Source organism: Bradyrhizobium sp. USDA 4473, assembly GCF_054063335.1.
In genome coordinates this window covers 1,936,406-2,846,847 of record NZ_JBSSGE010000001.1, presented here as the reverse complement: position 1 = coordinate 2,846,847, position 910,442 = coordinate 1,936,406, and the positions used below count along the sequence as shown (strand labels likewise).

The following is a 910,442-nucleotide window of genomic DNA, read 5'->3' as shown; positions in this document are numbered from 1 at the left end:
GTCGCGCGAGGGGCTCTATCTCAACCCGAACCATCTGCAGTGCCTTGCGGTGCGCGCCGCAGCGCTCGCCCAGCTCGGACGCAAGGACGAGGCGGCCCAGGCTGCGGAGGCGCTGCTTGGCAACTATCCCGACCTGACCGTCAAACGCCATCTGCGCAATTTCCACTGGAAGAACCCGGACGATATCGCGCTTTATCGCGACGGCCTCTTGAAAGCCGGCGTCCCCTTCGGCAAACTCGTTCTGGTTGCATCCGGATCGAAACTCGCCGCCGACTCCTGAGCGAGTTCATTCACCGGTAATGGATGCTTTTTAAGCTGAAGCTTTTCAGGATGTGGTTTGATGTCCGATCCGGCTGCAAGCGCGGCACCCGCCCCGCAGGTTTCCCCTGACAATCCCTGCCCGTTCCTGCGCGCGCTGGTCGCCGGCAACTATGTCGGCGGCCATCTCGTGCCGCTGCCGGAGCTGACCGCAACCATCGACCGCGCCACCGGCAAGACCGGGCTTCCGGCGCTCAGCGCCGGCGCGAAGATCTTCATGGTCGCGCAGATGGCCAACGGCATCGGCCCGTTCAGCCAGATGCGAAGCCTGTTGCAGGGCGCCATCCTCGACGAATTGCGCAACGGCCCGCTCGACAAGCACGGCGCCGGCTCGCGCATCCTCGACCAGCATGCCGTGGTGCATGAGGACGAGATCGCGCGGCTCGCCACCTTCGGCAGCGACTACAAGGCGCCCGACGGCAGTGTCGAACGCGGATTGTCGGCCTCCGAGATCAAGACCTTCATGGCGGCGAACTTCCAGCGTGCCAAGGACGAGCATCCGCCGTCCTACGGCATGCTGCACTGCTACTATCCGCTCTTGATGCTCGGCGAGTGGCCGGTGCTGCTCGACATCATGGGCAAGGGCGAAGGCAGGGACCGCTATCTTAGCGTCGCCGAGGTCAGGACCCTGTTCGTCGAGAAGCGCTTTCCCGAGCGGATCGTCGCGCTGCTCAACGGCTGAGCCGCAGACGCCGCGCCAGCAAATTGCTCACTTGAACAGCGGCGTGCCCGGCACGAAGGCGTCGAACGCCGCCCAGAATTGCGCCCGATAGCGGTCCTGCTCTTGCAGGATCTCGTGCTTGGCGCCGGCGATCACCAGATGCGAGCCGGCGCGCAGATGATAGGCGAACTCCTCGATCGCCGCGGTCGACACCACCTCGTCATTGCTCGCCGCCAGCATCAGGATCGGCTGGCGGATCTCGGACGGATACGACATGCCGCGGAAGGTGCGCATCGCGGTGAATGCGGTGTCGGCCCAGGCGATCGTCGGCGCCGCGATGCCGAGCGTCGGATCCTCTTCCAGGATCGCTGCGTTGCGGGCGTGGCGCACCGGATCGCTGGTCACGGGATTGCCGATGAAGGGCGCGAGGCCGACCAGTTCGTCGGTGCCGCCCGGCACGTAGCGGCCGCCCTGCCCGGCCAGTCGCATGATCCTGAGCAGCGCGCTCGGCAACAGCGACACGCGGCCGCGCGGCAGGTCGATCATCGGCGCCGACAGCACCATGCGGTCGAACCAGCGCTTGCCGGCATGTGCGAGGCGCAGCATCACCGCGCCGCCCATCGAATGCGCCAGCGCGAAATAGGGCGGCGGGCAATCCGGCAGCACCACCTGCTGCACGAAGGTCTCGACGTCGACCTCGTAGTCGGCGAAGTCGCGCACATAACCCTTCCGCGGATCGCGCAGCCGCCGCGACGAGTGGCCCTGCCCGCGCCAGTCGATCATTGCCACCGCAAAGCCGCGGTCGCGCAGGTCGCGCACCGTCTCGAAATATTTTTCGATCATCTCGCCGCGCCCGGCAAACACGCAGACCGTGCCCTTGCGGCCGGGCGGCGGCGCCCAGCGCGCGAAGCGCAGCTCGGCTCCATCGGGGGTCTTGATGGTGCCACTGACAACGTCGTCCGGAACCGGGTTGGCGGGGATCGAGACGAGCGTCATGCAGGAGACCGGACCGGTGAGACAGGGTGGAGATCAAGGACGCCGGCGCAAAAAAAGCGACGCGGTTTCCGCCCCTTGAACGCGACGTGACCCCTCCCATATCACCGGAGTGCAGGCCGCTACCAGTGTTTCGGACCCGGAACATCAGGCTGCACACATCTAAGCCCGGCCCGATGGCGGGCGGGTAACTGAAACAGTCGCTCACTGGAGGACTCATCCTATGCGTAGCTACGACCTCACTCCGTTTTATCGTTCCACCGTCGGCTTCGACCGCCTCTTCAACCTGCTCGATCAGGTGACCTCGGACGGCAGCCCCGGCTATCCCCCCTACAACATCGAGCGCACCGGCGAGAATGCTTACCGGATCAGCGTTGCGGTCTCCGGCTTCTCGCAGGCCGAGCTTTCGATCGTCGCGAAGGAGAATACGCTGACGATCAAGGGCGAGAAAACCGCCAACGAGAACTCGGGCAACGGCTCCGAAGTGCTCTATCGCGGCATCGCCTCCCGCGCCTTCGAGCGCGTCTTCCAGCTTGCCGATTTCGTGCAGGTCAAGAACGCCTCGCTCGAGAACGGCCTGCTCCACGTCGATCTCGTCCGCGAGATTCCCGAGGCCAAGAAGCCGCGCAGCATTCCGATCGGCGGCGGCGAGACGGCCCCGCAGGTCGTCGACGGCTCGGCCAAGGTCGCGGCCTAAGCAACACCTCCCGCGTCAGCGGATATTGGCTGCACGCGAAAACGCCCCGGGAAACCGGGGCGTTTTTTGTCGTGGCGCCGCAGTCCGTAGCCCGGATGGAGCCAACGGGTCGCGCGTACGCGCGCCCGATGACAGGCTCCGCGCAATCCGAGGCAAGTCCCGCCGCGGGAAAGAATCCCGGACGTCGCTCCGCTCCATCCGGGCTACGCAGCGACCTTGCTCACTCCAACCCCTGCACCTTCGGCATTTCCTGGGTGGGCAGGATCGCCGGCGGGGGCGCCGCTGGCGGTGGAGCGGCCTGACCGACGGTCGGGACCTCGGCCCGCGGAGCGGTCTGCTGCGCCGCCGTCTGGGTCTCGGCCGGCTTCGATGGTGCCGCCGCCTGCTCGGCCGGCGCCGGTGCGGCTGCCTCGGCGGGAGCCGGCTGCGGCGCGGCGGTCTGCGGGACGGCAGCCTGGGCCGCCGGCACGGGCGGCTGGACGGTCGCAGGGGCCTCGGCCAGACCTTGTGCAGATTTGGCTGAGAGCGGGCTTCGCTTCGGCACCGGCACGCGGCTCGCGACATGGGGGATCGGGAGCGGTGGCCGCGGCACCCTCGCCTGGATCGGCCGCGGCATCGGGCCGACCGGACCATAGGTCGCGCTCATCTCCTCCTCGTAATTGTCGCCGAGCCGATAGGCGGGGGTGAAGCGGATGATGTGCCCGTCGCGGGCATCGATCACCAGCCGGCCGTCATCGCCGCCCTGGTCGATCACCGAGATGGTGTAGACGAAGCCGCGCTGCTGCGGGGCGCCGAGCGGCAGATAGCCGTTCTCGCGTAGCACGGTGTAGACCTCGACCGGCGGCAGCAGGCTCGGGACCCGGCCATAGCGCGGCGGCGGTGGAACCTCGGGCATGGCGACGTAGGGCTCGCCGATGTCGGACACCCTGACCAAAAGCGGGCTGCCGATCCGGGCGGACGTCGCCAGCTGGGCCTGGGCCGAGCCCGCGCTGAGCGCGAAGGCGGCGGCTGCAACCGAACCTGTGAACAACTTCATCGCCGTAACTCCTGTCTGCCCCGCCCGGGAGCGTTTTCGCTCTCTTGCCGGCTTGCCCGGGGACAAAATTTCGGTTTGAAATTCGGCGGTCCTTGGTCGCTGCGTGGGCCAGATCACGGCGTGTTTGCTTCGAATCGGGGGCGCCAGCTGGCCTGCCGAGCCGCCCGATCCAAACATGCAAGCGGGGACTTCCTCGCGCTTGTGTGATAGACAAAAATTTGGCAAGGTCGAGGTTATGACAGCAAGGCTGTCTCAATTTCGAGGCCATCCCGGCATGGGGATTGCAACGACGACCTTCGTAAGGAGGACCTCGGCGCCCCGGGCTCCGAGAATGCTGCAGGCAGGGTCGTCCCCCAGGGGACGTTGAAACGCCCGTCGTCTGAATTTAGGAAAATGCGGCTCGCGGCGGACGAGCGGTGGCCCGGTGGGTGCCGCAACGTCCAAGGTGCGCCAAACAGGGTGAGACCCCTTACGCAAGGGAGAGGACACATGAGCGGGTCGGAATTCGAGCGCGAAATCATCGTGGCAGGTACGCTGTCGGCGACCGCGGACTCGAAAGCCGCCGAACCCGCGCGCGAGCTTCATACGCCTGAACTTCATACCTGGCGTCCTGAAGCCGAAGGCCTGTTCGATCCGAGCCTGGAAAAGGACTCCTGCGGCGTCGGCTTCATCGCCAACATCAAGGGCCAGAAGTCGCATCAGATCGTCTCCGACGCGCTGAACATCCTGTGCAACCTCGAGCATCGCGGCGCCGTCGGCGCCGACCCGCGCGCCGGCGACGGCGCCGGCATCCTGGTGCAGATTCCGCATACCTTCTTCGCGCGCAAGACCGCGGAGCTCGGCTTCAAGCTGCCGCAGCCCGGCGAATACGCCATCGGCGCGCTGTTCATGCCGCGCGATGCGGCGTGGCGGAACGTGATCAAGAGCATCATCGCCGACGAGATCAAGAACGAGGGCTTCAAGCTGCTCGGCTGGCGCGACGTGCCCAGTGACAATTCCTCGCTCGGCGTCACCGTGAAGCCGACCGAGCCCTACCACATGCAGGTCTTCATCGGCCGCAACGGCGCCGCCAAGACCGAGGACGATTTCGAGCGCCGGCTCTACATCCTGCGCAAGTCGATCTCGCAGGCGATCTATCAGCGCCGCGACCGCGGCATGGCGGGCTATTATCCGTGCTCGCTGTCGTGCCGCACCGTAATCTACAAGGGCATGTTCCTCGCCGACCAGCTCGGCAAGTACTATCCCGACCTGCATGAAGCGGACTTCGACAGCGCGCTGGCACTGGTGCATCAACGCTTCTCGACCAACACCTTCCCGACCTGGTCGCTGGCGCATCCCTACCGGATGATCGCCCATAACGGCGAAATCAACACGCTGCGCGGCAACGTCAACTGGATGGCGGCGCGGCAGGCCTCGGTGCATTCGGAAGCTTACGGCAAGGACATCAGCCGGCTGTGGCCGATCTCCTATGAAGGCCAGAGCGACACCGCCTGCTTCGACAACGCGCTCGAATTCCTGGTGCAGGGCGGTTACTCGCTGCCGCACGCCGTGATGATGATGATTCCGGAAGCGTGGGCCGGCAATCCCTTGATGGATGAGCAGCGCCGCGCCTTCTACGAATACCATGCCGCGCTGATGGAGCCGTGGGACGGCCCGGCCGCGATCGCCTTCACCGACGGCCGCAAGATCGGCGCGACGCTCGACCGCAACGGCCTGCGTCCGGCGCGCTATCTCGTCACCAAGGACGACCGCATCGTGATGGCGTCCGAAATGGGCGTCTTGAAGATTCCGGAGGACCAGATCGTCACCAAGTGGCGGCTGCAACCCGGCAAGATGCTGCTCGTCGACCTCGAGCAGGGCCGCCTGATTCCCGACGACGAGATCAAGGCCGACCTCGCCAAGAGCCATCCCTACAGCGACTGGCTGCATCGCACCCAAATCCAGCTCGAGGAGCTGCCGGATGCGCCGGCCAAGGGCGTGCGCTCCAACCTGCCGCTCCTGGACCGCCAGCAGGCGTTCGGCTACAGCCAGGAAGACATCAACATCCTGATGACGCCGATGGCGTCCACCGGCGAGGAAGCCGCCGGCTCGATGGGCAACGATACGCCGATCTCGGCGCTGTCGGACAAGCCGAAGCAGCTGTTCACCTATTTCAAGCAGAACTTCGCCCAGGTGACGAACCCGCCGATCGATCCGATCCGCGAAGAGATCGTGATGAGCCTGGTCTCGATCATCGGGCCGCGGCCGAACCTGTTCGACCTGCAAGGCGTCGCCTCGACCAAGCGGCTCGAGGTGCGGCAGCCGATCCTGACCGACGCGGATCTGGAGAAGATCCGCTCGATCTCCGACGTCGCCGAGACCCATTTCAAGTCGCGCACGCTCGACACCACCTTCCACGCCGGATTCGGCGCGGCGGGCATGGAGCAGGTGCTCGACGAGCTCTGCGCGCGCGCCGAGGGCGCGGTGCGCGAGGGCATCAACATCATCATCCTGTCAGACCGCATGACCGGCACCGACCGGATCCCGATCCCGTCGCTGTTGGCCTGCGCCGCCGTGCATCATCATCTGATCCGCACCGGCCTGCGCACCTCGGTCGGCCTGGTGGTCGAATCCGGCGAGCCGCGCGAAGTGCATCACTTCGCCTGCCTCGCCGGCTACGGTGCCGAAGCGATCAACCCCTATCTCGCGTTCGAGACCATCCTCGCGATGAAGGACCGGCTGCCCGGCGCGCTCGACGACTACGAGATCGTCAAGCGCTACATCAAGTCGATCGGCAAGGGCCTGCTCAAGGTGATGTCCAAGATGGGCATCTCGACCTACCAGTCCTATTGCGGCGCGCAGATCTTCGACGCGGTCGGCCTCAAGGCGGACTTCGTCACGAAGTATTTCGCCGGCACCCACACCCGCATCGAGGGCGTCGGCCTCGGCGAGATCGCCGAGGAGACCGTGCGGCGCCACACCGACGCGTTCGGTGACGGCCAGATCTACAAGAGCGCGCTCGATGTCGGCGGCGAGTATGCCTACCGCACCCGCGGCGAGGACCATGCCTGGACCGCGGAGTCGGTCTCGACCCTGCAGCATGCCGTGCGCGGCAACTCGCAGGAGCGCTACCGGGCGTTCGCCAAGATCCTCAACGAGCAGTCCGAGCGTCTTTTGACGCTGCGCGGCCTGTTCCGGATCAAGAGCGCCGAGGACGACAAGCGCAAGCCGGTCAAGCTCGAGGAGGTCGAGCCGGCCAAGGAGATCGTCAAGCGCTTCTCCACCGGCGCGATGTCGTTCGGCTCGATCTCGCGCGAGGCGCACACCACGCTCGCGATCGCGATGAACCGGATCGGCGGCAAGTCGAACACCGGCGAAGGCGGCGAGGAATCCGACCGCTTCAAGCCGCTGCCCAACGGCGACAGCATGCGCTCGGCGATCAAGCAGGTCGCCTCGGGCCGGTTCGGCGTGACGACGGAATATCTCGTCAACTCCGACATGATGCAGATCAAGATGGCGCAGGGCGCCAAGCCCGGCGAAGGCGGCCAGCTGCCCGGCCACAAGGTCGACGCCACGATCGCCCGCGTCCGGCATTCGACGCCGGGCGTCGGCCTGATCTCGCCGCCGCCGCATCACGACATCTACTCGATCGAAGACCTCGCCCAGCTGATCTACGACCTCAAGAACGTCAATCCCGACGGCCAGGTCTCGGTCAAGCTGGTGTCCGAAGTCGGCGTCGGCACGGTTGCCGCCGGCGTCGCCAAGGCGCGCGCCGACCATGTGACCATCGCCGGCTTCGAGGGCGGCACCGGTGCCTCGCCACTGACCTCGATCAAGCATGCCGGCTCGCCGTGGGAGATCGGCCTTGCCGAAACCCATCAGACGCTGGTGCGCCAGCGGCTGCGCAGCCGCATCGCGGTGCAGGTCGACGGCGGTTTCCGCACCGGCCGTGACGTCGTGATCGGTGCGCTGCTCGGCGCCGACGAGTTCGGCTTCGCCACCGCGCCCTTGATCGCGGCGGGCTGCATCATGATGCGCAAGTGCCACCTCAACACCTGCCCGGTCGGGGTCGCGACCCAGGATCCGGTGCTGCGCAAGCGCTTCACCGGCCAGCCCGAGCACGTCATCAACTACTTCTTCTTCGTCGCCGAGGAAGTCCGCGAGATCATGGCGCAGCTCGGCTACAAGAAGTTCGACGACATGGTCGGCCAGGTCCAGATGCTGGACCAGACCGCACTGGTCTCGCACTGGAAGGCCAAGGGCCTCGATTTCTCCAAGCTGTTCGTGCGGCAGAAGGAGGAGAAGGGCCAGACGATCTATCACTCGGAACGCCAGAACCACCATCTGGAAGCCGTGCTCGACCGCCGGCTGATCGAGAAGGCGCAGGCTGCGCTCGATCGCGGCGCGCCGGTCAGGATAGAGGAAGAGATCAACAACACCGACCGTTCCGCCGGCGCGATGCTGTCGGGCGCGGTGGCCAAGATCTACGGCCATGCCGGCCTGCCGCTCGACACCATCCATGTCGGCCTGAAGGGCACCGCCGGACAGGCGTTCGGCGCCTGGCTCGCCAAGGGCGTCACCTTCGAGCTCGAGGGTGAAGGCAACGACTATGTCGGCAAGGGCCTCTCGGGCGGCTGCATCATCGTCAAGCCGCCGAAGATCTCCGGCATCGTGCCCGAGGAGTCGATCATCGTCGGCAACACCGTGATGTACGGCGCGATCGCGGGCGAATGCTACTTCCGCGGCATCGCCGGCGAGCGCTTCGCGGTGCGCAACTCCGGCGCGGTCGCGGTCGTCGAAGGCGCCGGCGATCATTGCTGCGAATACATGACCGGCGGCATCGTGGTGGTGCTCGGCAAGACCGGGCGTAACTTCGCGGCCGGCATGTCCGGCGGCATCGCCTATGTGCTGGACGAGGCCGGCGACTTCAACAAGCTCTGCAACCTGTCGATGGTCGAGCTGGAGCCGGTGCTGTCGGAAGAGATGATCAACGCCGACACCTACCATCACTCCGGCGATCTCGAGGCGCATGGCCGGGTCGACGTGTTCCAGAACCTGCTCGACTCCGACGTGGAGCGGCTGCATGTGCTGATCACGCGTCACGCCAAGCTGACCGGCTCGAAGAAAGGCGGCGGAGATCCTCGCCAACTGGAAGACCTGGCTGCCGAAATTCCGCAAGGTGATGCCGGTGGAGTACCGCCGCGCGCTGAAGGAAATGAAGGCCAACGCCGACGCCGAGCCGAAAATCGCGATCGGCGCGTAACGACACGAGCTCGTCATTGCGAGCGCAGCGAAGCAATCCATAGCGCCACAAGCCGAACGATGGATTGCTTCGTCGCTACGCTCCTCGCAATGACGGAAGATAACGAAACAGAACAGACGAACACATGATGCAGGGGCATCGGGTTTAAATGGGCAAGATCACAGGTTTCCTCGAGATCGAGCGGCATGACCGCAAGTACGAGCCGGTCGCCGATCGGCTCAAGAACTTCAAGGAATTCGTCGTTCCGCTGAGCGAGAAGGACACCCGCGACCAGGCGGCGCGCTGCATGAATTGCGGCATCCCCTATTGCCACGGTACCGGCTCGACCGTGCCGGGCACGCCGGGCTGCCCGGTCAACAACCAGATCCCCGATTTCAACGACCTCGTCTATCAGGGCAACTGGCAAGAAGCCTCGCGCAACCTGCACTCGACCAACAACTTCCCCGAATTCACCGGCCGGATCTGCCCGGCGCCGTGCGAGGCGTCCTGCACGCTGAACATCGACGACAACCCGGTCACCATCAAGACTATCGAATGCGCGATCGTCGACCGCGCCTGGGACAATGGCTGGGTCAAGCCGGAGATCGCCGCGCAGAAGACCGGCAAGAAGGTCGCCGTGATCGGCTCCGGTCCCGCCGGCATGGCCGCGGCCCAGCAGCTCGCGCGCGCCGGCCACGAGGTGCATGTCTACGAGAAGTTCGCCAAGGCCGGCGGCCTGCTGCGCTATGGCATTCCCGACTTCAAGATGGAGAAGGGCGTTATCGACCGCCGCGTCGCACAGATGGAAGCCGAGGGCGTCACCTTCCACTACGGCAAGGCCGTCGGCGGCTCGACCCCCGGCGCGATCGACCCGCAGGAGCTCGCCAAGCAGGTTGACGCGGTGGCGCTGACCGGCGGCGCGGAAGCCCCGCGCGACCTGCCGATCCCGGGCCGCGATCTTGCCGGCATCCACTTCGCGATGGACTTCCTGCCGCAGCAGAACCGCCGCGTCTCCGGCGAATCGCTGAACGGCGCCGTCGACATCCTCGCCGGCGGCAAGCATGTCGTCGTGATCGGCGGCGGCGACACCGGATCGGACTGCATCGGCACCTCGTTCCGGCAAGGCGCGCTCTCGGTGACCCAGCTCGAGATCATGCCGGCGCCGCCCGAGCACGAGAACAAGGGCGTGACCTGGCCGAACTGGCCGCTGAAGATGCGGACCTCGTCGAGCCAGGCCGAAGGCGCGGTGCGCGAATTCGCCGTGCTGACGACCAGGTTCGAAGGCAAGGACGGCAAGGTCAGCAAGCTGCATTGCGTCAAGGTCGACGACAAGTTCAAGCCGCTGCCCGGCACCGAGTTCACGCTCGACGCCGAGCTGGTGCTGCTGGCGATGGGCTTCGTCCATCCGGTGCACGAGGGCCTGCTCAAGACCTTGGGCGTCGACCTCGACCAGCGCGGCAATGTCCGCGCCTCGCTGCACGACTACCAGACCTCGCGCGCAAAGATCTTCTCCGCCGGCGACATGCGCCGCGGCCAGTCGCTCGTGGTCTGGGCGATCCGCGAAGGCCGCCAATGCGCGCGCGCGATCGACGCGTTCCTGATGGGGAAGACGGATTTGCCGGGGTAGGTACCCCGGCGGTCACGCGGCTCGATCTCGCTTCCGATCTCGCATGGTACTTGCGAAACTTACCGCGGCTCAAGGTCAGCTTGTCGCGAACGATCCATATAGGTCGGGCGACCTCGGGACTGGCCCCTCCAAGATCGAAACTTCCTCGGTCAATAGATTGCGCGCCATTGTGCCGCAAGCTAGAATCATGACTCTACGGGAGGTTGCGTTCCGTTCGAGGGGCCATTTCAATGCACAAACTTTTTACGGACCTAAATGTTGGGTTTAGTAACGCGGAAAACTATCAGCGCCGCGAAAACAAGGAACTCCTCACGAAATATTTCGTGAAAGATCATTTCCTCGATCGGCTCCTGGACCCAAACATCTTCTACCTAGTTGGCGAAAAAGGAACAGGAAAGACCGCCTACTCGGACTATTTCGACTGTGTTCAAGGTCTAATTGCTGCCATCTGGGCCATCAACAACGACTTCCTCTCCAACATTAAGGACTCTCGGGGAAGGCTACGCATCGTTCTTCTAGTTCGCCCTGACATCTTTCTCAGAACAGGCCTACACAACCTCAACACAAAACTCAGGGACAATTCCGTCTTTCTGAACTGGATGACGACTTACAAAGACTATCGAAGCTCGCTGCTATTTCGAGTAGCGGATCGGTTGCTGTCGGTACAGCAAGACGAGGCCGTTTCAAAACTTGGAGACGCGTGGGATTACTATTTTCCCTTCCATGCCGAGAATGTCAGAGCGTCCAATGTATCGGATGCTCACGGCGTTAACTCGTTCCTGGCCTTCCTAAGGTTCAGCTACTATCGACCTCGCGACATTAACGCGATGATTCATACGATGCAGGAAATCGTTCGGCGCAATAGAGAAACCGCGCCTTACGTAACAGCAGAGGACTTCAACGACCCTTCATTTCGTGACGCCCATGCCGAGTATTTGCTCGGTGAGATTCGCGATCAGCTTCTCTTTTATTACTCGCAGGACGAGTACGATCTCTTCCTGCAGTTCTTCTCGCACCTGCAAGGTAGACGGACTTTCTCGTATGCTCAGTTTCTTGACGCGTTCAATGAGTTTGTCGCCGAATGCACCAGCGGAGGGAAAGAACTACCTAGATTCTTCGAGTCGTCGAGCCTCTTCCTTCAGTTCCTATATGAGCAGAATGTGATTTGCTACAAAGAGAAGGATGCATCCGAGAATGGAGACTCTGAACTCTTCATCAGATGGTGCTTTCGTGAGCGCACTCTCGCCAACATGGCTCCTAAAGTTAGGGTAGGAGTAGAGTACGAAGTTTTCTATGGGCTCAGCAAAGCGCTGAATGTTGGTCGTCCTCTAAAGATCAAGAAAGACGCTCCGCGTCGTCAACTGGGCACCGTGATATCGATCGATCGATCGGGCGGATTTGGTTTTATTCGCGGAGGAGAACATCAGGCTGAGTATTACTTTAAGCTCAAGGAGTTTAAAGGTGGCGGCCTGCGCATGGGGAAGAAGGTATCATTCGAGCCGACGGTGAAATATGGCAAACCGAGAGCCAAGACGGTCCGTCTAGCGAACTAACTTAGTTCTGCACCCGCACGCCGAGCATCACGACCGTCGATGCCGAGCTCTGTCCGGCGAGGTTCGAATCCAGCCAGTCGCGGCGCACGGTGCCCTTGATCCAGAGGCTGCGGGTCATCTTGTAGATCAGGTCGGCGGACACCGAGTAGATCGTGTCGTTGCGGTTGTCGCCCTGGTACTCGAGCGTGCCGTAGGTGAACTTGCCGATGCCGGTCAGCCAGCGGCGGAAGTCGTGATCGACCTCGATGGTGTAGGTACGCGACAGCACGCCCGAGGTGCCGGGCAGCGTGGTCTCGCCGAGCTGGGTGTCGGAATAGAATTTGGCCGTGGTCAGCGGCGTCGCGGTCCAGGTCAGCGACGCCGTGGTGAGCAGGCCCTCGAGCCGGTTGAGCCGCGTGTCGGCATAGTCGCGCATCGCGTAGCCGATCGAGATCTCGCCGAACAGCATCCGGGTGAACTCGAACGAGGTACCGGCCTTGACGTAACCGCCCGACGAATCGCGCGCGTAGCCGGCGCGGTCGAGATAGAGATCGTGGACGCGACTGTCGCCCTGCACCTCGACGAACGGCTTTACCGCCGGATTGAGCTCATAACTGACGCGGCCGATGCCGCCATATTGGCTGAAGTTGCGGTCGTCGTTCGACGACGAGGTGCCGTCGGTGAGCTTCGACCATTGGTAATCGGTGCGGTCGACGGTGGCGCCGAGCGAGACCTGCATGCGGTTGAAATGCTGGTCGATGCCGAAGGTGCCGCCGACCGTGCTGTAGATCGGATATTTGGCAAGACCCGCCTGCACGTTCGGGCTGCCGGGATTGTCGGTCGACACCAGCAGGCGGCCCTGCGCCGTCAGATGCGTGTCCTTTGAGACATCGAGACGGCCGTCGATATGGCCGGTGAAGTTCGGACGGTCGACATCGAGCGGTGCCGACAGCGGCGTGCCGTCGGCGTTCGGCGTCAGCTGCGAGCCGTAGCCGGTGAACGAGCCGCGCAGATCGGCGACGACGGCGTGGCGCTCCCAGTCCGACATCGCGACGAATTCCGGCGACACCATGTAGAACGCCTTGCCCTGCGGCTGATACAGGCGGCCCGGATTGGTGTCGTAGCCGGCCATCACCTCGACCGCGGTCTTGACCATGAACGAGCCGGCGTAATCGCCGACCGCGCCGAACGGATCGTCGTCGAGCTTGAGCCGCCTCCGCGGCGGCTGGCCGACGATGGTACCGGCCATCGCCGGCGGCAGCGGCGCCTTGGCGGCAGCCTCCGACGGCGGGATCGACAGCCGCAGCTGCCCGGCCGCATTCAGCGGCGGTGGCGGCGGCACCGGCGAGCCCGGTCCCGGCGGCGGCTTCGGCTTGGCCTGGCCCGGATAATATTTCGGCTTGAGACGTTTGCGGTTGAGCGAGTCATAGCCGGACGTCGCGGCGCCGTTCGCGGCGGGGAGCCCATAGGTCGGGATTTGACCGAGGCGCTCTGTGGTCGACGTCGATGACGACGAACGCCGGGTGGGATCGGCATCCGGCAGCTTCAGGCCGTTGAGCGGATCCATGGCGTCGAGCTGGGTCCGGCGCAGCGGCGAATCCTGGGTGATCACCTGGCTCTGCCGGTTCGGGCTGAACAAATCCGGCGTCACGGTCTGGGCGGTGGCGAGGCCGCCGGTCGCAGTCAGCAAAAGAGCCGCTAGCAAAAGGCACGGCAAAACCACGCGAACGAGGCGTCCGCGCCGATTTGGGCCGCTTGCTGGCCGCCGCACCACGATGGAAATACCCCAACGAATTCATGCACTTGACGTACGCATTCCCCCGGGTGGCGGAAAACGTCGTTAATGGAGTTAAAACAATTATGGTTAATGAGCCGTTGAGGAGCGGCGGCCGCGCGTCGCATCGCGGAATCGAACGTGCTAAGGGAGACGCCCGGGTGCAAAACCCCTCCCCTGGAATCCGAAATGGCCAAACCGAAACCGCTGATGACCAAATCATCCGGCCCCGATGACGGCGCCGTTCAGTCGGCGCTCCGCACCCTCGATGCCGAAGCCAGCGGCGTCGCTGCGCTGTCCGCCGCCCTCACGTCCGATCTCGGCGCGGCGTTCACGGCGGCGGCCGAGCTGATCCGCAAGGCCAAGGGGCGGCTGATCGTGACCGGACTCGGCAAATCAGGTCATATCGGCCGCAAGATCGCCGCGACTTTCGCCTCGACCGGCACGCCGGCGTTCTTCGTGCACTCGGCGGAAGCGAGCCACGGCGATCTCGGCATGATCACCGCCGATGACGTGATGCTGGCGCTGTCCTGGTCCGGCGAACAGGCCGAGATGCGCAACCTGATCGCCTATGCCGCGCGCTTCGGCATTCCGCTGATCGCGATGACCGCCGACAAGGAATCGACGCTGAGCAAGGCCGCCGACGTGCAGCTGACGCTGCCGAAGGCCCGCGAGGCCTGCCCGCACAATCTGGCGCCGACGACCTCCTCGCTGATGATGCTGGCGCTCGGCGATGCGCTGGCGATCGCGCTGCTCGAGGGCCGCGGCTTCACCTCGACCGATTTCAGCGTGCTGCATCCGGGCGGCAAGCTCGGCGCGCTGCTGAAATATGCCCGCGACCTGATGCATAGCGGCGACGCGCTGCCGCTGAAGCCGCTCGGCACCAAGATGTCGGATGCGCTGGTCGAGATGACGTCGAAGGGTTTCGGCTGCGTCGGCATCGTCGACCGCCACGGTCATCTCGTCGGCATCGTCACCGACGGCGATCTGCGCCGGCAGATGCGGCCCGAGCTTCTGACGCTGTCGGTCGACGAGGTGATGACCACCACGCCGAAGACGATCGGCCGCGACACGCTGGCCGGCGAAGCGCTCGAGCTGCTCAACGCCTCGAAGATCACCACGCTGATCGTGACCGACGCGAAGAAGCCGGTCGGCATCATCCATCTGCACGATCTGCTGCGCGCGGGCGTGGCGTAGGCCCTTTTTGTCATTCCGGGGCGCGCCTCTTGGCGCGAGCCCGGAATCCATACTCACGATGGTGGTTATGGATTCCGGGCTCGCCGCTTCGCGTCGCCCCGGAATGACGGTGATTACTTCGGAAATCTTGCCCCCGTCGGCTCCAGCGGCAAGGCCAGCGCGTTGGCGAGATATGAGACCGTGCGGTAGAAGCCGCACAGCAGGATGATCTCCAGGATCTGATCCTCATCGTAATGCGCCGACAGCACAGCGAATTCCGCCTCATCCAGCGTCGCACGCTCATGCAGCGCGTCGACCGTCGCGATCAGCGCCTGTTCCGACGTTGACCAGCAATCGGCATCGGCCGCACCGTGCATGGTGGCGTGGATCTGCTGCGCGGACAGCTTGGCGGCGGCGCCGAACGCCGTGACATGCACGCCCCATTCGTATTCGCATCTGTTCAGCGCGCAGGTGCGGTCGATCACGATCTCCCGCTCGCGCAGCGGCAGCGGCCCGCGATCCAGCAGGCTGGCGCCGCGGAATTTCTCCCAGGCGCGCGGATGGGCCGCCATCATGCGGAACAGCACGAGCGGCGGCTTGCCGCGCATGATGCGGTCGAAATGCTGTTGAACGTCCGCCGCATAGGGCGGATCGAGCGGCGCGATCCGTGACATGGCTCGGTCTCATTGCTACATTTACTGTAGCGATACGCTACAATATCTGTAGCGAGGGACGCAAGCGGGATTCGCGACATGGCGAAGCAAGTTCCGACAGTAAAACCCGGCGTCCGCGGCTCGCGGTCCGGCCGCCCGATCATGGCGCTGCTCGATCTCTTGGGGCGGCGCTGGACTTTGCGCATCTTCTGGGAGCTGCGCGAGGGCGCGCTGACCTCGCGCGCGCTGCGCAGCGCCTGTGACGAAGCCTCGCCGACGATCTTGCAGACGCGACTAACCGAGCTGCGCGAGGCAGGCTTCGTCGAACTGACGGAAGATGGCTATGGCCTGACCGCACTCGGGAGAGAGCTGTTTGCGACCTTCACGCCGCTGAACCGCTTCGCCGAGCGCTGGAGCAAGCGCGCTGGCAGCTAGACTGCGGCCACCGTCAGGCTGGCGCCGTCGGCGCGGACCACCTTGACACGGCTGCCGGCCGGCGCATCGGGGCCGGCGACGCGCCACACCGTGTCGTCGATCCGCACCGTGCCTGCGCCGTCGATAATCGGCTTCTCCAGCGTGAATTCGCGGCCGACCAGCGCTTCGTTGCGGCGGTTGAGGAACGGATTGGTCTTGCTCGCCGCGGTCGCGCCGCTGGCAAAATGCCGCCAGGCCGGCACCGCCAGCGCGGCGAACACCGCGAACATCAACAGCTGTACCTGCCAGGACGGCGTGAACACGAAGGACAGCAGGCCGACCAAGAGCGCCGCGAGCCCGAGCCAGAACAGGAACACCCCGGGCGCCGCAAGCTCCAGCGCCATTAGGATGAAGCCGAAGATCAGCCAGTTCCAGGTACCCAATGTCGAAAACATCTCGGCCATGATACGACCTCTACCATTGCAGGCGTGACGTCGTCACGTCCTCACCGCTGCGGCGGCACCGGCGGTGGTGCCTGTGGACCGGCCGGCGGCACCGAGCCGCCGCGCCGCGCTGCGGCGCTGGCGGATGCCGCGCTCTCGCCGAAGGTGGCGCGGGCGATCTCGCCGATGCCGGCGAGCGAGCCCAGCACGCTCGAGGTTTCGATTGGCAGCATCAGCACCTTCTGGTTCGGCGATTCCGCGAGTTGGCCGAACGCCTTGATGTATTTGTCGGCGATGAAGTAGTTCAGCGCGGCGACGTCGCCCTTGGCGATCGATTCCGACACCATCTGGGTCGCCTTGGCCTCGGCCTCGGCGAGACGCTCGCGCGCCTCGGCGTCGCGGAAGGCGGCCTCGCGGCGCCCCTCGGCCTGCAGGATCTGGCCCTGCTTGGCGCCCTCGGCGCGCAGGATCTCCGACTGCCGCTGGCCTTCCGCCTGCAGGATATCGGCGCGCTTGACGCGCTCGGCCTTCATCTGCCGGCCCATCGCCTCGACGAGGTCGGCCGGCGGCACGATGTCCTTGATCTCGATGCGGTTGACCTTGACGCCCCACGGCGACACCGCGGCGTCGACCACCCGCAGCAGCCGCTCGTTGATCTCGTCGCGATGCGACAGCACCTGGTCGAGGTCCATCGAGCCCATCACCGAGCGGATGTTGGTCATGGTCAGCACCGTGATCGCCTGGTTGAGATTGGCGACCTCGTAGCTCGCCTTCGCCGCATCGAACACCTGGTAGAACGCGACGCCGTCCACCGTCACGGTGGCGTTGTCCTTGGTGATCACCTCCTGCTCGGGGATGTCGATCACCTGCTCCATCATGTTGATCTTGCGGCCGATGCGATCGAAATACGGCACGATCAGATTCAGGCCGGGCGACAGCGTGCGGGTGTATTTGCCGAACCGCTCGATGGTCCAGTCGAAACCCTGCGGGACGGTCTTGATCCCGGCGAATAGCGTAACGATGACGAGAAGAACGAACGCAATCGCGAAAATGTCGAAGCCAGTCATGAAGTCCTCCAGAGCCGGCGAGACCGTCGCCAGGCGCGCTCGTGCATTGGTCGGCACGACCGCGGCGCCGGTTCAGGCCGGCTGTCGTTCTACCTAGCACATTGGAAGCTGCTGTCGGACTACCAGATGCAACCGAATAGCCGGTCCTGCTGTCACCGATCGTTAACAATCCGATCCGGGCCTTGCTAGATCCACCCTTGTTAGATCCAGCCGTGTTAAATCCAGCCTTGTTAAATCCAGCCTTGGAGCTCACGCAGCACGAGCTGGCGGATCACGGCCATGCCGGGATCGCTGTCGTTGAGACAGGGGACCGCGGCGAACTGCTCGCCGCCATTGTGCCGGAATATCTCGGCGTTCTCCTGCGCGATCTCCTCCAGCGTCTCCAGGCAATCGGCGGAGAAGCCGGGCGTGACCACGGCTACGCGCCGCACGCCGTCCTTGGCCAGCTTCTCGATTGTCTTGTCGGTATAGGGCTGCAGCCACTCGGCATTGCCGAAGCGCGACTGGAAGGTGAGGATCAGCCTGACGGCATCGAGCCCGAGCCGCTTGCGCAGCGCGTTTGTGGTGGCGATGCATTGCGCCTGATAGGGATCGCCCTTGTCGACATACTCCTTCGGCATGCCGTGGAACGAGGCGACGATGATCTCGGGCTGGAACGGCAGTGTCGCGAGATGCGCATTGATCGAAACCGCAAGCGCCTCGATGTAATCGGGGTCGTCATAATAAGGCGGCGTCACCCGCAGGATCGGCTGCGCGCGCATGCCGGCCAGCACGCGAAACGCCTCGTCGCAGACCGTCGCCGACGTCGCCGCAGAATATTGCGGGTAGAGCGGCACCACCAGGAGCCGGCCGCAGCCCTGCGCCGCCAGCGCCTCGATCCGCTCCTTGATGGAGGGATTGCCGTAGCGCATCGCCCAGTCGACCACGACGTGATCGTGATCGGCGATCGCCTCCGCCAGCTTGTCGGCCTGCGACCGCGTGATGGTCTTCAGCGGCGACTCGTTCCTCTCGGTGTTCCAGATCTTCAGATAGTCGCGCGCCTTGCGGGCCGGGCGGACGCGCAGGATGATGCCGTTGAGGATCAGCTTCCAGAGGAGGCCCTGATCCTCGATCACCCGCGGATCGGACAGGAATTCCCTGAGATAGACCCGCACGCCCGCGGCGTCCGCCGTATCCGGCGTGCCGAGATTGACCAGCAGCACGCCGACGCGTTCCGGCTTCGGCGCCGCAGCGGACTTCGGGCTCTCGAACGGAATTACCGTGCTCATGATGGCCTTGCAGCTAAAGTCCTTCGCCCTGGGGGCTTTGGGCTTCGCGCGTTGCTCCAACCTTGTCAAGCCGAGTGCGGGTTGGCTACGTTCCGCTCCGTGAATGAGGGGGAACCATGACGATCGCCGAATGGTGCGTCTTCGGGACGCTGATGCTCTCGCTGCTGACGGTCGTATCGGTGAAATGGATCGGCTTCCGCGGGTTCGACAATTCAAGACCGCGCGATCCCGACTTCTACGACGACCCGATCCGCTCGCGCGCGCTCGGCGCCCATCAGAACGGCCTCGAAGCGTTGCCGTTCTTCGGCTTCGCCGTGCTGCTCGCCGAATTCCGCGTCGGCCCGCTGCGGCTGATCGACGAGCTCGCCGTGCTGTTCCTGATCGTGCGGATCGCCTACGTCTTCACCTATATCGGCAATCGCCCGACCCTGCGCTCGATCCTCTGGAGCATCGGCTTCGCCATCAACATCGCGATCTTCTTCCTGCCGGCGATCCGGGGATATCTGGCGCGGTGAGCCCAACTCTCTTCCCGTCATCCTGAGGAGCCGCGAAGCGGCGTCTCGAAGGATGAATCGGCCACCGGCCGGGCCGTCCATCCTTCGAGACGGCGCTGACGCGCCTCCTCAGGATGACGGATAACTTGAAGTTAGGACCTCAAAGGCACGTCGCCCGCTCGGCTGCGACATAACCGAACAACAGCCCGAGCCCGAACAGCAGCACGAGACCCGCGGCGGCGAACTCCAGGCCGCGCATGATCAGCATGCCGCCGCCGTCGCGCGCCGCACTCAGCCGCTCCGCGACGCCGCGCGCCGACACCGCGATGAGTGCGATTGCCGCCACCGTGATGGCGGTGCCGAGCCCCATCACGAAGGTCGCTGCGATGCCGGCCCAGAACAGGCCCTGCGCCAGCGCGAACACCAGGACCAGGATCGCGCCCGAGCACGGCCGGATCCCGACCGTGAGGATCGCGCTGATGCCGCGCCGCCAGCCGCCGGGTCCTTCAAGCTCGGCCGGCGTCGGCCCGTGCGAATGGCCGCAATGCTCGTCATGGACGTGGCTCGCGTCATGCCCATGATCGTGGCCGTGGTGATGGTCGTGATCGTCGTGCGCGTGATGATGATGGTGATCATGGCCGTGGTGATGGTGGTCATGATCGTGCTGCTGCGCGCCGGCCAGCGCCAGCGCCGGACGCGGCACCTGCAGCGCACGGACAAAGCCGCCGCCCTTGACCCAGACCAGCCGGGCGCCGAACGCCGCGATCAGCGCGTAGCTCGCGATCTCGATCGCCTTCTCCGCTCCGCACATCGTGTTGGCGGTCGCGTTGAGCAGCCAGGCGCAGACGCCCACGATCAGGACGGCGACCAGCGATTGCATCAGCGCCGAGGCGAACGACAGCACAATTCCGCGCCGCGCGGTCTCGCGGTTGGCGACCATGTAGGACGAAATCACCGCCTTGCCGTGACCGGGCCCGGCGGCATGGAAAATCCCGTAGGCGAAGGAGATCGCCAGCAGCGTCCAGACCGCCGAGCCATCGGATTTCGCGGCGCGGATGGTCTGCGACATCTCGCGATAGAACTCCGACTGTTTGGCCAACAGCCAGCCGACCAGCCCGCCCTGCGGCTCGGCCGCGCGCGGCGCGCCGAACGGATTTTGCGCCAGCAGCGCATGCACCGTACCGTCGAGCAGCGCGAGCGCCGCGAGCACGGCAGCAGAGACGGCGAGGCCGCGCATCACGCGGGAGGCGATCGGCGTCATGGGCAATCCACCGTGATCTTGTTGGCGAACATCATCGCAAAATTGCCGGCACTGCCGTCGAGGAAGTTCTGCTCGCCGAGCTTCTGCGCGGCGGCGGTACCGTCGCTGTTCGGCCGCTCGAACTGCATCTTGCAGTCGGCCGCGGCGCCGACCAGCTTGACCGGCTCCTTCTCGGCGAACTGGAAGTCGATGAAATAGGTCGGGTCGAACACTTCGAGCGAGAGCTGTTTGGCCTTGAACGGCGTCTTCACCGGCAAAGTGAAGTGCAGCGTCAACGCCGAATCCTTGTATTCGAGGAAGTAGTCGACCGGCTCGGTGAACTTCTGCTTCTTGCCGTCGCCCTTGGCGAAGGTGAAGTAGGCGTATTCCTTCAGCGACTCGACATTGGTCTGGGCCAGCGGCGCCAGCTCCTCGCGGCTGAAGGCGCCCTTCACCTTGGTCTCGATGCCCTGCAGCGCATAGGTCGAGAACATGTCGTCGAAGGTCCAGGCATGCCGGACCGCGGTGATGGTGCCGTCGGGCGCGTAGATCAGCTCGCTTTTGGCTGTGATCCAGACATGCGGATGCGCCCAGGCCGCCGCCGTGCCGAGCACGACGGACACCGCCAACGCGAACCCGGCGATCAGCCGGTTCAGGGACGGCCGCACCGTCAGGCCGCCTCAGACGTCTCGAGCAGCCCGCGCCGGCGCAACAGCGCGTCCGGTTCGGGCTCGCGGCCGCGGAACGCGACATAGGCCTCCTCCGGATCGCGCGAGCCGCCCGACGAATAGATGTCGTCATGCAGGCGCTTGGCGGTCGCCGGATCGAAGATGTCGCCGGCCTCCTCGAACGCGCCGAACGCGTCGGCGTCCATCACCTCCGACCACATGTAGCTGTAATAGCCGGAGGCGTAATGGTCGCCGGAGAAGATGTGGCCGAACTGGGTCGGCCGGTGCCGCAGCGAGATTTCGGCGGGCATCCCGATCTTCTCCAGCTCCTTCTGCTCGAAGGCGCGGACGTCCCAGCTCGCCGCCGCCGGCTGGGTGTGGAACTCGAGATCGACCAGCGCCGAGGAGACGAACTCCACGGTGGCAAAGCCCTGGTTGAACTTGCGCGCGGCGAGGAAGCGCTTGAGCAAATCGTCCGGCAGTGCCTCCCCGGTCTGGTAGTGCCGGGCGAAGCGCTGCAGCACCTCGGGCCGCTCCTGCCAGTGCTCGTAGAGCTGCGACGGCAGCTCGACGAAGTCAGTGAAGACAGATGTTCCAGACAGTGACGGATAGGTCACGTCAGAGAGCATGCCGTGCAGGCCGTGGCCGAACTCGTGGAACAGGGTCCGCGCTTCGTCCGGCGACAGCAGCGCCGGCGCGCCGTCGGCGCCCTTGGCGAAGTTGCAGACATTGATGACCAGCGGCGCGACGCCGCCGTCGAGCTTCTGCTGGTCGCGCAGCGAGGTCATCCAGGCGCCGGAGCGCTTCGAGGGCCGCGCGAAGTAGTCGCCGTAGAACAGCGCCTTGTGTTTGCCGTCGCGGCCCTTGACCTCCCAGACCCGGACATCCGGGTGCCAGACCGGGACGTCCTTGCGCTCCGCGAAGGTGACGCCGAACAGGCGGGTGGCGCAGTCGAAGGCGGCCTCGATCATGTGGTCGAGCACCAGATAGGGCTTGATCGCGGAATCGTCGAAATTGGCGCGGCGCTGGCGCAGCTTTTCGGCGTAGTAGCGCCAATCCCAAGCGGCCAGGGCGAAATTGCCGCCCTCTTCCGCGATCAGCGCCTGCAGCGCGTCGCGATCGGCGAGCGCCCGGACCCGCGCCGGCTTCCAGACCCGCTCCAGCAGGCCGCGCACGGCCTCCGGCGTCTTGGCCATGGAATCCTCCAGGCGGTAGGCGGCATAGGTCGGGAAGCCCAGGATCTTGGCGGTCTCCTCGCGCAGCCTGAGGATCTCGACGATGGTCGCGTTGTTGTCGTTGGCGTTGCCATTGTCGCCGCGGGCAATGAAGGCCTTGTAGACCTTCTCGCGCAGGTCGCGCCTCTGCGAGCTCTGCAGGAACGGCTCGACCGAGGAGCGCGACAACGTCACGATCGCCTTGCCCGGCATGCCGCGCTCTTCCGCCGCAGCCTTGGCGGCCGCCACAAACGTGTCGGAGAGGCCGGCGCGGTCGCCCTCGCCGAGCTCCATGAACCACTCCTGCTCGTCGCCGAGCAGGTGGTGGCTGAACGTGGTGCCGAGATGGGCGAGCCGCTCGTTGATCTCCGCCATCCGCGCCTTTGCGGCCTCGTCGAGCCCGGCGCCGGAGCGGCGGAAGCGGGTGTAGGTGCGCTCCAGGAGCCGCATCTGCTCGCCGGTCAGGCCGAGCGAAGCGCGCTTCTCGTGCAGCATGGCGATGCGGCCAAACAGCACAGCGTTCATCATGATCGGATTCCAGTGCCGCGCCATCCGGGGCGAGACCTCCTTGTCGATCTCCAGGATCGCCGGGTTGGAATGGGCCGAAACCAGGTCGTAGAACACCGCCGAGACCTTCGACAGCAGCTTGCCGGAGCGCTCCAGCGCCGTGATGGTGTTGTCGAAGTCGGGCAGCGCCGGATCGTGGGTGATCGCAGCCACTTCGGCCGAATGGTCGGCGAAGGCCTGCTCGAAGGCGGGCAGGAAATGCTCCGGCTTGATCTCGGCGAAGGGCGGCGTCTCGAGCGGCGTCTGCCCACGCCTTCAGGAGGGGGTTGGCAAGAACCTGATCGTTGGCTTCTGCGCTGGTTTCTGACATCGAAAATCCCGTTTTTCGCCCTGAAAATGCGGCCCACTCTATATCACGCGATACGGCATTTTTGGGCCTTTTGCGCTTGATAGATGGGCTCTTTTCGGAGAGATTGCGCCCCCTGAACAGGACCTATTTCATGAGCATGCAGCCCACAGCCTCTGGCAATCGCACCATCGCCTGGCCGAGCGTCATCACCGTGATCTCGGCCGCGATCCTGATCGGCGCGGAAGTGTTCGGCGCGGCGTTCGCCGGCGGCTGGGCGCTCGCGATCCTGTTCGGGCTCGACGATGTCGCCGCGCACATCCTGCAGGCCGTGCTGTTCGGCATCGGCGTCCTGATCATGATCGCCTTCATCCGCGCAGCTCAACGCGTCGAGCCGTTCACGCGTCGCGCGTGAGCCTCGTGCGATTCGAGAAAGTGCTGCGGCACAGGGCTAAAACGCACACGCTTCGTTAGTCATTCTTAACAGCCGTTCATCTTCAACACGGGCTGCGCGCGAGATCGCAAGCACGCGTTAGGGAAATTTGCCGCTATCGCAAAAAAATTCTTGCGCCGCGAAGTCAAAAGACTTATTTCCTGCCTTGCCCAATTTCGCACGTGCCTGTGGTCGTGTGTCAGTCGGTAGGTATCCGGACAAGAGGCCGGACAGCCGCCAAGGGGTGGAAGAACCGAGGGTCGCTTACGTCCGAGAGGACACGAGGCGGCCAGCATCTCTCTCCAGGGATGCCGCGTTGAAGGTCTCGCCACTCTTTGCAACCGTGACTGGCAGCCGGAGGCGAACCGGCGCACCCCGCTCTCAACGGGGGACGCGACTTAAAGCAACGACGGATCGGGCTTTTTTGGTCTCTACCGGCATTCCAACGCCGGCGCGGGCTACTGAAAAGGCTTGTCCTTCATTGCCAGGTGTGCGGGCGGGAAACTCTCCCAACCAATCCACGGCAGCACAGTCTGGTTTGAGTTTTTCGGCTTCGTTGCGCCTCCATCGCGCGATGTGGCCGGAGCGCTCTTATCCGACGTCACGTTGATACGGATCCCGTCGCTGGGGCCGTTGGAGAGTGCCATGACTGAACGTATCCAGGAATTCCTGCGCAACCGCCGCAGCGAAGGTCTCGACACCGAGCCGTGCCTCGTCGTCGACCTCGAGGTCGTGCGCGACAACTACCAGACCTTCGCCAAGGCGCTGCCGGACAGCCGCGTGTTCTACGCGGTCAAGGCCAACCCGGCGCCCGAAGTGCTCTCCCTGCTCGCCTCGCTCGGCTCCTGCTTCGACACCGCGACCGTTGCGGAGATCGAAATGGCGCTGGCTGCCGGTGCGACGCCGGACCGCATCTCCTATGGCAACACCATCAAGAAGGAGCGCGACATCGCGCGCGCCTTCGCGCTCGGCATTCGCCTGTTCGCAGTCGATTGCGCCGCCGAGGTCGAGAAGGTCGCCCGCGCCGCTCCCGGCGCCAAGGTGTTCTGCCGCATCCTCTATGATTGCGCCGGCGCCGAGTGGCCGCTGTCGCGCAAGTTCGGCTGCGACCCGGAGATGGCGGTCGAGGTGCTCGACCTCGCCAAGCGCCTCGGGTTGGAGCCGTGCGGCATTTCGTTCCATGTCGGCTCGCAGCAGCGCAAGGTGAAGGCGTGGGACCGCGCGCTCGCGATGGCGTCGACCGTGTTCCGTGACTGCGCCGAGCGCGGCATCAACCTCACCATGGTCAACATGGGCGGTGGCTTCCCGACCAAGTATCTCAAGGACGTTCCGCCGGTCGTGCAGTATGGCCGGTCGATCTTCCGCGCGCTGCGCAAGCATTTCGGCAACCAGATCCCGGAGACGATCATCGAGCCGGGCCGCGGCATGGTCGGCAATGCCGGGATCATCGAGACCGAAGTCGTTCTGATCTCGAAGAAGAGCGACGAGGACGAGGTGCGCTGGGTCTATCTCGATATCGGCAAGTTCGGCGGGCTCGCCGAGACGATGGACGAGTCGATCCGCTACGCCATCCGCACCCCGCATGACGGGGCCGACATGACGCCGTGCGTGCTCGCGGGCCCGACCTGCGACTCTGCCGACGTGCTGTACGAGAAGCTGCCGTATCCGCTCCCGGTGACGCTCGAGATCGGCGACAAGCTGCTGATCGAAGGCACCGGCGCCTATACGTCGACCTACTCGTCGGTGGCCTTCAACGGCATTCCGCCGCTCCGAACCTACCACATCTGACCCGCCTCTTATTCGAGGCCTGAACCGGGAGCCGGCTCCGCCGGCTCCTCGCCGAACCATTTTTGAATTTTCGAACGACGCTTGCCGCGGCGTACGACCGGCCGTTGCGAGCGAGGACTGACGTGCCATGACTGCTAAACGGAACACCCCCGTTGCCCTCATCCGAAATGCCGCTCCGTTCGCGATCCGTGCGGAGCGGGCTTCGGACGTCGTCGCGCGCGAAGCGCTGCTGGATGCCTGCTTTGGCGACAAACGCCATACGCGCACCTGCCAGCGCCTGCGCGACGGACGCGCGCCCGCCCAAGGCCTGAGCCTTGCGGCCGTGCGCCAGGACGGCCGGCTGGTTGGAACCGTGCGGCTGTGGCACGTCAGCGCGGGGGGCCGCAGCGCGCTGATGCTGGGGCCGCTGGCCGTCGATGACGACTGCCGCGGCCTCGGCGTCGGCGCAGCGCTGATGCAGCGCGCGCTGGCCATAGCGAAGGCCCGCGGCCATGGCGCCGTGATCCTGCTCGGCGATGCGCCCTACTACGCCCGCTACGGCTTCACCGCCGCCGGGACCGGCGAATTGTCGCTGCCCGGCGCGTTCGAGCGCGAGCGGCTGCTCGGCCTCGAGCTGGTCGAGGGGGCGCTGGACGGCGCCTGGGGCATGATCACGCCGACCGGCGCGCCGCTGCCCAAGAAGGCATCTCGGACCCGCAAGGCACCGCTTGCCGTGCCGCACGCGGCGTAGGCGGGCGCCATGACAGAGAACCTTCCCGCAATCGACGGCGCGCGCCCGCGTTGGCGCGGCCTCGTCACCACCGTGATGCTGATCCTGATCTCGGTCATGATCGTCAGGGACATCCTGATCAGGCGCTGGACCGGCGCACCGCCATCGCCGCCGGACGCCACGCAGCAGTCCCACTAACCACCGGCCGCAGGGCCGAAATCCAAGCGCCGAATCCTAGGTTCGAATCCAAGGGGTTGCGCGGGCGGCAAGAATGCCCGTAAACCCCGCGCAAAGCCATTTTTCCGTCGAGGTCCAGCATGCCCCGCCGCCTGATTTCCACCGGCTCGCCGTTCGAAAAGACCGCCGGCTACAGCCGCGCCGTGATCGACGGCGACTTCGCCTTCGTCGCCGGAACCACCGGCTACGACTACACCACGATGACCATGCCGGCAGATGTCACGAGCCAGTCACGGAACTGCTTCAAGACCATCGAAGCCGCCCTCAAGGAGGGCGGCTTCGCGATGGCCGACATCGTGCGTGCGACCTACTACCTCACCGACGTCAACGATGCGGACGCTCATTTCGCGGTCTGCGGCGAAGTCCTCGGCGACATCCGCCCGGCCGCAACGATGCTGATCGTCGCGGGACTCTTGAAGCCCGAGATGAAGGTCGAGATCGAAGTCACCGCAAAGCGACGCAACCCCTGATCCACTCTACCCGCCGCTCGGCGCTCCTGGAGAAAATGATGAGCCCCTCCTCGCAGATCTACGCGAAAATCACCGGCCCCATTGTCATGATCGGCTTCGGCTCGATCGGCAAAGGCACGCTGCCGATGATCGAGCGGCATCTCGATTACGACAAGTCGCGGGTCACCGTGATCGACCCCAAGGACGAGGGCCGCAAGGCGCATTGCGAGAAGCAGAACGTCAAGTTCATCCAGAAGGCCGTGACCAAGGACAATTATCGCGAGTTGCTGACGCCGCTGCTCACCGAAGGCGGCGGCCAGGGTTTTTGCGTCAATCTCTCGGTCGACACCGGCTCGACCGACATCATGGAGCTCTGCAACGAGCTCGGCGCGCTCTATATCGACACCGTCAACGAGCCCTGGCTCGGCTTCTACTTTGATTCCTCAAAGGGCCCGGAAGCGCGCTCCAACTACGCGCTGCGCGAAGTGACGCTGGCCGCCAAGAAGGCGCGCCCGGCGGGTTCGACCACGGCGGTGTCCTGCTGCGGCGCCAATCCCGGCATGGTGTCGTTCTTCGTCAAGCAGGCGCTGCTCAATGTCGCCGCCGATCTGAAGCTCAATGCTCCCCGGCCGAAGACCAAGGCCGAATGGGCCGACCTGATGCGGCAGGCCGGCATCAAGGGCATTCACATCGCCGAGCGCGACACCCAGCGCTCCAAGACGCCGAAGGAGCCGGATGTCTTCGTCAACACCTGGTCGGTGGAAGGCTTCCTGTCGGAAGGCGTGCAGCCGTCCGAACTCGGCTGGGGTACCCATGAGAAATGGATGCCCGAGAATGCGCGGACCCACGAGGCCGGCTGCGGCGCGGCGATCTATCTGATGCAACCCGGCGCCAACACGCGCGTGCGCACCTGGTGCCCGACCCGCGGCGCGCAGTACGGCTTCCTCGTCACCCACAACGAGTCGATCTCGATCTCGGACTACTTCACGGTGCGTGACGCATCAGGCAAGGCGATCTACCGGCCGACCTGCCATTACGCCTATCATCCGGCCGACGACGCCGTGCTGTCGCTGCACGAAATGTTCGGCCGCGCCGCGAAGATGCAGGAGAAGCACCACATCCTCGACGAGAACGAGATCGTCGACGGCATCGACGAACTCGGCGTGCTGCTGTTCGGCCACGACAACAATGCCTACTGGTACGGCTCGCAGCTCTCGATCGAAGAGACCCGCGCCCTCGCGCCCTACCAGAACGCCACCGGCCTGCAGGTGACCTCCGCCGTGCTCGCCGGCATGGTGTGGGCGCTGGAGAATCCGAACGAGGGCATCGTCGAGGCCGACGAAATGGATTTCGATCGCCTGCTGGAGATCCAGCTGCCGTATCTGGGCCCGGTGAAGGGTTTCTACACCGACTGGACCCCGCTGACGGATCGTCCGGGACTGTTTCCGGAAGATATCGACACCAGCGATCCCTGGCAGTTCAAGAATATCCTGGTGCGCTAATAAGCGCGCCACAGCTGGAGACGGAAATGCCCGGCCTCGCGCCGGGCATTTTGCCATCTGGCGCCGCTCACCTCGCCATGTAGTCGAACGCCACCGAGCCGAGGCCGAGCGTCAGGTCCGCCTTGTAATGCAGCGCCGACACCACCTCGCGCACCGGCAGGCGTGCGACGTCGCACAGCGCGTGCGGAAACAGGCCGAGCGCGGCGGGACCGGTCCAGGCCTCCTTCAGCACGATGTCGCCGAGCTGAAAGCGCACCAGCTCGCAGATCCGCGGGCTGCCGTCGACATGCGGGATGATCTTCAAAATGAAGTTCGGCGCCTTCATCGCATTCAGCACCGTGTCGTGATCGACCTTGCGGTACTTGTAGCCCATGGTGGCGGAAGCGCAGAGCACCGAGCCGTAATGCAGCGAGCCGACCAGGACGTCGCTCTCGACCGCGATCTTGGGCCGCGCCAGCTTCTTCGGAAATCCCCACAGCTCGCGGCCGCCGGCGATCGGGGCCTCGTCGTCGAGATACATCGCATGGGTATAGGCGCCGAGCTCGCCCTTGAAGCGCACCGGGATCACCTGCCCGGTCTCGGTATAGTCGCCGAAGCCGGTCGAGTCCGGCATGCGGATGAACTCGTACTTCACCACGGGCTCGGCAACCTCGAGCGGCTCCGGCACCACGGCCGCCAGCGCCTCCGGGTCGGTCTTGTAGGTGATGATGAAATATTCGCGGTCGAAGAACCGGTACGGCCCCGGCGGAAATGACGGGTTGGTGAGCGGCATCGAATAGGCGGTGCGCCGGACGTCTTCGATCTTCATGGAAGGCCCCATCTGTCGTTGGCAAGACGACGGATTATGGCGGGCGGGGCCGACGGAGGCGAGACCGTATAATCGGCAGCATCAGTCAAATGCGCGTCACACGCTAGAGGCAGCGGCGCGGCTATTTCTTCTCGATCGGCGGCGCGGTCTTCTCGGCGGGCGCCGGCGGCAGCACCGGCTTGGCGCCGGCCTTCTGCGCCTCGTCGTCGGGGCGGGCCGGCTGCGGCGCCGGGGTGGTCGGCCGCTCGCCACCGGGCTTCGACTCGGCCGGAGCGGTCGTCTTCTGCGGCTCTGGCGTCGGCGTCGTCTGCAGCGGCTGGGTCGCCTGCGCCATCTCCTGCGGCGGAGCGGCGTTGATCGCGTGCAGCGACAGCGCCGCAATCGCGACGCCCGCCGCGACCAATGTCGAGGCGATCAGCACGTCTTTCCGCAGTTTGCGCCGATCAGCAGCCATCCCGTTCACCCGCATCATGTCAGCGGGGTCAACGATCCGGCCGACGCATGGTTCCTGCGCGCCGCCGCCCGGAACTCAATCGGTGGTGCTGATCTCCCAGGTCGCGTGGCGCACGCCGGGCAGATGCTGCAGGTCGACCACCACGGCATTGAGCTCGTTGGGTTCGACCGCGGTGGAGACCAGCTCCGCCACGATCTCGAGGAAGTCGTCGCCGGCCTCGACCACGTTGACATCGGCGACCGGATAATTCGCGGCCTCGAGCTTCTCGACCAGGCGATCGCGCATGTCGGGCAGCGCGTCGGAAGTGACCGCGAGCTTGAAGTAGTAGGTCGCCTCCAGCGCCTTCTCGTTGAGCGGGATTCGATTGATGGCGTTGACCAAGGGACGCAGCAGCGTGTTGCCGGCGATCACGAACACGGTCAGCGCCGCCGCCTGCGCCACCAGATCGGCGCCGGCGCAGGAGCCGACCGCGGCCGAGGCCCACAGCGTCGCCGCGGTGTTGAGACCGCGCACGTCCATGCCCTGCTTCATGATGACGCCGGCGCCGAGGAAGCCGATCCCCGACACCACATAGGCGATCACCCGCACCGCGCCGTCGGCACCGGCGAGATGCATCGCGAGATCGACGAAGGCGGCCGCCCCGACCGCGACCAGCACATTGGTGCGCAGCCCCGCGGTACGCTGCCGGTACTGCCGCTCGGCGCCGATCAGGGTGCCGAGCACGAAGGCTGAGGTCAGGCTGACCAGCGTGTCGAGGAAGTCTGCGAGCTGGAATGTCGTCAGGAATCGCATGGCGCTGCCCCGGCGCGAGCTTCGGATGCAGCGATCTCTTACATTTCCAGGATGCCCGCGTCACCATCTTCCGTGCCGAAGGCGAGCAGCGTGCCCTTGGCATTCCATCCGAGCGCCGACACCGCCGCGCCGGTATTCCGGCGCACCAGGATCTCGGCGCCGTCCTCGAGGCGGACCATCAGCACGGTGCCGTCGGCATAGCCGACCGCCATGATGTCGTTCTTCGGATGGCAGGCGACCACCGCGACCCGCGCCGGCATCGGCGCCAGCATCGCCGGCTCCTTGCCCATCGGGCCGTCCTTGCTGGTGAACGGCCAGACGATCACGGTATCGGCGCCCGAGGTCGCGAGCCCCTTGCCGCCGACGCTCCACGACATCGAGCGCACCCGGCCGGGATAGCCGCTCATCCGCATGTGCCGGTTATCCGCGAGCCGCCAACCGTGCATCGCAGCCTCGTGCATCGCCGTGACCAGGAACTTGTTGTCGGGGCTGAAGGTGACCGCGAGATGCGAGCCGGCCCATTCCAGGAATTCCGGATTGGCCGCCATGTTGGGAAACCACAACGTCACGCCGTTGTAATGCGCGATCGCAAGCCGCAGGCCCTTCGGCGCGAACGCCAGCCCGCCGACGGTCGACGGCACCTCGAAGGTTTTCTCCTCGCCCTTGGGATTGCGCACGAACGCGGTCTTGCCCGCCGACCACGCCACCGTGCCGTCGCTGTGCAGCGCGACATTGTCGATCCAGCGCCGCTTGGCGTCGGTCGCAATCGTTGCGGTCTCGCCCTTGGCGTCGATTGCGATCAGCTTGCCGTCATCGCCGCCGGTGACGAGCCGCTTGCCGTCGGAGGCCGCGCACAGGATGGCGCCGAAATGCGTCTCGGTGCGCGTGATCTCGCCGGCGGCGGTCGCGATCGCGACGCTCTCCTCCGCGCCGACGAAGAACGCGCGATCGCCGAGGAAATGCACCGAGCCGACCGCCGCGCCCAGAGCGAGCTGCTTGACGCGATCGGTGATCGAAACAATGGAGGAAGCGGCCTCGCCCGGATCGAACTCTTTCATCACGCGGTGATGCACTGCTCGAAGCCGTCGCGGATCGCCTGCTCCGGCAATTCGCGACCGATGAACACGACCCGGCTTTCGCGCTTCTCGCCGTCCTTCCATTTCCGCTGGTGATCGCCTTCCAGCATCATATGGACGCCCTGGAACACGTAGCGATCGTCATCGCCGGTGAAGGCGAGAATGCCCTTCGAGCGCAGAATCTTCTGGCCCTCGGTGGCGACGAGGTTCTGCAGCCATGGCATGAACTTGTTCGGATCGAGCGGCTTCTCCGAGCGCAGCGACAGCGATTGCATGTCCTCGTCGTGATAGTGCTTCAGCCCGCCATGGCCATGGCCATGGTCGTGATCATGGTGGTGGTGATCATGGTCATGATGATCGTGGTCATGGTCGTGATCGTCGCCGGCTTCGAGGAAATCGGGCTCGATCTCCAGGATGCGGTCGAGGTCGAACGCGCCGCGCTCCAGCACGTCGGTGATCCCGACCTGGCAACGCTCGGTGCGGTGCAGCTTGGCGTACGGATTGATGCCGCGGATGCGGGCCTCGACCTCGGCGAGCTCGGGCTTGGAAACCAGGTCGGTCTTGTTCAGCACGATGACGTCGGCGAACGCGATCTGGTTCTTGGCTTCCGGCGCGTCCTTGAGGCGGTCGCTCAGCCACTTGGCGTCGGCCACCGTCACCACGGCGTCGAGCCGGGCGTTCTTCTGCACGTCCTCGTCGACGAAGAAGGTCTGCGCGACCGGCGCCGGATCGGCAAGGCCGGTGGTCTCGACGATGATGGCGTCGAACTTGCCCTTGCGCTTCATCAACCCGTCCATGATGCGGACGAGGTCGCCGCGCACCGTGCAGCAGACGCAGCCATTGTTCATTTCGAACACTTCCTCATCGGCGCCGATGATGAGGTCGTTGTCGATGCCGATCTCGCCGAATTCGTTGACGATGACGGCGTATTTCTTGCCGTGGTTTTCCGACAGGATGCGGTTCAACAGCGTGGTCTTGCCGGCGCCGAGATAGCCCGTCAGCACGGTCACTGGAATTTTTTGCGAAGCTTCAGCCATAACAACTCCGAAGGAACTCTTTGTTTGAGCATGATCTTATCGGAAAACCGGACCCCACTTTTCCGGATCATGCCAGGCGGCGCTCGACTCGGCAGGGAGGCCCCTGCCCTAGTTGGCGAGCGCGCTGGTCAGGGCCTTTATATTGTGCCTGACCATATCAATGTAAGTGGGTGCATCGCCCTTTTCGCCCGTCAGACTGTCCGAATACAGCGTCCCGCCGACCCGGGCGCCGGTCTCGGCCGCGATCCGCTCGATCAGGCGGGGATCGCTGATATTTTCGAGAAAAACTGCCGGAATTTTCGCGACCTTGATCTGGGCGATGATGGCGGCGATATCGCGTGCGCTGGGCTCGGAATCGGTGGAGACCGAGAGCGGCGAGAAGAACGTGATCCCATAGGCGTCGGCGAAATAGCCGAATGCGCCGTGGGTCGAGATCACCTTGCGCCGCGGCTCCGGCACTTTGGCCACCGCCTCACGCACCTCGCGGTCGAGCGCCTCGAGCTTGGCCAGATAGGCATCGGCATTGGCCTTGAAGGCGGCCGCCTGGTCGGGCGCCACGGCGATCAGGCCGTCGCGAATATTGACGACATAGATCTTGGCATTGGCCACCGATTGCCAGGCATGCGGATCGTCATGGCCGCCCATCTTCCGGGGCATGATGCTCTTGGTCGCGACCGCGACCGGCGCCTTGCTGCCGGAGGCCTGCAACAGCCGCGGCATCCAGCCCTCGAAGCCGAGGCCGTTGATGACCAGCAGCCTGGCATCGGCGACCTTCTTGGCGTCGGCCGGCGTCGGCGCGTAAACATGCGCGTCGCCATCGGGCCCGACCAGTGCCGTCACGTCGACGCTGTTGCCGCCGACATTGCGCACCATGTCGGCGAGGATCGAGAAGCTCGCCACCACATTGATGCGATCGGCGGCGCGCGCCGGTCCGCCCGCCAGCACCAGCGCCAGACCGATCAATCCAAACAACCGCCGCATTGTCGTCATGCCTCGAGATGGCGGCCGGGGAACAGCTGCCGCACCAGGCCGCTGACATTGCCGAACAGCAGCGACACAACATAGAGCCCGGCCGCGACCAGGATGATCGCGGGGCCGGAGGGAATCCGGGTCTGGTACGACAGCACCAGCCCGGCATAGCCGGACAGCATCGCGCTCGCCACCGCGATGCAGATCATGGTGGTGATATCGCGCGACCAGAAACGCGCGATGCCGGCGGGCAGGATCATCAACCCGACGCCGAGCAGCGTGCCGAGCGCGTGGAAGCCGTTGACGAGGTTGACCACCACCAGCGCCAGGAAGGCGAGATGTGCCGGCGCGCCGGCCCGACTCACGGTGCGCAGGAACACCGGATCGACGCATTCGATCACCAGCGGCCGATAGATCACCGCGAGCACCAGCAGCGTGATGGTGGCATTGAACGCGATCACCAGCAATGTCTGGTCGTCCATCGCGAGGATATTTCCGAACAGCACGTGCAGCAGGTCGATATTGGTGCCCTTGATCGACACGATGGTGACGCCGAGCGCAAGCGAGACCAAGTAGAAGGTCGCGAGCGAAGCGTCCTCCTTGAGCTCCGTGGTGCGGGCGACGAGGCCGGCGAGCAGCGCGACGGCAAAGCCTGCGATCAGGCCACCGGTGGTCATCGCGAACAGATTGAGTCCAGAGATCAGGAAGCCGATCGCGGCCCCCGGCAGGATCGCATGCGCCATGGCGTCGCCGACCAGGCTCATCCGCCGCAGCATCAGGAACACGCCGATCGGCGCACCGCCGAGCGACAGCGCGATCACGGCCGCGAGCGCGCGGCGCATGAACTCGAATTCGGTGAAGGGCGTGATCAGCGCGTCGGTCAGCATCGGCATCAGGCGGCTCGCGAACGTGGATCGGCGGCGCAGGCGCCGGCCTGGTCGTCGAACGCCTCGCACATCCGCATCGCGACTGTCAGATTCTCAGGGGTCAGCGCCTCGGCGGTCGGCCCCCATTCCACCGGGCCGCGTGCCAGGAGCAGCGTCTCCGGGAAATTGTTGCGCACCATGTCGAGGTCGTGCAGCGCCGCCAGCACGGTACGGCCCTCGCCGTTCCAGCGCTTCACCAGCGCCAGGAGGTCGGCGGTGGTCTTGGCGTCGATGGCGTTGAACGGCTCGTCGAGCACGATCAGGCGGGCATCCTGCAGCAACACGCGCGCGAACAGCATGCGCTGGGTCTGGCCGCCCGACAGCGTGCCGATCGGGCGGTTCTCGAACCCGTTGAGGCCGACCGCGGCGAGCGCCGCCAAAATCTTGTCGCGCGCGGCCCTGCCGATGCCGCCGAAGAAGCCGGTCGAACGCCACAGCCCGGTGCCGACGAAATCGAACACCGAGATCGGGAACGTTCGGTCGATGTCGGCGGATTGCGGCAGGTAGGCGATGTCGCGGTGCTCGAGCCCGTCGAGATCGATCACGCCGGACAGCGGCTTCAGCACGCCGGCAATGCCGCGCAACAGCGTCGACTTGCCGGCGCCGTTCGGACCGATCACGGCAAGCAGCGCACCGGCCTCGACCGCACCATTGAGATGATGCACCGCCGGGTGGCGGTCATAGCCGAGGGTAACGTCGCGGAAGGTGACAAGCGGGCTCATCGGCTTACCTCATCGCCAGCCAGACGACGGCCCACAGGCAGGCCGAGACCGCGAGCGCGGCGGAGAACCTGGCCGGCACCGGCATGCGCAGGATCGACCAGTGCGCGGTCTGGGCCGGGTGCGCGTGGGGGCCATGGCCATGCCCGTGGGGATGTGCGTGGCCGTGATGGTGGTGGTCGTGGGTGTGCGTCTGCGCCATGGGGAGACTGTTATATTATAACATAACGCAAGTCCACCGACGAGGAACTCATGGCCGATCCGCAGAACCGGGGGAGATTTGCCCCATAAAGCCTGAATGGCGGTCCCTCCCCAAGTCGTCCCGGCGCAGGCCAGGACGACGATGGGGACAGTTCTGGATTCAAGATGCCTCACAACGCGGTGTCATCACCCGCGAAAGCGGGTGATCCAGTATTCCAGAGGCGGCTGTGCTTGAGTCGAGAAGCCGCGGCGTACTGGATCGCCCGGTCCCGTCTACGCCAAGGCTTCGACGAGGCAAGCAGTCCGTGGCGCGCCGAAGCTTTAGCGGAGGCGGCGAGCCGGGCGATGACAGTTGAGGATGAGGACGCGGCTTCGCATTCTCGCGACATGTCTTGCCCGAGCTTTGATCGTCATTTCGCCGCTCTGAAATCAGAGGGCGCAGGGAAAGCCGGGTGCCGATCGCACCCATGGGTCCCGCGTAATGAAAAACGCGGGAGGTAGGACCACAGGTGTAACCGGAAACATCCCGGCTTTCCCTGCGCGATGGTTTTACGGCTTATACGTGCTCGCCCCGGTGAGACTGGGCTTGTTTGTCACCGTCGCCGCGAAACGCTGTCGCATCTCGCGGGAGACACCTGCCGCTAGGGCGTCAGGTCTGCACGACTTCGCCGTCCGCCGCATTGTGCACGTCGTCAGTGCGCAAGCAGCGTCCACCGCATCTCACCGCAACACTCCTGACGATGCGCAGCGCCCCTCGATCGGGTGAGACGGACCCATTCAACACCTGAGTTGGGTCCGATGTCAAGTTAAATTCTGCAAATCGGAAGGAAAGCGCGTGCGGATCGAAGCACTATTTTGTTAACGCCTGCCCGGCATGATTTCCGCCTTGCCATTTGATGGGGCGAGGCATGTCGGACCAATGGACAACTTACGCATTGTGGCAAGCCGACCCTGAAGCTGCGCTGTCGGAAGCGGAGCGGCGCGTCGCGGTCTGCACCGAACGACATGATGAGGGTCTGACGCTCGGCGGCCTTGACCTCCAACGGCTTCCCGACGGTATTTCGGCACTGACATGGCTGCGCAATCTGGAGATCTACGGCTGCAGGGTCACTGATTTCTCGCCGCTCGCACCGCTGTCGAACCTGGAATCCTTGCAGATCGGATCGATGAAATGCCCATTTCCGGGCCTCGACTTCATGTCGGGCTGGACCGGCCTGCAAGTGCTCGAAATCCTTACACCGTCGGCGATCGATCTGAAGCCCGCGGCCGATTGCGCGCCGCTGAAGCGCTTGCATGTCTGGTGCACCCAGGGTCGGATCGACCTGCTCAATCTCGATGCGCTCGCGACCCTGCAGGGACTCGAATTTCTATCACTCAATGGCGTGCAGTCGGCGCGCTTTGACGTGATCGGGCGATGGCGCGAATTGAAGGTCGTTCTGCTGTTTGGAACTGGGCTGTCCACGCTGGCAGGCTTTGAAAATCTGCATCGGTTGAACAGCCTGAGTGCCACCGAGTCGTCGGTCACCGACCTGTCGCCGCTCGCCGGCCTGACAACGCTCGAAGAACTGAACCTTCGCGGCACCCAAGTTAGCGATGTGTCGGCACTGGCCGGTCTGCCCTCGCTGAACAGCCTCGACGTCTCGAAGACCCAGGTTTCCGATCTGTCGCCGCTGCGGCCGTTCGCCGAATGTCAGCGCGAATTCGATCAAATGAAGCGTGCGGAGAATTCGTTCTGGGTGTTCAAGGGCCTGGAGCGGCTTAACATATCGAACAGCAAGGTCAGCGACATTTCCGCGATCGCGCATCTCGACGGCATCAGATACCTCGATCTCGGCGAGACCGCGGTTTCGTCGATCGATCCACTGCACGATTGCAAGACGTTGTGGAATTTGAACATCGCGGGGAGCGCGGTAACCGACCTCGGACACCCCGGCTCGCTCTCCCAGCTGCAATCCATCAACGCATCGAAAACCCGGATCAGGAGCTTGCAGGCGCTCGCGCCTGCGTCATCACTGCAGACGTTGAACATCGCTGAAACTGATGTATCCGACCTGACGCCGATACAACGCGCCCATGAATGTCGATCGCTCGATCTGCGCGGCTCGCAGGTGGCCGATATCAGCCAGATCATCGATATCGGCAAGAATCAGGCGGACCATCGCTATTCGTCCGAAGCGCTGGATTTCCGCGATACGCCGGCCTCGCGCGCAAGCGAACGATATGCAGAGCTCGCTGCCCTGGCGGACGCCAACCCGACGACCTGCTTCTTTGAAACGAAACGCCATCTACAGGCGATGGCTTGCCCCCGCGCAGCACCGCCCCGGCGCGGATTCTGGAGCGCATTGATCGGCCGCCCGCGATCCTGACGTCCTTGGCGTGCCATGCTGTCAGCCGGAGTGCCGTAGGACGCCGTCCGATCAGCGCCGGCTACGGAGAGCGGGGCATGGGAAAGCCGGGCGGAACGGCGTTAGGGCTCGACGTTATCCCCTCGTCATTCCCCGGTGCGCAATTGCGCACCTGAGGGCTCGCGAAGCGAGAGCCCGGAACCATTCATCAACGGAGCATGCGGCCCGATGGATTCCGGGCTCGTGCTGCGCACGCCCCGGAATGACGACGGGGAGAGACGTGCTCACGCCTCGCGTGCGTAACCCTTCAACTTCGCCTGCAGCACCGCGAGCACCTGGTCGCGGACCGGGTCGCGGGAGCCTTTCAGCCAGGCGGCGGCGAGCGGCAGGCGGCCGGCGGGGCTGCCGCGCCTGAGCCTGAGGGGAACGAAACGCACGCCCGGAATCGCCATCCGCGCGGTCCAGCGCGGCACGATGGCGACGCCGAGCCGTGCGGCGACCATGTTGACGATGGTCTGCTTCTCGTCGGCGATCTCCTGGATGCGCGGCGTCAGCCCCGCCTCGTCGAACAGTTTTGTCGTGAGATCGTGGCTGTGCGGCCGCGAGCGGCGCTCCGGCACGATCAGGGGCTGATCGGCGATATCGGGCAGCACGATCTGCTTGCGACGCGCCAGAGGATGCTTGTGCGACAACGCCACCACCGCGGTCTCCTGCAGCAGCGGGACGAACTCGATACGGCGGTCGGGCCGCTCCGGCGGGCGCACGAAGGCGAGATCGAGCGCACCCGACAACAGCTTGGGCAGCAGCCGGATGGTCTTCTCCTCGAGCAACTGCACGGCAACGTCGGGATGGGCCGCGCGGAGATCGCGCAGCAGCGGCGGCAGCAGGCCGGCCGCGGCGCTGTCGATCGCGCCGATCCGGAAGCGCCGCGCCTGCGGCTTGCGCAGCCGGCGGCGAAAGCCGTCCTCGATCGCCTCGGCGCGCCCGAGCAGCGCGCGGCCCTCGCGCAGCAAAGTGGCGCCATCCTCGGTCAGCGACACCGCGCGCGTCGTGCGCGCGAACAGCCGCACCCCGAGATCCTCTTCCAGCAGCTTGATGTGGCGGCCGAGCGCCGACGGCATCATCTGCAGCCGCTGCGCCGCGCGGCCGAAATGCAGTTCCTCGGCAGCCGCCACGAAGCAGCGAAGCTGGTGCAGTTCCAAGACGGACTCCTCCCGCACACCCGCCGTCATTGCGAGGAGCGAAGCGACGAAGCAATCCATCGTTCCGCATCTGCGGTGACAATGGATTGCTTCGCGGAGCCTGTCATCCGGCGGCGCTTCGCGCCGACCGGGTGGCTCGCAATGACGGGGGCGATTATATCATTTTTTTGTATAAACCGGCGCAGATTGAACCGGAAGGGCCCGCCCCTCTAGGCTTCCCGGTGGCGCGGCGGAATGCGCCGTCCCAACAAACAACACGAACCCCCGAGGAAGCCCATGGAAAGCGAGCTTGGCACGCGCGTGTTGCGCAAGGTCACCCTGCGCATCGTGCCGTTCATCATGCTGCTGTACTTCGTGGCCTTCATCGACCGCGTCAATATCGGCTTCGCCTCGCTGACCATGAACAAGGACATCGGCCTGTCGCCGACGGTCTATGGCTTCGGCGCCGGTATCTTCTTCTGGGGCTACTTCTTGTTCGAGGTGCCTTCCAACATCATCCTGCACAAGATCGGCGCGCGGATCTGGATCGCCCGGGTGATGATCACCTGGGGCCTGGTCTCGGCGGCGATGGCGCTGGTGCAGGGCGCGACCAGCTTCTACGTGCTGCGCTTCCTGCTCGGCGCTGCGGAGGCCGGCTTCTTCCCCGGCATCATCCTCTATCTCTCCTACTGGTTTCCGGCGCGGCAGCGCGCCGCCGTCACCGCGCTGTTCATGGCCGCGGCGCCGCTCTCGACCCTGCTCGGCTCGCCGCTGTCCGGCGCGCTCTTGGAGATGGACGGACTGCTCGGCTTCAAGGGCTGGCAGTGGCTGTTCGTGCTGGAGGCGGTGCCCGCCGTGCTGCTCGGCTTCGTCGTGCTCGGCTTCCTCACCGACCGGCCGGAGCAGGCCAGATGGCTCGCCGATGACGAACGCGCCTGGCTGGTCAGGACCATGAAGGCGGAGACTGACGGCAAGGCCACGACCGCGAGCCACAGCATCTGGCGCGGGCTTGCCGACCCGCGGGTGCTGGCGCTGGCGCTGGTCTATTTCGGCACCTCGGCCGGGCTCTACACACTCGGCGTGTGGGCGCCGCAGATCATCAAGGCGTTCGGCCTGTCGTCGCTGCAGGTCGGCTTCCTCAACGCGGTGCCGGCGACGGTCGCCGTGATCGCGATGGTGCTGTGGGCGCGGCACTCCGACCGCAGCGGCGAGCGCACCTGGCACGTGGTGCTGGCCTGCCTGACGGCAGCGGCGGGGCTCGCGCTTGCAGGACTATGGACCGGGCTTGCCGCGGTGATCGCGGCGCTGACGCTGGTCAATATCGGCATCTCCTCGTCGAAGCCGCCGCTGTGGAGCATGCCGACCATGTTCCTGTCGGGCTCGGCCGCCGCGGCCGGGATCGCCACCATCAACTCGATCGGCAATCTCGGCGGCTTCGTCGGGCCTGCGATGATCGGCTGGATCAAGGACCGCACCGGCAGCTTCGACGGCGGTCTGTATTTCGTCGCCGGCCTGCTGGTGCTGTCGGCCGTGCTCACGCTGCTGCTGGCGCGCGCGCAGAGCGGGCCGGCGGCCAGTCCCGAACCCAATCCTGTGCGAACCCGCTAACAATCCATCCGGAGAAACCCATGCGTACCCATTCCATCGCAGCCATTCCCGCCGACGGCATCGGCCCCGAAGTGATCTCCGCCGGAGTCCGCGTGCTGGAGGCGCTGGCCAAGCGCTCGGGCGACATCAGCTTCAACGTCAAGACCTTCGACTGGGGCTCGGACTATTACAAGAAGCACGGCGTGATGATGCCGGCCGACGGCCTTGCCGACCTCAAGACGTTCGACGCGATCTATTTCGGCGCGGTCGGCGCGCCCGACGTGCCCGACCACATCACGCTGTGGGGCCTGCGGCTGCCGATCTGTCAGGGTTTTGACCAATACGCCAATGTGCGGCCGACCAAGATCCTGCCCGGCGTCGCCTCGCCGCTGCGCAATGTCGGCGTCGGCGATCTCGACTGGGTGATCGTGCGCGAGAATTCCGAGGGCGAATACGCCGGGATGGGCGGCCGCGCGCACAAGGGCCTGCCGGAAGAGGTCGGCACGGAAGTCGCCGTGTTCACCCGGGTCGGCGTGACGCGGATCATGCGCTACGCGTTCCAGCTGGCGCAGTCGCGGCCGCGCAAACTGCTCACCGTGGTGACCAAGTCGAATGCGCAGCGCCACGGCATGGTGATGTGGGACGAGATCGCCGCCGAGGTGGCGAAGGACTTCCCCGACGTCAGCTGGGACAAGATGCTGGTCGACGCCATGACGGTGCGGATGACGCTCCATCCGAAGAGCCTCGACACCATCGTGGCGACCAACCTGCACGCCGACATCCTGTCGGATCTCGCAGGCGCGCTCGCCGGCAGCCTCGGCGTCGCACCGACCGGCAACATCGATCCGCAGCGCCGCTTCCCCTCGATGTTCGAACCGATCCACGGCTCGGCCTTCGACATCACCGGCAAGGGCATCGCCAACCCGGTCGCGACGTTCTGGACGGCTGCGCAGATGCTGGAGCATCTCGGCGAAAAGGACGCCGCCGCGCGGCTGATGGCGGCCGTCGAGAAGGTGTGCGCGGCCGGCGTGCTGACGCCCGACGTCGGCGGCAAGGCGACGACCAGGGAAGTCACCGATGCGGTGATCGACGCGATCCATGGGTCGAATGTGTGAGACAGGTTCGCGTTGCCCTGTGCAGTAAGGAGAGCACGCTAGTCTCCCCACCCTCTTCCGCAAGGGGAGAGGGAGGCTGAGAGAGTGCTCACCTCACAACCGTCGGGATACTCACCTCACGATGACACCCCCGCCTCGGCGCAATTGGTCAGCCGCGCCGGCACGCCGACGGCGGTGCAGCCGGCGGGCACGTCTGACGTGACCAGCGCGCCGGCGCCGATCCTGGCGAAGTCGCCGATCGAGAGATGTCCGATCACGGTGGCGCCGGCGGCGAGCAGCACGCCATGGCCGATCTTCGGTGCGTGGCGCGGGTCATCCTGATGCCGCGCGATGGTGACGTTTTGCAAAATCGTGACCTCGTCGCCGACGGTAGCCAGCGCGCCGACGATGATGCCGGTGCCGTGATCGAGGAAAACAGCGGTTCCGATTTGAGCCGACGGGTGTATGCTGATCTGCAACTGATCCGCCGTCGCGCTGTGCATCAGCAGCGCGAGATCCGGGCGGTCCTGACGCCACAGCCAGTTCGACACCCGCCAGGCTTGCAGCGCGGCGTAGCCCTTGAAGTTGAGGAACGGCAATAGCAAGCCCGTGATCGCCGGGTCACGGCGCACGATCGCCGTGAGATCGACGGCTGCGGCATCGACCAGCGCAGGCTCGTCTGCGAACGCCTCGCGCGCCGTCCGCACGAATTGGGCGCGGTCGCCATCCTCGCGGCCGATGCGCCGGCCGATCAGGAAAGCCAGCGCGCCACTGAGCTCGCCCTGATCGAGGATGAAGGCGGCCGAGGCCTCAAGAAAGCGATCGGCGACGACAGCCGCCTGCGCTTCGCGCCGGATCGCGGACCAGAGATCGTCAGAACTCGCCATCGCAGCTTCGCCTCGTCGCGCGCAGTCAAACGATAGTGGGCATCACCGGGCCAAAATGCAAACCGCCCGCTTGCTCATCGCAAACGGGCGGCTCAGGGCCATCAGGTTCTATGGGGGCACATCGCCTGAAGGCTAGCTCGTGCCTCGCGCGATCAGCCTATTCAGATCAGCTCTGGGGCGGCTGGTCGTTCGGCGGGGTCGGACGGGTCTTGTGCTGCGCCATGAAGGCGTCGAACTCTTCCTTGTCCTTGGCGTGGCGCAGGCGATCGAGGAAGTTCTTGAACTCGACCTGCTCCTCCTCGAGCCGGCGCAGCGTATCCTGGCGGTACTCGTCGAAGGCGCGGTTGCCGCTGGAGGGCGGGCCGAAGCCGCCGAACGGGAAGCCGCGGCGCTCCATGCGGCTCCTCATCCGCTCCATCTTGTCCTGCATGCGCTCCATCTTGTTCTGCCAGCGATCCATGTCGTTGTGACTCCAACACGCCATTTTTCTGCTCCCGAGTGTGAAAAAGAGAAGGGCGAGGCCGATCGGCCACCAGATCATGAAGCCGAGGATGATCCCGGCGATCTTCAGGGGGTGCCACGGCGTCGCGTAGAAGTGCGGACGGTAGGGCTCTTCGACGGGGCCGCGCCAGCGATTGACATCAGCGGTGTAGGCCATTTCCTTCTCCATCACGGCATCACGCCGTTGTGAATGTAAATAACATTTACATAGGTAGCCCATCCCCCGGGAAAGTCAAGCAGCGCGGATGACGCACCCGGCCGATTATTTTTGGCTCAGCCTTTGAACCTTATTTCGCCTTGCCCCACGGACCGGACCTTTCACCCGCCGGCTTTTCGTCGGCCGAGCTGGTTCCAGGCCTGCGATCAGTCGGGAAGCCGAGGCCGCGCAGATAGATCAACACCTCGGCCTCGAGCAGGTCCTCCGGCGACATCGGCAGCTTGCGCCGCGCGGCGTCGCCGCGGCCGAACAGCGAGGCGACGCCGTGCGACATCGACCAGATGTGCAGCGCCATCATCATCGCCGGGGGACGCGGCATGCCCGGCGGTGCCAGTGCGGCGAGCCGCTCGGCAGCGGCGCGGATGATCGCGAACGCGCGCTCGCTGGCGGCCATCAGCGTCGGATTGGCATCGGGCGGCAGGCCGGATTCGAACATCGCGGAATAGAATGCGGGCTCCTCGCGGGCGAAGGCGAGATAGGCCTTGCCGACCCGCTCGAACGCCGTGACGGTGTCGGGGCGGCCGTCGTCCCAGGCCTGGGTCAGCAGCGACTCGAACTGCTCGAAGCCGCGCTGCGCGATGCTGGCGATCAACTCGTCACGGTCGCGGAAATGCCGGTACGGCGCGGCGGGGCTGACGCCGGCCATCCGCGCGGCATCGGCGAAGGTGAAGCCGGCCGGCCCCTTCTTCGAGATCAAATCGAGGGCGGCCTGCAGCAACGCCTCTTTGAGATTGCCGTGATGATAGCCGCGCTCGGCGCGGCCTTGGTCCTTGCGCCAGCTCATGTGAACGGCTTTTACATGAGCCGGCAGTAAAGGTCACTAGCGGGGCGGCGATGCGTTCATCAAGATTAACGGACCGCTCCCGCTGGATGCGGGCCTGACGGCCTGCGGCCCTATCGGCCCGGAATCGGCAGCACCGGCATGATCTCGACGGCTTCGCCGGGGAAGATCGAGAAATGCGGGTGGTTCTCGAACAGCTTGGCGGCCGCCTCATGCGAGGGCGCGCGCACCACCGTAAAGCCGGTGAGCTGGTTGGCGATGTCGGCGGTGCCGGCGGCGCCGACCTGCTTGGTCTTGCCGAGCGGGCCGCCGATCTCGACGATCACGTCGTGGTGCTTCTCGACCCAGGCGCCCCAGGCCGCCATGCCCTGCTGCTCCTTGGCGCGCCGCTCGGCCTCGGGCATCGCGTTCCAGGCTGCCATGCGCGAGCCGTCCTTGCTGCCGAGATAGACGGCGAGGAAGGTGTTGGTGCTCATATTTCATCTCCGTTGTGCGCGTAGGTGGTTTGACGATCGATGGTTGGTGCGCTGACGCCGTGCGGCGGCAGCGCTTGTTGCAAGATTTAGCGCAGCGCCTTGCCCCAGCCGCCCTGCGGATGCTCGAAGATGGCAGCGGCCTCTCGCACTTCCTCCGAGAAGTCGCCGATCTCCTGGACCTGGCGGATCTCGATGATCTCGTTGGCCGAGGCCGGGCACTGCTTGGCCCATGCGATCGCGTCCGCACGCGAGGCGACCTCGATCATCCAGAAGCCGCCGATCACCTCCTTGGCCTCGGTGAACGGGCCGTCGATCACGACCGGCACGCCGGTGTCGAACTTGACGCGAGCGCCGGCAGCCGGCGGATGCAGGCCCTCCAGCGTGATCAGCACCCCGGCGTCCTTCAGCGCCTGATTGTATCGCATCATCGCGGCGACCCGTTCGGGATCGAGCTCGAGCTTGGCCGGCGCGGACTCGTAGCCGAGCGGGATCATCAGCATCATGAAACGCATGGGTCGGATTTCCTCATCTGTTGACGCACTCGCAATTCTCGTCTTCGTCATCCCGCGACCCGTCAGGCCCGGAATCCATGACTTGCGTCGATGGTTATCACCGCGTCGGCGATATCGCAGAATGACGTCGGGTGTCATGTCTTGCTCACCTGCTTGCGCAGGCGCTCTCCCTGCTCGCGCAGCTCGGGCGTCAGCGCCGCGCCGAAATCGTCCGGCGTGAAGACCTGGCGGATCTCGATCTCGGCGCCGCCATCGAACGGCGCGCGCTTCATCCAGTCGATCGCCTCATCGAGCGATTTGGTCTCGATCAGCCAGAAGCCCGCGACGAGATCACTGGTCACGCTGAACGGCCCGCGGCTCACCGTGCCCTGCCCGCCGGCATATTTGACCCGCGCGCCCTTGCTGGTCGGATGCAGGCCCTCGCCGGCCTGCATCACGCCGGCCTTGACCATCTCCTCGTTGAACTTGCCCATCGCGGCGAGCAGCTCGGTGCTCGGCATCACGCCGGCCTCGGTATCCTTGTTCGCCTTCACGATCACCATGAACTTCATCATCCTGCTCCGTCGCCTTGTTGTGTTTCCGGCACCGCCGGTGCTCGTCTCAAGGACGACGCCGGTCGTGCCACGCCGACAGGGCACGCGAAATTATTCCGGAGGTCATTGCATCGCGCGCCACGGCCTTCAGCGCTCCTGCCTGACGAGTTCGCCGTCCTGATGCGCGGGACCGAAATAGACGTCGATGCGCGACACCTTGTCGCCGTCGAACACGACGAACTCGGTGTTGCGGAAGCTCTTGCCGTCGCGCGCGATGCAGCGATAGGTGACAAAGGCATTGCTGCCCTCGACCATGATGCGCTCGATCTCGTGACGGCCGATCCAGCCGGAGTCGCGCCAGCACTCGGCGAAATAGCGCGGCTTGTCGATGTTCTCGCCATAGGGCGTCGAGAAGCGGAAGTTCTCCGCAAACGCCGCCTCGACGCTCGCGCGGTCATTGGCGAGATAGGCGGCGAAGAGGGAGCGGATGATCTCCGCCCTGTTGCCAGCTGCAGCCATGTCGTCTCCACATCATTCGCCCGGGCCTCCGGAGCGGTCAGCGCTCCAGAACCCGGACCTCAGGTGGAAGACGAATGGAGCGGCCCGAACGCGACATCGGGCCGCTATTTATTTTGGGAACCGGGCCGCCCCTTCGCTGGCTCCATTCTCAGGTTTCCTTGGGAAACATGCCGAAATAGGGCTCGGCCTCGCGGAGCACACGGGCGAAGGACGGCCGCGCCTTGAGCCGCTCGAGATAGGCTGCCAGATGCCGGTGTTCCTCCGCAAACGGCTCGACCTTGTTGCCATAGAACAGCGTCGGCGCCGCGGCGCAATCGGCCAGCGAGAACCGCTCACCCATCATCCAGCCGCCATGCGCGAGTTGCGGGTCGAGGATCGCATAGGAGGTGCGGAGCTGCGCCCGCGCCTCGGCGACGCCATGGGGATCCTTGCTGTCTGCGGGCCGCAGCCGGTCGCCGACGATTTTCTGCATCGGCAGATGGACGTAGAGATCGAGGAAGCGATCGCGCAGCCGGGTTTGCAGCGCGAGCTCCGGGTCCTCCGGGATCAGCCTGACGGCACCAGGGTAGTGCCGGTCGAGATATTCGATGACAATGCTCGATTCCGGCACCGTCTCGCCGCGCGCCTCGTCGCGGAGCACGGGAAAGCGACCGATCGGCGACAGCGCGAGCAGCGCCGCGCGCTCGGCGGGATCGCCGAGATTGACCAAGTGAGGCGTGAACGGCGCGCCATTCTCGTAAAGCGCCACCAACGCCTTCCAGCAGAACGACGACAGCGGGTGGTAATGCAGGGTAAGCGACATCAGAACTCCATCATGGAACCAGAGCCCGGAGGACGAAGCAGGGACCGTTCTTCCGACATCGCGCGCGCGATAAATTTTTGGTACGGCGATACTTTTCGTGCTCGGCGGGCGCGCGCAGACTCACGCATCGAGCACGATGCGGATTGGTCGCGGCCGCGAATCGCGACGCGAAATCGATCGGTGAAGCGATCAGCAATATCAGCGATCGTAATAGACCTATCAGCGACGCTGAAGTGCACGCGTTCCGATCGTCTGCATCAGACCAAAGTTGTCATCGATTTTCGTCCGTAAGATTACGGTGAACATCGCATGCCGACTCTGGATGATAACGTGCATATCGAAAAAATACCTCGCAAGTTGAAATAGATGCGCGCGTGCGTGATCGCTCTATGCAGTTCGTGCCACGCGCGTGCGAGCCGCAGGCTTTACCGATGCTAAACGGCTCGCTGCAACCTTTCCGTGAGTTGCAACGATCCGCTTTTCTCATCCCCTTTCATTGTTTGAACCTTCACGGAGCCCTGATGTTCAGTTTCAGCAACAAGGCAAAGATCGACAACGCGCTGGCGCAGGCCGCAGCGATCGGAAAATCGCAGGCGGTGATCGAGTTCAAGCTCGACGGCACCGTCGTCGACGCCAACGAGAACTTCCTGAACGCGATGGGCTACACGCTCGACGAGATCAGGGGCAAGCACCACAGCATGTTCGTCGATGCCGCCACGCGCGACAGCCACGACTATCGCCAATTCTGGGCGAACCTGAACCGTGGTGAGTACCAGACCTCGCAGTACAAGCGCGTCGCCAAGGGCGGTCGCGAGATCTGGATCCAGGCCTCCTACAACCCGATCCTGGACAAGAACGGCAAGCCGGTCGGTGTCGTCAAACTCGCCACCGACATCACCGCACAGAAGATCCACAGCATGGAAGATGCCGGCAAGATCGCCGCGATCGGACGTGCCCAGGCGGTGATTGAGTTCAATATGGACGGCACCATCGTCAACGCCAACGAGAACTTCCTCGGCGCGATGGGCTATTCGCTGGCCGAAATCCAGGGCAAGCATCACAGCATCTTCATATCGCCGGCCGACCGCGATAGTCCGGCCTATCGCGATTTCTGGGCGCGGCTGAACCGCGGCGAGTTCGAGACCGGCGAGTTCAAGCGGATCGCCAAGGGCGGCAGGGAAATCTGGATCCTCGCCAGCTACAACCCGATCCTCGACGATCGCGGCAAGCCGTTCAAGGTCGTCAAGTTCGCGACCGACGTCACCCAGCAGAAGCTGAAGGCCGCCGACAATGATGGCCAGATCGACGCGATCGGCAAGTCGCAGGCGGTGATCGAATTCAACATGGACGGCTCGATCCGCACCGCGAACCCGAACTTCCTCGCCGCGATGGGCTATTCGCTCGCCGAGATCCAGGGCAAGCATCACAGCATGTTCGTCGAGCCCGCCGAAGCGAGCGCGAACGGCTATCGCGAGTTCTGGGGCGCACTGAACCGGGGCGAGTTCCAGGCCGCCGAGTACAAGCGCATCGCCAAGGGCGGCCGCGAGATCTGGATCCAGGCCTCCTACAACCCGATCCTCGACCTCAACGGCAAGCCCTACAAGGTGGTGAAGTACGCCACCGACATCACCGCGCAGGCGATCGGCCGCAAGAAAGCCGACAGCGCGCGCGGCCTGATCGAGGCGGTCGCCGCCGGCAGCGAGGAGATGAGCGCCTCGATCCGCGAGATCTCGGAAACCATGACCAAGTCGAAGCAGAACGCCGCGGTCGCCACCGGCCGCGTCGAGGCTGCCGACGGCCAGGCGCAGAAGCTCAACGCCGCGGCGCAGGCGATGAGCGGCATCGTCGAGATGATCTCGAGCATCACCGGGCAAATCAACCTGCTCGCCCTCAACGCCACGATCGAATCGGCCCGCGCCGGCGAGGCCGGCCGCGGCTTCGCGGTGGTGGCCTCCGAGGTGAAGAGCCTCGCCAACCAGGCCAAGCAGGCGACCGACACGATTTCCTCGGAGATCGATGCGCTGAACTCGATCGCCGCCGCGGTGGTCACCTCGCTGTCGGAGATCAAGGCGGCGATCGCCGGCGTCAACGAGTACATCACCTCCACCGCCGCGGCGGTCGAGGAGCAGAGCATCGTGACGCAGGACATGTCGACCAACATGCAGCGCGCTTCCGCCGAGCTTGCGGCGTAGGACGCGGTGCGATCCTCGAAGGGTGCGCGGCCCGGGCTGGGGGCCGTGCATCCTTCGAGACGCGCTACGCGCTCCTCAGGATGACGGAGGAACGGCACGTCACTGGTTGTTGACAGCTCCACATAAAGGTCGCAGACGGTCGGGACTTTCCTGCCCGAACCGATGGACCGCCCGATGACTCCCTCCGAACAAAAAGTCGCCCTCGTGACCGGCGCCGCGCGCGGCATCGGGCTTGCCGCGGCGAAACGCTTCCTCGCCGACGGCTGGCGCGTCGCGCTGCTCGACATCGAGGGCGCGCTGTTGGAGAGCGCGGTCGCGGCCTTGAAGCAGCCCGACGACACAGTCGCGCTGACCTGCGACGTATCGGATGCCGCTGGCGTGGCAGCCGCGATCGCTGCGATCGCAAACGGCTTCGGCCGGCTCGACGCGCTGGTCAACAACGCCGGCACCGCGGTGTTCGCGCCGGTGCTGGAAACCTCGGACGCCGACTGGAGCCGGATCATGGCGGTCAACCTCACCGGCCCGTTCCTCTGCACCAAGGCGGCTGCGCCCCTGATGCGCGAGCATGGCGGCGCGATCGTCAACATCACCTCGATCTCGGCGGTGCGCGCCTCGACGCTGCGCTCGGCCTACGGCACCAGCAAGGCGGGGCTCGCGCATCTCACCAAGCAGCTCGCGGTCGAGCTCGCCTCGCTCGGCATCCGCGTCAACGGCGTCGCGCCGGGCCCGGTCGAGACCGCGATGGCCAAGGCTGTCCACACGCCGGAGATCCGCGCCGACTATCACGACGCGATCCCGCTGAATCGCTACGGGCTGGAGGAAGAGCTGGCGGAAGCGATCTTCTTCCTGTGCTCGGATCGCGCGAGCTACATCACCGGGCAGATTCTTGCCGTCGACGGCGGCTTCGACGCCGCCGGCATCGGCCTGCCGACCCTGCGCGGCCAGCGGCGGAATGGGTAGCCGTCCCGCGTTCTCACCGTCATCCTGAGGAGGCCGCAAAGCGGCCGTCTCGAAGGATCGACGGTCCCGCTATCACCGGTAGACGATCAACGTACGCCGAGCGATCGGGGGCCGTGCATCCTTCGAGACGCGGCCAAGAGGCCGCTCCTCAGGATGACGGAATTGACATTGCCGCATTGGCCTACCGCCCATTCACCACGACCACACGCCACGTATCACCCAACCGATCGATCCGGGTCAGCGACAGCGGGTCGATGACGAAGCGCAGTGCGAGCTCCGGCGCGAGTTCGAGCGCGATGGCGAGCACCGCGCGGATGGTGCCGGAATGCACGACCAGCACGACGTCGCCGGCCGGCAGGCGTGCCAGCCCGGCCTGCGCGCGACCGATCTGATCCGCAAAGCTTTCACCACCCGGCGGGCGGTTGATGCCCGGCGATTGCCAGAAGGCGCGGTAGGCCACGGCGCCGAGCTCGGCTTCGATCTCACTGTGGCGGCGGCCGGTCCAGTCGCCGAAATCCTGCTCGCGAAAGGCGTCGTCTTCCGTTGCGGTGAGGCCGAGCCGCGCTGCGGTCTCGCGTGTGCGCCGCGCCGGACTGCAAACCGCGATCGCATCCGCCGGAAGCCTCGCCTGCAACGCAGCCAAGGCCGCGGCATCGCTGAGGTCCGCCGGCGCATCCGGCGCATGGATCACGCCGCGTGGACCATCGACCGGCGCGTGACGGATCAGCCAGAAGCGGGTTTCACGATCCATCACCACTTGGCCTTTCATTGACGCGTTTTCTTCACGCGAACCGGGATCCACTTCGCTCGAAAACGCTCTAACCCAACCGCGCCGCGAGCAGCACCAGCATCGCGGTCTCCGCGACCTGCTCGGCGCCGCCGAGCACATCGCCGGTCTGGCCGCCGATCTGCCGCTTCGCCAGCAGCGCCATGATCAGCGCGCTCGCACCGGCCGCAATCGCCGCCAACAGCGCGCTGCTGAACGGCAGCGCGAGGATTGCGATCACCAGCGCGAGACCTGCTGCGACCGCGGCAATCATGCCGTCAGGCCGGCCGGCATTGGCCGCGAGCCCATCCGCGCGCGCATAAGGCAGGCTGATCGCGATCCACGGCAACGCGCCGCGGCCGAGCGCATGCGCCGCAATCAGGCTCTGCACCACGACGCCATCCGGAATGGCCGCAAGCGCCGCGAGCTTGCTGGCAAAGCTCACCACCAGCGCCAGCGCGCCATAGGTACCGAGCCGGCTGTCGCGCATGATTTCAAGCTTGGCCGCGCGACATCGCGGCCGCCGCCGAACCCGTCGGCGACATCGGCGAGCCCATCCTCATGCAGTGCCCCGGTCAGCAGCGCGCCGCCGCCGAGCGCGAGCGCCGCCGCGGCAAGGTCCGGCACGCCGATCGACCGCAGCAGCAGGCAGAACAGGCCGATCGCAGCGCCAATGCCGGCCCCGACCAGCGGGAACAGCCGCTGCGCCCGCGCAAAGCTCTCCGGCCGCGCGCCGTCCGGATGCGGCATCGGCAGCCGGGTCAGAAAGGCGGTGGCGGTCCTGAGATCGTCGAGCAATTCACGCATGGTCGCGGCCCTGGAATTGAGCTAAAGCGCGCTGAGATCGGGCTGAATCTCACCGCGCTTGAGCTTCTTGTTTGAGCACGATCCGTTCGGAAAACCGCTTCACAGGTTTCCGGATGGTGCTTTAGCTTGCGGCCCGCTCGACGAGGGAATCGCATGCAGTTCAGTACTCTAGACGACATCCGCAGCTTTTGTCGCGACCTGCCCCAGGGCGACGAGGCCAGTGCCGCGGCCGCTACGGTTCGCCAGCAGAACCTGACCAAGCCGCCGGGCAGCCTCGGGCGGCTTGAAGAGGTGGCGATCTGGCTGGCGCGCTGGCAGCAGCGCGAGATCCCCCGGCTCGATGAGATCACGATCGCGGTGTTCGCCGGCAATCACGGCATCGCCGAACGTGGCGTTTCCGCCTATCCGTCCGAAGTCACCGCGCAGATGGTGGCGAACTTCGCCGCGGGAGGTGCTGCAATCAACCAGATCGCCAAGCTTGCCGGCGCCGAGCTGCGCGTCGAGCCGCTCGAGCTGGCGCGCCCGACCCGCGATTTCACGATGGCGCCGGCGATGGACGGCGCCGATTTCCTCGTCGCGTTCGATACCGGCTGGCGCACCGTGCCGGAGCAATGCGACCTGCTGGTGGTCGGCGAGATGGGGATCGCCAACACCACGGTCGCAGCAACACTGTGCGCGGCGTTGATGGGCGGGCGCGGCGCGCGCTGGGCCGGCCGCGGCACCGGCGTCGACGATGCCGGCCTGCTGCGCAAGCGCACCACGATCGATGCCGCGCTCAAGATGCATCGCAGCCTGCTCGACGATCCGCTCGCAGTCGCGGTCGCGCTCGGCGGGCGCGAGCTCGCGGCGATCGCCGGGGCCGTGCTGGCGGCGCGTGCAAGGTCCATCCCGGTGCTGCTCGACGGCTTCGTGGCGACAGCGGCGGTGCTGCCGCTGGCGCGGCTTGCGCCCGGCGGTCTCGCGCATTGCCGCGCCGGGCATGTGTCGGCCGAACTCGGCCACCGCGAATTGCTGCGGGAGCTTGGACTCGCGCCCCTGCTCGATCTCGAGATGCGGCTCGGCGAAGCCTCCGGCGCCGGAATCGCGATCCTGCTGCTGCGCGCCGCGCTCGCCTGTCACGGCGGCATGGCGACCTTTGCCGAAGCCGGCGTCTCCGGCAAAGGCTGACAAACTCTCGCCGCAAGCGCTAGCCTAACTGGAGCCGGCAACGGAAGGAACGGCCGCATGCGCATCGGGGCGATCTGGACGATCTCGACGATCTTGGGCTTGGCGGCGCTCTTCGCCGACATCTCCGGCGCAGATGCCGAAGTTCGTATCCTCGCCAGCCCCGGCGGGCAGGTCGGCCCGTTCATCGACCTGTTCGACAAGGTGCGCGAGTCCGGCGAGCGCGTGGTGATCGACGGGCCATGCCTGTCGGCCTGCACGCTGGTGCTTTCGATGGTGCCAAGCGACCGCATCTGCGTGACGCGGCGCGCCGTGCTCGGCTTCCACGCCGCGCGCTCGATCGACCAGCGCGGCCGGACCTATGCCGAGCCGGAAGCGTCCGAGGCGGTGCTGGCCGCTTACCCTCCGCCGGTGCGCGGCTGGATCGTGCGCCGCGGCGGCCTGACCTCCCGCCTGCTGCTGCTGCGCGGCCGCGACCTCGCGGCGATCTATCCACGGTGCAGGTAGCGGCGATCGAGTCCGATCTGAACTGAGCAAGCGATGCTGCCAATCCCGTCATTCTGAGGAGCGCCAACGGGTCCGCGCGAAGCGCGGCCCGATGACAGGCTCCGCGCGTCTCGAAGGATGCACGGCCCGGATGGCTCAGCGCGCGCACGTTGGAACAGCCGGGCCGTCGATCCTTCGAGGGCCGCTGAAGAAGCGGCCACCTCAGGATGACGGCGATAGAACGAGAATCGCGGTGCTAGGCAGAAGTAACCTCGACCTACATCTGTGCCGGGCAGTTCACCATCCAGGGGATGCCGAACTGGTCGACGCACATGCCGAAGCCGTTGGAGAAGAAGGTCTTGCCGAACGGCATGGTGACGGTGCCGCCTTCCGACAGCGCCTTGAAGCGGCGTTCGGCCTCCGTGGGATCCTCGACCTGCAACGCGACGTGAAAGCCCTGCGGCTTCTGGAAATGGCCGGGCGGCGCGTCGGAGGCCATGATGATCTCGCCGTCGATCGTGAGGCGGGCGTGCATGATCTTGTCCTGCCAGCCGGGCGGCGTCTGCATTTCCGCGTTGCCCTCGCCATAGGGGAAGGATTCCTCGATCCGCGCGCCAAGCACCTTCTCGTAGAATTTCAGCGCGGCGCCGCAATTGCCGTCGTAGGACAGATACGGGTTGACCTGCATTGCATGCTCCCTTGGTTAGTTATTTTTCAATCGGCTCGGACGATACACTGTTCATGTGACGCTGGTCGCATGTCCCTGCGGCAGCATTGTGGATGAACGATCACTCAGCGGCGGAACGGCAGCAGCGCGCGCAGATCGCCGTCGCGCAGATAGAGCCCGCCCCACAGCATCAGGCCGAGATAAAGCCCGAACAGCGTGTGGGTGAACAGCGGGCTGCCGATCCGCACATGGGAAGCGATCGCGCCGCCGAGATAGCCTGTGAGCAGGATGGCGCCGAGGATCGAGGTCGGCGGCACCGAGTACAACAGCGTGCAGACGATGGTGATGATGCCGAGGCTGCGCGCCAGCGTATCGCTCGCGCCCCAGCCCATCTTGTCCATGGTCTCGGTGACGACCGGCAACGGCAGCAGCTTGATCGCGCCGTCGAACAGCAGGAACAGGATGACCACGCCGCTCATGACACGGCCGGTGATGCGGGCGGGCTTCGAGATTTCGGTGTCGACGATCGTCGGCATGACAGGCTCCGTGACGCTTGGTGATGCTCTCTGCCTTCATGACGAACGGGGGAATGCGGGGCCGACAAGATGGGTGAAGAATTTTTCGGAAGCACAACCGCGGTTGCACGAGCGACGCTCCCATCGATCAGCTCGCCCGGGGCCAGGCGAGCCGACTACTTCGCCTTCGCATTGCGCGGCTGGCTGTCGCGCATCAGGCGGTCGATATGCATGCGGATGTGGGCCGCTTCGGCCGTGGTGTTGGCGAGGGCGATGGCGCGGTCGAAGGCGACGCGGGCTTCCTCGTTGCGGCCGAGCTGCATCAGGAAGGCGCCGCGCACGCCGAAGTAATGGAAATAATTCGCAAGCCGCGGCGCCAGCGGCTCGATCATCTCGAGCGCGGCGTCTGGTCCCTTCACCTTGGAGACCGCAACCGCGCGGTTGAGTGTGATCACCGGCGACGGCTGCATGATTTCGAGCGCGCCGTAGAGCAGGTCGATCTGGGTCCAGTCGGTGTCCTCGGGCTTTTCCGCGCGGGCGTGCAGGGCGGCGATCGCGGCCTGCACCTGATAGGGTCCGCTGCGGCGATGGCGCATCGCCTTGTCGATCAGCGCGAGGCCCTCGGCGATCAGCTTCTGATTCCAGAGCGTGCGGTCCTGGTCGTCGAGCAGGATGACCTGGCCGTCGGCGTCGAAGCGCGCCTCGGCGCGGGCGTGCTGCAACAGCAAGAGCGCCGTCAGCCCCATGATCTCCGGCTCGCTCTGGAACAGCCGCAGCAGCAGCCGCGCGAGCCGGATCGCCTCCTCGCACAGCGGCGCGCGGATTTCGGCGGTGTCGCCGCTCGCCGAATAGCCCTCGTTGAAGATCAGATAGATCATCGCCGCGACCGAGGCGAGCCGCTCGCTGCGCTCGACCGCGCCCGGCGTCTCGAACGGCACGTTGGCATCGGCGACGCGAGCCTTGGCGCGGGTGATGCGCTGCTCCATCGCGGCTTCCGAGACCAGGAAGGCGCGCGCGATCTGCTTCACCGAGAGGCCCGAGACGATGCGCAGCGCCAGCGCGATCTGCTGGGTCGCCGGCAGGTCCTTGTGACAGCAGATGAACAGCAGCCGCAGGATGTCGTCGCGATAATGTGAGCCGTCGAGCCGCTCGGCGATCTCGTCCTCGGCATCGTCGAGATCGGAGATCGCCTGGTCGTCATCGGGCAGCGCTTCCTGCTTCTTGCTGCGCCTGATGTCGTCGATCGCGACGTTGCGGCCGACCATGATCAGCCACGAGGCGGGATCGCGCGGCGGGCCGTTCTGCGGCCAGCTCTTCAGCGCCCGCAGGCAGGCGTTCTGGAACGCCTCCTCGGCGGTATCGAGATTGCGGAAGTAGCGCAGCAGTGCGCCAACCGCCTGGGGACGCGCCGACGTCAGCGCGGCATCGATCCAGGCGGTGTCGGTCACGCTCACGCTTTGGTACCCCCCTGATTGAAGTAGCCGACCGGGCGGATCTCATAGGTGCCGCCGGGATTGGCCTCGCCGAGGTCGCGCGCGATGTCGAGCACCTCGTCGAGGTTCTTGCCCTCGACCAGATAGAAGCCGAGCAGCTGCTCCTTGGTTTCGGCGAACGGGCCGTCCAGCACCACCGGCGGGTTTTCCTTGCGCAGCGTGGTCGCCGCGGTGGTCGGCAGCAGCCGCGCCACCGGGCCGAGCTTGCCCTGCTTGGCGAGCTTGTCCTGCACGACGGACAATTTCTGCATGACCGAGGCGTCGTGTTCCTTGCTCCAGGAACCGACCATGTCTTCGTCATGATAGCAGAGGATGGCGTACAGCATCGAAAAGGCATCTCCGTTCATTGCAAGAACGAACGATTATGCCCGCTGCCGACAGGCGGCGCGAAAGAAATTTGGGTTCCTGATGCGGCGCTCGATGTCGATCACATGCCGGGACGTCGGACGCGGCGATGACGCGTCACGCCATCACCGCGACAATCATGGTGCCGTCACCAGTAGATGCCGTAACGCGCGGCGATCCGGCGCGCCTTGGCTTCATCGCTCTCCCGGTGATGGACGTGGCTCCTCTGCAACGGCTGGGACGCCTGCTGCCGCGGCGCCTCCGCCGGCTGCGCCTGCGACGGCGCCGGCTGGGCCTCGGCCTGGGCCGGAGCAACGGCCGGTTGCGCCTGGGCGGGCGTATCGGCATTTGCGAGCACCAGGCCGCGGCTCTGGCCGGCGTGCGCGGTGGCGATGGCGGCGAGGATGAAAGCCGAGCTCAGGACCAGTTTGCGCATGGAAGTTCTCCCCTGTTGATGGCAGGAGACTAGGGCGCGGGTTACGCCCGCTCTGTGACATAAGTCACATTGGCTTTGGAGGTATCTGAATGGGTAAGGGCGCACTCGCGCTGCTGATCAATGGCGGCTCGGAAAACTGGTCGCCGGCGCGCTGGAAGGCGCGGTTCGACACCGTCTGCGCCGACCGGGCGGTGGTGCTGCTGCCGGACGGCGCGCTCGATCCGGCTGAGGTGCATTACGCCGCGGTGTGGAAGCCGAAGCCGGGCGAACTCGCGGCGTTCAAGAACCTGCGCGTGATCTTCAATCTCGGCGCCGGGGTCGACGCGCTGATGGCCGACCGCTCGCTGCCCGACGTACCGCTGGTGCGGGTCTCGGTCTCCGATCTCACCGACCGCATGACCGAATATGTCGTGCTGCATGTGCTGATGCATCACCGCCAGGAGCTTTACCTGCGCGAGTCGCAGCGCAAGAAGTACTGGGCGCCGAACTATCAATGGGCGGCGAACGCGATCACCGTCGGCGTGATGGGGCTCGGCACGCTGGGCGCGGCCGCGGCGCAGGCGCTGCGCGCGCTCGGCTTCCGCGTCGTCGGCTGGAGCCGCAGCGAGAAGCGGATCGACGGCATCACCTGCCATCACGGCAGCGACGGGCTCGACGCGTTCCTGCGCGCGACCAACATCCTGGTCTGCCTGCTGCCGCTGACGCCGGATACAAGGCATGTGCTGAACCGCGATGCGTTCGCCAAACTGAACCGCGAGAGCCCGCTCGGCGCGCCCGTCATCATCAATGCCGGCCGCGGCGGCTTGCAGAACGAGGCGGATATTTTGCACGCGCTCGATGACGGCACGCTGGGCGCCGCCTCGCTCGACGTGTTCGAGACCGAGCCGCTGCCCGAAGCGAACCCGTTCTGGAGCCACCCGAAGGTGGTGCTGACCCCGCACAACGCCGCCGACACCGACGCCGACGAGATCTCGAAATACGTCGCGCAGCAGATCGCGCGCTTCGAGCAAGGCGGGGAGCTGGACAACGTGGTCGATCGCAAGCGGGGCTATTGAGGCCCGGCGCGTAGCCCGGATGCAGCGAAGCGAAATCCGGGGTCCTTGCTACGGGCAGACCACTCCCGGATTGCGCGGAGTTTGTCATCGGGCGCGCATTCGCGCGACTCGTTGGCTCCATCCGGGCTACGAAGCCAGCGCTCGCCTCCCGTCATTGCGAGCGAAGCGAAGCAATCCATACCTCCGCATGTGCGGTACGATGGATTGCTTCGTCGCGTTGCTCCTCGCAATGACGACGTACAACGTCACCCCATCCCAGCCACGATCTCGGCGAGCCGGTCGTAGGCCGGCTCGACGCCCTTCTCGATGCCCGAATTGAGATGGCCGTCGCGCGCTTCCTTGGTCGGATGGCGGATCGTGGTGGTCAACGTGGTCTTGCCGCCCTGCTCGTCGAAGGTCGAGATCACCAGATACTCGTCGCTGGTGAAGCCCGGCATCGAGAAGGTTTCGCCGAACGCGAGCCGTTCCGGACGCACCACCTCGCGATAGGTGCCGGTGAGTTCGTGCTCGATGCCCTCGGACGAGCGGAACACGAACCGATAGGCGCCACCGACGCGCAGGTCGACTTCGCACACCGGCATGGCCAGCGTCTCGCAGCCGAGCCAGCGCACCAGAAATTCCGGCTTGGTCATCGCGTCGAACACAAAGCGCCGCGGCGCATCGAACTGGCGCGTCATGGCGAATTCGAAATCCGACGGGGTCGTGATCCTCAGCGTCTTATCCACGCGTGCGTCCACGTTGCTTCTCCTCGGTTACTCTGACTTTACGGTTGGTGACTTTGCGGTTGCTGCGCGGCGGGGCCTTCGCGGCCTCCTCCGCCTTCATCTCCTCGAGCAGGCCGTCGAGGCGGTTGAAGCTCTCGTCCCAGAAGCGGCGGAAATTGCCGAGCCAGCCGTCGACCTGTTTGAACGAGGCCGGCGCGATGCGGCACGGCCGCCACTGCGCCTCGCGCCCGCGCGAGATCAGCCCGGCATGTTCCAGCACCTTCAGGTGTTTCGAGATCGCCGGCAGGCTCATGTCGAACGGCTTCGCCAGCTCCATCACCGAGGTCTCGCCAAGCGCGAGCCGCGCCAGGATCGCGCGCCGGGTCGGATCGGCCAGCGCCGCGAAGGTCGAACTGAGGGGATCGGGCGGCATCTACTTAGCTCATAGGTTAAATAACCTTTGGGTTAAGTACGCCGGAACGGCGTTGGCGTCAACGGCCGATTTCGGCCGCTGACGCAGGCGTGAACGATCTACGATTTGCGCGCGAAGGTGACGTGCGTGGCGTTCGGGCTCGCGACGTGCGAAACGACGCCATAGCCAAGGGCGGGCAGATCGAGCCCGGCAAACAGGCTCTCGCCGCCGCCGAGCAGCACCGGCGCCAGCGCCAGTTGCACCTCGTCGAGCAGCCGCGCCTCAAGGAATTGCCGCACCAGCGACACGCCGCCGCCGACCCGGATGTCCTTGTCGCCCGCCACTGCGCGCGCCCGCGCCAGCGCGGCGTGGATGCCGTCGGTCACGAAATGAAACGTGGTGCCGCCTTCCATCTCGATGTCGGGCCGCGCGTGATGCGTCAGCACGAACACCGGCGTGTGATACGGCGGATTGGGGCCCCACCAGCCTTTCCAGGCATCATCCGGCCACGGCCCGCGGATCGGGCCGAACATGTTCCGCCCGAGGATCCAGGCGCCGATATTTTCCATCGACTTGCGCGCGATCTCGTCATCGAGCCCGGTGCTGCCGCCCTCCTTGCCGACCATCGCGCGAAATGCCCGTGTCTCGAAGAACCAGGAGGCCGGCAGCGCCAGGCCGCCCTCGCCGAATGGATGTTCGAGGCTCTGACGCGGCGCCGCGCCAAATCCGTCGATCGAGACCGTAAAAGCTGAAGTCCTGACTTTTCCCATGAGATTCCACTTCCGTGAGTGAGGAGACCTGACGGAGGACGGCCGGGAAAAACACCGCCCGACATTTGCTGCGGAAAAATTGGCGGCGGCTATTTCAGCCCGCACATCACGTCGATGGCGCCCTGCACGATCGCCTCGAGCTCCTTGCGCGCCACGCGGGCACGGGCGCGGATCGCGATGGTGTGGATGGTGGCGGAGGCAAGATGCGCCAGCGCCGCCGGATCGGCGCCGTCAGGCAGCTCGCCGCGCTCCCTGGCATGGCGGAAGCAGATGCCGAACGCCTTGTCGAGCTCGGTCAGGCCCTCCAGCACCATGGCGCGGATGTCCGGATCCGACACCGCCTCGGACGCTGCCGTCATCACCGTGAAGCAGCCGCGCGGGCCGGATTCGCCGGAGAGATAGATGTCGAGCGCGATGCGATAGATGCGCTCGAGCCGCTCGCGGAGCGGCGCATCGGCGCGGAAGATGTCGGCCATCGCGGCGCGCGCGTCGTCGCGATAACGCTGGTAGCTCTTGATGTAGAGCTCGCGCTTGTCGCCGAACGCGCCATAGAGGCTCGGCCGGTTCATGCCGGTCGCGGCACTGAGATCATCGAGCGAGGTCGCGGCAAAGCCGTCGCGCCGGAACAAATCGAGCGCCTTGCCGAGCGCGACATCGGGCTCATAGGCGCGCGGCCGCCCGCGGCGCTTCGGTGCGACCGGCGCCTCGATTTTGGCAGCAGATGGCGGCTTCTTAATTTTTTGTACCATTTCGCACTAAATTCCTTGACCGGACAAATATTATCCAGGACAGTACAAAAATCAACAACGGCCGGGCACCCGCGCCAACACCGCCAAGGAGGCACCAATGGACCTCTATTTCTCGCCGCTCGCCTGCTCGATGGCGACCCGCGTCGCGCTCTATGAGGCCGGCCAGCCGGCCAATTATCTCGAGGTCGATCCGAAGACCAAGCAGGTGCGCAACGACGGCTCCGACTTCAACACGGTCAACCCGCTGGGCCTGGTGCCGACGCTGCGCACCGACGATGGCGTCGTGCTGACCGAGAACGCGGCGATCCTGCAATATGTCGCCGACCAGTTCCCGTGCGCCGGCCTCGGCACCGCGTCGAACGCCGAGCGTTCGAAGCTGCATCAATGGCTGTGCTTCATCGGCACCGAATTGCACAAGGGCCTGTTCCTGCCGCTGCTCGACAGGAAGGCACCGCCCGAAGCCAAGACCTATGCGCTGGAGAAATACGTTTCGCGGCTCGACTATGTCGAAGATCATCTCAAAGGCCGCGACTATCTGCTCGACCATTTCAGCGTCGCCGACGCCTACCTCGTCACGGTCATCAACTGGACCATGGCGACGCCCCCGATCGAGCTTTCGAAATGGCCGGCGCTGAAGGCCTATTACGAGCGGCTGCGCGCGCGGCCCTCGATCGCGAAGGCGGTCGCGGAAGAATTCGAGCTCTACAAGGCCGAAATCGCCCGGCACAAGGCGGCGGCGTAAGGCACATTCTCGTTTCGAACGTGACGGCCTCCGAGCGGGGCCGTCCATCCTTCGAGGCTCGCTCCGCTCGCACCTCAGGATGACGAAACTGCTCGCAGCAAATCTAGCACCTTGCGAATATCAATCACCCGTCATGCTGAGGAGCGCGGAACGCGCGTCTCGAAGCACGACGGCCCACCTCTCACCGTCAGAACGGCTCCTGCCCCAACCCCGGCACATCGGCCGGACGCGGGCCCGGCGCAGGCCAGTGGAAGCGGCGGTCCTTTTCTGCGATCGCGATGTCGTTGATCGAGGCCTCGCGGCGGCGCATCAGGCCGTGCTCGTCGAACTCCCACTGCTCGTTGCCGTAGGAGCGAAACCAGTTGCCGCCGGCATCATGCCATTCGTACTGGAAGCGCACCGCGATGCGGTTGCCGTCGAACGCCCAGAGATCCTTGATCAGGCGGTAGTCCTGCTCCTTCTCCCATTTGCGGGTGAGGAAGGCGACAATCGCCTCGCGGCCCTGAAATACCTCGGAACGATTGCGCCAGCGGCTGTCCTCGGTATAGGCGCCGGCGACCCGAACCGGGTCGCGCGAATTCCAGGCATCTTCGGCCATGCGCGCCTTCTGCGCGGCGGTCTCGCGGGTGAAGGGCGGCAGCGGCGGACGTGACATCGGCGATCCCTCGCGGTTGTTGGTCACGCAAATCTATCGCCGCGGGATCGAGAGTCGATGGGGCGTTTCCTATTGCCCGATAATCATGCCAGATCGGCCTTCATCAGCATACGGATGGATTTCGGGATCGGCTGCGCGCGGCCGCCGCTGACGAAGGCGACGCGCACCTGCGCCTTCACAAGCACGTCATCGCCGCGCCTGACCTCCTGCGCCAGCATGATGGAGGCGCCCTTCACCGCGATCGGCCAGGTTACGACATCGAGCATGTCGTCCATCCGCGCCGGCTTGAGGAAGTCGAGCGTCATCGAACGCACCACAAAGGCGAAGCCGCCGGTCTCGGCCTCGGCCTCCTCGAACAGCGCGTTCTGCTCGGCGCCCATCAGGCGGAGATGATTGGTGCGCCCGCGCTCCATGAAGCGCAGGTAGTTGGCGTGGTAGACGATGCCGGAAAAGTCGGTGTCCTCGTAATAGACGCGGACCTGCATATGGTGGCGGCCATCACGGATCGCGCCGTCGATATGGGGGAAGGTCAATTGCGGCCCCTCGATTGAGGTCGTTTGAGCATGATCTCTTCGGAAAACCGCTGCGCACTCTTCCGGATCATGCTTTTGGAACAACAATCGTGTTGCGCAAATTGCGCGATCACGCAAGCGCGGTCAGGACACCACCGGCCCTTTTCCGCCGAGCGTGACCTGCACGATCTCGGGCGGCACGCCGAGGCGGAACGGCATGATGCTGCAGCCGAGGCCGCCGGAGACGACGACGTCGCATTTCAGCTTGATGTGGCCATAGGCGAGCCGCATGCCGTGCTTGACCGGCACCGCCGGCGACCAGCCGAGCAGCCGGACCTGGCCGCCATGGGTGTGGCCGGAGAGTTGCAGCGCGACACGCGAGGGCACGCGGAGCGCAACGTCAGGCTCGTGCGCGAGCAGGATCACCGGTGCGTCGTCGGTGACCTTTGCGAGAGTCCCGCTGAGGTCGTCGACGCCGATGCGCCTGATCTCGCGATAGCGCCGCGCCGCCATGAAGGCGAGCTGGTCGCCGAGACCGGCAAGCCAGAACGGACGATTATCTTTGACGAGCCGCACCGCGTCGTTCTCGTAGACCGGGATGCCCGCGCGCTCCAGCGCGCGGCGCGCAACCGGCGCGCCCTGCCCTTGCCGTTGCACCGTCTTGTCGTCCCAATAATCGTGATTGCCGAGCACGGCATGCACGCCGAGCGGCGCCTTCAGGCCCTTGAGCACCGCGGCCCATTCTGACGCCGGGATGAAACGCGTGACGTGGCGCAGCCCGGCGACATAATCGCCGAGCAGCACGATGATGTCGGGGTTGAGCGCATTGGTGTGGTCGACGATCTCGGCGATGCGATCGAGTGACATCCAGGGATCGCAGGCATGAATGTCGGCGAGTGCGGCGATCCTGAGCGGAAAGTCCGCCGGCCATTGCCGCGGCGACAGGTCGTAGCGCGTCAGCGTGAGGCGGACGACCGGCTCGCTCAGGCCATAGGCCGCGGTCGAAGCGGAGGCGGCGGTCAATCCGCCGGCGGTGCGCAGAAAGTTTCGACGGGAAATCATGGACGTGTGATCGGTGATGCCTGAGCCAGGATAGGCCCTTGATTGGAGCGAAATTTGGCCCCGTTTGTGCAGACGGCCTGCAGAGCTGCAGCGATGGTTAGCGCGCAAGGTTACCGGCAGCGCAATGCGCTGCACCAACACGCCTGTTCACGTCTTCGAGAGCTTAGCCTTAGTCCTCGTCGCCATTGCCGCCGAACAGGCCGAACTGCGAAGGGTCGCGGTTCGGCTCGGCGAGGCCGAGATGGCGGAAGGCGTGCGAGGTCAGCAGCCTGCCGCGCGGAGTGCGCTGCAGATAACCGCACTGGATCAGATAAGGCTCGATGATGTCCTCGATCGCATCGCGCGGCTCCGACAGTGCCGCCGCCATGGTCTCGACGCCCACCGGCCCGCCGCCATAGTTCAGCGCGATGGTGGTGAGATAGCGCCGGTCCATCGCATCGAGCCCGGCGCTGTCGACCTCGAGCGCGCTCAGCGCGCGATCGGCGATGCCGCGATCGACGGAATCGGCGTCGGCAGCGGAGGCGAAATCGCGCACCCGGCGCAGCAGGCGGCCGGCGATGCGCGGCGTGCCGCGGGCGCGGCGCGCGATCTCGTTGGCGCCATCGGGGCTCATGCCGATGTTGAGCACGCGGGCGCCGCGGGTGACGATCTTCTCCAGCTCCTCAACGGTGTAGAAATTGAGCCGGATCGGAATGCCGAAGCGGTCGCGCAAGGGATTGGTGAGCAGGCCGGCGCGGGTCGTCGCGCCGACCAGGGTGAATTTCGACAGCTCGATCTTGACCGAGCGCGCCGCGGGGCCTTCGCCGATGATCAGGTCGAGCTGAAAATCCTCCATAGCCGGATAGAGCACTTCCTCGACCGCCGGGCTGAGACGATGGATCTCGTCGATGAACAGCACGTCGCGCTCTTCGAGATTGGTGAGCAGCGCCGCGAGATCGCCGGCTTTCGCGATCACCGGGCCCGAGGTGGCGCGGAAGCCGACACCGAGCTCGCGCGCCACGATCTGCGCCAGCGTGGTCTTGCCGAGGCCGGGGGGACCGACGAACAGCACGTGATCGAGCGCCTCGCCGCGCTTCTTGGCGGCCTCGATGAAGATCGAGAGATTCTTGCGCGCCTGCGCCTGCCCGACGAACTCGGTCAGCGACTGCGGACGCAGCGCGGTGTCGCCGACATCGTCGGAGCGGCGTTCAGGCGAGACCATGCGCGAGGGCGGGTTCACTTCGACAATTCCTTCAAGCCCAGCCGGATCAGCTGCGCGGTCTCGGCTTTCTCGCCGGCGCTGCGCGAGGCGGCGGCGATGGCGGCGGCGGCCTGCGGCTGGCCGTATCCGAGATTGACCAGCGCGGAGATCGCATCCGTCACCGGGCGCGGCGCGCGGTTGTTGTCGATCGCGCCTGACAGCTGCACCACCGCGGGATCGACATCGGCAAAGCCCGGCGCCTTGTCCTTCAATTCGCTGACGATGCGCTCGGCGACCTTCGGCCCGACCCCCGGGGTGCGCGCCACCGCCGCCCTGTCGCGCAGCGCGATGGCGTTGGCGAGGTCGGTCGGCGGCAGCGTGCCGAGCACCGCAAGCGCGACCTTGGCGCCGACGCCCTGCACGGTCTGCAGCAGGCGAAACCATTCGCGCTCGTGATCTGACCGAAAGCCGAACAGCTTGATCGCGTCCTCGCGGACATAGGTCTCGATCGACAGCACCGCCGCGCCACCCGGCGACGGCAATGCCTGCAGCGTGCGGCTCGCGCAATGCACCTGATAGCCGACGCCGCCGACGTCGAGGATCACGTAGTCCTCGCCGTAGGAATCGATCAGCCCCTTCAGCTTGCCGATCATCGCACGCCCCCGCTTTCGCATCCGTCGGTAAGGGACGCACCGGCGGACGGGTTCCCTCCCCCCTTGCGGGGGAGGGTTAGGGAGAGGGGTGCCGCTGGCTCCGTTGTCCGACGCTTCGCGCGAACAACGTTTGCACCGCGCTCAATTGGCTCGCGAACTTCATTGATACATCGTCGTCGCACATCACTGGTCGGAGCGCCGGGCTTACCCCTCTCCCCAACCTTCCCCCGCAAGGGGGGAGGGAGCCTGAACAGCGTGCCCTCCTCACATTGCAGGATCATAGGTTCGCCACCCTGAGCCGCAGCGCGGTGCTCTGGCGGTGATGGGCGTGGGTGATCGCGATCGCGAGCGCGTCGGCGGCATCGGCGGATCGCGGCTCGGCCTTCGGCAGCAGGATCTTCAGCATCACCTGGATCTGGTTCTTCTCGGCGTGGCCGGCGCCGACCACGGTCTTCTTGACCTGGTTCGGCGCGTATTCGGCGACCGAGATACCGAACATTGCGGGCGCCAGCATGGCGACGCCGCGCGCCTGGCCGAGCTTCAGCGTGGCGACGCCGTCCTTGTTGACGAAGGTCTGCTCGACCGCGGCCTCCGCCGGCCTGAAGTCGCCGAGCACGGCGGCGAGCCCCTCATGGATCGCCAGCAGACGGCTCGCCAGCGGCAGATCGTCCGGCGGCTCGACCGAGCCGCAGCCGACATAGACCAGACGGTTGCCTTCGGTCTCGATCACGCCCCAGCCGGTGCGGCGGAGGCCGGGATCGATACCGATGATGCGGACGGGAGAGCGAATCGGCTGCGCTGTCATGCGGTAGTGATACCGCCTGGCCTGCGAGAACGAAACACAAACGGCGGTCCATCCCCGGCTCTGTCGCGGCCGGCCCGCTGATCATTCCGCCTCTGCTCGTCATCCCCCGCGAAAGGGGGGATCCAGTACGCCGCGGCTTATCGGCTCAAGTACTACGGCCTCTGGAATACTGGATCGCCCGGTCGAGGCCGGGCGACGACAGCGGAGAAAGCGGCCTCAGCCGCCCATCTTCGCGAGCAGCGCGTCGGACACCTCGAAATTGGCGTACACGTTCTGGACGTCGTCGTGCTCGTTGAGCAGGTCCATCAGCTTCAGCAGCTTCTCGCCGGTCTCGTCGTCGACCGCGACGGTGTTCTGCGGCTTCCACGTCAGCGCCGCCTTGCGCGGCTCGCCGAACTTGGCTTCCAGCGCTTTTGCCACGTCGCGGAAAGAGTCCTGCGAGGCGTAGACCTCGTGGCCGGCCTCGCTGGAGACCACGTCGTCGGCGCCGGCCTCGATCGCGGCATCCAGCATGGCGTCGTCGGAGGCGACCTTGGCGTCGTATTCGATGATGCCGGTGCGGTCGAACATGAAGGCGACCGAGCCGGTTTCGCCGAGATTGCCGCCCGACTTGGTAAAGAACGAGCGGATGTCGGAGGCGGCGCGGTTGCGGTTGTCGGTCAGCGCCTCGACGATCACGGCGACGCCGCCGGGGCCATAGCCCTCGTAGCGAATCTCGTCATAGTTCTCGCCCTCATTGCCGGCGGCCTTCTTGATGGCGCGGTCGATATTGTCCTTGGGCATGTTCTCGGCGCGGGCCGCGACCACGGCGGCGCGCAGCCGCGGGTTCATCGCCGGGTCCGGGGTGCCGAGCTTGGCCGCCACGGTGATTTCGCGGGCCAGCTTGCCGAAAAGCTTCGACTTCTGGGCATCCTGCCGGCCCTTGCGGTGCATGATGTTCTTGAATTGGGAATGGCCGGCCATGCGACGTCTCTTCGGAGCTTAGGGTCTGAACGGGGATGGAAAACGCGGCCTTATAGGCCCCTCACGGTCAAAATCAAAGGATCGGCGAGGCCATCCGGCGGAGGAATACTACCGCATGCCGGAATATGAGGCACTTGTTAACCATGACTTCATGCCCGGATGCGAGGATCGCGCCCGTCCCGCCGCAACTTTCCAATAGCCCGCAAAAGAGCTCCCATGGCGTTCGGTTTGTTTCGCAAGCAAGTGCCGGAGCCGGCCGCGCCGGCCGTCGCGCCGCAGGTTCCGGCTGAAGCCGCGACCGCGACTGATTCGGCCCAGGATTCGTCCAAAGATTCGTCCGGAGATTCCTCGAAGGAGATCCTGGAACTGCTGGAACTCGAGCTCGGCGCGATGATCCGCCAGCTCGAGCGCGCCGCAGGCTCGGTGGCCGATGGCGCCGAGGCGACGGCAGCCAAGCTTGCCGCCATCCGCGCCCGCACCGATGCGCTGACCGGCCACAGCAGCGACGCACAGAGCACCGCGACGACCTTCTCCGAGGCCGCCGACCGTTTCACCCGTTCCGCCGAGGGTATCGGCCAACAGGTACGCAGCGCGAGCCAGCTCGCCGACGACGCCGCGGCCGCGGCGCGCGAGGCCACCGCCAATGTCGACCGCCTGCGCGAATCCTCGGCCGCGATCGGCAACGTCGTCAACCTGATCGCCCAGATCGCGCGGCAGACCACGCTGCTGGCGCTGAACTCGACCATCGAAGCGGCGCGAGCCGGCGCCGCCGGCAAGGGCTTTGCGGTGGTCGCCACCGAGGTCAAGGCCCTCGCGGTCCAGACCCAGAGCGCGACCGAGGAGATCACCAAGAAGATCGAGGCGTTGCAGAAGGACGCCACCGGATCGGCGGATGCCGTGCACCGCATCTCGGAGGCGATCGACAAGATCCGTCCGGTGTTCGACAACGTCAACGGCGCGGTCGCCGAGCAGAACCAGATCACCGGCGAGATGGGCCAGAACGCCGCCTCCGCCTCGACCTTCATCGTCTCGGTCGGCACCAGCGCCGGCGAGATCGACAGCGCAACCCGCGAAGCCGCCGCGCATGGCGACGATGTCGCCAAGGCCGGCAAGGCGGTGACCGCGTTCGCGCAAAAGCTCAAGGCGCGCTGCGCGGTGCTGCTGCGCCAGGACGAGCGCGGCGATCCGCGCAAGGACGAGCGGCTGCCTTGCAGCCTCACCATCGAGATCACCACCGCGCGCGGCACCGTCACCGCGCCGGTCTACGAGCTCGCGATGGACGGCATCTTGATCGGCGGGCCCGACGTCGAGAAGCTGCCGGTGCAGGAGACCCTGAGCGCGACCTTGCAGGACATCGGCGCGTGCCGGATCAGGATCGCCGACCGCGCCAAGGCAGGCGTCCAGGCGCGTTTCGAGGCCGCGACATCAGCGCTGCGCGAGAAGATCGAAGACCGGATGTGGGCGATCCACGAGGAGAACGCCGAACTCGTCACCCGGGCGATGGAAGCCGGCCACGCGCTGAGCAAGATCTTCGAGAACGGGCTCGTCAGCGGCGCGATCACGCTCGACGATATGTTCGACACCGACTATGTCGAGATCGCCGGCACCAACCCGGTGCAGTACCGCACCAAAATGCTGGACTGGGCGGATCGCGCGCTGCCCGCGCTGCTCGAGGCGTTCCTGGCCAAGGACAAGCGGCTGGCATTCTGCGCAACCGTCGACCGCAACGGCTATCTGCCGGTCCACAACAAGATCTACTCGCATCCGCAGCGACCGGGCGACGTCGCCTACAACACCGCCAATTGCCGCAATCGCCGCATCTTCAACGATCCGGCCGGCCTCGCCGCCGCGCGCAATCAGCGCGCCTATCTGGTGCAGAGCTACGCGCGCGACATGGGCAACGGCACCACCGTGATGATGCGGGAGATCGACGTGCCGATCCGGGTCCGCGGCCGGCACTGGGGCGGGTTCCGTACCGCCTACAGGCTGTGAGTGCACGCTCAGGCAAGACTGCCTTCGCGAATCACGCTCTGGATCGGATGGGGAATGCTGCGGCGGCTTGACGGGCCGCTGTGACGGGAGGACGTGCTGACATGTCGGCTGCGCAGCTTGCAGTGCTGGATACATCATCGAACCGGACGCTGGCCGAACGGCTGGTCGACCAGCTCGCCGACCGCATCGGCGGCCTCGGGGTCGAGCTTGCCGACATTGCCGGCAACGTCCAGGAGGTCGCGAACCGGGTCAGCAACCAGTCGGAGCGATTCCACCATTTGCAGAAGACCGCCGAGATCATGGTCTCGGCCAATCACGACATCGCCAACGCCTCGCAGGCGGTGCAGACGACCGCCTCCGCCGCGGTCGGCCAGATCGCCGAGTCGCGCGACGTGGTCGAGACCGCGGTGAGCCACATCGCCGAGCTCGTCGCCGCGGTCGGGCGCATCGAGGCACGGCTTGCCGCGGTCGGCTCCGCGCTGAGCCAGGTCGCCAAGGTCTCCGGCTCGATCGAGGCGATCGCCAAGCAGACCAATCTCCTGGCGCTCAACGCCACCATCGAGGCGGCGCGCGCCGGCAATGCCGGCCGCGGCTTTGCGGTGGTCGCGAGCGAGGTGAAGAACCTCGCGGAGGCGACCCGCCAGGCGACGCATCAGATCTCCGACACCGTGCGCGATCTCGACGGCCAGATCGGCAGCCTGATCGGCGAAAGCAGCGATGCCTCGCTGCGCGCCAAGAGCGCCGGCGAAGGCGCCCAGCAGATTTCCGGCATCATCAGCCGCGTGCAGGACGGCTTCTCGTCGGTCGGCGCCGAGATCGGCAATGTGGCGCGCGCCGCGACCTCCAATCTCGGCCATTGCGACAGCGTGATCAGCGAGCTCAACGAGCTCGCCAAGGGCGTCGACCTCTCCTCGCGCGACCTCAAGCACGCCGACAGCCGCGTCGCGAAGCTGCTCGAGCTCTCCGAGAGCCTGATCGTCACGATCGCCGACAGCGGCGTCGAGACGTCAGATACGCCGCTGATCCGCGTCGTGATCGACACCGCGAAGCAGATCTCCGAGCTGTTCGAGACTGCGATCGCGCGCGGCGAGATCACGCTCGCGCAATTGATGGACGAGAACTACCGTGAGATCGCGGGTACCAATCCGAAGCAGTATCTGACCGACTATGTCAGCTTCACCGATCGGGTGCTGCCCGCGATCCAGGATCCGATCCAGAAGACCGATCCGCGCATCGTGTTCTGCGTCGCCTGGGCGCGCAGCGGCTACCTGCCGACCCACAATCCGAACTACCGGCTGCCGCAGGGGCCGGACCCGGTCTGGAATAACGCCAATTGCCGCAACCGCCGGCTGTTCAACGACCGCGCGGTGAGCAAGGTCGCGGCCAACACCAAGCCGTTCCTGCTGCAGACCTATCGCCGCGACATGGGCGGCGGCAATTTCGTGCTGATGAAGGATGTGTCATCGCCGATCGTCGTCAACGGCCGCCACTGGGGCGCGTTCCGGATGGGGTTTAGGCAATCGTGACCGGTAGCCCGGATGGAGCGCAGGGCAATCCGGGGATGTCGCAAGTCGAAAGAACGGCCCCGGATTTCGCGGAGCCTGTCATGGGCGCGCGTTCGCGCGACCCATTGGCTGCATCCGGGCTACAACATCAAATCCAGAACCCCGGCGCCGCGGGTTCGAGCCGCCCGCCGGCGCGGACCGGCGCGACCTTGACGGCAAGCCCGGTCCCATCGTCGGTCTCGACCGCGATGCCGCTCAGCGTCGCGACGCCGCCTGCCGGCTCGAAACGGCCGGAGGGAATGCCGGTGAGGAAGCGCTGCAGCGGCTCCTCCTTCTGCATGCCGATCACCGAATCGTAGTCGCCGGTCATGCCGGCGTCGCTCATATAGGCAGTGCCGCCCGGCAGCACCTGATGATCCGATGTCGGCACATGGGTATGCGTGCCGACCACGAGGCTGACGCGGCCGTCGCAGAAGAAGCCGACCCCCTGCTTCTCGCTGGTCGCCTCGGCGTGGAAATCGAGCACGATGGCGTCACAGCCCTCGCGCAGCGGGCAGGCCTCGAGCTCGCGATCGATCGCGCTGAACGGATCGTTCGAGGACGGCTCCATGAAGACGCGGCCGATCGCGTTGAGAACCAGCGCGCGCTTGCCGTTCTTGGTGTCGACCAGCGTGGCGCCGCGGCCCGGCGAATGGCGCGGGAAATTCAACGGGCGGATCAGGCGCGGCGCGCGCTCGATGAAGACCAGCGCCTCCTTCTGATTCCAGGCGTGGTTGCCGAGCGTGATCGCGTCGGCACCGGCATCGAGCAGCTCCTGATAGATCGCCTCGGTGATGCCGAAGCCGCCGGCGGAATTCTCGCCGTTGACGACGACGAGATCGAGCGACCAGTCCCTGATCATGCCGGGAAGGTGGTCCGAGATGGCGGTGCGGCCGGTCCGGCCGACGACGTCACCAACGAAAAGGATACGCAAGGCTAGCTACTCCGGAAATCGAACGTCTTGCGCTCCGTTAGCACATAATCGAGCGGGACGTCGTGCGACAGCGCCGGAATGGCCTTGGTTTCCTGTGCAGCAAAGGCAATCCCGACCCCGATCACATGCTTGGTCTTGCGCAGATGCGCGAAGGTATAGTCGTAATAGCCGGCGCCATAGCCGATGCGGTGGCCGAGCTTGTCGAATGCCGCAAGCGGCACCAGCATCACGTCGGGATGCACCTCGGCCGCGGCCGGCGACGGCTCGGGAATGCCGAGCGGCCCGAGCATCAGGCGATCGTGCGGCGACCAGCTGCGGAAGGTCAGCGACTGGCCGCGCGCATTGATGCAGGGCAGCGCGAGCCGCGCGCCCTTCTCGGCCAGCTTCTTCATCAGCGGCACCGGATCGAGCTCGCTGCGGATCGGGGCGTAGCCGGAGACGATCATGCCCTGGGCGATCTCGAACGGCGCGCCGCGCTTGGCGAGCGCTTCGGCCGCGGTCGCGCGCTGCTCGTCGCTCAGCGCATCGCGCTTGGCGAGGGCAAGCGCCCGAAGCTCGGCCTTCGATGGAGATGCGTGCATGATCCATCTTCCGCTGTCGTCGTCCGCGACAACGGACGATCCATCATTCAGAGACGCAAGCATTCAGAGACGCAAGCATTCAGAGACGCAAGCATTCAAGGGCCAGGCCGCGGCGCACTGGACGCCCTGCTTCGCAGGGGACAGCGCTGCACCACAATCGAACCGCCGCCGCGCGACGACCAGGAAACAGCAAAAATAGTGCGAAGCCGCAGAGGCCGTTGGAGCGCTCGATCCCGGAGTTCCCTACGAAAGTAGGTGGGCACCATATGTCCGGGTCCACGGACCCGGCCAGGGACAGTTCCCTAAAGGATCGATAAGGCCCCGGGGATATATGGCTCCTGACGCACGACGCAGCTTCGCGAGGCTAATCTAGCCATCGTTGCCGCAATCCGCCAGCGGTAAGGACGACGCAGTCCACGCTCGTATGATCTTGCTCAGCCTGCCCCGGAGCGGCGCACTGCCAAAACAGCGAAAACAACCCCATGCAAAGGAGCCGGCAGCGTGCCGGCATCCGATATGGCAACTTGACATGTCGGGCAAATCAGCCGCATTATTCTATAATTCAGAATCGATTGGCTCAATCACCCGGCAGGATTACGATGCGGCCGTGGCCGCATGCGCATCACCCGATCGCGATGCCGCCGCCGATGGTGCGGTTGAGCACCTGCGTGGTGCGCTCGATCCGCTCGGCGGCGGCGTTGAGCGCGTTGGAGACCGCGGTCTGGGTCGCGCGGGCGCGGTCGGCTGCGGCGGTGCGGGCATTGCGCAGCTGCTCGACCTCTTCCTCGAGGCTGCGGATGCGCGCGCTGGCGTCGACCAGCTCGTCGCAGGCGGTGAGCGCCGCCATCACCGTGAGCCTGGCATCGCCGATCTCGCCGAACTTGCCGCGCAGCGATTCGACGCGCTGCTGGAGATTTTCCGCGAGCTTCAACAGCCGCACCTCCTGGCCCTCCTCGCAGGCCATCCGGTATTGCCGGCCATTGATGGTGACGTTGATGTGGCTCATCGACCTTCTCCGCCCTCGAGCACGGCGCGAATGCTGCCGATCGCCGCATCGAGTCTTTCCGCGATGTCGCGATTGACGCGCTCGAGCTTGCGCGTCTTCACCAGCGATCCGTCGAGCTCGTCGGCCAGGCGAGAGCGATCGGCGCCGAGCGCCTGGATCCGGCTCGCCAATTCGTTCTCGTCGCGGTCGGCCTCGCGGCGCCGCTCCACCGAGCTTTCCAGCGCATCAAGTGCTGCCATCAGCCGCTTTGTCGCAGCATCGATATCGGCAAGCGGTGCCTCGGTATTGCCAGACCCATTGGCGAGACGATCACTCATGACGTGCGGCGTGGACCCCTCGATCAGGCCTGCTGGAGATGGCTGCCGCACGGCAAAACTGGCGGTTCGGCAAGCGTTTACGGGACGAAATTTACGTGGCGAGCGAGCCAAGCGCAACGGCGGCGCGAAACTATGCACCGTTCAATGAAATAGGGCCATTTCGAGCAACTTTTCCCCGTTTTGGGGCGTTTCATCGCCTTGGACTTGCGGAATTGAGGTGCTAATCCACCCTCCAACCCGTAAGGCCATCCACGCACGCATCGCGGCTGCCCGCCCCGATGCGTTCAGCACTCAGCTCCTCATTCCAGGCGGACTTTTCATCATGACGCAGGTCGATCACACCCGTATGGCCAATGCGATCCGTGGCCTTGCCATGGACGCCGTCGAGAAGGCGAATTCCGGCCATCCCGGCCTGCCGATGGGCGCCGCCGACATCGCGACCGTGCTGTTCACGAAATTCCTGAAGTTCGATGCCGCCGACACGGCGTGGCCCGATCGCGACCGCTTCGTGCTGTCGGCCGGCCACGGCTCGATGCTGCTCTATGCGTTGCTGTACCTCACCGGCAACAAGGACATGACGCTCGACCAGATCAAGCATTTCCGCCAGCTGGGATCGCTGACGCCGGGACATCCCGAGAATTTCCACACCAAGGGCATCGAGACCACCACCGGTCCGCTCGGCCAGGGCATCGCGACCGCAGTCGGCATGGCGCTCGCCGAGAAGATGCTGGCCGCCGAGTTCGGCAAGAAGATCGTCAACCACCACACCTATGTGCTGGCCTCCGACGGCGACCTGATGGAAGGCATCTCGCAGGAGGCGATCGCGCTCGCCGGTGTCTGGCGCCTCAACAAGATGATCGTGCTGTACGACGACAACGGCATCTCGATCGACGGCCCGACCTCGATCTCCGACTCGGTCGACCAGGTGAAGCGCTTCAAGTCCGCCGGCTGGGCTGCCGAGCTGATCGACGGCCATGATCCGCAGGCGATCGCCGCAGCGATCACCCGCGCGCAGAAGTCCAACAAGCCTTCGATGATCGCCTGCAAGACCACGATCGGATACGGCGCGCCGCACAAGGCCGGCACGGCGAAAGCCCATGGCGAGGCGCTCGGCGCCGACGAGCTCAAGGCTGCCAAGGAAAAACTCGGCATCTCGCTCGAGCCGTTCTCGGTGCCCGACGACGTGCTGAAGGCCTGGCGCGAGGCGGGTGCCCGCGGCGCCGCCGCGCACAAAGCGTGGGACGAGCAATTCGCGCAGCTCGGCAACCGCAAGCGCGCCGAGTTCGAACGCCGCATCCGTCACGAGCGGCCGCAATCGCTCGCCAAGGGGCTGCGCGCCTTCAAGAAGGGCCTGCTGGAAAATCCGCTCAACGTCGCCACCCGCAAATCCTCCGAAGCCGCGATCGAGGTGATCGCTGCCGCGATGCCGATGGAATTCGTGGCCGGCTCCGCCGACCTCACCGGCTCCAACAACAACAAGGCGAAGTCTGCGACCGCGTTCGGCGCCAAGACGCCGAAGGGCCGCTTCATCCATTACGGCATCCGCGAGCACGGCATGGCGGCGTGCCTCAACGGCATCTTCCTCCATGGCGGCTTCGCGCCGAACGGCGCCACCTTCCTGGTGTTCACCGACTATGCGCGCGGCGCGATGCGGCTGTCGGCGCTGATGGGCGCCGGCGTCGTCTATGTCATGACCCACGACTCGATCGGCCTCGGCGAGGACGGCCCGACCCACCAGCCGGTCGAGCACCTCTCCGCGCTGCGCGCGATGCCCAACATGCGCGTGTTCCGGCCCTGCGACGCGGTCGAGACCGCCGAGTGCTGGGAACTGGCACTCAACCGCATCGACGGACCGACGGTGCTGGCGCTGACCCGCCAGAACCTGCCGCAGCTCCGCACGTCAGCACCGAACGACAACCCGTGCAGCCACGGCGCCTATGAGCTGGTCGCGGCCCAGGGTGACGCAAAAGTGTCATTGTTCGCCTCCGGTTCCGAGGTCCAGATCGCGGTCGAGGCGCAGAAGCAGCTCGCCGGGCGCGGCATCGCGACGCGGGTGGTCTCGGTGCCGTCGCTGGAATTGCTGCTGGCGCAGCCCGCCGAGCGGCAAAATGCCATTATCGGCAAGGCCCCGGTCAAGATCGCGATCGAGGCCGCGGTGCGCTGGGGCTGGGATGCCGTGATCGGCCATGATGGCGAATTCATCGGTATGCACGGATTCGGCGCCAGCGCGCCGGCGAAGGACCTTTTCCCGCATTTCGGCATTACCACTGAAGCCGTCGTTAACGCTGCCACCAAGCGCGTCTGACGCTGGCCTGACACCAGCAGGCCGCGGTTGAGCTTGTCGTAAAAAAGGATTACCAAAGCTCCATCTTTTCCGTACGCGCCCGGCTGAACCGGGCGTTCCGCCGTAAGAACCTCGTGGGAGCCCTCCCGCGGGGCTGACAACAGCTTTAGAGGAGACGAGCATGGCAATCCGCGTCGCGATCAACGGGTTTGGGCGTATCGGCCGCAATGTGTTGCGCGCCATCGCCGAGTCCGGCCGCAAGGACATCGAGGTGGTCGGCATCAACGACCTCGGCCCGGTCGAGACCAACGCACATCTGCTGCGCTTCGATTCCGTGCACGGCCGCTTCCCGGGCACCGTGACCGTCGACGGCGATGCGATCAGCCTCGGCGACAACAAGATCAAGGTTTCGGCCGAGCGCGATCCCTCCAAGCTGCCGTGGAAGGCGCTGGGCGTCGACGTCGCGCTGGAATGCACCGGCATCTTCACCGCCAAGGACAAGGCCTCGGCGCATCTCGCCGCCGGTGCCAAGCGCGTGCTGGTCTCAGCGCCCGCCGACGGCGCTGACGCCACCATCGTCTACGGCGTCAACCACGACACGCTGAACAAGGATCAGCTGGTCGTCTCCAACGGCTCCTGCACCACCAACTGCCTCGCGCCGGTCGCCAAGGTGCTGAACGACACCGTCGGCATCGAGACCGGCTTCATGACCACGATCCACGCCTATACCGGCGACCAGCCGACGCTCGACACCCTGCACAAGGACCTCTATCGCGGCCGCGCGGCGGCGATGTCGATGATCCCGACCTCGACCGGCGCCGCCAAGGCGATCGGCCTGGTGCTGCCGGAACTGAAGGGCAAGCTCGACGGCGTCTCGGTCCGCGTGCCGACCCCGAACGTCTCCGTGATTGACCTCAAGATCGTCGCCAAGCGCGCCACCGACGCCAAGGAGATCAACGAGGCGATGAAGCGCGCCGCCGAACAGCAGCTCAAGGGTATCCTCGGCTACACCAACGCGCCGAACGTCTCGATCGACTTCAACCACGATCCGCACTCGGCCACCTTCCACATGGACCAGACCAAGGTGCAGAACGGCACGCTGGTGCGCGTGATGGCCTGGTACGACAATGAGTGGGGCTTCTCGAACCGCATGGCGGACACCGCCGTCGCGATCGGCAAGCTGATCTAGGTTCGACTGTTCGCGATGCCCGGCCCAAAGCCGGGCATTTGCGTTTGCCCTCCGCATCCGCGGCCCCGACGGCCGCGACATCGGCAAGCGAAAGCTGCGCCGTCCGCCGGACGGCGGCGTCCGGCCGCACAGGAAACGCTCATGACAAAATCGTTCCGTACCCTCGACGACGTCAACGTGAAGGGCAAGCGCGTGCTGCTGCGCGTCGACCTCAACGTCCCCATGGAAGGCGGCCGCGTCACCGACGCCACCCGGCTCGAGCGCGTTGCCCCCACCATCACCGAGATTTCCGACAAGGGCGGCAAGGTGATCCTGCTCGCCCATTTCGGCCGCCCCAAGGGCCGCGATCCCAAGGAGTCGCTGAAGCCGGTCGCCGAGGCGCTGTCGAAGGTGATCAAGCGCCCGGTCGGCTTCGCCGAGGATTGCATCGGCGAGGCGGCGGCCAATGCGGTTGCAGCCCTCAAGGACGGCGACATCCTGTGTCTCGAGAACACCCGCTTCCACAAGGAAGAGGAGAAGAACGACGCCGGCTTCGTCGCGGAGCTCGCAAAGCTCGGCGACATCTGGGTCAACGACGCCTTCTCCGCCGCGCACCGCGCCCATGCCTCGACCGAAGGCCTCGGCCACAAGCTGCTGGCCTATGCCGGCCGCACCATGCAGGCCGAGCTCGACGCGCTGGGCAAGGCGCTGGAAGCCCCGACCAAGCCTGTCATCGCGATCATCGGCGGCGCCAAGGTCTCGACCAAGATCGACCTGCTGGAAAACCTCGTCAACAAGGTCGACGCGCTGGTGATCGGCGGCGGCATGGCCAACACCTTCCTGCACGCGCAGGGCGTCGCGGTCGGCAAGTCGCTGGCCGAGAAGGACCTCGCGGCGACGGCGCTGCGGATCATGGAAAAGGCCAACGCCGCCAATTGCGCGATCATTCTCCCCGTCGATGCCGTCGTCGCCAGCCAGTTTGCCGCCAACGCGCCGTCGCATGCCTATGGCCTCGACGCGATCCCGGCCGACGGCATGATCCTCGACGTCGGCCCGCAATCGATCGCGCGCATCCATGCCGCGATCGACGATGCGGCGACGCTGGTCTGGAACGGACCGCTCGGCGCCTTCGAGCTGACGCCGTTCGACCGCGGTACTGTGGTATCGGCCAGGCATGCCGCCGAGCGCACCAAGGCCAAGAAGCTGATCTCGGTCGCCGGCGGCGGCGACACCGTCGCGGCGCTGAACCAGGCGGGCGTGGCCGGCGATTTTTCCTACGTCTCGACCGCGGGCGGCGCGTTTCTTGAATGGATGGAAGGCAAGCCGCTGCCGGGCGTCGAAGTTTTGAAACACGGTTGAATGAGTTCAAATCCGAACGCGCTTTAGAGGGAGAAATGGAATGGCTCGCATCACGTTGCGGCAACTGCTCGATCACGCGGCCGAGCACGACTACGGCGTACCTGCCTTCAATATCAACAACATGGAGCAGGCGCTGTCGATCATGGCGGCGGCCTCCGAGGTCGATGCGCCGGTCATCATCCAGGCCTCGCGCGGTGCGCGGTCCTACGCCAACGACGTCATGCTCAAGCACATGATGGACGCCGTCACCGAGATCTACCCGCAGATCCCGGTCTGCGTGCATCTCGACCACGGCAACGAGCCCGCCACCTGCATGACCGCGATCCAGGCCGGCTTCACCTCGGTCATGATGGACGGTTCGCTGAAGGCCGACGGCAAGACGCCCGGCGACTGGGACTACAATGTCGGCGTCACCAAGACGGTGACCGGCATGGCCCATCTCGGCGGCATCTCGGTGGAAGGCGAGCTCGGCGTGCTCGGCTCGCTCGAGACCGGCATGGGCGACAAGGAAGACGGCCATGGCGCCGAGGGCAAGCTGTCGCATGACCAGCTGCTGACCAATCCGGACGAAGCCGTGAAGTTCGTCAAGGAGACCAAGGTCGACGCGCTGGCGATCGCGATGGGCACCTCGCACGGCGCCTACAAGTTCACCCGCAAGCCCGACGGCGACATCCTCGCCATGAACGTGATCGAGGAGATCCATCGCAAGCTGCCGAACACGCATCTCGTCATGCACGGCTCCTCGTCGGTGCCGCAGGAATTGCAGGAGATCATCAACGCCAATGGCGGCAAGATGAAGCCGACCTGGGGCGTGCCGGTCGCCGAGATCCAGCGCGGCATCAAGAACGGCGTGCGCAAGATCAACATCGACACCGACAACCGGATGGCGATGACCGGCCAGATCCGGAAGGTGCTGAAGGACAATCCGGAAGAGTTCGATCCGCGCAAATACCTGAAGCCCGCGATGGACGCGATGACCAAGTTGTGCAAGCAGCGCCTGCAGGAATTCAACACCGCGGGGCAGGCCAGCAAGATCAAGAGGGTGCTGACCACGGCCGAGATGGCCAAGCGCTACGCCGCGGGGCAGCTCGATCCCAAGGTTGCGTAACAAGGTTGCCTGACAACTTATCGCCTGAATCATTAAGGCGGGACACCGGCTCTGACGCAGTCGGAAACGGTGTCCCGGAGGCTTGATCGCCAGCCGCGGCAAACGCTGGCCGCGACGAACGTTTTCTAGGCATTTGCCCGAGAACCGCCTATTTTGGTTTGCAAAGGCAATGGCTCTGGAGGACGCTTCCGATGAACCTCGCTGACCTCAATAAAATTGCGCTTGCCATGGTCACCCCGGGCAAGGGCCTGCTCGCGGCCGACGAATCCTCCGGCACCATCAAGAAGCGGTTCGACGCCATCAAGGTCGATTCGACCGAAGACAACCGCCGCGACTATCGCGAGATGCTGTTCCGCTCGCAGGAAGCGATGAGCAAGTACATCTCCGGCGTCATCCTCTACGACGAGACGATCTGGCAGAACGCCAAGGACGGCACGCCGCTGGTCAAGCTGATCGAGCAGGCGGGCGCGATCCCCGGCATCAAGGTCGACGAAGGCACCCAGCCGCTGCCGAATTGCCCCGGCGAACTCGTCACCGTCGGCCTCGACAAGCTCGCCGAGCGGCTGAAGAAATATTACGAGCGCGGTGCGCGCTTTGCGAAGTGGCGCGCGGTGATCGATATCGGGTCGCGAATCCCGACCCAGACCGCGGTCCGCGTCAACGCCCATGCGCTGGCGCGCTACGCCGCGCTGTGCCAGGCCGCGCAGATCGTGCCGATCGTCGAGCCCGAGGTGCTGATGGACGGCGATCACGACATCGACCGCTGCTATGAAGTGACGCAGCGCGTGCTGAACCGCACCTTCCAGGAATTGCGGGTGCAGCGCGTCGCGCTCGAAGGCATGATCCTGAAGCCGAACATGGCGATCTCGGGCAAGAAATGCCCGAAGCAGGCCTCGGTGCAGGAAGTCGCCGAGAAGACCATCCGCCTGCTCAAGAGCTGCGTGCCGGCCGCGGTGCCCGGCATCGCCTTCCTCTCCGGCGGCCAGAGCGACGAGGAAGCGACCGCGCATCTCGACGCCATGAACAAGATCGGCCATCTGCCCTGGCGGCTGACCTTCTCCTATGGCCGGGCCTTGCAGGCGGCGCCGCAGAAGGCGTGGTCCGGCAAGCCCGACAACGTCCCCGCCGGCCAGCGCGCCTTCTCGCATCGCGCCCGGATGAACGGGCTCGCGAGCACCGGCAATTGGGAAGCCGGCCTCGAAAAGCAGGCGGCATAATTGGCCAGCAAGCCCGTTCCGCCGCGGCCGGCGCCGCGCCTCTATCTGGCAACCCCGCCGGTCGACGAGCCGTCACGGCTCGCGGCCGAGCTCACCGAGCTGCTGGCTGCGGCCGATATCGCCGCCGTGCTGGTGCGGCTGCGCGAGACCGATCCGCGCAGCATGATCTCCTACGTGAAAGCCCTGGCGCCCGCGATCCAGAACGCCGGTGCGGCGCTGTTGATCGATGGCCATGCCGACATCGTGGCCCGGGCCGGTGCCGACGGCGCGCATCTGACCGGGCTCGCCGCGATGGAAGAGGCCGCGCCCGCGCTGAAGCCCGACCGCATCACAGGCGTCGGCGGGCTCGTGACGCGCCACGATTCCATGGCCGCGGGCGAGGCCGGCGCCGACTATGTGCTGTTCGGCGAACCCGACGCCAGGGGACAGCGGCCCTCGCTTGAGGCGATCGCCGAGCGGCTGGAATGGTGGGACGAATTGTTCGAGCCGCCCTGCATCGGCTTTGCGGCCTCGCGCGAGGAGGCCGAGGCGTTTGCGGCGGCCGGCGCGGATTTCGTGCTGGTCGCGGATGTCATCTGGGCCGATCCGCGCGGTGCCAAGGCGGCGCTGGTCGAGATCGGCACCGCGATTGCGCAGGCCCATGCCGGCGCATTCGGCAAGGCCAAGGTCGAGGGAAAGACCGAGGGATGACGGCGGAATGAAATGCCTGCGTCCGATAGCTGTTGCGCTCGGCTGCACGATGCTGGCGAGCGGCGCGATGGCGCAGCTCTCGATCACGCCGCCGGCCCAGACGCCGCCGCCTGCCAAGAAGGAGGCGCCGAAAGAGAAGCCGAAGGTGCATTCGCCGGTCGCAAAGAAGCCGACGCCGAAGCCTGCCGCGTCCGCGACGCCAAAGCCTGGCGCATCCGCGACCCCGACGCCGTCGGCAACCCCGATGCCGGACGATCCCAATGTCGACATCGTCTACGGCGCCTATCAGCGCGGCATGTACAAGAGCGCGTTCGAGCTCGCCACCATCCGCGCGCAGAACAACAACGACCCCAAGGCCATGACGATGCTGGGCGAGCTCTATGCCAACGGGCTCGGGGTCAAGCGCGACTACGCCAAGGCCGACGACTGGTACAAGCGCGCATCCGACGCCGGCGACCGCGAGGCGATGTTCGCGCTCGCCATGATGAAGATCGCCGGCCGCGGCGGCACCGTGGACAAGGATGGTGCGGTCAAGCTCCTGGCATCGGCGGCCAAGCTCGGCGAGCCGAAGGCGGCCTATAACCTCGCGCTGCTCTATCTCGACGGCCAGACCCTGCCGCAGGACCTCAAGCGCTCCGCCGAGCTGCTGCGGATGGCCGCCGACGCCGGCAGCCCCGAGGCGCAATACGCGCTGGCGACCTTCTACAAGGAAGGCACCGGCGTGCCGAAGGACCTCGAAAAGGCGGCGCGGCTGTTGCAAGCGGCCTCGCTGGCCGACAATGTCGATGCCGAGGTCGAATACGCCATCGCGCTCTACAACGGCGCCGGCACGCCGCGGAACGTGCCGGCGGCGATCGCGCTGCTGCGCAAGGCCGCCCGGCAGAACAGCCCGATCGCGCAGAACCGCCTCGCCCATGTGCTGGCGACCGGCGCCGGCGCCCCGGTCGACAAGGTCGAGGCCCTGAAATGGCACACCGTCGCCAAGACCGCCGGCAAGGGCGACCCCGATCTCGACGACATCCTCGCCGATATGACCCCGGAAGACCGCGCCAAGGGCGAGGCAGCCGCGCGAAAATGGATCGGAAACAACGTCAAATGACGCCTTGACGGCGCCACTTCCAGAGGGCACCCAGTCCGGAAATCCGGTGCGGCCATGCCGTCCACTCTTGACCCGTCATCCTGAGGAGCGCGTAGCGCGTCTCGAAGGATGAACGGCCCGGTCCGGGGCCGTGCACCCTTCGAGGCTCGCTCCGCTCGCACCTCAGGATGACGGGTTGAGATTTACGCGCGCCGCCTGATCGACTTTCACATTTCTCGGGTCACAAGTTCTCATCATGCTCTACTCCGCCCTCATCAATGTCATGGTCAAGGCCGCGCGACGCGCCGGCCGCAGCCTCAAGCGCGACCTCGGCGAGATCGAACATCTCCAGGTGTCGCTGAAGGGGCCGGCGAATTTCGTCTCGCTGGCCGACAAGCGCGCCGAGGAGATGCTCTACACCGACCTCGAAAAGGCCCGGCCCGGCTACGGCTTCCTCGGCGAGGAAGGCGGCAAGCGCGAAGGTTCGGACAAGACCCACACCTGGATCGTCGATCCGCTCGACGGCACCACCAACTTCCTGCACGGCATCCCGCAATTCGCGATCTCGATCGGGCTGCTGCGCGAGGATACCGTGATCGCCGGCGTGATCTACAATCCCGCCAATGACGAGCTCTATATCGCCGAGCGCGGCAAGGGCGCGTTCCTCAACGACCAGCGCCTGCGCGTCGCCGGCCGCCGCCAGCTCAACGAATGCGTGGTGGCCTGCGGCCTGCCGCATATCGGCCGCGGCAACCACCAGCTGGCGCAGCAGGAGATGGCCGCGCTGCAGACCAAGGTCGCGGGCTTCCGCCGCTTCGGCGCCGCCTCGCTCGATCTCGCCTTCGTCGCCGCCGGCCGCTTCGACGGCTATTGGGAGCGCAATCTGCAGCCCTGGGACATCGCGGCCGGCCTGTTGATGGTCCGCGAAGCCGGCGGCACGATCTCCGGCATTCAGGGCAATGACGACCCGCTGCAGACCGGCCATGTGGTCTGCGGCAACGAGTTCGTGCACGGCGAGCTGATCAAGGTCCTGAAGCCGCTCGGGCAATGACGCGACGACGACGTTCTAATCGTCGTCATCGTCGTCCTCATCCTCGCCTGCCCCGTCACGAAACTCGCCGCTGAGGGTCAGGCCCTCGATGGCGGTGGCGCCCTTTGCCTTGATCACCCGGCGCAGCGGCACCGAGCTCTCGCTGCGCAGCGCCTCCATCAGCTGTTCCGAATGGGTGACGATCCAGATGTCGGCGCGGCGCGACGCCTTGGCGATCAGCCTCGCCAGCGGCGCCAGCAGCGACGGATGCAGGCTGGTCTCGGGCTCGTTCAGCGCGATGAACGGCGGCAGCCGATAGCCCATGAACACGGCGAGCAGGCAGATATATTTCAGCGTGCCGTCGGAGAGTTCGTGTGCCTTGAACGCACGCGGCATGTCCGCCTGCCGCAGCTCGAATTCGCACCGCCCGTTGTCTTCCCATGCCCCGAGCTTGGCGCCCGGGAACGCATCCTCGATCGCATCCTGCAGGTCGACCGCATCCTGCCGGATCGCGCTGAGCGTTGCCAAGGCGGCGGCCAGATCGCTGCCATCGGCGCTCAGCGACGGCGTGGTGATCGCCAGACACGGCTTGCGGATCGGCGATGCCGGATCGGTGCGGAAGTCGTGATAGAAGCGCCAGCTCTGCAACGCGTTCCTGATCAGGCCGACTTCGGGACAGCTCTGGCCGTCGACGAAATCGGCGAGCGCGGTTTCCGACGGCAGCACCGCATTCTTGTACTCGCTCCAGGCGCCGCTCTCGCCGCGGACGCTGACGTGCGAATTGGTCCGCTCCATCATCAGGACCTTGCGCTTGCCGTGGATCGCCTCGATGCGTTCGGACTTGATCATCGGCTCGCCGGGAAACGCCGCCTCGACCGGACCGGGATGTCCGAGTTCGATCGCGTAATTGACGTGCTCGAACCTGACCGCCAATCGCAGCCGCGCATCCTCGCCCCGCCGGCGGATGCCGGACCAGCAGACCGAGTTCAATCCGCCCTCGTCGGCGATCGTGCGAGTGATCCGGCCCGTGGCCGCGTCGCGCAGCAGCGACAGCGACTTGTAGAGATTGGATTTGCCGACGCCGTTCTCGCCGATGAAGACGGAGAGCGGTTGAATGGGCATCGAGAGCCGCCGGATCGAGCGATAGTTCGAGATCGCAATATCGCTCGGCCGCATCACATGCTCTCAGTCCTCGGGTTGCCTGCTCGCCACCCGTTCAATCCAGAGCTGTAATCTGGATTGACTGGCTTGCGAAAGCAAGCCGGAGGCGTCGCCGACGGGACCTCAGTGGCCTCCCCTCGCCGGCGCAGGCGGACCATAGACTTCGGCGCTCTCCGCGGTCTTCTCGCGATCCCCCGCCAGCACGCGTTGCACGCTGACGAAGAACACCGGCACCAGGAGCAGCGCGAGGATCACCACTGCGATCATGCCGCCCATGACCGAGGTGCCGAGCGCCTGCTGGCTGGCACCGCCGGCGCCGGTCGCGATCGCCATCGGCAGCACGCCGCAGACGAAGGCGAGACCGGTCATCAGGATCGGGCGGAATCGGAGACTGCACGCCTCGATGGTCGCCTCGACCAGCGGCTTGCCCTGCGCCCGCAGATCCTTGGCGAACTCGATGATCAGGATCGCGTCCTTCGCCGCAAGGCCGATGATGGTGATCAGGCCGACGGTGAAATAGACGTCGTTCGGCAGGCCGCGCAGCGTCGCCGCCACCACGGCGCCGAGAATGCCGAGCGGCACGGTGAGCAGCACGGCGAGCGGAATGGTCCAGCTCTCGTAGAGCGCGGCAAGCAGCAGGAACACCACCAGCACCGACAGCGCGAGCAGGAACGGCGCCTGCGAGCCCGACAGCTTCTCCTGCAACGACTGGCCGGTCCATTCATAGCCGAAGCCGCGCGGCAGCTTGTCGGCGAGCCGCTCCATCTCGGCGATCGCATCGCCCGAGGTGAAGCCCGGCTTCGCCTCGCCGGAGATGCGCACCGCCGGATAGTAGTTGAAGCCCGCGATCTGCGTCGGCCCCTTGGTCCATTCGATGGTGGCGAAGGCCGAGAACGGCACCAGCTGGCCGCGGCTGTTCTTGACGTTGTAATTGAGGATGTCGTCCGGCTTCATGCGGCTGGCCTTGTCGGCCTGCACGACGACGCGCTGCATCCGCCCGCGATTCGGGAAGTCGTTGATGTAGTTCGAGCCGAGATTGGTCGAGATCGTGTTGTTGATGTCCTCGAAGGTGAGGCCGAACGCGCCGGCCTTCTCGCGATCGATCATCAGATTGACCTGCGGCGCCGGCGGCAGGCCCTCGACATAGACCTTCTGCAGGATCGGGCTGGCATTGGCCTCGGCAATCAGGCGGTCGCTTGCTGCGATCAGCGCCGCATAGCCCTTCTGGCCGCGGTCCTGCAGGCGGAACGAGAAGCCAGAGGAGTTGCCGAGGTTGTCGATCGGCGGCGGCTGCAGCGCCGAGATCCTGGCGTCGCGGATCGATGACGACAGGTCGCGGTTGATGTCGGCGACGATGGCGGCGGCGGAATCCTTCGATCCGCGCTCCGACCAGTCCTTCAGCGTGATGAAGGCCTGCGCGGTGTTCATGCCCTGGCCGAGGAAGCTGAAGCCGGTGAGGAACGTGACGTTCTCGATGCCGGCGCGATCCTTCAGGTATTTCTCGACCCGCTCGACCGCAGCCTCGGTGCGCGCGTAGGACGATTCCGACGGCGTCTGCACGTCGGTCGTGATGAAGCCCTGGTCGTCGACCGGCAGGAAGCCGCCGGGCAGCCGCACGAAGCCGTAGGCGACGCCTGCGAACAGCACGAGATAGATCAGCATCAGGCGGCCGGTGCGCTTCAGCGAGCCCTGCACCGTGCGCGTGTAGCCGGCGCGGCTATAGTCGAGCACGCGGTTGAACCAGCCGAACACGCCCTTGCGGGCATGGCCGTGGCCCAGCTCGACCGGCTTGAGCAAGGTCGCGCACAGCGCCGGCGTCAGCGACAGCGCGAGCAGCGCCGAGAACGCGATCGCCGCCACCATGGTGACCGAGAACTGCCGGTAGATGATGCCGACCGAGCCCGGGAAGAACGCCATCGGCACGAACACCGCCATCAGCACCAGCGTGATGCCGATGATGGCGCCGGTGATCTGCGACATCGCCTTGCGGGTGGCTTCCTTCGGCGGCAGGCCTTCCTCGGCCATGATGCGCTCGACGTTCTCGACCACGACGATGGCGTCGTCGACCAGGATGCCGACCGCCAGCACCATGCCGAACATGGTCAGCATGTTGATCGAGTAGCCCACCGCCATCAGCGTGGCGCAGGTGCCGAGCAGCGCCACCGGAACCACGATGGTCGGAATGATGGTGTAGCGGATGTTCTGCAGGAACAGGAACATCACGACGAACACCAGCACCACCGCCTCGACCAGCGTCATCAGGACCTTCTCGATCGAGGCCTTCACCACGGGCGTGATGTTGTAGGGGATCTCGTAGGAGATGTTGGCCGGAAAGAAGCGCGACAGCTCCTGCATCTTGGCTTCGACCGCGCTCGCGGTCGCCAGCGCATTGCCCTTCGGCGACAGCAGCACCGAGAGGCCGGCCGTCGGCCTGCCGTTCACGCGGGTGTTGAACTGATAGCTGAGGCCGCCGACCTCGATCCGCGCGACGTCGCGCAGCCGGACCGTCGAGCCGTCGGGATTGGCGCGCAGGATGATCGCGCCGAACTCGTCCGGCGAGGAGAGCTGGCCCTTGACCAGCACCTGCGCCGAGATCTTCTGCGTGTCGGTGCTCGGCTCGGCGCCGATGCTGCCGGAGGCGACCTGGGCGTTCTGTGCCGTGATCGCCTTGTTGACGTCGTCGGCCGACAGGCCGTAGCCGACCAGCTTGGCCGGATCGATCCAGACGCGCAAGCTGCGCTCGGTCGAATACAGCGTGGCGCGGCCGACGCCGGGGATGCGGCGCACCTCGCCCAGCACGTTGCGGATCATGAAGTCGCCGAGGCCCACTTCATCCAGCGAGCCGTCGGTCGAGTTCAGCGTGATGATCTGCAGCACGGCGGAGGAGGCTTCCTCGACCAGGATGCCCTGCTGGATCACGGCGCGCGGCAGCCGCGCCTCTACGCGCTTGAGGCGGTTCTGCACCTCGACCGAAGCCTGGCTGGTGTCGGTACCCGGCTTGAAGTTGGCGATGATCTCGACCTGGCCGAGCGAGTCGGAGGTCGATTCGAAGTTCAGGATGTTGGCGGCGCCGTTGAGCTCCTCCTCGATCAGCCGCGTCACGCTGTTGTAGAGGTTCTCCGGCGACGCGCCGGGATAGCTCGTCGAGATCGAGATCGAGGGCGGCGCGATGATCGGGTACTGCGCCACCGCAAGCAGCGGAATCGAGATCGCGCCGACCAGACAGATGAACAGCGCGACGACCCAGGCGAAGATCGGCCTGTCGATGAAGAAGCTAGGCATGGCGGATCACGGCTTCGCGTGGGCGGTCTGCTGCGAATCCGACTGTATTGCAGCAGCATCGACCTCGCGCCAGGCCAGCGGCCGGACCTTGTCGCCGGCGGCGAATTTCTGGAAGCCCTCGACCACGACCTTGTCGCCGGCCTTCAGGCCCTCGGTCACGAACCAGGTGCCGCCCTGCAGCGAGCCGGTGCGCACCGGCTGCACCGCGACGAGATTGTCGTCCTTGACGACGAACACCTCGCTGCCGCCGCCGCCATTGCGCTGGATCGCTTGCTGCGGCACCGCGATCGCGTCCGAGTCGATGCCCTGCTCGATCTGCACGCGGACATACATGCCCGGCAGCAGGATGCGATGCGGGTTCGGGAACTCGCCGCGCAGGGTCACCTGCCCGGTATAGGCGTCGACCTTGGCGTCGGAGAACAATAGCTTGCCCGGCAGCGGATAGATCGAGCCGTCGTCGAGCACGAGGCGAACCTTCATCGCGTCGGGCGCGATGCGGTCGAGATCGCCGCTCTCGAAGGCGCGGCGGAGCTGGTTCATTTCGGTCACCGACTGCTGGAAGTCGGCATAGATCGGATCGAGCTGCTGGATGGTGGCAAGGCTGGTGGGGTCGTTCTGCACGACGAGCGCGCCCTCGCTGATCACCGCAGCGCCGATCGTGCCGTCGATCGGCGCACGGATGGTGGCGTAATCCAGATTGAGCTTGGCGCGCGCGACGTCGGCCTCGCGGCCCTGCACGTCGGCTTCGGCCTGCTTCAGATTGGCGATCGCCCTCTCGTTCTCGGCCTCCGAGGTCGCGCGCTGATTGGTGAGGGTCGCGATGCGGCGGGCCTGCAGCGCGGTCTGCTCGAGCACCGCCTTGGCACGCGCCAGCGCCGCCTCGGTCGACTGCAATTCGACCTCGAACGGCCGCGGATCGATCTGGTACAGGGGATCGCCGACCTTCACCTCGCTGCCCTGATGGAACATGCGGTTGACCACGATGCCGGAGACGCGCGGGCGCACCTCGGAGACGCGGGTCGGCGCGATGCGGCCCGGCAGCTCGCGCACCATCGCGCGGGCCTGCGGCTTCACGGTGACGACACTGACGTCCGGCTCGGGCGCTTGTACGGCGGCGGTTGCGGTGGTCGGCTCGTCGCAGCCAGCAAGCAGTGGCGCCGTCACGGCCAGCATCAGAGCAATGCATGCCGATTGCGCGCGAAGTCCAGACATTGAGATGGTCGCCCCTGTGGTTGGTTGGGAATAAACAAACGGCGGCGCCACACCGGCACCGCTCCTGCCGCCAAAAATAAATCCTGCTTGCTGCGACGCAATGCGTTTGTCGGGCGGCTCAATGTCACACAAACCTATCGTTCTGATTTCGCGGCATGTTTTGTCGACTCACCGGATTGTGAGCGGGTTCCATCGCAGGCTGTGGGCATGCGTTAAGGACTGCGGGAGCGGGAACGCGGCCTTTGCCTGCGCAGGAATGTCGCAGATTGCGAACGCGCAAATCCGCGGCGCAGGCATCGCGGATCGCCCCGCCCCCTGAGTCCGTCTCGCGATCTGCGGGGATTGGCACCTTCTGCACACGCCGGTGCGCCGGCGCCTCGGAAAGCTGCGCAATGCGGCAACACTTCGCTCCGGATCAACCCCAGGTTCTGCCGGCAGCCTTTGGATTCGGCTTTCCTCACTGCGCCGCTGTGCCATATTGCTGGCAGATGCGGCCTTCGCGAACGGATGACCCGGCAATGCCCCCTTCCCGCTCCGACATGGAGATCGAACTGAGCAAGCTGTCCTCGCCCAGGATCTTCCTGGTGCGGATGCTGGTGTTCCTGGTGCTGTGCGGCCTGGTCGGGGTGGTGCTGTACAAGCAGATCGTCACCGCCTTCTTCGCCAATCCCGGGCTGAACGCCCTGATCGGCGCGGTGCTCCTGATCGGCGTCATCCTGGCGTTCCGCCAGGTGATCCGGCTCTATCCCGAGGTCGCCTGGGTCAATAATTTCCGCATCGCCGACCCCGGCCTTGCGATCGACCGGCGCCCGACGCTGCTGGCCCCGATGGCGGCCATTCTCGGCGGCGAGCGCAGCGGGCGGATGTCGATCACGCAGCAGACCATGCGGCATCTATTGGATTCGATCGCAACCCGGCTGGATGAAGCCCGCGACATCTCGCGCTACATGACCGGACTTCTGGTGTTCCTCGGCCTGCTCGGCACCTTCTGGGGCCTGATCGAGACGGTGGGCTCGGTCGGCAAGGTGATCGACGGGCTCAAGGTCGGCGGCGACGCCGGTGCGCTGTTCGACACGCTGAAGGAGGGCCTCGCCGCCCCGCTCGGCGGCATGGGCATCTCGTTCTCGTCCTCGCTGTTCGGCCTCGCCGGTTCGCTGATCCTCGGCTTCCTCGATCTGCAATCGAGCCAGGCCCAGAACCGCTTCTACACCGACCTCGAGGACTGGCTCGCCACCACGGTGCGCGGCATTTCCGGCGACGAGGCCGGCGCTGGCGGCGCCGAGATGCAGGGCGCGATTGACCGGCTGCGTGCCACGCTCGAGGAAGGCGGCGGCGGCGCGGGCGGCCGCAACACCACGGCGGCGATGGCCAATCTGGCCGAGGCGATCCAGGGACTGGTCGCGCATATGCGCACCGAGCAGCAGATGATCCGCGAATGGGCCGACGGCCAGGGCGAGCAGAACCGCGAGATCAAGAGGCTGCTCGAGCGCCTCGCCCGCCAGCCCGAGAAGAGCTGAGCCACGGAGGCCGATGTGCTGGACCACGTGACCATCGGCATCAGCGATATCGAGCGGTCCAAGGCCTTCTATGATGCGGCTTTGCGCTCGCTCGGCATCAGCCGTCTGTATGCGGAGGGTGCCGGGTTTGCCGGCTATGGCGTGCATCCGAAGGCCTTCTTCTGGATCGGCCGGCGCGGCACGCCGCAGAGCGGCGCCCACATCGCCTTCACGGCAAATGATCGCGCCACCGTCGATCGGTTCTACGAGGACGCGATCAAGGCCGGCGGCAGGGACAATGGGCGGCCCGGAATTCGGCCGCACTATCATGCAAACTACTACGGTGCTTTCGTGCTGGACCCCGACGGCCACAACATCGAAGCCGTCTGCCACGCGCCGCACTGACAGGAACTAAAGGGAAACCAGATGGCCCTCGCCCGCTCGCGCCGCAGCGAATCCGGCTTCAACTACTGGCCCGGCTTTGTCGACGCGCTGTCGACGCTGGTGCTGTCGATCGTGTTCCTGCTCTCGGTGTTCCTGGTCGTGCAGTTCTTCCTGTCGCAGGAGGTCACCGGCAAGGACAAGGCGCTGGAGCAGCTTACCGCCAAGATCGCCCAGCTCAACGAGCTGCTGTCGCTGGAGAAGCTCAGCAAGCTGACGCTCGACGACCAGGTGTCGCAGCTGCGCGCCGGCCTTGCCTCCGCCGAGAGCGAGCGCGACCGCATGAAGGGGCTGTATGAGGGGCTCGCCAATTCCGGCAACGACGCACAGGGCCGCGCCACCGAGCTCAACAAGGCGCTGGAGTCCGAGAAGAGCGTGTCGTCGCGCGCGCTGGCGCAGATCGAGGTGCTGAACCAGCAGATCAGCGCGCTGCGCCGTCAGCTCGCCGCACTCGAGGAGGCGCTCGACGCCTCCGAGAAGCGCGACAAGGAATCGCAGAACCGGATCGCCGATCTCGGACAGCGCCTCAACGTCGCGCTGGCGCAGCGGGTGCAGGAACTGTCGAAATACCGTTCGGAATTCTTCGGCCGGTTGCGCGCGATCCTCGGCAACCGCCCCGATATCCGCATCGTCGGCGATCGCTTCGTGTTCCAGTCGGAAGTGTTCTTCGACACCGGGCAGGCGACCTTGCTGCCGGACGGCAAGACCGAGCTCGATACGGTCGCAAACGCGCTGATCGATCTCGACAAGCAGATCCCAGCCGAGATCGCCTGGGTGCTGCGCGTCGACGGCCACACCGACGTGCGGCCGATCACCAACAGCCCGCTGTTCAAATCGAACTGGGAGTTGTCCTCGGCGCGCGCGATCTCGGTGGTGCAATATCTGATCTCGCGCGGCGTGCCGGCGCAGCGCCTGGTCGCCGCCGGCTTCGCCGAATTCCAGCCGCTCGACACCGCGCAGACCGAAGACGCCTACAAGCGCAACCGCCGCATCGAGCTGAAGCTGACGGAACGGTGAGGCCGCGAGGCGGGTGTGGCCCCGGCCTCTTGCGACAACGAGCATTACGATGGCGGTGGATGGTTCCCGACTCAAGATGTCAAACAACGCGGTGTCATCACCCGCGAAAGCGGGTGATCCAGTATTCCAGAGGCGTCAGTGCTGGAGCAGAGAGGCCGCGGCGTACTGGATCGCCCGGTCGAGCCGGGCGATGACAGGTGTAGCTGGGGACGCAGGCGCGCGTCCCGCGACGACGGAAAGCGCTTAACGCCCGACCAACCCGAGCAGTTGCTCCGGATAGCGCGCGCCCTGGACTTCGACTGCGGTGACGGCGCTGCCGATGTCGGCGAGGTCGGCCGCGGTCAGCTCGATGTTCGCTGCGCCGATGTTTTCCTCGAGCCGATTGAGCTTCGTGGTGCCCGGGATCGGCACGATCCACGGCTTTTGCGCCAGCAGCCAGGCAAGCGCGATCTGTGCCGTGGTCGCGCCCTTGCCGGCTGCGATCCGGCCGAGCTGATCGACCAGCGCCTGATTGGCGCGGCGAGCCTCCGGCGTGAAGCGCGGCACCAGGTTGCGGAAATCGTCGCCGGCAAACGTCGTGGACGCGCTGATCGCGCCGGTGAGAAAACCACGGCCCAGCGGGCTGTACGGCACGAAGCCGATGCCGAGCTCTTGCAGCACCGGCAGGATTTCCGCTTCCACCCCGCGCTCCCACAGCGAATATTCGCTCTGCAAGGCCGTCACCTTCTGCACCGCATGCGCGCGGCGAATGGTTTGCGCGCCGGCCTCCGACAGGCCGAAATGGCGCACCTTGCCGGCGGCAATCAGGTCCTTGACGGTGCCGGCGACGTCCTCGATCGGCACCGCGGGATCGACCCGATGCTGATAGAACAGATCGATGATGTCGATCTTCAGCCGCTTCAGCGAGGCATTCGCGACCGCCCTGATGTGCTCCGGCCGGCTGTTCAGCGACCGGTGCCGCTCGGCCATCGAGCCGAGATCGAAGCCGAACTTGGTCGCGATCACGACCTGGTCGCGGACCGGCGCCAGCGCTTCGCCGACCAGTTCCTCGTTGACGTAGGGGCCATAGACCTCCGCGGTATCGAAGAAGGTGATGCCGCGCTCGACCGCGCCGCGGAGCACCGCGATACCCTGTGCCTTCTCGAGCGCCGGGCCGTAGGCGAAGCTGAGGCCCATGCAGCCGAGGCCGATCGCCGAGACCTCGAGGTTGCTGCTGCCGAGCTTACGTTTCTGCATGATGTCTCTCCACGTCGATGACCTGAATTCGTCGTCGCGGGATTTAGGACGTGCATCGGCGGAGCATTAGACGTAAAAATCAGGATGGACTTATGAGCAGGGCTCATGAATGCCGCGGCACGACGTCAACGACCTGATCGCCTTTCTTGCGGTGGCGCGCGAGCGCAGCTTCACCCGCGCCGCAGCGAGGCTCGGCGTGTCGCAGTCGGCGCTGAGCCATACCCTGCGCGCGCTGGAGGAACGGCTGGGCGTGCGGCTTCTGACCCGCACCACGCGCAGCGTCGCGCCGACCGCGGCCGGCGAACGATTGCTGCAAGGCATCGGCCCCCGTTTCGAGGAGATCGACGCCGAACTATCAGCGCTCAGCGCCATGCGCGACAAACCCGCCGGCACCATCCGCATCAATGCCGGCGAGCACGCGGCCGAGACGATCCTGTGGCCGGCGCTGGAAACGTTCCTGCCGCGCTATCCCGACATCAAGGTGGACCTGACCGTCGACAACGGTCTCGCTGATATCGTGGCGGAACGCTTCGACGCCGGCGTCCGGCTCGGCGAACAGCTCGCCAAGGACATGATCGCGGTGCGGATCGGGCCGGATTTCCGCATGGTCGTGGTCGGTGCTCCCTCCTATTTCAAGCGGCGCGAGCGCCCGAAGCGGCCGCAGGACCTGACCCAGCATGCCTGCATCAACATCCGCCTGCCGACCCATGGCGGCATCTATGCCTGGGAATTCGAGCGGCGCGGCCGCCCGCTCAAGGTCCGCGTCGACGGACAATTGGTGTTCAACAGCACGACCTTGCGGATCAAGGCGGCGCTGGCCGGGCTGGGACTGGCCTATATCGCCGAGGATCAGGTGCGCACGCAGCTCGCCAAGGGCCAATTGATCCAGGTGCTCGACGACTGGTGCGCGCCGTTTCCCGGTTATCACCTGTATTATCCAAGCCGCCGGCAATCCGCGCCGGCCTTCGCCCTGCTGGTCGATGCGCTGCGCTATCGCGGCTGATAGTCGCCGACGCCCGACACACGCAGATGTGCATCACGGTTGAGCGATGGCCCTTGCAACCGGAGCAACACGTCCGACGTTATCGGTGATATCATCGCGCGGGCTTGACGGACGTCACATCTTCCGCCGCGGCTGTCGCGCCATCCCGGACCAGATCATGCGCAAGACCACATTCGCCATCATCGTCGCCGCCGGCCTCACCCTCGCGCCGGACCAGCTTCTCGCCCAAGGCGCGGGCGGCTCCCCGCTGCCGCCGCGTCCCGGCGACCGCGCCGCGCCGTCGGGTAGCGCGCTTCCGACCCAGAGTGGCCAGCGCTATGCACCGTCATCCGGCGGCAATTTCAGTGCAGCGCCGGCGCTTCCGGGCTCGACAACCGGCAATGCCGGCAACACCAACAACGCGGGGGACGCCGTGCAGCCGCCTGCTCGCGTGCGCCGTTGAAGGCGCACTGATGCGTCCGGCGACTTCACGTCGAACTCGACTTTAGTCGCGAGCTAGCGCACAGATCGCGGCACCCGCATAATTTGAGGGTGCATTTTTCCAAATCCACAGGTTGTATGTTACCTAATCGATCCAACCGTAACTGAATGTTAACGGCCCCCACGCGACATGGCCGTGTGACAACCACAGGTAAATTAGCGGAACACCACAACCGCAGCCGAAGTCTCGGCGCGATGTCCGCGAAGTTTCCCGCGGTCAACCTCGTCGCGAGCGGGTTCCGCATCCGCTTCATCCGGGTGTTCCTGAATGCCGCAGCCTGGCTTCCGATCTGGTCCAGCTGGAGCATCGGGCACGCATTCCAAATGCACTGCGCGCGAGCGGACGGACAGGACTAGCCGCCGATGCACGCGCCCCTGGTCAAGACGGCTGCCACCCACGTTCAATCGATGCGTGAGGCGGCTTGGCGGTGGCTGGCGACGGCGGTGGCGCTTGCGATCGTGTTGCTGGCTCCGCTTCTCGTCATCGACGTGCCGCCGCTCACGGACTATCCAAATCACCTCGCGCGGTTCTTCATCCTGGCCCATCCGGACGACCCGGTCCTCTCGAAGATGTATGCGCCACACTGGACGATCCTGCCCAATCTCGGCATGGACGTTATCGGGGCAGGGCTGCTGCGCATAACCGATCCCCACACGGGTGGCCGAATATTGCTGGCGCTGTGCCTGCTCGGCCCGGTCGGCGGCGCGGTCGTGTACCACCGGGTCGCTTTCGGCTGCCGTTCCTACTGGCCGCTGGCGTCGGGCCTGGTCGCCTACAACGCAGCCTTCTTCATGGGCTTCATGAATTTCCTGCTCTCGCTGGGCCTTGCGCTGGTCGGTGCGGCCGCCTGGGTTGCGCTGCGCCGGCGGAATCGTTCCGGATGGAAAACGCTGGCCGGCGCGACCGCCGCGGTCGCGACCTTCTTCACCCACATCTTCGGGCTGGCCTTTCTATTCCTCCTGATCGGTGCGGAAGAGGCAGCGGAGGTCCGGAAACGCTGGTCATCGGGCACGGTCACCGTACACGATGTCATGCAGGCCGCGATCCCGATCCTGGTCGCGCTCGCTCCGGCGGCCGTGTTGTATCGACTCAGTCCGTTCGGCGACGCCGCCACGTCGCTCGGCGCGTGGCATGCGATCGTCAAATTGATGAGGCTGTTCAGCGCGTTCACGATACCGGGCTTTAACCTGACGATCGTGACTGCCGTCGCCTTCGTCGTCGCGCTGTTCGCCATGCGTCGTCATCTCGCATTCGCTCCGGGAATGCGGCTTGCGATTGCCGTGCTGGCAATCGTCTACATCGCCGCGCCGCTGCGGATGAAGGGAGGCTCCCACATCGATCTGCGGGCTGCGGTGATAATCGGATTGCTGCTGTTCGCGGGCGTGCAGCCGCGGATCGCGCGGCGCGAGGCAATGATGTTCGGCGTCGTCTTTGCAGCCTTGATTCTCGTCCGCTCGGCCTATGTCGCTGCGACGTGGATGGACAGCCGGGACGACCTTGCCGATCTGCGCGCGGCGATCGCCGGCGTCGAGCCCGGTGCGCGCGTGCTGGCCGCGACGGGATCGACGGAAGAACGGACGATGGCGCCTCCGGCGCGACGCACGCTGCCCTGGATCTACCGGCTGACCTACCACCTCCCGGCGTTGCTCCTCATCGAGCGCAGAGCGTTCTGGCCATTGTTGTTTGCCTACCCGGCGCAGCAGCCGGTGACCATTCTGCCGCCGTTCGATCGAATGTCTCACCCGCTGACGGAGCCGATCGACTGGAAGGTGCTGGCCAACGAACCGTTCTCGGCGAAAACCCTGCGATGGGCGCGCTACCTGGTCGACTGGCGTTCGAACTTCGACTATGTGCTGCTGATCGATCCAAAGCCTGGATTTCAGCCGATCGAGAAGCTCACGCCGCTCCATGACGGCGAATTCGCAAAGCTCTATCGGGTGGAACGGCCGGACGGGCTCGCGCCGCATCGAACCGGCAGCCAGACGGCGGCAGAACCTTTCGGCTATACGGCGCCGGCAGGCTCCGCGGCCGGCTCATCCGGCTCGGCTTCTGCCATCACGAATTTGAGCCCGTAGGTGTTGCCGCGACGCCAGACCACCTCGCAGGGATAGCGCTTGGCATGATCGGCGAGCAGCGTCAGCGCAAGGCGGTCCTTGACCTCGAACGCGACCTCGGTGGTGATCTTGGCGCCGCCGGGCGAAATATCGACCACCGCGCATTCGTTCTCGGTGGCGCCATCATCGACCGTGATCCACGCCGCACGGTTGTTGAGCTGGCGCCGCGGCTCGCGACTGACCTTGATCCGTGCTCCATTGCTCGCCATCGTCGTCGTCCTTGAAGACATTGGTCCTTGAAGACATTGGTCCTTGAAGACATTGGTCATTGAAGACATTGGTCATTGAAGACATTGGTCATTGAAAACTGGAATCCGCGCACGCCGATCGGCGTGCCGGCACAGAACCGCACCGGTCACAATGCCGTCCCCCCGTAAAGTCCGGCTTAGCGTGATCGCTTGAACTTTACCGGAATCTTGACGGGGCTTTTAGCGAACCGGGATTCCACAATATCATCAGCAGGATATCGGCTGCGCGAGCAGCCGTCGGCTTGACATCGAGACCACATAATTGGTGAAGTGGCGGCCGTGGCCCTCGCCACATCCCTGCAACAAGAGCGCTTCAAGCCGCCTTTCCGACGGAAACGACCCATGCTTCTCCCCCTCGCCGACGTGCCGCGCTGGTATGCCGAACGCAAGCCCGCTGATGCGATCGCGATCAGTCATGGCGCGGAGACGCTGACATGGCATCAGCTCGAGCGCCGCGCCAATGCGCGGGCGCGCGCCTTCGCCGCGAAAGGCGTCAAGCCCGGCGACTTCGTCGCGATCGGGCTGCCCAACAGCAACGCATTCTTCGAGACCAGTTTCGCGGTGTGGAAATGCGGCGCGACGCCGACCTCGCTGTCGTGGCGGCTGCCGCGCGGCGAGGCAGCCGCCGTGCTCGAGATTCTCAAGCCGTCGTTGGTGGTCGGCGGCGAGGCCGACTGGAATGCGCCGAACTCGCTGCCGGTGAATTTTGTGCCGGAAGGATTTTCCGAAGAGCCGCTCGATGCGCCGGTCGCGCGCTACTGGAAGGCGATGACCAGCGGCGGCTCGACCGGGCGGCCGAAGGTGATCCTCGATCACAACCCCGCGGTGATCGAGACCACGACGCCGCTGATGCTCGGGATTCCGCATCAGGCCTCGCTGCTCAACCCGGGGCCCCTCTATCACAACGCGCCGTTCATCCTGGCGCACTCCGCGCTGTTCGGCGGCGGCAAGCTGACCGGCATGGTGAAGTTCGACGCCGAGGAAACGCTGCGGCTGATCGAACGCGAGCGCGTGCAATGGGTCAATTTCGTGCCGACCATGATGCACCGGATCTGGGCGCTGCCCGACGAGGTGCGCAAGCGCTACGACGTCTCCAGCCTGCAGATCGTGTTTCACATGGCGGCTCCGATGCCGCCCTGGCTGAAGGAGAAGTGGATCGAGTGGCTCGGCCCGGAGCGGGTGTGGGAGCTCTATGGCGGCACCGAGCGGCAGGGCGCCTGCGTGATCTCGGGCGTCGAATGGATGGCGCACAAGGGCTCGGTCGGCAAGATCGGCGAGACCGCGAAGCTGCGCATCATCGGCGAGGACGGCAACGACGTTAAGCCCGGCGAGACCGGCGAGATCTATTTCCTGCCCAATGACGGCGCCGGCTCGACCTATCACTATCTCGGCGCATCGCCGAAGCGGCGGCCGGACGGCTGGGAATCGCTCGGCGATATCGGCCGGCTTGACGAAGAGGGCTATCTCTATCTCGGCGACCGGCTCGCCGACATGGTGCTGCGCGGCGGCGCCAACATCTATCCGGCCGAGGTCGAGGCCGCGGTCAGCGAGCATCCCGAGGTGCGTTCCTGCGTCGTGGTCGGATTGCCCGATCCGGAATTCGGCCAGCGTGTGCATGCGATCCTCGAACTCGCCGAGACTGCCGATGCGCAAGCGATCGCCGACGGCATGGGCGATTTCCTGAAAGACCGGCTCAGCCGCTACAAGCATCCGGAAAGCTTCGAGCGCGTCGGCACCGCGCTGCGCGATGATTCCGGAAAGGTCCGCCGCACCATGCTGCGCGACGAGCGCGCCGCCTGGATCAAGGACAACCGCGCCTTCCGCATCATGCCGGCACGTGCGGCAACAAAAACCGAATAGATTCGTTTGATCTTGCGAGGGGCAGGTCTGCACGCCAGATGAGCTGTGCAGGCCGCCGCGCAGGGTATATCATTCCATCTTCCCTGCCGGCAGAACCTCGCACTACTATGAGGTTCCAGCACGCTGCGCGCCAGGAGATCCCTAATGCCCTCCACCACCGAATGGAAAGTGCCAGCGGCCTTTCAGCCCCGCCCCGAGGATTATCGCTATGACCTCGATCGTGCACTGATGAGCGTGGTCGGGCTGCATTCGATCATTCCGCCTGACGCGTTCAGTGCCGAGACGCTCGGCACCGAGCGCACCGGCAACGGCGTGGTGATCGACCGCGGGCTGGTGCTGACGATCGGCTATCTGATCACCGAAGCCGCCACCGTGTGGTTGCATCTCGGCGACGGCCGCGCGGTCGAGGGCCATGCGCTCGGCTTCGATTTCGAATCCGGCTTCGGCCTGGTGCAGGCGCTGGGACAACTCGACATCGATCCGCTGCCGATCGGCTCGTCGGCGGCAACCCAGGTCGGCGACAATGTCGTGCTCGGCGGCGCCGGCGGCCGCACCCGCTCGGTCGCAAGCCAGATCGCGGCCAAGCAGGAATTCGCCGGCTATTGGGAATACCTGCTCGACGAGGCGATCTTCACCTATCCGGCGCATCCGAACTGGGGCGGCACCGGACTGATCAACAAGGACGGCGAGCTGATCGGCATCGGCTCGCTGCAGCTCGAACGCGAGCGCTCCAGCCGTTCCGAACATGTCAACATGATCGTGCCGATCGATCTGCTGCGCCCGGTGCTCGGCGATTTGCGCAAGTTCGGCCGCGTCGACCGGCCGGCGCGGCCGTGGCTCGGCATGTACACGACCGAGATCGACAACCGCCTGGTGGTGGTCGGCGTCGCCAGCAAGGGACCGGCGGCGCGCGCCGAGTTGAAGACCGGCGACGTGATCCTCGCCGTCGACGGCGACAAGGTGACCGGCCAGACCGGCTTCTATCGCAAGCTCTGGTCGCTCGGTTCGGCCGGCGTCGACGTGCCGCTGACCGTCTACCATGAGGGCGTCACCTTCGACGTCACGCTGACCTCGATCGACCGCATGAAGCTGTTGAAGGCGCCGCGGCTGCACTAGGCAAAAAAGAAGAGGCAGTGGCGATGAGCGAGGCCGTGGTCGACGACATCGTGGCCGTGCTGCCGCCGCTGTTGCAAACGCTGGAATCGCTGGCCTTCGTCGCGCGCAACCTCAACCCGCCGGACTTCGATCGCGTGATGCAGATCGCGGGCGAGCCGGAGCAAGCCTTGCAGGCGGTGCAGCCGCGGCTCGCCGATTGGCCGGAAAAATTCGCGCACATCAAGGTCGCGCTGGAGGCTGCGATCGAACCGGCGCTGGCCGGCTATGCGGGGCTGCGCGCGGTGCAGAACGGCCAAGGCGACCTCGTCAGCGTGTTCCGCGCGCTGCGCCATCTGCCGCGCGCGCAGGAGGCGCTCTATCCGCTGACCGAATTGCCGCCGGTCAGCGGCTTCTTCATGGCGCCGGATTTGCGCGAGGATGCCGGGCTGCAGGCGAAGCTCGCGGCCAAGCCCAACGCCGACACCGGCATCTTCCACGAGCGCAACGAACCGGGCAGCCGCGGCGGCTTCTCGATGTATGTGCCGGAATATTACACGCCCGACCGCGGCTGGCCGCTGGTGATGGCGCTGCACGGCGGCAGCGGCAACGGCCGCGGCTTCCTGTGGAGCTGGCTGCGCGACGCGCGCAGCCGCGGCGCCATCCTGGTGGCGCCGACCGCGACCGGCCAGACCTGGGCGCTGATGGGCGACGACAGCGACACGCCGAACCTCAACCGCATCCTCGACCAGGTGCGCGAACGCTGGAAGATCGACGAGACGCGCATGCTGCTGACCGGGATGAGCGACGGCGGCACGTTCAGCTATGTGAGCGGCCTCGATGGCGCCTCGCGCTTCACGCATCTGGCGCCGGTCGCGGCGACCTTCCATCCGCTGATGGCCGAGATGGCCGATGCGGACAGGCTGCGCGGCCTGCCGATCTTCATCACCCACGGCAAGCTCGACTGGATGTTCCCGGTGCAGACCGCGCGGCAGACGCAAGGCTTGCTGTCGGCCGCCGGCGCCAAGGTGACCTATCGCGAGATCGACGACCTCAGCCACACCTATCCGCGCGAGATCAATGCAGAGATCATGCAGTGGCTGAATGGTGGGTGAGCCGACGGCACTTGAACTCACCTCTCCCCGTCACCCTGAGGAGCACAAAGCGCGTCTCGAAGGGTCGACGGCCCGGCTGCGGCTGGCTCCGGTTGCGTCGAGGCCGTGCATCCTTCGAGGCTCGCAAGCGCTCGCACCTCAGGATGACGTGTGAGAAATTGTAGCGAGCAGCCTCGCCACGCCGTCGTCCTGGCGAAAGCCAGGACGACACTGAACACATTCACACTCTCTCAGGATGACGGTCATGGATTGGCCGTGAATAGAACAACACAACTCATGCGCCTGCGGCTTGCAAGGCCGCAACCGGGAAGACGGTTGACGATGCGGCGCACCGAGCGCTGGAACCACAGCGAACCCTCCAACGTTATCCTGCCGACAGCGGAGGGATTAAGCGATGCGGACGTTTTTCGGCATGATCTTGGGCGCGCTCCTGCTGGTTTGCGGCGTCTATGTGGCCGATTCGATGCGGACATCGAGCGTGGCCAATGGCGAGGTCGCGCAAGACACCCGCACCATCGTCAATTGGGACGTCGCGGCCCATGACTGGAATCTGCTGAAGGCGCGTACCCGCGAGCAGTGGGACAAGATCGCGTCGAAGTAATCGCTGCCGTCACCATCCGATCGTGGACGCCGCCAGCGCAGCGCCGAACCCGGCTCCCAGCGCGGCCCATTCCCGCGCCGTGATCGCCATCGTCACCAGCGCGACCACGGTCCCGATCAGGCCTGCCGGCCCGCCCGACAGGCAGCCGCCGACAATGAATGCAATGAACAGATTGCCGGGCGCGAGCCGGAGAAACCGCGCGGCGATGCCGTCCTCGCGCATCGATGCGGCGAGAACGTATCCGCCGGCGCGCATGGCATAGCAGGTGATGCCGAGGATGCAGATGACGCCGAGGACCTGCAAGTCATGCATCGCTCGGCTCCATCATGCTCACGAGCGTGCCGCAGCCGCCTCCGATCAGCATCGACCAGCTGGGATCGACAAAGCGGGCGACGAGCAACGCGGCAACGGCCGAGGTCAGCCACGGCCAGGGCGATCGCGCGTTCTTCCATTGGCTCGGAATAAGAGTCGCGATGAACATCGTCGGCAGCAACGCGGCGGCAAGCCTGAGCGGTCCGTTTGCCGCGAGCGGGGCGGCATAGGCGAGCGCGGTGCCGCCGACCCAGCCGACCGCCATCGGGATGCTTGATCCCAGCAGATAGCCTGCATCAGGTCCGTTGCGGTCGGCGTCCGCGCTCGTCATCAGCCACGACGCATCCGCGAGCAGAAACAGGCTGGGCAGCATCTTCCGGGGCGCCAATCCGCCAAACAGCTGGCGCAGATGGGCGCCCATCACTAAGTATCGTGAATTCGTGGCGATGCAGGCAACCACCATGGCAACGACCGGCAGCGGACTGGCCCACATGCTCAGCGTGATCGCCTGCGCCGTGGCGGAGTAGACCAGCAGGCTGAACAGGATTGCATGCGCCGCCCCCAGCCCAAGCCCCTTGTAGGTCAGCCCCATCACGAGGCCGGCGGCGCCGTTGCTGAGCAGGAAAGGCAGCGCCGCGACCAGGCCCCGCCTGAATCCGGCTGTCGTCATCGTGGGGACGCGTTGAAACTGTCGGGCACTTGTAATGGTCATGACCATTAGATTAGACTTGGTGAGAGGCCGTGATGTCAAGAGACCCCGCGCGGGCAGCGACGCAGTTCTTCGGCGGACGGGTCTGCCTTGACTTCGCCAACACGCTGGACTGGCGCACCTCCAACGATCCGCAGGAGCTGATCCCGGATTATGCGGCGCTGTTGGCCTGGAGCGAACGCCGCGGGACCTTGCCGCTTGCTGCGGCCACAAAGCTGAAAGCGCGGGCGGCGAGCAGCGAGGCCGCTCGCGCGATGCAGACGGCGTATGAGCTGCGCCGCGACATCTGGCGCATCTCGGACGCGCTGCGCGGCGACCGCGCCGTGAATCTTGGTCTCGTCAATCGATTGCTCGCAGCGGCGCCCCGGCAGCCCGACCTTGTGCGGCAGGACCGTGGCTATCGCCATGCGCTGGCAGGGACCGATTTGACGGAGCCGTTATGGCCGGTGCTGTGGTCGCTGACGGCTCTGCTGGCGTCCGACGACGCCAGCCGGATCGGATGCTGCGAGGCCGATGGCTGCGGCTGGTTCTTTGTCGACGAGAGCCCGAACCGAACCCGCAGATGGTGCTCGAGCGAGGTGTGCGGCAATCGCGAGCGCGCGCGGCGCGCCTATGCCAAGCGCAAGGGCTCCGCGTGATTGAATGCCAAGGGACTTAGTTCTGCTCGGTCTTGCGGCCCATATTGGCCTTGCGCGCGTCGGCGATCACCTGCTCGAACTGATCCATGCTGAGCACGCCAGGCACCCGATACTTGCCGACGATGAATGACGGCGTGCCGTTGAAGCCGAACGCCATCGCCTGCTCGTTGTTGCGCGACAGGATCGCGTCGATCGCCTTGGCGTTGGTGTCGAGATCCTTCTTCAGCCGGTCCATGTCGAGCCCGGCGCCCGAGAGCAGCTCGGCGATGCGCGGCTCGGTGATGCGCGAATTGACCGAGATCATCGCCTCATGCGCGGCCTCGAACTTGTCCTGGTACTTCGCCGCCAGCGCCATCCGCGCCGCCACCTTGGAGACCGGCCCGAGGATCGGCCAGTCCTTCAGCACCAGACGAACCTTGCCGTCGTCCTGCACCACCTGACGCAGCTCCGGCGCGAGCTTGCGGCAATACGGGCAGTTGTAATCGAACCACTCGACAATGGTGATGTCGCCCTTGGCATTGCCGATCACAGGAATATCCGGATCGCGCAGCACCTGCTCCTCGGTCAGGACCTTGTCGTCCTCGGCGCGCGCGCCGCCCGCGGCCAAGAGCGCGATGCCGGCACCGATCAAGCCGAGCGCACCGCGCCGGGTGGCAGCGGCGTCGATCAGGGGTGATGTCGTCAGATGGTTCATGGCTGGCTTCCGGAAGGGCCCTTCGCCCTTCTACGTTCAGGACACGTTGATGTTACGCAGCAGCATATAGATGGCCACCACGATAATCACAGTCGCAAAGACAATATTCAGGGCGCCGCGGCGTTCCGACAGGTGCCGGGCACTGCGGGTGCCCAACAGGCCGCCCGCGATGCCACCGGCGACGAATAGCCCCGCCAGGCCCCACGACACCAGCCCGGACCACGCATAGCTCAGGGCCGTGGTCATGCCGAAGGCGGTGACGGCCACCAGCGAGGAGCTGACCGCGTTCATGATCGGCATCCCGGTCGCCAGCATGAGCGCCGGCACGATCAAGAAGCCGCCGCCGATGCCGAAGAAGCCCGACATGGTTCCGGTCGCAAGGCCAAGGCCGATGATCGCCGGCATGTTGGACATCGAGATCTTGACGTCGGTCAACCCGACCCGTGCGCGGGTCTTCAGCATCAGGCCCGCGATCACCAGCATCACGATCGAGAACAACGCGAGCAGCTTCTGGCCCTCCAGCATCTTGCCGAGGATCGAGCCACCGAACGCCCCGAGCATGCCTGACAGCGCGAACACCAGCGCGCAGGACCAGATCACGGTGCCGCCGCGGGCGTGGTTGGAGAGATTGATCGCGGCGTTGGCGGCGACCGCGATCGCCGATGTACCGATCGCGACATGCGGCTCGGGCACGCCGACCACATAGACCATCAGCGGCACGGCCAGGATCGACCCGCCACCGCCGACCAGGCCCAGCGAAAAGCCGACCAGCATGCCCGATGCCAGCCCAAGCAGGCTTTGAGTTGCAGAGAAGACCAAGGGAGACAGACTCGCGTTTGCGGCGGCACCCTAGAAGGATTTGCTACCTGATGCCATACCGATAGCACAAAACCGCCATGCAGCCGGCATCAGCGCAGCAAATATGTCACGGCCAGCGGTACCAGCAGCGAGGTGACCAGCGCGTTCAGGCTCATCGCGATGCCGGCAAAGACGCCGGCGACCTCGTCGACCTGGAAGGCGCGGGCGGTGCCGATGCCGTGCGCCGCGATCCCGGCGGCAAAGCCGCGGCCGCGGAAGTCGGTAATCCCTGTGAAGTTCATCAACGGCGTGACGATGACCGCCCCCATGATGCCGGTGAGGATCACCGACACCGCGGTCAGCGAAGGATCGGCGTGCAGGGATTCGCTGATGCCCATCGCGACGCCGGCCGTCACCGATTTCGGCGCCAGCGACAGGATGATGTCGCGTGGCAGGCCGAACGCCCGCGCCAGCAGCACCACCGAGACGATCGCCGTCAGCGAGCCGACCGCGAGCGCGACCAGCATCGGCAGCACCGCGGCCGCCACCCGCTTGCGGTTCTCGTAGAGCGGCACCGCCAGCGCCACCGTCGCCGGCCCGAGCAGGAAGTGCACGAACTGCGCGCCGGCGAAATAGGTGGTGTAGGAGGTTTTGGTCAGCAGCAGGAAGGCGCCGATGATCCACAGCGAGTGCAGCACGGGATTGGCGAGCGGATGCCGCCGCGTCTTCAGCGACACCGCATCGGTCGCGGCATAGGTCAACAGCGTCACCGTCAGCCAGAGCAACGGCGACTGCGAGAGGTAGACCCAGAGCGAGAACGGGTTGTCGCTCACGGCGCCTCCTTGTCGCGCGAGAACAGGCTGCTCGCCGCGACGAAGGTCGCAACCGTCGCCAGCAGCGTGACGATCACCGATACCGCGAGGATCACCAGGATCGCCGTGCCGTGTTCGGCGAGCAGATCGAGCTTCTGCACCACGCCGACGCCGGCCGGGATGAACAGTAGCGACAGATTGGCGAGCATGCCGCGGCTGGCGCTCTCGACGCCGTCATTGCGGAGCGGCCCGCGCGCCAGCGCCGCATACCGGTCGCGCGCCAACAGCAGCAACAGCAGCAGCACCAGCCCGACCACCGGACCCGGCACCGGCACGGCGAGCGCTCGCACCATAACCTCGCCGACGAGTTGGCAGAGCAGGATCAGACTGAGGCTGGCGATCATGGCAGGGCGCTCGCGCGAAGCATCCAGCTATCAGGTCGGCACGACGGTAGCTTGTCAATGCACCAGGCCTTGAGCGCGTGCGCAGATGCTAGGCACTCTGGTCGCTGATCCGTTGCGCCTTTCTCAAACCCGTCATCCTGAGGAGCGCGGAACGCGCGTCTCGAAGGATCGACGGCCACCAGCCGGGCCGTTCATCCTTCGAGACGCGCGCAAGGCGCGCTCCTCAGGATGACGGAACAGAGGCTGCGTACGCTTTTATTGCACGCGCCTCTATTGCTCCCGTCTTTGCAACGCCATCAGCGTGCCGCTCATGGTCGCGACCAGCGTCTCGAGGCCGTCCTGCACGGCGTAGGCGCGGCCGTCGCAGACGGTCAGCGTCCGGCCGGGCTTGATCACAGTGCCGCGGAACACGAACCGCTCGCCGCGGGCCGGCGCCAGCAGGTTGGTCTTGAACTCCACGGTGAGGATGTCGGAGCCTTCGGGCATCAGCGTGAAGGCCGCGATCCCGCAGGCATTGTCGAGACCCGCGGTGATGATGCCGGCATGCACGAAGCCGTTCTGCTGGCAAAACTCCGGCGCATAGGGCATCGCGAGATCGACTTCCCCCGGCTCCATCCGCGCGATCGAGATCCCGAGCGTCTGCATCGCGCGCTGGCGTGCGAACGTATCGGCCGCGACCGCGCGAAAATCGGGATTCTTCGGCTCGAAGCGGGGCATCGCGGTCACGCGCTCACCGGTTCTGACGGCACGAGATGCGGCATCGCGGCGTAGCGGATCGCCGGCGCGAACGGTGCCGCCTTGCGCGCGGCGCGGTCGATATGCACGGCGGTGATCTCGCAGGTCGCGGCGACCTCGCCGGCTTCGGCGTTGCGCATCTCGTGCAGGATGCGGATCGACTTGTCGCGGAACTCGACCAGCCGGCTCTTAATCTCGACGAGATCGCCGGCGAGCAGTTCGCGCTTGTAGGAGATATTCTGCTGCACGGCGGCCATGCCGCGGCCGGACTCGCGCAGATAGCTCGGCGTCAGGCCGAGCCGCGCGAACATGTTCCAGCTCGCCTCGTCGAACTTGCCGACATACCACATGACGTTCATGTGGCCGATGTGATCGCAGTGCCAGGGATAGACCGTGCCGCGATAGGTCGCCTCGCCCTCCATGGTACCCCTCCCTCGATTTTTGATACGGTAGCGTATCAAGGACCAAGCAGGCTAGCAATACGGTACCGTATCAGACCCGCTCCGCGGAGATCACATGACTGAAAGCAAGGGCGACGCCTGGGTCGCGGCCGGCTTTGCCGAACTTGCGCATAGCGGCATCGACGGCGTCCGGGTCGAGGTGCTGGCGAAGAATCTCGGTGTCACCAAGGGCGGCTTCTACCGCCGCTTCAGGGATCGCGCCGCGCTGCTCGAGGCCATGCTGGTGCGCTGGCGCGACGGCCGCATCGCCGCGATAGAGAAGCAGACCGCGCTCGACGGCGCCAGCGCGCGGGAGCGGCTGAAGGCGATCATCACGCTCTATTCGGAGCGCATGAACGCCGAGGCGATGGCAGTCGAACTCGCGATCCGGCAATGGGCACGCACCGACGAGGCCGCCGCCACGGCCGCCGCGAGCGTCGATGCCGCGCGGCTGAAGCAGGTCGGCCAGCTCTACCGCGCCACCGGGATGTCGTCTGAAGAGGCCGATGCGCAGGCCTTCCTGTTCTACTGCTTCATCTTCGGCCAGAGCCTCTTGTTTCTCGAGCGCGGCGCGCGCAAGCGCGCGCAACTGCTGGCGCAATCGGCGGACAAGCTGCTGGCGGAAGGCCAGTAGCAATGGCGTCAAAGAAAGCGGCCGGCTTGCGCCGGCCGCTCGTCAAACGTCAGCTCCGGCCGGGCTCAGGCGCCCTTGAGCTTCTTGTTGCATTCGCTGTAATAGCCGCCGCCCTTCTGGATCCACTTCATGCCGCCATTGCCGCCCGTGGTCTTGTTGGCGTTGTACTGGTCGAGGCAGCTGTGCATGCGCTGCTTGCCTTCGGTCTCCTTGGCGTATTTGGGATCGACCGCGTTCGGAAACACAGCGGGTCCTGACGGGGCTGCCGGTGCCGCGGCGGGAGCGGCTTCCCGCTTGGCTTCCTTCGGTGCAGCCGGAGCAGGTGCGGCAGCAGTGGGCGGCGGAGCGGCGGGCGCCGCAGCCGGGGTCGCATCGGCGCTGCACTGGGCCTTGCGGAAATCATTCCACTTCTGGCCGTTGAGGGTGCCGGCCGACTTGGCCGCTTGGTACTTGGCGCTGCATTCCTGCGCGGTCAGGGCCTGTGCCGGCGCGCTCGCCGCAAAGGCTGCAAAGCCCGACACCGCAATCACGCACAACAATCTGGTCTGAATGGTCATCCCTAGTCTCCCGTCATCCCTGGTTTCCCGTTGGTTTCCCTTTGGGGCTTGCCTTGGGGGCATTGGCGTAAGACCATTATCCTAGCGCAACCCCGACTTGCGACAACGTGCGGGCGCGCCTGGGCGCTAAAATATTGTGGCGGCAGGACGTCGGCATGTTCATCCACGGTTCAGCATCGCCGCGCAACGTTTCGGCTCCTTTCCTCACGAGGTGCCCCATGAAGACGATTACCACGTTCGCGACCGCGACTGCCGTTGCCTCCCTGCTGCTGATGGGCGGGGCTTTCGCGCAGACTGCCGCGCCCGCCGCCAAGGACGCCGCTCCGGCGGCCACTGCGGCCAAGGCGCCCAAGGAAGCCAAGCCGCGCACCGCCGAGTCGCTGGAATGCTCGAAGGAAGCCGACGCCAAGGGCCTGCACGGCAAGGAGCGCAAGAAATTCCGTTCCGAGTGCAAGAAGAACGCGGCGGGCGGCGGTGCCGCCGCGCCCGCGGCGACGAAGTAACGCGCGGATAGACCTCGACGTGTCCCTCACCCTCCCCAACCGGGGAGGGTGAAAATCTGTGCGCCGCGCGAGTCGCTCGCGTTTTCCGGCGCAATGCTGCAATCGCGAGATGCATTTGTCCCGTGGTTGCGGATTTGCCATAAGGCGGCGTGACCCTGATCCGCGCTTCGATGGCATCAGCCATTCCCGACCGCAGCAAAGTTCTGAACGGGCTCGAGACCCTCGTCATCGGCGCCGGCGGCGGCTTGCTGTTTTTATGGGCGGAATTGCCGGGCGGCCTGATCTCGGGCGCGATGGTGGCGGTCGCGCTCGCCGCATTGGCCGGCCGGCCGCTCGCGGTGCCGCCGGTGCTGACGCAATCGGTGCTGCTGCTGCTCGGCATCTCGCTGGGCTCGCTGATGTCACAGCAATTGCTGCAGCACATGAGCTCCTATCCGCTGACCATCGGCCTGTTGGCCCTGGCGACCTTCTGCTCGACCTTCGGATCGAGCCTCTATCTGCAACGCGTCCATGGCTGGGACCAGACCTCGGCCTTCCTCGCCGGCAGTCCCGGCGCGCTGTCGCAGATCACGATCCTGGCCGCGGAAAAGGGCGCCGACGTCGCGGCGATCGCCGTGGTGCAGACCATGCGCGTCATCATCCTGACCGCGGCGCTGCCGCTGGTGCTGGCACTGACCGGGGTGACGCATGCCGCGCCGCCGCCCTTGCCGACCACGGTCGCCTCGCCGTTCGGCCTCACAGCCCTGGTCGCCTTGTCGATCGGCGTATCGCTGCTGCTGCGCTGGATCAAATTCCCCGCCAGCTGGATGTTCGGCGCGATGCTCGCCTCCAGCCTGCTGCACGGCTCGGGCCTGATCGATGGCGGCCTGCCGCCGTGGCTCCGCAACATCGCGCTGGTCGGCATCGGCGCCATTATCGGCACCCGCTTCGCGCGGATGAAGACCTCGACCCTGCTGAGCCACGTCAATGCCGGGCTCGGCTCGTTCGCGATCGCGATCCTGATCTCAGCCGTGTTCGTCGCGGTGATCGGCTTCACCACCCATGTGCGGCTCGCCGACGTCGTGGTCGCCTTCGCGCCCGGCGCGATGGACGCCATGCTGGCGCTGGCGCTGACGCTGCATATCGACCCGATCTTCGTCGGCGCGCATCATCTGTCGCGCTTCCTGTTCGTCACCATCTCGACGCCGGGCATCATCCATCTGTTCGGCCGACCGCAGGACGACGTCGACGATTAGAAGCTCTCCGTCCCGTCATCCTGAGGTGCGAGCGGAGCGAGCCTCGAAGGATGAACGGCCCGGCCGGTGGCCGTGCATGCTTCGAGGCGCGCTACGCGCTCCTCAGCATGACGGATCAAGGGAAGCGGCCGCGACCTCAGGCCTTCGCGGCCCGCATCACGCCCCAGCCGGCGATCGCGGCCATCAACAGCGAGATCAGCACGTTGTAGCCGGCGAGCGAGATGCCGAGGAAGCGAAACTGCACCTCATCGCAGCGGACCACCTTGACCTTGTCGAGCTGGTCCAGCAGCGAGCCGGCCTTGCCGAAATCCACCATCGGGCCGGTGCAATCGGTCGGTCCCGGCCAGAATCCCCATTCGACGCCGGCGTGATAGCTGCCGAGCCCGGCATTGGCGAGCGCGGCAAGACCGAGGATCGCAAGGCCCGCCAGCAGCACCGGACGCGGCGCGCCGCGGGCGGCGGCGAGCGCCACCACGGCGCCGAGCGGGACCGCGAGGTAATAGGCGTAGCGCTGCTCGAGACAGAGCGGACAGGGCATGATCTCCAGCACGAGCTGGAAGAACCAGGCGCCGGCCAAGGTCGCCGCCGCGATCACGGCAATCGCCAGGGCCGAGGCCAGCGCGGGATTGCCGCTCGCCGAAGCATGCGACGGATGGGCGGTGGCAATCGTCACGGCGGTCCTCCTGGGAGCGTCATTCGGGAGGGTCATGGCCCTGCTCCATGCTCGATTGCGGTCGTATCGCGCGAAATTACCGCTGTCGAGGCGCCGGACATTCACATCCGCGCGGGTTGACCGTGACGGGCCGCCCGCTATAGTCCGCCGCGCTTCGCGACCCCGGCCCTTCCCGGTCTGGACCATCGCGAATGCCCCTGTGGCGGAACTGGTAGACGCGCTCGACTCAAAATCGAGTTCCGCAAGGAGTGCTGGTTCGATTCCGGCCAGGGGCACCACGGAAAAAATCTCAGTTATAACAATAACTTAAGACGCCAGTTCGATTCCGGATTTCGCCAAAAACTGTCGCGGCGAATTGAAAATCCAAGCATAAGCCCACTGCAGCGGTTCACCTTGCAGGTATTTTTGCTGGTATCGCCAAGCCAGACGCGCTGCGGCGAATTTCGCTATTCCGAACGATGGAATCGAGCAGATGGCGCGCAAGAATGATGGCCCTGTGGGTCCCACAGCAGATCTCACTAAGCTCGACTGCCGCCGTGCGATCGAAATTCGACATGAGCTACGGACCGCCGGCGCTTTTCGACTCGCGCACGAAGCGGATGAAGCATTGGGCTGATCGGAACTCCTTCGATGCCAAGAAGTCGATGCCGACAAGGTAGGCGCGCAGGCTTGAGTCTCCTAACGTCAAGCTGGTTGAGCTTGCCGAATGCAACCCGCGGCAAGCCGAGGTGATCGTCGTCGAAAGCTTGCGCCTGAAGTGCCGGAGAGCGGATCGATTTCGCAGCGCTCTTGCAACGCGTTGCGCTTGGCCACCTGAGTAAACCGCCGCGCTTACATACGCCCTGACCAAGAGACCGTCTGCGCTCGTGACCGCTGCCCTCAAGGCGAAGGCCACACGTTCGAATCGCAGGATTCCTTTCAATTTACGACACTAACTAGCCGGTCGAGTGACCGCTGACCTCGTCAGGGCCTTGCCGCAGCCGCCATTGCAGCAACGAAAAGGATGGATCGGACTCCGGGTGATGCTCGAAGACCCCCTTAACCTCAGTACCGATGACCACGGTCTGGCGGGGATCGCCCAGCAGATTACCCACCATACGCACGCCACCGGCGTCTGGTAGCTCGACGAGCACCGCGACGTATGGACCATGCTGCTTCAGCGCCGGGTGCGAGGGATGCCAGACGCGCTCCCAACTGAAGATGCGGCCGCTCGCCTCGACCTCGGTCCATGTGAGCTCAAAGGCATGACAATGATGGCAGATCCATTCCGGCCCGAATTGCCAGGAACTGCAGCGGGCACAGCGTTGCACCAGTAGGCGGCTTTCCCGCAGGCCAGCCCAATAGGGCGCCGAGAGCCCATCTGGCTCGCTGACTGGGATGGGTAATCCGGCAGGAAGATAGCGCGCATTGAGGGGCCCACTCATAAGGTCGCCTCCGAGGCCAAAATGAGGTTGCTGGCCGGCGTCACCATCGGGCCGCCGATCACCAGCGCCACATCGTTTCGTCGAACTTGGTTCGTCGAAGTTCCGCGTACCTGCCGAACGGCCTCCAGAACGAGCTCAAATCCGTGCATATAGCACTCCGCTAGATTGCCCCCGCTGGTGTTGAGCGGCAGCCGCCCGGACGGCGCGATCAGATTCTCGAAGGTCAGAAACTCGTTGGCCTCCTCGGGCTCGAAGAAGCCGTGCTCCGCCAGCGCCAGTACGACGCCGCCGGTGAAATTCTCATAGGCCTGGACTACGCCGATATCCGATGGCCCCACCCCGGCCATGCGATAGAGATCTGGGGCAACGGTGTCGAAGCTCGCGGTAGCATAGAGTGTCGCGTTGTGCGCAGTCGCCCCTGCGCGATGCCCGGAGCCGAAGGCCGCACCGAGCAGATAGGTCGGCTTGCGCTTGAAGTCGTTGGCGCGCTCCGCCGATACCAGTACCAGGGCCGCTGCGCCGTCATTCTCCATGCAGCAATCGTAGAGATGGAAGGGCTCCACGATCCAGCGCGAGGCATCGTATTTCCCGACGTCCAGCGGCTTGCCATGCATCACGGCGCGTGGATTGGCTTGGGCATGGTGATAGGAGGCAAGCGCAATCGCGCGCAATGCCTCTTGGCGCACACCGTGCTCATGCATGTAGCGCTGCACCCGCATGGCAAAGCGCTGCGGCGGCGCCAGCACGCCATACGGCATCAGATAGGAGCGTTCGCCCGAAACCGTGTGGATCTCGCCCGCCTTCCCGAACCGGCCATATTGGCCCTGCGACAACGCGCGGAACACCACGACACAATCGGCGAGGCCCGCGACGATCGAGGCGGCCGCATTGGCAACCGCCGCGCAGCAGCCACCGCCCCCTCCGCCCCATTGCATGGTCGCGGAGCGCAATCGATGCGTGCCCAGCGCCGCGGCCAGCCGCGACGCCTCGCTGCGATCGTCGCTGTAGGACGAGAACCCGTCGATCTCGCGCGGATCGAGTCCGGCATCCTCGCAAGCCGCCAGAATGGCTTTCAGTGCCAGCTTGAATTCCGGGTCGGGGGATGCACCGTGGCGATAATATTCCGTTTCACCGATCCCGATCACCGCGACACGACCCCGCAGCGTCCGTTCGTCCCTCGCGCGCGCGGTCACGACTTGGCATCCCGTCGCGAGGGCTGGCTGCCGAAGGCCCCGTCTGCGGCAAGGCGCGCGATCTTCGCCTCGTCATAGCTGAGCAGCTCACGTAGGACGCTTTCGGTGTGCTGACCGACGGCAGGTGCCGCAACGGGATCAACGATCGGCGTCCGTGAGTAGCGGATCGGCAGGTTCACATTCGGCACCCATCCCACGGTCTCGTGCGGGATCCGGGTGACGATCCCACGCTCCCTCGCCTCGGGTGAACGGATCGCCTCGCCGACAGTGCGCAGCTGCCCGCAGGGCACACCGGCCGCCCGCATCCGCGACTGCCAGTGTGACCAGGGCTGCCGGACAAAGGCATTGCCGAGGATCGCGAACAGTTCCTCCCGTCGGCGGATCCGATCCGGACCCGTCGCATAAACCTCGGCCACCGCAAGATCTTCGCGCTCGAGCACCTGCGCCATCAGGCGTTGAAAGATCTTGTCGTTGCCGCAGTTGATGTAGAAGCAGCAGTCGCTGGCCTGAAACACACCCGACGGGCACGTGTCCGGACTCGTGTTGCCGCTTCGCTTCGGATTGGCACCGCTGAACAGCGACTGCATGGTCGCGTAGCCGGTCATCAGGACCGCATTCTCGAACAAGGAGACCTCGATCGCCTGGCCCTGCCCGCTGCGCTCGCGCGCCAGCAAGGCGCCGAGGATCGCGTTGCTCGCCATCATCGCGGTGCTGATATCCATCACCGGCGATAATGCGCGCACGCCCTCGCGGTCGGCATAGCCGTTCATGGAGACAAAGCCGCTCTCGACCTGCGCGATTGGATCGAAGCCGAGCCGGTCCGAAAACGCCCCGTCGCGGCCATAGGCCGACACAGAGCAATAGACGATCTCGGGTTTGATCTTGCGGCAGCTCTCGTAATCGAGCCCCAGCCGCGCCATCACATCAGCCGAAAAATTCTCGACCACGACGTCAGCGGTCGCGATCAGCTCACGGGCGACCTTCAGGCCCTCAGGCGATTTGAGATCGAGCGCGACGCTGCGCTTGTTGCGGTTGGTCCAGAGAAACGGCGCACCGTGTCCGAGATCGGGGTGCATCGGGGGATAGCGACGCAGATCGTCGCCACGGCCCGGCGCTTCAATCTTGATCACCTCGACACCCATGTCGGCGAGGATCATGGTCGCGAACGGCCCCGCGATGAAGTGCGAGAAATCGATCACCCGGATCCCCTCGAGCGCCTTTGGCGCATCGGATGGACGCGGCGTGTGCTCGGGGAAGTCGGTTTCAAGCTGGTCCAGCATCACAGGTTCCGTGCGTTTGAGTCCAGGTTCATGAAGCGTTCGACCGTCAATTGCTCTTCGGCTCGACCAGCGAGCAGCCGCCTTGGTCGAGCGGCCGGAAGGCTTCGGGGCCTGTGAGCACGCCGACCTGCTCCATCAGGTCCCACTTGCTCTTCGAGACACTCGGGCTCTTCACCTTGAAGATGTACATGTTGTGGATAGCGCGGCCGTCCGCGCGGACCACGACCGGACCGAACAAAGCATCGTCGACCGGCTTCTCCTTCAGCTTCTGAATGACCGCCGGCGCGTCGTTGGTTCCAGCCGCCAACGCCGCGTTCAGATAGGCAAGGACCGAGGAATAGACGCCAGCATGGAACGCGGTCGGCGACTGCCCATGCTGACGCTCGCTGAACCTGGCCGACCAGGTGCGGCTGGCGTCATTGAGGTTCCAGTAGAACGGCTGGGTGACAATCAGTCCCTCGCCGACCGCAAGGCCGCTCGACTCCACATCGTTGGTGGTGGTCAAGAGCGCCGCAAAGGTACGTCCACTCTGTTTCAAACCGAATTCGGCGGATTGCTTGATCAGGCTGACCGTGTCACCGCCGGCGGTCGCAAACGCAACCACATCGGCACCCGACCCCTCAGCCTGCAGGATGAATGACGCATAGTCCGCATTGTTGATGGGTACATTGACCGACCCGAGCACGGTGCCGCCGCCGGCGCCGATCACCGCCGTTCCGTCGCGCACCATCGACTTGCCGAGCGCATTGTCGGTCGCGATGAAGTACCATTTCTTGCCGCCGTGACGCACGAGATAGGCACCGATGGTGTGCGAGGCCGCCCAGGTGTCGAAGGTCCACTGGATCGTGTTGGGCGAACAGTATTTCCCGGTCAGGTCCGAGGACGCGGCACTCGACGCAATCAGTGCCGCCTTGGTGCCGCGCACGACTTCGTTGACGGCGAGCCCGACGGCCGAGTTCGGCACGTCGGCGACCGCATCGACCTTGTCCTGGTCGATCCAGCGGCGGGCAATTGCGGCGCCGACATCCGCCTTGTTCTGGTGGTCGGCGGAGACGATCTCGACCTTGAAGTCGGGATGAAGCCGCATGAAATCTTCTGCGGCCATTTTGGCCGCCGTCACCGAACCTTCTCCGGCATTGTCGGAGTAAGGACCAGACGTGTCGTTGAGCACGCCGATCTTCAGGGAACGCTCAGCGTCCGCCGACGCAGGCGAACTGGCCCAAACAGCCAGAAGGGCTATTCCTGCAATGCGCAAAAGATACTTCATCGTTTCCACTCTTAGTGACGTTGTTGTTCTAGAGATCGAGCACCAGCGTGCGGGATTTGGCACCCGAGCAGCAGATCATGACGCTCTTGTTCGCCGCCTGCTCTTCCTTGCTCAGGAACTGGTCGCGATGATCGGGTATGCCCTCGAGCACGCGCGTTTCGCAGGTACCGCAGACCCCTTCGGTGCAGGCGTAGTTCGCGGCAACTCCGGCATCCAGCAACGCATCGAGGATCGTCTTGCCGGGCTCGACTGCAATCGTGCGGCTGCTTCGCGCCAGCTTGATGTCGAATCCGCCTTCGATGGCGGGCGCTTCCCGCGCTTTGAAATACTCCAGATGCACGTGATCGGCCGGGCGACCGGCAGCCGCCGCCTCGAATGCCTCGAGCATGGGTACCGGACCGCAGCAATAGAGATGTACGTGCACTGGCGCGCCTCTGACAATTGCCGGCAGATCGAAGGGCCGTCCCGCTCGCTCGTCGTCGAAATCGACCTGCGTCTTCGAGCGATTGGACCGAAACGTCGCGAGCTCGTCGAGGAACGCGGCGGCGGTACGCGTCCTTGCGGCGTAAAACAGCTCCCAGCTGCGTCCAAGCGCCTCCAGCCGTCGGATCATCGACAGCAGCGGCGTGATGCCTATTCCGCCTGCGATCAGGATCGAATGCTCGGCGTCCTCGTGCAGCACAAAATTGTTGCGCGGTTTCGAGATCGTCATGATGTCCCCGACCCTTACGGTGTCATGGACAAAACTCGACCCTCCCCGGCTTTCCGCATCCTTGTTGACCGCAATGACATACCGGTGCCGTTCGCGCTGATCGTTCACCAGCGAGTAGCTGCGGAGCATGCCGTTCGGCAGATGCAGGTCGATATGACTGCCGGCGGTGAAGGGCACCAATTCGGTGCCCGTTCGGGCAATCAGCTCGTAGGAATTGATCCGCTCGGCCTCGAGGCAGATCCGCTTGACAAGCACCTCCTGCGTGTCAGCCATATGGTTGGATGGGCTCACAGCTCGTACCCGAAATCGGCGCCGAGCTTCGCCCGCATGAATGGTGCGCCGACATCGACCCAGGAATCCTCCGGCGGCAACCGCAACGATACGGCCCGCACCATGAAGACGTCGGGGTCCGACACCCCCTTCGGCCTGATCGCGTGATCACGATGGGCGCCGAGCGCTTCCAGAATGAAGCGCCGCGTCATCGCGATGCCGGTATCGCTCGAGCAGAGCGTCTCCTTGGTGCGATCGAAGATCGGCGAGACACCACTCTGGCAGGCGCCGTCCTGCACCCAAAGGCCGGGCAAGCCGGAGAACCAGGTGGTCCGCTGCGCCTCATCGTCGAATTGGAAACCGTTCTGCGGATTGTATTTGGTCCAGTAGCCCGCGTACGGGACCGTCACCGGGTGCTCGACGAGGGCGTGGCGGCTGGCGTGACCGCTCTCGCGGCCCTTATGTCCTTCGACGAACACCTGCCGCGTCTTCTCCGGCAGCGGCGCCGACGGATGATAGGAGAACATGATGCAGAGCGTGTTCTCGTCATCGATCGGCACCCAGGCGTGCCCGCTCAGATCCGGGAACGGAGACAGCGGGGGCACCAGCGTGTAGAACGGCAGAAGGAACTGGTTGACGCGCCAGTACAGCGTGTTGGCATCGTAGTTGCGCCGCGCGGCGATGCTCATGCCGAAGTCCTGCTTGATGCATTCGAAGGTCGGCCGCAGGTCGCGCTTCTGGATCCAGGCGCTCGTCGTGCCCTGGGCGTCCAGCCGCCCGTGCAGCAGCGGCGCGTGCGCCGAGTCGATCTCACCCTCGACCGCCTGCAGCCAGTTGCACTCCTGGACCCGAACCGAGATGTGCACCTGCTCGGCCGGCACCAGATTCCATTCGAGGTTCGGCAGCGGCGGAAGCTCGGCCTGGTCGGGACCCATGTAGGTCCAGATCATCCCGTTGCGTTCCCTGCAGGGATAGGCCTTGATCCGCACCCGCTCCTTGAGGCGGCTGCGCACCGGCTCCGCCGGCATGTCCGTCACCGCGCCGGTGACGTCGAATTTCCAGCCGTGATAGACGCAGCGCAGCCCGCAATCCTCGTTTCGCGCAAAGACCAGCGGCGCGCCGCGATGCGGGCACGCCTGGTCGACCAATCCGATGCGCCCCTCGGAATCCCGAAAGGCGACCAAATCCTCACCCAGCAGCCGGATGCGCTTCGGCTGCCCGTCTTTGGCGAGATCCGCCGACGGCAGGAAGGGAATCCAGTACAGACGAAACAGGTCACCGAGCGGCGTGCCCTTGCCGACCCTGACCAGGCGTTCATTGTCTTCGCGCGAGAGCATGGGTTTGCCTCCTTCAATTGCGTGTGGCCGGGCCCGCCGCCCCGCCGAGAAGCGCGGCGACGCGGTCGGACAGTCCGAGATCCTGTGCGGTCCAAAGCGGATCGGATGCGGTGAGTGGCTTGCGCGGAATTGGAGGCTGCTTGCCCTCCTCCACGAGGCCGACGATCAATTCGATACGCCGCCGCTCCAGCTCCCGCAGGGCGTCCTCAACGACGGCGGCCTCGGCCGTACATCCCGGCAGCTCCGGATAGGTCAGGCGAACCCGCCACTGCCCGGGTTCGGTTTCAACCGCCTCGGCCTCAAGCAGATAGGGAATCGACAGCAGCTCACGCAGGTCCAAGTTCAACCTCCCTGCACGACGTCTCCGCGTTGATACGTATACGTACTACATGGTGAAGAGGCTGACAAGAGCCGGGAGCGATTGCATCGTTCGGGAGCAAGCTTGGGCGGCGGTTGACCGCAGGGTTGAGGGCAATCAGCCAAGCTGCTAACGGCTAAGGCGAATTTGTAAATCGCAGCTAGGGTTTAGCGACGGCATGGCAGCCGATAGGGCAACGAAGATTGGTTCGGCCGCAGACATTGCGCGCAACTGGCAGCTGGAAGGCGGAGTCGGATTTCTGCTGCGGCTGCTGGAGGCCCGTTACGACGGGCTCTATCAAAGCATGACGCGGCAGAGCGACATCACGCCGCGACAGTTCGGCGTGCTGATGGCGCTTTACCAGTTGGGCCCCCTCACCCCCTCCGTGCTGGCGGACCGGATCAGTTGCGACCGCAACACGCTCAGCGAAATGCTGAAGCGGATGGTCGCGCGCCGGCTGGTCTCCAAGAAGGACAACCCGGAAGACCGCCGCTCGCTGCAGGTGCAGATCACGGCCAAGGGCGAGGAAGCCCTTCTGGCGGTTATTCCGGCCGCGGCCGAGTTGCAGAACATCATGCTGGCTCCGCTGCGCAAGGAAGATCGCGCGCATTTCCTGAAATGCCTGCTGGCGATCGCGAAGGCTCCGCCGCCGGACGCGCCATCGGACAGTTGAGATCGCGATGCCCGCCCTCCTAGGCCGGCGCCTTGCCGAACGTACCGGCAGCAGCGAGTGCCGCGATCGCCTCCGGCGACAGTCCGAGGATTCGCGACAGCACATCGTCGCGCTGCGCGCCGATCCCAGGAACGTGACGTCCAATCGGCGTATCGGCCCCGGACATCTGCCATGGCGCATTGACGCCGACGAATTCACCGGCACCATCCGAGACCGTCCCGAACACACCACGCTGGCGCAGATGCGCATCGGTCAGCGCCGCGCCCGGCGTCCGGTACTCGGCGCAGGGAACGCCGGCCCGATCGAGCGCCGCGATGCATTCAGCAACCGTGTGGCGCTCGGTCCATTGCTCGATCACCTGCATCATCGCGGTCCAGTTGGCGCCGCGTGCAGGAATGGCCGTGAAGCGCGGATCGTTCGCCAGCTCGTCCTGCCCCGTGACCTCACACAACGCCGCAAAATTGCGCGGGGTGACCGGGGCGATCAGGATATCGCCATCGCGCGTGCGGACCGGCCCATAGGTCGGACGCCGCGAGCGGATCGGGAATTGCGCTTCCTGCAGCTCGTAGACCAGCAGGTTCAGCATGCAGTCCATCAAGGCGACGTCGACGCGCTGCCCCTTCCCGGTGCGTTCACGCTGGACCAGCGCGGTCTGAATCGCGGAGTAGCCGAAAATGCCACCAAGGATGTCGGCGACAAAGATCGCGCCGGCCGCCGGACGATCGCGATCACCGGCGTATCGCATCAGGGAGTGATCGAACCCGCTCTCGGCATGCACGATCATGGCGTAAGCCGCGCGCCCGGCCGCAGGGCCTGACTGGCCATAACCCGAGATCGAGCAATAGATCAGGCGCGGGTTGATCTCGCGAAGCGCCTCGTAGCCAAGGCCGAGGCGGTCCATGACACCGGGGCGGAAATTCTCGACGACGATGTCCGTCTCTACGACCATGCGATGCACGAGCTTGATGGCATCAGGATTCTTCAGGTCCAGCGCCAGGCTGCGCTTGCCGGCATTGAGCTGACCGAAATACGTGCTGTGGCCTTCACGCAGCGGCGTCCGCAGCCGCATGTCGTCACCTTCCGGCGGCTCGATCTTGATGACCTCGGCGCCGACGTCGGCGAGCAGCCGCGCGCAATAGGGCCCCGCCACCATGATGGAAAAATCCAGCACCCGCACATCGGCGAGTGGCGCCCTGTCGCTATCCTTCTGCATCCGATCTCTCCTACCTCGGCAGCCCGAGCGCCCGCTGCGCGATCAGGCTGCGCTGAATCTCATTGGTCCCGATGCTGATCACCCACATTAGCGAATGCCGCAGATTCTGCTCGAAGCGACCGTTGTCGATCGCGCCGGGCATTTGCTCGGACAGCGCGGCACGCATCCCGAGAATGTCGAGCGCGGCCTCGCCGAAACGCTCCATGAGTTCTCCGGAGAACACCTTGCTGATCGCGCCGTATTCCGGCGGCGTCACGCCATCGGCGGCAAGCTCGGCGCAGTGCATCATCAAGAGACGGCCGATCTCGATCTCGGACGCCAAGATCGCCATCTTGTCGCGGACGATCGGATCATCAGCCAGCAAGCGATCGCCTTCCCTGGCCATCACATGCGCGCGCAGCTGTTCGAAGGCGTACGCCACCTTCAGGACGATCCCGCCACCGACCAGCCCTCGCTCGAAGGCCAGCGCGCCAGTCAGCACCTTCCAGCCGCCATTGACCTCGCCAACCAGGTTTTCGGCGGGAATGCGAACATTGTCGTAGAAGATGTTGGCAAACGTGCCGTCATACATGGTGACAGACGGACGGGGCGTGATGCCCGGCGCGTCCATCGGCACGATGAACATGCTGATGCCGGCGTGCGGCGGCTTGGCGTCCTTGTCGGTTCGCGCCGCGAGGAACATGTATTTGCCCCACCAGGTGGTGGTCCAGATCTTCTGGCCGTTGATCACCCAGTGGTCACCGTCCCTGATCGCGCTGGTGCGCAGCGCCGCGAGGTCCGAGCCCGCCTGCGGCTCGCTGTAACCCATGCCGTGCATGGCTTCGCCGCGCAGGATTTCCGGAAGGTATCTTTGCTGCTGTTCGGGAGTACCGAACATCATCAGCGCATTGGCCTGGATCGCCGCGCCGATCCTCGGTGCCTCGGCCCGCTCCATCGTCTCCATGAAGGCGATCTGCTCCAGTGGAGAACGTGCCTGGCCGCCGAACTGCTCTGGCCATCCGAGGCCGATCCACCCGGTCTCACCCATGTTGCGGGCGAATCCGGCATCGAACTCGCGTTTGGCGAACGGCCTCTGGTCAAACGCTTCCTTCGTGCTTCCGGACCAGTTTTGCTCGACCCAGAGCCGGACCTGCTCACGCAACGCATTTCCAGCCGACCCAAGATCGTACTGCGGCAGCCCTGCACCGCCGGCGTCGAGCAGCCGCGCGGCCAGTCTGCGTTTTACATCCGAAGCCCCGCCGAGCGCGATTGTATCCAGATGCACGCGCTTGAAATGGATTGGCGCCTCGTGCTCCTCGGCATAGCCGATCGCACCAAATGTATGCTGGGTCTCCAGCGAAATCCGACGCAGCGCATCGCTTGAAAACACCGATGCACAGTCCGCGAAATATCGCCAGTCGTCATCGCCGCGATCATGGAGTCTGGCGACATGCTCCAGGACGAGCCTCACGCCCTCGAGCGCGATCAGGCTATTTGCGAGCTTGTGCTGAATGGCCTGGAATTTTCCGATCGGCTGGCCGAACTGATGCCGTTGCTTGGCGTAGTCCACGGCGAGCTCAAATGCTCGCCGGGCGGCGCCATAGGCACGCGCAGTCAGTGCGACCTTGGCCTTGAGACGGAGATCGCCGAGATCGACCGTTCCTACGGGAATGAGCGTGACCGGCGCTGCGTTCAGCCTGATCTCGCAAGACCCCCACGCCCCCATCGCGCGGGTTGCGACGCTTTCGACACCGGGATTTCCAAGATCGACCAGCGCGAGGTGGGCCTGACCGAGCGCGACCAGAAGATGCGTGGCGCTTCCCCCCGCCTCGACAAAGCGAAGCACGCCCGTTGCCTTGAGGTCGGTGACCTCGATCGAGCCCGTACCGGGATCCGGATCCAGCGCACCGAACGAGAAGGCGACGATAGCTCCCCCGGAGTGCAGCCGCTCCAGGAGATCCACCACGACGTCGATCTGCGATCCCGAGATCGCAAGATTGGCGAGCGCCGCGGACCACATCGGCGCGAGACATCCGGCGCGGCCAAGCTCTGTCATGATGACGAGAATTTCGGCGAGCCCGCCCTCGTCGCCCTCTGCCCCGAGCACGGCTACGCCCTGCCCGACCAGCTTGCGCCAGATCGCGGATAACTCGTCCGGCGAGGACGATGCCGCTGCGCCACGCGGACGCCAATGCTCATCGAGGAATCCGCGCAGGGAGTCGCGCAGCATCCCCGTGACATCGTCGCTCGACAGTTCAGTTGCAACCATGGGTCCGGCCTACGCCTGGCCGAACCGCGGCTTGCGCTTCTCCTTGAACGACATGGTCGCTTCCTTGTGGTCGGCGGTCTCGAACGTCACCTGCTCCAGCGCCATCGAGGCCTCCAGCAGCATGTTCACGCGCTCCTTGACGATCTGGTTGATCGAGAGCTTGGTCCAACGAATGGCCCAGGTCGGACCGCTCGCGAGCTCGACCGCAATCGCGCGGGCCTTGGCCAATACCTCGCCGCGCGGCGCGACATGGTTGACCAGCCCGATCCGCTCCGCCTCATTGCCCTTCAGCAGCGTGCCGCGGATCAAGAATTCCTTGGCCTTGTTGATGCCCACCAGCAACGGCCAGATCACCGTGCCGCCGTCGCCCGCGACCAGGCCGACACGCGACACATGAGTGTCGCCAATCCGCGCATCCTCGGCCATCACCGTGATGTCGCAGAGCAGCGCATGGGTCGCCGCAAGGCCGATGGCGTCGCCGTTGATCGCGGCGATGATCGGCTTGTCGAGCTCGAGCTGCCGGGTGACGCCGCGCCGGCTGATCATGGGGTCGTGCACCTCGCCCTCTTCGAGCACGTCGCCGCCCGGCCGCTCCGACATCGCCTTGACGTCGCCGCCGACGCTGAAGAAGTCGCCGGCACCGGTCAGCACCACCGCATTGACGGCGTGATCGTCGGCGAGGTCGTCCCAGATCGTGCGCAGCTCGCGGATCAGTTTCTGATTGATCGCATTGCGTGCCTGCGGGCGGTTCAAGGTCACGGTCGCGACCTTGTCCGCAACCTCGACCGTCAGGCATTCATATTTGGCGTAGCTGGACACGTTTGCCTCCATTGTTATTGCTGTTTAGGTGTTGATTTATTGGCGAGAACGGCGCGCTAGCGGCGCATCCCGGGCTGCACGTCGGCCAATGCGACATGTAGCGACATGGCTCCCGGATCCTGCTCCAGCATTCGCTGCACGGCTTCTAGGTGCGATCGCAGCAGCCGGCTCGCCAGCGTCACGTTTCGTTCGCTCAGCGCCGCCAGGAATTGCCGCCGTTTCTCCGCCAGCCGAGCCATCGCGACCCCGCTCGAGGCGACCTTGGCATAGACGAAGCGCATGTGGATCTCGGTGACGGAGTCCACGATCATGGCAATTACCTTGTTGCCGGTCGAGGCTGCGAGCAGCTTGTAGAATTCGCGGGAGCATTCGACCCGATCGAGCAAGCGGCCCTCCTTTGTGGCAAGCTCGGTCCGCTCGATATTGGCTTCCAGCGCGTCGAGGTCGGCGCGGCGCGCATTCGCGCATGCCAGCTGCACCACGAGATCGAGCACGTGGACCCGCGCCTCGGATAGTTCCCGCACCGAAATCGTTCCGAGGCTCAGCATGTCGCGCATGACCTCGTTCATGCGGCGCGTGTCGCCCTGCTGGATGAAGGCGCCGCCCTTGACACCCTTCTGCAACCGCAGCACGCCGGCCATCTCCAGGCTGCGCAGCGCTTCCCGCAGCACGTTGCGGCTGACGCCGAGCTGCTGCGCCAGCTCGCGCTCGGCCGGCAGCTTGTCGCCGGGCTTCAACACGCCGAGCGCCAGTTGCTCGCGGATCCGCTCGCAGATCTCCTCGAATGTCCGCCTGGTGTGGATCGGCTTGAATGTCGGCGCGGCGGCGGAGCCGGCCGCGCGATGATCGACGGCCCGCTCCCGCCGGTTCGGCGAGGCGGTGCGGGAGCGCTGCGGCGCGCGAGGGCTTGACTTGGTGCTCATGCGATGAATTATTAAATGGATCACCCATTCAATGGAAGCCCTTTTTTTGGCTTCCGGCAAAGAAAACGAAACGGGAGTTCGCATGAGTTTTTCCGAGGAGCAGGTCGCCTTCCGCGACAACGTGCGCAGGATGGTCGCCAAACATGTCGCGCCGATCGCCGCCGAAATTGACGAAACCGACCGCTTCCCGCTCGAGCTGGTCAAGCTGTTCGGCGAGATGGGACTGATGCAGCTCTGGGTACCGGAGCGCTATGGCGGCCCGAACGGGAATCTGACCATGGCCTGCATCGCGCGCGAGGAGATCTCGAAGGTCTCGCCCGCCTGCGCATCGATCGCGGCGCTCAACACCATGTTCATCATGCCGCTGCTGCATTTCGGCTCGGAAGAGCAGCGCAAGAAGTACCTGCCGATCATCGCCGAGGGCGGCGTCGTCACCGCCATCGCGATCTCGGAGCCGCAGGCCGGCTCCGATGTCGCCGCGCTGAACACCCGCGCCCGCAAGGACGGCGACAGTTACGTCCTCAACGGCCGCAAGCAATGGTGCAGCTATGGTGTCGCCGCCGATTACATCGTGGTGATGGCGCGAACCAGTGACGGCGCCGGTGCCGACGGAATCAGCGCGTTCATTGTCGAGCCGAAGACAATGCCGGGCATCACCTTCGGCCGCCACGAGCGCAAGATGGGCTTTCGTGGCGCCCCCAACACCCCGATCTTCTTCGACAATGTCCGGGTTCCGGCCGAAAACCTCGTCGGAGAGGAAGGCAAGGGTTTTCGTGCGTCGATGCGCGCGCTCGACCTCAACCGCCCGGACCATCGGCGCCCAGTCGGTCGGCCTCGCGCAGGGCGCGCTCGATGCGAGCGTCGCATACGCCAAGGAACGCAAGCAGTTCAAGCAGCCGATCGCCGAGTTCCAGGGCGTGCAGTTCATGCTCGCCGACATGGCCATGCAGATCGAGGCGGCACGCGCCCTTGTCTATGAATGCGCCCGCGCCGGCGATGCCGGCGACTGGAAGCGGCTCAACCTGCTCGCGAGCATGGCGAAATGCGTCGGCAGCGACATGGCCATGAAGGTCACGACCGACGCGGTCCAGATCTTCGGCGGCTACGGCTACACCATGGACTACCCGGTCGAGCGCATGATGCGCGACGCCAAGCTGACGCAGATTTTCGAAGGCACCAACCAGATCCAGCGCGTGGTGATCGCCCGAGAACTCTTGCGCTAACGCAGATCAATTTCAACAAGAAACGAATTACAGGGAGAACGACCTTGAATTACCTCATCGACCGGGCTTTGGCGGCCGTCGCGCTGTCGGCCCTGCTGGCGGCGCCTGCGTACGCGCAGAAGACCTATGGTCCCGGCGTCAGCGACACCGAGATCAAGCTCGGACAATCGACGCCGCTCAGCGGTCCGGCCTCCGCCTTCGGCGCGGGCGCCGGGCGCGCCGTCGTGGGCTACTTCGAGATGCTCAACACGAAAGGCGGCATCAACGGCCGCAAGATCAACTTCACCCAGCTCGACAACGCCTACAGCGCGCCGAAGGCCGTCGAGCAGTCGCGCAAGCTGATCGAGGACGTCGGCGTCCTGGCCGAAGTCGGCACGATCGGCACCGCGCCCAACGTCGCGATCCAGAAATACCTCAACGCCAAGCAGGTGCCGCAGCTGTTCATCACCGCCGGCGGACGCCGCTTCAACGATCCCAAAACCTTTCCGTGGACGATCCCGCTCTATCCGGACTTCGAGACCGAAGGCCGCGTCGTCGCCAAGTACATCCTCACCGCAAAGCCCGACGCCAAGATCGGCGTGCTCTACCAGAATGACGATTACGGCAAAGACTACCTCAAGGGCCTCCGCGCCGGCCTCGGGCCCAAGGCCGAGCTGATCGTTGCCCAGGCCTCCTACGAGCTTGCCGACCCGACGATCGACTCGCAGATCGTCCAGCTGAAGGCCGCCGGCGTCGACACTTTGATCGAGCAGTCGTCGTCGAAGGCCGCGGCACAATCCATCCGCAAGGTCTACGAGCTCGGCTGGAAGCCGCTGCACGTGATCGGCGGCTCGACGGCATCGGTGGAAACCATCCTGAAGCCCGCCGGCCTCGAAGCATCGAAGGGGCTCGTCACCACGCAGTTCCTCAAGCAACCCGGTGATCCGGCCTGGGCCAATGACGACGAGGTCAAGGCCTACAAGGATTTTCTCAAGACATACGCACCTTCGGCCAATCCGGACGATTATTCAGTGCTGGTTGCCTACATGAACGTACATGCCGTTGCGCTGGCACTCCGCAGGTGCGGCGACGACCTGACACGCGAGAACCTGATCAAGCAGGCGACTTCATTGAGCGGCGAACGACTGCCGATGATGCTCCCAGGCGTTTCGATCGGAACCAGGGCCGGTGACTACACGCCGTTCAGGACCTTGCGGATCGCGACATTTGATGGAGAGAGTTGGTCCCTGACCGGCGAGCCGCTGTCGGCCGACTAGAGCAAAAAGCGCGGGCAAGAGCCGCCCGAGTTGACTCTTGCCGCGACAAAGCCATGGTCAGCGAAGCGGCACGCCACAACCGATCGATATCGTCGCGCCGACGCCTAGATGAGTAGCGGCCGAGCGGCACGATCGTGACCCGACACCTTCACTCCTTTGACCAATCCAGATCGGCCATTGCCGTTGACATCCTTCCGATCATTGTCAAGGTCGTATCCTCGGGCTGCATGTTCGGCAGCAATGGCGAGTGACAGAGTGTGATCGTCCACATCAGGAGCGCGTGCACGATCTGTTGCCGGTAGTTGCGGAAGCTCTCGTCGAAGTCCGGCTTGAAACCGGTCAGCTCGGCGAAGCGCTCGAGGTACCTGGCCAGCAGATCCCTCTCCCATTTGCGGCGATCCTCCGGCGTCAGTGCCGCCGTGACGGCATAGGCAACGTCGCGCGACCAGTGGCCGCGCGCTAAACATTGCCAGTCGCACAGGCCCATCTTCCCCGCGCCGGTCTGGTACCAGTTTCCAATGTGCACGTCCGAATGAAGCAAGCCTTGCGGCTGGCTTTCATGCACGGCGAGCGCACGCATGGCCGCCGGCCATACCGCATCACGCTGCGCCAAAACGCTCTGCGGAATGACGCGCGCGGCGGCATCGAACGCTTTCCGTGTGTAGTGCTCCAGATCCATCTTCTGCGCCCCGATAGTGAACCAGCGCGGGTAAGCAGCGACCCACCGGTACTGGGTCGCGAACGCGGAATCGCCATAGAACCGGGCATGCAGCGCAGCGAGCAGATCGATCATGTCCTCCGCCATGGCGCGGGAGACGTATGTCCTGTGACTGCAGAAGCTGGCCGACTTCGCCGCCACCAGGTCTTCCAGCAGAAGGATCGAGGCAAACGTCCGCGGGTCAAATGCAGCATGATACCCGGCCGGCGCCTCGATTCCGAGTTGCGGCCGCAATTGCATGTAGAAGCGCCCCTCGGCGCGAGCGGTCCCGTTGAACCCGCCGATCATCCTCGTGACGACACTCGGCAACGACTTGGTGAACATCGAACCTGGGAGGCCGGCACGCCTCCCCGCTTCGTTATAGCTCACGACCAGACGATGCCGTTCATGGGTCCCGGCGCTGGCGGGCTTGACCTCGACCTGCGTCACCATCGCGCCCGGCACCTTGCCGCATAGAACCGCGGTCAGCCATTCCGTGGTGATCGCGCCCGGCGAGCACGGCACATCGTCATGTTGCCGCGCCTTCGGCCGCACCAGCCGCTCATAGGCAACTCGCCCTCCGATCTTCAACGCGGCCAGAGCCGTCGCGCTCGAGGTCCCCATGTTCGCTCCCACGGCCTTCGATTGCAGGAAGGCTCAACGCGGCGCTTCCTGATCGGGAAATTAGTACACTTTAGTACGACTAATAGCATAGATCGATCCGCGTTCAAGAGCCGGGATCGCCGCGGCTTCCCAACTCGAGCTCCGCGCCGCAACAAGCCGCCGCGGCAAATACCGCATGACGCGATCTCCGTTGTGTCGTATATCGTACACTTGCATACTTATATCAGATCGCCGCGCCTGACGCTCTCGATGTCATGCGCAGGACGACAAGCAACAACGGAGGGGAAACATGAAAGTCTCAACCCTGGTTGGGGTCTCGGCGCTGTTGTTGGGGTGCCACGCAGTCGATGCCATTGCCGCCGAGAAGCACTATGGGCCAGGCGTTACCGACACCGAGATCAAGATCGGCCAGACCGTCCCCTACAGCGGACCGGCATCTGCGTTTTCGAGCTATGGCCGGGTCATGACCGGGTATTTCCAGATGCTGAACGAAGCCGGCGGGATCAACGGGCGGAAAGTGAACCTGATCTCGCTCGACAACGCCTACAGCCCGCCGAAAGCCATCGAGCAGACCCGCAAGCTGGTCGACGACGATGGCGTGCTCGCCGAGGTCGGGACGGTCGGCACCGTGCCCAACGTTGCCGTTCAAAAGTATCTCAACCAGAACAAGGTTCCGCAGGTCTTCATCTCGGCCGGCGGCCGCCGCTTCAACGATCCGCAGAATTTCCCGTGGACCGTCCCGTTCTATCCGCCGTTTGAGATGGAAGGCGCAACCTTCGGCAAATTCATTCTCAACAAGATGCCCAACGCAAAGATCGCGGTGCTCTATCAGAACGACGATTACGGCAAGGACTACCTCACCGGCCTCAAGACGGGACTGGGCGGAGAGAGCGCAGCGAAGATCGTGGCGGAAGCGAGCTACGAGCTCAGCTCTCCCACGGTCGATTCCGAAGTGCTCAGGCTCAAGGCGTCGGGCGCCGATACGCTGGTCTATTTCGCGACGCCGAAGTTTGCCGCACAGGCAATCAAGAAGATCAACGAGATCAACTGGAAGCCGGTCCAGTTTCTCGCCAGTCCGGTCAACTCGATCCAGGGCGTGCTGATGCCAGTCGGCTTCGAGATCGTTCAGGGCGCCTACACGACCCAGTTCGCCAAGCAGGCCAGCGATCCGGCCTGGGCCGACGACCAGGAGGTGAAGGACTACATCGCCTTCATGAAGAAATGGGCGCCGAACGACAGCCCGAACGATTTCGTCGCGCTGTCCGGCTATATCAATGCGCAGGCCATCGCGAAGGGCTTGCAGCGATGCGGCGACAATCTGACGCGCGAGAACCTGCTCGCCCAGGCAACCAGCTTCAACAAGGACCGGGTCGGCATGCTGCTGCCGGGAATCGAGCTGACGAATTCCATGGACAACTATGCCCCCTACCGCGCCCTGCGGATGGCGATCTTCGAGAAGACCTCCTGGAAGCTGCTCGACGAATAGCGCCGCCACGACGTCGACGGTGCACTGCTGTCGTTCTTCACAATGAACTGGCGCAGGAGCACCGCCGCCTCACGCCAGTCAACCCACGATCTGCTCGCGACGCAGTTCCGCGATGCTCGCCGCGGACAGGCCGATTTCCGTCAAGACGTCGTCGGTATGCTGTCCGAGCGTCGGCGGCGGCAGGCCGGGCTCGCGCGCTTCCCCGACGAAGGTGACGGGGTGTCCGACACAATTCAGACGCCCCGCCGCGGGATGATCGTACTGCATGATCCGCTGGTTGGCGCGGGTGTGCGGATGATCCAGCAGCTGTGCCAGGGTATTGATCGGCGAACAGGGAATGCCGACCTCGTTGAGCACGGCATTCCAGTGCGCGACGCTGTTGCCGGCGATCACCGCTTGCACATGCTGCAGCGTCTCGGCGCGATGCCTGACCCGATCCGCATTGGTGCGGAATCTCGGGTCGTCCACGATCGCGCTCAGGCCGGCGACAGCGCAGAACTTGCGCCAGAGATTGTCGTTGGCGACGCCGATCATGATCGGACCGTCTGCGGCCTCGAAGGCCTGATAGGGGCACAGCGATTCATGGCTGGAGCCGCATTTCGCGGGCTGCGTTCCCTTTTCCTAGAATGTCTGGAGATTATAGCCGAGAAGCCCAAGCGCGGTGTCGAACAACGACACCTGGATCGCCGCGCCCTTGCCCGACTTCTCGCGCGCCAGCAGGCTGGCCAAAATCCCGCTGAAGGCGTGCACCCCCGTCATCTGATCGATCGGGGAAATCGGACTGCGGATATAGCCGCCGCCCTCGTCGCCCGTCATCGACATGATGCCGCTGAAGGCCTGCAAAATCACGTCGTAGCCCGGCGAATTCTTGAGCGGGCCCGTCCGGCCGAAGCCGGAGATGCTGCAATGGACCAGCCGGCCATTGAGCGCACAAAGACTGACGGCATCAATACCGAGCCGCTCTGCCACACCGGTGCCGAAGCTTTCGATCGCGACGTCGGCCGACTTCGCGAGTTCATGCACGAGGTTGCGTCCCTTGTCGGATTTCATGTCGATCGCAATGCTGCGCTTGTTGCGATTGGCGCTCAGGAACACGGTGCCGAGGCCAGCGGCGGGAAACGGCGGCCATCCCCGCGTCTCGTCGCCATGCCCTACCGCTTCGACCTTGATGACCTCGGCGCCGAGATCGCCGAGATATTGCGCGCAGAGCGGCCCGGCGAGCACCTTCGAAAGATCGAGAACCTTGATACCGTCGAGAGGTCTTGGCACGACGCATCTCCTTCCTGAAGCGCGAGCTAGTTCAACCCCGCCGCAAACAAGCCACCCAGATAGGCCGGAAAGCCACACTGCGTGACCAGCACGTAATCGGCAGCCCGCCGTTCCGCCTCGTTGAGCCGCCCGCGCCAGGCCGCGGCCGCCGCATCCGCGTCCGCGAGCCGGGAGCGCAGCAGCTGCTTGCCCCAGCCGTTCGATTCATCCTCATGCCAGTAGGCGTCGCCTGCGATGCGACCATCGAAGTCGGGCTTGCGTTGCCCGTCGATATGAAAACCGGCCCGTGCAAAGGCAACGGACAGCTCGCTGCCAGGCTCCGAACCCGCGCCAAGGACCTCCGATACTGCCGTGACAGCCTCCATGATCTTCGGATTGATCTCCTTCTTCCTGAACCGCTCATAGTCGAGCCGGCCAAGAAACAGTGTCCTGATCATGTTGCGCGGCTCCCGCCGCTGAATGAGCCTGGCAAAGATCTGCATCTCGGTGCGGATCGCCGTGTCGAAATCCTGTGGAAGTCCCTGCTCGATGCAGTCGAGAATGGCTGACGGCGCCGGATAGTGTCCGAGCGTCTCGGCAAGCATGTTGCCGCGCGCTTCTGCGATCATGGCCGCGACGCCCACTGCGTCTGCTGCGCGCCAGTCCGGCTGATCCCAGGGTTGCTCGGCTAGCAGCTGTGACAACACCCAGCGTTCGGCGGCGGCGACCTCCTCGCCCGGCGCCACCAGTTCATCTGCGAGGCCGGTCGCGACGGCCGCCTGCCCGCCGATCCGCGCACCGTCCAGCAGGACCGGCAGCGCCGCCTCGATTCCGATCAGGCGCGGCAGTCGCTGGGTTCCGCCTCCTCCCGGCAGTAAACCAACCAGTGACTCAGGCAAGCCGAACGTCGCTTGCGGATGGTCGGCGATCACGCGGTGATGCGCGGCAAGGGCGAACTCGCAACCGCCTCCCAAGGCAAGGCCGGCGATCGCCACCGCCACCGGCTTGCCAGCCGTCTCGAGCTTACGCAGGCCACAACTCAGCCGGAAGAAATGATCGAAGGCCAGACGATCGCGTTCGCCGGCGGGGGCCGCCATGATCATGTCGTAGGCGGTCTCCAGTTCGGCGAGATCCGCGCCTGCGCAGAACGCCGAGGATTTGCCGGAGCGGATCACGACACCAGCCACATCGCTTTCCCTGAGCCAGTCGGCAAACAGACCGATTTCCTCGATCGCGGCATTCGAGAGCACGTTCATCGACCGTCCGGGCATGTCGAAGATGAGGTGCAGCACGCCATTACCCATCACCTCGATCCGAAATTGCTTCAGTTCCGGCCGGCTTGCCATCGATGTCCCTCCACTCGCAACCGTTCATTGATGTACGATCATTCTTGCATTGGATCGGTTTCGGGTTGCGCGCCCAATCCGAATACCGTACACTAGCAAACTAAATCAGACGGGACACCATTTGACAATGATCGAGCGCACGATCTTTCGCGAGGAGCATGAACTTTTCCGGCAGACGGTCCGCCGCTTCGTCGACCGCGAGATCGTGCCCTTCCACGCCCAGTGGGAAGAAGACGGAATCGTTCCGCGGGAGCTGTGGCTGAAGGCCGGCGCCGCCGGCCTGCTCTGCTGCACCGTGCCTGAGGAATATGGCGGCATGGGACTGGATTACCTCTTTGACGTGGTCGTCTTCGAGGAACTCTGGCGGTCGGGCGCCAGCGGCCCCGGCTTTCTGATCCATACCGATCTAGTTGCGACTTATATCCTGTCGTTCGGGACCGAAGCGCAGAAGCGCAAATGGCTGCCAAGGATGGTCTCGGGAGAGGCGATCGGGTCGCTGGGGATGACCGAGCCTCATGCAGGCAGCGACCTCAAGGCCATCAGGACGCGCGCAGTGCGCGACGGCGACGAGTTCGTCATCAACGGCCAGAAGGTCTTCATCTCCAACGGCCAGCTGTGCGACTTCGTCGTGCTGGCGACCAAAACCGACAGCCAGGCCGGCGCCAAAGGCGTGACTCTGTTCATCGTCGAGAGCGATCGCGACGGCTTCAAGCGCGGTCGCAACCTGGAAAAGCTCGGCATGAAGGCGCAGGATACGTCGGAGCTGTTCTTCGACAATGTCCGGATTCCTGCCGGCAATCTGCTCGGCAAGGAGGGCAAGGGATTTGCCCAGATGATGACCAAACTGTCCCAGGAACGGCTGGCGCAGGCGATCCGGTCGGCGACCGTCACCGAGACGGTGATCGACTGGACGCTCCAATATACCTCCGAGCGCAGCGCGTTCGGCCAGAAGCTGGCCGATTTCCAGAACACCCAGTTCAAGCTCGCCGAGCTCAGGACGAAGGCGGCCGTTGCGCGGGTCTTTACCGACAAGTGCATTGCACTCTTCATGGAGGGCAAGCTCGATCCGGTCGACGCGGCGATGGCCAAGATGTTCACCTCCGAGCTGCACTGCGAAACAGTCGACGAATGCCTGCAACTGTTCGGCGGTTGGGGCTATATGTGGGAATACCCGATTGCGCGGGCCTATGCGGACGCACGGATCGTCAAGATCGCCGGTGGCTCGATCGAGATCATGAAAACGATCATCGCGCGACAGATGTATTCCCAGCGCGGATTCGACATCCAGAAGAACGGGTCGGCCGGATAGGCCTCCCTCCTTCGGGAGGCCAGGTCATCTGCAAGAGCCAAAAGAGCGACAAGCAACAAGGGAGATCAGCGTTGAAAGGCTTATCAGGGAAAGTTGCCGTCGTGACCGGCGGCGGACAGGGCATCGGACGAGGATTGACGCTGCGGCTGGCGGAAGAAGGCTGCAAGATCGCGATCTTCGACATCAATCCGCAGGGCGGCGAAGAGACGGCAAAGCTCGCGCCGCAGGCCATGATCAAGACCTACTCCGTCGACGTCGGTGATGCCGCCTCCGTCGAGGCCGCGGTCGCAAAGGTCGAAGCCGAGCTCGGTCCGATCTGGCTCCTGGTCAACAATGCCGGCTGGGATCGCCCGATGCCGTTCCTGAAAACCGATACGGACCTATGGGACAAGATCATCCGCATCAACCTGTATGGGCCGCTCAATACCCACAAGGCCATCGCACCGCTGATGGCCGAACGCGGCGGTGGCCGCATCGTCAACATCGCTTCCGACGCCGCGCGCGTCGGGACCAGCGACGAGGCGGTCTATTCCGCCTGCAAGGGCGGATTGATCTCTTTCACCAAGTCGCTGGCGCGTGAACTGGCGCGCAAGAACGTCCTGCTCAACGCCGTCTGCCCGGGCCCGACCAACACCCCAATGATGGCAGCGGTGCTTGGCGAGGGCGAGCACGCGGTGAAGTGGAAGGACGCGATGGTCAGGGGCATCCCGCTCAAGCGGATGGGCGAGCCCGAAGATTACGGCGGGATCGTCGCGATGCTGGCATCCGACGACGGCAAATTCATCACCGGACAAACCATTTCCGTCTCCGGCGGAATGAACATGATCTAACGCGCGGAAGGAAACGCCATGACCGATCCCAAGCAATTCACCGATGTCGTCTATGAGGTCCGCGATCGCGCAGCCTGGATCATCATCAACCGGCCGAAGGTCTACAACGCGTTCCGCGGCCAGACGCTCGAGGAGCTCATCCAGGCATTCCAGCTCGCCGCCAACGATCGCCAGGTGGCGAGTATCGTGCTGACCGGCGCCGGCGAGAAGGCGTTCTGCACCGGCGGCGACCAGTCCGCGCATCAGGGCCAGTATGACGGTCGCGGCGTCGTCGGTCTTCCCATCGACGAGTTGCAAGGCCTGATCCGCGACGTACCGAAGCCGGTGATTGCACGGGTCAACGGCTTCGCCATCGGCGGCGGCAATGTGCTCGCCACGCTGTGCGACCTGACGATTGCGGCCGACACGGCGCAGTTCGGCCAGGTCGGCCCCAAGGTCGGCTCGGTCGACGCCGGCTGGGGCACCGCCTTCCTCGCGCGTCACGTCGGCGACAAGAAGGCCCGTGAAATCTGGTTCCTCAACGAGCGCTATACCGCCGAACAGGCCCGCGAGATGGGGCTCGTCAACAAGGTCGTTCCCGCCGCTCAACTCGACGACGCGGTGAAAGATTGGACCGACAAGCTCGCGCAGCGCTCACCGACCGCGATCGCGCTCGCGAAACGGTCGTTCAACGCCGATTCCGATAACATCCGCGGCATCAGCAATTTCGCGCTGCATGCCGTCAAGTTATTCTACGACACGGACGAATCCAAGGAAGGCGTCGCGGCCTTCAATGAGAAGCGCGATCCGGACTTCCACAAGTTCGCCCGTTGACAGACATGCTGCCAAATCGGCCGATCTACGACGAAGAGCATACCCTGCTGCGCGACAGCGTTCGCCGCTTTGCCGCCGCGAACATCGCGCCGCGCTTCCAGGAATGGGAAAAGGCCGGGATCATCGATCGCGCATTGTGGCCGGCGGCTGGCGCGGCCGGCCTGCTCTGTCCGCAAGTGTCCGAGGCATATGGCGGTATCGGCGGCGACTTCCGCCACAACGCCGTCGTGATCGAGGAGTTCGCCTATTCCGGTTTCGCGGGTCCCGCGACCGACTTCTCGGTCCATAGCGACGTCTGCTGCGGCTACCTCCTGAGCTATGGCACGGAGGAGCAGAAGAGGACGTGGTTGCCGCGGATGGTGGCCGGCAAGACCGTTTGCGCGATTGCCATGACCGAGCCCGGGACCGGCAGCGATCTCCAGGGCATCCGTACGCGCGCGGTCCGCGAGGGCGACGAGTACGTCATCTCCGGCCAAAAGACCTTCATCTCGAACGGGCAGATGTGCGACCTCGTGATCGCTGTCACGCGCACCAATCCGGACGGCGGATCGCGCGGGATGAGCCTGATCCTGGTCGAGACCGACCGTCCCGGCTTCCGGCACGGCCGCAAGCTCGACAAGCTCGGCCATCTGTCATCAGACACGTCGGAACTGTTCTTCGACCAGGTCCGCGTTCCCGTCAGCAATCTGCTCGGCTCCGAGGGCGGCGCGATGGGCGCACTGATGAGCGAGCTGCCGCAGGAGCGGCTGACGATTGCGCTCCACTCGATCGCATCAGCCCAGAAGGCATTCGATATCACCAAGGCCTATGTGTTGGAGCGCAAGGCGTTTGGCCAGGCGGTCGGAACGTTCCAGAACACCCGCTTCAAGCTGGCGGATCTGAAATCAGACCTCCAGGTCGGCTGGGCCTATGTCGATCAGTGCCTCGCGCAGCACATCCGCGGCGAGCTCACGACCTATGCGGCGTCGACCGCAAAACTCTGGACCACCGAGATGCACGGGCGCCTGGTCGACCAATGCCTGCAGTTCTTCGGCGGCTACGGCTTCATGCGGGAGTACGAGATCTGCCGGCTGTTCGCGGACGCGCGGGTGCTGCGCATCTATGGCGGCACCTCGGAGATCATGCGCGAGCTGATCTCGCGCAGCCTCTGACGCGGGCCACGATCGCGACCCGCGCCTTTGCCGCTGGTCAGTAGCTCTTCGGCAGGTCCAGCACCTTCTCGGCGATGAAGCTGAGGATCAACTGTTCGGTGATCGGCGCCAACCGGGTGATCGAGACTTCGCGGAACAGCCGCTCGACGTGGTATTCCTTGGCGTAGCCGAAGCCGCCATGGGTCATGATCGCCTGCCACGCCGCGTCGTGGCCGGCGCGTGCGCCGAGCAGTTTCGCGCTGTTGGCTTCGGCCCCACACGGCTTGCCGGAATCGTAAAGCCAAGCCGCCCGCATCGCCATCAGCCATGCCGACTCCAGATACATCCATTTCTCGGCAAGCGGATGCTGGATCGCCTGATTCTGGCCGATCGGACGGTCGAACACCGCGCGCTCCCTGGCGTAGCGCGTCGCGCGGCGCAGCGCGTCCTGCCCGATCCCGATGGCCTCGACCGCGATCAGGATGCGCTCGGGATTGAGGCTGTGCAGGATGTAGGAAAAACCCTTGCCTTCCTCGCCGATCCGGTCGGCTTCCGGAATGAACAGGCCGTCGATGAAGATGGCGTTGGAGTCCACCGCCTTGCGTCCCATCTTCGGGATGCGGCGCACCTCGACCTTCGAGCGGTCGAGGTCGGTATAAAAGATCGTGATGCCGTCGGTCGGGCGCTTGCAATCCTCGAACTTGGTGGTCCGCGTCAGCAGCATGATCTTGTTGGCAATCTGCGCGGTGGAGGTCCAGACCTTCTGGCCATGGACCATGTATCCGCCCGGCACCTTCTCGGCAAAGGTCTTGATCCGCGTGGTGTTGAGCCCGGCATCCGGCTCGGTGAAGCCGAAACAGCATTGATCCTCGCCAGACACCAGGCGCGGCACCCAGCGCCGCTTCTGCTCATCGGTGCCTTTCACCACGATCGGATGCGGCCCGAACAGGTTGATGTGCACCGCGGAGGCCGACGTCATGCCGCCGCCATGGCTTGCGACTTCGTGCATCATGATCGCGGCTTCGGTCACGCCCAGACCTGCGCCGCCATATTCCTCCGGCATCGTGATGCCGAGCCAACCGGCATCCGCCATGGCGCGGTGGAATTCGCGCGGGAATTCGCCGTCATCGTCGCGGGCCAGCCAATACTCGTCGTCGAAGCGCGATACGACGGCGCGAACGCCCTCGCGAATGGCGGCGTGATCCTCGGGCACGTCGAGTTGATTGGCAAAGGACCTATCCATTCGAACTGCCCTCCCCGACCGATGCCAAGGTTCGTCTTGCCGCGACCAGATGCGGAATGTCGTACATTTTGCCGTCGATCCCGACGGTACCGACATCCGGCGCGGCGGCGAAGGCAGCAACGACGCGCCGCGCGTGGGCCAGATCGTCATCCGACGGCGTGAAACAGCGGTTGATGGTCGCGACCTGATCCGGGTGGATCGCAATGCGGCCGACAAAGCCATCGCGGCGCGCGATCCTGCAGCTTTCGGCGAGCCCCTGCTGATCCCTGAAGTCGACATACAGGGTTTCGAGCGCCGCGGCGTCGGCGGCACCGGCCGCGAACAAACACTGCGCGCGCGCCACCTGGTAGGGAAAGGTCCAGCTCCCATCGGCTTCGCGTGGCGTCAGCGCGCCGAGCGCCGCGCTCAAGTCCTCACCGCCCCAGGTCACGCCCACCAGCCGCTTGTTCTTGTGCGCATAGCCGCTGAAACCGATCATCGCCGCGGGCGTTTCGGTCGCGACGACGAGGAGCTTGACGTGACCGGGCGCAACGCCGTTCGCTACCTCGAGCACATCGACATAGTGCGAAACCAGGTCGACGTCCTCGATGCCGTTGACCTTGGGGATCAGGATGCCGTCTAGGCCGGGACGAACCACGGCCGCCAGATCCTCCAGCGTGAGCCCGGTGCCGAGCGGATTGATCCGGACCAGGAAGGACCAGTTTCTCGAACCGCCGCCCAGCAAGGTCTTCACGGCATCACGCGCAAGGGCCTTGCGACCGGGCGCCACCGAATCTTCGAGATCGAGGATCAAGGCATCGGCGCCGATCCGGTCTGCCTTGACGAACTTGCGTTCGCTGTCGGCAGGCACGAAGAGAAGTGAGCGCAGTTTCATGACGGCCTCCGCATCATCAACCCGTTCCGGCGGCAATACATCACCTCTTCGTTGTGCTGGTTGAAGCCGCGATGCTCGAAGGTCACGATGCCCTGTGTCGGCCGCGACTTGCTCTCGCGGACCGCGACGACCTTGGTCTCGGCACGCAGCGTGTCGCCGGCAAACACCGGCTTGGGGAATCGCGTGTCCTCCATGCCGAGATTGCCGACGGTGGTGCCCAAGGTCGTGTCCTGCACCGACAAGCCGATAATGAGGCCGAGCGTGAAGATCGAATTCATCAGTGGCTTTCCGAACTCGGTGCCCTTGGCATACTCGTGATCGATATGCACCGCTGCCGGATTGTAGGTCAGCGACGAGAACAGGATATTGTCCATGTCGGTTACGGTCCGCCTGATCTCATGGACAAATGTCTGCCCTACCGAAAACTGCTCGAAGTAAAGCCCCGCCATTCGCTTGCCTCTTCCTGTATCGTTGCAGGGTCATCCGGCGGCCGGAGCCGCCGGGACCTCCTTGTCTCCCATCCGATTTCTACCGTATAGTCATATCGTACACAAGCGTACGACTTATGAGGAGCGCTCATGACCTATCGTGAAAACCGGCAGGTCCGGCTCGCGGCGCGGCCGCGCGGGATCCCGCAAGCACAGCATTTTTCGCTGGTGACGGAACCGGTCGCCGCGCCCGACGCGGGCGAGATCCTGATCGCCAATCGCTATCTCTCGGTCGATCCGGCGCAACGCGGATGGGCCAACGATGAAGGGAACTACAGCGCGCCGGTGCCGCTCGACACCCCGATGCGCGCGCTCGCAGTGGGCGAGATCCTGGAGAGCAACGTTCCGCAGTTTCGGCCGGGCGAGCATGTCTACGGCTGGTTTGGCTGGCAGCGTTATTGCGTCACCACACCCGACGCGGTGCTGCGCCGCGTCGCTCCATCGCGCCTGCCGCTCAGCGCCAATCTGAGCGTGCTCGGCATGAACGGCATCACCGCCTACCTTGCGTTTCACGGCCTCGGCGATCCCAAGCCCGGAGAGCATGTGCTGGTGTCGACGGCAGCCGGCAGCGTCGGAGGGTTCGTCGGCCAGCTCGCGTGCATCGCCGGTTGCCGCGCGGTCGGGCTCACCGGCTCGGCCGACAAGGCCGCGCGAGCCAAAGCGCGCTTCGGCTATCAAGAGATGATCAACTACCGGGAGGCGGCCGATATCGGCGCGGCCATCCGCGCCGCGTGTCCCGACGGCAACGACATCTTCTTCGACAATACCGGCGGTCCGATCGCCGATGCCGCCATTCGCACCATGCGGCTGCGTGGACGCGTGATCCAGTGCGGCACGGCGGCGAATGCATCCTGGACTCCCGTCCCAACCGGCCCGCGCCCCGAGCGCGAGATCCTCACCCGGCGCCTGCGCTGGTGCGGCTTCATCATATTCGATCACGTCGCCGAGTTCGAAACGGCAGCAGCGCACCTCGCCGAGCTCGCGTTTGCCGGCAAGATCGTTCATGACGAGGAAATCCTGCCGGGCCTCGCCCACGCGCCCGGCGCGATCGCCCGGCTTTACCGCGGCGAGAACCATGGCAAGCTGATCATCGCGGTGGATTGAGCGAGCGGCTACGCGTTCGCCTTGCGCTTCATCACCTCGGGTAGCTTGACGCGATGGAAGCCTTCGAACGGCACGCTGCGGCTGTGCGGCTCGAGCTTCCAGGTGGTGCGTGCATTGGGCGTTCCGCCGTCGACGCGGAGGCAGGAGCCGGTGATATAGGCCGCCGCCGGCGACAGCAGATAGACGATGGCGGCCGATATCTCCGCCTCGGTGCCAAAGCGCTGCAACGGCACGCGCTCGGTGAAGTCATGCAGCTTCTTCTGCATCTCGGGCGTGTAGGTGTCGAAGCCGCTCGACACGATGCCGCCCGGCGCGACCGCGTTGACACGGACGCCCGAAGCCGACCATTCGCAGGCCGCCGTCTCGGTCAGGGTCAACATGCCGCCGCGCGCCGCCGCCGAGTGGCCGAATTCCGGCCAGCCGTGCCAGATGTCGGCAATGATGTTCACGATCGCGCCGCCATTGGCCTCCATCCAGCGGTTAAAGACCTCGCGCATGAAAATGAAGCCGCCGGTCAGGTTGTTGCGCACGACGGCCTCGAACCCCTTGGTCGAGATCGCCTTCAGCGGCGCACGGAATTGGCCGCCGGCATTGTTGACCAGGCCATCGATGCGGCCGTAGCGCGCCAGCACCGCATCGATGGCGGCGGCCACCATGGTCTCGTCACGGATGTCGCAGGCATGGCTCATCGCCTGCCCGCCATCCTCCTCGATCTCCCGCTGCACTTCGATGAGCTTCTCGATCGTCCTGCCGAGGATGGCCACATTCGCGCTCAGCGCCGCGAGCTCGTGAGCGGTGCAGCGCCCGATCCCGCTGCCGCCGCCGGTCACGATGACCGTCTGGCCGCGGAACAGATCCGGCCTGAACACGGACTGGTATGGCATCGCCTCGCCTCCCTGAAGGTCCTCTGGCCGCCGGCCTCCCGATCGGCGGCCGGAATGCTCATGGTATTGCGCATTATTACCGTACACTATATTACTATCTGATCAAGAACAATGAACGATGGGAACGCACCCGTGACGCCACCGAATACCATCACTGTCGAGACCCGCGGCGCGATCGAGATCCTGACCTTGAACCGGCCGGGCCAGCTCAATGCGGTCTCGCCCGAGATGATCGCGGAACTGACCGCGTACTTCTCCGCGCTCCACGAACGGCCGACCACGCGGGTCGTGATGCTGCGCGGCAACGGGCCGCAATTCTCCGCCGGGGCCGATTTGGGATCGGAGGCGTTCGCCGCCCCTGGGAGGGGGCGGCCGCAGCGCCAGCTCAAGATGCAGCAGAACTATTCCGGCGTGATCCGCCTGATGCGATCATGCCCGCAGCCGATCATCGGGCTCGTCCACGGCGCGGCATGCGGCGCGGGCTTCTCCTTCCTGCTCGCCTGCGACGTCCGCTTCGCCGCACCGGATGCCCGCATGAACGCAGCCTATATCCGCATCGGCGTCGGCGGCTGCGACATGGGCTCGGGCTATCTCCTGCCGCGGCTGGTCGGGCTCTCCGTGACCTCGGAGCTCCTGCTCACCGGACGCTTCCTCAAGGCCGAGCGCGCGAAGGCGATCGGACTTGTCAGTGAGATCGCTCGGGCTGACGAGCTGCTGGCAAGGGGACTGGCGTTCGCCGAGGAGATGCTGCGGGTCTCGCCGATGGGGCTGCGCATGACAAAGCAGGCGCTCAACACGCTGATCGACGCACCGAGCCTCGATGCCGCGCTGATGCTGGAAGATCGCCAGCAGGTGATCCTGCTGGAGACGCATGATCATGCGGAAGCGGTCGACGCGTTTCGCGAGCGGCGGGATCCGACCTACTCCGACCAGTGACTATTTCGCGTCGGCAAAGGCCGCGGCGATCTCGCGCAGCTTGAACTTCTGGATCTTGCCGCTTGCCGTACGCGGCAGCTCGGCCAGGAGCTCGACACGCTCGGGCCAGAACTGCTTCGCCATCCTCGCCTCCCCCAGATAGGCCTGCACTGCCGTCAAATCGATCGTGCTGCCGGTGCGGGGAACGATGAACGCACAGCCGCGCTCGCCGAGCCGGGCATCCGGGAAGCCGACCACCGCGACGGCGGAGACCGCGGGATGCTTGTAGAGCAGGTTCTCGATCTCGACGACGGGCACGTTCTCGCCGCCGCGGATCAGGATATCCTTCACGCGGCCGGAAATGCGGATATAGCCGTCCTTATCCATGTAGGCGAGGTCGCCGGAGTCGAACCAGCCATCATTGTCGAAAGTAAGCAGCTCGGGCCGCTTGTAGTAGCCCTTGAACATCTGGGCGCCACGAACCAGCAGCCGCCCGGGCTCGCCTATAGGCGCCGGCCGTCCTTCGGTATCGACGACGCTGATTTCCATTCCTTCGAGTGGCCGGCCGTCCGTGCTCGCGGATTTCTCGGCTGCGCGCGCCGGCTCGGTCAGCGTGCCCGACAGGACTTCCGTCATGCCCCAGAGCGAGCAGACCGTAAGACCGAGTTCGGCGGCCGCACGCTCAATCAGGACGGACGGGATCGGGGCACCGCCGCACAGGAACGAACGCAGGCTATTCGGCCGCGCCGCACCCGCCTTCACGGCGTCGCAGATGTCGCTGAGGAACGGCGTCGACGCTGCCGTGTAAGTGACACCCTCGCGCGCCATCAGGCCGGCGCCGCGCCTGGCCTCCCAGACATCCTGTAGGATCATCGTGCCGCCGAGATAGACCGAGAGCAGCACGATCGCGGCGTAACCCGTCATATGCCCGACCGGCGAGGCCACCAGCAGCACATCGCTGGAATCGAGTCCGAACCGCCCCGACAGCGCCTTGCAGCAGGCGATCAGCGAATTCGACGTGTGCATAACGCCTTTGGGCTCGCCCGTGGTGCCAGACGTGAACATCAGCACGGCCGTGTCGTCCGGACGCAAGCCGGAAGGCGGCTCGTCGGGCTCGGACGACAACAGCATCCGTTCGAAGCCGGTCTCGCCCTCGCCGTCGGCAACGATCACATGCTTGAGGTGCGGCAGGTCCGCGCGCATGCCCTGCGCCATCGTAGCATAGTCGAACCCGCGATATCTGTTCGGCACGATGAAGACTTTTGCCTGGCAGAAATTCAGGATGTAGAGCAGCTCGCGCTCGCGCAGGATCGGCATCACCGGATTCATCACCGCGCCGATCTTGCTGCACGCGAACGCGGTGACGACGAACTCCCACCAATTGGGCAGTTGCACGGTGACGACGTCGCTGCGCCCGACACCGAGCCGCAGCAGCGAGCTCGCGGCGCGATCCGCCAGCCTCTCCAGCTCCCGATAAGTGAAACGTGTCGCCTGGTCCCGATCCGCCCGATCGGCGACGATCGCAACCTTGTCGGGCGCCTTCTCGACGGCCTCGGTGAGAAGCTGATCGACGGTCTTGTCGAGCCAGTAGCCGGCTTCGCGGAAGCCGGCATGAGACGTATCCAGTTTGGCGGCTGCCACGGCCATGTGTCCCTCCTGCGCTGCTGTGTCGGTTCCGGCTTCACGGCCGGATTATTTAGTATATGTGTGTACCTTACTTTATCGTACTACATACTGCCAATGGTCCAGATTGTCGCCTTCGAAGATCACTCCCCGGCAAACACCGGCTTGCGCTTCTCGACGAAGGCCCTGACGCCTTCACGCGCGTCCGCCGTCCGCGAAATCGCGGCAAGCGTCTCGGCCTCGTCCTCGAGCTGGCTTTCGAACGATCGATCGTTGGTCCGGGAAAACAGCCGCTTGATCGCGCCGAACGCCTCCGTCGGGCCAACGGCAAGTTCTCCGGCGATGCGGGCAGCCTCGGACTGCACCGCGTCAGCGGGAACGACGAAGTCGACCAGTCCCAGCGCAAGCGCCGATTTGGCGTCAAGCGTTTCGCCGAGCAGGAAGAACCGCCGGGCGCGTGCCACGCCGATCCGCCGCGTGACCGTCGTGGTCGATCCGCTGTCCGGGCTGAAGCCGATCCTGGAGAACGCCGCCGAGATTTTCGCCGTCTCCGCCATCACCACGAGGTCTGCGGCCACCATCAGCGACACGCTACCGCCGGCGACATTGCCGTGAATGGCGGCGACGACGGGTGCTCGCATGCGCACCATTCTGGCGATCGCGACATGAAGGTCCGCCGTCCACACCTTGATCATTGTCGGCAGCGCATCGCCCTGGCTGATCAGCGACGTCAAGTCGCCGCCGACGCTGAACAGCCGCCCGCGCGCCGACAGCAGCAGCGCGCGCACATCGGCACGCTCGCTCAACTCGGCTATGGCAAGGCTGAATTCGCGGCAGAACTCGCCATCGATCGGATTGCCGCGCTCGGCCCGATCGAGCACGATATGGGCCAGACCATCGCCCACGGTGCATTCAAAGCTCTTGGTCGCCATGGCCAGTCCCCTCGACATCTCTTTCTCCGTGACTAGATCGAGCGTGCCTGCTTTTCCTTCTGCACCGAGGCCTGGATGGCCTCCCGCGCGCGCTGCCAGTCGGCGGATGACAACTTCGAGAGCCCCGCGAAGGTGCTGGGCGCGGCCAGATGATGACCGCCATCGATGCTGATCGTGTCGCCGGTGATGTAGCTGCAACCGTCCGACATCAGGAAGATCAGGAGATTGCGCAGCTCGTCCATCTTGCCGAAGCGGCGCAGCGGTACCTCCTCCGCCTGCGTCGCGCCGATGCCGGTTTCGGCCAGCGGATTGAGCTTGTCCCAGGCCCCTTCGGTCGGGAACGGCCCGGGCGCGATCGCATTGACGCGGATATTCTTCGGCCCCCACTCGACCGCAAGCGACATGGTCATGGCGTGCACGGCCGCTTTCGCCATCGCCGCCGGTACCACATAGGCCGATCCGGTCCACACCCACGTCACGAGGTTGCTGATGATGACGCCGGGCAGGCCCGCCGCGATCCACCGCTTGCCGCAGGCGAGCGAGGTGTAGAACGAGCCGTCCATCACCGTCGAGCGCACCGCCTCGTAGCCGCGTGGCGACAGGCTTTCGGTCGGCGCCAGGAAGTTGGCGGCCGCATTGTTGACGAGCCCGGTGAGCGGCCCCTCGGTCCAGATGCTGGCCAGCATGGCATCGATGCTGTCGGGATCGCGCACATTGGCGAGCAGCGCCGTCGCCTGCCCGCCCGACCGCGCACGGATGTCCTGCGCGGCCTGGTCGAGCACCTCCTTGCGCCGCCCGCAGATGTAGACATGGGCACCATGGGCAGCGAACCCGACCGACATCTCCTTGCCGAGTCCGGTCCCTCCGCCCGTCACCAGGATGCGCTTTCCCTTCAGCACGGCCGCATCGAACATGGGAGACTTCCTTCCCTATGGCAGAATTTGCCGTGATCGGCTGCTTCCGCGGTCTTCGACCTCTCACAAGTAATACACTAGCGTACTTCTTATGTAAATCGATCCGTGATGGGGCGGCGGCGATTTCGTCCCGATGGCGTGACCTTCCATTTAAAATACGCTGGTGTATGGTATTGGTTGACCTCAACCCTCCGACTCGCCGCAAGGGAAGTATCAATGGTTGATCAGCCCGATTGGGATCTTCGGCTTGGATATCTCATCCACGACGTATCGCGGCTCAGGAGGATGATGTTCGATCGTGCACTGGCGCCGCTCGGGATCACCCGCTCGCAATGGTGGGTGCTGGCGTTCATCTCCCGCAAGGACGGCCTTCCCCAGGTTCAGCTCGCCAACGAGCTCGATGTCGGCAAGGTCGCCGTCGGAGCCCTGATCGACCGCCTCGAATCCTCCGGCTTCGTGATCCGCCAGGCCGATCCGGTCGACCGCCGCGTCAAGCGCGTTTACGTCACCAAGCAGGCGCGCGGCTTCCTCGAGAAGCTCCGGAAGGAAACCGACAAGTTCAACGCCAAGATCGTCAACGGCATCGACCGAAAGCAGCTGGAAGACGCTTCCGACGCACTCCTCGCCATGAAGCGGAACCTCCTCGCGATGTCGGACGGCACGGTCGCCAACATGAGCGACGACGAGGAGGGAGAAACGCAGCGCTCCAAAACGCGGAAAAAGCGGCGGGCGGTGGCGTAAGGCCGCCACCAGCCTCGGTTGCCTCCGAGGATGAGTAATCCGTCAGCTCGCGAGACGATGTCGCACCCTCAGAGGGTGTGATTTTTTTGGGGTTTCAGCGAGCATTATAGCCGAAAGCCGGCGCGGTGTGATTCTCTGGCGATGATGGATTCGCGGGAGGTGATGTTGGCTGCCGATGAGTTGTTTGGGGACCTGCCGGAGCAGGCGAAGCCACCAGTCGAAGCGGGCTTGCCCGGCGCTCCGCGGCTGCGTGAGCCCCAGCGCGACCAGATTGCGCTGCGAGCGGTTGATATTGAGAGCCTGATCGGGGAAGACCATCCGGTGCGGCTGATCTGGTCTTATGTCGAAGAGCTTGATCTGAGTGAGTTGGAGGACCGGATCAAGGCTCGCGGCGATCGTCCCGGTCACCCCGCGACCTCGCCCCGGCTTTTGCTGGCGCTGTGGCTCTATGCCGCCAGCGAAGGCGTTGGCAGCGCGCGGGCGTTGGAGCGGCTGTGCGAGAGCCACGATGCCTATCGCTGGCTGTGCGGCGGGGTGTCGGTGAACTATCACCTGCTGGCGGACTTCCGGGTCGGCAACGCCGATCTGCTTGACCGACTGCTCAGTGAGCATCTGGCAGCGTTGGCAAAGGCCGGTCTCGTCGATCTGGAGACCTTGGCGCAGGATGGCATGCGGGTCCGGGCCAGCGCCGGGGCCGCCTCGTTCCGGCGCGAGGCGACGCTGGATAAGCATTTGGCGCAGGCTGAGGCCGTGGTGGAAGACCTCAAGCGCGAGGTCGACACACGCTCGGACGCCAGCAATAAGCGTGCCCGGGCAGCCAAGGAGCGGGCCGCGCGGGAACGCAGCGCGCGGGTGAAGGCGGCGCAGACGGCGCTCGCCGAGATCAAGCAGCAGCGCAAGGAGCGCGAAGAAAGTCGCGGCAACGGCAAGACGCCGAAGGAGCCGCGGGCCTCCACGACGGACGCCTATGCACGGGTCATGAAGATGGCGAACGGCGGCTTCCGCCCCGCCTACAACGTGCAGGTGACGAGCGTGGCCGGGGAGCAGATCGTCGTCGACACCAGAATTTGCAACATCGGATCCGATCGCGGCCTGATGCGCCCCATGCTGGAGCGGCAGCGTGCGCGGCCCGGAGGGTTGCCCAAGGACCATCTCGTCGATGGCGGCTTTGGCAGTGCCGAGGACATCGAATGGGCCTATGCCGAGGGCATCGATATCTTTTGTCCGCCCACTCAATCCAAGCACGGTACCGATCCCTATCTACCGCGGCGCGGCGACGGTCCGGGGGTGTTGGCCTGGCGTGCGCGAATGGCGAGCGAAGAGGGCAAGGCCCGATACAGGTCCCGGTCGATCTGCGAGTGCATCCATGCCCGCTGGCGCAATTGGGACCTGCGGCAATTGACCGTGCGCGGCATCGAAAAGGTCCGTGCCGTCGTGCTCTGGTACGCCCTCGTCAACAACATCCTGCAAGGCAACCGCCTCTCCAGAGCCTAAACAACGGGTCATCGCCGAACTCGAACTCAAACCTGCCAATTGCTGCGACGAACAGCCGCCAAAAACTCCGCAGGAGCCGAATCCGTCACAAGCTCTCAGATTGGCGTTGGGCTGGATTGCCGTATCGGCCGCATCACTCGAGGGCCGAGTTCACGACGCAATGCCGTCGAGATCGATCATGTCCCCGACCGGAACCCAGTTGGCGCCGTCAAAGCGGGTGATTTGAAGGTTGTGAACGGCGCGATAGTCGGTTGGAGAATTACCGACCTTGATGCCGTCCAGAAACAGCGGCGGCTGCTCGTCTTTGAGCGAGGTTGCGTGCTTGAGCAGGTTTTCGCGCGTGAGTTCGTTGCCGCACCGCCTCAAGACCTGCTCGATCATGTAGGCGTTGTTGTAGCCGGGCGTTGCGGTGTTGTCATCGATGCTGACCGACGGCATGTATTTCTTCATGAATTCGACATAGGCCTTGACGCGGGGCTTATCCTGCTGGCGCGGATCGGTCGCTATGACTTCCCACCATGCCGAGACAAGACCTTTCGCATTGTCGAGCCCCGCCGGCGCCAGCGTCCCGCCGATCGAGCTGCAGTTCGAATTGACGATGTGGAGCGGTTTCCATCCCAGCTCGGCCACCTTGCGGATGCCCTGCGCCGCGAACTTGGAATAGGTGAGCTGCACGAAGACGTCAGCGCCCGCCCCCCTGCAGTCGGCGACCTGGTTGTCGATCGTCGGCTCCGTGATTTCGTGGCTGACTTCCTTGACGATGGCGCTGGCCTTGCCGCCGAGCCCTTTCTTCAGGCCGCGGAGAAAGTCCTTGCCGAGATCGTCGTTCACGTACTGGATCGCGATCTTCGCATCCGGCTTCTCGCTCAGGATATGCGCCCCCAGCACGGCTCCCTGCGCGACATAGATCGGATAGAACGGCACGATCCACGGAAATTCCCTGGGATCGTTGAAGCGCTCGGCGCCCGAGGTCAGGAAAAGGTTGGGCACCTTCTTGGCGTTGAGATACTTCATCACCGCGGCATTCGCCGCCGTGCCGAGGAAGCCGGCGATCGCAAACACCTCCTCCGATTCCACCAGCTTTCGGGTCTGCTCGACGGCCTTCGGCGGCGAGAACGCATTGTCGAGCGAGATCAGGTTGACCTTTCTGCCGTTGATGCCGCCATTGTCGTTGATCATCTGGAAATAGGCTGTCTGCGCCTGCCCGTAGACGCCGTATCCGGACGCCGGGCCGCTGTAAGGTGCAGTGGTCCCGAGCTTGATCTCGGTATCAGTGACGCCGGGTCCGTAGTTTGCAGCGCGCACTCCTGACACGCTTCCAAATGCGAGCGCGCTCGCTCCCAGCCCCACAACGGCCGATCTTCGCGAAATCAAAGTCATGCTCAATCCTCCCTATGATCGATTGTTGGTGATTTGAAGCTCTGAAGCGGCTCTTGATGCCTTCTGATCCGGCCGACTACGTGAAGGTCACGCTGACAGGCCCGAAACCGGAGACTCTCGCCTCGTAGACTTCGCCGACCGACACCGGTGAGACCGGGCCAAGCGCGCCCGTCAGCACGACATCGCCACCTCGCAGGGGTTGGCCGGCACGTGCCATCGCCCTTGCGAGCCAGAGCCCGGCACGCAAGGGATGACCAAGGCAGGCCGAGCCGCAGCCGACCGACACGATCGTTCCGTTGCGCGTCATCGTCATGCCGCAGGCCTCGAGGTCGACATCGGTCAATCGCCGCGGCGCTGCGCCGAGCACGTAGCCGGCGCTCGAGCTGTTATCCGCGACGGTATCGAGAATGCTGATTTTCCAGTCCCGTATCCGGCTGTCGACGATCTCGAGCGCAGCAACGGCATAGGCGATCGATCGCATCAGTTCGCCAAGCGTGACGTCTTCGCCGGAGAGACCGCGGTCGAGAACAAGCGCGATTTCGGCCTCGACGCGCGGCTGGATCAGTTTCGCGACATCGATGGTCTCGCCGGTCGAAACCTCCATGTCCGCGAACAGCGCACCATAATCAGGCTGATCGACCCCGAACTGCTGCTGCACGGCTTTCGAAGTAAGGCCAATCTTCCGGCCGACCAGCCGCCTGCCACCAGCGATACCGCGCCGGCTCACCTCGGACTGCACCGCATAGGCGGTCTCGAGGTGCCGCTGCCGATCTCACCGGCGATCGGGTCGATCGGCCGCCGGGTCGACTCCGCCTCCTGGAGGCGCGTTGCGAGCCTGTCGACGAGCGTGCTCATGGCCGATCCAGGAAGGCGGCGACCAGCGCGTTGAACTCGTCGGCCTTTTCCCATTGCGCCCAGTGGCCGCACTTGGGATAGACGTGAAGTTCGGCGTTCGGCATGGTCTTCAGCAGGATGAAGGCGGAATCGAGCGGGACCACACGATCGTCGCGTCCCCAAACGATCAGCGTCTTGTGCTTCAGCGCGGCGAGATTCTCGCGCCAGATGTCGAGCGGCGGCCGCTTGAAGATGTCGATGACGTCCTTGCGCATCGCAGCCTTCAACCGCTCCTCGAGCAACGCGTCGGTGATCGCCCTGGAATCGAATACCAGAAGCTCGATGACGCCTTTCAGCTTCTGCATCGAAGGGCCGTCGCCGCCGTGGAACATCGCCATGCGGCGCAGGCCTTCCGTCGGCATTGGCGTGAAGATGGCCTGACTGCCACCCGTGCCCATCAGCACCCGACGGTTGACCCGCTCCGGCGCGCGCAAGGCGACCATCAGCGCGGTAGCGCCACCCAGCGAGTTTCCGACGAAGCTCGCCTTCTGGACCCCGATCGCATCCATGAAGCTGCGGACGAATTCGCCCATGGCCTCGAAGATCGGCCCGTCCGGCAGCTTGCCCTCGGTCTCGCCGAAACCTGGCAGATCGACGACGATGACGCGGCGGCCGGTCGCCAGCGCCTCGACATTCTTGCGGTAATTGCTCAGGCCCGACGCGCCCGGTCCACCACCGTGGATCAGGATTGTTGGTTCTCCCTGCCCGACATCATGATAGCGCGTGCGGGTTCCCGCCACGTCGATGAACTTGTCACTCAGATCCACGCTCGATCTCCTGTTGATGGCGATGATTGTTCAGACCGCCGGAACGCCGGACAGAAGGTAGTGGTCGCGCAGCTTCCGTTTGAAAATCTTGCCGCTCGCCTCCCGCGGCAGGGCGTCGTGAAAGACGAAGCGCTTCGGCACCTTGAAGCGCGCGAGGCGCTGTTCGAGGAACGCCGCGACATCGGCCGGCGCGGGCGCTGCGTCCGGCTCCGCCTCGATCGCAGCGATCAGGCTTTCGCCGAACTCGGCATCGGGTACGCCGAACACAGCGCAGTCGCGCACGCCGGGACAATTGACCAGGACATTCTCGATCTCGGCGGGGTAGATGTTGACCCCACCCGAAATTACCATGTCGCGTTTGCGATCGCAGATGTAGAGAAAGCCGTCGGCGTCTTGATAGCCGACATCGCCGCAGGTCACGAGGCCGGCACGATCGACCTGTTCACGTTGCTCCGGACGGCCGTGGTAGGTGAAGTCCGAATACGCCTCCGTGCGCAGGTAGATCTCGCCGATGCCGCCGGGTGCGACTTCCTGCCCGGCCTCGTCGTAGATTCTGAGCTCGGTGCCTGTCATCGGGCGGCCGACTGTGCCGGGATGTGCGAGCCATTCCTCGGTGTTGCAGCCGACCGCAGCGCCGGTCTCCGTCGCGCCATAGGTCTCGTGAATCACCGGTCCCCACCATTCGATCATCCCGCGCTTCACGTCGGGCGGACAGGCCGCGCCGGTGTGCGTCACCCAGCGGATCGAGGACAGGTCGTAGCGATCGCGGATGGCGTCGCTGAGCCGCAGCAGGCGCACGAACATGGTCGGCACCATCGTCAGATGCGTGATCCGGTGCTCGGCAATGACCCGCAGCAGATCCTCCGGATCGAAACTCTGCTGCAATACCGTGAGGTCGGCATGCTGGAAGGCCTGCCGCGCAAAGGCGCCGGGCGATGCGTGGTAGAGCGGACCGCAAACAAAGGCCCGCATGCCGGGTTCGATGCCATAGATCTCGCGAAGCAGTGTCGCGTTTTTCTTGATCTGCTTGGGTGTCATTGGCGCGCGTCGAACACCCTTCGGATGTCCCGTGGTGCCCGAGGTGTAGATCATTGTGCCCCGCGGCGCGCGAGGCGGCAGCTCCCATCGCGCAGCCCTGTCGCGAAACGCCTGCCAATCCTGCGCGTGGGGCGGCGATGGCAACGACGTCGAGGCGCGCGCGAGGGCCTCGTCAACGATAAAGGTCGGCATATCGGCGGGAACGACCCGCTCGACCGCCGTGATCAGGTCACGGTGCCCGATTATTGTCCGCGGCGTGCAATCGGCAAGAATATAGGCGATTTCGTCGGGCTTGCTGTGCCAGTTCAACGGCACAACATAGGCGCCGAGTAGCGCGGCTGCATGCAGCACCTCGAAATAGCAGGGATCGTTCCGGATCAGCAGCGCGATGGCATCGCCTTCGCGGAGGCCAATCGAAGCGAGTGCCGTGGCGGCACGGCTGCCCTGCTCAAGCAGGTCCTGGCGCGCAACGCGACGCTCCCCGATCGCGATCAACTTGTCAGCCATCACGCTCACTCCAGGCAAACCGTGACCTCGCCGCGCGCCGGCGGCAGCAGGACACTGTCGAGCAAGCCGAACTCGTCGTCGCTGAGCGCAAGGGGCATCGAGAACGTCAAAGCATCCATGTGACCGCTCAGAACGGTCGGGTAGCGCCATTCAGCCTTCGCGATGGTCCGGCCGCGGCCGCGAAATTCGAACAGCAGCGGCTCGGGCGTGCTCGTGCCATGTCCGCTCTGATAGCCGTCCCCGATGGCGTAGACCTCGCATACGAAGTCTTGCGGACCGCGGCGCTGGATTGCGATCTCGATGTCGAGCAGGCCGAAAGCGGGATCGGCCGCCGCGCCATGCTGGTAGAAATAGACGAAGGGAATGCGGCCGTATTTGCTGAGTCCCCTCTCCGTGTCGGAGGGCACCTGCGCATCGCTGCGGCTGGGCGTTCGCGGCGGGATCGGTCCAAGCAGGCACATCTGCGGCAGGGAGCGACAATCAGCCATGGGATGCCTCCGACTGTTCACCCATCCCTCGCGGTTGCGCGACGTGCAGCGGCGCGACGTCATAACGCCGACCAAGGAAGCCGAAGGAATTCTCGACGAGAACGCTATCGCTGCTCAGCGCGCGCCTGACGAACGCACCCGGCTGCTTCTGCCGGATCGTGAAGGGATAATCGGATCCGACGACGATGCGGCTGTCGCCCACCGCGTTGCCGAGGAACGACAGCGACACCGGATCGTAGAGGATCGAGTCGTACCAGAACCGCCGCGCAAGGTCTGACGGCGGCCGCGTCATCTTGCCCCTGGCGCCGAGCGACCAGCCGAAATCCATTCGCGGTAGAATCCATGGCAGCGCCCCGCCGCCATGGCTGAGCAGGACACGCAGCCGCGGAAATCTTTCGGGCACGCCGGCGGCGAGCAGCGACACCGACGCGAGCGCGGTTTCGAGCGGAAACACCGCAGTCGCTGCGAATTCCGGGCTGCCGCCGACGCGCTCCATGCCTGCCGGGTGCAGCGGATGCACGAAGATGCCGAGATCGAGCGACTGGGCGGCCTCGTAGACCGGAAACAGGCTCTCGCTGCCGAGCGCAACGCCGTTGATGTGCGTCCCGATCTCGATGCCGGCAAGGCCGAGCGCCTTGAGTTTATCCAGCTGCCGGACAGCACGTGGCACGTCCTGCATGCACACCATGCCGATACCGGCGAAATTGCCGGGAGCCTGCGCGATCATGCCCGCGATCTGGTCGTTCATGACGTCCGCCAGATATTCGGCGTCATCAGGCGGCAACCAATGCGACAGCAACTCCGGCATCGGCGAGAGCACCTGCATGTCGGTGCCGTCCTCGATCATGTCCGCGAGCCGCTGTTCGACATTCCATGATCGCGTATCGATCTTCCGGAATATCTTGCCCGCAATCATCACCATCGCCTGATCGCTCGTCGAAAGCTCGACGCTCGGCCAGCGCGCGTCCCGTTTCGGGTCGGCGCCCAGCCGCGCAGGCACAACATGCGTGTGAATGTCGATCACAGTGCCCAACGCGCTCTCCCTGTCGCTCTGTTGCGAGCTTCTTGTCGTGATCCCCGCCCGCGCCGCTGCGCGTCACAGAATTCACTTTACAAACAGGAATGATTGTTTTTATCTTTGCTGTCAAGACGCCTCTGAGCGTCATGGCGCGACGAGTGGAAATGCCGCGCTGAGCGAGCCGCCAAGAGGGCGGCCAAGGGAGCGAATGACGTTGGACCGGCAGCAAGCGCGCATCGTGATCGTTGGAGCCGGACAGGCGGGCGCCCGCGCCGCCGAGGCCCTGCGCGCCGCCGGACATCGCGGCCCGGTCAGCCTGATCGGCGAGGAAGAGCACCTTCCCTACGAACGCCCGCAACTGTCGAAAGCCATCTTGATCGACCGCGCTTCCAATCCGGTGCTGGTCTTGCAGCGACAGCAGTGGAACGACCTCGATGTCGCATTGCACACCTCGTCCCGTGTCGTTGCGGCCGATCTGCAGCGGCGCGTTGTCGGTCTCGCCAACGGACAAGAGCTCGCATTCGACCGCCTGCTGCTCACGACCGGGACGCGTGTGCGTCGCCTGCCCGAGCTCGACAATGGCCCACTCCCCGTCCGCTACCTCCGTTGCATGAACGACGCGCTGGCGCTGCGCCAGGAGTTGCAGCCCGGGCGACAGATTGCGCTGATCGGCGGCGGGGTCGTCGGCCTCGAAGTCGCATCGGCGGCGATCGGGCGCGGATGCCACGTCACCATCATCGAGAAGGCCAAAGGCTTGCTGTCCCAGATCGGCTCCGCATCGCTCGGCCAATGTCTCCATCAGCTCCATGCGTCGAAGGGCGTGAAGATTGTGTGCAACGCCGTGGCGAAACGATCGACATCGCGCGGACTGGAACTCGACGATGGCAGCTTCGTCCCGGCCGATCTCGCACTGGCCGGCGTCGGCGTCGAGCCGGTCACTGAGCTCGCCCAACAATTGGGCCTCGATTCCCAGCACGGCATCCGCGTCACCTCGAGCGGAGCCACCCAAGCCGATGGCATCTTCGCCGCCGGCGACGTCGCAGAGCAATGGAGCCGCAGTCACGACCGCTGGATGCGCATCGAGAACTGGGCCAACGCGCAGAACCAGGCCATCGCCACCGCAAAATCGATGACGAACTCCGCGACTGCCTATGATGCCCCGTCCTGGTTCTGGTCCGACCAGTACGACGCCAACATCCAGGTCGTCGGCAACCCGGCCGGCGGAGAGGAGATCGTCAGAGGCGACGTCGGCGCCGGTCGCTTCGTCACCATCAGCATCCGCGACGGCGAAGTCGTCGGCGGCATCACCGTCAATTCGGCCCGAGACATGGCGGTACTGCGCCGGCTCGTCGCCTCACGCAAGCCTGTTCGAAAAAGCGAACTTGAGAATCCCGCACTCGAACTGAAGCGCTTACTCGCCGCCTAGGGAAGAGGAAACCACAATGAACGCAGAACAGCCGCAGCCCGCGCTGCTCGTCGATCCGGCCCAGCACATTTTCAAAGTTGCGCGACGCAACTTCGTCGACCGCGAGATCTTCAAGGCCGAGAAGGAGAGAATCTTCGACCGCTCGTGGCTGTACCTTGGACATTCGTCGGAACTCCCCAAGCCCGGCGATTTTATCACCCGCAAGGTCGCCGGCCGCGGTATATTGTTCACTCGCGACAGCAAGGGGCAACTGCGCGCCCTGCTCAACACCTGCCCGCATCGCGGCGCCCAGGTGTGCCGCGAGCGCAAGGGCAACGCCAAATCGTTCCAGTGCTTCTACCATGGCTGGGTGTTCGGCGCTGACGGCAAGTTGCGTAGTCAGCCAGGCGAAGCCTCCTACCCCGAGGGGTTCAAGGGTCGCGACACCTCGAACATGCAGCCAGTGCCGCGGTTCGAGACTTATCGCGATTTCAACTTCATCTCGTTCGACAGCAACATAATGCCGCTTGTCGACTACCTCGCGGGCGCCAAGGAATACCTCGACGTGATCTGCGATCAGGCCGACGCCGGAATGTCGATCGTCGCAGGCAGCCAGGAATATTCGATCCGGGCGAACTGGAAGCTGCTCACCGAGAACAGCATCGACGGCTATCATGCCGCGACCACCCACGCGACCTACTTCGATATCCTGATGAGCTCGACGGACAATCTCGCTACCGGGATGGGTGCCGGCGGCTACGGCTACGACCTCGGCAACGGTCACGCCGTCCTCGAATACGGCGCTCCCTGGGGACGACCGGTCGCGCAGTGGATCCCCGGCTGGGGAGAGGCTGGCAAATCGGAGATCGGCCGGATCTACGACAACCTCGTCGCACGCCACGGCCAGGAGCGCGCCGATCGGATCGCGCGCAAGAACCGCAACCTGTTCATTTTCCCAAATCTCGTCGTCAACGACATCATGGCCTTGACTGTGCGCACCTACTTTCCCATGGCTCCCGACTACATGGTCATCAATGCCTGGGCGTTGGCGCCGAACGACGAATCGGCGTGGGCGCGAAAGTATCGCCTCAACAATTTCCTCGAGTTTCTCGGCCCCGGCGGCTTTGCCACGCCCGACGACGCCGAAGCGCTGGAGCACTGCCAACGCGGCTTCGAGAACTCCAAGGAAACCCTGTGGAACGACATCTCGAAGGGAATGGGCAAAGAAAAGGCCCATCACGACGACGAGCTTCAGATGCGTGCGTTCTGGACCCAGTGGAACAAGCAGATGTTTCCCGAACCAGCGTCCGGCATCAAAAGCGTCGCGGCCTAGGAGAACGAGATGCAATCCGTAACCCGAACCGACGTCGAAGATTTCCTGTTCAACGAGGCCGAGTTGCTCGATCAGTGGCGATTGCCAGAGTGGCTGACGCTCTTTACCGAGGATGCCCGGTACGAAGTTCCCTGCACAGACCTGCCCGCGGATGCCTCGTCGGATACCAATCTGTTCTACATCGCCGACGATCGCATGCGGCTCGGCGAGCGGGTCAAGCGGCTCATGAAGCGCACCGCGCATGCCGAGTTTCCACATTCGAAGACCAGTCGAATCGTCGGCAATGTCCGAATTTGCGCACGGCATGAGGACGAGATCGACGTCACCTCAGTGTTCCAGACGCTGCGGACCAAGGACGGCGTCACCGATCTCTACTTCGGGACCAACAAGTATCGCCTCGCGCTGCGAGACGATGGCTTCCGCATCCGCGAGAAGCGCTGCCTGCTCGGCGGCGAAGGCCTGCGGCCGAGCGGCCGCATCAGCATCGTGCTCTGACGGATCAATCAGATGGGTTCTCGTTTCGACGGACAGACAGTCGTGGTGACCGGTGCCGCCAGCGGCATCGGCGCCGTCATCGCCCGCCATTTTGCCGATGCCGGCGCCAGCCTGGTGGTATCCGACATTGATGAGGGCGGCCTCGGTGCGGTTGCCGACGAGATCGCTGCAACCGGCGCCAGGCGTCCGGTCGTGAAGGCCGGCGACCTCTCGCAGGAGGACGTCGCAGGCAGCGTCATCAGGTCGGCGGTCGACAATTTCGGTGCGCTCGATATCCTGGTCAACAACGCAGGCGGCGGGATCATCAAGCCGTTTCTGGACCACACGCCTGATACGTTGCGGACCACGATCGATCGCAATCTCTGGACCGCGCTGTGGTGCGCCTGGCACGCCGTCAAGGTCATGAAGGTCCGCGGCTACGGTCGCATTGTCAATATCGGGGCGGACTCGGTCCGCAACGGTCTCTGGGATCACGCCGCCTACAACGCCGCCAAGGGCGGCGTGCATGCAATGGCGACCGGACTGGCGCGTGAATTCGCCAAGGACGGCATCACCGTGAACGTCGTCGCTCCCTGCATCGTCGAAACGCCCCAGGTCAAGCAGATCACCCTTAAGGCGCCGAAGGCGTTACAGCGCTTTGTCGACGTGGTGCCGATGGGGCGCCCGGCCGAGATGGACGAGGTGGCATCGATGGTGTGCTATCTGGCTTCGAAGGAAGCCTCGTTCGTCACGGGACAGGTCATCAGCGTCAATGGCGGAAGCACAATGCTATGACGACCACGATCAACAGCATTCTCATCGGCACGGTTCAGGACTTTCCGGAGGGCGAGATCCGTCCCGCGACGATGCCCGATGGCACCAACCTTGCGGTCTACAATGTCGGCGGCACGATCTACGCCACGGCCGACCTCTGCACGCACGGCGAGGCTTCATTGTCCGAAGAAGGCATCCTGACCGGAAATATCGTCGAATGCCCTTGGCATTTTGGTACATTCGACGTCACCAGCGGCGCGCCGACCGGCATGCCGTGTACGGTTCCGTTGAAGACCTTCCCGGTCAAGGTGATAGAAGACAGCGTCTATGTCGAATTCTGACGAACCAAAGCCCTCCTCCCGCCGTGGCGCCCCGGCATCCCGCGGGCCTGCAACCCGACAGAAGCTGAGATCGCGCCGGGACAGCACGGCTGAGCCGAAATACGCGCCGCGACGAACCCAGGCGGAGCGCAGCGAAACCACGCGCAAGCAACTGATGGACGCCGCGGTCAAGCTCATTCGCCGCAATGGCTATGTCGGGCTGCGGACGATCGAGGTCGCTGACCTCGCTGGCGTTTCGCGCGGCGCCTTGATGCATCATTTCCCCAGCAAGCACGAGCTCGTCGTGGCCGTGCTGGCCTATGTCAACGAGATCACCTTCACCCAAAGTATGCGCCGCGCGCAGTCGGCGCGGCACGACGGCGGCGATCCGATCGACAGCATCATCAAAGACGCAGAGGACTTTTTCTTCGGCGACTATTTCTTCATCGAGCTCGCCATCGCGATGAGCGATGACAGCACCCGGCAGATCAAGCGCGAGACCCGGCAATTCGCCCGGCAGACGCGCTTTTCGATCGAGGCGACCTGGCTCGACACGCTGATTTCGTCCGGAATTCCGGAACAGCTCGCCAAGGACGTGCTCGCTTTGACGCTGAGCGTGGTCCGCGGCTTCTCGGTCAGAATGCTGATCGAGAACGATCCCGAGCACTTCTCACGCCTGCTCGGTGTCTGGCGCCAGATCGTGCGGCAGCACATCGAGAATTCGATGCCCAAGCAGTCGAGAAAGCGGACATGACGGGTCAAAGTTCATCCGAGAGGGCGCCACAACGCTCCCTGATCGGGCTCTGCTACGCCAGATTGGCCGTCCGCGAGCCGCAACCCGCAGCGGCGTTCGCGACCGATATTCTGGGCTTGCAACCAGTACCCGACAAACAGGCTCTACTCTTCCGATCGGACGATCGCTATCACACGCTGTCACTAATATCGGCAACGAACTCGTCCTCAATCGGCATCGAGGTTTCCGACGAAGCGGTGCTCGAACGCGTCGAGCACGCGCTACGGAGCGACGGCTTCACCGCACGTCGCGGAAGCGCCGACGAGTGCAAGCAGCGGTTCGTCCGAGATGCATTGATTGTGCAAGATGCCAGCGGCAACGAGATCGACCTGGTGCTGCGGCCCGCGCAAAGCGGACGCCGCTATTTCCCTAGCCGCGACGCCGGCATCACCGGGCTGGAAGGCGTCGGGCTACGCAGCGTCAGGCCGACGGACGACCAGAAATTCTGGACTTCGATCCTTGGTGCCCGGATCAGCGACTGGGCCGGCGACGTCGCCTATCTCGGGATCGACCGGAAGCATCACCGCATTGCGCTCTATCCATCAGACCGGCCCGGCATCCTCTATATCAGCTATGGCGTCGAGAGCCTGGATTCGATCATGCAGGGCCATTATTTCGTGCAGGAGCGCCAGATCAAGATCCTGCATGGCCCCGGACGCGAGCCCGCGTCCGGACAAATCTTCCTCAGGTTCGAGGGGCCTGAAGGATACGTCTTTTCCTACACGCATGGGATCAAAGACATCGAACCCGATCATCATCCCCGGCAATTCTCGGCTCATCCCTCCTCGCTGTGCGACTGGGGCAGCCAGTGCCAGGGCATTCCGGAACTGCGGCCGGCCGGCGACTGACAAGCCAAAGAGAATGGAGACGCCACATGATTGAACTGCGCGATCTCGCCTATGTACGGCTCGGCGCCTCAAACCTCGAGGACGCGCGGAGCTTTGCCACCAGAAGCCTCGGCCTGCAGGTCGGCGAGCAGGCAAAGCAGGCGCTCTATCTGCGCTCCGACGATCGGGCGCACACGCTCTGCTATTTCGAGGGTGATCCGCAGGACCAGACCGTCGCCTTTGAAGTTGACGATGCGGACAAGCTCAGCGTCGCCGGCGCAACGCTCGACACGCTCGGCCATGCCGTCCATGCCGGCACACCGGGCGAATGCGCGCTCCGCAAGGTCAAGGCCTTCATCGCGTTCAAAGATCCGACCGGCAACCAGATCGAGTTCGTCGTGCGGCCCGAGCGCAGTGGCAGACGATATTTTGCGACCCGCGACGCCGGGATCACCGGCTTCAGCCATGTGGGCCTGTTCACGACCGACCCCGTGCGCGACGAACAGTTCTGGACTCAGGTCTGCAACGCCCGCGTCAGCGATCGCATCGGGGACATTGCCCTCATGCGAGTCAACGCGATCCATCACACCGTGGCGCTGGCCCCCGGCCGCGGGCCCCGGCGTGCATCACATCAACCACCAGGTCGAGAGCAACGACGACGTGCTACGCTCGTACTATCATTTGTCGGGCCAGCGCGTCCCAATCGTCTTCGGTCCGGGCCGTCACCCAACATCCGGCGCGCGGTTTCTCTATTTTCAGGGTCCCGACGGCATGGTGTTCGAATATTCGGTCGGCGTTGACGAAATCGAGGATGAGGAAACCCATCGGCCCCGACAGTTCGGCTTCGAGCCATCAAGCCTTTGCATGTGGGGCGCGAAATCAGGACGTCCCCGTTAGCTCGTTCAAGATCCCGGCGATCGACTTTCTTCTTCCTCGGTTCGAAACATACAGCACTGGTGAGAACGCCGACCACGGGACGTTTCTGAAACCGCGGTACTAAAATCAGCGTCGCGCGATGAGCGCTTTCGGCGTCGGTCCCGCACCGAGCGGCAATCGAGTCGTCCCAAGGTCGTCATTGGGAATTAGCTCTCTCCATCGGCATCGTGAAGGACCACGGATCGGGCACGCATGACTCGAGCCTGAACTCAACCTCGCGGTAGGCCTCTCCGATTTCGGGTCAGTGCCGGGTTGATTCCGATCAGGCGATTGTGGGGTCTGGAAGGGCCACAACCGTGCCCGCGGCGAGAACCTCCTGCTTATTTTTGTCGGCGAGTACCGCGCGTCATCCTGCTGGTATTTGTGCTGGTACCGGCAGCAATCGAAGAGAAAAGTGCGTTCAAATTCAAATGGTTATGGCTCTAGGCAATTATCGGCCAAGGGCACCACGCTTCGCCCTTGCGGGCTTCGCCTGGCGCAGCCATGCCCAGACCGCAAGGGCGAAGCGTGTCCGGCGAAGCTTGAGCGAAGCGAGAGCGAAGACGGGCTGGCGCTCCTAACCACCCCTCACTGGTTCAGGATCGGCGGAATGTCTTTTGCGTCGCGCCGCCCCGGCAGCGAGCTGAGATAGGCGTGGATGTCGGCGATGCCCCTGTTCAACAGCACGTCGACGGAGAACGACGGCATGGCGTTCGGCGCCTCGCGCAGGACGGCGATGAGGGACGCCACAGGCAGCGGGATCGCGCCGGCGTCAAAGTTATGTTCGCCACTTCCAAGGAAGCCTTCCTTGCCGCCATCGTCCTCGTCGCAAGGTTGGTGACGGCGGCGAAATCGCATGCAGGAACGATAGATTGGCCCCGCCGTTTGGTTTGACCAACCGCAGCAGGACGATCAAGCGGCTATGGAGAAAGAGGCGCCCGCGGGCGGCCCGCAGGCGCATATGCTCGTAGGCGACCAATTATGACGAATCTCGCCAAGCTCCCGACCTGGGCGGACGATAAGCACGTCTTCGCCGTCATCGAGACTCCCCGCGGGAGCACATGCAAGCTCGAGTTCGACCCCAAGCTGGGGACCTTCACTTTGGCAAAGCCCCTGATGACAGGACTCAGCTATCCGTACGACTGGGGCTTCATCCCGTCCACCAAGGCGGAGGACGGCGACCCTCTCGACGTGCTGGTCATTCACGACGCCAAGACATATCCCGGCGTTGTTCTCAAATGCAGGCCGGTCGGGGTGCTGGAGATCGAGCAGAAGAGCAAGGGTAAAAAGGAGCGCAACGATCGCGTCTTTGCCGTGCCGGACCGCTCCCCACTCGAAACAGATCTAAGGGATATCCGCCATCTTCCCTCGCGCGCCTGCGAGGAGCTCGAAGCGTTCTTCCGCGCCACCAACGCTCTTGAGAGCAAGGATCTGACTTTTTTGGGCTGGCGTGGGCCAAGCCATGCGGCCAAGGCGATCAAGCGCGTTTCAAAGTAGGTCGTCCGAGCTGTATAGCAAATCGCACACATCGGACGTGGAGCAGTCCGTTGGTCATCCAAAAGAAACGGCCCCAGCAACGAGCAATCGCTGGGGCCGTTCTTATTCCCATGCTCACGCCGAACCGCCGGTTGCCGATAATAGGCGGCCCTTCTGGGCCGTAAATTTGATCTTGATGAAATAGCCCTGCCCAGTGTCCGGATGATTCGCGGAATACGCGGTTCGAGAAATAACACGTGTGAATCTCATCTAAATAAATTGCCGATTCTTCCCGGCGCCCAGCTTTCATGGACGCTTCGTCCATTTTAGTTCCACGCCTGCAAAAATTTTTTACTCGTCAGAAATTATCCTATGTTGCTGAAAAACAGCAAGATCATTGGTCTGTTCCTCACCGCAGTGGAACGAGGAAGGCCGTGGGAAAGAAGCGCAACCGGGTTAAGCAAACGACCTCGCTCACGTTCAGGCTAGGTCAGCTGGCAGAAGCGGCGCGAGCTCGAGCCTCGATCTTACCGCCGGGGGCGGAGCGCGAGCGCATGCTGCGGAAGGCGCGCGAAGCGGAGAGCGCTATCGCGATCGAGAAACTGGTCACAAGTCCGGGGACCGAATTACCCACCTAAAGACCGCCCCGATTGCCCTTTGCGCGCGTCCAGGACAGCACCCCAATTGATATTGGAACCGGCAGGGGCCGAAAAAGGTTCATCGCGTTGCGATGACGAAAGAACTCGACGCCAAGCTCAAGACTGCCCTCGACGAGTCCCGCCTCCTTATCCTTGGCGCACAGGTTCTGTTCGGCTTCGCCTTTCAAGGTGCATTTCAGGAGCTTTTCCAGGACGCGTCGCCAGCCGGCCATACGCTTCAATGCGCGGCGCTGGTGCTGCTGTGCGGCAGCATTTGTCTCCTGATTGCGCCCTCCATGTATCACCGCATCGCCTGTAGTGGCCAAAGCCGGCACCGAGCATTGCACGTCACGACAAGCCTTACCGGCTGGAGCCTCCTGCCACTGACGCTTGGCCTTGGCGCATCCGTCTTCGTTGTTTTCGATTTTCTCGTGGGGCCGGGACTTGGCGCAGCCATGGGAGCGGGGCTGGCCGTAATCGGGCTCGGCTTGCTCTTTGGCCTCGGGATGGTTTTGCGGCACAAGGCCAAGCCGCTGCCCCCGGAGAGCGGCACGCCGCTCAAAACCAAGATCGAACAGCTCCTGACCGAAGCCCGCGTCATCATTCCAGGCGGACAGGCGCTGCTCGGCTTTCAGTTCGTGGCGGCGCTGACAAGGTCCTTCCAGGCCTTGCCCGGCTGGATGCAGACCGTCCATGCGGCGGGGCTTCTGGCCGTGGCGTTTTCGGTTCTTCTCCTGATGACCCCTGCATCGCTGCATCGCCTCGCCTATCATGGCGAGGATGATCCGCAATTCTTCCGGATCGGCTCCGCGCTCGTGATTGCGGCCGTGCTTCCCCTTGCGCTCGGGATCGCCGCCGACATCACGGTCGTGCTTTACATCGTCAGCGAGAACGCAGGTCGTGCCATCGCGATCGGCACGTCCGCGTTCGTTGCCCTCCTGACGGCATGGTACGGTTTTCCGCTCTGGCATCGGGGAGCCGGTCATGGGGCGGCTTAAAGCCCCACCCGGCGATCGCGCCGTGCATCTCTGCATCGACATGCAGCGTCTGTTTGCCGCGGACGGCCCATGGCCCACGCCATGGATGCCGCGCGTTGTACCAGTCATCCGGGAGCTCGTGGCCCGCGCACCCGAACGCACCATCTTCACGCGCTTTATTCCGCCGATTGAGCCCAGGGATGCAGCTGGCATGTGGCGCGCCTATTATGAGAAATGGCCGAAGGTGACGCGCAGCACAATGGATCTCAATCTGTTGCGCGTGGTGCCCGAGCTTGAGGGCTTCGCGCCGCCCGCACATTGCATCGACAAGCCGGTCTATTCGGCGTTCGCAACCGGGGCGCTGCAGACCTACTTGCAGGAGAAGCACGTCGATACGCTGCTCGTGACCGGCTCCGAGACGGACGTCTGCGTGCTCGCATCGGTGCTCGATGCCGTCGACGTCGGCTACCGCGTCATCGTGGTGAAAGACGGCCTGTGCTCCTCGTCCGATGCGGCGCATGAGGCCTCTCTTCACCTCTACGCCCAGCGCTTCGATGTCCAGATCGAGCTGGCGGAAGCCGGCGAGGTGCTGGATGCGTGGCGGCCATAATCTGCCGCAGCGCTTTCAATATTAGGAACGGGCTTATCGAGCCCGCGTTTGACGTTCTGACCATGCACCCCAGGAGAGAGCTATGGCAGAACGAGAGACAGGGAATCTGATCGCCAGCGACAAGGTCGAAGGCACCGCCGTCTATGGAGCCGACCAGCAGAAGATCGGCAGCGTCGAGCGCGTCATGATCGACAAGGTGTCGGGCAAGGTCGCCTATGCGGTTCTGAGCTATGGCGGCTTCCTCGGCATCGGCGATGATCACTATCCGACGCCGTGGTCAAGCCTGACCTATGACACCAATCTCGGCGGATACCGGACCAACATCACCAAGGACCAGTTGGACAAAGCACCGCGTTACACCAACGACAATGACTGGAGCTGGACTCGCGACAACGACCGGCGCGTCTACGACTACTATCGAGCCTCGCCCTACTGGTGAGCCGAGACCACTGCGCTTACGAGAGCCCGGTGCTGAACGCGCCGGGCCGGAAGCGCGGCGTGTCAAATCCGGTCCTGGCCTGCTCAATTCATAGCTTTTAGAAGATATCCGGCGGTTCGGCTGCCGACCGCGCGCGCAACCTGTCCCGGCGTACCCGACGCAACGATGCGGCCCCCCTCCTCGCCCGCTCCCGGTCCGACGTCGACGATGAAGTCGCTGCTTGCTGCGACCGACATGTCATGCTCAATGACAATCACGGTATTTCCGGCCTCGACCAATCCGTCGAGCTGCTTCAGCAGCTTTGCCACGTCGGCCGGATGAAGACCGGTCGTCGGCTCATCGAGCACATAGAGTGTCCCGCCTCGCTGCGCGCGCTGCAGTTCCGTGGCGAGCTTGACGCGTTGCGCTTCGCCGCCCGACAACTCCGTGGCGGGCTGTCCGAGCCGGATATAACCGAGACCGACCTCGCGCAGTACGCCGAGCGATCGGCGCAGGGACTCATCATCTGCAAAGAACTCGAACGCTGCGTCGACGTTCATGGCAAGCACGTCGGCGATTGAAATTGTCCCGGATCTTGATCTCGAGCGTCTTGGCATTATAGCGAGCACCCTTGCATGTTGGACACGGCGCATAGACGCTCGGCAGAAACAGGAGCTCGACGCAGACATAGCCTTCGCCCTGGCAGGTCTCGCACCGGCCCTTCGCGACATTGAACGAAAATCGACCGGCGTCGTATTTCCGGGCTCGCGCCTGCTTGGTCGCCGCAAACAATCGCCGCACATGATCGAGCAGGCCGGTGTACGTCGCGAGGTTCGACCGTGGAGTTCGCCCGATCGGTTTCTGATCGACCACTACCAGTCGCTTCACCTGGTCCAGTCCCTCGGTGATCTTGCCACCGAGCGTTTCGATCGCGGCTTCCAGAACGTCATCGTCCGCATCAGGCTCCCGGCGGTGTCCCAACTCGTCGCCAACGGCTTCGACCAGGAACTGGCTGACCAGACTCGACTTGCCCGAACCCGAGATCCCCGTGACACAGGTAAAAACGCCCAATGGTAAATCGACGTCCAGTCGGTGCAGATTGTTGCGGGTCACACCGCGCAGCCTCAGCCATCCTTGCGCCGCACGGCTGCTCCGGGAAGCTTCCGCTCCCTCACCGAACAGATAGCGTCGTGTCTGGGATTCCCGGACATCAACCAATCCCGGCAGCGGCCCACTGTAAAGAATCCTGCCGCCATTCTCTCCCGCCGCGGGCCCTACATCGACGATCCAGTCTGCCTGACGCACCACATCGAATTCGTGCTCGACGACGAACAGCGAGTTGCCCGCAGACTTCAGGCGCGCCAACGCGCGTAGAAGCGCCTCCGTGTCCGCTGGATGCAGCCCTGCGGACGGCTCATCCAACACATAGACCACTCCGAACAGGTTGGATCGGACCTGCGTCGCCAGGCGAAGTCGCTGCAACTCGCCCGGCGACAAGGTCGGCGTGCTCCGCTCGAGCGTCAGGTAACCGAGACCAAGGTCGAGCAGAACTTCCAAACGGCCGCGCAGGTCGTCGGCGATGCGTTTCAAGACCAACGCCTTTTCCGGATGATCCCCGGCATCGGGCTTCGCTTTTGCCGGCGACGCTTTCAACAGCTCGTCCAGGCGTTTCAAGGGCAGCCGCGACAATGTGGAGATATCCAAGCCGGCGAACTTGACCGATAAAGCCTCCGGCTTGAGCCGCTTGCCTTTGCAGACCGGACAGTCCGAACCCGACAGGAATTGCGCCACCCGGCGCTTCATCATCGCGCTCTGGGTCGTCGCATAGGTCTGCAGTACATACTTGCGAGCGCCCGTGAAGGTCCCCTGGTAGCTGGGCTCTTCCTTGCGCTTGAGCGCCCGCCGCGTTTCCGCTGGAGTATATCCTGCATAGACCGGCACCGTCGGCTGCTCATCGGTAAAAAGGATCCAGTCGCGATCCTTCTTCGGCAGTTCGCGCCACGGCTTGTCGACGTCGTAGCCAAGGGTCACCAGGATGTCCCTGAGGTTCTGCCCTTGCCAGGCTGTCGGCCAGGCGGCGATCGCGCGCTCGCGGATGGTCAGCTTATCGTCGGGCACCATGGACCGCTCGCTGACATCATGGATGCGCCCGATGCCATGACAGCGAGGGCAAGCACCTTCCGGCGTGTTCGGCGAAAACGACTCCGCGTATAGCAACGGCTGCCCGGGCGGATAGTCACCCGCTCGGGAATAAAGCATCCGCAGCAGGCTCGAGAGTGTCGTGACACTCCCCACCGAGGACCGCGTCGTTGGCGATCCCCGCTGCTGTTGCAGCGCGACAGCCGGTGGAAGGCCTTCGACCTCATCGACCTCCGGCACGGCCATTTGATGAAACAGCCGCCTTGCGTAAGGCGAGACCGACTCCAGATACCGGCGCTGCGCCTCGGCGTACAGCGTCCCAAAGGCAAGCGACGACTTTCCGGAGCCGGAGACCCCGGTAAACACGACCAGGGAATCTCTCGGAATGTCGACGTCGACATTCTTCAGATTATGTTCGCGGGCGCCGCGGACCCTCACAAATTCGAATCCAGAGCGGGCAGCCGTCCGGAAAGCGCTGTCGGCCTTTTTGTCCATAGACTCCAACCCACGGGAAGCTCGAACGATCCAGCTCCGATTTGGACGCTGGGTCCTCGCGAATCTTTTTTGGTCGGTTCGGCGTCGCGTGATCAAGGCTTTTGGCGTCGGTTTCGCTCGGCCGCAACAGGGCTGCCGCCCATCGCAGGCCGCGCCTGACGTTTTCGGCAATATCTCGGCCGCCAGACAAGTATGACCGTCATATTTTGGCCATAGGCGGTTTCTTAAAGGCCTGGGCGGGCCACGTTCCCGCCTCTGTTTTGCGTCGCTCGACCCGGTGCGGTCGCTTCGCAACCCAATCGCAGGTCATCGCTGCGCTCCTCCTCCCACTGTCAGGATGGTCTGCCAACAACAAGAGGACTTTGTAATGCGTAAAACTCTTGCGGCTGTCGCCGTGCTCCTGGCCTTTGCTTCATCTGCTGCCGAAGCTCGCGGTCGTCACCATCATCATCGTCATTATGCGCACGCACACGCGGGTCGCCCGGCGGCCTGGTGCGGCTGGTTCATGCGCACGCAGGTCGGCAGCGATCCGGGTCCGCAATACAATCTGGCGCGCTCCTGGGCGCGCTACGGCACCAATGCCGGCGGCCCCTCGGTCGGCGCGATCGTCGTCTGGCGTCACCACGTCGGCAAGATCGTGGGTCATGAGAACGGCCAGTGGATCGTCACCAGCGGCAACGACGGACACGCCGTGCGCACGCGGCCGCGCTCGCTCGCCGGCGCCATCGCGTTCCGCAACGCCTACGCTTCGTTCTAAGGGCATGATCCGGAAAAGTGCGAAGCGGTCTTCCGAAAGATCATGCTCAAGTAACATCCCGAAGCGCGATGACGACCTCATCGCGCTCTGGCGGAACTTTGCTTCTGCGCTGACATTCGAGCGTGCGATGCCGAGCGGTATACGAACCGTTCATCATCGCCGCCTACGCTGCGGCGGGGTTTCGCCCTGAAGCCCTCAGACGGGCGCCGTCACCTGTGTTGACCAGGTGGCGGCGCTTTTTCAAGGAATGCATCGGCTTGCCCCAGAAACCGAAGAAAGTCGCGGCTGCTTCCAGGAAAGCTCCTTACGAGACTGCGCCTCACAAGAGTGCCTATTGGTCGGCCGCCTATGTCAGTTTCTGCAACGGCATGACCGTGTTCGCAGTGACCAGCGGCGTTCTCGGATTTCTTCTGGTGGCCAAGCTCTATCTGTGAGCGTCAGCGCTTTCCGATGCTCTTCAGATAGGCGCAGAACATGTCGGCCATGGCATCGGCATAGCTCTCGATCTCGGCCCGGCTTCGCGGGCTCTCCGAAAAATCCTTGCCGACCGTGCTCAGCGTCGTCGTGATCAGATCGCCCGCCATTGCGCGGGCTGCGGCGGATGCCTTCGGCAAGGCCTCGCGCATGAAGACCTCGACGGTGCGCGCGCTCGACGCCCGCGCCTCGCGGGCCTCCGGCGCGTCGCGATAGAGCGGCGCGGCATCGCTCAGCGCGCCGCGCACTGCGGCTTCCTCGCATTCGGAATGGAAGAACGCGTGCACCAGCGCGCGCAGCCGCTGCAATGGCGGCCGCCCGCCATCTTCGAGAATCTCCCGCAGCAGGCCGGTGGTCTGCCGCCACTCGTCGCTCTGCAATCGGAACAGGATCGACGCCTTGTTCGGAAAATACTGGTACAGCGAGCCGACGCTGACGCCGGCCTTCTCGGCCACCCGCGCCGTGGTGAAACGCTGCGCGCCCTCCTTCGTCAAAACCTGAACAGCCGCCTCGAGAATCGCCGCGACGAGCTCGGTCGATCGCGCCTGTTGCGGCTGTTTTCGCGAGGAAACTGAAGAGCTTCGCCGTTCGGTCATGGACGTCTTATGGGCAATTCGGGGAATGCGATTAGCGAATGCGAATAATTATTCGTATTTCTAACGAGGCGCAAGGACGCGCCGCTTTTGCACCGGAGACCCACATGACGACCCTCACCTCACCCCAGCTCGCAGGCCTGCTCGACCGCCTGTTCGCGCAAGCCTCCGCAGCGGTGGAAGAAACCCGGCGCGCGGTGGCCGACCTTTCCGACGCGGACCAGGCGCGCCTGATGCGCAGCAAGACCGACTACCGCGCGCTCTACGGCCGCCTCAACAATGTGCCGCTCGCGGCCTCGCGCGAGACCGGTGCGCTGCTCTACATGCTGGCGCGTGGCGCGCGGGCGCGCAACATCGTCGAGTTCGGCACCTCGTTCGGCATCTCGACACTGCACCTCGCCGCTGCGCTGCGCGACAATGGCGGCGGCCGCCTGATCACCAGCGAGTTCGAACCGGCCAAGGTCAAGCGCGCCCGCGACAACCTCATCGCGGGCGGGCTCGACGATCTGGTCGAGATCCGCGAGGGCGACGCGCTCACGACGCTGCGCAGCGATCTGCCCGATGCGATCGACCTCGTGCTGCTCGACGGCGCCAAGGGGCTCTATCCCGATATCCTCGATCTGGTGCAGGGGCGGCTGAAGGCCGGCGCCTTCGTGGTCGCCGACAATGCCGACGACAGTCCCGACTATCTGGCGCGGGTGCGCGCGCTGAAGGGCGGCTACATCTCGGTGCCGTTCGCCGAGGACGTCGAGCTGTCGATGCGGCTTGGTTGAGGTCGAAATCGAAGAAGCGCGCGATCAGGCCGCCTTGACCTTGTCGATGGTCGCGGACAGTCGCGCGCGCTTTGCTGGGTCGGTGACGTATTGGAGACTGGCTTCGAGGTCGCGAAGGACACTGCTCACCTTCCATTTCACTTGCCCCTCGGCAACCACCTGCATTGCCAGCCTCTCGGCCTTGTCGGGATCACCGAGGTCAAAGGCCGCGGCAAGCTGCGTCGGGCGCAGCCATTCGTCGGCAAGCTGCAATCGTCTGGCCCGCTCGCAGGCGGCAATCGCGACCCGCACGGTGGCCTGCGCAAGATCTTCGTCGCCCGGGTTCCCCCGGGCGCGATAGAGACGGGGCAAGTTGCTGGAGCAGTAATAGGCGTTGAGATCGAGCTCCATACCCTGCTGATAACAATCGATCGCCTTCTCGAGCTCCTCCTTGCGGCGAGGAGAGTCGGCTGGTGCGGCTCTGGCGAGGCGCTTGTGGCGGCCGCCCATCAAGCCGAGCCGTTCCGGCGTCGGCCCCGCGAAATCTATCAATGTCTGGATCTCGGCAATCGCCTGGATGTCGTCGCCGGCCTGGGCCGCGGCAAATGCTCGATTCTCCTGCACTTCGGGTTCGTTGGCGAAGCGCTCGGGAAGATCCTTGGTGTAGTTGAGCACGACATTCCAGTCGGCGGTGGTATCGACGCAATCGCGCAGCAGCAGCAACAGGGCGAGCGCCTTCGCATAGGTCGCGGGTGGATTGCCCTCGGCGGCAATCAAGGCCTGGGCCCGCTTCATGCGCTCCTCCGCGAGCGCAGCGCGGACCGCGCGTATCTTGGTCTGGAATGCAGCTTGCTCGGCGAGCTGGCTTCGCATCGTCGTCGCCTTGCGCGGGTCGACCTTGTCCGGATAGCCCGGGATCGACTGGTGCATCGGCGAAATCCCGGCCGCAAGGGCCCTGATGGGCTCCTTGATCGCGGCCTGCATCGCGGCAGCGGTTGCCTCGGTGATCTCTCCCTCGGGCAGCGGGTAGCGCACCGTTCGCATCTGGACGACATCGAACAATTGCTTGGACCAGTCGGCGGCGAGCAGGACACACCCCGTCTTTTGCGATGCGTGGCGAATGCCGACCTCGTAATACACGTTGCCGTTCGGGATCGTCATGTCGGCCAGCACGAGATCGGCGAAGTAGATTCTTTCCAGCATCTCGCTGACGATCAACGCGCTGGTGTCCTGATCGGCCCGCACCGGCTCATAGCCGAGCGCCTTGATGGCCGGAACGTAAGCACGATCCCACAGCGCGTTGAAATCAATCTCGGCCGGACCGAACTTGGGGTCGGCTTGGGTCGGCTTGCGGCCATAAGGCATGATCATGAAACACGACGGCATGTTGCAATTCCCTCAGTCCCATAATTTTCTCGTGTCGAGCCAGTAGATCCACGTCGTCTTGCGGCCGGCCTCTTCCATCAGGTGCTTCGCGCCGCCCGGACCATCGCCGCCCTCGCCGTTCCACAGGCAGATGAAGGCCATTTTCTCGCCGCCAAAGCGCGCGGCGCGCTGCAGCATCCATTGATTGTCGCGCTCGTAGGCGTTCTCGCCGGCCGGCAACGGCCCGAGCTCGTCGGGCATGACGTGGAGCGTCGCCTGCGATTTGGCGGCGAAATACCGCGCGCGCCAATCGCCTCCGGCGAAATCCACCGAGCCGGCGAGGAAGGTCGGCTCGTCAAACGGAATGTAGATTTCAAGCCGCATGCGCTGCGCGAGCGCGGCTTCCGCAAACAACAGGTCGCCGCCGCAAGCGCCGCCGCAGATTGCAAGATCGCCTTCGCGGACCCCGATCCGCTCCAGCGCGGCGGCAATCGCAGCGGCGGCCTTGGGCGCCTCGTCGGGTGGAAAGCGTGGCGTTTTTCGATCCGGCGCATCGATCATGTGACCGCTGAAGAGAACCACCGTGTTCGGTGACTTGGCGTCTTGCTCGGTAGCCATCGCGACACCTCGACTCATGACTGGATCATTGCGTCCAGGTGCCGAACTTAACTGAAGGCGAAATCCTTGTCGAAGCCGGGATCGGCGTGTCCGCCGCGCCGCGCGGCATCACGCGAGATCAAAGGCCGGCGGGAAATGGTCCGCGCTGACCTGCTTCTCCGCGGCCTTCCCGCCGATCCCGGCGAGTTCGTCCATGTTCTTCGGATCGTCCATCGCCGCGATCTTCGCCAGCGCGTCCGGCGTCCGCTCGATGCCGAGCGTCTGCTTCAGCCAGGCAGTCTCCAGCAGCACGTTGTAGCGCGCATAGGTCGCGAGCTGCGGCCCGCTCTGGCTGTCCGCAATCATGTCGGTCACCGCGCGATCGATCGACCACGGCGTACGGCAATCGGTCAGCCATTGCAGCATGCCGTGATTGTGCCGGCTGCAATCGTCCATCAGCGACTGCAGCGAGCGCACGCCCTGCTCTGCCGCCGGCATGCGGACGATCTGCTCGGTCGAATAGGTGGAGCGGAATTGGCCCGTACCGGCCGAGATCAACAGCAGCCTGTCCTTGCCGGTATGCCAGCGAAAGCCGTGGCCATGGAGCGCCGCAAGCATCAGAAGTTGCAGTGCCGGATCGTTGAACGGGCTGACGCCGCCGTCGACGAAGGCGCCATTGACCGTGTGACCGTCGCGCGCCGAGATCGTGATCTCCTCGGGTTTGAAATAGGTCGGCGCCGCGGTCGAGGCACGAACGACTTGCGTCAGCCGCAATGCGCCGTCCTGCTTCGCAAAAGCCGCGTCCGGATTGTTATGCAGCGGCCAGGGACTGCCGGTGTCGAGCCGCTTGGTCATGATCATCAGGCCGGTGCGGACCCGATCGCCGCCGAGCACGGTATCGGCGCCGAGCTGCGTATCGAGCGCGCGCTGCAAGGCGTCGGAGTCGAATTTCGGCGCCAGCAACCCCCGCCGCCAGAATGATTCCTGGAAGATATCGGTGCCGATCCCGCGATAGAGCGTCTTCAAGGCGTCCACGGTCATGCCGCAGGCAAGTCCGGCCGCGATAATCGATCCCGTCGAGGTGCCGCCGATCAGATCGAAATAGTCGCACAGCAACAGGTCGTTGTTGTTGTGCCGCTTGCGCAACAGTGCCTCCATCGCGGCCAGATATTCGAGCGTCAGAATGCCGCGAATGCCGCCGCCGTCGAGCGCCAGGATTCGCTTCGGTCCGGCATCGCGATCGAGATGCTGCTGCTTGGTCTTCGGCATGGTTGCCCCCGCAGAACAATGAGATTTGCTGATTTCGAAACGACCGACCGGTCGCGGCCGAAGGCCCAATTGGATGCGCTTCCGAGCGCAAACGGCACCAGGTCATGACATGAGCGATGCACCAGATCGATACACCGACTTGTTGACGATTTTATCCATTCGACGCCGGAGCACGGCGATTTTCCCGCGCGCGGCTCCCCGCGACAAACATCATGCACCCCATACACGCTAAGGTATAGTGAGCTAGTTCACTGGCAGGAGGCATTTCTTTTTCTCAGCCAGCGACCGCCAATTCCAGCAGCGGGCTATCATTCGATCCGTAGCGAGACGCGCAACGAGACCCGGCCCGGCCGTCGCAGCAATTTGATGCAGATCGGATTTTGCCATGCCAGACGATTTCTCGGTGTTCATCAGCCATCGCGCCGAAGACAGATTCCTCGCCCGTCTGTTGAAGGCGCGGCTCGAATATCTCAGCAGCCTGGACGGCCAGCGTCCGATGGAATGCTTCGTCTGCGAGGAAATCCCGGGCGGCTCGGAATGGCGGCAATGGATGATCGACAACACGGCGAAGGCCGATTGCCTGATCTTCATCCACACCAACGCCGAGCACAATTGGACCTGGTGTGCGTCCGAGATTTCGCAGTTCGATGGCTACAAGCGCGCGCTGAAGCTCACCTCGAAGGTCCTGTGGTTCTCGGTCGACGCATCGCCGTCGTTCCCGATGCTGGCGGAAAACGAGTTCTACGGCATCGGCGAGGAAGACGTCCGGCGGTTTCTCGAAGATTTGTTCGTGAAGCCGACCTTCGGCGTCGCACCGCTCAGGCCGCGGCTGAATGCCAACCACGCCCGCGACTTCAACGAGGCGGCGAAGGATCTGCACGCGCAGTTCATGCAGATCACCCGGCCCGAAGAGCTGTTCCGCCTGCGGCTGCGCATCGTGTTCAGCGACGAGCTGTCGTTCCGGCAGAAGGCCGAGACGCTGAGGACATTGCCGCCGGCGGACCGCGCGCGCGGCTTCCTGAAGGATGCGAAACTCGAGGCCGACGCTGCCACCACCACGCTGCTGTCCGGTCCCGATACGGCCGATCTCGACTGGGAGGATCTGCTCAGCGCGCAAAACCGCTACGACAGCGGCGCCTGGCTCGACGAGCTGACGAGCTATGTCGCGAACTCGTTCGCCGACGTGGATATTGCCAGCCGGCGAGGCCGCGAGCAGGTCCTGAGCCCGATCTTCCGCGACCTGAAGCTGTATCAACCGGTGATCGCACGGCTCGAATATCTCGACAGCACGCCGTTCTCGGTCGTCATCATCTTCGTGCCGATGCCGCCATTCAGCGAGGATCCGAGGCTGATGGTTGCGCAGAACATGCCGAAGGACATCGTCTTCCTCTCGATCCTGCTGCGGCTGGCGCGGCGCTTCCGATGGTCGTTCCTCGAGCCGCTGTACAACGCCGTCGAGGACCTCGACGAGGACGTCACCGCCAAGCGATGGGACGACCTGCTCGCGCGCTACCACGAATGCCTGGAGAACCTGGATTCGATCCTGCGGCAGGGCAACATGCGCGAACTGGAAACCGTCGGCGACATCAAATCGGCGATCAACATCTCCGACGATGCTCTCTTGAAGGAGATGTTCAAGGATATGGGGGACGTTTCAGACCCGGCTGGCGCAGGCCATCGAGAAGAGGTCGCCCGGCGATGTCAGGCAGACGCTGGAGCCTTGGCTGAAGCGCAACAAGGATTTCATGAAGCAGCTGCTGGTCGAAACCCAGAGCAAGGTCGAGAAGCTGCGGCCGCCGGAGGCGCGCGCGGGATAGAGGAACGCAGGTTCGGTCCGATCCGAACCCTGCGCTCAGATCATCGAGGCGACGCGCTCGAGGCCGATCAGGCGCGCCAGCGAGCGGACCTCGTTCTTCTGGTCCTCGCGCAGCTGGAACAATAGCGGCATCGCCGCCGATTTCAGCTGCTGGACCTCCTCGGAGTCCGGATCGATCGGCATGGTGCCCGAAGCGGGATCGCCCTGGCGCTTGGCGTGGATCTTGCGGGCGACGGCGCGCAGCGCGGTCTCGACCGCCGGCCAGTAATATTCCTGCGACGACGACAGCTTGAGCCGGTCCTTGATGCCGGCGATCTGGGCATCGCTGAGCAGCGCATAGTTTTTCTGCGGCGCCGGCTTGGCGGCCGCCTTGGGCTTCGGCGGCGCTGCGGGCGCGACCGGCGCGGGCTCAGCGACCTTCGGCTGCGCGGCATCGACGGGATCGTTGAGCTTCGGCAGGCCTATATCGGCGGGCTCGGCCGACGCGTAAGCCTGGCGCACCGTATCGGTTGCACCCGGTATCGCGGCTTGCGCGCGCAGCAATAGCGGCGACGGGCCGGCGGGAGGATCGGCCGGTTTGGTGGGCACGTCAAAGGAGGCCGCGGCAAGCGTCGTGACCGCGAGCTTGTCCTGCTTGCTGGCACGGTTGGCGACCGGACCGACGTCGGCCTGCGCCGCCGGAAGGCTGTCACGGCCCAAAATGGCTGTGATCGCGGCGCCGGCGAGCAGGAAGCAGGTCAGGGCGACGATGGTGATGGCTCTGGTCAAAAATTACTCCATTGCCGGCCGGTGTCACCGCAAACTGCGCGCGAAATGCGGCGTTAGCGTGCCGCGACGGCGCCAAATAGGTGAAATCGTCCCGAAACGGCCCGAAAAATCAGGCTGCCGCATCAAGCTCATAGGCTTCCTGGATGTCGGCGACGATCTCGTGCGCCGTCCAGAGCGCGCCGGGCTGGACCGAATGCATGCTGACGGTCCAGTTGGTGCGGCGGGTCCGCGGCGTGCTGACGATGTCGAATTCAACCTGACGGCACAGCGGATGCCGCTGCAGGGCGTAGAACACCCGGGTCCGGAGTTCGTCGAGCGAGGCCGGGGTCTTGGAGAGCGCCTGAAGAGCCATGTCGCATTCCCACAACTGCCGGGCGGCCGGCCGTGGCGGCGGACCATCCCGTGACGCATAGTTGGGACTGGCATGGTTAATGCCGCGTTAAGCGGACAGGCGGCACTTGAATGATCAGGCGAGCCGCACCCGCGCGCTCGCCGCCTCGTATTCCGCGACCGTCTGCGCCACGAGTTCGTCGACGCCGAGCACCCCGGCCACCCCCGAGGTGGAGTGGCCACCGCTCCAGATGTCGCGCCAGCGTTTCGGCCGGCTTTCACGGGCGCCGATGTCGATGTCCTTGCCGATGTCGATCGCGCCGCGCGCCGGCAGGTCGTCGGGATCGAGGCCGGCAGCCTCGATCGAGGGCCGCAGCATGTTGGTCTGCAGACCCGTGAACGCCGTCGTCAGCAGGATGTCGTCGGCGGTCGCCGCGACCAGCATCTGCTTGTATCTCGCATCCGCCATGCTCTCGTGCGTCGCGATGAACTTGGTGCCCATATAGGCCAGCTCGCAGCCGAGCGCCTCCGCGGCGCGCAGCGCGTGGCCGTCGCTGATGCCGCCGGCGAGCACGATCGGGCCGTCGAAGAAGCCGCGCACCGCGCGGACGAATACGAACGGATTGAGCCATCCGGTCTGTCCGCCGGCGCCCGCGGTGAGCAGCACCAGCCCGTCGGCGCCGACTGCTGCCGCGCGTTCGGCATGGCGGATCGACGCAACGTCGGCAAACACCAGCGCGCCGGCATCGTGCAGGGGGCCAAGCACCGGCGCCGGCGAGCCGACCGAGGTGATCACAAGCTCGGGCTTGTGCCGCAGCAGCACGGCGAGGTCCTGCTGCAGCCGCGCGTTGGAGCGATGCACGATCAGGTTCGGGCAGATCGGCGCCGCCGCTTGGCCGCTCGCATCTTCATGCGACCGCAAGCGCCCCTCGATGTCGCCGAGCCACGCATCGAGCTGTTCCGTCTCACGGCAATTCACGGTCGGAAACGAACCGATCACGCCGTTGCGGCAGGCGGCTACCACCAGTTCGACACCGGAGACCAGAAACATCGGCGCCGCAATCAGCGGCAACCGAAGGCGATCGCGAAAACGCGCGAGAGGATCAGCGGACAATTGCTTCTTCCCATCATCATTGTGTTAGCTTGTCGCCAACATTGGCACGCAAGAGGCCAAAGACAAAGCGGGAGGAGGCCACGACATGAGCAATCCGCTCTATGCATTTCCGGCGGTATGCGAACAAACCTTGCGGGCACTGGCGCGCTATCCGTCACGCACCGCCTTCGCATGGCCGGGCGGCTCGCTCAGCTATCAAGGCGCGACCGACCTGATCGGACGGATGCAAAGCGTGTTCATGCGGCTCGGCTTTGCGCCGGGGACCCGCGTCGCGATGCTCACCGCCAACCGCGCCGACAGCTGGTGCGCCGGCGTCGCTGCGCAATTGTCGCGGCTCGCGATCACCTGGCTGCATCCGCTCGGCTCGCTCGACGACCAGTTGTTCCAGATCGAGGATTCCGAAGCCGAGATGCTGATCGTCGACGGCATCACGTTTCGCGACCGCGGCGGCGAGCTCGCGACGAAAGCGCAGGGCCTGAGGACGGTGTTCACGCTCGGCCCGGCGGATTACGGGGCCGACCTGTTGCGCGTGGTCGAGGATGCCGGCAGCGCGACCGCGAAGAACTTCGCCCGCGATGACGACATCTCGACCTTGAACTACACCGGCGGCACGACCGGCAAATCCAAGGGTGCGCTGCGCTATCACCGCGAATATGGCGGCTTCGCCGCAGCCATCCTCGCCGACTTCGAGATCCCCGAGACGCCGCGCTACCTCACGGTGGCCCCAATCAGCCATGTCGCGGGGACAAAAGTGCTGCCGACGCTGATGCGCGGCGGCACCGTGCACATGCTGAAGGGGTTCGATCCGGAGGCGGTGTTTGCGACCATCGAACGCGAGAAGATCAACTTTACGCTGTTCGTGCCGACCATGATCTATGTGATGCTGGATCATCCCGCGCTGCCGAAAACCAACCTCTCCTCGCTCGAGCTCCTGCTCTACGGCGCGTCCGCGATGTCGCCGAGCCGGCTGGTCGAGGGTATCGAGCGGATCGGCCCGGTGTTCTCGCAGCTTTACGGCCAGACCGAATGCTATCCGGTCTCGGTGCTGCGCAAGGCCGACCATGATCCGAAGACGCCGGATCTGTTCCTGTCCTGCGGCTTCCCGATCGCCGCCTGCCAGGTCAAGATCCTCGACCAGGACGACCAGGAGGTTGCAACAGGCGACGCCGGCGAGATCTGCGTCCGCGCCACCCACGTGATGGCAGAATACTGGAAGCGGCCCGACATCACGGCGGAGACGCTGAAGAGCGGCTGGCTGCACACCGGCGACATCGCGCGCAAGGACGAACGCGGCTACATGTTCATCCTCGACCGCAAGAAGGACATGATCGTCTCCGGCGGCTTCAACATCTTCCCGCGCGAGGTCGAGGATGTGCTGTCGCAGCACGCCGATGTGGCGATGGTTGCCGTGGTCGGCGTGCCCGACGACAAATGGGGCGAGGCCGTCACCGCCGTCGTGGTGGCGCGCGAGGGCGCGGTGCCCAACGCCGACGAGCTGATCGCCCTCGTCAAGGCAAAGAAGGGATCGGCGCACGCGCCGAAACAGATCCAGTTCGTCAACGAGCTGCCGATGACCGGCGTCGGCAAGGTCGACAAGAAGGTGCTGAAGGCCCGCTTCTGGTCCGGCCGCGACCGCATGGTGGGGTAAGGGCGCGGCTGCGCGCACAGCTCCAAGCCTATCACCGTCATCCTGAGAGCTTGTGACGGATTCGGCTCCTGCGGAGTTTTTGGCGGCTGTTCGTCGCAGCAATTGGCAGGTTTGAGTTCGAGTTCGGCGATGACCCGTTGTTTAGGCTCTGGAGAGGCGGTTGCCTTGCAGGATGTTGTTGACGAGGGCGTACCAGAGCACGACGGCACGGACCTTTTCGATGCCGCGCACGGTCAATTGCCGCAGGTCCCAATTGCGCCAGCGGGCATGGATGCACTCGCAGATCGACCGGGACCTGTATCGGGCCTTGCCCTCTTCGCTCGCCATTCGCGCACGCCAGGCCAACACCCCCGGACCGTCGCCGCGCCGCGGTAGATAGGGATCGGTACCGTGCTTGGATTGAGTGGGCGGACAAAAGATATCGATGCCCTCGGCATAGGCCCATTCGATGTCCTCGGCACTGCCAAAGCCGCCATCGACGAGATGGTCCTTGGGCAACCCTCCGGGCCGCGCACGCTGCCGCTCCAGCATGGGACGCATCAGGCCGCGATCGGATCCGATGTTGCAAATTCTGGTGTCGACGACGATCTGCTCCCCGGCCACGCTCGTCACCTGCACGTTGTAGGCGGGGCGGAAGCCGCCGTTCGCCATCTTCATGACCCGTGCATAGGCGTCCGTCGTGGAGGCCCGCGGCTCCTTCGGCGTCTTGCCGTTGCCGCGACTTTCTTCGCGCTCCTTGCGCTGCTGCTTGATCTCGGCGAGCGCCGTCTGCGCCGCCTTCACCCGCGCGCTGCGTTCCCGCGCGGCCCGCTCCTTGGCTGCCCGGGCACTTATTGCTGGCGTCCGAGCGTGTGTCGACCTCGCGCTTGAGGTCTTCCACCACGGCCTCAGCCTGCGCCAAATGCTTATCCAGCGTCGCCTCGCGCCGGAACGAGGCGGCCCCGGCGCTGGCCCGGACCCGCATGCCATCCTGCGCCAAGGTCTCCAGATCGACGAGACCGGCCTTTGCCAACGCTGCCAGATGCTCACTGAGCAGTCGGTCAAGCAGATCGGCGTTGCCGACCCGGAAGTCCGCCAGCAGGTGATAGTTCACCGACACCCCGCCGCACAGCCAGCGATAGGCATCGTGGCTCTCGCACAGCCGCTCCAACGCCCGCGCGCTGCCAACGCCTTCGCTGGCGGCATAGAGCCACAGCGCCAGCAAAAGCCGGGGCGAGGTCGCGGGGTGACCGGGACGATCGCCGCGAGCCTTGATCCGGTCCTCCAACTCACTCAGATCAAGCTCTTCGACATAAGACCAGATCAGCCGCACCGGATGGTCTTCCCCGATCAGGCTCTCAATATCAACCGCTCGCAGCGCAATCTGGTCGCGCTGGGGCTCACGCAGCCGCGGAGCGCCGGGCAAGCCCGCTTCGACTGGTGGCTTCGCCTGCTCCGGCAGGTCCCCAAACAACTCATCGGCAGCCAACATCACCTCCCGCGAATCCATCATCGCCAGAGAATCACACCGCGCCGGCTTTCGGCTATAATGCTCGCTGAAACCCCAAAAAAATCACACCCTCTGAGGCGCGCGCTCTTGCGCGCCTCGAAGGATGCACGGCCCCGATATTCAGCGTGCGTCTCCATTGCGGCGACAGCCGGGCCGTCGCCCTTCGAGACGCCGCTTCGCGGCTCCTCAGGGTGACGGTCTGAGAAATTGTAGCGAGCGGCCGCCCCACGTCGTCGTCCTGGCGAAAGCCATAACCACCCAGTTCGATTGAGAGTGCAACAGTGGCCCCAGCGTCGCGCAACGACCGGCACTCGGGGTAATGGGTCGTGGCTTTCGCCAGGACGACACTGAATACATTCACACTCTCTCAGGGTGACGGTGAGAGCGTAGAACGCGCAGCGAGGCTGTTTTCGCTGGCCGAAGCCGCTTGCTGCTTCGCGTCCTGCCGCAACAGCTGATCGAGCCGCTCGCGCAGCTGATCCTGATGATAGGGTTTGGCCAGCCGCGGCAGGTCGAGCTGGATGCCGTCGGGCAATTCGGCATAGCCGGTGGCGAGCAGCACGAGAAGGTGCGGCCGCAGCTTGCGCGCGGCCGCGGCGAGCTCGACGCCGGTCATGCCGGGCATCACGTGATCGGTCATCATCAGGTCGATCTCCTGATCGGTCCTGAGGATATCGAGCGCCTGCGCTCCGGAATGGGCGCCGATCACGCGATGACCGAGGTCCTCCAGCATCTCCATGGTCGACATCGCGATCAGCGCATCGTCGTCGACCAGCAGGATCACCGCCGAGCGCTTGACCGTCTGCGGCGCGGGCGCCGCGCTCTCGACCGCCGGCGCCGTTGTCGCGACCGGCAGCACCAGCGTGGCTGTGGTGCCCTTGCCGACCGCGCTCGACAGCTGCAGCGCGCCGCCGAGCTGCACCGCGAGCCCATGCACCATCGAGAGGCCGAGCCCGGTGCCCTTGCCCACCGGCTTCGACGAGAAGAACGGCTCGATCGCTCGCTTCAACACCTCCGGCGACATGCCGGTGCCGCTGTCGACGACCGACAATTTCAGGTACTTGCCCGGCTGCAGCACCGGATCGTTCTTGGCCTGCGAGGCCGCGAGACGGATCTCGATCACACCGCCATCCGGCATCGCGTCGCGCGCATTGATCGCCAGGTTGAGGACCGCAAGCTCGAGCTGGTTGGTATCGACGCAGGCCGGCGGCAGCCCCTCGGGAATGTCGAGCCGCAGCACGATGCGCGGTCCGAGCGAACGCTCCAAGAGGTTGCTCATGTCGCGCACCAGCGTGCCGAGGTCGACCGGCACCGCGCGCAGATCCTGCTGCCGCGCGAACGCCAGCAATCGCTGCGTCAGCGAAGCGCCGCGCTCGGCGCCCTGCAACGCGCCATCGACCAGCCGGCGCAGCCGCGGGTCCTCCGGCATCCGCTTGCGCAGCAGGTCGAGATTGCCCATCACCGCCATCAGGAGATTGTTGAAATCGTGCGCGACGCCGCCCGTGAGCTGGCCGATCGCCTCCATCTTCTGGGCATGGCGGAGCTGCTCCTGCGCCCGCTCGCGCGCGGCGACCTCCTTCATCAGGTCGGCGGTGCGCTGCTCGACCCGCTGCTCCAGCGTCGCGGTGAGTTCGGCCAGCGCGGTGCGCTCGGCGGCGAGCTGCGCCAGCAGCGCCTCGCGCTCGATCTCCGCGGTCTTGCGCGCCGTGATGTCGGAGCAGACGCCGACCAGCGAGCGGATGCTGCCGTCGGGGCGGCGCACCGCACGGGCGCGGACATCGACCCAGTGCTGGGTGCCGTCAGGCCAGATGTTGCGATATTCGATCCGGTAGTCCGCGCCGGTGCGGAGCGTCTGCTCGACGGTTTCGGCGCGGCGGACGCGGTCGTCGGGATGCACCGAACCCAGCAGATCCTGATAGGTGAAGGGATCGCCGGGCCGGCGCCCGAAGAAGGCCTTGCAGGTCGGCGACGCCTCGAGCTCGAAATCAGGGAGATGGACCTCGAGCGCGCCGAGATGGCCGGCGTTGAGCGCGGTCTGCAACAGATCTTCGCTCTCGGTCAGGTCCTCGAGGATCTGGCGGGTCTGGTACTGGCGGCGACGGCCGCGCACTGCGGATGCGACCAGGCTCACCAGCGTGGTCGGGTGAAACGGCCGCTCGATGAAGGTGACGTTGCCGAGCGCGCGGCCGAGCCGCGCCGCTTCCGGATTCCGCTCGGGAGGCCCGGCCTCGCTCATCAGCACGATGGGGAAATCCGACCATGACGGCTGCGCGTTGAGCCAACGCGTCAAGCCGGCGAGGTCGGCGGTCCGGATCGCCTCATCGGCAATGATGGCAAGGCCCGCGCCGCTTGCGACCTGGCGCTCGAGCTCGGCGAGGTCGCCGCAGATATTGGCGTAGTAACCGGCTTCCTTGATCAGATGGGCGGTCTTGACGGCGTCCCGCTCGCTTGCGGCGAGGATGACCGCGCGTTCCGAGGACGGGCCAGGCTTCATCGCGTTCGTCCCTGCGGCACCCAGGCGCAGCGACCGGCCGGCCCAGCACGATGCCGCCAGGCGGCCAATGCGACGATGCCGGCGGCGGGATCGATACGCGTCATGGGGCCCCCTAACGGGAGCGAAACTCGCTGGTGCGGCCAACCGTTCCCATGAAGGGAGGTTATTTTTGTCGCAGGGCCAGTCGCTTGGCGCGGCCCCCGCAGCGTGAACGCGAATCGGTGAAACAACCCCATGCACAGGAGGCGTGGCCGGTCTTCGCCTTCCCCCTGAAAGGGAGGAAAGGTCGGGATGAGGGTCAGCCGCAGGCTCGGCAGCGCGTGGAGACAGCAGATCCCCACCCGCTTTGCTCTGGCGGGCAAAGCGACCTCCCCTTTTCAAGGGGAGGTTGGAGAAGCGCAGGTCAGCGGCGCTCGATCACCAGGCTCTGGACCGCCCGGCCGAAATAACCGCTGACATCGGCGAGCCGCGACATCGCAAGCCCGGCACCGTCAGGCCCGATCCAGGATTCGCCGTCGAGCAGGATCCAGTCGCCGACCGGCTCGCGCGCCAGGCTCACGGTGAGATCGGCGTTGATGAAGGTCCATTGGTTGAAATCGAGCGCCGGCGAGGTGCCGTTGGAAAAATCCGAGGCGACCACCGCCCGCATCGCCTGCGACACGGCGGCGCCCGCGATCAGCGGCTGATTGACGCGGAACCAGATCGCGCCCGGACCCATCACGCCGAAGCGGCCGCGCGCGGCCCGCATCGAAATGCACTTCACGAACGGACTGTTCGCGAGATTGCCCGGCTCGACCATGCTTTGGTCGGGCCCCGGCAGATCGACCGGAAGGGCTGCGATGTCAGGCGGCAACCCGGCCGACTGATGCTTGATCTTGAGCACCGTGGCCGAGACCACGAGGACGCCATCGGCGAACAGCCTGACGCCGCAGAGCTGGATCTTGCGGCCGTCGCGCAGGATCTCGCTCGCAACCGTCAGCGGCGCCACCGGCACCGGACGCATCAGGTCGATGGTGACGCGCGCGATCCGCATCGGCACCGGCGTCGCGATCGCTTCGGCGGCCCACACCACCAGCGCCGCCGGCGCGGAGCCGTGCTGCATCCGCGGGTCCCACGGACCCGCGGCGTCGGGGCTGGTGACGACGCGGTCGCCGTCAACGCGAAAGATCGGCTCCATCAAGCAAGCGCCGGATCGACCGCTTCGTCGTATTCCTTCTTGAAGCGGCCGATCAGCTCGGCCGCGGGCACCACCTTGGAGATGCTGCCGACGCCCTGGCCGGAGCCCCAGATCTCCTTCCAGGCCTTCGGCTTGGCGCGCTCGCCCGAGGCATCGGTGCCGAAGCTCATCTTCGAGGGATCCGACGTCGGCAGGTTTTCCGGATCCATTCCGGCTGCGACGATCGACGGCTTCAAGTAATTGCCGTGCACGCCGGTAAACAAATTGGAGTAGACGATGTCCTCGGCGGACGAATTGGTGATCATGCTCTTGTAGCCCTCGACCGCGTTCGCTTCCTTGGTCGCGATGAAGGCGGAGCCGATATAGGCGAAGTCGGCGCCGATGATGCGCGCGGCGCGGATGGCGCGGCCGTTGGCGATGGTGCCCGACAGCGCAATCGGCCCGTCGAACCACTGCCGCGTCTCCGACACGAACGGGAACGGCGACAGCGTGCCGGCATGGCCACCGGCGCCGGCCGCGACCAGGATCAGGCCGTCGGCGCCCTTCTCGATCGCCTTGTGGGCGAACTTCTGGTTGATCACGTCGTGGAACACGATGCCGCCCCAGCCGTGGACCGCCTGGTTGAGCTCCTCGCGCGCGCCGAGCGAGGAGATGATCATCGGCACCTTGTGCTTCTCGCACAGCGCCATGTCGTGATCGAGCCGGTTGTTCGACTTGTGCACGATCTGGTTGACCGCGAACGGCGCCGACGGCCGCTCCGGATGCGCCTTGTCATGGGCGGCGAGCTCTTCCTTGATCCGGTACAGCCATTCGTCGAGCAGTTCCGGCGGCCGCGCATTCAGCGCCGGGAACGAGCCGACCACGCCGGCCTTGCACTGGGCGATGACGAGGTCGGGCACCGAGATGATGAACAGCGGTGCCCCGATCACGGGAAGAGACAGGCGGCCCTTGAACAGAGCAGGCATGGACATTGGCGGCGGATCCTAAGGGTTGGTCGATTGATCTCGAATGCTGACCGTCATACCAACAAGAATCTTTCCAGTGTCAAGTATTGCGTTATGGCGCTGCGAAATGGATGACAAAACTTCATCCAGGCGCGGCATTTTTCGCAGGCGTCTGGCATCCCAGAGGTGGTTTTGTCTGCCTCATTGGCAGACTGCCCGTGTCACGAAATTTTCCGTCTTGCAGTCGTTCGGGCCGCGTTTGTGGCCCGGCAGATAGACCAGCGGCGAGCATTTCTCTGACGCGTCGGTGTCGATGCCCTTGCCTTCCTTGAAGCCTTTACTTTGGCACAGCCGGTCGGCGCCGATCTTGCAATCCGGCGCGCCGTTCGAGGCAACCACGCAGGCCGCGCGCCCGGTCACCACCGTCGAGGGCCGCGCGATGTTCGTGAGGTCGTTGAGGGTCTCGCCGGGGCTCTTGAGCGGCGGCAGCGCCGATTTCGACTTCTCGAACAGCTTGCCGATTTCGTTGATCAGCCCGGGGTTCTCGCGCTCGACCGGCGCGGCCGGCAGCTCGATCTGTTGCGGCTGCTGAGGCTCGACAGACTGCTGCGCCGGCGACTGGACACCAGGCGCGGGTGACGCACTCTGCGCCCATCCCCTATCGATCGCTGGCAGCGCCATCGACAGCGCAAGGCCCGCCATCGCAGCGCGTGCCTTGGCGGGATTGAGTCTTGCGGGATTCACCGGTCGTCGATTCCATCGGCCATCGCAGCGAGCGTAGTCGGAAGCCGTCCGTGGGCAAAGACGCTGACGACTAGGACTTTGGTCAGATCAGCTTGAATGCGACAACGAAGCCCAGCACCAGCACGATGGCGCCGATCGCAACCCACAGGCCGAGCCGCTTCTCGAGCTCGGCGCGGATGACATCGCCATAGCGGTTGAGCAGCACCGCGACGAAGAAGAAGCGGCCGCCGCGTGCGACGATCGAGCACAGGATGAACAGCCAGATGTTGTAGCCGGCAAAGCCTGACGTGATGGTGACGAGCTTGTAGGGGATCGGCGTCAGCCCCTTCACCAGGATGATCACGGCGCCCCACTCGGCATAGGAGGCGCGGAACGCGTCGACCTTGTCGGAGAGGCCGTAGAGATGGATCAGCCACTGCCCGAGCGAGTCGTAGAGCAGCGCGCCGATCGCGTAGCCGAGCACGCCGCCGGCAACCGACGCCACGGTGCAGACCGCCGCGAACCACCAGGCCCGCTTCGGCCGCGCCAGCGACATCGGCAGCAGCATGATGTCGGGAGGAATCGGGAAGAAGGAGCTCTCGGCGAACGCGACCGCCGCGAGAATCCAGAGTGCGTAGGGCTTGTCGGCCGCGTCGACGCACCAGTCATAAATCCGTTTCAACATGGGCGCGATGAACCATCATGGAGCCGATTTGTCCATGCCGGGATTGGGCCGAATAGGGTCGATTTCAACGATATCGGATCGCCATCTCGAAGGATGAATCGGTCACCAGCCGGGCCGTGCATCCTTCGAGACGCGCGCAAGAGCGCGCTCCTCAGGATGACGGGGCATGGGTTGTCCAGCCTTTCCGGTTGGGTTTACGGCTACCGTTTGCGCAGCCGGTTCTCCAGCGCGACAATTCGACGCCGGACCACCGGGACCGGCGCGGTCTTGGACAGGCTCTTGGAGACCTTGACCGGCGACTTCGGCAGCTTCTCGGCGAGCCCGAGCAGCCGTTCGCGTCGCTCCATCTCGCGCCAGACATCCTCGGGCCTCACGCCGGCGGACGCCCAGAGCACCGTGAGATTGTAGAGCAGGTCCGCGCTCTCGCGGACCACGGCGTCCGGCTTGCCGCTGATGGCGTCGATCACGACCTCGACCGCTTCCTCGGCAAGCTTCTTGGCCATCTTGGCCGGCCCGCGCTGGAACAGCCGTGCCGTGCGCGACGTGGCCGGATCAAGATCCTTGGCCGCGATCACCGCCTGGTAAAGCCGCTCGATCGAATCACCCATCGTTCGAGCCTAATCGAAACGCGTCGCCGGCGTGTTAACGGCGCAATGGACGACAAAAAATCCACCGGCCTCGCAGCCGGTGGATTGGATCGATTGTGACAGTTTCGAGAACCGCCCGTGTCAGTACGGCGTATAGGGCAGCGTGGAGCGGCGCCCGTAATAGGGGCGATAACCATAATACGGTCCGCCGCCGTAATAGGCCGGGCCGCCATAATAGGCAGGACCACCACCGTAGTAACCGGGGCCACCGTAGTAGCCGTAGGAGTCGTAATAGTCGCGGCGGCTCTGGGCTGCGGCGATCGCCAGACCCGTGCCGACGATGCCGGCGAACATGGCCGCAGCAGCCGCGCCACCACCGCCACCGCGATAGTAACGACGGCGCGCACTGATGTCGGTCGCACCGCTCGTGCCTTGTGACGTTGTCACTGTGGCCGCCTTGCCCGCCGGAGCCGAGCCTGCGAACGCCATCGTCGGCTCAACGGCCGTCAACGCCACCGCGGCAACCGTTGCCAACGTGGCTGCGCGGCCAATGGACGAAAAAACACCCTTTCGCGCAAACATTGCAGTCATCCTTAATGGAAGCCGGCCCGACGGGCCTTGGTTAGCTAACCACCACCTCTAGATTAGGTTCCCCAAACCGAATGCAAGCTGAACAACCCTAACGTGAAAACAGCTTAGATCCTGCCAGTCATCGGCCGTTCACTTTGCCCAGGGCAAAATGGCTGCAAATAACGCCTGAAATTGACGCTTGAACTGCAGCTTTCGTTGGCGCATTCGATGTCGTGAAACAGGCGCGCAGCCGGCGCGGCACTTTGTCTCGCCTCCCGGATGGCATGATGCAGGTAAGTCGGACCACCGTTCTCCGCTGGATGCTGGCCGGCATGATCGGCCTTTCGGGCGGCGTGTGGCCGGCCTTGACGACGCTGTATGCCGGCGATCCGCCGCAGCCGCTCTCGATCCAGTTCACGCTCGACCGTCCGCTCGATGCTGTCGCCGCACCTTTCGTGATGGCGTCGACCGGCGGCTTGTTCGGCGCCGAGGGCCTCAACGTCGGCACCAATGTCGCGACCAGCTCGGCGGATGCCATCGCGCGCGTCGCCGACGGTGCGAGCGATTTCGCCCTCGTCGACCTCAACGCGCTGATCCGCTTTCGCGACAAGCCGGGTGCCGCGCCCGTCAAGGCGGTGTTCGTGCTGTTCAACCAGGCGCCCTACGCGATCATTGCCCGCAAGAGCCGCGGCATCAACACGCTGACCGACATGGAGGGCAAGAACCTCGGCGTCGCCGAGGGCGACCTCTCGATCCGGCTGTGGCCCGCGGTCGCCAAGCAGAACGGCATCAAGCTTGCGAGCGTCAAGCAGAACACGATCAGCGCCGCGGTGCGCGAGCCGATGCTGTCGGCCGGCCAGGTCGATGCCGTGACCGGCTTCTCCTATCTCTCCGCGATCAATCTGCGGGATCGCGGCGTGCCGGCCGACGATCTCGCGGTGCTGCGCTTCGCCGACTATGGCTGCGTGGCCTATGGCTTCGCCGTGATCGTCAGCCCGCGGCTAGCAGCGGCGAAACCGGATGTGGTGAAAGGGTTCGTGCGCGCGGTGATCGGCGGTACCAACCTCACCGTCAAGGACCCTGCCCGTGCCGCGGGCGAGGTGGTGAGCCGGATGGACGGCGGCTCGCGCGATCTCGAGCTCGAGCGGCTCGGCGCCATCCTTCGCGACAACATCCTGACCACTGAAGTCAAGCGCAACGGCCTCGGCGGCATCGAGCCGGAGCGCTTCGAGCGCTCGGTCGACCAGCTCGCGGAAGACTTCAAATTCCAGCAGCGGCCGCACGCCGCCGACATCTTCGACGACCAATTCCTGCCGCCGATCGATAGCCGGCTGGTGAATTGAGCCCTCATCCTATCCACGTCATTGCGAGCGAAGCGAAGCAATCCATTGTCGCCGGGCGCGTGGAAGCATGGATTGCTTCGTCGCTGTCGCTCCTCGCAATGACGGGCGACGGAATTGGATAACGCAGCAGGGGGGCCATCACCCGCTGGCCCCGCATCACGAACCCTGATTAGATCACATCCCGCCTCACCGGGCGTCCACCGCTTACGAGTCCCGCCGGCATGTCCATGCTCCGCCTCTATACCCGCGTCCTCGAACTGCTCGGCAAGGAGGCACGGCTCGGCTGGATCCTCGCCGCCGCCAACATGCTGCTCGCCGCCGCGCAATTCGCCGAGCCGGTGCTGTTCGGCAAGATCGTCGACGTGCTGTCGGGCCGGCCGGTCACCGGGCTGTTCGCGACCTCCTCGGCCTGGCCGCTGCTGGTGGCCTGGGCGGCGTTCGGCCTGTTCACGATCGGCTGCAGCGCGATCGTGGCGCTCCAGGCCGACCGGCTGGCGCACCGTCAGCGCCAGGCGGTGCTGACGGATTATTTCGAGCACATCCTGCAGCTGCCGCTGACCTTCCACTCCGGCACCCATTCCGGACGGCTGATGAAGGTGATGCTGAACGGCACCGATGCACTGTGGCGGCTCTGGCTCGCCTTCTTCCGCGAGCATTTCGCCGCGATCATGTCGCTGATCGTGCTGCTGCCGCTCGCGCTCTACATCAACTGGCGGCTGGCGATCCTCTTGTTCGTGCTGTGCGTCGTGTTCACCGTGCTGACCACGCTCGTGGTGCGCAAGACCTACGGCATGCAGAGCGAGGTCGAGGCGTATTACAGCGACCTGTCGGCGCGCGCCTCCGACGCGCTCGGCAATGTCGCGCTGGTGCAGAGCTTCGTGCGGATCGATTCCGAGGTGCAGGGCCTGCGCTTCGTCGCCGACAAGCTGCTCGCGGTGCAGATGCCGGTGCTGTCCTGGTGGGCGCTGGTCACCGTGATCACGCGCGCCTCGACCACCATCACGGTGCTGGCGATCTTCACGGTCGGCATCGCGCTCCATAATGAAGGCCTCACCACGGTCGGCGAGATCGTGATGTTCGTCTCGTTCGCCACCATGCTGATCCAGAAGCTCGAACAGGTGGTGAGCTTCATCAACAACGTCTTCATGGAGGCGCCGCGCCTGCAGGAGTTCTTCGACGTGCTGGACGCGGTGCCGGCGGTGCGCGATAGGCCCGGCGCCATCGATCCCGGACGGCTGTCGGGCCTCGTCGAATTCAACGACGTCTCGTTCTCCTATGACGGCAAGCGGCCGGCGATCGAGGACCTCTCCTTCACCGCATTGCCGGGCCAGACCATCGCGCTGGTCGGCTCGACCGGCGCCGGCAAGTCCACCGCGATCGCACTGCTGCATCGCGCGTTCGATCCGCAATCCGGCCTCATCAAGATCGATGGGATGGACATCCGCGCGATGAAGCTGATGGCGCTGCGGCGGAACATCGGCGTGGTATTCCAGGAGGCGCTGCTGTTCAACCGGTCGCTCGCCGAGAACCTGCGCGTCGGCAAGCCCGATGCAACCGATGAGGAGCTGCGTACCGCCGCGGCGCGCGCGCAGGCGCTGGACTTCATCGAGCGCAGCGACAAGAAGTTCGAGACCCATGCCGGCGAGCGCGGCCGCATGCTCTCGGGCGGCGAACGTCAGCGGCTGTCGATCGCGCGTGCGCTCTTGAAGGACCCGCCGATCCTGATCCTCGACGAGGCGACCAGCGCGCTCGACGCCGTCACCGAGGCCAAGGTGAACGCCGCTCTCGACGAAGTGATGAAGGGGCGCACCACTTTCGTGATCGCGCACCGCCTCTCGACCATCCGCCACGCCACCCGCATCCTGCTGTTCGAGCAGGGACGGGTGATCGAAAGCGGAACTTTCGATGAACTGGTGGCAAAAGGCGGCCGTTTTGCCGATCTCGCGCGGGCCCAGTTCATGATCCAGGAGCAGGCGCGCGCCGGCATCGAGACACCATAATTATCACCTTTCTAATTGAGGCGGCTGCCGAAATTCAGCCGATTTCGTCCACGATATAATTCACCGGCCTCTGTTCTCTGCTGGCAAGCCGGTATAGGGTTTGCGTCGCCGCAACGCGGCGCCGGACACGCTTGAAACCCGTACGTCGCAATCGCAAGACCTCCTTTTTTGAAGGCGGGTCTCAAAGGACCGGAACCGGATTCGTGCATTTTCCTCGCCCGCTGCGCCCATCGTTGAAATGGATTCTGGCCGTCGCGATGTTCGCCATCGCAACGCCGCAGATCGCACAAGCCGAAGCGCTGCTGGTCGTCGAGGCCGATACTGGAAAGGTGCTGCAGGCCGACAACGCGACGATGCCGTGGTATCCGGCTTCGCTCAGCAAGTTGATGACCGCCTATGTGACGCTGAAGGCGGTCAAGGACGGCCGCGTCTCGCTCGACACGCTGCTCACGGTGTCGCCGAACGCCGCCTCGCAGTCGCCCTCGAAGATGGGCCTGCGGCCCGGAACCCAGGTCACCGTCGACAACGCGCTGAAGATGATGCTGGTGAAGTCGGCGAACGACATGGCCGTGGTGCTGGCCGAAGGCATCGGCGGTTCGATCGACGGCTTTGCCGGGATGATGAACGATGCCGCGCACAAGCTCGGCATGACGCAGACCAGCTACGTCAACCCGAACGGCCTGCCGGCCGACGGCCAGATCACCTCGGCGCGCGACATGGCGATCCTCGCCCGCGCCATCATCCGTGACCTGCCGGAATACGAGTATTTCGTCCACATCCCCTCGATCCGGTTCGGCCGCCGCATCACCCAGAACTTCAACAAGCTGATCGGCCGCTATCCCGGCGCCGACGGCTTCAAGACCGGCTTCATCTGCGCCTCCGGCTACAATCTGGTGGCCTCGGCGACGCGCGACGGCAAGCGGCTGATCGCCGTGGTGCTCGGCGCCTCCTCCGGCCGCATGCGCGCGATCCGCGCCGCGCAGCTTTTGGATCGCGGCTTTGCCAATAACGGGCTGGCGTGGCTGCGGCCCTCGCTCGGCACCGTCGACAATCTGGTGCCGATCGATTCCACGCCGCCGAACCTGCGCGAGGAGATGTGCGGCCCCAAACACAAGCGGCCAGCCAGCGACGAGGATGGCGAAGACACCATCGCCAGCGCCGGAGGCGCGAGCACCAATGGCGACGGCGGCGTGAGCTTCTTCGCGTCGGGCCTGCAAGCCGCGATGCCGACCAAACCGGCCGACCTGCTGGCACAGCCGGCGGCGGCCTCCGAGCCGGTCGTGGTCTATACCGGGCCGACCAAGACCGGCGCTGCGCTGATCGCCGCGGTCGAGGCCGACACCGAGAAGCTGCAGCCGGCGGTCAAGCGCGGCAAGGGCAAGCACAGTCGCGTCGCGGGCAAGAAGCCCGATGCGGCCGATGACGCGAAGGGCGACGCCAAGAGCGCGGCCAAATCGGACAGCAAGCCGGCAGCCAAGCCCGTGCGCCACGCCAACGCCAAGCCCGACACCAAGCCCGATACCGCAGCTGCGAAGCCGGCCGTGGACAAGCCTGCCGCCGCAAAGCCTACCGGCAAGCCGGCGGCGGCAAAGCCTGCTGCGAAGCCGAAAGCTGCCGACAAGCCGAAAGCCGACGCCAAGCCGGCGGGCTAGCAGGGCGACCGCCCTCCATCTCCCAATGCGTCGATAGCGCGCAGCGGCTTGCCATCGGCCGCGGCATCGCTCAATACTGCCTGAAATACCGCGACCAAGAATAATACGGCCGAGGGTCGAGAAACCCGGAAACAATCCGGGACATCAGCCAAATTTGAGAGAGGGGATAGACCAACATGGAGCGCATCTGGCTCAAGCATTATCCGGCCGGCGTGCCTGCCGATATCGACGTCACGCAATATTCGTCGCTGGTCGAATTGCTGGAAGAGAGCTTCAAGAAGTTCGCCGATCGCAAGGCGTTCATCTGCATGGACAAGGCGATCACCTATCGCGAGCTCGACGAGATGTCGACGGCGCTCGGCGCCTATCTGCAAAGCAAGGGCCTGCAAAAGGGCGCGCGGGTCGCGCTGATGATGCCGAACGTGCTGCAATATCCGGTCGCGACCGCTGCCGTGCTGCGCGCCGGCTATGCCGTGGTCAACGTCAATCCGCTCTACACGCCGCGCGAGCTCGAGCACCAGCTGAAGGATTCCGGCGCCGAGGCGATCATCGTGCTGGAGAACTTCGCCACCACGGTGCAGAAGGTGCTTCCCAACACCTCGGTCAAGCACGTCATCGTCGGCAGCATGGGCGACCTGCTCGGCTTCAAGGGCGTGATCGTCAACCTGGTGGTGCGCCGGGTAAAGAAGATGGTGCCGGCCTGGTCGATCCCGGGCGCCGTCGGCTTCAACGAGGCGCTATCGGCCGGCCGCGCGGCCAGGCTCAACAAGCCTGTGCTGACGCTCGATGATGTCGCCTTCCTGCAATATACCGGCGGCACCACCGGCGTTTCCAAGGGCGCGACCCTGCTCCACCGCAACATCCTGGCCAACGTGCTGCAGAACGACGCCTGGCTGCAACCGGCGCTGGCGAAGCCGCCGATCGTCGAGCAGATGGTCATCGTCTGCGCGCTGCCGCTCTATCACGTCTTCGCGCTCACCGCCTGCTATCTGCTCGGCATGCGGGCCGGCGGCACCAATCTGCTGATTCCGAATCCGCGCGACATGGCGGGCTTCGTCAAGGAACTGTCGAAGTACCAGGTCAGCTTCTTCCCGGCGGTCAACACGCTCTACAATGGCCTGTTGAACACGCCCGGATTCGACAAGCTCGACTTCTCCAAGCTGAAGATCGCCAATGGCGGCGGCATGGCGACGCAGAGGCCGGTCGCCGAGAAATGGCTGAAGGTCACGGGCATCGCGTTGTCGGAAGGCTATGGCCTGTCGGAGACGTCGCCGACCCTGACGTGCAATCCCGCCACGATCGAGGAATTCTCCGGAACGATCGGCCTTCCGGTCCCGTCGACCTGGCTCTCGATCCGCGACGACGACGGCAACGAGCTGCCGATCGGCGAGGCCGGCGAGATCTGCGCCAAGGGCCCGCAGGTGATGTCAGGCTACTGGAACAGGCCGGACGAGACCGCGCGCGTGATGACCGCGGACGGCTATTTCCGCACCGGCGACATCGGCGTGATGGACGAGAAGGGCTATACCAAGATCGTCGACCGCAAGAAGGACATGATCCTGGTCTCCGGCTTCAACGTCTATCCGAACGAGATCGAGGAAGTGATCGCGAGCCATCCGGGCGTGCTGGAATGCGCCGTGATCGGCGTGCCCGATGCCAAGTCCGGCGAGGCGGTGAAGGCGTTCGTGGTCAAGAAGGATCCGAACGTCACGGCGGAGGACATCATCAAGTTCAGCGCCACCCAGCTCACCGCCTACAAGGTGCCGAAGCAGATCGAGTTCAGGACCGATTTGCCGAAGACCAATGTCGGCAAGATCCTGCGCCGCGAATTGCGCGACGAGAAGAAGGCTGCGGCCTAGAGCATGATCCGGAAGAGTGCGAAGCGGTTTTCCGGATAGGATCATGCTCAAACAAGAGTCAGGTATGGCGAGCGTTGGACGGACATGACTGACGCCGGCATCGCGACGCCTGCCGAAATCATCGCGTTCTGGCGAGACGCCGGCCGCGACCGCTGGTACACGCGCGATGACGCCTTCGACGCCGACATCCGCAGCCGCTTTCTCGCCACCTGGCAGAAGGCGGCTGGCGGCGGATTGTCGTCATGGGAGACGAGCGACCAGGGCACGCTCGCGTTGACCATCGTGCTCGACCAGTTTCCGCGCAACCTGTTTCGCGGCGACGCCAGGACCTTCTCAAGCGATGCGCTGGCGCGCGAGGTGGCAAGCCGCGCCATCGACCGCGGCGTCGATGCGCGGACCGACCCGGTGCTGCGGGAATTCCTCTATCTGCCGTTCGAGCATTCGGAGGAGCTCGCTGACCAGGAGCGCTGCGTGGCCCTGTTCCGGCAATACGACTGCCATCCCGATAATCTGAAATACGCCGAGGACCACGCCGACATCATCCGCCGGTTCGGACGCTTCCCGCACCGGAATGCCGTCCTGGGCCGGGAAACGACCGCCGAGGAGCGGGCTTTCCTCGATGCCGGCGGGTTTTCCGGCTAAAGCGCGATGAGATCGGGCTGGAACGTCATCGCGCTTTAGATTCTTGTTCGGGCATGATCGTTTCGGAAAACCGCTTCGCGCTTTTCCGGATCATGCGCTGATGACGGAACGGTGACCGCGGTTCGGCATTGCCGTTCCCGCAGCAGCTCGTATTGTGCCGTCCGAGCGCCGGGTCTAAGACAGTTCCGCTTCACCGAGGGAGAATGACGATGACGATCAATGTTGGCGACAAGCTGCCGGAAACCAAGTTTCGCGTGATGACCGCCGAGGGTCCGCAGGTCAAAACCACCGACGACATTTTCAAGGGCAAGAAGGTCGCCCTGTTCGCGGTGCCCGGCGCCTACACCGGCACCTGCCACAAGATGCACCTGCCGAGCATCTTTCTCAACGCCTATGCCATCAAGAACAAGGGCGTCGACACCATCGCGATCGTCTCGGTCAACGACGCCTTCGTGATGAACGCCTGGAAGCGCGACACCGACCAGCGCGACGAGGCGGTTTTCCTGGCCGACGGCAATGCCGACTTCACCAAGGCGATCGGCATGGAGCTCGACGCCTCCGGCAACGGCCTCGGCATCCGTTCCCACCGCTACTCGATGCTGGTCGAGGACGGCGTGGTGAAGAAGCTCAACAAGGAGCCGGCTCCGGGCAAGGTCGAAGTCTCCGGCGGCGACACGCTGCTCGGGCAGCTGTAGTTCTCATCGTCATTCCGGGGCGGTGCGACAGCACCGAACCCGGAATTTCGAGATTCCGGGTCTGGCGCTAGCGCGCCATCCCGGAATGACTGCGCAGAGGTCCTGCGCCTTACGTCTTCAACCTCGCCATCGCCACGCCTTCCCGCGCCAGCTCGTCGGCGCGTTCGTTCTCCGTGTGGCCGGCATGGCCCTTGATCCAGTGCCAGCGCACCTCATGCGGCTTCAGCGCGGCATCGAGGCGCTGCCACAGCTCGACATTCTTGACCGGCTTCTTGTCGGCGGTGCGCCAGCCGTTGCGCTTCCAGCCGTGGATCCAGCCGGTGATGCCCTGACGGACATATTGGCTGTCGGTGGTGAGGTCGACCACGCAGGGCTTCTTCAGGGCTTCCAGCGCCGAGATCGCCGCCATCAGCTCCATGCGGTTGTTGGTGGTGTGCGGCTCGCCGCCCTTCAACTCCTTCTCGACATCGCCGAACCGCAGGATCGCGCCCCAACCGCCCGGGCCGGGATTTCCGGAGCAGGCACCATCGGTGAAAACAGTCACATGCGGCTTGTCGCTCACGCCGCGCATCCCGCGGGCGTGATGCCGTAATCGTTCAGGCTCGCGACATTCTGCTGGAAGCGCAGCTTGCGGACGTATTCCAGCGGATCCTTCGGCTGCACCAGCGCGCCTTCGGGCACGTTGAGGAAGTCGACCAGCCGGGTCAGCAGGAAGCGCATCGCAGCGCCGCGCGCGAGCAGCGGCAGCGCGGCCTCTTCCGCCGCCGACAACGGCCGCTCGCGGCCATAGGCCTTGAGCAGCGTACGCGCCTTGGTGACGTTGAAGGAATGATCCGGCTCGAAGCACCAGGCGTTGAGGCAGATCGCGACGTCGTAGGCCAGGATGTCGTTGCAGGCGAACGGGAAGTCGATCAGGCCCGACAGCCTGTCGCCGAGGAAGAACACGTTGTCCGGAAACAGATCGGCATGGATCACGCCGACCGGCAGATCCGCCGGCCACGAAGCCTCGAGATGATCGAGCTCGCGCGCGATGAAGTCGTGCAGCCCGGCCTGCACGCCGTCGGCCCGCGCAGCTGAGAGCGCGAACAGCGGCCGCCAGCCGGACACCGACAGCGGGTTGGTGCGCACCAGCGGAAAGTCGGCACCGGCGAGATGCATCTTCGCCAGCGCCTCGCCGACGCCGGAGCAATGCACCACGTTCGGCTTGCGCGGCCACACGCCCTCGAGGAAGTTGATGATCGCCGCCGGCCGGCCGGCGAGCCGGCTCGTCACCTCGCCCTTGCGGTTGCGCGCCGGCTGCGGGCACGACACGCCGCGCGCGGCGAGATGCGCCATCAGCGACAGGAAATACGGCAGGTCGTCCTCCGCCACGCGCTTCTCATAGAGCGTGAGGATATAGGCGCCCTGGCTGGTGTGCAGCAGGAAGTTCGAATTCTCGACGCCCTCGGCGATGCCCTTGTAGGAGAGCAGTTCGCCGATGTCGTAGCTCTTGAGGAATTCCGCGAGGTCTTCGGCGGCAACGTCGGTGTAGACCGCCATATGGTCTATTCCGCCGCGGCAGCGTCGGGCCGCAGCGAACGCGGCAGCGGGAAGAACTCGTTCTCTTCCGCGGCCGAGACCGTCTCCACGTGCAGTTCATAACGCTCGGCGAAGGCGCCCATGATCTCCTCGACGATCACCTCCGGGGCAGAAGCGCCCGCGGTGATGCCGAGGCTCGTGATGCCTTCGAAGCGATCCCAGTCGATGTCGCTGGCGCGTTGGGCAAGAATCGCAATCGGGCAGCCCTCGCGCTCGGCGACCTCGCGCAGGCGCTGCGAATTCGACGAGTTCGGCGCGCCGACCACGATCAGGGCATCGACCACCGGCGCCACCTTCTTCACCGCAAGCTGGCGGTTGGTGGTGGCGTAGCAGATGTCTTCCTTGTGCGGGCCGTTGACGTTCGGGAAGCGCTCCTTGAGCAGCGCCACGATCTCCGCGGTGTCGTCGATCGACAGCGTGGTCTGGGTCACGAAGGCGAGGTTGTCGGGGTCCTTCGGCACGAAGGTCTTGGCATCCTCGGCGGTCTCGATCAGGGTCACGGCGCCTTCGGGCAGCTGGCCCAGCGTACCGACCACTTCGGGGTGATGGGAATGCCCGATCAAGAGGATCTCGCGGCCGCGCTTGAAATGGATCGCCGCCTCGCGGTGGACCTTGGTCACCAGCGGGCAGGTCGCATCCAGCGAGAAGAAATTGCGGGATTTGGCCTCGGCCGGAACCGATTTCGGAACGCCATGGGCCGAAAACACCACCGGGGCGTTGGTTTCGTCGGGGATTTCGGACAGTTCCTCGACGAAAATGGCGCCTTTGGTCTTTAGACTGTCCACCACATACTTGTTATGGACGATCTCGTGCCGGACATAGACCGGGGCGCCATAAATGGTGAGCGCCCGTTCGACGGTGTCGATGGCGCGGACCACCCCGGCGCAAAAGCCGCGGGGGGAACAAAGCACGATTTTGAGATCGGGTTTTTTCGCTGACATCGAGCTGGTCTCGGGGCTGTCTTTTGGGGGCAATTTCGGGACCGAATCACCCCTCGTCGGGCGGACGGGGAACGGCCAGTTAGAGTAAGGACTTGGGACTGCTTTCGGGCGCTGTCAAGGCGATTTTGCTGGCCCATTGCGCCATTCCCCCCTGAGGGCTTATATAGGCCCTATAATTCCCGTCATCGCCGATGACTACCAGCTTCGCCTCGACAGAGGTGGGCGAAGCACAAAGGAGATTTGCCATGAGCAACGCACCGCTGATGCCGAAGGCGACTGCCGTGTGGTTGGTCGACAATACCGCCCTGACCTTCGATCAGGTGGCCGATTTTACCAAAATGCACCCCCTTGAGGTCCGCGCCATTGCCGACGGCGACGCCGCCCAGGGCATCAAGGGCATGGACCCGATTTCCAACGGCCAGCTGACCCGCGAGGAGATCGAGCGCGGCGAACGCGACCAGAACTACCGGCTCAAGCTCCAGGAGAGCAAGGTAGTGCTGCCCACCGCCGCCAAGAAGAAGGGCCCGCGCTACACCCCGGTGTCGCGCCGCCATGAGCGGCCGAGCGCGATCCTCTGGCTGGTGCGCAACCACCCCGAGTTGAAGGACGCCCAGATCATGCGGCTGGTCGGCACCACCAAGACCACGATCGCAAGCGTGCGCGACCGCACCCACTGGAACGCCTCGACGCTGACCCCGATGGATCCGGTGACGCTCGGCCTGTGCTCGCAGATCGAGCTCGATTTCGAGGTGCAGCGCGCTGCCAAGGAGAAGCCGACCACGACCGTCTACGGCGGCGCCACGCTGCTGCCGGCCTCCGAGACCACGCGCAAGGACGAGCTGGACGATCAGCCAATCGAGCGGCACGACGATCTCAACGTCGACGCCGTGTTCGCCAAGCTGAAGACGATCGGCGGCAAGAAGCCCGACGACGACGAAGAATAAGCGCGGACTGCGCTGTTCGAAGAGCGGACTACGAAACGCGGCGGGGCGAACCCGCCGCGTTTTGTTTTCGCTAGTTGAACGAGAAGCGCCGGTGCGCGAAGTCGAGCAGCGGCCGCTCGAAATAGCGGTAGCTCAGCGCACACAGCCCAAACGTCAGGACAAGCGCGGCGAAGGTCAGCGAGATGCCGGCGACGCTTTCGATCGTTCGCGGCCGATGCAGCACGGCGAACAGCAGGTACACGACGACGGGATGGATGAGGTACGCGGCATAGGACGTTCTGGCGAAGAAGTTCGCGACCGAGCTGCGCAGGATCGCGAGTTGCGGCGAGCCGCGATGCTCCAGCACGACGAACAGCAGAGCCCCGAAGAAGATCTCGACCTGGGTGTGCGAGAACGCCACCGACCAGCGCTTCCATCCGAACAGCCACAGCAGCGGCAGCGCCATGCTCGACCATTTGAGGATGCGGACAACAAGGCCGGAGATTTCGGCGTCCGGCTTGCGGTAGAGGCGCCACCAGGCGATCAGCGCGCCGATCGCCAGCGAATCGATCCTGAACTGCGGCAGCACGTACCAGCCATAGGCGTCTGGCATTGCGCTATCGATCAGCCGCCCGATCGGGCAGATCAGGATCGGCACCAGCAGGATCGCGAACAGCCGCTCGGGCGGGATGTTGCGGATCAGCAGCGGAAACAGCAGATAGAACTGCTCCTCGATCGCAAGCGACCAGGTCACGGCCAGGAAGTAGGCGCCGTCAGTCTGGGCCCTGGCCATACCGAAATTCTGCAAGCCGAACAGATAGAGCCAGCCGGGCACCCCCCTGGTGTCGAACAGGTCAGGGCTGAACGACAAAGACCAGCCGATCAGCGCGCCGGCGCACATCAGATAATAGAGCGGCCAGATGCGGAACGCCCGCCTGCCGTAGAACGCCGAATAGTATCGCTCGGCCGTGCGGTGCCGCAGCAGGATGTCCGTGATGAGATAGCCGGACAGGATGAAGAACAGGTCGACGCCGAAGCGGCCGACATGAAGCAGTCTCCACGGCCAGCCTTGCGGCCCGTCCGGGGTGCCGAAATAATGCCAGATGACGACGATCAGCAGCGCGATCGCGCGCAGCCCGTCGAGCTCCCCGATCCTGTCACGTTGCAACGCGAGCTCGCCGTCCACAAGCACAGGACCTGATCTCATCCAAAAGCGCCGCGCATGATCGCACGGCGGCGCACCGATAGCTTAAGCGAATTCGGCCCGGCGCCTAATGCACGTCGGGATGGTTCATCATATATTCGCCGAGATCGCGCTGCCTTCGGTCGGAGCGGACTTCAGCGTTCTGGCGCTGGACGTCGCGATCCCTGCGGCAGGCGACATATTCGGCCGAGCCGACCGCGACCTTGCCGCCGGCCTGGCAGTATTGGTCGTCGTCGCCCATGCTCTCCGCGATCGGCGATCGGCCGCGCTCGAGGCAGCCGGCCAGCAGCGGCAAGGCGAGCAGCAATGCAAGGGGCGCGCGTGCGGAAATGGATCGCATCCGTGGGTCCGTATCTCGTGGCAAATGAGGTGTCGACGGCCGGGATGACCCGGCAATCCATCAAAATCAAGGCCGTTTTGCTTCGAAATGCGTTTCGGAGGGGCGCCGGCTGATTGGCGGTTCGCGCCCTGATCGATCATCTCGCCCGGGGCCACCCCTCTCCCCACCCTCCCCCTCTTGTCCGCCGAAGCCGCTTGACGAAGGCGGATGCGGGGAGGGCCAGGGAAAGGGGTTCACACGGGTGGTCTATCCGGAAGCCGGCAAAGCACACCACCAACGCGCATTACGTCTTCTCCTTCAGCGCCTCGCCGATCTCGTCGAGCACCTTCGGGTCCTCGATCGTCGCCGGCATGGTCCAGGGCTCTCCGTCGGCGATCTTCTTGATGGTGCCGCGCAGGATCTTGCCGGAGCGGGTCTTCGGCAGCCGCGCCACAGTGATCGCGAGCTTGAAGGCGGCGACCGGGCCGAGCTTCTCGCGCACCAGCGCCACGACCTCCTTCTCGACCTGGTCCGGCGCCTTGGTCACGCCGGCCTTCAGCACCAGGAAGCCGCAGGGCACCTCGCCCTTGATCGCATCCTTGACGCCGAGCACGGCGCATTCGGCGACATCGGGATGCGAGGCGAGGATCTCCTCCATGCCGCCGGTGGAGAGCCGGTGACCGGCGACGTTGATGATGTCGTCGGTGCGGCCCATCACCCAGACATAGCCGTCCGCATCCTTGTAGCCGGCGTCCGAGGTCTTGTAGTAGCCGGGGAATTCCGAGAGATAGGCGTCGCGGAAGCGATCGTCCTGCTGCCACAGCGTCGGCAGGCAGGCCGGCGGCATCGGCAGCTTGATCACGATCGAGCCCATGGTGCCGGCAGGCACCGGCTTTGCCGCCTCGTCGACGATGTCGACCTGATAGCCCGGCATCGGCACCGTCGGCGAGCCGTGCCTGACCGGCAGCATGCCCAAGCCCACCGGATTGCCGGCGATGCACCAGCCGGTCTCGGTCTGCCACCAGTGATCGATCACAGGCACCTTGAGCTGCTGCTCGGCCCATTCCACCGTCGGCGGATCGGCGCGCTCGCCGGCGAGGAACAGGGTGCGGAAGCGCGAGAGGTCGTAACTCTTCAGCAGCTTGCCTTCCGGGTCTTCCTTCTTGATCGCGCGGAACGCGGTCGGCGCAGTGAAGAACGCGACCGCCTTGTGCTCCGAGATCACGCGCCAGAACGCGCTGGCATCCGGCGTGCCGACCGGCTTGCCCTCATACATGATGGTGGTGGCGCCATGGATCAGCGGGCCATAGACGATGTAGGAGTGGCCGACCACCCAGCCGATGTCGGAGCCGCACCACCAGATCTCGCCGGGCTTGACGCCGTAGAGATTTTCCATCGACCATTTCAGCGCGACGAGATGGCCGCCATTGTCGCGCACCACGCCCTTCGGGATGCCTGTCGTGCCCGAGGTGTAGAGGATGTAGAGCGGATCGGTGGCGGCGACCGGCACGCAGGGCGCGGCCTTGCCGGCGTCGAGCGCGACGCGGCGCAAGCTCGCCCAATCATGATCGCGGCCCGCGGTGAGTTCGCACGCCTGCTGCGGCCGCTGCAGGATGATGCAGGTCTCGGGCTTGGCGCCGGCAAGCCGGATCGCCTCGTCGAGCAGCGGCTTGTACTGCACGATGCGGCCGGGCTCGATGCCGCAGCTCGCCGAGAAGATTAGCTTCGGCCTGGCGTCGTCGATCCGGGTGGCGAGCTCCTTCGCCGCGAAGCCGCCGAACACCACGCTGTGCACAGCACCGATCCGCGCGCAGGCGAGCATCGCGACCACGGCCTCCGGCACCATCGGCATATAGAGGATGACGCGATCGCCCCTGGTGACGCCGAAATCCTGCATCACAGCGGCGAGCGTCTGCACCTCCTTCAAGAGCTCGGAATAGGTGAATTTGGTGATCGAATTGGTGAGCGGGGAATCGTGGATCAGCGCAACCTGGTCGGCGCGGCCGCCCGCAACATGGCGATCCAGCGCGTTGTAGCAGGTGTTGACCACGGCGCCGGTGAACCAGCGTCCATAGGCGCCTATGGAGGGATCGAATATCTTCTTGGCCGGCTCGATCCAGTCGATCTCGCGCGCTGCCTCGGGCCCAAAAATCGTCGGGGTCCCGAAGCGAGCGGGCATACACCTCATGATACCGGCTCTGCTGGACGTTCATCGCGTTTCTCCCTCGCGCGGTCGCGCGTCGTTTGCCGACCATTGTCACGGGAAGTGGCGCCGATTCAAGCCGAAATGACCGCGACCTTCGGCCGGGTCGACCCGTAGTTTTCGAGCGAAATGGGTTACCAGTTCGCGCGAAGAAAACGCGTCAAAGCAAGAATCTAGTATCCGTCAACCCCATTGATCCGTTGCAGCCGCTCGCGCATCGCCTTCCCCAGGTCGTAGCCCGGCTTGCCGAATTCGGCATTGCGGCGGGCGACGAACTGATCCTGATCGCGCTGCAGCTCGCGCGCCTGGCGCGGGTCCTTTGCCTCGCGCACCGCGCGGAAGGTCGACGCGCCGATCTCGCGATCGAGATCGGCAAGCGCGGGATCGGCACAAATCGCCTTCTCCACCGGCCGACGCGCCTTGCGGCAATCGAAGCTCGGCTTGCCGGCGACCGCCATCATGGCGCCGATCCGCTCCAGCTCCAGCGACAGCGATTTGTAGTTGGCCTTGGCGGCAGCATGATCGGGGTTGAGCTTGACGGCGGCGCCGAAATCCATGATCGCCTTCGGCCGGTCGCCCTTGCGACGCCACAGCTCGCCGCGCGCATTGTGGGCATCGGCAAGCGACGGATCCAACTTGAGCACAGTGTCGTAATCGGCGATGGCGCGATCGATCATCTGCTTGCGGTCATAGGCGCCCGCGCGCGCCACAAGCGCCTTGATGCGATCCGGCTTCGTCGCCTTCTCATTGTCGATCAGCGCGCCGCAGGCCTCGATGATCTTGTCGTCATCGGTCGCGGCAGCCGCATTGCACGGGCCAGGATCGACCTGCACATCCTTGCCGGGCTCGCTGCCGGTCGCGTGCGCAACGCCTGATGCGACCGACAGGCATGCGCAGATCAGCGCGATAGCCAGATTTGGAGAGTTGCGTCGCATTCCCATCACCGACAAGACATCCCGCGCCTGAACCGCCAGCCTCCGATGTCCGGCAGCAATTGCCGCCAAACCACACGCTGGATTATACGTCAATTGCGATGATCGGCTGCAGGTCGCGCGCCGCACTTTGGGGGTTCGTCTTGCTCACGTTCGAATGGATCATCGGCCTGTTGCTCGCAGCGGTGGCGCTGTCGGCGCTGGCGCGGCGGATCAAGGTGCCCTACCCGACCTTCCTGGCGATCGGCGGCGTGCTGTTGACATTGCTGCCATGGGCGCCGACCTGGGCGCTGGAACCGGAATTGGCGCTGGCGCTGTTCGTGGCGCCCGTGCTGCTCGATGCCGCGTTCGACACCTCGCTGCGCGATCTCCGCAACAACTGGCTGCCGGTCTCGACGCTGGTGGTGGTCGCGGTCGGCGTCACGACGGCGGCGGTCGCCGTGGCCGCGCATTGGCTGCGCCCGGATATGCCCTGGCCGGTCGCAATCGCGCTCGGCGCCATCGTGGCGCCGCCGGACGCGGCCGCGGCCACAGCGATCCTGCGCCAGGTCACCCTGCCGTACCGGATCCAGAAGATCCTCGAGGGCGAGAGCCTGCTCAACGATGCCACCTCGCTGTTGATCTATCGGGTTGCGGTCGGCCTGGTCGCCGCCGAGCACATGAAGATCCGCGAGTTCGTGCCGTCGATCGCGGTCGCACTGGTCGGCAGCCTCGCCGCCGGCTATTTGTTCGCGCGGGTCTGGATGATGATCACCCGCCGCATCACCGAGGCGCCGAGCGCGATCATCACGCAGTTCGGCGGCACCTTCATGGTGTGGATCACAGCCGAGCATCTCGGGCTGTCCGGCATTCTCACCATCATCGCCTATGCGATCACCATCGCCCGCACCGCGCCGGCCCGCACCTCGGCGCGGCTGCGCGTGTCCTCCTATGCGGTGTGGGAAACCGTGGTGTTCGTGCTCAACGTGCTGGCCTTTATGCTGATCGGCCTGCAACTGCGCCCGATCTGGTCCGATCTCGACGCCGAGGTGCGGTGGAAATATTGCAGCTTTGCCGCCGCGATCCTCGCCGTCGTGATCCTCGCCCGCATCGTCTGGGTGATGCCCTATGGCGCGCTTCTGCGCGCGCTGAAGGCACGCGACTGGCTGCCGGCGCATGTGGTGGACGCGGTGCCGACCCCGAAGCGCGGCTTCATCGTATCGTGGTGCGGCATGCGCGGCATCGTCACGCTGGCAGCGGCGTTTGCGCTGCCCGAATGGTTTCCGTATCGCGACCTGATCCTGCTCACGGCATTTGCCGTGGTGCTCGGCACGCTGGTGATCCAAGGCCTGACCCTGCGACCGCTGATCCTGGCGTTAAATTTCGAGGATGACGATCCGGTCGGACGCGAGGCGGCCCTTGCCCGCGGCGTGGTGTTTCGCGCCGCGCTCGAGGAGATCGACGGGGATCCGTCGGAAGAGGCCGAGATCCTGCGACTCGAATACCGCGCCGTGCTGATGCGCGCCGAGAGCGATCCTGACGGCGGCCTATTCTCGCGCGAGTTGCCGGCCGATCCGCTGCGCCGCCGCGCCATCGCGGCCGCGCGCCAGGCGCTGCTCAAGCTGCGCGGCACCGAGACCATCGGCGACGACGCGTTCCATCTGGTCGAGGAAGAGCTCGACCGCGCCGAACTCAGCGTCGAGGCGTAAAGCGCGATGAGGTTAGGAACTGCCGCCGCGACAGCACTGCGCTCCCTCTCCCCGTTCTTTACGGGGAGAGGGTTGGGGTAAGGGGCTGTCTCCGCGCAACCGGCGATAGTTGCATTTGCGGAGACTCCCCCTCACCCGGAATGCATCTAGCGATGCATTCCGACCTCTCCCCGCACGCGGGGCGAGGTGAAGCAAGGTTCGCTGCTCAGGCACCCGACTTGCAGGTGATGCCGCCGTCGACCACAAGCTCGATGCCGGTCACGTATTTCGATTCGTCCGAGGCGAGGAACAGCGCGGCATTGGCGACATCCCAGGCGTCGCCCATGTGCCCCATCGGCACCTGCGCGTCGCGGGCGCGCCACATCGCCTCGACATCGCCCTTGGCGTAGCTCTGCGCCAGCCCCGCCGAATGCGCGACCATCGGCGTCTTCATCAGCCCGGGCAGGATCGCGTTGACGCGGACATGCCTGGCGGCGAACTCGACCGCGGTCGAGCGCGTCATCTGGTTCATCGCCGCCTTGCTGGCATTGTAGCTGACATAGGAAATGCCGACATGGCGGATCGAGGCGATCGAGGAGATGTTGATGATCGAGCCGCCTCCCTGCTTGATCATGACCGGAATGACGTGCTTCATCGACAGATAGGCGCTCTTGAGATTGACCGCGAACACGCGATCCCACTCGGCTTCTGCCACCTCGACCACGCTGCCGACCTCGGCGATGCCGACATTGTTGTCGAGCACGTCGATGCGGCCATAGGTCTTCAGACAGGCCGCGACCATCGCCTCGACCTCGCTGGCGCGCGAGACGTCGGCAGTGAAGGCCGTCGCCTTGCCGCCCTCTTCGGTGATGATCTTGACCGTCTCCTCGGCCGCCGCTCCATTGCGATCGACGCAGAACACGTCGGCGCCGTCGCGCGCGAAGGTGACGGCGGTCGCCTTGCCATTGCCCCAGCCGGGCCCGATCGAGCCCGCGCCGACCACCATCGCAACCTTGCCCTTGAGCCGATCCATCGATCTTTCTCCCGTTTGTTGTTGTTCTTGTAGCCCGGATGGAGCGAAGCGCAATCCGGGAACAGCGTCCCCGGCTTACGCGGACTTGTCATCGGGCGCTCATTCGCGCGACCCGTTGGCTCCATCCGGGCTACGGATCGCGACACACACTCATCGTGGTGACATTAGCACCGATCGGATGTCCGAAAATCTCCGATAGCGTCTGGCAGCGTCCCGCATGGCATAAGTGCCATTCGCCGGCGGCGCCGGAATTGCCGAGCACGACCGCCGGCCTCGGCACCGGCCGCGGCGACCATTGAAACCAGCCGTCGACGAGGCGCGCCTCCGGCGGCGGCTCCATGCCGGCGCCGGTGCCTTTGATGCGTGCCTGCTGCAGCACGAGCCCGGCCCGCGTGACGTGCCAGTCTTCCTGCCAGGCGGTCTTCTCGATCGAATGCGTCCAGGCCAGCGTGAAGGCCGCAATCGACAGCGTCTTCACGACACCGGCGGACGCCAGGCAGAGGCTCAAGCCGCCGCCACTGCATCGCGCGGACGCTGCCGCCATTGCCACAGCACGACCGCCGCCGCGAGCGTGAAGCCCGCGGTGTCCGAGAAGCGGAAATCGCCGAGCAGGCAGAGCGCGGCGCCGAATGCAGCCACGATCTCGATCAAGCTCAGTCGCGTGAACAGGAAGCCGATCGCGACGATGCCGAACAATCCGATCGCCACCAGCGCCTTGAAGGTCGCCAGCGCCACCGCGCCGTAGAAGCCGAGCTGGGCGGCCATCGGATCATTGGCCTGCAACATCAGCGCCGGCGAATAGACGAAGATGAAGGGAATGACGTAGCCGGCCAGCGCGATCCGCATCGCCTCCCAGCCGATCTTGTCCGGATTCTCCCTGGCGATCGGCGCAGCCGCGAGGGCTGCGAGGGCCACCGGCGGCGAGAGGTCGGCCATGATGCCGTAGTAGAACGCAAACATGTGGCTTGCGATCAAGGGGACGCCGAGCTTGGCGAGCGCAGGCGCGGCCAGCGCCGCGGTGATGATGTAGGTCGGGATCGTCGGGATGCCGGTGCCGAGCAGGATCGACAGCAGCATGGTCATGATCAGCGCCAGGAACAGGCTCTTGGCGCCGAGCCCGATGATCCAGCTGCCGAAGATGGTGCCGACGCCGGTCTGCGTCATCATGCCGATGATGGTGCCGACGATGGCGCAGGCCATGCCGACGGTCAGCGCCGACTTGGCGCTGTCGGCAAGCGAGTCACGGCAGGCCCGGAGCGTGGCCCGGCCGCCGCGCGTGATCGCCGCGATCGCGATCAGGCCGGCGACGACGCTCATGACCGGCACGATCTCGAGCCCGTGGCGCGACACCGCGGCCACCACCAGCGCGAGGCCGATCCAGAAGATATAGCGCACGACGGTGTTGGAGAAGCCGAGCGTGATGCTGGCGCCGAGGATCAGCGCGACCGTCAGCGCAAGCCCCATACTGCCGGCATAGAGCGGCGTGAAGCCTTCGAACAGCATGTAGACCAAAGCTGCGAGCGGCAACACCAGGTACCAGCGCGCCACCAGCGCCTTCCAGGCACTCGGGATCTCCGAACGCTTCATGCCGACGAGGCCGTGCTTGCCGGCTTCCAGATGCACCATCCAGAATGCCGAGGCGAAATACAGGATCGCCGGAATCACCGCCGCCTTGACGATCTCGGAATAGGGCACGCCGAGCGTCTCCGCCATGATGAAGGCGACCGCGCCCATCACCGGCGGCATGATCTGGCCGCCCATCGAGGCGGTGGCCTCGACGCCGGCGGCGAACGCACGGCGGTAGCCGAACTTGACCATCAGGGGAATCGTGAACTGGCCGACGGTGACGACGTTGGCGACGCCGGAGCCCGAGATCGTGCCCATCATGCCCGAGGCGAACACCGCGACCTTGGCCGGGCCGCCGCGGGTGCGGCCGAACAGGCCGAGCGAGACGTCGGTGAACAGCTGGATCATGCCGGCCCGCTCGAGGAACGAACCGAACAGGATGAACAGGAAGATGTAGGTCGCCGAGACGTAGATCGGCACGCCGTAGAAGCCCTCGGTGCCGAACGACAGATGCGTGACGATCTGGTCGAAGTCATAGCCGCGATGGTTGAACGGCGACGGCAGGTACTGCCCGAAGAACCAGTAGAGCAGACAGGCGCCGCACATCAGCGGCAGCGCCGCGCCCATCAGCCGCCGCGTGCCCTCGAAGATCAGGATCGCGAGCAGCGTGCCGACCGCGAGGTCCATCTGGGTCGGATCGCCGTCGCGCGCGATCAAATCGGCATAGAAGATCCACTGGTAGAGCCCGCAGAGGAAGCCCGCCGCGCCGACGATCCAGCTCACCGCCCGGCCGAAATCGGTCTTGGCGGTGAAATTGCCGATCAGGCCGAAGGTCAGGAGGATCAGGAAGCCGACATGGACGCCGCGCACCACCTGGCTCGGCAGGTAGTTGAAGGCCGCGACGTAGAGCTGGAACACCGCAAAGGCGAGCCCGATGGCATAGGCCAAACGCCCCCAGCCGCCCGGGCCGAAACCTTCCGGAAAGCCGTGCTCGAAATTGTCGAATTCAACCTTGATGGGCTGCTCGCCCGCAATCTGCTGCTGCATTGAATGAAATCCCCCGCCGTGCCCACGGCGCTTATAGCTACCTGGCCGTTGTCCCGAAACCGAGAAAAAACTCGACCACCGGCGCGAAGCACCGCCGGATGACAGGCTCCGCGAAGCAATCATCGTTCGGCACATGCGGAACGAATGGATTGCTTCGTCGCGGAGCCTGTCATCGGGCGCGCATTCGCGCGACCCGTTGGCTCCTCGCAATGACGGTGGAGGTCGGCTTGTCCGGCCTTACTTGATCAATCCCTTTTCCTTGTAGAAGCGGATCGCGCCGGGATGCAGCGGCACCGGGCTGCCGGTCGCGGCGGCCTCGAGCTTGATCTCCTTGCCCGCGGCGTGGGCGTTGGCGAGTTCCGGCAGCGATTCATAGACCAGCTTGGTCATCTGATAGGCGAGATCGTCCGACACCGCGCTCGAGGTGACGAGGTAGTTCACGACCGCAGCCGTCGGCACATCCTTGTCCTGACCGGTATAGGTGTTGGCCGGGATGATCACCGAGACGAAGGGAGGACCGATCTTGTCGACGGTCTCCTTCGGCACGGCGACGACCGTGATCTCGCTCGAGGTCGAGAGATCCTTCAGCGAGGCAACGCCGAGGCCGGCGGATTGTAGCGTGGCGCTGAGCTGGCGGTTCTTCATCAGGTCGACCGATTCGGCGAACGGCAGATACTCGACCTTGCCGAGATCCTTGTAGCTCATGCCGGCGGCCGCGAGGATCGCGCGCGAGTTGAGCTCGGTGCCGGATTTCGGCGCGCCGACCGACAGGCTCTTGCCCTTCAGGTCAGCCAGCGTCTTGATGCCGCTTTCGGCGGTTGCGACGATCTGGATGTAGTTCGGATAGATCGCGCCGATGGTGCGCAGCTTGTCGAGCTTGGTCTTGAAACCGGCTTCAGCGTCGCCTTCCCAGGCCGCTTTCAGCGAATCGCCGAGCGTGAAGGCGATCTCGCCGCGACCCTGCTGCAGCAGCACCAGATTCTCGACCGAGGCCTTGGTCGCCTGCACCTGGGTCTTGGCGCCGGCGATCTTGTCGCCGTAGATCTTTCCGATCGCGACGCCGAGCGGATAGTAGACGCCCGAGGTGCCGCCTGTGAGCACGTTAATGAACTGCTCGGCCTGTGCGACGGGCGCGGACAAAACACTGGCTGCCACGACCGCGGCAGCCATCAACCTTGAATTCATGAGCATTATTCTCCCCTAAGCCGGGCCGGAAATTGGCCGCCCGCCCCCGCCGGGTCAACCCATCCAAATGACGCATGCGCGGCGGAAAACCCTGACGGCAGCATCACCTTACCTGCGCGGGCACTCGCGCCCGGCGAGCGGCTTGAGATGCGCGATCCCGCCCGCGAGGTATCACTTGCAGCCGTCCGGCAATGCGGTGGCCGCGATCGCCGGCGGCACTGCCTTCTGGTTTGGTCCCGTCATGGAGTTCTGGCTGCTCGCGGCGATGGCGCTTGCCAGCATCGCCACGACGCTGTCATCAATCACCAGGTCGCGCGCGGGCTGGACGATGTCGCGGAGGCGCAGGGCACGCGGCATCACCGGCCATCCGGCCTTTGCGCGCTGCTGACGTGCAAGCCGCTGCTGATCTTCGCGGTCACGACCGTGATCTTTCAGTTTGCCGATCGGCTCCTGCGCGTTGATGCCGGAGACGTTGCGAACGCCAACGGCGACGTCATGCTCACCTGCATGCGCATCGCAAGATCTGTGATTCGCCGTCGTTGCTCGGCAGGGACTCACATCGCGCCGCGCGAAGCAATCTGATGTCCAACAATGGTGCAGCTTCGCGCTCATCTCGAAGCGGCAACACAGTGATTAACGGCGTCTCCCATTGGAACACGCGCACGACGCTTCTGTTGTCGCCCCAAGTTCGGCCACGATCACGCTGATGAACGTCAGATGACGCATTTATTGCACGCATGACAGCGGCAAGATGCAGCGATTCCAACGTGATTTGACTCGAATTGAATCCTTTAAGGTTAGCGAGGCAATCAATGTATGAACCAGAAATTTCCATGATTGCCGCCGCTCCAGGATGTACGAGTCAATCCGGGGTAATTACGGACAAGGCGGGCATGAATCACATCAGTCACATCGGACACGCACGAGCCGGCTGGTTCGGACATCGCAAGCTGACCCCTCGCGCATGCATTGCAGACAGCAAAAAACACCTCCGGACCTTCCTCGCGGAGGCGCTGGACGACCTCGGCTTCATCACCAGTGAATGCAGCCAGGCACTGGAACTTGACACCGTGCTGGACGCGGAACGGCCCGATCTTCTGGTGCTCGGGGTGTCCGTGGACGGCATCGAAGTCAGTAAAATTCTCGAGACTTTGGTGAGAAAGGACTACGGCGGCAAGGTCCTCGTGATCGGCCAACCGGACTCCATCATCGTCAAGGCGGTCCGGCAGATCGGCGATGAGTACGGCATCGCCATGCTGCCGGCACTGTCCACCCCGTTCAGCGCCGGAACCCTGCGTGACAGTCTTGCGTCGCTGCTGCCGCTCGAGCCCGCGCCGAGCCCGGCCGTCGACGTCCCCGAAGCGCTCAAGGCCGGCTGGCTCGAGCTGTGGTATCAGCAGAAAATCCATCTCCGGACACTGGTCCCGAGCGGTGCCGAGGCGCTGATCCGGATGCGCCATCCGGCATGGGGCGTGGTGCCGCCGGCCTACTTCATTCCGGATGAAAGCGATCCGCATTTTCATGCGCTGTCCGAATTCGTGATCGCGCGCGCGATCGAGGACTGGCGTTATCTGCTCGAGCAGATCGGGCCGGTCAATCTCTCGATCAACCTGCCGATCTCGTTTCTCGCCGATGACGATGCGGTACGCGAGCTCTGCTACCGGATTCCGGACCATGCGGCCTTCGCCGGCCTCTTGATCGAGATCGACAGCACCGAGGTCATCGACAATCTGGATCTCGCGATCGACGTCGCGCGGCGCGTGCGGCTGCACAATATCGGCATCTCGATCGACAATGTCGGCGCCAACTGGCCGTCCTTGCTGGGACTGCCGAATTTTCCGTTCGTTCAGCTCAAGGTCGATCATCAATACGTCACCGGCTGCGCCGATCAGCGCCTGAAGCAGACGGTGTGCCGGCGTGTCGTCGAGCTCGCCCACGACAGCGGCGCGCAGGTCGTCGCCCAGGGGGTCGAGACCCGCGCGGACTTCCTCGCCGCGCATGAGATGGATTTCGATCAGGTCCAGGGCTACCTGTTCGGCAAGCCGATGGGCGTCAAGAAGTTCGCCCGCTCACGCATGCACTTCTCGGAGAAAGAGCCGGCCTCCTGACCCATGGCGGTTCGACGGCACCACCACGCCGGAAGCGCCCGCATTCACGCGGGCCGCGCCGCCGTTACTGAAACGTCATGTCGAGGCATTTCGAGATATCGGAGCCGAGGCCGGACGAGATCGTGATGCAGCCGCGGATCTTCTGGGTGTTGGCGTCGCTCGCCCAGATCGCATAGCCGCCGGGACCGAAGAACGAGTTGGTGTTCGGCGGCTCGGTCTCGGTGGCGTCGAACGTGTAATTGCCGTCGGTGTCGAAGATGCGCGGCTTCTTGGTGCAGCCGCCGTCGGCCTGGACGTTGATGACCTCCTTGTTGTCCCGCGTCAGCGCCAGCGAGACCTGGCAACGGAAGTATTCGGAGGTCTTGGCGTTGAACAGATAGGCGTAGGACTTGCAGGTCGAGGTGTTGAGCTTGCCCGCGGAGAGGCCGCGGCTGCAGGAGATTCGCTGGTTGTTGGAGAGCTTGAACTCGTCCGCCTGCACGACTGACGCCAGCGTCATGAACGACAGAGCGACACCGATACCGATTTTCATGACGTGGCTCATCCTGATCATCCCCCAGTAACGTTTCTGGCAATCGAAGCGTTTGTAAACGGTAACGCGAAAATAGTCGCCAAGCTTGATACGGGAAATCACAAACTCGATGATCTGCGTAAGCAGCCACGCCGATTGTCGTATTGACGCGCGAATGGCGTTCGTGATTTGTTCAAAGGCGTGGGGACGACGCCGTTTTTCGGCCGGAGGTGGATCATGACGCATTTTTTGACCAAGACCTTTTTTGCGACAGCGACCCTTGCTGCGATGACGACATGCGCATTCGCGCAGGAGGCCGCGCCCTGGGAGCTGAAGACCGACATGGGCTATGCCTATGACAAGGACGGCAAGACCTGGGCCTACAAAATGGGGACCAGCAATGCCGGCACCTTGCTGAAGGGCGCCAAGAAGGTGCCGAAGGGGACGCTGTTCTTCATCGGGCACAACGGCCAGCTCTACATGCGCTCCGGGCCCTATCTCGAGGGCGACGGCAAGTTCATGTTCGGCTCGAACTGAGGCTTCCAGCAGACCTCAGAACGCAGCGGCCAATTCCTTGGCGCCGGGCTTGCTGCTGTTGAAGTCCATGCGCTCGTTGGTGACGGCAAGCAGCCTGGCCACGGTGTTGTGACGGATCGCGACCGGGTTGCGCTCATAGCCCGAGCGCTGGAAGAAGTTCGCGGTCGGCACCTGTTCGCGCATCGCCTGCGGCATGGTCACCATGTCGAGCCCGGTGCCGTCGCCGGTCAGATTCATCATCTCGAGCTCGGCCGCGGTCAGCGGCCGACCGTAGCCCTTGTTGCGCGCGAAGATCACCGAGGTGAGCAGCTTGTGGGTCTGCAGCATCGGGCCGACATCGATGTCGAGCACCATGGCGTGACAGGCCCAGCCCTGCGGCGTGTCGGCAAGGCGTTGATGCGCCGACCAGTCGTCGGGCACGGTGCGCGTGAACGCCACCATCTTCTTCAGCACCGCGAGCTTGTGCTCCATCGCCTTGCGCGCCGGCCCCTGCGTCCGCGCCACCCGCTCGGTCAGGTCCCGCACGAATTCATGGCCCTGCTCGGCCAATAGCTCGACGGTGTTGGTGGTGAGCAGCTGGTTGTAGCCCATCGCCGTGGAGATCGCGCGCTTGCCGCCGTGCTCGATGCCCGCCTGCACGTCGTAATTGCCGGTGCCGCCGGTCTCGAACGAATAGACCCGCACCGCCTGCTCCGGCGTCAGCCCGGCCGCGCGGGCGTAGCGGGCATAGGCGCGCTTGAACTCGACCTCGCTGGTCGGCCGCTGCGGCATGAACTGGAATTGTTCGGCGGCCGCCCTGACCAGATCGGAGACCACCGGAATCGTTTTCGGCGGCCGCGGCGGCTTGCCGCCCTCTTCTTCCGGTGCCGGATTGACCGGCCGCTTCGGGCCCTCATAGACCGGCGGCTGCTGCAGCACGTAGTCGTCGAGCCCAATCTGCACGCGGTCGCGGCGTTTGGCATTGCGAGTGCGCCGCTTGTCGGCGATCGCGTTCCAATAGGCGCCGGCGTCCTGCTCGAAGGCAGCGCGCGCCTCCTCGTACTCCTGCAGCTTGCGGCGATAGTCCATGATCGCCTGCGGCGAGGCCTGCGCCATCGCATTGGCGACCGACGGCGGCAACGCATCGGCCTCGCCGGCCAAGACACCAGCCAAGACAGACGGCGCGCCGACAGTGAGCGCGAGCGCGACGAGTCCAAGGCAGGGGCGAATCAATTGCGGGCGCATGGCCTCGTTGTAGCAAGCGCGGCCGCGAAGTCAGCCCGGAATTGTCCGGATCGAAGCGGCCGGATGCCGCGATCGGCTCCAGAATTTTCGCCACAATGCGGTATTGCCCGCGCAACGCCGTGCCGACGACGGGGTGATGGCGGTCACTTCCATGCGAACACCGGTTGCTCGAGATCGGCGACACGGGTGCTGCGCCCGGCCAGCACCTCGCGGAACTGATAGATCAACGCGGCGGTCGGCGCATGGATCTGCTGGCCGCCGAGGCGGAAGCGGATCACGCGCCGGGTGCTCTCGGGAATCGTGACGAAGCTGAACGCGTCCTGGAGTTCGATCGCATCGAGGCCGATGCGGTGCACGGAGGCGACCTCGTCCGGATTCGGCGTGATCGCGGCATGCGCACCGGCCCACACCACGACCGGCGTGATCAGATAGCCGGAGCGGGTCGGATAGTCGTCGAGCAGGCCGAGCACATCGCGTTCGGACAGCTTGAGGCCGAGCTCTTCCTGCAATTCGCGCAGCGCGGCTTCAGCCTGGGTCTCACCGGCATCGCAGCGTCCGCCCGGCAGCGCCCATTGCGCGCTGTGCGCACGCAAGCGCGCGCTGCGGCGGGTCAGCAGGAACGCCGTACCACGGCCATCATCGCCTTCGGTCAGCGCGATCGCGACCGCCGCGCGTTTCAGCGCCGGCGCCGCGTCGGCCGCGGCCTGACGCGCGAATGCGGCACAGAGCTCTGCGATATTCCGCCGGGTGGCATCATCAAATGTGCGGGCCATTGAGCTTGACTACAACACATCAGCGTTTGATGAAATGAGTCGAACGACATGCCTCCTGCGATCAATCATCTGCAAGCAAGGGATTCCTCCTCATGACGGCCAAGGCCGCGGACCACCTCAAATCCGACGGCTGGAAGATCGCCGAAACCACGGGCTTCCTGACCCTGATCGGCCCGTTGTGGGAACGATTGAAGGACGGCGCGCTCGAGCTCGCGCTGATCACCGAGGATAAGCACCATAATCGTCGCGGGCTGGTGCAGGGCGGCGTGATCATGACCTTTGCCGACCGCGCCTGCGGCATGGCCGCGCGCTTCGTCTCGGGCAAGCCGACGCTTGCGACGGTGCAGCTCGACACCCATTTCGTCGAGGCCGGCAAGATCGGCGAGATCCTGACGACGCGGCCCCGCGTGGTGCGCTCGACCCGCAGCCTGATCTTCATCAGCGCCGAGGTGACCGTCGAGAAGCGCTGCATCGCGATGGCCAACGGCGTGTTCAAGATCCTGAAGAACGAGAGTTGATCATCGTCGTTCCGGGGCGATGCGCCAGCATCGAACCCGGAATCTCGAGATTCCGGGTCGGACCTTCGGACCATCCCGGAATGACATCCGGAGGAACGATCGATGCAATATCGCCAACTCGGCCGCAGCGGCCTGAAGGTATCGCCGATCTGTCTCGGCACGATGATGTTCGGCGGGCCGACCGATGAGGCGACCTCGTCGCGGATCGTGGCCAAGGCGCGCGAGGCCGGCATCAACTTCATCGACAGCGCCGACGCCTATAATGGCGGCAAGTCCGAGGAGGTCGTCGGCCGCGCGATCGCCAACAGCCGCTCCAACTGGGTGCTCGCGACCAAGCTCGCCAATCCGATCGGCGATGATCCCAATCATGGCGGGCTGTCGCGGCGCTGGGTACTGCAGGCCGCCGACGAGAGCCTGAAGCGGCTCGGCACCGACTACATCGACGTCTACTATCTGCACAAGGAAGACCACGCGACGCCGCTCGACGAGACCGTGCGCGCGATCGGCGACCTGATCCGCGCCGGCAAGGTGCGCTATTTCGGCGTCTCCAACTACCGCGCCTGGCGCGTCGCCGAGATCTGCAACATCTGCGATCGGCTCGGCATCGACCGCCCGGTCGCGAGCCAGCCCTATTACAATGCGATGAACCGGATGCCCGAGGTCGAGCATTTTCCGGCCTGCGCCTATTACGGCCTCGGCATCGTGCCCTATAGCCCGCTGGCGCGCGGCGTCCTGACCGGCAAATACGCCCCCGACGCGGCGCCGCCGGCGGACAGCCGCGCGGGGCGCAACGACAAGCGCATGATGCAGACCGAGTGGCGGCCGGAATCGCTCGAGCTCGCCCAGGAGATCAAGCGCCATGCCGAGAGCCGCGGCATCACCGCCGGGCAGTTCGCGGTGTCGTGGGTGCTGAACTCGTCGTTCGTCAGCGCGGTGATCGCAGGCCCGCGCACCGAAGCGCAATGGGACGACTACATCCGCGCGCTCGACTACCGCTTCACCGCCGAGGACGAAGCCCTGATCGACCGCCTCGTCGTGACAGGCCATCCCTCGACGCCGGGCTTCAACGATCCCGCCTATCCGATCGAAGGGCGCCGGGCGCGGAGCGGATAGCCGCTGTAACGGCGACGCACGAATCAGGGTTGGACATTCGATTCCATCCGCCCTCATTGAGCGGGAGCGACGAAGCAATCCATCTCTCCATGCGGCACGATGGATTGCTTCGCGGAGCCTGTCATCCGGCGGCGCTTCGCGCCGAACCGGGTGGCTCGCAATGACGGTGTCCACTCGGCTGCGCCGAAGTTACGTTTCGCAGCTTCCGAATTGCGCGAAGCCCGGGTCGGCTGCAGCATCAGGGCATGACAATGCTGATGCTGGTGCTGCCATGACGGCATCCAATGTACTCGACTGCATCGTGGCGCTCCTCGTGTGCTGGGCGAGCCTGACCGCAATCTTCGAGCCGCGGCGCGACGCCATGCGATGTGACGTGCCTGCCGCGACCGGCAGCGCGCCGCAAGCTTCGCTGGCGCCGCCATCGCAGGCGGAGTTCGAGGAGATGATCCGGGACATGAAGCTGCACGACTGAGCAACGCTGCGGAAAGCCTTTCGTCCCGAACGACGTCCCTGAAATGAAACAGGGCGGCGCCGAAGCGCCGCCCTGCCCTGATGGCCATTGCCGGCCGCTTACTTCACGAGGTCGAAGCGATCGGCGTTCATCACCTTGGCCCAGGCCGCGACGAAGTCCTTCACGAACTGTTCCTTCGAGTCGGACTGGCCGTAGACCTCGGCGAATGCCCGCAGCTGCGAGTGCGAACCGAAGATCAGGTCGACGCGGGTGCCGGTCCACTTCACCGCCTTGGTCTTACGGTCGCGGCCTTCATAGACGCCCTGGCCGACATGGCTCCACTCGGTGGACATATCGAGCAGGTTGAGGAAGAAGTCGTTGGTCAGCGTCCCGGGCTTGCCGGTGAAGACGCCGTGCTTGGACTTCCCGGCATTGGCGCCGAGAACGCGCAGTCCGCCGACGAGGACGGTCATTTCCGGCCCCGTCAGCTTCAGCAGCTGCGCACGATCCACCAACGCTTCTTCCGGCATCATGAACTGATGCTTGCCGCTGACGTAATTGCGGAAACCGTCAGCCCGCGGCTCCAGCGGAGCGAAGGATTGGACGTCGGTCTGATCCTGCGACGCGTCCATGCGGCCGGGCGTGAACGGAACCTTCACGCTGATGCCGCCGTCCTTGGCCGCCTTCTCGATCGCGGCCGCACCGCCGAGCACGATCAGGTCGGCCAGTGAGACCTTCTTGCCGCCGGTGCTGAACTCCTTCTGGATGGCCTCGAGCTTGGAGAGCACCGTCTTGAGCTGCGCCGGCTCGTTGACCTCCCAGTCCTTCTGCGGAGCAAGACGGATGCGCGCACCGTTGGCGCCGCCACGTTTGTCGGAGCCGCGGAAGGTCGAGGCCGAAGCCCAGGCGGTCGACACCAGCTCGGACACCGACAGACCCGAGGCAAGGATCTTCGCCTTGAGCGCCTCGATATCCTTGTCGCCGATCACTTCATGATCGAGCGCCGGGATCGGGTCCTGCCAGATCAGCGTCTCCTTCGGCACCAGCGGGCCGAGGTAGCGCACGATCGGACCCATGTCGCGGTGGGTGAGCTTGAACCAGGCGCGGGCGAACGCGTCCGCGAACTGATCGGGGTGCTCCAGAAAGCGGCGCGAGATCTTCTCATAGGCGGGATCGAAGCGCAGCGAGAGGTCCGTGGTCAGCATCGTCGGCTTGCGCTTCTTCGACGGATCGAACGGATCCGGGATGATCGCGTCGGCTCCCTTGGCTTCCCACTGCTGGGCGCCGCCGGGGCTCTTCGTCAGCTCCCATTCATACTTGAACAGGTTCTCGAAGAAGTAGTTGCTCCACTTGGTCGGCGTCTGGGTCCAGACCACCTCGAGGCCGGAGGTGATCGCATCAGTGCCCACGCCGCTGGCATGGCTGCTCTTCCAGCCGAGACCCTGGTCCTCGAGCGCGCCAGCTTCCGGCTCCGGACCGACCAGCGACGGATCGCCCGCGCCATGGGTCTTGCCGAAGGTGTGACCGCCGGCGATCAGCGCGACGGTCTCCTCATCGTTCATCGCCATGCGGAAGAACGTCTCGCGGATGTCCTTCGCGGCAGCGACCGGATCCGGCTTGCCGTTCGGACCTTCCGGATTGACGTAGATCAGGCCCATCTGCACGGCGCCGAGCGGCTCGGAGAGCTGACGCTCGCCGCTGTAACGCTCGTCGCCGAGCCAGGTGCCCTCCGGGCCCCAGTACAGCTCTTCCGGTTCCCATACGTCGGCGCGGCCACCCGCAAAGCCGAACGTCTTGAAGCCCATCGATTCCAGCGCGACATTGCCGGCAAGGATCATCAGGTCGGCCCAGGAGATCTTCTTGCCGTACTTCTGCTTGATCGGCCAAAGCAGCCGGCGCGCCTTGTCGAGGCTGGCATTGTCGGGCCAGCTGTTGAGCGGAGCAAAACGCTGCTGACCGGCGCCGGCGCCGCCGCGGCCGTCGGTGATGCGGTAGGTGCCCGCCGAGTGCCAGGCCATGCGGATCATCAGGCCGCCGTAGTGACCGTAGTCGGCCGGCCACCATTCCTGCGACTCGGTCATCAAGGCCGTCAGGTCCTTGATGACCGCGTTGAGATCGAGGGTCTTGAATTCCTTGGCGTAGTCGAAGGTCTTTCCCATCGGATCGGACAGATCCGAATTCCGATGCAGCACCTGAATGTCGAGTCCTTGCGGCCACCAGTCACGATTCGTGCGTGCGCGGGGGCTTGCGCCGAATGGGCATTTGCCCGCGCCTTCGTCGGTTTTTGCGTCCATGTTTCTTCTCCGAGGTGATGGATTCTGGAATGTGCTGGAGCTCTTCCAAGAAAGATTCTACGCGCCCCAATCTATCAGGTGAAATTGACTTTAGTGATCACACCGATAAGATTATCTGATGATAAATGTCACACTCCGGCAATTGAGGTATTTCGATGCGCTGGCCCGCCACGGGCATTTCGGACGCGCCGCGGACGCCTGCGCGGTGTCGCAGCCGGCGCTGTCGATGCAGATCCGCGAGATGGAACAGGCGGTCGGCGGCGTGCTGATCGAGCGCAGCGCGCGGCAGGTGACGTTGACGGCGTTCGGCGAGGAGCTGCTGCGCCGCGTCCGCGACATCCTGCGCTCAGTCGACGAGCTCGGCGACTTCGCGCGCGCCTCGCGCGACAAGCTCGCAGGCCGCCTGCGTGTCGGCATGATCCCGACGATCGCGCCATATCTGCTGCCGAAGGTGATCGAGACCCTGGCGCGGCTGCATCCCGAGCTCGACATCCACGTCCGCGAGACGCTGACGCCGAAGCTGATCAAGGAAGTCGCCGAGGGCCGGCTCGACACCGCGATCGTGGCGCTGCCGGTGTCGGAACCGTCGCTGACCGAGGTCGCGCTGTTCTCGGAGAATTTCCTGCTGGTGCGGCCGGGCGAGGACGCCAAGACCCCCGTGCCGAGCGCCGAGATGCTGCGCGAGATGCGGCTGTTGCTGCTCGAGGAGGGCCACTGCTTCCGCGACCAGGCGCTGTCGTTCTGCAATATGCAATCCTCGCCGCCGCGCGAGGTGCTGGATGCGAGCTCGCTGTCGACGCTGGTGCAGATGGTCGGCGCCGGCATCGGCGTCACCCTGATCCCGGAGATGGCGGTGACGGTGGAGACGCGCTCGGCGCCGGTCACGGTCTCGCGCTTCAAGCACCCGCAGCCCTCGCGCACCATCGGCATGGTCTGGCGCAAGACCTCCCCGCTCGCCGCGCAGCTCCAGCAGATCGCCGAAGTGGTGAGCCTCGCCGCCCGCGAACTGCGCGCGCCGAAGGGAGATGGCGGCAAGGACGCGAAGCGCGCGGGGCGACGGAAGGTCGCGTGATTGGTGCAGTGGCGCGTAGAGGCAGCGTTCTGAGTTTGACGCGGGCCTCGCGCCACATTCACCACCGTCGTCCCTGCGAAAGCAGGGACCCATACGCCGCGGCCCGAGTTGTGTGACCTCGACTCGTCGTTCTAGCATTGTGCAACGACGAACATCGGTGGTTATGGGTCCCTGCTTTCGCAGGGACGACACTAAATTTGTTGCACGGGCGGAGAGTCATACAGCCGCATTCTCGCGACAGGATCGCCTGAGCTTTGCTCTCGGTTTCGCCGCGGCAGTGGCCCTACTTCTCCAGATACTTCTTCATCTCGGCGATCAGGCCGTCGCGCAGTTCGGGGCGCTTGAGGCCGAACGCGATGTTGGCGCGGAGGAAGCCGGGCTTGGAGCCGCAATCATGTCGCTCGCCCTCGAACTCGACGCCGTAGAATTTCTGCGTCTTGGCGAGCCCGATCATCGCGTCGGTGAGCTGGATCTCGCCGCCGGCGCCGCGCTGCTGAGTGGCGAGGATGTCGAAGATCTCCGGCTGCAGGATGTAGCGGCCGGTGATCGACAGATTCGACGGCGCGGTGCCCTGAGGCGGCTTCTCGACCATGCGGTCGACCTCGAAGATGTTGCCGGTGCGCTTCCCCACGCTGCAGATGCCGTATTGATGGGTGAGCTCGTCGGGGACGGCCTCGACCGCGATCACGTTCGACTTGTCGCCGAGCTTGTTGGCCGCGTCGATCATCTGCTTCAGGCACCCCGGCGTGTTCAGCACCAGCTCGTCGGGCAGCACCACCGCGAACGGCTCGTTGCCGACAATGTCGCGCGCGCACCACACCGCATGGCCGAGCCCGAGCGGCGATTGCTGCCGGGTGAAGCTCATCGCGCCGGCTTCGGGCTGATTCTGCGCCAGAATTTCCTGCTCGGTCTTCTTGCCGCGCTGCGCCAGCGTGGTGTCGAGCTCGAACATGCGGTCGAAATGATCCTCGATGACGCCCTTGTTGCGGCCGGTGACGAACACGAAGTGCTCGATGCCGGCTTCCCGCGCCTCGTCGACCACGTACTGGATCAGGGGCTTGTCGACGATCGTCAACATTTCCTTCGGCATCGCCTTGGTGGCGGGCAGCACGCGGGTACCGAGGCCGGCGACGGGAAATACGGCTTTGCGGATCTTCATGGGATTATCGGAAGCCTTGAAATGGGGTGGGACGGCGGCACGAAATCAATCATGCCCTTGGTAACCGTTTTGCAGCCGCCAACAAAGGCGGATGTGTGGTGCGGCTTAATTCCGCCGTTCCCGTCAGCCATGCGTGCGGCAACAAAACCTCGCCTCTGTTAAGTTATTGGAAACCGTCCCGGGTCCTTCTGGAACAGCACGTTTTTGACAGGCATACGACACATGCGCTCGATCGGAACATCAAGGACCAGACTTTGCAGCGCGAGCCTGGTCGCGCTGGCCCTGCTGCTGGCCGGCGGGGCCAAGGCGCAATCGGCGGGCAACGGCCTGACCAACCTGATCGACAGCATCTTTTCCGGGCCGAACGCGAGCCCGCCGCAGGCTGCGACCGGACAGGATGGCGCAACACCGCCCTGGAGCGGCGAAGACGGCGCCTCCGGCCATCCGCTGATGACCGCCGCCGCGATCCGCCAGGCCGCATCCGACTTCCCGAACTGCGTCGCCGGGATGTGGCCAGATGCCGCGCGGCGCAACATCACCCAGCAGAATTTCGAGCGCTTCACCGCGGGCCTGCAACCCGACCTGCGCATCATGGATCTGCTCGACTCGCAGCCGGAATTCACCAAGGCGATCTGGGACTATCTCGATATCCTGGTCAGCGACGCGCGGCTGGCGAAAGGCCGCGAGATCCTCGCGAAATACAAGCCGCAGTTCGACGCAACCGAGAAGGCCTATGGTGTCGATCGCTACATCATCGCTGCGATCTGGGGCATCGAATCGAACTACTCGACCCAGATGGGCGACCGCAGCGTGGTGCAGTCGACCGCGACGCTCGCCTGCATCGGCCGCCGCCAGGCCTATTTCAAGGACGAGTTCCTGTCGGCGCTGGAAATCCTCAACCGCGGCGATCTCAGGCCCGAACAGCTGCGCGGCTCCTGGGCCGGCGCGTTCGGCCCGACCCAGTTCATGCCGACCGCGTTCAAGCGCTACGCGGTCGACGGCGACGGCGACGGCCGCCGGGACGTCGTCGACAATCCGAGCGACCTGATCGCGTCCACCGCCAACAATCTGAAGAAGGACGGCTGGCAGACCGGCGCGAGCTGGGGCTACGAGGTGGTGCTGCCGCAAGGCCTCAACTACATGCTGGCCGACCGCGCCAAGGTGATGCCGCTGTCGCAATGGGAGCAGCTCGGCGTCAAGCGGCCAAACAACCAGCCGTTCCCGCGGCCATCCGACAAGGCCTATCTGCTGGCGCCGGCTGGCGCCGAAGGTCCGGGCTTCCTGATGCTGCAGAACTTCCGCGTGATCATGAAGTACAACCCGGCCGAGGCCTACGCGCTCGCGATCGGCCATTTCGCCGATCGGCTGCGCGGCGGCCAACCCTTCGTGCAGCCTTGGCCGCGCCAGGAACGGGTGCTGTCGCGCGCCGAGCGGCTGGAGTTGCAGCAACTGCTGGCTCAGCGCGGCTTCTACAAGGGCACGCCCGACGGCCAGTTCGGCGGCCAGACCCGCGAGGCGCTGCGCGGCTTCCAGGTTTCGATCGGCGCGCCGGCCGACGGTTTTGCCACGTCTGAGGTGCTGGACCGGCTGCGGGGGCGGTAGGGCCGCGCCGGCGGCCCTTTAGCCCGGATGAAGCGCAAGCGTAATCCGGGGTCCTCGCGACGCGGTTGGTTCGGGCCCGGATTGCGCTTCGCTTCATCCGGGCTACGGCTCTTCACGCCATGCGAGCCGAGTTCCGCCGGCGGTGACGTCAGGCCCCCTCCTCCCCGCAAAAGTAACCGTGAAATCCGATATTTGCCGCCCGTCTTGACGGCGGCTGGGGGCACCCGATTTATGGTGGAAAAGCTGCCCGCTTGCGGCCCGATTCCGCTAATATGCTGACGTACTTCCAGATCATTGCGACGCCCCGATGCGAGAGCCGAAGTCCTTCCTGCGCCTATTCACCGAAGCCGGCCCGCTGGTGGCGCTGGCGGTGGCGCTTACGCTGTTGATCGGCATTGCCGAGCCCGCCTCGGCGCAGTTCTTCGGTTTCCCCGGCTTCGGCGATGCTCCACGCCGCGCGCCGCCGCCACGCAGCGGCGGTGGTGGCGGCGGCTGGTTCGGCGGCGATTTCTTCGCGCCATTCCAGCAGCAGCACCCGCAGTCGCAGCCCCAGCAGCAGCGGCCGCGCGAGGATTTCTCACGCGCACCGGCGCCGGCCAAGCGCGAAGCCGCCGCCGAGCGCAACGTGCTCGTGATCGGCGATGCAATGGCCGACTGGCTCGCCTATGGCCTCGAGGATGCGTATTCCGACCAACCCGACATGGGCGTGATCCGCAAGGCAAAGACGGTGTCCGGCCTGATCCGCTATCAGCCCAAGGGCGACCCGGCGGATTGGGCGGCCGCCGCCAAGGGCATTCTCGCCACCGAGAACCCGGACGCCATCGTCGTGATGCTCGGCCTCAACGATCGTACGTCGCTCCGCGAACCGGTGGTGGAGAAAAAGGCCGACAAGAAAGACGAGAAGAAGGACACACGCGGCAAGCCGGACGCAAAGCCGGGCGACAAGCCCGATGCCGCCGCCAAGAATGATGCCAAGAGCGATGCCAAGACCGATACCAAACCGGTCGATCCCGAGCTGTCGCCCGACGACGCCGATAATGATGCGCAGGCCGCGCCGGAAAAGACCGCGCGCTCGCCCAATGGCGTCTATGATTTCCGCGAGGACCGCTGGGTCGAGCTCTACGGCAAGAAGATCGAGGAGCTGATCAATGTGCTGAAGAGCAAGGGCGTGCCGGTGCTGTGGGTCGGCCTGCCTGCGATCCGCGGCCAGAAGGGCACGTCGGACATGCTGTTCCTCGACGCGCTGTATCGCGACGGCGCCGGCAAGGCCGGCATCACCTATGTCGACGTCTGGGACGGCTTTGTCGACGAGGCCGGCCGCTTCATGCCGAAGGGCCCTGACTTCGAAGGCCAGCCGCGCAAGCTGCGCACCGATGACGGCGTGTTCTTCACCAAGGCCGGTGCGCGCAAGCTCGCGCATTATGTCGAGCGCGAGGTAACCCGCCTGCTTGCGGTGCGCTCCGGCCCGATCGCGCTGCCGAGCGAGCCGGCAACGCCCGATGCCAGCGCCGAGCCCGGCAAGCCGGCGCCGCGGCCGCTGGCAGGCCCGGTGCTGCCGCTGGTCGCCTCGACGGTCGGCACCGATCAGTTGCTCGGCGGCCCGGGCTCGCGGCCCGCCGCGGTCGATGCGCTCGCCGCCCGCACGCTGGTGAAGGGCGAGGCCCTGGCCCCGCCGGCCGGCCGCGCCGACGATTTCGCCTGGCCGCGCCGCGAGATCGGCCGCGAGCAAGCCAAGGGCGACGTGCCGGTTGCCGCGGTGACGCCAGCCGCGCCCGCGGGTGGGCCGGCAAATCCGCCGCCCTCCACCACGGCGATCGCGCCCGACGGCTCGATCATCACCGCACCGAAGCCACAACGCCGCGCGTTCCGTCCAACCCAGGCCCAACCGCAGCAACAGCAGCAGCCACAGACCCAGCCCTGGCTGCGCGACCTGTTCGGATTCGGCGCGCCGCAGCAGCGCCCGCTAGTCGCCCCGCCACCGCGGCCACCGCGCGGCGTCGGACAGCGCGCCGCAGCGCCGGGGAATCCCTGGCAGTAGACGGCGCGTGACGCGCCTTCAGATCGTGAAAGAATGGTCGGCGGGTTAGGCGAGCCGTAACCCGCCGATATTGCTTGCGCGGAGAGATGGCGGGTTACGCTATCGCTCACCCGCCCTGCGGTCTCAGCCGTAATAGCGCCAGCGTGACGGCGGCGGGCGGCGCGGCTGGCGCGTCATCAACAGCGCGAGCGCAAAGCCGATACCGCCGGCGATCAAGAGCGATCCCAGCGGATTGTCCTGCACCGCATGCGCCATCGCCTTCTGTCCGCTGCGAACGGTTTCGCCGCGATGTTCGTACGCGTCCTTGGCGTAGTTGACGGCCGTGTCAGCGGCGTCGCGCGCGGCGTCCTTGGCCTGGCCGTAGAGATCCTGCACCGTGCCGGCGGCTTGGCGCGCGCCGCCCGAGGCCTGGGTCTGCGCATCGCCGGTGGCCTCGCCGACTGCGCCTTCGGCCTTGCCCGCGAACTCCTTTGCCGTTCCGAAAATCCGATCCTTGTCCATCGTGACGCTCCCTGAATTGTCAGGGAGCTAACCGGGCAAGCGCGCGCAAGTTCCTGGAACTACAGGATCAGCCCACCGTCGACGACGAGGGTCTGGCCGACGACGTAGGAGGCGAGCGGCGAGGCCAGGAACAAGGCGGCGCCGGCCATGTCGGCGGGCGTGCCGAGCCGCTTCAGCGGAATGCGCTCGAGCGCGCCTTCGAGGCGCCTCGGATTCGCCGTCGTCGCCTTGGTCATCTTGGTGTCGACAAGGCCCGGCGCGATGCCGTTGACGCGGATGCCGTTCTCGGCCCAGGCCTCGCCGAGCGTGCGCGTCAGCCCGACCGCGCCGGTTTTCGACGCGTTGTAGGCCGGATTGCCCATCGTGGAATGATAGGCCGCGGTCGAGCTCACGATGATCAGCGAGCCTTTGCTCGCGGTGAGCATCGCGTGGAATTTGGTAGCGCAGGCCATCAGGCTCATCAGATTGACCTCGAGCACCTTGCGAAAACCCTCCATCTCGAATTCCCCGCGGCGGTAAATCACCGCGCCCTGCGCCAGCACCAGCACATCGAGCCGATCGAACGACGGCGTGAGGCTTGCGATCGCCTGCGGATCGGAGACGTCGAGCTGCGCATAGGCGAGGCCATCGAGATGCGAGCCTTCCTCCGCGGAATAATCGCTCGCCTTGGCGCGGGTGCCGTACACGGCAACGCGCGCGCCCTTGGCGCGGAAAGCCTGCGCGATGCCGTTGCCGATGCCGCTGGAGCCGCCGACCACCAATATCTGCTTGCCGCTGAAATCGAGCTCGTTCATCGCGCGTTCCTCTCTGTTGTTGTCTTGATTGAGCATGATCCTTTGCGAAAAGCCAACGCAGAACTTGCGTTAACGCGCTGCACGCAGGCCGATAAGAGCTCGCCGGTTTGACGTCTCTGCCGAGAGGTGCGAGCGTTGCCGTCTCACACGACAAGAAAATCAACGGGAGGTCCGTCATGTCCGAATACAAGCAGCTCAGCCGTTCGGTGAAGGGCCTCACCGTTCTCGTTACCGGCGCGGCCAGCGGCATGGGCCGCGCCACGGCGCGGGTGTTCGCCGATGAAGGCGCCAATGTCGCAGTCACCGACCTCACCGAGGAAGGCACGCAGGCGGTGGCGAAGGAGATTTCGGCAAGCGGCGGCTCGGCCAAAGCCTGGACGCTCGACGTCAGCGATCGCGACGCCATCACCAAAGTCGTCAACAATGTCGCCGCGCATTTCGGCGGGCTCGACATCATCGTCAACAATGCCGGCATCTCGGTGCGGGTGCCGATCGACGATCCCGGTTACGAGGACGCCTGGGCCAAGGGCATCGCGGTCATGCTGACGGCGCATCCGCGCATCATCCGCGCCGCACTGCCCTACCTGCGCAAATCGCGCTCGCCGCGCATTGTCAACATCGCCTCGACCGAGGCTCTCGGTGCGACGGGTCTGCACAGCCCCTACTCCGCGGCCAAGGGCGGGGTCACCAGCCTGACCCGCTCGCTCGCGGTGGAACTTGGACGCGAAGGCATCACGGTGAACTGCATCTGTCCGGGCCCGATCCGCACCGCCATCACCGATCGCATCTCCGAGGAGCACAAGACGATCTACGCCAAGCGCCGCACTGCGCTGGCGCGCTACGGCGATCCGGAAGAGGTCGCGCATATGACGCTGAGCCTGTGCCTGCCCGCTGCATCGTTCCTGACCGGCGCGGTGATTCCGGTCGACGGCGGGTTGATGGCGCGGAATGCCTGACCCGCGTCTTTCCCCGAAGCGTTGACAGCGCGCGGCTCGGGAGTAGCCTTCTCGGCAAACGAAGCGGGACAACCGCCCGCAACAGCACGGGGAGATATCCGCCATGACGGTCCTGATCCGGCAGCTTCACAAGCATTTCGTCGGCGAGGTCTCCGGCGTCGACCTGCGCAAGCCGCTGACGAAGCAGGAAGCCAGCGACATCGAGGCCGGCATGGACAAATACGCCGTGCTCGTCTTCCACGGCCAGGCCATCACGGACGAGCAGCAGATGGCGTTCGCGCTGAATTTCGGCGAGCGCGAAACCTCGCGCGGCGGCACCGTGACGAAGAAGGAGGACTACCGCCTCTCCTCCGGGCTCAATGATGTCGGAAATCTCGGCAAGGACGGCAAGCCGCTACCGAAGGATCACCGCACCCATCTGTTCAATCTCGGCAACTGCCTGTGGCATTCCGACAGCTCGTTCCGGCCGATCCCCGCGAAATTCTCGCTGCTGTCGGCACGCGTCGTGAACCCGAAGGGCGGCAACACCGAGTTCGCCGACATGCGCGCGGCCTATGATGCGCTCGACGACGAGACCAAGGCCGAGATCGAGGACATGATCTGCGAACACTCGCTGATGTATTCGCGCGGCTCGCTCGGCTTCCTCGACTACACCGACGAAGAGAAAGAGATGTTCAAGCCGGTGCTGCAACGGCTGGTGCGTACCCATCCGGTGCATGGCCGCAAGTCGCTGTACCTGTCGTCGCATGCCGGCGCCATCCGGGGCATGAGCATGCCGGAGGCGCGGCTGTTGCTGCGCGATCTCACCGAGCACGCCACCCAGCCGGAGTTCGTCTACGTCCACAAATGGACGGTGCATGACCTCGTGATGTGGGACAACCGCCAGACCGTGCACCGCGTCCGCCGCTACGACCAGTCGCAACCCCGCGACATGCGCCGCGCCACGGTGGCCGGTACCCAGCCGACGGTGGCGCAGGAAGCGGCAGAGTAGCGGGACGCGACAACAGCTGTCGTCCCGCGGAAGCGAAGCGCGACCCATAACCACAGGGCGCCGTTGTTGCGTGACGCTGTGGCCCAGCGCCGCGTTACAACTGAATGCGGTGGTTATGGGTCCCTGCTTTCGAAGGGACGACACCGTGAATGTGGAAGGGGCGCCGCTACCTACGCGTGGCCGGCGTCGTTGGACAGCATGCCGGCCTCGATGCCGATCTTGCGCAAGGCGCGGGCATATTTCTCGTCGACATCGGTGCCGAAGATCAGCTCGGGATCGGCGTCGCAATGCAGCCAGCCATTGTGCTGGATCTCGTTCTCGAGCTGGCCCGGCGCCCAGCCGGCATAGCCGAGCGCGAGGATGGCGTGCTTGGGGCCGGCGCCCTTGGCGATCGCCTTCAGGATATCGACGGTCGCGGTGAGCGAAATGCCGTCGTCGATGTTGAGCGTCGCATCCTGGATGTAGAAGTCGCTGGAGTGCAGCACGAAGCCGCGGCCGGTGTCGACCGGGCCGCCCTTCATCACCTTCATCATCTCGGCATTCTCGGGCAGCGTGATCTGGTCCGACTTCTGGATGATGTCGAGCTGCACCAGGAGGCCCGGGAAATCGATGCTGCCGGCCGGACGGTTGACGATGATGCCCATCGCGCCCTCGGATGAATGGGCGCACATGTAGATCACCGAGCGCTCGAACCGCGGGTCGTTCATCACAGGCATCGCGATCAGCATCTGGCCATCGAGATAGCCATCGTCGCCGGCATCGGGACCGACGGCCGGGTTTCGGCCGGCGGCGGTCTTGCGAGGCCTGCCTGTTGTCTTGCCTGTTTTGCCTTCAGGGCGCATCCGCAAAGGCCTTTCCTGCTGATTTGGGCATCCTGATATTGGGTGGCGGTTCTGTCAATCAACCATCGACCGCAGTGCGGCGATGCATCACAAGCAATTCAATGGTTTGCACCGAAAGTTGCAGGTAAAGACGTCTCATGATCGTCACAGTTCCCTTGCGGGGCGCATTTGGCGTTGCCGCCTTGTTCTCCGTCGCCTTGGTCGCCACGGAGGTTCGTGCCGACGACGCCTCGCCGTGGCAGCAGGACACCCATTCCGCGGTGCGATTGCTCGCGGGATCGCGCAGCGGCGCGGTGCTGCTGGGCGGCATTGCCTTCCAGCTGCAGGACGGCTGGAAAACCTATTGGCGGACCCCAGGCGATTCCGGCGTGCCGCCGCGGTTCGATTTCTCCAAGTCCGACAATGTCGATGCGGTGACGGTGATGTGGCCGGCGCCGCGCCAGTTCGACGACGGCGCCGGCGGCACCTCGCTCGGCTACAAGCATCAGGTGGTGCTGCCGCTGCGCATCGTCGCGAAGAATCCCGACAAGCCGCTGGTGCTGCGCGCCGACATCAGCTACGCGGTGTGCGAGAAGCTGTGCGTGCCGGTGGAAGCGAAGGCCGAGCTCGCCTTCGCAAGCGTCGCATCGACCGAGGACGCCGCGCTGTCGGAAGCGCTCAACGCGGTGCCGAAGCCCGCCAATATCGGCGACCCCGTCCCGTTCACGATCCGCGACGTCAAGCGCGACGGCAACAACGTGCTGGTCGATGTCACCGCGCCCGAAACAAAGGACCCAAAGGACCTGAGCCTGTTCGTCGAGGGCCCGACGCCCGACTGGGCACTGCCGGTGCCCAAGCTCGTCGAACACGCGCCCCCGGGCGTGAAGCGCTTCTCCTTCGAGCTCGACGGTCTGCCGCCCGGCGCCACGGCAAATGGCGCCGCGCTGAAGCTGACGGTGGTCGGCGGCGACAAAAGCTACGAATTCAATATCAATTTGAACTAGCCAGACGGCCGATCTCGTCGTCGTCCCGGCGAATGCCGGGGATCCATACTCCGCGGCCGCAGTTAGAGGCACGCGGGGGATCGAGCTGCGCGCGCGAACTGTTCCCTGTGGTTATTGATCCCGGCTTTCGCCGGGATGACGCATGACGGGAACGCCCCTCACCCAACCCAATCTTAACGTTTCGTTGATAGATCGGAGCCCATTGCCGCCTTGCGGCGCTTTGGGAATTTTCCGCCTTGGCTGTGATGGAGACACAATCCGAATCCTCTGCAGCAACCTCTGCGCCATCGGGCTCGGCCGCACGCCTGCGCGGACTCGTTGCGCTCCTGCTTGGCGGCACCAAGGAGGCGTCGGTCACCAAGCGCCTGGCCGGCATGATCTTCGTCATCCGCGTCGTGAGCGCCGCCATCGCCTATCTGGCGCAGATCCTGCTGGCGCGCTGGATGAGCGGCTCGGATTACGGCATCTATGTCTATGTCTGGACCTGGGTGCTGCTGCTCGGCAGCACGATGGATTTCGGCATCGCGCCGTCCTCGCAGAAGATCATCCCGGAATATCGCGCGCGCGGCGACTTCGCCGCATTGCGCGGCTTCCTTTCCGGCGGCCGCTGGGTGGTGCTTGCCGCCTCCAGCACGGTGGCGCTGCTGCTCGCCGGCGTGATCCACCTCGCCTCGCCCTGGATCGATCCCAATGCGGTGGTGCCGCTCTATATCGGCTGCCTGACCTTGCCGCCCTTCGTGGTCGCCAACACCCAGGACGGCATCTCGCGCGCGCATGACTGGATGCAGCTCGGCCTGATGCCGCAGTTCATCGTGCGGCAGGGACTGATCATCGCGCTGACCGCCGGCGCGCTGGCGCTCGGCCTCAATCTCGGCGCGACGGTGGCGATGCTCGCGAGCGCCGCGGCGGTCTACATCGCGGCGATCGGCCAGATGATCGTGCTGAACCGCCGCCTCGCCGCCCACCACGGGGTGGGCGAGAAGACCTACGACGTCAGGGGCTGGTTTGCGATCTCGCTGCCGATCATGCTGGTCGAGAGCTTCTATCTGCTGCTCGGCTACACCGACGTGCTGATGCTGCAGCAGTTCCGCTCGTCAGAGGAAGTCGGCATCTATTTCGCCGTGGTGAAGACGCTGGCGCTGGTATCGTTCGTGCACTACGCGATGTCGGCGACGACGGCACACCGCTTCGCCGAGTACAACGCGCTCGGCGACAAGGATCGGCTGTCGGCCTATGTCGCGCACGCGATCAGCTGGACGTTCTGGCCGTCGCTGCTCGCCACCGTCGCGCTGCTCGTATTCGGCAAGCCGCTGCTGTGGCTGTTCGGCCCGAAATTCGTCGACGGCTACAGCATCATGTTCGTGGCCGCGATCGGTCTCGTGGTGCGCTCGGCGATCGGCCCGGTGGAGCGGCTGTTGAACATGCTCGGCCATCAGAGCATCTGCGCCACCGCCTACGCCGTCTCGTTCGTCATGAATGTCGGGCTCTGCATCGCGCTGGTGCCGCGCTATGGCGGAATGGGCGCGGCGGCATCGACCTCGCTGTCGCTGACCTTCGAGACCATCCTGCTGTTCTACGTGGTGCGCTCGCGCCTCGGGCTCCATGTGCTGGCGTTCGGGAAACGGCGGCCGGCACCGTAGCATTTTCGACTGACCTGGCCGCCGCCGAACTGGCCGGCTTTCCTCAAAAAAGCCGGCCCTGATCCGATCAGGGCCGGCTTCTTCTTGAACTGACAAATCGCGCGGACGATTACTCCGCGGTCCAGCCGCCGTCGATCGAGAGATTGGCGCCGGTGATCTGCGCGGCATCGTCGCCGCACAGGAACAGCGCGAGCGCGGCGACCTGCTCCGAAGTCACGAACTCCTTGGTCGGCTGTGCCGCGAGCAGCACGTCCTTGATGACCTGCTCCTTGGTCATGTTGCGCGCCTTCATGGTCTCCGGGATCTGGTGCTCGACCAGCGGCGTCCAGACATAGCCCGGCGAGATACAGTTGCAGGTGATCTTGAACTGCGCGAGCTCGAGGGCCGCGGTCTTGGTGAGGCCGGCGATGCCGTGCTTGGCCGAGACATAGGCCGACTTGAATGGCGAGGCGACCAGCGAGTGCGCGGAAGCCGTGTTGATGATGCGGCCCCAGCCGCGCTTCTTCATGCCGGGCACCGCGGCGCGGATGCCGTAGAACGCCGACGACAGATTGATCGCGATGATCGCTTCCCACTTCTCCGGCGGGAATTCCTCGATCGGCGACACGAACTGGATGCCGGCATTGTTGACCAGGATGTCGACCGAGCCGAAGGTCTTCTCGCCGAGCGCGATCATGTCGGCGATCTCGGCCGGCTTGGTCATGTCGGCCGGCGAATAGGCCGCCTTGACCTTGAAGTCGGTCTCGATGCCGGAGCGTTCCTTCTCGATGTCGGCCGGAACGCCCATGCCGTTGAGAACGATGTTGGCGCCGGCGCCGGCGAAGGCGCGCGCGTAAGCCAATCCGATGCCGCTGGTCGAGCCGGTCACAACGGCGGTCTTGCCTGTCAACGTACCCATTATCGGTCGCTCCTATTTGCTTGCGGGGGAGTGGGTTCGTCCCCCGTGAGGTCGTAAGTCACCATGGTTTCCCCGGACTGTGGCCGTTCTAGCCATTCTTTGTGACGCATCGACAAATGCACGTCGCGGACGCCCGCGCCCCAGTGCTCGACCATCGCAACATGGGAGAAGTCGTAGTCCTTCGACGAAGACTCGTAGTTCTTGCTCTTGTAGATCAGGTGAACCACCGTGACGGTGTTCTCCTTGGAGGCCTTGCGCAGCAGCTCGACCGACGGATCGTTCTTCAGGTAATCCGGCAGCTTGCCGATCAGGTCGCGCACCGCCATGCGGGCGTTGTGGATCTGCCGGTTCTTGTCGGTGTTCATCCGCGTCCGGCTGGAATAGCGGATGTCCTTTTCGCGCTCGGCGGCCTCCAGCAGCGTCTCCGGCAGCGGGCCGCGGGCGCTGAACAGGTCGACCTGGAAGATCAGCAGATCGCGGCTGGTCTCCTCGTCGAGCACGAAGTCGAGCGGCGTGTTGGAGGCGATGCCGCCATCCCAGTAATGCTCGCCCTCGATCACGACGGCGGGAAAGCCCGGCGGCAGCGCACCCGAGGCCATGATGTGCTCGGGGCCGATGGTCTTGCCGAGCTTCTTGAACTCGTAATTATCGAAATAGCGGAAATTGCCCGAGGTGACGCCGACCGCCCCGACCGACAGCCGCGTCTTCAGATCGTTGATGCGATCGAAGTCGACGAGCCGCTCCAGCGTCTTCTTCAAGGGCGCGGTGTCGTAATAGCTCAGCGATTGCGAGCTGCCGGGCGGCCATAGCGGCGCCGGCGGAATCCGCGGCGTGAAGAACCCGGGCACGCCGAAGGTCGCGATGATGGCGGCACTGGTCTCGTTGAACAGCGATCGGGCGCGCTCATGGTTCGAGACCGGATTCCACGGCACCGGCGCCGACACCATCTCCCAGAATTCCTTGAGCTTCGGCACGCGCTTGTCCGGCTCGTTGCCGGCGATGATCGCGGCATTGATGGCGCCGATCGAGATGCCGGCGATCCATTCCGGCTCGAAGCCCGCATGGCAGAGCGCCTGAAAGGCGCCGGCCTGGTAGGAGCCGAGCGCGCCGCCGCCCTGTAGAACCAGCACACGCTGCGCTTGCGCGGGCGTCGAGGCCGGCGCGGTATCCGAAGTATCCATTCGCAACCGTTGGGTCAAAAATGACGTGAGCCGCACCGTGGCGGCTGTTCGCAGCCGCGTCAATCAGAGGTTAGATCACGCGGAATTTATCGAAATCAGGTTGCCGCCAAAATGAGCGTCCAGAACACCTTGTATTTGGTGTTGGGAGCATAGACGGCAGCGATGCCCATTTTTGTGACACCGCTCTTGAGCATATTGGCCTTGTGCGGCGGTGAATCGCGCCAGCCCGAAAACGCTTCCGCCAGCGTGTGATAGCCGGCCGAGATGTTCTCGACCGCGACGGTTGCGGGATAGCCGCCGGCCTCCAGCCGCTTGCCGAGCGGGGCCTTGACGTCATGGTCCATCTTGTTGCGGGCCGCCATCGCCTGGGACTGCTGCTCGGCGAGCCTGGTCAGCTCCGGATCCACCACGACGGTGCCAAGGCCGTTGTTCTGGCGGTATTGCGAAAACATGATCGCAGCCGCCTGGCTGTCCAGCACGGCGCCGGGCTGCGCCATGTTGAGATACATGGCTGGTTCTTCCGGGATTTTGGTGTCCGTGCCGCAGCCGGCAAGCACCAGAAGCCCGAACAGGGCGACCGTCGTCCGTTTCACTCTTGAAGACCCCCAAAGTTGGCCCGCCGTTGTTGCATACCAACCGTGGCTGAATGGTGAACAGGGGCTAACTTTTGGCTGCGAAATGCCGTCATTCCGGGGCGCGAAGCGAACCCGGAATCTCGAGATTCCGGGTCTCGTGCTGGCGCACGATCCCGGAATGACAGGGGTTGAAACCGTAACCCGACTATTGCGCGGCAAAGATCCGGTAGCGGCGGGGTTGCAGCGAGACGATTTCGCCGGCCTGCAGTTCGCGGTCACGGGGGGCGTCGATCTCGATCACGGTCTTGCCCTCGCTGCCCGAGAGCGCCACCTCGGCGCGCTGGATCGGGCCGAACGAACGGACATGCCGGATGGCGCCTTCCAGCACGCCGGTTCCGGCCGGGCCGACCGCCATGTCGTGGCGGCGGACGAACAACTTGGCCGCGCCGGACGCGGCGCCCAGCGCCGGAATATTCAGCGGGCGGCCGTCGAGCCGCACCGCATCACCGGCCACATCGACCGGCAGCACGATGGATTCGCCGATGAAGCCGTGCACGAAGGCGGTCGCCGGATTGTCGTAGACGTCGCCGGGCGAGCCGATCTGCTCGATCTTGCCCTTGTCCATGACCACGACGCGGTTGGCGACTTCGAGTGCCTCCTCCTGGTCGTGCGTGACGAAGATCGAGGTGACGTGGATCTCGTTGTGCAGCGAGCGCAGCCATTGCCTGAGCTCCTTGCGCACCTTGGCATCGAGCGCGCCGAACGGCTCGTCGAGCAGCAGGATGCGTGGTTCTATGGCAAGCGCGCGCGCCAGCGCAATGCGCTGACGCTGGCCGCCGGACAATTGGCTGGGATAACGGTTGGCGAGCCAGTCGAGCTGCACCAGGTCGAGCAAATTCTTGACGCGGGCGCGGATCGTCGCCTCGTCCTTGCGGATCGCGCGCGGCTGCACGCGCAGGCCGAACGCGACGTTCTCGAACACCGTCATGTGGCGGAACAGCGCGTAGTGCTGGAACACGAAGCCGACCTGGCGCTCGCTGGCGCCGCGCGACAGCGCGTTCTCGCCGTCGATCGCGACCTCGCCGGAGTCGGGCCAGTCGAGCCCTGCGATGATCCGCAGCAACGTGGTCTTGCCGGAACCGGACGGACCGAGCAGCGCCAGCAGCTCGCCGTCGGCGACCTTGAGATCGACATTGTCGAGCGCGGCAAAGCTGCCGAACCGCTTTACGATATTCTTGACTTCAATCGCCATCGGGCACCTCTGCCTCGTCGAGTCGCCGCTCGAGAATGGTTTTCGCCACCAGCGTGATCAGCGCCAGCATCGCGAGCAGCGATGCGATCGCGAACGACGCGACGAACTGATATTCGTTGTAGAGAATCTCGACCAAGAGCGGCATCGTGTTGGTCTCGCCGCGGATATGGCCCGACACCACCGACACCGCACCGAACTCGCCCATCGCGCGCGCATTGCAGAGCAGGACGCCGTAGAGCAGGCCCCATTTGATGTTGGGCAGCGTGACGCGGAAGAAGGTCTGCAGGCCGGACGCGCCGAGCGAGATCGCGGCTTCCTCCTCCTGGGTGCCCTGCTCCTGCATCAGCGGAATCAGCGCCCGCGCCACGAACGGGAAGGTGACGAAGATCGTCGCCAGCGCGATGCCGGGCACCGCGAACAGGATGTGGACGTTGTGGGCCTGCAGCCACGGTCCGAAATAGCCCTGCGCGCCGAACAGCAACACATAGACCAGGCCCGAGATGACAGGCGAGACCGAGAACGGCAGGTCGATCAGCGTGATCAGGAAGGTCTTGCCGGTGAATTCGAATTTCGAGATCGCCCAGGCCGCGACCACGCCGAACACGAGATTGAGCGTGACCGAGATCGCGGCGATCAGGAGCGTCAGCTTGATCGCGGCAAGCGCCTCAGGCTCCGCCAGCGCCGCGACATAGGCGACGACGCCTTTCGAGAAGGCCGAGGCGAACACCACGACCAGCGGCAGCACGACGAAGATGCTGAGGAAGGTGATCGCGAGCGCGATGATGATCAAGCGGATCGGGCCCGGCTCGGTGCGCGGATTGCGGTGGGCCGTGACTGGGGTCGCGCGCGTGATCTCGAGCCGCGGCGCCGGCGCTGCGACGCTGACGTCGGTCGCGGGGGCGTAGGTCCGCAGTTGCGGCGTCGAGGTCACCAATCCCGTCTGCATCGACATCGCTCAAGACCTCAATGCACGGGGATGCGGGCCTGCGCCCAGCGCTGCAGCCGGTTGATCAGGAAGATGATCAGGAACGAGGCCACCAGCATCACGACCGCAATCGCGGTGGCATCGGCGTAGCGGAATTCGGACAACCGGATCACGATCAACAGCGGCGCGATCTCGGAGACGTTCGGGAGATTGCCGGCGATGAAGATCACCGAGCCGTATTCACCGATGGCGCGGGCAAAGGCCAGCGCGAATCCGGTAAGCAGCGCCGGGATCAGGCTCGGCAGGATGACGCGAAACACCGTGTGCCAGCGGCTGGCGCCGAGACTCGCCGCCGCTTCCTCGATCTCGGGATCGAGATCGATCAGCACCGGCTGCACCGTACGTACCACGAAGGGAATGCCGATGAAGATCATGGCGATGAAGATGCCGATCGGCGTGAACGCGACCTTGATGCCGAGCTCGGCGAGCGGCGCGCCGAGCCAGCCCTTTTGTGCAAACAGCTGCGTCAGCGCGACGCCGGCGACCGCCGTCGGCAACGCAAAGGGAATATCGACGATGGCATCGAAGAGCCGCCGGCCGGGAAAGCGGTAGCGCACCAGCGCCCAGACGATGATGGTGCCCATCACCAGATTGACGCAGGCGGCGGCAAACGACAGCCCGAACGAAATCTTCAGGGCGTTCAGGGTGCGGCGGCTGGTGATGATGGCCCAGAACTGATCGAGGCTGAGCTCGAACGTCTTGAGGAACAGCGCGCCCAGCGGAATCAGGATGATGACGGAGAGCCAGGTCAGGGTCAGTCCCATGGTGAGACCGAACCCCGGCAGGGTACTGCGCCGTGCAACCGCTGTGCTCACTTGTCCCCCTGTTGAACCGGGCAATGGCTCGATCAGTTCTTGTAGATCTGATCGAAGATGCCGCCCTCGGCGAAGTGCTCCTTCTGCGCCTTGGTCCAACCACCGAAAACGTCGTCGATGGTGAAAAGTTCAACCTTGGCGAAGGATTTTTCGTACTCCTTGGCGATCTCGGGATCGCGCGGCCGGTAGGAGTTGCGCGCGGCGATCTCCTGGCCTTCCTTGGTGTACCAGTACTTCAGATAGGCCTCGGCAACCGCGCGGGTGCCCTTCTTGTCGGCAACGCTGTCGACCACCGCAACCGGCGGCTCGGCGAGGATCGACTGCGGCGGCGCCACGATCTCGAACTTGTCCGCGCCGAATTCGCGCAGCGCCAGGAAGGCCTCGTTCTCCCATGCCAGCAGCACGTCGCCGACGCCGCGCTCGACAAAGGTCACGGTCGAGCCGCGCGCGCCGGTGTCGAGCACCGGGACGTTCTGGTAGAGATCGGCGACGAATTTCTTCGCCTTGTCGGCCGAGCCGAACTTCTTCTGCGCATAGCCCCAGGCGGCGAGATAGTTCCAGCGGGCGCCGCCCGAGGTCTTCGGGTTCGGCGTGATCACGGCGACGCCGGGCTTGATCAGATCGTCCCAATCCTTGATGCCCTTGGGATTGCCCTTGCGCACCAGGAACACGATGGTCGAGGTGTAAGGCGAGGCGTTGAGCGGCAGCCGCTTCTGCCAGTCGGCCGGAAGCAGCCCCTTGCCCGCGATCGCGTCGATGTCATAGGCCAGCGCCAGCGTCACGACATCGGCCTGCAATCCGTCGATCACCGAGCGTGCCTGCGAGCCCGAGCCGCCATGCGACTGCTTGATCTCGACGCTCTTGCCGGTGTCCTTCTGATAGGCCGCGGCGAACGCCTTGTTGAAATCGACATAGAGCTCGCGCGTCGGATCGTAGGACACGTTGAGCAGCGAATAGTCGGCCGCGAAGGCCGAGCTCGCCCACAACAATCCCGCAACCAGCGGCAGCATACGACGGATCATTTCGGTCTCCATTCAACCTGAGAATGTCAGGGAACACGTCAGACATAACTCACGGTGAAGTGGCTTTAAGTCAACGAAACCGGTTTTCTTTGTTTTCGGCGGCGCAGCGCGCTTGTGCTACGAAGACGCCGCACCGCGAAGGCTTTGTCGCGTCGCCAAATCGCGATGAGACGTCATCGCGCCTTGGCCGGATCATGCCCTACGACATCTTCGTCGTGTGGATGCCGCACTCGGTCTTGGCCCGGCCACGCCAGCGGCCGTCACGTGCGTCCTCGCCGGCAGCAGCCCGGCTCGAGCAAGGCATACACCCGACCGACTGATATCCCGATGCGACAAGAGGATGCGGCGGCAACTTGCCGAGCGTGTAGATCGCCTCGATCTCCTCGCGCGAGACGTTGGCGAACGGATTGAATTTCAGCCTGACGCCGTCGTCCTCGACCACGGGAATGTCGGCGCGGGCACCGCCCTGGAAGCGCTTGCGGCCGTTGATCCAGCCCGCGAACGGCTTCAGCGCGCGCGCCAGCGGCTCGACCTTGCGGATGCGGCAGCAGGCGTCGGGATCGCTGAACCACAGCTCGCGGTCCGGATCCTGGCGCACCAGCGCCTGCTCGTCGGGCTTGATCGAGCGCACATCGGTGAGGCCGAGCGTCTTGATCAGCGTGTCGCGGTAGGCCAGCGTCTCCTCGAACAGCCAGCCGGTGTCTAGGAAGACCACCGGGATCGCCGGATCGACATCCGCCATCACCTTGAGCAGCGCGGCGGATTCAGTGCCGAATGACGACACCAGCGCCAGCCGCTCGCGGCCGACCGTCTTGAGCGCGGCCGCGATCACCTCGGCAGGCGACGCGGTACGCAACGCGCGATCGAGCGCATCGGCCGCCGGCAGTGCGGCCGATGTCACGGCGAGCTCTGGTGCAAGCGTGCTCACTGGCCGGCGCTCTCCGAGTGACGCAGCTGCATGCGGCGGTTGAGCGCGGTGACGCGGCCGTCGCCGGTCGGCTGATAGAACACCGAATAGCGCTTCATGGTCGCGGCGAACGCGTCCGCGTCGGCATCCTTCTTCACCTCGAAGGCGTCGAAGCCGGCGCGCGTCATGAACACGAACTGGTCGCGCAGGATCTGCCCCGTCGCGCGCAGCTCGCCGTCATAGCCATAGCGCTCGCGCAGCAGCCGGGCCTGGCTGTAGGCGCGGCCGTCGCGGAAGGTCGGAAACACCAGCGCGACCGAGGCGAGGCGATCGAGATGCGGCACGAGATCGTCGAGGTTGCGGTTGTTCGGCCAGATCACGCCGACCTTGCCGGCGCGGCGCAGCAGCGCCTCCGGATCGGCGAGGAAGCGCTCCGCCGTGACCAGCACCGCGCCGTCGCCCGGCAGCTCGGCGCCGTCGGCGACGTGGACGAACAGGTCGGTGATAATTCTTCCCTGCTTAACGAGTGGCATAGACCCGCTCCCTGATAGGCTCGACGCCCAGACGCTTCACCGTATCGACGAACAATTCCTCGGGACGGTCGCGCAGCGCGAGATAGGCTTCGACAATGTCTTCGATCACGTCGGCGACTTCCGCATAGGGAACGGCCGGGCCGATCAAGGTGCCCAGCTGCGCGTTCTCGTCGGCGCGGCCGCCGATCGTAATCTGGTAGAATTCCTCGCCGTTCTTCTCGACGCCGAGAATGCCGATGTGGCCGACATGGTGATGGCCGCAGGCGTTGATGCAGCCGGAAATGTTGATGTGCAGCCGACCGATCAGGTCGGCGGTGTCGTGGTTGGCAAACCGGCGCGTCAGCTCCTGCGCGATCGGGATCGAGCGCGCATTGGCCAGCGAGCAGTAGTCCAGCCCCGGGCAGGCGATGATGTCGGTGACCAGATTGACATTCGGCGTCGCAAGCCCGAGCCGGTCGAGCGCCTTGAACAGGGCCGGCAGGTCGCGCTTGGCGACATGCGGCAGAGCCAGGTTCTGCTCGTGGCCGACACGGATCTCGCCGAACGAATATTTGTCGGCGAGGTCGGCGACCGCATCCATCTGCTCGGCGGTGGCATCGCCGGGCGGGCCGCCGACCGGCTTCAGCGACAGCGTCACGATCGAATAGCCCTGCACCTTGTGCGCAGCGACCGAGTTCTTGCGCCAGCGCTCGAACAGCGGATCATGCGCGGCCTGCTTCAGCTCATCCGGCATGTGCGGCAACTTTTCGTAAGGAGGGTAGGAGAAGCGCGAGCGGACCTCCTCGATGGCGGCATGATCGAGCGTCAGCCCGACATCGCCCATCGCCTTCCACTCCTCGTCGACCTCCTTGGCGAACTTCTCGATGCCGAGCTCGTGCACCAGGATCTTGATGCGCGCCTTGTAGATGTTGTCGCGGCGGCCGTACTGGTTGTAGACCCGCAGGATCGCCTCGATGTAGCTCAGGATGTCGCGGCCGGGAACGAACGGCTTGATGGTCTTGGCGATGAACGGGGTGCGGCCGAGGCCGCCGCCGACCAGCACCTCGAAGCCGGTCTCGCCGTCGGCGTTCTTGTGCAGCCTAAGCCCAATGTCGTGGATCTTGATCGCGGCGCGGTCATGTTCGGACGCCGTGATCGCGATCTTGAACTTGCGCGGCAGGAACGAGAATTCCGGATGCAGCGTGGTGTGCTGGCGGATCAATTCCGACCAGATCCGCGGGTCTTCGATCTCGCCCGGCGCGACGCCGGCCCACTGGTCCGAGGTGACGTTGCGCATGTTGTTGCCGGAGGTCTGCATCGCGTGGATGCCGACTTCGGCGAGGTCGGCCAGCGCGTCCGGCAGCTCGGCGAGCTTGATCCAGTTGAACTGGATGTTCTGCCGGGTGGTGAAATGGCCATAGCCGCGGTCGTAGCGGCGCGCGACATGGGCGAAGCGGCGCAGCTGCTTCGACGACAGCGTGCCGTAGGGGATCGCGACGCGGAACATGTAGGCGTGCAGCTGCAAATACACGCCGTTCTGCAAGCGCAGGATCTTGAATTCGTCCTCGGTGAGCTCGCCGGAGAGGCGGCGCTTCACCTGGTCGCGGAATTCCGAAACACGCTCGTTGATCAGCGTGCGGTCGAGTTCGTCATAAGCATACATGTTCGATGAGCCTTACGCGGGCGCGTCTTACGCGGGGACCTGGAGATCGATGGTGACGCCCTTGGCGCGGATCTGTTCGCGGAGGTTGCCGGGCTTGACCTTGCCGCCGTCCTTGAGCTCGACCGGCGCGATATAGGGGCCGACCGCGCCGACGTCGTCGGCGGTGGCCTCGGCGAGCAGCGCGCGGGCATCGTCGGAGGTGCTGACGATCGCGGAGTCCGAGAGTTCGGTGGACCAGCCTTGCTTGGCGGTTCGGTACACGACGGCGCCGTCCCAGGTGCGGTTGGCGGTCACCACCGAGGGGCCCGTGATCCTGATTTTCTTCTGTTCGAGCGGAGAGGTCATTCGGCAGCTTTCAGCAGTTCGGAGAACATCTGGTTGGAGAACAGTTGGGTGACGTTGGATCGGCTCCACGGCGCGGAGTGCGCGACCACGTCGCCGATGATGAGCACGGCGGGACCGCCATCAACTTGTTTGACGAGCTCGGGCAATCGCGCCAGCGTGCCGACCGCGGCCTTGGCGTCCGCCCGGGTCACGCGCGCGAACACGCCGACCGGCGTCTCCGGCGAGCGGCCCGCGGCCAGCATGCCTTCGCGGATCGCGGGCGCCGCGGTCATGCCCATGTAAACGACGACAGTCATCTTCTTGTCGGTCAGCACCGACCAGTCGACGACTTCGGCATCGCGCGCCTTGTGCGCGGTCAGGAAGGTGATGCGCAGCGCCTCGTGCCGAAAGGTCAGCGGCACCTCGAACTGCGCGGCCGCGCCGAGACCGGCGGAGACACCGGGAATAATGGCGTAGGCGACGCCGGCCTCACGCAGCGCCTCGATCTCCTCGCCGCCGCGGCCGAAGATAAAGGGATCGCCGCCCTTCAGCCGCACCGCGCGCTGGCCGGACTGCGCGGCCTCGATCATCAGGCGGTTGATGGCATCCTGGCCGATGCCGGGCTTGCCGACGCGGCGGCCGACGGGGACCCGAGCTGCATCGCGGCGGATGCGGTCGAGAATTTCAGGCGACACCAGTTCGTCATAGAACACCACGTCGGCGTCCTGCAGCGCGCGCAACGCCTTCACCGTGAGCAGGTCCGGATCGCCGGGGCCGGCACCGACCAGTGTCACATGACCGACGGCCTTGCCTGCCGTATCGGCGCCGGCGAAAGCGGCGGGATCGGTGATGGCGTTCAGCGCCTGCTCGGCCTCGTCGTTGCGGCCGGCCAGCACCAGCGCGCCGATCGGGCCGTCGATAATGCGCTCCCAGAAACGGCGACGCAGCGGAAACTCCTCGATGCGCGCGTGCATCGCCTTACGGAAGCGGCCGATGAAGCCGGCGAGATCGCCGATCCGCGCCGGCAGCACCGCCTCGATCTTCTCGCGGATGCGGCGCGCCACCACCGGCGACGTGCCGCCGGTGCCGACCGCGACCACGACATCGCCGCGATCGACGATCGCCGGCATGATGAAGGTGGAATGCACGAGGTCGTCCATCACATTCACCGGCAGACCAATCGCCTTGGCGCGCACCGACATCGCAATACCGATGTCACCGGCGCCGGCGCAGAGCACGGCGATGATATCGGACAGATCGGCTGCGAGCGGATCGCCCTCGGCGCACTCGATGCGCGCGGCGTCCTCGGCCGAGATGCCGGCAAGCTCGTGATCGCCGTCGGTCGCGTACCAACGCACAGCGGCGCCGGCTGCCGCGAGCAGCCGCAACTTGGCGCGCACCAGTTCACCCGCTCCAACGAGCAGCACCTTGCCGCTTTGCAGATCCAGAAACACCGGCAGATATCGCATCAGACACTCGCTTCCCCAATTTGGGGGTTGACTGAAATTATTTTCTATTTATCTCTCGATCAAGCCCAGCAAAGAGAAAATTATTTCTTCTCTATTGCAGCGCAACTTTAGAATTTTCAACTCCACAGGCCAAGGCCAAGAGATGCATCTTCTCGACAACGAATCCGCCGCTGCCGGAACGCGTTCCGCAGCTCTTGGTCAAGCATCTTCCGTGCCGGGAATTTCGGCCGACCAGGCGCCCCCGACCATGGATCATCTCGATGAGCTCGAGGCCCAGAGCATCTACATCCTGCGCGAGGCGTTCGCCCGGCTGAAAAAGCTCGCGCTGCTGTGGTCGCTCGGCAAGGATTCCAACGTGATGATCTGGCTGGCGCGCAAGGCGTTCTTCGGCCGCGTCCCGTTCCCCGCGCTGCATGTCGACACCGGCAAGAAGTTTCCGGAGATGTATGCGTTCCGCGACCGCTTCGGAAAGGAATGGGACCTCGATTTGCGCGTCGAGCCCTGCCCGCCGATCGACAGTGTCGACCCGACCCTGCCGCCGGCCGCGCGTTCCGCCGCACGCAAGACCGAGGGCCTGAAGCTCGCACTCAATAAGTATGGCTTCGACGGACTGATCGCCGGCATCCGCCGCGACGAAGAGGCAACGCGCGCCAAGGAGCGCGTGTTCTCGCCGCGCGGCACCGAAGGCGGATGGGACGTCCGCGACCAGCCGCCGGAATTCTGGGACCAGTTCAACGCCTCGCCGCCACAGGGCGCGCATCTGCGTATCCATCCGATCCTGCATTGGACCGAGGCCGACATCTGGGCCTACACCAAGCGCGAAGGCATTCCGATCATCCCGCTCTATCTCGCCAAGGACGGCAAGCGTTACCGCTCGCTGGGGGATCAGGACATCACCAACCCGGTCGCCTCCACCGCCTCCAACATCGACGAGATCCTCGCCGAACTCGACGCCACCAGGATCCCGGAGCGCGCCGGCCGTGCGCTCGACCACGAGACCGAGGATGCGTTCGAGCGGCTGCGTGTCGCCGGCTATCTCTGATCAACACTCACCGCAACTGTTGGCTTCCCACTTCGTGCGAGCGTTCCGATGAACATGATCCTTCCTACCGCCTCGATCTCGGCAACGCCCAACGGCACGACGCGGCCGCAAGTGCGCATCGTCATCGTCGGCCATGTCGATCACGGCAAGTCGACGCTGGTCGGGCGCCTGCTGCATGAGACCGGCAGCCTGCCGGACGGCAAGCTGGAAATGCTGAAGGCGGTCAGCGCGCGGCGCGGCATGCCGTTCGAATGGTCGTTCCTGCTCGACGCGTTGCAGACCGAGCGCGACCAGGGCATCACCATCGACACCACCCAGATCCGCTTCCGCACCCGCTCGCGCGACGTCGTGCTGATCGACGCGCCCGGCCATGCCGAGTTCCTGCGCAACATGATCACCGGCGCCTCGCAGGCCGACGGCGCGGTGCTGATCATCGACGCACTGGAAGGCGTGCGCGACCAGACCCGCCGCCACGGCTATCTCTTGCATCTGCTCGGCGTGAAGCAGGTCGCGATCGTGGTCAACAAGATGGACCGCGTCGATTTCTCTGCCGACCGCTTCAAGGAGATCAGCGACGAGATTTCGGCGCATCTGATCGGCCTCGGCGTGACGCCGACCGCGGTGATCCCGATCTCGGCGCGCGACGGCGACGGCGTCGCCGAGCGCACGGCGCGGATCGACTGGTATAAGGGCGCGACCGTGGTCGAGGCGCTCGACGCGCTGGAGCCGGCGCGCCCGCTGGTGGAGCTGCCGCTGCGGCTGCCGGTGCAGGCGATCTACAAGTTCGACGACCGCCGCATCGTGGCCGGCCGCATCGAGTCCGGCAGCCTCAAGGCCGGTGACGAGATCGTCATCATGCCCGCCGGCAAGATCGCCAGGATCAAGACCGTCGAGAGCTGGCCGGTGACGCCGCTGCACGGCCCGCACGGCGCCGGGCGCTCGGTCGGCATCACGCTCGACCGCGAATTGTTCCTCGAACGCGGCGACATCATCGGACATGCCGGGCAGAGTCCGCGCGACACCCGCCGCATCCGCGCCCGGATCTTCTGGCTGCACGACAAGCCACTGACCAAGGGCGAGCAGATCCTGATCCGGCTCGGCACCAAGGAAAGCCGCGCCACCGTGATCGCGATCGAGAAGGCGGTCGACCCCGGCGCGCTGTCCAACGAAGAGAACACCGCGATCGCGCGCAACCATGTCGGCGAGATCGACATCTCACTGGCACAGCCGGTCGCGACCGATCCCTACACCGACAATCCCCGCACCGGCCGCCTGGTGATCGAGGTCAATGGCCGGATCGCCGGCGGCGGCCTCGTATTGTCGGTCGACGCCGGCCGGCCCGCGGTGCCGGTCGATATCGTGCCGGTGGAATCTGCGCTGCGGCCGGACGAGCGCTCGGCGCGCTACCACCACAACGGCGCGGTGGTCTGGCTGACCGGCCTGCCGGGTTCCGGCAAGTCGACCCTGGCGCGCGCGCTGGAACGCCGCCTGTTCGGCAATGGCGGCTCGCCGATCCTGCTCGATGGCGACACCGTCCGCGCCGGGCTGAACAGCGATCTCGGCTTCTCGCCGCAGGATCGCGCCGAAAATATCCGCCGCCTCGCCGAGGTCGCGACCCATCTGGCACGCAACGGCCATATCGCGATCGTCGCCGCGGTGTCGCCGTCGGCTGCCGACCGCGCGGTTGCGCGCCGCATCGCCGACAGCGCGTTCCGCGAAATCTATGTCGCGACACCTGCCGAGGTCTGCGAGACCCGCGATCCCAAGGGTCATTACGCCAAGGCCCGCTCCGGCGGATTGCCGTCCTTTACCGGCATCACCAATGATTATCAGCCGCCGACCGGCAACGAACTGACCATCGACACCTCGAACCGCTCGGTCAGTGACGCCACCGACGAGATCGAGCGGATGCTGGCCACCACCGGCATCCTGTTCGATGAGCTGACCGACCTCGCGGCGAATATCTGACTCGCTATTGCAGCGACGGCAATTCCTGAGCCGATGAGCCGCAGGGTACTGGATGCCCCGCTTGAAGCGGGGCATGACGGCGGTGTCAAAAAACCGATCCGGTTGATGCCTATTCCGCCGCGCGTTGGCTTCCAACCGCGTGCCGCAGCATCCCCGGCGATCGCCCGGTGACACGCTTGAACGCGCGGCTGAAGGCTGCCTGCGACGCATAGCCGAGCCGTTGTGCGATCAGATCGATCGGCTGCCGCTCATGCTCGATCCACTGCGTCGCAAGGCGCATGCGCAGTTCGGCAAGGTAGCGCAGCGGCGATTGCCCGGTCATCGATTGGAAGCGCTCGGCGAACAGCGAGCGTGAGCAGCCTGCCTCCGCCGCCAGTTCGGCCACCGTCCAGTTGCGGCCGGGCGCCCGGTGCAGCGCGCCAAGGGCGCGGCCGAGACGCGGATCACGCAGCGCCTCGAACCAGCCGACGGCGTTGTCGCCGCCGCATTCGACCCAGCCTCGCACGATCGACGCGGCGAGCACATCGGCCAGCCGCGCGGTGACACCGACGGAGCCGGCCCGCGGCGTGCAGGTTTCCCGCTCCATCGCCTTCAGCATCGGCTCGATTTCCGGCTGGCGCACAAGCAACGTGTCGGCCCGCATCACCTCCGGCATCAGCGCGATGAGCGGGCGCATGCCGCCAAGGTCGAAATTCATGCAGGCGCTGAAGATCAGGACCGACTCGTCTTGAGGACATCCTTCAGGGCAGACTGATGTCACATCGACGTTGCCGCAGAGCGTCTCGGTCCTGAAACGCTCGACGTCGCAACTCGGCTCGTCCGCGGCCGAGACGAGATCATGCGCGCCGCCGCGCGGCAGGAAAATCGCGTCACCGCATCCAAGGGGCAGCAGCGTCGCATCGGCGTAACGCAGCAGCGCCGTGCCATGCGCGACGAAATGGAATTGTGCGCGTCCGTATGGCGTTTCAAAGCGCAGACCGAAAGGCGCCCTGGTCTGGATCCGGCGGTAGTAAACGCCCTCAAGCCGCATGCCGAGCAGCAATTCGCTGACCAGATCGATGGCGGCCCTAGTCGTATCGGCGACACGTGATTTGGACGATCGATCAAACATTGGAGCGTTTATGGCATAGATTGTCCAAAACCTCCAGACTATGTCTGCGGCAACGCAGCATAAAATGGAAGTTTTGGTCGATGGATCAAGAACTGGACCCGGCTCTGGCGCACACCGATGTGGTTGCGCCGGTGCCGCGCGACGTCGCGCTTGAGACGCTCCCCTCGGAAGCGCCCGCCTGGGGCGCGGTCGCCGCCATGATGCTGGGCGTCACCGCGCTTCTGACGGCGGAGTTCCTGCCGTCCGGATTGCTGACGCCGATGGCCAGGGATCTCGGCGTGAGCCCAGGGCTGGCTGGTCAGGCGGTGACGACGACCTCGCTCGCCGGCCTGGTCGGCGCGTTGTTCACGCCGACACTGACACGCAACTTCAATCGAAAGCCGGTGCTGCTCAGTTTCGCTGTTCTTCTGGCCGTCTCCAATTTGCTGGTGGCACTGGCGCCGAACATCACCTTCCTGCTCACGGCGCGGATCGTGCTCGGTCTTGCCCTCGGCGGCTTTTGGGCGATGGCGGCCGCGACGACGATCCGACTGGTGCCAACCCCGCTGGTGCCACGCGCCTTGTCGATCGTGATGAGCGGCGTTCCCGCCGCGATGATCATCGCCGTGCCGCTTGGCAGCTATCTCGGCGAGGTGATGAGCTGGCGTGCCGTGTTCCTGCTGGCGACGGCATTTGCCGGACTGGTGTTCGTCGTGCAGGCAGTGGTCCTGCCGCGTCTGGCGCCAAGGGGAGAAGCCGGGCTCGGCACCTTGATCGAGATTCTGTCGCGGCCGGGGATCGGCGCCGGCATCCTGGCGGCCACCTTGGTCTTCACCGGACATTTCGCTTATTTCGGCTACATCCGTCCCTTCCTCGAAAACGTGACCGGGCTCAGCGCCGCCGGCGTCGCCGCGACGTTGCTCGCCTTCGGCGTCGCCAACTACCTCGGCTCCTTCGTGAGCGGCCTGCTGGCTGAGCGCAAACTCAAGCTCACGCTGATCGCGATGCCGCTCGCCATCAGCCTGGTCGGTCTGTTGCTCGCAGCCTACGGCAAGGACGTGGTGCCGGCTCTGGTGCTGGTCGCGCTCTGGGGCTTCGCCTTCAGCGGCGTGCCGGTCGCGACGACGACCTGGATCACCCGGATGGTGCCCGACGAGACCGAAAGCGGGACCGGAATGACCGTGGCCTCGATATTCCTCGGCATCACCACCGGTGCGGCGGGCGGCGGGCTGGTCCTTGACCTGATGGGCGCGCCAGCGGTGTTCATGGCGGGCGCAATTCCCCTGTTGCTCGCCGTGTTGCTGATCGCCGCCAAGGTGCGGACCAGGCTGCTCTGACCTCCGCGCCTGAAGGTACTGGCAGGGGCCTTCTCAGAGCCGTGGCTTTAAGGCTAAAAGGGCCGTGAACGCGGCCCTTTGGCGCGTTTTTTGCTGATTTCTTTCGAAAACAGCGCCTAAACGCCCCATTTCTTTGAGAAAGCCCATCATGACTCGTGTCGATGCCCATGGATTGAAGATCGCCCCTGTCCTCTTCGATTTCATCGCCAAGGAGGCGACGCCGAAAACCGGGATCGCGCCCGACGCGTTCTGGGCAGGACTGGCCGCCATCCTCCAGAAGCTCGGCCCGAAGAACCGCGAGCTGCTCGCGGTCCGCGACACGCTGCAGGCCAAGATCGACGAGTGGCATCGCGCCAACAAGGGCAAGGCGTTCGACATCAACGCCTACACCGCGTTCCTCAAGGAGATCGGCTATCTGCTGCCGGAGCCCGCGACCCACAAGATCGAGACTGCCAATGTCGACGAGGAAATCGGCAAGATCTGCGGCCCGCAGCTGGTGGTGCCGCTGACCAACGCCCGCTACGCGCTGAACGCCGCCAACGCGCGCTGGGGTTCGCTGTACGACGCCTTCTACGGCACCGACGCGATCCCGCATGATCCGAGCGACAGCGGCAAGGGTTACAACAAGGCGCGCGGCGACAAGGTGATCGCGAAGGCCAAGTCGTTCCTCGACGCGGCCGTGCCGCTTGCGACCGGAAGCCACACCGACGTGACCTCCTACGCCGTGATCGCAGGCCAGCTCTCGGTCAAGCTGAAGAGCGGCAACTCGACCGCACTGAAGGACGGCGCCCAGTTCGCCGGCTATCTGGGCGATGCCGCCCAGCCGACCGCGATCCTGCTCGTCAACAATGGCATGCATGTCGAGGTCAAGATCGACCGCAACAACGTCATCGGCAAGGACGACCCGGCCGGCGTTGCCGACATGATCCTGGAATCGGCGGTCTCCACCATCCTCGACATGGAAGACTCGGTCGCCGCGGTCGACGCCGAAGACAAGGTGCTGGTCTATCGCAACACGCTCGGCCTGATGAACGGCACGCTGTCGGCCGATTTCGACAAGGGCGGCAAGACGCTGACGCGTTCGCTCAATGCCGACCGCGTTTACAAGAAGCCCGACGGCAGCGAGCTGAAGCTGCACGGCCGCAGCCTGCTGTTGATGCGCAATGTCGGCCACCACATGTTCACCGACGCCGTGCTCGACGCCAAGGGCGAGGAGATTCCGGAAGGCATCCTGGACGCCGCCGTGGCCGGCCTGCTCGCGATCCACGACCTCAAGGGCAATTCCAAGGTCAAGAACAGCCGCACCGGCTCGGCCTATATCGTCAAGCCGAAGATGCACGGCCCCGACGAGGTGACGCTGACCTGCGACCTGTTCGCAGAGGTCGAGAAGATGCTCTCTCTGCCGGAAAACACGCTGAAGGTCGGCATCATGGACGAGGAGCGCCGCACCACGGTCAACCTCAAGGCCTGCATCCAGCGCGCTTCCAAGCGCATCATGTTCATCAACACCGGCTTCCTCGACCGCACCGGCGACGAGATCCACACCTCGATGGAAGCGGGTCCGATGATCCGCAAGAACGACATGAAGGCGCAGCCGTGGATCAAGGCGTATGAGGACTGGAACGTCGACAACGGCCTGATCGATGGCCTGCCCGGCCACGCCCAGATCGGCAAGGGCATGTGGGCTGCGCCCGACAAGATGGCCGACATGCTGGCACAGAAGATCGGCCATCCGCAGGCCGGCGCCACCACCGCCTGGGTGCCGTCGCCGACCGCGGCCACGCTGCACGCGCTGCACTATCACCAGGTCAACGTGATCGCGCGGCAGCAGGAGCTCGCCAAGGGCGGGCCGCGCGCAAAACTCTCCGACATCCTCACCATTCCGGTGTCGCAGTCGAACTGGGCGCCCGACGACGTCAAGCAGGAGATCGACAACAACTGCCAGGGCATCCTCGGCTATGTCGTGCGCTGGATCGACCAGGGCGTCGGCTGCTCCAAGGTGCCCGACATCCACGATGTCGGCCTGATGGAAGACCGCGCCACGCTGCGCATCTCGAGCCAGCATCTGGCCAACTGGCTGCATCAGGGCGTCATCACCAAAGATCAGGTGATGGAATCGCTGAAGCGCATGGCCGTCGTGGTCGACAAGCAGAACGCCGGCGATGCCCTCTACAAGCCGATGGCGCCGTCATTCGATGGCGTCGCCTTCAAGGCGGCCTGCGACCTGATCTTCGAAGGCCGCACCCAGCCGAACGGCTACACCGAATACATCCTCACCGCGCGCCGCCGCGAGGCCAAGGCCGCGGGTTGATCGCGACGACAAGCAAAAGCCCCGGCGACGAGCCGGGGCTTTTTTGTTGGCGATGCACCGCCATCTCCACGTCATTGCGAGCGAAGCGAAGCAATCCATGCTTCAGCATAACGGATAGATGGATCGCTTCGTCGCTTCGCTCCTCGCGATGACGAAGCTAGAACACCGCGAGGTATTTCAACAGCGAGACGATGCCGATGATGATGACGACGACGCGCGCGATCTGCTTGGCGCGACCGTCGAGCGGCAGCATGTTGATGAGATAAAGAACGAGAATAATAACAAGGAAAGTGACGAGTACGCCGACGAGCATGCGGGGCCCCCTGATGGCATCGGTGAATGTGCTGTTCGCGTGTTGCTAACGTTCAGGAGGAAGGTCGGTTCCGCGCCAGGAACCGAAAGTGACCCCGCTTCGTGCAAGCGGCGCTATTCGCGCGCCACCACTGCTGGCTGGCCATATTTGGCGCGGATACGCTCCGGCGCCGGCGTGAAGTTGAGAGATGCGCCACGCCGGTCCGGACGGCTGACCGACATCAAGCCATCCTTGCCGGCGACGATGTCGCCCTTGCGCAAGGTTGGGTCGTCCTCGATCTTCACGGCGGCGAGTCCGACTGGATCCTTGCCGTTGCAGGTGCAGCCCGCGACGATCGCGTCGCGATAGCGGTATGCGTTCGGCAGCTCGGAATACGGCTTGCCGTCTTCGGTCGTGGCATTGTCGATATTGCCGCCGTAAACCACTTCGGTGGCGTTGGCCGGGCAGAAGCTGTTGCAGCTTTCCGCTTTGCTCTGGCTGCCGGTCGCGGCCAGCGGGAAATAGCGGCCGTCGCAGGTCCGCACGCAATAGGCTTGGCCGCCGTCATAGCGCGCGCGACGCTCGGCCCGCGGCACCATCGGTGCAGGGCCGTCGTCGAACGGCATGCGGATCATCGGCGGGCGGCCTTGCATCAGGCCGCCGAACAGGTGCGAGAAGAAATCCTGGGCCTGCGCCGCGGGCGCAAGGGACAGGCCGAGCAATGCCGCCGTCCCGAACGCCCACCGCCTCGCATCTCGCTTTGCCATCACCGACCCTCTGTACGACGCCGATCGTCAGTACAACGAGGAGGCGATCGGAATGTTCATCGCCTGACGGCCGGACGGCAGCGTCATGACAGCGGGCCGCGGCTGCCCCGGCGCCGCGCGGACCGAGATCTGCGTCGTGGCCGGGCCGAGCTCGCGCGCCGCGAGGTGCGGCGCGTTCTTCGGCAGCACCACGACCTTGGTGCCGACATCGACCCGGCTGAACAGGTCGGAAACGTCCTCATTGGTCAGGCGGATACAGCCCGACGAGACGAACTTGCCGATCGTCGTGGGATCGTTGGTGCCGTGGATGCGATACTCGCTCGAACCGAGATACATCGCGCGCGCGCCGAGCGGGTTGCCCGGGCCGCCGGCCATGAAGCGCGGCAGATAGGGCTGGCGCTTGATCATCTCGGCCGGCGGATGCCAGTCCGGCCACTCGGCCTTGCGGCTGATCGTCTGGGTGCCGGCCCAGGTGAAGCCCTCGCGGCCGACGCCGACGCCGTAGCGGATCGCCCGGCCGCCGCCGAGCACGTAATAGAGCGCGGTGTTGCCGGTATCGATGATGACGGTGCCGGGCGCCTCCGACGTGTTGAGCGCCACGATGGTGCGGCGCAGCCGCTCCGGCAGTGCGCCGTCCTCGGTGGCTTCAGTCGAGGGATTGGTCATCGCCTCGTCGGACGGGAAAGCGCCCGGCTGCGTCGAGGCATAGCCGAGCGCAGACGAGCTGACTTGGGCATTCGCCGTGGTGGTGACAACGAACGGCGTCACGAACAGGACGCCGGCGAAAGCAAGAGTGCGAGCATGGGTGCGCGCAACGCGCGACGCAAGCCGGCGGCTGGAGAGAGACGGATGTGTCATGTGCTGCCCCTGGACGGGATCCGCATCGTGGTGATGCGATGCCAGGCCAACGCGCATGGCCGCCAGAGAGTTCCGCCGCGAATCGTCGCGAAGTCGCGATTGTCAACCCACCACGTCTCACGAACCCGCGATGGAACCTTCGCCGGGACAACGTCGTTGTCACGGGCAATTTGATAGGAAATTCATTCGTCCTCGTGCGGGAGGGAATCGGGTGCGCGCCTTTCCGGGTGAAAGTCTGCTTGGCCATGCGCCCGAAGGCACGCCCCTCCCCGACAGCAAAGCCGAGTTGCCACCGGTCGTTAGCCGCGCCGAGGTCGTCGCCTTTGCGCTGGTCGCACTGCTGGTCATTGTCATTGTCGGCGTGCTCTATCTGGCGCGCGCCTTCTTCCTCCCGATCACCATGGCTTTCATCGTCGGCACCATGCTGTCGCCGGCGGCGAGCCTGCTCGAGCGTTACCGGATTCCGCGCGCGCTCGGTGCGGTGCTGCTTGTGATCGCGGTCGGCACCGCGGTCGCCTTCATGGTCGGACTGATCGCCTCTCCCGTGATGGAATGGAGTTCGCGGCTGCCCGAGCTCGGCGCAATCCTGAGGCAGAAGCTGCACGTGTTCGACCGGCCGCTTGCGCTGTGGCAGGAATTGCAGAGCATGGTCGGCGGCTCCGATACGCTCGCCAGCTTCCAGCTGCCTAAATTCGAATGGGTGCAGCCGACGCTGGAATTCCTGTCGCCGACGTTCGCCGAATTCCTGCTGTTCATCGCCACCCTGATCCTGTTCATCGCGGGCTGGAAGGATCTGCGCCGCGCACTGGTGATGACTTTCAGCGAACGCGAGGCACGGCTGCGCGCGCTGCGGATCCTCAACGAGGTCGAGGTCCATCTCGGCAATTACCTGCTGACGGTGACCATGATCAATATCGGGGTCGGCATCGTCACCGGCGCGATCTGCGCGGTGACCGGCATGCCCAATCCGGCGGGGCTCGGCGCACTCGCGGCGACGCTGAACTTCATTCCGATCATCGGCCCGGTCGCGATGTTCCTCGTGCTGGTGGTGGTCGGCATTATCTCCTCGCCGACGATCGGCGCGGGACTGATCGCCCCAGCCTGTTTTACCGTCGTGACCTTCATGGAAGGACATTTCGTGACGCCGACGATCGTCGGCCGCAGGCTCTCGCTGAACGCGCTCGCGGTCTTCCTCGCGCTTGCATTCTGGACCTGGCTGTGGGGGCCGATGGGCGCCTTCCTGTCGTCGCCGCTCTTGATCGTCGCGTTGATCGTCAAAGAGCATTTGATGCCGGTCAATTCGCCGCAGCTGCCTGAAGGGTAACCACGGTTTCGCGCCTGGAACTTTGTGAGATGCGAGGCGTTTTTCCCGCAACACGCGAATGATACGGGAGCTCCGATGTCGAGCACGGACAGCGTATTTGGGATCAAGAACATGACCGAAAAAGCGACCTATGAACGCCTGGAAAAGGATGTCACCGCCGTGAAGAACGACATAGCAGCCCTGACCGAGCAGATCACCGACGCGCTCAACTCGTTTGCCAACAACGCCGGCAAGCAGGCCCGCCGCCGCTACAAGGAAGCGCGCGCCAATGCGGAAGATGCGCTCGACGACGTGTCGGAGCGCGGCAGCGCGATGATGGGCGCGGCGCAGGACGCGGCGTCCTCGATCGAGGAGACGCTGGAAGATGTGATCACGCAGCGGCCGCTGGCGACCGTCGGCCTCGCGGTCGGCCTCGGCTTCTTGATCGGCCTCACCTGGCGGCGCTAGAGCATGATCCGGAAAAGTGGAAACCGGTTTTCCCTCGCGACAGACGCCAAAGGCGTTTGCGCGGAGATCATGCTCAAAACAAAGCGATGAGATCATGATGCGATTCCGTGGAAACGCATCATGATCTAGCTAGAGCGCAAGGTTGAAGGCGAGGCTGGTCGATGTTTCAGCGGCTGATCGATGACGTCAAGGAGTCCACCGGCAGCGCGCTGCGGCTGACGTCGCTTGCCGCGGCGGCTGCGATCGCGCTGTTCATCACCCTCGCCTTCCTGTGCGCGGCCGGCTTCGTCTACGTGTTGCAGCACTACGGACCGATGGAAGCGTGCCTGTCCGGCGCAGCGCTATTCCTGGTCGTCACGTTGATCGCCGTCGCCGTGTACATGTCGCGCAAGCGCGAGATGCAGCGCCGCGCGGAGAAAGCCGCCAAGGCGACGAAATCGGCCGCGGCGACCATGTTCGCCGATCCAGCCTTGATCGCCACCGGCTTGCAGATCGCACGCGCCGTCGGCGTGAAGCGGCTGGTTCCGATCCTCGCGGTCGCCGGCCTCGCGCTCGGCCTGATGGCCAGCCGCGGCGCTGCCAGCAGCAGCGAGCCGGAGGAGGAGTAAAGCCCTCCACCGTCATTCCCGGGGCTCGCGAACCGCGAGCCCCGGAACCCACTAGGCCACACGTCTCATGGTGAAATGGATCACGGGCTCGCGCCAAGTGGCGCGCCCCGGAATGACGTCAGGAGAATGCCCTGCTCAGGTCACGCAGCGGCCGGGCTGCAGCAGCTTGGCCACTTCGGTCAGGACGCTGACCACGGGCTCACAGGCCACCTTGCGAGTATCGCCGGGTCGAGCCCGGGCGGGCGCTGCGGGATGATTGCGGGCCTCTTCCCGCGCCACGGGGACGCGGACTAGGACCGACGTGTCGGGCAGCCGATCGAGTTTCAGAGCGACGGTCCGGCTCGGCAAGGCGACCGCCGGAACCACGGCACGATCGGCCTTGGCGGCACGGTTGACGGCAAGCTCGGGCGCCAATGCGGTCGTAACCTGCTGGCCGCCAATGAGATCGTGGCCGGATGCCAGCTGGACCGCGCCAAGCGTCAAGCCAACCGCCAACGCAGCGAAAATTCCCTTTTGCTTCTTTGACATGGTGGTGTCCCTCGCCCCATGGAAATTCCCGTTGGCGATCCTGGACACAACGCGAACGAAACCTGTGGGGTTCTCGCGTGCGGCCATCACTTAACCGTGTACGAAATATTTTTACCGGCACGGAACGAGTCCGGGGGCCTGCGAGTCATTGCAACAGCCGGTTATTCCCCCTGCCCCATTGACCGGCGACGTAGGGCGCGACCGTGGTGATGCCGGTCGCGCCCTGCTCTTTTTCAGCAGTGCTTTGCGCGGGCTGCCGCGGGCGATGCGTCAGCCGGGCTGTCGCGTAGCTGGCGCACGGGAAATCACGCGAAGCAGCAGCCCGCTCGAGAGGAGCGCCTGCGTCAGGCATCGTCGCTTGTCGGGGCGTCCTGGGATCGCACAACTGTCACCTCGCGACATGACGGACAGCGACCGACGTGAAACTTGATTCCGGTCGTCTGGTCGTCAACGAGCATCAGTTCGCTCAAGGGCTCGCCGCATTTGCAAGTGACGGTTTTCTTATCGGCAAAATACATCAGACGTCCTCCATAAGCCTGGAGATCTCATCTCGTCATCGGGGTGAGCCTGCCCGCCGTGCTCGCCCGCTCGCATCCGCTCCTTCTCGGTTTGTCAGGTCCAGGCAATCCGGACGATGGCCATGGCTCCCGGCGCTTATTTCGCGGCGGGCTTGCGGGACTCGGCTGCTTCGCGCGCCTGCCGCTCGGCCTTGAGGCGTTGGAAATTGTCGTAGAACGCCTTCTCGTTGGCGCGATGCTCCTTCATCGCCTGCGACGCGTCTTGCTGACGCTGCGCATCACGGTCCTTGCGCTGCTGGGGAGTCAAATTCATACGACACTCCGATAAAGTATTGAATCGCCGATGAATTCAACGCACGAGCTGACAAGAGGTTGCATCGGGAGCGAGGCTTCCGGCAGCGGGCAAGCTTGCCCGGCCTATTTGCGCAGGCTGGCCCAGACGCCGCCGAGGATCAAAAGACCGCCGATCAGATGGATCAGCTTCGGCGGCTCGCCGAGGATCAGCCAGGACAGCAAGGCGCTCGCGATCGGCGCGACATAGAGCACCAGCGACGTCCGCACCGAACCGAACCGTGCCCCGAGCCAGGCGAAGCCGGCATAGGCGGCGAGACCCGGCACCAGGCCGGCGAAGACATAGGCCTCGAATGCCCGGGCGTTGAACACCGCCGCCGGTGTCGCCCACATCTCCTGCAGCGCCGGCGGCAGCGAGCACAGCGCGCCGGCCGCCGAGAACAGGCTGACCCGCGCCAGCAGCGAGGCGCGCGGCGCGACGCGCGATTGCACCAGCGTGTAGCCGGACCAGCCGAGCATCGCGCCCACCACCAGGAGATCGCCCCAGGCCGCGCTCGACTGCGTCAGCGTTTCCAGATGGCCGCCGGAGACGATCAGCAGCGCGCCGGCGAGCGCCAGCGCCGTGCCGAGCCATTGCAGCGGACCGATATGCTCGATGCCGAGCGCCGCCGAGATCAGCAGCACCATGATCGGCGACAGCGCGAAGATCAGCGCGATGTGGATCGCAGTCGTCGTGATGCCGGCGATGTAGACCGGGCCGCCGCACAGGAACATGCCGAGGAAGCCGGCGGCGAGGATCGGCCAGAAATTCGGCGCCAGCGGGATCTTGCCGTCGCGGATCGCCGCGATCGCAAACGGCGCCAGGCCGATGGCGATGATGCTCCAGCGGAAGAAGGCCAGCGAGAACGGCGGCACCGAGCCGGCAAGGCCGCGCGCCAGCACTTGGTTCGACGCCTGGCCGACGGCGACCAGGATGAAGCCGGTCAGCGCGACCGTGTCCTCCCAGCCCGTCGCCGGGCGGCTGACCTGCGCCTTCGGCCGCTCCGCATCCATGACACCGCCCCCTCAAGCCGGTGCGCCGCGGCGTGCGCTACTGCTCCGCCGCTTCCCGCTCCATGTCGCGGCCGGCCATGTCCTCGCCCTGCATGTTGGCATATTCGCGCGCCATCTCGCGCATCAGGAATTTGGCGGGGACGTCGTGATAGGTGCCGTGGTCGTTGACATACTGCATGTAGGCGCGGCCTTCGCCGTCGAAGGGATGCAGCAGCGCATCCGCATGGCCGTCGAAATCGAGCGGCGCAACACCGAGCTTGGCACACAGCGTGTCGTTGAAGGTCGGGGTCGCCTTGCGCCAGGCGCCGTCGACGAACACTTCGGTGAAGCCGTGCCAGGTGAACAGGTCCGAGCCCATGCTCTGGCGCAGCTTCTCGGTGGTGAGGTGATTGCGGACGTCGGCGAAGCCGACCCGGGCCGGGATGCCGTGCACGCGGCAGGCCGCCGCATAGAGCGCCGCCTTGCCGACGCAATAGCCGTTGCCGGCGGCGAGCACGCTGGAGGCGCGATAACTCTCCGGCGAGCGCATGCTGACATAGGGGTTATAGCGGATGCCGTCGCGGACCGCGGTGTAGAGCCGGCTCGCAATCTCGCGCGCGCTGGCGCCGGGTGGAACGGCGGCGCGGGCGAACGCCTCGACGGCGGGATGGTCGCTGTCGATATACTCGCCGGGGTCGGTGTAGAGGCGGCTGATCGTGTCAGGGAGATGCTCGGTCATGCCGCAAGCTTAGCAAGCAACGGGACCAGATCAATGCAGCTCGTACAACCCTTGTCGCAGCCCTGCCCCGCCGGCTTGAGGTTTACGCGTTTTCTTGACGCGAACCGGTGCCACTTCGCGTGAAAGCGCGTCTAGTTCTTGAAGCGTTCGTCCAACTGCGGCGGCCGGTAGCTGCGCCGCTTCGCCTTGAAATATTCGCGTGCGAAATGGATGCCGATCCCGATCAGGAACGGCGGGGCAAGCGCGGCAGCGATCATCAGCGCGGTGATCGACTTCGGCGTCAGGATGTCCAGCACCATCGACGCCAGCAGCCACAGCGTGGCAGCAATCACTGCGACGTCGACATGCTTCATTCCCCGGTCTTTCCCTGGTCTCTAGCCACCATCCGGGTTCCATCCTACCGACTGGTCCCGCGCGCGCCAAGGATTCCGGCGGCAAACGATACCTGTGGCCCTTCACTTTTTGGAACGGCGCTCGCGCAGCCCACGTTGATCCGCAGCAACCAGATGCGGAGACTACGATGGGGAACTCCAGTGACATCCACAGCGGCGTCGACCATCCCGCCAGTCGGAACGGCGTCAACGACCGGGTCGGCGGGGTGGACGTGAAGCGGACATTCGATGACAACCAGACGCCGCACGAACGCGCGCAATGGGCCGCCGATGTGCGTGCCGACGCCTCGCCCCGGAGCGAGGAAGCATTCCTTCCCGAAGCGCTGCGGCGGCCGCCGACCGCACCGCTCAACCCGCGCACCGGCCGCCGTCCCACAGACTAGAGCCTTTCCCGCTCCGATGGAATAGGAGCGGGCTCCGTGACCCGTTTGCTTCACGCGAACCGGTATCGGCTTCGCTCGAAATGCTCCAGCCGGAGCGTCGCAGGGGGCGAATCCAAAATACCGCAAAACAACCCCATGCAAAGGAGCCGGCGGCGGCAAGGGTTGACGGCCAGCGGCCGGCCGTGGGTCCTTTGAGACGCGGCCAAAAGGCCGCTCCTGAGGACGACGGTTGAACATTAGGTCGCGAACGCCGGGCCAGCCGCAGGCCGCCGAACAGCGCGAGGATCGAGAGCGTGACGAAGGCGCGATGTAGGCGCCGGCCGGCCATAGCTCACCCCGCTGCATCAGCACGACCGCAGTCGGGCGAGAAGGTGGAGAAGGCGCGTCAGGGCGACGGAAGGTGGGCGGAGCGGCGGGAGCAAGGTGGCGCGCCACCGCTCCGGTGTTGGCTCATGCGGTCGTCGACAGCATCGCGTTGAGCTCGACCGCTGTCTTCAGCTGTTCGATGCGTGCCATGATCTGCTCGCGCTCGACGCCACGCGGCAGCTGCGCGAGTTGGGTCTCAAGCCGCACCCGATGCTCCTCAAGCCGCTGCTCGAAGGTGTGGGGCTCAGACCGTTTCCGCCTTCGAATCGTTCTCTCCATCGTCCACCTCAGGTGGTTGCAGACCGGGACTATTGGCCCAGCGGTCCAGTTCATCGATGACGCGCGCGTGGCTCGGGCGCCGCGGTTCCGGAGCGCTCGGCTCCTCGGATAGCTTGCGGGGCAGCTTGACGTGGTTAGTCATGGCATCTCTCCCGCGATGTAACGAAAGAGGTGGCCTGACGTTCCTTTATTTTTTGATAACTAATTGATTTTGCTTTATTATTTTACTCATTCGGCGTTTTTGTCTCAAGTATTGGAACTCGCGGAGAGTTTGCTGGTTTAGCGAGTTACTCAACTCGCTAAGTCTGGGTAATTAACGATGAACGAACTGCGGGCCGAGCGATTGCAAGTCATGCTATCGCCAGAGGAACTGGCTGCCCTCGACGATTTCCGATTCAAGCACCGCATGCCGACGCGGGCCGCGGCGGTTCGCGAGCTGCTGAAGCTCGGCATGGCTGGCGGCGGGACCGATGGGGCCGCTGGAGTAAAATCCAGCGAATACGGGGTGTTCGATCGGGGGCCCGACGGGCACACCCCAGTCGACGCGCAAGGCACGACGCCGCAACAAGACGCTGCGCCGCAAGAGGATTGATGGCGCATTGACCTGGCAAGCCTATTCAGCCGGAGACAAAGAGGTCCACGACGGCCTTCAGGAGACAGACCACGAGCGCCGACGTGAACATCGCTGTGCCAAGATCCGCGAGATAGAGCAGCTGCGCCTTCTGCTCCGCATCGAGCCGCGCGATCGCTTTGCGCATGGCCAAGCTCCCTTTTCGGGAGAACGCGTCTCGCGAACCTCCGTTCCTGCGGCCATCGCACAGGCGCCGCACCGCCAGGGCCATGCCGCCGAGCTTCAGCGCCATCGCGCCGATCTCAGAGCTTGTCGGCGGCATCCGCCGGGTGAAGCAAATCGAGATTGCAGGCTGCACGGCCGCGAAAGCTCGAGGCCGAGCGCGATGCCGGTCCGCGCGACAAGGACGTAGATTCGAGCGAGCACCGGATCACCCGCTAGAATCCGTCCAAGACCTCGCGGACCTTGGTCGCCAATTCGTCGATCGAAAACGGCTTCGGCAGCAGATTGGTGCCGGGATCGAGGATGCCATTGTGAACGATGGCGTTGCGGGTGTAGCCGGTGGTGTAGAGTACCCTGAGGCCCGGAATGCGCTCGCGCGCTCGTACGGCAAGATCGTGGCCCGACATGCTGGGCATGACCACATCCGTGAACAGCAACGCCACCGATAGGCCGCCATCGAGGAGTTGCAGGGCGTCGTGGGGATTGGCAGCACTGACCACGGTGTAGCCGAGCTCCCGGAGCGCCTCGACCGAAACGCCACGCACGCGATCCTCATCCTCGACCACCAGGATGACCTCGCTCGTCTGCCCGCGGTATGAGGCGATCGCCGCACGCCTGATAGGGTCCGGATCTGCTTCGCCACGGTACCGCGGCAGATAGATCTTGACGGTCGTACCGACCCCAATCTCCGAATAGATCTTCACATGGCCGCCGGACTGGCGCACGAAGCCATAGACTTGGCTGAGGCCGAGGCCAGTACCTTTGCCGACCCCTTTGGTGGTGAAGAAGGGATCGAACGCCTTGGCAATGACCCCTTCGGCCATGCCGCTGCCGTTGTCCGCCACAGCGATCATGACGTATTGACCGGATGGAATCGAATATGCCCTCGCCGCGACCTCGTCGACATAGCAGTTGGCGGTTTCGAGCGTGAGCTTGCCGCCACCCGGCATAGCATCGCGGGCGTTGACGCATAGGTTGAGGACGGCGTTTTCGAGCTGGCCGGAATCGGCGCGCACGCGCCACAGGCCCGCGGCCAGCACGGTTTCAAGCCCGATGGTCTCGCCAAGCGTCCGCGCCAGCAACTCGGCCATGCCCGATATCATCTTGTTGACGTCAAGCGTAACCGGCGCAAGCGGTTGCTGACGCGAGAAGGCAAGCAGGCGTTGGGTGAGGCCCGCGGCGCGCTGTGCGCCATCAACGGCGGCCGCGACGAAACGCTCGACGTCGTTTTCGCCCTTCGCAAGCTTGCGCTGGATCAGATTGAGGCCGGCGATGATCACCGCCAGCATGTTATTGAAGTCGTGAGCGATGCCGCCCGTCAACTGGCCGACGGCCTCCATCTTCTGGATCTGTCGCAGCTGCTCCTCGGCCTTGGTCCGTTCCTGGACTTCCTCCACAACCCTTTGCTCCAGAGTCATGTTGAGGGCCTGCAACGCGGCCTCGGCGCGGCGCCGCTCGGCGACCTCACGCTCGGCGGCTTGAAACAGCCGCGCGGTGTCGATCGCGGTCGCCGCCTGCGCGGCGATACCGGCGATCAGTCGCTCTGCTCGCTCGCCGAAGACGCCCGGCTCGGGGTGGCCGAAGAACAGGCCACCCAGCACCTGGCCGGAGCGCGACACAACCGGTGCCGCCAGATAGCTGCGCACCGGCAGATGCCCTTTCGGCATCCCGTAGTGCGGATCGTTCTTGCCGTAGCGGGGATCTTTCAGGATGTCGTCAGACCGCACGATCGCATCGCCATTGAAGGTCGGTGCGAACACCGCGGTGTTGCGCGGCATCGGGAATCGCGAGAACGCCTCGCGCGGCGCGCCCGATAGGGTGTAGAGCATGTAGCTCTCGCCCTTGTCGTTGATTACGTTGTAGAAGAACGAACCGAAGGATGCGCCGGTCAACTCGGTCGCCGCATCGGTGACGATCTGGACAGCGCGATCGAGATTGAGTTCGCCTGCAACCGCACTGCCGACCTTGTTCAAGAGCTCGAGGACATGCGCCTCCTCTTCAAGCCGTGTCGCACGCTCCGACCGCGAGGCAGATAGTTCGAGATTCGCGGCGACGCGCGCAAGCAGCTCCCTCGCGCTAAACGGCTTGACGAGATAATCGTCGGCGCCGATCTGCAGGCCCTCGACCTTCGCCTCCTCACCGGCGCGTGCCGAAAGGAAGATGACCGGCAGGCCTTTCAGGTCCCGATCGGAGCGCAGCGCGTTAAGGAGGCTGATGCCATCCAGGCGCGGCATCATAATGTCGCTCAGGACGAGATCGGGCCGCTGCCGCCAAGCCGCCTCCAGCGCAGCCTGCCCATCTTCGACCGCCTCGACGTCGTAGAGCGGAGCGAGCAGGCGGCGCACGTATTCGCGCATGTCCGAATTGTCGTCAGCGAGCAGGATGCGTTGCCGCCGTCCGGCAATCGCTGACGCTGCAAAACCGAGATCCTCCGATGACGAGGGATCGGGTCGATCGTCGGGATCACCGCCGTCCAGCCATCCCATTGCCTCATCGAGATAGGCCTGTGCACGAACACTGCTCGAAGCGACCGCGTTGCCCGCACTGATCTGCTCGGCCGGAAGATGTCCGCTTCCGAACGGAAGCGCGATGGTGAAGGTGGTCCCGCGATCGATCTCGCTGTCGACGCGGATCTGCCCACCATGCTGCTTCACCAGTTCGCGTACCAGCGCAAGGCCGATACCGCTTCCTTCGAAGGAGCGGCCGCGCGCCCCCTCGACGCGCTGAAACCGATCGAATATGTGCGGCAGCGCCGACGCAGGAATGCCGGTCCCCGTGTCACCCACGACGATCTCGGCCGCAGTACCGTCGGGCGAGGCCTTGATGGAGACCGCGATCTCTCCATCGAATGTGAACTTGAATGCGTTCGAGAGCAGGTTGAGGACGATCTTTTCCCACATGTCGCGGTCGACATAGACGGGCTCAGGCAGCGGCTCGGTCTCGATCACGAGACCCAAACCGGCCTTCTCGGCAGTCGAACGAAAACTCGAGGCGAGGTCGGACGTCAGCGCAACAAGGTCGACCGGCTCGTATGTGGCGGTAATCCGGCCCGCCTCGATACGCGCGAAATCCAGCAGCGTGTTGACCAGCTTCAGCAGGCGCTGACCGTTGCGGTGTGCGATGTCAAGCAGCGAACGCTGCTCTTGCGGTAGATGCTTGTCCGCCTTGCTCATCAGTTCTTCGAGCGGACTCAGCATCAAGGTCAGCGGCGTGCGGAATTCGTGGCTGACATTGGAGAAGAAGGTCGTCTTGGCGCGATCGATCTCGGCCAGTGCCTCGGCGCGGCGGCGTTCCTCCTCGTAGGCCTGGGCATTGTTGATTGCGGCGGCGATCTGCGCCGATACCAGCCCGAGGAAGCTCGTGTAGCGTTCGTCATAGAGGCGGAATGGATTGAGGCCGGCAATCAGGAGGCCGGCGACCGCATCACCGGCGGCAAGCACCGGCAGGACGACAGCCTGCTCCGGCGCCTGCCGCCAGCCGCCGGATGGAAAATCGAGACCGAACAGACCTTTCAGGTTCCGCACCAGCACGCCGTCACGGCCCGTCTGCGCCTCGGCGACCGGCCACGGCTCGCTGCCGTCAAGCGAGAGCTGCGGCTTCACCCCGCTATGATGCCGATCGATGCCGCTGGTCGCCGCCAGGCGCGCCACCTGCTCCTGCGGGTCGATCAAATAGATCATCGCAAAGGGCAGATCCCGGGGATCGGTCGCAAGCGCGGCGGCGCTGCGTTCGCAGGTCTCCTCGACGCTCCGCGCCTCGGCCGCGCGGCTGGCAAGCTCGCGCAGGAGCGAGAGCTGGCGCTCGCTGATGACGCGCTGCGTATCGTCGGTATTGGCGCAGAAGATTCCGGCGGGCACGCCGTCGGCATCGGGAATCGGGCTGTAGGAGAACGTGTAGTAGGTCTCTTCCGGAAACCCATTGCGCTCCATGATCAGCAGCTGGGCCTCGACATAAGTGCCTTCACTCCCTCCCATGGGCTTGTTTAGAAGCGGAGCAATGTCATCCCAGATCTCGCGCCAGACCACGCGCGTCGGCTGTCCCAGTGCCCAGGGATGCTTACCGCCGATGATCGACTTGTAGGGATCGTTGTAGAGGAACGTCAGATCGTCACCCCACCCGATCCAGATCGGCTGCTGCGAGGTGAGCATGATGCGCACGGCAGTCTTCAGGCTCTCCGGCCAGCTCTCGGGCGGACCTAACGAAGTACTCGCCCAATCCAAATTCTTGATGAGTGCCGCAAGCTCGCTGCGGCCGATGAAGAGACGCTCGGTGAGTTCATCACCAGCAGCTATCGGGGTTTGCAATATCGACACAATCAGCCCGCCAGGCCCAAACAATAAGGAGCAAACTCGTGTCGATGATCTCTGTTCCGCAACAGGTAGACGCACCCGTCGGGTTGAACGACCCAAACAAAAAACCGGCGTACCTTTCGGTACGCCGGTCGCATTTGCCCTCTTGCGTAAACTCAGTTCATGCCGACGCCGCGCGCGGCGTGCGGTTGCGCGAGTTGCGCTGGAAGAACAGCGCCTGGCTCGCCACCGCCGACACCATCGCCGGCTGGAACGGCTTCGAGATCAGGAACGCCGGCTCCGGCCGCTCGCCGGTCAGGAAGCGCTCCGGATAGGCGGTGATGAACACCACCGGCACCTCGAAGGTCCGCAGCAGCTCGTTCACGGCATCGAGGCCCGACGAGCCGTCGGCGAGCTGGATGTCGGCGAGGATCAGGCCGGGCTTCTTGTTCTTGGCGAGCGCCACCGCATCGGAATGCGTGCGCGCGACGCCGATCACGTTGTGGCCGAGATTCTTCACCAGGCTCTCGAGGTCCATGGCGATGAAGGTCTCGTCCTCGATGATCAGGACGTCGGTGGCGATCTCGGCGGCCATCTCACGGCCGGCGGCATCGGTCAGCTTGCGCGTCTCGGCGATATCGGTGCCGAGGATGTAGCCGACCTCCTCCTCCGAAAAGCCTTCCAGCGACAGCAGCAGGAAGGCCTGCCGCGGCAGCGGCGTGATGTTGGAGAGCCGGCGCTCGGGCGGCAGCGACAGCGTCGCCACGTCTTCGTTGTCGTTGTTGTTCACCGACACCGAATTCCAGATCTGGGTGAACAGCCGAAACAGGCCGGCGCGGGGGCCATGCGTCTGGTCCAGCAATGAGCCATCCTGCAACAAGGCCTCGAGCATGGCCCCGACATAGGCGTCCCCCGACGCCTGGTTTCCGGTCAGCGCGCGAGCGTAACGGCGCAACAACGGAAGGTGCTCGGCAACGATCTGCGATCGGGACATTCCCACTCCATCCTTGTTCGTGAGGCCTACCGGCCTGAAACCCGTTGTCTGGGGACGACAGTATCCAGTTTTACAGAATCCAGCTCCGGGGGACCCCGTCTCCCCTGCCTGGCCGATTACGCGCGAAAGCCGGAAAAGTTCCACGAAATAGTTCCAGCCTTCCGGAACTTTATGCGCAACTTCGCATTAGCTCCTGACCGACGAGGTAACGCGGCCAGCCTCTTTTTTCGAGGAAACGACTTGAAAATCAGAGACTTAACTCCCGGGGAAGCGTGGATCAGATCATGAAGGAAGTAAAGAAGCAGGGCGGTCTCAACGCCGAGATTCAATCGAGAATCGGCCACCAGCTTCGCGCCATGTACGACGACGTGGTGCGGCAAGGGGTGCCCGACCGCTTTGCGGATCTGATCCGCAAACTCGACGGACCCGAGGCCGCCGCGGCGGCCGTGGCCGGGGGCGATACCGACAAGAACAATGGAGGGGACTAATGCCTCTCACAAATGAACTCCGCGACGACATCCTAGCGTCGGTGCCGAGCTTGCGCGCCTTCGCGATCTCGCTGTCCGGCAATGGCGACCGCGCCGACGATCTCGTACAGGAGACCCTGCTGCGTGCGATCGCCAATATCGACTCGTTCCAGCCTGGCTCGAACCTGCCCGCGTGGCTGTTCACTATCCTGCGCAACCTGTTTCGCTCCGATTACCGGAAGCGGCGGCGCGAGGTGGAGGACGCCGAGGGTAACTATGCCAAGACGCTGAAGAGCCAGCCGTCGCAGGCCGCGCATCTGGAGTTCGAGGAATTCCGGGCGGCGCTCGAAAAGCTGCCGCAGGACCAGCGCGAAGCGTTGATCCTGGTCGGCGCTTCCGGCTTCTCCTACGAGGATGCCGCGGCGATCTGCGGTTGCGCGGTCGGCACCATCAAGAGCCGCGTCAACCGTGCGCGATCGAAGCTCTCCGCGCTGCTCTATGTCGACAGTGCCGAGGATTTCGGCCCCGACAACACCGTGCGCGCCGTGATCGGCGGCAATGGCGGCTAAGCGAGACGCGCGATCAGTCAACGAAAAGGCGGCCCCGATCGGGCCGCCTTTTTGATTGAGAGCAGATCACGTCGACGCGATCGCCGGGCGCGCCGTCTTCGCGCAGTTAGTCTGTGCGTCACAGACGCTTTTTCCGCGGATCTGTGACGACTACAGCCGTCATTGCGAGCGAAGCGAAGCAATCCATCTACCCGCAAATGCGGCTGGATGGATTTCTTGGTCGCGATCGTCCCTCGCAATGACGACGGGGAGAACCGTGACGCAGTCAGATTAGAGCATGACGAGAGATTGATCTGCAGCGGCGTCGAAACTTCACCTCCCCTCGGGAGAGGTGAACCGACAGCGCGCCAAGCCGGGTCAACCCAATCTCGTCGCGCTTCAGCTCGCCATCGCCTTCTCGACCGCAGCCGGCTTGAAGCCGTTTCTCAATTCGAGGATCTTGGCCGCGATTTCGGTCACCGGGACCGGATGACTGAACAGGAAGCCCTGCGCCTCGTTGCAGCCCTCGGCCCGCATGTGATCGAGCTGCTCGACGGTCTCGATGCCCTCGGCGATCGTGGTCATGCCAAGGCTTCTGCCGAGGCTGATGACGGCGCGGACGATCGATTTCGATCCATGTGTCGCGGTCGCGTCGCGCACGAACGACTTGTCGATCTTGAGCTTGTCGAACGGGAAACTTCGCAGATAGCTCAGCGAGGAATAGCCGGTACCGAAGTCGTCGAGCGCGATGCGCAGCCCCTGCGCCTTCAGCTTGTGCAGCGTCGCCAGCGTCTCGTTGCTGTTCGCGAGGAAGACGGATTCGGTGATTTCGAGCTCCAGCCGGCGCGCCGACAGTTTCGACGCCGCGAGCGCGTTGACGACGACGTCGATGAAGTCGGGATCGCGGAACTGGACCGCGGAGACATTGACCGCGAGCTTCATCTCGCCGGGCCAGGTGACGGCCTGCTCGCAGGCCCGGTTGAGCACCCATTCGCCCAGCGGGCCGATCAGGCCGATCTCTTCCGCAATCGGGATGAACTGGTCCGGCGGCACCAGCCCGCGCTTGGGATGATGCCAGCGCAGCAGCGCCTCGAAGCCGCAGATGCGGTCGAGATGGAGATCGTACAGCGGCTGGTAGAACAACGAGAACTCGTCCTTGGACATCGCCTCGCGAAGGTCGAGCTCGATCGCCCGGCGCCGTTGCAGGCTGGCGTCCATCGCAGGCTCGAAGAAACGCCAGGTGCCCCGCCCTTCCATCTTGGCGCGGTACAGAGCGACGTCGGCGTTCTTCAACAGCTTCTCGCCGGTAGCGCCGTCGCCCGGCGACATCGAGATGCCGACGCTACATCCGACCACGACGCGATGCCCGTTCAGCTCGTACGGCGCGCCGACGCATTCCACGACGCGGCGGGCGAGGCGTTCGGCCTCGTCTCCGCTCTGGACGCCGCACTGGATCACCGCGAACTCGTCGCCGCCCAGACGTGCGACGGTGTCGACCTCACGGACGCAGGCATTGAGCCGATCCGCGACCGCGCACAGCAATTCGTCGCCGACCGGATGCCCGAGCGTATCGTTGACCTGCTTGAAATTGTCGAGGTCGAGGCAGAACACCGCAAAACCAAGTCCGCGGCCGACCTGGGCGACCGCGAGCTCGATCCGTTCGGCCAGCAGGGTCCGGTTCGGCAGCTTGGTCAAGGCATCGTGCCGGGCCATGAACGCGATCTGCGACTCGGCGCGCTGCTGCTCGGTGACGTCCTCGCAGGTGACGAGCCAGCCGCCATCGGTTGTCGGCCGTTGCGCGATGGCAATGATCCGCCCGTCGCTGAGATGCTGCAGATAGTTGCCGTCGTGCTGGGCCATCGACCGCTCGCGCTCGGCGAGCAGGTCGGCGACGGTCCGGTCGCCATGATTGCCGGCGGCGATGCTCAGCTCGAGCACGTCATCCATGGTCATTCCGGGAACGACGAGCTCCGGCGAAATATCGAAGATTTCGCAGAACCGGCGGTTGGCGACCTGCAGCCGCGCCTCGCTGTTGTAGAGGCACAGGCCCTGCGACATGTGGGTGAGCGCCGCATCGAGCCGCAGATTGGTCTCATGCAGCTCCGCCTTCTGCTGCTTCAGCGCGGAGATGTCGCTGTAGACCAGGACGACGCCGCCCTCCTGGGTCTCGCTGCGGCTGACGCGCAGCCAGCGTCCGTCCGACAGCCGGGCTTCGCTGGCAAAGCCGTCGACATCGCCATCGGCCGGCGCCAGCCGTGGCGCTTCGACCGACTGCAAGAGCTGCGGCGAGAGGCGGATGAACTCGCTGGCGCGCGAATTGGCCAGCGCAATCTGGCCGTCGGCATCGAGCAGCACGACGCCTTCGCGCGACGTCTCGAGCGCATCCGACAACCGCGCCTGCGCCGAGCGGCGTTGCGAGACTTCCTGATCGACCATCCGGCGGATGTTGTCGCGCATCGTTTCCATGGCGGTCAGCAGCGTGCCCAATTCGTCGGTGCCGCCCTTGGGGACGGTCGCATCGAGGTCGCCGGCGGCGATGCTGCGCGCGGCCCGGGAGGCGATGGCGACGGGGCCGATGATCCGGCGCGCCAGCAGCCATGAGAACAGCGCCGACAGGAACAGCGCGACGGTCAGCCCGGCGACATTGAGCTGCAGGTCGCGCTTGATCGTCGAGAGCGCCTTTTGCCGGAAGAGAAAGCCGTCGCCGGCGGTATAATTGACCAAGAGCTCGACCTGCTGGCTGACGATCTTGGAGTAGCGATCGAGGTCGCCGACCGTGGTACCCGGTCCATGCGGATCGGCCGCCGGCTGTCCGTCGGCCGACGACCCGACTGCCCGGCGATGCAGCGCCATCCAGGCGTCGGCGGCCTCCTGGACCTTGGCGGCGGCTTGCGCGGCCCGCGCGGACTGCGAGCGATCGGCTGCGATCGTCAAATCCTCCGAGAGGGTCTTGGCGAGCGTTTCAATCTGGCCGTCCAGGCTGGCGCGGACCTCCGGATCCGTGGTCAGCAGGCCCTGCGACGAGGCGACCCGCATCGAGGCGAAGTCTGCACCGGCGGCGCGGGCGTAATTGATCGACATCAGGGATTCGTCGAACGTCTTCGCCACCAGATCGCCGGCGTGACGGATGCCGAGGATGGAGTATCCGCCGAGCGCGACCGCAACCGCACTCATCGCAAGGCAAAAAATCAGGATCTGGGTCCGGATCGAACCCTTGGTCAGGGCAAGACGCGAGAGCCGCCCGGTTGCGAACCGGAAGGCCGCAGCGCTCTTCACTTTGAGATTGCCCAATAGGCTATCCATGCCCGCGTTTCGCCGTGTGCTCGATACTCAAGCTACGCAGAAACGCGCAGCGCTGCGGAAAAATGACTGTCTGCTCAAAATTGCTTTAGTAGTGACTGCAACTCATGCTGAAATCGTTAAGATCGGCTGGCGATAATCGGCCTTGCAGGTAATCCGGGACGCACCAATTGCAGCCCAGAGTAGCCGGTATTGGAGTTCCAAACGGGGGTCTCATGCAGTCAGGCTTGTCGCGCGCCCTGCGCCTCGGCCAGATCGGCGGCGTGCCGATGGTGGTCGCGATCGTCACGGGGGCGCTTGCCGGAGCCGCTTTGGGGGCGGCTCCCCAGGTCATTTCGCAGAAGGATCGTGAATTCAAGCCCGCGGAGATCTCGATCAAGCGCGGCGAGGCTTTACGGTTCATTAACGATGACGGCGAGCTGCTCCATCACGCTTATTTGAGCACCGATGCCTTCAGTTTCGACTCCGGCGACCAGCAGCCCGGCAGCAAGTTCGACGTCGCCTTCACGGTGCCCGGCGACTACACCGTGCTGTGCGGCATCCATCCGAAGATGAAGCTCGCCGTCCACGTCGCCAAATAGCTGTGGTCTACAAGACCGACGTCTTGAACAGCGCGGCGTGGCCGAAATAGTAGACGAATAATGTCAGCGACAGCGCGGCACAGAGCGCGACCGGGGCAAGCCACGGCGCGCGGCGATCGCGCGGCAACACCTTGTTGTCGGCGGCAATCGCAATCAGCACGGCGATGATCGCCGAGTGTCCGATCGTGTCGATCTTGCCGAACTCGAAGCACGCGCTGATGAACATTCCCGTCAGCACGGCGGCAGCGCAGCGGCGGATCAACGGCGTCCAGATCAGGGCAAAGGCGAGCGTGAACTCCACCATGCCCGCGGCGCGCATATAGAACTCATTGTCGAAGCCCAACGTCATCGAGGCGTGCTCGATCAGGAGCGGGAAGCTCCATTCCGGATAAGCCCATTTCTCGATCGAGGCCCACATCAAGGTCACCGCCGCGGCGTACCGCATCACGTCGATCGGCCGGATCCCGAACAGATCCTTGTTCAGTCCGATCAGCGCAAAATAGGCGGCAACGCCGAGAAAAATCGGGTAGTCGGCGAGATGAAAAATGCCGTAGCCGCGGACGCCGATCCCGAACAGGATCACCATGCCGACGGCCGACAGCGGCAGCGTGCGCCGCGACAGCATCCCGGCGGCGATCGCAAGTTGCAATGCGCCCACATACGGCGACGTCGTCTTCAACTCGGGCGTCAGCAGGATCCCGCCCACAGCCCAGATCGAGATGAAGAAGAACGCGGCCACCGCGCGCATCATCAGCTCGGTGCGCAGCCGCAGCGGCTCGGTGATGCGGTCGAGCACCCGGATCGTCGCATCACCCAGCGACGTCGGCTCGATCAGGCAGCCTGCGAACAGCCAGAACACGGCGACGCCGAGCAGCAGTTCAAAATCGAGGCAAAGGACGTTCTCGAGTCCGCGGGGCTGGCCGGCGACATCGTAAGCGCAGAACCATTTGACATGTGCCTCGGCACTGCGCGCGGCTACGACGCAAAACAAAACCGCTGCAAGGCACGTGGCGAAAAATGAGCGTACAGCCGAGCCGGCATCGCGCTCCCGCCCACTAAACATTGAACCAACCGCCCGCACACACTTTAAGGACTTGTTCAACTTATATCAAATTTTACGGTTACGCCCGTCTGCAACAGCTCTCGGTTGCATTGTGGTTAATCGTGGCGCGCGCGCCCCAGCCTGTCCTCGAGTGCCGCTTTTCCGGCCGGTTCCATCGAATTTTAGGCAATTCCGGCACGGGCGCTCAATTCAACTGTCGTAGTGAAATCCGGACAAATCGGATCGGGAGGCCGGTTAGATGTTCGGAGTGCTGAGTGCCGTCAGTATCGGGGTGGGGTCCGCCCTCGCCTATGTGACGAAATCGTCCCTGTCGCGGACGGAAACCCTCGAGACCTGCGCGGGCGCCTGCCTGATCGTCGGGCTTGGCCTCCTGGGCGCCGCGCTGCCGCACCTCGCCTGACGAGTCTCGTTCGCCGGCCTTGTGACCCTCGAGCCGCTTACCTTTTGGGCTCGCGCTCAGCGCGGCAGTTTGGGAATCCCGGCCACCGGCGGGTCGGTGGCGGTCAGGGTTTGCAGGAAGGCGATCAAATCCTTCTTCTCGTCCGCGGTCAGCGACAGCGGCTTGATGTCGGGCGATCGGCTCGGCCGTTCGATCCCGCCTCTGTTGTAGAGCTCGATGACATCTTCCAGCGTCGCGACTGATCCGTCGTGCATGTAGGGCGCCCGGCGCGCGACGTCGCGCAAGGTCGGGGTCTTGAACGCATATTTCAGCTTCGCCGAGGTCGGAAAGTAGCGGCCGCGGCCGATGTCGTGGCCCTTGGCGGTGCCGATATCCTGGAAGGACCCGTCGGAGAAGGACGGGCCGCTGTGGCAGGACGAACAACGTCCCTTGCCGTTGAACAGATCGAATCCCTGCTTGGCTGATGCGCTGATCGCGCTCTCATCACCCTTGATCCAGCGGTCGAACGGCGCCTCGCCCGCAACGATGGAGCGCTCGAAGGTCGCAAGCGACTGTTCGATCCTCGGCCGCGTGATTGCGCCGTCGCCGAACGCGCGAGCAAACGCATCGACATAGCCTGATATCGCCGACAGACGCGCGATCAATTCCGGCTCGGTCATGTTCAGGTTCGCGGGGCTCAGGATCGGCCCGAACGCGACGGATTCGAGATCCCTGAACTTGCCGTCCCACCCCAGCGGCTCGAAGAAGGCCACGTCGATCAGCGTCGGCGAACGGATCGGCAGCCCCTTCGGATCCTCGCCGATGGCGCGTGGAAGGCCGTCGGCCCAGGACAGGCTCGGCTTGTGGCAGCTCGCGCAGGCATGCGTCTTCGACCGCGACAGCAGCGGATCGAAGAACAACATCTGCCCAAGCGCGGATTTCGCCTCCGAATAGGGATTGCTGCTCGGGAAGGGCACGACGTCCGGCCGGCGATAGCTTGCACGAATGGCCGCAGGGTCGCGCGGCTCCGTCGCCGGGGTCAGGGCAAGCGACAGCCCGACCGGCAAGACTGCTGCGAGCAAGGTCAGGCTGACCCAAAGCCTCATCGGGGTCCTCAGACGGTATCCTGCTCGGTATATGCCGAAGCATGTTCAACGAAGTTTTAACGCTCGGTTGCGGGCAACTACGGATGCCGGGCGATGGTCCTGGACCATGCCGGCATATTCCCATCAACGTGATTACGATCAATCCGCGCAACGATCGAGCTGCACAACCTGTAGCGGCTGCGTGCGGCTATTTCTTCACCGGACGCAGCGGCGCGGAGAACTGCTCGGTGCGATCGCGCTCGGTCATGTCGACGACGGTGTCCATCGGCGCGGTCAGCTCGTAGACGTAGGAAACGTCGGTGAAGTAGCGCTTCGCGGTGCCGCCGAGCGCTTCCGGCGCAACGCGGTCGAGCAGGATCAGGCCGAAGTCGCTGTCCGCCCGCCGCGTCGCCTGGCTGGTGTTGAACTCTTCCCAGCGGAAATGGAAGATCGCCTCCGCATCCTCGCCGACCACCTCCCAATTGGCGACGATATGCGGATGCTTGCCGACCAGCGACAGGCCCTCGTCGGAATGCGAGGCGAGCTCGAAGAACAACAGCGACAGCGATTGCGCGGCGCGGGCGCTGACCGTGATGTCAGGACCGTTCACCGCGATCCGCTCGGCATGCGGAATCGCGCGCGCTTCGAACAGGCCCTTCAGCTTGACGCCCTGCCACTGGCTCTCGCTGAGCAGCGTGACGACATTCGACATCGCGTGGATGCGCCCGATCAGGAGCTCGCGCGCGACGTCGATGTCGGCGCCGTGCCGCAGCGTGCGGGTCACGATCGACTGGATCACGGCGAGGATGTTCTTGACCCGGTGATTGAGCTCGTCAATCACGGCGGTCAGCCGGCGCTCGAAGCCGATCCGGACCTCGATCTCGCGGCTGAGGCGCAGATTGTTGTAGGCGACATAGCCGAACAAACCGCAGACGATGCCGGTCAGCGCGAGGCCGATCGCCGCGACGATGGTCGCGGTCTGCTGCGCGCGCACCGTCGCGTTGCTCTTGGCGTAGTAGTCGAGCGACCAGTCGCGGCCGCCGAAGGTGACCGTGCGGACCATCGATGGCGTCGGCCCGTCCTGGCGCACCGCGCGCGAGGTGACGATGCCCTGCTCATTGGCGGTGAACTCGTCGTTGGAATCGCGCGGATCCTTCAGCGCCACCGCGAACAGCGAGGAATCGTCGTTGGTCAGCATCAGCGACGACAGCTCGTAAGAAAACGTGATGAAGCCGGCCGGCTCGGAGGCGCCTTCCTGGAACACCGGCGCGGCGAGCACGACCCCGACCGGACCGTTCTGCCGCAGCAGCGGCACCGGGTCCGAGGCCACCGGCTTGGCGTTGGCCATCGCTTTCGCCAGCATCGGGCCGACCACTGAGTGGCGGTCGAAGGCGCGGCCCGGGATGCTCAGGGTCTCCGGGTTGCGCGGCTCGACATCCATCAGCACGTTGATCGGCTTGTCGAGCGCCTTGATGTCGAGCGCCTGATCGTCGAAATCGCGGATCGAGGGATTGGTGAAGCCGGCGGCCTTCAGCTCCGCTTCCGCCGCGGTCAGCTCGTTCGGCTTGAGCCGCGCGATCCAGGCGGCGACGACGAAGTCGGTCTTGAAGGCGTAGATCGCCGAGCGCAACGGCTGCAGCATGTTGGCCTTGACCATCGACGGCGTCCGGAACAGGCCCGAAGCGACCCGCGCCAGCAGCTCGCGCTCGGTCAGGCGGTCCTGCACAAGGCTGGCATGGACGTCGATCGCCCGCGCCAGCGCGATGCCGTCGATCGCGAGCTCCTGGTCGTGCACCCGATAGGCCGCGAGACCGGAGAGCAGGACTCCGATCAGCGCAATCAAGGCAACGATGAAGCCCAGTCGAACCACACGCTTACTCGGCAATCAGGGGGTGGCGAAAGGGGACTGAAGGCATCTGGCTTCTGCGGGAGCGGCGACTAGTCAGGATGCGAAGAACGCCAGCCGCAAAGGAATATGGAATAGCGATCATCGGTACGCAACAGGAGCCGGTCGGCAACATTAACGACGACGCCACCCGGCGGTCTTTGGCGGCGCCAAAGGTTGCTAATCGTCAAAGTTGGAATTTGTTCCGGCGATAGCGCAGCTTTTTTGCGGCGAAGTGTTAGGGAGCGGAGCAAGCGGTACCCCTCTCCCCAACCCTTCCCCGCGGGGTACCGCTTGCTCGTTGAAAGAACAAACCGATCACCCGCCACAATGATTAACGGCCGGTCGCCTTGCCCTTCGCCTGTGACCGCAGACCACCCTTGGTCTCGATGAAACTGATGATGCGGTCGAGGCCGTTGCTTGTCTTCAGATTGGTCATCACGAAGGGCCGCTCGCCGCGCATCCGCCTGGCGTCGGTATCCATCTTCTCAAGCGACGCACCGACATGGGGCGCGAGGTCGATCTTGTTGATCACCAGCAGGTCGGAGCGCGTGATGCCGGGGCCGCCCTTGGACGGGATCTTGTCGCCGGCGGCGACGTCGATGACGTAGATCGTGAGATCCGCCAATTCCGGCGAGAAGGTCGCCGCCAGATTGTCGCCGCCGGATTCGATCAGGACGAGGTCGAGGTCGGGGAATTTGGCCCGCATGTCGGCGACCGCGGCGAGGTTCATCGAGGCGTCCTCGCGGATCGCGGTGTGCGGGCAGCCGCCGGTCTCGACGCCGGCGATGCGGTCCGGCGTCAGCGAGCCGGAGCGCACCAGGAACTCGGCATCCCATTTGGTGTAGATGTCATTGGTGATCGCCGCGATGTCGTAGCGCTCGCGCATCGACTTGCAGAGCAAATCCATCAGCGCGGTCTTGCCGGAGCCGACCGGACCGCCGACGCCGACCCGCAGCGGGCCGTGAGAAGTGGGCATGTGAACAGCTCTCTCTTATTGTCGTCCCGGCGAAGGCCGGGACCCATTACCACCGAACTCGATTGTTGCGACATGCTGGGGCCCCAGCCCCGCATAACCACACAAGCCGGTGGTTATGGGTCCCTGCTTTCGCAGGGACGACGGGTGGAAAGTGTCGCGCCTCATGACCTGAACAGCCGCGTATATTGCGTCTCGTGACGCAGGCTGGCGAGGTCGGCGCGGAAGGTCGCGCTGCCGAGATCGTCAAGCGTCGCCATGTCGGCCCGTGCTGCGGTCGCGGCAACGACCGGCTCGAGATCGGCCAGCACGCGCTGGCTGTCGGTCTGCCCGAGCGGGATCAGTCGGCTGCCTGCGGAAATCCAGTTCGAGACCACGGCGTGCAGGAAGGCATGCAGCGACGGCGCCAGGCGGATGCCGTGCGCGGCGCTGACGATACCGACCGCGACCGGATAGACGATCACGCCGTCGCAGGCCGCGATCATGGTGTCGAGACCGGGTGAATTCCAGGCGGCGCGGGCGATCTCGATGAAGGCGCGTCCCTGCGTCGTGGTTTCGAGCTGGCGCTCGCGCGACGGCACGAAGGCAGCGGCAAGCTCGGCGATCGCCTTCAGGGCGGCAGGATCAGGGCCAGACGCCGCGCGAAAACTCTGCGCGAGGAACACGGCGTCGCAAAAGCCGCTGCCGTCGCTCAGCATTGCGGAGAGCCAGCCGCGCAGCGAAGCGGCATCGGTGATATTGCCGGCCTCGACCGCCCATTCGAGGCCGCTGGAATAGGCGAACGCACCGACCGGAAAAGACGGCGACAGCCACGTCATCAGCCGGTACAGCGCGGCCGCCTCATCTTCCGCCATCCCGCCGCGCATCGCGGCGGGATCAGGCTCATTTGTGGTCATGAGCATGGGAGTGGTCGTGGTGATGATGGGCATGCCCGCAATGCTCATCATGGTGATGGTGATGGTGGTGGTCGTGATCATGCCCGTGATCATGGTGATATCCATCACCGTGGTGATGTGCATGATCGTTGTGGTGACCATGATCGTGCGCCTGACTATGAGCATGATCGTGGCCGGCATGAACATGCGCGTGCGCCTCGGCCTGCGCATGCTCGGCATAGGCGCCGCCCTCGGGATCGAACGGCGCTTCGATCTCGATGATTCGGGCCCCCAACCCCTTCACCATTGCCTCGATCACGTGATCCCTGCGGATGCGCAGGCCCTTCGGCATGATCTGCGTCGGCAGATGGCGGTTGCCGAGATGCCAGGCGACCCGGATCAGATGATGCGGATCGCTGCCGCGGATTTCCACGAGCGGCTCGGGGGCTGCGACCACCTCGACGAGGCGCCCGTCCTCGAGTACCAGCGCATCGCCGCCGCGCAGCGCGACCGCGTTCTCGAGGTCGAGCAGGAATTCGAGCCCGCGCGTCCCGGTCATAGCCATGCGCCGCCGGTGCCGGTCGTCGAAATCGAGCACGACGGTGTCGGCGGCGGCTTCCTTGAAGCGATGCTGTCCCAGAACCTTGGTTGCGCGGATCATCGATGCCTCAGAGCTTCTGGACCTTGCCGTCGCTGATGATCTCGATCACCGTCGGCCCGGTCTTCATGTCCGCGGAATATTCGCGCCACACCTTCATGTGCGGCGCCTTGCTGTGCGCGGTCAGGTCGTCGCGGGTTTCCCAGCGCTCGACCACAACATACAGATTGGGATCGTTGACGCTGACATGGCCCTCATAGGAGAGGCAGCCCTTCTCCTTGTGGGTCTCGACGATGCAGGCCTTGTGCCCCTTGATGAAGTCGTCCCTGTTCTCCGGCTTCATCGGCGTGGTGGCGATCACATAGATCATAGAATTGCTCCCGTTGTTGTTCTTGCTTAGCGGACGTCGACCTTCTCGGGCGTGATCACCTCGATCTTCGGCGGCGCGGACATGCACTTCACGGCGACCCGGCCGAAGGTCTTCATGTGCTCGGCGGCACGATGCGGCACCAGCGCCTCGGCGTTTTCCCACTGCTCGACGAACACCATCTTGCTGTGGTCGGTGACGCTCTCATGCAGATCGTAGGCGATGTTGCCGGGCTCCTTGCGGGTTTCCTTGATGCAGGCCGTCGCCGCGGCGATGAATTCGGCGCGGGTTTCGGGCTTGATGGTCAGCGTGGCAACGACGTAAATCACGGAAATTCCTCCCGGTTTTCTTTTCTAGGTGAGATACCGGGGTGGGTTTTAGAACATAAAATAGCGCTGTGCCATGGGTAGCACCTCGGCCGGCGCGCAGGTCAGGAGTTCGCCGTCTGCGCGTACCTCATAGGTCTCCGGATCGACTTCGATCTTGGGCGTCGCGTCGTTGTGGATCATGCTCTTCTTGGAGATCTTTCCGCGGGTATTCTGCACCGCGTAGAGCTTCTTGCTGATGCCGAGCTTGCGGGCGAGGCCGCCGGTGACCGCAGCCTTCGAGGTGAACACCACCGAGGACGCGGTCAGCGACTTGCCGAAGGCGGCGAACATCGGCTGGTAATGCACCGGCTGCGGCGTCGGGATCGAGGCATTCGGATCGCCCATCGGCGCTGCCACGATCGAGCCGCCCTTGATGATGCAGTCCGGCTTGACGCCGAAGAACGCCGGCGACCACAGCACGAGGTCGGCCATCTTGCCCTTCTCGACCGAGCCGATCAGCTTCGACACGCCATGCGCGATCGCGGGGTTGATGGTGTATTTGGCGATGTAGCGCTTGACGCGGAAATTGTCGTTGTCGTTGCCCTTGTCCTGCGGCAGCGCACCGCGCTGTTTCTTCATCTTGTCCGCGGTCTGCCAGGTGCGGATGATCACTTCGCCGAGCCGGCCCATCGCCTGGGAATCCGACGAGATCATCGAGAGCGCGCCGAGATCGTGCAGGATGTCCTCGGCGGCGATGGTCTCCTTGCGGATCCGGCTTTCGGCGAAGGCCAGGTCTTCCGCGATCGATGGATCGAGGTGATGGCACACCATCAGCATGTCCAGATGCTCGTCGATGGTGTTGCGGGTGAACGGCCGGGTCGGGTTGGTCGAGGACGGCAGCACGTTCTTCAGGCCGGCAACCTTGATGATATCGGGCGCATGTCCGCCGCCGGCGCCCTCGGTGTGGAAGGCATGGATGGTGCGGCCCTTGAACGCCTCGATCGTATCCTCGACGAAACCGGATTCGTTCAGCGTGTCCGAATGCAGCATCACCTGGACGTCGTAATCGTCCGCAACCGAGAGGCAGGTGTCGATCGCTGATGGCGTGGTGCCCCAGTCCTCATGCAGCTTCAGCGCGCAGGCGCCGGCCTTGACCATCTCGACCAGCGCCGCCGGACGCGAGGCATTGCCCTTGCCCGAGATGCCGAGATTGACCGCGGAAGGCGTCGAACGACTGGATCATCCGCCCCATGTGCCATGGACCGGGCGTGCAGGTGGTCGCGAAGGTGCCGTGCGACGGGCCGGTGCCGCCGCCGAGCAGCGAGGTGACGCCCGCCATCAGCGCGTGCTCGATCTGTTGCGGGCAGATGAAATGGATGTGGCAGTCGAATCCGCCCGCGGTGAGGATCTTGCCCTCGCCCGCGATCACGTCGGTGCCGGGACCGACGATGATGGTGACGTTGGGCTGGATGTCGGGATTGCCGGCCTTGCCGATCGCGGCGATCATGCCCTCCTTGATCGCGACGTCGGCCTTGACGATGCCCCAGTGATCGACGATCAGCGCATTGGTTATAACGGTGTCGGCCGCGCCCTGCGCGTTGGTCACCTGCGATTGCCCCATGCCGTCGCGGATCACCTTGCCGCCGCCGAACTTCACCTCCTCGCCATAGGTGGTGAGATCCTTCTCGACCTCGATGATCAGATCGGTGTCGGCCAGCCGCACCTTGTCGCCGGTGGTCGGGCCGAACATGTCGGCATAGACGGAACGCTTGATCTTCACGGACATATCAGCCCCCAGTTTCAGCCAGCGCGGCCCTGGCGCGCGCCATGGTGTCATCGAAAATGCGATCGAGCCGCGGATTGATCCCCCGGCAGCCGGCAACGACCTTGTCGGCCCAGGCCGCATAGTCGGCGAGATCGGCGCGCTCATCCTTGCTCGGATGCGGCACGATCCGGGCGCCGATATTGCTGACCTTGTCGGCGGTCTTGATCAGCTTTGCGTCGGACGATTTGTGCGGAGCGTCATCGATCTGCTTTTCCCGCCGCTCGGCCTTCGGCAGGCTCATGTCGTCGGTGCACTCGACCACGAGATTGGCAACGCGCTCACTGAACTTTTGCGCGAGCTCCTCGCGGGTGGTCTCGGTGTCCTCGATGGTGTCGTGCAGCCACCCTGCCGCCACCAGCTCGGCATCGGCGCCATCGGTTACGTGCGCGAGCAGATTTGCGACCTCGGCGAGATGATTGATATAGGGCTCATTTCCCCGCCCCTTGCGGGCCGTGCCGTTGTGACGGCGGGCGGCAAGTTCGGCAGCTTCGGAGACCATGCGAATTGCAGGAAGCATCGGTTATACGACTCCCGCTTGGTCGCAGTTGCTATTGGCGGGAGATCGCGAAACGACGCTTTTCAGCGCCCGGGGCTTACCCCTCTCCCCAACCCTCCCCCGCAAGGGGGGAGGGAGCCTGACCAGAGTGCTCACCTCACGCATCTCCATGGCTCACGGCGCGTTGAATCCGAATCACAGCTTCCCCTTCACCTCGGCGCGAAAGCCGTGGATCACGCGCTTGCCGGCGAGGGCGACGAGCTGGACGTCGCGGGTCTGGCCGGGCTCGAAGCGGACGGCGGTGCCGGCGGCGATGTCGAGGCGCATGCCGCGGGCGCGTCTGCGGTCGAACTTCAGCGCCGGGTTGGTTTCGAAGAAATGGTAGTGCGAGCCGACCTGGATCGGGCGGTCGCCGGTGTTGGCGACCGACAGCGTCACGGTCTTGCGGCCGGCATTGAGCTCGATCTCGCCGTCCTTGATGAAGAGTTCACCGGGGATCATTTCTCTCTCCTGTCATTCCGGGGCATGCGAAGCGTGCACTATGATGTGCTCTGCACATCTGAGAATCTCGATCAACAATCTCTGGAGTCCGGGTTCGGCCTTCGGCCGCCCCGGAATGGCGGTTCGTGGCTAGCGGATCGGCTCGTGCACGGTGACGAGCTTGGTGCCGTCGGGGAATGTCGCCTCGACCTGGATGTCGTGGATCATCTCAGGGATGCCGTCCATCACCTGCGCGCGGGTCAGGACCTTGGCGCCGGCCTGCATCAGATCGGCGACCGTGCGCCCATCACGCGCGCCCTCGACGATGAAATCGGTGATCAGCGCAATGGCCTCGGGATGGTTCAGCTTGACGCCACGCTCGAGCCGGCGGCGCGCCACCATGGCGGCCATCGAAACCAGGAGCTTGTCCTTTTCGCGGGGAGACAAATTCATGCGAGCACTCTGATCGTTCTGAAAGGATTAGTTGAGCCACAGGCCTTTAGTTAAGCCAGAGTCTTGGCAGCGGGACGATGGAGGCGCGGCCGAGCACCGCCATCATGTCGGCGCGCAGCCGGGCCGCATCTTGGGCACAGAAGCGCGCCATTGCAAAGCCATTCCAGGCGGAGATGCCGACCTCGCCGCCAAAGCTTTCCGACGCCTCGCGGATGCGCGCGACCAGCGCCTCGTCGCCGGGCACGATCAGCGCGGTGCCGATCGCGCATCCCCCATTGGCAATCGCGGGCCGTGTCAGCTTCGCGCCGATCTCGCCGTCGAGCCTGATGGTCTCGGCAAACACCAGCCGGCCGCCGCGCCGCACCCGCCAGCGGTCGACGAATTCGCCGTGGCGCATGGTCTCGCCCATCGCGGCGCGGCCGAACACCACGATCTCGCAGAGCAAAAACGAGGCGTGCTCGGCAAGATCGATGTCGAAGCTGCGATGGATGCGCGCGCGATCGAACAGGATGGTCTCCTGCGGCAGCCAGGAGAGATGCGCACCGTCCGCAACGCTGAGCGAGATATCAAGCCGCGCCGCGGCGCCGGGCGCGCGATAGACCTTCTCAGCGGCTGCCGTGGTCAGCGTCAGGCGGGCGCCCTCGCCGGCGGAGATGCCGATGTCGAAGCGGTCCCCGCCAGCAATGCCGCCGGCGGTGTTGACGAACATGGCGGAGAGGCCGTCATCTTCCGGTGACGGAAAGCGGACGCGCAGCGAGCCTGACTCGTGCAGGTCGCCGCGGCGGGTCGCGCCGTCCTTGCGATGCACCGCGAACCGCACCACTCCCTGGGCGCGGTTTGCCGCAAACGTCGCCGCTGCCGCGCCTGCGATCCCGCTCCGCATTCCCCCGACGCTCCCTTCGCACGCCACGAAGGGCGGCGTTACATCCTGTTCACAGCGCCATCTGGCGGCTGATCTCGGCGGGATCGAGGCTTGCGCGGTCGCAGGCATATTTCACCGCACCCCGGTCCATCACGGCAAAACTGTCGCCGAGTTCGCAGGCAAAGTCGAGATATTGTTCGACCAGCACGATGGCGATGTTGCCGAGGTTGCGCAGATAGGAGATGGCGCGGCCGATATCCTTGATGATCGAGGGCTGGATGCCCTCGGTCGGCTCGTCGAGCAGCAGCAGTTTTGGCCGCATCACCAGCGCGCGGCCGATCGCAAGCTGCTGCTGCTGGCCGCCGGAGAGATCGCCGCCGCGGCGGCCCAGCATGGTCTCGAGCACCGGAAACAGCGAGAACACGTCGTCGGGGATGTTGCGATCCTCTCGCTTCAGCGGGCCGAAGCCGGTCTTCAGATTCTCTTCCACCGTCAGCAGCGGGAAGATCTCGCGACCCTGCGGCACGAAGCCGATGCCGCGCCGCGCCCGCTCATAGGGCTTCAGCGCGGTGATGTCCTTGCCGTCGAAATTGATCGCGCCGGAGGCGATCGGATACTGGCCGACCATGGCGCGCAGCAGCGAGGTCTTGCCGACGCCGTTGCGGCCGAGCACGCAGGTGACTTTGCCGGGCTCGGCGGTCAGCGACACGCCGCGCAGCGCCTGCGCCGCGCCGTAATAGAGATTGATGTTGTCGACCTTCAGCATCGCTAGCGCCCCAGATACACTTCGACCACCCGCTCGTTCGACGACACCTGGTCGATCGAACCTTCGGCGAGCACCGAGCCTTCGTGCAGGCAGGTCACCTTGACGCCGAGCTCGCGCACGAAGGTCATGTCGTGCTCGACCACCATGATGGTGTGGTTCTTGTTGATCTCTTTCAGCAGCTCCGCGGTCAGATGGGTCTCGACGTCGGTCATCCCGGCGACCGGCTCGTCGACCAGCAGCACCTTGGGGTCCTGCGCCAGCAGCATGCCGATCTCGAGCCACTGCTTCTGGCCGTGCGACAGGCTGCCGGCGAGGCGGTTGCGCGCCTCGGTCAGGCGGATGGTCTCGAGCACCTTGTCGATCCGCTCGGACTCGGCCTTGCTGCCGCGCCAGAACAGCGTGCCGCGCACGGAATGATCGACATTGAGCGCGAGCAGCAGATTGTCCTGTATGGTCTGGCTCTCGAACACCGTCGGCTTCTGGAATTTCCGGCCGATGCCGAGCTCGGCGATGCGGGTTTCATCGAGCCTCGTCAGGTCGACGGTGCCATCGAACAGCACGGTGCCCTCGTCCGGCTTGGTCTTGCCGGTGATGATGTCCATCATCGTGGTCTTGCCGGCGCCGTTCGGGCCGATGATGGCGCGCATCTCGCCGGGCGCGAGCGTCAGCGACAGATTGTTGATGGCGTGGAAGCCGTCGAACGAGACGTGCACGCCGTCGAGATACAGCATGGCGGAGGTGGCGCGGGTATCCATGACGTTCATCGGTCTACTCCGCCGGGTTCGGTGCGCCGACGCCGTCTTCGCGCGCGGCACTCGCCTCGTCGGCTGCGATCCCCGCGCCGCGCCGCGTCTCACGCCAGCTGTTGAAGGTGCCGACGATGCCCTTTGGCAAGAGCAGTGTGACCAGGATGAACAGCGCGCCCAGCATGAACAGCCAGTACGGCGCCAGCGGCCCCGAGGTGAAGAACGTCTTGGCGTAGTTGACGACGACGGCGCCGAGCGCCGCCCCGATCAGCGTGCCGCGTCCGCCGACCGCGACCCAGATCACCGCCTCGATCGAGTTGGCCGGCGCGAACTCGCTCGGATTGATGATGCCGACCTGCGGCACATAGAGCGCGCCGGCGACGCCGGCCATGCAGGCCGACAGCGTGAACACGAACAGCTTGTAGGATTCGACGCGGTAGCCGAGGAAACGGGTGCGGCTTTCGGCATCGCGCACCGCGATCAGCACCTTGCCGAGCTTCGAGGTCACGATCGCGCGGCAGATCAGGAACGCGATGATCAGGGCCACGCAGCTCAGCAGGAATAGCGCGGCGCGAGTGCCTTCGGCCTGCACGTTGAAGCCGAGGATGTCCTTGAAATCGGTCAGGCCGTTGTTGCCGCCGAAGCCGAAATCGTTGCGGAAGAACGCCAGCAGCAGCGCGTAGGTCATCGCCTGCGTGATGATCGACAGATAGACGCCGGTGACGCGCGAGCGGAAGGCGAGCCAGCCGAAGCAGAAGGCGAGCAGGCCCGGCACCAAGAGCACCATCAGCGCCGCAAAGGCGAACTTGTCGAAGCCGTACCAGTACCAGGGCAGCTTGTCCCAGTTCAGGAACACCATGAAGTCGGGCAGGATCGGGTTGCCGTAGACACCGCGGCTGCCGATCTGGCGCATCAGGTACATACCCATCGCGTAGCCGCCGAGCGCGAAGAATGCTCCATGACCAAGCGAAAGAATCCCGCAATAGCCCCAGATCAGATCGATCGAGAGCGCAAGGATGGCGTAGCAGACATACTTGCCCCACAGCGCCACCAGATAGGTCGGCACCTGGAACATCGAGCCCTGCGGCAGCAGCAGGTTCGACAGCGGGATCAGCACGCCGACCGCGGCGACGAGCAGGACGAACGCGGTCGCTGCGCGGTCGAGCGAGCGGGTCAGGATGTGCGGTGTCATGCTTCCACCGCCCGGCCCTTGAGCGCGAACAGGCCGCGCGGCCGCTTCTGGATGAACAGGATGATCAAGACCAGGATCGCGATCTTGCCGAGCACCGCGCCGGCCACCGGCTCCAGGAACTTGTTGGCGATACCGAGCGTGAAGGCGCCGACCAGCGTGCCCCAGAGATTGCCGACGCCGCCGAACACCACGACCATGAATGAGTCGATGATGTAGCTCTGGCCGAGATTCGGGCTGACATTGTCGATCTGCGACAGCGCCACGCCGGCGATGCCGGCGATGCCCGAGCCGAGCCCGAAGGTCAGCGCGTCGACGCGCGAGGTCGCGATCCCCATCGAGGCCGCCATGCGGCGGTTCTGCGTCACCGCACGCATCTCAAGCCCGAGCGCGGTGTAGCGCAGCATCGCGAGCAGGATCGCGAACACCGCGAGCGTGAAGCAGAGGATCCAGAGCCGGTTATAGGTGATGGTGATCTGGCCGAGCTCGAAGGCGCCGCTCATCCAGGAGGGATTGCCGACCTCGCGGTTGGTCGGGCCGAACGCGGTGCGCACCGCCTGCTGCAGCACCAGCGACAGCCCCCAGGTCGCAAGCAATGTCTCCAGCGGGCGGCCGTAGAGGAAGCGGATGATGGTGCGCTCGATCAGGACGCCGATGAAGCCGGCGACCAGGAACGCGAGCGGCACGGCGATCAGCAGCGAATAGTCGAACAACGCCGGATAACGGGTCCGGATCACCTCCTGCACCACGAAGGTGGTGTAGGCCCCGAGCATCACCATCTCGCCATGCGCCATGTTGATGACGCCCATCACGCCGAAGGTGATGGCCAGGCCGATCGCGGCGAGCAGCAGCACCGAGCCGAGCGACAGGCCGTACCAGGCGTTCTGCACCATCGACCACATCGCCAGATTGCTCTGGATCGAGGACACCGCGCTGGCGGCGGCCTTGGCGACCAGCGGCGGCTGATCGCCGAGCCCGGTGAGCAGCGCCAGCGCCTCCTGGTCGCCGCGCGCCTTGACCACGGCGATCGCATCGAGCTTGTCGCTGTCTGTCGCATCCGACTTGAACAGGATGATGGCGGCGCGGGCCTCGGCGAAGGCCTGCTTGATCGGCTTGACGCTCTCCTTGGCGAGCGCGCTCTCCACCGTCGGCAGCAAATTCTCTTCGTGACTCCTGAACACCGATTGCGCCGCGCCGAGCCGCTTGGCCGGATCCGGCGACAGCAGCGTCAGGCCGCCGAGCGCGGCCTCGACGGTGCGGCGCAGGCGGTTGTTGAGCCGGACGGCGGCGGCGTTGTCGGGCAGCTTGTCGACGGCGGCACCCGTGGCGGCGTCGACGATCTTGCCGTCGGTCTGGGTGATGAAGACCTTCTTGCTGTCGGGATCGGCCGACAGCCGGCCGTCCTGCAGCGCGCTGATGATGGGCGAGGCCAGCGCATTGCCCGATGCGGCGATCTCGCCGATCGCGACCTCGGTGTCGGAGAACTCGTCATTGGCGAATTTGGCGACCGAATCCTCGAACGGGCCGGCCAGCGCCGGCACAGCAAGGCAGCTCAGCAGCAGGATCGAGAGACAAAGCGCACGAAAGCGATCAATACAAATGGCAAACACGTCAGAACCCCGGCAGGAGTGGGAGGAGAAGGCGGCGAGCGGTGCCGCCTTCTCCAGTGTTGGAAGGTTGTGTTGTGTCGTTGATCAGCTCAGGAGCTTACGAGCCTTTCAGCTCAAGAGCCCTGGCCGCCGCACTTGTTGGTCTTGGTGTTGTAATTGCCGCACTTCTTGCCGACCCAATCGCCGATCAGGTCCTTGGAGCCTTCAAGCTCCTTCGACCAGGCGTCGCCGGCCACCAGGCCCGGGGTCTTCCAGACCACGTCGAACTGGCCGTTGCCCTTGATCTCGCCGATGAACACCGGCTTGGTGATGTGGTGGTTGGGCAGCATCTTCGACATGCCGCCGGTCAGGTTCGGCGCCTCGGTGCCCGGGAGCGCGTCGATCACCTTGTCCGGATCGGTCGACTTCACCTTCTCGACCGCCTTCACCCACATGTTGAAGCCGATGTAGTGCGCTTCCATCGGATCGTTGGTCACGCGCTTCGGATTCTTGGTGTAGGCCTGCCACTCCTTGATGAACTTCTCGTTCGCCGGGGTCTTGATCGACTCGAAGTAGTTCCAGGCGGCGAGATGGCCGAGCAGCGGCTTGGTGTCGATGCCGGCGAGTTCTTCTTCGCCGACCGAGAACGCGACCACCGGAATGTCGGTCGCCTTGATGCCCTGGTTGCCGAGCTCCTTGTAGAACGGAACGTTGGCGTCGCCGTTGATGGTGGAGACCACGGCGGTCTTCTTGCCGGCCGAGCCGAACTTCTTGATGTCGGCGACGATGGTCTGCCAGTCGGAGTGACCGAAAGGCGTGTAGTTGATCATGATGTCGTCCTGGGCGACGCCCTTGGACTTCAGATAGGCTTCCAGGATCTTGTTGGTGGTGCGCGGATAGACGTAGTCGGTGCCGGCCAGCACCCAGCGCTTCACCTTCTCTTCCTTCATCAGATAGTCGACCGCGGGAATCGCCTGCTGGTTCGGCGCCGCGCCGGTGTAGAACACGTTGCGCTCGGACTCCTCGCCCTCATACTGCACCGGATAGAACAGGATGTTGTTCAGCTCCTTGAACACCGGCAGCACGGACTTGCGCGACACCGAGGTCCAGCAGCCGAACACCACCGCGACCTTGTCCTTGGTGATCAGCTCGCGGGCTTTTTCGGCGAACAGCGGCCAGTTCGAGGCGGGATCGACCACGACGGGCTCGAGCTTCTTGCCAAGCACGCCGCCCTTCTTGTTCTGCTCGTCGATCAGGAAAAGGATCGTGTCCTTCAGCGTGGTTTCGCTGATGGCCATGGTGCCCGACAGCGAGTGAAGGATACCGACCTTGATGGTGTCGTCGGCCGCTTGCGCGGGCGCGAAGGGCGAGGACGCAGCCAGGCCCAAAACCAGGCCGGCCGTCGCCGCGAGCGCGCGGCGGCGGGTCATCGTCGCTATTCCGTGAGTAAGCTGAGTAAGCATGAAATGTCGTCTCCCTGACGCAGGCGTGAACGCTTGCGAAACGGCCGCATGGCCGCCTGCGGTTAAGGGAATCGCAAGAACTGTGCCACGGTGCGGAGGCACCGTAAGCTGATGAACCAGCTAGATAATTTCACGAGTTCCGGGCAAATACGGAAATCGATTGCATAAACATTGGGCCGCAAAATTGACTGCTGAAAGAGCAGTCAGATTATTTTATGAGCAAAATGGCCATTTTGGCTAAATTTCCGGCACAGCTTTGTGACAGTTTGCGCGCCGGCTCGACGCACTCCGGGCGCCAATCGGGGCGATATCATCCAAACTGGCGATATCATCTTGAAACCGCCCAGTTCCTGGTCCATATCCTCGCCATGCCCGCGACATCGCGGTGCCTTCGCGAGCTGCGTGTTCAAGCTGCCCCAAGCGGCTTCTGGCTCGCCTTTCAGCTAACCCAGCTTGACGCCCCAGACACGCGGGTGTCCCCGAATGCCTTCATACGATTCCGGCCGGTCTTGGCTGGGACGATGACGGCTTTTATGGAAAGAACCACCTTTTGACCTCCTTTCAGGATTTCGGCCTCGCCGATCCCATCGCCCGCGCGCTTCGAGAAGAAAACTATCTCACGCCGACTCCCATCCAGGCCCAGACCATCCCGCTCGCACTTGCCGGCCGCGACGTCGTCGGCATCGCCCAGACCGGAACCGGCAAGACCGCGTCCTTCGCGCTGCCGATCCTGCACCGGCTGCTGGAGAACCGCGTCCGCCCGCAGCCCAAGAGCTGCCGCGTGCTGGTGCTCTCGCCGACCCGCGAACTGTCCGGGCAGATCCTCGACAGCTTCAACACCTATGGCCGCCACATCCGGCTGTCCTCGACGCTCGCCATCGGCGGCGTGCCGATGGGCCGCCAGGTCCGCTCCCTGATGCAGGGCGTCGAAGTGCTGGTCGCTACCCCCGGCCGCCTGCTCGACCTCGTGCAGAGCAACGGGCTGAAGCTCAACCAGGTCGAGTTCCTGGTGCTCGATGAAGCCGACCGCATGCTCGACATGGGCTTCATCAACGACATCCGGAAAATCGTCGCCAAGCTGCCCGTCCGGCGCCAGACGCTGTTCTTCTCGGCCACCATGCCGAAGGACATCGCCGAACTCGCCGAAGCGATGCTGCGCGACCCCGCCCGGGTGGCCGTGACGCCGGTCGCCTCGACCGTGGATCGCATCGCCCAGCGCGCGATCCAGGTCGATTTCGCCGCCAAACCGGCGGTTTTGGCCCAGCTCCTGAAGCAGGAACCGGTCAACCGCGCCCTGGTGTTCACCCGCACGAAGCACGGCGCCGACAAGGTGGTGAAAAGCCTTGCCAAGGCCGGCATCGAGGCCAATGCAATCCACGGCAACAAGTCGCAGAATCACCGCGAGCGTACGCTGGCGGCGTTCCGCTCCGGCGAGATCCGAACCCTGGTGGCGACCGATATCGCCGCCCGCGGCATCGACGTCGACGGCGTCAGCCACGTCGTGAACTTCGACCTGCCCAACATCCCCGAGACCTATGTCCACCGCATCGGCCGTACCGCGCGTGCCGGCGCCGACGGGGTCGCGATCTCGCTGATCGCCGGCGCCGAGGAGATGGGCTATTTGCGCGATATCGAGCGGCTGATCCGGATTACGGTGCCGCGGGAAGACCGCCGCACCCAAGGCGGCTCTTCCGGGGGCCGCGAGGCCGCCGCGCCCGCCCAAGCCACCCATCCGCACCGCGGCGGCCGTTCCGCGCCGCGCGCCCATAATGTTCGTGGGAATGAGGCTGCTCCGGGCACAAAAGGCCCTCGCCGCCGCCGCCGTCGGGGTGGTAATAATGGCGCGCCGCAGACGAACCGGGGCGAGTCGCCGCGTCCGTCGCAGGCCGGCAACAGCGAAGGCATCCAGGGCGTCGCCTTCTTGCATCGCGAGAGCCGGCCTAGTCCGCAACCCAACCGCAACAACCGACCGAAGCACTAGCCGTCGCTCGATCTGGAGAACCATATGGCTAAGGAAGAGCTGATCCAGTTCGAAGGACTGGTGACCGAAATCCTCCCCGACGCCCGTTACCGGGTGCAACTCGACGCCGGACACGAGATCGTCGCCTACACCGCCGGCAAGATGAAGAAAAACCGCATCAAGACGCTGGCCGGCGACCGCGTGACGATCGAAATGTCGCCCTACGATCTCGAAAAGGGCCGCCTGATCTTCCGTCACAAGGACGAACGTCCGAGCGGCGCGCCCGGCGGCCCGCCGCGGGGCGGAGCCCAGCGCGGCGGCCAGTTCCGCCGCCGATAGCGGACTTTGCAACCGCTGCGGGCATGACGTGCCGATGTCCTGCGCAGCAATTGGCCGGCGACCGCGCCGGCCAAAAAATCGCGCACGTCAGGATTGTTTTGAGCCCTTCTATCGAATAATATCCTACCCATCGATTTTCGGCCGGACGACATTAGCCAATACCGGTACAGCCGGTTCAGACGCTGACGACCCTTCCAAAAATTCGATCTCACCACCCCGCCGATCAGCGGGTCTTGAACTTGTATATCTGAGAAGGGACTACCCACGTGAGCATGGGAACCGTGAAGTGGTTTAACGCGACCAAGGGCTACGGCTTCATCCAGCCGGATGAAGGCGGGAACGACGTGTTCGTGCACATCAGTGCAGTCGAGCGCGCCGGCCTTGGCACTCTGCGTGAAGGCCAGAAGATCTCCTACGAGATCGTTGCTGACCGCCGTTCCGGCAAATCCTCGGCCGACAATCTGCGTGCCGCCGGATAAGCCGATTTTCCGGGAGCGCCAAGCTTCGGGAAATTGTCGTTAAAGCATCAAGGGCCGCACCTTCGGGGGCGGCCCTTTTTGTTTGGATATCGAGGTCGTTTGAATCGCCGCGCTGCCGCCGCAGCCTGGAAGCCATTTCGTTCCGATAGAATCGGAACGGGCTCTCGATTCTTGTGTTGAAGCGCTTCTTCACCCGAAGCGGTAACCACTTCGCTTGAGAGCGCTCTAGTAAGTCGAGCAGGTCGTCGGCATCGTGGCGGCGGTCGGGGCGTAGAACACGCAGACAGACTGCCGCGGCCGTGTAAAGGCAACGTCGGTGAGATTGATGCCGCTCTTGGCCATCACGTAGCCGATGGTTGGGACGTATTTGTAGCTGACTTCGCTGAAGATCAGATAGGTGCCCGCGACCAGCAGCGCCGACGGCACGAGGCTCGTCACAATGTCACCCTGGCTGCGGGTCGAGGCCGACAGCGTGGCCTGCGTGGCACCGGAGGCGATCGTGCCGGCCTTGCTCCACTGGATATGCGCGATCTTGGAATTGTCGACGTAGATTTCCGACAACGTGACTTTGGTCGGCGACGCATCGTAGGGCGTCATGATGCCGACGCTGGCGCTGAAGAAATTCTGCAGATCGGAGTCCACCACCTGCGTCGACTGCGAGGTCAGATCTGACGCGGCACGCGCCATCAGCGTGACCTTGCGGTCGACCGCGACACCGGACGAAAACTCGACGGTACCGAAGAACATCACCAGCATCAGCGGCAGGATGAAGGCGAATTCGACGGCGGCGAGGCCCCGGCGGTCATAGCGGAAAGCAACGACAAAGCGCAGCAAGGCTGCAGGCAGCGTTTTCATGACCTTGCTCATGAGCATGTCGTGCCGGCTGTTCCGGAGGGCTCGTTCTTGAATGTCGCGGTCGCGATCAGGAGCCGCTTGCCGTTGGTGAGGTAGGCGGAGCTGAACAGCTTGGTGACAAATATCGGCCACTGGTAGAACAGTCGGACCACCACGACGTCGCCGTCCTTGCCTGGACACCATTTCACCTGACTGGGATCGGTGATCGGCGTGAGGTTGACGGTCGAAAAATTCGTCGCAGGATAGCTGCGCACGTCAACGTAGATGCCGTTCGTGCAATCGAACAACGCGCTGCTGACCTCGCCGCAGACGAATTTCTTGAAATCGTCCTGGCTATAGTTTGCGCCCTGGGCTTGGCCGGTCATGACGAAGCGGGACGAATCCTGCGTCGCCGTCTCGAGCACCTGGCTGGCGAAGAAGATCATCGCCACTTCGATGATCGCAAACAGCAGCGCGAAGAACGGCGGCGCGACCAGCGCGAATTCGACCGCCGTCGCACCACGGCGATTGCGGCGGAAGCGACGGAGGAGGCTCATGAATGAATGAGCGGGCGGCGGCATCAACGACCCCGGATCAACATGGCGGCAGCAACAACCCAAGACTCACTACCCAAGACTCATTGTCGAAGTATTTCGCCGGATCGAGACAGAGCGACCCGATCCGTTAGGCTTTTCTTAATCATGACGGGGACAACTGCGATCGAGGCCGGCTTGTGGAAGCGCCGGCACGCGTCAGTTCTGCGGCTTGCCACCCGCGCCGGACCCGGATGCCTGGCTGCTGAGTGAACCGGCCTGGTCCATGGTCGACTTGAAGTAGGTCTCGCCGTCGCCAAGGGTGATGCGGCGCTGACAGACCGGCATGCAGCTGTAGGTCTCCCGATCGACCCCGCGATAGACAGTGACGAGCTGGTCGGTCGGACCTTCGACCTGGATCTGGCGATCCACCAGCACCTGGCCGGTGCGGTCGAGCGCGATGAAGTTGGTCGCACCGTAGCCCTTGCCGGTCACCACGACGACGCCGCCATTCTGCAAGGTGACGTCGGCAATCAGGGGGTTGCCGACCACGATGGTGGCGATGCCGCCGGGCAGCTTGACGAGCTTGGCCTGGTCGACATTGACCGCAATGCGGTCCGGATCGGGCGCCGCGGTTGCGAATGCGGGCCACAGCAGCACGGCTGCGACCAGCGAGATGAATCCAATGCGCGCGACGGCGCGAATACGTTGGGACTGAAACGACATACTCTACCCCGGGACGTGTACGAGCCGGCAAAAGCGATACGCAGCGGACCGGCGCCCGACGCTGCCAAATCTGACGGCAATTCATTTAAGAAGAGCAAAAATCGACCGCCGAATTGCGCGGATGTCGCGACTTCCGGAGCGGATCAGTCGGCGGCCTCGTAACCCCCGGGAAAATACCGATCCCGCCGGGACAGCCGCAACCTAGCCGGTCGCACGCACATGGATCACGACGCGGTCGTCGGCGTAGAGGCGCCGCCAGCCGTCGATGTGATCGAGCAATTTGGAGGCCGGCGTCGCCGGGTCGAGCATCACCGCGTCGATGTCGTAGGCCTTGAGCAGATCGAGGAAGCCGCCGACATCCTTGAGCTGGAGCGCACGGTAATAATCCATCTCGAACTTTTCGCCGTAGAGCTCGGCACGGCCGTCGACGAACACCGGCACCTGACGCCAGATCAGGTAGCCGCCGAACTGCAGATCGTGGAGCACGCGCCGCGCCCTGTACGCCTTCAGCGCGTCGACCGCAGCAGCCGGCGAGTGGATCGGCGGCGGCGATATGGTCTGGCGCGCCGCAACGATCGCCGTCGAGACGCACAGCGCGGCGATCAGCATGGCCGCCGGCGCGGCCTTCAGCCGGACGGCGCTCACGGCACGCAGGCCGAACTGGGTTGCCACCGGGGTGAGCGCAGCCAGCGGCAGCAGCAAGGCGAACAGCTCGAGATTGCGGACATGGGACAGCGCCATGTGCAGCAAGCCCAGCACCAGGGCGATCCGCGGCAGCGGCAGCTTCACCCCGCAATAGAGCGCTGCGCCGATCAGGCCGAGAATCGACAGCTCGAACGCATCGACCTGGCTGAAGTTCGCCGGCATCCATTCCGCAATGAGATGCAGCAGTTCGCCGAGGTTCAGTATCTTCAGCGAGGCCAGGATCGAACCCCAGCCATAGGGCGTGACGCAGCATGCGGCCAGCGCACCGATGCCGAATGCCGCCCAGCGCAGCGCCAGCTGCACCCGTTGCACAGGCAGGGCATTCCACATCGCGTCGAGCGCGAAGGCGCCGGCCAGCACCAGCCCGAACAGGAAGCCGCCATGCAGGTTGGCCCAGAGCGCGATCAGCGGCAGCAGCCAGACCGAGGGCGCCGCGCGGCGCTCGCTGGCAACCATCAGGCCGTTGGCCCACACCAGCATAATCGGCAGCACCAGCACATGCGGACGGGCGAGTAGATGCCCGCATGTCAGCACCAGCGCCGCGAGCGCGATCAGGCTCGCATGGATCGTCGGCACGGCGCGGCTGAGGATCGCGGTGAGCAGCGCAAAGGTGGCGGCGCCGCAGGCGGCGGCCAGCGCCGCCGGTCCGGTCCAGCCGGCAAGGTCATAGGCCTTCGCGAACAGCACCTGCGCCACCCAGGACGACGACACCCATGGCTCGCCCGCCTTGGTGAAGGAATAGATGTCGACCGACGGCAGTGCGCGATGGTCGAGGATCCAGCGGCCGACGGCAATCTGCCAGTAGGTGTCGGAGTCGGCGAGCAGCCGGTCGCCGACGATCAGCAGCAGCGCGTAGACGCCGCACGCCATCCAGAACCAGGCCGGGACCTCGGCGAGTACGGCGGTCCTGGCCTGCGGGACGGCTGCGGTCTCAGCACTCATGCGGACACAGACCGGTTGATGACGTCAATGCCGGAACGGATAGGCCAGCTGCCCGCCGATTTCCGCCGGCACGCCCTGCTCGGCGTCGACGCCGTAATCGTCCGGCAGCTTGCCTTCGGGCATCCGGAACGTTCCGAACAGAATGTCCCAGAGCGGAAACGTGCCGGCGAAATTGGTGTCGCCGCCTTCTTCCAGCGCGGTGTGATGCCAGCGGTGAAACACCGGCGTGGCGATCACATATCTGAACGGGCCGAGCGTCCAGTTCAGATTGGCGTGCACGAATGCCGAGTGGAATGTGGTGAACGGGCCGACCCACAGCATGATGTTCGGCGAGATGCCGGCCATCAGCAGGATGACGTCGACCGTGATCGTGCCGATCAGGAGATTGACGGGATGGAAGCGCGCCGCCGAGATCCATTCCAGATCCTCGGAGGAGTGATGAATGGCGTGGTACTTCCAGAAGGCGCCGCCGTGAAACATCCGGTGCAGCCAGTACAGCATGAAGTCGGACGCGACCAGGAAGATGATCGACTGCATCCAGAGCGGCAGCTGCGCCAGCGGGCCATGCCCGTTCTCATAGAATGCAATCAGCTCGTCGGCGCCGTGCACGTTGAAGACCGCGGCCGCGCCGACCACCAGCAGTCCGATGCGCAGCACGCGGGCGAACACCGGCACGAAGAACCAGTAACAGATGTCGGTGACCAGCTCGCGCTTCTGCCACCACGGCTTGCCGGGATTGCAGGCCCAGTAATGAGTGAGCACCGTGAAGAACAGTGCCAGCGCGATCGTGATCGGCACCACCCGCATCATCGTCTGGCCGAGCATCTCGATGACTTCGATCGGAAGGGTGGACATTGGCAGCCTCATTTCACGGAAGCCCCATGAGTATAGCTGTGCGCTTAAGGAGCCGTGAATGGATGCCGGCAGCGGCCGCTCCGGAAACAATCCGCAATTTTAGCAGGCCGTTTAATCCCAAATTTACTGTGCGCAACAACAGCGGGTTCCCCCGAAGTTTATGCAATCAAATTAACTGCACCGAAATCGTCCAACCGTAGGGTGCCGCAATGGTCACGGTGCTGAGAACGCCGGCGAGACCAAATCTAGTTCGACCAGCCACGTGTACACAGGAGTGATTTTATGAAGAACCTCGTTTCGCGCTTCGTGAAGGACGAGTCCGGCGCGACCGCCATCGAGTACGGCCTGATTGCCACCGGCATCGCCATCGCGATCATCGCTGCGGTCAACGGCGTCGGCTCGAAGCTCTCGGGTACCTTCAACTCGATCTCGGGTTCGCTGAAGTAAGCCGGATCCTGCGAATTCGCATCAAAGGTCCCGGCAGCCCCGGGACCTTTGCTATTTGTCGGGGACCGATCGGCTCGTTTTGAGGGCGCCGACGATCCTTTCCCGATTATTCACCATTGGCCGCTAGCGTCGGGTCTCGACCGCAGCTCCAGCTTGACGGCATGAATCCATGATCCTCGACATCGCCCGCTTGATGCTGTTTCCGGCCCTGATGGCCTTCGCGGCGGCGAGCGATCTGTTGACCATGACGATCCCGAACCGGATCTCGCTGGCGCTGGTGGCCGGCTTCTTCGTGCTGGCGCCGCTGACCGGGATGGGCGTCCACGAGATCCTCACCCACGCCGGCGCCGGTGCGCTGGTGCTGGTGGTGGCGTTCGGCATGTTTGCGATGGGCTGGGTCGGAGGCGGCGACGCCAAGGTCGCGGCCGCGGCCGGCCTCTGGTTCGGGTTCGAGCATCTGCTCCCCTATCTGGTGTTCGCGTCGCTGTTCGGCGGGGCGCTGACGGTGCTGCTGCTGCAACTGCGACAATGGCCGCTGCCCTACCCGCTTGCGTCCCAGGCCTGGCTGAGCCGCCTGCACGACAAGCAGACCGGAATCCCCTACGGCATTGCGCTCGCCCTCGGCGCCCTGCTGATCTATCCCGAGACGGACTGGATCAAGACGATCGATCTCGCGCACTTCGCCATGCGCTGAAAAGGCGGGCGGTAACCGCCCGTTAAGGCGATTTAGATACGCCTCATTAACCATGCTTTGACGAATAGCTGGTCAACTCCCATCACGGCGGCGGCAGCGTCGCGGCGTCATGTGGAAAGTGAAGCGTAATGGATAGGGCCCGCATTCTGGTCTTGGCAATTGCAGGCTGCGCCGGCATTGCGGCGCTCTATTTGGCAAGCGGAGGCGAGGACAAGCCGGCGCCTCCTCCGCCGGTCGCGCAATTGCCTACCGTCGACATCCTGGTCGCGCGCACCGACATCGGTCTCGGCCAGGCGGTGAAGCCCGAGGATGTGCAGTGGCAGACCTGGCCGGCCGCGACCGCCAGCGCCAGCTTCATGCGCAAGGACAGCAACGCCGATGCGATCAAGGACGTCACCGGCTCGATCGCACGCGCCCCGTTCATCCAGGGTGAACCGATTCGCGAACAGAAGCTGGTCAAGGCCGACGGCAGCGGCTTCATGGCCGCAATCCTGCCCACCGGCATGCGGGCGGTATCGACCGAAATCTCGCCCGAGACCGGCGCCGGCGGCTTCATCCTGCCGAACGACCGGGTCGACGTCCTGCTCTCGAAGCGGGACAAGAATCCGGACCGCAACGGCGCCGACATCGTCAACTCCGAGGTCATCCTGACCAACGTTCGCGTGCTCGCGATCGACCAGGCGCCGAAGGAGAAGGACGGCACCAACGCACTGATCGGCAAGACGGTGACGCTGGAGCTGAAGCCCGAACAGACCGAGACGCTGGCGCGCGCGCGCCAGAGCGGCGTCCTGTCGCTGGCGCTGCGCAGCATCGCCGACAACAACGCGCCCGAGACCAAGACCGACGACACCCGTAAGCGCGGTGAGACGATCAACGTCATCCGCTTTGGCGTTGCCAACCAGGCAACGATGCAGAAGTGACCATGAGGATACACGTGATGATGGGCGGGGCAACTCAACGGACAATGCGGACCTTCATGGTCCGCGCTTTGTCGTTCTCGGCCGTCACGGCGTTTACGCTCAACCCGGCGCTGACGCCGGTGATCGCAAGCGACTACCGCGCCGCGCCCGCACCTGCCGCGTCGGCCGATGGCGGCCAGATGAATGCCCGTTTCCTCGCACTCGGCGTCGGCAAATCGATCGTGATCGATCTGCCGAGGGACATCAAGGACGTGCTGGTCGCCGATCCCAAGATCGCCAACGCCGTGGTCCGCTCGGCGCAACGCGCCTACATCATCGGCGCGGCGGTCGGCCAGACCAACATCGTGTTCTTCGACGCAGCCGGACAGCAGATCGCGGCCTATGACATCGCGGTCAAGCGCGACCTCAACGGCGTGCGCGCTGCACTGCGGGCGGCGCTGCCGAATGCCGATATCCAGATCGAGGGCGTCGGCGAGGGCGTCATGCTGACCGGAAGCGCGGCGAGCCCGATCGAGGCACAGCAGGCCGCCGACATCGCCACGCGCCTGGTCGGCAGCGCCGACAAGGTCGTGAACTCCATTGCGGTTCGCGGCCGCGACCAGGTGATGCTGAAAGTCACCGTTGCCGAAGTCTCGCGCAGCCTGATCAAGCAGCTCGGCATCGACCTCACGGCAAACCTCAATTACGGCACGGCGGTGGTGAAGTTCGCCAACGCCAACCCGTTCACGGCGAACAATGCTCCGCTGGTGCCCAACAACGCGATCACCACGTCGTTCGGCTCGTCGGTGTCGGCAACGATCCGAGCCATGGAGAGCGCCGGTGTCGTGCGGACGCTCGCCGAACCGAACCTGACCGCGATCTCGGGCGAATCGGCGACCTTCATCTCGGGCGGCGAATTCCCGATTCCGACCGGCGTGACCTGTCAGACCACGACGTCAGGCGCGATCGGACAGTGCGTTCAGACCGTCAGCTTCAAGAAATTCGGCATCTCGCTCAACTTCACGCCGGTGGTGCTGACCGAGGGACGGATCAGCCTGCGCGTGATGACCGAGGTGTCCGAAGTCTCGACCGAGAACTCGCTGACCGGCGGCGCCAATGGAACGACGATCCCCTCGATCAAGACCCGCCGCGCCGAAACCACGCTGGAAATTCCCTCGGGCGGCTCGATGGCGATGGCCGGCCTGATCCAGGACCAGACCAAGCAGGCGATCAACGGCCTGCCCGGGCTGGCGTCGCTGCCGGTGCTCGGCACGCTGTTCCGCAGCCGCGACTTCGTGAACAACCAGACCGAACTGATGGTGCTGGTGACGCCCTATATCGTCCGCGCGGTGGCGCAGAAGGACCTGTCGCGTCCGGATGACGGCTTCGCCAACGCCTCCGATCCGCAGGCCGACCTGCTGGGCAGCCTCAATCGCATCTATGGAGCGCCCGGCCGCACCACCGAGCCGGCGCGGAATTACCGCGGCACCTACGGCTTCATTACCGACTGAGGCGGACGATGACACAGACCACATCCAGGACACCCGCCGAACACAAGCGCAGCATCGGCCTGGCCGGCGCGCTGGTCGGCCTTGCCATGACACTCGGCGCCTGCCAGCACGCCGCCGACAACAGCTTTGCGATGGTGAACTCGCCGGCCGACTATCGCGAGCGTCATCCGATCGCGGTCACCGAAGCCGATCGCTCGATCGTGGTCTTTGTCGGGCGCAGCCGCGGCGGCCTGACCGCGGAGCAGCGCGCCGAGGTGATGGGGATGGCGCAGGACTGGATGCGCGAAGGCACCGGCGCCGTCACCATCGACGTGCCCGCCGACACGCCGAACGCGCGCTCCGCCCAGGAATCCCTGCGCGAAATCCAGGCGACCTTCACCGCCGCCGGCGTGCCGCCGCGCGGGATCTTGGTTCGCAAATATCGTCCCGACGATCCGCGCCAGATGCCCGCGATCCGCGTCAACTATCCGAAGATGAAGGCGGTCGCCGGACCGTGCGGCCTGTGGCCGGAAGATCTCGGTCCGTCGATCCACAACGGGTCCTACAACGAAAACAAGCAGTACTACAATTTCGGTTGCGCCAATCAGCGCAACCTCGCGGCCATGGTCGAGGACCCGACCGACCTCGTGCAGCCGCGCGCGGAGACCCCTGCCTACACGGCGCGTCGCAGTATCGCCTTCGACAAATATCGCAAGGGCACCGCCACCGCCACGAATTATCCCGAGTCCGACAGGGCCAAGCTAAGCGACACAGGAAAATGATAACCTACGCGCAGCAAAACTCCGAAGAGCAGACGGACGCCCCGCCGCAGGCCGTGGACGACCATATTGCTCCGGCGCCGCGGGTTTCCGTCCAGGCGTTCTGCGAAACCGTCGAGACCGCCGCCGCGGTCCAGTCGGCGGGCGAGGATCGCCGGCTGGCCAAGGCCCACCTGAAGATCCAGATGGGCGGCATGGCGGCCGCCATCGAGGCCTATCGCTCCGCGCCGACGCCCAACGTCATCATCCTCGAGACCGAGGGCCGCAGCGACGTGCTGGCCGGCCTGGATCAGCTTGCCACGGTGTGCGACGCCGGCACCCGCGTGGTGGTGATCGGCCGGGTCAACGACGTCACGCTGTATCGCGAGCTGGTGCGCCGCGGCGTCAGCGACTACGTGATCGCGCCGGCGCATGCGATCGACGTGGTGCGCGCGGTCTGCAACCTGTTCTCGGCGCCGGAAGCCAAGGCGGTCGGCCGCATCGTCGCCGTGGTCGGCGCGAAGGGCGGCGTCGGCGCCTCGACGATCGCGCATAATGTCGCCTGGGCGATCGCCCGCGATCTGGCGCTGGATTCCGTGGTCGCCGACCTCGACCTCGCGTTCGGCACTGCCGGACTCAACTACAACCAGGACCCGGCGCAGGGCATCGCGGATGCCGTGTTCTCGCCGGATCGCGTCGATACCGCCTTCGTCGACCGCCTGCTGTCGAAATGCACCGACCATCTGAGCCTGCTGGCGGCGCCGGCGACGCTCGACAAGGTCTACGATTTCGGCGCCGAGGCGTTCGATGCGATCTTTGATACGCTGCGCACCACGATGCCCTGCATCGTGCTCGACGTGCCGCATCAATGGTCCGGCTGGACCAAGCGCGCGCTGATCGCGGCCGACGACATCCTGATCGTGGCGGCGCCCGACCTCGCCAATCTGCGCAACGCCAAGAACATGTTCGACCTGTTGAAGGCGTCGCGGCCGAACGACCGCGCGCCGCTGTACTGCCTGAACCAGGTCGGCGTGCCGAAGCGTCCGGAGATCGCAGCCGGCGAGTTCGCCAAGGCGATCGAAAGCCAGCCGATCGCGGCCATCCCGTTCGATCCGCAGATCTTCGGTTCGGCCGCCAATAACGGCCAGATGATCGCGGAGATTTCCGCCAATCACCGCGCGGTGGAGCTGTTCCTGCAGATGGCGCAGCGGCTGACAGGCCGCGGCGAGACCAAGAAGCCGAGGGGGTCCTTCCTGTCGCCCCTGCTCGAAAAGCTGCGGTCCAAATAGTGGTCCGCGTGGAGTCAAGACGTCGTGTTTGGTAAGCGTAGCGGAAACGATGGGGACGTGCGGGCACCCAAGCCCGCTTTTCAGACACCGGAGCCTGCCGGCCCGTCGACCATGCCGCGCGAGTCCGCGGCACCGACGATCTCGTCGCCACCGCTGGCACCTAGCAAGCCGCCGCCCGCTCCCGCCGTCGAAGCCCGCCGCTCCGACAACTACTACCAGGTCAAGGCGACGATCTTCGGCGCCCTGATCGAGGCGATCGACCTGGCCCAGCTTGCCAAGCTGGACAGCGAATCGGCGCGCGAGGAAATCCGCGACATCGTCAACGAGATCATCGCGATCAAGAACATCGTGATGTCGATCGCCGAGCAGGAAGAGCTGCTCGACGACATCTGCAACGACGTGCTCGGCTACGGCCCGCTCGAGCCGCTGCTGTCGCGCGACGACATCGCCGACATCATGGTCAACGGCGCGGGCACGGTGTTCATCGAAGTCGCCGGCAAGATCCAGCGCACCGGAATCCGCTTTCGCGACAACCAGCAGCTGCTCAACATCTGCCAGCGCATCGTCAGCCAGGTCGGCCGGCGCGTCGACGAATCCTCGCCGATCTGCGACGCCCGCCTCGCCGACGGCTCGCGCGTCAACGCCATCGTGCCGCCGCTGGCGATCGACGGGCCCGCGCTCACCATCCGAAAATTCAAGAAGGACAAGCTGACGCTGGAGCAGCTCGTCAAGTTCGGCGCCATCACGCCGGAAGGGGCGACCATCCTGCAGATCATCGGCCGGGTCCGCTGCAACGTGATCATCTCCGGCGGCACCGGCTCGGGCAAGACCACGCTGCTGAACTGCCTGACCAACTATATCGAGCACGACGAACGCATCATCACCTGCGAAGACGCTGCCGAACTTCAGCTGCAGCAGCCGCATGTGGTGCGGCTGGAAACCCGGCCGCCGAACATCGAAGGCGAAGGTCAGGTGACGATGCGCGAGCTGGTGCGCAACTGCCTGCGTATGCGCCCCGAGCGGATCATCGTCGGCGAAGTCCGCGGACCCGAGGCGTTCGACCTGTTGCAGGCGATGAACACCGGCCATGACGGCTCGATGGGCACGCTGCACGCCAATAATCCGCGCGAAGCGCTGTCGCGCTGCGAATCCATGATCACCATGGGCGGATTCTCGCTGCCGTCGCGGACCATTCGCGAGATGATCTGCGCCTCGGTCGACATCATCGTGCAGGCCGCGCGCCTGCGCGACGGTTCGCGCCGCATCACCCACATCACCGAGGTGATGGGCATGGAAGGCGACACCATCATCACCCAGGACATCTTCCTGTACGACGTGGTCGGGGAAGACGCCAACGGCAAGATCATCGGCAAGCATCGCTCGACCGGCATCGGCCGGCCGCGTTTCTGGGAGCGTGCCCGCTACTACAATGAAGAGAAGCGGCTGGCGGCGGCGCTCGACGCCTCCGACGCACCCGCGCCGGTCTAGGGAGACGCCGGATGCAGATGCAGATGCTTGCTCTCGCCTTCCTCGCCGCCACCACCGTGGGCGGCCTCGCCTGGGTGTTCCTGTATCCTTACCTCTCCGGAGAGAAGAAGGCCGAGTCGCGCCGCGCATCGGTTGCGCGCAGCGAGCCCTCGACGACCCGGACGGCCGACCGCACGCAGCGTTCGCGCCGCGAGCAGGTCGAAGGATCGTTGAAGGAACTCGAGGCCCGCCGGCAAAAGGACAAGAAGGTCCCGCTCGGCATGCGCATCTCGCAGGCCGGGCTGGAATGGTCCGAGCAGAAATTCTGGATGATCTCCGGCGCCCTCGGCCTGTTCGGGTTCGGCGTGGCATTCTTGGTCGGCGGCGGCCTGCTCGGCGCGGCCGGCATCGGCTTTGCGATGGGTCTCGGCCTGCCGCGCTGGCTGCTCGGCTTCCTGAAGAAGCGGCGGGAGAAGGCCTTCCTGAAAGCGCTGCCCGATGCCGTCGACGTCATCGTGCGCGGCATCAAGGCCGGCCTGCCGCTGTTCGAATCGCTCAAGGCTGTGGTCAACGATGCGCCGGAACCGCTGCGCAGCGAGTTTCTCGCGATCATCGAGACCCAGGCGATCGGCATGCCGCTCGGCGAGGCCTGCGCCCGGCTCTATGAACGCATGCCGCTGCCGGAGGCGAACTTCTTCGGCATCGTGATCGCGATCCAGCAGAAGTCCGGCGGCAACCTGTCGGAAGCGCTCGGCAACCTGTCACGGGTGCTGCGTGACCGCAAGAAGATGGCCGAGAAGATCCAGGCGATGTCGATGGAAGCGAAGGCCTCCGCCGGCATCATCGGCTCGTTGCCGCCGATCGTGATGATCCTCGTGTTCCTGACGACGCCGGACTACATCGCCCTGCTCTGGACCAACTCGATGGGACAGCTGATGCTGGTCGCCTGCGCGCTTTGGATGACATGCGGCGTCCTGGTGATGAAGAAGATGATCAACTTCGATTTCTGACGGTGCAGCATGATTGATATTCTGGTTGCCAAGCTCCACGACGTCAGGTTCATGACCATGCTGCTTGCCTTCTTCGCGGCAAGCGCGACGGTCTATACGCTGGTGATGCCGCTGCTCGCCGGCGGCGATCTCAACAAGCGCATGAAGGCGGTGGCCAGCGAGCGCGAACGGCTCCGGCAGCGCGAACGCGAACGGCTCTCCAAGACGGAGAAGGTGGCACTGCGGCAAACGCCGAAGCAGGTCGTCTCCAGGGTGGTGGACGACCTCAACCTCACCAAATGGCTGGCCCAGGAAGCAGCGCTCGAGAAGCTCGTGATGGCGGGCTATCGCGGCCACGCGCCCTACGTCACCTTCCTGTTCGCCCGCGCGGTGACGCCGATCGTGCTGCTGCTCGGCGCCATCATCTATACGTTCTTCATCGCCCGGCGCCGGCTGGTCGCTCACGATCAAGATCGGCATTTGCGTCGCCGCGGCCTATGCCGGCCTGCAGGCGCCGATGCTGTTCCTGAAGAACGCGATCTCCAAGCGTCAGCTCCAGATCAAGCGTGCCTTCCCTGATTCGCTGGATCTGCTGCTGATCTGCATCGAATCAGGCATGTCGGTCGAGGTCGCGTTCCGCAAGGTGGCCAACGAGATCGCCGGACAGTCGATCGCGCTGTCGGAGGAGTTCGCGCTGACCACCGCGGAACTGTCCTATCTACAGGACCGCAAGTCCGCCTACGAGAACCTGGCGCGCCGCACCGGGCTCGAGGGCGTCAAGTCGGTGTGCATGGCCTTGCAGCAGTCGGAACGCTACGGCACGCCGCTCGGCCAGAGCCTGCGCGTGATGGCGCAGGAAAACCGCGACATGCGCATGAACGAGGCCGAGAAGAAGGCGGCGGCATTGCCGCCCAAGCTGACCGTGCCGATGATCCTGTTCTTCCTGCCCTGCCTGTTCATCGTGATCCTCGGGCCGTCCTACATCAAGATCGCCACGATGCATTGAATTTGCGCGACGACGCATACGAGAACGCCCGGCATTGCCGGGCGTTTCTCTTTGTGCGTATGGGGCACGGGTATCGCGAAGCTGCAAGAGGTGACGTTAGTCGTCCTTGGCGACGACGGGTGCGGCGCGCGACGCGGTCTTCGGCCCGTCCTTGCGGTTCAGCATGTCGCGGAGATAGGCGACATTGGCCGCCGCCTCGTCTGCCGGCAGATCCGCCTTGACGATCGTCTCGGCCTCCGCGAAGCGGCCCTGCAGGCCGACCACCAGCGCGAGGTTCTGCCGGATCCTGGTGTCGGCGCGGGCGCTGGCATAGGCCTGGCGCAGCGTCTCCTCCGCCTTCGGCAATTCCTTGGTCAGCATGTAGGACAGGCCGAGATTGGACAGCACCGAGGGCTCGTCCGGAGCCAGCCGCAGCGCGCTGGCGTAATAGCGCCGCGCCTCCTCGTGCCGGTTCAACTTGTCGAGCGTGGTTCCCTGCACCGAGAGGATCCGCCAATCCGGATTGTCCGGGCTGTGCGCGCGGCTCAGCACGTCGAACGCGGCCTGCGAATTGCCGTTGTCGGCGAGCGCCCGGCCATAGGCCGCGAGCAGCGCCTTGTTGCCGGGGCTGGCGATGGTCGCCTGCTCCAGCACGGCGCAAGCCTGCGAGCGCTGTCCGGTCATGCGCAGCGCGTGGCCATAAGCGATAGCAGCCTCGACATCCTTGGGATTCTTGCGATAGCGCTCGCCATAGACCTCGGCGGCGCGGCGCGGATCATCGGGCGTGGCGGGGGTGGGGTCCGAGCGGGACGCAATCGATCCCGTCACGTCGGACATGGTCTGACAGCCGCCAAGCCCTGCGGCGAGGACCGCCACGAAGGCTGCGGAAGCGAGATGCCGGGTCAAATGGGAATGTCGACGCATGGCACTGTCACTCACGAAATCGGGCGAATGGCTCCAACCGAGCGTGCCAGCAATAGACTGTTAACCCTAACGTCTGGTTAACTGGCGGCACGAGGGACCGGCGCGCCGGTTCCGATTCTGCAAGGCCTTGTGACCGCGGCCGCGCTACCATCCGCCGTGAAAGGCGTGTAGTCACCAGCCACGACGCCAGAACAGCCGAGAGCCGCATGCCATCCGTGTTCGAGACCGCCCCCACGACCGCCGCCACGCCGATCACCTTCGTCACCAAGGCGACCTGGGATGCGGTCCGCGACGAGCTGTCGGCGCCGGCGCGCCAGTTCGCCGAGGCCAACCGCTTCGAGGCCAAGCCGGGCAAACTCCTCGTTCTGCCGGCGGCCGATGGCGGCATCGCGCAGGTGCTGTTCGGCCTCGAGGACACGGACCACAAGGCGCGCGATCCGTTCCGGCCCGGCGCCCTGCCCGGTCTGCTGCCGCCCGGCATCTACCGCTTCGCCAATGCGCCGCATGACACGCGGCTCGCCGCGCTCGCCTTCGCGCTGGGCTGCTACCGCTTCGGCCGCTATCGCAAGAACAAGGCTCCCGAGGTCCGCCTGGTGCCGCCCGACGGCATCGATGCCGCCGAGATCGCGCGGATGGCGGACGCCGCGGCGCTGGCGCGGGACCTCATCAACACGCCGTCCAACGACATGGGCCCGGCCGAACTCGCCGAGGTGGCGCGCGATCTCGCCAGCCGGTTCGGCGCCGCCTTCAATTGCATCGGGGGCGAGGAGCTGGCGCAGAATTTTCCGCTGATCCACGCCGTCGGCATGGCCTCGACGCGCGGCCCCCGGCTGATCGAGCTCTGCTGGGGCGATCCTGCCCATCCAAAGGTGACGCTGGTCGGCAAGGGCGTCTGCTTCGACACCGGCGGGCTCGACCTCAAGCCGTCGAGCGGCATGCTGCTGATGAAGAAGGACATGGGCGGCGCCGCCAATGTGCTGGCGTTGGCGCAGATGGTGATGGACGCCAGGTTGAAGCTGCGGCTGCGCGTACTGATCCCGGCGGTCGAGAATGCGGTCGCCGGCAATGCGTTCCGCCCGCTAGACATCTTCAGGTCGCGCAAGGGCATCACGGTGGAGATCGGCAACACCGACGCCGAGGGACGGCTGGTGCTCGCCGACGCGCTGGCGCTGGCCGACGAGGAGACGCCGGATCTGCTGGTCGATTTGGGCACGCTGACCGGCGCCGCGCGGGTGGCGCTGGGCCCGGATCTGCCGCCGTTCTACACCAATGACGAAGCACTCGCCGCCGACGTCGCAGCTCATGCGACAAGCGAGAACGATCCGTTGTGGCGGATGCCGCTGTGGCCGGCTTACGATGCCTGGCTCGATTCCAAGACCGCCGACATCAACAACGCGCCGTCGGGCGGTTTCGCGGGCTCGATCACCTGCGCGCTGTTCCTGCAGCGCTTTGTCGAGCACGCGCGGAGCTGGCTGCATGTCGACATCTATGGCTGGACGCCGTCGGCAAAGCCGGGCCGCCCCGAAGGCGGCGAATGCCAGGCGTCGCGCGCGATCTACAAACTGTTGAGCCGGCGCTATGCATGATGCCAGACTGACGCCGGCCCGTGCCGACCTCGCCGCGAAATATCTCGAGGGCAAGGTCCAGGCGGCGCGCTTCGTCGACGGCACGCTGTTCGAGGTTGGTGAGGCGATCGCGCCGCTGCGCCGGGCACCGGCAAGCGATGCCGAGCAGATGACGCAGACGCTGCGCGGCGAGCGCGTCACGGTCTACGATCGCAACGGCGAAGGCTGGGCCTGGGGCCAATTGGCCGATGACGGCTATGTCGGCTGGTTACCCGAGGCCGCGCTGACGACGCCCGGTGCGACCCCGACGCACAAGGTGACGGCGCTGCGCACGCTGGCGTTTCCGGGACCGTCGATCAAGCTGCCTCCGGTCGAAGCGCTGGCAATGGGGAGCAAGCTCGCGATCCTCCGCGAGGACGGCGTTTTCGCACTGACCCGCGAGGGCTGGTACCTGCCGCGCCAGCATCTCGCACTGCTCGACGCGATGGCGCAGGATTTCGTCGGGATCGCTGAGCAATTCGTCGGCACGCCCTATCTCTGGGGCGGCAAGTCGAGCCTCGGCATCGACTGCTCGGGCCTGGTGCAGATCGCGCTGACCGCCGCCGGCATCGGCTGCCCGCGCGACAGCGACATGCAGCAGGACGGACTCGGCCGCGAACTGAGTTCAGCGGAATCGAAGCACCTGCAACGCGGCGACCTGATCTTCTGGAAGGGCCATGTCGCCATCGCGCGCGATGCGACCACGATCGTGCACGCCAACGCGCATCATATGGTGACCGTGGTGGAGAACACGCAGGCCGCGATCGCAAGGATCAAGGCTGCCGGTAGCGAGGTCACCGCGATCAAGCGGCTCTGAACCTGTCATTCCGGGGCGGCGCGGAGCGCCGAGCCCGGAATCCATCCATCCACCGAACATGCGGGCCGATGGATTCCGGGCTCTCGCTTCACGAGCCCCGGAATGACGAGTATGGGTTACGTCGCCACCGACCCGTCGCCGGCCGCTTCGATGCGGAACGCGGCCGCGAACAGCGCGCGGGTGTAGTCGCTCTTCGGGTTCTTGAACAGCTCGGAGGCCGGCCCCTCCTCCTCGATCTTGCCGGATTTCATCACGATCAGGTGGCTCGCGAGCGAGGCGACCACGCGCAGATCGTGCGAGATGAACATGTAGGTGAGGTCGCGCTTGCGCTGCAGGTCGCGCAGCAGATCGACCATCTGGGCCTGCAGCAGCATGTCGAGCGCCGAGGTCGGCTCGTCCAGCACGACGAAGTTCGGCTCCAGCACCACCGCGCGCGCGATCGAGATGCGCTGGCGCTGACCGCCGGAGAATTCGTGCGGGTAGCGGAAGCGCCAGTCCGGATCGAGGCCGACATCCTTCATGGCCTTGATCACCCGCGCCTCGCGCTCCTCGCGCGACAGCTGCTTCTGGTGCACTTCGAGCCCCTCGGCGATGATGTCGGCGACCGACATGCGCGGGCTGAGCGAACCGAAGGGATCCTGGAACACGATCTGCATGTCGCGACGGAACGGCCGCATCTGCTTGAAGCGCAAGCCCTGGATGTCGTTGCCGAGGAACACGATCGGGCCATCGGAGGAGATCAGCCGGAGCAGCGCGAGCCCAAGCGTGGTCTTGCCGGAGCCGGATTCGCCAACCACGCCGAGCGTCTCGCCCTTGCGCACCGCGAGGCTGACGCCATCGACCGCCTTGATGTGGCCGACGGTCGAGCGCAACAGCCCGCGCTTGATCGGAAACCAGACCTTGAGATTGTCCGCCGACATCACGACGGGCGCGCCCGGCTGTGGCGGCGCCGGATCGGGCTTCGGCTCGGCCGCGAGCAGCGCCTTGGTATAGGCGTGCTGCGGGGCGGTGAAGACCTGCTCGACCGACCCCTGCTCGACGATCTTGCCGTTGTTCATCACGCAGACCGTGTCGGCGATGCGGCGGACGATGCCGAGATCGTGGGTGATGAACAGCAGGCTCATGCCGAGCCGCGCGCGGATCTCGGCCAGCAGCGCCAGGATCTGGGCCTGCACGGTGACGTCGAGCGCAGTGGTCGGCTCGTCCGCGATCAAGAGATCAGGCTCGTTGGCGAGCGCCATGGCGATCATCACGCGCTGGCGCTGGCCGCCGGACAATTGGTGCGGATAGCTCTTCAGCCGGGTCTCCGGCTCGGGGATGCCGACCTGGCCGAGCAATTCCAGCGTCCGGGCCCGCGCCGCCGCGCCGCCGATGCCTCGGTGCAGCGACAGGATCTCGCCGATCTGGGTCTCGATGGTCTGGAGCGGATTGAGCGAGGTCATCGGCTCCTGGAAGATGATCGAGATGTCGTTGCCGCGAACCTCGCGCATCTCCCGGTCGGACGCAGTCAGGAGATCGCGGCCGCGGAAGCGGATCGCGCCGGTCGGATGCGAAGCCGTCGGATACGGCAACAGCTTCAGCACCGACAGCGCGCTGACGGATTTTCCCGAACCGGATTCGCCGACCAGCGCGACGCACTCGCCGCGCTTGATCGAGAACGAGATGCCGTCGACCGCAAGCGAGCGGCCGAAGGCCACCGAGAGGTCGCGGACATCGAGCAGAGGCTGGTTGACCGCGTCCATGCGTCAGCCCTTCGAGAACGTCTTGCGCGGATCGAAGGCGTCGCGCGCGGCTTCGCCGATGAAGATCAGAAGCGACAGCATGATCGCGACCGAGAAGAAGCCGGTGAGACCGAGCCACGGCGCCTGCACATTGGCCTTGCCCTGCGACAGCAATTCACCGAGCGAGGGCGAGCCGGGCGGTAGGCCGAAGCCGAGGAAGTCCAGCGCCGTCAGCGTCATCACCGAGGACGAGACGATGAAGGGCAGGAACGTCATGGTCGCGACCATCGCGTTGGGCAAGAGATGGCGGAACATGATGACGCCGTTGGAGACACCGAGCGCGCGTGCCGCCTGGATGTATTCGAAGTTGCGACCGCGCAGGAATTCGGCGCGCACCAGGCCGACCAGCGAGACCCAGGAGAACAGCAGGAGGATGCCGAGCAGGATGAAGAAGCCGGGCGGCAGCACCGCCGAGATGATCAGGAGCAGATAGAGCGAGGGGATCGCGGTCCAGATCTCGATCAGGCGCTGGAAGATCAGATCGGTCCAGCCGCCGAAATAGCCCTGCACGCCGCCGGCGGCGATGCCGATGATCGAGGACAGGATAGTCAGGATCAGGCCGAACAGCACCGAGATGCGGAAGCCGTAGATCAGCCGCGCGACCACGTCGCGGCCCTGATCGTCGGTGCCGAGCCAGTTGTATTCGAGGTCGCGGCAGCCGGTGAGGCCCTTCTTCTGCACCACCTCCTTGCATTGGTCCTCGGTCAACAGCCAGGTCGGCTTCGACGGCGCTGGAGTCGGCAGATCCAGATTGTGGGTGTCGTAGGAGTAGCGGATCGGCGGCCAGATCATGCTGCCGCCCTTGGCGGCGATCTGCTTCTGCAGATAGGGATCGCGATAGTCGGCAGCGGTCTCGAAATCGCCGCCGAAGGTGGTCTCGGCATAGCTCGTCACGACAGGCCAATAGTAATGGCCGTCATACTTCACGAGCAGCGGCTTGTCGTTGGCAATGAAATTGGCAAACAGCGACAGCACGAACAGCACCAGAAAGATCCAGAACGACCAGTAGCCGCGCCGGTTCGCCTTGAAGTTCTGCCAGCGCCGCTGGTTCAGCGGTGACGGCGTGAAGGCGTGGCGGGTGGCGGGCACCGCCTCGCCCATCGGCGATTGCGTCGTGGTCTCGACCGGCCGGGGCGCGAGCATCGACATCACACCTCCCGCGCCTCGAAGTCGATCCGGGGATCGATCCACATATAGGCCAGATCGGAGATCAGATTGACCACCAGTCCGACCAGCGAAAAGATGAACAGCGTCCCGAACACCACCGGATAGTCGCGGTTCAGGACGCTCTCGAAGCCGAGCAGCCCGAGCCCGTCGAGCGAGAAGATGGTTTCGATCAAGAGTGAGCCGGAGAAGAAGGCGTGGATGAACGCGCTGGGGAAACCCGCGATCACGATCAGCATCGCGTTGCGGAAGACGTGGCCGTACAGCACCTGGCGCTCGCTGCAACCCTTGGCCCGCGCCGTCATCACATATTGCTTGCGGATCTCGTCAAGGAATGAGTTCTTGGTCAGCAGCGTCATGGTGGCGAAGGCGCCGAGCGCCATCGATATCAGCGGCAGCGTCAAATGCCAGAAATAGTCAATGATCTTCCAGTACCAGGGGAACTGCGACCAGCCGTCCGAGGTCAGACCGCGCAGCGGGAAGATGTTGAGGAACGAGCCGCCGGCGAACAGGATGATCAGCAGGATCGCGAACAGGAAGCCGGGGATCGCAAAGCCCACGATGATCACGGCCGAGGTCCAGGTGTCGAACCGCGACCCGTCTTTCACCGCCTTGCGGATACCGAGCGGGATCGAGATCAGGTAGGTCAGCAGCGTCATCCAGATGCCGAGCGACATCGAGACCGGCAGCTTCTCCTTGATCAGCTGCAACACGCTGACGCTGCGGAAATAACTTTCGCCGAAGTCGAAGCGCGCGAAATTCCACACCATCAGCGCGAACCGCTCCGGCGCCGGCTTGTCGAAGCCGAATTGCACCTCGAGCTTCTTGATGAAGTCAGGGTCGAGCCCCTGCGCGCCGCGATATTTCGAATTGATCGCACCGCCTGCTCCGCCGCCCTGGCCGCGCTGCGCAGCGAAATCGCCGCCACCGCCGGAGACCCGCGAGGTGCCGCCGGTGTCGGCACCGTTAAGCTGCGCGATGACGCGCTCGATCGGGCCGCCGGGCGCGAACTGCACCACCACGAAGGAGACGAACAGGATGCCGAGCAGCGTCGGCAGCATCAGGAGGATACGTCGGGCGATGTAGGCGCTCATCGGCTACTTCGCCTGCTCGAGCTTCGCGGCCTTGGCCGCGTCATACCACCACAGGATACGCTCCCCCATGCTCGATGAGTAGTTGTCGATCTGATAGCGCGGCAGGGTCTTGGGATGATCGAAGACATCCCAATAGGCGACCCGATGCTTGTTGGAGTACCATTGCGGCACCCAGTAGCGGCCGGCGCGGAACACGCGATCGAACGCGCGGCAGGCGGTCGTCAGTTCGGCGCGGCTGTCCGCGGCGATGATCTTCTCGACCAGCGCATCGATCACCGGGCTCTCGATCCCGGCAAGATTGTAGGAGCCCTTGGTCTTGGCCGCCTGCGACGTGAAGAACGGCCGCATGCTGTCGCCGGGCGTCGCCGACGTGCTGAAGCGCTCCATCGTCATGTCGAAGTCGAAATCTTCGACCCGGGCCCGATACTGCACGGGGTCGACGAGGCGGAACGTCGCGTCGATGCCGAGCGTGGAGAGATTCTTGATGTAGGGCCCGTGATGCGGCTGCAGAGAGGACTCGTCGTTGAGGAATTCGATGGTGAAGGGCTCGCCGTTGGGCCGCACGCGCTTGCCGTCCTTGACCACATAGCCGGCCTCGGTGAGGAGCTGGCCGGCCTTGCGCAACAGCGCGCGATCCTGCCCCGAGCCGTCGGACGCCGGCGGCACGAAGGGCGCGCCGAACACCTCGTCGGGCACCTGGCCGCGAAACGGCTCGAGCAGCGCGAGCTCCTCCGGAGAGGGCGATCCGTTTGCCATCAGGTCCGAATTCTGGAACGGCGAGACGGTGCGCGCATAGGCGCCGTACATGATGGTCTTGTTGGTCCACTCGAAGTCGAAGGCGTAGATCAGCGCCTCGCGCACGCGCGGGTCCTTGAACTTGTCGCGGCGCATGTTGATGAACCAGCCCTGCGCGCCGGACGGCGTGTCGTCGGGGATCAGCTCCTGCTTGACGCGGCCTTCCTTGAGCGCGGGGAAATCGTAGCGCGTCGCCCAGACGCGCGCGGTGAGCTCCTCGCGGAACAGATAGTTCTTCGCGGTAAAGCCCTCAAAGGCGACATCGCGGTCGCGATAATATTCGTAGCGCACGGTGTCGTAATTATACAGGCCGCGGCTCACCGGCAGATCGGCGCCCCACCAATCCTTGACCCGATCATATTCGATGTAGCGGTTGACCTCGAATTTGCCGACCTTGTACGGCCCCGAGCCGAGCGGCGTATCGAGGGTCGATTCCTCGAACGCCCGCGTCGCATAATAGGCCTTCGAGAAGATCGGCAGGCTCGCGACGAACAGCGGCACGTCGCGCGCGCGCTTCTCCGTGAAGGTGACGAGCACCGTCGCATCATCGAGCGCGTCCGCCTTCACCATGTCGCGGAGCTGCACCACCACCAGCGGGTGCCCCTTGTCCTTGAGGATGTTCAGCGAAAAGGCGACGTCCTGCGTGGTCAGCTTGGAGCCGTCGTGGAAGCGCGCCTCAGGCCGCAACGTGAAGCGATATTCGCGTTTATCCGGCGAAATCCGCACCGACTTCGCCACCAGGCCGTAGACGGCATCCGGCTCGTCGGCCGCGCGCGCCATCAGCGTGGCAAAGGTCAGGTCCGCGCCCTGCGCGCCCTCGCCCTTCAGGATGAAGGCGTTGAGCGAGCTGAACGTGAAATACGACTGGTTGTTGGTGCGCACGGTCGGCACCATCGAGAACAACCCGCCTTTCGGCGCCTTCGCATTGACGAAGTCGAACTGCTGGAAATCCGCCGGGTATTTCAGGTCGCCGAACACCGACATGCCGTGCATCTCGGCGCCGTCTTCGGCTGCGGCAGGTACGGCACGCCATGCCGCTGCGCTCACCGCACCGATGCCGAGACCAAGTGCATGCCGGCGGGTCAATAGCGCCATGCGCGTTTCCTTCTAAGAGCGCTTGATCTTGGCAGCCTTGTCGGCGTCGTACCACCACAGGCTCGGAAAGCCCGCCACGCCGTATTTCGGCAGCGGATCGGGGCGACTGAAACGGTCCCAGCGGGCGGCGCGTTCGAAGCCGGCGGCGAATTGCGGGACCAGATAGCAATTCCAAAGCAGGACTCGGTCCAGCGCCTTGCAGCTCGCGACCAGGTCGGCGCGGTCCTTGGCGAAGATGATGCGCTCGATCAGGGCATCGACCGCCGGATTCTTGATCCCGGGGCGATTGCGCGAGCCCGGCCGGTCGGCCGAGTCCGATCCGAAGAAGTCGCGCTGCTCGTTGCCCGGCGACAGCGACTGTCCCCATACCGCGGTCGTGATATCGAAGTCGAAACTGCGGATGCGGTTCTGGTACTGCACGCTGTCGACCGTGCGGATCGACACCGTGATGCCGAGCCGCTCGAGATAGGGCTTGTAGAACAGCACGCCACGCTCGTCGCCCGGGTCGCCGCACAGGAATTCGACGCTGACCGGCTTGCCCGAGGGATCGATCAGCTTGCGATCGCGATTCTCGAAGCCCGCTTCCTTGAGCAGGCGCGCGGCTTCACGCAGATTGGCGCGCGCCGCCTCCTCGGTGCCGCCAACCGGATTCTTGTATGGCGTCGTGAACAGCTCGGCAGGCACCTTGTCGCGCAGCGGTTCGAGGATCTGCAGCTCGGCACCTTCCGGGATGCCGGTCGCCATGAACTCGGGAATCCCGTCGAAATAGCTGTTGTCGCGATGGTAGTCGCCGTTCGAGAGCAGCCGGTCCGAGGTCTCCCAGTCATAGGCGAGGTTGAAGGCGCGGCGGACCCTGATGTCGGTGAACAGCGGACGGCGCAGATTGAACGCGTAGCCCTGCATCCGTCCCGAGCTCGAATTGGTGAACTTCTCCTTCAGCACGCGCTTGTCGGCCACCGCCGGGAAATCATAGGCGGTCGACCATTGCTTGCCGCTGCGTTCGGCGAACCAGTCGAGCTGGTCCGCCTTGAAGGCTTCGCGCCCGACCGTATCGTCGCGGAAGAATTCGAACCGCATCTGCTCGAAATTGTTCTGCCCGACATTGACCGGGAGGTCCTTGCCCCAATAGTCGGCGACGCGCTCCAGCGTGACCGAACGACTGGCAATGAATTCCTTGATTCGATAGGGCCCGGACCCCAGCGGAATCTCCAGCGTCGTCGCAGTGATGTCGCGCTTGTTGCCCTGCGCATCGTTTGCTTCCCACCAATGCCTGGGCAGCACCGGCACTTCGCCCGCGATGCTTGGAAGCTCGCGATTTCCGGGCGCGTCGAACGTGAATTTGACATCGCGTTCGCCGGTCTTTTCGCATTTGACGATATGCCGATAATACGCGTTGTACATCGGGCTGTTGGTCTTGAAGGCATCGAAAGAGAAGATCACGTCCTCGGGCGTCACCGGCTTGCCGTCGTGCCAGCGTGCCGCCGCGCGCAGCCGATAGATCACGTAGGAAAAATCATCGGGATAGGCGGCCGTCTCCGCCAGCAACCCATAGGCGGTCGAAGGCTCGTCCAGCGATCGTGTGGTCAGGGTTTCGATGATCTGCGTCGCAGCGCCGGCAAGCGAGCCCTTCACGCCCTGGATGACGAGATTGAAATTGTCGAACGTGCCGAGCTCGAACAGCCGAATCACGCCGGCTTTCGGCGCCTCCGGATTGACGTAGTCGTAACGCTTGAAGTCGGCGGGATATTTGACATCGCCGAACGTCGAGAGCGCGTGACGCCATTTCAGCCCGCCGGGGGCGTCCTCCGCGTGGGCCCCTGATATGACCGATGCGGCGGGGGCAAGACCAAGCGCCGGAGCCATCGCGGCGTAGGCGCTACCTTGGAGAAGATGTCGTCGGGTGATCGCCAATGCAGAATTCCTGTTGCTGTGCACGCCTCGCTAGATGGGACTCAATATAAGGCAACGGTTCGACAAATTACGTTGCTTTTTCCTCATGATAGCCGTTGGGGAACAATTCCGCTGCGGCCAAACGCCACGATAACAAGCCCGCGACCGCCAAACGGTTTCCCACATACGAAAACGGCCAGGCATTGCCTGGCCGTCAATCTGCATATGATCGCAGGACAAATCGTTACTTCGAAGCGGTCGGGAGCGGAGCCGGGTGCTCCGAGTTCGAATTCAGATAGGCGATGATGTCGGCGCGCTCGCTGTCCTTCGGAACGCCGGCGAAGCCCATCGCGGTGCCCGGGATGAAGCCCTTGGGATTGGCCAGGAACTTGTTGAGGTCGTCGAAGGTCCAGGTGCCGCCCTTGCTCTTCATCGCGGCCGAGAAGTTGAAGCCGCGGCCTTCGCCGCGGGGCTCGTTGACGATACCGTAGAGGTTCGGACCGACGCGGTTGGGGCCGCCCTTCTCGAAGGTGTGGCAGGCCTGGCACTTCTTGGCGGCCGCGGCGCCCTTCTCGGCGGAGGCGGTCTGCAGCAGCTTCTCGATCGGCTCCGACTGCGCGGCTGCGGCCTCGCCGCCACCGCCATGGGTCTCTTCCTTCACCGCGATCTCAAAACCCGGCTTCTCCGGCATCTTGGCCGAAAACACCGATCCGGCGGTAAAGCTCATCACCAGGACGACGATGCAGGTGCCGAGAACCGCACCGAGGATTTTGTTGAGTTCGAAGGAGTCCATTTCGGTCAGGCTCCGGGCCTTGAATGTCGACTTCAGGCCGGGAATACGGCCGCGGGGAAAGACCCGGGAATCGACCTTTCGTGCCTCCCCCAGGCAGGGTTGAGATATCGGTTTGCCCGCGCTCTGGCAACCCGTATAAACGCGCCGAATTCAACCTCCTCCCCGGCAATTTCCGCAAGCCGGACGGGCCCCGAACCGAATGACCGATCCCCGTACCTTGGTGCTGATTCCGGCCCGCATGGCCGCCACCCGACTGCCCGGAAAACCGCTGCTCGACATCGCAGGCCAGCCGATGATCGTCCATGTGCTGCGGCGGGCCGAGGCGGCCGGGATCGGCCGGGTCGCGGTCGCAACCGACACGGCCGAGATCGCAACCGCGGTGCGGGCGGCGGGCGGCGAGGTGGTGATGACCCGCTCCGACCATCCCTCCGGCTCAGACCGGATCCATGAAGCGATGATGACCCTCGACCCGGGCGGCCGTACCGAGATCGTGGTCAATCTGCAGGGCGATTTCCCGACCATCACGCCGGAGACCATCCGCAGCGTGATGCCGGCGCTCGACGACGCCGCCGTGGATATCTCGACCCTGGCCTCGCGGATTCACAGCGAGGAGGAGGACCGGGCGTCCAGCGTGGTCAAGGCGGTCGGGTCCCCGATCGGCGCCAACCGGTTGCGCGCGCTGTATTTCACCCGCGCCACCGCGCCCCACGGCGACGGGCCGCGCTACCACCATATCGGCCTCTATGCCTATCGCCGCGCCGCGCTGGAGCGGTTCGTCAAGTTGCCGCCCTCGCCGCTGGAGCTGCAGGAGAAACTCGAGCAGCTGCGCGCGCTGGAGGCCGGGATGCGGATCGACGTCACCATCGTCGACAGCGTCCCACGCGGAGTCGACACCGCGGCCGACCTCGAAACCGCCCGCAGAATACTTTCCAAGGCCTGAGCGGGTGCTAAAAGGCCCCGCAGGAAAGAACCGATGACAAAGAAGCTGAAAATCGCGTTCCAGGGCGAGCCTGGCGCCAATTCCCATATCGCGATCGTCGAGGCCTATCCCGACGCCGAGCCCATGCCGTGCCCGACCTTCGAGGACGCGCTGGCCGCGATCTCGTCGGGCGAGGCCGATCTCGGCATGATCCCGATCGAGAATTCGGTCGCCGGCCGCGTCGCCGACATCCATCATCTGCTGCCGGCGTCGGGCCTGTTCATCGTCGGTGAATGGTTCTTGCCGATCCGCCACCAGCTGATGGCGCTCAAGGGCGTCAAGCTCGCCGACATCAAGAGCGTGGAAAGCCATGTCCAGGCGCTCGGCCAGTGCCGGCGCACCATCCGCAAGCTCGGCATCAAGCCGATCGTCGCCGGCGACACCGCCGGCAGCGCCCGCGATGTCTCCGAACGCGGCGACCGCACCGTGGCGGCGATCGCCTCGCGCCTTGCCGCTAATATCTATGGCCTCGAGATTCTCGCCGAGGATATCGAGGACGAGGCCCACAACACCACCCGCTTCGTGGTGCTGGCGCGCGAGGCCAAATGGGCCGCGCAGGGTTCGGGGCCGCTGGTCACCAGTTTTGTGTTCCGGGTGCGCAATCTGCCCGCCGCGCTCTACAAGGCGCTGGGCGGCTTTGCCACCAACGGTGTCAACATGACCAAGCTCGAAAGCTACATGGTCGACGGCAATTTCTTCGCCACGCAATTCTATGCCGATGTCGACGGTCATCCGGATGACCGCGGACTCGCCTTCGCACTGGAGGAACTGAAATTCTTCTCGCGCGAATTCCGCATCCTCGGCGTCTATCCCGGCAACCCGTTCCGCGCGACCTTCAGCGAAACGCAGGACTGACGCCGTCATTCCGGGGCGATGCCTAGCATCGAACCCGGAATCTCGAGATTCCGGGTCTGGTCCTGCGGACCATCCCGGAATGACGGCCTCATGCGGCGCCCCTCTTCACAAGCCCGAATGCCTCCGCAAGCAGGCTGTAGGACCTCTTCCGCGCCGCGTGGTCATACACCGCGGTGATCACCATCAGCTCGTCCGCCTGGGTCGCCGCGATCAGCGGCTCGAGCTTCGCCATCACGGTTGCCGGGCTGCCGACGAACAGCCGGGCGCGATTGCGTGCGATCGAGGCGCGCTCAGCGTCGGTGTAGGGATAGGCCTCGGCTTCCTCGATGCTCGGCAGCGGCAGATATTGGCCGCGGTCGCGGCGCAGCCGGTTGAGATCCATCGATAGCGCCAGCCGCTCGGCATCCGCATCGGTCTCCGCCGTCACCACGGCGACCGCGAGGATCGATTGCGGCGTCGCCCGCCAGCCGGACGGCTTGAAATGCGCGCGATAATTGGTCATCGCCGCGATCGCATCGTACGTGGCGAAATGATGCGCGAACGCGAACCCCATCCCGACCTGGGCGGCGAGCTCGGCGGAATAGTCGCTCGAGCCGAGCAGCCAGATCGGCGGCAGCGGCGAATCATCCGGCATCGCCACCACATTGGTGTAGGGATGGCCGGCCGGAAAATCGCGCGTCTCCCACAAGGTCAATTCGTGCAATCGTTCGAGGAAATCGTCGCCCTCGCGGCGATCGAGCCGGCTGCGCAGCGCATAGGCGGTGGCACCATCGGTGCCGGGCGCGCGGCCGAGGCCGAGGTCGATGCGGCCGGGAAACAGCGCCTCCAGCATCTTGAAGCGCTCGGCGACGACAAGCGGCGCATGGTTGGGCAGCATCACGCCGCCGGAGCCGACGCGAATATGCTGCGTCACCGCCGCGATCTGCCCGATCATCACATCGGGCGCCGGGCTCGCGACCGAGGCGAGGTTGTGGTGCTCGGCGAGCCAATAGCGGACATAGCCGAGAGCATCGACATGGCGCGCCAGATCGATGCTGTTGCGGAGCGCCGCGGCGGGCTTGGTGCCGGTGGTAACGACGGAGAGGTCGAGGACGGACAGCGGGATCATGGCCGACAACCTAGTGTGAGGTCAGGAGGCGACAAAGTCCCCGGCCGCGCAGAGCAGTCCCGCACCCGAGGGCCGGAAGAGGCTGCAGCAGTGCATTGGGACAAGATAAGACGATTCGTTGACATACTCCGTTGCCCACATTCCATTCTAGCGGCGCGCATATCGCCGGCACAGGACTTAATCCATATAAATCAATATGCTATCTATCTGATTTGGCTGACGGCTCGTCGCCCACCACACGTGCCCCTTAGCCATTTTTTCTCATTTCCTTGCCAACAATGGGCAATTTCCCATATCGAATGGGCTGTTTCAGCCCACCGGTTTCGCTTATCTTGGGGCCTCCATATCCAGGCCGGATGTCTGCCCTCCAGTTGCGGAGCCCTTGCGTATCATGACCGAGACCATTTCCTCCGTGCCGAACGGCCAGCGCGCCCCGAGGGCGCCGAAAATCTCCTTCGAGTTCTTCCCGCCGAAGACCGAGGAGATGGAGCGCAATCTGTGGGAGACCATCAATCGCCTTGCGCCGCTGACGCCGAACTTCGTCTCGGTCACCTACGGCGCCGGCGGCTCGACCCGCGAGCGCACCCATTCGACCATCAGCCGCATCCTGCGCGAGACCGATCTGCTGCCGGCCGCGCATCTGACCTGCGTGAGCGCCTCGCGCAGCGAGATCGACGAGATCGTCGACCGCTACCATGAGGTCGGCGTCCGCCACATCGTGGCGCTCCGCGGCGATCCGCCCGGCGGCATCGGCACGCCCTACTTCACCCATCCCGACGGCTACCAGAGCTCGGCCGAGCTCGTCGCCGGGATCAAGCGCCGCCACGCCGACATCGAGATCTCGGTGTCCGCCTATCCGGAGAAGCATCCGGAAGCCGCCGATTTCGACGCCGACATCGACACGCTGAGGGCCAAGGTCGACGCCGGTGCGACGCGCGCGATCACCCAGGTGTTCTTCGACAACGACCTTTATCATCGCTACGTCGACCGGGTGCGGGCACGCGGCATCGAGATTCCGATCGTGCCGGGCATCATGCCGATGCACAATTTCAAGCAGGCGCGCAATTTCGTCACCCGCGCCGGCACCAGCGTGCCGGACTGGCTCGCCGAGAAGTTCGAAGGCCTCGACCACGACGCCGAGACCCGCAAGCTGGTCGCGGCCACCGTTGCCGCCGGCCAGGTGCAGAAGCTGTTCAAGCACGGCGTCGACACCTTCCACTTCTACACCATGAACCGCGCGGACCTCGTGTTCGCGATCAGCCACCTGCTCGGCATCCGGCCGAACGGTGCCCAGAAAGCTGCCTGATCCATGACCATTCCTGTTTCTGCGAAGCGAACCGCTTTGCTCGCGGCTGCCCGCGAGCGCATCCTGGTGCTCGACGGCGCCATGGGCACGATGATCCAGGGCCTGCAATTCGACGAGGCCGCCTTCCGCGGCGCGCGCTTTGCGGAATTCCATCGCGACATCAAGGGCAACAACGATCTCCTGATCCTGACCCAGCCCGAGGCGATCACCGACATCCACGCCGCTTATCTGCGCGCCGGCGCCGACATCGTTGCGACCAACACCTTCTCCTCGACCTCGATCGCGCAGGCCGACTACGACATGTCGGACCTCGCCTATGAGATGAACCTGCAAGGCGCTCGCCTCGCGCGCATCGCAGCGGAGCGGGTCAGCGCCGAGGACGGCAAGCCGCGCTTCGTCGCCGGCGCGCTCGGCCCGACCAACCGCACCGCCTCGATCTCGCCCGACGTCTCCAATCCCGGCTATCGCGCGGTGACCTTCGACGATCTGCGCAGGGCCTATGGCGAACAGGCCAAGGGCCTGCTCGACGGCGGCGCCGACCTGCTGCTGGTCGAGACCATCTTCGACACGCTGAACGCCAAGGCTGCGCTGTATGCGATCGCCGAGATCATCGAGGAGCGCGTCATCGACGTGCCGGTGATGGTTTCCGGCACCATCACCGACAAGTCCGGCCGCCTGCTCTCCGGCCAACTGCCGGAAGCGTTCTGGCATTCGGTTCGGCACGCCAGGCCGATCACCATCGGCTTCAACTGCGCGCTCGGCGCAGAAGATTTGCGCGCGCATATCGCCGATATCGGCCGCGTCGCCGACACGCTGGTGTGCGCCTATCCGAACGCCGGCCTGCCCAACGAATTCGGCCAGTATGACGAGACGCCGGACTACATGGCGCGGTTGATCGGCGAGTTCGCCGCCGCCGGCCTCGTCAACATTGTCGGCGGCTGCTGCGGCACCACGCCCGACCATATCGCGGCGATCGCCAGGGCCGTCGCCCCGCACAAACCGCGCGTGGTGCCCGAGATCGAGCGGCGGCTCAAGCTGTCCGGCCTCGAGCCGTTCACGCTGACCGATGCGATCCCGTTCGTGAATGTCGGCGAGCGCACCAACGTCACCGGCTCGGCCCGCTTCCGCAAGCTGATCACCGCGGGCGACTATACCGCGGCGCTTCAGGTCGCGCGCGACCAGGTCGAGAACGGCGCCCAGGTGATCGACGTCAACATGGACGAGGGCCTCCTGGACTCCGAGAGCGCGATGGTGACGTTCCTCAACCTCGTCGCCGCCGAGCCCGACATCGCGCGCGTGCCCGTGATGGTCGATTCCTCGAAATTCCACGTCATCGAGGCCGGCCTGAAGTGCATCCAGGGCAAGCCGATCGTGAACTCGATCTCGCTGAAGGAAGGCGAGGAGAAGTTCATCCACGAGGCGACGGTGGCCAAGCGCCACGGTGCGGCCGTGGTGGTGATGGCGTTCGACGAGACCGGCCAGGCCGACACGTTCAAGCGCAAGACCGAGATCAGCAAGCGCGCCTACGACATTCTGGTCGGCCGGCTCGACTTCCCGCCCGAGGACATCATCTTCGATCCGAACATCTTCGCGATCGCGACCGGCCTTGAGGAGCACAACAATTACGGCGTCGACTTCATCGAGGCGACACGCTGGATCCGGCAGAACCTGCCCGGCGCCCACATCTCCGGCGGCGTCTCCAACCTGTCGTTCTCGTTCCGCGGCAACGAGCCGGTGCGCGAGGCGATGCACTCGGTGTTCCTGTATCACGCGATCCATGCCGGCATGGACATGGGTATCGTCAATGCCGGGCAGATGATCGTCTATGACGACATCGACCCCGAACTGCGCCAGACCTGCGAGGACGTGATCCTCAACCGCGATCCCGGTGCGTCGGAACGGCTGCTGGCGCTTGCCGAGAAATTCCGCGGCAAGGAGAAGCAGACCAAGGAGCAGGATCTCGCCTGGCGCGAATGGCCGGTCGAGAAGCGGCTGTCCCACGCCCTGGTGCACGGCATCACCGAATTCATCGAGCAGGACACCGAAGCGGCCCGCCAGAACGCCTCCCGTCCGCTCGACGTCATCGAGGGGCCGCTGATGGCCGGCATGAACGTGGTCGGCGACCTCTTCGGCGACGGCAAGATGTTCCTGCCGCAGGTCGTGAAGTCGGCGCGCGTGATGAAGCAGGCGGTCGCCTATCTAATGCCGTTCATGGAGGAGGAGAAGGCGCGCAACCTCGCCAATGGCATCACCGGGCGGCCGCAACGCCGCAGGCAAGATCGTGCTCGCGACCGTCAAGGGCGACGTCCACGACATCGGCAAGAACATCGTCGGCATCGTGCTCCAGTGCAACAATTTCGAGGTCATCGACCTCGGTGTCATGGTGCCCGCCAACAAGATCATCGAGACCGCCAAGGCCGAAGGCGCCGACATCATCGGCCTGTCCGGCCTGATCACGCCCTCGCTCGACGAGATGAGCTTCCTCGCCGGCGAACTGGAACGGCAGGGTATGAACGTGCCGCTCTTGATCGGCGGCGCGACGACGAGCCGCGTGCATACCGCCGTGAAGATCGACCCGAACTATCCGGGCGGCCCGGTCGTGCATGTCAATGATGCCAGCCGCGCGGTCGGCGTCGCCTCCTCGCTGCTGTCGGCCGAGAAGAAGCAGGCCTACGCCGCCGAGGTGCGCGCGGAATACGCGAAGATCTCGTCGGCGCATTTCCGCTCCCAGGCCGACAAGAAGCGGCTGAAGCTCGCTGAAGCGCGCGCCAACAAGGTTGCGATCGACTTCGCCGCCGCACCGCCGAAGCAGCCGGCCTTCTTCGGCCTGAAGAGCTTTGACACCTACGATCTCGCCGAGCTCGCGGACTACATCGACTGGACGCCGTTCTTCCAGACCTGGGAGCTGACCGGCCGCTTCCCGGCGATCCTCGACGATCCCAAGGTCGGCGAGGTCGCGCGCTCGCTCTATGCCGACGCGCGCAAGATGCTCGACAAGATCATCGCGGAGAAGTGGTTCACCGCGCGCGCCACCATTGGCTTCTGGCCGGCGAATGCGGTCGGCGACGATGTCGAGGTCTATGCCGACGAGACGCGGAAGCAAAAGATCGCGACCTTCCACACGCTGCGCCAACAGCTCGAGAAGCGCGAGGGCCGCTTCAACGCCGCGCTGTCCGACTTCGTCGCGCCAAAGGACACCGGCGTGCCCGACTATATCGGCGGCTTCGTCGTCACCGCGGGGATCGGCGAGGATGCGGTCGCCGACCGCTTCAAGAACGCCAATGACGACTACTCCTCGATCCTGTGCAAGGCGCTGGCCGATCGTCTGGCCGAGGCCTTTGCCGAGCGCATGCACCAGCGTGTGCGCAAGGAGTTCTGGGGCTATGCGCCGGACGAGACGTTCTCGGCCGACGAACTGATCCTCGAGAAGTATGACGGCATCCGCCCGGCGCCCGGCTATCCGGCGCAACCCGACCACACCGAGAAGCGGACGCTGTTCGCGCTGCTCGACGCGGAGAATACCGCCGGCGTGAAGCTGACCGAGAGCTTTGCGATGTGGCCGGGCTCGTCGGTCTCGGGCCTATATTTCTCGCATCCCGAGAGCTTCTATTTCGGCGTCGGCAAGATCGAGCGCGACCAGGTCGAGGACTATGCCGCGCGCAAGGCCATGACGGTCGCCGAGGTCGAGCGCTGGCTGGCGCCTGTCTTGAACTACATCCCCTCGCAGGACGGCGCCAAGGGCCAGCCGATCGCACCCGCCGCAACGCCAGCCAACGACGCCGAGCTGGCCTCGCATCCGCAGGGCTGCACCTGTGCCGTGCATCTGGCCTGGCGCAAGAAGAAGGTCGGCGCGGGCTAGGCATCGACGATGGCGTAGCCCGGATGCAGCGAAGCGCAATCCGGGATAGACTGCGACGGAACGACGACCGGTCCTGGATTTTCGCTTGCGCTTCATCCGGGCTACGAGCCGCCTCGTTGAGGGCAGAGAGAAATTCCCGATGCAGTTCTTCTCCTTCTGGCGATCGCTGGCGAGCTTTCGGGTGCGGATTGCGCTCAACCTCAAGGGCGTGCCGGCCGACATCGTGTTCGTCGACATCGATGCCGACGCGCACCGCGCCGACGCCTATCGCAAGATCAATCCGCAGATGGCGCTGCCGGCGCTGGTGACCGACGACGGCGCCGTGCTGTTCCAGTCGCTCGCGATCATCGACTATCTCGACGAGACTTTTCCGACCCCGCCGCTGCTGCCGTCCGATCCGCGCGGCCGCGCCCGGGTGCGCGGACTTGCGCTGATCGTCGCCTGCGAAGGCCATCCGCTGCTGACCCCGCGGGTGCGCCGCTATCTCGACCGCGAGCTCGACCTGCGCGACAGCCAGCAATCTGCCTGGCGGCGGCACTGGACGGTCGAGACGCTGGCGGCGCTCGAAGGCCACCTCGCCGGCCACAAGGCGACCGGCCGGTTCTGCCACGGCGACACGCCGACCGTCGCCGATATCTGCCTGGTCGGCCATGTCACCGCGGCGATCAACCAGCAGATCAGCCTGTCGCCCTGGCCGACCGTAAAACGCATCCACGACACCGCGATGGCGCTGCCGGCGTTCGCCACGGCACATCCGTCAGCGCAGCCCGATACGCCGGAGGCGATGCAGGTGAAGGCGACGTAAGGAATCTCCCCATCGCCGTCCTGGCGAAAGCCATAAAAGCCCCGTTCGGTGATGAACGGGATAGTGGCCCCAGCGTCGGGTCACAATTGAGATTTGGGGTAATGGGCTTTCGCCAGGACGACGATGAGGATCGATCTCGATTCGAGATGTCAAACACGCGGTGTCATCACCCGCGAAAGCGGATGATCCAGTATTCCAGAGACAGCAGTACCTGAACCGAGACGCCGCGGCGTACTGGATCGCCCGGTCGAGCCGGGCGATGACAGTTGAGGATTAAAGACATCGCTTCGCAGCGTGCTGCTATCGCCCGGCTTCGCTCTCCATCGTCCTGCGAAACCGCTCCCGCACTGTCCGTGCAATCGCGGCCGGTGCCTCGTCGGGAATCGCGAAGCACGAGCTGGCGTTGATTTCGCAGAGCACGTAAGTGTCGGCACCATCAGCATCGCGCGGGCCGTAGAGGAAATCCGCATCCCAGATCACCGGCAGCGATGCTTCATCGATCGTCAGCGTCGCCATCATTTGCGGAATCCATTCGTCCTCCATCAAGCGCCGCAATGCCTGGAATTGCGCGGCATCAGGACCGTCCATGATGCGCGGCCCGGGCTGGGCTTGCGGTGAATCAGGGCCTTCCGGAGGCGGCGGGATCAACGCCTTGATCAATTGATGCCCGAAGCCCGCGACCTTCGATCCGCTGACATAGCAGCGGATCATGCCTTCGGGCAGGCGCGGTTGGAACGGCTGGTCGATGATGCAGCCGCCCCAGCCGAAATACTGATCGCAGCGCGCCATGAACGCCTCCAGCGGCAGCTGCTCAGGCTGGCTGCCGCGCAGCGCATGCAGCACGCGAACGGTCGCATCCGCATCCGGCGAAGCCTCCACTTTCCAGACGCCCTGCCCGCCATTGCCACGGTTCTGCTTGAGCACACGCGGCCCGGACGTGCGAAGCCGCGACGGGAATTCGGCACGGAAGACGTCCGCGCTGGCGTATCGATGCGTGTCGGCGCCCCAGCCCAGATGACGCGTGCGATAAAGCACGTCCTTGACGCCCATCTTCAGGATGACATCGGGATGCGCGCTGACCCATGGGCGTTTCGCTGCGACCTCGCGCAGCAGCGGATCGAGGGCCGCGCGCGTCTTGCCCTGATGGATCGGATCGACCCAGACGAGGACGCCGTCCATGGTCAGCAATTGGTCGCGGACGAGATCGGCGAAGGTCTCGTCATAGACGACGGGAATCGCCTCGATACCGGAGGCGGCAAGCGCCTCGAAGACACGGACGAAGCGGCTGTTCTGCGGCGTCGCCTCGCGGCGCGTCACGGCATCGCCACGCCACAGGATCGCGATTCTGGAACGAGGAGATGTGTGCTGTTCGGTGTCCATATGGAAGCTCCACGACGGTTGAAGTCGCGCAGAGCTTGGACCGAAGTCTCACGGGGAGTCTGCCTGGTCCCCTCAAGGGCGACTCTAGACCACTTCGCGCCGGTTTCAAGATCGACGTGAGATCACGCCATGACCCCATGCACCCCCAGCCATCCCGTGTAGAGGCCGACCAGCACGATCAGCGCGGCCGACACGTAGGGTGCGCGCCGTGCGAAGCGGCCGAAGCCGCCCCAATGACGCTCGACATGACGGAGACTGAGCGCGGCCGCAATCCCGACCGAGACCATGGTCAGCGCAAGCCCGATGCCGAAGCAGAGCACCAGCACGAAGCCGAGGCTGAACTGCTTCAGTTGAAGACAGAGCAGCAACACGGTGATCGCCGCCGGACAGGGAATCAGCCCGCCGGTCAGGCCGAACAGGATGATCTGCCATGTCGTGACGGTGCGTCCGGCAAAGCGCTTGCGTATGTCAGCGGCATGCGCGAGGGCATGCGCATCGGCTCCGTCCTCTCCGAGGTCCATGTGCGCATGGTCATGCTCCTTGAACAGGACTTCCGCCGTCTCCGCCCGCACCGAGATGCGCGCCTTGAATTCATGCGGCTCCGGAATCTCATCGATGCTTTCGAGATAGTCGCCCTGGCCGGCGAAGCGAAAACACTGCTCGCTGCCGTCGGGGCGGATCGTCATGACACTGACCTCGCCGGCCGCCGGCAGCGTGCCGGCCTCGCTGCGCAGCCGCCAGCGCGGCGGCACGCCGTTCTCGAAGACCTCGAGCGACAGCGATTGTCCGGCCAGGATCAATGGGCGGGTTTCGTCGTGATGGTGGTGATGATCGTGATCGGCAGTCTGCTCTCGCCAGGTCCGCCACGCCATCCAGGCGGCGATCGCGATGATGATCGCAGCCGACACCAGTTGCAGCCAGGCTTCGCTGCGCTCGCCGGACCATTGCTGGCCGAAATGCAACCCGGCGAGCGCGACGATCCAGACGATCGCGGTATGCGAGATCGTCGCCGCCAGGCCGAGCAGCACCGCCTGCACCACCGTGCCGCGGATCGCGATGATGAAGGCCGCCATCATCGTCTTGGAGTGGCCGGGCTCAAGCCCGTGCAGCGCGCCGAGCAGGATCGCGCTGGGGATGAACAGCCATGCATGCGCGCTGCTTTGCTGCAGCAGCTGGGACAGATCGGCCATTTGCTTCACTTCAGGCTGGGCGTCACTTCAAATAGGTACGAACCACGTCGATCAGGTCGGCAGCGCCCTGCGCCTTCTCGGGATCCTTTTCCAGGGCAGGGTCCACCACGTGATGGCGGATGTGATCTTCGAGCAATTCCGCGGTGAGCCCGTTGATGGCGCCGCGTACCGAGGCCACCAGCATCAATACGTCGGCACAGCCGATCTCGGACTCCAGCGCCCGCTCGACGGCCTCGAGCTGCCCCTTGATGCGGCGAACCCGGCCGACGAGCTTGGACTTGTGCTTGATCGTGTGCGACATCAAAATAATATAGGGGGGTACCCTATATTAGTCAACATTGTTGTCGACCGACGCGGCGGCATGCGTGACGCAGCAGCGGATATTTGAGCGCCGACATGTTCCTGTCGCAAACGGTGAAATCTTGGTGATGCGTTGATCCAGCAGAGCTGGTTGACAGCAACCGGCATTGGTCTTCTATTGATGGCACGGGGATGTGCGATCTCCCCGCGAGGCGACATGCCCAAGAATCGCGTCCTGTTCACCAAGGGCGCAGCATGTCATCTTACACATCGATCTCATCCGAAAAATTGTCTCGTCTCATCGGCACCACCAGGGCACCGGTGCTCGTCGACGTTCGCCTCGATGAGGATTTCGCCGCCGACCCGCGCCTGATCCCGGGCGCCATTCGGCACTCCCATCTCGACGTCCAGGATTGGGCGTCCGGCCTCAGTGGCCAATCCGTTGTCGTCGTCTGCCAGAAGGGGCAGAAGCTTGCCGAAGGCACCGCTGCCTGGCTCCGCTGCGGCAACATTGCTGCCGAGATTCTCGAGGGCGGCCATCTCGGCTGGCGACAGGCGGAACTCCCAACCGTTCCCGCCAACAGGATTCCGAAACGCGACGGGCGCGGCCGCACCGTCTGGGTGACGCGGTCGCGGCCGAAGATCGATCGCATCGCCTGTCCATGGCTGATCCGCCGCTTTGTCGATCCGGCGGCCGTGTTCCTGTTCGTCACATCAGCGGAAGTCGAGGCCGTCGCCGAACGATTCGAGGCCACGCCGTTCGACATCGAGAACGTGTTCTGGAGCCATCGCGGCGAGCGTTGCACCTTCGACGTGATGGTCGAGGAGTTCGGCCTGTCGACGCCGGCGCTGGAGCGGCTCGCGACAATGGTGCGGGCCGCCGACACTGCGCGGCTTGATCTCTCGCCGGAGGCGCCCGGCCTGCTCGCGGCCTCGCTCGGCTTGTCGCGCATGTTCGACGACGACCTCGAACAGTTGAGCGCCGGCATGCTGCTCTACGACGCGTTCTATCGCTGGTGCCGCGACGCGACCAGGGAGACGCACAATTGGCCGACCAGCAAGGTGAAGCCATGACGGACGTCGCAACGACACCGAAGGCGCACGGACAAGAGCACGCGCACGGCATCTCGTTCAACGACGCGCTGCTGGTCTGGATGCGGGTCGCTATCCTGAGCTTTGGCGGACCGGCAGGCCAGATCGCGGTGATGCATCGCATCTTGGTCGAGGAGAAGAACTGGATATCGGAGGGGCGTTTCCTGCACGCCCTCAACTACTGCATGCTGCTGCCGGGGCCGGAGGCGCAGCAGCTGGCGACCTATATCGGCTGGCTGCTGCATCGGACGCTCGGCGGCATCGTTTCCGGCGGGCTGTTCATCCTGCCCGGCATCTTCGCCATCATGGGCCTCAGCTATATCTATGCGGCCTATGGCAATGTCGGGTTTGTCGAGGCGCTGTTCTTCGGCCTGAAGGCCGCCGTGCTTGCCATCGTCATCCAGGCGGTGGTGCGGGTCGGCAAACGCGCGCTGCGCAACCGGGTGATGATCGCGCTCGCGGCGATCGCCTTTGTCGCGATCTTTTTCTTCGCCGTGCCGTTTCCGCTGATCATCGGCGCCGCGGCCCTCACCGGGCTAATCGGCGCCCGGCTGGGCCGGCCGGAATTTGCGGCCATCGAACATGGCGGCAAGAGCTCGGCTGCCATCGACAGCATGCTCGGCGAGGCGGTGCCGGATCATGTCCGTCCCAACGCATCGCGCACGCTGCGGGTCGGCGCCGTCTGGCTCGCGCTCTGGCTGGTTCCGGTGTTCGCCCTGCTGATCGTCCTGGGACCGGGCGACGTGTTCACGCAGATCGCGATCTTCTTCAGCAAGATGGCGATGGTGACGTTCGGCGGCGCCTATGCCGTGCTCGCGTATGTCGCGCAACAGGGCGCGGAATACTATCACTGGGTCAGCCCGCGCGAGATGCTTGATGGCCTCGGCATGGCCGAGACCACGCCCGGCCCGCTGATCATGGTGGTGCAGTTCGTGGGCTTCATGGCCGCGTTCCGCGAGGCAAGCGGGCTGTCGCCGATGCTGGCTGCCACGCTTGGCGGACTGCTCGCGACGTGGGTGACGTTCACGCCGTGCTTCCTGTGGATATTCGTCGGCGCGCCCTACATCGAGGCGCTGCGCGGCAACAAGGCGCTGGCGGGCGCGTTGTCGGCGATCACCGCCGCCGTGGTCGGCGTGATCCTCAACCTGTCGATCTGGTTCGCGCTGCATACGCTGTTTCGGCAAACCGTCCCGGTGCACGAGTTCGGCCTATCGTTCGACGCGCCGGTGCCGGCGAGCATCGACTGGCCGGCGCTTGCGCTGGCGGCGGCGGCGGCGATCGCGATATTCCGCTTCAATGTGGGGATGCTCAGCGTCCTTGCCGCGTCCTGCGTCACGGGCGTGCTGCTGCGGCTGGCAGACATCATCTGAGCCGGGCAGCGCGCGTCACAAGCACCTGGGGCAGTACAACACAACCAGGAGACCAGACATGCAGAAGCAGAAGCTCTCTCACCTGATCCTTGCGCTCGCGATCGCGGGCACCGTCATGCCCGCACACGCCCTGACCCAGGACGAACTGGTCGCGAAACTCCAGGCCGCCGGCTACGCCAATGTCAGCGACGTCAGGTCGACGGCCGAAGGCCTGACGGCGAAAGCGATGAAGAACGGCAAGCCCGTGCGGCTGGTGATCGACAGCAGCGGCCAGGTCAAAGAGCAGAACTAGACCCCATCTCCGCGCGGCACACATCAAGACCCAAGCAATGGAGTGAAATCATGAGGACAACAACTGCGGTCCTGTGCCTCGCCGTCCTCTGGACAGGTGCAGCGCTTGCGGCACCAGCCGACGACAGTGAGCAACAGCAAGCGGCCGTCGCATTGCAGTCGGCGATGATGCTTCCGTCGGCAACCGAGACGCTGCGAGGCATCGTCGACAGCGTCGACGAACGCAACGACACGCTGCTGATTCGCGTGTCTACGGACAAGACCGAAACGTTCAAGGTTCAGGACGGCCTGATCTTCAATGCCGTCCGCTTCGGCGATCCCGTCGAGATCTCGGTGCAGACCATCGCGGGATTCCGAACCATCGTCGGGCTCTCGAAGGAATAGAGCGGGCAGCCTGAAGCAACAAATGCGGGTTCAAAGGAGTAATCTAATGCGAAACACAATCTCCGCGCTGATCGGCGTCAGCGCCTGCGTGTTTGCCTCCAGCGGAAGCGCGCAAAAGATCGATTGGCAGATATTCACCGAGCCGTTCGTCTCCTCGGCGCATGCCCAAGGCATCGACTGGCAGAAGGTCGATGACACCCTGGGCAGGAAGCCGGCCGTCTCGGGCGACGTTCATCGCTACGGCTTTCCGCGGACCGACCTCACGGTGACGCTCAACGGCGTCACCATCAAGCCGGCGCTGGCGCTCGGCGGATGGGTCGCCTTCAAGCCCATGCATGACGGCGTCATGGCGATGGGCGACCTTGTGCTGCTCGAATCCGAGATCAATCCCGTCATGCTGAAGATGATCGGCAACGGCCTGCAGATCACGGCCGTGCACAATCATTTGCTCGGCGCGAGCCCGGCCACCTTCTACATGCATGTCGCCGGCCACGGCGATCCGGTGAAGATCGCCGGCGCGATCCGGGATGCGCTCGCCGAAAGCAAGACGCCGCTCACGGCCGCGGCGCCGGCAACACCGCCACCGGCCGTCGATCTCGACACCGCGCAGCTCGACCAGATCATCGGCGCCAAGGGTCAGACCAATGGTGGCGTCTATCAGTTCAACGTGGCCCGGCGCGATCCGGTCACCGAAGGAGGCATGCCGTTGGCGCCGGTCGGCCCGATGGGCGTTGCGATCGCCATCAACTTCCAGCCGACCGGCGGCAGCAAGGCGGCGATCACTGGCGATTTCGTGCTGACCAACGACGAGGTGAACCCGGTGATCACAGCGCTGCGAACCCACGGCATCGAGGTCACCGCACTGCACAGCCACATGCTGGATGAACAGCCGCGCCTGTTCTTTATGCATTTCTGGGCCAATGACGACGCCATCAAGCTTGCCAAGGGCCTGCGCGCCGCGCTCGACAAGACGGCAAGCACAAGGAGCTGAAGGCGGGCAGGCCCCGGCTCATGCATGGAACCGGCTTGCGACCCTCGTTATTGTCGTGGCCGCAAGTCCCCATGCATGGAGCCGGTAAGTGCTGAAACTGTACAGGTCGGTGAGCTCTGATTGGCAGGGCATCGGCGCCGAATTGCCGCCCGACATCATCTGGATCGATCTGCTCGATCCCACCGCGGATGAAAAGCAGTTCGTCGAGCGCATGCTCGACATTCGCATCCCCACCGAGGAATCATTGGGCCAGATCGAGGCGTCCAGCCGTCTTGTGACCGATCATGACCGGCTCTATCTGAGCTCGCCGGCGGTGCGGCTCGACCAGAACAACGAGGCCGAGATCACCAATATCGGCTTCGTGATCGGCCCCAAGGTGCTGGTCACGGTTCGCTTTGCGCCGCTCGCCACCTTCGACGAGGTGATGAAGCGGATCGACACCGACAAAAGCCTGCAGAACGGCATGTGCGTGTTCACCGCGCTGCTCGAGGCCATGATCGATCGCGGCGCCGACGTGCTGGAGCAGCTTGGCGCGAAGACCGACCGACTGTCGCGCGCCGTGTTCAAGGGCGGACTGGTGCGGAGCAAGCGGCCGGTGCGCTCCAGCCGCCGGCTACGCGAGGCGCTGGAGAATATCGGCGAGTTAGCTGATCGCCTGGCCAAGGCGCGCGACGTGCTGCTCGGGGTCGGCCGGATCGCGAGTTTCGCCGACGATGTCGGCAACGAATGGATCACCGCGGCATCGAAGCGGCGGCTCGAGGCAGTCTCCAAGGATGTCGCGTCGCTGGGTGACTACGAGACCAGGCTGTCGGACAAGATCCAACTGCTGCTGGACGCCGTGCTCGGCTTCATCAACATCCAGCAGAACGACCTGTTCAAGATCCTGACCATCGTCTCCGTGGTCGGCGTTCCCCCGACCATCCTGGTCGGGGTCTGGGGCATGAATTTCAAGGTGATGCCGGAGCTCGGCTGGACCTTCGGTTATCCGCTGGCCTGCGCCGCGATCATCGCCAGTGGCATCCTGCCGGTGCTCTGGTTCAAGCGGCGCGGCTGGTTCGACTAGTGGACAAGCGAAGTTGAAACACCGCTGCACTATCGGCGTTGAGAAGGCGCCTGCGGCGCTCTAGATCAGGACGTCCTCTGCCCGCGCCCGCGGCGCTGTCATCCCCCAACGAAGAGTTCTGCCTATGCGACCCCACATCATCTGCCACATGGGCACGTCGATCGACGGCCGGCTTCATCCCAGCCGCTTCACCAAGGCCGCCGCCGGCATCCCGGCCGACGTGCTGCGCTCCCATTACGAACGAATCCATGATGGCTTCAATGCCGACGGCTGGATCATCGGCCGCGTCACCATGAACGAGATGGCCAAGGGATCGGAGCGGCACATCGCCAACCCGCCGAAGCTGCCGCGCGGGCCACATCTTGCCAACCGCGCCGGCCGCAAGCTTGCCATCGGCATCGATCCGTCGGGCCGGGTGCATTTCGGCAAGGACAATGTCGGCGGCGACCATGCGGTCGCGGTGCTCGGCGAGCAGGTTTCCGACGCGCATCTGGCCGAGCTGCGCGAGGACGGCGCGTCCTACATCTTTGCCGGCCCGAGGGGCGACGACCTGCCGGGCGCGATGGCGCAATGTGCCGCGCTGTTCGGCGCCAAGACGCTGCTGCTCGAAGGCGGCGGCGGCATCAATGGCGCCTTCCTGAAGCACGGGCTGATCGACGAATTCAGCACGCTGATTCATCCGGCGGTCGACGGCGTCGCCGGATCGCAATGCATCGTCGACTATCACGGTCCAGACGGCGACCGGCCGGGCGCCGGGCAGTCACTGCGGCTGACGCATTGCGAGACGCTGGAAGGCGGCATGGTCTGGCTGCGTCACGCCGTGGAGCGCGCGCCGGGCTGAACGCTGCTATTGCTTGGGATTCTCCACCCAGCCGCTTCTGCATCCGGCAACGAAGAACGCGACGCCGCGCGCGACATGCTCGTCGATCTCGGGGTCGAGTGCTTTCAGGTCGACTTCGTACAGAGCCCGCATCAGCATCGGCACCGCGATGATGTCGAGGAACAGGCGCGCCGTGGTCGGCAGCTGCTCCGGCGCGAAGGCCGGCAACTTGCCGAGCTCGTCGGATTGCGTCAGGTCGCGCAGCAGGTGAATTCCGAGCTCGGTGGCGAGCGCGCGCGCCCTGCGATTGACGGTGGCGGCGAGATCCGGGAAGCGATGCGCCTCCGCGATAGCAAGCCGCATCAGGCCGATCCGGTCGGCGTCGAGCCCCCAATGCAGCAGGGTCGAGGCGACGCTGGTGAGGCGCTCCTCCACCGTCACGCCAAGCGGCGCGTCCGCCTTGAACTCCGCGATACGTGACAGGATGTCCCGCGTCACCACCTCGGTGAACAGCGCCCGCTTGTCCTGGAAGCGCGCATAGATCGTGCGCTTGCCGGAGCGCGCGACGTCCGCGATCTCATCGATGCTGGCGCCTTCGAAGCCACGCTGCAGGAAGACCTTGCGCGCCGCATCGAGGATACGCGCATCGACCTCGCCGGCGAGCTCCTTCGGCGGCCGGCCAGCACGGACCTCGACCGGCCTCGCCTTCCTCGCCGCCACTTTCGTGTTGGGCGCCCGCGGCATCTTCAGTGTGCTGGTGGTCATCGCCTTGACCCGGGTTCCATGAGCCGGTTCGGCCGGCAACATCAGGCAATATAGGCCCATCACATCTAGTTGTAAATAGAACGGCACAGTTCCGTTTCCATTGACGTTGCACTGCAGCGGGACTAAATGCCGCACAGAACGGAACGGTATCGTTCCCTTCTGCGAAGGCCGTGCAGACCTCGCTCAACTGCAGGAGCAGCCATCATGTTCGAAGACACTGTGTTGGAGCGCGACCAACAGGGGCACCAAGGTATCGAGGGCGCGCCCTCCCGCGAGCCCGACAGTTCAGAGTTGACCGCGCGGGCTCCCGCGCAGGAGCGCCCGGTGGCGAAGGAGCCCGCCCCGCCGGCAACGATCCCGCCGGAGGCCGCGCCGAAGAAGCGCGGCTTCCTGCGCCGCCGTCCGGTCGTCTCCGCTGTTGGCGCCGTGCTGCTCGCCGCCACGCTCGGCGGCGGCTATCTCTACATGGACTACACCGAGCATTTCGAATCCACCGATGATGCTTTCATCGCGGCGCGGCAGTCCGCGCTGGCGCCGAAGATCTCCGGCTACATCACCGCGGTTCCAGTCACCGACAACCAGCACGTCGCGGCCGGCGACGTGATCGCGCGGCTCGACGACCGCGACTATCGCGTGGCACTGGCGCAGGCCGAGGCACAGGTCGCCGCCGCGCAGGCCAGCATCGAGAATGTCGATGCGCAGCTCGACGTGCAGCAGGCGCAGATCGCGGCCAACCAGGCCCAGGTGGATCAGGCGCAGGCGGCGCTGACCTTCGCGCAACAGCAGGCGACGCGCTACCAGCACCTGGAGCAGACCGGTTACGGTACGGTACAGAATTCCGAGCAGTACACCTCGCAACTGCATCAGCAGCAGGCGTCCCTCTTGAGCGCGCAGGCGACGCTGAACCTCGCACAGCGCCAGGTGGAATCGCTGAAGGCGCAGCGCAAGAGCGCGGTCGCCAACCTCGCCCAGGCCGAGGCGCAGCGCGACCAGGCGAAGCTCAATCTGTCCTACACCACGGTGACCGCGGCGCAGCCGGGCCGCGTCGTCAACCTGTCGGCGGCCGTCGGCCAGTTCGCGCAGGCCGGCACCAACCTGACGATGTTCGTGCCCGACCAGACCTGGGTCACCGCGAACTTCAAAGAGATCCAGCTCGACAAGATGCGCCCGGGCGAGAACGTGACGCTGAAGATCGACGCCTATCCCGGCCGCGCCATCCAGGGCCATGTCGAGAGCGTGCAGCCGGGCTCCGGCACCGCGTTCTCGCTGCTGCCGGCGCAGAACGCCACCGGCAACTACGTCAAGATCGTGCAGCGCGTGCCGGTCAAGATCGTGATGGACAACCCGCCGACCGACGTCGCGCTCGGCCCGGGCATGTCCGTGGTGCCGACGGTGCGGATCAATTCATCGCCGTCGCTGCTCGAGCGGCTTGGCAAGCTCTGATTCCAGGAGGCTGTCATGAGTGCAGCAGCAATCGATGCCAAGAGCCTCCCGGTTCCGAACGTCACGGTCAATCCCTGGCTGATCGCCATCGTGGTCGCGCTCGCGAGCTTCATGGAGGTGCTCGACACCACCATCGCCAACGTCGCGCTGCCCTATATCGCCGGCGGTATGGGCGTCAGCGAGGACGAAGCCTCCTGGGTTGTCACCTCCTATCTGGTGTCCAATGCCATCATCCTGACCGCCTCGAGCTTTCTCGCCAAGATGCTGGGGCGGAAGACGTTCTTCCTGATCTGCCTCGGCATCTTCACGGTCAGTTCGATCCTGTGCGGCTTCGCGCCCAATCTGAACGCGCTGCTGCTGTTCCGGATCCTGCAAGGTCTCGGCGGCGGCGGCATGGTGCCGGTGGCGCAGTCGATCCTGGCGGACGCGTTCCCGCCGGCCAAGCGCGGACAGGCGTTTGCGGTGTTTGGCATCGCCGTGGTGGTGGCGCCGGTGGTCGGCCCGACGCTCGGCGGCTGGCTCTCCGACAATCTGTCCTGGCACTGGTGCTTTCTGATCAACGCACCGGTCGGCCTATTCGCGACTGTCGCGATCGCCATGGTGCTGCAGGAGCCGGCGACCGCGAAAGCCAACACTGCGAAGGCCGACAGCGAGCCGCAGCGGGACAACGGCTTCGACGTCATCGGCTTCGCGCTGGTGGCGACCTTCCTCGGCGCACTCGAGGTGACGCTTGACCGCGGCCTGGAGGACGACTGGTTCGGATCGTCCTTCATCATCACGTCGGCGGCGATCTGCGCCACCGCTTTCGTGCTGATGATCCCGTGGGAGATGACCCGCCGCAATCCGATGATCGATTTGCGGATGGTCGCCAGCCGGCAGTTCGGTGCCTGCTTCCTGGTGATGCTGGCGACCGGCGCCATCCTGCTCGCGACCACCCAGTTCCTGCCGCAGCTGGTGCAGCAGGATTTCGGCTATACCGCGACCTGGGCCGGCCTCGTGCTCTCGCCCGGCGGCGTGGTCACCATGCTGATGATGTTCGCGGTCGGCCGGCTCGCCTCCAGGGTGCAGCCGAAATATCTGATCATCGCCGGCGCGCTGGTGATCGCGGCCTCGATGTACAGCATGACCAATGTGTACGGCGATCTCGGATTCTGGTTCATGGCGCGCTCGCGCATGCTGATCGGCGTCGGCCTGCCGCTGATCTTCATTCCGATCATGACGGCGTCCTATGACGGCATTCCCGCCGGAAAGACCGACCAGGCCTCCGCCCTGATCAACGCGGCGCGCAACACCGGCGGTTCGATCGGCGTCTCGCTCGTCTCCAACGTGCTGACGCACCGCGAGCAATTCCACCAGAGCCGGTTGGTCGAGCAGGTGATGCCGTCGAGCCCGCAATACCAGGACACGCTGCAGCAGGTCACCGACTACTTCGTCGCCCAGGGCAACGCGCTGGCGCAGGCACATCAACAGGCGATCCAGTGGATCGGCCAGCAGGTGCAGACCCAAGCCTCGTTCCTGTCCTACATGGACGCGTTCTGGGTGCTGATGCTGATCGCGCTGTCGGCGATCCCGCTGGCGCTGACCCTGCGCAAGGTCAAGCTTGGCGGCCCCGCTCCCGTCGGTCACTGACGAAGAGCAGAGGTCAGCTGCACGACGCCCGCGCCGGGGATCGGCGCGGGCGTATCGCTTCGGATCGTCTCGATAGAGGTCAAATGCCGCTCGTGGCGGCAACGATCGTGTCCCTCAGCCAGCGGTGTGCCGGCAGATCGTCGAAGCGGCGGTGCCAGCTCATCACGCTCTGCAGCTTCGATGCATCGAACGGCAGGTCCCGCATCTCGATCGGATAGGCACGGCGGAATTCGAGCGCGAGCTTGCGGCCGAGGATCGCCACCATGTTCGATTGCACCAGGACAGCGCCGGCGGACAGATACGGCACATCGGAGGCGATGGTACGCTCGGCCTTGCGCGCCCGCAGCCAGGCATCGATGAAATCCAGATCCTCTCGCCGCTGGAGGTAATTGCAAGATGCGGCAGCTCGACCAGCGTCTCGCCGGTCAGCTTCTTGCGCAACGCCGGATGACCGGCCCGGAGCACCGCAACGAAGCGATCCTCGATCAACCGGCGGGATGCAAAGCGCTCGCCGTCCATCGCGCGCGACGAGATCGCAAGATCGAGCTCGCCGCGATCGAGCCGGTCGGCGAGATTGAGCGTCCCGCTCGGCACCAGCGTCAGGCGTACTTTGGGAGCCTGCGCGCGCACCGCCGCGATAATCGCGCCGGCCACGACCACTGCGGCGTAATTGTTGACGGCAATGGCAAAGCGCCGCTCCGCCTGCGCCGGATCGAAGCGATCCCCTTCGACTGCGAGCTGCAGCTCGCTCAGCGCCTTGCGGACCGGCAGCGCGAGGGCTTCCGCCCGCGGCGTCGGCAGCATGCCGGATGGCGTGCGGACGAACAGCTGGTCTTTCAGCGCGTGACGCAGCCGGTTCAGCGCGTGGCTCACGGCGGGCTGGCTGATCGCAAGCGCGCCGGCCGCGCGCACCACGCTGCGCTCGCGCATGACAGCGTCGAACACCAGCAGCAGATTGAGGTCGAGATTGCGCATCCGCATGGCCGCATCATGAACAATATGAATTAGCAGATAAAGACAATTCATTTGAATAATAACAGGCCAAGCTCCAGCTTCTGCGCATGCCCGAGAGCCCGCACAGCGCAATCGCAACCCGGCCACTTCGCGCCACCGCGCGCGTTCTGGTCGGCGTCCTAGCCGGCCCCGATGCCGCTGCTATCGCCGTGCCGGAAACCTTCGCGCGCTGGCGGCGGCTTACGCCGCTGGCCACATGGGTGCCGATCGAGCTTCGCGAAACCAGCTATGCCGGCATCCTGAGCGGCGTTGCCGCCGCGCTCGACCGCACCGGCATGGCCCCGCGGCAGCTGATCCTGCTGGGCGAAGGACCGGTCGCACGGCGCATGCTCGAGCTGGCGCTGCGCGGCGAATTGCCCTGCGGCGGCATTGTCGCAATCGACGTCGCCTCCGACGCGCTGCCGTTTCCCGTGGTGCCGACGGTGACCGCCTTCCGGCTTGTCATTCGTCACGACGACGAAGCGCCGCAAGGCGGCTTGATCGACGCGTTGCGCGCCGCCGATCTCGACGCACGCATCATCAATCTCGACCTGACTGCCGGCCGCGGGGCCGAGGCGGCCGCGGCGAGCGCAACTGAGACCTTTGTTCTGGAGCTGGTTGCAACAATCGGCCGCCGGACAACCGATGGAGCTGGTGACCCATGACATCGAAAACTTTCAAGATCGTATGCGCGGGCCTGGTGGCCGCCGCCGCAATTGGCGCCGGCGCCTATGTCGTGTATCGGCTGGACGGCGCGACGCATGCGGCTCCTCAGGTGGCCGAGCCGCACACCGTCCAGTCCGCCGTCCCAGTGACGGCGGCGAAGGTGCTGCAACATGATGTGCCGATCGTGCTCGAGGGCCTCGGCACGGTGACCCCGATCAATACGGCCACCATCCGCACCCAGGTGCAGGGCACACTCGACAGCGTCGATTTCGTCGAGGGCAAGCAGGTGAAGCGCGGCGACGTGCTGGCCAGGATCGACCCACGGGTCTACGAGGCCCAGGTCGACCAGGCCGAGGCTGCGCTGGCGCGCGACGAGGCGAGCCTGAAGAACGCCAAGACGAACTTGGCGCGAACGCAGCCGCTCGCCAATCGCGGCTTTGCGACCCAGCAATTGCTCGACACCCAGGACTCGCAAGTCTCGCAAGACGAAGGCACGGTCGCGCTCGACAAGGCGGCGCTGGAAGCCGCGCAGACCCAATTGAGCTTTGCCACGATCACAGCGCCGTTCGACGGCGTCACCGGCATCCGCCGGATCGATCCCGGCAACATCGTGCACCCGACCGATACCAATGGGCTCGTGGTCCTCACCCAGCTGCAACCGATCGCGGTGATCTTCACGCTGCCGTCCGGCGAAATCCCCCGCGTGCAGCAGGCGCTGGCATCCGGCGACGCATCGGTCGACGTCTATGACGCCCAGAACAAGCATAAGCTCGACCACGGCAGCCTGATGCTGATCAACAACCAGGTCGACAGCTCGACCGGAACCGTACAACTGAAGGCATCGTTTCCCAATGCCGGCAACACGCTGTGGCCCGGCACTTTCGTCAACGTCCATCTGACGATCGCGGTTCGCCACAATGCGCTCACGACACCACTGACGGCGGTGCGACAGGGACCGGATGGCAGCTTCGCCTACACCGTCGACCCGCACAACGTCGTCAGCATCCGCAATGTCAGGACCGGGCAATCGCGCGACGGACAGGTCCTGATCGAGCAGGGCCTCGCGGCAAACGAGACCGTCGTGACCGCCGGTCAGTACCGGCTCAATCCGGGGACCACGGTCGAGATCGTACCCGAGGACAAGAAAGACCAGGTCCAGGACGCAACCACCGCAAGCGCAGGTATGCTGCCATGAACGTCTCCGCAGGTTTCATCCGCAAGCCCGTCGCCACTGCCTTTCTGGCCATCGCCATCGTGCTGGTCGGCATCATCGCCTTCGTGCGCCTGCCGGTCTCGGCGCTGCCGACGGTGGATACCCCGACCATCCAGGTCACCGCGCAATTGCCCGGCGCCGACCCGCAGACCATGGCCTCCTCGGTCGCGACACCGCTGGAGCGCCAGTTCGGGCAGATCGCGGGCCTGACCGGCATGAGCTCGAGCAGCGGACTCGGCAACACCCAGATCACGCTGCAATTCGCACTGAACCGCAGCGTCGATGCCGCCGCACAGGACGTGCAGACCGCGATCGATGCGGCATCGGGGCAATTGCCCAAGACCATGCCGTCGCCGCCGACCTTCCACAAGGTCAATCCGGCCGACGTGCCGGTGCTGCTGATCGCGCTGACGTCGGACACCGAGCCGCTGACCAAGGTCGACGACTATGCCGACAGCATCCTGGCGCAAAAATTGTCGCAAGTGCCGGGCGTCTCGCTCGTGACCATCGGCGGGATGCAGAAGCCGTCGATCCGGGTGCAGGTCAATCCGGCCAAGCTCGCCGCCGCCGGGCTCGATCTCGAGCAATTGCGCACCACGCTCGGCAACATCACTGTGAACCAGCCCAAGGGCGTGCTGTACGGCAGTCAGCAGGCCTATACGCTCGCGACCAACGACCAGGTGCTGACCGCAAACAAATATGACGACCTGATCATCGCCTATCGCAACGGCGCGCCGGTGCGGCTGCGCGACATCGGGCATGCCATCGTCGCCGCCGAGGATGTCACGCTGCATGGCTGGTACAACGACAAGCCTGCGGTCATCCTCGCGATCCAGCGTCAACCCGGCGCCAACGTGATCAGCACGGTCGACGGCATCAAGAAGCTGCTGCCGCAGCTGGTGTCGAGCCTGCCGTCCGACATCAAGGTTCAGATCGCCTCCGACCGCACGCAGACCATCCGCGCCAGCGTCGCCGACGTTCAGCTCACTTTGGTGCTGACCATCGCGCTGGTGGTCGGCGTGATTTTCCTGTTCCTGCGCAATCTGTGGGCGACCATCATCCCCGCGGTCTCGGTCCCGATCTCGCTGATCGGCACCTTCGGCGTGATGTATCTGCTCAACTACAGCCTCGACAATCTGTCGCTGATGGGTCTGTCGATCGCGGTCGGCTTCGTCGTCGACGACGCCATCGTCATGATCGAGAACATCTCGCGGCACATCGAGGAAGGTCTCTCGCCGATGCAGGCCGCGCTCAAGGGCGCCGGCGAAATTGGCTTCACGATCATTTCGATCTCGGTCTCGCTGATCGCGGTGTTCATTCCGCTGTTGCTGATGGGCGGCGTGATCGGCCGCATGTTTCAGGAATTCGCCGTCACGGTGTGCGTTTCGATCGTCGTGTCGGTGATCGTCTCGGTGACGCTGACGCCGATGATGTGCGCCTATCTGCTGTCGCCGCACCAGGGCACCGACGCCGGGACCATCTCGCGCGCGCTGGAACGCGGCTTCGTCGCGATCCAGGCGGCCTACGAGGCCATGCTTGCCAGAGCGTTGCGCTACAAGGCCACGACGCTGTCGATCATGCTGGCTAGTATTGCGGTGATCGGCCTGCTGTTCTTGGGCATCCCCAAGGGCTTCTTTCCGCAGCAGGACACCGGCATGATCACCGGCATCACGGAAGCTTCGGCCGACATCTCGCCGGCGCAGATGGCGACCCTGCAGCGCAGTGTCATAGACGTCATTTCCAAGCATCCCTCGGTTGCCAATGCGACCGGCTATATCGGACCCGGCGGCCCGACCGTGACCGAGAACAATGGCCGCCTATTCGTGCTGCTGAAGCCGCGAGCCGAGCGCAATGCGTCCGCCGATCAGGTGATCCGGCAGCTCGACACCGCGCTGCAGAAGATCAAGGGCATGTCGGTGTTCATGCAGGCGACGCAAGACATCAATCTCGCCAGCCGTCTGTCCAAGACGCAGTATCAGTTCACCCTCACCGACGTGAACCAGGACGAGCTCAATCTGTGGGCCGGCAAGCTGTATCAGAAGCTGAAGACGTTGCCGGAGCTGGCCGACGTCGCCACCGACCAGGCCAACGCCGCGCGTCAGCTCAAGCTGCAGATCGACCGCGACGCGGCCTCCCGGCTCGGCATCGATCCGGCCGCAGTCGACAACACGCTCTATGACTCATTCGGCCAGCGGCATGTCGCCCAGCTGTTCACGACGCTCAATACCTATTACGTGATCCTGGAGGTCGATCCGTCGTTCCAGCTCGGCCCCTACGCGTTGAACCATATCTATGTCCGCTCGTCCGCGGGGACGATGGTGCCCTTGAGCCAGATCGCGAGCATCGACTACGGCACGGCGCCGCTCTCCGTGAACCACCAGAGCCAGTTTCCGTCGGTGACGCTGAGCTTCAACGTTGCGCCCGGAACGGCGGTAGGGTCCGCGGTCGCGGCCGTGCAGAAGGCGACCGCCGAGTTGCATGTGCCGTCGACCGTGGTCACCAGCTTCCAGGGCAACGCGCAGGCGTTCCAGGCCGCGCTGGCGTCGACGCCGATCCTGATCCTCGCCGCGGTGGTCGCCGTCTATCTGATCCTTGGCATGCTCTACGAGAGCACGATCCATCCGGTCACGATCCTATCGACCCTGCCGTCCGCCGGGCTCGGCGCGCTGCTCGCGCTGTGGGCGTTCGGCTTCGGGCTCGACGTGATCGGGCTGATCGGCATCATCCTGCTGATCGGGATCGTGCAGAAGAACGGCATCATGCTGATCGATTTCGCGCTGCAGGCCGAGCGGCACCAGCATCTCTCCGCCGAACAGTCGATCTATCGGGCCTGCAAGGCGCGGTTCCGCCCGATCCTGATGACGACGATGTGTGCGATGCTCGGCGGCGTGCCGCTGATGATCGGCACCGGCACCGGCTCGGAATTGCGCCAACCGCTCGGCTTCGCCATCGTCGGCGGGCTGATCGTCTCGCAGCTGATGACGCTGTTCACGACGCCGGTCGTGTACATCTATCTCGACAGGATCAGCCGGTCGTTAGGCAAGCTGCGCGCAACTGCGCGGAAGGCTGTGCCGCACGAGCCCGAGGCGGCTTCGTGACCCGCTCGTCTCAGCCCGCGCGGCGGCGCTGGCCGCGCCACCACAGGCCGAAAGCGACCGTGACCGCGGCGGCCAGCGAGAACCAGGTGATGGCGTATTGCATATGGTCGTCCTTGAGCCGCACCTTGAGCGGCCCGGGCTTCGGCGTGCTGCTGTCCGGCACCGGCGCCTCGAGGTCGATATAGAACGGCGCAACCTCCCCCCAACCGAGCGCTTGCGCCATCGCGCGATGATCGCGCACGAACCACAGCCGCTTCGCCGGATCTTCCTTCGGCGTCAGCCGGCCCGGCGGCTCGGGAAAGCGGATGTAGCCGGTGAGCTCGACAGGCATGCCCGTGACGAGGCGCCCAGTGACGCGATCCTCGAAGGCGCGGTCCTGCATCGTGTTCTGGACGAAGCCGGCGTTGACCACGACGGTCTCGCCGCTGGCGAGCTTGGCCGGCAGGAATGCCCAGGTGCCGGGGCCACTGACATCGTCGCGCACTGCGGAGCCGGAGCTGAACACCATCGCGTCGGGCAGCTTCGCATAGGTCGCGGTCAGGGTGACGCGGCGGAATTCGTCCCTTGCCGAGGTCAGCGTGGGCCATGCCGAGGGCGGCGGCAACGCGTCGGTCGGCGCGGCCAGCCGTGCATCGAGTGCGGCGATCAGCGCATGCTTCTCGACCCGGCGCTGCAATTGCCAAACGCCGAGGGCAATAAATACTGCGATCAGGATCAGCGTGAAAATGCCGAAGCCTGCCGCGCTCGGCCGAGGTGAACCTTTTGACGCGTTGTCCTGGCGCGAACCGGTGCCTGCTTCGCCGGGAAACGCCTTGTTCGTGGTCTCGTTCATTTCGGGTCGCGCTCGATCAACTGGCCTTCCGCGGCCTTGTGGTGGAATTGCAGCGCGATCAGCAGCGCCTTCATCGAGCGCAGCGGCAGGATCGTGGTCACCACGATCAACGGCAGCCACAGCGCCGCATGCACCCAGAACGGCGGCTGGTACTTCACCTCGACGATCAGCGCCGCCGCGACCACGATGGCGCCCGCCAGCATGATGATGAAGACCGCCGGTCCGTCACCGGCATCGATGAAGGCGAAGTCGAGGCCGCAGGCCTGGCAGCGCGGCGCCAGCGTCAGGAAGCCGGAATAGAGCTTGCCCCTGCCGCAGCGCGGGCAGCGGCAGGCAATGCCGCGTATCGCGCTCTCGGTCACAGTGGGTGGGGTGTCGGTCATCGGCTCTCTTCAAAAGCAGAGGGGGGCGGCCCATCGGCCGCCCCCTCTTAGCACGTCAGAGAGATTAGTGAGCGCCGTGTGCCATCGTCTCGGCGCCGTGGCCCCAGACGTAGATGCAGATGAACAGGAACAGCCAGACCACGTCGACGAAGTGCCAGTACCAGGCGGCGAACTCGAAACCGAGGTGCTGCTTCGGCGTGAAATGGCCGGCATAGGCGCGGATCAGGCAGACCAGCAGGAAGATGGTGCCGACCAGCACGTGGAAGCCGTGGAACCCGGTCGCCATGAAGAAGGTCGCGCCATAGACGTTGCCGCCGAACGAGAAGGTCGCATGGGCGTACTCATAGGCCTGCACGCAGGTGAAGCAGGCGCCGAGGATCACGGTCAGGATCAGGCCCTGCTTGAGGCCCTGGCGATCGTTTTCGAGCAGTGCATGGTGCGCCCAGGTGACGGTGGTGCCCGAGGTCAGGAGCAGCAGCGTGTTGAGCAGCGGCAAATGCCAGGGATCGAAGGTCTCGATGCCCTTCGGCGGCCAGGTGCCGGGCACCGAGCAGGCACCCATCGCCGTGCCGGGGCCGCAGCCGAACACCGCGTCGCGCGTGGCGTGCACCGCGTCGGCCGGGAACAGCGCCGAGTTGAAGAAGGCCCAGAACCAGGCGACGAAGAACATCACCTCGGAGGCAATGAACAGGATCATGCCGTAGCGGTGGCTGATCTGCACCACGCGGGTATGGTCGCCCTTGTACTGGGCTTCCTTGATCACGTCGCTCCACCAGCTCGCCATGGTGTAGAGCACGCCGATGGTGCCGATGCCGAACACGATCGGCGCGGCGGAGTACATGTGATGCATCCAGCCGATCGCGCCGAACGCCATGATGAAGGCCGAGATCGAGCCGACCACGGGCCACGGGCTCGGGTCGACGAGATGATAGTCGTGATGCTTGACTTGCGCCTCAGCCATTGCCGTCTCTCCATTCGCGTGCCGCTAGGCACGTCTTAATCTTAAAATTCCAATCTCATCAGCACGATCTTGTCGGAAAACCGGTCCCCACTTTTCCGGATCATGCTCTAGCCGCCCTTGCGCTGCTCCGCCTCGCCGGCTGCCACGGGCTTCGGCGTGGCGTCGCGCACGGGGAAGAAGGTGTAGGACAAAGTGATCGTCTTCAGCGTGTCGTTCTCGCTGTCCTTGGCCAGCGCCGGATCGACATAGAACACCACGGCCATCTCGCGCTTCTCGCCCGGGGCCATGGTCTGTTCAGTGAAGCAGAAGCAGTTGATCTTCTGGAAATAGGCGCCGACCGTCAGCGGCGCGACGTTGTAGGCGGCCTGGCCGGTGGTGGTGCGCGCCGACTGGTTGGTCACCGTGTAATAGACCGTGACCACCTGGCCGATCTTGACGTCGATCGTGGTCTGCTCGGCCTCGAACTTCCAGGGCAGGCCCGGCGCGACGTTGGAATCGAAGCTGACCGCGATGGTACGCTCCAGCGGCGCATCCGAAGGCAGCGTGGTCGCCACCTGGGTGGTGCCGTTGAAGCCGGTGGTGCGGCAGAACCAGTTGTAGAACGGCACGGCGGCATAGGACGCGCCGACCATCAGCACCACGACGAAGCCGCAGATCGAGGCGACCAGCGCATCGCGCGTCAGCATGCGGCGCGTGACCTGGGCGCCCTCGCTTTGCTGCGGTCCCTGGTTCGCCATCTCGCTCACAGCGGCCGCACCAGCACGGCTGGCCCCTTGACGAGGGTGACGGCAAAGAACAGCACGACCATGACGCCGAGCGCGAGCGCAATGGCGATCGAACGCTGGCGGCGGCTCTTGAGCTGCGCCTCTGTGAGGACGATGCCTTCTGGTTCGTTCTTGTCGTCCATTGCTATCCCGTGCGCCCCCATCTCGCCCCCCGGCGTCCCTACCCGATGATCACGGGCAGGATCGCGCGGACCACGACCTCGACGAGGAGGACGGCGAACAGCGCGAACAGATAAAGGATCGAGAAGGCAAACAGCCGGCGCGTGGCGCGGTTGGCCGCAACGCCTTCACGGCGGCGATAGACCTCGATGGCGAGCCACAGCATGCCGGCACCGAGCACCAACGAGGTGACGCCGTAGATCGCGTCGAAATACCCCAGCGGCCACGGCACAAAAGCGATCGCGACCAGCACGATGGTGTAGAGCAGGATCTGCAGCCGGGTCGCGTCGGGACCGGCGACCACCGGCAGCATCGGAATGCCGGCGCGCGCATAATCGTCGCTGCGGAACAGCGCCAGCGCCCAGAAATGCGGCGGGGTCCAGAAGAAGATGATCAGGAACAGCAGGATCGGTTCGACCGAGAGCGAGCCGGTCGCGGCGGCCCACGCCACCACCGGCGGCAGCGCGCCGGCGGCGCCGCCAATCACGATGTTCTGCGCGGTCCAGCGCTTCAGCAGCATCGTGTAGATCACGGCGTAGAAGAAGATGGTGAATGCGAGCAGCGCGCCGGCCACCCAGTTGACCAGGATGCCGAGCGTCATCACCGAGAAGAAGGCGAGCGTCAGGCCGAAGGCGGCCGCCTCTGCCTGGGTGATCCGGCCGCGCGGGATCGGCCGGTTGGCGGTGCGCGACATCAGCGCGTCGACGTCGCCCTCATAGGCCATGTTGAGCGCGCCGGAGGCGCCGGCGCCGACCGCGATGCACAGGATCGAGGTGAACGCCAGCACCGGATGCACATGCACCGGGGCGATCATCAGGCCGACCAATGCGGTGAAGATCACCAGCGACATCACGCGCGGCTTCAGCAGTGCGATGTAGTCGCCCACTTCGGCCTCGGAGATCCGGGGCAACTCGATGGCGTTGTGATCGACAACCGACAAGATCAGGTCTCACTTCTCTCAAAAGGCGCGGCGCACCCTTAAAGGTGCGCCGCGTTGTCTTGGACTTACTGCACGCGGGGCAGCACTTCGAACTGGTGGAACGGCGGCGGCGAGGTCAGCGTCCACTCCAGGGTGGTCGCACCCGCGCCCCACGGATTGTTCGCGGCCTGCTCCTTGCGGACGAAGGCATCGATCACGCCGTAGATGAAGATCAGGACGCCGACGCCGGAGATGTAGGAGCCCCAGGAGGAGATCAGGTTCCAGCCGGCGAATGCGTCCGGATAGTCGACATAGCGGCGCGGCATGCCCGACAGGCCGAGGAAGTGCTGCGGGAAGAACACCAGGTTGACGCCGATGAAGGTGAACCAGAAGTGCGCCTTGGCGATCTTCTCCGAGTACATGTAGCCGAACATCTTCGGGAACCAGTAGTACCAGCCGGCGAAGATGCCGAACACGGCGCCGAGCGACAGCACGTAGTGGAAGTGCGCCACCACGTAATAGGTGTCCTGCAGCACGCGGTCGACGCCGGCATTGGCCAGCACGACGCCGGTGACGCCGCCGACGGTGAACAGGAAGATGAAGCCGATCGCCCAGATCATCGGCGCCTTGAACTCGATCGAGCCGCCCCACATCGTGGCGATCCACGAGAAGATCTTCACGCCGGTCGGCACCGCGATCACCATCGTGGCGGCGACGAAATAGGCCTGTGTCGCCGACGACATGCCGACGGTGTACATGTGGTGCGCCCACACCACGAAGCCGATGCCGCCGATCGCGACCATGGCGTAGGCCATGCCGAGATAGCCGAATACCGGCTTGCGCGAGAAGGTGGAGACGATCTGGCTGATCATGCCGAAGGCGGGCAGGATCAGGATGTACACTTCGGGGTGGCCGAAGAACCAGAACAGATGCTGGAACAGCACCGGGTCGCCGCCGCCGTCAGCCGCAAAGAAGGTGGTACCGAAATTGCGGTCGGTCAGCAGCATGGTGATCGCACCGGCGAGCACCGGCAGCGACAACAGCAGCAGGAACACGGTGACCAGGATCGACCACACGAACAGCGGCATCTTGTGCAGGGTCATGCCCGGCGCGCGCATGTTGAAGATCGTGGTGATGAAGTTGATGGCGCCGAGGATCGACGACGCACCGGCGAGATGCAGCGACAGGATCGCGAAGTCGACCGCCGGGCCAGGATGGCCCGAAGTCGACAGCGGTGCGTACATGGTCCAGCCGGCGCCGACGCCGTTGGCACCCGGCTCACCCTCGACGAAGGTCGACATCAGGAGCAGCGCGAACGAGGCCGGCAGCAGCCAGAACGAGATGTTGTTCATGCGCGGGAACGCCATGTCAGGCGCGCCGATCATCAGCGGCACCATCCAGTTGCCGAAGCCGCCGATCATCGCCGGCATGACCATGAAGAAGATCATGATCAGACCGTGCGAGGTCACGAACACGTTATAGGTGTGCGTCTCGTGGAATATCTGGACGCCCGGATACATCAACTCGGCACGGATCGCGATCGACATCGCCGCGCCGATGATGCCCGCGATCACCGCAAAGACCAGGTACATCGTACCGATGTCCTTGTGGTTCGTGGAGTAGAGATAACGCCGCCATCCGGTCGGATGGTGGGCGTGATCGTCATGTCCGTGATTTTGGGCGTGATCGTCGTGTGTCGCTGCGCCTGTCGCCATGTTCAAAATCCTGCCTTGCAGTCCCTCTCGGACCTTGCGGTCCCGTCGCCCTTATTCCATCCGCGCCGTAAGCCGTTCGGGCTTACTGCGCCGCCTGACCAGCCGAGGCGTAGGAATTCGCCGGGTTGGTCGCAAACTTCTTCTTCGCCCCTTCAACCCAGGTCGCGAATTCCTGGTCGCTGACGACCCGGACCGCGATCGGCATGAAGGCGTGGTCCTTGCCGCACAGTTCCGAGCACTGGCCGTAGAACACGCCGGTCTTGGTGGCCTTGAACCAACTCTCGTTGAGGCGGCCTGGGATCGAGTCGATCTTGACGCCGAACGCCGGCACCGCGAACGAGTGGATCACGTCGGCGCCGGTGGTCTGGATCCGGACCACCTTGTTGACCGGGACCACCATCTCGTTGTCGACGCCGAGCAGCCGCGGCTGCTTGTCCTTGTCGAGCAGCGAATCGAACTCGAACTTGCCGTTATCCGGGTAGGCATAGGACCAATACCACTGCTTGCCGGTGACCTTCACGGTGAGGTCCGGCTTCGGCACGTCGAGCTCCAGGAACAGCAGGCGGAACGACGGCACCGCGATGCCGACCAGGATCAGGACCGGGATCAGCGTCCAGGCCACCTCGATCAGGGTGTTGTGGGTGGTCTTGGAGGGGACCGGGTTGGCCCGAGCGTTGAACTTCACCACCACGATGATGAGCAGCGCCAGCACGAACAGGGTGATCAGGGTGATCAGCACCAGTAGGAAATTGTGAAACCAGATGATGTTTTCCATCACCGGGGTCGCGCCTTCCTGCAGCGTGTGCTCCCAGGGGGCCGGCTGCCCCATCTCGGCGAAGGCCGATCCCGCGGCGACCGACGCCACACCCGCTACCGCCAACCCCAGCAATTGCCTGCCCAACCGGCCAATCGACATCTTCATGCCGCTCGCGCTCCCTTGCATTATTCCCCAAAGCACCTCCGGCATGTGGCCGGCAATGCAGCACGATCCGCCCTGACAAACGGCCTTCCGGACATACCCGTCTCTGAGTCAAGGTGGGTACGGGAGCCAGATCGCTAGAACGCGTCGAAATCCAGCCTCTCAAACCATAATTCTCAGGCGCTCGCAATGCAGTAGTGGGACCGAAAGCCATGCGCCTGCGATGAACCTGCCGGTTGCGATTTTTCCCGCAAAATCAAGCGAAAGCCCTTGGACCAATTGTCCACCCTTCTTGACAGCGAGATTGCCCGATGTACCCACAGGCGGGTGCTCCACAGGAACCTGATTCGCTGCGGGTTGCCTCAATCCGGCGCGGGAATGGCTTCAAGATCGCCTTCAAGGCGCCGTCATTGCGGTATCAGTCGGCTCACGAGCACGATCCGGAACTGGGACAGCCGGTTTTGCGAAAAGATCATGCTCAAACAAAGAGATGAGATCACGATGCGATTTTTGAGGGCGCATCATGGTCGCGCGTGTGACCGGCGGCCGAACGGACGGCCGGACCGATCGAACATCAAAGGATCGACCCGGATGGGCGCTTCGAACATTCAGGCAAAAGGTTTGGCGATGAGCGGCTGGCTCTGTCGCCTCGTGATTGCAGCCTTCTGTCTCGGGATTTCCCTTGGGCTGCCCCAGCACGCGAACGCGCAGGGCGCGGTGCGTTCCGTCCATGGCGACTGGCAGATCCGCTGCGACACCCCGCCGGGCGCCCAATCCGAGCAATGCGCGCTGATCCAGAGCGTGGTCGCCGAAGACCGCTCCAATGCCGGCCTGACCGTGATCGTGCTGAAGACCGCCGACCAGAAGAGCCGCCTGATGCGCGTCGTCGCCCCGCTCGGCGTGCTCCTGCCCTCCGGTCTCGGCCTCAAGCTCGACAATCAGGACGTCGGCCGCGCCGGTTTTGTCAGATGCCTGCCCAATGGCTGCGTCGCCGAGGTCGTGATGGACGACAAGCTGCTCGGGCAGTTGAAGAACGCCAAGACGGCGACGTTCATTATCTTTGAGACCCCGGAAGAAGGTATCGGCTTTCCGCTCAGCCTGAACGGGCTGGCGGAGGGCTATGACAAGTTGCCCTAGGCAACTCACTTTGCTGCGTGTCAAGACGCACAAGCTCGTAGCCCGGATGGAGCGCAGCGCAATCCGGGCTACGCTAATCTCAGCGGACACCCGCATAATAATCGAATAGCCCGCCAGCCTCGGCGGACAGCCAGTCCGCTTCGCCCGTCATATAGCCCTCGACCTGTCCGGTGATGCCGATCAGAAACGAGATCGGCATGCCGTAGAGCGCGAATGGTGTGTCGACCTCGGCGGCATCGACGCGCGAGACGAGACCGCCGGGATCGTAGCCGATCGCAAGGCGGCGGAGCTTGAGCTGCTTGACGTAGTGCGGCACCAGCGCGCGGTTGCGATCGGTGCTGATCGAGACGACGGCGAGGTCGCTGCGGCCGCTGGCGGCGAGCCGGTCCAGCATCGGCAGTTCGGTGCGGCACGCCGCGCACCAGGTGGCCCAGAAGTTCACCAGCACGAGCTTTCCCTTGAACGCGGTGAGATCGAGCGCGCCGCCGGCGAGCAAGGGGATGGCAGCCGGCGGCACCGGGCGGGCGCCTTGCACGAGCGTGAACTGATGCCGGACGGTGCCGAATTGCGGCGGACCCGATGCTGCGCGCGCCGGCATCGCGAGCGAGGCGCCGGCGCCGACCAGGCCGGCGACCACGGCGCGACGCGTGGGAACGCGAACAGAAGTCATGACGGTTTTCTCCGCTTAGCTCGATGGCCGTTCACGAGCGGATGTAGGACCAGCCGGCTTCCTGCAATTCGATGATGTGACCGGGCCCGTTCGGCACCAGATCGACATTGTCGAGCAGCACCAGTGGATGCCCCTCGGCGCGCTCCATGCCGAGCTTGGTGGCCTCGCAGACCACGAAGCGGATGTCGGGCGTCAGCCCGCGCACCACCCGCAACATGTCCTTCACCGGCGAGGTATCGACGCGCAGCATGTGGACGCCGGCATTGTAGGCGACGACCTCGATCTCGAACGGCTCGTTGTGCTCCCGATAATATTTCGGGAGGTTGAGCGCGGTCGAGATCAGCGCCCGCATCACGGTCGGATCGTCCGAGTTGATCGGCAGGACCACGTGATGCACCCGCGGCTCGGGCTTCTTTGGCTCAGGCTTGGAGACTGCAGCGACCGAGCCGGTGAGCAGCAAGGTCACCGCGAACGGGACCGCGAAGGCCAGCACCAGCCCTGCGGTCAGCGTCAGGATGCGGCGCATCGCGGCCACCTCACGGCGCGCTCGCGAGCAGAGCGAACTGGCTGCGCTTGGCGTAGGCGACGATCACGCTCAAGGTCAGCAGCACCAGCGCCGGCACCGGCGAGCCGCCGATCACGAACAGATGGCTGATGGTGGCGCCGACCATGATGCAGCTCAGCAGCACGCCGCCGAAGGCTGCGACCGGAGGCAGCAGGATCAGGATGGCGCCGATGATCTCCAGCGATCCGGTGAAATAGCGGAACCACTGGCCGAGTCCGATATGCTCGAATTCCTCGACCAGCATCGGCATGCCATAGAACTTGGCGGCGCCCGCGGCGGCAAAGGCCAGAGCGAGCAATCCCCTGACGACCCAGAGGCTGACGGATTTCCAGCGCGACGGCGCCGCGGCAACAGCAACTGACATTAATAACTCCCAATCGTTCGAATCGCTGCGGCGATCCGCCCCTTCGGCGGCTGGCCCGCGGCTTCCGGTGCACTAAATTCGGGAGTAAGATGAAAAGAGCAAGTAGGATGCTTTTTGTGAGGTAGTATGAAAAAACTGACTAATGGGCCGGCCGAGCCTCCGGCGGCGTCCGGGCCCTGCAACGGCGACCTGTCGGCGCAATTTCATCGCGCACTGTCGGTGCTGGCCGGGAAATGGAAGGGCGACATCCTCTGGCAATTGGTCGACCGCAAACGCCGGTTTGGCGAGCTGCGGCAGTCGATCCCGGGCGTGACCCAGCACATGCTGACCACCCAGCTCCGCGATCTCGAAGCCAATGGCCTGGTCAAGCGCACCGTCTATCCCGAGGTGCCGCCGCGGGTGGAATATGAGATGACGCCGTCGGCCAAGGCGCTGAGGCCCGTCTTCGACGAGCTCTACCGCTGGGCACAGGAGCATGGCTTCCCGACCTCGACGGGCAGCACGGCGCAGCCGGCGGCATCGAACGATCAAGGCGAGCCAGAGGACCCGCCGCAGAAGGCGGGGCGGCGCTCACGGCGATGACGACAAGGTGAGGATGGCGTGGGGCTGCCGTGATCGCCGTCACGATCGCAGGCCCTCCCGGTTTGCCACCCAAAACACTATCTTGAGCAGTCGCCGTCCGGGCCTGAACCGGGGCCGGCGCAGGTTTCCGGGTTGTAAGATGAGTTTTGCGCTCGTCTCTGCTTCAATCGGCCCGAAATCCCTGTGTCCGGGTTCCCCACTGGCAATCAGTTGCGCTTCAGGCAAGGATGACACGGAACGCCCAAGGAATCGCACTGCGTCGGAGTGACCATGACCAATCCCGCCACGACCTCCCTGCTCGACCGCGCCAATCTGGACCGCGATGCCGTCCGCCGCGAGGTGTCGCGCGGCCTTGAAGGCGCTGACGACGGCGAGCTGTTCCTGGAGTTCGGGCAGACCGAGGCGCTGGTGTTCGACAATGGAAGGCTGAAGCAGGCGACCTACGACACCTCGCAGGGCTTTGGCCTGCGCGCCGTCAAGGACGACGCTGTCGGCTACGCGCATTCCTCCGACGTCTCGATTCCGGCGCTGATCCGCGCGGCCGACGCTGTCGCCGCCGTGCGCGGCGGTTATGCCGGCACGTTCGCCGCGGCGCCGGCCCACACCAACATCAAGCTCTACGGCGACGAGAACCCGCTGGACGGCCCGGCGTTCGAGGCAAAGGTCAAGCTGCTCGGCGAGATCGATGCCTATGTTCGGGACAAGGACCCGCGGGTGCGGCAGGTCTCGGCCAGCCTCACCGCGACCTGGCAGGTGGTGGAGATCCTGCGGCCCGACGGCGAGAGCTATCGCGACATCCGCCCGCTGGTGCGCGTCAACATCTCCGTGGTCGCCGGCCAGGGTGACCGCCAGGAGAGCGGCAGCAAGGGTTATGGCGGCCGTGAGGGCTATGCCCGCTTCATCGAGACCAAGGCCTGGCGCGACGCCGCCGACGGCGCGTTGCGCGAGGCGCTGGTCAATCTCGAATCGGTGCCGGCGCCCGCCGGCGAGATGGACGTGGTGTTAGGGGCCGGCTGGCCCGGTGTGATGCTGCATGAAGCGGTCGGCCACGGGCTCGAGGGCGATTTCAACCGCAAGCAGACGTCAGCCTTCGCCGGCCTGATGGGCCAGCAGGTCGCGGCCAAGGGCGTCACCGTGGTCGACGACGGCACCATGGCCTCGCGCCGCGGCTCGCTGTCGATCGACGACGAGGGCACGCCGACCAACCGCACCGTGCTGATCGAGGACGGCATCCTGGTCGGCTACATGCAGGATCGCCAGAACGCCCGGCTGATGGGCATGAAACCGACCGGCAACGGCAGGCGACAAAGCTATGCCCATGTGCCGATGCCGCGCATGACCAACACCTACATGCTGTCGGGCGACCGCGACCCGGCCGAGATCATCGCCTCGGTGAAGAACGGCATGTATGCCGCCAATTTCGGTGGCGGCCAGGTCGACATCACCTCGGGCAAATACGTGTTCCAGTGCACCGAGGCCTACAAGATCGAGAACGGCAAGCTCGGCGCGCCGCTGAAGGGCGCCATGCTGATCGGCAATGGACCGACCGATCTCCACAGGATCACCATGATCGGCAACGATCTTGCGCTGGATACGGGAATCGGCACTTGCGGCAAGAACGGCCAGGGTGTGCCGGTCGGCGTCGGCCAGCCGACGCTCAGGATGGAACGGATTACGGTCGGAGGAACGGGCTAGTGAGCAGCGGAAACGAAGTCGTGGCAGCCAAGCAAACCAGCTGGCGCGGGCAGGCCGTGCAACTGGCTGCGATCGTGGCCGTCGTATTCCTCGCCAAGGGCGCGATCGCCGAGCCGTTCTACGTGCCGTCGGGCTCGATGGAGCCGACGCTGTTGATCGGCGACGCGCTGGTCGCCTCGAAATTCCCCTATGGCTACGGCGCGGCGTCGCTGCCGATCCAGATCACGCTGCCGGAAACCGGCCGGGTGTTCGGCGAGACGCCGAAGCGCGGCGACGTCGTCGTGTTCCGCTGGCCGGGCGACCGCTCGCAGGCCTGGGTCAAGCGCGTGGTCGGACTGCCTGGTGATCGCATCCAGATGCGGCAGGGCCAGCTCTTCATCAACGATCATCCGGCGGCGCTGAAGCCCGATGGCACCGGCTTTGCCGAAGATGATCGCGGCGGCGGCGAGGACGCCTACCGTTACATCGAGACGCTGCCGAACGGCGTCAGCCACGCGATCTTCAAGATCCGCGACAACGGCCGGCTCGACAACACCGCCGAGGTGACGGTGCCGGAAGGCAAGCTGTTCGTGCTCGGCGACAACCGGGATAATTCCGCTGACAGCCGCGTGCCGGTGCGCGACGGCGGCGTCGGCCTGTTGCCGATCGACAATCTGATCGGCCGTGCCGATGCGGTGGTCGGTTCCTGGGACATGGGCATCCGCAGCCAGCCGGTCTGGACCTGGCTGTCCGGCTTCCGCCTCGCGCGCTTCTTCACCTCGGTGCAGTAGACGGACCCGTAGCCCGGATGGAGCGAAGCGCAATCCGGGGCAAGTCCCTCATCCTGCGAGAAACCCCGGATTGCGCTGCGCTCCATCCGGGCTACGTACTTCACGGGCACCGGCCGTGACCTTCGAGGACATCAGGCACATCGCACTGGCGTGGCCGGAGGTCGAGGACGGCTCGTCCTACGGCACGCCGGCACTGAAGGTGCGCAAGAAGATGCTGGTGCGGCTCAAGGAGGACGGCGACAGCCTGGTGATCCCCGGCGTGCCGCCCGACGAGCGCGACATGCTGGTCGAGAGCCAGCCCAAGATCTTCTATTTCACCGATCACTACCGCGATTATCCGATCGTGCTGATCCGCTTGTCGAAGGCCAAGCGCGCCACCATCGAGCCGCTGCTGCGCCGGCACTGGCGCACGCTGGCATCGAAGAAGGCGGTCAGGGATTTCGACGCAAATGGCTAGCATCGTAAGGCGGGTTAGCCGTAGGCGTAACCCGCCGCGTTCGCGGCGCAAGAGATGGTGGGTTACGCTAACCCACCCTGCGGCATCTCGATGACCTCAGACCAATTCCTCGCTGCTGCGCTGCGCAACCCCGTCAATCCAGCGATCATCGACGAGCTGCATCGTCTCGCCTTGCCCGATGCCTGGCTGGTCGCCGGCTGCCTGGTGCAGAGCGTGTGGAATGTGCTGACGAAGCGGCCGCTCGGTCACGGCATCAACGACTACGACGTGTTCTATTTCGACCCGGATACGTCGTGGGAGGCCGAGGACGCTATCATCCGCGACCTCACGGCGCGGCTCGGCCACCTCGGCGCCGCGATCGAGGTCCGCAACCAGGCCCGTGTCCATCTCTGGTATCCCGGCAAGCACGGCGTGCCCTACCCCGCGCTGTCGCGTTCGACCGACGGCATCGATCGCTTCCTCAGCGCGAATGTACAGGTCGGCATCCGCCGCAGCGCGGAAGGCTACGACGTCTATGCGCCGAAAGGCTTTGGCGATGTCGCCGGCCTGATCGTACGACCGAACCGCACCGCGAATTTTTCGCCGGCGAACTACGCGGCGAAGGCCGCGCGGTGGAAGGCGCTGTGGCCGGAGATCACGGTGCTCGAGGCGGAGTGAACTTGCCGTAGCCCGGATCGAGCGAAGCGAAATCCGGGGCAGGTCCATCCGCGGCGAGAGCAATCCCGGATGCCCTTCACTCCATCCGGGCTACGGAATCTTTGCGCGTCACCGCACCACGCCTGACGTGAACCCGGCCTTCCGCCGCGGCGGCTTGATCTCCTTCTTCAGGAAGCAATGCGCGTCGCGGCCGGCATAGCCGGGCCGGGCGTAGGTCCATGCGCGGCACTTGTTGTCGGCGATGCAGGCGGCCTGGCAGGCCTCGTCGCCGTCGCTGCTCTTCAACTCGAAATTCTTGTAGTCGCCGCCGAGGCGGTCGATCGAGGTCTCGATGGCGCCGTTGCGCGGTTCGACCACGCCCGCGCCGCGCACCCCGGAGACGCAGCAGACGTCCTGCACCCGCGGCGGCACGGTGTTCTTCAGCCAGCACACCGCGCCATTGTTGGTGTCGGTCGGATAGTTGAAACTCCAGGCCCGGCAGCGGCGGTCGCGCTCGCAGGTCAGCGCGCAATCGGCCGGATCGCCGGTCGAGACCGGCGCGTTCAGATAGTCGCCGCCGGGACGGTCGAAATTGGTCTGCGCCGATGCCGGGCACGCGACGACTGCGGCCACGAAAACCGCGAACAACACCACACACGCCCTAAAGAGGCGGCCTATCCCCATGAGATTGCTTTCAAATTCGTGCAGCCCCGCGCATCCGCGGGGCGTCATTTGAACGCCATGAACCTGTACGGCTGATGAACGGCGGGTGCGACACCCAAGCCGTCGGCCCGCATGTCAGGCCTCGATCCAGCCCAGGTGGGGATTAGAAGGCGTACTCCTGATAGGCCGGTTCCACCGAGCCTTTCCAGGCGCCGTTGAACTTCTCCAGCATCTCCTCGGCCGGCGAACGGCCGCTCTCGATGATGCGCTCGAGCGGTTCGAGGAAGCGGCTCTCGTCGCGTCCGAGATGGTCGATCCGGCCGCGCCGCCGCAATCCGGCATGCGACAGGATCAGGCACTCCTTGGCGATCTCGAACAGATAGCGGTCCTTGATCCGCGCCTTGAAACCGAAACGCGGCACGTCGTCGCGCAGCGCCTGCCGCTCCGGCGCGGTCCAGTGCCGGACGATGTCCCAGGCGGCATCGAGGCTGTCATTGTCGTAGAGCAGCCCGACCCAGAACGCCGGCAGCGCCGGCAACCGGCCCCACGGCACGCCGTCGGCACCACGCATCTCGAGGTAACGTTTCAGCCGCACCTCGGGGAAGATCGTCGAGAGATGATTGGCCCAGTCCGACAAAGTCGGCCGCTCGCCGGGGAAAGCGGCATTCTTGCCGGCGAAGAAATCGCGGAACGAGGAGCCCGCGACGTCGATATATTCGTCGCCACGCTTGACGAAATACATCGGCACGTCGAGCGCATAGTCGACATAGCGCTCGTAGCCCATGCCGTCCTCGAAGGCGAACGGGATCATGCCCGAGCGCGCATTGTCGGTGTCGCGCCAGATCTCGGAGCGGAACGACAGGAAGCCGTTCGGCTTGCCTTCGGTGAACGGCGAGTTGGCGAACAGCGCGGTCGCGATCGGCTGCAATGCCAGCGACACCCGCAGCTTCTTCACCATGTCGGCTTCGGACGAGAAGTCGAGATTGGTCTGCACCGTGCAGGTCCGGAACATCATGTCGAGGCCGTATTTGCCGACCTTCGGCATATAGTTTCGCATGATCTTGTAGCGCCCCTTGGGCATCACGGGGATCTGCGCCCGCGACCAGGACGGCGTCATGCCGAGACCGAGGAAGCCGATCCCGAGTGGGGTTGCGATCTCGCGCACCTGCGCCAGATGCGCCATCAATTCTGACTGGGTCTGATGCACGCTCTCGACCGGCGCGCCCGACAATTCGAACTGCCCGCCCGGCTCGAGCGAAATCGCCCCGCCGCCGGTGACGTCGTAGAGCCCGATGATGTTGCCGCGCTCCATGATCGGCTCCCAGCCGAGCAGCAGCTTCATGCCCTCGAGCAACGCGCCGATGCCCTTGGCGCCTTCATAGGGCACGGGCTGGTGGCCCTCGAGGGTGAACGGGGTCTTCTCGTGCTCGGTGCCGATCCGGAATTCGGACTCCGGCTTCACGCCGGCTTCAATCCACGCCACGAGTTCGTCGCGCGACTGCAGCGGCGTCATGTCGATCTGGTCACGCGCCATAGAAAATCCAACTCAAGGGCGCTTCGATCGAAGACGCGTGGTGGCAGGGGCATCCACGGGCCACAACGGCCGCGGATGATGGGATCAGGACTATCATCGGGCAGGCACGCCGTCTCGTGCGGACGCTGCCTTGGTATCGTTCTTGACGTCGTCTTTGCCGTCGCCGCAGGAGCAGCCGAGACGGTCGAGCAGACCGCACAGCCGCGCCGCATCGGCATCGGACAGTTTCGAGCCGACATGCTTGTCGATCGCGGCGGAATAGGCGTTCCACATCTTCTTCTGCAGCTCGCGGCCGGCCTCGGTGATCTCGACGAACTGACCGCGCTTGTCGATCTTGCATTCGCGCCGGGCGGCAAGCCCCTCGTCGACCAGCTTGTCGATCAGCCGCGAGGTCGAATATTGCGGGATCAGCATCTGCCGCTCGAGCTCGACCGGGCGCAGCTCGCCGGACGGCGCGCGCGACAGCTCGAGCAGGGCGTCATACCAGGCGAGCGGCGGAAAGCCGGCCTTCTTCAGATCCTGCTCGACGCAGTCGAGCACCCGGCTCGGCACCCGCATCAGCCGGATCCAGGCGGCCGTCGCCTCGCTCGATAGCTTGCGTTTCATCGTCTAGCCCATAAGGTCCCGGCACCGACTGTACCGCACTGAATGCATCTGCATCAATCTTGACTATTTCATGCAGGTGCATGTAGGCAATCCCTCTCCGGACGCCAAGAACAAGGGAAGGAATACCCCCATGAAGCTTTATTACTCCCCCGGCGCATGCTCCCTCTCCCCCCACATCGCCCTGCTCGAGGCCGGCCTGCCCTATGACCTGATCAAGGTCGATCTGCGCGCCAAGAAGCTCGAAAACGGCGACGATTTCCTGCAAGTGAACCCCAAGGGCCAGGTGCCGGCGCTGGCGCTGGATACCGGCGAGATGGTCACCGAAGGACCGATCATCATCCAGATGATCGCCGACCGGGTCGCCGAGCGGAAGCTGGCACCGGCGCGGGATTCCAACGAGCGCTACAAGCTGCTCGAATGGCTGAACTACATCACGACCGAGCTGCACAAGAACCTCGGCCCGATGTTCTCGCCCGTGCTGTCAGACGACGCCAAGGCGTTCTTCAAGGATCGCGCCATGGGCAAGTTCAAATATGTCGAGAGCCAGCTCGGCGGACGCGAATATTTGATGGGCAACCAGTTCACGGTCGCCGACGGCTACCTCTTCACCATGCTCATGTGGGCGCAGGACCGGCTCGGCTTCGACTTCTCCGGCCTGCCGAATGTGACGGCCTACAAGGCTCGCATCGCGGCGCGCCCGAAGGTGCAGGAAGCGCTGAAGAAGGAAGGCCTGCTGAAGGCAGCGTAAGCTTGCAACGGATCGACGTCCGGCCTCGCCTAATCGCGAGGCCGGCGCTTATTTCCTGACAATTTTCGACAGATTTCCGCGTTCCACGTTACGCGATGTTCTCCACGACCGCGCAGGCCACGAAACCCTAAGCGCGATCAGCCAGTTGAGTGCCCACTCGATCAACCTGGCGTGGAGAAGCGTATGACTACCTCTGATCGCGACGCCTATCGTGACCAATACATCGCCATGGGCGGCATGGTCGGCGACAGCGCCGCCACAACGTCCGACTCCGGTGCAACGGGTCAGCCCACGGGATCGGACACCACTTCGTCGCAAGGCGACACGACACCGCCTCAACAAGGTGGCTCGGGCACCGGTACACCCTCGACGGGATCGCAGGCTTCCGGTGGCGACGGCGGCTCGGATACCGGGAGTGGTGGGGGCAGCTCGGATACCGGCGGTGGCGGCACCACGACGCCGCCTGGCCAAACCGGAAACCCCGGACTACCGGGATTGGGCGGCATAGTCGGCGGTGACGGCAGCCTCAACCTTGCCGGCAATGACGGCATCTTGCAGCCGGTGCTCACGGCTGTGAACGGCGCGGTCAACGACACCAACACTGGTGTGCTCGATCCAGTCGGCCAGGCGACCGGAGTGGGCGATCTCGTGCACGACGTGACCGGCCTCGCCGCAACGATCGGCCTGGGCGAGATCGGCATTCCCACGCCCGCAGCCGACGGCCACACCAACCTATTGACCGATCTCCTCAACGTGCCTGGAACGCTGCTTGATGGCGGCGGGCTCGGCACGGTGCTGACCGAGGTCGGCAGCGATCTCAATGACATCGTCCACTCGGTCGACGGTGTCGTCGGATCGCTGACCGGAGACAATGGCCTCGTCGGCTCGCTGCTCGGAAATACCGGGCTTGTCGGCTCCCTGCTCGGCGATACCGGCCTCGGGTCGCTGCTCGGCGGCACCGACGCGACCGCCCCGGTGACGGGCGTCGTTCAGACGGTGGACGGCGTGATCGGCTCCTTGCTTGGCGAGACGGGTGTCGGATCCGTGCTCGGCGGCACCACCGGCGTACTCGCGCCGGTGACAGAAGCCATCCATGCAGTGGATGGCATCGTCGGCTCTGTGCTCGGAGATGCAGGCGCAGGATCGCTGCTCGGCGGCACCGGCATAGTCGGGTCAGTGCTCGGCGACAACGGCGTCGGCTCCGTGCTCGGCGGCACTGGCCCGCTAAGCCCGGTGACGGGCCTGCTCGGCCATGTGCTGCACGACGTGGAGACGCTGCCGCTGCTCAGTATCAATGGCGGCAACAACGCTAGTGATGGCGGGCTGCTGGGCGGATTGCTCGGCAACCTTTCCGGCTCCAGCACCGGTCACCTCGCCGAGGTCGACGTGGGCCCGGAGCAGACGAACGGAAACGCGATCAACGTCCTGGCCGCGCCGACATCGGGCGACCATCACACGATCGAGGTCAACGCCGTCGACGTAGGCCAGCACGGTCCGCAGCTGCTCGACCTCGGCGCGTTGACCGGCGCGAGCGGTATCAACGTCCCGAGCCTGGGCGGCACCGGTGCCGATGGACTGACCGGCAATGTGCTTGGCGGCCTGAATCTCGGCCATCTGCTCGGCGGCAATATCGCATCCGGGAACACCGCAAACGCGCCCGTGTCCGTTCCGGTCGACATCGATTCGGACGTGCATGACCTGATCCCGGCGCCGCTGGCCGGCGATCACGGCATCCTCCATAGCCACGGCACGCATATACTCTGACGCCGCAAGGCCTCGCGGAAGCGCGGATCCCGCCGCGCTTCCGCGAGCTTCCTCACCAATCGATTTGGGCATCACGGCTCGAACATCCGCGAGGGCGAGATGATCGGTCAGGGCAAAAGGTTTTCATCGCTGCCGGCGGAGATCCGCAATGCCGTGCTGGCGCTGCGCGGCGCGCTGATTGCGACCGCGATGGCGAGCGGGCTGGTCAATCTCCTGATGCTGGTCGGGCCGATCTTCATGCTGCAGACCTACGACCGCGTGCTGCCGAGCCGCAGCATCGCAACCCTGGTTGGGCTGCTGCTGATCGCGCTGACCCTGCTGCTGGTCCAGGCCGGCGTCGACATGCTCCGCAGCAGGCTGCTGGCGCGCATTGCCGAGATCTTCGATGAGAGCATGCGCGCCGCCGTCTTCGACAGCGTCCAGTACACCGCCCTCAGCCGTCCAAACAGCGACGGCCTGCAAACCATGCGCGATCTCGACACGATCAGGGGTTTCATCGCCGGCAGCGGACTGATCGCGATCTGCGACCTGCCATGGGCTCCGCTCTACATCATCGTCTGCACGCTGTTTCATCCGCTGATGGGACTGGCGGTGGCCGGTGGCGCCATTGCACTGGCGCTGATCACGGTCGGCGCCGAGCTGTTCACGCGCACGCCGGCGCGGTCGCTGGTCGCGCTCGCATCTTCGCGGTGGCAAATGGCCGAGACCGCATACCACCATGCTGCGGTCGTGCATGCGCTCGGCATGCGGCGGCGGATGGCCGAATTGTGGTCGGACCGCACCAAGGCCTATCTCGAGGCGCAGCGCGTAACCTCCGACCTGACCGGCACGTTCGGCAGCACCTCGCGCCTGCTGCGCACGATCCTGCAATCCGGCGTGCTGGCGCTCGGCGCCTGGCTCGTGATCAACCAGCAGGCGACCGCCGGCGTCATGCTGGCCGCCACGATCCTGTCGATCCGTGCGCTGGCGCCGATCGAGCTCGCGATCGCCAATTGGCGCAGCTTCATTTCGGTGCGCGCCAGCCTTGCCCGGCTTGCCGACGCCCTGGCCGCGGTGCCCGCACCACTGCCGCCGACCCCATTGCCTGCGCCGAAGCATGACATCCGCGTCACCTCGCTCAGCCTGACGGCGCCGGGAACCAGCACGGTGGTGCTGCACGAGGTGAGCTTCGGGTTGCGCGCCGGCAGTGCGGTCGCGGTGGTCGGACCGAGCGGCTCCGGCAAATCCACCCTGGCGCGCGCCCTGGTCGGCGTCAGCGCTCCGGCGCGCGGCGTGATCCGGATCGACGGCGCCACGCTCGCGCAATGGGACCCGCTCGCGCTGGGCCCATCGATCGGCTATCTGCCGCAAGACGTCGCACTGCTTCGCGGCACGGTGGCGCAGAACATTTCGCGCTTCGCGGCGGTGCCCGACTCGGGCCGGTTGATCGCCGCCGCACGCGAGGCCGATGTGCATGAGCTGATCCTTCGGCTGCCTGACGGCTACGAGACCGAAGTAGGCGATGGCGGCCTGATGCTGTCGGGCGGCCAGCGGCAGCGCATCGCACTGGCGCGGGCGCTGTACGGCGATCCGTTCCTGATCGTGCTCGACGAACCGAACTCGAACCTCGACACCGAGGGCGAGCGCGCGCTGATCCGCGCCATCGCCCGGGTCCGCGCCCGCGGCGGGATCGTGGTCGTGATCGCGCATCGGCCGGCGGTGCTGCAAGCGGTCGACCACATGCTGGTGCTGAACGAAGGGCGCATGCACGCGTTCGGCACCACGGCAGCGGTGCTGCCGCTGCTGACGGCGAAGGCGCAACAGCCGTCACCGCCTTCTGCCCCGGCTGCAACGCCGGTGCGCCGCCGGCGCAAGAAGCAGGTGGAGCCCCGGCAAGATGCCTAGCGCCCGGCAATCGGTTCATCACCATATTCTGGCGGTTGCGATTGCCGCGATCTTCCTCGTTGCCAGCATCGGCATCATGGGCGCCGCCACCAAGATGTCGGGCGCGATCATCGCGCAGGGATCGCTTGTCGTCGAATCCAGTGTCAAGAAGGTGCAGCATCCCTCCGGGGGCGTCGCCAAGAAGCTCCTGGTCGAAGACGGCGCCCATGTCGCGCGGGACGATCTCTTGATCTTGATGGACGAAACCGTCGCGCAGGCCAATCTGACCGCGGTCACCAAGAGCCTGTGGGAGCTCGAGGCCCGGCGGGCCCGGCTACAGGCCGAGCGCGACGGCGATGCCGAGATCGCCTTCCCTGACAGCGTGGCGTCGAGCCGCGATCCGGCCGCACAATCGGTCATCTCGGGCGAGCGCCGCTTCTTCCAGCTGCGCCGGGACGCCAATGACGGACAGAAGCGGCAATTGCAGGAGCAGATCGCGCAGCTCAGGGAGCAGATCAGCGGCATGCAGGATCAACTGACCGCCAAGAAGCAGGAAGCCGACCTGATCGCCCACGAATTGACCGGCGTGCAGCAGCTCTGGGAGCAGCGCCTGGTCTCGCTGTCCCGCCTTTCTGCGCTTCAACGCGACTCGGCGCGGCTGCTTGGCGAACGCGGTCAGCTCACCGCATCGATCGCGCAGGCCAAGGGCAAGATCTCGGAAACCGAGTTGAAGATCCTGCAGGTCGATCAGGACTTCCGCTCTGGCGTCGCCAAGGAGCTCGCCGATATCCGCGCCAAATATGCCGACATGATCGAGAAGCAGGTCACGGCGAAAGACCAGACCGAAAAGCTCGAGATCCGCGCGCCGCAGGCCGGCGTGGTGCACGACCTGACCATCCACACCCAGGGCGGCGTCATTGCCGCGGGTGAGACCATCATGACCATCGTGCCCGACCAGGACAATCTGATCGTGGAAACTCATGTTGCGCCGCAGGATATCGATCAGGTCAAGCTGGGCGCACCGACCGTGCTGCGGTTCACCAATTTCAATCAGCGCACCACGCCGGAGATCGAGGGCGAGGTCAGCCGGATCGGCGCCGACGTCTCGCGAGACGACAAGACGGCTCCGACCTACTTCCTTGTGCGCATTGCGATTCCGCGACCCGAGCTGAACAAGCTCGCGACCACGCATTTGCTGCCGGGCATGCCGGTCGAGGTGTTCATCCCGACCACCGAGCGGACGGTGCTGTCCTATCTGATGAAGCCGCTGGCGGACCAGGTGCACCGCGCCTTCAGGGAGAAATGAGCAGTGCAAACATTTCAGCACGCGCTGGAACAAATCGAATTTAATCCGCATTCTACCGGTTAAGACTAAGTCGGTGCACTTCCGGCTGAGGGCGTAGCTGTCCTTGTTCGTGCGATCCAACTGACCGACTATGACCTGCGGCGCGCCCTCCGCTCCAACTGGTCTGAAACTGTGACGATCGCCTTGATGCTTTTATCGGCCAGCACGCTCGTTGGGTTGGCCACCAGTTTTTGCTTTCGGGTTTGGACATTGATGCTGGTATCGCCGCTGATCGCGGTGCTCGCGGCCATCGTGCTCCAATCCGACGGCTACGCCTTTGCCAGCGGAGGCCCGATCGTCGTCGCCTGCCTCGCCTTCAACCAGATCGCCTATCTCGCCGGCGCTTTGCTGTTGCCCGAGAATGACGGCTCAATTGCGCAAGAAATCGACGGCATTCCAGGCCGCCGCGGCGAGCACAAGGTCCACGGCCAGAACGAATAGGATCAGGCCGATCCACGACGGGCCCTTGCGCCGCAACCGCAGCGGAATAAGCCGTGACGGCGGCGAGAGCGAGAAGAAACGCTTGCCCGCGGCCTCAGCGGCACTGTCCTTGAGCACAGAACGCATTGCAGGACACCCCAGCCCGATCGTCGTCTTGCTGATCGTCTTCGATCGACCAGCAAGAGTGATGCCAGCAGCGTGGTGCCAGTGGAGAGCAAGCGTGGCGGGACTTTGACCGCCGTGACCGTAGCGCAACAGGATCAAGTCGGATCGATGACCCGCTTGATCGTGTCGCACGCTGGAGTTCGATGACTTTGCTTTAGGTCGAGCAGCGGAACGCGGCATCACCTCGCCCCGCGTGCGGGGAGAGGTCGGAACGCATCGTCAGATGCGTTCCGGGTGAGGGGGAGCCTCGGCGAACGCAGCTCTGACCCGATATGCGGAGACGGCCCGTCACCTCAACCCTCTCCCCGTGAGAACGACGTGAGAACGGGGAGAGGGAGTGAAGAGGCGCTTACGCCGCCTGCTTCTTCGGCGGGAAGCGGCCGTAGAAGGTCTCGCCCTTGGCCGCCATCTCCTCGAGCAGCTTCGGCGGCGTGAAGCGCGAACCGTACTTCTTCTCGAAGGCGTGGCACAGCGCGACGAAGTTCTTGGTGCCCATGAAGTCGATATAGGACAGCGCTCCGCCGGTGAACGGCGCAAAGCCGAAGCCGAGGATCGAGCCGACATCCGCCTCGCGCACGTCGGTGATGACGTGATCCTCGACGGTGCGCGCGGCTTCCACCGCCTGCACCACCAGGAATCGCTGCTTCAACTCCTCGACGCTGAGCGTGTCGGGATCGAGCTGCCTGGGCTGCAGATTGGCGAGCCCCGGCCACAGGCTCTTCTGACCCTTGCCCTTCTCGGGATAGTCGTAGAAGCCCTTGCCGTTCTTGCGGCCGAAGCGGCCCTGCTTCTCGACCATCTCGACCATTAGCTTCTTCTGCGCCTGGTCGATCGCGTTGGGGCCGAGATCGGCCTCGGTCGCCTTGGTGATCTTCAGCCCGAGATCGAGCGCGACCTCGTCCTGCAGCGACAGCGGCCCGACCGGCATGCCGGCCATCTTGGCGGTGTTCTCGATCATCGCCGGCGGCACGCCTTCGAGCAGCATCTCATTGCCCTCGGAGATGTAGCGCATCACGCAGCGGTTGGCGAAGAAGCCGCGGCTATCGTTCACCACGATCGGCGTCTTGCCGATCGCGCGGACATAGTCGAGCGCGGTCGCCAGCGCGACGTCGCCGGTGTTCTTGCCCAGGATGATCTCGACCAGCATCATCTTCTCGACCGGCGAGAAGAAGTGGATGCCGATGAACTTGCCCTGGTCCTTGAACTCCTCGGCCAGCGAATTGATCGGCAGGGTCGAGGTGTTGGAGGCGAAGATCGCGTCCGGCTTCAGCAGCGGCTGCGCCTTGGCATAGGTGTCGGCCTTGACCTTGCGATCCTCGAACACCGCCTCGATGACGAGGTCGCAGTCCGAGATCACGTTGTAATCTGCCGTCGCCGAGATCCGCGCCAGGATGGCGTCGGCGGCCTCCTGCTTCATGCGGCCCTTGGCGATCAGGCCGTCGACCACGGTCTTGGCGTGGCCCCTGCCCTTGTCGGCGCTTTCCTGGTCACGATCGACCAGCACGACGTCGATGCCGGCCTGCGCCGAGACATAGCCGACGCTGGCGCCCATGAAGCCGGCGCCGATCACGGCGAGCTTCTTCACCTTGGTCGGTGGCACATTGGCCGGACGGCGCGCGCCCTTGTTCAGCTCCTGCATCGACAGGAACAGCGAGCGGATCATCGCCGCCGCTTCCTTCGAGCGCAGCACCTTGGTGAAGTAGCGCGACTCGACCCGCAGCGCGGTGTCGATCGGCAACTGCAGGCCTTCATAGACGCAGCTCATGATGGCGCGCGCGGCCGGATAATTGTCGTAGGTCTCGCGGCGATAGATCGCGTTGCCAGCCGGGAACATCTGCATGCCGGCCTTCGAGAACACCAGGCCGCCGGGCAGCTTGAAGCCCTTCTCGTCCCACGGCGCGACCGCCTTGCCGCCGCCCTTGATCCAGTCCTTGGCGACCTTGATCAGATCGGCCGTGGGCACCACGGCGTGGATCAGATTGAGCGCCTTGGCACGCGTCAGATCGACGGCCTCACCCTTGAGCAGCAACTGCATCGCATCCGCCGGCTGCACGAGACGCGGCACGCGCTGGGTGCCGCCGGCGCCGGGGAACAGGCCGACCTTGATCTCGGGCAGGCCGAGCCGGGTCTTCGGGTTCTCGGCTGCGACGCGGTAGTGACAGGCCAGGGTGATCTCGAAGCCGCCGCCGAGCGCAAGCCCGTTGATCGCGGCGACCCAAGGCTTGCCCGAGGTCTCGATCGCGCGGAACGACAGCGACATCTGGCGGCTCTGCTCGAACAGCATCTGGTTCGCGGCTTCCTCACCCTTCTCCTTGAAGAGCTGCGCGTAGGCGCGGTTCATGCCCTCGAGCATCGAGAGGTCGGCACCGGCGCAGAACGCCTCCTTGGCCGAGGTGATGACGACGCCCTTGATCGCGGGATCGCTGGTCGTCCGCTTGATGATCTCGCCGATCTCCTGCGTGGAGACCTCGTCGAACACGTTCATCGAACGCCCGGGGATATCCCAGGTGACCAGCGCAATGCCGTCGCCATCGACGTCGAACTTGAAATTCTTGTAAGCCATGTTGCTCGCTCCCCTCGCCTCAGACGCGCTCGATGATGGTGGCGGTGCCCATGCCGCCGCCGATGCACAGCGTCACCAGCGCGGTTTCCTTGTTGGTGCGCTCGAGCTCGTCGAGCACGGTGCCGAGGATCATCGCGCCGGTCGCCCCGAGCGGATGGCCGAGCGCAATCGCGCCGCCATTGACGTTGATCTTCGAATTCTCGATGTCGAACGCCTGGATGTAGCGCAGCACCACCGAGGCGAAGGCTTCGTTGAGCTCGAACAGGTCGATGTCCGACTTCTTCATGCCGGAGCGCGCGAACAGCTTTTCGGTGACGTCGACCGGGCCAGTCAGCATCATCGCCGGCTCCGAGCCGATATTGGCGAAGGCGCGGATCTTCGCCCGCGGCTTCAGGCCGTGCTTGGCGCCCGCCTCTTTGCTGCCGAGCAGCACCGCGCCGGCGCCATCGACGATGCCGGAGGAGTTGCCGGCGTGATGCACGTAATTGACCTTCTCGACCTCGGGATGCGACTGGATCGCCACCGCATCGAAACCGGCCATCGCCGCCATCGCCGCGAATGACGGCTGCAGCTGCGCCAGCGACTGCATCGTCATGGTCGGGCGCATGTGCTCGTCCTTGGCGAGGATGGTCAGGCCGTTGACGTCCTTGACCGGCACCACCGATTTGTTGAAGCGGCCTTCATCCCAGGACTTCGCCGCGCGCTGCTGGCTCTGCACCGCATAGGCGTCGACATCATCGCGCGAAAAACCATATTTGGTCGCGATCAGGTCGGCCGAGATGCCCTGCGGCATGAAATAGGCCGGCACCGCCATCGAGGGATCCATCGGCCAGGCGCCGCCGGAGGCGCCGATGCCGACGCGGCTCATCGATTCCGCGCCGCCGCCGATCACGAGCTCATGCTGGCCGCTCATGATCTGGGCCGCGGCGAAGTTCACCGCGTCGAGGCCGGAGGCGCAGAAGCGGCTGATCTGCACGCCCGGCACCTTCTGGCCGAGGCCGGCGTTCAGCGCCGCGAAGCGGGCGATGTCGGAGCCGGCCTCGCCGACCGGATCGACCACGCCGAGCACGACGTCGTCGACGGAATCCTCGGGCAGATTGTTGCGCTCCTTGAGCGACTGCAGCGGCACGGTGGCGAGCGCCAGTGCGGTGACCTCGTGCAGCGCGCCATCGGCCTTGCCGCGGCCGCGCGGGGTACGAACGTGATCGTAGATGTATGCCTCAGGCATGACGCCCTCCTTGATATGAGGATCATAATATATACGGAAGGAAGCGCCGCCGCAGCAATGCGGCGGCAATTTTCAAGGCTTTCTTGTTTGGCGCGTTTTCTTCATGCGAACCGGTGTCCACTTCGCCAGAAAACGCTTCAGAACGCTTCCGCGGCCAGTTCCATCGTGGTGGCGCTGCCGCTCTGGATCCGGGCCAGATGCACGGCGGTTTCCGGCAGCAGCCTCTCCATGAAGAAGCGGCCGGTCACGAGCTTGGTGGTGAGGTAGGGCGTGGCGCCGGCGGCGGCCTTGTCCAGCGCCACCTTGGCCATCTTCGCCCACATGTAGCCGAGCGCGACGAGACCGAACAATTTCATGTAATCGGTCGCGGCAGCGCCGGCATTGTCGGGCTTGGTCAGCGCGTTCTGCATCAGCCAGCCGGTGGCCTGTTGCAAATGGCCGAGCGCGGTGGAAAGCGGGGCGATGAACGGCTTCATCGCCTCGTCGGCGCCATGCTCCTTGGCGAAGGCCGTGACCTCGCCGAAGAACGCCATCGTCGCGCGGCCGCCGTCGCGCGGCAGCTTGCGGCCGACCAGGTCGAGCGCCTGGATGCCGTTGGCGCCTTCATAGATCATTGCGATGCGGGCATCGCGCACGAACTGCTCCATGCCGTGCTCGGCGATATAGCCGTGGCCGCCGAACATCTGCTGCGCCGACACCGTGTTGGCGAACCCGGTATCGGTCAGCACGCCCTTCAGCACCGGCGTCATCAGGCCCATGTGATCGTCCGCCGCCTGACGATCCCCGGGATCGTTGGAGCGGTGCGCGACGTCGCTTTTCAGCGCGGTCCACACCACCATGGCGCGCGCCGCCTCGTTGAAGGCGCGGATGGTGAGCAGCGTACGGCGCACGTCGGGATGCACGATGATCGGATCGGCTGGCTTCTCGGGCTCCTTCGCTCCGGTCAGCGAGCGGCCCTGCAGGCGCTCACGCGCATAGGCGACCGCGTTCTGGTAGGCGACCTCGGACTGCGCCAGGCCCTGCACGGCGACGCCGAGGCGGGCCTCGTTCATCATCACGAACATGCCCTGCATGCCCTTGTTCTCTTCGCCGATCAGCCAGCCGGTGGCGTTGTCGTAGTTCATCACACAGGTCGAGTTGCCGTGGATGCCCATCTTGTGCTCGATCGAGCCGCAGCTGACGCCGTTGCGCGCACCCAGCGAGCCGTCGGCGTTGACCAGCACCTTCGGCACGACAAACAGCGAGACGCCCTTGATGCCGGCCGGGGCGCCTTCGATCCGCGCCAGCACCAGATGGATGATGTTCTCAGTGAGGTCGTGCTCGCCGGCGGAGATGAAGATCTTGGTGCCCGTGATCTTGAAGCTGCCGTCGGCCTGGCGCACCGCCTTGGTGCGGAGCAGGCCGAGATCGGTGCCGCAATGCGGCTCGGTCAGGTTCATGGTGCCGGTCCACTCGCCGGCGACCATCTTCGGCACATAGGTCTTCTTCTGTTCGGGGGAGCCGTGCACCAAGAGCGCCGCGGTCGCGCCCATGGTGAGCCCGCCATACATCGCGAACGCCATGTTGGCGGAGATCTGGAATTCGTTGACCGCCTGCGACAGCGTCACCGGCAGGCCCTGGCCGCCGAACTCCGCCGGCGCCGACAGGCCGAGCCAGCCGCCTTCGGCAACCTGTTTGAAAGCGTCCTTGAAGCCCTTCGGCGTCGTGACGCTGCCGTCGTCATTGCGCTTGCAGCCCTCGAGATCGCCGGCGCGATTGAGCGGCTGCAGCACCTCTTCGCTGAGCTTGGCGGCTTCGCCGAGGATCGCCTCGCGCACATCGGCCGACGCATCGGTAAAGCCGGGAAGATTGCCGTAGCGATCGATCTGGAAAACGTCGTTCAACAGGAAGCTGACGTCTTCGACGGGGGCTTTGTAGGTTGGCATGCTGATCTCCCGGCTGGCTCGTGGCCGCATCTGCGGCCGACGCTCTGCAGCTTGTTCTTCGGTTTGTTGCAGCGGACCTTATCCGGTTCGGCAGGTCCGCGGCAGGTGCTAACGCGACTAAAGCGCGATGCGATTGGGTTGAACCGTCATCGCGCGTTAGCTCCTTGTTTGAGCATGATCTTTTCGGAAAACCGCTGCGCACTTTTCCGGATCATGCTTTACGATTGCGACGTTGCGCCGCTCTGCTTCATCAACTCTTCGCCCATCATCCGATGCAGCAGGTTGATCGCCTTGAGCGGACGCGTCATCACCTTGAAATGCGTGATCCGGCCGTCACCGTCGAATGTGATGATGTCGACGCCGTTGAGCTTGATGCCGTCGATCTCGTTCTCGAATTCGAGCACCGCGCCGGTATCGTTGCGCCACTCGCCGAGATATCTGAAGGTCGGGCCGCCGAGCACCTTGGCGGCGCTGGTGAGATATTTGAAGGTGATGTCGCGGCCGCGTTGCGGCGTGTGCACGACCGGACTTTCGAACACCGCGTCGGGATGCAGCAGATCCCACAGCACTGACGTGTCGTGGGATTTCACATAGGCGTACCACTTGTCGAGGCCCGGCTTGCTCATTCGGACGTCTCCTGCGGCGGGGTTGGAAGCCTGAACATCGGTCGCGGGCGACAAGGCGGTGCGCCGATCGCCATATGCATATTGACGCATATGCACAGTAACGCATAAAGTCAAGCGAACTCGGGAATGGCCGATTCGGGAACTGAGATGGAGGTGGGCGTTGGCACTCGGTGACGCAATCCTCGCCTGCCTGACGGAACGTCCGATGACGGGCTATGAGCTCGCCAAGACGTTCGACGCCTCGATTGGCTTCTTCTGGAAGGCCGACCATCAGCAGATCTACCGGGAGCTCTCGCGGCTGCGCGACAAGGGCCATGTCCAGGGCCGCGAGGTGGTGCAATCCGGCAAGCCCAACAAGCTGGTCTACACGCTGACGGCCGAGGGCCGCGCGGCGCTGAAGCACTGGGCGGCGCGGCCGAGCGTTCCGCCCTCGATCAAGGACGATTTGCTGGTTCGGCTCTATGCGCTCGACTGCGTCGACATCGAGCCGCTGCGCACCGACCTGATGGCGCGGCTGGAACATCACCGCGACCGCTATGAGCGCTATGAGCGCCTGCTCAACAAGCGCTTCCCCGATGGCACCGCGCCGCCGGCCGATGTCGGCAAGATGCTCAGCCTGCGCCTTGGGATGCGCCATGAGCGCATGGTGGTGGAATGGTGCGAAGAGGCGCTCGACGCGCTGTCGGCGATGTCCGGCCGCAGCAACAATGTGCTGCCGCTCGACGACGGCAAGCGCGAAAGCAACGGCTAGAAACAATCGCAAGTTTGGCTTTTGCGCGCGCCGGCGCACCCCGCGGAATCCGCTTGCCCGGAAACGAAAGGCCTGTCCTGATCCGGCGCAACAGGTTCCGCAATTCCCTAACTTTAAGGCCCGTCGGCTGCATTCCTTAACCCGTTATTTACCGTGACGGGAAAAAGTCAGCAGCTGAAGCAGACGACCAGCGCAGAATTCGATTGTCTCTTAACGGGAATGCGCGGGGAGGCTGCGGGCGCAGAGTATGGCGCCGGAGTCGGGACCGGACGGAATCATGAATTCGCGCGTATCGTGGAGTGTTGACGGCATCGATCCCTCCGTCCGCGAAAGGGCCGAGGCGGCTGCGCGCCGTGCCGGCATGCCGCTCAACGACTGGCTCAATTCCACCGTCGGCGAACCGAGCCCGCCGGATTGGCGCACCGCCTCCGAGCAACGGCAACCGATGCCGAGCCGGGAAAGCCGCGAAGTCGCCGATATCCACCAGCGGCTCGACGCAATCACCCGCCAGATCGAACAGATCGCAAAGCCGCTGACGCGCGCCGAAACCGTGCGCGCCGAAGTGCCGCGGGGCCAGCCCGCCGTCGCACGACAGTTGAACGATGCGATTTCGCGCCTCGATGCGCGGCTGTCGCAAATCTCGCGGCCGCAGCCGCCGCGCGAACAGCAGCCCCAGCCGGTGCGTGAAGCGCAGATGCAGCGGGAGCCGCAGATGCCGGATCGCCAGCAGCAGGAATGGCAGCGCCAGACCGAGGCGGTGGAGCGCGCTGCCGCGCAGGTCTATCGCCCTTCGCCGCCGCTGAGCCCGGCGTCGTTCGATTCCGCGATCGCGGAAATCGCCGCACGCCAGAACGAGCTCGATGGCCCGGCCCCGCGGCAGATGCCGCCGCCCAGCGCGCCGCCGATGGCCGCCTACGCGCCGCCGCCTGCGTCGGCCGGCCCCGACTTCTCTTCGCTCGAGCGTTATTTGCTCAAGATCACGAGCCAGATTGAGGCGTTGCAGCGACCCGACCATATCGAGCAATCGATCGCGGCCTTCCGTGGCGAGCTTGCGGAAATCCGCCAGGCCATCACCGAGGCGATGCCGCGCCGGGCGATCGAATCGATCGAGAACGAAGTCCGCTCGCTGCATCACCGGATCGACGAGATCCGCCGGGAGGGCAGCAACGGCCAGGGCCAGGCGATCGCCGGCGTCGAACGCGCATTGTCGGAAATCCGCGAGGCGCTGCGCACGCTGACGCCCGCCGAGCAGCTCACCGGCTACGACGAGGCGATCCGCAATCTCGGTGCCAAGCTCGACATGATCCTGCGCGCCAACGACGATCCGTCGATGGTGCGTCAGCTCGAGAGCGCGATCGCGGCACTCCGCGCCATCGTCTCCAACGTCGCCTCCAACGACGCGCTGTTGCAGCTTTCCGGGGACGTGCATGCGCTGTCGGCGAAGGTCGACCAGCTGTCGCAGATGTCGCGCGCCGAAACTCACGGCGATGCTTTCGCCGCGATCGAGCAGCGCATTGCCGCGCTGGCCTCCTCGCTCGAAGGCCGCGAGCGGCCGGCCGGCGCCGACAATACCGACGCGATCGAAAGCGCGATGCGCACCCTGTCGGAGCGGATCGACCGCTTGCAGGTCGGCAACGACAGCTCATCGGCGTTCACCCATCTCGAGCAGCGCGTCTCGTATCTGCTCGAGCGTCTGGAGTCCGCCGACCAGCGCTCCGGCAATCTCGGCCGGGTCGAGGAAGGGCTGCATGACATCATGCGGCACCTCGAGGCGCAGCACGCCCACATCGCCTCGCTCGCCGACGCCGCCCGCGGCAACATCAACGCCTCCTCGCCGCAGCCGATGATGGACAGCGGCATCGTCGATCTGGTGAAGCGCGAACTGTCCGACATCCGCTTCAGCCAGTCGGAGACCGATCGCCGCACCCAGGATTCGCTGGAGACTGTGCACAGCACGCTCGGCCATGTCGTCGATCGGCTGGCGATGATCGAGAATGACCTGCGCACGGTGCGCACCGCGCCGCCGCCGGCTCCCCCCGCGCCTGCCTATGCAGAACCGCGGATCGAAGCGCCGCGCGCGGCGATGCCGCAGCCGACCGCGCAGCCCAGACCCGAATCCCACCAGCCTGAATCGTACCGGCCCGAACTGCCCAATCCTGCGCTGGCGCAGGAGCATTTCATGTCCGCGCCGCGCGAATTCCATGCCGCGCAGCCGGTCGAGACCGCCCCCCCGCCGCTGCCGCCGCGCGCGATCAGCGAGATCCTCGAACCGCATGCGGCGTCCGCACGCACCGCGATCGCGCCGGAACTGCCGCCGGATCATCCGCTCGAGCCAGGCACGCGCCCCTCGGGCCGCATGTCATCGCCGTCGGAGCGGATCGCGGATTCCGAGCGCGCGATCTCTGATCTCCCCGCCGGCAAGAAAGAGCCGGTCTCGACTTCGAGCTTCATCGCCGCCGCGCGCCGCGCCGCGCAGGCCGCCGCCGCGCAACCCGTCAACGAGAAGGCGGCGCGCGCAGCGAACAAGGCCGCCGCCAAGGCCAAGGATAAGGCCGACAAGGCTGCGAAGGCTGCTGCCGCCAAGGCCAGCGCCCCCGCGACCGGCGCTTCGGCGACTGGCGCGCCGGAAGCACAGCCTTCGAGCATCACCTCCAAGATCCGCTCGCTGCTGGTCGGCGCGAGCGTGGTGGTGATCCTGCTCTCGACCGTCAAGATGGCGATGAACCTGCTCGACACCAGTTCGGCGCCGCAGGTGCCGGCGATCGAGCACAGCGAGCCGGCCGCGCCCTCCGCGCAGCCGCCTGCCGAGAACTCGATCGCACCCGCCCCCGCACCGGCTATGCCGTCCGGCACGCCCGGACCGTCGATGACCTCGCCGACCCCGCTTGGCCGCCAGTCCAACAACACGGCGGCGCCGAACACGCTCGACAGCGCGCAGGTGACGATCCCTCAGGCGCTCGCACCTTCCGCGGCACCGGAGCCGGCCGCGGCGCCACCGGTCGCCGCCAGTAGCGACATCACCGGCTCGATTCCGACCGCGCCGCCGCTCGGCGGCAAGCTTGCCTTGGTCCAGATTCCGGCCGGCGAGAAGCTGCCCGACGCGATCGGCGGTCCGGCGCTGCGCAGCGCCGCGATCAAGGGCGATGCCGCCGCGGCTTATGAGGTCGGCGTCCGCTTTGCCGAGGGCAAGGGCGTGGCCGCGAATGTCGACGAGGCCGCCAAATGGTATGGCCGCGCGGCGCAGGCCGGCGTGGTGCCGGCGATGTTCCGGCTCGGCACCTTCTACGAGAAGGGCCTCAGCGTGAAGCGCGACTTCGACGTGGCGCGGCGCTACTACGTGCAGGCGGCCGAGCGCGGCAACGCCAAGGCGATGCATAACCTCGCCGTGCTCGACGCCGATGGCGGCGGCAAGGGCGCCGACTACAAGAGCGCCGCGCAATGGTTCCGCAAGGCGGCCGATCGCGGCGTCGCCGACAGCCAAGTCAATCTCGGCATCCTCTATGCGCGCGGCATCGGCGTCGAACAGAACCTCGCCGAGTCCTTCAAATGGTTCAGCCTCGCCGCCGCGCAGGGCGATGCCGACGCCGGCCACAAGCGCGACGATATCGCCAAGCGGCTCGACCCGCAGTCGCTGGCCGCCGCGAAGCTTGCGATCCAGACCTTCACCCCCGAGCCGCAGCCGAGCGATGCGGTCAACGTGCCGGCCCCGGCCGGCGGCTGGGACGGCGCCCCCGCGCAGCCCGCGGCGGCAAAGCCCGTCAGGCAACCGTCGAAGCGAACCGCGGCACTCGCCGCTCCCGCGCACTAAAGCGCGATGAGATTTAGCTGAATCGTCATCGCGCTCTAGCCCTTTGTTTGAGCATGATCTTTTCGGATAACCGCTTCGCACTTTTCCGGATCATGCCGAGTGTTTTCGAGCGAAGTGGATACCGGTTCGCGTGAAGAAAACGCGTCAATACAAGAGTCTTGAGCCCCGTTCCGATCTATCGAACGGGAAAGGCTCTAGGACGACAAGAGTCGCAATGCCTTGACGGCGCCGCTGCCTTGTCCGTCCGCCCTTCCGCCGTGTAGACAGGCGCGCAGTCGCGCGCCGATTGCGCACGCGTTCCGGAGGGTCAGGCTTGTCTGTCGACGATCGTCAGGAGGATGGAACGGGGCACCGTTCGTCGCCGACCGGTCCCCGCGTCGCGCCGCCGCGCCAGACCCCGTCCCCGTTTGCCGCGCGCCCGAAGGATCCGCCGTCCTCGCCGTCTCGGTCTCCGCAAGGGAGCACGGCAGCGCCGCGCGGCAACTTCCGGTTCTCGTTTCCGTCCATCATCATCTTCATGCTGCTGCTGTCGAGCGTCGCGATCCAGGCCTATCGCGACCTGTCGCGTCCGGGCGCCTGGGACTTCTGGCGCGAGACCTATATCGCAGCGAGCATGACGTCAGCTGTCATCCCCGACGCCGACATTGACGGGGCGGGCCGTGGCCGGCGGGCGCTGGCGATCAGCGGCAAGATCGGCTCGGCCAGCGCGAGCTGGCTCCGCGACCGGCTCAACGAGGCGCGGCTCGCGCCGGGTGACGCGGTGCTGCTGTCGTCGCCGGGCGGTGCGCTGAACCAGGCCGCAATCATGGGCGAGGTGATCCGCTCGCACGGGCTTGTCACTGCGGTGGCGACTGCCGATGCCACGGGCAGACTCCGGCCCGCCGCCTGCGCCAGCGCCTGCGTCCTGGTTTATGCCGGCGGTGTGACCCGCTATGGCATTGCAGGCTCGCGGCTCGGCGTGCATCGCTTCACGACCAGCGCACCGGTCAGCGATCCGCTCGCCGAGGCGCAGCGCATCCAGGGCATGGTGCTGGGCTACATGACCAAGATGGGCGTCGCCTCCGGGATCGTCGAGGCGATGTCGCAGACCTCGGATATCCGCTGGCTGAGCCCGAAGGAAGCGCTCGCGCTCAACTTGATCACCAAGCCGGTCGACCGGCCCTGAGCCAACGCCACGTCATTAATCTGAATTATCAACCACGTGCGCAGCCCAACGAGCAGGTGCGGCGAAAAATGCCGTCCGAGACGGAATCTTTAGTCCCTCCCTCCGCCGATATCGGTTATGCAGGACTGCGGCAATCGACCCGCGTTCGCCTGCGTCTTGCGCGCCGACCGGATTCGTTCAGCCGGAGAATGCCCGACCCGAACGACATCACGCCGTGATGCGGCCTTGCGCCCCCAGCATGCGGCGAACCGACAAGAAGCGACGCGCGTGCAGCTCTACCTCCCGATCGCCGACATCCCGGTCAATGTCTTCCTCATCCTGGCGATGGGCGCGGCGGTCGGATTCGTCTCCGGCATGTTCGGGATCGGCGGCGGCTTCCTGATGACGCCGCTTTTGATCTTCGTCGGCATCGCGCCCGCGGTCGCGGTGGCTTCCGTCGCCAGCCATATCGCGGCCTCCTCGTTCTCCGGCGCGATCTCCTATTGGCGCCGGCGGGCGATCGACCCGCTGCTGGCCGCCGTGCTGCTGGTCGGCGGCACGATCGGCACCGCACTCGGGGTCTGGACCTTCACCTTCCTGCGCTCGCTCGGCCAGCTCGACCTGATGATCGCGCTGTCCTACGTCATCCTGCTGACGACGGTCGGCGGGCTGATGTTCTGGGAAGGCCTGCGCGCGATGCTGCGTGCCCGCGGCGGCCGCCCGGTCGCGCTGCGCAAGCCCGGCAGCCACGGCTGGATCCACGGCCTGCCGCTGAAGCTGCGCTTCAAGCGCTCCAAGATCTATCTCTCGGTCATCCCGGTGGTCGTGGTCGGGCTCGTGATCGGCTTCATCGGCGCGGTCATGGGCATCGGCGGCGGCTTCATCCTGGTGCCGCTGATGATCTATGTGCTGCGGGTGCCGACCTCGACGGTGATCGGCACCTCGATGGTGCTGACCCTCGTCACCATGGTGTTCGCCACCCTGCTGCACGCGGTGACCAACCATCTGGTCGACGCCGTGCTGGCGCTGATCCTGATGATCGGCGGCGTCACCGGCGCGCAGTTCGGCGCCCGCGCCGGCCAGAAGATCCGCGGCGAGCACCTGCGCCTGCTGCTCGGCCTCCTGGTGCTCGCGGTCGGCATCCGCTTTGCCGTCGAGCTGGTGATCCGGCCGCAGGACCCCTACAGCATCCGCGAAACCGGCGGAGCCCCGCCATGAGGCTCTACGCGCCGCTTGCGACCATCGGCCTCATCGTCGCCACCCTGGCGGCGGCGCCCGCTCATGCCGAGCGGCTGATCGTGTCGGTCTCCAACCACCGCGTCACGGTGACGCCGAATTATTCCGGCGGCGAGCTCGTGCTGTTCGGCTCGGTGGAGAAGGACGACAAGACGCCGTCCAATCGCACGAACTACGATCTCGTGGTCACGGTGTCCGGCCCGCGCGCCGACATGGTGACGCGGCGCAAGGAGCGTAGATTCGGGATCTGGATCAACACCGACTCGCGCCAGTTCCTGCAAGTCCCCGGCTATCTCGCGCTGTTCTCCAATCGCCCGTTCGACCAGATCGCCTCGCCGGATGTGCAGCGGCGGCAGCAGCTCGGGCTCAACAACGTGCTGCTGATGCAGCGGGTCGGGCCCGACTTTGCCGACGTGGTGCCGAACGATCCGTTCCGCAGCGCCTTCGTCCGGCTGCGCTCCGAGCACGGCCTGTATCGCGAGGCGACCTCGGCGGTGACGTTCCTGACGCCGACCTTGTTCCGCACCGGCATTCCGCTGCCGGCCGAGGTGCCGATCGGCACCTACAATGTCGAGATCAAGCTGTTCTCCGACGGCGCGCTGGTGACCAAGACCGAGAGCGCGTTCGAGATCGTCAAGATCGGCTTCGAACAGTTCGTCGCCACCACCGCGCGGCAGAACGGTCTGTTTTACGGCCTCGTCACCGCGTTCATGGCGCTGATGACCGGCTGGATGGCCTCGATCGTGTTCAGGAAAGATTAGACGCGCAGGTTGGGTGGACCGGCATAGCGTGCTGCCGCAGAATTGATGGGTAATCGCTTCGCTCCACAACCTACAGACCAGAGGCAAGATTAGAGAAGGAATCCGATCCCCATTGCGATCACGCTGAGCCCCATCGCGCCGGTCGAGAGCCAGCCGAGCCAGTAGAGCCACGCGCCGATCACGAAGCGGCCCATCACCTCCTTGTGGCGGGCCATGAACATCAGCAGCACCATCACCGGCACCGCAAGCACGCCGTTGACGACCGCGCTCCAGTACAGTGCCGAGATCGGATCGATTGGCGTGAAATTGAGCGCGATGCCGATGCCGCCCGACAGCGCCAGCACCGAATAGAACGCGATCGCCTCCTTCGGCTTGCGCGCCAGTCCGACCGGCCATCGACGTCCCTCGCTGACCGCATAGGCCGTCGCGCCGGCAAGCACCGGGATCGCCAGCAGGCCGGTGCCGACGATGCCGAGCGCGAAGATCACTTCGGCAAACGGTCCGGCGATCGGGCGCAACGCCTCGGCGGCTTGCGCCGAGGTCTGGATGTCGGTCTTGCCGGTCGCATGCAGCGTGGCCGCGGCAGTGACGATGATCGACAGCGCGATCAGGTTGGAGAAGGCCATGCCGGTGATGGTGTCGGCGCGGATGCGCGAGAATTCGCGCTGTGCGCCGTAGTGCCGCCTGATCAGCGGATGCTTGTTGGGATCGACCCGCTGCTCTTCGGCCTCCTGCGAGGCCTGCCAGAAAAACAGATAGGGCGAAATCGTGGTGCCGAGGATCGCGACGATGGTCGTGAAATAGTCCGCGCTCCAGGTGACGCGCGGCAGCAGTACACCGGCCAGCACCTCTGTCCACGACACCTTGGCAAAGGCGAGCGCCGCAACATAGGCGAACAGGCTGAGCGTCAGCCATTTCAGCACCGCGACGTAGCGTCGGTAATTCATGAAGATCTGTGCTGCCACCGAGGTCACGCCGAACAGCACGACATAGACGATAGCCGGACCGCCGATCAGCAGCCTGGTCGCGTCCGCCATCGCCGACAGATCGGCGGCGATGTTGATGGTGTTGGCGATGAACAGCAGCAACACCACCAGAGCAAGGAGCCAGCCGGGATAGTGCCTGCAGACGTTGCCGGCGATGCCATGGCCGGTGACGCGGCCGACCCGCGCGGAAATCTCCTGGATCGCGGTCATCAGCGGGAAGGTCAGCAGCATGGTCCAGCCGATGCCGTAGCCGAGTTGCGCGCCGGCCTGGCTGTAGGTGCCGATCCCCGAGGGATCGTCGTCGGAGGCCCCCGTGATCAGGCCGGGGCCGAGCGTCTTCAGGATGTTGCGGACGCTGAACGGCTGGCGCTGCGCCGCCTTGTCGGCGGATTTGCCATTCTGCCTTCGCGAGGTCTTTCTGTGCTGCGTCATGCCCGGTTCCGGCCGTCGCGACAACGAGCCGGATACCGCCAAGGTTCCTATGATGAAACCGGGGACCTGTTGGCCGTCGCACGCGCGGGTCAGGCGAACTTGGGCGCTGCGGCGGCCGCGGGGCGGGTCACCAGATAGATGCCGAGCGCGACCGGAACGATCCCGAGCAGGTCGCGCAATTCGACATGCTCGCCGAGCACGAGATAGGCGAACAGCATGCCGAGCGGCGGCATCAGGAAGTGATAGGCGCTGGCGGCGGTCGCGCCACACACTTTCAGAAGATGAAACCAGAGCAGATAAGCGAGGATCGAGCCGCCGAGCACGAGGAAGGCGAAGGCGCCGGCAAGGCGCATGCTCGGTACGATGTCGCTGACGCTGGACAACGTGAAGGCGAACGGCATCACCGCGAGGCCGCCGGCGATGTTCTGGATGCCATTGCCGATCCACAGGCTGCCCTTCGGCGCCAGCAGCTTGAACAGGATGGTACCGGCGACGATCGAGGCGAGCGAAGCCAGCGTGAACAGGATGCCGTGCGGGCTGTCGCTGCCGACCTTGATCCGATGCCAGACGATGAAGGCAACGCCAACGATGCCGAGCACGAGACCAACCACCTTGCGCAAGGTCATGCTCTCGCCGAGCAACAGCGCCGCCAGCATCGCGGTGAACACCGGGTTAGCCGAGACGATCAGCGCGCCGAGCCCGGCGGAGACGGTCTTGAGGCCGGTGTAGCCGAGGCCGAGATAGAGTGCGTTGTTGGCGACGCCGATCACGGCGAACACCGCCGCGTCGCGCCAGCTGAGATCCCATTTGTCGCTGCGCAGCCAGGAGATCGCGAGGATCAGGACGCCGGCGAGCGAGAACCGCGCCGCCAGCAGGATCAGCGGCGGACAATCGGTGACGCCGATCTTGCCGGCGACGAACGCGTAGCTCCAGAGCAGGCAGAACAGCGCGATCAAGAGCGGCAGGGTGTTAAAGCGGGCGCGTGGGGCGGCAATCGAGGATGCGGCGGACATGGAATTTCTCCTTCGCCCATGATCTAGGCCGCCGCCTTGATATTTGGAAATTAAATGATAGACTGGCATCCAGTGGATTTATGAATGGAGAGGCTGCGATGCTCGACCTGGAGCTGTTGCGCAGTTTCGTCTCGGTGGTCGATGCCGGCGGCTTCACCCGCGCCGGCGAGCGCGTCCACCGCACGCAATCGACGGTCAGCCAGCAGATCAAGCGCCTGGAGGAGGATGTCGGCCAGCCGCTGTTGATCCGCAGCGGCAAGGATGTCACCCCGACGGAGGCCGGCGATCAGCTGCTGACCTATGCGCGGCGGCTGCTGGCGCTCGCCGAGGAGGCGCGGGATGTGGTGTCGCGCCCCGGCAGCGAAGGCGCGATCCGGATCGGCATCACCGAGGATTTTGCCGCATACCGGTTGACCAGGTTGCTCGCGACCTTCTCGCGCAGCCATCCGAATTTGCGCCTCGACGTGCGCTCCGGCCAGAGCCTGTATTTGTACCGCGATCTCGAGCGCGGCGACCTCGACCTCGCGCTGATCAAGCGTGCGGCCAGCGAGAGAGGCGGCATCGCGGTGTGGCCGGAACGCGTGCATTGGGTGACGAGCAAGAGCCACCCGCGCGACACGACGATCGGCTCGGTGCCGCTGATCGGCTTCGGCTCGGGCTGCCTCTATCGCGCCCACGCCATCCATGCATTGGAGAGCGCAGGCCGCAACTGGCACATGGCCTACACCTCCTCCAGCCTCGCCGGCATCCAGGCCGCGGTCGCCGCGGGCCTCGGGCTCAGCATTCTGTCGGAGATGTCGATCCAGGCCGAGCACCGCGTCTTGACGGCGAAGGACGGCTTTGCCCCGATCGAGCGGACCGAAGTCGCCCTCGTCGCTGCCCCCGAAGCCCGCCCCGCGACCTTGCGGCTGGCGGATCGGCTCGCGGAATATTGCGAGACGGTGCAGGCGAAGGCGGCGTAGGATTTACTCACCGTCATTCCGGGGCTCGCGAAGCGAGAGCCCGGAATCCATCATGCCGCATCACCCGGATAAATGGATTCCGGGCTCGTGCTTCGCGCGCCCCCGAATGACGAAGTGAGCTCAATAACACCGCGACGCCACGAACGCATGCACGCGGTTGTCGCCGAGCACATGGGCCATGAAGCCCGACGATCCGAAGATCCGCGCGAATGCCGCGTCGCGGACACTGAGGCCGCCGGTGTAGGCGCCAAACGCCGGCATCACCGCGCGCTCGCCGTCACTGGCAAAACAGCGCCGCTCGATCGAGCGACCGCGGGTCGGCACCCGCGCCTTGGGGTGCAGGTGACCGGCAATCTCGCCGGACGCGCCGGTCGGCTCATGACGGAACACAATCGGGCCAATCGCAACTTCGGTCGCAACCATGCCGCCGAGACTGGACGGCAGCGCCGGATCGTGATTGCCCGCGATCCAGATCCAGTTTCGCCGCATCTGGAGTGCCGCGAGCGCTTCGCGATCCGGCTCCGACAGGCGCGCATGCGCATCGCGATCATGAAAGCTGTCGCCGAGCGCAATCACCTGGCGCGGGTCGTGCCGCGCGATCACGGCGGCGAGCCGGCTCAGTGTCGCCACCGTGTCGTAAGGCGGCAGCAGCACGCCGCGGGCCGCGAAGCTCGAGCCTTTTTCCAGATGCAGGTCGGACACCACGAGCAGGCGCTGCTCTTCCCAGAACAGCGCGCCGGAGCAATCCGCCACGAAGCCGACATCCGCCACCGTGACCCTCGCAACGCGCATGTCGTCACCGTCTCGCAAAGCCAGCGCGCTTGCCATCACGTCCCGCTCCCCAGAATGCCAGCGTCAGGATGTCGCCTCCCGCACGAGTTCCTCGGCCGCCTCGGCCAGAAGCTCGTCGGATGCTTCGCCATAAACTGACTCGCGGCCGATTTCCAGCAGCGCGGGGACGGCAAGCGGAGAAACGTGGTCGAGATCCTTGTGGGTGATTCGGCCATGGATGCGCGACAGCATGTCGCCGAGGCGGCGGAGATCGAGCAATCCCGTGGCGGCATCGCCGCGCGCGGCGCGCAGCAGCACGTGGTCCGCCTGGTGCTTGCGCAGCACGTCGTAGATCAAATCGGTCGAGAACAGCACCTGGCGGCGCGACTTCTCCTCGTCGGTGAAGCGGCGTGCGATCAGGCCCGAGATGATCGCGCAGTTGCGGAAGGTGCGCTTCATCAGCGCGGATTCCGCAAGCCATGCCTCGAGATCGTCGCCGAGCATGTCGGGATCGAACAGCGCGTTGAGATCGAGCTTGCCGTGCCGGATCATGAAGGAGAGATCGCCGACGCCCCAGACCGCGAGCGCGTATTCATTGGCGACGAAGCCGAGCGGACGGGCGCGGGCGCGCTCCAGCCGGCGCGTCAAGAGCATGCCGAGCGTCTGGTGCGCCAGCCGTCCCTCGAAGGGATAACAGACCAGATAGTGGCTGCCGCCACGCGGAAAGGTTTCGACCAGCAGCTCATGCACCGCAGGCACCCGCGAGAATTTTCGTTGCAATGACAGCCAGTCGTGCACCTGATCCGGCAGCGCCTTCCAGGCCCGGCTGTTGTCGAGCAGCTTGCGGACGCGTTCGGCGAGGTAGGTCGACAGCGGGAACTTGCCGCCCATGTAGGACGGCACCTTTGCATCCTTATCATTGGCGCGGGAGACATAGACCTGGTCCTCGACCAGGGCCTCGTAGCGCACCACCTCGCCGCCGAACACGAAGGTGTCGCCGGGCACCAGGCCCTCGATGAAGGCCTCCTCGATCTCGCCGAGCATCCGGCCGCCGCGGGCGATCGCCCCGGTCGATCCGGAACCGCCGGCGCGCGAGCGCACCAGCCGCACCTTCAGCATGGTGTCCTCGACGATGGTGCCGACGTTGAGGCGGTAGCTCTGCCGCACCTTCGGATTGGTGACGCGCCAGCGGCCCTGCTTGTCCTGCTTGATCCGCGCAAAACGCTCATAGGTCTTCAGCGCGTAGCCGCCGGTCGCGACGAAGTCGACCACATCGTCGAAATCAGTGCGCGACAGCGCTGCGTAAGGCGCCGCGGTCCTCACCTCATCATAGAGTTCGTCCGACAGGAACGGCTTGCCGCAGGCGCAACCGAGCACGTGCTGGGCCAGCACGTCGAGCGCGCCGGTGCGCAGCGGCGGCGTGTCCTGCGCATTCTCGGCGATGGCATCGATCGCGACGGCGCATTCCAGCACCTCGAAGCGGTTGGCCGGCACCAGCACGGCGCGCGAGGCCTCGTCGAAGCGGTGGTTGGCGCGGCCGATCCGCTGCATCAGCCGCGACGATCCCTTGGGCGCGCCGATATTGATGACGAGGTCGACATCGCCCCAATCGACGCCGAGGTCGAGCGAGGAGGTGCAGACCACGCCGCGCAGTTTTCCCGCGGCCATCGCATCCTCGACCCTGCGGCGCTGCGCGACGTCGAGCGAGCCGTGATGCAGCGCGATCGCGAGCCCGTCGTCGTTCATGCGCCAGAGATCCTGGAACAGCATCTCGGCCTGGCTACGGGTGTTGACGAACACCAGTGTGGTCTTGTTGCGCTTGATCAGCTCATAGACCTCGGGCAGCGCGTGGCGCGCGCCGTGGCCGGACCACGGCAGCCGCTCCCGCGTGTCGAGCATCTCGACCACCGGCGGCGCGGCGCCGCCGGCGGTGACGACGTCGGCGGATGCGTTCTCGCCGCCCGGCTGCGGCACCAGGAAGCGCGCGAGCTGCTCGGGTTCGGCCACCGTCGCCGAGAGGCCGATGGCACGGGCCTGCGGCGCGATGGTCCAGAGCCGCGCGAGACCGAGCGAGAGCAGATCACCGCGCTTGGAGGTGACGAGCGCATGCAGCTCGTCGAGCACGATGCGCTTCAGCGACGAGAACAGGAACGGCGCGTCGTCGGAGGCGAGCAGCAGCGCCAGTTGCTCCGGCGTGGTGAGCAGGATATCCGGCGGATAGCGCCGTTGCCGCTGCCGCCGCGACACCGGCGTGTCGCCGGTGCGAGTCTCGATTTTGATCGGCAAGCTCATCTCCGCAACCGGCATCTCGAGGTTGCGCGCGATGTCGACCGCGAGCGCCTTCAACGGCGAGATGTAAAGCGTGTGCAGCCCGCTGGAGCGGCGGAGACCGCGGCCGGTGGAGATGAGCGTCTTTCTTGGCTCCGCAGCGCTCGCTGGCGGGGCTCCCTCCCCCCTTGCGAGGGAGGGTTGGGGAGAGGGGTAGGCCGTATCGTTCGGAGCAAGCGGCGTACCCCTCTCCCGCCGCCCTATGACGCGCGATTGCGCGTCGACGGGCGTCGACCTCCCCGGCAAGGGGGGAGGTGGCGATCGAGTATCCGGCAAAAACTTTCCGTCTCTCTCTCCGCCTTCCCCGCTCAACTCCACCAGCGTCGGCAGGAACCCCGCCAGCGTCTTGCCTGCGCCCGTGGGCGCGATCAGCAGCGCGGAACGCTGCTCACGCGCTTTCGCCAGCAGCGCGAGCTGGTGCTCGCGCGGCGACCAGCCGCGTGAGGCGAACCAGTCGCGAAACCGGCGCGGCAAGAGGTCGGCCGTTTCCGACGGCAGGACGGAAAAGAGATCAAGCGTCGACACGCCCAACAGGTAGGCGGTTCAAGCGGTTTCGTCGAGGGTCGGCCGAGATGGCGGCAGGTGGCAGGAGCATCTCCCTACTCCTCGCCGCCGTCATTGCGAGGAGCGAAGCGACGAAGCAATCCATCTCTCCCCGGGGGGACCGATGGATTGCTTCGCTCCGCTCGCAATGACGGGGATAGAGCGTGTACCTACCCCTACTCCGTCATCGGCTCGCCGGAGAGGTCCCAATCCTTGCCGTTGAAGATCGAGACGTACAACGTCTTCATCGGCGTGTAGTCGTCGGGCGTATAGCTGTAATTGATGCCGTCGAGGAAATAGGGCGAGTGGAAACCGGCCAGCGTGGTGGCGTGCTTCAGCACGTTGGCGCGCGTCAGATCGTCGCCGCAGCGGCGCAGGATTTCGCCCATCGTCGCCGCCTGGCCGTAGCCGGCGAAGGCGATGGTGTTGTCGGGGTCGATGTTCGGCAAGTACTTCTTGCGCAGCTCCTCGAACGCGACCACGTCCGGGTCCTTCTCGTAGCGCGGCACGCCGACTTCCTTGTTGTAGCGGATCGCGACGATGTCCTTGGCGTTCTCGAGCCCCGCAGCGCTCAGGATCGAGCGGCCGGTCGAGCCCGCCGACAACAGCTGCAGCGGCTTCCAGCCGAGCTCCGCCACCTTGCGGATCGACTGCGACGTCGCCTTGCCGGTCGTGATGTTGTAGAACACGTCGGCGCCCGACTTCGACAGATTGATGAGCTGGGAATCGACCGTCGGATCGGTGAGATCGTAGGTCTGCTCCATGATCACCTGTGCCTTGCCGCCGGCATCGGCCAGCACCTTCTTGAACGGCCCCAGGAAGTCGCGGCCGAAATCATCGTTCTGGTAGAGGATGCCGATCCTGGCGTCCGGCTTCACGCTGACGACGTGCTTGGCGAGGATGCGCGCTTCAGTCGGATAGAGCGGCAGCCCCGCCATGGTCCATTTGAAGTTCTTCGGATCGTTCCATTTCGAGGCGCCGGTGTTCAGCAGCAGTTGCGGCACGCCCTTCGAGTTGAGGTACTTGTGGACGGCGGTCTGCGGCGCGGTGCCGAGCGAGCCGTAGAGCGCCAGCACCTCCTCCTGCTCGACCAGCCGACGCGTCGCCTCGACGCATTTCGGCGCGCTGTAGGCGTCGTCCATGGTGAGGAATTTCACCTTGCGGCCGTTGATGCCGCCCTTGTCGTTCAGCATCTGAAAATAAGCTTCGCCGACGCGGCCGAGCACGCCATAAAGCGAGCCCGGGCCGGAATGCGGCACGGTCTGGCCGAGCTTGATCTCGGTGTCGCTCGCGCCGGGATCATACTTCTTGTCGGCGGCCCGGACGAACGGCGCCGGCAGCACGGACGCTGCGATGACAGACAATGCGGTGGCGCCGAATTCGCGCCGCGTATGCTTTTTCATTGTTTCTCTCCCTGAGGCGAAAAGCTCTCGCATTCCGCTTTGCGCCGGGCAAGCGCGAAGTCACCGCCGTGTGGCGCAATGCCGCGTCACGGCAAATGCGTAGCGTGTAGACTCAAGTTGGAGGGCGAACACAGTTCTCTTGCCTTCTCCCGTTGCGGACAGGGTGGCTCGCATCGAAAGATGCGAACCGGACCAGGGGTCACTGCCCGCAGGACAAACTCCTCATCCGCTTCTCCGGTGTGAGAGGTGTGTGATGTCCCTCGAAGGACAACCCAAGCTGAAATCGCCTACTTGTCCGTCGCGCTCGACACGCGATAGGATACTACGAGAGGTTGAGAGACTGCGGCCCGTCATTTGCCGCGGGACGGCAACGATCCTTCTGTATGACGAGAGCTTCGCTACCACATTGATTTTACTGATTGGCGACACTGGCAACGATACGATCGCAAGCAGAGACGAGGCTGCAACTTCAATATTTTGTAACGCAGTCATATTGGCATTCATGCCGAAGCTCGGAGCGAACAATGGCAACCATCCAGGGCACCAGCGGAAACGACACCCTCCTCGGCACCAGCGCACAGGATACGATCAATGGGCTCGATGGCAACGACTTCATCGACGGCGGCGGGGGTTCGGACTTTATCAACACTGGAGCAGGCAACGACACCGTCGCGTTCAACTTTGGCTATGGATCGAACTTTGTCGCGGGTGTTTCCGGCACCGATGAGATGCTCTTCTATGTCGCGCTCGCGGATGTCGCGTTCATCCAGGAGGAGTTCATCAATTATGGCATGGGCGACTTCGACTACTTCCGCGACACATATCTCGTCGACGGCACCCATGTGGGTGAAAGCTACAGGGCCGGCGGCCCGTTCCTTTCATTGTTCGCGGCGTCGGGCACCAGCGTCCATCAATTCGTCGCCAACGGAGGGACGTCCGCATCGGTTTCCGGCACAGCATCGAATGACATCATACCAGGCAATTCCGCGTCGCAGGTCATGGACGGCGGAGCCGGCGACGACATCATCTACGGCAATGGCGGAGCAGACACGCTGAACGGCGGCGACGGCAACGATTATCTGTCCGCCGGTCTCGACGATGGCAGCAACGATACGTTCGACGGCGGCACCGGCATCAACACCATCAGCTATTCAGGCGTCGGCGGCGGGGTCACCCTCGACCTCGGCGCGCATTACGCCATTGGGCCGCAGGTTGGCCACGATGGCGTCTACAACATCCAGGTCGCGATCGGCAGCCTGGGGAACGATACTCTGATCGGCGAGGCCGGCCCGAACACGCTCTACGGCTACTGGGGCAACGACTATCTCTACGGGCTTGGCGGCAACGACGCGATGTTCGGTGGCTACGGCAACGACATCCTGATCGGCGCTGATGGAAACGATGCTTTGCACGGCGACGCCGGGTCGAACTATCTGTTTGGCGGAACAGGCGACGACACGCTGGATGGCGCGGGCGGACTGGCCTCTTCCGACATCAACGTCATGTACGGTGAAGCCGGCGCCGACGTGCTCTACGGCGGAGCCGGAACGAACTATTTCTACGGCGGCACCGGCGTCGACACGATGTACGGCGGCTCCGGTCTCAATATATTTATCTCGTCGGGTGAGGCCGACGGCAACGTCATCTACGGCGGCTCGGGCCAGAACTACGTCTACGGCTCCGACGGCGGCGACACAGTCACGGGCGGCAGCGCCGTCGATGTCTTCCTGATGGGCTCCGGCGCCGACATCATCAGCGGTGGGGGCGGAGTCGACTACGCCTGGGGCGGCGGTGGTTCGGATGTCTTCACCATCAACGACACCAATTCCGAAGTGATGGTGATCCAGGACTTCAACACTGGCGGTGTCAACGACCTGATCAATTTCGCCGGCACATCGCTGCATTCATTCGCGGACGTTCAGGCCGCCGAAACCTACGTCGCCGGGATCAACACGACCATCATCACAGACTCGGCAGGAAGCGCCGTCTGGCTGATTGGCATCGCACCGGGACAGCTGGACGCGAGCATGTTCCAGTTCACATAGGCCCTCCCACAGAGGGTGAAAGCATCACGGCTTGACGGCGACGGCGACGAGGCCTGGTGCCGGGATGTTGTCCTCGTTGCGCGCCGAGAGATCGTCGAGCAGGGCCAGCGTCAGCCCGGCGGCCGCAACGATCGCGCGTACATAGGCCGCGCTGTGCGCGTAGCGCAGCCCTTGGCCTAAGATGACGCCCTCGCCGTCATGGGTTTCCGTGGTGAAGGCGAGCACGCCGCCTGGCACCAGTACGCGCGCGGCCTCCGCAAGCACAGGCGCAAGATCGGCGACGTAGACCATCGCATCCGCGGCGAGGACCAATTCGGCGCTGGCGTCGGGTTTGGTCGAGATGCCCTGCAGCATGTCGTCGACCTCGAGCTCGGCATAGAGGCCGGTGGCGCGTGCCTTGTCGATCATACGCGGCGACAGGTCGATGCCAATGAAGCGGTCGACATGCCGCGCGAACGCATCTGCCGCCAGTCCGGTGCCGCAACCGAGATCGATCGCGCGCTTGAAGAAGGCCGGCTTCTTGGCGCCCGCGCGCACCGACAGCACCGCCTTGAACAGCAGCGCCGGGCCGCGATAGCCGAGATCGCCGACCAGCGCGGCCTCGAAGCGCGGTGCATATTGATCGAACAGCGTCTGCACATAGCCCGGCGGCATCGCGCTGACCGCCTCGACGCCGAGCTGCATCAGATGCAGGCCGGAGCCATGACGGTCTTCGGGATCGGCGTCGCGTGCGGAACGGAAGGCTGCGATCGCGGCCTCGCGCTGACCGAGCTCGAGGCGGATCTTGCCGAGCCTGTACCAGGCGGACGGGAATTTCGGCACCAGCTCGATCGCCTGCTCGAGCAGCTCGGCGGCCGCCGGCAGATCGCCCTTCAATTGCAGGTCGCGCGCAAACTCGTAGCGGCGGTCGGCAACGAGGTCGCCGGAGGATAGAAACAGGCGGGGAGCCATTCGCTCTAGGAACCATCTTCTTTTACGAAAGCACGGACTTTTCCCGGAGATGGATGCACCGGTCAAGCCCGCGCATGACGATTAGATATCGCGGAATCAATGCCTATATGTCCGGCATGCGCCCGCAAGACATCCTGATGCCCGTCCCGGCCGGGCTTTGCTGCAAGCCCGGCGGCTTCCACATCGATCCTGTCAGGCCGGTCGAGCGGGCCCTGATCACGCATGGCCATTCCGACCATGCGCGCCCCGGCCACGGCGCCGTGCTCGCGACCCAGGAAACCCTCGACATGATGCGGCTGCGCTACGGCGAGAATTTCGCCGGCTCAGTGCAGGCGGTCGCCTATGGCGAAGAGATCAGGCTCGGCGACGTCACGGTGTCGTTTCATCCCGCCGGGCACGTCCTCGGCTCGGCCCAGATCTCGGTCACCTGCAAGGATACCCGGATCGTTGCCTCCGGCGACTACAAGGACGCGCGCGACCCGACCTGCGCGCCGTTCGAGCTGGTGCCTTGCGACATCTTCATCACGGAGGCGACGTTTGGATTGCCGGTGTTCCGCCATGGCGATGCCGCCGGCGAAGTGAACAAGCTGCTGGCGTCCGCAAAACTGTTTCCGGAGCGCGCGCATCTGGTCGGCGCCTATTCGCTCGGCAAGGCGCAGCGCGTGATCGCGCTGCTACGCGAGGCCGGCTACGACGCTCCGATCTATCTGCATGGCGCGATGGAGAAGATCACCTATTACTATCAGGGGCGCGGCATTCCACTCGGCGAGCTCCGGCCGGTGCGCGGCATGAAGAAGGCCGATCTCGCCGGCACCATCACGCTGGCGCCGCCGAGCGCGACATCGGATGTCTGGACGCGGCGCTTTCCCGATCCGGTCACCGCCTTTGCCTCAGGCTGGATGCGCGTGCGCGCCCGCGCCCGGCAGGGCGGCATCGAGCTGCCGCTGGTGATCTCGGATCATGCCGATTGGGATGGCCTGACGGCGACGATCGCCGCGACCGGCGCCCGCGAGATCTGGGTCACCCACGGCCAGGAAGACGCGCTCGTGCATTGGTGCAAGAGCAAGGGCCTTGCCGCGCAGCCGCTCGATCTGGTCGGCTATGGCGACGAGGACGAGGGCGAGACGGCAGCGATCACCGGCGAGGTTCAGTCCGACGGCGAGGCGAACACATGAACCGCTTTGCCGAGCTGCTCGACCGCCTCGCCTACGAGCCGGGCCGCAACAACAAGATCAAGCTGCTGGTCGGCTATTTCCGCGCAACCGAGGACCCCGACCGCGGCTATGCGCTGGCGGCCCTGACCGGCGCGCTGTCGTTCAAGCACGCCAAGCCGGGCCTGATCCGCGACCTGATCACCGAGCGCGCCGACCCGGTGCTGTTCGGCTATTCCTATGACTATGTCGGCGATCTCTCCGAGACCGTCGCGCTGATGTGGCCGAAGGCTGGAGCAAGTTACGCCGAGCCTTTCCTGGGCCACCCCTCTCCCCGACCCTCCCCCGCAAGGGGGGAGGGCTGGGGAGAGGGGTACCGCGGGCGAGATGGCAGTGAGACTCCTCGCACGCACAACAATCCGCCTCCGCCGACACTGACCGAGGTCGTCACCACGCTGCGCACGCTCGGCAAGGCGGAGCTGCCGGCGCAGCTGGCGCGCTGGCTGGATGAGCTCGACGAGACCGGACGTTGGGCGCTCTTGAAGCTCGTCACCGGCGCGATGCGGATCGGGATCTCGGCGCGGCTGGCGAAGACCGCGGCGGCCGCACTTGGCGACAAGGACCCGCACGAGATCGAGCTGATGTGGCCCGGTCTGTCGCCGCCCTATCTCGACCTGTTCGCCTGGCTCGAAGGCCGCGGCGACAAGCCGGTTAACAGCGACCCGACCCCGTTTCGACCGGTGATGCTGGCGCATGCGATCGAGGACAGTGATTTCGCCAATCTCGACCCCGCCGAGTTCAGCGCGGAGTGGAAGTGGGACGGCATCCGTGTGCAGGCTGTCGCCGGCCGCGATGCGCGCGGCCACATCCAGGCGCGGCTCTATTCGCGCACCGGCGAGGATATCACCGGCAGCTTCCCCGACCTGGTGCCGTCGCTGCATCTGCCCGGCGCGATCGACGGCGAATTGCTGGTGCTGCGCGACGGTCGCGTGCAGACCTTCAACGTCTTGCAGCAGCGATTGAATCGCAAGGTAGTCTCGCCGAAGCTGATCAAAGAATTCCCGATCCATTTGCGCGCCTACGATTTGCTCGGCGACGGCGAAAACGATCTGCGCGAGCTGCCGTTCACCGAACGCCGCGCGCATCTCGAAGCCTTCGTCGCCAAGCTCGGCGATCCGCGCATCGATCTGTCGCCGACCGTCACGTTCGCGAGCTGGGAAGAGCTGGCCGCGGCGCGTGCCGATCCGAAGAGTGCGGGCGCCGGCAACGACGCCGACGCGGTCGAGGGCGTGATGCTGAAGCGGCGCGATGCGCCCTATCTGCCCGGACGGCCGAAGGGCCCGTGGTGGAAGTGGAAGCGCGATCCGCACATCATCGACGCGGTGCTGATGTATGCCCAGCGCGGCCACGGCAAACGTTCATCCTACTATTCCGACTACACGTTCGGAGTCTGGACCCGCGGTGAGGCCGGCGACGAGCTGGTGCCGGTCGGCAAGGCCTATTTCGGCTTCACCGACGAGGAGCTGTTGCAGATCGATCGCTTCGTCCGTCGCAACACCACCGAGAAGTTCGGTCCGGTGCGACATGTCGTGCACGAGCCGGATCAGGGGCTGGTGCTGGAGGTCGCCTTCGAGGGCCTGCAGCGCTCGCCGCGGCACAAATCCGGCGTCGCGATGCGTTTTCCCCGCATCAGCCGGCTGCGCTGGGACAAGCCCCCACGCGACGCCGACCGACTGGAGACACTTGAACGGATGTTAATCTCCATGACAGGAAGTTAAACCCGCAAGCCGGATGGCAGCCATTGATCGCGCCCCGCGGGTTTCCCATGTGCACCGCCGTGACCTATAATGCGGGCGATTCCGCCAGGAGAGAGCGATGCCAGACAACATCAGGGACTTGCCGGCCGGCGGCCAGAGCGACGGCCTGTACCGCTTTCTCGGCGGCTCGCCGCTGTCGGTGGCATTCCGGCTGATCCTGCTCTCGATCCTGGTCGGCGTCGTGCTCGCCGCGATCGGGCTCGACCCCTGGAACATCCTCTACAGCATCCGCAGGCTGTTCCAGAGCCTCTGGGATCTCGGCTTCGACGCGATCAACTGGGCCTGGCGCTACTTCCTGCTCGGCGCCGTGATCGTGATCCCGATCTGGCTGCTGTCGCGGCTGTTCGGCGCGCCGCGCGGCCGCTGATAAGCGAGGGTTCGCAGCCGATGCAATTGCGATTTGTCGGCTGCGGCGATGCGTTCGGCTCCGGCGGCCGCTTCAACACCTGCTTCCATGTCAGCGGCGAGCGCGCCAATTTCCTGATCGATTGCGGCGCCTCGTCGCTTCCCGCGCTGAAGCGGCTCGAGATCGACCGCGACGCCATCGACCTGATCCTGATCACGCATTTCCACGGCGATCATTTTGCCGGCCTGCCGTTCTTCCTGCTCGACGCGCAATTCTCCCGCCGCACGAGGCCGCTGGTGATCGCAGGTCCCGAAGGCATCGAAACCAAGCTACCCCAGGTGATGGAGGTGATGTTCGAGCATTCCTCCAGGACCAGACAGCGCTTCGATCTGTCGGTCGTCACGCTCGCGCCGCAGGAGCCGCGCAGCTTCGGCGAGATGACCGTGACGCCGTTTCCCGTGCTGCACGGCGAATCCGGTGGGCCATTCCTGGCCTATCGCATCGAAGCGGAAGGCCGCGTGATCAGTTAAAGCGCCGATACCGAATGGACCGACACGCTGATCCCGGCGGCGCAAAACGCCGACCTCTTCATCGCTGAAGCCTATACCCACGACAAAATGGTCAAGAACCATCTCAGCCTGACAACGCTGGATGCGCATCTGCCGGCCATCAACGCGAAACGCGTGGTGCTGACCCATATGAGCGACGACATGCTCGGCCGCATCGACGGCCTGCCCTACACAGCGGCGAGCGACGGCATGGTCGTGATATTGTGACCGCGCAATTGCAGGATAGGCCGTCCAGCCACTTCGCCACCGCATTGCTCTGAGAACATTTCCAGCATGGTCGCGCGGCGGATGACGCGATAGAAGCGTACATTCATCACACTTGTAGCCATGCACGCCCCGGTTCACCAAGAGATCACGACCCGCCAGGTGTTTGCCATCGCCGGTCCCGCGATGGTCGCGAACCTGACCACGCCGCTGATCGGCATCGTCTCGACCACCGCGATCGGTCGCCTCGACGACGCCGCGCTGCTCGGCGGCGTGGCAATGGCCTCGGTGATCTTCGATTGCCTGTTCTGGCTGTTCGCCTTCCTGCGCATGAGCACGCTGGCCTTCACCGCACAGGCGCAAGGCGCCGGCGAGCCGCAGGAATATGCCGCGATCCTGGTCCGGGGGTTCATCGTCGCCGGGCTGATCGGCGCGGCGCTGATCACGCTGCAGGTTCCGCTGGCCGCAATCATCTTCCAGCTGATGGGCGGCAGCGAGGGCGTCACCCGCGCGGCGAAATCCTATTTCATGATCCGGATCTGGTCGGCGCCGCTGGCGCTGGCCAATTACGTCATCCTGGGCTGGCTGGTCGGCCAGGCCCGCGCCAATCTGGCGCTGGCGCTGCAGATCGTGATCAACCTCATCAACATGATCGCTACCGTGCTGTTGGTGCAAACCTATGGCGCCGGCATTGCCGGCGCCGCGATCGCGGCCGTGCTCGCCGAGACGACCGGTTTCGTTGTCGGCATCGTCGTGGCGTGGCGGATCTCGCAAGGCGGCTTCGCGGTTCCCGCGGCCATGCTGTTCGATCGCGCCAAGCTGATGCGGATGCTGGCCGTCAATCGCGACATCATGGTCCGCACCGCGGCGCTGATCGTCGTGTTCCTGTTCTTCACTGCCAAGGGCGCGCGCGAGGGCGACGTCACGCTGGCGGCGAATTCGGTGCTGAACAATTTCCTGCTGGTGAGTGCCTTCTTCCTCGACGGCCTCGCCAATGCCGCGCAGCAGCTGTGCGGCCGCGCCTTCGGCGCCCGCGACGGACGAGGCTTCGCCGATTCGACCCGGCTGGTGCTGCTGTGGGGCATCGGCTTTGCGCTGGCTGTCTCGGTGCTGTTCGCGCTGTTCGGGCCGGCGCTGATCAATTTGATGACGACCAGCGACGACGTGCGCAGCTCAGCGCGCGACTTCCTGCCGTTCGTGATCCTGGCGCCCTTGCCCGGCGTGTTCGCCTTCGGCTTCGACGGCATCTATGTCGGCGCGACCTGGGCCCGCGAGATGCGCAATCTGATGCTGGCCTCGCTCGCGATCTTCCTCGCCACCTGGTGGATGCTTAGCAGCTACGGCAACACCGGGCTGTGGATCGCGCTGCTCGGCTTCTACGTCGCCCGCGGCGGCCTGCAAGGCCTGCGCTATCCGGCGATGCTGCGGAAGTCGTTCAAGATCGTGTAGCTCTGTAGCCCGGATGCAGCGAAGCGAAATCCGGGGTCTGTGTCCGCGGTGAGGCTATCCCGGATTGCGCGGAGCCTGTCATCGGGCGCGCGTTCGCGCGACCCGTTGGCTCCATCCGGGCTACGGGCAACTACCTCACCGGCCAATCTTCGGCCGTGATGGTCGCCGCATCGGCACCGACGATTTCCGACAGAGAGTCACGCCCGGTCCGCAGCAAGGTCGAGGACAGATCGCGCTTGATGTCGTCGACCAGGCCGATGCCCTTGTAGACCAGCGAAGAATACAGCTGGATCAGGCTGGCGCCGGCGCGAATTTTCGTCAGCGCCGCGCCGCCAGAATCGATGCCGCCGACGCCGACCAGCGGAAACGCGCCTTCGACGCGGACATAGGTCTCGGCCACCATCCGCGTCGACAGCCGGAACAGCGGACGGCCCGACAGGCCGCCCTGCTCCTTGGCGCGGTTCTCCTCGCGCAAGGTCGAGGGACGCGCCAGCGTGGTGTTGGCGACGATCATGCCGTCGACCCGCCGCGAGCGCGCGATGTGCACGACATCGTCGAGCTCGGCGAGGCTCAGGTCCGGCGCGATCTTCAGCAGCACCGGCGAATCGCCGGCGTTCTTGCGCACGCGCTCGCGGGTGTCGATCACCCGCGCCAGCAGATCGTCGAGCGCCGCCGATTGCTGCAGATTGCGCAGGCCCGGCGTGTTGGGCGAGGAGACGTTGACGGTGAAATAGCTCGCGACCGGGGCAAAGGTCTCGATCAGCTGCACATAGTCCGCGACGCGGTCCGTCGAATCCTTGTTGGCCCCGACATTGACCCCGACGATCCCTGCGGCGCCACCGCGCGCGGCGAGCCGGCGCAGCACGGCGTCCGCACCGTCATTATTGAAGCCCATGCGGTTGATGACGGCCTCGTCGCGCTCGAGGCGGAACAGCCGCGGCCGCGGATTGCCGGCTTGCGGCTTCGGCGTCACCGAGCCGATCTCGACAAAGCCGAAACCGAGCCGCAGCAGCGCGTCGGGCACTTCCGCGCTCTTGTCGAAGCCCGCCGCCATGCCGATCGGATTCGGAAAATTCAGCCCGAAGGCACGCACCGCGAGCTGGGGATCATCCGCCCGCTGCCGGAACGGCGGCAGCAGCTTCAGGCCCTGGATCGCCATGCGATGGGCATCTTCGGCATCGAACAGGCGCAGCAGCGGCAGCGAGAAGGCATCAAAGGCACGGATCACGGCTTGAGCTCCGGAACGTCGTGGCCGCCGTCGGAGCGCGCGCGCAGGTCGAGGATTTCGGTGACCGCGCCGAGATCGAGTTCGCCGTAGAGATGCGGGAACAATTCGTCATTGCGCGACCGCTCCCAGCGGAGGGCGTCGCCGAGCGCATCGGCATCGACCACGACCAGGAACAGGCCGGTTTGCCCGTGATAGTGCTTGCGTGCGGTTTCGGCCACCTGGGCGGCGGTCGAAAAATGGATGAAGCCGTCGCGTTTGTCGTCCGCACTGCCCCGGTACACGCCCTGCCGCTCGGCCTCGCGCCAAGCCGAAGCGGGGGTGATTTTGTAGATCATAGGCACGGCCCGGCCTTCCCTTTTGTCCTTGAGTCTTTTGGGGGTTTATCCGGATTTGCGGGGAAAGGCCCCAATCGCCATCTGGCGAGCGAGGGACCGTATCGGCGGTGGCCGCGCAACTCAAGCGGTGTCGGGACACATCCGCCGGCAGATTTGCGAAAATCGAAGTTTCAGGCAATAATTCCTACCTTCCGGGATGTTCTCGATGGCCAAACAGTCCAAAGCCGCCCGACCGCTGACCCACGCTCAGGTCTGGGCCGCGCTCGACCGGCTTGCCGAGCGTGCCGGCCTGTCACCATCCGGCCTCGCCAAGCAGTCCGGTCTTGATCCCACCACCTTCAACAAGTCCAAGCGCGTGACCGGCGACGGGCGCGAGCGCTGGCCGTCGACCGAATCGCTGTCCAAGGCGCTGGCCGCGAGCAATGCCAGCATGGAGACCTTCGTGCAGCTGCTCGGCGATGGCGCGCGCGGCGCTCAGTCGGTGCCGCTGATCGGCTTCGCCCAGGCCGGCGCCGGCGGCTATTTCGACGACTCAGGCTTTCCCGCCGGCAAAGGCTGGGATGAAGTGGCGCTGCCGGGGACCTCAGACGAGCACGCCTATGCGCTGGAAATCGAGGGCGATTCGATGAAGCCCGCCTATCGCGAAGGCGACATCATCGTGGTGTCACCCGCGACCGCGATCCGCCGCGGCGATCGCGTGGTGGTGCGCACCAGCGGCGGCGAGGTGATGGTGAAGGAATTGAAGCGCCGCACCGGCAAGGTGCTGGAACTCGCCTCGCTCAACCCGGAGCACCCCGACCGCATGCTCGATGCTGAAGAGGTCACGTGGATCGCGCGCGTGGTGTGGGCGAGCCAGTAGCGGTCAACACAACAACGGTGTCGTCCCGGGCAAGCGCAGCTGCGTCCCCAGACAAAACTGTCATCGCCCGGCTCGATGTTTAGACCGGAGACATGGCTGACGCCTGTTCCGACACATCACTGACAGGTCTGCCATTGGTCAAGTCGATTGATGCGACCTGCCAGCTGGCGAAGAAGATTCCGTAGTTGCCGTCGCGGTTGAGCGGTCTGATCGCAAGAGGCTCGCCGCAGAAGGCTTGCGGGACTTTCCACATCTGCCCCCGGAAGGCGACGTAGCTCCGTGTCGAGGAGACGATGCGAACGATCTCTCCGGTATCGTATTCGACCTTCGGAACACGGTTCGGCATGGCGCGAGAACTCGGCCGGTAGCGGTCGGCTGGGACAGCCATGCCGAGCGCCTCGTGAGGCCGCTCCAAATTGTAGAGTGTGCGCCAGCTATCCAGGGCACGCTGGACTTCCGGCAAAGTGCGGAACGAGCGCAGGGCAAACACTTCCGCTTTCAAACTGCGATGGAAGCGCTCGTTCTTGCCGCGGCCCTGCGGGTGACACGGCCTGGCATGCACCACATGGATGCCGAGCTTGAGCAGCCAGACCTTCAGCGCGGTCCAGCGAGCGCCGGACGTATCGCCCCAGGGCGAGCCGTTGTCGATGTAAAAGACGTCCGGTAGGCCATAGCGGCGAAAGGTATCGGTCAGATGCTTCTGCACGTTGGGGCGCTGCTCATTGGCACATGCCTTCAGGCACAGAGCATAGCGCGAGTGATCGTCCACCATGGTCAGCGGATGGCACCGCGTCCCGTTGCCGAGAGGCATGTGGCCCTTGAAGTCCATCTGCCACAGCTGATTGGGAGCCTCCTTCTCAAAGCGATGGCCTGGCGGACCGGGCGGTGCCTTCTCACTCGGCTTGATCCGCTCATGTCGGCACAGGATCCGATGCACCGTGGAGGCCACTGGCACAGCTTGCCCGTCCCGCTTCAGGCAATGGGCGATCTTGCGCGCTCCCCAGGCCGGATGCTTGTCGCGGACCGCCACCACCTGCGCCTCCAGCGCGATCGCACTGCGCTTGGGCATCGTCTTCGGTCGACGGGACTGATTGGCCAGTTCCCGATCGCCGGCATGCCACCGCCTCAGCCACTTGTAGCCGACATCAGGACTGATCCCAAAGCGCCGGCACAGCTCTCGCCGGTTCGCGCCTTCCTGCAGAGCAAGCCGCACAAACTCTCGTCGCTGATCCATCACTGACACCTCGCTCCACGGCATGGACGGCTCCCGAATCGACCAATCCAGCCAATTTTGACGTGTCAGCTATGTCTCCGAACACCTGTCAGTGATCTGTCCGGTCTAAACACTCGACCGGGCGATCCAGTACGCCGCGGCTTCTCGACTCAAGCACAGCCGCCTCTGGAATACTGGAGCACCCGCTTTCGCGGGTGATGACACCTCGCTGTTTGATTTCTCGTCTCGGCGTTCGCAGGGACGACGGCGGAGATTGCGCTGCGTAGTCTACGTCGCGTAGTCCGGCTCCTTGCGATCCAGCATGCGCTTCAGCGCATCGAAATGCCGCTGCGCCGGGGATGGGCCGCTGTAGAGATGGTCGTCGCGGAAATCGCGCTTGGTCTTCTCCACCACATGCTGCGGCAACTGCTTGAGCGGCTGCTGGGTCCACATCGCGTAGATTTGCACCTGCGCGGCGCGCTCGATGTAATAGAGCCGGTCATAGGCGTCGGCGACGGTCTCGCCGACGGTCGAGATGCCGTGATTGGCCATGAACAAAATGGTCTTGTTGCCGATCACCTTGGCGAGCCGTGCGCCTTCCTCGGGGTCGAGCGCAGGTCCGGTGTAGAGATCGTCATAGGCGATCGCCTCCGACAGCCCGACCTCGGTCTGGCCGATCTCCTTGATCCGCGGATCCTCGAGCCGGGTCAGCGCGCTGGCATACGGCATATGGGTGTGGAACACCGCCTTGGCCTGCGGCAGCGCCTTGTGGATCGGCGCATGGATACAGAAGCATGAGCGCTCGACCTCACCCTCGCCGCGCTTCACCTCGGCATCGTCGATGCCGACCTCCATGAACGACGACGCGGTGACCTCCGACCAGTGCATGCCGAACGGAATCTGGTAGTAGCGGTCGGTGCGGCCGGGAACCACGAAGGTGAGATGGTTGAAGATGCCTTCGGAAAAGCCGTGGATGTAGGCGAGCCGATGCGCCGCCGCGAGATCGACCCGCGCCTGCCATTCCTCGGCGCTCGAACTGTCCTGCAGCGATGTCGGTGAAACCCTGAACTGCATGCGCATGCTCCCATCTGTGCCGGCCCCTTGGCGGAGGCCGTGCTGATTTTATGGGGCCGACTGTAGCGCAATCCGGCAACAGCCTCGGCTGAAATTGCGGCAGGACTGCCATCTGGTTTTGCGGCGCTACGCCGCAGTGTGCGCTCGTAGCCCGGATGGAGCCAACGGGTCGCGCGAACGCGCGCCCGATGACAGGCTCCGCGCAATCCGGGGCACCGAGGCCGCTGATGATGATCCCCCGGATTTCGCTTCGCTTCATCCGGGCTACACATCCTTCAAATTACGACGACCGTGCCAATGCGCCGTCGATCATGTTGACCGCGTTCTGCACGCCGTAGACCGCGACGAAGGAGCCGAAGCGCGGGCCCTTCTCCTGGCCGAGCAGCACCTGGTAGAGCATGTTGAACCAATCGAGCGAGACGCCGGGGCGGCCGTCCTTGCCCTTCTTGACCAAGTCGAGGAACGGCTCGCGGCGGCCGATCTCGTAGACCACGTTCTGGATGTCTTCCGCGGTCGCCTCAGCCGGCATGTTGGCGAGCGCATCGCGCAGATCCTGCAGCGCGGCGCGTTCGCCGTCGGTCGGCTCGCGGAACTGCTTGGTCGGCGCCACGAAGTCGCGATAGTAGTTGATGGCGTAGCCGACCATCGCATCGAGCTTCGGATGGGTCTGCGGCGTCACACCCGGACGATAGCGGCCGATGAAGCCCCACAGCGTCTCGGCATTCTCCGCATTCGACGACGACACCAGCGTCAGCAGCAGCTGGAAGGTGACGGGCATGTCGGCCTGCGGCGGCTTGCCGGAATGGATGTGCCAGACCGGATTTTGCAGCTGCTGCCGCGCCTCCTGGCGCGTGAAGCCGTCGAGGAACTGCTGGTAGTCGTCGACGTTGCGCGGGATGACGTCGAAATAGAGTCGCTTCGCCGCCTTGGGCTCGCGATACATGAACAGCGACAGCGATTCCGGCGAGGCGTAGCGCAGCCATTCGTCGATGGTCAGGCCGTTGCCCTTCGACTTCGAGATCTTCTGGCCCTTCTCGTCGAGGAACAGTTCGTAGTTGAAGCCTTCCGGCGGTGTGCCGCCGAGCGCCGCGCAGATCTTGCCCGACAGCTTCACCGAATCGATCAGGTCCTTGCCGGCCATTTCATAGTCGACACCGAGCGCATACCAGCGCATCGCCCAGTCCGGCTTCCATTGCAGCTTGCAGCGGCCGCCGGTGACGGGAACGGTGACGCTCTCCTTGGTGTCGGGGTCTTCATAGGAGATCGTGCCGGCCTTGGCGTCATGCGCGGTCACCGGCACGTAGAGCACGAGGCCGGTGCGCGGACAGATCGGCAGGAACGGCGAGTAGCTCGCGGCGCGCTCCTCGCGCAGCGACGGCAGCATGATCGCCATCACCTTCTCGATCCGCTCCAGCATGCGCAGCAGCGCGGCGTCGAACCGGCCGGAGGTGTAATACTCGGTCGAACTCGCGAATTCGTAGTCGAAGCCGAACTGGTCGAGGAAGGCGCGCAGCCGCGCATTGTTGTGCTGGCCGAAGCTCGGATGGGTGCCGAACGGATCGGGCACCTTGGTCAAGGGCTTGCCGAGATGCTGCTCGAGCAACTCCCTGTTCGGCACATTGTCCGGCACCTTGCGCAGGCCGTCCATATCGTCGGAGAAGGCCAGCAGGCGGGTCTTGATCTTATCTTCGGTGAGCACGCGGAAGGCGTGGCGCACCATCGTGGTGCGCGCGACCTCGCCGAAGGTGCCGATATGCGGCAGGCCCGAGGGGCCGTAGCCGGTCTCGAACAGCACCTCGTCCTTGGGATTTTTCTTCAGCCGCGCCACAATCGCTTTCGCCTGCTCGAATGGCCAGGCGTTGGATTGTTCGGCGAGCGCCCGCAGGTCGCTCGGGCTGGCAGAAGGATCGATCACGGACATTCCTCGGGCTTTCTCCAAAAAGGCCGCGAAAACTAACGCTTTCGCGGCAAAATGCAAAACGACGGGAAGCTTGTCGTTATTCCGGGATGGTGCGTCAGCACCAGACCCGGAATCTCGAGATTCCGGGTTCGATGCTACGCATCGCCCCGGAATGACGGAGCTAAAACGGGCTGATCGAGAAATAGCGCAGCCACAGATCGGTGAAGCGGCCTTTTTCCCAGATCCGGAACAGCGCCCAGTTCAACGACTGCCGCAGCAGATCGTTGCCCTTGCGCACGGCGATGCCGACGCCCTCGCCGAAATAACGGCTCTCGACGAAAGGGCCGCCGGAGAACGCGCAGCATTCGGCGGAATCGGTGCCGTTGATCCAGAACGCCAGAGAGATCGCATCGCCGAAGATGAAATCGACCTCGCCGCGGCGCAGTGCCGCACGCAGCGCATCGTTATCCGGGTACGAATGGATCTCGGCGTCGGTGAACATCGCCTTGAGATAGGCCTCGTGCGAGGTGCCGGCGATCACGCCGACCTTCTTGCCCTCGAGATATTCGGGACGGATTTCCGGCATCACGTTGTCACGGCGCGACACGAAGCGCGCCGGCGCGCGGTAATAAGGATCGGTGAAATCGACCTTGGTGCGCAGCTGCGGCGTCACCGCCATCGAGGCGATGATGGCGTCGCCCCGGTTGGTGGCGAGCGCATCGATCAGGGTCTCGAAGCGGCGCATCTGGATGGTGCAGGTGACCTTGATCTCGTCGCACAGCGCACGCGCCAGGTCGACGTTGAAGCCGGCCGGATTGCCATCAGGGCCAGTGAAGTTGAACGGCGGATAATCGGTCTCGGTCAGGAAGCGGATCACGGTGAGGCGCGACAGGTCGGGCCGGTCGGGCCTGCGCCGCGGATCCCAGAAGCCGGGCACCGCCTGGGGCGCGGCCTCGGTGGCTTTGGGTGGCTGGGTTGGCGGCGACGGAGCCGCTGCTGCCGGCGGCGGCGCGGGTGCCGGCTGTGCAGGGGCCGCCTTGGCGGCCGGAGCCGGCGCGCTCTTCGCCGCCGGGGCCTGTGCCGGAGGCGTCTGCCCGGCCGCGGGCCCCCCCATGGCCAGCACGGCGGCGGCCAGCAATCCCGCGGCCAGGCGAGACTGGCGCGAGCGGACGGCACATGGCTGGGCAGACAGATTGGGCATAACCGGCAATATCAGGAAATTGAACGGCTTATAGACCATCCGGCGCGTGAAGCGAGCGCCGAATGGGTTAATTCTGAACCGGAAAAAGCGATCAGAGATACCGTTTGAGATCAGCCGCCGCCTCTTCCGGCGTCCGTTTCAGATTGAACGGCGCGACGAAATGACCGTCGCGGTCCATCAGATAGATCAGCGCGGTGTGGTCCATCGTGTAGTCGCCATCCTTGAGCGGCACCTTCTTGGCGTAGACACGGTAGCTCGACAGCACCTTGGCGATCGCTGCCGGGTCGCCGGTCAGGCCCTTGAGGTGTGGATCGAAGCTCGACAGGTAATCCTTCATCGCCGAGGCGGTGTCGCGCTCCGGGTCGACCGAGACGAAATAAGCATTCACGCGGTCGGCATCCTTGCCCATCGCCTTCAGCACCTCGGAAATCTCGAACAGCGAGGTCGGGCAGATGTCCGGGCAATGGGTGAAGCCGAAGAAGATCAGCGTCGGCTTGCCCTGGAGGTTCTTGTCGGTGACGGTCTGCCCAGACTGGTCGGTGAGTTGGAACGGGCCGCCGATCGCGGCCGGCGCGGCGACGGTGCGCAGGCCGCCGACCGCCCACAGCATAAGGAACAGGCCGACCGCCAGACTGCCGGCGAAGGCAGCAAAGATCACCAATGGGCGCGTGGTCCGGGGCATGATGCGAGAGCGTCCTTGTCAGAAGCAGGCGGCGATGCCGGCCGTGATCATTTCGAAAAATACCGCGGTCCCGTAGTGGAACCAGAGCGCGGCGGCGGCAAGCAAGGCCAATCCGCCGATGCCGGCAGCGCCCCACAGGATCGCAGACGCCACCCGGCCCTGCGGAGCCGCGACGAGCTCGGGTCGGGTGGAGATCGGCTGAACCATGCGGTTGAGATAAGCCCGGTTCCGGCAGGCAGCAAGCGCAATGGCGGTCGCAGGCCGTCAAATGAGTGCGAGGCGATTTCCGGCGCTTATCCCGTCATGCCGGGGTCGGCTGCGCCTCAATGCTCGCCCTTGGCCGAGGCCTGGGCGTTGAGGTAGCACGGCTTGTACAGCGCCTGCAGTTGCTTGCCTTGCAGGAAGATCATGCGCCGGGTCAGACCGCCGCGACCCGTGATCCATTTGCGCACCGCCGGCGGATACATCAGGTACAGCATATGGGTGGCTTCGGGATTGGGCACCGGACGGCCGTCATCACCGTAATCCCAGGCGGCATGGAAGCCGAGGCTGGCATGCGAGGTCACGCAAATCCGGTCGTGAGGAACCTTGCCGAGCACGATGGTGCAGGCCGAGGCGCACAGCCCGTCGATGATCACGGTCTCACCCGAGGTGCGCAGGTCCTGATATTTGTCGACATAGACGCCGATCTTGCCGCCGCGATCGTCGGCGATCCTGACCACTGCGTGAGACGCCCCCATTCCCGCCAGCAGGAGAACCGCAGCGAGCAACCCCGTCAGCAACTTCATTTTGGCCAGCCCCAGTCGAAACCGAATCTGTTTGGTCTGTGATGCACGACAATCGTGAGCGTGTTGCGGCGACGGATTTTTGTCCAGACGAGCGAAGCCGGTCAAAACAAATTCAAATTGGGTGTTGCGCGCACGCTGCACTGGCGCGTGGAAAGGTCCCAAACTGGAACAGCTTGCCGCAATTATTTGGTGCCTCGCCGCCACAGGCAAGGTCCATTTGGCGTTGACCGCGCACAACGACGTGGTCTTGATTCACGGCGGGATGGGGGAATCAAACATGGCTGACGATGCAGATGTGATCGTGGTCGGCGCCGGGCTTGCCGGTCTGGTTGCCGCAACCGAGATCGCCGATGCGGGCAAGCGCGTCATCGTGCTCGACCAGGAAGGGGAACAGAGCATCGGCGGCCAGGCGTTCTGGTCGTTTGGCGGATTGTTCCTGGTCGATTCGCCGGAACAGCGCCGGCTCGGCATCAAGGACTCTGCCGACCTCGCGTTGCAGGACTGGATCGGCACCGCCGGTTTCGATCGCGAGGAGGATCATTGGCCGCGCAGATGGGCCAAAGCCTATGTCGCGTTCGCGGCGGGCGAGAAGCGCGACTGGCTGCGCGCGATGGGCCACCGCATCTTCCCGGTGGTCGGCTGGGCCGAACGCGGCGGCTACGACGCGATGGGCCATGGCAATTCGGTGCCGCGCTTCCACGTCACCTGGGGCACCGGTCCCGGCATCGTCGAGCCGTTCGAGCGTCGCGCGCGCGACGCTGCGAACAGCGGACGGATCATCTTCAAGTTCCGCCATCGCGTCGATGCGCTCAGCGTGACCAACGGCGCGGTCGACGGCGTCAGCGGCGCGGTCCTGGAACCGACGTCGGTCGAGCGCGGCAAGAGTTCGTCGCGCAACGTGGTCGGCGATTTTTCCCTGCGCGCGCAGGCGATCATCGTCGCCTCCGGCGGCATCGGCGGCAATCATGATCTGGTGCGGCAGAACTGGCCGACGCGGCTCGGCGCGCCGCCGAACTTCATGATCTCCGGCGTACCCGAACATGTCGACGGCCGCATGATCGGGATCACCGAGCAAGCAGGCGGCCGGCTGATCAACCGCGATCGCATGTGGCACTATGTCGAGGGCATCCAGAACTGGAACCCGATCTGGCCGCGTCACGGCATCCGGATTCTGCCGGGGCCATCGTCGATGTGGTTCGACGCCACGGGCAAGCGATTGCCGGCGCCGCTGTTCCCGGGCTCCGACACGCTCGGGCAACTGCATTACATCATGGGCACCGGCTACGACTATTCGTGGTTCATCCTGACCCAGAGCATCATCAAGAAGGAATTCGCGCTGTCGGGCTCGGAGCAGAACCCCGACCTCACCGGAAAAAGCTGGCGCATGACGATCAAGCGCGCCACCAACAAGGGCGCGCCCGCGCCGGTCGAGGCCTTCAAGCAGCACGGCGCCGACTTCATCGTGCGCGACAATCTCGCCGATCTCATCAGTGCCATGAACAAGCTCGCCGGCAATGATCTGTTGCAGCTCGACGCCATCAAGGCGCAGATCGAAGCGCGCGATCGCGAGATCATCAATCCCTACGTCAAGGATGCGCAGGTGATGAACCTGCACAATGCGCGGCGCTATATCGGCGACCGGCTGATCCGGACCGCGAAGCCGCATCGCATCCTCGATCCCGAGCACGGCCCGCTGATCGCGGTGAAGCTCAACATCCTGACCCGCAAGACGCTCGGCGGCTTCGAGACCGACCTGGATTCACGCGTGTTCGGCAGGGATCACCAGATCATCCGCGGGCTCTACGCGGCCGGCGAAGCCGCCGGCTTCGGCGGCGGCGGCGTGCACGGCTATCGCTCGCTGGAGGGAACATTCCTCGGCGGCTGCCTGTTCTCGGGCCGCAATGCAGGGCGCGCGGCGGCGAAGGCGGTGGATTAAACCCGCCGGGTTTGAACCGGCGGGCTCTTGTCATTGAGTCGGAATTTCTTCGGCTACCTTGGAGCTATCTTGCGCTCACGCCAGCTTGGTGAAGAGCGTGAGAATGCCGTTGCTGAGATTGACCGCGACAACCTGTGCCGAGCTCAGTCCCTTCGCCTTCAGCGCGGAAGTCGCCTCCGTGGACGCGTCGATCGAACCCCGCAGGCTCTTCAGATCCTCTTCGCTTGCCTTTGCGATGACGGCCTCGACCCGTGACCGGACTTCGGGCTTCAGTTCCTTCACGTCCACGACCTGTATGGTCTTGATCGTGGCGGGCTGCTCAGACTGGGCCTGCGACGGCGTGTTCGGCTGCGTTCCCTGCACTTGCGCCCAGGCAGGCGCCCCAAGCGAGAGCGCGGCAACGATGATGGATGCCGTAGAGATACGGATGCGCATGAGCATTCCTTGTGTTGATTACCCCCAACATCCCGCGACAACGAGCTTTCCTCGCTGATGGTTCCGGCCGGAAATCCACTCTCCAGGCTGGTTCCGCGCGAAGGTTATGGAACCGTCGCAGGGCAGCGGTCAAATATCGAGGAACAACCCCATGCAAAGGAGCTGGCGGTGGCCGCGCTCGATCAAGCGACTTGACACGTCGGGCAACTCAGGGGCACACTTCCAATATTCCGAAATTACGCCCTCCCCTACTCCGCCTCCACGTTGAGGAAGCGGACACCGAACGTGTCGGCATTCGCCTGCCCCCAATCGTAGAGGGCCTGCAGCATCGGCTTCAGCATCTCGCCGCGTTTGGTCAGGCAATAGCGCGAGGCGCCGCCGCCGCGCTCCTGCTTGACGAAGCCTGAATTGCAGAGATCGCGCAGCCGCTCGGTCAACACCTTGTCGCTGAGCTGCGGGATGTCGTGGCGCAGTTCGCCATAGCGCATCGGGCGGACCTTCAGCCGGCTCAGGATCACGGTCTTCCATTTGCCGCTGAGCTGATCGATCGAGAACTCGACCGGGCAACCATATTTGCGCTTGGTCTTGCGGATCATCGCAACTCCCCTGCGGCACTTTCCATCTGGTTCGTTGAGCGCCGCCATCGATCCATCTAAGCACGCTTCGCGCGGGTTGGGCGAGTTCAGGGATCATTGCAAGGCATGACAGACGACAGTTCCGTCCAAGGGTCGAGCGACAGACAACCTCCACGCAAGCGCATCGCCGTCAGGCGCAACGGGCCGTATGAACCCGAGCCCGGCATTGCGATCGTCGATCATCTCGGCGTGCCGGTCGCGACCGAGGAGCCGGTGCGGCTCTGCCGCTGCGGACAATCGCAGACCAAACCGTTCTGCGACGACAGCCACGTTGCGCGCGGCTTCACCGACGGTAAGGATCCGCGGCGCGTGCCTGACAAGCTCGATGTCTATGCGGGGCAGCAGGCCCATGTGTTCGACAACCGCGGCACCTGCGCACATTCCGGCTTCTGCACCGACCGGCTCAACGCCGTGTTTCGCCTCGGCGAGGAGCCGTTCGTCGCGCCGAGCGGCGCGCGCCTCGACGACCTCATCAATGCGGTGCGCCGATGCCCGTCGGGCGCGCTCGGCATCGGCATGGGCCCGCAGTGTGATGCCAATTGGTCCGATGTCAGCCGGCCGCCGCAGATCGAAATATCGAAGGACGGGCCCTATCGCATCACCGGCCATGTCGAGCTGGTCGATGAGGACGGCACGCCGATCGCACCGAACGCGGGCGCGTCGCGGGAACATGTCAGCCTGTGCCGCTGCGGCTCGTCGCTGAACAAGCCGTTCTGCAGCGGCATGCACTGGAACGTCGCATTTCATGACCCCGTGCTCGATCCGATGCGCGAGCCGACACTGTTCGAATGGGCCGGCGGCTATCCGGCGCTGCTCGACATGACGCGCATCTTCTACAGCCGCTATGTGCCGGAGGATCCGCTGCTCGGCCCGCTGTTCGCCGAGATGTCGCCGGACCATCCCGAACGGGTCGCGGCCTGGCTCAGCGAGGTGTTCGGCGGCCCGCGCTTCTACACCGAACGCTATGGCGGTTATCGGCGGATGGTGTCGCAGCACATCGGCAAGCGGATCAGGCCCGAGCAGCGCGCGCTGTGGGCCACCTACATGGTGCAGAGCGCCGACGATGCCGGGCTGCCGTCCGATCCGGAATTCCGCGCCGCCTTCGTCGCCTATATCGAATGGGGCTCGCGGATTGCGGTGGAGAATTCCGGCCCCGGCGCGACACCGCCGCCGAACATGCCGGTGCCGCGCTGGTGGTGGGTCTGCAACACAACGCCGGCCGCGCGGCCGTCGGCAGCCGCGAGCGACGTGCCCGTCGCGAATGACCGCGGCGTCGCGCTGCCCGGTCCCGGCGAGACCGTGCAGTTCGAACAGCACATCCGGCCGCTGTTCCGGCCGATGGATCGCAACGCGATGCTGTTCGCGTTCGATCTCTGGAAGGAGGCGGACGTTGCCAGGCACGGCCGGCAGATTCTAGCGCGCCTCGAGGCCGGGACCATGCCGTGCGACGGCGCCTGGCCGGCCGAGCGGGTGGCACTGTTCGCACGCTGGGCAGGTGCTGGATCGAATCCTTGAAAATTGTGATTGCGCCGAGGCAGTCTCTGCTGTCGTCCCTGCCTAGTGCGCAATTGCGCACGGGAGCAGGAACCCAACTACCGCTCCAAATCGTTGAGTGCGCTGGGGCCGCAATGTGCTTCACGGCTGATTTCCGTGGTTATGAGTCCCGGATCGCGCTTCGCTTGTCCGGGACGACACTGTGTTCGTGGTCGCCGCGATTTCGGTGCAATTTAAGCCATTTCCATCAGCCGCGTTGCAAAATGCGCAGTGGCGCGGACCGGTCTGGCACGTTAGACAGTGCCCGCCATTCAAGTGGAGACCCAAATGAGCATTCAGCGTTTCGAAACCGGCCCGCGCATGAGCCAGGCCGTCGTGCACGGCAACACCGTCTATCTCGCCGGCGTCGTCGCCGGCAAGGCGGCGGGCGGCAGCGTCACCGACCAGACCAAGGATATCCTGTCGATCATCGACGGCCACCTCGCCAAGGCCGGCACCGACAAGTCGAAGCTGCTCAGCGCGACGATCTACATCACCGACATGAAGACATTCCCGGAGATGAACGCGGTGTGGGACTCGTGGGTCTCCCAGGGCAATACCCCGGCCCGCGCCACCGTCGAGGCCAAACTCGCGGCGCCGCAATACAATGTCGAGATCATGGTCGTCGCTGCCAAGTAGGCGCTGCGATTGACGATCAAAAATGGCGCGGCGGCCCCAGGCCACCGCGCCATTCGCTTTTAAGCGGCGCGCGCCGCGCTTTTCTCCGCATCGAGCCTGCGGGCGAACAGCCAGCGGAAATAGGTTAACGGCGCATCGGCGCCGATCGCGAGCAGCTGATAGTCCGGATCGGCGTCGAGCACCTTCTGCTGCGCCTCGATGAAGTCCTTGTCCTCGTTGAAGGCCTCCTCGAGCGAATGCCGCAGCGACAGCGATATGTTCGGATTGTCGATGTCGAAATCGTGCAAATAGTTCCAGAAGAAGTGCGTCGACGAGCGCGTCTCCGGCGTCATGAACTGCGCGTTGCGATAGGACCGCGTGCCCGGGACCTGAACGCCCTTCTCGACGCCCTGCCCGGCCGGCGCAAAGGTGGTGTCGAGCGTGAAGATGCCCGGCACGATCATGCGGCCGATATTGCGGCGGTCGACCTTGTCGTCGCGGTTCGAGATCACCTTCTTGTGGTAGGGCGGCGCATCGGCGCCCATGTGCCAGCGCTCGACGCGGAAGCCGTCGTCGAGCTTCTCGATCGCGACCGGCTTGGTCTTGTAGGCGTATTCCTCGGAGCCGCCGAGCGTGTTGGTGTGCACGAACGCGAGGTGCGCGAAGTCGCTGAGGTTATCGACGATCAAGAGCCAATTGGCCTTATAGTGCATGTAGCCCGGCAGGCCGCGCCATTTGGGATCTTCGAGCGGCGGATAGTCGAGGATCAGCTTCGGATCGGCCTTTTCGGGATCGCCGGTCCAGATGAAGATCATGTTGTAGCGTTCGACCACCGGATAACTGCGCACGCCGAGCTTGGCCGGAATCGCGTCCTGCCCGGGGATCTGGATGCACTTGCCGTCGGCCGCGAACTTCATGCCGTGATACATGCACCTGATGTCGTCGCCTTCGATGCGTCCCATCGAGAGCGGCGCGGCGCGATGGCAGCAGCGGTCGTCCAGCGCGACGACCTTCCCGCTCGACCCGCGATAGAGCACGATCGGCCGCTCCAGGATGGTGCGCGCCAGCTTCTTGCCGTCGATCAATTCGTGGTTCAGCGCCGCCACGTACCAGGCGTTGCGCAGAAAAATTCCGTCGTCAGCCATATCACCCTCCCGATGCACGAATGCTTGCGGTCAGGTTTAGGTGATCCCGGCGGCTGGGATAATCCGATTTGGCTGGACACACTGTACCGCCGGATGGACAATCGGCCATGGAGTGGCGCGACTGGGAGCTGTTTTGCGAGGTTGTCGAGCATGGCGGCTTCACCGCGGCTGCGCGCGTGCTCGGACATCCCAAATCGAGCCTCAGTGCTGCGGTGCAGCGTCTGGAAGCCAATCTCGGGCTGCGTCTGATCGAGCGCACCACCCGGCACCTGCGGTTGACCGATTCCGGCGCGACCATCTATCGCAAGGTGCGCCCGCTGTTCGCCGCGCTGCACGACACCCACAGCGAGGCGCTGGCGATGTCCGGCGCGGTGGCGGGCACGCTGCGCATCAAGGCGCCGTACGAATTCGGCGCGCACCACGCGGGACCGGTCGCCTGCGCGGTGATGGGCCGCTATCCCGAGCTTTCGATCCGGATCGATGTCGAGCACGACATCGTCAACCCGATCGCCGAGAACTACGACATCGTGTTCGCGATGCTGGAGGCGCCGCTGCCGTCGGCCGGCATCGTGATCCGCCGCGTCTTCACCCTCGAACGCGGCCTGTTCGCGGCGCCGGCGCTGCTGGAGACATTCGGTGAGCCGCGCACGCTGGACGAATTGCGGAAGCTGCCGCTGCTGACCGGCCCCAGCGATCCGCCATGGGCGATCACTGCACCCGGCGGCGCGGTCGAGCACCTCGCGGTCGATCGCGCGCGGCTGACCAGCTCGAATGCGCATGTCCGGCTGCAGGCGGCGCTCGCCGGCCACGGCGTGCTGCGGGTCACAGCGAGCTACACCCGTGCCGCGGTCGCCGCCGGCCAGTTGCGGCGGGTCTTGCCGGACCATGCCTGCGAGCCGCTCAACGTGCACGCGCTGTTGCCGGCCCGGCAATTCGTCCCGGCCAAGGTACGCTGCTTCCTCGATGCGATGGAGGCACACGCCCGGGGTGATCCCGAGGCCTACATCAAGCCGTGACCATCGCGCCATAACGCGCGCGATGACCTCCGAGGTAATCGATCGGTGCAGGCGAACCTTCGATAGTCCGGACAGCCGCACAGTCCGGCCTATCAGAAGGAGAGCACCATGACCGACCACGCCACCATTGCCCGCCGCTATATCGAGCTCTGGAACGAGCGCACGCCGAGCCGGCGCCGCGAGATGCTGAGCGAGAACTGGACCGCCGATGCGCGCTATGTCGATCCGCTGATGAGCGGCGACGGCCATGAAGGCGTCGACGCGCTGATCGCGGGCGTGCAGCAGAAGTTTCCGGACTTCTCCTTCAAGCTGATCGGCGAGCCGAACGGCTTCGGCGACCACGTCCGCTTCTCCTGGGGGCTTGGGCCCGAGGGCGTCGACAGCCCGATCAAGGGCACCGATTTCGCCATGCTGAAGGACGGCCGGATCAGGAGCATCACCGGCTTCCTCGACCAGGTGCCGGGCGCCTGAGGCGCTTTCCCCACGGCCGTCATTCCCCGGTGCGCAATTGCGCACCGGGGAATGACGAGGGATAGAGCTGCTCTTGCCCCAATAGCGGGGACCGGCCCCCCGCTTCCACCCCCGTGGCGTCGCTGCTAGTCTTCCCGAAACACAGGGAGGACACCATGAAGGCCGATTTCGCCTTCAAGACTTCTGTCGTCAGCGACATCACGCCGGCACTGCTGGCGATCGGCCGCGACAGCTTTGCGCAAGCGCTGATCGGCACGCTGCGCCGCGTTGCCGGTGTCGGTCACTGCATGGTGTTCTCGTTCACCGGGCCGCGGTCGGCCGCGTGCCTGCTCGATGTCGGCAACATCCCGACCGGGCGCGATCTCGGGATCGCCTATTCCGAACATTTCCATCAGGCCGACCCGAACCGGGATACGGTGTTCGAAGGGCAGGCGCAGGCCGCCCCGATCCTGCTGCCGACTTTCGCCCGCCGCATGTACAGCGACGGCTATCGCAAGATCTTCTTCGACGATTCCGACATCGTCGACAAATTCGCCGCCGCGATCTGGACCGGCGATACCTGCTTCTACGTCAATTTCTACCAGATCACCGAGCAGGGCCGCTTCAGCCGCGAGCAGATCGCGCGCCTCGCCGCGGTCGCGCCGGCGCTGACCGCAGCCGTGGCCCGGCACTTCCAGGGCGAGCCGACTGCGGACGTTGATCCGATCGCGCGGCTGAAGACCCTGTTTGCGAACGCCGAGCCGCTCGCGAGACTGACCGGGCGCGAGAAGGAGGTCTGCCTGCGCATCCTCACCGGCCTCAGCTCGGAAGCGATCGCAGCCGAGCTCGGCATCGGGCTGCACTCCGCCCTCACCTATCGCAAGCGCGCCTATGACAAGCTCGGCATCTCCTCGCAGAACGAGCTGTTCGCGATCGCGCTGCGGCTGATGGCGTCGGGACACCGGCTGAACTGAGGGCGCTTTGAGGGCGGCCTCACTGTCCCCAACGGTAGGGACAGACCGGCGACAGCTGTGCGGCTATGCTTGGTCCGAAACCCGAGGCCAACCCGAGACCGCGCCGTGAGCACCGCTCCCCATTTCGACATCGACGTCACAGCGTTCTGGCAGGATCCCTATCCGGCACTGGCGCGCATGCGCAAGGAGGCCCCGATCGCCTTCGTGCCGCAGCTCGGCAGCACGTTGCTGTGCAACCGCGACGATATCTTCGTGTCGGAGAAGCAGATCGACGTGTTCTCGTCGCACCAGCCCGAAGGGCTGATGAACAAATTGATGGGCCACAACATGATGCGCAAGGACGGCGATGCGCACATGATCGAGCGCAAAGCAATCTTTCCGACGATCTCGCCGAAGACCGTGCGATCGCACTGGACCGCGCAGTTCGCCGGACATGCGAAGCGCATCCTCGACGAACTCGAGCCTGACGGCGTGGTCGACTTCGTGCAGGCCTTCGCGCTGCCGTTCTCGGCCGAATGCCTGAAATCGATCACCGGCCTCACCAACATGCGCTTCCAGGACATGAACGCCTGGTCGCAAGGCATGATCGACGGGGTGGCCAATTATGTCGGCGATCCCGCGATCGAGGCGCGCTGCCACGCGGCGACCGCGGGCATCGACGCCGCGATCGACGACATGGTCCCGATGCTGCGCAAGACGCCCGACCTCAGCCTGCTCGGCGTGCTGCTTCAGACCGAGATGCCGATGGAGAGCGTGCGCGCCAATATCAAGCTCGCGATCTCGGGCGGCCAGAACGAGCCGCGCGACGCGATCGCCGGCACGGTGTGGGCGCTGTTGACCCATCCGGACCAGTTGGCGCTGGCGATGGGCGGCGCGATCCCGTGGCTGCAGGTGTTCGAGGAATATGCCCGCTGGATCTCGCCGATCGGCATGTCGCCGCGGCGGATCGCCAAGCCCTGGACGATCCGGGACGTCGCCTTCGAGACCGATGAACGCGTGTTCCTGATGTTCGGCTCGGCGAACCGCGACGAGAAGCATTTCGACCGGCCCGACGCCTTTGACGTGCGCCGCGACGCCAGCAAGAGCATCGCGTTCGGCGCCGGTCCGCATTTCTGTGCCGGCGCCTGGGCCTCGCGCGCCATGGTGGCCGACGTCGCACTGCCCGCGATCTTCGAAAGGCTCAGGAATCTGCGCCTGATCGCGGACAAGCCGCCGCGGATCGGCGGCTGGGCCTTCCGCGGCCTGCTGGATTTACCGGTGACGTGGGACCGCTAGGACATAGCGCTGCTGGCATCCGGCCTGGCTTGCGCCGGATCCATGCAAAAGCAGCAAGACAGATACACTCGGACATCAATCCGCAGCCGCGACCGACGCTGCGTCGATCCGCAAATTCGTCCCTGCTGCGCTGCGACACCATGCCGCCAGAATCGGTCGGACGGCTGTAATGAAAGTGTCACGAATCCATTTCAATCCGCCGTTATTGATGAAACTGCAGTCAGTTGAGCGGTCACAAGGGATTTCCGATGAACCCGAATACCAATGGTAGCAGTCACGATACCGCCTTCCACCATGACGCCCCCGAGCAGGATTCCGAGGAAAGCGGCGGCATCAACAAGACGGTCGCGGTTGTCGCGGTGGTGGCTGTGGGTGCAGCCGTGTTCGAAGCTGCCCTGCTGCCTGGACTTGCACTCGGCGTTGCCGCGGTTGCGGCGCCGAAGTATCTGCCGAAACTGGCCGGCGCACTCAATCCGCTGTTCAAATCCACCGTTCGCGGCACCTACAAGTTCGCGCAGAAATCGCGCGAAATGTTCGCCGAAGCCCATGAGCAGGTGAACGACATCGTCGCGGAAGTGAAGGCCGAAGGCCAGGCGCAGGAAAAGGCGGCGGCAGAGGGCCGGACGCACTCCGCGGCCTGAGCCGGACGCCCAACGCTCAGGATACGACGAGACGACATGCGCCGGTGACCGTCGTTGCGATGGAGAGACCGGCGCCACAGGCAATTGTGTTCGACGACGGCATCGTTCACGTCCCGCGCCGGCGCTCGAATGCTGTTAGAGGACGACGATGACCAAGATGAAGCTGCAGATTGCGCATCAGGTTCCCGGCCGGATCCGCATGAAGGTGCCGTCGGCCAAGGAGAATCCCGAGCTTCTTGAGCAGATCAAGCAGACCTTCAGCGTCATTCCCGGCATCGAGGAGGTCATCGTCAACCCGGCGACCGGAAGCATCGTGCTGCACTACGACACCGAGCGGCACGACGAATTTCACGGCCGGCTCGAGCACCATACCGGTGGCCATTACAAGCCGCCGACCAACGAGATCGACGCGCTCGCCACCAAGATCGAGCAGGAAGCCGAGTACCTCGCCGAGCATTCGCATACGGCCAAGGTAATCGTCGATTTCTTCAAGGACTTCGACAACGGGATCAAGGTCGCCACCGGAAACGTCGTCGACCTGAAGATCCTGCTTGCCACCGGCATTGCCGGCTTCACCATCTTCGAAGTCGGCGCCAGCGCCGCGACGCCGGTTTGGGTCACGCTGGCGATCTTTGCACTCAACCACATGATTCAGGCCAACATGGGCGCCGCGGAAGAGGCGGAGCCGGCAGGCGCGAAGGCCTGACGCGCGCGAGGGGCGAGAGCGCAAATTCATGGACTTCCGTTTCTGCCACTCGATGCCAGGCCGCATTCGTCTGAGCATCCCGGCGCTCGGACACAATCGCAAGCTGGGTGAAAGCTGCCTTGGCTGGCTGCGGGCGCAGGACGGGATCAGGACCGCACGGATCAACTACGACTGCGCGAGCCTCGTGCTGGAATACGATCCGGCGCACGAGCAAAGGCTGCTCGCGCTGCTGAACGGCTTCAAGAGCATGAGCCTCGCCGACGTCAAGGCGCTCTGTGCAAGCGCCACGCCGGAGGTGGCTTCGCCGCGCGCCAGCGTCCCGGAGGTCTCCAAGCGCTCGCCGCTGGCGCTGCCGACGCTGTCGCTGTTCATGGCTTTCAGCGCCAATCCGGTGATCGCGGCGGTCAACATGCCGCTGATGCTCTGGAATGCGATTCCGATCGCCAGGCGCGCGTGGAAGGTCTGGGCGAACGAGAGCCGGCTGAACATCGATGTGCTCGATACGCTCGCGATCAGCGCCTCGGTGATCCAGGGCAACCCGCTGGCCGGCTGCATCGTCACCTGGCTGATCAAGCTCGGCGACTGGATCCGCGACCTGACCGCCGCCGGCTCGCGGCGCGCGATCAACGAGCTGCTCGAATTCCAGTCGAAGACGGCCTGGCTGCTGCGCGACGGCGAGGTGGTATCGATCGCCGCCGCCGAGCTGAAGAACGGCGACATCGTCGTGGTGTATCCCGGCGAGATGATCCCGGTCGACGGCGAGATCATCGACGGCTCCGCCACCATCGACCAGAAGACGATCACCGGCGAGGGCCTGCCGGTGCATCGCGGCAAGGGCGAGGCCGCCTTCGCCGCGACTGTGATCCGCGAGGGCCAGATCACGTTGCGGGCGCTGCGCGTCGGAACCGCGACCACCGCCGGCCAGATCGTGCGGCTGATCGAATCCGCGCCGATCGGCGACACCCGCATGCAGAACCATGCCGAGCGCTTCGCCGACCGGCTGGTGACCCCGACGCTGGCGCTCGCCACCGGCACCGCCATGGTCTCGGGCGATTTCAATCGCTTCCTGTCGCTTGTGATCGTCGACTACGGCACCGGCATCCGGGTCGCCGCGCCGACGTCGGTGCTGTCCTCGATGACCTTGGCCGCCCGCACCGGCATGATCATCAAGAGCGGCGGCCATATGGAGAAGCTCGCCGGGATCGACACCATGGTGTTCGACAAGACCGGCACCCTGACTCACGGCACGCCCGCCGTGATCGACGTGATCTCCTATCAGAAGCAGATCACGCCGAACCATTTGCTCGGGCTCGCCGCGGCCGCCGAGACCAAGCTGCAACATCCGGTCGCCGAAGCGCTGCGCACCCGCGCCCGGCAGCTCGCGGTGAACATTCCGCCCTGCAACGAAACCACCTACCGCCTCGGCCTCGGCGTCGAGGGCCAGGTCAACGGCTACTACGTCCATGTCGGCAACCAGCGCTTCATGCGCCAGAGCGAGATCGCGGTCGATGCCTCGGTCCTCGATCGCGCGGCGCTCGACGAGCGCGGCTATTCGAGCCTGTACATCGCCGTCGACGGCAAGCTCGCCGGCCTCGTGCCGTATTCCGACGAGATCCGCGAGGAGAGCCGTTCGGTGATCCAGCGGCTGCATGCGCTGGGCGTCAAGAACAGCATCATGCTGACCGGCGACAATGCGGTGGTGGCGCGCGCCGTCTGCGAGAATCTCGGGCTGACCGAGCACTTCGCGGACATGCTGCCGGCCGACAAGGCCGGCGTGATCCAGGAGTTGCAGCGCCAGGGGCGACGAGTCGCCATGGTCGGCGACGGCATCAACGATTCCCCGGCACTCAGCTTCGCCGATGTCGGAATCGCCATGAAGCATGGCGCCGAAGTCACCCACGAATCCGCCGACGTCATCCTGATGGAGGATTCGCTCTGGAAGCTGGTCAAGGCGGTCGAGATCTCGCAAGGCGCGGTCAGCCTGATCAAGCAGAACTATGCCATCGTCGCCGCGCTCAACACGCTGGCGCTCGGCCTTGCCTTGCCCGGCGGCCTGATCACGCCGGAGGTGACCGCCCTGATCAGCAACGGCTCGGCGATCCTGGCGAGCGTCAACGGCATCCGGCCAATCCTCAGGTATCAATGAGCCAGGATGTCGCCCCGCTCCTTGTGCTTCCTCCCGGCGATCACGCCGCACTACAAGCCGCGGTCAAGACACTGGAAAGCCCCAACCTCGCAGCACGGATCGCCGACTATGCCGGCGTCCCCGTCAATCGCGTCCTGAACCTGCTGCCGAAAGCCGCCAACCGCCAGCTCAGCGGGCTGGTGCGCACGGCGGTCATGAAGGGACTGGAAGTCGCCGTCGACACGCTCGACGAGAAGCCGCCGCCCGCACCCGCGGTGACCTTCTCGTCGTTTCTCGCCGGCGTGACCGGAGGCGTCAGCGGCCTGTTCGGCTTCGGCGCGCTCGCGGTCGAACTGCCCCTGACGACGACCCTGATGCTGCGCGCGATCGCCGAAATCGCGCGGCACCAGGGCGAGGATCTCTCCAACATCGAGGCACGGCTCGCCTGTCTCGAAGTGTTCGCCTACGGCACCAAGCGCACCGACGAGACTGTCGACATCGGCTATTACGCCGCCCGCGCGCTGATCAGCAAGTACACCAGCGACGCCGCCGCCTATATCCTGGAGCGCGGCGCGGTGGATGCCTCCGCCCCGGTGATCTCCAACCTGGTCAGCGAACTGGTGTCCCGGTTCGGGCTGGTGGTCTCGGACAAGGCCGCGGCCGGCGCGGTTCCGATCATCGGCGCGGCGTTCGGCGCGACCGTCAACGTCATCTTCATGGATCATTTCCAGAAGATCGCGAAGGGGCACTTCACCGTGCGCCGGCTGGAACGGATCCACGGCAGCACCGGCGTTCGGCAACATTACGCGGCGATCGCGGCCGGGCTCGCGCCGCGGCGCGGCATCGCCACCGCATGAGGCGTTTGGCAGCAATTGGATATCGGCGCCGTGCTTCCGCCTGAGGACACCAGGCTGCGCGACCTCCGTCGCATGCGCTCGCTCGCCACAGCGCTGCTCGTGCTCATGCTGCTGGTATTCCTGGCGACCTCGATGGCGCAGCCGCACTGGCCTTGGCTGGCCTATCCGCGCGCCTTCGCCGAGGCCGGCATGATCGGCGCCTGCGCCGACTGGTTCGCGGTCGTCGCGCTGTTTCGTCATCCGCTCGGCATTCCGATTCCGCACACCGCGATCGTCCCGCAGAGCAAGCAGCGCATCGCGGTCGCGCTCGGCCGCTTCATCGCCAACAACTTCCTGTCGCCGCGCGTGATCGGCGATCGCATCCGCGACGTCGATATCGCCGGCTGGACGGCGCAATGGATCGAGCGGCCGTCGCATGCCCGCAGCGCCGCACAGCGCACGGTCTCGGCGGTCCATCAGGCCTTGCAGGCGACGCCGAGCGCCGACATCAACGCCTTCCTGACCCGCCGGACGCGGCAGGGGATCGCGGCGGGTCCGGTGGCGCCGCTGGCTTCGCGCGTGCTGGCGCTGTTGTGGGCGCATGGCGATGCGCAGGCGCTGGTCGAGCGGCTGATCACGTCGGCCAGCGTGGCGCTCGCCAACAACAAGGAGACGATCCGCAAGAAGGTCTCGCAGCGCTCCTATCGCTTCGTGCCGAAATGGGTCGACGGCATCGTCGCCGACCGCGTCATCTCCGGCATCGGCCAGACGCTCGACGAGCTGCGCGAGCCGAACCATCCCTGGCGCATCGAGCTCAAGGCCGAGATCGAGCGCCTGATCGACCGGCTCGCCACCGATCCCGACTATCTCGCCAAGGGCGAGGAGCTGAAGCAGAACCTGCTCGATAACCCCGCCGTGATCCGGCAGATCGACGCGATGTGGCACGCCATCGAGGCGCGGCTGAATTCCGCAGCAGCCTCGGCTGCGATCGCGGACGCGATCGAAACCGCCCTGATGTCGGTTGCGGTGCGGATCCGCGACGATGCCGAGATGCGCGACCGCATCCACCGCTGGCTTCGCGTTGCCGCGCTGCGCGCGGTTGCGTCGCGGCGGCAGGAGATCGCGGCCTTCATCCGCAAGGTGGTCGAGAACTGGGATACCGAGACGCTGATCATGCGGATCGAGCTACAAGTCGGACGCGACCTGCAATTCATCCGGATCAACGGCACCGTCGTCGGCGGGCTCGTCGGTCTGGCGATCTTCTCTGTGTCACGCTGGCTGTAACGCGTTCGCTCACGGTCAGGGAAAACGAATGCGCAGCAGCGGCAATTGCTGGAGCCTGTCGAGCAGGCGTAGCATCTGGCTCGCGGCCATGCCAAGGCAGCCGAGAATGAAGCTACGCCGGGTCAAGCCTGGCTCGCGGTCCATCAATTCCAGCCGCTGGAGGCGCGGCTTGGGAGGGGTACGCGTGCACAAAGCGGGGAGCGTCGTCATCTGGATCAGCCGATCGGAATGCGGATTTCCGGCGCCGCGGTCATCTGCTCGATCGTGGTGTCGAACGACAGGCAGTCCGGATTCTCGCCCGGCATCCGGCGCAGCGTCTCGGCCAATTGCTCCTGCTCCAGCAGGAACGAGCGGCCGTCGCGCAGCCGGGCATAGGCGGCCCACGGCACGAATTTGGTGAACGGAAACGAGAATCCCTCGCGCGGCGACACGTCGATGTTGAGGCCGGAAACCAACAGCACATTCTTGGTCGCAAACGCCGGCTCGCGCAAAATGCTGCGGTAGGTGCGGTCGAACTCGGCCTGGGTGACGAAGCGCGCCGCATCCAGTGCGGGATGCGGCGACGTCACCAGCGCCGGCATCACTGGAGCGAGCGCCGCCTCGAGAATGTCATGGCCATCGGGACCTTCGGCCGGCGCGCGGCGGAAGTGAAACAGATCGGGCGACAGCGCCGTGCCGATCGGTGCCGGCGTCTCACCAAAGCTGGCCTCGCCAAGCCGCTGGCGGATCGCCGGGCTCGCGCGAAACACCTTCGAGGTGCTCAGCACGGTCAGCGGCTGAACCGGCATCTCGACCATCCGCTCGAGCGACAGGAAGAGGCCGTCGCTGCGGGCATCGTCGAGATATTGATTGTCGATCTGGAACACCGGCTCGCCATTGAGCCGGCTGCATTGCACCTGCCGGCAGGCATGCGCGTACTCATCCTCGTACCAGCGCAGCACGCTGCAGAGCTTGCCGCAGCAATCTCCGAACCTGCAATCTTCGGTGCGGTGGCGCTGATAGACGCCGAAGCGGCCATCATCGGGATCGTAGCCGACATGGCTGGCCTGGATCAGCACCAGATCCTCGCCGTGATGGGCATAAGGTCCGTGGCGGTTGATCGCAACCTTGCCGCCGACCCGCCCATGGTCGAACGGAAACGTCCCGAAATGCTGGGCCAGCAGCATCACCGGATAGCCCTGGCTCTCGTCGGAGCAAAACGCCCGGGACGGCAGCATGTGCTGCCGTTCGAAGCCGAGCGAACGGCAATAATTGTAGAGCCGCGGCACGAAATGCCCGTAGCGCATCGCAAAGCGGCCAACCCGGAAGGTTTCGATCATCCGCGTCCGCCTGACCGGTCCGACATATCCAGCGCGCACGGGGGAAACGCCCCGCTCGCGCTACCGGACCAGAACGCTAGATGCGGTTGTTGACGGTTATGTGAATGCGGACGGCAGTGGGGCCGGCTCAACGCCCCCAGCGCAGCACGACCGGATCGAGCGTGCGCGCGATCTCGATCAGGCCGGCGCGCGTCGCCGGATGCAGCGGCTGCAACGGGTGGCGCACCGCGTCCGACTTGATGACGCCGCCCTCGCGCATCAGCACCTTGCAGGCTTGCAGCCCGCATTGCCGGTTCTCGTAATTGATCAGCGGCAGCCAGCGCGCATAGGCCTGCACGGCCTCGTCGCGGCGGCCGGCGAGGAACGGATCCATGATCTGGCGGATGCCGTCGGGATAGCCGCCGCCGGTCATCGCGCCGGTGGCACCGGCGTCGAGATCGGCCATCAGCGTGATCGCCTCCTCGCCGTCCCACGGCCCCTCGATCACGTTGCCGCCCTTCTCGATCAGACCGCGCAGCTTGTTGGCGGCCATCGGCACCTCGATCTTGAAATACCTGACATTGGCGAGCTCCTTTGCCATCCGCGCCAGGAAATCGATCGACAGCGGCGTGCCGGCGACCGGCGCGTCCTGGATCATGATCGGGATGCCGATCGCATCGGAGACCACGCGATAGAATTCGTAGATCGCCGGCTCGCCAACCCGGAAGGTCGCACCGTGATAGGGCGGCATGATCATCACCATCGCAGCACCGGCGGCCTCCGCCTCGCGGCTGCGCTCAGAGCACACCGCCGAGGAGAAATGCGTCGTGGTGACGATGACGGGAATGCGGCCGGCGACATGCTCGAGCACCGCATGCATCACGGACTCGCGCTCGGCATCCGTCAGCACGAACTGCTCGGAGAAGTTGGCGAGGATGCAGATGCCGTGCGAGCCGGCATCGATCATGAAATCGATGCAGCGGCGCTGTCCGTCGAGATCGAGGTTGCCGCTGGCGTCGAAGATGGTCGGCGCGACCGGGAAGACGCCGCGATAGGGACGTTTTGCGATTGTTGTCATGTGACGACCTCCCAGGTTTCTTGTCAGCTGTTCTGATTAAACGCTACGGAACGGCAGCGGCGGGCCTTCGAGCCTGCGCAGGCCCGGCTCGCGCCGCTCCAGCCACCAACCATACTGCTTCGGCCAGGATGCGAACACCTCGCCGCTTCCGCCGCCGAGCGCAAGCTCGGCGTGCAGCGGCCAGTTCGGATCGAACAGCGCCTCGCGGCCGATCGCGACCAGATCGGCCTGGCCGCCCGCCAGAACATCCTCGGCCTGCTGCGGATGCAGGATCAGGCCGACCGCGATGGTGGCGATCTCGGCGGCGCGGCGGATCTCGTCCGCATAAGGCACCTGAAACCCGTAACCGCGCGGAATCCGCGCCGCGGTCGCCGAGCCGAGCAGGCCGCCCGACGAGCAATCGATCAGATCGGCGCCGCGCGCCTTGGCCGCCTTGGCGAACGCGATCTGGTCCTCGAGCGTCAGGCCGCCATCGACACCGTCGACCGAGGAGATCCGTACCGACAGCGGCCGCTCCGCGGGCCATGCGGCGCGTACGGTCTCGATCACCTCGAGCGGATAGCGCATCCGCCCGGTGCGGTCGCCGCCATAGGCGTCGTTCCTGTGGTTCGACAGTGGCGAGAGGAATTCGTGCAGCAGATAGCCGTGCGCACAATGCACCTCGACGAATTCGAAGCCCGCCTCCACCGCACGCAGCGTGGCGCGCCGCCATTGCTCGCGCAGTGCTGCGAGCTCCTCGACATCGAGCGCGTGCGGCATCAGCCAGCCCTCCTCCATCGGGATCGCGCTCGGCGCCACCGTCCGCCACGGCAGATCGCCGCGGGCGTGGTCGGCTTCGTCGAGTGCGGCATTGCCGTACCAGGGTCGCTGCATGCTGGCCTTGCGTCCGGCATGCGCGAGCTGGATCGCGGGCACCGCGCCGTTGTCCTTCAGAAAGGCCGCGATGCGCTCCAGCGGCGCGATCTGCTCGTCGTTCCAGATGCCGACATCGCCATGGGTGATGCGGCCCTCGGCGGCCACCGCCGCAGCCTCGACCATCACGATCCCGGCGCCGCCCTGGGCGAATTTGCCGAGATGAACAAGATGCCAATCATTGGCGAGGCCGTCGGTCGCCGAATACTGGCACATCGGCGAAATCAGGATGCGGTTTCGGGAGGTCACGCCGCGAAGCGTGATCGGCTGAAACAGAAGCGGCTGCGGCATCGGGACCTGCGGGAACGTGATGGCGGGAGCAATGGTGGCGGAAAGCTAGGCGGCGCGCCGGAGGATCGCAAGTCACGCTGTGGCGCAGGCGGCAAGACCTGCACGCATGCGCAGTTGCGCAGCAGCGCGAGACGCGCAACCCGCAATATCAGCCGCAGAAAATCGTCCCGGCTGGTAAACACTTTCCATCGTTCCGGGGATGATTTCGGTCTCCCGAGGGGTCACGCCACCAATCGCAATTCGCACCGGACATGCCTACATTGCCGACATGAAGAAAATCGGATTCCTCTCGTTCGGGCACTGGACGCCCTCGCCGCAATCCCAGGCCCGCTCGGCCGCGGACGTGCTCCTGCAATCCATCGAGCTGGCGGTCGCCGCCGAAAAGCTCGGCGCGGACGGCGCGTATTTTCGCGTCCATCACTTCGCCCGCCAGCTGGCCTCGCCGTTCCCGCTGCTGGCGGCGGTCGGCGCCAAGACCAGCCGGATCGAGATCGGCACCGCCGTGATCGACATGCGCTACGAAAATCCGATGTACATGATCGAGGACGCCGGCGCGGCCGACCTGATCGCGCAGGGACGCCTGCAACTCGGCATCAGCCGCGGCTCGCCCGAGCAGGTGATCGATGGCTGGCGCTATTTCGGCTATCAGCCGGGCGAGGGCCAGACCGACGCCGACATGGGCCGCCGTCATGCCGAGATCTTCCTCGAGCTGCTGCGCGGCGAGGGCTTTGCGCAGCCGAATCCGCGGCCGATGTTCCCAAATCCGCCCGGCCTGCTGCGGCTCGAACCGCTCTCGGAAGGCCTGCGCGAACGCATCTGGTGGGGCGCCGGCTCGAACGCCACCGCGGTCTGGGCAGCGAAGCTCGGCATGAACCTGCAAAGCTCGACGCTGAAGAGCGACGAGACCGGAGAGCCTTTCCACATCCAGCAGGCCGCGCAGATCCGCGCCTACCGCGCCGCCTGGAAGGAGGCCGGTCACAGCCACGAGCCGCGGGTCTCGGTGAGCCGCAGCATCTTCGCACTGGTCGACGACCGCGACCGCGCCTATTTCGGCAACGGCCAGGAAGAAGACCAGATCGGCTTCATCGACGAGCGCACGCGCGCGATCTTCGGCCGCGGCTACGCCGCCGAGCCGGACAGGCTGATCGAACAGCTCAAGACCGACGAGGCGATCGCCGAGGCCGACACGCTGCTGCTGACCGTCCCCAATCAGCTCGGCGTCGCCTACAACGCGCATGTGATCGAGAGCATTTTGACTCACGTCGCGCCCGCGATGGGATGGCGCTGACCAGCACCGCGGCGGGCCGCCGGCCGTCCTGCGGTCCGGCGGAACTTCGTTCTCAAACGCGGAGAACTACGGAAACATAACCGCGCATTGTGAGAAGAACAGGTTGAGTACGGTTCGTTAGTTGTGCACGTTGCGTGAACAAACTGCCGTAATATCCCGGAACAATCCCGGGGCGCCTCTCCGGGGAGTGCTCGAGTCAGGAATCACGATCGCGATCACGGCGAGCGAGATCGTCGCGAAGCCGGTCGACGCGTTCATCAATTCGCTGGTTCAGTTCCTCGTCCTCTCTCGAAGTGCTGCTGCGGCGACGGGCGCGCACGAGACATACGCATCCGATCAGAACCATCGCAACGAGCGCGTAGAACCACCATTCCATCGATCGATCTCAAATGGACGCCCGCGAAAACGAGCGGAAATCGTCATCGTTCACGCCTGTCACGGCGCGCCGATCTCGGCGCATAGGCTGGCGCGTAAAAGGGATTGACCAGACAGGTCGCCGGAAGTCCCGCAGCGCCGGCCTGGCACTGATTCAGCGACGTGAAGTCGCAGTCCATTCGGTCGCCGAGCAACGCACCATAGACATGCATGCAGATCGGGTAGCGAGGATCATACATTTGTGCAGATGCTGGCTTTGTCATCCAAAGCGCGCCTAGCCGAAGCCGCAACCACAGGATGGGAGGTGGGCTTTTTGGCTCAAGCTTGGCTCCAGAATCGCTTTCACTGACCCCAAAAATCGCAATGACTTCAACGAACAGGGGATCCAAAAGAGCCTAGAAACGCAGCCAATTCCAAGTACGTGCCTCGTACACACCCCCTATGAAACAAGGGCTGGAGCGGGCGAAGGGAATCGAACCCTCGTATGCAGCTTGGGAAGCTGCCGTTCTACCATTGAACTACGCCCGCGAACTCAATTGCTTGAGGTCGACCCAATCGGGTGCGACCTGCCGGACCATAGCCCGGGCGGCGGCAGCGGATCAAGCGCATTGAGGCCGATCGCCGCACCAGCTGTTTGTTTGAGCATGATCTTTTCGGAAAACCGCGTTGCACTTTTCCGGACCGTGCTTTAGTGCCCCATCCTCACGAGCGCGTCATTGATGACAAAGGGCGTGGCGGCCGTCGCGTCGCAGGTCCCGCTGCGCGCGTAGATGCAGGCATCGGCGATGCCGACATGGGCACAGCTTTGCTGTGAGAAATCCGCCGGCAGATCGCCGGCCGCCCCGGGGCGTGCAAGGATGCGGTTGAAGGCTGGCTTGGTGGTCTGCAACAACAGCGGCAGGACCAGCTCGGCAAGCGGATCGGTGGGCGCAAGCACATAGAGCGGCACCGGGCCGACCAAGCGCTCGCGGCCCGGCAACAGCTGGAAGCGGACGTTGTAAAGCGCGAGGCCGCACATCTGGGGATCGTTGCGCAGTTCCGCCGCGAGCTGCGCGGCACCGACGCCGCGCGTCCAGTATTCGCGCATCCCTTCGCTGGCGCCGGCCAGCGCCACCGAGAGCAGCGTCCAGCCCCCCATGACGACCGGCAACGCAAAGCGGCGCCATTTGTCCTTCGTACGCAGCCATTGCACCCAGTCGGCCGAGCCGAGCGCGGCGACGATGATGAACAACACCACCGAGAGGAAGACGAAGCGGTATTCCTTGTGCGCGATCAGGCTGTGGAAGGCGAGATTGGCGAGCGCGACAGCCAGCAGCAGCGGTGCATGCCGCCAGCCGCGCCAGATCGCAGCAAGCGGCAGCACGATCGTCGCGGACCACACGATCAGGAAATTGACGAGATAGGCCGCAGGCGGGGTCACGCCGAACTCGGTGGCGCGATCCTGCACGAGGTTTTCCCTGACATTGCCGATCAGCCAGGCGAACGGCACCGCGCCATGCGCAAGATCGATCGCGGCGGTGAGCACCAGCGCTGCGAGGCCTCCGACGATCAGCGGAACGAGGTTGCGCCAGCGCTTCCAGCAGGCGCCGAGCGCGAGCACTGCGATGGCCGGCGCATATTGGAAGCGGCAGACAAAGGCGAAAGCGAGCAAGGCACCGCCGATCGCAAGACGCCGCTGCGACGGATGATCGGTCACCAGCAGCGCCGCCGGCACGATCAGCGCCGTCGCCAGCGGCTCGCCCAGCGTGTGCGGCGCGAGCAGGATCAACTCGAACCAGACCGCGGCGGCAAACGCCGCGACGACGGCATGGGTTCGCGAGACCCGCGCGCCGAAGTACCAGGCGCTGACCACCATCGATACCGATGCACATGCCGCGACCAGGCGCGGCACCAGGAAGGCACCCGCGCCGCCGGGCGCAATCGCCTCACCGAGCGCAACCGGTCCGGCCAGCAGTGTCGGCAGGAACCAGCCGCGAATGCCTTCGCGCCATTCCCAGGTCAGGATGCCGTCATGGCCGAGCATGCGCCACGCCGGCTCGAGATACTGGAAGATCTCGTCGGGATACATCACGTTGGGCCAGACCGCGGCCGCAAGGCGGATCACCAGCGCCAGCAACAGCAACCCGAATAGCGGGCGAAGGCGCCCACGCGCGCGCCGGGCCATGCCCGCGCTGCCGGGCGCGGCTTCGGCGCTCGTGCTCGTCATCGTTCCGCCGATCGTATCGAGGAGCAGCATGCTGCGTCCAGATAGCGGGCAAAGCCTTTAAGATGCGTGACCGGCAGATGCGTGACCGGACGTTGTCGAGGTCACACTGCGCCCGCCGCGACATGCTTAACTAAACGTGAAGATTCCGGATGCGCCGGACCGCGGCGATGCTATGATCGCGCCCTGGGGGCTGGTGGCGTCATGGCGGGGCGTGGGTACACCATTTTCGACACGGCAATCGGCCGATGCGGCATCGCATGGGGCGAAGCCGGCATTGCCGGCGTGCAGCTTCCCGAGCAGCGCGAGATCGAAACCCGCAGGCGGCTGTTCAAGCTTTATCCCGATGCACGCGAGATGCGGCCTCCCGAGGACGTCGAGATCGCAATCGAGGGCATCGCCGCGATCATGCGCAGCGGCGAAAGCGACCTCTCGGGCGTTGCGCTCGACATGGGCGGCATCCCGGCCTTCGATCAGCGCGTCTACCAGATTGTCCGCGGCATTCCCCGCGGCGAGACCCGGACCTATGACGAGGTGGCAAGCGCCTTGCGCGCCTCCGGCGCGGTCTATTCGGTGGCACAGGCGCTCGGCCGCAATCCGTTCATGATCATCGTGCCCTGCCATCGCGTGCTCGAGGCGCGCCACTATGCCGACCGCATCTCGCCGAACGGCGGCAGCGTCTCCAAGCGGCGCCTGCTGTCGATCGAGGGCGCCCAACTGACCGCCGGCAAGACCCTGTTTGACGTGCTGCTGCCGGTTGCGCGGCCCCGGCCGCAAGCCTAAATCCTGGGTATGAACCGGTCCACGCTGTTGCAGCGCGAGCGCATCACGGTGAACGAGTTTCGCTGCACGGCGGAGCCCGGCGACAAGCCGTTCGTCGAGCAGTTCGCCTGCCACTCCGTGTCCTATGTGCGCAGCGGCAGCTTCGGCTGCCATTGCCGCGGCCGCTTCCATGAACTGGTGGCAGGCTCCATCCTGGTCGGCCATCCCGGCGACGAATACATCTGCACCCACGATCATGTGGTCGGCGACGAGTGCCTGTCGTTTTTCCTCGATCCGGAGCTGGTCGAGACGATCGGCGACCACGCGGCGGTCTGGCAGGTCGGCGCGGTGCCGCCGCTGCCGCAATTGATGGTGATCGGCGAGCTCGCCCAGACGGCGGCAGCTGGCAACAGCGACGTCGGGCTCGACGAGGTCGGTCACCTCCTCGCCAGCCGACTGGTCGAGCTGGTGGCGGAGCGCAAGGCAAAGCCCCTCACCGCCGGCTTGCGCGATCGCCGCCGCGCGGTTGAAACCGCGCTGTGGATCGACGCCAATTCGCAGCATCAGATCGATCTCGACGCTGCCGCGGAGCAGGCGGGCCTCAGCACGTTCCACTTCCTGCGGCTGTTCTCCGCGGTGCTCGGCGTCACCCCGCATCAATATCTTGTGCGCTCGCGTCTGCGCCATGCGGCGCGGCGGCTGGCCGACGACGACTCTCCGATCACCGAGATCGCCTATGACGTCGGCTTCGGCGATCTCTCCAATTTCGTGCGCAGCTTCCGCCGCGCCGCCGGCGCCTCACCGCTGAAGTTCCGCCAGGCCTCTCGCGGCGACCGCAAGATTCTCCAAGAACGGCTTGCGCTGCAATAGCTAGGTTGCTCCGGTCCGCGCGTCCCTCGACGCGCCCGATGACTGGAGACCTCATCATGTACGACCATATCGGATTGCGCGTCAGTGACCTCGACGCCAGCGTGCGCTTCTACACCGCGGCGCTGGCGCCGCTCGGCTTCGTGCTGTGCTCGCGCGACGGCAGCGGTGCCGGTTTCGGCCCAAAGGGCGAGCCCGCGCTCTGGCTGCATCTGCACAAGGGCAAGGCCCAGGGCGGCGCCCACATCGCGTTCCGCGCCCCGAGCCACGACGCGATCAAGACATTCCATAGCGCAGGCCTGAAGGCCGGCGGCAAGGACAACGGCGCGGCGGGCCATCGCAAGGATTACAGCCCGACCTACTACGCGGCGTTCCTGCTCGACCCCGACGGCAACAATGTCGAAGCGGTGTCGACCTGAGATCTGTTGATAAAAGGACCCTATCCGATGGCCTCAATTCACAAGGACATCCCGATCGACGCGCCAGCCGACCACGTCTGGGACGCGCTGCGCGATTTCGGCGCGCTGCATACGCGGCTGGTGCCGGGCTTCGTCACCGACACCCAGCTTGACGGCGACGTCCGCACCGTCACTTTCAGCAACGGCACCGTGGCACGCGAGACACTGGTCGATTGCGACGACAAGCGACAGCGGCTGGTCTATGCGATCAGCAGCGAACGGCTGACGCAGCACTCCGCCTCTGTGCAGGTGTTTGCCGATGGCGAATCGCGCTGCCGCGTGGTGTGGATCGCCGACGTGCTGCCGCACGAGATCGCACCCTACATGGACGCGCAGATGGACCTCGGCGGCAAGGCGATGCAGAAGGCGCAGGCGCTATCGGCGAAGGAAAAGAACGCCGCGTAAAGTATCTTCGACCGTCACCCTGAGGAGGCCGCGAAGCGGCCGTCTCGAAGGGCGACAGCCCAGCTGTTTCCAGGAGCGAACGCTGAAGCACCGGGGCCGTCGATCCTTCGAGACGCGCTGCGCGCTCCTCAGGATGACGGGGAAGGACCGGATGACGGGTCCAATAGCTCACGACAGCGCCGGCTGCGGTGCTGCGACCGGCGCCGATTTGCCCCAGCGCGTCAGGATCACGCTGAGGCATGAGAGCACGCCGAGCACCCCCATCGAGGCGGCGGCGAGGGCGAAGAAGTTTTGCGCGCTCGCCTCATGGGTCGACAGCCACCAGCCGCCGGTACCGATGAAGATCAGGCGCGCGGTCTGCGCCAGCACCGGACCCAGCACCTTCGCCGCGCCTTGCGAGGAGAAATACATCGACATCGCAAGGCCGATGAAGGCGTACATCGGCGCGGCGGTCGAGAGATATTGATGGCTGGTCGCCCGCACATGCGGATCGTCGGTGAACAGATTGACCCAGAGGTCGGGGAAGACAGCGATGAAGCTGCCGACCGCACCGACCGAGAGAAACGACACCGTGCCCGCGGTCCAGGCGATGCGCCGGGCCCGCGCGACGCGCTCGGCGCCGACCGCCATGCCGATCATCGGCACCGAGGCGATGCCGACCGCAAAGGCAACCGAGGTCAGCATGAATTCAAGCCGGGCGCCGATGCCGTAGCCGGCGAGCACCGCGGTGCCGAACTGCGCCAGCATGTGGGTGAAGATCGAGATCGTCAGGACCGATTGCAGCGGCGAGAAGCAGGAGACGGCGCCGACCCGGAGGATGTCGATGAACATCGCCCACTGCACGCGCAGCCCCCTGAACTTCGGCTTCACGCGGGCCCGGCCCGAGAACAGATACCAGCCCATCACGCTGATGCTGATCGAATAGGCGATCAGCGAACCCGCGGCGACGCCGCGCATGCCGAATTGCGGCACCGGGCCGAGGCCGAGCCCGAGCGTGCCGCCCAAAATGATCTGCCACACCGCCGAGGACAGGATCATGGTCGACGGCAGCTTCATGTTGCCGGTGCCGCGCAGGATGCCGGCCATCGTGTTCATCAGCCAGGGCAGGATCGCGCCGCCGAAGAAGATCTGCGAATAGGCGATCGCCTGCGCCAGCACATTGCCGCGGCCGCCGAGCAGTTCGAGCAGACGCGGGCCGAAGATCAGCATGCCGAGCATGAACGTCAGACCAAAAGTCAGCCCGATCATCAGCGCATGCATGGCCAGCGTCGAGGCGCGCTCGATCTCGCCGGCGCCGAGCGCGCGCGCAATCGCGGACGCGACGCCGCCGCCCATCGCGCCGCCCGACATCGTCATCGTCAGGATCACGCAGGGAAACAGCAGCGCCATCGCCGCCAGCGACTCGACGCCGAGCCGGCCGATATAGCAGGTCTCGGCAATGACAACGCAGGTGCCGGCCGAGAGCGCGATCACGTTCGGCCAGGCGAGCCACAACAGCGTGCGCAGGATCGGCCCGTCGAGCAGCGCATTGCGCGCCGGCTTGCTCACCGGCGGCGGCAGCGGCCGCTCTTGTTCGTCGACAGGTATTTCGGCGAGGCCGAGATCGGACATTTCCACTCCACGGCGCATGACCCGCCAAAGTGTGGGCGGTTTGGCGAAGAGGTCATGCGCCTAAATTTATGATTCAGAGCGCGATCAGGCGCAAAACCGGTACCCACTTTTGCTGATCGCGCTCTGCGCAGTCTGGGAGCCGCGCCATGGTGTTTCCCTACCATGGCAGCAGCGGATTCCACGTGCGCGGGACGCAAGGGGGGCCTGCGCGATTGCAGGTGAACCTCTGATCTAGCCGATCGACCAGACGAATGGCGCGCCGGCAGCGCTGTTCGGCTTTAGATGCACCGGAATGTGCCGTCCGCAGCCGGCGGCAAGCCCCTCGAACAGCCCGGTCAGCACGCCGGCGCAGGCCGGGTGATAGTCGGCCACATCGGCCATTAGCTTCCAGCCCTGCTGGCGGATCTCGAACTGGCCCTCGGACTCGCTGATCTCTGCGACGTCATCCTGCGCCTCGAACAGCGTGCGCAGGAATGCCGCAAATTCCGTGGCGCGGCCACGACTGCCACCGAGCGCCTGCGCGACCTCATCGAAATACTGCATGCCAATCAGTCTGCCGGTGAGATGCAGCAGATAGCTCGCATCCTCAGGCCCGAACACCTGCACGATCACAGGCGCGGCCGTCTTCACATATTCCATCGCGTAGTTGCGATAAGCCTTCTCCAGCCGCTGACGCGGCCAGCTGTCGACCGGCAGCGCCGGCGCGGTCTTCGCATCGAACAGCGGTGCCTCGAGATGGCGCGCGAACACCAGGCGCTGGTCGAGCTCGAGCGGGTGATCATATTCGCAGTAATAGCCCTCGAGCCCGTCCTGGCCGTCGACGCTCTGCTTGGTGCAGACGAAGCCGAGCCTGAGATCGCCGAGCGCCACGCCATTGTTGGCGTGCCAGCCGCGCAGCATCGCGCGCGAGACCTCGCCGGGCACGCCGCAGATCGCTGTGCCCTTCCAGATCCAGCGCGGCGGCGGATAGCGGATCCAGGCCTTGCGGTCGGTCTCAAACATGTATTCGACGTGCACGCCGCCGATCCAGTTGGAGAGATAGTGATACTGCGCGGCCGCGACCGCCGGCGGCAGGCCGTCGAGGCCGAGTTTCTTCAAGCCGGGCAGGAAGCGCTCCTGCTGCTGGCGGCGAAACACGCGGAAGACGAATTCGGCGGCGTCGGCGGTGCCGCGCCGCGTGATCACGGTGAGGATCAGCCCGGTGAAGAAGGCGTGATAGAGATCGGCGACGCTGCGCCACTTCCGCCATTGCGCCTGTTGTGCGCTCTCGCCTGCGGTCATGTTCGCTCCCGGCTTGTTGTTTTCTCGAATGTGTCATCGCGGAAGCGACGGCGCAACCACACACGCGGTGTCATCGCCCGACTCGTTCGGGCGATCCAGTATCCCAGAGACGGTCATTGTCGATGGAGAAGCCGCGGCGTACTGGATTCCCCGCTTTCGCGGGGAATGACAGCGGAGAATGATGGCGCGACGGTCTTATTGGCTACGCGAACTCCGGCTCGCGGAATTAAACGCGAAAATGCTTGGAGAGCTTCAGGCCCTGCGCCTGATAGTTCGAGCCGATGCGCTGGCCGTAGAGCGCATCGGGACGCTCGAGCATCCGCTCATAGACCAGGCGGCCGACGATCTGGCCATGCTCGAGGATGAACGGCACCTCGCGCGAGCGCACTTCGAGCACGGCGCGCGCGCCCTTGCCGCCGGCGCCGGCATAGCCGAAGCCGGGATCGAAGAAGCCGGCATAGTGGACGCGGAATTCGCCGACCAAAGGATCGAACGGCACCATCTCCGCGGCGTAGTCCGGCGGCACCTGCACGGCCTCTTTCGACGCCAGGATGTAGAACTCTCCGGGATCGAGGATCAGGCTGCCGTCGGGCCGCGCCTTGATCGGCTCCCAGAACTCGTCGACCGCGTAGCCGCCGCGGCGATCGACATCGACCACGCCGGTGTGGCGCTTGGCGCGATAGCCGACGAAGCCGCCCGAGCTCTCGCCGGAGAGATCGACCGACAGCGCGACGCCATGGGTGAGATCGGCATTGTCGGCATCGACCAGCCGCTCACTGGCATGCAGCGCGTCCAGTTCGTCGGCGGTCAAGGTCGCCTCGCCGATCCGGAAGCGGACCTGGCTGAGCCGCGAGCCCTCGCGCAGCAGCACCGGAAACGTCTTCGGCGAGATCTCGGCGTAGAGCGGGCCGTGATAGCCGGCGCCGATCATGTCGAAGCGGCGGGTACCGTCGGCGATCACGCGGGTGAAGACGTCGAGCCGTCCGGTCGAGCTCTTCGGGTTGGCCGCGGCGACGATCTCCGGCGGCAGCGCCAGGCTCTCCAGCAGCGGGACGATGTAGACGCAATTGGTCTCCAGCACCGCGCCGTCGGACAGATCGATCTCGTGCAGCTTGAGCTGGTCGATCCGCTCGGCGACGGTGGCATCGGGCCCCGGCAGGAAGCTGGCGCGGACCCGGTAGGCGATGTCGCCGAGGCGCAGATCGAGGCTCGCCGGCTGGATCTGGCTCTCGACGAAGTCGTAGGCGGGCAGAATGAGACCGGCCTCCGCCATCTCCGCGATCATGCGGTCGGGCAGGATTCCGTTGGATTCATCTTCCAGCGTGAACGACACGATACGGTCCCTCGAGATGGCCCAAAACCAACCTCTGGCGGCCATCAAGCCCTAAAATATGGGCTTTTACGGGTTATCCGATGACCGTCTTGACGGAAAGGGCGCGAGGGAATATCAGCTGCACTTATCCCGTGGTGATTTGAGCCGGCCGGCTTGCAGCCACGTTAAATAAGTCGCTAAACAGGCCGGGGACAGTGTGATCCCGGCTTGTGGAGGTTGCTCCAGGCCGGTTTTTTTGTGGCCATTTTCCAGAGGAATGGCCACTTCGGAGGTCACATGTCTGAATCTGAAGGTACCGCCCGCTTCCGTCCCGAAACCCGCCTGGTCCATGGCGGCACGCTGCGCTCGCAATTCGGCGAGACGTCGGAAGGGCTGTTTCTCACCCAGGGTTACGTTTACGACACCGCCGAGCAATGCGAGGCGCGCTTCAAGGGCCAGGACCCCGGCTTCATCTATTCGCGCTATTCCAACCCGACCATTGCGATGTTCGAGCGCCGCATGATCGAGCTCGAGGGCGCGGAGGCCGCGCGCTCGACCGCGACCGGCATGGCCGCGGTGACCACCGCGATCCTCGCACCGCTGAAGGCCGGCGATCACGTGGTGGCCTCGAAAGCCCTGTTCGGCTCCTGCCTCTATGTGGTGCAGGACCTGCTGCCGCGTTACGGCATCGAGACGACGCTGGTCGACGGCCTCGATCTCGACCAGTGGCAGCGCGCCTTGCGGCCGAACACCAAGACCTTCTTCCTGGAAAGCCCGACCAACCCGACGCTCGACGTGCTCGACATCGGCGCGATCGCCAAGATTGCCCACAGCGGCGGCGCCCGGCTGATCGTCGACAACGTGTTCGCGACGCCGATCTGGCAGAGCCCGCTGTCGCTCGGCGCCGACGTGGTGGTCTATTCCGCGACCAAGCATATCGACGGCCAGGGCCGCTGCCTCGGCGGCGTCATCCTGTCGTCGGAGGCCTTCATCGCCGAGCACATCCATAATTTCATGCGCCAGACCGGCCCGTCGCTGTCGCCGTTCAACGCCTGGGTGCTGCTGAAGGGGCTGGAGACGCTCGGCGTCCGCGTCCGCGCGCAGACCGAAAACGCAGCGAAGATCGCCGAGGCGCTGGCCAGGCATCCGAAGATCACACGGCTGGTCTATCCCGGCCGCGCGGATCATCCGCAGGCTGCGACGGTGAAGAAGCAGATGGGCGCCGGCTCGACGCTGGTCGGCTTCGAGGTCAAGGACGGCAAGGCAGGCGCGTTCCGCTGCCTCAACGCGCTGAAGATCTCGCGAATCTCCAACAATCTCGGCGATGCCAAGAGCCTAGTCACGCATCCCGCCACCACGACGCATCAGCGCCTGGCGCCGGAGGCCCGCGCCGAGCTCGGCATCAGCGAAGGCTTTATCCGCTTCTCGGCCGGGCTCGAGCACCCCGACGATCTGATCGAGGATTTCGAGCGGGCGCTGGAGCAGGTATGAGGCGGGCTGAGCTCCCCCTCTCGCTTGCGCAGGAAGGCTATCGCATATGCCCCTTGTCATCGCCCGGCTCCGACCGGGCGATCCAGTACGCCGCGGCCCTTCGGCTCAAGCACCGCGGTCTCTGGAATACTGGATCACCCGCATGCGCGGGTGATGACACTGAGCAAGCTGAGCGCCATCCCGAAGGAACAGCCGCTTACGTCGCCGCCGTCGTCACGCCGCCGTCGACCACGATGGTCTGGCCGGTCATGAAGGTCGAGGCGTCGGAGGCGAGATAGGCCACGGCGCCGGCGATCTCGTCGGGCTCGCCGATGCGGCGGAGCGGCGTCGACGCGGTGCGGCGCTTCAGATTGTCCGGATCCTCCCACAGCGCGCGGGCGAAATCGGTTTTCACCAGGCCCGGCGCCACGCAATTGACGCGCACGCCCTTCGGGCCCCATTCACCGGCGAGGCTGCGGCACAGCGCAAAATCCGCCGCCTTGGAGATGCCGTAGGCGCCGATCACGGTCGAGCCGCGCAAGCCGCCGATCGAGGAGATGATCACGACCGAGCCCTTGCCGCGTTCGGCCATCTGCGGGATCGCCAGCGCGGAGAGCCAGATGTTGCTCTTGACGTTGGAGCCCATGATCTTGTCGAAGGCCTCGTCCGTGATGTCGAGCAGCGGGCCGTAATACGGATTCACCGCGGCGTTGCAGACCAGGATGTCGATCTTGCCGTAATGCTTGATGGTGCCCGAGACCAGCGCCTCGACCTCATCGCGCCGCGCGATGTTGCAGGGAATGACGAGCGCGTCGCCGCCGGCCTTCTTGATGCCGTCGGCGACGACCTCGCAGGCATCCGCCTTGCGCGAGGAGATCACAACCTTGGCGCCGAGTTTTGCGAGCAGCTCCGCCGAGGCGCGGCCGATGCCGCGGCTCGAGCCGGTGACGACCGCGACCTGGCCGGTGAGATCGAACGGGGTGTTTTTCATTGTTGTTGCCTCCCGGATGGGCCGTCATTCCGGGGCTCGCGAAGCGAGAACCCGGAATCCATTGGGCCGCATCATTGGTGATGAAATGGATTCCGGGCTCAGCCCTTCGGGCTGACCCGGAGTGACAGTTGAGGACTAAGCCAGCAGCCCGCCGCCCTCGCTGACGCGACGTAGATGGTAGTCGGTGTCGCCGAGCGTGTTCTCGATCATGGTCAGCCGCTTGAAGTAGTGGCCGATCTTGGCTTCCATGGTCATGCCGATGCCGCCGTGAAGCTGGATCGACTGCTGGCCAACGAACTTCAGCGACTTGCCGACCTGCACCTTGGCAGCCGCCACCGCGGACGAACGCTCCTTGGCATCGTCGAAGTCCGACGCCATGGTCGCGAACATCGACATGCTGCGGGCCTGCTCCAGGGCCACGAACATGTCGGCGGCGCGGTGCTGCAGGCTCTGGAACGAGCCGATCGCCACGCCGAACTGCTTGCGGGTCTTGATGTACTCGACGGTCTCCTTCAGCGACTCGTCCATCGCGCCGACGGCCTCTGCGCACAGCGCGGTGCGGGCTTCGTCCGCGACGCGCTCGATCAGCGGCAGGCCGTTCTCGGGATCGCCGATCGCAGCATCCGCACCGACCTCGACATTGGTGAAGGTGATGTCGGCCGCGTGCAGGCCGTCCTGGGTCGGATAGCCCTTTTTGGTGACGCCCTTGGCATCCGCCGGGACCAGGAACACGCCGATCCCGGTCTTGTCGCGCTGGCCGCCCTTGGTGCGCGCGGTCACGATCAAGGTGTCCGCGTTCTCGCCATTGAGCACGACGAACTTCTCGCCATCGATCACCCAACCATCGCCCTTCTTCTTGGCCGTGGTCACGACGTCGAACAGGTCGTAGCGCGAGTTCTTCTCGAGCTGGGCGAAGCCGAAGGTCTTGCTGCCGTCGATGATGCCGGGAATGTACTTGGCCTTCTGCTCGGCCGAGCCGCCATGGCGCAGGAAGCCGCCGGCGACCACGACGGTGGCGAGATAAGGCTCGACCACCAGCGCCTTGCCGAGCGCTTCCATCACGATCATGGTCTCGACCGCGCCGGCGCCGAAGCCGCCGTCGGTCTCGGCAAAGGGCAGACCGAGCAGGCCCTGCTCGGCGAGCTTGCCCCAGAGCGCTTTGCTCCAGCCGCCCTTCTCCTTCATGTACTTCTTGCGCGCATCGAAGTCGTAGGCATCGGTGAGAAGCCCGTCGATGCTTTCCTTGAGAAGCCGCTGCTCCTCGGACAGATCAAAATCCATGTTCGTTCCCTATCGTCAAAAGATGCTGATGCTCTTCCGCGGCGTCATTCCGGGATGGCCCGAAGGGCCAGACCCGGAATCCATTTGACCGCACATCTTGCGGGAAGATGGATTCCGGGCTCTTCGCTACGCGAAGCCCCGGAATGACGACAATGGTGAGAGCCCAACTACAGCCCCAGCACGGCCTTGCTGATGATGTTGCGCTGGATCTCGTTGGAGCCGCCGTAGATCGAAACCTTGCGGTTGTTGAAGTAGCTCGGCGCGATCTGCGCGGTCCAATCCATGCTCTCGTTCGAGCCGGCGTCGCCGTGCTCGTCATAGGGCGCGGCGAACGGACCGATGATCTCCATCAGAAGCTCGGTGGTGGTCTGCTGGATCTCCGAGCCCTTGATCTTGAGCACCGAGGACGCCGGATTGGGCTTGCCCTTGCCGTGCTTGCCCTCGTCGGCGACGACGCGGAGCTGGGTCAGCTCGAGCGCCTTCAGCTCGATCTCGCAGGCCGTGAGCTTTTCGCGGAACGCCGGATCCTCGATCACAGGACGGCCGCCGGACTCGACCTTGGAGGCCAGCGCGCGGATGCGGCGCAGCCGCTCCTTCGACACGCCGACCCGGGCGATGCCGGTGCGCTCATTACCGAGCAGGAATTTTGCGTAATCCCAGCCCTTGTTCTCTTCGCCGATCAGGTTCTCGTAGGGCACCTCGACGTCGTCGAAGAACACTTCGTTGACCTCGTGGCCGCCGTCGATGGTCTGGATCGGGCGGACGGTGACGCCCTTCGACTTCATGCTGAACACGATGAAGGAGATGCCCATCTGCTTCTTCGCGGCCGGGTCGGTGCGGCAGAGGCAGAAGATCATGTCGGCGTGCTGGGCGAGCGTGGTCCAGGTCTTCTGGCCGTTGATGATCCACTTGTCGCCTTTGCGCTCGGCCTTGGTCTTCAGCGAGGCGAGATCCGAACCCGAACCCGGCTCCGAGAAGCCCTGGCACCACCAGTCGTCGACATTGGCGATGCGCGGCAGGTATTCCTTCTTCTGCTTCTCATTGCCGAAGGTATAGATGACCGGGCCGACCATGCTGACGCCGAAGGCGAGCGGCTGCGGCGCCGGATAGGACTGCAGCTCCTCGTTGAAGATGTAGTGCTGCACGGTGCTCCAGCCGGTGCCGCCATATTCCTTCGGCCAGTGAGTGACGCCCCAGCCCTTCTTGTTGAGGATGCGCCACCAGGTGACCATCTCGTCCTTCGACAGATGGCGGCCCTCCTGCAGCTTGCGCCGTGTCTCCGGCGGCACGTTGTTCTTGAAGAACTCCCGCACCTCCTCGCGAAACGCTATCTCTTCCTTGGTGAAAGCGAGATCCATCGGATCCTCCTATTGAACGACTGATTTGGCTTGAGCTGTCTTCGGCTGCTGCTGGCGCAATTCGTGACGCGACAGCTTGCCGACCGGGGTGCGCGGCAGTTCGGCGACGAACTCGACCGCCGCCGGCAGTTCGTGCTTGCCGACCTTGCCGGCGAGGAACGTGCGCAGCTCGTCGACCGAGAACGGCTTCTCGCCGTCGCGCAGCTTGATGAAGGCTTTTGCCGCTTCGCCGCGGTAATCGTCGGGAATCCCGATCACGATCACCTCCTGCACCGCGGGATGGGTGTAGATCGCCTGCTCGATCATCTGCGGATAGACGTTGAAGCCGCCGGAGATGATCATGTCCTTCTTGCGGTCGACCAGATAGAAATAGCCGTCGGTGTCCATGTAGCCGATGTCGCCGGTGAGGAATCGGTCGCCGACGAAGGCTTCCGCGGTCTCCGCCGGCCTGTTCCAGTAGCCCTTGGTGACGTTCGGGCCGCGGATGCGGATCTCGCCGACCTCGCCGACCGGCATCACCCTGGTGGAATCCTCCAGCGACACCACGTCCATCTCGATACCGGGCAGCATCAGCCCGATCGAGCCCGGCTTCTCCGGGCCCTCCTTGGGATGACCGGTGCCGGGCGAGCAGGTCTCGGTCATGCCCCAGCCGCTCTTCAGCTTCATGCCGACGCGGCGCTCGAAAACCTTTGCAACCTCGACCGGCAGCGGCGCGCCGCCGGAGCCGGCAACCACCAGCGAGGAGAGATCGCGCTTGTCGAGATCGGGCAGCGCGGCGATCGCGATCCACATCGTCGGCACGCCGGGAAACACCGTCGCGCGCTTGACCTCGATATCGCGCATCACGGCCTCGACGTCGAAGCGCTGGTGCAGCGAGATCAGATGGCCGCGCCGGATCGCCGACAGCAGCACCACGGTCAGCGCATAGATATGAAACAGCGGCAGCACGCAGATCACGCGCTCGATCGCATTGCGCTCGAGCCGCGCGGGCTTGCCCCAGACGTCGTAGATCGAGACCGCCGCGGTGAGATTGCCGTGGCTGAGCATGGCCCCCTTGGGCAGGCCCGTGGTGCCGCCGGTATATTGCAGCAGCGCGACGTCCTCGACGTCGACCGCGGGCCATTGCGCCGGCTTAACAGCGCCATCGATGAACTGGCGATGCGTGATAACGGCGGGATTGTCGGGCAGCGCGGTTTGCGGCGTGCCGACCTTGCCCCAATTGTCGTCCTCGCAGACGATCAGGCGGTCGAGCAGCCCCTTGGCGAGGAATTTCAGCGCGGTCGGCAGCAGCGCCGAGAGGTTGCTGGTGACCAGCACGCGCGCGCCGGAGTCCGAGAGCTTGTGCGACAGCGCGATCTCGCCGTCGAGCGGCGACAGATGCACGACGCGGGCGCCGGCCTTCAGCGCGCCGAAGAAATTGATCGGATGGTCCGGCGAGTTGCCGAGGAACAGCGCGACCGAGGTGCCCTTGCCGTAGCCGGCGCGCATGAAGGCGGCGGCCGCGGTCTCCACCAGGGCCTCCAGTTCGGCGTAGCCGATCTGCCGGTCGCGGAATTCGAGCACCGGGCGCACGCCGTATTCGGCTGCCGCGGTCGCAAGCAGGTCCGGCAGCGTGCCGCGCGTGATCTCGTCGCTCCACTGCACGCCCTTGGGATAATATTGTTCGCCGGGATAGGTCATGGATGCCTTCGCAGGGACTCTCTGAAGTCGTCATTCCGGGATGCCCCGAAGGGCCAGGCCCGGAATCCATCAGGCCGCACGTGCCGGGGCACAATGGGTTCCGGGTTCATCGCTTACGCGATGCCCCGGAACGACACGTGGTTAGGCCTTCAGCCAATCACGCCGCCTTCGACGGCGCGGCGAGCGAGGCGAAGGTCTTGCCTTCGTCGGCGAGCTTCTTGAGCAGCGGCGCCGGCTCGAGCGAGGGATCGTTGGTCTCCTTGGCGTAGAAGGCCAGGCGATCGGCGATGTGCTTGAGGCCCACCGTGTCGGCCCAGAACATCGGACCGCCGCGATAGATCGGCCAGCCGTAGCCATAGAGCCAGACCACGTCGATGTCGGACGGACGCGCGGCGATGCCCTCGGCGAGGATCTTCGCGCCTTCGTTGATCATCGGGTACATCATGCGCTCGAGGATCTCGTCGTCGCTGACGACGCGCTTCTTGCGGCCGAGGCGCGCCAGCGTCTCGTCGATCAGCTTCTCGACCTCCGGATCGGGCAGCGCCGCGCGCGAGCCCGGCTCGTACTTGTAGTAGCCCTTGCCGGTCTTCTGGCCGAAGCGGCCAGCTTCGCACAGCGCGTCGGCGATCTCCGACTTGATGCCGCGGTCCTTGCGCGAGCGCCAGCCGATGTCGAGACCGGCGAGATCGCCCATCGCGAACGGGCCCATCGGCATGCCGAACTTGGTGACGACGGCATCGACCTGCTGCGGCAGCGCGCCTTCGAACAGCAGCTTCTCGGACTGCTTGCCGCGCTGCGCCAGCATGCGGTTGCCGACGAAGCCGTCGCAGACGCCGACCACGGCCGGCACCTTGGCGATCTTGCGGGCGATCGACACCGCGGTCACCAGCGCGTCGGGCGCGGTCTTGTCGGCGCGCACGATCTCGCACAGCTTCATGACGTTGGCCGGCGAGAAGAAGTGCATGCCGAGCACGTCCTGCGGACGCTTGGTCGATTTCGCGATCTCGTCGATGTTGAGATAGGAGGTGTTGGAGGCCAGCACCGCGCCGGGCTTGGCATACTGGTCGAGCTTGCCGAACACCTCCTTCTTGACCGCCATGGTCTCGAACACCGCCTCGATCACGAGATCGGCGTCGCCGACGTTCTCGATGCCGACGACGCCGTTGATCAGCGCCATCCGCTTGGCGGGCGCGTCCGCCGGTATGCCGCCGCGCGCCGCGGTCGCCTCGTAGTTCTTCTGCATGATGCCCATGCCGCGCTTGAGCTGCTCCTCGCCGGTCTCGATCAGCGTGACCGGGATGCCGGCATTTGCGAACGACATCGCGATGCCGCCGCCCATGGTGCCGGCGCCGAGAATGGCGACGCGGGCCACGTTGCGGCCCTTGGTGCCCTCGGGAATGCCGGATATCTTGGCGGCCTCGCGCTCGGCGAAGAACGCGTAGCGCTGCGCCTTGGACTGGTCGCCGTTCATCAGCTTGAGGAAACCCTCGCGCTCCTTCTTCAGGCCTTCCTCGAACGGCAGGTCGATCGCGGCGCCGACGGCATCGGCCGCGGCGAACGGCGCCTCGAGGCCGCGCGACTTCTTGGTCAGCGCGGCGACCGCATTGGTGAAGATCGAACGGTCGGCCTTGGCCGCGGCGAGCTTCGAGTCGTCATCGCGCAGCTTGCGCAGCGGACGCTTCTCGGCGACCACCTTGCGCGCAAATGCCTCACCGCCCGAGGCCGGACCTTCGACGATCTCCTCGATCAGGCCGGCCTTCAGCGCGGCATCGGCGCCGATCGGATCGCCGCCGACGATCATCTTGACCGCGAGCTCGGGACCGACCGCGCGCGGCAGGCGCTGGGTACCGCCGGCGCCCGGCAGCAGGCCGAGCTTCACCTCGGGCAGGCCGAGCTTGGCGTCCTTGGTGGCGACGCGATAGTGGCAGGCCAGCGCGACCTCGAGGCCGCCGCCGAGTGCGGTGCCGTGGATCGCAGCAACGATCGGCTTCGGCGAGCTCTCCATCAGGCTCAGCACCTCGGCGAGTCCGGGCGGCTTCGGCGGCTTGCCGAATTCGGTGATGTCGGCGCCGGCGATGAAGGTGCGGCCGGCGCAGGTCAGCACGATGCCCTGGACCTGCGCGTCATCGATCGCGCTCTTGATGCAATCGAAGATGCCGCCGCGCACGGCCGCGCTCAGCGCGTTCACTGGCGGACTGTTAACCGTGACGACGGCAATGTTGTCATGACGTTCGAGCTTGACGACTTCACTCACCGGGACTCTCCCTGGATGCTTGTTCTTGAACTTGCGTTGAGTAGCTGCACGACCTGCGTTGAGCCGCTACGATTAGACCAATTTCGCACTGCGAAATTTAATTCCACATCTTGACACGGAGGGTTATTTTGAAGCACGAGCCTTGTCAACGAGCATGACAAGGGTGGGCAAGGACAGGGATGAAGCGCGCCAGCAAGAAGGTAGCGACCGATCGCAATTTCGTCGTCGCGCTTTCCCGCGGACTGGACGTCCTGCGCGCATTTCAACCCAATGACGGGCTGCTCGGCAATCAGGAGATTGCAGCCCGCACCAAGTTACCGAAGCCAACCATTTCCCGGCTGACCTACACGCTCACCAAGCTGGGATACCTTACACCTGTACCGAAATTCGAAAAGTATCAGCTCGCGCCGTCGGCGATGGCGCTCGGCTATGCCGCGCTCGCCAATCTCGGCGTTCGGCATTTGTCCGAGCCGTATCGAGAAGAAGTGATGCGCGCGACCGGCGGCGCCGTCGCGGTCGGCGGCCGCGATCGTCACAGCATGATCTATTTCGGCCAGAGCCGGAACGGCCTGGCGCTCGGCGTGCAACTCGACGTCGGCTCGCGGGTGCCGATCGCAACCACCGCGATGGGACGTGCCTATATTTGGGCATTGCCACCCGAAGAGCGTGCGGCTTTATTACGCGAGCTGCGGGATCACTATGGCAGCCGCTGGGCCAAGATGCGTGACGGCATCGAACGTTCCGGCGAGACGGTGGCGAAGCACGGCTTCGCCATGTCGGCCGGCGACTGGCAGAACGACGTCGCCGCGGTTGGCGTCGCATTGAGATTGAATGACGGAACCGGTCCGTACGCGTTCAATTGCGGCGCGCCGGCATTCCGTTTCACGGAAGAGAGATTGCTCAACGACATTGGACCTCGTCTTGTGGCGATGGTAAGGAACATCGAGCAGGCGCTCGGTGGAATGGCGCCGCAATCCAAAAAAGAAACAAGCAAAAAGATCAAAGTAGGAGGGAAAGTTGCACGTTTGGCCGAGGGGATCAGATAGCCTCCATCACGTCCGGCGAAGCACATCGCAGGATCGCTCGCACCGCTCGACGACGGCGGGCGAGACGAGATGACGCAGGCACAGCTCGCGCAGGGGAATGATCCCTTGCTCGCGGTTCGCGACGTCAGCGTCGTGTTCGGCGGCATCATCGCGCTCAACGGCGTGTCGTTCGACATGCGCCACGGACAGATCCTCGGCCTGATCGGGCCGAACGGCGCCGGCAAGACCACGCTGTTCAATTGCCTGTCGCGGCTCTACCAGCCGTCGTCCGGCGACATCCTGATGGAAGGCAAGAGCATCCTGTCGCGGCCGCCGCACCGGATCGCCGAGATCGGCATCGGCCGCACCTTCCAGAACGTCGCATTGTTTCCCAACCTGTCCGTGATCGACAACGTCCGCGTCGGCGCGCATGCCCGCACCTCGAGCGACATCGTCAGCGACTCGCTGCGTCTCGCCTGGGTCCGCCGCGGCGAGAACGACATGAACAAGAAGGTGCACGACATCCTCGGCTATCTCGATCTCGAGGACGTCGCCCACACCGTGGTCTCGGGACTTCCGTTCGGCACCCAGAAGCGCGTCGAGCTGGCGCGGGCCCTGGCGGCGGATCCGAAGATCCTGCTGCTCGACGAGCCGGCCGGCGGCCTCAATCACGAGGAAGTCTATGTGCTCGGCGATTTGATCCGCAAAATCCGCGACGACCGTAAAATTACGGTGCTGCTGGTCGAGCATCACATGGGTCTCGTGATGTCGATCGCCGACCACGTCGTCGCGCTCAATTTCGGCCGCAAGCTGGCCGAAGGCACGCCGGCCCAGGTCCAGGCCGACCCCGACGTCATCAAGGCCTATCTGGGGAGCAAGGACCAATGACCGCGATGCTCAACGTCAAGGACCTGCGCGCCTATTACGGCCAGGTCCAGGCCCTGCACGGCCTCAGCTTCTCGCTCAACGAGGGCTCGCTGACCACCCTGCTCGGCGCCAACGGCGCCGGCAAGACCACCACGCTGCGGGCGATCTGCAACATGGTGCGCTCGACCGGCGCGATCGAGTTCGAGGGCAAGCCGATCGGCACGCGCTCGACCGAGAACGTGGTCCGGCTCGGCATCGCCCATGTGCCGCAGGGCCGCGGCACCTTCACCAACATGACGGTGGAGGAGAATTTGCAGCTCGGCGCCATCAGCCGCTCCGACACCAAGGCGATCGGCTCCGACATCGAGCGGATGTACGACCATTTCCCGGTGCTGAAGCAGCGCTACACCCAGCAGGCCGGCACGCTGTCCGGCGGCGAGCAGCAGATGCTGGCGGTGGCGCGCGCGCTGATGCTGCGGCCGCGCCTGATGCTGCTCGACGAGCCGTCGTTCGGCCTCGCGCCGCTGATCGTGCGCGACCTGTTCCGCATCCTCGGCAAGATCAATCGCGAGGAAAAGGTGACCATCCTGGTGGTCGAGCAGAACGCGCAGCTCGCGCTCGAGCTCGCCGACCAGGCCTATGTGATCGAAACCGGACGGATCGTGATGTCGGGCAATGCCAAGGACATCGCGAACAACGAAGACGTCCGCAAATCCTATCTCGGCTACTGAGGGAGCTGGCACAATGGAGCTTTTTGCCAACCAGGTCCTGGCCGGCATCGCCACCGGCGCGATCTATGCCTGCATGGCGCTCGCCGTGGTGATGATCTACCAGGCCATCGACCATCTGAATTTCGCCCAGGGCGAAATGGCGATGTTCTCGACCTTCGTGTCCTGGCAGCTGATGCAGTGGGGCGTGCCGTATTGGGGCGCCTTCGTACTCACCGTCGCCTTCTCGTTCGTCGCCGGCATCGTCATCGAGCGGCTGCTGTTCAAGCCGCTCGCCAAGGCTCCGATCCTGACCAACGTCGCCGGTTTCATCGCGCTCTATGCGATCATCAACTCGGTCGCCGGCCTGATCTGGGACTTCACCATCAAGCAGTATCCGACGCCGTTCGGCTCCTCGCCGTTCCTCGGCAGCCAGCTGATCTCGACCCACCAGGCCGGGATGATCGGCATCACGCTGCTGATGCTGCTCCTGCTGTTCTTCTTCTTCCGCTTCACCCGGGTCGGTCTTGCGATGCGCGCCGCCGCCTCGCTGCCGGAATCGGCCCGCCTGGTCGGCATCAACACCTCGTGGATGATCGCGCTGGGCTGGGGCATGGCATCGGCGATCGGCTCGATCGCCGGCATGATGATCGCCCCGGTCGTGTTCCTCGAGCCCAACATGATGCTCGGCGTGCTGATCTACGGATTTGCCGCGGCCGTGCTCGGCGGCCTGTCGAGCCCGTTCGGCGCCGTGATGGGCGGCTTCCTGGTCGGCATCTTCGAGAACCTGGTCGGCACCTACATCCCCGGCGTCGGCAATGAGCTGAAACTTCCGATCGCGCTTGCGCTGATCATCGTCGTCCTGGTCGTCAAACCGGCAGGCCTGTTCGGCCGCGCCATCGTGAAGCGAGTTTGATCATGAGCGCCGCTGAAGAAATCGTCACAGAAGCCCCTGCCGTCGAGGCCGTGCCCAAGCGCGCCATGACGCTCGGCTATGGCACCTCGCTCGTCGTGCTTGCCGCGCTGGTCCTGATCCCGCTGTTCGTGAAGAACTTCATCATCTTCCAGATGACGATGCTTCTGATCTACGCGCTGGCGGTGATGGCGCTCAACATCCTGACCGGCGGAAGCGGCCAGTTCTCGCTCGGCCAGAGCGCGTTCTACGCCGTCGGCGCCTATACCTCGGCGATCCTGATGGAGCATGCGGGCATGAACTATGCCCTCACGCTGCCGATCGCCGGCATCGTCTGCTTCGGCTTCGGCTTCCTGTTCGGCCAGCCGGCGCTGCGGCTCAGCGGCGTCTATCTGGCGCTCGCGACCTTCGCGCTCGCCACCGCAATGCCGCAGCTGCTCAAGCTTGGCTATTTCGAGCATTGGACCGGCGGCGTGCAGGGCCTCGTCGTCACCAAGCCGGATGCGCCGTTCGGCCTGCCGCTGTCGCAGGATATGTGGCTCTACTACTTCACCCTGGCGGTCTCGATCGCGATCTACATCGCCTCGGTCAACCTGCTGCGCTCGCGTTCGGGGCGCGCCTTCATGGCGATCCGCGACAACGAGATCGCGGCCTCCGCGATGGGCGTCGACGTCGCGCTGTACAAGACGCTGGCGTTCGGCGTCTCGGCCGGCATCACCGGCGTCGCCGGCGGTCTCGGCGCCATCGCGGTGCAGTTCGTGGCACCCGACGGCTACACGATCCAGCTCGCGATCTCGCTGTTCCTCGGCATGGTGGTCGGCGGCGTCGGCTGGCTGCCCGGCTCGATCGTCGGAAGCGCCTTCATCATCTTCGTGCCCAACATCGCGGAAGGCATTTCCAAGGGCCTTTCCGGCGCGGTGTTCGGCGTGCTGCTGTTCCTCGTCATCTTCCTCGTGCCGCACGGCGCCAGGCAGGTTGCGATCGTTGCCCAGCAACTGGCCGCCAAGCTCAAGAAGAACTAAGTGCATGATCCGGAAAAGTGCGAAGCGGTTTTCCGAAAGAGATCATGCTCAAACAGCTAAGAATCTTTAGAACCAAACCAGGAGACATTATGCTTTCTACCGTTCGGATCGCCGCGATGTCCGCGGCGATCGTCGCTGTTGCCGCGACCTCCACTGCCGCATTCGCCCAGAAGAAACACGACACCGGCGCGAGCGATACCGAGATCAAGGTCGGCAACATCATTCCCTATTCGGGACCGGCCTCCGCCTACGGCGTGATCGGCAAGACCGAAGAAGCCTATTTCAAGATGATCAACGACCGCGGCGGCATCAACGGCCGCAAGGTCAATTTCGTCAGCTATGACGACGCCTATTCGCCGCCGAAGGCGGTCGAGCAGGTACGCAAGCTGGTCGAGAGCGACGAGGTGCTGCTGGTGTTCAACCCGCTCGGCACGCCGTCCAACACCGCGATCCAGAAGTACCTGAACTCCAAGAAGATCCCGCAGCTGTTCGTCGCCACCGGCGCCACCAAGTGGAACGACCCGAAGAACTTCCCGTGGACCATGGGCTGGCAGCCGAGCTACCAGAGCGAAGCGCAGATCTATGCCAAATGGCTGATGAAGGAGAAGCCCGACGCCAAGGTCGCGATCCTCTATCAGAACGACGATTTCGGCAAAGACTACCTCAAGGGCACCAAGGACGGCTTCGGCGCCAAGGCGGCCTCCAGCATCATCATGGAGGAGAGCTACGAGATCTCCGAGCCATCGATCGACGGCCATATCGTCAAGATCAAGGCCGCCAATCCGGACGTCCTGCTGATCTACACCACGCCGAAATTCGGCGCCCAGACCATCAAGAAGACCGCCGAACTCGGCTGGAAGCCGCTGCAGATCATCACCAACGTGTCGGCCTCGGTCGGCAGCGTGATGCAGCCGGCCGGCTTCGACAACGCCCAGGGCGTGCTGTCGGCCGCCTATGCCAAGGACGGCGCCGATCCGCAGTGGGCCAACGATCCGAACATGAAGAAGTGGGCCGAGTTTCTCGACAAGTACATGCCGGGCGCCGACAAGACCGACGGCGGCTACGTCTACGGCTATGGCGCCGCGCAGACGCTCGCCAAAGTGCTCGAGATGTGCGGCGACGATCTGACCCGCGCCAACGTCATGAAGCAGGCGGCGAGCTTGAAGGACTTTACGCCCGACACCCTGCTGCCCGGCGTCAAGATCAACACCTCCGCCACCGACTTCGCCCCGATCGCCCAGCTGCAGATGCAGCGCTTCAAGGGGCAGAAGTGGGAACTGTTCGGCGACATCATTTCCGGCGACGTTCCTTCCGAATGAACGTTGCACTGCGGAAATAAACAACGGGCCTCCGCGATAACCCTCGCGGGGGCTTTTTGTTGACGCCCCGTGCCGTTCGTATTGAATACGACCCAACAGAGAACCCGAGGTGGGGAAACATGACTGCCGCACGTCCGTCCCTGACGGCGCTGTTGTCCGCATTCGCTCTGATCCTGACGAGCTGCAATGTCGCGCTGGCGCAGAAGACATACGATACCGGGGCCAGCGACACCGAGATCAAGATCGGCAACACCGTGCCCTACAGCGGCCCCGCCTCGGCTTACGGGGTGATCGGCCGGACCGAGGCAGCCTACTTCAAGATGATCAACGAGGCCGGCGGCATCCACGGCCGCAAGATCACGTTCATCTCCTATGACGACAGCTACTCGCCGGCCAAGACCGTGGAGCAGACCCGCAAGCTGGTCGAGGACGACGAGGTGCTGCTGGTGTTCGGCTCGGTCGGCACCGCAACCAACGCGTCGATCCGGAAGTACATGAACGAGAAGCAGGTGCCGCAGCTGTTCATCGCCTCCGGCGGCTCCAAGTGGAACGATCCCAAGAACTATCCGTGGACCATGGGCTGGCAGCCGTCCTACCAGGACGAGGCGCGGGTCTACGCAAAATACATCATGAAGCACAAGCCGGACGCCAAGGTCGCCGTGCTCTACCAGAATGACGATTTCGGCAAGGACTACCTCAAGGGCCTGAAGGACGCCTTCGGCGACAAGTCTTCGATGATCGTCGCCGAGGAAGCCTATGAGACCTCCGAGCCCACGATCGACAATCACATCGTCAAGCTGAAGGCCGCCGGCGCCGACACCTTCATCAGCATCACGTCACCGAAATTTGCGGCACAGGCGATCAAGAAGGCGGCAGAGATCGCCTGGACGCCGTTGCAGATCGTCGCCAATGTCTCGGCCTCGGTCGGCGGTGTCATGCAGCCGGCCGGCTTCGAGAATTCGCAGGGCATCCTGTCGGCGTCCTATCTCAAGGACGGCGCCGATCCGCAATGGGACAAGGATCCCGGCATGGAGAAATTCCTCGCCTTCCTCAAGAAGGATTATCCCGAGGCCAACAAGCTCGACGGCGCCACCTCTTACGGTTACGCCGCCGCACAGACCATGGTGAAGGTGCTGGAGATGTGCGGGGACGATCTGACCCGCGCCAATGTCATGAAGCAGGCCGCGAGCCTGAAGGATTTTGTCCCCGACACGTTGCTGCCCGGCATCAGCATCAACACCTCGACCACCGACTTCGCGCCGATCAAGCAACTGCGCTTGATGCGGTTCAAGGGCGAGAAGTGGGAGCTGTTCGGCGACATCATTTCAAGCAATCTGAGCAACTGATCGCCGCGCTCAACTCAACAGCGTTTCCTGAACGCACCGCAATCTCTGCGGATCGCGCGGCAAGACAATCAGCTCCTGATATTGTCGACTAAAGATGCAGCCCCTGCGGTCGCGCCGCGGGGGCTTTTCATTGAGACGCCCCCGGTAAGATGATAGTTTTCACTGATAACAACGAGCCCTCGAAACAGGGGGCCGCGACACATCATCTGCTATCAGGGAGAGAAACCGCATGTCTGCAACACGACATCTGGCGGCATTTGCCGTTGCGCTCGCGCTCGTCTCCGCATCCGGCAGCGCAGCACTTGCCCAGAAGAAATACGACACCGGCGCCAGCGACACCGAGATCAAGATCGGCAACATCATGCCCTATAGCGGAGCGGCGTCCGCCTATGGCGTGATCGGCAAGACCGAGGAGGCCTATTTCCGCAAGATCAACGCCGAGGGCGGCATCAACGGCCGCAAGATCACCTTCATCAGTTACGACGACGCCTACACGCCTCCGAAGACCGTCGAGCAGGCGCGCAAGCTGGTCGAGAGCGACGAGGTGCTGATGATCTTCAATTCGCTCGGCACGCCGCCGAACTCCGCGATCCAGAAATACATGAACCAGAAGAAGGTGCCGCAACTGTTCGTCGCTACCGGCGCCACCAAGTGGAACGACCCGAAGGAGTTTCCCTGGACGATGGGCTGGCAGCCCAACTACCAGAGCGAGTCCATCATCTATGCGAAGTACATCCTGAAGAACAAGCCGGACGCCAAGATCGCGGTGCTCTACCAGAACGACGATTACGGCAAGGACTATTTGAAGGGATTCAAGGACGGGCTCGGAGCCAAGGCCGCGTCCATGATCGTCGCCGAGGACAGCTACGAGGTGACGGAGCCGACCATCGATTCCCACATCGTCAGGCTCAAGGCTACGGGCGCCGACGTGTTCTTCAACATCACGACGCCGAAATTCGCGGCGCAGGCGATCAAGAAGAACGCCGAGCTCGAGTGGCATCCGCTGCACTTCCTCAACAACGTCTCGTCCTCGATCGGCAGCGTGATCAAGCCGGCGGGCTTCGAGGCCGCCCAGGGCATCATCTCATCGCAGTACCTCAAGGATCCGACCGATCCGCAGTGGAAGACCGACAAGGGAATGATCGCCTGGAACGCATTCCTGGATAAGTACTATCCCGACGCCAACCGCGCCGACGCCTCCGTGATGTACGCCTACACCGTCGCGCAGGGCCTCGAGCACGTGCTGCGGGCATGCGGCGACAATCTGACGCGCGAGAACGTCATGAAGCAGGCCGCCAGCCTGCGCGACCTCGAACTCGGCGGGCTGCTGCCGGGCATCAAGGTCAACACCTCGGCGACCGATTTTGCGCCGCTTTCGCAGCTGCAACTGATGCGATTCAAGGGCGAGACCTGGGACCGCTTTGGTGAAATCTTGAGCGGCGACGTCGGCGGTTGAGCCGGAATTGTCGACTAAAGACGCTGGCCCCTGCGGCGTTGTCGCAGGGGCTTTTCATTGAGGCGTCCCGCCTAAGCTGGTAATTTCACCCGATAACAACAGAGCCACCGAAACAGGCGGCCGCGACACATTCGTCTGACAACAGGGAGAGAGACATCAATGTCCGTTACCACCAGACTTACGGTCCTCGGGGCCGCGCTCGCGCTCGTCGCGACATCCGGCAGCGCCGCGTTTGCCCAGAAGAAATACGACACCGGCGCCACCGACACCGAGATCAAGATCGGCAACATCATGCCCTACAGCGGCCCCGCCTCCGCCTATGGCATCATCGGCCGCACCGAGGCCGCCTATTTCAAGAAGATCAACGACGCCGGCGGCATCAACGGCCGCAAGATCAACTTCATCTCCTACGATGACGCCTATTCGCCGCCGAAGGCTGTGGAGCAGGCCCGTAAGCTGGTCGAAAGCGACGAGGTGCTGCTGATCTTCAACTCGCTCGGCACGCCGTCGAACTCGGCGATCCAGAAATACATGAACTCCAAGAAGGTGCCGCAGCTGTTCGTCGCCACCGGCGCCACCAAGTGGAACGACCCGAAGGACTTTCCCTGGACCATGGGCTGGCAGCCCAACTACCAGAGCGAGACCCAGATCTACGCCAAGTACATCCTGAAGAACATGCCGAACGCCAAGATCGCCGTGCTCTACCAGAACGACGATTACGGCAAGGACTATCTGAAGGGCCTGAAGGACGGCCTCGGCCAGAAGGCCGCCAGCATGATCGTCGCCGAAGAGAGCTTCGAGACCTCCGAGCCGACCATCGACAGCCACATCGTCAAGTTGAAGGCCAGCAACGCCGACGTCTTCATCGACATCGCGACGCCGAAATTCGCGGCCCAGGCGATCAAGAAGGTCGCCGAGGTCGGCTGGAAGCCGACCCACTTCCTCAACAACGTATCGGCCTCGGTCGGCAGCGTGATCAAGCCGGCCGGCTTCGAGAACGCGCAGGACATCATCTCCGCCGCCTATCTGAAGGATGCGTCCGACAAGCAGTGGGACAATGATCCCGGCATGAAGGAATTCTACGCTTTCATGGCCAAGGACTTCCCCGAGGGCGACAAGCTCGACGGCGGCACCGTGGTCGGCTTCGGCGTGGCGCAGACGCTGGTCCAGGTGCTGAAGCAGTGCGGCGACAACCTCACCCGCGAGAACATCATGAAGCAGGCGGCGAACCTCAAGGACTTCCGCACCGAGGTGCTGCTGCCCGGCATCAAGATCAACACCGCTCCGAATGATTTCGCCCCGATCAGCCAGCTGCAGCTGATGAAGTTCAAGGGCGAAAAATGGGAACTGTTCGGCGACGTCATCAGCGCCGACGTCGGCGGTTGACTTTTCGCGAATTGCCGACCGAAAACGGCCCCCTGCGATACCATCGCAGGGGGCTTTTGATTCACCACGGGCCGGCCCGCCCGGGCGAAGCCCGCTTACACTTTGTCCGGCAATGCGCTAGGTAAACCGGCAAGACCCCGACAAAGAACCCGGCGCCTTCGTGCGCCGGCAACAACAAGGAGATTTCGGGACATGCCGAAGCCGATCCGTCACCGTGTCGCAACCGCCCTGCTCGGCCTCGCCGTCGCCGCCGCGACGGGCCATGCCGCATGGGCGCAGAAGAAATACGACACCGGCGCGAGCGACACCGAGATCAAGATCGGCAATATCGTGCCCTATAGCGGCCCGGCCTCAGCCTATGGCGTGGTCGGCAAGGCGATGGCCGCGGTGTTCAAGAAGGTCAACGACGAGGGCGGCATCAACGGCCGCAAGATCAACTTCATCTCCTATGACGATGCCTATTCGCCGCCGAAGGCCGTGGAGCAGGCGCGCAAGCTGGTCGAGAGCGACGAGGTGCTGTTCCTGTTCGGCACGCTCGGCACCGCCTCCAACACCGCGATCCAGAAATATCTCAACGCCAAGAAGGTGCCGCAGCTGTTCGTCGCCACCGGCGCGACCAAGTGGAACGACCCCAAGACCTTCCCGTGGACCATGGGCTGGCTGCCGAGCTACCAGAGCGAGTCGCGGATCTACGCGAAATATCTGCTCAAGGAGAAGCCGGCCGCCAAGGTCGCGGTGCTCTATCAGAACGACGACATGGGCAAGGACTATCTGAAGGGCCTCGAAGACGGCTTCGCCAGCGATCCGGCGCGGATCGCCGCCAAGGAAAGCTACGAGGTCGCCGAGCCGACCATCGATTCCCATGTGGTGCGGCTGAAATCCTCCAACCCCGACGTCATCATCTTCTTCACCACGCCGAAATTCGGCGCCCAGGCGATCAAGAAGCTCGGCGAGATGAACTGGAAGCCGATGACCATCGTCTCCAACGTCTCGGCCTCCACCGCGACCGTGATGCGGCCGGCCGGGCTCGACAATGCGCAGGGCGTGATCTCGGCGGCCTATGCCAAGGACGCCAGCGATCCGCAGTGGAAGGACGATGCCGGCATGAAGGCGTTCGACGAACTGCTCGCCAAATACATGCCCGACACCAACCGCGTCGATGCCTCGGCGATGACCGGCTACAACATGGCGACCACCATGGTCGAGGTGCTGCGCCGCTGCGGCGACGACCTCACCCGCGCCAATGTGATGAAGCAGGCGGCGAGCCTGAAGCAGTTTGCGCAGGGCGGCCTGCTGCCCGGCGTGACGCTGTCGACCGGACCTGCCGACTTCCAGCCGATCGAGCAATTGCAGCTGATGCAGTTCAAGGGCGAGCGCTGGCAATTGTTCGGCGACGTCATCAGCGGCGAAATCGCCGGCAATTGACCGCGTAACGAAAGCACAGCCATGACCGACCGACGTCCTTTCCTGCGTTCGATCTTCGATGCCGCGGTGGCGGCTGCGCACCCCGATGTCGTGCTGGCGTCGCGGCTGCGGCCGGTGCCGAAGGGCCGCGTGATCTGCCTCGCTGCCGGCAAGGGCGCAGGTGCCATGGCGGCTGCGGCCGAGCGGCACTATCTCGACACGCTCGGCCTCGCACCGTCGCGGCTGGTCGGCATCGCGACCACCCGGCACGGCCATGGCGTGCCGACCCGCCGCATCAAGGTGGTCGAGGCCGGCCACCCCGTGCCCGATGAAGCCGGCCTGCGCGCGGCCGACGATACGCTGCGGCTGGCCGCAGAGGCCACGCCCGACGATCTGCTGCTGGTGCTGTTGACCGGCGGCGGCTCGGCGAACTGGATCGCGCCGGTCGAGGGCGTCAGCTTTACCCAGAAGCAGCAGGTCAACCGCGCGCTGCTGCGCTCCGGCGCGCCGATCGGCGAAATGAACACCGTCCGCAAGCATCTGTCGCGGATCAAGGGCGGACGGCTGGCGCGCGCCGGCCAGCACGCCGTCGAGATCGTGACGTTGGCGATCTCGGACGTGCCGCATGACGATCCCTCGGCGATCGCCTCGGGGCCGACGGTGCCGGATCCGACCACGCTGGCGGATGCCCGCGCGCTGGTCGCCAAATACAACCTCTCGGTCGACGACGCGGTCCGCCGCGCACTCGACGATCCCGGCAACGAAAGCTGCAAGCCCGGCGATCCCGCCTTTGCGCGGGCGACGTTCGAGCTGCTGGCGAAGCCGAAGGCCTCGATCGACGCCGCGGTGAAGGTCGCGCAGGACGCCGGCTATGAGACCATCACGCTCGGCGCCGATCTCGAAGGCGAGGCGCGCGAGGTCGCGGCCGCGCACGCGCGGCTGGCGCTGAAGGCGCGCAGCGAAGGCAAGCGCGTTGCGATCATCTCCGGCGGCGAGTTGACGGTGACCGTGCGCGGCAACGGCCGCGGCGGCCCCAACCAGGAATACGCGCTGGCGCTGGCCGATCTGCTCAAGGACACGCCAGATATCGCAGCGCTCGCCGCCGACACCGACGGCGCCGATGGCGGCGCCGGCAGCGCGACCGACCCCGCCGGCGTCATGATCGACCAGACGACGTTCGCGAAGATGAAATCGCTCGGCCTCGATCCCAGGGCGTATCTGGAGAACAATGATGGCACCGGCTTCTTCGCGCAGACCGGGGATTTGCTGCTGACCGGGCCGACGCTGACCAACGTCAACGATGTCAGGGTGATTTTGGTGGATTAGCCGCGCACCGCTCTCTCCCCGTCATTGCGAGCGCAGCGAAGCAATCCATCGTGCGGCACGTGCGGAAAGATGGATTGCTTCGTCGCTATCGCTCCTCGCGATGACGCAGAGGGGGTGAGCCCGGAATGACGGAGCCTCAAAACTCCTGCGCGAGCTTTGCCAGCATCTCCAGCAGCGCGGCGTGATTGGCCGGGCCGAGCACCTCGATCAGCCGCGCCTCGTGCTTGTTGGCGACCAGCTTCTTGGCGCGCGCCAGCACGGCGCGGCCCCGGTCGGTCAGCACCAGGATGTGCGAGCGGCGGTCGTTGGTCGAGCGCATCCGCGCGCAAAGGTCGCGGCTCTCCAGCGCATCGAGCATCGCGACGAAATTCGGCCTGAGGATGCCGAGCGTGTTGGCGATCTCGGTCTGGTTGCGGCCGGGATTCTTGTCGAGCAGCAGCAGCACCGAGAACTGCGCCGGCGTCAGCTGCAACGGCGCGACGCAGCGCAGGAAGTCCTCGAAGACCCTGAGCTGCGCACGCTTCAGCGAATAGCCGAGCAATCCGGACAGTTCGCCCAGTTGCAGCATGCTGTCGTCCCCGGCAGGATCGACCGGTTCCCTGCGCTGGTCGCGCGACGAACGGACGGCATCGGAGGCGGTCTTGGAAACAGTCATCGCGCCAGGCTCGCAATCCCGGTACAAAAACCCCGCGGGACGCTCGGGGACCTTGAGATTATATCTGATAATTGTTATTCGCTATATCTAATATCGGCTTCTATCAACAGCCGATATCGGCCGACCCCACCGGCACAGCCGGCTGCGGCGGCCCGACGCTTGAGGGGGAGCGCTCGGCCTTGAACACAACGATCATGCTGTTCCTGCTGCAGGACGGCATCACCAACGGCGCAATCTACGCACTGCTGGGGCTGGCCCTGGTGCTGGTGTTCGCGGTGACGCGGGTGATCCTGATCCCGCAGGGCGAATTCGTCACCTATGGCGCGCTGAGCTACGCCATGCTGGCGACCGGGCAGGTGCCCGGCACCGTGCGGCTTGCGGTCGCGATGGGCCTTGTCGCTTTCGCGCTCGACCTGTTCTTCGCCCGCAAGGCGCTGCATGCCCGGCTGGTCATGCGCTCGGTCGCGCTCAACATCGTCTTCCCCTTCGCGCTGCTCGGCCTGGTCTATGCGCTGGTCGGTCCCCACACGCCGATCGCCGTCAACATCGCGCTGGCGCTCCTGATCGTGGCGGCGATCGGGCTGTTCCTGTACCGCATCGCCTTCCAGCCGATCGCGCACACCTCGGTGCTGGTGCTGCTGATCGCCTCGGTCGGCTGCCATCTGGCGCTGCAGGGCCTCGGCCTGGTGTTCTTCGGCGCCGAGGGCCTGCGCGGCCCGGCGCTGTCGAGTGCCGCGGTGACCGCCGGTCCGCTGCGCTTCACCGGCCAGAGCCTTGCGGTCTACGGCCTGACGGTCGGCTTCATCGTCGCGCTGTGGCTGTTCTTCGGCTACACCCGGACCGGCAAGGCGCTGCGCGCCACCGCGGTCAATCGGCTCGGCGCCCGCCTGGTCGGCATCCGCACCACGCTGTCGGGCCAGATCGCCTTCCTGCTCGCCTCCGTGATCGGCGCGATCTCCGGCATCCTGATCGTGCCGATCACCACGCTCTATTACGACACCGGCTTCCTGATCGGCCTGAAGGGCTTCATCGCCGCCATCATCGGCGGCCTGGTCAGCTATCCGCTGACCGCGGTCGCCGCCATCCTGGTCGGCATCGTCGAGGCCTTCTCGTCGTTCTACGCCAGCAATTTCAAGGAAGTCATCGTGTTCACGCTGATCCTTCCCGTCCTGGTGCTGCGCTCGCTCGCAGCGCCCCAGGTCGAAGAAGAGAAGGATTGAGCGCGATGACGCAGCGGCTCCCTCTCATCATCTTCGCGCTCGTGATGGCGGTGATCCCGCTCATCCCGGGCATCCCGCCGTTCTGGATCGTGCTGCTCGACAATATCGGCCTCGCCGCGCTGGTCGCGATGGGGCTGGTGCTGCTCACCGGCGTCGGCGGCCTCACCTCGTTCGGGCAGGCCGCATTCTGCGGCTTCGGCGCCTACACCACCGCGGTGCTGACCACCGCCTACGGCGTCTCGCCGTGGCTGACGCTGCCGGCGTCACTCCTGGTCAGCGGCATTGCCGCCGTGCTGCTGGGCCTCGTCACGGTGCGGCTGTCGGGCCACTATCTGCCGCTCGGCACCATCGCCTGGGGCATCGGCCTGTTCTATCTGTTCAGCAAGCTCGAATTCCTCGGCCGCAACGACGGCATCTCGGGAATTCCGCCGCTCTCGATCGGCTCGTTCAAGATGCTGAACCCGGATGCGATCTATTACGCGATCTGGGTCGCGGTGCTGCTCGCGGCGCTCTTGACCATGAACCTGCTGGATTCCCGCACCGGACGCGCGATCCGCGCGCTGCGGCGTGGCCATATCGCGGCCGAAGCATTCGGCGTGCAGACGCCGCGCGCCAAGCTCCTGGTGTTCATCTATGCCGCGGTGCTGGCCGGCCTGTCCGGCTGGCTCTACGCGCATTTCCAGCGCGCCGCCAACCCGACCCCGTTCGGCGCCCAGGCCGGCATCGAGTATCTGTTCATCGCCGTCGTCGGCGGCGCCGGTTACGTCTGGGGCGGCGTGCTGGGCGCCGGGATCGTCGTGATCCTGAAGGAAGTGTTGCAGAGCTATTTGCCCTACATCTTCGGCGGGCAGAGCCAGCTCGAGACCATCGTGTTCGGCATCATGCTGGTGCTGCTGTTGCAGCTCGCGCCGCAGGGCGTCTGGCCCTGGCTGATGTCGAAGCTGCCGTTCAAGCCTGCCCGCAAGGCCCCGGACACCTCGGTGAAGCTCGAGCACCGCGAGCGGGCGCCGGGAACGTCATCCGTGCTGCTGCACGTCGAGAAGGCGCGCAAGCAGTTCGGCGGCGTGCTGGCGGTGAACGACGTCTCGTTCGACGTCAACGCCCGCGAGATCGTCGCGCTGATCGGCCCGAACGGGGCCGGCAAGAGCACGACCTTCAACCTGATCACCGGCGTGCTGTCCGCAACCAGCGGCAAGATCGCGGTGCTCGGCAACGAAGTTGCGAACGCGCCGCCGCAGGAGGTGGTCAAGCTCGGCGTTTCCAGAACTTTCCAGCACGTCAAGCTGGTGCCCGACATGACCGTGCTGGAGAACGTCGCGATCGGCGCGCATCTGCGCGGCAATTCCGGCGCGATCTCCAGCATGCTGCGGCTCGACCGCGCTGACGAGGCGAAGCTGCTGGCCGAAGCTGCACGGCAGATCGCGCGCGTCGGCCTGTCCGACCAGATCGACCAGCTCGCGGGCTCCCTGTCGCTCGGCCAGCAGCGCATCGTCGAGATCGCGCGCGCGCTGTGCGTCGACCCGATGCTGCTGCTGCTCGACGAACCGGCCGCCGGCTTGCGCCACATGGAGAAGCAGCGGCTGGCCGCGCTGCTCCGACAATTGCGCGACGGCGGCATGTCGGTGCTGTTGGTCGAACACGACATGGGATTCGTGATGGATCTCGCCGACCGCATCGTGGTGCTCGATTTCGGCACCAAGATCGCCGAGGGCACGCCGGCCGCGATCAAGCGCAACCCCGACGTCATCAAGGCCTATCTCGGAGCCGCCGCATGAGCGCGCTATTGACGGTCACCGACGTCCACATCTCCTACGGCAAGGTCGAGGCCGTGCGCGGCGTCTCGCTCGACGTCGGCGAGAACGAGATCGTCACCATCATCGGCGCCAACGGCGCCGGCAAGACCACGCTTCTGAATGCCATCATGGGCGTGCTGCCGCTGAAGGGCCGCACCGGCTTCGCCGGGATCGACTTGGCGCCGCTCGATATCGAGGACCGCGTCGCAACGGGTCTCAGCCTGGTGCCCGAGCATCGCGAATTGTTCGGCACCATGAATGTCGAGGACAATCTCGAGCTCGGCGCGTTCCGGATCGCCAAGGCGGTCGCGGCAACCTCGCTGGAGCGGGTCTACACGCTGTTTCCGCGGCTCAAGGAGCGGCGCAAGCAGCTCGCCGGCACGCTGTCCGGCGGCGAACAGCAGATGCTGGCGATGGGCCGCGCGCTGATGGGCGCGCCGAAGCTGCTGATGCTCGACGAGCCGAGCCTCGGCCTCGCCCCGATCATCGTCGCCGACATCTTCCGCATCGTCGGCGAGCTCCGCGCCGCCGGCGTCTCGGTGCTGCTGGTCGAACAGAACGCGCAAGCCGCGCTGCAGATCGCCGACCGCGCCTATGTCATGGAGCTCGGCGAATTCGTGCTGTCGGGCCCCGCGAACGAGATCGCCGCCAACAAGGGCGTCGCCGCCAGCTATCTCGGCTTCCAGCACGAAGGCGAGAGCGCGATTTGAGGCGCTGGGAAATGCCCCATCCCAGAGACAACAAAAGAGCCGGTCCGTAGACCGGCTTTTCGTTTCGCAGATCGCGCCCAGCTCACATCGCCGGGACGTATTTGCCGTCCTTGACCGTCAGCAGGATGCGCGAGCGGTCGTCGAGGCCGTAGCGGTCCTTTTCGGTCCAGTTGTAGACGCCCTGAGACGCGACGATCTCCTTTTCGGAGATCAGCGCCTGGCGGATCGCCTCGCGGAATTCCACCGTGCCGGGCTTGGCGGTCTTCAGCGCCACCGGGATGATGCGGTTCAGCACCTGGAACGCGTCGTAGGAGTGGCCGGCGAACTGGCTGCGGCTGTTGGCGCCGTATTTGGCTTCGTAGGCCGCATTCAGCGCGAGGCCCGGTTTCTTGGTCAGCGCGCTGTCGGCCTGGGTTTCCGGCGACATGATCGGGCCGGCCGACATGATGACGCCTTCCGCCGAGGCGCCGGCGATGCGGATGAAGTCCATGGTGGCGGCACCGTGGGTCTGGTAGATCAGGCCCTTGTAGCCACGCTCGCGCAGCGCGCTCTGCGGCAGCGCCGCGGCGGTGCCGGAGGCGCCGACCAGGATGGCGTCGGGATTGGCGGCAACGAGCTTCAGCACCTGGCCGGCGACCGACGTATCCGGACGCGCGAAGCGCTCCTCATCGGTCATGGTCAGGCCCATCGGCACGGCCTGCGCCTTGAAGTCGTTGACCCAGAGATCGCCGTAGGAATCCGAATAGCCGATATAGCCGACGGTCTTGATGTTGTGCGCCTTCATGTGCTCGTAGAGCACCTTGCCCATGATCGGAATCGACTGCGGCAGGTCGACCGACCATTTCGCGCGGGCGTCGTTGATCGGGAACGGCGCAAGGCCGAGATGCGGGATGCCGGCCTCGTTGGCAACCGTCGACACCGCGATCGTCGTCGGCGTGATGCAGGAGCCCATGATGATGTCGGCCTTGGACTCGGTGACGAAGCGCCGCGCATTGGTGGTCGCAGCGGTCGGATCGCCGGCGTCGTCGAGCACGATCAGCTTCAGCGGCACGCCGGCGATCTCCTTCGGCACGAAATCGAGCGCGTTGCGCTCGGGGATGCCGAGCGCCGCGGCGGGGCCCGTGGTCGAGAGCGAGATGCCGATGGTGATCTCATTGGTCTGCGCCAGCGCGGGTGCGCCCGGCAGCGCGATGACAGCCGCGAGCACGGCTGCGGCGAGAGTGGCCTTCCTCATTCATTCCTCCCTGCGGATATGTTTTTTGGGTTTAAACCGGTTTTGCGGGCCAATTCAGCCCCTTCTTTAGGTCATGGAGGACGGCAAGTCAGCCCTTCATGAAGCGGTCGATGACCTCCTGCGGAAACGGCGCCGATTTCAGCTTGGTGGGATCGTCCGGGTGACGGCCGACCAGCACCCTGGTCTCAAAGGCCTCGATCGCCAATGCCTCGCCCTTGAACACGCGGTGCACCACCTCGAAGCTCGAGCGCTTGATGCTCTCGATCCGGCTCTCGATGGTGATCCAGTCGCCATGAGTCGACGGGATGTGGAATTTCGCCCGCGTGTCGACCATGGGAATGCCGACCAGGTCGTATTTGTGAACGAGGTCCTGCTTCGAGCAACCGGCGGCTTCGAACATGATCGAGGTCGAGTCGTCGAACATCGCGAAGTAGCGCGGGTAATACACGATGTTGGCGGGGTCGCAATCGCCCCACTGGATCTGCACGTCGCGCCGATTGACGAACATGGTTTGTCCTCGATTGAGCATGGGCGATCCGGAAGAGCGTTGGTGCTCTTCCGGATCATGCGTCAGCGTGGCGCCATCCGGAGCGCGGCATCGAGCCGCACCACTTCGCCGTTCAGATAGGGATTGTCGATCATGTGCAGCGCCAGCGAGGCGAACTCGTCGGCCTGGCCGAGCCGGCGCGGGAACGGGATCGCGGCGGCGAGCGAATCCTGCGCTTCCTGCGGCAGGCCGGCCAGCAGCGGTGTCATGAACAGGCCGGGCGCGATGGTCAGCACGCGGATGCCGAACTGCGCGAGCTCACGCGCGATCGGCAAGGTCATCGCAACGATGCCGCCCTTGGAGGCCGAATAGGCCGCCTGCCCGATCTGGCCGTCATAGGCCGCGACCGAGGCCGTCGAGATCACGACGCCGCGCTCGCCGGTCGCAAGCGGCTCGAGCTTCGCCATCTCGGCAGTCGCAAGCCGCAGCATGTTGAAGGAGCCGAGCAGATTGACCTTGATCACCTTGTCGAAATCGGCGAGCGCCATCGGCCCCTCGCGGCCGATCACGCGTTTTGCCACCCCGATGCCGGCGCAATTCACCAGCACCCGCGCCGGGCCATGCGCCTTGGCGGCGGCAGCGACCGCGGCTTCGGCGGCCGCCGCATCCGCGACGTCGCAGACCACGGCAATGCCGCCGATCTCGGCCGCGACGCTCTCGGCGAGCTTGGCGTTGAGGTCGCAGACCGCGACCTTGGCGCCCTGCGCGGCCAGCCGGCGCGCGGTCGCAGCTCCCAATCCCGATGCGCCGCCGGTGACGATGGCGGCTTGATCCTTCAACTGCATGGCTTTCTCCTCTTCGAGAGTCAGATGAGCGTGATCACCGATGCCGGCGGCACCGGCGCGTAGAGCGCTTCGATGATGTCGGTACGATGCTCCAGCACGGCGCGCTGGTTGATCGAGCCCTTGTCGGTGACCTCGCCGCGATCGATCGACAGCGGCGTGTCGAGCAGGATCGCCCGCGCGATCCGGGTCGACGAGCCGGTGGCGCCGGCGAGGACCCGCGCGAAACGTTCGCGGAAGGCGGCACGCACCAGCGGATCATTGGCCGCGGCCGCGATGTCGCCCGAGGCAAGCGCCGGATTGATCAGGCGGCAGCCATCGAGATCGAGGATCACGATCGCAGCCAGTTCGTCGCGGTTGAGGCCTGCGATCACGACGTCGCGCACCAGCGGCGCGCAGGTCCCGACGAAGCGGGCCCGCAACGGCCCGACGCTGACCCAGGTGCCGCTCGCCAGCTTGAAGTCCTCGGCGATGCGGCCGTCGAAATCGAAGCCGGCATCGAGGTCGCCGGGATTGGCCGGCTTCAGCGCGTCGCCGAACTTGTAGAAGCCCTCCTCGTCGAACGCCTTGGCCGTCAGCTCGGGCTGCCGCCAATAACCCGGCGTCACGTTCGGGCCTTTGGCGCGTACCTCGAGCTTGCCGTTGTTCGGCACGAGCTTCGCCTCGTTGCCCGACACCGGCAGCCCGACATGGCCGGACCGGCTGGTGTCGGGCCGCACCGACATGAAGAACGGCGAGGTCTCGGTGGCGCCGAGGCCGGTCAGCATCGGCACCCGATAGCCCTTCTCCTGCACGGCGAGCGCATCGAGGCTGTTCCAGACGAACGGCGACAGCGCGGCGCCGGAGAAGAACATCGCATGCAGCCGGTGGAAAAACCTTGCCCGCAGGGCCGCGTCGTCGCGGAGATAGGGCAGCAGTGATTCATAGCCCTTGGGCACGTTGAAATAGACCGTCGGCGAGATCTCGCGCAGGTTTCGCACGGTCTCCTCGATGCCGCCGGGCATCGGCTTGCCCTCGTCGAGATACATCGAGCCGCCGTTATAGAGCGTCAGCCCGACATTGTGGTTGCCGCCGAAGGTGTGATTCCACGGCAGCCAGTCGACGATCACAGGCGGCTCGTCCTTCAGGAACGCCAGCGTCTCGCGCAGCATCACCTGGTTGGCGCAGATCATGCGCTGGGTATTGATCACGGCCTTGGGATTGCCGGTCGACCCCGAGGTCAGCAGGAACTTCGCAATTGTGTCCGGGCCGATCGCCGCGTTGGTCGCATCGAGGCGCGGATCTTCCGGCGTTGCCATCAGGCCCGCGAGCCGCGTGACGTCGCGGCCGGCGACAGCGCCGCGGCTTGCCGCGATCTCGACGTCGGGTCCGACATTGGCGAGTAAGGCGTCGGAAAACTTGTCGGCATCGTCGACGAAGACGAGGCCGGGCGTCAAAAGCTTGATGACAAAGCCGAGCTTGCCGTAGTCGCGCGACACCAGCGAATAGGCCGGCGACACCGGGCAGAACGGAACGCCGGCATAGAGCGCACCGAGCGCGACCAGCGCGTGATCGATCGAATTGCCCGACAGGATCACGATCGGTCGCTCGGCCGACAATCCGCGCGCGATCAGCGCGGAGGCGATGCTCCTGGCGGCCTCAAGCAATTGCGCGTAGGTGATCTGCCGCCAGCCGCCGCCGGCAGCACGCTCGGCCATGAACACGCGGTTCGGCTCAGCCTTCGCCCAGTGGTGCAGGCGATCGGTCAGGCGAACGGGAAAATCGGCGAGCTTGAGTTTTGGGCGAAGATAGATCGTGCCGTCGTCGCGGCGCTCGACGGTGACGTCGGGATTGCCGAACGAGATCGGGCGCAGCGGATGCGCGCTCGCAGTGGACGCAGGCGACGTGGCATTCATGTCGGCTTCACCTTGGCGGTCTTGCGATCCAGGAACGCGCGGATCCGCTGCTTGGCTTCCTTGTCGCTCTGCGCCACCGTCGCCATCAGCGATTCCATCAGGAGGCCGGTCTGCGGATTGGCCTCGGCGATCATCGGCAGCGCCTGCAACACGGCAAAATTGGTCAGCGGCGCGTTGGCGGCGACGCGCTCGGCAAGCTCCAGCGCCTTCGGCAGCGCGCCGCCCGCCTCGGTGAGATATTGCGAGAAGCCGTAGGCGGCGCCCTCGGTCGCCGAATAGACCCGGCCGGTCAGCATCATGTCCGCCATCCGGGGCACGCCGATCAGGCGCGGCAGCCGTACCGATCCGCCGCCGCCGACGAAGATGCCGCGCTGGCCCTCGGGCAGCGCGAAATAGGCCGACGGCTCGGCGACCCGGATATGCGCGGCGCAGGCCAGCTCCAGCCCGCCGCCGATCACCGCGCCCTTCAGCGCCGCGATGACAGGCACGCGGCAATACTGGATGCGGTCGAACACGCGGTGCCACATCTGGGAGTGCACCAGCCCCTCGGTGGCGTCGCGCTCGGTCAATTCGGAGAGATCGAGGCCGGACGAGAAATGATCGCCGATGCCATGGATGACGACGGCGCCGATGTCGTCCGATATCGCGGAAAAGCAGTCCCGCAGCGCCAGGATGATGCCGTCGTTCAGCGCATTGCGCTTGGCGGGCCGGTTGAGCCCGACCGTCAGCACCGCCCCTCGCGTCTCGATCCTGAGCAGCGTGGCGTCACCCGCGTCGGCAGCGTTTCCCATGGTTATTGTTTCCTGGTTAGAATAGTTATGTTTTATAACGATTGGCGGGAGAGTCAATACGGGCACGCACGAGTGTCGAGCCCGTCCCGAGGTGCACACGCAAGTGGGCCTCCAGCGACAAAGGCGACGCCTTTGTCGCTGGAGGTGCGAGCGGAGCGAGCCTCGAAGGATGCACGGCCCGGCTGGTAGCCGTCGACCCTTCGAGACGCCGCTTCGCGGCTCCTCAGGGTGACGGGGATGGACTTGCGCACACGTCGGCATTCTCGCGACATGAATCGTCCGAGCTTTGCTTGTCGTTTCGCCGCTCTGAAATCAGAGGGCGCAGGGAAAGCCGGGTGCCGATCGCACCCATGGGTCCCGCGTAATAAAAACGCGGGAGGTAGGACCACAGGTGTAACCGGAAACAACCCGGCTTTCCCTGCGCGATGGTTTTACGGCTTATACGTGCTCGCCCCGGTGAGACTGGGCTTGTTTGTCACCGTCACTGCGAAACGCTTTCGCATCTCGCGGGAGACACCTGCCGCTAGGGCGTCAGGTCTGCACGACTTCGCCGTCCGCTACATTGTGCACGTCGTCAGTGCGCAAGCAGCGTCCACCGCATCCCACCGCGCGTTCGTGACGTGCGCAACGCCCCTCGATCGGGTGAGACGGACATATTGAACATCTGAGTTGGGTGAAACGCGAAGCGGAATTTTGCCCGTCGGGTTAATTTGTCGCACCACCGCTCAAAGCACCTGATGCACGTCGATCACGACGCGGTCGGCGTGGCGGGCGGCGGAGGCGACGAAGATGTGCTGCATCAGCCAGCGGTATCTTTCCGCTCCGGTCTCGAATTTCGGCACGGTGCGGAAGTAGATCAGCTTCGGGTCGACCGGCTCGCCGCGCTTGAGCTTCTGCAACAGTTCGACCGGCCCGAACCGGATGCCCTTGTTCTCGACATAGACGACGGCGCCGTCGTCGGTCTCGAAGGCATATTTTGCCTCCAGCTCGATCAGCTCGTTGGGCCGGATGATCTGGAAGTCGGCACCGAAGGGCAGCACCTTGCCGTTGATCCCCTCGCCCGTCACCTCGCCGCCGATGATCGGAATGATGCGGCGGATGCCGGTGCCGATGTCGCCGGCGGACGTCACGTCCGCGATGCGGGCTGTGATGGTGAAGACGTATTTGGTCTGAAGCGTGGGTATCATGGATTTAACCTATCATGCGCTGCGGCAGCCAGGTCGCGAGCAGCGGGAACAGGATCAGGATCACCAGCCGGATCAGGTCGGTGATCACGAACGGCAGCACGCCGACGAAGATGGTCGACATGTTGACGTCCTTGATCACGCTCTTGATCACGAACACGTTCATGCCGACGGGCGGATGGATCAGGCCGAGTTCGACCGTCATGACGATGATGATGCCGAACCAGATCGGGTCGAAGCCGAGCGCGGTCACCACCGGAAACACGATCGGCACGGTGAGGATCACCATCGCCATCGCGTCCATCAGGCAGCCGAGCACCAGATACATCAGGAGGATCAGCGCCAGCACGCCATAGGGCCCGATCCCGAGCCCGGTGAGGAATTCGGTGACGTGCTGCGGCGTCTGGGTGATGGTGAGGAAATAGCCGAAGCAGAGCGCGCCGATCAGCACGGTGAATACGGCAGCCGCGGTGCGCGTCGCCTGCAGCAGCGATTGCAGGATGCCGTCCTTGCTCAGCTTGCCCCTGATGATGCCGATGATGAAGGCGCCGACCGCGCCGACCGCGCCGGCTTCGGTCGGGACGAAGAAGCCGCCATAGAGCCCGCCGATCACGAACAGGAACAGGAGCAACGGCGACCAGACGTCGCGCATCGCCATTGCGCGCTCGCCCCACGATGCCTTCTTGCCCGCCGGCAGGAAGCCCGGCCGGGTCACGCCGATGATGCCGATCGTGATCATGTGCATCAGGATCGCGAGCAGGCCCGGCACCACGCCGGCGATGAACAGCTTGCCGATGTCCTGCTGGGTGATGATGCCGTAGACCGCGAGTACCGTGGACGGCGGCAGCATCGCGCCCAGCGTGCCGCCGACCGCGATCACGCCGGTCGAGAAGGATTGCGGATAGCCGAAGCGGCGCATCTCGGGATAGGCCACCGCCGAGAAGGTCGCGGCGGTGGCGACCGAGGAACCCGAGATCGCGGCGAAGCCGCCGCAGGCCGCGATCGTCGCGATGCCGAGCCCGCCCTTCCAGTGGCCGACAAAGGTATTGGCGGCGCGGAACAGCTCGCGGCTGATGCCCGAGACGGACACGAAGGCGCCCATCAGCAGGAACATCGGGATCACGCCGAAGGAATAGTCCGTCACCGTGCGCATCGTGGTCTGGCCGACCAGCTTCAGCGCCGGCGCAAAGCCGGTGAGGTAGCCAAAGCCGGTGATGCCGACGAGGCCCATCGCCATGCCGACGGGGACACGCAGCAGCATCAGCACGAACAGGCTGACGAAGCCGATGACGGCGACGGCCTCGGGACTGAGGTCGAGACTCATGGCCGTCTACTCCGCGGTCTTGATCTTGGCATCGTGGATATCTTCCGGATGGAAGATCAGGCGGTAGGTGCGGATCGCGATCAGCAGCACGGCCGAAACGTCGCCGATCCAAGACACCAGGAAGAAAGGCCACACCGGCACGCCGAGATCCATGGTGACGATGTGGCTGTTCTTGGTGTCGATCACCTTGTCGACCAGCGTGTAGGTCTGCACCGACACGACAAACAGCAGCACCAGCGTCGCGAAGATGTCGATCCAGCGCTGATAACGCGGCGAGGCGTTGGCCCAGACCAGGTCCACCGTGATGTGGGTGCCGCGATAGCTGGTCGCCGCGATGCCCCAGAAGATCAGGATGCCGAGCAGGAACTGGCCGACATTATAGTAGTCGGGGATCGTCACCGCGAAGAACTTGCGCATGAACACCGCGGTGAAGGTGTTGAGCGCGACGACGCCGACGAAGAAGGCCGCCACCCATTCGATCGAATCGATGAAGCGGTCCATGACATTCTTGCGCACCGGTTCGGGAGGCCCGGTGATCGCGCCGTCTTGGGTGACTTCGGAAGATTGCGTCATGCGCGGCTTCGATTGGCTCCCTCGCCCCCGCTCTTGCGGGGAGAGGGTTGGGGTGAGGGGCTGCTTCCACGAATAGTGAATGCGGTGAGATCTGTACCCCTCACCCGGATCGCATCTGGCGATGCGATCCGACCTCTCCCCGCAAGCGGGGAGAGGTGAAGGGGAGCGAGATCAAATTCCCGCCTCGTATTTCTTCAGCGTGGCCTGCAGATCGGCATCGATCTTCTCGGCGTCGCCGCCGGCTTTCTTCACCGCCTCGGCCCAGCTGTCGTGCAGCGGCTTGACCGCCTTCTTCCACTCGGCGAGCTGATCCGCCGTCAGCGGATAGACTTCATGGCCTTGCAGCGCCTTCATCTTGGTGCGGCCGTTGGCTTCGAAATCGGTCCAGGGATCGGTGACCTTGGAGGCCCATTCCGGCGAGCAGTGATCGTCGATCACCTTCTTCTGGGCGTCCGACATCGCATTGTATTTGGCGAGGTTCATGTTGTAGGTGAATACGGTCGTATAGAGCGGCACGTCCATGTGGTACTTCACCACCTTGTCGATGCCGAACAGGAAGATCGAACCCCAGGGGAAGGTGATCTCATCGGCGACGCCGCGCTCGATTGCGTCGCGCGATTCCGGCGCGGAGGCCTGCACGTTGGTGCCGCCGAACATCTTGACCATCTCGCCGATCGTGCTCTGCGCGGGCCGCACCTTGACGCCGGAGAGGTCGCTCGGCAGCACGATCTTCTTCTTCCCGTGCAGCGCGCCCGGATCGTGGATGAAGGCGAAGCACAGCTTGGTGTCCTTCATCTCGGTCGGCGCATATTTGTGATACCACTCGTTCAGCGCCAGCGTGCCCTTCTTGCCGTCGGAGAAGGTGAACGGAAGCTGGCCGGCGGCGGCGATCGGGAAGCGGCCGGGCTGATAGCCGGGATTGACGTAGGTGACGTCGGCGATGCCGTCGCGCGCCATGTCGTAATGGTCGAACGCCTTGCCGAGCTGCTCGGAGGGAAACACGGTGACCTTGATGGTGCCGCCCGACGCCTTCTCGATGTCGGCGGCCCAGGCCTGCGTTGCCGGCACCAGCGGATGCGCCGGCGGCACCCACAGCGACACTTTGAGATTGACGGTCTTGTCCTGCGCCAAGGCAGGTCCAATGGCAGGGCCCGCGGCCGGCACGATGGCGGCTGCCATCAGCAGCGCCAGCAAACTCTTCCTCATCACGTCTCCTCCTCTCCAGGACCGCGGGCTTCGTGCCCGGTCTCATTACTTAACATGTTATCTAATTCGCGGACGTTTTCAAGACGAAATCCGCGTGGTGGACGCTGCGTCGCACCCGCCCCTGCTCCATCTTGCGCTGCGGCGAAGGACCTTTGCCGCGCAAATCCGCCTTGCCAAAACTGTTATATGATATAGTTGCCTTGGCAAGTTGACGGCGCTCGCCCCTGAGCGGGCGCCCGGATAAAGCCTATCCGATCGGGAGGACGAGGTATTGCGGACAAAAGTAGCAATCATAGGCGCAGGTCCGGCCGGACTGTTGCTTGGGCAACTACTTCATACTTTCGGCGTAGACAACGTCATTCTGGAACGGCAGACCCCGGACTACGTGCTGGGGCGGATTCGTGCCGGGCTGCTCGAGGAAGGCACGGTGTCGCTGCTCGAGAGCGTCGGCGCGGCGGCGCGGCTGCACCAGGAGGGCCTGGTCCATCATGGCCTGGAGCTGGCATTCGGCGGTGCGCGGCACCGCATTGACCTGCATGGCTCGACCGGCAAGACCGTGACCATCTACGGTCAAACCGAGGTCACGCTCGACCTGATGAACGCCCGCAAGGCCGCCGGCCTGACCACGATCTACTCGGCCGCCGACGTCAAGCCGCATGATTTCGACACCGATCATCCGCGTGTCACTTATGTCAAGGACGGCGTCAGCCACGACATCGCCTGCGATTTCATCGCCGGCTGTGACGGTTTCCACGGCATAAGCCGCGCCAGCGTGCCGGCCTCGGCGATCACCAGCTACGAGCGGGTGTATCCGTTCGGCTGGCTCGGCATCCTCTCGGAGACGCCGCCGGTCTCGCCGGAACTGATCTACAACAACCACGCGCGCGGCTTTGCGCTGTGCACGATGCGTTCGAGCCACCGCAGCCGCTACTATGTGCAGTGCCCGCTCGACGATCAGGTCGACCAATGGTCGGACGAGCGGTTCTGGGACGAGTTGAAGCGGCGCCTCGACCAGAAGGCGGCCGACGAGATCGTCACCGGCCCCTCGATCGAAAAGAGCATCGCGCCGCTGCGCAGCTTCGTCGCCGAACCGATGCGGTTCGGCCGCATGTTCCTGGCCGGCGACGCCTCGCACATCGTGCCGCCGACCGGCGCCAAGGGCCTCAACCTCGCCGCCAGCGACGTGCATTATCTGTCGCAGGCGCTGCGCGAATATTACGACGAGAAATCCTCGGCCGGGATCGACGGCTACTCGGCCAAGGCGCTGGCGCGGGTCTGGAAGGCGGTGCGCTTCTCCTGGTGGATGACCTCGATGCTGCACAAATTCCCCAACGAGGGCGACTTCGCCGCGCGCATCCAGATCGCCGAGCTCGACTACCTCGTCAGCTCCAAGGCGGCGTCGACCTCGCTGTCGGAGAACTATGTGGGGCTGCCGTTTTAGGCGGGCTCGCGGATGCTTTTGTCGGGCAGCATTCTCTCCGCAATCTCGGTCGTCATACCCCGCGTAGGCGGGGTATCCAGTACGCCGAGGCTTCTCGGATCCAGCCGAAGTCTCTGGAATACTGGATCGCCCGCTTTCGCGTGCGATGACAGCTGAAGACGTGGCGACAGGCCCGGGCCGCATTCAAACGCCCACGCAAATCCCGTTTAAAACTTTGTAGGCGGTGAAACCGTCATCGACATCGCGTTCAATGGCGTCAACCCAACGTCATAAGCGAGACTCACATGACCACCGAGACGCAAGTCGCCCCCGACATTCCCCAGGACGTCCCGCAAGGCTTCGAGCCGCTGTTCCGCAAGAGCCCGCTGACCGAACCCTGGGAGCCGCTGTACCAGAAGACGACCGAGCGGTCCGTCGTCATCGGTTTGCGCCTGGCAAGGCCGCACACCAACGGCCGCGGCCTGATCCATGGCGGGCTGATCGCAGCGCTCGCCGACAACGCGATGGGCTATAGCTGCGGCCAGGCCACCGGCTGGACCACCTCGTATGTGACGATCTCGCTGACGGTCGATTTCGTCGGCTCCGCCAATGTCGGGCAGTGGCTTTCAATCGAGAGCGACGTGATCAAGACCGGCAGCACGATCTGCTTCGCCCAAACCCTGATCAAGGCCGACGGCGTGACGATCGCGCGCGCCAGCGGCACCTTCCGCGTAGTGCCGAAGAAGCCGCCGGTAAGCTAGGCGCTTTCGCGGGAAGCTATCTGAAATGCCAGTCGGTGATCTCGGTGACGAGATCGATGAAGGTCCGCACCTTGGCCGACAGCAGCCGTGACGTCGGGTAGACGACATGGATCGGCACCGGCGGCTGCTCGAACGCGGCCAGCACGATTCGGACCCGCTTGGCTTTCAGCGATTCGGCGGCCTGATAGGCCATCACCCGGGTCAGCCCGCCGTCCTGCTCGACGAACTGGATGGCGGCATCCGAGCTGTTGCTGGTGAAGCGCGGCGTCGGCGTAATCCGGATCTCCTGGCCATCTTCCACGAAGCGCCAATCCGGCACGGCCGTCACGGCGCCGAACTGGATGGTGTCATGGTTGGCGAGGTCCGACGGCCGTTTCGGCTCGCCACGGAGCTTGAGATAGCCGGCCGAGGCCACCACGATCCGGCGCATCTGGCCGACATGCCGCGCCACCAGCGTCGAGTCAGGCAGGTGCCCGAGCCTGACCGCGAGGTCGACGCCGTCCTCGACGAGGTTGATCCGGCGATCCGATAGCCGCAGATCAACGCCGACATCGGGGTAGCGTTTCAGATAGGCGGACACGACCGGGCTGACATGCAGCCGCCCGAAGCCGAACGGCGCCGAGATCACCAGGCGGCCTTCGGGGCGGGTGCGCTCGCTCTCGACCGCGTCCTCGGCCTCCTCGACGTCGGCGAGAATCCGCCGCGCCCGCTCCAGATAGCGCGAGCCGGCATCGGTCAGGGTGACCTGCCGCGTGGTCCGTTGCAGCAGCCGCGCGCCAAGCCGCTCCTCCAGCGCCGCGATCAGCCGGGTGATTGCAGAGGGCGACAGGCCGAGCTTGCGCGCGGCGGGGGCAAACCCCTCGAGGTCCGCCACCGCGACGAAGGCCTGCATGGCGTCGATCCGGTCCATGGCACTATTGCATAATCGGCAACAGTGAAGTGTCAATTCACAAGATTGCTTGCGATCCGGAAATATCCATCTTGAGATCCGAGGACGGCCGCTTTGCCGCCCATCGCGGGAGGCTCAGATGTCAGAGGTTCGCAGCTCTTCGAGCGACGTCGGGTTCACCCCGGCGGTGAAGGATGTCCAGGCCCGCAAGGGCTCGCGCGCAAGCTATGCCGAGGTCGAGGCGCGTGGCGGCTGGCAGACCGAGATCGACGAGAACCTCGCAGCCTTCCTCGCCAACACCAACAGCTTCTATCTCGCCACCGCCTCGGCGGAAGGACAGCCCTACATCCAGCATCGCGGCGGGCCGAAGGGCTTCATCAAGGTGCTCGACAAGCACACCATCGCGTTCGCCGATTACAGCGGCAACCGGCAGTTCATCACCCAGGGCAATCTCTCGGAGAACCCGAAGGCCTATATCTTCGTGATGAACTACGCGTACCGGCAACGCGTGAAGATCTGGGGCGAGGCGCGCGTCGTCGAGGACGATCCGGCGCTGACGCGTTCGCTGATGCCGCAAGGCTATCGCGCGCGGCCCGAGCAGGTGATCCTGTTCACGGTCGCGGCGTGGGACACGAATTGTCCGCAGCATATTCCGCAGAAGTTCGACGCCGCCGACGTCGCGCAAGCCCTCGCCTCGCGCGACCAGCGCATCGCCGAGCTCGAGGCGGAGCTCGCCGCGCTGAAGGGCGAGCCCGCTACGCCGGTCTAAGCGGCCTGTTGCTGCAACGGCGCCCAGGCGAACTCCGGATAATATTGCTGCATCATCCGCCCGACATAGGCGGTGAGATTGTCGAACTTCTCGGTGCGCTCGCGCAGCGGCGAATCGAAGAACGGCGTGAGGATTCCCGCCAGCGCGCCGAACGCGGTGGCGTCGGTGCCGCAGGGAGCATTGCCCATCAGATAGGGCTTGTCGCCGAGCTGCACCGACAGCGCAAACAGCGAGCGAAGCGCGAGATCGACATCCTCGTCGGGGCCGTGGCGGCCAAGCCCGCTCAAGAGATAATTCTCGGCAACGCGAAACTGGGCGTCCTCGCGCATCTTGTCGCGCAGATGATCGGGCGCGCCGTCGAAGAAATGCGCCGGCCCCTTGGCGAAATTGATGTCGTCGACCCAGCGCGCGCCGACCAGCGCCCAGTAGACGTGATGCTCGATCATGCGCTCGAACGCCCAGGCCTGGGCGCGCGCCTGCAGGCTCAGCGGCGCATCGAAATCGAAGCCGTATTTGCCCTCGATATGGGCGCGGATGAAGGTCGAATCGGCGATCGTCTCGCCGTCATCGGTGATGAACGGCAGCTGGCCCTTGGGAGAGGCCGGCGGCATCGCCTTTTCCTTGGTGTAGGCAAGCCCGGCCATCTTGAGCTGGACCTCGGTCTTGGTCACGAAGGGGCTGATTTCCGGCAGACCGAAGCCCGTGCCAAAGCCAAAAAGCGTAATCATATGAAGCTCCCGATCGCCTGTGGACGTGAATTGAAGCTAGCCGCCCCCTGCTGCCAGCATGGTGTCAGCAGCAGTGGCATTCACTGTCGAGCGGGCCGACCGGTGCGAGGCGGCGAACCGCCTCGCGAACCCGCTTGACCAGCCGTGCCCGCCCGTAGGACCAGGCGGTGCCGATCGACTGTGCGATCAGCGCGACCAGGGCCCAGCGCAGGTCGCCGGAGGTGGAGTAGACCGTGACCATTTGTTCCAGCGCGAAGCTCTGCGCCTGCCGGAAACCGAGTTCATCAAGATTCGTCATGGACAAATTCCCTTCACTTGAGGTGTTGTCCTGATATAGCCCCCACCTGCTGCCAACATGCTGTCAGCAGCAGTGACAGGGGACGCGAAAAAGGCGACAGGTCGAGACACCCCAAGATCCGTCAAGACACTCGTCAAGAGAGCGATCCAGAGAGTTGCCGAGAGAACTGCCGAGAGAATTGCCATGCGACGCGCCGACCGGCTGTTTCAGATCATCCAGGTGCTCCGCCGCACCCGTAAGCCATTGACCGCAGATGCGATCGCAGCCGAGCTCGAGACCTCGAAGCGGACCATCTATCGCGACATCGCCAGCCTGATCGAGCAGCGGGTGCCGATCCGCGGCGAAGCCGGCATGGGCTATATTTTGGAGAAGGGCTTCGACCTGCCGCCCTTGATGCTGACACCGGACGAGATCGAGGCCTGCGTGCTCGGCGCGCAATGGGTGGTCGGCCACGCCGATCCCGCGCTGGCGCGGGCGGCCGAGGATCTGATGGCCAAGATCGCCGAGACCGTGCCGGACCGCCTGCGGCCGTTCGTGCTGGAGCCCGCAAGCCGCGCCCGCTCCGCCTGGAACCGGGAGCCCGACCGCATCGACATGGTCCGGACCCGCAGCCAGATCCACGAGGGCAAGAAGATCACGCTGAACTATCGCGACGAGCATGGCCGCGATAGCGAGCGCACCATCTGGCCGATCGCGGTCGGCTATCACGAGGCGGTGCGGCTGCTCGCCGCCTGGTGCGAGCTGCGCAAGGATTTCCGCAGCTTCCGCACCGACCGCGTGGTCACGGCGGTGTATCACGACGAGAAATATCCGGAGCGGCGCGACCTGCTCAGGGCACGCTGGCGGCGCAGCCTGGTGTGGGAAGCACCCAAAGATACCTGATAAGGACACCTGATGGCCGGCGACGCAATCGATGCGGCGGGCGATAGCCCGTGCCAGTCCTGCGGCGCCTGCTGCAGCTATTCGGAGAACTGGCCGCGCTTCACGATCGAGGACGATGCGCAGCTCGATCTGATCCCGGCGCAATACGTCAATGCACGACAATCGGGGATGCGCTGCGACGGCGACCGCTGCTCGGCGCTGTCGGGGAAGATCGGAGAGGCAACGCGCTGCGTGGTCTATGCGGTGCGGCCGGAGGTGTGCCGGACCTGCCAGCCGGGCGACGCCGAATGCGCGATGGCGCGGCGCCGGCACGGGCTGCCGCTCATCCCGAGCGCGCAGCCGATTTGATCGCGCGCTTTAGGCTGTCACCCTGTCGGTGACGTCTTCGTCGTCGAGCTCGTCATCGACAACGGGCGCGAAGCTCGACAGCGGCTTGGTCGACAGCGTGATCGGCTTGCGGCCGCCATGCGACACGGTCGCTGCGCGAGCCGGCTCGCGCGACAGCGCGTACAGCGTCGACCCGACACGGCCGCCGGAATTGACCAGCTCCCATTCGCTGCAGCTCGACGCGATCGCGAGTGCGAGTGCGTGCAGGTGGCTGCGGCGATAGCAGAACAGCGCCAGCCTCGCCCTGACGTCGGGCGCGACATTGGCAACCAGCAGCGAAAGCCCGTTCGGATTGGCGCGGTACATCTGGCCGAGCAGGTCGTCCGCAACCGGGCAGGCATCGTTCTCAAAGGCGTCGCGGCTTGAAAACATTTGCAAATCCCCCTCGATCGGGAAGATGCCGCGCAATCCTCTAACGAAAGGTTAACCACGGCTCCCGGTCGTCTTCGGAGCGGCTTGCCCGTTGCACGCGAATCACATCCGCCCGCCGCGGGCGGACGGTTGGTTGCTCGAAATGAAGGAAAGGCCGTCCGTCAGCCGCTCAGTTCGCCGCCATGTAGATCGACAGTGCGAAGCCGGTGAGATGGTGCAGGGCCTGGTCGACCCCGATCAGGGTCCAGAACCAGGGATGGCCGGACTCCAGCGTCACGCCGAAATGCGAGGCGCAGTATCCCTTGCAGCGATCGACGATGATGTGGATCACGAAGTCGATGAACGCGACGTACCAGAACCGCGGCGCCACCACCAGGATCAGCGCCAGCGCGACCGCGAGATGGACCAGGCAATGCGCCAGCAGCGGCATGGCCCAGCCGGTCTTCTGGTCCTTGCCGATCGCCATCCAGGCGTTCTGCAGCATGAAGTCGGCGATGATGTGCTTCGCGGTGAGAAGCAACATCCATCCCATCAGCGCACCAACCGACACCGACGATGACATGGCAGGAAACAACAAGCTGACGCCCTTTACCTTCGATGAATGTGATTGCAAGAAATCCGGGTCAGGCCGTCAGCACAATTGCGCAAACCGATGCGTGTCTCATTTATGACATCTCCGGCAACGGAATGCACCTGCGGCTGGCGCGAAAATCACATCCCCCTTCAGCCGTCGATAGTGGCGATGGTCATGTCGCATCGCGGCGCAGATCGGCCGCAGTCAAGGTTACGGAAGCCGGCCGGTTTGCATTCCTGCCGGGGAGGTATATCGTCGACCATGCAGGAAATTTTCGTTCTTTTATAGTCATTTACCGATTCACCGGGCAGCGCCGATCCGGTTGCGGGTGGCCCGGACGGGTGATGAGCCAGGTAATCAGCCATGAGTGCCGAAGCCCCCTCGCCTGCGCCAACGCCGACACGCCCGCCGGCCGCCAAGAGCAACCGCGCGCAGATCATCGTCTTCACCCTGCTGACGCTGCTGTTGAGCGCGGTCACCGTGGTCGGCGGCCGGCTCTGGCTGCGCAATTCGGAAACGCTGGTGGTCGCGGTCGGCGACGCCGGCGGTCCGGAGGCCAGGTTCGCCGCCAAGCTCGCGACCGTGCTGAAGACCAACTCGTCGCGGCTGCGGCTGAAGATCGCGCCAAATCCCGACAACGCCAAGGCGCTGGCGCAATTCGATCGCCGCGACGCCGCGCTTGCCGTGCTGCGCACCGATGCAAGGGTGCCGCCGCGCGCCCGTGCCATCGCGATCCTCGAACATGACGTGGTGCTGGTGCTGAGCCCCGGCGGCAAGAAGATCAAGTCACTGTCCGAGCTCAAGAAGAAGCGGGTCGCGGTGGTCGGCGACGGCGAGAACAGCGTGAATTTCGTCCGCAGCGCGCTCGAGATTTCCGACAGCCCGGAAGCGGCGCAGCGGGTCCAGCAGGCGCCGCCGAACACGCCGTTCGACAAGCTGTTCGCTTCGGGCTTTGGCGCCGTCGTCGCGATCGAGCATGCCTCGAAGATCGTGAAGGACAAGACCTACGAGCAATATGCCAAGCGCTCCGGCAGCTTTACGCTGAACGCGATCGATTCCGCCAAGGCGCTGGCACGCAAATATCCGGCAATATCGGAGGAAACCGTCTCGACCGGCATGCTGTCGTCCTCGCCGGCGATCCCCGATGACGACGTCGACACCATCGGGCTGGAATGGCTGCTGGTGGCGCAATCCTCGATGTCCACGACGACGGCCGCCGAGCTCGCCCGCATCGTCTACGAGAACAAGTCCGAGCTCGCGCTCGACGACGGCTTCGCCTCCAAGATCGAGCCGGCGGCGACCGACAAGGACGCCTTCATCGTCGCCCATCAGGGCGCCGCCGAATACATCAACGACGACACCAAATCATTCATGGATCGCTACAGCGACGTGATGTATCTCGGCGCCGCCGCGCTCAGCATCATCGGTTCGATCTTCGCCGCGGTCTACACCAAGATCACCCGCGTCGCGCCGGAGAAGGCCAGCGAGCTGGCGACCCGGATCCTCGACATCGGCGAGCGCGTCGAGCACACCACCTGTGCCGAGGATCTCGACCAATTGCAGGACGAACTCGAGGCGATCCTGCGCGGCGCGGTGATCGGCCTGCGCGACGGCACCGTTTCCGGCGACGGGATGGACACGTTCAAGCTCGGCTACGAGCTGGTCCGCGACGAGATCGCGCTGCGCCGCGATCACCTCAAGCGCCACCCGGCGACGGCGGACGACAATCTCGTGGTGGTGAAGACCGCGAACGGGTGAGGCGCGGCCCCTGGTTGCGCCGCGTATAGAGCTGTCGTGCCTGCGAAAGCAGGGACCCATACGCCGCGGCGGAAGTTGTGAACGTGACTCGTCGTTCCAGCGTCGCGCAGTAATCAGCGTTGGTGGTTATGGGTCCCTGCTTTCGCAGGGACGACATCGCATGTGTGGCGCGGCCAGTGTACATCCGCGCTCTCGCGACGCGGCCCGTCAGCCCGCCACCGCATCCGGCGGCGTCACGCCGGCGTCGAGCTGCCGTCCCTCGTGATCCATATGCAGGTAGTTCGGATTGAACAGGCCGGCGCGCATCAGCCGGTCGAGATTGGGGACGGCGAGCGTCTTTCCCTTGAGCACGATCAAGCCGCCGGCGCGCAGCTCCTGCAGCGTACGGTTGACGTGGACCTTGGAGAGGCCGGTCGCGTCGGCGAGATCGCTCTGGGTCAGCGGGAAGTCGCAGCTGTCGCCCTGGGTCAGGCCGGCGAGGCGCAGACGAAGCCAGATCTCGCAGAGCAGATGGGCCATCCGCTCCAGCGCCGTGCGCTGGCCGAGGCTCATGGTCCATTCGCGCTGGATCGCCGCGTTGACCAGGGTCTCCCACCAGAATGCGGTGACGATACGCGGATGGCCGGCCGCGACCTTATCGAAGAATTCGCGCGAGAGATCCGCGATCGACACCGCGGTGATGGTCCCGATCGAATGATCCATCTCGCGCAGGATGAAGATGTTCACATCGCAGATATCGCCGGGCAGGAAGAACGACACCACTTGGCGCCTGCCGTCCTCGAGCTGCTTGTAGCGGTAGGCCCAGCCCGACAGGATCAAATGAACATCCTTCGGCTTCTCGCCTTCGCGGACGATGTCGACGCGCGGACCAAAATGCCGCACACGCTCGGTCGACGCGCGATTGAGAATGACATGGTCTACCGGCGAAAGCCGTACAAAGTGCTCCAATTTCCGGACTAGCGACGCCAACGACATTGATCTCCCCGCATGCTTAATCGGGTAACTGCCGGGCCGCTTTCAATAACGTATGTTACATTGCACAGCTATTGACGTGTGTTCACTAGTGTACAGACGCTTAACGACGTAACGGTTACGTCTTCAAGCGGCGTACAACTCGGCTAATTCGGCCGAAGCGCAGTGCCTTCGGGGTATCGCCGTTCAGACAAACGGCACGCCGTAATAGTCATTTACGGCGCGTGTGGTGCCGATATCGGCCCAATTCCAGTCCCGCTCGCTGCCGTATTTCGGCGCGCCGCGCAGCTGACTCTCGGTCACGCCGGTGACATAGCCGCCCAGCCTGGTGTCATATTTGAGCGCTTGCCAGGGCAGCGGATAATGGTCGTTGCCGAGCCCGAGGATGCCACCGAAACCGAGCACCGCATAGGATACCCGACCGCTCTTCTTGTCGATCATCACGCGCTCGATCGAACCGATCTTGCGCTCGTCCGATCCATAGACTGCGGTACCCTCGACCTTGTCGCTGCCGATCAGGTTTCCGAGCTCCCTCTCATCCGTCACCATATCAGTTCTCCATCGACCACCGAAAGATCCCTCGGGCCAACGATGGCGCAGGGATCATCGTTCCTGTCGCATTGCCGCGGCTGCTGCACAGCGAAAGCCATTCAGCCCGTCGGCGGCTCGCCGCCATCGTCTGATGACATGCCCGACCCCGGCGTCTTGTCGGCGTCGTTCAATTTCGGATCCCGCGTCGCTTCGCGCGTCTGCGGCTTTCGCTTGTCGGTCTTCTGCGCGGTTTGTGCGCGCGGCTTGTCGGCAGGCTGTTCCTGGCCTTTGTCGTCCTTGATGATGCCGTGATTGGAATGCGCCACGTCTGACCTCCCTGAAGGTATGCGGGCCCCGGCGACGAAATTCGCCGAGGCCCGTCACCAGAGTGGTCCACCGCCTTTCGGGGAGCAAAGCAGCGAACACGTGGGCCTTACGCATGGCGCACGAGATCGTTCCTGCGGTCCTGACGTCGATTTCGCATGGGCCGATGTCATGGGTTAACGACGGCCTCCGGGAACATGCCTAGTATCACTGGTTCCGGCTCGGAGGCGGCATGATCAAGAAGAAGCGCAACAGGTCACGGCCTCCCGGATCGTTCGAAGACCGCCTGCAGAAATTCGCCGAGGATTCGCGCATTGCAGCACGCAAGCTGCCGCCGGGGCGGGAACGCGAAGCGCTGATGAAGAAGGTCCGACAGACCGAGGCGACAATGGAAGTCAGCGATTCGCTGACGCTCCGCAAATAGCCGCGAGTCGAAAGAGCCGCGAAGGGAGAGCTGCGATGATCGAGGAACGATTTGATTCACGTACGCTCGCTGCGATGAACTTCGCGCTCGACCAGGTCTGCGCCGGCGCGCTGCACGGCGAGGAACATGGCACCCGCCGGCGCGTTGCCCGATACATCATCAAGTGTGCCAAGAGCGGCAGGACGACGCTCTCCGAGCTCATCGAAGCCGGACAGCAGGCGTTGACCAAGGTCACCGCTGCGGCGGGATAAGCGCAACCTGCCCTGCTGCAACCTGCCCTTCTCCTGGCCCCTAGCAAAGGCAGCTTTGCATGCGCATTGCAATCAGCATCGGCCTGCTGGTGCTTCTCGCCGCCGTCGGCGCCTACGCCTATGAAGGACTCACGGTAGACGCTCCGATCCCCACCTATGGCGTCGTCCTGTTCACGATCGGAGTTGCGGTTCTGGCCGCGGTCTGCATCGGCCTGATGGGCCTGCTGTTCTATTCCAGCCGCCACGGCTACGACGAGCCGCCGCACATGAAGCGGTAGGCCGAGTTCGAAAAGCAGCGCGTAACGTCGCCAGACCCGTCATCCTGAGGAGCGCGTAGCGCGTCTCGAAGGATGAATCGGCCACCAGTCGGGCCGTCGACCCTTCGAGACGGCCGCTGCGCGGCCTCCTCAGGGTGACGGTGATGAATTTTTCACCGTCATTGCGAGCGAAGCAACCCATGGCGCCGCAAGTCGCGGCATGGATTGCTTCGTCGCTCCGCTTCTCGCAATGACGTGGATGGGCTGACGCTAGGGTGACGGTGATGGATTTGCCGGCACGCGGGCGCGGATCTCGGCGATCTTGCGCTTCAGCGCGGCCTGCCGCGGATCCGGCATGATGGCGGCCCGGGCTTCGGTGATGGCGGCGGCCAGATCGGGCAGCGCCAGCACGCCGTCGAAGGTCGGCTTGACCAGCCCGTCGATGATCACGTGCCAATCCGCGATGCCCTGACGATAGGGATCGCCGTAGCCCCGGATCATGGTTGCGGTCTCTGCGACGGCCGAAGCTGCGCTCGGCTGCTTGGTCAGGCTGCGGTCGATCATGTGCAGCCAGCGCTCCACCCAGACCCGCTCCTTGGCGTAGCGGCCCGAGAACAGCCGCCAGCGCTTCAGCCCCGCCTCGATCCTGAGCCGGCGAATGCTGAAGCGGTTGTTGGCGCTGAAGCGGATCGAGACCCGGCGGCGGCGCCAGCCGAACTGATCGAGCACGGCAAGAATCGGATCGGCGACCATTGCCGGCAAGGCGTCGATCAACTCGTCGAGGCGCAGCTTCTTGACGTCGTCGGCCGAGCGCGCCACAGGACCGCCCGTCGCGTGGACTTCGCCGAGCTTGAGCTGCGCGATGCGGATCGCGTCCTCATAGGCCATCCGCTCGGCCATCAGCCGCGCGATGTCGGCCAACAGCGCATCGTCGACGCCGCGGCGGCCGACGAAGCGCTTGAGCCGGTCGATATAGAGCTGGGCGTAGCTCGTGCTCTGATAGGCGATCAACTGGTGGATGGCCTCGGTGACCGCGGGCCCGAGGTGGTCCGGGCAGGCTTCGGGCAGCACCGGCGGCCCCTCGTCCTCGTCGCCGATGATATCGGCGAACAGGTAACGAAGCGAAGCCAGCAGGCTGTCGTCATCCGGCACTGCGGCGCCTCCAGAACTCGTCACCGGGCTCATGCAGGTTTGGGCTCCGCGACCTGTGGGCTGGCGTGCTGCGCGAGCCGCTGCTCGAGCGTCGCGATATTCTCGAACAGGCGGGCGCTGGCCAGACGCAGGAAGTAGAAGCCGAACGCCGGGTTCTGGACGTAGAGCTGCTCGACCTGGTCATAGGTCACCGACAGTATCATGCCGGTCTCGACGCACTCCAGCGTCTGGGTTCGGGTGTTCGACGGCGACAGCATGCCGAACTCGCCGACCAGAGCGCCGACCGGCAGCTCGATGCCGGACTCGACCAGGCGGAAGCGGCCGCTGACGATGTAGAACATGCTGTCGGCCTTCTCGTCCTTGTAGAACAGGACTTCGCCCGCCGCGACTTTGCGTTCCGTCGTGAACGGCCTCAGCCAATCCATCGACAGATCGCTGTTGACCGATTTCTTCACGTTGCGGACCAGCTGCAGCATCTGGTGCAGACGATAGGTGTTCACCGGCAGCAGCACGGCATGCAGGATCAGCGTCGCGTAATTGTGGGTCGGGACCGCGGTCGCGATCAGGATGATGTTGGTCAGGATGGCGAACACGCGCAACGGGATCATGGTGCGCATCGACAGCGTGGCGACCACGAAGATCGATGCGAAAAAACTGCCGGCGGCGCCGGCGTGCTGCGCGAGATGTGAGGTATCCATCGGAAACCAGCCAATTCTCAAGAAGTGAATAAGATCGTCTTATTAGTCGCTTCATTCCTGCTCAGGTTGCCTGCTCAGGCTGCCTTGCTCGGGGTTGCCCGCCCGGGTCGCATAGCTATCGCGTTCGTCAGCATCCCTGATATACGGGGAAAAAGCGACGATTTGTCTGATTTCTCACATTCGCGGACGCAAAATCGAGCCAACATGGTTAGGCCATTTAGGCCATTCGTCCAATGAACGGACCGGCCGCTGAATGGGTGCCGCCAGCCTGCGCGTTGACGGCCTCGGCCGGGAGAGGCAGTTTGTGACTGCGGCTCCGCCAGCGCAGAGCCCTCCATTCCAGCAGTTCATCGACAGGCAAGCCCCGTATTGATGTCCAAGCCGCTCGTCCTTCCGGCCTTGACGCGCTTCGTTTCCGCCACCGCCGGCCGCAACATGACCAGGGCGGCCTATGTCGCGGTCACGGTCGGCGTCGCCATGATGACGCTGCTGACGGTCGCGCCGGCCTATGACGCGGTCCCGCACTGGGTCGATGCGCTGCTGTGGACTTGCCTTGCCTATTTCGTGTTCGAGTGGCTGGTGCGGCTGCGCCACATGCGGCGGCAGGACAAGCTCTGGTTCTATCAGCTGTCCAGCGCCGGCATCGTCGATGCGATCGGCGCGCTGGCGGTGCCGCTGGCGCTGCTCGCCGGCCTCGAACCGAAGACCGCATGGCTGCTCGGCGTGCTCTGGGTGCTGAAGGTGGTGCCGGGCATTCCCGGCCTGCGCCAGCTCCGGCGGGTGCTGGTGGTGGAGTCCGGGCCGCTGCTCAGCGTGCTGGTGATCTTCCTGATGGTGGTGTTCCTGGCCTCCGTCGCCGAGTACTATCTGGAGCGGGACGTGCAGCCGCAGACTTTCGGCAGCGTGCCGGCGGCGCTGTGGTGGGCGGTGGTGACGTTGACCACGACCGGCTATGGCGACGTGGTGCCGATCACCCCGCTTGGCCGCGTGGTCGCCGCCATGGTGATGATCTCAGGCCTCGGCGTGTTCGGGCTGTGGACCGGTATCCTGGCGACCGGCTTTGCCAACGAGACCCGCCGCGACAATTTCCTGAAAACCTGGGAGACGGTCAGCAAGGTGCCGTTCTTCGCGCATCTCGGCCCGGCCGCGATCGCCGACGTCACCCAGATGCTGCGGACCATGGACCTGCCGCCGCGCACCATGATCATCCGCAAGGACACCAATGGCGACTGCATGTACTTCGTCGCCGCCGGCGAGGTCGAGGTCGACCTGCCCGGGCGCAAGGTGAAGCTCGGCGAAGGCGCGTTCTTCGGCGAGATGGCACTGCTCGGCAACGCCAAGCGCGGCGCCAGCGTCTCGACCAGCAAGGTGACCCGGCTGCTGGTGCTTGACCTGGTCGATTTCCGCCTGTTGATGGCAAGACACCCCGATCTCGCCGAGACCATCGACGCCGAGGCGAAGCGGCGGGAACGCGAGAATCAATGATGGAGACCAAGATGGCTGACGCGGCCGACACCGCCAGCGGACCCGTGCTCGAAATATCAGGCGCGCGCGCCACGATCCGCCTCAACCGGCCGAAGCACCTCAACCGCCTGCAGGCCGAGGATCTCGGCGAGCTGTTGAAACTGTTCGACGCGATCGAGGCCGATCCCGCGATCCGCGTGCTGGTATTGACCGGAACCGGCCGCGCGTTCTCAGCCGGCTACGACCTCAACTCGGTGGCCGAGCGCGCGGTGAGCGCGAACGAGCAGCAGAGCGCGGGCTCGGCGTTCGAGGTCGTGGTCAACCGCCTCGAGGATTTGAGCGTGCCGACGATCTGCCGGCTCAATGGCGGCGTCTATGGCGGCTCGACCGATTTGGCGCTGGCCTGCGACTTCCGCGTCGGCGTCGACACCGCCGAGATGTTCATGCCGGCGGCGCGGCTCGGGCTGCACTATTACAAGAGCGGCATCCAGCGCTATGTCACGCGACTCGGCGTCGACAACGCCAAGATGCTGTTCCTGACCGCGCAGAAGATCTCGGCGCCGGAGATGCTGCGGATCGGCTATCTCACCGCGATGGTGTCCCCCGACGTGCTCGACGAAGAGGTCGACAGGCTGGCGACGATCCTGGCCGGCAATGCGCCGAAGGCGATGGCCGGCATGAAGCGCGCGATCAACGAATTCGCCCGCGGCGAACTCGACGCCGCCGCCGCCGACCAGCGCCACCGCGACAGCATGCGCGGCGACGAGATCAAGGAAGGCATCAAGGCGTTCGCCGAAAAGCGGCCGCCGCGGTTTTAGGTCGGCCGCGCTCCAACTACCGTCACCCTGAGGAGCCGCGGAGCGGCGTCTCGAAGGGTCGACGGCCCCACTGTGGCCGTGCATCCTTCGAGACGCGCTACGCGCTCCTCAGGATGACGGGGCTGGCGGTGTGCTATTCGGCACGATCGCTCGCTGAATCCCCTCACACCCGCTTGCTCCGCATTGCGCGGGTCTGCGCGATGTCGGGGTCCGCGGCGAGCGCCTGGTAGCGCTTGCTGTCGACGGCGACGATGGCGATGCGGCCTTCGGCGTCGGCGTGAACGCCCCAGCCGAAGCGTTTGCCGAGCGGCGAGGCGCGCATGCAGGCCTGGCCTTTCGAGAAGAACGCCTCGCGGGCCGCGCTGCGTTCTTTCTTCGTCGCCTTCGCACCGAGCGCGCGGCCGGCCGCCGACGTCGCGAACACCACATCGTCGGAGGTGTATTTGTAGGGCGCGCCGGCAAGCATGGCGTATTGCAGCGTGCCCACTGTCGGCTTGCCGCCATGGGGCCGCGGCTCCTCGCCGACGCGCGCGGGGCAATCCTCCGCGACACGGATGAAGGTGTTGACGACGTTGGTGGTGTGGATCTCCTTGACCATAGCCGATCGTATCATAGGCCGGCCGCCGCGGCATGCGCCGCCGCCATGTCCTGGTCGGCGGCCGTGATGCGCTGGAACGCCGGGCGCGCGGTGATGCGCTCGACGTAGCGGACGAAGACATCCCGTTTGGGCACGATGCCGAACGTCATGGTCCAGGAGAGCGCGATGCCCCAGAGGATGTCAGCCGCCGTGGTCTGATCGCCAAGCAGATAGGGTCCCTTGGCGAGCTGCGCCTCGAGCGCGCCCAGCATGGTGTCGTAATCGGCATAGGGCGACTGGGTGATCGGCGCCGGCTCGCGCTTCATGAAATGGTCGATCACGGCCGGCTCGAACGATGAGCCGTAATAGGCGATCCAGCGCAGGTAGGGGCCGCGGCGCGGGTCATGCAGCGCCGGCGTCAGGCCGGCCTGCGGAAACAGATCGGCGAGATAGATGAAGATCGCGACCTGCTCGGTGACCAGCGCGTCGCCATGGCGGATCGCCGGCACCTTGCCGAGCGGATTGATGGCGAGATAGGCGGCCTTGCGCTGCTCGGCCGCCTTCATGTTGAGGATGTGCAGATCGTAGGGCGCGCCGAGCTCCTCAAGCAGCACGCGGGTGCCGGTGGCGCGGCTTTGCGGCGAGTAATACAGCGTGACGCGGTCGATGGGAGCAGCGGTGGTCATGGGCGATCTCCTTGCGCCGTCAGGGCATGGTCCCCTTATGTCCGCCTATACCTGACATCTTGTGTCAGGTATGATCGGACCATGCGCGCGAGCCGGCTGTTTTCTATCCTCACCACCCTGCAGGCGCGGGGACAGGTCACCGCGCCCGAGTTGGCGGAGGCTAATGAGGTCTCAGTGCGCACCATCTATCGCGACATCGACGCGCTCGCCGCCGCGGGCGTCCCCGTCTACGCCGACCGCGGCGCCGAGGGCGGCTATCGGCTGCTCGACGGCTATCGGGTGCGGCTGAACGGGCTATCGCAGGGCGAAGCCGAGGCGCTGTTCATGGCCGGCCTGCCCGGCCCCGCCGCCGCGCTCGGCCTCGATACGGCGATGTCGGCGGCGCAGAGCAAATTGATGGCGGCGCTGCCGGAGAATTTGCGACCCAACGCACGGGGCATGCAGCAGCGCTTCCATCTCGACGCGCCCGGCTGGTTCGGCGAGACCGAGGAGCCGAAGCACCTGCGCGCCATCGCCGGCGCCGTGCTGCGCGAAAATCTGATCGAGATCCGCTACCAGAGCTGGAAGGCCGAGAAGCGGCGACGCGTGGCGCCGCTCGGCCTCGTGCTGAAGGGCGGCAGCTGGTACCTCGCCGGCCTCGTCGACAACAGCGTGCGCAGCTATCGTGTCGCACGGGTGCTGGACTGCACGGTGCTGGAGACGCCGTTCGCGCGGCCGGCGGATTTCGACCTCGCCGGCTATTGGCGCGCCTCGATCGAGCGGCTGGAGGCCGAGCTGCATCCGAACCAGGCCACGGTGCGGCTGTCGCCGCTCGGGCTCAAGCTGTTCGATGCGCTGGCGCATCCTTACGTCAAGGCGCGGATGCGGCTCACCGATGGCACCGATGCCGACGGCTGGCGCGTCGCCACCATGCCGGTCGGCAAGACGGTGTGGCATGCCGCGACCGAATTGCTGCGGCTCGGCGCCGAGGCCGAGGTGATCGCGCCTGACGGGCTGCGCGAGAAGATGGCCGAGCTGACCGGCGCGATGGCCGCGCGCTATGTGGATGCACCGCCGCGCCGGGCCATGGCGGGACGCAAGCGCTGAGTCGTTATTTGAGCATGATCTTTCTCGGAAAACCGCTTCGCACTTTTCCGGATCATGCTTAGTACCGGCTGTCCGAACTGATCACGAAGCGGTCGAGAAAATTGACCGGCAGGATCTCGAACTTGTCCAGCGTCAGCGTAATCCCGGTCACGAAATCGACGCCCTTGATCGTGCCCTCGAGGTCGATCCGCCGGCCGCGGCGCAGGCCGCGCGTTTCCGGATGTTGCTCGATGTCGATATAGGCATAGATCGGATTGTCGAGCCGGGAATGACGGTGCCAGCCGCGCTGCAGGAAACTGAATTGCAGCACCGAGCCCGCGCCCCAATCGATCGCGTCGAAGAAGCGCGTCTTCCAGGCAACGGGCTGTCCCAGATAATGCGCGGCGACGTAGGCGTCGCGCTCGAGCGCGGGCAGACGGTGCAGTTGCCAGCTGATCTCCGCCGGCGCCAGGGAGGCGTTATTCGCCATTGTTGTTCTTGTCGTTCTTCTTGTCGCGTCTTCTTGTCCTCGGCGGGAGGAAGCGCCCCGCCTTGGGGAAAATTATACATCCACAAATGTGACAGTATCCGCCACGGTCGCGCGCGAGGTGCGGTAGCTGTTCACCTTGTGCGCATGATCCGCATAGCCGAACGAGATGCCGCAGACAACCCGGCGGTCATCGGCCAGGTTGAAATGGCGGCGGATCAGGCCGGAATGGCGCGCGATCGCGGCCTGCGGAATGGTGCCAAGCCCGAGCGCCTGCGCGGCCAGCATGAAGTTCGAGACATAGCCGCCGCAGTCGACCGCGCCATAGATGCCGAGCGGCTCATTGGTATGGATCACGGCAATGTGCGGCGCGCCGAAGAAATTGTAGTTCTCCAGCGCCTGCTTGGCATACGCCGCTCTGTCGCCGCGCGCGATGCCCAGCGTGTTGTAGAGCTGGAAGCCGCTTTCGCGGCGGCGCTCCAGATACACCCCGACATATTCGCGCGGCGGCGTGAAATCATAATCATCGCCAAGGCCGCGCGAGGCCTCGGCGTAGATCGCCTTGCGGAACCGCTCCTTGGCTTCGCCGGAGACGATCAGCACCTGCCAGGGCTGGCTGTTGCACCAGGACGCGGTGCGCTGCGCGGTCGCGAGCACATGTTCGATCGTCTCGCGCGGTACCTCGCGCGGCTGGAACGCGCGCACCGAGTAGCGCTCGTTGAGCAACTCCTCGAGCGCGCCGATGCGGTCTTCGGTCGCGTAACGCGCGCCGGGTGTTTTCGCGTCCATGCTGTTCTCCTTTTTTCGTCATTCCGGGGCGATGCGAAGCATCGAACCCGGAATCTCGAGATTCCGGGTTCACGCTTCGCGTGCCCCGGAATGACGACTAGCCCCGCCCCTTGGTCAGGATCTTGTTGTAGGGCACGTCCTTGTCGACCCGAATGTCGCCGGGCAGACCCAGCACGCGCTCGGCGATGATGTTGCGCAGGATCTCGTCGGTGCCGCCGGCGATGCGCATCGAGGGCGACGACAAGAGCATCTGCTGGAACTGGCCGTTGGCCTGCTCCTCATCGGTGCCGGTGAGGCTGCCCGCCGCGCCTTCCAGATCCATCGCGTAGGTCGCGATGTCCTGCAGCATCAGGCCGGAGACCAGCTTGCCGATGGAGTTTTCCGGACCCGGACGCTCGCCCTTCGAGAGCGCCGAGATCGCGCGGTAGCTGGTATATTTCAGCCCGCTCGCCTTCACCGCCCAGCTCGCGAGCTTGGATCGCACCGCCGGATCGTCGATCGCAAGGCCGTCTTCCAGCATCAGATTGGAGCAGAACTCGAACATCTCGGGCACGCCGGTGGCGAGCCGCGCGCCGATCGACATGCGCTCGTTCATCAGCGTCGTCAGCGACACGCTCCAGCCCTCGCCGACCGCGCCGAGGCGCTGGCTGTCCGGGATCACGACGTCGGTGAAATAGACCTCGTTGAACTCCTGCATGCCGTTGGCCTGCTTGATCGGGCGCACCTCGACGCCGGGGCTCTTCATGTCGAGGAAGAACATCGTGAGGCCCTTGTGCTTGGGCACATTGGGATCGGTGCGCGCGATCAACAGGCCGTAGTCGGAGTAATGCGCGCCCGAGGTCCAGATCTTCTGGCCGTTGACGACCCAATTGTCGCCCTTCTTCTCGGCGCGGGTGCGCAGACCCGCGACGTCGGAGCCGGCCGACGGCTCCGAGAACAGCTGGCACCAGATCTCCTCGCCGGAGGCGAGCTTCGGCAGATAGCGCCGCTTGGCCTCCTCAGAGCCCCAGGCCATCACAGTCGGGCCGCACATGCCCTCGCCGATCTGGAACGGCTGGGTCAATTTGCCGTAGACGCCTTCTTCCTGCTGCCAGATCACGCGCTCGATCGGGGTGGCGCCGCGGCCGCCATATTCCTTCGGCCAGTGCAGGCAGGCCCAGCCGCCCTCGGCTTTCTTCTTCTGCCAGGCCTTGCCGACCTCGACCATGTCGTGCTTGGCGAGCCGGATGCGGCCGAGCGACGACTTTGACAGCTCCTCCTCGAACTCCTTCGGCGCGTTGGCGGCGATCCATTTGCGGGCGATGGCGCGGAATTCGGCTTCCTGCGGCGTGTCATCGAAATTCATGGCGAACCTCTTTTTTTTGTCATTCCGGGGCACGCGAAGCGTGAATCCGGAATTTCGATCCACAATCTCCGGATTCCGGGTTCGGCGCTGCGCGCCGCCCCGGAATGACGGCTAGTTTCTTCCCTTGGTCGGGATCTTGTTGAAGGGAACGTCCTTGTCGACCCGGATGTCGCCGGGCAGACCGAGCACGCGCTCGGCGATGATGTTGCGCATGATCTCGTCGGTGCCGCCTTCGACGCGGGTGCCGGGCGCACGCAGCAGCATCGCCTGGAATTTGCCGGTGACCTCGGCATCCTCGGATCCGCTCAAGGCGCCGGCGGCGCCCTGCAGGTCGAGCGCGTAGGTCGCGACGTCCTGGATCATCGAGCCGGCGACCAGCTTGCCGATCGAGTTCTCCGGTCCCGGGCGTTCGCCACGAGAGAGTGCGGAGATCGCGCGCATGCTGGTGTATTTCAGCCCGCTCGCCTTCACCGCCCAATTGGCGAGCTTGGAGCGCACCGCGCGGTTCTCGATCGCGGGGCCATCCTCCAGCATCAGGCTGTTGCAGAAGTCGAACAGCTCGGGGAAGCCGGTCGAGACGCCGGCGCCGATCGACATGCGCTCGTTCATCAGCGTGGTCAGCGACACGTTCCAGCCGTCATTGACATTGCCGAGCCGCTGCGCGTCCGGAATCCGCACGTCGGTGAAATAGACCTCGTTGAAGTCCGACGCCCCGCTCGCCTGCTTGATTGGCCGCACCTCGACGCCCGGGCTCTTCATGTCCAGGAAGAACATGGTGAGGCCCTTGTGCTTCGGCACGGTCGGATCGGTGCGGGTCAGCAAAATGCCGTAGTCGGAGTAGTGCGCGCCCGAGGTCCAGATCTTCTGGCCGTTGATCACCCATTCGTCGCCGTGCTTCTCGGCGCGGGTGCGCAGGCCGGCGACGTCGGAGCCGCCGGCGGGCTCCGAGAACAGCTGGCACCAGATCTTCTCGCCGGAGGCGAGCGGCGGCAGATAGGTGCGTTTCTGCTCCTCGCCGGCAAACGCCATCATGGTCGGGCCGCACATGCCGTGGCCGATGATGAACATCGAGCTCAGGCGGCCGAACGGACCCTCCTCCTGCTGCCAGATCACGCGCTCGATCGGCGAGGCGCCGCGGCCGCCATACTCCTTCGGCCAGTGCAGGCAGGCCCAGCCGGCGTCGGCCTTCTTCTTCTGCCAGGCTTTTGCCACTTCGAGAATGTTGGCGCCCGTGAGCGCAACGCGGCCGAGCGAGGCCTTGCGCAGTTCGTCCTCATATTGCTTCGGCGCATTGGCCGCGATCCAGGCTTTCGCCTCGGCGCGGAATGCGGCCTCCTGCGGGGTGTCGTCGAAATTCATGGTCTGTCATCCTTCGCCGGTGTCGTAGGATGGGTCGAGCGAAGCGAAACCCATCTCTTGGACCACCCGCGTCATGATGGGTTTCGCTGCGCTCTACCCATCCTACAAATCACCAACTGTTACGCCGCGTTCTTCTTGCGCATGCGATCGATCAGCGCGTCTTCCCAATAGGACAGGCTGCCGAGCCCGAGCGCCACCGCATTGGCGCGGCGGTAGTACATGTGGCAGTCGAACTCCCAGGTGAAGCCCATGCCGCCATGCACCTGGATGTTGTTCTTGGCGCAGTGCTGGAACGCCTGCGTCGCGCTGATGCGCGCGGCGGCTGCCGCTTCCGGCAATTCGGCGGCATTGGTCGAGAGTGCCCAGGCGCCGTAGTAGCAATTCGAGCGCGCCAGCGTCGCCGACACATACATGTCGGCCAGCATGTGCTTGACCGCCTGGAACGAGCCGATCGGACGGCCGAACGCGATACGATCGAGCGCGTAGTCGCGGCCCATCTCCAGCGCGCGGTCGGCACCGCCGACCTGCTCGAACGCCATCAACACGGCCGCACGATCCAGCACCTGGGTGATGACGCTCCAGCCCTCGCCGGCCGCGCCGAGCGGCTCGGCCTTGGCGTCCTTGAAGGTGATCTCGGCCTGGCCACGGGTGAGATCGATGTTGGTCAACGACCTGACCTCGATGCCGCCGGCCTTGAGATCGACGATGAACAGCGCGATATCGGACTCGCGTCCGGCTGAGCCGGTGCGCGCAGCGACAACAGCGAAATCGGCGATCGCGCCATCCGGCACGGGCTTCTTGACGCCGTTGAGCACGCCGCCATTGGCCGTGAGCTTGATCGCCTTCGGCGACGGATTGCCCTTACCCTCGAACAGCGCCAGCGTGCCGATCGCGTCGCCCGAGGCGATCTTCGGCAGCCACTTCTGCTTCTGCGCGTCACTGCCCGCGATCAGGATCGCTTCGGCGGCGAGATAGACCGTGGACGAGAACGGCACCGGCGCCAGCGCGCGGCCCATTTCCTCGGCGATCACGCAGAGCTCGAGATGGCCGGCGCCCGCGCCGCCGAACTGTTCGGGGATCGCAACCCCGAGGAAGCCCATCTCGGCGAGGCCCTTCCACAGCGACTTGTTGTAGGGCGCCTTGCCGTCGAGCACCTCGCGCACGGCCTTCGGCGGGCACTGCTCGCTGAGGAACTTCCGCGCCTCGTCGCGCATCTGCTTCTGTTCGTCGGAGAAATCGAAATTCATGGCGTTACCTTCTCGGTCCTTGTCGTTTCAATTGGCCGTCATTCCGGGGCGCGCGAAGCGCGAGCCCGGAATCCATCGAGCCGCAGATCATGCGGCTTAATGGATTCCGGGCCTGCGCCTTCGGCGCATCCCGGAATGACGTGTTGAGAGAGCTTCATCACAACACGATCACGTCGTCGCCGGGCTTGCCGGCATACAGCCTCTCCACCAGTGCGGCGCGACGCTCGAGGCCGGCGCGCTGGTTGATGTAGCCCTTGTCGGTGAGCTCGTTGCCGTCGATCGACGGCGGTTCTGCCATCAGCATCGCCCGCGCGATCCGCATGCTGCTGCCGGTGGTCGACGCATTGTGCGCCTGCAAACCGTTCTTGAGGCGCGCGACCACCTCGGGATGCCGGACCACGTCCTCGTAGCTCGCGTCCGCATTGCCGACGAGCTGGCGGCAGGCGTGCAGGTTCGGCCAGCACAACAGGCCGATGAACTCACGATCCTGCCCCGCAACCAGCGCGTCATGCACGACCGGCGTCGCGGCCGCGATCGCATCGGTACGTAGCGAGCCGACATGGACGAAAGTGCCGGTGGTCAGCTTGAAGTCCTCGACCACGCGGCCGGCAAAGATGATGCCCTGCAACGGATCGTCGGGATCGACGAACACGCCGGCATCGCCGATGCAGTAGAAGCCTTCCTCGTCGAACATCTTCGCGGTGAGATCGGGCTGGCCGAAATAGCCGGGCGCGACGTTGACGCCGCGCAGCCGCAATTCGTATTTGGCGCCGCACGGCACCATCTTCAGCTCGACGCCGGGGAACGGCAGGCCGATCAGGCCGACGCGCTCGGTGTCCCAATAGGTGCCGGTCGAGGTCGGTGCGGTCTCGGTCGAACCCCAGCCGGTGTAGAACACGATGCGCTCGCCTGTCGTCTTCACCGCCAGCGCCTGCATGCGGTCGTAGAGATCGTCGGGCAGCCGCGCGCCGCCATAGGCCATGATCGAGAGGTTCTTGAAGAAGCTCGCGCACAGCGCCTCGTCCTTCTCCATGGCGGAAGCGAGCGCGGCATAGCCGGCCGGCACGTTGGCGTAATAGGTCGGCGAAACCTCGCGCAGATTTCTGATGGTCTCCTCGAGCTGGCCCGGCATCGGCCGGCCGTCGTCGATATAGAGCGTGCCACCATCGACCAGCACCGGATTGAATGCGGCGTTGCCGCCCATGGTGTGATTCCACGGCATCCAGTCGAGCACAGTCGGGATCGGGCCATTGGTTTCGCGCGGCCGCACCTGCATCATCATCGCCGCGTTGGCGCACATCATCTGCTGGGTGTTGATGACGGCCTTGGGCATGCCGGTCGAGCCCGACGTGAACAGCAGCTTGCCTGTGGTCGCAGGCGTGATCTTCGCGATCGACGCCTCGACATCGGCCGTCACCGTCGCAGCCGCGAGATCGGCAAATGCCACGCTCTTGATGTCTTCGCAGGGGCGCAGCACGTGAACCACCGTGATGCCGGTGAGATCGAGCGCCCTGAGCGCCTTCTCGAAAGCCGGGCCATCCTGCACCATCACGACGGCAGGCTTGATCAGGTTGAACAGGTATTTGAGCTTGAGATGATCCTGGCTCATCAGCGAATAGGCCGGCGACACCGGCGCGGCCGGCAGCCGCGCTTGCATCGCAGCCTGCGTCATCAGCGCGTGCTCGATCGAATTGCCGGACAGGATCGCGACGGGCCGGCCGTCACCAACGCCGAGATCGAGCAGGCCTTGCGTCAGCGCATCGACGGTGCGCTTGGCTTCGCCATAGGAGACCTTGCGCCACTGCCGATCAGGACCGCCGCGTTGCGCGAGCCAGATCCGCTCCGGCGCCTGCGTCGCCCATTTGGCGAGATAGGCCGGGATGTGCGTCTCGTAGGCTTGCAGCGGAATCCGCGACTTCAGGATGACGGTGCCGTCGGCACGCCGCTCGACCGCGATGTCACGTGCGAGCCAATCCACCTTGCGAAAGCCAGGTTTCGTCAGCATCGCCGCGTCTCCATCCATTTTGCGTCTCCCGGAATTTCTTGTCCTTTGCGGACTTTTTATCAGCGCCTGATATAGACAGGCTTTCGTTTCTCAAGGAAGGCCCTGATGCCTTCCTGAAAATCTTCCGAGCGGCTGCACAGCACCTGGTTGCGATCCTCCATCGCAATCACGGCCTCGATCGAGCCGGCATTGACGCTCATGTTGATGCATTCCTTCGACAGACGCAGACCGACCGGCGAGGCCGTCATCATCGCCTCGACATAAGGATTGGCCGCGGCATCGAGATCGGCGACCTCGACCACCTCGGACACCAGGCCGACGGCAAGCGCGCGATCGGCATGGATGAAGCGCCCGGTGAGGATCAGCTCCGATGCCACCGACACACCGACGAGGCGCGGCAGGAAATAGCTGGTGCCGATGTCGCAGCCGCCGAGGCCGAGCTTGATGAAGGCGCAATTCATCCGCGCGTTTGTCGCCGCGATGCGGATGTCGGCGGCGAGCGCCAGCGCAAAACCGCCGCCGGCCGCCGCGCCCTGCACCAGCGCGATGATCGGCTGCGGACAGCGCCGCATCAGCATCACGATGTCGGCAATGCGGCGCTGCGAGTCCAGCGACTCGGTGACGCCGGGCGGCTCGGTCTGCCCACCGCGACGGGCCATCGCGTGCTTGAGGTCGAGCCCGGCGCAGAAATTCGGACCGGCGCCCTTCAGCACCACGACGCGGGTGTCACGATTGCGCTGCAGGCCCTGGAAGTAGCTATTGAGCGCATCGATCAGCGCGGGATCGAGCGCGTTGAGGCTCTCGGGGCGATTGAGCGTGACCCAATCGACCCCGTCGTGATGTTCGATCAGCAGCGGATTCGTCACTTCCTGCTCCCGCCCGTTCAGCGAACGCGATGCTCGTTGCTGCGCCCTCTCCCCTTGTGGGAGAGGGCATGTTCGCTGTCAGCTTTGCATTCGATTGGGTGAGGGGTCTGTCTCCGGGGAGAGAACCCCTCATCCGTCGCGGACTGCGTCCGCGCCACCTTCTCCCACAGGGGGAGAAGGGAAAGAAGAGCGGCGCCTGCGCTAGCGCGGGGCCATGCGGATGGCGCCGTCGAGGCGGATGGTCTCGCCGTTGAGCATCGGGTTCTCGACGATGTGGACGGCGAGGTTGCCGTACTCCGAGGCGTCGCCGAGGCGGGCCGGATGCGGCACCTGTGCGCCCAGGCTCTTGCGCGCTTCCTCGTTGAGACCCATCAGCAGCGGCGTCAGGAACAGGCCCGGCGCGATGGTGTTGACGCGGATCTTCAGGCTGGCGAGGTCGCGCGCGGCCGGCAGCGTGAGGCCGACGACGCCGCCCTTGGAGGCGGAATAGGCGATCTGACCGATCTGGCCCTCATAGGCCGCAACCGATGCGGTGTTGATGGCGACGCCGCGCTCCTCGCCGATCGGGGCTTCGGTGGCCAGCCGCTCGGCAAACAGGCGCAGCACGTTGAAGGTGCCGATCAGGTTGACGTTGATGATGCGGACGAACTTCGCCAGCGGATAGACGCCGTCCTTGCCGACGATGCGCTGCGAGCCGCCGATGCCGGCGCAGTTCATCAAGACGCGCGCGATGCCGTGCGCCGCCTCGGCCTTGGCGATCGCAGCCTTGATCGCGTCCTCGTCGGTGACGTCGGCATGCAGGGCGACGCCCTTCACCTCGGCGGCGACCTTCTCGGCGTTTTCCTTGTTCTGGTCGATCACGCCGATCCTGGCGCCCTTGGCGGCCATGGCGCGCGCGGTTGCGGCACCAAGGCCGGAGCCACCGCCGGTGATGAGAACGGCAACGTCTTTCAACTGCATCGGAATAACCTTTCCTTGGGCGTTTCTTCTCTAGACTTGGTTATGGCGAATGGTGAGTAGCGAATGGCGAGTGGAAGAGATGACCTCTCCCCATTCGCTACTCGCTATTCGCCATCCGCAATTCTTTCGCTTCCAGCACGCCGCCGAAGATCAAGGCTTCCATGTGCTTGATGTATTCGCGGCAGACCTCGTCGGTGACCGGACCGACGCCGACCGCGCGCGACATCGCGTGGCGGCCGAAGAACAGATGATCGCAGGCGCCGATCAGGCTGGTGTAGAACAGCACCGGATCGATCTTGCGGAATTCGCCGGCCTTGACGCCTTCGGCGAGTAGCCGGCGATGGAAATCCAGCAGCGGCGCGACGAAGAATTTCGACACCTCGTCCGCGGCCTCCTGCGAGCTCTCGTGCAGCAGATAATGGATCAGCCGGTTCATATAGGGGAACTGGTGATAGGCGCGGATGATGCCGCCGATATGCAGCCGCAGCTTCGCGGACGGCGTGATCGGCTGGCTGATGAGATATTCGAGCTGCGACATCTCGGTGGCGGCGTCGCGCGCCAAGAGCGCCAGCAACAGCCCGTCCTTGTTGCCGAAATGATATTTCACCAGCGCTGCGTTGACGCCCGACTTTTGCGCGATGTCGGATAGCGAGACCTCGATCGAGGCGCGCTCAATCATCAGCTCGCTGGCTGCGACCAATAGCTTGTCCGCGGTGGCATTTTTGCCGGCCGGAAGTTTCGTCGGTACGCTGGTATTCAACTGCGCTCTGATCCCGCTCTGTGTCCCGAGCCCGTCTCGGCTCGATCTTGGCTCGATCTGCTCGACGTTCAATCGAGGCCGCACATAAGCCCATGGCGGGGCTGCACTCAAGAGTTAATTGATTGATTGACTAAATGCTGAGCCGTCCCTTAAATCCGGCCCAACTTACAAACCCCAATCCGGAAACATCAGGGAGATCAGACATGGCCGAGGCCTATATCGTCGCCGCCGCTCGCACCGCGGGCGGCCGCAAGGGAGGGCGTCTCGCCGGCTGGCATCCGGCCGATCTGGCCGCGACCGTGCTCAACGCGCTGGTCGACCGCACCGGCGTCGACCCCGCGCAGGTCGAGGACGTGATCATGGGCTGCGTGATGCAGACCGGCGAGCAATCCACCAACATCGCGCGCAACGCTGTGATGGCCTCGAAGCTGCCGGAGAGCGTGCCGGCGACCTCGATCGACCGCCAATGCGGTTCCTCGCAGCAGGCGCTGCACTTCGCGGCGCAGGCGGTGATGTCTGGCACCATGGACTGCGTGATCGCCGCCGGTGTGGAATCGATGACCCGCGTGCCGATGGGCCTCGCCTCCTCGCTGCCCGCCAAGAACGGCTTCGGCCATTACAAGAGCCCGGGCATCGAGGCGAAATATCCCAACATCGTGTTCAGCCAGTTCACCGGCGCGGAGATGATGGCCGAGAAGTACGGCCTGTCGAAGGATGAGCTCGACGAATTCTCCTTTGGCAGCCATCAGCGCGCGATCGCGGCGACACAAGCGGGCGCCTTCAAGGACGAGATCGTGCCGGTGCAAATCACCCGCGCCGACGGCTCGACCGATACCCACCACATCGACGAAGGCATCCGCTTCGACGTCAGCCTCGACGGCATCAAGGGCGTCAAGCTGATCGCCGAGAACGGCAAGCTGACCGCGGCCAGCGCCAGCCAGATCTGCGACGGCGCCTCCGGCGTCATGGTGGTCAACGAGAAGGGCCTCAAGGCGCTCGGCCTCACGCCGATGGCGCGCATCCATCACATGACCATGATCGGCGGCGATCCCGTGATCATGCTGGAAGCGCCGCTGCCGGCAACCCAGCGCGCGCTGAAGAAGGCCGGCATGACCATCGACGACATCGACCTGTTCGAGGTCAACGAGGCGTTCGCCTCGGTGCCGACCGCGTGGCTGAAGACCACCGGCGCCGATCCGGCGAGGCTCAACGTCAATGGCGGCGCGATCGCGCTCGGCCATCCGCTCGGCGGCAGCGGCACCAAGCTGATGACGACGCTGCTACATGCGCTGAAGCAGCGCAACAAGCGCTACGGTTTGCAGACCATGTGCGAAGGCGGCGGCATGGCCAACGTGACGATCGTCGAGCGGCTGTAACAAAAAGAAAAAGCCAATAGCGAATGGCGAGTAGCGAATAGCGAGTAGGCGGAAGGTGCTGCACCCTTCCCTATTCGCCATTCGCTACTCGCCATTCGCGCCTTGAGGAAACGCAATGACCCATCCGTCCATCCACGCGCGTAACCATCCGAACAAGATCGCCTACCAGATGGCGTCATCCGGCAAGGCGATCACCTATCGCGAGCTCGACCGAGCTCTCGAACCAGGGCGCGCATCTGTTCCGCTCGCTCGGCCTGAAGCCCGGCGACCACATCGCGCTGCTGATGGAAAACCGGCTCGCCTTCATGGAGATCTGCTGGGCCGCGCAGCGCTCGGGGCTGTATTACACCGCGATCAGCCGCTATCTGACCGAAGAGGAGATCGCCTACATCATCAAAGATTGCGGCGCCAAGGTTTTCATCACCACGCCGCAATGCGCCGACAAGGTGAAGGGCCTGATCAAGGGCGGACCCGGCGAACCGCTGTTCTACATGATGGACGAGCCGGCGCCGGGCTTCCGCTCCTACGACAAGGAGGCCGCCGCGCAGCCGACCACGCCCATTGCCGACGAGGTCGCCGGCTACGACATGCTGTATTCCTCCGGCACCACCGGCCGGCCCAAGGGCATCAAGAAGCAGTTCGAGGGCAACCGGATCGACGAGCCGAACCCGTTCCTGCGGATTCTCACCGCCGACATGTGCGGCATGAACGCCGACTCTATCTATCTGTCGCCGGCGCCGCTCTATCACGCGGCTCCCTTGCGCTTCAACATGATGGCGACGGTGCTCGGCGGCACGTCCGTCATCATGGAGCATTTCGACGCCGAGGAATTCCTGAAGCAGGTCGAGACCCACAAGGTGACGCAGTCGCAACTGGTGCCGACCATGTTCGTTCGCATGCTGAAGCTGCCCGACGAGGTGCGCACCCGCTACAACGTCTCCTCGCTGAAGGGCGCGATCCACGCCGCGGCGCCCTGCCCGGTCGACGTGAAAGCGAAGATGATCGATTGGTGGGGACCGATCCTGATCGAGTATTATGCCGGCTCCGAAGGCAACGGCGTCACGGTCTCGACCTCGCAGCAATGGCTGACCCATCGCGGCACGGTCGGCCGCGCCGTGGTCGGCAAGGTCAAGATCCTCGACGAGAACGAGCAGGAGCTGCCGACCGGCCAGATCGGCCAGGTCTATTTTGCCGATGCGCCCGCGTTCTCCTATCACAACGATCCCGAGAAGACGAAGAAGGCCTACAACGCCAGGGGCTGGTCGACGCTCGGCGACGTCGGCTATCTCGACGAAGAGGGCTTCCTCTATCTGACCGACCGCAAGAGCTACATGATCATCTCCGGCGGCGTGAACATCTATCCGCAGGAGACCGAGGACGTGCTGATCACGCATCCGGCGGTCTCCGATGTCGCGGTGTTCGGCGTGCCGAACGAGGAGATGGGCGAGGAGGTCAAGGCCGTGGTGCAGCCGCACGACATGGGCAGGGCCGGCAAGGCGCTCGAGGCCGAGCTGATCGCGTTCTGCCGCCAGCACCTGTCGCCGATCAAATGCCCCAGGAGTATCGATTTCGAGCAGGAGCTGCCGCGCACGCCGACCGGAAAGTTGGTGAAGCGGCACCTGCGCGACAAATATTGGCCGAAGGCGCCGGCCAAGGCGTAAATTTCGGAGGGCGTAAAGGCGCGATAGCGCCGTGCCCACCCTCCATGCTCTGCTCGCGATGGTGGGCACGCTAACGCTTTGCCCACCCGACGAAGCTGATCGCGCTCGACAACTCCAATCTGACCTACAACTCCGCCGCCGGCTCGCAGGCGGCGGAAGCCGCAGCGCGCAGATGCAGTTGGCCGTGCTTGCCATTGGCGGTGGTGGTCCACTGCGCATCGATCCGCTGAAGATCGTCCGACAGTTTGCCGCGATGGCTGCCTTCGGTCTCGAACGATCCGTTGCCGTCGGGCGACCGCTCAAAAATCTCGACCTCGAGATCGGACAGCCGGATGAACATCTCCACACCGATCTTCGTCACCTGACGCCCAGCTTCATATGAACCGCAGCCGCGCGCTTCCGCATTCTGCTCGTTCAGAGCCTTGACCTTGTCGAAGGTGATGACGACGTTCTGCACCGTATTGTCGCCGTCCCACAGGAACTCGCCGATATAGGCGTGCGGCAGTTTTTCGGTGAGCTCCTTGATGTCGGCTGCGCGCACGGCAGACACCAGCACAAGACCAGCGGCCACGATCATCAGGCCGAGACGCGACATCGAGCCGGCCAGCTCTGCAATCCTCGCGTGGCGCATGCGGTATGCATCCCCTGGGCAAAGTTGCTATCGTGAATCAATGGCCGTCAGCATACAGCAAAATGCGCTGGTTGTGCGACGATGCCCAACAGGTGATCTCAGATGGAAACGCTCCCCGACGTCCCGCTGCCCGCAACCATCCGCTCGCGCTATGTCGATGGCATCAACGGCCTCACCATGCATGTGCTCGAAGCCGGCTTCGAAACATCCGGCCGGCCTTGCCTATTGCTGCTGCACGGCTTTCCGGAATTAGCGTTTTCCTGGCGCAAGGTGATGCCGAAGCTCGCTGCGGCCGGCTATCACGTGATCGCGCCGGACCAGCGCGGCTATGGCCGCACCACCGGCTGGAGCGCGGATTATGACGGCGACCTTGCGTCATTCCGCCTGCCCAACCTGGTGCGCGATGCGCTCGGGCTGGTCGCAGCGTTCGGCTACAAGCACGTAGACGCGGTGATCGGGCATGATTTCGGTTCGTCGGTCGCGGCATGGTGCGCACTGATCCGGCCCGACGTGTTCCGCGCGGTGGTGATGATGAGCGCGCCGTTCGCAGGACCGCCGGCACTGCCGTTCAACACGGCGAACGTACCGGCGAAGCAAGCGGCCGAAGACCCCGTGCATCGCGAACTCGCCGCGCTGCCGCGGCCGCGCAAGCACTACCAATGGTACTATTCGACGCGCCCCGCCAACGACGACATGCATCGCGCACCGCAAGGCGTGCACGATTTCCTGCGCGCCTACTATCATCACAAGAGCGCGGACTGGAAAGACAACAAGCCGTACCCGCTGCAATCCTGGTCGGCGGGCGAGCTGGCAAAGCTGCCGACCTATTATGTGATGGATCTCGCTAGGGGCATGGCGGCGACGGTGGCCGAAGAGATGCCGTCACGCGAGGCGATCGCCGCCAACCTTTGGCTGCCGGATCGCGAGCTCGCCTATTACAGCGCGGAGTATCAGCGCACGGGATTCCAGGGCGGACTGCAATGGTATCGCTGTGGCACGTCGGGCGCGTTCACGGCGGAATTGCAGACCTGGAGCGGCCGCCGCATCGATCAGCCGTCGGCGTTCATCTCGGGCAAGCAGGATTGGGGCACCTATCAGCGGCCCGGCGTGTTCGAGACGATGCAGACCAATGTCTGCACCAACATGATCGGCTGCCACCTCGTCGACGGCGCCGGCCACTGGGTGCAGCAGGAGCAGCCGGACGAGGTGAGCCGGCTGCTGCTCCAGTTCGTCGCGCGTGCGGTGCAATAGCGGCGGACGCAACAGGCAATGTTCCAGACATTTCGAGGAACATTCCGAGGAACATTCGATGGAACCCGGCGTTGCGCTCAGCCGGTCCTTTGTCCGGCGACCTGACATGGAGGAGGACTATGGAAAAGAAGATCGCCGGACTGTTGGGCGCGGTCGCATCGCTCGGTGCGCTCGGAACGGTGCAAGCCGCACCGGCGCCCGCGCCGACCGACGTATTGCGGGCGAATTCCTACGCAGAGCTGCTGGAGCCGATCTCGAACGCTTCGGCGAAGCTACAGGCGCTCGACGAGACGGCGCCGCCGCAGGCACGCGAGAACGTGCAAGTCGCGCAGTTCTATCATCATCACCACCACCACCATCACCACCACCATCACGGCTACTATCGCGACTATGATCGCGGCTACGGGCCTCGCGTCATCGTGGTGCCGCGCTATCGGCGATATCATCACCATCACCACCATCATCACCACAGCTTCTATCGACGCGACTACTGAGCGTCGGCTGACGTGCGATAAGGCAGCGGGGCCCGCAGGCCCCGCTGTTTTGGTCTAAGAGCCTATGACGTCTCAGTCGCCGCGCGCTTTCTCCTTTGCCGCACGATGCAGATGGCGATAGGTGCCGTCGAACACCGTATCGGTCGACGAGGTCCATTCCGTGCCGGCGGCGAGCTTCGGCCGGCTGTTGTAGATGCGGCGCGCCTGCAATTCGCGTTCGGCGGCTTCCTCCTCGCCCATTGGCTCGAGCTGAAAACCCGCCTCCTCCGGGATCACGATGATCTGCGCGAAGGGCTCGTTCGGCCGGAAGATGTGCGTGCGGCCTTCGGCGGGCGCCTTGAACACGCAGAAGAACATCATCGGCCACCAGTTGCGGATCAGCGCCGGAACGGCGATCGGCACCGTGTCGGTACGGTCGGTATAGAAGCGCGGATGCGGCTCGGTGCGGACCGCCATGCCCGGTTCGACCTTGAGGTCGAGCAGGATCTGGTAGGTATAGAACGTGGTGCCGAAATTGCGGAACGGTGGCCATTGCACGCCGCTGTCCGGCGGTTCGCCCCAATCGGCATCGAGATGCAGCTGCCCATCGCGCGTGGTGACATGCAGCTCGAAGTCGTAGGGATAGAACAGCTCGATGCCGTATTGCGCACCCTCCGAGAACGGCACGCAATGCCAGACCTGTTCGCGTGAGCCGTCGGCGCGCGGCTCGCGCTGACCCGCCCAGCCGGGAATCTCGAGCCTGGTCCGCCGCGGCGCCAGGCGTGGATCGTTCAGGCGATATTTGACCGTGCTCATGGAGTCCCCCGCTGATCAGCACCGGAACTCGAACGGGCGCGGAAACGCCTGGTTCCCTTCATCGTGATCAAAAACGGTGCCGACCAATGGCCCTTTCGGTTGACCGGCGCGCCGATGATCAATATTAGAATTATTCTAATTCTAAGTTGGATGAATAAGGCGTTGCCGTGAAGAATTTCGCCGATCTGACCGAGCGCGAGGTGCTGGCGGTCGCGATTGCCTCCGAAGAGGAGGACAGCCGGATCTACATGTCCTTCGCCGAGGACCTCGCCGGCCGCTATCCCGATACCGCAAAGATTTTCGAGGAGATGGCAGAGGAGGAGCGCGGCCATCGCCACCGACTGCTCGAGACCTACGAGCAACGCTTCGGTCCGCATCTGCCGCCGATCCGGCGCGAGGACGTCAAAGGCTTTCTGCGCCGGCGCCCGATCTGGCTGACCAAGAACCTGCCGCTCGACACCATCCGCAAGGAAGTCGAGACCATGGAGCTGGAGGCCGAACGCTTCTACGCCAAGGCGGCCGAGAAGGCCGAGGATACCGGCGTGCGCCGGCTGCTCGGCGATCTCGCCGAGGAGGAGAAAGGCCACGAGAAGCTCGCGATCAAGCTGACCGGCGAGATCCTCAAGCCCGATGTGCGCGCGGAGGAAGACCGCACGCGGCGGCGGATGTTCGTGCTGCAATATGTGCAGCCGGGACTTGCCGGACTGATGGACGGCTCGGTCTCGACCTTGGCGCCGCTGTTCGCCGCCGCCTTCGCGACCCATCACAACTGGCAGACCTTCCTGGTCGGGCTGGCCGCGTCGATCGGCGCCGGCATCAGCATGGGCTTTGCCGAGGCGCTGTCCGACGACGGCTCGCTGACCGGCCGCGGCTCGCCCTGGCTGCGCGGCCTCACCTGCGGATTGATGACGACGCTCGGCGGCCTCGGCCACACCATTCCCTATCTGGTGCCGGATGCCTGGCCGAATGCGTTCTGGATCGCGACCGCGATCGCCGGCATCGTCGTGTTCTTCGAATTGTGGGCGATCGCCTTCATCCGCTCGCGCTACATGGATACGCCGTTCCTGCAGGCGGTGTTCCAGATCGTGCTGGGCGGCGCGATCGTGCTCGCAGTCGGCATCTTGATCGGCGCGGCTTAACGGCTTGAGGGAAAGATGCGACAGCGCCAGCATCTCGCCATCATAGCGCTTCTTGCGGCGCTGCCGGCGCTCGGCTGGAGCGGTCGCGCGCAAGCGACCGACGAGATCCAGGTCTACAATGCCGGCATCGCGGAAGTCGGGCAGTTCACCATCCAGCAGCATCTCAACTATGTCGGCATCGGCCAGAAGGACCCGCCCTTCCCCGGTGGCTTTCCATCGAACCACAGCCTCAACGGGACGCCGGAGTTTGCCTATGGCATGACCGACTGGTGGGAGCTCGGGCTTTATCTGCCGTTCGCGGTCCAGGACCGGCAATTCCTCTCCGACGGCGTCAAGCTGCGTACCCTGTTCGTCTCGCCCAACGCCGACAAACGCAATTTGTTCTACGGCATCAATTTCGAGTTCAGCTACGAGACGCCGAAATTCGCGCAGACCCGGTTCGGCATGGAGATCCGCCCGATCATCGGCGTGCGCAACGCGGATTACGAATTCATCGTCAACCCGATCGTCGATGTCGGCTTCGGCAGATACGGCGAGACGGATTTTGCACCGGCGGCGCGCGTCGCGCGCAAGCTGAAGGACGATCTGTTCGTTGGGCTCGAGTATTACGCCGATCTCGGCAAGATCGGCGCCTTCAGCCCGCTCGCCGAGCAGCAGCATACGCTGTTCGCGGTGACCGACTTCAAGCTCGGCGATTTCGACGTCAATTTCGGTGTCGGCTACGGCCTCACGCCGGCGTCCGACCGACTCGTCGTCAAGACCATCATCGGATATGCCTTCCCGGTACCGGGCGCCAAGGGAACCGAGCGGGCAAGCGCCAACGGCGCCATCAATCCGCTGGCGCATCTGTCCGCACGCGGCGCGCCGTTCTAGATTGAACCGACGACCTCGATCCGGGTTGAAAGTCCATGACCGACCGTCTGCATTACGGCACCACCGCCAAGCTCCTGCATTGGGCGGTCGTCGCACTGCTTGCCGTGCAATACCCGATCGGCTGGCTGATGCCGGACATTCATCGCGGCCAGACGCCCGGCGCAGCGATGACATTCCACATCTCGTTCGGTATCGTCATCCTGGCGCTGATCGTGCTGCGGTTCGTATGGCGATTGACGCACCCGGTGGCTCCGGAAAGCTCGCTTCCGGCATGGCAACGGTTGAGTTCGGAAGCCGTGCACTGGATGCTCTATGTCCTCGTGCTGGCAACGACGGTCAGCGGCTGGCTGTTCGCGTCGTTTCGCGGCTGGGGCATCTCGCTCTTCTACATGATGCCGCTGCCCATGCTGGCCTCCGACAATGCCGCGGCAGGCAAGGCGATCGATGGCCTGCATCAGGCCGCGGAATGGTCGCTGCTGGTGCTGATCGGAATCCATGTCGCGACCGCGCTGGTGCACCTGCTGATCCACCGCGATCGCATCATGCAGCGCATGCTTCCGGGCTAGCGCAATTGCGATCAAGCCGGTCTTGCCCGTCGGCTCCATTCTGCGCATGATCGCCGCCAAAATCAGGGAGCATGCCAGTGGCCAAATCGCAATACAGTTTCAAGACCGCCGTCGAATTGTCGGCGGCGCTGCGCAAGAAAGAGGTCTCGGCCATCGAGCTCGCGGAGGATGCGATCGGCCGCATCGAGCGCCATGACGGCAAGGTCAACGCGGTGTGCGTGCGCGATTTCGAGCGCGGCCTTGACGCGGCCCGCGCTGCCGACGCCGCGATCGCGCGCGGCGAGCACAGGCCGCTGCTCGGCCATTCCCATGACGGTGAAGGAATCCTTCAACGTCGCGGGATTGCCGACCACCTGGGGCTTCCCGCCGCAAAAGGACTTCGTTCCGGCGGAGGATGCGCTGTCGATTCAGCGGGTCAAGGACGCCGGCGGCGTGATCCTCGGCAAGACCAACGTGCCGGTCGGCCTCGCCGACTGGCAGAGCTATAACGAGATCTACGGCACCACCAACAACCCTTACGACCTCGGCCGCACGCCGGGCGGCTCCTCCGGCGGATCGTCGGCCGCGCTCGCTGCGGGTTACGGCGCGCTGTCGCTGGGCTCCGACATCGGCGGCTCGCTGCGGGTGCCGGCATTCCACTGCGGCATCTATGCGCACAAGCCGACCTTCGCGCTGCTGCCGTCGCGCGGCCACACGCCGCCGCCGCTGCCGCCACTGCCGTTCGATCGCGATCTGTCGGTGATCGGCCCGATGTCGCGCGGCGCGGCCGACCTCGCGCTGGTGCTCGACGTGATGGCCGGTCCCGATCCGCTCGAAGCGGGCAAGGCCTATCGCCTCGACCTGCCGGCGGCGCGCCACGCGAGCCTGAAGGACTTCCGCATCCTCGTTATCGACAGCGATCCGGTGCTGCCGACCGACAGGGTGATCCGGGGAAGCATCGACAAGCTCGCCAGCAACCTCGACAAGGCCGGCGCGAAGGTCTCTCGCGCGAGCCCGCTGCTGCCGGACTTCGCCGCCTCCTCGCGTCTCTATATGCGGATGCTGCTGTCGTTCCTCGCGGCCACGTTCCCGCCGGAAGTCTATGCCGGCGCCTGCGCCGCCGCTGCGGCGCTGCCTGCCGACAACACCAGCCTGCAAGCCGAACGGCTACGCGGCATCGCGCTCAGCCATCGCGACTGGGTGATCGCCGACGGCGGCCGTGCGCGGTTGCGCGCGCAGTGGCGCGAGCTGTTCAAATCGTTCGACGCGGTGATCTGCCCGATCATGCCGACGCCGGCCTATCCGCACGATCATTCGCCCGACCAGGAGCAGCGCAAGATCCTGATCGACGGCGTGCCGCACGTCTACACCGACCAGCTCGCCTGGCCCGGCATCGCGACCCTGCCCGGCCTGCCCTCGACCGCGATCCCGACCGGCTTTGCGCCCGACGGACTGCCGATCGGCGTGCAGATCGTCGGCCCGTGGCTCGAGGACCGCACGCCGCTGAAGCTCGCCGAGCTGATCGAGCGCGAATTCGGCGGCTTCGTGCCGCCGAAGATGTTTGATGATTGACACACGAAGACTCTAGACGCCGTCATTGCGAGGAGCAAAGCGACGAAGCAATCCACATCTCGGCAGGCAGAGAAATGGATTGCTTCGCTGCGCTCGCAATGACGAACAACAGGGGAAACCGGTGAGCACAGACCTCGAAGAACTCACAAAACTCAACAAGGATTACGTCGATTCCGTTCAGAACTGCGACGTCAAGCGCTTTGACGAGATCCTGGCGCCGGACTTCTACTGCACCAATCCCGACAAGAGCCTGGTCGACCGCACCGCATTCCTGAAGCAGACGGCGATCCCGGTGAAGATCAAGGGACTGAAAGCCGAGGACGTCAAAATCCGCGTCCTCGGCGATTTCGCCATCATCCACGCCCGCACCAGCTATCTCAACGCCGACGGCGAGCAGGCCTATGGCCGCTACACCGACTGCTGGGCGCGGCAGAACGGGAAATGGCTCGCGGTGTCCGCGCACGTGGCGCGGTAGGCTGGACACACCCTCAACCGTCGTCGCGGCGAAAGCCGGGACGACGACAACTAGCTGTCGAACATGATCACGCTGCGCAGCGTCTTGCCGGCCTTCATGTTGGCAAAGCCCTCGTTGATCTCGGAGAGCTTCAGCTTGGCCGAGATCCAGTCCTCCAGATGCAGCCTGCCGCGCATGTAGAAGTCGACCAGGCGCGGCATGTCGACGCGGAAGTGGTTCGAGCCCATCGACGAGCCCTGGATGCGGCGCTCGCGCAGGAAGTCGAAGCCGTGCAGCTCGATCTTCTGGCCGAACGGGATCATGCCGACGATGGTCGCGGTGCCGCCGGCCGCCAGCATGGCGAAGGCCTGCTCGGCGGTGTCCTTGCGGCCGAGCACCTCGAAGGAGTGCTGCACGCCGCCGCCGGTGAGCTCGCGCACCTGCTGCACCACATCGCCGCGGGCGGGATCCACGATGTCGGTGGCGCCCAGTTTGGTCGCGAGTTGCAGCTTGGCCGGATTGGTGTCGATCGCGATGATGCGGCCGGCGCCGGCGATCTGCGCGCCGTTGATCGCGGCCATGCCGACGCCGCCGCAGCCGATCACAGCCACGGTCTCGCCCGCGGTCACCTTCGCGGTGTTCACCACCGCGCCGTAACCGGTGATGACGCCGCAGCCGATCAACGCGGCGAGATCGAGCGGCATCTCCTTCTTGATCTTCACGATGGCGTTCTCATGCACCAGCATCTGCTCGGCGAACGACGACAGGTTGAGAAATTGATTGAGCTTCTCCTTCCTGCCCCAGGACAGCCGATTGGAGGCGCCCGGCAGCATCTTCACCGTGGTGTCGGTGCACAGCACGGTGCGGCCGGTGGTGCAATTGTCGCAGGTGCCGCAGAACACCGAGAGGCACGTCACGACGTGGTCGCCGGGCTTCACATAGTTGACGTCGGAGCCGACCTTCTCGACCACGCCGGCCGATTCATGACCGAGCACCGCCGGCAGCGGATGCGGATAAAGGCCTTCCATGAAGTGCAGGTCGGAATGGCAGAGGCCAGCGACCGCAGTGCGGATCAGGACCTCGCGCGGTCCCGGATTGGGCACGCTGACATCCTCGATCACCAGCGGCTGATTGACTTCATGCAGGACGGCGGCCTTCATCGGAATTTCCTCTCATGTTTTTTGTTGTGCCCGCTCTCCACCTCTCCCAAGGGGAGAGGTCGGAGCGCATCGAAGATGCGGTCCGGGTGAGGGGTTCATATCTATCGATGGAGCGCAACCCCTCACCCGGATCGCTGGCGCGATCCGACCTCTCCCGATGGGAGAGGTGAGACTGCGTGAGCGGCCGAAGATCAGCCTACGCTGCGACGAGCAATTCGCCAACCTCGGCGATGCCGACGGCGCGCTCGCCGAGCAGGTGCTCTGTGATCCTGCGCTGAACGGTATTTTCCGTTAGTCGGAACGGATCGCCCGACATCACGCGGTGATCGATCACCATCCGCGACAGCAACAGCCGGCGCGCGTCGCCGCGCATCTCGTGGATGCGTCCGCCTTCCCACGCCAGCGCCACGGCGCTTGCGACATGATAGAGCAGGCTGGTGGCGCGCCGCGCATCGCCCTCATTGTCGATACGGCTTGCGACCTCGCGCGCAAACGCGATCGCACGGTCGCTGAGATCGCGCAGCCGGCTGCGCCACGCCAGCGGCACATTCGGGCTGTCGTCGAGCCGCGCATGCAGATCGGCGGCGAGCGCATGGTCGGCGCCGTGACGTCCCACCGCACGCTTCAGCGCATCGATTGCGACGATGTTGCCGGTGCCCTCCCAGATCGAACCGAGATGCGCATCGCGCAGCAGCCGCGGCGTGACGAATTCCTCGATGTAGCCGATGCCGCCGCGCATCTCCATCGCGTCGCCGCAGACTTTTCGGGCATCACGGGTGGCGCGGAATTTCAGGGTCGGGGTCAGGATACGCAGCAGCGCTGCGGCATCCTGGCTGCCGGCCTCGGCGCGGTCGAGCGCGTCCGCGGTCAGGAAGCTCATCGACAGCGCCTGCTCGGTCGGCAGCATGATCTTCATCAGCTGGCGCCGCGCCAGCGGCAGGTCGATGATGCGCTGGCCGAACACCACGCGCCCGCGCGCCACCGTGATCGCATCATGCCAGGCACGGCGCATCAACGCGGTCGACTTCACGCCATTGGAGAGCCGCGACGAATTCACCATCTCGGCCATCTGCACGAAACCGCGATCGAGCTTGCCGACGGCGTAGGCGATCGCACCGTCGAACTTGATCTCGCCCGAGGCCATCGAGCGGGTGCCGAGCTTGTCCTTCAAGCGCACGATCCGATAGTGGTTCTGCGAGCCGTCGTCGAGGAAGCGCGGCATCAGGAACAGGCCGACGCCTTTGGTGCCCGGCCCCGCGCCCTCGGGGCGCGCCAGCAGCATCACCACCTTGGCATCGGCGTTCGAGCAGAACCACTTCTCGCCATAGAGCCGCCAGTGGTCGCCCTCCTGCACGGCGCGGGTGGTCAGTGTGCCGACATCGGAGCCGCCTTCCTTCTCGGTCATGAACTGGCCACCCTGCGTGAGCTTGCTCATGTCGGTCTGGGTCAGTCCGTCCAAATATTTCGCCTTCAACGCCTCGCTGCCGAAATTAGCCAGCAGCTTCGCGCATCCGTCGGTGACGTTAATCGGACAGCCCATACCGAATTCGGTCTGGTTGAACAGGAAAGTGAAGGCGTGCTTGGCCACCACGGGATATTTGTCGGGCCAGCCCATGATCCCCTTGCGGAGCGACAGCGCATGGATGCCGAACTCTCCGAACGCGGCCTTCTCGAGCTCGCGATAGGCCGGATGATATTCGATTGTTTGCACGTCGCGGCCGAACTTGTCGCGCTGGTGCAGCACCGGCGTATGCCGGTCGGCGAGCCGCGCGTATTCGTCGAGCGTGCCGCCGGCCAATCCGCCGAGCCGGTCGAGATGCGGCTCGATGTGGCGGAACAACGCCTCAGGCAGATGCAGTTTCAGAAGGTCCGATAGCGCCGGATCGGCCCGGTAGAAATTCATTCCCGTGGTGTCGGGCGCCAACAGGCCCGGCTGGCTGGCGGACGTTTTCGGATCCTGCTTGTGCGGCTGCATTGAATTCCCGGCTGCGGTGCTCATTTGTTTGGGCACGACTATCCTCCTCCGGCCGAGCAAAGGAAAGCCCAATGGATATTCCAAAATACAAGATCGCCCTGATCGTCGGCGCCGGCGCGGGCCTCAGCGCCTCGCTGACGCGGCTATTTTCGCGGGAGGGAATTCGCGTGGCGCTGGGCGCCCGCAGTATCGAGAAGCTCGGCGCGCTCTGCACCGAAACCGGCGCGAAGGCCTATGCCTGCGACACCACCAAGGCCGAGGATGTCGAGCGGCTTTTCGGCCTGGTCGAGCGCGAGGTCGGAACGCCTGATCTCGTGGTCTACAACGCCAGTGGTCGCAGCCGCGGGCCGTTCGTCGAACTCGTGCCGTCAGAGGTCGAGCAGGCGATCGCGGTCTCGGCGTTCGGCGGCTTCCTGGTGGCGCAAGAGGCGGCGAAGCGCATGCTGCCCAACAGGAAGGGTGCGATCCTGTTCACCGGCGCCTCCGCCAGCGTCAAGGGCTATGCGCAATCGGCGCCGTTCGCGATGGGCAAGTTCGCGCTGCGCGGCCTGGCGCAGAGCATGGCGCGCGAACTATCGCCGCAAGGTATCCATGTCGCGCATTTCGTGATCGACGGCGGCATCCGCAGCGCCGCCCGCACCGAGCCCGCCGATAAGCCGGACTCGATGCTCGATCCCGATGCGATTGCGCTGAGCTACTGGAACGTGCTGCAACAGCCGCGCAGCGCCTGGAGCTGGGAGCTGGAATTGCGGCCCTGGGTCGAGAAGTTTTGAGATGACGAAGATCATGTAATCGACGTAGGATGGGCCTAAATCGCCGCCGCATTCGTCATTGCGAGGAGCGAAGCGACGAAGCAATCCATTTCCTCGACTTGCGGCGGCATGGATTGCTTCGCTGCGCTCGCAATGACGGATTGAACTGGGGAAGGAAAACATGTCGAACGAAATCAAGATCGAGACCGGCACCGACGAACTGCTCTGCGTGATCCGCGACCGCGTCGCCATCATCACGCTGAACCGCCCGGATGCGCGCAACGCGCTGTCGGACACGCTGACGCCGGCGCTGCGCACGATGATCCGGACCTGCGGCGAGAATCCCGAGGTCGGCGTGCTGCTCATCACCGGCGCCGGCAAGGCGTTCTGCGCCGGCGGCAACGTCAAGGGCATGGGCGCCAATCGCGACCCGAAGAAACTCGAAATGTCCTATGAGGACAAGGTCGCGGATCTGCAGGAGCGCCAGCGCCTGCTGACCGGCGCGCTCGCCTCGGTGCGCAAGCCGACCATTGCAGCACTTCCCGGCCCCGCAGTCGGCGCCGGGCTTGCGATCGCGATGGCCTGCGATATCCGGATCGCGGCGCAATCCGCCTTCATCTCGACCGGCTATCTGCGCGTGGCGCTGAGCGGCGATTACGGCATGGCCTGGCTGTTGACGCGACTGGTCGGCACCTCGCGCGCCCGCGAATTGATGTTCACCTCGGAAAAGGTCGACGCCGCGAGATGTGAGCAGATCGGCGTCGTCAACCGCGTGGTGCCTGACGAAGCACTCCAGGACGAAGCGTTCGCGCTGGCAAAGTCGATCGCCGAAGGCCCGACACTGGCGCTGCGCTACACGAAGGACAATCTCGACGAAGCGCTACAATTCGATTTCGCCACCGCGCGCGACCACGAGGCCGAGCGGCTGATCCGCCTCACCACGACGGCCGATCACAAGGAGGCGGTGCAGGCCTTCATCGAAAAGCGCAAGCCGGTGTTTCGGGGGAACTGAGCGCGTAGCGCCTTTGAAGTCACCTCTCGCTTGTGGGAGAGGCTCACAAGTGCGTAGCCCGGATGGAGCGCAGCGAAATCCGGGATCAGTCTGGCCGTGGATAGAGCCTCCCCGGATTGCGCTACGCTCCATCCGGGCTACGGATGTTGGCTGCGCGAAAAATCCACGAACGCGCGCAGCGCAGCCGGCAATTGGCGGCGGCTGGGGTAATAGAGGAAGAAGCCGGGATAGGCCGGACACCAGTCGGCCAGCACGCGCACCAGCTTCTTTTTCGCGATCAGCGTCTCGACCTGCGCCTCGAACACGTAAGCGAGCCCCGCTCCGTCGAGCGCCGCATCGACCATCAGGTCCTGGTCGTTCAACGTCAGCGGTCCCGCGACGTCGATATCGACCTCGATGCCGCCGCGTTCGAACTCCCAACGATAGACCGCACCTGAGGTGAATCGATAGCGGATGCAGGGCAATCCCCTCAGATCATGCGGCGTGACCGGCGGCTTGTGGACCTTGAAATAGCCCGGCGCGCCGACCACGGCGAAGCGATGCCGCGGACCGATCGGGACCGCGATCATATCGGCGGCAATGGTCTCGCCGAAGCGGACGCCGGCGTCGAAGCCCGCGGCGACCATGTCGATCAGCGCGTCGTTGATCATGATTTCGACGCTGATGTCGGGAAACGCCTTCAGGAAGTGCGTGACGATCGGCAGCAGCACCAGCTGCGCCGACTGGCGCGCCGCGGTGAAGCGCAGCGTGCCCGCCGGACGTCCGCGAAAATTGTTGAGATCCTCCAGCGCGTCGTCGATGTCGCGGAACGCCGGGCTGATCCGCGCGAACAAGAGCTCGCCGGCCTCGGTCAGCGCGACGCTGCGGGTGGTGCGGTTGACGAGGCGCAGATCGAGCCGCTCCTCGATATTGCGCAGCGCATGCGACAGCGCCGAGGCCGACACGCCAAGCTCGGTCGCCGCCGCGCGAAAGCTCTTGTGGCGGGCGATCGCGAGGAACGTTGCGAGGTCGGAGGGATCGATCCGCATTGATGAATTTTTCTCAACAGCTTACGAAATTCATAGCGGATTATCTCAATTATGGCGAGACGCTATCCCTTGCCCATCAGCCTGGCACTGCGCCGGGCCCAACAGAAAAGGGCAAGATCATGCGTGTCTGGTTCATCACAGGAGCTTCCCGGGGATTTGGCGCCCTGATTGCGGAGGCCGCGCTCAAGGCAGGTGATGCAGTGGTTGCGACCGCCCGCGACCCCGCAACCGTCGCGGCACGGCTCGGCCGGCATGAGCGGCTGCTGGCCACCAGGCTGGACGTCACCAGCGAGACCGAAGCTCACGCTGCGGCGAGCGAAGCGGTCAAGACGTTCGGCCGCATCGATATCCTGATCAACAATGCCGGCTACGGTCTGCTCGGCGCGATCGAGGAAGCCAGTGCTGAAGAAACCCAGCGTCTGTTCGGCACCAACGTATTCGGCCTGCTCGGCGTTGCCCGCGCGGTGCTGCCGCATATGCGCCGGCAGCGCTCCGGCCACATCATCAACATCTCCTCGGTCGGCGGCTACACCGGCTATCCCGGCTGGGGCGTCTACGGCGCGACCAAATTCGCGGTGGAAGGCATCAGCGAGGCACTGGCGGCCGAAGTCGCACCGCTCGGCATCAAGGTGACCGTGGTCGAGCCCGGCTTCTTCCGCACCGACTTCCTCGACGACGCTTCGCTGTCGCGCACCGCGCATCAGATCGAGGATTATCACGCGAGCGTCGGCAAGACCCGCGCCGCTGCCGTCGAGTTCAACCACGGCCAGCGCGGCGACCCGCGCAAGCTTGCGGGCGCGATGCTGCAACTCGTCAACGCGCAGAACCCGCCGCTGCGGCTGCCGCTCGGCAGCGACACGGTCGAGCGAATCGAGACGAAGAATGCGTTTGTTGCGAAAGAGCTCGCGGAATGGCGGGCGGTCGCGACGTCGACGGATTTTACGGAATAGCGTCGCGTGACGGGAGAGCTTCTAGCCGGATGGAGCGAAGCGAAATCCGGGGCGCGGTGAAACCGATCCCGGATTGCGCTTCGCTCCATCCGGGCTACAGGTCACAGCGTCGGAAAGAAAAGGGCCCGGTTCTGGAGGGGCCAGAACCGGGCCTAGTCGGTCAAACCGCAAGCGAGGACATCGCGGCCGAGCGGGAAATGGCGGCAAGCCGCCAGCTGGCACAGGGAATGTCTTGCGGTTCGACGTGGATCTCCTTGGCAAAGCGCACCAGCTTCCAGTCGCCGGGACTAGCACTGAAAGCGTAATCCGACTTCCGGGCGAGGCCGATCATCGCCGCATTGGATCGCAGCGTATCGCCAAAGATGCGCTCGGCTCCAAAGGACGCCGCACGGCATTCGAGATTCTTCAACAGCGCCCTGCCAATGCCGTGGCCCTGCCACCGGTCATCGATCGACAGGCCGAACTCAACGCTCGACGTATCGGCATGGAAGGCGTAGCGGGCTTCGCCGACGATGGTCTCGAAGCCATCGACCGGCATCGTCGCGACCACCGTGAACCGGTCAGCCTCGCCGACATGGATGAAGCGCTCGAGCTCCGGCTTCGGCAGCTCGCTCAGCGCACCCAGGAAACGGTTGTAACGCGACGCCGCGGAGAGCGAGCGGATGTAGCCCTGCAGCTCCTCGCGGTCGCGCGGCTCGACGAAGCGCACCTTGATCTCGCTGCCGTCCTTGGCGCGCAGCACATCAGAGTATTGCTTGAGATCGTCGAGATGCAGCGCAGTCATGACACGCTCCTCGGGTGAAGAAATTGGCCGGCGCCCTCGGTGGAAGCAGCGCCGGGCGGCGCATGACCCGCCAAAGTGTGAAGCGGTTTGGCGGCCGGGTCATGCGCCTTGCTTTAAGTTTGGAGCGCGACCGGACGCAAAACCGGCGTCCACTTTTGTTGGTCGCGCTCCGGCGGCCCATCAGGCCCGCCAGAACGGCTTCTCGGTCTCGAACACGATGTCGCTGCGGGACATGCCGATGTCGTGCAGGTCGCGCTCGGTCCACTGCGACAGCTCGCGGCGGCGCTCATAGCGGTCCCACCACACATGCAGGGTCTCGCCGACCTGGTGCAAAAGCCCTGGCGTATGATGATTTGTCATCGATTCATGGGTGAAAATGGACATTTGCGGCTCCTCTCGGTAACCTGTTGGCAGTAATATCTACGCCATCCGACTTGTTCACAAACGACACTTTGTACCGTTTCGCATGAATTAAAGTCATGTATTTGGAGGCAAATCAGGGATGACCAGCCGGCTGCCTTCGCTGAACGGCCTGAGGGCTTTCGAGGCCGCCGCGCGGCACATGAGCTTCACGGTCGCGGCGTCCGAACTGAACGTGACGCAGACCGCGATCAGCCATCAGATCCGGCGACTGGAAGAGGAGCTCGGCGTCCGCCTGTTCATCCGCCAGAACCGCTCCCTGAGCCTGACGCCGGAGGCTGCCGAATACCTTCCCGGCGTCCGCGCCGCCTTCAACGACCTGAGACTGGCGACCGATCGCCTGCTGCGCCGCGACGACGATCATGTACTGACGGTCTCGACCTTGGCATCGCTCGCCGCCAAATGGCTGCTGCCGCGGCTGTCGGCGTTCCAGGAGGCGCATTCCGGGATCGACGTCCGCATCACCACCTCGACCAGCCTGGTCGACTTCCAGCGCGACAAGGTCGACGCGGCGATTCGCTATGGCCGCGGCCAATGGCCGGGCCTGCGCGCCGACTGGCTGATGGCGGACGAGCTGTTTCCGGTGTGCAGCCCGTCGCTGCTGCAGGGAAACAAGCCGCTGAAATGCCCTGAAGATCTCCGGGATCACGTGCTGCTGCACACCAGCAACGCCAACAGCGACGACTGGCGGCTGTGGCTGACCGCAGCAGGCCTGCCGACCGATATTTCCAAGCAGCCGGGCGTGACCTTCGACCTGCTGTTCGTGACGCTGCAGGCCGCGATCGACGGCATCGGCATCGCGATGGGCCGCACCTCCTATGTGCAGGACGACATCGCCAAAGGCCGCCTTGTGGTTCCCTTCAAGATCGCGCTGCCCGCCGATGCGGGCTTCTACCTGGTCTCGCCACAGGGACGCGCCGATTCACCCAAACTCTCGGCCTTCCGCTCCTGGCTCGGCGCCACCGCGCATTCGACGCCGTGATGCGGCGCACGCGGCTCTGTTTTGTTTTGACACGTTTTCTTCACGCGAACCGGCGTCCGCTTCGCCCGAAACCGCTCTCGCCTACGGCTTTTTTCCGATAGCAGCGGCACGATTTCGGGTTGGTCGCGCCGGACGGCCGTGCCAAATTGCCGCATATGGCAGTTAACTGCCTTGGCCGGCGTGGCAATTTACGCCGGCCGTTTTGCCACGGGGAGGAAAGGCCGTTATGTCGCAGTCGAGCTCATCGCAAGTCCCGCAAATCAAATCGCGCCTCGGCGCCATCCTGCGTGCGACCAGCGGCAATTTCCTCGAGCAGTTCGATTTCTTCCTGTTTGGCTTCTATGCGCCCCTGATCGCCAAGGCGTTCTTCCCCTCCGAGAACGAGACCGCCGCGCTGCTCAACGCCTTCGGCGTGTTCTGGCTCGGCGCGCTGATGCGCCCGGTCGGGGCGATCGTGCTTGGCGCCTATATCGACCGCATCGGCCGCCGCCAGGGCCTGATCGTGACGCTCGCAATCATGGCGGTCGGCACCGTGGTGATCGCGATCTGCCCGACCTATGCGTCGATCGGCATCGCCGCACCGATCATCGTGCTGATCGCCCGCCTGCTGCAGGGCTTTTCCGCCGGCGTCGAGCTCGGCGGCGTCTCGGTCTACCTCGCTGAGATCGCCACGCCCGGCAATCGCGGCTTCTATACCTCATTCCAGTCGGCGAGCCAGCAGGTCGCGATCTTCGTCGCTTCGATCCTCGGCTACATCCTGAGTGAGAGCATGCCGGCCGCAACCGTTGCGGCCTGGGGCTGGCGGATTCCGTTCTTCGTCGGCTGCCTGATCATCCCGGTGATCTTCTTCCTGCGCCGTACGCTGGAAGAAACTCCGGCATTCCTGGCGATGAAGAAGCATCCGACCGCAAGCGAGGTTTTTGCCTCGGCGGTCGCCAACTGGCGCATCGTCATCCTCGGCATGATGATCGCGGTGCTGACCACCACCACCTTCTACTTCGTCACGGTGTACACGCCGACCTTCGGCAAGGCCGTGCTGAAGCTCTCGACCCAGGACGCGCTGCTGGTGACGCTGCTGGTGGCGGTGACCAATTTCATCTGGAATCCGGTCGGCGGCGCGCTGTCCGACCGGCTCGGCCGCAAGCCGGTGCTGCTGGCGATCGCTTGCCTGTCGCTGGTGACGGCCTATCCGGCGCTGCACTGGCTGGTGACGGAACCGACCTTCGGCAAGATGCTGGCGGTCGAGATGATGTTCTCGTTCTATTTCGGCGTCTACAGCGGCACCATGCTCGGCGCGCTGGTCGAGATCGTGCCGGCCCATGTCCGCACCACCTGCTTCTCGCTGGCTTTTGCACTGGCGGCCGGCCTGTTCGGCACCTTCACGCCGTTCGCCTCGACCTGGCTGATCCAGCAGACCGGTGACAAGGCCTCGCCCGGCTACTGGCTGATGTGCGCCGCGCTGCTCGGCATCGTCGCCGCGCTGATCGTCTATCGCGGCGGCCAGACCATCGAGCAGCGCGAGACCGTCGCGGCCTGATATCACGCATGCAATCGGGGCAGGACTCCCGATTTGAGCATGATCTATCGGAAAACCGCTACACACTTTTCCGGATCATGCTCATTCGCCTGCCCCTGTTGCTTTCCATGCCAACGACGATAACAAGAGCGCATGGTTGATCTGACGCGCAGGTTCGACGTGCTGGTGATCGGCGGCGGCAACGCCGCGCTTTGCGCTGCGATCAGCGCGCGGCGCGCCGGCGCCTCGGTGCTGGTGCTGGAAGGCGCCCCGAAATTCTACCGCGGCGGCAATACCCGTCACACCCGCAACATGCGCTGCGCCCATGACGCGGCGACCGCGATCCTCACCGGTCCCTACACCGAGGAGGAGTTCTGGAAGGATTTGCTGCTGGTGACCGGCGGCCAGACCGACGAGGAACTGGCCCGCTTCATGATCCACGAGTCCAAGGACATCCTGAACTGGATCGTCGAGCAGGGCGTTCGCTGGCAGCCCTCGCTCGGCGGCACGCTGAGCCTCGGCCGCACCAATTCGTTCTTTCTCGGCGGCGGCCGCGCGATGCTCAACGCGCTCTATCGCACCGCCGAGCAGCTCGGCGTCGACATCCTCTACGACGCCGAGGTGATCGACTTGAACATCGAGCACGGCATGTTCCTCTCGGCGCAGCTGAAGCAGCCGGTCGGCGGCAGGACCGAGGTGCGTGCCTCGACCCTGGTCGCGGCCGCCGGCGGCTTCGAGGCCAATATCGAATGGCTGAAAGAATATTGGGGCGAGGCTGCCGACAATTTCCTGATCCGCGGCACGCCGTATAATCGCGGCGCGATCCTCAAGATGCTGCTTGCGAAGGGCGTGCAGGAGATCGGCGATCCCACGCAATGCCATGCGGTGGCGATCGACGCCCGTGCGCCGAAATTCGACGGCGGCATCATCACCCGCCACGACTCGGTGGTGTTCGGCATCGTCGTCAACAAGCATGCCGCGCGCTTCTACGACGAGGGCGAGGACATCTGGCCGAAGCGCTACGCGATCTGGGGCCGCCTGGTCGCCGCCCAGCCGGACCAGATCGCCTACATCATCTTCGACTCCAGCGTGGTGACCAGCTTCATGCCGACGCTGTTTCCGCCGATCGCCGGCGCGACGGTCGCCGAGCTCGCCGGCAAGCTCGAGCTCGATCCAGCCGCGCTGGAAAAGACCATCACCGAGTTCAACGCCGCGGTGCAGCCCGGCACCTTCGACCACACCGTCCTCGACGACTGCCGCACCGAAGGCATCACGCCGGCCAAGACGCATTGGGCGCGCAGGATCGAGTCGCCGCCCTATCTCGCCTATCCGGTGCGGCCCGGCATCACCTTCACCTATCTCGGCACCCGCGTGAACAAGCAGTCGCGGATACTGATGAAGGACGGCAAGCCATCCGCCAACATGTTCGCGGCCGGCGAGATCATGGCCGGCAACGTGCTCGGCAAGGGCTACGCCGCCGGCATCGGCATGACCATCGGCAGCGTGTTCGGCCGCGTCGCCGGACGGGAAGCGGCGAAGAATGCGCGGAATTGAGCCTTGCGCGATCGGAGAGGACCGATGTCACGTCTTGCCATGTTCGCCGCAGCCGCCGCGCTGATGGCAGCGACCACGAGCAAAGCCGCCGAGCCGATCGCGCTGCGCGACATGGGCTCGTTCCATGTCGGCGGCCGCCTCGTCGAGATCACGGGAAAGCCGGTCAAGGACGTCACCTTCACGCCGGGCGGCGTACCTGCAAAAGTCGATCCGAACGGCACCTACCAGGTCGAGCAGATGTACGTGCAGTACTTCCTGCCGCAGAACGAAAAAGGCGCCTATCCGCTGCTGCTGTGGCATGGCGGTGGCCTGACCGGCGTCACCTATGAGACGACGCCGGACGGCCGCGAAGGCTGGCTGAACTATTTCCTGCGCAAGGGCTGGAGCGTCTACAATTCGGACGCGGTCGAGCGCGGCCGCGCCGGCTGGGCGCAATACCCCGACATCTTCAAGGGCGAGCCGGTGTTCCTCACCACAGCGAACCCGTTCCAGCGGTTTCGCATCGGCGACGGCCCCGACTCCTACGATCCGGATCCCGCCAAGCGCAAGCTGATGCCGGGCAGCCAGTTCCCGAACGAAGGCTATGAGAACTTCGTCAAGCAGAACGTGCCGCGCTGGACCACCACCGATGATGCGACGATCGCAGCCTACATCGCCGAGATCGATCGCGTCGGCCCCTGCATCATCATGTTCCACAGCCAGGCCGGCACGTTCGGCTTCAAGGTCGCGCAGGCGCGCCCCGACAAGGTCAAGGCGCTGATCGCGATCGAGCCGGCCGGCGTCGGCGATCCCGCCAAGGTCGACGCGTTGAAGAATATCCCGACCCTGATGGTCTATGGCGATTACATCGAGCGGGATTCGCGCTGGCCGAAGATCCGCGCGACCGGCGGCGCCTTCGCCGACGCCATCCGCGCCGCCGGCGGCAGCGTCGACGTGGTCGACCTGCCCAAGGTCGGCATCAAGGGCAATTCGCACATGATGATGATGGACAAGAACAACGCCGAGGTCGCCGGCCTGATCCAGACATGGCTGGAAGGCAAAGGACTGACGAAGCAGTAGCGAGATACGGGATAAGGCTAGCGTTTTCCGGCGAAGTGATTACCGGTTCGCGTCAGGAAAACGCGTCAAACAAAGAGTCTGAGATGCACGGGACGAGGACATTGCAGGAAGCCGACCGTCTGATGACGGTTTGCAATTCCTGCCGCTATTGCGAGGGCCTGTGCGCGGTGTTTCCCGCGATGGAGATGCGCCGCGCGTTCTCCGACGGCGACCTCAACTATCTTGCCAACCTCTGCCATTCCTGCGGCGCCTGCTACACCGACTGCCAGTTCTCGCCGCCGCACGAATTCAATGTCAACGTCCCGAAGACGCTGGCGGTGGCGCGCGCCGAATCCTATGCCGCCTATGCCTGGCCGCGCGCCTTGGCCGGCGTGTTTGCACGCAACGGCCTCGTCATCAGCCTGATCGCGGCACTCAGCGTCGCCGGCTTCATATTCGGCTTCGCCGCGATCAACGACCGCGGCGTGCTGACCGGCATCCACACCGGTCCCGGCGCGTTCTACGAACTGATGCCGCACAACGCGATGGCGCTGCTGTTCGGCTTGGCCCTGCTCTACGCCATCCTGGCGCTCATGATGGGCGTGCGCGCGTTCTGGCGCGATATCGGCGAGCCGGTCGGCATGACAACGGATACGACATCGCTGTTGCAGGCGGTGCGCGATGCCGGCGAGTTGCGCTATCTCGACGGCGGCGGCGTCGGCTGCTTCAACGAGGACGATCATCCGACCGACCGCCGCAAGCTGTATCACCATCTCACCTTCTACGGCTTCCTGCTGTGCTTCGCCGCGACCTGCGTCGCGACGCTGTACCACTATCTGCTGGCGCGCGAGGCGCCCTATGCGTGGTGGGACCTGCCGGTCGTGCTCGGCACGCTCGGCGGCATCGGGCTCGTGGTCGGCCCGATCGGACTGCTGAGCGAGAAATGGAAGCGCGATCGCGTGCTGGTCGACGGGCAGGCCATGGGCATGGACACCGCGTTCATCCTGATGCTGTTCCTGACCAGCATCACGGGCCTTGCCCTGCTGCTGTGGCGCGAGACCGCCGCGATGGGGCCGCTGCTGGCGCTGCATCTCGGCGTGGTGTTCGCGCTGTTCATCACCATGCCCTACGGCAAGTTCGTGCACGGCATCTACCGCTTCGTCGCGCTGGTGCGCTACGCGCGGGAGCGGCAGATGATGGTGGAGTAAGCTCCAACCGCCGTCATTCCGGGGCGCGCCGCCCGAACTCGGGTTTACCCGAGTTCGGCAAATATTGAGTGTCCAAGTCGCCAACAGCCGACTTGGATGACACGAACCCGGAATCCATCGGGCCAGAGAGCAAGTAGTCAAATGGATTCCGGGCTCGCCGCTGCGCGACGCCCCGGAATGACGCGTGGTCAGAGCTCCACCACCACGTAGTCGCTCTCCACCGCGACCTTGATGGTCTCGGCGACATACGGACCCTTCACCACATTGGTGCCCGGCTCGACGCTGACGGGATAGGCACGCACCCGGAAGCGGCGCGGGTCGCAATAGGACTGGCCGGTGCGGATGTCGAACTCCCAGCCGTGCCAGGGACAGCGCAGGATCTCGCCGAGCTTGGTGTATTCGATCTCGCCCGGGTCCGACGACGAGGCGAGCCCGATCAGCGGCCCCTCGCACAGCGCCGCGCCCTGATGCGGGCAGCGGTTCAACAGGCCGAAGAACTCGCCCTTGACGTTGAAGACCGCGATCGGCCGTCCGTCGATCTCGAGGAATTTTCGCGAGCCCGGCGGCAGTTCATCCACCGGGGCGATCACATGGCGCGCCATCAGTTGTTCTCACGCATGATCTGATTCGAAAAACCGGTTCCCACGTTTTCGGATCATGCGATACCGTACAGCTGCTTGGCATTGCCGAGATAGAACGCCTGCCGGTTGGCGTCGCTGACGCCGGCCGGCAGCACGCGCGACGGCTCGTCGTAGTCCCAGTGCGGATAGTCGGTCGCGAACAGCAGCTTGTCCCAGCCGATCCACTCGATGGTCTGGAACAGATGGTCGCGGCTTTCCGGGTCCTCCATCGGCTGCGTGGTCCACCAGATGCGGTCGCGGATGTACTCCGACGGCTTGCGCGTCAGATGCGGCACCTCGGCGTGCAGCCGCGCAAACACCTTGTCGAGCCGCCAGGCCAGCGACGGCGCCCAGCCGAACCCGGCCTCGACCATCACCATCTTCAGTTTCGGGAAACGTTCGAACACGCCTTCGAGCACCAGGCTCGCCAGCGCGGTCTGCTGGCACTGCGAATGGCCGACCATCTCCTCGACGTAATAGCTCGGCCAGCCCGACGCGGTGATCGGGTTGCCGCCGAAGCCGAAGGCGTGCACGCCGATCGGCAGCCCGGCCTCCTGCGCCGCCTCGTAGATCGGCCAATAACGGCGCTGGCCGAGCGGCTCGACATTGCGGCTCAAGAGCAGCACCTGGACGAAATTTGTGTCGCCCGCGCGCTTGCGGATTTCCGCCGCAGCCGACACGCCGTCCTCATTGGGGACGACGACCGAGCCTTTCAGCCGTGAATCCTTGCTGGTCCATTTCTCGATCTGCCAGTCGTTGATCGCCGAGCAGATCGCCCCGGCGAGATCCTGGTTGCGCAGGCCCTGCCCGGTGTTGAGCGGGTTGAGCACGCCGAGCGCGACATTGTTGGGATCGAGATGCTGCTTCTGCATGAAGGACAGCGACGAGCCCTGCGGGCCGCCTTCCGGCGGATAGGCATCGCGGCGCGACGCATTGGGCTGCGCCTTCGGATAGGGCGGGCCTTCCATCATGCCCTGATAGGCATGGACGCCGAAGGTCTCGAGATGCGCGTGCCAGCGCTTGGCTAGATAAGGATACAGCTCGTCCTTGGTCGCACGTGCCGGATGGATGTCGCAATCGGCGATCGCGGTCTTGATGCTGGTTGACGATGCCGCTTCCGGGCGTTCACGAATCTGGACGTTCATCGCGTCGTCTCCTTTTCATTAGGCATGATCTGATCCGAAAACCGGACGCCGCTTTTCGGGATCATGCCTCACCTTGAGGCGCGGATAGGTCGCATGCGGATTGTCGATCATGATCTTGCGGACCAGATCCTGCGACAATCCCTGCGGCAGCACCTCGTCACCATCGAACTGCCAATGCGGATAGTCTGACGAGAATAGGATCAATTCGTCCGACTGCATATGGTCGAACAGCCGGTTCAGCGTGTCACCGTCCGGCGGCGCATCGACCGGCTGCAGCGAGAAGCGGATGTTGCTCCGCACAATCTCCAGCGGCGCACGGTCGACCCAGGGCGTTTCCATCCGCACGCCGCGCCAGAATTTGTGCAGCCGCCACAGGAACGGCGGCAGCCAGGTGAAGCCGGACTCCAGCATCACCATCTTCAGATTCGGATGACGCGCGAATACGCCCTCGACGATCAGGCTGGTGAGCTGGGTCTGGAACGCCTGCGCCTGCGCGACATAGTCCTCGATGTGATAGGAACCCCAGCCGACCGAGGTCGGCGGATTGTGATAGGCGCTGCCGGCATGGATGCCGATCGGCAGGCCGCGCCGTTCGGCCGCGGCGTAGATCGGCCAGTAGTGCCGCTTGCCGAGCGGCATGTCGCCCATGGCCAGCATCAGCACCTGCACGAAGCGCTTGTCCGGCGCGCAGCGCTCGATCTCGGCGACCGCCTTCTCGATGCTCTGCACCGGAATCACGATCGAGCCGCGCAGGCGCTCGTCCTTGTCGAGCCATTCCTTGGCGAGCCAGTCGTTCAGCGCGCGGCAGAAGGCGTCGGCCATGTCCTCGGAGAACACCATCTGCACGCCGTAGAGCGGATTGCAGATGCCGTGGGCGGTGCCGAACCGGTCCAGCACCTGGCGTTGCATGTCGGCAAGGCTCGAGCCCGGCTTGCCCTGCGCGGGCCGCCAGTCCGGCCGCGACGAGATCGGCGAATTGGTCGGATAGGATTGCGAGATCAGATCGGTCATGCCGCGCGTCGTCACCTGGTCGCGCCAATAGTCGTTCAAGTATGGCAGCAGGCTGGTGAGGTGGGGCACGGCGGGATGCAGATCGCAATCCACGCCGCCCGCGATCAGCGACGTCATCAGGTTTCCTCGCGAGTTTCCTCCGTGCGCGCTCGCGACAATCTGCCGGGCGACGCTTGGTTGTTGTCCGGCATTCAAGCAGCCGGGGCGTCGCTCCGCAACTCGGCAGCGGCCTGTGTGGTGTGCTAGGAAGGCAGAACGCCCCACTGGATTTTCATGGCAGTTTTCATGGCAAGCAACGAGAAAGAGCGCCGATGAACGCACTCACATCCATCGCCGGACAGGTCGCCGCAAAACTGATCGCCAACAAGCAGACCATTGCGGTCGCGGAATCGTCCACCGGCGGACTGATCTCGGCATCGCTGCTGGCGGTGCCCGGCGCATCGGCCTATTTCCTCGGCGGCGGCGTGATCTACACCCGCGACGCACGGCGCGCGCTGATGGATGTTTCCGACGATGCGATGCGCGGCCTCCGCTCCTCGTCGGAACCCTACGCACAATTGCTGGCGCGGCAGATCCGCGCGCGCCTCTCGACCGACTGGGGACTATCCGAGACCGGCGCCGCCGGCCCGACCGGCAACCGCTACGGCGACGCCGCCGGTCACAGCTGCATGGCGGTCGCTGGGCCCCAACAAGAGGTGATCACGCTGGAGACCGGCGACAACGACCGGGCCGCGAACATGCAGGCGTTCGCGAAAGCGGCGCTGGAGCTGTTGTTGAAGAATCTGGAGCGCTGATCGCACGTTACGCTCGACGGCAACGGATCTTCGCCACGGGCTCGACCTCTCCCCGTCATCCTGAGAGCTTGTGACGGATTCGGCTCCTGCGGAGTTTTTGGCGGCTGTTCGTCGCAGCAATTGGCAGGTTTGAGTTCGAGTTCGGCGATGACCCGTTGTTTAGGCTCTGGAGAGGCGGTTGCCTTGCAGGATGTTGTTGACGAGGGCGTACCAGAGCACGACGGCACGGACCTTTTCGATGCCGCGCACGGTCAATTGCCGCAGGTCCCAATTGCGCCAGCGGGCATGGATGCACTCGCAGATCGACCGGGACCTGTATCGGGCCTTGCCCTCTTCGCTCGCCATTCGCGCACGCCAGGCCAACACCCCCGGACCGTCGCCGCGCCGCGGTAGATAGGGATCGGTACCGTGCTTGGATTGAGTGGGCGGACAAAAGATATCGATGCCCTCGGCATAGGCCCATTCGATGTCCTCGGCACTGCCAAAGCCGCCATCGACGAGATGGTCCTTGGGCAACCCTCCGGGCCGCGCACGCTGCCGCTCCAGCATGGGGCGCATCAGGCCGCGATCGGATCCGATGTTGCAAATTCTGGTGTCGACGACGATCTGCTCGCCGGCCACGCTCGTCACCTGCACGTTGTAGGCGGGGCGGAAGCCGCCGTTCGCCATCTTCATGACCCGTGCATAGGCGTCCGTCGTGGAGGCCCGCGGCTCCTTCGGCGTCTTGCCGTTGCCGCGACTTTCTTCGCGCTCCTTGCGCTGCTGCTTGATCTCGGCGAGCGCCGTCTGCGCCGCCTTCACCCGCGCGCTGCGTTCCCGCGCGGCCCGCTCCTTGGCTGCCCGGGCACGCTTATTGCTGGCGTCCGAGCGTGTGTCGACCTCGCGCTTGAGGTCTTCCACCACGGCCTCAGCCTGCGCCAAATGCTTATCCAGCGTCGCCTCGCGCCGGAACGAGGCGGCCCCGGCGCTGGCCCGGACCCGCATGCCATCCTGCGCCAAGGTCTCCAGATCGACGAGACCGGCCTTTGCCAACGCTGCCAGATGCTCACTGAGCAGTCGGTCAAGCAGATCGGCGTTGCCGACCCGGAAGTCTGCCAGCAGGTGATAGTTCACCGACACCCCGCCGCACAGCCAGCGATAGGCATCGTGGCTCTCGCACAGCCGCTCCAACGCCCGCGCGCTGCCAACGCCTTCGCTGGCGGCATAGAGCCACAGCGCCAGCAAAAGCCGGGGCGAGGTCGCGGGGTGACCGGGACGATCGCCGCGAGCCTTGATCCGGTCCTCCAACTCACTCAGATCAAGCTCTTCGACATAAGACCAGATCAGCCGCACCGGATGGTCTTCCCCGAATCAGGCTCTCAATATCAACCGCTCGCAGCGCAATCTGGTCGCGCTGGGGCTCACGCAGCCGCGGAGCGCCGGGCAAGCCCGCTTCGGCTGGTGGCTTCGCCTGCTCCGGCAGGTCCCCAAACAACTCATCGGCAGCCAACATCACCTCCCGCGAATCCATCATCGCCAGAGAATCACACCGCGCCGGCTTTCGGCTATAATGCTCGCTGAAACCCCAAAAAAATCACACCCTCTGAGGAGCGCGCAGCGCGTCTCGAAGGATCGACGGCCACCAGCGGAGCCGTGCATCCTTCGAGGCTCGCCGAGCGGCGCAATTGCGCCGCAAGGCTCGCACCTCAGGATGACGGGTCAATCATCTCGCGTGAGGAATCCTACTTCTCGCGGAACGAGCGCATGAACTGATCGTGCAGGGGCTTCATCAAATACGACATCATGGTTCGGTCGCCGGTCTGGACGAAAGCTTCCACCGGCATGCCCGGGATGATCTTCACCTCGCTGCCGAGGCGCGCGACCTCTTCCGGCGGCATCGAGACGCGGATGGTGTAGTAGCTCTGCCCGGTGCGCTGGTCGGTGTTGACGTCGGCGGAGACGCGGGTGACGACGCCGTTCAGCTCGGGCGTAGTGCGCTGGTTGAAGGCGGAGAGCCGCAGCACCGTCTTCTGCCCGACCTGCAGCTTGTCGATATCCTGCGGATTGACCTTGGCCTCGACCGACAAATCGTCGGCCTTGGGCACGATCATCATGATCGCATCGCCCGCGGTGATGACGCCGCCGACGGTGTGCACCGTCGATTGCAGCACCACGCCGTCCTGCGGCGCGCGGATATCGATGCGGCGAAGCTGGTCCTCGGCCGTGACCTTGCGCTCGACGAACTCGCCGATCTTGTCGTTGGTCTCGCGCAGGTCCTTTGAGACCTCGGAGAGCATGTCCTTGTCGACCTGGATGATCTGCAGCTCGGTCTCGGTGATCTTGCCCCTGGCTTGGGCGCGCGAGGCGATGTACTGCGCGCGCTCGCCGGAGAGCCGCGCCGCGTCACGCTCGAGCGTGGTCAGGCGGGTGAGCTGCACCAGATGCTGCTCGTAGAGCTGGCGGACGCCGACCAGCTCCTGCTGCACCAGCGCGATCTCCTTGTCCTTGGCGGTCTCCTGCGCCTGCAGGCCAGAGATTTCCTCGTTGAGCTGGGTGACGCGCTCGCGCAGCTGCGCCTTCTGGCCGGTGCGGCCGTTGACGCGCACTTCGAACAGCTTGGTTTCGCTCGCCATGATGTCGCGGACGTCGGGATCGTTGGCCTGCTCCACGAGCTGCGGCGGGAAGGCGATCTTGTCACGGCCCTGCTGCTCGGCTTCGAGTCTTGCGGCGCGCGCGTAAAGCCCGTTGAGCGTCTTGACCACGATCGCAAGGCTCGCCTTCACGACGGTCTCGTCGAGGCGCACGACGATATCGCCCGCCTTGACCACGTCGCCATCACGCACCCGCACTTCGCCGACCACGCCGCCGGTCGGATGCTGCACCTTCTTGACATTGGATTCGACCACCACCGAGCCCGGCGCGATCAGCGCCCCGGAGATCGGCACCGTCGCGGCCCAGCCGCCGACGCCACCGCCGAGAACGAGGATCACGACGAGGCCGACGATGAGGTGCTTCCTGATCGAGGCATGTGCATTGCGCGGTTGATCGGTCATGGTTTGGCCACTCCCGCATCGGCGACGATCTTGATCGGCGGCGGCACCGGCGGCGCGACCCGTTGCAGCACCTGCGCCAGCACCGTCTCCTTCGGACCGAAAGTCTGCATGCGGCCGTCCTTCAGCACCAGCAGCTGGTCGACGCCCTCGATCCCGATCGGCCGGTGCGCGACCACGATGACAACAGCGCCGCGCTCGCGGGCGGCGCGCACTGCACGGGTCAGCGCCTCGTCGCCTTCGCTGTCGAGGTTGGAATTCGGCTCATCCAGCACGATCAGGAACGGATCGCCGTAGAGCGCGCGCGCCAGCGCGACGCGCTGCGCCTGGCCGGCCGAGAGCGCGCTGCCCTGCTCGCCGACCTGGGTGTCGTAGCCCTCGCGCATCTTGATGATCATCTCGTGCACGCCAGCTTCCTTGGCCGCCGCGATGATGCCGTCGGATTTGGCGTCGGGATCGAACCGGCAGATGTTCTGCGCGACCGTGCCGGCGAACAATTCGACGTCCTGCGGCAGATAGCCGATATGGCGCCCGAGCTCGTCCGACGACCATTGATCGAGTGCGGCGCCGTCGAGCCGCACCTTGCCGCGCGCCGGCACCCAGACGCCGACCAGCGCCCGGATCAGCGACGACTTGCCCGAGCCGCTCGGACCGATCACGCCGACGCCGCTGCCGGCTTCGACCGTGAAGCTGACGTCCTGCACGATGACGCGCTGGTCGCCCGGCGCGACCATGGTCACGGCCTCGACCGCGAGCTTCTTCTCCGGCGCCTGCAGCAAGGTCTGCTGCGGCCGCGCCGGAATCTGCTCCAGCAGGCGGTTGAGGCGCTGCCAGCTCTGCCGCGCGGCGACGAAGCTCTTCCAATGCGCAATCGCGAGATCGACCGGCGCCAGCGCCCGCGCACTCAGGATCGAGCCGGCGATGATGATGCCGCCGGTGGCCTCCTGGTGGATCACGAGCCAGGCACCGACCGCCAGCACCGCGGATTGCAGCATCATGCGCAGCACCTTGGCGACCGCACCGAGCCCGCCGGTGACGTCGCTCGCATGCTGGTTGCCGGACAGATATTCCTCGTTGGCCTCGTTCCAGCGCTTGTTCATGCGCCCGGCCATGCCCATCGCCACCAGCACTTCGGCGTTGCGGCGGCTGGACGCGGCAAGATCGTTGCGGCGCGCCGCAAGCGACATCGCCTCCTTGGCCGGCCGGCGCGACAGGTATTCGGTGATCAGCGTCAGGGTCACCAGGATGACGGCACCGATCAGCGCGGTGACGCCGAGCAGCCAATGGAACGCGAAGCAGATCGCCATGTAGAACGGCAGCCAGGGCAGATCGAAGAACGCGCCGGGGCCCATGCTGCCGAGGAAGGAGCGCACATTGTCGAGGTCGCGCAGCGGCTGCAGGCCCTCGCTGCGATTGCCGGCCGTCAGCGGCAGCCGCACGATGGTGTCGAACACCCGCGCATTGAGCGCCTCGTCGAGCGAGGTGCCGACCCGGCCGAGGATTCGTCCACGCAGCAAATCGAGCACGCCCTGCGCCATGTAGAGCACCGCGGCGATCACCACGAGGCCGACCAGGGTCGGTACGCTGCGGCTCGGCAGCACCCGGTCGTAGACCTGCAGCATGAACATCGAACCGGTCAGGTACAGCAGGTTGATCATGCAACTGATGAGGCCGACGCCGATGAAGGCACTGCGGCAAGCGCGCAGCGCCTCAGCCAGTTCGGAACGCCGGACAGCGGGCGCGGCTGCCATAGAAACTGATCTCTGCAAAACAAAAGAGTTACGTGATCACCACGTTGTACAGACGTTTGCGATCATCGTCCATTTCAGTCGCGCCGACCAGAGCACGGCTCGCGCCCTATTTTTGTGATCCCACAGACAATTGACGGAATAATTAGGGTTAACCGGCCGCGGAACCCGGCGCGGGTGCCGGCGCGCTTCTCGGAAAGGGCACGAGAATGACCGACATCGAGACCCGGCCGATCTCGCCGTCGACATCGAGCAGCACCCCGCTGCCGACGCCAAGCCCGGCCTCCGCCCGCCAGCGCGCCTCGGCGCGAACCCCGATCCAGGCGCCCCGCGGCGGCCTGAACAACTGCACCGCGAGGTTCGGGTTGGGGTCGGCCACCACGTTCTGCACCGGGCGCGCGATGCCGTGGGTCCAGTCGGCCGGACCGAGCACCCGCGCCAGCGGACCGGCGTCCGGGATCACGCTGTGATGCATCCGAAACCAGGCGACATCGTCGCCGGCGCGGGCCTCCATCGCGTCCATGAACCAGCTGCGGCCATTCACTGCGTGCGGACTGCGCAGCGGAAACAGCGGGTGGGATCCACGGGTTCGGCTACTGCTTCGTGAAAGCCGGGGATCTCGACCGCGCGCTCGCGCGACAGCGTCACCCGCACCGTCGCACAGGGCTGCTGCTCGCCCGCCGGCCAGAGCGTGTTGTCGACGACGCTGACCCGGCCGCCTTCGGTCACGACGGAGATTTGCGTGCGCAATTCCGCCATCGGCGTCGGCCGCAGGAACCAGGCGGAAGCCGAAATCGCGGTGCCCCAGTCGCGCGCGCCGGCCATGGCCTCGATTTCGCCGGTCAGCAGGCTTGCGACCGCACCGCCCTGCAAGCCGGCGAACGGCCCCGCCGCCAGCGCCGCGGGTTTCCAGTGATGGGGCGTGGCTGTCGGTTCGAAGATGGCCAAGGCGGACGGTCTCACGGATGAGCAGGATTGAGCGTTCGGGCAATCTGATCCAAGAATAGCCGCCATGACAAAAGGCCATTCGTCACCTGAGGTGAGCAGGATTCACCCGTTGGATGCGCCCGACCCGCGAGCGATCCCGCCGCTGACGGCGCTGCTCGCCTTCGAGCGCGCGGCGACGCAGCTCAGCTTCCGCCGCGCCGCGCGCGACCTGTCGCTGAGCCCGTCCGCGATCAGCCACCAGATCCGCGGGCTGGAGCAACAGTTCGGCACCAGGCTGTTCGTCCGCGGTGCGCGCTCGGTGCGCCTGACCGAGGACGGCGAACGCTATCTCGCAAAGGTGTCGGCAGCGCTGGCGACGCTGCAGGAGGCGAGCCGCGAGATGATGCGGCAGCGCGGCGAGGCCGGCGGCGAGCTCTGGATCAGCTCGCTGCCGTTCTTCACCAGCGCCGTGCTGCTGCCGGCGCTGCCCGAGTTCAAACGGCGTCATCCGCAACTGACGCTGCGGATCGAGGCCACGCATCAATATGCCGACTTCAACGGCTCGCGCGTCGATGTCGCGATCCGCTACGGGCGGGAACATGCCGCCGGGCTGAAGGTCGAGCCGCTGGTTGAGGTCAAGGGATTGCCGGTCTGCGCGCCGGCGCTGGTCAAGGCAGGGCTTCGGACCCCGGCGGACCTGTCGCGCGAGGTGCTGATCCATGTCACCACGCAGCCGCGGGCGTGGCCGGCCTGGCTGAAGGAGGCCGGGCAGCCGCACCTCGCGCCGCGTGGGCATCTCTGGCTCGACAGCGTGCCGGCGATGCTGGAGGCCGCCGAACACGGGCTCGGCGTGGCGCTCGCCATGGCGCCCTTGATCAAGGCGCGGCCGGGCTTCGGCAAGCGGCTGGTGGCGCCGTTTGCGTTCGAGCCCGCGCACAGCGAGACGATCTATCTGGTCTCCCGCACCGAGCAGGCCCGCGACCGCCGGATATCAGCGGTGCGGCGCTGGATCGCCGACGCGGTCGCGCGCGCGAGCTAGACCGTGGCGGGCACCGGCTCTGCCAGGACGCAGCGCGCCTGATGGCCGGGTGCGACCTGCACGTTCGGCGGCAGGCTTTCGCTGCAATGCGGCTCGGCGAACTTGCAGCGCGGGGCAAAGGAGCAGCTGGCCGGTGCGTGGTCGAGCGAGGGCGGCGTGCCCGGAATGGTCTCCAGCCGCTGGCCGCGCATCGCGCCGTGAATGGTCGAGGCCAGCAGCCCCTTCGCATAAGGGTGCACCGGCGTGCGGACGATGTCGCGCAGCGCGCCCTGCTCCACGATCTGGCCGGCATACATCACCGCGACCCGGTCGCAGATCTCGATGGCGACGCCGATGTCGTGGGTGACGAAAATGACCGACATGCCGAACTCGCGCTGCAACTCGCGCAGCAGCAGCAGGATCTGGATCTGCACGGTGGCATCGAGCGCGGTGGTCGGCTCGTCCGCGAGCAGGATCTTCGGCTTGCAGGCCAGCGCCAGCGCGATCATCGCACGCTGGCGCATGCCGCCCGACATCTCGTGCGGATAGGACTCCAGCCGACGCTTGGCGGAGGGGATCCGCACCACTTCAAGCATCTCGAGCGCACGCGCGGTCGCCTCGCGCTCGCTCTTGCCCTCGTGGCGCATCACCGTCTCCGCGATCTGGCGGCCGATGCTGTAGACCGGATCGAGCGCCAGCGCCGGCTCCTGGAAGATCATCGAGACGGTCTGGCCGCGGAACGCGGACAGCGCCTCATCGTCCATCGCCAGCACCTCCCGGCCCAGCACCTTGACGCTGCCGGAGATCTGCGTGCGCTTCCGCGGCAACAGCCGCATCAGCGCGCGCAAGGTCACGCTCTTGCCCGAGCCGGACTCGCCGAGCAGCCCCAACACCTCGCCCTCGCCGAGCGACAGGCTGAGATCGTTCACGGCATGGACCGTGCGATCGCCGGTGAAGCGGATGTTGAGGTTGTTGATCTCGACGAGATTGGTCATGCGAGCCGCTTTGTCATGTGAGTCTTGGCACCCTGGCGTGGAAATCGGTCACGCGCTGGAACGCCGCGCCGATCCGAAGCAATGTGGCTTCCTCGAAGGAGCGGCCGATCAGCTGCATGCCGACCGGCAACCCCGCCTTGGTGAAGCCCGAGGGAATCGAGAGCGACGGCAGGCCGAGATAGTTGACCGGACGGGTGAACCGCGTCAGCCGCTGCAGCACCGCGTCGGCGCCCGGACCATTGCCGACATCGCTCTCGGCAATGGTCGGCGCCGGCACCGGCGACGACGGCGCGATCACGGCATCGACGCCATTGACCGCCGCATTGTGCGCGGCGAGCGCAGGGCCGCGCCAGCGCATCGCCTCGAGATAGGTGACCGCCGGGATGGTCAGGCCGTTCTGCAACCGCATCAGGACCTGCGCGCCGTAATCCTGCGGCCGCTCGATCATCCAGCGCTTGTGGAAGGCGGCGGCCTCGACCGCGAGCACCAGTTGCGAGGCCGAAGAAAGCTGGCGCTGGTCGGGCAGCTCGACCTTGACGATCTCGGCGCCCTCCTTCCTCAGCGTGGCCACCGTCTCGTCGAGGATGCGCGCCACTTCGGGATCGAGATCGTCGACATAGAACGCGGTCGGGACGCCGATCTTGATGCCCTTCAGCGACTGCCTGGTCGCGGCCATGTAGTCCGGCACCGGCTGCGTCGACGCGGTGAGATCCTCCGGGTCGGCACCGGCCATCAGGCCGAGCAGCAGCGCGCAATCCTCCGCCGTCTGCGCCAGCGGGCCGACGGTGTCGAGCGACTGCGACAACGGCATCGCGCCGGCGCGGCTGACGCGGCCGACCGTGGTCTTCAATCCCGTGACACCGCAGAAATGCGCCGGCATGCGAATCGAGCCGCCGGTGTCGGAGCCCAGCGCGGCAAAGGTGAGCCGCGCGGCGACCGCCGAGCCCGAGCCCGACGACGAACCGCCGGTGATGTGCTCGGTGTTCCAGGGATTGCGTACCGGGCCGTAATGCACGTTGTGGCCGGTCGGCCCATAGGCGAACTCGACCATCTGCAACGAGCCGAGCCGGACCGGCCCGGCATCCTTCAGCCGCTGCAACGCCGTCGACGTCGTCTTCGGCATGAAGTCGCGGCGGATCAGCGAGCCGCAGGTCACGACCTTGCCGGCCTCGTAATACATGTCCTTGTGCGCCAGCGGCACGCCGTGCAGTGGACCGCGGCTACCGCCCTTGGCGAGCGCGGCATCGGCTTCGGTCGCGGCGGCCAGCGCCTGCTCGGATTCGACGGCCATATAGGCGTTGAGGCGCGGTTGCCATTCTGCGATGCGATGCAGCACGGCGCGGGTCACCTCATGCGAGGAGACTTTCTTGTCGGCGATCGCCTTGGCGACCGCAGTGAGCGTCATCAGGGCCGGATCGGAGCTCATTTCGACACCTTTGCGATCTGCGCCAGCAGGAAGCTCGCGGGTTCGAGATCGAACGGCAGCGTGCCGGCGATCGGTGCAAAGCCGTCGAAGGCCGGTCCGATCGAATTGGCGATACGGGTTGCGACCTCGTCGTCAGCAGGCACATCGGCGACCTGCGCGATCACCTTGACGTCCTTTGGAGTGGGTCTTGTCATGCCGCATTTTCTCCTTTTGCTTTTGCCGGCGCGCGGCTGTGCCCCGAGCCGGGAATGGCCATGTAGCACGCCGCTTGATGGCCGATTGTATCGAGATCGCTGAGTTTTGGCGTGACGTTTGCGCAGAGCGGCTCCGCAAACGGGCAACGGGTGTGAAACCGGCAGCCCGACGGCGGATCGATCGGATTGGGTGGATCGCCCGAGATCGGCGGCACCTCGGTGCGCTTGTCGGGATCGGATGACGGCATCGCCGCCAGCAGCGCGCGGGTATAGGGATGCGCCGGCGCGTCCCACACCGCATCGACCGGGCCGAGTTCGACGACCTCGCCGAGATACATCACCAGTACGCGGTCGGAGATGTAGCGCACGACGTTGAGATCATGGCTGATGAAGAGGTAGGTCAGGCCGAATTCGCGCTTGAGGTCGGCGAGCAGATTGAGCACTTGCGCCTCGACCGATTTGTCGAGCGCAGACACCGCCTCGTCGAGGATCACCAGCCGCGGCGACAACGCGAGCGCGCGAGCGATGTTGACGCGCTGGCGCTGGCCGCCGGAGACCTCGTGCGGATAGCGGTTGGCGAAGATCTCCGGTCTTAAACCGACCTTGCCGAGCAGCTCGCGCGCCAAGGTCCGCGCGGTGTCGTCGGCCATGCCGTGGACCTTCGGTCCGAAGGCGATCGATTCCTCGATGGTGAGGCGCGGATTGAGCGAGGCGTAGCTGTCCTGGAACACCATCTGCACGCCGCGCCTGAGATCGCGCAGCGAGAGCGCCGGGCCGACCTGCCTTCCGTCATAGATGATGTCGCCGGCATCGCGCGTCATCAGATGCATCAACAGCCGCGCCGTGGTCGACTTTCCGCAGCCGGATTCGCCGACGATGCCGACGGTCTCGCCCTTCATGACCGCGAAGGTCACGTCGTCGACCGCCCGTACCGTCTTGCGCGGGCTGAACAGGGTGCCGCGCACCGGGAAATGCTTGGTCAGGCCGGTGACCTGCAACAACGGCTGCGCGGCACCGCCGACATCGGCGACCGGCTCCAGCATGTCCGCCGGGAGTTTGGCTTCGGTCATCGCACTAGTTCCTGATGTCCATGGCGCTGCGCATGCCGTCGCTGAGCAGGTTGAAGCAGATCGAGACCGCGAAGATCATCGCGCCCGGCAGCGCCGCGACCCACGGATTGACATAGATCGCGGTGCGCAGCGTGTTCAGCATCAGGCCCCATTCCGGCTCCGGCGGTTTTGTGCCCAGTCCGAGGAACGAGAGACCGGCGGCCAGGATCATCGACACCGAGATCAGGCCCGTGGCATAGACGAAGATCGGGCCGAGCACATTGCCGAGCATGTGCACGCGCATGATGGTGAAGGGACCGGCGCCGGACGCGCGCGCGGCCTCGACGAAATCCATGTTGCGCACGCCGGTGGTGACGCTTTCGGCGACGCGGGTGATCTGCGGCACGAACACGATGGTGAGCGACACGATCGAATTGGTGATGCCGGCGCCGAGCGCACCCGAGATCGCGATCGCCAGCAGCACCGATGGGAAGGCGTAGAACACGTCGACGGTGCGCATGATCGCGGTGTTGAGCTTGCCGCCGACATAGCCGGCGACGAGGCCGAGCGAAGTGCCGATCACGAAGGCGAAAATCACCGGCAGGATGCCGATGACGAGAGACAGCCGTCCGCCATAGATCAGCCGCGCCAGCATGTCGCGGCCGAGCTCGTCGGTGCCGAGCGGGAAGCCCGGCGTGCCGATATGGCGGAGGCGGCGGATCATCGAGCCCTGGTAGGGATCGGCAAGATGCAGCCACGGTGCCAGCAGCGCCGAGGCGAAGATCAGCACCAGGATGAAGGCGCAGGCCATGCTGACCTTGTCGCGCCGGATGCGGCGGCCGACCGTCGCCCAATAGCCGCGCGCCTTGCTCGCCGGCGCAGCCTGCAATACGGTATCTGACAACGCACTCATGCGAAGACTCTTTGTTGGAGCATAAACCGGTCTCCACTTTTCCGGATCATGCTCTAACTCCGCTTGATGCGCGGATCGATCGCGGCCTGCGCGATGTCGACCAGGAGATTGAGCAGCACGAAGAACAGCGCCAGCACCAGGATGGTGCCCTGCAACAGCGGCAGATCGCGCTGGAAGATCGCGGAGTTCAACAGCAGCCCCGAACCCGGCCAGGAGAACACCGTCTCGATCAGGATCGAGCCGCCGAGCATGTAACCGAGTTGCAGGCCCATCACCGCGAGTGCCGTCGGCGCCGCGTTCTTGATCACATGACGGAACACTTCGGTCTCGCGCAGACCCTTGGCGCGCAGCGCCTCGACGAAATCCTGACTCAGGATGTCGCCGGTCAGCGCGCGCACCGTGCGGGTGATGATGCCCATCGGAATCACCGAGGTGGTGATCGCCGGCAGCACCAGATAGCGCAGATGCTCCCAGTCCCACGCCCAGGCGCTGGAGCCGCCGGGACCTGCACCGACCGCGGGCAGCCAGTTGAGCTGCACCGAGAAGATGATGACCAGTACCATGCCGAGCCAGTAATGCGGCAGCGACACGCCGGCGATCGCAAAGGAGGTCGCGACCTTGTCGACCCAGGTGTCGCGGAAGTAGCCGGCGATCAGGCCGAACAGCAGGCCGAGCGTGAAGCCGATCATCGCAGCCGCGATCGCCAGCATCACGGTGTTGCCGACCGCGCGCATCACCTCGCTCAGGACCGGACGCCCGGTTGCGATCGAATTGCCGAGATCGCCATGGATGGCGCGCCACAGCCACAGGCCGAACTGCACCGGCAGCGGACGATCGAAGCCGTAAGCCGAGCGCAATTGCGCGGCGAGCTCCTGCGAGGCATCGGCCGGCAGCACCGCGACCAGGGGATCGCCGGGCGTGATGTGCACCAGCAGGAAGCACACCAGCGCAACGCTGAGCACGATCGGAATGACGTAGACGATTCGTCTGGACGTATAGGCGAACACGAGTTCACTCGCTTCTTCCCTTCTCCCCTTGTGGGAGAAGGTGGCGCGCGGAGCGCGCCGGATGAGGGGTTCGATCCGCGGCGACAGTCATTTCACAGCAAGGACGATCGCCCGCGGAGGCAACCCCTCACCCGGCTTCGCTTTCAGCGAAGCCACCCTCTCCCACAAGGGGAGAGGGTGCACCGAGCAAGCCACCAACTATCTCACGGCGCGACCGACACCGGCGAGAAGTCGACGAACCAGCTCTTCGGCTGCACGAAGCCCTTGACCTTCGGGCTCATCGCGCGCGGCGCGACGTCGTGCGCGACGTAGAGGAACGCGGCGTCATCGACCGAGGCGGCGTGCAGTTCGGCGAGCGCGGCATCGCGGGCCGCGGGATCGAAGGTCTGGCGGGCCTTCTTCACCAGCTCGTCGAACTTCGGATTGTTGATGAAGCCCCAATTGTTCGAGACCGGCGGCGCCATGCCCGATTGCAGGAAGCGCACCAGCGCGAAGAACGGATCCATCGCCGCATAGGTGACGTTGGTCGCATTCGATCCGTTGGCCGACGGATCCTTGGCGCCGCGCCGCCAGTTGGTGAACAGCGTATTCCACTCGATGACATCGAGCTGCACATCGAAATAGCACTCGGCCAAAGCCTGCTGCAGATACTCGTTCATCGGCAGCGGCAGCATCTGGCCGGAGCCGGACGCCGAGGTCTGGATCTTGACGGTGAGCTTCTTGTTCGGACCGAAGCCCGCCTCCTGCATCAGCTTCTGCGCGGCCGGCTTGTCGTACTTGATCTGGAACGTCGGGTTGCCGCGCCAGGGATGGCCGGGCTCGAAGGTGCCGGTCGCCGGCACCATCAGGCCGGCGAGCAGGCCATCGCGCAGCCCTTCGCGATCGACGCAGAGATTGGCGGCCTTGCGGACGCGGATGTCGTTCCACGGCGAGCCCTCGACGCGCGAGAACTGCCAGGGCCAGACATGCGGCTCCTCGTTGGAATAGAGATTGAAGCCGCGCTGCTTGATCTCGGGCAACGCATCCGGTGCCGGCGCTTCGATCCAGTTGACCTGCCCGGACAGCAGCGCCGCGGTGCGGGCGTTGGCCTCCGGCATCGGCAACAGCACCATCTTGTCGGTCTTCGGCACGCGCGCCTTGTCCCAGTAGTTCTCGTTCTTCACCAGCTCGAGCCGCTCGCGCGGGGTGAAGCTCGACATATTCCAGGGCCCGGTGCCCGACGCGTCCTTGGCGAACGCAGCCCATGCGGCCTGCGATTTCGCCTTGGCGTCGGCGCCTTCGGCCTTGTCGTAGAATTGCTGCCACTTGGCCGGGCTCGCCATGAACAAATTGGTGAGGTTGATCGGCAGGAAGCTGTCGGGCTCCTTGGTGGTCAGCTCCACCGTCATGTCGTCGATCTTGCGCGCCGAGACCAAAGTCGGCATCCGCGAGGCGGTGACACCGACCTGGCTCGGATCGAATTGCGGCGCGTCCTGCTTCAGAACCTTGTCGACATTCCAGACCACGGCATCGGCGTTGAACGGCGAGCCGTCGTGAAAGACGACGCCGGGACGCAGCTTGAAGATCCACTTGGTCTTGTCGGCATCGTCGACCTTCCACTCGGTGGCGAGGCCCGGGATCAGCGCGCTCGCCTTGTCCGACGAGGACAGGTCCCACATCGTCAGCGCGTCGTACATCGTCAGTCCAGTGAAGCGATTGCCCTCAAAACCCTGGTCGGGCTGACCGAGCGTGCGCGGAATGTCGGCAGCCGTCATGCCAATGCGCAGCACGGTCTCGGCGCCGGCGATCGCCGGCACGCCGGTCGCAATCGCGAGCGCCAGCATGAATGCCGTCGCATTGGTCTTCTTGTTACGCATCTCAGCAACCCCTTCGAAGTCTGGTGACGTTTTGGTGATTATTTCTTGGGCAAGCGTATGCAATGCCTGTGCCAAGGGGAATAGTTCTTCAGCAAATTACCGTTGGGCGCGTCAATTCTTCCCACCTTCGGCTAAGACGGGGCAAGAGTGCCTATTCTGGCATCATGCTTGCAAGTTTTTGGCTCCGACTTCCCACCAACGGAGCCTTCAATATGCGTGCGCGCAATTCGATCCTGATGGCGGCAATGGCGCTTGCCCTGACCGCGGGCTGGCCGGCCTTGTCGGCGCGGGCGGAGTCCATTGTGCGCTACGGCATTTCGATGGCCGATATTCCGCTGACGACCGGCCAGCCGGATCGCGGCGCCGGCGCCTATCAGTTCACGGCCTACACGATCTACGATCCGCTGGTCGCCTGGGAGATGGACGTGGCCGACCGGCCCGGCAAGCTGGTGCCCGGGCTTGCGACCGAATGGAAGGTCGACGACACCGACAAGACCAAATGGCGCTTCACGCTGCGCAGAGGCGTGAAATTCCACGACGGCAGCGACTTCAACGCCGACGCCGTGATCTGGAATCTCGACAAGGTGCTGAACGACAAGGCGCCGCAGTTTGACAAGCGGCAGAGCGCCCAGGTCAAGACCCGCCTGCCCTCGGTTGCGAGCTACGCCAAGATCGACGACTTCACCGTCGAGATCACCACCAAGACGGTCGATTCCTTCTTCCCCTACCAGATGCTCTGGTTCCTGGTCTCGAGCCCCGCGCAATATGAGAAGCTCGGCAAGGACTGGGACAAGTTCGCCAGCCAGCCCTCCGGCACCGGCCCGTTCAAGCTGACCAAGCTGGTGCCGCGCGAGCTCGCCGAGCTGACCAAGAACCCGGACTATTGGGACAAGAAGCGACTGGCGAAGGTCGACAAGCTGATCCTGATCCCGATGCCGGAAGCGCTGACCCGCACCAATGCGCTGCTGGCCGGACAGGTCGATTTGATCGAGACGCCGGCGCCCGATGCCGTGCCGCAGCTCAAGGCCGCCGGCATGCGGATCGTCGACAACGTGACCCCGCATGTCTGGAATTATCATCTGAGCGTGCTGCCGGGCTCGCCCTGGACCGACATCCGCCTGCGCAAGGCGCTCAACCTCGCGATCGACCGCGACGCCGTGGTCGGCCTGATGAACGGCCTCGCCAAGCCCGCCAAGGGCCAGGTCGATCCGTCGAGCCCATGGTTCGGCAAACCGACCTTCGAATTGAAGTACGACCTCGCGGCCGCGAAGAAGCTGGTCGAGGAAGCCGGCTATTCCAAGGACAAGCCGCTGAAGACCACCTTCATCATCGCCCAGGGCGGCACCGGGCAGATGCTGTCGCTGCCGATGAACGAGTTCCTGCAACAGAGCTTCAAGGAGATCGGCATCGATATCGACTTCAAGGTGGTCGAGCTCGAGACGTTGTATTCGCACTGGCGCAAGGGTGCTGCCGACGAGATGAACGCCGGCATCACCGCCAACAACATCGCCTATGTCACCTCGGATCCGCTCTACGCCATCGTGCGGTTCTTCCATTCCGGCCAGGTGGCGCCGACCGGCGTCAACTGGGGCGGCTACAAGAACCCGAAGGTCGATGCGCTGATCGACGAAGCCAAGCAGACCTTTGATACCGCCAAGCAGGATGCGCTGCTGGCGCAGGCGCATGCGCTGATCGTCGACGATGCCGCGCTGGTGTGGGTGGTGCACGACACCAATCCGCACGCGCTGTCGCCGAAGGTCAAGACCTTCGTGCAGGCGCAGCACTGGTTCCAGGATCTGACGCAGATCGGGGTGGAGTAAGAGATCGTAGGGTGGGCAAAGGCGCGCAAGCGCCGTGCCCACCATCGCGAGCAGCGCAAGGTGTGGTGGGCACGCTGCGCTTTGCCCACCCTGCAATCTGAATGTGCGGCGACTACTTCGTCGTCAACGCGAACGCGCCGTTCCAGTCGGGCGGCGGCGGGTACTTCTCGAAATTGCGGATGCGCGCCTCGTAGAGATTGTAGAGCGACTGCAGCGCCCGGGCATCGTCGGTCTTGCGGCCGCGCTCGATCGCGGCGAGCGCGCCGTCCCAGTCGCGGCCGCGGTAGCAGGCGAGCATCTCGATGGTCAGGTTGCGCAGCCGCTGGAAGCGGCCGGAATTCGCCACGTCCTCGCGGCCGGCGATCGCGTAGATCACCTCGGGCTCCTTCTTGCCCTTGACCATGATGAAGTCGAGCTCGAGGATCGCGAACTTCTCCTTCACCGCCAGCGCGGTCTTCGATCCCACGATGATCGGGAAACCGTATTCCTTGGACTGGCCCTCCAGCCGCGAGGCCAGATTGACGCTGTCGCCGAACACAGAATAGTCGAAGCGCACGTCGGAGCCCATGTTGCCGACCACGCAGGTGCCGGTGTTGAGGCCGACGCCGATGTTGAGCGGCACATAGACGTGGCCGCCGTCCTTGGCCTCGCGCTCGCGCGCCCGGTTGAGGTCGTCGACGCGCTCCAGCATGTCGAGCGCCGCCTCGCAGGCGTTGAGCTGATGCTGCTTGTCGTCAAGCGGCGCATTCCAGAACGCCATGATGGCGTCGCCCATGTATTTGTCGATGGTGCCCTTGCGGGCGAGGATCGCATTCGACAGCGGCGTCAGGAAACGGTTCATCAGCGCCGTGAGGCCTTGCGGATCGCTCTTGTAGGTCTCCGAGATCGAGGTGAAGCCGCGCATGTCCGAGAACATGATGGTCATCTCGCGCTCCTCGCCGCCGAGCACCAGCCGCTCCGGCGACTGCGCCAGCTGCTCGACCAGCGCGGGCGACATGTACTGCACGAACTGCGACCGGATCTGCCGGCGCTGCTGCTGTTCGCGCACGAAGGCGGAGAAGATCAGCGTCAGGTAGATCGCCGTGGTCGACATCAGCGGATAGGTGAAATCGATCAGCAGCCGGTGCTGGGCGTAGAAATACCAGGACGTGCCGGTCAGCACCGAGGCGAACATTCCGCCGACGACGACCAGCGTGATCGGCCCGAACTTCGGCGCGAAGGCGATGACCAGGAGCCCCATGATCATCGCGGCGAGGAATTCGATCGCAATACCGTAGCTCGGCTGCGAAACCACGTCGCCGGTCAGCGCGCTCTCCAGCACCTGGGCATGAACCTCGACGCCGGGCATGGCCGGCGTCACCGGCGTGGTCTTGATGTCGTTCAACCCGACCGAGGAGGTGCCGATCAGGATCAGCTTGCCGGCGATCCGGTCCGGCGCGACCCGGCCATCCAGCACATCGACGGCCGAGACATAGATCGAAGGGTCACGGCGGGCGTAGTGGATCCAGAGCTGGCCGTAGAGATCGGTCGGGATCGCAAAGCCCTTGATGCCGAGGCTCTGGATGCCGCCCTTGTCGGCCTTGATCAGGATGGTGCCGGAGCCGCCCGCCACCCGCAGCATTTCGAATGTCAGCGACGGCATGGTGATGCCCTGCGCGACCATCATCATCGGCACCCGCCTGACGATGCCGTCGCGTTCCGGCCTGATCGTGAACAGGCCTCGTCCGGCCGCGGCCTCCTCGAGCATCGGCACGTTGCGCAACAATCCCGGAAACTGGAACATGAAGCGCTGCGGCTCCTCGCCCAGCATCGCAAGCCCGGTCACCGGCAGCTTTTCGTTGAGGTCGGCGCGCACATTGGGCCCGCCGGATTCGCCGAGCACCACGCGCGAGTTCTTGATCGCCTCGGCGAAGATGCTGTCGTTGCTGGGCAGCTGCCGCAGCCTGGCACGCATCTCCTCGTCAAGATTGCTGAACGTATCGGCCGCGATATCCGGGTTGAGACGGTCCGGCTCGGAGAACACCGCGTCGAACGCGATCACCACGGCACCGAGCCGGGTGAGATTGATGACGATGTCGGCGAGTCGCGTCCGCGGCCAGGGCCATTGCCCGAGCCGGGGATCGGCGAGGCTCCTCTCGTCGATATCGACGATGGTGACGGGCCGTGCGGTTTTCTGGCGGGGCTCGATCACCTGGAATGTGTCGAACGTCCTGACGCGAAGCTCCTGAACCGGAGCGGGATCAACGATCCGCAGCGCGGCAATGCCGATCAGCAGCGCCACGCAGGCCAGCCGCGCATAACCGAAGCGCCGTGCGAACCACCGTCGTATCGCCTTCAGCCGTTTCATGCCGTCTGGATATCACGCGCGGACGATTGTTCCAATCGAGCAGACGTTGCGCAATGCGGGAATTGGCTGGCTTTTCGGGAGGCTGGCGCTTGTCACGTATAACTAATGATGAAGTCGTTCTGGGACAGGCTCGCCTTCGCGATGTTGTGCAACGTGATGGTGTCCGCACCGTCAATCGTGATCAGCGTATCCGCCGAATTCGTCGGGGATGTCGTCACATGCTGATCGAACCAGCTGCCGAAGGTGCTCGTCGAGACGATTGTGGACAGGTCGATCTGGTCCTGGCCCGGCGTGAAGTTCAGGATCGTGTCGTGATTGAAGTTCGACGCAAACACGAACTTGTCCTGATAGCCCGATCCGAAGAACACGTCCTTGTCGCTGGTGCCGGTCAGCGTCACCGGCTGGGACGAATCTTGCTGGACGTTGAAAATCAGATTGACCGTATCGCTCGCGCCGCTGCCGTCGGTCACGGAGAGCGCGATCTTGTCGGTCGCTGGCGGCGTCTGGCCGGGGTTGTAGACAAGACCCGGCGACCCGAGCGCGGTGTTGATATCCGAGAGATGGCCGGTTTGCGACGGCGGCGTCACGCTGCTGCCCGAACCGGGGTTGGTCGCGGCCGCCAGGGTGAAGTTCTCGTTGGCGCCGGCATCGACGTCCGTGACGGTCAGGCCGGAGATCGTTTCGGTGCCGTTGGAATTGTCCGTGATGCTGATGTTGTCGGCATGGATCACCGGCGCATCGTTGGCGCCGACGACATCGACCGTCAGCGTCGCCGTCCCGGTCGCGCCATGCGCATCGATGGTCTCGACAGTGAACGTGTCGGCATAGGTGCCCTTGGCCAACGCGTTGATCGCGGCGTCATTGGGGACATAGCTGTAGCTGCCATCCGCATTGACCGTGAGCGAACCGTAGAGGCCGCTGATCGCCGAATTGACCGCGACATGGTCCGAATTGAGGGCGGCATAGGTCAGCGTCGCGGTCTCACCATCGTCGACGTCGTGGCCATGGAGCGTGCCGGTCAGCGGGCTGAACGTGTCGTAGGCCGCGGTATCGGTCAGCGTGCCGGCATTGACGTCGGCGAGCGTCGGCGCGTCGTTGGCGCCAGTGATCGTGATCGTCACCGGCGTGGTGACGACGCCGCCATGATGATCGTCGATCTGGATCGTGTAGGTCAGCGTCAGCGTCTCGCCGACGGCAAGGTAATCGAAGTTCTGGTCGGCGGCCGAGAACGTCCAGCTGGACGATCCGGTCACCCCGCCGGTCGCGTCCGTCAACGTGCCCAGCGACAGCCAGTTCAGGATGGTGGACGGGTCCTCGGGCAGGCCCCCGGTCGCGCCGGTTTCGGCCACAGCGGTGATGCTCATCGTGTGGGTGTCGCTGAGATCCGCATCAGTGAACGTCACCGCGCCCGACGCGGTATCCAGCTTGGATGACCCTGTCGTGTCGGGCTGCTCGGGAATGGTGGCTACCTGTGCCTCGGAGGTGACGACCGGCGTGTCGTTGCTGCCGACAACCGTGATCGTCACCGGTTCGCTGATCACGCCGCCATGGTGGTCGTCGACCTGGATCATGTAGGTCAGCGTCAGCGTCTCGCCCGCGGCGAGATAATCGAAACTCTTGTCCGCGGCCGAGAAGGTCCAGGCCTGCGATCCCGTCACATGGCCGGTCGAATCGGTCAGCGTCCCCAGCGAGAGCCAGTTCAGGACCGTCGACTCGTCCTCGGGCAGGCCCGTGGTGGTTCCGGATTCGCTCACGCCGGTGATGGATACGGTGTGGGTGTCGCTGAGATCGACATCAGCAAACCCCACCACGCCGGCCGCCATGTCCGGCGTCGATGAACCGGTCGTGTCGGGTTGCTCGTCGACCGTCGCGGTCGGCGGCTCCGACGTGAAGGTCGGGACGTCGTTGGTGCCGGTGATGGTGATCGTGACGGGCTGGGTGACGATGCCGCCATGATGATCGTCGACCTGGATCAGGTAGGTCAGTGTCAGCTTCTCGCCAGCCGCGAGATAATCGAAATTCGCGTCGGCGGCCGAGAAGGTCCAGTGGCTGGATCCGGTGACGCCGCCGGTCGAATCCGTCAGCGCGCCGAGTGACAGCCAGCTCAGGATCGTGGCCTGATCGGGCAGCCCCGTGGTGACGCCGGTTTCGGTGACACCGGCCACGGTGACGCTGTGGGTGTCGCTGAGGTCGACATCGGTGAAGGTCACGGTGCCGGACGCGGTATCCGGCATCAGCGAACCGGTCACCCCTTCGGCCTCGGTGATGGCCGCCACCTGGGTCGGCGACGTGATCACCGGCCTGTCATCGGTGCCGACGATGGTGATGGTGACCGGAAGCGTGACGACCCCGCCATGATGATCGTCGATCTCGACCGTATAGGTCAGCGTCAGCGTCTCGCCCGCGGCGAGATAGTCGAAACTCCTGTCGCCCGCAGAGAACGTCCAGGCGCGCGATCCCGTGACGCCATCGGTCGAATCGGTGAGCGCGCCCAGCGACAGCCAGCTCAGCACGGTGGCGTGGCTGGCAAGGCCCGTGGTGACGCCGGCCTCGGTGACGCCGGTGATGGTGACCGTGTGCGCGTCGGTCAGATCAGCATCGGTGAAGGTCAGCGTGCCGTGCGCGGTATCAGGCGTGGCGGAGTTCGTCGTCCATGGCAGCTCGGTGATCACGCCTGCCTGCGCCGCGGACGTCACCACCGGCGTGTCGTTGGTGCCGGTGATCGTGATGGTGATGGTCGTGAACGCGGTCTCGTTGCTCGGCGCGTAGTTGTTGTCGACGCGCACCAGATAGGTCAGCGTCAGGGTCTCGCCGGCGGCCAGGAAGTCGAAGGCACCGTCGGCAACGCTGTAGGTCCAGGTCGCCGAGCCGAAATTGGTGTTCAGCGGATTGGGATCGAGCTGCAACGGGATCTCGACCGCCTGGATCGCCGCCAGTTGCGCCGCCGTCAGCGACGAGGTGACATCGTTGCCACCGGCGTCGCGATAGCTGAACGCGCTGAAATTGACCGCGGCCGTCGGCCTGTCGCCGAGATTGACGTCGACCCATGTGATCTGGCCGGTCGCCGTATCGAACTGCTCGCTATGGGTCTGCCCGGCCAGTTCAGTGAACGTCCCGTTCTGCGTCACGACGTGCGGCGCACCGGGGGCGTGGTCAGTCTTGGCTGACGGGGCCTGTGGCCCGGCATTGCCGGTCAAGGCCAGCAGGAAGCTTGTCGGCAGGATCACGTCGCCGGTCGCGAATTTGAGGCTGGTCGTGACCGGGACGACGCTGTCGGTGAAGTTCGTCGTGAGCTTGGTGTTGGGATTGTTGTTGTCGGTAAACTTCAGCGCGAAGACGTCCGAGATCAGCTTCTGCGCATCGGCCGACAGTTGCGCCGACGAGACGAAGCTGACGCTGCCCTGGCCGTTGACGATGGTCTGGGTGCCGGCCTGATCGACGGTCGCGATCGGATTGAGCGTCGTCTTATCGAACAGGATGTAGGAGCCGGTGGTGCCGTCAGGCTCGACCAGCACCTGGAACTTGGCGGGCGGCACGCCACCCGAGCCCTGCACGTCGAAATCGATCTCGACCAGCACGGCGGTGCCGCGAATGCCCATGGTCGCGACCGGCGTATCGACCTTCATGTCGCCATGCTTGGCGGTCGCGCCGGCCACGAACGAGATGGTGCCCGAGACGAGGCTCATCAGCGACGAATTGCTCGACCCGTTCGGGTCGTAGATCATTTCGTTCAGCACCATCTTGGCGTTCGGCCCGAGACCGAACACGGTGCCGTCGATGAAGGTGATGCCGAGCGTCGAGTCGCTGCCCGACTGCACCACGTCGCCCTTGTTGACGTTGTCGCCCTGGTTCAGGACGATGGCGACGCCGTTGCGAACGGCGGTGGCGCTGCCCGTCAGCTTGGTGACATGGCCGATGACCTTGGCGGGCTCCGCTGCGCCGCCGGCCTGGGCATATTGGGTGTAGCCGGTGAGCGCGTTGACGAGGTCGCCGGTGAGATGCGCGCCTTCAGGCGACGCCAGGGCCGCGCGTTTCTCGCCCTTGAAGTAGTCGTGCAGGACGAGTTCCCGATCGTCCTTCGAGATGACGAGATCGAGCCCGGTCCGCTTGAAGTCGCCGGTGAACAGCAATTGCCCGTCGTCGACCGTGATCGCGCCAGGCGGAGCATGCGAGGTAACGCTTTCGACGTATGCCGATCCGCGGACATAAGGGTCCGCGCTCGGCGAATGGCCGTCGAATTTCCCAACAAAGTTCACTGCGGATCACCGCATGAGGGTTAATATTGGTAAAGTATCCGAATGATTACGCCTGCATATCATCGGATAAAGCTTGGCGAAACCATCCTTTGCTTTCGCAAGGTGTGCTGGTCGCGCCGTTTCAGCGGGTGTGACTTGGCTCACTCTCAGAAGAGTCGTGTAGTCAGAACTTGACTGACGGTACCATGAGATAGGATTCGAGCCAAGATGCGTACTGAGCCACGTATTCGTGGTATTGATTGGCATTTCTCTACTTGCCTTTATTTCCCCACAGCCCCGAGCGGGCATTTGACCCGATTTTTCCGGCTAAAGCTGTGACTTAGCTTACAAATCGCAGCTATCCTGCGCGCGGACTGGCCGGGTTAACCAGAAGGCAAGGATGAGGCGTTTCGCAGTGGAAAAAGGTTCGCCGGTTCGTTTCACAAACCGGTAAAGTTTTCGGGACCCCGGGCAGGCGCCCTTCAGCCTGCTGGCGGGATTCCCCACATCTTAAGTCGATTCGAAGGGATCGTTGGCCATGCTCGCGCATGAAACGATCCGGTCGCGTGTGCGGTGTAGTGTCCACCCGCCGATGAGCGGACAGGGGGTGTCACATGGGACTGTCGCTTCGCTCGTTCGCACCGCGCGCCGTGATGTTGGGCATTGGCCTGGCCCTGGCTGCGCCAATGGCCGAGCTCAATGCCGCCTCGCTGCTGTCGCCCGGCCCGGCATCGCTGCTCAGGAAGTCGGCCGAGCCGTTCGGCCTGTCGACCAGCCTGCTTGCCGACGGCGGCCTGCACGACAAATGGCTCGGCGTACAGCGCCAGCTCGCCGACGAATTGGTGCAGCTGGCCGCCTGCGAGAGCGACCGCGCCGGTTGCGCATCGCCGGAGGCGCGGCGGTTCCTGGCGATCGTCGACGCCGGACGGGCGCATCATGGCCGTGCCCGGCTCGGTGAGATCAACCGCGCCATCAACCTGGCGATCCGCCCAGGCAATGATCTGGCGACCTATGGCGAGCCCGACGTCTGGGTGACCCCGCTTGCCACCTTCGCCCGCGGCAGCGGCGATTGCGAGGACTATGCGATCGCGAAATTCGTGGCGCTCGCCAAGGCCGGCGTCGCGCCCGAGGATCTGCGCATCGTCGTCATGCACGACCTGCTCGGCGGCGAGGACCATGCCGTGGTCGCGGCACGGCTCGACGGCCACTGGCTGACGCTCGACAACCGCCGCATGGCGATGATCGAGGACAGCGACCTCAGGAGCTTCCGGCCGACCTTCGTAATCGACCAGAACGGCGTCAGCCGCTACGTCGATGCGCCGCTCGTCAGCGAGGCCGCATGGCGGCCGGCGGGGCGGTGAATTGACCGGCATTCGGTTCGCTCTCCGAGCACGAGTCACCGCCACCATGGACCGTCATTGCGAGGAGCGAAGCGACGAAGCAATCCATGTTTCCGCTCGCGGGGATATGGATTGCTTCGCTTGCGCTCGCAATGACGGAGTTCTGTTCTGCTCAGAACATCAAATTGTCCTTCACCAGCACCCAGCGGCCGCCCTTGACCTGCTGCACCTGGGTGATGGTGTTGGCCAGATGATCGGTCTTGGAGAATTTGGTCGGCGGCGAGCTGAAAATGTCGAGGAACTTGTCGCCTGACTCCAGCGCGTCCAGCATCTTCTGGCCGGTGAGATCCTTGCCCGCCTTCTGCGCATAGAAGGCGAAGGTCATCACCGCATTGTAGCCGATGATCGCCTGCGTATTGGCGTCGGAGTTGAACATCTTCTTGTAGTTGACCAGCCAGTCCTTCACCTTGCCCTTGGAGGTGTCCTCATAGGGAATCTCGAAGCCTGACGCCGCATAGAGCCCTTCGACGGCGTCCTTGCCGAGCGCCGGCACTTCGAGCACGTTGGTCGGCGTGGCGCCGAGGAAAGTGACGTCCCAGCCGAGCTTCTTCGCCTCATTCATCGCACCGATGGTCTCGCGGATCACGGTGCCGAGCACGACGAGGTCGCAGCCGTCGGACTTCATCTTGGCGACCTGCGCCGAGAAGTCGGAAGCGCCGCGCTTGTAGCTCGTGACCGAAGCCGGCTGCACCTTCATCGCAGCGAGCTGCTGGGTGAAGCCGTCGAGCACGTTTTTGCCGTACTCGTCGTCCTGATGCATGATGCAGGGCTTCTTGAAGTTCTTCCACTCCATCATGTATTTGAGCGCGGCGCGCGTGCTCTCGACATAGGGCAGCAGGTTGTTGAACTTCAACCGCTCCTGCGGCTTGGCGGGATCGAATTTGAAGGTGAATTCGGCGGCGGTCAGCGGAAACAGCTGCAGCACGCCGGCGTCGAACAGGATGTCTTGTGCGGCGAGCACGGTCGGCGAGCCCATCGGGCCGATCATCGCGAACACCTTGTCGCGCTCGACCATCTTCTGCGAGGCCAGCACGGCCTTCTTCGGGTCGTAGCCGTTGTCCTCCAAAATCATCTTGATCTTGCGGCCGTTGATGCCGCCGCCGGCGTTGATTTCCTCGACCGCCATCTTCATGCCGTTCGACACCGGCACGCCCCAGACCTTGATCGGGCCGGACAGATCCTGATGCGTTCCGATCACGATCTCGGTCGGCGAGATGCCTTCATTGGTGACCTTGGTCTGGGCTGCGGCCGGCAGACAGGTCAGCGCCAGCGCGCTCACCGCAAGGCCCAGCGCCTTCAGCGATTTCGACATTGCAGTCTCCTCCTCAACAAGGGCCCATGGTGAGCGAAGGGTAGGGCCGGCTCGCTCCTTCGCCTTTTCCTGCTTCGGCTATGCCACCGCCCGCGCGCCATACATGGCGTCGATCTCGGCCGCGTAGCGCTTGTTCACGAAGCTGCGCTTCAGCTTCATGGTCGGCGTCAGCTCCTCGTCCTCGGGCGTCAGCTGGCGCTCGATCAGATAGAACTTCTTGATGGTTTCGACCCGCGCGAATTTCGCGTTGACCGCCTCGACCTCGCGCTGGATCAGGTCCTGGATCTCGCGGGCGCGGCACAGGCTCGCGTAATTGGTGAACGGGATGTCCTGGTCCTGGGCGTATTTCTCGACATTCTCCTGATCGATCATGATCAGGCAGGTGAGATACGGCCGCTTGTCGCCGATCACGACCGCATCCGAGACATAGGGCGAGAACTTCAGCTGGTTTTCGATCTCGGACGGCGTGACGTTCTTGCCGCCGGAGGTGATGATGATGTCCTTCATCCGGTCGGTGATCCTGACATAGCCTTCATTGTCGATCGCGCCGACGTCGCCGGTGTGCAGCCAGCCCTTGGCGTCGATCGTCTCGGCGGTCTTCTCCGGCTGGTTGAGATAGCCCATGAACAGGAAGTCGCCCTTGATCAGGATCTCGCCCTTCGGGCAGATCATCACCTCGCCCCAGGGCACGGCCTTGCCGACCGAGCCGAGCTTGATGCGGTCCGCCGGCATCATGGTCGCGACTCCGCAATTCTCGGTCTGGCCGTAGACCTCGCGCATGTCGATGCCGAGCGCGAGGTACCAGCGGATCAGATCCGGCGAGATCGGCGCCGCGCCGGTCAACGCGATCCGGCAGCGGTCGAGCCCGAGCATGCGGCGGATGTTGCGGAACACCAGCCAGTAGGCGGCGCGGTTGGCAAGCCGCAGCGACAGCGGCGGCGGCGCGCCTTCCAATCGATACTCGGTCATCCGGTTGCCGATCGAAAGCGCGCGGGCATACATCCAGTTCTGGAACGGGGTCGCGTCCTTCAGCGCGATGGTGATGCCGGAATAGAACTTCTCCCAGATCCGCGGCACCGCGAGGAACGCGGTCGGCTGCACCTCGCGCAGATTGTCCGGCACCGTTTCCGGGCTCTCGGCGAAATTCATCACCGAGCCGAGCGCGAGCGAGATGTAATAGCCGCCGACCCGCTCGGCGACGTGGCAAAGCGGCAGGAATACCAGCCGCTCCTCGCTGTCGGTCGAGGGATAGAGATCGTTGGCGTGGCGCATCTGGTGCGTCACGCTGCGGTTGGAATGCATCGCGCCCTTGGGCGGGCCCGTCGTCCCCGAGGTGTAGACCAGGATCGCGAGATCGGACGCGGTGCGGCTGCCGGTCATCTCGTCCCACAGCGCGTCATTGCCCTGCGCATGGTTGCGGCCGAGTGCGGTGAATTCGGCGAGCGACAGCACCATCGGATCGGAGAAGCCGGAAAGCCCCTCCATGTCGAACACGATGACCTTCTCCAGGGTCGGACAGCGCGACCGGCAGGCCAGCACCTTGTCGAGTTGCTCCTCGTCCTCGACGAAGATGACGCGCGTGCGTGAGTCATTGACGAGGTATTCGACCTGCGCCGCCGAATCGGTCGGATAGATGCCGGACGAGACGCCGCCGGCGCACAGGATGCCCATGTCGGCATACACCCATTCCGGCACCGCGTTGGCGATGATCGAGGCCACGTCGCCGGGGCGAAAGCCGGTCGCGTGCAGGCCGAAGGCGATGTCCCTGGAGGTTTGCAGCCATTCGCGCCAGCTGGTCGGCTGCCAGATGCCGAACTTCTTCTCGCGGATCGCGGGCCTGTCGCCACGCGTTTGCACCGCGAGCAGAAAGCTCCGCGCGATCGTGTCGGCAACCGTCAGCACCGCTGGTCCTGCCATGCGCGCTCCCTCCTCTGCCGCCTGTCTCGCGCGCCGGGTTGTTGTGCCGGTCTTGTTGGCGAAACAGGCCTGAAATCTAGCTCCAACCCTCGCGCAACGCAGCGCCGACTTTCGTCGACGCTCATCAACGCCAAGTCCTCCTAACGCCACGTCTTCTTCTTTTTCCAGCGCCGCTCGCCCCGCGCGCCGGCTTCCTTGGCGCCGAGATAGAACTCCTGGATATCGGGTGAATTCATCAGCCGCTCGCAGGTGTCGTTCATCACGACCCGGCCGATCTCCAGCACATAGCCGTAATGCGCGGTCTCCAGCGCGATCTTGGCATTCTGCTCGACCAGCAGGATCGACATGCCCTGCTCCTCGTTGACCCTGCGGATGATGGTGAAGATCTCCTTCACCAGGATCGGTGACAGCCCAAGCGACGGCTCGTCCAGCAGCAGCAGCGTCGGCCGGTTCATCAACGCGCGCCCGATCGCCAGCATCTGCTGCTCGCCGCCGGAAAGCTGTCCGGCCGGCTGGCCGAGCCGCTCCCTCAGCCGTGGAAAATAGCCGTAGACGCGCTCGAGGTCCTGCGCCACTCCGTCGCGGTCCTTGCGCAGATAGGCCCCCATCATCAGGTTCTCGCGCACCGACAGGAACGGAAACACCTCGCGCCCCTCCGGCACATGGCTGAGGCCGAGCCGCACGATCCGGTCGGCCTCCATGCGCTGGATCGGCTTGCCCAAAAATTCGATCGAGCCCTTTTGCGGGTCGAGGATGCCGGAGATCGTCTTCAGCACCGTGGTCTTGCCGGCGCCGTTGGCGCCGAGCAGCGTCACGATCCGGCCGCGCGGCACCTCGAGGCTGATGCCGCGGATCGCCATGATCGGCCCATAATAGCTTTCGACGTTGGAGAGCTTCAGGATGATGTCCGGCGTGCTCATGCCATCATCCTCACGCGCCCAAATACGCGGCGACGACGTCGGGATGGTGCTGCACCTCGGACGGCGAGCCCATCGCCAGCACGCGGCCGTAGTTCAGCGCGATCACGCGGTCGGAGACGCGGTTGACCAGCGTCATGTCGTGCTCGACCATCAGCACGGTGATCCCGAGCTCGCTCTTCATGTCGCGGATCCAGAACGACATGTCGTCGGTCTCCTCGACGTTGAGGCCCGACGACGGCTCGTCGAGCAGGATCAGCTTCGGCTCCGAGCACAGCGCGCGCGCCAGCTCGATCACCTTGCGCACGCCGTAGGGCAGCCCCGAGATCAGCTTGTCGCGGTAAGGCTCGAGATCGAGGAATTCGATCACCTGCTCGACCCGGCGGCGATGCGCCTTTTCGCCCACGCGGACGCTCGGCAAGAATAACAGTTCCTGCCAGAGCTGGGTGGTGGAATGCCGATGCCGGCCGACCAGCAGATTGCTCAGCACCGTCGCATTCTCGAACAGCTCGATGTTCTGGAAGGTGCGCGCGATCCCGAGCCTGGCGACGTCGTAGGCCGGCTGCTGGGTGATGTCCTGGTCCTCGAAGAAGATCTTGCCCGACGTCGGCGGATAGATCCGCGAGATCAAATTGAAGATCGAGCTCTTGCCGGCGCCGTTGGGCCCGATGATCGACAGTATCTCGCCCTTCTCGACCGCGAAGCTGACGGCGTCGACCGCCTTGAGGCCACCGAAATGCAGCGACAGGTTCTCGGCGCGGAAATAGCTCATCGATTCCGCTCCGATTTCACATAAATCTTCTGCCGCTTGAAGGTCGCGCGCTTGTACAGCGGGAACAGCTGGAAGAAGAGCTTGATCTTGAGCCAGCGGCCGTAAAGTCCCAAGGGTTCGAAGAGGACGAACACCACGATGATGATGCCGTAGATCGCGCCCTTCAGCCCGTTGGCCGAGGCGAAGGCTGCGACCGCATCCTGGATATGTCCCGCGCGCTCGGGGCCGGCACCCAGCGTCGCCGCGACGCCGCCGATCACGCCGGGCATGTCGTCCTTCAGATAGGTCAGGAACGGGTCGATCATGACCAGGAAGATCGCGCCCAGCACCGCGCCGTGCAGGCTGAATGTGCCGCCGATCAGGATCACGATGATGAACTCGATTGAGAGCTGCAGCGTGAACATCTCGGGCGAGATGAAGGACAGCTTGTGCGCGAACAGCACGCCGGCGAAGCCGGTGATGGCAGCCGAGATCGCAAACGACTTCACCTTGTAGAGCGCGACATTGATGCCCATGCTGCGCGCCGCGGTCTCGCTGTCGCGGATCGCGACAAAGGCGCGGCCGGTCGGCGAGCGCAGCAGATTGAGCGTGCCGACGATGGTCAGCACCAGCACAGCGAGACAGAGATAATAGAACGTCGGGCCGTCGCGCGACACCGTGGTGCCGAACAGCTGCATGGTCTTGACCCGCATGCCCTCATTGCCATGGGTCACGCTTTCCCAGCGCGCCAGGATTTCCTCGACGATGAACGCAAACGAGATCGTCGCGATCACGAGATAGATGCCCTGCAGCCGCAGCGCCGGAAACCCGACCAGCGCGCCGACCACGCCGGTCAACAGCCCCGCGGCGAGGAAATAGACCGGAAACGGCACGTTGAATTGCTGCAGATAGGCCGCAGTGTAGGCGCCGATCGCCAGAAACGCGGCGTGGCCGAGCGAGGCCTGTCCGGTGAAGCCGGTCAGGATCATCAGCCCGACGCCGACGGTCGCATAGATGCAGACGAAGACCAGCTGGCTCATCAGATAGCTAGAGAGCACGTAGGGCGCGATCAGCAGCACCACGAGCAACAGGCCGTAGGAATAGACGTAGCCGGAATGCGGGAGCAGCCTGATGTCGTCTTCGTAATCGGTCTTGAAGAGAAACCGCATGCGTCCTCCTCAAACCTTCTTGCGGACGTGAAGGCCGAACAGGCCTTCGGGCTTGAGCAGCAACACCGCGAGCAGCACGATGTAGGGCGCGACGTCCTTCCATCCCTGCGGCAAATAGAAGCCGGCCATGCTCTCGATCACACCGATCAACACGCCGCCGACCACCGCGCCCGGGATCGAGCCGAAGCCGCCGAGCACCGCGGCCGGAAACGCCTTCAGCCCCAGCACCAGCCCGACATTGGAATGGATGAAGGTGATCGGCGCCAGCAGCACGCCGGCGCAGGTCGCGACCGCCGCCGAGATCGCCCAGACGATCGAGACCACGCGCTTGACCGGGATGCCCATGTAATAGGCAGCCAGCATGTTCTCGGAGCTGGCCCGCATCGCGGTACCGAGCGTGGTGCGGTTGAAGAACAGATAGAGCAGCGCGCACAGGATGATGGTCGCCGCGATCACCGACAGCTTGTCATAGGCGAGTACCAGGCTGCCGATCCGCAACACGCCCTGGCTGAACGGCGTCTCGATCTTGAAGTCGTCGGTCCCCCAGATCATGCCGGCCACCGAGCGCAGGAAATAGCCGAGCCCGATCGTCGCCATGATGATGGAGAATTGCGGATAGCCGAGGATCGGCCGCACAACGACCCGTTCGGCCAGCATGCCGAACAACGCCATGCAGATCACCGCGCCGGCGAAGCCGACCCAGTAGTTCAGCCCGAGCATGCCAATGAAGGTGAAGGCGAAAAAGCCGCCCAGCATCATCAAATCGCCCTGCGCGAAGTTGACGACCTCGGTTGCCTTGTAGACCAGCACGAAGCCGAGCGCGATCAGGCCGTAAACGCAGCCGAGCGCGATGCCGCTGACGAGCTGCTGAACAAAGTCCAGCATCGTTCCCTCCCCGATGCCCGGCGATTCTTATCCGATCGCTCGTCGCATCCCGCCTTCACGCCCTTGTGTCGGAAGCGCTGAAAGCCGCTATGTCCGCCCCGATTGAGCCAAAACGCCCGATCCCTGTCAACAAACCGCTGATCCGGCTGTATCATCACATTTGCGAAGATTGCCCGCAGCACGGGGTAATACGGATATCGCCTGCGATTTGCCCCGTGCGATTCACTGCACCGAAACGGTTTTTGTCCAAGTTTGCGCAACCGACGAGCGAAATCCCGGATCGCCACCGCATCATGACATCGCAACTGCCCGCACTCGCCCTGCGAGGGTTAACCAAGCGTTTTGATCGCCCGGCGGTCGATGCGCTCGATCTCACCATCCGGGTTGGGGAGTTCTATGCGCTGCTCGGGCCGAACGGCGCCGGCAAGACCACGACGCTGCGCATGGTGGCAGGTTTGCTGCGTCCGGATGCCGGCTCGGTGTCGATCCTCGGCATCGATGCGCTGGCCGATCCGGTCGCAGCCAAGCAGATCATGGCCTGGGTGTCCGACGAGCCGATGATCTATGACAAGCTGACGCCGCTGGAATATCTCGAATTCGTCGCCGGCCTGTGGGGCATCGATCCCCGCACCTCGGAAAAGTCGGCGCGCGAGCTCCTGGTGTCGCTCGGGCTCGAGCCGCATCTCAACGAGCGCTGCGAGGGCTTCTCCAAGGGCATGCGCCAGAAGGTGGCGCTCGCCGGCGCGCTGGTGCACGAACCCCGCCTGATCATCCTCGACGAGCCGCTGACCGGCCTCGACGCGCTGTCGGCGCGCCACGTCAAGGGTCTGTTGCAGGAGCGCGTCCGCACCGGCTGCACCGTGATCATGACGACCCACATCCTCGAAGTCGCCGAGCGCATGGCCGACCGCATCGGCGTGATCGCGGCCGGCAGGCTGATCGCCGAGGGCACGCTCAATGAACTGCGCGAGCAGAACGGCCGCAACGACACCACGCTCGAGGACATGTTCATCGCGCTGGTCGATACCGAAGCGGCGGCCGCGTGAGCTCGGTCGCCCATCTCAGCTGGTTCGCCCGCCACGAATTCCGCCTGGCGTGGCGCGAATGGCTGGCGATGATGACCGGCGGCCGGCGAAGGCGCAATCGCGCCGTGATCGGACTTGTGGTCTTCGCCGCGATCCTGCATCTGCCGGCCTATGCCGTGGTCAATCGCTATGCCGACTTGAGGTTTCCGCTCGATCCGTCGTCGCTGATCGTGCTGACCGCGACAGTCTTCCTGGCCTGGGCGCTGATGCTGTCGCAGGCGATCGAATCGGTGACGCGCGTGTTCTATGCCCGCGCCGATCTCGATCTGATCATGTCGTCGCCGGCCAAGCTCACCAACATCTTCTCGATCCGGATCGTCGCGATCGCGCTGACGGTGAGCAGCATGGCGCTGTTGCTGTCGACGCCGTTCATCGACGTCCTGGTGTATCTCGGCGGCCCGCGCTGGCTCGCCGGCTTCGGCGTCGTGCTTGCGATCGGACTGTCGGCGGCCGCCACCGCAATTGCCGTCACCGCCTTCCTGTTTCGCCTGATCGGGCCGATCCGGACCCGGCTGGTGGCGCAGGTCGTCTCCGCGGTCATCGGCGCGGGTTTTGTCATTGCGCTGCAGGTCGTGGCCGTGCTGTCCTACGGCACGTTGTCGCGCTTTGCCTTTTTGACTTCGGATACCGCGGCACACATCGCCCCCGCGCTTGACAGCCTGCTGTGGTGGCCGGCGCGCGCATCGCTCGGCGATCTCGACATCATGATGCTGCTGCTCGCGGCAAGCCTCGTGCTGCTCGGCGTCGTGATGGCGGCCTTCGCGCCGCGCTTCGCCGACACGGTCGCAAGCGTCGCCGCCAATCCGGCTGCGGTCACGCGGGGGCGCGCCCGCGCGTTCCGCCCCGGCTCGCGGCAACAGGCGCTGCGGCGCAAGGAGTTCGTGCTGCTGCGCCGCGATCCATGGCTGCTGTCGCAGAGTCTGATGCAGATGCTCTATCTGCTGCCGCCCGTGCTGATGCTCTGGCGCAGCTTCTCCGGCACATCGACCGCGATCGTGCTGATCACGCCTGTTATCGTGATGGCCGCAGGCCAGCTTGCCGGCGGACTTGCCTGGCTGACCATTTCGGGCGAGGACGCGCCCGATCTGGTGGCGACCGCGCCGCTGCCGCCGTCACGCGTGACCCGCGCCAAGATCGAGGTGGTGCTGATCGCAATCGCGGTGGTGTTCACGCCGCTGGTGGCCGCGCTGGCGTTCGCCTCGCTGGCGCAGGCCGTGGTCACGGCGATCGCGATCCTGATTGCGACCGCATCCGCCGCCGCTGTCCAGCTCTGGTTCCGCGCACAGGCCAAGCGCAGCCAGTTCCGCCGGCGCCAGACTTCCTCCCGCATTGCGACCTTCGCCGAAGCCTTTTTCCTCGATCGGCTGGGCCGCAACCGCGGCGCTGGCGCTGACGATCCCGGCGGCCGCGCTCGTCAGCGGCATCATGACCCTGCTGACGCTCACGATCGCCTGGAAGATCAGCCCGCGGCAGCGCTGAAACCGAGCTACGCCTTCATCACTTCCATCACCGCCGCTGCAAACGCCTCCGGCGCTTCCTGCGGCACGTTGTGACCGGCGCCCGGAATTGCGCGATAGGCCAGGCGGCATGTGTATTTTGCGGCGGTGCGACTGCCGTCGCTGACGAACGTCACGCCGTCGTCGGCGCCGTCGAGTGAGATGGCGGGGACGGTGATCACAGGCAATGTATCGAGCCGCCGCTGCACATCCGCGTATTGCGGGTCGCCTTCGACGACGCCATAGCGATGCCGATAGCTGTGGATCACGACGTCGACATAATCGGGATTGTCGAACGCGATCGCGGTCCGCTCGAAGCAGGTCTCGTCGAACGTCCAGCTCGGCGACCATTGCGACCACAGGATCCTTGCGATGCCGCGCCGGTTGGCGGCAAGGCCGGCGCGGCCGCGCTCGAGCTGGAAATAGTACTGATACCAGAGCGGGACCTCGCGCTCCGGCGGCGCCGGCACCATCGCGTGCGCAATGTCCTGGATCATGTAGCCATTGGTGCAGACCAGTCCGAGGCAGCGTTCCGGCCACAGCGCCGCACCGATCGATGCGGCGCGGCCGCCCCAATCATAGCCGGCGAATACCGCGCGCTCGATGCCGAGCGCATCCATCAGCGCCATCATGTCGGCGCCGACCGCGGCCTGCTCGCCCGAACGCGGCGTCGCCTTATCTCGGAACATCGTCGGGCCGTAGCCGCGTAGATAGGGCACGACGACCCGGCAGCCTTGCGCGGCCAGGATAGGCGCGACGTCGACAAAGGAATGGATGTCATAGGGAAAGCCGTGCATCAGCAACACCACCGGACCATCCGCCGGGCCGCCCTCGTAATAGGCGATGTTGAGCACGCCTGCGGGGACATGGCGCAACGGTTCGAGCCGCTTGGTCGAAGGCGCGCGCGGCGAGGAGGCAGTGTCGGTCACGCATAACTCCCTGATCTCGGTTGTGTGCGCGGCATGGTAGCGCGTCCCGGCGCCGGAATCGCCTGGATCGTGTTGCAGTCAGCGCCGTGGAGCGATGCGCCGGCCTCATCATGACGGCGCGCCAATTGCGCGGTAGTCTCGCCTCGGCGGATGTCGCCGAAGGCGGAACAGGTCATGCTGAGATTGCTCGCCGCGTTGGTCTTGCTGGGATCATTGACCGGCCATGCCTTCGCGCAGGACGCCCGGCGCAGCGAATGCCTCGCGATGGCCAACGCGCCACTGCGCGCTACCCCCGTGAGCTACCGGCGCGTCGCGGCCAAAACCGAGGAGGTCGCCATCACCTATGCCGGCCATTCCACCTACTACATCGACACGCCTGGTGGCGTCCGGATCGCGACCGACTACAACGGCGTCTATCAGACCGGACGGCTGCCCGACGTCGCGACCATGAACCGGGCGCATGCGACGCATTACACGCTGTTCCCCGATCCCGGCATTGCCCACGTGCTGCACGGCTGGGGCGAGAACGGCCAGGCCGCGCATTACGCGGAGCGGATCGGCGACGTCTATATCCGCAACGTCACGACCGACATCCGCCGCTATTGGGGGGAGGACCCCGGCGGCGAGATGATCAAGGACGGCAATTCGATTTTCATCTTCGAGGTCGCCGGCCTCTGCATCGGCCATCTCGGCCACCTCCATGTCAGGCTCGACGACAGCCAGTTCGCGGCGATCGGCCGGCTCGACATCGTGATGGTGCCGATCGACGGCACCTATACGATGTCGCTCGACGGCATCTCCGAGATCACCAGGCGGCTGCGTGCATCGGTGGTGCTGCCGATGCACCGCTTCGCCACCCCGCTCGACGAGTTCATGCGCCTGATCGGCCAGCAGTTCGAGATCGACCGCCGCGGCGGCGAGCGCACCTTGCGGATTTCCCGCGACACCCTGCCGGCGGCACCGACGGTGATCATCCTCGACGGGGTGTGAGATCTCTGTTCAAGAAGAAGCAAAACCAACGGGAGTGAAAATCGATGGCCAGCACGTTACCCGCCTCCGCCAGCGGGCTCTATGCCAATCCGCGCGAAGACTGGCTCGCCCAATACACCGAGGAGATCATCGATCCGAACAGGCCGATCGTCGATCCGCATCACCATCTCTGGGATCGCGGCGGCCTGCGCTACCTGATCGAGGAGATGCGCGACGACATCGCTTCCGGCCACAACATCGTCGCGACCGTCTATGTCGACTGCCGGTCGATGTACCGCGCCGACGGCCCGGAGGCGTTCCGCCCGGTCGGCGAGGTCGAGTTCGCCAACGGCGTCGCGGCGATGGCGGCGAGCGGCGGCTACGGCAAGGCGGCGATCTGCGCCGGCATCGTCAGCCACGTCAACCTTCTGCTCGGCGACCAGGCCAAGGCGGTGCTGGAGGCGGAGATATCAGCCGGCAACGGCCGGTTCCGCGGCATCCGCCACTCCTCGGCCTGGGACGAGGCCCCTAACGTCGCCCATATGTACGCCAGCCGGCCGAAGGGCATCCTCCTCGATTCCACCTTCCGCAAGGGTTTTGCCTGTCTGGCGCCGCTCGGCCTCAGCTTCGACGCCTGGCTGTTCCATCCGCAGATCGGCGAGCTCACCGACCTCGCCCGCGCCTTCCCCGACACAAGGATCGTGCTCGACCATTGCGGCGGCCCGGTCGGCACCGGCCGCTTCGCCGGCAAGCGGGCGGAGACCTTTCCGGTCTGGAGGGCGTCGATCCAGGAGATCGCCAGATGCCCCAACGTCGTGGTCAAGCTCGGCGGGCTGGCGATGTGCCTGCTTGGCTATGACTTCCACCTCCGCCCCCGCCCGCCGTCGTCGGAGGAACTCGCCGCCGCCTGGCGGCCTTATGTGGAGACCTGCATCGACGCGTTCGGCCCCAACCGTTGCATGTTCGAGAGCAACTTCCCACCTGATAAGGGGCAATGCAGTTATCAGGTCATCTTCAACACCTTTAAACGGCTTGCATCACAATATAGCGAAGCCGAGAAGACGGCGTTGTTCTTGAAGACGGCAAAGGATGTCTATCGGCTCGATATCGGGTAAGCTTCCGACTCATGGATGACGGCATCACCATCCGGCCGCTTCGAGAGGCTGATGCGGAAGCGGTGGTCGCACTTTACGCAAAGGCAGCTGCGGTGGAACCGCGGCTAGGCCCTGTCACGCTGTCGCAATGGGACCAGTTCCTGAAGCTGCCGCAGAACCGCGGCGGCCGCGACTTTCGTGTTGCCGAGCAGAACGGGCGGCTTGTCGGCCTTGCCGAGTCCTCGTTGCGCGACCAGGGCGCAGGGCATTCCCGATTCCTCAAGATCGTCGTGACGCCCGAGATGCGGCGGCGCCGGATCGGGCTCGCATTGGTCGACGACGTGCTGGCAATCGACACCGACCCCAATCTCACCGTGCAGACGCTGGTGAGCAGCGACTGGCCGGCCGGCATGGCCTTCGTCGCCGCCTTCGGCTTTGTTCATGTCGAGTCGGAGATCGGGATGAAGTGCGTCGAGCCGTTGCAGCCCGCGCGCACGCTCGCCGCCGCCCGCGCCACCATCGAGCAGGTCTCGGACGTCACCGCCTGCGCCGGCCAGGTCGCGCGGATCCACAACACCGCCTACGCCTCCGACGCCGCGTTCCGCCTGTACTCGCCGGAAGAGATGGCGCAGGTCCTGACCGAGACCGAGGTCTGGATCGCATCGGAGGATGGACAGGTGTCGGGCTTCTGCCTGACCGAGCCGGAGCAGAACTCGATGTGGATCGAGTCGGTCGCCGTCGACCCGGCGCGGCAGGGACGCGGGCTCGGCCAGCTCCTGGTCTATCGCGTGCTGGCCGCGCACGACGTGTCGGTCGAGCATCCCTGCTGGCTCAATGTCTCAAGCCGGAACGCTCCCGCGCTGAAGATCTACCGCCGTCTCGGCTTCAAGCCGCAGCACGAGACCTGCCGCTTCCTGGCGATGCGAGGCGACCTGATCGCCGCGCGCGAGCGGCGGTTTCGTTAGCCACCTTGAAGCCTAGTCGAGCGACAAGAACCTAGCCCCGTCATCCTGAGGTGCGAGCGGAGCGAGCCTCGAAGGGTGAACGGCCGAGCTCTCTCCGAACGCGTGGCCAATATCCGGGCCGCGCATCCTTCGAGGCGCGCAAGAGCGCGCACCTCAGGATGACGGGATTATGGGCGAGCGCGCCCTACGCCCACTCGCCCTTGCGGAATACCGGGACGCTGCGGCCGTCGGCGTGGATGCCGTCGATATCGGTGTGGGCGGAGCCGATCATCCAGTCGATATGGATCAGGCTCTTGTTGCCGCCCTGCTCGGCGATCTGCTGCGGCGTCAGCTTGTCGCCGTTGACGAAGCATTTCGAGTAGCACTGGCCGAGCGCGATGTGCGAGGCGGCGTTCTCGTCGAACAGCGTGTTGAAGAACAACAGCCCGCTCTTCGAGATCGGCGAGGAGTGCGGCACCAGCGCGACTTCGCCAAGGCGGCGCGCGCCCTCGTCGGTGTCGAGCACCTTCTTCAAGACTTCCTCGCCGCGCGAGGCCTTGGCCTCGACGATGCGGCCTTCCTCGAACTTCACCGAGATATTGTCGATCAGCGTGCCCTGATAGGACAGCGGCTTGGAGCTCACGACATGGCCGCTGACGCGGCGGCAGTGCGGCGTGGTGAAGACCTCTTCGGTCGGGATGTTGGCATTGCAGACGATGCCGTTCTTGGCGGTCGAGGCGCCGCCTTCCCATTCATGGCCGTCGGCGAGCCCGATCGTGAGGTCCATGCCGGGGCCGGAATATTTCAGCGCGTGGAAGCGCTGGCCGTTCAGCCAGTCGGTGCGCTCGCGCAGTTTGGCGTTGTGCCTTTCCCAATTGGCGACGGCGCCATCCTGATCGACCCGCGACGCGGAGAAGATCGCATCCGCAAGCTTCGCTACCGCGACGTCCTCGGCATCGTCGGGGAACACCTGCTTGGCCCAGGACGTGCTCGGATAGGCGATGATGTTCCAGTTGGTGTCGAAATTGACGATCTTCTCCAGCGCCGGCTGGTAGGCGATCGAATTGGCCTTGCTGGCGCGCGCGACCTTGGTCGGGTCCTCGCCGGACAGCAGCATCGGATTGTCGCCGACGATGGCAAGCCGCGCGGTGTTGGCGCCGAACGCCTTCGCCATGCCCTCGTAGAGCCAGCCCGCGGCGCGATCGAAACTCGCATCGTTGGCGTAGCGGTAGCGCGCCAGCGTCAGCTCTTCGTCCGAGAAGAACGGGGTCACCAGGCCCGCGCCGGCCTTGTAGGCATGCTCCACCACCCGCCGCACCAGCGGCATCGCCGCGGCCGGCGCCGTCAGCAGCAGATCCTGCCCCGGCTGCAACTGCAGGCCGACCTTGATCGCGACTTCGGCGAGCCGATCGAGCTTTACCGGATCGATCGAGGCGGAAAGGTTGCGTTGATGTGCGGTCATGAAGCGCCGTGTCGTTTGAGGATCTCTTCAGGATTCGTAGTCCAATTCGATCCGCATTCGCAAGGTTCCTGCCTGCCGCATCCGATCACGCGGCAGCGAGCGATTGTCTCGAATTTTGCCGCTTTGGCGCGCGTTCACCTGTTCGGCCCCGGCGTGAACCCTACGCCGCAGGCGGCGCCTCGCCGAACACCTCGGCTGCGATCTTGCTGGTCTCGATCGCGGCCGGAATGCCGCAATACATCGCGACCAGCAGCAGCACGTCCTGCACCTGCGCGGCGGTGCAGCCATTGGCCAGCGCGCCCTTGGCATGGACGCGGAACTCGGCGGGCTTGCTGCTCGCCGCGGTGATGCCGAGCATCACCAGGCTGCGGAGCTGGTCGGACAGGCCAGAGCGCTCCCAGACGTCGCCATAGACATAGGCATTGATGATGTTTTGCAGCGGCGTGCCGAACTCGCCCGCAGCCGCCATCCGCTTGGCGACATCGCCCTCGCCGAACATCTTCTGGCGCCGGCGCAGCCCGCGCGCATGGAGATCGCTGATGTCGACCATCGTCGTCTGGCTCCCTGTATGGACTATTTATACGGATAAATATGTCGCACCTCAATATTCCTGGAGGCGCTTAGCTTGCACCTCCGACCAATTTGTCCGTATAAACTCGGCCCAAACAGACGCGGGAGGGACCGGGATGAAGTTACGGCTGGGGCTGCTCCTCGTCCTGCTCGCGGCACTTCCGGTCCTGCCGGCATACGCGGCGGACGATTTCCCGCAACGGCCGCTCAGGATCATCGTGCCTTTCCCGGCCGGCGCCGGCCCCGACAATGTCGCGCGGCTGGTCGGCCAGCACCTGCAGGACGCGTTCGGCCAGACTGTGCTGATCGAGAATCGCGCCGGCGCGCTCGGCAGCATCGGCGCCCAGGAAGTCGCCCGCAGCGCGCCCGACGGCTACACGCTGCTGATGGGCACCAACACCACCCATGCCAGCAACGTCGCGACACTGAAGAGCCTGCCCTACGACCCGGTGAAGGATTTCGCGCCCGTGATCCGCACCACGACGACGGCGATGGTGCTCCTGGTCAACCCGAAGCTTGCGGCCAAGGACCTGCCGCAGTTCCTCAGCTATGCCAGGGCCAACCCCAATCTGACCGCAGGCTACGGCTCCGGCGCATCGCAGATCTCGATCGCGCAGCTGCAATCGCGCGGCGGCCTGTCGCTGATCGCGGCCTCCTACCGCGGCGTGCCCCAGGCGATGACCGACGTGATGGCCGGAGTGATCGACCTGACCTTCGGCGATTTCTCGGTCGCGATCCCGCAGATGCAGGGCGGCACCCTGCGCGGCATCGCCGTGACGTCGGCGACCCGCAACGAGCTGACGCCCGGCCTGCCCGCGCTGTCAGAAGCGATGCCCGGCTTCGAGGCCACGATCTGGTACGGGCTGTTCGCGCCGGCCGGCACCCCGGGGCCGGTGGTCGACAAGCTCTATGCCGAGTGCGCCAAGTATCTCGCGATGCCGGAGACGAAGAAGAAGCTCGCCGATGTCGGCGTGATCGTGGCGCCGCTGGCGCCGGCCGAGTTCGGCGCGTTCGTCAGGAGCGAGGTCGTGCGCTGGTCGGCCGAGGTCAAGGCGGCCGGCATCCAGCCGCAATAGCGCGGAGCGACATCGCACATGGCTCGCGAGACACCCATCGGCATGATCGGCCTGGGGTTGATGGGATCGGCGCTCTCCGCGCGGCTGATCGACGCCGGCATCGGCGTCATCGGCTTCGACGTCGATGCGGCGAAGACGAATGGCTTGCGGGCCAGCGGCGCCGAGTTCGCGGCCTTCGCCGCCGACGTCGCCGCACGCTGCGGGACTATCGTCGTCGCGGTGTACGACGCGGCCCAGGTCATGGGCCTGCTGCCGGACCTCGCCAATGCGACAGTGCCGCCGCGCGTGATCTGCACCACCACCTGCGCGCCGGGCGAGATCACGGCAATTGCCGAGTTCGCGGCGCGCGCGCGGCTCGGCTTCATCGAGGCGCCGATCTCGGGCACCAGCGCCGAGGTCCGCGCCGGCACCGCCACCGCGCTGGTCGCCGGCGATAGCGACATCATCGCGGCAGCCGCCGCGACGCTCGACATCCTCTGCCCGCAGCGGATCAATGTCGGGGCGATCGGCAATGCCAGCCGCACCAAGCTTGCCGTCAACCTGGTCCTGCAGAGCAACCGCGCCGCGCTCGCCGAGGGCCTCGCCTTTGCCGAAGCGCTCGGCCTCGACGCCGCGGCCTTCCTTGCGGCTGCGCGGCAATCGGCGGCATATTCCAAGGTGATGGACAGCAAGGGACCGAAGATGCTGGCGCGGGATTTCTCGCCGCAATCGCATATCGCGCAGACCTTGAAGGACGCCGAGCTGATCCTGCAGGAGGCTGCCCGCCACGGGCTGTGCTTGCCGATGACGTCGACGCAGGCGGAGCTGCTGCGCGCGGCGATTGCGCTGCAAGGCCCGGACAGCGACAGCGCCGCGGTGATCGAGGCGATCCGCCCCGGCCGCGATCAGCACAGGGAGCGCTCATGATCACGTGCGCGATCGCGGGCCTCGGCCGCTGGGGTCGCGCGCTGGTCGAGGCTGCGCGGAACGAGCCGCGGCTGGAGATCGTCCGCGCGGTGGAACCCGACGTCGCCGGCGCCGCGGGCTTCTGCGCGGCGCACGGCCTATCGCCCGCGCCGAGCCTCGAGGCCGTGCTGGCCGACCCCGCCATCGACGCCGTGCTGCTGGCGACACCGCATTCGCTGCACAAGGGCCAGGTGATCGCGGCAGCCCGAGCCGGCAAGCAGGTGTTCTGCGAGAAGCCGCTGGCGCTCCGGCGCGACGATGCCGCCGAGATGTTCGCGGCCTGCCGCAAGGCGGGCGTGCTGCTCGCGGTCGGGCATAACCGCCGGTTCTGGCCGTCGATGCAGGCGCTGCGCGCGATCGCAGCGAGCGGCGAGCTCGGCACGATCCTGCATGTCGAGGGCCACAACAGCAACGAGAGCTCGCAGGCAATCACCCAGGGCTGGCGGCTGTCGCCCGAGGAGTCGCCGGGCGGCGGGTTGACCGGCGCGGGACTGCACGTGCTCGACGGCTTCGTCAGCCTGCTTGGTCCTGCTCGACAAGTTTATGCCCGGTTGAGTGAGCGCGCGGCGGGCCCACCGCCGCTCGACACTGCAACTTTGGCGATTGAATTTGTGAATGGCGTGAGTGCAACCCTTGCGACGGTGCGCGCAACACCGTTCTATTGGCGCGTGCATGTGTTCGGAACGAAGGGATCCGCCGAGGTGCTCGACGAGACGACGATGGTGCTACGGACGTCCGGTGCGGCGCCTGCGACGACGCGCTATCCGGCGGTCAACACGCTCACCGCGGAACTTGCGGCCTTTGCCGATGCGGTCGAAGGCCGCCGGCCGTTCCCGGTACCGGAGGCAGACGTGCTCGCGACGCTCGCCGCGTTCGAGGCCGCGCTGCGATCGATGCAGTCTGGACACGTGGTCGCCTGCCATACGGCATACCAGTGATCCGCCATGTCTGAACAACCGGACCGTGCGAGATCGTCTCGCTACCGCGACATCGCCACCGGATTGCAGAGGGACATCCGGCTCGGCACCTACGCGGTCGGCAACCTGCTGCCGACCGAAACCGAGCTGATGGCAAGCTACCAGGCGAGCCGCCAGACGGTACGCGAGGCGCTGCGCATCCTGATCGACCAGGGCCTGATCGTGCGCCGCGCCGGCCTCGGGTCGGTGGTGATCGCAGCCGAGCCGCCGGTGCTGTTCACCCACAGCGTCAAATCGCTCGGCGAGTGGCTGCGCTATTCCAACGAAACCTACCGCGATGTGGTCGCGAGCGGCGACATCGTCGCCGACCGCAAGCTGGCCGGGCTGTTGAAATGCGAACCCGGCAAGAGCTGGTTCCTGATCGAGGCGGTGCGCCGCTCCGACCAGTTCGCCGCCCCGCTCGGCTGGACCGAGATCTATGTGTTGCGCCGGTTCGCCGATGTCGTGACCCGCAGCGACCACGGCCGCACCCCGGTGCACGAGCAGATCGCCAAGATGTACGGCCAGGTCACCGAACGCGCCCAGATGGAGATCTTCGTGCGCGGCATGCCGGCGCCGATCGCCAAGGCGCTCGGCGTCAAGACCGGCTCGCCGGCACTCACCGTGATCCGCCGCTATTACGGCGTGCGCGAAGAGCTGTTCGAGGTCACCATCACCACGCACCCGGAAGGGCGCTATACCTACACGATGGACATGCAGCGCTCGCTGCGGCCGAAGCTCTAGCGTTTTGCTTTGACGCGTTTTCTTTTCGCGAACCGGTGTCCACTTCGCTCGAAAACGCTCGGGTCTAGCGCGCCCGCGCCAGATGCGTGGGGGCGGAGGTGTGCGCCATCTGCGGGGTGCCGCTCACTCCCCAAATCGCGACCGCAATCAACGCGGCCGCCCAGACATATGGCACAGCATTCGGCTTCTTCATTTCAGAGATCATCCCCAATGTCTCAGGAGGACCAACTGACCTCACAACCCGGATCGTGAATCTCACGACCGAGGCCATCAGCGTCTCACCAGGCACCGTCCTTCACAACGCTACTAAGGTTAGACCTTGTCGGTTTCAGGACGCCTTCGTGCGAATCCGGAAATGATTTCGCGGGAACCGGGCTCTCTCATCCGAATTGATGAGACCGTGGCCGGCCGGCTTCGGCGCCGTGCGAGGTCCAGGAGAATTTTCTGCTTAAATTTGAGTCAGACACGTAGCAAACCTGCCAAAGGGTGCCCGCTGAATTCTTTTTGATTGTCCGTCGGACTCCGGTCGTGGCATCAGGACCTGTGACACTGTGATGACAAGGGTTTCTCCCGTGACTGCCGAATCGGCCAAACCGCACGGCGGCTCCCGCCGCCACTCCAAGGAAACCCAGGACGAGGTCGCACGGTCGCTGGAACGGGAGCTCAGGTTCCTGACCGAGGAGCGCCAGGAGCGCGCGCTCCGGCTCGGCTTCGAGATCGCGGCCAACGGACCGATCAAGGCACCGAAGACAGACCATTAGGCCCGCTGCCGCGAAGCCGGACGCACAACTTCCGTAGCACTGCTGATTCGCGCGGCCGGCTGCCAACGACCGAGACGCACGCCGGCGTGCGTTCGTCGCGCGGCGTTCGGCGTCCGGGCACGACGCGAGGATTCCGATTCAACCTGTCAAACAGCTTGTTCGACGTCATCACCCGCATGCGGTTGATGCGCGCCGCGGCTCCTTCCCCGCGTCGTCCCGGCCTAGTGCGCAATTGCGCACGGGGGGCGGGACGACGGTGGCGATAGAACTCGATGCACGACGTCAAACACCTTGTTCAGTGTCATCGCCCGGCTCGACCGGGCGATCCAGTACGCCGCGGCCTCCCGGCTCAAGCACTGCTGCCTCTGGAATACTGGATCGCCCGGTCGAGCCGGGCGATGACAGCTGAGGATGGGATACAGTTTCGCATTCTCGCGACATAAATCGTCCGAGCTTTTGATTTCGTTCCGCCCTCCTCTCACAGAGGGCGCAGGGAAAGCCGGGTGCCGATCGCACCCATGGGCCCCGAGCAATGGGTAGAAAGCTCGGGGGTAGGACCACAGGTGTAACCGGAAACACTCCGGCTTTCCCTGCGCGATGGCTTACGACTTATACGTGCTCTCCCCGGCGAGACTGGGCTTTTTTGTCACCGCCTTCACAACGCGCATTTGCGCAATCGGAAGAGACACCTACCGCTAGGGCGTCAGGCCTGCACGATTTCGCCGTCCGCTTCATGCGCATTCGTCGACTGCGCAATCAGCGTCCACCGCATCTCGACCCACGTTCGTGACGACCGCGAAGCGCCCCTCGTGTCGGGCGAGACGCGGAATTCATACACCGAGTTGCGCTTCGGATAAAGCGAAAAATTTTTGCGGCGAGCCCTTGACGCGTTTTTGCTGAGTTGCCCGTCGGGTTGTTTTGTCGCACCTCTCTCCGTCATTGCCCGGTGCGCAATTGCGCACCTGAGGGCGCGCCGCTTGGCGCGAGCCCCGGAATGACGACGCTGGGAGCTGCGCGATTTGCCCTACCCCGCAGACGCCGACTTGTCTGTGGCCAGAGCCCGATCCCGCCAAACGCCCTATTGCCAATGGGCTGGTTTTGATACACGCTCAGCGTGCATCAATTTTTGATTGTTTTTTTGACGAATGGATTGGGGCGCGTCATGACACGGCGCTGGGCAGTTATATTTCCGGGACTGATCTTCCTCACGGCGTGCGCCATCCACCCTTTGCCGGAAGACTACACGGGCGTAACCACACCGCAGATCGTTCAGCAGATTCGCTGCGAAACCCGTGACGCGGCCATTCAGGCGCTTGTCACCTGGCTCGAAGACCTTGGCCGGGATCATCCAAGCCAGGCGGGCGTTCCGCTCGCCCGAACGCTCGCGGCGCGCTACAAGAACAACCCGAATGAAATTTCCGGGTTCAGTTCGGCTCTCTTCAAAGGGGATGAATTTCAACAAGTCCGCAATGTGATCGATGTCTTCTATTCGATCGGTGTTGCCTACAATTTCGATCTGACGATGACCGAGAACAATGATTTCTCGGCCGGGACCGCAAACCTCCAAGGCGGGCCGTCAAACTCGCTGTTCAAGTTGGGGCTCGGCGGGTCCGTTACGCGAAAGCGCAACAACGAGCGCAGCTTCACGGTCACCGACACGTTCAGCAATCTGCTCACCAAGCTCAACACGACCGTGAGGGAAGGTGGCCGTCGCGACTGCGATGGCTACCTCGTTGAAGCGAACTACGCTTATCCAATCGTCGGCCATATCGGCATGGACAGGATGGTCTACGACTATCTTGACCTCACCCTGTTCGGAAACCTGGCCGGGACGAAAGCGAAACCGACCGCGCCTCCAACGATGACCGACGATTTGACATTCACGACGACACTCGACGCCTCGGCGACACCAAAGATCACGTTCACACCAACGGGCACGGCCTTTCAGTTGACGGACGCCGCCCTGACCGGAGAGCTGAAGCGGACCGATATGCATGAAGTGACCGTCGGCTTGGCGTTGCCGACCAGTGCGACGGCCTATCTGAGCAGCCTGCGGGCCTTCACCTTCGCGCCGACCAATGCCGTTGTGGTCGGTGACAGGGAACGCGGCCGCACCTCGATGGTCCTGGGCGCGCGCGTCATTGGCGGAGGCACGTCTTCCGAGACGTTGGCCGTTTATGCCGTCGACCAACGCAAGAGCCAGCAATTCAAGCTTCTGCCAACTCCGTAGCAGGAAGGTAAAGACCATGGCCAAGGCATCGAAGACTGCGAAGAAGGCGAAAAAGGCGAAAAAGGCCAAGAAGGCCAAGAAGACCAAGACGGGCAAGAAAGCGGCGACGCGTAAGGCAGCGGGAAAACGCGCAGCCAAGAAGGCCAAGCGCAAGCCCGTCAAGAAGGCCAAAAAGCAGATCAACCCGTTTCCAGGCGGCCCGCACGTTCCGCGGGGAGCCAAACCGGCGACCAGAGGGGCGCAGCAAACCGAAGAGGTGATCAATCCATTTCCGGACGGCCCGCACTGGCCCCGATAAGACAAGCTCCGCGCGCCCCGCCGATTTCCATCGACAGCGCGGTAGAGGGACCAGCGGCCCCGTTGCCGCAAGGCCCCATGACGCTGCCGTCTTTGCTCGGAAGATCAGGCGGCGCTGTAGCCGCCGTCGACGACGTGCGATGCGCCGGTCATGAACGAGGCCTTGTCCGAACACATCCAGACCACGGCTTCGGCGATTTCCTCGGGCACGCCCAAACGACGCACCGGCACCTTGGCGATGATCTCGTCGTAACGTTCGTCCATCGTTTCCTTGGTCATCGGCGTCTTGATGTATCCGGGATTGACGCAGTTCACCCGGATGCCGTCCTGGGCATATTCGATCGCGGCAGACTTGGTCAGCCCGACGACGCCGTGCTTGGTCGCGACATAGTGGCCCGACGTGGCGAGGCCGACCAGGCCTGCGATCGAGGCCGTGTTGACGATGGCGCCGCCACCGCCCTGCTTCAGCATCTGCGCGACCTCGTATTTCAGGCACAGGAACACGCCCATCAGGTTCACCGAGAACATCTTCGCGACCGAGGCTTGCGTCAGTTCGTGAATGCGCTGGCCGGGCGGGCCGACGGAGCGTGCGGCCACGCCGGCATTGTTGAACGCGCAATCGATGCGGCCGAACGCCGAAGCCGTGCGCGCCACCATGTTCGCGACATCGGCCTCGTCGGTGACGTCACCCTGGATCGCGATCGACTGGCCGCCGGCGGCATTGATGAGCGCGACCGTCTCCTCGATGCCGCCCTTCGAGAGGTCGGACACCGCCACCCGCGCGCCTTCGCGCGCCATCGCGATCGCGGTTGCCCGGCCGATGCCGGAGCCGCCGCCCGTCACCAATGCAGCCTTGCCGTCCAGAATGCCTGCCATGAACCTGCTCCGATGGTCAGCGCTTGCCTTCGATTGCGATCTCGACGAGGTACGGCCGCCGGGCCGCGACGGCCTTGGCAACGGCGCCGGCGATGTCGTCGGCCTTGTCGACTCTCACGGCCTCGACGCCCATGCCGGCCGCGAGATGCACGAAGTCGAGCGCGGGGCCGGTGAGATCCATGTTCTGATAGGGATGCTGGGTGCCGGCTTCGAAGTTCTGACGCCAGACGTCGACATTGTGCTTGAGGATGCGGTACTCGCGGTTCGCCAGCACCACGAACACGATCGCAAGCCTGTGGTGCGCGGCGGTCCACAACGCCTGGATCGCATACATCGCCGAGCCGTCGCCGGAGATCGCGACCACCGGACGGTCGGGCATCGCGACCTTGACGCCGATCGCGCCGGCAAGCCCTTGGCCGATGCCGCCGCCCCGGCCGCCGAAATAATCGCCGAAGCCGCGATAGTCGAAGGCACGCGCGAGATCGAGGCTCGCCGTGATGCTTTCATCGACGATGACGACGTCATCGGGCAGGCCGCGGCGCAGCTCCGCCGCAACCCGCGGCATCGAGCTCGGTTCCCGGTTCCAGCTCTTCTCGACACGCGCGCGATAGGTCTCCTTCTCCTTCGCCTGCAATTGAGAAAGCCTGATATTGCGGCTTTGCGCGGCTTGCCTGAACTCCGCGCTCGCCTTGGCGCGTACCGCGTCGGTCAATGCGCCGATGCTGACGGCGATGTCGCCGACAATGCCGGCATCGAGCCGGTTGTTGAGCGCAAGACGCTCGGCGGAGGCTTCGATTTGCAGCACCGATGCGCCGTCGGGGATGTGGCCGCCGGGCGCAAACCAGATGTCCTCGAAGAACGGACCGCCGATCAGCAGCACGAGATCGGTCTCGCCGAGCGCCTTGCGCACCTGCCGGGCATCGCCCGGCAGCGACTGGCGATAGCTCGGATGACTGGTCGGAAACGGCGCGTGATGCCGCAGCCCCTCGAACCAGACGGTGGCGCCGATCGTCTCCGTAAGCGTCACCAGCGCCTGCTCGCCGCCGGATCGCGCCACGTCGTCGCCGGCGATGACGGCCGGATTGTTCGACGTGAGGAGCAGCGCGGCCAGCGCGTCGATGCCGGCCGGGTCGGGGCGCGTCGATCGCCACAAACGATCCGGCGTCGATGCATCGACCGCGGTCTCCTGCTCCAGGACGTCGATCGGCAGCGCGACGAACACCGGCCCCTGCGGCGCATCGGTCGCCACCTTGAACGCGCGGCGCATGATCGGCGTGATCTCGTCGGCGCGCTCGATCTGCACGCTCCACTTGGTCACCGGAGCTGCCATCGCAACCAGGTCATGACCGAGCAGCGGATTGTTGAGCCGCATGCGCGTATCCTGCTGGCCGGCGGTCGCAATCACGGGCGACCCTGCCTTCAGCGCGCCGTAGAGCGAGCCGATGCCGTTGCCGAGGCCGGGAGCGACATGCAGGTTGGCGATGGTGACGCGTCCCGACGCCTGCGCGTAGAAGCTCGCCGCGCTGACCGCGACACCTTCATGCAGCGCCATGATGTAGTCGAGTTGCGGAAAGGCCGGCAGGCTGTCGAGCAGCGGCGTCTCCGTCGTGCCGGGATTGCCGAAGATGTGGCGCACGCCGTGCGACACGAACGATTCCATCAGCACACGACGCCCGCGCATTCGCTCCCTCTCGATCGGCTTTGTTTTGTGCATCATCAGCCGTCGAGCGGCACATGGCAACCGCGCCAGCCGGCCAGCGTCCGCGCGGCCGGCTGCGTCTTCCGCATGGCTTCAAGGCGCGAGCGCACCGTGCCGCCGCGATTGCGGGCGAAGCGAAGCAATGACGGCGTGATATGGAGCGGCATTCTGCGCTGTCATCACCCGCGAAAGCGGGTGATCCAGTATTCCAGAGACAGCGGTGCTTGAATCGAGAAGCCGCGGCGTACTGGATCGCCCGGTCAAGCTGGGCGATGACGGTGCGCTGAACGGCGGCGGCGTTCAGCGAGGCTGCCGGAGGCCACCTTTCCTGCTTATTTCTTGAGATTTGCAGCGAACAGCTTGGCGGCTTCAGCCTTCGATTCCTGATCCGCCTTGGCGTCGTATCGGAGCGGCAGGTTGAACTTCTTGCCGAGCTCGGTGGCTTCCGGGTTGGTGAAGGCGTGCACGGCGCCGGGATATTCGATGATCCGGTAGTCGGCCTTCGCGGCGTCGAAATCCTTCTTCAGCGCCTCGTACTGCTCGCGCTTCACGAATGGATCGTCGGCGCCGTTGAGGATCAGGATCTTCGCCTTGACGGTTCCCGGTGCCGGCGCGGCGGTGTTGAGGCCGAGCGAGGCGTGAAAGCCCGCTACCGCAGCGAGATCGGCGCCGCTGCGCGCCATGTTCAGCACCACCGCGCCGCCGAAGCAGTAACCGACCGCGCCGATCCGCTGCGGATCGACTGAGGCCTGCTTGGCAAGCTGCTCCCGCGCGGCGTTGAAGCGCTGCTCCATCACCTTCGGATCCTTCATCACCGAGCCTGCGAGCGCGCCGGCGTCCTTCGGGTTGTCGGCGGTCCTGGCGTCGCCATACATATCCGCAACGAACGCGGTGTAGCCCTGCTCCGCGAACTTGCGCGCCTCGTTATGGATATGCGCCGTGATGCCCCACCATTCATGCACCATGACGATGCCGGGCCGCTTGGCCTGGGTCGCGTCGTCATAGACAACGAAGCCTTTCATCGTGGCCTCGCCGTCGGAATAGGTGACGGGCTCTTCCCGGATCGCAGCATTCGCGCTCGTGACCATCGCGACGGCGCACAGTGCACCAATTAGAATCGCTCGCATGCCGACCTCCTGTGCGTTTGCGTGATGATACTGGCATACCAGAAACTCCTACGCCAGACCGTGCAGGCATCACTAATACGTTGCAGGGCGCGCCGGATTCGTCAGGAGTCCGGCCCCAAGCCGGAAGCCGAGGGCTCCGCAGAAACGATCCGAAACCTCGTCGGTGAAAGCGAAGCGCGGGGCACCGACCTCGCTCACATTTTTGCGGCAAGTATGTCCAATCCTGCGAGCAGCGCGGTGGAGACGCGCTTTGCGCGTGCGTCCGATCTGACCAGGTCGGCGCAGCAAGGAGCAGCCCGCGACGTCGCCACCACGAGCCGCCGGCTGGAGATCGCCACACGAATCGATGACCCGAAGTATCCGAGCTGCTGGCCAGAAATGAACACTGCCGCGTCGAATTCGGGGTCGTGCGGCCGTCCGGAGAGACTCGCTGGCTTCGTTCGGTCGCCTGCCTGATCCTGAATTCCACCAGCGGTCACCGTCGCGCGATCGGCTGCGTCACCGTTGCGGCCGATGTCAATATGCCGAACGGGACTAACGGCTTCGCGCTCGCTGCGGCCTGCTACGAATTTTCGGAGATTTGAATGCTCGGCCGCCCCGACGACAAGGAAGCCCTCCGGCTCGCGCTGGCGTTCTATTGCATCATGGAGCCGGAGAAGCGCGCCATCGTTCTGAGCCTCGCCGAACAATTTGCCCGCGCATCGCAAACCGTCGAAGGCTGCGTGCACTTCCTGTTGCTGGACGACAGCCTGCCGGCGAGTCACGATGCGGTGCAGGAATTCCTGAATCGGAAGCGTCCGACCGACCAATAACTGTCGCTCCCGCGCTCGTCGCGCTATCGCGCGCTCTCCACGAAGCTGACCGGCGTCCCCTTGGCTACACCGGCCGCGACGCGCGCCGCGTCCCAATTGGTGAGCCGGACGCAGCCATGGGACTCGGCTTTGGAGACTTTGTCGGGATTGCCGGTGCCGTGGATGCCATAGCCCTCCCCCGAGAGATTGATCCAGACCGAGCCAACCGGGTTGTTCGGGCCGGGCTTGATCGTGAACGGTTTGTTCGACTTGACGCCCTTGAACCTGTATTTTGGATTGTAGTGATAGGTCGGGTTCTTCTCGACCGCCGTCACCTTCAGCGTGCCGCTCGGCGTCGGCTTCTCCGTGCTGCCGACCGTCGCGGGATAAAAGGCGAGCAGCTTCCCCGCAGCGTCGAATGTGCTGAGCGTCTGTCGCGTCTTGTCGACTTCCACACGCGCAATCGCCGGCGGCTTTCCGGTGTCGAGCACGTTCGCGACCATAATGCTGTCACCCGGCTTGTCGAACTTCTGTCCCGGATTGAGCGCCTGCAGCAGCCCCTCGCTCATGTGGAATTTTTCCGCGAGCGCTTCGCGCGGGCTGGTGTAGTTCAGCGCCGGGAGGCTCTTCATATCTTCCATCTTCGCGGGAATCTTCTTCGAGAACGGACCTTTCACGTCGGCATCGGCGATCGTGTAGCTGACGATCGCGGGCCCCTCGCTGGCGGCGGCGAGCTTGCTCCAGAGGTCGGCCGAGACCGTCTTATCGAAGGATAACCCGTTCGCTGCGGCAAACGCAGCGAGCGCCTTCTGCGCATTCTCGCCGAACTTGCCGTCGATCTCGCCCGGAGAGAAATGCGCGCGGTCGAGCAGGATCTCGAGCTTGGCAATCGAGGCGTTGAGCTGGTGACGGCCCGGCAATGTTGCCGGCGGCGCCGCAACGTCATTGATCGCCGCGGCATCGAGACCTGCCGCGACTGCGGGCGCGGCCGGCAGAAGCAGAGCAGCAAGGGCAAATCGCACAACGAAAAAATGTCGGAACATCGCGCATCCCAACGAGCTACCTTCTGTAAAGCGACGGAAAGCGCCGAAGTTCCAATGCAAGTGGCGGCCGGCCACATTTCCACTCAGAGAATTGAGCGCACTGGTGTATTTTGCGGATCGTTTTCAGACCCGCTTGCTTGCAATTCATTTCCAGTGGACGTTGCCATGACATTGATCGATGGCCTGGGATATCTGGCGTCGGCGCTCGTGTTGCTGACGTTCAGCATGAGCACGATGTTGAGCCTGCGCTCGGTCGCGATATGCAGCAATCTGGCGTTCATCAGCTACGGGCTGGGTGCCCGATTGTACCCGGTGCTCGCCCTGCACATTATTCTGTTGCCGTTGAACGCGCTGTTGCTGGTCCAGATGGTCCGGCTGCTGCGCAAGGCCAGGCTCGCCGCATCGACTGATCTCTCGCCAAACTGGCTGCAACCGTTCATGCAGCCGAAGCACGTCAAGGCCGGAGAAACCATCTTCAGGAAGGGCGATGACGCGGACCTGCTCTACATGGTCGTTTCGGGCGAGGTCAGGTTTCCGGAGATCGATCGAAGCGTATCGGCGGGCGAATTGTTCGGCGAGATCGGACTGTTCTCGCTCGAGCGCCGCCGCACGCAAACCGCGCTGGCGGCAACCGATGTGGATCTGTTGTGGATCAGCGACGGCGCGCTGCGCAAGCTGTGCGAACGCAATCCGGGACTGTCGCTGTATTTCCTGCGGCTGACGGCGACGCGGATGACAGAGAACGCGGCGCGTGCGATCGGCGTGGCCGCAGTCGCGCGTTGAGTGCGCCGCGCGCCGGTTCTACCGCGCGGAAACCGCAGCGCTCGGCAGCGGCGCAAACTGCATCTCCGCGACGGCGGAGCCGGCATAGGCGCTGGCGATCAGGATCATAACGCGAAGGGCGACGAACATGGAGCCTCCTGAGCTTCTTGTGTTTGCGCCAGGATAGGCGGGACTCCTTTCCCGCCGGTGAGGAAAGCTGGTTGCCGCAACCTTGAAGGCATTGGTAAGCGAGCTCTTTACACGGCCACGTTCATCAGTTGGGAACCGTATCGGCCGATCGCCCGGAACGCTCAACCCGGAGTTCACCGTCGCCGGGCATTGTGCGCCTCAATCAAGAAGGCGCGAACACAATGCCGATTTTCAGGACGATCCTTGTTGTCGTATCGATTTTTCTTGCCGGCTTGTACGTCTACGATACCTGCCGCCGCAACCCGCAGGCCATGCCGGGTTCGGTAAACGAAATCCTTGCACGGCGGTGGCCGGAGCCCGATGCGTTTCGTGTCACGGCGGCCGCGGTTTCCGCAGCCACCGCCAGCACGACGCCGGCGGCGCGCGTTAGGGAAACGTTTGCGATGTTCATCCCGAGGGACGCGCGGCGTCATTTGACGCAGGGCAGTCTTTGACCGCTTCGGTCAGCCCAGCGACACGCCGGCCTTGGCGCGGCTGATTCCGAGCGTCAGGATGCGGTTCAGCAGGCCCGGGTAGTCCAGCCCGTCATGCCCGGCGGCGGTCGCGAACTCCTGGCTCTTGGCAATTTCCGGATTGGGATTGGCCTCGATGAAAAACGGCACGCCATTGGTCGACAGGCGGAAGTCGATGCGCGCGTAGCCGTCGAGCCCCAGGGTGCGGTAGATGCGCTTGGCCAGCCGCTGGATATGCGCTGAGAGTTCCGGCGTCAGGTCCTCGGCCGGGCCATCCACGATCCCGACGCGCTCCTGATAGCTGGTGTCATGCTTGACCTTCTCGGTTGCGATCTGCCGCGCAGCCGGGCCGCCCATGCTGCCGAACTTCAACTCCCAGACCGGCAACACCCGCAACCGGTTGTTGCCGAGCACGCCGACATAGAGCTCGCGTCCCTCGATGAACTGCTCGGCGATCGCCGCCGTGCCGATCCGTTCATGGATGAAGGCGACGCGCTCCGCGAGCTTTTCGTCGGTATCGACGATCGAGGCCTGCGAGATGCCGAGCGAGCCGTCGCTGCTCAGGCTCTTGACGATCAGCGGCAGCTCGAGACGCGGCGGCCGTTTGACCTTGCGGCGCATCGGGAACACGGCGAAGGCCGGCACCGGAACCCGGCGATGATGCACCAGCGTCTTCGACAGGTCCTTGCCGCGCGCCAGGATCAGGCCGCGCGGATTGCACCCGGTATAGGGAATCTTCATCAGCTCGAGATAGCTCGCGATGTGCTGGTCGTACACGACATCGTAGTGAAACTCCTCCAGCAGCGTGAACACGACGTGCGGCTTGAAGTCCTCGATCGCGTCGCGCACCGGCTTGATTTCCTCCTGCACGCCGAGCGGACGAACGTCATGGCCGGCCGCGCGCAGGGTGCTCACGACGTCGTATTCGGTTTTCCACTCGTTGATCTCCCGCGCGGAATATCCGTCGCTGGAGTCCGGCGGCACACAGTCCGGGTGCATCAGCACCAGAATGCGAGAGTGTTTCATAGCGCGATCCATTTGCGGCGCGAGGGGCCGAACAGCGCGTGCATGGTCTTGGCGGTCAGCAGGATAATGAAATTGGTCACCAGCTTCTTCTCGGGGCCGACGGCACGCAGATTGAGCTCGCGGCAGCGCGAGATCATATCGTCGAGCACCGCATCGAGCGTCAGCTGGTTCTCGCCGGTCCAGCGCGCGACCAGCTGCCTGATCTGGGCGCGATGCCGCCGGATGAAGGACGAAGCCGGCGGATGCCGGTGATGGCGGGGATCGGCGGAGAACAGTTTCGACAGATCGCGATCGTAGGTCTTGGGCGGGCTGAAGGCGTAAAACGCCTGCTTCTTCTTGTAGTGCTCGCCGAGCGTCTGCTTGAGCGTATACAGCGGATCGACCCGCTCGCGGTTGGCGAGCGGCGGCCGCTTGCCGGCGATCTCGCCCATCAGCTCGTCGACATATTCGAGCTTCTTGATCGCCGGCCAGCCGGCATAGCGCGTCCGCCAGTTCGACCGCGGCCGCAGCCACACCGCAAAGGTCTCGGCGAAATCCTCGTCCGGATGGCTCTGCGCGTACCAGAGGCGGAGATGCTGGACATAATTCCGGCTGGCCGGATTGGGCCGGTAATAGCGCGGATAATGTTTCGACGACGGGCCGAACAGCTGCTGCCAGCGCCGGCGACGTTGCAGCTGGTAGCCGTGCTGCACGGCGTGGCCCGCCTCGTGACGGAGGATCGCCATGCATTCCGACCAGGTGCCGCCTTCGACGTCGAGCATCATCTTCTTCTCGAGCTTCATCAAGCGGGGATGGGCGAGATAGAACGGAATGGCGATGCCGGGCACATCGGCCGGGCTGAACCATTCGCTCGATATCCAGGTGTGCGGCCGCAGCCGCAAGCCGCGTTCCTCGAGCTCCTCATAGAGCGTGCTGACGCAGTCCGCGAGCCAGGTGTCCTCGACCGCAACCCTCAGGCTGCTGAGACGCTGCTCGAGCAACTCTTCGTCCGACAGATTCTCCCAGGCGAATTTGCGGCGCGGCATTGGCTTCCAAAAATCAAAAACAATCGGAATCGGGATGGTGTCATAGGTTGCCGCCGGCAACAACCGCCAGGCCTTCGCGGCAGCCCCCGGCCCGTGCCGGGCCCGACCCGCAGTTGCCCGTGCTTCCGCCGCAGGCCGGCAGCGGCGCGACGAGACCAGGTCGCTGGCGTGCGCCTGTGAAGCGGCTCAGCTTGTACGATACCCGGGATTACTCGCCGCAAGGCCCCGCATGCCGCTTCGCTCATGCGGGCTGCACGGTCGCTAGGGCTTGACCCAGCGCTGCACGGCGGCGGCGGTATCGGCCGGGTTGCTGTTGAAGCAGATGGCGGCGCCAGGCGCGAGCCGGTGCACCAGATTGAGGATCTGCTCGAACAGCAGCAGCCGCTCCGGCGGCTCGCGCAGCCCCGCGCCGATCACGATGCAATCATAGCGGCGCGCGTTGAGGGCCGCCGCCGCCACCGCTTCCGCGGTCTCGCCGAGATCGATCAGGCAGCTCTCGACGTCGTAGCCGAGCGTCCGCAGGCCCTCGATCTGCGCGTCGATATAGCTGCGCACGAGCTCGGGCGTGAATTGCGGGACGACGGAGAGATCGACGAAGGTCGGGTCGAGGCCGATCGCCAGCACGGATGGCTTCGTCATGGCGGCAGTTCCCAGTTCGGTACATCTCGCGCGAGCCTGCCACGGATTTGAGTCGAAATCGCGGAGCCGTCAGTGACGGCCCTGGTCCTGCGCGGCGCGCGCAGCGGCGGCGGCACGGCGCTTGAGGAACTCGCGCTCGCGCGCATTGCCGGCCAATGCGGCGGCGGCCTCGAACGCGGCCTGCGCCTCGGCAAAGCGGCTCAGCCGGTGCAGCAGATCGCCGCGCACGCTCGGCAGCAGGTGATAGGATTTCAGCGCCGGCTCGTCCGCGAGACTATCGACGATCGCGAGCGCGACGAGCGGCCCTTCGGCCATGCCGATCGCGACCGCGCGGTTGAGCGCGATCACCGGCGAGTCCAGCAGCGCGGCCAGATCGCCGTACAGCGCGGCGATGCGGTGCCAGTCGGTGGCTTCAGGCGTGTCGGCCTCGGCGTGGCAGGCGGCGATCGCGGCCTGCAGCACATAGAAGCCGCCGGCGCCGCCGAGCTCGCGGGCGCGCGCCAGCGCCAGTTGGCCGCGGCGGATCTGCAAACGATCCCACAGCGCGCGGTTCTGCTCCATCAGCAGGATCGGCTCGCCGGCCGCGTCGGTGCGCGCCACCATCCGCGAGGCGTTGAACTCCATCAGCGCCAGCAGCCCATGCGCTTCCGGCTCGGACGGCGCGATCGACGTCAGCACGCGGCCGATGCGCAGCGCCTCGTTGCAGAGCTGCGGCCGCAGCCATTGGTCGCCGCGTGCCGCGGTGTAACCCTCGTTGAAGATCAGATAGACCACCTCGAGCACCGAGGCGAGCCGCTCGGACAGCTCCGCACCGCCGGGCGTCTCATAGGCGAGACCGGAGTCCGACAGCGTGCGCTTGGCGCGCACGATGCGTTGGGCGATCGCGGCCTCGCTCTGCAGGAAGGCGCGCGCGATCTCCTCGGTGGTGAGGCCGCAGATCATCCGCAGCGCCAGGGCGGCGCGGGCCTCGCGCGACAGGCGCGGATGGCAGGCGGTGAAGATCAGCCGCAGCAATTCGTCGCCGATATCGTCGTCGAGCGCGGAATCGAAATCGGGCATGGTCTCCTGCTCCCGCGCCAGATCATGCGCCAGCATGCCGTGCCGCTGGCTCAGCATGCGGTTGCGCCTGATATGATCGAGCGCGCGGCGCTTGGCGGTCGCCATCAGCCAGGCGCCCGGCTTCTCCGGCACGCCATCGGCCGGCCAGTGCTCCAGCGCGGCGACCAGCGCTTCCTGGGTCAGATCCTCGGCGAGCGGCACGTCGCGCAGCATCCGCGACAGGCTGGTGATCAGCCGCGGCTGCTCGATGCGCCACACACCGAGGATGGTGCGCTTGACATCGTCGTCCGTCACGCCGGCCTCCGGCATGCGCCCGAGGCGACCGTCAGCACTCCATGAAGGGACGAACCTCGCATGACAGTTCCCAATCCGGCATGTGGTCGAGATGAAGCTGCATGAACTCGACCGCGCGCGCCACGGCCTCCTCCTTGTCCTTCAGCTCGAACACCGCATAGCCGCCGACCACTTCCTTGGCTTCCATGAAGGGGCCGTCGGTGACGGTGAGCTTGCGATCCTTGATCTTGACCTCCGCGCCCGCGGTGCGCGGCAACAGCGCGCCGGTATCGAGCATGCGACCGGCCGCGATCTCGCGTTCGGCGAGCTTGCCGATCGCCTCCCGCAACGGCGGGTTCGGCAGCATCGGCTTCTCGGCCACCAGGACATACATGAAGCGCATCGCCTGTCCTCCTCTTGGTCTTTCCCTTGGTCTATTCGGGACACTGGCCGGCGAAGCCTGCGAAGGCACGGACCTCGCAGGTGCCTTCCCAGCCCGGCATGTGATCCTTGTGCAGCTGCATGAACTCGACCGCGAGTGCGATGGCCTCTTCCTTGCTGCGCAGCTCCGTGATGGCATAGCCGCCGATCACTTCCTTGGCCTCGATGAACGGGCCGTCGACGACGCTGAGCTTGCCGTCGGCTATCCGCACCTGGGCGCCGGTGGCGAGCGGCATCAGGCCGGCATTGTCGATCATGCGGCCAGCCTTGATCTCGCGATCGGCGAGCTTGTGCATGGCCTCCAGCAGTTCCGGGGTCGGCTGCTGCGGCGGCTGCGACGAGGTGACGATCGACATAAAGCGCATGAAATTGCTCCTGTTTCCGGGCGAGCCGCGGGATGATCGCAGGCCAAATCGGCTTGTTATGGGGAACGACGATCCGGCGGCCGCCGGATCGACAGGGGCTTGGGAATTATTTTGAGGGTGCCATCGAGACGCAGATCGCCCCTTCGTCGTCCCTGCGAAAGCAGGGACCCATAACCACAGAGTTGAGTTGTTGAGACGAGCCCTGGCCACAGCCGCGCCAACCAACGGGCATCGTGGCTATGGGTCCCTGCTCCCGTGCGCAATTGCGCACTAGGCAGGGACGACACGGTATGTGTGGCAGCGCCGCCCCCTACTGCTCGCGCAGCATGATCAGCGGGTCGGCGCTGTCGGGGACGCGGCGCCACTGGGCGTTGTCGTCGGCCTCGAATTGCCAGGTCTCGCCCTTGGCCGACATCAGGATGATCTGGCCGTGGTCGAGCCGCCACTGCGTCGGGTTGAAGGCGGCGACCGTGGGATCGCATTTGCCTTTCAGGAACACCTGGAAATTGTCGTTGCCGGCGTCGGTGTTGGTCAATACCAGGCCGCAGATCGCCTGGCCGTTGCCGCGGACCATCGACCAGTCGCCGATCATCTGGTCCATCGACTTGGCGAGCGAACGGGCGGCAGCGAGGTTTTGCAGGATGTAGACGCCCTCGTTGGTGCGCATGCCCTCGAAGATGCCGGTCTCGACCTCGGTGAAATCGATCACCGCCTCGCCGGTCGCGTTTTGCAGCCGCACGATGTCACCGAGACCCTTGATGCTCCAGCCGGTGATGTCCTTGGTGAAGGGCAGCGCGGCCGCGCAGCCCGGCTCGAGCTCGAGCTTGAGGCCCAAAGGCGTCGTGTCGCTCTTCAGCGTCACGACGCAGGTCTTGCTGCGCTCGGTGGTGGCGAGCTCCCACTGCCCGATCATGTCCTTCTGCAACGTCTTGACGTCCTGCGCGGCGGCCGGACCGGATGCGGCCAGCAGCACGAGCAGGGCGACGTTGCAGCGGGACAGCGGCATCAGCGATCCCTGACCGGCGTTTCGGCAACCGGCGTCAGCGGCGGCTTGCCGGCGAACCAGTTCTTGATGTTGTCGACCACGAGCTGGTCCATCGCATTGCGCGTCACCACCGACGCCGAGCCGATATGCGGCAGCAGCACGACGTTCTGCATCGCCTTCAATTCGTCCGGCACGTTCGGCTCGGCCGCGAACACGTCGAGGCCGGCGGCGAGAATGGTGCCCGATTTCAGCGCGGCAACCAGCGCCGGCTCGTCGACGACGGAGCCGCGCGCGACATTGATCAGTACGCCGCGGGGTCCCAGCGCCTTCAGGACGTCGGCATTGATCATCTTCGCGGTCGAGGCGCCGCCCGGCACGATGACGATCAGGGTGTCGACCGCCTTCGCCATCTCGATCAGATCGGGATAGTGCTTGTAGGAGACGTCCTTGGACGGGTTGCGCGAGTGATAGGACACCGGCACCCGTGAGGCTTCGAGACGGCGCCCGATCGCCTGGCCGATCCGGCCCATGCCGACGATGCCGATCTTGCGGTCGCGCAGCGAGCCGACGCTGAGTGGATAATTCTGGGTCTGCCACAGGCCGGAGCGCACATAGCGGTCGGCCTTGACGAACTCGCGCAGCGTCGCGATCAAGAGGCCCATCGCGACGTCGGCGACCTCCTCGGTCAGCACGTCGGGCGTGTTGGTGACCACGATATTGTGATCGCGCGCATAGGCGGAATCGACGTGGTCGTAGCCGACGCCGAAGCTGCCGACGATCTCGAGCTTGGGAAACAGTGCCAGCGCGGTCTTGTCGGTCGCCATCGTATGATAGGTGACCGCGATGCCGCGGATCTTGCTCATCGTGTCGGGCGTCAGGCGCTCGAGGTCGCCGCGGCTTTCGGCCCGGTGCAGCACGTATTGGTCGGGAAAGCCGTTTTCGAGGATTGGCCGGATCGGTCCATAGATCAGCAGATCGATCTTTTCGGAAGAAATCGGGGCCATCAACTGTCCTTTCCTAACGCGCTTTCATGCCAGCGGCGCAACAAGAGGTGGGAAACTAGCGCCAGCACCCCATAGATGACAATCCCGGCCAGCGATAACAGCAGAAGGGCTGCGAACATGCGGGGAATATTCAACCGGTAGCCGGATTCAGCGATCCGGAAGGCGAGCCCCGAGCCGGCGCCGGCGCTGCCCGCCGCGATCTCCGCGACCACGGCGCCGATCAGCGACAATCCTCCAGCGATGCGCAGGCCGCCGAGGATATAGGGCAGCGCCGCCGGCAGCTTCAGGAACAGCAGCGTCTGCAGCTTCGAGGCGCCATATAGTTGAAACAATCCGGCGAGGTTGCGATCGACCGAGCTGAGGCCGAGCGTGGTGTTCGACAGCACCGGAAAGAACGCCACGATCCAGGCACAGACGATGACGGCGGTCTGCTGCTGCAGATAGATCAAGAGCAGCGGTGCGATCGCGATCACCGGCGTGACCTGCAGCACCACGGCATATGGGAACAGAGAATATTCCAGCCATTTCGACTGGTTGAACAGCAGCGCCAGCACGATGCCGCCGATCGCCGCAGCGACGAAGCCTTCGAGCGTTGTCAGCAGCGTGACGCCGAGCGATTGCGACAGGATCGGCCAGTCCGCGACCAACGTTTTTAATACGAGTAGCGGGCTCGGCAGCACATAGGGCTGGATGCCATAGGCGCGCACGATCGCCTCCCAGAGCACGAGGCCCGCGGCAAACACCGCGACCGGCAACACGAAGCGGACGAGATCCTGCGGAGACGTCATGCGCCCGCCTGCCCTGCATAAGACGGCGCCAGCGCGCCTGACACTTCGCGGCAGAACGCGGCATATTCGGCGGAGGTGCGGAACTCCTCACCGCGCGGCTCGGTCGTGGCGATGCGAAACTCGGCGCCGATCCGGCCCGGACGCGCCGTCATCACGATCACGCGCTCGGACAGATAGACCGACTCGAACACCGAGTGCGTCACGAAGATGACGGTCTTGTGCAGGTTGCGCCACAGCGCCAGCAGGTCGTTGTTGAGGCGAAAGCGCGTGATCTCATCGAGCGCCGCGAACGGCTCGTCCATCAGGAGAATATCCGGATCGGTCACCAGCGCGCGCGCCAGCGACACCCGCATCTTCATGCCGCCGGACAATTCGCGCGGATAGGCGGCGGCGAACTCCGCAAGCCCGACCTGATCGAGCGCCGCATCGATGCGCGCATCGGCAGCGGCCGCAGGCAGACGGGCCAGCTTCAGCGGCAGGCGGACATTGTCATGCACATTGGCCCACGGCATCAGGGTCGGCTCCTGAAACACGAAGCCGATCCTGTGGCTGCCGCGCTGCGCCGCGCCGTGATGGGCCAGCTCGACCGTACCGGCGCTCGGCGTGGCGAGACCTGCGATAATTCGCAGCGCGGTGGATTTGCCGCAACCGGAGGGCCCGAGCAGCGAGACGAACTCGCCGCGCCTGACATCGAGGTCGAGCGGGCCAAGCGCCGTCACGCCGCTGTCATAGGTCTTGCAGACGCCGCGCAGGCGCACGGCGAAGCGGCTGGCCGCGGTTTCCGGCACGATGCTCTCTACCATCGACGGCCAGATATTGCTGCACACGATCGTGCCGCAAACTGCACCTCTCCACACCGGGAAGAGGCCGCGCCGCAGGCGCGGGTGAGGGGGCGCCGGTCCCATGAGACAGCGGATACCCGCATCGCATCTGATGATGCGATGCGACCTCTCCCACAAGGGGAGAGGTGAAGCACCGATGCCGCAGGACCTGGGTACATGCCCGTCCGCGCCCGTCAGTTCTTCGGCCGCAGCTCGACGCCGACCGCCTTGTTGACGAAGCGCAGCGTGTAGCCCTGGCGATAGTCGATGGTGCTCTTCACCACGCCGGCGCGCACCATCTTGTCGAAGAAGCTCGCCATCCGCTCGTCGGTCATGGCGCCGATGCCGTTCTTGACGGAGTCGCCGGAGTCGACGATGCCATGCTCGCGCATCTTGGCAACGCAATAGGCCAGCAGCTCGTCGTTCATGTCGGGGTTGAGCTTCTTGATCATCGCATTGCCGGCCGAGTTGTCGCCGTAGACATAGGTGTACCAGCCGACAACAGAGGCATCGACGAAGCGCTGCACCAGGTCAGGCTTCTTGTCGACCAGGTCGCGGCGGGTCTCGATCAACGTCGAATAGGAGTTGAAGCCGTAATCGGCGAGCAAGAGCACGTTCGGCTTGAAGCCGGCGGCCTTCTCGACCGCAAAGGGTTCCGAGGTGACGTAGCCCTGCATCGCGGTCTGCTTGTTCACGATGAAGGGCTGCGGATTGAACGTGTAGGGCTTCACCTTGTTTTCATCGAAGCCGTATTCGGATTTCAGCCACTGGAAGTAGCTGGTGATGCCCTCCTTGGAGATCAGAAGCGTCAGCGGCTTCAGATCCTCGATCTTCGTGACCTTGACCTCGGGATGGGTCAGGAAGACCTGCGGGTCCTTCTGGAACATGGCGGCGACCGCGACCAGCGGCACGTTGTTGGTGACGGCATCGAAGGTCTGCAGCGAATTCGCGCTCATGAAGAAGTCGAGCTTGCCCGCGATCAAGAGCATGCGGTTGTTCTCGTTGGGACCGCCGGGCACGATGGTGACGTCGAGGCCGTACTTCCTGTAGGTGCCGTCGGCCAGCGCCTGGAAGAACCCGCCATGCTCGCCCTCGGCGACCCAGTTGGTGCCGAACGAGACCTTGTCCAGAGTCTGCGCTCGTGCCGGGACGAGGGTCACGGCGAGGCCGAAGGCAACGGCCAGCAGGCTTGTGGTTAACGCTCGCGGCAAAAAGGCCCGGATCATGGTTGGACTCCGTCTGATATTATGGCCCATGATGGAAGGCGGGACACGTGGACCGCGCCCGGAGACGCGAACGCCCCGAATGATGTTAGACAAACTAGCCTGCAAATCCATCCAATGAAACGCTTGTATTGAGACGACCGGCCCGATGACTTCTCAGCTCCCGTCCCGTGACTGGACCGCCATCCACTGGCCCGACCTCGCCAAGGGGGCGGCGGCGCGCTGGATCGCGGTGCTGCCGCTGGCCGCGACCGAGCAGCACGGGCCGCATCTGCCGCTCGGAACCGACGTCATGATCGGCGAGGCGTATCTGGCGCGGGTGCGCGAGCTGCTGCCGGCCAAGATCCTGGCCACGTTCCTGCCCGTGCAGCCGGTCGGCATCTCCACCGAGCACATCGATTTTCCCGGCACCCTGACGCTGCCGACCGAGGTCGCACTGAAGGGCTGGATGGCGCTCGGCGAGAGCGTGGCGCGCACCGGGATCAGGAAGCTCGTGATCGTGACCAGCCATGGCGGCAATTCGGCGGCGATGCAGCTGGTGGCGCAGGATCTGCGCGCGCATCACAAGATGCTGGTGGTGACCACGAGTTGGTCGCGCTTCGGCGCGCCCGACGGGCTGTTCGATGCCGACGAACTGCGCCACGGCATCCATGGCGGCGCAGTCGAGACCTCGATCATGCTGGCGAAATATCCGCAACATGTGCGCAAGGATGCGATCGCGGACTTCAAGTCTGCAAGCGTGCAGATCGAGAAGGATCATCGTTTGCTGTCGACGCAGCGCCCGGCGCCGTTCGCCTGGCAGGCGCAGGACCTTAATCCCAGCGGCGCGATCGGCGATGCGACCAAGGCCTCTGCCGACAAAGGCGAGAAGCTGCTCGAGCACGGCGCACGCGCGTTCTGCGAGCTGCTGGCCGATGTCGATCGGTTCGATCCGGGCGTCTTTCAGGGCAACTGACCGGGCATCGCTACGTTCGGCGAGAGGCCGACGAAACAATTCACGAAACCATATTTCCTGCCTCGTGTTCGAACCGGAACCGAAAAACCTCCGTCCAACGGGCATGCGGACCACACCGGCGCCGCGCTCAAACAGGATGAGTATCCGATGTCGATCAAGACCAAGTTGGCCGCCCTCGCCCTCACTGCGCTTGCCGTGACCGGCACCATCGCGACCACCACCTCGCAGGCCGAAGCCAGGCCGTATGGCTGGGGCTGGGGCGTCGGTGCAGGCCTCGTCGGCGCCGCCATCGTCGGCAGCGCGATCGCAGCCAATGACGGCTACTACAGTGGCTATCGCCGCTGCGTCTGGGTGCGCCAGTTCGACGCCTACGGCAACTACATCGGCCGCGTGCGTTCCTGCTACTGATCGACGGGTTTCTCATAAAGGCTGCGGATCCTGCGTTCGGCGCGGGTCCTCATCCACCCCGTGTCGCAACCGACCCGTCCGGTGATCCCCCCGGGCGGGTCACGCTTTGCCAGCTCGCCGCATGCGGGCCGTCTCACAGATATTTCGCGATCAGCCGGAAGTCGCGCAGCACGCCGCGGCCCTTCGGACCCGACGCCTTCAGCGTTTCCTCCAGGCTGTGGCCGATGTGATCGTGGATCAGCGCCTTCTTGGCGCTCTCGATCGCGCTCTCCACCGCCTGCAATTGCTGGGCGATCTGCGCGCAGGGCCGGCCCTGCTCGATCATCTCGACAATGGTCTCGAGATGGCCGTTGGCGCGCTTCAAGCGCCGGGCGATCGCAGCGTGCGGATGGTCGTCGGGCATCTGGGTCTCCTATCCTCCCTGGAGGATAATCATGATCCTCCCCGGAGGATAGCAGAATCGGCTTGACAGGCCATTGTCACGGGCGTAGTGCCCGATTGCCGGAACATGCGTTCCGCACCGGGGTTTTACTCCCGGATAGCAACCCGACCACGAGCCAGCACAGAAGGCACATGGGCAGTAGCAACTCAGGCGACAGTCGACCGGCAACGGGACACTTGACGCCGCAACACCGCAAGACTGTCGCGCAGATTGCCTGCGTGGATGGGTGGTCGCGCCTGACGTAACCGCCTGCTCCTCACCGGCCTGCCGCGCGACAGCGGAAGTGGAGGTGAGCGATGTTCGAAAAGCTCGCAAAATTCCGGTCGTTCGAGCCGCGGCGCGTGCCGCGGCCGGCGGCCATTCATTCCAATGACAACCTGCCGGGCTTTCGCCGCCTGGCCGGCCGCCGGCGTCCAACCCCGGCCTGTCATTGGGTTCTGATCGAGGGCCGGCTGGAGTGCCGGTGGAGGATCGACGACGGCAGCGGCGATCTCGATCGTCAGCGGCGCGCGGGCCGGCATCTCGGCCCGCGCGTGAGAGCTACACGTCTCGCGGTGAAGACCGCCGCGTACGTCTAGGAGGCCAATATGGACGAAGGACCTAGTCGTCCCGTTGCGCGCCATCGCGGCGCGGCAGCGGGACCATGGAGCTGCATCACATCTGGAAACGCCGCTGCTCACGGTAGCGGAGACGTGCGTACCTAGCGGCGCTGCGTCCCTCCCGCCGTGCCCGCAAGGCGGCGAGGAGACGCGAAATGACCGAAAGCAAGATCACCCAAACCGCCATTCTCGACAGCGCACATGCCGGAGATATCCGCGGCGCGCTCGGCAGCATTGCACGCGACGACACCGCACCGCGTGCGACCTTGCTGGCGCGGCTGAAGACGCTGCTGGCGATCGTCGGTCCCGGCCTGATCGTGATGGTCGGCGACAACGATGCCGGCGCGTTCGGCACCTACACCCAGGCCGGGCAGAATTACGGCACCACGCTATTGTGGACGCTGCTGCTGCTGATCCCCGTGCTCTACGTCAACCAGGAGATGGTGGTGCGGCTCGGCGCCGTCACCGGCGTCGGCCATGCGCGGCTGATCTTCGAGCGCTTCGGCAAGTTCTGGGGCGCCTTCAGCGTCATCGACCTGCTGGTGCTGAATGCGCTGACCATCGTCACCGAATTCATCGGCATCACCTTCGCGCTGCATTTTCTCGGCGTCTCGCGGTTCTGGGGCGTGCTGGCCTCGGCTGTGATCGTGATGCTGGCAGTCTCGACCGGCGACTTCCGTCGCTTCGAGCGCTTCGGCATCGTGCTGGTGATCGGCAGCCTGCTGCTGGTGCCGGTCATCCTGATGGTGCACCCGCCGATCGGGCAGATCGCGGCCGACTTCTTGGTGCCGAAGATGCCGCACGACGCCAAGCTCAGCGAGGTGATGCTCCTGATCGTCGCGATCGTCGGCACCACGGTGGCGCCGTGGCAATTGTTCTTCCAGCAGAGCTACATCGTCGACAAGCGGATCACGCCGCGCTTCATCCGCTATGAGCGGATGGACCTCTGCCTCGGCATCGTGCTGGTCGTGGTCGGCGCGGTGGCGATGATCTCGTTCTGCGCAGCGGTGTTCGCCGGCAAGCCCGAATTCGGCAATTACACCGACGCGCTGGGGACCGCGGTCGGGCTCGAAAAATATGCCGGCCGGCTGCCGGCGGTCCTGTTTGCCCTCGCGCTACTGGATGCCTGCATCATCGGCGCGGCCGCGGTGTCGCTCGCAACCGCCTACGCGATCGGCGACGTGTTCGCGGTCAAGCACTCGTTGCACCGCAAGCCATGGGATGCGAAGGGCTTCTACAGCGTCTATTGCGGGCTGATCGTGCTGGCCGCCGTGCTGGTGCTGACGCCGGGCACGCCGCTCGGGCTGCTCACCAATGCGGTGCAGACGCTGGCCGGCGTGCTGCTGCCGAGCGCGACCGTGTTCCTGCTCTTGCTGTGCAACGACCGCCACATCCTCGGGCCGTGGGTGAACTCGACGCGGTTGAACCTGTTCACCGGCGCCGTGGTCGCGGGGCTGGTGATGCTGTCGGTGATCCTGACCGCCTCGGTGCTGTTCCCCGACCTCGGCGAGCAATGGATCATCGGCATCCTGGTCGGCGGCAGCGGGCTTGCACTCGCGCTCACCGCCGCCGTCAAGTTCTACGAAATGTCGTCGCGACGTCACGCTTCATTCCGCTTCAGGCGCAAGCCGCCGCTGGCCGATCGCGACAGCTGGCGGATGCCGCCGCTCGACCGGCTGCCGCCGGCGCGACTCAGCCCGCTGAGCCGGATCTGGATGATCGTGCTGCGCTTCTATCTGGTGGTTGCCGCCGGCCTTGTGCTGCTGCGCATCGTCCAGCTCGCGACGGTCGGGGCGTGACGGCGCTCGGCCGCGGCCGGCGGTGGGGCGCGATCATGCTGTTCAGGCTGGCCGGCGCCATCCTGCGCGGTGCGGCTGCGCTCCATCAGCGGCACGTGATTTCGCCCGCCGGCTTGCGGACGGCGCTGTCGATGGCGCGATCGGTCGAACGGGCCGGCGCGCGGATCGTGCTCGGCAGGGCAGCGCAGCCGGCATTCATCGCAACAACGGAAGAAGACAATGACTGAACGGTCCGATCTCGACCGATCTGCCACAGCCGCGCAGCCGATCGCAGCCGCGGAGGCGTGCAGCCCGGCGGTGTTACGTGACTGTCATAGTGGCGTGCAAATCGAAAAGGTATCAGGCGCACCCCAGTTGCTATTGCGAATTATTTGCAATAAGAAGCTGAGGATGCCAGGTGCTGATCTGGCTTTGGATGGGACGAGACGGATCGGACCGGGGACGGCGGGCAATGAATTCAAATCTCGGGTGGCACACGGCCGCCAAATCTGTGATGACGGGCGAAACCGCCAACCGTTCGCGGAACGCCGCGCCATGACCTGCGTCCGTCTCTTCCGGGTTCAGATCGCCGCCGGCGCAGCGCTCGGTGCGGCCACCTTCGGCGCGCCGGCGACCGCGGCCGATCTGCCGCTCAAGTCCCCAGCCGCCAAGGCGGTCTACAGCTGGACCGGTTTCTATGTCGGCGGCCATGTCGGTTATGGCGACGGCACCCTGGGCCCCGGCACCAATCCGATCCTGGAGCAGGGCGTGTTCTTTCCGCCCACCATCACCGGCGGGATCGGCGGCTTCCAGGCCGGCTACAACAAGGAATTCGCCAACCGCTTCGTGCTCGGCGTCGAGGCGGACGCGACTTTCACCGGCCCCACCGACCTGCCGCGGCGTGTGCCGGGGCCCTTCAATTCGTCGATCGACTATGTCGGCACGGTGCGCGGCCGCGCCGGTTACAGCTTCGGCAGCTGGATGCCCTATGTGACCGGTGGCTTCGCCTGGGGCCACACCGAGGTCAGGGTCAACGATGCCGGCGGCAACGTGATCTCCGAGCCCGGCCAGTACCAGACCGGCTGGACCGTCGGTGCCGGCGCCGAATTTGCGCTGAGCGGCAACTGGACCGCCAAGCTCGAATACGACTACATCGACCTGTCGCGCCGCACGCTCGGCCTCGACGATTTCGGCATGCCCGGCGTCAGCATCGACCCGCGCATTCATTTGCTGAAATTCGGCCTGAACTACCAGCTCGGCGACTCGCCCTGGTCGGCGACGCCGACGCGGAGCGCGCTGCCCGACTCCAGCGACTGGAGCGTGCACGGGCAGACCACGCTGCTCGGCCAGGGCTATCCGTCGTTCCGCGCGCCCTATTCCGGCACCAACAGCCTGCCGGGCGTGAGCCAGGTGCAGCAGACCTGGACCACGACGGCGTTTCTCGGCGTGCGGCTCTGGGAGGGCGGTGAGCTCTATTTCAACCCCGAGACGGCGCAGGGTTTTGGCCTCAACGGCACGCTCGGCCTTGCCGGCTTCCCGAACGGCGAGGCGCAGAAGGCCGGCGCCGAATTCCCGAAGATCCGGCCGCAGCGCTATTACCTCAAGCAGATCTTCGGCTTCGGCGGCGAGCAGGAAGACGTCGCGGACGGTCCGAACCAGATCGCGGGCAAGCGCGACATCGATCGCCTCACGATCGTGGTCGGCCGCTTTGCGGTGGGCGATTTCTTCGACGGCAATTCCTACGCCAAGGACCCGCGCGCCGACTTCATGAACTGGGCGATGTGGGCGTCGGCCGCCTACGACTTCCCGGCCGATCTGCCCGGCTACACCCGTGGCGCCGTGGTCGAGCTCAACCGCAAGGACTGGGCCGTGCGCGCCGGCGTGTTCCAGGTGCCCAATGCACCGAACAGCGACGTGCTGGTCTCCAACGCCAATACCGGCGGCGCGGTGGTGGAATTCGAGGGCCGCTACTCGATCTTCGATCAGCCCGGCAAGCTGCGCGTCGGCGTGTTCGGCAATCGCGGCAACACCGGCAATTACGCCCAAGCGCTCGCGATCGAGGACGCCAACCCTGCGCTCGACATCAACGACGTGATGGCCGGTATCCGCAAGGACAACACCAAATACGGTTTCTATTTGAACGGCGAGCAGCAGATCGCAACCGATGTCGGCATGTTCGGGCGCCTCAGCTGGAACGACGGCCGGACCGAGATCCTGTCGTTCACCGACGTCGATCGCAGCCTTTCGGGCGGCCTGTCGATCAAGGGCAGCCGATGGGGCCGGGCGAACGACACGATCGGCATCGGCGGCGCGATCAACGGGCTCTCCGCCGCGCACCGCGACTACCTCGCTGCCGGCGGCCTCGGTCTGCTGATCGGCGACGGTGCGCTGAACTACAGCCCGGAGCGGATCTTCGAGACCTATTACGCCTATCAGGTGAACAAGAACCTGACCGTGACCGCGGACTATCAGTTCATCACCAACCCCGCCTACAACGCCGACCGCGGCCCGGTGCACATCTTCTCCGGCCGCATCCACGGCGAGTTCTGAGGCCGCTGTAGCCCGGATGGAGCGCAGCGAAATCCGGGGTGCTTCATCCGCGCATAAAGAATCCCGGATTGCGCGGAAGCATGGATTGCCTCGTCGCTTCGCTCCTCGCAATGACAGCCTGGATGGTTGGTCGAGGTGCGGCCAAGCCGAACGCCCTCTCCCCACTTAGATATATGTAGACCCCCCGGGCTTGCCGCAAGCCCGGGGTGATCCCGTAGAACGCGCGCCCAATCGAATGGAGGAGCGCGCGATGCGGGAACATGATGTGGTGATTTCCGGCGGTGGACCGACCGGGTTGATGCTGGCGTGCGAGCTGGCGCTGGGGGGAATCGACGTTGCGATTGTCGAGCGGCGCGCCAGCCAGGATCTTATGGGCTCCCGCGCAGGCGGGCTGCACGCGCGCACCCTCGAGGTGCTCGACCAGCGCGGCGTCGCGGACCGGTTCGTCTCGGAAGGGACGCGCCATCCGGTCGTGCACGTCCACCCGATGCCGCTCGATCTCAGCGATTTTCCGACCCGGCATAATTACACGCTCGCGCTGTGGCAAAACCATATCGAGCGTATCCTGGCCGGCTGGGCCGGCGAGCTCGGCGTGCCGATCTATCGCGGGTGCGACGTGACCGGCTTTACGCAAGATGACAGCGGCGTCGATGTCACGCTGTCAGAGGGCGATGTGCTGCGGGCACAGTATCTTGTCGGCTGCGACGGCGGACGCAGCCTGGTTCGCAAGGCAGCCGGCATCGATTTCCCCGGCTTCGAACCGACCGCCAGCTGGCTGATCGCGGAAGTGCAGATGGCGGAGGAGCCGCCGCTCGGCTTTCGCAACGATGCCGTCGGGATCCACGGGATCGGCAAGATCGAGGACGGACGCGGGTTGCGGCTGGTGCTGACCGAGCGGCAGCTAAAGTCCACCGAACCTAGCTTGAGCGATGTGCGCGAGGCGCTCGTCGCGGTCTATGGCTCCGACTTCGGCATCCACAGTCCCGGCTGGATCTCACGGTTCACCGACATGGCGCGTCAGGCAGGCGCCTATCGCGAACGGCGCGTGCTGCTCGCCGGCGACGCCGCGCATGTGCATCCGCCGATGGGCGGACAGGGCCTCAACATCGGCGTGCAGGACGCGGTCAATCTCGGATGGAAGCTGGCGCAGGTGGTCAAGGGCATTGCGCCGGACAGTCTGCTCGACAGCTACCACAGGGAGCGCCACCCGATCGGCGCTCGCGTGCTGCGCAATACGATGGCGCAGGTCGCGCTGCGCCGTACCGACGACCGCTCCAAGGCGCTGGATGAATTCGTGCGCGAACTGCTCAGCATGGACGAACCGCGCAGACGCTTCGCCGCGATGATGTCCGGACTGGACATTCGATACGATTTCGGCAGCGGCCATCCGCTGCTCGGACGCCGTCTGCCCGATCTCGATCTCGTCACCGCCGGTGGCCCGGTGCAGGCCTTCACGCTGCTGCACCTTGCGTGGCCGGTGCTGCTCAATTTCGGTGAGCCGGCCAGCGTCGACCTGACCGGATGGACCGACCGGGTTTCGGCTGGTCGACGCCGTCTATGGCGGCGAATGGGAGCTTCCGGCGATCGGCACCGTTGCGGCCCCGACCGCGGTGCTGGTGCGGCCCGACGGTTACGTGGCGTGGGTCGGAGAGCGCACGCAGGCTGGGCTCACTGAAGCACTGACGAGATGGTTCGGCGCGCCTGCCGGTACGTAGGGAACGTAGCCCGGATGAAGCCAACGGGTCGCGCGAACGCGCGCCCGATGACAGGCTCCGCGTAATCCGGGATCGGTCGATCCACAGAGAAAGGGCCCCGGATTGCGCTGCGCTTCATCCGGGCTGCGGCACGACGCTTTCGCGCTTCTACCCCGCCGGCTGGAACGAGTCCGCGCGCGCCATCGCCCAGGCGTCGCGGAAGCGGCGGTCCTGGGTGCCTTCGAGCAGCTCGCCGGGGCGCAGCGTCGGGTAGAGTTCGGCAAACGTGGAGACCTCGGTGGTCGAAGAGCGCTGCGAGAAGTGGATCGGGCGCAGATCCTTGGTGTGCTCAAGGCCGGCGGCGGCGAGCAGCTCGGTCAGCGCGTGCAGGGTCGAGTGGTGGTAATTGTACACGCGCTCGATCTTGTCCGGCACATAGAGCGCGCGGTTGCGGATCGGATCCTGCGAGGTGACGCCGGTCGGGCAGCGATCGGTGTGGCAGCTCAGGGACTGGATGCAGCCGAGCGCGAACATGAAGCCACGCGCCGAATTGCACCAATCGGCCCCGATCGCCATCGCGCGCGCCATGTCGAAGGCGGTCGCGATCTTCCCGGAGGCGCCGATCTTGATGCGATCGCGCGCGCCGATGCCGATCAGCGCGTTGTGGACGAAGTTGACGCCCTCGCGCATCGGCATGCCCAGATGGTCCATGAACTCGAGCGGCGCCGCACCGGTGCCGCCTTCATTGCCGTCGACCACGATGAAGTCGGGATACAGCCCGCTCTCCTTCATCGCCTTGCAGATCGCCAGGAATTCCCAGGGATGGCCGATGCACATCTTGAAGCCGGCCGGCTTGCCGCCGGACAGTTTTCGCATGTTCGCGACGAATTCCATCATCTGGATCGGCGTCGAGAACGCCTTGTGATAGGCCGGCGAGATGCAGTCCTCGCCCATCGGCACGCCGCGGATCTTGGAAATCTCCTCGGAGACCTTCGCCGCCGGCAGCACGCCGCCATGGCCGGGCTTGGCGCCCTGGCTGATCTTGAGCTCGACCATCTTGATCTGGTCCTCGCCCGCGACGCTCGCGAACAGCTCCGGGTTGAAGGTGCCGTCGCGGTTGCGGCAGCCGAAATAGCCGGAACCGATCTCCCAGATGATGTCGCCGCCCATCTCGCGGTGATAGGGACTGACGCCCCCCTCGCCGGTGTCGTGGGCGAAGCCGCCCTTCTTGGCGCCGGCATTCAGCGCCCGCACCGCGTTCGGGCTGAGCGCGCCAAAGCTCATCGCCGAGATGTTGAAGACCGAGGCCGAATACGGCCTGGTGCAATCGGGGCCGCCGATGGTGATGCGGAATTTCTCGTCGGCTTTCGGCTTCGGCGCCACCGAGTGGTGCATCCACTCATAGCCCTCGCGATAGACGTCCTCCTGAGTGCCGAACGGCCGCTTGTCGAGCACCATCTTGGCGCGCTGATAGACCACCGCGCGGGTGTCGCGGGAGAACGGCATCCCGTCCTTCTCGCTCTCGAAGAAATACTGCCGCATCTCGGGGCGGATTTCTTCGAGCAGGAAGCGGACATGCGCCGAGATTGGGTAGTTGCGCAGCACCGCATGATTCTTCTGTGTCAGGTCACGGATGCCGAGGAACGTCAGCGCGCCGAAGATGACCAGCGGGATCAGGACGATCTTGAAGACCTTGTGGTCGAATATTCCAACCAGCAGCAGGAGCGTGGTGACGACGGCGCAGATCGTCAGCACGATGAAGCGCGGCGAGAACGGAAGCAGCATCGTATCCATCGGAATCCCCTCCGGTCTGCCCTGACTACCCTGTCGGTCGTGAGCCTAATCCAACTCGCCGAACAAGTGCACTACGGTTATACGGCCGAGCAGTCACAGATGTGACAACCGCCCGGATGGGCGGGTGCTGTGGCCGGTCAAATTGAATCGAATTGCCTTTTGCAGTGCAACGAAGGGCAACCGCGCAACTGCGCTCCCTCGCCCACTCTCTTGTCCCCGCATCCGCCTTTGGGCGAAGGCGGATGCGGGGCGAGGTGAAGCGCGCCCCGCTCAATGGTCGTGCGGCTGCAATTCGTGCGGGATGTGGCCCGGCTTCAGGCCGTCGCCGGCCAGCCACGCATTGGTGGTGTCCAGGGCGCGTGCGATGTGATCTGAGGTCCGCGAGAAATCGTAGGGCGAGCCGACCAGCGGGCAGAGCGGCGGCACCACGAAATACTCGACGTCGGGGCCGATATTCTCGAGCTCGTTGACGAGCTGGCGCGCGATCAGCAGCGTCAGCGCATGCAGCGCGTTGGCAAGCGCGCCGACCGGCGGCGCCTGGTTGGCGCAGGCATGCCCGGTCGGCAGCACGATCAGGCGTTTTGCCCCATGCCTCACCGCAACGCGGACCGGCGTGTTGCTGGAGATCGCGCCATCGGCGAGGTAGTGATCGCGGTAATGCACCGGCGTGAACGCGCCGGGGATCGCGGTCGATGCGACGATCGCCTCCGCCGTCGAGCCTTCCGACAGCACCACGCTGTCGCCGCTGATGATGTCGGTGGTGACGATGTGGATCGGGATCCGCGCATCCTCGAGATTGCGGAACGGAATGTAATCGTCGATCAGCCTGCGCACGCCGTCATGCGGGATCAGGAAATCGCGCCGCCACAGGAAGCTGACCAGCGTCCGCCAGGTCACCGGAAACACGTCCTGCCGGTTCAGGCCGCGCCAGATCTCGGCGAGCCGCGCCACGCCCGCGACCGTCGGGTCGCCGGCATAGAAGGCGCCGTTCAAGGCGCCGACGCTGGAGCCCACCACCATGTCGGCCATCACGCCATGCCCGGCCAATGCCTGCAACATGCCGACCTGGACCGCACCAAAACTGCCGCCGCCGGCAAACACAAAGGCGGTCTTCGGTGCATCCGGATCGGTGATGGACAAGGTGCTGCTCCCTGGTCGCCACGTTCGGGGAGGGGCGCGCGGCGTTGGGGGCGTTATAGCAGCGGGGGAATGGACGGCGCTATATCAGGCGTCATTCCGGGGCGATGCGAAGCATCGAACCCGGAATCCATAACCACCAATGCAAAAGGCTGGAGCCAGATGAGGCCCCAGCCTTCGACAAACAAAAAGCAGTGGTTATGGATTCCAGGCCCATCGCTTCGCGATGTCCCGGAATGACGAAGTGGAAGGAGCCTTAACGCTCGACGAATGCCTTCTCGATCACGAAGTGGCCGGGCGTGTTGCCGCTGCCTTCCTGGAAGCCGCGGGTCTCGAACAGCTGCTTCAGCTCTTCGAGCATCGCCGGGCTGCCGCACATCATGATGCGGTCGGTCTCGATGTCGAGCGGCCCCTGATCTAGGTCGGTGAACAGCTGGTTCGAGGTGATCAGGTCGGTGATGCGGCCGCGGTTGCGGAACGGCTCGCGCGTCACGGTCGGATAGTAGGAGAGCTTCTCGGACAGCAGCGGCCCGAACAGTTCGTCGTCGCGCAGCTTGGCCACCAGCTCTTCGCCATAGGCGAGCTCGGAGACCTGGCGGCAGCCATGCACCAGCAGGATCTGGTCGTAGCGATCATAGACCTCGGGGTCCTTGATCAGGCTGGCGAACGGCGCGAGGCCGGTGCCGGTCGAGAGCAGCATCAGCCGCTTGCCGGGAATCAGATTGTCGGTGATCAGCGTGCCGGTCGCCTTGCGGCCGACCAGGATGGTGTCGCCCTCGCGGATCTTCTGCAGCTTGGAGGTGAGCGGGCCGTCCTGCACCTTGATCGAGAAGAACTCGAGCTCTTCCTCGTGATTGGCGCTCGCCATCGAATAGGCGCGCAGCAGCGGCCGGCCGTCGACCTCGAGGCCGATCATGGCAAACTGGCCATTCTGGAAGCGGAAACCGGAATCGCGGGTCGCCCGGAAGCTGAAAAGCGTATCGGTCCAGTGCTGAACGGAAAGAACCTTCTCTCGATAGAACGCGCTCATGTGTTTTCGTTTTCTCGACTGACCAGATTCAGAATGATTTGATTTCTAGACTGCTCGCGACGGCGCAGAAGTAGCCGAAATCATTGAAGATCTCGCGTGTCCATCGCGCCTGCGCATGAGATAGTCAAGACCAACTGGCGTGCAATTGCGATCTCAGAATGGCAGTCGTTCGATTTCGCGCAGAGGTTCAGCGACGGCATCGTTAACGCGCGGCGCTGCACGTAATTTACTTGCTGAGATCGGCGCCGATCTGGCAATTAATTGCTACGAAAACCGCGGCGAAGGGAAAATGTCTCGTGGTCCTGATCAGCCAGCGAACCTTCCTGGAAACCATCAAAAAATATTGTCTGGCGCACGATATTGCGGTCGAGGTCCGGTCAGGCGGCTGGCTGCTCATCTTGACCAAGGACGACGCGCGACATCTCGTGATCGGCTACGACGTCGGGCTGAACAGCGCGGTCGCGCACCAGGTCGCCAACGACAAATCGGCCTGCGCCGAGGTGCTGGCAGCGGCCGGCGTGCCAGCCATTCCGCACACGCTGTTTCTCGGCGCCAGGCTCAGCAAGCACATCCCGGGATCGGACTCGCTGGACGCGATGCAGCGTCTGCTCGACGCCCATCCGCACGGACTGGTCGTCAAACCGAATGAGGGGACGTCCGGCGAGCTCGTCGTCCGCGTGACGACGCGGGATCAGCTCGAGGCCGCGGTCGCGCGTATCCTTGCCGCGCATCCAAGCCTTGCGATCTCGCCCTATGTCGCGATCAAGCACGAAGTGCGATTCATCGTGCTCGACGACAGCGCCCTGCTCGCCTACGTCAAATTGCGTCCATCGGTTGTCGGCGATGGCATCCATTCGCTGCGCGAACTCGCGCACAAGGCCGCACATGCTGACCAGCTCAAGACCATCACCGACGACTTCTCGCCTGCCGTGCTAGACGGCATTCCGGCCAAAGGCGAAGTACGCATCATCAACTGGCGACATAATCTTGATTCCGGCGCCGAGCCGGCGCTGCTCAAGTCCAAGGAAATGCCGTCCTTCGGCAGCGCGCTTGCGATCAAAGCCGCACAGGCTCTTCGCATTCGCTTCGCTTCCATCGACGTGGTGCAGGCCGACGGCGGCTGGCAGATTCTCGAGGTCAACTCGGGGGTAAAGATGGAAGCGCTCGGCAGGCGCGCCCCTGATCTCGTCGAGATGATTTACTCCGCCGCGCTGGACAAGGTGTTCGCGTAGGTAGCGCATCTCGCGCTTCCCTTTAGGCGCCCCCAATCAGTCTCGCAGGTGCTGCTTTTCATAGGCGGCGACGATCAGCTCCGATTGCTCGATCTGTGCCATGAGACGGTCGATCTCGGCCTGTGTTTCCGGAAATACCTCCACACCCGCCCGTGTTTGCGGTTTGCAACTCCGCGAGCAGCTCACGATTCTTGGTGATCTGCTCGCGGTGCCAATCGATTTCTGGATCCTCTTGCATGAACCAATTCTCAATCCCCGAAACCTACGACGTCAGCTCGCGCAGCAGGAGGGGCGGATAAACCGGCTTCTCGAAGAACTTGACGCCGGCAGGCAGGGCGACGGCCAGCGGCAGGCCTGAGATCACCAGAACGCGCACGGCTGGGTCGCAATTGACCGCCATATGCGCGAGCGCGATCCCATCCATCTTGCCCGTGAGCTTGATGTCGGTCACGACAAGCGACGGGTGGCGCCGCTTGATGGCCAGCGCTGCCGTCTCTGCGTCCTCGCACTGGATGACGTCGAAGTGATCTTGCTCCAGCAACAGCGTGATCATGTCGCGCTGGATGATATCGTCTTCGACCACCACCGCAGTTTTTCGGTTTGGCCTCGCGTAACCCATGGCACCCTCCAAAGGGTAACCACAGTCAACGCTCGGGGACGCCGATAGTTCTGGTTCCAGGCCCAGCGACGGGCGGGTTCCGGCAAGCCTTTGCAGGTTCCAACCGGAACGACTTTCGAGGTATCGGAGTCATTGATGAGCGACGAGCTATCAGCTCGCGGCCGAAGAAAGGACGTCGTGCCAGGAGGCAAAGCTCATGAAGAACGCTGCACAGCCGGATCAGGATGTTTGCGAACCCTACGGGACCGACGTGACGACCGGCGCGCCAGGCAGTCTGTCCGCGCGACGACCGGCTGAAGATCGGGTCGACGAACATGCCAACGTCATGCGCTTCAAGACGATGGCGCGAGAAACGACCGATCCGCTCGGTGCCCGCCTGCACGACATTATTTCCGACATGGAAGCGGAGCTATCGCAAGTGGTCGACCGAATCGTCGCGGAGCGGCATTAGCCCGTCAGGCGACAAATTGGTCGATCTCACGATTGGTACTTGCCTGCCGATGCTCGAGAGATCGCGGCGCGTGGAAACTCGAAGCAAGATCCCGCCGGATCGATGGAGCGTTGATGGGGGTTATTGTTGGCCGCGCGATCTTCCAGGTCATGGTTGTGCTCGCGGCCGTCGGCATCGTTGCCCTCGCCTGCATGGCGGTGCAAGGCAGCTAGCGCCGATGCGCGAGCGTTCCCCGTCATTTTGATCCATTCGGCGGCTTGCTCATCCCGCCCAAGGGAGTACGCTTTGCGCATTCATCGACCCGGATCCAGATTATGCGCAAACTCCTTTTGAGTGTCCTGGCCGCCGCGGCGGTCGCCGCCACCCTCAATCCTCCGGCCGCCCACGCCGTATTCTGGCGCGGCGTCACGGCCCCGACCAATATCGACATCCACGGCTACCCGATCATCAAGGAGCCATATCCGAGCACATGCCAGTTGATCCATGTCAACGGATACTGGGTCCGGCAGTGCCTGGATCTGTCGCGCCGCTATTGGCGATGAACGACGCCGCGGCCGCGTGCACCGTCGTCAGGCGATCTGCGCCAGCGCCGGAGCGCTGTCCTGATCCGCCGCCGGCGCCACATCGCCGCGATGGGTGAGGCCGCGGAACGTCTCGATCCTGGCCGGCGCGCCCAGCAGGTAACCCTGCATTTCATCGCAGAGCTCGTCGCGCAGGAACTGGAGTTCTTCGTTCGACTCGACGCCTTCCGCGAGCACCGGCAGGCCAAGCCCCCGTCCGATGCCCAGCACGGCGCGCACGATGGTGGCGGCCTGCTCGTTGGTATCGACCGACTTGATGAACGAGCCGTCGATCTTGATCTTGTCGAACGGAAACGCGCGCAGGTTCGACAGCGACGAATAGCCGGTCCCGAAATCGTCCATCGCAATGCGCACGCCGAATCCCTTGACCCGCCGCAGCGTCGCCAGCGCGCGATTGAAATCGCGGACCAGCGCCGTCTCGGTGATTTCGATTTCGAGCCGGCGCGGCGAAAGCCCGCTTTCCAGCAATATCTTGTGCACGTCCTGCACGAAATTGCTGTTGTAGAGCTGCACGCCGGAGACGTTGACGGCAACCGTCAGCGGTTGCGTCCAGTTGGCCGCCTCCCGGCACGCCGTCCTCATCACCCAGTCGCCGATCTCCAGGATGGAGCCGGACTCCTCGGCGATCGGGATGAAGACCGCCGGCGAGATGTCGCCGCGGGTCGGATGCTTCCAGCGCAGCAGTGCCTCGAAGCCGGTCACGGCGCCGGAACGAATGTCCTTTTGCGGTTGATAGACCAGCCGCAGCTCGTCGCGGCCGATCGCGTGGCGCAGATCGTGCTCGATCATGCGCCGCTCGCGGACGTCGGAGCCCATCTTCGCCTCGAAGAAGCGGTAGGTGGAACGACCCTCGGTCTTGGCCCGATAGAGCGCGGTGTCGGCATGGACCAGCAAAGCCTCGCGTTCCGAGGCGTCATCGGGGCAGATCGCGATGCCGATGCTGCTCGAAATGCTCTCCACGTCGGGCATGATCTCCTTGCGGCGCAAGGCATCGAGGATGGCTTCGGCCAGATGGCTCACCGCGGACGGGCTGGCCTGCGGCACCAGGACGGCGAATTCGTCGCCGCCCAGCCGGGCCATCATATGCCGCTCGCCCAGCACCGCGGTCACGCGCGAGGCCACCGCCTGCAGCACCTTGTCGCCCGCGGCATGACCGAACAGGTCGTTGACCTCCTTGAAGCGATCGAGATCGAGGCAGAGCACCGCGAGCTTCTCGCTCTTGGCGAGTGCGATTCCGACTTCCTGATCCATCCGCGCGTTGAAGTGGCTGCGGTTTGGCAACGACGTCAGCGCATCATGGTGCGCCAGGTAACGAATATGCCGCTCCGCCTCGCGGCGCGCGCGCAGGTCGCGAACCGCAATGACGTGATGCGGCCGCCCGGCAAAATCGAGCGATCGCATGATCAGTTCGACCGGGATCATCGAACCATCGGTGTGATGCAGATTGGTCTCGATCGGCTTGTGCGGATCGGCGACGATCCTGGCGAGCGCGATCCGATCGGGAAAGCAGGTTGCGAGCCGGCAACCGACCAGTTGCTCGGAGGCGGCGCCCGCCAGATGCACGAGGCTGTCATTCACGGTCACGATCAGGTCGCCGTCACAGACCAGCAGCCCCTCGATGGCTCCGTTGGCGAGACCGCGCATGCGATCGGCCTCGATCTCCATCCGGCGCCGCTCGCGCAGATCGAGCGCGCTGCCGGTCAGCGCGAGCAGGATGATGATGAAGCTCGCGACGCCGACGGCGCCGGCAAGCCATTCGGCGGGCAGCGCCGAGCGCGACACCTGGATCGTCGGATCGGGAACGATCGATACCGCGCCCATCGCCGTGAAGTGGTGGCTGCAGATCGCGAGCGTCAGCAGCAGCGCGCCCACGGCCTTCCACTTTTCGGAGCGGTCATGGAGACCGGCGGGCAACGCCGCGGCGCCGATCACCGCACCAATCACAATCGAGACGACGACGAGCGTTCGATCCCAGAGGATGATTCCGGCGATCTCGAAGGCGGCCATGCCGGTGTAATGCATCGCGGCGATGCCGCCGGCGACGATTGCGCCGCCCAGCGCCGGTCCGAACCGCCAGCCCGGCCGCATCGCGACCGCCAGCCCCACGCCGGTGAGCACGATGGCCGCGACCAGCGAGAGAAAGGTCAGCTTGATGTTGTAACCGCTGGGAATTCCGGGCGTGAAGGCCAGCATCGCGATGAAGTGCGTCGCCCAGATGCCGAAGCCGGTGGACACCGCCGACACCACCAGCCAGACGCCGCGCATTTGACCGACGGAACTGCGCGCATGGCGCAGCAGGTTGATGGCTGCATAGGATGCGAGGCTACAGACGACGGCGGCCAGCCCGACGAGCCACAGGTCATGCTCGGTCGCGATGCAATTATAGACCTTGAACATCCGATCACTGCCGCAATTTGATGGACCCATAACGGGCCGTTATGGCCCGACGATAGGCGGCAGCGTCTTAGGAGTGGTAAATCCCCGTAAAAGACCGGAGTTTAAGCGCTTAACATGGTAAATAATTGGCGTCGACGCGCGCGGTCACGGCCGGTGCGGCCGCATGCCGAGCGCGGGCTCTCTTCTTTCCGGACGACGCCCGGCCCGGGCGGCCGTTCGGCAGCCTAATTGCTCTGCCCCTCGTCGAGCACCTTGAAGGCCTCTTCGAGCTGCGGCGAGAGCGCGACGTTGAGCTTCTCGCCGGTCGGCAGCCGGCCGACGAACCATTTGTTGTAGAGCGGGATGATGTCGCGGTTCGAGGCGAGCCTGCGGAAGGCGCGCTCGACCACGTCCTTCATCTGCGGCTCGCCCTTGCGGTACATGATGCCGTAGGGATCGTAGGACAGATAGTCTCCGGTGACGCGGAATTTGTCCTGCGACTTGTGCCGCGCGATCAGGCCGTAGAGCAGGATATCGTCGGTCGCGAACGCATCCGCCTTGCCGTCCACCAGCATCTGGTAGGACTGCTCATGGTCGCCTGCGGTGACGATGTTGAGGCCGAGCTGTTGCTTGGCGTCGACATTGTGCATCGCCTGCTCATTGGTGGTGCCTTTGGTCACCACCACCGTCTTGCCCTTCAGGTCGGCGACCTGGGCAACGCCGGAGGCCTTCGGCACCATCAGCTTGGTGCCGGCCACGAACATCAGCGGCGAGAACGCCACCAGCTTGCCGCGCTCGGAGTTCGCCGTGGTCGACCCGCATTCGAGGTCGATCTTCTTGTCGACGACCGCCGGAATGCGGTCGTCGGAGGTGACCTTGACGTAGTCCACCTTGAGGTTGGCGTCGTCGACCTCGGCGCCGATCTCCTCGACGATCGCATCGCACAGCTCGAGGCTGTAGCCGATCGGCCGGTTGGAGTGGTCGAGGAACGAGAACGGCGGCGAGCTCTCGCGATAGCCGATCCGCACACTGTGCGTGGCCTTGATGTTGGCGAGCGTGGGGCTGAGCCCCTCGCCCGCCGGCTGTGCGAACACCGGACCAGCGAGCAGGCTTGCCGCCAGCAGGCATGCCGACAGCAGCCATGTCGACGGCAGAGGCCCCTCAGCCCGTACTGGCCTCCAGCGGGCGCGATGCATGCATCCCTCCCGTCAATGGCCGGCCATCACGGCGCCGGGCACCGCGTCCTGCGGCACCGCGTCGTCGGGCCCGAGCTCGTGCTCGGCCTTCAGCTCGCCCTCCCACTTCGCGACCACCGACGTCGCCAGCGAGTTGCCGATCACGTTGGTGGCGCTGCGGCCCATGTCGAGGAAGGTGTCGATGCCCATGATCATCAACAGGCCGGCCTCGGGGATGCCGAACTGCGACAGCGTCGAGGCGATCACCACCAGCGACGCGCGCGGCACGCCGGCGACGCCCTTCGAGGTGATCATCAGGGTCGCCAGCATCGCGAGCTGCGTGCCGAGCGACATCTCGATGTGGTAGGTCTGCGCGATGAAGATGCTCGCGAAGGTGCAGTACATCATGGTGCCGTCGAGATTGAAGGAATAGCCGAGCGGCAGCACGAAGGCCGAGATCCGCGAGGAGGCGCCGAACTTGTTCAGTCCCTCCAGCGTCTTCGGATAGGCCGCCTCCGACGAGGCGGTCGAGAACGCGATCATCAGCGGCTCGCGGATCAGCCGCAGCAGATGACTGTAGCGCGGCCCGATCACGATGAAGCCGACCGCGACCAGGATGCCCCACAGGATCAGCAGCGACAGGTAGAAGCCGCCCATGAACACGATCAGCTTCCAGAGCACGCCGAGGCCGTTCTTCGAGACCGTCGCCATGATCGCGGCCCACACCGCGATCGGCGCGAACAGCATCACATAGCCGGTGACCTTGAGCATGATGTGCGCGAGGTCGTCGATCAGGCCCATGATCGGCTTCGACCGCTCAGGCATGGCGCCGAGCGCCACCGCGAAGAACACCGCGAACACCACGATCTGCAGGATTTCGTTCTGCGCCATCGCGTCCGCGATTGAGGTCGGGATCAGATGGGTCAGGAATTTCTCGATCGAGAACGCAGAGACCGGCAGGCCGGTCGACTGCGCCTTGTCGGGGAGCGTGCCGGGGAAGTTGGCGCCGGGCTGCAGCAGATTGACCATCACGAGGCCGAGCAGCAGCGAAACGAAGGAGGCGGAGACGAACCAGCCCATGGTCTTGGCGAAGATGCGCCCGAGCTTGGCGCCGCTTCCCATATGGGCAATGCCGCCGACCAGGGTGGCGAACACCAGTGGCGCGATGATCATCTTGATCAGGCGCAGGAACAGCATCGCGATCAGGTTGACGTCTGCTGCGATCTCGGCGCGGCTGTCAGGCAGATAGTTGAAGACGAGCGTCCCCATCGCGATGCCAAGGACCATCGCAATCAGGATGTACTGCGTAAACCTGTTCGACATTCTCTTACCCCCGTAAGTTCCCGGCGAAGGGCAAGTGTGGCAGATTTACGCAGCTACGCAACACGCTTCGCGTCCAGCGGGACTTTGCCGAAACGTTCCCGTTGTGGAATGCCAGCGCGCGGATTAGCGTTCATGCAGCGCACAATCTGTGCAACGAGCTGCGCACGCGGCAGCCAACTGCATCCGAAACGACCAACGCGAGGGGGAGACATCCATGAACGACACCGTCAATCGCCAGATCCTGCTGGTTGAAAAGCCGACCGGCAAGCTTGGCCCCGAGCATTTCCGTCTGACCAAGGGCACGGTGCCCGTGCCCAAGGACGGCGAGGCGCTGGTGCGGACGCGCTACATCTCGCTCGATGCCGCCAACCGCGCCTGGATGCACGGCGCCACCTACCGCGCTGCGGTGGAGGCCAACACCGTGATGGCCGGCGGCAGCATCGCCGAGGTGGTGTCGTCGAACGACCCCGGCCTGAAGCCGGGCGACATCGTGTTCGGCGATACCGGCTGGCAGGACTATGCCGCGGTTCCCGCCAAGCATCTGGCGAAGATGCCGAAGCTCGAGCCGATGACGCATCTGCTCAGCGTCTACGGCGTCGCCGGGCTGACCGCCTATTTCGGCCTGCTCGATGTCGGCAAGCCCAAGGAGGGCGAGACCGTGGTGGTGTCGGCCGCCGCCGGCTCGGTCGGCTCGATCGTCGGCCAGATCGCCAGGATCAAGGGCTGCCGCGTGGTCGGCATCGCCGGCGGCAAGGACAAGTGTCACTGGCTGACCTCGGAACTCGGCTTCGACGCCGCGGTCGACTACAAGGACGGCGCCACCTACAAGGCGCTGCGCGCAGCCGCGCCGAAGGGCATCGACGTCTATTTCGATAATGTCGGCGGCGACATCCTGGAGGCCTGCCTGGCGCAGATGAACAACCGCGGCCGGATCGCCTGCTGCGGCGCCATCTCGCAATATGACGGCGTGCCCTCCGCGCACGGCCCGCGCGGTGTGCCCGGCCTGATCGTGGTGAAGCGGCTGGTCATGCAGGGCTTCATCGTGATGGACTACATGGAGCAGCGCGACGCCGCGCTCGCCGACCTGCAATCCTGGGTCGCCTCCGGCAAGCTCAAGGTGCAGGAGGACGTCATCGCCGGCATCGAGAACACGCCGCAGGCGCTGATCGGCCTTTTGGCCGGCGAGAACCGCGGCAAGCGCATGGTGAAGGTGTAACGGCAAGCACGATGTCGTAGGGTGGGTTAGCGCAGCGTAACCCACCGACTTCGTGCCGTGGAGAAGATGGCAGGTTACGCCTTCCGCCTTCGCTCGTTGGGCTACGGCGGACGTAGTCGGCTAACCCGCCTTACGCAACTCAGTCCCGTCATGCTGAGGTGCGCGCTCTTGCGCGCCTCGAAGCATGCAGGGCCCGGCTGGTGGCCGTCGACCCTTCGAGACGGCCGCTTCGCGGCCTCCTGAGGGTGACGGGGAGAAATTAGATGCGCGGAGCTAATGCACCGTGCCGGGTGCCTCCGCTGCCGACTGCGGCGCGGCCGCCTTGCCCTTCTTCGCCTTGCGCCAGTTCTCAAAACTCTGCACCACGACGAAGAACGCCGGCACGAACAGCACCGCAAGGCAGGTCGAGGCGATCATGCCGGAGAACACCGTGATGCCGATCGACTTGCGGGCGTTGGCGCCGGCGCCGGTCGCCAGCACCAGCGGCAGCACGCCGAGGATGAAGGCAAACGACGTCATCAGGATCGGCCGGAATCGGGCGCGGGCGGCGTCGATCGCCGACTCCAGCACCGGCTTGCCGTCGCGGACGTGATGCTCCAGCGCGACCTCGACGATCAGGATCGCGTTCTTGGCCGACAGCGCGATCAACAGGATGGTGCCGATCTGGGTGTAGAGGTTGTTCTCGATGCCCAGGCTCAGCAGCACCAGCGTCGGGCCGAGCAGCGACAGCGGCACCGCCAGGATCACCGAGATCGGCGCGTACCAGCTCTCATATTGCCCGGCGAGCACCAGGTAGACCAGGAGCAGCGCCAACGCGAACACATAGTAGATCTGGCCGCCGACTTCCTTCTCCTGGTACGACATCGCGGTCCACTCGAAGCCCGCGCCCGGCGGCAGCGTCCTGGCCGCGATCTCCTCCATCAGCGTCATCGACTGGCCGGACGAGTAGCCCTGCGCCGGCAGCCCGATGACGGAGGCGGACGGATAGAGGTTGTAGAGGCTGATCAGCGACGGTCCGACCGAGGGCGTGATGTTCGCCACCGTGCCGAGCGGGATCATGTCGCCATTGCTGTTGCGCACCATCATGTTCTGGATGTCGCGCAGGGTCAGGCGGTATTGCGCCTCGGCCTGGGTGTAGACCTGGAAGGTGCGGCCGAACTTGGTGAACTGGTTGACGTAGCTGGCGCCGAGATAGGACGACAGCGCCGCGAAGATCTGGTCGGTGGTGACGTGAAGGGTCTGGGTCTTGACCCGATCGACCTCGACGTCGAACTGCGGCACCATCGAGCGGAACGACGACTGCACCCGCTGCAGCGCGCTCTGGGTCTGCGCATTGGCCACGATCGCCCCGGTGATCGCCTGCAGCTTGCCGTAATCGGCATTGCCGTCGCGGAGCTCGACCTGCATGGCAAACCCTGCGGCGTTGCCGATGCCCTGGATCGGCGGCGGCGGGATCACCAGGATGCGCGCCTCCGGGATCACCGCGAGCTTGTCGTTGAGCCCGTAGACCAGCGAACGCAGATCCTCGCCCGGCCCGCGCGCGCTCCAGTCCTTCAGGATCAGGTAGGCCACGCCGGCATTGGCGAGGCTCGAGGAATTGTCGAGCGCGGAGATGCCGGCGATCGAGACCACCTGGTCGACGCCGGGCGTCTTGCCGGCAATCTCGGTGACCTTGTCGAGCACCTGCTGGGTACGGTCGAGGGCCGCGCCGTCCGGCAGCTGCACCGCGGCGAGCAGATAGCCCTGGTCCTCGATCGGAATGAAGCCGGTCGGCACCCGCGACAGGCCGTAGCCGGCGAGCCCGATAATGACCAGCGCGACCGCGACCGAAATCCTGGCATGCCCGGCGATGCCGCCGACGACGCGCGTGTAGCCGCGCTCCAGCCGGTCATAGACCGCGTTGAAGCCGCGATAGAAGACATTGCGTTGCTCCGGCGGCGCCGGAGGACGCAGCCACAGCGCGCATTGCGTCGGCTTCAGGGTCGCGGCATTGACCGCACTGAGCAGCGCGGTTGCCGCGATCACGAGCGCGAATTGCGCGTACATCCGCCCGGTCAGCCCGGGCAGGAAGGCCGCCGGCAGGAACACCGAGATCAAGACCAGCGTGATGCCGACGATCGGCGCGAACAATTCGTCCATCGCCTTGATCGCGGCGTCGTGCCCGTTCATGCCGCGCTCGATATTGTGCGCGGCGCCCTCGACCACCACGATGGCGTCGTCGACCACGATGCCGATCGCCAGCACGATCGCAAACAGCGTCGACAGGTTGATGGTGAAGCCGAGCGCGGCCATGCCGGCGAACGCGCCGATGATGGTGACCGGCACCGTGGTCGCCGGCACCAGCATCGCCCGCCAATCCTGCAGGAACACCAGGATCACGACCAGCACCAGCAGGCCGGCCTCGATCAGCGTCTTGTAGACCTCCGCGATCGAGGCGTTGACGAACTTCGTGGTGTCGAACGGCGTGTCGTATTTGATGTCCTGCGGAAACTGCCTGGCGAGCTCCGTCATCTTCTTCTCGACCGCCTTCTCGACCTGCAATGCATTGGCACCCGGCGACTGGAACACGCCGATGCCGACCGCAGGCTTCTGGTTCAGCGAGAAGATCTGGCTGTAGGTCTGCGCGCCGAGCTCGACCCAGCCGACGTCGCGAACCCGGGTGACGTCGCCGACCGTGCCTGATTTGACGATGATGTCCTCGAACTGGCTCTTGTCGTCGAGCCGGCCGTTGACGTTCAACGTGTACTGAAACGCCTGCCCGGCCGGCGTCGGCGGCGCGCCGACCTGGCCGGCGGTGACCTGCTGGCTCTGCTGCTGGATCGCCTGGATGACGTCCTGCGGCACCAGCCCGCGCACCTGCAGCTTGTTCGGATCGAGCCAGACCCTCATCGAATATTGCCCAGCGCCGAACACCGTGACGTTGCCGACGCCGGGCAGCCGCGACAGCTCGTCGCGGATGTTGATGGTGGCGTAGTTCGACAGGAACAGGCTGTCATAGGTCTTGTTCGGCGAGGTCAGCGTCACGAACAGCAGGATCGAGGTCGATTTCTTCTGCACCGTGACGCCCTGGTTCTGCACCGCGGACGGCAGCTGCGACAGCGCCGAGGAGACCCGGTTCTGCACCAGCACCTGCGCGAAGTTGAGATCGGTGCCGATCTTGAAGGTCACCGTCAGCGTATAGGTGCCGTCGGCGCCGCTGTAGGACTGCATGTACAGCATGTCCTCGACGCCGTTGACCTGCTGCTCGATCGGCAGCGCCACGGTGTCGACCACGGTCTTGGCCGAGGCGCCGGGATAGCGCGTCGTCACCTGCACTGTCGGCGGCACCACGTCGGGATATTGCGCGACCGCGAGACTATACAGCGCCACGCCGCCGAGCAGGATCATCAGGATCGCGATGACGTTGGAAAGGACCGGGCGCTCGATGAAGAATTTCGAGATCATGGCGCGCCCCTCACTTGGCCGCTGCCGGCGTCGCGTCGCCCTTCTGCATCTGCGGATCGACCTTCTGCCCGGGGATCGCACGCAACAGTCCGGCGGTCACCACGCGGTCATCGGCCTTCAGCCCGCTCTCGATGACGCGCAGTCCCTCGTCGAGCGGACCGGTCGTCACCTTGCGCTGCTCGACCACATTGTCGGCATTGACCACCAGCACGTAGCGGCCGGCCTGGTCGCTGCCGATCGCGACGTCGGGCACCAGCAACGCGTTGTCCTGCTTGTCGAACGGCACCCGAACGCGGACATAGAAGCCCGGCAGCAGCACGCGATCCGGATTGGGCACCAGGCCACGAACCGCAAGCGTGCCGGTCGACTGGTTGACCGTCGGCGAGACGTAGTCGAGCTTGCCCTTGTGCGGATAGCCGGTCTCGGTCTGCAGGCCGACCTCGATCGGCAGCTGCCTGATCTCATTGGTCGTCATGCCACGGCGGCGCGCTTCGTCGCGGACGCGCTGCACGTCCTGCTCATTGACATTGAAATTCACATAGATCGGGTCGAGCTGCACGATGGTGGCAAGCTGGGTCGGCGACGCCACGCCGACCAGTTCGCCGACCGAGACCAGATGGTTGCTGACAATGCCGTCGAACGGCGCGGCAACGTTGGTGTAGCCGTAATTGACCGCGGCGATCTTGGTGTTGACCTGAGCCTGTTGCAGATTGGCCTGGGCGTTGTCCCGCGTCGATGTCGAGGTTTCCAGCGTCGCCTGCGAGACTGCCTGGCGCTGCACCAGATCCTGCTGCCGCTTGAAGTCGGACTCGGCCTGCTTCAGCGTCGCCTGCGCGCCGACTTCGGCGGCTTGCGCCTGCTCCAGCTTCAGCTTGTAGGTCTCCGGCTCGATCGTGAACAGGGTGGTCCCCTCCTTCACCGGCGAGCCGTCCTGATAGTTGATCGACGCCAGAAAACCCTGCACGCGCGCGACCAGATCGACGGTCTTGATCGGCGCGGTGTTGCCGGTGGCATCCAGATAGCGTGTGATGGCGCGCTGCACCGGCGGCGCGACGTCGACCTTGGGGGGCGGCGGCGCAACAAAACTATTTTGCTCGCAGGCACTTAAACTGACAAAGGCGGATGCGATGAACGCGATGCGCGTGAGCGGCGCATTTCGCATCCGCACAAAATTGCTCTGATTGAAATGTGCCGACGCGCGCGCATGCCTCATTTCCGAGCCTCGATTCAAATGACTTAATTCAAAGCCGTCGTGGCGAGCAAAAAATCCGCGTGCGTCATCCATAGCAACAATCCGCTTGCGGCGGAACTCGAAAGCGAAAATGATGTCACCCGCCGAGGTTGTCAAAGCAAGTCATTTTCAGAACCCAGTTCAATTGAGCCGCAAGCTGCCGGCACGACGAGAGGATTTATTCCGATGATCAATGCGTTGATACGTGCAACGAAGCTGTCCGCATGGTTCGGGCTTGCGGCATTCATCAGCACGGCGCCGGCCTTGTCGCAGGCGCCAAGCCAGGCGCAGCGCGACGCCATCAAATCGCAATGCCGCGACGACTACATCGCACATTGCTCGAGCGTTCCGCCGGGCGGCGAAGCGTCACTGCAATGTCTGCAAAAGAACATGGCAAGTCTCGCGCCGGGCTGCGCCACCGCAGTGAAGGCCGTGGACGCGCCGGCCGCCGCGCCTGCGGCAGCCAAAACCGACGCGGCACCCGCAGCAGCGGCAGCCAAGCCCGCCGCCGCTGCGGCTGCACCGAAGGCGGCCGGGACGCCATCCAGCGCACAGGTTTCAGCGATCCGCAGCGCATGCCGCTCCGACTATCCCAAGGTCTGTGCGGGCGTGCCGACCGGTGGCGCACCGGCGCTGCAATGCCTGGAGAAGAACAAGGGCAGGCTGTCGCCGGCCTGCGAAAAGGCCGTGGCGGCTGCCGGCGGTGCCGCACCGGAGGCAGGCGCTGCGGCAACCGCTGCACCGGCCGCGGCGCCAGCGGCGGCGCCAGCCGTGATCGTGCTGCGGCCGCTGCGGCCGCGCGAAGAGCTGTTCGTGCTGCGCTCGGCCTGCGGCGCGGATGTCCGCTCGATCTGCGGCGGCGTCCAGCCCGGCGGCGGGCGGATCGTGCAATGCCTGGCGACCAATGCCGGCTCGCTCTCGCCGGGATGCCGCGACGTGCTGGCGCCGTTCGCGGCGCGGTGATCCTGTTGCCAAGCAACTGACCGGAAAGGGAAGCGAACAATGCTGCGACTTGTCCTGACCGCCGCGCTGCTCTGCGGCGCGACCGCCGTCTACGCCCAGGAGCTGACCAGCGCACAGCGCGACGCCTGCATGGGCGACTACGAGAAGTTCTGCAAGAGCGTGACGCCCGGCGGCGGGCGCATCATCGCCTGTCTCGCCAGGCAGAGCGACAAGCTGGCACCCGCCTGCAAGAAGGTGCTGGCGGACGCGGAGAAGAAATAGCCGCGCGGGCGGCGAGACGACATGTGCCCGGCGATGGCCGGGCACGGAGCCGCAGCACCTTGTTGTCATCCACAGGCCAACCAACTTCACCCAGGGAGAGGGAACATGATGCGTTCATTATTGCTGATCGCTGCGGCCCTGCTGTCCTTTGCCGCGACCATGACTTTCGAGTCCTCCGACGCCAACGCCGTCGTCTGCGGGCGCGGTCCCTATCGCGCCGGATGCGCCAGCACGCGCGGCGCGGTTGTCGTCCGCAAACCCGTCGTCGCCGGCTGCCGCTGGGTATGGGTCGACGGGGTCAAGGTCCGCCGCTGCTACTGAGCCTTTCGGCGCCGACAGGGTAGTCGCCGCGCATTTTCCCTCTGGCGTTCCCGCCAGAGGGCGATTAGTCTGGACCCAAATTGTAAGTACACTGTCAATCTGGGAGGCAGACGTTGCGGATCGCCGTGATTGGCGGAGGGCCCGGCGGGCTCTATTTCGCCTATCTCTGGAAGAAGCGTCATCCTGACGCCGAGATCGACCTGTTCGAGCAGAACGCGGCCGGCGCCACCTGGGGCTTCGGCGTGGTGTTCTCCGAGCAGGCGCTGGACTTCCTGCGCGCCGACGACCCCGGGACGGTCGACGCCATCACCCCAGAAATGGAGAGCTGGAAGAACATCACCCTCAATCTGCGCGGCGAGAGCGTCGAGATCGACGGCGTCGGCTTTTCCTCGATCGGCCGGCTCAAGCTGCTGACCATCCTGCAGGAGCGGGTGCGCAGCACAGGTGTCACGCCGCGCTTCGATACTGTCGTACAATCGGTCGATCAGCTCAGGGGTTACGACCTGATCGTTGCCGCAGACGGGTTGAACTCGATGGTCCGCCGTGGTTTCGAGTCCGCGTTCGGCGCGTCGGTCTCGCATTCCACCAACAAATTCGCCTGGTACGGCACCACAAAGCCCTTCGCGACGCTGTCGCAGACCTTTGTGGCGACCGACGTGGGCTGCTTCAACGCCCATCACTATCGCTACGCCAAGGACATGAGCACCTTCCTGGTCGAGTGCGACGCGGCGACCTGGGACGCTTACGGCTTCGCCGACAAGACGATCGAGCAATCGCAGGCGATCTGCGAGGACGTGTTCGCCGCGACGCTGGACGGCCATCGGCTGATCTCGAACAAATCGGTGTGGCGCAACTTCCCGTGGATCTGGAACGAACGCTGGTCGCACGGCAACATGGTGCTGATCGGCGACGCCTTGCATTCCGCGCATTTCTCGATCGGCTCGGGCACGCGGCTCGCGATCGAGGATGCGATCGCGCTGACCAAGGCACTGGAAAGCGAGGGCGGCATCGCCCCTGCCCTTGCCCGCTACGAGGCCGAGCGCAAGCCGATCGTGAAGAAGCTCGTCACCGCGGCACGGACCAGCGCCGACTGGTACGAGCACTTCCCGGCTCATATGCAGCGCGATCTGATGGACTTCGCCTACAGCTACATCACCCGCTCCGGCCGGATCGACGACGCGCGGCTGCGCGCGATGTCGCCTGCCTTCATGGCCCGTTACGAAGCCGCAAAGGGACGCTCATGACCGGGATCGCCGACCAGGTTCCGCAGGACAATCCCGGTGCGCGCGAGATCGGCTTCACGATCCCCGAGCGCTATAATGCGAGCCGCATCCTGTTCGACAATCTCGGCAACGGCAACGCCGAGCGCCTGGCGTTGACCGGGCCGGCCGGCACGCGGACCTATCGCGAGCTCTGCGCTGACGCCGCGCGCTGGGGTCACGCCTTCCAATCACTCGGCTTGCAGCGCGGCGACCGCGTGCTGCTGTTCCTCGACGATACCCCGGCCTATCCGGCGGCGTTCTTCGGCGCGGTGCGCGCCGGCTTCGTGCCGCTCTTGATCAACACCCTGACGACGCCGGAGCTGCTGCAATTCTACCTGTCCGACGCCGGCGCGCAGGTCGCCGTCACCGATGCCGAGTTCTGCACGCGCTTCAATGCCGAGGCCTGCAAGGATACGCCGCTGCGGACGCTGGTCGTGGTCAATGGCACAGCCGGCGATCACGCTGTCGCGGAAACGCGTAACGCCGGCGAATGGCTGCACGGCTTCCCGACCGAGCTCGACGCGGCCGACACCCATCGCAACGAGATGGCGTTCTGGATGTATTCGTCGGGCTCGACCGGCCGCCCCAAGGGCATCGTGCATCTGCAACACGACATGGCCTATAGCGAACGCGCCTTTGCCCGCAGCGTGCTGAAACTTGCGCCCGGCGATATCTGCTTCTCGGTGCCGAAGATCTTCTTCGCCTATGGTTTCGGCAATTCGATCACGTTTCCTTTCTCGGTCGGCGCTACCACGCTGCTGCTGCCGGGCCAGCCGAAGCCGGCCGCGATCTTCAACGCGATCGGGCAGTACCGGCCGACCGTGTTCTTCGGCCTGCCGACGCTCTACATCTCCTTGACCAAGGCCGAGGGCGCGGACGCTGCCGATTTCTCCTCGTTGCGGATGGCGGTCTCGGCCGCCGAGGTGCTGTCCGCCGAGGTCTTCAACGGTTGGAAGCAGCTGACCGGGCTCGAGATCATCGAAGGGCTCGGCTCGACCGAGGTGCTGCACGTCTATCTCAGCAACCGCGCAGAACAGAAGAAGCTCGGCGCCGCGGGCCTGCGCGTGCCGGGCTACGAGATCATGCTGCGCGACAGCGACGGCCGCGAGGTCGGCGACAATGAGGAAGGCATTTTGTGGGTGCGCGGCGATTCCGCCACGCCGTTGTACTGGAATCGGCCGGACAAGACCGCCGAGACGGTGCGTGAGGACGGCTGGATCTACACCGGCGACCGCTTCATGCGCGACAGCGACGGCTTCCACTTCTTCCGCGGCCGCGCCGACGACCTGATCAAGATCTCCGGCCAGTGGGTCTATCCGCTGGAGGTCGAGCTCTGCCTCGCCGATCACCCCGATGTCCGCGAATGCGCCGTCTACGCCGCCGAATTGCCGGACCGCCGCATGACGTTGCGCGCGGTGGTGGTGATGAACAAGGCCGGCTTCGACAGCGACGAGGCAACGCGGCGGCTGCAGGATTACGTCAAGACGAAGCTCTTGCCGTACAAATATCCGCGCGAGGTGAAGTTCATCGACGAGTTGCCGAAGACCGGCACGGGGAAGATCGATCGCCAGGCGGTGATGCGGATGTGAGCGGTGCTGTGGAGATAGCGCGCCGCGTTGCTGTCGCCTGATCTCAATCTCGACATCTCGCCCGGGGCTCACCCCTCTCCCCACCCCTCCACCGCAAGGGGGGAGCGAGCCCGAGCAGGGTACTCACCTCACTCGCATGCGCGGCAATCCATGCCTACGGACGTAAGAGAGGCACCGGCGGACGGGTTCCCTCCCCCCTTGCAGGGGAGAGGGGTGGCCACACGGAGTGCTCTTTCAATCAGCGTGCCGCAGCTAACCGCCCAGCCCCGTCCCACCATACAGCCACGCGATATCGTCGCACCATTCAGCTTGCGACTTCGCGCTCATGATCGCGTTGCGGATGCGGGCGTGCTCGCCTGAGGGATGGTAGACGTGCTCGCCGATCGCACGCGACATCAGTTGCACCCGCGCGGTGCGCGGGAAGCGTTGCGCCCGGTAGGCGTCGAGCGCTGCCGGCTGATCGTCGTGATGGGCCAGCATGTGCGACAGGCAGACCGCATCTTCCATCGCCTGGCAGGCACCTTGCGCAAAATACTGCAACATCGGATGCGCGGCGTCGCCGAGCAGCACCACGCGGCCGTCGATCCAGCGCTCGGTGGGATCGCGATCGCACAGCACCCAGAGCTTCCAATTGGTGCCGTGGCGGATGATGGTCTGCGCCCGCTCATGGACGTGGGTGAAGCCTTTCATCACCTCTTCCTCGGAGACCGGCTTGCCGGCGACCGGCTCCGGCGCGTCGTTGTGATAGGTGACGACGAGGTTGAACACCTTCCAGCCCGACAGCGGATAATGCACGATGTGGCATTTCGGGCCGGCCCACAGCGTAGCTGCGTTCCAGCGCAGATCCTCCGGCATCTGCTCGGTCGGGATCACGGAACGATAGGTGGTGTGGCCGGAGACGCGCGGCGGGCCGTCGGCCGTCACCTGCTTGCGGATATTCGACCACAGGCCGTCGGCGCCGATCAGAAGACGTCCGGTGACCCGCTCGCCACTGCCGAGCCTGGCGGTCACCGATGAGCCGTCCTGTTCGTAGCCGACCACCTCGCTGCTGACGCGCAGTTCGATCAACTCGTGCCTCTCGCAGGCGCGCAGGAACACGCCGTGCAGATCGCCGCGATGCACCACGGCATAGGGGTTGCCGAACCGAGCGCGGAAGGCGTCGCCGAGGTCGATATGGGTGATCTCGTCGGCGGTGAGTGCATCCATCAGCCGCAACTGGTCGATATAGACGGCCATGTTGCGCGCCGCCTCGCCGACGCCGAGATAGTCGAAGGCATGGAACGCATTCGGCCCGAGCTGAATGCCGGCACCGATCTCGCCGAGCGCTGCGGCCTTTTCCAGCAGGATCGAGCGGATTCCCTTTTGTGCGAGCCCCAGCGCCACGGCGAGACCACCGATGCCGCCGCCCGCGATCAGGACAGGCCTCGTCTCCGCCATCAGCCCGACCTCCCGAGATGCTCGAGCGCGTCCTCGGCGCGCAGCGGCACCCGCGACGCCTCGTTGTTGAGGTCGACGAGCTGGGTCAGGAGCGCGAGAAGCGTCTTGCGATCGGCAGGCTTCAGCGGTTGCAGCATCCGCGCCTGCGCCTTGTCGACCGAGGGCATGATGTCGTTGAGCACGGACGCGCCGGCCTTGGTGAGGTAGAGCAGCTTGACGCGCTTGTCCTCGGGCGACGGTTTGCGGGCGATGAACGCCTTGGCCTGCAACCGCTCGATCACGTTGCCGAGCGTGGAGCGGTCGAACGCGATCACCGCCGAGAGCCTTGTGGCGTCGATGCCGGGATGGGTCGAGATCGTCACCAGCGCGGCGTATTGCACCGGCGTCAGGTCGAACGCCTTGCACTCCTCGATGAACAGCGCGACCGCGATCTGCTGCATGCGCCGGAACAGATAGCCGGGCGCGGTGTAGACCGCGTCCATGGTGACGGGCGTTGGCTTGCTACTCGGCATCGGGCTGCTTGTCCGGGACGGCGTCGGCGAACGCCTTGACCTGCTTTGCTGCGGCCTCGGCCTTGAGCAGGCGCGGATAGGCTGACACATCGACGCCGAAGCGCCGCGCATTGGCGAGCTGCGGCACCAGGCAGAGATCGGCGAGCGTCGGCTGGTCGCCGAAGCAAAACGGCCCGGTCTCTTCGGCAATCAGCGTCTCGCAGGCCGACAGGCCCTCGCGATTGGCCCAGGCCGCCCATTCCGTCACCTGCGCCTCGGGCAGGCCGAGCTGACGCAGCCGCGCCAGCACCTTCAGATTCTGCACCGGATGGGTGTCGCAGGCGATCGCCTGCGCGAAGGCCCGCACCTTGGCGCGCCGCAACGGATCCTTCGGCAGCAGCGGCGGAGTGGGATTGGTCTCGTCAAGCCATTCGATGATCGCCAGCGACTGGGTGAGGATCGCCCCCGCATCGCTCTCCAGCGTCGGCACCAGCCCCTGCGGATTGATCGCGAGATAGGCCGGCGCGCATTGCTCGCCCTTGCGCAGATGATGCGGCAGATGCTCCGGTGTCAGACCCTTCAGATTGAGGGCGATCCGGACCCGGTAGGACGCGCTGCTCCGGAAATAGCCATGCAGCTTCATCGGAACCTCCCTTGCATTCGTGATTGGCTTGTTTCATTGACGCTAGCCATATTGTCAGTATACTGTCAATTAAATTGAACCGACAAGAATGATGGGAGGCTTGCCATGGAAGCCGTGCAGAAGACCCCGGAGCGCGAGGCGTTCTACAAGAAGATCGACGGCGAAAATCTCTCGGCGCTGTGGAACGTGCTGGGCGACCTGGTCACGCCGGAGCCGCGCAGCGCCTGCCGTCCGCATCTGTGGAAGTTCGACCAGATCCGCGACTACATGAACGAGGCGGGCAAACTGATCACGGCCAAGGAAGCCGAACGCCGCGTGCTGGTGCTGGAGAATCCCGGCCTGCGCGGCCAGTCGAGGATCACGACCTCGCTGTTTGCCGGCGTGCAGATGGTGGTGCCGGGCGACGTCGCGCCCGCCCATCGCCACACCCAGTCGGCGCTGCGCTTCGTGCTCGAGGGCAAGGGCGCCTATACCGCGGTCGATGGCGAGCGCACCGCGATGGCGCCGGGCGACTTCGTCATCACGCCGTCGATGACCTGGCACGACCACTCCAACGAAACATCGGAGCCGATGTTCTGGCTCGACGGGCTCGATATCCCGATGGTGCAGTTCTTCGACTGCTCGTTTGCGGAAGGCGCCAAGGAGGATCAGCAGGCGATCTCCAAGCCGGCGGGCGACAGCTTCGCGCGCTACGGCCGCAACCTGCTGCCGATCGACCAGAAGCGGTCGTCGAAGACCTCGCCGATCTTCAACTATCCCTATGAGCACACCCGCGAGACGCTGGAAAAGGCCCGCGCCCGCGACGAGTGGGACGCCTGCCACGGCCTCAAGCTGAAATTCTCCAACCCCGAGACCGGCGACTTCGCGATGCCGACCATCGGCACCTTCATCCAGCTGCTGCCGAAGGGCTTCAAGACCGCACGCTATCGCGCGACCGACGCCACCGTGTTCGCCGCGATCGAGGGCAAGGGCCGCACCCGGGTCGGCGACCAGACCTTCGAATGGGGACCGCGCGATCTGTTCGTGGTGCCGAGCTGGCACTGGGTCACCCACGAGGCCGACACCGACTCCGTGCTGTTCTCGTTCTCGGACCGCCCGGTGCAGCAGAAGCTCGATCTGTTCCGCGAGGACAGGGGTAACGCGTAGCGAGGCGTGGCAAAATGTAATGGTGTCGTCCCGGGCAAGCCAACGGGTCGGCGCGAAGCGCCGCCCGATGACAGGCTCCGCGCGACCCGGGACCCATAACCACAGGGGCTTGTTGTTCGAGGCGCTGGGCCCCAGCCTTTTCTAGCAACGACACCCTGTGGTTATGGGTCCCTGCTTTCGCAGGGACGACAGCGGGGGTTGTAGCCGGCAGCGCAGCCTTCACCGCCAGTGCAGCAGCCGCACTTCCAGCAGGTTGATCAGCTTCCCGACCGCGAGCCCGAACAGCGACAGGATCACGACGCCGGCGAGCAGCTGATCGGTCTGCATCAGATTGCCGGCCTGCAGCACGAAGGCGCCGATGCCGTATTGCGCGCCGATCATTTCGGCGCTGACCACCAGCAGCAGCGCAACCGACGCAGTGATGCGGAAGCCGGCGAGGATCGAGGGCAGCGCGCCCGGCCAGATCACGCGGCGCACGATGGCGTGGAACGGCACGTTGAAGCTCTGCGCCATCCGGATCAGATTGCGCGGCACCGCATCCACGCCGCTATAGACCGAGATCGCGGTCGAGAAGAACACGCCGAGCGCAATGGTCGCGATCTTCGGCTCCTCGCCGATCCCGAGCCACAGGATGAGCAACGGCAGCAGCGCGATCTTCGGGATCGGAAACAGCGCCGAGATGAAGGTGATGCCGACGCCGCGCGCCATGGTCGACAGCCCGATCGCGAAGCCTGTGACGATTCCGGCGGCCGTGCCGATGATCCAGCCGGTGCCGATCCGCATGATCGACCACGACAAATGCTGCCACAGCGCGCCCGACATCGCGAGCTCGGTGATCGCAACCGCGATCGCCGACGGCGCTGGCAGGAACAGCGGATTGACCCATCCCGCGCTGCCGGCGAGCTGCCAGACCGCGATCACCAGCGCGAGCGCGATCCAGCCGGCAGAGCGGCTGCCGCCCGGCGTGAAGCCGGCGCCGCGAAACGCGACCGGGCGGGTTGCTTCCGCGGATTGGTCCTTCGTTTCCGGCGGCGCGCGATCAAGCATGCTGGACCTCGCGCTCGGCATCGATCGCCTCTTTCCGGATCAGCGACCACAGCTCACTCTGGAGTGCTGCCATCGGCCCGCGCGCATCCGCGGTCCCGCGCTCGGCGCGCGTCATCGGGATGGCCACGATCTCCCTGATGCGGCCGGGGCGGCGCGACAGCACCACGATGCGGTCGGCGAGCCGCACGGCTTCTTCGAGATTGTGCGTGACGTAGACCGCTCCCATCGCGCCGTCGGCCAGCAGGCCGACGAAATCCTCCATCAGCAGCTCGCGGGTCTGCGAGTCCAGCGCCGACAGCGGCTCGTCCATCAACAGGATCGCGGGACGCACCGCGAGCGCGCGCGCGATGCCGACGCGCTGGCGCATGCCGCCGGACAATTGCTTCGGATAGGCCGCGCGAAAATCGGTTAGGCCCGTGCGGCGCAGCGCATCGTCGATCACGGCGCGGCGCTCGCCGGCGCTCAATCCGGTGTGCAGCAGCGGAAACGCGACGTTCTCCTCGACCGTATTCCACGGCAGCAGGGCGAAATCCTGGAACACGAAGGTCAGCGGATTGAGGCTGCCGGCCGGCGACACGCCACGCAACTCCGCCGCGCCGCTGCTCGGCCGCAGCAGGCCGCCGAGGATCGACAGCAGCGTGCTCTTGCCGCAACCGGACGGCCCGACGATTGCCACGATCTCCCCGGCCGAGACCTGGAAGGAGACATCGTCGAGCACGTCGAGCGCGCCGAAGCGATGGCTGATATGATCGGCGATCAGGTCCATGATGCGCCGCTCCGCGCTGTTTGACCGTCATCCTGAGGAGCGCGAAGCGAGTCTCGAAGGATGCACGGCCGAGCTGCTGCATCCGGGCCGTCGACCCTTCGAGACGCCGCTGCGCGGCTCCTCAGGGTGACGGGGATGGAGTTGTTTGCGCGGCTCATCATCAATCCGCCTTCACATAATCCTTGGCGATGATCGCATCGGCATCAAAGCCCTTGTCGACAAAACCCTGCCCCTGCAGCCATTTGATCTGGTTGTCGAGGTTCTTCACGTCGAGCTTGCCGTCGGGATCGATGTAGGCGCAATTGCCGACCACCTGCTCGACCGGAAGATTGGTGTATTTGGCGATGATCTCGAGCAGCGGCTTTGTTTTCTCGTTGATCGGCGCCATGCCGTCCTTGATCGCGGTGAGGATCACGTCGTGGTATTCGTGGTCGGCGCGAATGAGCGCGGTGAGCAGCCGCTTCACCAGCTGCGGGTTGGCCAGCGTCTTCGGAGACGCGAAGATGGCGCCTAGCTGCCACGGCGTCTCGTCGCCGACCCAGCCGAGCAGCTTCGCACCGTTCGAATCCATCAAGGTTCGCGCGGTCGAGACCGGCAGCAGCGCGGCGTCGACGGTTTCGCCCTTCAGCGCTGCGGCGGCATTCGACAGCGATTGCAGCGGCACGACCTTCAGGTCCGACAGCTTGAAGCCGTATTTGTCGGCGAGCAGGCCGAGCGAATAGTGGAAGCTGGAGCCGATTTGGGTCACCGCGACGCGCTTGCCCGCAAGATCCTTCGGCGTCTTGAGGCCGCTCGCATAGGCGTTGTTGCTGGCGAAATAGCCGATCAGGGGATAGCCGGCCTTCTCGCGGCTCATGCCGCCGATCACCTTCAGCGTGCCCTTGCCGGCGAGATTATAGAGACCCGCGGTGACGGCGGTGACGCCGAAATCGACATCGCCGGATGCGGTCGCGACTGCGATCGGCTGTGCCGCGTCGAAGAACTTCAGCTCGACATCGAGGCCGGCGTCGCGGAAATAGCCCTCGTCCTGCGCGATGAACACCGGCGCCGAGGACGACAGCCGCAACACACCGATCTTCGCCTTCAAGAGATCATCCGCGCGCGCCACACCGCTCGCGGCCCACACCAAGAGACCCGCGAGTGCGAGCCGCGCCCAACCCTTCATTACCGTCTCCACCTACAACCCCTCGGGCACGGCCTGATCGCGGCCGATGAACGCGCCCTGCTTGCCAAGCTGTTGTTGCAACTTTTCGACGGAAATGTCGCGCGGAATCGTATTGCCTGAAAGTGCCAGCGCCGCCGCGGTTCCCGCCGCCTCGCCCATCACAAAACAGGCACCGGAGACGCGCGCGGCCGATTGCCCCTCATGGGTCATCGAGGCGCAGCGGCCGGCAACCAGCAGATTGTCGACGCCCTCCGGCACCAGCATGCGGTACGGCAATTCGTTATAGCCCCGGCTCTCCGGGATCGGCGGAAATTCGAAGGTCACATCGCCCGGCACGTGCTTTTCCATCGGCCAGCCATTGACGCCGATCGAATCGGCGAATGAAGCGCAGCCCAGTACGTCCTCGCCGGACAGCATGTAGCCGCCGATCACACGCCGCGTCTCGCGGATGCCAAGCTGCGGCGGCAGGTCGACGATGTAGGAGCTTTCAAAGCCCGGCACCGTGCGCAGGAACTTGAACGCCTCGACGGCCTGGCGACGGCCCTCGATCTCGCCGCGCGTCATGTCGTCGGGATCGATACCTGAGATCGCACCGCCATCGCTGCGCGTCACCTGGGTGAAATTCACCCGCCATTCGATCTGCGATTTCTGCGGCCGCACGATCGCGGACTTGCGCGGGAATTTGAAGGTGCCGGCGGCCTCGGCCTGCGCCATCCGCTCCGGAATCGTCCGCCACGCATCGCCGGCCTTCCCCGGATCGATACCGTTGAGGCGGAACATCATCGATGGATAGAGCATGCCGCCTTTGTTGTCGCCGACTTCATGGGGCGCGCCGGCCCACACCGCAAGATCACCGTCACCGGAGCAATCGATGAAGATGCCACCGCGCACGGCCTGCCGGCCGGCCTTGGTCTCCACCATCAGCGCGCGGATGTATGCGCCGTCCATCACGACGCCGGCGCCGAGTGCATGGAACAGGATGTCGACCTTATGATGGGCCAAGAGATCGTCCGCCGCGATCTTGTAGGCCGCGGTGTCGTAGGCCTGCGCAAGGATCTTGCCGAGGATCAGGTGCGGCGCGTTCAGCCCGCCGAGCCGGTCGATCCGCGCCAGCAGGTCGGAAGCGATGCCCTGCACCACGCGATGCATCTTGCCGAAGACGTTGGCATGCAGCCCGCAGAAGTTGGTCACGCCGGCCGCGGTGCCCATGCCGCCGAGAAAGCCGTAACGCTCGATCAACAGGGTTCGCCGTCCGGCCCGTGCCGCGCCGACCGCGGCGGCGATGCCGGCCGGTCCGCCGCCGAGCACCACCACGTCATATTCGCCATAGAGGGGCACCTGCCGCGCAGGTTCTTCGATCGTGCTCGCTCGCATCATTTCCGCCCTGAACAAGGTTGATTGGGCAAACTATGAATTGATGCGGATTGCAGTACAATCCACCAAATTATGTGATCAGCTTTCTCGAATCGAGAAAGGCAAAAGAAGAGCAAGGGGAAGGCAGATGGATACGCTCACCAATCTCGAAGCCTTCCTCGCCACCGCCGATGCCGGCGGCTTCTCCGCCGCAGCCCGCAAGCTCAACGTCGCGACCTCGGTCGTCGCCAAGCGCGTCACCCAGCTCGAGGAGCGGATCGGGACCGCGCTGTTCCACCGCTCGACCCGCCAGTTGCGGCTGACCGAGGCCGGACAGCAATATGTGCACCGCGCCCGCGGCGTCGTTGCCGATGTCGGCGATCTGCTGTCGCGGATGGGCGAGAAGCAGCGCGACCTCTCCGATCATCTCCGCGTCAAGGCGCCGACCTCGCTGACGGTGGCGCGGCTCGCCGATGCCTTCACGGTCTTCCAGAAGCAGAACAGAAGCGTGAAGCTCGAGATTGTGATGATCGATCGCCCGGTCGATCCGGTGACCGAAGGCTTCGATATCGCGATCGGCGCCTTTCCGCACTCGTTCGGCGGCGTCGTCGACGAGCCGCTGTGCCGGCTGCCGCGGCTGTTGTGCGCCGCGCCGGCCTATCTGAAGAAGCACGGCACGCCGAAGCATCCGCGCGACCTGGTCGACCATCGCTGCCTCAGCTTTCTGCCGACCGGACCGGAATGGCCGTTCGAGGGACCGCGCGGCCGCATCAACATCCAGGTGCGGCCCATGCTGTCCTCGAACAGGGCCGCGTGCTGACGCAAAGCGCGATCGCCGGCAATGGCATCGCGCTGCTGTCGCACTATCTGGTCGCGGAGGCGCTGCGCAAGGGCACGTTGCAACCCCTACTCCCTGAATTTCCGATCCCCGAACTGTGGGTGAAGGCCGCCGTTCCCGAACGCCGCATCGACGCCGCCGCGGTGCAGGCGCTACTCAAGACATTGAAAAAATCGCTGTCGCAGTCGCTGTGATGGTGCGGCCTTGCCTCGCAAGGGTGGACCTGAGACAACAGTACGAAAGGATCGCCCGCTTGAAACTCCTGATGTCCGTGTCGATTGGCCTCATCCTCGCAGCGCAGCCTGCGGCCGCGATCGAGACCTGCCGCTTCATCGAGGCCAAGCCGGAGCGCGAAGCCTGCTATCATCGGCAGGAGCTGGAGCTCGCCGCCAAGCGCAAGCCGGAGGCCAAGCCTGAAGCATCGACGCGATCGAACGAAGCGAAGACGTTCGAATCGCTGCAACAGATGCGCCGCGACGACGAAGAGGTCTATCGCAGCATTCGCGGCATCTGCAACGGCTGCTGAGCGGCACGACTATACCTTGCCACCCCAGCGGCCGGCGCGCTTCTCGGCAAAGGACGCGAGCCCTTCGGCTGCTTCCGCGGTCTGCCGCTTCGCCGAGTGCAGATGAACGAGGCGCTGGTAGGCCGCATCATCCACGGCCATGCCGCCGAACGAGCTCTCCATCGCGAGCTTCTTGGTCTCAGCCATCGCATCCGGGGCGTTGCCGAGCAGCTGCTCGACGACCTTGGCACCGGCGCTGTCGAGATCGGCCAGCGGCACCACCTCATGCACCAGACCGATGCGCCGGGCATCCTCGGCGCCGAACCGTTCGCCGGTCAACGCGTAGCGGCGCACCTGGCGCACGCCGATCGCGTCGCAGAGCTGCGGGATGATGATCGCCGCGGTCAGGCCCCAGCGCACCTCGGTGATCGAGAACAGCGCATTGTCGGCCGCGATCACGATATCGCAGGCCGAGATCACGCCGGTGCCGCCGCCGAAGCAGCCGCCCTGCACCAGCGCGACCGTCGGCACCGGCAGCGTGTTGAGCCGCTGCACCGCCTCGAAGGTGGCGCGCGACGCCGCCTCGTTCTCATCAGATGATTTCGGCCGCACGCCGTTGATCCATTTCAGGTCGGCGCCGGCCTGGAAATGCTTGCCGTTGCCGTTCAGCACGACGACGCGCACCGGCTTGGTCGAGAGATCGTCGATCGCGGCCAACACGCCGGCGATCAGCGCGCCATCATAGGCGTTGTTGACCTCGGGCCTGTTCAGCGTGACGGTCGCGACCCCGCGCGCATCGAGGCTCCACAGGACTGGGCTGACCGACATGAATTTTCTCCCTCGTTCGCCATTGCTCTTGCCCAGCCACTATGGCGACAGGAGATGGCGTGATCCATCACTTTCGAGCGCGCGCGGCCGCGCCGCATGCATGGCGGGTTGCGCAATGCCCCGCGCTTGTGGAAACTGACGCGACACGTTGCAAGGACCAGTTCCACTGATGCGCATTTGTATTTTCGGCGCGGGCGCCGTCGGCAGCCATGTCGCGGTCCGGCTGGCACGCGCCGGCCACGATGTCTCCTGCGTGATGCGCGGGCCGCATCTCGACGCGGTCAGGACCAACGGGCTGACGCTGAAGGTCGGCCTCGATCCCGGCGGGCGTCTGCGCAGCGCCGTCCCGCAGCAGCGGATCGTCGGCGGGGTGATCTTCTCCTCCAATGATGTGATCGCGCCCGGCGTGGTGGCGAACCTGTCGCCGGATCGCAATCGCCTCCTGATCGGCGAATGTGACGATCGGCAGAGCGAGCGCATCGCCCGGCTGCGCGCGACACTCAATGACGCCGCGATCGAATCGCCCGAGGTCAAGCAGATCCGCGAGACGATCTGGTCGAAGCTGCTCACCAACATGTCGATGTCGGTGCTCTGCCTGCTGACCGGGCTGACCGCGCGCGGCGTCCGCGACGATCCCGACATCCAGGACGTGATCCCACGCCTGCTCGAGGAGGCCAATGCGGTGGCGACACACTACATTCCCGAGGTCAAACGCGTCACCCGATCAGGGCCGGCGCCGAACCACAAGCCGTCGATCCTGCAGGATTACGAGCTCGGCCGCGCCATGGAGATCGACGTACTGGTGCGCGCCCCGGCGGCATTTGCGCGCGCGGCCGGCCTTGCGACCCCGATGCTCGACCTGATTGCCGCACTCGCGATCAGCAAGGCACGTGACAAGGGGCTGTATCAGGGCTGACGATCGCGACAATAAACAGGCAGGGACATCGAACCATGCAAATCAAGGACAAGGTCTGCGTCGTTACCGGCGGCGCCAGCGGGATCGGCGAAGCGGTGGCACGGGCCTATGCGGAGGCCGGCGCCCGCGGCGTCGTGGTCGCCGATCTGAAGACCTCGCGCGACCGGCTCGCCAGCGTCGCCGGCGATATCGACGGGCTCGCGGTCACCGCCGATGTCGGGCTCGAGGAGGACGTCAAGGCGCTGATCGCCGCGGCCGAGGACAAATATGGGCCGGTCGACGTGTTCTTCTCCAATGCCGGGCTGTCGCGCAAGGGACAGGAAGCCGCGTCCGACGCCGATTGGGAGGTCAGCTGGCGCGTGCATGTGATGAGCCACGTGTTCGCCGCCCGCGCGCTGGTGCCCGGCATGCTGGCGCGCGGCTCCGGCTATCTCATCAACACGGCGTCTGCGGCCGGATTGTTGGCCTCGCTGAACTCGATGCCTTACGGCGTCACCAAGAGCGCCGCCGTCGCGATCGCCGAACATCTCGCCATCCAGTACGGCGATCGCGGCATCCGCGTCTCCGTGCTCTGCCCGCAATCGGTGCAGACGGGCATGACGACGCCGGGCCCGAGCGCGGCGCGGGTCGACGGCGTGCTGCAGCCGAGTGAGGTCGCGCGGATGGTGCTCGAGGCGATGGCCGAGGAGCGCTTCCTGATTCTCTCGCATCCCCAGGTGCAGGACTACATGCAGCGCAAGGCCGCCAATCGCGACCGCTGGCTGTCCGGCATGCGCCGGCTGCGCGACCGAATCTATGGCGGCGCCGCAACTTGACCGAGCGTAGCCCGGATGGAGCCAACGGGGCGCGCGAACGCGCGCCCGATGACAGGCTCCGCGCAATCCGGGACGGTGTCACAGGTGGCAAGCAATCCCGGATTTCGCTGCGCTCCATCCGGGCTACAAAAACCTACGAATGCTGTGCGATCCAGGCCGCGAAGGCATCGAGCAGCTCGGCCATCACCTCGCGGTCGGTGCGGCCGGAGCGCTTGAGGACGTGGAAGGAGTGATCGGCCTCCTGCACCAGATGCAGCGTCGCACGGCTACCCAGCCCCTTCACGACGGGCTCGAGCAGATCGAGCTGGGCCAGCGCGTCGCGGGTGCCTTGCAGGAACAGCAAGGGAATCTTGACCGCGGCGAGATGCCTGGCCCGCTCGTTCGACGGCTTGCCGGCGGGATGCAGCGGGAAGCCGAGGAACACCAGCCCGCGCACGCCTTCGAGCGGCGCTTTGGCCTGCGCCTGCGAGGTCATGCGTCCGCCGAACGACTTGCCGCCGGCGAACAGCGGCAGTTCGCCGCAACGGCGCCCGGCCTCCGCCACCGCCGCCCGCACCGTCGCCTGCGCAACGGCAGGCGGATCGGGCCGCCTGCTGCCCTTCTCCATGTAGGGAAACTGATAGCGCAGCGTCGCGATGCCGCGCTCCGCCAGACCCTCCGCGATCACGGCCATCGACGGATGCGTCATGCCGGCGCCTGCGCCATGCGCAAGCACATAGGCCGCACGTGCCTGCGCCGGGCGCAGCAGCAGTGCGGGCACCGTGCTGTCATCGGCGACGGCGATCGTGAGCGGCTGTGCACCTGACGCGTTCAAGATGACATCTCGAAGAATTGTGGCTCCGGCATATCTAGCCGCAGGTCGCGATGCGCGCAAATGTCGCCACCGTCGCGATGCCGCAAGTGAACTGGCTCACAGCCAGTCAATATTTCCTTGGCAACATTTCCGTTGGTAGACCAAGCGCCGCTACTGTAGGATGGCGCGCAGCGCACTACACGCTTAGCGCGAACCTGTTTTCGGCGAATCTTAATATCTCATCCATATCACGCGCGGGTACCGCGAATTGGGGACGGGCATGCCTCGCAAGACGATCTTTTTTATCGGACTGTTGGTTGTCGCCGGCCTGCTCTACTTCAAGGACGATATCGAGACGGTGGCGAGCGGCTTCCACGTCAAGGTCGTCGACTACCAGCCGCCGGCAAAGACGGTGTGGCTGGAGCAGAATGTCACCGCGGCACAGCTACGCTGGTTCTATCACGCCGACCAGGGCACGCGGACCTTCGGCATTCCGCTGAAATGGTTCATGGCGCTTGAGCAGCCGACGCTGTGGCCGCTGTTCGGCGCGGCACCGCGACTCAGCGAGACCAATTATCTCGGCCGCTTCGGCTTTATTCCCGACACCGTGATCCCGGGCAGCCCGGATGCGCTGCCGATCGGCTTCGCCCCGAGCTCCCCGATGACCGATGCCAACGGCGCGCCCTGGCGCAACCCGCACACGAAAGAGGATATGCACGGGATCGGGCTGACCTGCGCCGCCTGCCACACCGGAAGCTTCAGCTATCGCGGCACCGAGGTCGTGATCGATGGCGGGCCGGCCAACACCAATCTGTTCGAATTCCAGAAGAGCATCGGCGTCTCGCTGCTGCTGACCCGGTTCTGGCCGGGCCGCTTTGCACGCTTTGCCGACGACATCCTCGGAAAGGAGGCCAGCCGCGACGAACGCATGGCGCTGCGCGGCCAGCTCGATCTCGTGCTGAAGCAATACGCCAACATCAACGCGCTGGAGACCAAGGTCGCCGCCAACAGCGTCGAGGAAGGCTACGCACGGCTCGACGCGCTGAACCGGATCGGCAACCAGGTGTTCTCGATCGACCTCAACAACCCGAACAACTATGCCGCGCATTCGGCGCCGGTGCATTTCCCGCGAATCTGGAACGCACCGTGGTTCAGCTGGGTGCAATACGACGGCTCCATCATGCAGCCGATGGTCCGCAATGCCGGCGAAGCGCTCGGCGTCAGCGCCGAACTCAATCTGCTCGACGAATCGAAGGGCCTGTTCAAATCGAGTGCGCGGATCGACGTCCTGCACGAGATGGAGCGAATGATCGCTGGCGAACCGCCAAGCGAGGACAAGGGCTTTGACGGCCTGGCATCGCCGAAATGGCCCGAGAACATCCTGGGACAGATCAACATGCCGCTCGCGACAGAGGGCGGCAAACTCTACAAGAAGCACTGTGAGGGCTGCCACGGCCCGGCGATCAACAGCAAGGCGCTGCCGCAGGACGAAGCCTTTGCACTGTTCAAGGACAAGAAGCGCTGGATCAAGAACGACGCCGGCCAGTCGCTGCTCGACGTCGAGATGATTCCGATCAGCCATATCGGCACCGACAGTGCTCAGGCCGAAGGCCTCAGGAGCCGTACGGTCGAGACCCCGGCCAATCTGAAGATCAGGGACGGCAGCTTCGGGCCGGCGCTCGGCGAACTGGTCGAGAAGACGGTCGACTACTGGTATGACCAGAACAACACCCCGGCGGAAGATCGCAAGCGCATCAGCGGCTACCGGGCGAACGAGATCCAGGCGCCGCTCGCCTACAAGGTCCGGCCGCTCAACGGCATCTGGGCGACCCCGCCCTACCTGCACAACGGGTCGGTCCCGACCATCTACGCGCTGCTGTCGCCGGTGAAGGAACGTCCCTCGATCGTCTATCTCGGCAGCCGCGAGTATGACCCGAAGGATCTCGGCTACGTCTCCGACAGCAAGATCAAGAACGTGTTCGCGCTCGACACCGCCAAGCGCGGCAACAGCAATGCCGGGCACGAATTCTCCAACGAGAAGGGCACCGGTGTGATCGGACCGAGGCTCGAGGAAGGCGAGCGCCGCGCCCTGATCGAATTCATCAAGACGCTGTGACATCGGTAGGTGGCCAGACCTCCCCGCTTGCGGTGGAGGTCGGGTCATTCCTTCGGCGCCCTCAGCTCTTCGGCACCGGCTGCCGGCGTGCCGGGCGGGTCATGGCTTCCAGCTCGAGCAGCTGGTTGAGCTGCTCCTCGGTCAGAAGCTTCTCCTCCAGCACGATGTCGGCGACCGAGCGGTTTTCCTTCAGCGCGCGACGCGCCACGCGGGAGCTCGCCTCATAGCCGAGCGCCGGCGCCAGCGCCGTGATCAGGCCGATCGAGCCCTGCACCAGGCTGCGGCAGCGCTCGCGATCGGCCTCGATGCCTTCGACGCAGCGCCTGGTCAGCGTATCGATCGCCGCCGTCAGCATGCGCAGCGAACTCAACACGCAATAGCCGATGGTCGGCTCGAAGGCGTTGAGCTGGAGCTGGCCGCCTTCGGCGCACATCGTCACCGTGAGATCGTGCCCGATCACGAGGAAGGCGACCTGATTGACCACTTCGGGAATCACAGGATTGACCTTGCCGGGCATGATCGACGAGCCGGCCTGCACCGCCGGCAGCCGGATCTCGCCGATGCCGGTGCGCGGCCCCGACGACAGGAGACGGAGGTCGTTGCAGATCTTCGACAGTTTCACCGCGACGCGTTTCAGCACGCCCGAGAACAGCACGAAGGCGCCGAGGTCGGAGGTCGCCTCGATCAGGTTCGAGGCCAGCACCATCGGCTGGCCCGACAGCCGCGACAATTCCTCGACCGCAAGCGCCGCGTAGCGCGGGTCGGCGTTGATGCCGGTACCGATCGCAGTGGCGCCGAGATTGACCTCGCGGAACAGGCTTGAGATCTCGTTCAGACGCGCGACGTCCTCCTTCACGGTAGCGTGGAAGGCGTCGAACTCCTGGCCGAGCGTCATCGGCACCGCGTCCTGGAGCTGGGTGCGGCCCATCTTCAGGACATCGGCAAACTCCACCGCCTTGCCCTTGAAGGCATAGGCCAGATCATCGAGCGCGCGCACCAGCGGCTGGGTGGCAAAGATCACCGCGAGCCGCAACGCGGTCGGATAGGCGTCGTTGGTCGACTGCGCCATGTTGACGTCGTCGTTCGGATGCAGCGTGTGATAGTCGCCGGGCTTCTTGCCCATCAGCTTGAGCGCGACGTTGGCGATCACCTCGTTGGCGTTCATGTTGGTCGAGGTGCCGGCGCCGCCCTGGATCGCATCGACGACAAAGGACTCGGCGTAGACCTTCTCGGTTGCGACCTTGGTGCAGGCCGCCTCGATCGCATCGGCCTTCTCGCGCGCGAGATAGCCGAGGCGCCTGTTGGCGCGGGCGGCCGCCTGCTTGACCAGCGCCAGCGCGCGGACGAATTCCGGGAAATGGCCGACCGGCACGCCGGTGATCGGAAAGTTCATCGCCGCGCGCTTGGTGTGGATGCCCCACAGCGCATTGGCCGGCACCTCGTCCTCGCCGAGCAGATCGTGCTCGGTGCGCGACTGCGCCTGCTCGATCGGCACGGTACGGACGGTCGCGATCGCAAGCTCGCTGACGCCGCCGCTATCGCCGGAAGGTGGCGCGGTGCCTGCGGTGTTGGCGGTTTCAACCTTCGATTCGGCCATCGATCCCTCCGTTGCCTGCTGCAACCTCGTCGTCAGCGAAGGCCGACATGATGCGCCCGACCGGCATCGAAAGCCAATGCCTGTCGGCAAAGTCTTGCACACCGGCGAGCCGAACGAGGCAAAAAAAGCAGCGCCGCGCCGGCCATCGAAGACTTTGCCTTATCTCTCATGATAACAACAACTTATAGCTCCATGCCGCGGTTCGCCCGGCAGCCGCTGCGGCTGCTTTCTCCGTCCCGTCATCGCGTGCTAGATCAGCATCAACTGGCGCAGATGCGCCGCGACATCGAACGAACCAAGGGCCAGGCCGTGTCCAACAACAACGAAGCGATAGCGATCAAATTCCGCTGCCCGGCGGAGCTCGAGGGCAAGATCCCGCCGCCGGTGCCGGCGTCATTGGGTCTCCCCGGATGGCTCAAGGCGATGCCGACGCAGGCCTTCAATACGATGAGCAATCGCGAAGAGGACACCGTCAAGCGCTGCCCGCCATTCGTCGATGCGATGACGTCGGGTTTCCTGATGCCGCTGGTCTGCGATCTCAAGGTCGAGAACGGCGAGATCACATGGGACAACGATCTTCCCGCCGGCGGCGCGCTGGAATTCCCGCGCTCGCCGATCGGATTCCACGACGAAAGCCAGGTGATCGGCTCGCCGCTGTTCGAGGCCGACCGCCTCCTCATCAAGTTCGTCAACCTGTGGACCATCGAGGCGCCGCCGGGCTACTCGCTGTACTTCACCCATCCGGTCAATCGGTTCGACCTGCCGTTCACCACGCTGTCCGGCATGGTCGATTGCGACCTGTTTCACGACAGCTGGGTTCATTTCCCCGCGCACTGGCACGACACCAATTTCAGAGGCGTCCTGCCCAGGGGCACGCCGGTTGCGCAATGCTTCCCGGTGAAGCGCGAGAACTGGGTCGCCCAGACCGCGGCGATGACCCCGGATGAAACGTCGCGCGCCCAGGAGCTGTCCAACAGGATGGCCCGCGAGCCCGGCGTCTATCGCCGCCAGTTTCGGAGCTAGGCGCGCGCGTCGTTGCGAGCCACCTAGCTCTGCATCCGTCGCCGTCGTCCCGGCGAAAGCAGGACGACACCGACGATGTGGCGCGATCCTGTCATCACCCGCGAAAGCGGGTGATCCAGTATTCCAGAGACAGCAGTGCTTGAGTGGAGAAGCCGCGGCGTACTGGATCGCCCGGTCAAGCCGGGCGATGATAGCTGTGCTAACTCAAAAACTTCGCGAACGCGCTGCGACGGAAGAAGAAGCGGCCATGCGATGACATGATCAGCGCGGCCGTGGTGCGGCCGATCATTTGCGGGCGGCCGCGCATCGCCAGACGCAGATTGGCTTCGCCGGCGTTGCGATCGCCCATTTCCAGAAGACTGGCGGAGAAGCTCAGGCGTGTCAGCGGGTCGTCGGGGCGCTGCGCCACCACCTGACTGTAGAGATCCGCCGCAGCGGCATATTCGCCGTCGAGCAGCAGCACGCGCGCGAGCGCGGCCAGAACATCGGGATGTCCCGGCGCCGCCGCGCGCAGCTTCTCCAGCATCTCGCGCGCGCGGCCGCGCTCATTGCGCTGAGGCAACAGCTGCGCGAGCAGGAGCTGGAATTCGAGGCTCCCGGGCGCGAGAGCAAGCGCGCTCTCAAGCACGGCAACCGCCTCGTCGATGCGGCCGGCCGCGTGCAATTGCCCTGCCAGCGCCTGAAATGAAGGCAGATATGGCGGCCGCCGCGCGGTGGTTCGCCGCAACAGATCGATCGCCTCGTCCTGGCGACCGGCGCCGCCGAGCGCCGCGCCGAGCAGGGTCTCGAGGCCGGGATCCTCGACGCGGCGCGTGGCGCGCTCGAGCGGCGCGATCGCCTCCTCGTTGCGGTTCTGGATCATCAGCGCCCGGGCCAGGATCGATGCCGCGCCGACATCGTTGCGGTTTGCCTTCAAGACCTCCGCCGCCAGCCGCTCGGCCTCAATGATCTGCCCCATCTGCAATGCGACGATGGCGCGTTGCAGGACCGGGGACGGGCTGGGCCCGCGATTGGCTGAAGGAGGCGGAGGTTTCGGCATGCGATCCGTCACGAGAACATTGGCTCAGCCGTTATCATCGCCGCCGACCGAGCGTCCAGCGAAACCCGCCAACGCAGTTGCCGGAACCTGGCCTCGTGGGGACATTGCGGTATTGGAAGGGCCGATTGCGTTTGGCGGACTGGCGATCCCGGGAAGACTCGAACTTCCGACCTACGGTTTAGGAAACCGTCGCTCTATCCGGCTGAGCTACGGGACCGCGAACCCGCGGCGAAGCATGCGGGGTGCCATCCCATAGCAGAGGCGAGGCGTGATCGCCAGCCCGCGCCACATCGGGCGCGCGAAGTTGCCCGGAGTTTCGCTGTTTCTAAGTGCTACGCCACCTGCCGTGCCGAGCCGGATGCCGGAGTCACCGCCGCCGCCCGGCGCGGCGGCAGAAACTCGATCGCCTCATCCTTGAGCGAGCCGAAGCGCAGCGTCATGATATCGAGCGCATAGTTCTGATAGAGCCGCCACGGCCGGCGCGAGCCCTGCTTGGGGAACCTGGCCGCCGCACGCTGGATATAGCCCGAGGAGAAATCCACCCAGGGCAGTTCGGCGACATCAGGATCGTTCCGCCGCGGCGTGACTTGCGCGTAGCCATTCGTCTTCATGTGGTTGAGCATTCGGCAGACATATTCGCAGGTCAGGTCGCATTTCAGCGTCCAGGATGCGTTGGTGTAGCCGAACGCGGCGGCGAGGTTCGGCACGCCGGAATACATCAGCCCCTTGTAGTTCATGGTTTTGGACAGATCGACCGGCGCGCCGTCGACCTTGATCTCGAGCCCGCCGAGCACCTGGAGATCGAGGCCGGTTGCGGTGACCACGACATCGGCGTCGAGCACACTGCCGCTCCTGAGCTTGATACCCTCACGCGTGAAAGTCTCGATCTGGTCGGTGACGACGGAGGAGGCGCCGCTGCGCAAGGATTGAAAGAGATCGCCGTTCGGCACCAGGCAGAGCCGCTGGTCCCACGGATTGTAGCGCGGCGTGAAATGGGTGGCGACGTCGTAGTCGGGGCCGAGCGCGTGGCGCACGCCGCCCAGGATCAGCTTCTTCACCCGCTCCGGATCGCGCTTGCAGAGCCGGTAGAAATACATGCCGAACAGCACGTTCTTCCAGCGCGTGAGGCCGTAGGCGAGTTTTGCCGGCAGCCGCGCCCGCAGCCAGTTGGCGACCTTGTCCTCGTCCGGACGCGCCACGACGTAGGTCGGCGAACGCTGCAACATCGTGACATGGGCTGCGGTCTTGGCCATTTCCGGCACCAGCGTCACCGCGGTCGCGCCGCTGCCGATCACCACCACCTTCTTGCCGGCATAGTCGATGTCGTCGGTCCATTGCTGCGGATGGACGACGCGGCCGGCGAAATCGGCGATGCCGGGGAAGTCGGGCGTGTAGCCGTGCTCGTATTTGTAGTAGCCGCTGCACATGAACAGGAAGCCGCAGGTGAAGCGCTCGATCGTCTTCTCCGGCCCGCGCTCGACCTCAACCGTCCATTGCGACTCCGCCGACGACCAGTCGGCGCGCACGACGCGGTGGTTGAAGCGGATGTTTTTGTCGATGCCGTGGACGCGCGCGGTCTCGCGCACGTAATTCAGGATCGAGGGACCATCGGCGATCGCCTTCGGCTCGGTCCACGGCCGGAACGAATAGCCGAGCGTGTACATGTCGGAGTCGGAGCGGATGCCGGGATAGCGGAACAGATCCCAGGTGCCGCCGATGCAATCGCGGCCTTCAAGGATAGCGTAGCTGCGGTCCGGGCAATTGGCCTGCAAATGATAGCCGGCGCCGATGCCCGACAGGCCCGCGCCCACGATCAACACGTCGAAATGAGCGGACATGCCCTGACCCTCCCGTGACAGTATTGACAATGCCAATTGTCAGATAGCTTGACATCTGACAATGCATCGTGTCAATAGGCTTTCATGGCAAGCAGCCGGAAAGCCCGCCTCTACGGCGGCATGGACGCCGAGGAACGCCGCGCCGAACGACGGCTCAAGCTGATCGATGCGGCGATCGAGGTCTATGGCGAGGTCGGCTATCGCGGCGCGACCGTGAAGGCGATCTGCGAGGCGGCCGAGCTCACCGAGCGCTATTTCTACGAATCCTTCGCCAACAGCGAGGCGCTGCTGATCGCGGCCTATAATCATGTCGTTGGCCACCTCCACGAGGAGATGACGGCGGCCGCCGCGTCCGGCAGTGACGATCCCGAGGCAAGGCTGCGCGCTGCGCTGACGCTGTATTTCACGCGGCTGAAGCAGCACCCGAAGCCGGCGCGGGTCTTCCTGCTGGAGATTTCCGGCATCAGTCCCGCGGTCGATGCCGTCAAGCTCGACGCGCTGCGCGTCTTCAGCGACATCCTGGTCCCACCGGCACGCGATCCGAAAGGCAGCGACAGGGGCGCTGCGGCCACGCTGCTCTCGATCGGCATGGTCGGCGCCGTGATCTCGATCGCGCTGCGCTGGGTGTCGAAGCAATATCCGCAGGCCGTCGAGGATGTCGTCGCGATCGCGGCCAGCTTCTGCCGCGTGGCGCTGGCCGAGGCCGACCTCCGTGAGGATGGTCACTCATCGTAGCGGCCGGATCGTACCAGCCGGCCGGCCTCGCCGATTTTCGATCATGTTTCGCCAAACTCTGTGGGCACGCCCGCTCGGCATGTGATCGATTTCACTTGCATGTCGGCGGGCCCGGGTTCTCTTATGCCCGGTACCGGGCGAAAGAGGCGCGACCTGTTTCGCTTTACGAAACAAGCAAACTCTGCATAGGGCGGAGCTGAACCTTTGGTCGACCTGCACAGGCTTGACGATGTGACCGCGCGCCTCGGCGACGTGGTGCTCGATCCGACGACCTGGCCGTCCTTCATGGACGAGGTCTGCGCCGCCGTCGGTGCGACCGGGGCTGCGATGCTTCAGAGCGATATCCGCACCGAAGACATCCCGCGCACGGAATCGATCACCGACTATTTCACCAAGACCTACTTCCCCAATAACCTGCATTTGTCCGACATCCGCGCGGCGCGCGGCGTGCCGCTGATCCTCGCCGGCACCAACGTCATCACCGATGCGGACCTGTTCGAGTCCGAGACCGACATGTTGCGCGATCCGCTCTACGCCTCGCTCGGCGAGTTCGGATTGAAATGGTTTGCCGCCATCGGCTTTCGCTCCGGCCCGGCCTTGTGGGGACTGACCATCCAGCGCACGCCGAAGGAGGGCATGTTCGACGCCGACGAGGTCAAGGCGCTCTCGCGGGTGTCGGCGCGGCTGACCGAAGCGGCGACGCTCTCCGCCGCCGTCGGCCGTTCCGCGTTGTCGGGCATCACCAGCGCGCTCGACCTGATCCAGGTCGCGGCAATCGCCGTCGGCCGCTTCGGCGCCGTCATCGGCATGAACGGCCAGGCGGAAGCCTGCCTGGGCCACGACCTTGCGATCCGCAACAACCGTCTCACCCTGCTCGACCGGCAGGCCAACGCCGATCTGACCAGGCTGATCGATCAACTGGCCCACAGCTCGGACCTGCACCCGCTCCCGTCGTCGCCGATCGTGGTGCGCAGGATCGACAAACGGCCGATCGTGATCCAGATGCAGCCGGTGCCTCCTGCCGCGCGCTCGCCCTTCCTGGGCGCGCGCGCGATCCTCCTGATCCGCGATCTGGAAGGCAGCGCCGCGTTCGATCAGGCACTGCTGGCGGCGACCTTCGAGCTGACGCCGGCACAGGCGCGGCTCGCGACGCGGCTCGCGCGCGGCGATTCAGTCGAAGCGGCCGCGCAGGAAGCCGGCATTGCCCTCGCCACCGCGCGCAATCAGCTGAAGACGATCTTCCAGAAGACGGGCACGCATCGGCAGGCCGAGCTCGTCGCATTGCTGCACCGCGTGAAGTGAACGATTCAAGTCGAATTGTTCCGATGGTCATTCGGCTTCGGATCAGAATTCTTTAATTATTTCAATACCGCGCGGCTGTGTTCCATCAGACACAGCGGCTGGCGTGGCGGTCCACAGGCGCGCAAAATCGTGGGGTTCCCGGGGTGACAAGCGTCACTAAAATGGCGACAATCTGCTCACTCTGTGTCGTTCGGATTTGGTTGCAATGTCCGTGATGCCGTCACGATCATCGACGTTGGCTGTTGCCGTTTTCGTCGCCGCCTGCGCGCTGACGACGAGCGCGCACGCACAATGGTGGCGCAGCGCCCCGAAGGACTTCGAGGATTGCGCCGACCTCGCCGAGAAGGCGAAGACCAGGGAAGACAGGACCGCGCAACTTGCCGATTGCAACGCCAAGTTTGCCGGACGCCGCAAGCCAGGCGGTGGCTACACCTATTACGACTTCATGCAGGATCGCAGCTTCGACATCGCCGGCCCCAACCCGACGCCGGACGAGCAGAAGAAGATCGACCAGGAATATACCGGCTATCTCGAGAAGGAGCGCCGCTCGAGCATCGTCGCGGCGTTCAACGCCAAGCAGCTGGAGCGGCAGGAACAGCAGCAGCCGCAGATTCAGCAGGCGTCATTGCAGAGCGAACCGGCGAAAGTCCCCGTGCCGGTCGCAAGGCCGACCAAACCGCGGGCCGCGGCCACTCCTCTTCCCCGGGTGCGGCCGCAGGCGGGGAGCTGCGTGAAAGGCACGTTCTCCTGCGAATGGCCGCGGCTTTCCGAGGGGCTGGATGGCTTGAAGAAGCTGTTCACGCCGGCCTCGCCGACACCAACCAAGCTGGCCAAACGAAACTAACGTCTCTTCATCGTCGACGCGTTTTCTTCACGCGAACCGGGATCCACTTCGCTCGAAAACGCTACGCTGCGTCAGTCGGTGATCACCATCGCCCAGAACCTGCGGTACGGCGACTTCGGATTGTCGACGAACGCGACGCCGACGCGCTTGGCGCCCGGCATCAGCAGGTTCTCGCGATGGCCCGGCGAATTCTCCCACTGCTTCAGCATCTCGGCGAAGGCGATGAACCCGGCACCGATATTCTCCGCGGCGCGTTGCTTCTTGAGCGGCGCGATGCGCCTAAAGAAGCTGCCGTCCGCGGAATGGCTGACCGAGCCGGTCGCCGACATCGCCTGCGCCTGCTTCAGCGCCATCGCATTCAGCTTCGCGTCGAGCGTCACCGCGGGCATGCGGTTGGCACGCCGGTAGGCACTGATCGAACCGGCATAATCGGCGGCGCCGGCCGTCGTGCTGACGCCGAGCACGAAGGTGAGCGCGAGGACGAGCGGCTTCATTGAGATCTTCTCTGCGGTGGATCAGCGCGCGCGACTGCGCTTGTGGTGGCGATGCGTGACCGGTTTGCGCGCAGCCATGGCCGATCGGCTCGTTGCCGCGGCAGCCGCCGCGCGCTGCTCCTGCAAGCGCGCATCATAGCCCGGCGATGGTGCCACGGTCGGCGGCGCCGCGCGCGCCGGGCCCAAGCCCAGCGCAACAAGCATGAGCAGCATGATGCAAGATCGTTGCATGATGTCACCTCCTCGGTTGTTCATCGCGGATCTGCTCCGGCGTCAGCCCGGGCGATCCCTTGCCGTCGGCCTCCGCCTTCCGGATCAGCGTGATGATCCGGCGCGACAACGGAGCCTGAAGGCCGCGGCGATCCGCGATCGCAACGATCACGCCTTGCAGATAGTCGATCTCGGTGCGGCGCCCGCGCTGCAGGTCTTCCCACATCGAGGAGCGCGCCTCGGGGTCGATCTTCATGGTGCGGCCGAGCAGCACGTCGAACAGCGCGTCCGGCAGCCGCAACAAAGGCGGCATCCAGCTCGACGGCAGCGGCGTCGGCGACACCGGCGCGATGCCTTCGGCGCGCACCGCGGCCAAGCCTTCGGCCATCTGGTCGGCGAACAATTGTCGCCAGCCGCGCTGCGCGAGCTGTCGTCGTAGCGGAATATTGGACAGCGCATTGAGCGCGTTGTTGAGATTGACGATCAGCTTGCCCCACTGCACGCCATCGATATTGGAGGTCGCCTTGATCGCAAGGCCCGGCACCGAGAGCCGCGCCGCAGTGCCGGAATCATCCCGCGCGATCACGATGTCGCCTGAGGTCGAGCGATGGAAGCGCCCATCGCCGAGCGCGACCACGTTGAACGGCACCATGCCGCCGAGCACCTTGCGGTCCGGCAGGCGGTCGCGCAGCAGCGGCAGGTTGCCGACGCCATTTTGCAGGCTGACCACCGCGGCGTCGGCGGGTGCGTGGCGTGCGATCAATTCCGCGATCTCTCCGGTATCGGCGCTCTTCACCGTCACCAGCACGGTCTGGGCATCGCGCAGCACTGCCGGATCGTCGGACAGAATCAGCCGGTCGGCAGATACCATCCGCTCCGAGCCGTCGAAACTGCTGAGCCGCAAGCCGTTGCCCGTGATCTCCTGGATCAACCGCGGCCGCGCCAGCAGCGCGACGCGACGACCCTTAGCCGCGAGCATACCGCCGACGAAACAGCCGATGCTTCCGGCGCCCGCAATCCCGATTGGCCGGTCCGCGTTCATCTGGCTAAACGTCCGCTCATCAAGTCTCTAGCGGACGTCGATAGCAGACCTGGGGTTGCCTGCCTATTCGATGCGCCGCGGCCCGGGTGGTCCGCCTTGTAACCGTCATGGGCCGAAGCTATGTTTCCGGCTCGGGGCACGGTTGCGGCAGGAGACGATCATGGGTCTACTCGACGTACTCAACGGCATGCAGAACGGGCCCCGCGGTCCGAGCGCGCCGAGCACATCATCCGACAGCTCCAGCGGCGGCGGGATGTCGCCGATGACGATGGCCATCCTGGCGCTGCTCGCCTGGAAGGCGGTCAAGCATTTCTCCGGCGGTCAGCCGGGTGCGGGCGAGCCTGAGCCGAAGCCGGCGCAAGCGCCGTCGCTGCCCGGCAACGTCACCGCGAGCCTGCCCGGCGACACGCCCCTGCCCGGCGGCGCCAGCGGTGGCGGGCTTGGCGATCTGCTCAAGGGCGGCCTGGGCGGACTTCTCGCCGGCGGCGCGGCCGGCACGGTGCTCAGCGGCGGCCTCGGCGATCTGCTCAATCAATTGCAGCAGAAGGGCCATGGCGATGCGGCCAATTCCTGGGTCAGCAACGGGCCCAACAAGCAGATCGCGCCCGGCGATCTCGCCAACGCGCTCGGCGCCGACCAGATCGACTCGCTGGCGTCGCAGAGCGGCATGTCGCGCGACCAATTGCTGCAGGGCCTCAGCCAATACCTGCCCGACGCGATCAATCATCTGACGCCGGACGGCCGGCTGCCGAGCGGCGACGAGCTGAACCGCAGGCTTTAGCGGCAGCGTTGATTCCATCTGAGGAGGACGACAGTCATGGGCGGCATCATCTGGGTCATCATCGTCGGCTTTGTCGCGGGGATCATCGCGCGGTTCCTGTCACCGGGGCCGAATAATCCAAGCGGCTTCATTCTCACCACCGTGCTCGGCATCGCCGGCGCGTTTCTCGCGACCTTCATCGGCCAGGCGATCGGCCATTACGGCCCCGAACAAGGCGCCGGCTTCATCACCGCCACGATCGGCGCGCTGGTGGTGTTGTTCATCTGGAATCGGCTGGTCGCGGCGCGCGTGATCCCGGATATCGGCAACAAGTGACGGCGAAGGCGCCATCCCGGAGAGATGCATCACTCTGACTTGCTCAGTGTCATCACCCGCGCATGCGGGTGATCCAGTATTCCAGAGACTGCAGTGCTAGAGCCGAGTGGGCGCGGCGTACTGGATCGCCCGGTCGAGCCGGGCGAGGACAGCGGTAGATGAGGATATAGCCTCACATTCGGCTCACTGAATGAGATGCATGCCGGCATCCATGCGGACGAACTCGCCGGTCATGTTGCTCGACGCGGGGCTGGCCAGGAAGCAGACCAGATTGGCGATGTCCTCGGCGGTCGAGGCAACCTTCAGCGGCACCCGCGCGACCACGGCATCGCGCACCTGCTTGGCGCCATCAGCGCCGCGGCCCTTGGTGAACCAGGGCGTATCGATATAACCCGGGCATACCGTGTTGACGCGGATCAACGGTGCCAGCGCGCGCGCCAGCGACTGCGTCATGGTGTTGAGCGCGCCCTTGCTCGCGGCATAGGCGACCGACGAACCGCCGCCGGAAATGCCGGCGACCGAGGAGACGTTGACCACCGCCGAGGGACGGCCGGAGGTCTTGGCGCCGGCTTCGAGCAAAGCGCGCGCGGCACGGACCATCTGGAACGGACCGATGGTGTTGACTGCATAGATGCGCTGAAAATCCTCCGCGGTCAGGCCGTCGAGATCGTGATGCGGCACATGCTTGGTGGTGCCGGCATTGTTGACCAGCACGTCGAGGCGGCCCCAGCCCTGCGCAGCGGCGGCGATTGTCTTGCAATCCTCATCGCGCGAGACGTCGCCCTGCACCACCAGCACCTCGGCGCCCTGCTTGCGGCAGGCTTCCGCGGTCGCCTCGGCTTCCGCCTTGCTGTTGGAATAGTTGATGATGAGGCGCGCGCCCGGCGTGGCGAGGATTTGCGCAGTCGCGGCGCCGAGTCCCGACGCCGACCCCGTCACGATCGCGCACAAACCATCCTTGGACATCTGCATTTTCCTTGTTGTTGTAAGCCAGATGATCTCCGGCGGTGGCACACCATATCGCGCGGCACAGCATCTGCAAACAGCGCGAAGCTCTCAGATACGAGGCCTCACGTATACGCGTTCGGCCCCTTTTGCAGGCCGGCCCACTGCGCCTCGTCATGGCCGCAGATGATCTTGACGCCCGACGCCTCGAGCCTGGCGATCTCGTCGAGCGATTTCAGGAATTGATCGACATCGAGGCTGTTCCGGGGCGAGACCCGCTGGTCGAGATTGGCGCGCACGCTGAGCGCGTCGGACGCCAGCAGATATTCGCCGCTCTTGTCGAGCTTGACCAGCGCGCCGGTCGTGCCCTTCGAATGTCCCGGCAGCGGGATCAGCGTCAGTTTGCCATCGCCGAACACGTCCATCTGCCGATCGAAGATCTCCATCTTCAGCGGATGATCCCAATCCGCCTTGATGTATCCGCGATCGAACGCGTTGTCGGCATTCGCGGCCTCGATCTCGAGCGCGTGGACGAAGATCGTCGCCTTCTTGAAAAAGGCGTTGCAGCCGCAATGATCGGTGTGCAGGTGAGAGCAGATCACCACGTCGATATCATCAGAACCAAGTCCGACGGCCTTCAGGCTCGTCAGCACGTGATCGTCCGCCGGCATGATCGGGCGCATGTATTTGGCGAGCATGCCGAGCCGCCCCTCGGGATCGGTGGCGACATCGGGATGGCATCCGGTGTCGAACAGCACGTTGCCCTGCGTATGCCGCAACAGCACGCAGGACACCGGAAGGTCGATCGTCTCGCCACGCGGCGCATCAGGCAGATAGGTCCGCTTCGACATCTGCAGACGGCCGCCCGACAACATATGCATCTTCATCTCGTTACCTCCCGATTCGCCTTCAAACTACATATGAGTTTTTTGGAAACTCATAACGGATTTGACAGCACGTTACTCGCCCCTATAGCTTCCGCGCAACGCCGCGATCGCGGCAACGCGCTCAACGAAGCAGCACCCGCAGGCCGGCATCGTTGACGTCGACCCGCGGCCGTCAGGGGAAACATTCGCGACGATGTACACCGTCTTCAACGTGTTCGCTGCGACCGCAGATGCTGCGGCGTTCAAACCCTTTCTCTGCATTCCCGCGCGTCCCAACCGCACATACTTTCCCGACGGCGTCGAACTGTCCTATGGCGACATTGCGCGGCAGGTCTGCGCATTGCGCGACCGGTACCGCACGTCGGGCTTCGGCCATGGACATCGCGCCTGCCTGCTGCTGGAGAACCGGCCCGATTTCATCGTGCACTGGCTGGCGCTCAACAGCCTTGGCGTCTCGATCGTCCCGATCAATCCGGCCTATCGCGCGGCGGAAATCGAATATCTCATTGCGCATGCCGAGCCCGATTTGATCGTCACGCTGCACGGTCAGACGGAGTTGCAGAAGGCGTTGACCAGCGCGGTGCCCGTGCTTGAGGTGTCCGGTGATGACCTCGGCGCGAGCCTGGCGCAAATCCCGTTTGCCAGGCGGCCGCCACCGCGTACCGGCGAACCGGGAAGCGAAACCGAGGCCGCCCTGCTCTACACCTCGGGCACCACGGCGCGGCCGAAGGGCTGCATCCTGACCAACGAATACGTGGTCTCGACCGGCCGCTGGTACGTCAGCCACGGCGGCGAGGCGACGTATCACATGGGAACGGAGCGTCTCTACAGCCCGCTGCAGCTATTCCACATGGCCGGCCTGACGCTGACTCCGATCGCGATGATGCTGACCGGCGGCTGCCTGATCCTCCCCGAACGCTTCAACGCGAAATTCGCCTGGCGCGACATCGTCGCGTGCCGCGCCAGCGTACTGCACTATCTCGGCGTGATCGTCGCGGCCTTGCTGGCGCAGCCGGAAACGCCGGACGAGACAGCGCATGCGCTGCGCTTCTCGATGGGCGTCGGCGCCAATCCCGAGCAGCGCGCGCGGGCCCGCGACCGCTTCGGCATCGCCTTCGTCGAGGGCTGGGGCATGACCGAGACCGGACGCAGTCCGTTCAACACCATCGAACCGCGCCACCTCGAGACCAACACGATCGGCCGCAGCGCGCCCGGCCTCGAAATGACGATCCTCGATGCCGACGGCCATGCGCTGCCGCCGGGCGCGGTCGGCGAACTCTGCGTGCGCCATTCGGAAGCGACGCCGCGGCGCGGCTTCTTCTCCGGCTATCTGAAAGACCCCGAGGCCACCGAGCACGCCTGGCGCGGCGGTTGGTTTCACACCGGCGACAGCGCCTGGCAGCATCCGGATGGCGCCTTCGTGTTCGTCGACCGGTTGAAGCATCTGGTCCGGCGCGCCGGCGAGAACATCTCGGCCGCCGAGGTCGAGGCCGTGCTGACGACGTCGCCGCTGGTCAAGCAGGCCGCGGTTGTTGCCGCGCACGATCCGATCCGCGACGAAGAGGTCGCGGCTTTCATCGTGATCAACGATGGCGCTGACGCTTCCCACAAGCTTGCGCAGGACATCTTCCGTTTCTGCCGCGAACGCCTGGCGCCGTTCAAGCTGCCGGCGTGGATCGCCTTCGTGGCCGAGCTGCCGCTGACCTCGACCAACAAGATCCAGAAGCACGTGCTGCTCGGCGCCGACAGGGACCCGCTGTCGCATCCGGGCATGATCGACCTGCGACAAGACAAGACCAAGGCCATAAGGCAATCGAACTAGAGGAAACCAGGGACAATGACACCGAGTTACGGATGGATCGCCGCGAGCGCTGCAATCCTCTCAGTCGCCTTCGCCGCGCCATCGCACGCGCAGATCTCCGACGACATGGTCAAGATCGGCGTGCTGACCGATCAGGCCGGGCTGTATGCCGACGCGGCCGGCCCCGGCGCGGTCGAAGCGGTCCGGATGGCGATTGCGGATTTCGGCGGCAAGGTGCTGGGCAAGCCGATCGCGATGGTCGATGCCGACCATCAGAACAAGGCTGATATCGGCGCCGGCATCGCGCGGCGCTGGTACGAGCAGGAGAATGTCGACGTCATCGTCGATTTCGCCAATTCCGCGGTCGCCTTCGCGGTGCTCGAGCTCACCAAGCAGAAGAACAAGGCGATGCTGGTGTCGTCGGCCGGCTCTTCAGACCTGACCGGAAAGGGCTGCTCGCCGAATTCGGTGCAATGGACCTACAACACCTATGCGCTCGCCAACAGCACGGTGCGGGCGCTGGCCAAATCAGGCGCCAGGAGCTGGTACTTCGTCACGGTCGACTACGCCTTCGGCCACGCCTTGCGCAACGACGCCGCCAAGACCGTGGAGAAGGTCGGCGGCAGCATCGCCGGCGAAGTGCGGCATCCGCTCAACAGCATGGATTTCTCGTCCTATCTGCTGCAGGCCCAGAGCTCGAAGGCCGACGTGATCGCCTTTGCCAACACCGGCGGCGACCTCGCCAATTCGATCCGGCAGGCGCAGGAGTTCGGCATGGCGCAGAAGCAGAAGCTCGCAGCCTTCCTGATGCAGACCAGCGACATCCACGCCATCGGTTTGCAGGCCGCCCAGGGCCTGCAGCTCGCGACCGCGTTCTACTGGGATCTCGACGACAAGACCCGCGACTTCGCCGCGCGCTTCATGGCCAGGACCAAGAAGCGGCCGACCATGGTGCAGGCCGGTCTCTACTCCGCGGTCATGACCTATCTCAAGGCGATCGAGAAGTCCGGCACCGACGACGGCCCCAAGGTGATCGCGCAGATGAAGGACATGCCGATCGATGATTTCTTTGCCCGCAACGCATTCCTGCGCGAGGACGGCCAGCTGATCCACGACATGTATCTGGTGCAGGTGAAATCGCCGGCGGAATCCAAGGGCGCCTGGGATTACGAGAAGCTGGTTCAGGTCATTCCGGGCAAGGAAGCGTTCGCGACATCAGAGGAAAGCGCCTGTCCGCTGCTGAAGAAATGATGGCTCTGACGAATCCGCAAACCACAAGCAAGGCTGGACATCGCATGACCGAACTGCCGCTGCTGTTTACCCCGCTGCGACTGCGCGACCTCGAACTGAAGAACCGGATCATGGTCTCGCCGATGGCGACCTATTCGGCGCGCGAGGGACGTGCCACCGATTGGCACACCGCGCATATCGGCAAGCTCGCCGCCGGCGGCGCTGGTCTCGTGTTCGTCGAGCAGAGCTCGGTGAACACCCAGGGCCGCATCACCCATGGCTGCCTCGGCATCTGGGATGATGCGCATATCGCCGACCATGCCGCCCTCGCCGCGCTGATCCACGGTTTCAACGCCAAGGCCGCGATCCAGATCGCCCATGGCGGCCGCAAGGGCTCGTCGCAGCGGCCGTGGGAAGGCGGCAATCCGCTCGGCGAGGCCGACATCAAGGCGCGCGGCGAAGGCCCGTGGCAGATCGCGGCCTCGAGCGGCATTCCGTTCGATGAGGGCTGGCCCGCGCCGCAGATGATGACGTCAGAGCAAATCGACGCCCTGGTGGATGACTACCGCCAGGCGTTCCGCCGGGCCAGGGCCGCCGGATACGACGTCATCGAGCTACACTGCGCGCACGGCTATTTGATGCACTCGTTCCTGTCGCCGCTCGCTAACAACCGCAACGACGAGTATGGCGGCTCGCGCGAGAACCGCATGCGCCTGCCGCTGCGGATCGCCGCAATCATGCGCGAGGAATGGCCGGATCATCTGCCGGCCTTCGTTCGCATCTCGTCGGTCGACGGCGTCGACATCGGCTGGTCGATCGAGGACTCGGTTGCGTTTGCGCGCGAGTTGAAGGCGATCGGGATCGACATGGTGGACTGCTCGTCGGGCGGCATGAAACTGCCGCGCGGCAATTCGCTGGTGTCGCGCACCCCCGGCTTTCAGGTGCCGTTCGCCGAGCGTATCCAGAACGAAGCCGGCATCCCGACGGTGGCGGTCGGGTTGATCCGCGAGCCGGACTACGCCGAAGCCATCTTGCGGGACGGCAAGGCGACGCTTATTGCGCTCGGCCGCGAACTGCTGTGGAATCCGAACTGGCCCGCGCAGACCGCACTTGCGCTCGGCTGCGATCCCGAGTGGACCAGTTGGCCCGAGCAATATGGCTGGTGGCTGAAGCGGCGAGTGGCACAGCAGGGACGATAACGATGCCGGTGGCGAAGAAAGATGCAGCGACGACCGACGTGGCTGCCGGCGCCCGGTCTTTCGATTTTCCCGGCGATACCTCGCGCGACCTGCCGAAGATGGACAATGCGGTCAAGTCGGCGCGGCGCGTGTTCGACGTACTCGAATTCTTCGAGGAGCACCAGCGCGCCGCCTCCGCCATCGAGGTCGCCGCCGCGCTGAAATTCCCGCAATCCAGTACCTCGGCGCTGATGCGGACCATGACCGCATTCGGCTATCTGCACTACGACACCAGCCGCCGCACCTATATCCCGACGCCGCGGATCTCGATGCTGGGGCACTGGCTGAGCCCGGCGCTGTTCACCAGGGGGCGCCTGGTCAATTTGATGGAGGAGCTCTCCGCGCGGACCGGCGAGACCATCATGCTCGCAGTGCGTAACGGGCTCAGCGCGCAATATGTCCATATCATTCAGGCCAAGCTGCCGATGCGGCTCTATGTCAAGGCCGGAACGCTGCGGCCGCTGGCACGCTCCGCGTCGGGTTACGCGCTGCTGTCGGCCTACCCGGACAAGGAGGTCCGCCGCCTGGTGCGCCTGATCAACGCCAACGAGACCCGGCCGGACCGGCATGTCGACATCAAGGCCCTCATGCTCGAGCTGAAGAAGGTCCGCGCCAAGGGGCATGCCTTCTCGCTCGGCCTGGTCACGCCGGGCGCCGGCGCCGTTGCCATGAACCTGCCGCCGATTGCTGAGTCGAACGAGCCGCTGGTGCTGTGCGTGGCCGGACTGAACGACGCGCTGGTCACCCAGGAGACCGAATTCGCCGACCTGATGCGGAAAGCGATCGAGTTTCATCTGGCGGACTGAACTGATGTCACCGACCGATTTACGATCGCGCGTGGCATACAAAACGAGGCGCGGCAAAGTTCACTCTGCGGAATTCATGTGCCGCGTCCGGCTTCATGCCGTCCGCGCAAGTGGCCCTGCGGGCAGCGCTTGTCACGGCTATGGCTTTTCCCCATCATTGAGCGCAAGACAACATCGCAAGCAGGGCACGGCCGAACGGCCGGCCCGAGCCAATCAACACGAGGAACGCTGTGGCGGAGAGTGAGAACATCGTCGCCGAGACCGCGGAAAAGATTTTCGCCGATCTCGCGGATGCCCAAACCATCAATCACGACAAGCAGGGCGCATGGAAAGCGCCGCTGTGGCAGGCGCTGACCGAAGCCGGCCTGCCGCTGTCCTGGGTGCCCGACGATCTCGGCGGTTCCGGTGCCAGTCTCGCCGAAGGTTTCAGCGTCCTCAATGTCGCCGGACGACATGCGATCGCTGTTCCGCTGGCCGAAACGATGCTGGCCGGCTGGCTGCTGACGCAGGGCAAGATCGCATCTCCCGAAGGCGAGATGACGGTCGTCCCGGCGAGCCCGAAGGACCGCGTCACGGTTGGCGCCGACGGCTCGCTCTCCGGCCGCGCCCGCGGCGTGCCGTTCGCGAAAGACGCAAAGCATTTTGCCGTGCTGGCTGATGGCAATGGTGGCGTGTCGGTTGCGCTGGTCGATGCCGCGAAGTGCCGGATCGAATCCGGGATCGGCCTTGGCGGCGATCACAACGACACCGTCACGCTCGACAAGGTGCAGCCGGTCACCACCAAGCCCGCGCCCAAGGGTTTTGACCAGACCACGCTGATGCTGATGGGCGGCGTGGTACGCAGCCTGCAGATCGCGGGCGCGCTGGAAGCGATGCTCGACATCTCCGTGCGCTACTCCAACGAGCGCGTCGCCTTCGAGAAGAAGATCTCGAAATTCCAGGCGGTGCAGCACAACCTCGCGCGCCTCGCCGGCGAAAACGCCGCGGCGCTGGCCGCCGCGACCTCGGCGGCGGATACCATCGTCAACGCGACCTCGCTCAATACCGACGCGGTGTTCCTCGAGGCGGCGTCGGCAAAAATCCGCTGCTCGGAAGCCGCCGAGAAGGGCAGCGGCATCGCGCATCAGGTGCATGGCGCGATCGGTTTCACCATCGAGCACATCCTGCACCGCTACTCGCTGCGCGCATTGGCATGGCGCGACGATTTCGGCTCGGAGAGCTACTGGGCGGTCGAGCTCGGCAAGCTCGTCGCCGAACGTGGCGCCGATGAATTGTGGCCGCTGGTGGCTTCGCGCTGAGATCAGGCAGAAAGATCAGGACTGGACATCATGACCGCAGCCCTTCGTTTCGATCCGATCCGCCTGCCGGAGAAATGCGAGCAGCTCCGCAAGGAGGTGCGCGCCTTCCTCGCCGAGGAGATCGCCGCCGGCACCTTCGATCCGCACGCGCCCAACCGCGAGGACAATGATGCGCCGGAATTCTCCCGTCGCGTCGGCGCCAAGGGCTGGCTCGGCATGACCTGGCCGAAGAAGTATGGCGGCCAGGAGCGCTCGTTCCTGGAGCGCTACGTCGTCACCGAGGAGATGCGGGTGGCGAATGCGCCGACCCGGCGCTTCTTCGTCGCCGACCGCCAGAGCGGCCCGGTGCTTTTGAAATACGCGCCCGAGCACATCAAGATGGATATCCTGCCGCGGATCTGCCGCGGCGAGGTCTGCTTTGCGATCGGCATGAGCGAGCCGAACTCCGGCTCCGATCTGTTCGCGGCGAAGACCCGCGCGACCAAGACCGACGGCGGCTATCTGATCAACGGCACCAAGATCTGGACCTCGTCGGCGCACATCGCCGACTACATGATCGCGATCTTCCGCACCTCGCCGCCGACCAAGGAAAACCGCCGCCACGGCCTGACCCAGTTCCTGGTCAAGATGAAGCAGCCGGGCATCCAGGTGAATCCGATCGGCCAGATCACCGGCCAGTTCGAATTCAACGAGGTGGTGTTCACCGACTACTTCGTGCCCGACGATCACGTGCTGGGCGAAGTCGACGGCGCCTGGAAACAGGCGACGTCAGAGCTTGCGTATGAGCGGAGTGGCCCCGAGCGCTTCCTCGAAACCTATTACGTGCTCACCGAGCTGGTGCGCGCGGTCGGCAAGAACCCGGACACCCGCAGCGCCGAGGGCATCGGCCGGCTGGTGGCGCAGGTGCACACCATGCGCCGCATGTCGGTGTCGGTTGCGGGCATGTTGCAGGCCGGCAAGGAGCCGGTGGTGGAGGCCTCGATCGTCAAGGACATCGGCACGGTGTGGGAGCAACAGCTGCCGCATCGCGTGCGCGATCTCGCGGCGTTCGTCGAGGAGACCGCGACCAACCGCGAGACGCTGGAGAAGCAGCTCGATTTCGCCATCAAGACCGCACCCAAGCTGACGATCCAGGGCGGCACCACCGAGGTGCTGCGCGGCATCATCGCCCGCGGACTCGGCTTGCGCTAATTCAAAGAGGACAGATCATGACCAAGTACACTGATATCGGCGTCGAGACCCACGGCCATGTCGGCCTGATCGAAATCCGTAAACCCCCGCTGAACTTCTTCGACGTCGCGCTGATCAACCAGATCGCCGACGCGCTGGAGGAGTTCGACAACAACATCGAGATCCGCGCTTCGGTGCTCGCAGCCCAGGGCAAGGCGTTCTGCGCCGGCGCCAATTTCGGCGATCCCGCCCGCCAGGAGCAGGAAGAGCGCGCCAAGTCTGATCCGGCCTCCAACCTGCCGATCAACCATCTCTACGTTCAGGCGGTGCGCATCTTCCGCAACAAGAAGCCGATCGTCGCGGCGATCCATGGCGCCGCGATCGGCGGCGGCCTCGGCCTTGCGGTCTCCGCCGACTTCCGCGTCGCCTGCCCCGAGGCCCGCTTCTCCGCCAACTTCACCAAGCTCGGCTTCCATCCGGGCTTCGGCCTCACCACGACGCTGCCGGAGCTGATCGGCAAGAACAATGCCGAGCTGATGTTCTACACCAGCCGCCGCGTCACCGGCGAGGAAGCCTATCGCTGGGGACTCGCCAACGTGCTGGTGCCGCAGGACCAGGTGCGGGCTGAAGCGATGAAGCTCGCGCAGGAGATCGCCGAATGCTCGCCGCTCGGCCTGGTCTCGACCCGCGCCACCATGCGCGCCGGCCTCGCCGACCGCGTGCTCGCCGCGACCAACCATGAACTCGCCGAGCAGACCAAGCTGCGCGCCACCGAAGACTTCAAGGAAGGCGTCAAGGCCACCGCCGAGCGCCGCGTCGCCAACTTCAAGGGGCGGTGAGCGCCGAGCGGCACTCTCTCCACGGGTCGTCCCGGCGAAGGCCGGGACCCACAACCACTGAACTGAGTTGTAAGGAACGCCGACGCCGCTTGTGCCTCTTTCGTCGGCCGCGGCGTATGGGTCCCGGCCTTCGCCGGGACGACGTTGAGGAGATAGCGGGCTAATCCCTCGGCACCACCAGCGCATCGACGATGGTCACGCCCTGCCCCTCGGGATGCACCAGCACCGGATTGAGCTCGATCTCGGCGATCTGGTTCGCATGCTGCGCTGCCAGCACTGAAATCTGCGAGATCAACCGCGCCAGCGCTGCGACATCCGCCTTCGGCGCACCGCGGAAACCGTGCAGCAGCGGCGCGGCCTTCAGCGTCTCCAGCATCGCGGTCGCCTCGGCCCCGCTCACCGGCGCCGGGCGATAGACCACATCCCTGAACAGCTCGGTGGTGATGCCGCCGAGCCCCACCATCACCATCGGTCCGAAGGTGGCATCCGTCATGGTGCCGACGATGATCTCGACGCCCCTCTTCGCCATCGGCCCGACCAGCACGCCCTGGATCGCAGCGTCCGGCCGCCGCCTCTGCACGCTCTCCAGCATGTCGCGATAGGCCGTGAACGCCGCGCCCTTGGCTGAGATGTTGACGCGGACGCCGCCGACCTCGCTCTTGTGCGCGATGTCAGGCGATTGGATCTTCATGACAAGTGGAAACCCGGCCCGCTCGATCGCGGCATCGAGCCCGTCGCGATCGGTCACCAGCACCTCGTCCGGCAACGCGATCCCCGCCGCGCGCAGCAGCGACTTGCTGTCATATTCGGAGAACGTCTTCGCTGCGAGATGCGCGGAGAGATCGCGCGCTTGCGACGCAGATGCCGCCATCTCGGGCGCGGGCTTGAAGCCGGCATAATCAGCCAGCCGCCGCATCGCGACGCCGACATGGGTCAGGCCCGACAGCACCACCACGCCCGATTTCGCCAGCTCCTGTCGCGCAAACGACGACGGCAGCGTATAGGAGTAGAACACCACCGGCTTGTGCTGCGCTGATATCACCGGCTTCAGCTCTTCTTCCTTGAACGGCATCCGCGTCTCGCTCGACAGCGACAGCACGACCAAGGTCGCGTCGACCTCGTCGGAAGCGTTGAACAGTTCGATGCTCTTCTGCAGGCCGCCGGAGGAGACGCCCTGCGCGGTCACGTCGACCGGATTGCCCGCCGCGCCATAGGACGGCATCCATTGCTTGATCTGGCTCTGGATCTCGGCCGACAGCTCCGGCACGCGCAGGCCCTGCATCGAGACGGTATCGGCGCCCCAGATGCCCGCTCCGCCGGACACCGTCAGCACCGCGACGCGGTCGCCTTTCGGCAACGGATTGGTGGTGAGGACGGCGGCAATCGTCACCGCCTCGTCGAGGTCGTTGGAGACGATGAAGCCGTATTTCGCGAACACCGCATCATAGGCCGCCGACCAGCCCGCCATGCTCGCGGTGTGCGAGGCCGCGGCGCGCTCGCCGGCGCCGGAGCGGCCCACTTTAGTTACGATGACGGGCTTCCTGAGCTCTGCCGCGCGCTTCGCCGCCGCCAGGAACTTGTCGACGTCGCGGATGCCCTCGATGAACAGCAGGATCACGTCGGTCGAGGCATCCTGCACCATGTAGTCGAGGAACTCGCCGGCACCGAGATCGCTTTCATTGCCGGCGCTGACCACATAGCTGAGCGCGACGCCGAGCGCCTTGGCGCGATGATATATCGCAAAGCCGATGCCGCCGCTCTGCGCGACGATGCCGATCCGCCGCTGGCTTGCGACCAGGCCGGGCGCATCCGGCTTGACGTCGACGGTCGGGCTGAAGGTCGCGGCGACCTTCTGCACCTGGCTGTAGAAGCCTTCGGCGTTCGGACCGGAGATCCGCATCCCCGTCCGCTTCGCGAGCGCGACGATGGCATCCTGCATCGCTGCGCTGTCGCCGCCCTCCTCGGCAAAGCCCGAGGAGATGATGACCGCGTTCTTGACGCCGGCGGCCGCGCACTGCTCCAGCGCCGGCAGCACCGCACGCGCAGGGATCACGATGACCGCGAGATCGATCGGCGCGCCGATCTCGGCGACCGACTTGAAGCATCTCAGCCCGTCGATCTCCTCATAGTTCGGATTGATCGGATAGAGCCCGCCCGGATAGCCGTTCTTGCGCAACATTGCGAGCAACCGCCCCGGAATCTTCTCGTGATCGCGCGAGGCGCCGATCAGCGCGATGCTTTTGGGCGCGAAGAAGGAATCGAGCGGATGCGGCATGGGGCGTTCCGTTGTTGTTATTATGAACCACGATATTGAATAGCGGCCATTCGCTCAATCTTTCCCCGTCATCCTGAGAAGCGCGTAGCGCGTCTCGAAGGATGAACGGCCCGGCCGGTGGCCATCGATCCTTCGAGACGCCGCTTCGCGGCTCCTCAGGATGACGGATTAGGGAACGTGTAGCCCGGATGGAGCGCAGCGCAATCCGAGGACGGCTTATCCGCCCACAGCGTAAACCCGGATTTCGCTTCGCTACATCCGGGCTACGAAACTACGCAATCAGGCGAAAGTTCACACTGCACAGAAAGAACTCATCGTCCTTCACCTCGCAGCCCCTGGCTTTCGCGGCATCCAGCACCTTGGCCTTGTCGGCAACCTTGAAGGTCAAGCCGCTCATGATCTCGCTGGCCCCCTTGACGAAGCGGAAGGTGGCATTCGGCAGCTTCACCACGGTACCGTCGGCGGGAATGCCGACGATCCTGCCCCAATGCGCCGCCAACCCTTCGGGGTCGGGACTCTGCATCTCGACCTCGGTCAACGCCAACGTCGTGTCCTTGCGGATCGACTTCTGCCAGTCCGGGCCGGCCGGCGGATATGGCCCCAGCACGTTATCGCTGCCGTCGGTGTGGTTGAACTCGATGAAGACGGCGCGGCAGTCGCGCGGATGCAGTTGCACCCCATGATACGGCGCATGCGTGATCACGTTGGCGGTACGCACGCCGATCGCATTGGCCTTGGCGCCGCGCGCGTCAGGATCTTCGCAAGCGAGAGATCGCCATGTAGCCGCCGCGTCCGCCCGTCTTCTCGATGAAGCGGCCGGCCGCGGTGCCCGGCCCCGGCTGGAACGGCGCGACCACTTCGAGCAGGATCGTATCGACCGGCAGCAGCGCGTTCTCGAGGCCGTATTTGGCGACGTTACCGTCGCGGTAGCAGACATCGAGGCCCATGATCGCAGAGATATCCGCGATCACGGGCGCGAGCTGCGGCGCCACCAGGCAGATCTGCCGCAACCGCATGTACTCGGCCATGTGATTGGTCACGGCTTACTGACCCTGGAAGGTGGGCTTGCGCTTCTCGACGAAGGCCTTTGCCGCTTCCTTGTGGTCGGTGGTCTCGCCGGCACGGGTGTGGTGGATCGCCTCGCCGTCGAAGCAGGCCTCCAGCGTCATGGTCTCGGCATTGTTGATGTTGCGCTTGATGTAGCCGAGCGCCACCGACGGGCCCTGCGCCAGCGAGCGCGCGAGCTCCAGCGCTTCGGCCTCGATATCGGCATCGGGCACCACCTTGGAGACCATGCCGAGATTGTAGGCCTCCTGCGCCGACAGCACCGGCGACATCATGTAGAGCTCGCGCGCCTTGGCGCTGCCGAGCATCTTGGTGAGGAAATAGGTGCCGCCGTAGTCGCCGGAGAAGCCGACCTTGGCGAAGGCGGTGGTGATCTTGCAGGACGCGCTGGCGACGCGCAGATCGCAGGACAGCGCGATCGAGAGCCCGGCGCCGGCCGCAGCACCATCGAGCTGCGCCACCACCGGCTTCGGCATCGTGTGCAGGATCCGCGAGACCTCCATGCCGCGGCGCAGATTGGCCATCTTGGCTTCGAACGGCAGCGGCGCACGGCCTGCCGCCATCGACTTGACGTCGCCGCCGACGCAGAAGGTGCCGCCGGCGCCGCGGATCAGCACCGCCCGCACCTCGGTATCGTCCTGCGCGCGACGCGCGGCCTCCACGAGCCCCTGCGTCATGTCGGGATTGAGCGCATTGCGCCGATCCGGGCGGTTCATGGTGATAGTGAGCAGGCCCTGTTCGAGGGATTGGAGAACCATCTGATTGTCGCTCATGGCGTTTTGCCTTTCGTTGTTTGTTGGTTGTTCCCCGTCGTTCCGGGATGGTGCGCTAGCACCAGACCCGGAACCTCGAGATCCCCGATGCGCAATTGCGCATCTGAGGTGCGATGCTAACGCATCGCCCCGGGATGACTGAGTGACTTCGTCACTCCGTCACTTCTTCACCAGCGGGCAGCGCGACGCCGACAGCGGCTGGAACGCCTGGTCGCCGGGCACGGTCGCGAGCAGCTTGTAGTCGTCCCAGCGACCCTTCGACTCCGAGGGCTTCTTGACCTCGAACAGATACATGTCGTGCACCATGCGGCCGTCTTCACGAATCTTGCCGTTCTTGGCGAACATGTCGTTGATCGGGGTCTCCTTCATCACCTTCATGACGGCGGCGGCATCAGTGGTGCCGGCGGCCTTCACTGCCTGCAAATAATGCAGCACCGAGGAGTAGACGCCGGCCTGGGCCGAGGTCGGCACCCGCTTGGTCCGCTCCATGAAGCGCTTGGTGAACGCGCGGGTGTCGTCATTGAGGTCCCAGTAAAACGCCTCCGCAAGCAGCAGGCCCTGCGCGGTCTCGAGCCCCACACTGTCGATGTCGGTGACGAAAGCCAACAGCGGCGAGATCTTCTGGCCGCCCTTGGTGATGCCGAACTCAGCGCCCTGCTTGATCGCGTTGATGGTGTCGCCGCCGGCATTGGCAAGGCCGATCACCTTGGCTTTCGAGGCCTGTGCCTGCAACAGGAACGACGAGAAATCGGAGGTGTTGATCGGATGCCGGACGCTGCCGAGCACCTTGCCGCCCGACTTCACCACGACATTGCTGGTGTCCTTTTCCAGGTCCTGGCCGAAGGCGTAGTCGGCGGTGAGGAAGAACCAGGTGTCGAGACCGGATTTGACCGCGGCAAGGCCGGTCACATTGGCCTGCGCGAAGGTGTCGAACACGTAGTGCACGGTATAGGGACCGCAGGCCTCGTTGGAGAGACGGATCGAGCCCGGACCGTTGAACATGATGATCTTGCCGCGCGCCTTGGCGATCTCGCCGGCGGCGAGCGCGGTCGCCGAGGCCGCGACGTCGAAGATCATCTCGACACCCTGGTTGTCGATCATGTCGCGGGCGATATTGGCGGCGAGGTCGGCCTTGTTGAGATGGTCGCCGACCACGATCTCGATCTTGCGGCCGAGCACCGTGCCGCCGAAATCCTCCGCCGCCATCTTGGCCGCGGTCTCGCTGCCCGTACCGGTGATGTCGGCATAGAGGCTCGACATGTCGAGGATGCCGCCGAGCTTCAGCGGAGGCTTGTCCTGCGCCAGCGACGCATTCGCCGAGATCGCAAACACACAGGCCAACACGCCGGCCAAAACTCGTCTCATTCATACCCTCCCTGGAGATGCGGACCTCATTGCATCAGGTCCGTTTCGAGGGCGGGATCATGCCGCATGGCCCGCAGTGCAGCAAGCCGCAGCGGCAGTAATCTGTTTTCCGCTAGCCGGAATGACGCCTCGATCAGAGATGGAAGTCAGGCACGGTCTGATACGACGTGCCAGCCGGCAGCCCGAGGAACAGGTACTGCATGCCATAGTGCCCGGCGAACGCCGTGGCGGTCGCGTCCATGATGACATGGCCACCGAGATCGAGATGCAGTTCCGGCCGCGTGATCGACCCGAGCGTATAGGCCGGCACTGTCGTCTCGTTGATGTGCAACGCATCGAACGCCGCCGACACGGCCGACAGCGACGCCGCATTGCCGGCGAGGTCGACCACGCTGGCGCCATTGGCGGCGAAGCCGGTCACCGCCAGCGATGGCGCGCGATCGGTCGACGACACGATGTGATCGAATACCAGCTTCGAGGGATCGCCGAGCAGCGTCGTGGCCGCGGCATCGTAGATCGCGCTGCCGCCGTCGTTCAGCGTCAGTGTCGGCGTGCCGCTGATCACGCGAACCGCCTCGCTGAAGCCGACCGTCAGTTGCACCAGCGCGCCCGGAGACGCAACGCCGCCGGAGGGCGTGGCGGTGATCCCGGTCAGATGGGGCGCAGTCGTGTCGAGGGTGAAGGTCAGGCTGGACGACGCGCTGACATTGCCGGCGGCATCGACCTCCTGCACCGTCACGGAATGCACGCCATCGGTCGTGAACACCGGCGCCACCGCCGAGAAGCCCGACGCGCCGTCGGCCTTGAAGCGCAGCGTGTCGGCAGCATCGGCCTTGTAATAGTCGATCAGCGGATTGCTGGTGATGCGATCGGCACCCGAGACGCCGGTGTCCTGATGCAGAAATAGCGCCGGTACCAAGGGCGCCTTGGTGTCGCCGCTGAAATTGACCGAGCTGCTTGCCGCACCGGCATTGCCGGCGACGTCGGTGTAGCTCGCGCCGGCGACCGACAGGTTTGCCGACAGATAGTTGGTGACATCGGGCGTGAAGATCGCGGTGTAGATATCCTGGCCTGCGCCGTTGAGGCCGACATGAACAAGGTTGCCCATGAAGCCGCCGTGCACGGTGATGTCGCCGAGCCCGAAGCCCGCGACGGCTTCGGAGAAGGTGAACGTCATCAGCGCCGTGTCGCCCGCGTGCAGCACGGTGTGATTGGCCGCCACCGACACCGTCGGCGCATGCGTGTCGCCGCCGATGGTGGCGGTGTTACCAGCCGCACCGGTATTGCCGGCATCGTCGGCATAGCTCGAGGCCGTGACCCGGATCGAGCCCGCCAGCACATCGGTGATATCAGGCGTGAACAGCGCGGTGTAGACGTCCTGGCCCGACACATTGAGCCCGACATGGACCAGGTTGCTCAGGGCACCGCCGGCGACGACGGTATCGCCGATGGCGAAGCCCGCGACATGTTCGGAGAAGGTGAAGGTGACCACCGACGTCTGCCCGGCCAGCACCGTGCTCGGGCTCGCGGCAACCGACACCGTCGGCGCCTTGGTATCGCCGATGAAATTGACGATGTTGCTCGCTGCACCGGCGTTGCCGGCGACGTCGGTATAGCTTGACGCCGTGACCTGCACCGAGCCCGCCTCGGTGTTGCTTTCATCCGGCGTGAAGGCTGCGGTGTAGATGTCCTGGCCCGACGCGTTGATGCCGACATGGACGAGATGGCCGAGCGTCCCGCCATGCACCGTGACGTCACCGAGCGCGAAGCTCGCGACCTCTTCGGAGAAGGTGAATGTCACCAGCGCGGCCTGGCCCGCCAGCAGCGCGCTACGGTCGGCCGCGATCGAGACCGTCGGCGCCAGCGTATCGCCGCCGATCGTGGCGGTGTTACCAGCCGCTCCGGCGTTGCCGGACAGATCGGCATAGCTCGACGCATTGACCTTCACCGAACCGGTCTCGGTGTCGCTGACATCGGGCGTGAAGGTCGCGGTGTAGACATCCTCGCCGGCACCATTGAGCCCGACGTGGACCAAATTGCTCAGCGCGCCGCCATGCACGGTGGTGTCGCCCAGGGCGAAGCCGGACACCGCCTCCGAGAAGGTGAAGGTTGCGACCGAGAGGTCGCCGGCCAGCACCGCGTCGGGATTGAGCGAGACGGAGACGGTCGGCGCCTTGGTATCGCCGGTGAAATTGATCGTGTTGCTGATACCGCCGGCATTGCCGGCCGTGTCGCTGTAGCTCGATGCGTTGACCTGGACCGATCCGGCCTCGATGTTGGTGACATCGGGCGTGAAGGTCGCGGTGTAGATGTCCTGACCGATGCCGTTGACGCCGATATGGACAAGATTACCCAGCGCGCCGCCGCTGACGCTGACATCGCCGAGCGCGAAGCCCGCGACCGCTTCGGAGAAGGTGAAGGTCACCACTGCGGTCTGGCCGGCGAGCAGCGCATTGTGGTCCGCCGAAACCGACACCGTCGGCGCCCTGGTATCGCCGGTGAAATTGACCGCGTTGCTCGACGAACCGGAATTGCCGGCGACGTCGCTATAGCTTGAGGTGTTGACCTGCACCGAACCCGCTTCGGTGTTGGTCACGTCGGGTGTGAAGGTCGCGGTGTAGACGTCGTGGCCGGAGCCATCGACGCCGACATGGGTGAGATTATCCAGCGTGCCGCCGCTGACGGTGACGTCGCCCAGCCCGAAGCCGGTGACGGCCTCGGAGAAGCTGAAAGTCACGACTGTAGTATCGCCGGCCGCGAGCCTGCTGTGATCGGCAGTGACCGACACCGTCGGCGCCTTGGTGTCGCCTGAGAAATTGATCGCACTGCTGGCCGCGCCGGCGTTTCCAGCCGCGTCCGTATAGCTAGCCGCGTTGACCTGCACCGAACCCACCTCGGAATTGGTCACGTCAGGCGTAAAGGTCGCGGTGTAGATGTCCTGGTGCGCGGCGTTGAGGCCGACATGGATAAGGTTATCAAGCGTGCCGCCGCTCACCGTCGTGTCCGCAAGCGCGAAGCCCGTGACCGCCTCGGAGAAGGTGAAGGTGACGATCGAACTCTGCCCGGCCAGCAGCGACGTCGAGCTTGCCGCGACCGATACCGTCGGCGCGACCCCGTCGATCACCAGATGCAGATCGGTCGCCGCATGGGTGACGTCGGCGTCCTGGCCGCCGGGATCCTTGATCGTGCCGCCGTTGAGCGACAGGCTCTGCACCTGAAGATCAGAGCTGCTGTCGCCGTCCTGCACCGTGTAGCTGAACACGAGTGCCTGCGAGCCGCTGCCGCTGACATAGGTCGCGGCCTTGCCGTCGCTGAGCAGCAGTTCCGGCGCACCGGTCACGGTCACCGCATTGCTGAAATTGACCGTGATGGTCACCACCTTGCCGGTATTGAGCAGCGTCAGGTGACCGGTCGTGTCCGCGGTCAGCGAAGCAATGCTGGCCTGCGACCTGATCTCGAGGTGCGGCGTGGCCGAACCATCCGAGGCGAGGCTCAGCGAGCCGAAGGTGGCGCCCGCGCCGAAACCCAGATGCAGCGAGGCGAGCGTGCTGCCACTGCCGCTCTTCACCGTCAATATGCCGTTCGCATAGGCCAGCGTCGCCGTCGCGTCATAGGCGAGATTGCTGAAATCGATGGTATCGCCGCCGGCAAAGCCGGTGATCGACGTGCCGAACGAGGTGCCGGAGAATGCCGCGGCATCGAGCACGAGCTTCTCGGTAGAGCCGTCCGTGAACGCAATCGCTCCGGTTCCGGCCGCACCGCTCGCTGCGAGCTCGAGGATCGAGCCCTTAATGACGGTGCCGCCCGAATAGGTGTTGTGCGCGGACAGCACGAGCCGTCCACCGCCGGTCACTTCCACGTCGCCGGGCGTCGCGCCGTCGGAGATGACGCCGCTCTGGGTGACGGTCTGGCCGGCCGCGACGTTGAAGACCGGATCACCGGCGACGGTGATGTTGCGGGTCTGCGTAAAACCGTCGGTGAAGCTGATGCCGGTGCCGTCGCCGAGCTTCAGCACGTTGGTCACCGCGCCGAGATTGACGTTGGCGGAGATCGACACCCGTGTGCCGGCGCCGCTGACCGTGGTGTTGCCGGTGTAGGTGTTGTTGCCGCCGAGGATGACGGTGCCGCCGCCGCTAACCACGAGACCGCCGACGCCCGCATTGGCGCCGGTGCCGCCACTGCCGCTCTGGTCCGCGATATCGCTGGCGACCGTCAGCGTCTGGCCGCTGGCCGGTGCGAAGCTGAGATTGTTGGTGCCCTGGATGAAGATGCCTGAGCCGTATGCAGATCCGCTGGCCTGGCCGGCGCCATTGGTGCCGCCCTTGACCGCGTTGAAGCCGGAATCGTTCGAGAGCGAGCCGCCCTTGATGGTCAACGAGCCGCCTTGCTGAACGAAGACGGTGCCACCAGCGCCAAGGCCGCCACCGCCACCCGCCGTGCCACCACCGCCGCCGAAGCCACCGAGCCCGCTGACGCCACCACCGCCGCCGAAGCCGCCATTGCCGCCATAGCCGCCACCACCACCGAAGCCACCATTGCCGAACGCCCCGCCGCCACCGCCGTAGCCACCATTGCCGCCGTCGATTGCGTTGCCGCCGCCGACGCCACCGCCGGTACCGTGCGCGCGGTTGTTGTTGCCGAGGAAGCCACCCGCGCCGCCGCCGCCGCCATTGGCGCCGCCCGTTCCGCCATACCAGTAAAGCATGGTCCCGCCTCCGAACGGGATCAGGTAGCCGTCGACGCCTTTGCCGCCCCCCGCGGCGCCGGGAACGATCCCAGCGGCCCCGTTCTGGAATGCAGCGGAGTTCGCACCCTGCGCGTGAAGGCCGATGCCGCCACCGCTGCTGTTGCCGCCACGACCGCCCATGCCGCCACCACCGCCGAAGCCGTCGAGGTTGGCGTTGCTCGCGGTGCTGCCGGTTCCGCCATTGCCGCCGATCGCGGCACTGTTGTGAAACACGACATTGTCGAGCGTGGCGCTGCCGTTCGCCGAGACGAACAGCGCACCGCCGAGCCCGGCGCCACCGCCGCCGCCGCCCTGGATGACGCCGCCGCCGGCCGCCACCGTGTTCTGGATGGTCAGGTTCTCGAGATTGACGTTGCCGGCATAAACGAAGAACCCGCGCTGGGCGTTGAGGCCGTCAATCGTGTAGGCGCCGCCGTGACCATCGCTGCCGTTGATGGTGACGCTCGACCCGCTCAAGAGATTGAGCGCGTACAGCTCCGACGAGAGGCTGAAGCTGGCGGTGATGTTGATGGTGTAGTTGGCATTCGGCGCGGCGTTCTGGCCGCCGGAATCCATCTGCAGGATGGCTGCGTTGAGCTCGGTGACGTTCGAGACATTGAAGACGCGCGTCGACACAAGCTGCACGATCGTGCCGCCATTCGCATCCTGCGAAAGCTGGAAGCGGGCGCCGCCGTCGAGCCCGTTCACCGTCAACGTATCCGTCACCGTGCCGTTCGAGACCGTGAGGACGTTGCCGGAAAGACTGACGGTGTTGAGCGAGGTGTTCTGGGCGTTGTAGTGCAGCCCGGTCAGGTCGATGGACTGGCCGGGATTGAAGTTGGAGATGCTGTTGGTGAACGCGTTGCCGGTCAGCGCGGCATCGTCGATCTTCAGCGTGCTGGCGAGTCCTGTCGTGAACGAGATATTGCCGGTGCCGGCTGCGCCGGCCGTGGTCAGCCATACCGTGCCGGAATAGATCGTCGTGCTGCCATAGCTGTTGGCATGGCTGAGCACGAATGTGCCGCCGCCGTCGATTCCGAGATTGCCGCCGCCACTGATCAGGGCGGTATCGGTGACGGTCGCGCCGGTCCCGACCGTCAAAACCGAGTTGCCGCCGACCACGATCGCGTCGTCAAAGGTTCCGCCCGTCGTCAACCCAAGGTGCCCACCGCTCAGGTTGAGCGTCCCGGTCAGCCCCGCGAGCTGGCCAAGCCCGAGTTGCAAGGTGCCTGCGCCCGACAGCGTGAACGTGCCGGAGCCGCTGATCGCGCCAGAGTCGGCGATCGTGCCGGACGAGATGTCGAAGGTGCCGCCATTGGCGGTGACCTGGATGCCGTGCGTGAAAGTGTAGCCGCCGGTCGTGGTCAGCGTGCCGCCGTTGAGGATCAGTGCGCCGGCCGAGCCGCCGATATTGTTGTCGGCGGTGATCGAGAGCGTATTGCCGGCATCGATCTGGGTGCCGCCGACATAGCTGTTGGCGCCGGTCAGCGTCAGCGTGCCGCCGCCGGAAATCTGCAACTTGCCGGTCGTGCCGGCACCGCTGATTCCCTTCTCGTCCGCAATCGTGTCGGCGATCGTCAGCGTGGTGACGGTCTGCAATCCCTCGAAGACCGTGGAAACGGTGTGCGTCGGCGTGACGACCATCGTGCCCTGGATGAAGATGTCGCCATAGGCCGAGCCGTTGCTCGCGCCATTCGCGCCAGTGCCGCCGGTCTCGGTGGCACCGGACAGGGTGCCGCCGATCACGGTCAGCTTGCCGCCTTGCTGGACGAAGATATCGCCGCCGGCGCCGAGACCGCCGCCACCGCCGCCGGCGAGCGAGCCATTGCCCGCGCCGAAGCCGCCGCTGCCGGGCGTGCCGTTCGACCCGCCGCCACCACCGCCGAAGCCGCCATTGCCGCCGGTGTGCGCGTAGCCGCTGCCATTGCCGGATCCGCCGCCACCGCCGGCGAACCCGCCATTGCCGCCGCCATAAATGCCGCCGCCGCCACCGCCACCGACGCCACCTGCACCGCCGAAGCCGATCAGCGTGCCCGAAGGGCCGCCGCCCACCGAGTTGCCGCCACCGATGCCACCGCCGCCGCCGCCGACGCCGCCGGCACCACCGCCACCATTTGCGCCGCCGGAGGCATGCGCGCCGTAGCCGATGCCGCCATAATTGTCGGCGCTCTGTCCGCCGCCTGGACCGACGACGGTCGCCGGCGTGCCGCTCGAGCCCTGCGCGCCTGTTGAAGGATGCTGGCTATCAGAGCCGGCTTCGCTGTAACCGTTCGCGCCATTGCCGTGGTCGCCATAATAGTCGTGACCGCCGAAACCGCCGCCACCGCCGCCGCCGCCATTGCCACTGCCGCCGTCGGCACCGATGCCGCCGCCACCGCCGCCGCCACCGGCAGGATCGACCGCACCGCCATCGCCGCCCTTCGCGGTGTTACTGCCGAAATTGACATTGTCGAGCGTGACGTCGGCGTTCTGCCCGACGAACAGGCCGCCGCCGAGGCCTGCACCGCCGCCGCCACCGCCGACCCCGCCATTGCCGCCGCTCGCAACCGCATTGATGATGGTGAGATTCTTGAACGTCACCTTGCCTGAGGTGACGACAAAGCCCTGATAGCCGCGCGCGTCGATGACGTCGCTGTAATCCTGCCCGCCGAGCTGATTGTTGTAGTCGGAGTTGCCGTCGAAGGTGAGCGTCGAACCGTTCATCAGGTTGATGGCCGGCAGATCGTCGAGCAGCTGCAACGTGCGCGCGCCTGACGAGAGCGAGAAGTTGATGACGTAATCGGTGTTCGCCGCAGCGAAGCCGCCGCCGACGCTGATCGCCGAGATCGCGTTGTAGAGCTGGGTGTAATCGTGGAGGGGATCGCTGGTCGTCAGCGTGAGAACAACTGGGTTCGACACAAGGACCTCGGCAATAGGATTGAGCGACCGCAATCGATCGCTGTTTCTAAAAATTGCCGAATAGTTATCGTGCGCCGCAAATCATTGGCAATAATAACGAATTCTCATTCCGCGCACGGAGTTGAGATGGTCAATGGGTAAGGTTGACGGGCGCGCGGACCGCGTCGCGCGCGATTGGATGGCCATTTTCGTCACGGCAAGGGACATGCGAGGTGTGTTTGTCCCGTCGCGGCCACGCATCGATGTGAAACCAGCGGCGCGTGCATGCGCGCGATGAGAAGCGCTCGGAAAATTTGTTCGCTGAATCAAGGTGCCCAACGGGTGTCGTTTCGCTTGTGGCTCCGCGACGATCTTTCCGTCAGACTGCCTCTGTTGGCGGCCGCCGCTCGGAACAGAGCGCGCCGGAGTGAAGAGTGCAGCATGACGCTTCCACACGATCGAGCATGGCGACGCCGTTCGCGGACGGTGACGATGACAGTATGCGCGCTCGCAATCGTCGCATGCATCGAACCTGCCGATGCAATTTCGAGATTCAGGGCGAAGGGCGCGTCGCGGCTATCATCGATGCCCGCAGCCTTCGGCTCGACGACGGCCGTGAGGTCCGGCTTGCCGGCATCGAGGTGGCGGACAGGACGAAGGCCATGGCAGCGCTGTCGGCACGGCTGGTCGGCCGCGAGGTGACGCTGCGCGGGCAGGACGACACGCCGGACCGCTACGGCCGGCAACCGGCCTACGCCTTCGTCGAAGGTGAGGGGCTGCCCGTGCAGACCGAACTGCTGCGTCAGGGCCTCGCGCTGGTGTCGTCCGAGGTCGCCGACAAGGACTGCGCCGCGGCGCTGATGGCGGCGGAGGGCGAGGCACGGGCGGCCCGGTCGGGAACCTGGGCCGAGGCCAGTGTCATAAAAAACGCCGAAAGTCCGGACGATATTTTGGCCGGGATCGGGCGTTTTATGGTGGTCGAGGGCAGGGTTTTGTCGGTGCGCCAGGCCGGGGCGACGACCTACCTGAATTTCGGCCGAAACTGGACTCGGGACTTTGCTCTGACTATTTCAAGGCGCATAGTCCCTGCGTTCGAAGCGGCCGGGCTTGCGCCCAAGTCTCTGGAAAATCGCAGGATTCGTGTACGAGGCTGGGTGGAAGCACGACGTGGGCCGCGAATCGAACTGCTCCGGGTGGGGCAGATTGAAGTGCTCGGCGGGAACTAGGGGGCCTTTGGCCACACCCCGGCCGACTCACGGGACAATTTGCGAGTTTTGGACGTGATGGTGCGCGCAGGACGGCGTGAAAATGGGACTGGCCGCCGGCTTTCGGCTGCGCCGGTGCTCGTCTGCGCCGCCCTGACGCTGTCGGCCTGCGGCAATGTCGGCCGATTCGAGCAGGTCACCCCGACTGCGGCGGCGGCGCCGGTGAAGCCGAACCGGGTGGTGCAGCAGACGCCCAACAGCGAGCGCGAGCATGAGCGCATCCTGTCGTCCTATGGCGGCGCCTATGACGACCCGAAGCTCGAGGCGCTGATCAGCAAGACCGTCGAGCGGCTGGTCGCCGCTTCCGAGCGGCCCGACCAGGCCTACAAGGTGACGATCCTCAACTCCGGCGCGGTCAACGCCTTCGCGCTGCCGACCGGCCAGCTCTACGTCACGCGCGGCCTGATCGCGCTCGCCAGCGACACCTCGGAGCTCTCCTCGGTGCTGAGCCACGAGATGGCGCATGTGCTGGCCAAGCACGCCGCGATGCGCGAGGACCAGGCGCGCCAGGCGGCGGTGGTGACGCGCGTCGTCACCGACATGAGCACCGATCCCGATCTCACGGCGCTTGCGCTCGCCAAGACCAAGCTGACACTGGCGAGCTTCTCGCGGCAGCAGGAGTTCGAGGCCGACGGCATCGGCGTCGGCATCGCCGCCCGCGCGCATTTCGATCCCTACGGCGCGGCGCGTTTCCTGACCGCGATGGAGCGCAATGCCGCGCTCAAGATCGGCAAGACTGCGCTCGATCCGCGCGCGCAGGATTTCACCTCGTCGCATCCGGCGACGCCGGAGCGCATCAACAATGCGCAGACCACCGCGCGGCAATATTCATCGCCGGAGAGCAACGATCGCGACCGCGAGACCTATCTCGCCGCGATCGACAACATCGTCTACGGCGAGGATCCCAGCGAAGGCTTCGTCCGCGGCCGCCGCTTCCTGCATCCGAAGCTCGGCTTCACCTTCACCGCGCCCGATAATTTCACGCTCGACAACACCGCGCAGGCGGTGATCGGCGTGCGCGAAGGCGGCAGCCAGGCGATGCGCTTCGACGTGGTGCGGGTGCCGGCCGAGCAGTCGCTCGGCGACTATCTGAATTCCGGCTGGATGGAGGGCGTCGAGAAGTCCTCGACCGAGGACCTCACCATCAACGGCTTTCCGGCGGCCTCGGCCACCGCGCATGGCGACCAGTGGCAGTTCAAGGTCTATGCGCTGCGCTTCGGCAGCGACGTCTACCGCTTCATCTTCGCCGCCAAGCAGAAATCCACCGAGAGCGAGCGCAACGCACGCGAGACCGTCAATTCATTCCGTCGCCTGACGCTCGACGAGATCCAGGCCGCGCGCCCGCTGCGCATCAAGGTGATCAACGTGCAGCCCGGCGACACCGTGGAATCGCTGTCGCACCGCATGGCCGGCGTCGATCATCCGGCCGAGCGCTTCCGCGTGCTCAATGGCCTCGACGCCCACGCCCAGGTCAAACCGCGCGACCGCGTCAAGATCGTGGTGGATTGAGGCGGTAGAGAACCGTAGCCCGGATGCAGCGTTGCGCAATCCGGGGACGTGCGTCCGCGAAGAGAAGATCCCGGATTACGCTGCGCTCCATCCGGGCTACAAGCAACCCTACTTCGCCCTCTCCTTGAGGAAGGCGATGATGTCGGCGCGATCCCTGGGATCCTGAACCTCGTAGAACATCTTGGTGCCCGGGACCATCGCGTCCGGATCGGTCAGCCATTTGTCGAGATTCTCCTCGGTCCACACGATCTTCGAATTCTTCAGCGCCGGCGAATAATTATAGCCCGCGACCGAACCGGCGAGGCGGCCCACCACGCCCTTATGCATCGGGCCGACGTCGTTCTTCTCGATCGAATGGCAATCGCCGCAGCCCTGGTACAGCGTGGCGCCGCGTGCCGGATCGCCCGCCGCGCGGGCGCTGTTCAGCGCGAGCAGGATCGCGATGGCCGCCATCGCGGCGATTTTGGCGCGCCGCGGCGCCAGCGCGCCGGCGATCGAACGAATGGTCATTCCGGGTCTCCTGTTTGCCACCACAACAGGAGCCGCCGCGCTGCCATTCTATTCCCTGCCGCCCGGCCGTCATTGCACTGGACGCCGGCCGCTGGGATCGCCGACAATCATGCCTCGTGTTGAAGTTTTTTGCCGCCCCCGCGGAATAATTGCGCGGCCCCGTCGATCTTGATTGCGGCTGCCACCTCCGCAGCCGCGCCGCGCTATTGGAGCATCCCCAGTGTTTCAGACCAGGTTCGGCGCCGTCGCTCGACTTGCCGAACTCGGGTGCGTGCTTGCTGCGCTCACACTCGCAGCAGCCACCGCCGCGCGCGCGGACGGCTGTCCCAAACCGAGCGACGAAATTGCGACCGACCGGCCCGACGTCACCAATTCCAGTATCGTCGTGCCGGTCGGGAGCCTGCAGAACGAGAACGGCGTCAACCTGACCGGCCGCGACGGTGGCCGCAGCATCGACGGCAGCAACAGCCGCTGGCGGCTCGGGATTGCGCCCTGCCTCGAAGTACTGGTCGACCTGCCGAGCTATGTCGGCACGCTGAAATCGCCGGGCGCCTCCGGCTTCTCCGACGTCGCGCCGGCCATCAAATGGCAGATCAGCCCGGTGCCCGGGAAGATCGACCTCTCGATCACGGCCGGCGTCGCGTTGCCGACAAGTGCTGCTGTTATCGCCGGCCGCGGCGCGCAGCCCTATATTCAATTGCCATGGTCATGGGAGCTGCATGAGGGCTGGGGCGTCAGCGGCATGTTCACGGAATTCTTCCGTCCGGCCGAACCGACCGGCCAGCACATGTCGGAGGCGACGTTCGTGGTCGAGAAGAAACTGACCGAGCGGATCAGCGTGTTCACCGAATATGTCGGCGACTATCCCGACGGCGCGCGGCCGACCCAGCTGGTCAATTCCGGCGGCATGTACAAGATCACACCGACCCAGCAGCTCGACTTCCACATCGCGTTCGGGCTCAACCGCAACTCGCCGAACTACGTTGTCGGCTTAGGCTATTCGTTTCGCGTCGATGGATTATTCCGCTAGCCTGAGATTCGCAGCCCGGATGGAGCGCAGCGCAATCCGGGGGCAGAACGGTCCGCGGTCAAGGTGGCCCCGGATTTCGCTTCGCTCCATCCGGGCTACAAGACGAGGGAAACTGCGCGAGCAGTCTAATTCACTTCCGCTTCGCGCAGGCCGCTGAGCCACAGCGCCAGCAGCGTCCACACCGCCCCCGACAACAGGTACGCGCCGGCCGAGATCAGGCCGAAATGCGTCGCCAGCAAGAGCGCGGCCAGCGGCGCGAAGCCGGCGCCGAACAGCCAGGCGAAATCCGAGGTCAGCGCGGAAGCCGTGTAGCGATAGTTGCGCGCGAAGTTCGAGGCGATCGCGCCCGACGACTGGCCGAACGACAGGCCGAGCAGCACGAAGCCGAGCACCATGTAGACGGTCTCACCGAACGCGCCGGCGTCGAGCAGCTGCGGGGCAAAGCCGCTATAGACCGCGATCGCGACCGCCGAGCCCAGCAGCAGCGGCTTGCGCCCGACGCGATCGGCGATCATGCCGGAGGCGACGATCGCCGCGACGCCGACCATGGCGCCGATCATCTCGATGATCAGGAAGCGCACCGGGCTTTCCTTGGTGAACAGGAACACCCAGGACAGCGGAAACACCGTGACCATGTGGAACAGGGCGAAGCTCGCCAGCGGCGCGAACGCGCCGAGCAGGATGTTGCGGCCTTCCTGCGCGACGGTCTCGCCGACCCGCGCCGGCTCGAGGTCGCGGCTTTCGAACAGCTCGGAATATTCATCGGTCGCCACCATGCGCAGCCGCGCGAACAGCGCCACCACGTTGATGGCGAAGGCGACGAAGAACGGATAGCGCCAGCCCCAATCGAAGAAATCATCCGCCGACAGGTTGCCGGCGAAAAACGCGAACAGCGCGCTCGCCACGATCAGCCCGAGCGGCGCGCCGAGTTGCGGCACCATCGCGTACCAGCCGCGCTTGTTCGCCGGCGAATTCATCGCGAGCAGCGAGGCGAGGCCGTCCCACGCGCCGCCCCAGGCAATGCCCTGCAGGACGCGCGCGGCGGCGAGCAGCCAGATCGCCGCAACGCCGATCGTATCGTAGCCGGGCAGGAAGGCGAGCGCGACCGTCGCGGTGCCGAGCAGGAACAGCGCGGTGACGAGCTTGGCGCCCTTGCCGTGGCGGCGGTCGACCGCCATGAAGATGACGGTGCCGAGCGGCCGCGCGGCGAAGGCCAGCGCGAAGATGCCGAAGGAATAGAGCGTGCCGGTCAATTCATTGGCGAACGGGAACACCAGCTTCGGGAACACGATCACCGAGGCGATCGCGTAGACGAAGAAGTCGAAGAACTCCGAGGTGCGTCCGATGATGACGCCGATGGCGATCTCGCCGGGTTTCGCCTGCCCGTGACCTGATGTGGTCGGGGTGCCGTGAGCCATTGCTGGGGCCTGTGCCATCGCCGGAGAACCGTCCTTTGGAGCCTGATCCGGGAAACCGAAGAACGGTTTTCCGAACCAATCATGCTCGAACAAGATGAGGCCACGGGCAGACTTTGCCACGCGGTCCACCTCACCTTCTGACCGCCTATCCCGCAGTGCAACATTGGACAAATTGTCCAATGTCAACTTTGCTGCATCGCAGCTACCCCTTGGCCGAACTCATGAAATTCAAGTGGGGTGAGCCGTGCGCGCCTTGAAATTATTGGCCTTATTGCCGTTCGCGGCGCTCCTTGGCGGGTGCGATTTCGTCGTCCTGGCGCCTGCCGGCGACATCGCCGCCCAGCAGCGCGACCTCGTCGTGATCTCTACCGTCCTGATGCTGATCATCGTGCTTCCGGTAATGGCGCTGACCGTGTTCTTCGCCTGGCGCTACCGCCAGTCCAACACCCAGGCGCCCTACGAGCCGGACTGGGATCACTCCACCCAGCTCGAGCTGGTGATCTGGTCGGCACCGCTTCTGATCATCATCTGCCTCGGCGCGCTGACCTGGATGGGCACCCATCTGCTCGATCCCTACCGCTCGCTCGGCCGCATCGCCGCCGACAAGCCGATCGAGAGCAAGGACGCCCCGCTCAATGTCGAGGTGGTCGCGCTCGACTGGAAGTGGCTGTTCATCTACCCGGATTACGGCGTCGCCGCGCTCAACGAGCTTGCGGCGCCCGTCGACCGCCCGATCCGCTTCCGCATCACGGCCTCCTCCGTGATGAACTCGTTCTACATCCCAGCTCTCGCCGGCCAGATCTACGCCATGCCCGGGATGGAGACCAAGCTGCACGCTGTCGCCAACAAGCCCGGCACCTTCCGCGGCTTCTCCGCCAATTACAGCGGCGCCGGCTTCTCCGGCATGCATTTCGATTTCAAGAGCCTGTCGAACGCCGATTTCGACAAGTGGATCGCGACCGCCAAGGCCAGCGCCAACATGCTCGGCCGCACCGATTATCTCCAGCTCGAACGTCCGAGCGAGAACGATCCGGTCCGGCTCTATCGCTCGGTCGATCGCGATCTCTACAAGGCGATCCTCAACATGTGCGTCGAGCCCGGCAAGATGTGCATGAGCGAGATGATGGCGATCGACGCCAAGGGCGGCTTGGGACGCGAAGGCTTCAGCAACACGCTGCCGCTGACTTACGACGAATACGCCCGCCGCGGCGCGCCGCTCGGCTCCGAGCCGACCTTCGTCGCCGGCATCTGCTCGATGGACGAGATCAAGGATGCGCCGTCGCGCGAGGTCACCGCGCCGCTCGATCTGACGCCGCTGCGCGGCTTCGGGCTGAAGCGCCCGCCGTTCTCGCCGGCTCACCCGTCATCGACATCCCTGCTGCTCGGCCAGCGTCCGAAATCAGAGTCCTGAGGAGGACCGCATGAATCCCGATCTCGTCAAGATGATCTTCGGCCGCCTCAATCTCGAAGCGCTGCCGATCCATGAGCCGATCCTGGTCGGCACCTTCGCGGTGGTCGCAACCGGCGGGCTGGCGCTGTTCGCCCTCGTCACCTACTTCCGGCTCTGGAGCTATCTGTGGCGCGAATGGTTCACCACCGTGGACCACAAGCGCATCGGCATCATGTACATGATCCTCGGCATCGTGATGCTGCTGCGCGGCTTCGCGGACGCGCTGATGATGCGCCTGCAGCAGGCGATCGCCTTCAACGGCTCCGACGGCTACCTCCCCGCCCATCACTACGACCAGGTCTTCACCGCCCACGGCGTGATCATGATCTTCTTCGTGGCGATGCCGCTGGTCACCGGCCTGATGAACTACGTGGTGCCGCTGCAGATCGGCGCCCGCGACGTCTCGTTCCCCTTCCTCAACAATTTCAGCTTCTGGATGACGGTCGGCGGCGCGGTGCTGGTGATGATGTCGCTGTTCGTCGGCGAATTCGCCCGCACCGGCTGGCTCGCCTACCCGCCGCTGTCGAACATCGGCTACAGTCCTGACGTCGGCGTCGACTATTACATATGGGGACTCCAGGTCGCCGGCGTCGGCACCACGCTATCGGGCATCAACCTGGTCTGCACCATCGTCAAGCTGCGCGCGCCCGGCATGACGATGATGAAGATGCCGGTGTTCACCTGGACCTCGCTCTGCACCAACGTCCTGATCGTCGCCTCCTTCCCGGTGCTGACCGCGGTGCTGGCGCTGCTGTCGCTCGACCGTTACGTCGGCACCAACTTCTTCACGAACGATTTCGGCGGCAACCCGATGATGTACGTGAACCTGATCTGGATCTGGGGCCATCCCGAGGTCTACATCCTGGTGCTGCCGGCGTTCGGCATCTTCTCCGAGGTGACCGCGACGTTCTCCGGCAAGCGGCTGTTCGGCTACACGTCGATGGTCTACGCCACCGTCGTCATCACCATCCTGTCCTACCTGGTCTGGCTGCACCACTTCTTTACGATGGGCTCCGGCGCCAGCGTCAACTCGTTCTTCGGCATCACCACCATGATCATCTCGATCCCGACGGGCGCGAAGATGTTCAACTGGCTGTTCACGATGTATCGCGGCCGCATCCGCTTCGAGCTGCCGATGATGTGGACGGTGGCGTTCATGCTGACCTTCGTGATCGGCGGCATGACCGGCGTGCTGCTCGCGGTGCCTCCGGCCGATTTCGTGCTGCATAACAGCCTGTTCCTGATCGCGCATTTCCACAACGTGATCATCGGCGGCGTGCTGTTCGGCCTGTTCGCCGGCATCAACTACTGGTTCCCGAAGGCGTTCGGCTTCAGGCTCGATCCGTTCTGGGGCAAGCTGTCGTTCTGGTTCTGGGTCTCCGGATTCTACTTCGCCTTCATGCCGCTCTATGTGCTCGGCCTGATGGGCGTGACCCGAAGGCTCCGCGTGTTCGACGATCCGTCCTTGCAGATCTGGTTCGTGATCGCGGCGTTCGGCGCCTTCCTGATCCTGCTCGGCATCGGTGCGATGCTGGTGCAGTTCGCGGTCAGCATCCTCCGGCGCGAACAGCTCAAGGACACCACCGGCGATCCCTGGAACGCGCGCACGCTGGAATGGGCGACCTCCTCGCCGCCGCCGGACTACAACTTCGCCTTCACGCCCGTGGTCTACGACAACGACGCCTGGTGGGACATGAAGCGCCGCGGCTACAGGCGCCCGCTGACCGGCTTCAAGCCGATCCACATGCCGTCCAACACCGGCACCGGCGTCATCCTCGCCGGGTTCGCGACGGTGATGGGATTCGCGCTGATCTGGTACATCTGGTGGCTCGCCGCCGTCAGCTTCGTTGCGCTGCTCGCGGTCGCGATCGGCCACACCTTCAACTATCACCGCGACTTCCACATCCCGGCGGATGAGGTGGTGCGGACTGAAGACGCGCGGACACGCGTTCTTGCCGCGGGAGCCCAGTCATGAGCGTAGCGACGACCATCACCACTCAAGACTCCGAGCCCGTCTTCCACGTCGTCGACGAGCACGATCATCCGGAAGGCGCCAGCACCATGCTGGGCTTCTGGATCTACCTGATGAGCGACTGCCTCATCTTCGCGATGCTGTTTGCGACCTATGGCGTGCTCGGCGGCAGCTATGCCGCCGGCCCGTCGCCGAAGGACCTGTTCGACCTCAAGCTGGTCGCGCTCAACACCACGATGCTGCTGCTCTCCTCGATCACCTACGGCTTCGCCATGCTGACGATGGAGAAATCGAAGATCGGCCAGACCCAGCTCTGGCTCGCGATCACCGGACTGTTCGGTCTCGCCTTCCTCGGCATCGAGCTCACCGAGTTCGCCCACATGATCCATGAGGGCGCCACGCCGCAGCGCAGCGCCTTCCTGTCGTCGTTCTTCACGCTGGTCGGCACCCACGGCCTGCACGTCACCTTCGGCCTGGTCTGGCTGATGACGCTGATGGTGCAGACCGCGCGGTTCGGCCTCACCACCGCCAACCGGCGCCGGCTGATGTGCCTGTCGATGTTCTGGCACTTCCTCGACGTGGTCTGGATCGGCGTCTTCACCTTCGTCTACCTCCTGGGAATGCTGCGATGACAACAAAAGCTCACGCCGAAGCTCATGCCCTCGAAGCCAATGCCGGACACGGCCATGACGATCATGGCGGCGCCGCTCACGGCTCGCTGAAGAGCTATCTGATCGGCTTCGGCCTTTCGGTCGTCCTCACCGCCATTCCGTTTTGGCTGGTGATGACCGGCACCATCGCCGACAAGGCGGTCACCGCCCTGATCGTGCTGGTGCTGGCGGCGGTGCAGATTGTGGTTCACATGATCTACTTCCTCCACATGAACACGCGGTCCGAGAACGGCTGGACCATGATGGCCATGATCTTCACCGTGGTCATGGTGGTGATCGCGCTGACCGGCTCGCTGTGGGTCATGCATCACCTCAACATCAACATGATGCCGATCCACGACATGAGCCAGATGCCGTGACGGTGCGATCTGCCAGACCACCGCTGGTGCTGCTCACGCTCGGCATGCTGGGCGTGGTGCTGCTGAGCGCGCTCGGCGTCTGGCAGATCGAACGCCGGACCTGGAAGCTGGCGCTGATCGAACGGGTCGAGCAGCGCATGCATGCGGCAGCGGTCGCGCCGCCGCCGCCATCGTCATGGCCCGCGGTCACGGCCGCCAGCGACGAATATCGCCGCGTCACCCTGAGCGGCACGTTCCTCAATGCCGACGAGACGCTGGTGCAGGCCGTGACGGCCGAAGGCCCCGGCTTCTGGGTGCTGACGCCGCTGCAGATGGCCGACGGAACCACGGTGCTGGTCAATCGCGGCTTCGTTCCGCCCGACCGGCGCGATCCCGCCACACGGCGCGACGGCGCCCCGCAGGGCCGGGTCAATCTCACCGGGTTGTTGCGGATTTCGGAGCCGAAGGGCGGTTTCCTGCGCAGCAACGACCCTGCGGCGGGCCGCTGGTATTCGCGCGACGTCGCCGCGATCGCCGCCGCGCACGGATTGTCGCACGTCGCCCCCTATTTCATCGATGCCGATGCGACGCCGAATCCCGGCGGCAGCCCCCTCGGCGGGCTCACGATCGTGCGGTTTCCCAACAACCACCTGATTTACGCGCTGACATGGTTTGCGCTGGCCTTTATGCTGGCGGGCGCGCTCCTGCGCATCGTCGGCAGGAGCCGCGCCGGCGCCTCCGATCCAGGGTGGAGTTCAAGACGCGCCGCCGTGCGCCGCTTGGTCGGCGCAGCCCGCAACCTGTCTCGCGACCCAGGCCCAGATGCTCGAGCGCACATCGGATCCGCATGAGGAAAATGCCGCGACAGGCACGGCTGTGATGCCGTCTGCCGCAGGCGCGGCCACCGGCATCCCGTTCGATCTCGCAAGCCCCGCCGACATCGCCACCAACCGCAAGAACATGGCCCTGCTGGTCCAGCTGCGCTGGATCGCCGTGATTGGCCAGATCGCCACCATCGGCTTCGTCCAGTTCTGGATGGGCATCGCGCTGCCGCTGCTGCCGCTCGCCGCCGTGATCTCCGGGCTCGTCGCGCTCAATGTCGTCAGCCTGCTGTGGCTGCGCTACCGCGCCGACATCAACAACCGCGAGCTTTTGGTCGCGCTGGCGCTCGACGTCGCGGCGCTGACCGCCCTGCTCTATCTCAGCGGCGGCGCGACCAATCCCTTCACCTCACTCTATCTGCTGCAGGTGACGCTCGGCGCGGTGCTGCTCGATGCGCCCTCGACCTGGTCGCTGGTGGCGCTGGTCTGCATGAACTTCGCCTGGCTGACCAGCTACTACCGGCCGCTGGAGCTGCCGCAGCAGGGCTTCGCTGACGCCTTCAACCTGTACATCGCCGGCACCTTCATCGGCCTCGTGCTCGACGCCGTGCTGCTCGTGGTGTTCATGACCCGGATCAACCGCAATCTGCGCGACCGCGACCTGCGCCTCGCGGCGATGCGCCAGCATGCCACCGAGCAGGATCATATCGTCCGGATCGGCCTGTTGGCTTCCGGCGCCGCGCATGAACTCGGCACGCCGCTCGCCTCGCTCTCGGTCATCCTGGGCGACTGGCGCCGGATGCCTGCGCTCGCCTCCGACCCCGAACTGTCGCAGGACCTCGGCGAGATGGAGATCTCGGTGCAGCGCTGCAAGTCGATCGTGACCGGCATCCTGCTCTCAGCCGGCGAAGCCCGCGGCGAAGGCTCCTCGCCGACCACCGTCGCGGCATTCCTGAGCACGCTGGTCGAGGAGTGGCGGACGACACGGCCGTCGGCCACGCTGTATTTCCGCAACGCGTTCGGCACCGATCTTGCGATCGTGTCCGACATCGCGCTCAAGCAGGCGATCTTCAACGTGCTCGACAATGCCGCCGAGGTTTCGCGCGACTGGATCGAGCTGATGGCCGAGCGCAATGCCGATACGCTTGTGCTGTCGGTGAACGATCGCGGTCCGGGCTTCTCGCGCGAGGTGCTTTCACATATCGGCAAGCCGTATCAATCGACCAAGGGCAGCCCCGGCAGCGGCCTCGGCCTGTTCCTGGTCGTCAACGTGGTGCGCAAGCTCGGCGGCGTGGTGGCGGCGCGCAACCGGCCGGACATCGGCGCCACAGTCAGGCTCGAGCTGCCGCTCTCGATGCTTGCGATCGGAGACCACCTTGACGCATGAACGCCAGCTTCTGATCGTCGAGGACGATTCAGGCTTTGCCCGGACCCTGAAGCGCTCGTTCGAGCGCCGCGGCTACGGCGTCGCCGTATCCGCCTCGCTCGACGAGGTCCGTGAGCTACTCGAGCAGCAATCGCCCGGCTATGCCGTCGTCGACCTCAAGCTCGCCGGCGGCGCCTCGGGTCTTGCCTGCGTCGAAGCGCTGCATGCGCATGACCCGGAGATGCTGATCGTGGTGCTGACCGGATTTGCCAGCATCGCCACCGCGGTCGAGGCGATCAAGCTCGGCGCCTGCCACTACCTCGCAAAGCCGTCGAACACCGACGACATCGAGGCCGCATTCCAGAAAGCCGCCGGCAACGCCGCCATCGAGGTCGGTGCGCGGCCGACCTCGATCAAGACGCTCGAATGGGAGCGCATCCACCAGACCCTGATCGAAACCGACTTCAACATCTCCGAAGCCGCCCGCCGCCTCGGCATGCATCGCCGGACATTGGCGCGAAAGCTCGAGAAGCAGCGGGTGAAGTAGCCATAGGCGGAAGCTTCTCACCGTCACCCTGCGGTGCTCGCCCCTTCGGCGAGCCTCGAAGGGCGACGGCCCTACTTCCTCCGCGAGCACCGGGATACATCCGCAGGACGATGCTGGTCGGAATCGTTTACGTAGCGTCGAGCGCCGTGGCCGTTTGCTCCGCTACCGTATGGCGACGCAGCGCTCGTCTTGAGTACAAGTGCCGCAGCAGGAGAGCAGTCAGTGTCACCGAGACGCTACCGGCGGGCCAGAAAGACCCCTAGCAGGAATGCAACGGCAAGTGATTGAAGTGGGGCGGCCTTGGTCGCCTCGCCCAGGTGATGCAGCCACCGGTCTCGTTGCGGCAAAGGTTCAAATACGCTGTGCTCAGCCATCTGACGGATCGCCTCTGACGCCTGCTCGATGCGTTGCTCAGGGCTCGTCGCGAAAGCAATGGAGGTTTCGTCAGTCATCACCATCAACGTTCCTTAATTCCGGACTGTTCCTCCATTCCTTCACCAAGTGACGCGCTCAGTCATTCCCGAAGAATTTCGCGAACGGACGGGGCGGGGAATCATCATCTTCAGATGCCATGATCGGTACGTCACGGCGGTCTACCTGTTCCAGGAGCACCGGAGCTTCACGGCGTTGGCCGCCTTGCTCGATGCGCCGCTGCTGACGTCTCGCCTGCTCGGACGCGATACGCTTCGCCTTGCGTTCAGCATACCGCTTGCGCCGCTCCCGTTCTTCCGCTGCAGGCTTCCTCGCCTCAGCCGCATCCGCCTGCTTCTCGACGGGCGCCTGGACGTCCTTCACCGGCTCTGGCTGCACCTGCGACGGCGGGGGTGGCGCGGCGGCTTCTGCAGCGGCGGCCTCGCGCTGGCTCGCTGGCTGCGGTGCGGGCGCGGCTTCTGCCGTCGATGGCAGCACCACGCGTGCTGGTTCCGCGGCCGCCGGCGAAGAGACGCGCGTCTGGGGACCGGCGGGATCCTTGAGCGCCGAATTTGCCATCAGCAGCCCACCACCGAATCCGGCACCGAGGATGATGAAGGTTGTTCCGACGCCCGCGAAGAAAATGACTGCCTTTGATGCCATGGTCCGCTCTCCTCCAATGGCGAGCGAACGCGCGAAAGGTAGCGGCGTTCCGTTCGGGATAAACCGGCAATGAGGTGGGCGACATTTTGCCAAAAAACAAAAAGCCCGGTCTTGCGACCGGGCTTTGGTTTCAATCCGTCGAACCCTTTCAGGCGGCTTCGTCCTCGACGGCGGTGTCGTCGCCATCGCTGTCGGCATCCTCGCCGTCGGCATCGCCCTCGCCTTCACCCTCGGCTTCCGCCTTGGCGCCGCGGCGCGGGCTCTTGGCGAGCTGGCCTTCGATCTCCTTGATCGCTTCGGTCTCGGTCGAGTGCTGCACCACCGCGATCTCGCGCGACAGCCGGTCGAGCGCCGCTTCATACAGCTGGCGTTCGGAGTAGGACTGCTCGGGCTGCGATTCCGAACGGTAGAGGTCGCGGACCACCTCGGCGATCGCGACGATGTCGCCCGAATTGATCTTCGCTTCGTATTCCTGGGCGCGGCGCGACCACATGGTGCGCTTGACGCGGGCGCGGCCCTTCAGGGTCTCCAGCGCCTTCTTGACCAGCGCCGGCTCCGACAGCTTGCGCATGCCGACATTGGCGACCTTCGCCGTCGGGACGCGCAGCGTCATCTTGTCCTTCATGAAGTTGATCACGAACAGCTCGAGCTTGGCGCCCGCGATCTCCTGCTCCTCGATGGCCAGGATCTGGCCGACGCCGTGAGCGGGATAGACGACGAATTCATTGGCCTTGAAGCCCTGACGCTGGGTCACGACCTTCTTCGGCTCCTCGACGCGCGGTGCGGCGGCCGGCTTGGCGGCAACCTTCGGAGCAGCGGCGGGGGCGGCAGCCTTCGGGGCAGCCGGCTTCGGCGCAGCAGCAGTTTTGGGGGCGACCTTCGCAGCAGCGGGCTTCGCAGCTGCCGCTTTCGCGGCAGTCTTGGCAGTCTTTTCTGGCATCACGCTTCTTTTGTTCTTTGAGGACTTTGCAGCCGCGGCCTTCTTGGCGCCTTTCACAGGCGCCTTGGCACGGCCCTTGGTTGCGCTGCGGGCAACGACAGCGGCTTTCTTCGTCGTCTTTGAAGCACTCTTTTTACGCGTTTTCTGTGACACAGCCTGCGCGCGGAAACTGCCACGCCCCTGTTCGATGTTGCGGGAACCTCGAAGCCACAAGGTACGCATGGCAGGGGGTTCTTGGCCTGTAATGTGTCAGATATAGCACATTTTCCGCAAAAATCAATGGTTTACGCCCGATTCCGGGCATAACAGGGCATCCTCAGGTCATATGTCCGTCATTAGGGTTAAATTGGAGCGCCGCGGCGAGCCAAAGCCCGCCCTTATCGGGGTAATCCGGAAGATTGCTCGCGAACGCCAGCGAATCAGTCGCCGCTGCCCGGATTCGGAGAAAAATATTTCTCGAACTTGCCTTCCTTGCCTTCCCACTCCTTGGCGTCCTCGGGCGAGTCCTTCTTCTGGGTGATGTTCGGCCAGCTCTTGGCGTAGTCGCGGTTGACCTCGAGCCACTTCTCCAGCCCCGGCTCGGTGTCCGGCTTGATGGCGTCAGCCGGGCATTCCGGCTCGCACACGCCGCAATCGATGCATTCGTCGGGATGGATGACCAGCATGTTCTCGCCCTCGTAGAAGCAATCGACGGGGCAGACCTCGACGCAGTCGGTATATTTGCACTTGATGCAGGCTTCAGTGACGACGTAGGTCATCCAAAACTCCGGAACGATCGATTTTTCTGGGGTTGCGTAGCGCAGGAATACCGGGGCCGCAAGGGAAGCCGCCCCCGAAAAACGCCAGTATTCTCACGTAACTGCCCGCCCAAATCGGAATAGCAAGCGCTAGATAACTACTCCTTACCGGCTTGCAAATTGCCGGCCTGCAAATCCTCATACAGCGCCCGCGCTGAAGTCGCATCGCCGCGCCGCTCGGCGAAGGCGATCACCTTCAGCACGCGGACGCTGTTGTCGAGCGCGACGGTGACGACATCGCCCGCCTTCACCGCATGGCCCGGCGATTTCTCGCGCGTGCCGTTGATGCGGACATGCCCTGATGCGACGAGTTCAGCCGCGCTGGTGCGGGCCTTCACCAGGCGCGCGTGCCACAGCCATTTGTCGAGGCGCTGTCTGTCCAATTGGCTGGATTATTCCTTCCGGCCGGCGAGCTGCTCTTTCAGCGCAGCGAGCTTTGCGAATGGCGAATTCGGATCGATCGGCCGGTCGCGCTCGCGCGGCGCGCTCGAGGCGTAAGGCCGATGCGACGGGCCGCCCTCGCGCTTGTCGCGACCGCCCTTGTCACGGCCGAAATCGCGGCCGCCGCGGTCACGATCGCCGCGTTCGCCCTTGCGATCGCCGCCACCGAACTTGTTGTCGCGGCGCCGCTCATTGTCGCGATCGCGCCCCTTACCTTCGAAGCGCTCGCGGCGCGGGCCCTTGTCGTCTTTGTTGTCGCGGGCCTGCGCGCCCTCAGTGGGTGCGGCCGACGGATCCGCCGGCGCGCCGGGGCGCGGCGTGCGGAAATCCTGGTGACGGCGTGGACGACGATGCTGCTCGCGCTTGGCCTCGCCCTCGCTGCCGCCTTCCGCGGCCTGCGCGCCCTCGGCGGGCTTGCCCTGATGGCGGCCGCGGTTGCGATCGTGGCCACGATGATGCGGACGGCGCTCGTCGGAGCGGCCACCGGGACGCCAGACTTCGATCAGCTGCGGCTCGGCCGGCGTCTCCGCGGCGGCGGCAGCGGCCGCGGCGCCAGCTTCAGCGGGCGCAGCGTCAACGCTTGCGGTCTCCGCAGGCGCTTCGGCAACAGCTTCTGCCGGCGTGTCTGCCGCGGCTTCCACCGCAGGCGCAGGCTCGGCCGCCGCTTCAGCAGCCGGCGCCTCAGCAGCGGGTTCTTCGACAGCAACGGCGGGCTCTGCGGCGGGCGCATCGACCGGCGCGGCGCGCTCGGCCGCCGCATCCTGATGGGTCTCGACCACGACCGGCGTCGCCTCGCTGGCGGCGACCTCGGCAAAAGCCGACATCGGGCAGCAACGCGGCCGACGGCGCGGGATCGCCGGACACCGGCTGATGATCGACCGCAGCCTCCGCCGCATCGGCGGTGACTTCGGCAGCGGCATCGACCGGCGCGTTCACGGCGGCGTCGGAGGTCGCTTCGACCGGCGGCGTCTCGGCGGCGACCGTCTCGGTGGTCTCGGCCGGCGCAGCCTCGACCGGCTTCGGCGGCAGCGGCGGACGGCGGTCCATGCGATAGCCGAGCGCGCGCAGGATCGAGGCAAAGTCCTCACCGGCAGATCCCGTCAGCGAGGTCATCGCCTGGGTGACGACAAAGCCGCGGCCGTCGAACGCGCCGGCAGGCTTCTCGCCCGGCGAGGTCTCGCGCCAGGCCAGCGCCGGCCGGATCAGATCGGCCAGCCGCTCCAGGATGTCGACGCGCACCGCGCGCTCGCCGCACTGGCGATAGCCGAGCACGCGATAGCCGTCGCGCGGCAAGGTCTTGTCGACCGGGAACGAGGTGCGGCCGCTCGACGCCAGATGCTGCACGTTCGACAGCGCCGCCATGTCGACATTGCTTTGCTTCTCGGCCCACAGCAGCGAGGCCAGCGAGCGCGCCGCGGGCTTCAAGAGTTGCGGGAAATAGATGTGGTAGGCGCCGAACCGCACGCCGTATTTGCGCAAGGCGGCGCGCGACGGCTGGTCGAGATCCTTCATCTCGGCCGCGATCTTGCTGCGCTCGAGCACGCCGAGCGCCTCGACCAGCTGGAACGCGATGCCGCGGGCGATGCCCTGCAGATCCTCGGCCTTGGACAGTTCGAACAGCGGGCCGAGCAGCTTTTCGATATGCGTCTTGAGCCAGAGGTCGAGCCGGGTCTGCACCGCTTCGCGCGAGGCGCCGGTCAGCCGCTCGTCGGAAATGATGCGCAGGCGCGGATGCAGCGCGTCGTCGGCGGCGACCAGCTTCGCCACCGCATCGCCGGTCCAGCGGATGGTGCCGTCGGAGGTCAGCACGAACTGCTCGTCGGGGGCGGCGCCCAGTTTCTCGGCGCGCGCATCGATCTCGCGCGCCAGCACCTGCTGGGCGGCGGCTTGCAGCGCCTTGGCGTCGCTGCCGGCCTCGGCCGCATCGGGTGCGAAGGTGAAACCATCGAGCCGGCCAATCACGTGGCCTTCCACGATCACTTCACCGGTCTTGCCAATTTCCGTATTCAAAACTGAGTTCTCCCGCAGGCGGCGCATCAATACACTGGTCCGCCTGTCAACGAAACGCTCCGTGAGCCGTTCATGCAGCGCATCGGATAATTTATTTTCGAGGTCGCGCGTGATCCCCTGCCAGTGGTCCGGGTCGTAGAGCCAGTCGGGCCGGTTGGCAACAAAGGTCCAGGTCCTGATTTGCGCGATCCGGCCCGATAGCGTGTCGATATCGCCGTCGGTCCGGTTGGCCTGGTCGACCTGGGCGGCAAACCATGCGTCAGGGATACGCCCCTTTTGCATCAGGAAGCCATACAGCGTGGTCACGAGTTCGGCATGGGCCGCCGGCGACAGCTTTCGGTAGTCCGGAACCTGGCAGGCCTCCCACAGCCGCTCCACCGCCTTGGGCCCATGCGCCCATTCGCGCACCTCGGCGTCGCGTGCGACATGTTCGAGCACCCGCAGATCCTCGGCCACCGGGGCCCGCGTCAGTGCCTCATGATTAGGCGTCAGCGCCAGCGACACCTGCAACGCGCCGAGCGAGGAGAAATCCAGCCTGGCGTTGCGCCATTGCAGCATCTTGACGCTGTCGAAGGTGTGGTTCTGCAGCGCGTTGACGAGCTCCGGCTCGAACGGCGCGCAGCGTCCCGTCGTCCCAAATGTGCCGTTGCGCGTGGCGCGCCCGGCGCGGCCGGCGATCTGCGCGAACTCGGCCGGCGTCAGGCGGCGGAATTGATAGCCGTCATATTTGCGGTCGGAGGCGAAGGCGACGTGATCGACGTCGAGATTGAGCCCCATGCCGACCGCGTCGGTCGCGACGAGATAATCGACATCGCCGTTCTGGAACATCGCGACCTGCGCATTGCGCGTGCGTGGGCTAAGCGAGCCCAGCACCACGGCCGCGCCGCCGTGCTGGCGGCGGATCAACTCGGCGATCGCGTAGACTTCATCGGCCGAGAACGCGACGATCGCGGTGCGGCGCGGCTGCCGCGTGATCTTGCGGTCGCCGGCGAATTCGAGCTGCGACAATCTGGGCCGCGTGATAATCGAGGCGCCCGGCAGCAGCCGCTCGATCATCGGCCGCATCGTCGCAGCGCCCAGCAGCAGCGTCTCGTCGCGGCCGCGGCGGTTGAGGATGCGATCGGTGAAGACATGCCCGCGCTCGAGATCGGCCGCGATCTGGATCTCGTCGACCGCAAGAAACGAGACGTCGAGATCGCGCGGCATCGCTTCCACGGTCGAGACCCAGAAGCGCGGCGCCTTCGGCTTGATCTTCTCCTCGCCGGTGATCAGCGCGACGTTGTCGACGCCGGCGCGATCGACGATCTTGTTGTAGACCTCGCGCGCCAAGAGCCGCAGCGGCAGCCCGATCAGGCCCGACGAATGCGCCAGCATGCGCTCGATCGCCAGATGCGTCTTGCCGGTGTTGGTCGGCCCCAGCACCGCAGTGACACCCGCACCGGGCACGCGGTCATTTCCGAACGAAGTTGAGAAAACCATTTTTTGCAGGTGTTTCTTGAAGTCAGGTGTTTCTTGAAGTGTTGGCGAAACGCTCAATCCGTCATCCCGGGAGCTCGTGACGCCTTGGCTTGCTCGGTGTCATCACCCGCGCATGCGGGTGATCCAGTATTCCAGAGACGGTCGTGCTTGAGCCGATAGGCCGCGGCGTACTGGGTCGCCCGGTCCCGTCTTCGCCAAGGCTTCGACGAGGCCATGACTCCCTGGCGCGCCGAAGCTTTAGCGAAGGCGGCAAGCCGGGCGACGACAACGGTGGATGAGGACAAAGCTTCACATCCTCTCAGGGTGACGGTTTGGCAGTGTGTTTCGCACCGGCAGAGTGTTTCGCAAAATCTGTCTCACAATGCGACGCTTGCTGCGCCGCCCTTAAGCTTCGGAACGACTTGAGAACGAATCGCGGCCGAATCGCTGACTCCGTTCCGGGCCTGAAACGTTCACCGCAACATCTCGGGTAGACCCCACGGCGGCGGCACTAGATCAAGTTTGAACGGGCTCCACAAGCAGGGGATATGCGGACTGAATTCCTTAAATTCCAGAGGCGACCGAGTCGAATCAGAAGCGGGCAAGAGTCAACTAGATTCAGTCAACTGGATTCCGGTGACGTTTGTTGCACGCCGTGCGCTGCGTAGCCCGGATGGAGCAAAGCGCAATCCGGGACTCTGCGTCCGCGGCGAAAGACCCCGGATTTCGCTTCGCTCCATCCGGGCTACAAAAAGCAGGCTACTGCGTCTTCGCCACGCGCGGCGGCGCGGCTGTGGTGACGAACGAGGTCGCTTCCAGCATGGCCTGGCCGAGCGGGGTCGGGATCGTCATGCGGAACGGCACCAGCAGGCGGGTGCCGGCGATCGGCACGAAGGCGATTTCGATGTTGCGCTGGGCGGCGAGGTATTTGATCACGGGGCGATCCGGGATGTAGCCCGAGATCGGCACGAAATAGAGCGCGCAGACCAGCGCCGGACCGTGATAGCCGCGTTCGGCCTTGACGATCTCGACCCGCTTGAAATCGAGCTTGAGGTCGTAGCGCATGCGGCCGTCGAACACGCCGGCGCCGGTGCGGCAGACATCCGGGCTCATCAATTCGGCGTTGCCGGGCGCGCGCAGGAACGCGCCGGTCATCGGATCGAACACGTTCTTCTTCTGCGCCTCGGTCACCGGCAGGCGGTCGGCATCAACTGGCGGCTCCGGCTCGATCGTGGATTCCTTGATGCCGCCACCCGCAAGCACCATCCGGATCGTCTCGGATTTCTTCGAGGTGGTGGTGGTCGCGGTGTAGGACGAGGCCGCCAGCGTCCCGTTGACGACCCGGCCCTGCGAGGCGCCCGAGCCGCTGCCGCCGGAAAATGCCTTCAGAAGCCCCGCGGTGCCGCCCTGGGCGGTGGCGGAGAAGGTGTCGTCGCCGATTTCGATGGTCCAGGAGCCCTTGCCGACCGGGATACCGGCAAGCGTCGCCTCATACTGCGCGTCGAGCCGACCCTGCGCGCTGGCGCGCTCGGCACAAAACAGCAAAAGGGCACCGGCGCACAGGCCGAGGAGCCGGCCGAGCGGGGGCAAAATGGCAATGGCGGTCGTCACTTAACCTACCTGACGGTCCTGCTATCGGCGCTTGGTCCGTTGTCCATTTCTCAAAGCACATCGGCCGGACAACATGCGCGTCTCTTATGGAACCAAGACTTGCAGCCGAATACGCCCTTTATATGGTTGCCATTTCAGCCGTTAAGTGGCTGGAACGGCTTATGAACCGGCATTCCCGGATACCGCCATGCGGCGATATAATCTTGACGCTCGGGTGATCCGCCTCTATACACCCGCGGTTCCTGGAAAATGGACGCGAATTCAAAACCCCCGCGCGGGCCGTGCGATTGCACGCCTGGCAGAGCGGCGGGGATGCAATAAGGATTTTGTAAGATGTCCCGGCGCTGCGAACTGACGGCCAAGGGCCCCCAGACGGGCCACAAGGTGAGCCACTCCAACATCAAGACCAAGCGGCGCTTCCTGCCGAACCTGGCCAACGTGACCTTCATCTCGGATGCGCTCGGCCGCAACGTGCGCCTGCGCGTCTCGACCAATGCGCTGAAGAGCGTCGACCACAATGGCGGCCTCGATGCCTACCTGCTCAAGGCCAAGGCCGACGTGCTCTCGCCCCGCGCCCTCGAGCTGAAGCGCGCGATCGAGAAGAAGGTCGGCAAGCCGGCCCCGGTGAAGAAGGCGAGCTGAGCGAGACTGCGAGAGCGGAATTCGCGGGAAGAGTTTTGAACGGCCGGGTCGATGACCCGGCCGTTTTTGTTTTGAGATGCGCCGAAATCCAAATACAATTGGGGGTAGTCTGGAGGTCTACTTGCTAGCGAGCGTCATTTCATAGATTCTATGATATTCTGTTCAGCCCCATTGAGACGTCTTTGCAAAAAATCTCGAGCCAACATCCCGAAAGCAGCGTTGAACTACTCCCTCTGCTTCGCTGGGCGGGAAGCAAGAAGCGGCAGTACGAGCATCTGAAGCGATACTTTCCTAAGCACTTCAACGCGTACATTGAGCCATTTGCCGGCTCAGCCGCATTCTTCTTTCGGCTAAGACCAAGTGTCGCGCATCTAAACGACATCAACGAAAACGTTGTCCGATTCTATCAGGACTGTCGCAAATCGCCTTCTGAATTTTACGAGCAGTTCGCAAAGATACCGCGAAGCCGACGACGATATTACACGCTAATCCGAAGTCCTGATTTTCAACTACGATGCCATCTAACCTAGACATCCTCGTAATTAGTGATCTTCATGCTCACGATGGTGATCCCTCGAAGAGTTCGTCTCCTTCATATTTTTCGTACAATGCTCTCCACTCCGGCGCTGAGATCAATCCCCTCGTGTCAATTCCATCGGTTGTCCGCGACGCAGGATTGAGGGCAGACTGGGTTGTTTCTCCCGGGGACTTGGGTGACAGGGCAAGCCCACCAGCTCAAACTGCTGCTTGGCAAGAGCTTACCAGGATACAAGGGCCGACTCAAATGAGAGTGCGGTTGCACTGGCGGATCGATCACCCGTTTCTTACGCTTCAAATCTTACGCTTCAAAAATCTAGTTTGTTTATTAGTTTCAGTTCGATACAGCCCGAGCGGTCTTGTATTTCCCGCACTCAGCGTCCAAGCAGCGCGTCCCGCCTCCTCTGAGAGCGCGTATCGCGATCTTCACGGACGTTGGGTGCGGCATGCGATGGAGGCGAGGAGTGCGTGAGACGAGCGTGGCAGATCGCGGACGGTGAAACCGTGTGGCCCTGACGCCCTGGTGACAGGTGTTTCGCGCGGGGCGCGCAAGCGTCTTGCGAAGGCGGCGATAAGCAAGTCCAGTCTCGCCGCGGAGAACAGCGAGGTGAATTCTTCTTTGCGCGATTGCGCGTGAAGTAAAATCATCCATCGCGTCCCATAAGGAGAGATGTATTTCTTCGTCGCTTCGCGCCTCGCAATACCACGTCCCCGGAGGCTGCAGCGAGCTCGCTGACAGCTGCCGCCAATGACAGCGATGTCATCGCTCGCCACAGCGCGAATCTCTGCCGATGAATTGTTCGTGCGTGAAGAAACGCTTAACGCGCGCGTCTTAACCAAGGTAGAAACCCTATAAATAAAGGCAAAAGCAGCTTGTCGCGCGCGGGCTAATCACAACATCACTCGCATCATCACGAGCGCATGAGGCGCATGCAAAACGCCATGATCTCTTCCGGATGTTAGTGTGCAAACAAGCGCGCCCGACGCGTTTCCGATTCGCTTGTGGCCGACGCCGCATCGTCTCGAAAAGCCGCGAGGGACATCACGGCGGGTACAACTGATTGTGAGGCCTGTGCGCCGCACTCTTGGGAAGAAGCCTGGCCGTTCTTATGTCACGTCCAAAGCGACCCCGATAAAGGAATTGATCAATGCAAGTTCGCGCAGCCGATCCGCGCGGAAGACTGGTGCCCGCGATCGCAACCGCCGCCGTGGCGGTGCTCGCAACGGCCGCCCTCGTCGTCCTCGAATTTCACCCGCCCAGGAACGTGCGAACGGGTGAGCCCGGGATGATCACCTCCGCCGCCGCCAGCCGCGCCGGCGCCACTGTGCTGCCGACCGATCCGGTGACCACCGGCAGCGTGCGGTATCGCTGAGGGCGCCGCTATCTCATCATTGTCGTCCCGGCCGAGTGCGCAATTGCGCACGGGGGCCGGGACCCATTACCCCGGCTGGTAATTGGTTAGAAGGCTGGGACAACATTCCATCTAACGGCAAATATTAGTGGTTATGGGTCCCTGCTTTCGCAGGGACGACAGCGGTAGTTTTGCCGCCCGCCGCATTTTCGCATCCCTGCCTTGGCGTCTCGCCGCAAGCCTGCCTCCCCTGGCCTCGCGTAAGCTTAGCCCGCGCGAACAACAAAAAACGCACAGGGAGGCTCACGATGATCTGGAAGGCCATCACGGCAGCGGCAGCGCTTGCGCTCGCAACGCAGCTGCATGCCGCCGAGAAGAAGTACGGCACCGGCGCCAGCGACACCGAGATCAAGCTCGGGCAGACCTCGCCCTTCTCGGGCGCGGCGTCGGCCTACAGCGTGATCGCGAAGACGCAAGGAGCCTACTTCAGGATGATCAACGACCAGGGCGGCGTGAACGGGCGCAAGATCAACCTGATCACGCTCGACGACGGCTACTCGCCGCCGAAGACGGTGGAGCAGACCCGCAAGCTGGTGGAGCAGGAGGAGGTCGCCGCGATCCTCAATCCGCTGGGCACGCCGACCGGGCTTGCCGTGCGCAAATATCTCAACGACAAGAAGGTGCCGCAGCTGTTCGTCGGCGCCGGCGCCACGCTGTGGGGCGACTATGCGCATTATCCGTGGTCGATCGGCTTCCAGCCGTCGTACCAGGCCGAGACCGCGGTCTACGCCAAATATGTGCTGACGCAAAAGCCGGACGCGAAGATCGCGCTGTTCTACCAGAACGACGACGCCGGCAAGGATTACGGCAACGGCTTCAAGAAGGGGCTGGGCCCGGAGAACACCGCGAAGATGGTGGTGGCGGAGACGACCTATGAATCGACCGATCCGACGGTCGACAGCCAGATCGTGAAGCTGAAGGCCTCCGGCGCCAACGTGCTGTTCATGCACGCGATCCCGAAGCAAGCGGCGCAGGCGATCAAGAAGATCGGCGAGATCGGCTGGAAGCCGGACCTGTTCTTCCTCGCGGCGACCTCGACCTCGGTCTCCTCGGTGCTGAAGCCGGCCGGCTTCGACTACTCCAGGGACATCATCTCGTCCTATTCGCTGAAGGATCCGAACGATCCGCAGTGGAAAGACGATCCGGACGTGATCGCCTGGCAGGACTTCATGAAGAAATATTTCCCGGACGGCAATCTGCAGGACCAGCTGATCGTCTACGGCTATGTGGTGGCGGAGGCCACCGTGCAGGTGCTCAAGCAATGCGGCGACGACCTCACCCATGAGAACATCATGAAGCAGGCCGCCAACCTCGACATCGCGCTGCCGATGTTCCTGCCCGGCATCAAGGTGAAGACCTCGCCGACCGACTATTTCCCGGTGGAAGCGATGCGGCTGCAGAAATTCAACGGCGAAACCTGGCAGCTGTTCGGCGAGACGATCGGGAATGATTGAGGGGGTTGAGAGGGATGTGTTGAGGGGCAAGTTGTCGGACGCGCCCCATCCACATCGTCGTCCCCGCGAAGGCCGGGACCCATTGCCACCGCAGCCCGTTGTTGCAGCGGGCTGCGGCCCCAGCATCGCGCCAAACATTCATTTGTGGTTATGGGTCCCGGCCTTCGCCGGGACGACGGAGGTTAGACTTGCCGTCAACAACGGCGAAATGACTCGCCCTTGGGGCGCGCACACACGCATTCCAGATTTCGGAATATTGGAAATGTACCCTTGAGTTGCCCGACGCGTCAAGCCGCCTGGTCGAAGGTCCCCGGCTACCGCCGGGCTCCTTTGCATGGGGTTGTTTTCGCTGTTTTGGTATCGGCCCCCTCCGCGGGGCGGGAGTTACACCCCCCGCTCCAACAACACCCTGAAATCCGCCCGCGCCCGCTGCGCCTCGGCGCGGGCGGCGTCCGACGCGTCGCCGAGGCCGAAATAGCCGTGAATGAGCCCCTCGCCGGTGTGATACGCGACCGGCACCCCGGCCGCCTGCAACGCCCTGGCATAGGCGTGGCCCTCGTCGCGCAGCGGGTCGAACCAGGCGGTGGTGACCACCGCCGGCGCCACGCCGGCGAAGCTCGTCGCGCGCAGCGGCGAGACGCGCCAGTCGGCGGCATCGGCCTTGTCCGCGAGGTAATGCCCCGCGAACCATTGCATCGTCGCGCGGGTCAGGAAGTAGCCTTCCGCATTCTCATCGCGCGACGGGAATTTGGCGTTCTCGCCCGCGTCGGCATAGTGGCCGACCACGTCGGTGACGGGATAGACCAGCAATTGCCCGGCGAGCCTGATGCCGGCGTCGCGGCACGCCAGCGCCGTGGTCGCGGCGAGGTTGCCGCCCGCGGAATCGCCGGCGACGCCGATGCGGGCGAGATCGCCGCCGAACTCACTGAGCCGCGCGATCACGTCGCGGATCGCGGCGAACGCATCCTCGAATGCGCCGGGAAAGCGCGTCTCCGGCGGGCGGCGGTAATCGACCGAGATCACGACCGCGCCGGTCTCGATCACGAGGTTGCGGGCCTGCCGGTCATGGGTCTCGAGATCGCCGGCGACCCAGCCGCCGCCGTGGAAGAAGATCACGGTCGGCGCGGTGCCGCTGCCGTTCCGATAGAGCCGCGCGCCGAGCTTGCCGGCGGCGCCCTGCACTTCGATATCCCTGAAAACATCGACCGGCGGCGGCGGCACCGCCTTGCGCGCCTCGGCCAGCGCGCGCAGCTGCTCGCGGCAGCTCTGCGGCGTCATGGTCGCGGGATCGCGCAGCGGCAGCAGCGGGATGATTTGTTCGATGACGGGGTCGAGGGGAAGAACCATGGCTGTGCTTTCTCGGGAGCAGTTGCCGTCCATCTGACAACATGCGCCCGGAAAGCACAACCATCATGCCGAGGCTCAAGCCAAAACTCAGGCCGAAGGCTCAAGCGACGTGTTGCTGACGCGCCTCCGGCTCGGCCTCGGCCGCGTCGGTCGTCTCATCCGCCTGCGGCGCCGGCACGGGCGCAGCGGCCGCAAGTTCCTTGGCCAAAGCAGTGGCGCCGACATAGTCGGTCTTGCCGGTGCCGAGCAGCGGCACCTTGTCGACGACGCGGATGTCGGCCGGCACCGCGAGCTCGGAGGCACCGGTGCTCTTGGCCTGGCGCTGCATCGCGGATCGGTCGGCGTCCTTTTGCGTGGTGAGCAGCACGATGCGCTCGCCCTTGCGCTGATCGGGCAGCGTGACCGCGACCGACATCGCCTGCGGCCACAGCGCGGTCGCCATCGCCTCGACCGCCGACAGCGAAACCATCTCGCCGGCGATCTTGGCGAAGCGCTTGGCGCGGCCCTTGATCGCGATGAAGCCCTGCGCGTCGACCGTGACGATGTCGCCGGTGTCGTGCCAGCCCTCGGGCAGCGGCTCCAGCACGCCGGGATTCTCGGCGCGGAGATAGCCGATCATCACGTTCGGGCCCTTCACCGACAGCCGGCCGCCCTCCGCGATGCCGGGAACCGGATCGAGGCGGTACTGCATCAAGGGCGAAATCCGGCCGACGGTGCCCTGGCGGTTGGCCATCGGCGTGTTCATCGCCAGCACCGGTGCGGTCTCGGTGACGCCGTAGCCCTCGAGGATGCGGATGCCGTAGCGCTCCATGTAGATCTGCCGCGTGCGCTCCTTCACCGCTTCCGCGCCGGCGATCACCAGCCGCAGCGTGCGGAAATCATAGGCATGCGCCGAGCGGGCGTAGCCGGTGAGGAAGGTGTCGGTGCCGAACAGGATGGTGGCGCCGGTCTGGTAGATCAGCTCGGGCACGATCCGGTAATGCAGCGGCGACGGATACATGAAGATCGGGATGCCGCCGAGGATCGGCATCATCATGCCGCCCGTGAGACCAAACGAGTGGAACACCGGCAGGACGTTGAACACCTTGTCGTTGGCGTTGGCATCGACCCGCGCCAGCGCCTGCGCCGCGTTGGCGAGGATGTTGCGGTGGGACAGCACGACGCCCTTCGGCGTGCCTTCCGAACCCGAGGTGAACAGGATGACCGCGGGATCGCTGGCATTGCGGGCGACGCGGGGCGCGATGCCGGCGCGGAAGCCCGCGATCTTGTCGGTGAGGCTGATGCCGCCGCGCACGTCTTCGAGATAGATCACGCGGGCCTGGCCGGCCATCGCCGCGATCAACTTGTCGAGCTTGCCCTTCTCGATGAAGGCCTGCGAGGTCAGCACGGTCTTCACCTGCGCCGCCTTCATCGCGGCCAGCACGTTGACCGGGCCGGCCGAGAAGTTGAGCATCGCGGGCACCCGGCCGATGGTCTGCAGCGCCATGAACACGACGGCGACGCCGGCCGAGTTCGGCAGCAGAACGCCGACATTCTCGCCCACTGAAGTCCCCTGCTCGAGCTTGCGGCTCAAGACCTGCGCGCCGAGGATCAGCTTGCGATAGGTCAGCTTGGTGCCGAGCGCGTCTTCAATGATCGGCTTGCCGGTGTCGCGGTCGCGATAGGCGTGGCCGAGGCCCTCGAACAGCGTCTGGTCGAGCATCGCGTTCTGCACCATGGCGTCGATCATGACGTCCTGAAGTGCGGCGCCGGCGGCGTTGCGGCGCGCCTTGCCTTTCAGCGACTGGTCGACCGGCAGCTTGACCGGCGGCAGGATCGAGATCGTCACCTTGGGAAACCAGGAGCGCTTGATCTCGCCGTTCTTGAGATAGCTGAGATGCGAGCGCTGCGCGCCCTCGATACGGACCGGGACGACGACCGCGTCAGCCTTGTCGGCGATCATCGCGGTGCCGTCATAGACCTTCATCAGCGAGCCCGAAACCGTGATGCGGCCCTCCGGGAAGATCACCACCGGCTCACCGGCGGCAACCAGCTTGATCAGGTCGCGCGCGGCCAGCGGCTTCGACGGATCCATCGTGTAGTGCTTGATCATCTTCAGGAACGGCTTGGCCCACCACGCCTTGGCAATCCCGGTGTCGACCGCGAAGCTCGCGTCGATCGGCAAGGTGGCGTGCAGCAGCGGGCCATCGACCAGGCTGACATGGTTGGGCGCGATCAGCATCCGGGTGCCTGCAGGCGGCAGGTTCTCCATGCCGCGCACCTCGAGCCGGAACATCGCGCGGAACAGCAGCGCGCCGAAATCGCGCACGCCCTCCTTGCCCCACTTGTTCAGCACGAACCAGACGCTGCCGAAGCTCGCGATGCCGAGGCCGAAGAAGATCCAGGCGATCGGCAGTCCGACGGCTTGCAGGGCGCCGACGAACACCGCGCCGGCGACCATGAAGCCGGCCTGCAGGATGTTGCCGGCGGCGATGATGCGGGCGCGCTCGGACGGCGCGGTCCAGGCCTGCACGGCGGCAAACGCCGGCACCACGAACAGGCCGCCGCCGATGGCGAACAGGAAGAAGTCGGCCAGCATGCGGAAGCCACCGAGCGAGGTCGCGAACGCGGCCGCGGTGACGTCCTTGCCGAGCGACGTGGTGGCGATCGCAAGTGCGAGGTCGAGGCCGATCACGCCCATCACGATGGCACCGATCGGCACCAGCGCGATATTCGGGCGGACATGGCTCAGCTGGGCGGCGAACAGCGAGCCGGCGGCAATGCCGATCGCGAACACGGCGAGGCACAGCGTGACCACGCCCTCGGTGCCGCCGACGCCTTCCTTGATCAGAGCGGGCAGCAGCGACAGCACGATCGCGCCGACCATCCAGAACCACGACACGATCACCATGCCGTCCCACAGCCGCGGCTCGGCATAGAGCGACTTCAACAGCCGCACGGTCGAGGTCCAGGGATTCCTGGTGATCGGCAGATCAGGCGCGGACGGCTGCGTGACCGGGATGCGCGAGGCAAATCCCCAGGACAAGATCGACAGGCCCACAACGGCGGCGCAGATCCAGCCCATGTGGCTGGCGCCCGCGACGAACAGGCCACCCGCGATGGTGCCGATCAGGATCGCCATGAAGGTGGCGCCCTCGACCAGCGCGTTGCCAGTGGCGAGTTCGGACACCGACAGCTGGTCGGGCAGTACGGCATATTTCACCGGGCCGAACAGCGCGGCGACGGTGCCGAACAGCACCAGCGCGATGAACAGCAGCGGGATTGAATGCGTGAAAAAGCCGGCCGCGGCAAAGGCGGCGGCGAAGATCTCGAAGAATTTCAGGCGGCGCGCGACGATGGATTTGACATAGCGGTCGGCGAGCTCGCCACCGAGCGCCGACAGCACGAAGAACGGGAAGATGAACACCGCGCCCGCGAGCTGCACCAGCGCCGGTCCCTGCTCGTTGGCGACCCCATACAGCAGCATGATGACCAGCGCGTTCTTCAGCACGTTGTCGTTCAATGCCGAGCAGAACTGCGACCAGAACAGCGGCGCGAAGCGGCGGGACGTCATCAATTCCTTGATCATGACCGGTTCCTTGGGTTAGCGCGCAGGGCGCTGGCAGGTCTGCGAATTCGGGTGGCAGAGAATGCTGAGCGTGGTGAAAATGACGGAGATGCCGCAGCCTTTAGTCTGTTCCGCAACGTATCGGTTCGAATCGGGGCGGATCGGCCGCACCGGAACGCCGGGACAATGCCCGGCAGAAATGTACGAGACCTTATCCAGGGTTGTGGCCGGTCGACGGCGAAACGGACTCGCGAGGGACATGGTGAGTGCTTTGTTGAGGTTTCGGCGACAATTGCGGCCCGAACCCTTCAGGTCAGTTCACTCAAGCCGCGGAACGGCGACCAGCGGCAGCTGCGCTGCTTGCAACGACCACCGGTGACCATCGCCGGGCGCGGCGCGCGCCGATCGGCGCGCCGCTGCTCCAGGACGCCTGCGACGTCGCAGGCACGGGCGATCCGCTCGATCGGCGCCATCGCCAGGGCGAGGATGCCGCGGCCAAGGCCCTTCACGAGCTCGATCGCGTCATCGATAAGGGTGGTGGTCAGTTGAAGTGCTAGGGTCTGCATGTGAGTGGCCTCCTATGCCAACTTGAGCAACGCTCAAATTTGTAGCTAGAAAATGAACGTTGTTCAAGAAGAATCGCGACGAGACCGAAAAAAACTTCAGCGGCGCACTCTGCTGATCGAGATCGCGCGCCGGGTCATCTCGACTAAAGGTCTGAGATCATTGAAGGTTCGTGACGTTGCCGAAGCCGCCGGCTGCTCCATCGGCAGCGTCTATAACGAGTTCGGCGACTTCGATGGCCTGATCCTGACCGTGAACCGGGAAACCGTTCAGGCCCTGACCGCGCGGCTCAAGGCGGTCCCAACCGACGATCCGCTGCGCCAGCTACACGGGCTCGCCGACGCCTATCTCGGCTTCGCCACCGAGCACGCCAACCTGCTGCGTTCGCTGTTCGAGCACCGGATGGAGGACGACCGGCCGTTTCCGGAAGATATCCTGACGATGGTGATGGAGGCATTTGCGCTGATGCATGCGCCACTGGTGCGGCTATTGCCCGATCGCGATCCCGACGACGTCGCGCTGCTGTCGCGGATGATGTTCTCAGCGGTCCACGGCATCATCTCGCTGGGCCTCGAGGAGCGCATGGTCGCAGTGCCGCCGGAGCAGCTGCGCGAGCGCCTTGCGCAGTTCGTCGACACGCACCTTGCCGGACTCGGCGTATCGCGCGGCGACTAGCTACGCGCGCGCCCGCGCGATGGTGCCGGCGACGATCTGCATGGCGACGCCGAGCACCCAGCCGGCCATGATGGCTGCGGTCCAGCCGATATCCGGTTCGCTGCGCAGCACGACGACGCCGACCGAAAAGAACGCGACCATCGTCGCCAGGAACGTGCCGATCGCGCCGAGCAGCTCCGCCGCGTCGATCTTCCGCGTCGATGCGGCATCCTTCGGATGGAACAGCTTTGGCGGCGTATCGATGCCGAGATAGAAGCCGATCGCGCCGCCGAGCATCATGATCAGCAGGAACGCCTGCGAGGTCAGCGCCGATACGCTCGATCCGACATGGATGGCGACGAACAGACCGCTCGCAGCTCCCGCCAGGGCAAGGCCGAAGCGCTCCAGGACATGGGCAAATTTTCTGACGCGGCTGCGCATTGCTCTGCCTCATCAATGAATTGCACCGCTGTCAGGCTAGGCCTTTTCGCAGCATCGCGATAGTCGCTCGCCACTCACATGACTGCGACCAGGCGGCGCTTCGCGGTTGCTGCAGGCCGCAGCAACCGTAACGAACCGCGCGACGTATTCCATCTGTGCGCGACGCCGACTGCCCGCCACAACCTGAAGCACGGGGCAGCGTTGCCGCTGCCTCGCATCGCTCAGGTCTACGCCGCGCGGCCGACCGAGGCATCGAGATGCTTCAGCTTCGGCAGCACCTCGTGCTTCAGCAGCCGCAGCGAGTTGTGCCAGGCCTCGGGCTTGTGCTTGTAATCGAAGCCGAACACCAGCAGCACGCCGAAACCGCCGACCTCCCGGTAGATTGTCTCGATCTTCTCGGTAACCGTCGCGGGCGAGCCGACGATCCAGTTGTTGCGGGCGCAATACTCGACGGTGACGTCGCTGTCCGGCACGTCGGGCGAAGCTTTCAGATAATCCTTGAAACCAAAATGGCCGAGCAGCGGCAGGAAGTACTCGCCCATCATCCGGCCCATCATGTCGCCGGTCGAAAGCTTCCACGCCTCTTCGTCGGTGTCGGCGACGAACACCTCGCGCACCATCCGCCAGTCCTTGCGGCTTGGCTTGCGGCCGGTCTTGGCGGCACCGGCTTCCACCGACTCCCAGTGGCTGCCGACGTAGGCCGGGTTGAGGTTGAGGCTCATCGGAATGAAGCCGCGCTCGCCGGCGAGCTTCAGCGTGTCGGAATTCTTCGATAGGCCTGCGACGCCGATCGGCGGATGCGGCGCTTGCTGGGGCCTGATGTGGGGTTTGAGGAAATCGAACATCGTGTCCGGCTTGGTCACCGTCCAGAACTTGCCCTTGTGGGTCCACGGCGCCGGCTCGGTCCACATCTTCAGGATGATCTCGAGCGCCTCGCGGGTCATGTCGCGGTTCTGGCCCGACATGCCGTCGACATTGAACATCGCCCAGTCGCTCGGCAGCCCCGAAGCCGCGACGCCGAAATTGAGCCGACCGTTCGAGAGATGGTCGAGCATCGCGACGCGGTTGGCGAGCTCGGCCGGGTGATGATACGGCAGCAGGAAGCCGCCGGGCCCGATGCGGATGTTCTTGGTCTGCAGCAGCGCCTGCGCGATTAAGAGGTCGGGCGACGGATGCGGCTCCCACGGCGCCGTGTGGTGCTCGCCGATCCAGGCTTCCTGATAGCCGAGCTCATCGAGCCAGCGCAGCACCTGCAGATCCCAGTCGTGGCCCTCCTTCAATCCGCACTCCGGCGGATGCGACGGCATCGCGAAATATCCGAGTTCCATGGGTTTCCTCTCTTTGTTCGAAGCGTGTCTTGCGCACGCGCGCAGAGAGTAGCTGCCCCGGCTGCGGCAGGACAATGGCCAGATGAATCACATCGTCATTCCGGGGCAATGCGCAGCATTGAACCCGGAATCTCGAGATTCCGGGTCTGGTGCTGACGCACCATCCCGGAATGACGAGGGAGTAATCCTAGCGCGCCCCGAACGTGGTCTTGCCGAACAGCGCCTTCTGCGTCGAAGGCTGCGAGCGCCAATATTGCGGCGGCGCGCTCACCTCGCCACCGAGCTCGGCAGCGGCATGCCAGCCCCAGCGCGGGTCGTAGAGCATGCCGCGGGCGAGCGCGACCATGTCGGCCTTGCCGGTGGAGACGATCTCCTCCGCCTGCCTGGCTTCCGTGATCAGGCCGACCGCCATCGTGGTGACGCCGGTCGCCTCCTTCACCGCCTGTGCCGCCGGCACCTGGTAGCCCGGACCGAGCGGAATCTTCTGCAGCGGCGAGACGCCGCCGGACGAGACATCCATCCAGTCGACGCCGCGCTTTTTCAATTCCTTTGCAAATTCGATGGTCTGCGCGAGGTCCCAGGCGCCTTCGACCCAGTCGGTCGCCGACACCCGCATGCCGATCGGCTTGTGATCCGGGAATACGGCGCGCACCGCGTCGAACACTTCCAGCGGGAAGCGCATGCGGTTCTCGAGCGAGCCGCCATAGCGGTCGGTCCGCTTGTTGGCGATCGGCGACAGGAACTGGTGCAGCAGATAACCGTGCGCGCCGTGCAATTCGAGCGCGTCGATGCCGAGGCGGTCGGCGCGCTTCGCCGACGCGACAAAGGCCTCGCGAATGCGCTTCAGACCGGCATCGTCGAGCGCCACCGGCGCCGCCTCGCTCTCCTTGTGCGGGACAGCGGACGGCCCGACCGTCTGCCAGCCGCCCTCGGCGATCGGGATCAGTTGCCCGCCCTCCCAGGGCCGCTGGCTCGAGGCCTTGCGGCCGGCATGCGCGAGCTGCATCGCGACCGCGGCCTCCGAGTGCTTGCGCACCGAGGCCATGATCGGCTTCAGCGCCGCCTCGTTGGCATCGCTATAGAGGCCGAGGCAACCCGGCGTGATCCGCCCGATATCCTCGACATGGGTGGCCTCGATGCAGAACATCGCGGCGCCCGACAGCGCCAGCATGTTGATGTGGGTGAAATGCCAATCATTGGCCGAGCCATCGTCGGCCGAATACTGGCACATCGGCGAGACCATGATGCGGTTGGAAAGCTTGAGGCTGCGCAGTTCGATCGGGGAAAACAGGGCGCTCATGCGGGGACATCCGGGACCGGGAAAGGACCCGGCTAAGATAGAGGGCGCGGCCGAGATCACCAACTGTCGGGGACGCCGGGCAGGCTACGACGCAGATCAGCAATGCGATAGCGCCGCCCCTTGAGGCGCGGCACCTCACTCCAGCAGCGTGAACTGCAGCAGCAGGTTGCGCTGGATCAGCGAGAAATTGTCGTCGGAGATCAAGGTCAGCACGGTCTCGCCCTCGTCGGTGACATGGGCGTCGATGCCTTCCATGTTGTCGATCTCGTTGCCGAGATCGGCGTTGAAGATCGCAGGTCCGTCGACCACGGCGCCGGGCGCGATGTCGGACAGCGCGAGGCGGCGGATGCGGATGCCGACGCCGCCGAGCCAGGAGAATTTCCGCTCCAGGATCAACAGATCGCCTGACGGCAGCAACACCGCGTCGCTGATATCGAAATTCTCGGTGCGACGAACGCTGAACTGGCCCGGCGTTCTGCCGCCGACCAGAAAGGCGATCAAATTGCCGCTCGCGTCGAGCCCGCGCTCCGAGAACGCGATCAGCGTGCCTGCCAACGGCTGGGCCTTCGACAAGGCCTTGGGTACGAAGACCAGCGCCTCCAGCCCCTTGTTGTTGGGAAGCTTGCGCGCCGCCGGCGGCAGCGGCACCACCTCGCCGCGCGAGCGGGTAAACCCCTTGGCGAAATCGTAGCGCAGCACCTGGTTGACCCGCTCGAGCCCGACATAGGCAAACGAGCCGTCGAGCGCGAGCGATTCCGAATCGTACCAGCCACGAGTCGCGGTGATCGGCCTGCCGTCGGCACCTAACAGCGGCGCAGCCTCGACATCGTCCAGCCCGGCCATGTCGCGGCCGCGATAGACGATGCGGCCGGTGAACCAGGTCCCCTGGTCGCTGACCGCGATGAAGCGCTCGCCCTTGGCATCGAGCCGCAGCGCGGAGAGGCCGCCGAAGCCGGAGAATGACGAGGTCAGAATAAGACCGCTGCGATATTCCAGCGCGCCGAACTTGACCCGCGCGCGATCGCGGATATCGAACGACGGCAACGGCCGCGCGTTGACTTCGATCGCGACGGGCTCGTCGACGCGATGCCGGCCCGGCCTGCCTGATGGTCCCGGAGTCAGTGGCGGCTGGGTCGCGCTCTGTGCCAAGGCAAGATGCGGCAGCGCGGCGGCCGACAGCCCCGCCGCCACACCTCTCAGGATATGGCGGCGGCTAGGGAGTGAGCGCATGTCTCACGAGTGCAGGCGGCGCCGGCTGCCCGGTGCAGGCGCCGAGCCGTGGGTCTCGCTGAACAGCTCGGCGAGCTTTTCGGTGATCGCGCCGCCGAGCTCTTCGGCATCGACAATGGTGACGGCGCGACGATAGTAGCGCGTGACGTCATGACCGATGCCGATCGCGATCAATTCGACCGGCGAGCGGGTCTCGATCTCCTCGATGATGTGGCGCAGATGCCGCTCGAGGTAATTGCCGGGATTGACCGACAGCGTGGAATCGTCCACCGGCGCGCCGTCGGAGATCATCATCAGGATGCGGCGCTGCTCGGGACGCGCAAGCAGACGCTTGTGCGCCCAGTCGAGCGCCTCGCCGTCGATGTTCTCCTTGAGCAGGCCTTCGCGCATCATCAGGCCGAGATTCTTCCGCGCACGACGCCATGGTGCGTCGGCCGATTTGTAGATGATGTGCCTGAGATCGTTGAGGCGGCCGGGATTGGCCGGCTTGCCCGCGGCAAGCCACGCCTCGCGCGACTGGCCGCCCTTCCAGGCGCGGGTGGTGAAGCCCAGAATCTCGACCTTGACGCCACATCGCTCCAGCGTGCGCGCCAGGATGTCGGCGCAGGTGGCGGCAACGGTGATCGGCCGGCCGCGCATCGAGCCTGAGTTGTCGAGCAGCAGCGTCACCACGGTGTCGCGGAAGGTCGCCTCCTTCTCATGCATGAAGGACAGCGGGTGATAGGGATCGGTGACGACGCGCGACAGCCGCGCCGGATCGAGGATGCCTTCCTCGAGATCGAAATCCCAGGCGCGGTTCTGCTGCGCCATCAGGCGGCGCTGGAGACGGTTGGCGAGCCGCGCCACGATGCCCTGCAGATGCGCGAGCTGCTTGTCGAGATAGGAGCGCAGCCGTTCCAGCTCGTCGTGGTCGCAGAGATCCTCGGCCGCGATCACCTCGTCGAACTTCGGCGCAAATGCATGATATTCCGGACCGCGCGGCTCGTTCTGACCGCGCGAATTCGGCCGCGTCGCCTCGCCAGGCGTCTCGTCGTCGCCGAGCTCGCCGTCGTCGAACGTATCCGACGTCGAGGCCTGCGCGCTCTCCATCGCGCTTTCGCTCATCTCGTCAGCGGTGGTCTGCGCCTGGTCGGCGCTCATCTCCTGCGCGGCGTCGGAATCGGGCGAGCCTTCGGCGCCGGACTGATCGTTCTCGCCGTCCTGGTTCTCGTCCTGGTCCTCGTCGTCGTCGGAATCCATGTTGCGATCGTCGCCGAGATCGAGCGCCGACAAGAGATCGTGGACGAGGTCGCCGAATCTCGCCTGGTCCTCGGCGAAGCGGCTGAGCTTGTCGAGCCGCGAGCCGATCTTGTCCTCGAGCGTCGGACGCCAGAGATCGACCATCTTCTTGGCGGCCGCGGGCGGCGCCAAGCCGGTGAGGCGCTCGCGCACCAGCATCGCCAGCGCGTCCGACAGCGGCGCATCGGCGCGGTCGGTGATCTCGTCATACTTGCCGCGGTGGAAATGATCGTCGAGCATCGCGGTGAGGTTCTTGGCGACGCCCGCCATCCGGCGCGAGCCGAGCGCCTCGACGCGCGCCTGCTCGACCGCCTCGAACACGCCGCGCGCCTGCGGATTGCCCGGCATCAGCTTGCGATGCACCTTGGGATCATGACAGGCGATCTTGAGCGCGATCGAATCGGCGTGGCCGCGCACGATCGCGGCATCGCGCTTGGTCATCTTGCGCGCCGGTTCGGGCAGCCGCGCCTTGCCGGGCGCGAGCCCCGGCCGCTCGGCGGCGAAGGAGACCTCGAGCTCCGGCTTCTTGGCGATCGCCTTCAGGCACGCCGACACCGAGCGCTTGAACGGCTCGGTCGGCGCTTCCTTCGATCCGGGACGGAATTTGATGTTGGAGGTTGTCATAGCGATTTCGTAAACCAGTGGCGCGTGACGCCGCCGGGATACCCCTCAATCGAACCGAACTCTTTATATCCGTTGGCGCGGTAGAAGCCCGGCGCCTGGAAGCTCATCGTATCCAGATAGGATCGCGTCGCTCCGAAGCGCCGCGCCTCGTCTTCGATCGCCTTGATCAGCTTCGCGCCAAAACCCTTGTTGCGAAACTTCTGCTCCATCCAGAACAACTGGATGAACAACACCGCGGTCCAGACCTCGCCGACGATGCCGCCGACGATCTCGTCGCCTTGCCGCAGCGAGATGGCGAAGCGCTTGTACTTCTGCTTCCCCATCTTCTCGTTGTTGTAACGGAGCAATCCGCCGAGCACCGCCTTCTTCGTCTGTGTGACTGTGCGCTCGACGGAGATGTTCGGCATGGATTAGCTGAGCGCCACGTTGACCGAGGATTCCGCCAGCTCGACGTTGAAGCAGCGCTGGTAGAACTCGGCGACCAGCGGCCGCTCCAGCTCGTCACACTTGTTGAGGAAGGTGACGCGGAACGCGAAGCCGATGTCGTTGAAGATGTCGGCGTTCTCGGCCCAGGTGATCACCGTGCGCGGGCTCATCACCGTCGACAAATCGCCGTTGGCGAACGCATTGCGGGTGAGATCCGCGAGCCGCACCATCTTGTTGACGATGTCGCGGCCTTCCTGGGTGCGATAGTGCTTCGCCTTGGCCAGCACGATCTCCACCTCCTCGTCATGGGCGAGGTAGTTCAGCGTGGTGACGATCGACCAGCGGTCCATCTGGCCCTGGTTGATCTGCTGGGTGCCGTGATAGAGGCCCGAGGTGTCGCCGAGGCCGACCGTGTTGGCGGTCGAGAACAGGCGGAACGCCGGATGCGGCTTGATCACCTTGTTCTGGTCGAGCAGCGTCAGGCGGCCCGAGACTTCCAGCACGCGCTGGATCACGAACATCACGTCCGGGCGGCCGGCGTCGTATTCGTCGAACACCAGCGCGATGTTGTGCTGCAGCGCCCAGGGCAGGATGCCGTCACGGAATTCGGTGACCTGCTTGCCTTCCTTGACCACGATGGCGTCCTTGCCGACCAGATCGATACGGCTGATGTGGCTGTCGAGGTTGACGCGGACGCAGGGCCAGTTGAGGCGGGCCGCAACCTGCTCGATGTGGGTCGACTTGCCGGTGCCGTGATAGCCGGTGACCATCACCCGGCGGTTCTTGGCGAAGCCGGCGAGGATCGCGAGCGTGGTGGCGCGGTCGAAGCGATAGTCCGGATCGGTCTCCGGCACATGCGGGTCGACTTCCGAATAGGCCGGAACTTCCAGATCGCTATCGATCCCGAAGACCTGCCGGACCGACACCTTCATGTCGGGCAAGCCGACGGGTTCTTGTTCTTTGGTCTGGACGGCGGTCGTCATTCATCCTCCGAGGTCCCGGGCATTCCCGAAACCAGATTGTAGGTCATTTGGCTGCGGATGGGGTGCTGCGCACAAGCCTAGCAGAGAGCAACGGCTGGCAGAAGCCCGCGGGCAAATCAAAGTTTCATTGGTCTATCATAAAGATAGGAACGAAACTCGATTTTTGGAAGGCTGCCCTGCAAATCCCGCCGTACTTTCGCCGCAGCGCCACGGCGGCCTGCCCTGCCGGGCACTTTTCAGCCCGGCGGGGAGTTGTTAGCTCTCGAAGCCGTTTTATCACCGCCGCATGGGATTTTTGTGACTTCATTCCTTGACCCCCTGATCGCCTTCGTCTCGGCCCATGCCTGGCTCGCCTATCTGACGCTGTTTCTGGCCGCCCTGCTGGAAGCTGTCCCGGTGGTCGGCTCGCTGGTGCCAGGTTCGACCATCATCCTGGCGCTGAGCGCGCTGGTGCCGGGCGGCGAATTGAAGCTGGTGCCAGTTCTGGCCGCCGCGGCCTGCGGCGCCATGCTCGGCGACGGCACCGCCTATCTGATCGGCTACCGCAGCCAGCGCGAGATCCTCTCCGCCTGGCCGCTCTCCAACTATCCGCGGGTGGTCGCGCAGAGCGAGGCCTTCTTCAACCGCTGGGGGGTGCTCGCGGTATTCTTCGCCCGGTTCGTGCCGCCGATTCGCGCCTTCGTGCCGATCACCGCCGGCGCGCTCGACATGCCGCCTCAGCGCTTCTACGCCGTCAACATCCCCGCAATCCTGCTCTGGGCGCCGGCGCATGTGCTGCCCGGCGTGCTCGCGGTCACTGCGCTGCACGACTATGCCGGCCTGCCGCATCATCAACATGTCGGCAAGCATCTCTGGATGTTTGCGGTCGCCGGCGGCGCGGTCATCCTGGCGCTTGCGATCTGGACCATTCGCCGCCGCCACGGCGGCGGCCTGATCGAACCGTCCAAGCCGGCAGAATAGCTTTTATTTGAGCATGATCTGCTCGGAAAACCGGCCTCCACTTTTCCGGATCATGCTCTAGATACTATTGGTCGAAGCGGCCCGCCCGGGTGCCGGTCCGACATAGCGCGCGCGGGGCCTGATCAGCTTGCCGAGTTGAAGCTGCTCGCTGGCATGCGCAATCCAGCCGACATTGCGAGCCATCGCAAACAGCGCGAGCTCGCTGCCTGCGGGCATCCGCAGGGCTTGCACCAGTACCGCCAGCGCATAGTCGATGTTGACGAATTCGCCAGTCGCCTCCGCGATCCGCTCCGGCACCTCCCTGGTGAATTTGCGCGGCGCGCCGGCCCGCGTCAGCGCTTCGAGCAGCGAGATCGCGCGCGGATCGCCCTTCTTGTAGACGCCGTGTCCGAAGCCGGCGAAGCGCTCGCCGAGCGCGACCCGCTCGCGAACCACCGGCGCAACGTCATTGTCGATCATCGTCCTGACCAGGCGCGAGGCGAGCACGCCGGCGCCACCATGCATCGGCCCCTTCAGCGCAACGAGACCTGCGATCACGGCGTCATACAGATTGAGTCCGGTCGACGCCGCGCAGCGCGCGGTGAAGGTCGAGGCATTCAATTCGTGATCGGCGAGCAGCACCAGCGCGCGGCGAATCAGATCCGGTGCGTGCTTGTTGTCGGGCGTCCAGACCCGAGCCACCTGCTCGTGGAGCGGGTCCGCCGATGGCGCGGCGTTCAGCATGGTCGCGACCAAGAGCCGCAAGATGCGGCCGCCGACCATCGCGCGGCCGTCGGGCGCGCGGGTGAAGGCGCCGGGATCGGCACTCGCCGCCAGCGCCAGCACGGCCACCGTGCGGTCGATCGGCTGGGCGCGGCGCGCGGCCTCGGCGATCAAGCGCATCTCGTCCGAGACATGCGGACAATTGTCCGAGGCAAACGGATCGACGTCGGTGACATCCCAGAGCAGCGTCGCGGTGTGCTCCAGCGTATCCCGCTCGGCAAGATCGACGCAGTTCACGCCGCGATAGATCGGGCCCTGCTCGGTGATGGTCGCGATCGCCGAATCCATCACCGGCAAATCGGCATCGAAATTGCGAAAGCCGCGCGGCTCCGGCGACGGCACGCGGCGTTCCTTCAGGCCCCTGATGTCCTCGGCGCGGTAGCGGTGGCTGCGCGAATCCGGCGACGGCTCGGAGCGGATCAGGCCACGACTGACATAGGCGTAGAGGGTCGCCGGCGAGATCGCGAGCTCGGCGGCGGCCTCGCGGGCGGAGAGGTAGAGCTCGGCGGATTTTTTCATATTGATTTATATAATCAAGATTGATCAACTCGTCGAGAGGCCCGACCTTCGAGGCGTGAAGCAAGGAGATCGGGTCATGAACATGATTGTCACCAAGAGCCAGATCGGTCTGGACGGCGTTCCCGCCGCCGAGACCGTGTTGAGCCATGTCGACGGCGAGCGCGGCGAATTGATCATCGCCGGCGAGCACGTCGCGAGCCTCGCCGGCACGTCGAGCTTCGAGGCCGTCACGGCGCGGCTGTGGAACGGCGCCACCGGCAAGTCGCTGAGCGAGGCCAATGTCCGCTCAAGCCTCGGCGCCGCCCGCGAACGCGCCTTCGCTCGCCTGCCGGACCTGCTGCCGGCGACCCGCGGCATGTCTATTGTCGACGGCTTCCGCGCCGCGATCGCCGGCCTGCGCAGCGAGAACGGGCTGGAGCACAAGGCGACCATTGTCGGCGCCTTCCCGGTGATCGCGGGTGCGCTGGTGCAGCAAGCCAAGGGACACGCCCCGATCGCGCCCGATCCGAATGTCAGCCACGCCGCCGACACGCTGCACATGCTGCTGGGCCGCAAGGCCGCGCCGCGCGAGATCACAGCGCTTGACGCCTATCTCGTCACGGTCTGCGATCACGGCATGAATGCGTCGACCTTCACGACACGGGTGATCGCATCGACCCAGGCCGATCTGTTCGCGGCCATCACCGGCGGCTATTGCGCGCTGACCGGCCCGCTGCATGGCGGCGCGCCGGAGCCGGTGCTGGAGATGCTGGATGCGATCGGCACACGCGAGCGAATCAAGCCCTGGGTCGACGGCGCACTGGCGCATGGCGAACGGTTGATGGGCTTCGGCCATCGCGTCTACCGCGTGCGCGACCCGCGCGCCGACGTGCTCAAGGTCGCGATCGAACGCCTCGAGGCAAACGGCGCCGACCTGCCGTTTGCAGCAGAGGTCGAGGCCTATATCCGCGAGGCGCTGCAGAAGAAGAATCCGGAGCGGCCGCTGGAGACCAATGTCGAGTTCTTCACCGCGATCCTGCTCGACGGGCTGGAAATCCCGCGGCAGGCGTTCACGCCGATCTTCGCGGTGGCCCGCGCCGCCGGCTGGACCGCGCACGCGCTGGAGCAGCGCCGCACCGGCCGCCTGATCCGGCCGAGTTCGTCCTATGTCGGGGCGGTGCCGAAGGGCTGAGAGCCAACCGCGAACCGTAGCCCGGATGGAGCGCAGCGAAATCCGGGAGCGGTGTGACCGCGGTTAGAGGGGTCCCGGATTACGCTTCGCTTCATCCGGGCTACAAAACCGCACCGTTGGACGACGGCGGAGCCACCCACTCACAGGGGCGACGACGGTGATGGCTTACGCCTCGCGCACCACGGTCTTCAGATAATTATACGCCTTGATGATCTCGATCAGGCGATCCTCGGTGGAGCGGTCGCCGCCATTGGCGTCGGGGTGGTGCTGCTTGACCAGCGCCTTGTACTTCGACTTGACGTCGTCCAGCGTCGCGCCGGCACCGAGCCCCATCACCATCAGTGCCTTGCGCTCGGCGTTCATGACCTTGCGGGTCTCGGGCTTGGGCTCCGCGCCGCCCGGGCCGGGCCGCCAACGGCCGCGGCCGTTGAGTTCGGAGAACACGTGGAACGGATCGGAGGCGGCATCGAGACCGCTCTCCTTCTTGCCGTTGTTGGCGCCCATCTTCCAGGTCGGCCGATGACCGGTCAGCGCGTCCTTCTGGTAGCGCGCGACGTCGTCAGGATTCATGCCCTGGAAGAAGTTATAGGACTGGTTGTATTCGCGGACATGGTCGAGACAGAAGTGCCAATACTCGCGCGAATTCTCGCGGCCCTTCGGGGCGCGGTGCGCACCCTTGTTCTGGCAACCCGCCCACTCGCAGGTCACGGCCTGCTCGCCGGCCTGCGCCTGGCGCTTCGCACTCACCTTGGTCGGCTTGATGCGAATGGAGTCGAAGAATTTTGATGAATCGATCGGCATGTTCTCTTTGACTACGCAATGCACAAATCTTCAAGTCTTGACATTGCGCAGACCTCGTTTCCCGCTAGCACCATTGACGAAAAGCCGTCGCGAACCTAACTCCGCCGCCATGAGCACCAAAGACGCTATCATAAACAAGTTGCGTGAAGCTTTCTTGCCGGAAAGCCTCGACGTCGTCGATGAGTCACATCTGCATGAAGGCCACGCCGGCCACAGGCCAGGCGGGGAGACGCATTTCAGGGTATATATTGTGTCTCCGGCCTTCGAAGGGAAGAGCCGGATCGAACGCCATCGCATGATAAATGCGACGCTGGCGCCGGAACTCGCCGGCTCGGTGCATGCGCTGGCGATCCATGCCCACGGCCCCGGGGAAAAGCCGCGCTAGCTCGCGCTTGCCGCAAGACGAAGCAGCGGTTTTCCGTTATGAGGATGATACCTCCGGCGATGGACCTGCTCCCGATGCGAGCAGGGAAACCACGGGTCGCCACGCATGATATGGGGCCGTTGATGATCCCTTGCTGGCCACGTTTCCGGTCGATCGTCACCGCTGCCGGCCTGCTCCTGATCTGTGCGATGCGCCCGGCCTCGGCGCTGGATATGCCGAGCCCGTTCGTCCAGGAGGTGCTGATCAAGAGCATCCTGGTGTCGCTCAACGATGCGGTGGCCGCCAACAATTTCACCGTATTCCACGCCAAGATATCGAAACCGTTCCGCGACCAGTTTTCGCCGGACAAGCTGAAGACCATCTTCAAGGACCTGGTCGACAAGCACGCGGTGTTCGACGCCGTGGTCGCCAAGCCGATCACGCTCGATGAGGACGCCAAGATCGACGACAAGGGCGTGTTGCGGCTGAAAGGCCATTTCGACACCAGGCCCAAGCAGGTGAAGTACCAGCTCGGCTTCATCCCCTCCGACGGCGCGTGGAAGCTGTCGGGCATCTCGATCGATATCGAGTAGGCCGACGGCTTCGTTCAACCCGTCATCCTGAGGAGCCGCGAAGCGGCGTCTCGAAGGATGCACGGCCACCAGCCGGGCCGTCGACCCTTCGAGACGCCGCTGCGCGGCTCCTCAGAGGGTGTGATTTTTTTGGGGTTTCAGCGAGCATTATAGCCGAAAGCCGGCGCGGTGTGATTCTCTGGCGATGATGGATTCGCGGGAGGTGATGTTGGCTGCCGATGAGTTGTTTGGGGACCTGCCGGAGCAGGCGAAGCCATCAGTCGAAGCGGGCTTGCCCGGCGCTCCGCGGCTGCGTGAGCCCCAGCGCGACCAGATTGCGCTGCGAGCGGTTGATATTGAGAGCCTGATCGGGGAAGACCATCCGGTGCGGCTGATCTGGTCTTATGTCGAAGAGCTTGATCTGAGTGAGTTGGAGGACCGGATCAAGGCTCGCGGCGATCGTCCCGGTCACCCCGCGACCTCGCCCCGGCTTTTGCTGGCGCTGTGGCTCTATGCCGCCAGCGAAGGCGTTGGCAGCGCGCGGGCGTTGGAGCGGCTGTGCGAGAGCCACGATGCCTATCGCTGGCTGTGCGGCGGGGTGTCGGTGAACTATCACCTGCTGGCGGACTTCCGGGTCGGCAACGCCGATCTGCTTGACCGACTGCTCAGTGAGCATCTGGCAGCGTTGGCAAAGGCCGGTCTCGTCGATCTGGAGACCTTGGCGCAGGATGGCATGCGGGTCCGGGCCAGCGCCGGGGCGGCCTCGTTCCGGCGCGAGGCGACGCTGGATAAGCATTTGGCGCAGGCTGAGGCCGTGGTGGAAGACCTCAAGCGCGAGGTCGACACACGCTCGGACGCCAGCAATAAGCGTGCCCGGGCAGCCAAGGAGCGGGCCGCGCGGGAACGCAGCGCGCGGGTGAAGGCGGCGCAGACGGCGCTCGCCGAGATCAAGCAGCAGCGCAAGGAGCGCGAAGAAAGTCGCGGCAACGGCAAGACGCCGAAGGAGCCGCGGGCCTCCACGACGGACGCCTATGCACGGGTCATGAAGATGGCGAACGGCGGCTTCCGCCCCGCCTACAACGTGCAGGTGACGAGCGTGGCCGGCGAGCAGATCGTCGTCGACACCAGAATTTGCAACATCGGATCCGATCGCGGCCTGATGCGTCCCATGCTGGAGCGGCAGCGTGCGCGGCCCGGAGGGTTGCCCAAGGACCATCTCGTCGATGGCGGCTTTGGCAGTGCCGAGGACATCGAATGGGCCTATGCCGAGGGCATCGATATCTTTTGTCCGCCCACTCAATCCAAGCACGGTACCGATCCCTATCTACCGCGGCGCGGCGACGGTCCGGGGGTGTTGGCCTGGCGTGCGCGAATGGCGAGCAAAGAGGGCAAGGCCCGATACAGGTCCCGGTCGATCTGCGAGTGCATCCATGCCCGCTGGCGCAATTGGGACCTGCGGCAATTGACCGTGCGCGGCATCGAAAAGGTCCGTGCCGTCGTGCTCTGGTACGCCCTCGTCAACAACATCCTGCAAGGCAACCGCCTCTCCAGAGCCTAAACAACGGGTCATCGCCGAACTCGAACTCAAACCTGCCAATTGCTGCGACGAACAGCCGCCAAAAACTCCGCAGGAGCCGAATCCGTCACAAGCTCTCAGGGTGACGGAGAGAGGCTTGCGTGTGCTGTACCCGCCTAGAACGCTGTCCCTGCCCGCTTCGGCTTCTTCTCCTCCAGCTCGGCCTCGCGCGGCACGGCTGTGATGCGCAGCGCGGTGATGCGGTTGCGCTCGCGGCGGAGCACGCGGAAGCGGAAGCCGTGGAAGGTGAAGCTCTGGCCGCGCTCCGGGATCGAGCGCGCCTCGTGAATCACGAGGCCGGCGACCGTGGTCGCCTCCTCGTCCGGCAGGCGCCAGTCCATCGCGCGGTTGAGGTCGCGGATCGGCACCGAGCCGTCGACCACGACCGAGCCGTCCGGCTGGGCGCGGACACCGGCGACGACGATGTCGTGCTCGTCGGAGATGTCGCCGACGATCTCCTCCAGGATGTCCTCCAGCGTCACCATGCCTTCGACCTCGCCATACTCGTCGACCACGAGGGCGAAGTGGGTCTTGCGGCGGCGGAACGCCTTCAGCTGCTCGGAGACCGGGCGCATCTCCGGCACGAACCAGGGCGGCAGCGCGATCGCCGAGGCATCGATCGCGGACATGTCGCCCTCATTGGCGCGGATCGCGCGCAGCAGGTCCTTGGCGTGCAACACGCCGACGATGTTCTCGGGCTTCTCCCGCCATAGCGGGATGCGGGTGTATTCGCTGGCCAGCACCTCGCGCACCAGCTCCTCGGGCGGCAGGTCGGCGTTGACCATGGTCATCTCGGTGCGATGGACCATCACGTCGGAGACCTGCAACTCGCTGAGGTCCAGCAAACCTCCGAGCATGTCGCGGTCCTGCTTCTCGACCTTGCCCTCGTGATGCAAGAGATCGACCGCGCCGCGCAGACGTTCGGTCGGCGACAGCACCGCCTGATGCGCGCCGACCTTGATGCCGAGCAGCTTCATCAGCGCCAGCACGATGGCCTCGATGATGGTGAGCAACGGCCCCAGCACGAAGATCGTCAGCCGCATCGGCCGCGCGACCAAGAGCGAGATGCGGTCGGGCGCGTTGATCGCGATGGTCTTGGGCAGCACCTCGGCGAATACCACGACCATTACAGTCATCACAGCGGTGGCATAGAGCACGCCGACATCGCCGAACCAGGCGGTGAACACGCCCGTTGCCAGCGCCGAGGCGCCGATATTGGCAATGTTGTTGCCGAGCAGCAGCGCGCCGATCATCCGCTCGCGCATGTTGAACAGTTTCGAGACCACTCCGGCATCGGTGTTGCCCTGCTTCGACAGCCGCAGCATGCTGGCGCGCGAGGCGCCGGTCAGCGCCGTCTCACTCGCCGCGAAGAACGCCGAGATCAAGAGACAGAGCAACACGATCGAGAAGGTCAACCATCCCACTGAAATGATCCGTGGCTAGAGCATGATCCGGAAAAGTGTGCAGCGCTTTTCCGAAAAGATCATGCTCGAATCAAGCAGACAGAGCGGGGTGACGATTCGAAGAAGAGTCATCCCGCTCTAGGCCTTGAGCTTGGCTTGCAGGAAGTCGCGCACCGGCTGCGGCTCGACATTGTTGGCAATCACGGCGCGGCCGACCGCTTCCAGCAGAATGAAAGTGAGCTTGCCGCGCTTGACCTTCTTGTCCTGCGCCATCAGCGCCAGCAATGCGTCGGCATCGACAAGGCCTTCCTGCGTAAAGCCTGCGATATCCTGCAGGCGCGTCGGCAACCCTACCGCGGAAAGATGACGCGCGATGCGGGTCGCATCGTCGGACGAGATCATCCCGAGCTGCGCCGAGAATTCCGCTGCCAGCACCATGCCGACCGAGACGCCCTCGCCGTGGAACAGGCGATCGGAGAAGCCGGTCGCGGCTTCCAGCGCATGGCCGAAAGTGTGGCCGAGATTGAGCAGCGCACGTTCGCCGGTCTCGCGCTCGTCGCGGGAGACGACGCCGGCCTTGGCGCGGCAGGAGGTGGCGATCGCGTGCTCGCGCCCGGCGCCGCCCCCGAAGATGTCGGCGTGATTCTTCTCCAGCCAGGCGAAGAACGCTTCGTCGCCGAGGATGCCGTATTTCGCGACCTCGGCGTAGCCGGCGCGGAACTGGCGCGGCGACAGCGTATCGAGCACCGAGGTGTCGGCGATGACCAGCACCGGCTGATGGAAGGCACCGATCAAATTCTTGCCCTGCGGCGAGTTGATGCCGGTCTTGCCGCCGACCGAGGAATCGACCTGCGCCAGCAGCGAGGTCGGCACCTGCACGAAATCGACGCCGCGGCGCAGGATCGCGGCCGCGAAGCCGGCAAGATCGCCGACCACGCCGCCGCCCAGCGCGATCACCAGATCGTTGCGCTCGATCTTCGCCGCGATCAGCGCCTCGCTGACCTGCGTCAGCGTCGCGTAGCTCTTCGAGCCCTCGCCCTCCTCGACGACGATCTGCGATGTCGGCACGCCCGCGGCCTTAAGCGACGCTTCGGTCGGCTCCAGCCAGTGCTTGGCGACGGTGCGGTCGGTGACAATAGCGGTGCGCACGCCGGGCCGCAGCGCCGCGACGCGTTCGCCGAGCGAGGCCAGCACGTCGCGGCCGATGACAATGTCATAGGCACGGTCGCCGAGCGCGACGTCGACGGTAACGGAGGCGGAGTGTTTCAAGGGCGCAGTCATGAGGTCGCGTTCAATCCATCAGGTGGCGGCCCGCCGGCCGGACGCACGCCGCACAGATGCGCATGCAGGGCCGCGAGGCATTCGTCGACGATGCGATCGTGCGGCACGTCGCGCGAGGCAATCGTCAGGTCGGCATTCTTGTAGACCGGCTCGCGCTCGCTGAGCAGCCGGTTGACGGTCGCCTCCGGGTCGGCGGTCTGCAGCAGCGGACGGTCGGCGCGGCGGCGGACCCGGCGCATGATGATATCACTGTCGGCCTTGAGCCAGATCGAGATCGCGCGGTCGCGGATCCGGTTGCGGGTCTCATCGCGCATGAAGGCGCCGCCGCCGGTCGCCAGCACGACCGGGCCGCTGTCGAGGATGCGGGCGATCACCCGCGCCTCGCCGTCGCGGAAATAGGGCTCGCCATGGGTTTCGAAGATTTCCGGGATCGTCATGCGGGCCGCCGCCTCGATCTCGGTGTCGGCATCGGCAAAGGGCAGCTTGAGCCGCGCCGCCATCCGCCGGCCGATGGTCGACTTGCCGGCCCCCATCATGCCGACCAGCACGATCGACCGCAGCCCCAGCGCGGCCGCGATATCGGCCTCCAGGGTCGGGTGGGTGGGTGCCGGTACGGCTGCGTCGGACATCAAAAAGCTCGGATATTGGGACGAATTGTTTGGAATTCGAGCCACCTATACTACCCCCGGCGATACCGTTACCAGCGACTCTTGCAACCGCGCGGGGAACATGTTGGATGATTTCATTGGTTAATTCGCCGCCCGAGTCGCCTCTATGCCCAGCCTGTTCCGCTTCCTGACGGTCGTCGCCGTGATTTTCGGGATCGGGTACGGCATCGTCTTCGCGCTGGCGAATTTCGTGCAGCCGAAACCGCGGGAAATGACCGTGACCATTCCGCCCGATAAGTTCCTCAAGAAATAGCCGCTATGATTCCGGCATGCCAGCCAAGGTTCAGACCAAGCCGCCTGCCAAGTCCTCCGACGCCAAACTGACCGCGTTGTTCCTCGACATGCTCGCCGCGGAACAGGGCGCAGGCCTCAACACGCTCGACGCCTACCGGCGCGACCTCACCGATTTCTCCGGTTACCTCGCCCATGCCGGCGCCGATTTCACCACTGCCGACACCGAGGCGCTGCGCGGCTACCTCGCCGACCTCGATACCAGGGGCTTCAAGTCGACCAGCGTGGCGCGGCGGCTGTCGGCGATGCGGCATCTCTACCGCTTCCTGCTCAACGAGCAGGTCCGAGCCGACGATCCCGCCGCGATCCTGTCCGGGCCGAAGCGCGGCCGCGGCCTGCCCAAAGTGCTGTCGATCGCCGACGTCGACCGCATGCTGACCCGTGCCAAGGAACTGACCCGGACCGATGTCTCGCCGGCGCAACGGCTGCGCGCGCTGCGGCTGTATTGCCTGCTCGAAGTGCTCTACGCCACCGGCCTGCGCGTCTCCGAGCTGGTGTCGCTGCCGGTCTCCGCGGCGCGGCGCGATGCGCGGATGATCGTGGTGCGCGGCAAGGGCAACAAGGAGCGGCTGGTGCCGCTGAACGAGGCCTCGCGCCAGGCGATGGCGGACTACCTCGCCGCGTTGGAGGTGATGCAGCCGAAGGCGAAGAAGGCAGCAGCATCGAAATGGCTGTTTCCGTCCTCCGGCGAGAGCGGCCATTTGACCCGGCAGCATTTTGCCCGCGACCTGAAGGAGCTTGCGGCGGCTTCCGGCCTTGCGCCCCGGCTGGTCTCCCCGCACGTGTTACGTCATGCGTTCGCCAGCCATCTGCTGCACAATGGCGCGGATTTGCGCATCGTGCAGACCCTGCTCGGCCATACCGATATCTCGACCACCCAAATCTATACCCATGTGGTCGAGGAGCGGCTGAAGAGCCTGGTCCGCGACCTGCATCCGCTGGCGGAAACGTCGCAGGCCCCGTAGCCCGGATGAAGCGCAGCGCAATCCGGGACAGACCATCCGTAGCCCGATCTACCCCGGATTACGCTTCGCTCCATCCGGGCTACGAGCGTTGGAGACCTCGATACCTTCACCTGATCCGCCTTGACTTCCGCGCCGTCTCCGCAGAAAGAGCGTGGCCTGCCTGCGATCCCGAAGCGTGCATTCCGCTGAATGCGCGTTAACCGATTGAAGTTACAAAACTTCTCTTGTCACCGCCGAATCCGCTTCGCCCCTCGCATTGTTCCTCCCTATATTAAGTTGATGCCCGACCCGATGCGCAGCTATCTCGACTTCGAAAAACCCGTCGCCGAGCTTGAATCCAAGATCGACGAGTTGCGCACGCTTGCCGCCAGCGGCAGCGACATCGGTGACGAGGTCGCGCGGATCGAGGACAAGGCGGCGCAGGCGCTGACCGACCTCTATGCCAATCTGACACCGTGGCAGAAGACGCTGGTGGCGCGGCATCCGCAGCGGCCGCACTTCACCGATTTCGTCAGTGGCCTGATCACCGAATTCACGCCGATGGCCGGCGACCGCAAATTCGCCGACGACGAGGCGCTGATCGGCGGCTTCGGCCGCTTCCGCGGCGAGAGCATCTGCGTGGTCGGCCAGGAGAAGGGCGCCACCACCGACAGCCGCATCAAGCACAATTTCGGCATGGCGCGCCCCGAAGGCTACCGCAAGGCGGTGCGCCTGATGGAGATGGCCGATCGCTTCGGCATCCCGGTGCTGTCGATCGTCGATTCCGCCGGCGCCTATCCCGGCATCGGCGCGGAGGAGCGCGGCCAGGCCGAGGCGATCGCGCGCTCGACCGACGCCTGCCTGTCACTCGGCGTGCCCAATGTCGCGATCGTCACCGGCGAGGGCATGTCGGGCGGCGCGATCGCGATCACCACCGCCAACCGCGTCCTGATGATGGAGCACGCGATCTACAGCGTGATCTCGCCGGAGGCGGCCTCCTCGATCCTGTGGCGCGACGGCAGCAAGGCGCAGGAAGCCGCCAACAGCATGAAGATCACCGCGCAGGACATGCTGCGCTTCGGCGTGATCGACCAAATCCTCAAGGAGCCCTCCGGCGGCGCGCATCGCGACCCCGCCGCGATGATCGCGACCACCGGCGACGCGATCGCCCAGGCACTCAACGACCTACGAAATCTTGATCCGGACGCGATTCGCAAACAGCGGCGCCAGAAGTTCCTCGATATCGGCCGCAAGCTGGGCTGAGGCGCCCAAACGGCCGGATTTTTCGCCCAAATCGACCAATTTTGCCGCAATTGGGCCCCGAGCCGGGTCTTTAACGTTCCTTGAACCATGCCTGCTACCGTGAAGGCTGTCAGCCCCGGTTCAGGTTGCGAGCAGGGGTGGTCGAAGGCTAATATTTTACACAATGGCTTCAGGGCATATTCGCCGTGTTGGGGTCGCGAAAATCGCCCGGTGGGTGTGGAGCTCGGACTTGACTCATCGCACGCTCGTACGCGCGCTTCTGACTTCGGCAGTCCTCGCCGCGGGCGTCATGCTCGCCGGTTGTGACAGCGACCAGATCTCGCTCGCCCAGAACGCCAAGGCCAACCAGCCGGTCCCGCCAAAGCTCGTCGCCGCCATGGCCGAGAAGGACATGGATCTGCAGTCGCCGATCCTGGTCCGCCTGTTCAAGCAGGAGGCCGAGCTCGAGGTCTGGAAGCAGACCCGATCCGGCCAGTTCGCGCTGCTCAAGACCTATCCGATCTGCCGCTGGTCGGGCGACCTCGGCCCCAAGGTCCGCGAAGGCGACCGCCAGGCGCCGGAAGGATTCTATTCCATCAACCCGAGCCAGATGAATCCGCAGTCGGCCTACTATCTCTCGTTCAACACCGGCTATCCCAACGCCTTCGACAAGGCGCTCGGCCGAACCGGCTCGGAGCTGATGGTGCATGGCGACTGCTCGTCGCGCGGCTGCTACGCGATGACCGACGAGCAGATCGCCGAGATCTACTCGCTCGGTCGCGAATCCTTCTTCGGCGGCCAGAAGGCGTTCCAGTTCCAGGCCTATCCGTTCCGGATGACGCCGGTGAACATGGCCAAGCACCGCAACAACCCGAACATGCCTTTCTGGAAGATGATCAAGGAAGGCAATGATCATTTCGAGGTGACGAAGCAGGAGCCGAAGGTCGACTTCTGCGAGAAGAAATACGTGTTCGATGCGGTGAAGCCGCCGGATGCGACCCGCGATCCGGTGTTCAACGCGTCGGCGAAGTGCCCGGCCTATGTGATCCCCGAGGAGATCACGAGCGCGGTGCGCGAGAAGCAGCAGCGCGACGACGCCGAGATCGCCAAGCTGGTGTCCAAGGGCACGCCGGTGGCGCGCCTCAACACCGGCATCGACGGCGGCATGAACGCGATCTTCGCCTCCAAGATTCCGGAAGGAAACACCGGCCTGTCCGAAGGTGGTGACAGCCAGGCGCTGGCCTCGATGGCGCTGGCGCGCGCGCCCGGCACGATCCCAGGCACGGTCAATCCGCCGCGGCCCAATCTCGCGGTCCAGCAGGAAGAGCCGGTGGTGGCGACGACCTCCTCGACCGCACCTGCGGCCAACACCCGCGTCGCTTCGGCGAATGCGTCCGACAAGTCCGAAGGCTTCTTCTCGAGCTTTGCCCGCAAGGTCGGCATCGGCGGCGCCACCGCCGACGCCAGCAAGGCGACCGCGCCGGCGCCAGCCGCTGCCACGCCCGCCAAGCCGAAGGTCGCCGAAGCCAAGCCGCAATCGGTGGTTCGCGTCGCCCCGAAGGCGGAGCCGAAGCAAGCCGCCAAGCCCGCGCCGAAGCCGCAGGCGACCGACACCGCAGCCGCCGCACCGGCTCCGACCTCGTCGACCCAGCTCGCCGGCTCCGCACCTGTCGTTCAGACCAACTCGTTCGACACCCGCTTCTCCGCGGTGAAGTAAGCGCGGCCCGGCTTCGGCGCGTTTTGTCTCGCGACATGTTCTGTCCGAGCTTCCTTCTGCTCACTTCATGAACAAGGCGCAGGGCAACTAAACGCAAGACTCGGACTCAATCGGCCGCGAGATTGCGGGTCTATGATCCTCAAGCGAGCACCACATATTCGATGTCGTCCCGGGCAAGCCAACGGGTCGGCGCGAAGCGCCGCCCGATGACAGGCTCCGCGCGACCCGTGACCCATAACCACCAATGACAATTGCTTGGCCAGCGCGGGGGCCACAGCTCACTTCAACAACACCACCCTGTGGTTATGGGTCCCTGCTTTCGCAGGGACGACAGCGGAATAGGCGGCGCGATCGTGCAACCACGCGCAGGAGCACTGATGACGGCCCCGATTTCCTCCGCTAACCTCTCCGCACAGAACCGCCAGCAAGGCGGACCGGATTGAGGGAGGAGACCCGCGTGCACCAAGGCCGTGTCGTATTCGGCGCCATGGAGGAGGTCGTGTTCGGGCGGCCCGCTTGTGAGGCCATCGTCGAGCAACTGGACCGGCTCGGCGCCGCGCGCGCCTTCCTGATGGTGTCGGGCACGCTGAACCGCGGCACCGATGAGATCGAGAAGATCCGCCGCGCGCTCGGCCCACGCTGCGTCGGCACCTTCGACAGGATGCCGGCACATACGCCGCGCGCCGCTGTCATCGCGGCCACGGAGCAGGCCCGCGCTGCGAAGGCCGATCTGATCGTCACTATCGGCGGCGGCTCGATCACCGACGGCGCCAAGGCGGTGCAGCTCTGCCTTGCCAACGACGTCACCACATCCGACGGCATCGACACGATCCGCACCCGCGGCGGCGTCTCGCCCGAAATGAAGCCGCCCGTCGTGCGCCAGATCAGCGTGCCGACCACGATCGCCGGGGGCGAGTTCTCCTCGATCGCCGGCGTCACCAACGAGGCCAAGCGGCAGAAGGAGATGCTGCGCCATCCGCTGGTGATGCCGCGCGCCACCATCCTCGATCCGGAATTGTCGGTGCACACGCCGGAATGGTTGTTCCTGTCGACCGGTATCCGCGCTGTCGATCATTGCGTCGAGGGCATCTGCTCGCGCGAGGCGCATCCCTATGGCGATGCGCAGGCGCTGAAGGGGCTCGAGATGCTGGCGGCCGGCCTGCCGCGCGTGAAGGCCAATCCGAAGGACATCTCGGCGCGGATGGATTGCCAGATCGGCACCTGGCTCTCGACCGGCCCGCTTGCATCGGGCGTACCGATGGGCGCGAGCCACGGCATCGGCTATGTGCTCGGCGCCGAGTTCGACGTGCCGCATGGCTACACCTCATGCGTGATGCTGCCCGCGGTGATGCGCTGGAACAAGCGCGACAATGCCGACCGTCAGGCGCTGGTCGCCGCCGCGATGGGGCATCCCGGCAAGGACGCCGGCGACGTGCTCGACCGCTTGATCCGCGACCTCGGCATGCCGCGCAGCCTGCGTGAGGTGCACGTCGGCCCCCAACATTTCGATCGCATCGCTGCGGGTGCGATGCGCACGCCCTGGGTGCCACGCAATCCGCGCAAGATCGACGATCCGTCAGAGGTTCGCGAGATTCTGGAGATGGCGGCTTAAGGCAAAGATTGAGGGGGATCTGGAGTTCGATGTACACCGGCAAGCACGCTTACCTGCGCCCGCTGCAGCCCGCCTTCATCATGGCCGGCACCGGCGAGATCGTCACCTATCGCGAACTCGAGGCGCGCAGCAACCGCCTCGCGCACCTGTTCCGCAACCGCGGCATGAAGCGGCTCGATCATTATTCGATCTTCATGGAGAACAACAACCGTTACCTCGAGGCCTGTGGTGCCGGTGAGCGGTCGGGCCTCTATTTCACCTGCGTCAATTCCTTCCTCACGCCGGGCGAGCTCGCCTACATCCTGACCAACAGCCAGTCGCGGATCCTGATCACCTCGAAGCTGAAGCTCGAGATCGCACGCGAGGCACTGAAGGAGTGCCCGCAGGTCGAGCTCTGCATCGTGGTCGACGGCGACAGCGAGAGCGCGCGCATCGTCGGATTGCGCGACGCGACCGCCGGGCTGCCGGCAACGCCGATCGCGGACGAATATGCCGGCACCGCGATGCTGTATTCCTCCGGCACCACGGGCCGTCCCAAGGGCATCGTGCGGCCGCTCCCAGAGCAGCCGCCATCGCAAAACCTGCCGCTGTTCGATTTCCTGACCAAGCTCTGGCACTACCGCGAGGGCATGGTCTACCTGTCGCCGGCGCCGCTCTATCACTCGGCACCGCAGGCCGCGGTCAATCTGACCATCCGAATGGGTGGCACCGTCGTCATCATGGAGAGCTTCGATCCCGAACGGTATCTCCAGCTGGTCGAGCAATGGGGCATCACTCACAGCCAGCTGGTGCCGACGATGTTCTCGCGCATGCTGAAGCTGCCTGAGGAGGTCCGCACCCGTTACGATCTGTCGACGCTCGAGATCGCGATCCATGCCGCCGCGCCCTGCCCGGCGCTGGTCAAGGACGACATGATCAGATGGTGGGGGCCGATCATCCACGAATATTACGGCGCGACCGAAGGCCTCGGCTTCACCGCCTGCAACAGTGAGGAGTGGCTGGCGCATCGCGGCACCGTCGGCAGGGTGCTGCTCGGAGACCTGCACATTCTCGACGAGAACATGAAGCCCTGCCCGAAGGGCACGCCGGGCACCGTGTGGTTCAAGACCGCCACGCCGTTCGAATATTTCAACGATCCGGCCAAGACCAGCGAGGCGCGCTCGGCCGACGGCAGCATGAGCACGGTCGGCGACGTCGGCTATGTCGACGACGACAACTTCCTCTATCTGACCGATCGCGCCACCTTCATGATCATCTCCGGCGGCGTGAATATCTATCCGCAGGAATGCGAGAACCTCCTGATCACCCATCCCAAGGTCGCCGACGCCGCGGTGTTCGGCGTGCCCAATGTCGATCTCGGCGAGGAGGTGAAGGCGGTGGTGCAGCCGGCCGAGGGCGTGGCGCCGGGGCCGGAGCTCGCCGAGGAGCTGATCGCGTTCTGCGCCAGCTCGCTGTCGCGCCAGAAGGTGCCGCGCTCGGTGGATTTCGAGGCCGAGCTGCCGCGGCTGCCGACCGGGAAGCTCTACAAGCGCCTGCTGCGCGATCGCTACTGGGGCAACAAGACCTCGCGGATCGTCTGAGTCTGGCGGCGCGGCCAGCCGGGGCGCGCGCGGCCGGGAACGGCGGGCGACGTAACAGACTCGCCCGCCGCGCGGATTCGGCGTTATGCTCCGCCATTGCAAGCCAGCTTCGCCGGAGGCCGCCATGCCGTCGCCCCAGCCGCGCGAGCCCCAGCCGGTGCAGGCCGGAAGGCTCGAATTCACTGCCGCCGAGATCGGCGCGCTCGCCCACCTCTATCGCGGCGAAGTCTATCGCAGCACGGTCTGGCGCACCCGCCTCGACAGTTCGACCAACTGGGCGGTGGTCACGACCGGGATCGCGCTGTCGGCGACCTATAGCAACGCGGATGCTTCGCCCCTGCCGATGGTGCTGGTCGGCCTGCTGGTCACCGTCTTCCTGCTGTTCGAAGCAAGGCGCTATCGCTACTTCAATGTGTGGCGCGCCCGGGCACGACTGCTCGAAACTGATTTCTACGCGCCGATGATCCGCGGCGAAGATCCCTCGCCGACTGCGCCATGGACTGAGCTGCTCGCCAACGACTATCGCAAACCGAGCTATCACATCAGCTTTGCGCGTGCGGTCGGCCGGCGGCTGCGCCGGACTTATGGCTGGATCTTCGCGATCCAGGCCATTGCCTATTACGGCAAGCTTGCGATCCATCCGCTGCCGCTGACCACGATGAGCGCGATCTGGGACCGCGCTTCGATCGGCCCGATACCCGGAGAGATCGTGATCCTGGCCGGCGTTGCGTTTCACGCCAGCTGGGCGCTGTTCGCCTTCGTCACGCAACGCATCGAGGTCGCCGATCGGCGCGCGCGGCACAATCTGATCGCGATGGGGTGAGGCGGCGTGGGCCGCGTTGCCGCCGGCGAGCTTTTCCCCTAACCTCGGCCCAACAAGAAAAGTCAGGGAGAATGTGCCGATGGAAGTGATTCCACTCAAGCCGGGCTTCGGCGCCGAACTGCGCGGCGTGACGCTGTCGGATGTCGCGGCCAGCGATGCGGCCTATGCCGCGGTGCGCGCGGCGTTCGAGGAACATTCGGTGCTGGTGTTCCGCGGCCAGGAGGTCAGCGACGACATCCAGCTCGCCTTTTCGCGCCGCTTCGGTCCGCCCGAGACGACCAAGGTCGGCTCGATGGGCACCGGCTCGCATTTCGTGATCCTCTCGACCTTCGGGCCCGACGGCAAGGTGGTGCCATCCGACCACCGGCAGCAGCTGCGCGCCCGGGCCAACCAGCTCTGGCACACCGACTCGTCCTTCAAGCGCGTGCCGGCGCTGACCTCGATCCTGTCGGCGCGCATCATCCCCGAACATGGCGGCGAGACCGAGTTCGTCTCGATGCGGCTGGCCTTCGAGCGGCTCGACAAGGATGTGGCGAAGCGGCTGGAGAACTCGTTCGCCTGGCACTCCTACGCGCACTCGCGCAGCAAGGTCGCAGCCGGCCTCGCGACATCAGAGGAAGTCGATGCACTGCCGCCGGTGTGCTGGCGCATGGTGTGGCGCAATCCGGTCAACGGCCGCGGCGCGCTGTATCTCGCCTCCCACGCCTATGGCGTCGAGGGCATGGATGCCGAGGCCGGCAAGGCGCTGATCGAGCAACTGACCGAGGCTGCGACCGCGCCCGGCGTCAGCTATCTGCATCAATGGAAGCAGGGCGATGTCGTGATGTGGGACAACCGCGCCACCATGCATCGCGGCCGCCCCTGGCCGGCACATGAAGGCCGCCTGATGATCCGCACCACGATCTCGGCGACGGATGCCGATGGCGTCGCGAGCGTGAGCCCACCCTCGTCGCAGGCGGCGGAGTGAAGGACGACAATGCTCTCTCACCGTCATCCTGAGGAGCGCGCTCTTGCGCGCGTCTCGAAGGATCGGCGGCCGCCAGCGGGGCCGTTCATCCTTCGAGACGCGCTTCGCGCTCCTCAGGATGACGGAGAACGAATCGGCAGCCACACCGTAATCGGCGACAAACTGTCGCTGATAGCGGACTGCTTCACAGCGCACGCGTCGGCGCTCGCAATCGAATTCAAGCGGAGATGCGTCACTGCATAGCAAAACAACCCGAGTTCCGCGCCATCACAGTCAATATTCCCAGTCCGTGGAAATTTTAATGCACTCGCGTCATCCGAATTGCCAATCCCTTCGCGGCCCTCGCTGGTTGCCCGACAGGCTCACCGTGGTATCGTCGATGCCAATCGGCCATTGAGACCGACATGCGGGAGGGGACCATGCGGAGCGTGCAAGCGCTGGCCGTTGCGGTGTTGTCTGTGTTGACCGTCAGTGACGTATCACGTGCAGCCGAGCCGAAATCCGGCGGCATCTTCAGGATCTATCACCGCGACAGTCCCGGAAGTGCCTCGATCCACGAGGGCGCGACCTATTCGCTGAACGTTCCGTTCATGCCGATCTTCAACAACCTCGTCATCTTCGACCAGCACATCGCCCAGAACAGCACCAGCACGATCCGGCCCGAGCTCGCGGAAAGCTGGGCCTGGAGCGGCGACAACAAGACGCTGACCTTCAAGCTGCGCAAGGACGTGAAGTGGCATGACGGCAAGCCGTTCACCGCGGCCGACGTCAAATGCACCTTCGACATGCTGATGGGCAAGTCGCAGCAGAAGTTGCGGCAGAACCCGCGCAAGTCCTGGTACGACCAAGTCGACGAGGTGACCACCAACGGCGACTATGAGGCGTCGTTCAAGCTGAAGCGGCCGCAGCCGGCGCTATTGTCGCTGCTCGCCTCGGGCTATTCGCCGGTCTATCCCTGCCATGTGTCGCCGGCAGAGATGCGTACCAAGCCTGTCGGCACCGGGCCGTTCAAGTTCGTCGAGTTCAAGGCCAACGAATCGATCAAGCTCACGAAAAACCCCGATTACTTCAAGAAGGGCCTGCCCTATCTCGACGGCATCGAGTTCACCATCATCCCGAACCGTTCGACCGCGATCCTCGGCTTCGTCTCCGGCAAGTTCGATATGACGTTCCCGACCGAGGTATCAATCCCGCTGCTCAAGGACGTCAAGTCGCAGGACCCGAATGCGGTCTGCGTGGTGGAGCCGAACAACGTCTCCACCAACATCATCATCAATTCGACCGCACCGCCATTCGACAACCTCGATGTCCGCCGCGCGCTGGCGCTGGCGCTCGACCGCAAGGCGTTCATCCAGATCATGTTCGAGGGCCAGGGCGACATCGGCGGCACCATGGAGCCGGCGCCGGACGGGTTGTGGGCGATGCCGAAGGACATGCTGGAATCCATCCCCGGCTACGGTCCCGATGTCGAGAAGAACCGCGAGGAAGCCCGCAAGCTGATGCAGAAGGCGGGCTATGGCCCGGACAAGCATCTGCAGATCAAGGTGTCGACCCGCAACATCGCAGTCTACCGCGATCCCGCGATCATCCTGATCGACCAGATCAAGAGCATCTATATCGACGCCGAGCTCGACGTCGTCGACACCGCGCAATGGTTCCCGAAGATCGCCCGCAAGGACTACTCGCTCGGCCTCAACCTCACCGGCAACGCCGTCGACGAACCGGACCAATCGTTCTACGAGAATTATGCCTGCGGCTCGGAGCGGAACTACACCAATTATTGCAACAAGGAGATCGAGAAGCTGTTCGACCAGCAGTCCGAGGAGACCAACCTCGACAAGCGCAAGAAATTGGTCTGGGAGATCGACAAGAAGCTGCAAGAGGATGTCGCGCGTCCGATCATCTTCCATGCCCGCACCGGCACCTGCTGGAAGCCTTACGTGAAGAATGTCACGATCATGTCCAACAGCTCGTATAACGGCTATCGTTACGAGGACGTCTGGCTGGATAAATAGTCATAGCGTTTTCGAGCGAAGTGGATACCGGTTCGCGTCTAGAAAACGCGTCAAAAGAAAGCCACAGGCGAGATCAGGGAGAGAGCCAGGGTGTTTGCCTATATCGTGCGGCGGCTGTTCCTGATGCTCGTGACCCTGTTCGGGATCTCGGTCATCATCTTCGTGCTGCTGCGCGTGGTGCCTGGCAACATCGTCGACATCCTGTTCGACGCCGCGGGCTTCGTCGATCCCGCCGACAAGGCCAATCTCGAGCGCGAGCTTGGCCTGAGCCAGCCGATCGTGATCCAGTATCTGCATTGGATCGGCGGCCTCTTGCACGGCGACCTCGGCTATTCCTACGTCTCGGAGAAACCGGCGCTGGAGGAGATCCTGCCGCGGATTCCGATCACCGCGCGGCTGGCGGGACTTGCGCTGCTGTTCTCCGCCTCGATCGGCATCCCGCTCGGCGTGATCAGCGCCGTGCATCAGGGCTCGAAACTCGATTATGCGCTGCGCGTCGTCAGCCTCAGCGGCCTGTCGCTGCCGTCGTTCTGGCTCGGGTTGTTGATCCTGATGGCTTCGGTCTCGCTGTTCGGCACCATGCCGATCTTCAATCCGAACCCGACGACCTGGCTCGAGGCGCTGACCATCTATGCGGTGCCGGCAATGGCGGTCGGCTTCCGCAGCGCGGCGCTGACCATGCGCATCACCCGCTCCTCGATGCTGGAGATCCTGCGCCAGGACTATATCCGCACCGCGCGCGCCAAGGGCGCCTCCGAGGCCTCGGTGAACTATCACCACGCGCTGAAGAACGCGGTGCTGCCGGTGATCACCGTGGTCGGCATCGAGGCCGCGTTCCTGATCGGCGGCCTGATCGTGACCGAGACCGTTTTCAACATACCCGGCATCGCACGCTTCCTGGTCGAGGCGCTGCGCTGGCGCGACTACCCGATTGTGCAGAACCTCGTGATGTTCATCGCGGTCGTCGTCGTCGTGGTGAATTTCATCGTCGACATGCTTTATGCGGCGATCGATCCACGTATCCGGTTCGGAGACTAGCATGATCAGGAAAGTGGAAACCGGTTTTCCGATATGATCATGCTCAACTAAAGAGGCGGCGTGGCGACCATCAACTTCGAAAGTGAATTGCGACGCGCCGGGGCCAACGCCACCGGCGGCTGGGGACGGTTTGCGTTCCTGGCGCAGCGACACGTGCTCGGCACGATCGGCCTTGTCATCATGCTGTTGTTCATGCTGACCGCGATCTTCGCCGACGTCATCAGCCGCTACGATCCGCTGACCGTCGATTCCGCACACCGCCTGGCCGCCCCCTCCGCGCTGCACTGGTTCGGCACCGACTCCTTCGGCCGCGACGTCTGGAGCCGCATCATCCATGGCGCGCGGATCTCGCTCGCGGTCGGCATCGGCTCCACGATGCTTGGCGCCACGCTGGGCGTGATCGTCGGCCTCGCCTCCGGATATCTCTCCGGCTGGGTCGATCTCGTGTTCCAGCGCGTGACCGATATCCTGCAATCGCTGCCGCTGCTGGTGCTCGCGCTGGTGATGACGGCGGCGCTCGGCCCCTCGCTGCCCAACGTGATCCTCGCGATCGCCATCCCCCTGATCCCGACCGTTGCCCGTGTGATCCGCGCCAACACGCTGGCGCTCCGCGAACAGCCGTTCGTGGAAGCCGCCAAATCGATCGGCATGAGCGAGATGCGGATCGCGCTGCGCCACGTGCTGCCGAACACCATCGCCCCCTTGATCGTGCTCGCCACCGCGCAGCTCGGCTCGACCATCCTGACCGAGGCATCGCTGTCGTTCCTTGGCCTCGGCATCCCCGAACCCTATCCGTCATGGGGCCGCATGCTGTCGGAATCCGCCGCCGAATATGTCCGCACCGCGCCGTGGCTGGTGATCTTTCCCGGCATCGCGATCAGCCTCGCGGTGTTCGGCACCAATCTGTTCGGCGACGCGCTGCGCGACATCCTCGATCCGAGGCAGCGCGGCTGATGACCGAGGCTAAGACGCTCGATACGGTTCTCGAGGTGAAGAACCTGCAAACGGTGTTCTTCACCAACTCCGGCCTGTTCCGCGCTGTCGATGACGTCTCGTTCTCCGTCCGCCGCGGCGAGACGCTGGCGATCGTCGGCGAGTCCGGCTGCGGCAAGAGCGTCAGCGCGCTCTCGATCATGCGCCTGGTGCCCGATCCGCCCGGCCCGCATCGTCGGTGGCTCGGTGACACTCGAAGGCACCGACCTGTTGAAGCTCGACGATGCCGCGATGCGCGACATCAGGGGCAACCGCATCTCGATGATCTTCCAGGAGCCGATGACCTCGCTCAATCCGGTGATGCGGATCGGCGACCAGATCATCGAGGCGGTGCGGCTACACCAGAACGTGAGCGGCAACGAAGCCTGGAAACAAGCCGTCGACATGCTGCGGCTGGTGCGCATTCCGGAGCCGGAGCGCCGCGCCCAGGAATATCCGCACCAGCTCTCCGGCGGCATGCGCCAGCGCGCGATGATCGCGATGGCGCTGGCGTGCCGGCCGGCGCTATTGATCGCGGACGAACCGACCACCGCACTCGACGTCACCATCCAGGCGCAGATCCTGGCGTTGATTGTCGATCTGCAGCAGCGGCTCGGCACCGGGCTGATCCTGATCACCCATGATCTCGGCGTCGTCGCGCAGACCGCGCAGCGCGTGATCGTGATGTATGCCGGCAAGAAGGTCGAAGAGGCGACGGTCGAATCGCTGTTCGAGACGCCGCTGCATCCCTACACCCGCGGGCTGATGGCCTCGATGCCGGCCGTGATCGCGCTCGGCGCAGAGAGCGACGCACGGCTGAACGAAATTCCCGGCATGGTGCCGTCGCTGACCAACCTGCCGCCCGGCTGCGCCTTTGCGCCGCGCTGCAAGCTGGCTATCGATCGCTGCCGCCAGGAATATCCGCCGCTCGACGAGGTCAGACCCAACCACTGGGCGGCATGCTGGCGCGCCGGCGACCTGGCGGAGGCGTCATGACCACGCAACGCCCGCTCCTCGAGGTCACCGATCTCGTCAAGCATTATGCGGTGCGCGGCGGCGTGCTGCGCCGGCAGGTCGGCACCGTGCATGCGGTCGACGGCGTCAGCTTTGCGCTCGGCGCCGGCGAGACGCTCGGCCTGGTCGGCGAATCCGGCTGCGGAAAGTCGACGGTGGCGCGCACCGTGCTGCGGCTGGTCGAGCCGACCAGCGGTGCGATCAAGCTCGACGGCGAGGATATCGCGCCGCTCAGCAAGACCGCGCTGCGGCCGCATCGCCGCTCGATGCAGATCGTGTTCCAGGACCCGTTCGCCTCGCTCAACCCGCGCATGACGGCCGGCGACATCGTCGGCGAGCCCTTGAGCGTGCACGGCATCGCGACCGGCGCGAAGAAGCAGGAGCGCATCGCGGAGCTGTTCCAGCAGGTCGGGCTGCGGCCCGACCAGATGAAGAACTTTCCGCACCAGTTCTCCGGCGGCCAGCGCCAGCGCATCTGCATCGCGCGCGCGCTGTCGCTTGGGCCGCGGCTGATCGTCTGCGACGAGCCGGTCTCGGCGCTCGACGTCTCGATCCAGGCGCAGGTGATCAATCTGTTGATCGACCTGCAGCGCAGGCAGAACTTTTCCTACCTGTTCATCGCGCACGACCTCGCGGTCGTCGCCCATATCAGCCACCGCGTCGCGGTGATGTATCTCGGCCGTATTGTCGAGATCGCCGACAAGCACGAGCTGTTTGCCAATCCGCGCCATCCCTATACGCAAGCCTTGCTCGCCTCGGTGCCGATCGCCGATCCGAAGGCCAGGCGCACCGCGCCACTGATCGACGGCGACGTGCCGAGCCCGATCAACCCGCCGTCAGGCTGCGCCTTCCACACCCGATGCCGCTGCGCGATCGATCACTGCAAGACCGAGCGGCCGGCGCTGCAGGCAGCCGGCCCCGGGCATCAGGTAGCGTGCTGGCTGAATGATGGGACGGGGCGGAGCGAATAGAGCTGTCGTCCCTGCGAAAGCAGGGACCCAGCGGTTATGACAGCGGCTACGCCGCCGTCTCGATCTCCACCACGATCTTCCCCGTTGTCACCTGCTCGCCCTCGGCGACGTCAATGGAGGACACCGTGCCCGCGACACCAGCGGTATGGACGTGCTCCATCTTCATCGCCTCCAGCGTCATGACAGGTTGGCCCGCCGCGACCTTGTCGCCGGCCTTCACCAAGACCGCGACGACCCGACCGTTCATCGCGGCGCGGACCTTGCCGTCGCCGCCGGCGGTTGACGCGCTCTCGGGCGGCGCGAGCGTGAGATCGCGGGCTGACAGCGTGACGCCGCGATGCAGGACAAAGAGCCGGTCGCCGTCGCGCAGGAATTTGGCCTGCTCCATCACGCCATCATGGTGGAAGCGGATGCTGTCTTGATCCAGCTCGTCGATCACGAAGCTGAAGCGATCGCCATTGCGGGCCGCGAGATAACTGCCGTCGCGCTCGCGGACGATCTCGATCTCCTGCACGCCGTGGCCGAGGTCGATCCGCAGGCCGAGCGGGAATGTCGCAGCCAGCGACCGGCCGCGCTGCCATGGCGGCGCATGCGGATTGGTGACATAGAGCAGCAGTGCCGCCAGCGCGAGATCGCTGCTGCGATCGGGCCGCGGCGCCAGCAGCGCCTCGCGATTATTGCCGATGAAGGCGGTGGTCGCCTCGCCCTTGGCGAACACCGGGTGGCGCAGGCAGTCGATCAGGAAGCCCTGGTTGGTGGTGACGCCAAACGCCGTGACCTGCTCCAGGGCTGAGATCAGCTTGCCGCGCGCCTCGTCGCGGGTGGCGCCATGGCTGATGACCTTGGCGATCATCGAATCATAGAACGGCGGAATCTCCGAGCCCGACTGCAGCGCGTGTTCGACGCGGATGCCATCGGGTATCTGCCACCGCGCCATCGACCCGGATTGCGGCATGAAGTCGTGCCCGGCATCCTCCGAGCACAGCCGCACCTCGATGGCATGGCCGGAAAAGGTGACGTCCTCCTGCTTCACACCGAGCGGCTCGCCGCGCGCGACCCGCAACTGCAATTCCACGAGATCGAGTCCGGTGATCGCCTCGGTGACGGGATGTTCGACCTGCAGCCGTGTGTTCATCTCCATGAAGTAGAAATTGCCAGCGCGATCGAGCAGGAATTCCAGCGTGCCAGCGCCCTCATAGCCGATCGCTTTCACCGCCTGGACGGCGACCGCACCCATCCGCGCGCGCAACTCCGGTGTCACCGCCGGCGACGGCGCCTCCTCGATGAGCTTCTGGTGCCGCCGCTGCACCGAACAATCACGCTCGCCGAGATGGATGGCATTGCCATGGCGATCACCGAACACCTGGATCTCGATATGGCGGGGATCGACGATCGCCCGCTCCAAAATCACGGTGGGATCACCGAACGCGCCTTGCGCCTCCGAGCGCGCGCTGCGCAGCGCATCAGGAAACGCCGCAGTATCCACAACCAGCCGCATGCCGCGGCCGCCGCCGCCGGCGACCGCCTTGATCATGACCGGAAAGCCAATCGCCTTGGCTTCCGCCAGCATCACGGCGTCACTCTGATCGGCGCCCTGATAACCGGGCACGCAGGGCACCCCGGCCTTTTGCATGATATCCTTGGCGCCGGCCTTGTTGCCCATCGCCAGGATCGCTTCCGGCGACGGCCCGATGAACACCAGCCCCTCATCGCGGCAGGCCTGCGCAAAGTCCTCGTTCTCGGCGAGGAAACCGTAACCGGGATGCACCGCGCTGGCGCCGCTCGCCTTGGCGGCTGCGATGATCGCGTCGATCTTCAGATAGGATTGCGCCGGCAATGCCTCGCCGATCCGCACCGCCTGATCGGCCTCGCGCACATGCAGTGCATCACGGTCGGCATCCGAATAGACCGCGACGACACCATAGCCGAGCCGCCGCGCCGAGCGCATGATGCGCAGCGCGATCTCGCCGCGGTTGGCGACCAGGATCTTGAAGAACGGCGTCCGCTTCACGATGGTACCGCTCATGGCCGCGCCACCGAGAACTGCATGCGCTGCGGGGTGCGTGCCTCGGCCTCGCGGCAGATCGAAAGTATCTCGGACAGCACCGTCCGCGTATCGCGCGGATCGATCACGCCGTCGTCGAGCACGCGGGCGCTGGTCGAGAACACGTCCATCTGGCCGTCGAACACGCCTGATATCTGCGCCTTCATCGCCTCCAGCTTCTCCCTCTCGATCGGTTTGCCGCGCCTGATGGCAGCGGCCTCGGTGACGATTGCCATGGTTTCGGCAGCCTGCTCGCCGCCCATCACGGCGGTCTTGGCATTCGGCCAGGAGAAGCAGAAGCGCGGATGGAAGCCGCGGCCGCACATGCCGTAATTGCCGGCGCCGAACGAGGCGCCGCAGTATAGCGTGATCTGCGGCACCGTCGCCGACGTCACCGCCTGGATCATCTTCGAGCCGTGCTTGATCATGCCGGCCTCTTCATAGGCCTTGCCCACCATGTAGCCGGTGGTGTTGTTCATGTAGAGGATCGGCGTGCGCGACTGGCAGCAAGCCTGGATGAAGTGCGTCGCCTTGTTGGCGCCGGGCACGTCGAGCGGGCCGTTGTTGGTGATGATGCCGATCGCTTGGCCTTGGATGCGGGCATGGCCGCAGACCGTCGCCGGGCCGTAATTGGCGCCAAACTCGGTGAAGTCGGAATCATCGATGAAGCGCGCGATCGCCTGGCGCATGTCGACGGGGCGCTTGTGGTCCATCGGCATGATGCCGAGGAGTTCTTCGGCATCGTAGCGCGGCGGCTTGAACGCGGCTGGCGTCGGCGCCGGCCGGTCGCGAGGACGATCCCAAAGACGATCCCATGGCAGCTTGGCCATGATCTCGCGCGCGATGCGCAGCGCATCGCGGTCATCCTCGGCAAGGTAATCGCCGAGGCCGGAGACCTGGGTGTGCATCTCGGCGCCACCGAGCTCCTCTTCGGTCGCGATCTCGCCGGTGGCAGCCTTGAGCAGAGGCGGTCCGGCGAGGAACGCGCGGGTGCGGCCGCGCACCATCACGATGTAGTCGGAGAGGCCGGTCTGGTAGGCGCCGCCCGCGGTCGAAGAGCCGTGGGTAACGGTAACGACAGGGAGCCCCGCCGCCGACAGCCGCGCCAGATTGCGGAAGATGTTGCCGCCGCGGACGAAATCCTCGACCCGGTAACGCAGCAGGTTGGCGCCGGCGCTCTCGACCAGCTGCACATAGGGCAGCTTGTTCTCCAGCGCGAGCTCCTGCACCCGCAGCGTCTTGTCGAGACCATAGGGCTGCAGCGCGCCGGCATCGATGCCGGAATCGTTGGCGCTGACCATGCAGCGAATGCCGGAGACGAAGCCGATGCCGGCGACCAGCCCGCCGCCGGGCACGCTCTTGTCCGGATCCGGCACGTCGAACATGTAACCGGCGAGCGTCGACAGTTCGAGGAACGGCGAGCCGGGATCGAGCACCAGCGCGACGCGCTCGCGCGGCAACAGCTGCCCGCGCTTGTGGAAGCGGTCCTTTGCCGCGGCCGACGCTGCGCGCGTCCGCTCCTCCAGCCCGCGCATCCGGGCAATCAGGGCGAGCATGCCATCGCGATTGCCCAGGAACGCGGCGCTGCCGGTGGAAATTGCGTTCTCGATGATGGCCATCAACCCTGCTCCTCACTCGCTGTCATTCCGGGGCAGCCCGAAGGGCTGAGCCCGGAATCCATGGCGCGACAGGACATGCGGCCTGATGGATTCCAGGCTCGCGCTGCGTGCGCCCCAGAATGACAGCCCTAGTGCCTGACCCCAAAAATCTGCCGCGCTTCCGCGGGGCTCGCGATCTCGCGGCCGGCGCGCCGCGCGCAGGCGGCGAGGCCTTCGACGAGCTGCCCGTTCGACGTCACCTTGGTGCCGTCACCGAGATAGAACGTATCTTCCAGCCCGCTGCGCAGATGGCCCCCCAGATCGGCGGCGTGCTGGTGCAGCGGCCAGATCTCGGCGCGGCCGATCGCGGTGACCTGCCAATGCGCGTCAGGCGCCTTCAGCTTGAGCAAGATCGGCAACAGCTCAGGATCCGCCGGCATTCCCGAGGCGACGCCCATCACGAAATTGTATTCGAGCGGCCCGGAATACATCCCGGTCTGCCGGTACATGCCGACGCAGCGCACGATGCCGACATCGAAGCATTCGAATTCGGGAATGGTGCCGGCGGCCTTCATCACGTCGAGATAGTCCTGCACCTTCTCGACCGCGTTATCGAACATCATCGGCGGCCAGGCCCAGGTGTTGTCGGCCTTGACCTTGAGATAATTCAGCGAGCCGGCATTGCAGGCCGCGATCTCGGGTCTGGTCTCGCGCACGCAATCGAGCGCGCCCTGGTAGTTCGGACCTGACGTGCCGGTGGTGTGGTTGATGATCACGCCGGGGCAGGCCTCGCGGATCGCCTGCTGGATCTCCTTGCTGACGGCCACTTCCCATGACGGCAGGTGGCCCTTGTTGGGCGCCTGCTGACGCAGGTGAATGTGCATGATGCTGGCGCCGGCGTTGAATGCGGCCTTGGCCTCGCGCGCCATTTCTTCCGGCGTCACCGGGACGTTGTGCTGCTTCGGGTCGGTCAGCACGCCGTTCAGCGCGCAGGTGATGACAGCCTTGTCGCTCATGGTCTGTTGTCCGCTTTGCAGCGCACATGCGCTGCTGATTTTCCCATGATGAGAAATTTGCCTTCGCACCATCTTGCGTTGACTGGCTAAGAGGATGCGATCACGTCGGAATCGGCTGTCAGCCGGTTAACACAAGACGCAACGTCCACATGATGCGTAACCTTGCTGCAAAGCAAAGCGGCGCAACAAGCCGGCATCACGGGGAGAACGTCATGGTCTCGATCAACCGGCGCACCTGGCTCGCGAGTGCGGCAGGCGCGGGACTTGCCGCCGTCGGAGGCCTCAGGCCCTTGCTCGCCGAGGACACGCCCGGCGTCACCGCGACCGAGATCAGGATCGGCAGCACCACTTCCCTGAGCGGACCGGTGTCCGCGCTCGGCGTGCAGGCGCGCTGCCAGGAAGCCTATTTCAAGATGCTGAACGAGCAGGGCGGCATCGCCGGCCGGCAGATCAAGTACATCTATTACGACGACGCGTTCAATCCGGCGAAGACGGTCGAGCAGGTGCGCCGCCTGATCGAGAGCGACAATGTCGCCTTCCTGTTCAACATGCTCGGCACTGCGCCGAACTCGGCCGTCGTCAAATACATCAACGCCGCCAAGGTGCCGCATCTGTTCCTGTCGGTGAATGGCGACAAATGGGGTGATTACAAATCCTATCCCTGGACCATGGGCTTTGCGCCCAGCGCGCGGACCGAGGCGCAGGTGTTCGTCAAATATGCGCTGAGTCAACACAAGGACGCCAAAATCGCGGTGCTCTACCAGAATGACGATCTCGGCAAGGATTTCGTCGCCGGCACCAAGGATGTGTTGGGCGAGCGGTTCGCGACGTCGGCCGTGGTGGCCTCTCATGAGGTCACCGATCCTACGATCGATTCCCAGATCGTCGCGCTGCGCGGCGCCAACCCCGACGTGCTGATCTCGGGCACCACGGCAAAGTTCTGCGCGCAATCGATCCGCAAGATCTACGAGCTTGGCTGGAAGCCGATGCACTTCATCGCGAGCGGCGCAGCGTCGTTGTCCTCGACCATCGTCCCCGTCGGTCTCGACAAGGCGCAGGGCACAATCTCGTCGGCCTATATCAAGGACGTTGCCGACCCTGCCTGGGCCAATGACCAAGGCGTGAAGGATTTCCTCGCATTCATGGAAAAATACTTCCCCGACGGCAATCCGAAGGAAGGCTACAATCTTTACGCCTATATGGTGGCGAACGTGCTCAAGATCGTGCTCGAGCAGTGCAAGGGCAATTTCAGCCGCGACAACATCATGGCGCAGGCGAACAATCTCAGGGACGTTTATGTCCCGACGCTATTGCCCGGCATCAAGGTCAACACCAGCCCGACCAATCACCACCCGCTGCAGCAGCTGCAGCTCCAACGGATCGAGGGGCCAGGCTGGTTGCGATTCGGCGAGGTGATCCAGGGCGCGAATTTGTAGCCTTCGTCCCGGCGTCCGCCGCCGTCGCCCGTCCTCCCCTTCCGCCTGAAAGAAAGAAGGTCGGGATGGGTCAGCCGCAAGCGACGCTGCAAGCGGAGAGATTTGATCCCCACCCGCTTTTTCAAGGGGAGGTTAAGTCACAGCCTGCATGCAGCGAAACGCAACCCGCCGGGACGCCGATCTAGGTCAACGCGCGCTCGTTCGCCGCTTGCCCCGTCCGATAGATCGCGAGGTCACGCGAGCCGGAGAAGATCGCGCGCGGCTTCAAGCCGTAGAAGCGGCGGATCGAGTGGCTGAAATGGGTCGAGTCGGGATAACCGATGTCCTGCGCGAGATGCGCGAGGTTGATGTCCTGGTTGGCAAAGTGCAGCAGATACCGCGCGCGCTTCCAGGCACGGAAGGACCGGAACGAGATCCCGGTCTCCTCCTTGAATAGATGCAGGAAGCGCGACGGCGACAGGCCGGCCTCGGCAGCGCAGCCGGCGGCCGTCACCGGCTCGCCGGAAAATTGTCCGATGCGGCCGATCGCGCGCACGACGCGCGGATCGAGCACGCGCTGCGGCAGCGCATCGCCGAAGCACATGGTGTCGAACTCGGCATTCGCGATCGCGTCGCGATGCTGCATCTCGGCGAGCGTCGCATAGGCGTTGCGAATCCGGTTCGCAAACAAATGCGAGTCGGGTCCTTGCAGACGGCGAGCGACGGCTTCCAGCGTGCCATCGGGCACGCTCTCCGGCTCGATCGCAACGCAGATCGCGGAGGGATGTTCGCTGGTGATGGTGTGGCGCAGGTTCGGCATCGTCACCGCGAGCTCGCCGTGGGACTCGCGCCCCTCGCTGGTCGACAGATGCAACCCGTCGCGGATTGCGACATAGACATGGAATGCGCCCGGACAGCGCTCGCGCGGACGGCCGAGCAGCCCGGCATAGAACACCCGCTCCGGCGTGATCAGCATCCGATGGCCGGACTGCTGCTGGCCGGAATGGCGAGCGGATTCCTTGCACTTCGCGTCCACGATCGCGTCCATGGCGGTTCCTCCTCGCGCGGCTCTTTGGGCCGCTGCGGCGGGGTTACCATAGCGCAAATTCGCGGACTGTCACCGGCGCGAAATGTCGTCATTCCGGGCGCATCGACGCCGGCGAGATTAAGGCCGCGCCCGCGGCGCAACGTTCTGTTCCAGCCCGGCTTTTTGCTCCGCCGCCACCGCGTGCCGGTAACCGTCGCGTTGCTGCAGCCGCGCCCAATAGGCCGCGACATTCGGCCCGAAATCCTTGGCAAGGCCGATATTGCTGGCGAGCCGCAGCGCATAGCCATTTGCAATGTCCGCAGCGGTGAAGCGTTCCGCGCAGAGGAATTCCGACTTGGCGGCGGCGGCCTCCACCGCGCGCAGCCGGCCCAGGAACCATTTTGCATAATCGCCCGAGACCTGCGGATTGCGCCGCTCCTCCGGCTCGAGCTGGCTGTAACGCAGCACCAAGGTCTGCGGAAAGGTCAGCGTCGCGTCGGAAAAATACATCCAGTTCAGGAACGCGCCATAGGCCGGCTCGTCGACGCTGACGATGAGCGACGTCGGACCGTACTTGGTGCCGAGGTAATGGCAGATGCCGGAGGACTCCGTCATCTTGGTCTCGCCATCGACCATGAACGGGATGGTGCCGAGCGGATTGATGCCGAGATACTCCTTGGCGAACACGCGCGGCGGAAACGGCAGCATCTTCAGCTCATAGGGCAGCCCGAGCTCCTCCAGCATCCACAGCGGACGGAACGAGCGCGCGGCATCGCAGTGATAGAGCGTGATCATCTCAGGCATTCCCCTTGTGGTCTATCCCTTGTCATTCCGGGGCGGCCACGCAGCGGACGAACCCGGAATGACGGGAAACTCTGTTACAACCCCATCTGCCTTGACGCGAGATCCTTCATGATCTCCTCGGTGCCGCCGCCGATGGCGTTGACCTTGACTTCGCGGTAGATGCGCTCGACCTTGACCCCGCGCATGAAGCCGGCACCGCCGAAGATCTGCACCGCTTCCGAGGCGCAGTGCGCCATGGTCTGGGTCGCCTGGTTCTTCATCATGCAGATCTCGGCGACCGGGCTTTCGCCCTGGCCGAGCCGCCACGCCAGCATTTCCAGCATCGCCTGCGAAGCCGCGACCTTCTGCGCCATGTCGACGATCTTGTGCCGGATGACTTGATGTTGCGCGATCGGCTTGCCGAAGGTCTTGCGCTCCTTGGCATAGGCGATCGCCTCGTCGAGGCAGACCCGCGCAGACGCGGTGCAGCCGGCCGCCATGCCCATGCGCTCGCTGTTGAAGTTCTGCATGGTGATCTTGAAGCCCTGGCCTTCCTCGCCGATCAGATTCTCGACCGGCACCCGGCATTCGTCGAAATGAAGCGTCGCGGTGTCCGACGCCCACCAGCCCATCTTCTTCAGTCTGGTCCGGGAGAGACCCGGCGTATCGCCTTCGATCAACAGCAGGCTGACACCGCCCGGCCCCTCGCCGCCGGTGCGCACCGCGACCGTCAGATAGTCGGCGCGCATGCCCGAGGTGATGAAGGTCTTCTCGCCAGAGACGACATAATGGTCGCCGTCGCGCCGCGCCCTGGTGCGGAGGTTCGCGACATCGGAACCGCCGCTCGGCTCGGTGATCGCGAGTGCGGAGATCTTCCTGCCCGCGAGCACCTCCGGCAGCACGCGCGCCTTGACCTCGGGCCGCGCGGCACGGGCGATCGGCGGCGAGCCGATGGTGTGGCTCATCAGGCTGGCGGAAACGCCGCCGGCGCCGGCCCGCGCCAGCTCCTGCGAGGCCACGATCTTCATGAACTGGTCGGCGGCGATCCCGCCATATTCCTCCGGAAAGCCGAGGCCGAGCAGCCCGATCTCGGACGCCTTGGCATAGAGTTCGCGCGGAAACTCGCCCTCCTCGTCCCATTGATGGGCAAATGGCTCGATCTCCCTGACAACAAAGCGCCGCATCACCTCGCGAAAGGCTTCATGCTCGCCGGTGTAGAACGGGTTTGCCATCCCGGTGCTCCATGGATCCAATACTGGAGCGAGAGTGTCCGCATCGAGCGAGGTAGACTTGCGTTGACTTGCTACCGAGACTTCATGTTGAAACTAGCCTTCTTCGATAGGAGCGGCTTTCTCGAATCTGACTACCTCTCTGCTAATGTCCGATCCATTCACGGTACCCACCACCGCATCTTCCGCACTTTCCCAAGCGTCTGTCCACGCTTCCTCAATTAGACGTCGAACAAGCCCCTCTAGATCTGCTGGTGCCTCCGTCGGAGCGACTTCCGCAAAAAATCGCGTTAGAGTAATTGTGTCATAGCCAGCATACTCATTGGGAACGAACAGAATATCTGAATGTTCTTCAAACTGTTCGTCAAATTCCCTAGGATGCACCTCATCTAGATCGGCATCGTACTCAACTTCCCCTCCGAAGTGGACGTCTATTTGACCCATGGCGGCCAAGACTTCCAGCAGAGCGTTTGTCGAAAGCCACGCCCCATTTAGCCTTGCTATCGGCAAGTCTCCAATTGAGCCGCCGCAAGCGAGAATACGCCCGCCAAGCGTCGATACTATCTTTGGGACGTCGGAAACCCGCACTGTACTGTCAACGGGAACCCATCCAGACGTCTCTACAAGACGCGCGAGTTCAGTGGGACTATCAATTCCCTTCACGCGATTTGCGTTCAATCGTCCGGCGCTCCGCTTCTGCAACAGATGGTCCACACCTCGGAGTTCTTTATCCACCGACACCAAGGTGTCGTGGGCAAGCCACCAAGCCTCCGCCAAGGCGAGTTCGAATGCGGGAGCAGCGGTGTAGACAAGCGCTTCATTCTCAATGAATGGGACCGCCATCCGCTCCTGAAAGGCCCAATGATGTTCAGATATGCCTTGCGGATTTAATAGCTTCCGCAGGAAAGTTGGTGCGCGACGGCGATCGATGTGCATGACATCTGAAACTCGCAGTAAACAAGCCATCTTGATCAGGTCGATACGACTCCTCGTTCTCCCTCCCAATGGGCCAAGGTCGTTCGCCAACTCGTCTTCGACTCGACCGATCGGCCACCAATGACTGTGCGCAAGCTGACCGATCTTCGGTCCGTAGAACTGGCGGACCTCGACATCGTCTATCAAGAATTCCTGTCCGCCGCTCGGAGCCTTCCAAGACATCCCCGGGAGCCTCTCAGCTTGCGGGGCGTGCATCATTCGCAACGCTTCTGCCGTCGCACGCTCCTCGACTAAAGCGAGGTCGATGGGTTCATTCGAGCCCTCTTGAGTCTCCATAAGAATTCTTGCGTAGCTATCTTTCCACGCCAGCGTCTCCTTCAGACCCTCGAGGCCGTTCGGGTAGGCGGCAACAGTCATAGCCGCATCATGGAGGAGTACAGCCCCGCCAAACACGAACGCCTCAGGCGGATTAAGATCCAGCCTGTCTCTCGCTACTATGGAGCCCATTTCCCAAAGCGCATCCAAATGCGAAGTGTCGTGAACTGTCATGCTTGGCATATCGGCCTGGATTCGACCAACTAGCGAAGCGGCCTTTTCCCGCACAGATAGATAACGTTCCTGAAAATATTGCTGCTCTGACTGGGTCGCATCTTCGCGTGCTTGAACAAATGCTCGTTGCCAGAGCCAAGTGTCTCGATACCCCATGTCCAATTTCCTGTTTCAAAACGATCGTTAAAGTTGAAGTATTCGGCAGATTCGCTCAAGAGCCATGCGCCCAAACCTGGCTTTTCTCAGCCACTAAACGCAAGACAGTATCCCGATACGCCCTCTCCACTGCCAATTCATGGCATCAATCGAGCCAGGAACAGGCGGCGCAAGACTGTCGTTCCCGGAGGAGGGACATGTGCCGGTTCGTTACTACGACTGGATCGCGCATCATCGCCGGCGCACGCCGGACAAGATGGCGCTCGTCGATCTCGCGAGCGGACGCCGCTTTGGCTATGCCGAGCTCGATGCCCGCGTGTCGCGGCTCGCCGCCTGGCTGCGCGACGGGCTTAAGGTTGCGCGCGGCGACCGCGTCGCGGTGCTGGCGCTGAACACCACCGATACGCTGGAGGTGCAGTTCGCCTGCTTCCGGATCGGCGCGATCTTCCTGCCGCTCAACACCCGCCTCACTGTCCCCGAGCTGCGCTACATCACCGGCGACGCCTCGCCCAAGGTGATGATCCATGACGACGACCTCGACGAGACGGCGCTTGCGGTCGCCAAACTCTGCGACGTCGCGTCCACCGTGCGGCTCGGCGCGGGCGGTGCCTATGAAGCCGGCATCGCGGCGGCCAAGCAGCTCGAACGGTTCGAGGAAGTCACGCTCGATGACATCTCGACCATCATGTACACCTCGGGCACCACAGGTCAGCCCAAGGGCGCGATCATCACCCATGGCATGACGTTCTGGAATTGCGTCAATCTCGGCGGTCCCGCCTACATCTCGCCGGCCTCGGTGCTGCTGACGGTGCTGCCGCTGTTCCACACCGGCGGGCTGAATTGCTACACCAACCCGGTGCTGCATGCCGGCGGCACGGTGCTGATCATGCGCGCGTTCGATCCCGGCGAGGCGCTGAAGCTGATCGGCGATCCCACGCAGGGCATCAACGTGTTCTTCGGCGTGCCCGCGATCTACCAGTTCATGGCGCAGCATCCGAGTTTTGCCACCGCTGACTTCAGCCGCCTCGTGATCGGGGGCGTCGGCGGCGCGCCGATGCCGGTGCCGCTGCTGAAGACGTGGGAGGCGCGCGGCGTCGCGCTGCAGCAGGGCTACGGCATGACCGAGACCTCGCCGGCGGTGATGGTGCTCGACCGCGAAGATGCCGCGCGCAAGGCCGGCTCGTCCGGCAAGCCGGTGCTGCATACCGAAGTGCGCGTCGTGCGACCCGATGGCAGCGATGCCGCGGTCGGCGAGCTCGGCGAACTCTGGGTCAAGGGCCCGAACATCACGCCGGGCTACTGGAACCGGCCGGACGCCAATGCCTCCTCCTTCACCGACGGCTGGCTGCACACCGGCGACGCCACAAGGATCGACGAGGAAGGCTTCTACTACATCGTCGATCGCTGGAAGGACATGTACATCTCCGGCGGCGAGAACGTCTATCCGGCCGAGGTCGAGAGCGTGCTGCATCAACTGACCGCCGTGGCCGAGGCCGCCGTGATCGGCATTCCGAACGAGCAATGGGGCGAGGTCGGAATGGCCGTGATCGCCGTGAAGCCGGGCCATACGCTGACGCCGGCCGAGATCCACGCGCATTGCCAGGCCAACCTGGCGCGGTTCAAATGCCCGCGCCTGATCGAATTCATCGATGCCCTGCCGCGCAACGCGACAGGCAAGATTCATAAGCCGACGCTCCGGCAGCAATTCAGCCAGCCGAAGCCGACCGATACCGCGGCGTGATCCTGGCGCGCGTTTCTCATGCGTTCCGGATCTCGCCGCGACCACAGATACCCCGCAACCGGCTGCCGGGGCCGGCTGCGGGTTCGTTGCGTCAGTCCCCAACCAGAATCAATCGAGGAAATTGCCTTTATGGAAACTACAAAAAAATTGTCGTTGCTGGCCGTAGCCACAGCGCTCTGCCTGCTCTCCACCCAGGCCGCCTTTGCACAAAAGAAGTACGACACCGGCGCCTCCGACACCGAGATCAAGATCGGCAATGTCGAGGCCTATAGCGGTCCCGCCTCCGCCTACGGCATCATCGGCAAGACCGAGGAAGCCTATTTCAAGATGATCAATGATCAGGGCGGCATCAACGGCCGCAAGATCAACTGGATCTCCTATGACGACGGCTATTCGCCGCCGAAGACCGTGGAGCAGATCCGCAAGCTGATCGAAAGCGACGAGGTGTTCCTGGTGTTCAACGCGTTGGGCACGCCGACCCAGACCGCGGTGCAGAAGTATCACAACGCCAAGAAGGTGCCGCAGCTGTTCCTCGCCACCGGCGCCAGCAAGTGGAACGACCCGAAGGACTTCCCGTGGACGATGGGCTTCCAGCCGAGCTATCGCGTCGAGGCGCGAATCTTCGGCAAGTACATCCTCAAGGCCAAGCCGGATGCCAAGGTCGCGATCTTCTATGCCAATGACGATTTCGGCAAGGACTACCTGATCGGCCTCAAGGAGGTGCTCGACAAGTCGAGCGTCAAGATCATCGCCGAGGAAAGCTACGAGACCACGGAGCCGTCGATCGATTCCCACATCGTCAAGCTTAAGGACACCGGCGCCGACGTGTTCGTCAACATCTCGACGCCGAAATTCGCGGCACAAGCGATCAAGAAGATCGCCGAGCTCGGCTGGAAGCCGATGCAGGTGATGACCGACGTCTCGATCTCGATCGGCGCCGTGATGAAGCCCGCCGGGCTCGAAGCCTCGGAAGGCGTGCTGTCGGCCGGCTATCTGAAAGACGCCTCCGATCCGCAGTGGAAGAACGACGAGGGCATGAAGAAGTTCATGGCCTTCGCCGAGAAGTACATGCCGGGCGCCAACCTCTCCGACGCCAATCTGGTCTATGGCTACGCCGCCGCGCAGACCATGGTGCAGGTGCTGAAGCAGGCCGGCGACGACCTGACGCGCGAGAACGTGATGAAGCAGGCCGCCAGCCTGAAGGATTTTGCGCCCGACACGCTGATCCCCGGCATCAAGATCAACACCAGCCCGACCGACTTCGCACCGGTCGAGCAGCTCAAGATGATGCAGTTCAAGAACGGACAGTGGGAGCTATTCGGCGAGATCATCAGTGCCGAGACCGGCGGCTAGCGCTGAGCTCTCGACGAGCAAACACATCGCGAAGCCGCCCCTCCGGGCGGCTTCGTTGTTTTTGCGGATCAATCTATCTCACCGTCACCCTGAGGAGCCGCGAAGCGGCGTCTCGAAGGGTCGACGGCCCTGCTGGTGCCGTGCATCCTTCGAGACGCGCGTGCCGCGCTCCTCAGGATGACGGAACTGGCATCGCAATATGCCGACATCCTTGTTGCCGCACGAGCCGCGACTATCCCGGCAGGAAGATCGCAAACGGCTCGTCGATGGTGCGGCGCAGATGCTCGCGATAGAGGGCGAAGTTGGCATCGTCGGCCGACACCCGGCCAAGGCTTGGCTTGGCGACGTTCCTCTCCGGCAGGAACGCGATCGGCGCGGCGACCGGCGTCAGCAGCGAGCCGCGGCCGGCGAGCAAGGTCGTGATGATGCCGTACATCTCGCCGGAATTGCGCGGGCGCGACACCGTGATGACGCGATGCTGTCCGTGCCGGTTGGTCACGAGGTAGACGAAGCCGGATTCATTCGGCACCGCGACTTCGCCATACTGCGTATAGTCGGCGTCCTGTCGCTCACCCTCGCGGAAGCCGAGCGACGATGTCGCATCGTCCCAGACGATCTCGGTGCGATAGGCGTAGAGCGCGCCCGGTTCGCCGAACGACGGGCGCACCGTGATGTAGGTGCCTTCGATCCGCGCCACCGAACGGCGGGAATAGGATCCGAGGCTGTCGGGTGCGATCCCGCCATTGGTTGGCACGACCACTTTGATCGCTTCCGGCAGCTTGCGCAGGGAGACGCCGAGCGCCTGCTCCAGCCGCACGGTGGTCGCCAGCGTGAACGGGCGGCGGCCGCCGAGCACCTTCTCCAAGGTCGAGAGGCTGAGCTTGGCCTGCTCCGCCAGCGTCTGCCGCGAGATGCGGCGGCGGGCGATTTCCTCGCGGATGGTCTCCGCGACCTGCTGGCTCTGCTCGGTGGAAAGTTGCTTGTCCGGCGTCGGCATCGTGATCCTGCAGCGGGTTCCCCATGAATTGACGCAGTCTAGCAGACCGGACAACTCATCACAAAACCGCACAAACCCGCCGCGGCCGGCGGCGGAGGGCGCCGGACGGCGGCCAATCATTGCCGATCATTCTGCTCGCGCCAAAACCGCCGTTCTCCATGATTGCGAAGCAGCGAAAGCCTCGCTCGGGAGTGACGAAAATGACGATTTACGATGCATGTGACAGCAGCCCGCAGATCCGAATGTCGCGCAGGATGCGCATTGCGCTGTTCTTCCTGGTGGAAGGCGTGGCCGCGCTGGCGATCGGCTTTGCCGCGCTGTTTGTGAGTTTCGATCCGGTGTGGTCGGCCGAGCTGCCGCAACAGGCGGTGCTGCGGCCATCGGATGCCCGCTCCGGCTCCCTGCTGTTCAAGACCGATGACGGCTATAGCGATGCGCTGAGGCTCGGCATCGATGTAGACCTCACCGTATCGGGCCCGACCGTGCGCGCCCGCGTCACGCAGATCTTCCGCAACCCGACCAAGGACTGGGTGGAAGCGACCTATGTCTATCCGCTGCCGGCGGGCGGCGCGGTCGACGCCCTGAAGATGGTGGTCGGCGACCGCATCGTGGTCGGCGACATCAAGGAGCGGCAGCAGGCCCGCGCGATCTACGAGCAGGCCAAGCAGACCGGCCAGAAGGCCGCGCTCACCGAGCAGGAGCGGCCCAATATCTTCACCAACTCGGTTGCCAATATCGGTCCCGGTGAAACCGTGCTGGTACAGATCGAATATCAGGAGCCGGTGCAGCAGAACGGCAATGAGTTCTCGCTGCGGGTGCCGATGGTGGTCGGCCCGCGTTACAATCCGCGGCTCGTCGTGCAAAGCGTCGACCTCCGCGCCGATGGCAGCGGTTGGGGCACCACCACGACCGATCCGGTACCGGATCGCGACCGCATCGCATCCGACGTGCTCGATCCCGCAGCCCATGCGCCGGTCAACCCGACCAACATTACGGTGCATCTCAACGCCGGCTTCCCGCTTGGCGACGTGAAGAGCCATTTCCACCAAGTCAAGATCGAGAGCCCCAATAGCACGGTGCGCGTCGTCCGGCTTGCCGAAGGCCCGGTGCCGGCCGATCGCGATTTCGAGCTGACCTGGAGGCCGGCCGCCGAGAAGGCACCGTCGGTCGGGCTGTTCCGCGAACATGTCGGCGATTCCGACTACCTGCTGGCCTTCGTCACGCCGCCGTCGGTCGAGCAGGCGCAGCAGAAACAGCTGCCGCGCGAAGTGATCTTCGTGATCGACAATTCCGGCTCGATGGGCGGCACCTCGATCATCCAGGCCAAGGCGAGCCTGCTCTACGCGCTCGGCCGCCTGCAACCGACCGATCGCTTCAACGTGATCCGGTTCGACGACACCATGGACACGCTGTTCCCGGCGCCGGTCGCGGCCAACAGCAGCAATATCGGCAACGCGACGTCGTTCGTCAGTGCGATCCAGGCCCGCGGCGGCACCGAGATGGTGCCGGCAATGCGTGCCGCGCTCTCCGACACCAACCATGACGACGCCGACCACGTCCGCCAGGTCGTGTTCCTGACCGACGGCGCCATCGGCAATGAGCAGCAATTGTTCGAGACCATCAGCGCGCTGCGCGGCCGTTCGCGGGTCTTCATGGTCGGCATCGGCTCGGCGCCGAACACCTACCTCATGACGCGCGCGGCCGAGCTCGGCCGCGGCACCTTCACCCATATCGGCTCGGTCGAGCAGGTCGACGAGCGCATGCGCGATTTGTTCGCCAAGCTGGAGAATCCCGCGGTAACCAATCTGTCCGCGAAATTCTCCGAGGCGACCGCCGACCTAACGCCGTCCGCACTCCCCGACGTCTATCGCGACGAGCCGCTAGTGCTGGCCGCGAAGCTCGACAAGCTCGCCGGTTCGGTCGAGATCAAGGGCCGCATCGGCGACCGTCCGTGGAGCGTGACGCTGCCGCTGGCGAACGCCGCCGAAGGCAAGGGCCTGTCGAAACTGTGGGCGCGCCGCAAGATCGCGGACGCCGAGGTCGCACGCACCACGCGGCAGCAGAGCCCCGCAGATGCCGACAAGACCATCCTTGCGCTCGCGCTGGAGCATCAGCTCGTGACCCGGCTGACCAGCCTCGTTGCGGTCGACAAGACGCCGAGCCGTCCCGAAGGCGAGCCGCTGAAGCTCGCAGAGCTGCCGCTCAACCTGCCCGCCGGCTGGGATTTCGCAAAGTTGTTCGGCGAGCGCCCGAGCCTGCCGACTGCTCCCGCCGAGCGTCGCGCTGAGGCCGGCGACGGCAAGGTGCAGCTCGCCGCGCTGAAGCGGTCACCGGTCGCCCCCCAAGGTCCCGGCGCGATCCAGCTGCCGAAGACCGCGACCGATGCCGAACTGAAGATGATCGCAGGTGTGATCCTGCTCACGGTCAGCCTCCTGCTTCTGGTGTTCAACCGACGTCAGACGTCGCCCCAATGACGTCGGATGAAAGGAGGAGGTGCCCCCGGCCTCCTCCTTTCCAAGAGCGCGCGCGGCCTTCCCATCCGTCCCCCGGGGGCCGCGCGCGCAGTTTTCCCTCGAGCGTCATTGCGAGCGGAGCGAAGCAATCCATGCCACCATTCGGGAAAAATGGATCGCTTCGTCGCTTCGCTCCTCGCAATGACGGGAGTCCGATGACGATGCGCCGCTTCATTCTCCCGCTCGCCTTCGCTCTCATCGGCCTGATCCTGTTCGGCCAGGGCGCCTATATCCGCGCCAAGGCGCTGCTCGCGCAGGTGCTGCTGGAGCGCGCCTTCGCCCAGAGTATCGCGACCGGCCAGCCGGTGAAGCCGTGGCGCTGGGCCGACACCTGGCCGGTGGCCCGGATCGAGGTGAAGCGCCTGCACGCCTCCGCGATCGCGCTTGCCGGCAGCAGCGGCCAGGCGCTGGCGTTCGGCCCGGGCCATGTCGAGCAGACCGTCGACGCCGGCGAGCGGGGTGTCGCGGTCTATTCGGCGCATCGCGACACCCATTTCGCCTTTCTGAGAGATGTCACAATCGGCGACGAGATCGACGTGACGCGAAGCGACGGCAAGATGTTTCGCTACCGGGCCGACCGCAGCGCGGTCGTCCGCTTCGATCAATCCGACATCGATCCCATCACGGATAAGCACGAGCTGGTGCTGTCGACCTGCTGGCCGTTCGACGCGCTGATATCAGGGCCCGAGCGTTATCTGTTGCACGCGACCCTGATCGAATCGGGTTCCTGACTCGCGTCAATTTTCGCCTGCCGGGATATTGCGCGCGACGCCCTGACTTGCGCCGGCGTGAGTTGCTACCCCCTTCCATCAGCCATAAAAACAATGAAAAATCATGTCCTGCGGTGATCGACCGTGGGCCAGAGGAAACAAGCAGAACAAGGATAAGGGCAGGCTCCATGGAAGCTCTCGCACGCACCGCGTCTCATCCGTCCCGCGGATGGGCACCGCCAGCCGACGCCAGCGACATCGTCAAGAGCATCCATGCGATGCTGCACCCGCGCAACATCGTGCTGGTCGGCGCCACCGACAAGCCCGGCAACTACGCCGAACGGATCTGGAACAACCTGGTCAAGTACGGCTATGCCGGAGGCCTTTATCCGATCAACGCCAAGCGCGAGGCGATCTGGGGCGTCACCTGCTACAAGGATTTCGCCAGCCTTCCGGAGAAACCCGACCACGTGCTGGTGCTGGTGCCGGCCCGCTTTGCCGTGCAGGTGATCCGCGACGCCGCCGCGGCGGGTGCACGCTCGGCGACCATCGTCACGTCAGGCTTCAGCGAATTGCAGGATGAAGAGAGCCAGCGGCTCGCAGCCGAGCTGAAGCAGGCGATCAAGGAGACCGGGCTTGCGGTCACCGGTCCGAACTGTCTCGGCAATCTCAGCGCCGGCGAGAACCTGTTCACCAATATCGACGACCGCATCGTCACCATGGAGCAGGGCGCGGTGGCGATCGCCGGCCAGTCCGGCGCCATCGTGATGGCGATCCGCCAGGCGCTGGAGGATCGCGGCGTCGGCGTCGGCTACATGGTCACGACCGGCAACGAATCCGGTCTCGAGACGCCGGATCTGATGAGCTATTTCGCTGCCGATCCGAGCATCCGTGTCATCGTGGTCTATCTCGAAGGCGTCAGGAATACAAAAGTGTTCCGCGAGGCCTGCAAGGCCGCGCGCGCCGCCGGCAAGCCTGTCATCGCGCTGAAGCTCGGCGCCTCCGAAGGCGGCCGGGCTGCTGCGATGGCGCATACCGGCGCGCTCGCCGGCTCGATCGAGACGTTCGATGCGATCTCGACCCGCGAGGGTGTGATTCGGGTGCGCGGGCTCGACGAACTGATCGAAACCACCGAGTGTTTCGTGCACGCCGATCCGCCGAAGGGCAACCGCCTCGCCGCGGTGTCGCTGTCGGGCGGCAAGCGCGGGCTTCTGATCGATGCGTTCTATTCCGCCGGCCTCAATTTCGCGCCGCTCAGCCCGAGCGCGTCCGGACAACTGGCGCAGATGCTCGGGCCCGGCAGCATCGTCGGCAACCCGCTCGACGCCGGCTTTGCCGCGGTGGTCGATCCCTCCGTCTACATGAAGTCGATCAAGATCATGATCGACGATCCCGATACCGACATCGTCATCATCGATGCTGAACTGCCGAAGGCGCCGCACGAGCTGCGCGAGCGCAATCTGCGGATCGTCAACGACATGGCGGGCCAAGCCAACAAGCCGGTGATCTACATCAGCGCGATGTCGATCGGCTTCACCGAATTCACCAAGGGCCTGCGCAAATCGCTGCCCAATATCGCCGTCATGCAGGGCCTCGACCGCGCGGTCGGCGCGATCAAGTCGCTGATCGAATATGCGGGGTTGCGCAAGGAAGTGCCCGACATCGCGTCGAGCTCGAAGCCGTCGGCGCGCACCGTGCTGGAGAAGACGCTGAAGGCCGCCAATGGCGCCGCCGCGCTCGACGAGGTCGCCTCGAAGAAGCTGCTTAAGGCCTATGGCATCCCGATCTCCAAGGAAGCGGTCGCGCAGACCGCCGCGGAGGCCGTGAAGATCGCCAAGCAGATCGGCTTTCCGGTGGTCGCCAAGGTGGTCAGCCCCGACATCCTGCACAAGTCGGATATCGGCGGCGTGGTGCTGAACCTCGCCAACGCGGCCGAGGTGAAGAAGGCGTTTAACGACATCACCGCGCGGGTGAAGAAGCTGAAGGGCAAGCCGAAGCTCGAGGGCATCCTGATCGCGCAGCAGGTCAAGGCCGATCTCGAGCTCGTGGTCGGCGCCTCGCTCGATGCCGAGATGGGCCCCGTGGTGCTGTTCGGCACCGGCGGCGTCGACATCGAGCTGATGAAGGACGTGGCGCTGGCCGGTGCACCGCTCGATGACGCCGAAGCGAAGCAGCTGATCGCCAAGACCAAGGCCGGCGTCAAGATGAAGGGCTATCGCGGCAAGCCGGCGCTGCACGAGCCGTCGGCGGTGAAGGCGCTGGTCGGACTCTCCAACTTGATGGCCGACGCCAATGGCCGCATCGCCTCGATCGACGTCAACCCGTTCCTGATCAACAGCAAGCTCGGCGTCGCCGTCGACGGCCTGATCGTGCTGAACAACGCCGCCGCGAACAAGGCAGCGGGGCATTAGGTCTGGCGCCCGCCCTGCCCCTCCCGTCATCCTGAGGTGCGAGCTCTTGCGAGCCTCGAAGGATGCACGGCCCGGCTGGTGGCCGTCGATCCTTCGAGACGCCGCTTCGCGGCTCCTCAGGATGACGGAATTCTGAGTGCGTCGGCGATTCGACCGGAGCGCGCCGGGCTAAAACCCCGCGCCCCACTGCCGCGCGGTCTGCATCACCCAGTCGCGATAGAGCGTCAGCGGCGTCACGCCGGTGATGCCGCCGCAGCCCGCAGTGCCGTTCGGCCCGGTCGACCAGCTCACCACGCCGACGATGACAGGCCCGCCAGGCTTGTCCTCGAACACGGGTGCACCGGAATCGCCGGTGCAGGCGCCGAGCCCGTCGCGCACGCCCTGCCCGACCGGATCGACCAGACGAATCTGCAGCGTGCCGGGCTTGCCGCTCGCGATCAGGCCGGCGACGCGAATGCTGCCGCCGCTCTTGCCGTCGCCGCGCACGGTGACACCGACGCCGGCAATGGTGAAGCGGCCGCCGACCTGGATCGGAATGTTCGGCATGCCGAGCACAGCCGGCGCCTTGCCTGCGGCCGGCATCGCGAGTTGCAGCAGCGCGACGTCGGCGGTCGCGACATGATTGGTCATCGCCTGCATCCGAAAGGCTGGATGGATCGCGACCGTCTTGACGTCCTGCAGCTTGGGCTGGCGGTCCGCACCGTACTCGACGATCTTGTAGTCGGCGCCGGGCTGCACGCAATGCGCCGCGGTCAGCACCACCTTCGGCGCGATCAGCGCGCCGGTGCAGAAATTGCCGCGCGAACCGACGATGGTGACGACCGCACGCGCAACGCCGTCGGTCGACGTCGCGCCGCCACCGACGATCGCGAAGGCCGGTGTTGCCATCGACAGGGTGAGAAAGGCTGTCGCTCGTATCAAGCTCGTCATGGAACCCTGTCGATCTGCATCCGTGTTAAGCACATCCGAGGCGCGGCATTGCGTCGCTCACGCTTCGCGCCGACGAACACGCATTGTTGTACAGAGCATCCGGATTTGTGGGCGTCAATTGTCTAAATATCTAGACGTCGATCACTACGGTATTGAAGTCGCCGCCAAAATTCCTGCTGCGACGAGACGCGTGCAGGCTTCGCATCGCGACCCTGTCGCGAACCGCAACACATCCGATCGCGGTCTGTGTGATCCGCACGATGCGCGAATGTGAACTGCTTCTCTTGATCCTGCGCGTTGCGGCCGTAATTTCGACCCGATAATAATACAACCTCTGGCAGCATACCGCATACTTACCTTCATGACTTTCTGGATGCCGGTACCGTCGAGCTTCAGACGGCTTTTTCCATCCGCCATTTCGTTGAGTTCGAGGATTATCATGAGGATTGCGGTCGTCACGCCGATAAGGCTGTTCAGCGAGGGGCTTACCTCGAGTTTCCAGAACCACGCCGAGTTTGCCATCGCGGCGGCGGTATCCGATCTGGCCGGGCTGCGCGAGAGTCTCGAGGCCGGCAATGTGAATGTCATCCTGATCGACGTCACACAGGGAATCGATCTCGACGAGGTGCGCACGATCGCGAGCGAGCATGCGGAGATCGCGCTGGTAGCGCTCGGCCTCAACGAGGATAGGCGCGACGTGGTTCGCTGCGGCCGGGCCGGGTTCAGCGGCTACATTTCCCGCAACGCCAGCTTCGATGAGCTCTGCCGCGCGTTGTCGGACGTGGCATCGGGACGGCTAGCCTGCAGCGCCGAGATTTCCGGCGGCCTGCTGCGCGCGCTGTTTTGCATGGAGCGCCAGACCGACACGATCGAGGCGGACCAGGGACTGACGCGTCGCGAAAGCGAGGTCCTCAAGCTGATCGGCCAGGGCCTGTCGAACAAGGAGATCGCACGCGATCTCAATCTCAGCCTTGCGACCGTCAAGCATCATGTCCATCACGTGTTGCAGAAGCTCGGCCTGCCGCGCCGCGCGCAGGCAATGCGGCGGGTGCGCGAAGCGCCGTGGATCGCATCATCCGCACCGACGCTCGATCGTCGCCGCGAGCTCGACTGACCCCGGCATCCTGAATTCCGTGTGCGGCCGGCGGCGCTGCATCGTTGCAGAGATGTGGCGCGTGTCGGCGCGCGCGCGTGCGCGTCGCGCTGCAAGGTCGATCCCGACCAAATCCTTTGATCGATATTTCCAGGCACTCGATCGACCTCATGGATCAATCGAGCCCCATCATCGCCTCGATCCTTTCTGATCCACCGCGACGAATAGGCCGTTTGCGGCAGAGCTGCCACAACTGCACCGACGCAACGAGGTACCGGTGCTTTTTAGCTCGCTGCGCAAATTGCAGATTGCCGTGGAAGACGGATCGCCCGCGTGAGTTCGCGGCAGATCGGTCGGGAATGATTTCATGAATCCAGTTGCCGACATTCCTGGTCTGGCTGTTTTGTGGCAGCGAACGTCGGGTGGCGACCCCGCGGTGAAGATCGCGATCATCGACGGTCCCGTCGACCTCAATCATCCCTCGCTCGGGCAAGCGCGCGTCGCCATGGGCGGCGAGTTCGTCGCGCCGTCTTCGCCGACGATTCAGTCCGAGCACGGCACCCATGTCACCAGCGTGCTGATGGGCACGCCGGGCAGCCCGGTGCTCGGCGTCGCGCCGAATTGCAGCGCGACCGTGTTCTCGATCTATCGCGAGGACGCCGCCGGGCAGATCGAGCCGTCCTCGCAAAGCACGTTGGCGCTCGCGATCAACCAGGCGCTGGCCGTCGGCGCCGATATCATCAATATCAGCAGCGGCCAGCAATCGGCGACCGGACAGGCCGATCGCATCTTGATGGACGCGGTGCGCGCCTGTGAGCGCGCCGGCAAGCTGATCGTCGCCGCGGCCGGCAATGACGGTTGCCGCTGCGTCCAGGTGCCGGGTAGCCTTTCTTCGGTGCTCGCGGTCGGCGCCTGCGACCTCGCCGGCAATCCGCTGCCGTTCAGCAATTTCGGCGACGCCTATCTCAAGAACGGCATCCTCGCACCGGGCGAGAACATCGCCGGCGCCTCACCCGTTCGCAACGTCAGTCTGCGATCCGGAACGAGCTTCGCTGCGCCGATCGTCGCCGGGGTCGTCGCGCTGCTGCTCTCCTGCCTGCGCCAGAACGGGCGCAAGGCCGATCCGCAAGCCGTCCGTGCCGCGCTGCTCGAAAGCGCGGTGCCCTGCCGCAACGACGGCAGCGCCACGCGCTGCCTCGCCGGACGGCTCGATATTCCCGCGGCTGTCGCCGCCCTGCTTGGCGAGCAGGCGGACGCCGTCATGCCGTCGGGTGCCACGGCCGCGCCTCCCCGCTTCCGGGGAGTATCCGCGCGCCCCTTCCTCCAACCGTCATCCGCCGCTCAGCCAACTGCAACCAGAGAGGGTTCCATGGGAGATCTATCAGCAATGTCTGCACCATCGGCTCCGCGCATATTCGGGCCCGACGGCTCGGTCCTGCGAAGCAGCGCCGGGATCATGCCAAGCGAGGCGCAGCCCGCCGCGCCGGCGGCACCAGCGGCGATGGCCGTCCCCGTTGATCACAGTGTCGCCGCCGCACCGATCGCGGCACCCGCGCCTTATCCGTACCACGCTCCTCATCCGGGCGGCGACATGGTCTGGATGCCGGCACCGGCGCCGCAGATGGTCATGCCGCAGATGGCGATGCCAGCCGCCGGCATGATGCCGCAAACCTGGCTGCAGCCGCAGCAGATGCCGGCGCTGATGCCGAGCCACGCGCTTCCCGTCGCTATGCCGCAGGCGCTGCCGATGTACGAGGCACCCGCGGTCCGGACGAGCGAGACGAACTGCGGTTGTCGCGGCGGCATGCGTCCGCGGGGCGCTGCGTCCGAGCCCACCGGTCAGCTCGCCTTCCCGATCGGCCGGCTGTTCTACGATTTCGGCAAGGAAGCCCGGCTCGATTACTTCGTGCAGGCGATCGCCAACTGGCGCGACAGCCTGATCGGCCGCGGCGATCCGGCTTTCGGACCGGAGCGCGACCACTCCGGCGACACCTCGGCGCCCTATAATCCCGCGATCATGGCGCGCTATCTGCTGAACCAGGCCGAAGGCGAAACCGCGACGCCGGCCGGCGCCGGCAACAACTTCCCGGACGCCGACGCCATTACCTGGACGATGACGATCGATTCGATCCCGATCTACGCGATCAAGCCGCTCGATGTGTTCGGTCTCGGGTTCTTCGCCGCACTGATCCTGGCGTTGTGGCACCAGGAGGTCTCGCATGACGATCCCGCGACGACCCGGACCGTTGTGAAGGCGACAGCGGCCGCGGCCGACTCCGAGGCACGACCGACGGCGAACCCGCCATTCCCGGGGCCCGGCGGCGTCGCGCGCGTCTCGATGGCCGGTTGGGTCGACAGCACCAACACGACCAAGCTGCTCAACGGAACCGTCGTGCCGACGCTGGTGACCGACTGGCGCGGCTTCTACCAGTGGGATCTGTTCACGCTGTTCGGACCCAAGTCTGATAGCTGGCCCGCAGGTGCCGAGGGCTTCCTCGATCGAATCTACAACGAGTTCCGCAACGTCGGCCTCTCGCCGCAGGACCGCGCGCTGAATTATTCGGCGATGAATGCCTACAACACGCAGAAGATCTTCGGTGACGCCGCCAAGAAGGGCCTGCGGCTCGACACCGTCGAGGTGGATCAGAGCGTCATCTGTCGGCCGGACTCGGATTGCCACGACGTGACCTACCGCTTCTTCAACCCGACGCAGGTCCTGACCCAGGCGCGCGAAGTCTATCAGTACACGATCGACGTCAGCGACGTGGTGCCTGTCGCGGTCGGGCCGCTGCGGCAGTGGCAGGTCTATTGACGCGATTGCTCCTCTGCGTCCGGAGGAGATCAGAACGTGGCGCGAATTGGCGTCACGTGGTCCAGGGGATCGACGCGATGAGCGATCCCCTGGGCGACGTCCAGCGACGGCGGCCCCGGTCGGTGCCCACCTCCGGTCGTTGCCGTCAATTCAAACCGAAAGAAGGAGCTGAACATGTACGCAAGGAACGACTTTGAGACCTTCGGCAGCGTGCGTAGCCCGATCCAGTGTGAGGGCATCGAGCGCGGTCCGAAGCGGATTGCTGAAGTGGCGACCAACGGGTCGGTCAACCCGCAGGGTTGGGGCGACATCCTCGGCGGGATCGCAAAGGTGGCGATCCCCGCCCTCAGCGGCGTCCTCGGCATCTGATCGCCAAACTCGGGGCCCGGCGCTGCCGGGCCCCACCCCATCTTCGAGGAGGCCGATATGATGCAGAAGTCCACCGCCACGAGTCCGCAGCCACAGCAGCAGAACGGTCGCCGGATCGAGCGCTCCGGAAAGATCGTCGTGTCATCCGTCGTGACCCACGCCTCGCTGCTCGCCGCGATCAGCGACCGCAACCCGATCATCGCCAAACGCACCACATCCGACGAAGACAAGACCTGAAATCGTCGTCATCACCAACCTATGGAGCCGATGCCATGGCAAGAACGCCCCGCCAATCCGGATCCGGCAATGCCGCCCCGCCGCCGCAGGCGGACGCAGCATCCGCAGCGTCAAGCATTGCAGACGCGCGGCTGCCATTGGAGGCAGCTGTTGTCGCCCGTCCGAAGATCGCCACCACGCCCGCTCCGCCGACAACGCAGGCCTATATGGCGCCGCCGCAGGGCCCGGGTGCTCCGCAGCAGATGCGCCATGATGGCTCGCCGCGTTCGGAAGCGCGGCTCAACACCGCGATGAAGATCCTGCTCGATCCCACGGCGCGCGCGCTGCCGAGCAAGGTCTATTCCGGACAGGCGCGAAACTGGACCCGCCGATCGTGAGCGGTCTTGCGCGCTGAACCGCGCTTCGCTGCAAAGACACGCAACGGCCCGCTCGATTCCGGCGGCGCGGCCGTTGCCGCTCGTCGGAGAGAGACATGAATGAGACCAGAAATCCGCCCCACATCAATCTGCACCGCGCCGCCTTCACCTTTGTGGGTCTCGGGACACTCCTGTTTCTCGCCGCCGGCACCTTGCGATGGGCCGGCGCCTGGGTGTTCCTGCTCGAGCTCACGATCGGCGGGCTGATCACCGAGGCCTGGCTTGCGAGGCATGATCCGGGCCTGCTGGCGGAGCGGTGCACCGCGCGCGGCCAGGCCAGCTGGGATCGCGTCATCACGACGATCATGCCGCTGTTGTGGTTGACATGGCTGCCGCTGATGGCGCTCGACGCGATCCGCTACCAGGCATCGCTCGTGCCCTTCTGGCTGCAATGCGCCGGCCCGGTCATGATCGCGGCATCGTTCTATATCGTCTACCGGACCTATCGCGCAAACAGTTATGCCGCACCGGTCGTGAAGATCCAGCGCGACCGCGGGCATGCAGCCGTAACCACCGGACCGTACGCCTATGTGCGGCACCCGATCTATGCCAGCGGCCTGCTGACCTATGTCGGCACGCCGCTGCTGCTCGGATCCTGGTATGGCCTGGCGATCGTGCCTGTGATGGCGGCGCTGCTCGGCCTGCGGTCGATGATGGAGGAGCGGATGCTCACCGCCGAGCTCGACGGCTATGCCGACTACCTTACCCGCGTGCGCTATCGGCTGGTGCCGATGGTCTGGTGAGCCCGTTCCGCGTGGCGGTCTTTCGACGCAAACTGGCGGCTTGCCTGATCGGCGGCAATTCCAATAAAGAGAACGGACACGCGTTTCCCTATCTTCCTGCCAGACGGCCGGAAGACGCGAGGCGAAGCCGACGCTTTGCGACGGGCAGGATTTTGACGGGCAGGACATTGATGATCGAGGCAGTGATCTGGGATTTCGGCGGCGTCTTGACCACCTCGCCGTTCGAGGCATTTGCACGCTATGAGACCGAGCGCGGCCTGCCGATCGATATCATCCGCCGCACCAACGCCGCCAACCATCTGGAAAACGCCTGGGCCAAGTTCGAGCGGGCCGAGATCGGGATCGATGCGTTCGATGAACTGTTCGCCACGGAATCGAAGGCGCTCGGCGCCGAGGTGCGCGGCAGGGACGTGCTGCCGCTGCTCTCCGGCGACCTGCGCCCCGAAATGGTCGAGGCGTTGAAGCGCGTCAAGACGAAATTCAAGACCGGCTGCATCACCAACAATCTGCCGTCGAACGCGATCGGCAGCCACAGCGGACGTACGCTGTATGTCGCCGAGGTGATGGCGCTGTTTGACCATATCATCGAGTCCGCCAAGATCGGCCTGCGCAAGCCCGATCCTCGCATCTACCGGATGATGGTGGAGGCGCTGCAGGTGAATCCTGCGAACTGCGTCTATCTCGACGATCTCGGCGTCAATCTCAAGCCGGCGCGGGAGATGGGCATGACCACGATCAAGGTCGCGAACGCCGCGCAGGCGATCGGCGAACTCGAGGCCGCGACCGGCCTCACGCTGAGGTGAAACGTCCTCCCGGCCTATTCACGCCGCATTCAGGCGGCGGCCGCTAATTGTCGGCCTCCCCGTGGATCACGGCGCGACCGCGAGATCGCATTGTGATCCTTTCCTGGTCTGAGCATGATGTACCGGACAGCCGATATCCACGTCTCCGGACCATGCCCGCGGAGGCACATCCCATGAAACGTCTTGTCGTCGCCCTTGTCTCGGCTGGTTCGCTGCTGGTTTCGGTCGCAGCCTTCGCGCAATCAACCTCAGCCCCCGCACCGGCAGCAGCGCCGGCGGCGGCGCCTGCACAAGAGAGCGTCGCAGCGGCCCCCGTGCCCGGTGCGAAGCGAGCAGCCTGCCAGAGTGCGGCGAAGGCCCTGAAAGGGCAGGACCGCCACGACCAGATGCAGCTCTGCATGGCGCAAGCCCATCTCGACTGCCTGAAGCAGGCGATCGACCAGAAGATCGTCGGCCCGCAGCGCAAGGATTTCGTGAAGAGCTGCGCCAGTTGAGCGCCGCGTATTGCGCTCGGCGGAATACCCCGGGAACCATGCGCTTACCCCAGCCTTTAATCTCCATGCCGTTGCGGGCCGAACGAGCCTTGTGCTTTGCCCGCAACGGGCGCAGAACAGGTCCGAGTTCAAGACAAATTCGGAGCTGATCCTCGTGGCTGACACCAGGCCCACCGCCTCGATCGAGGCCGTGGAAAGCGGCCTCGCCGCGCAAGGCTATATTGCAAGCCGGCAGATCGCGACCGCGGTCTATCTGTCGCAGCAGATCGAGAAGCCGATCCTGGTCGAAGGGCCTGCCGGCGTCGGCAAGACGGAGCTGGCGAAGGCGATCGCCGCCTGGCGCGGCATGAAGATGATCCGCCTGCAATGCTATGAGGGCCTCGACGAGGCCAAGGCGCTGTATGAGTGGAAATACGCCAAGCAGTTGCTCTACACCCAGATCCTGAAGGACAAGCTCGGCGAGGTGCTCGGCGGCGCGCAATCGCTGGCCGCGGCGCTCGACCAGCTCCACACCTTCGGCGACGTGTTCTTCTCCAAGGAGTTCGTCGAGCCGCGGCCGCTGCTCCAGGCGCTGGAGCAGCCCGCCGGCTGCGTGCTGCTGATCGACGAGATCGACAAATCGGACGCCGAATTCGAGTCGTTGCTGCTGGAGATCCTCTCCGACTTTCAGGTCACGATCCCCGAGCTCGGCACCGTCTCCGCGGTGGCGCCGCCGACCGTGATCCTGACCTCGAACAGCGAGCGCGATCTTGGCGACGCCTTGAAGCGGCGCTGCCTGCATCTGCATATCGGCTTCCCCGAGCAGAAGCTGGAAGAGCGCATCGTCGAGAGCCGGGTACCCGGCATCTCGCAGACGCTGCGCAAGCAGATGGTCGGTTTTATCCACGAGATCCGCTCGCTCGACCTGAAGAAGCTGCCCTCGGTCAGCGAGGCGATCGACTGGGCGCGCGTGCTGGTGCTGCTGCAGGCCAGCGAGCTCGATACCGAGATCGTCAAGGACACGCTCAACGTGCTCTTGAAATACGAGGCCGATATCGAGGCCGCGACGCCGCAGATCTCGTCCTTCATCGCCAAGGCGTCGCGCCAGGGCGTTTTTAGTTAGACCAACATGCGCGAGAACCTGCATCGCTTCTTTCGTGCGGCGCGGGGAGCCGGGGTCCGGGTCTCGCCGGCCGAGAGCATTGATGCGATGCGGGCGGTCGCCCAGGTCGGCTTCAACGATCGCGATATCCTGCGCGACACCTTCCTGCTGACGCTTGCCAAGACCCAGGACGAGAAGCGCGCACTCGGCGAATGCTTCGACCTGTTCTTCAGCCAGCCCGAGCCGCAGCAGGAGAACGCCGAGCAGAACAAGCCCGACGACGGCAGCGAATCCGGCGACAACCCGTCGGCCGACGAGCACGGCGACACGACGGGCGGCGCCGCCAACGCCGATGTCGGGCCCTTAGCACAGATGCTGCTGTCGCAGGACCGCTCCGCAATCTCGACCGCGATCGCCAATGCCTCCGGCGCCGCTTCGCTGCCTGACATTCGCTACTTCACCCAGCGCGGCATCTTCCAGACCCGCATCCTCGATGCGATGGGCATCCAGCGCCTGCGCGACGATATCGACGAGCAGACCACGCGCAATCCGGCACTCGCCGAGCGCTTGCAGGAGGCGCTCAACGGCCTGCGCGGCACCGTGCGCGACGCGGTCTCGCAGGCTCTGCTGCTGTACGGCCGCGAGGAAGCCGAGAACCTGCGCAACGAGATCCTGCGCAACGCGCCGTTGGCGCGGATCGAGCCGCGGCAGGTCGAGCAGATGCGGACGCTGATCCGCCAGATCGCGCGCCGGCTGCGCGAACGTTATTCCAAACCGCGCAAGCGCCAGCGCCGCGGCCATCTCGACGTCCGCCGCACGCTGCGGCGGAACGCGGCCTGGGGCGGCGTACCGTTCCTCACCGCCTGGAAGCGCAAGCATCGCGACCGGCCGAAGATCGTCGCGCTGTGCGACGTCTCCGGCTCCGTCGCCCGCGTCTCGGATTTCTTCCTGCTCCTGATCCACAGCCTGCAAGAGGTGGTCGACGACGTCCGCTCGTTCGCGTTCTCGGGCCATCTGATCGAGGTCAGCGACATCCTGGAATCGAAATCGCCGGAGGAGGCGATGAAGGAGATCATGTCCAAGGTCGGGTTCGGCTCGTCCGACTACGGCAACTCCTTCGCCGATTTCGAGGACAATTGGATGAGCGCGATCACGCCGCAGACCACCGTGATCGTGCTGGGCGATGCCCGCAGCAACAACCTCGATCCCCGTGCCGACATCCTGCGCCGCATCGGCGAACGGTCGAAGCGGCTGGTCTGGCTCAATCCCGAGGGCCGCATGGTCTGGGGCTTTGGCGATTCCGAGATGCCGCGATACGCAACCTTCTGCACCGTGGTGCGCCAATGCGCGACAGCCCAGCAGCTCGAGCGCGCGGTGTCGGACATCGTCGCGACCTATCAATAGGCCGCTAAAGCATGATCCGGAAAAGTGCGAAGCGGTTTTCCGGAAAGATCATGCTCAAACAAGGAGCCAAAGCGCGACGCCGATTCAACGCAATATCATCGAGATTTGGCCGCCTAGCCTAGATGGCAAGCGACTCGGCGTGGAACAGCCACCCGACGAATGCAATCAGCGTCAGCGCGATCGAGGCGGTGACACTGACCAGCTTGATCGTCGTGATCGCCTTCAGCACCGAGACGGAGCGCGCCGCTGCATGCGGGTTGCCGTGCAGCAGAAGCCAGGCCAGCAGGCAATCCTCGATCAGGTCACTGAGCAGGTACACCGCCGGCACGACCAGGCCGAGCCACGCCGCGGACGGATGGATCTGGTTGAGCCAGTGCGATGACGCCGCGCCCATCGCACCCGCCAGCGCCAGCATGACGATGAGGTCGAGCGGAAACAGGATCGGGAAGACGTACTTCATTCGCAGATTGGACTGTACCAGCGTGCCGAGCTGGCCGCCGGTGTAGCTCAACGTCTTCTCCGGAAAGCGGGTGGGAAACCGGTTGGCAAAGACGCGATCGGAGTAGCGGCCGACCCACCAGAACAGTCCGAACGCAATCACAACCAGGCCCGCGAGAATGACCGTCACGAGAGCTTGGTGGCTCATGCCGATCCGTTCCTGTCCGTGTTGAGGGAGCTGCTGACGGCAGCAGGCAAGATGATCGCGCGCACCGGCGAAATCCCTGAACGGGAGAAAAAATCAACGCAATACCGCAATGAGTGTCGGTGAGATTCCCACCTTTTCAGAAATGTTGCAATTGAATTCTGCGGATCGCCGCGAGGCATGAGCACACGGCCGACAGTGCGCCCGTCACGCCGCGTGCACAGAGCCGCCTTCAATTGAAGATTGAATCTCGCCTGTATTCCGCCGTACATTGAGACTGCGAATTTTCACGGCGACCGCAGGGGCAACGGATGCCGAAAGATATTGTCATCATGTGCGACGGCACCGGCAACGAGATCGGCGCCAATATTTCCAACGTGCTGAAGCTGTTTCGCGTCGCCGACAAGCATGACCAGCAGCGGATCTACTATCATCCGGGTCTCGGCACGGTCGGCTTGCAGAACAGCTGGGGCCGTTTCAAGCAGCAGGTGCGCGGCCTGTTCGGGCTGGCCTTCGGCGCCGGTCTCGACGAGGATACGCTCGGCACCTACCAGTTCCTGTGTCAGATTTGGGAGCCCGGCGATCGGGTCTGGATGTTCGGCTTCAGCCGCGGTGCCTACACCGTGCGCGTGCTGGCGGCCTTCGTCCACGTGATGGGACTGTTGCCGGTCGACCAGCTCGACCTCGCGGGCTACGCGTTCTCGACCTACAAGAAGGCGAGCTCCGACGCCCAGAAGCCCGACGGGACGTTCGACGATGCCCCGTTGAAGGAAGCCTGGCATTTCAGCCAGATCGCCGGCGGCCGCAACATCGACATCGAATTCGTCGGCGTCTGGGACACCGTCGCCTCGATCATCGTGCCGCGGCAGGACAACTTCCTGTTCGACTTGCAGACGCTGCTGTTCACCCGGACCAATTCGAGCGTCAGGCGTTTCCGCCAGGCGATTTCGATCGACGAGCGCCGACGCATGTTCCGCCTCAACCGCTGGATCGAACCGCAGAAATTTCGCTCCGATCCGTTCGATCCGACAACGGCGGTGGAGCAGGACATCCGCCAGGTCTGGTTCGCCGGCGTGCACTCCGACGTCGGCGGCGGCTATCCGGAGGATCAGAGCGGGCCGTCGAAGTTTCCGCTGATCTGGATGCTCGAGCAGGCCAAGGCCGCCGGGCTGCACATGGACCAGGCACTGATCGATCATCTCGCCTGGGGGCTGCCGTTGCCGCCGCACGTCCACGACTATGTGCCGCCAAGCGCGACCGCGCCGCTGCACAACTCGCTGACCGCCGCCTGGGAAATCCTGGAGTGGATTCCGAAGCGCGACAAATGGAAGGAATGGCCGGAGCGCAAATCCTTCCTCGGCTTCTACCTGCCGATGGGCGAGCCGCGGCCAATACCGGAAGGTGCGATCATCCATGCCTCCGTGCTCGAACGCATGGAGAAGGACCCCGCCTACAAGCCGATCAACCTACCGAAGACCTATAACATCGAACCGATGACACCGCCGCCGGCGCCACCCGCGCCCGTTGCCTGACTTCGCTACGCATTGATCGCATCCTTGATCCGCTTGCGGCTGAGCGGCAGGTCGCGAAGCCGCTTGCCGGTCGCGTGCGCAATGGCGTTGGCCAGTGACGCGGCGGCCGGGCCCTGCCCGGTCTCGCCGCTGCCGAGGAACGGCTCGCCGGGGCGATTGATGATGTGGACGGCGATGCTGTCCGGCACGGCATCGAAGCGCAGGATCGGGTAAGTCTGCCAGTCAATACTCGTGATCCTCGCATCGTCGAAAGTGACGCTCTCGTACAAGGTCCAGCTCGTCGATTGCACGATCGCGCCCTCGATCTGGTTGGTGATGCCATCCGGATTGACGACCTGACCGGCATCGACGGCGGCAACCGCGCGCACCAGCCGCGCGCGCCCGGTCTCGCGATCGACCTCCACTTCGGATGCGATGGCGCAATAGGCGGCGAGATTCTTGTAGCGCGCGAACGCAAAGCCATAGCCGCGGTTTTGCGGTGCCTTCCGACCGCGCGTCCAGCCGAATTCCCGGGCGGCTCTCTCGACCACCGCGCGGCCGCGCTGATCGTCGAGATGCTTCAAGCGAAACTCGACCGGATCGACGCCAGCAAGGTCCGCCAATTCATCCATAAAGCTCTCGATCGAGAACACATTGTGATAGGCACCGAGCGCGCGCATCGCGGAGATCCGCAGCGGCATGGCTGCAATGAAGTGATGCATCACATGCACATTCGGAAAATTGTAGATCGGGATCGCGTTGCGGTCGCCGCCGCCTTCGGGCAGCGGCAGTGGTTTTGGCGCAGGTATCGCAAATGACCGCGCCATATGCTGGGCCGCGAGCAGTGAGCCGGCGCCGCCAGGCCGCATCGAATGGGTGTTGCTCCAGACCGCGAAATTCCAGTCGGCGATCTTGCCGGTGCCATCCAGCGATGCACTCAGCTTCGTCACCATCGCCGGACCATACGGCTCCCAGCCATGCTCCTGCTCGCGCATCCACTGCAGGCGAATTGGGCGGCCCGGAAACGCACGGGCAATCAGCGCGGCGTCGGCCGCGGCATCGTCGGCGCCGTTGTGGCCGTAGCAGCCGGAGCCCTCGACATGGATCAGCCGGACGCTCGATTGCGGCATGCCGAGCATCTCAGCGAGCGCCTGCCGATCCGGATAGACGCCTTGCGTATGCGTCCACACCGTCATCGCGCCATCGACGAAATGCGCGACCGCGCAGGACGGCCCGATCGAACCATGCGACTGGTAGGGTCGTGTGTAGGTCGCTTCATGCGATTTCGTGCCGCTCACCGCGGGATTGCTGCGTTCGAAGATCGAAAAATCCTGCGACGGCAGCCCGGTCAGCACATTTGCCAGGTCCTGTTGGTTCGGCAGCTTCGCGCTTTCCCGCCATTTCGCTGCCGCCGATAGCGCCTGCATCGCCCTGACCGCGGCAAATTCCTTCTCCGCTACCACCGCGAGGAAATTGCCGTCGCGCACGGTTCCGACCACGCCGGGCATTTTCTCGATCGCGCCGGTGTCGCATTCGATCAGCTGCGCGCCGTAGCCCGGCGGACGCACGACGCGCGCATATACCATGCCGGGCAGCCGCATATCCTGCACATAGGCCGCGCCGCCGGTGACCTTCGCGGGAATATCGAGGCGCGGCACCGGCTGGCCCATCACCTTGAAGCTTGCCGGATCCTTCAGGGGCGACGTCGGCTGCGCCTGGACGTGCAGCATGTTCAAGGCCACGAGCTCGCCATAGCTCAGGCGGCGGCCATCCGAAGCAATGACCGCCGCATTCTCGGTTCGCAATCCGTCGGGCAGCAGGTCGAAGCGCCTGGCGGCCTCTGCTACCAGCAGCGCACGCGCCTGCGCCGCGGCATGCAGGATCGCGGTGCCGCTGTCCTGCATCGAATGGCTGCCGGAGGTGTAGCCCTCGTTCGCCGTGAGCTTTGTATCAGCGGTGATCACCTTCAGCGCATCGAACGGGATATCGAGCTGCTCGGCGGCGATCTGCTGGAATGCAGTCTTAAACCCCTGGCCCAGCTCGGCCTTGCCGGTGAAGGCAGTGATCTGGCCGTCGGCATCGATCCGGATCCAGGAATCCAGATCGGGCGAGGTCGCGAGACTACCCGGCAGCTTCGGCCCCTGCGCAGGCTTCTCCTGCGCCACAGCGTGACGCAGCGAGAAGCTGACGATCAGCGCGCCGCCGCCGGCGAGCACCCTGCGGCGATCGAGAACCAGCGGCGCGGTCATCGGACGCTCCTGTCGCTTGTGGCGTCGGCCGTGTCCATCAACCTGGCGGCGCGGCGCACCGCGCGCAGGATGCGCATATGAGTGCCGCAGCGGCACAGATGCGGCTCCAGCTCGGCGCGGATTTGCGCATCCGATGGTTTCGGGTTGCGCATCAACAGCGCCTGCGCGCGCATCATCATCCCGGCGATGCAGTAGCCGCACTGCGCGGCCTGCTCCTCCATGAAGGCGCGCTGGATCGGCGCCGGCGCGGCGACGGTGCCGAGCCCTTCCAGGGTGGTCACCTGCTTGCCCTCGACGAGCAGTAGCGGCGTGACGCAGGACAACACCGCCTTGCCGTCGACGATCACGGTGCAGGAGCCGCATTGGCCGAGCCCGCAGCCGAACTTGGCGGCATTGAGCGCGAGATCATCGCGCAGCACATAGAGCAGCGGCGTATCCGGATCGGCGTCGACCTGATGATCCCGGCCATTGACCTTCACTGTCGTCATGGCTTGCCTCGCTGTTTGGAGTCCGCAGACGCATCGCGCGCTGCAAGCGACGCGGCCTGCACCGCGCGCGCATCGCGCACGGCCTTGTTGAGGTCGCTCCATGCCGGCCGCTTGCCGAATCGGGCGCGCAGGTAGTTCGCAAGCGCGACCATCTGCGCATCATCGATGCTCGGCGCGAAGCCGGGCATGATCGGGCTGCGCTCGCCCGCGACAGCGCCGACGCCTGACAGCACGATGTTGAGCAGGTTGCGCGGATCCGGGCTTGTAATCGCCGTGCTGAGCGCGAGGTTGACGCCGCCATAGGGCAGCGCCCGGTTGCCCTCATGGCAGGCCGCGCACGCCGCGGCATAGATCGCAGCACCTGCTGGTTGGGCTTGCGCCGCATCATCTGAAGACGTTTGCGCCACGACATCCGCGGGCGCCTTGCGATCCTGCGCCGGCGCACCCGAAATATCGGCCATGTAAACGGCAATCGCCCGCACGTCGCTATCGGCCACCGATGCCAGATTGCCGACCACTTCGGCCATCGGTCCGCGCGCGGTGCCGTGATCGCTGTGCCAGCCATGGCGCAGATAGGCGTACAGCGCGTCGGCGGTCCACCGCACCGGGGCGTGCGAAGAATCGTTCAGCGCATAGGCGTGCCAATTGTCGACATCGCCGCCGGCAAACTGCGCATTCACCCGCTCGGCGCCGAGCGCGTTGCGCGGCGTGTGGCAGGCGCCACAATGCGCGAGCCCCTCGACCAGATAGGCGCCGCGGTTCCATTCGGTGCCCTTGGCTGCGTCGGAAGGCACATCGCCACTGCGAAGATACAGCAGCTTCCAGCCGGCGATCAGTGGCCGATAGTTGAGCGGAAATGCCAACTGATTGGCCGGTGGCGAGGCGTGGACCGGCTGTCGCGTCATCAGGAAGGCATGCAGTGCCCGGTCGTCCGCCTCGGAGACGTTGGTGAAATGATCATAGGGAAAGGTCGGATAGAGATGCCGGCCGTCGCGGCTGACGCCGGAGCGCATCGCGCGGACGAACGCCTGCTCCGGCCAGTCCCCGATACCGGTCTCGGCATCGGGCGTGATGTTCGATGAGAAGATGGTGCCGAACGGCGTGGGAACCGGAAGCCCTCCGGCATAATTCGCGCCGCCCTGCACGGTATGGCAGGTGTTGCAATTGCCGATTGCCGCGAGGTCGCGGCCACGCTTGACCATGTCAGGATCGAAGCTATCGGGCCGCGGCGGCGCAATGGCCGCGATCTGGGGCCGCCAGGCGACCGCGAAGGCCGCCGCCGCGCCGGCGACCAGCACGATCGCAGCAATGCCTGTGATGATCCGCAGCCGACCCGTCATGCCTGAATTGAGTTTGTTGTTGGGACGTGTATTAACACGCTTCGTTCCGCTATCGTTCGCCCGCAAGACCTCGATCACCGCCTGTTGACCCCACAGACATCCGGGGAAGTCGCAAGGGATCAAACAACGGATCATGACCGCCCAGCCCGCCCTCGATCGCGCCTCCGCTCCACCCCTCGACGCGCGATCCGTGCTCAGTTCCGTGTTCGGTCTGTCGGACTTCCGCGGCGCGCAGGAGAAGATCATCCGCCACGTCACCGATGGCGGCAATTGCCTGGTGCTAATGCCGACCGGCGGCGGCAAGTCGCTGTGCTACCAGCTGCCGGCGCTGCTGCGCGACGGCTGCGGCATCGTGGTATCGCCCCTGATCGCGCTGATGCGCGACCAGGTCGCGGGCCTCACCGAGGCCGGCGTCAACGCCGCGGTGCTGAATTCGACGCTGTCCTATGAGGAAGCCTCCGAGGTCGAGCGGCGGCTATTGGCCGGCGATCTCGATCTGCTCTATGTCGCGCCGGAACGGCTGCTGACGCCACGCTGCCTCAATCTGCTCGGCCAGGCGCAGATCGCGCTGTTTGCGATCGACGAGGCGCATTGCGTCTCGCAATGGGGCCATGACTTCCGTCCGGAATATATCGGCCTGTCCGCACTGGCCGAACGCTTTCCCAAGGTGCCGCGGATCGCGCTGACCGCGACCGCGGATGCGCTGACGCGGAAGGAGATCGCCGAGCGGCTCCAGCTCAGCGACGCGCCGGAATTCGTCGCGAGCTTCGACCGGCCCAACATCCGCTACGAGATCGTCGACAAGCAGAACGCCACAACGCAGCTGAAGAACTTCATCAGGGATCGGCATGCCGGCGACGCCGGCGTGGTCTATTGCCTCTCGCGCGCCAAGGTCGAGGACGTCGCGGCGGCGCTCAACGAGGCCGGCATTCCGGCGCTGCCCTATCATGCCGGGCTCGATGCCGGCGTGCGCGCCCGGCATCAGGATCGCTTCCTCAACGAGGACGGCCTCGTGATCGTCGCAACGGTTGCGTTCGGCATGGGCATCGACAAGCCCGATGTCCGTTTCGTGGCGCATCTCGATTTGCCGAAAAGCATCGAGGCCTATTACCAGGAGACCGGACGCGCCGGCCGTGACGGCAAGCCGTCGGCGGCGTGGATGGCCTATGGGCTCTCCGACATCGTGCAGCAGCGCCGCATGATCGACGAATCGACCGGCTCCGACGCCTTCAAGCGCGTCTCGATCGGCAAGCTCGACGCCCTAGTCGCACTGGCCGAGACCGTGCACTGCCGGCGGCAGCGCCTGCTCGGCTATTTCGGCGAGACGCGAGCCGATGAAAGCTGCGGCAATTGCGACAACTGCCTGACGCCGCCGCGTGTCCGCGACGGCAAGGTGCTGGCGCAGAAGCTATTGTCCTGCGTGTATCGCACCGGGCAACGCTTCGGCGCCATGCACCTGATCGACGTGCTGGTCGGACGGCTGACCGAGCGGGTCAAGCAGTTCAACCACGACCAATTGTCGGTGTTCGGGATCGGCCGTGAGCTCAACGAGAAGCAATGGCGCGCGGTGCTGCGCCAGCTGGTGGCGATGGGCCATCTGCGCGCCGACAGCGACGCCTTCGGCGCGCTGAAACTGACCGACAGCGCCCGCGGCGTGCTGAAGGGCGAGACCGCGGTGATGCTGCGCGAGCAGCCGCAAGGCGCGCGCAACCGCGCGATCCGCGACAAGTCACGCCGTGGCGAGCTTGCGCCCGCCGACGGCCCCGGTGGCGTCGCCAACCCAGCGCTGCACGCGGCGCTGCGCGCCTGGCGCTCGGAGGTCGCGCGGCAGCGCGGCGTACCGGCCTATGTGGTGCTGCACGATTCCACCATCGACGGCATCGCCGCGATGCGTCCGGACACGCTGAGCGAACTGCGCAACATCGCCGGGATCGGCGACAAGAAGCTCGAGCATTACGGCGCCGAGCTGATCCGGATCGTGAAGGCCAACGAGGGCTGAACAGCCGGAGGCGGCGACTGCCTCCTGTTGGTGACGACACCGTGACACCGGCGCGACGCGGCTCTGTTTTGTCTCGTTGACGGCCGCCCGAGGCCGGCTCATCCTGACCGCGTTTCCTTAAACGATCCAGCAGAGGAGCCGAGCATGAGCAGCAAGCCGACGATCGTTCTGGTTCATGGATTCTGGGGCGGCGCAGCACACTGGAGCAAGGTGATCGTCGCGCTCTCGCGCAAGGGGCACACCGGCCTGCAAGCGGTGGAGATGCCGTTGACCTCGCTCGCGGACGATGCCGAACGCCTGCGCAAGATGGTCAGGCAGCAGAGCGGTCCGGTGCTGCTGGTCGGCCATTCCTATGGCGGCGCGGTGATCACCGAAGCCGGCGATCTGCCGAACGTGGTCGGCCTGGTCTACATCGCGGCCTTCGCACCCGACGCCGGCGAGAGCCCCGGCGGCATCACCGCGGCGCTGCCGCCGGCAGCGATCGCCAATGTCGCACCGGACAGCGACGGCTACCTCTGGATCAAGCCCGACAAATTCCATGAGAGTTTTTGCCAGGACCTGCCTGCCGATGAAGCGCTGGTGATGGCGGTCACGCAGAAGGCCCCGCTTGCCAGCACGTTCGGCGACAACATCACCGCGCCGGCGTGGCGGAAGAAGCCGGTCTGGTACCAAATCTCCAGCGACGACCGGATGATCAATCCCGACAATCAGAAGCGGATGTCGGAACGGATGAATCCGCGCAAGATCATCACGCTCGCTGCCGGCCACGCCTCGCTGGCCTCGAAGCCGATAGAGGTGAGCGCCTTCATCGACGAAGCTGCGACCAGCCTGGCCGGCGCCTAAACACAAGTAGCGCCCGGATACCGCGGCCCTCGCCGCCCCGGCATAGGAGCCATACCCGACGGAGCAGCGCACGCGCTTGCGGGCCTCGCCGCAACAGCCCTAATCTTTTGTCACCGTGTCCAACGAGGCGCGGTCGAAGACAAGGCACAGGGAAGAGACGGGCCATGGCTCATGACAGCGCCGCGCGCACAACTGCGCGCCCTGCCGAAACCGGATCGTTCGAAGCCGTGGTGATCGGCGCGGGCTTTGCCGGCATGTACATGCTGCACCGGCTGCGCGGGCTCGGCTTCACCGCGCGGGTCTATGAGGCCGGCGGCGGCGTCGGCGGCACCTGGTACTGGAATCGCTATCCCGGCGCGCGCTGCGACGTCGAGAGCCTGCAATATTCCTTCTCGTTCTCCGAGGAACTCGACCAGGACTGGAGCTGGTCGGAGAAATATTCTCCCCAGCCCGAAATTCTCGCCTATGCCAATCATGTCGCCGATCGCTTCGATCTGCGCAGCCAGATCGTGTTCGACACCCGCGTCACCGCGGCGACCTTCGACGAGCAGGCCGGCACCTGGCAGATCGAGACCGATCGCGGCGACAAGGTCACCGCGAAATTCTGCATCATGGCGGTCGGCTGCCTGTCGGCGCCGAACCGCCCGGCCTTCCCCGGGATGGCGGATTTCCGCGGACCGATCTATCACACCGGCGAATGGCCGCATGATGGGGTGGATTTCACCGGCCTACGCGTCGGCGTGATCGGCACCGGTTCGTCGGCGATCCAGTCGATCCCGATCATCGCGCAGCAGGCTTCCGCCCTCACGGTGTTTCAGCGCACCGCGACCTGGTCGGTGCCGGCCTGGAATGAGCGGCTGTCGGCAGAATATCTGAAGGAGGCCAAGGCGCATTATCCGGAGCTGCGCGCCAAGGCCCGTGCGCGGCCGACCGGATTCTATTTCCCGTTCAATGCCCAGCCCGCCTTGCAAGCCAGCGAGCAGGAACGCGAACGGCTGTATGAAGAAGCTTGGCAGCGCGGCGGCCTGCCTTTCCTCGGCACGTTCGGCGACCTCCTGTTCGAGAAGGCGGCCAACGACACCATCGCCGATTTCGCGCGCGAGAAGATCCGCGGCATCGTCAAGGATCCCGCCACCGCCGAGCTGCTGTGTCCGCGGAACGTGTTCGGCTGCAAGCGGCTCTGCGTCGATACCAATTACTTCGAGACCTACAATCTGCCGCATGTGAAGCTGGTCGATGTGTCGAAGACGCCGATCGAGCGCTTCACGCGTGACGGAATCGTCGTCGGCGGTACCGAGTACAAATTCGATGCGGTCGTCTCCGCCACCGGCTTTGCCGCCATGACCGGCTCGTTCGACAAGATCGCGATCACCGGCCGCGGCGGACGAACGCTGGCGGAGAAATGGCGCGCCGGCCCGCGTGCCTATCTCGGGCTCGCCTCGGAGGGCTTTCCGAACCTGTTCATGATCACCGGGCCCGGCAGCCCGTCGGTGCTCGCAAGCATGATCCAGGCGATCGAGCAGCATGTCGACTGGCTGGCGGATTGCCTTGGCCACATGCGCGACACCGGCGCAGGCACCATCGAGGCGATCCGCGACGACGAGGACGCCTGGGTCGCCCATGTCAACGACGTCTCCACGGTGTCGCTGCGCTCGACCTGCAGCTCGTGGTATGTCGGCGCCAACATCCCGGGCCGGCCTCGCGTGTTCATGCCCTATATCGGCGGCTTCCCGATCTATGTGCAGAAGTGCAACGAGGTGATGAATTCGGGCTATGCCGGCTTCGTGCTGCAGGGCGGACGCAACGGCAATGCGCCGCCGCAGGTGCGCTTCACCGAGCGCTGGCAGGTACCGCTCGACATCGAGGTGATCTCGCCGGCCGCGGTCGCCGCCAAACGGGTTCCCGTGATCTGATCGCCGGCGGTATCCCCGCCGGGATTGCACATGATAGTGTCGCGCCGGGCGCCGTTTCGCATCGCGGGCCGCACGGGGGATGATGGCCGACACGGCGTTGCAGGGATTGATCGAGCGGATCGGCGCCGACCATGTCATACGCCGGCTTGGCATCGAGGCTGCGCATGAGAAGCAAGTGTTCGGCCAGGGCACCTTGCTGTTCAATGTCGAGAACTGGAAGCTGGCGCCGCGGATCGTCACGACCGCGCTGAAAGTTGCCGGCCTCCATGGCCGCGCGCGACGCAACGCCGACCGGGTCGAGGTGCGGCGCAACCTGGTGACGTCGGCACGGCTGCCGGCAGCGTTCGACGGCTTCACCATCCTGCAGCTCAGCGATCTCCACGCCGACATCAGCCAGGGCGCGATGCGGCATCTGGCCGACATCGTGTGCTATGTCGCCTGCGATATCTGTGTGCTGACCGGCGACTATCGCGGCAAGACGTACGGCCCGTTCGGGACCAGCCTTGCGCTGATCAAGGAGCTCTGCGCGCGGATCAAGCGGCCGCTCTACGGCATCCTCGGCAACCACGACAGCATCCGCATGACGCCGGCGCTGGAGGCGATGGGCATCAGGATGCTGTTCAACGAGCAGGAGCCGATCACGCGCGATGGCGCGACGATCCATCTCGCCGGGATCGACGACGCGCATTTCTACCGCACCGACGACATTGCGAAGGCCGCCGCGGCGATCCCGCGCGACGGCTACGCGATCCTACTCGCGCATACGCCGGAATCCTATCACGCGGCGGCAGCGGCCAACTTCGACCTGATGCTGAGCGGCCATACCCATGGCGGCCAGCTCTGCCTGCCCGGCGGCATCGCGATCAAGCTGGAGGCGCGGCTGCCGCGGCGGATGGGCCGGGGCGCCTGGCGTTTCGGCGAACTCGCCGGATACACATCGGCCGGTGCCGGCACCAGCCTGGCGCCGGTGCGGCTGAACTGCCCGGCCGAGATCACGGTGCATACGCTGCGGCGGCTGAGCTAGCTCCGATACCAGGAGTGGCGCGCATGCCAATATATGGAAAACAACCCCATGCAAAGGAGCCGGTGGCCGTCCGATAGGTGATGGAGTATGGCTATCAGCCCCTATGCGATCTCCTCCGCGGAGAGAGCGTGAGCGGAGGTCTCAATTGCCCTTCTTCGCGCTCGCGCTCTGCTCGGTCACCGTGCAGGTGATCAACAGCGTGTAGCCACGCGCCTCCTTGGCGATGTCGGACGTCTCCTTCTTGGTTCCGTCGCGCCATTCGGCGGTCCGGTACGACACCGCGCTGTTGTCGAGGAAGTCGCGCAGCGCGCCGGTCTTGATGGCGAAGTTGATGTTTTCCGGGATCGATCCCGTGGCCCGCGCCATCCTGACCGCGTCGAGCTTCGAGGCCACCACACCGACCACCGCGCCGCCGAGATCGAACAGCGGTCCGCCGCTGTTACCGGGCTGCACCGCAGCGCTGATCTGCAAATGACGCGTGTCGTTGAGGATGCCGCTCAGCGAAGAGACGATGCCCGTGGTCACGGTGGAATCGGATGTCAGCAGGCCATGATAGGGATAACCGATTGCCACGACTCCGTTGCCCACCTGAATCGCGTTCTGCCGGATGCTCGCGACATCCTTGAACGGGCTTGGCGCCTGCAGCAGCGCGAGATCGTTGGTCTCGTCGTCGGACACCAACCGCAATTTGACCGCTGCCGCGCCGCTCAGATTGCCGGTGATCTCGGTGCAACCTTCGATGACATGATGGTTGGTAACGATGTGGCCGCCATCGCTGACGACGAAGCCGGTGCCGGTCCCAGATCGCGCCTGCTTCGCGGGCGGCGTGCTGGGGCCTGCGGCCTGCTGCGGCGGCGCAGCCGCAGGCTTGGCCGCGACCGCGAACTCGCCGGCATTGGCGACGCCGTTCTTCTTCACCGAAACCACGCAGTTGAGCAACGCGGGCAGCAATTGCCCGGTTTGATTCAGGTTGAACTGAAACAACTGTCCCTGCGCGAACGCCGTCATCTGGCGCGCCTTGCGGAACTGGTTGACCAAGTTGGAATTGACCGGCATCTCGACATTGACGAGTTGGCTGCCGAGCGGCATGACGTAGACAGCGAACGCGGGCTGTCCGTCGAAGGTCAGCGCAAGCGGGAAGGCCTCGCCCGGCGTCAGGCGCCAGCTCTCATGGGCAAAGCCGAGCCGCCAGCTGCCATTCGCGGCAATCGCGACGACGAAGTAGATGCCGCTTTGATAGACGTCGCGGCCGAGCAATGCGTGAACGCACCGCTCTTGTCGTCGGTGAAGGCGCCGCCCTTCCAGTTGCCGACCGTGATCGAGCCGTAGGGACCGCGGGCATGCGATGGAGTTGCGGACGTGAACAGCCACGCGGCCAAAACGGCCACCCAGATCACAACTCTCATGACGCACACTCCCCAGCCACAACCCATTCTAGGAGGAAGAAATTCACCCGCAAGTGGTGCGCGGCTCAGCCTTTGGTCCTGCCACCGCGCAATACCGCCGCAGATGAGGCCATCGCCACATCCTCAGGTTACACCTGTAACGTTCCTATTATGTTCCTAGAATGTCAACCCAGACATATTTCGTCGGTCATGCCGGCGGATGGCTACTGCGGATCCCGAACCGAGGATTGCGCCGAGTCGTTGGAATCGCTGAACCAGTACCGGGATGCGAGGGCGTGGACGCCGATGCCGATCAGGAAGATGCCCGCGTACAGCTCGACCGCGTGATTCATCCCCAGCAGGCGGGCGCGCAGCCCAGCAGCGTGGCCCTGGTAGGTCCAGAACCAATGCCCCACGGCGACGATGCCAAGGCCAAGTGCGGCGATGGCCCGGCCGGCCGCATTCATCATCCTCACGCGAAGGTCTCCCGACTCGCCCGGCCCGGACAGGATACCGAGAGAAGCTGACGCCGACCTGACGCGGAGAGATGGAACGTAGCCCGGATAGCGCGAAGAAGCGTAGCCCGGATGAAGCCAACGGGTCGCGCGAATGCGCACCCGATGACAGGCTCCGCGCAATCCGGGGATCTCGCGCCGCGGAGAAACCTATCCCGGATTGCGCTGCGCTCCATCCGGGCTACGAAGCTGTATGCGGGGAGAGCAGATCCCCACCCGCTTTGCTCTGTCGAGCAAAGCGACCTCCCCTTTTCAAGGGGAGGCAAGAATGCGTGCGACGGCTCAGCCGTTGCGGAACGCGTAGGCGTAGCCGTTGAGCGCCGGGGCGCCGCCGAGATGGGCGTAGAGCACCTTTGATCCGGCCGGGAAGTAGCCCTTCTGCACCAGGTCGATCATGCCCTGCATCGACTTCCCCTCATAGACGGGGTCGGTGATCATGCCCTCGAGCCGCGCGCTGAGGCGGATCGCCGCCTTGGTCTCCTCCGACGGCACGCCATAGGCGGGATAGGCATAGTCCTCGATCAGCACGACATCATCCTCGACAATGTCGCGGCCGAGTTCGACCAGCTTGGCGGTGTTCTGCGCGATCGACAGCACCTGCGCCTTGGTCTGCGCGGGCGTGAACGAACCGTCGATGCCGATCACGTTGCGCGCGCGCCCGTCGGCGGCGAAGCCGACCAGCATGCCGGCATGGGTCGAGCCGGTCACCGTGCAGACCACGATGTAGTCGAACTTGACGCCGAGCTGGCGCTCCTGCGCGCGCACCTCTTCGGCGAAGCCGACATAGCCGAGCCCGCCATATTTGTGCACGGAGGCGCCGGCGGGGATCGCATAGGGCTTGCCGCCGGAGGCCTTCACCTCCTCGATCGCCTGCTCCCAGCTCTTGCGGATGCCGATGTCGAAGCCTTCGTCGACCAGGCGCACGTCGGCGCCCATCACGCGCGACAGCAGGATGTTGCCGACGCGGTCATAGACGGCGTCCTCATGCGGCACCCAGCTCTCCTGCACCAGTCGGCACTTCATGCCGATCTTGGCCGCGACCGCGGCAACCATGCGGGTGTGGTTCGACTGCACGCCGCCGATCGAGACCAGCGTGTCGGCGTTGGAGGCGATCGCATCGGGGATGATGTATTCGAGCTTGCGCAGCTTGTTGCCGCCAAAGGCGAGCCCGGAATTGCAATCCTCGCGCTTGGCATAGAGCTCGACCTTGCCGCCGAGATGCTTCGACAGCCGATCGAGCTTCTCGATGGCGGTGGGTCCGAAGGTGAGCGGGTAGCGCGCGAACTTCTCCAGCATGCTGGCATCCTCTTAGGTGGCCTGGAATGGCGGCCAGACCTACCATCACTGGTACGAAAGGTGCTCTCTAACTCGGCCTGGAAATTCGTAGATGATTGCAAGATTTGCCAGAGGTGATATGTTTTCTCTCATAAGATTGACCAATCGTGAGAGATTCTTCCATGACGGCACGGCTCGACCGCATCGACCTCAAGATGTTGAGATTGCTGCAAAAGAACGGCCGGCTCAGCAATGCCGAGCTGGCCGATCAGGTCGGCGTCAGCCCCGCCACCTGCCATCGCCGGACCCAGGCGCTGTTCGATGAGGGTTATCTGAGCGGCGTCCGCGCCATGGTGGCGCCGCGCAAGCTCGGCAAGGGCACGCTGGTCATGGTCGGCGTCGTGCTCGACCGCTCGACGCCGGAGAGCTTTGCGAGCTTCGAGCAGGCGGTGGCGAAACTCAAATGCGTGCTCGACTGCCACCTCGTCGCCGGCGATTTCGACTACTTCCTCAAAATCCGCGCCGGCGACGTCGACGACTTCAAGCGCATCCATGGCGACCAGTTGATCGCGCTGCCCGGCGTGCGCCAGACCCGCACCTTCTTCGTGATGAAGGAGGTGGTGGACAACGCGGCGCTGGAGTTTTGAACCAACGCAGGCGCGCGGTTGTCACGCGTCTCGCTTCAGCCGCCGGCGATGCCTTCCGCTGACCCCTTGCGCCCGTCCCTCGCCTTGCCGCGCAGCGCGACCTTGTCGCCGTCGTAAGTGAGCGTCCAGATCCAGGCGTCGCCGAGCCCGACATATTGGAGGTCGACGACAAAGGTCTGCTCGTCCTGCCACGCGCCCTTGACGGCCCGAACGCCGAGGAAGGTCGGGGCACTCTTGCGATAGAGGCCGTCGAGGCCAATCGGTCCGTCAAGCTGGCGCCGTGCAGGATCGCCCGCGTTCGTCTCCACGACGTAGCGCGGGTTCTCATCGGCAAGGAACAACGTCAGCGTTTTGATCCCGAGGTCATTGTCAGGGAATTTGTAGGTCCGGCCCGAGATCGCGGATGCAATCGCGGGCATCACGCCGACCGGTGTCGGCTTCTCCGTCGAGACGTCGGCGATCGCCTTGGCCAATTGTTCGGCCGCGAGCGCATCGGTCGGCAAGGCCTGGTCGGATTTGGCGGCAGCGGAAATCTCGTCGGCCAGCTTGCCGAATGAACAGAAATTGCTTGCCGTCATGACTGCGACGATATCCCGCTCCGGCAATACCATGATCACCTGGCAATGATGGCCGACCGTCATGTAGATGTGCTTGTCGGGGATGGCCCAGAACTGATCGGCATAGCGCAGCGAGGGATCGAACCGCGCATTCATGTCGGTGCTGGCATGGTTGACGGCATCGAGAAAATCCGCCGGCAGCAACTGCTTGCCCGCCCACGCGCCGTTGCGCAAATAGAGATAGCCGATCTTCGCCATGTCCCGCGGCCGCATCGTGAGGCCGAAGCCGCCGATCGGAAGCCGTTGCGGATCGCGCCGCCAGAACGGCCTGGAGATGCCGAGCGGGCCGAACAGCCGCTCCTCGGCATAGTCGGCGGTGTTCTTGCCGGTGAGCTTGCTGACGATCGCCGACAGCAAATGCGAGCCGCCGCTGTTGTAATAGAAGACCTCGCCCGGCGCATGGACCATCGGCCGGTCCAGGATGAACTGGACCCAGTCCGCGCTCTTTCCCATGTCGCGCAGCGACTGCTCCCGGCCGCCTTCAAAGCCCTCGTCCCAGTCGAGGCCCGATGTCATGTTGAGCAGATGCTGGACCGTAATGGCCTTCTTGCGCTCGTCGACATTGGCAATGGCGCGATCGGAAAAGAAATCCAGCATCGGATGATCGAGACGATCCAGCAGGCCATCCTTGTAGGCGATCGCCAGCAGCGTCGAGACCACCGCCTTGGTGGAGGAGTTGATCGCGTGCGGCATGTCGGCGGCAAAGGGCGCGTAATACGCATCGAGCACGATACGGCCATGGCGCGTCACCAGCAGGCTGTCGAAGCTGCGCGTGGTGCCGGTCGCCACCAGCTTTGCCAGCGCCGCCGAATCCATCCCCTGCTGCTCCGGCGTCGAGGTTTCCCATTGAGCCGTCGGCCAGACTGGTTCGGCGCCTTGCGCATTGGCCGCGCCGGAATGAAGCGATGTGAGCAGGATGAGCGCGCCCAGCGCAGCCCTGATCTGTGACCAAAGCCCGACGAGATCGACTGCCTGCATAGTCCGCCCCTGTCCGCGATCAGCACGCGCCAAGCATATACCACGAGCGGCAACCATCTCACTTCACAACTCGGACATGGGATGCGGCGCACGAGAGGTGAGCGGCCAGCAATTTCGTATGTGATGCGGCTCACGAATTCGTGGCAGAACGCCACGGCCCAACTGGATGCGTGCGTGTTTCCGGGAGGCGCATGATGCCGTAAGCTGTGCGCAGCCAACCTCGCGCCCAGCGGAGTGCCAGGCCGACCATTCAGAGCATTGCAACGCTGCGCACGGCCGACGTTGGCGACAAGCCGATAGAACCGGGAGGACGTCATGACGATGCGACCCGACCCTACGTTTCACGCCTCGCCCAAGCTTGCGATGGAGGCGCCGCCGGAGCAATTCGCCTATACGCTGCTGCTCAGTCCCGACTTCAAGAAGCCAGACGCGCTCGCGGTGATCGACGTCAAGCCGGGCTCGAAGACCTACGGCAAGATCGTCCACACCGTGACGATGCCGAACAAGGGCGACGAGTTCCACCACTTCGGCTGGAACGCCTGCTCCTCCGCACTGTCACCGCTCACAGGGCATGCCTTCATCGAGCGGCGCTACCTCATCATTCCCGGACTGCGGTCGTCGCGCATCTACATCATCGACACCAAGCCCTCGCCGCTCGAAGCCAAGATCCACAAGATCATCGAGCCGGAGGAAGTGTTCAAGAAGACCGGCTACTCGCGGCCGCACACTATTCATTGCGGACCGGACGGCATCTATGTCTCCACCCTCGGCGGCGGCGGCAAGGACGGCACGCAAGGCCCGCCCGGCATCTTCATCATGGACTGCGAGACCTTCGACGTGCTCGGCCGCTGGGAAATCGACCGCGGGCCGCAGACCCTGCACTATGATTTCTGGTGGAACCTGCCGCGCGACTACATGGTGTCGAGCGAGTGGGCGCTGCCGCCGCAATTCGAGAACGGCATCGTGCCGGAGGACCTGCTGTCGAACAAATACGGCCACCGGCTGCACTTCTGGGACTTGCGCGCGCGGCGCAACGTGCAGACCATCGACCTCGGCGCCAATCACCAGATGGCGCTCGAGGTCAGACCCGCGCATGATCCGATCCGCGAATACGGCTTTGTCGGCGTCGTCGTCGACACCACCAACCTCGAAGCCTCGATCTGGACCTGGTGGCGCGAGGGCGGAAAATTCCACGCCGAGAAGACCGCGGTCATCCCGCCCGAGCCGGCGCCGAAGGAGAAGCTGCCGCCGCTGCTGCAGGGGTTCGGCGCGGTGCCGCCGCTGGTGACCGACATCGACCTGTCGATGGACGACCGCTTCCTCTACGTCTCCTGCTGGGGCACCGGCGAAATGCGCCAATACGATGTCCGCGATCCGCGGAAGCCGAAGCTCGCAGGCTCGGTGCATATCGGCGGCATCGCCCGCCGCACGCCGCATCCGAACGGCAAGGCGTTTGCCGGCGGCCCGCAGATGGTCGAGATCAGCCGCGACGGCAAGCGGGTGTACTGGACCAACTCGCTGTATTCGACCTGGGACGACCAATTCTATCCCGACGGCATGCCGGGCGCCGAGGTGATGGCCAATGTCGGCGCCAACGGGGGGCTGGAACTCGCCAAGGACTATTTCGTCGACTTCCCCGAGGGCTATCGCCCGCATCAAATCCGCCTCGAGGGCGGCGACTGTTCGACGGATTCGTTCTGCTATCCGTCGGTCTGACATTGAGTGGCGTCGAACCGACGGCTATCTGGCTGTGGTTCGCGATCATCGCAAGCGGCCTCTATCACGGAATCAATCCGGGCATGGGCTGGCCGCTCGCGGTGTCCGCGGGCCTGATGGACAAATCGCCGCGCGCCGTGGTCGGCGCGCTGCTGCCGCTGTCGGCGGGCCATCTCGCAGCGATGCTGCTCGTGCTGCTGCCGTTCGCGCTGCTGATCGCGCTGGTGGAATGGCAGCGCCCGATCCAGGTCGCGGCCGGCATTATCGTCATCGGCTTCGGCCTGATGCGCCTGGTCGATCGCCGCCATCCGCGCGCCCTCGCGCGGATTCCGCCGGCCAGATTGGCGCTCTGGTCGTTCGCTGTGGCGATTGCACATGGTGCAGGCCTGATGCTGCTGCCGATCTATCTCGGCCTCTGCGCGACGTCATCGGCGCACGACGGCCACACGGCCGCAGACCGGATGATCGACCAGAATCTGGCGATGGCGCTCCTGGTCGCATTCGTCCACACCGCCGCCATGCTGTGTGCCGGTGGCCTGCTGGCATGGCTGGTCTATCGCTATCTCGGCGTGAGATTCGTTGCGCGGAGCTGGTTCAACCTGGAGATGGTCTGGGCGCTCAGCCTGGTTCTTGTGGGCACCGCAGCGCTTGCCGTCAGTGTCGCGGCGTAGCGCTGAGCTGCCCGGTCGGCCGTGCCGCTCAAGGGAGTAATCCTTTCATCCGACTTGATGGGGTGCGCAAACCGGCGCACTCTGTTCCGGAAACCTCACGAGGCTGCAGGGGAGCGCGGACACACGGGGACATTGATCCGCGGATGATGATCATGAACGCTACGGCGATGCGATTGGTCATACCGTTGCTGGCACTTGCCGCCGGCGGCACGGCGGCGCTCGTCTTCGGTATCCGCCAAACCCAGCAGATCCTGAGCACAAGCCCGCGCCTGATGGCGACGGCGCCATCCGCTGCCGCACCAGACGCACGAAACCAAGACAAGACCGCGCTGGCAAAGGCACAGACCGAGACGGCGGCCCTGACCGACGCCCTCGCAGGATCGTCGCCGGCAACGGGTGGCGACGCGGTGCCGGAATTCGACGTCGTCAACATCGAGCCGACCGGCGGGACCGTTGTTGCTGGCCGGGCACCCCCGGGCACGACGGTGGAATTGCTGCGCAACGGCGAGGTGCACGATCGCGCCGTGGCCGACAAATCCGGCCAGTTCGTCATGGTGCCGCGCCCGCTTCCGCCGGGAAATTACGACCTGACCCTGCGCATGACGCGTGACGGCAAGCAGGTGACCTCCACGCAGAGCGTGGCTGTGGCGCTGGATGCTGCGGCACGGGAGCGGCCGATGGTGGCACTGATGGCGCCGGACAAGCCGGTGCGTGTGCTGTCGCAACCTGCCGCGGCGGCGCCGGCGGCCGGCAAGGTGACCGTCGAGGCGGTCGAGACCGAACCGGGGGGCAAGCTCCATGTCAGCGGTCAGGCCGCGCCCGGGGCAACCGTCCGGTTCTATCTCAACGGCGGCTTGATCACGTCGGCCACCGCCGACCAGACCGGACACCTCTCGGTCACGATCAACCAAGGCGTCACCGCCGGCGACTACCGGATCCGGCTCGACGATGTCGACCCCGGCTCGGGCAAGGTCCGTGCACGCGCCGAAGTGCCGTTCAACGTTCCGGACGCGGCCATGACCGCGTCGATCCCGGCGTCGAGCGGTGCGAATGCAACCACACCGCAGCTCGCGGCGGCGACGCCCACCGCCGCATCAAGCTCCCCCTCCGCCGTCATCGTGCCGAAGATCGCGACGACCACCGTCGTCCGCGGCGACAGCCTGTGGCGGATCAGCCAGCGCGCATTCGGCGCCGGGCAGCGCTACGCGGTGATCTATCGGGCCAACTCGCAGCAGATCCGTAATCCCAATTTGATTTATCCCGGCCAGGTCTTCGTCGTGCCGGCACGGTGAGACCGGCGTTGCGCCAACGGTCATTTGCCGGGGGATTTCAGGAAAGCGACGATCCTGGCGCGATCCTCCGCCGAGCGCACGCCGGTGTACGGCTTCATGCCGTTGCCCGGCACCACAGCCTCGGGATCCTCGATGAAGCGCAGCAGCGTGCGCTCATCCCAGACGATGCCGGATGATTTCATCGCCTCCGAATAGGGAAAGTTCGCGACCGATCCGGCCTTGCGGCCGACGATATTGTGCAGGTTCGGGCCGACACGGTTGTCGCCGTCCCTGACGGTGTGGCAGGTGCGGCAGGAATTGTTGAACCCCTGCTCACCGGACACGCCTGCATCCTGACCATGAGACGGCGTCAACGGCAGGGATATCAACCCGCAAACAACGACGATGAATCCTTGACGCATCGATCGCTCCGTCGGAAGTGCCATGCCGTCAACGCAGAGATCACGTGAAAGGTCCGCTCGCGGCAGGCCCCACATCTGGCGGAGCCGCGCGCGCCGCACTAGATGTGCCCGCATGCAGCACCCCGCCCTCGAGGATTTCGTCGCCGGCCACCAGCGCCTGTTTGTCCTGACCGGGGCCGGATGCAGCACCAATTCGGGCATTCCCGATTACCGCGACAGCGACGGCAACTGGAAGCGGACGCGGCCGGTCACCATCCAGGCATTTCTGGGCGAGGCTGCGACGCGGCAGCGCTACTGGGCGCGCAGCATGGTGGGCTGGCGGCGGTTCGGCCGCGCGGCGCCGAACGGCGCGCATCGCGCGCTGGCGAAGCTCGAACAGCAAGGCCGCTGCGAGCAGCTCGTGACCCAGAATGTCGACCGGCTGCACCAGGCCGCGGGCAGCGAGCATGTGATCGACCTGCACGGCCGGCTCGATGTGGTGCGCTGCCTCGGCTGCGACGCAACGATGCCGCGTGAGCAGTTTCAGGGCGAGCTGGCGCGGCTCAATCCGGCCTGGCTCACGCTCGATGCCGCCGACGCGCCCGACGGCGATGCCGATCTCGAGCAGGATTTTTCATCATTCGCGGTGCCGGCCTGCACGACCTGCGGCGGCGTGCTGAAGCCCGACGTGGTGTTCTTCGGCGAGAACGTGCCGCGCGAGACGGTTGCCTCCGCGCAGGCACATCTCGAGCAGGCCGACGCCGTGCTGGTGGTCGGCTCATCGCTGATGGTCTATTCCGGCTTTCGCTTCGTCCGGATGGCGAAGCAGCGCGGCCTGCCGATCGCCGCCGTCAATCTCGGTCGCACCCGCGCCGACGATTTGCTGACGCTCAAGATCGAGGCCCAGTGCGAGACGGCGCTGTCGTTTTTGCTGTAGGCCGCTGCTGCTTCAGCTCAGCGCTCCCCAATAGGATCGTCATTCCGGGGCGACGCGAAGCGTCGAGCCCGGAATCCATTATTCCGCATCGCCCGTGGCTCAATGGATTCCGGGCTCGCGCCAAGAGGCGCGCCCCGGAATGACGACCTTGTGGGAATCGCCCTCTACGCGCGATGGCGCGGCGCCTTGGCCATCGGCATGTTGGCGTTCCAGTGCGTCCAGCTGACGCTGGCGAGGCTGCCGAGATCCGTCGCCAGCGGGCGACGGGTGCGGCGCTCGTACTCGGCGATGCAGCGGCCTGATTCGCCGATCTTGCGCTGCAATTCGTCGATCGTCATCTGCGTCGCGCGGCCGCAATTGGCCTTGCCGAGCTGATCCGCCTCGATCGCCTTCAATGCCGCGCGCAGCTTCTTGAGCTGCGCGCGCTGCCAGGCGATGTGACTGTCGCTGTCTGCCGTCATGTGGCCGCCACCATCTTTGATCGTTGCACGCCATTGGGAACCTCGATGTCGACCTCGAGCATCGAGACGAACTTGCCGCGATCCATCTTGACCACGACCTTGTCGGGATCGACGTCGATGTGCTTGGAGACCACGCTCAGGATTTCCGAGCGGAGCGTTTCCAGCAGGTCGGGTGCGCCGGTCCGGCCGCGCTCATGCGAAAGCAGGATCTGCAACCGCTCCCGCGCGACGGGCGCCGATGCGGCGCGGCCGCCGAACAGCCGCATTACGTTCATCATGCCGCCCTCCGTCGCAGCAGCCTGTCCATCAGCCCCTTGCGCTCGACCGGCACCACCATCTCGACCGCCTCGCCCATCAGGCGACGCACCGCGTCGGTATAGGCCTTCGCCGGCGCGCTGTTCGCAGCGTTCAGCGTCACCGGGCAGCCGACATTGGAGGCGCGCAGCACGTCCTGGCTCTCTGGGACGATGCCGAGCAGCGGCGTCGCAAGGATCTCCAGGATGTCGTCGATCGACAGCATCTCGCCGCGCGCGGCGCGGCCTGCATCGTAGCGGGTGACCAGAAGATGCTTCTCGACCCGCTCGCCGCGCTCGGCGCGGACCGTCTTGGAATCCAGCATGCCGATGATGCGGTCGGAGTCGCGCACCGACGACACTTCCGGATTGGTGACGATGATGGCCTCGTCGGCATAGCGCATCGCGAGCGTCGCGCCGCGTTCGATGCCGGCCGGGCTGTCGCACAGGATCCAGTCGAACTTGGTCTTGAGGTCGGCGATCACGCGCTTGACGCCCTCTTCGGTCAGCGCGTCCTTGTCGCGGGTCTGCGATGCCGGCAGCAGCCAGAGATTTTCCAGCCGCTTATCGCGAATCAGGGCCTGCGGCAGCTTGGCGACGCCCTGCACCACATTGATGAGGTCGAACACCACGCGCCGCTCGGCGCCCATCACGAGGTCGAGGTTGCGCAGGCCGACGTCGAAATCGATGACGACGACGTTCTGGCCCATTTGCGCAAGCGCCGCGCCCAAGGCGGCAGTAGAGGTCGTTTTGCCGACCCCGCCCTTCCCAGACGTCACGACCAAAACCTTGGCCATTCTCTCTCTCCTTGTAGTCAGTCGGTCAGTTCAATGGTGTGATGCGCAGCATTTCGCCCTCGAGCCACGCCTGGGCGGGCCGGTTGCGCAAGCTGTCGGCGATGTCATCTGCGGTCTGGTAATAGCCGTCGATAGCGAGCAGTTCGGCCTCGATCTTCTGGCAGAAGATCCGCGCCGCCGAATTGCCGTTGATGCCGGCCATCGCGCGGCCGCGCAGCGTGCCGTAGACATGGATCGAGCCGCCGGCGACGATCTCGGCGCCGGAGCCGACCGAGCCGAGCACGGTGACGTCGCCTTCGGCGAACACGATCGACTGGCCGGAGCGGACCGGGCTCTCCAGCAGCAGCGACGGCAGCTTGCTCTTGTCCTTGTCCTTCTCTTTCGGCTGCGGCGCCTTCGGCTCGACATGGGTGATCGCGCAGGCCCGGCCGCCGGTCAAAAGCGGCGGCATGTTGGCGCCGAGCTTGGATTCGTCGACCCCCTCGATGCCGAGGACGCGGATGTTGCGTTCGCCGAGGCTGCCGATCAGATGCGCGATCGCGGCCTGGCTGAGGTCGACCGATGCGAGGTCCAGCACCACAGGCTTGCCGGTGAAGAAGCCCGGCGATTTCGCCAGCGTCGCGTCAATCTCGGCGAGCCAGGACACAACAGGCACGACCGGCGAGAAAACGAACGCAACATAGGAACGGCCGCGCATGCGGACCTGCTGACGTGCGACCTGTTGAGTTGCGTCCATCGCCCCTGACTCGGTTGTCTTGTCGAATGGTTAACAATCGGACCGCATGGTTAATCAAAGGTTAACGGAAGGGGGTGTTTTCACGGATTTGAGACGGCTGCTCCGGCGGCAACCGCCACTGGCTGTGAACTGTGGCCCGGATGCAAACTCCTGGAGCCGACGGCCGATCAACGCCGCGCTGACGGCGATCGCTCGGCCTGCACGGAGGCATCGAACACCGCGCGGCAGGACGGGCTGAGCTGCTCGACCTGCGCAGCCATGCAATCCCTGATCCGCTCGCGGTCCGGAATGTAGGCGCCGCACAGCCGCACGGCGTCACCCATGCAGGCCTGACGCTGCATCGATTCGTTCGGTCCGGACTGGGCCACGGCGGGCGTCACGGCGGGCGCAATGGTTGCGGCGATAAGCACGAGGGCAAGACGCAGTTTCATGGATCACTCTCTCACTGGTGGTTGAAATGCCGGGTCGAGACGGATTGTCACGACTGCGGCGTGCCGGCGTTGCCGGCTGCGGGATCGACGTCGGCTTGCGACGGCGGAAGGTGCAGAAGTGTTGCGATCGTAGTGTCGAGCAGCCGGGTCCAGGCGGCTTCCGCGTCGATCTCGGGCGCGATCCGGCCGAGCAGCATGGGAAAGGACGGCGGCTGGTTGAGCGCGGCATTGAGCAGCGCGAAGAACAGCGCCGGATGGCTGCTGCGGATGATCCCGGCATCGATGCCGGCCTGGAAAAGCTCGCGCGCCGACTCATACGCCGGACGCAGCAGCTTCTCGGTCACCTGCGTGGCGCGCTCGGGGCTCTCGGCGCCGCGCCGAACCACGAAATTGCGCACCTCCGGATGCGCCGCGTAGAAGGTCGCGACGCGGATGATCAGCACGCGCAGCCGATCGCCAAGGGAACGGCTGCTGTCGTGGGCAATCGCATGCACTTCGGCCATCGCGGGCACGGCAAGCGTCACGATGCGGTCGAGGCAGGCCTCCCACAGCGCGGCCTTGTTGCCGAAATGAACGCGCACGAGATTCGGCGCGACACCCGCCGCCGCCGCGACACTGCGCAGGTCGGCGCCATCGAAGCCGAGATTTGCGAAGGCCTCGGTCGCCGCGATCAGCAGCGCCTGACGGCCATCAGGCAAGTCCTTGCTGCGGCGTCCCTTGGGACGTCCCTTGGGCCGGGAATTGGGCCGGGCGATTGTCGCCGGCGCCGTTTTGCTCGTATCGGTCATCGCCACCATTATATGTTCGATTGAACATATAATGGTGCAGGCCGACCGTTCAAGGGGCAAACCCCAAGTCGGGGAATTCGCCTAAAACACCCATTCAGTCAGACGATTACGCCTATTCCGGCTTGATGTTGGCCGACTTGACGATCGGCCACCATTTCTCGATTTCGGCGGCCTGATGGTCGCGCAGCGCGGCGGAGCTCTGCTTGTCCGGCGGCGGAATCTCCTGACCGAGCTCGGCGAAGCGTTGCCGCACGACGGGCTCGGCGAGCGCAGTCATCGCGGCCTTCGACAGCGTCGCCACGATCTCGGCGGGCGTACCCTTCGGGGCCCAAATGCCGTGCCAATAGGCGATGGTGAGCCCCGGCAATCCGGCTTCATCGACGGTTGGAATCTCGGGCGCCGATGCCAGCCGCGACGACTGCGTCACCGCAAACGCCTTCACGGTCCCGCTCTTCACCTGCGGCAGCGAGTTGGAGGCCTGATCGAACATGATGTCGATATGCCCGGCCATCAGATCGTTCAGCGCGGGACCGGCGCCGCGATACGGCACGAAGGAGAAGTTCGTGTTCGTCAACTGCTGGAAGAACACACCGGCGACATGCGCGCCGGATCCCGGGCCGGCGGTGCCCGCCGTCGCCTTGTTGCCATTGGCCTTGAGCCAGGCGATCAGCTCCTTCAGATTCTGCGCCGGCAGGTCGGGCCGGCCGATGATCAGCTGCGGTCCGCTGGCGATCAGCGCGACTGGCGCGAATTCGCGCACGTCATATTGCAGCTGATAGATCGCGCCGTTGAGGCAGTGCGTGCCCCAATGCCCGATCGTGATCGTGGAGCCGTCCGGCGCCGCGCGCGAGGCACGCAGGCCGGCGACGGTGCCGGAGGCGCCCGTGACATTCTCGATGATGACGGGATGGCCGAGCACATTGCGCATGTATTCGGCGAGGATCCGCGCCAGCACATCGGTCGGCCCGCCGGCGGCGAACGGCACGATCATGGTGATCGGCCGCGCCATGGTCTCCGCGCGCGCACCGCGCGCTGCAAGCGGCAGCGTCGCCCCACCGAGCGCCAGTTGCAGGAACGGCCGGCGAGACATGTTGCTCATGTGCATTCCCCCCTGATGCGGTCTTAGAGCCGCTCGTCTAGAAGCTCCAGCCCTTCGATCTGCCCCAGTCCATCATGAATTGCTCGGTCTCGCGCCCGGCGTCGGCGAGCCATGCGGTGAAGTCGGCGATCGCGCCGGCGCTTTCATTGTCGGCGAGATAGAACGAGCGATACTCGCGCTTGCGTAGGCCGAGATCGCCGAACGGCAGGCAGAGCTGCCCGGCTATCAATTCGTCGATCACCAGGAACAGCGGAAACAGCCCGATGCCGATGCGCTCGATGGTCGCCTGCAGCGCGAAGAACATCTGCTCGAACCGCAATGTCTCCTGATCCGCGCTCATCTCGCCGCCGGCCTGGGCCAGCCAGCGCGGCCAGTCATAGGGCTCGGTCAGATAGGTGATCAGGGTGTGGTGCCGCAGGTCGTCGGGCGTGGCGAGCCGCCCGCGGCTCAGCAGGTCGACGTGGCAGACCGGCGCGATCAGCTCGGTCATGAAGTGCTGCGACATCCAGCCGACCGGCTCGCCGATATTGCCGCGGATCGCGACGTCGAACGAGCGGTCGTTGAAGTTGAGCGGTCCGATCGAGGTCAACAGCCGCAGCTCGACATCGGCGCGCATGCGCTGGAACGAGGCGATGCGGCGGATCAGCCAGCGCATCGCAAAGGTCGGCGGCGCACTGACGCGCAGCACCGACGGCGAGCCGTACGCCTTCATGTCCATCGACGCGAGCGCCAGCCGATCGAGGATCGCCGTGACCTCGCGATAATAGATCTGCCCGGCGGCGGTCAGCGTCAGTTGCGAGGGCGCGCGGCGAAACAGCTTGACGCCGAACCAGTCCTCGAGAAGCGCAACCTGGCGGCTGACCGCGCCATGGGTGACGAGCAGCTCTTCAGCGGCCTTGGTGAAGCTGACGTGCCGCGCGGCCGCCTCGAATGTCCGCACCGCGTTGAGCGGTGGTAACTTTCTCATGATGCTGTCGCGTCTCCGGAAGGCTCAGGAGGATAGCGTGGCGGCGTCCGGATTGTCGAGGGCGCGGACGAATTGCGCGCGGTCGAGGTCGCCCTCCCAGCGCGCCACCACCACGGTCGCCACCGCCGTGCCGATGAAATTGGTCAGCGCGCGCGCTTCCGACATGAAGCGGTCGATGCCGAGCAGCAGCGCGATGCTTGCCACCGGGACATGGCCGATCGAGCCCAGCGTTGCCGCGAGCACGATGAAGCCGCTGCCCGGCACGGCGGCTGCACCCTTCGACGTCAACAGGCAAACCACGACGAGACCGATCTGCTGCATAAGCGACATCGGCGTGTCGGTGGCCTGGGCGAGGAACACGGCGGCCATGGTCAGATAGATGCAGGTGCCGTCGAGATTGAAGGTGTAGCCGGTCGGGATCACCAGGCCGACGGTCGATTCGGCGCAGCCTGCGGCCTTCATCTTGTCGATGAAGCGCGGCATCACCGATTCCGAGCCCGACAGGCCAAGCACAAGCAGCAGCTCTTCGCGGAGATAACGGATCAGCTTGAAGATGCTGAAGCCGGCGAGGCGCGACACGATGCCGAGCCCTGCGATCACGAACAGCACGCAGGTGAGATAGAACACCAGCATGAAGTGCGACAGCGCGACGATCGAGCCGACTCCGTATTTGCCGATGGTGAAGGCCATGGCGCCGAACGCGCCGATCGGCGCGATCCGCATGATCATGCCGATCAGGATGAACAGGATCTTCGACAGCTTCTCGATCGCCACCAGCACCGGCTTGCCGCCTTCGCCATAGCGCTGCAGGGCGATGCCGAACAGCACCGCGAAGAACAGCACTTGCAGCGTGTCGCCGCTGGTGAACGCGCCGCCCACGGTGGAGGGAATGACGTTCATCAGGAAGCCGACCACGGTCTGGTCGTGCGACTGGGTCACGTAGGTGGCAACGAGGCGGGAATCCAGCGAAGCGGCCGAGACGTGCATGCCGGCGCCGGGCCGCGCCAGGTTGATCACGATCAGGCCGATGATCAGCGCCGCGGTGGTCGCAACCTCGAAATAGATGATTGTCTTCAGACCGATCCGTCCGGCCTTGCGCATGTCGTCGAGGCTCGCAATGCCGTGCACCACGGTGAGGAAGACGATCGGCGCGATCGCCATCTTGATCATCTTGATCAGGGCGTCGCCGAGCGGCTTCAGCGCCGCGCCGACATCCGGCCAGAGGTAGCCGACCAGCACGCCCAGCGCGATGCCGATCAGCACCTGGACATAGAGACGCGCATGCCAGGGCGCTGCGGCGACGTCGAGACGGGCAGCACCGTCATTGGTGATCGTGGACATGGGCGGCGATCCTCTGGAGTCTTTGATATTGGCCGCGCCATCGGTGGATGCACCGCTGCAGCAGCGGCGGAACGTTGGCGGGCGATCGCGCCGAGCGCAAACGAGTTAAGCTCAGGCAGCGTGACCTCAGCTCACAGGCTGGTACCGGGCGCGTGAGCCCACCTCACGCTCCGTCAGCATTACTCGTTTGCGGGCGCCTGCCGCTTTGACCGACAACGGCAGGGAAGCCGGTCGTCAACCGGCGCAAGCTGTGAGGAACGACGATGAGCAGACTTTCGGTGGCGGTGATCGGCGCCGGCATGGGCGGACTGGCCTCGGCGGCGGCGCTGAGCCGCGCGGGCGTCGATGTGACGGTATACGAACAGGCCCAGCGCTTCACCCGGCTCGGCGCCGGCATCCAGATCGGCTGCAACGCCATGAAGGTGATGCGGGCCTGGGACCTGGAGCCGGTACTGCGCCGCGCGGCGTTCTACCCGCGATCCTGGAACAACAAGGAATACGACACCGGCGAGGTGCGCTTCGACATGGTGTTCGGCCCTGCCGCGGAGGAGCGCTACGGCGCACCCTATCTGCTCGGGCATCGCGGCGACCTGCATGCGGCGCTCGCCAGCGCCGTGCCAGATCATCTCGTCCGGCTCGATCACAAGCTGACTGCGATCGAACAGCGCGCCGACCGTTCAGTGGCGCTGACCTTCGCCAACGGCCACAGCACGGCGGTCGACGCGGTGGTGGCGGCCGACGGCGTGCATTCCTTCGTCAAGGAGCGGCTGTTCGGCCGCGACGAGCCGAACTTCACCGGCCGCATCGCCTATCGCACCGTGTTTCCGGCATCGCTGCTCGAGGGCTATCCGATCGACGACTGCACCAAATGGTGGGGGCCGGATCGCCATATCGTGATCTATTACGTCAAGCCCGACCGTAGCGAGGTCTATTTCGTGACCAGCCAGCCGGAGCCGGGCTTCACGGTGGAATCCTGGTCGGCGACCGGCGACGTCGGCGAGTTGCGCAAGGCGTTCGAAGGCTTCCATCCCCAAGTCCGCAGGGTGCTGGAGGCCTGCCCGTCGGTGCACAAATGGGCGCTGGTCGACCGTGATCCGCTGCCGCGCTGGAGCGAGGGCAACATCACGCTGCTCGGCGATGCCTGCCATCCGATGACGCCCTACATGGCGCAGGGCGCGGCGATGGCGATCGAGGATGCCGCGGTGCTGTCACGCTGCCTCGCGGGCGTCGATCGCGACGGCGTCGCCGAGGCCTTCCGCCGCTTCGAGGCGACGCGCAAGCCACGCACCTCGCGCGTGCAGGCGAGCTCGCGCACCAACACCTGGCTCAAGAACCCGACCGATCCGGACTGGGTCTACGGCTACGACGCCTGGACCACGCCGCTCGCCCAGCCGGCGCTGGCCTGACCACAATAGAAATGGAGACGATGATGACCGACGCAAATCCCCGCGGCGAGAAGTTCGAGCGCGGCCTGCAAACCCGCCGCACCGTGCTCGGCGACGCCTATGTCGAAAGATCGCTGAAGGCGGCCGACGAGTTCAACTGGCCGATCCAGAAGCTTGCGACCGAATATTGCTGGGACGAGATCTGGAATCGCCCCGATCTCGACAAGCGCAGCCGCAGCCTGCTCAACCTCGGCATGATCGCGGCGCTGAACCGGCCGCACGAGCTCAAGGTACATATCCGCGGCGCACTCAACAACGGCCTGAGCAAGAGCGAGCTGCGCGAGGTGTTTTTGCAAATCGCGGTATATTGCGGCATGCCCGCCGGCCTCGACAGCTTCCGCATCGCCAAGGACGTGTTCGCGGAGATGGGCCTTGTCGACTGAACCGGCCCCGATCGTTTCAGCCGCATGGCAGGGCTTCGTCCGGCACGACGTGGCGGGCAAGGCCGGGCGGCTCAGTGTCCGTGTCGGCGGCGCCGGGCACGGCGCGCCGGTGCTGCTCTGCCACTCGATCCTGACCAGCAGCGCGATCTGGCACCGCCAGGCCCTCGCGCTTGCCGCGCGCGGCCATCGCGTGTTCGCCCTCGACAGCAGGGGTCACGGACAATCCGAGGCACCGCGCGGTCCGTATGCGATGGACGACCTCGTGGCGGATGCCATCGCGGTGCTCGATCATTTCGAGATCGCACGGGCGCATGTGATCGGCGTCTCGCAGGGCGGCATGACGGCGTTCGGCCTCGGCGTGCGCCATCCCGACCGCCTGCTCAGCCTGTGCGTGATCGCCGCGCGCGCCGATGCGCCGCCGCCGTTCGCGGCCGCATGGGACGATCGGATCGCTCTCGTGCAAGCTCAGGGCATCGCGCCGCTGGCGGCCCCGACCGCCGAGCGCTGGTTCGGACGGGCTTTTCTCGAGGCCCATCCCGCCATCGCCACCGCGCTGCTCGATTGCATCAACGGGACCGATCCCGCGGGCTTCATCGGCTGTGCCCGCGCGATCCAAAGCCTCGCCTATCTCGACGGCGTGAAGACGATGCAGGTGCCGCTAACGATGATCGTCGGCGCAAACGACCAGCTGCTGGTGCAGCCGATGACCGAGCTCGCGGCGATGCTTGATCGCCGGCTTGCGATCGTTCCCGACGCCGGGCACCTGCCCCAGGTCGATCACCCCAGCGAGGTCGAGACCGCGATCGGACGGCATTTGCGGGAAGCCGCTCGATCCGAGTAACGCGCGTCCGCCGCGGTCGCCGCGGCTCCCAGCAAAAACATCGAAAACAACCCCATGCAAAGGTGCGGGCGGCCGCCGCCTGCACCAATTCGCGCCATCGGCGTGACGATCCTGGGATGCCGGTCAGCCCCGCCCGGTCATCGAACTCGCAAGAAAGCGTCATCCCGCCGTCAACTGACCGCGACAGATTGTCGCGGCTAGCGCGGGCGATTCAAAATCTCACCGGAAATCGAGAGGGGCGAACTCATGAGTGGTTTTCGTGACTATTTCTTGTCGACTGCCGCGATCGCGGCGGCCATGCTGGCTTGCGGCGTCGCGGTCGCGCATGCCGATGATGACAACGACCATTCGCAGCGACATGGCTATAAGCACGTCCTGCTGATCAGCGTCGATGGCATGCACGCCGTCGATTTGAAGCGTTGGGTCGAAAGCCGTCCGGGCGGCAACTTCGCGCAGCTCAGCGGCAAGGGCGTGGTCTATCCGAACGCATTCACCACCGCGCCCTCCGACAGCTATCCCGGCTTGCTCGCGCAGGTCACGGGCGCCACGCCGAAGGGCGGCGGCCTGTTCTATGACGACAGCTATGATCGCACCGAATATCCGGCGAAGGCCTTCTATACCAGCCAGGGTCTTGCCGATCCCGGTTGCGTAAGCCCCGCAGGAACCGAGCTCACCAATTTCGAAGCGCTCGACAAGAGCTACAACTATTCCAGCGGATTGGTCGCCGATTACACCGCCGGCGGCACGCTCGGTCAGGTCTACACCCAGCTCGACCCGGATCACATGCAGCGCAAGCTGGTGAACGGCGAGTGCAAGCCGGTCTATCCGCACGACTACGTGCGCACCAACACGATCTTCGAGGTGATCAAGCAGGCCGGCATGCGCACGGCCTGGTCCGACAAGCATCCCGCCTATGAGGATCTCGCCGGTCCGTCGGGCAAGGGCCTCGACGAGCTGTTCACGCCGGAGATCAATTCGCAGGACACGATCGACCCCGGCGCGCAGCCCGGCGACGACTACACCACGAGCTACACCGGCGTGCGCTCCTACGATTCGCTGAAGGTGCAGGCGGTGTTGAACTGGATCGACGGCTATGACGGCACGCGAGCCAAGCGTCAGCCGGTGCCTGCGATCTTCGGCATGAACTTCCAGGCGGTCAGCGTCGGCCAGAAGCTCGCCAAGGCCGGCCACGCCGATACCGACAAGTCGCTGGTCGGCGGCTATGCCGACGGCAAGGCGACGCCCGGCAATGCGCTCACGCTGCAATTCCAGTTCGTCGACGACGCGCTCGGCAAGTTCGTCAACGAGCTCAAGGCGCAGAACCTCTACGACTCGACGCTGATCATCGTCAGCGCCAAGCACGGCCAGTCGCCGATCGACGTCAAGGACCGCGTGGCGATCTCCGACGCGCTGTACAGCGGCACGCCCGGTTTCGGCAGCAACGGCTTCGAGATCTGCGATGACGAGGCGCTGGTCTGGCTGTCGCCCGAGTTGCAGCAGGCGACCAATCCGGCGACCGGCCATCCCTATTATGCCGACGCCAAGGCCTACATCCTGGCTCACGCCGCCGACCTGCATATCCAGAAGCTGCTCGACCGCGACGAGCTGACCAGGCTGTATGAGGATCCGTTCCACAACAGCCGGGTGCCGGACTTCATCGCCATCACCGACCACGGCGTGATCTGCACCGGCGGCAGCAAGCTTGCCGAGCATGGCGGCTTCTCGAACGACGATCGCAACGTGCTGCTGCTGCTCTCCTCGCCGCGCATCAAGCATGCGCGGGTCATCGAGGACGAGAGCTTCACCACCCAGATCGCGCCGACCATCCTCCGCGCGCTCGACCTCGATCCGCGCAGCCTGCAAGCGGTTCGCGACGAGGGCGTCGAGCCGCTGAAGGAAAAATGAAGCCGCAGCTGCGGGAGCTCCAGCGGCGCACCACAGCGAACGGCTTGCGCGGCAGAGACACCGGGCAAGCCGACCTGCCCGATCTCACGTATCGGCGCCTCGCATACCGGGGCGCCGATACTCGCATCAGCAGGCGATCGCGCCCGCACGCGCCGTCGGCGCCAGCATTGCTTGACGATAGATCGCCCGGATCCCGTCAAAGGCCGTTCGGATCGGCCGGAGGTCCGTCGCCGCAAGGCGGACACCGAGCCCCGCGGCCTCGGGCAGCACGCTGGCCGCAGCGTACAGGCACGGAATCCGATCCAGAGCGGCGTTCAGCGATGCCTGAAGGCTCGCCAGATCATGCGTTGGGGTCAGCACCAGGAACGCCGATCCAAACGCCCGACGACCGCAAAAGATATCGGGGTCCGGACGCTGCAGCCGCATCCGGTCGATCAGCAGGGGCTCGCCGCCCGATCTGCGCAGGCAGAACGTCGATTCCAGCTCGCGGAAACCGCGGGCTTTCCCGCCCGGATCGTGCATCGTGAATGCGTCGACGATCAAGCTGCAAGCCTTGTCTGCGCAGTCGAGCTCCACGGACTGGCGCAGCGCCGCATCCGGAAACAGGATGCGCGGCTCCGGCAGATATTCCAGGCTGGCGCCGTTCGCGACCTGAAGGCTGACGGTCTCGGCGGCGTGAGCATCCGGGTCCGCACGATGCACCGACGTCGCGCCTTGATTGGTGAGGCAGACGGCCGTTCCCGGCTCGAGCACGAGACGCTGCGCCAGGCGATCCTCGCCGTGCACCGCGCCACTTGCCGTCTGCACGATCACGCCGAGGCAATCCGGCCGATCCGGATCGACATGGAAGCTGCGCGTCAGGACGAACGGCCAACGGAACAGGCGCCGGTCGATCACTGTACGATGACCACGACGGGCAAAGCTCAGGTCGAGCCGCAGATCGTCCGCTGTCGCCGCCGGCCTCACGTTCTGAACAGAACCTCGCGCTCGAGCAGATCGACGATCGCATCGATCCCCTCGCCGCGACGGCAATTGGTGAGCAGCACCGGACGATCGCCGCGAACAGTCAGGGCCTCGCGACGCATGCGCTCCAGGTCGACGCCGACATGAGGCGCCAGATCGACCTTGTTGATGACAAGGAGGTCGGCGCGGATGACGCCGGGCCCGCGCTTGCGCGGGATATCGTCGCCCCCGGCCACGTCGATGACGAACATCCAGAAATCGGTCAGATCGCGCGAAAAGGTCGACGCCAGATTGTCGCCGCCGCTTTCCAGCAGGATCAGCTCGACGCCGGGAAAGCGCCGCTCGAGTTCGTCCGCCGCCTCGATGTTGAGCGTCGGGTCCTCGCGAATGACGGTGTGAGGGCACGCGCCCGCCTCGACCGCCGACACCCGAGCAGGATCGATCAGCCCGGATCGCCGGATCCGCTCGGCGTCTTCCGCGGTGACCAAATCGTTGGTGATGACGGCAATATCGATGCCGCGCGCCTTGAGCGCCGGGATCAGCCGCTCGACCAGCGCCGTCTTGCCCGAGCCGACCGGCCCTCCGATCCCGACCCGCGCGGCCGCGATATGTGCAGCGCTCGATTCGCCTCTTAGCGTGATTCGATTCATCGCAGCATATACCGCCTGGCAAGCGGCACCTTGGTAGCCGGGGGACACATCAATAGCTTGCCGTCGGCGCGGACTTCGAAGGTCTGCGGATCGACCTCGACATGCGGCTTCGTCGCATTCCGCACCATGTCGGCCTTGCGCAGCTTCCGCACGTTCCTGATCTGGACGAGATCGCGCGTCAGGCCGTGCTTGCGGCCGACGTCGGCATCGATGGCAAGCTTCGACACGAAGTTGACGCCCAGACGTTGCGGCGCGGCGCCAAGCGCGCCCCACATGCGTTTCTGGATCATCGGTTCCGACAGGCCAAGGCTGCCATTGCCGTCGCCCATGGCGGCCCACACGACAAAGCCGTTCTTGATCACCATGTAGGGCTTGATGCCGAAAGACGCGCGCGGCCAGAGCACGAGATCGGCCATCTTGCCGATCTCCACCGAGCCGACCATGTGGTCGATGCCGACCGCGATGGCCGGGTTGATGGTGAGCTTGGCGACATAACGCTTGATGCGTTCATTGTCGGCGCGAACGGTTTTCTCCTCGGGCAGGCGGCCGATCCGGTCCTTCATCACGCTGGCGAGCTGCCAGCATTTGGCGACATTCTCGGCAAGCCGTCCCATGCCTTGCGTATCGGTACCGAAGATCGAGATCGCGCCCATGTCGTGGAGGAAATCCTCCGCGGCCATCGATTGTGCGCGCACCCGCGCTTCGCCGAACATCACGTCCTCGGGCGCATTGTAGTTGAGCTGATGACAGATCATCGTCATCGGCACGCCCTCCTCCATACCGTAGGAGGTGTACGGATTGGTCGGATTGGTGGACGAGGGAATCACATTGTCCCACGACACGACCTTGAGCAGATCCGGCGCGTGGCCGCCGCCGGCGCCCTCGACGTGATACATGTGGATGGTGCGCCCATCGACGGCGGCCATCGTATCCTCGCAGAAGCCGTATTCGTTGATCGAATCGGTGTGCAGGTGGACCGCGAAATCGTTGCGGTCGGCCGCCACCAGGCTCTGGTCGATCACGGCCGGAGCGGCCCCGAAATCCTCGTGGATCTTCACCGACATGCCGCCGGCCGCCACCGCCTCCTCGACGGCTTCCGGATTGGACCCGCCGCGCCCGAACAGCGCGTAGTTGAGCGGCGAGAACTCGATCGCCTGGAGGAAGCGCGCAAAGGGTGCGGCGGCACCACTGCCGACATCGAAAACCGGACCCGAGCCGTTGCCGACCAACGTGGTCGTGCCGCCCGCGAGGGCATGGTCGGACTGTTCGGGCGAGATCAGGTGGGCGTGTGACTCGATTGCGCCGGCGGTGACGATGAACGGACCGCCGGCGATCGGCGCCGTGGTGTGGCCGACCACCATATCGGGATGCACGTCCGGCATCACGTCGGGGTTGCCCGCCTTGCCGATGCCGACGATGCGGCCGTCCCGGATGCCGATGTCGGCCTTCACGATCCCGGTCACCGCATCGACGATCGTGGCATTCTTGATCACCGCATCCAGGATCTTGTGCGAGGACGTCCGGTAGCCGTTGACGCCCTCGCCGTCGCGCAGGTTCTTGCCGGCACCGACCAGCAGCTCATGCCCGTAAGTGGTGTAGTCGTGCTCGATCTCGGCGAGCAGGCTCGTGTCGGCGAGCCGCACCAGATCGCCCTTGGTCGGGCCGTAGAGTTCGCCATAGGCGCGGCGGGTCAGGATGGCCACGGTCAGGCTCCCTGATAGCCGCGGGCGCGGGCCTGCTTCAGCGCCGCGTCGCGCGCCGACGGCGCATCCAGCGGACCGTTGACCAGCCCGGCCTGCCCGAGCACGACCCGGTCGCCCGCGATCGGAACGAGGCGCACCGACTTGGTGACACCCGGCTCGAAGCGGATGCCGGCGCCGGCCGGCCGATCGATCTTCATGCCCCAGGCCGCCGCGCGATCGAAACGCAAGGCGCGATTGACCTCGAAGAAATGCGTGTGGCTGCGGACCTGGACGTCGCGGTCGCCGGTGTTGACGACCTCGATGGTGATCGCCGGCAGGCCCGCAAAGCTCTCGATGTCTTCGCCGCCTGCGATGATCTCGCCGGGAACGAGATCCTCGGCGACCGCACTATCGCTGGGCGCGATCGGCTCGAACACCGCCATCACCTTGGTGCCCTCGGCGAACAGGCATTCGATGTAGAGCATCGGGATCATCGGCGCGACGCCGGGCTCGACGTCGTCGACCGTCAGCAGCCGGCCTGCCATGTCGCGAATGTCCGCATAGGGCAGGTCACGCCGCGCCGCCGTCATGACCTCGTCGGTGATGTAGGCGACCGCCTCGGGGTGACTCAGTTTGATCCCGAGCGAACGGTTGCGACGCGCCATTTGCGCAGCGTTGAAGATCACAAGACGATCCGTCTCGGTCGGCGACAGGTTCATCATGACGAGGCCACCTCTCCTATGTCGTGAACATCCGAACGTGACGCAGCGGCCCGCGCGACACCGCAATGTCGATGAACGGCGTGAAGCTCGCCGGCTGCGCGTCCGGCCGGGGCGTTTCCGCCAGCAGGTTCGCGAGCAATCCGCGCGCCACCGCCTGGCTGCGCTGGGCCTCCACATGACCGATGACGCCGAGCCGTACCGCGGCACCGACCAGACCGGTCACCAGCGTCCAGCCCGACATCAACTCCGCTGCATCGAGCTTGAATTCGGCATCGCGGCAGACCACGGCCTGCGCGACCGGTAAATGACCGAGCCGCGCATCCGATGACACCAGCCTGCGGTAAGCGACCGATAGCGGGCCATCGAGCTTGACCCAGACCCCAAGCAGCGCCCTGCCCGCGCGACGCGAACCTTCCCGCATCTCGGCCGACACCGTTGCCGCCTCGGCGAGCCGATCGACCGCAGCAATCGCATCGCAACCCGCCGCGTGAAAGGCGCTGCGCAGCAGGATGCGATCCATGGTGGCCCAGCGCCGCACCAATTGATCGGAGATGATACGGTCGAGTTCGTTGCGATTGGCGAGCATGCCGTCGGCGGCGAGCCCTTCAAGTCCCCAGGAGAACGCGAAGCCGCCGGCCGGATAGGCGCTATCGCCCAGCTGCAGCAGCGCCAGCGCTTGCAATCTATCGAACAGCATCGGCTTCCATCACCTCGCCGGTCTCGAGCAGCGGCATGATGCGCGCGCGATACGTCTCGAGCGGACCATCCAGCAGCACGACGAGCCAGTCGCCGTCGAAGCGGACCCGCCAGTGCAGGTTTCCGGCATTCCATCCGAGCTTGAGCGCCGCCGCCTGATCCGTGGCCTTCAATCGCCAGGTCTGCTGCTCGCCAAAACGCACAATGACGGCGCGATCATGCGCGAGAAAGAGCAGCGCGCCATCGACCAACTCTTCATCGCGATCCAGGCTGACCGCGCAGTCGGTTCCGCGATCGGTCGTCAGGCGAAAGCGCTTGCGACCGACATCCGCAGGCGGCACGAACAGCAGTTCGATGCCACCGTGATGCTCGACATGATGGAGGCGGCGCGCAAAGGCCGTGTCGTCGGACCTCCCGATAATGCCATGAAGCCGTAACGTCACGATGTTCTCCCGCAATTGATCCGGCGCCGGTCTAAAGCGCGATGAGATTTGGTTGAATCGTCATCGCGCTTTAGCCCTTTGTTTGAGCATGATCTTTTCGGAAAACCGCTTTGCACTTTTCCGGATCATGCTTTAACGCACCGTCGCCGACACCTCCTTTGACGTCACCAGCGTGACCTCACCGTCGAGGATCGGCTTGGCGATGCCGAAGAAGGTCGCCACCGCGGCCGACCCGTTGTGACGATCCATCGCGGCCCTGTCGGCGAAGCGCTCATAGGTCGTGAACAGGCAGGGATCGTCCTCGCTTTGCGAGATGAAGAACCCGATCGTCTCCGGCTCATTGGCCGCGACATGGGCCGCGACGTCGCGCAACGCGTCGCGCATCGTGGCCTCGCGGCCGGATTTCGCCCTGATGATGGCGGTGATCGTGATCATCAGAACTTTCTCCAGTCGCCGTCGGCCTCGAAGGCCTTGGCCGCCTGATAGATGGTCGCCTCGTTGTAATCCCTGGCGATCAGCATCACGCCGACCGGCAGGCCGTCCGAGAGACCGCAAGGCACGGTCATGGCGGGGTGGCCGGTGACGTCGAACGGGCTGGTGGTGGCGGTCATCTCGAAGGCACGCTGGACCACTTCGGCCAACGGCGCCCCCTTCGCCGGAATCGGCGTCGCGACGCAGGGCAGGGTCGGCATCAGCAGCAAATCGTACGACCCGAACATCCTGTCGTAGGCCGCCTTGGCGGCGATCGCGATGTTGCGGGACTTCGCGTAATAGCGGCCGCGATAGTGGCTGACGCCCCACTGTCCGACCAGCATGCAGAGCTTCAGCGTCTGCGACAGGTCGTCGGCACGGTCGCGCCAGGCGGAATGCGCGTCGACCAGGCCCACATCGTAGAGCCCCTTCCAGTTGAAGCCCATGCCGTTGCCGATCATCATCTGAACCAGAAAGCCCTCCAGCGTGATCGGATTCCAGGCCGCGAGCGCGTGCATGTGTTCGGGGATCGAAACCTCCGACACGCTGGCGCCGAGCTTGGCGAAGCGCTCCGCCCCGGCTTTGACCTTGGCGACGACGCCTTCCTGCATGTTCGGCGCCGAGAAGCCCTCCTTGAGGACGCCGATCTTCAGGCCCTTGGCGCCGCGGTTGAGCAGCTCGGTATAGCTCGTGACCTTCGGCGCATACTGCCGCGGATCATACCCGTCGGGACCGGCCAGCACCTCCAGCAGCAGCGCATTGTCGGCGACGTTCGCCGTCATCGGGCCGGTGTGATCGATCGTCGATTCGATCGGCATCACGCCGGTGTAGGGAACCAGGCCGTGCGTCGCTTTCATGCCGTAAATGCCGCAATAGGACGACGGGATGCGGATCGAGCCGCCCTGGTCGCCACCGATCGCCATGTCGACTTCACCGGCCGCAACCAGCGCAGCGCTGCCCGAGGACGAGCCGCCTGCGGAATACCCCATCTTGAGCGGGTTATGAACCGGCGCCGGATCGGAGGTGTGGCTGCCGCCCGACAGACAGAAATGTTCGCACACCGCCTTGCCGACGATGGTGCCGCCGGCATCGAGGATCCGCGTCACGATGCTCGCGTCGGCAGCTGGAATGAAGCCCTCGAGCGTCGTCGAGCCGTTCATCATGGGAACGCCGGCAAGCGCGACGTTGTCCTTCAGCACGACGGTGCGGCCGGCAAGCTTGCCGCTCGATGCGCCCTTCACCTCGGTCTTGATCGCCCAGGCGCCGTACTTGTTCTCGCTCGGCGCCGGCTTGCCGCCGGGCACGCGCGGATATTTCACCGGCGGCAGCGGATTCGGGAGCTCATCGACGACGTCATACGCATCGAACATGCCGCCCATCAATGCGAGATAGTCGGAGGCCTCCTCGACCGACATGTTCATGTGTAGGCTCGCGGCGAGCTCGGCGACATCCTCGGCATTCGGGCGCTTGATAGACATGAGTCATCCTTTCTTGTGCGGACAAGCTGGCAGAGCAGACAGAAATCAGTCATCGCGGTGGCCGGCGCGGCTGCGCCGGAACGGGCCTTAACTCGGGCTCATGGCGGCATCCCGTGCCATCAGGCTGTTGCGGTCGAGCTCTTCCGTGATGCGTCCCTTCTGGATATTGAGCACCCGGTCGGACAGCGAGGTGATGAATTCGAGGTTCTGTTCGACGACGATCAGCGACATGCTCCAGCGCTTCTTCAGCGCGAGCAGCGTCTCGATGATCTCCTCGATGATCGACGGCTGGATGCCTTCGGTCGGCTCGTCGAGCAGGATCAGCCGCGGCTTGGTGCAGAGGCAGCGCGCCAGCGCGAGCAATTGCTGCTCGCCGCCCGACAGCGCCCCGCCGCGCCGGTCGAGCAGGCGCACCAGGCGCGGAAAGTCCTGCAGCACCGCGTCGATCACCGTGCGATCTTCCTTCGGTGCCGCCGCAAGCCCCATCCGCAGGTTCTCGTCAACGCTGAGGTCGGGGAAGATCTCCCTGCCCTGCGGCACCAGACCGATGCCGAGTCGGGACCGCTCATGTGGCTTCAGATGGGTGATGGTCTTGCCGGCAAAGGCGACCGTGCCGCCGGTGGTCGGCAGATGGCCCATCAAGGCACGTAACGTCGTGGTCTTGCCCATGCCGTTATGGCCGAGAATGCCGAGATACTCGCCGTCCTGCACCGTCATGTCGATGCCGAACAGGATCGGAATCCGGCCGTAGCCGGAGCGCAGATCCCTGACCTCCAGCAGCGCGTTCATGCCGCCACCTTCTTGCCGAGATAGACGTCGCGCACCCGCTGATCCGCCAGCACCTTGCTCACGGTATCTTCCACGAGCACGCGCCCCTGATGGAACACGGTCACCTTCTTGGCGATCTGCTTGATGAACTCCATGTCGTGCTCGACGACGATGATGGCATGGGTCTGGTTGATCTCGCGGATGATCGCGGCGGTGTGCGCGGTCTCCTCGTCGGTCATGCCGGCGGCCGGCTCGTCGAGCAGGATCAGATCGGGCTCGGCGGCGAGCACCATGCCGATCTCCACCCACTGTCGTTGGCCGTGCGACAATGTCGCGACAATGCGGTCGGCGTGGTCGGTCAGGCGGATCATCCCCAGCACGGCATTGACGGCGGGCGCCTGCGCGCGCGGCGTCGCCTTGCGGCGGACCGCAAGCCAGATGTTCTCGCGCACCGACAGGCCGTTGAAGACGTTCGGCACCTGGGTCTTGATGCCGATCCCCATCCGGGCGATCTGGTGCGACAGCCGGCCGGCGATGGCCTCGCCGCGAAATGCGATGGTGCCGGAGGTCGGGGTGAGCTGGCCGGTCAGCATCTTGAAGAAGGTGCTCTTGCCGGCGCCGTTCGGGCCGATCAGGCAACGCAGCTCCATCTCCTCCAGCGTGAAGGTGATGTCGTCATTGGCGACCACGCCGCCGAACCGCATCGTGAGATGCTCGGCCTTGAGCAGGGGGACGAGTTCGGCCATTTCTATTCTGCTCCAGCCGGGTGCGGCGCCACCGTCGGCGATGACATCGGTTCCTCTTCGAGAGACGCTTTCGCTTTCGGCTGCGGCACAAGCCTGAGCAGGAGATCGCGCGCCGTCGGTACCAGCCCCTTGGGCAGCAGCAGCACGAACACGATCAGGACGGCGCCGAGGACGAGATTGGAGTTCAGCGCCTGCTGCGAGCCGATATAGGCGACGATGTACTCGATCAGCACGCAGCCGACGATCGGACCGAGCAGGGTGCCGAGGCCGCCGACGGTGATCCAGATGATGATCTCGGCCGAGAGCGACAGGCTGAAGATGGTCGGACCGACGAACGCGCCCCAATTGACATAGAGCGCGCCGGCCAACCCCGCGATCGCGCCGCCCAGGCTGAAGGTCAGCAGCTTGACGACGCGCGGGTCATAGCCGAGCAAGGACGCGCGGGTCTCGTTCTCGCGCACCGCGACGATGACGCGGCCGGCCGGCAGCGACAGCAACAGACGTAGCAACAGGAACACGGCAAGCAGCGCGCCGGCCGTCGTCCACCAGGATTGCTCGGGCGACAGCATCTCGCCCGGATGGAACGGCACGTTGAAGGTCGGCACTGCCGGAATGCCGTTGAAGCCGCCGAGCAGCGCCTGGCCGATCCGGTAGCTGTCGCCGGACGTCGAGTTGATGCAGTTGAACAGGATCAGCGTCACGGTAAGCGTGATCACGCCGAGATAGACGTCGGAGATGCGGCCGAAGAAGATGAAATAGCCGAGCACCACCGCGAACAGCAGCGGAACGATGACGGCCAGCAGGATCGCCGGCGTCGAGTCCTGGAAATTGATCGCGGCGATCGCATAGGCGTAACCGCCGAGCCCGAAGAACGCGGTCTGTCCGAACGACAGGATGCCGCCGAAGCCCCAGATGAAGGCCAGGCTGAGCGCCAGCACCGACATCGCCGCGAACAGCGTCAGCTGCATCAGCGCGAACAGTTCGATCACCGACGGAACCAGCGCGATCGCGATGATCGCAGCGACGATCGCAGCCGCCTGGGCCGCGAGGCGAAAGCGGGGCGGCATCACAGCGTCCCCTTGAAGAAGCGGCCGGAGATGCCCTGCGGCAGCAGGCGGATCAGGACGATCGCCGCCGTGAACACCAAAACCTCGCCGTATACGGGCGTGGTAAAGTAGGCGCCGATCTGATTGACGGCGCCGAACAGGCTGGCCGCCGACATCGTGCCCGACAGGATCGCCGCACCGCCGCCGACCACGGTCATGAAGGCCTTGGCGACATAGGCGCCGCCCATCCCGGGCGTGATCCCCGAGACCGGCGCCAGCAGGCCGCCGGCAAGGCCGGTGACCGCGGCGCCGACCGCGAAGGTGCTCATATAGACCCGCGCCGGATTGACCCCCAACGTCGCTGCCATCGCCGGGTTCTGCATCGTGGCGCGCGCGATCAGGCCCCACCTGGTATAGCGCATGACGCCGTAGACCAGCGCCATCATGACAACGGCCATGCCGGCCAGGAACAGCGTGTAGTAGCTCGACTGATACGAGCCGATCGAGAAGCCGCCGAGCGGCGTCGGCACGCCCTGCTGGGTATTGCCGTAGATCGTCGTGATGATGCCGATGATGGCGAGGCTCAGTCCCCAGGTCGCCAGCATCGAATCGACCAGGCGTCCGTAGAGAAACCGGATCAGGCAGCGCTCGATGACGAGGCCGACGACGCCGACGAACAGCGGCGCGACGACCAGCATCGCGATCCAGATGTTCACTCCGGCGTTGGCCGAGATGACGGTCGCGTAGGCGCCGAGCATGACGAACTCGCCATGGGCGAGGTTGATGATCTTCATCATGCCGAAGATGATTGCCAGTCCGAGGCACAGCAGGAACAGCGAGGCGATTCCGTTCAGAACGTCGAGCCCGAGTATGACGTAGATCGCCATTCGTAAGGTCCTTCCGGCAGTCCAGTGCGCTGGCCCCGCCGCGCTGCGGGGCCAGAAGACGTCAGAGACTGATGATGTACTGCTTGATGTCGTTCGGATTCTTGACCAGATCGCAGACGCTCGCGGTGTCGGCCGGCTTGACGTCCGGGTAGCTCTCCAGCACCGACCATTTGCGGTCCTTCACCTCGGCGAGGAAGGCGTTGCGGATGGTGTGATGGGTTGCCTTGTCGAGCGTGACCTTGCCGCTCGGCCCGTCGAACGAGATGGAATCCTCCAGCGCCGCGATCACCTTCATGCGGTCGATGCTGGCGGCCTTGCGCACGCCGGCCGCCCACAGCATGACGCCTTCGTAGGTACAGGCGGCGAGCTCGCTGATATAGGGCGTGTCGGAATGCGCCTTCTTGATCTTCTCGACGAAGCTCTTCGAGGCCGGCGTCGTCAGCTCCTCGAAATAGCCGTAGGCGCCGAGGATGGAGTCGCTTTCGGCCGCATCGAGCGTGGTCGGCTCGTTGACCAGGCCGAACGTGGTCGACGCGATCGGGATCTTCCCCTTCATGCCGGCCGAGGTCCACTGCCGGTAGAACGCGGTGTGGTTGCCGCCGACCAGCGCCGAGAGGATGAGGTCGGGCTTGGCGGCCTGGATCTTCGAGATCGTCGGGCCGAAATTGGTGACGTCGAGCGGGAAGAAGTCGGTCGACAGCACCTCGCCGCCATTGTCCTTGACGTATTTGGTCATCCACTTCGCGGTGATCTGACCGTAATTGTAGTCGGCGGCAATGATGTAGGCCTTCTTGCCGGCCTTCTTCATCGCGGTCGGCACCAGCTTTTCCACGGTCTGCGCCGGTGTCGTTCCGGTGCAGAAGGTGTTGCGATCGCAGACGCCGCCCTCATAGAGCACGTTGTAGAAGTACAGCACCTTGAAGCGGTCGAAGGTCGGGCGCACCGCCTCGCGCGAGGCCGAGGTGATGCCGCCGTGAACCACGTCGACCTTGTCCTTCACCGCGAGCTGCTGGGCGAATTGCGAATACATCTGGATGTTCGACTGGGTGTCGTAGTGGATCACCTTCAGCGGCCGGCCGAGCAATCCGCCGCCGGCGTTGATCTCGTCCACGGCGAGCTGCAGGGCGTAGACCATCGGCGTGCCGGAGGCTGCGATCGGCCCGGACTGATCGTGCAGGCTGCCGACCACGATCGGGTTCTCGGCCCCGAGCGCGCCGGAGCGGAAGACCGCGGGCGCCGCGATCAGCGTCGTCGTTGCAATGGCCGAGTGCTGCAGGAAGCGGCGACGCGAGAAACTCATGGAGGCCCCCAAGTTGGCGGTGCTTGATATGGAAACTATTAAAATGACAATATTTGAAAATGCAAGCGCTTTATCGCCACGCGACCAGCGAGAAATCGTAGCCGTCGAGCCGGGCGAGATGGATCGGATGCCGGACTCCGACCACCGGACGCGCATCATCGCCGCGTGCCGTGCGCTGCTGGCTGGTCCGCCCGTAAAAGCGGCTGAGTTGCCGCGCATCGAGGCTGCCGGCTTCCTCGATCAGGGCGGCGAGGGAATAGATCCCCTCGTAGCAGGACTCCCCGAAAGCATTGGCCGGCGGCGGACTGTCACCGAACGCGGTGTGATAGCGCTCCAGGAAGGCGCCGTTGTTGCGGGAGCGGATCGAGGCGAAATAGCTCGACGCCGCATAGAGGTTTTCGGTCTCGTCCGGCTCGAGCCCGTAGATGATGGTCTCGTCGACCGCGGAGGAAAACCGCAATACGTGCGAACTCAGGCCGGCGGCACAGAACGCCCGGTTGAAGGCGATGCAGTCCAGCCCCAGGAACATCGGCACCACCACGTCCGAGCGCGTGGTCTTGATGCGGTCCAGGATCTCATCGAAATCATGCAGGCCGACGGGCAGATAATGCTCGCCGGTCACGCTGCCGCCGAAGCGGGCGATCAGCGCGCGCGCGATCCTGAGCGACGAGCGCGGCCAGATGTAGTCGTTGCCGCAGAGAAAATAGCGGCGCGCGTGCTTCGATTCCGAGAGCCATTGGATCGCCGGCGCGAGCAGCTCGTCGGCGGTCTCGCCGGTCGTCATGACGTCGAACGGCGACGACAGCCCTTCGAACTGCGGCGTATAGATGAATGGAACGCGACCGAGGGCCGCGTTCACCACGGAGTCCCGCGCAAAACTCGGCAACATCCCGACGATGCCGTCCGCGCCATGAAGGTCGATGGCGTCGCGCGCCGCCTGCCCCGCACTTGCGCCGCTCTCGCCGGCATTCATGACGCAGAGTTCGACCGGCCGGCGCAGGATGCCCGACATCCGGTTGATTTCGTCGACCGCCAGACGTCCGCACGCCTCGGCCGACGGCGCCCACAGTCCCGCCGCGCCGCTTTGTGGGATGAGCAGACATATCCGGACGCTACGCAACAATGGCCTCTCCGCAATTCCGACGGAGATACCACTCACGAATCATGCCAACCGCGATCCCGCGCGCAACCGGGCCGGTTTTGCAGCAGAAGCGATCATTCTCGCAGTCTCGCCGCCTGTCTTGCCGATGTTTGCCGCCGAGCCTGCCCATTCATTGAGCAGCCCCAACCGGATTTGCTTTCCGGGCACACCAATTTATAGTCGAAATCAAATGTTGAAATATCAAATAAACTGGCCAAGGACCTCCATGGATCTACCCGACCTGATCCGGGGCGTGCATCGTCAGCTGGAGCAAGCGCTGGAAGCCCAGCTCAAGCCGCACGACATGTCGCTCCACCAGTATCGCGTGCTCGAGGCATTGGCCGAGCAGAACGGCCTGTCGATGGGAGATCTGGCGACCCGTCTGCTGGTCGATGGTCCGACCCTGACCAAGGTGATCGACAGAATGGTCGCGTCGGCCGACGTGTATCGCGGTCCCGATCCGTTCGACCGGCGCAAGGTGCTGATCTTCCTGTCGCGCAGGGGCGCTGCGCGCTTCGACGACATCGGCGCGCTCGGCGCATCTATCCAGCAGGACGTCGTTGACCGGCTCGGCACATCGGAAGCTGCAACCTTGACGGCGCTGCTCTCGGAACTGTTGACCTGCGGCCATCCGTTACAGTCCCGATCGACGCGTGGACGAGAGACGTTCACGCACGAATGATCGCGTGCTATTCTGCACATCGATCGCCGGGTGCTAAACCACAACTTGAGCCACGACCCGAACCAGTCTAGCGGGTTTGGCTCATCCAACTCGGAAATTCGAGCTCGAGATATAAGCTTCTGTCGCGAATGGGAGCTGGGTTTACACCGCCCTCAACGATCCATTACCTTTATTAGTTTTGCGATCTCACGCCGCCGGGCTTGTATCTCCTTGATATGCTGGTCGATACGGCCCAGCTTTCCTCTTAGTGCCTTTACCATCGCTGCGCGCGAGGGATAATTGGGCGCGGCGTCGCTGAGGCCCTTTCGGATTTCGCCAAGGGAAAAACCCAGCCGCTGCGATCCATCGATGAGACTGAGAATTTTCACGGTCGTTTCCGGATAGTCTCGATAGCCATTCTCACGCCGGATCGCGGCGGGAAGCACTTTGCGCTTTTCGTAAAACCGGATGCGGGACGGCGAGATGCCGGTCCTTTTTGAAAGCTCTCCGATCCGCATCGGACCTCCTTGACCTTGAACCTAGGTTGAAAGTGTAGCGTCGACCGATCGGCCGGAAAAGCCAAAGGAGGGAGCGCCCGATGACTACACACGCATTTGAGGACGACAGCGCGAGAGTTGCGGTCGCTGCTCCCGCCTGCAACCAGTCGCTACTATGGCTGATTGCAGGAGCGTTCACCTCGATGTTCGCCGTCGGCGGGCGATGGGACATCGCACTGGCAGCTTGGGTTGCTCCGGTATTCCTGCTGCGATTTGTACGCATCAACCGTTTACGCGTCGCGATCCCGGCCATTTGGCTGGCTTCCCTGGCCAACGCCTTGTTCTGGGCGATCGAGCTGAACGACAGAGCGATGACCGCTCCGGATTATGCGATAGCGATCGTGTTCGGCGCCGTATTCGCGCTGCCATATGTGGCCGATCGAATACTCACGCCCCACCTTGGTGTTCTCGGTAAACTTCTGGCATTTCCGGCAGCCTGGGCCTGCACGGAATATTTGGTGGCGACGCTGAGCCCGCTGGGAGGCATGTATGGCCTGCGCGCCAACACGCAGACCGAATATCTGTCGGTACTGCAGCTGACCTCCGTGCTCGGACCGTACAGCATTGGATTTCTGATCAATTGGTTTGCAACGACGGTGAACTGGATGTGGGAGCGCCCGCGCGATTCCAGGCGACGATCCGTAGCGATCGCTTACGGTACCGTTCTAGGCGTGGTTCTGATCGGAGGGGGTTTGCGGCTCGCATTCACGCCGACGCCAAAAGCTTACGTCCGCATGGCGACGATCACGCCGAGCATGTACGCGCAAAATGCCGCGCGCGCGATGATCGAAGGTCGATCCGCTGCTCCAAATTCATACGCCGATCCGATGACCGTCATGCACGCCAATACACTTCTTTTCGCGAACAAGAGTGAAGTGGCGCGCGCGCCCACGGATTTGGTGCGAGCTGCCTATTCGCTTGTGCAAGACGACCTGCTCCGAAGCACGCGCGAGGCTGCCTGGAGCGGCGCCAAAGTCGTGCTCTGGTCCGAGACAGCGGCACCAATACTCAGTGATGCCGACAAATCCGCCTTTCTTGTCAAGATCGCAGACGTTGCGCGCTCGGAGAAGATTTTCATTGATGCCGCCATCGGAGAGCCGTTCGCTCGGAATCAGAGTGAGCTGATCGGTCCTGACGGCAAGGAAATCTGGTCCTATGACAAGCGCCATCCTGTTCCTCTCCTCGAACCGGTTGCTCCGGGAACACGACCGGCACCCACTGCGCAAACGCCTTTCGGCCGCTTGACCAACGTCATCTGCTTCGACGCCGATTTCCCCTCGCAGTCGCGGGTGGACGCGGATGTCATGTTGGTGCCAGGGTTCGAGTGGCCCGAAATCGGCTCCTCGCACACGCTGAAATGGGTGCGCGTGCGAGCAATCGAGAATGGCTACGCCCTGATCCGCGCCGCCTACTACAGCCAATCGGCGGCTTTCGATCGCCTCGGCCATGTCCTTGCAACACAGGACACCTCGGGACCGGAGAGCCACATCATGTATGCAGATGTGCCAACCAAAGGAAGCGCGACGATCTACAACAGGATTGGAGACGTCATCATCTGGCTGAGCATTGCAATTTTGGCTGCTGCCGCTGTCGCTGCGTTTCGGCTACGAAGGGCTCAATAGCACGACGCGCGTGTTGGTGACGGGGGCGGGTTGCCCCCCGACATCTGGTTTGGTGTGGTCGACGCACGTGACGTCGCGAACCTGCACTTGCGGGCGATGACCGCCCCAGCAGCATGTGGAGAGAGGTTTCTTGCGACTGGCGGCGACTTCATGAGCGTCCTGCAGATGGCCGAATTGCTCAAGAAGGCCGCTGGCGATAACGCGGGGAGGGTTTCCACCCGCTCCTTGCCGGATTGGCTCACGCGCGCGGTCGCCGTGTTCGATCCCGGGGGTCAAGGGTCTGTTGCCGGAGCTCGGAAAGCGCAAGAACGCATCCAGCGAAAAGGCGCGCCGAACGCTGGGCCGGGCGCCGCGAAGTCCCGCGGATGCGGTCCCCGCTCGCGCCCGAAGCCTGGCGGAGTTCGGTTTGCTCAAAGCAGGCTCGGCGGGCCGGACGGGCTGAGACTGGCGGAGAGAGTGTCAGTCAATCCCCATTGAAACATAAAGCATTTTTGACCTTACGCAACCCAAACCCACGAGTTGCGCTACTGTCATTGCCGTTTCCTAGAGGAGTTCGCGCGTACTCAACGCCTCGCTCCAATCAAGACGAAGATGAGTGCGGCGGGCTCCGTCCACGCAAACCGTTCGCGGCGCGAACATGACGGACCGCCCGGCTAGTAAGTTGCTCGCCCGCCCGAGAGATCGAATACGGCGCCCGTGCTGAACGAGCACTCCTCGCTCGCGAGCCAGCAGACGAGCGATGTCGCCTCTTCGATCGTTCCGAACCGTCCGAGCGGAATCTTCGAAAGCATGAAATCGATGTGCTGGGGCGTCATCTGGTCGAACAGCGCCGTTCTGATCGCAGCCGGCGTGATGCAGTTGACGCGGACGCCCGTCGTGGCCGTTTCCTTGCCCAGCGATTTAGTGAGCGCGATCACGGCGGCCTTGGACGCACTGTAGGCCGAAGCGTTCGGGTTGCCTTCTTTTCCTGCGACCGAAGCGACGTTCACGATGCGACCGTAGCCACCCTTCTCCATCGCGCGGACAGCAGCGCGATTGCAGTAGAAAGCTCCGTTGACGTTGACGTCGAAGACCTTGCGCCAATCGCTGCCGGCATAGTCTTTCACGGCTCCGTTCGGCCCTGTGATGCCGGCGCTGGCTACCAGAATGTCGAGCCGGCCGCCCAGATCATCGATGCTCCGCCGCATAGCCGCATCGACGGCGTCTTCTTCCGCGACGTCGAGCGACTGCGTGTGTGCCGCGCCGGCCTCCGCCGCTGCTGTTGCGAGGACGGAGGCATTAAGGTCCCACATGGAGACCTGGGCGCCCTCGGCCGCCAGGCGCCGGGCCACATCGCGACCGATGCCGGACGCCGCGCCGGTAACGACGGCCGTCCGTCCTTCGAATCTTCCGCTATAGACCGTCACGACCGCGGCCCCGCAGCGGGCGACCACTCACGGGTTTGCTGACGTTGCGTCCCGAGACCCTCGATCCCGAGCGTCATGACGTCGCCCGGCTTGAGGTAGATCGCAGCGGGCTTCTTGCCCATGCCTACGCCAGGCGGCGTGCCCGTCGCGATGATATCGCCGGGCATCAGCGTCATGAAGCGGCTGACGTAGCTGACGATCTCAGCGCAGTCGAAGATCATAGTCCGGGTGTTGCCCGCCTGCATGCGTTGCCCGTTGACGTCGAGCCAGACGTCGAGCGCCTGGGGGTCGGTGACCTCGTCCGTCGTCACCAGCCACGGCCCGACAGGTCCGAAGCTGTCGCAGCCCTTGCCCTTGTCCCAGGTGCCGCCGCGTTCCATCTGGTACTCGCGCTCGCTCACGTCGTTCACGATGCAGTAGCCCGCGACGTGTTCGAGCGCGTCGGCGCGCTCGACGTAGGAAGCTCGCGTGCCGATCACGATTCCGAGCTCCACTTCCCAGTCGGACTTCTTCGAGCCCCTGGGCATAACGACATCGTCGTTCGGTCCGCTGAGCGAAGTGATCGCTTTCTGAAAGACGATGGGCTCGGAGGGCAGCGGAAGGTTCGCCTCCGCCGCATGATCGGCATAGTTCAGACCGATCGCGATGAATTTTCCGACGCCTGCGATCGGCACGCCAAAACGGGGCTCGCCGGCAACGAGCGGAAGCGTGGATGGAGCGATCCCAGCGATCTTCTGCAGCGCTGAACGCGACAGGTTGGCGGGGGTGAGGTCGGCGATGACATTCGACAAGTCGCGCAGGCGCCCCTGATCGTCGACAAGCCCCGGCTTTTCGGCGCCGGGATTGCCGAATCTGACGAGCTTCATTTGGTGTTCCTTTGGATATCCTTATGCGAACCGGGCCGAGACGGTGCCAAGACCGGCGATGTTGGCCTCGAACGCGTCCCCCGGGTTCACCGCGACCATCGGCCCGAGCGCTCCGGAAAGCACGATGTCGCCGGCGCGCAGCGGCCGCTTGCGACGGGCCAGTTCGCCGGCGAGCCACGCCATCGCGTTGAGCGGATTGCCGAGACAGGCCGCGCCGGTTCCCTTCGAGACGACCTCGTCCTTCCTGGTCATCTGCATCTGGAGAGCGCGGAGATCCAACCCATCCAGCCGGCGCACAGGCCCTCCCAGGACGAAGAGGCCAGACGACGCGTTGTCGGCGACGGTATCGACGATGCCGATGTCCCAATTGGTGATGCGGCTGCCGACGATCTCGAGGGCTGGCATCGCGTAGGCCACCGCCCGCAGCACGTCGGCCACCGTCGGTGTTTCGACCTCGACGTCCCGGTCAAGAAGGAAAGCCACTTCCGCTTCGATCTTCGGCTGAAGCACGCGCCCCGCAGCGACAGGCTCGTCCTCGCCCACGATCATATCGGCGAAGAGAACTCCGAAATCCGGCCTGTCTACCCCGAGTTGCTTCTGCACGGCGCGCGAGGTCAGACCGATCTTGCTTCCGACCATGCGCCGGCCTTCCTTCTCCCAATGTGCGGTGTTCTCCTGCTGGATGGTATAGGCCCCATCGACGTCGAGGTCCGCCAACTGGGGTCGAATGGGCGCGATCGGAGTACCGGCGTAAGCGGCGCGAATCTGAGCGGCGAGTTCGCTGTGCTTGGCTTGCTGATTCATCTGAACGATCCTTATTTGCCGGTCCGCAGAAATTCGATGTGGAGCCGATTAAACTGCTCTGCGTCCTCGAACTGGGGCCAGTGGCCGCAGCGGTTCATGACCACGAATTTCGAGCCCGGAATCATGTCCGCGATCTGCTTCCCCTCCTCGGGCGTCGCCGTCGGATCATGCGAGGTCCATACGACCATGGTCGGCGCCTTGATCGACCGGTATTGGTCGGCGGTGATCATGTTGGGCCGGCGGATTTCCATCTCCTGCAGGCACATGATCCGCTTCATCGTGTCGGCGAATCCCGGCTGGGCGTAGATCGCGCGACGGGTCTCGATCAGATCGTCCGAAACCATTCTCTTGTCGCACATCAGGAATTCGAGACGTGCCTTGATCCGTTCCCAGGAGGGATCGGACGCCGCCTCGTTGGACAGCTTTTTCAGCCGCTCCATCACGTGAGGGTGCGCCGTCCAGCCACCGGCAGTGTTGAGGACAAGCTTCTCGACCGCGGCCGGACGATGCACCGCGAGATAGGTCGCGACCCAGCCGCCGAGCGACTCACCGCTGATCATCGCCTTGTCCCTGCCGAGCGTCTTGAGGACGGCAAGGACATGATCGGCGTAGTCCTTGACCTGGTAGTCGATGGCCGGCTTGTCGGTCCATCCATGGCCCAGCATGTCGATGGCGACAAACCAGAAGTGATCAGCGTGCGGACCGAAGTTTCTGGAGTATGCCTCTGCATGGCCGCCGACGCCGTGCAGCGCCAGGACGAGCGGCTTGGACGGATCGCCCGACTCGATGCAGCGAGTGCGAATCCCGCCGGCGTTGATGAAGTGCTGTTTGAAGGAAATGCCCCTGAGATCGGCCCAGACGCTGGAAAAGTTTTCTGGTCTCGTGTCGCTCATAGCTGGATCTCGTTCGTTGACGTCAGGCGAAAAGCGGGGTGCCGCTGGGTTTCGATGGAGAGGATGGTTTCTGTCGCGGGACCGCTGAGAGGTCCGGAAGATCCAGGACCGTTCGGATTGCTGCGCTGAGCCGGTCAAGGGCCGCGCTTGCGTCGGACGTTCCCTCAATGTCGCGCCAGGCGATCACGCCATCGGGGCGAACAAGCAGAACTCCGGCTTCCTCGATCTCGCGGATGCGCTGCCACTCGCAATAGAGGTCCTGCGCCTCCGGCGAGCCCGTCAACACGACGCGGAGGAATGGCAGATCGAGGCGCAGCGCCGCCTCCTTCCATGCCCCGCCGGCGAGGCCGGTCACGACAGTGAATAGGCCCTTTCCGGTCACGTCGAGCGTCGACACGCGCAAGCCGTCACGGTCGACGAGCCATGCATGCGGAATCTTGGCACCGGGGCGCGACGTCGGTTGATTGTAGAGGCCGCGATCTCGCCGCCACTCCTCCGGCTTGGCACCGACGTCCGGGATCACGGCCGAGGATTCGTACCGCTGGTTCATCTCGGTGCCCTGGGCATTGAACTCCGTCTGCTTGAGGTCCAGCGCTGCCTGCGCCGCCTTCCGGGCGGCCACGCCATCCGGCCCTGGGTCGCGGAAGCGTGCGATGCCCGCGGCGACCGGGTTTTCCGCGCCCTGCACCCTGAAGCATGCGTTCAGCGGGGCGTAGTCGAGCCGGGACTGGTTCGCCCGCAGCACGATCTGCTTTCCGACCGGCGCCCGCTCCTGCGAGTAGCTTTCCAGCAGCTTCGGACCGGCCCAGCCCTTCACCGAATAGGCGAGCTTCCAACCGAGGTTGTGGGCGTCCTGGACGCAGGTGTTGTTGCCCAATCCGCTCGACGGCGGGTGCCGGTGGACCGCATCGCCGCCACAGTGCACCCTGCCCTTCGAATACTGGGTCACGTAGGCCTGGTTCACGTACCAGATCGATGTGCGCACGATGTTGATGTCGACGGACGGGTCGCCGATCAGAACCTTTATCTTTGGAATGATCGCGTCCGGAGATAAGTCTGGCTCGCCCTTGCTGATGTCGAAACCCCAACCGGCGATCCACTGCGTCCAGGGATGCACGGCCCGCAGCAGGCCCATGCCGATTTCGCCGAAGCTAGCATCCGGCGTCACGATCCAGTTCAGAATGCTCGGCCGATGTTTGCTGTATTTGGTCAGGTCACAGTTGAAGACGGTGTAGACGGTGCCGGCGCGCGCCATCTGTCCTTCGATCGGCAGGCCCAGATGGTCCACCACCATCGAGCGCGCGCCGTCCGCGCCGACCATATAACGCGCGCGGACGGTGTACTCTCGCCCGTCGAGGCGATCGCGCAGCGTGGCCGTAACGCCGCCCGCATCCTGCTCATGCCGGACGTACTCGGTGTTGAACGCGAAGGTCGCGCCCTTCTCGGCCGCCTTCTGGAACAGAATTGGCTCGAGCAATGGTTGGATGATGTCGACCATGCCGCAGGGGCTTGCACGCAGATAATCGCCGCGGCGATCGTCGCCAGTCCCCCAGGTCCGCATTCGGATCAGCTCGCAGCCAGCCAGGCTGGTCGTGAAGGTCGTGTCGCCCATGAGCTCCCAGGGGCTCGCGTACCGGGCCACGTCTTCCGCGATCCCGAGATCGCGGAAGACCTCGTTGGCGCGCTGGTTGGTGATGTGAGCGCGCGGGCTGTCGGCCATCCAGTTGCCGCGCGATACGATGTGACTGCGAACGCCGCAATTGGCGAGCGCCAGGGCGGTCGTCGAGCCCGTGGGGCCGGCGCCGATGATGAGCACGTCCGTTTCGTATGCCATTTGCCTGCTCCGCGATGCCCGCATTCGCGCGGGCTTTAGTCGATCAATGAGCACCGTCGGCCTGCTTCGCCGCCATCATCGCCATGCCGGCGATCCAGCCCGGAATCGCTTCGTAGAATTCCTGCTCCATCTTGAAGTGGCCGCCCGTGGAAAAGGCGCCGAAGGCGGCGACCCATGCGAGCACCTCGTTGGCGCCGCGCCCCGCGACTTCGCGGACCTTGCCGGTGTTGAGGGCGTCCGCGCGCCAGATCTGGCCGCTGCGAAGGATGTTCATGAACTCCGCGTCCCACTCGGGATTGAGCGGCTGGCAGGGCCCCTTGCCCGCCTCGGCGAGAACACCCGCCTCGAGCACGCGCTTCTCGCGGGCCTCCTTGGCCTCGGCCGTCGGATTCCGGCCGTTGATCAGCCGCTCGCGGATTTCGGGCGGCGCATCCTTGATCGACGGCAGCGGCGGATCGTGCGAGAGGCCACCCGACGCGGCAAACAACACCCGCTTGCCGGAACGTGCCGCGAACCGGCCGACCGATTCACCGAGTTGCCGAGCACGGCGGTAGGTCGGAACGGGCGGCGCTGCGGCGTTCACGAAGATCGGCAGGATCGGAATTGATTTGAAGTCTCCGAGCATCGCTTCCCAAAGCTGGACGAAGCCGTGATCGACCGGCATGCGGTAGGACACCGCGACGTCGAAGTCCTCGGCCCGCACGTGGTCGATGAGCTCGAGTGCCGTTTGCTCCGGAACATCCAGCGGGCCCGTCCCGCCTCCCCAGTCGCCCAGGGAGACTGCTCCGGCCCCGACGCAGAAGGAGGGCATCAAGTCGTAGAAGAAGCCGTTGAAGTGATCGGGTGCGAACTGGATGATGTAGTCCGGTGCGAACTCCTTCACGAAGGCCCCGAGCCGTCCGAACGCGGTTCGGACGCGTTGCTCGGTTTCGTTGCTGGCCGGCCCCTTGTACATCAGGGGAGTATGCGAAGCGCAGACGATGGCGACTGACATGATCGGATTCCTTCGAACGCCAAGCTGATTTGTCGAACGATGGCTGGCGGCTACTTCTTCACCAGCAGGCACGGACTGTCGGAAAGCGGGCGATTCACGGACTCGCCGGGCAGCGTCTGGATGACGTTGTAGAGATCCCAGGGGCCTTTGTTTTCGCCGGGCTTCTTGACCTGCAGCAGGTACATGTCGTGGATCATCTTGCGATCTTCGCGGATGTAGCCGTCGGCCGCGAAGAAGTCGTGCACCCGCTCCTTTTCCATCTGCTTCATCACCGTCGGAGCGTCGTCGGTACCCGTGGTTTTCACCGCCTTCAGATAGTGCGCGACGGAGGAGTAGACGCCGGCGTGGAATCCGGTCGGCATGATCTTGGCCTTGGCGAAGAAGCGTTCGGCCCATGCGCGCGTTTCGGGTGTGCGGTCCCAGTAGAACGGCGACACTTCGTAGGCGTCGTGCGCGATCTTCTGACCGACCGCGTAGACGTCCGTCAGCACCGACTGAAGCGGAACGATCTTGGCTGTGGAGCTCAGACCGAATTCGTCCGCCTGTTTCATCGCGGTGACCGTATCGCCGCTCGACGCCGCGATCGCGATCACGTTTGCACCGGCATTGGATGCGGTGAGAAGGAACGATGCGAAATCGGACGTGTTCGGCGGGAAAACGGAGTTGCCGACCACCTGCCCGCCGTTGAGCTTGACTTGCTCGGACGTATCGCGCGTCAGGGCATTGCCGTACGCCTGATCCACCGTGAGGAAATACCACTTCGTTCCGCCGGCCTCGACCACGGACTTGGCGGCACCTTTCGCGAGATTGTAGGTATCCACCGTCCACTGGACCGTGAGCGGCGAGCAGGCCTTGCCGTTGAAGTCCGAGGAGGTCGAACCGGACAACAGCATGATCTTGCTCTTCTGCGCCGCCATGTTCTGCACGGCGAAACCGATCGGCGATCCCTGCATGTCGGCGATCGCGTCCACGCCCTCTACGTCGAACCAGCGTGCTGCGATCTGCGATCCGACGTCGGGCTTGCCTTGGTGATCGGCCGAGATCACCTCGACGTTGAGACCCGCGCCGAAGTCCTCGGCGGCCATCTCGGCCGCGATCACCGAGCCCTTGCCGTTCGCCATCGCCGTGGGGCCGGCGATGTCCGTCAGGACACCGACCTTGACTTTCCCACCGCTCAGATTGGCGTTGCCACCGGCGCTCTGGGCCGCAGCGGGCATTGCGAGGGCCAAGCACACGGCCGCGGACAAATAAAAACTTGAATGAACCATCGTTTCCTCCCGTCGCCGCCTCTCTCAGCGGGTTGGGCGATGGATTGCCGCCGATCGCACTATGATTCCATCGGAGTCTGTGAAATGTTCGCACAGCGAACACGTCCGGAGGCGATCATGCACCGCAACGTCAGGGCACTTTCCCGAGGGTTGGCCCTGATCAATGAGCTCAATGCGAGCGGGCCATCGAACGTCGTGCAACTCGCGAAGAGGACCGGCCTCAACCGGACAACCTGCTACCGTTTACTCGATACGCTCCGCGAAGACGGCTACGTAACGTTCGACGAAATGAACGCTCTGTTCGGCTTGACGCCCCAAGTGCGCACCCTCAGCGAAGGCGTTTCTTCACGCGACCTATCAAGCCAGGCAGCGCTGCCAGCCATGTTCGGCTTGCTCGACGAGGTTTCGTGGCCAAGCGACTTCGGCGTCTTCGAACTTGGCTCGGTCCTCATCCGAGAGAGCACGCATCCCTTCAGCCCCTTCTCGGTCCATCGCTCGATGGTCGGCCGCAGAAGATCCTTGGTCCGGAGCGCCCTGGGGAAGGCCATCCTGGCCGCCTCGACGCCTGCGCTGCGCCGCGAGATGCTCGAGCTGACCGCCACCCTCGTCGAAGAAGACGCAGGGTTGGCGAAGGATCGTCGCTTCATCAACGAAATCCTCCTGCAGACGAAAGAAGATGGATACGCCTCGTCCGTCGGTGGATCGGAGGCTGGTATCAGCGCCATCGCGCTGGCCATCCCAGGTGGTGGCCCCGTACTCGGCAGCCTCAACCTCATCTTTTTCTCGTCGTCGATGACGCCCGAGGTCGCCGCGAAGAAGTATTTGCCCAGCATGAAAGTTGCGGTGAGGGAAATCGAGCGTCGATGGTCTGCGGCAAACAAGGCACGAGGGAAGATCTCATGAGCGCTTGCACCGAATCTGCTCTGCTGGCGCTCCGAATAATGATCATTTTAATTGCGCAGATATCCGATCTGCTCGCGCTCATATCCAAATCCACGACGCGCCTCAGCCGTCAGGTTAGTTGCGGGGCCAAGTTTCACGTTCGATGTCGAGCGGTTGGAGCTTACTTGCCAAATGTTCTCCCTCGCAAAATCCGTCCTCCAAACCCGCGGTCAAAACCTACGGTTTTCATGATGCAAGGATATGATCGCGGACTGACCACAATGGCCTTCGTCGCGCTACTCGTTGTTTTATTATCGCTTTGAAGAATGCGAGGCAGAGGAAACCGTTGTGGTGGCGGAAGAACCCTCCTCCGAACCCACGGCGAAAAACTACGAGTTGGCGCGAAGCATCGCGCAACTTCGCGGAAATTTTCGTTGGATTCGCGGTAGATTCGGGGAATCGGATACAGGGGAGGGCTATGGCGTAGAAATGGCGGAGAGAGTGGGATTCGAACCCACGGTACGGTTTCCCGCACACACGCTTTCCAAGCGTGCGCCTTAAGCCACTCGGCCATCTCTCCGGGAGGCCTCTCTTGAAGGGCTCAGCCGGATTTTGCAAGGGAGCGCGGGCCTCCGGCGCAAGATTTCCCCAATGTATTGAAAACATTAGATAAATTGGCAAGGCGCCAGCCGCGCCTGGCGGCCTGGTTGACGCCGCAGGCGATTCCTGCGGCGTGCTGGCCGGACGCAAGCGCAAATCAATGACGGCGGTCCGGGCGGGCTGGCGCAAGCATTGCGAGAATGCGCGCGTATCACTCACCGGGCGGAGCAACATAATGTCATACCGGCTCCCGTGCGCACCAGGCCGGGACGACAGAACAGCGGATGTGCGAACGACGCACCGATCCCGCAGGGATAACGTTCGCTCAGTGATAGCGCGCGGCAAGATCCGCCGTGCGGCGCGGCCACAGGGTTGGAGGCTCCGGCAGCGCCGCGTTTGCCGCACTGGGCGTATCCTGCAGCGCCTCGATGAAGTCGGCGAACCATTGCTGGATGGTGCCGCTGTTGAGCTTCTCCATCATCGCTTCCCAGCGCATCCGCCGCTCGGTCAGCGGCATCGCCAGCGCGGTTGCGAGCGTGCGCGCCATGCCGTCGATGTCGTGCGGATTGACCAGCAATGCGGCGTCGAGCTCGTTCGCCGCGCCGGCGAATTTCGACAGCACCAGCACGCCGGGATCCGCCGGATTCTGCGCGGCGACGTATTCCTTGGCGACAAGGTTCATGCCGTCCTGCAGCGGCGTCACGACGCCGACCTGCGCAGTACGATAGAGCCCCGCGAGCACGCCCTGGCCGAACCCCTTGTTGAGGTAGCGGATCGGCGTCCAGTCGACCTCACCATGCACGCCGTTGACATCGGTGACGAGTTTCGCCACCTCGCCGGCGAGATTGCCATAGGCCTCGATCGCGCCGCGCGAGGGCGTCGCGATTTGCAACAGCGACACCGAACGCTTCAGGTTCGGATGCAGCGACCACATCCGGTCGAACGCCTTGATGCGGTTGACGAGACCCTTGGAATAATCGAGCCGGTCGACGCCGATCGCGAGCTTCTCGCCGTTCAGGCTGCGCCGCAGCCGCGTCACGTCGGGATGCGTCATCGCCTTGGTGGCCTGCTGCGCGAACTTGCCGGGATCGATGCCGATCGGGAACACCGCAGCGCGGGTGCGGCCGAACGACGAATTGATCACGCCGTCACGCACCTCGAATTCGAGATCGTTCTGCACGTAGCTCAGGAAATTCTCGCAGTCCTCATCGGTCTGGAAGCCGATCAGATCATAGGACAGCATCGCCTCGATCAGTTCGCGATGATTGGGCACGCCGGCGATCACCGCGCGCGCCGGCCACGGCGTGTGCAGGAAGAAGCCGATCGGCTGCGTGACGCCGAGGTCGCGCAGCTCGGCGCCGAGTGCGAGGAAATGATAGTCCTGGATCCAGAATACGGAATCAGGCTTGCGAAAGCGCAGCAGCGCGCGCGCCATGAACGCGTTCACTTCGCGATAGCTGGTGTAGTCCTCGTGCGAGGCGCGAATCAGATCGGCACGCGAATGCATCGCAGGCCACAGCGCCGAATTGGCGAAGCCCTCGTAGTAGCCGCCATAATGCGCGGCCGGCAGATCGAGCATCGCCAGCGCGCCCGCACCGAGAGCCTCGACTTCTGCGAAAGGTTCCTTGTGGTTCCCGTCGCGGACCCGCCCGCTGGAACCAACCCATATTGCCCCTGTCTTTTCCACCACCGGCAGCAATGCCGCGGCCAGCCCCCCCGTCATGGGTTCGTTAGGTTTTCCGCGCGAGACGCGGTTCGATACGACGACGAGGTTCACCAGGTCCCCTCCTGTTGGTCAACTCGCGTATTAACAACCATTCATCAAGATGGTTCCTGATCAAGGAATCTCCCAAATGAAACCAAAATCGGGCAGGGCGCGGAGGAACTCGCGGGAACTTGCGAAAAGAAAATTACACGCGAGCGCCGCGTCACGACGCAAAAGCACCGCATTCGATTCGGTTGCGATGAATACGACTCGGGTTAGGACAGGCTGACGTCCCGATCATCGTCCAGCAGCTGCGCGAGAAATTGACGCACATCGCTCGGCCCGGCGAAATGTCCGGCGACGCCGGTCGCGCGGCGGCCGACGGAGAATGCGAGACCGTCGAAATCAGGCATGATGCCGAAAACGGTCTCGTCGGTGACGTCGTCGCCGATGAAGAACGGTCGGCGTCCCCGGAACGGCTCATGCGTCATCAGCTCGCGCACGCCGGTCGCCTTGGTGAAGCCGGAATGCTTGATCTCGCAAACGCTCTTGCCCGGCAACACCTCGATCGGCGCATTCGGCAGTTCGGCGCGGATCAGCGACACCGCTTCATAGATCGCCTTCTCCGCAGCGGGCGCCAGCCGATAGTGCAGCGCCAGCGAATAGCCCTTGTCCTCGAGCAGAATGCCGGGGCTGAGCTTGGCGATCGCGGCCAGACGGCGCTTCAATTCCTTGTCGAGCGGGGGCGCGTGCGCGGCGACGGCCTCGCTGTCCGGCTGCAACCGCATCTCGGCGCCATGGCCGCCGATCGCGGGAAACACGTCCGGCGCGAAGATCAGGTCGATGTCGTTGAGCGAGCGGCCGCTGACCAGCGCCAGCGCGCCGCCGGTGCGCTCATGCAGCTGCTTCAGCGTGCCTGACAGCTCCGGCGGCACCCAGACCTCGCGCGGCGTCGGCGCGAAGTCGAGCAGCGTGCCGTCGATGTCGAGCAGCACCGCGGTCTGGTGAAGCGGCGGAATCAGCGATGCCGGCACACTCTCGATCCTGCTGTCGATCCTGCTGTCATTCTTGGCGTCAGGGGCGATGTCGTCATCCAGAGCTATTTCGGCCACGTCATGCTTCGTCATAGTCTACTCCACAAATGCCAACGGTCGCGCGACAGATTCGAGCGATTTTCGCTCGGCCGCGACGGCATAGCGCCAAGCGGCGGCTGCGGCGACCAACATGAGTGCCGACCCCAGGAGGTAGCCGGCGAAGACGCTGTTGCGCGATCCGGTATCGATCAACACGCCGAACAGCGCCGGCCCGATCACGCCGCCGATCCCGGTGCCAACAGCATAGAAGACCGCGATCGCAAGCGCGCGGACCTCGAGCGGAAACGTCTCGCTGACGGTGAGATAGGCGGCGCTTGCCGCCGGCGAGGCGAAGAAGAAGATCACCATCCAGGCGATGGTCTGAGTCGTGGCGCTGAGCACGCCGACCGAGAACAGATAACCGGACAACGCGAGCAGCACGCCCGAGGTGCCGTAGGTCAGCACGATCATGGTGCGGCGGCCCAGCGTATCGAACAGGCGGCCGAGCAGCAGCGGTCCGAGGAAATTGCCGGCGGCGAACGGCAGGATGTACCAGCCGACATTGCTGGCGGCGATGCCGAAGAAATCGGTCAGGATCAGCGCGAAGGTGAAGAAGATCGCGTTGTAGAAGAACGCCTGCGCCGCCATCAGCGTCAGCCCGAGCAGCGAGCGTTGCCGGTAGGTCGAGAACAGCGTCACCGCGACCTCGCGCAGCGGCGTGTGATCGCGCATCCGCAGCTTGATCTTGTCGAAATCTTCGCTGGACTGTTCGCGACCGAGCACCGAGGTCTCGATATCGGCGACGATCTTGTGCGCCTGTTCGGGGCGACCGTGGATCATCAGCCAGCGCGGGCTTTCCGGAATCCACATTCGCATCAACAGCACGACAAGGCCGAGCACCGCGCCGGTGAAATAGGCGAGCCGCCAACCATGATCCGGCGCAAGCAACGCAGGATCGAGCAGCACGATCGCGCTCGACGCGCCGATCGCGGCACCGATCCAGAAGCTGCCGTTGATGACGAGATCGGTCCAGCCGCGGTAGCGCGCCGGCACCAGCTCCTGGATGGTCGAATTGATCGCGGTGTATTCGCCGCCGATGCCGGCGCCGGTGAGGAAGCGAAACAGCGCGTAGCTTGCGACATTCCACGACAGCGCGGTCGCAGCCGTCGCCGTCAGATAGACCGCCAGCGTGATGAAGAACAGCTTCTTGCGCCCGATCCGGTCGGTGAGCCAGCCGAAGCCGAGCGCGCCGAGCACGGCGCCGGCGAGATAGGCGCTGCTGGCAAGACCGACATCGGCGTTGGAGAAGCTCATGGTCGGGCTCTCCTTCAGCGCCCCCGATAATGCGCCGGCGAGCGTCACTTCGAGCCCGTCGAGAATCCAGGTGATGCCGAGCGCCAGCACGACGCGGGTGTGGAAGCCGCTCCAGTGGAGATTGTCGAGGCGAAGGGGGATCGAGGTCTCGATGATGCGATCGGCGGTCTGCGCAGTTGGCGCGGCCGTCCCGTCGATCGTTGTCGCAGAACTCGATTGTACCGGCTGCAAATTCATCAGATTGGACCAATGAGAAAATCCCCGGAACGGTGCGTTCCAAGGTCTTCCCTCCCAGGATTGCGGCAAACGGTGTGCCCGCCACACCACATCAACGCTGCATGCCGGGAACGGTTCCCGCACTGCGGCACAGGAACCGCAATCGCGGCGAAGTGTTCTCGGCACAAAGCCATGGAGGCATTGATGGCTGCACACAAGAAAGTCTCGCGCAAGACGCCGAGAAAATCAGCGGCACGATCCACGAGCAGAGCGCGCCGCAAGCGTGGTGCGAGAAAGACAACGTCGAAGCGCTGGTCGCAGCGGGTCACAAAGGAGAGCGACGCGCTCGACCTCAAGCGCGGCGTGTTCAAGCAGACCAGCGCGAGGAAGATCGCAGCATCGCTGAAAAAATCCGCCGAGCACAGCACGCGCCGCAAGAGTGGCGCCTATCGTTCCGCGCTGTCGATGCTGACCTTCTATATCAACCGCGCCGGCAAGACGCTGCCGAAGACCGAGCGGTCGCGGCTCGAGCGCGCCAAGGTCGAGCTGAAGCATCAGTTCGGTCGGGATTGATACCGTCGTCCTCGTTCTGTCGGCCTGGCGAAAGCCGGGACCCATTACCACTACTGTCTGTTGGCGTAAGGACAACTCGCCGCTTGCCTCCTTCGAGGGCGGCGGCGTATGGGTTCTGGCCTTCGCCAGGACGACGGTGGTTAGTTCAGCGCCAGTTACGCCGCGCGGATATTCGCCATGAAGCGGTCGAGCTCCTCGCGCAGCCGCGAGCTCTCGACCGAGAGCGAGCGGGCAGAGTTCAGCACCTCTTCGGAGGCGGCTCCGGTCTCGGTGGCGCCGCGGTTGACCTGGGTGACGCTGGAAGCGGCTTCCTGGGTGCCCTGCGCGACGTTCTGCACGCTGCGCGCGATCTCCTGCGTGGCGGCGCTCTGCTGCTCGACCGAGCTTGCGATGTTGGTCGCGATCCCCGAGATCTGCCCGATCGTGCCGCCGATCTCCTTGATCGCGGCGACCGATTCCTGCGTCGCGGCCTGCATGCCCGAGATGTGGGTGGAGATCTCGTCGGTGGCGCGCGCGGTCTGGCTCGCCAGCGATTTCACCTCGGAGGCAACGACCGCGAAGCCGCGGCCCGCCTCGCCGGCGCGTGCGGCCTCGATGGTGGCATTCAGCGCCAGCAGATTGGTTTGCTCGGCGATCGCCGTGATCAGCTTGACCACGTCGCCGATCTCCTGCGCGGCACGTGACAGCTTGCCGATCCGCGCATCGGTCTGCTCGGCCTGACGTACGGCGGAATCGGCGATCTGGCTGGACTCCTTGGCACGGCGGCCGATCTCGTCGACCGACGCCGACAATTCCTCGGTCGCGGATGCCACCGACTGCATGTTGCTGGAGGCCTCCTCGGAGGCGGCGGCGACCTGGCTCGACAGGTTCTGCGTGGTCTCCGCAGTCCGCGTCAAGGTACCGGCCGCGGATTCGAGCTGCACGGCGGACGCCGACACGTTGGAGACGATCGAGCCGACCGCGGATTCGAATTCGTCGGCGAAACGAATCAGCTCGTTGCGCCGCGCGGTCGCGCTCGCCTTGTTCTGCGCTTCCTGGGTCGCGGCATCGCGCTCGGCCTTGGCGACCGCCTGGACCTTGAACTCTTCCACCGCGCCGGCCATTTCGCCGAGTTCGTCGCGACGGCCGAGGCCGGGCAGCACGACGTCGAAATTGCCGGCGGCGAGCTCGCGCATCGCCGCACACATCGCTGCGATCGGCCGCGAAATGCCCTTGCCGAGCAGGAACGCCCACACCAGCCCGAGCACGAAGCTGCCGGCCGCGAGCATCAGGATCAGCTGCTCGGTGTCGCCGATCATGCTGTGCGATTCGGTCTCGAACCGCTTCTGGTCGGCGAGCAGATCGGACTTCATCGCCGCCGCGCCCTGGCTGATGGCAGCCGCGGATTCCGTCATCTCGACGGTCAATTCGTCGATCGACTTCGCATTCGCGATCAGCCTGGTGAGCGCCTCGCGGTACTCCTCGAGCAGGCCGGTGATGTCTTTCACGCTTTGGGTGATCCGCTCGTCCTTCGAGGTGATCGCCTTCACCAGATTGTCAGCGAATTTCAGCCGGGCGAGCGCGCTGGAGGCGACCGTCTTGTCGCCGTTGACGACGAAGGTGTTGACTGCCCCGGCGATCGACTGCAACTGGTCGGCCACCTTCTTGGCGCCGAACTGGATCGACTGCAGCTCGGAATCGTCGGCATTGCTCGGCAGATCGTCGAGCTTGTAGCGCATCGAGGTCGCGCTGCGCGTCAGCTTGTTCTGCGCGGTCAGCGCGCTGTCGTCCTTGATGCGGACGATCTCGGCAAAGATCTTGGTGAAGGCACGGAACTCGCGCTCCAGCTTGGTGACCTGCTCGAGCCGGGCCGGATTGCTGGTGCCCTTCATCGACGCCACGATGGCGTCCTTCAGGCTGGCCTCGGCGGCGAGCGCGGCCTTGGCGTCGTCCTCCTTGCCGGTGGCGACGTAGTAGCGCGCCAGCGAACGGTAGGAGATCAATTCGCGGTCGATGTTGCGGGCGAGATCGGCTTCCGCGACGCTCTGGCGATAGGAGCCGACCCCGACGGAGACCCGCTCGAAGCCCAGATAGGCAAAGCCCATGGTGGCTGCCGACAGCGCCAAGGTGACGGCAAAGCCGAGCATGATCTTGGCGCGGAATCTGAGGGTTGGGAACCTGATCGACAACGATCGCTTCAGTCCCGGCATTCCAACCCCCGTCTTCATTCTGAAAACCACGCGGGGTCCGGCGGCAACCCGCCCCAGCCCCCGGAGGGCAAAACTAAGGCAGAATCGATAAGGCCCGGTAAATGGGCAGCGGCCGCGCCGGTTCGGCCCGGTACTACCTTGGTCGGCCCAGGGGGGCGGGCAAGGTGATTGACGCGCGGGTCCGGCCCGATAGTTTAGAACCGATCAAACCTGTCCCTGCCCGGGCCAGGACAACACATCGGGAGGTGTCCCATGTCATCGCGTCGATCGGCGCCGTTGGCGCTCGCGGCGAGCTCGGCTGACGGCGAAGACCGCCGGCCCATGACATTTCCCTTCACGACCTGGAATAAAAAGGCGGGCCTAGCCGCAACCGATCGCGGCGAAGCTCCGTAGCCTTGAGACCCGCGCGAGCCGAACCGGCCGCGCCAAGAAAAGCAAAAAATTCTGGTCAGGGAGGATACGTTTGGCGAAGCAGAACGGCAGCGCCACCGACAGCATTGTCGTGGTGCAGGCAAAGACCGACGGGCCGCAGGAGGCGGCCGACGAGATCGCGCGCCAATTGGCCGCGACCGAGCTCGCCATGCTCGTGGTGTTCGTGTCGCCGTTCTACGATCCGCAAGCGTTCATCGCCGAACTGTCGAAGCGGATGCCCGACGTTCCGATCTTCGGCTGCACCACGGCCGGCGAGTTGTCCCCGCGCGGCTGGGACGAGGACAGCGTGGTCGCGATGGGATTCGACGCGGCCGATTTCGTCATCGCGGCCCGGCCGCTGTTCGACGTCTCGACGTTCCGGGTCGACCACGGCCGCTCGATCTGCACCGAGCTGCAGCACGAATTCGCGCAACGCACCGAGCATTGCGACCACACCGACGAGTCCTTCGGACTGCTCTTCATCGATGGCATGTGCCAGCGTGAGGAGACCATCATGTCGGCGATCTACGCCTCGCTCGGCGACATCCCGGTGGTCGGCGGCTCCGCCGGCGACGGGTTGCGGTTCGAGAAGTCCTGGGTGTTCCATGACGGCAAGGCCCATAGCGATGCCGCCGTCCTGATCCTGATCCGGACCCGGCTGCCGTTCCGCACCTTCAAGTGCGATCATTTCGAGCCGACCTCGACCAAGATGGTGGTGACCGAGGCCGACACCGAGCACCGCATCGTCAAGGAATTGAACGCCGAGCCGGCCGCGCTGGAGTATTCCCGCGCCGTGGGCCTCAGCGACAGCAAGCTCGAATTGTTCTCCTTTGCCGCGCATCCGGTGCTGGTCCGGGTCGGCGGCGCCTACTACGCGCGGTCGATCCAACGCACCAACCCCGATGGGTCGCTGCAATTCTTCTGCGCCATCGACGAGGGCATGGTGCTGACGGTGGCGCGCGAGCGCGATCCGATCGACGTGACCAGCCGCCTGCTCAAGGAGCTGACCGAGGATCTCGGCGAGGTCTCGATGTTCATCGGCTTCGAATGCGTGCTGCGCCGGCTCGATGTCGAGCAGCGCCAGCTGTCGCGCGAAATGTCGGAGCTCTATCGCCGCAACAAGGTGATTGGCTTTCAGACCTATGGCGAGCAGTATCGCTCGATGCATGTCAACCAGACGCTGACCGGCATCGCCATCGGCAAGCGGGCGATCGCGCCGCAATGACCGACAGCAAGACCACGCGCATTGCCGCCCTCGAACGCGAAGCCGAGAAGCTGCGCAAGATCAACGCCGCGCTGATGTCGCGTGTCGAACGGTCGACCGACCAGCAGCTCAACGCCTTTTCCCTGTTCGAGACCGCGATTGCGCTGGACCAGCAGGTGCGCGACCGCACCCAGCAGCTCAAGCAGGCGCTGCAATCGCTGGAGAAAACCAACGGACGCCTGCTGCAGGCCAAGCAGCAGGCCGAGGCGGCAAGCTCGCTGAAATCATCGGTGCTGGTTTCGGTGACGCATGACCTGTTGCAGCCGCTGAATGCGGCGCGGCTGACGCTGTCCGCGCTCGCGGAAATGGCGACCGAGCCCAAGAGCGTCGCGCTGACCGACCAGATCGACCGCTCGCTGGCGACGCTGGAAGACATGCTGCGGACGCTGCTCGACATCTCGAAGCTCGACGCCGGCGTGCTCCGGCCCGAATTCGGTCCGGTCGCGATCGCCGCGCTGTTCGAGGCGCTGGAGCAGGAATTTGTCGCGACCGCCGCCAAGCGCAATCTCGGCTTCCGGATCATGCCGTCATCCGCCGTGGTTCGCTCCGACCCGCTGATGCTGCGCCGGATCCTGCAAAACCTCGTCGCCAACGCGCTGCGCTACACCCAGCGCGGCACCGTGCTGATGGGATGCCGCATGAAAGGCAGCGACATCTGCATCGAAGTGCACGACACCGGGCCGGGCATCCCGGAAGCCCAGCGCGAGGCGATCTTCGTCGAATTCCAGCGCGGCGACGCCGGCGCCGGCGACAAGGCCGGCATCGGCCTCGGCCTTTCGATCGTGCGCCGGTTTGCCGATCTGCTCGGTCATGACATCCGGCTGAATTCGCACGCCGGCAAGGGCTCGGTGTTCTCGGTCACCGTGCCGCGCACGCTCGATCCGGTCGCGATCCCGGTGCGCGAGCAGGCCAGCGTCGACTATCGCTATGGCGGCATGGAGGGCGCCAAGATCCTGCTGATCGAGAACGACCTGTCGAGCGCCGAGGGTCTCGCGCATCTGCTGGAGAAATGGGGCTGCGACGTCGCGGTGACGATCTCCAAGACCGAGGCGCTCGAGCGCATCCATGCGCTCGACGGCATCCCCGACGCGATCATCGCCGACCTGCATCTCGACAATGGCGAGACCGGCATCCAGGCCGTCGATGTGATCCGCGGCGAGATCAACGCCAAGGTCCCGGCGATCATCGTGACCGCCGACTACTCGGCCAAGGCTGCGTCCGACGTCTCGGCGTTCGGCCATGAGCTGCTGAAGAAGCCGATCAAGCCGGCCGAGATGCGCTCGCTGCTGTCGTTCCTGCTGGCGGCGGAGCAGTCCGGCGCGCGGCTATGATTCGGCGTCGCGCGACGACGAGGCCGTCACCGGCGCGTGGTCGTGCTTGCCGAAATCGAGCTTCGACAGCGCGATGATCGCCTCGGTCCGGCTGCGTACGCCGAGCTTGCGCAGAATCTCGGAGACATGCACCTTCACGGTCGTGACCGAGATATCGAGCTCATAGGCGATGTGCTTGTTCTGCAAGCCACGGCAGATCATGTCGAGCACACGAAGCTGCTGCGCGGTGAACTGACCGAGTTGCTGCATCAGCTGCTTGGTCTCGGCCTGCGCCTTCCGTGCGGCGGCGGTATCGCGGAAGCGCGTCGGCAGGCACAGCTCGCCTTCGAGGATGCCGCGCAGCAGCCGCGCCAGTTCGAGCTTCGGCGTCGACTTCGGAATGTAGCCGGAGATGCCGAGCGAGATCGCGCCGCCGACGATCCGGGAATCGTCATGCGCCGACACGATCACCAGTGCGCTGCGCGGCGCAGCGGCCGCGCACCCGGTAGGCGCCGAGCAGGCCTGTGGTCCCCGGCATCGACAGATCGAGCAGGATCAGATCAAGCCCCTCGCGCGCGGCGATCACGTCCAGCGCGCCGTCGATCGAGGTGGCCTGCAACACCTCGGCGTCGGGAAACTCGGCGCTTATCACGCCGATCAGGGCGGCACGGAACAGCGGGTGATCCTCGACGATCAGCAGTCGAGGCGCACCCGCTTGATCGAGCGGCGGCTGGTCCGCCAGGGGCGCGGTCGTGGTCAATGCTGCGCCGTCCTCCCTCGGATCGCTTGTGACAGCCATGATGCGCACGAACTTATCCCAAAGCCGACCGCCAGCCTATAGGCAGGACGTTCAATGCGATCGCCTCGCGATGCAGCAAGCTAGGGCGCCTTCTCTGCCTTCGCAGCCGCGCTGGTCTCGAGGACCGGAAGCGGAATCTTGCCGAGCTCGATGATCGCCTTGTTGCGGCTGAACAGCTTCAGCTTGCGCAGGATCTCGGTGACATGCGCCTTCACGGTGGATTCGGCGAGCTTGAGCTCGGCGGCGATCTCGCGGTTCTGCAGGCCGCGGATGATCAGATGCAGCACGCGGATCTGCTGCGGCGTCAGCTTCTGGATCCGCTCGCGCAGCGTCCGCGCGGTCTCGGACTGATCGAGCGCGCCGACCGCGACGAAATCCCGCGGCGCCGACACCGATCCGCTCAGCACGCGCGCGATCGCCTGCGACAGCTCGCCGAGCGAGGTCGATTTCGGCAGATAGCCGACCGCGCCCATCTCCAGCGCCTCGCGGATGGTGTGCTTGTCTTCTTCACTGGAGACGATGGCGATCGGCAGCCGCGGATAGCGATCCCTGATCTTCTGGAAGCCGGAGAAGCCGACCACGTCGGGCAGCAGCAGGTCGAGCAGCGCCAGATCGATATTCGGCTCGCTGGCGAGGATGCCGAGCGCGCCCTTGATCGAGGTCGCCTCGTAGATCCGGGCATCGGGATGCGAGATGCGGATGGCGTTGCCAAGCGCTTCGCCGAACAGGGGGTGATCGTCGATGATCAGGAACCCCATCATGAGGACCCTCGCACTGCTCTTTGCCTAGTTCCCGCCGGTATCCTGAACGCTCTGCAGATAGGCATACACGTTTCTCAGCTCGTCGTCGCTGAAGACGTCCTTCCAGGCCGGCATGCCCTTGGCAGGCCGCCCGTCATGGACCGTCTTCCAGAAGGTCGATTCCATGTCGTCAGCATAACGCTTCTTGAGCAGCCTGAGATCGATCTTTCGTTCGGCCTGCACTGCGTCCGGGCCGTGGCAATGGGCGCAGGTGCCATTGAACACCTCCCGCCCTGCCTTTGGATCCCCCTTGGTGTCGCCGGCGGCCGCCGCGGTCTGAACCGGTTTCTCGGCGACCGCCTGCCCGACCGTGACAGGCTCGCTCGTCCCGACCGACGTCGTCGCAGGTGCCGCCTGGCCGAATTTCACCGGCGCGCCGTTCGGCACGCCATACTTGGCAAACAGAGCGGCAATATCCGGCCCGAGCGACGGCAGCACACCGTCGACCTCGTCGCGCAGTGCGCCGGATGCCTTGGCAAAACCGATCGCGGTGGCCCAGAGCAGGCCGTCGCCCTCGGTGGAGACAATCTGGTATTTGTCGCCGTAGCTGGTCTTGTTGAGCCAGCCCGCCACCGGCGCCCAGATGAAGGCGATGTCGACCTTGCCCTGCTCGAGGGCCGCCATGCCCTCCTCCGGGCTCAGCACGGTGACCTTCTGAATATCGTCGCGCAGCGCCAGCAGGTTCTGCGGCGTCGACTGGTATTGCACCGCAACCCGCAATCCCCTGAGGTCGTCGATGCCGGCGAGCTTGCGATCCCTGGCGCCGACCAGCGCATAGCCTTCATGGGCGATCGGCTTCGAGAAGATCACCGAAGGCCCCATGAAATCATCGATCAGTGGGAGCCCGACCATGGCGTCGCACTGCTTGCTGAGCAGCGTCTCCCGCACGGTGCGCTTGCCGAAATACGACTTGTACCAATTGGTGCTCACGCTGCGGCCGAGCTTCGCGGCCACCGCCTGGCCGATCTCGAGGTAGAGGCCGGGCTTGCCCGGCTCGTCACTCGAGAACGGCAGGTTGGTCGGATCGGCGCAGAGCCGCAGCGGCGGTTTTGTCTCGTCCGCGCCGGCCGACAGGGCCGGCGCAAGCAGCGTCGCGGAGAGCAGCACGGTCCGGATCGCCTTTCCCAACTGCACGCGGCGCGTTGAGTTCGGCATGCCATTCAAGTTGATACGGGACACGGACAATGCTGCCTCCTCGCGACTGTTGTTACTGCAGGGCGAACACGAACAGCGAGCCGCCTTCGGGCGCCGCGGCGACCATCTGCTTGCCGATGTCACCGAGGAAGGCCGGCAGCGCCGCGGTGCGGCCGACCACGATCGCGACATACTGCTTGCCGTCGACCGAATAGGTCACCGGACCGGCACCGATGCCGCTGCCGAGGTTCTTGCTCCACAGCACCTTGCCGTTCTTGGCGTCGATGGCGCGGAAGTCGCCATGCAGATTGCCGGAGAACACCAGATTGCCGCCGGTCGTCAGCGTGCCGCCGTTGAAGGGCAGGTCTTCCTTGATGCTCCACACCTTCTTGTTGGCCACGGGATCCCAGGCCACGAGTTCGCCGAGGAAGCCGCCGGGACCGGGCTTGGTCGGGAATTCGGCACCGAGATAGAACACGCCGCGCTTGTAGTTCACGTCGGAGACCGACCAATCCATGCAGACATTGTTGCTCGGGATGTAGACGAGGCCGGTCTGCGGGTTGAACGACATCGGCTGCCAGTTCTTGCCGCCGATCAGGTTCGGGCAGATGTCCTTGGCGGGATGGCCGGGGCCGGGACGCTTGTCCGGATCCTCCTCCGCCCGCATCGTGTTGATGTCCCACTTCTTGGCCCAGTTGGCGAACACGTATTTCTCGGCCGAGATCACCTTGCCGGTCTCGCGGTTGGCCACGAAGAAGAAGCCGTTGCGGTCCGCCTTCATCAGCACCGGCGTCTCGGCGCCCTTGATCTTGAGGTCGGCGAGCAAGAGTTCGTTGACGCCGTCATAGTCCCAGGCGTCGGCCGGCGTGCCCTGGATATGCCACTTGATCTTGCCGGTGTTGGGATCGATCGCCAGCGTCGAGGCGGTATAGAGGTTGGTCAGCTTGCCGAAATTGCCGTCGCCGGTGGAGCGCACCGCGGTATTCCACGGACCCGGATTGCTGGTACCCCAGTAGACGGTGTCGGTCTTGGCATCGTAGGAGCCGACCAGCCAGGCGGCGCCGCCGCCATGCAGCCCGGTGTCGCCCTTCCAGCTGTCGCTGCCGGGCTCGCCCGGCGCCGGCACCGTGAAGGTCTGCCAGAGCAGCTTGCCGTCCTTGAGGTTGAAGGCCTGCAACGCGCCGCGGACGCCGTATTCGCCGCCGCCGAAGCCGGTGATGACCTTGTCGCGGACGATCAGCGGCGGCGAGGTGATCACCGAGCCCTGCTTGTAGTCGACGACGGTCGAGGTCCAGAGCTCCTTGCCGGTCTCGGCATCGAGCGCGGTCAGCTTGCCGTCGAGCCGGCCGACGAAGATCTTGCCGTCGGCATAGGAGACGCCGCGGCTGTTGACGTCGCAGCAGGCGTACTGGAGCACGTCGTCAGGAATATCGGGCTGCCAGGTCCATTTGCGCGCGCCGGTCGCGGCGTCGATCGCATAGACGTATTTCGGCCCCCACGAGGTCGACACATACAGGTTCTTGCCGATCACCACCGGCGAAGCCTCGTTGGAGCGCAGCGAAGCGAGCGACATCGAGTAAACGAGCTGCAGCTTGCCGGCGTTCTCGGAATTGATCTGCTTCAGCGGGCTGAAGCGCGTATTGCCGTAGTCGTGGCCGGCGATCGCCCATCCGTTCGGATCGGACGCTGCCTTTGCGACGGAATCATTGGCGTTCGATGCCGTAACACCTGCCATCACCATGGCGACCAGCGACACGCCGGCAAAGAAAATCCCGCTCCTCAGCTTCATTGGCTTCCTCCAATATGGTTTCGTTGCCGCGATGGATGCATCGCGCGCGCGTCTCTCTACCCAAATGCATGGATCAGCGATCTTGTGTCGCTACATCGGCGATGAAAATGCCAGCAACACTCTTGCGTCGTTATAGGCGGAAGGTAGTAGCGTCAGCGGCGACGATTTTGCCGTGCTGCAAGCACCAATGATCTGCCGGAAATCGCTTGCGTCGCAGCGCATTTTCGTCACGCCGGAGCACGCCGCGGCCCGCTTGCAAATTGCCCATCGAACGGCTGGCTGCTAGGATTAGAGGCACAGCCCGGAGCCTTCGTGACAGGGCCGTAACTACGACTTTGATCGCGGTTACGTCCCATCTGAAGCGTGGTCTACTGGGCCCATAACGAAGCTATTGGGAGAAACGCGTGTCTACAGTCAAACTGACGGTAAACGGCAAGGCGGTCTCGGTCGATGTCGAGGACCGAACCCTCCTCGTGCACCTGTTGCGCGAAAATCTGAACCTCACCGGCACCCATGTCGGCTGCGATACCAGCCAGTGCGGCGCCTGCGTCGTCCATGTCGATGGCCGCGCGGTCAAATCCTGCACCATGCTGGCCGGCCAGGCGGCGGGCTGCAACGTCACCACCATCGAAGGCCTCGCCAAGGGCGACGAGCTGCACCCGATGCAGGCGGCATTCCGCGACAATCACGGCCTGCAGTGCGGCTATTGCACCCCCGGCATGATCATGTCCGCGGTCGATATCGTGCACCGCCACGGTGGCAGGCTCGACGAGGAAACGGTCCGTCACGAGCTCGAAGGCAACATCTGCCGCTGCACCGGCTACCACAACATCGTCAAGGCGGTGCTCGACGCTGCCGGCCGCATGAAGGTCGCGCAGGCCGCCGAATAGCAGCTCGCGCAGCACATACGATCAAGCTCATCACCGCCGATCTCGATGGAAACGGCGGCAAATCGAATCTCCGGTCGGGAGGACCAGACCATGGGTGTTGAAGGAATTGGCGCACGCGTCGTGCGCAAGGAAGATCGCCGGTTCATCACCGGACAAGGACGTTACGTCGACGACGTTAAAATGGTCGGCATGAGCTACGCTCACTTCGTCCGCAGCCCGCACGCCCATGCCAAGGTCAAGGGCATCAATTCCACCGAGGCCATGAAGATGCCCGGCGTGATCGCGGTGCTGACCGGGCAGCAGATCGTCGACGACAAGGTCGGCAACCTGATCTGCGGCTGGGCGATCACCTCGAAGGACGGTTCGCCGATGAAAATGGGCGCGTGGCCGGCGATGGCGCCGGAGACCGTGCGCTTCGTCGGACAGGCGGTCGCAGTCGTGATCGCCGAGACCAAGAACCAGGCCAAGGACGCGGCCGAAGCCGTCGTCGTCGATTACGAAGAGCTTCCCGCGGCGGCCGACATCAAGGCTGCGATCAAGCCGGGCGCGCCGCAGCTGCATCCCGAGGCCCCCGGCAACATCGTCTATGACTGGCACCTCGGGGACGAAGCCGCGGTCAAGGATGCCTTCAGCAAAGCCGCCAATGTGGTGACGCTCGACCTCACCAACAACCGCCTGGTGCCGAATGCGATGGAGCCGCGTGCGGCGGTCGCGCATTACGACCAGGCCGAGGAGCACTACACGCTCTACACCACGTCGCAGAACCCGCACGTCGCCCGCCTCGTGCTGTCGGCGTTCTACAACATCGCGCCCGAGCACAAGCTGCGCGTGATCGCGCCCGACGTCGGCGGCGGCTTCGGCTCCAAGATCTACATCTATCCGGAAGAGATGGTGGCGCTGTGGGCCTCGAAGAAGGTTAACCGTCCGGTGAAGTGGACCGGCGACCGCTCGGAAGCCTTCCTCACCGACGCGCATGGCCGCGACCATGTCTCGAAGGCGGAGATGGCGTTCGACAAGGACAACAAGATCCTTGGCCTGCGGGTGAAGACCCACGCCAATTTCGGCGCCTATATGTCGCTGTTCTCCTCGGCGGTGCCGACCTATCTCTACGCGACGCTGCTGTCGGGCCAGTACGTGATCCCGGCGATCTATGCCGAGGTGATCGGCGTCTACACCAACACCACGCCGGTCGACGCCTATCGCGGCGCGGGCCGCCCCGAGGCGAGCTACCTGATCGAGCGCATGATGGAGACGGCGGCGCGGCAGTTGAAAGTCGATCCGGCCGAGCTGCGCAAGAAGAACTTCATTACTTCGTTCCCGTATCAGACGCCGGTCATCATGGCGTACGACATCGGCGACTTCCACGCCTCGCTCGACGCTGCGATGAAGGCGATCGACTATGCCGGCTTCCCGGCCCGCAAGGCCAAGGCGAAAGCTGATGGCAAGCTGCGCGGCATCGGCGTCTCCTGCTACATCGAGGCCTGCGGCATCGCGCCGTCGAAGGCGGTGGGCAGTCTCGGCGCCGGCGTCGGCCTGTGGGAATCGGCGGAGATCCGCGTCAACCCGGTCGGCACCATCGAGGTGCTCACCGGGTCGCACAGCCACGGCCAGGGTCACGAGACGACGTTCTGCCAGATCATCGCGGAGCGGCTCGGCGTGCCGATCAGCCAGGTCTCGATCGTCCATGGCGACACCGACAAGGTGCAGTTCGGCATGGGCACCTACGGCTCGCGCTCGCTCGCGGTCGGCGGCACCGCGATCGTGAAGGCGATGGAGAAGGTCGAGGCCAAGGCCAAGAAGATCGCGGCCCACGCGCTCGAGGCGTCCGAGAGCGACATCGTGATCGAGAATGGCGAGTTCAAGGTCACCGGCACCGACAAGTCGATCGCGCTGCCGATGGTCGCGCTCGCCGCCTACACCGCGCACAATCTGCCCGACGGCATGGAGCCCGGCCTGAAGGAGACGGCGTTCTACGACCCGACCAACTTCACCTTCCCGGCCGGCGCCTATATCTGCGAGCTCGAGGTCGATCCGGCTACCGGCAAGACCTCCTTCGTCAACTTCGTGGCAGCGGACGATTTCGGCCGGCTGATCAACCCGATGATCGTCGAAGGCCAGGTTCACGGCGGCCTTGCCCAGGGCATCGGCCAGGCGCTGCTGGAAGGCGTGGTCTATGACGGCACCGGTCAGCTCGTGACCGCGTCCTTCATGGATTACACCATGCCGCGCGCCGACGATCTGCCGTCGTTCCAGCTCTCCCACACCACGACGCTGTGTCCGGGCAACCCGCTCGGCGTCAAGGGCTGCGGCGAAGCCGGCGCGATCGGCGCCTCGGCTGCCGTGATCAACGCGATCACGGACGCCATCGGCAACAACAAGCTGGAAATGCCGGCGACGCCCGATCGCGTCTGGCACGCCATTCACGGTTGAGGGAGGAAGAGCCATGTACGAGACCAATTATCATCGCGCTTCCTCGGTCGCCGACGCTGCCGCAACCTTCGCCAAAGGCGCGGAATCAAAATTCCTCGCCGGCGGGCAAACCCTGCTTCCCGTGATGAAGCAGCGCCTCGCGGCGCCGTCGGACGTGATCGATCTCTCCAAGGTGCAGGAGTTGATCGGCATCGAGGTGTCGGGCGACACCGTCACCATCAAGGCCGCGACGCCGCATTACGACGTGGCGCAAAGCGAGGCGGTGCAGAAAGCGATCCCGGCGCTGGCGCATCTGGCGTCGGGGATCGGCGATCCGGCCGTGCGCTATCGCGGCACGATCGGCGGCTCGCTCGCCAACAACGATCCGGCGGCGGACTACCCGGCGGCGGTGCTGGCGCTCGGCGCGACGGTCAAGACCAACAAGCGCTCGATTGCGGCGGATGACTTCTTCAGGGGCCTGTTCTCGACGGCACTCGAAGACGGCGAGATCATCACGCAGGTCGCATTCCCGGTCCCGGCCAAGGCGGGCTACGCGAAATTCCCGAATCCGGCCTCGCGCTTCGCGCTGACCGGCGTGTTCGTCGCCAAGACCAAATCGGGCGATGTCCGCGTCGCTGCGACCGGCGCGTCGCAGAGCGGCGTGATGCGGGTCGGGCCGATCGAGCAGGCGCTGAAGGCGAACTGGGCGGCCTCGGCGCTCGACAGCGTGACCATCCCGGCGAGCGGCCTGCTTGCCGACATCCACGGCTCGGCGGATTACCGCGCCAACCTCGTGAAGGTGATGGGACAGCGGGCCATGACCGCCGCGGGCTGATCAAGCAGTGCGCTTTAGCGCCTAAACACAAGTCTGCAACGGCGCGCAGCGATGCGCGTCGTTCGCGTTTTTACCGGCCGCATGAGGCAAAAGGTGCTTGCCACATCGCGCATTCGGCGAGACAATTTAGCTAATCAGCTAATTAAAAATACCGTCAGACGGGCGGCTGGGGAAACGCAGGAAGTTCGGCGCCAAGTCGGTCGTAGCCCAGCCGCATAACACCACCCAACCAACGGAACAACAAACGTGCTCGACAAGCCTGCCTCCCAAACCGCCGCTCGCACCTCGGGCCCGCTCACCGGCTTCCGCATCGTCGAATTCGCCGGCATCGGTCCCGGCCCGTTCGCCTGTATGCTGCTCGCCGACATGGGTGCCGAGGTCATCACGCTGGATCGGGTCGGCGCGGGCAAGAATCTGAAGGCGGTCGCAACCCGCGGCCGCAAGGTCATCGAGCTCGATCTCAAGAACAAGGCGGCGATCGCGGAAGTGCTCGAGCTGCTCGGCCATGCCGATGCGCTGATCGAAGGCTTCCGCCCCGGCGTGATGGAGCGCCTCGGCCTCGGCCCCGATGTCGTGCTCGCGCGCAATCCAAAACTGGTCTACGGCCGCATGACCGGCTGGGGCCAGGAAGGCCCGCTGGCGAATGCCGCCGGCCACGACATCAACTACATCTCGATCACCGGCGCACTGGCTGCGATCGGCACCAAAGAGAAGCCGGTGCCGCCGCTCAATCTGGTCGGCGATTTCGGCGGCGGCGCGCTCTACCTTGTGGTCGGCGTGCTCGCAGCACTCCTGGAAGCGCAGAAGTCCGGCAAGGGCCAGGTGGTCGATACCGCGATGTGCGATGGCGCGGCCTCGCTGATGTCGATGTTCTACGACATGGCCGCGCAGGGCCGCTGGAGCGGCGGCCGCGATCAGAATTTCCTCGACGGCGGCGCGCATTTCTACGGCGTCTACGAATGCTCCTGCGGCAACTTCATCTCGATCGGCTCGATCGAGCCGCAGTTCTACGCACTGCTGCGCAAGCATGCCGGCCTGACCGACGCCGACTTCGACGCCCAGATGGACCGCAAGGCCTGGCCGGCGCTTAAGGCGAAGCTGGAGAAGGTGTTCAAGAGCAAGTCGCGCGCCGACTGGTGCACGATCATGGAAGGCACCGACATCTGCTTCGCGCCGATCCTCACCATGGAGGAAGCACCGAAGCATCCGCACATGGCAGCCCGCCACGTGTTCGTCGAACGCCACGGCGTCACCCAGCCCGCCCCCGCGCCGCGCTTCTCGCGCACGCCGTCGGCGATCCGCGAGCCGGAGCTTGCGAGCATTGGCGAGGTGACGAGCGCATGGAAGGCGGGGAAATAGTCTCGCCGTCATTGCGAGGAGCGAAGCGACGAAGCAATCCAGGTCTCCGCAAGCGGTGAGATGGATTGCTTCGCTTCGCTCGCAATGACGAGGTCATGCGGCTCGGTCGCCGCTACGCCGCGTGATCGACCTTGAGCACGCCGCGGCGGATCTGGTCTTCCTCGATCGATTCGAACAGCGCCTTGAAGTTGCCCTCGCCGAAACCATCGTCGCCCTTGCGCTGGATGAATTCGAAGAAGATCGGCCCGATCGCATTAGCCGAGAAGATCTGCAGCAGCACCTTGGTCTGGCCGCCCTCGACCACGCCTTCGCCGTCGATCAGGATGCCGTTGCTCCGCAACCGCGCGACGTCCTCGCCATGCTTCGGCAGGCGGGTGTCGATCCGCTCGAAATAGGTGTCGGGTGGCGACGGCATGAACGGCAGGCCGTCCGCGCGCAATCTCTCGACCGTTGCGTGGATATCGCGCGCGCCGCAGGCGATGTGCTGGATGCCCTCGCCGTGATAGGCGTTGAGATATTCCTCGATCTGCCCGGAATCGCCGGCGTCCTCGTTGATCGGAATCCGGATCTTGCCGTCCGGGCTGGTCAGCGCGCGCGAGAACAGGCCCGACGCGCGGCCCTCGATGTCGAAGAAGCGGATCTGGCGGAAGTTGAACAGCTTTGCGTAGAAGCCGGTCCAGACATCCATGCGGCCGCGATGGACGTTGTGGGTGAGGTGATCGATGTAATACAGGCCGGAGCCGGCGGGGCGCGGGTTGGCGGCGCCTAGCCACTCGAACTCGGCATCATAGGCCGAGCCCTTGGCGCCGTAGCGGTCGACGAAATACAGCAGGCTGCCGCCGATGCCCTTGATCGCCGGCACATCGAGCGTCTTCTGCGCCGACGATACCTCGGCGGGCTCGGCGCCCAGCGCGATCGCACGCTCATAGGCGCGCCTCGCATCGACCACGCGGAACGCCATCGACGGCGCGCAGGGGCCGTGTGCGGCGACGAAGTCGAAGCCGTGGCTGCCGGGCTCCTCGTTGACGAGATAGTTGATGTCACCCTGGCGATAGACCGTGATGGCCTTGGTCTTGTGCCTGGCCACCGCGACAAAGCCCATCAGCTTGAACAAAGCGTGCAGCTCGCCGGGATTGGGGTGGGCGTATTCGACGAACTCGAAGCCGTCGGTGCCCATCGGGTTCTCGGTGCTGATTTCGGCCGGCGGCGCATCGTGCGGAAACGGACCCATGGCGGCAACTCCCTGATTTGTCCGGGACCAGTTTCCGTCACTTGCGGCGCAACGTGCGTGCAAAATGGACCTCGATTTGCTAAATTCGCGCACGATCCGTGCATGGAATGGATACTTAGCGCATGCCACAAGTCGACGCTTTCGACCTCAAAATGCTCGCTGCCCTGCAAGACGACGGCCGGTTGACCAACCAGCAGCTGGCCGATTTGGTCGGCCTGTCGGCCTCACAATGCTCGCGGCGGCGGATGCGGCTGGAGGAGGAGAAGGTGATCGCCGGCTACCACGCCGACCTCTCCGGCGAGGCGCTCGGCTTCGGGCTGATCGCCTTCATCCACATCACGCTGGCGACCCACTCGCCCGACAACGCCAAGCGGTTTCGCGAACTGGTCAACCGCGTCGACGACATCCAGGAAGCCTACGCGGTGACGGGAGACGCCGACTACGTGCTCAAGGTGATGCTGCGCGACCTCAAGAGCCTGTCCGACATCGTCAACAACGTGCTGATGCCGCACCAGAGCGTGGCCCATGTTCGCTCCTCGATCGTGCTCGACCGCCTGAAGGAGAGCACCAAGCTGCCGCTGAAATCGCTGCAGGCGTGATCCGGCGCGAATCGAGGGAATTTCGTCATTCGCTTTCGCGACACGATTTGCGATCATTCCGCCAACACCCGGCTAGAGAGACGACCATGGCGCTGCAGCTGCGACCGAACTGCGAATATTGCGACAAGGACCTGCCGCCGAGCGCGCTCGACGCACGAATCTGTTCGTACGAATGCACGTTCTGCGCGGATTGCGCCGAGACCAGGCTCGGCAATGTCTGTCCGAACTGCGGCGGCGGCTTCGCGCCACGGCCGATCCGCCCGGCCAAGCCGTGGCGGCCGGGCGTCTGCACCGTGAACCAGCCGCCGTCGGACCAGCGGGTGCATCTGAAGTACAGCGTCGAGGACTGCGCGACGCATACGGCGCGCTTGCGGGATATCAGGCCGGAGGAGCGGTGAGCTTCAGCTCGTCATTGCGAGCAAAGCGACGAAGCAATCCATGGTTCCGCGTAAGTGGAGCGATGGATTGCTTCGTCGCTTTGCTCCTCGCAATGACGGAGACGATTTACTCCGCCGCCGCGATGGTGCCTTCGACTTCGCCGAACCCGACACGGTAGCCGTCGCCCTGGCACCAGCCGCGCATCACCAGCGAATCGCCGTTTTCGAGGAACGAGCGCGTGACCCCGCTGGCGAGCTCGACCGGCTCGGTGCCGTTCCAGCTGATTTCGAGCAGACTGCCGCGCTGGTGCTTTTCCAGGCCGGAGATCGTGCCGCTCCCTAGGAGATCGCCGACATTCATCGCGCAGCCGGACGAGGCGTGATGCACGAGCTGCTGCACCGACGACCAGTACATGTATTTGAAGTTGGTGCTGCAGATCGTCTTGGCCTCGTTCATCGCACCCGCACGGAGCGCGACATCGAGCTGCATGTCGTAATTGTTCGGCTGGGTCTGCTTCAGGTAAGCCAACGGCTCCGGCTCCTGCTTCGGACCCGGCATCCGGAACGGCTCCAGCGCCTCGCGCGTCACCACCCACGGCGAGATCGAGGTTGCGAACGCCTTGGCCTGGAACGGGCCGAGCGGCACATACTCCCATTGCTGGATGTCGCGCGCGCTCCAGTCGTTGAGGATGACGAAGCCGAAGATCATCTCCTCAGCCTGTTTCTCGGTCAGCATCTCACCCATCGCCGATGCCTGTCCAACGACGACCCCCATCTCCAACTCGAAGTCGAGCCGCTTGCAGGGACCGAAGCTCGGCACCTCGGCGCTCGGCGGCTTCAGCTGGCCGCGCGGACGCCTCACCTTGGTGCCGCTGACCACGACGGTCGAGGCGCGACCGTTGTAGCCGATCGGCATGTGCAGCCAGTTCGGCTGCAGCGCGTTGTCCTTGCCGCGGAACATGACGCCGACATTGGTGGCGTGCTCCTTCGACGAATAGAAATCGGTATAGCCTGCAACGGCGAACGGCATGTGCAGCCTGACGTCGGCCATCGGCACCAGCGCCCGCGCGCGCAATTCCCTGTTGTCGCGCAGCTCAGGATGATCCGAGCGCAGCAGTTCGCTGATCCGCGCCCGCGTCGCCGACCACACCTTCGGCCCGAGCGCCATGAAGGCGTTGAGCGACGGCTGCGAGAATACGCCGAGCGGCCCGACATCGAGCCGCGAGTCCTGTTCGAGCTCCCAGAGGTCGAGCACATAATCGCCGATCGCAACGCCGACGCGCGGCGCAAGCCCGTCCTTCGACGAGAACACGCCATAGGGCAGGTTCTGGATCGGGAAGTCGGAGCTGGGCGCGACGTCGATGAAGGAGCGTAGCTTGGGGTCGTTGGGGTAGGGCATGGTTTCCTGCCGAAATGATTGACGCACTCTATCTCTCGTCATTCCGGGATGCGCCGTAAGGCGCAGGCCCGGAATCCATCAGGCCACATGTCGCACGGAGCAATGGATTCCGGGCTCATCGCTTCGCGATGCCCGGAATGACGAAGACTGAATTCTACGGCTTGTTCGGATCGAACTTCTTCTCGAGGCCCTTCCAGCAATCCGCGTAATCATCCTGCAACATCGATGAGGTCGCGGCGTGCTGCGTCACGCGTTGCGGGAAACGGGTCTCGAACATGAAGGCCATGGTGCCGGTCAGCTTGACCGGCTTCAGCTCGCCGTTGCTGGCGTGCTCGAACGCTTCGCGGTCGGGGCCGTGCGGCAGCATGCAATTGTGCAGGCTGATGCCGCCGGGCACAAAGCCCTGCGGCTTGGCGTCGTAGACGCCGTAGATCAGGCCCATGAACTCCGACATGATGTTCATGTGGTACCACGGCGGACGGAAGGTGTTGTCGGCCACCAGCCAGCGCTCCGGGAAGATCACGAAGTCGATGTTCGCGGTGCCGGCGGTCTCCGACGGCGAGGTCAGCACCGTGAAGATCGACGGGTCGGGATGATCGAAGGCGATCGCGCCGACCGGCGAGAAGGTGCGCAGATCGTATTTGTAGGGCGCGTAATTGCCGTGCCAGGCGACCACGTCGATCGGCGAATGCGGCAACGTCGTCTTGAACAGCGAGCCGCCCCACTTCACGTAGAGCTCGGTCGGCGTGTCCTTGTCCTCGTAGGCGGCGACCGGCGTCAGGAAGTCGCGCGAATTGGCCAGGCAATTGGCGCCGATCGGGCCGCGCTCCGGCAGCGTGAAGGCGCCGCCGTAATTCTCGCAGAGATAACCGCGCGCCGGTCCGCCTGGAATTTCCACGCGGAATTTGACGCCGCGCGGGATCACCACGATCTCGCCCGGCTCGGCATCGATGCGACCGAACTCGGTGACGAAGCGCAGCTTGCCCTGCTGCAGCACGAACAGCAGCTCGCCGTCGGCATTGTAGAAATGCTGATCGACCATCGATTTGGTGATGAGATAGACATGCGCCGCCATGCCGGCCTGCGTATTGGCATCGCCCGCCGTGGTCATGGTCTGCACGCCCTGCAGGAAGGTCATGTCCTGTTTCGGGATCGGCGCGGGATCCCAGCGCAGTTGCGCGATCGGCATGTCGTATTCGTGACACGGCGCGGTGCGCCACAGCCCGCTATCTGCCTTGGCGAAACGGCCGGAGTGCCGCACCGACGGCCGGATGCGATACAGCCACGAGCGCTCATTGGTGCCGCGCGGCGCAGTGAACGGGGAGCCGGACAGCTGCTCGGCATAGAGCCCGTAGGCGCAGCGCTGCGGCGAGTTGCGCCCCATCGGCAACGCGCCGGGCAAGGCCTCGGTCTCGAAGCTGTTGCCGAAGCCGGACATGTAGCCCGGGGTGACTTGCCCCGAGCTGCGCACGATCTGATCAGGCGAGGTATTGATGTTCATGTCTATCCTCCTCCTTGCAGGGCGGCCCACATCTCCTGGTCGCGCTTGTCGGTCCAGATCACGGGATCGTCGATCCCGGACGCTTCGTCATAGGCACGGGAAACGTTGAACGGCAGGCAGTGCTCGTAGATCGCGAAATCAGAGAATTTCGGATCCATCACCTCGCGGGTCGCCGCCATCGATTCCTTCAAGCTGCGGCCCTTGGCGACGGAAGACTCCGCCGCACCGTAAAGCGTGGTGACGAAATCGCGGGTCATCGCGATCGCATCGCGCCCGGTCTCGAGGCCCTTCAGCGCATCGCCGCGGCCCGGCGCGATCGCCTTCGGATTGAAGGCGCGGATCTCGTTCAGGGTCGTCGGCCATTCGCGCAGATGCGCATCGCCGCAATAGCAGGCCGAGTGGTATTCAATCAGATCGCCCGAGAACATCACCTCGGCATCCGGCACCCAGGCGACGATGTCGCCCGAGGTGTGGCCGGCGCCGAGCTGCATCAGCCGCACCTCGCGCTTGCCGAGATAGATCGACATCTCGCCCTCGAATGTCAGCGTCGGCCAGGTCAGGCCGGGAATGCTGGCGGCATCCTGAAACAGCCGCGGGAAGCGGCCATATTCGGAATCCCAGTCCTGCTGGCCGCGTTCCTCGATCAGCCGATAGGTCTCTTGCGAGGCGACGATGCCCTGCGCGTGATAGGCGGATGCGCCGAGCACGCGCACCGCGTGATAGTGCGACAGCACGACGTACTTGATCGGCTTGTCGGTGACGGTCTTGACCCGCTCGATCACCTTGTTGGCCATCGCCGGCGTCGCCTGCGCGTCGAACACCAGGCAGCCGTCCTCGCCGACGATCACGGCGGTGTTGGGATCGCCCTCGGCGGTGAAGGCGTAGAGATCGGTGCCTATCTCGGAGAAGGTCACCTTCTTCTCCGCGAGATCCGTGGTCGATGCGAAACCTTTGGCCATCAGTTCATTCCTGTCCGTTTGATCAGTGCTGTTGCTGTTGCTGTTGTTGTTGTTGCTGCTGGCTCGCGTCGAGAAGCCGCCGCTTGGCCAGCGCGATCGCCTCGCGCAGCACGTCGAGATCGCCGATATGGTTGGCGAGTACCAGAACCAGCGCGGCATCGAGATCGGCGCTCTGCGCGTCGGAGAGGCCGCGATGCGCCTCGACGATGGCGCGGAAGGCGTCGTCGGGCTTTGCGAAGTTCGAACTGGTCGACAGCGCCATGATGGATCCTCAGCTCACGCCGGTTGCACGCGCCAGCGCCGCATCGAGTACCGGCCGCGCGGCGTTGCGGAAGCGTGCCGCAACATAACCATCCGGCCGCAGCAGATAGGCGGTGCCGGGCGCAGCGTCGTAGCGCTTGCCGGCAAGGCCTTGCGCGTCGACCAGCCCGCCCTCGCCGCCGACCCGGATGGAGCCGACACCGTCGGGCACATCGACATCAGCGCCATTGCCAAACTCCAGCAGGGTGAAACGCGTTCCCTGCTTGATGAAAACGTCGGTCAGATAGCTCGAACCGCCGCCCTGCTCGGTCACCGGCGCGTCCAGCATGGAGGCGCCCGGCGGCGGGCCGCCGCGCCAGTCGTCACGATCGCCGCTCGACAGCGGCGTGTCATAGATCGACGGCACCGACAGCCGCCCGCCATTGACCATGCGCTTGCCGAACTCGGTATCCTTGGCGAGCGACAGCACCGCCTGGCGCAGCCGCGCCTCCTGTCGCGTCACCGGCGCCATGAAATCGGTCGAGCGGGTGGACTCGCGGATGTTCTCGTCCGCCGCGGCACTGCGCTCGATGTGGTAGGTCTCGAGCAAGCCTTCCGGCGACAGCCGGCGCAGCACGCGATCGAGCTTCCACGCCAGATTCTCGGCATCCTCCAGCCCTGAATTGGCGCCGCGCGCACCGAACGGCGAGACCTGATGCGCGGAATCGCCGGCGAAGATCACCCGGCCATGGATGAACTTGGCCATCCGGCGGCACTGGAACTTGTAGAGCGAGATCCATTCGAACTCGAACTTGTCATGCCCCAGCATGCGCTCGATCCGCGGCCGAACATTCTCGGGCTGCTTCTCGGCTATGGGATCGGCATCGGGATTGAGCTGCAGATCGATCCGCCAGATGTCGTCCGGCTGCTTGTGCAGCAGCGCCGAGCGTCCGGCATGGAACGGCGGATCGAACCAGAACCAGCGTTCGGTCGGAAACGCCGCGGTCATCTTGACGTCGGCGATCAGGAATTGGTCCTCGAACACCTGGCCTGCGAACTCCGCACCGACCATCTGCCGCAGCGACGAGCGGGCGCCGTCGCAGGCGACGACGAAGGAGGCGTGGACGTGATAAGCGCCTTCGGGCGTGGCGATGGTCAGCGCGACGCCGTCATTGCGGCTCTCCAGCGCGATCACCTTGTTGCGCCAACGCAGATCGATGTCGGGCAGCTGCTCGACCCGGTCGACCAGATAGGCCTCGGCGTAGAACTGCTGCAGATTGATGAAGGCCGGTCGCTTGTGGCCCTCTTCGGGAAGCAGATCGAACTGGTAGAGCTGCGAGGCGCCGTGAAAGATCTTGCCGACGCTCCACACCACGCCCTTCTCGACCATGCGGTCGCCGACACCGAGGCGATCCCAGAACTCCAGCGAGCGCTTCGAGAAGCAGATCGCGCGCGAGCCCTCGCCGATCCGGTCGGCATCGTCGAGCAGCACCACGCGCTGGCCGCGCTGGGCGAGATCGATCGCGAGCGACAATCCAACCGGCCCGGCGCCGACCACGACAACCGGATGCTCCGCGACGTTGGCGGCCGACCGGTCCTGGTCGGGGTGGCGGCGATAGCCGAACTGGGTTTTGGCCTCTGCCGTGTTGGCTGCCATTGCGTGACCCTGGATGTTCCCTTGTACCGGCCCTCGTCTATGGCTCAGGCTGCGGCTTGTGTGACTGGCTTGCGACAGGACCTTGCGGGTCGGCCGCGAGCTTGCTAAATTAGTCTCACTTGCAACTATCTTAAACCCCCAGTCGAGCCCGCCGTCAACTCAAATTGGAGGAATTTTTGGTCAGGACCTCTGCAAGCCAGCCTCCAGCCCGGGCGCAGAGCGCCGTGGAAGTGGACGCGCACGACGATGCCGCGCCGGCGAAGAAGCGCCTCGACCTCTTCCACTTCATGCCATTCCGCCTGAACCGGCTGGCGGCTGAGGTGAGTTCGGCGCTGTCGAGCGAATACCAAGCGCGCTACGGCCTCGACATTCCGGAGTGGCGCGTGCTCGCGACGCTCGGCTTCCGCAGCGATCCCTGCAGCGCGCAATACATCGCGCATTGCACGCGCACGCACAAATCCACCATCAGCCGCGCCGTCTCGGCGCTGATGGAGCGCGAGATCGTCGAGCGCGTCGAGAACGCCGACGACCGCCGCGAATTCCGCCTGCGGCTGACCAAAAAGGGCCAAGCGCTGTACGAGGAGTTGATCCCGCGCCTGTTGCGCAAGGAGCAGGAGATATTGTCCTGCCTCTCCGCACAGGAGCGCCGCGACCTCGGCCGCCTGCTCGGAAAGGTCGAGAGCAGCCTCGAGCTGGTGCAGACCAGTGAAGAGGCCGACGCGAAGGACGTGTATTAGGACCCCTACCGGTCATTCCGGGGCTCGCGAAGCGAGAACCCGGAATCCATTGAGCCGCGGTCAACGCGGCCTGATGGATTCCGGGCTCGTGCTTCGCACGCCCCGGAATGACAGACGGAGGGAGTTACGCCCCCTCGATATGCTTCGCGATAACAGGGAAGTAGTATTCCTTCGACCCCTTGTCGATCGCCTCCTGCAGCACCGTGCCGATCAGCTCCGCCCCGCGAATCCTGATGCCGGCGTCGGCGGCGAGCTCCAGCGCGTAGGACAGATCCTTCAGCGCATATTCGGTCGAGAAGGCGCGCTCCGGAAACACGCCGGGCACGATCGCCTTCATGCCGTGGTTACGCAGCGCAAAACTGTCGGCCGAGCCCTTCTTCGACAGGGTGTCCAGCAGCAACTTCGGATCGACGCCATTGTGCTTGGCCACCGCGACAGCCTCGGCCAGCGCGTTCACCGTCTCGAACAGCACCATGTTGTTGAGGATCTTGGTCACCTGCCCGGCGCCGACATCGCCGCAATGGGTGACGTCGGTGGCAAAGCAGCGAATTAAGGGCTCGATCGCGGCATAGAGGGCGGGCACCGCGCCGACCATCACGCTGAGCGTGCCATCCTGCGCCGCCTGCCGGGTGCGCGCGATCGGCGCATCGGCCCAGGCCGCGCCCTTGGCCTGCAATTGCGCGGCGAAGTCGCGGGTCTGGCTGACGGATGACGTGCCGAGATCGACCACGATCTGGCCGGCCCGTGCGTTCTTCAAAATGCCGTCTTCCTCGAACACCGCGCGCACGTGCCTGGCGCTCGGCAGGCAGAGGAACAGCACGTCGCTCTGCTTGATGACATCGGCGACCGACGTCGCGCCCTCCGCGCCGTCAGCGCGGAGCCGCTGCAACGGCTCAGTCGCGAGGTCGAACACCACGACGCGCTTGCCGCTCTTCTTGACCAGGTTGCGGCAAATCGGCTCACCCATCACGCCGAGGCCGATGAACCCGAGAGTCTTGTAGTCAGTCATATCGTTGCTTCTTTTCACGTTTCTTGACGCGTTGCAGATGCGCTTGTCACCTCGCGAACGATCGCGACGGCGCCAGATGCAGCGCGAACGCATCGACCTTGTCGCTGGCGCGCGGATAGATCTCGCTGACGATCGGATCGTGACCTGGGATGAAGCGGTCGGGATGCCCGGCGAGCCGCTCGACGATCTCCCAGCCCTGCACCATGTCGCCGACATTGTAGACGATCGGGAACGGGCTCTTCTTGTGCAGGTTCGCATAGTAGTGCGCGGCATCGGACGCCAGCACCACCGGACCGCGCGCGGTCTCGACCCGCACCACCTGCAAGCCGTCGGAATGGCCGCCGACGCGATGCACGGTGACGCCGGGCGCGATCTCGCCGTCGCCGGAATGGAAGGTGACGCGCTCGCCATAGACGTGCCGCACCATCTGGGTGACATGCTCGACCGAGAACGGATGACGCAGCATGCCGCTGCACATGCAGCGGCCGGTCGCGTAGCTCATCTCGCGTTCCTGCAGATGGAATTTGGCATTCGGGAAGCGATCCAGGTTGCCGGCGTGGTCATAGTGCAGATGGGTGACGATCACGTCGCGGATCGCATCGGCGCTGACGCCGAAACCGGCCAGCGCATCGACCGGGTTGAGCGTCAGCTTGCGGGCGCGCACCTTGGCCTCCTCGGCGTTGAAGCCGGTGTCGACGAGGATATCGCGGCCGTGGCCGCGGATCAGCCAGACGAAATAATCCAGATCCTGCGCCGTCGTGTCGTGCGGATCGGGGACTAGGAAGTTGAGGTGGGGCGTGCGCGGCGACATCGTCGCATAACGCAAGGCGTAGATCTCGTAGGCGTTTCCCATCGGTTTCGCTCTTGTTTGCAGCCTTGTTGAATGGTTTGCCGTCCCGACCACAAAGCCATCGCCCCGCGCAAAGGTCAAACCGCGCGTCGTGCGACGAGCGCATGACAGGGCCGCCAAGCCACTGTGAGTGCAATCACATTATCAACGCGCAGGAACCGGCACCATCCCATGATGGCGATGGCCGCCATGACCGCATGCTGTTGCACTGCGGCCTCCCTGCGGTCACCTCGATAAGCGATGCGGTCGCAAGCCGTTGACGGGAGTTCGGCCGTGGCTTGATAATGGATTTTCGTGAGAAGCGTTTTCGAGCGAAGTGGCTACCGGTTCGCGTTAAGAAAGCGCGTCAAAACAAGAATCTAGAGCCCTCGTTCCGATTTCCATCGGAACGGAAAAGGCTCTAGAGTTAAGGTCCCCGCGGCGCAGGCTGGAAACGGCGCCGTTTCATTGCAATGCCGCGATCTGGATTTGCCGCGATTATGAAAATCCGCCTTGCCTTGCTCGCCACGCTGATTTTTTCGATCGCGTCGTCCACCCTGTCGTTCGCCGCCGGCGACCGTTTCGCGCTGGTGATCGGCAACGCCAAATATCCCGACGCCGACGCGCCGCTGAAGGAGCCGGTCAACGACGCGCGCGACGTCGCCGATGAACTCAAGCGCGACGGCTTCACGGTCGAGGTCGGCGAGAACCTGACCGGCGACGGCATGCGCCGCGCCTTCGACCGGCTCTATGGCAAGATCAAGCCCGGCTCGGTCGCGCTGGTCTTCTTCTCGGGTTACGGCATCCAGTCGAACCGGCAGAGCTACATGATCCCGATCGATGCGCAGATCTGGGCCGAGGCCGACGTGCGCCGCGACGGCTTCAGCCTGGAGACCGTGCTCGGCGAGATCAACAGCCGCGGTGCCGGCGTCAAAATCGCCTTGATCGACGCCTCCCGGCGCAACCCGTTCGAGCGCCGCTTCCGCAGCTTCTCGGCCGGGCTTGCGCCGGTGATCGCGCCGAACGGGACGCTCGTGATGTACTCGGCGGCGCTGTCGTCGGTCGTCTCCGACAATGGCAGCGACCACAGCCTGTTCGTGCGGGAACTCCTGAAGGAGATCCGCACCCCGGACCTGATGGCCGAGGAAACGCTGAACCGCACCCGCGTCGGCGTCACGCGGGCCTCGCGGCAGGAACAGGTGCCGTGGATCTCGTCGTCACTGGCCGAGGATTTCTCGTTCATTCCAGGCGGCGCAGCCACTTCAAGCGGTGCGCCGGGAGCGGCGAGCACTGCACCCACCCCCGCCGCATCGCCGTCAACCGAGGTGGCCACGGCTCCGCCGGTCGCGCCACCACCGGCCCCGCCCGCCGCAACGCCGACGCCAGCACCGGCGCCTCCCGCGGCAACGACACCGACGCCGGCGCCGCCCAAGCCCCCCGTCGCGACCGCCCCGGCCTCACCGCCACCCGCACCGAAGGGCCCCGAGATCGCGCTGCCGCCACCCGCGCCTCCGCCGCCGGTGGTGATCCAGCCGACACCGGCGCCGAGCAATTCGCCCGTGCTTGCCGACGATCCGACCATCAAGAGTCTGAGCGAGAAGCTGGACAAGAACCCGGACGACGGCGCCGCGCTGTATCGCCGCGGCCAGGTCTATGCCAGCAAGGGCGCTTACGAGCTCGCGGTGAAGGACTTCACCAATTCGCTGCGGCTGAACCCGAAGGATGTCGAGGCCTATAACAACCGCTGCTGGGTCCGCACCGTGATCGGCGACCTGCAGGCAGCGCTGAAGGACTGCAACGAGGCGCTGCGGCTGCGCCCGAATTTCGTCGATGCGCTCGACAGCCGCGGCCTGATGAATCTCAAGGGCGGGCAGAACAAGAACGCCATCGCCGATTTCGACGCCGCGCTGAAGATCAATCCGCGGCTGACCTCGTCGCTCTACGGGCGTGGCCTCGCCAAGAAGCGCAACGGCGCGGTCGCGGAAGGCGATCTCGACATCGCAAACGCCAAGGCGATGGACCCCAACATCGTCAAGGAATTCGCCGACTACGGCGTGCAGTGACCAATCGATCGCTGCCCGGCCGGGCTCGAACCGCCGCTGCAATTGCGCGACTAATCAGAGGGTGCGTGCCGGGCCAATGCCGGGCGAACTGAAGAGTTGCATGGAACCGCGCAAGCCTGCGCAGGAGGGACCGAAATGTTCAAGCCGTCGGCAAAGGCCGCGATCCTTTCAATCATGACCGCCGGCGCCGTGCTGTCGTTCGGCATGGCGGCCGCCCGCGCCGGTGACGACGTCACCGAGGACCAGATCATCAAGGCGCTGACGCCCGAGAAGAAGCCGCTGACCCGCGGCCTCTCGGTCGGCCCGCAGACCACCTCGCCCGGGCTGAACGCCGACCAGGCCAAATTCGTGCAGAGCGTCCGCGGCCGCGCCACCCGCTCGCTGTCCTCGACCGAGCGCGAGGAGATCGCGACCATCGTCCAAGACAAGCCGAAGATCGATCTCGAGATCAACTTCGACTACAACTCCGCCGATATCAGCGCCAAGTCGCTGCCCTCGGTGCAGGCGCTCGGCCGCGCCCTCACCAATCCAGACCTGAAGGGTTCGACCTTCGTGGTCGCCGGCCACACCGACGCCGCTGGCGGCGAGGACTACAATCAGGGGCTCTCCGAGCGCCGCGCCGACGCCATCAAGCGCTATTTGGTCGACAAATACGGCATCAACGGCACCGATCTCGTCACCGTCGGCTATGGCAAGAGCAAGCTGAAGGACCCCAGCCACCCCATGGCGGACGTCAACCGCCGCGTCCAGGTCGTGAACGTGGAAAACAAGGACACCGCGTCCAAGTGAAACTCGTCCCAATGATCTGGATGTGATGGCCGGTGGCGTGGCCGCTTTTTGAGGTTACAATGCGCCCCGCACCCCGGCGGGGCGCATTTGCTTGAGGGCAGAAGCCCGGAGCAGCCCACCGGTGACCCGCCTCACATGACGTCGCATGCTCAAGCAACACAATGCGAGCGGATGAGACTTCGACAGGCAGACACGGCGTGACAAGCTCTGGATTGATCAGGCGATGAATTTTTCCCGATACCTCAAGCCTGCGCTCGGCACGGTGTTTTTCATCGCGCTGGTCATCGCCTATTACGCCTTCGAGCACCGCTCCCCCCCGCAAGAGAAGGAAACGCCGGGCCAGGCGCTGGTGGTGGTGACGAAGTCGACCAATGCCTGCTTCTCCGACATGGTCCGCGTCACCGGCTTCATCGTGCCGCGCCGCGAGGCGCAGGTGAATGTCGACCAGGACGGCTCCAAGGTCACCGACGTCCTGGTCCGCGAGGGCGATACCGTGACCGAGAACCAGGAACTGGCGCGGCTGACCCCGCCGCCGCAGCAGGCCGCCCAGGCCAATGCCAAGCCGATCGTGCTGCGCCCGCCGGCGGCCGGCCTGATCACCGAGGTGCGCACCGCGCCCGGCGCGCCGGCCTCGCCGCAGGCTCCCCCGATGTTCAAGATCTCGATCGGCAACGAGATCGAGCTCGACGCCGAGGTGCCGGGCTTCCAGCTCCTCAAGCTCAATCCCGGCGCCAATGTCCGGATCAGCCGCGATGACGCGCCCGACATGGTCGGCAAGGTCCGCCAGATCTCGCCGCAGGTCGATCGCACCACGCAACTCGGCCATGTCCGCATCACCATCAACAACAATCCGACGCTGAAGGTCGGCATGTTCGCGCGCGCCAACATCGACGCCAAGCGTTCCTGCGGCGTCGCGGTGCCGCGCACCGCGATCGACCGCCTGACCTTGCAGGTCGTCAAGGACAACACGGTGGAGACCCGCAGGGTGCGCGTCGGGCTGACCTCCGACACCTCGACCGAAATCCTTGAAGGCCTCGACGTCGGCGAAATCGTCGTGGCCGATGCTGGCACCTCGCTGCATGACGGCGACCAGATCAAGACCATGTTCGCCGACGAACTCGATCGCACGCGATCACGGTAATTCGGACACTCTAATGGCTTTGAACATCTCGGCATGGTCGATCCGGAACCCGCTTCCCTCGATCGTCTTCTCGATCATCCTGCTCGTGCTGGGCTGGGTCTCCTTCACCAAGCTCGCGGTGACGCGGCTGCCGAGCGCCGACATTCCGGTGATCTCGGTCGCGGTCTCGCAGTTCGGCGCAGCACCCTCGGAACTTGAATCGCAGGTCACCAAGACCATCGAGGACGGCGTCTCCGGCGTCGAAGGCGTGCGCCATATCTCCTCCTCGATCACCGACGGCCTGTCGGTGACCACGATCCAGTTCGCGCTGGAGACCAACACCGACCGCGCACTCAACGACGTCAAGGACGCGGTGACGCGGGTGCGCGCCAACCTGCCGCAGAACGTCACCGAGCCGCTGATCCAGCGCGTCGACGTGATCGGCCTGCCGATCGTGACCTATGCCGCGATCTCGCCCGGCAAGACGCCGGAGCAGCTCTCCTATTTCGTCGACGACGTGGTCAAACGCGCGTTGCAGGGCGTGCGCGGCGTCGCCCAGGTCGAGCGCATCGGCGGTGTCGAGCGCGAGATCCTGGTCTCGCTCGATCCCGACAAGCTGCAGGCGGTGGGGCTGACCGCGGTCAATGTCAGCCAGATGCTGCGCGGCACCAATGTCGACGTCGCCGGCGGCCGCGCCGAGATCGGCAAGAACGACCAGGCGATCCGGACGCTCGCCGGCGCCAAGACGCTGAACGAACTCGCCGGCACCATGATTCCGCTGTTCGGCGGCGGCGAAATCCGGCTCGACGATCTCGGCACCGTCACCGATACCATCGCCGACCGCCGCACCTTCGCCCGCTTCAACGGCGAACCTGTGGTGGCTCTCGGCATCAAGCGCTCCAAGGGCGCCAGCGACGTGGTGGTCGCGGCCGCGGTGCAGAAGCGGATCGACGCCCTGAAAATTGCCTATCCCGACGTCGACCTCAAATTGATCGACACCTCGGTCGAGTTCACCAAGGGCAATTACGAGGCCGCGATCTCGACCTTGTTCGAGGGCGCGATCCTCGCCGTCATCATCGTGCTATTGTTCCTGCGCGACATCAGAGCCACGATCATTGCCGCGGTCTCGCTGCCGCTGTCGATCTTCCCAGCATTCTGGGCGATGGACCTGCTCGGCTTCTCGCTCAATTTGGTCTCGTTCCTCGCCATCACGCTGTCGACCGGCATCCTGGTCGACGACGCCATCGTCGAGATCGAGAACATCGTCCGCCACATGCGGATGGGCAAGACGCCTTATCGTGCCGCGCTCGAAGCCGCGGACGAGATCGGCCTCGCGGTGATCGCGATCTCGCTGACCATCATCGCGATCTTCGCCCCTGCAAGCTTCATGTCCGGCATCGCCGGGCAGTTCTTCAAGCAGTTCGGCATCACGGTGTCGGTGCAGGTGCTCTTCTCGCTGCTCGCCGCGCGCTTCGTGACGCCGATGCTGGCGGCCTATTTCCTCAAGCACCATGACCACGATGATCCGCCGCCCGGCCGCATCCTGCGCAGCTATCACAGCCTGGTCACCTGGTCGGTGAAACACCATTACATCACCGTGCTGCTCGGCTTCGCGGTGTTCGCCGCCTCGATCTGGAGCATCACGCTGCTGCCGCAGGGCTTCCTGCCGGCACAGGACACCGCGCGCTCGCTGCTCGCGATGGAGCTGCCGCCCGGCTCGCAGCTCGCCTACACTGAGAAGGTCACCGAGGAAATCGTGGCGCGGCTGCGCAAGCGGCCCGAGGTGAGGAGCGTGTTCGTCGACGGCGGCCGGGTGCCGCCCGGCATCCAGGAGGTGCGGCGCGCCGCGCTGATCATCAACTACACGCCGAAGGCCGACCGCAGGATCACCCAGCGCGAGCTGGAGCTGTCGATCGGCAAGGAGCTCGATAACGTCCCCGACATCAGGTTCTGGTTTCTCGACGAGAACGGCCTGCGCGCGATCTCGCTGGTCGTGACCGGCACCGACAGCAATATCGTGAACAACGTCGCCAGCGAGCTGGCGACGCAGATGAAGCGGATCCCGATCATCGCCAACGTGATCTCGGAGACCGCGCTCGACCGGCCCGAGCTGCGCATCCGTCCGCGCGCCGAGCTCGCCGCTCGGCTCGGCGTCTCGACCGAGAGCCTGTCGCAGACCATCCGGGTCGCCACCATCGGCGACGTCGGCCCCGCGCTGGCGAAATTCGACGCCGGCGAGCGCCAGGTCCCGATCCGCGTCCAACTCGAGGACAATGCGCGCAGCGATTTGCAGATGCTGGAGCAGCTGCGGGTGCCGCTCGGCCAGCGCGGCGAACGCGGCGGCGTGCCGCTGTCCGTCGTCGCCGACATCCAGCTCGACCAGGGCCCGACCAGCATCAACCGCTACGACCGCGAGCGGCAGGCCACCGTCGCCGCCGACCTGGTCGGCAATGCCGCGCTCGGCGACGCCACCAAGCTGATCTACGACCTGCCGGTCATGAAGAGCCTGCCGAAGGGCGTCAAGGTCAGCCCGTCCGGCGACGCCGAGAGCCTCGCCGAGCTGTCCGACGGCTTCGCCACCGCGATCACCGCCGGGTTGATGATGGTCTATGCCGTGCTGGTGCTGCTGTTCGGCACCTTCCTGCAGCCGATCACCATCTTGTTCTCGCTGCCGCTCTCGATCGGCGGCGCGATCGGCGCGCTGCTGTTGACCGGCAAGCAGCTCACCACGCCGGTGTGGATCGGCATCCTGATGCTGATGGGCATCGTCACCAAGAACGCCATCATGCTGGTGGAGTTCGCGGTCGAGGCGATCCGCGACGGCAAGGCGCGCGAGGACGCCATGATCGACGCCGGCATGAAGCGCGCCCGCCCGATCGTGATGACCACGATCGCGATGGCCGCCGGCATGATGCCGTCAGCGCTGGCGTTCGGCGCCGGTGGCGAATTCCGCTCGCCGATGGCGCTCGCGGTGATCGGGGGCCTGATCTTCTCGACCGTGCTGTCGCTGGTGTTCGTGCCGGCGATGTTCATGGTGATGGACGACATCGGCGGCCTGATCTGGCGCCTCGGCAAGCGGCTGGTGGTCTCGCATGCCGACCACGAGCTCACGCCGAGCGAGCCGAAGCCCGACGACACCAAGCGGCAGGGCGGCCCGCCGAGCATGATATCGCCGGCGGCGGAATGAGCTTGGGTTCGCGGCGCGGCTAATACAGCCGCGTGCGATAGGCCTCTTCCATCGCCTTCTCGGCGACCTCGACCTCAACGGCGGCGGTCTGCTCGGCGATGATCCGGCCGAGCGTCGGGAAACTGTTGCGCTCGACCTGGGCAGCGGGATTCCAGAGCTTCGAGCGCATCAGCGCCTTGCCGCAATGGAAATAGGTCTCGTCGACATGCACCTTGAGACCGATGATCGGCGTGACGTTCTGCACGGTCAGCGGCGTCAGGAGATCCGGCTCCTGCGAGATCTCGGCCCGCCCGTTGATGCGCAGCGTCTCGTTGATGCCGGGCACCATGAAGATCAACCCGACCCCGGGCGAGGCGATGATATTGCCGAACGTGTCGACCCGGTTGTTGCCGCGCCGGTCCGGGATCAGCAGCGTCTTGTCGTCGAGCACCGAGACGAAGCCCGGCGCATCGCCGCGCGGACTGGCGTCGGCATGGCCGTTGCCGTCGCTGGAGGCAATGATGAGGAACGGCGACAGCGCGATGAAGTCGCGGCAGAATTTGTCGAGATGATGGAGGACCTTCTTCTCGGCGAGCGGGCTGACCTGCCCGAAATGCCCACGAAGATCCTGCTGCGACTTGACCGGCGGCTTGCCGCCCGCGTTCTGGCTGCTCATTGCGAACTCCCGTTTATGGCCCGTCTATACCACGTCAGCGCGGGAATTGATGCCGGCCGCCAGGGAGCGCGCATTGGCCGCGGCCGCGAGGCTTAGCGGTGCCCGGAATGCAAAACCCCTGCGGTCAACGGGGAAAGACCGCAGGGGTTTGCAGGTGGATGGCGTGAGGCCAGCAAGGCTGGGTGTCACCCCAAGGACCGGCACCGCAATGAAAGCGATAGCGGCCTCGTCATGCAAGCACGTCTTTTAGGCAGCAGTGCGTCAACATTCGCAGGCAAAGCGCGCGAGAGACTCGAATTCTCGCGCACGTTGCATGCGTTCCGCCGGGCTTCTCGTTCGTCGCGCTCCTTGCGCGAACCGATTATTCGCTTCGTTCGAAAACCGTTTCTAATCGTTGCGTGCGACTGCCGTCAGCTTGGTCATGTTGTGCAGCATGATCCGGCCGCGCTGCAGGTCGACGATGCCGTCCTTGCGCCAGGTCTGCAGTTGCCGGTTGACGCTCTCGCGCGCCGCGCCGACGAAGATGCCGAGCTGCTCCTGCGAGATGTGCACCTCGGAACCGAAATCCTCGGCCAGCGCACACAGCCGGCGTGCGAGGCGCACCGGCAACGGCTGCAGCACGGATTCCTCCATCCGCTCGCTCTGCCAGCGGATGCGCTGGCACAGCAATTCGATCAGCCGGACCGCGACCTTCGGCTCGCGCTCGAGGAAGCCCAGGAAATCCTCCCGCCGCAGCACGAACAATTCGGTCGGCTCGCCCGCGGTCGCGTCCGCAGTGCGATCCTGGCCGTCGAGCACGGCGACTTCGCCGAACAGGTCGCCGGATCCCATGAAGTTGAGTGTGAGCCGGCTGCCGTCGGACGCACCGGTTTCGATCCGCATCTGGCCGCGGCGGACCCCAAACAGGGCATCGCCGGGATCTCCCTTCTGGAACAGCACCTCGCCGGTGGTGAGCTGCTGGGTGTGGCAGAGGCCCGAAAGCCGCTGCAGCTCGTCCGCACCGAGATCGGCGAACATCGGATTCATCTTCAGAATGACCGCAAATTCGGCCTGTTTGTTCATTGTACTGCCTTCCAAATCAATCCGAGCAGTCCCCGCTGCCCGGTTAGCAAAAATCACCCTCATAAGAGTGTGTTTGAGGTCACATAAGTTCATGCTGGTAACGGATTATTTTTCCCGGCATTGGAGCGAGACCCCGTTTGCGGGGTAATCTCGTGTGAACGGCCGTGTCCTTGCGCGGCGGAACCCCTGCTTGCCCGGCCTGGAACGACGACATGAGAGCACTGAGACTTGCCGGGGCTGCCGTTGCGGCCGTGGTCGTGATCCTCGCGCTGGTGGCCGTGATCGGGATCCCCGCTTCTTTCGTCACGTCTGCGATCACCGAGCGGGTCGAGCGGGAGACCGGCTACCAGCTCACCATCAATGGCGGCGCCAAGGTCTCCCTCTGGCCGACGATCAATCTGACGCTGAACGACGTCGTGTTGCAGGACCCGCGGGGCCGCGAGTCCAATAACCGGTTCGCGGCCACCCGTGTCGACGCGGAGATGACGCTGTCGAGCCTGTGGTCGGGCCGGCCCGAGATCACCGACCTCGCGATCGAGAAGCCGGTGGTGAACCTGCCGCTGCAGCGCGAGCGCACCCGCGACCATCATCCGCCGGCGAAGTCGTCTGCGTCCGACAATGGCGGCATCACGATCCGGCACGTCGGCGTCACCGGCGGCACGGTCGTGTTCTCCAGTGTGCGCGACCGCGTCGAGAGCCGGATCGAGGCGCTCAACGCCGACGCGACCATCGGCGACGATCGCAGGATCGTCGTCACCGCGAACGCCCGCGCGAGCGACAGGCCGCTGAAGTTCGAGCTCCGCGCCACCGCGCCGCAAGGATCGCTGGACCATCAGAGCGTGCCGACCGAATTCAACATCGAGGCACCGGGCCTGTTGCCGGCAGCGATCAAGGCCAACGCGGAAGCACGTCTGAACGGCACGGTCGTGATGTTCAACGGCGTCTCCGGCACGCTCGGCGATGGCGGCTTCACCGGCTGGGCGTCGGTCGATTTCGCCAGCAACAAGCCGCTGGTGAAGCTCGATCTCGACTTCCAGCGCATCTCGATTGCGGTGCCGCCGGGCCAGCCCGACGCGGCGCAGCCATTGGGCACCAACAGCTGGAGCAACGCGTCGATCGATCTCAACGGCCTCAATTACGTCGACGCGCAAGCGCGCATCTCGACGCCGGAGCTCGTGATCGGCGGCGGCCGCTTTACGCAGGCGGCGATCGATGCGTCGGTCGACAGCGGCGTGCTGAAGGGCAGGCTCAGCAACCTCGGCGCCTATGAGGGCACCGCCGATGGCGACGTCACGATCGACGCGCGAACCGCGAACCCAACCTACGCGCTGCGGCTCGATCTCGCCGGCGTGCGCGCGCTGCCGGTGCTCAAGAGCCTCGCCGAGTTCGACAAGCTCGACGGCAAGATGCAGGCCAAGCTCGCATTGACCTCGCAGGGCACGAGCGAGCGCGCCATCGTCGGCAATCTCGGCGGCACCGCCTTCGTCGTGTTCCAGGACGGCAAGATCCTCGGCCTCAACGTCGCGCAGATGATCCGCAACCTCACCACCAGCCCCCTGTCGGGCTGGCAGCAGGGTGAGGAATTGTCGACCGATCTCAGCCAGCTCTCGGCCTCGTTCAAGGTCGACAAGGGCCAGGCCGTCACCACCGATCTCAATCTGATCGGCCCGCTGATGAAGATGACCGGGGTCGGCACCATCGACCTCAACACCCGCCAGATCGGATTCCGCGTCGAGCCGCAACTCGTGATGACCACCGAGGGCCAGGGCCGCGCCGGCAATCCGGTCGGCCTCGGCATCCCCGTGATGCTCGAGGGCCCCTGGGTGAGCCCGCGGATCTATCCGGAGATGCAGGGCATCCTGGACAATCCCCAGGCCGCCTATGCCAAGCTCAAGGAGATGGGCAAGGGCCTGTTCGGCGCCAACGGCCAGGGTCTGAGCCAACAGGGCCTGAGCCAGGGGCTCAACGGGCTGACCAACCTGCTCAACGGCGCGCAGGGCGGCGGTGGCGCCGGCACCGGCCAGACTCCAGGCGCCGGCCAAGGCAACCCGCTCGGCGGGCAACTCGGCGACACCATCGGGAACCTGCTGCAGCAGGGCCTTTCCACCCTCAACCAGGGCAACGCCTCGCGCCCGAGCCGCAGCCTGGCCAGGCCCGAGGCGGACGCGCCGCCGGCCGCCGATCAGCCCGCGCCGCCGTCCCCGCCGCCCGGCGACACCGCCGAGCAGCACGACAATCCGGCGATGAAGGACGTGCTGCGTCAGCTGTTCAATCGCTGATAGTCCCGGATATCCCCCGCCATTATCCGCGGCTAACCATGCGACCCAAGGCTCCGCTCTCCCCGTCCGATCCGTGCTAAACAGCGCCCAACACAGTGGCGCACCCGACGGATCGGAGGGCACGGACGAGGCGGGATGAACGGGGCTGCGGACAACGGCAAGAACTGGTTCCTGCGCGGCGGCCTGTTCGCCAAATACGTCCTCGCGCTGGTCGGCCTCGTCGTGTTCGTGCTCGCGGTCAACGGCGCGCTCGAGACCTGGATCAGCTATCGCGGCATCAAGAGCACGCTGATCGATGCGATGAGCGAGAAGGCGGATGCCACCGCCAAGCGCATCGAGCAGGCGATCTCCGATCTCGAACGCCAGATCTCCTGGGTGACCCGCGCCTCCTCCAACACCATCGAGCTGCGCCGCGCCGACTATGCCCAGCTGCTCGGCCAGGTGCCGGCGGTGAGCCAGCTCACCTTGATCAGCAGCCAGGGCCAGGAGCTGCTGCGGCTGTCGCGCCAGACCGTCACGGTGAACTCCAACACCGACCTCTCCCGCGACCTCCGCTTCATCGAGACGGTCAGCCGCGGCACCGCCTACGCGCCGGCGTATTTCCGCGACGGGCGGCCCTTCATGTCGATCGGCGAGCAGCATTCCGGCTTCAATGCCGGCGTCACCGTGGCCGAGATCGACCTGCGCTTCCTCAACGACTATTTCGGCGACTCCCAGGTCGGCCGTCTCGCCTATGCCTATGTCGTCGACGCCAGGGGCCGCGTGCTGGCGTCCTCGTCGAAGGGCCCGGAGATCGGCAAGGACCTCGCCGCATTGCCGCAGGTCGCAGCCGTGCTGTCGCGCAACGGCAGGCCGCTCGCCTCCGGCAGGGATGTCGACGGCAACGCGGTGCTGACGACTGCGACCGCGGCGCCCGACCTCGGCTGGCACGTGTTCTACGAGCAGCCGACCGCGCAGGCGCTGTCTCCGATCCGCGACCAGCTGGTGCGCATTGCGCTCCTGATCGCGCTCGGCCTCGTGGTCGCGATCATCGCCGGCACGATCCTGGCGCGGCGCATGCTGGTGCCGATCACGGCACTGCGCACCGGTGCGCGGCGGCTCGGCGCCGGCGATTTCGGCCATCGCATCGAGGTGAAGACCGCGGATGAGCTGGAGGAGCTCGCGGGGCAATTCAACAGCATGGCCTCGCAACTCGCCGAGACCTATTCCGACCTCGAAGGCAAGGTGAAGGAGCGCACCCGCGACCTGGAGGAAGCCAACGCCACCGTGCGCGAGCAGGCCGACAAGCTGCGCGAGCAGACCGAGCAGCTCAAGGACTGGAACAGGTCGCTGGAGCAGCGGGTCGAGACCCAGCTCGGCGAGCTCGAGCGCGTCCGCAGGCTCGAGCGCTTCCTGGCGCCGCAGGTGGCGCAGCTGATCGCCTCGTCGGACAATCCCGAGGGCCTGCTCGACAGCCACCGCCGTGAGGTCACGGTGGTGTTCTGCGACCTGCGCGGCTTCACCGCCTTCACCGAGGCGACCGAGCCCGAGGAGGCGATGAACGTGCTGCGCGAATATCACGCGGCGCTCGGCAAGCTGATCTTCAAATACGAAGGCACGCTCGACAAATATGCCGGCGACGGCGTGATGATCCTGTTCAACGCGCCGATCCAGCTCGCCGACCACACCGCACGCGCGGTGAAGATGGCGGTGGAGATGCGCGACACCGTCGGCCCCTTGACCGAGAAGTGGCGCAACCGCGGTCATAGTCTTGGCTTCGGCATCGGCATTGCGCTCGGCTACGCCACGCTCGGCCAGGTCGGCTTCGAGCAGCGGCTGGAATACGCCGCGATCGGCAGCGTCACCAACCTCGCCTCCCGCCTGTGCGGCGAGGCCAAGGCCGGCCAGATCGTGGTCAGCCGCCGCGTCTACGGCATGGTCGAAGCGTACGTCGAAGGCCGCGCCATCGACGACCTCGTGCTGAAGGGCTTCAACCATCCGATTTTGGCGGCGGAGATTCTGCGCTGGAAGGGCGAGCCAAGCGCGGAGGCGGCGGCGGAATAGCCAAAGCTCTTTCCCAACGTCGTCCCGGGCACCCACATAAGTCCCGTCATCCTGAGGAGGCGCGAAGCGCCGTCTCGAAGGATGCACGGCCCCGATGCGGCCGCAGCCGGGCCGTCGACCCTTCGAGACGGCCGCTGCGCGGCCTCCTCAGGGTAACGGTTCAACAGCGCACATCGCTGCAACCCGTTTGTCCTGATTCAACTATCAAACAGCTGAGGGAAACACACCCCCGCAGCCTCGCGACGCCACCGCGCCCGAGTCATGCGATCAACCACCCTCATCGAAATCGGAGGGCGCAGGGAAGGCCGGGCGCCGATCGCACCCGCGGGTCCCGTGCAACAAAAAGCACGGGAGGTAGGACCACAGGTGTAACCGGAAACATCCGGCCTTCCCTGCGCAATGGTTTACGGCTTATACGTGCTCGCCCCGGTGAGACTTGGCTTGTTTGTCACCGTCTTCGCAACGCGCATTGCGCAATCGGAAAAGACACCTACCGCTAGGGCGTCAGGTCTGCACGACTTCGCCGTCCGCCGACCAGCGCGCGTCGTCGTTCGCGCCGCCAGCGTCCATCGCATCCCGCCGCACGTTCGTGACGATCGCGATACGCCCCTCTTGCCGGGCGGGATGGGGGAAGTTGTACAGGTGAGTTGGGGGAGATGTCAAGGGAAATTCCGAAAATCAGAACGATGGCTTCACCGTTCGATCTAATGAACACACGCTAGCCGGATCACGCCAAAAGCGACGTTGGGCGGGCTTGCCGCGGACAGCGGCACAATTCATTCAAATCTTCGTCGCCAGTTGCGGTAATTCCGACGTGCTCAGCCTCGTACAGGAAAACCGAATACGAGAACCGCTCCCTAACAATGGCACGAGCTTCCATGATGATCGTCTGAGCTAGTTCTTTCTCAAGATCCTTCAGTTTCCGCTCCGCTTCTTTCCGACGAGCGCTATCTTTCGTTGCTTTTGCGCGCTTGCTCTCCAACCTCAGTTGGGTCAGCTCAGAATCCATCAATGCAGCGTTTCGTTCTGTTGATTCTTTCGTGGCCTCCCGTCAGGCGAGCATAATTGTCGCCTTGAGCATAGTCGTGGGCTGCGATTGTGACGTTATCTGATTTGCATTCGACGATGATAAGCGGTGAATTCGAGCTAATCTTATCGCGCTCGGAGCGCCAGATTACGAAATCGGCTCGCGCGTGACCTGATCCTCGGCCGGTGACCTCAAGCTCTTCGGCCATCTGCTCTAGAGTGAAGCCGTACTCCTTGATGAGTGTCGCAACTAGATATTCTTGACGTACTGTCTCCTCAGGAGTTTCTTCAAGCCATTTGTTTCTCAAATGGCTCCATATCTTTCCACCCTTGCGCTGAACCGAAACTTGGTCGGACATTTGCGATGCCTTACTCCCTAGTGCAAGTTATAGTCGGATCTTTATAAAGCTGAAGTTCAGTTCCTGGCTTAATGCCGATCATTGATAGGCGAAACTTACTTCGCCGCCTTGCTGCCTCGACCTCGGCCTTGACCTCCTTCGTCTCGAAAATCTCGTCGCCTAGCTTGGACACACGTATACGATCCTCGCAATCAAGCTCTATCCAAGGTAGAACACCAATTCCGTGGAAATGGAAGCGTCAGTTTTGCTCGGGTGCGACTGCCGGCCTTTAGAGAACGATCGGCTGGTCACGCGGTCTCGTAGAGCCGCATTCCAATCACCACCCCGTGACCCCCACCCCCTCCGCAATCACGATCCCTCCCCAACGCACCCCTCCTAGGAATAACCCATCCCCCACCTCGCTCGCGTCATGACGGGCGCGCGCGAACGCGCGCGCCTTGCGACAACAAGAACAAGCAGGATGGTTTGATGACGGGATTGGATGGGACGCCGGCTTCGGCGTCAGTGATGGCGCTGCACTGCTCGCTGGGATCGGGACGGCAATGGACCAAGCTTGCGGGCGCGCTCGGCGGTGTGCCGTTCATGGTGCCGGACATTTCCGGCTATGGCGTCGCGGCCTGCGCCCGTTCACGAGTCGCGATCACGATGCTGGTGTCGAGGCAAATCATTCGTCGACGAACACGTTCGTATCAGGCTCAACCGGCACCTCGTCCGGGATACCGTCGGGCAGAAAATCCCTCGCCCCAAGCGAGTCGAGTTCGGCCCAGAATCTGTCGAAGTCGATCGGCGGCTTTTTGATCGGCTCAAGGATCACCTTGTCGCCGACCTTGCTCACCCGGACTTCGGTGCCCTCAAAGCGAAGCTCTTTTGGCAGGCGCACAGCCTGGCTGCCGCCGTGCATGAACAGTTGGGCGGTTGCGGTTGCGCTCATGATCCGCCTCCGTGATCTTGAAGGGAGCCAATGATGTTCTCCCTGAGCAGCGTATTGACCAACGAGCTTAGCGATACCCCTTGTGCCGCGGCCTGCGCCGTCAGGTGATCCAGCAGGTCCGGCTCCAGATGGATTGGCGGCACGAGGCGCGCTCCTGCCCGGGAGAACTTGCCGCGCACGGCGTCCGAGAAATCATACTCATCTCTCATCGGATCGCAGGTCCTCGTGGTCACCGGGATGCATATCACGACCAGCGGCAACTGGGCTAAGCAAATGGTGCCGGTTCCGCGAAGCACTCCGAGCCCGCCGCCCGGTCGGCCCGATACGTTCCACGATAGACCGTGCCCCCTCACCCGGATCGCATTTCGCTCCGCTCCATGCGCTCCGGCCTCTCCCACAGGGGGGACGCGAACGGAGCGGGCGGTCGCGGCGTGACCTCTCTGCTGGCTGGCTTCCCGGCCATCTGCTAATCAGGGGCCGCACATTGCTGGGAATGATCCGCCGATGACGCCGCGATTTCCGTACCGCACCGCCCTCGCCGCCTCCGCGCTGCTGCTGCTCGCAGCTTCTCCCACATCAGCCGCCGACGAGCCCGACTCCGTGCCGAAGGGCGCGGCGGTCACGGTGCTGAAGGCGTCGAAATTCTGCTTCGGCAACATCGTCGAGGTCACAGGCATCGTGCTGCCGCGCGACGAGCAGCAGATCCGGCCGGATCGTTTCGGCTTGAAGGTGGCGGAGGTGAATGCCGATCCCGGCGACACCGTCACCGCGGGCCAGGTGCTGGCGAAACTGACCGATGGCACCAATACCAGCAATGTCACGGCGCCCGTGGCGGGCACGATCTCGGCCTCATCGGCGATCGTCGGCAGCCCGGCCTCCGGCAAGGACGCGCTGTTCTCGATCATCACCAGAAGCGAATACGATCTGGTCGGCATGGTGCCGACCCGCGACATCGCCAAGCTGAAGACCGAGCAGACCGCAAAGCTGCGGATCCTCGGCGCCGGCGACGTCGACGGCAAGGTGCGGCGGATCGCGCCGACCGTCGAGCCGAACAGCCAGCTCGGCCAGGTGTTCGTGGCGATCGGCGGCACCAGGCGGCTGCTGGTGAATTCGAGCGGGCGGGCGCAGATCAAGACCGGGCAGAGCTGCGGCGTCGCGGTGCCGCTGACCGCGATCCTCTACTCCACCGCCGGCACCGTGGTGCAGGTGGTGCGCGGCGGCCGCGTCGAGACGCGGCGGGTCGAGACCGGGTTGATGTCGGCGGGACAGGTCGAGATCCGCGACGGCATCCAGGAAGGCGACATCGTCGTGGCCCGCGCCGGCGCGCTGCTGCGCGAGGGCGACCCGGTGCGGCCGGTGGGGGCAGCCGCGGAGGCGAAGTGAGAGGGGCGAATAGCGAATGGCGAATGGGGAGTAGCGAATAGCGGTTTGTAGCCCGGATGGAGCCAACCGGGCGCGCGTTCGCGCGACCCGTTGGCTCCATCCGGGCTACGAGATGTCCCCTATTCGCTACTCCCCATTCGCTATTCGCGGCATCACCCGCCGAGCTTGATGTCTTCCAGCAGCGAGGACGATACGCTCGGCACCTGCTCGCCTTCGCTCGCGCGGGAGATCGCGACGCGGGTCTTGTTGAACGCGGTCTCGGCCCCGGCCTGGGCGTTGAGGTTTTGGATCAGCTCGGAGACCAGCACGCTGTTGGCGCCCTTTGAGTCGTCGGCGACCTTGCCCGGCGTCGCCGAGCTGAGAACGATGGTGTTCTCCGGCGGGCTGATCGGCGCGAGGCCGTGCGAGAAGGCGCGGAAGCGGCGCTCATAGGGATTGCGTCTGGAGGCATCGAGCACGACGAGCTTGGCCTTGGCGCCGCGCTCCTTCATCGCGTCGAGCACGGACTCGACGCTGACGCCGGTGCGCTTGACGTCGGCTTCCTTCCAGATCGTGGCATCGACCGGGATCATGTAGCTCTCGCGGCCCACCTGCACGCCGTAGCCGCCGAAGAACAGCATCACGACGGTGTCGGGGCGGATCTTGGCCTTCATGCGCTCGACCGCGCGGAACATGTCGTCCCTGGTCGCGTCCTCGACCACGTCGACGTCGAAGCCTTCGCGGCGCAGCGCCGACGACAGCGTGCGGGCATCGTTGATCGGCTGGGCCAGCGGCGCGGCGGCGTCCGGGTAATGGCCGTTGCCGATGATCAGCGCGAGGCGGGAGGTGCCGGCCGGAATGCTGCCGGTCAGCTCGCCGGTCACGGCCTTGTCGCCACCCTTGGCGACATCGAGGGTGCGCTTGTTGAGCGCGGCATGGGCACCGATCGCCAGCGACACCGTGCCGGCCACCGCCACGCAGACGGCGATGGTGCGACGGGAAATCTGAAGCTGCCTAAGGTTCATAGCGTTCCTAGTCCCAATCCTTGTCCCGAAGGCGCTCGAACGAAATCGCGCCAGTTAGTCGCGTCAGTGACGGTCAGGTTTAATGGGGTTGAGCTGTGTGTGCCGTCGATTGATCTCAATTTGCGGCGCCGCAACAAACATTCCCTTAACCCGGACGGCCGGCCGGGGCAACCCGGTTTGCTGCATGCTGCCGCCCGGCACAGGGCATTGACGCCGTTAAGATCCCGTTACGTGATCTCGGTCACATTTGTATTTTGCAGGGATTCATGTAGCTTTCCAAAGGCTTGCGAGTTTGGGGGAGGACCGGAGGAAACACCGTCCGGGGCGGCGGCGTTAACCGGTTCCTTGAGAAAGGGATTCATGAGCCTTCACGAGATCGCCGGGGCCGTGTGCCGGTCGCTGACCGCCAGGAAGGACGGCCCGTCGCTGTACGACGTCTGCGACCCCATCTTGCAGGTCTATCGCGGCGGCGACGCCCATCTCGGGAAGTTCTACCGGACCGCGCTCGGCAATCCGCCGCTGCGTACGCTGCTCCGCCGCACCGGCCTGCCCGCACTGAAGGACCCCGACCGCCTTGCCGGCCTGCGCGCGGCGTTGACCGCGGCGCGCGATAGCGAGGCGCCGGACTGGGCCGCGATCGGCGCCCCCGTCGCGGACCTGATGGACGGCATCGGCGTGCGCCACCCCGCCCCGCCGGCCGCGGCGGCGCCGGGCCGCCCGCCGGCAATGGCCGAGATCGACCGCGTGATCCGCAAGACCGGCGCGCATCTGCTCGCCTCGTTCGGCAGGAACGGCTTCATCCCGACCTATGCCGCCTTCAACCTGATCGGCGATCCCGACCTGGGCGGGCGCGAGATGCTGATGGCGCTGACCGGGCTGAACGCGCGCGGTTACAAGAACTCGACCCTGCTGTTCGGCCTGGCGCGGATCTTCATCGCGCATTCGCCGGCGCGCGCGCTGATCAACCCGGCCTGGCGCGGCATCGCCGAGCCGATGTGGGAGCCGGTGCAGATCCGCCACCGCTCGGCCTATTACGACGCGTTCTTCACCGAGGCGCTGCTCGGCTTCGTCGAGACCGGCCTGGCGTCACCGGTCGAGGCTGGCACGGCGCGGCGCGCGATCGCCGACATGGTGGACTTCTGCCTCAAGACCAGCGCCGAGGAGGTGCCGTCGCATGACGGTTCCACGGTGAAGGTGATCACCGCGCTGGCGCCGGGCCGGCATCCGCGCTTCTCGCGGTTCTTCGCCCAGATCAAGCAGGACCTCGGCTTCGGCATCTATGTGCCGGACTGCGACACCACGGCATGCTCGTTCTCGGCGGCGACCCAAGCCGGCTCCGACGATCCGATCCTCGCGCAGCCGCTGCTCGACTTCTACCGCGGCTACCAGGTGCGCGCGGGCGCCAACGAGCCTGTTGTCACCGTGCCGCTGAACGACAACATCGATTACGAGGGCGGCGTCGTCACCTGGATCGACAATCTCAAGGGCGAGCGGCCCTATGGCAACGACCTCGACCCGACGCTGAACCTCGATATTCTCGAGGTCTCGTTCCGCAACCTCGCCCGCTGGCAGATCATCGAGACGCCGCAGCGGCTGGAGACGGTGCATCGCATCATCGCCTTCCAGAGGAATCTGGTCGAGAGCGGCGCGTTCAGGAATCCGCGCTCGCATATTTATTATTTGCCGGAGCTCTATTCGGCCTATTTCGGCCGCTGCTATGCCGCCTTCATCGCGCTGCCGCTGGCGGCGCAGCGCATCATCGATCCCGGCAACGTGTTCGCGCTGATCCGCGCCCGCGTGCTCGGCTATGTCCAGAGCGAGCTGATCACCCATGAGATGAACCCGTTCGACGCCGCGCTGGCGCTGATGGCGCTGGCGCATCTTAACGCCGAGGTCTCGAGCTTCACGCCGGCGCTGCACTGCATCGTGCAGGGGCTCGGCGAGGGCGGCCGCAAGGGCCCCTACAGAGCCTATGAATGGAACAAGATGAAGACGCCGACGCGCATCCTGGTCGGCGGGCCCGAAGTGACATCGGCGTTCGTGCTGATGGCCCTGGCGCTGGCGCGGAAGCGAATGGCGGGCGAATAGCGAATGGCGAAGAAAGCCACCCCTTCCCTATTCGCAATTCGCCACTCACCATTCGCCCCTGGATGACGCGAAGTTGACACTGGCGGAAACACGACAGCACTGGCAGGGTTGCCCAATTGCCCGCACAATCGTTGGGCACTGACCGATCAACGCCAAAGCCCTTTGAACGACAAGAACCTGGCCGGGAACGCCGATGCTGAAGACGCTGCTCACTGCTGGCCTGCTGCTGTCGCTGCCGACGCTGGCTGTGGCGGCCGACATCACCGGCGTGCCGAAGATCCGCGACGGCGACCAGCTCATGATCGGCAGCGTCAAGATTCGGCTCGGCGGCATCGATGCGCCGTCGACCGACCAGCTCTGCCTCAACACCAAGGGTGAGCGCTGGACCTGCGGCGTCGCCGCGCGCGACGAGCTGATCAAGCATGCCGGCAACAAGAGCTGGACCTGCCACGCCCCCCTGCTCGGTCGACCGCCGCGGCCGCACCGTCGCGCGCTGCGAGGTCGATGGTGAGGACATCCAGAAGTGGATGGTCGCGAATGGTTGGGCGCTGGCCTACACCCGCGTCTCGCATGACTACGAGCCGGACGAGAAGGCCGCGCGCGAGGCAAAAGCCGGGATGTGGCAGGGCGCGTTCATCGCACCGTGGGACTGGCGCGTGCGCAACAAGAAGACCATCGTGCTCGGCGCGGTGAAGCCGCCGGAGGGCGCCAATGCGATCCTGCTCGCCTCCGCCTCCGGGCCGGTTGCGCCCTCGCCCGATTGCACCATCAAGGGCAACGTCAACCGCTCCGGCGAATGCATCTTTCATCAGCCGACCAGCCGCTGGTACGCCAAGATCGAGATGAAGATCTCAAAGGGCACGCGCTGGTTCTGCTCGGTCGAGGAAGCCGAGGCCGCCGGCTGTCGCGAGACACGGCGCTAGCGCGCGCGACGCAGTGATCCGGAAGCGTGTGCCGTGACCGACGTCGAGATCGATCCACCTTCCACGCAGCGGCGCAGCCGCCTCCGGCAAGCGCAGATGCTGCTGCTGTTCGTGCTGGTCATCTATCTGATCGCGGCCTATCTGGTGCTGCCGGCGCTGTGGACGCATTACGAGCACCAGAAGGGCCTTGCCAATCTGCCGATGGTGACGCGTACCGCGCAGGGCATTCCCGGCGATCCGATGAATGTCGGGCTGATCGGCGACACCAGGGACGTGGTCTGCGCCATGCACGAGGCCGGCTGGTTTCCGGCCGATCCGGTGACACTGAAATCCTCGATCGAGATCGTCGGAAGCGTGCTGCTCGATCGCCCCTACAAGGATGCGCCGGTGAGCAGCCTGTTCTATCTCGGCCGCCGCGAGGACCTCGCCTTCGAGCGGCCGGTCGGATCGAGCGCCGATCGCCGCAACCATGTCCGGTTCTGGCGCGTGCTCGACCAGGGTCAGGAGAAGCGCCCGGTGTGGCTCGGTGCCGCGACGCTCGACCGCAGCGTCGGCGTCAGCCATTACACCGGCGCGGTGACCCATCATATCGGACCCGACCTGGACGCCGAGCGTGCGCTGCTCGCCACCGACCTCGAGTCCGCCGGCATGGTCACCGCGAAATATCAGGTGACCGGCATCGGTCCGACCTTCAACGGCCGCAATGGCGGCGGCGATCTCTATTACACCGATGGCGAGATCTGGGTGCTGCGGCTGGTCGAGGCCTGCAATAAGAACCACGGCGCGGTCGCGCAGATCCCGAGTCCCGCCGCGACCGAATTCAAGGACCAGATCTGGCGCGCGGTCGTGGAGTCGATCGGCAAATAGGCCGCTGCTACCCGGTTTTGGAAATGCTGGATTGCTCCGTCCGGCTCGCAATCGAAGCCGCAATGGAATATTGTCCCCGCTCGACCCCTCACACGCATGATTTGCGTTGCTTTACCCAAAAGGAACAGGACGATGACCGTTCGCGCGGGCCGGGAATTTCTGGCCATCCCCGGGCCCACCACGATGCCCGATCAGGTGCTGCAGGCGATGCACCGCCCAGCGCTCGACATCTACTCCAGCGAGATGCTCGAACTGACCGACGGCCTGCTGCGCGATCTCTCGAACCTGTTCGCGACCAAAGGCAAGTCCTACATCTACATCGCCAACGGCCACGGCGCCTGGGAAGCCACGCTCTCCAACGTGCTGTCGCGCGGCGACAAGGTGCTGGTGCTCGAAAGCGGGCGCTTCGCGATCGGCTGGGGCCAGGCCGCGGCCGCGATGGGCGCCGATGTCGAGGTGCTGAAGGGCGACTGGCGCCGCGCGATCCGCCCGGCCGAGGTCGAGGAGCGGCTGCGGCGCGACAAGGAGCACGCGATCAAGGCGATCCTCGCGGTGCAGGTCGATACTGCCTCCGGCGCCTATAACGACATCGAGGCGATCGGCAGGGCGATCAAGGCCGCCGGCCATCCCGCACTGTTCATGGTCGACACCGTCGCCTCGCTCGGCTGCATGCCGTTCGAGATGGACAAATGGTATGTCGACGTCGCGATGTCTGGCTCGCAGAAGGGCCTGATGACGCCGCCCGGCCTCGGCTTCGTCGCCGCCAGCGACCGCGCCTGGGACGCGCACAAGAAGGCCGATCTGCGCACGCCCTATTGGGACTGGACCGAGCGCGAAGGCTCTGAGCACTACCGCAAATATGCCGGCACCGCGCCGGTGCATCTGTTGTTCGCCTTGCGCGAGGCGATCAACATGCTGCACGCCGAAGGCCTGGAGAACGCCTTCGAACGGCACCGCCTGCTCGGCGAAGCGGTGCGCCGCGCGGTTGCGGTCTGGGGCGAGGGCCAGGTGCTCGGCTTCAACATCGCCGAGCCCACCGAGCGCTCCAACACGGTGACGACGGTGACCGTGAAGGGCGCCGACCCCGCCGCGATCCAGCGCTACGCCAAGGAGAAATGCGGCGTGGTGCTCGGCACCGGCATCGGCGATCTGCAGGGCCAGGCCTTCCGCATCGCGCATATGGGCCACGTCAACGCGCCGATGATCCTCGGCACGCTCGGCGTCATCGAGGTCGCACTCACCGCGCTGAACATCCCGCACGGCAAGGCCGGCGCCGACGCCGCCATCCAATGGCTCGGCGAGAACGTGAAGGCGTAAGGCCAAGGGATCGATGACTCGCATCTCAAACCCGTCATCCTGAGGAGGCCGCGGAGCGGCCGTCTCGAAGGATCGACGGCCCGGCTGACGCCGCGAGCGAATCGGAGTACGCCGGGATATCCGGGCCGTGCATCCTTCGAGACGCGCGCAAGCGCGCGCTCCTCAGGATGACGGGACGTCTTTCACGATGTGACAAGAGGCATCCAACGCGTGCTTGCTACTTGGCCGTCGCGACGTATGCTTGATTCAAGCGTACGCGAGCCAGAACCAACGCCATGGGCATCTACGTCTACATGCTTCGCTGCGCCGACAACTGTCGGCAGTGCAACGGGCGACGATCTCACGCCGCGCATCGAACAGCACAATGCGGGTGCGTTCCCCGGCTACACCTACAATCGCCGGCCGGTGGTTCTCGTCTGGTCGGAGTATTTCGACCGTATCACCGACGGCATCGCTGCGGAGCGCCAGATCAAGGGCTGGAACCGGGCGAAGAAAGAAGCGCTGATCAAATCGGATTGGGACACAATCAGCCAACTGGCGCGTCGTCGCAGCGCAACTGCTTCCCCGTCATCCTGAGGAGGCCGCAGAGCGGCCGTCTCGAAGGATCGACGGCCACGCTCCCGCGGCGAGTGAATCGGAGTACGCCGGGATATCCGGGCCGTGCATCCTTCGAGACGCCGCGCGTTGCGCGGCTCCTCAGGATGACGGGCCGAGGGAGACGCAACAAGGCCTAGCCACGACTTATTGAGCAGGCACTTCCACTTTTCGGCGCCGCGGATTTCCGCTTTACTGCCGGCAACAGCCGGGCACTGATCCCTGCAGCACAATAAAATGGAGGGATCGCTTGGCATCGGTGGGATTGCGCGGCCTGGTCAAGCGGTTTGGATCGTTCGTCGCGGTTGATGACGTCTCGCTCAAGATTGATCACGGCCAGCTGGTCTGCCTGCTCGGGCCGTCCGGCTGCGGCAAGACCACGACGCTGCGGCTGATCGCGGGCTTCCTCGAACCATCGGACGGCGAGATCCGCGTCGGCGACCGCGTGGTGTCCTCGAAGGCCCGCACGCTGCCGCCCGAGCAGCGCAACATGTCGATGATCTTCCAGAGCTACGCGCTGTGGCCGCACATGACGGTGGCCGAGAACATCGTCTATGGTTTGCGACTGCGCAAACTGGATCGCGACAGCATCGCCAAGAAACTCGCCGCGATCCTGGCGACGACCAAGTTGGAACCGCTGGCGCAGCGCTATCCCGGCGAACTGTCCGGCGGCCAGCAGCAACGCGTCGCGCTGGCGCGTGCGCTGATCGTCGGCCCGGAGACGCTGCTGCTCGACGAGCCCCTGTCCAATCTCGACGCCAATCTGCGCGAGGAGATGCGGTTCGAAATCCGTCGCCTGCATGACCAATATCGCTACACCACCGTCTACGTCACCCACGACCAGTCCGAGGCGATGACGACGGCCGACCTGATCGCGGTGATGAATGCCGGCAAGATCGACCAGCTCGGCAGCCCCGAAGACATCTATGCGCGGCCGGAATCCGAATTCGTCGCGCGCTTCATCGGCGCCGCCAATGTGATCAGGGGTATCGCGCGCGACGCGACCCATGTCGAGTTCGCGGGTGCCGTGCTCGAGGTGGTCGGCGCAAAATTAACCGCTGGCCAGAGCGCGCCGATCGCGATCCGCCAGCATGAGATCCAGCTCTCGACGCGCCCGCCCGCCGCCGCGCCAAACACGCTCAAGGCCGTCGTGACACGCCAGGTCTATCTCGGCATGAACCGCGACACCATGGTGGAAACCGCTGACGGCACCTCGCTGCGGGTGACCACGCCGACGGAGACCGCCGTCGAGAAGGGCCGCGAGGTCTGGCTGACATTGCCTCCCGAGCGCTGCCGCGCGCTCAAGCGATAACAACAAGAAACGGGCGAGGCGATGCGCAGACCGCTTTCCACGCGCGATGTCCTAAAGGCTCTGCGGCACTTGCCGCCGGCACGGTGTTCGCCTCGCCGGCGCGTGCCGCCCAGGCCGAGGGCAATTACGTGACCGAAGAGAGCAAGACGCGCGATGCGCGGTTGTTTCGGGTGTGAGCCATGAGGTCGCGCCATACCCACCCTCGTCATTCCGGGGCGCGCGCAGCGCGAGCCCGGAATCCATTTCTGAGCTTGCGCCTGTGGCCCGATGGATTCCGGGCTCATCGCTTCGCGATGCCCCGGAATGACGGGGAGGGAGTCTTGACATGACGACCACCACCTCCCTATCCCCCAAACCCCGCATCGACTGGACACGTCCGGTGCTATGGCTGTTCGCCGCGGTGCTGATCCTCCTCATCCTGCTGCCGCTGTCCTGGCTCGCGGTATTCGCCTTCACCGACAAGAACCGGCATCCGACGCTTGCAAACTTCGTCACGCTGTTCAGCAATCCCGATTTCCTCGATCCGCTGCTGACCACCGCCGTCATCGCCACCGCCTCGGCGCTGATCTGCTGCATCGTCGCTGCGCCGCTGAGCTGGCTGGTGTCGCGCACCGACATGCCGGGCCGGCAGACCATCCGCGCGCTGGTGACGGCCTCGTTCGTGACGCCGCCGTTCCTCGGCGCGGTCGCCTGGGAATTGCTGGCGGCGCCGAATTCGGGGCTCCTGAACCAGCTCTACCGGCTGTTCGCCGGCGAAGACGCCGATGCGCTGTTCAACATCTACTCGATGACCGGGATCATCTTCGTGATCTCCTGCTACACCTTCCCGTTCGTATTCGTGCTGGTGGCCAATGCGCTCGACACCATGCCGGGCGAGCTGGAAGACGCCTCAGCGATCCTCGGCGGCAATGCCTGGACCACCGCGCGGCGGGTGACGATTCCGCTCGCGCTGCCTGCGCTGGTCGCAGGCGCACTGATCGCCTTCCTGCAGGCAATGACGCTGTTCGGCTCGCCCGCGATCCTGGCGCTGCCGGCCGGCTTCCACACCATGACCACCAAGATCTGGAGCCTGTTCCAGTATCCGCCGAAGCTCGAACTCGCGGCCGCCGCCGCGGTGCCGCTGCTGGTGCTGACCATCCTGCTGTTGCAGGGCCAGAAGGCGCTGCTCGGCCGCCGCGGCTATTCGGTGATCGGTGGCAAATATGGCGCGCCGCGACGCGTGGAACTGCGCGGCTGGCGCTGGGCCGCGCTCGGCTTCTGCCTGCTGGTGCTGCTCAATCCGGTCTTCCTGCCCTATCTCGCGCTGCTCAACGCCGCGTTCTCGCCGAACGCCACCACGCTGGTGACGCCGTCCACGGCGACGCTGCACAACATCGTCTTCGTGTTCACCGAACTGTCGTCGACCCAGCTCGCGCTGAAGAACACCGTCATTCTCGGCACCGCGACCGCGACCATGGGCACCATTCTTGCGCTGGTGATCGCCTATGTCACGACGCGCAGGGTGATCGCCGGCCACCGTGTGCTCGGCTTCCTCGCCACCGCGCCGGTCGCGGTGCCCGGCATCGTGCTCGGCGTCGGGCTGTTCCTGAGCTACACGCGACCGCCCTTCGTGCTCTACGGCACGCTGTGGATCCTGCTGCTGGCGTTCCTCACCATCAATCTGCCCTCGGCCTACCAGCAATTGCAGGCGGCATTCGCGACCATTCATCCCGAGCTCGAGGAAGCCAGCCGCATCCTCGGCGCGACGCGGCTGCAGGCGCTGCGCCAGATCACGGCGCCGCTGCTGCGCACCGGCGTGATCGCGACCTGGTGCTTCATCTTCATCGGCGTGATGCGGGAACTGTCGGCCGCGATCGTGCTGTTCACCTCGCAGACGAAGGTGCTGTCGGTCCTGATCTACGATCTCAACGAAGGCGGCGACCTCGCCGCGATCGCGGTGCTCGGCATCGCGATGCTGGTGATCACCTTCGCCGTGGTGCTGGCGGTGAACCGGATCCCGATGTCCGGCGGCAATGCGGGTGCTAAGCTGCGGAACGGGTAGTTCGATCCATCCACATCGTCATTGCGAGGAGCGAAGCGACGAAGCAATCCATCTATCCATTCGGGGAAGGATGGATTGCTTCGCTCCGCTCGCAATGACGGGGATGGAGCGCAGCAACCCAATGAGCCCCAACCATCTGGCAATCGCCACATTCATCCCGATATAGTGCGGAACCCCGCATTATGAGGATCGAGTGACCAAATCCGCCACCACGACACCGCCCCCCGTCGCGCCGCGCCGGCCGCATTCCTTCACCACCCACGGCATCACGGTGACCGACGACTACGCGTGGATCAAGGATCCGAAGTGGCAGGAGGTGCTGCGCGATCCCTCGATCCTCGATCCCGATATCCGGAATTATCTCGAAGCCGAGAACGGCTACACCGACAGCCTGCTCGGCCATACCGACGCGTTGCAGAAGCGACTGGTCAAGGAGATGCGCGGGCGGATCAAGGAGGATGATTCCAGCGTTCCGTCGCCGGACGGCCCGTTCGCCTATTTCAGGAAATTCCGCGAGGGCGGTCAGCACGAGCTGTACTGCCGCACGCCGCGCGACGGCGGCGAGGCGCATGTCGTGCTCGACGGCGACGCGCTGGCAAAGGACCACAAATACTTCAAGTTCGGCGGCAGCCGGCATTCCAACGACCACCGGCTGCATGCCTGGAGTGCCGACACCAAGGGCTCCGAGTATTTCTCGATCCGCGTGCGCGACTGGGCCACCGGCGGCGATCTCGACGACCTCGTCGAGGAGACCGACGGCGGCGTGGTCTGGGCCTCAGATTCCAAGAGCTTCTTCTACGTCAAGCTCGACGACAATCACCGGCCGATGCAGGTGTGGCGCCACAGGCTCGGCACCAGGCAGGCCGACGACACCCTGATCTATGAGGAGCAGGATCCCGGCTGGTTCACCCATCTGCACGAGAGCGCCAGCGGCCGCTTCTGCGTGATCGCCGGCGGTGATCACGAAACCTCGGAGCAGCGGCTGATCGACCTTTCCAATCCCGACGCACCGCCGCGCCTGGTCGCGGCGCGCGAGGACGGTGTGCAATATTCGATCGCCGACCGCGGCGACGAGCTGTTCATCCTGACCAATGCCGACGACGCCATCGACTTCAAGGTCGTCACCGCGCCGCTCGCCACGCCCGAGCGCGCCAACTGGCGCGACCTGATCCCTTATCGAGAAGGTGTTTATGTGCTCGACGTCGAGCTCTATGCCGGCCACATGGTGCGGCTGGAGCGCGCCAACGCGCTGCCGGCGATCATCATCCGCGACCTCAGGACGGGCGAGGAGCACGCCATCGCCTTCGACGAGGCGGCCTATTCGCTCGACACCATGGGCGGCTACGAGTTCGACACCACCAATCTGCGCTTTGCCTATTCGTCGATGACGACGCCGTCGGAGGTCTACGACTACGACATGGCGACGCGGACACGGGTGTTGCGCAAGCGCCAGGAGATTCCGTCCGGCCACAACCCGGCGGATTATGTCACCACGCGCATCATGGCGACCTCGCATGACGGCGCGCAGGTGCCGGTCTCGATCCTGCATCGCAAGGATTTCGTGCGCGACGGCAAGGCGCCGCTGCTGCTCTATGGCTACGGCTCCTACGGCATGGCGATGCCGGCGTCGTTTGCGGCGAACCGGCTGTCGCTGGTCGACCGCGGCTTCGTCTATGCGATCGCGCATATCCGCGGCGGCGCCGACAAGGGCTGGGGCTGGTATCTCGACGGCAAGCGCGAGAAGAAGACCAATACGTTCGACGATTTCGCCGCCGCCGGGCGGGCGCTGATCGCGGCGAAGTACACCGGCGAGAAACGCATCGTCGGCCATGGCGGCTCGGCGGGCGGCATGCTGATGGGCGCGGTCGCCAACCGCGCCGGCGAACTGTTTGCCGGTATCGTCGCCGAGGTGCCGTTCGTCGACGTGCTCAACACCATGCTCGACGACACGCTGCCGCTGACGCCGCCGGAATGGCCGGAATGGGGCAACCCGATCGAGAGCGAGACGGATTTCCGCACCATCCTGTCCTATTCGCCCTACGACAATGTCGCAGCGAAGGATTATCCGGCGATCCTGGCGATGGGCGGGCTCACCGACCCGCGCGTGACCTATTGGGAGCCGGCGAAATGGATCGCGCGGCTGCGCGCCACCATGCGCGGCGGCGGCCCGGTCTTGCTGCGCACCAACATGGGCGCCGGCCACGGCGGCGCCTCCGGCCGCTTCAACCGGCTCGACGAGGTCGCGATCGTCTACGCGTTCGCACTGTGGGCGGTGGGAATGGCTGAGAGGGCGGAGGTGTAACAAAGGTCCCTCCCATCGTCGTCCTGGCGAAGGCCAGGACCCATAACCACAGGGAGGAGTTTGGTGAAGACCGCCTGTTGCGTGCTGTGGTACCGCGACCTCCGCGCTCGATAGATCACGCGGTATGGGTCCCGGCCTTCGCCGGGACGACGGCGGAGGGTGCGGCGGCGTCTACCGTCCCTTCGCCTTCCGCCACGCCGCAAAATCCGTCAGCGTCTGCTCGTCGGTCGCGGGATAAAGACCGAAGATGCCGCGGCCGTTCTGGACCTGCTCGGTGACGAAATCCTCGAACGCGGTCATCTCGAAGGTCTCGGCCGCGATCTCGTCGGCGAGATGCGCCGGAATCACGATGACGCCGTCGCTGTCGCCGAGGATCACGTCGCCGGGAAACACCGGCGCGTCGCCGCAGCCGATCGGCACGTTGATCTCGATCGCCTGGTGCAGGGTCAGATTGGTCGGCGCGCTCGGGCGGTGATGAAACGCGGGGAAGCCGAGCCGCGCGATCTCGGCCGAATCGCGGAAGCCGCCATCGGTGACGACGCCGGCACAGCCGCGCTTCATCAGCCGCGTCACCAGGATCGCGCCGGCAGAGGCTGCGCGCGCATCCTTGCGGCTGTCCATGACAAGCACCGCGCCCGGCGGGCAGTCTTCGATCGCCTTGCGCTGCGGATGCGCGCGGTCGCGGAACACCTCGATCGTATTGAGGTCTTCGCGCGCCGGCATGTAGCGCAGCGTGAAGGCCTCGCCGACCATGGTCGGCTGATCCGGACCGAGAGGGTGAACATCCTGGATCATCTGGATGCGCAAGCCGCGCTTGAACAGCGCGGTCGCGACGGTGGCGGTGGAGACGGATTTCAGCCTGTTGCGGGTGGCGTCGCTGAGTTTTGGCATGGGTGCTCCTTCGTCATTCCGGGGCGCGCGCAGCGCGAGCCCGGAATCCATCGAGCCGCATGCGCCGTGGAGAAATGGGTTCCGGGTTCATGCTTCGCATGCCCCGGAACGACGGTTCAGTAGATCGACGGCTCGCCGACCGGCTTGCCGAACCCGGTCTCGAGGAAATCGAAGTCGCAGCCCTCATTGGCCTGCTTGATGTGCTTGGAGAACATCCAGCCATAGCCGCGCTCGAAGCGCTTCTCCGGCTGCTTCCATTCGGCGCGGCGCCTGGCGAGTTCCGCCTCGGGCACATCGAGATTGATGATGCGGGCAGCGACGTCGAGCGTGATGCGGTCGCCGTTCTTCACCAGCGCGAGCGGGCCGCCGATATAGGATTCCGGCGAGACGTGCAGGATGCAGGCGCCATAGCTGGTGCCGCTCATCCGCGCATCCGACAGCCGCACCATGTCGCGCACGCCCTGCTTCACGAGCTTGGTCGGGATCGGCAGCATGCCCCATTCCGGCATCCCCGGGCCGCCCTGCGGCCCGGCATTGCGCAGGATCAGGACATGATCGGCCGTGACGTCGAGATCGGGATCGTCGACCGCCTGCTTCATCGACGGATAATCGTCGAACACCAGCGCCGGCCCGGTATGCTTGAGGAAGCGCGGATCGCAGGCGGACGGCTTGATGACGCAACCGTCGGGCGCGAGATTGCCCTTCAGCACCGCGAGCGCACCCTCCTTGTAGATCGGGTTCTCGACCGTCCGGATCACGTCGTCATTGTGGACCTCGGCGCCGTCGATGTTCTCGCCGAGCGTCTTGCCTGTGACGGTCATGCAATCGAGATGCAGATGCGGCTTGATCCGGTTCATCAGGCCGGGCAGTCCGCCGGCGTAGAAGAAATCCTCCATCAGATAGTGGTCGCCGCTCGGCCGCACATTGGCGATCACCGGCACCTTGCGGCTCGCGATCTCGAAATCATCGAGCGAGATGTCCTGGCCGGCGCGGCGCGCCTGCGCAATGAGGTGAATGATGGCGTTGGTCGAGCAGCCCATCGCCATCGCGACCGCGATCGCGTTCTCGAAGGCTTTGCGGCTCTGGACCTTCTGCGGGGTGAGATCCTCCCACACCATCTCGACGATGCGGCGGCCGGCCTCGGAGCTCATGCGGATGTGGTTGGCGTCGGCGGCGGGGATCGACGAAGCACCCGGCAGCGTCATGCCGATGGCTTCGGCGATCGCGGTCATGGTCGAGGCCGTGCCCATGGTCATGCAGGTGCCGTAGCTGCGGGCGATGCCGGCCTCCATGTCGACCCAGTCCTTGTCGGAGATCTTCCCCGCACGCCGCTCGTCCCAGTACTTCCAGGCATCCGAGCCGGAGCCGAGCGTCTTGCCCTTCCAGTTGCCGCGCAACATCGGCCCCGCCGGCAGATAGATCGCCGGCAGGTTCATGCTGGTAGCGCCGAGCAAGAGCCCTGGCGTGGTCTTGTCGCAGCCGCCCATCAGCACCACGCCGTCGACCGGATGGCCGCGCAGCAGCTCCTCGGCATCCATCGCCAGCATGTTGCGGTAGAGCATCGTGGTCGGCTTCAACAGCGATTCCGACAGCGACAGCGCCGGCAGCTCCAGCGGAAAGCCGCCGGCCATCAGCACGCCACGCTTGACGTCGTCGACCCGGCTCTTGAAGTGCATGTGGCAGGGCTGCGCGTCCGACCAGGTGTTGATGATCGCGATCACCGGCCGGTCGCGCCATTCCTCCGGCGCGTAGCCCATCTGCATCGCGCGCGAACGATGTCCGAAGGCTCTGAGATCGTCGGGCGCAAACCAGCGTGCGCTGCGCAATTGATCCGGGGTCTTGTTCTGTTTCGTCATCGCCATGTCTCGATGCCATGTGTCTCGACTGTGCTCGCGCGCGGTCACGGCGCGCGTAGGCCCTGCGCCACGCATATACAGGATTTCCGGAGGTGTCGTCCCGCGCCAGGCGCAGACGTGCCGTTCGCCGAACGTGCGCTGCACAAACTCGGCGATATGACAATCAGGGCAAAACCGGCTTGGGCTTACTTCTGCTGCGCCGTCATCACGATGCGAACCAGATCGGCGGCGTTGCGCGCACCGAGCTTCTTCATGATGTTGGCGCGGTGATCTTCGATCGTGCGCGGGCTGATGCCGAGATGGCGTCCCGCCTCCTTGTTGGAGGCGCCGGCGGTGAATTGCTCGAGCACCTCGCGCTCGCGGCGGGTCAGCGGCTCGCGGCCCGGGAAGTGCAGCGCGGCGATGCGCGAGGCCGAGGTCTCGGCCTGCCGCCTGGTGTAGGCGTCGATCGCCTCATTCAAGCGGCTGACGATCTCATTGCCGCGGAACGGCTTCTCGATGAAATCGAGCGCGCCGTTCTTGATGGCGCTGACCGCCATCTGAATGTCGCCCTGACCGGAGATCATGAAGATCGGCGCCGGGTAGTCCTCGCCGTGCAGCTCCCGCAGGATATCGAGGCCGGATTTGCCGGGAATGTGGACGTCGAGCAGGATGCAGGCCGGGGTCCGGCTGCGCGCCACCGCGAGCAGCGCTGCACCGTCCGCAAAGCAGATCACCTTGTAGCCGGCGGTCGACAGGACCACGGAAAGCGTCTCGCGGACGGCGGGATCGTCGTCGACTACAAAGATTTCCCCGCGAGGAGCGCCATTCTCAACCATATGCATCGTCCATCAGTGGTGAAGCGTGCTGCCAGTCTGCACAAGACCTAACTCGACCATCTCGATCAATGGACCCGTATTTGTACGGGACGTCCGCTTAACGCACAAGTAGCACCGCGTTCCCTAAAACCGGGGGCAGTGGAGAAACATGCATGGAAAATGCAGCGGTGGACGGCGTTGCAATGTGCCTGGACGAGGGCAGTGATCCCTACAATCTGATCGTGACCGAGCTGGTCGCGCTGATCGGCCACGTCCAGGCGAGCCTGCGGCTGATCGAAGCCGCGATGGCGCGCGAGGCCCTGCTGGCCGAGCAGGACGGTGCTGCCGATATCGTCGTCCTTGACGACGTCACCCCGCGCTATGTCGCAGCCTCGACCGCCCTAAAGGCCAGCGGCACCGGCCTTGGCGCGGCACTCGACCGGCTGCGCGATTCAGGCGTGCCGAGACGCCTCCTGAACTGATGCCGGGCCGGCCAGCGCCGCTTCGTGGCATCGCGTAAAGTCGTCCCCAAGCCCGGATCATGTCTTCTTGAGGGTCAGGCCTTGAGCGTCAGGCTCTGGCCCGCTCTTCGTCGGCGGCCGAGCGCCGCTTGCTCGGCTTGCCCTTGAGGAAGCTGATGTCCATCTCGGTGCCGTTGACGCGGACCAGCTCGCAGCGGCGATAGGCAAGCCCGGTCGAGGACAGCAGCAGGAAGAACTCCTTCAGATTGAGCCCCTGAATGGAACCCTCGACCGTCAGCGACGCGTCGTTGTCGGAGATGGCGTTGAGCTGGCAATCGCGCCGCCAGGTTCCGTCGATGGCCATGATGCAGACATCGACGCCCCGGCTGAAGGTGACCCGCTCAACGGATTTGCCGTCCTCGGTCATCGCTCAATATCCGACCGCCATGGCCGGCCTCGGCATCGCAAGCGCCGGGCGCACGTCGCTCGGGCGGTACAGGCCACGGCGCTCGGGTATCGGCTTGAACGTGTCGGTGAGACCGACCACGGTTTCGGCGGCGCCGAGCACCAGGAAGCCGTCGGCCTCCATCTGCCGGGCAAGGCGGTTGAAGATGTTGATCTTGGTGTCCTGGTCGAAATAGATCAGCACGTTGCGGCAGAAGATCACGTCGAAGGTGCCGAGCTGGGAGAAATCGTGCAGCAGATTGAGCTGACGATGCTGCACCATCGAGCGCAACTCCGCATTGATCTGCCAGAGCTCACCCGACTGCTTGAAGTATTTGACCAGCAGCTGGATCGGCAACCCGCGCTGCACCTCGAACTGGCTGTAGATGCCGGCCTTCGATTTCTCCAGCACCTCCTGCGACAGATCGGTCGCGATGATCTCGACCCGCCAGCCCGCGAGCGCGGCGCCCATCTCCTTCAGGCACATCGCAAGCGAATAGGGCTCCTGGCCGGTCGAACCGGCGGCGCACCAGATCCGGACGCTGCGGCGCGCGGCGCGCGCCTTCAGCACGTCGGGCATGATGGTGTCGCGGAAATGGTCGAACGGCACCTTGTCGCGGAAGAAGAAGGTCTCGTTGGTGGTCATGGCTTCGACCACCTGGACGGTGTGGGTGGACGAGCCGGCCCGGATCTTGGCGACCAGGTCGGGGATGCCGGACAGGCCGCTCTTGCGCGCCAGCGGCAACAGGCGGCTCTCGATCAGATACTGCTTGTCCGCAGACAGATCGAGACCGGAATGGTCTTTCAGGAGCTTACGCAGATACTCGTAGTCGGGGGGCGTCACGGGAGCCTCGCAAGGGCAAAGAGTGAAACTGGGTGTCAGGCTTCGGCCGACGCATCGAGCGCCAGCAGACCCACTTCCTGGAATTTCGCGATCACGATGTCCTTGTCGAACGGCTTCATGATGTACTCATTGGCGCCGGCATGCAGCGCGCGCGAGATATGGTCGATGCCGTTCTCGGTGGTGCAGAACACCACTTTCGGTGCGTCACCGCCGGGCATGCGGCGGAGCTGCACGAGGAATTCGAAGCCGTCCATCACCGGCATGTTCCAGTCGAGCAGCACGGCGTCCGGCAGGGCGCGCTTGCAGGCCTCGAGCGCGACCGCGCCGTCCTCGGCCTCGATGACGGTGAACTCCATTCCTTCGAGGATGCGGCGCGCGATCTTTCGCACCACACCGGAATCGTCGACGACAAGACATGTCTTCATGGGTTGGCCTCCTTTGTAGAATCCGCCGTCTGTGCGGCGGAGCGTTACGCTGCAGCAGCTGTTTTGGGCACCAGTTCGAGCACGCGATCGACATCGAGGACGACCATGAGCTGGCCGTCGAGGCGGTGGACGCCGCCGGCGAGCTTGGCCATGCGGGGATCGAGGTTGACCGGATTGTCCTCGCGGCCGTCATCGGGCAGCCGCAGCACCTCGCCGATCTGGTCGATCAGCAGGCCATAGGATTCGCCGCGCTGGTCGACGCCGACCGCCATCGGCGGCTGGCCGTCATCGGCCTTCGGCAGCCCGAGCCGGGCGCGCATGTCGACCACGGTGACGATGCGGCCGCGCAGGTTGAGCACGCCGGCGATCTCGCTGGACGACAGCGGCACCCGCGTCAGCCGCTCCGGCATGAACACGTCCTGGACGCGCGAGATCGGCAGTCCGAACAGCTGGCCGCCGATGACGGCGGTGACGTATTCGGCGACCGCGCCTTCAGTTGTCTCGGTCTTGCTGGTCATTGGTGTGTTTCCCTCAAGCGGCCCGCCGCATCTCGGCGGTCTGCTCTTTCAGCGCCGCGATCAGCCCGGGACGGTCGAATTTTGCCACGTAGTCGTGGAAGCCGGCCTGCCGGCCGCGCTCGATCGCCGCCGGAGACACCATCGCCGACAGCGCGATGATCGGCAGCTGGTTCAGATTGTGGTCAGATCGGATGTTCTCGGCGAACTCAAAACCGTTCATCTCGGGCATCTCGATATCGGTCAGCACGACGTCGAACGCCTGCCCCGAGCGCAGCGCGGCAAGGCCCTCCTGGGCATTCGGCGCGGTCCTGACCTTGTAGCCGGCGGCCTTCAAGACCGGCGCCAGCATGTTGCGGAAGAACGCCGAGTCGTCGACCAGCAGCACCGACTGTGCCGAGGCCGACGGGCGCATCTCCTTGCGCGAGAACCAGTCGGCGAACGCCATCGGCAGGAAGTGGCCGACGTCGATTACCTCGGTGGCCTGGCCCTTGATCACGGCCGAGCCCAGAATGCCGTCCTGGGAGCCGGCGACCTCGATATTGAGCCGCTCCTCGACGATGTCGATGATCTCGTCGACCACGAGCCCCATCGAGCGGCCGTCATCGGCGAACACCAGGATCGGCTGCGCGCCCTGGCTCTGCACCTCGACCCCGGCCATCTGCACCAGCGGCATCAGCTGCTCGCGGTACTGCACCATGTAGCGGCCGTTGCTGAGCTCGATCTTGTCGGTTGCGATCTCCTCCAGCCGCGTGACGAGGCCGAGCGGCACCGCCTTGGGCTGCGAGGAGCCGGCGCGGAACACCAGCAGCGAAGTCAGCTGCTCGCCGCTTGCGGCGTGGGCATTGGCGCTGTCGTCGGCCATGTCATGGGCCGAGGAACCGGAGGCGCCCAAGGCCTTGGCAATTCCGTTGGGGTCGATGATCATGATCACGGCGCCATCGCCCAAAATGGTGTTGCCGGAGAACATGTCGATGTGCCGCAGTTTGGTGGACATCGGCTTGACCACGATCTCCTCGGTGTGGAACACGCCGTCGACCACGATGCCGAAGGTCTGGCTGCCGACTTGCGTGACCACGATGAAGCCGTTCTCGGCATCTGACGTGGTGGCGCCGTCGTCGATCTTCAGCAGCTTCTTGAGATGGATCAGCGGCAAGAGCTTGTTGCGCAGCCGCAGGACCGCGGTGTCCTTGATCCGCTCGATGCGGTGCTCGGAGTTGGCGCGGGCCCGCACCAGCTCGACCACGGAGAGCTGCGGGATCGCAAAACGGTCGCCGCCGGCTTCGACGATCAGCGCGGAGACGATCGCCAAGGTCAGCGGGATCTTGATGGTAACACTGGCGCCCTCGCCGGCCACGCTCTTGATGTCGATGGTGCCGCCGATCTGGTCGATATTGGTGCGCACCACGTCCATGCCGACGCCGCGGCCGGACACCGAGGTCACCTGCGCTGCGGTCGAGAAGCCCGGCGCGAAGATGAACTTGTGGATCTGGGCTTCGGTCATCTTCTCGAGCTCGGCCTCGGTGACGAGGCCGTTCTGGAGCGCCTTGGCCTTGATCCGCTCGGTGTTGAGGCCTCTGCCATTGTCGGCGATGCAGATGATGATGTGGCCGCCTTCGTGATAGGCGGAGAGGCGAATGGTGCCCTGCTCCGGCTTGCCGGCGGCGAGGCGCTCGGCGGTGGTCTCCAGCCCATGGTCGGCGGAGTTGCGCACCATGTGCGTCAGCGGATCCTTGATCAGGTCGAGCACCTGGCGGTCGAGCTCGGTGTCGGCGCCGTGCATCTCCAGCTCGATCTGCTTGCCGAGTTCGCCGGAGAGGTCGCGGACGATGCGCGGCAGCTTCTGCCAGGCATTGCCGATCGGCTGCATCCGCGTCTTCATGACGCCCTCCTGCAGCTCGGCGGTGACGTTGGAGAGCCGCTGCAGCGGCACCTTGAACTCGGTGTCCTCGTTGCGCCTGCTAATCTCCAGCAGCTGGTTGCGGGTCAAGACCAGCTCGGAGACCATGGTCATCAAATGTTCGAGGGTGTCGACATTGACCCGGATCGACTGGTTGGCGATCTTGTCGCCTTCCTGGACGTCGGTCTCGGCGGCCGCCTTGCGGGCCGGCTTCTTTGCGGCTTCCGCGGGCTCGGCGACAGGTGCCGCGGCCACCGGCTTGGCAACCGGCGCCGATGCGGGTGCAGTCACTTCGGTCTCGGTCTCGCGGAAGGCGCGCTCGAGCTCGTCGAGCGAGACCTCGCCCGGACGCAAGGGGCGCTCCAGCGTCTGCACCACCAGCGTGCCTTCGGTCATTGCCGCCTGCACCGACGGGGCGTCGACCACCGGCACATCTTCTTCGGCGACATCAGCAGCCGCCATTGCGGCCATGCCGCGATCGACCATGGCCTCGAGCTGATCGATCAGGTCGCGGTCATTGCCTTCAGGCTCGGCTTCGGTTGCCTCGAGCCCGGCCAGAATCTCCTTGATGCGGTCGATCGAGGACAGGATCAGCGTCACGGCTTCGGCCTTCACCGGCATGCCGTCGCGGAATTTGCCCATCAAGGTCTCGCCGGCATGCGCCAGCGCTTCCAGCCGCGGCAGTCCGAGGAAGCCGCAGGTCCCCTTGATGGTGTGCACAAGGCGGAAGATATTATCCAGGATCTTTGCGTTGTTCGGATCCTGCTCGAACTGCACCAGCTGGTTGTCGACCGTATCCAGGCTCTCGCTGCTCTCCGTCAGGAACTCGCGCAACAGATCGTCCATGAATAGGTCCCCTCAAGGTGCTACGGAACGCTCGCCTCGCATCGATAACTTGGCCGGCTTCACAGCGACGTTAATTTTGCCGTCCGTGCAAATACGGACGATGAAGCGCTTCAAGCGACGATGCACATCACGACCAATCTCACCGGACAGGCCCTTACCACCCCGACGGGAAAGAGCCCGTTCCACCGGTCATCGCAATTTGAATCAAATGGAATCACGGTCCCGCTAAGCCGAGCGAAACGTTTGCGGCGCCGACATTCGCCGGCATCAAACGCGATCGCCTGCTGGTTGAAGCCGGCGGGATGGTTAAGCGCGGCTAAAACAAAGGCGGCGGAGTTTCCTCCGCCGCCTCGATACCAGTTGTCTGTTGCGGCTACGCTTAGCGGAGCAGCTGCAGAACGCTCTGCTGCGACTGGTTGGCCAGCGCCAGCGCGGACACCGCGATCGACTGGCGGGTCGACAGCGCCTGGCTGTTGGCCGCTTCCTCGTTGGTGTCGGCCAGCGTCAGGTTCGACGAGCCGGTCTGCAGCACGTTGATCAGGTTCTTCGAGAAGTCCTGGCGGATCTGCACGATCGACAGGTTCGAACCGAGGGTCGAAGCCTGGGTGCGCAGCAGGCCGCTGGCGTTGTTCAGCGTCTTCAGCGTGGCATTGGCCGAGGCGTTGTCGATGAAGTCCGTGCCGGCCACCAGCTTGGTGAGGTTGAGGCCGGAGGCGTCGAAGGTCACGCCCTGGATCTTCAGCGTCGAGGAGCCCGTCTCGTTGAAGGTCAGCTTGAGCTGGTCGCCATTGAGCAGGTTGATGCCGTTGTACGACGCGTCCTGGGCAGTCGTGGTGATCTGATCCAGGATGTTGTTGTACTGGTTGACCAGGTTGGCGCGGTTGGCGAGCCCGTTCGGATCCTGCACCGGGGCGCTGCCCGCGAGGCCGTTGAACAGCTTGCCGGAGGCCGCTGCCGTGCCACCGATCGTGCCGATGGTCGCGGAGGCAGCATCGTTGGTGGTGCTGATGGTGAGCGCACCGCTGGCGCTGAGCGACGCCTGCAGGTTGTTGGCCGACAGGGCGTTGTTCAGGTCGTTGAGCGACTTCACCTGGCCCGCACCGCTGCCGAATGTGATGTTGGTGGCGGTGCCGTTACCGGTCGCACCGATCGTCAGCGTCAGGCCGTTGAGCGGCGACGGCGTTGCGACGGTGCGTGCCGTGGTTCCGGCGGTAAGACCGAAGGCAGCCAGTCCCGCGCCGGAGATGTTGAGATCCTGGTTGATGCCGGTGCTGATCTGGAGCGCGCCAGCCGACACGGTGGAGGCGGTGGTCGCACCGGTGATGCCGTCGATCGCGGTGAGCAGGTCGCCGACCGTCAGGGTGCTGCCCGCGCCGGTGCCGAGGGTCACGTTGCCGGCCGAGTCGGTCGTCGACGTGGTCTGCGAGGTCGAGAACGAGATCGTCTTGCCGTTGACGTTGATCACACCGGTCGGGGTCGCCGCCAGGGTATCGGAGTTGGTCGCACTCACGAGCTTGGTCGCAGCCGTGATCGGCGCGGGAGTCGTGAGATTGTTGTTGACGACCGAACCAGCGAGGGTGGCGCTGCTGTAGGTGGCGGTGCCGCGGATATCGTCGGTGGTGGCGCCGGTGATCACGGCGGTCGTCACCTGCGACTTCGCGGAATAGCCGACTGCAGCCTGCAGGGCCTGGTTGGCGACCGACTTGGCGCTGTCGACGAGCTTCTGCAGCGAGGTGATGCCGGTGTTGGCGGCCTGCAGCACCTGCACGCCGTTGCCGATGCCGTCCAGCAGGTTGTTGATGTCGCTGGCGCGGTTGTCGAGCGACTGCGCCGTGAAGAAGTTGGTCGGATTGTCGAGAGCGGTGTTGACCTTCTTGCCGGTGGACAAGCGGTTCTGCGTGGTGGCGAGCAGATCGGCCGTCGACTGCAGCGAAAGCAGATTTTGACGAACCGATGCCGAGAGGACGATGCCGGACATACTGATACCCTTCTGGATGAACACGATTGACGCGACGCCGTAAATTTCGCACGGCGACCGCTGCCACACTGGTCCGTCCGCGCTACCCGTTCGTTAAAGGGCTGCTCCGTACAAATACCCAGAATGGCCTTGCCGGTAATTCTACGGTGTGACGATGTAGCGTTGCGCGGAGCGGCGCATATCCGCCGCCGGATCCGCCTCGCGACGACGAATTTGTCCTCGCATTTGCGTAACTTGCAGAATCCCGGCGCCGCCGATCGGACGCGTCGAATGCCGCAATCGCAATCATGTCGATGCGTGATCGGACACGCATAAGAGTTAATGAAAATCAACAAATGCGAGACAATGCCGCAACCCTATCGTCCGCGACGCCTGTCGATCGAATCGACGACTGCCGCAGAGGCCGATGCGACGCGGACCGTCTGCCTCCTAGCGGGTATAAGGTTCGCGCCACAACCTCTGAGGTTCGCACCACAACCCTTGTGCAATTAAACAGGCAAGCTATGGTCGCTGACCACGCGCCAAGAGTAGGTGATGCGAGACCATAGTGCTCCCGCCCTCGGCAGGAGCTCCAATGTCTGCGGTATCGTCCCCGCCCAATCGTCTGTTGCAAGCACTTCCCTCCGCGGAGTACGCGCAACTTCATCCCTTTCTCGAAACGGTCGACCTCACCAAGGAAGCGGTACTCGCCGAAGCCGGGGCACCGGTGCAGCGGGTCTACTTCCCGCATGGCGGCCTGGTCTCGATGATGGTCAATCTGTCCGACGGGCAATCTGTTGAGATTGCAACCATCGGTCGCGACGGCATCGTCGGCGCATCCGCCGCCCTGCATGACCGGCCGCTGCTCGCCGACGCGATCGTCGTGGTGCCGGGCACGGCCTCGATGCTGAGAGCGGAGGACTTCCGCGAGGCGGCAGATCACAGCGCGGATTTCCGGACCCTGGTCGCGCTCTACGAGCAGGCGCTGATGGCGCAGACGCAGCAATCGGTGGCATGCAACGTCTCGCATCCGGTGGAAGCACGGCTGTCACGCTGGCTGCTGCGTGCGCGCGATCTGTGCGGCAGCGAGGCATTGCCGTTGACCCAAGAGATGCTGGCCCAGATGATCGGCGTGCGGCGCAACGCGGTTTCGATCGTCGCGCATGGGTTCCAGCAGGCCGGCATCTTGCGCTACAGCCGCGGTCATATCGAAATCACCGATATCGACGGTCTGCGGAAGGCCGCGTGTGAGTGCTATGCGGCCGTCAAGGCGCACGCCGAACAATTGATCGGACCGGACGATTCCGGCCGCGGATAACGCCGCCTGCGGCGATTGGCATGTTCCTTATGGAACCAAGATATGTTTCCATTGGAACCGAGACGTGCCAGAATAAGTTGCAAGGACGTCCAGCTGCACGCATCAGCCCTGGTGACCAGAGACAAGCTTTGCCGGCAGGCAGGAGGTTGCTTTGGATAAGGTTCCGCGATCACCCAACGGATTCCTGTCGTCGCTCTCCGCGAACGATTTCGAGCTGATCCGGCCGCATCTGCGGACCACCGAGCTCGCCACCGATTCGGTGCTGGTCGAGGCCGACGAGTTGCTCCAGCTGACATATATGCCGCACAAGGGCGTGATCTCGCTGGTGGTCAAGCTCGGCCGAGGCGAGCGCGTCCAGGTCGCCATGGTCGGCCGCGACAGCATCTATGGTGCATTCGCGGGGCTTGGTGAGGCGCCCACGCTGAGCAGCGCCGTGGCCCTGGTGCCGGGCGTGACCTCCACGATCGAGGTCAAAGCCTTGCGGGCCGCCGCCGCGGCGAGTCCGACGTTGCGCGCGATGCTGATTCGGCATGGTCTCGCCGTCTATGCCCAAATCCAGCAGACCGCCGGGTGCAACGCCGTGCACACTGTGGAATCAAGATTGGCGCGATGCCTGCTGCAAACCCGCGATCTCTCCGGCAGCAACAAGATCGTCCTGACGCAGGAGATGATGGCGCAGATGATCGGCGCGCGCCGCAACAGCGTGTCGCTGGTCGCCCATACTTTGCAGCAGGCGAATTTCATCCACTACAGCCGCGGGCACATCGAGATCACCAACGCGGATGGCCTGAGCCGGACCGCGTGCGAATGCTACGCCACGGTCAAGGCGCAGTATGCGGGACTGCTGAGTTGCCAGGAGGTCGGCGGTTAGGGCCCGAACCGACGCCCGAGCCGTACTTCTACGGCGTGCGATTTTCACCGTCGGATAACGCTGAATCCCCACAGTCGCATGGACGCACGGGGGAGCCGATGTTCACTTACGAGACGACCGACCGGAAGGAAGCCCGGCGCTTCCGCATGGCCCAGTTCAACGGCCGAACCGCCACCGTCCGGTCGGCCGGCGCGACCGTCACCGGACGCGTCCGCGCGATTGTCGAAAGCAAGTCGGGCGCGACCGCCGCATGGGTGGTCACGATCGTTCCGGAGGAGCCGAAAGCGGCTGCCGCACCCGTGCGGCTCGCGCCGCGCCTGTGCTTCGCCGCCAAAGACGATTTTTGAAAACGGGTTCGGACGAAACCGGATTCACCGCTCAGGCGGAATGCAACAAAGCCTTGCGGACCAGATCCGCGGTGTTGCGCGCACCGAGCTTGCGCATGGCCTCGGCGCGATGGCTCTCGAAGGTGCGCGGGCTGATGTTCATCCGCAACGCGCCCTGCTTGTTGGAATAGCCATCGCTGATCAGGCTGAGCACCTCACGCTCGCGCTTGGTCAATGGTTTGCGGCCGGCTTCCGGCGCGAACATGACGTCCGGCGACCGTGAGCCTGCCGGCTTGTCGTCGCCCTGCGGCTTGAGGTCGGTAACCGGAACGACATTCGGATAGAGACTGGAAATCTGCTTCAGCATCGCAGACACCCGCTCGGTCTGCTCGAGCGCGTTCTCGATCACCTGGCGCAGATAGACGCCGTTGCCGGGCGCGTGCGCGAATTGCTGGCTGTGCTGTTTGAGCTCGTTCATATAGAGCAGCAGCGCCGTCACGGGCCCGTTGAACTGCCGGACGATCGCGGCACCGGCGTCCGGGCTCGGCTGGGGTCGCGGTGCAGCAGCCCCCTGGAGTTCGGCCGACTGGGTCTCGAGCGTCGCAGTTCCACCCGTCCATGTCGGGAGGCGCGCCTCGGCTCGATTGTCATGTTGCGTCATAAGTATGGTTTACCGAAGGTGAACTTGTGGCTGCGTTAACACGGGACTCCGTAGAACTACGGGTGACGCAACTGTGACCTCGGGCCCCGACCGGTCGAGGAGGCGCAGATTACCGCTGATTTGGCAACGAATCTCGCATATTTGAGTCGAATTACAGTATTCTTACGGGATGCAGGGCGCCGCCCGATTCCCGGGCGGCTTCACAGATCGACATTGACCATTATCGTTTGGCCGCCGCGTTCCAGCGCGGCCAGTGCGGCCGTGCTGTCGCCGCCCCGCGGACCGGAGGTCACGGGCGCCGGAGCCGCAGGAATTTCTGCAGGAACCGCCCCGAAAGAACGAACCTGAGCCACCAATACGCCATTCGCCGGGTCGTCATCGATCATCCCTCTGGGCATCGGGATGGCCTCGCCTTACCGCACGCTTGAGCGCGCGCATATGAGCCGGTTCACATCGGCCCAAGGCGGCAAGAGAGCAGCGAGTGACCCGCCGGGAGCAGCGGACGGCCATCCGCTCAGGTGAATGTCAATTTACAGCCCCGGCACGCGCCGCGATGATCGCCGCCTCTCGACCAACAACAAAGGGTGCGGCCATGAAGCGAGGGCGAAACGGGCGACACGGGTCCTGGATGGCGATTGCGGCGCTCGCCGCTGCACTGATGGCCGGCGCCGGTGCGCAGGCCGAGACGCCGCCGACCATCAACGCTGCACCGACACCTGACAACGCCGTCATGGTCACCATCTTCTTCAAGCACGATCAGTCACGCCCGCTCAGCGAACTCAACGCGCAGCTCGAACGGCAGGGCTTCTACAAAGCGTTCCCGCCCGACGGCGTCGAGGTCGTCAGCTGGTATGTGATGATGGGTGTCGGCCAGGTGGTGACGCTGCGGCTGCCGGCCTCGCGGCTGCGCGAGGTCAACCGTGTCATCGAGAACAGTGCCTGGGGTGCCTATCACACCGAATTCTATCCGACCTACGACTACAAGGCGGTCGGGATCGGCAATCACGACAAGGCGAAGCAGTAACCGATCGGATCAGGAGCTGCGACCGCACGCCGGCTCCGCCGAGAACCGGCTCACCATTGTGGATTCGATCCGCCGCCTAGGCGTGGGCGCGCGAGCGTTGGCTCAGCCGCTTGGCCAGGATCCGCAAATCCTCGGCACGCCCGCTGCACAGCAGACGCGTGAATTCGTCGGAATCGATGGAGGCAGGCGGGACGTCGGCCGAGCCGCGTGGGTCGCGGCGTAGCCAGGTCAATCGGAAGAGACGCTTGAGCATCTTCATGGTTGTTAGCCCCGATGAGCGTCACTGTTAAATCGCGGTAATGAAATTTGGTTCCGCTCCTTGTGGTCGGCCGGCGCAAAAATTGGTTCAGCGCAATCAGGCGAGCAGTGCCTTGCGCTTTTGCACCCGCGCAATGGAGCGTTGCACCGCGGCCCGATCCAGTGATCCGTCCTGCACTGCACCCGCGACTGCGGCGGCGATGCCGGCCATCTCCCGCTCCTGGTCGAGCAGATTATTGCCGATGCAGATCATGTCGAGGCCGGCGGCGATCGCCTGCAGGCTGGCCGCGCCTGTGCCGAGCGCCTTCTGCAAGCCCTGCATCTGCATGTCGTCGGTGATCAGCAGCGTCTCGGGCAGGCGGTGGCGAAGCCGGCCGATCCCGGCCGGCGACAACGTCATCGGATGCTGCGCGTCCCACTGGCGGACGATGGCGTGGCTGACCAGCACCGCGTCGCCATGGATCTGCGGCGCCAGCGCATAGAACAGCTCCTCCTGCTCCGGCCGCAGCGCATCGGAAATATCCATGAACTCCAGATGGGAATCGACGCACGCGCCGCCGATGCCGGGGTAATGCTTCAGGCAAAGGCCCACGCCCGCCTGCCGCGCCGCGGCGTCGACCAGGCGGGCGTGGGCCGCCACCTCGGCGATATCGGACGAATAGGACCGCTTGATCTTGCCGATGTTGGGATTGTCAGGGTTGAAATCGACGTCGATGACCGGCGCGAAATTGTAGCGGATGCCGAGCCGGCGCAGCTCACCATAGCTTGCGGCCAGGATGGCCTGCTTATCCGACGTGGCGAGCCGGTTGAAATCCTTCGCGCTCGGCAGCGGCTGAAAGCCCGGCCCCTCCTTGAGCCGGCGCACCAGGCCGCCCTCCTGGTCGATGAAGACCAGCGGCTGTGACGGCAGGCCTGCGATCTCGGCGCAGAGCGATTGCAGCTGCGCGGGCGAGGCGATGTTGTTGTCGTATTGCCGGGTCTGGCAGGAGTAATCGAACAGGATCACGCCACCGAGCCCGAACTGCGCGGCGAATTCGGTCAGCCAGGACGGAATGATCTTGCCGTGGAAGCCGAGGATGAAGAGTTCGCCGACGGACATGGCCGCTCCACTCCGACAGGCATGGAATCAGCCCGTACCGACGGAATAGCACGCCGCAGGGGGTCAAGAATATGACGCAGGCCGCGGGACCGCTGCGTTCGCCGTGCTCGCATCCCTATGTTAAGAGACGCCGGCACGCCAGATGGCGCATGCCACAACACAAGAAAGTTTCGGAAACCGCCCATGACCGCACCTTACGTCCCGCAAATGGCCCTTTACCGGCAATGGCTGAAGCAGACCCGCGGGCTCGAATTTGCGGATTTCGAGGCGATGCGGCGCTGGTCGGTCACCGATATCGACGGCTTCTGGCAGAGTGTCTGGGATTATTTCGACCTGCGCTCGCCGACGCCGCACACTGCGGTGCTGGCCGACCGCAAGATGCCGGGCGCGGTGTGGTTTCCCGGCGCTTCGGTGAATTATGCCCGCCAGGTCTTCCGCCATGTCGGGCCGGCGCATGCCGCCGGGCTGCCGGCGCTGATCGCGAGCGGCGAGGACGGCAAGCTCACGGAGACCAGCTGGCCCGAGCTCAAGCGCAAATCGGCGGCGCTGGCGTTGCATCTGAAGGCCAAGGGCGTCCGCGCCGGCGACCGGGTCGCGGCGTACCTGCCGAACATCCCGGAGACGATCATCGCCTTCCTCGCGACGGCGAGCTTGGGGGCGATCTGGAGCGTCTGCGCGCCCGACATGGCGGCGCCCGCGGTGATCGACCGCTTCAAGCAGATCGAGCCGAAGGTGCTGATCGCCTGCGACGCCGTGATCTATGCGGGCAGGCGCCATGATCGGCAGGGTGTGATCGCAGAGCTGCGGCGCGCGCTGCCGACCGTGCAGCATGTCATCCTGCACAGCGACGACGCTGTACCGTCGGAAACACGATTGTCGTCGATCCTCGCCGACCAGAGCGCGGAGATCGATGCCTTCGAGCCGGAATGGCTGCCGTTCGATCATCCGCTCTGGATCGTGTATTCCTCGGGCACCACGGGATTGCCGAAGCCGATCCTGCACAGCCATGGCGGCATCATCGTCGTGGCGCTGCCGCTGTCGACGCTGCACAACGACGTCGGCTGCAGCTACCATCCGAATTCGTTCGGCGAACGCTTCCACTGGTACTCGTCGACCGGCTGGATCATGTGGAATTGCCAGGCCAACGGCCTGCTCAACGGCACCACCTGCTGCATCTTCGACGGCAGCCCCGGCGGCACCAAAGACAAGCCGGACTGGACCACGCTGTGGCGCTTCGTCGCCGATGCCAAGGCGACCTTCTTCGGCGCCGGCGCGGCGTTCTTCGCCAATTGCACCAAGGCGGAGATCGATCTGGCCGCTGTCGGCGACCTCTCGGCCCTGCGCACGCTCGGCTCGACCGGCTCGCCGCTTTCAGCCGATACCCAAGCCTGGTTCAACGAACGCTTCGCCGCGCTTGCGCAGCGCAACGGCAACGCCGCGCAGGCCGAGATGTGGTGGGCCAATATTTCCGGCGGCACCGATTTCGCCGGCGCCTTCATCGGCGGCAATCGCGAATTGCCGCAGACGCCGGGCATCATGCAATGCCGCCTGCTCGGCTGCGCGGTGGACGCGTTCGACGAGCAGGGCCGCGCCGTGATCGACGAGGTCGGCGAGCTGGTCTGCACCGAGCCGCTGCCCTCGATGCCGCTGCGGTTCTGGAACGATCCCGACAATGCGCGCTATCTGTCGAGCTATTTCGAAACCTACCCCGACAATTTCGACGGCTCAGGCCGCGGCCCGGTGTGGCGGCACGGCGACTGGCTGAAAATCAATCCCGACGGCTCCTGCGTGATCTACGGTCGCAGCGATGCCACCATCAACCGCCATGGCTTGCGGATGGGCACCAGCGAGCTCTATTCGGCGATCGAAGCGCTGCCGGAGGTGCTGGATTCGCTGGTCGTCGACCTCGAATATCTCGGCCGCGACAGCTACATGCCGCTGTTCGTGGTGCTGCGCGACGGCGTTGCGCTGGATGCCGCGATGAAGGCGAAGATCAACAAGGCGGTGGAAGCCGGGCTGTCGCGCCGCTTCCTGCCCAACGACATCTTCGCGGTGGCGGAAATTCCGCGCACGCTGTCCGGCAAGAAGCAGGAGCTGCCGGTCAAGAAACTCCTGCTCGGCCATGCGATCGAAAAGGTGATCAACCGCGACGCGATGGCCAATCCCGGATGCCTCGACTGGTATCTCGACTTCGCAAAGACCTATCTCAGCAAGCGGGCCGGCGCGGCGTAACGCCGGCACAGGCCAAATGTGTTCAGGATCTAACGACATGCCATCACCCAGCTACATCGACCCGCTCAACGGTAAGCTCTACCCGCTGGACGTGCCGCGCTGGTGCTCCGACGAGGGCAAGCCGTTGCTCGTCACGCCGCTGCCGGGCATTTCCCGCGACGACGTCGAGCGCGGGACGCGGTCGCTGTGGCGTTACCGCGCGGCGCTGCCGGTCGAGATCAGGCAGCCGATCACGATGGGCGAAGGCTGCACCCCGGCGGTCGAGAAGCAATGGGACGATCTGCGGCCGCATTTCAAGCTCGAATGGTTCAATCCGACCGCGAGCTTCAAGGATCGCGGCACCACGGTGATGCTGTCCTTGCTGCGCCAGCTCGGCGTCGACGCGGTGCTGGAAGACTCGTCCGGCAATGGCGGCGCGTCCGTGTCGGCCTATGGCGCCGCCGGCGGCATGCGGGTCAAGATCCTGGCGCCCGCCACGACGTCGCCGATGAAGGTCGCGCAGATGCACGCCTTCGGCGCCGAGGTGCAGCTGGTCGAAGGCCCGCGCGAGGAATCCGAGGCTGAAGCGATCCGGCAGTCGAAGCAGATCTTCTACTCCAGCCACAACTGGCAGCCGTTCTTCCTGCAAGGCACCAAGTCGCTGGCCTACGAGATCTGGGAAGATTTTGGCTTCACCGCGCCCGACAATGTCGTCATGCCGGTCGGCGCCGGCAGCAGCCTGCTCGGCTGCTATATCGGCTTCAAGGAATTGCTGGCGGCCGGACAGATCAAAAAGCTGCCGCGTCTGTTCGGGGCGCAGCCGCTCAACTGCTCGCCGGTCGATGCCAGCTTTGCCGCCGGCGTCGACACGCCGGTCGATCGCGCGGTCCACAAAACCATCGCCGAGGGCACCGCGATCAGGCATCCGCTGCGGCTGAAGCAGATGATCGCGGCGCTTACGGAGAGCGGCGGCGGCACCGTCGCCATACCCGAAGACGGCATCGTCGCCGCGTTGAAGCGGCTGGCCTTGACCGGCCTGTTCGTCGAGCCGACCTCGGCCACGGCGGCGGCCGCACTCGACATCCTGAAGGCGCGCGGTGCGATCCGGCCCGCGGAGCGCACCGTCGTCATCATCAGCGGCACCGGGATCAAGGCCGCCGGGTTGATCACGGAGCTGTTGGGCAGCTAGTCAGCCTGCAATCCTGCAACGACTGCGCGCGCCGGCGTGGCGTGCGCCCGCCCGATATTGTCGAGGAACTGCCGCACGCTTTCCTGCCAGGTAAATGTGAGCGCGTGGGCGCGGCATTTCTCGCGCGGCACATGCAGCGCGCCAAGCGCGGCGCGGCGTAGATCGTGATCGAGACACCCGCAGCCCGATTGACCGATCACGTCGAGCGGCCCCATCGCCGGATAGGCCGCAACCGGCACGCCGCTGGCCAGCGCCTCCAGGATCACCATGCCGAACGTATCGGTCAGGCTCGGAAAAACCATGACGTCGGCCGACGCATAGGCATCGGCGAGCGCCCGGCCGGTCCGCGTGCCGAGGAAGTGCGCGTGCGGAAACCGAGCTTGCAGGCTGCAGCGCAGCGGCCCATCTCCGACCACGACTTTCGAGCCAGGCAAATCGAGACCGAGAAACGCATCGAGGTTCTTCTCGACCGCGACGCGGCCGACATAGAGGAACACCGGCGCCGGGAAAGCCAGCGGCCGTTCCGCGCGGGGGCAGAACAGCTCGGCATCGACGCCGCGCGACCACGGCATCAGCTTGCGGAAGCCATGCGCCTTCAGCGCCTGCTCGAGCGACGGCGAGCCGACCATGACGCCGTCGCCGCCATTGTGGAAACGCCGCAACGCCGCGTAGCTCCACCGCAGCGGCACCGGCAGCCGTGCCGCGAGATATTCGGGAAAGCGGGTGTGATAGCTGGTGGTGAACGGATAGCCCCGCGTGCGGCAGACATGACGGGCGATCCAGCCGATCGGGCCTTCGGTCGCGATGTGCACCGAGTCCGGACGCGCGGCCGCGATCGCGCGCGCGATGCGCCCGATCGACGGCAACGCCAGCCGGATCTCCGGATAGCCGAGCATCGGCACGGTGCGGAAATCGGCCGGCGTGAGGAAGCTGATCTCGGCGCCGAGCGATGGCGCTTCGCTGGCAAGATATTCCAGCGAACGCACCACGCCATTGATCTGCGGATGCCAGGCGTCGGTCGCCACCAGCACGCGCATCAGGCGATCGCCTCCGATGCCGCGGCGACACGTTGACGCGCGTGCGAGCCTGGCTGCAAGCGAAACGGCAGCATCCTCATGCGCCCTCCTCCACCGGCAAGCGCGAGGGTAGCGCGAGCGGCTCCGCGAGAGGCCGCGGCGCGCGCGAGCGCCTGTAGAGGCGGAATCCGAATAACAGCCCGACCTCCACGGCGATCAGGACGACGACGACCCAGAAGCCGACGCTGACCGGATCATGGCCGCTGCCGCGCAGCGCATAGCCCAGAGTGAGGAACGGCATGTTCCAGACCACCGTACCGATCGCCGTCGCCAGCACGAAGGCGCGCGGTTCCAGCCGCAGCACGCCGGCGGGCAGCGCCAGATAGATCCGGACGGTGGGCAGGGTCTGACCAATCAGCGTCACCCAGAAATGATTGCCGCGATAGGCGTCGGTGAGCTGCCGGTAGAGCGACGGCCGCAACAGCACGAATTTGCCAAAGCGTGTCACCAAGCCATCGATGCGCCGCGAGCCGAGCGTGCGGCCGAGCCCGTACCAGCCGATCGCGCCGACGACGGATCCGACGCTGGTCGCCAGGATCGTCATCGCGAGCGTCGTGCCGTCGGAGACGGTCAGCCCGAGCAGCATCAGCAGCACATAGGACGGCAACAGCGGAATGAACTTCTCGGCGATGGCGAGGCAGCCGACGCCCACCAGGCCAAAATGCAGGAACATCGCGATCGTGCTCGACGTGTCCATCGCGACCTCGATCAGGCGTGGGGGTGGCGGCGGCTGATCCGATAGACGGACGCCGGCGGCAGGTTGCGGAACGTCTGCCCGATGCAGCTCGCTTGCAGATCGAGGCGATCCAGGATCGCATCGGCGACCGGACAGCGCGGACCATAGGTGATCTGGTAGAACGCCCCGTCGGAGCGGAGATAGCCGAAGGCGCCATCGAGGATCGCCGTGACCTTTTCGGGCGGCATGATGAGAAGCCCGAGGCCGCTCACGACCGCACCGACCGGCGCTCCCTCGAACAGCCTCTCCCGCTTCAGCCACGCCGCATCCATCCAGAGCACCCGCGCACCGGGAAAGCGGCGCTGCAGCAGCGGGATGAATTCGGAGCCGTACTCGACCAGCGTCAGGTCCCGCTGCCTCACGCCACGGCGAAGCAAGGCTTGGGTAAAGACGCCCGTGCCGGGACCGAGCTCGATCACCGGACCGGTGTCAGCCGTGATCTCCTGCGCCATCAGCGACGCGACCGCCGGCCCGGACGGCGCGACCGCGGCAACACGCCGCGGATTGCGCATCCAGGCGCGGAAGAACGGCAGGATGTCAGCGGCCGACATGCTGAGGCTCCCGCGTGTTGAGCGCGATGCCGGTCGCGCGGCAGAGGTCGGTTGGCAAAATCATTTCAGGTGTCTTTCGCATTGCAGATGCCGGTAGCGCCGCCTCCGTCTCATGCGAAGCTTGCGTCAACCTGTCGCGAATCTGCGCACCCGAAAAATTTCGGTCGGCGACGCATTTGAGCTGACAAACACGCAAGGTTGCCGCAATGAACGAGACATAAAGCCGGCAGATCGATTGCCGAGGCGATGCAGGAATAGAGACGAATGCGGGTGCTGTTGGTGGAGGACCAGCCGGACATGGTCGCGGCGCTGCGTGCGGCCCTCGCGCGCCACGACATGCTGGTCGATCATGCGCCGGATCTCCTGGAAGCCGAGGCGATTGCCGCGGCGGGAAGCTACGACGCGATCGTGCTCGACCGGCAATTGCCCGACGGCGACGGGCTGACGCTGATCCCGAAATTGCGCGCGAGCGGCAACGCCGTGCCGGTGCTGGTGCTGACCGCCCGCGGCGAGCTCGCCGACCGCATCTCGGGCCTCGACAGCGGCGCCGACGATTATCTCGGCAAACCATTTGCGTTCGAGGAGCTGTTGGCGCGGTTGCGGGCGTTGCTGCGCCGGCCCGCCAATGTGCAGCAGCACGCCGTGCGGATCGGCCGCCTGTCGTTCGACTTCACCCATCGCGAGGCCAGCGTCGATGGCCGTGCCCTGGAGATGCCGCGCCGCGAGCGGCTGGTGCTCGAGGCGCTGATGCATCGGATGGGGCGGATGGTGCAGCGCTCCGCGCTGATGGAGGCGGTCTACGGCCTCGACGATGACGTGCAGCCCAACGCGCTGGACAGCCATGTGTCGCGTCTGCGCCGCAGGCTTGCCGAGGCCGACGCCGGCGTCACGATCAACGGCGTTCGCGGCCTCGGCTATGTGCTGCGGGAGACACCGTGAGCGTGCTGCGGCCGCGATCGCTCACCTGGCGC

833 protein-coding genes, 4 tRNA genes, 1 other RNA gene, 24 pseudogenes and 1 riboswitch (2 of these 863 running past the window's edge) are annotated in these 910,442 nt (G+C 65.0%); of the genes and pseudogenes, 385 read left to right on the top strand and 477 right to left on the bottom strand.

Annotation, left to right across the window (positions count from 1 at the left end):
* Nucleotides 1–280, top strand: the 3' end of a protein-coding gene (locus ACVW17_RS13370; protein WP_456752324.1) for an adenylate/guanylate cyclase domain-containing protein. It extends 1,520 nt beyond the left edge of the window; 280 of the gene's 1,800 nt are visible here — the last part of the coding sequence; its start codon lies beyond the left edge, outside the window; the stop codon is at nt 278–280.
* Nucleotides 281–340: 60 nt separating this feature from the next.
* Nucleotides 341–1,000: a hypothetical protein gene (locus ACVW17_RS13365; protein WP_456752323.1), complete on the top strand. Its 660-nt coding sequence runs from the start codon at nt 341–343 to the stop codon at nt 998–1,000.
* Nucleotides 1,001–1,027: 27 nt separating this feature from the next.
* Here the strand turns inward: ACVW17_RS13365 and ACVW17_RS13360 are convergent, their stop codons facing one another.
* Nucleotides 1,028–1,975, bottom strand: coding sequence for an alpha/beta fold hydrolase (locus ACVW17_RS13360; protein ID WP_456752322.1), 948 nt, complete (start codon nt 1,973–1,975; stop codon nt 1,028–1,030).
* 220 nt (nt 1,976–2,195) lie between these two features.
* On the opposite strand from ACVW17_RS13360, the gene ACVW17_RS13355 reads away from it, so the two are divergent.
* Nucleotides 2,196–2,669 carry an Hsp20 family protein gene (locus tag ACVW17_RS13355; protein ID WP_456797198.1) on the top strand — a complete coding sequence of 158 codons (474 nt, stop codon included), beginning with the start codon at nt 2,196–2,198 and terminating at the stop codon, nt 2,667–2,669.
* 220 nt (nt 2,670–2,889) lie between these two features.
* Here the strand turns inward: ACVW17_RS13355 and ACVW17_RS13350 are convergent, their stop codons facing one another.
* Nucleotides 2,890–3,705 carry a hypothetical protein gene (locus ACVW17_RS13350; protein WP_456797197.1) on the bottom strand — a complete coding sequence of 272 codons (816 nt, stop codon included), beginning with the start codon at nt 3,703–3,705 and terminating at the stop codon, nt 2,890–2,892.
* Between the two features lie 489 nt (nt 3,706–4,194).
* Here ACVW17_RS13350 and gltB point away from each other — a divergent pair.
* The 3 genes and pseudogenes from gltB to ACVW17_RS13335 all read left to right on the top strand — a co-directional run bounded on the left by gltB (nt 4,195) and on the right by ACVW17_RS13335 (nt 12,106).
* Nucleotides 4,195–8,947 (top strand): annotated as a pseudogene (gene gltB / locus ACVW17_RS13345) (glutamate synthase large subunit).
* Between the two features lie 148 nt (nt 8,948–9,095).
* Complete coding sequence (locus ACVW17_RS13340) at nt 9,096–10,553, top strand: glutamate synthase subunit beta (RefSeq protein WP_456797196.1); 1,458 nt, start codon at nt 9,096–9,098, stop codon at nt 10,551–10,553.
* 230 nt (nt 10,554–10,783) lie between these two features.
* Nucleotides 10,784–12,106, top strand: a complete 1,323-nt coding sequence (locus ACVW17_RS13335) for a cold-shock protein (protein ID WP_456797195.1) — start codon at nt 10,784–10,786, stop codon at nt 12,104–12,106.
* Nucleotide 12,107: 1 nt separating this feature from the next.
* On the opposite strand, the gene ACVW17_RS13330 is transcribed toward ACVW17_RS13335, so the two are convergent.
* Nucleotides 12,108–13,859 carry an outer membrane beta-barrel protein gene (locus ACVW17_RS13330; protein ID WP_456797194.1) on the bottom strand — a complete coding sequence of 584 codons (1,752 nt, stop codon included), beginning with the start codon at nt 13,857–13,859 and terminating at the stop codon, nt 12,108–12,110.
* 189 nt (nt 13,860–14,048) lie between these two features.
* On the opposite strand from ACVW17_RS13330, the gene ACVW17_RS13325 reads away from it, so the two are divergent.
* Nucleotides 14,049–15,056, top strand: coding sequence for a KpsF/GutQ family sugar-phosphate isomerase (locus tag ACVW17_RS13325; protein ID WP_456752315.1), 1,008 nt, complete (start codon nt 14,049–14,051; stop codon nt 15,054–15,056).
* A gap of 113 nt (nt 15,057–15,169) precedes the next feature.
* Here the strand turns inward: ACVW17_RS13325 and ACVW17_RS13320 are convergent, their stop codons facing one another.
* A complete protein-coding gene (locus tag ACVW17_RS13320) occupies nt 15,170–15,709 on the bottom strand; it encodes a carboxymuconolactone decarboxylase family protein (RefSeq protein ID WP_456797193.1) in 540 nt (179 codons plus the stop codon).
* Between the two features lie 78 nt (nt 15,710–15,787).
* On the opposite strand from ACVW17_RS13320, the gene ACVW17_RS13315 reads away from it, so the two are divergent.
* On the top strand, nt 15,788–16,123 hold the full coding sequence (locus ACVW17_RS13315; RefSeq protein WP_456797192.1) for a winged helix-turn-helix transcriptional regulator: 336 nt from the start codon (nt 15,788–15,790) through the stop codon (nt 16,121–16,123).
* On the opposite strand, the gene ACVW17_RS13310 is transcribed toward ACVW17_RS13315, so the two are convergent.
* The 3 genes from ACVW17_RS13310 to hemH form a co-directional block, all read right to left on the bottom strand.
* The gene (locus tag ACVW17_RS13310) at nt 16,120–16,566 is read right to left on the bottom strand and encodes an NfeD family protein (protein ID WP_456797191.1); all 447 of its coding nucleotides are present in this window, start codon (nt 16,564–16,566) and stop codon (nt 16,120–16,122) included. The genes ACVW17_RS13315 and ACVW17_RS13310 overlap by 4 nt on opposite strands.
* A gap of 41 nt (nt 16,567–16,607) precedes the next feature.
* Nucleotides 16,608–17,612 carry an SPFH domain-containing protein gene (locus ACVW17_RS13305; protein ID WP_456752312.1) on the bottom strand — a complete coding sequence of 335 codons (1,005 nt, stop codon included), beginning with the start codon at nt 17,610–17,612 and terminating at the stop codon, nt 16,608–16,610.
* Nucleotides 17,613–17,842: 230 nt separating this feature from the next.
* The gene (gene hemH, locus ACVW17_RS13300; RefSeq protein WP_456752311.1) at nt 17,843–18,880 is read right to left on the bottom strand and encodes a ferrochelatase; all 1,038 of its coding nucleotides are present in this window, start codon (nt 18,878–18,880) and stop codon (nt 17,843–17,845) included.
* A 116-nt stretch (nt 18,881–18,996) separates the two neighbouring features.
* Between hemH and ACVW17_RS13295 the strand changes: the two genes are divergently transcribed.
* Nucleotides 18,997–19,395, top strand: a complete 399-nt coding sequence (locus ACVW17_RS13295; RefSeq protein ID WP_456752310.1) for an MAPEG family protein — start codon at nt 18,997–18,999, stop codon at nt 19,393–19,395.
* Between the two features lie 139 nt (nt 19,396–19,534).
* Here ACVW17_RS13295 and ACVW17_RS13290 read toward each other — a convergent pair whose 3' ends face one another.
* The 3 genes and pseudogenes from ACVW17_RS13290 to ACVW17_RS13280 all read right to left on the bottom strand — a co-directional run bounded on the left by ACVW17_RS13290 (nt 19,535) and on the right by ACVW17_RS13280 (nt 23,373).
* Nucleotides 19,535–20,635: a nickel/cobalt transporter gene (locus tag ACVW17_RS13290; protein ID WP_456797190.1), complete on the bottom strand. Its 1,101-nt coding sequence runs from the start codon at nt 20,633–20,635 to the stop codon at nt 19,535–19,537.
* Nucleotides 20,632–21,270, bottom strand: coding sequence for a DUF1007 family protein (locus ACVW17_RS13285; RefSeq protein ID WP_456756415.1), 639 nt, complete (start codon nt 21,268–21,270; stop codon nt 20,632–20,634). Before ACVW17_RS13285 ends, ACVW17_RS13290 begins: the two co-directional genes overlap by 4 nt.
* Before the next feature lie 14 nt (nt 21,271–21,284).
* Nucleotides 21,285–23,373, bottom strand: a pseudogene (locus ACVW17_RS13280) (M3 family metallopeptidase).
* 130 nt (nt 23,374–23,503) lie between these two features.
* On the opposite strand from ACVW17_RS13280, the gene ACVW17_RS13275 reads away from it, so the two are divergent.
* A complete protein-coding gene (locus tag ACVW17_RS13275) occupies nt 23,504–23,764 on the top strand; it encodes a hypothetical protein (protein WP_456752307.1) in 261 nt (86 codons plus the stop codon).
* A gap of 476 nt (nt 23,765–24,240) precedes the next feature.
* Here the strand turns inward: ACVW17_RS13275 and ACVW17_RS13270 are convergent, their stop codons facing one another.
* A complete protein-coding gene (locus ACVW17_RS13270; protein WP_212012021.1) occupies nt 24,241–24,429 on the bottom strand; it encodes a hypothetical protein in 189 nt (62 codons plus the stop codon).
* Here ACVW17_RS13270 and ACVW17_RS13265 point away from each other — a divergent pair.
* From ACVW17_RS13265 to ACVW17_RS13245, 5 genes are all read left to right on the top strand, one after another.
* Nucleotides 24,428–25,570 carry a type III PLP-dependent enzyme gene (locus ACVW17_RS13265; protein ID WP_456752306.1) on the top strand — a complete coding sequence of 381 codons (1,143 nt, stop codon included), beginning with the start codon at nt 24,428–24,430 and terminating at the stop codon, nt 25,568–25,570. The two genes, ACVW17_RS13270 and ACVW17_RS13265, sit on opposite strands and share 2 nt — an antisense overlap.
* 127 nt (nt 25,571–25,697) lie before the next feature.
* Nucleotides 25,698–26,300 (top strand): GNAT family N-acetyltransferase, encoded by a 603-nt coding sequence (locus tag ACVW17_RS13260; RefSeq protein ID WP_456752305.1) that lies wholly within the window; start codon nt 25,698–25,700, stop codon nt 26,298–26,300.
* A gap of 9 nt (nt 26,301–26,309) precedes the next feature.
* Nucleotides 26,310–26,477 (top strand): hypothetical protein, encoded by a 168-nt coding sequence (locus tag ACVW17_RS13255; RefSeq protein WP_456752304.1) that lies wholly within the window; start codon nt 26,310–26,312, stop codon nt 26,475–26,477.
* Nucleotides 26,478–26,596: 119 nt separating this feature from the next.
* Entirely contained in the window at nt 26,597–26,986 is a 390-nt protein-coding gene (locus ACVW17_RS13250) for a RidA family protein (RefSeq protein ID WP_456752303.1), read from the top strand.
* 38 nt (nt 26,987–27,024) lie between these two features.
* The gene (locus ACVW17_RS13245; RefSeq protein WP_456752302.1) at nt 27,025–28,467 is read left to right on the top strand and encodes a homospermidine synthase; all 1,443 of its coding nucleotides are present in this window, start codon (nt 27,025–27,027) and stop codon (nt 28,465–28,467) included.
* 67 nt (nt 28,468–28,534) lie between these two features.
* On the opposite strand, the gene ACVW17_RS13240 is transcribed toward ACVW17_RS13245, so the two are convergent.
* The 8 genes from ACVW17_RS13240 to ACVW17_RS13205 form a co-directional block, all read right to left on the bottom strand.
* The gene (locus ACVW17_RS13240; RefSeq protein ID WP_456797189.1) at nt 28,535–29,275 is read right to left on the bottom strand and encodes an acetoacetate decarboxylase; all 741 of its coding nucleotides are present in this window, start codon (nt 29,273–29,275) and stop codon (nt 28,535–28,537) included.
* A gap of 121 nt (nt 29,276–29,396) precedes the next feature.
* Nucleotides 29,397–29,729, bottom strand: coding sequence for a hypothetical protein (locus tag ACVW17_RS13235; protein ID WP_456752300.1), 333 nt, complete (start codon nt 29,727–29,729; stop codon nt 29,397–29,399).
* Between the two features lie 75 nt (nt 29,730–29,804).
* Nucleotides 29,805–30,521 carry an MgtC/SapB family protein gene (locus tag ACVW17_RS13230; RefSeq protein WP_456752299.1) on the bottom strand — a complete coding sequence of 239 codons (717 nt, stop codon included), beginning with the start codon at nt 30,519–30,521 and terminating at the stop codon, nt 29,805–29,807.
* Between the two features lie 38 nt (nt 30,522–30,559).
* Nucleotides 30,560–31,579: a WD40 repeat domain-containing protein gene (locus ACVW17_RS13225; protein WP_456752298.1), complete on the bottom strand. Its 1,020-nt coding sequence runs from the start codon at nt 31,577–31,579 to the stop codon at nt 30,560–30,562.
* Nucleotides 31,579–32,634, bottom strand: a complete 1,056-nt coding sequence (locus ACVW17_RS13220; RefSeq protein ID WP_456752297.1) for a CobW family GTP-binding protein — start codon at nt 32,632–32,634, stop codon at nt 31,579–31,581. The genes ACVW17_RS13225 and ACVW17_RS13220 overlap by 1 nt, the downstream gene beginning before the upstream one ends.
* A 108-nt stretch (nt 32,635–32,742) precedes the next feature.
* Nucleotides 32,743–33,615 carry a metal ABC transporter solute-binding protein, Zn/Mn family gene (locus ACVW17_RS13215; protein WP_456752296.1) on the bottom strand — a complete coding sequence of 291 codons (873 nt, stop codon included), beginning with the start codon at nt 33,613–33,615 and terminating at the stop codon, nt 32,743–32,745.
* A 5-nt stretch (nt 33,616–33,620) separates the two neighbouring features.
* Nucleotides 33,621–34,490 (bottom strand): metal ABC transporter permease, encoded by an 870-nt coding sequence (locus ACVW17_RS13210; protein ID WP_456756414.1) that lies wholly within the window; start codon nt 34,488–34,490, stop codon nt 33,621–33,623.
* A 5-nt stretch (nt 34,491–34,495) separates the two neighbouring features.
* Nucleotides 34,496–35,251: a metal ABC transporter ATP-binding protein gene (locus ACVW17_RS13205; RefSeq protein ID WP_456752295.1), complete on the bottom strand. Its 756-nt coding sequence runs from the start codon at nt 35,249–35,251 to the stop codon at nt 34,496–34,498.
* A gap of 1,106 nt (nt 35,252–36,357) precedes the next feature.
* Between ACVW17_RS13205 and ACVW17_RS13200 the strand changes: the two genes are divergently transcribed.
* Complete coding sequence (locus ACVW17_RS13200; protein ID WP_456797188.1) at nt 36,358–37,815, top strand: leucine-rich repeat domain-containing protein; 1,458 nt, start codon at nt 36,358–36,360, stop codon at nt 37,813–37,815.
* A gap of 263 nt (nt 37,816–38,078) precedes the next feature.
* Here ACVW17_RS13200 and ACVW17_RS13195 read toward each other — a convergent pair whose 3' ends face one another.
* Nucleotides 38,079–38,996, bottom strand: coding sequence for a LysR family transcriptional regulator (locus ACVW17_RS13195; protein WP_456752293.1), 918 nt, complete (start codon nt 38,994–38,996; stop codon nt 38,079–38,081).
* Nucleotides 38,997–39,272: 276 nt separating this feature from the next.
* On the opposite strand from ACVW17_RS13195, the gene ACVW17_RS13190 reads away from it, so the two are divergent.
* Both ACVW17_RS13190 and ACVW17_RS13185 read left to right on the top strand, forming a co-directional pair.
* A complete protein-coding gene (locus ACVW17_RS13190) occupies nt 39,273–40,583 on the top strand; it encodes an MFS transporter (protein ID WP_456797187.1) in 1,311 nt (436 codons plus the stop codon).
* Between the two features lie 20 nt (nt 40,584–40,603).
* Nucleotides 40,604–41,677: a tartrate dehydrogenase gene (locus tag ACVW17_RS13185; RefSeq protein ID WP_456752292.1), complete on the top strand. Its 1,074-nt coding sequence runs from the start codon at nt 40,604–40,606 to the stop codon at nt 41,675–41,677.
* Between the two features lie 116 nt (nt 41,678–41,793).
* Here ACVW17_RS13185 and ACVW17_RS13180 read toward each other — a convergent pair whose 3' ends face one another.
* From ACVW17_RS13180 to ACVW17_RS13145, 8 genes are all read right to left on the bottom strand, one after another.
* Complete coding sequence (locus ACVW17_RS13180; RefSeq protein WP_456752291.1) at nt 41,794–42,543, bottom strand: serine O-acetyltransferase; 750 nt, start codon at nt 42,541–42,543, stop codon at nt 41,794–41,796.
* A gap of 166 nt (nt 42,544–42,709) precedes the next feature.
* Nucleotides 42,710–43,201, bottom strand: a complete 492-nt coding sequence (locus ACVW17_RS13175; RefSeq protein ID WP_456752290.1) for a DUF2852 domain-containing protein — start codon at nt 43,199–43,201, stop codon at nt 42,710–42,712.
* Between the two features lie 130 nt (nt 43,202–43,331).
* Entirely contained in the window at nt 43,332–44,045 is a 714-nt protein-coding gene (locus ACVW17_RS13170; RefSeq protein WP_456752289.1) for a TetR/AcrR family transcriptional regulator, read from the bottom strand.
* 110 nt (nt 44,046–44,155) lie between these two features.
* Nucleotides 44,156–44,518, bottom strand: coding sequence for a hypothetical protein (locus ACVW17_RS13165; RefSeq protein WP_456752288.1), 363 nt, complete (start codon nt 44,516–44,518; stop codon nt 44,156–44,158).
* An 86-nt stretch (nt 44,519–44,604) separates the two neighbouring features.
* Nucleotides 44,605–45,030, bottom strand: a complete 426-nt coding sequence (locus tag ACVW17_RS13160; protein WP_456752287.1) for a YciI family protein — start codon at nt 45,028–45,030, stop codon at nt 44,605–44,607.
* 134 nt (nt 45,031–45,164) lie between these two features.
* The gene (locus tag ACVW17_RS13155) at nt 45,165–45,581 is read right to left on the bottom strand and encodes a YciI family protein (protein WP_456752286.1); all 417 of its coding nucleotides are present in this window, start codon (nt 45,579–45,581) and stop codon (nt 45,165–45,167) included.
* 129 nt (nt 45,582–45,710) lie between these two features.
* Complete coding sequence (locus ACVW17_RS13150; RefSeq protein WP_456752285.1) at nt 45,711–46,082, bottom strand: nuclear transport factor 2 family protein; 372 nt, start codon at nt 46,080–46,082, stop codon at nt 45,711–45,713.
* Between the two features lie 148 nt (nt 46,083–46,230).
* Nucleotides 46,231–46,884 (bottom strand): glutathione S-transferase family protein, encoded by a 654-nt coding sequence (locus tag ACVW17_RS13145; protein WP_456752284.1) that lies wholly within the window; start codon nt 46,882–46,884, stop codon nt 46,231–46,233.
* A 521-nt stretch (nt 46,885–47,405) separates the two neighbouring features.
* Here ACVW17_RS13145 and ACVW17_RS13140 point away from each other — a divergent pair.
* Together ACVW17_RS13140 and ACVW17_RS13135 are read left to right on the top strand one after the other, a co-directional pair.
* Entirely contained in the window at nt 47,406–49,076 is a 1,671-nt protein-coding gene (locus ACVW17_RS13140; protein WP_456752283.1) for a methyl-accepting chemotaxis protein, read from the top strand.
* Nucleotides 49,077–49,250: 174 nt separating this feature from the next.
* Nucleotides 49,251–50,036, top strand: coding sequence for an SDR family NAD(P)-dependent oxidoreductase (locus tag ACVW17_RS13135; protein WP_456752282.1), 786 nt, complete (start codon nt 49,251–49,253; stop codon nt 50,034–50,036).
* A gap of 181 nt (nt 50,037–50,217) precedes the next feature.
* On the opposite strand, the gene ACVW17_RS13130 is transcribed toward ACVW17_RS13135, so the two are convergent.
* From ACVW17_RS13130 to ACVW17_RS13120, 3 genes are all read right to left on the bottom strand, one after another.
* The gene (locus tag ACVW17_RS13130; protein ID WP_456756413.1) at nt 50,218–50,787 is read right to left on the bottom strand and encodes a histidine phosphatase family protein; all 570 of its coding nucleotides are present in this window, start codon (nt 50,785–50,787) and stop codon (nt 50,218–50,220) included.
* Between the two features lie 67 nt (nt 50,788–50,854).
* Nucleotides 50,855–51,292, bottom strand: coding sequence for an adenosylcobinamide-GDP ribazoletransferase (locus ACVW17_RS13125; RefSeq protein ID WP_456797186.1), 438 nt, complete (start codon nt 51,290–51,292; stop codon nt 50,855–50,857).
* On the bottom strand, nt 51,244–51,609 hold the full coding sequence (locus ACVW17_RS13120; protein ID WP_456797185.1) for an adenosylcobinamide-GDP ribazoletransferase: 366 nt from the start codon (nt 51,607–51,609) through the stop codon (nt 51,244–51,246). Before ACVW17_RS13120 ends, ACVW17_RS13125 begins: the two co-directional genes overlap by 49 nt.
* A 153-nt stretch (nt 51,610–51,762) precedes the next feature.
* On the opposite strand from ACVW17_RS13120, the gene cobT (ACVW17_RS13115) reads away from it, so the two are divergent.
* Nucleotides 51,763–52,776: a nicotinate-nucleotide--dimethylbenzimidazole phosphoribosyltransferase gene (gene cobT / locus ACVW17_RS13115; protein WP_456752280.1), complete on the top strand. Its 1,014-nt coding sequence runs from the start codon at nt 51,763–51,765 to the stop codon at nt 52,774–52,776.
* A gap of 57 nt (nt 52,777–52,833) precedes the next feature.
* Nucleotides 52,834–53,280 (top strand): hypothetical protein, encoded by a 447-nt coding sequence (locus tag ACVW17_RS13110; RefSeq protein WP_456752279.1) that lies wholly within the window; start codon nt 52,834–52,836, stop codon nt 53,278–53,280.
* A 256-nt stretch (nt 53,281–53,536) separates the two neighbouring features.
* Here ACVW17_RS13110 and ACVW17_RS13105 read toward each other — a convergent pair whose 3' ends face one another.
* The 5 genes from ACVW17_RS13105 to ACVW17_RS13085 all read right to left on the bottom strand — a co-directional run bounded on the left by ACVW17_RS13105 (nt 53,537) and on the right by ACVW17_RS13085 (nt 56,715).
* A complete protein-coding gene (locus tag ACVW17_RS13105; RefSeq protein WP_456752278.1) occupies nt 53,537–53,947 on the bottom strand; it encodes a VOC family protein in 411 nt (136 codons plus the stop codon).
* Between the two features lie 104 nt (nt 53,948–54,051).
* Entirely contained in the window at nt 54,052–54,462 is a 411-nt protein-coding gene (locus tag ACVW17_RS13100; protein ID WP_456752277.1) for a DoxX family protein, read from the bottom strand.
* Nucleotides 54,463–54,617: 155 nt separating this feature from the next.
* The gene (locus ACVW17_RS13095; RefSeq protein ID WP_456752276.1) at nt 54,618–55,895 is read right to left on the bottom strand and encodes an RNA polymerase sigma factor; all 1,278 of its coding nucleotides are present in this window, start codon (nt 55,893–55,895) and stop codon (nt 54,618–54,620) included.
* Nucleotides 55,892–56,260, bottom strand: coding sequence for a YciI family protein (locus tag ACVW17_RS13090; protein WP_456752275.1), 369 nt, complete (start codon nt 56,258–56,260; stop codon nt 55,892–55,894). Before ACVW17_RS13090 ends, ACVW17_RS13095 begins: the two co-directional genes overlap by 4 nt.
* 167 nt (nt 56,261–56,427) lie before the next feature.
* Nucleotides 56,428–56,715: a hypothetical protein gene (locus ACVW17_RS13085; RefSeq protein WP_456752274.1), complete on the bottom strand. Its 288-nt coding sequence runs from the start codon at nt 56,713–56,715 to the stop codon at nt 56,428–56,430.
* An 89-nt stretch (nt 56,716–56,804) separates the two neighbouring features.
* Between ACVW17_RS13085 and ACVW17_RS13080 the strand changes: the two genes are divergently transcribed.
* The gene (locus ACVW17_RS13080; RefSeq protein WP_456752273.1) at nt 56,805–57,770 is read left to right on the top strand and encodes a 2-hydroxyacid dehydrogenase; all 966 of its coding nucleotides are present in this window, start codon (nt 56,805–56,807) and stop codon (nt 57,768–57,770) included.
* Between the two features lie 245 nt (nt 57,771–58,015).
* Here the strand turns inward: ACVW17_RS13080 and ACVW17_RS13075 are convergent, their stop codons facing one another.
* From ACVW17_RS13075 to ACVW17_RS13060, 4 genes are all read right to left on the bottom strand, one after another.
* The gene (locus ACVW17_RS13075) at nt 58,016–58,495 is read right to left on the bottom strand and encodes an SRPBCC family protein (protein ID WP_456797184.1); all 480 of its coding nucleotides are present in this window, start codon (nt 58,493–58,495) and stop codon (nt 58,016–58,018) included.
* Complete coding sequence (locus ACVW17_RS13070; protein ID WP_456752271.1) at nt 58,488–58,907, bottom strand: ArsR/SmtB family transcription factor; 420 nt, start codon at nt 58,905–58,907, stop codon at nt 58,488–58,490. Before ACVW17_RS13070 ends, ACVW17_RS13075 begins: the two co-directional genes overlap by 8 nt.
* A gap of 98 nt (nt 58,908–59,005) precedes the next feature.
* Nucleotides 59,006–59,656 carry a dihydrofolate reductase family protein gene (locus ACVW17_RS13065; protein WP_456752270.1) on the bottom strand — a complete coding sequence of 217 codons (651 nt, stop codon included), beginning with the start codon at nt 59,654–59,656 and terminating at the stop codon, nt 59,006–59,008.
* A gap of 89 nt (nt 59,657–59,745) precedes the next feature.
* Nucleotides 59,746–60,405 (bottom strand): TetR/AcrR family transcriptional regulator, encoded by a 660-nt coding sequence (locus tag ACVW17_RS13060; protein ID WP_456752269.1) that lies wholly within the window; start codon nt 60,403–60,405, stop codon nt 59,746–59,748.
* A gap of 97 nt (nt 60,406–60,502) precedes the next feature.
* Between ACVW17_RS13060 and ACVW17_RS13055 the strand changes: the two genes are divergently transcribed.
* The gene (locus ACVW17_RS13055; RefSeq protein WP_456752268.1) at nt 60,503–61,147 is read left to right on the top strand and encodes a glutathione binding-like protein; all 645 of its coding nucleotides are present in this window, start codon (nt 60,503–60,505) and stop codon (nt 61,145–61,147) included.
* Nucleotides 61,148–61,334: 187 nt separating this feature from the next.
* Here the strand turns inward: ACVW17_RS13055 and ACVW17_RS13050 are convergent, their stop codons facing one another.
* The 7 genes from ACVW17_RS13050 to ACVW17_RS13020 all read right to left on the bottom strand — a co-directional run bounded on the left by ACVW17_RS13050 (nt 61,335) and on the right by ACVW17_RS13020 (nt 66,977).
* Nucleotides 61,335–61,802 (bottom strand): nuclear transport factor 2 family protein, encoded by a 468-nt coding sequence (locus ACVW17_RS13050; protein WP_456756411.1) that lies wholly within the window; start codon nt 61,800–61,802, stop codon nt 61,335–61,337.
* A gap of 83 nt (nt 61,803–61,885) precedes the next feature.
* Nucleotides 61,886–62,335, bottom strand: coding sequence for a tol-pal system-associated acyl-CoA thioesterase (gene ybgC / locus ACVW17_RS13045; RefSeq protein WP_456752267.1), 450 nt, complete (start codon nt 62,333–62,335; stop codon nt 61,886–61,888).
* Nucleotides 62,336–62,458: 123 nt separating this feature from the next.
* The gene (locus ACVW17_RS13040) at nt 62,459–63,376 is read right to left on the bottom strand and encodes a metallophosphoesterase (protein WP_456752266.1); all 918 of its coding nucleotides are present in this window, start codon (nt 63,374–63,376) and stop codon (nt 62,459–62,461) included.
* 169 nt (nt 63,377–63,545) lie between these two features.
* Complete coding sequence (gene ruvB / locus ACVW17_RS13035) at nt 63,546–64,595, bottom strand: Holliday junction branch migration DNA helicase RuvB (protein ID WP_456752265.1); 1,050 nt, start codon at nt 64,593–64,595, stop codon at nt 63,546–63,548.
* Nucleotides 64,592–65,209 (bottom strand): Holliday junction branch migration protein RuvA, encoded by a 618-nt coding sequence (ruvA, locus tag ACVW17_RS13030; protein WP_456752264.1) that lies wholly within the window; start codon nt 65,207–65,209, stop codon nt 64,592–64,594. Before ruvA ends, ruvB begins: the two co-directional genes overlap by 4 nt.
* A 277-nt stretch (nt 65,210–65,486) precedes the next feature.
* Nucleotides 65,487–66,014: a crossover junction endodeoxyribonuclease RuvC gene (gene ruvC / locus ACVW17_RS13025; protein WP_456752263.1), complete on the bottom strand. Its 528-nt coding sequence runs from the start codon at nt 66,012–66,014 to the stop codon at nt 65,487–65,489.
* A 216-nt stretch (nt 66,015–66,230) separates the two neighbouring features.
* Nucleotides 66,231–66,977: a YebC/PmpR family DNA-binding transcriptional regulator gene (locus tag ACVW17_RS13020; RefSeq protein WP_456752262.1), complete on the bottom strand. Its 747-nt coding sequence runs from the start codon at nt 66,975–66,977 to the stop codon at nt 66,231–66,233.
* A gap of 216 nt (nt 66,978–67,193) precedes the next feature.
* Here ACVW17_RS13020 and ACVW17_RS13015 point away from each other — a divergent pair, with 216 nt between their 5' ends.
* On the top strand, nt 67,194–68,969 hold the full coding sequence (locus ACVW17_RS13015; protein WP_456752261.1) for a methyl-accepting chemotaxis protein: 1,776 nt from the start codon (nt 67,194–67,196) through the stop codon (nt 68,967–68,969).
* Nucleotides 68,970–69,070: 101 nt separating this feature from the next.
* Nucleotides 69,071–70,495 (top strand): methyl-accepting chemotaxis protein, encoded by a 1,425-nt coding sequence (locus ACVW17_RS13010; protein ID WP_456752260.1) that lies wholly within the window; start codon nt 69,071–69,073, stop codon nt 70,493–70,495.
* Between the two features lie 127 nt (nt 70,496–70,622).
* On the opposite strand, the gene ACVW17_RS13005 is transcribed toward ACVW17_RS13010, so the two are convergent.
* The 5 genes from ACVW17_RS13005 to ACVW17_RS12985 all read right to left on the bottom strand — a co-directional run bounded on the left by ACVW17_RS13005 (nt 70,623) and on the right by ACVW17_RS12985 (nt 73,351).
* Complete coding sequence (locus ACVW17_RS13005) at nt 70,623–71,447, bottom strand: TIGR00282 family metallophosphoesterase (protein WP_456752259.1); 825 nt, start codon at nt 71,445–71,447, stop codon at nt 70,623–70,625.
* A 2-nt stretch (nt 71,448–71,449) separates the two neighbouring features.
* Nucleotides 71,450–72,028 (bottom strand): 5-formyltetrahydrofolate cyclo-ligase, encoded by a 579-nt coding sequence (locus tag ACVW17_RS13000; protein ID WP_456752258.1) that lies wholly within the window; start codon nt 72,026–72,028, stop codon nt 71,450–71,452.
* Nucleotides 72,029–72,227: 199 nt separating this feature from the next.
* A non-coding RNA gene (ssrS, locus tag ACVW17_RS12995) (6S RNA) lies at nt 72,228–72,388 on the bottom strand.
* A gap of 262 nt (nt 72,389–72,650) precedes the next feature.
* Nucleotides 72,651–73,034, bottom strand: a complete 384-nt coding sequence (locus ACVW17_RS12990; RefSeq protein WP_050405741.1) for a cell division protein ZapA — start codon at nt 73,032–73,034, stop codon at nt 72,651–72,653.
* A complete protein-coding gene (locus tag ACVW17_RS12985; RefSeq protein ID WP_456756410.1) occupies nt 73,031–73,351 on the bottom strand; it encodes a DUF4164 domain-containing protein in 321 nt (106 codons plus the stop codon). Before ACVW17_RS12985 ends, ACVW17_RS12990 begins: the two co-directional genes overlap by 4 nt.
* 322 nt (nt 73,352–73,673) lie before the next feature.
* Here ACVW17_RS12985 and tkt point away from each other — a divergent pair, with 322 nt between their 5' ends.
* From tkt to ACVW17_RS12945, 8 genes are all read left to right on the top strand, one after another.
* Nucleotides 73,674–75,656, top strand: coding sequence for a transketolase (gene tkt / locus ACVW17_RS12980; RefSeq protein ID WP_456752257.1), 1,983 nt, complete (start codon nt 73,674–73,676; stop codon nt 75,654–75,656).
* A 160-nt stretch (nt 75,657–75,816) separates the two neighbouring features.
* Nucleotides 75,817–76,824, top strand: coding sequence for a type I glyceraldehyde-3-phosphate dehydrogenase (gap, locus tag ACVW17_RS12975; protein WP_456752256.1), 1,008 nt, complete (start codon nt 75,817–75,819; stop codon nt 76,822–76,824).
* Nucleotides 76,825–76,965: 141 nt separating this feature from the next.
* A complete protein-coding gene (locus ACVW17_RS12970; RefSeq protein WP_456752255.1) occupies nt 76,966–78,162 on the top strand; it encodes a phosphoglycerate kinase in 1,197 nt (398 codons plus the stop codon).
* Between the two features lie 40 nt (nt 78,163–78,202).
* The gene (fba, locus tag ACVW17_RS12965) at nt 78,203–79,270 is read left to right on the top strand and encodes a class II fructose-bisphosphate aldolase (RefSeq protein ID WP_456752254.1); all 1,068 of its coding nucleotides are present in this window, start codon (nt 78,203–78,205) and stop codon (nt 79,268–79,270) included.
* A 191-nt stretch (nt 79,271–79,461) separates the two neighbouring features.
* On the top strand, nt 79,462–80,487 hold the full coding sequence (locus ACVW17_RS12960) for a class I fructose-bisphosphate aldolase (protein ID WP_456752253.1): 1,026 nt from the start codon (nt 79,462–79,464) through the stop codon (nt 80,485–80,487).
* Nucleotides 80,488–81,177, top strand: coding sequence for a thiamine phosphate synthase (locus tag ACVW17_RS12955; RefSeq protein WP_456752252.1), 690 nt, complete (start codon nt 80,488–80,490; stop codon nt 81,175–81,177).
* Between the two features lie 7 nt (nt 81,178–81,184).
* Nucleotides 81,185–82,276, top strand: coding sequence for a tetratricopeptide repeat protein (locus tag ACVW17_RS12950; protein WP_456797183.1), 1,092 nt, complete (start codon nt 81,185–81,187; stop codon nt 82,274–82,276).
* A 235-nt stretch (nt 82,277–82,511) separates the two neighbouring features.
* Nucleotides 82,512–83,306: an inositol monophosphatase family protein gene (locus ACVW17_RS12945; RefSeq protein WP_456752250.1), complete on the top strand. Its 795-nt coding sequence runs from the start codon at nt 82,512–82,514 to the stop codon at nt 83,304–83,306.
* A gap of 15 nt (nt 83,307–83,321) precedes the next feature.
* On the opposite strand, the gene ACVW17_RS12940 is transcribed toward ACVW17_RS12945, so the two are convergent.
* The 3 genes from ACVW17_RS12940 to ACVW17_RS12930 form a co-directional block, all read right to left on the bottom strand.
* A complete protein-coding gene (locus tag ACVW17_RS12940) occupies nt 83,322–84,461 on the bottom strand; it encodes an AAA family ATPase (RefSeq protein ID WP_456752249.1) in 1,140 nt (379 codons plus the stop codon).
* Nucleotides 84,462–84,569: 108 nt separating this feature from the next.
* Nucleotides 84,570–87,728: a multidrug efflux RND transporter permease subunit gene (locus ACVW17_RS12935; protein ID WP_456797182.1), complete on the bottom strand. Its 3,159-nt coding sequence runs from the start codon at nt 87,726–87,728 to the stop codon at nt 84,570–84,572.
* A 6-nt stretch (nt 87,729–87,734) separates the two neighbouring features.
* Nucleotides 87,735–88,940 carry an efflux RND transporter periplasmic adaptor subunit gene (locus tag ACVW17_RS12930; RefSeq protein ID WP_456797181.1) on the bottom strand — a complete coding sequence of 402 codons (1,206 nt, stop codon included), beginning with the start codon at nt 88,938–88,940 and terminating at the stop codon, nt 87,735–87,737.
* A 518-nt stretch (nt 88,941–89,458) separates the two neighbouring features.
* Between ACVW17_RS12930 and ACVW17_RS12925 the strand changes: the two genes are divergently transcribed.
* From ACVW17_RS12925 to ACVW17_RS12915, 3 genes are read left to right on the top strand one after another with little or no spacing between them, the layout of a single operon-like run.
* The gene (locus ACVW17_RS12925) at nt 89,459–90,457 is read left to right on the top strand and encodes a flagellar motor protein MotA (protein ID WP_456752246.1); all 999 of its coding nucleotides are present in this window, start codon (nt 89,459–89,461) and stop codon (nt 90,455–90,457) included.
* Between the two features lie 15 nt (nt 90,458–90,472).
* Entirely contained in the window at nt 90,473–90,841 is a 369-nt protein-coding gene (locus ACVW17_RS12920) for a VOC family protein (RefSeq protein WP_456752245.1), read from the top strand.
* A gap of 21 nt (nt 90,842–90,862) precedes the next feature.
* Complete coding sequence (locus tag ACVW17_RS12915; protein WP_456752244.1) at nt 90,863–91,894, top strand: peptidoglycan -binding protein; 1,032 nt, start codon at nt 90,863–90,865, stop codon at nt 91,892–91,894.
* A 243-nt stretch (nt 91,895–92,137) separates the two neighbouring features.
* On the opposite strand, the gene ACVW17_RS12910 is transcribed toward ACVW17_RS12915, so the two are convergent.
* Nucleotides 92,138–93,130 carry an aldo/keto reductase gene (locus ACVW17_RS12910; RefSeq protein ID WP_456797180.1) on the bottom strand — a complete coding sequence of 331 codons (993 nt, stop codon included), beginning with the start codon at nt 93,128–93,130 and terminating at the stop codon, nt 92,138–92,140.
* 109 nt (nt 93,131–93,239) lie between these two features.
* Between ACVW17_RS12910 and ACVW17_RS12905 the strand changes: the two genes are divergently transcribed.
* The 3 genes from ACVW17_RS12905 (at nt 93,240) to ACVW17_RS12895 (ending at nt 96,689) form a co-directional block, all read left to right on the top strand.
* On the top strand, nt 93,240–94,133 hold the full coding sequence (locus tag ACVW17_RS12905) for a LysR family transcriptional regulator (RefSeq protein ID WP_456797179.1): 894 nt from the start codon (nt 93,240–93,242) through the stop codon (nt 94,131–94,133).
* Nucleotides 94,134–94,290: 157 nt separating this feature from the next.
* Entirely contained in the window at nt 94,291–94,575 is a 285-nt protein-coding gene (locus tag ACVW17_RS12900; protein WP_456797178.1) for a hypothetical protein, read from the top strand.
* A 482-nt stretch (nt 94,576–95,057) separates the two neighbouring features.
* A complete protein-coding gene (locus tag ACVW17_RS12895; RefSeq protein ID WP_456797177.1) occupies nt 95,058–96,689 on the top strand; it encodes a hypothetical protein in 1,632 nt (543 codons plus the stop codon).
* Here ACVW17_RS12895 and ACVW17_RS12890 read toward each other — a convergent pair.
* Complete coding sequence (locus ACVW17_RS12890; protein ID WP_456752239.1) at nt 96,617–96,937, bottom strand: PilZ domain-containing protein; 321 nt, start codon at nt 96,935–96,937, stop codon at nt 96,617–96,619. The two genes, ACVW17_RS12895 and ACVW17_RS12890, sit on opposite strands and share 73 nt — an antisense overlap.
* 381 nt (nt 96,938–97,318) lie before the next feature.
* On the opposite strand from ACVW17_RS12890, the gene ACVW17_RS12885 reads away from it, so the two are divergent.
* The 4 genes from ACVW17_RS12885 (at nt 97,319) to ACVW17_RS12870 (ending at nt 101,644) form a co-directional block, all read left to right on the top strand.
* On the top strand, nt 97,319–98,836 hold the full coding sequence (locus ACVW17_RS12885; protein ID WP_456752238.1) for an AMP-binding protein: 1,518 nt from the start codon (nt 97,319–97,321) through the stop codon (nt 98,834–98,836).
* A 144-nt stretch (nt 98,837–98,980) separates the two neighbouring features.
* Nucleotides 98,981–99,952 (top strand): S1C family serine protease, encoded by a 972-nt coding sequence (locus ACVW17_RS12880; RefSeq protein ID WP_456752237.1) that lies wholly within the window; start codon nt 98,981–98,983, stop codon nt 99,950–99,952.
* 23 nt (nt 99,953–99,975) lie between these two features.
* Nucleotides 99,976–101,043: a carboxylesterase family protein gene (locus tag ACVW17_RS12875; RefSeq protein ID WP_456752236.1), complete on the top strand. Its 1,068-nt coding sequence runs from the start codon at nt 99,976–99,978 to the stop codon at nt 101,041–101,043.
* A 394-nt stretch (nt 101,044–101,437) separates the two neighbouring features.
* Nucleotides 101,438–101,644: a hypothetical protein gene (locus ACVW17_RS12870; RefSeq protein ID WP_456752235.1), complete on the top strand. Its 207-nt coding sequence runs from the start codon at nt 101,438–101,440 to the stop codon at nt 101,642–101,644.
* Between the two features lie 9 nt (nt 101,645–101,653).
* On the opposite strand, the gene ACVW17_RS12865 is transcribed toward ACVW17_RS12870, so the two are convergent.
* Both ACVW17_RS12865 and ACVW17_RS12860 read right to left on the bottom strand, forming a co-directional pair.
* Nucleotides 101,654–101,956, bottom strand: coding sequence for an AzlD domain-containing protein (locus ACVW17_RS12865; protein ID WP_456752234.1), 303 nt, complete (start codon nt 101,954–101,956; stop codon nt 101,654–101,656).
* Nucleotides 101,949–102,626: an AzlC family ABC transporter permease gene (locus ACVW17_RS12860; RefSeq protein ID WP_456752233.1), complete on the bottom strand. Its 678-nt coding sequence runs from the start codon at nt 102,624–102,626 to the stop codon at nt 101,949–101,951. The genes ACVW17_RS12865 and ACVW17_RS12860 overlap by 8 nt, the downstream gene beginning before the upstream one ends.
* A 74-nt stretch (nt 102,627–102,700) precedes the next feature.
* Between ACVW17_RS12860 and ACVW17_RS12855 the strand changes: the two genes are divergently transcribed.
* Nucleotides 102,701–103,303 carry a CGNR zinc finger domain-containing protein gene (locus ACVW17_RS12855; RefSeq protein ID WP_456752232.1) on the top strand — a complete coding sequence of 201 codons (603 nt, stop codon included), beginning with the start codon at nt 102,701–102,703 and terminating at the stop codon, nt 103,301–103,303.
* A gap of 16 nt (nt 103,304–103,319) precedes the next feature.
* Here the strand turns inward: ACVW17_RS12855 and ACVW17_RS12850 are convergent, their stop codons facing one another.
* The 6 genes from ACVW17_RS12850 to ACVW17_RS12825 form a co-directional block, all read right to left on the bottom strand.
* Nucleotides 103,320–103,997 (bottom strand): DsbA family protein, encoded by a 678-nt coding sequence (locus tag ACVW17_RS12850; protein ID WP_456752231.1) that lies wholly within the window; start codon nt 103,995–103,997, stop codon nt 103,320–103,322.
* Between the two features lie 36 nt (nt 103,998–104,033).
* Complete coding sequence (locus ACVW17_RS12845) at nt 104,034–104,771, bottom strand: sulfite exporter TauE/SafE family protein (RefSeq protein ID WP_456756409.1); 738 nt, start codon at nt 104,769–104,771, stop codon at nt 104,034–104,036.
* Between the two features lie 134 nt (nt 104,772–104,905).
* On the bottom strand, nt 104,906–105,628 hold the full coding sequence (locus ACVW17_RS12840) for an LrgB family protein (protein ID WP_456752230.1): 723 nt from the start codon (nt 105,626–105,628) through the stop codon (nt 104,906–104,908).
* Nucleotides 105,625–106,011, bottom strand: a complete 387-nt coding sequence (locus ACVW17_RS12835) for a CidA/LrgA family protein (protein WP_456797176.1) — start codon at nt 106,009–106,011, stop codon at nt 105,625–105,627. The genes ACVW17_RS12840 and ACVW17_RS12835 overlap by 4 nt, the downstream gene beginning before the upstream one ends.
* A 270-nt stretch (nt 106,012–106,281) precedes the next feature.
* A complete protein-coding gene (locus ACVW17_RS12830; protein ID WP_456756408.1) occupies nt 106,282–106,728 on the bottom strand; it encodes a PaaI family thioesterase in 447 nt (148 codons plus the stop codon).
* A 5-nt stretch (nt 106,729–106,733) separates the two neighbouring features.
* A complete protein-coding gene (locus ACVW17_RS12825) occupies nt 106,734–107,168 on the bottom strand; it encodes an acyl-CoA thioesterase (RefSeq protein ID WP_456752228.1) in 435 nt (144 codons plus the stop codon).
* Nucleotides 107,169–107,262: 94 nt separating this feature from the next.
* Here ACVW17_RS12825 and ACVW17_RS12820 point away from each other — a divergent pair, with 94 nt between their 5' ends.
* On the top strand, nt 107,263–107,820 hold the full coding sequence (locus tag ACVW17_RS12820) for a TetR/AcrR family transcriptional regulator (RefSeq protein WP_456752227.1): 558 nt from the start codon (nt 107,263–107,265) through the stop codon (nt 107,818–107,820).
* A gap of 65 nt (nt 107,821–107,885) precedes the next feature.
* On the opposite strand, the gene ACVW17_RS12815 is transcribed toward ACVW17_RS12820, so the two are convergent.
* Nucleotides 107,886–108,377, bottom strand: coding sequence for a hypothetical protein (locus ACVW17_RS12815; RefSeq protein WP_456752226.1), 492 nt, complete (start codon nt 108,375–108,377; stop codon nt 107,886–107,888).
* Between the two features lie 218 nt (nt 108,378–108,595).
* Here ACVW17_RS12815 and ACVW17_RS12810 point away from each other — a divergent pair, with 218 nt between their 5' ends.
* Complete coding sequence (locus ACVW17_RS12810; RefSeq protein ID WP_456752225.1) at nt 108,596–108,880, top strand: PsiF family protein; 285 nt, start codon at nt 108,596–108,598, stop codon at nt 108,878–108,880.
* A gap of 149 nt (nt 108,881–109,029) precedes the next feature.
* Nucleotides 109,030–110,115, top strand: coding sequence for an AbrB family transcriptional regulator (locus ACVW17_RS12805; RefSeq protein WP_456752224.1), 1,086 nt, complete (start codon nt 109,030–109,032; stop codon nt 110,113–110,115).
* A 136-nt stretch (nt 110,116–110,251) separates the two neighbouring features.
* Here ACVW17_RS12805 and ACVW17_RS12800 read toward each other — a convergent pair whose 3' ends face one another.
* Nucleotides 110,252–110,824 carry a disulfide bond formation protein B gene (locus ACVW17_RS12800; protein ID WP_456752223.1) on the bottom strand — a complete coding sequence of 191 codons (573 nt, stop codon included), beginning with the start codon at nt 110,822–110,824 and terminating at the stop codon, nt 110,252–110,254.
* A gap of 157 nt (nt 110,825–110,981) precedes the next feature.
* Here ACVW17_RS12800 and ACVW17_RS12795 point away from each other — a divergent pair.
* Nucleotides 110,982–111,066: transfer RNA gene (locus tag ACVW17_RS12795), tRNA-Leu, on the top strand.
* Between the two features lie 657 nt (nt 111,067–111,723).
* Here the strand turns inward: ACVW17_RS12795 and ACVW17_RS12790 are convergent.
* From ACVW17_RS12790 to ACVW17_RS12760, 7 genes are read right to left on the bottom strand one after another with little or no spacing between them, the layout of a single operon-like run.
* Complete coding sequence (locus tag ACVW17_RS12790; protein WP_456752222.1) at nt 111,724–112,212, bottom strand: Zn-ribbon domain-containing OB-fold protein; 489 nt, start codon at nt 112,210–112,212, stop codon at nt 111,724–111,726.
* A complete protein-coding gene (locus tag ACVW17_RS12785) occupies nt 112,209–113,405 on the bottom strand; it encodes a thiolase C-terminal domain-containing protein (protein WP_456752221.1) in 1,197 nt (398 codons plus the stop codon). Before ACVW17_RS12785 ends, ACVW17_RS12790 begins: the two co-directional genes overlap by 4 nt.
* Nucleotides 113,402–114,685 carry a CaiB/BaiF CoA transferase family protein gene (locus ACVW17_RS12780; RefSeq protein WP_456752220.1) on the bottom strand — a complete coding sequence of 428 codons (1,284 nt, stop codon included), beginning with the start codon at nt 114,683–114,685 and terminating at the stop codon, nt 113,402–113,404. Before ACVW17_RS12780 ends, ACVW17_RS12785 begins: the two co-directional genes overlap by 4 nt.
* A 46-nt stretch (nt 114,686–114,731) precedes the next feature.
* Complete coding sequence (locus tag ACVW17_RS12775) at nt 114,732–115,952, bottom strand: ABC transporter substrate-binding protein (RefSeq protein ID WP_456752219.1); 1,221 nt, start codon at nt 115,950–115,952, stop codon at nt 114,732–114,734.
* A 28-nt stretch (nt 115,953–115,980) separates the two neighbouring features.
* A complete protein-coding gene (locus ACVW17_RS12770; RefSeq protein ID WP_456752218.1) occupies nt 115,981–116,937 on the bottom strand; it encodes a PDR/VanB family oxidoreductase in 957 nt (318 codons plus the stop codon).
* Nucleotides 116,938–116,951: 14 nt separating this feature from the next.
* Nucleotides 116,952–118,271 carry a Rieske 2Fe-2S domain-containing protein gene (locus tag ACVW17_RS12765; RefSeq protein ID WP_456752217.1) on the bottom strand — a complete coding sequence of 440 codons (1,320 nt, stop codon included), beginning with the start codon at nt 118,269–118,271 and terminating at the stop codon, nt 116,952–116,954.
* A 13-nt stretch (nt 118,272–118,284) separates the two neighbouring features.
* Nucleotides 118,285–118,611, bottom strand: coding sequence for a hypothetical protein (locus tag ACVW17_RS12760; RefSeq protein ID WP_456752216.1), 327 nt, complete (start codon nt 118,609–118,611; stop codon nt 118,285–118,287).
* A 196-nt stretch (nt 118,612–118,807) separates the two neighbouring features.
* On the opposite strand from ACVW17_RS12760, the gene ACVW17_RS12755 reads away from it, so the two are divergent.
* Nucleotides 118,808–119,302 carry a MarR family winged helix-turn-helix transcriptional regulator gene (locus ACVW17_RS12755; protein WP_456752215.1) on the top strand — a complete coding sequence of 165 codons (495 nt, stop codon included), beginning with the start codon at nt 118,808–118,810 and terminating at the stop codon, nt 119,300–119,302.
* Nucleotides 119,303–119,321: 19 nt separating this feature from the next.
* On the opposite strand, the gene ACVW17_RS12750 is transcribed toward ACVW17_RS12755, so the two are convergent.
* The 4 genes from ACVW17_RS12750 to ACVW17_RS12735 are packed head-to-tail and all read right to left on the bottom strand — an operon-like array spanning nt 119,322 to nt 124,589.
* Entirely contained in the window at nt 119,322–120,515 is a 1,194-nt protein-coding gene (locus ACVW17_RS12750) for a CaiB/BaiF CoA transferase family protein (RefSeq protein ID WP_456752214.1), read from the bottom strand.
* Between the two features lie 10 nt (nt 120,516–120,525).
* Nucleotides 120,526–122,763 (bottom strand): acyl-CoA dehydrogenase, encoded by a 2,238-nt coding sequence (locus ACVW17_RS12745; RefSeq protein WP_456752213.1) that lies wholly within the window; start codon nt 122,761–122,763, stop codon nt 120,526–120,528.
* Between the two features lie 9 nt (nt 122,764–122,772).
* Complete coding sequence (locus tag ACVW17_RS12740) at nt 122,773–123,582, bottom strand: enoyl-CoA hydratase/isomerase family protein (protein ID WP_456752212.1); 810 nt, start codon at nt 123,580–123,582, stop codon at nt 122,773–122,775.
* Between the two features lie 56 nt (nt 123,583–123,638).
* Entirely contained in the window at nt 123,639–124,589 is a 951-nt protein-coding gene (locus ACVW17_RS12735) for a FadR/GntR family transcriptional regulator (RefSeq protein WP_456752211.1), read from the bottom strand.
* On the opposite strand from ACVW17_RS12735, the pseudogene ACVW17_RS12730 reads away from it, so the two are divergent.
* The 3 genes and pseudogenes from ACVW17_RS12730 to ACVW17_RS12720 form a co-directional block, all read left to right on the top strand.
* Nucleotides 124,537–125,172, top strand: a pseudogene (locus tag ACVW17_RS12730) (acyl-CoA dehydrogenase family protein); the annotation flags it as partial. The gene ACVW17_RS12735 and the pseudogene ACVW17_RS12730 sit on opposite strands and share 53 nt — an antisense overlap.
* 55 nt (nt 125,173–125,227) lie before the next feature.
* On the top strand, nt 125,228–125,728 hold the full coding sequence (locus ACVW17_RS12725) for an acyl-CoA dehydrogenase family protein (protein WP_456797175.1): 501 nt from the start codon (nt 125,228–125,230) through the stop codon (nt 125,726–125,728).
* A gap of 56 nt (nt 125,729–125,784) precedes the next feature.
* The gene (locus ACVW17_RS12720; RefSeq protein ID WP_456756407.1) at nt 125,785–126,984 is read left to right on the top strand and encodes an ABC transporter substrate-binding protein; all 1,200 of its coding nucleotides are present in this window, start codon (nt 125,785–125,787) and stop codon (nt 126,982–126,984) included.
* A gap of 148 nt (nt 126,985–127,132) precedes the next feature.
* Here the strand turns inward: ACVW17_RS12720 and ACVW17_RS12715 are convergent, their stop codons facing one another.
* Nucleotides 127,133–128,305: a phosphotransferase family protein gene (locus tag ACVW17_RS12715; protein ID WP_456797174.1), complete on the bottom strand. Its 1,173-nt coding sequence runs from the start codon at nt 128,303–128,305 to the stop codon at nt 127,133–127,135.
* A 289-nt stretch (nt 128,306–128,594) separates the two neighbouring features.
* Here ACVW17_RS12715 and ACVW17_RS12710 point away from each other — a divergent pair, with 289 nt between their 5' ends.
* Nucleotides 128,595–129,791 carry an ABC transporter substrate-binding protein gene (locus ACVW17_RS12710; RefSeq protein ID WP_456752208.1) on the top strand — a complete coding sequence of 399 codons (1,197 nt, stop codon included), beginning with the start codon at nt 128,595–128,597 and terminating at the stop codon, nt 129,789–129,791.
* Between the two features lie 78 nt (nt 129,792–129,869).
* On the opposite strand, the pseudogene ACVW17_RS12705 reads toward ACVW17_RS12710, so the two are convergent.
* Together ACVW17_RS12705 and ACVW17_RS12700 are read right to left on the bottom strand one after the other, a co-directional pair.
* Nucleotides 129,870–131,060 (bottom strand): annotated as a pseudogene (locus tag ACVW17_RS12705) (CaiB/BaiF CoA transferase family protein).
* Nucleotides 131,061–131,086: 26 nt separating this feature from the next.
* Nucleotides 131,087–132,385, bottom strand: a complete 1,299-nt coding sequence (locus ACVW17_RS12700) for an enoyl-CoA hydratase-related protein (RefSeq protein ID WP_456752206.1) — start codon at nt 132,383–132,385, stop codon at nt 131,087–131,089.
* Nucleotides 132,386–132,512: 127 nt separating this feature from the next.
* On the opposite strand from ACVW17_RS12700, the gene ACVW17_RS12695 reads away from it, so the two are divergent.
* The 4 genes from ACVW17_RS12695 to ACVW17_RS12680 all read left to right on the top strand — a co-directional run bounded on the left by ACVW17_RS12695 (nt 132,513) and on the right by ACVW17_RS12680 (nt 136,488).
* Nucleotides 132,513–133,694 (top strand): acyl-CoA dehydrogenase family protein, encoded by a 1,182-nt coding sequence (locus tag ACVW17_RS12695; protein ID WP_456752205.1) that lies wholly within the window; start codon nt 132,513–132,515, stop codon nt 133,692–133,694.
* 71 nt (nt 133,695–133,765) lie between these two features.
* Nucleotides 133,766–134,524: an SDR family oxidoreductase gene (locus ACVW17_RS12690; RefSeq protein ID WP_456752204.1), complete on the top strand. Its 759-nt coding sequence runs from the start codon at nt 133,766–133,768 to the stop codon at nt 134,522–134,524.
* 18 nt (nt 134,525–134,542) lie between these two features.
* A complete protein-coding gene (locus ACVW17_RS12685) occupies nt 134,543–135,337 on the top strand; it encodes an enoyl-CoA hydratase-related protein (RefSeq protein ID WP_456752203.1) in 795 nt (264 codons plus the stop codon).
* A gap of 5 nt (nt 135,338–135,342) precedes the next feature.
* Nucleotides 135,343–136,488, top strand: a complete 1,146-nt coding sequence (locus ACVW17_RS12680; RefSeq protein WP_456752202.1) for an acyl-CoA dehydrogenase family protein — start codon at nt 135,343–135,345, stop codon at nt 136,486–136,488.
* Between the two features lie 37 nt (nt 136,489–136,525).
* Here ACVW17_RS12680 and ACVW17_RS12675 read toward each other — a convergent pair whose 3' ends face one another.
* From ACVW17_RS12675 to ACVW17_RS12665, 3 genes are read right to left on the bottom strand one after another with little or no spacing between them, the layout of a single operon-like run.
* A complete protein-coding gene (locus ACVW17_RS12675; protein WP_456752201.1) occupies nt 136,526–137,710 on the bottom strand; it encodes an acyl-CoA dehydrogenase family protein in 1,185 nt (394 codons plus the stop codon).
* Nucleotides 137,703–138,620 carry an HpcH/HpaI aldolase/citrate lyase family protein gene (locus ACVW17_RS12670; protein ID WP_456752200.1) on the bottom strand — a complete coding sequence of 306 codons (918 nt, stop codon included), beginning with the start codon at nt 138,618–138,620 and terminating at the stop codon, nt 137,703–137,705. Before ACVW17_RS12670 ends, ACVW17_RS12675 begins: the two co-directional genes overlap by 8 nt.
* Entirely contained in the window at nt 138,581–139,033 is a 453-nt protein-coding gene (locus ACVW17_RS12665) for a MaoC family dehydratase (RefSeq protein WP_456752199.1), read from the bottom strand. The genes ACVW17_RS12670 and ACVW17_RS12665 overlap by 40 nt, the downstream gene beginning before the upstream one ends.
* Nucleotides 139,034–139,162: 129 nt before the next feature.
* Between ACVW17_RS12665 and ACVW17_RS12660 the strand changes: the two genes are divergently transcribed.
* Nucleotides 139,163–140,176, top strand: coding sequence for an NADP-dependent oxidoreductase (locus tag ACVW17_RS12660; RefSeq protein WP_456752198.1), 1,014 nt, complete (start codon nt 139,163–139,165; stop codon nt 140,174–140,176).
* An 8-nt stretch (nt 140,177–140,184) separates the two neighbouring features.
* Here ACVW17_RS12660 and ACVW17_RS12655 read toward each other — a convergent pair whose 3' ends face one another.
* The gene (locus ACVW17_RS12655) at nt 140,185–141,060 is read right to left on the bottom strand and encodes an SDR family oxidoreductase (protein ID WP_456797173.1); all 876 of its coding nucleotides are present in this window, start codon (nt 141,058–141,060) and stop codon (nt 140,185–140,187) included.
* A gap of 132 nt (nt 141,061–141,192) precedes the next feature.
* Here ACVW17_RS12655 and ACVW17_RS12650 point away from each other — a divergent pair, with 132 nt between their 5' ends.
* Nucleotides 141,193–141,996: an enoyl-CoA hydratase/isomerase family protein gene (locus tag ACVW17_RS12650; RefSeq protein ID WP_456752196.1), complete on the top strand. Its 804-nt coding sequence runs from the start codon at nt 141,193–141,195 to the stop codon at nt 141,994–141,996.
* On the opposite strand, the gene ACVW17_RS12645 is transcribed toward ACVW17_RS12650, so the two are convergent.
* The 3 genes from ACVW17_RS12645 to ACVW17_RS12635 all read right to left on the bottom strand — a co-directional run bounded on the left by ACVW17_RS12645 (nt 141,997) and on the right by ACVW17_RS12635 (nt 145,444).
* Nucleotides 141,997–143,622, bottom strand: coding sequence for an AMP-binding protein (locus tag ACVW17_RS12645; protein WP_456752195.1), 1,626 nt, complete (start codon nt 143,620–143,622; stop codon nt 141,997–141,999). It abuts the gene before it with no gap.
* 119 nt (nt 143,623–143,741) lie between these two features.
* Complete coding sequence (locus ACVW17_RS12640; protein WP_456752194.1) at nt 143,742–144,548, bottom strand: enoyl-CoA hydratase/isomerase family protein; 807 nt, start codon at nt 144,546–144,548, stop codon at nt 143,742–143,744.
* Nucleotides 144,549–144,562: 14 nt separating this feature from the next.
* Entirely contained in the window at nt 144,563–145,444 is an 882-nt protein-coding gene (locus tag ACVW17_RS12635; RefSeq protein WP_456752193.1) for an SDR family oxidoreductase, read from the bottom strand.
* Nucleotides 145,445–145,732: 288 nt separating this feature from the next.
* Between ACVW17_RS12635 and ACVW17_RS12630 the strand changes: the two genes are divergently transcribed.
* Together ACVW17_RS12630 and ACVW17_RS12625 are read left to right on the top strand one after the other, a co-directional pair.
* The gene (locus tag ACVW17_RS12630; protein WP_456752192.1) at nt 145,733–146,185 is read left to right on the top strand and encodes a MarR family winged helix-turn-helix transcriptional regulator; all 453 of its coding nucleotides are present in this window, start codon (nt 145,733–145,735) and stop codon (nt 146,183–146,185) included.
* A 162-nt stretch (nt 146,186–146,347) separates the two neighbouring features.
* Complete coding sequence (locus ACVW17_RS12625) at nt 146,348–147,679, top strand: IS1182 family transposase (RefSeq protein ID WP_456756305.1); 1,332 nt, start codon at nt 146,348–146,350, stop codon at nt 147,677–147,679.
* Nucleotides 147,680–147,829: 150 nt separating this feature from the next.
* On the opposite strand, the gene ACVW17_RS12620 is transcribed toward ACVW17_RS12625, so the two are convergent.
* From ACVW17_RS12620 to ACVW17_RS12595, 6 genes are all read right to left on the bottom strand, one after another.
* Nucleotides 147,830–148,984, bottom strand: a complete 1,155-nt coding sequence (locus ACVW17_RS12620; protein ID WP_456752191.1) for an ABC transporter substrate-binding protein — start codon at nt 148,982–148,984, stop codon at nt 147,830–147,832.
* 151 nt (nt 148,985–149,135) lie between these two features.
* Nucleotides 149,136–149,786 carry a 2-keto-4-pentenoate hydratase gene (locus tag ACVW17_RS12615; RefSeq protein WP_456797172.1) on the bottom strand — a complete coding sequence of 217 codons (651 nt, stop codon included), beginning with the start codon at nt 149,784–149,786 and terminating at the stop codon, nt 149,136–149,138.
* 124 nt (nt 149,787–149,910) lie between these two features.
* Entirely contained in the window at nt 149,911–150,720 is an 810-nt protein-coding gene (locus tag ACVW17_RS12610) for an alpha/beta fold hydrolase (RefSeq protein ID WP_456752189.1), read from the bottom strand.
* Between the two features lie 30 nt (nt 150,721–150,750).
* Nucleotides 150,751–152,265: an AMP-binding protein gene (locus ACVW17_RS12605; RefSeq protein WP_456756406.1), complete on the bottom strand. Its 1,515-nt coding sequence runs from the start codon at nt 152,263–152,265 to the stop codon at nt 150,751–150,753.
* 5 nt (nt 152,266–152,270) lie between these two features.
* Nucleotides 152,271–152,753, bottom strand: coding sequence for a hypothetical protein (locus tag ACVW17_RS12600; RefSeq protein ID WP_456752188.1), 483 nt, complete (start codon nt 152,751–152,753; stop codon nt 152,271–152,273).
* Nucleotides 152,746–153,777, bottom strand: coding sequence for an amidohydrolase family protein (locus ACVW17_RS12595; RefSeq protein ID WP_456756405.1), 1,032 nt, complete (start codon nt 153,775–153,777; stop codon nt 152,746–152,748). The genes ACVW17_RS12600 and ACVW17_RS12595 overlap by 8 nt, the downstream gene beginning before the upstream one ends.
* On the opposite strand from ACVW17_RS12595, the gene ACVW17_RS12590 reads away from it, so the two are divergent.
* The 9 genes and pseudogenes from ACVW17_RS12590 to ACVW17_RS12550 all read left to right on the top strand — a co-directional run bounded on the left by ACVW17_RS12590 (nt 153,767) and on the right by ACVW17_RS12550 (nt 160,594).
* The gene (locus tag ACVW17_RS12590; RefSeq protein ID WP_456752187.1) at nt 153,767–155,197 is read left to right on the top strand and encodes an NAD(P)/FAD-dependent oxidoreductase; all 1,431 of its coding nucleotides are present in this window, start codon (nt 153,767–153,769) and stop codon (nt 155,195–155,197) included. The two genes, ACVW17_RS12595 and ACVW17_RS12590, sit on opposite strands and share 11 nt — an antisense overlap.
* Before the next feature lie 16 nt (nt 155,198–155,213).
* Nucleotides 155,214–156,509, top strand: coding sequence for an aromatic ring-hydroxylating oxygenase subunit alpha (locus ACVW17_RS12585; RefSeq protein ID WP_456752186.1), 1,296 nt, complete (start codon nt 155,214–155,216; stop codon nt 156,507–156,509).
* Nucleotides 156,510–156,518: 9 nt separating this feature from the next.
* Nucleotides 156,519–157,004 (top strand): aromatic-ring-hydroxylating dioxygenase subunit beta, encoded by a 486-nt coding sequence (locus ACVW17_RS12580; protein ID WP_456752185.1) that lies wholly within the window; start codon nt 156,519–156,521, stop codon nt 157,002–157,004.
* A gap of 12 nt (nt 157,005–157,016) precedes the next feature.
* On the top strand, nt 157,017–157,778 hold the full coding sequence (locus ACVW17_RS12575; RefSeq protein ID WP_456752184.1) for an SDR family NAD(P)-dependent oxidoreductase: 762 nt from the start codon (nt 157,017–157,019) through the stop codon (nt 157,776–157,778).
* Nucleotides 157,775–158,098 (top strand): non-heme iron oxygenase ferredoxin subunit, encoded by a 324-nt coding sequence (locus ACVW17_RS12570; protein ID WP_456752183.1) that lies wholly within the window; start codon nt 157,775–157,777, stop codon nt 158,096–158,098. The genes ACVW17_RS12575 and ACVW17_RS12570 overlap by 4 nt, the downstream gene beginning before the upstream one ends.
* A gap of 154 nt (nt 158,099–158,252) precedes the next feature.
* Nucleotides 158,253–158,831: a TetR/AcrR family transcriptional regulator gene (locus ACVW17_RS12565; protein ID WP_066511484.1), complete on the top strand. Its 579-nt coding sequence runs from the start codon at nt 158,253–158,255 to the stop codon at nt 158,829–158,831.
* Between the two features lie 62 nt (nt 158,832–158,893).
* On the top strand, nt 158,894–159,718 hold the full coding sequence (locus ACVW17_RS12560) for a VOC family protein (protein ID WP_456752182.1): 825 nt from the start codon (nt 158,894–158,896) through the stop codon (nt 159,716–159,718).
* Nucleotides 159,719–159,744: 26 nt separating this feature from the next.
* Nucleotides 159,745–160,032: pseudogene (locus ACVW17_RS12555) on the top strand (VOC family protein); the annotation flags it as partial.
* The gene (locus ACVW17_RS12550) at nt 159,950–160,594 is read left to right on the top strand and encodes a VOC family protein (protein WP_456798943.1); all 645 of its coding nucleotides are present in this window, start codon (nt 159,950–159,952) and stop codon (nt 160,592–160,594) included. The pseudogene ACVW17_RS12555 and the gene ACVW17_RS12550, both read left to right, overlap by 83 nt.
* 606 nt (nt 160,595–161,200) lie before the next feature.
* Here the strand turns inward: ACVW17_RS12550 and ACVW17_RS12545 are convergent.
* Nucleotides 161,201–161,362, bottom strand: coding sequence for a hypothetical protein (locus tag ACVW17_RS12545; protein ID WP_456797171.1), 162 nt, complete (start codon nt 161,360–161,362; stop codon nt 161,201–161,203).
* Between the two features lie 231 nt (nt 161,363–161,593).
* Here ACVW17_RS12545 and ACVW17_RS12540 point away from each other — a divergent pair, with 231 nt between their 5' ends.
* The 5 genes from ACVW17_RS12540 to ACVW17_RS12520 all read left to right on the top strand — a co-directional run bounded on the left by ACVW17_RS12540 (nt 161,594) and on the right by ACVW17_RS12520 (nt 164,752).
* Nucleotides 161,594–162,109, top strand: coding sequence for an inorganic diphosphatase (locus tag ACVW17_RS12540; RefSeq protein WP_456752179.1), 516 nt, complete (start codon nt 161,594–161,596; stop codon nt 162,107–162,109).
* 287 nt (nt 162,110–162,396) lie between these two features.
* On the top strand, nt 162,397–162,726 hold the full coding sequence (locus ACVW17_RS12535) for a hypothetical protein (RefSeq protein WP_456752178.1): 330 nt from the start codon (nt 162,397–162,399) through the stop codon (nt 162,724–162,726).
* A gap of 92 nt (nt 162,727–162,818) precedes the next feature.
* Nucleotides 162,819–163,724, top strand: coding sequence for a DUF6328 family protein (locus ACVW17_RS12530; protein ID WP_456752177.1), 906 nt, complete (start codon nt 162,819–162,821; stop codon nt 163,722–163,724).
* On the top strand, nt 163,711–164,313 hold the full coding sequence (locus ACVW17_RS12525; RefSeq protein WP_456752176.1) for a cysteine hydrolase family protein: 603 nt from the start codon (nt 163,711–163,713) through the stop codon (nt 164,311–164,313). The genes ACVW17_RS12530 and ACVW17_RS12525 overlap by 14 nt, the downstream gene beginning before the upstream one ends.
* Nucleotides 164,314–164,395: 82 nt before the next feature.
* Nucleotides 164,396–164,752, top strand: a complete 357-nt coding sequence (locus ACVW17_RS12520; protein ID WP_456752175.1) for a PRC-barrel domain-containing protein — start codon at nt 164,396–164,398, stop codon at nt 164,750–164,752.
* An 83-nt stretch (nt 164,753–164,835) separates the two neighbouring features.
* Here ACVW17_RS12520 and ACVW17_RS12515 read toward each other — a convergent pair.
* Nucleotides 164,836–167,365: pseudogene (locus tag ACVW17_RS12515) on the bottom strand (excinuclease ABC subunit A).
* Between the two features lie 505 nt (nt 167,366–167,870).
* On the opposite strand from ACVW17_RS12515, the gene ACVW17_RS12510 reads away from it, so the two are divergent.
* The gene (locus tag ACVW17_RS12510; RefSeq protein ID WP_456752173.1) at nt 167,871–168,122 is read left to right on the top strand and encodes a hypothetical protein; all 252 of its coding nucleotides are present in this window, start codon (nt 167,871–167,873) and stop codon (nt 168,120–168,122) included.
* Nucleotides 168,123–168,379: 257 nt separating this feature from the next.
* A complete protein-coding gene (locus ACVW17_RS12505; protein ID WP_456752172.1) occupies nt 168,380–168,556 on the top strand; it encodes a hypothetical protein in 177 nt (58 codons plus the stop codon).
* Between the two features lie 3 nt (nt 168,557–168,559).
* Here the strand turns inward: ACVW17_RS12505 and ACVW17_RS12500 are convergent, their stop codons facing one another.
* On the bottom strand, nt 168,560–169,192 hold the full coding sequence (locus ACVW17_RS12500; protein ID WP_456752171.1) for a TetR family transcriptional regulator: 633 nt from the start codon (nt 169,190–169,192) through the stop codon (nt 168,560–168,562).
* 104 nt (nt 169,193–169,296) lie between these two features.
* On the opposite strand from ACVW17_RS12500, the gene ACVW17_RS12495 reads away from it, so the two are divergent.
* Nucleotides 169,297–169,962: an O-methyltransferase gene (locus ACVW17_RS12495; RefSeq protein ID WP_456752170.1), complete on the top strand. Its 666-nt coding sequence runs from the start codon at nt 169,297–169,299 to the stop codon at nt 169,960–169,962.
* 24 nt (nt 169,963–169,986) lie between these two features.
* Here ACVW17_RS12495 and ACVW17_RS12490 read toward each other — a convergent pair whose 3' ends face one another.
* The 3 genes from ACVW17_RS12490 to ACVW17_RS12480 all read right to left on the bottom strand — a co-directional run bounded on the left by ACVW17_RS12490 (nt 169,987) and on the right by ACVW17_RS12480 (nt 173,172).
* Nucleotides 169,987–171,327, bottom strand: coding sequence for a TRAFs-binding domain-containing protein (locus ACVW17_RS12490; RefSeq protein WP_456797170.1), 1,341 nt, complete (start codon nt 171,325–171,327; stop codon nt 169,987–169,989).
* A gap of 12 nt (nt 171,328–171,339) precedes the next feature.
* Nucleotides 171,340–171,924 carry a hypothetical protein gene (locus ACVW17_RS12485; RefSeq protein WP_456752168.1) on the bottom strand — a complete coding sequence of 195 codons (585 nt, stop codon included), beginning with the start codon at nt 171,922–171,924 and terminating at the stop codon, nt 171,340–171,342.
* 108 nt (nt 171,925–172,032) lie between these two features.
* Nucleotides 172,033–173,172, bottom strand: a complete 1,140-nt coding sequence (locus ACVW17_RS12480; RefSeq protein ID WP_456752167.1) for a patatin-like phospholipase family protein — start codon at nt 173,170–173,172, stop codon at nt 172,033–172,035.
* A 385-nt stretch (nt 173,173–173,557) separates the two neighbouring features.
* Between ACVW17_RS12480 and ACVW17_RS12475 the strand changes: the two genes are divergently transcribed.
* On the top strand, nt 173,558–175,114 hold the full coding sequence (locus tag ACVW17_RS12475; RefSeq protein WP_456797169.1) for a toll/interleukin-1 receptor domain-containing protein: 1,557 nt from the start codon (nt 173,558–173,560) through the stop codon (nt 175,112–175,114).
* Here the strand turns inward: ACVW17_RS12475 and ACVW17_RS12470 are convergent.
* The 3 genes from ACVW17_RS12470 to ACVW17_RS12460 form a co-directional block, all read right to left on the bottom strand.
* The gene (locus ACVW17_RS12470) at nt 175,025–175,756 is read right to left on the bottom strand and encodes a hypothetical protein (protein ID WP_456752165.1); all 732 of its coding nucleotides are present in this window, start codon (nt 175,754–175,756) and stop codon (nt 175,025–175,027) included. The genes ACVW17_RS12475 and ACVW17_RS12470 overlap by 90 nt on opposite strands.
* 109 nt (nt 175,757–175,865) lie before the next feature.
* Nucleotides 175,866–176,108 carry a hypothetical protein gene (locus ACVW17_RS12465; protein WP_456752164.1) on the bottom strand — a complete coding sequence of 81 codons (243 nt, stop codon included), beginning with the start codon at nt 176,106–176,108 and terminating at the stop codon, nt 175,866–175,868.
* A 114-nt stretch (nt 176,109–176,222) separates the two neighbouring features.
* Complete coding sequence (locus ACVW17_RS12460) at nt 176,223–177,200, bottom strand: NAD(P)H-dependent flavin oxidoreductase (protein ID WP_456752163.1); 978 nt, start codon at nt 177,198–177,200, stop codon at nt 176,223–176,225.
* A gap of 85 nt (nt 177,201–177,285) precedes the next feature.
* Between ACVW17_RS12460 and ACVW17_RS12455 the strand changes: the two genes are divergently transcribed.
* On the top strand, nt 177,286–178,848 hold the full coding sequence (locus ACVW17_RS12455; RefSeq protein WP_456752162.1) for an AMP-binding protein: 1,563 nt from the start codon (nt 177,286–177,288) through the stop codon (nt 178,846–178,848).
* Between the two features lie 141 nt (nt 178,849–178,989).
* Here the strand turns inward: ACVW17_RS12455 and ACVW17_RS12450 are convergent.
* From ACVW17_RS12450 to ACVW17_RS12415, 8 genes and pseudogenes are all read right to left on the bottom strand, one after another.
* Nucleotides 178,990–180,319 (bottom strand): annotated as a pseudogene (locus ACVW17_RS12450) (IS1182 family transposase).
* Nucleotides 180,320–180,704: 385 nt separating this feature from the next.
* Entirely contained in the window at nt 180,705–182,831 is a 2,127-nt protein-coding gene (locus tag ACVW17_RS12445) for an ATP-binding protein (RefSeq protein ID WP_456752161.1), read from the bottom strand.
* A gap of 403 nt (nt 182,832–183,234) precedes the next feature.
* Complete coding sequence (locus ACVW17_RS12440; protein ID WP_456752160.1) at nt 183,235–184,008, bottom strand: thioesterase family protein; 774 nt, start codon at nt 184,006–184,008, stop codon at nt 183,235–183,237.
* Nucleotides 184,008–184,979, bottom strand: a complete 972-nt coding sequence (locus ACVW17_RS12435) for an NAD(P)H-dependent flavin oxidoreductase (RefSeq protein ID WP_456752159.1) — start codon at nt 184,977–184,979, stop codon at nt 184,008–184,010. Before ACVW17_RS12435 ends, ACVW17_RS12440 begins: the two co-directional genes overlap by 1 nt.
* Before the next feature lie 174 nt (nt 184,980–185,153).
* A complete protein-coding gene (locus ACVW17_RS12430; RefSeq protein WP_456752158.1) occupies nt 185,154–185,696 on the bottom strand; it encodes a hypothetical protein in 543 nt (180 codons plus the stop codon).
* Nucleotides 185,697–185,778: 82 nt separating this feature from the next.
* The gene (locus ACVW17_RS12425) at nt 185,779–186,360 is read right to left on the bottom strand and encodes a YqaA family protein (protein WP_229185920.1); all 582 of its coding nucleotides are present in this window, start codon (nt 186,358–186,360) and stop codon (nt 185,779–185,781) included.
* Between the two features lie 200 nt (nt 186,361–186,560).
* Nucleotides 186,561–186,968, bottom strand: a complete 408-nt coding sequence (gene hisE, locus ACVW17_RS12420; protein WP_456752157.1) for a phosphoribosyl-ATP diphosphatase — start codon at nt 186,966–186,968, stop codon at nt 186,561–186,563.
* Between the two features lie 120 nt (nt 186,969–187,088).
* Nucleotides 187,089–187,529 (bottom strand): hypothetical protein, encoded by a 441-nt coding sequence (locus tag ACVW17_RS12415; protein WP_456752156.1) that lies wholly within the window; start codon nt 187,527–187,529, stop codon nt 187,089–187,091.
* 275 nt (nt 187,530–187,804) lie between these two features.
* Here ACVW17_RS12415 and ACVW17_RS12410 point away from each other — a divergent pair, with 275 nt between their 5' ends.
* The 6 genes from ACVW17_RS12410 (at nt 187,805) to ACVW17_RS12385 (ending at nt 195,708) form a co-directional block, all read left to right on the top strand.
* Nucleotides 187,805–188,860 carry an ABC transporter substrate-binding protein gene (locus tag ACVW17_RS12410; protein WP_456752155.1) on the top strand — a complete coding sequence of 352 codons (1,056 nt, stop codon included), beginning with the start codon at nt 187,805–187,807 and terminating at the stop codon, nt 188,858–188,860.
* 221 nt (nt 188,861–189,081) lie between these two features.
* Nucleotides 189,082–190,860, top strand: a complete 1,779-nt coding sequence (locus ACVW17_RS12405) for a glucan ABC transporter ATP-binding protein/ permease (protein ID WP_456752154.1) — start codon at nt 189,082–189,084, stop codon at nt 190,858–190,860.
* 203 nt (nt 190,861–191,063) lie between these two features.
* Nucleotides 191,064–192,512 carry a D-alanyl-D-alanine carboxypeptidase family protein gene (locus ACVW17_RS12400; RefSeq protein ID WP_456752153.1) on the top strand — a complete coding sequence of 483 codons (1,449 nt, stop codon included), beginning with the start codon at nt 191,064–191,066 and terminating at the stop codon, nt 192,510–192,512.
* 176 nt (nt 192,513–192,688) lie between these two features.
* A complete protein-coding gene (locus ACVW17_RS12395) occupies nt 192,689–194,371 on the top strand; it encodes a long-chain-fatty-acid--CoA ligase (RefSeq protein ID WP_456752152.1) in 1,683 nt (560 codons plus the stop codon).
* Nucleotides 194,372–194,455: 84 nt separating this feature from the next.
* Nucleotides 194,456–195,013: a DUF924 family protein gene (locus ACVW17_RS12390; protein WP_456752151.1), complete on the top strand. Its 558-nt coding sequence runs from the start codon at nt 194,456–194,458 to the stop codon at nt 195,011–195,013.
* Nucleotides 195,014–195,222: 209 nt separating this feature from the next.
* Nucleotides 195,223–195,708, top strand: a complete 486-nt coding sequence (locus tag ACVW17_RS12385) for a redoxin family protein (protein WP_456752150.1) — start codon at nt 195,223–195,225, stop codon at nt 195,706–195,708.
* Nucleotides 195,709–195,817: 109 nt separating this feature from the next.
* Here the strand turns inward: ACVW17_RS12385 and rnhA are convergent, their stop codons facing one another.
* From rnhA to ispH, 3 genes are read right to left on the bottom strand one after another with little or no spacing between them, the layout of a single operon-like run.
* On the bottom strand, nt 195,818–196,279 hold the full coding sequence (gene rnhA, locus ACVW17_RS12380) for a ribonuclease HI (RefSeq protein ID WP_456752149.1): 462 nt from the start codon (nt 196,277–196,279) through the stop codon (nt 195,818–195,820).
* On the bottom strand, nt 196,267–197,247 hold the full coding sequence (locus tag ACVW17_RS12375; RefSeq protein WP_456752148.1) for a homoserine kinase: 981 nt from the start codon (nt 197,245–197,247) through the stop codon (nt 196,267–196,269). Before ACVW17_RS12375 ends, rnhA begins: the two co-directional genes overlap by 13 nt.
* A 5-nt stretch (nt 197,248–197,252) precedes the next feature.
* Nucleotides 197,253–198,227 (bottom strand): 4-hydroxy-3-methylbut-2-enyl diphosphate reductase, encoded by a 975-nt coding sequence (gene ispH / locus ACVW17_RS12370; RefSeq protein WP_456752147.1) that lies wholly within the window; start codon nt 198,225–198,227, stop codon nt 197,253–197,255.
* A 245-nt stretch (nt 198,228–198,472) separates the two neighbouring features.
* On the opposite strand from ispH, the gene ACVW17_RS12365 reads away from it, so the two are divergent.
* The gene (locus ACVW17_RS12365; protein ID WP_456752146.1) at nt 198,473–199,171 is read left to right on the top strand and encodes a DUF1013 domain-containing protein; all 699 of its coding nucleotides are present in this window, start codon (nt 198,473–198,475) and stop codon (nt 199,169–199,171) included.
* 70 nt (nt 199,172–199,241) lie between these two features.
* Here ACVW17_RS12365 and ACVW17_RS12360 read toward each other — a convergent pair whose 3' ends face one another.
* The 4 genes and pseudogenes from ACVW17_RS12360 to ACVW17_RS12345 all read right to left on the bottom strand — a co-directional run bounded on the left by ACVW17_RS12360 (nt 199,242) and on the right by ACVW17_RS12345 (nt 203,811).
* On the bottom strand, nt 199,242–200,357 hold the full coding sequence (locus ACVW17_RS12360; protein ID WP_456752145.1) for an acyltransferase family protein: 1,116 nt from the start codon (nt 200,355–200,357) through the stop codon (nt 199,242–199,244).
* Between the two features lie 64 nt (nt 200,358–200,421).
* The gene (locus ACVW17_RS12355; RefSeq protein WP_456752144.1) at nt 200,422–200,694 is read right to left on the bottom strand and encodes a hypothetical protein; all 273 of its coding nucleotides are present in this window, start codon (nt 200,692–200,694) and stop codon (nt 200,422–200,424) included.
* A 283-nt stretch (nt 200,695–200,977) separates the two neighbouring features.
* Nucleotides 200,978–202,886: pseudogene (locus ACVW17_RS12350) on the bottom strand (propionyl-CoA synthetase).
* Between the two features lie 163 nt (nt 202,887–203,049).
* Nucleotides 203,050–203,811, bottom strand: a complete 762-nt coding sequence (locus ACVW17_RS12345) for a hypothetical protein (RefSeq protein ID WP_456752142.1) — start codon at nt 203,809–203,811, stop codon at nt 203,050–203,052.
* Nucleotides 203,812–203,951: 140 nt separating this feature from the next.
* Here ACVW17_RS12345 and ACVW17_RS12340 point away from each other — a divergent pair, with 140 nt between their 5' ends.
* Nucleotides 203,952–205,496 (top strand): cation:proton antiporter, encoded by a 1,545-nt coding sequence (locus ACVW17_RS12340; RefSeq protein WP_456797168.1) that lies wholly within the window; start codon nt 203,952–203,954, stop codon nt 205,494–205,496.
* A 205-nt stretch (nt 205,497–205,701) separates the two neighbouring features.
* Here ACVW17_RS12340 and ACVW17_RS12335 read toward each other — a convergent pair whose 3' ends face one another.
* From ACVW17_RS12335 to ACVW17_RS12315, 5 genes are all read right to left on the bottom strand, one after another.
* The gene (locus tag ACVW17_RS12335; protein ID WP_456797167.1) at nt 205,702–206,508 is read right to left on the bottom strand and encodes an SDR family NAD(P)-dependent oxidoreductase; all 807 of its coding nucleotides are present in this window, start codon (nt 206,506–206,508) and stop codon (nt 205,702–205,704) included.
* Nucleotides 206,509–206,638: 130 nt separating this feature from the next.
* Nucleotides 206,639–207,052 carry a DUF1850 domain-containing protein gene (locus ACVW17_RS12330; protein ID WP_456797166.1) on the bottom strand — a complete coding sequence of 138 codons (414 nt, stop codon included), beginning with the start codon at nt 207,050–207,052 and terminating at the stop codon, nt 206,639–206,641.
* A complete protein-coding gene (locus tag ACVW17_RS12325; protein ID WP_456797165.1) occupies nt 207,013–209,121 on the bottom strand; it encodes a TRAP transporter permease in 2,109 nt (702 codons plus the stop codon). Before ACVW17_RS12325 ends, ACVW17_RS12330 begins: the two co-directional genes overlap by 40 nt.
* Before the next feature lie 237 nt (nt 209,122–209,358).
* Nucleotides 209,359–210,306 (bottom strand): TAXI family TRAP transporter solute-binding subunit, encoded by a 948-nt coding sequence (locus ACVW17_RS12320; RefSeq protein WP_456752138.1) that lies wholly within the window; start codon nt 210,304–210,306, stop codon nt 209,359–209,361.
* Nucleotides 210,307–210,477: 171 nt separating this feature from the next.
* Complete coding sequence (locus tag ACVW17_RS12315) at nt 210,478–210,918, bottom strand: hypothetical protein (protein ID WP_456797164.1); 441 nt, start codon at nt 210,916–210,918, stop codon at nt 210,478–210,480.
* Nucleotides 210,919–211,199: 281 nt separating this feature from the next.
* Here ACVW17_RS12315 and ACVW17_RS12310 point away from each other — a divergent pair, with 281 nt between their 5' ends.
* Nucleotides 211,200–212,414: an EAL domain-containing protein gene (locus ACVW17_RS12310; protein WP_456797163.1), complete on the top strand. Its 1,215-nt coding sequence runs from the start codon at nt 211,200–211,202 to the stop codon at nt 212,412–212,414.
* Nucleotides 212,415–212,478: 64 nt separating this feature from the next.
* Here ACVW17_RS12310 and ACVW17_RS12305 read toward each other — a convergent pair whose 3' ends face one another.
* Nucleotides 212,479–212,958 (bottom strand): hypothetical protein, encoded by a 480-nt coding sequence (locus tag ACVW17_RS12305; RefSeq protein WP_456752134.1) that lies wholly within the window; start codon nt 212,956–212,958, stop codon nt 212,479–212,481.
* A 204-nt stretch (nt 212,959–213,162) separates the two neighbouring features.
* Here ACVW17_RS12305 and ACVW17_RS12300 point away from each other — a divergent pair, with 204 nt between their 5' ends.
* A complete protein-coding gene (locus ACVW17_RS12300) occupies nt 213,163–213,462 on the top strand; it encodes a hypothetical protein (RefSeq protein ID WP_456797162.1) in 300 nt (99 codons plus the stop codon).
* Nucleotides 213,463–213,477: 15 nt separating this feature from the next.
* Here ACVW17_RS12300 and ACVW17_RS12295 read toward each other — a convergent pair whose 3' ends face one another.
* Entirely contained in the window at nt 213,478–214,686 is a 1,209-nt protein-coding gene (locus ACVW17_RS12295; protein WP_456797161.1) for a hypothetical protein, read from the bottom strand.
* Between the two features lie 143 nt (nt 214,687–214,829).
* Nucleotides 214,830–215,459 (bottom strand): NUDIX hydrolase, encoded by a 630-nt coding sequence (locus tag ACVW17_RS12290; protein ID WP_456752131.1) that lies wholly within the window; start codon nt 215,457–215,459, stop codon nt 214,830–214,832.
* 92 nt (nt 215,460–215,551) lie between these two features.
* Here ACVW17_RS12290 and ACVW17_RS12285 point away from each other — a divergent pair, with 92 nt between their 5' ends.
* From ACVW17_RS12285 to ACVW17_RS12275, 3 genes are all read left to right on the top strand, one after another.
* Nucleotides 215,552–215,977: a PaaI family thioesterase gene (locus ACVW17_RS12285; protein ID WP_456752130.1), complete on the top strand. Its 426-nt coding sequence runs from the start codon at nt 215,552–215,554 to the stop codon at nt 215,975–215,977.
* 102 nt (nt 215,978–216,079) lie between these two features.
* Complete coding sequence (locus ACVW17_RS12280) at nt 216,080–217,090, top strand: aldo/keto reductase (RefSeq protein ID WP_456752129.1); 1,011 nt, start codon at nt 216,080–216,082, stop codon at nt 217,088–217,090.
* Between the two features lie 271 nt (nt 217,091–217,361).
* Nucleotides 217,362–217,562, top strand: coding sequence for a hypothetical protein (locus ACVW17_RS12275; RefSeq protein WP_456752128.1), 201 nt, complete (start codon nt 217,362–217,364; stop codon nt 217,560–217,562).
* A 98-nt stretch (nt 217,563–217,660) separates the two neighbouring features.
* Here the strand turns inward: ACVW17_RS12275 and katG are convergent, their stop codons facing one another.
* Nucleotides 217,661–219,835: a catalase/peroxidase HPI gene (gene katG / locus ACVW17_RS12270; RefSeq protein ID WP_456752127.1), complete on the bottom strand. Its 2,175-nt coding sequence runs from the start codon at nt 219,833–219,835 to the stop codon at nt 217,661–217,663.
* A gap of 118 nt (nt 219,836–219,953) precedes the next feature.
* Between katG and ACVW17_RS12265 the strand changes: the two genes are divergently transcribed.
* A complete protein-coding gene (locus ACVW17_RS12265) occupies nt 219,954–220,907 on the top strand; it encodes a LysR substrate-binding domain-containing protein (RefSeq protein ID WP_456752126.1) in 954 nt (317 codons plus the stop codon).
* Between the two features lie 283 nt (nt 220,908–221,190).
* Here the strand turns inward: ACVW17_RS12265 and galU are convergent, their stop codons facing one another.
* Nucleotides 221,191–222,066, bottom strand: a complete 876-nt coding sequence (gene galU / locus ACVW17_RS12260) for a UTP--glucose-1-phosphate uridylyltransferase GalU (protein ID WP_456752125.1) — start codon at nt 222,064–222,066, stop codon at nt 221,191–221,193.
* 222 nt (nt 222,067–222,288) lie between these two features.
* Between galU and ACVW17_RS12255 the strand changes: the two genes are divergently transcribed.
* Both ACVW17_RS12255 and ACVW17_RS12250 read left to right on the top strand, forming a co-directional pair.
* Nucleotides 222,289–223,668 carry a lytic murein transglycosylase gene (locus ACVW17_RS12255; protein ID WP_456752124.1) on the top strand — a complete coding sequence of 460 codons (1,380 nt, stop codon included), beginning with the start codon at nt 222,289–222,291 and terminating at the stop codon, nt 223,666–223,668.
* A 307-nt stretch (nt 223,669–223,975) separates the two neighbouring features.
* Nucleotides 223,976–225,706, top strand: coding sequence for an SGNH/GDSL hydrolase family protein (locus ACVW17_RS12250; RefSeq protein WP_456752123.1), 1,731 nt, complete (start codon nt 223,976–223,978; stop codon nt 225,704–225,706).
* Between the two features lie 123 nt (nt 225,707–225,829).
* Here ACVW17_RS12250 and ACVW17_RS12245 read toward each other — a convergent pair whose 3' ends face one another.
* Both ACVW17_RS12245 and ACVW17_RS12240 read right to left on the bottom strand, forming a co-directional pair.
* The gene (locus ACVW17_RS12245; protein ID WP_456752122.1) at nt 225,830–226,207 is read right to left on the bottom strand and encodes a CsbD family protein; all 378 of its coding nucleotides are present in this window, start codon (nt 226,205–226,207) and stop codon (nt 225,830–225,832) included.
* Between the two features lie 59 nt (nt 226,208–226,266).
* Nucleotides 226,267–227,001, bottom strand: coding sequence for an SDR family NAD(P)-dependent oxidoreductase (locus ACVW17_RS12240; RefSeq protein ID WP_456752121.1), 735 nt, complete (start codon nt 226,999–227,001; stop codon nt 226,267–226,269).
* Between the two features lie 176 nt (nt 227,002–227,177).
* On the opposite strand from ACVW17_RS12240, the gene ACVW17_RS12235 reads away from it, so the two are divergent.
* Together ACVW17_RS12235 and ACVW17_RS12230 are read left to right on the top strand one after the other, a co-directional pair.
* Complete coding sequence (locus tag ACVW17_RS12235; protein WP_456752120.1) at nt 227,178–227,957, top strand: SDR family NAD(P)-dependent oxidoreductase; 780 nt, start codon at nt 227,178–227,180, stop codon at nt 227,955–227,957.
* 103 nt (nt 227,958–228,060) lie between these two features.
* Complete coding sequence (locus tag ACVW17_RS12230; RefSeq protein ID WP_456752119.1) at nt 228,061–228,948, top strand: TauD/TfdA dioxygenase family protein; 888 nt, start codon at nt 228,061–228,063, stop codon at nt 228,946–228,948.
* Nucleotides 228,949–229,118: 170 nt separating this feature from the next.
* On the opposite strand, the gene ACVW17_RS12225 is transcribed toward ACVW17_RS12230, so the two are convergent.
* Nucleotides 229,119–229,790, bottom strand: coding sequence for a YqgE/AlgH family protein (locus ACVW17_RS12225; RefSeq protein WP_456752118.1), 672 nt, complete (start codon nt 229,788–229,790; stop codon nt 229,119–229,121).
* A 137-nt stretch (nt 229,791–229,927) separates the two neighbouring features.
* Between ACVW17_RS12225 and ACVW17_RS12220 the strand changes: the two genes are divergently transcribed.
* Nucleotides 229,928–230,773: a protein-disulfide reductase DsbD domain-containing protein gene (locus tag ACVW17_RS12220; protein ID WP_456752117.1), complete on the top strand. Its 846-nt coding sequence runs from the start codon at nt 229,928–229,930 to the stop codon at nt 230,771–230,773.
* 236 nt (nt 230,774–231,009) lie between these two features.
* Complete coding sequence (locus ACVW17_RS12215; protein ID WP_456752116.1) at nt 231,010–232,413, top strand: oligosaccharide flippase family protein; 1,404 nt, start codon at nt 231,010–231,012, stop codon at nt 232,411–232,413.
* Between the two features lie 109 nt (nt 232,414–232,522).
* On the opposite strand, the gene ACVW17_RS12210 is transcribed toward ACVW17_RS12215, so the two are convergent.
* The 12 genes from ACVW17_RS12210 to cysG form a co-directional block, all read right to left on the bottom strand.
* Nucleotides 232,523–233,311, bottom strand: coding sequence for a 3-hydroxybutyrate dehydrogenase (locus ACVW17_RS12210; protein WP_092118875.1), 789 nt, complete (start codon nt 233,309–233,311; stop codon nt 232,523–232,525).
* Entirely contained in the window at nt 233,311–234,492 is a 1,182-nt protein-coding gene (locus ACVW17_RS12205) for a DUF3734 domain-containing protein (RefSeq protein WP_456752115.1), read from the bottom strand. The genes ACVW17_RS12210 and ACVW17_RS12205 overlap by 1 nt, the downstream gene beginning before the upstream one ends.
* Nucleotides 234,493–234,587: 95 nt before the next feature.
* A complete protein-coding gene (locus ACVW17_RS12200) occupies nt 234,588–235,085 on the bottom strand; it encodes a CAP domain-containing protein (protein WP_456752114.1) in 498 nt (165 codons plus the stop codon).
* Between the two features lie 187 nt (nt 235,086–235,272).
* Nucleotides 235,273–236,319: a sulfate/molybdate ABC transporter ATP-binding protein gene (locus ACVW17_RS12195; protein WP_456752113.1), complete on the bottom strand. Its 1,047-nt coding sequence runs from the start codon at nt 236,317–236,319 to the stop codon at nt 235,273–235,275.
* Nucleotides 236,309–237,271, bottom strand: coding sequence for a sulfate ABC transporter permease subunit CysW (gene cysW, locus ACVW17_RS12190; RefSeq protein WP_456797160.1), 963 nt, complete (start codon nt 237,269–237,271; stop codon nt 236,309–236,311). The genes ACVW17_RS12195 and cysW overlap by 11 nt, the downstream gene beginning before the upstream one ends.
* Before the next feature lie 11 nt (nt 237,272–237,282).
* The gene (gene cysT / locus ACVW17_RS12185) at nt 237,283–238,089 is read right to left on the bottom strand and encodes a sulfate ABC transporter permease subunit CysT (protein WP_456756404.1); all 807 of its coding nucleotides are present in this window, start codon (nt 238,087–238,089) and stop codon (nt 237,283–237,285) included.
* Nucleotides 238,090–238,151: 62 nt separating this feature from the next.
* A complete protein-coding gene (locus ACVW17_RS12180; RefSeq protein WP_456752111.1) occupies nt 238,152–239,141 on the bottom strand; it encodes a sulfate ABC transporter substrate-binding protein in 990 nt (329 codons plus the stop codon).
* 199 nt (nt 239,142–239,340) lie between these two features.
* The gene (locus ACVW17_RS12175; RefSeq protein ID WP_456752110.1) at nt 239,341–240,069 is read right to left on the bottom strand and encodes a phosphoadenylyl-sulfate reductase; all 729 of its coding nucleotides are present in this window, start codon (nt 240,067–240,069) and stop codon (nt 239,341–239,343) included.
* The gene (locus ACVW17_RS12170; RefSeq protein WP_456752109.1) at nt 240,066–240,581 is read right to left on the bottom strand and encodes a DUF934 domain-containing protein; all 516 of its coding nucleotides are present in this window, start codon (nt 240,579–240,581) and stop codon (nt 240,066–240,068) included. The genes ACVW17_RS12175 and ACVW17_RS12170 overlap by 4 nt, the downstream gene beginning before the upstream one ends.
* Nucleotides 240,568–242,223 carry a nitrite/sulfite reductase gene (locus tag ACVW17_RS12165; protein WP_456752108.1) on the bottom strand — a complete coding sequence of 552 codons (1,656 nt, stop codon included), beginning with the start codon at nt 242,221–242,223 and terminating at the stop codon, nt 240,568–240,570. The genes ACVW17_RS12170 and ACVW17_RS12165 overlap by 14 nt, the downstream gene beginning before the upstream one ends.
* Before the next feature lie 27 nt (nt 242,224–242,250).
* Complete coding sequence (locus ACVW17_RS12160; protein WP_456752107.1) at nt 242,251–242,568, bottom strand: DUF2849 domain-containing protein; 318 nt, start codon at nt 242,566–242,568, stop codon at nt 242,251–242,253.
* The gene (gene cysG / locus ACVW17_RS12155; protein ID WP_456797159.1) at nt 242,565–244,016 is read right to left on the bottom strand and encodes a siroheme synthase CysG; all 1,452 of its coding nucleotides are present in this window, start codon (nt 244,014–244,016) and stop codon (nt 242,565–242,567) included. Before cysG ends, ACVW17_RS12160 begins: the two co-directional genes overlap by 4 nt.
* Before the next feature lie 247 nt (nt 244,017–244,263).
* Between cysG and cysD the strand changes: the two genes are divergently transcribed.
* Complete coding sequence (gene cysD / locus ACVW17_RS12150; RefSeq protein ID WP_456752105.1) at nt 244,264–245,058, top strand: sulfate adenylyltransferase subunit CysD; 795 nt, start codon at nt 244,264–244,266, stop codon at nt 245,056–245,058.
* 48 nt (nt 245,059–245,106) lie between these two features.
* Nucleotides 245,107–247,026, top strand: coding sequence for an adenylyl-sulfate kinase (gene cysC, locus ACVW17_RS12145; RefSeq protein WP_456797158.1), 1,920 nt, complete (start codon nt 245,107–245,109; stop codon nt 247,024–247,026).
* A gap of 109 nt (nt 247,027–247,135) precedes the next feature.
* On the opposite strand, the gene ACVW17_RS12140 is transcribed toward cysC, so the two are convergent.
* A complete protein-coding gene (locus ACVW17_RS12140; RefSeq protein WP_456797157.1) occupies nt 247,136–248,137 on the bottom strand; it encodes an AraC family transcriptional regulator in 1,002 nt (333 codons plus the stop codon).
* 80 nt (nt 248,138–248,217) lie between these two features.
* Between ACVW17_RS12140 and ACVW17_RS12135 the strand changes: the two genes are divergently transcribed.
* Both ACVW17_RS12135 and ACVW17_RS12130 read left to right on the top strand, forming a co-directional pair.
* Nucleotides 248,218–249,453 carry an MFS transporter gene (locus tag ACVW17_RS12135; protein WP_456797156.1) on the top strand — a complete coding sequence of 412 codons (1,236 nt, stop codon included), beginning with the start codon at nt 248,218–248,220 and terminating at the stop codon, nt 249,451–249,453.
* 148 nt (nt 249,454–249,601) lie between these two features.
* Nucleotides 249,602–251,764 carry a malate synthase G gene (locus ACVW17_RS12130; protein WP_456797155.1) on the top strand — a complete coding sequence of 721 codons (2,163 nt, stop codon included), beginning with the start codon at nt 249,602–249,604 and terminating at the stop codon, nt 251,762–251,764.
* A 157-nt stretch (nt 251,765–251,921) separates the two neighbouring features.
* Here the strand turns inward: ACVW17_RS12130 and ACVW17_RS12125 are convergent, their stop codons facing one another.
* The 3 genes from ACVW17_RS12125 to ACVW17_RS12115 form a co-directional block, all read right to left on the bottom strand.
* Nucleotides 251,922–252,077, bottom strand: coding sequence for a Thivi_2564 family membrane protein (locus ACVW17_RS12125; RefSeq protein ID WP_021076357.1), 156 nt, complete (start codon nt 252,075–252,077; stop codon nt 251,922–251,924).
* Nucleotides 252,078–252,190: 113 nt separating this feature from the next.
* A complete protein-coding gene (locus tag ACVW17_RS12120; RefSeq protein ID WP_456797154.1) occupies nt 252,191–252,823 on the bottom strand; it encodes a DUF2865 domain-containing protein in 633 nt (210 codons plus the stop codon).
* A 27-nt stretch (nt 252,824–252,850) separates the two neighbouring features.
* The gene (locus ACVW17_RS12115) at nt 252,851–253,681 is read right to left on the bottom strand and encodes a L,D-transpeptidase (protein WP_456797153.1); all 831 of its coding nucleotides are present in this window, start codon (nt 253,679–253,681) and stop codon (nt 252,851–252,853) included.
* Nucleotides 253,682–253,892: 211 nt separating this feature from the next.
* On the opposite strand from ACVW17_RS12115, the gene ACVW17_RS12110 reads away from it, so the two are divergent.
* The 3 genes from ACVW17_RS12110 to ACVW17_RS12100 all read left to right on the top strand — a co-directional run bounded on the left by ACVW17_RS12110 (nt 253,893) and on the right by ACVW17_RS12100 (nt 256,060).
* Entirely contained in the window at nt 253,893–255,005 is a 1,113-nt protein-coding gene (locus ACVW17_RS12110) for an AI-2E family transporter (protein WP_456752098.1), read from the top strand.
* Between the two features lie 75 nt (nt 255,006–255,080).
* Complete coding sequence (locus ACVW17_RS12105) at nt 255,081–255,452, top strand: DUF883 family protein (protein ID WP_456752097.1); 372 nt, start codon at nt 255,081–255,083, stop codon at nt 255,450–255,452.
* Nucleotides 255,453–255,613: 161 nt separating this feature from the next.
* Complete coding sequence (locus ACVW17_RS12100) at nt 255,614–256,060, top strand: hypothetical protein (protein ID WP_456752096.1); 447 nt, start codon at nt 255,614–255,616, stop codon at nt 256,058–256,060.
* Between the two features lie 135 nt (nt 256,061–256,195).
* Here ACVW17_RS12100 and ACVW17_RS12095 read toward each other — a convergent pair whose 3' ends face one another.
* The 5 genes from ACVW17_RS12095 to ACVW17_RS12075 all read right to left on the bottom strand — a co-directional run bounded on the left by ACVW17_RS12095 (nt 256,196) and on the right by ACVW17_RS12075 (nt 259,521).
* On the bottom strand, nt 256,196–256,588 hold the full coding sequence (locus tag ACVW17_RS12095) for a hypothetical protein (protein ID WP_456752095.1): 393 nt from the start codon (nt 256,586–256,588) through the stop codon (nt 256,196–256,198).
* Nucleotides 256,589–257,242: 654 nt separating this feature from the next.
* Nucleotides 257,243–257,419: a hypothetical protein gene (locus tag ACVW17_RS12090; protein WP_456752094.1), complete on the bottom strand. Its 177-nt coding sequence runs from the start codon at nt 257,417–257,419 to the stop codon at nt 257,243–257,245.
* Nucleotides 257,420–257,523: 104 nt separating this feature from the next.
* On the bottom strand, nt 257,524–258,450 hold the full coding sequence (locus ACVW17_RS12085; RefSeq protein ID WP_456752093.1) for a DMT family transporter: 927 nt from the start codon (nt 258,448–258,450) through the stop codon (nt 257,524–257,526).
* 37 nt (nt 258,451–258,487) lie between these two features.
* Nucleotides 258,488–259,168 carry a transglutaminase-like domain-containing protein gene (locus ACVW17_RS12080; RefSeq protein WP_456752092.1) on the bottom strand — a complete coding sequence of 227 codons (681 nt, stop codon included), beginning with the start codon at nt 259,166–259,168 and terminating at the stop codon, nt 258,488–258,490.
* Between the two features lie 131 nt (nt 259,169–259,299).
* Entirely contained in the window at nt 259,300–259,521 is a 222-nt protein-coding gene (locus tag ACVW17_RS12075; RefSeq protein ID WP_456752091.1) for a hypothetical protein, read from the bottom strand.
* A 167-nt stretch (nt 259,522–259,688) separates the two neighbouring features.
* On the opposite strand from ACVW17_RS12075, the gene ACVW17_RS12070 reads away from it, so the two are divergent.
* Entirely contained in the window at nt 259,689–259,943 is a 255-nt protein-coding gene (locus ACVW17_RS12070; protein WP_456797152.1) for a hypothetical protein, read from the top strand.
* Between the two features lie 450 nt (nt 259,944–260,393).
* On the opposite strand, the gene ACVW17_RS12065 is transcribed toward ACVW17_RS12070, so the two are convergent.
* Nucleotides 260,394–260,516 (bottom strand): hypothetical protein, encoded by a 123-nt coding sequence (locus ACVW17_RS12065; RefSeq protein ID WP_456752089.1) that lies wholly within the window; start codon nt 260,514–260,516, stop codon nt 260,394–260,396.
* Between the two features lie 37 nt (nt 260,517–260,553).
* Nucleotides 260,554–260,730 (bottom strand): hypothetical protein, encoded by a 177-nt coding sequence (locus ACVW17_RS12060; protein WP_456752088.1) that lies wholly within the window; start codon nt 260,728–260,730, stop codon nt 260,554–260,556.
* 177 nt (nt 260,731–260,907) lie between these two features.
* On the opposite strand from ACVW17_RS12060, the gene ACVW17_RS12055 reads away from it, so the two are divergent.
* On the top strand, nt 260,908–261,180 hold the full coding sequence (locus tag ACVW17_RS12055; RefSeq protein ID WP_456752087.1) for a hypothetical protein: 273 nt from the start codon (nt 260,908–260,910) through the stop codon (nt 261,178–261,180).
* Between the two features lie 25 nt (nt 261,181–261,205).
* Here the strand turns inward: ACVW17_RS12055 and ACVW17_RS12050 are convergent, their stop codons facing one another.
* The 3 genes from ACVW17_RS12050 to ACVW17_RS12040 all read right to left on the bottom strand — a co-directional run bounded on the left by ACVW17_RS12050 (nt 261,206) and on the right by ACVW17_RS12040 (nt 266,664).
* Entirely contained in the window at nt 261,206–261,451 is a 246-nt protein-coding gene (locus ACVW17_RS12050) for a hypothetical protein (RefSeq protein WP_456752086.1), read from the bottom strand.
* 145 nt (nt 261,452–261,596) lie between these two features.
* The gene (locus ACVW17_RS12045) at nt 261,597–265,700 is read right to left on the bottom strand and encodes an ATP-binding protein (protein ID WP_456798942.1); all 4,104 of its coding nucleotides are present in this window, start codon (nt 265,698–265,700) and stop codon (nt 261,597–261,599) included.
* A 151-nt stretch (nt 265,701–265,851) separates the two neighbouring features.
* Entirely contained in the window at nt 265,852–266,664 is an 813-nt protein-coding gene (locus tag ACVW17_RS12040; RefSeq protein WP_212012335.1) for a response regulator, read from the bottom strand.
* Nucleotides 266,665–266,948: 284 nt separating this feature from the next.
* On the opposite strand from ACVW17_RS12040, the gene ACVW17_RS12035 reads away from it, so the two are divergent.
* Complete coding sequence (locus ACVW17_RS12035) at nt 266,949–267,152, top strand: NepR family anti-sigma factor (RefSeq protein ID WP_456752085.1); 204 nt, start codon at nt 266,949–266,951, stop codon at nt 267,150–267,152.
* Nucleotides 267,152–267,700, top strand: coding sequence for a sigma-70 family RNA polymerase sigma factor (locus ACVW17_RS12030; protein ID WP_016847265.1), 549 nt, complete (start codon nt 267,152–267,154; stop codon nt 267,698–267,700). Before ACVW17_RS12035 ends, ACVW17_RS12030 begins: the two co-directional genes overlap by 1 nt.
* A gap of 378 nt (nt 267,701–268,078) precedes the next feature.
* On the opposite strand, the gene ACVW17_RS12025 is transcribed toward ACVW17_RS12030, so the two are convergent.
* Nucleotides 268,079–270,982, bottom strand: a complete 2,904-nt coding sequence (locus ACVW17_RS12025) for an EAL domain-containing protein (RefSeq protein WP_456797151.1) — start codon at nt 270,980–270,982, stop codon at nt 268,079–268,081.
* A gap of 212 nt (nt 270,983–271,194) precedes the next feature.
* Between ACVW17_RS12025 and ACVW17_RS12020 the strand changes: the two genes are divergently transcribed.
* Entirely contained in the window at nt 271,195–271,560 is a 366-nt protein-coding gene (locus tag ACVW17_RS12020; RefSeq protein ID WP_456752083.1) for a methylamine utilization protein, read from the top strand.
* A gap of 7 nt (nt 271,561–271,567) precedes the next feature.
* On the opposite strand, the gene ACVW17_RS12015 is transcribed toward ACVW17_RS12020, so the two are convergent.
* Nucleotides 271,568–272,551 (bottom strand): hypothetical protein, encoded by a 984-nt coding sequence (locus ACVW17_RS12015; RefSeq protein ID WP_456752082.1) that lies wholly within the window; start codon nt 272,549–272,551, stop codon nt 271,568–271,570.
* Between the two features lie 310 nt (nt 272,552–272,861).
* Here ACVW17_RS12015 and ACVW17_RS12010 point away from each other — a divergent pair, with 310 nt between their 5' ends.
* Nucleotides 272,862–273,023, top strand: coding sequence for a hypothetical protein (locus ACVW17_RS12010; RefSeq protein WP_456752081.1), 162 nt, complete (start codon nt 272,862–272,864; stop codon nt 273,021–273,023).
* 56 nt (nt 273,024–273,079) lie between these two features.
* Here the strand turns inward: ACVW17_RS12010 and ACVW17_RS12005 are convergent, their stop codons facing one another.
* From ACVW17_RS12005 to urtA, 17 genes and pseudogenes are all read right to left on the bottom strand, one after another.
* Entirely contained in the window at nt 273,080–274,108 is a 1,029-nt protein-coding gene (locus ACVW17_RS12005) for a cytochrome-c peroxidase (protein WP_456752080.1), read from the bottom strand.
* Nucleotides 274,109–274,295: 187 nt separating this feature from the next.
* On the bottom strand, nt 274,296–275,957 hold the full coding sequence (locus ACVW17_RS12000; protein WP_456752079.1) for a CHASE domain-containing protein: 1,662 nt from the start codon (nt 275,955–275,957) through the stop codon (nt 274,296–274,298).
* Between the two features lie 349 nt (nt 275,958–276,306).
* Nucleotides 276,307–276,951 (bottom strand): urease accessory protein UreG, encoded by a 645-nt coding sequence (gene ureG / locus ACVW17_RS11995; protein WP_456752078.1) that lies wholly within the window; start codon nt 276,949–276,951, stop codon nt 276,307–276,309.
* A 161-nt stretch (nt 276,952–277,112) separates the two neighbouring features.
* Nucleotides 277,113–277,850, bottom strand: a complete 738-nt coding sequence (locus ACVW17_RS11990) for an urease accessory protein UreF (protein ID WP_456756402.1) — start codon at nt 277,848–277,850, stop codon at nt 277,113–277,115.
* Nucleotides 277,831–278,484 (bottom strand): urease accessory protein UreE, encoded by a 654-nt coding sequence (locus tag ACVW17_RS11985; protein ID WP_456752077.1) that lies wholly within the window; start codon nt 278,482–278,484, stop codon nt 277,831–277,833. The genes ACVW17_RS11990 and ACVW17_RS11985 overlap by 20 nt, the downstream gene beginning before the upstream one ends.
* Before the next feature lie 7 nt (nt 278,485–278,491).
* Nucleotides 278,492–278,791, bottom strand: coding sequence for a putative quinol monooxygenase (locus ACVW17_RS11980; RefSeq protein WP_456752076.1), 300 nt, complete (start codon nt 278,789–278,791; stop codon nt 278,492–278,494).
* A gap of 26 nt (nt 278,792–278,817) precedes the next feature.
* Complete coding sequence (locus tag ACVW17_RS11975) at nt 278,818–279,117, bottom strand: putative quinol monooxygenase (RefSeq protein WP_456752075.1); 300 nt, start codon at nt 279,115–279,117, stop codon at nt 278,818–278,820.
* Between the two features lie 48 nt (nt 279,118–279,165).
* Nucleotides 279,166–280,882, bottom strand: a pseudogene (gene ureC, locus ACVW17_RS11970) (urease subunit alpha).
* A 1-nt stretch (nt 280,883) separates the two neighbouring features.
* Entirely contained in the window at nt 280,884–281,438 is a 555-nt protein-coding gene (locus tag ACVW17_RS11965; RefSeq protein WP_456752073.1) for an HD domain-containing protein, read from the bottom strand.
* Nucleotides 281,439–281,612: 174 nt separating this feature from the next.
* Nucleotides 281,613–281,918 (bottom strand): urease subunit beta, encoded by a 306-nt coding sequence (locus ACVW17_RS11960; protein WP_050405365.1) that lies wholly within the window; start codon nt 281,916–281,918, stop codon nt 281,613–281,615.
* Between the two features lie 129 nt (nt 281,919–282,047).
* Complete coding sequence (locus ACVW17_RS11955; protein ID WP_176528888.1) at nt 282,048–282,350, bottom strand: urease subunit gamma; 303 nt, start codon at nt 282,348–282,350, stop codon at nt 282,048–282,050.
* A gap of 46 nt (nt 282,351–282,396) precedes the next feature.
* A complete protein-coding gene (locus tag ACVW17_RS11950) occupies nt 282,397–283,233 on the bottom strand; it encodes an urease accessory protein UreD (RefSeq protein ID WP_456752072.1) in 837 nt (278 codons plus the stop codon).
* A 49-nt stretch (nt 283,234–283,282) separates the two neighbouring features.
* Complete coding sequence (gene urtE / locus ACVW17_RS11945) at nt 283,283–283,978, bottom strand: urea ABC transporter ATP-binding subunit UrtE (RefSeq protein WP_069279334.1); 696 nt, start codon at nt 283,976–283,978, stop codon at nt 283,283–283,285.
* A 2-nt stretch (nt 283,979–283,980) separates the two neighbouring features.
* On the bottom strand, nt 283,981–284,742 hold the full coding sequence (gene urtD, locus ACVW17_RS11940) for an urea ABC transporter ATP-binding protein UrtD (RefSeq protein ID WP_456752071.1): 762 nt from the start codon (nt 284,740–284,742) through the stop codon (nt 283,981–283,983).
* Between the two features lie 4 nt (nt 284,743–284,746).
* Complete coding sequence (gene urtC, locus ACVW17_RS11935) at nt 284,747–285,916, bottom strand: urea ABC transporter permease subunit UrtC (RefSeq protein ID WP_456752070.1); 1,170 nt, start codon at nt 285,914–285,916, stop codon at nt 284,747–284,749.
* Nucleotides 285,913–287,508: an urea ABC transporter permease subunit UrtB gene (urtB, locus tag ACVW17_RS11930; RefSeq protein ID WP_456756401.1), complete on the bottom strand. Its 1,596-nt coding sequence runs from the start codon at nt 287,506–287,508 to the stop codon at nt 285,913–285,915. Before urtB ends, urtC begins: the two co-directional genes overlap by 4 nt.
* A 128-nt stretch (nt 287,509–287,636) precedes the next feature.
* Nucleotides 287,637–288,965 (bottom strand): urea ABC transporter substrate-binding protein, encoded by a 1,329-nt coding sequence (gene urtA, locus ACVW17_RS11925; RefSeq protein WP_456752069.1) that lies wholly within the window; start codon nt 288,963–288,965, stop codon nt 287,637–287,639.
* Nucleotides 288,966–289,515: 550 nt separating this feature from the next.
* On the opposite strand from urtA, the gene ACVW17_RS11920 reads away from it, so the two are divergent.
* The 3 genes from ACVW17_RS11920 (at nt 289,516) to ACVW17_RS11910 (ending at nt 291,743) form a co-directional block, all read left to right on the top strand.
* On the top strand, nt 289,516–290,946 hold the full coding sequence (locus ACVW17_RS11920; protein ID WP_456797150.1) for a DEAD/DEAH box helicase: 1,431 nt from the start codon (nt 289,516–289,518) through the stop codon (nt 290,944–290,946).
* A gap of 24 nt (nt 290,947–290,970) precedes the next feature.
* Complete coding sequence (gene infA / locus ACVW17_RS11915; protein ID WP_016842649.1) at nt 290,971–291,264, top strand: translation initiation factor IF-1; 294 nt, start codon at nt 290,971–290,973, stop codon at nt 291,262–291,264.
* Nucleotides 291,265–291,530: 266 nt separating this feature from the next.
* Nucleotides 291,531–291,743 carry a cold-shock protein gene (locus tag ACVW17_RS11910; protein ID WP_016842648.1) on the top strand — a complete coding sequence of 71 codons (213 nt, stop codon included), beginning with the start codon at nt 291,531–291,533 and terminating at the stop codon, nt 291,741–291,743.
* A gap of 225 nt (nt 291,744–291,968) precedes the next feature.
* Here the strand turns inward: ACVW17_RS11910 and ACVW17_RS11905 are convergent, their stop codons facing one another.
* The 5 genes from ACVW17_RS11905 to ACVW17_RS11885 form a co-directional block, all read right to left on the bottom strand.
* Nucleotides 291,969–292,616, bottom strand: coding sequence for a TadE/TadG family type IV pilus assembly protein (locus tag ACVW17_RS11905; protein ID WP_456752067.1), 648 nt, complete (start codon nt 292,614–292,616; stop codon nt 291,969–291,971).
* On the bottom strand, nt 292,607–293,158 hold the full coding sequence (locus ACVW17_RS11900; protein ID WP_456797149.1) for a TadE family protein: 552 nt from the start codon (nt 293,156–293,158) through the stop codon (nt 292,607–292,609). Before ACVW17_RS11900 ends, ACVW17_RS11905 begins: the two co-directional genes overlap by 10 nt.
* A 171-nt stretch (nt 293,159–293,329) precedes the next feature.
* Nucleotides 293,330–293,836 (bottom strand): pilus assembly protein N-terminal domain-containing protein, encoded by a 507-nt coding sequence (locus ACVW17_RS11895; RefSeq protein WP_456797148.1) that lies wholly within the window; start codon nt 293,834–293,836, stop codon nt 293,330–293,332.
* 201 nt (nt 293,837–294,037) lie between these two features.
* Complete coding sequence (locus ACVW17_RS11890) at nt 294,038–295,483, bottom strand: hypothetical protein (RefSeq protein WP_456797147.1); 1,446 nt, start codon at nt 295,481–295,483, stop codon at nt 294,038–294,040.
* A 24-nt stretch (nt 295,484–295,507) separates the two neighbouring features.
* Complete coding sequence (locus ACVW17_RS11885) at nt 295,508–296,338, bottom strand: sterol desaturase family protein (RefSeq protein ID WP_456752063.1); 831 nt, start codon at nt 296,336–296,338, stop codon at nt 295,508–295,510.
* A 282-nt stretch (nt 296,339–296,620) separates the two neighbouring features.
* Between ACVW17_RS11885 and ACVW17_RS11880 the strand changes: the two genes are divergently transcribed.
* The 9 genes and pseudogenes from ACVW17_RS11880 (at nt 296,621) to ACVW17_RS11840 (ending at nt 305,377) form a co-directional block, all read left to right on the top strand.
* The gene (locus ACVW17_RS11880; protein WP_139480303.1) at nt 296,621–296,785 is read left to right on the top strand and encodes a Flp family type IVb pilin; all 165 of its coding nucleotides are present in this window, start codon (nt 296,621–296,623) and stop codon (nt 296,783–296,785) included.
* Between the two features lie 169 nt (nt 296,786–296,954).
* On the top strand, nt 296,955–297,479 hold the full coding sequence (locus ACVW17_RS11875) for an A24 family peptidase (protein WP_016842641.1): 525 nt from the start codon (nt 296,955–296,957) through the stop codon (nt 297,477–297,479).
* Between the two features lie 128 nt (nt 297,480–297,607).
* Complete coding sequence (gene cpaB / locus ACVW17_RS11870) at nt 297,608–298,399, top strand: Flp pilus assembly protein CpaB (protein ID WP_456797146.1); 792 nt, start codon at nt 297,608–297,610, stop codon at nt 298,397–298,399.
* A 17-nt stretch (nt 298,400–298,416) separates the two neighbouring features.
* A complete protein-coding gene (locus ACVW17_RS11865) occupies nt 298,417–299,889 on the top strand; it encodes a type II and III secretion system protein family protein (protein WP_456798941.1) in 1,473 nt (490 codons plus the stop codon).
* A gap of 8 nt (nt 299,890–299,897) precedes the next feature.
* Nucleotides 299,898–300,650 carry a CpaD family pilus assembly protein gene (locus ACVW17_RS11860; protein WP_456797145.1) on the top strand — a complete coding sequence of 251 codons (753 nt, stop codon included), beginning with the start codon at nt 299,898–299,900 and terminating at the stop codon, nt 300,648–300,650.
* A complete protein-coding gene (locus ACVW17_RS11855; protein WP_456752059.1) occupies nt 300,647–301,915 on the top strand; it encodes an AAA family ATPase in 1,269 nt (422 codons plus the stop codon). The genes ACVW17_RS11860 and ACVW17_RS11855 overlap by 4 nt, the downstream gene beginning before the upstream one ends.
* A gap of 24 nt (nt 301,916–301,939) precedes the next feature.
* Nucleotides 301,940–303,403, top strand: coding sequence for a CpaF family protein (locus ACVW17_RS11850; RefSeq protein WP_456752058.1), 1,464 nt, complete (start codon nt 301,940–301,942; stop codon nt 303,401–303,403).
* 11 nt (nt 303,404–303,414) lie between these two features.
* Nucleotides 303,415–304,392: a type II secretion system F family protein gene (locus ACVW17_RS11845; RefSeq protein ID WP_456752057.1), complete on the top strand. Its 978-nt coding sequence runs from the start codon at nt 303,415–303,417 to the stop codon at nt 304,390–304,392.
* Nucleotides 304,393–304,401: 9 nt separating this feature from the next.
* A pseudogene (locus tag ACVW17_RS11840) lies at nt 304,402–305,377 on the top strand (type II secretion system F family protein).
* A gap of 96 nt (nt 305,378–305,473) precedes the next feature.
* Here ACVW17_RS11840 and ACVW17_RS11835 read toward each other — a convergent pair.
* Entirely contained in the window at nt 305,474–306,280 is an 807-nt protein-coding gene (locus ACVW17_RS11835) for a tetratricopeptide repeat protein (protein WP_456752055.1), read from the bottom strand.
* A gap of 206 nt (nt 306,281–306,486) precedes the next feature.
* Between ACVW17_RS11835 and ACVW17_RS11830 the strand changes: the two genes are divergently transcribed.
* On the top strand, nt 306,487–307,866 hold the full coding sequence (locus ACVW17_RS11830) for a leucyl aminopeptidase family protein (RefSeq protein WP_456752054.1): 1,380 nt from the start codon (nt 306,487–306,489) through the stop codon (nt 307,864–307,866).
* Nucleotides 307,859–308,701 (top strand): C40 family peptidase, encoded by an 843-nt coding sequence (locus ACVW17_RS11825; RefSeq protein ID WP_456752053.1) that lies wholly within the window; start codon nt 307,859–307,861, stop codon nt 308,699–308,701. The genes ACVW17_RS11830 and ACVW17_RS11825 overlap by 8 nt, the downstream gene beginning before the upstream one ends.
* 116 nt (nt 308,702–308,817) lie before the next feature.
* On the opposite strand, the gene ACVW17_RS11820 is transcribed toward ACVW17_RS11825, so the two are convergent.
* The 6 genes from ACVW17_RS11820 to ACVW17_RS11795 all read right to left on the bottom strand — a co-directional run bounded on the left by ACVW17_RS11820 (nt 308,818) and on the right by ACVW17_RS11795 (nt 317,313).
* Nucleotides 308,818–310,443 (bottom strand): ABC transporter ATP-binding protein, encoded by a 1,626-nt coding sequence (locus tag ACVW17_RS11820; protein WP_456752052.1) that lies wholly within the window; start codon nt 310,441–310,443, stop codon nt 308,818–308,820.
* A gap of 3 nt (nt 310,444–310,446) precedes the next feature.
* Nucleotides 310,447–311,631: an ABC transporter permease gene (locus ACVW17_RS11815; protein WP_456752051.1), complete on the bottom strand. Its 1,185-nt coding sequence runs from the start codon at nt 311,629–311,631 to the stop codon at nt 310,447–310,449.
* A complete protein-coding gene (locus ACVW17_RS11810) occupies nt 311,631–312,740 on the bottom strand; it encodes a microcin C ABC transporter permease YejB (RefSeq protein WP_456752050.1) in 1,110 nt (369 codons plus the stop codon). The genes ACVW17_RS11815 and ACVW17_RS11810 overlap by 1 nt, the downstream gene beginning before the upstream one ends.
* A gap of 3 nt (nt 312,741–312,743) precedes the next feature.
* Complete coding sequence (locus ACVW17_RS11805) at nt 312,744–314,630, bottom strand: extracellular solute-binding protein (protein ID WP_456752049.1); 1,887 nt, start codon at nt 314,628–314,630, stop codon at nt 312,744–312,746.
* 12 nt (nt 314,631–314,642) lie between these two features.
* Entirely contained in the window at nt 314,643–316,541 is a 1,899-nt protein-coding gene (locus ACVW17_RS11800) for an extracellular solute-binding protein (protein ID WP_456752048.1), read from the bottom strand.
* A 223-nt stretch (nt 316,542–316,764) separates the two neighbouring features.
* A complete protein-coding gene (locus ACVW17_RS11795; protein WP_456752047.1) occupies nt 316,765–317,313 on the bottom strand; it encodes a c-type cytochrome in 549 nt (182 codons plus the stop codon).
* 199 nt (nt 317,314–317,512) lie between these two features.
* Between ACVW17_RS11795 and ACVW17_RS11790 the strand changes: the two genes are divergently transcribed.
* Together ACVW17_RS11790 and ACVW17_RS11785 are read left to right on the top strand one after the other, a co-directional pair.
* Nucleotides 317,513–318,253 carry a 3-deoxy-manno-octulosonate cytidylyltransferase gene (locus tag ACVW17_RS11790; RefSeq protein WP_456752046.1) on the top strand — a complete coding sequence of 247 codons (741 nt, stop codon included), beginning with the start codon at nt 317,513–317,515 and terminating at the stop codon, nt 318,251–318,253.
* A 33-nt stretch (nt 318,254–318,286) separates the two neighbouring features.
* Complete coding sequence (locus tag ACVW17_RS11785) at nt 318,287–319,147, top strand: prephenate dehydratase (RefSeq protein ID WP_456752045.1); 861 nt, start codon at nt 318,287–318,289, stop codon at nt 319,145–319,147.
* 88 nt (nt 319,148–319,235) lie between these two features.
* Here ACVW17_RS11785 and ACVW17_RS11780 read toward each other — a convergent pair whose 3' ends face one another.
* A complete protein-coding gene (locus tag ACVW17_RS11780) occupies nt 319,236–320,255 on the bottom strand; it encodes an LLM class flavin-dependent oxidoreductase (RefSeq protein WP_456752044.1) in 1,020 nt (339 codons plus the stop codon).
* A 391-nt stretch (nt 320,256–320,646) separates the two neighbouring features.
* Here ACVW17_RS11780 and metF point away from each other — a divergent pair, with 391 nt between their 5' ends.
* From metF to maiA (ACVW17_RS11765), 3 genes and pseudogenes are all read left to right on the top strand, one after another.
* Nucleotides 320,647–321,561: a methylenetetrahydrofolate reductase [NAD(P)H] gene (gene metF / locus ACVW17_RS11775; RefSeq protein ID WP_456752043.1), complete on the top strand. Its 915-nt coding sequence runs from the start codon at nt 320,647–320,649 to the stop codon at nt 321,559–321,561.
* 3 nt (nt 321,562–321,564) lie between these two features.
* Nucleotides 321,565–325,420: pseudogene (metH, locus tag ACVW17_RS11770) on the top strand (methionine synthase).
* A 139-nt stretch (nt 325,421–325,559) separates the two neighbouring features.
* The gene (gene maiA, locus ACVW17_RS11765) at nt 325,560–326,225 is read left to right on the top strand and encodes a maleylacetoacetate isomerase (RefSeq protein WP_456752041.1); all 666 of its coding nucleotides are present in this window, start codon (nt 325,560–325,562) and stop codon (nt 326,223–326,225) included.
* 300 nt (nt 326,226–326,525) lie between these two features.
* On the opposite strand, the gene ACVW17_RS11760 is transcribed toward maiA (ACVW17_RS11765), so the two are convergent.
* The 3 genes from ACVW17_RS11760 to ACVW17_RS11750 all read right to left on the bottom strand — a co-directional run bounded on the left by ACVW17_RS11760 (nt 326,526) and on the right by ACVW17_RS11750 (nt 329,096).
* On the bottom strand, nt 326,526–327,605 hold the full coding sequence (locus tag ACVW17_RS11760; RefSeq protein WP_456752040.1) for a Cj0069 family protein: 1,080 nt from the start codon (nt 327,603–327,605) through the stop codon (nt 326,526–326,528).
* 122 nt (nt 327,606–327,727) lie between these two features.
* A complete protein-coding gene (locus ACVW17_RS11755; RefSeq protein ID WP_456752039.1) occupies nt 327,728–328,795 on the bottom strand; it encodes a nickel/cobalt efflux transporter in 1,068 nt (355 codons plus the stop codon).
* Between the two features lie 22 nt (nt 328,796–328,817).
* Nucleotides 328,818–329,096 carry a metal/formaldehyde-sensitive transcriptional repressor gene (locus ACVW17_RS11750; protein ID WP_456752038.1) on the bottom strand — a complete coding sequence of 93 codons (279 nt, stop codon included), beginning with the start codon at nt 329,094–329,096 and terminating at the stop codon, nt 328,818–328,820.
* Nucleotides 329,097–329,350: 254 nt separating this feature from the next.
* Between ACVW17_RS11750 and ACVW17_RS11745 the strand changes: the two genes are divergently transcribed.
* From ACVW17_RS11745 to ACVW17_RS11715, 7 genes are all read left to right on the top strand, one after another.
* Nucleotides 329,351–330,169 (top strand): chromate resistance protein ChrB domain-containing protein, encoded by an 819-nt coding sequence (locus ACVW17_RS11745; RefSeq protein WP_456752037.1) that lies wholly within the window; start codon nt 329,351–329,353, stop codon nt 330,167–330,169.
* The gene (gene chrA / locus ACVW17_RS11740) at nt 330,166–331,557 is read left to right on the top strand and encodes a chromate efflux transporter (protein WP_456752036.1); all 1,392 of its coding nucleotides are present in this window, start codon (nt 330,166–330,168) and stop codon (nt 331,555–331,557) included. The genes ACVW17_RS11745 and chrA overlap by 4 nt, the downstream gene beginning before the upstream one ends.
* A gap of 58 nt (nt 331,558–331,615) precedes the next feature.
* On the top strand, nt 331,616–331,849 hold the full coding sequence (locus ACVW17_RS11735; RefSeq protein WP_456797144.1) for a hypothetical protein: 234 nt from the start codon (nt 331,616–331,618) through the stop codon (nt 331,847–331,849).
* A 50-nt stretch (nt 331,850–331,899) separates the two neighbouring features.
* A complete protein-coding gene (locus ACVW17_RS11730) occupies nt 331,900–332,232 on the top strand; it encodes a hypothetical protein (RefSeq protein ID WP_456797143.1) in 333 nt (110 codons plus the stop codon).
* A 46-nt stretch (nt 332,233–332,278) separates the two neighbouring features.
* Entirely contained in the window at nt 332,279–333,223 is a 945-nt protein-coding gene (locus ACVW17_RS11725) for a DUF1259 domain-containing protein (RefSeq protein WP_456797142.1), read from the top strand.
* Nucleotides 333,224–333,311: 88 nt separating this feature from the next.
* On the top strand, nt 333,312–334,286 hold the full coding sequence (locus tag ACVW17_RS11720; RefSeq protein WP_456797141.1) for a magnesium transporter CorA family protein: 975 nt from the start codon (nt 333,312–333,314) through the stop codon (nt 334,284–334,286).
* Between the two features lie 124 nt (nt 334,287–334,410).
* The gene (locus ACVW17_RS11715) at nt 334,411–335,127 is read left to right on the top strand and encodes a dihydrofolate reductase family protein (RefSeq protein WP_456752031.1); all 717 of its coding nucleotides are present in this window, start codon (nt 334,411–334,413) and stop codon (nt 335,125–335,127) included.
* 6 nt (nt 335,128–335,133) lie between these two features.
* On the opposite strand, the gene ACVW17_RS11710 is transcribed toward ACVW17_RS11715, so the two are convergent.
* Nucleotides 335,134–335,871: a TetR/AcrR family transcriptional regulator gene (locus ACVW17_RS11710; protein WP_456752030.1), complete on the bottom strand. Its 738-nt coding sequence runs from the start codon at nt 335,869–335,871 to the stop codon at nt 335,134–335,136.
* A gap of 204 nt (nt 335,872–336,075) precedes the next feature.
* Here ACVW17_RS11710 and ACVW17_RS11705 point away from each other — a divergent pair, with 204 nt between their 5' ends.
* Together ACVW17_RS11705 and ACVW17_RS11700 are read left to right on the top strand one after the other, a co-directional pair.
* Nucleotides 336,076–337,314: an efflux RND transporter periplasmic adaptor subunit gene (locus ACVW17_RS11705; RefSeq protein ID WP_456797140.1), complete on the top strand. Its 1,239-nt coding sequence runs from the start codon at nt 336,076–336,078 to the stop codon at nt 337,312–337,314.
* Between the two features lie 15 nt (nt 337,315–337,329).
* A complete protein-coding gene (locus ACVW17_RS11700) occupies nt 337,330–338,943 on the top strand; it encodes a DHA2 family efflux MFS transporter permease subunit (RefSeq protein WP_456797139.1) in 1,614 nt (537 codons plus the stop codon).
* 79 nt (nt 338,944–339,022) lie between these two features.
* On the opposite strand, the gene ACVW17_RS11695 is transcribed toward ACVW17_RS11700, so the two are convergent.
* Together ACVW17_RS11695 and ACVW17_RS11690 are read right to left on the bottom strand one after the other, a co-directional pair.
* Nucleotides 339,023–339,250: a hypothetical protein gene (locus ACVW17_RS11695; RefSeq protein ID WP_456799033.1), complete on the bottom strand. Its 228-nt coding sequence runs from the start codon at nt 339,248–339,250 to the stop codon at nt 339,023–339,025.
* Between the two features lie 131 nt (nt 339,251–339,381).
* Nucleotides 339,382–339,873 (bottom strand): annotated as a pseudogene (locus tag ACVW17_RS11690) (LysR family transcriptional regulator); the annotation flags it as partial.
* Nucleotides 339,874–340,004: 131 nt separating this feature from the next.
* On the opposite strand from ACVW17_RS11690, the gene ACVW17_RS11685 reads away from it, so the two are divergent.
* The 3 genes from ACVW17_RS11685 to ACVW17_RS11675 are packed head-to-tail and all read left to right on the top strand — an operon-like array spanning nt 340,005 to nt 344,913.
* Nucleotides 340,005–340,601 carry a hypothetical protein gene (locus tag ACVW17_RS11685; protein ID WP_456752027.1) on the top strand — a complete coding sequence of 199 codons (597 nt, stop codon included), beginning with the start codon at nt 340,005–340,007 and terminating at the stop codon, nt 340,599–340,601.
* Nucleotides 340,598–341,797: an efflux RND transporter periplasmic adaptor subunit gene (locus tag ACVW17_RS11680; protein WP_456752026.1), complete on the top strand. Its 1,200-nt coding sequence runs from the start codon at nt 340,598–340,600 to the stop codon at nt 341,795–341,797. Before ACVW17_RS11685 ends, ACVW17_RS11680 begins: the two co-directional genes overlap by 4 nt.
* Nucleotides 341,794–344,913 (top strand): efflux RND transporter permease subunit, encoded by a 3,120-nt coding sequence (locus ACVW17_RS11675; protein WP_456752025.1) that lies wholly within the window; start codon nt 341,794–341,796, stop codon nt 344,911–344,913. Before ACVW17_RS11680 ends, ACVW17_RS11675 begins: the two co-directional genes overlap by 4 nt.
* 10 nt (nt 344,914–344,923) lie before the next feature.
* On the opposite strand, the gene ACVW17_RS11670 is transcribed toward ACVW17_RS11675, so the two are convergent.
* The 8 genes from ACVW17_RS11670 to coxB all read right to left on the bottom strand — a co-directional run bounded on the left by ACVW17_RS11670 (nt 344,924) and on the right by coxB (nt 351,589).
* On the bottom strand, nt 344,924–345,745 hold the full coding sequence (locus ACVW17_RS11670) for an SURF1 family protein (protein WP_456797138.1): 822 nt from the start codon (nt 345,743–345,745) through the stop codon (nt 344,924–344,926).
* Nucleotides 345,742–346,128, bottom strand: coding sequence for a DUF983 domain-containing protein (locus tag ACVW17_RS11665; RefSeq protein ID WP_456752023.1), 387 nt, complete (start codon nt 346,126–346,128; stop codon nt 345,742–345,744). Before ACVW17_RS11665 ends, ACVW17_RS11670 begins: the two co-directional genes overlap by 4 nt.
* Nucleotides 346,129–346,192: 64 nt before the next feature.
* A complete protein-coding gene (locus tag ACVW17_RS11660; RefSeq protein WP_456752022.1) occupies nt 346,193–347,089 on the bottom strand; it encodes a cytochrome c oxidase subunit 3 in 897 nt (298 codons plus the stop codon).
* Nucleotides 347,090–347,196: 107 nt separating this feature from the next.
* A complete protein-coding gene (locus ACVW17_RS11655; protein ID WP_456797137.1) occupies nt 347,197–347,826 on the bottom strand; it encodes a cytochrome c oxidase assembly protein in 630 nt (209 codons plus the stop codon).
* Nucleotides 347,827–347,831: 5 nt separating this feature from the next.
* Nucleotides 347,832–347,996, bottom strand: a complete 165-nt coding sequence (locus ACVW17_RS11650) for a CoxF protein (protein WP_212012421.1) — start codon at nt 347,994–347,996, stop codon at nt 347,832–347,834.
* A 38-nt stretch (nt 347,997–348,034) separates the two neighbouring features.
* Nucleotides 348,035–348,973: a heme o synthase gene (locus tag ACVW17_RS11645; protein ID WP_456797136.1), complete on the bottom strand. Its 939-nt coding sequence runs from the start codon at nt 348,971–348,973 to the stop codon at nt 348,035–348,037.
* 65 nt (nt 348,974–349,038) lie between these two features.
* Complete coding sequence (gene ctaD / locus ACVW17_RS11640) at nt 349,039–350,667, bottom strand: cytochrome c oxidase subunit I (RefSeq protein WP_456752020.1); 1,629 nt, start codon at nt 350,665–350,667, stop codon at nt 349,039–349,041.
* A gap of 82 nt (nt 350,668–350,749) precedes the next feature.
* On the bottom strand, nt 350,750–351,589 hold the full coding sequence (gene coxB / locus ACVW17_RS11635; RefSeq protein ID WP_456752019.1) for a cytochrome c oxidase subunit II: 840 nt from the start codon (nt 351,587–351,589) through the stop codon (nt 350,750–350,752).
* A gap of 588 nt (nt 351,590–352,177) precedes the next feature.
* On the opposite strand from coxB, the gene ACVW17_RS11630 reads away from it, so the two are divergent.
* Nucleotides 352,178–352,723, top strand: a complete 546-nt coding sequence (locus ACVW17_RS11630) for an invasion associated locus B family protein (RefSeq protein WP_456752018.1) — start codon at nt 352,178–352,180, stop codon at nt 352,721–352,723.
* 79 nt (nt 352,724–352,802) lie between these two features.
* On the opposite strand, the gene ACVW17_RS11625 is transcribed toward ACVW17_RS11630, so the two are convergent.
* From ACVW17_RS11625 to ACVW17_RS11615, 3 genes are read right to left on the bottom strand one after another with little or no spacing between them, the layout of a single operon-like run.
* The gene (locus ACVW17_RS11625; RefSeq protein WP_456752017.1) at nt 352,803–353,393 is read right to left on the bottom strand and encodes a redoxin domain-containing protein; all 591 of its coding nucleotides are present in this window, start codon (nt 353,391–353,393) and stop codon (nt 352,803–352,805) included.
* A gap of 31 nt (nt 353,394–353,424) precedes the next feature.
* Nucleotides 353,425–353,919, bottom strand: coding sequence for a DsrE family protein (locus ACVW17_RS11620; RefSeq protein WP_456752016.1), 495 nt, complete (start codon nt 353,917–353,919; stop codon nt 353,425–353,427).
* Nucleotides 353,920–353,929: 10 nt separating this feature from the next.
* Nucleotides 353,930–354,322 (bottom strand): DoxX family protein, encoded by a 393-nt coding sequence (locus ACVW17_RS11615; protein WP_456752015.1) that lies wholly within the window; start codon nt 354,320–354,322, stop codon nt 353,930–353,932.
* Between the two features lie 126 nt (nt 354,323–354,448).
* On the opposite strand from ACVW17_RS11615, the gene ACVW17_RS11610 reads away from it, so the two are divergent.
* The 5 genes from ACVW17_RS11610 to ACVW17_RS11590 all read left to right on the top strand — a co-directional run bounded on the left by ACVW17_RS11610 (nt 354,449) and on the right by ACVW17_RS11590 (nt 358,483).
* The gene (locus tag ACVW17_RS11610; RefSeq protein ID WP_456752014.1) at nt 354,449–354,904 is read left to right on the top strand and encodes a winged helix-turn-helix transcriptional regulator; all 456 of its coding nucleotides are present in this window, start codon (nt 354,449–354,451) and stop codon (nt 354,902–354,904) included.
* Nucleotides 354,905–355,174: 270 nt separating this feature from the next.
* Nucleotides 355,175–356,599 (top strand): metalloprotease TldD, encoded by a 1,425-nt coding sequence (gene tldD, locus ACVW17_RS11605; protein ID WP_028334625.1) that lies wholly within the window; start codon nt 355,175–355,177, stop codon nt 356,597–356,599.
* Nucleotides 356,599–357,369, top strand: a complete 771-nt coding sequence (gene lepB, locus ACVW17_RS11600; RefSeq protein ID WP_456752013.1) for a signal peptidase I — start codon at nt 356,599–356,601, stop codon at nt 357,367–357,369. The genes tldD and lepB overlap by 1 nt, the downstream gene beginning before the upstream one ends.
* Nucleotides 357,370–357,484: 115 nt before the next feature.
* The gene (locus tag ACVW17_RS11595; RefSeq protein ID WP_456752012.1) at nt 357,485–357,826 is read left to right on the top strand and encodes an MmcQ/YjbR family DNA-binding protein; all 342 of its coding nucleotides are present in this window, start codon (nt 357,485–357,487) and stop codon (nt 357,824–357,826) included.
* Between the two features lie 90 nt (nt 357,827–357,916).
* Nucleotides 357,917–358,483 carry a nucleotidyltransferase family protein gene (locus tag ACVW17_RS11590; protein WP_456752011.1) on the top strand — a complete coding sequence of 189 codons (567 nt, stop codon included), beginning with the start codon at nt 357,917–357,919 and terminating at the stop codon, nt 358,481–358,483.
* 108 nt (nt 358,484–358,591) lie between these two features.
* Here ACVW17_RS11590 and ACVW17_RS11585 read toward each other — a convergent pair whose 3' ends face one another.
* The 3 genes from ACVW17_RS11585 to ACVW17_RS11575 form a co-directional block, all read right to left on the bottom strand.
* Nucleotides 358,592–359,146, bottom strand: coding sequence for a PAN domain-containing protein (locus tag ACVW17_RS11585; protein ID WP_456752010.1), 555 nt, complete (start codon nt 359,144–359,146; stop codon nt 358,592–358,594).
* 142 nt (nt 359,147–359,288) lie between these two features.
* Nucleotides 359,289–360,659 (bottom strand): glutamate--cysteine ligase, encoded by a 1,371-nt coding sequence (locus tag ACVW17_RS11580; RefSeq protein ID WP_456752009.1) that lies wholly within the window; start codon nt 360,657–360,659, stop codon nt 359,289–359,291.
* Nucleotides 360,660–360,752: 93 nt separating this feature from the next.
* Nucleotides 360,753–361,265, bottom strand: a complete 513-nt coding sequence (locus ACVW17_RS11575) for a MarR family winged helix-turn-helix transcriptional regulator (protein WP_456752008.1) — start codon at nt 361,263–361,265, stop codon at nt 360,753–360,755.
* 130 nt (nt 361,266–361,395) lie between these two features.
* Between ACVW17_RS11575 and gstA the strand changes: the two genes are divergently transcribed.
* The 5 genes from gstA (at nt 361,396) to ACVW17_RS11550 (ending at nt 367,426) form a co-directional block, all read left to right on the top strand.
* Nucleotides 361,396–362,013, top strand: coding sequence for a glutathione transferase GstA (gstA, locus tag ACVW17_RS11570; protein ID WP_456752007.1), 618 nt, complete (start codon nt 361,396–361,398; stop codon nt 362,011–362,013).
* 183 nt (nt 362,014–362,196) lie between these two features.
* Nucleotides 362,197–363,777 carry a hypothetical protein gene (locus tag ACVW17_RS11565; RefSeq protein ID WP_456797135.1) on the top strand — a complete coding sequence of 527 codons (1,581 nt, stop codon included), beginning with the start codon at nt 362,197–362,199 and terminating at the stop codon, nt 363,775–363,777.
* A gap of 99 nt (nt 363,778–363,876) precedes the next feature.
* Nucleotides 363,877–365,661 carry a type I secretion system permease/ATPase gene (locus ACVW17_RS11560; protein ID WP_456752005.1) on the top strand — a complete coding sequence of 595 codons (1,785 nt, stop codon included), beginning with the start codon at nt 363,877–363,879 and terminating at the stop codon, nt 365,659–365,661.
* Entirely contained in the window at nt 365,654–366,946 is a 1,293-nt protein-coding gene (locus ACVW17_RS11555) for an HlyD family type I secretion periplasmic adaptor subunit (protein WP_456752004.1), read from the top strand. Before ACVW17_RS11560 ends, ACVW17_RS11555 begins: the two co-directional genes overlap by 8 nt.
* Before the next feature lie 171 nt (nt 366,947–367,117).
* The gene (locus ACVW17_RS11550) at nt 367,118–367,426 is read left to right on the top strand and encodes a hypothetical protein (RefSeq protein ID WP_456752003.1); all 309 of its coding nucleotides are present in this window, start codon (nt 367,118–367,120) and stop codon (nt 367,424–367,426) included.
* Between the two features lie 514 nt (nt 367,427–367,940).
* Here ACVW17_RS11550 and ACVW17_RS11545 read toward each other — a convergent pair.
* The 4 genes from ACVW17_RS11545 to ACVW17_RS11530 form a co-directional block, all read right to left on the bottom strand.
* Nucleotides 367,941–370,154: a 3-hydroxyacyl-CoA dehydrogenase NAD-binding domain-containing protein gene (locus ACVW17_RS11545; RefSeq protein ID WP_456752002.1), complete on the bottom strand. Its 2,214-nt coding sequence runs from the start codon at nt 370,152–370,154 to the stop codon at nt 367,941–367,943.
* Nucleotides 370,155–370,173: 19 nt separating this feature from the next.
* Nucleotides 370,174–371,382, bottom strand: a complete 1,209-nt coding sequence (locus ACVW17_RS11540; protein WP_456797134.1) for an acetyl-CoA C-acetyltransferase — start codon at nt 371,380–371,382, stop codon at nt 370,174–370,176.
* Nucleotides 371,383–371,519: 137 nt separating this feature from the next.
* The gene (locus ACVW17_RS11535; RefSeq protein ID WP_456752000.1) at nt 371,520–373,307 is read right to left on the bottom strand and encodes an acyl-CoA dehydrogenase C-terminal domain-containing protein; all 1,788 of its coding nucleotides are present in this window, start codon (nt 373,305–373,307) and stop codon (nt 371,520–371,522) included.
* Between the two features lie 218 nt (nt 373,308–373,525).
* Complete coding sequence (locus ACVW17_RS11530; RefSeq protein ID WP_456751999.1) at nt 373,526–373,933, bottom strand: nuclear transport factor 2 family protein; 408 nt, start codon at nt 373,931–373,933, stop codon at nt 373,526–373,528.
* A 160-nt stretch (nt 373,934–374,093) separates the two neighbouring features.
* Here ACVW17_RS11530 and ACVW17_RS11525 point away from each other — a divergent pair, with 160 nt between their 5' ends.
* From ACVW17_RS11525 to ACVW17_RS11505, 5 genes are all read left to right on the top strand, one after another.
* The gene (locus tag ACVW17_RS11525) at nt 374,094–374,684 is read left to right on the top strand and encodes a PadR family transcriptional regulator (RefSeq protein ID WP_456751998.1); all 591 of its coding nucleotides are present in this window, start codon (nt 374,094–374,096) and stop codon (nt 374,682–374,684) included.
* A gap of 277 nt (nt 374,685–374,961) precedes the next feature.
* Complete coding sequence (locus ACVW17_RS11520; RefSeq protein WP_456751997.1) at nt 374,962–378,492, top strand: hypothetical protein; 3,531 nt, start codon at nt 374,962–374,964, stop codon at nt 378,490–378,492.
* 313 nt (nt 378,493–378,805) lie between these two features.
* On the top strand, nt 378,806–379,657 hold the full coding sequence (locus tag ACVW17_RS11515) for a hypothetical protein (protein WP_456751996.1): 852 nt from the start codon (nt 378,806–378,808) through the stop codon (nt 379,655–379,657).
* Nucleotides 379,658–379,924: 267 nt separating this feature from the next.
* Nucleotides 379,925–380,854 carry a sulfite exporter TauE/SafE family protein gene (locus tag ACVW17_RS11510; protein ID WP_456751995.1) on the top strand — a complete coding sequence of 310 codons (930 nt, stop codon included), beginning with the start codon at nt 379,925–379,927 and terminating at the stop codon, nt 380,852–380,854.
* The gene (locus ACVW17_RS11505; protein WP_456751994.1) at nt 380,851–381,633 is read left to right on the top strand and encodes a TIGR02186 family protein; all 783 of its coding nucleotides are present in this window, start codon (nt 380,851–380,853) and stop codon (nt 381,631–381,633) included. Before ACVW17_RS11510 ends, ACVW17_RS11505 begins: the two co-directional genes overlap by 4 nt.
* Nucleotides 381,634–381,722: 89 nt before the next feature.
* Here ACVW17_RS11505 and ACVW17_RS11500 read toward each other — a convergent pair whose 3' ends face one another.
* Both ACVW17_RS11500 and ACVW17_RS11495 read right to left on the bottom strand, forming a co-directional pair.
* Nucleotides 381,723–383,051, bottom strand: coding sequence for an NRAMP family divalent metal transporter (locus tag ACVW17_RS11500; RefSeq protein ID WP_456751993.1), 1,329 nt, complete (start codon nt 383,049–383,051; stop codon nt 381,723–381,725).
* 89 nt (nt 383,052–383,140) lie between these two features.
* Nucleotides 383,141–384,064 (bottom strand): DMT family transporter, encoded by a 924-nt coding sequence (locus tag ACVW17_RS11495; protein ID WP_456751992.1) that lies wholly within the window; start codon nt 384,062–384,064, stop codon nt 383,141–383,143.
* Between the two features lie 98 nt (nt 384,065–384,162).
* Between ACVW17_RS11495 and ACVW17_RS11490 the strand changes: the two genes are divergently transcribed.
* Nucleotides 384,163–385,026 (top strand): LysR family transcriptional regulator, encoded by an 864-nt coding sequence (locus ACVW17_RS11490; RefSeq protein ID WP_456751991.1) that lies wholly within the window; start codon nt 384,163–384,165, stop codon nt 385,024–385,026.
* A 120-nt stretch (nt 385,027–385,146) separates the two neighbouring features.
* On the opposite strand, the gene pdeM is transcribed toward ACVW17_RS11490, so the two are convergent.
* From pdeM to ACVW17_RS11475, 3 genes are all read right to left on the bottom strand, one after another.
* Nucleotides 385,147–385,818, bottom strand: a complete 672-nt coding sequence (gene pdeM / locus ACVW17_RS11485) for a ligase-associated DNA damage response endonuclease PdeM (protein ID WP_456751990.1) — start codon at nt 385,816–385,818, stop codon at nt 385,147–385,149.
* Between the two features lie 63 nt (nt 385,819–385,881).
* Nucleotides 385,882–388,650 carry a ligase-associated DNA damage response DEXH box helicase gene (locus tag ACVW17_RS11480; protein ID WP_456751989.1) on the bottom strand — a complete coding sequence of 923 codons (2,769 nt, stop codon included), beginning with the start codon at nt 388,648–388,650 and terminating at the stop codon, nt 385,882–385,884.
* 194 nt (nt 388,651–388,844) lie between these two features.
* Complete coding sequence (locus ACVW17_RS11475) at nt 388,845–390,071, bottom strand: ABC transporter substrate-binding protein (RefSeq protein WP_456751988.1); 1,227 nt, start codon at nt 390,069–390,071, stop codon at nt 388,845–388,847.
* A 419-nt stretch (nt 390,072–390,490) separates the two neighbouring features.
* Between ACVW17_RS11475 and ACVW17_RS11470 the strand changes: the two genes are divergently transcribed.
* Nucleotides 390,491–392,116, top strand: coding sequence for a calcium-binding protein (locus ACVW17_RS11470; protein ID WP_456751987.1), 1,626 nt, complete (start codon nt 390,491–390,493; stop codon nt 392,114–392,116).
* Between the two features lie 24 nt (nt 392,117–392,140).
* On the opposite strand, the gene ACVW17_RS11465 is transcribed toward ACVW17_RS11470, so the two are convergent.
* The gene (locus ACVW17_RS11465; protein WP_456751986.1) at nt 392,141–393,067 is read right to left on the bottom strand and encodes a methyltransferase domain-containing protein; all 927 of its coding nucleotides are present in this window, start codon (nt 393,065–393,067) and stop codon (nt 392,141–392,143) included.
* Nucleotides 393,068–393,183: 116 nt separating this feature from the next.
* On the opposite strand from ACVW17_RS11465, the gene ACVW17_RS11460 reads away from it, so the two are divergent.
* The 5 genes and pseudogenes from ACVW17_RS11460 to ACVW17_RS11440 all read left to right on the top strand — a co-directional run bounded on the left by ACVW17_RS11460 (nt 393,184) and on the right by ACVW17_RS11440 (nt 398,603).
* Nucleotides 393,184–394,242, top strand: a complete 1,059-nt coding sequence (locus ACVW17_RS11460; protein WP_456756399.1) for a ligase-associated DNA damage response exonuclease — start codon at nt 393,184–393,186, stop codon at nt 394,240–394,242.
* Complete coding sequence (locus ACVW17_RS11455; RefSeq protein ID WP_456751985.1) at nt 394,239–395,996, top strand: cisplatin damage response ATP-dependent DNA ligase; 1,758 nt, start codon at nt 394,239–394,241, stop codon at nt 395,994–395,996. Before ACVW17_RS11460 ends, ACVW17_RS11455 begins: the two co-directional genes overlap by 4 nt.
* Before the next feature lie 97 nt (nt 395,997–396,093).
* On the top strand, nt 396,094–396,402 hold the full coding sequence (locus ACVW17_RS11450; protein WP_456751984.1) for a DUF6460 domain-containing protein: 309 nt from the start codon (nt 396,094–396,096) through the stop codon (nt 396,400–396,402).
* A gap of 20 nt (nt 396,403–396,422) precedes the next feature.
* Nucleotides 396,423–397,157 (top strand): annotated as a pseudogene (locus tag ACVW17_RS11445) (MBL fold metallo-hydrolase).
* A gap of 120 nt (nt 397,158–397,277) precedes the next feature.
* The gene (locus ACVW17_RS11440) at nt 397,278–398,603 is read left to right on the top strand and encodes an MATE family efflux transporter (protein WP_456751982.1); all 1,326 of its coding nucleotides are present in this window, start codon (nt 397,278–397,280) and stop codon (nt 398,601–398,603) included.
* A 130-nt stretch (nt 398,604–398,733) separates the two neighbouring features.
* Here the strand turns inward: ACVW17_RS11440 and ACVW17_RS11435 are convergent, their stop codons facing one another.
* Together ACVW17_RS11435 and ACVW17_RS11430 are read right to left on the bottom strand one after the other, a co-directional pair.
* Nucleotides 398,734–399,831 (bottom strand): quinone-dependent dihydroorotate dehydrogenase, encoded by a 1,098-nt coding sequence (locus ACVW17_RS11435; RefSeq protein WP_456751981.1) that lies wholly within the window; start codon nt 399,829–399,831, stop codon nt 398,734–398,736.
* The gene (locus ACVW17_RS11430; protein ID WP_456751980.1) at nt 399,828–400,172 is read right to left on the bottom strand and encodes a DUF952 domain-containing protein; all 345 of its coding nucleotides are present in this window, start codon (nt 400,170–400,172) and stop codon (nt 399,828–399,830) included. The genes ACVW17_RS11435 and ACVW17_RS11430 overlap by 4 nt, the downstream gene beginning before the upstream one ends.
* 199 nt (nt 400,173–400,371) lie before the next feature.
* Between ACVW17_RS11430 and ACVW17_RS11425 the strand changes: the two genes are divergently transcribed.
* Nucleotides 400,372–401,025 (top strand): S24 family peptidase, encoded by a 654-nt coding sequence (locus ACVW17_RS11425; protein WP_456751979.1) that lies wholly within the window; start codon nt 400,372–400,374, stop codon nt 401,023–401,025.
* A gap of 79 nt (nt 401,026–401,104) precedes the next feature.
* Here the strand turns inward: ACVW17_RS11425 and ACVW17_RS11420 are convergent, their stop codons facing one another.
* The 7 genes from ACVW17_RS11420 to ACVW17_RS11390 form a co-directional block, all read right to left on the bottom strand.
* Nucleotides 401,105–402,283: an IS481 family transposase gene (locus ACVW17_RS11420; RefSeq protein ID WP_456751978.1), complete on the bottom strand. Its 1,179-nt coding sequence runs from the start codon at nt 402,281–402,283 to the stop codon at nt 401,105–401,107.
* A gap of 243 nt (nt 402,284–402,526) precedes the next feature.
* Nucleotides 402,527–403,312, bottom strand: coding sequence for a class II aldolase/adducin family protein (locus ACVW17_RS11415; RefSeq protein ID WP_456751977.1), 786 nt, complete (start codon nt 403,310–403,312; stop codon nt 402,527–402,529).
* Nucleotides 403,313–403,592: 280 nt separating this feature from the next.
* Nucleotides 403,593–405,233: a lysine--tRNA ligase gene (locus ACVW17_RS11410; RefSeq protein WP_456751976.1), complete on the bottom strand. Its 1,641-nt coding sequence runs from the start codon at nt 405,231–405,233 to the stop codon at nt 403,593–403,595.
* Between the two features lie 160 nt (nt 405,234–405,393).
* Nucleotides 405,394–406,326, bottom strand: a complete 933-nt coding sequence (locus tag ACVW17_RS11405) for a transporter substrate-binding domain-containing protein (RefSeq protein WP_456756398.1) — start codon at nt 406,324–406,326, stop codon at nt 405,394–405,396.
* Nucleotides 406,327–406,504: 178 nt separating this feature from the next.
* On the bottom strand, nt 406,505–407,095 hold the full coding sequence (locus tag ACVW17_RS11400; protein ID WP_456751975.1) for an SCO family protein: 591 nt from the start codon (nt 407,093–407,095) through the stop codon (nt 406,505–406,507).
* An 18-nt stretch (nt 407,096–407,113) separates the two neighbouring features.
* A complete protein-coding gene (locus ACVW17_RS11395; protein ID WP_456751974.1) occupies nt 407,114–407,302 on the bottom strand; it encodes a hypothetical protein in 189 nt (62 codons plus the stop codon).
* Between the two features lie 116 nt (nt 407,303–407,418).
* The gene (locus ACVW17_RS11390) at nt 407,419–407,883 is read right to left on the bottom strand and encodes a hypothetical protein (RefSeq protein WP_456751973.1); all 465 of its coding nucleotides are present in this window, start codon (nt 407,881–407,883) and stop codon (nt 407,419–407,421) included.
* A gap of 277 nt (nt 407,884–408,160) precedes the next feature.
* Here ACVW17_RS11390 and ACVW17_RS11385 point away from each other — a divergent pair, with 277 nt between their 5' ends.
* A complete protein-coding gene (locus ACVW17_RS11385; protein ID WP_456751972.1) occupies nt 408,161–409,819 on the top strand; it encodes an FAD-binding dehydrogenase in 1,659 nt (552 codons plus the stop codon).
* Nucleotides 409,820–409,894: 75 nt separating this feature from the next.
* On the opposite strand, the gene ACVW17_RS11380 is transcribed toward ACVW17_RS11385, so the two are convergent.
* Nucleotides 409,895–410,254 carry a hypothetical protein gene (locus ACVW17_RS11380; protein ID WP_456751971.1) on the bottom strand — a complete coding sequence of 120 codons (360 nt, stop codon included), beginning with the start codon at nt 410,252–410,254 and terminating at the stop codon, nt 409,895–409,897.
* Between the two features lie 248 nt (nt 410,255–410,502).
* The gene (locus tag ACVW17_RS11375) at nt 410,503–410,850 is read right to left on the bottom strand and encodes a winged helix-turn-helix transcriptional regulator (protein ID WP_456751970.1); all 348 of its coding nucleotides are present in this window, start codon (nt 410,848–410,850) and stop codon (nt 410,503–410,505) included.
* 105 nt (nt 410,851–410,955) lie between these two features.
* Here ACVW17_RS11375 and ACVW17_RS11370 point away from each other — a divergent pair, with 105 nt between their 5' ends.
* Both ACVW17_RS11370 and ACVW17_RS11365 read left to right on the top strand, forming a co-directional pair.
* Entirely contained in the window at nt 410,956–412,404 is a 1,449-nt protein-coding gene (locus ACVW17_RS11370) for a CDGSH iron-sulfur domain-containing protein (RefSeq protein WP_456751969.1), read from the top strand.
* A 306-nt stretch (nt 412,405–412,710) separates the two neighbouring features.
* Complete coding sequence (locus tag ACVW17_RS11365) at nt 412,711–413,061, top strand: RidA family protein (RefSeq protein WP_375786669.1); 351 nt, start codon at nt 412,711–412,713, stop codon at nt 413,059–413,061.
* A gap of 59 nt (nt 413,062–413,120) precedes the next feature.
* On the opposite strand, the gene ACVW17_RS11360 is transcribed toward ACVW17_RS11365, so the two are convergent.
* Entirely contained in the window at nt 413,121–414,185 is a 1,065-nt protein-coding gene (locus tag ACVW17_RS11360) for an aromatic ring-hydroxylating dioxygenase subunit alpha (protein ID WP_456751968.1), read from the bottom strand.
* A gap of 107 nt (nt 414,186–414,292) precedes the next feature.
* On the opposite strand from ACVW17_RS11360, the gene ACVW17_RS11355 reads away from it, so the two are divergent.
* From ACVW17_RS11355 to ACVW17_RS11315, 9 genes are all read left to right on the top strand, one after another.
* Nucleotides 414,293–415,201 carry a LysR family transcriptional regulator gene (locus ACVW17_RS11355; protein ID WP_456751967.1) on the top strand — a complete coding sequence of 303 codons (909 nt, stop codon included), beginning with the start codon at nt 414,293–414,295 and terminating at the stop codon, nt 415,199–415,201.
* 108 nt (nt 415,202–415,309) lie between these two features.
* Nucleotides 415,310–415,672 (top strand): nuclear transport factor 2 family protein, encoded by a 363-nt coding sequence (locus ACVW17_RS11350; protein ID WP_456751966.1) that lies wholly within the window; start codon nt 415,310–415,312, stop codon nt 415,670–415,672.
* A 155-nt stretch (nt 415,673–415,827) separates the two neighbouring features.
* Nucleotides 415,828–416,625 (top strand): helix-turn-helix transcriptional regulator, encoded by a 798-nt coding sequence (locus ACVW17_RS11345; protein ID WP_456751965.1) that lies wholly within the window; start codon nt 415,828–415,830, stop codon nt 416,623–416,625.
* Nucleotides 416,626–416,730: 105 nt separating this feature from the next.
* Nucleotides 416,731–417,900: a cytochrome P450 gene (locus tag ACVW17_RS11340; RefSeq protein WP_456751964.1), complete on the top strand. Its 1,170-nt coding sequence runs from the start codon at nt 416,731–416,733 to the stop codon at nt 417,898–417,900.
* Between the two features lie 248 nt (nt 417,901–418,148).
* Nucleotides 418,149–418,541, top strand: coding sequence for a DUF5132 domain-containing protein (locus ACVW17_RS11335; protein ID WP_456751963.1), 393 nt, complete (start codon nt 418,149–418,151; stop codon nt 418,539–418,541).
* 148 nt (nt 418,542–418,689) lie between these two features.
* Nucleotides 418,690–419,247, top strand: coding sequence for an HMA2 domain-containing protein (locus tag ACVW17_RS11330; RefSeq protein WP_456751962.1), 558 nt, complete (start codon nt 418,690–418,692; stop codon nt 419,245–419,247).
* Between the two features lie 28 nt (nt 419,248–419,275).
* Complete coding sequence (locus tag ACVW17_RS11325; RefSeq protein ID WP_456751961.1) at nt 419,276–421,393, top strand: heavy metal translocating P-type ATPase; 2,118 nt, start codon at nt 419,276–419,278, stop codon at nt 421,391–421,393.
* Nucleotides 421,390–422,229, top strand: a complete 840-nt coding sequence (locus tag ACVW17_RS11320; protein WP_456751960.1) for an EcsC family protein — start codon at nt 421,390–421,392, stop codon at nt 422,227–422,229. Before ACVW17_RS11325 ends, ACVW17_RS11320 begins: the two co-directional genes overlap by 4 nt.
* Before the next feature lie 30 nt (nt 422,230–422,259).
* Nucleotides 422,260–423,492 carry a DUF445 domain-containing protein gene (locus ACVW17_RS11315; RefSeq protein ID WP_456797133.1) on the top strand — a complete coding sequence of 411 codons (1,233 nt, stop codon included), beginning with the start codon at nt 422,260–422,262 and terminating at the stop codon, nt 423,490–423,492.
* Nucleotides 423,493–423,507: 15 nt separating this feature from the next.
* On the opposite strand, the gene ACVW17_RS11310 is transcribed toward ACVW17_RS11315, so the two are convergent.
* The 4 genes from ACVW17_RS11310 to ACVW17_RS11295 form a co-directional block, all read right to left on the bottom strand.
* Nucleotides 423,508–423,702 carry a hypothetical protein gene (locus ACVW17_RS11310; RefSeq protein WP_456751958.1) on the bottom strand — a complete coding sequence of 65 codons (195 nt, stop codon included), beginning with the start codon at nt 423,700–423,702 and terminating at the stop codon, nt 423,508–423,510.
* Nucleotides 423,703–423,707: 5 nt separating this feature from the next.
* A complete protein-coding gene (locus tag ACVW17_RS11305) occupies nt 423,708–424,811 on the bottom strand; it encodes a hypothetical protein (RefSeq protein ID WP_456751957.1) in 1,104 nt (367 codons plus the stop codon).
* A 127-nt stretch (nt 424,812–424,938) separates the two neighbouring features.
* A complete protein-coding gene (locus tag ACVW17_RS11300; protein WP_456751956.1) occupies nt 424,939–425,868 on the bottom strand; it encodes a dihydrodipicolinate synthase family protein in 930 nt (309 codons plus the stop codon).
* A gap of 36 nt (nt 425,869–425,904) precedes the next feature.
* Complete coding sequence (locus ACVW17_RS11295) at nt 425,905–427,071, bottom strand: NADH:flavin oxidoreductase/NADH oxidase (RefSeq protein WP_456751955.1); 1,167 nt, start codon at nt 427,069–427,071, stop codon at nt 425,905–425,907.
* A 268-nt stretch (nt 427,072–427,339) separates the two neighbouring features.
* On the opposite strand from ACVW17_RS11295, the gene ACVW17_RS11290 reads away from it, so the two are divergent.
* Nucleotides 427,340–428,359, top strand: coding sequence for an LLM class flavin-dependent oxidoreductase (locus ACVW17_RS11290; RefSeq protein WP_456797132.1), 1,020 nt, complete (start codon nt 427,340–427,342; stop codon nt 428,357–428,359).
* A 196-nt stretch (nt 428,360–428,555) separates the two neighbouring features.
* Here the strand turns inward: ACVW17_RS11290 and ACVW17_RS11285 are convergent, their stop codons facing one another.
* The 4 genes from ACVW17_RS11285 to ACVW17_RS11270 all read right to left on the bottom strand — a co-directional run bounded on the left by ACVW17_RS11285 (nt 428,556) and on the right by ACVW17_RS11270 (nt 430,970).
* The gene (locus ACVW17_RS11285; protein ID WP_456751953.1) at nt 428,556–428,735 is read right to left on the bottom strand and encodes a hypothetical protein; all 180 of its coding nucleotides are present in this window, start codon (nt 428,733–428,735) and stop codon (nt 428,556–428,558) included.
* A 43-nt stretch (nt 428,736–428,778) separates the two neighbouring features.
* Complete coding sequence (locus ACVW17_RS11280; RefSeq protein ID WP_456797131.1) at nt 428,779–428,997, bottom strand: DUF3551 domain-containing protein; 219 nt, start codon at nt 428,995–428,997, stop codon at nt 428,779–428,781.
* Between the two features lie 191 nt (nt 428,998–429,188).
* Nucleotides 429,189–429,262 (bottom strand) — tRNA-Gly (locus ACVW17_RS11275).
* A gap of 160 nt (nt 429,263–429,422) precedes the next feature.
* A complete protein-coding gene (locus ACVW17_RS11270; protein ID WP_456751950.1) occupies nt 429,423–430,970 on the bottom strand; it encodes a 4-amino-4-deoxy-L-arabinose transferase in 1,548 nt (515 codons plus the stop codon).
* A 171-nt stretch (nt 430,971–431,141) separates the two neighbouring features.
* Here ACVW17_RS11270 and ACVW17_RS11265 point away from each other — a divergent pair, with 171 nt between their 5' ends.
* Genes ACVW17_RS11265 through ACVW17_RS11250 form a run of 4 tightly spaced genes read left to right on the top strand, consistent with a single transcriptional unit; the run spans nt 431,142 to nt 433,429 of the window.
* Nucleotides 431,142–431,720: a methylated-DNA--[protein]-cysteine S-methyltransferase gene (locus ACVW17_RS11265; RefSeq protein WP_456751949.1), complete on the top strand. Its 579-nt coding sequence runs from the start codon at nt 431,142–431,144 to the stop codon at nt 431,718–431,720.
* Between the two features lie 9 nt (nt 431,721–431,729).
* Entirely contained in the window at nt 431,730–432,569 is an 840-nt protein-coding gene (locus ACVW17_RS11260) for a helix-turn-helix domain-containing protein (protein ID WP_456751948.1), read from the top strand.
* 56 nt (nt 432,570–432,625) lie between these two features.
* On the top strand, nt 432,626–432,985 hold the full coding sequence (locus tag ACVW17_RS11255; protein ID WP_456751947.1) for a VOC family protein: 360 nt from the start codon (nt 432,626–432,628) through the stop codon (nt 432,983–432,985).
* 27 nt (nt 432,986–433,012) lie between these two features.
* On the top strand, nt 433,013–433,429 hold the full coding sequence (locus ACVW17_RS11250; RefSeq protein WP_456751946.1) for an SRPBCC family protein: 417 nt from the start codon (nt 433,013–433,015) through the stop codon (nt 433,427–433,429).
* 168 nt (nt 433,430–433,597) lie between these two features.
* Here ACVW17_RS11250 and ACVW17_RS11245 read toward each other — a convergent pair whose 3' ends face one another.
* From ACVW17_RS11245 to ACVW17_RS11235, 3 genes are all read right to left on the bottom strand, one after another.
* Nucleotides 433,598–435,040, bottom strand: a complete 1,443-nt coding sequence (locus tag ACVW17_RS11245) for an MATE family efflux transporter (RefSeq protein ID WP_456797130.1) — start codon at nt 435,038–435,040, stop codon at nt 433,598–433,600.
* A gap of 231 nt (nt 435,041–435,271) precedes the next feature.
* Nucleotides 435,272–436,321, bottom strand: coding sequence for a hypothetical protein (locus tag ACVW17_RS11240; RefSeq protein ID WP_456797129.1), 1,050 nt, complete (start codon nt 436,319–436,321; stop codon nt 435,272–435,274).
* Nucleotides 436,322–436,547: 226 nt separating this feature from the next.
* Nucleotides 436,548–437,654: a 2'-deoxycytidine 5'-triphosphate deaminase gene (locus ACVW17_RS11235; protein WP_456797128.1), complete on the bottom strand. Its 1,107-nt coding sequence runs from the start codon at nt 437,652–437,654 to the stop codon at nt 436,548–436,550.
* 121 nt (nt 437,655–437,775) lie between these two features.
* A riboswitch (SAM riboswitch) is annotated at nt 437,776–437,855 on the top strand.
* A gap of 75 nt (nt 437,856–437,930) precedes the next feature.
* Here ACVW17_RS11235 and ACVW17_RS11230 point away from each other — a divergent pair.
* On the top strand, nt 437,931–439,124 hold the full coding sequence (locus ACVW17_RS11230) for an O-succinylhomoserine sulfhydrylase (protein WP_456797127.1): 1,194 nt from the start codon (nt 437,931–437,933) through the stop codon (nt 439,122–439,124).
* Between the two features lie 196 nt (nt 439,125–439,320).
* Here the strand turns inward: ACVW17_RS11230 and ACVW17_RS11225 are convergent, their stop codons facing one another.
* From ACVW17_RS11225 to ACVW17_RS11205, 5 genes are all read right to left on the bottom strand, one after another.
* Entirely contained in the window at nt 439,321–440,094 is a 774-nt protein-coding gene (locus ACVW17_RS11225) for an SDR family NAD(P)-dependent oxidoreductase (protein WP_456751941.1), read from the bottom strand.
* A gap of 135 nt (nt 440,095–440,229) precedes the next feature.
* Complete coding sequence (gene pimD, locus ACVW17_RS11220; protein WP_456751940.1) at nt 440,230–441,375, bottom strand: pimeloyl-CoA dehydrogenase small subunit; 1,146 nt, start codon at nt 441,373–441,375, stop codon at nt 440,230–440,232.
* Nucleotides 441,376–441,542: 167 nt separating this feature from the next.
* Complete coding sequence (gene pimC, locus ACVW17_RS11215; RefSeq protein WP_038384528.1) at nt 441,543–442,733, bottom strand: pimeloyl-CoA dehydrogenase large subunit; 1,191 nt, start codon at nt 442,731–442,733, stop codon at nt 441,543–441,545.
* A gap of 9 nt (nt 442,734–442,742) precedes the next feature.
* A complete protein-coding gene (gene pimA, locus ACVW17_RS11210; RefSeq protein ID WP_456797126.1) occupies nt 442,743–444,413 on the bottom strand; it encodes a dicarboxylate--CoA ligase PimA in 1,671 nt (556 codons plus the stop codon).
* Between the two features lie 157 nt (nt 444,414–444,570).
* On the bottom strand, nt 444,571–446,667 hold the full coding sequence (locus ACVW17_RS11205; RefSeq protein ID WP_456797125.1) for a 3-hydroxyacyl-CoA dehydrogenase NAD-binding domain-containing protein: 2,097 nt from the start codon (nt 446,665–446,667) through the stop codon (nt 444,571–444,573).
* 179 nt (nt 446,668–446,846) lie between these two features.
* Between ACVW17_RS11205 and ACVW17_RS11200 the strand changes: the two genes are divergently transcribed.
* The 11 genes from ACVW17_RS11200 (at nt 446,847) to ACVW17_RS11150 (ending at nt 459,438) form a co-directional block, all read left to right on the top strand.
* Nucleotides 446,847–447,713, top strand: coding sequence for an IclR family transcriptional regulator (locus ACVW17_RS11200; protein ID WP_456751937.1), 867 nt, complete (start codon nt 446,847–446,849; stop codon nt 447,711–447,713).
* 69 nt (nt 447,714–447,782) lie between these two features.
* The gene (locus tag ACVW17_RS11195; RefSeq protein WP_095731499.1) at nt 447,783–448,580 is read left to right on the top strand and encodes an ABC transporter ATP-binding protein; all 798 of its coding nucleotides are present in this window, start codon (nt 447,783–447,785) and stop codon (nt 448,578–448,580) included.
* Complete coding sequence (locus ACVW17_RS11190) at nt 448,577–449,290, top strand: ABC transporter ATP-binding protein (protein ID WP_456750665.1); 714 nt, start codon at nt 448,577–448,579, stop codon at nt 449,288–449,290. Before ACVW17_RS11195 ends, ACVW17_RS11190 begins: the two co-directional genes overlap by 4 nt.
* A 13-nt stretch (nt 449,291–449,303) precedes the next feature.
* Nucleotides 449,304–450,182, top strand: a complete 879-nt coding sequence (locus tag ACVW17_RS11185) for a branched-chain amino acid ABC transporter permease (protein ID WP_456750664.1) — start codon at nt 449,304–449,306, stop codon at nt 450,180–450,182.
* Between the two features lie 2 nt (nt 450,183–450,184).
* Entirely contained in the window at nt 450,185–451,201 is a 1,017-nt protein-coding gene (locus ACVW17_RS11180) for a branched-chain amino acid ABC transporter permease (protein WP_456751936.1), read from the top strand.
* 89 nt (nt 451,202–451,290) lie between these two features.
* The gene (locus ACVW17_RS11175) at nt 451,291–452,520 is read left to right on the top strand and encodes an ABC transporter substrate-binding protein (protein ID WP_456797124.1); all 1,230 of its coding nucleotides are present in this window, start codon (nt 451,291–451,293) and stop codon (nt 452,518–452,520) included.
* Nucleotides 452,521–452,639: 119 nt separating this feature from the next.
* Complete coding sequence (locus ACVW17_RS11170) at nt 452,640–453,866, top strand: ABC transporter substrate-binding protein (protein ID WP_456751934.1); 1,227 nt, start codon at nt 452,640–452,642, stop codon at nt 453,864–453,866.
* Between the two features lie 229 nt (nt 453,867–454,095).
* Complete coding sequence (locus ACVW17_RS11165) at nt 454,096–455,322, top strand: ABC transporter substrate-binding protein (protein ID WP_456751933.1); 1,227 nt, start codon at nt 454,096–454,098, stop codon at nt 455,320–455,322.
* Nucleotides 455,323–455,481: 159 nt separating this feature from the next.
* Entirely contained in the window at nt 455,482–456,708 is a 1,227-nt protein-coding gene (locus ACVW17_RS11160; RefSeq protein ID WP_456751932.1) for an ABC transporter substrate-binding protein, read from the top strand.
* 192 nt (nt 456,709–456,900) lie between these two features.
* Nucleotides 456,901–458,133 (top strand): ABC transporter substrate-binding protein, encoded by a 1,233-nt coding sequence (locus ACVW17_RS11155; protein ID WP_456797123.1) that lies wholly within the window; start codon nt 456,901–456,903, stop codon nt 458,131–458,133.
* A 21-nt stretch (nt 458,134–458,154) separates the two neighbouring features.
* Nucleotides 458,155–459,438 (top strand): glycerate kinase type-2 family protein, encoded by a 1,284-nt coding sequence (locus tag ACVW17_RS11150; RefSeq protein WP_456797122.1) that lies wholly within the window; start codon nt 458,155–458,157, stop codon nt 459,436–459,438.
* 136 nt (nt 459,439–459,574) lie between these two features.
* Here ACVW17_RS11150 and ACVW17_RS11145 read toward each other — a convergent pair whose 3' ends face one another.
* Nucleotides 459,575–460,093, bottom strand: a complete 519-nt coding sequence (locus tag ACVW17_RS11145) for a MarR family winged helix-turn-helix transcriptional regulator (RefSeq protein ID WP_456751929.1) — start codon at nt 460,091–460,093, stop codon at nt 459,575–459,577.
* A 179-nt stretch (nt 460,094–460,272) separates the two neighbouring features.
* On the opposite strand from ACVW17_RS11145, the gene ACVW17_RS11140 reads away from it, so the two are divergent.
* Genes ACVW17_RS11140 through ACVW17_RS11130 form a run of 3 tightly spaced genes read left to right on the top strand, consistent with a single transcriptional unit; the run spans nt 460,273 to nt 463,816 of the window.
* On the top strand, nt 460,273–461,313 hold the full coding sequence (locus tag ACVW17_RS11140; RefSeq protein ID WP_456751928.1) for a branched-chain amino acid ABC transporter permease: 1,041 nt from the start codon (nt 460,273–460,275) through the stop codon (nt 461,311–461,313).
* Between the two features lie 5 nt (nt 461,314–461,318).
* Nucleotides 461,319–463,088 (top strand): branched-chain amino acid ABC transporter ATP-binding protein/permease, encoded by a 1,770-nt coding sequence (locus ACVW17_RS11135; protein ID WP_456797121.1) that lies wholly within the window; start codon nt 461,319–461,321, stop codon nt 463,086–463,088.
* Nucleotides 463,085–463,816, top strand: a complete 732-nt coding sequence (locus tag ACVW17_RS11130; protein ID WP_456751926.1) for an ABC transporter ATP-binding protein — start codon at nt 463,085–463,087, stop codon at nt 463,814–463,816. The genes ACVW17_RS11135 and ACVW17_RS11130 overlap by 4 nt, the downstream gene beginning before the upstream one ends.
* Nucleotides 463,817–463,898: 82 nt before the next feature.
* Here the strand turns inward: ACVW17_RS11130 and ACVW17_RS11125 are convergent, their stop codons facing one another.
* The 9 genes from ACVW17_RS11125 to ACVW17_RS11085 form a co-directional block, all read right to left on the bottom strand.
* Complete coding sequence (locus tag ACVW17_RS11125; RefSeq protein ID WP_456751925.1) at nt 463,899–465,050, bottom strand: ABC transporter substrate-binding protein; 1,152 nt, start codon at nt 465,048–465,050, stop codon at nt 463,899–463,901.
* 88 nt (nt 465,051–465,138) lie between these two features.
* Nucleotides 465,139–465,558: an acyl-CoA thioesterase gene (locus ACVW17_RS11120; RefSeq protein ID WP_456751924.1), complete on the bottom strand. Its 420-nt coding sequence runs from the start codon at nt 465,556–465,558 to the stop codon at nt 465,139–465,141.
* A 62-nt stretch (nt 465,559–465,620) separates the two neighbouring features.
* Complete coding sequence (locus ACVW17_RS11115) at nt 465,621–466,382, bottom strand: SDR family NAD(P)-dependent oxidoreductase (RefSeq protein ID WP_456751923.1); 762 nt, start codon at nt 466,380–466,382, stop codon at nt 465,621–465,623.
* 20 nt (nt 466,383–466,402) lie between these two features.
* Complete coding sequence (locus tag ACVW17_RS11110) at nt 466,403–468,274, bottom strand: feruloyl-CoA synthase (RefSeq protein ID WP_456751922.1); 1,872 nt, start codon at nt 468,272–468,274, stop codon at nt 466,403–466,405.
* Complete coding sequence (locus ACVW17_RS11105) at nt 468,271–469,065, bottom strand: crotonase/enoyl-CoA hydratase family protein (protein WP_456751921.1); 795 nt, start codon at nt 469,063–469,065, stop codon at nt 468,271–468,273. The genes ACVW17_RS11110 and ACVW17_RS11105 overlap by 4 nt, the downstream gene beginning before the upstream one ends.
* 725 nt (nt 469,066–469,790) lie before the next feature.
* Nucleotides 469,791–470,252, bottom strand: a complete 462-nt coding sequence (locus ACVW17_RS11100) for a DUF3237 domain-containing protein (protein WP_456751920.1) — start codon at nt 470,250–470,252, stop codon at nt 469,791–469,793.
* Nucleotides 470,253–470,256: 4 nt separating this feature from the next.
* Entirely contained in the window at nt 470,257–471,573 is a 1,317-nt protein-coding gene (locus ACVW17_RS11095; RefSeq protein ID WP_456751919.1) for a TRAP transporter large permease, read from the bottom strand.
* Between the two features lie 6 nt (nt 471,574–471,579).
* Nucleotides 471,580–472,089: a TRAP transporter small permease gene (locus tag ACVW17_RS11090; protein WP_456756397.1), complete on the bottom strand. Its 510-nt coding sequence runs from the start codon at nt 472,087–472,089 to the stop codon at nt 471,580–471,582.
* A 228-nt stretch (nt 472,090–472,317) separates the two neighbouring features.
* Nucleotides 472,318–473,352 carry a TRAP transporter substrate-binding protein gene (locus tag ACVW17_RS11085; RefSeq protein WP_456751918.1) on the bottom strand — a complete coding sequence of 345 codons (1,035 nt, stop codon included), beginning with the start codon at nt 473,350–473,352 and terminating at the stop codon, nt 472,318–472,320.
* 271 nt (nt 473,353–473,623) lie between these two features.
* Between ACVW17_RS11085 and pobA the strand changes: the two genes are divergently transcribed.
* Nucleotides 473,624–474,793 (top strand): 4-hydroxybenzoate 3-monooxygenase, encoded by a 1,170-nt coding sequence (gene pobA, locus ACVW17_RS11080; RefSeq protein ID WP_456751917.1) that lies wholly within the window; start codon nt 473,624–473,626, stop codon nt 474,791–474,793.
* Nucleotides 474,794–475,077: 284 nt separating this feature from the next.
* Entirely contained in the window at nt 475,078–475,533 is a 456-nt protein-coding gene (locus tag ACVW17_RS11075; RefSeq protein ID WP_456797120.1) for a PaaI family thioesterase, read from the top strand.
* Between the two features lie 16 nt (nt 475,534–475,549).
* On the opposite strand, the gene ACVW17_RS11070 is transcribed toward ACVW17_RS11075, so the two are convergent.
* On the bottom strand, nt 475,550–476,443 hold the full coding sequence (locus ACVW17_RS11070; protein WP_456797119.1) for a LysR family transcriptional regulator: 894 nt from the start codon (nt 476,441–476,443) through the stop codon (nt 475,550–475,552).
* Between the two features lie 118 nt (nt 476,444–476,561).
* Here ACVW17_RS11070 and ACVW17_RS11065 point away from each other — a divergent pair, with 118 nt between their 5' ends.
* Nucleotides 476,562–477,191 carry a pyridoxamine 5'-phosphate oxidase family protein gene (locus tag ACVW17_RS11065; RefSeq protein WP_456797118.1) on the top strand — a complete coding sequence of 210 codons (630 nt, stop codon included), beginning with the start codon at nt 476,562–476,564 and terminating at the stop codon, nt 477,189–477,191.
* Here ACVW17_RS11065 and ACVW17_RS11060 read toward each other — a convergent pair.
* Both ACVW17_RS11060 and ACVW17_RS11055 read right to left on the bottom strand, forming a co-directional pair.
* Nucleotides 477,188–477,919: a glutathione S-transferase family protein gene (locus tag ACVW17_RS11060; RefSeq protein ID WP_456797117.1), complete on the bottom strand. Its 732-nt coding sequence runs from the start codon at nt 477,917–477,919 to the stop codon at nt 477,188–477,190. The genes ACVW17_RS11065 and ACVW17_RS11060 overlap by 4 nt on opposite strands.
* 64 nt (nt 477,920–477,983) lie before the next feature.
* Nucleotides 477,984–478,217: a hypothetical protein gene (locus ACVW17_RS11055; RefSeq protein ID WP_456751914.1), complete on the bottom strand. Its 234-nt coding sequence runs from the start codon at nt 478,215–478,217 to the stop codon at nt 477,984–477,986.
* 183 nt (nt 478,218–478,400) lie between these two features.
* On the opposite strand from ACVW17_RS11055, the gene ACVW17_RS11050 reads away from it, so the two are divergent.
* Both ACVW17_RS11050 and ACVW17_RS11045 read left to right on the top strand, forming a co-directional pair.
* Nucleotides 478,401–479,099, top strand: coding sequence for a helix-turn-helix transcriptional regulator (locus ACVW17_RS11050; protein ID WP_456751913.1), 699 nt, complete (start codon nt 478,401–478,403; stop codon nt 479,097–479,099).
* A gap of 12 nt (nt 479,100–479,111) precedes the next feature.
* Nucleotides 479,112–479,447: a YkgJ family cysteine cluster protein gene (locus ACVW17_RS11045; protein WP_456751912.1), complete on the top strand. Its 336-nt coding sequence runs from the start codon at nt 479,112–479,114 to the stop codon at nt 479,445–479,447.
* Nucleotides 479,448–479,456: 9 nt separating this feature from the next.
* On the opposite strand, the gene ACVW17_RS11040 is transcribed toward ACVW17_RS11045, so the two are convergent.
* Both ACVW17_RS11040 and ACVW17_RS11035 read right to left on the bottom strand, forming a co-directional pair.
* Nucleotides 479,457–479,858, bottom strand: coding sequence for a hypothetical protein (locus tag ACVW17_RS11040; protein WP_456751911.1), 402 nt, complete (start codon nt 479,856–479,858; stop codon nt 479,457–479,459).
* Nucleotides 479,859–480,027: 169 nt separating this feature from the next.
* On the bottom strand, nt 480,028–480,381 hold the full coding sequence (locus tag ACVW17_RS11035) for a DUF3307 domain-containing protein (RefSeq protein ID WP_456797116.1): 354 nt from the start codon (nt 480,379–480,381) through the stop codon (nt 480,028–480,030).
* Between the two features lie 414 nt (nt 480,382–480,795).
* Between ACVW17_RS11035 and ACVW17_RS11030 the strand changes: the two genes are divergently transcribed.
* Complete coding sequence (locus ACVW17_RS11030) at nt 480,796–482,190, top strand: TAXI family TRAP transporter solute-binding subunit (protein ID WP_456797115.1); 1,395 nt, start codon at nt 480,796–480,798, stop codon at nt 482,188–482,190.
* 207 nt (nt 482,191–482,397) lie between these two features.
* Here the strand turns inward: ACVW17_RS11030 and ACVW17_RS11025 are convergent, their stop codons facing one another.
* The 3 genes from ACVW17_RS11025 to ACVW17_RS11015 all read right to left on the bottom strand — a co-directional run bounded on the left by ACVW17_RS11025 (nt 482,398) and on the right by ACVW17_RS11015 (nt 484,019).
* A complete protein-coding gene (locus tag ACVW17_RS11025) occupies nt 482,398–483,159 on the bottom strand; it encodes a Crp/Fnr family transcriptional regulator (protein WP_456797114.1) in 762 nt (253 codons plus the stop codon).
* 189 nt (nt 483,160–483,348) lie between these two features.
* The gene (locus tag ACVW17_RS11020; protein WP_456751908.1) at nt 483,349–483,711 is read right to left on the bottom strand and encodes a PRC-barrel domain-containing protein; all 363 of its coding nucleotides are present in this window, start codon (nt 483,709–483,711) and stop codon (nt 483,349–483,351) included.
* Nucleotides 483,712–483,812: 101 nt separating this feature from the next.
* Complete coding sequence (locus ACVW17_RS11015; RefSeq protein ID WP_456751907.1) at nt 483,813–484,019, bottom strand: hypothetical protein; 207 nt, start codon at nt 484,017–484,019, stop codon at nt 483,813–483,815.
* 230 nt (nt 484,020–484,249) lie between these two features.
* Between ACVW17_RS11015 and ACVW17_RS11010 the strand changes: the two genes are divergently transcribed.
* Genes ACVW17_RS11010 through ACVW17_RS11000 form a run of 3 tightly spaced genes read left to right on the top strand, consistent with a single transcriptional unit; the run spans nt 484,250 to nt 484,970 of the window.
* Nucleotides 484,250–484,441: a hypothetical protein gene (locus ACVW17_RS11010; protein ID WP_456797113.1), complete on the top strand. Its 192-nt coding sequence runs from the start codon at nt 484,250–484,252 to the stop codon at nt 484,439–484,441.
* 35 nt (nt 484,442–484,476) lie between these two features.
* Nucleotides 484,477–484,692 carry a hypothetical protein gene (locus tag ACVW17_RS11005; RefSeq protein WP_456751905.1) on the top strand — a complete coding sequence of 72 codons (216 nt, stop codon included), beginning with the start codon at nt 484,477–484,479 and terminating at the stop codon, nt 484,690–484,692.
* 59 nt (nt 484,693–484,751) lie between these two features.
* Nucleotides 484,752–484,970, top strand: a complete 219-nt coding sequence (locus ACVW17_RS11000) for a hypothetical protein (protein ID WP_456751904.1) — start codon at nt 484,752–484,754, stop codon at nt 484,968–484,970.
* A gap of 249 nt (nt 484,971–485,219) precedes the next feature.
* Here ACVW17_RS11000 and ACVW17_RS10995 read toward each other — a convergent pair whose 3' ends face one another.
* Both ACVW17_RS10995 and ACVW17_RS10990 read right to left on the bottom strand, forming a co-directional pair.
* Nucleotides 485,220–486,125: a DUF6537 domain-containing protein gene (locus ACVW17_RS10995; protein WP_456797112.1), complete on the bottom strand. Its 906-nt coding sequence runs from the start codon at nt 486,123–486,125 to the stop codon at nt 485,220–485,222.
* Between the two features lie 5 nt (nt 486,126–486,130).
* Complete coding sequence (locus ACVW17_RS10990) at nt 486,131–486,799, bottom strand: Crp/Fnr family transcriptional regulator (protein WP_456751902.1); 669 nt, start codon at nt 486,797–486,799, stop codon at nt 486,131–486,133.
* 372 nt (nt 486,800–487,171) lie between these two features.
* Here ACVW17_RS10990 and ACVW17_RS10985 point away from each other — a divergent pair, with 372 nt between their 5' ends.
* Both ACVW17_RS10985 and ACVW17_RS10980 read left to right on the top strand, forming a co-directional pair.
* The gene (locus ACVW17_RS10985) at nt 487,172–488,284 is read left to right on the top strand and encodes a cyclic nucleotide-gated ion channel (RefSeq protein ID WP_456751901.1); all 1,113 of its coding nucleotides are present in this window, start codon (nt 487,172–487,174) and stop codon (nt 488,282–488,284) included.
* An 11-nt stretch (nt 488,285–488,295) separates the two neighbouring features.
* Nucleotides 488,296–489,081 carry an enoyl-CoA hydratase/isomerase family protein gene (locus ACVW17_RS10980; protein WP_456797111.1) on the top strand — a complete coding sequence of 262 codons (786 nt, stop codon included), beginning with the start codon at nt 488,296–488,298 and terminating at the stop codon, nt 489,079–489,081.
* A gap of 163 nt (nt 489,082–489,244) precedes the next feature.
* Here ACVW17_RS10980 and ACVW17_RS10975 read toward each other — a convergent pair whose 3' ends face one another.
* Nucleotides 489,245–489,679: a DUF6157 family protein gene (locus tag ACVW17_RS10975; RefSeq protein WP_456797110.1), complete on the bottom strand. Its 435-nt coding sequence runs from the start codon at nt 489,677–489,679 to the stop codon at nt 489,245–489,247.
* Nucleotides 489,680–489,690: 11 nt separating this feature from the next.
* Nucleotides 489,691–490,344, bottom strand: a complete 654-nt coding sequence (locus ACVW17_RS10970) for a glutathione S-transferase family protein (RefSeq protein ID WP_456797109.1) — start codon at nt 490,342–490,344, stop codon at nt 489,691–489,693.
* Nucleotides 490,345–490,425: 81 nt separating this feature from the next.
* Between ACVW17_RS10970 and ACVW17_RS10965 the strand changes: the two genes are divergently transcribed.
* Nucleotides 490,426–491,430 (top strand): helix-turn-helix transcriptional regulator, encoded by a 1,005-nt coding sequence (locus ACVW17_RS10965; RefSeq protein ID WP_456797108.1) that lies wholly within the window; start codon nt 490,426–490,428, stop codon nt 491,428–491,430.
* Between the two features lie 58 nt (nt 491,431–491,488).
* Here ACVW17_RS10965 and ACVW17_RS10960 read toward each other — a convergent pair whose 3' ends face one another.
* The 9 genes from ACVW17_RS10960 to ACVW17_RS10920 form a co-directional block, all read right to left on the bottom strand.
* Nucleotides 491,489–491,899: a hypothetical protein gene (locus tag ACVW17_RS10960; protein WP_456797107.1), complete on the bottom strand. Its 411-nt coding sequence runs from the start codon at nt 491,897–491,899 to the stop codon at nt 491,489–491,491.
* Nucleotides 491,900–491,971: 72 nt separating this feature from the next.
* A complete protein-coding gene (locus tag ACVW17_RS10955; RefSeq protein ID WP_456797106.1) occupies nt 491,972–492,685 on the bottom strand; it encodes a nitroreductase in 714 nt (237 codons plus the stop codon).
* A 97-nt stretch (nt 492,686–492,782) separates the two neighbouring features.
* Complete coding sequence (locus ACVW17_RS10950) at nt 492,783–494,030, bottom strand: acyl-CoA dehydrogenase (protein WP_456797105.1); 1,248 nt, start codon at nt 494,028–494,030, stop codon at nt 492,783–492,785.
* Between the two features lie 111 nt (nt 494,031–494,141).
* Complete coding sequence (locus ACVW17_RS10945) at nt 494,142–495,389, bottom strand: acyl-CoA dehydrogenase (RefSeq protein ID WP_456797104.1); 1,248 nt, start codon at nt 495,387–495,389, stop codon at nt 494,142–494,144.
* Nucleotides 495,390–495,508: 119 nt separating this feature from the next.
* The gene (locus tag ACVW17_RS10940; RefSeq protein ID WP_456751894.1) at nt 495,509–496,636 is read right to left on the bottom strand and encodes an acyl-CoA dehydrogenase family protein; all 1,128 of its coding nucleotides are present in this window, start codon (nt 496,634–496,636) and stop codon (nt 495,509–495,511) included.
* 157 nt (nt 496,637–496,793) lie between these two features.
* Nucleotides 496,794–498,659 (bottom strand): AMP-binding protein, encoded by a 1,866-nt coding sequence (locus ACVW17_RS10935; protein ID WP_456751893.1) that lies wholly within the window; start codon nt 498,657–498,659, stop codon nt 496,794–496,796.
* A gap of 41 nt (nt 498,660–498,700) precedes the next feature.
* Nucleotides 498,701–499,507, bottom strand: a complete 807-nt coding sequence (locus ACVW17_RS10930) for an enoyl-CoA hydratase/isomerase family protein (protein WP_456751892.1) — start codon at nt 499,505–499,507, stop codon at nt 498,701–498,703.
* A gap of 201 nt (nt 499,508–499,708) precedes the next feature.
* On the bottom strand, nt 499,709–500,467 hold the full coding sequence (locus ACVW17_RS10925) for an SDR family NAD(P)-dependent oxidoreductase (protein ID WP_456751891.1): 759 nt from the start codon (nt 500,465–500,467) through the stop codon (nt 499,709–499,711).
* A 97-nt stretch (nt 500,468–500,564) separates the two neighbouring features.
* Nucleotides 500,565–501,227, bottom strand: coding sequence for a TetR family transcriptional regulator (locus tag ACVW17_RS10920; protein ID WP_456751890.1), 663 nt, complete (start codon nt 501,225–501,227; stop codon nt 500,565–500,567).
* Nucleotides 501,228–501,430: 203 nt separating this feature from the next.
* Between ACVW17_RS10920 and ACVW17_RS10915 the strand changes: the two genes are divergently transcribed.
* Nucleotides 501,431–502,603, top strand: a complete 1,173-nt coding sequence (locus ACVW17_RS10915) for an acetyl-CoA C-acetyltransferase (protein WP_456751889.1) — start codon at nt 501,431–501,433, stop codon at nt 502,601–502,603.
* Nucleotides 502,604–502,718: 115 nt separating this feature from the next.
* A pseudogene (locus tag ACVW17_RS10910) lies at nt 502,719–504,264 on the top strand (acyl-CoA synthetase).
* Nucleotides 504,265–504,388: 124 nt separating this feature from the next.
* Here the strand turns inward: ACVW17_RS10910 and ACVW17_RS10905 are convergent.
* Nucleotides 504,389–504,895 (bottom strand): hypothetical protein, encoded by a 507-nt coding sequence (locus ACVW17_RS10905; protein WP_456751887.1) that lies wholly within the window; start codon nt 504,893–504,895, stop codon nt 504,389–504,391.
* Nucleotides 504,896–504,997: 102 nt separating this feature from the next.
* Between ACVW17_RS10905 and ACVW17_RS10900 the strand changes: the two genes are divergently transcribed.
* Nucleotides 504,998–506,146 carry an alpha/beta fold hydrolase gene (locus ACVW17_RS10900; protein ID WP_456751886.1) on the top strand — a complete coding sequence of 383 codons (1,149 nt, stop codon included), beginning with the start codon at nt 504,998–505,000 and terminating at the stop codon, nt 506,144–506,146.
* 119 nt (nt 506,147–506,265) lie between these two features.
* A complete protein-coding gene (locus ACVW17_RS10895; RefSeq protein WP_456751885.1) occupies nt 506,266–506,640 on the top strand; it encodes a hypothetical protein in 375 nt (124 codons plus the stop codon).
* A 72-nt stretch (nt 506,641–506,712) separates the two neighbouring features.
* Here the strand turns inward: ACVW17_RS10895 and ACVW17_RS10890 are convergent, their stop codons facing one another.
* Complete coding sequence (locus ACVW17_RS10890; RefSeq protein WP_456751884.1) at nt 506,713–507,435, bottom strand: hypothetical protein; 723 nt, start codon at nt 507,433–507,435, stop codon at nt 506,713–506,715.
* Between the two features lie 167 nt (nt 507,436–507,602).
* On the opposite strand from ACVW17_RS10890, the gene mbfA reads away from it, so the two are divergent.
* The 3 genes from mbfA to ACVW17_RS10875 are packed head-to-tail and all read left to right on the top strand — an operon-like array spanning nt 507,603 to nt 510,013.
* Nucleotides 507,603–508,574 carry an iron exporter MbfA gene (gene mbfA, locus ACVW17_RS10885; protein ID WP_456751883.1) on the top strand — a complete coding sequence of 324 codons (972 nt, stop codon included), beginning with the start codon at nt 507,603–507,605 and terminating at the stop codon, nt 508,572–508,574.
* A gap of 15 nt (nt 508,575–508,589) precedes the next feature.
* Nucleotides 508,590–509,447, top strand: a complete 858-nt coding sequence (locus ACVW17_RS10880; protein WP_456751882.1) for a hypothetical protein — start codon at nt 508,590–508,592, stop codon at nt 509,445–509,447.
* A gap of 35 nt (nt 509,448–509,482) precedes the next feature.
* Entirely contained in the window at nt 509,483–510,013 is a 531-nt protein-coding gene (locus tag ACVW17_RS10875) for a cytochrome b (protein WP_456751881.1), read from the top strand.
* A 62-nt stretch (nt 510,014–510,075) separates the two neighbouring features.
* Here ACVW17_RS10875 and ACVW17_RS10870 read toward each other — a convergent pair whose 3' ends face one another.
* Nucleotides 510,076–510,366: a hypothetical protein gene (locus tag ACVW17_RS10870; protein WP_456799032.1), complete on the bottom strand. Its 291-nt coding sequence runs from the start codon at nt 510,364–510,366 to the stop codon at nt 510,076–510,078.
* Here ACVW17_RS10870 and ACVW17_RS10865 point away from each other — a divergent pair.
* Complete coding sequence (locus tag ACVW17_RS10865; RefSeq protein ID WP_456797103.1) at nt 510,254–511,564, top strand: amidase; 1,311 nt, start codon at nt 510,254–510,256, stop codon at nt 511,562–511,564. The genes ACVW17_RS10870 and ACVW17_RS10865 overlap by 113 nt on opposite strands.
* Before the next feature lie 121 nt (nt 511,565–511,685).
* Nucleotides 511,686–512,039 (top strand): nuclear transport factor 2 family protein, encoded by a 354-nt coding sequence (locus ACVW17_RS10860; RefSeq protein WP_456751879.1) that lies wholly within the window; start codon nt 511,686–511,688, stop codon nt 512,037–512,039.
* A gap of 50 nt (nt 512,040–512,089) precedes the next feature.
* Here the strand turns inward: ACVW17_RS10860 and ACVW17_RS10855 are convergent, their stop codons facing one another.
* Nucleotides 512,090–513,178 (bottom strand): Zn-dependent alcohol dehydrogenase, encoded by a 1,089-nt coding sequence (locus ACVW17_RS10855; protein WP_021081445.1) that lies wholly within the window; start codon nt 513,176–513,178, stop codon nt 512,090–512,092.
* A gap of 196 nt (nt 513,179–513,374) precedes the next feature.
* A complete protein-coding gene (locus ACVW17_RS10850; protein ID WP_456756396.1) occupies nt 513,375–515,153 on the bottom strand; it encodes an acyl-CoA dehydrogenase family protein in 1,779 nt (592 codons plus the stop codon).
* A gap of 71 nt (nt 515,154–515,224) precedes the next feature.
* Here ACVW17_RS10850 and ACVW17_RS10845 point away from each other — a divergent pair, with 71 nt between their 5' ends.
* Both ACVW17_RS10845 and ACVW17_RS10840 read left to right on the top strand, forming a co-directional pair.
* Nucleotides 515,225–515,926: an SDR family NAD(P)-dependent oxidoreductase gene (locus ACVW17_RS10845; RefSeq protein ID WP_456751878.1), complete on the top strand. Its 702-nt coding sequence runs from the start codon at nt 515,225–515,227 to the stop codon at nt 515,924–515,926.
* 160 nt (nt 515,927–516,086) lie between these two features.
* Nucleotides 516,087–516,917, top strand: a complete 831-nt coding sequence (locus ACVW17_RS10840; RefSeq protein ID WP_456751877.1) for an enoyl-CoA hydratase — start codon at nt 516,087–516,089, stop codon at nt 516,915–516,917.
* A 137-nt stretch (nt 516,918–517,054) separates the two neighbouring features.
* On the opposite strand, the gene ACVW17_RS10835 is transcribed toward ACVW17_RS10840, so the two are convergent.
* Nucleotides 517,055–517,945: a LysR family transcriptional regulator gene (locus ACVW17_RS10835; protein ID WP_456751876.1), complete on the bottom strand. Its 891-nt coding sequence runs from the start codon at nt 517,943–517,945 to the stop codon at nt 517,055–517,057.
* Nucleotides 517,946–518,064: 119 nt separating this feature from the next.
* Between ACVW17_RS10835 and ACVW17_RS10830 the strand changes: the two genes are divergently transcribed.
* Nucleotides 518,065–518,895: an oxidoreductase gene (locus tag ACVW17_RS10830; RefSeq protein ID WP_456751875.1), complete on the top strand. Its 831-nt coding sequence runs from the start codon at nt 518,065–518,067 to the stop codon at nt 518,893–518,895.
* A 160-nt stretch (nt 518,896–519,055) separates the two neighbouring features.
* On the opposite strand, the gene ACVW17_RS10825 is transcribed toward ACVW17_RS10830, so the two are convergent.
* Nucleotides 519,056–519,679 carry an N-acetyltransferase family protein gene (locus ACVW17_RS10825; RefSeq protein WP_456797102.1) on the bottom strand — a complete coding sequence of 208 codons (624 nt, stop codon included), beginning with the start codon at nt 519,677–519,679 and terminating at the stop codon, nt 519,056–519,058.
* Between the two features lie 180 nt (nt 519,680–519,859).
* Nucleotides 519,860–520,063: a DUF1127 domain-containing protein gene (locus ACVW17_RS10820; RefSeq protein ID WP_456751873.1), complete on the bottom strand. Its 204-nt coding sequence runs from the start codon at nt 520,061–520,063 to the stop codon at nt 519,860–519,862.
* Nucleotides 520,064–520,181: 118 nt separating this feature from the next.
* Here ACVW17_RS10820 and ACVW17_RS10815 point away from each other — a divergent pair, with 118 nt between their 5' ends.
* The 5 genes from ACVW17_RS10815 to tcuB all read left to right on the top strand — a co-directional run bounded on the left by ACVW17_RS10815 (nt 520,182) and on the right by tcuB (nt 526,397).
* The gene (locus tag ACVW17_RS10815; protein WP_456751872.1) at nt 520,182–521,081 is read left to right on the top strand and encodes a transcriptional regulator GcvA; all 900 of its coding nucleotides are present in this window, start codon (nt 520,182–520,184) and stop codon (nt 521,079–521,081) included.
* A 226-nt stretch (nt 521,082–521,307) separates the two neighbouring features.
* Nucleotides 521,308–522,618: a tricarballylate/proton symporter TcuC gene (gene tcuC, locus ACVW17_RS10810; protein ID WP_456751871.1), complete on the top strand. Its 1,311-nt coding sequence runs from the start codon at nt 521,308–521,310 to the stop codon at nt 522,616–522,618.
* Nucleotides 522,619–522,750: 132 nt separating this feature from the next.
* The gene (tcuA, locus tag ACVW17_RS10805; protein ID WP_456751870.1) at nt 522,751–524,151 is read left to right on the top strand and encodes an FAD-dependent tricarballylate dehydrogenase TcuA; all 1,401 of its coding nucleotides are present in this window, start codon (nt 522,751–522,753) and stop codon (nt 524,149–524,151) included.
* Between the two features lie 24 nt (nt 524,152–524,175).
* Entirely contained in the window at nt 524,176–525,210 is a 1,035-nt protein-coding gene (locus ACVW17_RS10800) for an esterase (protein ID WP_456751869.1), read from the top strand.
* An 83-nt stretch (nt 525,211–525,293) separates the two neighbouring features.
* Nucleotides 525,294–526,397 (top strand): tricarballylate utilization 4Fe-4S protein TcuB, encoded by a 1,104-nt coding sequence (tcuB, locus tag ACVW17_RS10795; RefSeq protein ID WP_456751868.1) that lies wholly within the window; start codon nt 525,294–525,296, stop codon nt 526,395–526,397.
* Nucleotides 526,398–526,585: 188 nt separating this feature from the next.
* On the opposite strand, the gene ACVW17_RS10790 is transcribed toward tcuB, so the two are convergent.
* Genes ACVW17_RS10790 through ACVW17_RS10780 form a run of 3 tightly spaced genes read right to left on the bottom strand, consistent with a single transcriptional unit; the run spans nt 526,586 to nt 529,290 of the window.
* Nucleotides 526,586–526,999: a Rieske (2Fe-2S) protein gene (locus ACVW17_RS10790; RefSeq protein WP_194458021.1), complete on the bottom strand. Its 414-nt coding sequence runs from the start codon at nt 526,997–526,999 to the stop codon at nt 526,586–526,588.
* A gap of 53 nt (nt 527,000–527,052) precedes the next feature.
* Nucleotides 527,053–528,162: an amidohydrolase family protein gene (locus ACVW17_RS10785; protein WP_456751867.1), complete on the bottom strand. Its 1,110-nt coding sequence runs from the start codon at nt 528,160–528,162 to the stop codon at nt 527,053–527,055.
* A gap of 18 nt (nt 528,163–528,180) precedes the next feature.
* Nucleotides 528,181–529,290, bottom strand: coding sequence for an amidohydrolase family protein (locus tag ACVW17_RS10780; RefSeq protein ID WP_456751866.1), 1,110 nt, complete (start codon nt 529,288–529,290; stop codon nt 528,181–528,183).
* A 194-nt stretch (nt 529,291–529,484) separates the two neighbouring features.
* On the opposite strand from ACVW17_RS10780, the gene ACVW17_RS10775 reads away from it, so the two are divergent.
* On the top strand, nt 529,485–529,967 hold the full coding sequence (locus tag ACVW17_RS10775) for a CinA family protein (protein ID WP_456751865.1): 483 nt from the start codon (nt 529,485–529,487) through the stop codon (nt 529,965–529,967).
* Between the two features lie 159 nt (nt 529,968–530,126).
* Here ACVW17_RS10775 and ACVW17_RS10770 read toward each other — a convergent pair.
* The 5 genes and pseudogenes from ACVW17_RS10770 to ACVW17_RS10750 all read right to left on the bottom strand — a co-directional run bounded on the left by ACVW17_RS10770 (nt 530,127) and on the right by ACVW17_RS10750 (nt 535,692).
* Nucleotides 530,127–531,459: pseudogene (locus ACVW17_RS10770) on the bottom strand (IS1182 family transposase).
* A gap of 229 nt (nt 531,460–531,688) precedes the next feature.
* Nucleotides 531,689–532,999, bottom strand: coding sequence for an HlyD family type I secretion periplasmic adaptor subunit (locus tag ACVW17_RS10765; RefSeq protein WP_456751864.1), 1,311 nt, complete (start codon nt 532,997–532,999; stop codon nt 531,689–531,691).
* Nucleotides 532,996–534,747 carry a type I secretion system permease/ATPase gene (locus ACVW17_RS10760; RefSeq protein WP_456751863.1) on the bottom strand — a complete coding sequence of 584 codons (1,752 nt, stop codon included), beginning with the start codon at nt 534,745–534,747 and terminating at the stop codon, nt 532,996–532,998. The genes ACVW17_RS10765 and ACVW17_RS10760 overlap by 4 nt, the downstream gene beginning before the upstream one ends.
* Nucleotides 534,748–534,895: 148 nt before the next feature.
* On the bottom strand, nt 534,896–535,267 hold the full coding sequence (locus ACVW17_RS10755) for a hypothetical protein (protein WP_456797101.1): 372 nt from the start codon (nt 535,265–535,267) through the stop codon (nt 534,896–534,898).
* A 17-nt stretch (nt 535,268–535,284) separates the two neighbouring features.
* Entirely contained in the window at nt 535,285–535,692 is a 408-nt protein-coding gene (locus tag ACVW17_RS10750) for an acyl-CoA thioesterase domain-containing protein (protein WP_456797100.1), read from the bottom strand.
* 109 nt (nt 535,693–535,801) lie between these two features.
* Here ACVW17_RS10750 and ACVW17_RS10745 point away from each other — a divergent pair, with 109 nt between their 5' ends.
* Nucleotides 535,802–536,710, top strand: coding sequence for a LysR substrate-binding domain-containing protein (locus ACVW17_RS10745; RefSeq protein WP_456751861.1), 909 nt, complete (start codon nt 535,802–535,804; stop codon nt 536,708–536,710).
* On the opposite strand, the gene ACVW17_RS10740 is transcribed toward ACVW17_RS10745, so the two are convergent.
* From ACVW17_RS10740 to ACVW17_RS10710, 7 genes are all read right to left on the bottom strand, one after another.
* Entirely contained in the window at nt 536,707–537,684 is a 978-nt protein-coding gene (locus ACVW17_RS10740; RefSeq protein WP_456751860.1) for an ABC transporter ATP-binding protein, read from the bottom strand. The two genes, ACVW17_RS10745 and ACVW17_RS10740, sit on opposite strands and share 4 nt — an antisense overlap.
* Before the next feature lie 13 nt (nt 537,685–537,697).
* Entirely contained in the window at nt 537,698–539,110 is a 1,413-nt protein-coding gene (locus tag ACVW17_RS10735) for an amidase (protein ID WP_456751859.1), read from the bottom strand.
* The gene (locus ACVW17_RS10730; protein ID WP_456751858.1) at nt 539,107–539,304 is read right to left on the bottom strand and encodes a hypothetical protein; all 198 of its coding nucleotides are present in this window, start codon (nt 539,302–539,304) and stop codon (nt 539,107–539,109) included. The genes ACVW17_RS10735 and ACVW17_RS10730 overlap by 4 nt, the downstream gene beginning before the upstream one ends.
* Nucleotides 539,301–540,374, bottom strand: a complete 1,074-nt coding sequence (locus tag ACVW17_RS10725; protein ID WP_456751857.1) for an ABC transporter ATP-binding protein — start codon at nt 540,372–540,374, stop codon at nt 539,301–539,303. Before ACVW17_RS10725 ends, ACVW17_RS10730 begins: the two co-directional genes overlap by 4 nt.
* Nucleotides 540,375–540,378: 4 nt before the next feature.
* Entirely contained in the window at nt 540,379–541,266 is an 888-nt protein-coding gene (locus ACVW17_RS10720; protein WP_456751856.1) for an ABC transporter permease, read from the bottom strand.
* A 53-nt stretch (nt 541,267–541,319) separates the two neighbouring features.
* The gene (locus ACVW17_RS10715; protein WP_456751855.1) at nt 541,320–542,273 is read right to left on the bottom strand and encodes an ABC transporter permease; all 954 of its coding nucleotides are present in this window, start codon (nt 542,271–542,273) and stop codon (nt 541,320–541,322) included.
* 203 nt (nt 542,274–542,476) lie between these two features.
* A complete protein-coding gene (locus ACVW17_RS10710; protein WP_456756395.1) occupies nt 542,477–544,096 on the bottom strand; it encodes an ABC transporter substrate-binding protein in 1,620 nt (539 codons plus the stop codon).
* A 245-nt stretch (nt 544,097–544,341) separates the two neighbouring features.
* Between ACVW17_RS10710 and ACVW17_RS10705 the strand changes: the two genes are divergently transcribed.
* Nucleotides 544,342–545,949, top strand: coding sequence for an ABC transporter substrate-binding protein (locus ACVW17_RS10705; protein ID WP_456751854.1), 1,608 nt, complete (start codon nt 544,342–544,344; stop codon nt 545,947–545,949).
* A gap of 112 nt (nt 545,950–546,061) precedes the next feature.
* Here the strand turns inward: ACVW17_RS10705 and ACVW17_RS10700 are convergent, their stop codons facing one another.
* Together ACVW17_RS10700 and ACVW17_RS10695 are read right to left on the bottom strand one after the other, a co-directional pair.
* On the bottom strand, nt 546,062–548,296 hold the full coding sequence (locus ACVW17_RS10700) for a CHASE2 domain-containing protein (protein ID WP_456797099.1): 2,235 nt from the start codon (nt 548,294–548,296) through the stop codon (nt 546,062–546,064).
* A 92-nt stretch (nt 548,297–548,388) separates the two neighbouring features.
* Nucleotides 548,389–552,552: a VCBS domain-containing protein gene (locus ACVW17_RS10695; protein WP_456751852.1), complete on the bottom strand. Its 4,164-nt coding sequence runs from the start codon at nt 552,550–552,552 to the stop codon at nt 548,389–548,391.
* A 593-nt stretch (nt 552,553–553,145) separates the two neighbouring features.
* Here ACVW17_RS10695 and ACVW17_RS10690 point away from each other — a divergent pair.
* Nucleotides 553,146–553,892: a transglutaminase-like cysteine peptidase gene (locus tag ACVW17_RS10690; protein ID WP_456751851.1), complete on the top strand. Its 747-nt coding sequence runs from the start codon at nt 553,146–553,148 to the stop codon at nt 553,890–553,892.
* A gap of 151 nt (nt 553,893–554,043) precedes the next feature.
* On the opposite strand, the gene ACVW17_RS10685 is transcribed toward ACVW17_RS10690, so the two are convergent.
* The 6 genes from ACVW17_RS10685 to ACVW17_RS10660 form a co-directional block, all read right to left on the bottom strand.
* Nucleotides 554,044–555,243: an ABC transporter substrate-binding protein gene (locus ACVW17_RS10685; protein WP_456751850.1), complete on the bottom strand. Its 1,200-nt coding sequence runs from the start codon at nt 555,241–555,243 to the stop codon at nt 554,044–554,046.
* Between the two features lie 78 nt (nt 555,244–555,321).
* Nucleotides 555,322–557,160, bottom strand: coding sequence for an AMP-dependent synthetase/ligase (locus tag ACVW17_RS10680; protein ID WP_456797098.1), 1,839 nt, complete (start codon nt 557,158–557,160; stop codon nt 555,322–555,324).
* 140 nt (nt 557,161–557,300) lie between these two features.
* On the bottom strand, nt 557,301–558,080 hold the full coding sequence (locus tag ACVW17_RS10675) for an ABC transporter ATP-binding protein (protein ID WP_456751848.1): 780 nt from the start codon (nt 558,078–558,080) through the stop codon (nt 557,301–557,303).
* 10 nt (nt 558,081–558,090) lie between these two features.
* Complete coding sequence (locus ACVW17_RS10670; RefSeq protein ID WP_456797097.1) at nt 558,091–558,849, bottom strand: ABC transporter ATP-binding protein; 759 nt, start codon at nt 558,847–558,849, stop codon at nt 558,091–558,093.
* Nucleotides 558,846–559,997, bottom strand: coding sequence for a branched-chain amino acid ABC transporter permease (locus tag ACVW17_RS10665; RefSeq protein WP_456797096.1), 1,152 nt, complete (start codon nt 559,995–559,997; stop codon nt 558,846–558,848). The genes ACVW17_RS10670 and ACVW17_RS10665 overlap by 4 nt, the downstream gene beginning before the upstream one ends.
* Nucleotides 559,998–560,006: 9 nt before the next feature.
* Complete coding sequence (locus tag ACVW17_RS10660) at nt 560,007–560,882, bottom strand: branched-chain amino acid ABC transporter permease (protein WP_050423026.1); 876 nt, start codon at nt 560,880–560,882, stop codon at nt 560,007–560,009.
* 293 nt (nt 560,883–561,175) lie between these two features.
* Here ACVW17_RS10660 and ACVW17_RS10655 point away from each other — a divergent pair, with 293 nt between their 5' ends.
* Both ACVW17_RS10655 and ACVW17_RS10650 read left to right on the top strand, forming a co-directional pair.
* A complete protein-coding gene (locus ACVW17_RS10655) occupies nt 561,176–561,928 on the top strand; it encodes an ABC transporter ATP-binding protein (RefSeq protein WP_456751845.1) in 753 nt (250 codons plus the stop codon).
* Nucleotides 561,925–563,446 (top strand): annotated as a pseudogene (locus ACVW17_RS10650) (permease). Before ACVW17_RS10655 ends, ACVW17_RS10650 begins: the two are co-directional and overlap by 4 nt.
* 7 nt (nt 563,447–563,453) lie before the next feature.
* Here the strand turns inward: ACVW17_RS10650 and ACVW17_RS10645 are convergent.
* A complete protein-coding gene (locus ACVW17_RS10645; protein WP_456751843.1) occupies nt 563,454–564,392 on the bottom strand; it encodes an alpha/beta fold hydrolase in 939 nt (312 codons plus the stop codon).
* Nucleotides 564,393–564,566: 174 nt separating this feature from the next.
* Between ACVW17_RS10645 and ACVW17_RS10640 the strand changes: the two genes are divergently transcribed.
* Genes ACVW17_RS10640 through ACVW17_RS10630 form a run of 3 tightly spaced genes read left to right on the top strand, consistent with a single transcriptional unit; the run spans nt 564,567 to nt 567,420 of the window.
* Entirely contained in the window at nt 564,567–565,382 is an 816-nt protein-coding gene (locus tag ACVW17_RS10640) for an MBL fold metallo-hydrolase (protein WP_456797095.1), read from the top strand.
* A gap of 44 nt (nt 565,383–565,426) precedes the next feature.
* Nucleotides 565,427–566,476 carry an amidohydrolase family protein gene (locus tag ACVW17_RS10635; RefSeq protein WP_456797094.1) on the top strand — a complete coding sequence of 350 codons (1,050 nt, stop codon included), beginning with the start codon at nt 565,427–565,429 and terminating at the stop codon, nt 566,474–566,476.
* 11 nt (nt 566,477–566,487) lie between these two features.
* Nucleotides 566,488–567,420: a GNAT family N-acetyltransferase gene (locus tag ACVW17_RS10630; RefSeq protein ID WP_456751840.1), complete on the top strand. Its 933-nt coding sequence runs from the start codon at nt 566,488–566,490 to the stop codon at nt 567,418–567,420.
* Between the two features lie 184 nt (nt 567,421–567,604).
* Here the strand turns inward: ACVW17_RS10630 and ACVW17_RS10625 are convergent, their stop codons facing one another.
* Together ACVW17_RS10625 and ACVW17_RS10620 are read right to left on the bottom strand one after the other, a co-directional pair.
* Entirely contained in the window at nt 567,605–568,861 is a 1,257-nt protein-coding gene (locus ACVW17_RS10625) for an aminopeptidase (RefSeq protein WP_456797093.1), read from the bottom strand.
* Nucleotides 568,862–569,021: 160 nt separating this feature from the next.
* Nucleotides 569,022–569,411, bottom strand: coding sequence for a carboxymuconolactone decarboxylase family protein (locus ACVW17_RS10620; protein WP_456751838.1), 390 nt, complete (start codon nt 569,409–569,411; stop codon nt 569,022–569,024).
* Between the two features lie 136 nt (nt 569,412–569,547).
* Here ACVW17_RS10620 and ACVW17_RS10615 point away from each other — a divergent pair, with 136 nt between their 5' ends.
* From ACVW17_RS10615 to ACVW17_RS10585, 7 genes are all read left to right on the top strand, one after another.
* The gene (locus ACVW17_RS10615) at nt 569,548–570,507 is read left to right on the top strand and encodes a Bug family tripartite tricarboxylate transporter substrate binding protein (RefSeq protein ID WP_456751837.1); all 960 of its coding nucleotides are present in this window, start codon (nt 569,548–569,550) and stop codon (nt 570,505–570,507) included.
* An 18-nt stretch (nt 570,508–570,525) separates the two neighbouring features.
* Nucleotides 570,526–571,413: an NAD(P)-dependent oxidoreductase gene (locus tag ACVW17_RS10610; RefSeq protein WP_456751836.1), complete on the top strand. Its 888-nt coding sequence runs from the start codon at nt 570,526–570,528 to the stop codon at nt 571,411–571,413.
* Nucleotides 571,410–572,390: a Gfo/Idh/MocA family protein gene (locus ACVW17_RS10605; RefSeq protein ID WP_456751835.1), complete on the top strand. Its 981-nt coding sequence runs from the start codon at nt 571,410–571,412 to the stop codon at nt 572,388–572,390. Before ACVW17_RS10610 ends, ACVW17_RS10605 begins: the two co-directional genes overlap by 4 nt.
* Nucleotides 572,391–572,396: 6 nt before the next feature.
* Nucleotides 572,397–573,152 (top strand): GntR family transcriptional regulator, encoded by a 756-nt coding sequence (locus tag ACVW17_RS10600; protein WP_456751834.1) that lies wholly within the window; start codon nt 572,397–572,399, stop codon nt 573,150–573,152.
* Nucleotides 573,153–573,724: 572 nt separating this feature from the next.
* Nucleotides 573,725–573,913 carry a hypothetical protein gene (locus ACVW17_RS10595; protein WP_456751833.1) on the top strand — a complete coding sequence of 63 codons (189 nt, stop codon included), beginning with the start codon at nt 573,725–573,727 and terminating at the stop codon, nt 573,911–573,913.
* Between the two features lie 1,162 nt (nt 573,914–575,075).
* On the top strand, nt 575,076–576,143 hold the full coding sequence (locus ACVW17_RS10590; protein ID WP_456751832.1) for a hypothetical protein: 1,068 nt from the start codon (nt 575,076–575,078) through the stop codon (nt 576,141–576,143).
* 16 nt (nt 576,144–576,159) lie between these two features.
* A complete protein-coding gene (locus ACVW17_RS10585; protein ID WP_456751831.1) occupies nt 576,160–576,441 on the top strand; it encodes a hypothetical protein in 282 nt (93 codons plus the stop codon).
* A gap of 104 nt (nt 576,442–576,545) precedes the next feature.
* Here ACVW17_RS10585 and ACVW17_RS10580 read toward each other — a convergent pair whose 3' ends face one another.
* The 5 genes and pseudogenes from ACVW17_RS10580 to ACVW17_RS10560 all read right to left on the bottom strand — a co-directional run bounded on the left by ACVW17_RS10580 (nt 576,546) and on the right by ACVW17_RS10560 (nt 580,142).
* Nucleotides 576,546–577,316: an SDR family NAD(P)-dependent oxidoreductase gene (locus tag ACVW17_RS10580; RefSeq protein WP_456751830.1), complete on the bottom strand. Its 771-nt coding sequence runs from the start codon at nt 577,314–577,316 to the stop codon at nt 576,546–576,548.
* 16 nt (nt 577,317–577,332) lie between these two features.
* The gene (locus tag ACVW17_RS10575; RefSeq protein ID WP_456756394.1) at nt 577,333–578,583 is read right to left on the bottom strand and encodes a thiamine pyrophosphate-binding protein; all 1,251 of its coding nucleotides are present in this window, start codon (nt 578,581–578,583) and stop codon (nt 577,333–577,335) included.
* Between the two features lie 156 nt (nt 578,584–578,739).
* Nucleotides 578,740–578,976 (bottom strand): annotated as a pseudogene (locus ACVW17_RS10570) (thiamine pyrophosphate-binding protein); the annotation flags it as partial.
* Nucleotides 578,977–579,032: 56 nt separating this feature from the next.
* Nucleotides 579,033–579,182: a hypothetical protein gene (locus tag ACVW17_RS10565; RefSeq protein WP_456751829.1), complete on the bottom strand. Its 150-nt coding sequence runs from the start codon at nt 579,180–579,182 to the stop codon at nt 579,033–579,035.
* Nucleotides 579,183–579,347: 165 nt separating this feature from the next.
* Entirely contained in the window at nt 579,348–580,142 is a 795-nt protein-coding gene (locus ACVW17_RS10560; protein ID WP_456797092.1) for a dienelactone hydrolase family protein, read from the bottom strand.
* A gap of 584 nt (nt 580,143–580,726) precedes the next feature.
* Between ACVW17_RS10560 and ACVW17_RS10555 the strand changes: the two genes are divergently transcribed.
* Entirely contained in the window at nt 580,727–580,954 is a 228-nt protein-coding gene (locus tag ACVW17_RS10555) for a hypothetical protein (RefSeq protein WP_456751827.1), read from the top strand.
* 23 nt (nt 580,955–580,977) lie between these two features.
* Here the strand turns inward: ACVW17_RS10555 and ACVW17_RS10550 are convergent, their stop codons facing one another.
* On the bottom strand, nt 580,978–581,976 hold the full coding sequence (locus ACVW17_RS10550; RefSeq protein WP_456751826.1) for a L,D-transpeptidase: 999 nt from the start codon (nt 581,974–581,976) through the stop codon (nt 580,978–580,980).
* A gap of 54 nt (nt 581,977–582,030) precedes the next feature.
* Between ACVW17_RS10550 and ACVW17_RS10545 the strand changes: the two genes are divergently transcribed.
* Entirely contained in the window at nt 582,031–582,759 is a 729-nt protein-coding gene (locus ACVW17_RS10545; protein WP_456751825.1) for a Crp/Fnr family transcriptional regulator, read from the top strand.
* 350 nt (nt 582,760–583,109) lie between these two features.
* Nucleotides 583,110–583,382 (top strand): hypothetical protein, encoded by a 273-nt coding sequence (locus tag ACVW17_RS10540; protein WP_456751824.1) that lies wholly within the window; start codon nt 583,110–583,112, stop codon nt 583,380–583,382.
* Nucleotides 583,383–583,391: 9 nt separating this feature from the next.
* On the opposite strand, the gene ACVW17_RS10535 is transcribed toward ACVW17_RS10540, so the two are convergent.
* From ACVW17_RS10535 to ACVW17_RS10485, 11 genes are all read right to left on the bottom strand, one after another.
* Nucleotides 583,392–584,426 carry a D-alanine--D-alanine ligase family protein gene (locus ACVW17_RS10535; protein ID WP_456751823.1) on the bottom strand — a complete coding sequence of 345 codons (1,035 nt, stop codon included), beginning with the start codon at nt 584,424–584,426 and terminating at the stop codon, nt 583,392–583,394.
* Nucleotides 584,423–585,451, bottom strand: coding sequence for a putative zinc-binding metallopeptidase (locus ACVW17_RS10530; RefSeq protein ID WP_456751822.1), 1,029 nt, complete (start codon nt 585,449–585,451; stop codon nt 584,423–584,425). The genes ACVW17_RS10535 and ACVW17_RS10530 overlap by 4 nt, the downstream gene beginning before the upstream one ends.
* Nucleotides 585,452–585,712: 261 nt before the next feature.
* Complete coding sequence (locus ACVW17_RS10525; RefSeq protein WP_456751821.1) at nt 585,713–586,090, bottom strand: hypothetical protein; 378 nt, start codon at nt 586,088–586,090, stop codon at nt 585,713–585,715.
* 69 nt (nt 586,091–586,159) lie between these two features.
* Nucleotides 586,160–587,458, bottom strand: coding sequence for an RNA polymerase sigma factor (locus ACVW17_RS10520; RefSeq protein ID WP_456751820.1), 1,299 nt, complete (start codon nt 587,456–587,458; stop codon nt 586,160–586,162).
* A 16-nt stretch (nt 587,459–587,474) separates the two neighbouring features.
* Nucleotides 587,475–587,825: a YciI family protein gene (locus ACVW17_RS10515; protein ID WP_028341793.1), complete on the bottom strand. Its 351-nt coding sequence runs from the start codon at nt 587,823–587,825 to the stop codon at nt 587,475–587,477.
* A gap of 31 nt (nt 587,826–587,856) precedes the next feature.
* The gene (locus ACVW17_RS10510; protein WP_456751819.1) at nt 587,857–588,228 is read right to left on the bottom strand and encodes a YciI family protein; all 372 of its coding nucleotides are present in this window, start codon (nt 588,226–588,228) and stop codon (nt 587,857–587,859) included.
* Between the two features lie 310 nt (nt 588,229–588,538).
* Complete coding sequence (locus ACVW17_RS10505; RefSeq protein WP_456751818.1) at nt 588,539–589,234, bottom strand: AprI/Inh family metalloprotease inhibitor; 696 nt, start codon at nt 589,232–589,234, stop codon at nt 588,539–588,541.
* Nucleotides 589,234–590,217 (bottom strand): 2-hydroxyacid dehydrogenase, encoded by a 984-nt coding sequence (locus ACVW17_RS10500; protein WP_456751817.1) that lies wholly within the window; start codon nt 590,215–590,217, stop codon nt 589,234–589,236. The genes ACVW17_RS10505 and ACVW17_RS10500 overlap by 1 nt, the downstream gene beginning before the upstream one ends.
* The gene (locus ACVW17_RS10495; RefSeq protein ID WP_456751816.1) at nt 590,217–591,005 is read right to left on the bottom strand and encodes an ABC transporter permease; all 789 of its coding nucleotides are present in this window, start codon (nt 591,003–591,005) and stop codon (nt 590,217–590,219) included. The genes ACVW17_RS10500 and ACVW17_RS10495 overlap by 1 nt, the downstream gene beginning before the upstream one ends.
* Complete coding sequence (locus ACVW17_RS10490) at nt 591,002–591,808, bottom strand: ABC transporter ATP-binding protein (RefSeq protein WP_456751815.1); 807 nt, start codon at nt 591,806–591,808, stop codon at nt 591,002–591,004. Before ACVW17_RS10490 ends, ACVW17_RS10495 begins: the two co-directional genes overlap by 4 nt.
* Before the next feature lie 212 nt (nt 591,809–592,020).
* Nucleotides 592,021–593,052 (bottom strand): ABC transporter substrate-binding protein, encoded by a 1,032-nt coding sequence (locus ACVW17_RS10485; protein WP_456751814.1) that lies wholly within the window; start codon nt 593,050–593,052, stop codon nt 592,021–592,023.
* A gap of 145 nt (nt 593,053–593,197) precedes the next feature.
* Here ACVW17_RS10485 and ACVW17_RS10480 point away from each other — a divergent pair, with 145 nt between their 5' ends.
* Both ACVW17_RS10480 and ACVW17_RS10475 read left to right on the top strand, forming a co-directional pair.
* Nucleotides 593,198–594,004 carry a creatininase family protein gene (locus tag ACVW17_RS10480; protein ID WP_456751813.1) on the top strand — a complete coding sequence of 269 codons (807 nt, stop codon included), beginning with the start codon at nt 593,198–593,200 and terminating at the stop codon, nt 594,002–594,004.
* 147 nt (nt 594,005–594,151) lie between these two features.
* On the top strand, nt 594,152–594,412 hold the full coding sequence (locus ACVW17_RS10475; protein ID WP_456751812.1) for a hypothetical protein: 261 nt from the start codon (nt 594,152–594,154) through the stop codon (nt 594,410–594,412).
* A gap of 133 nt (nt 594,413–594,545) precedes the next feature.
* Here ACVW17_RS10475 and ACVW17_RS10470 read toward each other — a convergent pair whose 3' ends face one another.
* Entirely contained in the window at nt 594,546–594,815 is a 270-nt protein-coding gene (locus tag ACVW17_RS10470) for a metal-sensing transcriptional repressor (protein WP_456751811.1), read from the bottom strand.
* Between the two features lie 335 nt (nt 594,816–595,150).
* On the opposite strand from ACVW17_RS10470, the gene ACVW17_RS10465 reads away from it, so the two are divergent.
* From ACVW17_RS10465 to ACVW17_RS10445, 5 genes and pseudogenes are all read left to right on the top strand, one after another.
* Nucleotides 595,151–595,432 (top strand): hypothetical protein, encoded by a 282-nt coding sequence (locus tag ACVW17_RS10465; protein ID WP_456751810.1) that lies wholly within the window; start codon nt 595,151–595,153, stop codon nt 595,430–595,432.
* A gap of 176 nt (nt 595,433–595,608) precedes the next feature.
* On the top strand, nt 595,609–597,252 hold the full coding sequence (locus ACVW17_RS10460) for an Nramp family divalent metal transporter (protein ID WP_456751809.1): 1,644 nt from the start codon (nt 595,609–595,611) through the stop codon (nt 597,250–597,252).
* Nucleotides 597,249–597,479 carry a hypothetical protein gene (locus ACVW17_RS10455; protein ID WP_456797091.1) on the top strand — a complete coding sequence of 77 codons (231 nt, stop codon included), beginning with the start codon at nt 597,249–597,251 and terminating at the stop codon, nt 597,477–597,479. The genes ACVW17_RS10460 and ACVW17_RS10455 overlap by 4 nt, the downstream gene beginning before the upstream one ends.
* A 307-nt stretch (nt 597,480–597,786) precedes the next feature.
* On the top strand, nt 597,787–599,781 hold the full coding sequence (locus ACVW17_RS10450) for a carbohydrate porin (RefSeq protein ID WP_456751807.1): 1,995 nt from the start codon (nt 597,787–597,789) through the stop codon (nt 599,779–599,781).
* A gap of 250 nt (nt 599,782–600,031) precedes the next feature.
* Nucleotides 600,032–601,496 (top strand): annotated as a pseudogene (locus ACVW17_RS10445) (FAD-dependent monooxygenase).
* Between the two features lie 147 nt (nt 601,497–601,643).
* Here the strand turns inward: ACVW17_RS10445 and ACVW17_RS10440 are convergent.
* The 3 genes from ACVW17_RS10440 to ACVW17_RS10430 form a co-directional block, all read right to left on the bottom strand.
* The gene (locus ACVW17_RS10440; protein WP_456751805.1) at nt 601,644–603,269 is read right to left on the bottom strand and encodes an FMN-binding glutamate synthase family protein; all 1,626 of its coding nucleotides are present in this window, start codon (nt 603,267–603,269) and stop codon (nt 601,644–601,646) included.
* 270 nt (nt 603,270–603,539) lie between these two features.
* On the bottom strand, nt 603,540–604,409 hold the full coding sequence (locus ACVW17_RS10435) for a patatin-like phospholipase family protein (RefSeq protein ID WP_456751804.1): 870 nt from the start codon (nt 604,407–604,409) through the stop codon (nt 603,540–603,542).
* Between the two features lie 253 nt (nt 604,410–604,662).
* Nucleotides 604,663–605,436, bottom strand: a complete 774-nt coding sequence (locus ACVW17_RS10430) for a ferredoxin--NADP reductase (protein ID WP_456751803.1) — start codon at nt 605,434–605,436, stop codon at nt 604,663–604,665.
* Between the two features lie 296 nt (nt 605,437–605,732).
* Between ACVW17_RS10430 and ACVW17_RS10425 the strand changes: the two genes are divergently transcribed.
* A complete protein-coding gene (locus ACVW17_RS10425; protein ID WP_456751802.1) occupies nt 605,733–606,668 on the top strand; it encodes an ATP-grasp domain-containing protein in 936 nt (311 codons plus the stop codon).
* 262 nt (nt 606,669–606,930) lie between these two features.
* Here ACVW17_RS10425 and ACVW17_RS10420 read toward each other — a convergent pair whose 3' ends face one another.
* A complete protein-coding gene (locus ACVW17_RS10420; RefSeq protein ID WP_456797090.1) occupies nt 606,931–607,254 on the bottom strand; it encodes a response regulator in 324 nt (107 codons plus the stop codon).
* A 229-nt stretch (nt 607,255–607,483) separates the two neighbouring features.
* Between ACVW17_RS10420 and ACVW17_RS10415 the strand changes: the two genes are divergently transcribed.
* Entirely contained in the window at nt 607,484–607,738 is a 255-nt protein-coding gene (locus tag ACVW17_RS10415; RefSeq protein WP_456751799.1) for a hypothetical protein, read from the top strand.
* Between the two features lie 314 nt (nt 607,739–608,052).
* Nucleotides 608,053–608,280, top strand: coding sequence for a hypothetical protein (locus ACVW17_RS10410; RefSeq protein ID WP_456751798.1), 228 nt, complete (start codon nt 608,053–608,055; stop codon nt 608,278–608,280).
* 27 nt (nt 608,281–608,307) lie between these two features.
* On the opposite strand, the gene ACVW17_RS10405 is transcribed toward ACVW17_RS10410, so the two are convergent.
* The 3 genes from ACVW17_RS10405 to ACVW17_RS10395 form a co-directional block, all read right to left on the bottom strand.
* Complete coding sequence (locus ACVW17_RS10405; protein ID WP_456751797.1) at nt 608,308–610,716, bottom strand: bifunctional diguanylate cyclase/phosphodiesterase; 2,409 nt, start codon at nt 610,714–610,716, stop codon at nt 608,308–608,310.
* Between the two features lie 224 nt (nt 610,717–610,940).
* Nucleotides 610,941–611,891: an amino acid ABC transporter substrate-binding protein gene (locus tag ACVW17_RS10400; protein ID WP_456751796.1), complete on the bottom strand. Its 951-nt coding sequence runs from the start codon at nt 611,889–611,891 to the stop codon at nt 610,941–610,943.
* 12 nt (nt 611,892–611,903) lie between these two features.
* Nucleotides 611,904–613,193, bottom strand: coding sequence for a dicarboxylate/amino acid:cation symporter (locus ACVW17_RS10395; RefSeq protein WP_456751795.1), 1,290 nt, complete (start codon nt 613,191–613,193; stop codon nt 611,904–611,906).
* A gap of 214 nt (nt 613,194–613,407) precedes the next feature.
* Between ACVW17_RS10395 and ACVW17_RS10390 the strand changes: the two genes are divergently transcribed.
* A complete protein-coding gene (locus ACVW17_RS10390; RefSeq protein WP_456751794.1) occupies nt 613,408–614,409 on the top strand; it encodes an NADP-dependent oxidoreductase in 1,002 nt (333 codons plus the stop codon).
* Between the two features lie 273 nt (nt 614,410–614,682).
* On the opposite strand, the gene ACVW17_RS10385 is transcribed toward ACVW17_RS10390, so the two are convergent.
* Both ACVW17_RS10385 and ACVW17_RS10380 read right to left on the bottom strand, forming a co-directional pair.
* Complete coding sequence (locus tag ACVW17_RS10385) at nt 614,683–617,853, bottom strand: efflux RND transporter permease subunit (RefSeq protein WP_456797089.1); 3,171 nt, start codon at nt 617,851–617,853, stop codon at nt 614,683–614,685.
* 10 nt (nt 617,854–617,863) lie between these two features.
* Entirely contained in the window at nt 617,864–619,015 is a 1,152-nt protein-coding gene (locus ACVW17_RS10380; RefSeq protein WP_456756393.1) for an efflux RND transporter periplasmic adaptor subunit, read from the bottom strand.
* A 255-nt stretch (nt 619,016–619,270) separates the two neighbouring features.
* Here ACVW17_RS10380 and ACVW17_RS10375 point away from each other — a divergent pair, with 255 nt between their 5' ends.
* From ACVW17_RS10375 to ACVW17_RS10355, 5 genes are all read left to right on the top strand, one after another.
* The gene (locus ACVW17_RS10375) at nt 619,271–620,047 is read left to right on the top strand and encodes a hypothetical protein (RefSeq protein WP_456751792.1); all 777 of its coding nucleotides are present in this window, start codon (nt 619,271–619,273) and stop codon (nt 620,045–620,047) included.
* 39 nt (nt 620,048–620,086) lie between these two features.
* Complete coding sequence (locus ACVW17_RS10370; protein ID WP_456751791.1) at nt 620,087–620,308, top strand: cysteine rich repeat-containing protein; 222 nt, start codon at nt 620,087–620,089, stop codon at nt 620,306–620,308.
* A gap of 108 nt (nt 620,309–620,416) precedes the next feature.
* Entirely contained in the window at nt 620,417–620,629 is a 213-nt protein-coding gene (locus ACVW17_RS10365; RefSeq protein WP_146992091.1) for a hypothetical protein, read from the top strand.
* Between the two features lie 113 nt (nt 620,630–620,742).
* Complete coding sequence (locus ACVW17_RS10360; protein WP_456751790.1) at nt 620,743–621,873, top strand: FAD-dependent monooxygenase; 1,131 nt, start codon at nt 620,743–620,745, stop codon at nt 621,871–621,873.
* A complete protein-coding gene (locus tag ACVW17_RS10355; RefSeq protein ID WP_456751789.1) occupies nt 621,870–623,480 on the top strand; it encodes a benzoate-CoA ligase family protein in 1,611 nt (536 codons plus the stop codon). The genes ACVW17_RS10360 and ACVW17_RS10355 overlap by 4 nt, the downstream gene beginning before the upstream one ends.
* 252 nt (nt 623,481–623,732) lie before the next feature.
* Here ACVW17_RS10355 and ACVW17_RS10350 read toward each other — a convergent pair whose 3' ends face one another.
* Genes ACVW17_RS10350 through maiA (ACVW17_RS10340) form a run of 3 tightly spaced genes read right to left on the bottom strand, consistent with a single transcriptional unit; the run spans nt 623,733 to nt 626,051 of the window.
* Nucleotides 623,733–624,917: a 3-hydroxybenzoate 6-monooxygenase gene (locus ACVW17_RS10350; protein WP_456797088.1), complete on the bottom strand. Its 1,185-nt coding sequence runs from the start codon at nt 624,915–624,917 to the stop codon at nt 623,733–623,735.
* Nucleotides 624,917–625,429: a MarR family winged helix-turn-helix transcriptional regulator gene (locus ACVW17_RS10345; protein WP_456751786.1), complete on the bottom strand. Its 513-nt coding sequence runs from the start codon at nt 625,427–625,429 to the stop codon at nt 624,917–624,919. The genes ACVW17_RS10350 and ACVW17_RS10345 overlap by 1 nt, the downstream gene beginning before the upstream one ends.
* Complete coding sequence (maiA, locus tag ACVW17_RS10340; protein WP_456751785.1) at nt 625,419–626,051, bottom strand: maleylacetoacetate isomerase; 633 nt, start codon at nt 626,049–626,051, stop codon at nt 625,419–625,421. The genes ACVW17_RS10345 and maiA (ACVW17_RS10340) overlap by 11 nt, the downstream gene beginning before the upstream one ends.
* A 105-nt stretch (nt 626,052–626,156) precedes the next feature.
* Here maiA (ACVW17_RS10340) and gtdA point away from each other — a divergent pair, with 105 nt between their 5' ends.
* Complete coding sequence (gene gtdA / locus ACVW17_RS10335) at nt 626,157–627,197, top strand: gentisate 1,2-dioxygenase (protein WP_456751784.1); 1,041 nt, start codon at nt 626,157–626,159, stop codon at nt 627,195–627,197.
* A 219-nt stretch (nt 627,198–627,416) separates the two neighbouring features.
* Here gtdA and ACVW17_RS10330 read toward each other — a convergent pair whose 3' ends face one another.
* The 4 genes from ACVW17_RS10330 to ACVW17_RS10315 form a co-directional block, all read right to left on the bottom strand.
* Nucleotides 627,417–628,244 carry an ABC transporter permease gene (locus ACVW17_RS10330; RefSeq protein WP_456751783.1) on the bottom strand — a complete coding sequence of 276 codons (828 nt, stop codon included), beginning with the start codon at nt 628,242–628,244 and terminating at the stop codon, nt 627,417–627,419.
* On the bottom strand, nt 628,237–629,010 hold the full coding sequence (locus ACVW17_RS10325; RefSeq protein WP_456751782.1) for an ABC transporter ATP-binding protein: 774 nt from the start codon (nt 629,008–629,010) through the stop codon (nt 628,237–628,239). The genes ACVW17_RS10330 and ACVW17_RS10325 overlap by 8 nt, the downstream gene beginning before the upstream one ends.
* A 160-nt stretch (nt 629,011–629,170) precedes the next feature.
* A complete protein-coding gene (locus tag ACVW17_RS10320; RefSeq protein WP_456751781.1) occupies nt 629,171–630,175 on the bottom strand; it encodes an ABC transporter substrate-binding protein in 1,005 nt (334 codons plus the stop codon).
* Nucleotides 630,176–630,187: 12 nt separating this feature from the next.
* Nucleotides 630,188–631,549: an FAD-dependent oxidoreductase gene (locus tag ACVW17_RS10315; RefSeq protein WP_456751780.1), complete on the bottom strand. Its 1,362-nt coding sequence runs from the start codon at nt 631,547–631,549 to the stop codon at nt 630,188–630,190.
* Between the two features lie 127 nt (nt 631,550–631,676).
* On the opposite strand from ACVW17_RS10315, the pseudogene ACVW17_RS10310 reads away from it, so the two are divergent.
* A pseudogene (locus ACVW17_RS10310) lies at nt 631,677–632,560 on the top strand (LysR family transcriptional regulator).
* Between the two features lie 71 nt (nt 632,561–632,631).
* Nucleotides 632,632–632,892 carry a hypothetical protein gene (locus ACVW17_RS10305; RefSeq protein WP_456751779.1) on the top strand — a complete coding sequence of 87 codons (261 nt, stop codon included), beginning with the start codon at nt 632,632–632,634 and terminating at the stop codon, nt 632,890–632,892.
* 9 nt (nt 632,893–632,901) lie between these two features.
* On the opposite strand, the gene ACVW17_RS10300 is transcribed toward ACVW17_RS10305, so the two are convergent.
* Nucleotides 632,902–633,699 carry an enoyl-CoA hydratase-related protein gene (locus tag ACVW17_RS10300; RefSeq protein ID WP_456751778.1) on the bottom strand — a complete coding sequence of 266 codons (798 nt, stop codon included), beginning with the start codon at nt 633,697–633,699 and terminating at the stop codon, nt 632,902–632,904.
* Nucleotides 633,700–633,868: 169 nt separating this feature from the next.
* Between ACVW17_RS10300 and ACVW17_RS10295 the strand changes: the two genes are divergently transcribed.
* Entirely contained in the window at nt 633,869–634,615 is a 747-nt protein-coding gene (locus ACVW17_RS10295) for a ketopantoate reductase C-terminal domain-containing protein (RefSeq protein ID WP_456751777.1), read from the top strand.
* 35 nt (nt 634,616–634,650) lie between these two features.
* On the top strand, nt 634,651–635,430 hold the full coding sequence (locus tag ACVW17_RS10290) for an SDR family oxidoreductase (protein ID WP_456751776.1): 780 nt from the start codon (nt 634,651–634,653) through the stop codon (nt 635,428–635,430).
* Between the two features lie 133 nt (nt 635,431–635,563).
* Here ACVW17_RS10290 and ACVW17_RS10285 read toward each other — a convergent pair whose 3' ends face one another.
* Nucleotides 635,564–636,244 (bottom strand): alpha/beta hydrolase family protein, encoded by a 681-nt coding sequence (locus ACVW17_RS10285; protein ID WP_456751775.1) that lies wholly within the window; start codon nt 636,242–636,244, stop codon nt 635,564–635,566.
* A gap of 259 nt (nt 636,245–636,503) precedes the next feature.
* On the opposite strand from ACVW17_RS10285, the gene ACVW17_RS10280 reads away from it, so the two are divergent.
* A complete protein-coding gene (locus tag ACVW17_RS10280) occupies nt 636,504–638,339 on the top strand; it encodes a di-heme-cytochrome C peroxidase (RefSeq protein WP_456751774.1) in 1,836 nt (611 codons plus the stop codon).
* A gap of 61 nt (nt 638,340–638,400) precedes the next feature.
* On the opposite strand, the gene ACVW17_RS10275 is transcribed toward ACVW17_RS10280, so the two are convergent.
* Nucleotides 638,401–639,936, bottom strand: a complete 1,536-nt coding sequence (locus ACVW17_RS10275) for an aspartate ammonia-lyase (RefSeq protein WP_456751773.1) — start codon at nt 639,934–639,936, stop codon at nt 638,401–638,403.
* A 273-nt stretch (nt 639,937–640,209) separates the two neighbouring features.
* Here ACVW17_RS10275 and ACVW17_RS10270 point away from each other — a divergent pair, with 273 nt between their 5' ends.
* The gene (locus ACVW17_RS10270) at nt 640,210–640,959 is read left to right on the top strand and encodes a hypothetical protein (RefSeq protein ID WP_456756392.1); all 750 of its coding nucleotides are present in this window, start codon (nt 640,210–640,212) and stop codon (nt 640,957–640,959) included.
* Nucleotides 640,960–641,158: 199 nt separating this feature from the next.
* Here the strand turns inward: ACVW17_RS10270 and ACVW17_RS10265 are convergent, their stop codons facing one another.
* The 3 genes from ACVW17_RS10265 to ACVW17_RS10255 all read right to left on the bottom strand — a co-directional run bounded on the left by ACVW17_RS10265 (nt 641,159) and on the right by ACVW17_RS10255 (nt 643,836).
* Nucleotides 641,159–641,998 (bottom strand): tetratricopeptide repeat protein, encoded by an 840-nt coding sequence (locus ACVW17_RS10265; protein ID WP_456751772.1) that lies wholly within the window; start codon nt 641,996–641,998, stop codon nt 641,159–641,161.
* 140 nt (nt 641,999–642,138) lie between these two features.
* Nucleotides 642,139–642,215 (bottom strand) — tRNA-Arg (locus ACVW17_RS10260).
* 115 nt (nt 642,216–642,330) lie between these two features.
* Nucleotides 642,331–643,836 (bottom strand): flavin-containing monooxygenase, encoded by a 1,506-nt coding sequence (locus ACVW17_RS10255; protein ID WP_456751771.1) that lies wholly within the window; start codon nt 643,834–643,836, stop codon nt 642,331–642,333.
* 84 nt (nt 643,837–643,920) lie between these two features.
* Here ACVW17_RS10255 and ACVW17_RS10250 point away from each other — a divergent pair, with 84 nt between their 5' ends.
* The 3 genes from ACVW17_RS10250 (at nt 643,921) to ACVW17_RS10240 (ending at nt 646,717) form a co-directional block, all read left to right on the top strand.
* Entirely contained in the window at nt 643,921–644,571 is a 651-nt protein-coding gene (locus tag ACVW17_RS10250; RefSeq protein WP_456751770.1) for a TetR/AcrR family transcriptional regulator, read from the top strand.
* Between the two features lie 204 nt (nt 644,572–644,775).
* Complete coding sequence (locus ACVW17_RS10245; RefSeq protein ID WP_456751769.1) at nt 644,776–645,873, top strand: helix-turn-helix transcriptional regulator; 1,098 nt, start codon at nt 644,776–644,778, stop codon at nt 645,871–645,873.
* 205 nt (nt 645,874–646,078) lie between these two features.
* Nucleotides 646,079–646,717 carry a hypothetical protein gene (locus tag ACVW17_RS10240; protein WP_456751768.1) on the top strand — a complete coding sequence of 213 codons (639 nt, stop codon included), beginning with the start codon at nt 646,079–646,081 and terminating at the stop codon, nt 646,715–646,717.
* Between the two features lie 71 nt (nt 646,718–646,788).
* On the opposite strand, the gene ACVW17_RS10235 is transcribed toward ACVW17_RS10240, so the two are convergent.
* The 3 genes from ACVW17_RS10235 to ACVW17_RS10225 are packed head-to-tail and all read right to left on the bottom strand — an operon-like array spanning nt 646,789 to nt 648,463.
* Nucleotides 646,789–647,211 carry a CAP domain-containing protein gene (locus ACVW17_RS10235; RefSeq protein WP_456751767.1) on the bottom strand — a complete coding sequence of 141 codons (423 nt, stop codon included), beginning with the start codon at nt 647,209–647,211 and terminating at the stop codon, nt 646,789–646,791.
* 21 nt (nt 647,212–647,232) lie between these two features.
* Nucleotides 647,233–647,466 carry a hypothetical protein gene (locus tag ACVW17_RS10230; protein WP_456751766.1) on the bottom strand — a complete coding sequence of 78 codons (234 nt, stop codon included), beginning with the start codon at nt 647,464–647,466 and terminating at the stop codon, nt 647,233–647,235.
* Nucleotides 647,447–648,463 (bottom strand): 2-dehydropantoate 2-reductase, encoded by a 1,017-nt coding sequence (locus ACVW17_RS10225; RefSeq protein WP_456751765.1) that lies wholly within the window; start codon nt 648,461–648,463, stop codon nt 647,447–647,449. The genes ACVW17_RS10230 and ACVW17_RS10225 overlap by 20 nt, the downstream gene beginning before the upstream one ends.
* Nucleotides 648,464–648,623: 160 nt before the next feature.
* On the opposite strand from ACVW17_RS10225, the gene ACVW17_RS10220 reads away from it, so the two are divergent.
* Together ACVW17_RS10220 and ACVW17_RS10215 are read left to right on the top strand one after the other, a co-directional pair.
* Entirely contained in the window at nt 648,624–649,244 is a 621-nt protein-coding gene (locus tag ACVW17_RS10220; protein WP_456751764.1) for a YidB family protein, read from the top strand.
* Between the two features lie 36 nt (nt 649,245–649,280).
* On the top strand, nt 649,281–649,559 hold the full coding sequence (locus tag ACVW17_RS10215) for a GlsB/YeaQ/YmgE family stress response membrane protein (RefSeq protein WP_021080200.1): 279 nt from the start codon (nt 649,281–649,283) through the stop codon (nt 649,557–649,559).
* 183 nt (nt 649,560–649,742) lie between these two features.
* Here the strand turns inward: ACVW17_RS10215 and ACVW17_RS10210 are convergent, their stop codons facing one another.
* A complete protein-coding gene (locus ACVW17_RS10210) occupies nt 649,743–650,525 on the bottom strand; it encodes an SDR family NAD(P)-dependent oxidoreductase (protein ID WP_456751763.1) in 783 nt (260 codons plus the stop codon).
* 104 nt (nt 650,526–650,629) lie between these two features.
* Nucleotides 650,630–651,391, bottom strand: a complete 762-nt coding sequence (locus ACVW17_RS10205; RefSeq protein WP_456797087.1) for an N-acyl homoserine lactonase family protein — start codon at nt 651,389–651,391, stop codon at nt 650,630–650,632.
* A gap of 193 nt (nt 651,392–651,584) precedes the next feature.
* Between ACVW17_RS10205 and ACVW17_RS10200 the strand changes: the two genes are divergently transcribed.
* From ACVW17_RS10200 to ACVW17_RS10170, 7 genes are all read left to right on the top strand, one after another.
* The gene (locus ACVW17_RS10200) at nt 651,585–653,213 is read left to right on the top strand and encodes an AMP-binding protein (protein WP_456797086.1); all 1,629 of its coding nucleotides are present in this window, start codon (nt 651,585–651,587) and stop codon (nt 653,211–653,213) included.
* A 15-nt stretch (nt 653,214–653,228) separates the two neighbouring features.
* Nucleotides 653,229–654,443: an ABC transporter substrate-binding protein gene (locus ACVW17_RS10195; protein ID WP_456751760.1), complete on the top strand. Its 1,215-nt coding sequence runs from the start codon at nt 653,229–653,231 to the stop codon at nt 654,441–654,443.
* A gap of 44 nt (nt 654,444–654,487) precedes the next feature.
* Nucleotides 654,488–655,621 (top strand): NADH:flavin oxidoreductase/NADH oxidase, encoded by a 1,134-nt coding sequence (locus ACVW17_RS10190; RefSeq protein WP_456751759.1) that lies wholly within the window; start codon nt 654,488–654,490, stop codon nt 655,619–655,621.
* A 2-nt stretch (nt 655,622–655,623) separates the two neighbouring features.
* A complete protein-coding gene (locus ACVW17_RS10185) occupies nt 655,624–656,466 on the top strand; it encodes an IclR family transcriptional regulator (protein WP_456751758.1) in 843 nt (280 codons plus the stop codon).
* A gap of 230 nt (nt 656,467–656,696) precedes the next feature.
* Nucleotides 656,697–657,764 (top strand): acyl-CoA dehydrogenase family protein, encoded by a 1,068-nt coding sequence (locus ACVW17_RS10180; protein ID WP_456751757.1) that lies wholly within the window; start codon nt 656,697–656,699, stop codon nt 657,762–657,764.
* A gap of 30 nt (nt 657,765–657,794) precedes the next feature.
* A complete protein-coding gene (locus ACVW17_RS10175) occupies nt 657,795–658,955 on the top strand; it encodes an acyl-CoA dehydrogenase family protein (protein WP_018269158.1) in 1,161 nt (386 codons plus the stop codon).
* A gap of 17 nt (nt 658,956–658,972) precedes the next feature.
* Nucleotides 658,973–659,773 (top strand): enoyl-CoA hydratase/isomerase family protein, encoded by an 801-nt coding sequence (locus tag ACVW17_RS10170; RefSeq protein ID WP_018269159.1) that lies wholly within the window; start codon nt 658,973–658,975, stop codon nt 659,771–659,773.
* 160 nt (nt 659,774–659,933) lie between these two features.
* On the opposite strand, the gene ACVW17_RS10165 is transcribed toward ACVW17_RS10170, so the two are convergent.
* The 5 genes and pseudogenes from ACVW17_RS10165 to ACVW17_RS10145 form a co-directional block, all read right to left on the bottom strand.
* Nucleotides 659,934–662,048 (bottom strand): acetate--CoA ligase family protein, encoded by a 2,115-nt coding sequence (locus ACVW17_RS10165; protein ID WP_456751756.1) that lies wholly within the window; start codon nt 662,046–662,048, stop codon nt 659,934–659,936.
* Nucleotides 662,049–662,319: 271 nt separating this feature from the next.
* Nucleotides 662,320–663,076 (bottom strand): annotated as a pseudogene (locus ACVW17_RS10160) (hypothetical protein).
* Nucleotides 663,077–663,091: 15 nt separating this feature from the next.
* The gene (locus tag ACVW17_RS10155) at nt 663,092–663,886 is read right to left on the bottom strand and encodes an enoyl-CoA hydratase (protein ID WP_456751755.1); all 795 of its coding nucleotides are present in this window, start codon (nt 663,884–663,886) and stop codon (nt 663,092–663,094) included.
* Nucleotides 663,887–664,045: 159 nt separating this feature from the next.
* Entirely contained in the window at nt 664,046–665,251 is a 1,206-nt protein-coding gene (locus tag ACVW17_RS10150) for an ABC transporter substrate-binding protein (RefSeq protein ID WP_456751754.1), read from the bottom strand.
* A gap of 133 nt (nt 665,252–665,384) precedes the next feature.
* Nucleotides 665,385–672,875 carry an Ig-like domain-containing protein gene (locus ACVW17_RS10145; RefSeq protein ID WP_456797085.1) on the bottom strand — a complete coding sequence of 2,497 codons (7,491 nt, stop codon included), beginning with the start codon at nt 672,873–672,875 and terminating at the stop codon, nt 665,385–665,387.
* Between the two features lie 479 nt (nt 672,876–673,354).
* Here ACVW17_RS10145 and ACVW17_RS10140 point away from each other — a divergent pair, with 479 nt between their 5' ends.
* Nucleotides 673,355–674,080: a thermonuclease family protein gene (locus tag ACVW17_RS10140; RefSeq protein WP_456798940.1), complete on the top strand. Its 726-nt coding sequence runs from the start codon at nt 673,355–673,357 to the stop codon at nt 674,078–674,080.
* A gap of 57 nt (nt 674,081–674,137) precedes the next feature.
* The gene (locus ACVW17_RS10135) at nt 674,138–675,628 is read left to right on the top strand and encodes a M48 family metalloprotease (RefSeq protein ID WP_456756390.1); all 1,491 of its coding nucleotides are present in this window, start codon (nt 674,138–674,140) and stop codon (nt 675,626–675,628) included.
* Nucleotides 675,629–675,736: 108 nt separating this feature from the next.
* On the opposite strand, the gene ACVW17_RS10130 is transcribed toward ACVW17_RS10135, so the two are convergent.
* The gene (locus tag ACVW17_RS10130; RefSeq protein WP_456751751.1) at nt 675,737–676,138 is read right to left on the bottom strand and encodes a c-type cytochrome; all 402 of its coding nucleotides are present in this window, start codon (nt 676,136–676,138) and stop codon (nt 675,737–675,739) included.
* Between the two features lie 220 nt (nt 676,139–676,358).
* Between ACVW17_RS10130 and ACVW17_RS10125 the strand changes: the two genes are divergently transcribed.
* Nucleotides 676,359–677,168 carry a transporter gene (locus ACVW17_RS10125; protein ID WP_456797084.1) on the top strand — a complete coding sequence of 270 codons (810 nt, stop codon included), beginning with the start codon at nt 676,359–676,361 and terminating at the stop codon, nt 677,166–677,168.
* 125 nt (nt 677,169–677,293) lie between these two features.
* On the opposite strand, the gene ACVW17_RS10120 is transcribed toward ACVW17_RS10125, so the two are convergent.
* The gene (locus tag ACVW17_RS10120; protein ID WP_456751748.1) at nt 677,294–678,586 is read right to left on the bottom strand and encodes an MFS transporter; all 1,293 of its coding nucleotides are present in this window, start codon (nt 678,584–678,586) and stop codon (nt 677,294–677,296) included.
* A 244-nt stretch (nt 678,587–678,830) separates the two neighbouring features.
* Here ACVW17_RS10120 and cyoA point away from each other — a divergent pair, with 244 nt between their 5' ends.
* Genes cyoA through ACVW17_RS10085 form a run of 7 tightly spaced genes read left to right on the top strand, consistent with a single transcriptional unit; the run spans nt 678,831 to nt 685,751 of the window.
* A complete protein-coding gene (gene cyoA, locus ACVW17_RS10115; RefSeq protein WP_456797083.1) occupies nt 678,831–679,997 on the top strand; it encodes a ubiquinol oxidase subunit II in 1,167 nt (388 codons plus the stop codon).
* Between the two features lie 10 nt (nt 679,998–680,007).
* Nucleotides 680,008–682,011, top strand: coding sequence for a cytochrome o ubiquinol oxidase subunit I (gene cyoB, locus ACVW17_RS10110; protein WP_456751746.1), 2,004 nt, complete (start codon nt 680,008–680,010; stop codon nt 682,009–682,011).
* A complete protein-coding gene (cyoC, locus tag ACVW17_RS10105; RefSeq protein WP_456797082.1) occupies nt 682,008–682,640 on the top strand; it encodes a cytochrome o ubiquinol oxidase subunit III in 633 nt (210 codons plus the stop codon). Before cyoB ends, cyoC begins: the two co-directional genes overlap by 4 nt.
* Nucleotides 682,637–683,038 carry a cytochrome o ubiquinol oxidase subunit IV gene (gene cyoD, locus ACVW17_RS10100; RefSeq protein ID WP_456751744.1) on the top strand — a complete coding sequence of 134 codons (402 nt, stop codon included), beginning with the start codon at nt 682,637–682,639 and terminating at the stop codon, nt 683,036–683,038. The genes cyoC and cyoD overlap by 4 nt, the downstream gene beginning before the upstream one ends.
* Nucleotides 683,039–683,064: 26 nt before the next feature.
* Nucleotides 683,065–683,868, top strand: a complete 804-nt coding sequence (locus ACVW17_RS10095; protein WP_456751743.1) for an SURF1 family protein — start codon at nt 683,065–683,067, stop codon at nt 683,866–683,868.
* A 28-nt stretch (nt 683,869–683,896) separates the two neighbouring features.
* On the top strand, nt 683,897–685,225 hold the full coding sequence (locus ACVW17_RS10090; protein ID WP_456751742.1) for an ATP-binding protein: 1,329 nt from the start codon (nt 683,897–683,899) through the stop codon (nt 685,223–685,225).
* The gene (locus ACVW17_RS10085) at nt 685,215–685,751 is read left to right on the top strand and encodes a response regulator transcription factor (protein ID WP_456751741.1); all 537 of its coding nucleotides are present in this window, start codon (nt 685,215–685,217) and stop codon (nt 685,749–685,751) included. Before ACVW17_RS10090 ends, ACVW17_RS10085 begins: the two co-directional genes overlap by 11 nt.
* A 236-nt stretch (nt 685,752–685,987) precedes the next feature.
* On the opposite strand, the gene ACVW17_RS10080 is transcribed toward ACVW17_RS10085, so the two are convergent.
* The 7 genes and pseudogenes from ACVW17_RS10080 to ACVW17_RS10050 form a co-directional block, all read right to left on the bottom strand.
* Nucleotides 685,988–686,203: a hypothetical protein gene (locus ACVW17_RS10080; RefSeq protein ID WP_456797081.1), complete on the bottom strand. Its 216-nt coding sequence runs from the start codon at nt 686,201–686,203 to the stop codon at nt 685,988–685,990.
* 58 nt (nt 686,204–686,261) lie between these two features.
* Complete coding sequence (locus ACVW17_RS10075; protein ID WP_456751739.1) at nt 686,262–686,825, bottom strand: hypothetical protein; 564 nt, start codon at nt 686,823–686,825, stop codon at nt 686,262–686,264.
* A 148-nt stretch (nt 686,826–686,973) separates the two neighbouring features.
* On the bottom strand, nt 686,974–687,987 hold the full coding sequence (locus ACVW17_RS10070; RefSeq protein WP_456751738.1) for a CarD family transcriptional regulator: 1,014 nt from the start codon (nt 687,985–687,987) through the stop codon (nt 686,974–686,976).
* A 197-nt stretch (nt 687,988–688,184) separates the two neighbouring features.
* Nucleotides 688,185–688,523: a ferredoxin FdxA gene (gene fdxA, locus ACVW17_RS10065; RefSeq protein ID WP_016844914.1), complete on the bottom strand. Its 339-nt coding sequence runs from the start codon at nt 688,521–688,523 to the stop codon at nt 688,185–688,187.
* 137 nt (nt 688,524–688,660) lie between these two features.
* Nucleotides 688,661–688,945, bottom strand: coding sequence for an RNA-binding S4 domain-containing protein (locus ACVW17_RS10060; protein WP_456797080.1), 285 nt, complete (start codon nt 688,943–688,945; stop codon nt 688,661–688,663).
* 9 nt (nt 688,946–688,954) lie between these two features.
* A pseudogene (locus ACVW17_RS10055) lies at nt 688,955–692,492 on the bottom strand (helicase-related protein).
* A gap of 738 nt (nt 692,493–693,230) precedes the next feature.
* On the bottom strand, nt 693,231–694,061 hold the full coding sequence (locus ACVW17_RS10050; RefSeq protein WP_456756389.1) for a DUF3108 domain-containing protein: 831 nt from the start codon (nt 694,059–694,061) through the stop codon (nt 693,231–693,233).
* A gap of 354 nt (nt 694,062–694,415) precedes the next feature.
* On the opposite strand from ACVW17_RS10050, the gene rpmB reads away from it, so the two are divergent.
* The 4 genes from rpmB (at nt 694,416) to ACVW17_RS10030 (ending at nt 698,127) form a co-directional block, all read left to right on the top strand.
* Nucleotides 694,416–694,724 (top strand): 50S ribosomal protein L28, encoded by a 309-nt coding sequence (gene rpmB, locus ACVW17_RS10045; protein ID WP_050423898.1) that lies wholly within the window; start codon nt 694,416–694,418, stop codon nt 694,722–694,724.
* Nucleotides 694,725–694,906: 182 nt separating this feature from the next.
* Nucleotides 694,907–695,254 carry a DNA adenine methylase gene (locus tag ACVW17_RS10040; protein WP_456797079.1) on the top strand — a complete coding sequence of 116 codons (348 nt, stop codon included), beginning with the start codon at nt 694,907–694,909 and terminating at the stop codon, nt 695,252–695,254.
* 1,155 nt (nt 695,255–696,409) lie between these two features.
* Nucleotides 696,410–696,634, top strand: coding sequence for a hypothetical protein (locus ACVW17_RS10035; protein ID WP_456751733.1), 225 nt, complete (start codon nt 696,410–696,412; stop codon nt 696,632–696,634).
* Nucleotides 696,635–696,921: 287 nt separating this feature from the next.
* Nucleotides 696,922–698,127: an ABC transporter substrate-binding protein gene (locus ACVW17_RS10030; RefSeq protein WP_456797078.1), complete on the top strand. Its 1,206-nt coding sequence runs from the start codon at nt 696,922–696,924 to the stop codon at nt 698,125–698,127.
* Nucleotides 698,128–698,511: 384 nt separating this feature from the next.
* Here ACVW17_RS10030 and ACVW17_RS10025 read toward each other — a convergent pair whose 3' ends face one another.
* From ACVW17_RS10025 to ACVW17_RS10015, 3 genes are all read right to left on the bottom strand, one after another.
* Nucleotides 698,512–699,474 (bottom strand): alpha/beta hydrolase, encoded by a 963-nt coding sequence (locus tag ACVW17_RS10025; protein WP_456751731.1) that lies wholly within the window; start codon nt 699,472–699,474, stop codon nt 698,512–698,514.
* A 100-nt stretch (nt 699,475–699,574) separates the two neighbouring features.
* Nucleotides 699,575–703,042, bottom strand: coding sequence for an acyl-[ACP]--phospholipid O-acyltransferase (locus ACVW17_RS10020; RefSeq protein ID WP_456751730.1), 3,468 nt, complete (start codon nt 703,040–703,042; stop codon nt 699,575–699,577).
* Nucleotides 703,043–703,329: 287 nt separating this feature from the next.
* A complete protein-coding gene (locus ACVW17_RS10015; protein WP_456751729.1) occupies nt 703,330–703,587 on the bottom strand; it encodes a hypothetical protein in 258 nt (85 codons plus the stop codon).
* A 52-nt stretch (nt 703,588–703,639) separates the two neighbouring features.
* On the opposite strand from ACVW17_RS10015, the gene ACVW17_RS10010 reads away from it, so the two are divergent.
* Entirely contained in the window at nt 703,640–704,260 is a 621-nt protein-coding gene (locus tag ACVW17_RS10010) for a TetR/AcrR family transcriptional regulator (protein WP_456751728.1), read from the top strand.
* On the opposite strand, the gene ACVW17_RS10005 is transcribed toward ACVW17_RS10010, so the two are convergent.
* From ACVW17_RS10005 to cobS, 7 genes are all read right to left on the bottom strand, one after another.
* Nucleotides 704,261–704,680, bottom strand: a complete 420-nt coding sequence (locus ACVW17_RS10005; RefSeq protein WP_456751727.1) for a hypothetical protein — start codon at nt 704,678–704,680, stop codon at nt 704,261–704,263.
* A gap of 227 nt (nt 704,681–704,907) precedes the next feature.
* The gene (locus tag ACVW17_RS10000) at nt 704,908–706,008 is read right to left on the bottom strand and encodes an LLM class flavin-dependent oxidoreductase (protein WP_456751726.1); all 1,101 of its coding nucleotides are present in this window, start codon (nt 706,006–706,008) and stop codon (nt 704,908–704,910) included.
* Between the two features lie 187 nt (nt 706,009–706,195).
* The gene (locus ACVW17_RS09995; protein ID WP_456751725.1) at nt 706,196–707,308 is read right to left on the bottom strand and encodes an NADH:flavin oxidoreductase/NADH oxidase; all 1,113 of its coding nucleotides are present in this window, start codon (nt 707,306–707,308) and stop codon (nt 706,196–706,198) included.
* 135 nt (nt 707,309–707,443) lie between these two features.
* Nucleotides 707,444–708,538 carry an esterase-like activity of phytase family protein gene (locus tag ACVW17_RS09990; protein ID WP_456751724.1) on the bottom strand — a complete coding sequence of 365 codons (1,095 nt, stop codon included), beginning with the start codon at nt 708,536–708,538 and terminating at the stop codon, nt 707,444–707,446.
* Between the two features lie 3 nt (nt 708,539–708,541).
* Nucleotides 708,542–710,440 (bottom strand): cobaltochelatase subunit CobT, encoded by a 1,899-nt coding sequence (cobT, locus tag ACVW17_RS09985; RefSeq protein WP_456751723.1) that lies wholly within the window; start codon nt 710,438–710,440, stop codon nt 708,542–708,544.
* Nucleotides 710,437–710,847 (bottom strand): GNAT family N-acetyltransferase, encoded by a 411-nt coding sequence (locus ACVW17_RS09980; protein WP_456797077.1) that lies wholly within the window; start codon nt 710,845–710,847, stop codon nt 710,437–710,439. The genes cobT (ACVW17_RS09985) and ACVW17_RS09980 overlap by 4 nt, the downstream gene beginning before the upstream one ends.
* A 3-nt stretch (nt 710,848–710,850) precedes the next feature.
* Nucleotides 710,851–711,849, bottom strand: a complete 999-nt coding sequence (gene cobS / locus ACVW17_RS09975) for a cobaltochelatase subunit CobS (RefSeq protein ID WP_456751721.1) — start codon at nt 711,847–711,849, stop codon at nt 710,851–710,853.
* A gap of 297 nt (nt 711,850–712,146) precedes the next feature.
* Here cobS and ACVW17_RS09970 point away from each other — a divergent pair, with 297 nt between their 5' ends.
* Nucleotides 712,147–712,809 carry a DedA family protein gene (locus ACVW17_RS09970; protein ID WP_456751720.1) on the top strand — a complete coding sequence of 221 codons (663 nt, stop codon included), beginning with the start codon at nt 712,147–712,149 and terminating at the stop codon, nt 712,807–712,809.
* 57 nt (nt 712,810–712,866) lie between these two features.
* On the opposite strand, the gene ACVW17_RS09965 is transcribed toward ACVW17_RS09970, so the two are convergent.
* Nucleotides 712,867–714,090, bottom strand: coding sequence for a citrate/2-methylcitrate synthase (locus tag ACVW17_RS09965; protein WP_456751719.1), 1,224 nt, complete (start codon nt 714,088–714,090; stop codon nt 712,867–712,869).
* 76 nt (nt 714,091–714,166) lie between these two features.
* On the opposite strand from ACVW17_RS09965, the gene ACVW17_RS09960 reads away from it, so the two are divergent.
* The gene (locus tag ACVW17_RS09960) at nt 714,167–715,261 is read left to right on the top strand and encodes a citrate synthase/methylcitrate synthase (protein WP_456797076.1); all 1,095 of its coding nucleotides are present in this window, start codon (nt 714,167–714,169) and stop codon (nt 715,259–715,261) included.
* Between the two features lie 165 nt (nt 715,262–715,426).
* Here the strand turns inward: ACVW17_RS09960 and ACVW17_RS09955 are convergent, their stop codons facing one another.
* Complete coding sequence (locus tag ACVW17_RS09955) at nt 715,427–716,062, bottom strand: J domain-containing protein (RefSeq protein ID WP_456751717.1); 636 nt, start codon at nt 716,060–716,062, stop codon at nt 715,427–715,429.
* Between the two features lie 109 nt (nt 716,063–716,171).
* Between ACVW17_RS09955 and ACVW17_RS09950 the strand changes: the two genes are divergently transcribed.
* The 3 genes from ACVW17_RS09950 to ACVW17_RS09940 all read left to right on the top strand — a co-directional run bounded on the left by ACVW17_RS09950 (nt 716,172) and on the right by ACVW17_RS09940 (nt 718,556).
* Nucleotides 716,172–716,447 carry a BolA family protein gene (locus tag ACVW17_RS09950; protein ID WP_456751716.1) on the top strand — a complete coding sequence of 92 codons (276 nt, stop codon included), beginning with the start codon at nt 716,172–716,174 and terminating at the stop codon, nt 716,445–716,447.
* A 122-nt stretch (nt 716,448–716,569) separates the two neighbouring features.
* Nucleotides 716,570–717,019, top strand: a complete 450-nt coding sequence (locus ACVW17_RS09945) for a hypothetical protein (protein WP_456751715.1) — start codon at nt 716,570–716,572, stop codon at nt 717,017–717,019.
* Between the two features lie 205 nt (nt 717,020–717,224).
* Entirely contained in the window at nt 717,225–718,556 is a 1,332-nt protein-coding gene (locus ACVW17_RS09940) for an IS1182 family transposase (RefSeq protein ID WP_456756347.1), read from the top strand.
* A 134-nt stretch (nt 718,557–718,690) separates the two neighbouring features.
* Here ACVW17_RS09940 and ACVW17_RS09935 read toward each other — a convergent pair whose 3' ends face one another.
* From ACVW17_RS09935 to ACVW17_RS09925, 3 genes are all read right to left on the bottom strand, one after another.
* Nucleotides 718,691–719,998, bottom strand: coding sequence for an HlyC/CorC family transporter (locus tag ACVW17_RS09935; RefSeq protein ID WP_456751714.1), 1,308 nt, complete (start codon nt 719,996–719,998; stop codon nt 718,691–718,693).
* Between the two features lie 117 nt (nt 719,999–720,115).
* Nucleotides 720,116–721,258, bottom strand: a complete 1,143-nt coding sequence (gene aroB / locus ACVW17_RS09930) for a 3-dehydroquinate synthase (RefSeq protein ID WP_456751713.1) — start codon at nt 721,256–721,258, stop codon at nt 720,116–720,118.
* Nucleotides 721,255–721,887, bottom strand: coding sequence for a shikimate kinase (locus tag ACVW17_RS09925; RefSeq protein WP_456751712.1), 633 nt, complete (start codon nt 721,885–721,887; stop codon nt 721,255–721,257). Before ACVW17_RS09925 ends, aroB begins: the two co-directional genes overlap by 4 nt.
* A gap of 145 nt (nt 721,888–722,032) precedes the next feature.
* Here ACVW17_RS09925 and ACVW17_RS09920 point away from each other — a divergent pair, with 145 nt between their 5' ends.
* The 13 genes and pseudogenes from ACVW17_RS09920 (at nt 722,033) to ACVW17_RS09860 (ending at nt 737,112) form a co-directional block, all read left to right on the top strand.
* Nucleotides 722,033–722,179 carry a hypothetical protein gene (locus tag ACVW17_RS09920; RefSeq protein WP_021081569.1) on the top strand — a complete coding sequence of 49 codons (147 nt, stop codon included), beginning with the start codon at nt 722,033–722,035 and terminating at the stop codon, nt 722,177–722,179.
* A gap of 16 nt (nt 722,180–722,195) precedes the next feature.
* Nucleotides 722,196–723,182: a site-specific tyrosine recombinase XerD gene (gene xerD / locus ACVW17_RS09915; RefSeq protein WP_456751711.1), complete on the top strand. Its 987-nt coding sequence runs from the start codon at nt 722,196–722,198 to the stop codon at nt 723,180–723,182.
* Between the two features lie 279 nt (nt 723,183–723,461).
* The gene (locus tag ACVW17_RS09910; RefSeq protein ID WP_456751710.1) at nt 723,462–724,424 is read left to right on the top strand and encodes an acetyl-CoA carboxylase carboxyltransferase subunit alpha; all 963 of its coding nucleotides are present in this window, start codon (nt 723,462–723,464) and stop codon (nt 724,422–724,424) included.
* Between the two features lie 229 nt (nt 724,425–724,653).
* A complete protein-coding gene (locus tag ACVW17_RS09905) occupies nt 724,654–726,120 on the top strand; it encodes a L,D-transpeptidase family protein (protein WP_456751709.1) in 1,467 nt (488 codons plus the stop codon).
* 457 nt (nt 726,121–726,577) lie between these two features.
* The gene (locus tag ACVW17_RS09900) at nt 726,578–727,732 is read left to right on the top strand and encodes an iron-containing alcohol dehydrogenase (protein ID WP_456751708.1); all 1,155 of its coding nucleotides are present in this window, start codon (nt 726,578–726,580) and stop codon (nt 727,730–727,732) included.
* A 29-nt stretch (nt 727,733–727,761) separates the two neighbouring features.
* The gene (locus ACVW17_RS09895) at nt 727,762–729,312 is read left to right on the top strand and encodes an AMP-binding protein (protein WP_456751707.1); all 1,551 of its coding nucleotides are present in this window, start codon (nt 727,762–727,764) and stop codon (nt 729,310–729,312) included.
* A 124-nt stretch (nt 729,313–729,436) separates the two neighbouring features.
* A complete protein-coding gene (locus tag ACVW17_RS09890) occupies nt 729,437–730,135 on the top strand; it encodes a DUF2270 domain-containing protein (protein WP_456751706.1) in 699 nt (232 codons plus the stop codon).
* 79 nt (nt 730,136–730,214) lie between these two features.
* Nucleotides 730,215–731,102: a TauD/TfdA dioxygenase family protein gene (locus ACVW17_RS09885; protein ID WP_456751705.1), complete on the top strand. Its 888-nt coding sequence runs from the start codon at nt 730,215–730,217 to the stop codon at nt 731,100–731,102.
* A gap of 419 nt (nt 731,103–731,521) precedes the next feature.
* Nucleotides 731,522–733,117: an ABC transporter substrate-binding protein gene (locus ACVW17_RS09880; protein WP_456751704.1), complete on the top strand. Its 1,596-nt coding sequence runs from the start codon at nt 731,522–731,524 to the stop codon at nt 733,115–733,117.
* A gap of 90 nt (nt 733,118–733,207) precedes the next feature.
* Entirely contained in the window at nt 733,208–734,155 is a 948-nt protein-coding gene (locus tag ACVW17_RS09875; protein ID WP_456751703.1) for an ABC transporter permease, read from the top strand.
* A gap of 60 nt (nt 734,156–734,215) precedes the next feature.
* A complete protein-coding gene (locus ACVW17_RS09870) occupies nt 734,216–735,109 on the top strand; it encodes an ABC transporter permease (RefSeq protein WP_456751702.1) in 894 nt (297 codons plus the stop codon).
* Nucleotides 735,109–736,123 (top strand): annotated as a pseudogene (locus tag ACVW17_RS09865) (ABC transporter ATP-binding protein). The gene ACVW17_RS09870 and the pseudogene ACVW17_RS09865 overlap by 1 nt, the downstream one beginning before the upstream one ends.
* On the top strand, nt 736,120–737,112 hold the full coding sequence (locus tag ACVW17_RS09860) for an ABC transporter ATP-binding protein (protein ID WP_456751700.1): 993 nt from the start codon (nt 736,120–736,122) through the stop codon (nt 737,110–737,112). The pseudogene ACVW17_RS09865 and the gene ACVW17_RS09860 overlap by 4 nt, the downstream one beginning before the upstream one ends.
* A gap of 46 nt (nt 737,113–737,158) precedes the next feature.
* Here the strand turns inward: ACVW17_RS09860 and ACVW17_RS09855 are convergent, their stop codons facing one another.
* From ACVW17_RS09855 to ACVW17_RS09845, 3 genes are all read right to left on the bottom strand, one after another.
* Complete coding sequence (locus ACVW17_RS09855) at nt 737,159–739,138, bottom strand: acetyl/propionyl/methylcrotonyl-CoA carboxylase subunit alpha (protein ID WP_456751699.1); 1,980 nt, start codon at nt 739,136–739,138, stop codon at nt 737,159–737,161.
* Nucleotides 739,135–740,775: an acyl-CoA carboxylase subunit beta gene (locus tag ACVW17_RS09850; RefSeq protein ID WP_456751698.1), complete on the bottom strand. Its 1,641-nt coding sequence runs from the start codon at nt 740,773–740,775 to the stop codon at nt 739,135–739,137. The genes ACVW17_RS09855 and ACVW17_RS09850 overlap by 4 nt, the downstream gene beginning before the upstream one ends.
* A 128-nt stretch (nt 740,776–740,903) precedes the next feature.
* Entirely contained in the window at nt 740,904–741,770 is an 867-nt protein-coding gene (locus ACVW17_RS09845) for a 3-keto-5-aminohexanoate cleavage protein (RefSeq protein WP_456751697.1), read from the bottom strand.
* 212 nt (nt 741,771–741,982) lie between these two features.
* Between ACVW17_RS09845 and ACVW17_RS09840 the strand changes: the two genes are divergently transcribed.
* Nucleotides 741,983–743,206 carry an ABC transporter substrate-binding protein gene (locus tag ACVW17_RS09840; RefSeq protein ID WP_456751696.1) on the top strand — a complete coding sequence of 408 codons (1,224 nt, stop codon included), beginning with the start codon at nt 741,983–741,985 and terminating at the stop codon, nt 743,204–743,206.
* Nucleotides 743,207–743,387: 181 nt separating this feature from the next.
* On the opposite strand, the gene ACVW17_RS09835 is transcribed toward ACVW17_RS09840, so the two are convergent.
* From ACVW17_RS09835 to ACVW17_RS09820, 4 genes are all read right to left on the bottom strand, one after another.
* A complete protein-coding gene (locus tag ACVW17_RS09835) occupies nt 743,388–744,233 on the bottom strand; it encodes a helix-turn-helix domain-containing protein (RefSeq protein WP_456751695.1) in 846 nt (281 codons plus the stop codon).
* Nucleotides 744,234–744,350: 117 nt separating this feature from the next.
* Entirely contained in the window at nt 744,351–745,007 is a 657-nt protein-coding gene (locus ACVW17_RS09830; RefSeq protein WP_456756388.1) for a glutathione S-transferase family protein, read from the bottom strand.
* 83 nt (nt 745,008–745,090) lie between these two features.
* Nucleotides 745,091–746,227, bottom strand: a complete 1,137-nt coding sequence (locus ACVW17_RS09825; protein WP_456751694.1) for an acyl-CoA dehydrogenase family protein — start codon at nt 746,225–746,227, stop codon at nt 745,091–745,093.
* 93 nt (nt 746,228–746,320) lie between these two features.
* Nucleotides 746,321–747,865: an HD domain-containing protein gene (locus tag ACVW17_RS09820; RefSeq protein WP_456797075.1), complete on the bottom strand. Its 1,545-nt coding sequence runs from the start codon at nt 747,863–747,865 to the stop codon at nt 746,321–746,323.
* A gap of 199 nt (nt 747,866–748,064) precedes the next feature.
* On the opposite strand from ACVW17_RS09820, the gene ACVW17_RS09815 reads away from it, so the two are divergent.
* Together ACVW17_RS09815 and ACVW17_RS09810 are read left to right on the top strand one after the other, a co-directional pair.
* Entirely contained in the window at nt 748,065–749,606 is a 1,542-nt protein-coding gene (locus ACVW17_RS09815) for an acyl-CoA synthetase (RefSeq protein WP_456751692.1), read from the top strand.
* A gap of 129 nt (nt 749,607–749,735) precedes the next feature.
* Complete coding sequence (locus ACVW17_RS09810) at nt 749,736–750,959, top strand: ABC transporter substrate-binding protein (RefSeq protein ID WP_456751691.1); 1,224 nt, start codon at nt 749,736–749,738, stop codon at nt 750,957–750,959.
* Between the two features lie 232 nt (nt 750,960–751,191).
* On the opposite strand, the gene ACVW17_RS09805 is transcribed toward ACVW17_RS09810, so the two are convergent.
* A complete protein-coding gene (locus ACVW17_RS09805) occupies nt 751,192–751,956 on the bottom strand; it encodes a helix-turn-helix domain-containing protein (protein ID WP_456751690.1) in 765 nt (254 codons plus the stop codon).
* Nucleotides 751,957–752,156: 200 nt separating this feature from the next.
* Here ACVW17_RS09805 and ACVW17_RS09800 point away from each other — a divergent pair, with 200 nt between their 5' ends.
* The 3 genes from ACVW17_RS09800 to ACVW17_RS09790 all read left to right on the top strand — a co-directional run bounded on the left by ACVW17_RS09800 (nt 752,157) and on the right by ACVW17_RS09790 (nt 757,590).
* Complete coding sequence (locus tag ACVW17_RS09800; protein ID WP_456797074.1) at nt 752,157–754,430, top strand: marine proteobacterial sortase target protein; 2,274 nt, start codon at nt 752,157–752,159, stop codon at nt 754,428–754,430.
* 200 nt (nt 754,431–754,630) lie between these two features.
* Nucleotides 754,631–755,200: a class GN sortase gene (locus ACVW17_RS09795; protein ID WP_456756387.1), complete on the top strand. Its 570-nt coding sequence runs from the start codon at nt 754,631–754,633 to the stop codon at nt 755,198–755,200.
* A 167-nt stretch (nt 755,201–755,367) separates the two neighbouring features.
* Entirely contained in the window at nt 755,368–757,590 is a 2,223-nt protein-coding gene (locus tag ACVW17_RS09790) for an acetate--CoA ligase family protein (protein ID WP_456751688.1), read from the top strand.
* Between the two features lie 168 nt (nt 757,591–757,758).
* Here ACVW17_RS09790 and ACVW17_RS09785 read toward each other — a convergent pair whose 3' ends face one another.
* Nucleotides 757,759–758,520, bottom strand: coding sequence for a S1 family peptidase (locus ACVW17_RS09785; protein ID WP_456751687.1), 762 nt, complete (start codon nt 758,518–758,520; stop codon nt 757,759–757,761).
* Between the two features lie 439 nt (nt 758,521–758,959).
* Here ACVW17_RS09785 and ACVW17_RS09780 point away from each other — a divergent pair, with 439 nt between their 5' ends.
* Nucleotides 758,960–759,634 (top strand): LuxR C-terminal-related transcriptional regulator, encoded by a 675-nt coding sequence (locus ACVW17_RS09780; protein ID WP_456751686.1) that lies wholly within the window; start codon nt 758,960–758,962, stop codon nt 759,632–759,634.
* A 154-nt stretch (nt 759,635–759,788) separates the two neighbouring features.
* Here ACVW17_RS09780 and ACVW17_RS09775 read toward each other — a convergent pair whose 3' ends face one another.
* A complete protein-coding gene (locus ACVW17_RS09775) occupies nt 759,789–760,091 on the bottom strand; it encodes a hypothetical protein (protein WP_456751685.1) in 303 nt (100 codons plus the stop codon).
* On the opposite strand from ACVW17_RS09775, the gene ACVW17_RS09770 reads away from it, so the two are divergent.
* The 9 genes from ACVW17_RS09770 to ACVW17_RS09730 all read left to right on the top strand — a co-directional run bounded on the left by ACVW17_RS09770 (nt 760,050) and on the right by ACVW17_RS09730 (nt 767,972).
* Nucleotides 760,050–762,425 (top strand): cyanobactin maturation protease PatG family protein, encoded by a 2,376-nt coding sequence (locus tag ACVW17_RS09770; protein WP_456751684.1) that lies wholly within the window; start codon nt 760,050–760,052, stop codon nt 762,423–762,425. The two genes, ACVW17_RS09775 and ACVW17_RS09770, sit on opposite strands and share 42 nt — an antisense overlap.
* A gap of 174 nt (nt 762,426–762,599) precedes the next feature.
* Entirely contained in the window at nt 762,600–762,794 is a 195-nt protein-coding gene (locus ACVW17_RS09765) for a hypothetical protein (protein WP_076864612.1), read from the top strand.
* 57 nt (nt 762,795–762,851) lie between these two features.
* Nucleotides 762,852–763,031: a hypothetical protein gene (locus ACVW17_RS09760; RefSeq protein ID WP_456751683.1), complete on the top strand. Its 180-nt coding sequence runs from the start codon at nt 762,852–762,854 to the stop codon at nt 763,029–763,031.
* A gap of 35 nt (nt 763,032–763,066) precedes the next feature.
* Nucleotides 763,067–763,408, top strand: a complete 342-nt coding sequence (locus tag ACVW17_RS09755) for a hypothetical protein (RefSeq protein WP_456751682.1) — start codon at nt 763,067–763,069, stop codon at nt 763,406–763,408.
* 95 nt (nt 763,409–763,503) lie between these two features.
* On the top strand, nt 763,504–764,190 hold the full coding sequence (locus tag ACVW17_RS09750) for a methyltransferase family protein (RefSeq protein ID WP_456751681.1): 687 nt from the start codon (nt 763,504–763,506) through the stop codon (nt 764,188–764,190).
* 170 nt (nt 764,191–764,360) lie between these two features.
* Entirely contained in the window at nt 764,361–764,993 is a 633-nt protein-coding gene (locus ACVW17_RS09745; protein WP_456751680.1) for an HAD-IA family hydrolase, read from the top strand.
* A gap of 173 nt (nt 764,994–765,166) precedes the next feature.
* Nucleotides 765,167–765,487: a hypothetical protein gene (locus ACVW17_RS09740; RefSeq protein WP_456751679.1), complete on the top strand. Its 321-nt coding sequence runs from the start codon at nt 765,167–765,169 to the stop codon at nt 765,485–765,487.
* Between the two features lie 154 nt (nt 765,488–765,641).
* Nucleotides 765,642–766,589, top strand: a complete 948-nt coding sequence (locus ACVW17_RS09735) for an AAA family ATPase (protein ID WP_194457917.1) — start codon at nt 765,642–765,644, stop codon at nt 766,587–766,589.
* Between the two features lie 6 nt (nt 766,590–766,595).
* Entirely contained in the window at nt 766,596–767,972 is a 1,377-nt protein-coding gene (locus ACVW17_RS09730) for a vWA domain-containing protein (RefSeq protein WP_456751678.1), read from the top strand.
* A gap of 118 nt (nt 767,973–768,090) precedes the next feature.
* Here ACVW17_RS09730 and ACVW17_RS09725 read toward each other — a convergent pair whose 3' ends face one another.
* Nucleotides 768,091–768,618 (bottom strand): hypothetical protein, encoded by a 528-nt coding sequence (locus ACVW17_RS09725; RefSeq protein ID WP_456751677.1) that lies wholly within the window; start codon nt 768,616–768,618, stop codon nt 768,091–768,093.
* Between ACVW17_RS09725 and ACVW17_RS09720 the strand changes: the two genes are divergently transcribed.
* Together ACVW17_RS09720 and ACVW17_RS09715 are read left to right on the top strand one after the other, a co-directional pair.
* Nucleotides 768,610–768,741 carry a hypothetical protein gene (locus ACVW17_RS09720; RefSeq protein WP_456751676.1) on the top strand — a complete coding sequence of 44 codons (132 nt, stop codon included), beginning with the start codon at nt 768,610–768,612 and terminating at the stop codon, nt 768,739–768,741. The genes ACVW17_RS09725 and ACVW17_RS09720 overlap by 9 nt on opposite strands.
* Nucleotides 768,742–768,926: 185 nt before the next feature.
* Nucleotides 768,927–770,147 (top strand): DUF2235 domain-containing protein, encoded by a 1,221-nt coding sequence (locus tag ACVW17_RS09715; protein WP_456751675.1) that lies wholly within the window; start codon nt 768,927–768,929, stop codon nt 770,145–770,147.
* Between the two features lie 5 nt (nt 770,148–770,152).
* On the opposite strand, the gene ACVW17_RS09710 is transcribed toward ACVW17_RS09715, so the two are convergent.
* Genes ACVW17_RS09710 through ACVW17_RS09700 form a run of 3 tightly spaced genes read right to left on the bottom strand, consistent with a single transcriptional unit; the run spans nt 770,153 to nt 774,203 of the window.
* Nucleotides 770,153–772,375, bottom strand: a complete 2,223-nt coding sequence (locus ACVW17_RS09710) for a molybdopterin cofactor-binding domain-containing protein (protein ID WP_456751674.1) — start codon at nt 772,373–772,375, stop codon at nt 770,153–770,155.
* Complete coding sequence (locus tag ACVW17_RS09705; protein ID WP_456751673.1) at nt 772,372–772,863, bottom strand: (2Fe-2S)-binding protein; 492 nt, start codon at nt 772,861–772,863, stop codon at nt 772,372–772,374. The genes ACVW17_RS09710 and ACVW17_RS09705 overlap by 4 nt, the downstream gene beginning before the upstream one ends.
* Nucleotides 772,860–774,203, bottom strand: coding sequence for a c-type cytochrome (locus tag ACVW17_RS09700; RefSeq protein WP_456751672.1), 1,344 nt, complete (start codon nt 774,201–774,203; stop codon nt 772,860–772,862). Before ACVW17_RS09700 ends, ACVW17_RS09705 begins: the two co-directional genes overlap by 4 nt.
* A gap of 133 nt (nt 774,204–774,336) precedes the next feature.
* Between ACVW17_RS09700 and recQ the strand changes: the two genes are divergently transcribed.
* The 4 genes from recQ to ACVW17_RS09680 all read left to right on the top strand — a co-directional run bounded on the left by recQ (nt 774,337) and on the right by ACVW17_RS09680 (nt 779,982).
* Entirely contained in the window at nt 774,337–776,202 is a 1,866-nt protein-coding gene (recQ, locus tag ACVW17_RS09695; RefSeq protein ID WP_456751671.1) for a DNA helicase RecQ, read from the top strand.
* A gap of 144 nt (nt 776,203–776,346) precedes the next feature.
* Nucleotides 776,347–777,045: an alpha/beta hydrolase gene (locus ACVW17_RS09690; protein WP_456751670.1), complete on the top strand. Its 699-nt coding sequence runs from the start codon at nt 776,347–776,349 to the stop codon at nt 777,043–777,045.
* A 164-nt stretch (nt 777,046–777,209) separates the two neighbouring features.
* Nucleotides 777,210–778,958 (top strand): flavin-containing monooxygenase, encoded by a 1,749-nt coding sequence (locus tag ACVW17_RS09685; protein ID WP_456751669.1) that lies wholly within the window; start codon nt 777,210–777,212, stop codon nt 778,956–778,958.
* A gap of 82 nt (nt 778,959–779,040) precedes the next feature.
* Complete coding sequence (locus ACVW17_RS09680) at nt 779,041–779,982, top strand: metallophosphoesterase (protein ID WP_456797073.1); 942 nt, start codon at nt 779,041–779,043, stop codon at nt 779,980–779,982.
* A gap of 141 nt (nt 779,983–780,123) precedes the next feature.
* Here the strand turns inward: ACVW17_RS09680 and ACVW17_RS09675 are convergent, their stop codons facing one another.
* From ACVW17_RS09675 to ACVW17_RS09665, 3 genes are all read right to left on the bottom strand, one after another.
* Nucleotides 780,124–781,239 carry a S1C family serine protease gene (locus tag ACVW17_RS09675; protein WP_456797072.1) on the bottom strand — a complete coding sequence of 372 codons (1,116 nt, stop codon included), beginning with the start codon at nt 781,237–781,239 and terminating at the stop codon, nt 780,124–780,126.
* 352 nt (nt 781,240–781,591) lie between these two features.
* The gene (locus ACVW17_RS09670; RefSeq protein WP_456798939.1) at nt 781,592–781,837 is read right to left on the bottom strand and encodes a hypothetical protein; all 246 of its coding nucleotides are present in this window, start codon (nt 781,835–781,837) and stop codon (nt 781,592–781,594) included.
* A 327-nt stretch (nt 781,838–782,164) separates the two neighbouring features.
* A complete protein-coding gene (locus tag ACVW17_RS09665; RefSeq protein ID WP_456797071.1) occupies nt 782,165–783,178 on the bottom strand; it encodes a 1-aminocyclopropane-1-carboxylate deaminase in 1,014 nt (337 codons plus the stop codon).
* 161 nt (nt 783,179–783,339) lie between these two features.
* On the opposite strand from ACVW17_RS09665, the gene ACVW17_RS09660 reads away from it, so the two are divergent.
* Nucleotides 783,340–783,804, top strand: a complete 465-nt coding sequence (locus ACVW17_RS09660) for an Lrp/AsnC family transcriptional regulator (protein ID WP_456751666.1) — start codon at nt 783,340–783,342, stop codon at nt 783,802–783,804.
* A gap of 35 nt (nt 783,805–783,839) precedes the next feature.
* On the opposite strand, the gene ACVW17_RS09655 is transcribed toward ACVW17_RS09660, so the two are convergent.
* Nucleotides 783,840–785,456: a serine hydrolase domain-containing protein gene (locus ACVW17_RS09655; protein WP_456797070.1), complete on the bottom strand. Its 1,617-nt coding sequence runs from the start codon at nt 785,454–785,456 to the stop codon at nt 783,840–783,842.
* 258 nt (nt 785,457–785,714) lie between these two features.
* Between ACVW17_RS09655 and ACVW17_RS09650 the strand changes: the two genes are divergently transcribed.
* The 3 genes from ACVW17_RS09650 (at nt 785,715) to ACVW17_RS09640 (ending at nt 789,078) form a co-directional block, all read left to right on the top strand.
* Entirely contained in the window at nt 785,715–787,115 is a 1,401-nt protein-coding gene (locus tag ACVW17_RS09650; protein WP_456797069.1) for a selenium-binding protein SBP56-related protein, read from the top strand.
* Nucleotides 787,116–787,117: 2 nt separating this feature from the next.
* Nucleotides 787,118–787,786 (top strand): hypothetical protein, encoded by a 669-nt coding sequence (locus ACVW17_RS09645; protein ID WP_456797068.1) that lies wholly within the window; start codon nt 787,118–787,120, stop codon nt 787,784–787,786.
* A 143-nt stretch (nt 787,787–787,929) separates the two neighbouring features.
* The gene (locus ACVW17_RS09640; RefSeq protein ID WP_456797067.1) at nt 787,930–789,078 is read left to right on the top strand and encodes a LysM peptidoglycan-binding domain-containing protein; all 1,149 of its coding nucleotides are present in this window, start codon (nt 787,930–787,932) and stop codon (nt 789,076–789,078) included.
* Between the two features lie 20 nt (nt 789,079–789,098).
* Here ACVW17_RS09640 and ACVW17_RS09635 read toward each other — a convergent pair whose 3' ends face one another.
* On the bottom strand, nt 789,099–789,401 hold the full coding sequence (locus tag ACVW17_RS09635) for a c-type cytochrome (protein ID WP_456797066.1): 303 nt from the start codon (nt 789,399–789,401) through the stop codon (nt 789,099–789,101).
* A gap of 190 nt (nt 789,402–789,591) precedes the next feature.
* Between ACVW17_RS09635 and ACVW17_RS09630 the strand changes: the two genes are divergently transcribed.
* Nucleotides 789,592–790,395 carry an NAD-dependent protein deacetylase gene (locus tag ACVW17_RS09630; RefSeq protein ID WP_456797065.1) on the top strand — a complete coding sequence of 268 codons (804 nt, stop codon included), beginning with the start codon at nt 789,592–789,594 and terminating at the stop codon, nt 790,393–790,395.
* A gap of 164 nt (nt 790,396–790,559) precedes the next feature.
* Here the strand turns inward: ACVW17_RS09630 and ACVW17_RS09625 are convergent, their stop codons facing one another.
* The 9 genes from ACVW17_RS09625 to dctA all read right to left on the bottom strand — a co-directional run bounded on the left by ACVW17_RS09625 (nt 790,560) and on the right by dctA (nt 797,308).
* The gene (locus ACVW17_RS09625) at nt 790,560–790,856 is read right to left on the bottom strand and encodes a hypothetical protein (RefSeq protein WP_016842303.1); all 297 of its coding nucleotides are present in this window, start codon (nt 790,854–790,856) and stop codon (nt 790,560–790,562) included.
* Nucleotides 790,853–791,131 (bottom strand): cell division topological specificity factor MinE, encoded by a 279-nt coding sequence (minE, locus tag ACVW17_RS09620; protein WP_244070139.1) that lies wholly within the window; start codon nt 791,129–791,131, stop codon nt 790,853–790,855. The genes ACVW17_RS09625 and minE overlap by 4 nt, the downstream gene beginning before the upstream one ends.
* A complete protein-coding gene (minD, locus tag ACVW17_RS09615) occupies nt 791,131–791,946 on the bottom strand; it encodes a septum site-determining protein MinD (protein ID WP_456797064.1) in 816 nt (271 codons plus the stop codon). Before minD ends, minE begins: the two co-directional genes overlap by 1 nt.
* 25 nt (nt 791,947–791,971) lie before the next feature.
* Entirely contained in the window at nt 791,972–792,682 is a 711-nt protein-coding gene (minC, locus tag ACVW17_RS09610; RefSeq protein WP_456797063.1) for a septum site-determining protein MinC, read from the bottom strand.
* 167 nt (nt 792,683–792,849) lie between these two features.
* On the bottom strand, nt 792,850–793,113 hold the full coding sequence (locus ACVW17_RS09605) for a hypothetical protein (protein WP_456797062.1): 264 nt from the start codon (nt 793,111–793,113) through the stop codon (nt 792,850–792,852).
* A 47-nt stretch (nt 793,114–793,160) separates the two neighbouring features.
* Nucleotides 793,161–793,961, bottom strand: a complete 801-nt coding sequence (locus tag ACVW17_RS09600) for a TetR/AcrR family transcriptional regulator (RefSeq protein WP_456797061.1) — start codon at nt 793,959–793,961, stop codon at nt 793,161–793,163.
* A 52-nt stretch (nt 793,962–794,013) separates the two neighbouring features.
* Entirely contained in the window at nt 794,014–794,991 is a 978-nt protein-coding gene (locus ACVW17_RS09595; RefSeq protein WP_456798938.1) for a tripartite tricarboxylate transporter substrate-binding protein, read from the bottom strand.
* Between the two features lie 46 nt (nt 794,992–795,037).
* Nucleotides 795,038–795,967 carry a LysR substrate-binding domain-containing protein gene (locus ACVW17_RS09590; RefSeq protein ID WP_456751654.1) on the bottom strand — a complete coding sequence of 310 codons (930 nt, stop codon included), beginning with the start codon at nt 795,965–795,967 and terminating at the stop codon, nt 795,038–795,040.
* A gap of 24 nt (nt 795,968–795,991) precedes the next feature.
* Nucleotides 795,992–797,308, bottom strand: a complete 1,317-nt coding sequence (gene dctA / locus ACVW17_RS09585; RefSeq protein ID WP_456751653.1) for a C4-dicarboxylate transporter DctA — start codon at nt 797,306–797,308, stop codon at nt 795,992–795,994.
* Between the two features lie 263 nt (nt 797,309–797,571).
* Between dctA and ACVW17_RS09580 the strand changes: the two genes are divergently transcribed.
* The 4 genes from ACVW17_RS09580 (at nt 797,572) to ACVW17_RS09565 (ending at nt 801,882) form a co-directional block, all read left to right on the top strand.
* Nucleotides 797,572–798,714, top strand: coding sequence for an FAD-dependent monooxygenase (locus tag ACVW17_RS09580; protein WP_456751652.1), 1,143 nt, complete (start codon nt 797,572–797,574; stop codon nt 798,712–798,714).
* Between the two features lie 23 nt (nt 798,715–798,737).
* Nucleotides 798,738–799,136 (top strand): carboxymuconolactone decarboxylase family protein, encoded by a 399-nt coding sequence (locus tag ACVW17_RS09575; protein ID WP_456797060.1) that lies wholly within the window; start codon nt 798,738–798,740, stop codon nt 799,134–799,136.
* On the top strand, nt 799,126–799,977 hold the full coding sequence (locus tag ACVW17_RS09570) for an alpha/beta fold hydrolase (RefSeq protein ID WP_456797059.1): 852 nt from the start codon (nt 799,126–799,128) through the stop codon (nt 799,975–799,977). The genes ACVW17_RS09575 and ACVW17_RS09570 overlap by 11 nt, the downstream gene beginning before the upstream one ends.
* A gap of 246 nt (nt 799,978–800,223) precedes the next feature.
* Nucleotides 800,224–801,882 carry an alkaline phosphatase family protein gene (locus tag ACVW17_RS09565; protein ID WP_456797058.1) on the top strand — a complete coding sequence of 553 codons (1,659 nt, stop codon included), beginning with the start codon at nt 800,224–800,226 and terminating at the stop codon, nt 801,880–801,882.
* A gap of 126 nt (nt 801,883–802,008) precedes the next feature.
* Here the strand turns inward: ACVW17_RS09565 and ACVW17_RS09560 are convergent, their stop codons facing one another.
* The 14 genes from ACVW17_RS09560 to ACVW17_RS09495 form a co-directional block, all read right to left on the bottom strand.
* Nucleotides 802,009–802,779, bottom strand: coding sequence for an urease accessory protein UreD (locus ACVW17_RS09560; protein ID WP_456797057.1), 771 nt, complete (start codon nt 802,777–802,779; stop codon nt 802,009–802,011).
* A gap of 65 nt (nt 802,780–802,844) precedes the next feature.
* The gene (gene ureG, locus ACVW17_RS09555; RefSeq protein ID WP_456797056.1) at nt 802,845–803,495 is read right to left on the bottom strand and encodes an urease accessory protein UreG; all 651 of its coding nucleotides are present in this window, start codon (nt 803,493–803,495) and stop codon (nt 802,845–802,847) included.
* Nucleotides 803,492–805,198 carry an urease subunit alpha gene (gene ureC / locus ACVW17_RS09550; protein WP_456797055.1) on the bottom strand — a complete coding sequence of 569 codons (1,707 nt, stop codon included), beginning with the start codon at nt 805,196–805,198 and terminating at the stop codon, nt 803,492–803,494. Before ureC (ACVW17_RS09550) ends, ureG (ACVW17_RS09555) begins: the two co-directional genes overlap by 4 nt.
* 2 nt (nt 805,199–805,200) lie before the next feature.
* Nucleotides 805,201–805,899, bottom strand: coding sequence for an urease subunit beta (ureB, locus tag ACVW17_RS09545; protein WP_456797054.1), 699 nt, complete (start codon nt 805,897–805,899; stop codon nt 805,201–805,203).
* Nucleotides 805,900–805,915: 16 nt separating this feature from the next.
* Nucleotides 805,916–806,596, bottom strand: coding sequence for an urease accessory protein UreF (locus ACVW17_RS09540; RefSeq protein WP_456751644.1), 681 nt, complete (start codon nt 806,594–806,596; stop codon nt 805,916–805,918).
* Nucleotides 806,583–807,038, bottom strand: a complete 456-nt coding sequence (gene ureE, locus ACVW17_RS09535) for an urease accessory protein UreE (RefSeq protein WP_456797053.1) — start codon at nt 807,036–807,038, stop codon at nt 806,583–806,585. The genes ACVW17_RS09540 and ureE overlap by 14 nt, the downstream gene beginning before the upstream one ends.
* Before the next feature lie 132 nt (nt 807,039–807,170).
* Nucleotides 807,171–807,473 (bottom strand): putative quinol monooxygenase, encoded by a 303-nt coding sequence (locus ACVW17_RS09530; protein ID WP_456797052.1) that lies wholly within the window; start codon nt 807,471–807,473, stop codon nt 807,171–807,173.
* Nucleotides 807,473–808,987 carry an amidase gene (locus ACVW17_RS09525; protein WP_456797051.1) on the bottom strand — a complete coding sequence of 505 codons (1,515 nt, stop codon included), beginning with the start codon at nt 808,985–808,987 and terminating at the stop codon, nt 807,473–807,475. The genes ACVW17_RS09530 and ACVW17_RS09525 overlap by 1 nt, the downstream gene beginning before the upstream one ends.
* An 87-nt stretch (nt 808,988–809,074) precedes the next feature.
* Nucleotides 809,075–809,776 carry an ABC transporter ATP-binding protein gene (locus ACVW17_RS09520; RefSeq protein WP_456751640.1) on the bottom strand — a complete coding sequence of 234 codons (702 nt, stop codon included), beginning with the start codon at nt 809,774–809,776 and terminating at the stop codon, nt 809,075–809,077.
* Nucleotides 809,773–810,501, bottom strand: coding sequence for an ATP-binding cassette domain-containing protein (locus tag ACVW17_RS09515; protein ID WP_456751639.1), 729 nt, complete (start codon nt 810,499–810,501; stop codon nt 809,773–809,775). The genes ACVW17_RS09520 and ACVW17_RS09515 overlap by 4 nt, the downstream gene beginning before the upstream one ends.
* Nucleotides 810,502–810,503: 2 nt before the next feature.
* Nucleotides 810,504–811,568, bottom strand: a complete 1,065-nt coding sequence (locus tag ACVW17_RS09510) for a branched-chain amino acid ABC transporter permease (protein WP_456751638.1) — start codon at nt 811,566–811,568, stop codon at nt 810,504–810,506.
* Nucleotides 811,568–812,434 carry a branched-chain amino acid ABC transporter permease gene (locus ACVW17_RS09505; protein WP_456751637.1) on the bottom strand — a complete coding sequence of 289 codons (867 nt, stop codon included), beginning with the start codon at nt 812,432–812,434 and terminating at the stop codon, nt 811,568–811,570. The genes ACVW17_RS09510 and ACVW17_RS09505 overlap by 1 nt, the downstream gene beginning before the upstream one ends.
* A gap of 61 nt (nt 812,435–812,495) precedes the next feature.
* The gene (locus tag ACVW17_RS09500; RefSeq protein ID WP_456751636.1) at nt 812,496–813,734 is read right to left on the bottom strand and encodes an urea ABC transporter substrate-binding protein; all 1,239 of its coding nucleotides are present in this window, start codon (nt 813,732–813,734) and stop codon (nt 812,496–812,498) included.
* A 70-nt stretch (nt 813,735–813,804) separates the two neighbouring features.
* Nucleotides 813,805–814,854, bottom strand: a complete 1,050-nt coding sequence (locus ACVW17_RS09495) for a substrate-binding domain-containing protein (protein WP_456797050.1) — start codon at nt 814,852–814,854, stop codon at nt 813,805–813,807.
* Between ACVW17_RS09495 and ACVW17_RS09490 the strand changes: the two genes are divergently transcribed.
* Entirely contained in the window at nt 814,736–815,557 is an 822-nt protein-coding gene (locus ACVW17_RS09490; RefSeq protein ID WP_456751635.1) for a MarR family winged helix-turn-helix transcriptional regulator, read from the top strand. The genes ACVW17_RS09495 and ACVW17_RS09490 overlap by 119 nt on opposite strands.
* 152 nt (nt 815,558–815,709) lie before the next feature.
* On the opposite strand, the gene ACVW17_RS09485 is transcribed toward ACVW17_RS09490, so the two are convergent.
* A complete protein-coding gene (locus tag ACVW17_RS09485) occupies nt 815,710–816,054 on the bottom strand; it encodes a MerR family transcriptional regulator (protein WP_456751634.1) in 345 nt (114 codons plus the stop codon).
* An 80-nt stretch (nt 816,055–816,134) separates the two neighbouring features.
* Here ACVW17_RS09485 and ACVW17_RS09480 point away from each other — a divergent pair, with 80 nt between their 5' ends.
* On the top strand, nt 816,135–817,715 hold the full coding sequence (locus tag ACVW17_RS09480; protein WP_456751633.1) for a nitrilase-related carbon-nitrogen hydrolase: 1,581 nt from the start codon (nt 816,135–816,137) through the stop codon (nt 817,713–817,715).
* Between the two features lie 653 nt (nt 817,716–818,368).
* Here the strand turns inward: ACVW17_RS09480 and ACVW17_RS09475 are convergent.
* Genes ACVW17_RS09475 through ACVW17_RS09445 form a run of 7 tightly spaced genes read right to left on the bottom strand, consistent with a single transcriptional unit; the run spans nt 818,369 to nt 825,729 of the window.
* Entirely contained in the window at nt 818,369–819,121 is a 753-nt protein-coding gene (locus ACVW17_RS09475; protein WP_456751632.1) for an SDR family NAD(P)-dependent oxidoreductase, read from the bottom strand.
* Nucleotides 819,118–819,987 carry a fumarylacetoacetate hydrolase family protein gene (locus ACVW17_RS09470; protein ID WP_456751631.1) on the bottom strand — a complete coding sequence of 290 codons (870 nt, stop codon included), beginning with the start codon at nt 819,985–819,987 and terminating at the stop codon, nt 819,118–819,120. The genes ACVW17_RS09475 and ACVW17_RS09470 overlap by 4 nt, the downstream gene beginning before the upstream one ends.
* A gap of 21 nt (nt 819,988–820,008) precedes the next feature.
* Nucleotides 820,009–820,791 (bottom strand): 2-keto-4-pentenoate hydratase, encoded by a 783-nt coding sequence (locus ACVW17_RS09465; protein ID WP_456751630.1) that lies wholly within the window; start codon nt 820,789–820,791, stop codon nt 820,009–820,011.
* Nucleotides 820,792–820,802: 11 nt separating this feature from the next.
* Nucleotides 820,803–821,684, bottom strand: a complete 882-nt coding sequence (locus ACVW17_RS09460; RefSeq protein WP_456751629.1) for an alpha/beta fold hydrolase — start codon at nt 821,682–821,684, stop codon at nt 820,803–820,805.
* A gap of 22 nt (nt 821,685–821,706) precedes the next feature.
* Entirely contained in the window at nt 821,707–823,518 is a 1,812-nt protein-coding gene (locus ACVW17_RS09455; RefSeq protein WP_456751628.1) for an FAD-dependent monooxygenase, read from the bottom strand.
* A 43-nt stretch (nt 823,519–823,561) separates the two neighbouring features.
* Complete coding sequence (locus ACVW17_RS09450; protein ID WP_456751627.1) at nt 823,562–824,512, bottom strand: 3-carboxyethylcatechol 2,3-dioxygenase; 951 nt, start codon at nt 824,510–824,512, stop codon at nt 823,562–823,564.
* Nucleotides 824,513–824,562: 50 nt separating this feature from the next.
* The gene (locus ACVW17_RS09445) at nt 824,563–825,729 is read right to left on the bottom strand and encodes an ABC transporter substrate-binding protein (protein WP_456751626.1); all 1,167 of its coding nucleotides are present in this window, start codon (nt 825,727–825,729) and stop codon (nt 824,563–824,565) included.
* A gap of 168 nt (nt 825,730–825,897) precedes the next feature.
* On the opposite strand from ACVW17_RS09445, the gene ACVW17_RS09440 reads away from it, so the two are divergent.
* A complete protein-coding gene (locus tag ACVW17_RS09440; protein ID WP_456751625.1) occupies nt 825,898–826,683 on the top strand; it encodes a helix-turn-helix domain-containing protein in 786 nt (261 codons plus the stop codon).
* Between the two features lie 469 nt (nt 826,684–827,152).
* Here the strand turns inward: ACVW17_RS09440 and ACVW17_RS09435 are convergent.
* From ACVW17_RS09435 to ACVW17_RS09420, 4 genes are all read right to left on the bottom strand, one after another.
* A tRNA-Ser gene (locus ACVW17_RS09435) sits at nt 827,153–827,242 on the bottom strand.
* A 345-nt stretch (nt 827,243–827,587) separates the two neighbouring features.
* Nucleotides 827,588–829,039, bottom strand: coding sequence for a trehalose-6-phosphate synthase (locus tag ACVW17_RS09430; RefSeq protein WP_456751624.1), 1,452 nt, complete (start codon nt 829,037–829,039; stop codon nt 827,588–827,590).
* Between the two features lie 203 nt (nt 829,040–829,242).
* Nucleotides 829,243–830,094 carry a trehalose-phosphatase gene (otsB, locus tag ACVW17_RS09425; RefSeq protein WP_456751623.1) on the bottom strand — a complete coding sequence of 284 codons (852 nt, stop codon included), beginning with the start codon at nt 830,092–830,094 and terminating at the stop codon, nt 829,243–829,245.
* Between the two features lie 3 nt (nt 830,095–830,097).
* Entirely contained in the window at nt 830,098–831,591 is a 1,494-nt protein-coding gene (locus ACVW17_RS09420; protein ID WP_456751622.1) for an MFS transporter, read from the bottom strand.
* A 183-nt stretch (nt 831,592–831,774) separates the two neighbouring features.
* Between ACVW17_RS09420 and ACVW17_RS09415 the strand changes: the two genes are divergently transcribed.
* A complete protein-coding gene (locus tag ACVW17_RS09415; RefSeq protein WP_456751621.1) occupies nt 831,775–832,143 on the top strand; it encodes a DUF3175 domain-containing protein in 369 nt (122 codons plus the stop codon).
* 155 nt (nt 832,144–832,298) lie between these two features.
* Here ACVW17_RS09415 and ACVW17_RS09410 read toward each other — a convergent pair whose 3' ends face one another.
* Nucleotides 832,299–834,332, bottom strand: a complete 2,034-nt coding sequence (locus ACVW17_RS09410; protein WP_456751620.1) for a methyl-accepting chemotaxis protein — start codon at nt 834,330–834,332, stop codon at nt 832,299–832,301.
* A 463-nt stretch (nt 834,333–834,795) separates the two neighbouring features.
* Here ACVW17_RS09410 and ACVW17_RS09405 point away from each other — a divergent pair, with 463 nt between their 5' ends.
* Entirely contained in the window at nt 834,796–835,968 is a 1,173-nt protein-coding gene (locus ACVW17_RS09405) for an FIST N-terminal domain-containing protein (protein WP_456751619.1), read from the top strand.
* Complete coding sequence (locus ACVW17_RS09400; RefSeq protein WP_456751618.1) at nt 835,965–837,338, top strand: ATP-binding response regulator; 1,374 nt, start codon at nt 835,965–835,967, stop codon at nt 837,336–837,338. The genes ACVW17_RS09405 and ACVW17_RS09400 overlap by 4 nt, the downstream gene beginning before the upstream one ends.
* On the opposite strand, the gene ACVW17_RS09395 is transcribed toward ACVW17_RS09400, so the two are convergent.
* From ACVW17_RS09395 to ACVW17_RS09375, 5 genes are all read right to left on the bottom strand, one after another.
* Nucleotides 837,333–837,788, bottom strand: coding sequence for a LuxR C-terminal-related transcriptional regulator (locus tag ACVW17_RS09395; RefSeq protein ID WP_456797049.1), 456 nt, complete (start codon nt 837,786–837,788; stop codon nt 837,333–837,335). The genes ACVW17_RS09400 and ACVW17_RS09395 overlap by 6 nt on opposite strands.
* Nucleotides 837,769–838,077, bottom strand: a complete 309-nt coding sequence (locus ACVW17_RS09390) for a response regulator (protein ID WP_456797048.1) — start codon at nt 838,075–838,077, stop codon at nt 837,769–837,771. Before ACVW17_RS09390 ends, ACVW17_RS09395 begins: the two co-directional genes overlap by 20 nt.
* Nucleotides 838,078–838,196: 119 nt before the next feature.
* A complete protein-coding gene (locus ACVW17_RS09385; protein ID WP_456751616.1) occupies nt 838,197–838,877 on the bottom strand; it encodes a response regulator in 681 nt (226 codons plus the stop codon).
* 24 nt (nt 838,878–838,901) lie between these two features.
* Complete coding sequence (locus tag ACVW17_RS09380) at nt 838,902–840,101, bottom strand: c-type cytochrome (RefSeq protein WP_456751615.1); 1,200 nt, start codon at nt 840,099–840,101, stop codon at nt 838,902–838,904.
* Nucleotides 840,102–840,123: 22 nt separating this feature from the next.
* Entirely contained in the window at nt 840,124–841,839 is a 1,716-nt protein-coding gene (locus ACVW17_RS09375) for a PQQ-dependent methanol/ethanol family dehydrogenase (protein WP_456751614.1), read from the bottom strand.
* Between the two features lie 404 nt (nt 841,840–842,243).
* On the opposite strand from ACVW17_RS09375, the gene ACVW17_RS09370 reads away from it, so the two are divergent.
* From ACVW17_RS09370 to ACVW17_RS09355, 4 genes are all read left to right on the top strand, one after another.
* Complete coding sequence (locus ACVW17_RS09370; protein ID WP_456751613.1) at nt 842,244–842,729, top strand: (2Fe-2S)-binding protein; 486 nt, start codon at nt 842,244–842,246, stop codon at nt 842,727–842,729.
* Nucleotides 842,730–842,819: 90 nt separating this feature from the next.
* Nucleotides 842,820–845,159 carry a xanthine dehydrogenase family protein molybdopterin-binding subunit gene (locus ACVW17_RS09365; protein WP_456751612.1) on the top strand — a complete coding sequence of 780 codons (2,340 nt, stop codon included), beginning with the start codon at nt 842,820–842,822 and terminating at the stop codon, nt 845,157–845,159.
* A gap of 13 nt (nt 845,160–845,172) precedes the next feature.
* Nucleotides 845,173–845,973 (top strand): FAD binding domain-containing protein, encoded by an 801-nt coding sequence (locus tag ACVW17_RS09360; protein WP_456751611.1) that lies wholly within the window; start codon nt 845,173–845,175, stop codon nt 845,971–845,973.
* Between the two features lie 246 nt (nt 845,974–846,219).
* Nucleotides 846,220–847,332, top strand: a complete 1,113-nt coding sequence (locus ACVW17_RS09355; protein WP_456751610.1) for a CaiB/BaiF CoA transferase family protein — start codon at nt 846,220–846,222, stop codon at nt 847,330–847,332.
* A 112-nt stretch (nt 847,333–847,444) separates the two neighbouring features.
* Here the strand turns inward: ACVW17_RS09355 and hppD are convergent, their stop codons facing one another.
* A complete protein-coding gene (gene hppD, locus ACVW17_RS09350; RefSeq protein ID WP_456797047.1) occupies nt 847,445–848,563 on the bottom strand; it encodes a 4-hydroxyphenylpyruvate dioxygenase in 1,119 nt (372 codons plus the stop codon).
* A gap of 122 nt (nt 848,564–848,685) precedes the next feature.
* Here hppD and ACVW17_RS09345 point away from each other — a divergent pair, with 122 nt between their 5' ends.
* A complete protein-coding gene (locus tag ACVW17_RS09345) occupies nt 848,686–849,162 on the top strand; it encodes an Lrp/AsnC family transcriptional regulator (RefSeq protein ID WP_456751608.1) in 477 nt (158 codons plus the stop codon).
* Nucleotides 849,163–849,248: 86 nt separating this feature from the next.
* Nucleotides 849,249–849,560: a DUF1272 domain-containing protein gene (locus ACVW17_RS09340; RefSeq protein WP_456751607.1), complete on the top strand. Its 312-nt coding sequence runs from the start codon at nt 849,249–849,251 to the stop codon at nt 849,558–849,560.
* A 106-nt stretch (nt 849,561–849,666) separates the two neighbouring features.
* Here ACVW17_RS09340 and fahA read toward each other — a convergent pair whose 3' ends face one another.
* The 5 genes from fahA to ACVW17_RS09315 form a co-directional block, all read right to left on the bottom strand.
* Nucleotides 849,667–850,938 carry a fumarylacetoacetase gene (gene fahA, locus ACVW17_RS09335; RefSeq protein WP_456751606.1) on the bottom strand — a complete coding sequence of 424 codons (1,272 nt, stop codon included), beginning with the start codon at nt 850,936–850,938 and terminating at the stop codon, nt 849,667–849,669.
* 154 nt (nt 850,939–851,092) lie between these two features.
* Complete coding sequence (gene hmgA, locus ACVW17_RS09330; RefSeq protein WP_456751605.1) at nt 851,093–852,439, bottom strand: homogentisate 1,2-dioxygenase; 1,347 nt, start codon at nt 852,437–852,439, stop codon at nt 851,093–851,095.
* A 2-nt stretch (nt 852,440–852,441) separates the two neighbouring features.
* Nucleotides 852,442–853,398 (bottom strand): MBL fold metallo-hydrolase, encoded by a 957-nt coding sequence (locus tag ACVW17_RS09325; RefSeq protein WP_456751604.1) that lies wholly within the window; start codon nt 853,396–853,398, stop codon nt 852,442–852,444.
* 22 nt (nt 853,399–853,420) lie between these two features.
* The gene (locus tag ACVW17_RS09320; RefSeq protein ID WP_456751603.1) at nt 853,421–853,660 is read right to left on the bottom strand and encodes a DUF2783 domain-containing protein; all 240 of its coding nucleotides are present in this window, start codon (nt 853,658–853,660) and stop codon (nt 853,421–853,423) included.
* A 9-nt stretch (nt 853,661–853,669) separates the two neighbouring features.
* Complete coding sequence (locus ACVW17_RS09315) at nt 853,670–855,295, bottom strand: FAD-dependent oxidoreductase (RefSeq protein ID WP_456751602.1); 1,626 nt, start codon at nt 855,293–855,295, stop codon at nt 853,670–853,672.
* A 287-nt stretch (nt 855,296–855,582) separates the two neighbouring features.
* On the opposite strand from ACVW17_RS09315, the gene ACVW17_RS09310 reads away from it, so the two are divergent.
* On the top strand, nt 855,583–856,032 hold the full coding sequence (locus ACVW17_RS09310; RefSeq protein ID WP_249137848.1) for a MarR family winged helix-turn-helix transcriptional regulator: 450 nt from the start codon (nt 855,583–855,585) through the stop codon (nt 856,030–856,032).
* Between the two features lie 124 nt (nt 856,033–856,156).
* Here ACVW17_RS09310 and ACVW17_RS09305 read toward each other — a convergent pair whose 3' ends face one another.
* Entirely contained in the window at nt 856,157–857,041 is an 885-nt protein-coding gene (locus tag ACVW17_RS09305; protein ID WP_456751601.1) for an NAD(P)-dependent oxidoreductase, read from the bottom strand.
* A gap of 46 nt (nt 857,042–857,087) precedes the next feature.
* Complete coding sequence (locus ACVW17_RS09300; protein ID WP_456751600.1) at nt 857,088–857,894, bottom strand: N-acyl homoserine lactonase family protein; 807 nt, start codon at nt 857,892–857,894, stop codon at nt 857,088–857,090.
* Nucleotides 857,895–858,370: 476 nt separating this feature from the next.
* On the opposite strand from ACVW17_RS09300, the gene ACVW17_RS09295 reads away from it, so the two are divergent.
* From ACVW17_RS09295 to ACVW17_RS09280, 4 genes are all read left to right on the top strand, one after another.
* Entirely contained in the window at nt 858,371–859,933 is a 1,563-nt protein-coding gene (locus tag ACVW17_RS09295; protein WP_456751599.1) for a caspase family protein, read from the top strand.
* 135 nt (nt 859,934–860,068) lie between these two features.
* Entirely contained in the window at nt 860,069–860,722 is a 654-nt protein-coding gene (locus ACVW17_RS09290) for an OmpA family protein (RefSeq protein ID WP_456751598.1), read from the top strand.
* A 223-nt stretch (nt 860,723–860,945) separates the two neighbouring features.
* Complete coding sequence (locus ACVW17_RS09285; protein ID WP_456797046.1) at nt 860,946–861,863, top strand: efflux RND transporter periplasmic adaptor subunit; 918 nt, start codon at nt 860,946–860,948, stop codon at nt 861,861–861,863.
* Nucleotides 861,864–861,876: 13 nt separating this feature from the next.
* On the top strand, nt 861,877–865,029 hold the full coding sequence (locus ACVW17_RS09280; RefSeq protein WP_456797045.1) for an efflux RND transporter permease subunit: 3,153 nt from the start codon (nt 861,877–861,879) through the stop codon (nt 865,027–865,029).
* 19 nt (nt 865,030–865,048) lie between these two features.
* Here ACVW17_RS09280 and ACVW17_RS09275 read toward each other — a convergent pair whose 3' ends face one another.
* The gene (locus tag ACVW17_RS09275) at nt 865,049–865,684 is read right to left on the bottom strand and encodes a pyridoxamine 5'-phosphate oxidase family protein (RefSeq protein WP_456751596.1); all 636 of its coding nucleotides are present in this window, start codon (nt 865,682–865,684) and stop codon (nt 865,049–865,051) included.
* A 387-nt stretch (nt 865,685–866,071) separates the two neighbouring features.
* A complete protein-coding gene (locus ACVW17_RS09270) occupies nt 866,072–866,746 on the bottom strand; it encodes a Crp/Fnr family transcriptional regulator (protein WP_456751595.1) in 675 nt (224 codons plus the stop codon).
* 212 nt (nt 866,747–866,958) lie between these two features.
* On the opposite strand from ACVW17_RS09270, the gene ACVW17_RS09265 reads away from it, so the two are divergent.
* Nucleotides 866,959–869,025, top strand: a complete 2,067-nt coding sequence (locus tag ACVW17_RS09265) for an AsmA family protein (protein ID WP_456751594.1) — start codon at nt 866,959–866,961, stop codon at nt 869,023–869,025.
* 135 nt (nt 869,026–869,160) lie between these two features.
* On the top strand, nt 869,161–871,068 hold the full coding sequence (locus ACVW17_RS09260; RefSeq protein ID WP_456751593.1) for an adenylate/guanylate cyclase domain-containing protein: 1,908 nt from the start codon (nt 869,161–869,163) through the stop codon (nt 871,066–871,068).
* 727 nt (nt 871,069–871,795) lie between these two features.
* Here the strand turns inward: ACVW17_RS09260 and ACVW17_RS09255 are convergent.
* The 4 genes from ACVW17_RS09255 to ACVW17_RS09240 form a co-directional block, all read right to left on the bottom strand.
* Complete coding sequence (locus ACVW17_RS09255) at nt 871,796–872,077, bottom strand: hypothetical protein (RefSeq protein ID WP_456797044.1); 282 nt, start codon at nt 872,075–872,077, stop codon at nt 871,796–871,798.
* Entirely contained in the window at nt 872,067–872,453 is a 387-nt protein-coding gene (locus ACVW17_RS09250) for a type I restriction enzyme HsdR N-terminal domain-containing protein (protein ID WP_456797043.1), read from the bottom strand. The genes ACVW17_RS09255 and ACVW17_RS09250 overlap by 11 nt, the downstream gene beginning before the upstream one ends.
* A 664-nt stretch (nt 872,454–873,117) precedes the next feature.
* Entirely contained in the window at nt 873,118–873,384 is a 267-nt protein-coding gene (locus ACVW17_RS09245) for an antitoxin (protein WP_456751592.1), read from the bottom strand.
* Entirely contained in the window at nt 873,381–873,593 is a 213-nt protein-coding gene (locus ACVW17_RS09240) for a hypothetical protein (protein WP_456751591.1), read from the bottom strand. The genes ACVW17_RS09245 and ACVW17_RS09240 overlap by 4 nt, the downstream gene beginning before the upstream one ends.
* A 295-nt stretch (nt 873,594–873,888) precedes the next feature.
* On the opposite strand from ACVW17_RS09240, the gene ACVW17_RS09235 reads away from it, so the two are divergent.
* Nucleotides 873,889–874,767 (top strand): efflux RND transporter periplasmic adaptor subunit, encoded by an 879-nt coding sequence (locus ACVW17_RS09235; RefSeq protein ID WP_456751590.1) that lies wholly within the window; start codon nt 873,889–873,891, stop codon nt 874,765–874,767.
* A gap of 152 nt (nt 874,768–874,919) precedes the next feature.
* Here ACVW17_RS09235 and ACVW17_RS09230 read toward each other — a convergent pair whose 3' ends face one another.
* Entirely contained in the window at nt 874,920–875,771 is an 852-nt protein-coding gene (locus tag ACVW17_RS09230; RefSeq protein WP_456751589.1) for a caspase family protein, read from the bottom strand.
* Between the two features lie 360 nt (nt 875,772–876,131).
* On the opposite strand from ACVW17_RS09230, the gene ACVW17_RS09225 reads away from it, so the two are divergent.
* The 8 genes and pseudogenes from ACVW17_RS09225 (at nt 876,132) to ACVW17_RS09190 (ending at nt 887,215) form a co-directional block, all read left to right on the top strand.
* Nucleotides 876,132–877,859 (top strand): hypothetical protein, encoded by a 1,728-nt coding sequence (locus tag ACVW17_RS09225; protein WP_456751588.1) that lies wholly within the window; start codon nt 876,132–876,134, stop codon nt 877,857–877,859.
* 193 nt (nt 877,860–878,052) lie between these two features.
* A pseudogene (locus tag ACVW17_RS09220) lies at nt 878,053–878,782 on the top strand (thermonuclease family protein).
* A gap of 33 nt (nt 878,783–878,815) precedes the next feature.
* Nucleotides 878,816–879,649 (top strand): LssY C-terminal domain-containing protein, encoded by an 834-nt coding sequence (locus tag ACVW17_RS09215; RefSeq protein WP_456751586.1) that lies wholly within the window; start codon nt 878,816–878,818, stop codon nt 879,647–879,649.
* 132 nt (nt 879,650–879,781) lie between these two features.
* Nucleotides 879,782–880,966 (top strand): pyridoxal-phosphate-dependent aminotransferase family protein, encoded by a 1,185-nt coding sequence (locus ACVW17_RS09210; RefSeq protein ID WP_456751585.1) that lies wholly within the window; start codon nt 879,782–879,784, stop codon nt 880,964–880,966.
* A 275-nt stretch (nt 880,967–881,241) separates the two neighbouring features.
* Nucleotides 881,242–881,542: pseudogene (locus ACVW17_RS09205) on the top strand (GIY-YIG nuclease family protein).
* 277 nt (nt 881,543–881,819) lie between these two features.
* A complete protein-coding gene (locus tag ACVW17_RS09200) occupies nt 881,820–882,872 on the top strand; it encodes an ABC transporter ATP-binding protein (RefSeq protein WP_456756382.1) in 1,053 nt (350 codons plus the stop codon).
* A gap of 325 nt (nt 882,873–883,197) precedes the next feature.
* Nucleotides 883,198–884,913 carry an ABC transporter permease gene (locus ACVW17_RS09195; RefSeq protein ID WP_456797042.1) on the top strand — a complete coding sequence of 572 codons (1,716 nt, stop codon included), beginning with the start codon at nt 883,198–883,200 and terminating at the stop codon, nt 884,911–884,913.
* Between the two features lie 193 nt (nt 884,914–885,106).
* On the top strand, nt 885,107–887,215 hold the full coding sequence (locus tag ACVW17_RS09190) for a S9 family peptidase (RefSeq protein WP_456751583.1): 2,109 nt from the start codon (nt 885,107–885,109) through the stop codon (nt 887,213–887,215).
* A gap of 171 nt (nt 887,216–887,386) precedes the next feature.
* Here the strand turns inward: ACVW17_RS09190 and ACVW17_RS09185 are convergent, their stop codons facing one another.
* From ACVW17_RS09185 to ACVW17_RS09175, 3 genes are all read right to left on the bottom strand, one after another.
* Nucleotides 887,387–888,106, bottom strand: coding sequence for a ribonuclease activity regulator RraA (locus ACVW17_RS09185; RefSeq protein ID WP_456751582.1), 720 nt, complete (start codon nt 888,104–888,106; stop codon nt 887,387–887,389).
* 116 nt (nt 888,107–888,222) lie between these two features.
* The gene (gene araD / locus ACVW17_RS09180; RefSeq protein ID WP_456751581.1) at nt 888,223–889,962 is read right to left on the bottom strand and encodes an L-arabinonate dehydratase; all 1,740 of its coding nucleotides are present in this window, start codon (nt 889,960–889,962) and stop codon (nt 888,223–888,225) included.
* Nucleotides 889,963–890,147: 185 nt separating this feature from the next.
* On the bottom strand, nt 890,148–890,780 hold the full coding sequence (locus ACVW17_RS09175; RefSeq protein WP_456751580.1) for a response regulator transcription factor: 633 nt from the start codon (nt 890,778–890,780) through the stop codon (nt 890,148–890,150).
* A 152-nt stretch (nt 890,781–890,932) separates the two neighbouring features.
* Between ACVW17_RS09175 and ACVW17_RS09170 the strand changes: the two genes are divergently transcribed.
* A complete protein-coding gene (locus tag ACVW17_RS09170) occupies nt 890,933–891,241 on the top strand; it encodes a hypothetical protein (protein ID WP_456751579.1) in 309 nt (102 codons plus the stop codon).
* Between the two features lie 88 nt (nt 891,242–891,329).
* Here ACVW17_RS09170 and ACVW17_RS09165 read toward each other — a convergent pair whose 3' ends face one another.
* The 6 genes from ACVW17_RS09165 to ACVW17_RS09140 form a co-directional block, all read right to left on the bottom strand.
* Entirely contained in the window at nt 891,330–891,647 is a 318-nt protein-coding gene (locus ACVW17_RS09165; RefSeq protein ID WP_212023244.1) for a PilZ domain-containing protein, read from the bottom strand.
* A 3-nt stretch (nt 891,648–891,650) separates the two neighbouring features.
* Nucleotides 891,651–892,508 carry a CheR family methyltransferase gene (locus tag ACVW17_RS09160; RefSeq protein ID WP_456797041.1) on the bottom strand — a complete coding sequence of 286 codons (858 nt, stop codon included), beginning with the start codon at nt 892,506–892,508 and terminating at the stop codon, nt 891,651–891,653.
* Between the two features lie 35 nt (nt 892,509–892,543).
* Nucleotides 892,544–892,933, bottom strand: a complete 390-nt coding sequence (locus tag ACVW17_RS09155; RefSeq protein WP_456751577.1) for a response regulator — start codon at nt 892,931–892,933, stop codon at nt 892,544–892,546.
* 44 nt (nt 892,934–892,977) lie between these two features.
* Nucleotides 892,978–893,451 (bottom strand): chemotaxis protein CheW, encoded by a 474-nt coding sequence (locus ACVW17_RS09150; RefSeq protein WP_456751576.1) that lies wholly within the window; start codon nt 893,449–893,451, stop codon nt 892,978–892,980.
* 13 nt (nt 893,452–893,464) lie between these two features.
* Entirely contained in the window at nt 893,465–896,194 is a 2,730-nt protein-coding gene (locus ACVW17_RS09145) for a hybrid sensor histidine kinase/response regulator (protein WP_456752996.1), read from the bottom strand.
* A gap of 379 nt (nt 896,195–896,573) precedes the next feature.
* Nucleotides 896,574–898,172: a flagellin N-terminal helical domain-containing protein gene (locus tag ACVW17_RS09140; RefSeq protein WP_456751574.1), complete on the bottom strand. Its 1,599-nt coding sequence runs from the start codon at nt 898,170–898,172 to the stop codon at nt 896,574–896,576.
* Between the two features lie 607 nt (nt 898,173–898,779).
* Here ACVW17_RS09140 and ACVW17_RS09135 point away from each other — a divergent pair.
* The 3 genes from ACVW17_RS09135 to ACVW17_RS09125 all read left to right on the top strand — a co-directional run bounded on the left by ACVW17_RS09135 (nt 898,780) and on the right by ACVW17_RS09125 (nt 900,687).
* Nucleotides 898,780–899,469, top strand: a complete 690-nt coding sequence (locus ACVW17_RS09135) for a Crp/Fnr family transcriptional regulator (RefSeq protein WP_456798937.1) — start codon at nt 898,780–898,782, stop codon at nt 899,467–899,469.
* 151 nt (nt 899,470–899,620) lie between these two features.
* A complete protein-coding gene (locus ACVW17_RS09130; RefSeq protein WP_456751573.1) occupies nt 899,621–900,340 on the top strand; it encodes a Crp/Fnr family transcriptional regulator in 720 nt (239 codons plus the stop codon).
* Between the two features lie 98 nt (nt 900,341–900,438).
* Complete coding sequence (locus ACVW17_RS09125) at nt 900,439–900,687, top strand: hypothetical protein (protein WP_456751572.1); 249 nt, start codon at nt 900,439–900,441, stop codon at nt 900,685–900,687.
* Between the two features lie 31 nt (nt 900,688–900,718).
* On the opposite strand, the gene ACVW17_RS09120 is transcribed toward ACVW17_RS09125, so the two are convergent.
* The gene (locus ACVW17_RS09120; RefSeq protein WP_456751571.1) at nt 900,719–901,327 is read right to left on the bottom strand and encodes a response regulator transcription factor; all 609 of its coding nucleotides are present in this window, start codon (nt 901,325–901,327) and stop codon (nt 900,719–900,721) included.
* Between the two features lie 200 nt (nt 901,328–901,527).
* The gene (locus ACVW17_RS09115; protein WP_456751570.1) at nt 901,528–901,713 is read right to left on the bottom strand and encodes a hypothetical protein; all 186 of its coding nucleotides are present in this window, start codon (nt 901,711–901,713) and stop codon (nt 901,528–901,530) included.
* A gap of 242 nt (nt 901,714–901,955) precedes the next feature.
* On the opposite strand from ACVW17_RS09115, the gene ACVW17_RS09110 reads away from it, so the two are divergent.
* Nucleotides 901,956–902,351 carry a hypothetical protein gene (locus ACVW17_RS09110; protein WP_456751569.1) on the top strand — a complete coding sequence of 132 codons (396 nt, stop codon included), beginning with the start codon at nt 901,956–901,958 and terminating at the stop codon, nt 902,349–902,351.
* Nucleotides 902,352–902,427: 76 nt separating this feature from the next.
* On the opposite strand, the gene ACVW17_RS09105 is transcribed toward ACVW17_RS09110, so the two are convergent.
* Both ACVW17_RS09105 and ACVW17_RS09100 read right to left on the bottom strand, forming a co-directional pair.
* The gene (locus tag ACVW17_RS09105; protein ID WP_456751568.1) at nt 902,428–902,610 is read right to left on the bottom strand and encodes a hypothetical protein; all 183 of its coding nucleotides are present in this window, start codon (nt 902,608–902,610) and stop codon (nt 902,428–902,430) included.
* Between the two features lie 96 nt (nt 902,611–902,706).
* Entirely contained in the window at nt 902,707–903,708 is a 1,002-nt protein-coding gene (locus ACVW17_RS09100) for a glycoside hydrolase family 3 N-terminal domain-containing protein (RefSeq protein ID WP_456751567.1), read from the bottom strand.
* Nucleotides 903,709–903,825: 117 nt separating this feature from the next.
* Here ACVW17_RS09100 and ACVW17_RS09095 point away from each other — a divergent pair, with 117 nt between their 5' ends.
* Nucleotides 903,826–905,940: an acetoacetate--CoA ligase gene (locus ACVW17_RS09095; RefSeq protein WP_456751566.1), complete on the top strand. Its 2,115-nt coding sequence runs from the start codon at nt 903,826–903,828 to the stop codon at nt 905,938–905,940.
* Between the two features lie 37 nt (nt 905,941–905,977).
* The gene (locus ACVW17_RS09090) at nt 905,978–907,108 is read left to right on the top strand and encodes a threonine synthase (protein WP_456751565.1); all 1,131 of its coding nucleotides are present in this window, start codon (nt 905,978–905,980) and stop codon (nt 907,106–907,108) included.
* Here ACVW17_RS09090 and ACVW17_RS09085 read toward each other — a convergent pair.
* The 3 genes from ACVW17_RS09085 to ACVW17_RS09075 all read right to left on the bottom strand — a co-directional run bounded on the left by ACVW17_RS09085 (nt 907,105) and on the right by ACVW17_RS09075 (nt 909,471).
* Nucleotides 907,105–908,145 carry a glycosyltransferase family 4 protein gene (locus tag ACVW17_RS09085; protein WP_456751564.1) on the bottom strand — a complete coding sequence of 347 codons (1,041 nt, stop codon included), beginning with the start codon at nt 908,143–908,145 and terminating at the stop codon, nt 907,105–907,107. The genes ACVW17_RS09090 and ACVW17_RS09085 overlap by 4 nt on opposite strands.
* 76 nt (nt 908,146–908,221) lie before the next feature.
* Nucleotides 908,222–908,881 (bottom strand): DedA family protein, encoded by a 660-nt coding sequence (locus ACVW17_RS09080; RefSeq protein ID WP_456797040.1) that lies wholly within the window; start codon nt 908,879–908,881, stop codon nt 908,222–908,224.
* Between the two features lie 11 nt (nt 908,882–908,892).
* On the bottom strand, nt 908,893–909,471 hold the full coding sequence (locus ACVW17_RS09075; RefSeq protein WP_456751562.1) for a class I SAM-dependent methyltransferase: 579 nt from the start codon (nt 909,469–909,471) through the stop codon (nt 908,893–908,895).
* Nucleotides 909,472–909,735: 264 nt separating this feature from the next.
* On the opposite strand from ACVW17_RS09075, the gene ACVW17_RS09070 reads away from it, so the two are divergent.
* The gene (locus tag ACVW17_RS09070) at nt 909,736–910,410 is read left to right on the top strand and encodes a response regulator transcription factor (RefSeq protein WP_456751561.1); all 675 of its coding nucleotides are present in this window, start codon (nt 909,736–909,738) and stop codon (nt 910,408–910,410) included.
* Nucleotides 910,411–910,415: 5 nt separating this feature from the next.
* Nucleotides 910,416–910,442: the start of a sensor histidine kinase gene (locus tag ACVW17_RS09065; protein ID WP_456756380.1), read on the top strand. It continues 1,335 nt past the right edge of the window; 27 of the gene's 1,362 nt are visible here — the first part of the coding sequence; it begins with the start codon at nt 910,416–910,418; its stop codon lies off the right edge, out of view.

Excerpts from the sequence above, each read along its gene's own strand:
- ACVW17_RS12660 (WP_456752198.1), top strand. The coding sequence starts at position 139,163 with ATGACCTATCGTGAAAACCGGCAGGTCCGGCTCGCGGCGCGGCCGCGC.
- ACVW17_RS11350 (WP_456751966.1), top strand. The coding sequence starts at position 415,310 with ATGACCGACCACGCCACCATTGCCCGCCGCTATATCGAGCTCTGGAAC.
- ACVW17_RS13325 (WP_456752315.1), top strand. The coding sequence starts at position 14,049 with ATGGCCAAACCGAAACCGCTGATGACCAAATCATCCGGCCCCGATGAC.
- ACVW17_RS12345 (WP_456752142.1), bottom strand. The coding sequence starts at position 203,811 with ATGCGACGCAACTCTCCAAATCTGGCTATCGCGCTGATCTGCGCATGC.
- metF (WP_456752043.1), top strand. The coding sequence starts at position 320,647 with ATGACCGAGACCATTTCCTCCGTGCCGAACGGCCAGCGCGCCCCGAGG.
- ACVW17_RS13310 (WP_456797191.1), bottom strand. The coding sequence starts at position 16,566 with ATGGCCGAGATGTTTTCGACATTGGGTACCTGGAACTGGCTGATCTTC.
- pimC (WP_038384528.1), bottom strand. The coding sequence starts at position 442,733 with ATGGATCTCGCTTTCACCAAGGAAGAGATAGCGTTTCGCGAGGAGGTG.
- ACVW17_RS13000 (WP_456752258.1), bottom strand. The coding sequence starts at position 72,028 with ATGCACGCATCTCCATCGAAGGCCGAGCTTCGGGCGCTTGCCCTCGCC.
- pdeM (WP_456751990.1), bottom strand. The coding sequence starts at position 385,818 with ATGCGCGTTGCGAGGGTCACGGTGGCGGATGTCGGCTTCGTGGCGGAT.
- gtdA (WP_456751784.1), top strand. The coding sequence starts at position 626,157 with ATGGAAGCCGTGCAGAAGACCCCGGAGCGCGAGGCGTTCTACAAGAAG.
- ACVW17_RS10665 (WP_456797096.1), bottom strand. The coding sequence starts at position 559,997 with ATGCGGTTTCTCTTCAAGACCGATTACGAAGACGACATCAGGCTGCTC.
- ACVW17_RS12275 (WP_456752128.1), top strand. The coding sequence starts at position 217,362 with ATGACGGCATCCAATGTACTCGACTGCATCGTGGCGCTCCTCGTGTGC.
- ACVW17_RS13295 (WP_456752310.1), top strand. The coding sequence starts at position 18,997 with ATGACGATCGCCGAATGGTGCGTCTTCGGGACGCTGATGCTCTCGCTG.
- ACVW17_RS09285 (WP_456797046.1), top strand. The coding sequence starts at position 860,946 with ATGAATTTTTCCCGATACCTCAAGCCTGCGCTCGGCACGGTGTTTTTC.
- ACVW17_RS10685 (WP_456751850.1), bottom strand. The coding sequence starts at position 555,243 with ATGTCGAAATCGCTGAAGGCGCTGGGCCTTGCGGTGAGCGCGCTGGCG.
- ACVW17_RS10550 (WP_456751826.1), bottom strand. The coding sequence starts at position 581,976 with ATGTTCCGACATTTTTTCGTTGTGCGATTTGCCCTTGCTGCTCTGCTT.
- ACVW17_RS11175 (WP_456797124.1), top strand. The coding sequence starts at position 451,291 with ATGCTTTCTACCGTTCGGATCGCCGCGATGTCCGCGGCGATCGTCGCT.
- ACVW17_RS11660 (WP_456752022.1), bottom strand. The coding sequence starts at position 347,089 with ATGGCTGAGGCGCAAGTCAAGCATCACGACTATCATCTCGTCGACCCG.
- ACVW17_RS09665 (WP_456797071.1), bottom strand. The coding sequence starts at position 783,178 with ATGCTGGAGAAGTTCGCGCGCTACCCGCTCACCTTCGGACCCACCGCC.
- ACVW17_RS11325 (WP_456751961.1), top strand. The coding sequence starts at position 419,276 with ATGGACTTCCGTTTCTGCCACTCGATGCCAGGCCGCATTCGTCTGAGC.
- ruvA (WP_456752264.1), bottom strand. The coding sequence starts at position 65,209 with ATGATCGGCAAGCTGAAGGGGCTGATCGATTCCTACGGCGAGGACTAC.
- ACVW17_RS12900 (WP_456797178.1), top strand. The coding sequence starts at position 94,291 with ATGCGCAAGACCACATTCGCCATCATCGTCGCCGCCGGCCTCACCCTC.
- ACVW17_RS13210 (WP_456756414.1), bottom strand. The coding sequence starts at position 34,490 with ATGCTGACCGACGCGCTGATCACGCCCTTCACCGAATTCGAGTTCATG.
- ACVW17_RS11735 (WP_456797144.1), top strand. The coding sequence starts at position 331,616 with ATGCAGAAGCAGAAGCTCTCTCACCTGATCCTTGCGCTCGCGATCGCG.
- ACVW17_RS11755 (WP_456752039.1), bottom strand. The coding sequence starts at position 328,795 with ATGGCCGATCTGTCCCAGCTGCTGCAGCAAAGCAGCGCGCATGCATGG.
- ACVW17_RS11620 (WP_456752016.1), bottom strand. The coding sequence starts at position 353,919 with ATGCGCCGCATCCTGACGCTGACCGCAGGGCTGGTGCTGGCCTTCGCG.
- ACVW17_RS09480 (WP_456751633.1), top strand. The coding sequence starts at position 816,135 with ATGACTACACACGCATTTGAGGACGACAGCGCGAGAGTTGCGGTCGCT.
- ACVW17_RS11575 (WP_456752008.1), bottom strand. The coding sequence starts at position 361,265 with ATGAAACGCAAGCTATCGAGCGAGGCGACGGCCGCCTGGATCCGGCTG.
- ACVW17_RS12300 (WP_456797162.1), top strand. The coding sequence starts at position 213,163 with ATGACGCATTTTTTGACCAAGACCTTTTTTGCGACAGCGACCCTTGCT.
- ACVW17_RS12575 (WP_456752184.1), top strand. The coding sequence starts at position 157,017 with ATGGGTTCTCGTTTCGACGGACAGACAGTCGTGGTGACCGGTGCCGCC.
- ACVW17_RS10635 (WP_456797094.1), top strand. The coding sequence starts at position 565,427 with ATGGCCAGCACGTTACCCGCCTCCGCCAGCGGGCTCTATGCCAATCCG.
- ACVW17_RS11505 (WP_456751994.1), top strand. The coding sequence starts at position 380,851 with ATGAGGCTCTACGCGCCGCTTGCGACCATCGGCCTCATCGTCGCCACC.
- ACVW17_RS11880 (WP_139480303.1), top strand. The coding sequence starts at position 296,621 with ATGAAGAACCTCGTTTCGCGCTTCGTGAAGGACGAGTCCGGCGCGACC.
- ACVW17_RS09340 (WP_456751607.1), top strand. The coding sequence starts at position 849,249 with ATGGCGCTGCAGCTGCGACCGAACTGCGAATATTGCGACAAGGACCTG.
- ACVW17_RS12320 (WP_456752138.1), bottom strand. The coding sequence starts at position 210,306 with ATGAATTCAAGGTTGATGGCTGCCGCGGTCGTGGCAGCCAGTGTTTTG.
- ACVW17_RS10655 (WP_456751845.1), top strand. The coding sequence starts at position 561,176 with ATGACATCGCAACTGCCCGCACTCGCCCTGCGAGGGTTAACCAAGCGT.
- ACVW17_RS09515 (WP_456751639.1), bottom strand. The coding sequence starts at position 810,501 with ATGGCCGAACTCGTCCCCCTGCTCAAGGCCGAGCATCTCACGATGCGG.
- ACVW17_RS09070 (WP_456751561.1), top strand. The coding sequence starts at position 909,736 with ATGCGGGTGCTGTTGGTGGAGGACCAGCCGGACATGGTCGCGGCGCTG.
- ACVW17_RS11380 (WP_456751971.1), bottom strand. The coding sequence starts at position 410,254 with ATGCGCATCCGTATCTCTACGGCATCCATCATCGTTGCCGCGCTCTCG.
- ACVW17_RS10395 (WP_456751795.1), bottom strand. The coding sequence starts at position 613,193 with ATGTCGAACAGGTTTACGCAGTACATCCTGATTGCGATGGTCCTTGGC.
- ACVW17_RS09105 (WP_456751568.1), bottom strand. The coding sequence starts at position 902,610 with ATGAAGATGCTCAAGCGTCTCTTCCGATTGACCTGGCTACGCCGCGAC.
- ACVW17_RS10295 (WP_456751777.1), top strand. The coding sequence starts at position 633,869 with ATGCGCATTTGTATTTTCGGCGCGGGCGCCGTCGGCAGCCATGTCGCG.
- ACVW17_RS10535 (WP_456751823.1), bottom strand. The coding sequence starts at position 584,426 with ATGAAACACTCTCGCATTCTGGTGCTGATGCACCCGGACTGTGTGCCG.
- ACVW17_RS09590 (WP_456751654.1), bottom strand. The coding sequence starts at position 795,967 with ATGAGAAAGTTACCACCGCTCAACGCGGTGCGGACATTCGAGGCGGCC.
- ACVW17_RS12750 (WP_456752214.1), bottom strand. The coding sequence starts at position 120,515 with ATGCAGAAGGATAGCGACAGGGCGCCACTCGCCGATGTGCGGGTGCTG.
- ACVW17_RS09385 (WP_456751616.1), bottom strand. The coding sequence starts at position 838,877 with ATGATGGGGTTCCTGATCATCGACGATCACCCCCTGTTCGGCGAAGCG.
- ACVW17_RS10965 (WP_456797108.1), top strand. The coding sequence starts at position 490,426 with ATGCGCGCGAGCCGGCTGTTTTCTATCCTCACCACCCTGCAGGCGCGG.
- ACVW17_RS12100 (WP_456752096.1), top strand. The coding sequence starts at position 255,614 with ATGTTTCAGCGGCTGATCGATGACGTCAAGGAGTCCACCGGCAGCGCG.
- ACVW17_RS11710 (WP_456752030.1), bottom strand. The coding sequence starts at position 335,871 with ATGACCACCAGCACACTGAAGATGCCGCGGGCGCCCAACACGAAAGTG.
- ACVW17_RS12220 (WP_456752117.1), top strand. The coding sequence starts at position 229,928 with ATGATCGTCACAGTTCCCTTGCGGGGCGCATTTGGCGTTGCCGCCTTG.
- ACVW17_RS11330 (WP_456751962.1), top strand. The coding sequence starts at position 418,690 with ATGACCAAGATGAAGCTGCAGATTGCGCATCAGGTTCCCGGCCGGATC.
- ACVW17_RS11000 (WP_456751904.1), top strand. The coding sequence starts at position 484,752 with ATGCGCATTGCAATCAGCATCGGCCTGCTGGTGCTTCTCGCCGCCGTC.
- ACVW17_RS11785 (WP_456752045.1), top strand. The coding sequence starts at position 318,287 with ATGACAAAGAAGCTGAAAATCGCGTTCCAGGGCGAGCCTGGCGCCAAT.
- ACVW17_RS12025 (WP_456797151.1), bottom strand. The coding sequence starts at position 270,982 with ATGGATAGCCTATTGGGCAATCTCAAAGTGAAGAGCGCTGCGGCCTTC.
- ACVW17_RS09375 (WP_456751614.1), bottom strand. The coding sequence starts at position 841,839 with ATGAAGCTGAGGAGCGGGATTTTCTTTGCCGGCGTGTCGCTGGTCGCC.
- ACVW17_RS09080 (WP_456797040.1), bottom strand. The coding sequence starts at position 908,881 with ATGGACACGTCGAGCACGATCGCGATGTTCCTGCATTTTGGCCTGGTG.
- ACVW17_RS13340 (WP_456797196.1), top strand. The coding sequence starts at position 9,096 with ATGGGCAAGATCACAGGTTTCCTCGAGATCGAGCGGCATGACCGCAAG.
- ACVW17_RS10545 (WP_456751825.1), top strand. The coding sequence starts at position 582,031 with ATGCAAGTGGCGGCCGGCCACATTTCCACTCAGAGAATTGAGCGCACT.
- ACVW17_RS10855 (WP_021081445.1), bottom strand. The coding sequence starts at position 513,178 with ATGAAGGCCGCCGTCCTGCATGAAGTCAATCAGCCGCTGGTGATCGAG.
- ACVW17_RS10255 (WP_456751771.1), bottom strand. The coding sequence starts at position 643,836 with ATGTCCGCTCATTTCGACGTGTTGATCGTGGGCGCGGGCCTGTCGGGC.
- ACVW17_RS12855 (WP_456752232.1), top strand. The coding sequence starts at position 102,701 with ATGTCAAGAGACCCCGCGCGGGCAGCGACGCAGTTCTTCGGCGGACGG.
- ACVW17_RS09145 (WP_456752996.1), bottom strand. The coding sequence starts at position 896,194 with ATGGACGATCTGTTGCGCGAGTTCCTGACGGAGAGCAGCGAGAGCCTG.
- ACVW17_RS09155 (WP_456751577.1), bottom strand. The coding sequence starts at position 892,933 with ATGAAGACATGTCTTGTCGTCGACGATTCCGGTGTGGTGCGAAAGATC.
- ACVW17_RS11120 (WP_456751924.1), bottom strand. The coding sequence starts at position 465,558 with ATGTTCGTCAATCGGCGCGACGTGCAGATCCAGTGGGGCGATTGCGAC.
- hemH (WP_456752311.1), bottom strand. The coding sequence starts at position 18,880 with ATGAGCACGGTAATTCCGTTCGAGAGCCCGAAGTCCGCTGCGGCGCCG.
- ACVW17_RS13360 (WP_456752322.1), bottom strand. The coding sequence starts at position 1,975 with ATGACGCTCGTCTCGATCCCCGCCAACCCGGTTCCGGACGACGTTGTC.
- ACVW17_RS10690 (WP_456751851.1), top strand. The coding sequence starts at position 553,146 with ATGGGACTGTCGCTTCGCTCGTTCGCACCGCGCGCCGTGATGTTGGGC.
- ACVW17_RS11670 (WP_456797138.1), bottom strand. The coding sequence starts at position 345,745 with ATGAACGAGACCACGAACAAGGCGTTTCCCGGCGAAGCAGGCACCGGT.
- rnhA (WP_456752149.1), bottom strand. The coding sequence starts at position 196,279 with ATGCGCGGCGTGAGCGACAAGCCGCATGTGACTGTTTTCACCGATGGT.
- ACVW17_RS12990 (WP_050405741.1), bottom strand. The coding sequence starts at position 73,034 with ATGAGCCACATCAACGTCACCATCAATGGCCGGCAATACCGGATGGCC.
- ureB (WP_456797054.1), bottom strand. The coding sequence starts at position 805,899 with ATGATGAACCTGTCGCCGACCGAGACGGATCGTCTTGTGATCTTCAAC.
- ACVW17_RS10850 (WP_456756396.1), bottom strand. The coding sequence starts at position 515,153 with ATGCAGCCGCACAAGCAGGATCCGAAAACGTCCGCCAGCCAGCCGGGC.
- ACVW17_RS10775 (WP_456751865.1), top strand. The coding sequence starts at position 529,485 with ATGAACGCACTCACATCCATCGCCGGACAGGTCGCCGCAAAACTGATC.
- ACVW17_RS11035 (WP_456797116.1), bottom strand. The coding sequence starts at position 480,381 with ATGTTGCTTCTCACCGCGAAGCACATCATCGCCGACTTCATGCTGCAG.
- ACVW17_RS10220 (WP_456751764.1), top strand. The coding sequence starts at position 648,624 with ATGGGTCTACTCGACGTACTCAACGGCATGCAGAACGGGCCCCGCGGT.
- ACVW17_RS12385 (WP_456752150.1), top strand. The coding sequence starts at position 195,223 with ATGACGATCAATGTTGGCGACAAGCTGCCGGAAACCAAGTTTCGCGTG.
- ACVW17_RS09125 (WP_456751572.1), top strand. The coding sequence starts at position 900,439 with ATGTTCACTTACGAGACGACCGACCGGAAGGAAGCCCGGCGCTTCCGC.
- ACVW17_RS10630 (WP_456751840.1), top strand. The coding sequence starts at position 566,488 with ATGGATGACGGCATCACCATCCGGCCGCTTCGAGAGGCTGATGCGGAA.
- ACVW17_RS11320 (WP_456751960.1), top strand. The coding sequence starts at position 421,390 with ATGAGCCAGGATGTCGCCCCGCTCCTTGTGCTTCCTCCCGGCGATCAC.
- araD (WP_456751581.1), bottom strand. The coding sequence starts at position 889,962 with ATGACGAAACAGAACAAGACCCCGGATCAATTGCGCAGCGCACGCTGG.
- ACVW17_RS10140 (WP_456798940.1), top strand. The coding sequence starts at position 673,355 with ATGCGCGCTCGCAATCGTCGCATGCATCGAACCTGCCGATGCAATTTC.
- ACVW17_RS10575 (WP_456756394.1), bottom strand. The coding sequence starts at position 578,583 with ATGCGCCGCGCGTTCAAGGTGGCGACCGATGCGCCGCAGGGGCCGGTG.
- ACVW17_RS11580 (WP_456752009.1), bottom strand. The coding sequence starts at position 360,659 with ATGGCGCGTGACCAGATCGACATGACGCCGCTGCAGTCGCGCGACGAA.
- ACVW17_RS12090 (WP_456752094.1), bottom strand. The coding sequence starts at position 257,419 with ATGAATTTGACTCCCCAGCAGCGCAAGGACCGTGATGCGCAGCGTCAG.
- ACVW17_RS13180 (WP_456752291.1), bottom strand. The coding sequence starts at position 42,543 with ATGGCGAGTTCTGACGATCTCTGGTCCGCGATCCGGCGCGAAGCGCAG.
- ACVW17_RS11125 (WP_456751925.1), bottom strand. The coding sequence starts at position 465,050 with ATGAGGAAGGCCACTCTCGCCGCAGCCGTGCTCGCGGCTGTCATCGCG.
- ACVW17_RS09095 (WP_456751566.1), top strand. The coding sequence starts at position 903,826 with ATGTTAAGAGACGCCGGCACGCCAGATGGCGCATGCCACAACACAAGA.
- ACVW17_RS09150 (WP_456751576.1), bottom strand. The coding sequence starts at position 893,451 with ATGACCAGCAAGACCGAGACAACTGAAGGCGCGGTCGCCGAATACGTC.
- ACVW17_RS11745 (WP_456752037.1), top strand. The coding sequence starts at position 329,351 with ATGTCATCTTACACATCGATCTCATCCGAAAAATTGTCTCGTCTCATC.
- ACVW17_RS11825 (WP_456752053.1), top strand. The coding sequence starts at position 307,859 with ATGCATGATGCCAGACTGACGCCGGCCCGTGCCGACCTCGCCGCGAAA.
- ACVW17_RS09140 (WP_456751574.1), bottom strand. The coding sequence starts at position 898,172 with ATGTCCGGCATCGTCCTCTCGGCATCGGTTCGTCAAAATCTGCTTTCG.
- ACVW17_RS10600 (WP_456751834.1), top strand. The coding sequence starts at position 572,397 with ATGTCTGAACAACCGGACCGTGCGAGATCGTCTCGCTACCGCGACATC.
- ACVW17_RS12875 (WP_456752236.1), top strand. The coding sequence starts at position 99,976 with ATGAGCGAGGCCGTGGTCGACGACATCGTGGCCGTGCTGCCGCCGCTG.
- ACVW17_RS13290 (WP_456797190.1), bottom strand. The coding sequence starts at position 20,635 with ATGACGCCGATCGCCTCCCGCGTGATGCGCGGCCTCGCCGTCTCTGCT.
- ACVW17_RS11650 (WP_212012421.1), bottom strand. The coding sequence starts at position 347,996 with ATGGACGACAAGAACGAACCAGAAGGCATCGTCCTCACAGAGGCGCAG.
- tkt (WP_456752257.1), top strand. The coding sequence starts at position 73,674 with ATGACGCAGGTCGATCACACCCGTATGGCCAATGCGATCCGTGGCCTT.
- ACVW17_RS11830 (WP_456752054.1), top strand. The coding sequence starts at position 306,487 with ATGCCATCCGTGTTCGAGACCGCCCCCACGACCGCCGCCACGCCGATC.
- urtE (WP_069279334.1), bottom strand. The coding sequence starts at position 283,978 with ATGCTGAAGGTCGACAACATCAATCTCTATTACGGCGCGGCGCAGGCG.
- ACVW17_RS10900 (WP_456751886.1), top strand. The coding sequence starts at position 504,998 with ATGGAAACGCTCCCCGACGTCCCGCTGCCCGCAACCATCCGCTCGCGC.
- ACVW17_RS12135 (WP_456797156.1), top strand. The coding sequence starts at position 248,218 with ATGGATCAAGAACTGGACCCGGCTCTGGCGCACACCGATGTGGTTGCG.
- ACVW17_RS12960 (WP_456752253.1), top strand. The coding sequence starts at position 79,462 with ATGAACCTCGCTGACCTCAATAAAATTGCGCTTGCCATGGTCACCCCG.
- ACVW17_RS11405 (WP_456756398.1), bottom strand. The coding sequence starts at position 406,326 with ATGGGGGGGCCCGCGGCCGGGCAGACGCCTCCGGCACAGGCCCCGGCG.
- ACVW17_RS10945 (WP_456797104.1), bottom strand. The coding sequence starts at position 495,389 with ATGAATTTCGACGACACCCCGCAGGAGGCCGCATTCCGCGCCGAGGCG.
- ACVW17_RS09885 (WP_456751705.1), top strand. The coding sequence starts at position 730,215 with ATGGAAGTGATTCCACTCAAGCCGGGCTTCGGCGCCGAACTGCGCGGC.
- ACVW17_RS09290 (WP_456751598.1), top strand. The coding sequence starts at position 860,069 with ATGTTCAAGCCGTCGGCAAAGGCCGCGATCCTTTCAATCATGACCGCC.
- ACVW17_RS10370 (WP_456751791.1), top strand. The coding sequence starts at position 620,087 with ATGCTGCGACTTGTCCTGACCGCCGCGCTGCTCTGCGGCGCGACCGCC.
- ACVW17_RS09120 (WP_456751571.1), bottom strand. The coding sequence starts at position 901,327 with ATGACGCAACATGACAATCGAGCCGAGGCGCGCCTCCCGACATGGACG.
- ACVW17_RS09170 (WP_456751579.1), top strand. The coding sequence starts at position 890,933 with ATGGAAAATGCAGCGGTGGACGGCGTTGCAATGTGCCTGGACGAGGGC.
- ACVW17_RS10505 (WP_456751818.1), bottom strand. The coding sequence starts at position 589,234 with ATGCCGCTGTCCCGCTGCAACGTCGCCCTGCTCGTGCTGCTGGCCGCA.
- ACVW17_RS13275 (WP_456752307.1), top strand. The coding sequence starts at position 23,504 with ATGAGCATGCAGCCCACAGCCTCTGGCAATCGCACCATCGCCTGGCCG.
- ACVW17_RS11905 (WP_456752067.1), bottom strand. The coding sequence starts at position 292,616 with ATGCTCATGAGCAAGGTCATGAAAACGCTGCCTGCAGCCTTGCTGCGC.
- dctA (WP_456751653.1), bottom strand. The coding sequence starts at position 797,308 with ATGTCCACGATCACCAATGACGGTGCTGCCCGTCTCGACGTCGCCGCA.
- ACVW17_RS11895 (WP_456797148.1), bottom strand. The coding sequence starts at position 293,836 with ATGTCGTTTCAGTCCCAACGTATTCGCGCCGTCGCGCGCATTGGATTC.
- ACVW17_RS09510 (WP_456751638.1), bottom strand. The coding sequence starts at position 811,568 with ATGCCGCCCCGCTTTCGCCTCGCGGCCCAGGCGGCTGCGATCGTCGCT.
- ACVW17_RS10875 (WP_456751881.1), top strand. The coding sequence starts at position 509,483 with ATGACCGACCGTCTGCATTACGGCACCACCGCCAAGCTCCTGCATTGG.
- ACVW17_RS09410 (WP_456751620.1), bottom strand. The coding sequence starts at position 834,332 with ATGCCGGGACTGAAGCGATCGTTGTCGATCAGGTTCCCAACCCTCAGA.
- ACVW17_RS10200 (WP_456797086.1), top strand. The coding sequence starts at position 651,585 with ATGTACACCGTCTTCAACGTGTTCGCTGCGACCGCAGATGCTGCGGCG.
- ACVW17_RS12365 (WP_456752146.1), top strand. The coding sequence starts at position 198,473 with ATGAGCAACGCACCGCTGATGCCGAAGGCGACTGCCGTGTGGTTGGTC.
- ACVW17_RS12075 (WP_456752091.1), bottom strand. The coding sequence starts at position 259,521 with ATGAAGCATGTCGACGTCGCAGTGATTGCTGCCACGCTGTGGCTGCTG.
- ACVW17_RS11075 (WP_456797120.1), top strand. The coding sequence starts at position 475,078 with ATGACCACCGAGACGCAAGTCGCCCCCGACATTCCCCAGGACGTCCCG.
- ACVW17_RS11890 (WP_456797147.1), bottom strand. The coding sequence starts at position 295,483 with ATGAGTGCTGAGACCGCAGCCGTCCCGCAGGCCAGGACCGCCGTACTC.
- ACVW17_RS11555 (WP_456752004.1), top strand. The coding sequence starts at position 365,654 with ATGCCTAGCGCCCGGCAATCGGTTCATCACCATATTCTGGCGGTTGCG.
- ACVW17_RS12390 (WP_456752151.1), top strand. The coding sequence starts at position 194,456 with ATGACTGACGCCGGCATCGCGACGCCTGCCGAAATCATCGCGTTCTGG.
- ACVW17_RS12700 (WP_456752206.1), bottom strand. The coding sequence starts at position 132,385 with ATGGCAAGCCGGCCGGAACTGAAGCAATTTCGGATCGAGGTGATGGGT.
- ACVW17_RS13140 (WP_456752283.1), top strand. The coding sequence starts at position 47,406 with ATGTTCAGTTTCAGCAACAAGGCAAAGATCGACAACGCGCTGGCGCAG.
- ACVW17_RS12940 (WP_456752249.1), bottom strand. The coding sequence starts at position 84,461 with ATGCGGCCGAGCGATATTGCGATCTCGAACTATCGCTCGATCCGGCGG.
- ACVW17_RS11705 (WP_456797140.1), top strand. The coding sequence starts at position 336,076 with ATGTTCGAAGACACTGTGTTGGAGCGCGACCAACAGGGGCACCAAGGT.
- ACVW17_RS12115 (WP_456797153.1), bottom strand. The coding sequence starts at position 253,681 with ATGACACATCCGTCTCTCTCCAGCCGCCGGCTTGCGTCGCGCGTTGCG.
- ACVW17_RS11225 (WP_456751941.1), bottom strand. The coding sequence starts at position 440,094 with ATGAAAAACACCCCGTTCGATCTCACCGGCCAGGTCGCGGTCGTCACC.
- ACVW17_RS10375 (WP_456751792.1), top strand. The coding sequence starts at position 619,271 with ATGATCAATGCGTTGATACGTGCAACGAAGCTGTCCGCATGGTTCGGG.
- ACVW17_RS12905 (WP_456797179.1), top strand. The coding sequence starts at position 93,240 with ATGCCGCGGCACGACGTCAACGACCTGATCGCCTTTCTTGCGGTGGCG.
- ACVW17_RS13040 (WP_456752266.1), bottom strand. The coding sequence starts at position 63,376 with ATGATTTCCCGTCGAAACTTTCTGCGCACCGCCGGCGGATTGACCGCC.
- hppD (WP_456797047.1), bottom strand. The coding sequence starts at position 848,563 with ATGGGTCCGTTTCCGCACGATGCGCCGCCGGCCGAAATCAGCACCGAG.
- ACVW17_RS10585 (WP_456751831.1), top strand. The coding sequence starts at position 576,160 with ATGGCCAAGGCATCGAAGACTGCGAAGAAGGCGAAAAAGGCGAAAAAG.
- ACVW17_RS09945 (WP_456751715.1), top strand. The coding sequence starts at position 716,570 with ATGATCCCTTGCTGGCCACGTTTCCGGTCGATCGTCACCGCTGCCGGC.
- ACVW17_RS09520 (WP_456751640.1), bottom strand. The coding sequence starts at position 809,776 with ATGAACGCGCTGCTGGAGGTCAGGGATCTGCGCTCCGGCTACGGCCGG.
- ACVW17_RS12770 (WP_456752218.1), bottom strand. The coding sequence starts at position 116,937 with ATGGCTGACACGCAGGAGGTGCTTGTCAAGCGGATCTGCCTCGAGGCC.
- ACVW17_RS09260 (WP_456751593.1), top strand. The coding sequence starts at position 869,161 with ATGAACGGGGCTGCGGACAACGGCAAGAACTGGTTCCTGCGCGGCGGC.
- ACVW17_RS09890 (WP_456751706.1), top strand. The coding sequence starts at position 729,437 with ATGCCGTCGCCCCAGCCGCGCGAGCCCCAGCCGGTGCAGGCCGGAAGG.
- ACVW17_RS11160 (WP_456751932.1), top strand. The coding sequence starts at position 455,482 with ATGTCCGTTACCACCAGACTTACGGTCCTCGGGGCCGCGCTCGCGCTC.
- ACVW17_RS12880 (WP_456752237.1), top strand. The coding sequence starts at position 98,981 with ATGCCCTCCACCACCGAATGGAAAGTGCCAGCGGCCTTTCAGCCCCGC.
- ACVW17_RS10820 (WP_456751873.1), bottom strand. The coding sequence starts at position 520,063 with ATGTCCATTTTCACCCATGAATCGATGACAAATCATCATACGCCAGGG.
- ACVW17_RS09805 (WP_456751690.1), bottom strand. The coding sequence starts at position 751,956 with ATGCCGACGCCGGACAAGCAACTTTCCACCGAGCAGAGCCAGCAGGTC.
- ACVW17_RS09365 (WP_456751612.1), top strand. The coding sequence starts at position 842,820 with ATGGGTGTTGAAGGAATTGGCGCACGCGTCGTGCGCAAGGAAGATCGC.
- ACVW17_RS10400 (WP_456751796.1), bottom strand. The coding sequence starts at position 611,891 with ATGCATCGCGCCCGCTGGAGGCCAGTACGGGCTGAGGGGCCTCTGCCG.
- ACVW17_RS12945 (WP_456752250.1), top strand. The coding sequence starts at position 82,512 with ATGCTCTACTCCGCCCTCATCAATGTCATGGTCAAGGCCGCGCGACGC.
- ACVW17_RS10130 (WP_456751751.1), bottom strand. The coding sequence starts at position 676,138 with ATGACCATTCGTTCGATCGCCGGCGCGCTGGCGCCGCGGCGCGCCAAA.
- ACVW17_RS12335 (WP_456797167.1), bottom strand. The coding sequence starts at position 206,508 with ATGGATCGGCTCAAGGGCAAGGTTGCGATGGTGGTCGGCGCGGGCTCG.
- ACVW17_RS10475 (WP_456751812.1), top strand. The coding sequence starts at position 594,152 with ATGTCGATCAAGACCAAGTTGGCCGCCCTCGCCCTCACTGCGCTTGCC.
- ACVW17_RS09300 (WP_456751600.1), bottom strand. The coding sequence starts at position 857,894 with ATGGGAAACGCCTACGAGATCTACGCCTTGCGTTATGCGACGATGTCG.
- ACVW17_RS10380 (WP_456756393.1), bottom strand. The coding sequence starts at position 619,015 with ATGCGAAATGCGCCGCTCACGCGCATCGCGTTCATCGCATCCGCCTTT.
- ACVW17_RS09110 (WP_456751569.1), top strand. The coding sequence starts at position 901,956 with ATGGCGATTGCGGCGCTCGCCGCTGCACTGATGGCCGGCGCCGGTGCG.
- ACVW17_RS11415 (WP_456751977.1), bottom strand. The coding sequence starts at position 403,312 with ATGCAGTTCAGGGTTTCACCGACATCGCTGCAGGACAGTTCGAGCGCC.
- ACVW17_RS13250 (WP_456752303.1), top strand. The coding sequence starts at position 26,597 with ATGCCCCGCCGCCTGATTTCCACCGGCTCGCCGTTCGAAAAGACCGCC.
- ACVW17_RS12030 (WP_016847265.1), top strand. The coding sequence starts at position 267,152 with ATGCCTCTCACAAATGAACTCCGCGACGACATCCTAGCGTCGGTGCCG.
- pimD (WP_456751940.1), bottom strand. The coding sequence starts at position 441,375 with ATGGATTTTGATCTGTCCGAGGAGCAGCGGCTTCTCAAGGAAAGCATC.
- tldD (WP_028334625.1), top strand. The coding sequence starts at position 355,175 with ATGACCAATCCCGCCACGACCTCCCTGCTCGACCGCGCCAATCTGGAC.
- ACVW17_RS12240 (WP_456752121.1), bottom strand. The coding sequence starts at position 227,001 with ATGAACGAGCTCGATTTCAGCGGCAAGCAGATATTGGTGGTCGGCGGC.
- ACVW17_RS13065 (WP_456752270.1), bottom strand. The coding sequence starts at position 59,656 with ATGGGAAAAGTCAGGACTTCAGCTTTTACGGTCTCGATCGACGGATTT.
- ACVW17_RS09325 (WP_456751604.1), bottom strand. The coding sequence starts at position 853,398 with ATGGCCAAAGGTTTCGCATCGACCACGGATCTCGCGGAGAAGAAGGTG.
- ACVW17_RS11885 (WP_456752063.1), bottom strand. The coding sequence starts at position 296,338 with ATGTCCACCCTTCCGATCGAAGTCATCGAGATGCTCGGCCAGACGATG.
- ACVW17_RS10350 (WP_456797088.1), bottom strand. The coding sequence starts at position 624,917 with ATGGCGGAGACGAGGCCTGTCCTGATCGCGGGCGGCGGCATCGGTGGT.
- ACVW17_RS12585 (WP_456752186.1), top strand. The coding sequence starts at position 155,214 with ATGAACGCAGAACAGCCGCAGCCCGCGCTGCTCGTCGATCCGGCCCAG.
- ACVW17_RS13090 (WP_456752275.1), bottom strand. The coding sequence starts at position 56,260 with ATGCTGTACGCCATCCTCTGCTATCATGACGAAGACATGGTCGGTTCC.
- ACVW17_RS09075 (WP_456751562.1), bottom strand. The coding sequence starts at position 909,471 with ATGTCGGCCGCTGACATCCTGCCGTTCTTCCGCGCCTGGATGCGCAAT.
- ACVW17_RS13230 (WP_456752299.1), bottom strand. The coding sequence starts at position 30,521 with ATGCGATTCCTGACGACATTCCAGCTCGCAGACTTCCTCGACACGCTG.
- ACVW17_RS11400 (WP_456751975.1), bottom strand. The coding sequence starts at position 407,095 with ATGCCCCGGACCACGCGCCCATTGGTGATCTTTGCTGCCTTCGCCGGC.
- ACVW17_RS10950 (WP_456797105.1), bottom strand. The coding sequence starts at position 494,030 with ATGAATTTCGATGACACGCCGCAGGAAGCCGAATTCCGCGCCATCGCC.
- ACVW17_RS10300 (WP_456751778.1), bottom strand. The coding sequence starts at position 633,699 with ATGTCGGTCAGCCCAGTCCTGTGGAGCCTCGATGCGCGCGGGGTCGCG.
- ACVW17_RS10250 (WP_456751770.1), top strand. The coding sequence starts at position 643,921 with ATGGCAAGCAGCCGGAAAGCCCGCCTCTACGGCGGCATGGACGCCGAG.
- ACVW17_RS10345 (WP_456751786.1), bottom strand. The coding sequence starts at position 625,429 with ATGCCGAGTAGCAAGCCAACGCCCGTCACCATGGACGCGGTCTACACC.
- pimA (WP_456797126.1), bottom strand. The coding sequence starts at position 444,413 with ATGACCTATCCCGGCGAACAATATTATCCCAAGGGCGTGCAGTGGAGC.
- ACVW17_RS13170 (WP_456752289.1), bottom strand. The coding sequence starts at position 44,045 with ATGAGCTGGCGCAAGGACCAAGGCCGCGCCGAGCGCGGCTATCATCAC.
- ACVW17_RS12935 (WP_456797182.1), bottom strand. The coding sequence starts at position 87,728 with ATGCCTAGCTTCTTCATCGACAGGCCGATCTTCGCCTGGGTCGTCGCG.
- ACVW17_RS10640 (WP_456797095.1), top strand. The coding sequence starts at position 564,567 with ATGCTGAGATTGCTCGCCGCGTTGGTCTTGCTGGGATCATTGACCGGC.
- ACVW17_RS10975 (WP_456797110.1), bottom strand. The coding sequence starts at position 489,679 with ATGGTCAAGGAGATCCACACCACCAACGTCGTCAACACCTTCATCCGT.
- ACVW17_RS11285 (WP_456751953.1), bottom strand. The coding sequence starts at position 428,735 with ATGGAATGGTGGTTCTACGCGCTCGTTGCGATGGTTCTGATCGGATGC.
- ACVW17_RS11050 (WP_456751913.1), top strand. The coding sequence starts at position 478,401 with ATGCGACGCGCCGACCGGCTGTTTCAGATCATCCAGGTGCTCCGCCGC.
- ACVW17_RS09230 (WP_456751589.1), bottom strand. The coding sequence starts at position 875,771 with ATGAACCTTAGGCAGCTTCAGATTTCCCGTCGCACCATCGCCGTCTGC.
- ACVW17_RS11130 (WP_456751926.1), top strand. The coding sequence starts at position 463,085 with ATGAGCGCGCTATTGACGGTCACCGACGTCCACATCTCCTACGGCAAG.
- ACVW17_RS12860 (WP_456752233.1), bottom strand. The coding sequence starts at position 102,626 with ATGACGACAGCCGGATTCAGGCGGGGCCTGGTCGCGGCGCTGCCTTTC.
- ACVW17_RS10010 (WP_456751728.1), top strand. The coding sequence starts at position 703,640 with ATGAACGTTGTTCAAGAAGAATCGCGACGAGACCGAAAAAAACTTCAG.
- ACVW17_RS12985 (WP_456756410.1), bottom strand. The coding sequence starts at position 73,351 with ATGAGTGATCGTCTCGCCAATGGGTCTGGCAATACCGAGGCACCGCTT.
- ACVW17_RS11280 (WP_456797131.1), bottom strand. The coding sequence starts at position 428,997 with ATGACAAAGCCAGCATCTGCACAAATGTATGATCCTCGCTACCCGATC.
- ACVW17_RS12645 (WP_456752195.1), bottom strand. The coding sequence starts at position 143,622 with ATGGCCGTGGCAGCCGCCAAACTGGATACGTCTCATGCCGGCTTCCGC.
- ACVW17_RS11815 (WP_456752051.1), bottom strand. The coding sequence starts at position 311,631 with ATGTCGATGCTCGCGCCCCGGCCGGTCGAGACCACGACGCAATCGCCG.
- ACVW17_RS12745 (WP_456752213.1), bottom strand. The coding sequence starts at position 122,763 with ATGGTTGCAACTGAACTGTCGAGCGACGATGTCACGGGGATGCTGCGC.
- ACVW17_RS12725 (WP_456797175.1), top strand. The coding sequence starts at position 125,228 with ATGTCCGGGTTCCGGCCGAAAACCTCGTCGGAGAGGAAGGCAAGGGTT.
- ACVW17_RS11955 (WP_176528888.1), bottom strand. The coding sequence starts at position 282,350 with ATGAATTTGTCTCCCCGCGAAAAGGACAAGCTCCTGGTTTCGATGGCC.
- ACVW17_RS09955 (WP_456751717.1), bottom strand. The coding sequence starts at position 716,062 with ATGCCGATCGATTCATCAAAATTCTTCGACTCCATTCGCATCAAGCCG.
- ACVW17_RS12640 (WP_456752194.1), bottom strand. The coding sequence starts at position 144,548 with ATGTCGAGGGGACTGGCCATGGCGACCAAGAGCTTTGAATGCACCGTG.
- ACVW17_RS10195 (WP_456751760.1), top strand. The coding sequence starts at position 653,229 with ATGACACCGAGTTACGGATGGATCGCCGCGAGCGCTGCAATCCTCTCA.
- ACVW17_RS13085 (WP_456752274.1), bottom strand. The coding sequence starts at position 56,715 with ATGCGCAAACTGGTCCTGAGCTCGGCTTTCATCCTCGCCGCCATCGCC.
- ACVW17_RS10555 (WP_456751827.1), top strand. The coding sequence starts at position 580,727 with ATGCTCGGCCGCCCCGACGACAAGGAAGCCCTCCGGCTCGCGCTGGCG.
- ACVW17_RS09660 (WP_456751666.1), top strand. The coding sequence starts at position 783,340 with ATGACGGCACGGCTCGACCGCATCGACCTCAAGATGTTGAGATTGCTG.
- chrA (WP_456752036.1), top strand. The coding sequence starts at position 330,166 with ATGACGGACGTCGCAACGACACCGAAGGCGCACGGACAAGAGCACGCG.
- ACVW17_RS10185 (WP_456751758.1), top strand. The coding sequence starts at position 655,624 with ATGCCGGTGGCGAAGAAAGATGCAGCGACGACCGACGTGGCTGCCGGC.
- ACVW17_RS10020 (WP_456751730.1), bottom strand. The coding sequence starts at position 703,042 with ATGATCAAGGAATTGATGACGTCCCGCCGCTTCGCGCCGCTGTTCTGG.
- ACVW17_RS12310 (WP_456797163.1), top strand. The coding sequence starts at position 211,200 with ATGAATCACATCAGTCACATCGGACACGCACGAGCCGGCTGGTTCGGA.
- ACVW17_RS09115 (WP_456751570.1), bottom strand. The coding sequence starts at position 901,713 with ATGATCGATGACGACCCGGCGAATGGCGTATTGGTGGCTCAGGTTCGT.
- ACVW17_RS09800 (WP_456797074.1), top strand. The coding sequence starts at position 752,157 with ATGACGATTTACGATGCATGTGACAGCAGCCCGCAGATCCGAATGTCG.
- ACVW17_RS11165 (WP_456751933.1), top strand. The coding sequence starts at position 454,096 with ATGTCTGCAACACGACATCTGGCGGCATTTGCCGTTGCGCTCGCGCTC.
- ACVW17_RS10835 (WP_456751876.1), bottom strand. The coding sequence starts at position 517,945 with ATGCGGATCGATCCCTCCGACCTCGCAACGTTCCTCGCGATCGCCCGC.
- ACVW17_RS11185 (WP_456750664.1), top strand. The coding sequence starts at position 449,304 with ATGGAGCTTTTTGCCAACCAGGTCCTGGCCGGCATCGCCACCGGCGCG.
- ACVW17_RS13100 (WP_456752277.1), bottom strand. The coding sequence starts at position 54,462 with ATGCCGACGATCGTCGACACCGAAATCTCGAAGCCCGCCCGCATCACC.
- ACVW17_RS12225 (WP_456752118.1), bottom strand. The coding sequence starts at position 229,790 with ATGCGCCCTGAAGGCAAAACAGGCAAGACAACAGGCAGGCCTCGCAAG.
- ACVW17_RS09210 (WP_456751585.1), top strand. The coding sequence starts at position 879,782 with ATGACCGTTCGCGCGGGCCGGGAATTTCTGGCCATCCCCGGGCCCACC.
- ACVW17_RS11200 (WP_456751937.1), top strand. The coding sequence starts at position 446,847 with ATGAAGCGCGCCAGCAAGAAGGTAGCGACCGATCGCAATTTCGTCGTC.
- ACVW17_RS11045 (WP_456751912.1), top strand. The coding sequence starts at position 479,112 with ATGGCCGGCGACGCAATCGATGCGGCGGGCGATAGCCCGTGCCAGTCC.
- ACVW17_RS11960 (WP_050405365.1), bottom strand. The coding sequence starts at position 281,918 with ATGATCCCCGGTGAACTCTTCATCAAGGACGGCGAGATCGAGCTCAAT.
- gstA (WP_456752007.1), top strand. The coding sequence starts at position 361,396 with ATGAAGCTTTATTACTCCCCCGGCGCATGCTCCCTCTCCCCCCACATC.
- ACVW17_RS10700 (WP_456797099.1), bottom strand. The coding sequence starts at position 548,296 with ATGAAACGGCTGAAGGCGATACGACGGTGGTTCGCACGGCGCTTCGGT.
- ACVW17_RS13175 (WP_456752290.1), bottom strand. The coding sequence starts at position 43,201 with ATGGCCTACACCGCTGATGTCAATCGCTGGCGCGGCCCCGTCGAAGAG.
- ACVW17_RS11070 (WP_456797119.1), bottom strand. The coding sequence starts at position 476,443 with ATGGACCGGATCGACGCCATGCAGGCCTTCGTCGCGGTGGCGGACCTC.
- ACVW17_RS11115 (WP_456751923.1), bottom strand. The coding sequence starts at position 466,382 with ATGCAGTTGAAGGATCAAGCCGCCATCGTCACCGGCGGCGCATCGGGA.
- ACVW17_RS09455 (WP_456751628.1), bottom strand. The coding sequence starts at position 823,518 with ATGGCATACGAAACGGACGTGCTCATCATCGGCGCCGGCCCCACGGGC.
- ACVW17_RS12830 (WP_456756408.1), bottom strand. The coding sequence starts at position 106,728 with ATGCCCCGCTTCGAGCCGAAGAATCCCGATTTTCGCGCGGTCGCGGCC.
- ACVW17_RS10320 (WP_456751781.1), bottom strand. The coding sequence starts at position 630,175 with ATGAAGGGTTGGGCGCGGCTCGCACTCGCGGGTCTCTTGGTGTGGGCC.
- minC (WP_456797063.1), bottom strand. The coding sequence starts at position 792,682 with ATGGACGCAACTCAACAGGTCGCACGTCAGCAGGTCCGCATGCGCGGC.
- ACVW17_RS12040 (WP_212012335.1), bottom strand. The coding sequence starts at position 266,664 with ATGTCCCGATCGCAGATCGTTGCCGAGCACCTTCCGTTGTTGCGCCGT.
- ACVW17_RS12790 (WP_456752222.1), bottom strand. The coding sequence starts at position 112,212 with ATGAGTGGGCCCCTCAATGCGCGCTATCTTCCTGCCGGATTACCCATC.
- ACVW17_RS12180 (WP_456752111.1), bottom strand. The coding sequence starts at position 239,141 with ATGATCCGTCGTATGCTGCCGCTGGTTGCGGGATTGTTGTGGGCGAGC.
- ACVW17_RS11230 (WP_456797127.1), top strand. The coding sequence starts at position 437,931 with ATGTCTGAATCTGAAGGTACCGCCCGCTTCCGTCCCGAAACCCGCCTG.
- ACVW17_RS12425 (WP_229185920.1), bottom strand. The coding sequence starts at position 186,360 with ATGTTGAAACGGATTTATGACTGGTGCGTCGACGCGGCCGACAAGCCC.
- ACVW17_RS10495 (WP_456751816.1), bottom strand. The coding sequence starts at position 591,005 with ATGACGTCTCCGCAGGATCTCGTCCGCTTCGTGTTGCCGGTCGCGGTG.
- ACVW17_RS09705 (WP_456751673.1), bottom strand. The coding sequence starts at position 772,863 with ATGACGACAGTGAAGGTCAATGGCCGGGATCATCAGGTCGACGCCGAT.
- ACVW17_RS11560 (WP_456752005.1), top strand. The coding sequence starts at position 363,877 with ATGATCGGTCAGGGCAAAAGGTTTTCATCGCTGCCGGCGGAGATCCGC.
- ACVW17_RS09490 (WP_456751635.1), top strand. The coding sequence starts at position 814,736 with ATGCCCGACATCCGGTTGATTTCGTCGACCGCCAGACGTCCGCACGCC.
- ACVW17_RS10980 (WP_456797111.1), top strand. The coding sequence starts at position 488,296 with ATGGCTGACGCGGCCGACACCGCCAGCGGACCCGTGCTCGAAATATCA.
- hisE (WP_456752157.1), bottom strand. The coding sequence starts at position 186,968 with ATGGGTGATTCGATCGAGCGGCTTTACCAGGCGGTGATCGCGGCCAAG.
- ACVW17_RS12250 (WP_456752123.1), top strand. The coding sequence starts at position 223,976 with ATGCGAGAGCCGAAGTCCTTCCTGCGCCTATTCACCGAAGCCGGCCCG.
- ACVW17_RS11900 (WP_456797149.1), bottom strand. The coding sequence starts at position 293,158 with ATGCCGCCGCCCGCTCATTCATTCATGAGCCTCCTCCGTCGCTTCCGC.
- ACVW17_RS11155 (WP_456797123.1), top strand. The coding sequence starts at position 456,901 with ATGCCGAAGCCGATCCGTCACCGTGTCGCAACCGCCCTGCTCGGCCTC.
- ACVW17_RS09580 (WP_456751652.1), top strand. The coding sequence starts at position 797,572 with ATGAGCAGACTTTCGGTGGCGGTGATCGGCGCCGGCATGGGCGGACTG.
- ACVW17_RS13270 (WP_212012021.1), bottom strand. The coding sequence starts at position 24,429 with ATGGCACTCTCCAACGGCCCCAGCGACGGGATCCGTATCAACGTGACG.
- ACVW17_RS12755 (WP_456752215.1), top strand. The coding sequence starts at position 118,808 with ATGGCAGCCGATAGGGCAACGAAGATTGGTTCGGCCGCAGACATTGCG.
- ACVW17_RS09655 (WP_456797070.1), bottom strand. The coding sequence starts at position 785,456 with ATGGTTGCCGCTCGTGGTATATGCTTGGCGCGTGCTGATCGCGGACAG.
- cobT (WP_456752280.1), top strand. The coding sequence starts at position 51,763 with ATGCAGTTCAGTACTCTAGACGACATCCGCAGCTTTTGTCGCGACCTG.
- ACVW17_RS10580 (WP_456751830.1), bottom strand. The coding sequence starts at position 577,316 with ATGGCAGGCATTCTGGACGGCAAGGCTGCATTGGTGACGGGCGGCGGC.
- ACVW17_RS10515 (WP_028341793.1), bottom strand. The coding sequence starts at position 587,825 with ATGCGCTTCATGTATGTCCTGGTGGCCGAGAAGCCGATGCTGCCGAAC.
- ACVW17_RS09760 (WP_456751683.1), top strand. The coding sequence starts at position 762,852 with ATGATGCAGAAGTCCACCGCCACGAGTCCGCAGCCACAGCAGCAGAAC.
- ACVW17_RS13055 (WP_456752268.1), top strand. The coding sequence starts at position 60,503 with ATGGACCTCTATTTCTCGCCGCTCGCCTGCTCGATGGCGACCCGCGTC.
- ACVW17_RS12780 (WP_456752220.1), bottom strand. The coding sequence starts at position 114,685 with ATGCTGGACCAGCTTGAAACCGACTTCCCCGAGCACACGCCGCGTCCA.
- tcuB (WP_456751868.1), top strand. The coding sequence starts at position 525,294 with ATGCACGGGACGAGGACATTGCAGGAAGCCGACCGTCTGATGACGGTT.
- ACVW17_RS11105 (WP_456751921.1), bottom strand. The coding sequence starts at position 469,065 with ATGGGAAACGCTGCCGACGCGGGTGACGCCACGCTGCTCAGGATCGAG.
- ACVW17_RS11630 (WP_456752018.1), top strand. The coding sequence starts at position 352,178 with ATGGGCGCTTCGAACATTCAGGCAAAAGGTTTGGCGATGAGCGGCTGG.
- ACVW17_RS11290 (WP_456797132.1), top strand. The coding sequence starts at position 427,340 with ATGAAGAAAATCGGATTCCTCTCGTTCGGGCACTGGACGCCCTCGCCG.
- ACVW17_RS09250 (WP_456797043.1), bottom strand. The coding sequence starts at position 872,453 with ATGTCCGACCAAGTTTCGGTTCAGCGCAAGGGTGGAAAGATATGGAGC.
- ACVW17_RS11820 (WP_456752052.1), bottom strand. The coding sequence starts at position 310,443 with ATGGACGCGGTCAACCAGCCTCTGCTCGATGTCCGCGACCTCTCGGTG.
- ACVW17_RS12480 (WP_456752167.1), bottom strand. The coding sequence starts at position 173,172 with ATGCCGAAGACCAAGCAGCAGCATCTCGATCGCGATGCCGGACCGAAG.
- ACVW17_RS11440 (WP_456751982.1), top strand. The coding sequence starts at position 397,278 with ATGCACGCCCCGGTTCACCAAGAGATCACGACCCGCCAGGTGTTTGCC.
- ACVW17_RS10075 (WP_456751739.1), bottom strand. The coding sequence starts at position 686,825 with ATGGCATCAAAGGCAGTCATTTTCTTCGCGGGCGTCGGAACAACCTTC.
- ACVW17_RS10525 (WP_456751821.1), bottom strand. The coding sequence starts at position 586,090 with ATGACGAAGCCATCCGTGCTGGCGATCGGCCTCGACCCGACCTTCGTC.
- ACVW17_RS09235 (WP_456751590.1), top strand. The coding sequence starts at position 873,889 with ATGACGCCGCGATTTCCGTACCGCACCGCCCTCGCCGCCTCCGCGCTG.
- minE (WP_244070139.1), bottom strand. The coding sequence starts at position 791,131 with ATGAACGTAATGCGGCTGTTCGGCGGCCGCGCCGCATCGGCGCCCGTC.
- ACVW17_RS09825 (WP_456751694.1), bottom strand. The coding sequence starts at position 746,227 with ATGGCAAACCCGTTCTACACCGGCGAGCATGAAGCCTTTCGCGAGGTG.
- ACVW17_RS09860 (WP_456751700.1), top strand. The coding sequence starts at position 736,120 with ATGACCACGCAACGCCCGCTCCTCGAGGTCACCGATCTCGTCAAGCAT.
- ACVW17_RS12495 (WP_456752170.1), top strand. The coding sequence starts at position 169,297 with ATGACGACCCTCACCTCACCCCAGCTCGCAGGCCTGCTCGACCGCCTG.
- ACVW17_RS09400 (WP_456751618.1), top strand. The coding sequence starts at position 835,965 with ATGACCGACAGCAAGACCACGCGCATTGCCGCCCTCGAACGCGAAGCC.
- ACVW17_RS11655 (WP_456797137.1), bottom strand. The coding sequence starts at position 347,826 with ATGGCGAACCAGGGACCGCAGCAAAGCGAGGGCGCCCAGGTCACGCGC.
- ACVW17_RS13120 (WP_456797185.1), bottom strand. The coding sequence starts at position 51,609 with ATGCGTGAATTGCTCGACGATCTCAGGACCGCCACCGCCTTTCTGACC.
- ACVW17_RS13015 (WP_456752261.1), top strand. The coding sequence starts at position 67,194 with ATGGCGTTCGGTTTGTTTCGCAAGCAAGTGCCGGAGCCGGCCGCGCCG.
- ACVW17_RS12165 (WP_456752108.1), bottom strand. The coding sequence starts at position 242,223 with ATGTATGCTTATGACGAACTCGACCGCACGCTGATCAACGAGCGTGTT.
- ACVW17_RS11780 (WP_456752044.1), bottom strand. The coding sequence starts at position 320,255 with ATGATCCCGCTGTCCGTCCTCGACCTCTCCGTCGTTACCACCGGCACC.
- ACVW17_RS12305 (WP_456752134.1), bottom strand. The coding sequence starts at position 212,958 with ATGAGCCACGTCATGAAAATCGGTATCGGTGTCGCTCTGTCGTTCATG.
- ACVW17_RS11795 (WP_456752047.1), bottom strand. The coding sequence starts at position 317,313 with ATGGACTCCTTCGAACTCAACAAAATCCTCGGTGCGGTTCTCGGCACC.
- ACVW17_RS10785 (WP_456751867.1), bottom strand. The coding sequence starts at position 528,162 with ATGAACGTCCAGATTCGTGAACGCCCGGAAGCGGCATCGTCAACCAGC.
- ACVW17_RS12105 (WP_456752097.1), top strand. The coding sequence starts at position 255,081 with ATGTCGAGCACGGACAGCGTATTTGGGATCAAGAACATGACCGAAAAA.
- ACVW17_RS11450 (WP_456751984.1), top strand. The coding sequence starts at position 396,094 with ATGCCAGACAACATCAGGGACTTGCCGGCCGGCGGCCAGAGCGACGGC.
- ACVW17_RS09810 (WP_456751691.1), top strand. The coding sequence starts at position 749,736 with ATGGAAACTACAAAAAAATTGTCGTTGCTGGCCGTAGCCACAGCGCTC.
- ACVW17_RS11190 (WP_456750665.1), top strand. The coding sequence starts at position 448,577 with ATGACCGCGATGCTCAACGTCAAGGACCTGCGCGCCTATTACGGCCAG.
- ACVW17_RS10890 (WP_456751884.1), bottom strand. The coding sequence starts at position 507,435 with ATGAGCACGGTCAAATATCGCCTGAACGATCCACGCCTGGCGCCGCGG.
- ACVW17_RS09595 (WP_456798938.1), bottom strand. The coding sequence starts at position 794,991 with ATGTCTCGCCGGCCGTTCCTGCAACTGGCGCTCGGTGGGGCGACGCTG.
- ACVW17_RS10385 (WP_456797089.1), bottom strand. The coding sequence starts at position 617,853 with ATGATCTCGAAATTCTTCATCGAGCGCCCGGTCCTTTCCAACGTCATC.
- ACVW17_RS13305 (WP_456752312.1), bottom strand. The coding sequence starts at position 17,612 with ATGACTGGCTTCGACATTTTCGCGATTGCGTTCGTTCTTCTCGTCATC.
- rpmB (WP_050423898.1), top strand. The coding sequence starts at position 694,416 with ATGTCCCGGCGCTGCGAACTGACGGCCAAGGGCCCCCAGACGGGCCAC.
- ureG (WP_456797056.1), bottom strand. The coding sequence starts at position 803,495 with ATGAATCGAATCACGCTAAGAGGCGAATCGAGCGCTGCACATATCGCG.
- ACVW17_RS11385 (WP_456751972.1), top strand. The coding sequence starts at position 408,161 with ATGGCTGACGATGCAGATGTGATCGTGGTCGGCGCCGGGCTTGCCGGT.
- ACVW17_RS12170 (WP_456752109.1), bottom strand. The coding sequence starts at position 240,581 with ATGCCACTCGTTAAGCAGGGAAGAATTATCACCGACCTGTTCGTCCAC.
- ACVW17_RS12230 (WP_456752119.1), top strand. The coding sequence starts at position 228,061 with ATGACGGTCCTGATCCGGCAGCTTCACAAGCATTTCGTCGGCGAGGTC.
- ACVW17_RS10215 (WP_021080200.1), top strand. The coding sequence starts at position 649,281 with ATGGGCGGCATCATCTGGGTCATCATCGTCGGCTTTGTCGCGGGGATC.
- ACVW17_RS13335 (WP_456797195.1), top strand. The coding sequence starts at position 10,784 with ATGCACAAACTTTTTACGGACCTAAATGTTGGGTTTAGTAACGCGGAA.
- ACVW17_RS13190 (WP_456797187.1), top strand. The coding sequence starts at position 39,273 with ATGGAAAGCGAGCTTGGCACGCGCGTGTTGCGCAAGGTCACCCTGCGC.
- ACVW17_RS10265 (WP_456751772.1), bottom strand. The coding sequence starts at position 641,998 with ATGCCGAAACCTCCGCCTCCTTCAGCCAATCGCGGGCCCAGCCCGTCC.
- ACVW17_RS10330 (WP_456751783.1), bottom strand. The coding sequence starts at position 628,244 with ATGCTTGATCGCGCGCCGCCGGAAACGAAGGACCAATCCGCGGAAGCA.
- ACVW17_RS12125 (WP_021076357.1), bottom strand. The coding sequence starts at position 252,077 with ATGCTCGTCGGCGTACTCGTCACTTTCCTTGTTATTATTCTCGTTCTT.
- ACVW17_RS11725 (WP_456797142.1), top strand. The coding sequence starts at position 332,279 with ATGCGAAACACAATCTCCGCGCTGATCGGCGTCAGCGCCTGCGTGTTT.
- ACVW17_RS11040 (WP_456751911.1), bottom strand. The coding sequence starts at position 479,858 with ATGTTTTCAAGCCGCGACGCCTTTGAGAACGATGCCTGCCCGGTTGCG.
- ACVW17_RS13135 (WP_456752282.1), top strand. The coding sequence starts at position 49,251 with ATGACTCCCTCCGAACAAAAAGTCGCCCTCGTGACCGGCGCCGCGCGC.
- ACVW17_RS10590 (WP_456751832.1), top strand. The coding sequence starts at position 575,076 with ATGACACGGCGCTGGGCAGTTATATTTCCGGGACTGATCTTCCTCACG.
- ACVW17_RS10605 (WP_456751835.1), top strand. The coding sequence starts at position 571,410 with ATGATCACGTGCGCGATCGCGGGCCTCGGCCGCTGGGGTCGCGCGCTG.
- ACVW17_RS13240 (WP_456797189.1), bottom strand. The coding sequence starts at position 29,275 with ATGAAGATCGAAGACGTCCGGCGCACCGCCTATTCGATGCCGCTCACC.
- ACVW17_RS10895 (WP_456751885.1), top strand. The coding sequence starts at position 506,266 with ATGGAAAAGAAGATCGCCGGACTGTTGGGCGCGGTCGCATCGCTCGGT.
- ACVW17_RS09840 (WP_456751696.1), top strand. The coding sequence starts at position 741,983 with ATGGTCTCGATCAACCGGCGCACCTGGCTCGCGAGTGCGGCAGGCGCG.
- ACVW17_RS13215 (WP_456752296.1), bottom strand. The coding sequence starts at position 33,615 with ATGCGGCGGTTGTTTGGATTGATCGGTCTGGCGCTGGTGCTGGCGGGC.
- ACVW17_RS09750 (WP_456751681.1), top strand. The coding sequence starts at position 763,504 with ATGAATGAGACCAGAAATCCGCCCCACATCAATCTGCACCGCGCCGCC.
- ACVW17_RS12255 (WP_456752124.1), top strand. The coding sequence starts at position 222,289 with ATGCGCTCGATCGGAACATCAAGGACCAGACTTTGCAGCGCGAGCCTG.
- ACVW17_RS09690 (WP_456751670.1), top strand. The coding sequence starts at position 776,347 with ATGAGCAGCAAGCCGACGATCGTTCTGGTTCATGGATTCTGGGGCGGC.
- ACVW17_RS13200 (WP_456797188.1), top strand. The coding sequence starts at position 36,358 with ATGTCGGACCAATGGACAACTTACGCATTGTGGCAAGCCGACCCTGAA.
- ACVW17_RS10840 (WP_456751877.1), top strand. The coding sequence starts at position 516,087 with ATGTCGAACGAAATCAAGATCGAGACCGGCACCGACGAACTGCTCTGC.
- ACVW17_RS13365 (WP_456752323.1), top strand. The coding sequence starts at position 341 with ATGTCCGATCCGGCTGCAAGCGCGGCACCCGCCCCGCAGGTTTCCCCT.
- ACVW17_RS10005 (WP_456751727.1), bottom strand. The coding sequence starts at position 704,680 with ATGCGCAGCCGCGTCAGAAAATTTGCCCATGTCCTGGAGCGCTTCGGC.
- ACVW17_RS12950 (WP_456797183.1), top strand. The coding sequence starts at position 81,185 with ATGAAATGCCTGCGTCCGATAGCTGTTGCGCTCGGCTGCACGATGCTG.
- ACVW17_RS11365 (WP_375786669.1), top strand. The coding sequence starts at position 412,711 with ATGAGCATTCAGCGTTTCGAAACCGGCCCGCGCATGAGCCAGGCCGTC.
- ACVW17_RS10660 (WP_050423026.1), bottom strand. The coding sequence starts at position 560,882 with ATGCTGGACTTTGTTCAGCAGCTCGTCAGCGGCATCGCGCTCGGCTGC.
- ACVW17_RS09990 (WP_456751724.1), bottom strand. The coding sequence starts at position 708,538 with ATGCGCTCACTCCCTAGCCGCCGCCATATCCTGAGAGGTGTGGCGGCG.
- ACVW17_RS10485 (WP_456751814.1), bottom strand. The coding sequence starts at position 593,052 with ATGATCCGGGCCTTTTTGCCGCGAGCGTTAACCACAAGCCTGCTGGCC.
- ACVW17_RS09305 (WP_456751601.1), bottom strand. The coding sequence starts at position 857,041 with ATGACTGACTACAAGACTCTCGGGTTCATCGGCCTCGGCGTGATGGGT.
- ACVW17_RS12680 (WP_456752202.1), top strand. The coding sequence starts at position 135,343 with ATGCTGCCAAATCGGCCGATCTACGACGAAGAGCATACCCTGCTGCGC.
- ACVW17_RS10270 (WP_456756392.1), top strand. The coding sequence starts at position 640,210 with ATGCGCCGCGACATCGAACGAACCAAGGGCCAGGCCGTGTCCAACAAC.
- ACVW17_RS10880 (WP_456751882.1), top strand. The coding sequence starts at position 508,590 with ATGCGACAGCGCCAGCATCTCGCCATCATAGCGCTTCTTGCGGCGCTG.
- ACVW17_RS12410 (WP_456752155.1), top strand. The coding sequence starts at position 187,805 with ATGCAGGTAAGTCGGACCACCGTTCTCCGCTGGATGCTGGCCGGCATG.
- ACVW17_RS10705 (WP_456751854.1), top strand. The coding sequence starts at position 544,342 with ATGCGTGCGCGCAATTCGATCCTGATGGCGGCAATGGCGCTTGCCCTG.
- ACVW17_RS11625 (WP_456752017.1), bottom strand. The coding sequence starts at position 353,393 with ATGACTTCTGTTCGCGTTCCCACGCGTCGCGCCGTGGTCGCCGGCCTG.
- ACVW17_RS10530 (WP_456751822.1), bottom strand. The coding sequence starts at position 585,451 with ATGCCGCGCCGCAAATTCGCCTGGGAGAATCTGTCGGACGAAGAGTTG.
- infA (WP_016842649.1), top strand. The coding sequence starts at position 290,971 with ATGGCTAAGGAAGAGCTGATCCAGTTCGAAGGACTGGTGACCGAAATC.
- ACVW17_RS11520 (WP_456751997.1), top strand. The coding sequence starts at position 374,962 with ATGAATTCGCGCGTATCGTGGAGTGTTGACGGCATCGATCCCTCCGTC.
- ACVW17_RS13150 (WP_456752285.1), bottom strand. The coding sequence starts at position 46,082 with ATGGCTGCAGCTGGCAACAGGGCGGAGATCATCCGCTCCCTCTTCGCC.
- ACVW17_RS11345 (WP_456751965.1), top strand. The coding sequence starts at position 415,828 with ATGAAGGCCGATTTCGCCTTCAAGACTTCTGTCGTCAGCGACATCACG.
- ACVW17_RS10620 (WP_456751838.1), bottom strand. The coding sequence starts at position 569,411 with ATGGTCGACATCAGCGATCTCCATGCGCGCGGGCTGCGCCGGCGCCAG.
- ACVW17_RS13245 (WP_456752302.1), top strand. The coding sequence starts at position 27,025 with ATGAGCCCCTCCTCGCAGATCTACGCGAAAATCACCGGCCCCATTGTC.
- ACVW17_RS12035 (WP_456752085.1), top strand. The coding sequence starts at position 266,949 with ATGAAGGAAGTAAAGAAGCAGGGCGGTCTCAACGCCGAGATTCAATCG.
- ACVW17_RS11020 (WP_456751908.1), bottom strand. The coding sequence starts at position 483,711 with ATGGTGACGGATGAGAGGGAGCTCGGAAACCTGATCGGCAGCGACAAG.
- ACVW17_RS09565 (WP_456797058.1), top strand. The coding sequence starts at position 800,224 with ATGAGTGGTTTTCGTGACTATTTCTTGTCGACTGCCGCGATCGCGGCG.
- ACVW17_RS10165 (WP_456751756.1), bottom strand. The coding sequence starts at position 662,048 with ATGCCGCATCCGCTCGATTCCTTCTTCGCGCCCAAAAGCATCGCGCTG.
- cyoB (WP_456751746.1), top strand. The coding sequence starts at position 680,008 with ATGAATCCCGATCTCGTCAAGATGATCTTCGGCCGCCTCAATCTCGAA.
- urtD (WP_456752071.1), bottom strand. The coding sequence starts at position 284,742 with ATGAACGTCATGGATACCCGCGCCACCTCCGCCATGCTGTATCTCGAC.
- ACVW17_RS09420 (WP_456751622.1), bottom strand. The coding sequence starts at position 831,591 with ATGAATTTGCAGCCGGTACAATCGAGTTCTGCGACAACGATCGACGGG.
- ACVW17_RS09245 (WP_456751592.1), bottom strand. The coding sequence starts at position 873,384 with ATGAGCGCAACCGCAACCGCCCAACTGTTCATGCACGGCGGCAGCCAG.
- ACVW17_RS12445 (WP_456752161.1), bottom strand. The coding sequence starts at position 182,831 with ATGAAGCCTGGCCCGTCCTCGGAACGCGCGGTCATCCTCGCCGCAAGC.
- ACVW17_RS09730 (WP_456751678.1), top strand. The coding sequence starts at position 766,596 with ATGCGCGAGAACCTGCATCGCTTCTTTCGTGCGGCGCGGGGAGCCGGG.
- ACVW17_RS09640 (WP_456797067.1), top strand. The coding sequence starts at position 787,930 with ATGATGATCATGAACGCTACGGCGATGCGATTGGTCATACCGTTGCTG.
- ACVW17_RS11410 (WP_456751976.1), bottom strand. The coding sequence starts at position 405,233 with ATGTCCGTGATCGATCCTTCTGCCAGCCCGAGCGACCTGCGGGCGCTC.
- ACVW17_RS10015 (WP_456751729.1), bottom strand. The coding sequence starts at position 703,587 with ATGCAGACCCTAGCACTTCAACTGACCACCACCCTTATCGATGACGCG.
- ACVW17_RS13350 (WP_456797197.1), bottom strand. The coding sequence starts at position 3,705 with ATGAAGTTGTTCACAGGTTCGGTTGCAGCCGCCGCCTTCGCGCTCAGC.
- ACVW17_RS11455 (WP_456751985.1), top strand. The coding sequence starts at position 394,239 with ATGAACCGCTTTGCCGAGCTGCTCGACCGCCTCGCCTACGAGCCGGGC.
- ACVW17_RS11360 (WP_456751968.1), bottom strand. The coding sequence starts at position 414,185 with ATGGCTGACGACGGAATTTTTCTGCGCAACGCCTGGTACGTGGCGGCG.
- ACVW17_RS12095 (WP_456752095.1), bottom strand. The coding sequence starts at position 256,588 with ATGTCAAAGAAGCAAAAGGGAATTTTCGCTGCGTTGGCGGTTGGCTTG.
- ACVW17_RS09790 (WP_456751688.1), top strand. The coding sequence starts at position 755,368 with ATGGAAGCTCTCGCACGCACCGCGTCTCATCCGTCCCGCGGATGGGCA.
- ACVW17_RS09835 (WP_456751695.1), bottom strand. The coding sequence starts at position 744,233 with ATGGACGCGATCGTGGACGCGAAGTGCAAGGAATCCGCTCGCCATTCC.
- ACVW17_RS09090 (WP_456751565.1), top strand. The coding sequence starts at position 905,978 with ATGCCATCACCCAGCTACATCGACCCGCTCAACGGTAAGCTCTACCCG.
- ACVW17_RS12120 (WP_456797154.1), bottom strand. The coding sequence starts at position 252,823 with ATGGCAAAGCGAGATGCGAGGCGGTGGGCGTTCGGGACGGCGGCATTG.
- ACVW17_RS09195 (WP_456797042.1), top strand. The coding sequence starts at position 883,198 with ATGACGACCACCACCTCCCTATCCCCCAAACCCCGCATCGACTGGACA.
- ACVW17_RS10405 (WP_456751797.1), bottom strand. The coding sequence starts at position 610,716 with ATGTTCAAGGTCTATAATTGCATCGCGACCGAGCATGACCTGTGGCTC.
- ACVW17_RS11535 (WP_456752000.1), bottom strand. The coding sequence starts at position 373,307 with ATGCCAACCTACAAAGCCCCCGTCGAAGACGTCAGCTTCCTGTTGAAC.
- ACVW17_RS11425 (WP_456751979.1), top strand. The coding sequence starts at position 400,372 with ATGGCCAAACAGTCCAAAGCCGCCCGACCGCTGACCCACGCTCAGGTC.
- ACVW17_RS10030 (WP_456797078.1), top strand. The coding sequence starts at position 696,922 with ATGATCTGGAAGGCCATCACGGCAGCGGCAGCGCTTGCGCTCGCAACG.
- ACVW17_RS11240 (WP_456797129.1), bottom strand. The coding sequence starts at position 436,321 with ATGACCGCAGGCGAGAGCGCACAACAGGCGCAATGGCGGAAGTGGCGC.
- ACVW17_RS11730 (WP_456797143.1), top strand. The coding sequence starts at position 331,900 with ATGAGGACAACAACTGCGGTCCTGTGCCTCGCCGTCCTCTGGACAGGT.
- ACVW17_RS09165 (WP_212023244.1), bottom strand. The coding sequence starts at position 891,647 with ATGACCGAGGACGGCAAATCCGTTGAGCGGGTCACCTTCAGCCGGGGC.
- ACVW17_RS12130 (WP_456797155.1), top strand. The coding sequence starts at position 249,602 with ATGACTCGTGTCGATGCCCATGGATTGAAGATCGCCCCTGTCCTCTTC.
- ACVW17_RS09310 (WP_249137848.1), top strand. The coding sequence starts at position 855,583 with ATGCCATTCCGCCTGAACCGGCTGGCGGCTGAGGTGAGTTCGGCGCTG.
- ACVW17_RS10480 (WP_456751813.1), top strand. The coding sequence starts at position 593,198 with ATGACTTCTCAGCTCCCGTCCCGTGACTGGACCGCCATCCACTGGCCC.
- ACVW17_RS12525 (WP_456752176.1), top strand. The coding sequence starts at position 163,711 with ATGGGGCGGCTTAAAGCCCCACCCGGCGATCGCGCCGTGCATCTCTGC.
- ACVW17_RS10305 (WP_456751779.1), top strand. The coding sequence starts at position 632,632 with ATGTCCGTGTCGATTGGCCTCATCCTCGCAGCGCAGCCTGCGGCCGCG.
- ACVW17_RS12405 (WP_456752154.1), top strand. The coding sequence starts at position 189,082 with ATGTCCATGCTCCGCCTCTATACCCGCGTCCTCGAACTGCTCGGCAAG.
- ACVW17_RS11685 (WP_456752027.1), top strand. The coding sequence starts at position 340,005 with ATGCCCGAGAGCCCGCACAGCGCAATCGCAACCCGGCCACTTCGCGCC.
- ACVW17_RS09280 (WP_456797045.1), top strand. The coding sequence starts at position 861,877 with ATGGCTTTGAACATCTCGGCATGGTCGATCCGGAACCCGCTTCCCTCG.
- ACVW17_RS10190 (WP_456751759.1), top strand. The coding sequence starts at position 654,488 with ATGACCGAACTGCCGCTGCTGTTTACCCCGCTGCGACTGCGCGACCTC.
- ACVW17_RS10365 (WP_146992091.1), top strand. The coding sequence starts at position 620,417 with ATGCGTTCATTATTGCTGATCGCTGCGGCCCTGCTGTCCTTTGCCGCG.
- ACVW17_RS11245 (WP_456797130.1), bottom strand. The coding sequence starts at position 435,040 with ATGTCCGATCTCGGCCTCGCCGAAATACCTGTCGACGAACAAGAGCGG.
- ACVW17_RS12970 (WP_456752255.1), top strand. The coding sequence starts at position 76,966 with ATGACAAAATCGTTCCGTACCCTCGACGACGTCAACGTGAAGGGCAAG.
- ACVW17_RS09680 (WP_456797073.1), top strand. The coding sequence starts at position 779,041 with ATGGCCGACACGGCGTTGCAGGGATTGATCGAGCGGATCGGCGCCGAC.
- ACVW17_RS13145 (WP_456752284.1), bottom strand. The coding sequence starts at position 46,884 with ATGTCGCTTACCCTGCATTACCACCCGCTGTCGTCGTTCTGCTGGAAG.
- tcuC (WP_456751871.1), top strand. The coding sequence starts at position 521,308 with ATGTCGCAGTCGAGCTCATCGCAAGTCCCGCAAATCAAATCGCGCCTC.
- ACVW17_RS11590 (WP_456752011.1), top strand. The coding sequence starts at position 357,917 with ATGACCTCAGACCAATTCCTCGCTGCTGCGCTGCGCAACCCCGTCAAT.
- ACVW17_RS10985 (WP_456751901.1), top strand. The coding sequence starts at position 487,172 with ATGTCCAAGCCGCTCGTCCTTCCGGCCTTGACGCGCTTCGTTTCCGCC.
- ACVW17_RS12675 (WP_456752201.1), bottom strand. The coding sequence starts at position 137,710 with ATGGATAGGTCCTTTGCCAATCAACTCGACGTGCCCGAGGATCACGCC.
- ACVW17_RS12765 (WP_456752217.1), bottom strand. The coding sequence starts at position 118,271 with ATGCTCTCGCGCGAAGACAATGAACGCCTGGTCAGGGTCGGCAAGGGC.
- ACVW17_RS12020 (WP_456752083.1), top strand. The coding sequence starts at position 271,195 with ATGCAGTCAGGCTTGTCGCGCGCCCTGCGCCTCGGCCAGATCGGCGGC.
- ACVW17_RS10315 (WP_456751780.1), bottom strand. The coding sequence starts at position 631,549 with ATGCGAGCGAGCACGATCGAAGAACCTGCGCGGCAGGTGCCCCTCTAT.
- ACVW17_RS12325 (WP_456797165.1), bottom strand. The coding sequence starts at position 209,121 with ATGCAGCAGCAGATTGCGGGCGAGCAGCCCATCAAGGTTGAATTCGAC.
- ACVW17_RS11270 (WP_456751950.1), bottom strand. The coding sequence starts at position 430,970 with ATGCTGCTCCTCGATACGATCGGCGGAACGATGACGAGCACGAGCGCC.
- ACVW17_RS12710 (WP_456752208.1), top strand. The coding sequence starts at position 128,595 with ATGAAAGTCTCAACCCTGGTTGGGGTCTCGGCGCTGTTGTTGGGGTGC.
- ACVW17_RS12330 (WP_456797166.1), bottom strand. The coding sequence starts at position 207,052 with ATGGCGGCAGCGTCCGCGCGATGCAGTGGCGGCGGCTTGAGCCTCTGC.
- ACVW17_RS10230 (WP_456751766.1), bottom strand. The coding sequence starts at position 647,466 with ATGAACAACCGAGGAGGTGACATCATGCAACGATCTTGCATCATGCTG.
- ACVW17_RS09460 (WP_456751629.1), bottom strand. The coding sequence starts at position 821,684 with ATGAGCGACACGAGACCAGAAAACTTTTCCAGCGTCTGGGCCGATCTC.
- cysG (WP_456797159.1), bottom strand. The coding sequence starts at position 244,016 with ATGCGATATCTGCCGGTGTTTCTGGATCTGCAAAGCGGCAAGGTGCTG.
- ACVW17_RS10410 (WP_456751798.1), top strand. The coding sequence starts at position 608,053 with ATGCGCAAACTCCTTTTGAGTGTCCTGGCCGCCGCGGCGGTCGCCGCC.
- ACVW17_RS10390 (WP_456751794.1), top strand. The coding sequence starts at position 613,408 with ATGAACGACACCGTCAATCGCCAGATCCTGCTGGTTGAAAAGCCGACC.
- ACVW17_RS11835 (WP_456752055.1), bottom strand. The coding sequence starts at position 306,280 with ATGCGTCGACATTCCCATTTGACCCGGCATCTCGCTTCCGCAGCCTTC.
- ACVW17_RS12655 (WP_456797173.1), bottom strand. The coding sequence starts at position 141,060 with ATGCCATACCAGTCCGTGTTCAGGCCGGATCTGTTCCGCGGCCAGACG.
- ACVW17_RS11545 (WP_456752002.1), bottom strand. The coding sequence starts at position 370,154 with ATGGCTTACAAGAATTTCAAGTTCGACGTCGATGGCGACGGCATTGCG.
- ACVW17_RS09315 (WP_456751602.1), bottom strand. The coding sequence starts at position 855,295 with ATGGCAGCCAACACGGCAGAGGCCAAAACCCAGTTCGGCTATCGCCGC.
- ACVW17_RS10740 (WP_456751860.1), bottom strand. The coding sequence starts at position 537,684 with ATGACCAATCTCGTCGAGATCAACAACCTCAACATCCGCTTCACCGGC.
- ACVW17_RS10830 (WP_456751875.1), top strand. The coding sequence starts at position 518,065 with ATGCGTGTCTGGTTCATCACAGGAGCTTCCCGGGGATTTGGCGCCCTG.
- ACVW17_RS11395 (WP_456751974.1), bottom strand. The coding sequence starts at position 407,302 with ATGGTTCAGCCGATCTCCACCCGACCCGAGCTCGTCGCGGCTCCGCAG.
- gap (WP_456752256.1), top strand. The coding sequence starts at position 75,817 with ATGGCAATCCGCGTCGCGATCAACGGGTTTGGGCGTATCGGCCGCAAT.
- ACVW17_RS12605 (WP_456756406.1), bottom strand. The coding sequence starts at position 152,265 with ATGGCTGACAAGTTGATCGCGATCGGGGAGCGTCGCGTTGCGCGCCAG.
- ACVW17_RS12415 (WP_456752156.1), bottom strand. The coding sequence starts at position 187,529 with ATGTTTGCGCGAAAGGGTGTTTTTTCGTCCATTGGCCGCGCAGCCACG.
- ACVW17_RS12295 (WP_456797161.1), bottom strand. The coding sequence starts at position 214,686 with ATGCGCCCGCAATTGATTCGCCCCTGCCTTGGACTCGTCGCGCTCGCG.
- ACVW17_RS09710 (WP_456751674.1), bottom strand. The coding sequence starts at position 772,375 with ATGACCGCGCCGCTGGTTCTCGATCGCCGCAGGGTGCTCGCCGGCGGC.
- ACVW17_RS10205 (WP_456797087.1), bottom strand. The coding sequence starts at position 651,391 with ATGAAGATGCATATGTTGTCGGGCGGCCGTCTGCAGATGTCGAAGCGG.
- ACVW17_RS12590 (WP_456752187.1), top strand. The coding sequence starts at position 153,767 with ATGTCGATCACAGTGCCCAACGCGCTCTCCCTGTCGCTCTGTTGCGAG.
- ACVW17_RS10120 (WP_456751748.1), bottom strand. The coding sequence starts at position 678,586 with ATGGCTCACGGCACCCCGACCACATCAGGTCACGGGCAGGCGAAACCC.
- ACVW17_RS09630 (WP_456797065.1), top strand. The coding sequence starts at position 789,592 with ATGCAGCACCCCGCCCTCGAGGATTTCGTCGCCGGCCACCAGCGCCTG.
- ACVW17_RS10680 (WP_456797098.1), bottom strand. The coding sequence starts at position 557,160 with ATGGCAGGACCAGCGGTGCTGACGGTTGCCGACACGATCGCGCGGAGC.
- ACVW17_RS13185 (WP_456752292.1), top strand. The coding sequence starts at position 40,604 with ATGCGTACCCATTCCATCGCAGCCATTCCCGCCGACGGCATCGGCCCC.
- ACVW17_RS12825 (WP_456752228.1), bottom strand. The coding sequence starts at position 107,168 with ATGGAGGGCGAGGCGACCTATCGCGGCACGGTCTATCCCTGGCACTGC.
- ACVW17_RS09715 (WP_456751675.1), top strand. The coding sequence starts at position 768,927 with ATGCCGAAAGATATTGTCATCATGTGCGACGGCACCGGCAACGAGATC.
- ACVW17_RS10925 (WP_456751891.1), bottom strand. The coding sequence starts at position 500,467 with ATGCAGTTGAAAGACGTTGCCGTTCTCATCACCGGCGGTGGCTCCGGC.
- ACVW17_RS12910 (WP_456797180.1), bottom strand. The coding sequence starts at position 93,130 with ATGCAGAAACGTAAGCTCGGCAGCAGCAACCTCGAGGTCTCGGCGATC.
- ureG (WP_456752078.1), bottom strand. The coding sequence starts at position 276,951 with ATGCCCACTTCTCACGGCCCGCTGCGGGTCGGCGTCGGCGGTCCGGTC.
- ACVW17_RS13260 (WP_456752305.1), top strand. The coding sequence starts at position 25,698 with ATGACTGCTAAACGGAACACCCCCGTTGCCCTCATCCGAAATGCCGCT.
- ACVW17_RS11790 (WP_456752046.1), top strand. The coding sequence starts at position 317,513 with ATGACCGATCCCCGTACCTTGGTGCTGATTCCGGCCCGCATGGCCGCC.
- ACVW17_RS11865 (WP_456798941.1), top strand. The coding sequence starts at position 298,417 with ATGATGGGCGGGGCAACTCAACGGACAATGCGGACCTTCATGGTCCGC.
- ACVW17_RS09255 (WP_456797044.1), bottom strand. The coding sequence starts at position 872,077 with ATGGATTCTGAGCTGACCCAACTGAGGTTGGAGAGCAAGCGCGCAAAA.
- ACVW17_RS12570 (WP_456752183.1), top strand. The coding sequence starts at position 157,775 with ATGACGACCACGATCAACAGCATTCTCATCGGCACGGTTCAGGACTTT.
- ACVW17_RS13235 (WP_456752300.1), bottom strand. The coding sequence starts at position 29,729 with ATGGCTGCTGATCGGCGCAAACTGCGGAAAGACGTGCTGATCGCCTCG.
- ACVW17_RS11675 (WP_456752025.1), top strand. The coding sequence starts at position 341,794 with ATGAACGTCTCCGCAGGTTTCATCCGCAAGCCCGTCGCCACTGCCTTT.
- ACVW17_RS10725 (WP_456751857.1), bottom strand. The coding sequence starts at position 540,374 with ATGACCGAAGCCAAACTCCCGGCGGACATGCTGGAGCCGGTCGCCGAT.
- ACVW17_RS09240 (WP_456751591.1), bottom strand. The coding sequence starts at position 873,593 with ATGAGAGATGAGTATGATTTCTCGGACGCCGTGCGCGGCAAGTTCTCC.
- ACVW17_RS11310 (WP_456751958.1), bottom strand. The coding sequence starts at position 423,702 with ATGACGACGCTCCCCGCTTTGTGCACGCGTACCCCTCCCAAGCCGCGC.
- ACVW17_RS11005 (WP_456751905.1), top strand. The coding sequence starts at position 484,477 with ATGATCGAGGAACGATTTGATTCACGTACGCTCGCTGCGATGAACTTC.
- ruvC (WP_456752263.1), bottom strand. The coding sequence starts at position 66,014 with ATGACAGCGCAGCCGATTCGCTCTCCCGTCCGCATCATCGGTATCGAT.
- ACVW17_RS13220 (WP_456752297.1), bottom strand. The coding sequence starts at position 32,634 with ATGGCTGAAGCTTCGCAAAAAATTCCAGTGACCGTGCTGACGGGCTAT.
- ACVW17_RS13020 (WP_456752262.1), bottom strand. The coding sequence starts at position 66,977 with ATGGCCGGCCATTCCCAATTCAAGAACATCATGCACCGCAAGGGCCGG.
- ACVW17_RS09995 (WP_456751725.1), bottom strand. The coding sequence starts at position 707,308 with ATGAGCGCCCTGTTTTCCCCGATCGAACTGCGCAGCCTCAAGCTTTCC.
- ACVW17_RS09820 (WP_456797075.1), bottom strand. The coding sequence starts at position 747,865 with ATGGGGTATCGAGACACTTGGCTCTGGCAACGAGCATTTGTTCAAGCA.
- ACVW17_RS11855 (WP_456752059.1), top strand. The coding sequence starts at position 300,647 with ATGATAACCTACGCGCAGCAAAACTCCGAAGAGCAGACGGACGCCCCG.
- ACVW17_RS10520 (WP_456751820.1), bottom strand. The coding sequence starts at position 587,458 with ATGCCGGAGGCCGGCGTGACGGACGACGATGTCAAGCGCACCATCCTC.
- ACVW17_RS12695 (WP_456752205.1), top strand. The coding sequence starts at position 132,513 with ATGATCGAGCGCACGATCTTTCGCGAGGAGCATGAACTTTTCCGGCAG.
- ACVW17_RS10905 (WP_456751887.1), bottom strand. The coding sequence starts at position 504,895 with ATGCGCCACGCGAGGATTGCAGAGCTGGCCGGCTCGATGTCGCGTCTC.
- coxB (WP_456752019.1), bottom strand. The coding sequence starts at position 351,589 with ATGAAGATGTCGATTGGCCGGTTGGGCAGGCAATTGCTGGGGTTGGCG.
- ACVW17_RS12510 (WP_456752173.1), top strand. The coding sequence starts at position 167,871 with ATGCGCACGCAGGTCGGCAGCGATCCGGGTCCGCAATACAATCTGGCG.
- ACVW17_RS11305 (WP_456751957.1), bottom strand. The coding sequence starts at position 424,811 with ATGATCGAAACCTTCCGGGTTGGCCGCTTTGCGATGCGCTACGGGCAT.
- ACVW17_RS11390 (WP_456751973.1), bottom strand. The coding sequence starts at position 407,883 with ATGAAGTTGCTGACGGGGTTGCTCGCTGCGGTTCTCCTGCTGGCGGGA.
- ACVW17_RS12835 (WP_456797176.1), bottom strand. The coding sequence starts at position 106,011 with ATGATCGCCAGCCTCAGTCTGATCCTGCTCTGCCAACTCGTCGGCGAG.
- ACVW17_RS10815 (WP_456751872.1), top strand. The coding sequence starts at position 520,182 with ATGACCAGCCGGCTGCCTTCGCTGAACGGCCTGAGGGCTTTCGAGGCC.
- ACVW17_RS11060 (WP_456797117.1), bottom strand. The coding sequence starts at position 477,919 with ATGATTACGCTTTTTGGCTTTGGCACGGGCTTCGGTCTGCCGGAAATC.
- ACVW17_RS11715 (WP_456752031.1), top strand. The coding sequence starts at position 334,411 with ATGCGACCCCACATCATCTGCCACATGGGCACGTCGATCGACGGCCGG.
- ACVW17_RS09940 (WP_456756347.1), top strand. The coding sequence starts at position 717,225 with ATGTTGGCTGCCGATGAGTTGTTTGGGGACCTGCCGGAGCAGGCGAAG.
- ACVW17_RS12820 (WP_456752227.1), top strand. The coding sequence starts at position 107,263 with ATGACTGAAAGCAAGGGCGACGCCTGGGTCGCGGCCGGCTTTGCCGAA.
- ACVW17_RS10615 (WP_456751837.1), top strand. The coding sequence starts at position 569,548 with ATGAAGTTACGGCTGGGGCTGCTCCTCGTCCTGCTCGCGGCACTTCCG.
- ACVW17_RS11565 (WP_456797135.1), top strand. The coding sequence starts at position 362,197 with ATGACTACCTCTGATCGCGACGCCTATCGTGACCAATACATCGCCATG.
- ACVW17_RS09725 (WP_456751677.1), bottom strand. The coding sequence starts at position 768,618 with ATGAGCCACCAAGCTCTCGTGACGGTCATTCTCGCGGGCCTGGTTGTG.
- ACVW17_RS09920 (WP_021081569.1), top strand. The coding sequence starts at position 722,033 with ATGCCCAGCCTGTTCCGCTTCCTGACGGTCGTCGCCGTGATTTTCGGG.
- ACVW17_RS09225 (WP_456751588.1), top strand. The coding sequence starts at position 876,132 with ATGAGCCTTCACGAGATCGCCGGGGCCGTGTGCCGGTCGCTGACCGCC.
- ACVW17_RS10135 (WP_456756390.1), top strand. The coding sequence starts at position 674,138 with ATGGTGCGCGCAGGACGGCGTGAAAATGGGACTGGCCGCCGGCTTTCG.
- ACVW17_RS10565 (WP_456751829.1), bottom strand. The coding sequence starts at position 579,182 with ATGCCGCTCCATATCACGCCGTCATTGCTTCGCTTCGCCCGCAATCGC.
- ACVW17_RS09980 (WP_456797077.1), bottom strand. The coding sequence starts at position 710,847 with ATGCCGAACATCTCCGTCGAGCGCACAGTCACACAGACGAAGAAGGCG.
- ACVW17_RS09465 (WP_456751630.1), bottom strand. The coding sequence starts at position 820,791 with ATGAATCAGCAAGCCAAGCACAGCGAACTCGCCGCTCAGATTCGCGCC.
- ACVW17_RS12360 (WP_456752145.1), bottom strand. The coding sequence starts at position 200,357 with ATGAGATCAGGTCCTGTGCTTGTGGACGGCGAGCTCGCGTTGCAACGT.
- ACVW17_RS09960 (WP_456797076.1), top strand. The coding sequence starts at position 714,167 with ATGAACATGATTGTCACCAAGAGCCAGATCGGTCTGGACGGCGTTCCC.
- ACVW17_RS12845 (WP_456756409.1), bottom strand. The coding sequence starts at position 104,771 with ATGCTGGTCGGCTTTTCGCTGGGCCTGGTCGGCGGTGGCGGGTCGATC.
- ACVW17_RS12290 (WP_456752131.1), bottom strand. The coding sequence starts at position 215,459 with ATGGCCCGCACATTTGATGATGCCACCCGGCGGAATATCGCAGAGCTC.
- cobS (WP_456751721.1), bottom strand. The coding sequence starts at position 711,849 with ATGACGACCGCCGTCCAGACCAAAGAACAAGAACCCGTCGGCTTGCCC.
- ACVW17_RS10035 (WP_456751733.1), top strand. The coding sequence starts at position 696,410 with ATGCAAGTTCGCGCAGCCGATCCGCGCGGAAGACTGGTGCCCGCGATC.
- maiA (WP_456751785.1), bottom strand. The coding sequence starts at position 626,051 with ATGAAGCTGCATGGCTATTTCCGGAGCAGCGCGTCCTACCGGGTCCGG.
- ACVW17_RS09880 (WP_456751704.1), top strand. The coding sequence starts at position 731,522 with ATGCGGAGCGTGCAAGCGCTGGCCGTTGCGGTGTTGTCTGTGTTGACC.
- ACVW17_RS11860 (WP_456797145.1), top strand. The coding sequence starts at position 299,898 with ATGACACAGACCACATCCAGGACACCCGCCGAACACAAGCGCAGCATC.
- ACVW17_RS10210 (WP_456751763.1), bottom strand. The coding sequence starts at position 650,525 with ATGTCCAAGGATGGTTTGTGCGCGATCGTGACGGGGTCGGCGTCGGGA.
- ACVW17_RS12235 (WP_456752120.1), top strand. The coding sequence starts at position 227,178 with ATGTCCGAATACAAGCAGCTCAGCCGTTCGGTGAAGGGCCTCACCGTT.
- ACVW17_RS13160 (WP_456752287.1), bottom strand. The coding sequence starts at position 45,030 with ATGCGTTTCATGATGCTGATGATCCCGCTCGGCTACGAGTCCGCGCCG.
- ACVW17_RS10935 (WP_456751893.1), bottom strand. The coding sequence starts at position 498,659 with ATGGATGGAGACGCGGCGATGCTGACGAAACCTGGCTTTCGCAAGGTG.
- ACVW17_RS11810 (WP_456752050.1), bottom strand. The coding sequence starts at position 312,740 with ATGAGCGCCTACATCGCCCGACGTATCCTCCTGATGCTGCCGACGCTG.
- tcuA (WP_456751870.1), top strand. The coding sequence starts at position 522,751 with ATGGTTGATCTGACGCGCAGGTTCGACGTGCTGGTGATCGGCGGCGGC.
- maiA (WP_456752041.1), top strand. The coding sequence starts at position 325,560 with ATGCAGTTCTTCTCCTTCTGGCGATCGCTGGCGAGCTTTCGGGTGCGG.
- ACVW17_RS12085 (WP_456752093.1), bottom strand. The coding sequence starts at position 258,450 with ATGGATGCGGAGCGGCCGAAGGCGCAGGTCAGCCGCCCGGCGACGGGC.
- ACVW17_RS10540 (WP_456751824.1), top strand. The coding sequence starts at position 583,110 with ATGCCGATTTTCAGGACGATCCTTGTTGTCGTATCGATTTTTCTTGCC.
- ACVW17_RS10780 (WP_456751866.1), bottom strand. The coding sequence starts at position 529,290 with ATGACGTCGCTGATCGCGGGCGGCGTGGATTGCGATCTGCATCCCGCC.
- ACVW17_RS10915 (WP_456751889.1), top strand. The coding sequence starts at position 501,431 with ATGGCCGAGGCCTATATCGTCGCCGCCGCTCGCACCGCGGGCGGCCGC.
- ACVW17_RS10430 (WP_456751803.1), bottom strand. The coding sequence starts at position 605,436 with ATGAGCGCGTTCTATCGAGAGAAGGTTCTTTCCGTTCAGCACTGGACC.
- ACVW17_RS09530 (WP_456797052.1), bottom strand. The coding sequence starts at position 807,473 with ATGATCACGATCACCGCCATCATCAGGGCGAAATCCGGCCGCGAGGCC.
- ACVW17_RS10275 (WP_456751773.1), bottom strand. The coding sequence starts at position 639,936 with ATGGCCGAATCGAAGGTTGAAACCGCCAACACCGCAGGCACCGCGCCA.
- ACVW17_RS10460 (WP_456751809.1), top strand. The coding sequence starts at position 595,609 with ATGACCGAAAGCAAGATCACCCAAACCGCCATTCTCGACAGCGCACAT.
- ACVW17_RS11495 (WP_456751992.1), bottom strand. The coding sequence starts at position 384,064 with ATGTCCGCCGCATCCTCGATTGCCGCCCCACGCGCCCGCTTTAACACC.
- ACVW17_RS11980 (WP_456752076.1), bottom strand. The coding sequence starts at position 278,791 with ATGATCTATGTGATCGCCACCACGCCGATGAAGCCGGAGAACAGGGAC.
- galU (WP_456752125.1), bottom strand. The coding sequence starts at position 222,066 with ATGAAGATCCGCAAAGCCGTATTTCCCGTCGCCGGCCTCGGTACCCGC.
- ACVW17_RS09175 (WP_456751580.1), bottom strand. The coding sequence starts at position 890,780 with ATGGTTGAGAATGGCGCTCCTCGCGGGGAAATCTTTGTAGTCGACGAC.
- cysW (WP_456797160.1), bottom strand. The coding sequence starts at position 237,271 with ATGTCGATGCAGACGGGATTGGTGACCTCGACGCCGCAACTGCGGACC.
- ACVW17_RS10450 (WP_456751807.1), top strand. The coding sequence starts at position 597,787 with ATGACCTGCGTCCGTCTCTTCCGGGTTCAGATCGCCGCCGGCGCAGCG.
- ACVW17_RS10845 (WP_456751878.1), top strand. The coding sequence starts at position 515,225 with ATGGATATTCCAAAATACAAGATCGCCCTGATCGTCGGCGCCGGCGCG.
- ACVW17_RS09685 (WP_456751669.1), top strand. The coding sequence starts at position 777,210 with ATGGCTCATGACAGCGCCGCGCGCACAACTGCGCGCCCTGCCGAAACC.
- ACVW17_RS12930 (WP_456797181.1), bottom strand. The coding sequence starts at position 88,940 with ATGTCTGGACTTCGCGCGCAATCGGCATGCATTGCTCTGATGCTGGCC.
- cyoD (WP_456751744.1), top strand. The coding sequence starts at position 682,637 with ATGACAACAAAAGCTCACGCCGAAGCTCATGCCCTCGAAGCCAATGCC.
- fba (WP_456752254.1), top strand. The coding sequence starts at position 78,203 with ATGGCTCGCATCACGTTGCGGCAACTGCTCGATCACGCGGCCGAGCAC.
- ACVW17_RS09740 (WP_456751679.1), top strand. The coding sequence starts at position 765,167 with ATGAAACGTCTTGTCGTCGCCCTTGTCTCGGCTGGTTCGCTGCTGGTT.
- ACVW17_RS11100 (WP_456751920.1), bottom strand. The coding sequence starts at position 470,252 with ATGATACCCACGCTTCAGACCAAATACGTCTTCACCATCACAGCCCGC.
- ACVW17_RS10490 (WP_456751815.1), bottom strand. The coding sequence starts at position 591,808 with ATGGTAGAGAGCATCGTGCCGGAAACCGCGGCCAGCCGCTTCGCCGTG.
- ACVW17_RS11700 (WP_456797139.1), top strand. The coding sequence starts at position 337,330 with ATGAGTGCAGCAGCAATCGATGCCAAGAGCCTCCCGGTTCCGAACGTC.
- cobT (WP_456751723.1), bottom strand. The coding sequence starts at position 710,440 with ATGACAACCTCCAACATCAAATTCCGTCCCGGATCGAAGGAAGCGCCG.
- ACVW17_RS10510 (WP_456751819.1), bottom strand. The coding sequence starts at position 588,228 with ATGCGCTTTATGTCGATCGTCACCTCGTCGCAGCCGCCGCAGCAGCCG.
- ACVW17_RS11250 (WP_456751946.1), top strand. The coding sequence starts at position 433,013 with ATGGCCTCAATTCACAAGGACATCCCGATCGACGCGCCAGCCGACCAC.
- ACVW17_RS10675 (WP_456751848.1), bottom strand. The coding sequence starts at position 558,080 with ATGAGCACGCCGGACATCATCCTGAAGCTCTCCAACGTCGAAAGCTAT.
- ACVW17_RS10000 (WP_456751726.1), bottom strand. The coding sequence starts at position 706,008 with ATGGAACTCGGATATTTCGCGATGCCGTCGCATCCGCCGGAGTGCGGA.
- ACVW17_RS11370 (WP_456751969.1), top strand. The coding sequence starts at position 410,956 with ATGACAGACGACAGTTCCGTCCAAGGGTCGAGCGACAGACAACCTCCA.
- ACVW17_RS12565 (WP_066511484.1), top strand. The coding sequence starts at position 158,253 with ATGGACGCCGCGGTCAAGCTCATTCGCCGCAATGGCTATGTCGGGCTG.
- ACVW17_RS10240 (WP_456751768.1), top strand. The coding sequence starts at position 646,079 with ATGTCCGTGATGCCGTCACGATCATCGACGTTGGCTGTTGCCGTTTTC.
- cysC (WP_456797158.1), top strand. The coding sequence starts at position 245,107 with ATGAACATGATCCTTCCTACCGCCTCGATCTCGGCAACGCCCAACGGC.
- ACVW17_RS11805 (WP_456752049.1), bottom strand. The coding sequence starts at position 314,630 with ATGGCGCTATTGACCCGCCGGCATGCACTTGGTCTCGGCATCGGTGCG.
- ACVW17_RS12210 (WP_092118875.1), bottom strand. The coding sequence starts at position 233,311 with ATGGGTACGTTGACAGGCAAGACCGCCGTTGTGACCGGCTCGACCAGC.
- fahA (WP_456751606.1), bottom strand. The coding sequence starts at position 850,938 with ATGCCCTACCCCAACGACCCCAAGCTACGCTCCTTCATCGACGTCGCG.
- ACVW17_RS10155 (WP_456751755.1), bottom strand. The coding sequence starts at position 663,886 with ATGAGCGACAATCAGATGGTTCTCCAATCCCTCGAACAGGGCCTGCTC.
- ACVW17_RS09525 (WP_456797051.1), bottom strand. The coding sequence starts at position 808,987 with ATGTCTATCAAGCGCCCGAATGCCGAGGATGTCGCCGAGCTCGCCGCG.
- ACVW17_RS10025 (WP_456751731.1), bottom strand. The coding sequence starts at position 699,474 with ATGGTTCTTCCCCTCGACCCCGTCATCGAACAAATCATCCCGCTGCTG.
- ACVW17_RS11475 (WP_456751988.1), bottom strand. The coding sequence starts at position 390,071 with ATGAAAAAGCATACGCGGCGCGAATTCGGCGCCACCGCATTGTCTGTC.
- ACVW17_RS11585 (WP_456752010.1), bottom strand. The coding sequence starts at position 359,146 with ATGGGGATAGGCCGCCTCTTTAGGGCGTGTGTGGTGTTGTTCGCGGTT.
- ACVW17_RS12630 (WP_456752192.1), top strand. The coding sequence starts at position 145,733 with ATGTTCGATCGTGCACTGGCGCCGCTCGGGATCACCCGCTCGCAATGG.
- ACVW17_RS12635 (WP_456752193.1), bottom strand. The coding sequence starts at position 145,444 with ATGTTCGATGCGGCCGTGCTGAAGGGAAAGCGCATCCTGGTGACGGGC.
- ACVW17_RS09895 (WP_456751707.1), top strand. The coding sequence starts at position 727,762 with ATGTACACCGGCAAGCACGCTTACCTGCGCCCGCTGCAGCCCGCCTTC.
- cysD (WP_456752105.1), top strand. The coding sequence starts at position 244,264 with ATGGATCATCTCGATGAGCTCGAGGCCCAGAGCATCTACATCCTGCGC.
- ACVW17_RS10500 (WP_456751817.1), bottom strand. The coding sequence starts at position 590,217 with ATGGCCCCGATTTCTTCCGAAAAGATCGATCTGCTGATCTATGGACCG.
- cyoC (WP_456797082.1), top strand. The coding sequence starts at position 682,008 with ATGAGCGTAGCGACGACCATCACCACTCAAGACTCCGAGCCCGTCTTC.
- ACVW17_RS13265 (WP_456752306.1), top strand. The coding sequence starts at position 24,428 with ATGACTGAACGTATCCAGGAATTCCTGCGCAACCGCCGCAGCGAAGGT.
- ACVW17_RS11615 (WP_456752015.1), bottom strand. The coding sequence starts at position 354,322 with ATGTCAGTTGCTGTTGCCGCGGCGCCGTCGCGCTGGAAATCCGTCAGC.
- ACVW17_RS10290 (WP_456751776.1), top strand. The coding sequence starts at position 634,651 with ATGCAAATCAAGGACAAGGTCTGCGTCGTTACCGGCGGCGCCAGCGGG.
- ACVW17_RS10720 (WP_456751856.1), bottom strand. The coding sequence starts at position 541,266 with ATGAGTGCGTTGTCAGATACCGTATTGCAGGCTGCGCCGGCGAGCAAG.
- ACVW17_RS10760 (WP_456751863.1), bottom strand. The coding sequence starts at position 534,747 with ATGGCAGCCGCGCCCGCTGTCCGGCGTTCCGAACTGGCTGAGGCGCTG.
- ACVW17_RS09505 (WP_456751637.1), bottom strand. The coding sequence starts at position 812,434 with ATGGCGATCTACGTCATACTCGGGCTCGACGTTCTGAACGGAATCGCC.
- ACVW17_RS10280 (WP_456751774.1), top strand. The coding sequence starts at position 636,504 with ATGCCTCGCAAGACGATCTTTTTTATCGGACTGTTGGTTGTCGCCGGC.
- ACVW17_RS13225 (WP_456752298.1), bottom strand. The coding sequence starts at position 31,579 with ATGAAAGAGTTCGATCCGGGCGAGGCCGCTTCCTCCATTGTTTCGATC.
- ACVW17_RS09780 (WP_456751686.1), top strand. The coding sequence starts at position 758,960 with ATGAGGATTGCGGTCGTCACGCCGATAAGGCTGTTCAGCGAGGGGCTT.
- ACVW17_RS13130 (WP_456756413.1), bottom strand. The coding sequence starts at position 50,787 with ATGGATCGTGAAACCCGCTTCTGGCTGATCCGTCACGCGCCGGTCGAT.
- ACVW17_RS12005 (WP_456752080.1), bottom strand. The coding sequence starts at position 274,108 with ATGAGGCTTTGGGTCAGCCTGACCTTGCTCGCAGCAGTCTTGCCGGTC.
- ACVW17_RS11665 (WP_456752023.1), bottom strand. The coding sequence starts at position 346,128 with ATGACCGACACCCCACCCACTGTGACCGAGAGCGCGATACGCGGCATT.
- fdxA (WP_016844914.1), bottom strand. The coding sequence starts at position 688,523 with ATGACCTACGTCGTCACTGAAGCCTGCATCAAGTGCAAATATACCGAC.
- ACVW17_RS11150 (WP_456797122.1), top strand. The coding sequence starts at position 458,155 with ATGACCGACCGACGTCCTTTCCTGCGTTCGATCTTCGATGCCGCGGTG.
- ACVW17_RS11420 (WP_456751978.1), bottom strand. The coding sequence starts at position 402,283 with ATGCCGTGGAGCGAGGTGTCAGTGATGGATCAGCGACGAGAGTTTGTG.
- ACVW17_RS13315 (WP_456797192.1), top strand. The coding sequence starts at position 15,788 with ATGGCGAAGCAAGTTCCGACAGTAAAACCCGGCGTCCGCGGCTCGCGG.
- ACVW17_RS10170 (WP_018269159.1), top strand. The coding sequence starts at position 658,973 with ATGACCAAGTACACTGATATCGGCGTCGAGACCCACGGCCATGTCGGC.
- ACVW17_RS11680 (WP_456752026.1), top strand. The coding sequence starts at position 340,598 with ATGACATCGAAAACTTTCAAGATCGTATGCGCGGGCCTGGTGGCCGCC.
- ACVW17_RS11540 (WP_456797134.1), bottom strand. The coding sequence starts at position 371,382 with ATGCCTGAGGCATACATCTACGATCACGTTCGTACCCCGCGCGGCCGC.
- ACVW17_RS12810 (WP_456752225.1), top strand. The coding sequence starts at position 108,596 with ATGAAGACGATTACCACGTTCGCGACCGCGACTGCCGTTGCCTCCCTG.
- ACVW17_RS11990 (WP_456756402.1), bottom strand. The coding sequence starts at position 277,850 with ATGCTCATGACCACAAATGAGCCTGATCCCGCCGCGATGCGCGGCGGG.
- ACVW17_RS12080 (WP_456752092.1), bottom strand. The coding sequence starts at position 259,168 with ATGACCGAGCATCTCCCTGACACGATCAGCCGCCTCTACACCGACCCC.
- ACVW17_RS10355 (WP_456751789.1), top strand. The coding sequence starts at position 621,870 with ATGACCGGGATCGCCGACCAGGTTCCGCAGGACAATCCCGGTGCGCGC.
- ACVW17_RS09910 (WP_456751710.1), top strand. The coding sequence starts at position 723,462 with ATGCCCGACCCGATGCGCAGCTATCTCGACTTCGAAAAACCCGTCGCC.
- ACVW17_RS11170 (WP_456751934.1), top strand. The coding sequence starts at position 452,640 with ATGACTGCCGCACGTCCGTCCCTGACGGCGCTGTTGTCCGCATTCGCT.
- ispH (WP_456752147.1), bottom strand. The coding sequence starts at position 198,227 with ATGTCAGCGAAAAAACCCGATCTCAAAATCGTGCTTTGTTCCCCCCGC.
- ACVW17_RS12465 (WP_456752164.1), bottom strand. The coding sequence starts at position 176,108 with ATGGCTCTTCAGGCGCTCTCCAAGACCCCGGCCTCGCTCGACGAACTC.
- ACVW17_RS11875 (WP_016842641.1), top strand. The coding sequence starts at position 296,955 with ATGATCCTCGACATCGCCCGCTTGATGCTGTTTCCGGCCCTGATGGCC.
- ACVW17_RS09575 (WP_456797060.1), top strand. The coding sequence starts at position 798,738 with ATGACCGACGCAAATCCCCGCGGCGAGAAGTTCGAGCGCGGCCTGCAA.
- ACVW17_RS12455 (WP_456752162.1), top strand. The coding sequence starts at position 177,286 with ATGAGCAATCCGCTCTATGCATTTCCGGCGGTATGCGAACAAACCTTG.
- ACVW17_RS13105 (WP_456752278.1), bottom strand. The coding sequence starts at position 53,947 with ATGCAGGTCAACCCGTATCTGTCCTACGACGGCAATTGCGGCGCCGCG.
- ACVW17_RS10440 (WP_456751805.1), bottom strand. The coding sequence starts at position 603,269 with ATGGATACGATGCTGCTTCCGTTCTCGCCGCGCTTCATCGTGCTGACG.
- ACVW17_RS09925 (WP_456751712.1), bottom strand. The coding sequence starts at position 721,887 with ATGTCCGACGCAGCCGTACCGGCACCCACCCACCCGACCCTGGAGGCC.
- ACVW17_RS09360 (WP_456751611.1), top strand. The coding sequence starts at position 845,173 with ATGTACGAGACCAATTATCATCGCGCTTCCTCGGTCGCCGACGCTGCC.
- ACVW17_RS10955 (WP_456797106.1), bottom strand. The coding sequence starts at position 492,685 with ATGGACGCGAAAACACCCGGCGCGCGTTACGCGACCGAAGACCGCATC.
- ACVW17_RS11335 (WP_456751963.1), top strand. The coding sequence starts at position 418,149 with ATGAACCCGAATACCAATGGTAGCAGTCACGATACCGCCTTCCACCAT.
- ACVW17_RS13320 (WP_456797193.1), bottom strand. The coding sequence starts at position 15,709 with ATGTCACGGATCGCGCCGCTCGATCCGCCCTATGCGGCGGACGTTCAA.
- ACVW17_RS11260 (WP_456751948.1), top strand. The coding sequence starts at position 431,730 with ATGAACCGGTCCACGCTGTTGCAGCGCGAGCGCATCACGGTGAACGAG.
- ACVW17_RS11530 (WP_456751999.1), bottom strand. The coding sequence starts at position 373,933 with ATGAGCAAGCCGGGCCTCGACAAGTGGTACGCCTATGTGAAATCCCAC.
- ACVW17_RS13060 (WP_456752269.1), bottom strand. The coding sequence starts at position 60,405 with ATGGTACAAAAAATTAAGAAGCCGCCATCTGCTGCCAAAATCGAGGCG.
- ACVW17_RS11010 (WP_456797113.1), top strand. The coding sequence starts at position 484,250 with ATGATCAAGAAGAAGCGCAACAGGTCACGGCCTCCCGGATCGTTCGAA.
- ACVW17_RS12440 (WP_456752160.1), bottom strand. The coding sequence starts at position 184,008 with ATGGAGCCGATCTTTCGCGTTGACGGCGACCGCGTCGTCACCAGCCCC.
- ACVW17_RS11195 (WP_095731499.1), top strand. The coding sequence starts at position 447,783 with ATGACGCAGGCACAGCTCGCGCAGGGGAATGATCCCTTGCTCGCGGTT.
- ACVW17_RS11300 (WP_456751956.1), bottom strand. The coding sequence starts at position 425,868 with ATGACAACAATCGCAAAACGTCCCTATCGCGGCGTCTTCCCGGTCGCG.
- ACVW17_RS09540 (WP_456751644.1), bottom strand. The coding sequence starts at position 806,596 with ATGCTGTTCGATAGATTGCAAGCGCTGGCGCTGCTGCAGCTGGGCGAT.
- ACVW17_RS10710 (WP_456756395.1), bottom strand. The coding sequence starts at position 544,096 with ATGCTGGCGCTCGCGATTGCGACCGGCGTGCCGGCGATCGCCGGCGCC.
- ACVW17_RS11295 (WP_456751955.1), bottom strand. The coding sequence starts at position 427,071 with ATGCCGCAGCCGCTTCTGTTTCAGCCGATCACGCTTCGCGGCGTGACC.
- ACVW17_RS10765 (WP_456751864.1), bottom strand. The coding sequence starts at position 532,999 with ATGACCGATCAACCGCGCAATGCACATGCCTCGATCAGGAAGCACCTC.
- ACVW17_RS12520 (WP_456752175.1), top strand. The coding sequence starts at position 164,396 with ATGGCAGAACGAGAGACAGGGAATCTGATCGCCAGCGACAAGGTCGAA.
- ACVW17_RS12395 (WP_456752152.1), top strand. The coding sequence starts at position 192,689 with ATGGAGCGCATCTGGCTCAAGCATTATCCGGCCGGCGTGCCTGCCGAT.
- ACVW17_RS11750 (WP_456752038.1), bottom strand. The coding sequence starts at position 329,096 with ATGTCGCACACGATCAAGCACAAGTCCAAGCTCGTCGGCCGGGTTCGC.
- ACVW17_RS09415 (WP_456751621.1), top strand. The coding sequence starts at position 831,775 with ATGGCTGCACACAAGAAAGTCTCGCGCAAGACGCCGAGAAAATCAGCG.
- ACVW17_RS09625 (WP_016842303.1), bottom strand. The coding sequence starts at position 790,856 with ATGACGGCAGACAGCGACAGTCACATCGCCTGGCAGCGCGCGCAGCTC.
- ACVW17_RS10730 (WP_456751858.1), bottom strand. The coding sequence starts at position 539,304 with ATGACAAGACCCACTCCAAAGGACGTCAAGGTGATCGCGCAGGTCGCC.
- ACVW17_RS10735 (WP_456751859.1), bottom strand. The coding sequence starts at position 539,110 with ATGAGCTCCGATCCGGCCCTGATGACGCTCACTGCGGTCGCCAAGGCG.
- ACVW17_RS10670 (WP_456797097.1), bottom strand. The coding sequence starts at position 558,849 with ATGAGCTATTTCCGCGCCGAGAACCTGTCGCTGCATTTCGGTGGCCTC.
- ACVW17_RS13355 (WP_456797198.1), top strand. The coding sequence starts at position 2,196 with ATGCGTAGCTACGACCTCACTCCGTTTTATCGTTCCACCGTCGGCTTC.
- ACVW17_RS12885 (WP_456752238.1), top strand. The coding sequence starts at position 97,319 with ATGCTTCTCCCCCTCGCCGACGTGCCGCGCTGGTATGCCGAACGCAAG.
- ACVW17_RS12890 (WP_456752239.1), bottom strand. The coding sequence starts at position 96,937 with ATGGCGAGCAATGGAGCACGGATCAAGGTCAGTCGCGAGCCGCGGCGC.
- ACVW17_RS12530 (WP_456752177.1), top strand. The coding sequence starts at position 162,819 with ATGACGAAAGAACTCGACGCCAAGCTCAAGACTGCCCTCGACGAGTCC.
- ACVW17_RS11065 (WP_456797118.1), top strand. The coding sequence starts at position 476,562 with ATGTCAGAGGTTCGCAGCTCTTCGAGCGACGTCGGGTTCACCCCGGCG.
- ACVW17_RS10625 (WP_456797093.1), bottom strand. The coding sequence starts at position 568,861 with ATGACCGCACATCAACGCAACCTTTCCGCCTCGATCGATCCGGTAAAG.
- ACVW17_RS11460 (WP_456756399.1), top strand. The coding sequence starts at position 393,184 with ATGCGCCCGCAAGACATCCTGATGCCCGTCCCGGCCGGGCTTTGCTGC.
- ACVW17_RS13010 (WP_456752260.1), top strand. The coding sequence starts at position 69,071 with ATGTCGGCTGCGCAGCTTGCAGTGCTGGATACATCATCGAACCGGACG.
- ACVW17_RS11375 (WP_456751970.1), bottom strand. The coding sequence starts at position 410,850 with ATGATCCGCAAGACCAAGCGCAAATATGGTTGCCCGGTCGAGTTCTCG.
- ACVW17_RS12315 (WP_456797164.1), bottom strand. The coding sequence starts at position 210,918 with ATGAGCGCGAAGCTGCACCATTGTTGGACATCAGATTGCTTCGCGCGG.
- ACVW17_RS12535 (WP_456752178.1), top strand. The coding sequence starts at position 162,397 with ATGGACGCTTCGTCCATTTTAGTTCCACGCCTGCAAAAATTTTTTACT.
- ACVW17_RS09755 (WP_456751682.1), top strand. The coding sequence starts at position 763,067 with ATGGCAAGAACGCCCCGCCAATCCGGATCCGGCAATGCCGCCCCGCCG.
- ACVW17_RS09765 (WP_076864612.1), top strand. The coding sequence starts at position 762,600 with ATGTACGCAAGGAACGACTTTGAGACCTTCGGCAGCGTGCGTAGCCCG.
- recQ (WP_456751671.1), top strand. The coding sequence starts at position 774,337 with ATGACCGCCCAGCCCGCCCTCGATCGCGCCTCCGCTCCACCCCTCGAC.
- ACVW17_RS12285 (WP_456752130.1), top strand. The coding sequence starts at position 215,552 with ATGACGGCCAAGGCCGCGGACCACCTCAAATCCGACGGCTGGAAGATC.
- ACVW17_RS12435 (WP_456752159.1), bottom strand. The coding sequence starts at position 184,979 with ATGTCCATGCCTGCTCTGTTCAAGGGCCGCCTGTCTCTTCCCGTGATC.
- ACVW17_RS11095 (WP_456751919.1), bottom strand. The coding sequence starts at position 471,573 with ATGAGTCTCGACCTCAGTCCCGAGGCCGTCGCCGTCATCGGCTTCGTC.
- katG (WP_456752127.1), bottom strand. The coding sequence starts at position 219,835 with ATGGACGCAAAAACCGACGAAGGCGCGGGCAAATGCCCATTCGGCGCA.
- ACVW17_RS10560 (WP_456797092.1), bottom strand. The coding sequence starts at position 580,142 with ATGCGAGCGATTCTAATTGGTGCACTGTGCGCCGTCGCGATGGTCACG.
- ACVW17_RS09745 (WP_456751680.1), top strand. The coding sequence starts at position 764,361 with ATGATCGAGGCAGTGATCTGGGATTTCGGCGGCGTCTTGACCACCTCG.
- ACVW17_RS09950 (WP_456751716.1), top strand. The coding sequence starts at position 716,172 with ATGAGCACCAAAGACGCTATCATAAACAAGTTGCGTGAAGCTTTCTTG.
- minD (WP_456797064.1), bottom strand. The coding sequence starts at position 791,946 with ATGGCCAAGGTTTTGGTCGTGACGTCTGGGAAGGGCGGGGTCGGCAAA.
- ACVW17_RS10990 (WP_456751902.1), bottom strand. The coding sequence starts at position 486,799 with ATGGATACCTCACATCTCGCGCAGCACGCCGGCGCCGCCGGCAGTTTT.
- ACVW17_RS13125 (WP_456797186.1), bottom strand. The coding sequence starts at position 51,292 with ATGCGCGACAGCCGGCTCGGTACCTATGGCGCGCTGGCGCTGGTGGTG.
- cpaB (WP_456797146.1), top strand. The coding sequence starts at position 297,608 with ATGGATAGGGCCCGCATTCTGGTCTTGGCAATTGCAGGCTGCGCCGGC.
- ACVW17_RS10090 (WP_456751742.1), top strand. The coding sequence starts at position 683,897 with ATGCCGTCTGCCGCAGGCGCGGCCACCGGCATCCCGTTCGATCTCGCA.
- ACVW17_RS10940 (WP_456751894.1), bottom strand. The coding sequence starts at position 496,636 with ATGAATTTCGATTTCTCCGACGAACAGAAGCAGATGCGCGACGAGGCG.
- ctaD (WP_456752020.1), bottom strand. The coding sequence starts at position 350,667 with ATGGCGACAGGCGCAGCGACACACGACGATCACGCCCAAAATCACGGA.
- ACVW17_RS09605 (WP_456797062.1), bottom strand. The coding sequence starts at position 793,113 with ATGAAACTGCGTCTTGCCCTCGTGCTTATCGCCGCAACCATTGCGCCC.
- ACVW17_RS11950 (WP_456752072.1), bottom strand. The coding sequence starts at position 283,233 with ATGCGGAGCGGGATCGCAGGCGCGGCAGCGGCGACGTTTGCGGCAAAC.
- ACVW17_RS12735 (WP_456752211.1), bottom strand. The coding sequence starts at position 124,589 with ATGCGAACTCCCGTTTCGTTTTCTTTGCCGGAAGCCAAAAAAAGGGCT.
- ACVW17_RS09345 (WP_456751608.1), top strand. The coding sequence starts at position 848,686 with ATGCCACAAGTCGACGCTTTCGACCTCAAAATGCTCGCTGCCCTGCAA.
- ACVW17_RS09855 (WP_456751699.1), bottom strand. The coding sequence starts at position 739,138 with ATGAGCGGTACCATCGTGAAGCGGACGCCGTTCTTCAAGATCCTGGTC.
- ACVW17_RS12580 (WP_456752185.1), top strand. The coding sequence starts at position 156,519 with ATGCAATCCGTAACCCGAACCGACGTCGAAGATTTCCTGTTCAACGAG.
- ACVW17_RS11985 (WP_456752077.1), bottom strand. The coding sequence starts at position 278,484 with ATGATCCGCGCAACCAAGGTTCTGGGACAGCATCGCTTCAAGGAAGCC.
- ACVW17_RS12140 (WP_456797157.1), bottom strand. The coding sequence starts at position 248,137 with ATGTTTGATCGATCGTCCAAATCACGTGTCGCCGATACGACTAGGGCC.
- ACVW17_RS11085 (WP_456751918.1), bottom strand. The coding sequence starts at position 473,352 with ATGAGGAAGAGTTTGCTGGCGCTGCTGATGGCAGCCGCCATCGTGCCG.
- ACVW17_RS12550 (WP_456798943.1), top strand. The coding sequence starts at position 159,950 with ATGCGGACAAGCTCAGCGTCGCCGGCGCAACGCTCGACACGCTCGGCC.
- ACVW17_RS12600 (WP_456752188.1), bottom strand. The coding sequence starts at position 152,753 with ATGGCTGATTGTCGCTCCCTGCCGCAGATGTGCCTGCTTGGACCGATC.
- ACVW17_RS11255 (WP_456751947.1), top strand. The coding sequence starts at position 432,626 with ATGTACGACCATATCGGATTGCGCGTCAGTGACCTCGACGCCAGCGTG.
- ACVW17_RS12245 (WP_456752122.1), bottom strand. The coding sequence starts at position 226,207 with ATGGACAAGGATCGGATTTTCGGAACGGCAAAGGAGTTCGCGGGCAAG.
- ACVW17_RS09470 (WP_456751631.1), bottom strand. The coding sequence starts at position 819,987 with ATGAAGCTCGTCAGATTCGGCAATCCCGGCGCCGAAAAGCCGGGGCTT.
- ACVW17_RS11135 (WP_456797121.1), top strand. The coding sequence starts at position 461,319 with ATGACGCAGCGGCTCCCTCTCATCATCTTCGCGCTCGTGATGGCGGTG.
- ACVW17_RS11110 (WP_456751922.1), bottom strand. The coding sequence starts at position 468,274 with ATGAATGCCACGTCGCCTGCGTCCACTGCGAGCGCGCATCCGCTGCGC.
- aroB (WP_456751713.1), bottom strand. The coding sequence starts at position 721,258 with ATGACTGCGCCCTTGAAACACTCCGCCTCCGTTACCGTCGACGTCGCG.
- ACVW17_RS12010 (WP_456752081.1), top strand. The coding sequence starts at position 272,862 with ATGTTCGGAGTGCTGAGTGCCGTCAGTATCGGGGTGGGGTCCGCCCTC.
- ACVW17_RS11610 (WP_456752014.1), top strand. The coding sequence starts at position 354,449 with ATGAAAAAACTGACTAATGGGCCGGCCGAGCCTCCGGCGGCGTCCGGG.
- ACVW17_RS13165 (WP_456752288.1), bottom strand. The coding sequence starts at position 44,518 with ATGAGCACCAACACCTTCCTCGCCGTCTATCTCGGCAGCAAGGACGGC.
- ACVW17_RS12540 (WP_456752179.1), top strand. The coding sequence starts at position 161,594 with ATGACGAATCTCGCCAAGCTCCCGACCTGGGCGGACGATAAGCACGTC.
- urtC (WP_456752070.1), bottom strand. The coding sequence starts at position 285,916 with ATGACACCGCACATCCTGACCCGCTCGCTCGACCGCGCAGCGACCGCG.
- otsB (WP_456751623.1), bottom strand. The coding sequence starts at position 830,094 with ATGACGAAGCATGACGTGGCCGAAATAGCTCTGGATGACGACATCGCC.
- ACVW17_RS10470 (WP_456751811.1), bottom strand. The coding sequence starts at position 594,815 with ATGCCCGACGACCATCCGCACGCTGCGATCGCCCGGCGCTTGAAGCGC.
- ACVW17_RS12485 (WP_456752168.1), bottom strand. The coding sequence starts at position 171,924 with ATGGCTACCGAGCAAGACGCCAAGTCACCGAACACGGTGGTTCTCTTC.
- ACVW17_RS11845 (WP_456752057.1), top strand. The coding sequence starts at position 303,415 with ATGCAGATGCAGATGCTTGCTCTCGCCTTCCTCGCCGCCACCACCGTG.
- ACVW17_RS12475 (WP_456797169.1), top strand. The coding sequence starts at position 173,558 with ATGCCAGACGATTTCTCGGTGTTCATCAGCCATCGCGCCGAAGACAGA.
- ACVW17_RS12060 (WP_456752088.1), bottom strand. The coding sequence starts at position 260,730 with ATGACTAACCACGTCAAGCTGCCCCGCAAGCTATCCGAGGAGCCGAGC.
- ACVW17_RS12775 (WP_456752219.1), bottom strand. The coding sequence starts at position 115,952 with ATGAAGTATCTTTTGCGCATTGCAGGAATAGCCCTTCTGGCTGTTTGG.
- ACVW17_RS10325 (WP_456751782.1), bottom strand. The coding sequence starts at position 629,010 with ATGGACCTGATCGCCGATCATATCAGCCATCGCTTCGGCGCGCTCGAC.
- ACVW17_RS12865 (WP_456752234.1), bottom strand. The coding sequence starts at position 101,956 with ATGCATGACTTGCAGGTCCTCGGCGTCATCTGCATCCTCGGCATCACC.
- ACVW17_RS12070 (WP_456797152.1), top strand. The coding sequence starts at position 259,689 with ATGGGGAACTCCAGTGACATCCACAGCGGCGTCGACCATCCCGCCAGT.
- ACVW17_RS09700 (WP_456751672.1), bottom strand. The coding sequence starts at position 774,203 with ATGACGGGTCGGCTGCGGATCATCACAGGCATTGCTGCGATCGTGCTG.
- ACVW17_RS12850 (WP_456752231.1), bottom strand. The coding sequence starts at position 103,997 with ATGAACCATCTGACGACATCACCCCTGATCGACGCCGCTGCCACCCGG.
- ACVW17_RS13070 (WP_456752271.1), bottom strand. The coding sequence starts at position 58,907 with ATGCCGCCCGATCCCCTCAGTTCGACCTTCGCGGCGCTGGCCGATCCG.
- ACVW17_RS09965 (WP_456751719.1), bottom strand. The coding sequence starts at position 714,090 with ATGAAAAAATCCGCCGAGCTCTACCTCTCCGCCCGCGAGGCCGCCGCC.
- ACVW17_RS11465 (WP_456751986.1), bottom strand. The coding sequence starts at position 393,067 with ATGGCTCCCCGCCTGTTTCTATCCTCCGGCGACCTCGTTGCCGACCGC.
- ACVW17_RS12925 (WP_456752246.1), top strand. The coding sequence starts at position 89,459 with ATGCCCCCTTCCCGCTCCGACATGGAGATCGAACTGAGCAAGCTGTCC.
- ACVW17_RS10465 (WP_456751810.1), top strand. The coding sequence starts at position 595,151 with ATGTTCGAAAAGCTCGCAAAATTCCGGTCGTTCGAGCCGCGGCGCGTG.
- ACVW17_RS09440 (WP_456751625.1), top strand. The coding sequence starts at position 825,898 with ATGCACCGCAACGTCAGGGCACTTTCCCGAGGGTTGGCCCTGATCAAT.
- ACVW17_RS13155 (WP_456752286.1), bottom strand. The coding sequence starts at position 45,581 with ATGAAGTTCATGGTGATCGTGAAGGCGAACAAGGATACCGAGGCCGGC.
- hmgA (WP_456751605.1), bottom strand. The coding sequence starts at position 852,439 with ATGAACATCAATACCTCGCCTGATCAGATCGTGCGCAGCTCGGGGCAA.
- ACVW17_RS10225 (WP_456751765.1), bottom strand. The coding sequence starts at position 648,463 with ATGAACGCGGACCGGCCAATCGGGATTGCGGGCGCCGGAAGCATCGGC.
- ACVW17_RS12265 (WP_456752126.1), top strand. The coding sequence starts at position 219,954 with ATGATAAATGTCACACTCCGGCAATTGAGGTATTTCGATGCGCTGGCC.
- ACVW17_RS13050 (WP_456756411.1), bottom strand. The coding sequence starts at position 61,802 with ATGTCACGTCCGCCGCTGCCGCCCTTCACCCGCGAGACCGCCGCGCAG.
- ACVW17_RS12355 (WP_456752144.1), bottom strand. The coding sequence starts at position 200,694 with ATGCGATCCATTTCCGCACGCGCGCCCCTTGCATTGCTGCTCGCCTTG.
- ACVW17_RS10610 (WP_456751836.1), top strand. The coding sequence starts at position 570,526 with ATGGCTCGCGAGACACCCATCGGCATGATCGGCCTGGGGTTGATGGGA.
- ACVW17_RS12205 (WP_456752115.1), bottom strand. The coding sequence starts at position 234,492 with ATGGATACTTCGGATACCGCGCCGGCCTCGACGCCCGCGCAAGCGCAG.
- ACVW17_RS09845 (WP_456751697.1), bottom strand. The coding sequence starts at position 741,770 with ATGAGCGACAAGGCTGTCATCACCTGCGCGCTGAACGGCGTGCTGACC.
- ACVW17_RS09265 (WP_456751594.1), top strand. The coding sequence starts at position 866,959 with ATGAGAGCACTGAGACTTGCCGGGGCTGCCGTTGCGGCCGTGGTCGTG.
- ACVW17_RS10150 (WP_456751754.1), bottom strand. The coding sequence starts at position 665,251 with ATGAGACGAGTTTTGGCCGGCGTGTTGGCCTGTGTGTTTGCGATCTCG.
- ACVW17_RS12815 (WP_456752226.1), bottom strand. The coding sequence starts at position 108,377 with ATGACCATTCAGACCAGATTGTTGTGCGTGATTGCGGTGTCGGGCTTT.
- ACVW17_RS12280 (WP_456752129.1), top strand. The coding sequence starts at position 216,080 with ATGCAATATCGCCAACTCGGCCGCAGCGGCCTGAAGGTATCGCCGATC.
- ACVW17_RS13205 (WP_456752295.1), bottom strand. The coding sequence starts at position 35,251 with ATGAGCCCGCTTGTCACCTTCCGCGACGTTACCCTCGGCTATGACCGC.
- ACVW17_RS12625 (WP_456756305.1), top strand. The coding sequence starts at position 146,348 with ATGTTGGCTGCCGATGAGTTGTTTGGGGACCTGCCGGAGCAGGCGAAG.
- ACVW17_RS09295 (WP_456751599.1), top strand. The coding sequence starts at position 858,371 with ATGAAAATCCGCCTTGCCTTGCTCGCCACGCTGATTTTTTCGATCGCG.
- ACVW17_RS11265 (WP_456751949.1), top strand. The coding sequence starts at position 431,142 with ATGGCGGGGCGTGGGTACACCATTTTCGACACGGCAATCGGCCGATGC.
- ACVW17_RS10960 (WP_456797107.1), bottom strand. The coding sequence starts at position 491,899 with ATGGCGAATAACGCCTCCCTGGCGCCGGCGGAGATCAGCTGGCAACTG.
- ACVW17_RS09775 (WP_456751685.1), bottom strand. The coding sequence starts at position 760,091 with ATGATTGAGGTCGACGGGACCGTCGATGATCGCGATCTTCACCGCGGG.
- ACVW17_RS11500 (WP_456751993.1), bottom strand. The coding sequence starts at position 383,051 with ATGACGCAGCACAGAAAGACCTCGCGAAGGCAGAATGGCAAATCCGCC.
- ACVW17_RS12870 (WP_456752235.1), top strand. The coding sequence starts at position 101,438 with ATGCGGACGTTTTTCGGCATGATCTTGGGCGCGCTCCTGCTGGTTTGC.
- ACVW17_RS10415 (WP_456751799.1), top strand. The coding sequence starts at position 607,484 with ATGAAGAACGCTGCACAGCCGGATCAGGATGTTTGCGAACCCTACGGG.
- ACVW17_RS09270 (WP_456751595.1), bottom strand. The coding sequence starts at position 866,746 with ATGAACAAACAGGCCGAATTTGCGGTCATTCTGAAGATGAATCCGATG.
- ACVW17_RS09185 (WP_456751582.1), bottom strand. The coding sequence starts at position 888,106 with ATGCCAAAACTCAGCGACGCCACCCGCAACAGGCTGAAATCCGTCTCC.
- ACVW17_RS10175 (WP_018269158.1), top strand. The coding sequence starts at position 657,795 with ATGACCGCAGCCCTTCGTTTCGATCCGATCCGCCTGCCGGAGAAATGC.
- ACVW17_RS09100 (WP_456751567.1), bottom strand. The coding sequence starts at position 903,708 with ATGTCCGTCGGCGAACTCTTCATCCTCGGCTTCCACGGCAAGATCATT.
- ACVW17_RS09445 (WP_456751626.1), bottom strand. The coding sequence starts at position 825,729 with ATGCCCGCTGCGGCCCAGAGCGCCGGTGGCAACGCCAATCTGAGCGGT.
- ACVW17_RS13080 (WP_456752273.1), top strand. The coding sequence starts at position 56,805 with ATGGGTAAGGGCGCACTCGCGCTGCTGATCAATGGCGGCTCGGAAAAC.
- ACVW17_RS11145 (WP_456751929.1), bottom strand. The coding sequence starts at position 460,093 with ATGACTGTTTCCAAGACCGCCTCCGATGCCGTCCGTTCGTCGCGCGAC.
- urtA (WP_456752069.1), bottom strand. The coding sequence starts at position 288,965 with ATGCTTACTCAGCTTACTCACGGAATAGCGACGATGACCCGCCGCCGC.
- ACVW17_RS12685 (WP_456752203.1), top strand. The coding sequence starts at position 134,543 with ATGACCGATCCCAAGCAATTCACCGATGTCGTCTATGAGGTCCGCGAT.
- ACVW17_RS10970 (WP_456797109.1), bottom strand. The coding sequence starts at position 490,344 with ATGACCACCGCTGCTCCCATCGACCGCGTCACGCTGTATTACTCGCCG.
- ACVW17_RS10235 (WP_456751767.1), bottom strand. The coding sequence starts at position 647,211 with ATGAAGCCGCTCGTCCTCGCGCTCACCTTCGTGCTCGGCGTCAGCACG.
- ACVW17_RS09500 (WP_456751636.1), bottom strand. The coding sequence starts at position 813,734 with ATGAGTTTCTCGCGTCGCCGCTTCCTGCAGCACTCGGCCATTGCAACG.
- ACVW17_RS12500 (WP_456752171.1), bottom strand. The coding sequence starts at position 169,192 with ATGACCGAACGGCGAAGCTCTTCAGTTTCCTCGCGAAAACAGCCGCAA.
- ACVW17_RS09085 (WP_456751564.1), bottom strand. The coding sequence starts at position 908,145 with ATGCGCGTGCTGGTGGCGACCGACGCCTGGCATCCGCAGATCAATGGC.
- ACVW17_RS09670 (WP_456798939.1), bottom strand. The coding sequence starts at position 781,837 with ATGATGAATGCGGCCGGCCGGGCCATCGCCGCACTTGGCCTTGGCATC.
- ACVW17_RS11490 (WP_456751991.1), top strand. The coding sequence starts at position 384,163 with ATGCTCGACCTGGAGCTGTTGCGCAGTTTCGTCTCGGTGGTCGATGCC.
- ACVW17_RS11760 (WP_456752040.1), bottom strand. The coding sequence starts at position 327,605 with ATGGACACCGAACAGCACACATCTCCTCGTTCCAGAATCGCGATCCTG.
- ACVW17_RS10800 (WP_456751869.1), top strand. The coding sequence starts at position 524,176 with ATGTCACGTCTTGCCATGTTCGCCGCAGCCGCCGCGCTGATGGCAGCG.
- ACVW17_RS10790 (WP_194458021.1), bottom strand. The coding sequence starts at position 526,999 with ATGGCGCGCCATGTGATCGCCCCGGTGGATGAACTGCCGCCGGGCTCG.
- ACVW17_RS13255 (WP_456752304.1), top strand. The coding sequence starts at position 26,310 with ATGACAGAGAACCTTCCCGCAATCGACGGCGCGCGCCCGCGTTGGCGC.
- ACVW17_RS12490 (WP_456797170.1), bottom strand. The coding sequence starts at position 171,327 with ATGCCGTCGTGTTTCATGATCATGCCTTATGGCCGCAAGCCGACCCAA.
- ACVW17_RS12715 (WP_456797174.1), bottom strand. The coding sequence starts at position 128,305 with ATGGGGACCTCGAGCGCGACGGCTCTGGCCGCGTTGAAGATCGGAGGG.
- ACVW17_RS11055 (WP_456751914.1), bottom strand. The coding sequence starts at position 478,217 with ATGACGAATCTTGATGAACTCGGTTTCCGGCAGGCGCAGAGCTTCGCG.
- ACVW17_RS09320 (WP_456751603.1), bottom strand. The coding sequence starts at position 853,660 with ATGGCGCTGTCGACCAGTTCGAACTTCGCAAAGCCCGACGACGCCTTC.
- ACVW17_RS12055 (WP_456752087.1), top strand. The coding sequence starts at position 260,908 with ATGAACGAACTGCGGGCCGAGCGATTGCAAGTCATGCTATCGCCAGAG.
- ACVW17_RS11355 (WP_456751967.1), top strand. The coding sequence starts at position 414,293 with ATGGAGTGGCGCGACTGGGAGCTGTTTTGCGAGGTTGTCGAGCATGGC.
- ACVW17_RS12665 (WP_456752199.1), bottom strand. The coding sequence starts at position 139,033 with ATGGCGGGGCTTTACTTCGAGCAGTTTTCGGTAGGGCAGACATTTGTC.
- ACVW17_RS11180 (WP_456751936.1), top strand. The coding sequence starts at position 450,185 with ATGAGCGCCGCTGAAGAAATCGTCACAGAAGCCCCTGCCGTCGAGGCC.
- ACVW17_RS12050 (WP_456752086.1), bottom strand. The coding sequence starts at position 261,451 with ATGGCGCTGAAGCTCGGCGGCATGGCCCTGGCGGTGCGGCGCCTGTGC.
- ACVW17_RS12195 (WP_456752113.1), bottom strand. The coding sequence starts at position 236,319 with ATGGCGATTGAAGTCAAGAATATCGTAAAGCGGTTCGGCAGCTTTGCC.
- ACVW17_RS09850 (WP_456751698.1), bottom strand. The coding sequence starts at position 740,775 with ATGGCCATCATCGAGAACGCAATTTCCACCGGCAGCGCCGCGTTCCTG.
- ACVW17_RS10755 (WP_456797101.1), bottom strand. The coding sequence starts at position 535,267 with ATGGACGCGATGGAGGCCCGCGCCGGCGACGATGTCGCCTGGTTTCGG.
- ACVW17_RS11030 (WP_456797115.1), top strand. The coding sequence starts at position 480,796 with ATGAGTGCCGAAGCCCCCTCGCCTGCGCCAACGCCGACACGCCCGCCG.
- ACVW17_RS10825 (WP_456797102.1), bottom strand. The coding sequence starts at position 519,679 with ATGACTGCGCTGCATCTCGACGATCTCAAGCAATACTCTGATGTGCTG.
- ACVW17_RS09830 (WP_456756388.1), bottom strand. The coding sequence starts at position 745,007 with ATGATCACGCTCTATCACTGCGATGCCGCGCGCTCGTTCCGTCCGCTG.
- ACVW17_RS12915 (WP_456752244.1), top strand. The coding sequence starts at position 90,863 with ATGGCCCTCGCCCGCTCGCGCCGCAGCGAATCCGGCTTCAACTACTGG.
- ACVW17_RS12375 (WP_456752148.1), bottom strand. The coding sequence starts at position 197,247 with ATGGCGGTCTACACCGACGTTGCCGCCGAAGACCTCGCGGAATTCCTC.
- xerD (WP_456751711.1), top strand. The coding sequence starts at position 722,196 with ATGCCAGCCAAGGTTCAGACCAAGCCGCCTGCCAAGTCCTCCGACGCC.
- ACVW17_RS09785 (WP_456751687.1), bottom strand. The coding sequence starts at position 758,520 with ATGACGAGCTTGATACGAGCGACAGCCTTTCTCACCCTGTCGATGGCA.
- ACVW17_RS09795 (WP_456756387.1), top strand. The coding sequence starts at position 754,631 with ATGCGCCGCTTCATTCTCCCGCTCGCCTTCGCTCTCATCGGCCTGATC.
- ACVW17_RS11965 (WP_456752073.1), bottom strand. The coding sequence starts at position 281,438 with ATGCTTCCTGCAATTCGCATGGTCTCCGAAGCTGCCGAACTTGCCGCC.
- ACVW17_RS09650 (WP_456797069.1), top strand. The coding sequence starts at position 785,715 with ATGACGATGCGACCCGACCCTACGTTTCACGCCTCGCCCAAGCTTGCG.
- ACVW17_RS09275 (WP_456751596.1), bottom strand. The coding sequence starts at position 865,684 with ATGAGCAGCCAGAACGCGGGCGGCAAGCCGCCGGTCAAGTCGCAGCAG.
- ACVW17_RS10080 (WP_456797081.1), bottom strand. The coding sequence starts at position 686,203 with ATGACTGACGAAACCTCCATTGCTTTCGCGACGAGCCCTGAGCAACGC.
- ACVW17_RS09485 (WP_456751634.1), bottom strand. The coding sequence starts at position 816,054 with ATGCGGATCGGAGAGCTTTCAAAAAGGACCGGCATCTCGCCGTCCCGC.
- ACVW17_RS09450 (WP_456751627.1), bottom strand. The coding sequence starts at position 824,512 with ATGTCAGTCGCCATCGTCTGCGCTTCGCATACTCCCCTGATGTACAAG.
- ACVW17_RS12160 (WP_456752107.1), bottom strand. The coding sequence starts at position 242,568 with ATGACCTCTCCGCTCGAACAGAAGAAAATCAGGATCACGGGCCCCTCG.
- ACVW17_RS10070 (WP_456751738.1), bottom strand. The coding sequence starts at position 687,987 with ATGCGTACCTTGTGGCTTCGAGGTTCCCGCAACATCGAACAGGGGCGT.
- ACVW17_RS12800 (WP_456752223.1), bottom strand. The coding sequence starts at position 110,824 with ATGACCCTCCCGAATGACGCTCCCAGGAGGACCGCCGTGACGATTGCC.
- ACVW17_RS13110 (WP_456752279.1), top strand. The coding sequence starts at position 52,834 with ATGCGCATCGGGGCGATCTGGACGATCTCGACGATCTTGGGCTTGGCG.